735 protein-coding genes, 8 tRNA genes, 1 other RNA gene, 3 pseudogenes and 4 riboswitches are annotated in these 831,553 nt (G+C 74.4%); of the genes and pseudogenes, 481 read left to right on the plus strand and 266 right to left on the minus strand.

The features are described 5' to 3' along the window. Positions 1–346: 346 nt before the first annotated feature. From NHH00_RS04995 to NHH00_RS05190, 40 genes are all read left to right on the plus strand, one after another. On the plus strand, positions 347–601 hold the full coding sequence (locus NHH00_RS04995) for a lactococcin 972 family bacteriocin (protein WP_253050797.1): 255 nt from the start codon (positions 347–349) through the stop codon (positions 599–601). Positions 602–667: 66 nt separating this feature from the next. After that, on the plus strand, positions 668–1,174 hold the full coding sequence (locus NHH00_RS05000) for a hypothetical protein (RefSeq protein WP_253050799.1): 507 nt from the start codon (positions 668–670) through the stop codon (positions 1,172–1,174). A 3-nt stretch (positions 1,175–1,177) separates the two neighbouring features. Then, complete coding sequence (locus tag NHH00_RS05005; protein WP_253050801.1) at positions 1,178–2,221, plus strand: peptidoglycan-binding domain-containing protein; 1,044 nt, start codon at positions 1,178–1,180, stop codon at positions 2,219–2,221. Between the two features lie 41 nt (positions 2,222–2,262). Beyond that, positions 2,263–2,835 (plus strand): ATP-binding cassette domain-containing protein, encoded by a 573-nt coding sequence (locus NHH00_RS05010; RefSeq protein ID WP_253050803.1) that lies wholly within the window; start codon positions 2,263–2,265, stop codon positions 2,833–2,835. Positions 2,836–3,324: 489 nt separating this feature from the next. After that, positions 3,325–3,903, plus strand: coding sequence for a hypothetical protein (locus NHH00_RS05015; protein ID WP_253050804.1), 579 nt, complete (start codon positions 3,325–3,327; stop codon positions 3,901–3,903). A gap of 363 nt (positions 3,904–4,266) precedes the next feature. Beyond that, positions 4,267–4,641 (plus strand): 30S ribosomal protein S12, encoded by a 375-nt coding sequence (gene rpsL, locus NHH00_RS05020; RefSeq protein WP_021479869.1) that lies wholly within the window; start codon positions 4,267–4,269, stop codon positions 4,639–4,641. Beyond that, positions 4,641–5,111: a 30S ribosomal protein S7 gene (rpsG, locus tag NHH00_RS05025; protein ID WP_047233808.1), complete on the plus strand. Its 471-nt coding sequence runs from the start codon at positions 4,641–4,643 to the stop codon at positions 5,109–5,111. Before rpsL ends, rpsG begins: the two co-directional genes overlap by 1 nt. A 118-nt stretch (positions 5,112–5,229) precedes the next feature. Continuing rightward, on the plus strand, positions 5,230–7,332 hold the full coding sequence (gene fusA, locus NHH00_RS05030) for an elongation factor G (RefSeq protein ID WP_253050805.1): 2,103 nt from the start codon (positions 5,230–5,232) through the stop codon (positions 7,330–7,332). Between the two features lie 127 nt (positions 7,333–7,459). After that, a complete protein-coding gene (tuf, locus tag NHH00_RS05035) occupies positions 7,460–8,656 on the plus strand; it encodes an elongation factor Tu (RefSeq protein WP_253050806.1) in 1,197 nt (398 codons plus the stop codon). A 516-nt stretch (positions 8,657–9,172) separates the two neighbouring features. Then, positions 9,173–9,481, plus strand: coding sequence for a 30S ribosomal protein S10 (rpsJ, locus tag NHH00_RS05040; RefSeq protein WP_012867945.1), 309 nt, complete (start codon positions 9,173–9,175; stop codon positions 9,479–9,481). A gap of 14 nt (positions 9,482–9,495) precedes the next feature. Beyond that, entirely contained in the window at positions 9,496–10,158 is a 663-nt protein-coding gene (rplC, locus tag NHH00_RS05045; RefSeq protein ID WP_253050807.1) for a 50S ribosomal protein L3, read from the plus strand. Between the two features lie 5 nt (positions 10,159–10,163). After that, entirely contained in the window at positions 10,164–10,868 is a 705-nt protein-coding gene (rplD, locus tag NHH00_RS05050) for a 50S ribosomal protein L4 (RefSeq protein WP_047233829.1), read from the plus strand. Beyond that, positions 10,865–11,155, plus strand: a complete 291-nt coding sequence (rplW, locus tag NHH00_RS05055; RefSeq protein ID WP_021479876.1) for a 50S ribosomal protein L23 — start codon at positions 10,865–10,867, stop codon at positions 11,153–11,155. Before rplD ends, rplW begins: the two co-directional genes overlap by 4 nt. Before the next feature lie 31 nt (positions 11,156–11,186). After that, positions 11,187–12,023, plus strand: a complete 837-nt coding sequence (gene rplB, locus NHH00_RS05060) for a 50S ribosomal protein L2 (protein ID WP_047233812.1) — start codon at positions 11,187–11,189, stop codon at positions 12,021–12,023. A gap of 15 nt (positions 12,024–12,038) precedes the next feature. Continuing rightward, positions 12,039–12,320, plus strand: coding sequence for a 30S ribosomal protein S19 (gene rpsS, locus NHH00_RS05065; RefSeq protein WP_047233813.1), 282 nt, complete (start codon positions 12,039–12,041; stop codon positions 12,318–12,320). 58 nt (positions 12,321–12,378) lie between these two features. Continuing rightward, positions 12,379–12,750: a 50S ribosomal protein L22 gene (rplV, locus tag NHH00_RS05070; RefSeq protein WP_021479879.1), complete on the plus strand. Its 372-nt coding sequence runs from the start codon at positions 12,379–12,381 to the stop codon at positions 12,748–12,750. Next, positions 12,750–13,595, plus strand: a complete 846-nt coding sequence (rpsC, locus tag NHH00_RS05075; RefSeq protein WP_253050808.1) for a 30S ribosomal protein S3 — start codon at positions 12,750–12,752, stop codon at positions 13,593–13,595. Before rplV ends, rpsC begins: the two co-directional genes overlap by 1 nt. Before the next feature lie 3 nt (positions 13,596–13,598). Beyond that, positions 13,599–14,018 carry a 50S ribosomal protein L16 gene (rplP, locus tag NHH00_RS05080; RefSeq protein ID WP_047233815.1) on the plus strand — a complete coding sequence of 140 codons (420 nt, stop codon included), beginning with the start codon at positions 13,599–13,601 and terminating at the stop codon, positions 14,016–14,018. Next, complete coding sequence (rpmC, locus tag NHH00_RS05085) at positions 14,018–14,254, plus strand: 50S ribosomal protein L29 (RefSeq protein WP_021480429.1); 237 nt, start codon at positions 14,018–14,020, stop codon at positions 14,252–14,254. The genes rplP and rpmC overlap by 1 nt, the downstream gene beginning before the upstream one ends. Before the next feature lie 11 nt (positions 14,255–14,265). Continuing rightward, entirely contained in the window at positions 14,266–14,556 is a 291-nt protein-coding gene (rpsQ, locus tag NHH00_RS05090; RefSeq protein WP_047233816.1) for a 30S ribosomal protein S17, read from the plus strand. 204 nt (positions 14,557–14,760) lie between these two features. Further along, a complete protein-coding gene (gene rplN / locus NHH00_RS05095) occupies positions 14,761–15,129 on the plus strand; it encodes a 50S ribosomal protein L14 (RefSeq protein WP_021480431.1) in 369 nt (122 codons plus the stop codon). Between the two features lie 2 nt (positions 15,130–15,131). Then, positions 15,132–15,473, plus strand: coding sequence for a 50S ribosomal protein L24 (gene rplX, locus NHH00_RS05100; RefSeq protein ID WP_087471316.1), 342 nt, complete (start codon positions 15,132–15,134; stop codon positions 15,471–15,473). Next, complete coding sequence (gene rplE / locus NHH00_RS05105) at positions 15,473–16,042, plus strand: 50S ribosomal protein L5 (RefSeq protein WP_087471317.1); 570 nt, start codon at positions 15,473–15,475, stop codon at positions 16,040–16,042. Before rplX ends, rplE begins: the two co-directional genes overlap by 1 nt. A 1-nt stretch (position 16,043) precedes the next feature. After that, entirely contained in the window at positions 16,044–16,229 is a 186-nt protein-coding gene (locus tag NHH00_RS05110; protein WP_021480434.1) for a type Z 30S ribosomal protein S14, read from the plus strand. 82 nt (positions 16,230–16,311) lie between these two features. Then, the gene (gene rpsH / locus NHH00_RS05115; protein WP_087471318.1) at positions 16,312–16,710 is read left to right on the plus strand and encodes a 30S ribosomal protein S8; all 399 of its coding nucleotides are present in this window, start codon (positions 16,312–16,314) and stop codon (positions 16,708–16,710) included. A gap of 19 nt (positions 16,711–16,729) precedes the next feature. Next, positions 16,730–17,266, plus strand: coding sequence for a 50S ribosomal protein L6 (gene rplF / locus NHH00_RS05120; RefSeq protein ID WP_087471319.1), 537 nt, complete (start codon positions 16,730–16,732; stop codon positions 17,264–17,266). 2 nt (positions 17,267–17,268) lie between these two features. Beyond that, on the plus strand, positions 17,269–17,640 hold the full coding sequence (rplR, locus tag NHH00_RS05125; protein ID WP_047233819.1) for a 50S ribosomal protein L18: 372 nt from the start codon (positions 17,269–17,271) through the stop codon (positions 17,638–17,640). A 40-nt stretch (positions 17,641–17,680) separates the two neighbouring features. After that, positions 17,681–18,337, plus strand: a complete 657-nt coding sequence (gene rpsE / locus NHH00_RS05130) for a 30S ribosomal protein S5 (RefSeq protein ID WP_024840322.1) — start codon at positions 17,681–17,683, stop codon at positions 18,335–18,337. After that, positions 18,337–18,519 carry a 50S ribosomal protein L30 gene (gene rpmD / locus NHH00_RS05135; RefSeq protein WP_021480439.1) on the plus strand — a complete coding sequence of 61 codons (183 nt, stop codon included), beginning with the start codon at positions 18,337–18,339 and terminating at the stop codon, positions 18,517–18,519. Before rpsE ends, rpmD begins: the two co-directional genes overlap by 1 nt. A gap of 2 nt (positions 18,520–18,521) precedes the next feature. Continuing rightward, entirely contained in the window at positions 18,522–19,088 is a 567-nt protein-coding gene (gene rplO / locus NHH00_RS05140; protein ID WP_253050809.1) for a 50S ribosomal protein L15, read from the plus strand. 308 nt (positions 19,089–19,396) lie between these two features. Beyond that, positions 19,397–20,695 (plus strand): preprotein translocase subunit SecY, encoded by a 1,299-nt coding sequence (gene secY / locus NHH00_RS05145; protein ID WP_253050810.1) that lies wholly within the window; start codon positions 19,397–19,399, stop codon positions 20,693–20,695. Continuing rightward, the gene (locus NHH00_RS05150) at positions 20,692–21,303 is read left to right on the plus strand and encodes an adenylate kinase (protein ID WP_290444891.1); all 612 of its coding nucleotides are present in this window, start codon (positions 20,692–20,694) and stop codon (positions 21,301–21,303) included. Before secY ends, NHH00_RS05150 begins: the two co-directional genes overlap by 4 nt. A gap of 40 nt (positions 21,304–21,343) precedes the next feature. After that, positions 21,344–22,180, plus strand: a complete 837-nt coding sequence (gene map, locus NHH00_RS05155; RefSeq protein WP_253050811.1) for a type I methionyl aminopeptidase — start codon at positions 21,344–21,346, stop codon at positions 22,178–22,180. Positions 22,181–22,495: 315 nt separating this feature from the next. Next, a complete protein-coding gene (gene infA / locus NHH00_RS05160) occupies positions 22,496–22,717 on the plus strand; it encodes a translation initiation factor IF-1 (protein WP_012867920.1) in 222 nt (73 codons plus the stop codon). A 95-nt stretch (positions 22,718–22,812) separates the two neighbouring features. Beyond that, positions 22,813–22,926, plus strand: a complete 114-nt coding sequence (gene rpmJ, locus NHH00_RS05165; RefSeq protein ID WP_003956441.1) for a 50S ribosomal protein L36 — start codon at positions 22,813–22,815, stop codon at positions 22,924–22,926. A gap of 237 nt (positions 22,927–23,163) precedes the next feature. Beyond that, positions 23,164–23,538, plus strand: coding sequence for a 30S ribosomal protein S13 (gene rpsM / locus NHH00_RS05170; RefSeq protein ID WP_021479758.1), 375 nt, complete (start codon positions 23,164–23,166; stop codon positions 23,536–23,538). A gap of 113 nt (positions 23,539–23,651) precedes the next feature. Then, positions 23,652–24,056, plus strand: coding sequence for a 30S ribosomal protein S11 (gene rpsK / locus NHH00_RS05175; RefSeq protein WP_021479759.1), 405 nt, complete (start codon positions 23,652–23,654; stop codon positions 24,054–24,056). A 217-nt stretch (positions 24,057–24,273) separates the two neighbouring features. Continuing rightward, positions 24,274–25,290: a DNA-directed RNA polymerase subunit alpha gene (locus NHH00_RS05180; protein ID WP_253050812.1), complete on the plus strand. Its 1,017-nt coding sequence runs from the start codon at positions 24,274–24,276 to the stop codon at positions 25,288–25,290. 74 nt (positions 25,291–25,364) lie between these two features. After that, entirely contained in the window at positions 25,365–25,928 is a 564-nt protein-coding gene (rplQ, locus tag NHH00_RS05185) for a 50S ribosomal protein L17 (RefSeq protein ID WP_253050813.1), read from the plus strand. A gap of 223 nt (positions 25,929–26,151) precedes the next feature. After that, positions 26,152–26,967 (plus strand): alpha/beta fold hydrolase, encoded by an 816-nt coding sequence (locus NHH00_RS05190; RefSeq protein ID WP_253050814.1) that lies wholly within the window; start codon positions 26,152–26,154, stop codon positions 26,965–26,967. 5 nt (positions 26,968–26,972) lie between these two features. Here NHH00_RS05190 and NHH00_RS05195 read toward each other — a convergent pair whose 3' ends face one another. Next, positions 26,973–27,743 carry an ROK family protein gene (locus NHH00_RS05195; RefSeq protein WP_253050815.1) on the minus strand — a complete coding sequence of 257 codons (771 nt, stop codon included), beginning with the start codon at positions 27,741–27,743 and terminating at the stop codon, positions 26,973–26,975. A 128-nt stretch (positions 27,744–27,871) separates the two neighbouring features. Between NHH00_RS05195 and truA the strand changes: the two genes are divergently transcribed. Further along, entirely contained in the window at positions 27,872–28,780 is a 909-nt protein-coding gene (truA, locus tag NHH00_RS05200; RefSeq protein ID WP_253051419.1) for a tRNA pseudouridine(38-40) synthase TruA, read from the plus strand. A 4-nt stretch (positions 28,781–28,784) separates the two neighbouring features. On the opposite strand, the gene NHH00_RS05205 is transcribed toward truA, so the two are convergent. After that, positions 28,785–29,186 (minus strand): DUF5709 domain-containing protein, encoded by a 402-nt coding sequence (locus NHH00_RS05205; RefSeq protein ID WP_253050816.1) that lies wholly within the window; start codon positions 29,184–29,186, stop codon positions 28,785–28,787. A 136-nt stretch (positions 29,187–29,322) separates the two neighbouring features. Between NHH00_RS05205 and NHH00_RS05210 the strand changes: the two genes are divergently transcribed. From NHH00_RS05210 to NHH00_RS05250, 9 genes are all read left to right on the plus strand, one after another. Further along, a complete protein-coding gene (locus NHH00_RS05210; RefSeq protein WP_253050817.1) occupies positions 29,323–29,886 on the plus strand; it encodes a DUF937 domain-containing protein in 564 nt (187 codons plus the stop codon). A 108-nt stretch (positions 29,887–29,994) separates the two neighbouring features. Continuing rightward, entirely contained in the window at positions 29,995–31,689 is a 1,695-nt protein-coding gene (locus NHH00_RS05215; protein ID WP_253050818.1) for an ABC-F family ATP-binding cassette domain-containing protein, read from the plus strand. A gap of 64 nt (positions 31,690–31,753) precedes the next feature. Continuing rightward, on the plus strand, positions 31,754–32,686 hold the full coding sequence (gene trhO, locus NHH00_RS05220) for an oxygen-dependent tRNA uridine(34) hydroxylase TrhO (protein WP_253050819.1): 933 nt from the start codon (positions 31,754–31,756) through the stop codon (positions 32,684–32,686). Between the two features lie 170 nt (positions 32,687–32,856). Further along, entirely contained in the window at positions 32,857–33,300 is a 444-nt protein-coding gene (gene rplM, locus NHH00_RS05225) for a 50S ribosomal protein L13 (protein WP_253050820.1), read from the plus strand. 45 nt (positions 33,301–33,345) lie between these two features. After that, positions 33,346–33,834, plus strand: coding sequence for a 30S ribosomal protein S9 (rpsI, locus tag NHH00_RS05230; RefSeq protein WP_047234563.1), 489 nt, complete (start codon positions 33,346–33,348; stop codon positions 33,832–33,834). A 145-nt stretch (positions 33,835–33,979) separates the two neighbouring features. Further along, positions 33,980–35,341 (plus strand): phosphoglucosamine mutase, encoded by a 1,362-nt coding sequence (glmM, locus tag NHH00_RS05235; protein ID WP_253050821.1) that lies wholly within the window; start codon positions 33,980–33,982, stop codon positions 35,339–35,341. Between the two features lie 38 nt (positions 35,342–35,379). Continuing rightward, positions 35,380–35,979, plus strand: coding sequence for a peptide deformylase (locus tag NHH00_RS05240; RefSeq protein WP_253050822.1), 600 nt, complete (start codon positions 35,380–35,382; stop codon positions 35,977–35,979). A gap of 56 nt (positions 35,980–36,035) precedes the next feature. Beyond that, a complete protein-coding gene (gene hrpB / locus NHH00_RS05245; protein WP_253050823.1) occupies positions 36,036–38,582 on the plus strand; it encodes an ATP-dependent helicase HrpB in 2,547 nt (848 codons plus the stop codon). 257 nt (positions 38,583–38,839) lie between these two features. After that, positions 38,840–39,562: a DedA family protein gene (locus NHH00_RS05250; RefSeq protein WP_253050824.1), complete on the plus strand. Its 723-nt coding sequence runs from the start codon at positions 38,840–38,842 to the stop codon at positions 39,560–39,562. 27 nt (positions 39,563–39,589) lie between these two features. On the opposite strand, the gene coaA is transcribed toward NHH00_RS05250, so the two are convergent. Together coaA and NHH00_RS05260 are read right to left on the minus strand one after the other, a co-directional pair. Next, positions 39,590–40,579 (minus strand): type I pantothenate kinase, encoded by a 990-nt coding sequence (gene coaA / locus NHH00_RS05255; protein ID WP_253050825.1) that lies wholly within the window; start codon positions 40,577–40,579, stop codon positions 39,590–39,592. Between the two features lie 114 nt (positions 40,580–40,693). After that, on the minus strand, positions 40,694–41,587 hold the full coding sequence (locus NHH00_RS05260) for a DUF72 domain-containing protein (RefSeq protein ID WP_253050826.1): 894 nt from the start codon (positions 41,585–41,587) through the stop codon (positions 40,694–40,696). Between the two features lie 125 nt (positions 41,588–41,712). Here NHH00_RS05260 and glmS point away from each other — a divergent pair, with 125 nt between their 5' ends. Together glmS and NHH00_RS05270 are read left to right on the plus strand one after the other, a co-directional pair. Beyond that, positions 41,713–43,590, plus strand: coding sequence for a glutamine--fructose-6-phosphate transaminase (isomerizing) (gene glmS / locus NHH00_RS05265; protein ID WP_253050827.1), 1,878 nt, complete (start codon positions 41,713–41,715; stop codon positions 43,588–43,590). A gap of 139 nt (positions 43,591–43,729) precedes the next feature. Then, positions 43,730–44,080 (plus strand): holo-ACP synthase, encoded by a 351-nt coding sequence (locus tag NHH00_RS05270; RefSeq protein ID WP_253050828.1) that lies wholly within the window; start codon positions 43,730–43,732, stop codon positions 44,078–44,080. An 84-nt stretch (positions 44,081–44,164) separates the two neighbouring features. On the opposite strand, the gene NHH00_RS05275 is transcribed toward NHH00_RS05270, so the two are convergent. After that, the gene (locus NHH00_RS05275; protein WP_253050829.1) at positions 44,165–45,214 is read right to left on the minus strand and encodes a TIGR03560 family F420-dependent LLM class oxidoreductase; all 1,050 of its coding nucleotides are present in this window, start codon (positions 45,212–45,214) and stop codon (positions 44,165–44,167) included. Between the two features lie 128 nt (positions 45,215–45,342). On the opposite strand from NHH00_RS05275, the gene NHH00_RS05280 reads away from it, so the two are divergent. From NHH00_RS05280 to NHH00_RS05310, 7 genes are all read left to right on the plus strand, one after another. Further along, positions 45,343–47,076 (plus strand): bifunctional ADP-dependent NAD(P)H-hydrate dehydratase/NAD(P)H-hydrate epimerase, encoded by a 1,734-nt coding sequence (locus NHH00_RS05280; protein ID WP_253050830.1) that lies wholly within the window; start codon positions 45,343–45,345, stop codon positions 47,074–47,076. Positions 47,077–47,174: 98 nt separating this feature from the next. Next, entirely contained in the window at positions 47,175–48,083 is a 909-nt protein-coding gene (locus NHH00_RS05285) for a pseudouridine synthase (protein ID WP_374614302.1), read from the plus strand. 97 nt (positions 48,084–48,180) lie between these two features. Beyond that, positions 48,181–49,533 carry an alanine racemase gene (alr, locus tag NHH00_RS05290; protein ID WP_374614305.1) on the plus strand — a complete coding sequence of 451 codons (1,353 nt, stop codon included), beginning with the start codon at positions 48,181–48,183 and terminating at the stop codon, positions 49,531–49,533. Beyond that, a complete protein-coding gene (gene tsaE, locus NHH00_RS05295) occupies positions 49,530–50,141 on the plus strand; it encodes a tRNA (adenosine(37)-N6)-threonylcarbamoyltransferase complex ATPase subunit type 1 TsaE (RefSeq protein WP_253050832.1) in 612 nt (203 codons plus the stop codon). Before alr ends, tsaE begins: the two co-directional genes overlap by 4 nt. Positions 50,142–50,187: 46 nt before the next feature. Beyond that, positions 50,188–50,919, plus strand: coding sequence for a tRNA (adenosine(37)-N6)-threonylcarbamoyltransferase complex dimerization subunit type 1 TsaB (gene tsaB / locus NHH00_RS05300; protein ID WP_253050833.1), 732 nt, complete (start codon positions 50,188–50,190; stop codon positions 50,917–50,919). Next, complete coding sequence (rimI, locus tag NHH00_RS05305) at positions 50,916–51,467, plus strand: ribosomal protein S18-alanine N-acetyltransferase (RefSeq protein WP_253050834.1); 552 nt, start codon at positions 50,916–50,918, stop codon at positions 51,465–51,467. Before tsaB ends, rimI begins: the two co-directional genes overlap by 4 nt. 92 nt (positions 51,468–51,559) lie before the next feature. Next, complete coding sequence (locus tag NHH00_RS05310) at positions 51,560–52,381, plus strand: sulfurtransferase (protein WP_253051421.1); 822 nt, start codon at positions 51,560–51,562, stop codon at positions 52,379–52,381. Between the two features lie 73 nt (positions 52,382–52,454). On the opposite strand, the gene NHH00_RS05315 is transcribed toward NHH00_RS05310, so the two are convergent. Then, positions 52,455–53,102 (minus strand): malonic semialdehyde reductase, encoded by a 648-nt coding sequence (locus NHH00_RS05315; protein WP_253050835.1) that lies wholly within the window; start codon positions 53,100–53,102, stop codon positions 52,455–52,457. 129 nt (positions 53,103–53,231) lie between these two features. Between NHH00_RS05315 and tsaD the strand changes: the two genes are divergently transcribed. Together tsaD and NHH00_RS05325 are read left to right on the plus strand one after the other, a co-directional pair. Beyond that, positions 53,232–54,281: a tRNA (adenosine(37)-N6)-threonylcarbamoyltransferase complex transferase subunit TsaD gene (gene tsaD, locus NHH00_RS05320; protein WP_253050836.1), complete on the plus strand. Its 1,050-nt coding sequence runs from the start codon at positions 53,232–53,234 to the stop codon at positions 54,279–54,281. Then, positions 54,278–55,396: a hypothetical protein gene (locus NHH00_RS05325; RefSeq protein ID WP_253050837.1), complete on the plus strand. Its 1,119-nt coding sequence runs from the start codon at positions 54,278–54,280 to the stop codon at positions 55,394–55,396. Before tsaD ends, NHH00_RS05325 begins: the two co-directional genes overlap by 4 nt. A gap of 17 nt (positions 55,397–55,413) precedes the next feature. Here the strand turns inward: NHH00_RS05325 and NHH00_RS05330 are convergent, their stop codons facing one another. Both NHH00_RS05330 and NHH00_RS05335 read right to left on the minus strand, forming a co-directional pair. After that, complete coding sequence (locus NHH00_RS05330; protein ID WP_253050838.1) at positions 55,414–56,571, minus strand: glutamate--cysteine ligase; 1,158 nt, start codon at positions 56,569–56,571, stop codon at positions 55,414–55,416. Then, the gene (locus tag NHH00_RS05335; protein ID WP_253050839.1) at positions 56,568–57,857 is read right to left on the minus strand and encodes a class I SAM-dependent methyltransferase; all 1,290 of its coding nucleotides are present in this window, start codon (positions 57,855–57,857) and stop codon (positions 56,568–56,570) included. Before NHH00_RS05335 ends, NHH00_RS05330 begins: the two co-directional genes overlap by 4 nt. 240 nt (positions 57,858–58,097) lie before the next feature. On the opposite strand from NHH00_RS05335, the gene groES reads away from it, so the two are divergent. Then, on the plus strand, positions 58,098–58,394 hold the full coding sequence (gene groES / locus NHH00_RS05340; RefSeq protein ID WP_253050840.1) for a co-chaperone GroES: 297 nt from the start codon (positions 58,098–58,100) through the stop codon (positions 58,392–58,394). 174 nt (positions 58,395–58,568) lie between these two features. On the opposite strand, the gene NHH00_RS05345 is transcribed toward groES, so the two are convergent. Continuing rightward, positions 58,569–58,859, minus strand: coding sequence for a WhiB family transcriptional regulator (locus tag NHH00_RS05345; protein WP_031316449.1), 291 nt, complete (start codon positions 58,857–58,859; stop codon positions 58,569–58,571). Positions 58,860–59,126: 267 nt separating this feature from the next. On the opposite strand from NHH00_RS05345, the gene NHH00_RS05350 reads away from it, so the two are divergent. Further along, a complete protein-coding gene (locus tag NHH00_RS05350; protein WP_253050841.1) occupies positions 59,127–60,260 on the plus strand; it encodes a MerR family transcriptional regulator in 1,134 nt (377 codons plus the stop codon). Between the two features lie 82 nt (positions 60,261–60,342). Continuing rightward, complete coding sequence (guaB, locus tag NHH00_RS05355) at positions 60,343–61,872, plus strand: IMP dehydrogenase (protein ID WP_253050842.1); 1,530 nt, start codon at positions 60,343–60,345, stop codon at positions 61,870–61,872. 144 nt (positions 61,873–62,016) lie between these two features. Here guaB and NHH00_RS05360 read toward each other — a convergent pair whose 3' ends face one another. After that, the gene (locus NHH00_RS05360) at positions 62,017–63,630 is read right to left on the minus strand and encodes a flavin monoamine oxidase family protein (RefSeq protein WP_253050843.1); all 1,614 of its coding nucleotides are present in this window, start codon (positions 63,628–63,630) and stop codon (positions 62,017–62,019) included. 357 nt (positions 63,631–63,987) lie between these two features. On the opposite strand from NHH00_RS05360, the gene NHH00_RS05365 reads away from it, so the two are divergent. Then, positions 63,988–64,626, plus strand: coding sequence for a Rid family hydrolase (locus NHH00_RS05365; protein WP_205207131.1), 639 nt, complete (start codon positions 63,988–63,990; stop codon positions 64,624–64,626). 54 nt (positions 64,627–64,680) lie between these two features. On the opposite strand, the gene NHH00_RS05370 is transcribed toward NHH00_RS05365, so the two are convergent. After that, positions 64,681–66,216 carry a helix-turn-helix domain-containing protein gene (locus tag NHH00_RS05370; protein ID WP_253050844.1) on the minus strand — a complete coding sequence of 512 codons (1,536 nt, stop codon included), beginning with the start codon at positions 66,214–66,216 and terminating at the stop codon, positions 64,681–64,683. Positions 66,217–66,377: 161 nt separating this feature from the next. Further along, positions 66,378–67,079 (minus strand): exonuclease domain-containing protein, encoded by a 702-nt coding sequence (locus NHH00_RS05375; RefSeq protein ID WP_253050845.1) that lies wholly within the window; start codon positions 67,077–67,079, stop codon positions 66,378–66,380. A gap of 145 nt (positions 67,080–67,224) precedes the next feature. On the opposite strand from NHH00_RS05375, the gene NHH00_RS05380 reads away from it, so the two are divergent. Genes NHH00_RS05380 through NHH00_RS05395 form a run of 4 tightly spaced genes read left to right on the plus strand, consistent with a single transcriptional unit; the run spans position 67,225 to position 71,674 of the window. Continuing rightward, on the plus strand, positions 67,225–68,349 hold the full coding sequence (locus NHH00_RS05380; protein ID WP_253050846.1) for a GuaB3 family IMP dehydrogenase-related protein: 1,125 nt from the start codon (positions 67,225–67,227) through the stop codon (positions 68,347–68,349). Positions 68,350–68,357: 8 nt separating this feature from the next. Then, positions 68,358–68,963, plus strand: a complete 606-nt coding sequence (locus NHH00_RS05385; protein ID WP_253050847.1) for a GNAT family acetyltransferase — start codon at positions 68,358–68,360, stop codon at positions 68,961–68,963. After that, complete coding sequence (locus NHH00_RS05390) at positions 68,960–70,021, plus strand: GNAT family N-acetyltransferase (protein ID WP_253050848.1); 1,062 nt, start codon at positions 68,960–68,962, stop codon at positions 70,019–70,021. Before NHH00_RS05385 ends, NHH00_RS05390 begins: the two co-directional genes overlap by 4 nt. A gap of 9 nt (positions 70,022–70,030) precedes the next feature. Next, on the plus strand, positions 70,031–71,674 hold the full coding sequence (locus NHH00_RS05395) for a succinic semialdehyde dehydrogenase (protein ID WP_253050849.1): 1,644 nt from the start codon (positions 70,031–70,033) through the stop codon (positions 71,672–71,674). Between the two features lie 46 nt (positions 71,675–71,720). Here NHH00_RS05395 and NHH00_RS05400 read toward each other — a convergent pair whose 3' ends face one another. The 5 genes from NHH00_RS05400 to NHH00_RS05420 all read right to left on the minus strand — a co-directional run bounded on the left by NHH00_RS05400 (position 71,721) and on the right by NHH00_RS05420 (position 79,460). After that, positions 71,721–72,410, minus strand: a complete 690-nt coding sequence (locus tag NHH00_RS05400) for a SanA/YdcF family protein (RefSeq protein WP_253050850.1) — start codon at positions 72,408–72,410, stop codon at positions 71,721–71,723. 124 nt (positions 72,411–72,534) lie between these two features. Further along, positions 72,535–73,476, minus strand: coding sequence for a DUF4031 domain-containing protein (locus tag NHH00_RS05405; protein ID WP_253050851.1), 942 nt, complete (start codon positions 73,474–73,476; stop codon positions 72,535–72,537). Between the two features lie 16 nt (positions 73,477–73,492). Beyond that, complete coding sequence (locus NHH00_RS05410) at positions 73,493–74,752, minus strand: acetate/propionate family kinase (protein ID WP_253050852.1); 1,260 nt, start codon at positions 74,750–74,752, stop codon at positions 73,493–73,495. Continuing rightward, positions 74,749–76,962 carry a phosphate acetyltransferase gene (gene pta, locus NHH00_RS05415; protein ID WP_253050853.1) on the minus strand — a complete coding sequence of 738 codons (2,214 nt, stop codon included), beginning with the start codon at positions 76,960–76,962 and terminating at the stop codon, positions 74,749–74,751. The genes NHH00_RS05410 and pta overlap by 4 nt, the downstream gene beginning before the upstream one ends. Beyond that, positions 76,959–79,460, minus strand: a complete 2,502-nt coding sequence (locus NHH00_RS05420; RefSeq protein ID WP_253050854.1) for a phosphoketolase family protein — start codon at positions 79,458–79,460, stop codon at positions 76,959–76,961. Before NHH00_RS05420 ends, pta begins: the two co-directional genes overlap by 4 nt. A gap of 244 nt (positions 79,461–79,704) precedes the next feature. Between NHH00_RS05420 and NHH00_RS05425 the strand changes: the two genes are divergently transcribed. Beyond that, positions 79,705–80,598 carry an SURF1 family protein gene (locus NHH00_RS05425; protein ID WP_253050855.1) on the plus strand — a complete coding sequence of 298 codons (894 nt, stop codon included), beginning with the start codon at positions 79,705–79,707 and terminating at the stop codon, positions 80,596–80,598. A 70-nt stretch (positions 80,599–80,668) separates the two neighbouring features. Here the strand turns inward: NHH00_RS05425 and NHH00_RS05430 are convergent, their stop codons facing one another. From NHH00_RS05430 to NHH00_RS05440, 3 genes are all read right to left on the minus strand, one after another. Then, the gene (locus NHH00_RS05430) at positions 80,669–81,787 is read right to left on the minus strand and encodes a hypothetical protein (RefSeq protein WP_253050856.1); all 1,119 of its coding nucleotides are present in this window, start codon (positions 81,785–81,787) and stop codon (positions 80,669–80,671) included. A 102-nt stretch (positions 81,788–81,889) separates the two neighbouring features. Further along, positions 81,890–83,623: an ABC transporter ATP-binding protein gene (locus NHH00_RS05435; protein ID WP_253050857.1), complete on the minus strand. Its 1,734-nt coding sequence runs from the start codon at positions 83,621–83,623 to the stop codon at positions 81,890–81,892. Then, on the minus strand, positions 83,620–85,416 hold the full coding sequence (locus NHH00_RS05440) for an ABC transporter transmembrane domain-containing protein (RefSeq protein WP_253050858.1): 1,797 nt from the start codon (positions 85,414–85,416) through the stop codon (positions 83,620–83,622). The genes NHH00_RS05435 and NHH00_RS05440 overlap by 4 nt, the downstream gene beginning before the upstream one ends. A gap of 123 nt (positions 85,417–85,539) precedes the next feature. Here NHH00_RS05440 and NHH00_RS05445 point away from each other — a divergent pair, with 123 nt between their 5' ends. Together NHH00_RS05445 and NHH00_RS05450 are read left to right on the plus strand one after the other, a co-directional pair. After that, the gene (locus NHH00_RS05445; protein ID WP_253050859.1) at positions 85,540–85,980 is read left to right on the plus strand and encodes a DUF3817 domain-containing protein; all 441 of its coding nucleotides are present in this window, start codon (positions 85,540–85,542) and stop codon (positions 85,978–85,980) included. Beyond that, entirely contained in the window at positions 85,977–87,242 is a 1,266-nt protein-coding gene (locus tag NHH00_RS05450; protein WP_253050860.1) for a ThiF family adenylyltransferase, read from the plus strand. Before NHH00_RS05445 ends, NHH00_RS05450 begins: the two co-directional genes overlap by 4 nt. Positions 87,243–87,325: 83 nt before the next feature. Here NHH00_RS05450 and NHH00_RS05455 read toward each other — a convergent pair whose 3' ends face one another. From NHH00_RS05455 to NHH00_RS05465, 3 genes are read right to left on the minus strand one after another with little or no spacing between them, the layout of a single operon-like run. Next, entirely contained in the window at positions 87,326–88,153 is an 828-nt protein-coding gene (locus NHH00_RS05455) for a thiazole synthase (RefSeq protein ID WP_290444957.1), read from the minus strand. Positions 88,154–88,177: 24 nt separating this feature from the next. Continuing rightward, entirely contained in the window at positions 88,178–88,411 is a 234-nt protein-coding gene (thiS, locus tag NHH00_RS05460) for a sulfur carrier protein ThiS (RefSeq protein ID WP_308202266.1), read from the minus strand. Positions 88,412–88,416: 5 nt separating this feature from the next. Next, the gene (locus NHH00_RS05465) at positions 88,417–89,814 is read right to left on the minus strand and encodes an FAD-dependent oxidoreductase (RefSeq protein ID WP_290444894.1); all 1,398 of its coding nucleotides are present in this window, start codon (positions 89,812–89,814) and stop codon (positions 88,417–88,419) included. Positions 89,815–89,818: 4 nt separating this feature from the next. Then, a riboswitch (TPP riboswitch) is annotated at positions 89,819–89,898 on the minus strand. A 51-nt stretch (positions 89,899–89,949) separates the two neighbouring features. On the opposite strand from NHH00_RS05465, the gene thiE reads away from it, so the two are divergent. Together thiE and guaA are read left to right on the plus strand one after the other, a co-directional pair. Then, complete coding sequence (gene thiE / locus NHH00_RS05470) at positions 89,950–90,675, plus strand: thiamine phosphate synthase (protein WP_253050861.1); 726 nt, start codon at positions 89,950–89,952, stop codon at positions 90,673–90,675. 43 nt (positions 90,676–90,718) lie between these two features. Beyond that, the gene (gene guaA, locus NHH00_RS05475) at positions 90,719–92,332 is read left to right on the plus strand and encodes a glutamine-hydrolyzing GMP synthase (protein WP_308202267.1); all 1,614 of its coding nucleotides are present in this window, start codon (positions 90,719–90,721) and stop codon (positions 92,330–92,332) included. Positions 92,333–92,336: 4 nt separating this feature from the next. Here guaA and NHH00_RS05480 read toward each other — a convergent pair whose 3' ends face one another. Further along, positions 92,337–93,497: a glycosyltransferase family 4 protein gene (locus NHH00_RS05480; RefSeq protein WP_253050862.1), complete on the minus strand. Its 1,161-nt coding sequence runs from the start codon at positions 93,495–93,497 to the stop codon at positions 92,337–92,339. 180 nt (positions 93,498–93,677) lie between these two features. Between NHH00_RS05480 and NHH00_RS20975 the strand changes: the two genes are divergently transcribed. Continuing rightward, on the plus strand, positions 93,678–94,451 hold the full coding sequence (locus NHH00_RS20975; protein WP_308202268.1) for a hypothetical protein: 774 nt from the start codon (positions 93,678–93,680) through the stop codon (positions 94,449–94,451). Between the two features lie 180 nt (positions 94,452–94,631). Here NHH00_RS20975 and NHH00_RS05490 read toward each other — a convergent pair whose 3' ends face one another. Together NHH00_RS05490 and NHH00_RS20555 are read right to left on the minus strand one after the other, a co-directional pair. Beyond that, positions 94,632–95,204 (minus strand): hypothetical protein, encoded by a 573-nt coding sequence (locus NHH00_RS05490; RefSeq protein ID WP_253050863.1) that lies wholly within the window; start codon positions 95,202–95,204, stop codon positions 94,632–94,634. Further along, positions 95,204–96,955 carry a PspC domain-containing protein gene (locus NHH00_RS20555; RefSeq protein WP_290444895.1) on the minus strand — a complete coding sequence of 584 codons (1,752 nt, stop codon included), beginning with the start codon at positions 96,953–96,955 and terminating at the stop codon, positions 95,204–95,206. Before NHH00_RS20555 ends, NHH00_RS05490 begins: the two co-directional genes overlap by 1 nt. A 136-nt stretch (positions 96,956–97,091) precedes the next feature. Between NHH00_RS20555 and NHH00_RS05505 the strand changes: the two genes are divergently transcribed. The 3 genes from NHH00_RS05505 to NHH00_RS05515 all read left to right on the plus strand — a co-directional run bounded on the left by NHH00_RS05505 (position 97,092) and on the right by NHH00_RS05515 (position 100,803). Beyond that, positions 97,092–98,510: a PspC domain-containing protein gene (locus tag NHH00_RS05505; RefSeq protein ID WP_253050864.1), complete on the plus strand. Its 1,419-nt coding sequence runs from the start codon at positions 97,092–97,094 to the stop codon at positions 98,508–98,510. A 77-nt stretch (positions 98,511–98,587) separates the two neighbouring features. Then, a complete protein-coding gene (locus NHH00_RS05510; RefSeq protein ID WP_253051426.1) occupies positions 98,588–99,205 on the plus strand; it encodes a LuxR C-terminal-related transcriptional regulator in 618 nt (205 codons plus the stop codon). A 53-nt stretch (positions 99,206–99,258) separates the two neighbouring features. Next, positions 99,259–100,803, plus strand: a complete 1,545-nt coding sequence (locus tag NHH00_RS05515; RefSeq protein ID WP_253050865.1) for a hypothetical protein — start codon at positions 99,259–99,261, stop codon at positions 100,801–100,803. 8 nt (positions 100,804–100,811) lie between these two features. On the opposite strand, the gene cobA is transcribed toward NHH00_RS05515, so the two are convergent. The 5 genes from cobA to NHH00_RS05540 all read right to left on the minus strand — a co-directional run bounded on the left by cobA (position 100,812) and on the right by NHH00_RS05540 (position 107,274). After that, positions 100,812–102,215 carry a uroporphyrinogen-III C-methyltransferase gene (gene cobA / locus NHH00_RS05520; RefSeq protein WP_253050866.1) on the minus strand — a complete coding sequence of 468 codons (1,404 nt, stop codon included), beginning with the start codon at positions 102,213–102,215 and terminating at the stop codon, positions 100,812–100,814. Positions 102,216–102,225: 10 nt separating this feature from the next. Continuing rightward, the gene (locus tag NHH00_RS05525) at positions 102,226–103,614 is read right to left on the minus strand and encodes a sulfate adenylyltransferase subunit 1 (RefSeq protein WP_253050867.1); all 1,389 of its coding nucleotides are present in this window, start codon (positions 103,612–103,614) and stop codon (positions 102,226–102,228) included. After that, positions 103,614–104,621, minus strand: coding sequence for a sulfate adenylyltransferase subunit CysD (gene cysD, locus NHH00_RS05530; protein ID WP_253050868.1), 1,008 nt, complete (start codon positions 104,619–104,621; stop codon positions 103,614–103,616). Before cysD ends, NHH00_RS05525 begins: the two co-directional genes overlap by 1 nt. 8 nt (positions 104,622–104,629) lie before the next feature. Then, a complete protein-coding gene (locus NHH00_RS05535; protein WP_374614643.1) occupies positions 104,630–105,343 on the minus strand; it encodes a phosphoadenylyl-sulfate reductase in 714 nt (237 codons plus the stop codon). A 176-nt stretch (positions 105,344–105,519) separates the two neighbouring features. Then, positions 105,520–107,274 (minus strand): nitrite/sulfite reductase, encoded by a 1,755-nt coding sequence (locus NHH00_RS05540; RefSeq protein ID WP_253050869.1) that lies wholly within the window; start codon positions 107,272–107,274, stop codon positions 105,520–105,522. Between the two features lie 439 nt (positions 107,275–107,713). On the opposite strand from NHH00_RS05540, the gene NHH00_RS05545 reads away from it, so the two are divergent. From NHH00_RS05545 to NHH00_RS05560, 4 genes are all read left to right on the plus strand, one after another. Further along, the gene (locus tag NHH00_RS05545; protein WP_253050870.1) at positions 107,714–108,079 is read left to right on the plus strand and encodes a hypothetical protein; all 366 of its coding nucleotides are present in this window, start codon (positions 107,714–107,716) and stop codon (positions 108,077–108,079) included. 103 nt (positions 108,080–108,182) lie between these two features. Further along, positions 108,183–108,743, plus strand: a complete 561-nt coding sequence (locus NHH00_RS05550) for a PadR family transcriptional regulator (RefSeq protein ID WP_253050871.1) — start codon at positions 108,183–108,185, stop codon at positions 108,741–108,743. Next, entirely contained in the window at positions 108,740–109,546 is an 807-nt protein-coding gene (locus tag NHH00_RS05555; RefSeq protein ID WP_253050872.1) for an alpha/beta fold hydrolase, read from the plus strand. Before NHH00_RS05550 ends, NHH00_RS05555 begins: the two co-directional genes overlap by 4 nt. A gap of 27 nt (positions 109,547–109,573) precedes the next feature. Beyond that, positions 109,574–110,056, plus strand: a complete 483-nt coding sequence (locus NHH00_RS05560; RefSeq protein ID WP_253050873.1) for a DUF456 domain-containing protein — start codon at positions 109,574–109,576, stop codon at positions 110,054–110,056. A gap of 12 nt (positions 110,057–110,068) precedes the next feature. On the opposite strand, the gene NHH00_RS05565 is transcribed toward NHH00_RS05560, so the two are convergent. After that, on the minus strand, positions 110,069–110,449 hold the full coding sequence (locus NHH00_RS05565; RefSeq protein WP_253050874.1) for a VOC family protein: 381 nt from the start codon (positions 110,447–110,449) through the stop codon (positions 110,069–110,071). 121 nt (positions 110,450–110,570) lie between these two features. Here NHH00_RS05565 and pcrA point away from each other — a divergent pair, with 121 nt between their 5' ends. Next, entirely contained in the window at positions 110,571–113,342 is a 2,772-nt protein-coding gene (gene pcrA / locus NHH00_RS05570) for a DNA helicase PcrA (protein WP_253050875.1), read from the plus strand. Positions 113,343–113,458: 116 nt separating this feature from the next. On the opposite strand, the gene NHH00_RS05575 is transcribed toward pcrA, so the two are convergent. Further along, positions 113,459–114,148, minus strand: coding sequence for a DUF6518 family protein (locus NHH00_RS05575; RefSeq protein WP_253050876.1), 690 nt, complete (start codon positions 114,146–114,148; stop codon positions 113,459–113,461). A 107-nt stretch (positions 114,149–114,255) separates the two neighbouring features. On the opposite strand from NHH00_RS05575, the gene NHH00_RS05580 reads away from it, so the two are divergent. Then, positions 114,256–115,182 carry a DUF5996 family protein gene (locus NHH00_RS05580; RefSeq protein ID WP_253050877.1) on the plus strand — a complete coding sequence of 309 codons (927 nt, stop codon included), beginning with the start codon at positions 114,256–114,258 and terminating at the stop codon, positions 115,180–115,182. Between the two features lie 29 nt (positions 115,183–115,211). Here NHH00_RS05580 and NHH00_RS05585 read toward each other — a convergent pair whose 3' ends face one another. Both NHH00_RS05585 and NHH00_RS05590 read right to left on the minus strand, forming a co-directional pair. Further along, positions 115,212–115,787 (minus strand): Clp protease N-terminal domain-containing protein, encoded by a 576-nt coding sequence (locus NHH00_RS05585; protein WP_253050878.1) that lies wholly within the window; start codon positions 115,785–115,787, stop codon positions 115,212–115,214. A gap of 1 nt (position 115,788) precedes the next feature. Further along, positions 115,789–116,010, minus strand: coding sequence for a helix-turn-helix domain-containing protein (locus tag NHH00_RS05590; protein WP_047233082.1), 222 nt, complete (start codon positions 116,008–116,010; stop codon positions 115,789–115,791). A 153-nt stretch (positions 116,011–116,163) separates the two neighbouring features. Between NHH00_RS05590 and NHH00_RS05595 the strand changes: the two genes are divergently transcribed. The 3 genes from NHH00_RS05595 (at position 116,164) to sucD (ending at position 120,035) form a co-directional block, all read left to right on the plus strand. Beyond that, positions 116,164–117,762 carry an OmpA family protein gene (locus tag NHH00_RS05595; protein WP_253050879.1) on the plus strand — a complete coding sequence of 533 codons (1,599 nt, stop codon included), beginning with the start codon at positions 116,164–116,166 and terminating at the stop codon, positions 117,760–117,762. A 175-nt stretch (positions 117,763–117,937) separates the two neighbouring features. Then, on the plus strand, positions 117,938–119,107 hold the full coding sequence (gene sucC / locus NHH00_RS05600) for an ADP-forming succinate--CoA ligase subunit beta (RefSeq protein ID WP_253050880.1): 1,170 nt from the start codon (positions 117,938–117,940) through the stop codon (positions 119,105–119,107). A 37-nt stretch (positions 119,108–119,144) separates the two neighbouring features. Further along, complete coding sequence (sucD, locus tag NHH00_RS05605) at positions 119,145–120,035, plus strand: succinate--CoA ligase subunit alpha (protein ID WP_087471388.1); 891 nt, start codon at positions 119,145–119,147, stop codon at positions 120,033–120,035. Between the two features lie 120 nt (positions 120,036–120,155). Here sucD and NHH00_RS05610 read toward each other — a convergent pair whose 3' ends face one another. Continuing rightward, entirely contained in the window at positions 120,156–121,214 is a 1,059-nt protein-coding gene (locus NHH00_RS05610; RefSeq protein ID WP_253050881.1) for a 1-acyl-sn-glycerol-3-phosphate acyltransferase, read from the minus strand. After that, positions 121,211–122,056 (minus strand): patatin-like phospholipase family protein, encoded by an 846-nt coding sequence (locus NHH00_RS05615; protein WP_253050882.1) that lies wholly within the window; start codon positions 122,054–122,056, stop codon positions 121,211–121,213. Before NHH00_RS05615 ends, NHH00_RS05610 begins: the two co-directional genes overlap by 4 nt. Before the next feature lie 81 nt (positions 122,057–122,137). On the opposite strand from NHH00_RS05615, the gene NHH00_RS05620 reads away from it, so the two are divergent. After that, a complete protein-coding gene (locus tag NHH00_RS05620) occupies positions 122,138–123,400 on the plus strand; it encodes a cell division protein PerM (RefSeq protein ID WP_253050883.1) in 1,263 nt (420 codons plus the stop codon). An 848-nt stretch (positions 123,401–124,248) separates the two neighbouring features. Here NHH00_RS05620 and NHH00_RS05625 read toward each other — a convergent pair. Together NHH00_RS05625 and NHH00_RS05630 are read right to left on the minus strand one after the other, a co-directional pair. Beyond that, the gene (locus tag NHH00_RS05625) at positions 124,249–125,739 is read right to left on the minus strand and encodes an MFS transporter (protein ID WP_253050884.1); all 1,491 of its coding nucleotides are present in this window, start codon (positions 125,737–125,739) and stop codon (positions 124,249–124,251) included. A gap of 57 nt (positions 125,740–125,796) precedes the next feature. Next, positions 125,797–127,137, minus strand: coding sequence for a M20/M25/M40 family metallo-hydrolase (locus NHH00_RS05630; RefSeq protein ID WP_253050885.1), 1,341 nt, complete (start codon positions 127,135–127,137; stop codon positions 125,797–125,799). A 544-nt stretch (positions 127,138–127,681) separates the two neighbouring features. Here NHH00_RS05630 and NHH00_RS05635 point away from each other — a divergent pair. Both NHH00_RS05635 and NHH00_RS05640 read left to right on the plus strand, forming a co-directional pair. Next, positions 127,682–131,788 (plus strand): polysaccharide lyase family 8 super-sandwich domain-containing protein, encoded by a 4,107-nt coding sequence (locus NHH00_RS05635; protein ID WP_253050886.1) that lies wholly within the window; start codon positions 127,682–127,684, stop codon positions 131,786–131,788. A 124-nt stretch (positions 131,789–131,912) separates the two neighbouring features. Continuing rightward, entirely contained in the window at positions 131,913–133,619 is a 1,707-nt protein-coding gene (locus tag NHH00_RS05640; RefSeq protein WP_253050887.1) for an endonuclease/exonuclease/phosphatase family protein, read from the plus strand. Positions 133,620–133,641: 22 nt separating this feature from the next. Here the strand turns inward: NHH00_RS05640 and NHH00_RS05645 are convergent, their stop codons facing one another. Next, positions 133,642–134,733, minus strand: a complete 1,092-nt coding sequence (locus NHH00_RS05645) for a LacI family DNA-binding transcriptional regulator (RefSeq protein ID WP_253050888.1) — start codon at positions 134,731–134,733, stop codon at positions 133,642–133,644. Positions 134,734–135,080: 347 nt separating this feature from the next. Here NHH00_RS05645 and NHH00_RS05650 point away from each other — a divergent pair, with 347 nt between their 5' ends. The 6 genes from NHH00_RS05650 (at position 135,081) to manA (ending at position 142,100) form a co-directional block, all read left to right on the plus strand. Next, a complete protein-coding gene (locus tag NHH00_RS05650) occupies positions 135,081–136,373 on the plus strand; it encodes an ABC transporter substrate-binding protein (protein ID WP_253050889.1) in 1,293 nt (430 codons plus the stop codon). Positions 136,374–136,396: 23 nt separating this feature from the next. Next, entirely contained in the window at positions 136,397–137,368 is a 972-nt protein-coding gene (locus NHH00_RS05655) for a carbohydrate ABC transporter permease (RefSeq protein WP_253050890.1), read from the plus strand. Next, entirely contained in the window at positions 137,365–138,264 is a 900-nt protein-coding gene (locus NHH00_RS05660; protein WP_374614645.1) for a carbohydrate ABC transporter permease, read from the plus strand. Before NHH00_RS05655 ends, NHH00_RS05660 begins: the two co-directional genes overlap by 4 nt. Positions 138,265–138,329: 65 nt before the next feature. Beyond that, positions 138,330–139,418, plus strand: coding sequence for a glycoside hydrolase family 130 protein (locus NHH00_RS05665; protein WP_253050892.1), 1,089 nt, complete (start codon positions 138,330–138,332; stop codon positions 139,416–139,418). Beyond that, entirely contained in the window at positions 139,411–140,928 is a 1,518-nt protein-coding gene (locus tag NHH00_RS05670; RefSeq protein ID WP_253050893.1) for a phosphomannomutase/phosphoglucomutase, read from the plus strand. Before NHH00_RS05665 ends, NHH00_RS05670 begins: the two co-directional genes overlap by 8 nt. Before the next feature lie 2 nt (positions 140,929–140,930). Then, positions 140,931–142,100 (plus strand): mannose-6-phosphate isomerase, class I, encoded by a 1,170-nt coding sequence (gene manA / locus NHH00_RS05675; protein WP_253050894.1) that lies wholly within the window; start codon positions 140,931–140,933, stop codon positions 142,098–142,100. A 13-nt stretch (positions 142,101–142,113) separates the two neighbouring features. Here manA and NHH00_RS20565 read toward each other — a convergent pair whose 3' ends face one another. Beyond that, a complete protein-coding gene (locus tag NHH00_RS20565) occupies positions 142,114–142,731 on the minus strand; it encodes a hypothetical protein (RefSeq protein WP_290444897.1) in 618 nt (205 codons plus the stop codon). A 146-nt stretch (positions 142,732–142,877) separates the two neighbouring features. On the opposite strand from NHH00_RS20565, the gene purN reads away from it, so the two are divergent. Both purN and purH read left to right on the plus strand, forming a co-directional pair. Continuing rightward, on the plus strand, positions 142,878–143,534 hold the full coding sequence (purN, locus tag NHH00_RS05685) for a phosphoribosylglycinamide formyltransferase (RefSeq protein WP_253050895.1): 657 nt from the start codon (positions 142,878–142,880) through the stop codon (positions 143,532–143,534). Between the two features lie 26 nt (positions 143,535–143,560). After that, a riboswitch (ZMP/ZTP riboswitch) is annotated at positions 143,561–143,649 on the plus strand. A 59-nt stretch (positions 143,650–143,708) separates the two neighbouring features. After that, positions 143,709–145,358: a bifunctional phosphoribosylaminoimidazolecarboxamide formyltransferase/IMP cyclohydrolase gene (purH, locus tag NHH00_RS05690; protein WP_253050896.1), complete on the plus strand. Its 1,650-nt coding sequence runs from the start codon at positions 143,709–143,711 to the stop codon at positions 145,356–145,358. Positions 145,359–145,419: 61 nt separating this feature from the next. On the opposite strand, the gene NHH00_RS05695 is transcribed toward purH, so the two are convergent. After that, positions 145,420–146,796: an NAD(P)/FAD-dependent oxidoreductase gene (locus NHH00_RS05695; protein WP_253050897.1), complete on the minus strand. Its 1,377-nt coding sequence runs from the start codon at positions 146,794–146,796 to the stop codon at positions 145,420–145,422. 54 nt (positions 146,797–146,850) lie between these two features. Between NHH00_RS05695 and NHH00_RS20980 the strand changes: the two genes are divergently transcribed. After that, on the plus strand, positions 146,851–147,279 hold the full coding sequence (locus tag NHH00_RS20980) for a DUF3017 domain-containing protein (RefSeq protein ID WP_253050898.1): 429 nt from the start codon (positions 146,851–146,853) through the stop codon (positions 147,277–147,279). A 126-nt stretch (positions 147,280–147,405) separates the two neighbouring features. On the opposite strand, the gene NHH00_RS05705 is transcribed toward NHH00_RS20980, so the two are convergent. Then, a complete protein-coding gene (locus NHH00_RS05705; RefSeq protein WP_253050899.1) occupies positions 147,406–148,479 on the minus strand; it encodes an MIP/aquaporin family protein in 1,074 nt (357 codons plus the stop codon). Between the two features lie 372 nt (positions 148,480–148,851). Between NHH00_RS05705 and NHH00_RS05710 the strand changes: the two genes are divergently transcribed. The 5 genes from NHH00_RS05710 to NHH00_RS05730 all read left to right on the plus strand — a co-directional run bounded on the left by NHH00_RS05710 (position 148,852) and on the right by NHH00_RS05730 (position 162,100). After that, positions 148,852–150,069, plus strand: a complete 1,218-nt coding sequence (locus NHH00_RS05710) for an NADP-dependent isocitrate dehydrogenase (RefSeq protein ID WP_253050900.1) — start codon at positions 148,852–148,854, stop codon at positions 150,067–150,069. Between the two features lie 146 nt (positions 150,070–150,215). After that, positions 150,216–151,202 carry a malate dehydrogenase gene (locus tag NHH00_RS05715; protein WP_253050901.1) on the plus strand — a complete coding sequence of 329 codons (987 nt, stop codon included), beginning with the start codon at positions 150,216–150,218 and terminating at the stop codon, positions 151,200–151,202. Positions 151,203–151,360: 158 nt separating this feature from the next. Continuing rightward, complete coding sequence (locus tag NHH00_RS05720; RefSeq protein WP_253050902.1) at positions 151,361–155,011, plus strand: ATP-binding cassette domain-containing protein; 3,651 nt, start codon at positions 151,361–151,363, stop codon at positions 155,009–155,011. A gap of 256 nt (positions 155,012–155,267) precedes the next feature. Then, positions 155,268–161,459 (plus strand): pullulanase-type alpha-1,6-glucosidase, encoded by a 6,192-nt coding sequence (gene pulA / locus NHH00_RS05725; RefSeq protein WP_253050903.1) that lies wholly within the window; start codon positions 155,268–155,270, stop codon positions 161,457–161,459. A gap of 158 nt (positions 161,460–161,617) precedes the next feature. Then, a complete protein-coding gene (locus NHH00_RS05730) occupies positions 161,618–162,100 on the plus strand; it encodes a GNAT family N-acetyltransferase (protein ID WP_253050904.1) in 483 nt (160 codons plus the stop codon). A gap of 30 nt (positions 162,101–162,130) precedes the next feature. Here the strand turns inward: NHH00_RS05730 and purU are convergent, their stop codons facing one another. After that, the gene (purU, locus tag NHH00_RS05735; RefSeq protein ID WP_253051428.1) at positions 162,131–162,982 is read right to left on the minus strand and encodes a formyltetrahydrofolate deformylase; all 852 of its coding nucleotides are present in this window, start codon (positions 162,980–162,982) and stop codon (positions 162,131–162,133) included. 176 nt (positions 162,983–163,158) lie between these two features. On the opposite strand from purU, the gene NHH00_RS05740 reads away from it, so the two are divergent. Further along, a complete protein-coding gene (locus NHH00_RS05740; RefSeq protein WP_253050905.1) occupies positions 163,159–163,677 on the plus strand; it encodes a GNAT family N-acetyltransferase in 519 nt (172 codons plus the stop codon). 12 nt (positions 163,678–163,689) lie between these two features. Here the strand turns inward: NHH00_RS05740 and NHH00_RS05745 are convergent, their stop codons facing one another. After that, a complete protein-coding gene (locus NHH00_RS05745) occupies positions 163,690–164,490 on the minus strand; it encodes an ATP-binding cassette domain-containing protein (protein ID WP_253050906.1) in 801 nt (266 codons plus the stop codon). Beyond that, the gene (locus NHH00_RS05750; RefSeq protein WP_308202269.1) at positions 164,487–165,698 is read right to left on the minus strand and encodes an ROK family transcriptional regulator; all 1,212 of its coding nucleotides are present in this window, start codon (positions 165,696–165,698) and stop codon (positions 164,487–164,489) included. Before NHH00_RS05750 ends, NHH00_RS05745 begins: the two co-directional genes overlap by 4 nt. Before the next feature lie 244 nt (positions 165,699–165,942). Here NHH00_RS05750 and chvE point away from each other — a divergent pair, with 244 nt between their 5' ends. The 7 genes from chvE (at position 165,943) to NHH00_RS05785 (ending at position 174,789) form a co-directional block, all read left to right on the plus strand. Beyond that, positions 165,943–167,070 carry a multiple monosaccharide ABC transporter substrate-binding protein gene (gene chvE / locus NHH00_RS05755; RefSeq protein WP_253050908.1) on the plus strand — a complete coding sequence of 376 codons (1,128 nt, stop codon included), beginning with the start codon at positions 165,943–165,945 and terminating at the stop codon, positions 167,068–167,070. A 116-nt stretch (positions 167,071–167,186) separates the two neighbouring features. Next, positions 167,187–168,752, plus strand: a complete 1,566-nt coding sequence (mmsA, locus tag NHH00_RS05760) for a multiple monosaccharide ABC transporter ATP-binding protein (RefSeq protein WP_253050909.1) — start codon at positions 167,187–167,189, stop codon at positions 168,750–168,752. Continuing rightward, complete coding sequence (mmsB, locus tag NHH00_RS05765; protein ID WP_253050910.1) at positions 168,749–169,921, plus strand: multiple monosaccharide ABC transporter permease; 1,173 nt, start codon at positions 168,749–168,751, stop codon at positions 169,919–169,921. The genes mmsA and mmsB overlap by 4 nt, the downstream gene beginning before the upstream one ends. 82 nt (positions 169,922–170,003) lie before the next feature. Then, positions 170,004–170,113, plus strand: a riboswitch (ZMP/ZTP riboswitch). Between the two features lie 81 nt (positions 170,114–170,194). Continuing rightward, positions 170,195–171,484, plus strand: a complete 1,290-nt coding sequence (gene glyA, locus NHH00_RS05770) for a serine hydroxymethyltransferase (RefSeq protein WP_253050911.1) — start codon at positions 170,195–170,197, stop codon at positions 171,482–171,484. Next, a complete protein-coding gene (locus tag NHH00_RS05775) occupies positions 171,481–172,362 on the plus strand; it encodes a bifunctional methylenetetrahydrofolate dehydrogenase/methenyltetrahydrofolate cyclohydrolase (RefSeq protein WP_253050912.1) in 882 nt (293 codons plus the stop codon). Before glyA ends, NHH00_RS05775 begins: the two co-directional genes overlap by 4 nt. An 84-nt stretch (positions 172,363–172,446) precedes the next feature. After that, complete coding sequence (locus NHH00_RS05780) at positions 172,447–173,883, plus strand: MFS transporter (RefSeq protein WP_253050913.1); 1,437 nt, start codon at positions 172,447–172,449, stop codon at positions 173,881–173,883. Between the two features lie 102 nt (positions 173,884–173,985). Next, positions 173,986–174,789, plus strand: coding sequence for an exodeoxyribonuclease III (locus NHH00_RS05785; protein WP_253050914.1), 804 nt, complete (start codon positions 173,986–173,988; stop codon positions 174,787–174,789). 95 nt (positions 174,790–174,884) lie between these two features. On the opposite strand, the gene galK is transcribed toward NHH00_RS05785, so the two are convergent. The 11 genes and pseudogenes from galK to NHH00_RS05840 all read right to left on the minus strand — a co-directional run bounded on the left by galK (position 174,885) and on the right by NHH00_RS05840 (position 187,834). Next, positions 174,885–176,234 carry a galactokinase gene (gene galK, locus NHH00_RS05790; protein WP_253051429.1) on the minus strand — a complete coding sequence of 450 codons (1,350 nt, stop codon included), beginning with the start codon at positions 176,232–176,234 and terminating at the stop codon, positions 174,885–174,887. Further along, positions 176,208–177,410: pseudogene (gene galT, locus NHH00_RS05795) on the minus strand (galactose-1-phosphate uridylyltransferase); the annotation flags it as partial. The gene galK and the pseudogene galT, both read right to left, overlap by 27 nt. A 54-nt stretch (positions 177,411–177,464) precedes the next feature. Then, positions 177,465–178,238 carry a DeoR/GlpR family DNA-binding transcription regulator gene (locus NHH00_RS05800; RefSeq protein ID WP_253050915.1) on the minus strand — a complete coding sequence of 258 codons (774 nt, stop codon included), beginning with the start codon at positions 178,236–178,238 and terminating at the stop codon, positions 177,465–177,467. Positions 178,239–178,392: 154 nt separating this feature from the next. Beyond that, complete coding sequence (locus NHH00_RS05805; protein ID WP_253051430.1) at positions 178,393–179,625, minus strand: ABC transporter permease; 1,233 nt, start codon at positions 179,623–179,625, stop codon at positions 178,393–178,395. 68 nt (positions 179,626–179,693) lie between these two features. After that, positions 179,694–180,344, minus strand: a complete 651-nt coding sequence (locus NHH00_RS05810) for an ABC transporter ATP-binding protein (RefSeq protein ID WP_253051431.1) — start codon at positions 180,342–180,344, stop codon at positions 179,694–179,696. 152 nt (positions 180,345–180,496) lie between these two features. Continuing rightward, a complete protein-coding gene (locus NHH00_RS05815) occupies positions 180,497–182,074 on the minus strand; it encodes a hypothetical protein (protein WP_253050916.1) in 1,578 nt (525 codons plus the stop codon). Further along, positions 182,071–183,042: a hypothetical protein gene (locus NHH00_RS05820; RefSeq protein ID WP_253050917.1), complete on the minus strand. Its 972-nt coding sequence runs from the start codon at positions 183,040–183,042 to the stop codon at positions 182,071–182,073. Before NHH00_RS05820 ends, NHH00_RS05815 begins: the two co-directional genes overlap by 4 nt. Before the next feature lie 76 nt (positions 183,043–183,118). Next, positions 183,119–184,330 (minus strand): ABC transporter permease, encoded by a 1,212-nt coding sequence (locus NHH00_RS05825; RefSeq protein ID WP_253050918.1) that lies wholly within the window; start codon positions 184,328–184,330, stop codon positions 183,119–183,121. Beyond that, on the minus strand, positions 184,327–185,214 hold the full coding sequence (locus NHH00_RS05830) for an ABC transporter ATP-binding protein (RefSeq protein ID WP_253050919.1): 888 nt from the start codon (positions 185,212–185,214) through the stop codon (positions 184,327–184,329). The genes NHH00_RS05825 and NHH00_RS05830 overlap by 4 nt, the downstream gene beginning before the upstream one ends. Beyond that, positions 185,211–186,230 (minus strand): efflux RND transporter periplasmic adaptor subunit, encoded by a 1,020-nt coding sequence (locus NHH00_RS05835; RefSeq protein WP_253050920.1) that lies wholly within the window; start codon positions 186,228–186,230, stop codon positions 185,211–185,213. Before NHH00_RS05835 ends, NHH00_RS05830 begins: the two co-directional genes overlap by 4 nt. 455 nt (positions 186,231–186,685) lie before the next feature. Further along, positions 186,686–187,834 (minus strand): Mrp/NBP35 family ATP-binding protein, encoded by a 1,149-nt coding sequence (locus tag NHH00_RS05840; RefSeq protein ID WP_253050921.1) that lies wholly within the window; start codon positions 187,832–187,834, stop codon positions 186,686–186,688. A gap of 109 nt (positions 187,835–187,943) precedes the next feature. On the opposite strand from NHH00_RS05840, the gene NHH00_RS05845 reads away from it, so the two are divergent. Then, entirely contained in the window at positions 187,944–188,741 is a 798-nt protein-coding gene (locus NHH00_RS05845) for a maleylpyruvate isomerase N-terminal domain-containing protein (RefSeq protein ID WP_253050922.1), read from the plus strand. Positions 188,742–188,818: 77 nt separating this feature from the next. Here NHH00_RS05845 and NHH00_RS05850 read toward each other — a convergent pair whose 3' ends face one another. Then, the gene (locus tag NHH00_RS05850) at positions 188,819–189,328 is read right to left on the minus strand and encodes a DUF1003 domain-containing protein (RefSeq protein WP_253050923.1); all 510 of its coding nucleotides are present in this window, start codon (positions 189,326–189,328) and stop codon (positions 188,819–188,821) included. Continuing rightward, complete coding sequence (locus NHH00_RS05855; protein WP_253050924.1) at positions 189,321–190,661, minus strand: magnesium transporter MgtE N-terminal domain-containing protein; 1,341 nt, start codon at positions 190,659–190,661, stop codon at positions 189,321–189,323. The genes NHH00_RS05850 and NHH00_RS05855 overlap by 8 nt, the downstream gene beginning before the upstream one ends. A gap of 133 nt (positions 190,662–190,794) precedes the next feature. Here NHH00_RS05855 and NHH00_RS05860 point away from each other — a divergent pair, with 133 nt between their 5' ends. Further along, a complete protein-coding gene (locus NHH00_RS05860; protein WP_253050925.1) occupies positions 190,795–191,577 on the plus strand; it encodes a general stress protein in 783 nt (260 codons plus the stop codon). 22 nt (positions 191,578–191,599) lie between these two features. Here the strand turns inward: NHH00_RS05860 and NHH00_RS05865 are convergent, their stop codons facing one another. Together NHH00_RS05865 and NHH00_RS05870 are read right to left on the minus strand one after the other, a co-directional pair. Next, the gene (locus tag NHH00_RS05865; protein WP_253050926.1) at positions 191,600–193,237 is read right to left on the minus strand and encodes an aminopeptidase P family protein; all 1,638 of its coding nucleotides are present in this window, start codon (positions 193,235–193,237) and stop codon (positions 191,600–191,602) included. Next, positions 193,234–194,121 carry an alpha/beta fold hydrolase gene (locus NHH00_RS05870; protein WP_253050927.1) on the minus strand — a complete coding sequence of 296 codons (888 nt, stop codon included), beginning with the start codon at positions 194,119–194,121 and terminating at the stop codon, positions 193,234–193,236. Before NHH00_RS05870 ends, NHH00_RS05865 begins: the two co-directional genes overlap by 4 nt. A 118-nt stretch (positions 194,122–194,239) precedes the next feature. On the opposite strand from NHH00_RS05870, the gene NHH00_RS05875 reads away from it, so the two are divergent. From NHH00_RS05875 to NHH00_RS05885, 3 genes are all read left to right on the plus strand, one after another. Next, positions 194,240–195,079 carry a PHP domain-containing protein gene (locus NHH00_RS05875; protein ID WP_253050928.1) on the plus strand — a complete coding sequence of 280 codons (840 nt, stop codon included), beginning with the start codon at positions 194,240–194,242 and terminating at the stop codon, positions 195,077–195,079. Between the two features lie 7 nt (positions 195,080–195,086). After that, positions 195,087–195,719, plus strand: a complete 633-nt coding sequence (locus NHH00_RS05880) for a MarC family protein (RefSeq protein WP_253050929.1) — start codon at positions 195,087–195,089, stop codon at positions 195,717–195,719. Positions 195,720–195,876: 157 nt separating this feature from the next. After that, positions 195,877–197,661, plus strand: a complete 1,785-nt coding sequence (locus NHH00_RS05885; protein WP_253050930.1) for a beta-N-acetylhexosaminidase — start codon at positions 195,877–195,879, stop codon at positions 197,659–197,661. A 73-nt stretch (positions 197,662–197,734) separates the two neighbouring features. On the opposite strand, the gene NHH00_RS05890 is transcribed toward NHH00_RS05885, so the two are convergent. Then, complete coding sequence (locus NHH00_RS05890) at positions 197,735–199,816, minus strand: fibronectin type III domain-containing protein (RefSeq protein WP_253050931.1); 2,082 nt, start codon at positions 199,814–199,816, stop codon at positions 197,735–197,737. Positions 199,817–199,956: 140 nt separating this feature from the next. On the opposite strand from NHH00_RS05890, the gene NHH00_RS20985 reads away from it, so the two are divergent. Continuing rightward, entirely contained in the window at positions 199,957–200,667 is a 711-nt protein-coding gene (locus tag NHH00_RS20985) for a FadR/GntR family transcriptional regulator (protein WP_253050932.1), read from the plus strand. Then, entirely contained in the window at positions 200,664–201,854 is a 1,191-nt protein-coding gene (locus NHH00_RS05900) for a CynX/NimT family MFS transporter (protein WP_253050933.1), read from the plus strand. Before NHH00_RS20985 ends, NHH00_RS05900 begins: the two co-directional genes overlap by 4 nt. 98 nt (positions 201,855–201,952) lie before the next feature. Here the strand turns inward: NHH00_RS05900 and NHH00_RS05905 are convergent, their stop codons facing one another. Then, positions 201,953–203,599 (minus strand): DEAD/DEAH box helicase, encoded by a 1,647-nt coding sequence (locus NHH00_RS05905; protein ID WP_253050934.1) that lies wholly within the window; start codon positions 203,597–203,599, stop codon positions 201,953–201,955. A 242-nt stretch (positions 203,600–203,841) separates the two neighbouring features. Here NHH00_RS05905 and NHH00_RS05910 point away from each other — a divergent pair, with 242 nt between their 5' ends. Continuing rightward, positions 203,842–204,555 (plus strand): ferritin-like fold-containing protein, encoded by a 714-nt coding sequence (locus NHH00_RS05910; RefSeq protein WP_253050935.1) that lies wholly within the window; start codon positions 203,842–203,844, stop codon positions 204,553–204,555. A 58-nt stretch (positions 204,556–204,613) separates the two neighbouring features. Here NHH00_RS05910 and NHH00_RS05915 read toward each other — a convergent pair whose 3' ends face one another. Further along, positions 204,614–204,838, minus strand: a complete 225-nt coding sequence (locus tag NHH00_RS05915) for a DUF3107 domain-containing protein (RefSeq protein WP_205205335.1) — start codon at positions 204,836–204,838, stop codon at positions 204,614–204,616. Between the two features lie 94 nt (positions 204,839–204,932). After that, positions 204,933–205,730, minus strand: coding sequence for a TetR/AcrR family transcriptional regulator (locus NHH00_RS05920; RefSeq protein ID WP_253050936.1), 798 nt, complete (start codon positions 205,728–205,730; stop codon positions 204,933–204,935). Positions 205,731–205,796: 66 nt separating this feature from the next. Here NHH00_RS05920 and NHH00_RS05925 point away from each other — a divergent pair, with 66 nt between their 5' ends. The 3 genes from NHH00_RS05925 to NHH00_RS05935 all read left to right on the plus strand — a co-directional run bounded on the left by NHH00_RS05925 (position 205,797) and on the right by NHH00_RS05935 (position 213,788). After that, positions 205,797–206,756 (plus strand): DUF3152 domain-containing protein, encoded by a 960-nt coding sequence (locus tag NHH00_RS05925; RefSeq protein ID WP_253050937.1) that lies wholly within the window; start codon positions 205,797–205,799, stop codon positions 206,754–206,756. A gap of 58 nt (positions 206,757–206,814) precedes the next feature. Next, entirely contained in the window at positions 206,815–210,312 is a 3,498-nt protein-coding gene (locus NHH00_RS05930) for an ATP-dependent helicase (RefSeq protein ID WP_253050938.1), read from the plus strand. 128 nt (positions 210,313–210,440) lie between these two features. After that, on the plus strand, positions 210,441–213,788 hold the full coding sequence (locus NHH00_RS05935; protein WP_253051432.1) for an ATP-dependent DNA helicase: 3,348 nt from the start codon (positions 210,441–210,443) through the stop codon (positions 213,786–213,788). Between the two features lie 78 nt (positions 213,789–213,866). Here NHH00_RS05935 and NHH00_RS05940 read toward each other — a convergent pair whose 3' ends face one another. Continuing rightward, the gene (locus tag NHH00_RS05940) at positions 213,867–214,787 is read right to left on the minus strand and encodes a phosphotransferase (RefSeq protein WP_253050939.1); all 921 of its coding nucleotides are present in this window, start codon (positions 214,785–214,787) and stop codon (positions 213,867–213,869) included. 71 nt (positions 214,788–214,858) lie between these two features. On the opposite strand from NHH00_RS05940, the gene nudC reads away from it, so the two are divergent. Further along, a complete protein-coding gene (nudC, locus tag NHH00_RS05945) occupies positions 214,859–215,893 on the plus strand; it encodes an NAD(+) diphosphatase (protein ID WP_253050940.1) in 1,035 nt (344 codons plus the stop codon). A gap of 82 nt (positions 215,894–215,975) precedes the next feature. On the opposite strand, the gene NHH00_RS05950 is transcribed toward nudC, so the two are convergent. After that, entirely contained in the window at positions 215,976–216,242 is a 267-nt protein-coding gene (locus NHH00_RS05950; protein WP_047233411.1) for a mycoredoxin, read from the minus strand. Positions 216,243–216,442: 200 nt separating this feature from the next. Between NHH00_RS05950 and NHH00_RS05955 the strand changes: the two genes are divergently transcribed. The 3 genes from NHH00_RS05955 to NHH00_RS05965 all read left to right on the plus strand — a co-directional run bounded on the left by NHH00_RS05955 (position 216,443) and on the right by NHH00_RS05965 (position 219,438). Further along, positions 216,443–218,497, plus strand: coding sequence for an ATP-dependent helicase (locus NHH00_RS05955; RefSeq protein WP_253050941.1), 2,055 nt, complete (start codon positions 216,443–216,445; stop codon positions 218,495–218,497). Between the two features lie 166 nt (positions 218,498–218,663). Then, positions 218,664–218,819, plus strand: coding sequence for a hypothetical protein (locus tag NHH00_RS05960; protein WP_253050942.1), 156 nt, complete (start codon positions 218,664–218,666; stop codon positions 218,817–218,819). Positions 218,820–219,000: 181 nt separating this feature from the next. Beyond that, positions 219,001–219,438 (plus strand): WhiB family transcriptional regulator, encoded by a 438-nt coding sequence (locus tag NHH00_RS05965; RefSeq protein ID WP_374614382.1) that lies wholly within the window; start codon positions 219,001–219,003, stop codon positions 219,436–219,438. On the opposite strand, the gene NHH00_RS05970 is transcribed toward NHH00_RS05965, so the two are convergent. Then, a complete protein-coding gene (locus NHH00_RS05970) occupies positions 219,412–220,524 on the minus strand; it encodes a ThiF family adenylyltransferase (protein ID WP_253050943.1) in 1,113 nt (370 codons plus the stop codon). The genes NHH00_RS05965 and NHH00_RS05970 overlap by 27 nt on opposite strands. Positions 220,525–220,774: 250 nt before the next feature. Here NHH00_RS05970 and NHH00_RS05975 point away from each other — a divergent pair, with 250 nt between their 5' ends. Continuing rightward, a complete protein-coding gene (locus tag NHH00_RS05975) occupies positions 220,775–221,359 on the plus strand; it encodes a YgjP-like metallopeptidase domain-containing protein (protein ID WP_253050944.1) in 585 nt (194 codons plus the stop codon). A gap of 31 nt (positions 221,360–221,390) precedes the next feature. On the opposite strand, the gene NHH00_RS05980 is transcribed toward NHH00_RS05975, so the two are convergent. Further along, entirely contained in the window at positions 221,391–222,938 is a 1,548-nt protein-coding gene (locus NHH00_RS05980; RefSeq protein ID WP_253050945.1) for a zinc-dependent metalloprotease, read from the minus strand. A 165-nt stretch (positions 222,939–223,103) separates the two neighbouring features. Here NHH00_RS05980 and NHH00_RS05985 point away from each other — a divergent pair, with 165 nt between their 5' ends. Beyond that, positions 223,104–224,102, plus strand: a complete 999-nt coding sequence (locus NHH00_RS05985; protein ID WP_253050946.1) for a nucleoside-diphosphate sugar epimerase — start codon at positions 223,104–223,106, stop codon at positions 224,100–224,102. A 90-nt stretch (positions 224,103–224,192) separates the two neighbouring features. Continuing rightward, positions 224,193–225,302 (plus strand): YlbL family protein, encoded by a 1,110-nt coding sequence (locus NHH00_RS05990; RefSeq protein ID WP_253050947.1) that lies wholly within the window; start codon positions 224,193–224,195, stop codon positions 225,300–225,302. A gap of 15 nt (positions 225,303–225,317) precedes the next feature. On the opposite strand, the gene NHH00_RS05995 is transcribed toward NHH00_RS05990, so the two are convergent. Then, entirely contained in the window at positions 225,318–225,932 is a 615-nt protein-coding gene (locus tag NHH00_RS05995; protein WP_253050949.1) for a PPA1309 family protein, read from the minus strand. 153 nt (positions 225,933–226,085) lie between these two features. On the opposite strand from NHH00_RS05995, the gene NHH00_RS06000 reads away from it, so the two are divergent. The 7 genes from NHH00_RS06000 (at position 226,086) to NHH00_RS06030 (ending at position 234,115) form a co-directional block, all read left to right on the plus strand. Next, on the plus strand, positions 226,086–229,130 hold the full coding sequence (locus NHH00_RS06000) for a UPF0182 family membrane protein (RefSeq protein WP_253050950.1): 3,045 nt from the start codon (positions 226,086–226,088) through the stop codon (positions 229,128–229,130). A gap of 121 nt (positions 229,131–229,251) precedes the next feature. Continuing rightward, positions 229,252–230,292 (plus strand): aldose 1-epimerase, encoded by a 1,041-nt coding sequence (locus NHH00_RS06005; RefSeq protein WP_253050951.1) that lies wholly within the window; start codon positions 229,252–229,254, stop codon positions 230,290–230,292. A gap of 62 nt (positions 230,293–230,354) precedes the next feature. Further along, a tRNA-Met gene (locus tag NHH00_RS06010) sits at positions 230,355–230,428 on the plus strand. Positions 230,429–230,644: 216 nt separating this feature from the next. Then, positions 230,645–231,526: an ABC transporter substrate-binding protein gene (locus NHH00_RS06015; protein WP_253050952.1), complete on the plus strand. Its 882-nt coding sequence runs from the start codon at positions 230,645–230,647 to the stop codon at positions 231,524–231,526. Positions 231,527–231,533: 7 nt separating this feature from the next. After that, a complete protein-coding gene (locus NHH00_RS06020) occupies positions 231,534–232,463 on the plus strand; it encodes an amino acid ABC transporter permease (RefSeq protein ID WP_253050953.1) in 930 nt (309 codons plus the stop codon). Continuing rightward, entirely contained in the window at positions 232,460–233,263 is an 804-nt protein-coding gene (locus tag NHH00_RS06025) for an amino acid ABC transporter ATP-binding protein (protein WP_253050954.1), read from the plus strand. Before NHH00_RS06020 ends, NHH00_RS06025 begins: the two co-directional genes overlap by 4 nt. Before the next feature lie 276 nt (positions 233,264–233,539). Beyond that, a complete protein-coding gene (locus NHH00_RS06030) occupies positions 233,540–234,115 on the plus strand; it encodes a hemerythrin domain-containing protein (protein WP_253050955.1) in 576 nt (191 codons plus the stop codon). Between the two features lie 193 nt (positions 234,116–234,308). On the opposite strand, the gene NHH00_RS06035 is transcribed toward NHH00_RS06030, so the two are convergent. Further along, positions 234,309–236,498: a serine/threonine-protein kinase gene (locus tag NHH00_RS06035; protein WP_253050956.1), complete on the minus strand. Its 2,190-nt coding sequence runs from the start codon at positions 236,496–236,498 to the stop codon at positions 234,309–234,311. Positions 236,499–236,595: 97 nt separating this feature from the next. On the opposite strand from NHH00_RS06035, the gene NHH00_RS06040 reads away from it, so the two are divergent. From NHH00_RS06040 to NHH00_RS06050, 3 genes are all read left to right on the plus strand, one after another. Next, on the plus strand, positions 236,596–238,599 hold the full coding sequence (locus tag NHH00_RS06040) for a thioredoxin domain-containing protein (RefSeq protein ID WP_253050957.1): 2,004 nt from the start codon (positions 236,596–236,598) through the stop codon (positions 238,597–238,599). Between the two features lie 74 nt (positions 238,600–238,673). Further along, on the plus strand, positions 238,674–239,150 hold the full coding sequence (locus NHH00_RS06045) for a dsRBD fold-containing protein (RefSeq protein ID WP_253050958.1): 477 nt from the start codon (positions 238,674–238,676) through the stop codon (positions 239,148–239,150). Further along, positions 239,147–239,407, plus strand: coding sequence for an acylphosphatase (locus NHH00_RS06050; protein ID WP_253050959.1), 261 nt, complete (start codon positions 239,147–239,149; stop codon positions 239,405–239,407). The genes NHH00_RS06045 and NHH00_RS06050 overlap by 4 nt, the downstream gene beginning before the upstream one ends. A 50-nt stretch (positions 239,408–239,457) precedes the next feature. Here NHH00_RS06050 and NHH00_RS20990 read toward each other — a convergent pair whose 3' ends face one another. Beyond that, positions 239,458–240,576 (minus strand): M15 family metallopeptidase, encoded by a 1,119-nt coding sequence (locus NHH00_RS20990; RefSeq protein WP_253050960.1) that lies wholly within the window; start codon positions 240,574–240,576, stop codon positions 239,458–239,460. 147 nt (positions 240,577–240,723) lie between these two features. On the opposite strand from NHH00_RS20990, the gene NHH00_RS06060 reads away from it, so the two are divergent. Together NHH00_RS06060 and NHH00_RS06065 are read left to right on the plus strand one after the other, a co-directional pair. Further along, complete coding sequence (locus tag NHH00_RS06060) at positions 240,724–241,854, plus strand: DUF2235 domain-containing protein (protein ID WP_253050961.1); 1,131 nt, start codon at positions 240,724–240,726, stop codon at positions 241,852–241,854. A 148-nt stretch (positions 241,855–242,002) separates the two neighbouring features. Continuing rightward, positions 242,003–242,551: a DsbA family protein gene (locus NHH00_RS06065; protein ID WP_253050962.1), complete on the plus strand. Its 549-nt coding sequence runs from the start codon at positions 242,003–242,005 to the stop codon at positions 242,549–242,551. A 752-nt stretch (positions 242,552–243,303) separates the two neighbouring features. Here the strand turns inward: NHH00_RS06065 and nhaA (NHH00_RS06070) are convergent. Then, the gene (nhaA, locus tag NHH00_RS06070) at positions 243,304–244,719 is read right to left on the minus strand and encodes a Na+/H+ antiporter NhaA (protein WP_253050963.1); all 1,416 of its coding nucleotides are present in this window, start codon (positions 244,717–244,719) and stop codon (positions 243,304–243,306) included. A gap of 429 nt (positions 244,720–245,148) precedes the next feature. Between nhaA (NHH00_RS06070) and NHH00_RS06075 the strand changes: the two genes are divergently transcribed. The 4 genes from NHH00_RS06075 (at position 245,149) to NHH00_RS06090 (ending at position 249,070) form a co-directional block, all read left to right on the plus strand. Further along, entirely contained in the window at positions 245,149–245,628 is a 480-nt protein-coding gene (locus NHH00_RS06075; protein ID WP_253050964.1) for a nucleoside deaminase, read from the plus strand. A 53-nt stretch (positions 245,629–245,681) separates the two neighbouring features. Continuing rightward, positions 245,682–247,172: an NCS2 family permease gene (locus tag NHH00_RS06080; protein ID WP_253050965.1), complete on the plus strand. Its 1,491-nt coding sequence runs from the start codon at positions 245,682–245,684 to the stop codon at positions 247,170–247,172. Between the two features lie 84 nt (positions 247,173–247,256). Then, complete coding sequence (locus NHH00_RS06085; RefSeq protein ID WP_253050966.1) at positions 247,257–248,606, plus strand: molybdopterin molybdotransferase MoeA; 1,350 nt, start codon at positions 247,257–247,259, stop codon at positions 248,604–248,606. Next, positions 248,603–249,070 (plus strand): molybdenum cofactor biosynthesis protein MoaE, encoded by a 468-nt coding sequence (locus NHH00_RS06090; RefSeq protein ID WP_253050967.1) that lies wholly within the window; start codon positions 248,603–248,605, stop codon positions 249,068–249,070. Before NHH00_RS06085 ends, NHH00_RS06090 begins: the two co-directional genes overlap by 4 nt. Positions 249,071–249,267: 197 nt before the next feature. Here NHH00_RS06090 and NHH00_RS06095 read toward each other — a convergent pair whose 3' ends face one another. Together NHH00_RS06095 and moaA are read right to left on the minus strand one after the other, a co-directional pair. After that, positions 249,268–249,540: a DUF456 domain-containing protein gene (locus NHH00_RS06095; protein WP_253050968.1), complete on the minus strand. Its 273-nt coding sequence runs from the start codon at positions 249,538–249,540 to the stop codon at positions 249,268–249,270. A gap of 94 nt (positions 249,541–249,634) precedes the next feature. Beyond that, positions 249,635–250,741: a GTP 3',8-cyclase MoaA gene (gene moaA / locus NHH00_RS06100; protein WP_253050969.1), complete on the minus strand. Its 1,107-nt coding sequence runs from the start codon at positions 250,739–250,741 to the stop codon at positions 249,635–249,637. A gap of 260 nt (positions 250,742–251,001) precedes the next feature. Between moaA and NHH00_RS06105 the strand changes: the two genes are divergently transcribed. From NHH00_RS06105 to NHH00_RS06115, 3 genes are read left to right on the plus strand one after another with little or no spacing between them, the layout of a single operon-like run. Next, on the plus strand, positions 251,002–252,354 hold the full coding sequence (locus tag NHH00_RS06105; protein WP_253050970.1) for an XdhC family protein: 1,353 nt from the start codon (positions 251,002–251,004) through the stop codon (positions 252,352–252,354). Continuing rightward, positions 252,354–253,229 (plus strand): FAD binding domain-containing protein, encoded by an 876-nt coding sequence (locus tag NHH00_RS06110; RefSeq protein WP_253050971.1) that lies wholly within the window; start codon positions 252,354–252,356, stop codon positions 253,227–253,229. Before NHH00_RS06105 ends, NHH00_RS06110 begins: the two co-directional genes overlap by 1 nt. Then, the gene (locus tag NHH00_RS06115) at positions 253,226–256,210 is read left to right on the plus strand and encodes a molybdopterin-dependent oxidoreductase (protein ID WP_253050972.1); all 2,985 of its coding nucleotides are present in this window, start codon (positions 253,226–253,228) and stop codon (positions 256,208–256,210) included. Before NHH00_RS06110 ends, NHH00_RS06115 begins: the two co-directional genes overlap by 4 nt. A 51-nt stretch (positions 256,211–256,261) precedes the next feature. Here NHH00_RS06115 and NHH00_RS06120 read toward each other — a convergent pair whose 3' ends face one another. Continuing rightward, positions 256,262–256,999: a nucleotidyltransferase family protein gene (locus tag NHH00_RS06120; protein ID WP_253050973.1), complete on the minus strand. Its 738-nt coding sequence runs from the start codon at positions 256,997–256,999 to the stop codon at positions 256,262–256,264. Between the two features lie 238 nt (positions 257,000–257,237). On the opposite strand from NHH00_RS06120, the gene NHH00_RS06125 reads away from it, so the two are divergent. Together NHH00_RS06125 and NHH00_RS06130 are read left to right on the plus strand one after the other, a co-directional pair. Further along, on the plus strand, positions 257,238–258,407 hold the full coding sequence (locus tag NHH00_RS06125; RefSeq protein WP_253050974.1) for an SPFH domain-containing protein: 1,170 nt from the start codon (positions 257,238–257,240) through the stop codon (positions 258,405–258,407). Positions 258,408–258,409: 2 nt separating this feature from the next. Then, positions 258,410–259,486, plus strand: a complete 1,077-nt coding sequence (locus tag NHH00_RS06130; RefSeq protein ID WP_253050975.1) for a hypothetical protein — start codon at positions 258,410–258,412, stop codon at positions 259,484–259,486. A 3-nt stretch (positions 259,487–259,489) separates the two neighbouring features. On the opposite strand, the gene NHH00_RS06135 is transcribed toward NHH00_RS06130, so the two are convergent. Then, positions 259,490–259,900 (minus strand): winged helix-turn-helix transcriptional regulator, encoded by a 411-nt coding sequence (locus NHH00_RS06135; protein ID WP_253050976.1) that lies wholly within the window; start codon positions 259,898–259,900, stop codon positions 259,490–259,492. Positions 259,901–260,041: 141 nt separating this feature from the next. Between NHH00_RS06135 and NHH00_RS06140 the strand changes: the two genes are divergently transcribed. Next, positions 260,042–260,920, plus strand: coding sequence for an NAD(P)H-binding protein (locus NHH00_RS06140; protein WP_253050977.1), 879 nt, complete (start codon positions 260,042–260,044; stop codon positions 260,918–260,920). Positions 260,921–260,983: 63 nt separating this feature from the next. Here NHH00_RS06140 and NHH00_RS06145 read toward each other — a convergent pair whose 3' ends face one another. Together NHH00_RS06145 and NHH00_RS06150 are read right to left on the minus strand one after the other, a co-directional pair. After that, entirely contained in the window at positions 260,984–261,367 is a 384-nt protein-coding gene (locus NHH00_RS06145) for a universal stress protein (protein WP_253050978.1), read from the minus strand. A 43-nt stretch (positions 261,368–261,410) separates the two neighbouring features. Then, a complete protein-coding gene (locus NHH00_RS06150; protein ID WP_253050979.1) occupies positions 261,411–262,307 on the minus strand; it encodes an IclR family transcriptional regulator in 897 nt (298 codons plus the stop codon). A 73-nt stretch (positions 262,308–262,380) separates the two neighbouring features. Between NHH00_RS06150 and eda the strand changes: the two genes are divergently transcribed. The 6 genes from eda to NHH00_RS06180 all read left to right on the plus strand — a co-directional run bounded on the left by eda (position 262,381) and on the right by NHH00_RS06180 (position 267,115). Continuing rightward, complete coding sequence (eda, locus tag NHH00_RS06155) at positions 262,381–263,040, plus strand: bifunctional 4-hydroxy-2-oxoglutarate aldolase/2-dehydro-3-deoxy-phosphogluconate aldolase (protein WP_253050980.1); 660 nt, start codon at positions 262,381–262,383, stop codon at positions 263,038–263,040. A 3-nt stretch (positions 263,041–263,043) separates the two neighbouring features. Then, entirely contained in the window at positions 263,044–264,165 is a 1,122-nt protein-coding gene (locus NHH00_RS06160) for a PfkB family carbohydrate kinase (protein ID WP_253050981.1), read from the plus strand. A gap of 180 nt (positions 264,166–264,345) precedes the next feature. Next, a complete protein-coding gene (locus NHH00_RS06165; protein WP_253050982.1) occupies positions 264,346–264,717 on the plus strand; it encodes a hypothetical protein in 372 nt (123 codons plus the stop codon). Positions 264,718–264,858: 141 nt separating this feature from the next. Then, positions 264,859–265,311 carry a TFIIB-type zinc ribbon-containing protein gene (locus tag NHH00_RS06170; protein WP_253050983.1) on the plus strand — a complete coding sequence of 151 codons (453 nt, stop codon included), beginning with the start codon at positions 264,859–264,861 and terminating at the stop codon, positions 265,309–265,311. 25 nt (positions 265,312–265,336) lie between these two features. Then, complete coding sequence (locus NHH00_RS06175; RefSeq protein WP_253050984.1) at positions 265,337–266,107, plus strand: SDR family NAD(P)-dependent oxidoreductase; 771 nt, start codon at positions 265,337–265,339, stop codon at positions 266,105–266,107. Between the two features lie 21 nt (positions 266,108–266,128). After that, positions 266,129–267,115: a bile acid:sodium symporter family protein gene (locus NHH00_RS06180; protein WP_253050985.1), complete on the plus strand. Its 987-nt coding sequence runs from the start codon at positions 266,129–266,131 to the stop codon at positions 267,113–267,115. 25 nt (positions 267,116–267,140) lie between these two features. Here NHH00_RS06180 and NHH00_RS06185 read toward each other — a convergent pair whose 3' ends face one another. Both NHH00_RS06185 and NHH00_RS06190 read right to left on the minus strand, forming a co-directional pair. Beyond that, complete coding sequence (locus tag NHH00_RS06185; protein WP_253050986.1) at positions 267,141–267,599, minus strand: SufE family protein; 459 nt, start codon at positions 267,597–267,599, stop codon at positions 267,141–267,143. Positions 267,600–267,768: 169 nt separating this feature from the next. Next, on the minus strand, positions 267,769–268,680 hold the full coding sequence (locus tag NHH00_RS06190; RefSeq protein ID WP_087471482.1) for a sulfurtransferase: 912 nt from the start codon (positions 268,678–268,680) through the stop codon (positions 267,769–267,771). A gap of 157 nt (positions 268,681–268,837) precedes the next feature. Here NHH00_RS06190 and NHH00_RS06195 point away from each other — a divergent pair, with 157 nt between their 5' ends. After that, complete coding sequence (locus NHH00_RS06195; RefSeq protein WP_253050987.1) at positions 268,838–269,365, plus strand: SAM-dependent methyltransferase; 528 nt, start codon at positions 268,838–268,840, stop codon at positions 269,363–269,365. A gap of 12 nt (positions 269,366–269,377) precedes the next feature. On the opposite strand, the gene NHH00_RS06200 is transcribed toward NHH00_RS06195, so the two are convergent. Then, a complete protein-coding gene (locus tag NHH00_RS06200; RefSeq protein ID WP_253050988.1) occupies positions 269,378–270,772 on the minus strand; it encodes an aspartate aminotransferase family protein in 1,395 nt (464 codons plus the stop codon). A gap of 103 nt (positions 270,773–270,875) precedes the next feature. On the opposite strand from NHH00_RS06200, the gene NHH00_RS06205 reads away from it, so the two are divergent. From NHH00_RS06205 to NHH00_RS06235, 7 genes are all read left to right on the plus strand, one after another. Next, entirely contained in the window at positions 270,876–271,826 is a 951-nt protein-coding gene (locus NHH00_RS06205) for a LysR family transcriptional regulator (RefSeq protein ID WP_253050989.1), read from the plus strand. A 60-nt stretch (positions 271,827–271,886) separates the two neighbouring features. Beyond that, positions 271,887–273,197 (plus strand): GAF domain-containing protein, encoded by a 1,311-nt coding sequence (locus tag NHH00_RS06210; RefSeq protein ID WP_253050990.1) that lies wholly within the window; start codon positions 271,887–271,889, stop codon positions 273,195–273,197. A 150-nt stretch (positions 273,198–273,347) separates the two neighbouring features. Next, positions 273,348–274,871, plus strand: a complete 1,524-nt coding sequence (gene adh, locus NHH00_RS06215; protein WP_253050992.1) for an aldehyde dehydrogenase — start codon at positions 273,348–273,350, stop codon at positions 274,869–274,871. Between the two features lie 117 nt (positions 274,872–274,988). Further along, entirely contained in the window at positions 274,989–275,438 is a 450-nt protein-coding gene (locus NHH00_RS06220) for a DUF779 domain-containing protein (protein WP_253050993.1), read from the plus strand. Between the two features lie 40 nt (positions 275,439–275,478). Further along, positions 275,479–275,763 (plus strand): DUF6412 domain-containing protein, encoded by a 285-nt coding sequence (locus tag NHH00_RS06225; RefSeq protein ID WP_253050995.1) that lies wholly within the window; start codon positions 275,479–275,481, stop codon positions 275,761–275,763. Positions 275,764–275,885: 122 nt separating this feature from the next. Then, positions 275,886–276,674, plus strand: a complete 789-nt coding sequence (locus NHH00_RS06230; protein ID WP_253050997.1) for a YidC/Oxa1 family membrane protein insertase — start codon at positions 275,886–275,888, stop codon at positions 276,672–276,674. A 56-nt stretch (positions 276,675–276,730) separates the two neighbouring features. Next, the gene (locus NHH00_RS06235) at positions 276,731–277,591 is read left to right on the plus strand and encodes a phosphotransferase (protein ID WP_253050998.1); all 861 of its coding nucleotides are present in this window, start codon (positions 276,731–276,733) and stop codon (positions 277,589–277,591) included. 78 nt (positions 277,592–277,669) lie between these two features. Here the strand turns inward: NHH00_RS06235 and NHH00_RS06240 are convergent, their stop codons facing one another. Continuing rightward, positions 277,670–278,035: a DoxX family protein gene (locus tag NHH00_RS06240; protein WP_253051000.1), complete on the minus strand. Its 366-nt coding sequence runs from the start codon at positions 278,033–278,035 to the stop codon at positions 277,670–277,672. A gap of 155 nt (positions 278,036–278,190) precedes the next feature. Between NHH00_RS06240 and NHH00_RS06245 the strand changes: the two genes are divergently transcribed. After that, positions 278,191–278,631, plus strand: a complete 441-nt coding sequence (locus tag NHH00_RS06245) for a winged helix-turn-helix transcriptional regulator (RefSeq protein WP_253051002.1) — start codon at positions 278,191–278,193, stop codon at positions 278,629–278,631. A gap of 46 nt (positions 278,632–278,677) precedes the next feature. Here NHH00_RS06245 and NHH00_RS06250 read toward each other — a convergent pair whose 3' ends face one another. The 4 genes from NHH00_RS06250 to aceA all read right to left on the minus strand — a co-directional run bounded on the left by NHH00_RS06250 (position 278,678) and on the right by aceA (position 284,968). Continuing rightward, the gene (locus tag NHH00_RS06250) at positions 278,678–280,453 is read right to left on the minus strand and encodes a SulP family inorganic anion transporter (RefSeq protein WP_253051003.1); all 1,776 of its coding nucleotides are present in this window, start codon (positions 280,451–280,453) and stop codon (positions 278,678–278,680) included. 92 nt (positions 280,454–280,545) lie between these two features. Further along, positions 280,546–281,451 carry a hypothetical protein gene (locus NHH00_RS06255; RefSeq protein WP_253051004.1) on the minus strand — a complete coding sequence of 302 codons (906 nt, stop codon included), beginning with the start codon at positions 281,449–281,451 and terminating at the stop codon, positions 280,546–280,548. Between the two features lie 205 nt (positions 281,452–281,656). After that, on the minus strand, positions 281,657–283,426 hold the full coding sequence (gene aceB, locus NHH00_RS06260; RefSeq protein ID WP_253051005.1) for a malate synthase A: 1,770 nt from the start codon (positions 283,424–283,426) through the stop codon (positions 281,657–281,659). A gap of 135 nt (positions 283,427–283,561) precedes the next feature. After that, positions 283,562–284,968: an isocitrate lyase gene (aceA, locus tag NHH00_RS06265; RefSeq protein ID WP_308202270.1), complete on the minus strand. Its 1,407-nt coding sequence runs from the start codon at positions 284,966–284,968 to the stop codon at positions 283,562–283,564. Positions 284,969–285,148: 180 nt separating this feature from the next. Here aceA and NHH00_RS06270 point away from each other — a divergent pair, with 180 nt between their 5' ends. After that, a complete protein-coding gene (locus NHH00_RS06270; protein WP_253051006.1) occupies positions 285,149–286,642 on the plus strand; it encodes a helix-turn-helix transcriptional regulator in 1,494 nt (497 codons plus the stop codon). A 9-nt stretch (positions 286,643–286,651) separates the two neighbouring features. On the opposite strand, the gene NHH00_RS06275 is transcribed toward NHH00_RS06270, so the two are convergent. Further along, positions 286,652–288,412, minus strand: a complete 1,761-nt coding sequence (locus NHH00_RS06275; RefSeq protein ID WP_253051007.1) for an alpha/beta hydrolase — start codon at positions 288,410–288,412, stop codon at positions 286,652–286,654. Positions 288,413–288,606: 194 nt separating this feature from the next. Here NHH00_RS06275 and NHH00_RS06280 point away from each other — a divergent pair, with 194 nt between their 5' ends. After that, entirely contained in the window at positions 288,607–290,385 is a 1,779-nt protein-coding gene (locus NHH00_RS06280; RefSeq protein ID WP_253051008.1) for a hypothetical protein, read from the plus strand. Positions 290,386–290,434: 49 nt separating this feature from the next. On the opposite strand, the gene NHH00_RS06285 is transcribed toward NHH00_RS06280, so the two are convergent. From NHH00_RS06285 to nhaA (NHH00_RS06350), 14 genes are all read right to left on the minus strand, one after another. Further along, positions 290,435–291,640 carry an acetyl-CoA C-acetyltransferase gene (locus NHH00_RS06285; protein ID WP_253051009.1) on the minus strand — a complete coding sequence of 402 codons (1,206 nt, stop codon included), beginning with the start codon at positions 291,638–291,640 and terminating at the stop codon, positions 290,435–290,437. After that, entirely contained in the window at positions 291,637–292,794 is a 1,158-nt protein-coding gene (locus NHH00_RS06290) for an alpha/beta hydrolase (RefSeq protein ID WP_253051010.1), read from the minus strand. Before NHH00_RS06290 ends, NHH00_RS06285 begins: the two co-directional genes overlap by 4 nt. Then, entirely contained in the window at positions 292,791–293,495 is a 705-nt protein-coding gene (locus NHH00_RS06295) for a CoA transferase subunit B (protein ID WP_253051011.1), read from the minus strand. Before NHH00_RS06295 ends, NHH00_RS06290 begins: the two co-directional genes overlap by 4 nt. Before the next feature lie 3 nt (positions 293,496–293,498). Beyond that, positions 293,499–294,383 carry a CoA transferase subunit A gene (locus NHH00_RS06300; RefSeq protein ID WP_253051013.1) on the minus strand — a complete coding sequence of 295 codons (885 nt, stop codon included), beginning with the start codon at positions 294,381–294,383 and terminating at the stop codon, positions 293,499–293,501. Continuing rightward, positions 294,380–295,570, minus strand: a complete 1,191-nt coding sequence (locus NHH00_RS06305; RefSeq protein WP_253051014.1) for an alpha/beta fold hydrolase — start codon at positions 295,568–295,570, stop codon at positions 294,380–294,382. The genes NHH00_RS06300 and NHH00_RS06305 overlap by 4 nt, the downstream gene beginning before the upstream one ends. Continuing rightward, a complete protein-coding gene (locus NHH00_RS06310; protein WP_253051015.1) occupies positions 295,537–296,325 on the minus strand; it encodes a 3-hydroxybutyrate dehydrogenase in 789 nt (262 codons plus the stop codon). The genes NHH00_RS06305 and NHH00_RS06310 overlap by 34 nt, the downstream gene beginning before the upstream one ends. Beyond that, positions 296,322–297,020: a TetR/AcrR family transcriptional regulator gene (locus NHH00_RS06315; RefSeq protein WP_253051017.1), complete on the minus strand. Its 699-nt coding sequence runs from the start codon at positions 297,018–297,020 to the stop codon at positions 296,322–296,324. Before NHH00_RS06315 ends, NHH00_RS06310 begins: the two co-directional genes overlap by 4 nt. Beyond that, positions 297,017–298,636 carry a class I adenylate-forming enzyme family protein gene (locus NHH00_RS06320; protein WP_253051019.1) on the minus strand — a complete coding sequence of 540 codons (1,620 nt, stop codon included), beginning with the start codon at positions 298,634–298,636 and terminating at the stop codon, positions 297,017–297,019. The genes NHH00_RS06315 and NHH00_RS06320 overlap by 4 nt, the downstream gene beginning before the upstream one ends. Continuing rightward, entirely contained in the window at positions 298,633–299,844 is a 1,212-nt protein-coding gene (locus tag NHH00_RS06325) for a branched-chain amino acid ABC transporter permease (protein WP_253051021.1), read from the minus strand. Before NHH00_RS06325 ends, NHH00_RS06320 begins: the two co-directional genes overlap by 4 nt. Then, positions 299,841–300,716: a branched-chain amino acid ABC transporter permease gene (locus tag NHH00_RS06330; RefSeq protein WP_253051023.1), complete on the minus strand. Its 876-nt coding sequence runs from the start codon at positions 300,714–300,716 to the stop codon at positions 299,841–299,843. The genes NHH00_RS06325 and NHH00_RS06330 overlap by 4 nt, the downstream gene beginning before the upstream one ends. Beyond that, positions 300,713–301,492 carry an ABC transporter ATP-binding protein gene (locus NHH00_RS06335; protein ID WP_253051024.1) on the minus strand — a complete coding sequence of 260 codons (780 nt, stop codon included), beginning with the start codon at positions 301,490–301,492 and terminating at the stop codon, positions 300,713–300,715. Before NHH00_RS06335 ends, NHH00_RS06330 begins: the two co-directional genes overlap by 4 nt. After that, the gene (locus NHH00_RS06340) at positions 301,489–302,265 is read right to left on the minus strand and encodes an ABC transporter ATP-binding protein (protein WP_253051026.1); all 777 of its coding nucleotides are present in this window, start codon (positions 302,263–302,265) and stop codon (positions 301,489–301,491) included. Before NHH00_RS06340 ends, NHH00_RS06335 begins: the two co-directional genes overlap by 4 nt. Position 302,266: 1 nt before the next feature. After that, the gene (locus NHH00_RS06345; RefSeq protein WP_253051028.1) at positions 302,267–303,484 is read right to left on the minus strand and encodes a substrate-binding domain-containing protein; all 1,218 of its coding nucleotides are present in this window, start codon (positions 303,482–303,484) and stop codon (positions 302,267–302,269) included. 333 nt (positions 303,485–303,817) lie between these two features. Then, the gene (nhaA, locus tag NHH00_RS06350; protein ID WP_253051029.1) at positions 303,818–305,128 is read right to left on the minus strand and encodes a Na+/H+ antiporter NhaA; all 1,311 of its coding nucleotides are present in this window, start codon (positions 305,126–305,128) and stop codon (positions 303,818–303,820) included. 179 nt (positions 305,129–305,307) lie between these two features. Here nhaA (NHH00_RS06350) and NHH00_RS06355 point away from each other — a divergent pair, with 179 nt between their 5' ends. Then, positions 305,308–306,279: a YqeB family protein gene (locus NHH00_RS06355; protein ID WP_253051030.1), complete on the plus strand. Its 972-nt coding sequence runs from the start codon at positions 305,308–305,310 to the stop codon at positions 306,277–306,279. A gap of 847 nt (positions 306,280–307,126) precedes the next feature. Here NHH00_RS06355 and NHH00_RS06360 read toward each other — a convergent pair. Beyond that, entirely contained in the window at positions 307,127–307,711 is a 585-nt protein-coding gene (locus tag NHH00_RS06360) for a DUF1697 domain-containing protein (protein WP_253051031.1), read from the minus strand. Next, a complete protein-coding gene (locus NHH00_RS06365; protein WP_253051032.1) occupies positions 307,678–309,144 on the minus strand; it encodes an amidase in 1,467 nt (488 codons plus the stop codon). Before NHH00_RS06365 ends, NHH00_RS06360 begins: the two co-directional genes overlap by 34 nt. 191 nt (positions 309,145–309,335) lie before the next feature. Here NHH00_RS06365 and NHH00_RS06370 point away from each other — a divergent pair, with 191 nt between their 5' ends. From NHH00_RS06370 to NHH00_RS06380, 3 genes are all read left to right on the plus strand, one after another. Then, a complete protein-coding gene (locus NHH00_RS06370; protein WP_253051033.1) occupies positions 309,336–309,956 on the plus strand; it encodes a PadR family transcriptional regulator in 621 nt (206 codons plus the stop codon). A gap of 134 nt (positions 309,957–310,090) precedes the next feature. Further along, complete coding sequence (locus NHH00_RS06375; RefSeq protein WP_253051435.1) at positions 310,091–311,599, plus strand: DHA2 family efflux MFS transporter permease subunit; 1,509 nt, start codon at positions 310,091–310,093, stop codon at positions 311,597–311,599. A 340-nt stretch (positions 311,600–311,939) separates the two neighbouring features. Next, positions 311,940–313,307 carry a PhoH family protein gene (locus tag NHH00_RS06380; protein ID WP_253051034.1) on the plus strand — a complete coding sequence of 456 codons (1,368 nt, stop codon included), beginning with the start codon at positions 311,940–311,942 and terminating at the stop codon, positions 313,305–313,307. A 58-nt stretch (positions 313,308–313,365) separates the two neighbouring features. Here the strand turns inward: NHH00_RS06380 and NHH00_RS06385 are convergent, their stop codons facing one another. Further along, the gene (locus NHH00_RS06385; RefSeq protein WP_253051035.1) at positions 313,366–314,862 is read right to left on the minus strand and encodes an FUSC family protein; all 1,497 of its coding nucleotides are present in this window, start codon (positions 314,860–314,862) and stop codon (positions 313,366–313,368) included. 75 nt (positions 314,863–314,937) lie between these two features. On the opposite strand from NHH00_RS06385, the gene NHH00_RS06390 reads away from it, so the two are divergent. Beyond that, positions 314,938–315,426 carry a MarR family winged helix-turn-helix transcriptional regulator gene (locus NHH00_RS06390; RefSeq protein WP_253051036.1) on the plus strand — a complete coding sequence of 163 codons (489 nt, stop codon included), beginning with the start codon at positions 314,938–314,940 and terminating at the stop codon, positions 315,424–315,426. A gap of 105 nt (positions 315,427–315,531) precedes the next feature. Here NHH00_RS06390 and NHH00_RS06395 read toward each other — a convergent pair whose 3' ends face one another. Further along, positions 315,532–316,977: a class II fumarate hydratase gene (locus NHH00_RS06395; protein ID WP_253051037.1), complete on the minus strand. Its 1,446-nt coding sequence runs from the start codon at positions 316,975–316,977 to the stop codon at positions 315,532–315,534. A 98-nt stretch (positions 316,978–317,075) separates the two neighbouring features. Continuing rightward, positions 317,076–317,753, minus strand: coding sequence for a carbonic anhydrase (locus tag NHH00_RS06400; protein ID WP_253051038.1), 678 nt, complete (start codon positions 317,751–317,753; stop codon positions 317,076–317,078). 128 nt (positions 317,754–317,881) lie between these two features. On the opposite strand from NHH00_RS06400, the gene NHH00_RS06405 reads away from it, so the two are divergent. From NHH00_RS06405 to NHH00_RS06420, 4 genes are all read left to right on the plus strand, one after another. After that, on the plus strand, positions 317,882–319,174 hold the full coding sequence (locus NHH00_RS06405; protein WP_253051039.1) for a sugar ABC transporter substrate-binding protein: 1,293 nt from the start codon (positions 317,882–317,884) through the stop codon (positions 319,172–319,174). Further along, on the plus strand, positions 319,171–320,229 hold the full coding sequence (locus NHH00_RS06410) for a carbohydrate ABC transporter permease (RefSeq protein WP_253051040.1): 1,059 nt from the start codon (positions 319,171–319,173) through the stop codon (positions 320,227–320,229). The genes NHH00_RS06405 and NHH00_RS06410 overlap by 4 nt, the downstream gene beginning before the upstream one ends. Continuing rightward, positions 320,229–321,080, plus strand: coding sequence for a carbohydrate ABC transporter permease (locus NHH00_RS06415; RefSeq protein ID WP_253051041.1), 852 nt, complete (start codon positions 320,229–320,231; stop codon positions 321,078–321,080). Before NHH00_RS06410 ends, NHH00_RS06415 begins: the two co-directional genes overlap by 1 nt. 118 nt (positions 321,081–321,198) lie before the next feature. Further along, positions 321,199–322,452: an ABC transporter ATP-binding protein gene (locus NHH00_RS06420; RefSeq protein WP_253051042.1), complete on the plus strand. Its 1,254-nt coding sequence runs from the start codon at positions 321,199–321,201 to the stop codon at positions 322,450–322,452. 59 nt (positions 322,453–322,511) lie between these two features. Here NHH00_RS06420 and NHH00_RS06425 read toward each other — a convergent pair whose 3' ends face one another. From NHH00_RS06425 to NHH00_RS06440, 4 genes are all read right to left on the minus strand, one after another. Continuing rightward, entirely contained in the window at positions 322,512–323,477 is a 966-nt protein-coding gene (locus NHH00_RS06425) for a carbohydrate kinase family protein (RefSeq protein WP_253051043.1), read from the minus strand. Beyond that, the gene (locus NHH00_RS06430; protein WP_374614446.1) at positions 323,477–323,773 is read right to left on the minus strand and encodes an exodeoxyribonuclease VII small subunit; all 297 of its coding nucleotides are present in this window, start codon (positions 323,771–323,773) and stop codon (positions 323,477–323,479) included. Before NHH00_RS06430 ends, NHH00_RS06425 begins: the two co-directional genes overlap by 1 nt. Positions 323,774–323,834: 61 nt before the next feature. Beyond that, entirely contained in the window at positions 323,835–325,193 is a 1,359-nt protein-coding gene (gene xseA / locus NHH00_RS06435) for an exodeoxyribonuclease VII large subunit (protein ID WP_253051045.1), read from the minus strand. 82 nt (positions 325,194–325,275) lie between these two features. After that, positions 325,276–326,736 carry a polysaccharide deacetylase family protein gene (locus NHH00_RS06440; RefSeq protein ID WP_253051046.1) on the minus strand — a complete coding sequence of 487 codons (1,461 nt, stop codon included), beginning with the start codon at positions 326,734–326,736 and terminating at the stop codon, positions 325,276–325,278. Between the two features lie 274 nt (positions 326,737–327,010). Here NHH00_RS06440 and NHH00_RS06445 point away from each other — a divergent pair, with 274 nt between their 5' ends. Beyond that, positions 327,011–328,048, plus strand: a complete 1,038-nt coding sequence (locus NHH00_RS06445) for a 4-hydroxy-3-methylbut-2-enyl diphosphate reductase (RefSeq protein ID WP_253051436.1) — start codon at positions 327,011–327,013, stop codon at positions 328,046–328,048. Between the two features lie 39 nt (positions 328,049–328,087). On the opposite strand, the gene rmuC is transcribed toward NHH00_RS06445, so the two are convergent. Next, positions 328,088–329,596 (minus strand): DNA recombination protein RmuC, encoded by a 1,509-nt coding sequence (gene rmuC / locus NHH00_RS06450; RefSeq protein WP_253051047.1) that lies wholly within the window; start codon positions 329,594–329,596, stop codon positions 328,088–328,090. Positions 329,597–329,717: 121 nt separating this feature from the next. Between rmuC and NHH00_RS06455 the strand changes: the two genes are divergently transcribed. From NHH00_RS06455 to NHH00_RS06470, 4 genes are all read left to right on the plus strand, one after another. After that, positions 329,718–330,590 carry an ABC transporter ATP-binding protein gene (locus NHH00_RS06455; RefSeq protein WP_253051048.1) on the plus strand — a complete coding sequence of 291 codons (873 nt, stop codon included), beginning with the start codon at positions 329,718–329,720 and terminating at the stop codon, positions 330,588–330,590. Beyond that, on the plus strand, positions 330,572–332,158 hold the full coding sequence (locus tag NHH00_RS06460) for a hypothetical protein (protein WP_253051049.1): 1,587 nt from the start codon (positions 330,572–330,574) through the stop codon (positions 332,156–332,158). The genes NHH00_RS06455 and NHH00_RS06460 overlap by 19 nt, the downstream gene beginning before the upstream one ends. 52 nt (positions 332,159–332,210) lie before the next feature. After that, positions 332,211–333,296, plus strand: coding sequence for a redox-regulated ATPase YchF (gene ychF / locus NHH00_RS06465; RefSeq protein ID WP_253051050.1), 1,086 nt, complete (start codon positions 332,211–332,213; stop codon positions 333,294–333,296). Between the two features lie 198 nt (positions 333,297–333,494). Continuing rightward, entirely contained in the window at positions 333,495–334,688 is a 1,194-nt protein-coding gene (locus NHH00_RS06470) for a hypothetical protein (RefSeq protein ID WP_253051051.1), read from the plus strand. Between the two features lie 154 nt (positions 334,689–334,842). Here the strand turns inward: NHH00_RS06470 and NHH00_RS06475 are convergent, their stop codons facing one another. Beyond that, on the minus strand, positions 334,843–335,136 hold the full coding sequence (locus tag NHH00_RS06475; RefSeq protein WP_253051052.1) for a DUF1330 domain-containing protein: 294 nt from the start codon (positions 335,134–335,136) through the stop codon (positions 334,843–334,845). Then, positions 335,133–335,756 carry an MFS transporter gene (locus NHH00_RS06480; RefSeq protein ID WP_253051053.1) on the minus strand — a complete coding sequence of 208 codons (624 nt, stop codon included), beginning with the start codon at positions 335,754–335,756 and terminating at the stop codon, positions 335,133–335,135. Before NHH00_RS06480 ends, NHH00_RS06475 begins: the two co-directional genes overlap by 4 nt. 162 nt (positions 335,757–335,918) lie before the next feature. On the opposite strand from NHH00_RS06480, the gene NHH00_RS06485 reads away from it, so the two are divergent. From NHH00_RS06485 to NHH00_RS06515, 7 genes are all read left to right on the plus strand, one after another. Beyond that, on the plus strand, positions 335,919–336,398 hold the full coding sequence (locus NHH00_RS06485; protein WP_253051054.1) for a carboxymuconolactone decarboxylase family protein: 480 nt from the start codon (positions 335,919–335,921) through the stop codon (positions 336,396–336,398). A gap of 78 nt (positions 336,399–336,476) precedes the next feature. Continuing rightward, positions 336,477–336,872, plus strand: a complete 396-nt coding sequence (locus NHH00_RS06490) for a DUF1801 domain-containing protein (RefSeq protein WP_253051055.1) — start codon at positions 336,477–336,479, stop codon at positions 336,870–336,872. A gap of 115 nt (positions 336,873–336,987) precedes the next feature. Next, positions 336,988–337,425, plus strand: coding sequence for a hypothetical protein (locus NHH00_RS06495; RefSeq protein ID WP_253051056.1), 438 nt, complete (start codon positions 336,988–336,990; stop codon positions 337,423–337,425). Then, the gene (locus NHH00_RS06500) at positions 337,422–337,751 is read left to right on the plus strand and encodes a winged helix-turn-helix domain-containing protein (RefSeq protein WP_253051057.1); all 330 of its coding nucleotides are present in this window, start codon (positions 337,422–337,424) and stop codon (positions 337,749–337,751) included. The genes NHH00_RS06495 and NHH00_RS06500 overlap by 4 nt, the downstream gene beginning before the upstream one ends. 422 nt (positions 337,752–338,173) lie before the next feature. Next, positions 338,174–340,027, plus strand: coding sequence for an ABC transporter family substrate-binding protein (locus NHH00_RS06505; RefSeq protein WP_253051058.1), 1,854 nt, complete (start codon positions 338,174–338,176; stop codon positions 340,025–340,027). Between the two features lie 246 nt (positions 340,028–340,273). After that, positions 340,274–341,803 (plus strand): ABC transporter permease, encoded by a 1,530-nt coding sequence (locus NHH00_RS06510; protein WP_253051059.1) that lies wholly within the window; start codon positions 340,274–340,276, stop codon positions 341,801–341,803. Then, on the plus strand, positions 341,800–342,837 hold the full coding sequence (locus tag NHH00_RS06515; RefSeq protein ID WP_253051060.1) for an ABC transporter permease: 1,038 nt from the start codon (positions 341,800–341,802) through the stop codon (positions 342,835–342,837). The genes NHH00_RS06510 and NHH00_RS06515 overlap by 4 nt, the downstream gene beginning before the upstream one ends. Before the next feature lie 65 nt (positions 342,838–342,902). Here NHH00_RS06515 and NHH00_RS06520 read toward each other — a convergent pair whose 3' ends face one another. Beyond that, positions 342,903–343,481, minus strand: coding sequence for a PH domain-containing protein (locus tag NHH00_RS06520; RefSeq protein ID WP_253051061.1), 579 nt, complete (start codon positions 343,479–343,481; stop codon positions 342,903–342,905). A gap of 65 nt (positions 343,482–343,546) precedes the next feature. On the opposite strand from NHH00_RS06520, the gene NHH00_RS06525 reads away from it, so the two are divergent. The 9 genes from NHH00_RS06525 to NHH00_RS06565 all read left to right on the plus strand — a co-directional run bounded on the left by NHH00_RS06525 (position 343,547) and on the right by NHH00_RS06565 (position 356,770). Beyond that, complete coding sequence (locus NHH00_RS06525; RefSeq protein WP_253051062.1) at positions 343,547–345,379, plus strand: ABC transporter ATP-binding protein; 1,833 nt, start codon at positions 343,547–343,549, stop codon at positions 345,377–345,379. Positions 345,380–345,514: 135 nt separating this feature from the next. After that, positions 345,515–347,284: a BCCT family transporter gene (locus tag NHH00_RS06530; protein ID WP_253051063.1), complete on the plus strand. Its 1,770-nt coding sequence runs from the start codon at positions 345,515–345,517 to the stop codon at positions 347,282–347,284. 207 nt (positions 347,285–347,491) lie between these two features. Then, positions 347,492–349,402 (plus strand): translational GTPase TypA, encoded by a 1,911-nt coding sequence (typA, locus tag NHH00_RS06535; RefSeq protein WP_253051064.1) that lies wholly within the window; start codon positions 347,492–347,494, stop codon positions 349,400–349,402. A 13-nt stretch (positions 349,403–349,415) separates the two neighbouring features. After that, entirely contained in the window at positions 349,416–350,453 is a 1,038-nt protein-coding gene (locus NHH00_RS06540) for a PIG-L family deacetylase (RefSeq protein WP_253051065.1), read from the plus strand. A gap of 10 nt (positions 350,454–350,463) precedes the next feature. Beyond that, positions 350,464–350,913 (plus strand): hypothetical protein, encoded by a 450-nt coding sequence (locus NHH00_RS06545; RefSeq protein ID WP_253051066.1) that lies wholly within the window; start codon positions 350,464–350,466, stop codon positions 350,911–350,913. Between the two features lie 76 nt (positions 350,914–350,989). After that, positions 350,990–353,875 (plus strand): VanW family protein, encoded by a 2,886-nt coding sequence (locus NHH00_RS06550; RefSeq protein ID WP_253051067.1) that lies wholly within the window; start codon positions 350,990–350,992, stop codon positions 353,873–353,875. 32 nt (positions 353,876–353,907) lie between these two features. Next, entirely contained in the window at positions 353,908–354,819 is a 912-nt protein-coding gene (locus tag NHH00_RS06555; RefSeq protein WP_253051068.1) for a hypothetical protein, read from the plus strand. Continuing rightward, the gene (locus tag NHH00_RS06560; protein WP_253051069.1) at positions 354,816–355,778 is read left to right on the plus strand and encodes a prephenate dehydratase; all 963 of its coding nucleotides are present in this window, start codon (positions 354,816–354,818) and stop codon (positions 355,776–355,778) included. Before NHH00_RS06555 ends, NHH00_RS06560 begins: the two co-directional genes overlap by 4 nt. After that, a complete protein-coding gene (locus NHH00_RS06565; RefSeq protein WP_253051070.1) occupies positions 355,775–356,770 on the plus strand; it encodes a prephenate dehydrogenase in 996 nt (331 codons plus the stop codon). Before NHH00_RS06560 ends, NHH00_RS06565 begins: the two co-directional genes overlap by 4 nt. Before the next feature lie 5 nt (positions 356,771–356,775). Here the strand turns inward: NHH00_RS06565 and NHH00_RS06570 are convergent, their stop codons facing one another. Continuing rightward, a complete protein-coding gene (locus tag NHH00_RS06570; protein ID WP_253051071.1) occupies positions 356,776–357,081 on the minus strand; it encodes a putative acetyltransferase in 306 nt (101 codons plus the stop codon). A gap of 154 nt (positions 357,082–357,235) precedes the next feature. Between NHH00_RS06570 and fdxA the strand changes: the two genes are divergently transcribed. The 3 genes from fdxA (at position 357,236) to NHH00_RS06585 (ending at position 360,128) form a co-directional block, all read left to right on the plus strand. Beyond that, positions 357,236–357,553: a ferredoxin gene (gene fdxA / locus NHH00_RS06575; RefSeq protein ID WP_024841122.1), complete on the plus strand. Its 318-nt coding sequence runs from the start codon at positions 357,236–357,238 to the stop codon at positions 357,551–357,553. Between the two features lie 19 nt (positions 357,554–357,572). Next, entirely contained in the window at positions 357,573–358,703 is a 1,131-nt protein-coding gene (gene dapC, locus NHH00_RS06580; RefSeq protein WP_253051072.1) for a succinyldiaminopimelate transaminase, read from the plus strand. A gap of 126 nt (positions 358,704–358,829) precedes the next feature. Further along, positions 358,830–360,128 carry a citrate synthase gene (locus tag NHH00_RS06585; protein WP_253051073.1) on the plus strand — a complete coding sequence of 433 codons (1,299 nt, stop codon included), beginning with the start codon at positions 358,830–358,832 and terminating at the stop codon, positions 360,126–360,128. A 296-nt stretch (positions 360,129–360,424) separates the two neighbouring features. Here the strand turns inward: NHH00_RS06585 and NHH00_RS06590 are convergent, their stop codons facing one another. Both NHH00_RS06590 and dapD read right to left on the minus strand, forming a co-directional pair. After that, positions 360,425–361,402 carry a hypothetical protein gene (locus NHH00_RS06590; RefSeq protein ID WP_290444909.1) on the minus strand — a complete coding sequence of 326 codons (978 nt, stop codon included), beginning with the start codon at positions 361,400–361,402 and terminating at the stop codon, positions 360,425–360,427. Positions 361,403–361,430: 28 nt separating this feature from the next. Then, on the minus strand, positions 361,431–362,423 hold the full coding sequence (gene dapD, locus NHH00_RS06595) for a 2,3,4,5-tetrahydropyridine-2,6-dicarboxylate N-succinyltransferase (protein WP_253051075.1): 993 nt from the start codon (positions 362,421–362,423) through the stop codon (positions 361,431–361,433). Between the two features lie 36 nt (positions 362,424–362,459). On the opposite strand from dapD, the gene dapE reads away from it, so the two are divergent. The 6 genes from dapE (at position 362,460) to NHH00_RS06625 (ending at position 368,565) form a co-directional block, all read left to right on the plus strand. Next, entirely contained in the window at positions 362,460–363,587 is a 1,128-nt protein-coding gene (dapE, locus tag NHH00_RS06600; RefSeq protein WP_253051076.1) for a succinyl-diaminopimelate desuccinylase, read from the plus strand. A 10-nt stretch (positions 363,588–363,597) separates the two neighbouring features. Continuing rightward, positions 363,598–364,434 (plus strand): LOG family protein, encoded by an 837-nt coding sequence (locus tag NHH00_RS06605; RefSeq protein WP_047233518.1) that lies wholly within the window; start codon positions 363,598–363,600, stop codon positions 364,432–364,434. 13 nt (positions 364,435–364,447) lie between these two features. Continuing rightward, positions 364,448–365,434, plus strand: coding sequence for a dihydropteroate synthase (gene folP, locus NHH00_RS06610; protein ID WP_253051077.1), 987 nt, complete (start codon positions 364,448–364,450; stop codon positions 365,432–365,434). Further along, positions 365,431–366,648, plus strand: a complete 1,218-nt coding sequence (locus tag NHH00_RS06615; RefSeq protein WP_253051078.1) for a hypothetical protein — start codon at positions 365,431–365,433, stop codon at positions 366,646–366,648. The genes folP and NHH00_RS06615 overlap by 4 nt, the downstream gene beginning before the upstream one ends. Positions 366,649–366,768: 120 nt before the next feature. Next, positions 366,769–366,936 carry a DUF3117 domain-containing protein gene (locus NHH00_RS06620; protein ID WP_064506638.1) on the plus strand — a complete coding sequence of 56 codons (168 nt, stop codon included), beginning with the start codon at positions 366,769–366,771 and terminating at the stop codon, positions 366,934–366,936. Beyond that, positions 366,937–368,565 carry a leucyl aminopeptidase family protein gene (locus tag NHH00_RS06625; RefSeq protein ID WP_253051079.1) on the plus strand — a complete coding sequence of 543 codons (1,629 nt, stop codon included), beginning with the start codon at positions 366,937–366,939 and terminating at the stop codon, positions 368,563–368,565. Between the two features lie 12 nt (positions 368,566–368,577). On the opposite strand, the gene NHH00_RS06630 is transcribed toward NHH00_RS06625, so the two are convergent. Continuing rightward, positions 368,578–369,183: an O-methyltransferase gene (locus NHH00_RS06630; protein WP_269430019.1), complete on the minus strand. Its 606-nt coding sequence runs from the start codon at positions 369,181–369,183 to the stop codon at positions 368,578–368,580. 251 nt (positions 369,184–369,434) lie between these two features. Between NHH00_RS06630 and sigE the strand changes: the two genes are divergently transcribed. The 7 genes from sigE (at position 369,435) to NHH00_RS06665 (ending at position 375,725) form a co-directional block, all read left to right on the plus strand. Next, complete coding sequence (gene sigE, locus NHH00_RS06635; protein ID WP_374614473.1) at positions 369,435–370,061, plus strand: RNA polymerase sigma factor SigE; 627 nt, start codon at positions 369,435–369,437, stop codon at positions 370,059–370,061. Continuing rightward, positions 370,058–371,020 carry a zf-HC2 domain-containing protein gene (locus NHH00_RS06640; protein ID WP_253051081.1) on the plus strand — a complete coding sequence of 321 codons (963 nt, stop codon included), beginning with the start codon at positions 370,058–370,060 and terminating at the stop codon, positions 371,018–371,020. Before sigE ends, NHH00_RS06640 begins: the two co-directional genes overlap by 4 nt. Beyond that, entirely contained in the window at positions 371,017–372,483 is a 1,467-nt protein-coding gene (locus tag NHH00_RS06645; RefSeq protein ID WP_253051082.1) for a S1C family serine protease, read from the plus strand. Before NHH00_RS06640 ends, NHH00_RS06645 begins: the two co-directional genes overlap by 4 nt. Before the next feature lie 9 nt (positions 372,484–372,492). Further along, positions 372,493–372,840, plus strand: coding sequence for a twin-arginine translocase TatA/TatE family subunit (locus tag NHH00_RS06650; protein WP_253051083.1), 348 nt, complete (start codon positions 372,493–372,495; stop codon positions 372,838–372,840). A gap of 71 nt (positions 372,841–372,911) precedes the next feature. Then, positions 372,912–374,003 (plus strand): tryptophan--tRNA ligase, encoded by a 1,092-nt coding sequence (trpS, locus tag NHH00_RS06655; RefSeq protein ID WP_290444915.1) that lies wholly within the window; start codon positions 372,912–372,914, stop codon positions 374,001–374,003. Next, positions 374,000–374,563 carry a 2'-5' RNA ligase family protein gene (locus NHH00_RS06660; RefSeq protein ID WP_253051084.1) on the plus strand — a complete coding sequence of 188 codons (564 nt, stop codon included), beginning with the start codon at positions 374,000–374,002 and terminating at the stop codon, positions 374,561–374,563. The genes trpS and NHH00_RS06660 overlap by 4 nt, the downstream gene beginning before the upstream one ends. Positions 374,564–374,573: 10 nt before the next feature. After that, entirely contained in the window at positions 374,574–375,725 is a 1,152-nt protein-coding gene (locus NHH00_RS06665) for a YihY/virulence factor BrkB family protein (protein WP_253051085.1), read from the plus strand. A gap of 365 nt (positions 375,726–376,090) precedes the next feature. Here the strand turns inward: NHH00_RS06665 and NHH00_RS06670 are convergent, their stop codons facing one another. From NHH00_RS06670 to sdhC, 4 genes are all read right to left on the minus strand, one after another. Next, positions 376,091–376,858, minus strand: coding sequence for a succinate dehydrogenase iron-sulfur subunit (locus NHH00_RS06670; RefSeq protein ID WP_253051086.1), 768 nt, complete (start codon positions 376,856–376,858; stop codon positions 376,091–376,093). Next, positions 376,858–378,690 carry a succinate dehydrogenase flavoprotein subunit gene (sdhA, locus tag NHH00_RS06675; protein ID WP_253051087.1) on the minus strand — a complete coding sequence of 611 codons (1,833 nt, stop codon included), beginning with the start codon at positions 378,688–378,690 and terminating at the stop codon, positions 376,858–376,860. The genes NHH00_RS06670 and sdhA overlap by 1 nt, the downstream gene beginning before the upstream one ends. 67 nt (positions 378,691–378,757) lie before the next feature. Continuing rightward, complete coding sequence (locus NHH00_RS06680) at positions 378,758–379,219, minus strand: succinate dehydrogenase hydrophobic membrane anchor subunit (RefSeq protein ID WP_047233508.1); 462 nt, start codon at positions 379,217–379,219, stop codon at positions 378,758–378,760. Then, entirely contained in the window at positions 379,219–379,602 is a 384-nt protein-coding gene (gene sdhC, locus NHH00_RS06685) for a succinate dehydrogenase, cytochrome b556 subunit (protein ID WP_087471554.1), read from the minus strand. Before sdhC ends, NHH00_RS06680 begins: the two co-directional genes overlap by 1 nt. A gap of 234 nt (positions 379,603–379,836) precedes the next feature. Between sdhC and NHH00_RS06690 the strand changes: the two genes are divergently transcribed. The 13 genes from NHH00_RS06690 to NHH00_RS06750 all read left to right on the plus strand — a co-directional run bounded on the left by NHH00_RS06690 (position 379,837) and on the right by NHH00_RS06750 (position 393,052). Then, positions 379,837–380,964, plus strand: coding sequence for a mannose-1-phosphate guanylyltransferase (locus NHH00_RS06690; protein WP_253051088.1), 1,128 nt, complete (start codon positions 379,837–379,839; stop codon positions 380,962–380,964). Next, on the plus strand, positions 380,961–382,178 hold the full coding sequence (locus tag NHH00_RS06695) for an amidohydrolase (RefSeq protein ID WP_253051089.1): 1,218 nt from the start codon (positions 380,961–380,963) through the stop codon (positions 382,176–382,178). Before NHH00_RS06690 ends, NHH00_RS06695 begins: the two co-directional genes overlap by 4 nt. Positions 382,179–382,404: 226 nt before the next feature. Further along, positions 382,405–383,499, plus strand: coding sequence for a BMP family lipoprotein (locus NHH00_RS06700; protein WP_253051090.1), 1,095 nt, complete (start codon positions 382,405–382,407; stop codon positions 383,497–383,499). Positions 383,500–383,723: 224 nt separating this feature from the next. After that, the gene (locus NHH00_RS06705; protein WP_253051091.1) at positions 383,724–385,346 is read left to right on the plus strand and encodes an ABC transporter ATP-binding protein; all 1,623 of its coding nucleotides are present in this window, start codon (positions 383,724–383,726) and stop codon (positions 385,344–385,346) included. Then, on the plus strand, positions 385,343–386,659 hold the full coding sequence (locus tag NHH00_RS06710) for an ABC transporter permease (protein ID WP_374614485.1): 1,317 nt from the start codon (positions 385,343–385,345) through the stop codon (positions 386,657–386,659). The genes NHH00_RS06705 and NHH00_RS06710 overlap by 4 nt, the downstream gene beginning before the upstream one ends. Then, complete coding sequence (locus NHH00_RS06715) at positions 386,656–387,951, plus strand: ABC transporter permease (RefSeq protein WP_253051092.1); 1,296 nt, start codon at positions 386,656–386,658, stop codon at positions 387,949–387,951. The genes NHH00_RS06710 and NHH00_RS06715 overlap by 4 nt, the downstream gene beginning before the upstream one ends. A 13-nt stretch (positions 387,952–387,964) precedes the next feature. Then, the gene (locus NHH00_RS06720) at positions 387,965–388,438 is read left to right on the plus strand and encodes a cytidine deaminase (RefSeq protein WP_290444916.1); all 474 of its coding nucleotides are present in this window, start codon (positions 387,965–387,967) and stop codon (positions 388,436–388,438) included. 146 nt (positions 388,439–388,584) lie between these two features. Then, positions 388,585–389,850, plus strand: coding sequence for a thymidine phosphorylase (locus tag NHH00_RS06725; protein WP_253051440.1), 1,266 nt, complete (start codon positions 388,585–388,587; stop codon positions 389,848–389,850). Between the two features lie 2 nt (positions 389,851–389,852). Then, positions 389,853–390,260: a YidH family protein gene (locus NHH00_RS06730; RefSeq protein ID WP_253051093.1), complete on the plus strand. Its 408-nt coding sequence runs from the start codon at positions 389,853–389,855 to the stop codon at positions 390,258–390,260. Then, positions 390,257–390,604, plus strand: coding sequence for a DUF202 domain-containing protein (locus tag NHH00_RS06735; protein ID WP_253051094.1), 348 nt, complete (start codon positions 390,257–390,259; stop codon positions 390,602–390,604). Before NHH00_RS06730 ends, NHH00_RS06735 begins: the two co-directional genes overlap by 4 nt. After that, a complete protein-coding gene (locus NHH00_RS06740; RefSeq protein WP_253051095.1) occupies positions 390,601–391,569 on the plus strand; it encodes a hypothetical protein in 969 nt (322 codons plus the stop codon). Before NHH00_RS06735 ends, NHH00_RS06740 begins: the two co-directional genes overlap by 4 nt. Before the next feature lie 50 nt (positions 391,570–391,619). Beyond that, the gene (locus NHH00_RS06745) at positions 391,620–391,859 is read left to right on the plus strand and encodes a hypothetical protein (protein ID WP_253051096.1); all 240 of its coding nucleotides are present in this window, start codon (positions 391,620–391,622) and stop codon (positions 391,857–391,859) included. 62 nt (positions 391,860–391,921) lie between these two features. Further along, positions 391,922–393,052 carry an adenosine deaminase gene (locus tag NHH00_RS06750; RefSeq protein WP_253051097.1) on the plus strand — a complete coding sequence of 377 codons (1,131 nt, stop codon included), beginning with the start codon at positions 391,922–391,924 and terminating at the stop codon, positions 393,050–393,052. Between the two features lie 91 nt (positions 393,053–393,143). Here NHH00_RS06750 and NHH00_RS06755 read toward each other — a convergent pair whose 3' ends face one another. The 6 genes from NHH00_RS06755 to NHH00_RS06780 all read right to left on the minus strand — a co-directional run bounded on the left by NHH00_RS06755 (position 393,144) and on the right by NHH00_RS06780 (position 400,213). After that, positions 393,144–394,076 (minus strand): aldehyde dehydrogenase family protein, encoded by a 933-nt coding sequence (locus NHH00_RS06755; RefSeq protein WP_253051098.1) that lies wholly within the window; start codon positions 394,074–394,076, stop codon positions 393,144–393,146. Then, positions 394,076–395,548 carry an aldehyde dehydrogenase family protein gene (locus NHH00_RS06760; RefSeq protein ID WP_253051099.1) on the minus strand — a complete coding sequence of 491 codons (1,473 nt, stop codon included), beginning with the start codon at positions 395,546–395,548 and terminating at the stop codon, positions 394,076–394,078. Before NHH00_RS06760 ends, NHH00_RS06755 begins: the two co-directional genes overlap by 1 nt. 18 nt (positions 395,549–395,566) lie before the next feature. Beyond that, on the minus strand, positions 395,567–396,628 hold the full coding sequence (deoC, locus tag NHH00_RS06765) for a deoxyribose-phosphate aldolase (protein ID WP_253051100.1): 1,062 nt from the start codon (positions 396,626–396,628) through the stop codon (positions 395,567–395,569). 69 nt (positions 396,629–396,697) lie between these two features. Continuing rightward, positions 396,698–397,375: a zinc ribbon domain-containing protein gene (locus NHH00_RS06770; protein ID WP_253051101.1), complete on the minus strand. Its 678-nt coding sequence runs from the start codon at positions 397,373–397,375 to the stop codon at positions 396,698–396,700. Positions 397,376–397,515: 140 nt separating this feature from the next. Then, positions 397,516–399,360, minus strand: a complete 1,845-nt coding sequence (locus tag NHH00_RS06775; RefSeq protein ID WP_253051102.1) for a phospho-sugar mutase — start codon at positions 399,358–399,360, stop codon at positions 397,516–397,518. 1 nt (position 399,361) lies between these two features. Next, complete coding sequence (locus tag NHH00_RS06780) at positions 399,362–400,213, minus strand: purine-nucleoside phosphorylase (RefSeq protein WP_253051103.1); 852 nt, start codon at positions 400,211–400,213, stop codon at positions 399,362–399,364. Positions 400,214–400,332: 119 nt separating this feature from the next. On the opposite strand from NHH00_RS06780, the gene NHH00_RS06785 reads away from it, so the two are divergent. After that, positions 400,333–401,784: an NAD(P)H-quinone dehydrogenase gene (locus NHH00_RS06785; RefSeq protein WP_374614496.1), complete on the plus strand. Its 1,452-nt coding sequence runs from the start codon at positions 400,333–400,335 to the stop codon at positions 401,782–401,784. Positions 401,785–401,818: 34 nt separating this feature from the next. On the opposite strand, the gene NHH00_RS06790 is transcribed toward NHH00_RS06785, so the two are convergent. From NHH00_RS06790 to NHH00_RS06800, 3 genes are all read right to left on the minus strand, one after another. Further along, complete coding sequence (locus NHH00_RS06790) at positions 401,819–402,412, minus strand: shikimate kinase (RefSeq protein WP_253051105.1); 594 nt, start codon at positions 402,410–402,412, stop codon at positions 401,819–401,821. A 2-nt stretch (positions 402,413–402,414) separates the two neighbouring features. Next, entirely contained in the window at positions 402,415–402,888 is a 474-nt protein-coding gene (locus tag NHH00_RS06795) for a hypothetical protein (protein WP_253051106.1), read from the minus strand. A 322-nt stretch (positions 402,889–403,210) separates the two neighbouring features. Then, on the minus strand, positions 403,211–405,325 hold the full coding sequence (locus NHH00_RS06800; RefSeq protein WP_253051107.1) for an endonuclease/exonuclease/phosphatase family protein: 2,115 nt from the start codon (positions 405,323–405,325) through the stop codon (positions 403,211–403,213). 201 nt (positions 405,326–405,526) lie between these two features. On the opposite strand from NHH00_RS06800, the gene NHH00_RS06805 reads away from it, so the two are divergent. From NHH00_RS06805 to NHH00_RS06840, 8 genes are all read left to right on the plus strand, one after another. Continuing rightward, positions 405,527–407,014 (plus strand): CoA-acylating methylmalonate-semialdehyde dehydrogenase, encoded by a 1,488-nt coding sequence (locus tag NHH00_RS06805; RefSeq protein WP_253051441.1) that lies wholly within the window; start codon positions 405,527–405,529, stop codon positions 407,012–407,014. A gap of 7 nt (positions 407,015–407,021) precedes the next feature. Further along, on the plus strand, positions 407,022–408,404 hold the full coding sequence (locus NHH00_RS06810) for an aspartate aminotransferase family protein (RefSeq protein ID WP_253051108.1): 1,383 nt from the start codon (positions 407,022–407,024) through the stop codon (positions 408,402–408,404). A 61-nt stretch (positions 408,405–408,465) separates the two neighbouring features. Beyond that, positions 408,466–409,302: a nitrilase-related carbon-nitrogen hydrolase gene (locus tag NHH00_RS06815; protein ID WP_253051109.1), complete on the plus strand. Its 837-nt coding sequence runs from the start codon at positions 408,466–408,468 to the stop codon at positions 409,300–409,302. Positions 409,303–409,330: 28 nt separating this feature from the next. Further along, positions 409,331–410,767 carry a dihydropyrimidinase gene (hydA, locus tag NHH00_RS06820; RefSeq protein ID WP_253051110.1) on the plus strand — a complete coding sequence of 479 codons (1,437 nt, stop codon included), beginning with the start codon at positions 409,331–409,333 and terminating at the stop codon, positions 410,765–410,767. Between the two features lie 24 nt (positions 410,768–410,791). Further along, the gene (locus tag NHH00_RS06825; protein ID WP_253051111.1) at positions 410,792–411,859 is read left to right on the plus strand and encodes a TIGR03842 family LLM class F420-dependent oxidoreductase; all 1,068 of its coding nucleotides are present in this window, start codon (positions 410,792–410,794) and stop codon (positions 411,857–411,859) included. Between the two features lie 145 nt (positions 411,860–412,004). Further along, positions 412,005–413,273, plus strand: a complete 1,269-nt coding sequence (locus tag NHH00_RS06830; RefSeq protein WP_253051112.1) for a hypothetical protein — start codon at positions 412,005–412,007, stop codon at positions 413,271–413,273. Beyond that, positions 413,270–416,188, plus strand: a complete 2,919-nt coding sequence (locus tag NHH00_RS06835; RefSeq protein WP_253051113.1) for a multicopper oxidase domain-containing protein — start codon at positions 413,270–413,272, stop codon at positions 416,186–416,188. The genes NHH00_RS06830 and NHH00_RS06835 overlap by 4 nt, the downstream gene beginning before the upstream one ends. 91 nt (positions 416,189–416,279) lie before the next feature. Next, positions 416,280–416,624 carry a DUF2249 domain-containing protein gene (locus tag NHH00_RS06840; protein WP_253051114.1) on the plus strand — a complete coding sequence of 115 codons (345 nt, stop codon included), beginning with the start codon at positions 416,280–416,282 and terminating at the stop codon, positions 416,622–416,624. A 159-nt stretch (positions 416,625–416,783) separates the two neighbouring features. Here the strand turns inward: NHH00_RS06840 and NHH00_RS06845 are convergent, their stop codons facing one another. From NHH00_RS06845 to NHH00_RS06880, 8 genes are all read right to left on the minus strand, one after another. Beyond that, on the minus strand, positions 416,784–417,311 hold the full coding sequence (locus tag NHH00_RS06845) for a hypothetical protein (RefSeq protein ID WP_253051115.1): 528 nt from the start codon (positions 417,309–417,311) through the stop codon (positions 416,784–416,786). A gap of 81 nt (positions 417,312–417,392) precedes the next feature. Further along, on the minus strand, positions 417,393–418,127 hold the full coding sequence (narI, locus tag NHH00_RS06850; RefSeq protein ID WP_253051116.1) for a respiratory nitrate reductase subunit gamma: 735 nt from the start codon (positions 418,125–418,127) through the stop codon (positions 417,393–417,395). Next, positions 418,124–418,831 carry a nitrate reductase molybdenum cofactor assembly chaperone gene (narJ, locus tag NHH00_RS06855; RefSeq protein WP_253051117.1) on the minus strand — a complete coding sequence of 236 codons (708 nt, stop codon included), beginning with the start codon at positions 418,829–418,831 and terminating at the stop codon, positions 418,124–418,126. The genes narI and narJ overlap by 4 nt, the downstream gene beginning before the upstream one ends. Further along, positions 418,828–420,471 carry a nitrate reductase subunit beta gene (gene narH, locus NHH00_RS06860; protein WP_308202272.1) on the minus strand — a complete coding sequence of 548 codons (1,644 nt, stop codon included), beginning with the start codon at positions 420,469–420,471 and terminating at the stop codon, positions 418,828–418,830. The genes narJ and narH overlap by 4 nt, the downstream gene beginning before the upstream one ends. Before the next feature lie 115 nt (positions 420,472–420,586). Then, the gene (locus NHH00_RS06865) at positions 420,587–424,339 is read right to left on the minus strand and encodes a nitrate reductase subunit alpha (protein ID WP_253051118.1); all 3,753 of its coding nucleotides are present in this window, start codon (positions 424,337–424,339) and stop codon (positions 420,587–420,589) included. Positions 424,340–424,403: 64 nt separating this feature from the next. After that, positions 424,404–425,750 carry an MFS transporter gene (locus tag NHH00_RS06870; RefSeq protein WP_253051119.1) on the minus strand — a complete coding sequence of 449 codons (1,347 nt, stop codon included), beginning with the start codon at positions 425,748–425,750 and terminating at the stop codon, positions 424,404–424,406. 121 nt (positions 425,751–425,871) lie between these two features. Continuing rightward, complete coding sequence (locus NHH00_RS06875) at positions 425,872–426,603, minus strand: helix-turn-helix transcriptional regulator (protein WP_253051120.1); 732 nt, start codon at positions 426,601–426,603, stop codon at positions 425,872–425,874. 91 nt (positions 426,604–426,694) lie between these two features. Beyond that, positions 426,695–427,240, minus strand: coding sequence for an NUDIX hydrolase (locus tag NHH00_RS06880; protein WP_374614510.1), 546 nt, complete (start codon positions 427,238–427,240; stop codon positions 426,695–426,697). A gap of 146 nt (positions 427,241–427,386) precedes the next feature. Between NHH00_RS06880 and NHH00_RS06885 the strand changes: the two genes are divergently transcribed. Both NHH00_RS06885 and NHH00_RS06890 read left to right on the plus strand, forming a co-directional pair. Further along, a complete protein-coding gene (locus tag NHH00_RS06885) occupies positions 427,387–428,589 on the plus strand; it encodes an MFS transporter (protein WP_253051444.1) in 1,203 nt (400 codons plus the stop codon). Between the two features lie 58 nt (positions 428,590–428,647). Further along, on the plus strand, positions 428,648–429,961 hold the full coding sequence (locus tag NHH00_RS06890; protein ID WP_253051121.1) for an MFS transporter: 1,314 nt from the start codon (positions 428,648–428,650) through the stop codon (positions 429,959–429,961). A 596-nt stretch (positions 429,962–430,557) separates the two neighbouring features. On the opposite strand, the gene NHH00_RS06895 is transcribed toward NHH00_RS06890, so the two are convergent. The 8 genes from NHH00_RS06895 to NHH00_RS06930 all read right to left on the minus strand — a co-directional run bounded on the left by NHH00_RS06895 (position 430,558) and on the right by NHH00_RS06930 (position 439,224). Then, positions 430,558–432,357, minus strand: a complete 1,800-nt coding sequence (locus NHH00_RS06895; RefSeq protein ID WP_253051122.1) for an acetyl/propionyl/methylcrotonyl-CoA carboxylase subunit alpha — start codon at positions 432,355–432,357, stop codon at positions 430,558–430,560. Positions 432,358–432,564: 207 nt separating this feature from the next. After that, entirely contained in the window at positions 432,565–433,224 is a 660-nt protein-coding gene (locus NHH00_RS06900; protein ID WP_253051123.1) for a Maf family protein, read from the minus strand. Positions 433,225–433,288: 64 nt separating this feature from the next. Then, entirely contained in the window at positions 433,289–434,209 is a 921-nt protein-coding gene (locus NHH00_RS06905) for an AEC family transporter (RefSeq protein ID WP_253051124.1), read from the minus strand. Positions 434,210–434,283: 74 nt separating this feature from the next. Continuing rightward, positions 434,284–436,026 carry a DUF885 domain-containing protein gene (locus NHH00_RS06910; protein WP_253051125.1) on the minus strand — a complete coding sequence of 581 codons (1,743 nt, stop codon included), beginning with the start codon at positions 436,024–436,026 and terminating at the stop codon, positions 434,284–434,286. A 10-nt stretch (positions 436,027–436,036) separates the two neighbouring features. Beyond that, positions 436,037–436,831 carry a hypothetical protein gene (locus NHH00_RS06915; RefSeq protein WP_253051126.1) on the minus strand — a complete coding sequence of 265 codons (795 nt, stop codon included), beginning with the start codon at positions 436,829–436,831 and terminating at the stop codon, positions 436,037–436,039. Beyond that, entirely contained in the window at positions 436,828–437,088 is a 261-nt protein-coding gene (locus NHH00_RS06920; protein ID WP_253051127.1) for an acyl-CoA carboxylase epsilon subunit, read from the minus strand. Before NHH00_RS06920 ends, NHH00_RS06915 begins: the two co-directional genes overlap by 4 nt. Beyond that, positions 437,085–437,603 carry a hypothetical protein gene (locus tag NHH00_RS06925; RefSeq protein WP_253051128.1) on the minus strand — a complete coding sequence of 173 codons (519 nt, stop codon included), beginning with the start codon at positions 437,601–437,603 and terminating at the stop codon, positions 437,085–437,087. The genes NHH00_RS06920 and NHH00_RS06925 overlap by 4 nt, the downstream gene beginning before the upstream one ends. A gap of 49 nt (positions 437,604–437,652) precedes the next feature. Continuing rightward, positions 437,653–439,224, minus strand: coding sequence for an acyl-CoA carboxylase subunit beta (locus NHH00_RS06930; RefSeq protein ID WP_253051445.1), 1,572 nt, complete (start codon positions 439,222–439,224; stop codon positions 437,653–437,655). Between the two features lie 249 nt (positions 439,225–439,473). Between NHH00_RS06930 and NHH00_RS06935 the strand changes: the two genes are divergently transcribed. Further along, the gene (locus NHH00_RS06935) at positions 439,474–440,388 is read left to right on the plus strand and encodes a biotin--[acetyl-CoA-carboxylase] ligase (protein WP_253051129.1); all 915 of its coding nucleotides are present in this window, start codon (positions 439,474–439,476) and stop codon (positions 440,386–440,388) included. 128 nt (positions 440,389–440,516) lie between these two features. Next, complete coding sequence (locus NHH00_RS06940; protein ID WP_374614520.1) at positions 440,517–441,605, plus strand: adenylate/guanylate cyclase domain-containing protein; 1,089 nt, start codon at positions 440,517–440,519, stop codon at positions 441,603–441,605. 30 nt (positions 441,606–441,635) lie between these two features. Here NHH00_RS06940 and NHH00_RS06945 read toward each other — a convergent pair whose 3' ends face one another. Continuing rightward, a complete protein-coding gene (locus tag NHH00_RS06945; RefSeq protein ID WP_253051130.1) occupies positions 441,636–442,403 on the minus strand; it encodes an SOS response-associated peptidase in 768 nt (255 codons plus the stop codon). 143 nt (positions 442,404–442,546) lie between these two features. Here NHH00_RS06945 and NHH00_RS06950 point away from each other — a divergent pair, with 143 nt between their 5' ends. Continuing rightward, positions 442,547–443,782 carry a multidrug effflux MFS transporter gene (locus tag NHH00_RS06950; protein WP_253051131.1) on the plus strand — a complete coding sequence of 412 codons (1,236 nt, stop codon included), beginning with the start codon at positions 442,547–442,549 and terminating at the stop codon, positions 443,780–443,782. 86 nt (positions 443,783–443,868) lie between these two features. Further along, entirely contained in the window at positions 443,869–445,236 is a 1,368-nt protein-coding gene (locus tag NHH00_RS06955) for an LCP family protein (protein ID WP_253051132.1), read from the plus strand. Between the two features lie 40 nt (positions 445,237–445,276). Here NHH00_RS06955 and NHH00_RS06960 read toward each other — a convergent pair whose 3' ends face one another. Further along, positions 445,277–446,503 carry a pyridoxal phosphate-dependent aminotransferase gene (locus tag NHH00_RS06960; RefSeq protein ID WP_253051133.1) on the minus strand — a complete coding sequence of 409 codons (1,227 nt, stop codon included), beginning with the start codon at positions 446,501–446,503 and terminating at the stop codon, positions 445,277–445,279. Positions 446,504–446,703: 200 nt separating this feature from the next. Between NHH00_RS06960 and NHH00_RS06965 the strand changes: the two genes are divergently transcribed. The 16 genes and pseudogenes from NHH00_RS06965 (at position 446,704) to ssrA (ending at position 459,698) form a co-directional block, all read left to right on the plus strand. Beyond that, the gene (locus NHH00_RS06965; protein ID WP_253051447.1) at positions 446,704–448,002 is read left to right on the plus strand and encodes a CpaF family protein; all 1,299 of its coding nucleotides are present in this window, start codon (positions 446,704–446,706) and stop codon (positions 448,000–448,002) included. Between the two features lies 1 nt (position 448,003). Beyond that, a complete protein-coding gene (locus NHH00_RS06970) occupies positions 448,004–448,864 on the plus strand; it encodes a type II secretion system F family protein (RefSeq protein ID WP_253051134.1) in 861 nt (286 codons plus the stop codon). Continuing rightward, positions 448,861–449,802, plus strand: a complete 942-nt coding sequence (locus NHH00_RS06975; RefSeq protein WP_253051135.1) for a type II secretion system F family protein — start codon at positions 448,861–448,863, stop codon at positions 449,800–449,802. Before NHH00_RS06970 ends, NHH00_RS06975 begins: the two co-directional genes overlap by 4 nt. Positions 449,803–449,882: 80 nt before the next feature. Beyond that, positions 449,883–450,098 (plus strand): hypothetical protein, encoded by a 216-nt coding sequence (locus NHH00_RS06980; protein WP_253051136.1) that lies wholly within the window; start codon positions 449,883–449,885, stop codon positions 450,096–450,098. A gap of 28 nt (positions 450,099–450,126) precedes the next feature. Continuing rightward, positions 450,127–450,507, plus strand: coding sequence for a TadE/TadG family type IV pilus assembly protein (locus NHH00_RS06985; RefSeq protein ID WP_253051137.1), 381 nt, complete (start codon positions 450,127–450,129; stop codon positions 450,505–450,507). Next, positions 450,504–450,983 carry a TadE/TadG family type IV pilus assembly protein gene (locus NHH00_RS06990; protein ID WP_253051138.1) on the plus strand — a complete coding sequence of 160 codons (480 nt, stop codon included), beginning with the start codon at positions 450,504–450,506 and terminating at the stop codon, positions 450,981–450,983. Before NHH00_RS06985 ends, NHH00_RS06990 begins: the two co-directional genes overlap by 4 nt. 65 nt (positions 450,984–451,048) lie before the next feature. Further along, the gene (locus NHH00_RS06995) at positions 451,049–451,474 is read left to right on the plus strand and encodes a hypothetical protein (RefSeq protein ID WP_253051139.1); all 426 of its coding nucleotides are present in this window, start codon (positions 451,049–451,051) and stop codon (positions 451,472–451,474) included. Positions 451,475–451,663: 189 nt separating this feature from the next. Continuing rightward, the gene (locus NHH00_RS07000; RefSeq protein ID WP_253051140.1) at positions 451,664–452,278 is read left to right on the plus strand and encodes a hypothetical protein; all 615 of its coding nucleotides are present in this window, start codon (positions 451,664–451,666) and stop codon (positions 452,276–452,278) included. Between the two features lie 133 nt (positions 452,279–452,411). Then, positions 452,412–453,551, plus strand: coding sequence for a COG1470 family protein (locus NHH00_RS07005; protein ID WP_253051141.1), 1,140 nt, complete (start codon positions 452,412–452,414; stop codon positions 453,549–453,551). Positions 453,552–453,627: 76 nt separating this feature from the next. Beyond that, positions 453,628–454,740 (plus strand): peptide chain release factor 2, encoded by a 1,113-nt coding sequence (gene prfB, locus NHH00_RS07010; protein WP_253051142.1) that lies wholly within the window; start codon positions 453,628–453,630, stop codon positions 454,738–454,740. 163 nt (positions 454,741–454,903) lie between these two features. Continuing rightward, a pseudogene (gene ftsE, locus NHH00_RS07015) lies at positions 454,904–455,584 on the plus strand (cell division ATP-binding protein FtsE); the annotation flags it as partial. A 200-nt stretch (positions 455,585–455,784) separates the two neighbouring features. Further along, complete coding sequence (ftsX, locus tag NHH00_RS07020; protein ID WP_047234060.1) at positions 455,785–456,696, plus strand: permease-like cell division protein FtsX; 912 nt, start codon at positions 455,785–455,787, stop codon at positions 456,694–456,696. 1 nt (position 456,697) lies between these two features. Next, positions 456,698–458,068, plus strand: coding sequence for a M23 family metallopeptidase (locus tag NHH00_RS07025; RefSeq protein ID WP_253051144.1), 1,371 nt, complete (start codon positions 456,698–456,700; stop codon positions 458,066–458,068). 139 nt (positions 458,069–458,207) lie between these two features. Then, positions 458,208–458,678: an SsrA-binding protein SmpB gene (smpB, locus tag NHH00_RS07030; RefSeq protein WP_047234045.1), complete on the plus strand. Its 471-nt coding sequence runs from the start codon at positions 458,208–458,210 to the stop codon at positions 458,676–458,678. 101 nt (positions 458,679–458,779) lie between these two features. Beyond that, positions 458,780–459,193 (plus strand): hypothetical protein, encoded by a 414-nt coding sequence (locus NHH00_RS07035; RefSeq protein ID WP_253051145.1) that lies wholly within the window; start codon positions 458,780–458,782, stop codon positions 459,191–459,193. A gap of 138 nt (positions 459,194–459,331) precedes the next feature. Then, positions 459,332–459,698, plus strand: a transfer-messenger RNA (tmRNA) gene (ssrA, locus tag NHH00_RS07040). A gap of 82 nt (positions 459,699–459,780) precedes the next feature. Here ssrA and NHH00_RS07045 read toward each other — a convergent pair. Together NHH00_RS07045 and NHH00_RS07050 are read right to left on the minus strand one after the other, a co-directional pair. Beyond that, a complete protein-coding gene (locus NHH00_RS07045) occupies positions 459,781–460,143 on the minus strand; it encodes a hypothetical protein (RefSeq protein ID WP_253051146.1) in 363 nt (120 codons plus the stop codon). Next, positions 460,136–461,119 carry a DUF4349 domain-containing protein gene (locus tag NHH00_RS07050; RefSeq protein ID WP_253051147.1) on the minus strand — a complete coding sequence of 328 codons (984 nt, stop codon included), beginning with the start codon at positions 461,117–461,119 and terminating at the stop codon, positions 460,136–460,138. Before NHH00_RS07050 ends, NHH00_RS07045 begins: the two co-directional genes overlap by 8 nt. 156 nt (positions 461,120–461,275) lie before the next feature. On the opposite strand from NHH00_RS07050, the gene NHH00_RS07055 reads away from it, so the two are divergent. The 9 genes from NHH00_RS07055 (at position 461,276) to NHH00_RS07095 (ending at position 471,173) form a co-directional block, all read left to right on the plus strand. Continuing rightward, positions 461,276–462,151 carry a PfkB family carbohydrate kinase gene (locus NHH00_RS07055; protein ID WP_308202282.1) on the plus strand — a complete coding sequence of 292 codons (876 nt, stop codon included), beginning with the start codon at positions 461,276–461,278 and terminating at the stop codon, positions 462,149–462,151. A 131-nt stretch (positions 462,152–462,282) separates the two neighbouring features. Continuing rightward, positions 462,283–463,443, plus strand: a complete 1,161-nt coding sequence (locus NHH00_RS07060; RefSeq protein ID WP_082141568.1) for an ROK family transcriptional regulator — start codon at positions 462,283–462,285, stop codon at positions 463,441–463,443. Between the two features lie 198 nt (positions 463,444–463,641). Then, entirely contained in the window at positions 463,642–464,955 is a 1,314-nt protein-coding gene (locus NHH00_RS07065) for an extracellular solute-binding protein (protein WP_253051149.1), read from the plus strand. Positions 464,956–465,105: 150 nt separating this feature from the next. Then, positions 465,106–466,062 (plus strand): carbohydrate ABC transporter permease, encoded by a 957-nt coding sequence (locus NHH00_RS07070; protein ID WP_253051150.1) that lies wholly within the window; start codon positions 465,106–465,108, stop codon positions 466,060–466,062. Then, complete coding sequence (locus tag NHH00_RS07075; RefSeq protein WP_374614528.1) at positions 466,059–466,991, plus strand: carbohydrate ABC transporter permease; 933 nt, start codon at positions 466,059–466,061, stop codon at positions 466,989–466,991. Before NHH00_RS07070 ends, NHH00_RS07075 begins: the two co-directional genes overlap by 4 nt. Before the next feature lies 1 nt (position 466,992). Further along, a complete protein-coding gene (locus tag NHH00_RS07080) occupies positions 466,993–468,021 on the plus strand; it encodes an ROK family protein (protein ID WP_253051151.1) in 1,029 nt (342 codons plus the stop codon). Further along, on the plus strand, positions 468,021–468,803 hold the full coding sequence (nagB, locus tag NHH00_RS07085) for a glucosamine-6-phosphate deaminase (RefSeq protein ID WP_253051152.1): 783 nt from the start codon (positions 468,021–468,023) through the stop codon (positions 468,801–468,803). Before NHH00_RS07080 ends, nagB begins: the two co-directional genes overlap by 1 nt. A gap of 184 nt (positions 468,804–468,987) precedes the next feature. After that, positions 468,988–469,323, plus strand: coding sequence for a DUF3039 domain-containing protein (locus NHH00_RS07090; protein WP_141388733.1), 336 nt, complete (start codon positions 468,988–468,990; stop codon positions 469,321–469,323). Beyond that, entirely contained in the window at positions 469,320–471,173 is a 1,854-nt protein-coding gene (locus NHH00_RS07095) for a DEAD/DEAH box helicase (RefSeq protein WP_253051153.1), read from the plus strand. Before NHH00_RS07090 ends, NHH00_RS07095 begins: the two co-directional genes overlap by 4 nt. A 19-nt stretch (positions 471,174–471,192) precedes the next feature. Here NHH00_RS07095 and NHH00_RS07100 read toward each other — a convergent pair whose 3' ends face one another. Beyond that, a complete protein-coding gene (locus NHH00_RS07100; protein ID WP_290444919.1) occupies positions 471,193–472,620 on the minus strand; it encodes a nicotinate phosphoribosyltransferase in 1,428 nt (475 codons plus the stop codon). A gap of 113 nt (positions 472,621–472,733) precedes the next feature. Here NHH00_RS07100 and clpS point away from each other — a divergent pair, with 113 nt between their 5' ends. The 6 genes from clpS to rdgB all read left to right on the plus strand — a co-directional run bounded on the left by clpS (position 472,734) and on the right by rdgB (position 476,977). Next, positions 472,734–473,021, plus strand: coding sequence for an ATP-dependent Clp protease adapter ClpS (gene clpS, locus NHH00_RS07105; RefSeq protein WP_253051450.1), 288 nt, complete (start codon positions 472,734–472,736; stop codon positions 473,019–473,021). Beyond that, positions 473,018–473,683: a DUF2017 family protein gene (locus NHH00_RS07110; protein WP_253051154.1), complete on the plus strand. Its 666-nt coding sequence runs from the start codon at positions 473,018–473,020 to the stop codon at positions 473,681–473,683. Before clpS ends, NHH00_RS07110 begins: the two co-directional genes overlap by 4 nt. Before the next feature lie 111 nt (positions 473,684–473,794). Continuing rightward, positions 473,795–474,598: a glutamate racemase gene (gene murI / locus NHH00_RS07115; RefSeq protein WP_253051155.1), complete on the plus strand. Its 804-nt coding sequence runs from the start codon at positions 473,795–473,797 to the stop codon at positions 474,596–474,598. After that, on the plus strand, positions 474,598–475,428 hold the full coding sequence (locus NHH00_RS07120) for an MBL fold metallo-hydrolase (RefSeq protein ID WP_253051156.1): 831 nt from the start codon (positions 474,598–474,600) through the stop codon (positions 475,426–475,428). Before murI ends, NHH00_RS07120 begins: the two co-directional genes overlap by 1 nt. A 92-nt stretch (positions 475,429–475,520) precedes the next feature. After that, positions 475,521–476,291, plus strand: coding sequence for a ribonuclease PH (gene rph, locus NHH00_RS07125; protein WP_253051157.1), 771 nt, complete (start codon positions 475,521–475,523; stop codon positions 476,289–476,291). Further along, complete coding sequence (rdgB, locus tag NHH00_RS07130; protein WP_253051158.1) at positions 476,288–476,977, plus strand: RdgB/HAM1 family non-canonical purine NTP pyrophosphatase; 690 nt, start codon at positions 476,288–476,290, stop codon at positions 476,975–476,977. The genes rph and rdgB overlap by 4 nt, the downstream gene beginning before the upstream one ends. Before the next feature lie 107 nt (positions 476,978–477,084). Here rdgB and NHH00_RS07135 read toward each other — a convergent pair whose 3' ends face one another. Then, positions 477,085–477,558 (minus strand): DUF3054 domain-containing protein, encoded by a 474-nt coding sequence (locus tag NHH00_RS07135; protein ID WP_253051159.1) that lies wholly within the window; start codon positions 477,556–477,558, stop codon positions 477,085–477,087. A 110-nt stretch (positions 477,559–477,668) separates the two neighbouring features. On the opposite strand from NHH00_RS07135, the gene NHH00_RS07140 reads away from it, so the two are divergent. Further along, positions 477,669–479,303, plus strand: coding sequence for an ABC-F family ATP-binding cassette domain-containing protein (locus NHH00_RS07140; protein ID WP_253051160.1), 1,635 nt, complete (start codon positions 477,669–477,671; stop codon positions 479,301–479,303). Between the two features lie 98 nt (positions 479,304–479,401). On the opposite strand, the gene NHH00_RS07145 is transcribed toward NHH00_RS07140, so the two are convergent. The 5 genes from NHH00_RS07145 to NHH00_RS07165 all read right to left on the minus strand — a co-directional run bounded on the left by NHH00_RS07145 (position 479,402) and on the right by NHH00_RS07165 (position 484,397). Continuing rightward, positions 479,402–479,944 (minus strand): flavodoxin family protein, encoded by a 543-nt coding sequence (locus NHH00_RS07145; protein WP_253051161.1) that lies wholly within the window; start codon positions 479,942–479,944, stop codon positions 479,402–479,404. A gap of 146 nt (positions 479,945–480,090) precedes the next feature. Beyond that, positions 480,091–480,753, minus strand: coding sequence for a Pr6Pr family membrane protein (locus NHH00_RS07150; RefSeq protein WP_253051162.1), 663 nt, complete (start codon positions 480,751–480,753; stop codon positions 480,091–480,093). Further along, positions 480,750–481,319: an NUDIX hydrolase family protein gene (locus NHH00_RS07155; protein ID WP_087471623.1), complete on the minus strand. Its 570-nt coding sequence runs from the start codon at positions 481,317–481,319 to the stop codon at positions 480,750–480,752. The genes NHH00_RS07150 and NHH00_RS07155 overlap by 4 nt, the downstream gene beginning before the upstream one ends. 41 nt (positions 481,320–481,360) lie before the next feature. Beyond that, positions 481,361–482,986, minus strand: coding sequence for an aminotransferase class V-fold PLP-dependent enzyme (locus NHH00_RS07160; protein WP_253051163.1), 1,626 nt, complete (start codon positions 482,984–482,986; stop codon positions 481,361–481,363). Beyond that, entirely contained in the window at positions 482,952–484,397 is a 1,446-nt protein-coding gene (locus tag NHH00_RS07165) for an MFS transporter (RefSeq protein ID WP_253051164.1), read from the minus strand. The genes NHH00_RS07160 and NHH00_RS07165 overlap by 35 nt, the downstream gene beginning before the upstream one ends. Before the next feature lie 133 nt (positions 484,398–484,530). Here NHH00_RS07165 and trxA point away from each other — a divergent pair, with 133 nt between their 5' ends. Then, positions 484,531–484,914 carry a thioredoxin gene (trxA, locus tag NHH00_RS07170; protein ID WP_253051165.1) on the plus strand — a complete coding sequence of 128 codons (384 nt, stop codon included), beginning with the start codon at positions 484,531–484,533 and terminating at the stop codon, positions 484,912–484,914. A 224-nt stretch (positions 484,915–485,138) separates the two neighbouring features. Here the strand turns inward: trxA and NHH00_RS07175 are convergent. Continuing rightward, a tRNA-Leu gene (locus NHH00_RS07175) sits at positions 485,139–485,220 on the minus strand. A 99-nt stretch (positions 485,221–485,319) separates the two neighbouring features. Continuing rightward, positions 485,320–485,796, minus strand: a complete 477-nt coding sequence (gene bcp, locus NHH00_RS07180) for a thioredoxin-dependent thiol peroxidase (protein WP_253051166.1) — start codon at positions 485,794–485,796, stop codon at positions 485,320–485,322. A 74-nt stretch (positions 485,797–485,870) separates the two neighbouring features. Here bcp and NHH00_RS07185 point away from each other — a divergent pair, with 74 nt between their 5' ends. From NHH00_RS07185 to NHH00_RS07200, 4 genes are all read left to right on the plus strand, one after another. Beyond that, on the plus strand, positions 485,871–486,251 hold the full coding sequence (locus tag NHH00_RS07185; protein ID WP_374614536.1) for a GroES family chaperonin: 381 nt from the start codon (positions 485,871–485,873) through the stop codon (positions 486,249–486,251). A 116-nt stretch (positions 486,252–486,367) separates the two neighbouring features. After that, positions 486,368–486,443: transfer RNA gene (locus tag NHH00_RS07190), tRNA-Lys, on the plus strand. A gap of 122 nt (positions 486,444–486,565) precedes the next feature. Then, positions 486,566–486,638, plus strand: a tRNA-Lys gene (locus tag NHH00_RS07195). Positions 486,639–486,957: 319 nt separating this feature from the next. Next, positions 486,958–490,764 (plus strand): metallophosphoesterase, encoded by a 3,807-nt coding sequence (locus tag NHH00_RS07200; protein ID WP_253051167.1) that lies wholly within the window; start codon positions 486,958–486,960, stop codon positions 490,762–490,764. Positions 490,765–490,886: 122 nt separating this feature from the next. Here NHH00_RS07200 and NHH00_RS07205 read toward each other — a convergent pair whose 3' ends face one another. Further along, positions 490,887–491,648, minus strand: a complete 762-nt coding sequence (locus NHH00_RS07205; protein WP_253051168.1) for an SDR family NAD(P)-dependent oxidoreductase — start codon at positions 491,646–491,648, stop codon at positions 490,887–490,889. 341 nt (positions 491,649–491,989) lie between these two features. On the opposite strand from NHH00_RS07205, the gene NHH00_RS07210 reads away from it, so the two are divergent. The 7 genes from NHH00_RS07210 to NHH00_RS07240 all read left to right on the plus strand — a co-directional run bounded on the left by NHH00_RS07210 (position 491,990) and on the right by NHH00_RS07240 (position 499,756). Next, positions 491,990–493,300: a TrpB-like pyridoxal phosphate-dependent enzyme gene (locus NHH00_RS07210; protein WP_253051169.1), complete on the plus strand. Its 1,311-nt coding sequence runs from the start codon at positions 491,990–491,992 to the stop codon at positions 493,298–493,300. A 61-nt stretch (positions 493,301–493,361) separates the two neighbouring features. Continuing rightward, the gene (gene trmB, locus NHH00_RS07215; protein ID WP_374614539.1) at positions 493,362–494,177 is read left to right on the plus strand and encodes a tRNA (guanosine(46)-N7)-methyltransferase TrmB; all 816 of its coding nucleotides are present in this window, start codon (positions 493,362–493,364) and stop codon (positions 494,175–494,177) included. A 186-nt stretch (positions 494,178–494,363) separates the two neighbouring features. After that, the gene (locus NHH00_RS07220; RefSeq protein WP_253051170.1) at positions 494,364–494,714 is read left to right on the plus strand and encodes a DUF485 domain-containing protein; all 351 of its coding nucleotides are present in this window, start codon (positions 494,364–494,366) and stop codon (positions 494,712–494,714) included. Then, positions 494,711–496,357 carry a solute symporter family protein gene (locus NHH00_RS07225; RefSeq protein ID WP_253051171.1) on the plus strand — a complete coding sequence of 549 codons (1,647 nt, stop codon included), beginning with the start codon at positions 494,711–494,713 and terminating at the stop codon, positions 496,355–496,357. Before NHH00_RS07220 ends, NHH00_RS07225 begins: the two co-directional genes overlap by 4 nt. A 168-nt stretch (positions 496,358–496,525) precedes the next feature. Beyond that, complete coding sequence (locus NHH00_RS07230) at positions 496,526–497,092, plus strand: AAA family ATPase (protein ID WP_253051172.1); 567 nt, start codon at positions 496,526–496,528, stop codon at positions 497,090–497,092. Positions 497,093–497,156: 64 nt separating this feature from the next. Further along, entirely contained in the window at positions 497,157–498,737 is a 1,581-nt protein-coding gene (locus NHH00_RS07235; protein WP_253051173.1) for a dihydrolipoyl dehydrogenase family protein, read from the plus strand. Between the two features lie 95 nt (positions 498,738–498,832). Further along, positions 498,833–499,756: an ATP-grasp domain-containing protein gene (locus tag NHH00_RS07240; protein ID WP_253051174.1), complete on the plus strand. Its 924-nt coding sequence runs from the start codon at positions 498,833–498,835 to the stop codon at positions 499,754–499,756. Between the two features lie 120 nt (positions 499,757–499,876). Here NHH00_RS07240 and NHH00_RS07245 read toward each other — a convergent pair whose 3' ends face one another. The 4 genes from NHH00_RS07245 to NHH00_RS07260 form a co-directional block, all read right to left on the minus strand. Beyond that, positions 499,877–500,782: an ABC transporter substrate-binding protein gene (locus NHH00_RS07245; protein ID WP_253051175.1), complete on the minus strand. Its 906-nt coding sequence runs from the start codon at positions 500,780–500,782 to the stop codon at positions 499,877–499,879. Positions 500,783–500,873: 91 nt separating this feature from the next. Continuing rightward, positions 500,874–501,608: an ABC transporter permease gene (locus tag NHH00_RS07250; protein ID WP_253051176.1), complete on the minus strand. Its 735-nt coding sequence runs from the start codon at positions 501,606–501,608 to the stop codon at positions 500,874–500,876. Next, the gene (locus tag NHH00_RS07255; protein WP_253051177.1) at positions 501,605–502,246 is read right to left on the minus strand and encodes an ABC transporter permease; all 642 of its coding nucleotides are present in this window, start codon (positions 502,244–502,246) and stop codon (positions 501,605–501,607) included. The genes NHH00_RS07250 and NHH00_RS07255 overlap by 4 nt, the downstream gene beginning before the upstream one ends. Further along, a complete protein-coding gene (locus NHH00_RS07260; protein ID WP_253051178.1) occupies positions 502,243–503,076 on the minus strand; it encodes an ABC transporter ATP-binding protein in 834 nt (277 codons plus the stop codon). The genes NHH00_RS07255 and NHH00_RS07260 overlap by 4 nt, the downstream gene beginning before the upstream one ends. Before the next feature lie 236 nt (positions 503,077–503,312). On the opposite strand from NHH00_RS07260, the gene NHH00_RS07265 reads away from it, so the two are divergent. Continuing rightward, positions 503,313–503,954 (plus strand): LysE family translocator, encoded by a 642-nt coding sequence (locus NHH00_RS07265; protein ID WP_253051179.1) that lies wholly within the window; start codon positions 503,313–503,315, stop codon positions 503,952–503,954. A gap of 64 nt (positions 503,955–504,018) precedes the next feature. Here the strand turns inward: NHH00_RS07265 and NHH00_RS07270 are convergent. The 3 genes from NHH00_RS07270 to NHH00_RS07280 form a co-directional block, all read right to left on the minus strand. Further along, positions 504,019–504,094, minus strand: a tRNA-His gene (locus tag NHH00_RS07270). A 75-nt stretch (positions 504,095–504,169) separates the two neighbouring features. Continuing rightward, positions 504,170–504,814 carry an oligoribonuclease gene (orn, locus tag NHH00_RS07275; protein ID WP_374614651.1) on the minus strand — a complete coding sequence of 215 codons (645 nt, stop codon included), beginning with the start codon at positions 504,812–504,814 and terminating at the stop codon, positions 504,170–504,172. Positions 504,815–505,001: 187 nt separating this feature from the next. Then, positions 505,002–505,151, minus strand: coding sequence for a hypothetical protein (locus NHH00_RS07280; RefSeq protein WP_156533217.1), 150 nt, complete (start codon positions 505,149–505,151; stop codon positions 505,002–505,004). Positions 505,152–505,359: 208 nt separating this feature from the next. On the opposite strand from NHH00_RS07280, the gene NHH00_RS07285 reads away from it, so the two are divergent. Genes NHH00_RS07285 through NHH00_RS07295 form a run of 3 tightly spaced genes read left to right on the plus strand, consistent with a single transcriptional unit; the run spans position 505,360 to position 508,135 of the window. Continuing rightward, positions 505,360–506,106 (plus strand): phosphatase PAP2 family protein, encoded by a 747-nt coding sequence (locus tag NHH00_RS07285; protein WP_253051181.1) that lies wholly within the window; start codon positions 505,360–505,362, stop codon positions 506,104–506,106. Positions 506,107–506,150: 44 nt separating this feature from the next. Then, positions 506,151–506,819 (plus strand): ArsR/SmtB family transcription factor, encoded by a 669-nt coding sequence (locus tag NHH00_RS07290; protein WP_253051182.1) that lies wholly within the window; start codon positions 506,151–506,153, stop codon positions 506,817–506,819. Next, positions 506,816–508,135, plus strand: coding sequence for an MFS transporter (locus NHH00_RS07295; RefSeq protein WP_253051183.1), 1,320 nt, complete (start codon positions 506,816–506,818; stop codon positions 508,133–508,135). Before NHH00_RS07290 ends, NHH00_RS07295 begins: the two co-directional genes overlap by 4 nt. Positions 508,136–508,290: 155 nt before the next feature. On the opposite strand, the gene NHH00_RS07300 is transcribed toward NHH00_RS07295, so the two are convergent. The 5 genes from NHH00_RS07300 to NHH00_RS07320 form a co-directional block, all read right to left on the minus strand. Then, positions 508,291–508,890: an energy-coupling factor transporter transmembrane component T family protein gene (locus NHH00_RS07300; protein WP_253051184.1), complete on the minus strand. Its 600-nt coding sequence runs from the start codon at positions 508,888–508,890 to the stop codon at positions 508,291–508,293. Next, complete coding sequence (locus tag NHH00_RS07305; RefSeq protein ID WP_374614653.1) at positions 508,887–509,543, minus strand: energy-coupling factor ABC transporter ATP-binding protein; 657 nt, start codon at positions 509,541–509,543, stop codon at positions 508,887–508,889. Before NHH00_RS07305 ends, NHH00_RS07300 begins: the two co-directional genes overlap by 4 nt. Before the next feature lie 164 nt (positions 509,544–509,707). Then, positions 509,708–510,901 (minus strand): thiolase family protein, encoded by a 1,194-nt coding sequence (locus NHH00_RS07310; RefSeq protein WP_253051185.1) that lies wholly within the window; start codon positions 510,899–510,901, stop codon positions 509,708–509,710. Continuing rightward, a complete protein-coding gene (locus NHH00_RS07315; protein ID WP_253051186.1) occupies positions 510,898–512,364 on the minus strand; it encodes a class I adenylate-forming enzyme family protein in 1,467 nt (488 codons plus the stop codon). The genes NHH00_RS07310 and NHH00_RS07315 overlap by 4 nt, the downstream gene beginning before the upstream one ends. 19 nt (positions 512,365–512,383) lie before the next feature. Next, on the minus strand, positions 512,384–513,064 hold the full coding sequence (locus tag NHH00_RS07320) for a biotin transporter BioY (protein ID WP_253051187.1): 681 nt from the start codon (positions 513,062–513,064) through the stop codon (positions 512,384–512,386). A 356-nt stretch (positions 513,065–513,420) separates the two neighbouring features. Between NHH00_RS07320 and NHH00_RS07325 the strand changes: the two genes are divergently transcribed. Then, entirely contained in the window at positions 513,421–513,909 is a 489-nt protein-coding gene (locus NHH00_RS07325; protein ID WP_374614547.1) for an Hsp20/alpha crystallin family protein, read from the plus strand. Positions 513,910–513,915: 6 nt separating this feature from the next. On the opposite strand, the gene NHH00_RS07330 is transcribed toward NHH00_RS07325, so the two are convergent. The 10 genes from NHH00_RS07330 to NHH00_RS07375 form a co-directional block, all read right to left on the minus strand. Continuing rightward, a complete protein-coding gene (locus NHH00_RS07330) occupies positions 513,916–514,812 on the minus strand; it encodes an FHA domain-containing protein (RefSeq protein ID WP_253051188.1) in 897 nt (298 codons plus the stop codon). Beyond that, entirely contained in the window at positions 514,809–516,092 is a 1,284-nt protein-coding gene (locus tag NHH00_RS07335) for a VWA domain-containing protein (protein WP_253051189.1), read from the minus strand. Before NHH00_RS07335 ends, NHH00_RS07330 begins: the two co-directional genes overlap by 4 nt. Positions 516,093–516,193: 101 nt before the next feature. Beyond that, complete coding sequence (locus tag NHH00_RS07340; protein WP_253051190.1) at positions 516,194–517,474, minus strand: PP2C family serine/threonine-protein phosphatase; 1,281 nt, start codon at positions 517,472–517,474, stop codon at positions 516,194–516,196. Then, positions 517,471–519,828 (minus strand): serine/threonine-protein kinase, encoded by a 2,358-nt coding sequence (locus NHH00_RS07345; protein ID WP_253051191.1) that lies wholly within the window; start codon positions 519,826–519,828, stop codon positions 517,471–517,473. The genes NHH00_RS07340 and NHH00_RS07345 overlap by 4 nt, the downstream gene beginning before the upstream one ends. Next, positions 519,825–520,931, minus strand: coding sequence for a hypothetical protein (locus NHH00_RS07350; protein WP_253051192.1), 1,107 nt, complete (start codon positions 520,929–520,931; stop codon positions 519,825–519,827). The genes NHH00_RS07345 and NHH00_RS07350 overlap by 4 nt, the downstream gene beginning before the upstream one ends. Then, complete coding sequence (locus NHH00_RS07355) at positions 520,928–521,953, minus strand: glutamate ABC transporter substrate-binding protein (RefSeq protein ID WP_253051193.1); 1,026 nt, start codon at positions 521,951–521,953, stop codon at positions 520,928–520,930. Before NHH00_RS07355 ends, NHH00_RS07350 begins: the two co-directional genes overlap by 4 nt. After that, positions 521,950–523,293, minus strand: a complete 1,344-nt coding sequence (locus tag NHH00_RS07360; RefSeq protein WP_253051194.1) for a hypothetical protein — start codon at positions 523,291–523,293, stop codon at positions 521,950–521,952. The genes NHH00_RS07355 and NHH00_RS07360 overlap by 4 nt, the downstream gene beginning before the upstream one ends. Beyond that, a complete protein-coding gene (locus tag NHH00_RS07365) occupies positions 523,290–525,035 on the minus strand; it encodes an AAA family ATPase (protein WP_253051195.1) in 1,746 nt (581 codons plus the stop codon). Before NHH00_RS07365 ends, NHH00_RS07360 begins: the two co-directional genes overlap by 4 nt. Continuing rightward, the gene (locus tag NHH00_RS07370; RefSeq protein ID WP_253051196.1) at positions 525,032–525,604 is read right to left on the minus strand and encodes a hypothetical protein; all 573 of its coding nucleotides are present in this window, start codon (positions 525,602–525,604) and stop codon (positions 525,032–525,034) included. Before NHH00_RS07370 ends, NHH00_RS07365 begins: the two co-directional genes overlap by 4 nt. Before the next feature lie 77 nt (positions 525,605–525,681). Continuing rightward, positions 525,682–526,899 (minus strand): toxic anion resistance protein, encoded by a 1,218-nt coding sequence (locus NHH00_RS07375; protein ID WP_253051197.1) that lies wholly within the window; start codon positions 526,897–526,899, stop codon positions 525,682–525,684. Positions 526,900–527,204: 305 nt separating this feature from the next. On the opposite strand from NHH00_RS07375, the gene NHH00_RS07380 reads away from it, so the two are divergent. From NHH00_RS07380 to NHH00_RS07390, 3 genes are read left to right on the plus strand one after another with little or no spacing between them, the layout of a single operon-like run. Beyond that, positions 527,205–527,945, plus strand: a complete 741-nt coding sequence (locus tag NHH00_RS07380; RefSeq protein ID WP_253051198.1) for an SDR family NAD(P)-dependent oxidoreductase — start codon at positions 527,205–527,207, stop codon at positions 527,943–527,945. Further along, entirely contained in the window at positions 527,942–528,358 is a 417-nt protein-coding gene (locus tag NHH00_RS07385; RefSeq protein ID WP_253051199.1) for a PPOX class F420-dependent oxidoreductase, read from the plus strand. Before NHH00_RS07380 ends, NHH00_RS07385 begins: the two co-directional genes overlap by 4 nt. Before the next feature lie 30 nt (positions 528,359–528,388). Further along, positions 528,389–528,670, plus strand: coding sequence for a hypothetical protein (locus tag NHH00_RS07390; RefSeq protein ID WP_253051200.1), 282 nt, complete (start codon positions 528,389–528,391; stop codon positions 528,668–528,670). A gap of 377 nt (positions 528,671–529,047) precedes the next feature. Here the strand turns inward: NHH00_RS07390 and NHH00_RS07395 are convergent. Then, positions 529,048–529,123, minus strand: a tRNA-Arg gene (locus NHH00_RS07395). Positions 529,124–529,254: 131 nt separating this feature from the next. On the opposite strand from NHH00_RS07395, the gene NHH00_RS07400 reads away from it, so the two are divergent. The 8 genes from NHH00_RS07400 (at position 529,255) to NHH00_RS07435 (ending at position 540,924) form a co-directional block, all read left to right on the plus strand. Further along, the gene (locus NHH00_RS07400) at positions 529,255–530,937 is read left to right on the plus strand and encodes a GTPase (RefSeq protein ID WP_253051201.1); all 1,683 of its coding nucleotides are present in this window, start codon (positions 529,255–529,257) and stop codon (positions 530,935–530,937) included. Next, positions 530,934–532,520 (plus strand): ABC transporter, encoded by a 1,587-nt coding sequence (locus NHH00_RS07405; protein ID WP_253051202.1) that lies wholly within the window; start codon positions 530,934–530,936, stop codon positions 532,518–532,520. Before NHH00_RS07400 ends, NHH00_RS07405 begins: the two co-directional genes overlap by 4 nt. Before the next feature lie 44 nt (positions 532,521–532,564). Next, positions 532,565–533,212, plus strand: a complete 648-nt coding sequence (locus NHH00_RS07410; RefSeq protein ID WP_253051203.1) for a single-stranded DNA-binding protein — start codon at positions 532,565–532,567, stop codon at positions 533,210–533,212. A gap of 134 nt (positions 533,213–533,346) precedes the next feature. Then, positions 533,347–535,029, plus strand: a complete 1,683-nt coding sequence (ettA, locus tag NHH00_RS07415; RefSeq protein ID WP_047233192.1) for an energy-dependent translational throttle protein EttA — start codon at positions 533,347–533,349, stop codon at positions 535,027–535,029. 173 nt (positions 535,030–535,202) lie between these two features. Then, positions 535,203–536,240: a phosphotransferase family protein gene (locus NHH00_RS07420; RefSeq protein ID WP_253051204.1), complete on the plus strand. Its 1,038-nt coding sequence runs from the start codon at positions 535,203–535,205 to the stop codon at positions 536,238–536,240. A gap of 149 nt (positions 536,241–536,389) precedes the next feature. Next, complete coding sequence (locus NHH00_RS07425) at positions 536,390–538,453, plus strand: dynamin family protein (RefSeq protein ID WP_253051205.1); 2,064 nt, start codon at positions 536,390–536,392, stop codon at positions 538,451–538,453. Further along, positions 538,450–540,237, plus strand: coding sequence for a GTPase (locus tag NHH00_RS07430; RefSeq protein WP_253051206.1), 1,788 nt, complete (start codon positions 538,450–538,452; stop codon positions 540,235–540,237). The genes NHH00_RS07425 and NHH00_RS07430 overlap by 4 nt, the downstream gene beginning before the upstream one ends. A gap of 189 nt (positions 540,238–540,426) precedes the next feature. Continuing rightward, positions 540,427–540,924 (plus strand): acyl-CoA thioesterase, encoded by a 498-nt coding sequence (locus NHH00_RS07435; RefSeq protein ID WP_253051207.1) that lies wholly within the window; start codon positions 540,427–540,429, stop codon positions 540,922–540,924. 57 nt (positions 540,925–540,981) lie between these two features. On the opposite strand, the gene NHH00_RS07440 is transcribed toward NHH00_RS07435, so the two are convergent. From NHH00_RS07440 to NHH00_RS07450, 3 genes are all read right to left on the minus strand, one after another. Further along, positions 540,982–543,582 carry a glycoside hydrolase family 9 protein gene (locus NHH00_RS07440; RefSeq protein ID WP_253051208.1) on the minus strand — a complete coding sequence of 867 codons (2,601 nt, stop codon included), beginning with the start codon at positions 543,580–543,582 and terminating at the stop codon, positions 540,982–540,984. A gap of 73 nt (positions 543,583–543,655) precedes the next feature. Continuing rightward, positions 543,656–545,221 carry an SDR family oxidoreductase gene (locus NHH00_RS07445; RefSeq protein ID WP_253051209.1) on the minus strand — a complete coding sequence of 522 codons (1,566 nt, stop codon included), beginning with the start codon at positions 545,219–545,221 and terminating at the stop codon, positions 543,656–543,658. Next, complete coding sequence (locus tag NHH00_RS07450) at positions 545,218–546,204, minus strand: DNA topoisomerase IB (protein WP_253051210.1); 987 nt, start codon at positions 546,202–546,204, stop codon at positions 545,218–545,220. Before NHH00_RS07450 ends, NHH00_RS07445 begins: the two co-directional genes overlap by 4 nt. A 143-nt stretch (positions 546,205–546,347) precedes the next feature. On the opposite strand from NHH00_RS07450, the gene NHH00_RS07455 reads away from it, so the two are divergent. Then, entirely contained in the window at positions 546,348–547,718 is a 1,371-nt protein-coding gene (locus NHH00_RS07455; protein ID WP_253051211.1) for a hypothetical protein, read from the plus strand. 59 nt (positions 547,719–547,777) lie between these two features. On the opposite strand, the gene NHH00_RS07460 is transcribed toward NHH00_RS07455, so the two are convergent. From NHH00_RS07460 to NHH00_RS07470, 3 genes are all read right to left on the minus strand, one after another. Further along, the gene (locus NHH00_RS07460; protein ID WP_253051212.1) at positions 547,778–549,448 is read right to left on the minus strand and encodes an endo-1,4-beta-xylanase; all 1,671 of its coding nucleotides are present in this window, start codon (positions 549,446–549,448) and stop codon (positions 547,778–547,780) included. Between the two features lie 88 nt (positions 549,449–549,536). Next, positions 549,537–551,840 (minus strand): glycoside hydrolase family 6 protein, encoded by a 2,304-nt coding sequence (locus NHH00_RS07465; RefSeq protein ID WP_253051213.1) that lies wholly within the window; start codon positions 551,838–551,840, stop codon positions 549,537–549,539. A 109-nt stretch (positions 551,841–551,949) separates the two neighbouring features. Beyond that, positions 551,950–553,056, minus strand: coding sequence for a LacI family DNA-binding transcriptional regulator (locus NHH00_RS07470; protein ID WP_253051214.1), 1,107 nt, complete (start codon positions 553,054–553,056; stop codon positions 551,950–551,952). Positions 553,057–553,205: 149 nt separating this feature from the next. On the opposite strand from NHH00_RS07470, the gene NHH00_RS07475 reads away from it, so the two are divergent. Then, positions 553,206–555,902, plus strand: coding sequence for a substrate-binding domain-containing protein (locus NHH00_RS07475; protein WP_253051215.1), 2,697 nt, complete (start codon positions 553,206–553,208; stop codon positions 555,900–555,902). Positions 555,903–556,006: 104 nt separating this feature from the next. Continuing rightward, on the plus strand, positions 556,007–558,718 hold the full coding sequence (locus NHH00_RS07480) for a glycoside hydrolase family 48 protein (protein ID WP_253051216.1): 2,712 nt from the start codon (positions 556,007–556,009) through the stop codon (positions 558,716–558,718). Between the two features lie 42 nt (positions 558,719–558,760). Here the strand turns inward: NHH00_RS07480 and NHH00_RS07485 are convergent, their stop codons facing one another. The 3 genes from NHH00_RS07485 to ptsP form a co-directional block, all read right to left on the minus strand. Beyond that, positions 558,761–559,606, minus strand: coding sequence for an acyl-CoA thioesterase (locus NHH00_RS07485; RefSeq protein ID WP_253051455.1), 846 nt, complete (start codon positions 559,604–559,606; stop codon positions 558,761–558,763). 144 nt (positions 559,607–559,750) lie between these two features. Further along, positions 559,751–560,194: a globin gene (locus NHH00_RS07490; protein WP_290445062.1), complete on the minus strand. Its 444-nt coding sequence runs from the start codon at positions 560,192–560,194 to the stop codon at positions 559,751–559,753. Positions 560,195–560,350: 156 nt separating this feature from the next. Next, entirely contained in the window at positions 560,351–562,054 is a 1,704-nt protein-coding gene (gene ptsP, locus NHH00_RS07495; protein WP_308202273.1) for a phosphoenolpyruvate--protein phosphotransferase, read from the minus strand. On the opposite strand from ptsP, the gene NHH00_RS20590 reads away from it, so the two are divergent. After that, the gene (locus tag NHH00_RS20590) at positions 562,017–562,544 is read left to right on the plus strand and encodes a PTS glucose/sucrose transporter subunit IIB (RefSeq protein WP_290444926.1); all 528 of its coding nucleotides are present in this window, start codon (positions 562,017–562,019) and stop codon (positions 562,542–562,544) included. The two genes, ptsP and NHH00_RS20590, sit on opposite strands and share 38 nt — an antisense overlap. 69 nt (positions 562,545–562,613) lie before the next feature. On the opposite strand, the gene NHH00_RS07505 is transcribed toward NHH00_RS20590, so the two are convergent. Beyond that, entirely contained in the window at positions 562,614–563,750 is a 1,137-nt protein-coding gene (locus NHH00_RS07505) for a mechanosensitive ion channel family protein (RefSeq protein WP_253051217.1), read from the minus strand. Between the two features lie 90 nt (positions 563,751–563,840). Here NHH00_RS07505 and malQ point away from each other — a divergent pair, with 90 nt between their 5' ends. After that, positions 563,841–566,024: a 4-alpha-glucanotransferase gene (malQ, locus tag NHH00_RS07510; protein WP_253051218.1), complete on the plus strand. Its 2,184-nt coding sequence runs from the start codon at positions 563,841–563,843 to the stop codon at positions 566,022–566,024. Between the two features lie 232 nt (positions 566,025–566,256). On the opposite strand, the gene pepN is transcribed toward malQ, so the two are convergent. Continuing rightward, positions 566,257–568,836, minus strand: coding sequence for an aminopeptidase N (pepN, locus tag NHH00_RS07515; protein WP_253051219.1), 2,580 nt, complete (start codon positions 568,834–568,836; stop codon positions 566,257–566,259). A 233-nt stretch (positions 568,837–569,069) separates the two neighbouring features. Here pepN and NHH00_RS07520 point away from each other — a divergent pair, with 233 nt between their 5' ends. Together NHH00_RS07520 and NHH00_RS07525 are read left to right on the plus strand one after the other, a co-directional pair. Further along, a complete protein-coding gene (locus NHH00_RS07520; RefSeq protein WP_374614559.1) occupies positions 569,070–569,714 on the plus strand; it encodes a mycothiol-dependent nitroreductase Rv2466c family protein in 645 nt (214 codons plus the stop codon). Positions 569,715–569,878: 164 nt separating this feature from the next. Beyond that, entirely contained in the window at positions 569,879–571,060 is a 1,182-nt protein-coding gene (locus tag NHH00_RS07525) for a hypothetical protein (RefSeq protein WP_253051220.1), read from the plus strand. A gap of 103 nt (positions 571,061–571,163) precedes the next feature. Here the strand turns inward: NHH00_RS07525 and NHH00_RS07530 are convergent, their stop codons facing one another. Further along, complete coding sequence (locus NHH00_RS07530) at positions 571,164–573,218, minus strand: M13 family metallopeptidase (protein WP_253051221.1); 2,055 nt, start codon at positions 573,216–573,218, stop codon at positions 571,164–571,166. Between the two features lie 60 nt (positions 573,219–573,278). On the opposite strand from NHH00_RS07530, the gene NHH00_RS07535 reads away from it, so the two are divergent. Continuing rightward, positions 573,279–573,740, plus strand: a complete 462-nt coding sequence (locus NHH00_RS07535; RefSeq protein ID WP_087471678.1) for a ribose-5-phosphate isomerase — start codon at positions 573,279–573,281, stop codon at positions 573,738–573,740. 1 nt (position 573,741) lies between these two features. Then, positions 573,742–574,779, plus strand: a complete 1,038-nt coding sequence (locus NHH00_RS07540) for an Fpg/Nei family DNA glycosylase (protein WP_253051222.1) — start codon at positions 573,742–573,744, stop codon at positions 574,777–574,779. Positions 574,780–574,782: 3 nt separating this feature from the next. On the opposite strand, the gene NHH00_RS07545 is transcribed toward NHH00_RS07540, so the two are convergent. Then, entirely contained in the window at positions 574,783–576,123 is a 1,341-nt protein-coding gene (locus NHH00_RS07545) for a GNAT family N-acetyltransferase (protein WP_253051223.1), read from the minus strand. A gap of 66 nt (positions 576,124–576,189) precedes the next feature. Between NHH00_RS07545 and NHH00_RS07550 the strand changes: the two genes are divergently transcribed. Continuing rightward, complete coding sequence (locus NHH00_RS07550) at positions 576,190–576,618, plus strand: MGMT family protein (RefSeq protein ID WP_290444928.1); 429 nt, start codon at positions 576,190–576,192, stop codon at positions 576,616–576,618. A 51-nt stretch (positions 576,619–576,669) separates the two neighbouring features. On the opposite strand, the gene NHH00_RS07555 is transcribed toward NHH00_RS07550, so the two are convergent. The 6 genes from NHH00_RS07555 to NHH00_RS07580 form a co-directional block, all read right to left on the minus strand. Then, positions 576,670–577,719 carry an LLM class F420-dependent oxidoreductase gene (locus NHH00_RS07555; protein WP_253051224.1) on the minus strand — a complete coding sequence of 350 codons (1,050 nt, stop codon included), beginning with the start codon at positions 577,717–577,719 and terminating at the stop codon, positions 576,670–576,672. Positions 577,720–577,975: 256 nt separating this feature from the next. Further along, the gene (locus tag NHH00_RS07560; RefSeq protein WP_253051225.1) at positions 577,976–578,992 is read right to left on the minus strand and encodes a DUF1648 domain-containing protein; all 1,017 of its coding nucleotides are present in this window, start codon (positions 578,990–578,992) and stop codon (positions 577,976–577,978) included. After that, positions 578,989–579,342 carry a GntR family transcriptional regulator gene (locus tag NHH00_RS07565; RefSeq protein ID WP_253051226.1) on the minus strand — a complete coding sequence of 118 codons (354 nt, stop codon included), beginning with the start codon at positions 579,340–579,342 and terminating at the stop codon, positions 578,989–578,991. Before NHH00_RS07565 ends, NHH00_RS07560 begins: the two co-directional genes overlap by 4 nt. 92 nt (positions 579,343–579,434) lie before the next feature. Next, positions 579,435–580,022 (minus strand): serine O-acetyltransferase EpsC, encoded by a 588-nt coding sequence (epsC, locus tag NHH00_RS07570; protein ID WP_290445066.1) that lies wholly within the window; start codon positions 580,020–580,022, stop codon positions 579,435–579,437. Positions 580,023–580,065: 43 nt separating this feature from the next. Continuing rightward, positions 580,066–581,001, minus strand: a complete 936-nt coding sequence (cysK, locus tag NHH00_RS07575) for a cysteine synthase A (protein ID WP_087471685.1) — start codon at positions 580,999–581,001, stop codon at positions 580,066–580,068. A 522-nt stretch (positions 581,002–581,523) separates the two neighbouring features. After that, a tRNA-Gly gene (locus tag NHH00_RS07580) sits at positions 581,524–581,594 on the minus strand. Between the two features lie 193 nt (positions 581,595–581,787). Here NHH00_RS07580 and NHH00_RS07585 point away from each other — a divergent pair. From NHH00_RS07585 to clpX, 6 genes are all read left to right on the plus strand, one after another. Beyond that, positions 581,788–581,861, plus strand: a tRNA-Pro gene (locus tag NHH00_RS07585). Between the two features lie 85 nt (positions 581,862–581,946). After that, complete coding sequence (locus tag NHH00_RS07590; RefSeq protein ID WP_253051228.1) at positions 581,947–582,903, plus strand: DMT family transporter; 957 nt, start codon at positions 581,947–581,949, stop codon at positions 582,901–582,903. Positions 582,904–583,012: 109 nt separating this feature from the next. Next, the gene (tig, locus tag NHH00_RS07595) at positions 583,013–584,422 is read left to right on the plus strand and encodes a trigger factor (RefSeq protein ID WP_253051229.1); all 1,410 of its coding nucleotides are present in this window, start codon (positions 583,013–583,015) and stop codon (positions 584,420–584,422) included. Between the two features lie 258 nt (positions 584,423–584,680). Continuing rightward, positions 584,681–585,328: an ATP-dependent Clp protease proteolytic subunit gene (locus NHH00_RS07600; protein ID WP_087471688.1), complete on the plus strand. Its 648-nt coding sequence runs from the start codon at positions 584,681–584,683 to the stop codon at positions 585,326–585,328. Positions 585,329–585,365: 37 nt separating this feature from the next. Next, positions 585,366–586,043, plus strand: a complete 678-nt coding sequence (locus NHH00_RS07605; RefSeq protein WP_253051230.1) for an ATP-dependent Clp protease proteolytic subunit — start codon at positions 585,366–585,368, stop codon at positions 586,041–586,043. 213 nt (positions 586,044–586,256) lie between these two features. After that, positions 586,257–587,543 (plus strand): ATP-dependent Clp protease ATP-binding subunit ClpX, encoded by a 1,287-nt coding sequence (gene clpX / locus NHH00_RS07610; RefSeq protein ID WP_253051231.1) that lies wholly within the window; start codon positions 586,257–586,259, stop codon positions 587,541–587,543. Between the two features lie 936 nt (positions 587,544–588,479). Here clpX and NHH00_RS07615 read toward each other — a convergent pair. Beyond that, a complete protein-coding gene (locus NHH00_RS07615; RefSeq protein ID WP_253051232.1) occupies positions 588,480–590,297 on the minus strand; it encodes an AMP-dependent synthetase/ligase in 1,818 nt (605 codons plus the stop codon). 105 nt (positions 590,298–590,402) lie between these two features. On the opposite strand from NHH00_RS07615, the gene NHH00_RS07620 reads away from it, so the two are divergent. Both NHH00_RS07620 and NHH00_RS07625 read left to right on the plus strand, forming a co-directional pair. Then, complete coding sequence (locus tag NHH00_RS07620) at positions 590,403–590,753, plus strand: chorismate mutase (RefSeq protein ID WP_308202274.1); 351 nt, start codon at positions 590,403–590,405, stop codon at positions 590,751–590,753. A gap of 164 nt (positions 590,754–590,917) precedes the next feature. Beyond that, on the plus strand, positions 590,918–592,117 hold the full coding sequence (locus tag NHH00_RS07625) for a baeRF2 domain-containing protein (protein WP_253051233.1): 1,200 nt from the start codon (positions 590,918–590,920) through the stop codon (positions 592,115–592,117). Between the two features lie 83 nt (positions 592,118–592,200). On the opposite strand, the gene valS is transcribed toward NHH00_RS07625, so the two are convergent. Together valS and NHH00_RS07635 are read right to left on the minus strand one after the other, a co-directional pair. Continuing rightward, a complete protein-coding gene (gene valS / locus NHH00_RS07630; RefSeq protein WP_253051234.1) occupies positions 592,201–595,008 on the minus strand; it encodes a valine--tRNA ligase in 2,808 nt (935 codons plus the stop codon). A gap of 64 nt (positions 595,009–595,072) precedes the next feature. Then, entirely contained in the window at positions 595,073–596,053 is a 981-nt protein-coding gene (locus NHH00_RS07635) for a hypothetical protein (RefSeq protein ID WP_253051235.1), read from the minus strand. Between the two features lie 183 nt (positions 596,054–596,236). On the opposite strand from NHH00_RS07635, the gene NHH00_RS07640 reads away from it, so the two are divergent. From NHH00_RS07640 to NHH00_RS07655, 4 genes are all read left to right on the plus strand, one after another. Then, positions 596,237–598,165 (plus strand): DUF4914 family protein, encoded by a 1,929-nt coding sequence (locus NHH00_RS07640; RefSeq protein ID WP_253051236.1) that lies wholly within the window; start codon positions 596,237–596,239, stop codon positions 598,163–598,165. Between the two features lie 115 nt (positions 598,166–598,280). Further along, positions 598,281–599,279, plus strand: coding sequence for a TIGR03557 family F420-dependent LLM class oxidoreductase (locus tag NHH00_RS07645; protein ID WP_253051237.1), 999 nt, complete (start codon positions 598,281–598,283; stop codon positions 599,277–599,279). After that, the gene (cofE, locus tag NHH00_RS07650; protein WP_253051238.1) at positions 599,276–600,151 is read left to right on the plus strand and encodes a coenzyme F420-0:L-glutamate ligase; all 876 of its coding nucleotides are present in this window, start codon (positions 599,276–599,278) and stop codon (positions 600,149–600,151) included. Before NHH00_RS07645 ends, cofE begins: the two co-directional genes overlap by 4 nt. Before the next feature lie 64 nt (positions 600,152–600,215). After that, positions 600,216–600,599, plus strand: a complete 384-nt coding sequence (locus NHH00_RS07655; protein WP_253051239.1) for a hypothetical protein — start codon at positions 600,216–600,218, stop codon at positions 600,597–600,599. Positions 600,600–600,635: 36 nt separating this feature from the next. Here NHH00_RS07655 and NHH00_RS07660 read toward each other — a convergent pair whose 3' ends face one another. The 3 genes from NHH00_RS07660 to NHH00_RS07670 form a co-directional block, all read right to left on the minus strand. Next, positions 600,636–601,001: a VOC family protein gene (locus NHH00_RS07660; protein ID WP_047232624.1), complete on the minus strand. Its 366-nt coding sequence runs from the start codon at positions 600,999–601,001 to the stop codon at positions 600,636–600,638. Between the two features lie 84 nt (positions 601,002–601,085). Next, positions 601,086–602,300, minus strand: a complete 1,215-nt coding sequence (locus NHH00_RS07665; RefSeq protein ID WP_253051240.1) for an AI-2E family transporter — start codon at positions 602,298–602,300, stop codon at positions 601,086–601,088. An 89-nt stretch (positions 602,301–602,389) separates the two neighbouring features. After that, positions 602,390–602,995, minus strand: coding sequence for an HhH-GPD-type base excision DNA repair protein (locus tag NHH00_RS07670; RefSeq protein WP_253051241.1), 606 nt, complete (start codon positions 602,993–602,995; stop codon positions 602,390–602,392). A 243-nt stretch (positions 602,996–603,238) separates the two neighbouring features. Here NHH00_RS07670 and NHH00_RS07675 point away from each other — a divergent pair, with 243 nt between their 5' ends. Next, a complete protein-coding gene (locus NHH00_RS07675) occupies positions 603,239–604,507 on the plus strand; it encodes a chitinase (protein WP_253051242.1) in 1,269 nt (422 codons plus the stop codon). Between the two features lie 99 nt (positions 604,508–604,606). On the opposite strand, the gene NHH00_RS07680 is transcribed toward NHH00_RS07675, so the two are convergent. Continuing rightward, a complete protein-coding gene (locus NHH00_RS07680; protein ID WP_253051243.1) occupies positions 604,607–605,029 on the minus strand; it encodes a nitroreductase family deazaflavin-dependent oxidoreductase in 423 nt (140 codons plus the stop codon). A 50-nt stretch (positions 605,030–605,079) separates the two neighbouring features. Between NHH00_RS07680 and NHH00_RS07685 the strand changes: the two genes are divergently transcribed. Further along, the gene (locus tag NHH00_RS07685) at positions 605,080–605,583 is read left to right on the plus strand and encodes a metallophosphoesterase family protein (protein WP_253051244.1); all 504 of its coding nucleotides are present in this window, start codon (positions 605,080–605,082) and stop codon (positions 605,581–605,583) included. 6 nt (positions 605,584–605,589) lie between these two features. Here the strand turns inward: NHH00_RS07685 and NHH00_RS07690 are convergent, their stop codons facing one another. Next, on the minus strand, positions 605,590–606,540 hold the full coding sequence (locus tag NHH00_RS07690; protein WP_253051245.1) for an AraC family transcriptional regulator: 951 nt from the start codon (positions 606,538–606,540) through the stop codon (positions 605,590–605,592). Between the two features lie 164 nt (positions 606,541–606,704). Between NHH00_RS07690 and NHH00_RS07695 the strand changes: the two genes are divergently transcribed. The 4 genes from NHH00_RS07695 (at position 606,705) to NHH00_RS07710 (ending at position 609,017) form a co-directional block, all read left to right on the plus strand. Continuing rightward, positions 606,705–607,610: an NAD(P)H-binding protein gene (locus NHH00_RS07695; protein ID WP_253051246.1), complete on the plus strand. Its 906-nt coding sequence runs from the start codon at positions 606,705–606,707 to the stop codon at positions 607,608–607,610. Beyond that, complete coding sequence (locus tag NHH00_RS07700; protein WP_253051247.1) at positions 607,607–608,077, plus strand: anthrone oxygenase family protein; 471 nt, start codon at positions 607,607–607,609, stop codon at positions 608,075–608,077. The genes NHH00_RS07695 and NHH00_RS07700 overlap by 4 nt, the downstream gene beginning before the upstream one ends. Before the next feature lie 62 nt (positions 608,078–608,139). Continuing rightward, the gene (locus NHH00_RS07705; RefSeq protein ID WP_253051248.1) at positions 608,140–608,589 is read left to right on the plus strand and encodes a CoA-binding protein; all 450 of its coding nucleotides are present in this window, start codon (positions 608,140–608,142) and stop codon (positions 608,587–608,589) included. A 2-nt stretch (positions 608,590–608,591) separates the two neighbouring features. Further along, positions 608,592–609,017 (plus strand): TIGR03667 family PPOX class F420-dependent oxidoreductase, encoded by a 426-nt coding sequence (locus NHH00_RS07710; RefSeq protein ID WP_253051249.1) that lies wholly within the window; start codon positions 608,592–608,594, stop codon positions 609,015–609,017. A 58-nt stretch (positions 609,018–609,075) separates the two neighbouring features. On the opposite strand, the gene NHH00_RS07715 is transcribed toward NHH00_RS07710, so the two are convergent. The 4 genes from NHH00_RS07715 to NHH00_RS07730 are packed head-to-tail and all read right to left on the minus strand — an operon-like array spanning position 609,076 to position 612,669. Then, entirely contained in the window at positions 609,076–609,609 is a 534-nt protein-coding gene (locus tag NHH00_RS07715; protein WP_253051250.1) for a hypothetical protein, read from the minus strand. A gap of 26 nt (positions 609,610–609,635) precedes the next feature. Next, complete coding sequence (locus NHH00_RS07720) at positions 609,636–610,535, minus strand: putative F420-0 ABC transporter ATP-binding protein (RefSeq protein ID WP_253051251.1); 900 nt, start codon at positions 610,533–610,535, stop codon at positions 609,636–609,638. Next, positions 610,532–611,617, minus strand: coding sequence for a putative F420-0 ABC transporter permease subunit (locus tag NHH00_RS07725; RefSeq protein ID WP_374614569.1), 1,086 nt, complete (start codon positions 611,615–611,617; stop codon positions 610,532–610,534). The genes NHH00_RS07720 and NHH00_RS07725 overlap by 4 nt, the downstream gene beginning before the upstream one ends. Then, on the minus strand, positions 611,614–612,669 hold the full coding sequence (locus tag NHH00_RS07730) for a putative F420-0 ABC transporter substrate-binding protein (protein WP_253051252.1): 1,056 nt from the start codon (positions 612,667–612,669) through the stop codon (positions 611,614–611,616). Before NHH00_RS07730 ends, NHH00_RS07725 begins: the two co-directional genes overlap by 4 nt. 229 nt (positions 612,670–612,898) lie before the next feature. Between NHH00_RS07730 and NHH00_RS07735 the strand changes: the two genes are divergently transcribed. The 32 genes from NHH00_RS07735 to NHH00_RS07890 all read left to right on the plus strand — a co-directional run bounded on the left by NHH00_RS07735 (position 612,899) and on the right by NHH00_RS07890 (position 649,250). Beyond that, positions 612,899–613,714, plus strand: a complete 816-nt coding sequence (locus NHH00_RS07735) for an SDR family oxidoreductase (RefSeq protein WP_253051253.1) — start codon at positions 612,899–612,901, stop codon at positions 613,712–613,714. Positions 613,715–613,801: 87 nt separating this feature from the next. Next, positions 613,802–615,388, plus strand: coding sequence for a molybdopterin-dependent oxidoreductase (locus tag NHH00_RS07740; protein WP_253051254.1), 1,587 nt, complete (start codon positions 613,802–613,804; stop codon positions 615,386–615,388). 318 nt (positions 615,389–615,706) lie between these two features. Next, entirely contained in the window at positions 615,707–615,973 is a 267-nt protein-coding gene (locus tag NHH00_RS07745; RefSeq protein WP_253051255.1) for a hypothetical protein, read from the plus strand. Between the two features lie 245 nt (positions 615,974–616,218). Next, positions 616,219–619,689, plus strand: a complete 3,471-nt coding sequence (gene ileS, locus NHH00_RS07750; protein WP_253051256.1) for an isoleucine--tRNA ligase — start codon at positions 616,219–616,221, stop codon at positions 619,687–619,689. Continuing rightward, the gene (locus NHH00_RS07755; protein WP_253051257.1) at positions 619,686–621,107 is read left to right on the plus strand and encodes a bifunctional folylpolyglutamate synthase/dihydrofolate synthase; all 1,422 of its coding nucleotides are present in this window, start codon (positions 619,686–619,688) and stop codon (positions 621,105–621,107) included. The genes ileS and NHH00_RS07755 overlap by 4 nt, the downstream gene beginning before the upstream one ends. 193 nt (positions 621,108–621,300) lie before the next feature. Continuing rightward, entirely contained in the window at positions 621,301–622,296 is a 996-nt protein-coding gene (dhaK, locus tag NHH00_RS07760) for a dihydroxyacetone kinase subunit DhaK (RefSeq protein ID WP_253051258.1), read from the plus strand. A gap of 70 nt (positions 622,297–622,366) precedes the next feature. Continuing rightward, positions 622,367–623,011, plus strand: coding sequence for a dihydroxyacetone kinase subunit DhaL (gene dhaL / locus NHH00_RS07765; protein WP_253051259.1), 645 nt, complete (start codon positions 622,367–622,369; stop codon positions 623,009–623,011). After that, on the plus strand, positions 623,008–623,745 hold the full coding sequence (gene dhaM, locus NHH00_RS07770; RefSeq protein ID WP_253051260.1) for a dihydroxyacetone kinase phosphoryl donor subunit DhaM: 738 nt from the start codon (positions 623,008–623,010) through the stop codon (positions 623,743–623,745). Before dhaL ends, dhaM begins: the two co-directional genes overlap by 4 nt. A gap of 96 nt (positions 623,746–623,841) precedes the next feature. Beyond that, positions 623,842–624,510, plus strand: coding sequence for a TetR/AcrR family transcriptional regulator (locus NHH00_RS07775; RefSeq protein ID WP_253051261.1), 669 nt, complete (start codon positions 623,842–623,844; stop codon positions 624,508–624,510). A gap of 117 nt (positions 624,511–624,627) precedes the next feature. Continuing rightward, positions 624,628–626,355: an MDR family MFS transporter gene (locus NHH00_RS07780; RefSeq protein WP_253051262.1), complete on the plus strand. Its 1,728-nt coding sequence runs from the start codon at positions 624,628–624,630 to the stop codon at positions 626,353–626,355. 4 nt (positions 626,356–626,359) lie between these two features. Continuing rightward, positions 626,360–626,854 carry a DUF4233 domain-containing protein gene (locus NHH00_RS07785; RefSeq protein WP_308202275.1) on the plus strand — a complete coding sequence of 165 codons (495 nt, stop codon included), beginning with the start codon at positions 626,360–626,362 and terminating at the stop codon, positions 626,852–626,854. Between the two features lie 67 nt (positions 626,855–626,921). Next, a complete protein-coding gene (gene ndk / locus NHH00_RS07790) occupies positions 626,922–627,374 on the plus strand; it encodes a nucleoside-diphosphate kinase (RefSeq protein ID WP_253051263.1) in 453 nt (150 codons plus the stop codon). 144 nt (positions 627,375–627,518) lie between these two features. After that, entirely contained in the window at positions 627,519–631,076 is a 3,558-nt protein-coding gene (gene smc / locus NHH00_RS07795; RefSeq protein ID WP_253051264.1) for a chromosome segregation protein SMC, read from the plus strand. A gap of 150 nt (positions 631,077–631,226) precedes the next feature. Beyond that, positions 631,227–631,607, plus strand: a complete 381-nt coding sequence (locus NHH00_RS07800; RefSeq protein ID WP_253051265.1) for a hypothetical protein — start codon at positions 631,227–631,229, stop codon at positions 631,605–631,607. Between the two features lie 63 nt (positions 631,608–631,670). Next, on the plus strand, positions 631,671–632,843 hold the full coding sequence (gene ftsY, locus NHH00_RS07805) for a signal recognition particle-docking protein FtsY (RefSeq protein ID WP_253051266.1): 1,173 nt from the start codon (positions 631,671–631,673) through the stop codon (positions 632,841–632,843). A 225-nt stretch (positions 632,844–633,068) separates the two neighbouring features. Further along, complete coding sequence (locus tag NHH00_RS07810) at positions 633,069–634,382, plus strand: ammonium transporter (RefSeq protein ID WP_253051267.1); 1,314 nt, start codon at positions 633,069–633,071, stop codon at positions 634,380–634,382. After that, a complete protein-coding gene (locus tag NHH00_RS07815) occupies positions 634,379–634,717 on the plus strand; it encodes a P-II family nitrogen regulator (RefSeq protein WP_253051268.1) in 339 nt (112 codons plus the stop codon). Before NHH00_RS07810 ends, NHH00_RS07815 begins: the two co-directional genes overlap by 4 nt. 16 nt (positions 634,718–634,733) lie before the next feature. After that, positions 634,734–636,596 (plus strand): [protein-PII] uridylyltransferase, encoded by a 1,863-nt coding sequence (locus NHH00_RS07820; protein ID WP_253051269.1) that lies wholly within the window; start codon positions 634,734–634,736, stop codon positions 636,594–636,596. A gap of 112 nt (positions 636,597–636,708) precedes the next feature. Further along, positions 636,709–638,319 (plus strand): signal recognition particle protein, encoded by a 1,611-nt coding sequence (gene ffh / locus NHH00_RS07825; RefSeq protein WP_253051270.1) that lies wholly within the window; start codon positions 636,709–636,711, stop codon positions 638,317–638,319. A 156-nt stretch (positions 638,320–638,475) separates the two neighbouring features. Then, on the plus strand, positions 638,476–639,600 hold the full coding sequence (locus NHH00_RS07830) for an amidohydrolase family protein (RefSeq protein ID WP_253051271.1): 1,125 nt from the start codon (positions 638,476–638,478) through the stop codon (positions 639,598–639,600). 172 nt (positions 639,601–639,772) lie between these two features. Then, a complete protein-coding gene (gene rpsP, locus NHH00_RS07835; RefSeq protein ID WP_253051272.1) occupies positions 639,773–640,210 on the plus strand; it encodes a 30S ribosomal protein S16 in 438 nt (145 codons plus the stop codon). Further along, positions 640,210–640,449 (plus strand): RNA-binding protein, encoded by a 240-nt coding sequence (locus tag NHH00_RS07840; RefSeq protein WP_024840519.1) that lies wholly within the window; start codon positions 640,210–640,212, stop codon positions 640,447–640,449. The genes rpsP and NHH00_RS07840 overlap by 1 nt, the downstream gene beginning before the upstream one ends. 141 nt (positions 640,450–640,590) lie before the next feature. Next, entirely contained in the window at positions 640,591–641,184 is a 594-nt protein-coding gene (gene rimM / locus NHH00_RS07845; protein ID WP_253051273.1) for a ribosome maturation factor RimM, read from the plus strand. A gap of 1 nt (position 641,185) precedes the next feature. Beyond that, complete coding sequence (trmD, locus tag NHH00_RS07850) at positions 641,186–642,001, plus strand: tRNA (guanosine(37)-N1)-methyltransferase TrmD (RefSeq protein ID WP_253051274.1); 816 nt, start codon at positions 641,186–641,188, stop codon at positions 641,999–642,001. Between the two features lie 263 nt (positions 642,002–642,264). Then, a complete protein-coding gene (gene rplS / locus NHH00_RS07855; RefSeq protein WP_253051275.1) occupies positions 642,265–642,624 on the plus strand; it encodes a 50S ribosomal protein L19 in 360 nt (119 codons plus the stop codon). Between the two features lie 173 nt (positions 642,625–642,797). Beyond that, positions 642,798–643,625, plus strand: a complete 828-nt coding sequence (gene lepB, locus NHH00_RS07860; RefSeq protein WP_253051276.1) for a signal peptidase I — start codon at positions 642,798–642,800, stop codon at positions 643,623–643,625. A 131-nt stretch (positions 643,626–643,756) separates the two neighbouring features. Beyond that, complete coding sequence (locus NHH00_RS07865) at positions 643,757–644,491, plus strand: ribonuclease HII (RefSeq protein ID WP_253051463.1); 735 nt, start codon at positions 643,757–643,759, stop codon at positions 644,489–644,491. 37 nt (positions 644,492–644,528) lie between these two features. Next, positions 644,529–644,828: a DUF2469 domain-containing protein gene (locus NHH00_RS07870; protein WP_024840525.1), complete on the plus strand. Its 300-nt coding sequence runs from the start codon at positions 644,529–644,531 to the stop codon at positions 644,826–644,828. A gap of 114 nt (positions 644,829–644,942) precedes the next feature. Next, a complete protein-coding gene (locus NHH00_RS07875) occupies positions 644,943–645,302 on the plus strand; it encodes a YraN family protein (protein WP_253051277.1) in 360 nt (119 codons plus the stop codon). Then, positions 645,302–646,840, plus strand: coding sequence for a YifB family Mg chelatase-like AAA ATPase (locus tag NHH00_RS07880; protein WP_253051278.1), 1,539 nt, complete (start codon positions 645,302–645,304; stop codon positions 646,838–646,840). Before NHH00_RS07875 ends, NHH00_RS07880 begins: the two co-directional genes overlap by 1 nt. Continuing rightward, complete coding sequence (gene dprA, locus NHH00_RS07885; protein WP_253051279.1) at positions 646,833–648,173, plus strand: DNA-processing protein DprA; 1,341 nt, start codon at positions 646,833–646,835, stop codon at positions 648,171–648,173. The genes NHH00_RS07880 and dprA overlap by 8 nt, the downstream gene beginning before the upstream one ends. A gap of 168 nt (positions 648,174–648,341) precedes the next feature. Further along, positions 648,342–649,250: a tyrosine recombinase XerC gene (locus NHH00_RS07890; protein ID WP_253051464.1), complete on the plus strand. Its 909-nt coding sequence runs from the start codon at positions 648,342–648,344 to the stop codon at positions 649,248–649,250. 25 nt (positions 649,251–649,275) lie between these two features. Here the strand turns inward: NHH00_RS07890 and NHH00_RS07895 are convergent, their stop codons facing one another. Next, entirely contained in the window at positions 649,276–649,854 is a 579-nt protein-coding gene (locus NHH00_RS07895) for a M23 family metallopeptidase (RefSeq protein ID WP_253051280.1), read from the minus strand. A 433-nt stretch (positions 649,855–650,287) separates the two neighbouring features. Here NHH00_RS07895 and rpsB point away from each other — a divergent pair, with 433 nt between their 5' ends. The 12 genes from rpsB to NHH00_RS07955 all read left to right on the plus strand — a co-directional run bounded on the left by rpsB (position 650,288) and on the right by NHH00_RS07955 (position 662,241). Continuing rightward, positions 650,288–651,271 (plus strand): 30S ribosomal protein S2, encoded by a 984-nt coding sequence (rpsB, locus tag NHH00_RS07900; protein WP_253051281.1) that lies wholly within the window; start codon positions 650,288–650,290, stop codon positions 651,269–651,271. A 131-nt stretch (positions 651,272–651,402) separates the two neighbouring features. Beyond that, positions 651,403–652,242 (plus strand): translation elongation factor Ts, encoded by an 840-nt coding sequence (tsf, locus tag NHH00_RS07905; protein WP_253051282.1) that lies wholly within the window; start codon positions 651,403–651,405, stop codon positions 652,240–652,242. Positions 652,243–652,404: 162 nt separating this feature from the next. Beyond that, positions 652,405–653,160 (plus strand): UMP kinase, encoded by a 756-nt coding sequence (gene pyrH, locus NHH00_RS07910; RefSeq protein ID WP_253051283.1) that lies wholly within the window; start codon positions 652,405–652,407, stop codon positions 653,158–653,160. Positions 653,161–653,206: 46 nt separating this feature from the next. Further along, the gene (gene frr, locus NHH00_RS07915) at positions 653,207–653,764 is read left to right on the plus strand and encodes a ribosome recycling factor (protein ID WP_253051284.1); all 558 of its coding nucleotides are present in this window, start codon (positions 653,207–653,209) and stop codon (positions 653,762–653,764) included. Positions 653,765–653,796: 32 nt separating this feature from the next. Next, positions 653,797–654,654 carry a phosphatidate cytidylyltransferase gene (locus NHH00_RS07920; protein WP_253051285.1) on the plus strand — a complete coding sequence of 286 codons (858 nt, stop codon included), beginning with the start codon at positions 653,797–653,799 and terminating at the stop codon, positions 654,652–654,654. 124 nt (positions 654,655–654,778) lie between these two features. Then, positions 654,779–655,870, plus strand: a complete 1,092-nt coding sequence (gene rlmN, locus NHH00_RS07925) for a 23S rRNA (adenine(2503)-C(2))-methyltransferase RlmN (protein WP_253051465.1) — start codon at positions 654,779–654,781, stop codon at positions 655,868–655,870. After that, positions 655,867–656,418 carry a DivIVA domain-containing protein gene (locus tag NHH00_RS07930; protein WP_253051286.1) on the plus strand — a complete coding sequence of 184 codons (552 nt, stop codon included), beginning with the start codon at positions 655,867–655,869 and terminating at the stop codon, positions 656,416–656,418. The genes rlmN and NHH00_RS07930 overlap by 4 nt, the downstream gene beginning before the upstream one ends. A 23-nt stretch (positions 656,419–656,441) precedes the next feature. After that, positions 656,442–657,203 (plus strand): class I SAM-dependent methyltransferase, encoded by a 762-nt coding sequence (locus NHH00_RS07935; RefSeq protein ID WP_253051287.1) that lies wholly within the window; start codon positions 656,442–656,444, stop codon positions 657,201–657,203. Positions 657,204–657,258: 55 nt separating this feature from the next. Then, entirely contained in the window at positions 657,259–658,458 is a 1,200-nt protein-coding gene (gene dxr, locus NHH00_RS07940) for a 1-deoxy-D-xylulose-5-phosphate reductoisomerase (RefSeq protein ID WP_253051288.1), read from the plus strand. A 55-nt stretch (positions 658,459–658,513) separates the two neighbouring features. Beyond that, positions 658,514–659,824 (plus strand): M50 family metallopeptidase, encoded by a 1,311-nt coding sequence (locus NHH00_RS07945; RefSeq protein WP_253051289.1) that lies wholly within the window; start codon positions 658,514–658,516, stop codon positions 659,822–659,824. A 307-nt stretch (positions 659,825–660,131) separates the two neighbouring features. Continuing rightward, a complete protein-coding gene (ispG, locus tag NHH00_RS07950; protein ID WP_237843615.1) occupies positions 660,132–661,271 on the plus strand; it encodes a flavodoxin-dependent (E)-4-hydroxy-3-methylbut-2-enyl-diphosphate synthase in 1,140 nt (379 codons plus the stop codon). Between the two features lie 7 nt (positions 661,272–661,278). Next, positions 661,279–662,241 carry a GNAT family N-acetyltransferase gene (locus NHH00_RS07955; protein WP_308202276.1) on the plus strand — a complete coding sequence of 321 codons (963 nt, stop codon included), beginning with the start codon at positions 661,279–661,281 and terminating at the stop codon, positions 662,239–662,241. 18 nt (positions 662,242–662,259) lie between these two features. On the opposite strand, the gene NHH00_RS07960 is transcribed toward NHH00_RS07955, so the two are convergent. Continuing rightward, positions 662,260–663,183: an Fpg/Nei family DNA glycosylase gene (locus NHH00_RS07960; RefSeq protein ID WP_253051290.1), complete on the minus strand. Its 924-nt coding sequence runs from the start codon at positions 663,181–663,183 to the stop codon at positions 662,260–662,262. Positions 663,184–663,216: 33 nt separating this feature from the next. Between NHH00_RS07960 and NHH00_RS07965 the strand changes: the two genes are divergently transcribed. Then, a complete protein-coding gene (locus NHH00_RS07965; RefSeq protein ID WP_253051291.1) occupies positions 663,217–665,085 on the plus strand; it encodes a proline--tRNA ligase in 1,869 nt (622 codons plus the stop codon). A 161-nt stretch (positions 665,086–665,246) separates the two neighbouring features. On the opposite strand, the gene NHH00_RS07970 is transcribed toward NHH00_RS07965, so the two are convergent. Further along, positions 665,247–666,362 carry a DUF4439 domain-containing protein gene (locus tag NHH00_RS07970; protein WP_253051292.1) on the minus strand — a complete coding sequence of 372 codons (1,116 nt, stop codon included), beginning with the start codon at positions 666,360–666,362 and terminating at the stop codon, positions 665,247–665,249. 150 nt (positions 666,363–666,512) lie between these two features. Between NHH00_RS07970 and rimP the strand changes: the two genes are divergently transcribed. The 5 genes from rimP to rbfA all read left to right on the plus strand — a co-directional run bounded on the left by rimP (position 666,513) and on the right by rbfA (position 672,156). Next, positions 666,513–667,142: a ribosome maturation factor RimP gene (rimP, locus tag NHH00_RS07975; RefSeq protein ID WP_253051293.1), complete on the plus strand. Its 630-nt coding sequence runs from the start codon at positions 666,513–666,515 to the stop codon at positions 667,140–667,142. Positions 667,143–667,144: 2 nt separating this feature from the next. After that, positions 667,145–668,206 carry a transcription termination factor NusA gene (gene nusA, locus NHH00_RS07980; RefSeq protein ID WP_253051294.1) on the plus strand — a complete coding sequence of 354 codons (1,062 nt, stop codon included), beginning with the start codon at positions 667,145–667,147 and terminating at the stop codon, positions 668,204–668,206. An 81-nt stretch (positions 668,207–668,287) separates the two neighbouring features. After that, the gene (locus NHH00_RS07985) at positions 668,288–668,611 is read left to right on the plus strand and encodes a YlxR family protein (RefSeq protein WP_253051295.1); all 324 of its coding nucleotides are present in this window, start codon (positions 668,288–668,290) and stop codon (positions 668,609–668,611) included. 156 nt (positions 668,612–668,767) lie between these two features. Further along, positions 668,768–671,629: a translation initiation factor IF-2 gene (gene infB / locus NHH00_RS07990; RefSeq protein ID WP_253051296.1), complete on the plus strand. Its 2,862-nt coding sequence runs from the start codon at positions 668,768–668,770 to the stop codon at positions 671,627–671,629. Between the two features lie 86 nt (positions 671,630–671,715). Further along, on the plus strand, positions 671,716–672,156 hold the full coding sequence (rbfA, locus tag NHH00_RS07995; RefSeq protein WP_253051297.1) for a 30S ribosome-binding factor RbfA: 441 nt from the start codon (positions 671,716–671,718) through the stop codon (positions 672,154–672,156). 108 nt (positions 672,157–672,264) lie between these two features. Here the strand turns inward: rbfA and NHH00_RS08000 are convergent, their stop codons facing one another. Further along, a complete protein-coding gene (locus NHH00_RS08000; RefSeq protein ID WP_253051298.1) occupies positions 672,265–673,737 on the minus strand; it encodes a DHA2 family efflux MFS transporter permease subunit in 1,473 nt (490 codons plus the stop codon). Between the two features lie 75 nt (positions 673,738–673,812). On the opposite strand from NHH00_RS08000, the gene NHH00_RS08005 reads away from it, so the two are divergent. From NHH00_RS08005 to NHH00_RS08025, 5 genes are all read left to right on the plus strand, one after another. Continuing rightward, the gene (locus tag NHH00_RS08005; RefSeq protein ID WP_253051299.1) at positions 673,813–674,403 is read left to right on the plus strand and encodes a TetR/AcrR family transcriptional regulator; all 591 of its coding nucleotides are present in this window, start codon (positions 673,813–673,815) and stop codon (positions 674,401–674,403) included. Next, positions 674,400–675,380, plus strand: coding sequence for a tRNA pseudouridine(55) synthase TruB (truB, locus tag NHH00_RS08010; RefSeq protein ID WP_253051300.1), 981 nt, complete (start codon positions 674,400–674,402; stop codon positions 675,378–675,380). The genes NHH00_RS08005 and truB overlap by 4 nt, the downstream gene beginning before the upstream one ends. A 106-nt stretch (positions 675,381–675,486) precedes the next feature. Further along, positions 675,487–676,521 carry a bifunctional riboflavin kinase/FAD synthetase gene (locus NHH00_RS08015; protein ID WP_253051301.1) on the plus strand — a complete coding sequence of 345 codons (1,035 nt, stop codon included), beginning with the start codon at positions 675,487–675,489 and terminating at the stop codon, positions 676,519–676,521. 5 nt (positions 676,522–676,526) lie between these two features. Then, positions 676,527–677,228 carry an ABC transporter ATP-binding protein gene (locus NHH00_RS08020; RefSeq protein ID WP_253051302.1) on the plus strand — a complete coding sequence of 234 codons (702 nt, stop codon included), beginning with the start codon at positions 676,527–676,529 and terminating at the stop codon, positions 677,226–677,228. A 2-nt stretch (positions 677,229–677,230) separates the two neighbouring features. Further along, on the plus strand, positions 677,231–678,826 hold the full coding sequence (locus tag NHH00_RS08025) for a DUF6297 family protein (RefSeq protein WP_253051303.1): 1,596 nt from the start codon (positions 677,231–677,233) through the stop codon (positions 678,824–678,826). Positions 678,827–678,851: 25 nt separating this feature from the next. On the opposite strand, the gene NHH00_RS08030 is transcribed toward NHH00_RS08025, so the two are convergent. Continuing rightward, on the minus strand, positions 678,852–679,604 hold the full coding sequence (locus NHH00_RS08030) for an ABC transporter ATP-binding protein (RefSeq protein WP_253051304.1): 753 nt from the start codon (positions 679,602–679,604) through the stop codon (positions 678,852–678,854). A gap of 55 nt (positions 679,605–679,659) precedes the next feature. Beyond that, positions 679,660–680,769 carry an FtsX-like permease family protein gene (locus NHH00_RS08035; RefSeq protein ID WP_253051305.1) on the minus strand — a complete coding sequence of 370 codons (1,110 nt, stop codon included), beginning with the start codon at positions 680,767–680,769 and terminating at the stop codon, positions 679,660–679,662. 210 nt (positions 680,770–680,979) lie between these two features. On the opposite strand from NHH00_RS08035, the gene NHH00_RS08040 reads away from it, so the two are divergent. The 8 genes from NHH00_RS08040 to NHH00_RS08075 all read left to right on the plus strand — a co-directional run bounded on the left by NHH00_RS08040 (position 680,980) and on the right by NHH00_RS08075 (position 690,983). Next, positions 680,980–682,326, plus strand: a complete 1,347-nt coding sequence (locus NHH00_RS08040; protein ID WP_253051306.1) for a sensor histidine kinase — start codon at positions 680,980–680,982, stop codon at positions 682,324–682,326. Then, positions 682,323–682,964: a response regulator transcription factor gene (locus tag NHH00_RS08045; RefSeq protein ID WP_253051307.1), complete on the plus strand. Its 642-nt coding sequence runs from the start codon at positions 682,323–682,325 to the stop codon at positions 682,962–682,964. The genes NHH00_RS08040 and NHH00_RS08045 overlap by 4 nt, the downstream gene beginning before the upstream one ends. Before the next feature lie 239 nt (positions 682,965–683,203). Further along, positions 683,204–685,147 (plus strand): peroxidase family protein, encoded by a 1,944-nt coding sequence (locus tag NHH00_RS08050; RefSeq protein ID WP_253051308.1) that lies wholly within the window; start codon positions 683,204–683,206, stop codon positions 685,145–685,147. A gap of 181 nt (positions 685,148–685,328) precedes the next feature. Next, entirely contained in the window at positions 685,329–685,598 is a 270-nt protein-coding gene (gene rpsO, locus NHH00_RS08055) for a 30S ribosomal protein S15 (RefSeq protein WP_021479897.1), read from the plus strand. A 314-nt stretch (positions 685,599–685,912) separates the two neighbouring features. Then, positions 685,913–688,138 carry a polyribonucleotide nucleotidyltransferase gene (locus NHH00_RS08060; RefSeq protein ID WP_253051309.1) on the plus strand — a complete coding sequence of 742 codons (2,226 nt, stop codon included), beginning with the start codon at positions 685,913–685,915 and terminating at the stop codon, positions 688,136–688,138. Position 688,139: 1 nt separating this feature from the next. Continuing rightward, the gene (locus NHH00_RS08065; protein ID WP_253051310.1) at positions 688,140–689,471 is read left to right on the plus strand and encodes a M16 family metallopeptidase; all 1,332 of its coding nucleotides are present in this window, start codon (positions 688,140–688,142) and stop codon (positions 689,469–689,471) included. Between the two features lie 217 nt (positions 689,472–689,688). Beyond that, the gene (gene dapB / locus NHH00_RS08070) at positions 689,689–690,444 is read left to right on the plus strand and encodes a 4-hydroxy-tetrahydrodipicolinate reductase (RefSeq protein ID WP_290445096.1); all 756 of its coding nucleotides are present in this window, start codon (positions 689,689–689,691) and stop codon (positions 690,442–690,444) included. A 104-nt stretch (positions 690,445–690,548) separates the two neighbouring features. Next, entirely contained in the window at positions 690,549–690,983 is a 435-nt protein-coding gene (locus NHH00_RS08075) for a hypothetical protein (protein ID WP_253051468.1), read from the plus strand. Positions 690,984–691,024: 41 nt separating this feature from the next. Here NHH00_RS08075 and NHH00_RS08080 read toward each other — a convergent pair whose 3' ends face one another. The 6 genes from NHH00_RS08080 to NHH00_RS08105 all read right to left on the minus strand — a co-directional run bounded on the left by NHH00_RS08080 (position 691,025) and on the right by NHH00_RS08105 (position 695,519). Further along, a complete protein-coding gene (locus tag NHH00_RS08080; RefSeq protein WP_253051311.1) occupies positions 691,025–691,483 on the minus strand; it encodes a hypothetical protein in 459 nt (152 codons plus the stop codon). Between the two features lie 80 nt (positions 691,484–691,563). Beyond that, complete coding sequence (locus tag NHH00_RS08085) at positions 691,564–692,073, minus strand: GNAT family N-acetyltransferase (protein WP_253051312.1); 510 nt, start codon at positions 692,071–692,073, stop codon at positions 691,564–691,566. A gap of 42 nt (positions 692,074–692,115) precedes the next feature. After that, a complete protein-coding gene (locus NHH00_RS08090; RefSeq protein ID WP_253051313.1) occupies positions 692,116–692,436 on the minus strand; it encodes an AzlD domain-containing protein in 321 nt (106 codons plus the stop codon). Continuing rightward, positions 692,433–693,248, minus strand: coding sequence for an AzlC family ABC transporter permease (locus tag NHH00_RS08095; RefSeq protein WP_253051314.1), 816 nt, complete (start codon positions 693,246–693,248; stop codon positions 692,433–692,435). Before NHH00_RS08095 ends, NHH00_RS08090 begins: the two co-directional genes overlap by 4 nt. Further along, positions 693,245–693,904 (minus strand): TIGR00645 family protein, encoded by a 660-nt coding sequence (locus NHH00_RS08100; protein ID WP_253051315.1) that lies wholly within the window; start codon positions 693,902–693,904, stop codon positions 693,245–693,247. The genes NHH00_RS08095 and NHH00_RS08100 overlap by 4 nt, the downstream gene beginning before the upstream one ends. A gap of 130 nt (positions 693,905–694,034) precedes the next feature. Next, positions 694,035–695,519, minus strand: a complete 1,485-nt coding sequence (locus NHH00_RS08105; RefSeq protein ID WP_253051316.1) for an NAD-dependent succinate-semialdehyde dehydrogenase — start codon at positions 695,517–695,519, stop codon at positions 694,035–694,037. Positions 695,520–695,633: 114 nt separating this feature from the next. Here NHH00_RS08105 and dapA point away from each other — a divergent pair, with 114 nt between their 5' ends. Continuing rightward, a complete protein-coding gene (dapA, locus tag NHH00_RS08110) occupies positions 695,634–696,560 on the plus strand; it encodes a 4-hydroxy-tetrahydrodipicolinate synthase (RefSeq protein ID WP_253051317.1) in 927 nt (308 codons plus the stop codon). 50 nt (positions 696,561–696,610) lie between these two features. Then, complete coding sequence (locus NHH00_RS08115) at positions 696,611–698,296, plus strand: ribonuclease J (RefSeq protein ID WP_047234710.1); 1,686 nt, start codon at positions 696,611–696,613, stop codon at positions 698,294–698,296. 92 nt (positions 698,297–698,388) lie between these two features. On the opposite strand, the gene NHH00_RS08120 is transcribed toward NHH00_RS08115, so the two are convergent. Next, positions 698,389–698,976 (minus strand): TetR/AcrR family transcriptional regulator, encoded by a 588-nt coding sequence (locus NHH00_RS08120; protein WP_253051318.1) that lies wholly within the window; start codon positions 698,974–698,976, stop codon positions 698,389–698,391. 108 nt (positions 698,977–699,084) lie between these two features. On the opposite strand from NHH00_RS08120, the gene NHH00_RS08125 reads away from it, so the two are divergent. Together NHH00_RS08125 and NHH00_RS08130 are read left to right on the plus strand one after the other, a co-directional pair. Beyond that, positions 699,085–699,495 (plus strand): hypothetical protein, encoded by a 411-nt coding sequence (locus NHH00_RS08125; protein ID WP_253051319.1) that lies wholly within the window; start codon positions 699,085–699,087, stop codon positions 699,493–699,495. Between the two features lie 97 nt (positions 699,496–699,592). Beyond that, positions 699,593–699,958 carry an Imm51 family immunity protein gene (locus NHH00_RS08130; protein ID WP_253051320.1) on the plus strand — a complete coding sequence of 122 codons (366 nt, stop codon included), beginning with the start codon at positions 699,593–699,595 and terminating at the stop codon, positions 699,956–699,958. 71 nt (positions 699,959–700,029) lie between these two features. On the opposite strand, the gene NHH00_RS08135 is transcribed toward NHH00_RS08130, so the two are convergent. After that, a complete protein-coding gene (locus NHH00_RS08135) occupies positions 700,030–700,941 on the minus strand; it encodes an MBL fold metallo-hydrolase (RefSeq protein WP_253051321.1) in 912 nt (303 codons plus the stop codon). A gap of 144 nt (positions 700,942–701,085) precedes the next feature. Between NHH00_RS08135 and NHH00_RS08140 the strand changes: the two genes are divergently transcribed. The 4 genes from NHH00_RS08140 to NHH00_RS08155 all read left to right on the plus strand — a co-directional run bounded on the left by NHH00_RS08140 (position 701,086) and on the right by NHH00_RS08155 (position 705,896). Then, positions 701,086–703,920, plus strand: coding sequence for an FtsK/SpoIIIE family DNA translocase (locus NHH00_RS08140; RefSeq protein ID WP_253051322.1), 2,835 nt, complete (start codon positions 701,086–701,088; stop codon positions 703,918–703,920). A 95-nt stretch (positions 703,921–704,015) separates the two neighbouring features. Then, positions 704,016–704,645, plus strand: a complete 630-nt coding sequence (pgsA, locus tag NHH00_RS08145) for a CDP-diacylglycerol--glycerol-3-phosphate 3-phosphatidyltransferase (protein ID WP_253051323.1) — start codon at positions 704,016–704,018, stop codon at positions 704,643–704,645. After that, on the plus strand, positions 704,642–705,193 hold the full coding sequence (locus NHH00_RS08150; RefSeq protein ID WP_253051324.1) for a CinA family protein: 552 nt from the start codon (positions 704,642–704,644) through the stop codon (positions 705,191–705,193). The genes pgsA and NHH00_RS08150 overlap by 4 nt, the downstream gene beginning before the upstream one ends. Positions 705,194–705,554: 361 nt before the next feature. Beyond that, on the plus strand, positions 705,555–705,896 hold the full coding sequence (locus NHH00_RS08155) for a helix-turn-helix domain-containing protein (RefSeq protein WP_024840578.1): 342 nt from the start codon (positions 705,555–705,557) through the stop codon (positions 705,894–705,896). Between the two features lie 52 nt (positions 705,897–705,948). Here the strand turns inward: NHH00_RS08155 and NHH00_RS08160 are convergent, their stop codons facing one another. Both NHH00_RS08160 and NHH00_RS08165 read right to left on the minus strand, forming a co-directional pair. Beyond that, positions 705,949–706,788, minus strand: a complete 840-nt coding sequence (locus tag NHH00_RS08160) for a DNA-formamidopyrimidine glycosylase family protein (protein WP_253051325.1) — start codon at positions 706,786–706,788, stop codon at positions 705,949–705,951. 68 nt (positions 706,789–706,856) lie between these two features. Then, positions 706,857–711,923 (minus strand): Lhr family helicase, encoded by a 5,067-nt coding sequence (locus NHH00_RS08165; RefSeq protein ID WP_253051326.1) that lies wholly within the window; start codon positions 711,921–711,923, stop codon positions 706,857–706,859. 195 nt (positions 711,924–712,118) lie between these two features. Between NHH00_RS08165 and NHH00_RS08170 the strand changes: the two genes are divergently transcribed. From NHH00_RS08170 to NHH00_RS20995, 5 genes are all read left to right on the plus strand, one after another. Further along, complete coding sequence (locus tag NHH00_RS08170; protein ID WP_087471778.1) at positions 712,119–712,352, plus strand: DUF3046 domain-containing protein; 234 nt, start codon at positions 712,119–712,121, stop codon at positions 712,350–712,352. 73 nt (positions 712,353–712,425) lie between these two features. Continuing rightward, the gene (locus tag NHH00_RS08175; RefSeq protein WP_253051327.1) at positions 712,426–714,594 is read left to right on the plus strand and encodes a phage holin family protein; all 2,169 of its coding nucleotides are present in this window, start codon (positions 712,426–712,428) and stop codon (positions 714,592–714,594) included. Further along, positions 714,591–715,403: an MBL fold metallo-hydrolase gene (locus tag NHH00_RS08180; RefSeq protein ID WP_253051328.1), complete on the plus strand. Its 813-nt coding sequence runs from the start codon at positions 714,591–714,593 to the stop codon at positions 715,401–715,403. The genes NHH00_RS08175 and NHH00_RS08180 overlap by 4 nt, the downstream gene beginning before the upstream one ends. 195 nt (positions 715,404–715,598) lie before the next feature. After that, positions 715,599–716,714, plus strand: a complete 1,116-nt coding sequence (recA, locus tag NHH00_RS08185) for a recombinase RecA (RefSeq protein ID WP_253051329.1) — start codon at positions 715,599–715,601, stop codon at positions 716,712–716,714. A gap of 50 nt (positions 716,715–716,764) precedes the next feature. After that, entirely contained in the window at positions 716,765–717,340 is a 576-nt protein-coding gene (locus NHH00_RS20995; protein WP_253051330.1) for a regulatory protein RecX, read from the plus strand. Between the two features lie 5 nt (positions 717,341–717,345). On the opposite strand, the gene NHH00_RS08195 is transcribed toward NHH00_RS20995, so the two are convergent. The 4 genes from NHH00_RS08195 to NHH00_RS08210 all read right to left on the minus strand — a co-directional run bounded on the left by NHH00_RS08195 (position 717,346) and on the right by NHH00_RS08210 (position 720,829). Further along, entirely contained in the window at positions 717,346–718,248 is a 903-nt protein-coding gene (locus tag NHH00_RS08195; RefSeq protein ID WP_253051331.1) for an amino acid ABC transporter permease, read from the minus strand. After that, entirely contained in the window at positions 718,245–718,934 is a 690-nt protein-coding gene (locus NHH00_RS08200; protein ID WP_253051332.1) for an amino acid ABC transporter permease, read from the minus strand. Before NHH00_RS08200 ends, NHH00_RS08195 begins: the two co-directional genes overlap by 4 nt. 99 nt (positions 718,935–719,033) lie before the next feature. Next, positions 719,034–719,909: a glutamate ABC transporter substrate-binding protein gene (locus tag NHH00_RS08205; protein WP_253051333.1), complete on the minus strand. Its 876-nt coding sequence runs from the start codon at positions 719,907–719,909 to the stop codon at positions 719,034–719,036. Between the two features lie 101 nt (positions 719,910–720,010). Continuing rightward, positions 720,011–720,829, minus strand: coding sequence for an amino acid ABC transporter ATP-binding protein (locus NHH00_RS08210; protein WP_253051334.1), 819 nt, complete (start codon positions 720,827–720,829; stop codon positions 720,011–720,013). A 102-nt stretch (positions 720,830–720,931) separates the two neighbouring features. Here NHH00_RS08210 and miaB point away from each other — a divergent pair, with 102 nt between their 5' ends. After that, positions 720,932–722,608 (plus strand): tRNA (N6-isopentenyl adenosine(37)-C2)-methylthiotransferase MiaB, encoded by a 1,677-nt coding sequence (miaB, locus tag NHH00_RS08215; RefSeq protein WP_253051335.1) that lies wholly within the window; start codon positions 720,932–720,934, stop codon positions 722,606–722,608. A 55-nt stretch (positions 722,609–722,663) separates the two neighbouring features. Here miaB and NHH00_RS08220 read toward each other — a convergent pair whose 3' ends face one another. Further along, on the minus strand, positions 722,664–723,176 hold the full coding sequence (locus NHH00_RS08220) for a type III secretion system chaperone family protein (RefSeq protein ID WP_052877713.1): 513 nt from the start codon (positions 723,174–723,176) through the stop codon (positions 722,664–722,666). Beyond that, complete coding sequence (locus NHH00_RS08225) at positions 723,173–723,769, minus strand: YbjN domain-containing protein (RefSeq protein ID WP_374614602.1); 597 nt, start codon at positions 723,767–723,769, stop codon at positions 723,173–723,175. Before NHH00_RS08225 ends, NHH00_RS08220 begins: the two co-directional genes overlap by 4 nt. 74 nt (positions 723,770–723,843) lie before the next feature. On the opposite strand from NHH00_RS08225, the gene NHH00_RS08230 reads away from it, so the two are divergent. Continuing rightward, a complete protein-coding gene (locus NHH00_RS08230; protein WP_253051336.1) occupies positions 723,844–724,470 on the plus strand; it encodes a hypothetical protein in 627 nt (208 codons plus the stop codon). Here the strand turns inward: NHH00_RS08230 and NHH00_RS08235 are convergent. Genes NHH00_RS08235 through NHH00_RS08245 form a run of 3 tightly spaced genes read right to left on the minus strand, consistent with a single transcriptional unit; the run spans position 724,460 to position 728,972 of the window. After that, positions 724,460–726,502 (minus strand): hypothetical protein, encoded by a 2,043-nt coding sequence (locus NHH00_RS08235; protein ID WP_253051337.1) that lies wholly within the window; start codon positions 726,500–726,502, stop codon positions 724,460–724,462. The genes NHH00_RS08230 and NHH00_RS08235 overlap by 11 nt on opposite strands. Further along, a complete protein-coding gene (locus tag NHH00_RS08240) occupies positions 726,499–728,478 on the minus strand; it encodes an HSP90 family protein (protein ID WP_253051338.1) in 1,980 nt (659 codons plus the stop codon). Before NHH00_RS08240 ends, NHH00_RS08235 begins: the two co-directional genes overlap by 4 nt. Then, the gene (locus NHH00_RS08245; protein WP_253051339.1) at positions 728,475–728,972 is read right to left on the minus strand and encodes a YbjN domain-containing protein; all 498 of its coding nucleotides are present in this window, start codon (positions 728,970–728,972) and stop codon (positions 728,475–728,477) included. Before NHH00_RS08245 ends, NHH00_RS08240 begins: the two co-directional genes overlap by 4 nt. 176 nt (positions 728,973–729,148) lie before the next feature. Between NHH00_RS08245 and miaA the strand changes: the two genes are divergently transcribed. Together miaA and dapF are read left to right on the plus strand one after the other, a co-directional pair. Further along, positions 729,149–730,204, plus strand: a complete 1,056-nt coding sequence (gene miaA / locus NHH00_RS08250) for a tRNA (adenosine(37)-N6)-dimethylallyltransferase MiaA (protein ID WP_253051340.1) — start codon at positions 729,149–729,151, stop codon at positions 730,202–730,204. Further along, positions 730,201–731,100, plus strand: a pseudogene (gene dapF / locus NHH00_RS08255) (diaminopimelate epimerase); the annotation flags it as partial. The gene miaA and the pseudogene dapF, both read left to right, overlap by 4 nt. Before the next feature lie 165 nt (positions 731,101–731,265). Here dapF and NHH00_RS08260 read toward each other — a convergent pair. Beyond that, a complete protein-coding gene (locus NHH00_RS08260; RefSeq protein WP_253051341.1) occupies positions 731,266–731,976 on the minus strand; it encodes a class I SAM-dependent methyltransferase in 711 nt (236 codons plus the stop codon). Positions 731,977–732,134: 158 nt separating this feature from the next. Between NHH00_RS08260 and hflX the strand changes: the two genes are divergently transcribed. The 3 genes from hflX (at position 732,135) to NHH00_RS08275 (ending at position 736,996) form a co-directional block, all read left to right on the plus strand. Further along, positions 732,135–733,694 (plus strand): GTPase HflX, encoded by a 1,560-nt coding sequence (hflX, locus tag NHH00_RS08265; protein ID WP_253051342.1) that lies wholly within the window; start codon positions 732,135–732,137, stop codon positions 733,692–733,694. Between the two features lie 133 nt (positions 733,695–733,827). Next, positions 733,828–735,939 carry an ATP-dependent DNA helicase gene (locus tag NHH00_RS08270; protein WP_374614606.1) on the plus strand — a complete coding sequence of 704 codons (2,112 nt, stop codon included), beginning with the start codon at positions 733,828–733,830 and terminating at the stop codon, positions 735,937–735,939. Positions 735,940–735,985: 46 nt separating this feature from the next. Then, a complete protein-coding gene (locus NHH00_RS08275) occupies positions 735,986–736,996 on the plus strand; it encodes an L-lactate dehydrogenase (RefSeq protein WP_253051343.1) in 1,011 nt (336 codons plus the stop codon). A 158-nt stretch (positions 736,997–737,154) separates the two neighbouring features. Here the strand turns inward: NHH00_RS08275 and lexA are convergent, their stop codons facing one another. After that, entirely contained in the window at positions 737,155–737,889 is a 735-nt protein-coding gene (lexA, locus tag NHH00_RS08280) for a transcriptional repressor LexA (RefSeq protein WP_253051344.1), read from the minus strand. A gap of 333 nt (positions 737,890–738,222) precedes the next feature. On the opposite strand from lexA, the gene NHH00_RS08285 reads away from it, so the two are divergent. Continuing rightward, a complete protein-coding gene (locus NHH00_RS08285; RefSeq protein WP_253051345.1) occupies positions 738,223–738,585 on the plus strand; it encodes a LysM peptidoglycan-binding domain-containing protein in 363 nt (120 codons plus the stop codon). Between the two features lie 428 nt (positions 738,586–739,013). Continuing rightward, the gene (nrdR, locus tag NHH00_RS08290) at positions 739,014–739,553 is read left to right on the plus strand and encodes a transcriptional regulator NrdR (RefSeq protein ID WP_253051346.1); all 540 of its coding nucleotides are present in this window, start codon (positions 739,014–739,016) and stop codon (positions 739,551–739,553) included. A 69-nt stretch (positions 739,554–739,622) separates the two neighbouring features. Here nrdR and NHH00_RS08295 read toward each other — a convergent pair whose 3' ends face one another. Continuing rightward, positions 739,623–740,696, minus strand: a complete 1,074-nt coding sequence (locus NHH00_RS08295; protein WP_253051347.1) for an aldo/keto reductase — start codon at positions 740,694–740,696, stop codon at positions 739,623–739,625. A gap of 166 nt (positions 740,697–740,862) precedes the next feature. Between NHH00_RS08295 and NHH00_RS08300 the strand changes: the two genes are divergently transcribed. Further along, a complete protein-coding gene (locus tag NHH00_RS08300) occupies positions 740,863–741,057 on the plus strand; it encodes a DUF5302 domain-containing protein (protein ID WP_047233781.1) in 195 nt (64 codons plus the stop codon). A 92-nt stretch (positions 741,058–741,149) separates the two neighbouring features. On the opposite strand, the gene NHH00_RS08305 is transcribed toward NHH00_RS08300, so the two are convergent. The 3 genes from NHH00_RS08305 to NHH00_RS08315 all read right to left on the minus strand — a co-directional run bounded on the left by NHH00_RS08305 (position 741,150) and on the right by NHH00_RS08315 (position 745,257). After that, positions 741,150–741,569, minus strand: coding sequence for a pyridoxamine 5'-phosphate oxidase family protein (locus NHH00_RS08305; protein WP_253051348.1), 420 nt, complete (start codon positions 741,567–741,569; stop codon positions 741,150–741,152). Between the two features lie 120 nt (positions 741,570–741,689). Further along, a complete protein-coding gene (gene serA, locus NHH00_RS08310) occupies positions 741,690–742,889 on the minus strand; it encodes a phosphoglycerate dehydrogenase (protein WP_253051349.1) in 1,200 nt (399 codons plus the stop codon). A gap of 106 nt (positions 742,890–742,995) precedes the next feature. Then, positions 742,996–745,257 (minus strand): HelD family protein, encoded by a 2,262-nt coding sequence (locus NHH00_RS08315; protein ID WP_253051350.1) that lies wholly within the window; start codon positions 745,255–745,257, stop codon positions 742,996–742,998. A 181-nt stretch (positions 745,258–745,438) separates the two neighbouring features. Between NHH00_RS08315 and NHH00_RS08320 the strand changes: the two genes are divergently transcribed. From NHH00_RS08320 to NHH00_RS08340, 5 genes are all read left to right on the plus strand, one after another. Beyond that, positions 745,439–746,770, plus strand: a complete 1,332-nt coding sequence (locus tag NHH00_RS08320) for a PP2C family protein-serine/threonine phosphatase (RefSeq protein WP_253051351.1) — start codon at positions 745,439–745,441, stop codon at positions 746,768–746,770. Then, the gene (locus tag NHH00_RS08325) at positions 746,767–748,449 is read left to right on the plus strand and encodes a sensor histidine kinase (RefSeq protein ID WP_253051352.1); all 1,683 of its coding nucleotides are present in this window, start codon (positions 746,767–746,769) and stop codon (positions 748,447–748,449) included. Before NHH00_RS08320 ends, NHH00_RS08325 begins: the two co-directional genes overlap by 4 nt. Next, positions 748,446–748,886 carry a response regulator gene (locus NHH00_RS08330; protein WP_253051353.1) on the plus strand — a complete coding sequence of 147 codons (441 nt, stop codon included), beginning with the start codon at positions 748,446–748,448 and terminating at the stop codon, positions 748,884–748,886. Before NHH00_RS08325 ends, NHH00_RS08330 begins: the two co-directional genes overlap by 4 nt. A gap of 132 nt (positions 748,887–749,018) precedes the next feature. Continuing rightward, positions 749,019–749,945: a proteasome assembly chaperone family protein gene (locus NHH00_RS08335; RefSeq protein WP_253051354.1), complete on the plus strand. Its 927-nt coding sequence runs from the start codon at positions 749,019–749,021 to the stop codon at positions 749,943–749,945. Between the two features lie 320 nt (positions 749,946–750,265). Continuing rightward, entirely contained in the window at positions 750,266–750,469 is a 204-nt protein-coding gene (locus NHH00_RS08340; protein WP_034655075.1) for a cold-shock protein, read from the plus strand. A gap of 76 nt (positions 750,470–750,545) precedes the next feature. Here NHH00_RS08340 and NHH00_RS08345 read toward each other — a convergent pair whose 3' ends face one another. Next, positions 750,546–751,499, minus strand: a complete 954-nt coding sequence (locus tag NHH00_RS08345) for a spermidine synthase (RefSeq protein WP_253051355.1) — start codon at positions 751,497–751,499, stop codon at positions 750,546–750,548. Positions 751,500–751,577: 78 nt separating this feature from the next. On the opposite strand from NHH00_RS08345, the gene NHH00_RS08350 reads away from it, so the two are divergent. Genes NHH00_RS08350 through NHH00_RS08360 form a run of 3 tightly spaced genes read left to right on the plus strand, consistent with a single transcriptional unit; the run spans position 751,578 to position 753,750 of the window. Beyond that, positions 751,578–752,021, plus strand: coding sequence for an SAV_6107 family HEPN domain-containing protein (locus tag NHH00_RS08350; RefSeq protein ID WP_253051356.1), 444 nt, complete (start codon positions 751,578–751,580; stop codon positions 752,019–752,021). Between the two features lie 39 nt (positions 752,022–752,060). Continuing rightward, complete coding sequence (locus tag NHH00_RS08355) at positions 752,061–753,317, plus strand: DNA polymerase IV (protein WP_253051357.1); 1,257 nt, start codon at positions 752,061–752,063, stop codon at positions 753,315–753,317. Between the two features lie 37 nt (positions 753,318–753,354). After that, positions 753,355–753,750 carry a DUF3040 domain-containing protein gene (locus NHH00_RS08360; RefSeq protein ID WP_253051358.1) on the plus strand — a complete coding sequence of 132 codons (396 nt, stop codon included), beginning with the start codon at positions 753,355–753,357 and terminating at the stop codon, positions 753,748–753,750. On the opposite strand, the gene NHH00_RS08365 is transcribed toward NHH00_RS08360, so the two are convergent. From NHH00_RS08365 to NHH00_RS08375, 3 genes are read right to left on the minus strand one after another with little or no spacing between them, the layout of a single operon-like run. Further along, complete coding sequence (locus NHH00_RS08365; RefSeq protein ID WP_253051359.1) at positions 753,698–755,998, minus strand: transglutaminase family protein; 2,301 nt, start codon at positions 755,996–755,998, stop codon at positions 753,698–753,700. The genes NHH00_RS08360 and NHH00_RS08365 overlap by 53 nt on opposite strands. Beyond that, positions 755,995–757,335: a DUF58 domain-containing protein gene (locus NHH00_RS08370; RefSeq protein WP_253051360.1), complete on the minus strand. Its 1,341-nt coding sequence runs from the start codon at positions 757,333–757,335 to the stop codon at positions 755,995–755,997. The genes NHH00_RS08365 and NHH00_RS08370 overlap by 4 nt, the downstream gene beginning before the upstream one ends. 1 nt (position 757,336) lies before the next feature. After that, complete coding sequence (locus tag NHH00_RS08375) at positions 757,337–758,356, minus strand: AAA family ATPase (RefSeq protein ID WP_374614614.1); 1,020 nt, start codon at positions 758,354–758,356, stop codon at positions 757,337–757,339. 361 nt (positions 758,357–758,717) lie between these two features. Between NHH00_RS08375 and mraZ the strand changes: the two genes are divergently transcribed. The 24 genes from mraZ to NHH00_RS08495 all read left to right on the plus strand — a co-directional run bounded on the left by mraZ (position 758,718) and on the right by NHH00_RS08495 (position 785,563). Beyond that, entirely contained in the window at positions 758,718–759,152 is a 435-nt protein-coding gene (mraZ, locus tag NHH00_RS08380; RefSeq protein ID WP_031316739.1) for a division/cell wall cluster transcriptional repressor MraZ, read from the plus strand. A 177-nt stretch (positions 759,153–759,329) separates the two neighbouring features. Then, positions 759,330–760,364, plus strand: a complete 1,035-nt coding sequence (gene rsmH / locus NHH00_RS08385; RefSeq protein ID WP_253051361.1) for a 16S rRNA (cytosine(1402)-N(4))-methyltransferase RsmH — start codon at positions 759,330–759,332, stop codon at positions 760,362–760,364. Further along, a complete protein-coding gene (locus NHH00_RS08390; RefSeq protein ID WP_253051362.1) occupies positions 760,361–760,804 on the plus strand; it encodes a hypothetical protein in 444 nt (147 codons plus the stop codon). Before rsmH ends, NHH00_RS08390 begins: the two co-directional genes overlap by 4 nt. A gap of 329 nt (positions 760,805–761,133) precedes the next feature. Then, positions 761,134–762,843: a peptidoglycan D,D-transpeptidase FtsI family protein gene (locus tag NHH00_RS08395; protein WP_253051363.1), complete on the plus strand. Its 1,710-nt coding sequence runs from the start codon at positions 761,134–761,136 to the stop codon at positions 762,841–762,843. Positions 762,844–762,991: 148 nt separating this feature from the next. Then, positions 762,992–764,659, plus strand: a complete 1,668-nt coding sequence (locus NHH00_RS08400) for a UDP-N-acetylmuramoyl-L-alanyl-D-glutamate--2,6-diaminopimelate ligase (protein ID WP_253051364.1) — start codon at positions 762,992–762,994, stop codon at positions 764,657–764,659. Beyond that, positions 764,656–766,098: a UDP-N-acetylmuramoyl-tripeptide--D-alanyl-D-alanine ligase gene (locus tag NHH00_RS08405; protein ID WP_253051365.1), complete on the plus strand. Its 1,443-nt coding sequence runs from the start codon at positions 764,656–764,658 to the stop codon at positions 766,096–766,098. Before NHH00_RS08400 ends, NHH00_RS08405 begins: the two co-directional genes overlap by 4 nt. Continuing rightward, positions 766,095–767,177: a phospho-N-acetylmuramoyl-pentapeptide-transferase gene (mraY, locus tag NHH00_RS08410; RefSeq protein ID WP_253051366.1), complete on the plus strand. Its 1,083-nt coding sequence runs from the start codon at positions 766,095–766,097 to the stop codon at positions 767,175–767,177. Before NHH00_RS08405 ends, mraY begins: the two co-directional genes overlap by 4 nt. Further along, positions 767,177–768,625 (plus strand): UDP-N-acetylmuramoyl-L-alanine--D-glutamate ligase, encoded by a 1,449-nt coding sequence (murD, locus tag NHH00_RS08415; protein WP_253051367.1) that lies wholly within the window; start codon positions 767,177–767,179, stop codon positions 768,623–768,625. The genes mraY and murD overlap by 1 nt, the downstream gene beginning before the upstream one ends. A gap of 186 nt (positions 768,626–768,811) precedes the next feature. Then, positions 768,812–769,993: a putative lipid II flippase FtsW gene (gene ftsW / locus NHH00_RS08420; protein ID WP_253051368.1), complete on the plus strand. Its 1,182-nt coding sequence runs from the start codon at positions 768,812–768,814 to the stop codon at positions 769,991–769,993. 100 nt (positions 769,994–770,093) lie between these two features. Beyond that, positions 770,094–771,248 carry an undecaprenyldiphospho-muramoylpentapeptide beta-N-acetylglucosaminyltransferase gene (gene murG, locus NHH00_RS08425; RefSeq protein ID WP_253051369.1) on the plus strand — a complete coding sequence of 385 codons (1,155 nt, stop codon included), beginning with the start codon at positions 770,094–770,096 and terminating at the stop codon, positions 771,246–771,248. Continuing rightward, positions 771,245–772,723 carry a UDP-N-acetylmuramate--L-alanine ligase gene (murC, locus tag NHH00_RS08430; RefSeq protein WP_308202279.1) on the plus strand — a complete coding sequence of 493 codons (1,479 nt, stop codon included), beginning with the start codon at positions 771,245–771,247 and terminating at the stop codon, positions 772,721–772,723. The genes murG and murC overlap by 4 nt, the downstream gene beginning before the upstream one ends. A gap of 326 nt (positions 772,724–773,049) precedes the next feature. Continuing rightward, positions 773,050–773,775 (plus strand): cell division protein FtsQ/DivIB, encoded by a 726-nt coding sequence (locus tag NHH00_RS08435; RefSeq protein ID WP_253051370.1) that lies wholly within the window; start codon positions 773,050–773,052, stop codon positions 773,773–773,775. Between the two features lie 161 nt (positions 773,776–773,936). Next, the gene (ftsZ, locus tag NHH00_RS08440; protein ID WP_253051371.1) at positions 773,937–775,280 is read left to right on the plus strand and encodes a cell division protein FtsZ; all 1,344 of its coding nucleotides are present in this window, start codon (positions 773,937–773,939) and stop codon (positions 775,278–775,280) included. A 27-nt stretch (positions 775,281–775,307) separates the two neighbouring features. Then, positions 775,308–776,120, plus strand: coding sequence for a peptidoglycan editing factor PgeF (pgeF, locus tag NHH00_RS08445; protein WP_253051372.1), 813 nt, complete (start codon positions 775,308–775,310; stop codon positions 776,118–776,120). Positions 776,121–776,260: 140 nt separating this feature from the next. Then, on the plus strand, positions 776,261–776,746 hold the full coding sequence (locus tag NHH00_RS08450; RefSeq protein WP_047234000.1) for a cell division protein SepF: 486 nt from the start codon (positions 776,261–776,263) through the stop codon (positions 776,744–776,746). 157 nt (positions 776,747–776,903) lie between these two features. Beyond that, positions 776,904–777,194, plus strand: a complete 291-nt coding sequence (locus tag NHH00_RS08455; protein WP_253051373.1) for a YggT family protein — start codon at positions 776,904–776,906, stop codon at positions 777,192–777,194. Positions 777,195–777,420: 226 nt separating this feature from the next. Further along, entirely contained in the window at positions 777,421–778,089 is a 669-nt protein-coding gene (locus tag NHH00_RS08460; RefSeq protein WP_253051374.1) for a DivIVA domain-containing protein, read from the plus strand. Between the two features lie 134 nt (positions 778,090–778,223). Then, positions 778,224–778,685: a TraR/DksA family transcriptional regulator gene (locus tag NHH00_RS08465; protein ID WP_253051375.1), complete on the plus strand. Its 462-nt coding sequence runs from the start codon at positions 778,224–778,226 to the stop codon at positions 778,683–778,685. A 70-nt stretch (positions 778,686–778,755) separates the two neighbouring features. Then, complete coding sequence (locus NHH00_RS08470) at positions 778,756–779,472, plus strand: signal peptidase II (protein ID WP_253051376.1); 717 nt, start codon at positions 778,756–778,758, stop codon at positions 779,470–779,472. Beyond that, entirely contained in the window at positions 779,469–780,401 is a 933-nt protein-coding gene (locus NHH00_RS08475; RefSeq protein ID WP_253051377.1) for an RluA family pseudouridine synthase, read from the plus strand. The genes NHH00_RS08470 and NHH00_RS08475 overlap by 4 nt, the downstream gene beginning before the upstream one ends. Next, complete coding sequence (locus NHH00_RS08480; RefSeq protein WP_253051378.1) at positions 780,398–780,931, plus strand: GNAT family N-acetyltransferase; 534 nt, start codon at positions 780,398–780,400, stop codon at positions 780,929–780,931. Before NHH00_RS08475 ends, NHH00_RS08480 begins: the two co-directional genes overlap by 4 nt. Positions 780,932–781,053: 122 nt before the next feature. Further along, positions 781,054–784,590 carry a DNA polymerase III subunit alpha gene (dnaE, locus tag NHH00_RS08485; RefSeq protein ID WP_253051379.1) on the plus strand — a complete coding sequence of 1,179 codons (3,537 nt, stop codon included), beginning with the start codon at positions 781,054–781,056 and terminating at the stop codon, positions 784,588–784,590. 5 nt (positions 784,591–784,595) lie between these two features. Continuing rightward, positions 784,596–785,108, plus strand: a complete 513-nt coding sequence (locus NHH00_RS08490) for an NUDIX hydrolase (RefSeq protein ID WP_253051380.1) — start codon at positions 784,596–784,598, stop codon at positions 785,106–785,108. A gap of 50 nt (positions 785,109–785,158) precedes the next feature. Continuing rightward, positions 785,159–785,563, plus strand: coding sequence for a pyridoxamine 5'-phosphate oxidase family protein (locus NHH00_RS08495; RefSeq protein WP_253051381.1), 405 nt, complete (start codon positions 785,159–785,161; stop codon positions 785,561–785,563). A gap of 7 nt (positions 785,564–785,570) precedes the next feature. Here NHH00_RS08495 and NHH00_RS08500 read toward each other — a convergent pair whose 3' ends face one another. Continuing rightward, positions 785,571–785,807, minus strand: coding sequence for an RNA-binding S4 domain-containing protein (locus NHH00_RS08500; RefSeq protein ID WP_253051382.1), 237 nt, complete (start codon positions 785,805–785,807; stop codon positions 785,571–785,573). Positions 785,808–785,926: 119 nt separating this feature from the next. Here NHH00_RS08500 and hisD point away from each other — a divergent pair, with 119 nt between their 5' ends. Further along, positions 785,927–787,252 (plus strand): histidinol dehydrogenase, encoded by a 1,326-nt coding sequence (gene hisD, locus NHH00_RS08505; protein WP_253051383.1) that lies wholly within the window; start codon positions 785,927–785,929, stop codon positions 787,250–787,252. Next, positions 787,249–787,728 carry a GNAT family N-acetyltransferase gene (locus NHH00_RS08510; RefSeq protein WP_253051384.1) on the plus strand — a complete coding sequence of 160 codons (480 nt, stop codon included), beginning with the start codon at positions 787,249–787,251 and terminating at the stop codon, positions 787,726–787,728. Before hisD ends, NHH00_RS08510 begins: the two co-directional genes overlap by 4 nt. 16 nt (positions 787,729–787,744) lie before the next feature. On the opposite strand, the gene NHH00_RS08515 is transcribed toward NHH00_RS08510, so the two are convergent. From NHH00_RS08515 to NHH00_RS08525, 3 genes are all read right to left on the minus strand, one after another. Continuing rightward, positions 787,745–790,009, minus strand: a complete 2,265-nt coding sequence (locus NHH00_RS08515; RefSeq protein WP_253051473.1) for a RecQ family ATP-dependent DNA helicase — start codon at positions 790,007–790,009, stop codon at positions 787,745–787,747. A gap of 343 nt (positions 790,010–790,352) precedes the next feature. Beyond that, positions 790,353–791,384 carry an alcohol dehydrogenase AdhP gene (adhP, locus tag NHH00_RS08520; protein WP_253051385.1) on the minus strand — a complete coding sequence of 344 codons (1,032 nt, stop codon included), beginning with the start codon at positions 791,382–791,384 and terminating at the stop codon, positions 790,353–790,355. 118 nt (positions 791,385–791,502) lie between these two features. Next, positions 791,503–791,934, minus strand: coding sequence for a hypothetical protein (locus NHH00_RS08525; protein ID WP_253051386.1), 432 nt, complete (start codon positions 791,932–791,934; stop codon positions 791,503–791,505). A gap of 265 nt (positions 791,935–792,199) precedes the next feature. On the opposite strand from NHH00_RS08525, the gene NHH00_RS08530 reads away from it, so the two are divergent. From NHH00_RS08530 to NHH00_RS08560, 7 genes are all read left to right on the plus strand, one after another. Further along, positions 792,200–792,643 (plus strand): Rieske (2Fe-2S) protein, encoded by a 444-nt coding sequence (locus NHH00_RS08530; RefSeq protein WP_253051387.1) that lies wholly within the window; start codon positions 792,200–792,202, stop codon positions 792,641–792,643. A 122-nt stretch (positions 792,644–792,765) separates the two neighbouring features. Continuing rightward, positions 792,766–793,929, plus strand: coding sequence for a histidinol-phosphate transaminase (locus NHH00_RS08535; protein ID WP_253051388.1), 1,164 nt, complete (start codon positions 792,766–792,768; stop codon positions 793,927–793,929). Next, positions 793,926–794,525, plus strand: a complete 600-nt coding sequence (gene hisB / locus NHH00_RS08540) for an imidazoleglycerol-phosphate dehydratase HisB (protein ID WP_047233989.1) — start codon at positions 793,926–793,928, stop codon at positions 794,523–794,525. Before NHH00_RS08535 ends, hisB begins: the two co-directional genes overlap by 4 nt. Further along, on the plus strand, positions 794,522–795,037 hold the full coding sequence (locus NHH00_RS08545) for a hypothetical protein (RefSeq protein WP_253051389.1): 516 nt from the start codon (positions 794,522–794,524) through the stop codon (positions 795,035–795,037). The genes hisB and NHH00_RS08545 overlap by 4 nt, the downstream gene beginning before the upstream one ends. After that, positions 795,034–795,711 (plus strand): imidazole glycerol phosphate synthase subunit HisH, encoded by a 678-nt coding sequence (gene hisH / locus NHH00_RS08550; RefSeq protein ID WP_253051390.1) that lies wholly within the window; start codon positions 795,034–795,036, stop codon positions 795,709–795,711. Before NHH00_RS08545 ends, hisH begins: the two co-directional genes overlap by 4 nt. Before the next feature lie 83 nt (positions 795,712–795,794). Continuing rightward, positions 795,795–796,526, plus strand: coding sequence for a bifunctional 1-(5-phosphoribosyl)-5-((5-phosphoribosylamino)methylideneamino)imidazole-4-carboxamide isomerase/phosphoribosylanthranilate isomerase PriA (gene priA / locus NHH00_RS08555; RefSeq protein ID WP_374614627.1), 732 nt, complete (start codon positions 795,795–795,797; stop codon positions 796,524–796,526). Further along, positions 796,523–797,257, plus strand: coding sequence for an SseB family protein (locus NHH00_RS08560; protein WP_253051392.1), 735 nt, complete (start codon positions 796,523–796,525; stop codon positions 797,255–797,257). The genes priA and NHH00_RS08560 overlap by 4 nt, the downstream gene beginning before the upstream one ends. Before the next feature lie 10 nt (positions 797,258–797,267). On the opposite strand, the gene NHH00_RS08565 is transcribed toward NHH00_RS08560, so the two are convergent. From NHH00_RS08565 to NHH00_RS08590, 6 genes are all read right to left on the minus strand, one after another. Continuing rightward, a complete protein-coding gene (locus tag NHH00_RS08565) occupies positions 797,268–797,789 on the minus strand; it encodes a hypothetical protein (RefSeq protein WP_253051393.1) in 522 nt (173 codons plus the stop codon). A 100-nt stretch (positions 797,790–797,889) separates the two neighbouring features. After that, positions 797,890–798,678: a S1C family serine protease gene (locus NHH00_RS08570; RefSeq protein WP_253051394.1), complete on the minus strand. Its 789-nt coding sequence runs from the start codon at positions 798,676–798,678 to the stop codon at positions 797,890–797,892. Then, positions 798,675–799,220, minus strand: a complete 546-nt coding sequence (locus NHH00_RS08575) for a hypothetical protein (protein WP_253051395.1) — start codon at positions 799,218–799,220, stop codon at positions 798,675–798,677. Before NHH00_RS08575 ends, NHH00_RS08570 begins: the two co-directional genes overlap by 4 nt. 272 nt (positions 799,221–799,492) lie before the next feature. After that, positions 799,493–799,864 (minus strand): DUF1844 domain-containing protein, encoded by a 372-nt coding sequence (locus NHH00_RS08580; RefSeq protein ID WP_374059024.1) that lies wholly within the window; start codon positions 799,862–799,864, stop codon positions 799,493–799,495. A gap of 145 nt (positions 799,865–800,009) precedes the next feature. Next, complete coding sequence (locus tag NHH00_RS08585; RefSeq protein ID WP_253051396.1) at positions 800,010–801,524, minus strand: catalase; 1,515 nt, start codon at positions 801,522–801,524, stop codon at positions 800,010–800,012. A gap of 115 nt (positions 801,525–801,639) precedes the next feature. Beyond that, complete coding sequence (locus tag NHH00_RS08590) at positions 801,640–802,104, minus strand: Fur family transcriptional regulator (RefSeq protein ID WP_253051397.1); 465 nt, start codon at positions 802,102–802,104, stop codon at positions 801,640–801,642. Positions 802,105–802,532: 428 nt separating this feature from the next. Here NHH00_RS08590 and infC point away from each other — a divergent pair, with 428 nt between their 5' ends. From infC to NHH00_RS08635, 9 genes are all read left to right on the plus strand, one after another. Next, positions 802,533–803,483, plus strand: coding sequence for a translation initiation factor IF-3 (gene infC / locus NHH00_RS21000; RefSeq protein WP_253051474.1), 951 nt, complete (start codon positions 802,533–802,535; stop codon positions 803,481–803,483). Between the two features lie 109 nt (positions 803,484–803,592). Continuing rightward, positions 803,593–803,787: a 50S ribosomal protein L35 gene (gene rpmI, locus NHH00_RS08600; protein WP_047233980.1), complete on the plus strand. Its 195-nt coding sequence runs from the start codon at positions 803,593–803,595 to the stop codon at positions 803,785–803,787. A 68-nt stretch (positions 803,788–803,855) separates the two neighbouring features. Next, entirely contained in the window at positions 803,856–804,242 is a 387-nt protein-coding gene (gene rplT, locus NHH00_RS08605) for a 50S ribosomal protein L20 (protein WP_024840664.1), read from the plus strand. Positions 804,243–804,310: 68 nt separating this feature from the next. Continuing rightward, positions 804,311–805,207: a TrmH family RNA methyltransferase gene (locus NHH00_RS08610; protein ID WP_253051475.1), complete on the plus strand. Its 897-nt coding sequence runs from the start codon at positions 804,311–804,313 to the stop codon at positions 805,205–805,207. Further along, a complete protein-coding gene (gene thpR / locus NHH00_RS08615; RefSeq protein ID WP_253051398.1) occupies positions 805,204–805,872 on the plus strand; it encodes an RNA 2',3'-cyclic phosphodiesterase in 669 nt (222 codons plus the stop codon). The genes NHH00_RS08610 and thpR overlap by 4 nt, the downstream gene beginning before the upstream one ends. Before the next feature lie 342 nt (positions 805,873–806,214). Then, positions 806,215–807,342 (plus strand): phenylalanine--tRNA ligase subunit alpha, encoded by a 1,128-nt coding sequence (gene pheS, locus NHH00_RS08620; protein WP_253051399.1) that lies wholly within the window; start codon positions 806,215–806,217, stop codon positions 807,340–807,342. After that, positions 807,342–809,963 (plus strand): phenylalanine--tRNA ligase subunit beta, encoded by a 2,622-nt coding sequence (pheT, locus tag NHH00_RS08625; protein WP_253051400.1) that lies wholly within the window; start codon positions 807,342–807,344, stop codon positions 809,961–809,963. Before pheS ends, pheT begins: the two co-directional genes overlap by 1 nt. Next, on the plus strand, positions 809,960–810,838 hold the full coding sequence (locus NHH00_RS08630; protein WP_253051401.1) for an SDR family oxidoreductase: 879 nt from the start codon (positions 809,960–809,962) through the stop codon (positions 810,836–810,838). The genes pheT and NHH00_RS08630 overlap by 4 nt, the downstream gene beginning before the upstream one ends. Before the next feature lie 253 nt (positions 810,839–811,091). Beyond that, the gene (locus NHH00_RS08635) at positions 811,092–811,766 is read left to right on the plus strand and encodes a YceI family protein (RefSeq protein WP_253051402.1); all 675 of its coding nucleotides are present in this window, start codon (positions 811,092–811,094) and stop codon (positions 811,764–811,766) included. A gap of 11 nt (positions 811,767–811,777) precedes the next feature. On the opposite strand, the gene NHH00_RS08640 is transcribed toward NHH00_RS08635, so the two are convergent. Then, a complete protein-coding gene (locus tag NHH00_RS08640) occupies positions 811,778–812,035 on the minus strand; it encodes a hypothetical protein (protein ID WP_253051403.1) in 258 nt (85 codons plus the stop codon). Positions 812,036–812,089: 54 nt separating this feature from the next. After that, positions 812,090–812,183: riboswitch (TPP riboswitch) on the plus strand. Here NHH00_RS08640 and thiD point away from each other — a divergent pair. Further along, positions 812,176–813,144, plus strand: a complete 969-nt coding sequence (gene thiD / locus NHH00_RS08645; RefSeq protein WP_253051404.1) for a bifunctional hydroxymethylpyrimidine kinase/phosphomethylpyrimidine kinase — start codon at positions 812,176–812,178, stop codon at positions 813,142–813,144. (Overlaps the previous riboswitch by 8 nt.) Positions 813,145–813,178: 34 nt before the next feature. Here thiD and NHH00_RS08650 read toward each other — a convergent pair whose 3' ends face one another. From NHH00_RS08650 to NHH00_RS08665, 4 genes are read right to left on the minus strand one after another with little or no spacing between them, the layout of a single operon-like run. Continuing rightward, complete coding sequence (locus NHH00_RS08650) at positions 813,179–813,460, minus strand: hypothetical protein (RefSeq protein WP_253051405.1); 282 nt, start codon at positions 813,458–813,460, stop codon at positions 813,179–813,181. Further along, complete coding sequence (locus NHH00_RS08655; RefSeq protein ID WP_253051406.1) at positions 813,457–814,485, minus strand: quinone oxidoreductase family protein; 1,029 nt, start codon at positions 814,483–814,485, stop codon at positions 813,457–813,459. Before NHH00_RS08655 ends, NHH00_RS08650 begins: the two co-directional genes overlap by 4 nt. 9 nt (positions 814,486–814,494) lie before the next feature. Next, entirely contained in the window at positions 814,495–815,391 is an 897-nt protein-coding gene (locus NHH00_RS08660; RefSeq protein ID WP_253051407.1) for an ABC transporter ATP-binding protein, read from the minus strand. Further along, the gene (locus NHH00_RS08665) at positions 815,388–816,098 is read right to left on the minus strand and encodes a FadR/GntR family transcriptional regulator (RefSeq protein WP_253051408.1); all 711 of its coding nucleotides are present in this window, start codon (positions 816,096–816,098) and stop codon (positions 815,388–815,390) included. The genes NHH00_RS08660 and NHH00_RS08665 overlap by 4 nt, the downstream gene beginning before the upstream one ends. A gap of 186 nt (positions 816,099–816,284) precedes the next feature. Here NHH00_RS08665 and NHH00_RS08670 point away from each other — a divergent pair, with 186 nt between their 5' ends. The 13 genes from NHH00_RS08670 to tyrS all read left to right on the plus strand — a co-directional run bounded on the left by NHH00_RS08670 (position 816,285) and on the right by tyrS (position 830,888). Then, on the plus strand, positions 816,285–818,051 hold the full coding sequence (locus tag NHH00_RS08670; protein WP_374614635.1) for a 2-isopropylmalate synthase: 1,767 nt from the start codon (positions 816,285–816,287) through the stop codon (positions 818,049–818,051). Positions 818,052–818,469: 418 nt separating this feature from the next. Next, positions 818,470–819,564, plus strand: coding sequence for an N-acetyl-gamma-glutamyl-phosphate reductase (gene argC / locus NHH00_RS08675; RefSeq protein ID WP_253051409.1), 1,095 nt, complete (start codon positions 818,470–818,472; stop codon positions 819,562–819,564). Continuing rightward, positions 819,561–820,772, plus strand: a complete 1,212-nt coding sequence (gene argJ, locus NHH00_RS08680) for a bifunctional glutamate N-acetyltransferase/amino-acid acetyltransferase ArgJ (RefSeq protein WP_253051410.1) — start codon at positions 819,561–819,563, stop codon at positions 820,770–820,772. The genes argC and argJ overlap by 4 nt, the downstream gene beginning before the upstream one ends. Further along, positions 820,769–821,755, plus strand: a complete 987-nt coding sequence (gene argB, locus NHH00_RS08685) for an acetylglutamate kinase (RefSeq protein WP_253051411.1) — start codon at positions 820,769–820,771, stop codon at positions 821,753–821,755. The genes argJ and argB overlap by 4 nt, the downstream gene beginning before the upstream one ends. Then, positions 821,752–823,107 carry an acetylornithine transaminase gene (locus tag NHH00_RS08690; RefSeq protein WP_374614638.1) on the plus strand — a complete coding sequence of 452 codons (1,356 nt, stop codon included), beginning with the start codon at positions 821,752–821,754 and terminating at the stop codon, positions 823,105–823,107. Before argB ends, NHH00_RS08690 begins: the two co-directional genes overlap by 4 nt. Continuing rightward, a complete protein-coding gene (argF, locus tag NHH00_RS08695) occupies positions 823,107–824,042 on the plus strand; it encodes an ornithine carbamoyltransferase (protein ID WP_253051412.1) in 936 nt (311 codons plus the stop codon). The genes NHH00_RS08690 and argF overlap by 1 nt, the downstream gene beginning before the upstream one ends. Further along, the gene (locus NHH00_RS08700) at positions 824,039–824,575 is read left to right on the plus strand and encodes an arginine repressor (protein WP_253051413.1); all 537 of its coding nucleotides are present in this window, start codon (positions 824,039–824,041) and stop codon (positions 824,573–824,575) included. Before argF ends, NHH00_RS08700 begins: the two co-directional genes overlap by 4 nt. A gap of 86 nt (positions 824,576–824,661) precedes the next feature. Then, complete coding sequence (locus NHH00_RS08705) at positions 824,662–825,891, plus strand: argininosuccinate synthase (protein WP_253051414.1); 1,230 nt, start codon at positions 824,662–824,664, stop codon at positions 825,889–825,891. Positions 825,892–825,956: 65 nt separating this feature from the next. After that, positions 825,957–827,384 carry an argininosuccinate lyase gene (gene argH, locus NHH00_RS08710; RefSeq protein WP_253051478.1) on the plus strand — a complete coding sequence of 476 codons (1,428 nt, stop codon included), beginning with the start codon at positions 825,957–825,959 and terminating at the stop codon, positions 827,382–827,384. A 25-nt stretch (positions 827,385–827,409) separates the two neighbouring features. Then, a complete protein-coding gene (locus NHH00_RS08715) occupies positions 827,410–828,033 on the plus strand; it encodes a uridine kinase family protein (protein WP_253051415.1) in 624 nt (207 codons plus the stop codon). Next, positions 828,030–828,779, plus strand: coding sequence for a hypothetical protein (locus NHH00_RS08720; protein ID WP_253051416.1), 750 nt, complete (start codon positions 828,030–828,032; stop codon positions 828,777–828,779). The genes NHH00_RS08715 and NHH00_RS08720 overlap by 4 nt, the downstream gene beginning before the upstream one ends. Before the next feature lie 39 nt (positions 828,780–828,818). Beyond that, positions 828,819–829,499, plus strand: coding sequence for a DNA-3-methyladenine glycosylase (locus NHH00_RS08725; protein WP_253051479.1), 681 nt, complete (start codon positions 828,819–828,821; stop codon positions 829,497–829,499). A 117-nt stretch (positions 829,500–829,616) separates the two neighbouring features. Further along, positions 829,617–830,888: a tyrosine--tRNA ligase gene (gene tyrS, locus NHH00_RS08730; RefSeq protein WP_253051417.1), complete on the plus strand. Its 1,272-nt coding sequence runs from the start codon at positions 829,617–829,619 to the stop codon at positions 830,886–830,888. The last annotated feature ends 665 nt before the right edge of the window (positions 830,889–831,553 follow it).

The raw sequence follows: 831,553 nt of genomic DNA on the forward strand, positions 1-831,553 counted from the left end.
GCCAAGACCGAGCTCTACCCGAGCTTCGGCTACGACGAGATCGACTTCCCGGCGCTCGGCATGGGCTCCGGCGAGGCGATCCCGCTCGAGGACCTGGACTTCGGCGACTACCGCTGAGAGATCACGCACCGCGCGGGGCGCGCGGCGCACGGCACATCGCCGGCGCCGCGCGCCCCGCGTGCTTGTGCCGCGGGTGGCGACCGGCTTGTCCAGAATGTGAACTCATCAGGGCGGGGTACGGTGCGCGGCTATTTTGGGCTCCGCGTCATCTCAGGGGGTGGTGCATGACTGATGGGGGACAGCCATGCGGAAGTTCGTCACGGCTGCGTGCAGCGTCGCTCTGGCCGTGGGTGTGGGACTCGGCACCGCTGGTCCGGCGGCTGCCGGGCTGGAGTACCGAGACGGCGGCAAGTGGTACTGGCAGTACACGACGATGATCCTGGAGTCGAACTACTACCACGCCAGCAAGACTCACCGGTCGAGCGTGTCGACGCCGTACGAGACCGTGCGGAGCGCGTGGAAGGCCAAGGGCGTGTGGTCCTACGCCAACACCTCTCCGAACCCGGGCGGGGGCAACTCCTGCAACTACGCGCTCGCGTAGGTCCCGTGGCTGCGGGCGGCTACCTCAGCCGCGGCGCCCTCTCCCACCGGACCCTCGGAAAGTGCCGTGCCCGAGTTCACGGGTCCGTTCGCTGCTGAGTTCGAGCAGGCATACCGGGACACCGCATCGGACTTCGCTCGTGGAGTCCTCGCGGACTCCGTGATCACCGATGCCGAGCACGCGGAGATGGTCGAGCTCTTCACGACATGCCTCGCCGGGAAGGGCATCGCGTTCACGGGGTACAACGCCGACGGAGGCTTGACGACGTCGTCCGCCCCGAACCCGGAGGAAACCGACGCTCTGATCGACGAGTGCTCGGCAACCAGCGGCGAGGACGGAGTCGGCTTCCTTCACGACATCATGCGGACCAATCCCGAGAACCGCGACTGGGCGACGATCGGGGCCGAGTGCCTCGTCGAGGCAGGCGTGGTACCTGCCGACTATGGCGCCGAGGACTACTCCCAGGACAACGAGGGCAGGTTCGTCGAGCTCGACACCCTTCCCACCGATCTCCAGGAGGCGCTGCGGTCGTGCTCCGTGGACCCGCTGGGGATCCTGGAACAGCAGCAGTAGCCGATGGCCTCGTGGACCAAGATCGGCCTCGCCGCCGTGGGCGCCTGTCTGTGCGCCGCGCTCGGCGTGGTCGGAACCGTCGTGTACATGAGACCGGTGACGCCGTCGTCGCTCGCCACCCCTGAGCGCTCGCTGGACTTTCCCGTGGGAGAGGCGGAGTTCGACGACCCACGACCGGTCGAGCTGAGGCTGTCGCGCGGCGACGACCTCGCTCTCACGGTGCCGGCGACCGGCAGGGTCACGACGTCCCGCTGCAAGGCCGGTGTGCCGATGGAGTCGGGGAGCTCCGTGCTGACGGTGGACGGCGTCCCGCTCGTCGGCCTCGCGACATCGGTGCCGTTGTGGCGCGACCTGTCCCTCGGGGACGAGGGGGAGGACGTCACCGCACTTCAGACCGAGCTGGCGCGCCTCGGGTACGAGGTCGATACGGAGGGGCCCTTGCGGAGGGCCGCGCTCCGGGCGTTGCGCGACCTCTACGAGCAGGCGGGCGGGAAGCCCGGTGCTCTCGATCGCGTGACGATCGACCGCATCGTGTGGCTCCCCGCGCCGTCGACGTCGGTCAACGAGTGCCTGGCGACGGTCGGGAGCACGGTTGCGGCGGGGGATCCGGTGGCCTCGGTCCCGGGCGCGCTCGAGAGCGTCACCGTCGCCGAGCCACCCGAGGGGCTGGTTCCTGGCGACCGCGTCCTGGTCGTCGACGGGACGAGCGTCCCCGTCGACGCAGCACTCGCGGTCTCCGACCCGGCGGCACTCGTGCAGCTCAGCCCGCTGCCGTCGCTCCAGCCGACCAGCACCGACGGCGACGCCGGCCGCGCCGGTGCGCCGACCGCCCAGCTCGTGCTCGCCGCGCCGCAGGCGGTGTCGGTCGTCCCGCCGTCCGCGCTGTTCGGCGCAGCGGACGGTCGTGGCTGCGTCCTGTCCGACGGCGTGGTGCGCGCGGTCGGCATCGTCGGGTCACAGCTGGGCCAGTCGTTCGTCGTCGTCGACGGGCCGGAGCCCCTCGCGACCGTCGACACGGACCCCGCACCGGGCACGCCGTGCACCTAGAGACGGACGATCTGGGTCATCGGTTCCCTGGCCGCCCGTGGTTGTTCCGGCACCTGGACGCTCGCCTCGAGCCCGGGCGCGTCTACGCGCTGACCGGTCCCTCCGGGTCGGGGAAGAGCACGCTCCTGAGCCTGCTCGCCGGATGGTCCGAACCGACGGAGGGTTCGATCCGTCGTGCGGGGATCAGCCACGTCGGCTGGGTATTCCAGAACCCGCACGGCACCCCGCGTCGGACGGCCCTCGACCATGTCACGCTCCCCCTTCTGGCCACGGGGCTCGGCCCACGCGCCGCCGAGCGCGAGGCGACCGAGATCCTGGAACGGTTCGCGCTGTCGTCCGTCGCGGCCCAGGAGTTCCGGCGGCTGTCCGGCGGCGAGGCGCAGCGGTTGATGCTCGCGCGCGCCATCGCCGGCCGGCCGGGGTTGCTCCTCGTCGACGAGCCGACCGCGCAGCTCGACCTCCCGACGGCGCGGCGTGTCAACGACGCGATCGCACGGCTGGCGACCGACGCGACGATCGTGGTCGTCGCCACGCACGACGAGCACACCCGCGACGCGTGCACCGACCACGTCGACCTCGTGAGGTTCGAGGCCCGGGACGGAGCCACGACGTGAGGCTCCGGTCGATCCTGCGCGAGGTCGGGCGCAACGTCCTCACCGGGACCACCCGGAGCGTGCTGCTCACGTCGGTGCTCGGGGCGGTCTGCCTGGTACTGCTCGGCGCCGACCTCCTCGCCGTGCGCAGCATCGAGAACGCAGCGACGGCCTTCCGGGAGGCAGGAGGGTTGACGATGACGATCGTCGCGAGCGAGCGGGCGGGTCGACGGCGCGCGCTGCGAGGCGCTCGGGCAGATCTCCGGCGTACGAGCAGCAGGGGCCCTGGCGCTCCCGCAGGAGAAGGTGACGGCGGCCAGCCTCCCCGGGGCTCCGCTCCCGGCGGGGTACGCGACGGACGGTTTTCTCTCCGTGGTCCACGCCGACGTCGACCGGGGAGGCGGGGTGGTGCTGTCGGAAGACGCAGCCCGCACCCTGGGGAGGGTCCGGGCAGATGTGCTGGAGACGACGGACGGTCCGACCCGGGTGGCGGGTACCTTTCCCTATCCGGTGGACGGCCGACGGAAGGGGCTCGGGTACCTGGCGTTGCTCCCCGGCGGAGACCGGGCCGTGTTCGACGAGTGCTGGGTGGAGGCGTGGCCGCAGGACGAGCGACTCCGGACGCTCCTGTTCACGACGTTGTTGCCGCCGGCCGACGAGAGCACGGACGACCCGGTCGTCGGCCAGCTCAACGCCTCGCTCGGCGCCGCGTTCGACGGGCACGCCCGGTTCGCGGACCGGATCACACGGTTCGGCGGCGTCGCCGCCGGGGTCTTCGCGCTCCTGCTCGGGATCGTCGCGGTCCGCGCCCGTCGCGTCGAGCTCGCGGCGGCCCTGCACGACAGGGTGCGGGCGGCCGACCTGTGGTCGATGTCGCTCCTCGAGGCGACGGCCTGGGTCGTACCACCCCTCGCGGTGTGCATGGCGACGTCGATGCTCGTGCTCGGAGCTCGGGGCGACCTTCTCCTCGCTGCCGTCCTCGGCGCGCGCGTCGCGATCCCGGCGGGGCTCGGCGCCCTGCTCGGTACCATGTTCGGGCTGGCGCTGACCCGCGAGCGTCATCTCTTCCTCTACGCCAAGGACCGGTGAGACGCGCGGCTCGTCGCGTCCTGATCGCCGACCGCGCGTCTGCCTGCCCGCTGTGGTAGCCTGGTGAACCGTGCCCGCGCCGTCGGGCCCTCCGTGATGTCCCTGGCGGGGCGGTGTCAGCGAGCGATCGCTCCCACCTCCGCGCAGCGGGCTCCGGACGGGCCGATGTGAGTGCCCGGGCACTCCGGATCCCGGTCCTTGCGGCGCCTTCGTGCCCGCGGGCGGGCGACGGACCATCGAGCCGGTGGTAGGTGGCTGCTGCAGCGTGTCTCGCGCTGCGGGTGCCTCGTGCGATCGGCTCCAGCAGCCAGCACGACCACCATCGGGGATAGCCCCGGTAGCTCGAGAAGACACGGAGACGTAGTGCCTACGATCCAGCAGCTCGTCCGCAAGGGGCGGACCTCGAAGGTGGGGAAGTCGAAGACCCCCGCCCTCAAGGGCTCCCCGCAGCGGCGCGGTGTGTGCACGCGCGTGTACACCACCACCCCGAAGAAGCCGAACTCCGCGCTGCGCAAGGTCGCTCGCGTGAAGCTCTCCTCCCAGGTCGAGGTCACGGCCTACATCCCCGGCGTCGGCCACAACCTCCAGGAGCACTCCATCGTGCTCGTGCGCGGCGGTCGTGTGAAGGACCTCCCGGGCGTGCGCTACAAGATCGTGCGCGGCGCGCTCGACACGCAGGGCGTGAAGAACCGCAAGCAGGCCCGCTCCCGCTACGGCGCCAAGAAGGAGAAGAGCTGATGCCTCGCAAGGGCCCGGCCCCGAAGCGGCCGCTCATCGTCGACCCCGTCTACGGGTCGCCCGTCGTCACGCAGCTCATCAACAAGGTGCTGCTCGACGGCAAGAAGTCCACCGCCGAGTCGATCGTCTACGGCGCCCTCGAGGGCGTCCGGGCGAAGACCGACGGCGACCCGGTCGTCGTCCTCAAGCGTGCGCTCGAGAACGTCCGCCCCGCGCTCGAGGTCCGCTCGCGCCGCGTCGGTGGTGCGACCTACCAGGTGCCGGTCGAGGTGCGCCCCGCGCGCGCGACGACGCTCGCGCTGCGCTGGCTCACGGACTACTCGCGCGCACGTCGCGAGAAGTCGATGACGGAGCGCCTCATGAACGAGATCCTCGACGCGAGCAACGGCCTCGGCGCAGCGGTCAAGCGTCGCGAGGACATGCACAAGATGGCGGAGTCCAACAAGGCCTTCGCCCACTACCGCTGGTAGTCCGCACGACGGGCCCCGGGGACCGACGCGTCCCCGGGGCCGTCGGCGGGTCCGAGGCCGGTCACCCCGGTCCGAGCAGCGCCCCCCGACTCAACCCATCTAACGAGGGAAGCAGACCGTGGCACTTGACGTGCTGACCGACCTGAGCAAGGTCCGCAACATCGGCATCATGGCCCACATCGATGCCGGGAAGACCACGACCACCGAGCGCATCCTGTTCTACACGGGTGTGAACTACAAGCTCGGCGAGACGCACGACGGCGCGTCGACGACCGACTGGATGGAGCAGGAGAAGGAGCGCGGCATCACGATCACGTCCGCCGCCGTCTCGTGCTACTGGAACAAGAACCAGATCAACATCATCGACACGCCCGGCCACGTCGACTTCACGGTCGAGGTCGAGCGCTCCCTGCGCGTGCTCGACGGCGCCGTCGCGGTCTTCGACGGCAAGGAGGGCGTGGAGCCCCAGTCCGAGACGGTGTGGCGCCAGGCGGACAAGTACAACGTCCCCCGCATCTGCTTCGTCAACAAGATGGACAAGCTCGGCGCGGACTTCTACTTCACCGTCGACACCATCATCAACCGTCTCAAGGCCAAGCCGCTGGTCATCCAGCTGCCGATCGGCGCCGAGAGCGACTTCACCGGCGTCGTCGACCTCATCGAGATGAAGGCGCTCGTCTGGCACGGGGAGACCCAGCTCGGCGAGGCGTACGACACCGAGGAGATCCCCGCGGACCTGGTCGAGAAGGCCGAGCGGTACCGCAGCGAGCTCGTCGAGGCCGTCGCCGAGGCCGACGAGGAGCTGCTGGAGAAGTACCTCGGCGGCGAGGAGCTGACGGTCGCCGAGATCAAGTCCGGCATCCGCAAGCTCGTCATCGCGGGCGAGGCGTTCCCGGTCCTCTGCGGTTCCGCGTTCAAGAACAAGGGCGTCCAGCCCATGCTCGACGCGGTCATCGACTACCTGCCGTCGCCCCTCGACGTGCCGGCGATCGACGGTCACGACCCCAAGGACGAGGAGAAGGTCGTCCAGCGTCACCCCGACGCCTCGGAGCCGTTCTCCGCGCTCGCCTTCAAGGTCGCGGCGCACCCGTTCTTCGGCAAGCTCACCTACGTGCGCGTGTACTCCGGTCGCGTCGAGCCCGGCCAGCAGGTCGCGAACTCGACCAAGGGCAAGAAGGAGCGCATCGGCAAGATCTTCCAGATGCACTCCAACAAGGAGAACCCGGTCGACGAGGCGAGCGCCGGTCACATCTACGCGGTCATCGGCCTCAAGGACACGACGACCGGTGACACGCTGAGCGACATGGCGAACCCGGTGATCCTCGAGTCGATGAGCTTCCCGGAGCCCGTCATCGACGTCGCGATCGAGCCGAAGACGAAGGCTGACCAGGAGAAGCTCTCCACGGCGATCCAGAAGCTCGCCGAGGAGGACCCGACGTTCCGCGTCAAGCTGGACGACGAGACCGGCCAGACCGTCATCGGCGGCATGGGCGAGCTCCACCTCGACATCCTCGTCGACCGCATGCGTCGCGAGTTCAAGGTCGAGGCCAACGTCGGCAAGCCGCAGGTCGCGTACCGCGAGACCATCCGCCGCAAGGCGGAGAAGATCGAGTACACGCACAAGAAGCAGACCGGTGGGTCCGGGCAGTTCGCGAAGGTCCAGGTGACCTTCGAGCCGCTCGACACGGCCGAGGGCGAGCTCTACGAGTTCTCCAACGCCGTCACCGGTGGTCGCATCCCGCGCGAGTACATCCCGAGCGTCGACGCCGGTATCCAGTCCGCGATGGAGCTCGGCGTGCTCGCCGGCTTCCCGCTGGTCGGGGTGAAGGCGACCCTGCTCGACGGCGCCTACCACGAGGTCGACTCCTCGGAGATGGCGTTCAAGATCGCCGGCTCGATGGTCCTCAAGGAGGGCGTCAAGCGGGCGGACCCGGTTCTGCTGGAGCCGGTGATGGCGGTCGAGGTGCGTACGCCCGAGGAGTACATGGGCGACGTCATCGGCGACCTGAACTCACGTCGTGGAATGATCCAGTCCATGGAGGACGCGACGGGTGTGAAGGTCGTCCGGGCCCAAGTACCGTTGTCAGAGATGTTCGGGTACATCGGTGACCTCCGGTCCAAGACCCAGGGGCGCGCGGTGTACTCGATGCAGTTCGACAGCTACGCCGAGGTTCCTCGGAACGTTGCCGAAGAGATCATCAAGAAGACCCGGGGCGAGTGAGTCCCCACAGGTCGAAGACCCGCACAACCATCAACCTGTAGGAAACCGCAACGCCCCGCGGATGTAAGATCTCTCGGTCGACATTCGCAACGTTCGGCACATCTACCCAAGTCCCAGGAGGACCCCAGTGGCTAAGGCCAAGTTCGAGCGGACCAAGCCGCACGTCAACGTCGGCACCATCGGTCACGTCGACCACGGTAAGACGACGCTCACGGCGGCGATCTCGAAGACGCTCGCGGACACGTACCCGGACCTGCCGGCGAACACGCAGCGCAACTTCGACGAGATCGACGCGGCTCCCGAGGAGAAGCAGCGCGGTATCACGATCAACATCGCGCACATCGAGTACGAGACGCCGAAGCGCCACTACGCGCACGTCGACGCTCCGGGTCACGCCGACTACATCAAGAACATGATCACCGGTGCCGCCCAGATGGACGGCGCGATCCTGGTGGTCGCCGCGACCGACGGCCCGATGGCCCAGACGCGCGAGCACGTCCTGCTCGCCCGCCAGGTCGGCGTGCCGTACCTGCTCGTCGCGCTGAACAAGTCGGACATGGTCGACGACGAGGAGATCCTCGAGCTCGTCGAGATGGAGGTGCGCGAGCTCCTCTCCTCGCAGGAGTTCGACGGCGACAACGCGCCGGTCGTGCGCGTGTCGGGTCTGAAGGCGCTCGAGGGCGACCCCGAGTGGACCGCGAAGATCCTCGAGCTCATGGAGGCCGTGGACGAGAACGTCCCGGAGCCCGTCCGTGAGCTCGACAAGCCGTTCCTCATGCCCGTCGAGGACGTCTTCACGATCACCGGTCGTGGCACCGTCGTCACCGGCAAGGTGGAGCGTGGCACGCTCGACCTCAACTCGGACGTCGAGATCGTCGGCATCCGCGCGCCCCAGAAGACCACGGTCACGGGCATCGAGACGTTCCACAAGCAGATGGACCAGGCTCAGGCCGGCGACAACACCGGTCTGCTCCTGCGCGGCATCAAGCGCGAGGACGTCGAGCGCGGCCAGGTCGTCGTCAAGCCGGGCTCGATCACCCCGCACACCAACTTCGAGGCGCAGGTCTACATCCTGGGCAAGGACGAGGGTGGCCGTCACAACCCGTTCTACTCGAACTACCGTCCGCAGTTCTACTTCCGGACCACCGACGTCACCGGCGTCATCACGCTGCCCGAGGGCACCGAGATGGTCATGCCCGGCGACAACACCGAGATGACGGTCGAGCTCATCCAGCCGATCGCCATGGAGGAGGGCCTCGGCTTCGCCATCCGCGAGGGTGGCCGCACCGTCGGCTCGGGCCGCGTCACCAAGATCCTCAAGTGATCTGACGCTGCCTCCGCAGCACTCGTCGAAGGCCCGGTCCCGTCCGCGGGGCCGGGCCTTCGGCCTGCGGTCCGCCGCCCTGTGCGGTGGCACCGCGGTCACACCTGCGGTCACCGTCACAGCACCCGCCCCGGTCCCGACTTGGCCCGGGCGGGCTTCGTGTGGCAGACTGTTCAGGTTGCCTGTTACGGGTGCGCTCTTTCACGTGTCGAACAGTGTGTTGAACCGGTCCTCCCGAGGAGGACCAGGACCCCGGGATCTCGTCCCGGGTCTGCGGGTTGAGCTCTCTGTCGCCATGGATCGAGTACCCCGCGGAACACACGTTCCGACCAGGCTCGCACAAACGTTGTGGTCTGCTCCGCGGAGCCGTGCGTCAGCACGGTGCGGACGCCGGTCCACATATCCAACGGCCCTGCGTCTCTCGGCGCGTGCGCCCAGGTGCGTCGCGACTACGCGACACGCCCGAGCGCGGGGGTCGGACAGCTAGCGGTTCGAGAGAGAGAGTCAGACGACGCCATGGCGGGACAGAAGATCCGCATCCGGCTCAAGTCCTACGACCACGAGGTCATCGACAGCTCGGCGCGCAAGATCGTCGACACGGTGACGCGCGCTGGTGCAACGGTCGTGGGTCCGGTGCCGCTGCCGACGGAGAAGAACGTCTTCTGCGTCATCCGGTCGCCTCACAAGTACAAGGACAGCCGCGAGCACTTCGAGATGCGCACGCACAAGCGGCTGATCGACATCATCGATCCCACGCCGAAGGCCGTCGACTCGCTCATGCGTCTCGACCTGCCTGCCGACGTGAACATCGAGATCAAGCTCTGAGGCTGGAGGACATCATGACTATTCCCCAGCAGAACGCGCGCCCGGTCACCGCGGTGCTCGGCACGAAGCTCGGGATGACGCAGCTCTGGGACGAGGCCGGTCGCCTCGTGCCCGTGACCGTCGTCGCCGTCGGGACGAACGTCGTGACGCAGGTGCGCACGGCCGACGCCGACGGGTACGCCGCCGTGCAGCTCGCCTACGGCCAGATCGACCCGCGCAAGGTCACGAAGCCGCTCAGGGGCCACTTCGAGAAGGCCGGCGTCACGCCGCGCCGTCACGTCGCCGAGGTCCGTACCACCGACGCCGCCGAGTACTCGCTCGGCCAGGAGATCACCGCGGAGGCCTTCGAGGCCGGCGCCGTGGTCGACGTCGTGGGCACGACCAAGGGCAAGGGCACCGCCGGTGTCATGAAGCGCCACGGCTTCTCCGGCGTGGGCGCCTCGCACGGTGCGCACCGCAACCACCGCAAGCCGGGCTCGATCGGCGGGGCCTCGACCCCGTCGCGCGTGTTCAAGGGCCTGCGCATGGCCGGTCGCATGGGCAACGCCCGCCAGACCACCCAGAACCTGACCGTCCACGCGGTCGACGCCGAGAAGGGTCTGCTGCTCGTCAAGGGCGCGGTTCCCGGCCCCAAGGGCGGCGTCGTCCTCGTGCGCAGCGCCGCGAAGGGAGCGTGAACACCATGTCCGCTCTGACCGTTGACGTGCTGGACCCCAAGGGCAAGAAGGCCGGCACCGCCGAGCTCCCCGCCGAGGTGTTCGACGTCGAGCTCAACGTCCCGCTGATCCACCAGGTCGTCGTCGCCCAGCGTGCCGCTGCACGCCAGGGCACCCACGACACCAAGAGCCGCGGCGAGGTCCGCGGTGGTGGTCGCAAGCCGTACAAGCAGAAGGGCACCGGCCGCGCCCGCCAGGGTTCGACCCGTGCGCCGCAGTTCGCCGGCGGTGGCACCGTCCACGGCCCGACGCCGCGCTCGTACGACCAGCGGACGCCCAAGAAGATGAAGGCCGCCGCGCTCCGCGGTGCCCTCTCGGACCGCGCCCGCAACGGCCGTGTCCACGTCGTGACCGGCTTCGGCGTCGACGGCCTGCCGTCGACCAAGACCGCCGTCTCGACGCTCGCCAAGCTCTCCGAGCGCAAGCACGTCCTCGTGGTCACCGAGCGTGGCGACGAGCTGACGATCAAGTCGCTGCGGAACGTCGAGCAGGTCCACCTCCTGGTGGCCGACCAGCTCAACACCTACGACGTGCTCGTCTCCGACGACGTCGTCTTCACGCAGGGCGCGCTCGACGCGTTCCTGGCGGGCCCGGCCACGGGTCGCTCCGCGAAGGCCGTCGCCACCTCCACCGAGGCGGACGAGACTGCTGCCGAGGAGGCCGCGAAGTGACCACCGTGACCAAGGACCCCCGTGACGTGATCCTCGCGCCGGTCGTCTCCGAGAAGAGCTACGGCCTGCTCGACGAGGGCAAGTACACGTTCGTCGTCGACCCGCGGGCCAACAAGACCGAGATCAAGATCGCCGTCGAGCAGATCTTCTCCGTCAAGGTGGCCTCGGTGAACACGATCAACCGCAAGGGCAAGACGCGTCGCACGCGTTTCGGCCTGGGCAAGCGCAAGGACACCAAGCGTGCGATCGTCACCCTCCGCGAGGGCACGATCGACATCTTCGGCTGAGCCGACGAGAGCAGATTGAGGACAGATCCCCATGGGAATCCGTAAGTACAAGCCGACGACGCCCGGCCGCCGCGGCGCGAGCGTCGCCGACTTCGCCGAGATCACGCGCTCGCAGCCGGAGAAGTCTCTGGTCCGCCCGCTCTCGAAGAGCGGCGGCCGCAACAGCTCCGGCCGGATCACCACCCGTCACAAGGGTGGTGGCCACAAGCGTGCGTACCGCGTGATCGACTTCCGTCGCCACGACAAGGACGGCGTGCCCGCCAAGGTCGCGCACATCGAGTACGACCCCAACCGCACGGCGCGCATCGCGCTCCTGCACTACGCGGACGGCGAGAAGCGCTACATCATCGCGCCGGCCAAGCTCAAGCAGGGCGACGTCGTCGAGAACGGTGCGGGCGCGGACATCAAGCCCGGCAACAACCTGCCGCTGCGCAACATCCCGACCGGTACGGTCATCCACGCCATCGAGCTCAAGCCCGGTGGCGGCGCGAAGATCGCCCGCTCGGCCGGTGCCTCCGTGCAGCTCGTCGCCAAGGACGGGCCGTACGCGCAGCTCCGCATGCCCTCCGGCGAGATCCGCAACGTCGACCTGCGCTGCCGCGCGACGGTCGGCGAGGTGGGCAACGCCGAGCAGTCGAACATCAACTGGGGCAAGGCCGGCCGCATGCGCTGGAAGGGCAAGCGCCCGACCGTCCGCGGTGTCGCCATGAACCCGATCGACCACCCGCACGGTGGTGGTGAGGGCAAGACGTCCGGTGGTCGCCACCCGGTGAGCCCGTGGGGCCAGCCGGAGGGCCGTACCCGCCGTCCGAACAAGCCGAGCGACAAGCTGATCGTGCGTCGTCGCCGTACCGGCAAGAAGCGCTGATAGGAGCCTGGAGACATGCCTCGTAGCCTGAAGAAGGGCCCCTTCGTCGACGGCCACCTGCAGAAGAAGGTGGACGCTCAGAACGAGAAGGGGACCAAGAACGTCATCAAGACCTGGTCCCGTCGGTCGGTCATCACGCCCGACTTCCTCGGTCACACGTTCGCCGTGCACGACGGTCGCAAGCACACGCCGGTGTTCGTCACCGAGTCGATGGTCGGCCACAAGCTCGGCGAGTTCGCTCCCACGCGGACCTTCCGCGGCCACGTGAAGGACGACAAGAAGGGTCGTCGCCGCTGACCCCCGGGTCAGTCTGGTGACGACCTGGACGGTCAAGAGACAAGAAGGCAGGACAGCAATGGAAGCCAAGGCGCAGGCGCGGTTCGTCCGTGTCACGCCCCAGAAGGCCCGGCGCGTCGTGGACCTCATCCGTGGCAAGCAGGCCTCCGAGGCCGTCGCGGTGCTGAAGTTCGCACCGCAGGCGGCGAGCGAGCCCGTCCGCAAGGTCGTGGAGAGCGCCATCGCGAACGCCCGGGTGAAGGCAGACCGTGCGAGCGAGGCGTTCGAGGAGCAGGAGCTCGTCGTGCGTGAGGCGTTCGTCGACGAGGGTCCGACCCTCAAGCGTTTCCGCCCGCGGGCCCAGGGCCGTGCGAACCGCATCCTCAAGCGCACCAGCCACATCACCGTGGTCGTCGCTCCGCGTGAGAACACGAAGGGAAGTGCCCGATAGTGGGACAGAAGGTTCACCCGCACGGGTACCGCCTCGGCATCACCACCGACCACCGGTCGCGCTGGTTCGCCGACAGCACCAAGCCCGGACAGCGGTACCGCGACTACGTCCGCGAGGACGTCCAGATCCGCAAGCTCATGAGCACCGGTCTCGAGCGCGCAGGCATCTCCAAGGTCGAGATCGAGCGCACCCGTGACCGCGTCCGCGTGGACATCCACACGGCGCGCCCCGGAATCGTCATCGGTCGCCGCGGCGCCGAGGCGGACCGCATCCGCGGCGAGCTGGAGAAGCTCACCGGCAAGCAGGTGCAGCTCAACATCCTCGAGGTGAAGAACGCCGAGGTCGACGCGCAGCTCGTCGCCCAGGGCATCGCCGAGCAGCTCGCGAGCCGCGTCTCGTTCCGTCGTGCGATGCGCAAGGGCATCCAGTCGGCGCAGCGCGCCGGTGCCAAGGGCATCCGCGTGCAGGTCTCCGGCCGCCTCGGCGGCGCGGAGATGAGCCGGTCGGAGTTCTACCGCGAGGGTCGTGTGCCGCTGCACACGCTCCGCGCGTACATCGACTACGGCTTCTTCGAGGCCCGCACGACCTTCGGCCGCATCGGCGTGAAGGTCTGGATCTACAAGGGCGACGTCACCGAGAAGGAGTTCGCCGCGCAGCAGGCCACGGCCGCTCCGCGCCAGGGCCGTGGCGGCCCGCGCGGTGAGCGTGGCGGCGACCGTCGTGGTGGTGGCCGTCGTCCCGAGCGTTCGGGCGAGCGGACCTCCGGGTCCGAGGCGCCGGCCGCGGCTGAGCAGTCCGCTCCTGCCGCGGAGGCGAAGGCCCCTGAGACCGGAACGGAGGCCTGAGTCATGCTGATCCCGCGCAGGCTCAAGCACCGCAAGCAGCACCACCCGTCGCGCTCCGGCGCGGCGAAGGGTGGCACGCAGATCGCGTTCGGCGAGTACGGCATCCAGGCTCTCGAGCCGGCGTACGTCACCAACCGTCAGATCGAGGCTGCTCGTATCGCGATGACCCGCCACATCAAGCGTGGCGGCAAGGTCTGGATCAACATCTACCCGGACCGTCCCCTGACCAAGAAGCCTGCCGAGACCCGCATGGGTTCCGGTAAGGGTTCGCCCGAGTGGTGGGTCGCCAATGTCAAGCCCGGCCGCATCGTCTTCGAGCTGGCCGGTGTCCCGGAGGACCTGGCTCGCGAGGCGATGCGTCGCGCGATCCACAAGCTCCCGATGAAGTGCCGTTTCGTGGTGCGCGAGGGTGGTGGCAACTGATGGCAATCGGAACGAAGGGGCTCGCCCCCGTCGACCTCGACGCCATGGACGACGAGACGCTCGTCGCCGAGCTCAAGAAGGTCAAGGAGGAGCTCTTCAACCTCCGCTTCCAGTCGGCCACCGGCCAGCTGGAGAGCCACGGGCGCCTCAAGGCCGTCCGCCGCGACATCGCGCGGATCTACACGATCCTGCGTGAGCGCGAGCTCGGCATCCGTACCGCGCCGAGTGCCGAGTGAGTGAGGCTGGAATGAGCGAGAACGCAACGAACGCGCCCGAGGCGGCCGAGGAGCGCGCGAACCGCAAGACGCGCCGCGGCTACGTCGTGAGCGACAAGATGGACAAGACCGTGGTGGTCGAGGTCGAGGACCGGGTCAAGCACCCGCTCTACGGCAAGGTCATCCGCCGCACGAGCAAGGTCAAGGCGCACGACGAGCAGAACTCTGCCGGCGTGGGCGACCTGGTGCTCATCATGGAGACCCGCCCGCTGTCCGCGACCAAGCGGTGGCGCCTCGCGGAGATCCTCGAGAAGGCCAAGTGATTCACCGGTCGTGACGGGCGGGCCCGCTCGCTCGTCACGACCGCTCTCGTGCCGCACCGCGGTGCGGCAACCAGTGAGGACAGGTCGGGCGGGTCCACCGCCCGGTCCTGGCCGGTTCACCCGCGAGGGACCCGGCACTGACAGCTACCCGTTCGGCAAGGCTCGCCCCGCGCGAGAACCGGCTCGACGACAGGAGTTCATTACATGATCCAGCAGGAGTCGCGACTTCGTGTCGCCGACAACACGGGTGCCAAGGAGATTCTCTGCATCCGCGTTCTCGGTGGCTCGGGCCGTCGCTACGCCGGAATCGGCGACGTCATCGTCGCAACCGTCAAGGACGCGATCCCGGGCGGCAACGTGAAGAAGGGTGACGTGGTCAAGGCCGTCGTCGTCCGTACCGCCAAGGAGCGCCGTCGTCCGGACGGTTCCTACATCAAGTTCGACGAGAACGCCGCCGTGATCCTCAAGAACGACGGCGAGCCGCGCGGGACGCGCATCTTCGGCCCGGTCGGGCGCGAGCTGCGCGACAAGCGGTTCATGAAGATCATCTCGCTGGCTCCGGAGGTGCTCTGACCATGGCCAAGATCAAGAAGGGCGACCTCGTCGTCGTCATCGCCGGCAAGGACAAGGGCAAGCAGGGCCGCGTCCTCGAGGTGCTCACCGACCGTGACCGCGTCATCGTCGAGGGCGTCCAGCGCATCACCAAGCACACCAAGGTCGGCCAGTCGCAGCGCGGCACGCGGACCGGTGGGATCGAGACCGTCGAGGCGCCGATCCACATCAGCAACGTGATGGTCGTCGACCCGGAGACCAAGAAGGGCACCCGCGTCGGGTACCGCACCGAAGAGGTCGAGCGTGACGGCCGCAAGCGCACCGTGCGCGTGCGTGTCGCCAAGCGCTCCGGGAAGGACATCTGATGAGCACCGAGATCGTTGCCCCCGAGGTGCCTCGCCTGAAGCAGCGCTACCGCGAGGAGATCGTCGCCGGTCTGCGCGAGGAGTTCGGGCACGAGAACGTCAACCAGGTCGCCCGCGTCACGAAGATCGTCGTGAACATGGGTGTCGGTGACGCCGCCAAGGACTCGAAGCTCATCGAGGGCGCCATCCGCGACCTGTCCGCGATCACCGGCCAGAAGCCGCAGGTGACCAAGGCCCGCAAGTCCATCGCGCAGTTCAAGTTGCGCGAGGGCATGCCGATCGGCGCGCACGTCACGCTGCGCGGCGACCGCATGTGGGAGTTCCTGGACCGCCTCCTGTCGATCGCCCTGCCGCGCATCCGCGACTTCCGCGGCCTGTCGCCCAAGCAGTTCGACGGGCACGGCAACTACACGTTCGGCCTCACGGAGCAGTCCATGTTCCACGAGATCGACCAGGACAAGATCGACCGTGTCCGCGGTATGGACATCACGATCGTGACCACGGCGACGACCGATGACGAGGGCCGCTCCCTGCTGCGCCGTCTCGGCTTCCCCTTCAAGGAGAACTGACATGGCGAAGAAGGCCCTGATCAACAAGGCGGCCGCCAAGCCGAAGTTCGCGGTCCGCGCCTACACCCGGTGCCAGAAGTGCGGTCGTCCGCACTCGGTGTACCGCAAGTTCGGCCTGTGCCGCATCTGCGTGCGCGAGATGGCCCACCGTGGCGAGCTTCCCGGCGTCACCAAGAGCAGCTGGTAACAACTACGTCGTAGGTCCTGGCGGAGCGCGCCGCACGGCGCGCTCCCGCCCGGATACCACGTCGAGGAAGGGCTAGAGCCCGATGACGATGACCGACCCGATCGCAGACATGCTGACGCGTCTGCGGAACGCGAACTCGGCTTACCACGAGACGGTGACCATGCCGTACTCGAAGCTGAAGTCGCACATTGCCGAGATCCTCCAGGCCGAGGGCTACATCTCCGGCTGGAGCGTCGAGGACGCGACGGTGGGCAAGAACCTCACCATCCAGCTGAAGTTCGGCCCGAACCGTGAGCGCAGCCTCGCCGGCGTGCGCCGCGTGTCCAAGCCGGGCCTGCGCAAGTACGCCAAGTCCACCGAGCTGCCGAAGGTTCTCGGCGGCCTGGGCGTGGCGATCCTGTCCACGTCCTCCGGCCTGCTCACCGACAAGCAGGCCGCCAAGAAGGGCGTGGGCGGCGAAGTCCTCGCCTACGTCTGGTAATCCGGAAAGGAGATACGCCATGTCTCGAATCGGCAAGATCCCCGTTCCGGTTCCCGCCGGAGTGGACGTCACCATCAGCGGTGCGCTCGTGACCGTGAAGGGCCCCAAGGGCTCCCTCGAGCACCACGTGCCCGCCCCCATCCAGGTCGCTCAGGAGGACGGCACCCTCGTGGTGACGCGCCCGAACGACGAGCGCGAGTCCCGCGCGCTGCACGGCCTCACGCGCACCCTCCTGGCGAACATCGTCGAGGGCGTGACGCAGGGCTACGAGAAGAAGCTCGAGATCGTCGGCACCGGTTACCGCGTGACGGCCAAGGGCTCGGACCTCGAGTTCGCCCTCGGCTTCAGCCACCCGGTCGTCGTGACGCCGCCCGCGGGCATCGCGTTCGCGGTCGAGAGCCCGACGAAGTTCTCGGTCTCCGGCATCGACAAGCAGCAGGTCGGCGAGGTCGCAGCGAACATCCGCAAGATCCGCAAGCCCGAGCCGTACAAGGGCAAGGGTGTGCGTTACGCCGGCGAGGTCGTCCGCCGCAAGGTCGGAAAGGCTGGTAAGTAACGATGGCTCTGAAGGTTCTCGGCAAGGGCAAGGCCGTCGCGCGTCAGCGCCGCCACCTCCGCCTGCGCAAGAAGATCAAGGGGACCGCCGCTCGTCCGCGCCTCGTGGTGACGCGCTCCACGCGCCACATCACGGCCCAGGTCGTGGACGACACGATCGGTCAGACGGTCGCGTCGGCCTCGTCGCTCGAGGCGGACCTGCGTGCGCTCGACGGCGACAAGAGCGCCAAGGCCCGCAAGGTCGGCGAGCTCGTCGCCGAGCGTGCGAAGGCCAAGGGCGTCGACGCGGTCGTCTTCGACCGTGGCGGCAACAAGTACCACGGTCGGGTCGCTGCGGTCGCCGACGGCGCCCGCGAGGGCGGTCTGTCCCTGTGACGACGCCGACCATCCCCACACGGAAGCAAAGGATTCTCTGATGGCTGCAGGGCAGCGCAGCAACACCGGCGCCCCCACGGGTGCCGCCAACGAGTCGAGCGACCAGAACGCGCGCGGGGGGCGCCGCGACGACCGTCGTGGTGACCGTCGCGACGGTCGCCGTGGCGACGCAGCCGAGAAGAACGCCTTCGTCGAGCGCGTCGTCACCATCAACCGCGTCGCCAAGGTCGTCAAGGGCGGCCGTCGCTTCAGCTTCACCGCGCTGGTCGTGGTGGGCGACGGCGACGGCACCGTCGGTGTCGGCTACGGCAAGGCGAAGGAGGTGCCCGCGGCGATCGCCAAGGGTGTCGAGGAGGCCAAGAAGAACTTCTTCAAGGTCCCGCGCATCCAGGGCACCATCCCGCACCCCATCCAGGGTGAGGCCGCCGCCGGCGTCGTCTTCCTCCGTCCGGCCGCTCCCGGTACCGGTGTGATCGCCGGTGGTCCGGTGCGCGCCGTGCTGGAGTGCGCCGGCATCCACGACGTGCTGAGCAAGTCGCTCGGCTCGTCGAACGCGATCAACATCGTGCACGCGACCGTCGAGGCCCTGCGCAACCTGGAGCAGCCCGAGGCTGTCGCCGCGCGCCGTGGTCTCCCGCTCGAGGACGTGGCCCCGGCCGCGCTCCTGCGTGCCCGTGCTGCGGGGGTGAACGCCTGATGGCCAGGCTCAAGGTGACCCAGACGAAGTCCGCCATCGGCGGCAAGCAGAACCAGCGCGACACGCTGCGCACTCTGGGCCTCAAGCGGATCGGCGACACCGCCGTGAAGGAGGACCGCCCGGAGATCCGCGGCATGGTCGCGACGGTGGCGCACCTCGTCACCGTTGAGGAGGTCGAGTGACCATGGCTGAGAAGGCCACCAAGGAGACCGCCGAGGCTCCGAAGAAGAAGGCTGCTGCCAAGGCCCCCGCGAAGGCGGAGGCCGCGACTGCCGAGAAGCAGTCGGGCAAGCAGACCGAGGGTGCCGGCGGCACGCTCAAGATCCACCACCTGCGTCCGGCTCCCGGCGCCAAGAAGGCCAAGACCCGCGTGGGTCGTGGTGAGGCGTCGAAGGGTAAGACGGCGGGCCGCGGTACCAAGGGTACGAAGGCTCGTTACCAGGTTCCCGAGCGCTTCGAGGGCGGGCAGATGCCTCTGCACATGCGCCTCCCGAAGCTGCGCGGCTTCAAGAACCCGTTCCGCACCGAGTACCAGGTCGTGAACCTGGACAAGCTCGCGGCGCTGTACCCCGAGGGTGGCCAGGTCACCGTCGAGGACCTCGTCGCGAAGGGCGCGGTCCGCAAGGGCCAGCTCGTCAAGGTGCTCGGCACGGGCGAGATCACCGTCAAGCTCGAGGTCGCGGTCGACGCCCTCTCGGGCGCCGCGCGCGAGAAGATCCTCGCGGCCGGCGGTTCGGTCTCGGAGGACTGACACCCCTGGACAGGGCCGGTGGCGCGCTCGCGCCGTCGGCCCTGTCCGCGTCTGGGGAGGCCCTCCCGCACGACCCGTGGTCCGTCCGGCAGCGCGCCACGGTTAGACTCTCCGACGGTTGTCTCCCCGCACCCCGGGGTGACCGCCGTCACTCGCAGGTCCACGGTCGGTCCGTCCGGTCGTCGGGACCGACTTGCCGTTCGACGCGGCGCTACGGCTAGGGTGCCTCTTGGCGCCCGTGCCGTGCGTCACACCTCGCCGGGCCTCCCGGCGACACGACATCCCGCCTCGGCGGGCCAGGAGGATAGGTGCTCAGCGCATTCGCCCGGGCTTTCCGGACGCCCGACCTGCGGCGCAAGCTGCTGTTCACGATCGCGATCATGGCGATCTTCCGGGTGGGGTCGTTCATCCCCACGCCGGGTGTGGACTACCCCAACGTGCAGCAGTGCATCGCGGAGACCGCCGACGGCAACGACCTGCTCGGCCTCGTCAACCTCTTCAGCGGTGGCGCCCTGCTCCAGCTGTCGATCTTCGCGCTCGGCATCATGCCGTACATCACCGCGAGCATCATCGTCCAGCTGCTGCGCGTCGTGATCCCTCGCTTCGAGGCGCTCCACAAGGAGGGCCAGTCGGGCCAGGCGAAGCTCACGCAGTACACGCGCTACCTGACGATCGCCCTCGCCATCCTCCAGTCGACGACCGTCATCACGACGGCGCGCAACGGCCTGCTCTTCCAGGGCTGCTCGGTGGACGTCATCCCCGACGGCAGCTTCCTGACGATGGCGCTCATGGTCATCACCATGACCGCGGGCACCGGCCTCATCATGTGGCTCGGCGAGCTCATCACCGAGCGCGGCGTCGGCAACGGCATGTCGCTCCTCATCTTCACGTCGATCGCCGCGAGCTTCCCGACCGCCCTGTGGTCGATCGCCGGTGGTGCGAACGGCGCGACGAACTTCATCATCATGATCGCGGTCATCGTGGTCGTCATCGGCCTGGTCGTGTTCGTCGAGCAGTCCCAGCGCCGCGTCCCCGTCCAGTACGCCAAGCGCATGGTCGGGCGCCGCATGTACGGCGGGTCGAGCACCTACATCCCGATCAAGATCAACATGGCCGGCGTCATCCCGGTCATCTTCGCGGCCTCGTTGCTCGCGGTCCCGGGCCTCATCGCGCAGTTCGGCGACCAGAGCGCCGACTGGGTCATCTGGGTCAGCACGAACCTGGCCGACCCGGCCGCGCCGCTGCACATCGTGCTGTACGTGCTGATGATCCTGTTCTTCTGCTTCTTCTACACGTCGATCACGTTCAACCCGGACGAGGTCGCGGACAACATGAAGAAGTACGGCGGCTTCATCCCCGGCATCCGTGCCGGGCGGCCGACCGCCGAGTACCTCGACTACGTCATCACCCGCATCACGTCCGCGGGCTCCATCTACCTCGCGCTCGTCGCCCTGCTGCCGACGCTGGTCCTCATCGGGCTCGGCGTGAGCACGAACATCCCGTTCGGTGGCTCCTCGATCATCATCGTCGTCGGCGTCGGCCTGGAGACGGTCAAGCAGATCAACTCCCAGCTGCAGCAGCGCCACTACGAAGGGTTCCTCCGTTGAGCAACGCCACCGACGGCCAGTCCACCTCGCGTCCCGCGCGCCTCGTCATCATGGGCCCGCAGGGCGCGGGCAAGGGGACGCAGGCCGCCCGGCTCGCCGAGCAGCTCGCCATCCCCGCGATCTCGACCGGAGACATCTTCCGGGCGAACATCAAGGGCGGCACGGAGCTCGGCAGGCTCGCGCAGGAGTACACCGCGAAGGGCGACCTCGTCCCCGACTCGGTGACGAACGCGATGGTGCGCGACCGTCTCGCCCAGGACGATGCGGCGCAGGGGTTCATCCTCGACGGGTACCCCCGCAACGCGGCCCAGGTCGTCGAGCTCGACGCGATCCTCGCCGACCTGGGTGTCGCGCTCGACGGCGTCGTGGAGCTCACGGCCGACCGCGACGAGCTCCTCGCCCGACTGGCGAAGCGCGCGGAGATCGAGGGCCGCGAGGACGACACCGAGGAGGCCATCGCGCGCCGCCTCGACATCTACGCCGAGCAGACGGCGCCGCTCACGTCCGCCTACGACGAGCGCGGCCTGCTCGTGCGTGTCGACGGCATCGGCGACGTCGACGAGATCACCGGACGCATCGTCTCGGCGCTGACCGCGCTCGTCGGCTGAGCGCCGTCCGTTCGTCCGTCAGGTTCTGGGGAGCAGCAGGGTGTTCGGTCGCGAGCGCATCGAGTACAAGACGCACGACCAGGTCCGGTCCATGCGCAGCGCCGGCCTCGTGGTCGCGCGGGCGCTCGAGACGGTCCGTGAGACCGTCCGCCCGGGCATGACGACGGCCGACCTGGACGCGCTCGCCGCCGCGGTGATCGCCGACGCTGGCGCGACGCCGTCGTTCCTCGGCTACGAGGGATACCCGGCGTCGCTGTGCGTGTCCGTGAACGACGAGGTCGTGCACGGCATCCCCGGTCCGCGCGAGCTGCGCCCGGGCGACATCGTCTCCGTCGACTGCGGGGCGATCGTCGACGGCTGGCACGGCGACTCGGCCGTCTCCTTCGTCCTCGGAGAGGGCGAGCCGCGCGACGAGGCGCTCGTCGAGGCCACGCGCCGCGCGATGTGGGCGGGCATCGCCGCGCTCGCCACGCGCGAGCGGCTCGGCGACGTGGGTGCCGCGATCGAGGACTCGGTCCGGGTCTCGGGAGAGTCCGACGGCGTCTCCTACGGGATCGTCGAGGAGTACGTGGGCCACGGCATCGGCTCCGCGATGCACCAGCCGCCCGACGTCCCGAACTACCGCACGCGTGAGAAGGGCCCGCGGCTGCGCCCGGGCATGTGCCTCGCGATCGAGCCGATGCTGACCCTCGGCGACCGGTTCACCGAGGTCTGCGAGGACGACTGGACGGTCGTGACCGACGACGGCGCCCGTGCCGCGCACTGGGAGCACAGCGTCGCGATCCTCGACGAGGGGATCTGGGTCCTCACCGCACCCGACGGCGGCGCGGCCGAGCTCGCGGAGCTCGGCGTCCGCGTCGCGCCCCTGGCGGCCTGACGCCTCGACCCGCCCGGCACCTGACGCCTGCGCGGCCCGGCGTCCGCACGGCACCTGTCTGGTCGGCCCGGCGCACGGCGGGGGAGTGACGCGTCGCACGACCTCCGGCGCCCGCCACGGTTTCGCGACTCTTGCCGAATGCCGTAGGATGGTCCGTCGGGTGTAGTCCGTGCACGTCGTTCGACCGGCCCCCGTCCCTCGGGACCCGGGCGACCGATCCTCGCACGCGGCTCCACGCACCTCCCACGAACGGACGACCCTCGGGTCGGGCGTGCGCGGGAGTACCAGCAGTTCAGACGAGAGTTAGCGGAGGACATGGCAAAGAAGGACGGTGTCATCGAGATCGAGGGCAGCGTGGTCGAGGCCCTGCCGAACGCGATGTTCCGCGTGGAGCTGGCCAACGGTCACAAGGTTCTCGCGCACATCTCGGGCAAGATGCGCCAGCACTACATCCGGATCCTCCCCGAGGACCGGGTCGTGGTCGAGCTGAGCCCGTACGACCTGTCCCGCGGCCGGATCGTCTACCGCTACAAGTAGTCGCCACGCGTCCACCCACTCACCCGCCTCGCCACCCGGATCCCGGGACCGCCCGTCGGTCGCGCCCGGAGCGGGGCACCACTGAGGGAACGAAGATGAAGGTCAAGCCCAGCGTCAAGAAGATCTGCGACAAGTGCAAGGTGATCCGCCGGCACGGTCGCGTCATGGTGATCTGCGACAACCTGCGGCACAAGCAGCGCCAGGGCTGAGCCCGCGCCTGCGCCACGGGTGACGGTCCCTCGGGACCGCGGTCACCTGGCCGCCCGTCACGACGACGGACGACCACCAGCGCACCACCACGAACCTGCTCGGCACCCCGGACACGCGTCCGGGAGGAGAGCGCCACAGGCAGGGGAACCCCCGGCTCGGAGGCCGGGGCCCACGGAGCTCCCCGTGGGAGGGCGGTGCGAGAGACCTCCGACGAAGCACGAGGAGCCGAAAGGCACATGGCACGTCTCATCGGCGTCGACCTCCCCCGCGACAAGCGGCTCGAGGTTGCGCTCACCTACATCTACGGCGTCGGCCGTACCCGCGCCCAGCAGACGCTGGCCGCGACCGGCATCAGCCCGGACGCGCGCGTGAAGGACCTCGGCGACGCCGAGCTCGTCGCGCTCCGCGACTACCTCGAGGGCAACTACAAGCTCGAGGGTGACCTCCGTCGTGAGGTGGCCGCCGACATCCGCCGCAAGGTCGAGATCGGCACCTACCAGGGCCTGCGTCACCGCCGCGGCCTGCCCGTGCGCGGCCAGCGCACCAAGACCAACGCGCGTACGCGCAAGGGACCCAAGCGCACCGTGGCCGGCAAGAAGAAGGCCCGCTGAGCCAGTCCGCAGGGCGGGCCCCGCTCGGGTGCTGACGTCGGCCGCACGGTCCACGTCGTCCCGGTCGGAGATCCCCGCGGTCAGACCACCTCAGACCAGGAGAGAAACGAAAGATGCCTCCCAAGACTCGCGCCGCCGCTGGGCGCAAGCCTCGCCGCAAGGACAAGAAGAACGTCCCCGCCGGCCAGGCGCACATCAAGAGCACGTTCAACAACACGATCGTGTCGATCACGGACCCGTCGGGCGCCGTGATCGCGTGGGCCTCCGGCGGCGACGTCGGCTTCAAGGGCTCGCGCAAGTCGACCCCCTTCGCCGCCGGCCTCGCGGCCGAGGCCGCTGCCCGCAAGGCGCAGGAGCACGGCATGAAGAAGGTCGACGTCTTCGTCAAGGGCCCGGGCTCGGGTCGCGAGACGGCGATCCGCTCGCTGCAGTCGGCCGGCCTCGAGGTCGGCTCGATCCAGGACGTCACGCCGCAGGCGCACAACGGGTGCCGCCCGCCCAAGCGTCGTCGCGTCTGACCCTCGTCGTCGGCGTGCCGTCGACGGGCCGCCCGGTCACCGACCGGCCGAGCCCGTCGACGGCGCCCGTCACGGGGCAGCAGCCTCCTGACGGGGTCGACGCACCCTTCCCGACCGGGTGGACAGAGTCCCGGCCGGGGCCGCGTGCCGCAGGCACGCACCTCGCCTTGAACCGTGCAGCGTCATATGGCGGACGCTCACCGAAAGGAAACCACCAGTGCTGATCGCACAGCGCCCCACCTTGACCGAAGAGGTCATCTCGGAGAACCGTTCGCGCTTCTCCATCGAGCCGCTGGAGCCCGGCTTCGGCTACACGCTCGGCAACTCGCTGCGTCGCACGCTGCTGTCGTCCATCCCGGGCGCGGCGGTCACCTCCATCCGCATCGACGGTGTGCTCCACGAGTTCACCACCGTGCCGGGTGTGAAGGAGGACGTGACCGAGGTCATCCTCAACATCAAGAACCTCGTCGTCTCCTCGGAGAACGACGAGCCCGTCGTGATGTACCTGCGCAAGCAGGGTGCTGGTGCGGTCACCGCGGCGGACATCGTCCCGCCCGCGGGTGTGGAGGTCCACAACCCCGAGCTGCACATCGCCACGCTCAACGACAAGGGCAAGCTCGAGATCGAGCTGACCGTCGAGCGCGGCCGTGGGTACGTCTCGGCCTCGCAGAACAAGTCCTTCGACGCCGAGATCGGGCGCATCCCGGTCGACTCGATCTACTCGCCGGTCCTCAAGGTGACCTACAAGGTCGAGGCGACGCGTGTCGAGCAGCGTACGGACTTCGACAAGCTGGTCGTGGACGTCGAGACGAAGCCGGCCATCTCGCCGCGCGACGCGCTCGCGTCGGCGGGCAAGACGCTGGTGGAGCTCTTCGGCCTGGCCCGTGAGCTCAACGTCGAGGCCGAGGGCATCGAGATCGGCCCGTCGCCGACGGACGCGGCTCTCGCCGCGGACCTGGCGCTGCCGATCGAGGAGCTCAACCTCACGATCCGCTCGTACAACTGCCTCAAGCGCGAGGGCATCCACCAGGTGGGCGAGCTCGTCGCACGCAGCGAGGCGGACCTGCTGGACATCCGCAACTTCGGTGCGAAGTCCATCAACGAGGTGAAGGAGAAGCTCGCCGAGCTCGGCCTGTCCCTCAAGGACTCGCCGCTCGACTTCGACCCGTCGGCCGCCGCGTACTACGACGGCGACGACGAGGCGACGTTCTCGGACACCGAGCAGCAGTACTGAGCCTGCGGCTCTAGACACCTCAGCGCGTCCGGGTCCGCACCTGCGGCGCGAACACTTCCCAAGGAGCACATCCCATGCCTACCCCCGCCAAGGGCCCCCGGCTCGGCAGCGGACCGGCTCACGAGCGCCTGATGCTCGCGAACCTGTCCACCCAGCTCTTCGAGCACGGCCGCATCACGACCACCGAGACCAAGGCGAAGCGTCTGCGCCCGGTGGCCGAGCGCCTCATCACGTTCGCCAAGCGCGGCGACCTGCACGCGCGTCGTCGCGTCCTGCGCGTCGTGCGCGACAAGTCCGTGGTGCACACGCTGTTCACCGAGATCGCCCCGCAGATGGCGGAGCGTGAGGGTGGCTACACGCGCATCACGAAGGTCGGCACGCGCAAGGGCGACAACGCGCCCCTCGCCGTGATCGAGCTCGTGACCGAGCCCGTCAGCCCCAAGCAGGCCGTCGTCCGCGAGGCGGAGAAGGCCGCGGAGAAGGCGAGCAAGAAGAAGGCTGACAAGCCGGCCAAGAAGGCCGACGCGGTCGAGGACGCGCCCGTCGAGGACGCTCCCGTCGCCGTCGAGGACGCTCCCGCCGAGGACGTCCAGGACGCGCCCGTCGAGGACGCCGCCGAGGAGAAGAAGGAGGCCTGAGCCTCCTCGATCGACTCTCGGGGTCTTCCGCGACCCCACGCCGCAGGGCCCGGGACCGTACGGTCCCGGGCCCTGCGGCGTTCTGCCGCCCTGCCGGCGTCGGTGTGCGTGCGGCCGCGAAGGTGGGTGCGAGATCGGCCCGTACGGCCGAGATCGACCTTCGGGAGGTCGACGTCGCGACGTCCGGGTCGATCTCGCGTCGAGGAGGGCCTACGGTCGAGACGTGACGAGTGTCGACTCCTCCCTGGCGGCGTGGCCGCCCGTCGTGCTCGTGCACGGCTCGCGCACGTCGCGGTCGATGTGGCGCGACCAGCTCGCGGCCCTGCGCCGCGCGGGCGTCGACGCGGTGGCCGTGGACCTGCCGGGGCACGGGGCGCGGCGGGGCGAGGCGTTCACCCTGGACGGTGCCGTGGAGGCCGTCGCGTCCGGGATCGACGAGCTCGGCGGGCGTGCGCTCGTCGTCGGGCTGTCGCTCGGCGGCTACGTCGCGATCGAGGCACGGGCTCGTCACCCCGAGCGCGTCGTCGGCCTCGTGGCCGCCGCCTGCTCGACACCGCCCGCCACCCGACTGCGCGGGGGCTGGCTCCTCGTCGCGCGCGGCATCGAGCGCCTGCCCGACGGTGGAGCGGGGCTCAACCAGGCGCTCGTCGACCGGGCGCTGACGCCGCAGGCCGCGGCCGACCTCGCGGCCGGCGGCTTCGCGCTCGACGTGATGAGCGCGATCCTGCGCGAGGTCGAGGCGGTCGACCCGGTGTCCGCGCTCGCCGCCGCGGACTCGCCCGTGTGGGTGGTCAACGGGCGGTGGGACCACTTCCGGTTCGGGGAGCGGGGGTTCGTCGAGGCGGCCCGGCGCGGGGGAGCGCCCGCGCGGCTCGTGGTGATCCCGGGCGCGCGGCACCTCGTGAGCCTCGACGCGCCGGTCGCGTTCAACCGGGCCCTGCTCGACGCCCACCGCGCGGTCGCGGCGGGTCGTCCGGCCCCCGGGGCGGACGGGGCGCCGCCCGCGGGCGTCGCCCCGCGCCGCGCCGTCGAGCGCTGAGGCGGTCAGGCCGGCGGCAGGTCCCAGGCGCGTGCACCGCCGACGAGCGCCGCGGAGTTGGGGACGACCACGACGTCGTCGCCGAGGCGGTCGAGGACGCTCGGGGCGATCTGCCGCGAGTTCCCGCCGCCCAGGTACAGCCGGTCCCACCAGAAGACGGGCCGCAGGCCCTCGACGACCGCGAGGACGCGCCGCGACCACAGCCCGTTGCCGAGCCGGCGGCGTTCCGGCTCGCCGACGTACTCGTCGTAGGTGGTGCCGCGCCGCACCGGGGCGCGCGACCACTCGAGGTGCGGCGAGAGCCGCCCGCCGTGGAAGAGCGCCGACCCCAGCCCCGTCCCGAGCGTCAGCACGAGCTCGAGCCCGGACGCCGCGACGACGCCCGCGCCGTGCACCTCGGCGTCGTTGAGCACGAGCGCGGGCACGCCGAGCCGCCGGGCGACGGCCGCCTGGACGTCGAAGCTCGTCCATGCCTCGACGAGCGCCGGGTCGACGCGCGAGCGGGGTCCGCTGCGGGTGACGTAGTGCGGGGTGTGCACGACGACCCCGCGCCGGATCATGCCGGGCATCCCGACGGTGGCCCGGTCGGCGGGCGGCAGCGTGGCCGCGATCTCCGCGATCGTCTCGACCAGCAGCTCGGGGGGCAGCGGGTAGGGCGTGGGCACGCGGACGGCGGCGGCGTGGGCGGTGCCCGACGCGTCGAGCACGTTGGCCTTGATCCCGCCGCCTCCGCAGTCGACGGCGAGGGTGCGGACGTCTGCGCGGTCGCCGGTCATGGGCGGCAGCGTAGGCACGACGACGCGCGTGCCGCACGGCCGGGCGACTACGGTGAACTCCCGTGAGCGACGCCCCGGCCCCCGACGCCCCCGAGTCCGCCCCTGCCGACGGCACGGGGCGGCACGCGCTGCCCGACGGCGTCGTGCGGGTCCGCCTGGACCTCGCCTACCAGGGGACGGACTTCGCCGGGTGGGCTCGCCAGCCGGCGCTGCGGACGGTCCAGGGCGCGGTCGAGGACGGTCTCGCGACGCTCCTGCGGGGGCCGGCACCGCGCCTCACCGTCGCGGGGCGCACCGACGCGGGGGTGCACGCGCGGGGACAGGTCGCGCACGTCGACCTCACGCGGGACCAGTGGGAGGCGTTGCCCGGGCGCTCCGACCGCTCGCCCGGCGACGCGCTCGTCGCGCGGCTCGGCGGGGTGCTGCCGAGTGACGTCGTCGTCCACCGCGCGGCGCCGGCGCCGGCCGGGTTCGACGCCCGTTTCTCGGCCCTGCACCGCGCGTACACGTACCGGGTCGCGGACGACGCGGCGCAGCGCGACCCGCTGCGGCGCGCCTGGGTCCTGTGGAACCGGCGCCCGCTCGACGTCGCCGCGATGGACGCCGCCGTGCAGCCGCTCCTCGGGGTGCGCGACTTCGCGGCGTTCTGCAAGCCGCGCCCCGGGGCGACGACCATCCGTGAGCTCCAGCACCTGTCGTGGTCGCGGCCGGTCGACGGTCCCGACGCGGGCCTCGTCGTCGCGCACGTCCGCGCGGACGCGTTCTGCCACAACATGGTCCGCGCGCTCGTCGGCGCGTCGCTCGCGGTGGGGGAGGGGCGACGCGACGTCGCCTGGCCCGCGGAGCTCCTCGCGAGCCGACGCCGCGACGCGGGGGCCGGCGTCGTCCCCGCCCACGGGCTCGTGCTCGAGGAGGTCACGTACCCGCCCGAGGACGAGCTCGCCGCCCGCGCCGACCGGATCCGCGCCGTCCGGAACGAGGAGGACGTCTGGGACGAGGGCGCGTCGCGCGACCAGGCCGGACCGCCGAGGGGCTAGCCCGTCACGGCTCCTCGACGACGTGCACCGCGGCCTCCTCGGCGCCCGCGGCGCCCCCGGAGATGCCCTCGTCGTCGGCGTAGGTGTCGTTCTGGCGGCCGTCGAGCGCGTCAGGGTCCGCGACGAGGCGGCCCGACCGGGTGTCGTCGGGGCGCTCGAGCGGGTCGCGCTCCCAGTCCTCGGGCTCCTCCTCGGCGAGACGCTGGTCGAGGGTCTCGCCGTGCACCTCCTCCCACGGCGTCTCGCCGTAGTGGTTCGTGCGGGGGCGGTCGGGCGGGGAGTAGCCCTCGTCGAGCACGTCGTCCACGCCGCGGTCGAGCAGCGTGTCCTCGGCCTGGAGCTGGTCGTTGTCGCCCTCGGCGCCGGTCTCCGGGTCCGGGCTGGTGCCGGTGGTGTCTTCGCTCATGCGTCCACAGTGGCACCTCGCGCGGCCGGACGCAGCATCTGCGCCCGGACCTGCACCGACGTGCCGCGGGCGGTACCGTGGCACGGGTCGCGCGCGCCGTGGCCTCCCCGAACGACCCCGAGAACCGAGGACCACCATGGCCGGCATCGACGACATCCTGTCCACCATCCCGCTCGACCAGCTCGCCGGTCGGCTGGGCGTCGACGAGGCGACGGCGCAGCAGGCCGTCGGCGCGGCGCTCCCCGCCCTGCTGGGCGGGCTCCGGGCGAACGCGCAGGACCCGGCCGGCGCGGCGTCGCTCGGCCAGGCGCTCACGCAGCACGACCCGTCGCTCGTGGAGGGCGGGGTGAACCTCGACGACGTGGACACGGCCGACGGCGAGAAGATCGTCCGCCACGTCTTCGGGTCGAACGAGGAGGCCGTCGTCGCGCAGCTCGCCGACTCGACGGGGACCCAGCAGGGTCTGCTCTCGAAGGTGCTCCCCGCGCTCGCGCCGATCGCGCTGGCGTTCCTCGCGAAGCAGCTCGGCGGCAAGGACGCGGGCGCGGGCTCCTCCACGGCGGCGTCGGAGAGCGCCGGCGGCGGTGGGCTGGGCGACCTGCTCGGCGGGCTGCTGGGCGGCGGCTCGGGCGGGTCCGGGGGCGGCCTCGGGGACCTCCTGGGCGGTCTGGGCGGGCTCCTCGGGGGCGGTCGGCGCTGAGCCCGGTGGCACCCGCGGCCGTCGTGCACGGGGTGCAGCGGTGCCGGCGCGGTCCGGGAGCGCGGAATCCGCGTGACCCGGTGGGCCCGGCCGGGAGACCATGAGGCCGTGGGACACCTCGACCTCAGCGACGTCACGTATCACCTGCCCGACGGACGCACTCTCCTCGACGGCGTGAGCCTGCGCGTCGCGGACGGCGCGCGGGTCGCGCTCGTCGGGCCGAACGGCGTCGGCAAGTCGACGCTCCTGCGCATCGTCACGGGCGACGTCGCTCCGCACGGCGGGGTGGTCGTGCGCAGCGGCGGCCTGGGCGTGATGCGGCAGGACGTCGGGCGGATCGACGACGACCGCACGGTCCGGGACCTGCTCGTCGAGCTCGCGCCCGCCGCGGTCAAGGAGGCGGCGCTCGAGCTCGCCGCGGCGGAGCACGACATCATGACGGTCGACGACGAGCCCGCCCAGCTCCGGTACGCCCAGGCGCTCGTCGACTGGGCCGACGTCGGGGGCTACGACGCCGAGACGGCGTGGGACGAGGTGACCGACGAGGTCCTGTCCGTCCCGTTCGAGAAGGCGCAGTGGCGCGACGTGCGCACGCTGTCCGGCGGCGAGCAGAAGCGCCTGGCGCTCACGGCGCTGCTCCGCGGGCCCGAGGAGGTGCTACTGCTCGACGAGCCGGACAACCACCTCGACGTGCCGACCAAGCGCTGGCTCGAGGAGCGGCTCGTCGCGTCGCCCAAGACGGTGCTCTACGTCTCGCACGACCGCGAGCTGCTGTCGCGCACGGCGACGCAGGTCGCGACGCTCGAGCCGACGCCGGGCGGTGGGACGGTCTGGGTGCACGGCGGCGGGTTCGCGACCTACGCGCAGGCGCGCGCGGACCGGCGCGAGCGCCTGGCGGAGCTTGCGAGGCGGTGGGACGAGGAGCACGCGAAGCTGCGCGAGCTCGTGCAGACGCTCAAGACCAAGGCCGCCTACAACGACGGGATGGCGAGCAGGTACCAGGCGGCGAAGACGCGCCTGCGCAAGTTCGAGGAGGCGGGCCCCCCGGAGGTGCTCGCGCGCGAGCAGCGCGTCACCGTGCGCCTCGCCGGCGGCCGGACCGCCAAGCGCGCCGTGACGTGCCGGTCGCTCGAGCTCACGGGCCTCATGAAGCCGTTCGACCTCGAGGTGTTCTTCGGCGAGCGCGTCGCGGTGCTGGGCTCCAACGGGTCCGGCAAGTCGCACTTCCTGCGGCTCCTCGCCGCCGGCGGGAGCGACCCCGAGCCCGGGGTCGTGCCCGACCCCGCGACGTCCGACGGCGTCCGGCCCGACCCCGTGGCGCACACGGGTCGCGCGGTGCTCGGCTCGCGGGTCCGGCCGGGCTGGTTCGCCCAGAACCACGACCACCCGGAGCTGCGGGGGAGGACCCTCCTGGAGATCCTCCACCGCGGCGACGGGCACCGGGCGGGGATGGGGCGCGAGGGCGCGAGCCGCGCGCTCGACCGGTACGAGCTGGTCGGCCAGGCGGAGCAGCGCTTCGAGACCCTGTCCGGCGGCCAGCAGGCGCGGTTCCAGATCCTCCTGCTCGAGCTCGACGGCGCGACCCTCCTCCTGCTCGACGAGCCGACGGACAACCTCGACCTGCACTCGGCCGAGGCGCTCGAGGCCGGTCTCGCGGCGTTCCAGGGCACGGTGCTCGCCGTGACGCACGACCGCTGGTTCGCGCGCGGGTTCGACCGCTACCTCGTGTTCCGCGGGGACGGGGAGGTCGTCGAGGCCCCGGAGCCGGTCTGGGACGTCGAGCGCGTGCAGCGGGCGCGGTAGCCGCCGCGTACGGGGCTGCCGCCGCGTGCCGGTGGTGGCCGGCGCGGTCCCTATCCTGGTGGGCATGGCCGTCCACAAGATCGTGCTCTTCTACGCCTTCACGCCGCTGCCCGACCCCCGCGCGGTGCAGCTCTGGCAGCGGGCGCTGGGGGAGCGGTGGAACCTCACGGGACGCGTGATCGTCGCCCACCACGGGATCAACGCGACGCTGGGCGGGACGGTCGAGGACCTCAAGCAGTACGTGAAGACGACCCGGCAGTACCCCGGCTTCGAGGGCATCGACGTCAAGTGGTCCGACGGCACCGGACGCGACTTCCCGCGCCTGTCCGTGAAGGTGCGACCCGAGCTCGTGGCGTTCGGCGTCCCCGACGAGGTCGTGGTCGACGCGAGCGGCGTCGTGGGCGGCGGCACGCGGCTGAGCCCGCAGGCCCTGCACGACCTCGTGGCCGAGCGGGGGGACGACGTCGTGATGTTCGACGGCCGCAACGCGTTCGAGGCCGAGATCGGGCGGTTCCGCGGCGCGGTCGTGCCGGACGTCGCCACGACGCGCGACGTCGTCGCCGAGATCGACTCGGGCCGCTACGACGACCTCAAGCAGCGGCCCGTCGTCACGTACTGCACCGGGGGCGTGCGGTGCGAGGTGCTGTCCGCGCTCCTGACCGCCCGCGGCTTCGAGGAGGTCTACCAGCTCGACGGCGGCGTCGTGCGGTACGGCGAGGCGTTCGGGTCGCAGGGACTGTGGGAGGGCTCGCTCTACGTCTTCGACGAGCGCATGCACGTCGAGCTCGGCCCGGGGTCGACCCCGCTGGGGTCCTGCACCGGCTGCGGCGCGGCGACGGCGAAGTACGAGAACTGCGCGGACCCGAGCTGCCGGACGCTGCGCCTGTACTGCCCGGACTGCGTGCACGTCGCACGCTCGGCCCGCTGCGCGACGTGCGTGGGCGAGCGCCCGGATCCCCGTCCGGCCGCTTTGACCGGCGGCCCGACCCGCGGGTAGTCTGGTGAGTCGTTGTGCTCATCTCACGACACCCGTGTCGCTAGCGCGCCCACTCGCTGCCGGCCAAGGAGCGGGTGCCGACCGAGCCCGCCGCGCAACGACCTGCCCTCTCGGCCGCACGCTTCAGCGGCCGAAGAAGACATTCTGAGACAGAAACGAAGGCTACGACCGTGCGTACGTACACCCCGAAGCCCGGCGACGTCCAGCGCGACTGGTACGTCATCGACGCGACCGACGTCGTCCTGGGCCGCCTGGCCACCCACGTGGCCACCCTGCTGCGCGGCAAGCACAAGCCGACCTTCGCTCCGCACGTCGACGGCGGTGACTTCGTCATCGTCATCAACGCCGGCAAGGTCGCCCTGAGCGGCAACAAGCGCGAGCAGAAGATGGCCTACAACCACTCCGGCTACCCGGGTGGTCTGCGTGCCGTCCCCTACGGCGACCTGCTCGACAAGCACCCCGAGCGTGCGGTGGAGAAGGCCGTGCGCGGCATGCTCCCCAAGACCACCCTCGGTCGCGCCCAGTTCGGCAAGCTCAAGGTCTACGCGGGTGCCGAGCACCCGCACGCCGCGCAGCAGCCGAAGCCGTTCGAGATCACCCAGGTCGCGCAGTAATCGCCGCCCAGGCGTAGCGCACAGAGAGACGCGAGGACACCACCCGTGGCCGAGACCACCGTCGACACCGACACCCTGGGCGACGAGACGCCCAGCACCTACACCTCCGAGTCCGCCGCCCCCACGGGCCGCGGCCAGAGCATCACCGCCCCCGGCCAGGCCCTGGGCCGCCGCAAGGAGGCCGTGGCGCGCGTGCGCCTCGTCCCCGGGACCGGGCAGTGGAAGATCAACGGGCGCTCGCTCGAGGACTACTTCCCGAACAAGGTTCACCAGCAGCTCGTGAACTCCCCGCTGAAGCTGGTCGACGTCGAGGGTCGCTTCGACGTCGTCGCCCGCATCAGCGGCGGCGGCACCTCCGGCCAGGCCGGTGCGCTGCGCCTCGGCATCGCGCGTGCGCTCAACGCGATCGACGCCGAGCACAACCGCCCAGCGCTGAAGAAGGCCGGCTTCCTCACCCGCGACGCGCGCGTCGTCGAGCGCAAGAAGGCCGGTCTCAAGAAGGCCCGTAAGGCACCGCAGTACTCCAAGCGCTGATCCGCGCTGTGCGCTCGTCGGCCCCGGTGGACCTCGTCCACCGGGGCCGACGTCGTTTGTGAGGGACGGTGACCAAGCCCGCCGAGGGCGGGGCAGGGCAGGCGGTCGTACGGTCGACGTACGGCCGGTCGAGGAAGGACTTTCCATGGGACGGCTTTTCGGCACCGACGGGGTGCGCGGGCTGGCGAACGGCAACGTGACGGGCGAGCTCGCCCTCGACCTGGGCGTCGCGGCGGCGCGCGTGCTCGGCAGCGGGCAGGAGGAAGGCCACCGGCCGCGCGCGGTCGTGGGGCGCGACACGCGAGTCTCGGGCGAGTTCCTGGGCGCGGCGCTCATCGCCGGGCTCGCGAGCGCGGGCGTCGACGTGAAGGACGTCGGCGTGCTGCCGACGCCCGCCGTCGCCTACCTGACGAGCACCATGGACGTCGACTTCGGCGTCGTGATCTCGGCCTCCCACAACCCGATGCAGGACAACGGGATCAAGTTCCTCGCGCGCGGTGGCGTCAAGCTCGACGACGCGGTCGAGGACCGGATCGAGAGCCTGCTCGGGCAGGAGTGGCAGCGTCCGACGCACGGCGCGGTCGGCCGGATCTCCCCGGACTCGGGGCGCGCGGGCGGCGCGTACGTCGAGCACCTCATGGCGAGCATCGGCGCGGACGAGGACCACAAGCCGCTCGCGGGCCTGCGCATCGCGGTCGACTGCGCGAACGGCGCGGCGAGCGACGTCGGCCCCGCGGCGCTGCGCGCGGCCGGCGCGGACGTCGTGGTCATCAACGCGAGCCCCGACGGCCGCAACATCAACGCCGCGTGCGGCTCGAACCACCCCGAGCAGCTCCAGGCCGTCGTCGTGGCGTCCGAGGCGGACTTCGGCGTCGCGTTCGACGGCGACGCGGACCGGTGCATCGCGGTCGACCACGGGGGCACCGTCGTCGACGGCGACCAGATCATGGGCGTCCTCGCGCTCGCGCTCCAGGACGAGGGCGCGCTCCCGCACGACACGCTCGTCGTGACGGTGATGAGCAACCTGGGCCTCCTGCTCGCGATGCGCGACGCGGGGATCACGACGGTCCAGACCGCGGTCGGCGACCGGTACGTCCTGGAGGAGATGCGCGCGCACGGGTACGGCCTCGGGGGCGAGCAGTCGGGGCACATCGTGCTGTCGCGCTACGCGACCACGGGTGACGGCGTGCTCACGGCGCTCCAGCTCGCCGCGCGCGTGCGGGCCACGGGCCAGAAGCTCGCCGACCTGGCGGGCGTCGTCCAGCGCCTCCCGCAGACCCTCCTCAACGTCCCCGGCGTGGACAAGGCACGGGCGTCGAGCGACGAGGAGCTCCGGGCCGCCGTCGCGGACGCGGAGCGGACCCTCGGCGAGACGGGTCGCGTGCTGCTGCGTCCGTCGGGCACCGAGCCGCTCGTGCGCGTCATGGTCGAGGCGGCGACGCAGCAGCAGGCCGACGCGGTGGCCGCGCGGCTCGCGGGCGTCGTGCGCGAGCGGCTCGCGCTGTGAGCGCGGCGGGGCGGACGACCGACCGGGAGGCGGCAGGCGTGCGGCAGGGGGTCGACGAGGGGCTGCGCGAGCACGTGGTCGGGCTCCTCGACGCGTACGACGACGGCGTGCTGCCGATCGTCCAGGCGGGCCACCCCGTGCTGCGGACGCCGGCCGTGCCGTACGCCGGGCAGCTCGGCGACGTGCTGCCCCGGTTCCTGGACGCGATGCGCGCGACGATGCACGCGGCGCCCGGGGTGGGGCTCGCCGCGCCGCAGGTCGGGATCGGCCTCGCGATCGCCGTCGTGGAGGACCCCGGCGCCCCCGACGCGGACGACGAGCGCGAGCGTCCCCCGCTCGCGTTCCGGGTGCTGGTCAACCCGCGGTACGAGGCCGTCGGCGACGAGACGAGGACGTTCTTCGAGGGCTGCCTCTCGGTGCACGGCTGGCAGGCGGAGCGGACGCGCGCCCGCTCGGTGCGACTCACCGGGCAGGACGAGGCGGGCGAGCCGTTCGACGACGTGCTCACCGGGTGGGCGGCGCGGATCGTCCAGCACGAGACCGACCACCTGCGCGGCGAGCTGTACGTCGACGCCGCGGACCTGCGCACGCTGGCGTCCACGCTCGGGGTCGCGCGGCTCCCGGGTCACCCGGGCTGAGCCCGGGCCGTCGTCCGCGGTTCGGGTCCGGCGGGTCGTCGCGCGAGACTACCGGGATGGACCCGCTCGCCCAGCTCCTCGCCGCACCGCCCGACCTGCCGGTGGGCCGTCACCTGGTCGAGGTGGTCGCCGCCGTGCGCGCGGAGGGGGCCGTCGTCGTCCAGGCACCGCCCGGCACCGGCAAGACGACGCTCGTGCCGCCGGCCCTCGCGGTGGCCCTGGAGGGTGCCTCGGACGGCCGCGTCGTCGTGACGCAGCCGCGGCGGCTCGCCGCCCGGGCGGCCGCCCGCCGGCTCGCGTCGCTGCTCGGCGAGGACCTCGGCGGCACGGTCGGCTACACGGTGCGGGGCGAGTCGCGGACGTCGCGACGGACCCGGGTCGAGGTCGTCACCACCGGCACGCTCGTCCGCCGGCTCCAGCGCGACCCGGAGCTGCCGGGCGTGGCGGGCGTCGTGCTCGACGAGGTGCACGAGCGGCACCTGGACGACGACCTCGCGCTCGCCCTGCTGGCGGACGTGCGCGAGAACCTGCGCGACGACCTCGCGCTCGTCGCGATGTCCGCGACGGTCGAGGCGGGGCGGACGGCGGAGGCGCTCGGCGGGGGAGCGCGGCCCGTCCCCGTGGTGCAGGTCCAGGGCGGCCTCCACCCGGTCGACGTCGTCTGGTGCCCCGCGCGCGGTCCGCGCACCGACGTCCGCGGCACGTCGCCCGCGCTGCTCGACCACGTGGTCGCCACCACGCACCGCGCGCTGCGCGAGCGCACGGGCGACGTGCTCGTGTTCGTCCCCGGCGCGCGCGAGGTGGACACCGTGTCGGGCCTGCTGGCGCGCGGGCTCTCGGACGTCGACGTGCGCCCGCTGCACGGCCGCCTGCCCCCGCACGAGCAGGACCGGGCGCTCGAGCCCGGGCCGCGGCGCCGGGTCGTGGTGTCGACGGCGGTCGCGGAGTCGTCGCTCACGGTCCCGGGCGTCCGGGTCGTCGTGGACGCGGGGCTCGCGCGCGAGCCCCGCACGGACGTCCGCCGAGGGCTGCCCGGGCTCGTGACGGTGGCGGTCAGCCGGGCCGGCGCCGAGCAGCGCGCGGGGCGGGCCGGGCGCGAGGGCCCGGGGGCGGTGTACCGCTGCTGGTCGGAGGGCGACCACGCGCGCCTCGCGCGGCATCCGGAGCCGGAGATCCGCACGGCGGACCTCACCGGCTTCGCGCTCGAGCTCGCGTGCTGGGGGGCTCCCGACGGCGCGGGGCTCGCGCTGCTGGACCCGCCGCCCCCGGCCGCCTGGGCGGCCGCCCGCGAGGTGCTGCAGGGGCTGGGGGCCGTCGGGCCCGACGGCGTGACGCCGCTCGGGCGCCGGATCGCCTCCGTGCCCGCCGACCCGCGTCGCGCCCGCGCCCTGCTCGACGCCGTCCCCGAGGTCGGCCCGCGGCTCGCCGCGGAGGTCGTGGCGCTGCTCTCGGAGGACGTGCGCGTGCCCGGGGCCGACCTGCCGGCGGCGCTGCGCGCGGCGCGGCGCGGTGGCCCGGGGACCGGCGCGTGGGCCGCGCAGCGCGACCGCCTCGAACGGGTGGCACGCACCGCCGCGGCCGAGGACGGCTCCGCCCGGGGAGGGGGGCCCGCCGCACGGTCCCGGCTGACCGACGACGCCGCCGTCGGGCACGTCGTCGCGCTCGCGCACCCCGACCGGCTGGCCCGACTGCGACCCGGCGGAGAGACCTACCTCCTGGTGTCCGGGGCGGGCGCGCGCCTGCCCGCGGGCTCGCCGCTGCAGGGCGCGCCGTGGCTCGCGGTCGCGGACGTGGACCGCACGGCGGGCCGTGCCGACGCCGTCGTGCGGTCCGCCGCGCCCGTCGACGAGGCGACGGCGCGAGCCGCTGCGGCGCCCGCGCTGCGCACGAGCGGCGTCGCCGGGTGGACGGGCGGGCGCGTGCGCGCCGCCCGGGTCACCACGCTCGGCGCGATCGAGCTCGCGCGCGAGCCGTGGCGGGACCCGCCGGCGGACCTGCTCGCGGCGACCGTGCGCGACGGGCTGCGCCGGGACGGTCTGGACGGCCTCCCGTGGTCCGACGGCGCACTCCGGCTCCGGGACCGCCTGCGGTTCCTGCACCGGGTGCTGGGCGACCCGTGGCCCGACGTCGGCGACGAGGCGCTCCTGGACGCCGCCGACGTCTGGCTGGGGCCCGACCTCCCGGCCGTCGCCCGGGGCCGGGGCACGGACCTCGCCGGGGCGCTGCGCCGTCTGCTGCCCTGGCCGGAGGCGGCGCGCCTCGACGCGCTCGCGCCCGAGCGGCTCGAGGTCCCGAGCGGGTCGCGCGTGGCGGTGGGCTACGACCAGGACCAGCCGGTGCTCGCGGTCCGGCTGCAGGAGACGTTCGGCTGGACGAGCACGCCCCGCGTCGCGGACGGCCGCGTGCCCGTCCTGCTGCACCTGCTGTCCCCGGCGGGTCGACCCGCGGCGGTCACGGCGGACCTCGCCTCCTTCTGGGTGCAGGGCTACCCGCAGGTGCGCGCCGAGCTGCGGGGCCGCTACCCCAAGCACGCGTGGCCGGAGGACCCGAGCACCGCCCTGCCGCTGCGGGGCACGCCGCGCCCGCGCCGCCGCGACGCCTGAGTCGGGGAAGGTCCTGGTCCTCACGACGTACGCCCCCGCTGCGGGAAGTCGTTCGTCGGGATGACGACGCCGCGCGCCGCGACGCGGAAGACTCGTCACCGGGCGCGGCGCTGCCGGGCGGGAATCCTCAGGGGCGAACCGGGGGTTTCCCTGATGGTCGACGTCGTCGCGCTCCGTAGGCTTGTCGTGGCGCAGGACGCCCGACCTGCCGCCGCCGCCCGCCTGGCCTCCCCGCCAGCCGACGAACGAGGACGCCGTTGCCCGACGCCGTGTCGACCTTCCTGGAGAATCTGGAGACCTGGATTCTCGCCCTCGCGGCGTCCGCGTGGATCTATCCCGCGCTGTTCGGCTTCGCGACGATCGACGGGTTCTTCCCGCCCATCCCGAGCGAGTCCGTCGTCATCACGCTCGCCGTGTCCGCGCACGCGACCGGCGAGCCGAACCTGCTCCTCGTGCTCCTGGTGGCCGCCGCCGGAGCGTGGACCGGCGACCAGATCGCGTTCTCGATCGGTCGCGCCATCGGCACCGACCGCGTCCGGTTCCTGCGCTCACCACGGGGCCGCAAGGCCGTGGCGTGGGCGGAGCGGGCCCTCGCCCACCGTGGGGCGTCGTTCATCCTGGCCGCGCGCTACATCCCCGTCGGGCGCGTCGCGGTGAACATGACGGCCGGCGCCGTGGGCTACCCGCGCCGCCGGTTCATGGCGTTCTCCGGGATCGCGGCCGTCACCTGGGCGGTGTACTCGGTCCTCATCGGCCTCGTCGCGGCGCAGTGGCTGGGCCACGAACCGCTCCTCGCGATGGTCGTGGGCGTCGTCCTGGGGATCGCGGCGGGGTTCGTCATCGACCGCGTGCTCATGATGCGCGCGCGCCGCAAGGGCGAGCTGCCGCAGGCCGAGGGCCCGGCGTCCCCGGCGCCGGAGACCGCGGACGAGCCGAGCACCTCGGAGAACCGGCCGGGCGCGGCACCGCGCGCCTCGTGAGTCCGCGGGGCACCCGTCGGCCGCGCGTCAGAGCTTGCGCAGCCGGACCCGCTGGACCGAGTGGTCCGAGCCCTTGGTGAGCACGAGCGTCGCGCGACCCCGCGTCGGCAGGATGTTCTGCTCGAGGTTCGGGGCGTTGATCGCGTCCCAGATCGACTTCGCCTTCTCGACCGCCTGCTCGTCCGTGAGGTCGGCGTAGCGGCGGAAGTACGACTCGGGCCGGGCGAAGGCGGTACGGCGCAGGGCGAGGAACCGGTCCACGTACCACTGCCGGATGTTGCGCGTGCGCGCGTCGACGTAGATCGAGAAGTCGAAGAAGTCGGACACCGCGACCGTGGACTCGTCGTGCGCGCTCGGCCGGGCCGGCTGGAGCACGTTCAGCCCCTCGACGACCAGCACGTCGGGCTTGCGCACGACCGCCTCCGCGCCGGGGACGATGTCGTACGTGAGGTGGTCGTAGACGGGCGCCTTGACCTCGGCGTGGCCCGCCTTGACCTTGGACAGGAAGCGGATGAGCGCGCGCCGGTCGTAGGACTCGGGGAAGCCCTTGCGATCCATGAGGCCGCGGCGCGCCAGCTCCGCGTTGGGGTAGAGGAAGCCGTCGGTCGTGATGAGCTCCACGCGCGGCGTCTCGGGCCAGCGGGCCAGCATCTCGCGCAGGACGCGCGCGGTCGTGGACTTGCCCACCGCGACCGAGCCCGCGACGCCGATGACGTACGGCGTGTTCCCGGTCTCCTCGCGGAGGAACGTCGACGTCGCCTCGTGCAGCCCCGACGTCGCGGTCACGTAGAGGTTGAGCAGGCGCGACAGCGGGCGGTAGACGGCGTCGACCTCCGCGAGGTCGATGGGGTCGCCGAGGCCGCGGAGCCGGGTGACGTCGTCGTCCGTGAGCGGGAGCGGCGTCGACTCCGACAGGCGGCTCCACACCGCCCGGTCGAGGTCGACGTACGGGGACGACGACGGCGCCGCGAGGTGGGCCGGCAGGAGGTCGGACGGGTCGTCGACGGGGGAGGACACCCGCCTGATTCTGCCGGATGCGTGCGGGTGCCCGCGCACGGCCCGCCAGCCGGGGACGTCGGGTGCCGCCCGGGCCAGGCGGGCTCCACCCGTGCCGGGACGCGCGCCCCGCGCTCAGCGCGTGGCGTCGCGGGACCGTGCGGGCCGCCGGCCGCGTGCGGGCTCCGGGGTCGGGCCGGTCCCGGGCAGGGCGAGGCCCGGGAGGCGGGACATGAGGGCGAGCGCGTCGGCCGGGGCGTGCGCGTGGACGTCGTTGTCGAGGTAGACCTCGACGTCGTGGCCGGCCTCGCACCAGCCCCGCACCCGCGCGGCCCACGCGTCGAGGACGTGCGGCCGGTAGCCGCTCGTGTACAGCGAGGTGTCGCCGTGCAGGCGCACGTACACGAGGCGGCTCGTGATCGCCTCCACGAGCGGCCAGTGACCCGCGCCGTCCGAGATCGCGAACGCCACCCGGTGGCGTCGGAGCACGTCGAGCGCCTCGGCGCTCGCGAACGACGCGTGGCGCGGCTCGAGCGCATGGACCAGGGGACGGTCGGCGCCCACCTCGGTCCAGGCAGGCGCGCGGAGGCGGTCGTCGTGCTCGCGGGCGAGCCGGGCGGCCTCGGCCGTCGACCGGGGCAGGAGGGCGAGGAACTCGTCGAGCAGCCCGGCGTCGAAGGTCGTGCGTGCGGGGAGCTGCCACAGCACGGGGCCGAGCCGGTCGTCGAGGGCGAGCACGCCGCTCGCGAAGAAGTTGGCGAGGGGCGTGCGCACGTCCCGCAGGCGCTTCATGTGGGTGACGAAGCGCGGGCCCTTGACCGCGAAGGTGAACCCCTCCGGCGTCTGCTCTCGCCACGCGACGAACGAGGACGGCCGCTGCAGCGAGTAGAAGGACCCGTTGAGCTCGACCGCGGGGAACACCGACGCGACGTGCTCGAGCTCGCGGCGCTGGGGCAGGCCGGCGGGGTAGAACGGGCCGCGCCAGTCGGCGTAGCGCCATCCCGAGAGTCCGATCCGCACGGTGGGCACGAGACCCAGCCTCGCCGGACGCGGCGCCGTACGCGCGCGGGGTGCTTTTGGCAGCGGGCCTGACGAAAAACCGCGGGATCGTGCGCCCGCGGAGGGGTCCGCGTCCGTGGATAGACTCGATCACCATGTGCGGAATCGTGGGCTACGTAGGCCCTGGAACCATGGTCGGAGAGGCCTCGGGGCGACCCCTCGACGTCGCTCTCGAAGGACTCGGCAGGCTCGAGTACCGCGGCTACGACTCGGCCGGGGTCGCGCTCGTCGCGCCCGGGATCGACGCCGTCGCGTTCGCCAAGAAGTCGGGCAAGCTCGCGAACCTCGTCGAGGAGATCGACCTGCACCCGCTCCCCGCGGCGACCGCGTCGATCGGCCACACGCGCTGGGCGACGCACGGCGGCCCGACGGACACCAACGCCCACCCGCACCTCGCGGACGACGACCGCCTCGCGGTCATCCACAACGGGATCGTCGAGAACTTCGCCACCCTCAAGTCCGAGCTGCTCGCCGAGGGCGTGCAGTTCCGGTCCGAGACGGACACCGAGGTCGCGGCGCAGCTGCTCGCGCGCGCCTACCGCGAGACCAAGGACCTCACGCTCGCGATGGGGCAGGTGGCCCGGCGCCTCGAGGGCACGTTCACGCTCCTGGCCGTGCACGCCGACTCGCCCGACACGGTGGTGGGCGCGCGGCACGACTCGCCGCTCGTCGTCGGGATCGGCGACGGCGAGAACTTCCTGGGCTCCGACGTCGCGGCGTTCATCTCCCACACCAAGGAGGCGCTCGAGCTCGGGCAGGACCAGATCGTCACGATCACCCCGACGTCGGTCGAGGTGACCGACTTCGACGGCAACCCCGCCGAGGCCAAGCGGTACACGGTCGACTGGGACGCGGCCGCCGCGGAGAAGGGCGGCTTCTCGTCCTTCATGGACAAGGAGATCCACGACCAGCCGCACGCCGTCGCCGACACCCTGCTCGGCCGGACCGACCCGTCGGGCAAGCTCGTGCTCGACGACGTGCGCATCGACGAGGCCGTGCTCCGGTCGGTGGACAAGATCATCGTCGTCGCGTGCGGCACGGCCGCGTACTCGGGGCACGTCGCCAAGTACGCGATCGAGCACTGGTGCCGCATCCCCGTCGAGGTCGAGCTCGCGCACGAGTTCCGCTACCGCGACCCGATCGTCGACGAGAAGACGCTCGTCGTGGCGGTGACGCAGTCGGGCGAGACGATGGACACGCTCATGGCCGTGCGCCACGCGCGCGAGCAGGGCGCCAAGGTCATCTCCATCGTCAACACGCACGGGTCGACCATCCCGCGCGAGTCGGACGCCGTGCTGTACACGCACGCCGGTCCGGAGATCGCGGTCGCCTCGACCAAGGCGTTCCTGTCGCAGATCACCGCCGCCTACCTCCTGGGCCTCTACCTCGCGCAGCTGCGCGGGAACAAGTTCCCGGACGAGATCTCGGCGATCCTCGAGGACCTGCGCGACATGCCGCGCAAGATCCAGACCGTCATCGAGCGCGGCGAGTACGTCCGTGCGACCGCCCGCTCCATGAAGGACGCGACGTCCGTCCTCTTCCTCGGCCGCCACGTCGGGTTCCCGGTCGCGCTCGAGGGCGCGCTCAAGCTCAAGGAGCTCGCGTACATCCACGCCGAGGGCTTCGCCGCGGGCGAGCTCAAGCACGGCCCGATCGCGCTCATCGACGAGGGGCAGCCGGTGTTCGTCGTCGTGCCGTCGCCGAAGGGCCGCGAGGGCCTGCACTCCAAGGTCATCTCGAACATCCAGGAGATCCGGGCGCGCGGCGCCCGCACGCTCGTCATCGCGGAGGACGGGGACGACGCCGTGCGCCCCTACGCGGACGAGATCTTCTGGGTCCCCGAGTCGCCCACGCTGCTCTCGCCGCTGCTGGCCGTCGTCCCGCTCCAGATCTTCGCGATGGCCCTCGCCACGGCCAAGGGCCTCGACGTCGACCAGCCCCGCAACCTCGCGAAGTCGGTCACGGTCGAGTAGTCCTCCACCGCACCTTCTGACGCCGAGCAGGTGGTCCTGGTTCGTCCGGTCTCCCGGACGAGCCAGGACCACCTGCTCGTGGTGGTGAGATCGCCTGGTGGGGGACCGGGAGGGAGGACGGCCCCCGTAGGGTGGGCGCATGATCAAGGGCGTGGGGATCGACGTCGTGGACGTCGCACGGTTCATGGAGACCCTGGAGCGCACGCCCCGGCTCCGCGAGAAGCTGTTCACGGCCGCCGAGCGGGACCTGCCGCCCGCGTCGCTCGCCGCGCGGTTCGCCGCCAAGGAGGCCATCGCCAAGGCGCTGGGCGCCCCGGCGGGCATGCGCTGGCACGACGCGACGGTGCACCGCGTCGTCGGGGGCCCGCCGGAGGTCGAGATCACGGGCACGGTCGCTGCGCGCGCGGACGCGCTGGGCATCACCGCCTGGCACCTGAGCATCTCCCACGACGCCGGCATCGCCTCGGCCATGGTCGTCGCGGAGGGCTGACCGCCCGCCGCGCGCTGCGGGCATGCAAAGGGCCCGGTTCTCGACCGAGAACCGGGCCCTTCTCACGCCCACACGGTGCGGCGGTCAGCGCTGGAGGGCGGGGATGACCTGGCGCTGGAAGAGCTCGAGCTGGTCGCGGTCGGTCGCGGCGAACGGGAAGTAGCCGATCGCGTAGCCGAGGCCCTGGTCGCGCAGGCCGGTGAGGGTCTCGACGATCTGCTCCGGAGTGCCGACGAGCGGGCCGCTGCGCCACGAGGCCACGTTGTCGTCCGCCTTCTCGGGGAAGTACCGGCGCGCGTGCTCCTCGATCCGGTCCAGCCGGTCGGCGACGTCCTGCGCGGTCTCGCCGATGACGACGTTGTAGTTGGCCGACCGGGTGATCTCGCCGAGGTCGCGGCCGAGGTCGCGGCAGTGCTGCGCGAGCACCGCGGACTTGTGCGCGAAGCCCTCGGGCGAGCCGTCGAAGTTGGTGTACTGCGCGTGCTGCGCGGCGATCCGCAGCGTCTTCTTCTCGCCGCCGCCCGCGATCCACAGCGGGATGCTCGGCCTCGCGCCCTCGCCGTCCACCACGACCTGCTGCAGGGGCTGCGGGTAGCACAGCGCGCCGTCCACCTGGTAGCGCTCGCCGTCGAACGTGCCCGACGACCCGGTCCGCCACATGCGGGACATGATCTGGACGCCCTCGTCGAGCGCGCGCAGGCGCTCGCCCGCGCTCGGGAACCCGTACCCGTACGCGCGCCACTCGTGCTCGTACCAGCCCGCGCCGATGCCCATCTCGAGCCGCCCGCCGGAGACGTGGTCGACGGTCGCGGCGACCTTGGCCAGGTACGTCGGGTCGCGGTAGGCCATGCACGTGCACATCTGGCCGAGGCGCACGCGCTGCGACGCCGCCGCGAAGGCGGCCATGAGCGTCCACGCCTCGTGCGTCGCCTCGGTGCTCGGGGTCGGCGTGGTGTGGAAGTGGTCGTAGACCCACACGCCGTCCCACGCGAACTCGCCGCCCGGCAGGGGCTCGCCCGCGGCGGCGTTGTCGGCGTAGTGCAGGAGGGAGAGCATCGTCTTCCAGTGGTCCTCGGGTGCGACGTCGACGAGGTCGTAGCGCCAGCCCTGGGGGATGAAGAGTCCGAATCGCATGGTCGTCACCCTATGCGGGTCCGTGCGACCCGCAGCGCGCCCCCGCGCGTCGTCTCACCGCTCGGTCGCACCGCTGCGCCGGCGCCGCCGCGCAGGCGACGAGGGCGGACGGTGGGCAGGATGAGGTCATGATCGAAGCCTGGTCCGCCGCCGACGTGCGCGTCGCCGAGGAGCCGCTGCTCGCCGCGGGCGTCCCGCTCATGGAGCGCGCCTCGTTCGCGCTCGCGACGATCGTCGCGCGCGACGTCGCACGACGGCGGTCGGTCGCCCTGCCGGACGGCGGCCGTCGGGACGGGCGCGTCACCGGCGCCCGGGCGGTCCTGCTCGTGGGGTCGGGCAACAACGGCGGGGACACCCTCCACGCGGGTGCGTACCTCGCGCGCCGGGGCGTCGAGGTGCTCGCGGTCCTCACCGGAGAGCATGCGCACGCGGGCGGGCTCGCGGCGCTCCGGGACGCGGGCGGGTCCGTCGAGGTGCTCGTCGGCAGCCCCGACGACCCGACGCGCGCGGGCCGGCCGCACGACCACCTGGACCCGCACGTCGCCGACCGGGTCGCCGCGCAGGTCCGGCGGGCCGACGTCGTGATGGACGGCCTCGTCGGCATCGGCGCCCGGGGGCCGTTGCGCGGCGTCGCGGCGGACCTCGTGCGGCGTCTCGCCGCGCTGCTCGACGGCGGCGTGCCCGCCGACGACGCGCTCGGCGGCGACGGTGCGTCCGACGAGGGTGGCGGGCGTCGCGTCGGGCCCCGGGGGCGGCCCTGGGTCGTCGCGGTGGACGCGCCGAGCGGGGTCGGCGTGGACGACGGCACGGTGCCCGGGCCGGTCCTGCGCGCGGACCGCACGGTGACGTTCGGCGCGGCGAAGCCCGGCCTCCTGCTCCCCCCGGCGACGCACCTCGCCGGCCACGGCGCGGTCGTCGACATCGGGCTGCGCCTCGGCGCGCCCGCTCCGGACGGCGGCACCGCGGCGCCGGTCGTCCGCCGGCTCGAGCCCGCGGACGTCGCCGCCCTCTGGTCCGTGCCCGGCGCGACCGACCACAAGTACACGCGCGGCGTCGTCGGCGTCGTCGCGGGCACGCCGACCTTCCCGGGCGCCGCGGTGCTCGTCGCGAGCGCCGCGGTCCGCACCGGCCCGGGGATGGTCCGCTTCCGCGGGCCCGACGACGTCACGCGCGCGGTGCTCGCCGCCCGGCCCGAGGTGGTGCCCGCGGCGGGGCGCGTGCAGTCCTGGGTGCTCGGGCCCGGCGTGCCGCCCGCGCCCGGGCCGGGCGGCGACCCCGTGGACGACGGCGGCCAGCACGAGCGGGTCCGGGACGCGCTCGCGGCCGCGACCGGTGAGCTCGCCGCCGAGGACGAGGGGGAGCGGGTGCCCGTGGTCGTCGACGCCGGGGCGCTGTCCTTGCTGCCCGACCGCTGCCCGCCGTCGGTCGTGCTCACCCCGCACGCGGGGGAGCTCGCGACGCTGCTGCGGTCGCGCGGCGACGACGTGACGCGCGCCGACGTCGAGGCCGAGCCGCTGCGGTGGGCACGGCGCGCGCACTCGGCCACCGGTGCGACGGTGCTGCTCAAGGGGTCGGCGACCGTCGTCGTCGGGCCGGAGGGCGCGTGGTCCCAGGCGGACGCGCCCGCGTGGCTCGCGACCGCCGGCGCGGGGGACGTGCTCGCCGGGATCCTCGGCACCGTGCTCGCGGCGCACGCCCCACGGATCCTCCGGGAGCCGGGGCTGGCCGCGGAGCTCGCGGCCGCGGTCGCCGTCGTGCACGGTCTCGCGGCGGAGCGGGCGAACCCGGGCGGCCCGGTCGCGGCGCTCGACGTCGCCGACGCGGTGCCCGCCGTCGTCGCGGGGCTGCTCGCCGCACGCTGAGCGGCGCGGCTCTCTCCTGGCACCGGCCGGTCACGACGGGTCCGAGGCCCGTGGGCGGCCGACAGGTCCGGGCGCGGCCCGCCGGTACCGTGGTGGGCGTGGTCCCCCTCCCCGTGCGCGACGGCCTCAACCCCACGCGCCTCGTGCTGCCGCACGACGCCGAGAGCGTCGCGCGGTACACGCGCACGCTCGACTACGTGCGCCACCGGTTCCCGGACGACGCCGCACGCCTGGCCGAGAAGGTCGCGGCGGGCGAGGTCGTCGACGGGCGCGGACGGCCGGTCGACGCGACCACCCCGTACGAGCCGCGCGGCTTCGTGTTCCTCTACCGCGACCCGCCGGTCGAGCCCGAGGTGCCGTTCGAGGTCCGCGTGCTGCACCGCGACCGGGACCTGCTGGTCGTCGACAAGCCGCACTTCCTCGCGACGATCCCGCGCGGTGCGTACGTGGCGCGGTCGGTGCTCGTGCGGTTGCGCCGCGACCTCGACCTGCCCGACCTCAGCCCCGCGCACCGGCTCGACCGCGTCACCGCGGGCGTCCTGCTGCTCACGCTGCGACCGCAGGTGCGCGGCGCGTACCAGGAGCTCTTCGCGCGGCGCGAGGTGCGCAAGACCTACGAGGCGGTCGCGCCGTGGGACCCGGCGCTGGACCTGCCCGCGACCGTGCGCAGCCGCATCGTCAAGCACCGCGGCGTCATGCGCGCGGAGGAGGTGGACGGCGAGCCCAACGCCGAGAGCCGCGTCGACGTGATCGAGACCGACCCGGCCCGCGGCCTCGCGCGCTACCGGCTCGAGCCCCACAGCGGCAAGACGCACCAGCTCCGGCTGCACATGGCCCGGCTCGGGGTGCCGATCGTGCACGACAACTTCTACCCCGAGCCGTACGACGTCGCGCCGGACGACTACGCGCGCCCGCTCCAGCTCGTCTCGCGCTCGCTCGCCTTCGCCGACCCGCTGACCGGGCAGCCGCGGCGCTTCGAGACGGACCGGACGCTCGGCGCCTGGTGAGGGTGGCGGCCGGACCGGCGGCGTCCCGGTGACGCGACCCGAGGACCGCGACCCGGCGCCCGCTCCCCGGGCGGCGACGGTGAGAGAATCGTCCACCGTGAGCGACACCCAGCGCACGACCCCGACCGGCCCACCCGCCGGAACCCCGGCCGCACCCGCCCGAACCCCGGCAGCACCCGGCTACCCCGCGCGTGCCGTCGTCGACCTGGCCGCGGTCCGGGACAACGTCCGCGCCCTCGCCGGGCACGCGCCGTCGGCCCAGGTGATGGCCGTCGTGAAGGCCGACGCCTACGGGCACGGCCTGGTGGCGAGCGCGCTCGGGGCGCTCGCGGGCGGTGCGACGTGGCTCGGGACCGCGCAGCCGAGCGAGGCGCTCGCGCTGCGTGCGGCGGGGATCGGGGTGGACCGCGCGCGCGTCCTCACGTGGCTCTACCCGCCGGGCGCGCCGCTGCGCGCGCTCGTGGAGGCGGACGTCGACGTGTCGCTCGCCGCGCGCTGGGCCGTCGACGAGGTGGTCGCCGCCGCCCGTGCCGCCGGCCGGACCGCGCGCGTGCACCTCGCGGTCGACACGGGCCTCGGCCGCAACGGGATCATGCCCGCCGACCTGCCCGACGTGCTCGCCGCCGTCGCGCGCGCCCAGGCCGAGGGCGCGGTCCACGTCGTCGGGCTGTGGTCCCACCTCGCGTTCGCGGACGAGCCCGGGCACCCGAGCGTCGTGGCACAGGCCGACGTGCTCGACGAGGCCGTCCGGCTCGCGGAGCGCGCGGGCGTCGCGCCCGAGCTGCGCCACCTCGCGAACTCCGCCGCGACGCTCACCGCGCCGCGCACCCACTACGACCTGGTCCGTCCGGGGCTCGCGGTGTGGGGCATGACGCCGGTGCCGCAGCTCGGCCCGCCGTCGCGGTACGGGCTCCGGCCCGCGATGACGCTCGAGGCGCGTCTCGCGACGGTCAAGCGCGTGCCGGGCGGGCACGGCGTCTCCTACTCGCACCACTACACGACACCGCGGGACACGACGCTCGGGGTCGTCCCGCTCGGCTACGGCGACGGGATCCCGCGGCACGCGTCGGGTGGCGGCCCCACGGCCGCGCCCGGTGGCCCGGTGCTCGTCGGCGCACGCCCCGGGGCGGACGGCGGCCGCGTCCTGCGCGTCGCGGGGCGCGTGTGCATGGACCAGCTCGTGCTCGACCTCGGCCCCGCCGCGACCGAGCGCGCGGGCGACGTCGTCACGCTGTTCGGCGCGGGCGACGGCGTCGAGCACGACGGCGTCCCCACCGCCGAGGACTGGGCGCGGGCCGCCGGGACCATCAGCTACGAGATCACGACGCGCCTCGGCACGCGCGTGCCGCGCGAGCACGTGGGGACCGACGTGCTCGACGACGGCGCGCGGGCGCTGCTGGCCGACGACCCCAGCCAGGACGAGACCACGGAAAGGACGGTCCGCGCATGAGCGACGACCCGACCCCCTCGACGCCCGCCGCGCCTCCCGCGGACGCGGCGGCGGAGACCGCGACGGGCACGTCGTCGCAGGCGGCGCGCGACGTCGTCGTCCTGCCCGACGCCGAGGCGACGCGCGCGTTCGGCCGCGCCCTCGCCGGCGTGCTCCGCGCGGGCGACCTCGTGATCCTCACCGGCGACCTCGGTGCGGGGAAGACGACGCTCACGCAGGGCATCGGCGCCGGGCTCGGCGTGCGCGGACAGGTCGCGTCGCCGACGTTCATCGTCGCGCGCGAGCACCCGTCGCTCGTGGGCGGCCCGGCGCTCGTGCACGTGGACGCGTACCGCCTCGGCTCGCTCGACGAGGTCGACGCGCTCGACCTCGACTCGAGCCTGGAGGAGTCGGTGACCGTCGTCGAGTGGGGCAGCGGGCTCGTCGAGGCGCTCGCGGGCGACCGGCTCGAGATCGTGCTCGAGCGCCCGCGCGGCGACGCGACCGGGGACGGGCCCGGCGGCGCGTCCGACGACGAGGACGCGCCCGAGGCGGGCGCGCGCCGGGTGACGGTGCGCGGCGTCGGTCCGCGCTGGGCGGACCTCGACGTCGCGGCACTGTCCCGCTAGCCCGCTCGCGAGGAGGACGTCGCGGTCTCGGCCGTAGGCTGGGGCCGTGGCTGTTCTCGCGCTCGACACCTCCGCCTCCGTCACCGTCGCCGTCGTCTCCGACGACGGCGCCCGTCTCGCCCGCCGCGACGCCCCGGAGCGCCGCCGGCACGCCGAGGCGCTCGCCCCGCTCGTCGAGGAGGCGCTCGCCGAGGCCGGGGTCGACCGCCGCGACCTCACGGCCGTCGCCGTCGGCACGGGCCCCGCGCCGTTCACGGGCCTGCGGGTCGGGCTCGTCACCGCCCGGGCGCTGGGCTTCGCGCTCGGCATCCCCGTGCTCGGCGTCCCGAGCCTCGACGCGATCGCCGCCCAGGCGGTGAGCGACCTCGGCCTCGAGCCCGACGACGAGCTGCTCGTCGCGACCGACGCGCGCCGCCGCGAGGTGTACTGGGCGCGGTACCGCGTCGTCGCGCACGAGGGCCCGCACGCCGTGCCGGTCCTGGAGACCGTCGCCGGGCCCGACGTCGGGCCGGCGGCCGCGGTCGCCGAGCACGCCGCGGGCGCCGTCGTCGTGGGGGAGGGCGGCGAGCTCTACCCGGACGCGCTCGACGCCGCCGAGGACGCGCCGCAGCTCCCCGACGCCGCCGTGCTCGCCCGGCTCGCGATCGCGCGCCGGGCCGCGGGGGCCGACCAGCCGACGGAGCCGCTGTACCTGCGCCGCCCGGACGTCCACGAGGCCGCCGCACGCAAGCGCGTGAGCGACACCGCGCCCGCCCCGGCGCCCGAGGCGGCCCGATGAGCGCGCGCCGCTACGAGATCCGCCTGCGCCCGCTCCGGGCGGCCGACCTCGACCGCGTCGTCGAGCTCGAGCGCGAGCTGTTCGGGCGCGGCGCCTGGACGTACGGGATGCTCGCCGACGAGCTCGCGGGCCTCGGACGCTGGTACGTCGCCGCCGAGCCCGTGCGGCTCTACGCCGCCGGCCCGCAGCCCGTGGTCGGCTACGCGGGCCTGTGGTTCGACGGCGACGTCACGCAGGTCATGACCCTGGGCGTCGATCCCGCGTTCCAGCACCAGGGCGTCGGCTCGGCGCTCCTGGAGGCGCTCATCGCGCGGTCCCGCGACCTCGGCGCGAGCGCGGTGCTGCTCGAGGTGCGGGTCGACAACGACCCGGCGCTCGCGCTCTACGCGAAGTACGGGTTCGAGCAGCTCGGCATCCGCAAGCGCTACTACCAGCCGGAGGACGTCGACGCCTACACGATGCGGCTCGAGCTCGGCGCGACCACGACGCCCGACGGACCGGACGCGCCGGACCACGGGACGGCGTCCGAGACGGGCGCCGTCGCGTGAGCGGGCCCGCGCCGCGCGGCCCGGGCCTCGGCACGGACGACCACTGGCCCGACGCCGCGCGCCGCGACCGTGTCCTCGTCACCGCGCCCGCCCTGGCGGCGGCGCTCGCGGGCGACCGCCCGCCCGTCGTGCTCGACGTGCGGTGGGCGCTCGGCGTCACCGACGGGCACGCGCAGCACCGGGCGGGGCACGTCCCGGGCGCGGTCTACGTCGACCTCGAGACCGAGCTCGCCGCGCCGCCCTCGGCCGCGGCGGGCCGGCACCCGCTGCCCGACCCCGCCGACCTCCAGGCCGCGGCGCGGCGCTGGGGCGTGCGCGCGGACCGGCCGGTCGTCGTCTACGACGCCGTGGGCGGCACGTCCGCCGCGCGCGCCTGGTGGCTGCTGCGCTGGGCCGGGCACGAGGACGTCCGCATCCTCGACGGCGGGCTCGCGGCGTGGCGGGCCGCCGGGCACGCGCTCGACGCGGGCGAGGTGCGGCCCGAGCCGGGGGACGTCGTCGTCACGCCGGGCGGGATGCCCGTGCTCGACGCCGACGGCGCGGCCGGCCTCGCGACGTCGGGCGTCCTGCTCGACGCGCGCGCGGGCGAGCGCTACCGCGGCGAGGTGGAGCCGGTCGACCCGCGCGCGGGACACGTCCCCGGCGCGGTGAGCGCGCCGACGACCGACAACCTCGCCGCGGACGGGACGTTCCTGGACCCCGTCGCGCTGCGCGCGCGGTTCGCGGCCCTGGGGGTCGTGGACCCGGGACGGGAACCGGGCGCGGCGCGGCCCGCCGTGGGCGTGTACTGCGGCTCGGGCGTGACCGCGGCGCACGAGGTCGCCGCGCTCGCGACCCTCGGCGTCGACGCGGCCCTGTACGCGGGCTCGTGGTCGCAGTGGTCGAACGACCCCGCGCGGCCCGCCGCGCCCTGACGCCAGGATGCGGACGCGCGCGAGGCGGCACCCGTGGAGGGGTGCCGCCTCGCGCGCGACGGGTGGGACGGTCTCAGAGGATCTCGGCGACCTGGTGGAAGTCGAGCCGGGCCTGGCGCGGGAAGTGCGCGCCCTCCTCGGCGGGGTAGCCCACGTTGATCGCGACGAGCGTGCGCCAGCCGGACTCGCCGAAGAACTCGGCGTCGATCCCCGCCGCGTCGAAGCCGGTCATCGGGCCGACGGACAGGCCGGCGGCGCGCAGCCCGACGATGAGGTAGCCGATCTGGATGAGCGCGTTGGTGCGGGCCATGCCCTCGCGCAGCTCGGTCTGCGGGTCGAGCTGCTCGGTCATGCCCTCGCGGAACGGCGCGAGCGTGCCGAGGTGCTGGTGGAACGACGGGTCGGCGGCGGCGATGACGGTCACGGGCGCGGCGAGCGTCTTGTCGCGGTTGAAGTCCGCCATGTGGGCGCCGAGGCGCTGCTTCGCCTCGGGCGTGCGCACGACGAGCAGGCGCAGCGGGAGCGTGTTCATCGCGGTGGGTGCCCAGCGGACGAGGTCCCAGGCCGCCTGGATCTGCGCGTCGGTGACGGGCTCGTCCGAGAAGGCGTGGGTCGTGTGCGCGTCGCGGAACAGGCGGTCCGCGGCCTGCGCGTCGATCGCGAGCTGGTCGGCGAGCTCGTTCGGCGCGGCAGGGGACTCGATGAGGGTGTCGGTGCTCATGACCGGACCAACGGTTGAGCGTTGAATCATCTTCCCGACAGACGGTGTGACGTGGGCGACACGGCGCGGGCCGGCCCCGCACGCGACTACCCTGGACGCCATGCCTTCCACACTGTCAGTGAGCCGTCCGTGAGCGCCGGCGAGCCCCTGGTGCTCGGCATCGAGACGTCCTGCGACGAGACCGGCGTCGCGCTGGTCCGGGGTCGCGAGCTGCTCGTCGACACGGTGGCGAGCTCGATGGACGAGCACGCGCGCTACGGCGGCATCATCCCCGAGGTCGCGTCGCGCGCCCACCTCGAGGCGATGATCCCGACGATCGAGCGCACGCTCGGCACGGCGGACGTCGACCTGTCCGAGGTCGACGCGATCGCGGTCACGGCCGGGCCGGGGCTGGTCGGGCCCCTGACGATCGGCGCGTCGGCCGCCAAGGCGCTCGCGCTCGCGCTCGGCAAGCCGCTCTACGGCGTCAACCACGTCATCGGCCACGCCGCCGTGGACGAGCTCGTGCACGGCGCCTTCCCGGAGCGCGTCATGGCGCTCGTCGTGTCCGGCGGGCACAGCTCGCTCCTCCTGGTCGACGACGTCGCGACGTCCGTCACCGAGCTCGGCTCGACGCTCGACGACGCCGCGGGCGAGGCGTTCGACAAGGTCGGGCGCCTGCTCGGCCTGCCGTACCCCGGCGGCCCGCACATCGACCGCCTCGCGCGCGAGGGCGACCCCACGGCGATCCGGTTCCCGCGCGGCCTCACCGCGCGCAAGGACCAGGAGAAGCACGCGGACGACTTCTCGTTCTCCGGCCTCAAGACGGCCGTCGCGCGGTGGGTCGAGGCGCGCCAGGACGCGGGGGAGGAGATCCCCGTGCACGACGTCGCGGCCTCCTTCGCCGAGTCCGTCGCCGACGTGCTCACCGCCAAGACCATCGCGGCGTGCGAGCGGCACGGGGTGTCGACGCTCGTCGTCGGCGGCGGGTTCAGCGCGAACTCGCAGCTGCGCGACATGGCCGCGAAGCGCTGCGCGGAGGCCGGGATCGAGCTGCGCATCCCGCCGATCCGCTACTGCACCGACAACGGGGCGATGATCGCCGCGCTGGGGTCCGCCGTCGTGCGGGCGGGCGTGGCGCCGTCGAGCCTCGACATCGGCGTCGACTCGTCGATGCCGCTGACCGTGACCCACGTGTGACCCCGGAGCCCGGTCTCACGCCCGACGAGGCGCTGCGGCGCGCCCACGCGTGGGCGCACGCGGCCGCGTCGGCGCCCCCCGGGCCCGAGCGCGCCCGGGCCGAGCACACCGCCGCGTACTGGGCGGCGCAGCACCGGGCGCTCCTCGCGGCCGTGCCCGCGTACGGGTCCGCCGCCGTGCCCGTCGGCGCGCCGTCCTCCGGGACGGCGGGTGCGACGACCGCTCCGCCGTACGGTCACGCCTCCGCCGCCGCGCTCTCCGGCACCCCCGCGGTCCAGCCGGCCTCCGGGGCGCCGGCGGCGACCGTCCCCGCGTACGGGGCGTCCACCATCTCGTGGGAGGTGCCGCGCCGCCGTCGGGGCCGTGCCGCGCGGGTCGTGACGTTCGTCCTCGTGCTCGCGGTGTCCGTCGTCGCGTACCTCGTCAGCTCCCTCGGCGGGGCGCGGGACGACGGCGCGGTCCTGCCCACCGAGCAGGAGGGCGCGGTGCCGCCCCCCACGGTCTGGGAGGACCCGAGCCCGGACGTGGCCGCGTCGGCCACCGGCGTGGAGGCCGCCTGGAAAGCGGGCGAGTACGCCGAGCCGTTGCCCGACCCCGTGCCGGGCGCGACGCAGACGACGCCGTTCCTGGCCGAGCACCCCGACCCCACGGCGTGGCTGCTCGCGCTCAACCCCGCCAACGACGGCGTGCAGGTCGTGTTCACCGACGACCCGACGCTCAACTGCGGCATGGAGCACGTCGCGGAGCACGACGCGTACGCGACGGGCTCGGCGGGCTGCTTCCAGCCCTCCCACCCGACGGTGCTGTTCGTGTGGTGGGGCGAGGACTCCGACCCGGCGACCAAGCAGGTGCTCCTCGCGCACGAGCTGTCGCACATGCTCCAGTGGTGGCACGAGTTCGACCTGATGCAGTCCGCCGTCGACTCCGGCTTCGCCGAGGACGAGGAGTGGACGCACGCGCTCGAGACCGACGCGACGTGCCGCGTGCTGTCGTGGGGCGGGTACTCGGAGGCGGCGGCCGACCGGACGTCGTCGCCGTGCGACACCGAGGACTGGTCGCCGACGTGGCTCGCCGACAGGGCCGCCGACCTCGGCGTGGTCCTGCGCGACTACTGACCGTCCCGGGCGGACCGTCAGAGCGGGCGGCCCGCCCGCATCTCCGCGACGAGCGAGCGCACGACGGCGTCCAGCTCGCCCCCGTTGCGGCGCGCCACGGCGCGCTGGCGCTGGTAGGAGGCCCCGCGGCGCACGATCGTGCGCACGCCGTCGAGCTCGTCGAGGCACCCGAGGCGCGCGGCGACGGGCTCGAGCTCGACGAGCAGGCGCCCGACGGCGTCGGTCACGAGCTCCTCGTTGCCCTCACGGTCGAGGATGATGATCGCGTCCATGCCGTAGCGCGCGGAGCGCCACTTGTTCTCCTGCGCGAACCACGGCGGGATGCTCGGGAGCTCGCGGCCCTCGTCGAGCATCGTCGAGAAGTGCTCGACGAGGCAGTGCGTGAGCGCGGCGAGCGCGAGCAGCTCGGAGATGTTCGTGACGCCGTCGCAGATGCGCGTCTCGAGCGTGCCGAACTGCGGGGCGGGGCGCAGGTCCCAGCGGATCTCGTCGAACGCGTCGATGACGCCGGTGTGCAGCATGTCCGCGACGTAGCCCTCGAGCTCCTCCCAGGTCGCGAACTGAAACGGGAGCCCCGCCGTGGGGAGCTGCTGGAACATGAGCGCGCGGTTCGACGCGTACCCGGTGTCCTTGCCGCCCCAGAAGGGCGAGCTGGCCGAGAGCGACTGGAGGTGCGCGAACGTCGTGAGCATCGCGCGCTGGATCGGCAGCACCTTGGCGCGGTCCTCGATGCCGACGTGTACGTGCACGCCGTAGATGAGCATCTGCCGTCCCCACCACTGCGTGCGGTCGATGAGGGTGTTGTAGCGCTGCTTGTCGGTGACCTTCTGCTGCGCCCAGCGCGCGAACGGGTGCGTGCCCGCGCTCATGAGCTCCACGCGCAGCGGGTCGGTCACGGCCCGCAGCTCGTCGATCGAGCGCTCGAGGTCCCGGCCGGCCTCCCCGACGGTGCGGCACACGCCGCTCACGACCTCGACCGTGTTGAGCAGCAGCTCCTGCTTGATGGACGGGTGCGCGCCCCCGTCCACCGGGCGCACGGCGTCGAGGACCGTCTGCGCGACCTGGCGCAGGTCGCCCGAGTCCGCGTCGACCAGCGCGAGCTCCCACTCCAGCCCGACGGTCGAGCGCTCCGACCGCGCGAAGGGGATCGCGGTGCGGCGCGGGAGGGCGCTCACCGCGTGCCGTCCGGGGTGGCGCCCCGCACGGCGCCGGCCGGGGGAGCGGCGAGAGGCTCCACGACGAGCACCTGCTGGGACCCGCCGACGCGCGTCAGGACGATCGTCGCGACCGCGTCGCCGGTGAGCGCGAGCTGGCGGCGGAGCTGCTCGGGCGTGACGGCGGTGCCCCGCTTCTTGATCGTCAGTCGCCCCACGCCCCGCTCGCGCAGGTAGGAGCGCAGGCGCTTGAGCCCGAACGGCATCGTGTCGAGCACGCGGTAGCCCCGCGCGAGCCCGTCGGCGAGGCCGGTCGCGTCGAGCGGCGCGGGGGAGTCGGTCGTCACGTACGCGATCGTCCGGTCGAGCAGCCGCCCGCCCAGCCCGCGTGCCGCGTGGGCGACGAGACCCGCGCGGATGACGGCGCCGTCGGGCTCGTAGAGGTACTGCCCGACGGCGCCCACCTCGGGCACCACGTCCTCGTCGCCCGGGCGGTGGGCGACCCGGCGCGTCGTGGTGCGCTCGGTCCCGTCCGGCCCGGTCCACGGGGTGAGGACGAGCGCGGAGCGGCCCGGCCCCTCGGGCGCGAGCGGCCCGAACCAGAGGCCGGCCTCCACGACGTCGCCGTCGACCGAGACCCACTCGGTCTCGGCGTCCGCGGGCAGGCCGTCGTGCGGGATCCCGGGGCCGACCTTGATGCCCACGGCGGGGACGCGCTCGCGCAGCGCCCACACCGCGTCGAGCGGCGGGGCGTAGGCCTTCGGGTCGAACACGCGCCTGCCGCCCCGTGTCCGTCGGGCGGGGTCGGCGTACACGCCCTCGATCCGCTCGCCCTCGAGGTCGAGCGCGAGCCCGTCGCCGTGGCGCACCTCGGCCTCGGGGAAGTGGCGCAGGTTCACGGTCGCGATCGCCGCGGTGAGCTCGTCGACGTCGGTCGCGAGCACCTCGAGCTCCGCCGCGGCGAACGCGAGGGCGTCGACGCCGATCCCGCTCGTGAGGTCGGCGACGCGCCGGATCCCCGCGTCCTGGTACCGCCGCGCGTGCAGGCCCGCGACGACGAGCCGGCTCGCCTGCTCCAGCCCCGCCTGCGTGAACAGCATGCCGTCGGCGAACGCGCCGAGCTTGCCGCGGGCGGCCGCGCGCAGCCGCGACTGCGTGAGCGCCGCGGCGGCCAGGTCCGGGTCGACGCCCTTCGCGCGCAGCCCCGCCGCGAGCACGAGCGCCTGCTGCTCGTCGTACGGGGGGAGCGCGCCGAGCAGCGCCCAGCCCTCGGGGCTGAGCAGCTTGGTCAGCGTGGCGGCGTCCATGGCGTCGATCCTTCCACGGGGGACGGGGACCACGCGCAGCCGGGGCCGCGATCGTCCGAGGGGCGGACGTTGGCACTCGCCTTGACCGAGTGCTAACGGCGACCTAGATTTGAGGACGTGCCGCCACCGCTCGCGGAGGCGGCACCACGTGCGACCAGGCTGTCCGGCACCCGCGACGACGGCCAGCCGGTGCGCTCGACCCATCCGTTGCAGTTCTCACCGCGAAAGGGGAGGTCCGACGTGTCGGTCCCCATCAAGCCGCTCGAGGACCGGATCGTCGTGAAGGCCCTCGAGGCCGAGACCACGACCGCATCCGGCCTGGTCATCCCGGACACCGCCAAGGAGAAGCCCCAGGAGGGCGAGGTCCTGGCCGTCGGTCCGGGCCGTGTCGACGACAACGGCAACCGCGTCCCGCTCGACGTGAGCGTCGGCGACAAGGTCATCTACAGCAAGTACGGCGGCACCGAGGTCAAGTACGGCGGCGTGGACTACCTGGTCCTGTCCGCGCGCGACATCCTCGCCGTGGTGGTCGGCTGACGCCGACCCGTTCCAGCAGCAGGGCCCGCGACCGTCCGGTCGCGGGCCCTGCTGCGTTCCGTGGCCGGTCGCCCCACCGTTCCCACGGGTCGTGCGCACGTGCTCCCGGTACGACGTCGTACCGGTGCCGTGCAGGTCTGCTGGTGGTACTGCTGCTGGTCGTGCTGCCGGTGCTCAGCCGGTGCGGCGGGCGCCCCCGGCGAGGATCGCCGCCCGCTCGTCCTCGCTCAGGCCGCCCCACACCCCGTACGGCTCGCGCACGCGGAGCGACTGCTCGCGGCACTGCATCATGACGGGGCACGAGTGGCAGATCGCCTTCGCGGCCTCCGCGCGACGCCGTCGCGTCGAGCCGCGCTCGCCCTCGGGGTGGAAGAACAACGTGTCGTCCGCGTCGCGGCACGAACCCTGGTACTGCCACTCCCACAGCTCCATGACGGGCCCGGGAAGCCTTGAGATCTCAGCCATGGCGAACAACCTACAAGCGTTTCAGAAGTTGTTCAAGCCCCCTGTGCGAGAAAGGTGAAGGGCCAGGTCACGGCCGTTCGGAGGCGTCACGCGGCTCGTGGAGGCGGCGAGAACGGTGCAGCATTCGCGTCTAGGCTGACGCGATGCGGCCCTGCTGGCGCGTTTGCGCGCATGGTGAACAAACTTCGCACAAGCCTGGCGCGAAGGGTGCAGGACTGTGACCTGGACGAGGTGGCGGGACGGTGGCGCGGTCGGCAGAATCGATCCATGACCTCCGTCCGGTCCGCCCCCGACCCCGAGGGAGCCCGACCGAGCATGTCCACGAACCCCGGCCTCGCCGTCGCCGCCGTCGCGCGTCGGCTCGGCGTCGCGCCCGCGACCCTGCGGACCTGGGACCGCCGCTACGGCCTCGGGCCCTCGCAGCACCGCGCGGGCTCCCACCGGCGCTACACGGACGACGACGTCGCCCGCCTGGTCGTCATGCGGCGCCTCACGCTCGACGGCGTCGCGCCCGCCGACGCGGCCCGCGCGGCCCTGGCCGCCGACGACGACGAGCTCGACGCGCACCGCGGTGCCGTCTCGTTCGACGAGCACGGCGCCGAGGGCGGCACCGACGCCGACGACGACCTCGACGCGGACGACGCGGCCCCCGAGCCCGCTGCGCCGTCGCGCCCGTTCCTGCGCGCGGTGCCGGGCGGAGAAGGCGCGCGGGGGACCGCGCCGCGCGCCCTCGGCGTGCGGGAGGCCCCGCGGCCCACGCGCGTGTCCGACGTCGTCGACGCCGCGATCGCCTACGACCAGCGCACGTGCGACCGGCTCCTGCGGATCCCCGCGGGCGGCGACCCCGCGGCCTGGTGGTCCGACCTCGTCGAGCCGGCGCTCGAGCGGCTCGCCGAGCGCACCGTGCTCGCCGGCCCGGGCGAGGTCCCGGAGGTCGTGCTCGCCAACGCGACGCTGGGCGCGCTGCGCGAGTACACGCAGGCGAGCGAGGACGCGATCGTCGCGGCCGGCGGCCCGCCCCGCAACCACCCGAGCCGCATGCGCCGCATCGTCCTCGTGTTCGCGGCGCCGGACGAGCCGCTGCCCCTGGCCGCGCACGCCCTCGCCGCGTCGCTCGCGTCGCACGGCGCGATGGCCCGCATCGTCACCGGGCCGGCGAACGTCCACCGCACGCTCGAGATCGTCACGATGGTGCGGCCCTCGGCGGTCGCCATGGTGACGACCCAGGCGCGCCCCGACCTGGGGATCGTCCACGCCGCGCACGAGGCGAACCCGAGCCTGCCGTTCTTCGTCGGGCTCCCGAGCGACGAGGCCGCCGGCGACCTCCCGCTCGCCGCGACGGTGCACCGCGTGCGCAGCTTCCCGGGGCTCCTGCACGAGCTCCTCGCGGTCGTCCGCTGAGGTGTCGGGCGGGGCGTCGCGCGGGCGCCGGTGCGCGGACGGTGCGGGAATACGGGAGGGCCCCGCGGCGTAGAATCCTGGTGTGACCGCCTCGCCCGTCCCCGCCGCCGCTCCCGACCGCGACCCCTTCGGTTTCCTGGGTCTCACCTACGACGACGTCCTGTTGCAGCCCGGCTACTCGGACCTGGCGCCGTCGGACATCGACACGACGACGCGCCTGACGCGTGAGATCTCGATCCGCGTCCCGCTCGTCTCGGCGGCCATGGACACCGTCACCGAGTCGCGCATGGCGATCGCGATGGCGCGCCAGGGCGGCATCGGCGTCCTCCACCGCAACCTGTCCATCGAGGACCAGGCGCTCCAGGTGGACCTGGTGAAGCGCACGCAGACGGGGATCATCGACAACCCGGTGACCATCGGCCCGGACGCGACGCTCGAGGAGCTCGACAAGACCGCGGGCGAGTACCGGATCTCCGGCTTCCCGGTCCTCGACGCCGAGCGCCGCCTCATCGGCATGGTGACCAACCGCGACCTGCGCTTCACGCCCGTCGCCGAGTGGGCGACGACGAAGGTCGACGAGGTCATGACGCCCCAGCCGCTCATCACGGGCCCGGCGGGCATCTCCCGCGAGGAGGCGACCGCGCTCCTGCGCAAGCACAAGCTCGAGCGCCTGCCGCTCGTCGACGCGGACGGGCGCCTCACCGGGCTCATCACGGTCAAGGACTTCGTCAAGTCCGAGCAGTTCCCGAACGCGTCGAAGGACGGCCAGGGCCGCCTGCTCGTCGGCGCCGCGATCGGCTACTTCGGCGACGCGTGGCAGCGCGCCACGACGCTCATCGACGCGGGCGTCGACGTGCTCGTCGCGGACACCGCGCACGGCAACGTGCGCATGCTCATCGAGATGGTCGCGCGCCTGAAGTCCGACCCGGCGACGCGCGACGTCCAGGTCATCGGCGGCAACGTCGCGACGCGCGAGGGCGCCCAGGCGTTCGTCGACGCGGGCGCGGACGCGGTCAAGGTCGGCGTCGGCCCGGGCTCCATCTGCACGACGCGCATCGTCACCGGCGTGGGCGTCCCGCAGGTCACGGCGGTCTACGAGGCGTCGCTCGCCGCGCGCCCGGCGGGCGTGCCCGTCATCGCGGACGGCGGCATGCGCCACTCGGGCGAGATCGGCAAGGCCATCGTCGCGGGCGCGGAGTCGGTGATGCTCGGCTCGATGCTCGCGGGCACCGAGGAGTCGCCCGGCGACACGATCCTCGTGAACGGCAAGCAGTACAAGGCGTACCGGGGCATGGGCTCCATGGGCGCCATGTCCTCGCGCGGCAAGAAGTCGTACTCGAAGGACCGCTACTTCCAGGCCGAGGTCACGAGCGACGACATGATCGTCCCCGAGGGCATCGAGGGCCAGGTCGCGTACAAGGGCTCGCTCGGCACCGTCGCGCACCAGCTCGTCGGCGGCCTGCACCAGACGATGTTCTACGTCGGCGCGCGGACCGTCCCGGAGCTCCAGGAGAAGGGCCGCTTCATCCGCATCACGTCGGCGTCGCTCAAGGAGAGCCACCCGCACGACGTCCAGATGACCGTCGAGGCCCCCAACTACACCGGCTTCTGAGGCGGACCACCGCCCGCACGACGACGGCCCGGCGTCCCGCACCCCTCCGGGTGCCGGGTGCCGGGCCGTCGTCGCGCCGCGGACACGTCGTCGTCCGCGTGCCGCGTCAGACGGAGGGTCCGTCCGGTGGGTGCGCCGCCGGGCTCACGACGTCATGACGCGCGTGTGCAGGGCCTGCACGGCGTACCGGGCGGCCCAGAACGCGCCGTGCTGCCACGCCGAGATCTCGGACATCCAGTCGCCCGCGAAGTACACGTTCCCCGCGCCCTGCTGGAGCTGCTTGAAGCGCGACGACTGCGTGTTCGGGTAGGCCCACGCGCCCTCGATGTAGGGCACCTTGTGCCACGCGATGGAGAACGAGCTCTCCAGCTCGGTCCGGTACTTCTCGCCGTGGATCTTCACGCCCTGCTCGACGGCGCGCATCTCGCGCTGCCGCGGCGTCATGTCGGCGTAGGCGCGCGCGTTGGCCCCGGTGTTGTAGTAGCCGACGACGAGTCCACGGCGCTCGCCGTACCCGTAGGAGGGGTACCAGACGTGGGCGAGGTCCATGTCGGTCTCGGTGATGCCGCCGAAGATCCGGTGGTCGTCCTCCCAGAACCGCGAGCGGTACTCGAGCCCGATCTTGCCCGCCGGCGAGCCGATCGCGAACTCGCCGAGGGCGGCGTCGATGTCCGGGCCCCAGTTCGTGTCCCAGCGGCGCATGAGCCCCGCGGGCGCGGCGACGATCGCGAAGTCCGCGTCGACCTGGCGGGTCTTGCCGTTCGGCGCGGTGTAGGTGACCGTGACGCCGCTCGTGGTGTTCTGCACGCCGGTGACCGGCGAGCTGAACAGGACGTTCTGCTTGCCGATGGCCCGCACGAAGTAGTCGTAGGTCGTGTCCATGCCGCCCTTCGGCTGGAACATGAGCATCGACTGCTCCCAGTTGATCTCGAACGGGAAGTACTGGCCCACCTTCGACGCGAGCACCTCCGAGACCGTGCCGGGGCCGGGGAGCGGTGTGCCGTGCTCGTTCCAGGCGGACGGGTAGACCGAGAACCCGCGGTTGTCGCCGCCGCGGTAGCTGCCGTCGGACTGCAGCGACCCCCAGGACCGGAGGAACGCCCGCAGGTTCTCCTTGTCCGCGGCCGTGAGCTTCTGGTCGAGCGCGCCCTGGTCGGTCGCGTAGCTCAGCAGCTCGGACGTGTAGCCGAACACGTCCGCCTTCGCCGTGCGGTACCGGACCGGGTTGCCGGGGGTGGCGCCCGAGCGCTCGTTGTACAGGTAGGCGTCGGCGTTCGCGTTGGTGAACACCTCGTAGGGGACGCCCAGCTCGCGCAGGTAGTCCATGGTGACCATCCACTGCGCGATGCGGCCCGCGCCGGCGTTCATGTACACGCCGTCGGAGAACCGGGCCTTCTGGGTGACGCCGTTGACGTCCGTCTCGGAGTCGCCCCCACGTATCGTCAGCGTCCGGCCGCCGGGCCGGTGGCGCGCCTCGAGCACCGTGACCCGGTACCCCGCCTTCTGCAGCTCGTACGCCGAGGCGAGACCCGCGGGTCCGGCGCCCACGACGACGACCTTCTTGGCGGAGCGACCCGTCAGGCTGAAGTCGCTGCCCTGCGGCGGCGTCCACGACTCGTTCCGTGGCTGCGCGGCGGCCGTCGGCGCGAGCCCGACCGCCCCCATCGTCGCGAACATGACGCCGGCGCTGGAGCCGACCCCGACGGCCTGGAGGAAGCTGCGGCGCGAGACGCCGGACGTCTTCTCGTCAGTGACCATGTGGCTGGAGCCCTCTCGTCCACGGCCTGACGGGCGGACGGCCCGGCCCACGATGCCGGGTGCCGCCGTCAGCACCGCGGCCGACGCTAGGCACGCGTCGTCGCGAACGTGGGTCCGGTGCGTTTCGCGCCCGTCAACACGCGGCGGCTCGCGTAAACGTCTCGTGTCGGCGCCGTCGTGCCTGGTCACGGGGCGGTGCGGCGCGCGCTGCCGGCGCCCGACCGCCGGGCGACGAGCCGACACGCGCCCGTCACGCCCCCGAAACGGTGCGCGTCTAGCGTCACCGCTCCGGCGGCCGTCGCGGCCCGCCGGAGCGGGCGTCAGGGTGGCGCCCGCCGTCCCCGCCAGGAGGCCTGCATGAAGAACCGCACCAAGGTCGTCGTCGCCGTCGCCGTCACCGCCGCCGTCGCCGTGCCCGGGACCGCCGTCGCCGCAGGGAAGCTCTTCGAGCCGAAGCCCACCGAGTCCTTCTCGTTCGTCACCGGCGACACCCCGTCGATCGCCGACGGCGTCGCGTTCGGCAAGAACGTCGCCTGGTACAAGTCCTCGGGCCTCGGGCCCTCCGCGATGAACACGGCGCCGGGGGCCGGCGCCGAGGAGCGCTACATCCCCACCGACGTGTTCCCCGGAGGGGTGCTGCCGGCGGGCGTGACCATCACCGAGGCGCAGGGGATCAACGTCCTCATGCGGATAGGCGAGAACCTCGAGCGGGCCGGGCTGTCCTACGACGACGTCGTGTCCATGCGCGTGTTCCTCCAGAACCCCGCGGGGCAGGAGAAGATGGACTTCGCCGGTTGGAACCGCGCCTACCGGCAGTTCTTCGCGAACACGAACCTCGCGACCGGGAAGCCGATCGACGTCCAGCTCGGCTCCGCCACCACCGCGCCGATGGTCGTCAACGCCGCGCGGCCGTCGCGGTTCGCCCTCGAGATCGAGAACCTTCCCGTGAACGGCTGGCTCGTGGAGGTCGAGGTGGACGCGGTCTACCCGAAGTGACGCACGACGGGCCGGCGCCCCCGAGGGTGCCGGCCCGTCGCGTCGGTCGTCGGCTCAGTCGCGGAAGGTCTCGATGTTGGCGCCGAGCTCGCGCAGGCGCTCCGTGAGGCCCTCGTAGCCGCGCGCGATGATGTCCACCCCGCGCAGGACCGAGGTGCCCTTCGCGGCGAGCATCGCGAGGAGGATCACGACGGCGGGGCGCAGCGCCGGCGGGCAGCTCACCTCGGCGCCCGACCAGCGCGTCGGGCCCGTCACCTGGAGCCGGTGGGCGTCCAGGAGCCGCACGTCCGCCCCGAGGCGCGTGAGGTCGGTGAGGTGGATCGCACGGCCCTCGTAGACCCAGTCGTGGATGAGCGTCGTGCCCTGCGCGTTCGCGGCGATGACCGCGAAGAACGGCAGGTTGTCGATGTTGAGGCCGGGGAACGGCATGGGGTGGATCTTGTCGATCGGGGCGTGCAGCTCGCTCGGGTGCACGGTGACGTCGACGAGGCGCGTCCGGCCGTTGCGGGACAGGTACTCGGTGCTCTGCGTGTAGCGCAGGCCCATCTCGGACAGGGTCGCGAGCTCGATCTCCATGAACTCGATCGGGACGCGCGCGACCGTGATCTCGGAGCCGGTGACGATGCCCGCCGTGAGCAGGCTCATCGCCTCGACCGGGTCCTCCGAGACGGCGTACTCCACGTCCACGTCGATGTCGGTGCGGCCGTGGACGCGCAGCGTCGTCGTGCCGATGCCCTCCACCCGGACGCCGAGCAGCTCGAGGTAGAAGCACAGGTCCTGGACCATGTAGTTGGGGCTGGCGTTGCGGATCGTCGTCACGCCGTCGCGGCGGGCCGCGGCCATGAGCGCGTTCTCGGTGACGGTGTCGCCGCGCTCGGTGAGCACGACCGACAGGTCCGTGCCCGACGCCGGCGCGACCGTCGCGTGGTAGTTGCCGCCCGTCGCCGTGACCGCGAGGCCGAACGGCCGCAGCGCGATCATGTGGGGCTCCACGGTGCGCGTGCCGAGGTCGCAGCCACCGGCGTACGGGAGCTCGAACGCGTCCCGGAGCCCGAGCAGCGGGCCGAGGAACATGATGATCGAGCGGGTGCGTCGCGCGGCGTCGACGTCGATCGCGGCGAGGTCGAGCTGGTCGGGCACGACGATCTCGAGGTCGCGGCCGCCGGTCGTCCAGGTCGCGCGGACGCCGATGGAGCGCAGCACGTCGACGATGCGGTCGACCTCGACGATGCGGGCGACGCCGCGCAGGGTCGTGCGACCCCGGTTGAGCAGCGACGCGCACAGGAGCGCGACCGCGCCGTTCTTCGAGGAGTTGACGTCGATGCGCCCGGACAGGGTGTGGCCGCCCTGGACGCGCAGGTGCGCGTGCTTGGGCCCGCCGAGGCTGATGATCTCGGAGTCGAGCGCGAGGCTGATGCGGTTGAGCATCTCGAGGCTGAGGTTCTGGGCGCCCTGCTCGATGCGGTGCACGGCGCTCTGGCTCGTGCCGAGCCGCTCGGCGAGCTGGGTCTGCGTGAGGCCCCGGTTCTGGCGGGCGCCGCGGATGAGCGTGCCGACCTGCGTGAGGGGGGCGTCGTCGATCGCTGTCATGCGAGCGACGATAACTCATGGATGAGATATTCACGCGCCGACGCGGCGTGGTCGTGCCGAGATCACGCGTTCGTCACAGGATCTCCATCCGTGTCGTGAGATAGGTGCGAACGTGCTCGCGGGCGCGTGGCCCCGTTGCCCGGCTCGTCGTCGCTCGTCCGCTACGAGGGCCAGCGACCGTCCGCGCCGGCCCCGACGTAGGGCGGCTCTCGCTCGGGGTCGAGCGCGTCGACCCAGCGGCGGTGCGCCGCGACCTGCAGGTCGTGGAGGGCGTCGGGGCCCAGGGCGCCGAGGTCCGGGAAGGCGCGCGCGAGGGCGTCGAGGAGGTCCAGCGTGGCGAGGACGTCGGCGTCCGCCGTGTGCAGCGGACCGACGTCGAGCACCTCGTAGCGCGCGCAGAGGTCGACGAGCCGGCGCTTGCCCTCGCGCGCCGGGTCCCACGCCCGGTCGAGCACGAGCGGGTCGAGCACCGGGCGCACGGGCCGGCCGAGCCGGGCGGCGAGGGTCGGCAGGCCGTGCCGGACGAGCTCCGCGTCGAGGAGCGAGAGGTCGAACGCGGCGTTGTACGCGACGAGCGGGACGCCGTCGCGCTGGGCGTCGACGACGAGCGTCGCGATCTCCTCCAGCGCCTCGGCCGGCACCCCACCGCGGGCAGCCGCGTGCGCCGTCGTGACGCCGTGGATCGCCGTCGCCTCGGCGGGGATCTCGACGCCGGGGTCGAGGAGCCACGTCCGCACGTGCGTCGACCCGGGCTCGCGCAGGACGAGGGCCGCGGTGACGATCCGGTCGACGTCCACGTCGACGCCCGTGGTCTCGGTGTCGAGACCGAGGAGCGGTCCCGCCGTCCAGGGCGTCGTCGTCATGGTGCACCTCGGGGTCTCGCTCGGGTCCCGGCGCGCGTCGCGGCCGGTGCCGCCGGACGTCCCGGCGACGAGCGTCACCCTGCCAGCGCCCACCCACACGGCGGTCGTGCAGGTGACGGGCACGGCCCGCCGGTAGGCTGGCCCGGTGAGCAACGAGATCGAGATCGGACGTGGCAAGCGCGGTCGGCGCGCGTTCTCCTTCGACGACGTCGCGGTCGTGCCGTCCCGGCGCACGCGCGACCCGAAGGAGGTGTCGGTCGGCTGGCAGATCGACGCGTACCACTTCGAGCTGCCGATCCTCGCGGCGCCCATGGACTCGGTGATGAGCCCGGCCACGGCCGTCGCGCTCGGCAACCACGGCGGCCTCGGCGTGCTCGACCTCGAGGGCCTCTGGACGCGCTACGACGACCCCACCGCGCTCCTGGAGGAGATCGCGGCGCTCGAGCCGCTCGAGGCGACGCGGCGCATGCAGGAGATCTACGCGGAGCCCATCAAGCCGGACCTCATCACGCAGCGCCTCAAGGAGATCCGCGCCGCGGGCGTCACGGTCGCCGGCGCCCTGTCGCCGCAGCGTACCCAGGAGCACTACCAGACCGTCGTCGACGCGGGCGTCGACCTCTTCGTCATCCGGGGCACGACCGTCTCGGCCGAGCACGTCTCCGGCGTCGCGGAGCCGCTCAACCTCAAGCGGTTCATCTACGAGCTCGACGTCCCGGTCGTCGTCGGCGGCGCGTCCACGTACACCGCGGCGCTGCACCTCATGCGCACGGGCGCCGCGGGCGTCCTCGTCGGCTTCGGGGGCGGCGCGGCGCACACCACGCGCGTCTCGCTCGGGATCCACGCGCCCATGGCGACGGCGGTCGCGGACGTCGCGGCCGCGCGCCGCGACTACCTCGACGAGTCGGGCGGCCGGTACGTGCACGTCATCGCCGACGGCGGCGTCGGCCGCTCGGGCGACCTGGTGAAGGCCGTGGCCTGCGGTGCGGACGCCGTGATGATCGGTGCCGCGCTCGCGCGCGCCGAGGAGGCTCCCGGCCGGGGTTGGCACTGGGGCTCGGAGGCGCACCACGCACAGCTCCCGCGCGGCGAGCGCGTGCGCGTCGGCACCGCCGGCACGCTCGAGGAGATCCTCTTCGGCCCGGGCCGCCAGGCCGACGGCACGCTCAACCTCGTCGGCGCCCTGCGGCGCGCGATGGCCACGACCGGGTACTCCGACCTCAAGGAGTTCCAGCGCGTCGAGGTCGTCGTCTCGCCGTACCAGCCGCGCTGAGCCGCACCGTGACGGGGCGCGTCGCGGACGGACCGCGGCTGACGCGCGCGGGCGCCGCCGTGCCCGGGCGGGCGCGTGAGGAGTCGCCCGACGGCGGCCTCCGCGGTCAGGACGCGGACGTCGCCTTCGCGGACGTCGCGGACGACGACGTCGAGGACGTCGTCGCCCTGTGGCGCGCGTGCGACCTCACCCGGCCGTGGAACGACCCGTACCGCGACCTCGCGGACGCCCGGCTGGGGGAGACGTCCACGGTGCTCGTGGGCCGGGCGACGCGCGACCTCCCGGGACGGGCGTCCGCCGACGGCGACCCCGGCGGCGTCGTCCGCGCGGGCGAGGTCGTCGCGTCGGCGATGGCCGGCGTCGACGGGCACCGCGGCTGGCTGTACTACGTCGCCGTGGACCCGCGCCTGCAGGGCACCGGCACGGGTCGCGCCACGGTCGTCGCGGCGGAGGCGTGGCTCGCCGCGCAGGGCGCGCGCGCCGTGCGCCTCATGGTGCGCTCGACCAACGACGCGGTCCGCGGCTTCTACGAGCGCCTCGGCTACGTCGACCAGGAGTGCGTCGTCCTCGGTCGACCGCTCGGCGCGGCGGACGCGCGCGACGCCGGGCGATGACGACCACGGCCTGGGCGCCGGACGCCGACGACCTGGCCGCGCTCGAGGCCGAGCACCGTGCGCGGGTGCGCGCGCTCGACCCGCTCGTCGCGGTCCCCGACCTGGGCGCCACGCCGGACGACGCGCGGCTGCTCGCGGTCCGGCTGCCCGACGGGTCCCGGGCCGCGGGTCTCCTCACGGCCGGCGACGTCGGCGCCGACTCGTCGACCGCGCTGTTCCGCCCGCTGCGCGAGCACCGGCTGCGCGCACGGGCGGCCGGCCCCGACGTCCCGGGCGCGGTCGCCGCGCTCCTCGCCGCCTGGGCGGCGCGCGTCGCCGGGGACCCGGGCACTCCGCCCGACGGCGACGGCGTGCGCCAGGTGGGACCGGCCCCGCGCGACCACGGCATGGTCCTGCTGTGGCCGAGCCGGGACGTCGAGGCCGTCGCGGCGCTCGCCGCGCACGGGATGCGCCCGACCGTCCACCTGGCGGCGCGGCGCGGGACGGCACCCGCCGCGTCGCGGGGTCGTGCCGGTGCGGTCGTGCGCGACGCGACGGCCGACGACGTCCCGGCGCTCGTGGCGCACCAGCTCGCCGAGCTCGCGTACGACGAGCTCGTGGGCGCGGCCCGGGTGCGCCCCGGAGCCCGGGAGCACCTCGCGACCCAGGTCGCGGGCGCGGTGGCGAACCCGGCCACGACGTTCCTCGTCGCGACGGCGGCCCGGGCCGAGGCTCGCGGGGGCGCGTCCGGGGAGCGAGGCGAGGACGTCCTGGGCGTGGTCGCGGTCGAGCCGCCGGAGCGGTCCGGGGCGGTCGCCGGGACGGTCACGGCCGGACCGGTCTCCTACCTGGTGCTCCTGCACGTGACCGGCGCGGCGCGCGGCGCCGGGGTCGGCGGTGCGCTCGTCGACGCGGCGCTCGCGCGCGTGCGGGAACGCGCCGGGAAGGACGCGGTCGTGCTCCTGCACCACGGCGTCCTCAACCCGCTCTCGGCGCCGTTCTGGGCGCGCCAGGGCTTCCGCCCCGTGCTCACGACCTGGGAGCTGCCCGTCACCGGTCCTGTCGGTCCGACGACGTAGCCTGTCCCCATGACGAGCTCATCCGGCACCCCCGGCAGCGGACCCGGCGAGGGCGCCGCGCTGGACGGCCTGATCGACCCCGAGAACCCCGCGGCGACGTACGTGCTCGAGCCCGACGTCGTCGCACCGCTCGCGCAGCGCGTCGTCACCAGCAACGAGGCGGGCATGCACCGCTCCGTCCTGCCCTTCACGGGCGCGCCGCTCGCCGCGTTCCCGGTGTCCTCCGTCGAGGACGTCGCGCGGGCTGTCGAGCGGGCGCGGGCCGCGCAGCCGGCGTGGGCGGCGCTCCCCGTCCGGGAGCGCGCGGCCGTGCTGCGGCGGTTCGGCGAGCTCGTGCTCGCGCGCCAGTCCGACGGCCTCGACCTCATCCAGATGGAGTCCGGCAAGTCGCGCCGCAGCGCGTTCGAGGAGGTCGCCGACGTCGCGATCCTCACGCGCCACTACGCGCGGCGCGGCCCGCGCTACCTCGCCGACCGGCGGGCGCCGGGGATGCTGCCCGTGCTCACCGGCACGCGCGTGCACCGTCGCCCCGTGGGCGTGGTCGGAGTCGTCGCGCCGTGGAACTACCCGCTGACGCTCGCGTTCGCCGAGGCCGTGCCCGCGCTCGTGGCGGGCAACGCCGTCGTGCTCAAGCCGGACCCGCAGACGACGCTCACCGCGCTGTGGGGCGCGGAGCTGCTCGAGGAGGCGGGCCTGCCCGCGGACCTGTTCCTCGTCGTCGCGGGCGGGGGAGACGTCGGCGCCGCGGTGACCGACCACGTGGACCACATCGCGTTCACCGGCTCGACGGCCACCGGCCGCAAGGTCGCCGCGCGGGCGGGAGAGCGCCTCATCGGCGCGACGCTCGAGCTCGGCGGCAAGAACCCCCTGTACGTCGCGGCCGACGCCGACGTGCGCGCCGCCGCGCGCGGCGCCGTGCGCGCGTGCTTCTCCAACTCCGGCCAGCTCTGCGTCTCGATCGAGCGGCTCGTCCTGCACGAGGACGTCGCGGACGCGTTCCTCGACGAGTTCGTCCCGCTCGTCCGCGAGATGCGCCTCGGCGCCGGGCTCGACTACTCCGCCGACATGGGCTCGCTCACGTCGCAGGCGCAGCTCGACCGCGTGGTCGCGCACGTCGAGGACGCCATCGCGCGCGGCGCGCGCGTCCTCGCGGGCGGCGTGCACCGCGCGGACATCGGGCCGTGGTTCTACGCACCCACGGTGCTGGACGACGTGCCCGACGACGCGGCGTGCGCGCGCGAGGAGACGTTCGGTCCCGTCGTCTCCGTGCGTCGGGTCGCGAGCGACGACGAGGCCGTGCGGGTCATGAACGACTCCGAGTTCGGGCTCAACGCGAGCGTGTGGACGCGCGACGTGGCGCGAGGCCGCCGGATCGCGGCCCGCGTGGAGGCGGGGACCGTCAACGTCAACGACGGGTACTCCGCCGCCTGGGGCTCCGTCGGCGCCCCGATGGGCGGGTTCAAGGCGTCCGGCCTCGGCCGTCGGCACGGCCGCGAGGGGATCGAGGCGCTCACGGAGGCGCAGACCATCTCCGTGCAGCGCGGCGCGAACCAGGGCCTCACGCTCGACACGCTCTACGAGATCGGCGGCGAGCTCCCCAGCAGGGTGCTCACCTCCGCGCTCGACGTCATGCGTCGCCTGCGCCTGCCCTGACCGTCCTCCGCCGCCACGGCTCCCCGACGGTGCCGGGCGCGCGTCGTCAGCGCCGCACGGCGTCGAGCACGGCCTTCGTCGCCGCGGGCACCTCGCGCACGCGGTAGAGCACGGCCTTCCACGGCTCGACGCTCGCCGCGCTGACCCCGATCCCGACCGCGTCGAGACCCGCGACGCGGCACGAGAACAGCGTGCGCGGCAGGTGGTAGCCCTGCGTCACCACGACCGCCGTGCCGACGCCGAACTCCGACACCGCGCGCGTGCACGTGGCGTGCGTGTCGAAGCCCTCCCGGTCCAGCAGGATCGCGTCGTCCGGGACGCCCCGGTCGAGCAGCCACGCGCGCATCGACCCGGGCTCGTCGTAGTCGTCGTGCGCGTCGCCGCTCACGAGGACGACCGGCGCGACGCCCCGGCCGTAGAGCTCCGCGGCCGCGTCGAGCCGACGTCGCAGGTACGTCGACGGCGACCCGTCGGGGCGCAGCCCCGCACCCGGGACGACGATCGCGTCGCTCGGCGGCACGTCCGCCCGGTCGGCGACGTGCGCGCGCCCGACGCCCTGCACGACGGCGAACGGCGCCAGAACGAGCACCGCCAAGCCGGCCGCGACCCAGACCGTCGCGCGCCGACGCCGCGACCGACGGGGGCGGTCGCGCGGGACCCGACGGGAGGCCCCCGACCCGGACGACGTCGACGTCGAGGACTGCGCGGCCGGGCCGGAGGTCGGGTCGTCGCTCACGCCCCGACCCTAGCGCCGCCACAACGCCGACAGGCGACACGGCGCCCCGAACAGGTGGTCCTGACCCGTCCGCCGTCCGGGACGCGCCAGGACCACCTGTTCGGCGGGTTGCCGGGGGCGAGGGTTAGGTGGGGGTGGTGAGGGTCGTGAGCTCGTCGGTGAGGTTGTGGCGGGCCCGGTCCTCCCATCGGGCGGTGCCCTGCGGGGTGCGGAACAGGACGCCGCCACCGAGCAGTCCTCGCAGGACGGCGGCGCGACCGGTACGGAAGGCGTCGTCGGGCACGTGCGCGTACTCGGCGCGGACCTGCCGGACGTACCGCGCGTACCGGTCCGGCGCGGAGCCGAGGATCGCGAGGTCGGCGTCGGACACGAGCGCACCCGCCCGGTCGTCGGCCGTGGGGGAGTGGTCCGTCGTCACGAGCACGAGCCGCACGACCTCGTCGACGACCGCGGTGTCGAGGTGGCCCGCGAGCCGGGTACGCGCGAGCTCGGCGGAGCGCTCCTCGTCGCGTCCCGCCACGCCGTCGTGCACGGCGTCGTGGAACCACAGCGCGAGCTGGGTCGCCGCGGCGTCGCTCGCCGCCGGGCCGACGGGCTCGCGCCCGGGCGGGCTCGCGCCGTCGGGCACTCCGGGGGGTCGCCCCTCCAGGAGCGCGAGCGAGTCGAGCGCGTGGACGAGGTGCTCCGGCCCGTGGTAGACGCGGTGCGGCTCGTGCCAGCGCTCGACGAGGTCGACGCCGACCTCGCGGGCCCCGGGCAGGAGCGCGTCCCACCGGGCGAGCAGCGCGTCGGCCTTCGCCGCGCGCCGCGCCCGGCCCGGCACGCGCAGCCCGGACGCCCCGAGCCGGCGCGCGAGCTCGCGCCCGCCGACGGGGACGGCTCCCGCCGCGACCGCGGCGTCGTACCGCTCGGCGGCGACGTCGTAGTGGTCGAGGTCGAACGCCCGCCGGCTCACGCCGATACCCGCGGCGAACGCGTGCAGCTCGGCCAACGAGTCGTCCGACACCAGGTGGCTGAACAGCGTCCCGTGCGCGGGCCACGCCGGCGGGTCGATGAGAACGGTCACCGACCGAGCATGCCACCTACGACGCGCGCGACGCCGCCTCGACGACCTCGACGGACTGGCGCGCGATCGCGAGCTCCTCCATCGTCGGCACGACCATGACGAGCGTGCTCGTCCAGTCGGGCGAGATGACGCGCGGCTCGCCGGAGCGCACGGCGTTGCGCTCCGGGTCGACGGCGAGGCCGAGCGGCTCGAGCCCCTCGACGACGGCGGCGCGCACGTCCGCGTCGTTCTCGCCGACGCCCGCGGTGAAGGCGACGACGTCGACCCGGCCGAGCACGGCGGTGTAGGCGCCGACGTACTTGCGCAGGCGGTGGATGTAGACGTCGAAGGCGCGGCGCGCGTCCTCGTCGCCGGCGTCGATGAGCCGCCGCAGCTCGCGGAAGTCGTTGACCCCCGACAGGCCCTTGACGCCCGAGCGCTTGTTGAACAGGACGTCGATCTCGTCGATGCTCATGCCCGCGTTGCGCGCGAGGTGGAACACGACGGCCGCGTCGATGTCGCCCGTGCGCGTGCCCATGACGAGGCCCTCGAGCGGGGTCATGCCCATCGACGTGTCGACCGCGACGCCGCCGCGCACGGCCGACGCGGACGCGCCGTTGCCGAGGTGCAGCACGATCGTGTTGAGGCCCTCGATCCGGCGGCCCAGCACGCGCGCGACCTTGCCGGACACGTACTGGTGGCTCGTGCCGTGGAACCCGTACCGGCGCACGCCGTGCTCCTGCGCGACCTCGCGGTCCAGCGCGTACGTGGCCGCGGCGTCGGGCAGCGTGGAGAAGAACGCCGTGTCGAACACCGCGACGTGCGGCACGTCGGGCAGCAGCTCGCGCGCGACCTCGATGCCCTTGACGTTCGGCGGGTTGTGCAGCGGTGCCAGCGGGGAGAGCTCGGAGATCTGGCGGACGACGTCGTCGTCCACCAGGACCGGCGCGGAGAAGACCGCGCCGCCGTGCACCACGCGGTGGCCCACGGCGTACACGTCCGCGTCGGCGAGCGTCGGCCCCACCTCGTCGAACAGGCCCAGCGCGATGCGCAGGGCGACGCCGTGGTCCGCGACGGGCTCCTCGCGCGTCGTCGTGTTCCCGGCGAACCGGTGCTTGATGATGCCGGTGTCCTCGCCGATGCGCTCGATCGTGCCTGCGGCGATCGCCTCGCCGCCGACGGGGTTGACGAGCTGGTACTTGAGCGAGGACGACCCCGAGTTCATGACGAGCACGGACCCGTGCGCCCCGTAGGCGCTGTAGGGGTTGGGGCGCTCGCCCTCGGGCAGGATCGTCATGAGGTGGCTCCTCGGGAGTGGCCGGAGTCGTGGGTGGAGTCGGCGGCCGGCGCAGGGGCCGCGGACCCCTGCGCCTGGATCGCCGTGATCGCGACGGTGTTGACGATGTCCTGCACGAGCGCGCCGCGCGAGAGGTCGTTCACCGGCTTGTTGAGGCCCTGGAGGACCGGGCCCACCGCGACGGCGCCCGCGGAGCGCTGCACCGCCTTGTAGGTGTTGTTGCCCGTGTTGAGGTCCGGGAAGATGAACACCGTCGCGCGGCCCGCGACGTCCGAGCCCGGCATCTTCGACGCCGCGACGGACGCGTCCACGGCGGCGTCGTACTGGATCGGGCCCTCGACGAACAGGTCGGGGCGGCGCTCGCGGACGAGGGCCGTGCCCCGGCGCACCTTGTCGACGTCGGCACCCGACCCCGACTCACCGGTCGAGTACGACAGCATCGCGACGCGCTGGTCGACGCCGAACTGCTGCGCCGTCGCCGCGGAGGAGATCGCGATGTCCGCGAGCTGCTCCGCGGTCGGGTCCGGGATGACCGCGCAGTCCCCGTAGACGAGGACGCGGTCCTGGAGGCACATGAGGAACACCGACGACACGACGGACACGCCCGGCTGCGTCTTGATGATCTCGAACGACGGCTTGATGGTGTGCGCCGTCGTGTGCTTGGCGCCTGAGACCATGCCGTCCGCGAGGCCGAGGTGGACCATCATCGTGCCGAAGTACGAGACGTCCTGGACGCGCTCGCGCGCCTCCTCGAGCCGGATGCCCTTGTGGGCGCGCAGGCGGGCGTACTCCGCCGCGAACCGCTCCACGAGCCCCGGGTCGTGCGGGCTGACGACGTGGGCGGCGTCGATGTCGAGGCCGAGCTCGGCCGCGCGGGCGCGGACCTTGGGCTCCTCTCCGAGGATCGTCAGCTCGGCGACCTGGCGGCCGAGCAGCGTGGACGCGGCGCGCAGGATGCGGTCGTCGTCGCCCTCGGGGAGCACGACGTGCTTGCGGTCCGCGCGGGCGCGCGAGAGCAGCTCGTACTCGAACATGAGCGGCGTGACGACCTCGGGCCGGGGCACGTCGAGGCCGGCGAGGAGCGCCGCGCCGTCGATGTTCTGCTCGAACAGCGCGAGCGCCGTGTCGACCTTGCGCTGCGACTCCTTGGTGACGCGGCCGCGGGCGCTCGCGGCGGCGCTCGCCGAGCGGAACGTCCCCAGGTCGGTGCGGATGATCGGCAGGCTCGGGTCGAGGTCCGCGACGAGGCGCGCCGTGGACTCCGGCGGGAAGAACCCGCCGTTGAGGATGACGCCCGCGAGCGAGGGGAAGCCCGACGCCGAGTGCGCGGCGAGCAGCCCGATGAGGATGTCGACGCGGTCGCCGGGCGTGATGACGACCGCGCCGTCGGTCAGCCGGTCCAGCAGGTGCTCGAACGACATGGCGCCGACGAGCAGGTCCGTCGCCTCGCGGCCCAGGAGCGCCTCCTCCCCGAACGCGAGCGTCCCGCCCACGGCCTCCATGAGCGCGCGCACGGTCGGTGCGTCGAGGAACGGGTCCTCGGGCACCGCCCAGCCGGGCAGGTGCGCGCCCGTGGCCGGCTCGGCCGTCGTGCCCGACGGCGTCCCCGCGGCCCGCGCGAGCGGCTCGCCGTCGGGGCCGAGCGCCCCGAGCAGCGCGCGCACCGCGTCGAGGTCGTCCGGCTGGACGCGGTTCGCGACGACGCCGATCGGCTGCGCGTGCTGGGAGCGCAGCTCGGCGACGCTCACCTCGATGAGGTTGCCCACGGCGTCGGGCGTGCGGTCCTTGCCGGAGACGACGAGGAGGACCGGCGCGCCGAGGTTCGCCGCGACGCGCGCGTTGAACGACAGCTCGGTCGGGCCCGCGACGTCGGTGTAGTCCGTCCCGACCACCACGACGAAGTCGCACTGCCGCGCGACCTCGTGGTACCGGGCCACGATCTGCGAGAGCGCGGCCTCCGGGTCGGCGTGGACGTCCTCGTACGTGACGCCGATCGCCTGCTCGGCGGTGACGTCCACGCCGTCGTGCGCGAGCAGGAGCTCGAGCACGTAGTCCTGCACGTCCGGGCCGGCGGCCCGGGTGACCGGGCGGAAGACCCCCACCCGCTGGACCTTGCGGACCAGCAGGTCGAGGACCCCCAGCGCGATCGTGGACTTGCCCGTCTCGCCCTCGGGCGAGGTGATGTAGATGCTGCGAGCGGTGTCGCTCACTCGTTGTCTCCTCCGGTGTCCTGCACGGCGGCGCTCGCGCCGTTGTACTGCGGGCCACCCTGCTCGGTCGCCGTCTCGCCGACGTCCGGCCACACCCAGTCGCGCACCTCGGGGATGTCCTCCCCGTGCTCGCGGGTGTACTGCCGGGCCGTCAGCCGCGCGTCGACCATCTCCTGGCGCAGACCCGCGTAGGTCGAGCGCAGGGACGGCACGCGGTCGATGACGTCGATCACCAGGTGGTAGCGGTCGATGTCGTTGAGCATGGCCATGTCGAACGGGGTGGTGGTGGTGCCCTCCTCCTTGTAGCCGCGCACGTGGATGTTCGCGTGGTTGGTGCGGCGGTACGTGAGGCGGTGGATCAGCCACGGGTAGCCGTGGTAGTTGAAGATGACGGGCCGGTCCGCGGTGAAGAGCGTGTCGAAGTCCTTGTCCGACAGGCCGTGCGGGTGCTCCTTCTCGTCCTGGAGCCGCATGAGGTCCACGACGTTGACGACCCGGACCTTGAGGTCCGGGATCCGGCGGCGCAGGATGTCCGCCGCGGCGAGCACCTCGAGCGTCGGGACGTCGCCCGCGGCGCCGAGCACGACGTCCGGGTCCTCGCCCTCGACCTCGGTGCCGGCCCACTCCCAGATGCCGAGCCCGCGCGTGCAGTGCGCGACGGCCTGGTCCATGGACAGGAACTGCGGTGCCGGCTGCTTGCCCGCGACGACGACGTTCACGTACTGGCGGGAGCGCAGGCAGTGGTCGTAGGTCGAGAGCAGGGTGTTGGCGTCCGGCGGCAGGTAGACGCGGACGATCTCGGCCTTCTTGTTGACGACGTGGTCGATGAAGCCCGGGTCCTGGTGGCTGAAGCCGTTGTGGTCCTGGCGCCACACGTGGCTCGACAGCAGGTAGTTGAGGCTCGCGATCGGTCGCCGCCACGGGATGTGGTTGGTGACCTTGAGCCACTTCGCGTGCTGGTTGAACATCGAGTCGACGATGTGGATGAAGGCCTCGTAGCTGGTGAACAGGCCGTGCCGCCCGGTGAGCAGGTAGCCCTCGAGCCAGCCCTGGCACTGGTGCTCCGACAACATCTCCATGACCCGGCCGGCACGCGCGAGGTGCTCGTCGACGTCCGGCCCGAAGAAGTCGGCGTTCCACTGCTTGTCCGTGACCTCGTACACGGCCTGGAGCCGGTTCGACGCGGTCTCGTCCGGCCCGAAGATCCGGAAGTTGTCGGGGTTGAGCCGCACCACGTCGGTGAGCCACTGACCCAGCACGCGGGTCGCCTCGGCGACGTTGCCGCCCGGTCCCGAGACGTCGACCGCGTAGTCGCGGAAGTCCGGCAGGCGCAGGTCCTTGAGCAGCAGCCCGCCGTTCGCGTGCGGGTTGTCGCTCATGCGCAGCGTGCCCTCGGGGGCGAGCGCGGCGATGTCGTCGCGCAGGCGACCGCCCTCGTCGAAGAGCTCGTCCGCGCGGTACGACTCGAGCCAGCCGCGCAGCACGTCGAGGTGCTCCGGGGTGTCCCGCGCGCTCGCGAGCGGCACCTGGTGCGCGCGCCACGAGTCCTCGGTCTTCTTGCCGTCGATGACGGGCGGGCAGGTCCAGCCCTTCGGCGTGCGGAACACGATCATCGGCCACGCGGGTCGCTCGTCGTTCCCGGCCGCGGCGTCGGCCTTGATCTGCGCGATGTGGTTGAGCACCTCGTCGAGGAGCCGCGCGAAGCGCTGGTGCACCTCGAAGTGGTCCTCGCCGTCGAACCCGCCCGTGAAGAAGTACGGGGTGTGGCCGTAGCCGATCATGAGGTCGCGCAGCTCGTCGTCGCTGATCCGGGCGAGCACCGTCGGGTTGGCGATCTTGTACCCGTTGAGGTGCAGGATCGGCAGCACGACGCCGTCGTTGCGCGCGTTGACGAACTTGTTGGAGTGCCAGCTCGTCGCGAGCGGGCCCGTCTCCGCCTCGCCGTCGCCCACGACCGCCGCGACCAGCAGGTCCGGGTTGTCGAACGCCGCGCCGTACGCGTGGGAGAGCGCGTAGCCGAGCTCGCCGCCCTCGTGGATCGACCCCGGCGTCTCGGGCGCGACGTGGCTCGGGATCCCGCCCGGGAAGGAGAACTGGCGGAACAGGCGGCGCAGGCCCTCGGTGTCCTGCGTGATGTCCGTGTACGTCTCGGAGTACGTGCCCTCGAGGTAGGCGTTCGCGACGAGGCCGGGGCCGCCGTGACCGGGGCCCGCGACGTAGATCGTCGACTGGCGGCGCTGCGCGATCGCGCGGTTGAGGTGCGCGTAGAGGAAGTTCAGGCCGGGCGTCGTGCCCCAGTGGCCCAGCAGGCGCGGCTTGACGTCCTCGCGGTCCAGCGGCGTGCGCAGCAGCGGGTTGTCGAGCAGGTAGATCTGGCCGACGGACAGGTAGTTCGCTGCACGCCACCACGCGTCGACGCGACGCAGGGTGTCGTCGTCGAGGGGGGCGACCTCGGCGGGTCGCCAGGCGGTGGACTCGGTGGCGGTGGTCGTGCTCATCTCACGCTCCTGCAGGGGGAAGGGTTCGTGAACGACTACGGCTTCATACAACCGCATCGACCGGGGCCCTGCACGGTCCGTGACGGCCCCGGGCGGTGTGACGTCCGTCCAGGACCGCAGAAAAGGTCCTAGGTCCCGGGAGCCGGTCGCGCACGCCACCGCGTCCGACCGCACCGGTGTGAGGTTCGCCCGGTCCGTCGCCCGCGATGCGGGTTCTCGCGCGAGGCCCGGCTACCGTGGGGTCGTGCCCGAGCCCACCGCCCCGCGTTCGTTCTGGGCGGTCGCCCGCCAGCCCCGCGTGGTCGGCCTGCTCGTGCTGTTCCTCCTGGCCGCCGCCGTGTGCGCACGGCTCGGCGTCTGGCAGCTCGACCGCGCGCAGCAGCGGGCCGAGCTCGCGGCCCAGCAGGAGGCCGCGGAGCTCGAGGCCGCCGGGCCCGAGGGCGTCGGGGTGCTGCTCCCGCCGCAGTCCTCCTTCCCGGGCGAGCTCGTCGGTCGGCAGGCCTGGGTCGAGGGGGAGTACGACCCGGAGGGCCAGCTCCTGGTGGAGAACCGTGCGCTCGACGGCCGGGTGGGCTACCTCGTCCTCACGCCGCTGCACGTGACCGACGACGGGACGCAGGGCGCGTCGTGGGCCGGTCTCTCGGGCGCTCCCGTGCTGCCCGTGGTCCGCGGCTGGGTCGAGACGCCCGAGGAGAGTGCCGCGCTCGACCCGCCGGACGGCGTCGTGCGGCTCACGGGCTACCTCCAGGCCTCGGAGGCCGCCGGCCAGGGCGGCTCCGCCCCGGGGCTCACGGACGCCATCTCGACCGGGGCGCTCGTCAACGAGTGGGGCGGACCGATGTACTCGGGGTACCTCGTGCTCCTGTCGTCCGACCCGACGCAGCCGTCCGCGGCCGAGCGTGGCCCCGCCCAGCTCCCGCGCCCGACGATCGAGGGCGGCACCGGGCTCAACCTCCAGAACCTCTTCTACGCGCTGCAGTGGTGGGTGTTCGGCGGCTTCGCCGTGCTGCTGTGGATCCGCCTGGTGCGCGACGAGGCGGCGGGCGGCAAGCGCCGCACCCGCGGTGACGGCGGCGGCATCGCCGGCCTCCCGGACCCCGCCGAGATCGACCCGCCCGGCTCGACGTCGACCTCCTGAGGGTCGATCTCGGACGTACGGGTCGACCTCGCGCCGCGCCTCGACCCCTGACTCCACCTCTGCGGAGCCATTACCGACGAAGAGCCCGCTCGACGCGCCGCACGATCGTCGCCGGGTCGCCCAGGTCCGCCCAGACGACCCGGAGCACGACCCACCCGGCCTCCACGAGCGCGTCGTGCCGCGCCTTCTCCTGCTGCAGGCGCGACCGCGGGTCCCCGAAGTCGCCACCCGAGTACTTGACCGCGCCGTCGAACTCGACCGCGACCCGGTGCTCCGGCCAGCCGAGGTCCACCCACAGGCTCCCGCGCCACGTCGGGACCTCGAGCCCGGGCACGGGAGCGGGCAGCCCGGCGTCGTGCACGACCCACCGCACGACCGACTCCCCGGGCGACTCCGACCGGGCGTCCGCGAGCCCGACGACGGCGCGTGCCCGGCGGACGCCGCGCCGCCCCGCGGCCTCCGCGAGCAGGGCGCCGAGCACCGCCGGGTCGGCCCCCGCGCGCAGCGCCGAGTCGGCGACGACCAGAGCCTGCGCTCCCGGCAGGGAGCGGGCGCAGTCCACGACCGTGCGCTCCAGCGTCGTGACCGGGAGACCTGCGACGAGGGTGCGGTCACGGACGGGGAGCGGGGTCCAGTGCCGGCGGAGCGCCGGCTCGCGGGTCTGCGCCGCCTTGGGCGGGCGGAGCTGGGTGACGTGGACGACGTCGGCCAGCCGCCAGGTCCAGCAGCCGTGCAGCAGCGCGGCGCTCGTGTGGCTGAACCAGTACGCGCTCGACAGCCGCTCGGCGACGGCGCTGACGCGACGCAGCACCAGCTCGCGGCGGAACTGCGCGGGGCTCGCGTCGGCAGGGACCGGCGGGAGGTAGACGCCGCGCCGGACGCGGTCGAGGGTCCCGTCCCGGGTGTGGCGGGCGAGCTCCGTGCGCCGCTCCTCCGAGAAGCGGGTCGCCGTCGGCGGGACGGGGCGCTCGGTCCGGCGGTCGTCGCCGGGGCGCCGGGGCGCGGCGTCGGGAGAGGTGACGTCCGCACGCCCGTCCGACGACGTGCGGCCCGGTGGGGTGTCGCGGGCGGGCGGCTCCACGGGCGCGGCGTCGCGCGCCGGGGTGGCCCGGGGCAGGGTGTCGATCGGCGGGATGTCGTGCGGCATGGTGCCGAGCGTGGCCGACGCGGGCGGGACGCGGGGCGTCACGCCGTGGTCTGTGGACAACCGAACCCGCGAGATCGACCCCAGCGTCCGAGATCGACCCTCTGGAGGTCGATCTCGAGACGGCCGGGTCGATCTCGCGGGCGGCTACTCCTGCTGCCAGGAGTGCCAGAGACGGGCGTAGTCGCCGCCCGCCGCGACGAGCTCGTCGTGCGGGCCGATCTCGCTGATGCGGCCGTCGTCGACCACGGCGACGCGGTCGGCGTCGTGCGCGGTGTGCAGGCGGTGCGCGATCGCGACGACGGTCCGGCCCGCGAGGACGGCGTCGAGCGAGCGTTCGAGGTGGCGGGCCGCGCGCGGGTCGAGGAGCGACGTCGCCTCGTCCAGCACGAGCGTGTGCGGGTCGAGGAGCACGAGCCGCGCGAGCGCGACCTGCTGCGCCTGCGCGGGGGTCAGCACGTGCCCGCCCGACCCGACGGTCGTCTCCAGGCCGTCGGGCAGGGACTCCGCCCAGCCGCGCGCGTCCACGGCGTCGAGCGCGTCGCGGAGCTCGGCGTCGCTCGCGTCGACCTTCGCGAGCCGCAGGTTGTCCGCCAGGGTCCCGACGAACACGTGGTGCTCCTGCGTGACGAGCGCGACCTGACGGCGCAGGTCCTCCAGCGGCAGGTCGACGAGGCGGACGCCGCCGGAGCGCACCGACCCGGCGGTGGGCGGGTGGATGCCCGCGAGCATGCGCCCGAGCGTCGACTTGCCCGCGCCGGACGGACCGACGACGGCGAGCCGCTCGCCCGGCTCGAGGTCCAGCGAGACGCCGTGCAGCACGGGGTGGCCCTCGCGGTACGCGTACTCGACGTCGCGCGCGACGAGCCGGTCGCCGTCGGGCACGTCGCCCGTCGCGGTGCGGTCGCCGGGGACCTGCGCGACGCCGACGATCCGGGCGTAGGACGCCGCGGCGACCTGGATCTCGTCGAGCCAGAAGATGAGGTTCCACACCGGCCCCGCGAGCTGGAACGCGTACGTGGTCACCGTGGCGACCGCGCCGAGCGTCGTCTGGCCCTGCGAGAGCAGCCACGCGCCCCACACGAGCGCCGCGACGGGCGCGATCGCGATCGCGAGGTCGATGCCGGGGAACAGCACGGTGCGCAGCCCGAGCGTGTACTTCTCCGACTCGTACGCCTCGGTGAGGTCGGCGCGCACGCGGGCCTGGCGCCGCTCGGTGAGCGAGAGCGCGTCGACCGTGCGTGCGCCCTCCACGTTCTCCGTGATGGTGCCGTTGAGCGTCGCGTACGCGGCGGCCTCGCGCTGGTAGCCCGCCGACGCGCGCCGGAGGTACCAGCGCGAGACGACGACGAGCAGCGGGACCCCGACGAACAGCGCGATCGCGACCAGCGGCGCGACGACGACCGACGCCACGACCGTGAGCACGAGCGTCACGACGGCGACGAGGAGCTGCGGCACGCCGAAGCGCACCGCGTGCTGGATGCGGTCGACGTCGTTGGTCGTGCGGGCGACGAGGTCGCCCGTGCCCGCGCGCTCGACCGTCGAGAGGGGGAGCGAGGTCACCGTCTCGACGAGGTCCTCGCGCAGCTCGGCGAACACCGTCTCGCCGAACACCATGGACAGGCGCTGCGCGTACCGGCGGAGCACCGCCTGCGCGACGACGGCCCCCGCGCCGACGGCGACGACCGTCGTCACGTAGGACGACGTCGTGCCCTCGGTGACGGCGTCGACGAGCCGGCCGAGCAGCCAGGGCCCGACGAGCCCGGCGACGGCGGCGAGGGTGTGGAGCACGGCGATGAGCACGAACGTGCCGCGGTGGCGGGCGAAGAGCCGCCCCGCGGCGGCGCGGACGGCGGGGCCGTCGGCGACGGGGAGCTTCACGACTCTCCTCCTTCGGGTGCGGTGTGGGCGAGCACGGGGGACTCGTCGAGCGAGCGCCCGACGACGCGCAGGTAGCGGGCCGCGTCGTCGTCCGGCGCGGTGCCGGACGCGTGGGCGCGGTCGACGAGGTCCCGGTGCGTGCCGCGCGCGGTGACGCGGCCGCCCTCGAGGAGCAGCACCTCGTCGACGTGCTCGAGCACGAGCGGCGAGGCGGTGACGACGAGCGTCGTGCGTCCGCGCCGGGCGTCGGCGAGGCGCGCGGCGATCCGTGCCTCCGTGTGGGCGTCGACGGCGCTCGTCGGCTCGACGAGCACGAGGACCTCGGGCTCCGTGAGCAGGGCGCGCGCGAGCGCGACGCGCTGGCGCTGCCCGCCCGACAGCGAGCGACCCTTCTCGGGCAGCTCGCCCGCGAGGCCGTCGGGGACGGAGTCGAGCACGTCGTGGGCGTCGGCGACGGTGACGGCGGCGAGAACGTCGGCCTCGGTCGCGGCACCCCGCGGGTCGAGCTCGTCGCGCAGCGCGCCCGAGAAGAGCTGGGGCGTCGCCTCGGCGACGACGACCCGGCGCCGGAGCGCGTGCTTGTCCAGGTCGGCGAGGAGCGTCCCGCCGAGCCGCACGGGCGTCGCGGCCTCCGCGGCGTCGTCGAACCGGCCCAGGCGTGTCGCCACGGCCGCCGACGCGTCGGGGTCCGCGGACACGAGCGCGACCACGCGGCCCGGCTCGAGGACCAGGCCGCTCGTCTCGTCGACGAGGGGGCTGCCCTCGGGCGGCATGGGCGCGGTGGCCGGCGTCGCGCCTGCGGCGGGCTCGACCGCGAGGACGCGCACGATCTTGCGCGACGCGACGTGGGCGCGCGTCGCGATGTTGAGCATCTGCGTCGCGACCTGCAGCGGCCAGCCGAGGAACGCCGCGTACCCGTAGAACGCGACGAGCTGCCCGGGCGTGATGTCGCCGCGCAGGGCCGCCGTCGCGCCCAGGTAGACGACGAGCACGACGAGGAGGCCCGGCAGGAGCACCTGCAGGGCGTCGAGCGTGGCCTGCGTGTGCGCGACCTTGACCCCCGCCTCGCGCACCTTCTGCGACTGGCGCGCGTAGCGGCCGACGAACACGCCCTCGCCGCCGATGCCGCGCAGGATCCGCAGGCCGGAGACGGTGTCGGCGCCGAGCGTCGTGAGCCGGCCCTGGGCCTCGCGCTGCGCGGCCTGGCGCTGCTGGAGCGGCTTGACGAGCAGCGCGAGCACCGCCGCCACGACCGGCAGGCCCAGCACGACGACGAGCCCGAGCTGGAGCGACGTCGAGAGCATGATGACCGCCACCACGACGTACGCGCCGAGCGCGCCGAGGAACTGGCCCATCATCGAGAAGAGCTGGCCGACGCGCATGGCGTCGCTCGCCACGGTCGACACGACCTCGCCCGTGGGCAGCTCCTCCGTGATCGCGTCGCCGGAGCGCGCGGTGACGTCGCCCACGAGCTGGGACGTCGTGAGCGCGGAGCGCAGCCAGTTCGCGATGTCGAACCGGTGCTGCGTGACCCCGGTGACGACGATCCCGAGGCCGAGCGCGAGCAGGAGACCCGCCCAGCGCCACAGCTCCGGCCCGAACCCCTCCGCGAGCCCCTCGTCGAGCGCGCGGCCGAGCATGTACGGCTGGAACGCCTGGCACGCGAAGTTGGCCAGGCCGAGCAGCACGGAGACGGTGAGCACGGTCCACTGACGCCGGGCCAGCCAGAGCAGGTAGCGCGTCGGTCCGCGCAGGTCGGGGGTCCCCGGGTCGGGGAGGGGGAGGGGTCGCACGGTGTTCTACCCTAGGTTCGGCGTCCGACACGCGGCGACGCATTAACGGCGGCGACCGCGTCACACGCCACCGCGGCGGCACGGACCGCCGCGGCCGTCTCGCCCGGAACGAGGACCCCTCCCATGACCACGCAGGACCCGGCCACCCCCACCGACACGCCCGCCCCCGCCGGCGCGGCGACGCCCAGCACGGAGGCCGCCCGCACCGCGATCCGCAAGGCGCGCGGCGCGCTCGCCCGCTACCGGGTCCTCGCGATCATCACCGGTGTGATGCTCCTCGTCCTGTGCGTCGAGATGCTCGTCAAGTACGGGGTCGGCCAGCTCGTCGACGTCGACGGGGTCATGCGGTACGTCTCGTGGATCCCCTTCGCCCACGGCTGGATCTACGTCGTCTACCTCGTGACGGTCCTCGACCTGTGGACCAAGATGCGGTGGGGCTGGGGCCGCCTCGCGACCATGGTCTTCGCGGGCGTCGTGCCGGTCATGTCGTTCATCCTCGAGAAGAAGGTGCACGCCGAGGCCGAGGCCAAGCTCGCCGTCCTGGAGGAGCAGTACGCGTCATGACGACGCCGCTCGCGCCCCTCGTCGCACCCGGCCCCGAGCTGACCACCGCGGAGCTCGAGCGGTACGCGCGCCACCTCGCGCTGCCCGGCGTCGGTCCCGAGGGGCAGCGCCGTCTCGCCGCCGCGCGCGTGCTCGTCGTCGGCGCGGGCGGCCTCGGCAGCCCCGCCCTGCTCTACCTGGCCGCCGCGGGCGTGGGCACGATCGGCATCGTCGACGACGACGTCGTCGACACCTCCAACCTCCAGCGCCAGGTCATCCACGGCGGTCCTGACGTCGGGCGCCGCAAGGTCGACTCCGCGCGCGACGCCATCGCCGACGTCAACCCGCACGTGCGCGTCGTCGAGCACGCGGTCCGCCTCGACGCGGACACCGCGCTCGACGTGCTGCGCGGCTACGACGTCGTGCTCGACGGCGCCGACAACTTCCCCACGCGCTACCTCGTCTCCGACGCGGCCGAGGTGCTCGGCCTGCCCGTGGTCTGGGGCTCGATCTACCGCTTCCAGGGGCAGGTCAGCGTCTTCTGGGGCGCGCCCCGGTTCGCCCTGCCCGACGACGTCCCGCGCCCGGGCGGCGCGGCTCCCGACGGCCCGGGGGACGGCGAGGCGCGCGGGGTCACCTACCGCGACGTGTTCCCCGTCCCGCCGCCGCCCGGTGCCGCGCCCGACTGCGCGACCGGCGGCGTGTTCGGCGCGATGTGCGGGACCGTCGGCTCCGTCATGGCGACCGAGGCGATCAAGCTCGTCACCGGCGCCGGCACGACGCTGCTCGGCCGCCTCGCCGTCTACGACGCGCTCGACCTCTCGTGGCGCCAGCTCACCGTGCGCGCCGACCCGACGCGGGACCCCGTCACCGCGCTCCTGCCGGGCGACGACGCCTACGCCGCGTTCTGCGGACTGGCCCCGGCGACGTCGGTCGCGCGGCCGGTCACGGGGGAGCGCGACGTCACCGCGCGCGACGCGGCGGCCCTGCTGGGCGACGACGGCACGGCCCCGTACGTGCTCGACGTGCGCGAGGACTGGGAGGCGCAGGTGCGTCCCCTGCCCGGGTCGACCCTCGTGCCGAGCGGCACGTTCCTCACGGGGGACCCCGCCGCGGCGCTCGCGGACCTCCCGACGGACCGACCCGTGCTCGTCCTGTGCGCGGTCGGCGGCCGCTCGGCCCGCGTCGCCGACGTCGCGCGCGCCGCCGGGATCGACGCCCGCTCGGTCGTCGGCGGCGTCCCCGCCCTCCTCGACGCCCTGGAAACGACCCCGGCCACCTAGTCCGCCCCCGCCGAGCAGGTGGACGTCGCGGGTCCTGGTCGGCTGACGAGCCAGGACGGCCTGTTCCGCTGGCGGGACCGGCGTCAGAGGGCGAGGTCGAGGCGGCCCTGGGGGGACGAGCTCGCGAGGGCGCCCTCGCGGCGGGGAATGCGGCCGGCACCGGCGGCGAGGCGGCCCGACTCGACGGCGAGGCGCATCGCGTGCGCCATGCGGACCGGGTCGGCGGCGCGCGTGACGGCGGTCGCGAGCAGGACGCCGGCGCACCCGAGCTCCATGGCCTGCGCGGCGTCGGACGCCGTGCCGATCCCCGCGTCGAGGATCACGGGCACGCGCGCGGCGGCGGCGATCGCCTCGATGTTGCGGGGGTTGAGGATGCCGAGGCCGGTGCCGATCGGCGCGCCGAGCGGCATGACGGCGGCGCACCCGACGTCCTCGAGCCGGCGCGCGAGGATCGGGTCGTCGTTCGTGTAGGGCAGCACGACGAACCCGTCGCGCACGAGCTGCTCGGCCGCCTCGACGAGGCCGACGGGGTCGGGCAGGAGCGTGACGTCGTCGGCGATCACCTCGAGCTTGACCCACTCGGTGCCGCACGCCTCGCGCGCGAGGTGCGCGGTGAGCACGGCCTCGCGCACCGAGAAGCACCCGGCCGTGTTGGGCAGCGCCCGGATGCCGAGGCGCGCGAGGAGCGCCCAGATCCCGGCGTCGGGGGAGGCCACGCCACCAGCGCGCACGGCGACGCGGCGCATCGCGACGGTCGTCAGTGCGGTGCCCGAGGCGACGAGCGCGTCCTCGAGCGTGAGCAGGTTCGCCGCCCCGCCGGTGCCCATGACGAGGCGGGACCCGATCGTCGTGCCGGCGACGACGAGCGGGTCGCCGCCGTCCGACGGTCGGTGCGCGGGCGCGGGGGACATGTCGGTCGTGGTCACGGGTCCTCCTCAGCCGCCCTGGACGGCGGTCACGATCTCGATGCGGTCACCCGGCGCGACGACGGTCGTCGCCCACGAGCCGCGCGGCACGACGGCGTCGTCCACCGCGACGGCGACACCCTGCGGCGTCCCGTCGGCGACGTACGCGGGCACGAGCGCCGCGACGAGCTGCTCGAGGTGCACGGGGGCGTCGAGCGGGTACGGCTCGCCGTTGACGAGCGCGGTCGGAGCAGGTCGGGTCACGGAGATCACCTCGGTGTCGTCAGGGAGAACGCGGCGGACCGGACGGTGCCGAACCCGGGGTCGCTCCCCAGGTCGGGCCTGCCGTGGGGAGCGACCCCGGGTTCGGCGAAGCGGTCGGTGCGGGTGGGGGCGAGGGCGGCCGCGACGGTGGGCGGGAGCGCGGCACCCGTGAGCCCGGCCATCACCGCGTCGGCGGTGAGCGGCGCGAGCAGGATGCCGTTGCGGCCGTGCCCCGTCGCGAGGTGCAGCCCCGGGACGCCGGTCGGACCGACGAGCGGGAGGTTGTCCGGGGTCGCGGGGCGCGCCCGGGGCGTCACGTCGACGAGCGCGGCCTCGTCGATCCCGGGCAGCAGGGCGCGCGCGTCGCGCAGCAGGGCGAAGACGCCGCCCGCGGTCGCGCGGCGGTCGTCGGGGTTCTCCTCGGTGGTCGCGCCGACGACGACCTCCCGGTGACCCGTGACGCCGCGACCCTGCCCGTCCGGGACCGGGTCGCGCGGCACGACGTACACGGGTCGCCCCTGCACGACCCCGCGCACCACGTGCTCCAGCGCGAGGTCCGGCCCGGCGTCGAGCCTCAGCGTCTGCCCCTTGACCGGCCGGGTCGGCACGACGACGCCCGGCACGTCCGCGAGGAGCGCCCCGGACTCCCAGCCCGCCGCGACGACGACCGCACCCGCCGCGTGGAGCCGGCCCGCGTCGTCGTGCACGCCCACGACCCGCCCGGCCCGGCCGAGCGCGAGCCGCGTCGCGGACGCCCGCACGACGACGGCGCCCACCGCGGATCCGGTGCCCGACCCCGCGAGCGTCCCCGGCCCGGAGCCCGCTCCGGTGCCGCCACCGACCAGGCCGCGCAGCCCGCCGAGCAGGGCGGCGTGCACCGCGCGCGGGTCGACCGCGTGGTCGTCCGGCGCCCAGGCGGCGCCCGCGACCCGCGGGCCGAGATACGGCTCGCGCCGACGGGCGTCGGCGACGGTGAGCTCGCGCGACGCGAGGCCGTGCTCCGCGTGGAGGGCGAGGACGCGACGGAGCAGCGCGAGGTCGTCGGCGTCGTAGGCGAGCGTGAGGGTGCCCGCGGTGCGCAGACCGACGTCGGCCCCGGTCGCGGCGCGCAGGTCGGCGGCGAACCCCGGCCACGCCGCGGCGGCGGCGAGGTGCAGGCGCAGCGCCGCGTCCTCGCCGAAGTCGGCCTCCGTGACGGGGGCGAGCATCCCGGCCGCGGCGTGCGTCGCGCCGTCGCCCGGCGCCGGGTCCAGCACCGTGACCGACAGACCGGCGCGCGCGGCGCGCCACGCCACGGCGAGCCCCACGATCCCGCCGCCCACGACGACGACGTCGCGCGCGCCGTCGGGCACGGCAGGGCCGGCTCCCGGCGGGCGGGGCCCGGGACGGACAGGGGTGTGCATGCGCGCTCCCTTCGCTGGCATGACCCAGATCAGGTTCGACGGTCGGCTCCGACGCCCTCTCAGCCCCGTGCGGGGCTCCCGTGCTGTCGGCCACAGTACCCGCGTGCGGGAGCGGGCGCGGCTAGGCTCCGGCGGGTGAGCACCGAGACCTTCGCCACGCCCGCGAACCGCGCCGTGCCGGCTGCGGACGACGCGCGGGCCCGGCTCGCCGACGCACGCCTCTACCTGTGCACCGACGCGCGCGAGGAGCGCGGCGACCTCGAGGACTTCCTGCGGGCGGCGCTCGCGGGCGGGGTCGACGTGGTCCAGCTCCGCGACAAGACGCTCGACGCGGCGCGCGAGCTCGAGCTCCAGGAGCTCGTCGCACGGGTCGCGACGGAGCACGGCGCCCTGTGGGCCGTGAACGACCGGGCCGACGTGGCGGCGCTCACCGGTGCGCCCGTCGTCCACATGGGTCAGGGCGACCTGCCGGCCTCCGCGGTGCGATCCCTGCTCGGGGCCGCGCCGGTGCTCGGCCGGTCCACCCACTCGGCCGACCAGGCGGCCGCGGCCGAGGCGGACCCGGACGTCGACTACTTCTGCGTGGGCCCCCTCTGGGCGACGCCGACGAAGCCGGGGCGCGCCGCGGTCGGGCTCGACCTGCTGCGCGACGTCGCCGCGACCCGGCCCACGACGCCCTGGTTCGCGATCGGCGGGATCGACGCGGAGCGGCTGGACGCGGTCCTCGACGCCGGGGCGACCCGCGTCGTCGTCGTGCGGGCGATCACGCAGGCGCCAGACCCGGAGGCCGCCGCTCGGGCGCTGCGCGGGCGGGTCGCCGAGCGAGCGGCCGAGCGCGCCGCCGAACCCACCGGCGCCTGAGACGCGGGACGGGACCGCGCCGCGCGGCGACTATCCTGGAGCCGTGACGTCACCCGCCACCGCTCCCGACACCCCCACCACCGCCGAGGTCGCCGCGACCCCGCGCCCCGTGCTCGTCGTCGACTTCGGCGCCCAGTACGCGCAGCTCATCGCGCGCCGCGTGCGCGAGGCCAAGGTCTACTCCGAGATCGTGCCGCACACCTTCACGGTCGAGCAGATGCTCGCGAAGGACCCGGTGGCGATCATCCTCTCCGGCGGGCCGTCGTCGGTGTACGCGACCGGCGCGCCGTTCGTCGACCCGGCGCTGTTCGAGGCCGGCGTGCCCGTGATGGGCATCTGCTACGGCTTCCAGGCCATGGCCAAGGCGCTCGGCGGCGAGGTCGCCCAGACGGGCCTGCGCGAGTACGGCGGCACCGAGGTCGAGGTGTGCGCCGCGGGCGTGCTGCTCGACGGCACGCCGGAGCACCAGACCACGTGGATGAGCCACGGCGACGCGGTGCACCGCGCGCCCGAGGGCTTCGAGGTCCTCGCGACGTCGTCGGGCTCGCCGGTCGCCGCGTTCGAGGACCGCGAGCGTCGCCTCTACGGCGTGCAGTGGCACCCCGAGGTCAAGCACTCCGCGCACGGCCAGACCGTGCTGGAGCACTTCCTGTACGACGGCGCCGGGCTGGCCCCGGACTGGACGCCCGGCAACGTCATCGCGGACCAGGTCGCGGCGATCCGCGCCCAGGTCGGCGACGCGCGCGTCATCTGCGCGCTCTCGGGCGGCGTCGACTCCGCCGTCGCCGCGGCGCTCGTGCAGCGCGCGGTGGGCGACCAGCTCACGTGCGTGCACGTCGACCACGGGCTGATGCGCGCGGGCGAGGTCGAGCAGATCGAGCGCGACTTCGTCGCGGCGACGGGCGTCAACCTCGTGATCCGCGACGAGAAGGAGCGGTTCCTCACGGCGCTCGCCGGGCACAGCGACCCGGAGACCAAGCGCAAGATCATCGGCCGCGAGTTCATCCGTGTGTTCGAGGACGCCGCGCGCCAGATCGTCGAGGACGCGGGCGAGCACGGCGCCGAGGTGAAGTTCCTCGTGCAGGGCACGCTCTACCCGGACGTCGTCGAGTCCGGCGGCGGCGAGGGCGCGGCGAACATCAAGAGCCACCACAACGTCGGCGGCCTGCCCGACGACCTCCAGTTCTCGCTCGTCGAGCCGCTGCGGACGCTGTTCAAGGACGAGGTCCGCGCGGTCGGCCGCGAGCTCGGCGTCCCCGAGGAGATCGTCGCCCGTCAGCCGTTCCCCGGTCCCGGCCTCGGCATCCGCATCGTCGGCGAGGTCACGGCGGACCGGCTCGAGACGCTGCGCGCGGCCGACGCGATCGCGCGCGAGGAGCTGACGAAGGCGGGACTCGACGACGAGATCTGGCAGTGCCCCGTCGTGCTGCTCGCCGACGTCCGCTCGGTCGGCGTCCAGGGCGACGGCCGCACCTACGGCCACCCGATCGTGCTGCGCCCCGTCTCGTCCGAGGACGCGATGACGGCCGACTGGACGCGCCTGCCCTACGACGTGCTGTCCGTCATCTCGACGCGCATCACCAACGAGGTCTCCGAGGTCAACCGCGTCGTGCTCGACGTGACGAGCAAGCCCCCGGGCACCATCGAGTGGGAGTGACCCCCTAGCGGGACGGACGGGCCCGACGATCCACGGCGATCGTCGCGGCCCGTTCGTACGCCCGCTCCACGTCGGCGAGGACGCGCGGCCAGCCCGCCGACGACGGCACGTCCCGGTTGTGCGCGACGATCCGGTCGAGCAGGTCGTCCTCGGTCGCGAGCCGCACGAGCGCGTCGGCGAGCTCGGCGTCGTCGTCCGCGAGGAGCGCGTCGACGCCGTCGGTGAGGCGCTCCGCGACGCCCGACTGCGAGCGGGTGAGCACCACCAGCCCGGCGGCCTGGCCCTCGAGCGCGGCGATGCCGAACGCCTCCTCGACGGCGGGCGCGGCGAACACGTCGGCCCGTGCGTAGAGGCGCTTGAGCCCGGTCGCGTCGAGGCGGCCGGGCAGCGACACGACCGACCCCAGCCCGTGCTCCGTGACGAAGCGCCGCGCGTCGGCCAGCTCCGGTCCGTCTCCGGCGAGCGTCACGTGGAGCGCCCCCTCGGGGAGGCGCCCGACGGCGTCCCGCACGACCTCCAGGAACGGCAGCACGCGCTTGCGCGGCGCGAACCGCGTCGCGGCCACGACGTGGAGGGCCGCGCCCTCCATGCGGTCGGCGCGCTCGGTGCGCGGGACGCGCCACGCGTCGAGGTCGAGGCCGTTGTGCAGGACCACGACCTCGCCGTGGTCGCCGACGATGCGGCGCAGGGGAGCGGCGGTCAGCGCGCTCACCGCCGACCAGAGCACGGGCCAGCTCGACCAGCGTGTGACGCGGTCGAGCGCGGCGAACGCCTTCGCGGCCCCGCCCCACACGCTGTGCACGGTGAGCACGGCGGGCAGCCCGGCGCGCACGACCGTGCGCAGCGACGCCTGCGTCGAGGGGGTGAGGACGCCCATGTGCAGGTGCACGACGTCGGGCCGGTCCGCGCCGAGGATCCGCGCCACGTGGTGCGGGGCGCGCGGGTGGACGGGGTAGCCGCCCGGCACGCGCGCCGCGAGCCGGTGCACCGTGACGTCGCCGTCCCGCTCGGTCGACACGCCGTGCGCGCCGGGGCGCGCCGGCGTGGTGCACACGACCGAGACGTCGTGGCCGGCCGCCGCCTGCTGCTGCGCGAGCCGCGCGACCTGGGTCTCGATCCCGCCGAGCAGGGGGAGGTAGCAGTCGGTCAGGTGGGTGATGCGCACGGTCGGCATCCTCCCATCCCGGCGCGGCGCTGAGGTGCGCGTTCGCCGCGCGGGGGACCGCCGTCGTCGCTACCGTGGGTCCCGTATGGGTGGTTCGACCGCCCTGCGGCGGACCCGCGCCCGCGGGTCGCGGACCGCGGTGCGGCAGCAGGTGGGTCCTGACGAAGGGGAGAACGCGCCATGTCGAGCACCGTCACCGTCACGCCGGCCAAGGGGGCCCGAGGCATCGGCCTCGTGTCGATCATCGCCGGCATCGTCCTCCTCCTCGCGGGCATCGGCACCTGGATCGTGGTGGCGAACCAGCTGTCCGCCGAGGAGATCACCGTCTCGGACGACGCGTCGTTCCTGGCGGGCCGCCACGTCAACGGGCCGCTCACCGCGTACGCGCAGGCCGAGGTCATCAACAAGCACGCGCTCGAGGCGAGCGGCGGCCAGACGTACGCCGAGCTCGACCAGGACGACCCCACGCGGCAGACGGTCATGACGGCGTCGTTCCTCCGGGCGTCGCTCTTCACGTCCGTCGTCGCGTTCGGGGTGTGCCTGCTCGTCATGGGGCTCGGCATCCTGTTCATCCTCGTCGGGATCGCGCTCCGGCGGCTCGCGGGCGGCCCCAGCGTCGCGGTCGAGACGCCGGGGGCGTACACGTCGTCGGGCGACCTGTCGGACGCGGGACGCCACGCCGCCCCCGCGCACGCGGAGCCCGCGCCGACCGCCCCGCCCGTCCGTCCGGAGCCGACTCGTCCCGTCGAGGCGCCGGGCCGCACGTCCGCGCTCTCGACGCCCGGCGCCGAGGCCCGCGCGGCCGCGACCCCGGTCGAGCCGACCGGCGCACCGGGCACCGGGACGCCGTCCGCCCCCGGCGCGTCGCCCGCCGCCTCACCGGACACGACGCCGCCCGTGACCGGACCCACGGGCACCTCGCCCGAGCGCCGGGGTGACGAGCCCACCCCCTGATCGTCCCGGCCGTCCGTCCGGACGCCGAGGACCCGTTCCCACCGGGTCGCACCGGGGAGAGCGTGCGGGGCGGCGTCGCTCGGACACGGCGAGGGGCCGTGGCACACGTGCCACGGCCCCTCGGTGTCTCCCGCCCGGGTGCGTCCCTGGTCGCCGGGTCCGCGCGCGACGGGTCCGGGCTCAGCCGCGTCGGCGCCGAGCCCCCGAGACGATCGACCCGACCACGAGCGTGAGGCCCGCCGCGGCGAGCACGACGATCGTGGCCAGCCCGAGGTCGACCCGCGCACCGAGCGCGGCGGCGAGGACGACGACGCCGAACGCGACGAGGACGAATCCCCACACGATCGTGGAGACGCGCGGTCCGCGCCGGCCGGGCGACGGGGGTCCGGCGGGTGCGACGGGCGACGCGGGCGCCGAGGGCGTCGAGGGCGTCGCCGAGGCGGACGGCGCGACCGGTGGCACGGGACCGGCGGCCTGGCCGGACGTCGTCGTGCCGTCCGGAGCAGCACCCGTGTGCGCGGGCACGCCCACGTCCAGGACGGAGGTCTCCCCGTCCCGTGCCTGCGTGGTGGGCAGCGGCTCCGTGGGGTGGACCGCGGGTCGGGGCGACCCGAGCGGCTCCGTGGCCGGAGGCTCGGTGGTCAGCGGGACCGTCGGGTGGGCGTCCGCCTCCGGGGACCCGGCCTGCGGGGTGTGGAACAGCTCGTCGCCGAGCGGCCGCGTCTCGTCGTCGCGGCGTCCGGAGTCGTTCATCAGTCCTCCTCGATCGTGATCTGGCCGGCACCGACCTCGACCTGCAGCACGAGCAGCGGGTCGTCGCCGGACTGGACCTCGTCGTTGTCGAACGTGACCGGCTGCGTGCTGACGCCGCCGATCTCCTGCCGGTCGCCGTCGACGTGCCAGCGGGCGTTCCCGGCGAGCACCTGGACCTGGGCGCGGACGGGGACGCCGTCGGGCACGACGATGGTCGCGTCCCCGGCGCCGAGCTGGATCGGGACCTCCACGGGGGACGCGCCGGACGCGTCGGACAGGTCCAGCCCGGAGAGGTCGATCGTCGGGTCGCCGAAGGTCACGCCGAAGCCCTCCTCGGCGACGTCCGGGTCGGTCACGCGGTGCGTGCTGTCCGTGACGGTCCGCACGGAGTCGTCGAGGAAGAACGTGAACGGGGCGGACCGCCACGCGGACGCGGGGAGCGCGACGACCAGCAGGAGCACCGCGAGCCAGCCGAGGCCGCCGCTGGTGCGCCCGCGCAGGCCGCTCACGACGATCGCCAGGCCCGCGAGGATCCCGGACAAGCCCGCCCAGGTGAGGAACACGGGCCAGGGCAGCTCGCCCTGCCGGTCGACGACGAGCAGGAACGCACCGAGCAGGAGGCTCAGCCCGACCACGACCCCCGTCGTGGTCGCGCCGGGTCCGCGAGGCCGCGGGGGCTTCGGCGGCTGGGGGGCGCGCGGAGGCCTCGGGGGCTGCTGCGCGGACGGGTTCCGCGGTCCCTGGTGGGCCCGCTGCGGTGCCGCGGTCGCGCCGAGCGGTGCGCCCGGGGCGTACGGGGGGAGGGGCGCGGTGGCGCCGGGCGCGGTCGAGGCGTACGGGCTCGCCTCGGCGGACCAGGTCGTGCGGTCCTGCGGACCCGACGGCGCGGTGCCCGACGGCGCTCCCGGGGAGCCCCACGGGGCGTCGGCCGGCGCGGGGTCGCCACCGGCAGCGCCCGGACCGTAGCCCGGCCCGCCCGGACCGAAGGCCGGCCCGCCCGGTCCGTAGGCCGGCCCGCCCGGACCGTAGCCCGGTCCACCTGGGCCGTGGCCGGGTGCGCCGGGGCCACCGGGCCACGGCGGCGCCTGCGGCGGTGCGCCCTGGGGCCCCCGGGGGCCGCGCTGGGTGAGCGCGGAGACCACGACGACCGCCACGGTGACGAACGCCGCGACCCAGAACAGGCCGGTCAGCCACCCGAGGTGGAGCGCGTCCCACCACGACCACCAGCCGCCGCCCCAGGAGAACCCGACGACGACGAACGCGGCCGCGCCGAGCAGCGCGACGTCCACGTTGCCGCGGAACGCCTCCTGGAGGTGGATGCGCCCGTCCCGACGCTCCGGCAGCAGGGCCCAGGCCGCGCCGTAGAGGACGAGCCCGGCGCCCGACAGGAAGAACGTCACGAAGAGGAGCCCGCGCACGACGAGCGGGTCGATCCCGAACCGCTCGGCGACGCCGGACGCGACGCCGCCGATCCACCGGTCGTCCGAGCGGAAGATGCCCACGCGGCGGACGGCGTCGAAGAAGCCGTCGGTGCCGTTCGGGCGGGTCCCGCCAGGGCCCTGCGGAGGGCCCTGGGGGCTGCCCTGCGGAGGGCCCTGGCCGGGGTCGGACGGGCCGGCGGGCCTGGCCCACGCGGGGTCGGGTCCGCTCGGCCCGGGAGGGACGGTGCCGGGCTGCGCGCCGGACGCGTCGGCGGCGCCGCCGGAGGGCCCGGGCTGGGCGCCGGGTCCGGGAAGGTCGGGAGTGCTCATGGCCACCATGCTGGCCCGGGAGCCGGCCCGCCGGTATCGGGTGCCACCCTGACCCGACCCTGAACCGGCTGCGGACCGACCCTGGTTTCCCCGTCCGGGGACGCTCCGGGCGCCCGCGACGTGTGACGATCGGGGGGTGACGACTCCTGCCCGCCCCGGCCCGCGGCCCGGTGCACCCACCGGTGCCGGGCCCGGTTCCCGACCCCGCGGCCTGCCGCTGCGCCGCCCCGAGCGCGGCCGGTGGGTCGCGGGCGTGTGCGCCGGGCTCGCGGCCCACCTGGGCGTGAGCGTCGGGGTGGTGCGCCTCGTGATGGCGCTCCTCGGGCTCGCGGGCGGCGCGGGCGTCGCGCTCTACGTGTTCTGGTGGCTCACGGTCCCGTCCGGCGACCCGGCCGCGGCACGGGACGAGCAGCGCCCGGCGTCGCTGTCGCGGCTCGCCCCCCGGCTCCAGGGCAGCGTGCGCCGCCTGCCCGTGCGCGACGTCGCGATCGGCGTCGTCCTGCTGGGGGGTGCCGCACTGCTCGTGGCGCTGCGCACGGGCGTCGACGTCGAGGTGTCGTGGGTGATCCCGGTCCTCATCGCGCTCGTGGGCGCGGCGCTCGCGTGGAGCCAGCTCGACGCCGTCGAGCGCGGCCGGCTGCTCACCCGGGCCGGCGGGCGCACGCCCGCCGGGGTCCTCCGCATCGCGGGCGGCGTCGTGCTCGTCCTCGTGGGCATCGTCCTCCTCGTGGGGCAGGACGCGCGGCCCACCCAGATCGTCCGCGCGGCGGTCGCGGCGGTCGCGGTGCTCGCCGGCGTCGCGATCGTGCTCGCCCCGTGGTGGCTCAAGCTCGTGCGCGAGCTCGGCGACGAGCGCGCCGCGCGCGCCCGCGAGGCCGAGCGCGCCGACATCGCGGCGCACCTGCACGACTCGGTGCTGCAGACGCTCGCCCTCATCCGCGCCCGGTCGTCCGACGCCGACACCGTCGCGCGCCTCGCGCGTGCCCAGGAGCGCGAGCTGCGCGAGTGGCTGTACGACGACCGCCCCTCGCCCGGGACGTCGCTCGCCGCCGAGCTGCGCGGGCTCGTCGCGGAGGTCGAGGACGGGCGCGTGGGCCGTCGTGCGGAGCCCATCGGCGCGCCCGTCGGGGCGCCCGGCGGGTCGACCGGCGAGACCGACCCCGGGCCGGTCGTGGTCGACGTCGTCGTGGTGGGCGACTGCACGCCCACGCAGGAGACGGCGGCGCTGCTGCAGGCGACCCGCGAGGCGCTCGTCAACGCCGTCGCGCACGGCGGTCCGCCCTACTCGGTCTACCTGGAGGTCAGCGACGCGGCCGTCGAGGTCTTCGTGCGCGACCGCGGCGACGGCTTCGACATGGAGGACGTCGCACCCGACCGGTTCGGCGTCCGCGAGTCGATCCTCGGCCGGGTCCAGCGCCGCGGCGGGAAGGCCGAGATCATCAGCAGGCCCGGATGGGGCACGGAGGTACGGTTGCGCGTGCCGCGCGCCCTGACGGCCGAGCCCGAGCCCGCCCGCCCGCCGTCGAGCGCACCGTCGAACCAGGAGACCCCGTGACGACCATCCCCAGCACGCCGGCCGCCGGCGGACCCGCGACCGGCCCCGTCCCGGTGGTGCTCGTCGACGACCACCACATGTTCCGGGCGGGAGTGCGCGCGAGCCTCGACCCCGCCCTCGTCACCGTGGTGGGGGAGGCGGACGACGTCGAGTCCGCCGTCGCGCGCGTGCACGAGCTGCGCCCCCCGGTCGTGCTCCTCGACGTGCACCTGCCGGGCGGCAGCGGGGGCGGCGGCGCGGAGGTCGTCCAGCGCTGCGCCGACGTGCTCGGCGACGTGCGGTTCCTCGCGCTGTCGGTGTCCGACGCCGCGGAGGACGTCGTCGCGGTCATCCGCGCCGGTGCGCGCGGCTACGTGACGAAGGCGATCTCCGGGCCGGACCTGTCGGCCGCCGTCGGGCAGGTCGCGGGCGGCGACGCGGTGTTCTCGCCGCGCCTCGCGGGCTTCGTGCTCGACGCGTTCGGCACGGGGGCGGGCGACGTCGCGGTGCGCGACGACGAGCTGGACCGGCTGTCCGCGCGCGAGCAGGAGGTCATGCGCCTCATCGCGCGCGGGTACACCTACCGCGAGGTCGCGTCCGAGCTGTTCATCTCGATCAAGACGGTCGAGACCCACGTCTCCGCGGTCCTGCGCAAGCTCCAGCTGTCCTCCCGCCACGAGCTCACCCGCTGGGCGGCCCAGCGCCGCCTCCTCTAGCGGCACCGCCCCGTGTCGCGCGCCCGCCCCGGGCCTGACGCACACTGGCGGGTGTGAGCATGGCAGCCCGTGCCCCGCGCCGCGAGCCCGCTGCCGCTCGGTGGGGGTGGATCGTGGCCGCCGTCGTGGCGGTGCTGGCGTTCGCGGTGCGGTGGCACCTCGTCGGCGGCTCGGCCGGGGTCGGTGCGTACCGCGGGTACGACGACGGCGTGTACTTCTCGGCGGCGGTGGCGTTCGTGCACGGCCGCCTGCCCTACCGGGACTTCCTGCTGCTGCACCCGCCCGGCTCGATGCTCGCCCTGACGCCCTTCGCGGGGCTCACCGCATGGACGAGCGACGACCACGCCCTGGTCGCCGCGCGCGTCGGCCTCATGCTCGTCGGCGCGGCCAACGCCGTGCTCGTGACGCGCGTCGCGCGCCGGTGGGGCGCGACGGCCGCGGTCGTGGGCGGCGTCCTGTACGCGGTGTCCTACGCCGCGGCGTGGGCCGAGCGCCTCACGCTGCTCGAGCCCCTGGGCTCCCTGTGCCTGCTCGGCGGGGTCGTGCTGCTGCTCCGGGGCCTCGACGCACGCCGGGAGGGCACCGGCAACGGGCGTCTCTGGGCGTGGGCGGGCGGCGCCGTCCTCGGGCTCGGCGCGACGGTCAAGATCTGGGGCGTCGTGCCGCTGGCCGTCGTGCTCCTCTGGCTCCTGGCCGTCGCCGGGTGGCGCACCGCCGCCCGCGCCGCCGCGGGCGCCGTCGTCGCGCTGGCGACCGTGCTGCTGCCGTTCCTCCTCGCCGCGGGCCCGGACATGGTCCGCATGGTGGTGCTCTCCCAGCTCGGCCGGCCGCGGGAGCCGAAAGACCTCGAGCAGCGGCTCGTGTGGATCACGGGGACGGGAGGTCTCGAGGAGCTCGTGTCGCACCGGGCCCAGGTCGCGGCCGTCTGGACCGTGCTGGTGCTGCTGACCGTCGCGGCGGTCGTCGCCTGGGCCGGGCGGCGGGGACGGCTCTGGGTCGTGCTGCTCGTGGCGCAGGTCGGCGTGCTGCTGGCCGCGCCGTCCGCGTACGCGCAGTACGCCGCCTTCCCGGCGCCCGCCCTGGTCCTCGTCCTGGCAGCGGCGTGCTCGCTCCTGCCGCGCCCGGGCCGGGTCGTGGCGGGGACGGTCCTGAGCGCCGGGGCGGGAGCCCTCCTGGTGGCGGCCGTGCTGACCGCGCCCCGCTTCGTGCCCCTCCCGACGGCCGAGGTCGCGGCCCGGCTCCCGGACGACGGCTGCGTGCGCGCCGACTCCCCCGGGATGCTGGCCGTCCTCGACGTGCTGAGCCGCGACCTGGAGCGCGGCTGCGAGCTCCCGGTGGACCTCTCGGGGTACACCTACGACCTCGGCGCGCGCGACGCCGACGGGGAGGCCGTCCCGCGCCGTCGGAACCTCGCCTGGCAGGCCGAGGCGCTGCGCTACCTGACCTCGGGGACGTCCGCCGTCCTCGTGCGGACGACCGGCGACGGGTTCAGCGACGAGACGTGGCGGGCTCTCGACGAGGCGACGACGACCGTGCTCGACCGCCCGGGCGTGCGGGTGCTGGTCCCGCACGACGACCCGGCGCGACCGGGAGGCTGAGCCCGCGGCTACCCGGAGCGGCGACGCGCGCCGTGGCCGTCGTGGGCGGCGTCGGCGGGCCAGGCGGGGGAGAGGGTCACCACGTCGCCGACGACGGTCACGGCCGGCGGGCGGACGCCCGCCTCGCGCGCGCGGTCGGCGATGGTCGCGAGGGTGCCGACGGTCGTGCGCTGGCGCGGGCCGTAGCCGTCCTCCACGACCGCGACCGGCGTCTCGGGCGGACGGCCCTGCGCCACGAGCGCGGCGGCCGTCTCCGCGAGGCGAGAGACGCCCATGAGCAGGACGACCGTGTGGTCGGTCGCGGCGGGGACCTTGCCGACGTCCTCGTGCCCGGTGAGCACGGTGAACCCGCGCGACAGGCCGCGGTGCGTGACGGGGATGCCCGCCGCGGCGGGCACGGAGACGGCGCTCGTCACGCCCGGGACGACCTCGACCGGGATGCCGTGCTCGCGGCACGCCTCGGCCTCCTCGCCGCCGCGCCCGAACACGTAGGGGTCGCCGCCCTTGAGGCGCACGACCCGCCGCCCGACGAGCGCATGGTGCACGAGGATCCGGTTGATCTCCGACTGCGGCACCGGGTGGTGGCCCGGCGTCTTGCCGACGTCCACGACCTCGACGTCGTCGCCGAGCTCGGCGAGCAGGCCGCGCGGCCCGAGCCGGTCGACCACGACGACGTCCGCCTCCGCCAGGAGGCGGCGTCCCCGCACCGAGATCAGCCCGGCGTCGCCGGGGCCGCCCCCGACGAGCGCGACCGTCCCCACCGGCCGCACGAGCGGCTCCGAGACGGCCCCGGCGCGGGGGGCGTCGTCGTCGGCCGTGGGGCGCGTGCCCGCCGGGCGGACCGCACGGAGCGGGAGCTCTCCCGTCTCGAGCAGCGCCGCGACGGCGTCGCGGACGCGCTGGGCGCGGCGCGGGTCCCGGCCCGCGTTGACGGACACCGTGACCTCCGCGGCCGGGCCACCGCGGGACGCGCCGCCCGGGACGCGCGTGCGTGCCACGGCGGGCACCCACGCGGTCGCGAGGTCCGCGTCGCCCGCGGCGACGCAGAAGACCCGGTCGGCCTCGGCATCGGCCGCGACCTGGGAGTCCACGCCCGGGTCGCCGGTCGCGGCGTGGACGAGCCACGCGCCGTCGAGGTCCCCGGTGAGGTAGTCGCGCCGCACCCACGACAGCCGCGCACCGTGGTCCGCGGGCAGGGCGACGTGCCCGTGCGCGTCGCCGGCGGGGCCGTGCACCGCGAGCAGCTCCGCGAGGTCCTCGCAGACGAACGGCGCGACGACGGTCACGACGGCGCCCGCGTCGAGGAGCCCGCGCGTGCGGCGCGCCGCGACGGGGCCGCCGCCGACGACGACGGCCCGGCGACCGTCGAGACGCAGGCCCAGGGGGTACGTCTCGTGCTCGGGTGCGGTCACGGCGTCCAGCCTAGATCGCGTACGAGCCGGGCCGGGACGCCGGACGCCGGGCGGCGGCGAGCGCGTCGCCGACCATGCCGGCGGCGAGCGTGCCGCCGTCCTGGGCGTCGACGAGCAGGAACGCGCCCGTGCGGCGGGCCACGACGTACTCCTCGGCCGCGACGGGCGACGCGAGCCGCAGGGTCACGCGGCCGATGTCGTTGAGGTCGAGACGCTCGGCGGGGTCGAGCTCGGCGGTGTCGAGGTCGAGCCGCCCGACGACGTCGCGCACCACCGCCTGCACCGTGCGGGTCGTGTGCTTGAGCAGCACGCGCGCGCCGGGCAGGAGCGGTCGGTCGCTGAGCCACGCGACGGTGCCCTCGACGTCCTGCGTGACCTCGGGGGCCTCCGCGGCGGAGGCGATGAGGTCGCCGCGCGCGACGTCCACGTCGTCGGCGAGGCGGATCGTCACGGACTGCGGCGCGAACGCCTCCCTGAGCACCTCGCCGGACGCGAGCGAGTCGGCCGTGTCGATCCCGACGACGGTCGTGCGGCGACCGGACGGCAGCACGACGACCTCGTCCCCGACCGTCACGACGCCCGACGCCACCTGCCCGGCGTACCCGCGGTAGTCGCGGTAGCGCTCGTCGGCCGCGGCCTGCGGGCGGATGACCACCTGGACGGGGAAGCGGAACGCCTCGGTCTCCGGGTCGTCGCCCGTCGGGAGCTCCTCGAGCAGCTCGAGCAGGCTCGGGCCGTCGTACCAGGGCGTGTTCGCGCTCGCGCGGTCCACCACGTTGTCGCCCACGAGCGCGGACACCGGGATGGTGTGCACGTCGCCGACGCCGAGCGAGGTCGCGGCCGTGCGGATGTCCGCCGCGAGCTCCTCGTACCGGGCCTCGCTGTAGTCGACGAGGTCGATCTTGTTGACCGCGACGACGACGTGGGGCACGCGCAGGAGGCTCGCGACCGCGAGGTGGCGGCGCGTCTGCTCGAGCAGGCCCTTGCGCGCGTCGATGAGCAGCACGACGACGTCCGCCGTCGACGCTCCCGTGACGGTGTTGCGCGTGTACTGCACGTGCCCGGGGCAGTCGGCGAGGATGAACGACCGGCGCGCGGTCGCGAAGTACCGGTACGCCACGTCGATCGTGATGCCCTGCTCGCGCTCGGCGCGCAGTCCGTCCGTGAGGAGCGCGAGGTCGGCCGACTCGAGGCCGCGGTCGCGCGAGACGCGCTCGACGGCGTCGAGCTGGTCCGCGAGCACGGACTTCGAGTCGAAGAGGAGGCGGCCCACGAGCGTGGACTTGCCGTCGTCGACGGAGCCCGCCGTCGCGAGGCGCAGCAGCGTGCCGCGGCGCGCGTCGTCGAGCGGGACGGTCGTGCCCTCGGTGGCGGCGCCGGTGCTGGTCTGGGTGCCCATCAGAAGTACCCCTCCTTCTTGCGGTCCTCCATGGCGGCCTCGGAGAGGCGGTCGTCGGCGCGGGTCGCGCCGCGCTCGGTGATGCGCGTCGCGGCGACCTCGGCGATGACGTCCTCGACGCCCGTCGCGTCCGACCGCACGGCGCCGGTGCACGACATGTCGCCGACGGTCCGGTAGCGCACCGTCTCGGTCCGCCGCGACGCGGCCTCGGCGTCCGTGCGGGGCTCCGAGTACGGCCCGACGGCGAGCAGCATCCCGTCGCGGTCGAACACCTCGCGCTCGTGCGCGTAGTAGAGCTCGGGGAGCTCGATGCGCTCGCGTGCGATGTAGCGCCACACGTCGAGCTCGGTCCAGTTCGACAGCGGGAACACGCGGACGTGCTCGCCGGGCCGGTGGCGCCCGTTGTAGAGGTTCCACAGCTCAGGGCGCTGGTTGCGCGGGTCCCACTGGCCGAACTCGTCGCGCAGCGAGAACACGCGCTCCTTGGCGCGCGCCTTCTCCTCGTCGCGCCGGCCGCCGCCGAACACGGCGTCGAACTTGTGCCCCGAGATCGCGTCGAGCAGCGGCTGCGTCTGCAGGGGGTTGCGCGTCCCGTCCGCGCGCTCGCGCAGGCGGCCGTCGTCGAGGTAGTCCTGGACGCTCGCGACCTCGAGCCGCAGGCCCAGGCGGGCCGCCGTCGCGTCGCGGTAGGCGAGCACCTCGGGGAAGTTGTGGCCCGTGTCCACGTGCAGCACGGGGAACGGCACGGGGCCGGGCGCGAACGCCTTGACCGCGAGGTGCAGCATCACCACGGAGTCCTTGCCGCCGCTGAACAGCAGCACGGGGCGCTCGAACTCGGCCACCACCTCGCGGACGATGTGGATGCCCTCGCTCTCGAGCGCGTCGAGCTGCGCGAGACGGCGCCCGCCGGGCAGCGCCGAGCCGGGGACCGGCGCGTCCGCGCTTGCGCCGGCGGGAGCACCGGCGGGGGAGCCCGGTGCGTCGGTCGTCAGGTCGATGGTCGTCATGCCCGTCCTCATACGTGGAGTCCGCACTCTGTCTTGTCGAGCCCCGCCCAGCGGCCGGCCCTCGGGTCCTCGCCCGGCGCGACGCGCCGGGTGCACGGCTGGCAGCCGATCGACGGGTAGCCGTCGTTCAGCAGGGGGTTGAGGATCACCTGGTGCCGCGCGGCGTACGCGAGCAGGTCGTCGAACGACCAGGCCGCGAGCGGGTTGATCTTCACGAGCCCGTTCTTCTCGTCGAACGTGACGAGGGGCGTGCCCGTCCGGGTCGGCGCCTCGTCACGGCGCACTCCCGTGACCCACACCTCGTAGCCCGCGAGCGTGCGGTGCAGGGGCTCGACCTTGCGCATCTGGCAGCACAGGCCGGGGTCGCGCGAGAACAGGTCCTTGCCGTGCGCGGCGTCCTGCTGGGCGACCGTGAGCTCGGGCCGGACGTCGACGATCGTCACGTCCATCTGCTGCTCGACGGCGTCCCGCGTGCCGACCGTCTCGGCGAAGTGGTACCCCGTGTCGAGGAACAGCACGTCGACCCAGGGGATCTGCGCCGCCACGACGTGGGGGAGCACGGCGTCGGCCATGGAGCACGCCACCGCGACGGACGTCCCGAACTCGCGCGCCGCCCAGGCGATGACCTCCTCCGCGGTCGCCTCGGGGCGCGTGGCGCCCTCGACGCCGGGCGTGCCCGCGCCGTGCAGCAGCCCCGCGCCGCGCCGCGCGATCTCGCGCAGCTCGTCGAGCGACCGCTTCGGCCGGCCGTGCCGTGCGCGCTCCGCGTGGTGCGCGGCCTTCGCGCTCTCGCGCTGCTCGGCCCTGGCCTGCGCCGCGGCGCGCAGCGCGGCCAGCGGGTCGGGAGCGCCCGACGGCGTGGTGCCGGCCGTCGTGGTGGTCACGTCCTGGTCCCCGCTCACTGGAGCGCCTCCTCGTCGGCCCGGTGCGCCCACTCGGCGAACGTCTCGGCGCCGTCCTTGTCCGCCTCGTAGCGGCGCACGACGCGCTCGACGTAGTCGGCGATCTGCGTCGCGGGCACCTTGAGACCGCGCACCGTGCGCCCGAGCCCGCCCTCGTCGCGCCCCGTGCCGACGAGGCCGCCGCCGAGGTGCACCTGGTACCCGGGCATCTGCTCGCCGTCGACGGTGATGATCTGGCCCTTCAGGCCGATGTCCGCCGTCTGGATGCGCGCGCACGAGTTGGGGCAGCCGTTGATGTTGAGGTCGAGCGGCCGCTCGACCAGCGACGGGACGTCCGCGAGGCGCTCCTCGAGCTCGCCGATGACGCGCGCGGCCGTGTCCTTGGTGTCGACGATCGCGAGCTTGCAGAACTCGATGCCCGTGCACGCGATGGTCGAGCGGCGGAACGGGCTCGGCCGGGCGGTGAGCCCGAGCGGCTCGAGGCCCGCGACGAGCTCGTCCACGCCCTCGGGCGGCACCCCCAGGACGACCAGCTTCTGGTGCGCCGTGAGGCGCACCGACCGGGCGCCGACCTTCTCCACCAGGTCCGCGAGACCCGTGAGCGTGCTGCCGCCCACGCGCCCCACGACGGGGGCGGCCCCGACGTAGTAGTCCCCGTCCTTCTGGAGGTGCACGCCCACGTGGTCGCCCGGACCGGTCGCCGGCGCGGGCGCGGGGCCGTCGGCGAGGCGGTACCCGAGGTACTCGCTCTCGAGCACCTCGCGGAACTTCTCCGTGCCCCAGTCGGCGAGGAGGAACTTCAGGCGCGCCTTGTTGCGCAGCCGGCGGTAGCCGTAGTCGCGGAAGATCCGCACGACGCCGTGCCACACGTCGGCCGCCTGCTCCTCGGTGACGAAGGCGCCCAGGCGCTCGCCGAGGCGCGGGGTCGTCGAGAGCGCGCCGCCGACCCAGAGGTCGTAGCCGGGGCCGAGCTCGGGGTGCACGACGCCGACGAGCGACACGTCGTTGATCTCGTGCACGACGTCGAGGCTGGGGTGCCCGGTGATCGCGGTCTTGAACTTGCGCGGGAGGTTCGCGAGCTCGGGGTCGCCGATGTACCGGCGCTTGATCTCGAGGATCACGGGAGTCGGGTCGATGATCTCGTCCGCCGCGATGCCGGCGACCGGGCTGCCGAGGAAGCCGCGCGGGGTGTCGCCGCAGGCCGTCGTCGTCTCGAGGCCGACGGTCGCGAGGCGGTCCCAGATCTCGGGGACGGACTCGATCTCGATCCAGTGGTACTGGATGTTCTGCCGGTCGGTGATGTCGGCCGACCCCCGCGCGAAGTCGCGCGAGATGCCGCCGAGGACGCGCAGCGCGCGGACGTCGAGCTCCTGGCCGTCCGAGCGGACGCGGAGCATGAAGTACCTGTCCTCGAGCTCGTGCGGCTCGAGCGTCGCCGTCTTGCCCCCGTCGATCCCGGGCTTGCGCTGGGTGTAGAGGCCCCACCACCGGAAGCGGCCGTGCAGGTCGTCGCCGGGGATGGAGTCGAAGCCCTCGCGGGCGTAGATCGTCTCGATGCGCTCGCGCACGTCGAGGCCGTTGCCCGCGCGCTTGAGCTCCTCGTTGGCGTTGAGCGGCTCGGTGCCGTCCACCTTCCACTGCCCGTTCGGGCGGGCGGCGCGTGCCGGCCGGGCGGCGCGCTCGCCGGCGGGACGACCAGGTCGCGCGGCGGCGTCCTCGGTGGTCTCCGGCGCAGTCGTGGCCTGCGTCATCGGGGTTCCTCGTGTCCTCGTTCGGGGGCGGGGACGCGCGACGGCGAGCGCTCAGCGAGGGTGCGAGTGGCTGAGGACCGACGGCGCGCGCCGGTTCTCAGGGTTTCTCCGGGGAGAGAGGCGAGCGTGCGGGCTCGCGCTGAGTCGGGCGCGGTTCAGCGACAACAGCTGAGACACGTGTGCGCGCACGCCGGCATCCCGTGACGCGAGGTCACGAGGAGGGTGCGGGCTGCCGTGGTCATGCGCAGAACGATAGCCGCGGTCCAGCGTGGTGGACACCCCTCGTCCGCATGGTGGGAAACCTGAAATACTAGACTGGATGAGTCCAGTTTGTCGAGCCATCCGGCCCCTCGCCGGCTGTCGGGCGAGCGGCGGGCGACGCGACGGGCCACCTTGTGCAAAGTTTCACGACAGGAGCGTCAGCAAATAGGATGGGGTCATGGAGTTCCTCTACAACGTCTTCGTCGCGCTGCACTTCATCGGGTGGGCCATCGTCCTCGGCGGCTACCTCGCGTCCCTGCGCTCGCCGGGCCTGTACAAGGGCGTCTTCCACGGCGCGCTCACCGCGCTCGTCGCGGGGATCGCCATGGTCGGGATCGGCGAGGCGTCCGTCTGGGGTGACGGCGGCCCCGACATGGCCAAGATCGGCGTCAAGCTGGTCATCGCCCTGGTCATCGCCGTCCTGGCGTTCGTCGCCAAGCGCCAGGGGGCCAAGGCGGCCGACGGCGCCGTGGCGCCGGGCGTCAAGCACGCCATCGGTGGCCTGACCCTCGTCAACATCCTCGTCGCGGTCTTCTGGAACTGACCGCAGCGACCCGGCCGGGGCCCGTCGACGGATCGTCCGTCGGCGGGCTTTCGTCGTCCCCCGAGGTGTTGACGCGCGACTAGGTGCATGGTCCACTAGTCGCATGGTCCTTCGATATCTCGTGCTCGGGCTCCTCACGGTGCGGCCCATGACGGGCTACGACCTCAAGCGCGCGTTCGACTCCTCGGTCCGCCACTTCTGGGCGGCCGACCGCTCGCAGCTCTACCGCACCCTCGCCGCGATCGTGGACGCCGGGCTCGCCGAGGTGGAGGTGGTGCCCCAGGAGAGCTACCCGGACCGCAAGGTCCACACGATCACGGACGCCGGCCGCGCGGCGCTGCGCGACTGGCTCGCCTCGCCGCTCCCGCACGAGGACTCGCGCGAGCCCTTCCTCGGGCGGCTGTTCTTCGCCGACCAGCTCGACGACGAGGGCGTCGCGGCGCTGCTCGCGTCCCGGCGCGCGCTGGCCGAGGAGACGGTCGCGACGCTCACCGCCGAGGAGGAGCGGGTCGCGGCGGTCCTCGCGGACGGCGGCCCCGACGCGGACCGCGTCCGCGGCACGCGCGGCCTCGCCCTCCGGCTCGCGACGCTGCGCCACGGTCTCGCGCACGCCCGGACCGAGCTCGCGTGGCTCGACGAGACCGAGCGCGAGGTGCTCCCGTGAGCCTCCCGGACGCCGTCGTGCACCACCCGGCGAGCCGCCCGGGCGCGCCGGGCACCGGCTCCGTCTCCGTCGTCCTGCTGCACGGGGGCACCGTGGCGTCGTGGATGTGGGAGCCGCAGGTCGAGGCGCTCGACGACCTCGACGTGTGGACGCCCGACCTGCTCGGCTTCGGCGGCCGCGGGGACCAGGTCCCGGCGTCGCTCGACGTGGTCGTCGACGACGTCGCCGCGACGGTCTCCGCGATCCCCGCCGGGCAGGAGGTGCACGTCGTCGGCCTGTCGCTCGGCGGGGTCGTCGCGCTGCACCTCGCCGCGCGGCACCCCGGGCTCGTGCGCTCCGTCCTGTCGTCGGGCGCGGTGGTCGACGGCGTGCCCGGGCTCGCCGGCGCGCTCGGCCGCGCGCAGCTCCGGGTCTGGGACCGGCGCTGGTACTGGCGCGGCCAGGCCGTCGCCACCGGGATCCCCGCGGAGTCCCGGGACCTGTTCGTGCGCTCGGGTCTCGCGATCCGCCGCGAGACCATGGCGCGGCTGCTCGCCGACGTCTACGGCGGGCGCTGGCCCGACGGCCTCGCGGAGTCCGGGGCCCGCGTGCTCGCCGTCGCGGGCGGCCGCGACCTCCGCCCCGCCCGCAGCGCGCTGTCGACGATCGAGCGCCGCGTCCCGGGCGCCGTCGTGCGCGTGGCGCCCGGGATGCACCACCAGTGGAGCGCGGAGGACCCGGACCTGTTCGGCGCGATGATCCGGTCCTGGGTGCTCGACGGCGTCGCGCACCCGCGGCTGGTGCCGCTCGCGGGGCGTGCGTAGCGCGCCCGACGTGCGAGGGTTTCCCCCGTGAGCGTCGGTGGAGAGGTCCTCGTCGGGCTGGCGATCCTGGTCGGGCTGGTCGGGATCGTCGTGCAGGTCCTGCCCGGGAACGTGCTCGTGCTCGGCGCGGTCCTCGTGTGGGCGATCGTCACGGGCGGCACCGCCGCGTGGGTGGTCTTCGCGGTCGCCGCCGTGCTCGTGGTCGCCGCCGAGGTGTCGCAGTACGTCCTCGCGGGCCGCCACATGCGCCGGGCGGAGGTCCCCTGGTCGACCCTGGTGTGGGGCGGGATCGCGGGTGTCGTCGGGTTCTTCGTGATCCCCGTGATCGGGCTCTTCATCGGCTTCGTGCTCGCGGTGTTCGTCGCGGAGCTCCTGCGCCGCCGCGACCGCCGCGCCGCGTGGCGCGCGACCGTCGCCGCGATGCAGGCGACCGGCATCACGATCCTGGTCCAGCTCCTGGGTGGCCTCCTCGCGGCGGCGACCTGGGGCGTCGGCCTCGCCCTCACCTGAGGCGCGGTCGGATCAGCCGGGGATCTCCATCACGTAGAGCGTGTTCCCGTCGACGTCCCGCAGCGAGAACATCGGCGGCACGCCCTCCCACGCCAGGAGCTCGCCGGTGCTCGCCCCGGCGGCGGTGAGCGTCGCGTGGTCGCCGGCCGCGTCGGTCGTGGTGAGCCGGATACCGGTGTCGATCCCCGCGGGGAGGCCGTCGCCCGCCGCGACGAGCGCGACGGACGTCGCGGCGCCCGGGGGAGCGACCTCGATCCAGCGGAACCCCTCCTGGAGCTCGCCGTCCATGCGGACCTCGAACCCGAGCGTCCCGGTGTAGTACGCCAGCGCGCGGTCCTGGTCGGTGACCGGGACCGCGACGGTGTGCACGCCGGTGAGGTGGGTCGTCGTCATGGTGTCTCCTTCGTGGTGCGGCACGTGCTGCGGTCGTGACGGGGGAGACCGTCGCGGACGACCGGACTCATCGGCGAGGTCGGCACGGGGTGTGGGCGGGGGCGCCTAGGCTGGAGGGGCTATGGCTTCGCTCTTCGAGAACCTCCCGCTGCCCGGCCTCGACACGCTGTTCGACGGCCCGCGCGTCGACCACGGCGGCGAGTCCCGCCTCCCGCGGACCGCCCCGCGCTGGACCGACGACCCGGCCGTGCCCGACGGCGCCGGGTCGCCCGTCGGGGACGCCGCCCGGGGAGGCACGGGGCCGGGAGGCGACGGCGCGGCGTCGGGCGCGGGGGAGCGTCGTGGCCGGTACGCCCACCTCGACCCCGAGGCCCTGCTCGACGGGCTCAACCCGCAGCAGCGCGAGGCGGTCGTGCACGCGGGCGGACCGCTGCTCATCGTCGCGGGTGCCGGGTCGGGCAAGACGCGCGTGCTCACGCACCGCATCGCCTACCTGCTCGCCACGCGCCGGTCCAACGCCGGGCAGATCCTCGCGATCACGTTCACCAACAAGGCCGCGGCCGAGATGCGCGAGCGCGTCGAGACGCTCGTGGGGCCGGCCGCGCGCAACATGTGGGTCTCCACGTTCCACTCGGCGTGCGTGCGCATCCTGCGCCGCGAGGCCAAGACGCTCGGGCTGCGGTCGAGCTTCTCCATCTACGACGCCGCGGACTCGCAGCGGCTCATCACGCTCGTGACGCGCGAGCTCGACCTGGACCCGAAGAAGTACCCGGCCCGGTCGCTCGCCAACAAGATCTCGGACCTCAAGAACGAGCTCGTCGACCCCGAGACGTACGCGCGGGACTCGGGCGCCCACGCGACGGACGACGGCCTCGCCGCGCGCGGCGGCCCGCACGGCGCGAGCGTCCCCGAGTTCGACCAGGTGCTGGCCGACGTCTACACGCGCTACCAGGCGCGGCTCGTCGCGGCGAGCGCGCTCGACTTCGACGACATCATCATGACCACGGTCAACCTGCTCCAGGCGTTCCCCGCCGTCGCGGAGCACTACCGCCGCCGGTTCCGGCACGTGCTCGTCGACGAGTACCAGGACACCAACCACGCGCAGTACGTGCTCGTGCGCGAGCTCGCGGGCGTGGGCGAGGACTCCGCCGCGACCGACGCCGCGACGAGCGGCACCGGCGAGGCGCAGGTCCCCGCGCTCGACCCCGCCGAGCTCACCGTCGTCGGCGACGCGGACCAGTCGATCTACGCGTTCCGCGGCGCCACGATCCGCAACATCCTCGAGTTCGAGGCCGACTACCCGGACGCCCGGACCATCCTGCTCGAGCAGAACTACCGCTCGACCCAGAACATCCTCTCGGCCGCCAACGCCGTCATCTCGCGCAACCCCGACCGCAAGCCGAAGCGGCTGTGGACCGACTCGGGCGCGGGCGCGAAGGTCATCGGCTACGTCGCCGACAACGAGCACGAGGAGGCGCGGTTCGTCGCGGAGGAGATCGACCGCCTCGGCGACTCCGAGGGCGTGCGCCCCGGCGACGTCGCGGTGTTCTACCGGACCAACGCCCAGTCCCGCGCGCTCGAGGAGGTGCTCATCCGCGTCGGTCTGCCGTACAAGGTCGTCGGCGGCACGCGCTTCTACGAGCGGCGCGAGGTCAAGGACGCGGTGGCCTACCTGCGCGCGATCGACAACCTCGACGACGACGTGAACCTGCGGCGCGTGCTCAACGTGCCCAAGCGCGGGCTCGGCGAGCGCGCCGAGGGGGCGGTCGCGGCGCTCGCGGACCGCGAGCGCATCTCGTTCGGCGCGGCCCTCGCCCGCATCGACGAGATCCCCGGCCTGACCAACCGCACGCTCAACCCCCTGCGTGCGTTCGTCGAGCTCATGACCGGGCTGCGCGAGCTCGCCGACTCCGGCGCGACGCCGTCGGACATCCTCGGCGCCGTCCTCGACCGCACCGGGTACCTCGCCGAGCTCCGCGCGAGCGACGACCCGCAGGACGCCACGCGCGTCGAGAACCTCGCCGAGCTTCACGCCGTCGCGACCGAGTTCACCGAGCTCGACCCCGAGGGCACGCTGTCCGACTTCCTGGAGCGCGTCTCGCTCGTCGCGGACGCGGACCAGATCCCCGCGGAGGACGTGGCCGACGGCGAGAGCGAGGGTGCGGAGAAGGAGGACCCCGGGGTCGTCACCCTCATGACCCTGCACACCGCCAAGGGCCTCGAGTTCCCCGTCGTGTTCCTCACCGGCATGGAGGACGGCACGTTCCCGCACATGCGGTCGCTGCACGACGACGCCGAGCTCGCCGAGGAGCGCCGCCTCGCCTACGTGGGCATCACCCGCGCGCGCGAGCGGCTCTACGTGTCGCGGTCCGCGGTGCGGTCGGCGTGGGGGATGGCGAACGAGTTCCCGCCCAGCCGGTTCCTCGAGGAGATCCCCGAGGAGCTGTGGGACTGGCGGCGGCGCGAGTCGTCGATGGCGACGCTGCGCGCGGGCGGGTCGGTCTGGGGCCGCGGCTCGGGGTCGTGGTCCGGTTCGCGGTCGGGGTTCGGGTCGGGGGCGCGGTCAGGGGCCGACGACGACGGGTCTACCATCCGCGGCCCTCGTTCCTCGGGCCGCTCCCGCCAGACCCGCCACGACCCGTCATCGTCGGCCCCTGCCCGCGCCGCGTTCGGCTCGCCGTCCGGTGGGGCGAAGTTCGGGTCGGCGACGCCGCGGGCCGACGGGGACGTGCCGAACCTCGCAGTCGGGGACAAGGTGACCCACGACGCCTACGGGCTGGGGACCGTCGTCGCGCTCGAGGGCGCTGGCCCGAACGCGGTCGCGAAGATCGACTTCGGGGCCGACGGGACCAAGCGCCTCCTGCTGCGCTACTCGCCGGTGACCAAGCTCTGAGAGCGCCTCGGCGCCGAGACGGCGACCACTGACCGAGGTAGTGACGTACCGGGTGCCGTGCACCGGGCTCTGAGCCGGGGGCCGCTCTCTCGGGGTGCGGGGGCTCGACCGCCGAGTCAGCCGATCGTGCCCAGGGCGCGGTAGGCGAGGACGAACGCTGCTGCCACGACGGCGGTGCCCCCGACGGCGGTCGCGACCGGCAGCGCGCCGCGGAGCCGGCGCGCGAGCATGCCGCCGAGCAGGACGAGCGCGACGACGCCGATCGTGACCCAGTAGGTGGCGCCGGTCGTCTCGACGACGGTCGTGAGCCCGTAGACGGACTCGCCGACCCCGATGCCCGCGAGCACCGCGGTGCCGAGGGCGGCGGGGGTGCCGGTCCGCCACAGCCAGGCCGCCGCGACCCCGACGAACGGGCCGACGACGACGCCGACGACCCCGAACGTCGTCGGGTCGTAGAAGTACCCGCGGAGGTCGGCTGCGACGGCGTAGCCCAGGGTGAGCAGCACGAAGCTCGCGGCGCCGAGCACGGCGGCGTGCCACGTCCGGGAGCGCGGGGCGCGCGCCGACCAGGCGACCAGCAGCGCGGTGAGCAGCGTCCAGCCGCTCGCCGAGTTCGCGAAGGGCGCCGCGGCGTCGGGCAGGAACCCCTGGGCGTACGACGTCAGGCCGCCCAGCAGGAAGCTCGCGGCGAGCACGACCGCACCGCGCCGCCACGGGCGACCGGACGACGTCGTGACCCGGCCGGGTCGGTCCGGTGCCGACGGGCGGTCGTCGGCGCGGTCGGGGAGCGAGGTCGTCTCGGGCACGCCACGACGCTAGGCGGCCCGCGCCGGCCAGGCGTCACCCCGTCGGCGGGCACGGCAGCGGGACGCGTCCTACCGTGGCAGGACGACCGAGCCCCGAGGAGCCTCCCGTGACCCAGCCGGCCGCCCGCCCCGCCCCTGCGCCCGCCCCCTGGCCCGACCTCGACGTGCGGCGGTGGGGGCCGACGCGCCGGCCGCTCCACCTGTTCACGCAGGTGGTCGGCAAGGTCGTGCTCGACCTCACGCCGTTCGTCAACCACTGGTGGAACGTCGCGTTCCACGTGACGTCGCGCGGGTTCGTCACGCCCGTGATGCAGGTCGGCGAGCGCGCGCTCGACGTCGAGATCGACCTGGTGGCGGAGCACGTCGCGTTCCGCACGTCCGACGGGCGCACCGAGACCGTCGGGCTGGGGCCGATGTCCGTCGCCGACTTCTACGCGCGCACCCTCGCGTGCCTCGATCGCCTCGCCGTGCCGGTGCGGGTGTGGTCGACGCCGCGCGAGATCCCCGACCCGGTGCCGTTCGAGCAGGACACCGCGGTCGGGGAGTGGGACGGCGAGCTCACGCGCACGTGGCTCGCGACCGTGCAGCGGGTCGCGGCGGTGATGGAGCGGTTCCGCTCCGGGTTCTACGGCAAGTCGAGCGGTCCGCGCTTCTACTGGGGAGCGTTCGACCTGGGGCTCACGCTGTTCAACGGGCGGCCCTTCCACCAGCCGGACGACGTCGAGCCCATCTACCGCTTCGCGGAGAACGCGGAGAACGTCGCGGTCGGCTACTGGCCCGGCGACCCGACGACGCACGCCGACCAGGTCTACGCGTACGCGTACCCGCAGCCGCCGGGGGTGGCCGACCTCGACCTGGCGCCCGGGTACTGGGACCCCGGCCTGCGCGAGGTGGTGCTCCCGTGCGGGGTGCTGCGCGACGCGGCGGACCCCGACGCCGTCCTGCTCGCGTTCTTCGAGCGCTCCTACCGCGAGCTGGCGACGGCCGCCGGGTGGGACCTCGCCGCGTTCACCGGGCCGGTCCCGCCGGGCTGAGCGCCCGGGGACCGGTCGGCGGTATCGGGTCAGGACGCCTTGCGGTGCCCTGCGGCGAGCGCGGCGCGCAGGCCCGCGACGTCGGACCCCGCCGCGGCGAGCGCGTCGACGAGCGCGCGGTGCGCCGTCGAGCCCTTCGCGCGCGCGACCGCGGCGAGCACGTGGCCCGAGTCGATGGCGCGGGAGCCCGCGTGCACCGCCTCGCGCAGGGAGAGCTCGAGCGACTTCTTCGCCTCGGGCGTGAACGGGATGTGCGAGCGGCGGTTCCGCCGCCCGCGGCGGCGCTCGTCGTCGCCCGCGCGGTCGAGTGCTCCCGGCCCGAAGGCCGCGTCCGTGCGTGCGCGGATCTCGTCGAGGTCGATCCCGAGCGCGGCGAGGGCCTGGCCGTCGAGCGGGTCGTGGCTGCGCGCGGAGTCGACCTGGCGTTCGAGGTCGTCGGCGTCGACGCCGACCGCGGCGAGGGCGACCGCGCCCGCGCCACCGTCCTGGCGGGCGAGAGCGAGGAGCAGGTGCACGGCGTCGATGGCGTCGTCGCCGCGGGAGCGGGCGACCTCCTGGGCGCCGACCACCGTGTCGCGGGCGTCGGCGGCGAAGCGTTCGAACATGTCATGACCTCCTGGTGGTGCGGGACGCGCCGTACTTCTTGTGCACGGCCTGGCGGGTGACGCCGAGGCGGTCGGCGATCTCCTGCCACGACCAGCCGAGCGCTCGGGCGTGCTCGACCTGCAGCGCCTCGAGGCGTTCGGCGAGCACGCGCAGCGACCGCACGGCACGCAGGCCCGTGTCGGGATCGGTGCTGCTCGCGGCGTCCATGTCGACGGGTTCCATGCGTGTCAATCTAGGTTGACGACCTCGCATGTGTCAACCCGAGTTGACGGCGATGGGCGGCTCGTCCGAGCCGGTCGTCCGTCCGCTAGCGTCCACGTCGACCTGTGGGCGTGAGCAGCCCACCGACCCCGTCGACCGACAGGAGAAGTCACCGTGCACCAGTGGACCGGCACACCCAGGACGCGCGTCGTCCCCACGCTCGCGACCGTCGTCGTGGCGGCCGTCGCCCTCGCGGGCTGCGGTGCGGGCGACGGGGCACCCGACCCGGCCGCCACGACGGGGGCCGCCGAGGCGCAGGTGCCGGCGTCCTCGTCGGACGCGACGCCGGTCGTCGTGACGGGGAACGTGCTCGGCCGGGAGATCGAGATGTCGGTCGGGCCCGTGGTGCTCGACGGCGACCTCGCCGTCCTGCGGGTCGAGGCCGAGGCCACGAGCGGTGACGACACCCTGTTCGTCGGGGAGGCGTTCGCGAACCGCACGCTCTCGCAGGAGGACACGTTCGACGGCGTGCGCCTCGTCGACCTCGACGCCGGAGTCGTCCGGGAGCCGGCCCGGGCGGCCGACGGCGTCGCCCTCGCGTCCCTCGAGGACGACCGTTTCGAGCTCGGGCCGGACGAGGAGCCGGTGGTGGGCCACGTCGCGTTCGCCGCCCCCGCGTCCGCCACGACGGCGGTCCTCGTGCCCTACCTCGGGCTCGTCGAGGACGTCCCCGTCGTCGCGGCCGACGACGCCGAGGGCCTCACGGTCCCGGCGGCCGAGCTCGCGCCCGCCGGTCTCGACGACGTCGTCGCGCCGACCGCCGTCCTCGAGACGTTCAGCACCAGCGCGAACGACGCGGTCAGCACCCGCGACACGGACGACCTCGTGAGCGTCGCCATCGACTCCGACGTCCTGTTCGCGGTCGACTCCGCCGAGCTCGGCACCGCGTCGGACGCCGCGCTCCAGGCCGTGGCCGACCAGCTCGCGCTCGCTGCGGACGGCGAGCTCGTCGTCGTCGGGCACACCGACGACCAGGGGGAAGAGGCCGCGAACCAGGAGCTCTCCGAGCGCCGTGCGCACGCGGTCGCGGACCGGCTCGGCGAGATCGCCGACCTGGGCCGGTTCGACGTGCGGGTCGAGGGACGCGGGGAGACCGAACCCGTCGCCACCGACGGCACCGACGAGGCCCGGGCGCTCAACCGTCGCGTGACCGTCGAGTTCGTCCCCGCGGCGGACCGCTCGCCCGCGGAGGTGCCGGCGGCCGGCGAGCTCACGGCGCCGGAGGGTGCGACCGTCGACGGTCTCGGGGGTGCGACCCTCGAGCACGCCGACGGGCTCGGCGGGACCCAGACGCTGCACGTCGAGCTCGTGGAGGTCCGGCGAGCGGGCGGCTATCTGGTGGGGACCCTCGACGTGCGCAACGACGGGACGGACCACGCGGCGTTCGTGAGCGTGCTCGGATCCGTGCTCGACGGTCGCGGCGAGCTGGGAGAAGGCGGGCTCGGGGCGAACAACGTGACCCTGCTCGACGGCGGCGTGCGCGTCTACCCCGTCGACTACCTCGTCGACCCGGCCTTCTACCCGGACTCGGCGCGCAGCGTCCTCGCGGACCTGTCGGTCGGCTCGCTGAGCCCGGGCGTCACGTCGCGCGTGACCGTCGTCTGGCCGGACCGGGGCGGGGAGACGGTCGTCGTGGACGTGCCGGACGGGTCGACGGAGGTCACGGACGGCAGCACGCCGGTGCGGTTCGTGGACGTGCCCGTCGCGGACTGAGCCGGGGTCACCCGGGCGCGGCGCCGCGTGACGAACGGAACACGCGGCGCCCGCGGTCCTCCGCCGCCGAGCGATAGGAGCCCGGGGCTTCCCGGGCTACCCTGTACGGGGATGTCTTGATGTCGAGACATCGGTCATGCCGCACACGGCGCATCAGACGGAAGGACGCAGCAGGGTGGACCTGTTCGAATACCAGGCGCGCGACATCTTCGAGAAGCACGGCGTGCCCGTGCTGGGCGGGGTCGTCGCGACGACGCCCGAGGAGGCCCGCGCGGGCGCCGAGAAGCTCGGCGGCGGCACCGTGGTCGTCAAGGCCCAGGTGAAGACCGGCGGCCGCGGCAAGGCCGGCGGCGTCAAGCTCGCCCACTCGCCCGAGGAGACCGCCGAGAAGGCGTCCGAGATCCTCGGCATGGACATCAAGGGCCACACGGTCCACCGCGTCATGGTCGCCCAGGGCGCCAAGATCGCCGAGGAGTTCTACTTCTCGGTGCTCCTCGACCGGTCGAACCGCAACTACCTCGCCATGTGCTCCGTCGAGGGCGGCATGGAGATCGAGCAGCTCGCGGTGGAGCGCCCCGAGGCGCTCGCCAAGGTCGCCGTCGACCCGATCGTGGGCATCGACGAGGCCACGGCGCAGGAGATCGTCGACGCCGCCGGGTTCGCCGAGGACCTCAAGGCCCCGGTCGCGGCGGTCATCCGCAAGCTCTGGACCGTCTTCACGGCGGAGGACGCGACGCTCGTCGAGGTGAACCCGCTCGTCCGCACCGAGGACGGCTCGATCGTCGCGCTCGACGGCAAGGTCACGCTGGACGACAACGCCTCGGAGGTCCGTCACCCGGACCACGAGGCGCTGGAGGACAAGGAGTCGACCGACCCGCTCGAGGCGAAGGCCAAGGCGAACGGCCTCAACTACGTCAAGCTCGACGGCGAGGTCGGCATCATCGGCAACGGCGCGGGGCTCGTCATGAGCACGCTCGACGTCGTCGCGTACGCGGGCGAGGCCCACGGCGGCGTGAAGCCCGCCAACTTCCTCGACATCGGTGGCGGCGCCAACGCGCAGGTCATGGCGAACGGCCTCGACGTCATCCTCAACGACCCGCAGGTCAAGTCGGTGTTCGTCAACGTCTTCGGCGGCATCACCGCGTGCGACGAGGTCGCCAAGGGCATCGTGGGCGCGCTCGAGATCCTCGGCGACGAGGCCTCCAAGCCGCTCGTCGTGCGCCTCGACGGCAACAACGTGGACCTCGGCCGCGCGATCCTGCGCGAGGCGAACCACCCGCTCGTGACCCTCGCCGAGACCATGGACGGCGGGGCCGACAAGGCTGCCGAGCTGGCCAACGCCTGATCGCCCGAAGACGCGGAAAGCTGAGACAGAGAACACCATGTCGATCTACCTGAACTCCGACTCCAAGATCATCGTCCAGGGCATCACCGGCGGGATGGGTGCCAAGCACACCGCCCTCATGCTCGACTCGGGCGCGCAGATCGTCGGCGGCGTCAACGCCCGCAAGGCCGGCACGACCGTCACGCACAAGGACCACGAGGGCAACGACGTCACGCTCCCCGTGTTCGGCACCGTGGCGGAGGCCATGGCCGAGACGGGCGCGAACGTGTCCGTCCTGTTCGTCCCGCCGGCGTTCACCAAGGACGCCGCGATCGAGGCCGTCGACGCCGAGATGCCGCTCATCGTCGTCATCACCGAGGGCGTCCCCGTCCAGGACACGGCCGAGGTCTGGGCCTACCTGCAGGGCAAGAAGACGCGCATGATCGGCCCGAACTGCCCCGGCATCATCACGCCGGGCGAGTCGCTCGCCGGCATCACCCCGCACACCATCACGGGCAAGGGCCCGGTCGGTCTCGTGTCGAAGTCGGGCACGCTGACCTACCAGATGATGTACGAGCTCAAGGACCTCGGGTTCTCGACCGCCATCGGCATCGGCGGCGACCCGATCGTGGGCACCACGCACATCGACGCGCTCGAGGCGTTCGAGAACGACCCCGAGACCAAGGCGATCGTCATGATCGGCGAGATCGGCGGCGACGCCGAGGAGCGCGCAGCGGCCTACATCAAGGACCACGTCACCAAGCCGGTCGTCGGCTACGTCGCGGGCTTCACCGCCCCCGAGGGCAAGACGATGGGCCACGCCGGCGCGATCGTCTCCGGGTCCGCGGGCACCGCGCAGGCCAAGAAGGAGGCCCTCGAGGCCGTCGGCGTCAAGGTCGGCAAGACGCCGTCCGAGACCGCCGCGCTCCTGCGCGAGGTCCTCGCCTGACGCTGGACCCGCCGGACCCGCGACCCGGGTCCACGCACACGACGCCCCGTGACCGCTCCGCCGGCCGCGGGGCGTCGTGCGTCCGGCGTCGTGGTCCGCGCGCGTGCCGGAGATCGCGCGTCAGGCGGCGGGGTCGCGGTCCGCGCTCGGGACGGTGGGCGCCCCCGACGCCGCGAGCCACGCGTCGAGGCGCACCCACTGCGCGTAGAGCCACGCGGCGCGCTCCTCGTCGCCCGCCGGGAGCGCCTCGCGGGGCGTCGCCCAGATCTTGAGCGTGAGGCGCTTGTCCATCGGCAGCTCGCGCCAGATGTCGCGCACCGTGACCAGGCGCTCGAGGCCCGTGTGCGCGACGACCGCCACGCCCGTCGTCGGCGTCGCGTCGAGCGCGGCGAGGAACCCGCCGACGTGCGGCGCCATGACGTGCGGCATCCCCTCCGCGAGCACGGCGAGGTCCTCCTCGCCGGAGGCGCGCAGCGCGGTGATCCGGGCGTCGCGGCGGCGCGGCGTGACGTTCCCGCCCTCGGGGAAGAGGAGGACGGCGGAGTCCGGCGCGAGGTCCGTCGCGAGCGCGGCGACCGCCTCGCTGCCGGACGGCGCGCCGTGCGGCCGCCGCGAGCGCGGCACCACGAAGTACGCCGGGACGCGGTGGAGCAGGACGTCGATCGCGGGGTCCCACTGGAGCGTGTCCTTGAGCACGACGCGCGGCTCGCGTCCCGCCGCGTTGACGATGCGGTCCATGAGGACGAACGAGTCGCCGGGCCCGGCGTGGCGGCTCACCACGAGCACCGGGGCCCCGTCGAGCCCGTCGGCCTCGCTGAGGTCGACGTCGATCCGCAGGCGCAGCGTCCAGCGCACCTGCCAGAACAGCACCGAGAGCATCCGGCCGGCGAGGCGCACGTGCGCGCGCCGGAAGGCGGGCCGGTGCAGCGCCCAGCCGAAGCCGGAGCCCACCCAGAGCCCGAACAGCGCCAGGACCGCGACCGCGTCCCAGACGACGTAGAAGCTCGCGACCCAGAGGACGCGCGGCGCGCGCAGGCGACCGGGCAGCGCCCAGCTCACGATGCCGCCGACGAGCAGGACGAGCATGAGGCTCGTCGGGACGAGCAGGACCGCGAGGACGACGACGGCCGGCGCGAGCAGCAGCCGGCGGACCCAGCGCGGCGGGGGCGCGACGTTCACGCGTCGCCCCCCAGCTCCTCCAGGTAGCGGCGCGCCGCCGCGTACGACGAGGCGGCGCGCGCTCGGGTCGTGTCGAGCCGGCGCGACGACGAGAGCCGGTCGTCGCCGGGCAGCGGCCCGCCGCTGGGCAGGACGTGGACGGTCACGTCGTCGGGGACCTCGGCGAGCTCGCGCGCGAACCGGTGCCGCCGGGAGATCTCGAACGTCACCTTCGCGACCTCGACCGCGGTCCGCGGCGGCCGCAACGGCTCCTCGATCCGCCCGACCTGGAGCACCCAGACCGTCCGTGCGCCGCGGCGCACCGCCTCGCCCAGCGGGATCGAGGAGACCACCCCGCCGTCCACGTAGTGCTCGTCGCCGATGCGCGTGGGCGGCAGCGCGCCCGGGACGGACGCCGAGGCGAGCACGGCGTCGACCAACGGACCCTCGCTGAACCAGCGCTCCGCCGCGCGCTCGATCGACGCCGCGGCGACGACGAGGGGCACGGCGAGGTCGGCGAACGTCGTGCGCTCGCCGAGCACCTGGCGCAACAGCGCGCGCAGGGGAGCCGGGCTGGCGAGGTGGGTGCGCGTCGTCGCGAGCCGGTGCACCTGCCGGTACCACGCCTCGCCGTAGACCTGCGCGGCTGCGGGCGACGACCAGGCGGACTCGAGGCGAGGGACGACCGCGGGCGTCGGGTCCGCCGCGAGGGCCGCCCCGTTGATCGCACCGATCGACGTCCCGACCACCAGGTCGGGCGTGATGCCGCGTTCCAGCAGCGCACGCAGCATGCCGATCTGGACGGCGCCCCGGACCCCGCCCCCACCCAGGACGAACGCGGTCGGGGCGGGCGGCGTCGTCATGGACCGATCGTAGGCGCGGGTAGGCTGGCGCGCCGGGGCGAATGCCGCAGACCGACCACTCGATCGACGACGATGGGCACCATGAGCACCACCAGCACGACGCGTGGTGCGCGCACGCGCACCGTGGACGGCAGCCCGGCCCCCGCACCGGTCGTGGTCCGGCGCGGGCCCTCGGGAGTGCTCGCCGCGCTCCAGGCGCTCGCGCTGTCGCTCGCCGTCGTGGTGCTCCCCGGCGTCGTCGCCTTCCTCGCGTCGTCCACCGGGTCCCCCGAGGGCTCCGGGTGGGGGCAGTCGGTGACGATCGCCGCGGGATTCTGGCTCCTCGGGCACGGGGTCCCGCTCGTCGCGAGCGGGACGACGGTCACGCTGGTGCCGCTCGGACTCACCGCCCTCGCGCTGTTCTGCTGCTTCGCGTCTGCCCGACGATCCGCGCACACGACCCTGTCCGCCTGGGTCGCGGGCACCGTGACCTATGCCCTCGCGACGCTCGGCGTCGCGCTGCTCGCCGGGTCGACGCCCCCGTGGGGTCTCGGCGTCGCGGTCGTCGGGGGCGCCGTCGTCGGCGGGCTCGGCCTGGGCGCCGGGATCCTCGCACGACCCGACGCGCCCCTCGTCGGCGACCTCACGCAGCGGCTCGACCGGTGGCTCCCGCCGTCGGTACGACTGGGCCTGCGCGGCGGCCTGCTCGGCACGAGCCTGCTGGCCGGAGTCTCCGCCGTCGTCGTCGGGGCGTGGCTGGTGGCCGGGCGTGCGACGTCGGGCGACATCGTCGCCGGGCTCGTGCCCGGGACCGTCGGTGGCATCGTCCTGGCGCTCGCGCAGCTCGCCGTCCTGCCGAACGTCGTGGCCTGGGCCGGGGCGTGGCTCGTCGGGCCGGGCTTCGCCGTCGGCGAGGGCAGCACGTTCGCCCCGACCGGCTCCGAGCCCGGCGCGCTGCCGGCGATCCCGCTGCTCGGCGCCTTGCCCGGCGACGACTGGACCAACCCGCTGACGCCGTGGGTGCCGGCCGTCGTCGTCGCGCTCGGCGTGGTGGTCGGGGCCTTCGTGTGGCGCCGCCTGCGCGACGTGACAGGCACCCACCCGGACGACGACGTCCGGTGGCTCGACGTGGGCCTCGCCCTGGGCGGGGTCGCGCTCGGCGCGGGACTGCTCGTCGGGGCGGTGAGCTGGCTCGCGGGCGGCGCGGTCGGGCCCGGGCGGCTCGAGGTCGTCGGTGCCGACGCGCTCGTCGTCGGAGCCCTCGCGGCGGCGGAGATCGGCGGCGGCGCCGCGCTCGCGGTCCTCTGGGCGCGGCTCAACGTCCTGGGCCGCCACCACGGCGCCCCCCTCGACGACGAGCCCTGACGCCGAGGTAGAGCCCCGGTCCGCCGAGGTAGAGCCATGGTCGGCGAGGTAGAGCTGTGGTCCGGTGAGGTGGCATGGTCGGGTCTCAAGCCCGCGGGGTCAGGTCCGCGGTGGGGGTGGGCTCGGTGCTCGGGGCTGCGGCGCCGTCACCCTGGTCTGTCGGGCGTGGGTTCTAGGAGCGCCGCTCTGACGCCCCTTCGCATCCGAGCCCACCCCCACCGCTCGGCGGTCGGCCCACCGTGGCTCGGTGATCGGCCGACCAGGTGGTCCTGGCAGCCTGACCAGGCGACCTTGGCTCGTCAGCCCCCATGTCGGGCCGAGACGACCTGCTCGGCGTGGCGCCGTGCGGCCCGGGCGACCTCGCGACGGCACGGGGCGACGTCGCGAGGAACAGGTCGAGTCGCGACCCACGACCCACGACCCACGACCCACGACCCGCAGCTGCAGCGGCTGCGCCGCGGCGCAGTCGCGCAGTGGCGCCCGAGAGGCGCGCGACGGACGGTGCTGCGTGGTGTCACGCGGCAAGCGGACGCAGCAACGGGAACGTGTCGGCGAGACCGGCACCGCGGGCGGTCGCCCGGGTGAGGGACGACCAGGGTGAGACGACGTAGGGCGGGGTGGGTGGTGGTGCCGCGTCGTGGTCGGGCCTGGCGGGAGCCGCGAGGAACGAGCGGCGGATGGTAGACGCGGCACCACCACCCACCCCGCCCCCCAAGGTGACCAGACCGCCGTCGGGCACGAAACCAGGCCTCTACCTGGGCTGACCACGCCTCTACCTCGCGTGACCGTGGCTCTACCTCGTGACCACGGTTCTGCCTCGGCCGCGCGAGGGTTCGGGCTCGGGAGGTTCAGGCGGTCGGTGACGTGATCGCGGGCTTGCCCTCGGCGGGGGCTGCGGCGGCGGGGTCGGTGAAGGCCTGGCGCGGGACGACGACGAGCAGGAGGACGGCGGCGACGAGCGCCGTCGTGCCGCACACGACCCAGACGGTGACGTACCCGCCGAACGAGCCGGCCGTGCCCTCCGTGGCGCCGCCCTGGAGCGCGGCGCCCGCGAGCGCGATGCCGAAGACGCACGACGCGATCGCCCCGCCGACGGTCTTCACGGAGTTCGTGAGGCCGGTGGCGACGCCGGTGAGCGTCGGGGGAGCCGCGGCGGCAGCCGCCGCGGGCAGCGCCGCCACGAGCGCGCCGGAGCCGAGCCCGACGATCACCATGTTGGTGAGCACGTTCGCGTACGTCCCGTGGAACGGCAGGAAGAGCAGGAAGCCGACGCCCACGAGGGTGGACGCGCCGACCAGGGTGAGGCGCGGCGTCGCGCGGCGGGCGACGCGGGGATAGGACAGCGCGCCGACGATCATGCCGATCAGGTAGACGCCGATGAGCAGGGACGTCTGGAAGCCGGTCGTGCCGAGCCCGTACCCGTGCTCGGCGGGGTCGGTGCGGGCGAACGTGGACAGCGGCGCCTGGGCGCCCAGCACGGAGACGCCGAACAGGCCGGCGGTGAGGAACACCGGGCCGAGCGCGGGGGAGCGGAACATGCGCACGTCGACGAGCGGGTCGTCCTGGCGCAGCTCCCACCGGGCGAACGGCCACAGCAACGCGGCGCCGAGCAGCACGACCGCCCAGGGTGCGACCGCGGCGACGCCCTCGAGGCGCAGCAGGCTGAGGCCGCCGGTCAGAGCGAGGAGCGCGAGCGAGACGAGCACGAGGCCGACGGTGTCGAAGCGCCCGCCCGCGGGGTCGGGCGACTCCTGCACGCCGAGCAGCACGACGACGAAGCACACGACGACGAGCAGCGCCGGGACGAGGAGCACGACGCGCAGCGGCAGCGCATCGACCAGCGCCCCGCCCGCGAGCGCGCCGACGATCGCGCCGGTCTCCAGCGCCGCGACGAGGACGCCCGCGGCCCGCGCGGTGACGGCCGCGGGGTTCGCCAGGCGTCGGGCGCGCGACCAGACGAGCGCGATCTCCAGCGGCAGCCACACGACGTAGAACCCCTGCACGGCCCACGCCACGAGGAACACCGCGAACGAGTCGGTGAACGGCAGGACGAGCGACGCGGCCGCGGTGACCGCCGTCGACCACAGGAGGATGCGGCGGTGGCCGACCATGTCGCCGAGCTTGGCCAGCGCGGGCACGACGAGTGCGGACAGCATGAGCTGCGAGCCCTCGAGCCAGTTCACGTCGGCGTCGTGCACGCCGAGGTGCCGCGCGATGTCCGTGAGCATCGGCGTGTAGTAGCCCTGGAGGACGCCGCTCGTCAGCTCGACGAAGGCGAGGAACCCGACGACGCCGGCGAGGGTCGAACCCGCGAGGCGCCCGGTGAGCGAGCGAGCCATCGCTGCTCCTTTGCGTGGGGAGGCGCGCGTCGTCGCGCGCTCCGGAGGTGGGGAGCGTCAGGGTAGCCGCTCGAGGAGCGCGCGGTGGAACCGCTCGCCCCGCGCGAGCTCGGCGACCTCGACGCGCTCGTCGACGCCGTGGATGGTGGCGCGCAGCTCGGCGGACATCGCGAGCGGCGCGAACCGGTACACGGCGGGCGAGAACCGGTGGAAGTGCCGCGCGTCGGTCGCCTGCATCGTGATGTACGGGGCGGGGAGCGCGTCGGGGTGCGAGACGCCGACGCACGCCGCGAGGAGCGCGAACCGCTCGTCGTCCACGGGGGACTCCGGGGAGGGCTCGCTGGCCTCGACGACCTCGATCTCGACCTGCGGGTCGGCCACGCGCCGGCGGACGCGCTCGACGGTGCCCGCGACGGTCTCGCCGAGCGCGATCCGCAGGTTGACGGTCGCGGACGCCTGCGACGGCAGGACGTTCGCGGCCGTGCCCCCGGAGAGCATCGTCGGCGCGACGGTCGTGCGGACGATCGCGGCGGCCTCGCCGCCCATCGCGGCGAAGGCCTGCGCCGCGGCGGGCGGTGCCGCGGCGAGGGTGCGCAGGGCCGCCCGCGCGGGGCCGGTCGCGCGGTCCGAGAAGAGGCGGAGCATGCGCGAGATCGCGACCGGCGTGCGGGCGGGGAAGGTGCGCGGACCGAGGCGCTCGACGGCGCGCGCGACCCGCCGGACCGCCGTCGTCGTGGGCGGGGCCGACGCGTGCCCGCCCTCGCCGCGCGCGGTGAGGCGGAGCGTCAGCACGCCCTTCTCGCCGACGCCGATCATCGCCGCGCTCCCGGGGACGAGGGGGAGCGGGGAGTCCGTGACCGCGCCGCCCTCGTCGAGCACGAGCCACGGGACCACGCCGCGGTCGCGCAGCGTCGTCGCGATCGCCGCGGCGGCGGCCCCGTACGACTCCTCGTTGCCGCCGAACGACAGGTAGACGTCCCGCGCGGGCGTGAAGCCCGCGGCCAGCAGGTTCTCGACGGCCTCGAGCACGACGACGAGGGGCCCCTTGTCGTCGAGCGCGCCGCGCCCGTGGACCCAGCCGTCGGCGACGCGCCCCTCGAAGGGCGGGTACGTCCATGCGTCGCTCTCGTCCACCGGGACGACGTCGTAGTGCGCCATGAGCACGAGCGGCGCCTCGTCGGACCGGCCGCGCCACCGGTAGAGCAGCCCGAGGTCGGTGATGCGCTCGCGGTCGAGGTGCTCGTGGACCAGGGGGTAGAGCTCGGGCAGGAGGTCGACGAGCTCGTCGAAGGGCGCGAGCCCTCGCTCCTCCAGCTCGGCGGACACCGTGGGGATCCGGATGAGCCGGGAGAGGCGCTCGTCGGCACCGGGTCGAGGGGTCACGGGCGCGGTCGTCATGGCCCCACCCTAGAGACTCGACGTCACGAGCGGGCGACGGGGGATCTCGTGCGGTGGCCCATGACTCCTGTACCGATTTAGTCAGACGTGGTGACTCTGGGGAGGGGGCAGCTACGGGGCATGCGGCGCATCACACCGAGGCAGAGAGTTCCGGGCGGATTCCTCCTTGCCACGTGTGCCGAAGGGGCAGGTGTCATCTTGACTGCGCTGTCAAGAACCGGTTTACTAGCGCCACGTCACCGTCGGCGCAGGGAGGCGTCACCCGTGGGCGCGCGGCCGGCGACCTCGCCACAGGAGGCGAGGCAGGACGCGGCCCGCCTGGCGCCTCGCCAGGCGGTCGAACCGTCCGTCGGAGGCGGCACGGGCCGCCTCACCGTGAAGGAGCACCTGCGCGATGACGCGTCAGAAGTCCGGCACCGCCGTCGGCGCCCGTGCCGAGAGGCGACCTGTCCCGCGCTGCTCCCGACGGACGACGACCGACGTCGGCCTGCGCCGCCCCGACCGCACCGTGCGCGCGCCACGGACCACCACAAGGGAGCACCCCATGAGAAGCGTCAGAGCCCTGATCTCCGCCTTCCTGGCACTCGTGCTGAGCGCTGTCGGACTCGTCGTCGCGCCCGCGGGCGCGGCGCCGCCCGGCGACGACGTCGACACGATCACGTCGCGCCTCCGGGAGTACTACCTGGGGCAGGGCGACGACGTCATCATCGCGAACGGCATCTACCTGGCACGTACCTCCGAGGCTCTCGACTACGTCGCGTCGCAGGGTGCCGACGGATCGTGGCCGGACGTCGACTACGCGGACCGGACGAGCTCCGCGAACGGTGCGACCTGGTCCGCGTACATCGCGCTCTACCGGATGCTCGCGCTCGCCCAGGCCTACCGCGACCCGGACGCCGCGGGCTTCGAGGACCCCGCCGTCCTCGCCGCGGTCGAGCGCGCACTCGTGCACTGGGACGCGGTCGACCCGGGCAACACGAACTGGTGGGAGACCGAGATCGGCGAGTCCATGGCGATGGGGCGTCTCACCGTCTTCCTCGGCGACGAGCTGAGCCCCGAGGCGAAGGCCGTCGCGCTCGAGCACAACACCGGCAGGCTCGACCCGGTCGGCGCCAACGGTGCGTGGCGCACGACGAACTACCTCTTCGAGGCGCTCGCGACCCGTGACCACGAGAAGATCGTGTCCGGCTTCGACACCATGGTCCAGACCGTCGCCGTCGACCGCTCCGGGGCGACCAACGAGGCGGTGCAGCCCGACGGGAGCTTCTGGGCGCACGGGGCGCAGCTGTACAGCGAGGGGTACGGCATGGCGCTCTTCACCAACGTGGCGCTGTGGGCCGACGCGGCGCGCGGCACGGGTCTCGCGTTCACCCGGGAGCACCTGGACACGATCGCGTTCTACGTCGTCAACGGCACGCGGTGGATGATCCGCGGCGAGGTCGGCATGCTGTACCTCGGCTATCGAGAGCCGAAGACCGTCGGCGGCGTCACGGGGTACGCCGCCGAGTTCCTCGAGCCGCTCACCAAGATGGAGCGCACGGACCCGCTGTACGCGACCGACTACCAGGAGCTGATCGACAGCATCAGGGGCACGACCCGGACCAACGGTGTCACCGGGAACAAGTACTTCTGGCGGTCGGAGTTCTCGTCCCACCTGCGCGACGGGTACGGGATCTTCACGCGGCTCAACTCGAGCCGCACCGTCGGCAGCGAGTACCGCTCCACCTTCCGCCCGGAGGTCGGCAACGAGATCGTGTGGAACGCGGCGGGCGCCACAGCGATCCAGGTGACCAACCGGGAGTACATCGACCTCGGTCCGGCGTTCGACTGGTTCCACTACCCCGGCGTCACCGCTCCGTACGTCAAGGAGCAGACGCGTGGCACGGCCGGCCGGACGGGCAACGGAGGCAGCTTCACGGGCGGCGTCTCGGACGGCACCTACGGAGTGAGCGTGCACAGCCTCGACCGCGCCGACACCCAGGGCAGGAAGAGCTACTTCTACCTCGACGACGAGATGGTCGCGCTCGGCGCCGGTATCCGTTCGGAGTCCGACGCGCCGGTGCACACGACGGTGAACCAGGCCGTGGCGAAGGACAACGCCTCCGCCGACGGCCGACCCGTCGCTCCGGGGACCGTGGGCGCTGCGCTCGAGGGTCCGTCGTGGGCCTACAACGACGAGGTCGGCTACGTCTTCCCGGCCGGTCAGCGAGTGCTCGTCTCGAACACGGCGCAGACGGGGAGCTGGGTCGGTCAGGACCCGGTGAGCCGGGACGCCTTCACGCTCTACGTGGACCACGGCGTGCGTCCGAGCGACGCCGGCTACGAGTACGTGGTGCTCCCCGCCGCCTCCCCGCAGGAGGTCGAGGCCTATGCCGCGGCACCCGCCGTCCAGGTGCTCCGCAACGACGCCGCGGTGCAGGCGGTGCGGCACGCCGGGCTCCGGCGCACGATGGCGACGTTCTACCAGGCCGGGAGCCTCGATCTCGGTGCCGGCCGGACGCTCGAGGTGAACCAGCCCGCGATCGTCCTCGTGGACGAGTCGGGCGAGGTCCCGGTGGCGAGCGTCGCGAACCCCGACCGGCCGGGCCTCGTCGTCTCCGTCGTGCTCGGCGGTCCGGACGGCGAGCACCGCGGCACGTTCGCCCTGGGTTCCGGCGCGAGCCTGGGCAAGACCGTCACGGCGCCCCTCTCGTCGGACGCCGGGACGGACTCGGACCTCACCGCGAGCAGCGCGCTGGAGGGGCACGGCGCGGCGCTCGCGGGCGACGGGGACGACGCCACGGCCTGGCGCTCCGACGGAGACGGGACGGCGTGGCTGACGAGGCGTCTCGCGCCGGGGTCGTTCGTCACCGGCGCCACGGTGTCGTGGGGCGACCAGCACGCGTCGCGCTTCCTGCTGCAGACGTCGCTCGACGGCGCGACCTGGACCGACCACCGGTTCGTGCAGGACGGCGCCGGGGGTCGCACCCGGCTCGAGCTGACCCCGACCGCGGCCGCCTTCGTCCGCCTCGTGCTGCTGGACGGTCCCGGCGACGACGGGTACGCCGTCCGGGAGCTCGACGTCGACTCGAGCGTGAACCTCGCCCTCGGTCGGCCGGCGACCGCCTCCGGCTCGTCGGGCGGGGCCGCCGCGAGCATCACGGACGGCAACATGGACACCCGCTGGAGCGGGAACCTCTCGGACAGCGCCTGGGCGCAGGTCGACCTCGGCTCCGTGCAGCAGATCGGCGCCGTGCGGCTGTGGTGGGAGGCATCCTTCGCCCGCCAGTACCGCATCCAGGTCTCCGACGACGGCACCGCCTGGCGCGACGCCTACGCCACGACGGGCGCGGGCAGCGACGGGGGGACGGACGCCGTCGCGGTCGACGAGCGAGCGCGCTACGTGCGCATGCAGACGGTCCAGCGCAGCACGACCCAGTACGGCGTCTCGCTGTGGGAGCTCGAGGTGTTCGCCGACGACCTGGTCGTCGACGCGCCGACCGTGCCGGCGGGCCGGGAGAACCTGGCCCTCGCCCGGCCGGTCCAGGCCGACTCGACCTACAACGCGACCGCCGGCGCCCGCAACGCCAACGACGGCAACCTCACGACGCGCTGGTCCTCCCAGCGCCAGGACGCGCCGTACACGATCGAGCGCTGGCTCCAGGTCGACCTCGAGGGAACCCGCAGCATCAACCAGGTCGTCGTCACCTGGGAGGCGGCGACGTCGAACGACTTCCGCGTCGAAGGGTCGCTCGACGGCCGGACCTGGGAGCAGCTGGCCCGGGTCGAGAAGACCTCGGCAGAGCTGCGGAACGTCGTGGACCTGCCCGAGTCCGACGTGCGCTACGTCCGGGTGATCGGCCTGCCCGTCACGAAGTACGGGCTCTCGATCTTCGAGCTCGAGGTGTACGGCGGGTACAACCTGCAGTGCGACGCGTCGCCCGTGGCCGCGGATCCCGCGTCCAGCGCGGTGGCGACGGCCAGCGTCACGCCCCTCGAACCGGACGACGAGTTCATCGCCTTCTCGCTCGACGAGTCGGTGGCGTCGGTCGTGGGCGACCCCCGCGTCGGCGACGGGCGCGTGGAGCTCGACCTGGCCACCGGCCAGGCCGGGAGGACCGCCGTCCTGGTCACGCACGCGAAGGGTGACGAGATCGCGTGGTGCGACGTGGTCGTCGCGGTCGACACGGCTGAGCTCGACCGGCTCGTCGCGCAGGCCGACGCGCTGGACAGCAGGCAGTACACGCCCGAGAGCTGGGCGCCTCTGCTGCCCGCGCTCGAGGCGGCGAAGGAGGCGGCCCGCGCGGAGGGCGCGACCCAGGGCGACGTCGACGAGAAGACGGCGGCCCTCGCGGCGGCGCTCGAGGGTCTCGTGGAGCGGGCCCCGGTGACCACGGCGCCGACCGTCGAGGTGACGGCGCGCTGCCTGGCCGGCACGGCCTACGTGGCGGTGCGCGCGACGAACACGGACGAGCAGACAGCGGCGATCGTGCTGTCGACACCGTTCGGCGACCGGACGTACGCCGCGGTCGCGCCGGGAGGGAACGCCTACCAGTCGTTCAGCTCCCGAGCGGCCGTGGTGGACGCCGGAGCGGTGAGCATCACGGCCACCGCACCCGGTCGCGAGCCGGTGACGGTCCAGGCACCGTACGAGGCCAAGCGCTGCGGCTGAGCCGCGGCGGCCGCAGCCGGGCCGTCGTGGGGGTGTCGGAGGACACCGCCACGACGGCCCGGTCCGCTCCGTCAGAGATCCCTGACCGCGTCGTCGCGGTCACCCGTCCCGAGAGGAACCACCGATGCTTCCCCAGCTGACACGACTCCGTCGCCGAGCCACGGCGGCGGTCGCCGGCGCTGCCCTCGTGGCGCTCGCCGTCGCCCCGGCCGCGGCGACGACCGAGCCCTCGCTCCGCCTCGACACGCCACGGATCACGGCCGACGGGTCCGTGACGATCACCTATGCCGCCGGCGCGGCGGTCAGCGCGAAGAACTGGCTCGGCGTCTACCGCGACGGCGTGCTGCCCGGCGGGCCGCCCTCGCTCGACTGGCGCTACGTGCCGGACGCGTCCGGCAGCGTGACCTGGGGCCCGCAGCACCGCGCGGGCTGGACGCGCGGTGCTGCGTCGATCGGTCCGGGTGACTACGACGTCTACCTGCTCGCCGACGACGGGTACGACGTGCTCGCCGGGCCGGTCGACCTGACCGTGGAGGCGGTGCGGCCGGTCGAGCCCGCCGAGCCCAAGCCTGAGGTCGACGGCGTCAGCGAGCTGAACGTGCTCACCTTCAACCTGTGGCACGGTGGCTCGCAGATCCCGGACGGGGCGCGCGAGATCGCCGACGTCCTCCGGGAGACCGATGCGGACGTGACGTTCATGCCGGAACGCAACGACACCCCGGCGGACGTGGCGGCGCTCCTGGGGTACGACCATCTTCTCGCGACCGGCACCGGCATAGTGTCGCGCTACCCGATCCTCGAGACCGGGACGGTCGGCGACCGGTGGTCGAAGGCCGTGCTCGACGTCAACGGCACAGAGGTGGTGGCCTACGGCGGGCACCTCGAGTACCGCTGGTACACGACGTACCTGCCGCGCGGGTACGGCGGAGCGATCCTCGGCGACTGGCCCGCCGGGTGGGGCACGTGGGACCGGCTCGACGCGCCCGTGACGGACGTCGGCGCGATCCTCGCGGCGAACCTCCAGTCGGGTCGCCCGGCGTCCGCGGCCGCGCTCCTCGACGACGTCCGGGCGGAGCGCGCGGCCGGTCGCCTGGTCGTCGTGGGCGGCGACTTCAACGAGCCGTCGGCGCAGGACTGGACCGAGGCGACGGCCGACCTGTTCGACCACCACGGCGTCGTCGTCCCGTGGCAGACGACGCAGACCCTGCTCGACGGCGGTCTCGTGGACGTGTTCCGCGAGGTCCACCCCGACCCCGTGTCGAACCCGGGCTTCACGTGGCCCGCGGACAACACGCTGTTCCCCACGTCGGAGCTGACGTGGGCGCCGGAGGCCGACGAGCGGGACCGGATCGACTACGTCTTCGTGGCACCCGACGACCGTGTGGCCGTTCACGGCGCCCAGGTCGTGGGTCCGCAGTCGACGATCGTGCGCGACGAGCGCGTCGACGACGACAGCGCCGACGTGATCCTCACGCCGGACGCCGTCTGGCCTTCCGACCACAAGGCCGTCCTGGCGTCGCTGCGGGTCTGCGACGAGGCGTGCCTGCCGAGCGGGGCGCCGGAGGTCGAGGCGGTCGTGCGGTGCATGGCCGGAACCGCGCACGTGGCGGTACGGGCGACGAACACGGGCGACGCCGCGGCGGCCGTCGTGCTGTCGACCGCGTTCGGCGAGCGCGCCAGCGCGGACGTCGCGCCGGGACGCCATGCGTACCAGTCGTTCAGCACACGGGCCGCACGGGCCGACGCCGGCACCGCGACGGTCACGGCGACCGTGGCCGGTCGGGCACCGGTGACGGTTCAGGAGGAGTACGCGGCGAAGAGCTGCGGCTGACCCGCGCCCACCGGCGCCCGTCTCAGGACGGGCGCCGGTGCCGCGTCGGCCCGGTGCTGCCCCGCACGACGAACTCGACGGACGGCAACCGGATCTCCGGCGGTTCCTTCCCCTCGACGAGCGCCACCAGCGTCTGGGCCGCGGCCGTGCCCCAGGCGACCACGTTCTGCCGGACCGTCGTCAGCGGCGGCACGATGTACGGGGCGAGCGGGATGTCGTCGAAGCCGACGACCGAGAGGTCCTCCGGGACACGGATGCCGCGGTCGGTGGCCGCGGAGATCCCGGCGATCGCCATGAGGTCGTTGCCGTAGACGATCGCGCTCGGGGGCCGCGGCAGGTCGAGGAGCTCGTGCGTCGCGCGCGCGCCGGAGCTGCCCGTGAAGTCGGCGGTCACGACGGGGCCCACGGGCAGACCGAGCTCGTCGAGCGTGTCCTCCCAGGCTCGGCGCCGCGCCTCGGTGTGGACGTAGCCCGGCACACCCATGACGTGGCCGATGTGCCGGTGGCCGAGCGAGTGCAGGTGGTGGACCGCGCGGCGGACCCCGGCTGCGTCGTCCATCCCGATGACGACGTCCGCCTCGGTGTCCGCTTCCTCGGGCGCGACGACGACGACGCTCAGCCCGAGCGCGCCGACGTCCCGGGGGCGGGTGTCCCCGGCCCGGACGTCGGTGAGGAACACGCCGTCGACGCGCGACTCGCGCGCGAGCCGCTCGTAGGCGTCGCGCTCGCCGTGCTGGTCCTTGACCACCTGGAGGACCAGCGAGTAGTTCTGCTCGGACAGGCCGATCTCGACGCCCGCCATGAAGAGCGGGAAGAAGGGGTCGGTGGCGAGGAGCTCGGGCTCCCGCCGGATCACGAGGCCCACGGCCTGCGTGCGCGACCGGGAGAGAGCGCGCGCACGGGCGCTGGGCTGCCAGCCGAGGTCGTCGGCGGCGCGCAGGATGCGCTCGCGTGCCGCTGCGCTGACGCCGGGTCGGTTGTTGAACACGAACGAGACGGCGCTCTTCGAGACCCCGGCGCGGGCCGCGACGTCACCGATCGTCACGCGCTTGGCGCCGACCGTCCGGGTGGTCCGGTCGCCGGGGGTGAGGGTCGAGTGCTCCGCTGCGTTCACCTCGTCAGGATAGCGCACGGTTTGACCCGGTGTTTAGTAGCCGTCGCGCGCGCTCTCGTCGGGGCGGACGTCGACCGCATCGCGACTGAGAGGCGCGCTGAGCGCTGCAAGTCCAGGCATCCACGGGGATCGACCGCGGGCAGGGGCCCGCCGTGACTGCTTGCGCCGCCCGGTTGTCCGGGTGATCTTGACGCGCGTTGTTCAAACCGGTTTAATCGTCGCGTCGACGCCGTCAGGACGACGGCGTCGGCGGGCCGCCGTGCGGGGGACCGAAGGGCGGGGGCCAGAGCGACGAGCGGGTGACGAGCCCGGATGAGGAGTTGGGCGCAATGAAGCGTGGCGCACGGATGACAGCGCTGGCGACGACGGCTGCGGTGGTCCTGCCGCTCGCGGCGTGCGGATCGGGCGGCGACGGCGGTACCGGCGGGTCCGAGGGAGGTCTCACGAGCGGACCGATCGACGTCTGGTACTCGACCAACGAGCAGGAGGTCGCCTGGGGCGAGCAGGTGGTCGAGGCGTGGAACGCCGAGCACCCGGACCAGAAGGTGAGCGCACAAGCGATCCCCGCGGGCAGCTCGTCCGAGGACGTCATCGCCGCCTCGATCACGGCGGGGAACACGCCGTGCCTCGTGTTCAACACGGCCCCGGCCGCCGTGCCCGCGTTCCAGAAGCAGGGTGGCCTGGTGAACCTGTCGACGACGTTCGACGACGCGGAGGACTACGTCACGGGTCGTTCGGGCGCCGCGGCGGACGGGTTCCGCAGCGCCGACGGGGACCTGTACCAGCTTCCCTGGAAGACGAACCCCTTCATGCTGTACTACAACAAGGACGTGTTCGCGGCCGCCGGCCTGGACGCCGAGGACCCGCAGCTCGAGACGTACGACGACGTGCTGGCGGCGGCGCAGGCGATCAAGGACGCCGGGGCGGCCGACTTCGCGATCTATCCGCCGGCGACCGCGGACTACACGAACGTCAACTTCGACTTCTACCCGTTCTTCCTCGCCAACTCCGGCGGCACGCAGCTCATCGAGGACGGTCGGGCGACGTTCACGAGCGACGAGGGCCTGGAGACTCTCGGCTTCTGGCAGACGCTCTACGCGGAGGGCTTCTCGTCCGCGGAGGCGTACAGCGGGGACATGTGGGCCGGTCCGTTCGCCGACGGTGTCGCCGCCATGGGCGTCGCCGGCCCGTGGGGCAAGGGGCAGTTCGACGGCAAGGTGGACTTCGGCGTCGTCCCGCTCCCGACCGCCGACGGCGTGCCCGCCGACGAGACGTCGACGTTCGCGGACTCGAAGAACGTCGGCCTCTACTCCTCGTGCAAGAACCAGCAGACCGCGTGGGACTTCCTCAAGTTCGCGACGAACGACGAGAACGACCTCGCGCTCCTCGAGATCACCGGCCAGTTCCCGACCCGCACGGACGTGCCCGAGCTCGCGGCCGACTTCCTGGCGGAGAACACCTTCTTCGAGCCGTTCGCGGCGTCCGTGCCGCTCGCCGTCGACGTCCCGACGGTGGACGGGCTCGCCGAGAAGATGCAGGTCTTCCGCGACGCGTGGAGCGGGTCCGTGCAGTCGGGGTCCGGCGACCTCGAGACGACGTTCGGCGAGGCCGCGGCGACGATCGACGGCCTGGCGGGCTGAGCCCAGGACGAGGCGACGCACTCATGGTCACCCTTCACGACGAGGACGTGCAGCCGTCCGCGCGGGCCACGGCGCTCCGTGGCCCGCGCCAGGACCCGCCGCGACCCCGCGGCCGGCGACTCCAGCGCTGGCTCGGGGAGAACCCCCTCGGCATCCTTCTCAGCGCCCCGTACGTGGCGTTCGTCGTCGTGGTGTTCCTCGTGCCGTTCGGATTCGGCGTGTGGATGTCGTTCCACGACTTCTTCTTCACGGCACCCGGCGTGCAGGTCCCGCACCCCTTCGTCGGGCTCGACAACTTCCGGCAGGTCCTCGCGGACCCGGCGGTGCGTCAGGCGTTCGGCAACCTCGCGGTGTTCGGCCTCATCAACGTGCCGCTCACGGTGGTGCTCGGGCTCCTCCTCGCGTCGGGCCTCGATGCCGTCGTGCACTGGAAGGGCTTCTTCCGGGTCTCGTACTACGTCCCGTACGTCACGGCGTCCGTCGCGACGCTCGCGGTGTGGATCTTCATGTTCAACGGCAACGGGGTCGTGAACAGGCTCCTGGGGAGCCTCGCGCCGGAGCCGACCTGGCTCGCGAACCCGAGCCTGATCATGCCCCTGATCGCGGTCTACGTGACGTGGAAGAACCTCGGGTTCTACGTCCTGCTCTACCTCGCCGCGCTGCAGAACGTGCCGAAGGAGCTGCACGAGGCGGCAGCGATGGACGGCGCCGGGCCCTGGCGCCGGTTCCGGGCCGTCACGCTCCCTGCCGTACGGCCGGTGACCTCGCTCGTGGTGCTGCTCTCCGTCATCACCACCGGACAGATCTTCACCGAGCCGTACCTCCTCACCGGGGGAGGACCGAACGGCGCCTCGATGACCCCGGCGCTGCTCATGTACCAGAAGGGCATCCAGCAGGGGCAGCCCGACATCGCCGCGGCGGTCGGCATGATCCTCGTGCTCGCGGTCATGCTCCTGTCGCTGGCCTCGCGCCGTCTCACGGAGAGGAAAGGCTGATGGCCTCCACGACCTCGACCTCGACCACGCGGCGGGACACGACCCGGGCCCGCGGCTCCGGCGGAGGCCGGCTGCTGCGCGTGCTGCGCTTCGCGGTGCTGCTGCTCGGTGCGTTCCTCGCGCTCGTGCCGTTCTACTACATGCTCCTCGGGGCGCTGCAGAGGGAGCGGGACACGAGCGTCCTGGGCCTGCTCCCGCTGCCCGGGAACCTCACCCTCGACAACTTCGTGGGGGTCAACGAGTCGATCGACCTCGCCCGGTCGCTGCTCAACTCGTTGATCATGACGGCGGGCGTCGTGGGCTGCACGCTCGTGTTCGGGCTGCTCGTCGGGTACGCGCTGTCGGTGCTGTCCTTCCGCGGCCAGGGGCTCGTGTTCGCGCTCGTCCTGCTCGTCCAGGCGATCCCGTTCCAGCTGCTCATGATCCCGCTCTACGTCATGGTCGTGCGGTACTTCGACCTCGCGGACAACTACCTCGGCATGATCCTGCCGTTCGCCGTGAACTCGGTCGCCGTCCTGATCTTCCGGCAGTACTTCCTCCAGATCCCGCGCGACGTGTTCGACGCGGCGCGCATCGACGGCGCGAGCGAGCTGCGGATCCTGCGGTCGATCGCCGTGCCGCTGGTCCGCCCGGCGGTCCTCACCGCGATGCTCGTGACGTTCATCGGTCCGTGGAACGAGTTCCTGTGGCCGTTCCTCGTGACGAAGGACGCGTCGATGCAGCCGCTCGCGGTGAGCCTCGCCAACTTCTCGCAGGCGAACTCGTCGTTCCAGGCGAACCCGATGGGCGCGGTCCTGGCGGGCGCGTGCGTGCTCGCGGTGCCCGCCGTCGTCCTGTTCCTGCTGTTCCAGCGGCACTTCACGTCCGCGAACCTCGGCTCGGCCGTCAAGGGCTGACCCGTCACCGTGCGGGGCCGGCGCGAGACCGCGCCGGCCCCGCCCCGACCTCTCAAGGCTAGGAAATGACCCAGGTGAACCACTCTCAGTCCCTCATGACGGTCCCGTACGCCCTGCGTCGTCTCGGGACGATCATGTCGCCCCTGCCCGGGGAGCCCCTCGAGGTCGAGGGCGTGCTCAACCCCGGCACCGCGTGGGGGCCGGACGGCACGCTGTACCTCTACCCCCGCCTCGTGGCCGAGGGGAACGTCTCGCGCATCGGTCGGGCGCGCGTCGTCCTCGAGGACGGGGTGCCCGTGGGCGTGGAGCGGCTCGGGGTGGTGCTCGCCCCCGACGAGGGCTGGGAGCACGGGCGGCAGAACGCGGGGGTCGAGGACCCCCGGATCACGTTCGTCGAGCCCCTGGACCTCCACGTCATGACCTACGTCGCGTACGGGCCGCTGGGACCGAAGCCCGCGCTGGCCGTCTCCCGGGACACCGTGTCGTGGCGCCGGCTCGGGCCCTTGCGGTTCGCCTACCAGCCCGAGCTGGACACCGACCTCAACCTCTTCCCCAACAAGGATGTGGTGTTCTTCCCCGAGGCCGTCCCGGGTCCCGACGGCCGACCCGTGCTCGCGCTCCTGCACCGGCCGATGTGGGACCTCGACTGGCTCCGCCCCGGCGAGGGGGCTCGTCCGCCGGCCGGGGTCGACGACCCGCGGCCGTCCATCTGGATCGGCTACGTCGACCTCGATGCCGTGACGCGCGACCTCGGAGCACTCACGCACGTCGAGAGCTCTGCGCCGGTCGCCACGCCGGAGATGGCGTACGAGTCGTCGAAGATCGGTGGTGGCCCGGCACCCCTGCGCGTTCCCGAGGGCTGGCTCGTCCTCCACCACGGAGTGACGGGCGCCGACTTCTCCGGCTTCGCCCTGGCTCACGGTTCCCGGTACACGGCGGGCGCGATGATCCTGGACCCGGGCGACCCGCGCCGGGTGCTGGCCCGGACGCCCGAGCCGCTGCTCGTCCCGGAGACCGCCGCCGAGCTGGAGGGCACGCTCGGCAACGTCGTGTTCCCCACGGCCGTCGAGGAGATCCAGGGACGCCGGTTCGTCTTCTACGGCATGGCCGACTCCCGGATCGGTGTCGCCGAGCTCGTGCGTCTCGATGGTTGAGGGCCGGGCCACGGACCTCACCGCGCACGAGGCGCTCCGGCGCGTCGTCAAGGCGTACGACGTGCGCGGTGTCGTCCCTGACGAGCTGAACGACGACGTCGTGCGCGCGCTGGGCGCGGCCTTCGTGGAGACGGTCGTCCGGCCGGGCGCCGACGGGGTGCGTCGGGTCGTGGTGGCCCGTGACATGCGCGAGAGCGGCCCCGGGCTGCTGGCCGCGTTCGTCGACGGCGCCCGGGAGGCCGGCGCGCACGTGCTCGACGCCGGTCTGTGCTCGACCGACGAGCTCTACCTCGCGTCGGGTCTCCTCGACGCCGCGGGCGCGATGTTCACCGCGAGCCACAACCCCGCCCGGTACAACGGCATCAAGCTGTGCCTCTCCGGGGCACGCCCGGTCGGCCAGGACACCGGCCTGCGCGCCGTCCGGGACCGGGCCGACGAGCTGCTCGCGGGCGATCCCGTCGACGCCGGGCCGCGCGGCGGCCACGAGGCCGTCGACGTCCTGCGGTCCTACGCCGAACGCCTGCGCTCGCTCGTCGACCTGTCCGGTGGTCGCCGGCTGCGCGTGGTCGTCGACGCCGGCAACGGCATGGCAGGGCTCACGGTCCCGGCCGTCCTCGGGATGGCAGCGGGCCTGCCGCCGCTCCCGCTCGGGATCGTCCCGCTGTTCTTCGAGCTCGACGGGTCGTTCCCTCACCACGAGGCCAACCCGCTCGTGCCGGCGAACACGGCGGTGCTCCAGGCGGAGGTCGTGCGTCGGCGTGCGGACCTCGGGCTGGCGTTCGACGGCGACGCCGACAGGTGCTTCGTCGTCGACGAGCGGGGCCGGAGGGTGGACCCCTCGGTGCTCACGACGCTCGTCGGGCTCCGAGAGGCACGCCGGGTGCGGGGCGAGGGCGGCGTGCCGGTCGTGCTGCACAACGCGATCACGTCGCGCGCGGTGCCCGAGATCCTGGGCGCCGAAGGGGTGCGGACGGTTCGCACGCGCGTGGGCCACTCGTTCATCAAGGCGCTCATGGCGTCCGAGGACGCCGTCTTCGGGGGCGAGCACAGCGGGCACTTCTACTTCCGTGACTTCCTCGGCGCCGACTCGGGCCTCCTGGCCGCGATGCACGTCCTCGCAGCGCTCTCGGAGCAGGACCGTCCGCTCTCGGATCTGGTCGGTGGCCTCGACCCGTACGTGCGCTCGGGGGAGGTCGACGTCGCCGTGGCGGACCCGGAGACCGCGACGGCCGCGGTGCTCGAGGTCCTCGGGGAGGCCTACGACGCCGCGTCGCTCGACGTCGACGAGCTCGACGGCACGACCGTCCGCCGCTGGCACGGCGACGACCCGTGGTGGCTCAACCTGCGGGCGTCGAACACCGAGCCCGTCCTGCGGCTGAACGTCGAGGCCGCCGACGTCGGGACGATGCGCGCGGTCCGCGACCGTGTCCTCGACGCGCTCGCGACGGTGCCCGCAGAGGGCGGCGGGCCGCCGAGCGGCGGCGCGACCGTCGGGGGAGGGCGGCGCTGACGATGTACCTCCTCGACAACCCCGTGCGCCGCTACCCGTGGGGCTCGACCACGCTCGTGCAGCAGCTCCTCGGCCGCCCCGTCGACGGTCGTCCCGTCGCCGAGGTCTGGATGGGAGCCCACCCCGACGACCCGTCCACCGCCGACGGTGGTGGACGCCGGGTCGCTCTCGACGCGCTCGTGGCGTCCCAGCCCGAGGCGATGCTCGGACCCCGCGTGCTGGCCGGGTCCGGCCCGCGCCTGCCGTTCCTCGCCAAGATCCTCGCCGCCGCCCGCGCGCTGTCGGTCCAGGTGCACCCGACGACCGCCCAGGCCGAGGCGGGCTTCACGACCGAGGACGAGCGCGGCGTCCCCCGCACCGACCCGGTGCGGACGTACCGGGACCGCTCCGCGAAGCCGGAGATCGTGTACGCCCTCACGCCCTTCGAGCTCCTCAGCGGGCTCCGGGAGCCGGAGCAGGCGGCGAAGCTCGTCGCCGAGCTCGAGGTGCCCGCGCTCGACCCCCTCGTCGTGCTGCTGCGTGAGCGGCGCGACGACGCCCACCGGGGCGCGCTCACCTGGCTCCTCGGCCAGCGGGAGAGCACGGCGCCGTGGGTGGAGGCCGTCGCCGAGACCGCGCGTGACGCCGTGGGCGCCCGGCCGGAGCTGGCCGTGGTGCACGAGCTCGCGCAGGAGTTCCCCGGCGATCCCGGGCTCCTCGCTCCGCTCCTGCTGAACCACGAGCGGCTCGAGCCCGGCCAGGCCCTCTACACCGCCCCCGGGACGCTGCACGCCTACCTGCGGGGCATGGCCGTCGAGGTGATGGCGGCGTCCGACAACGTCCTGCGCGCCGGCCTGACGACGAAGCACGTGGACGTGGCGGAGCTGCTGGCGATCACGGACTTCACGCCGCGGCTCACCGGCTTCCTGCGTCCGGTGCGCGTGGTGCCCGGTGTCGTGGACTACGTCGCGCCGGCCGCCGACCTGGGCCTGCGCGTCGCCACCCCGCGCGCGGGAGACGAGCTGCCGGGGCCGGAGGACGGCCCGCGGATCGTCGTGTGCGTCGAGGGCGAGGTGCGCGTCGTCGCGGCGGACGCGCGACGCCTCCTGCCCGGCGAGTCCGTCTTCGTCCCGCACGTGGACGGACCGCTCGTCGTCTCAGGGCACGGGACGGCGGTCGTGGCGCGGGCCTGAGGTCAGGCCGTCGTCACGACGACGCGGGGGCCGGCGTGGGGAACCAGCGGGCGAACTTCTCCTCGAGAGCCTGGGTCCGCTCGACGTCGCAGCGCTTCTCGGCCGAGACCGTGATCGCGCCGTCCAGGCACTGCTGGTGCGCCAGCGCGACGTCCCACGTGACGAGCGTCGAGACCATCTGCAGCGCGAGCATCGCGGAGAGCCCGACGCCGATGCCCAGCGCCGGGACGAGCGCACCGCGCACCCGTGCCCGCCACACCGCCACGAGCGCGCGGACGCCCACGACGATCGCCCCGAGCGCGAGCGCGAGGCTCACGGCCTGCCACGGGAACGGCATGGTGCTCACGACGATCACCGCGAGCAGGAGCAGGCCGAAGTGGAGCACGCGCCGCGTCGCCTGCCGCGCGAGCTCGGGGTCCGGCTCCGCGGGCTCGGGCGGTGCCGGAGGACGGCCGCCCCCGGGCGTCAGCGGGTCCGGCCGGCCGGGCGGGGGCGGTGGGAGGGGCGTGCCCGGGCCGGAGCCCGGTGGGACCGGAGCGCCCGGACGCGCGCCCTCCTCCGGCGGCTGCGGCGACTCCGGACGAGGGTGCTGCGGCGCGTCGGGACGGGGCGGTGCGTACGGGTTGCCCACGGGCAGCTCCTCGGTCGGTCGGGCGGCTCGCGGTACATTCTCCCATCGGAGACCGGGTGCCCGGGAGGGCGCCCTCCCTGTTCCGCCGAGCCCGACGCTCGAGCCACCTGAGCCGCCCCGAGCCACCCCGAACCCGCAGGAGCACCGTGCAGACGCCGTCCGGCCACCCCGTCGAGTCCACCTCCGCCGCCCGCGTCGTCGTCCTCGTCTCGGGCGCGGGCTCCAACCTCGCCGCGATCCTCGCCGCGCACGACGACGCCGCCTACGGGGCGCGCGTCGTGGGCGTCGTGTCGGACAAGGCCGACGCGGGCGGCCTCGACCTGGCCCGCGAGGCCGGGATCGCCGCCGTCGTCGTGGCCCCGGGCGACTTCGACGACCGGGCCGCGTGGAACGAGGCGGTCGCGCAGGCCGTCGACGTCTTCCGGCCGGACCTCGTGGTGCTCGCCGGGTTCATGCGCATCCTCGGCCCGGCGTTCGTCGGGCGCTTCGCGGGCCGCACGATCAACACGCACCCGGCGCTCCTGCCGTCGTTCCCGGGCGCGCACGGCGTGCGCGACGCGCTCGCGTACGGCGTCCGCGTCACCGGGTGCACCGTCCACGTGGTCGACGACGGCGTGGACACCGGCCCGATCATCGCCCAGGTCGCCGTCCCGGTCGAGGACGGCGACGACGAGTCGTCGCTCCACGAGCGCATCAAGGTCGCGGAGCGCGCGCTCCTCGTCGAGACGGTCGGCCGCGTCGCGCGCGAGGGCCTGCGCGTCGAGGGCCGCCGGGCCGTCGTCGGGCGGTCGGCGGGCGCCTGAGCCGCCCGCGCGGCACCCGGTAGACTCGTCCCGGACGCGACTGGCGAGGGTGGGAACGACCACCGGGGAGCGGCCGGATCTACCTGCTGGAGCGTCGACCGCCTGGGCGCCTGGGTTCTGCCTCGCGTCGGCGTCCGTCGACGCGGCGACCGCGACCCAGAGGAGCCCCCCGTCATGTCCCACCCGGCCCCGCACGTGCCCTCCGCCCCCGACGTCCAGCTCGCCGACGACGCGCAGCGCCCCGTGCGGCGCGCGCTCCTGAGCGTCTACGACAAGACGGGCCTCGTCGAGCTCGCGACCGCGCTCCACGCGGCGGGCGTCGAGCTGGTCTCCACCGGCTCCACCGCGTCGACGATCGCCGCCGCGGGCGTGCCCGTGACGAAGGTCGAGGACCTCACCGGGTTCCCCGAGTGCCTCGAGGGCCGGGTCAAGACGCTCCACCCGCGCGTGCACGCCGGCATCCTCGCGGACTCGCGCAAGGCCGACCACCTCGCGCAGCTCGACGAGCTCGGCATCGCGCCGTTCGAGCTCGTCGTCGTCAACCTCTACCCGTTCGCCGCGACCGTCGCGTCCGGCGCCGGCCCCGACGAGGTCGTCGAGCAGATCGACATCGGCGGTCCCTCGATGGTCCGCGCGGCCGCGAAGAACCACCCGAGCGTCGCCGTCGTCGTGGACCCGGCCCGGTACGACGACGTCGTCGCCGCCGTGCAGGGGGGCGGCTTCACGTTCGCCCAGCGCAAGCGCCTCGCGGCGCAGGCGTTCGCGCACACCGCGCAGTACGACGTCGCCGTCGCGTCGTGGTTCGCGTCGTCGTACGCGCCCGACGACGTGGCCTTCCCCGCGTTCACGGGCGCCACCTGGGAGCGGGCCGACGTCCTGCGCTACGGCGAGAACCCGCACCAGCAGGCCGCGCTGTACACGCACTGGCGCGGCGGGCTCGCCACGGCGACCCAGCTGCAGGGCAAGGCGATGAGCTACAACAACTACGTGGACGCCGACGCCGCGCGCCGGGCCGCGTACGACCACTCCGGCCCGGCCGTCGCCGTCGTCAAGCACAACAACCCGTGCGGCGTCGCGACCGACGACGACATCGCGGCCGCCTACCGCAAGGCGCACGCCACCGACCCGGTCTCCGCGTACGGCGGCGTGGTGGCGGCGAACCGGGTGGTGACGACCGAGCTCGCGGAGGCGCTCAAGCCCGTGTTCACGGAGGTCGTCGTGGCACCGGGCTACGAGGACGGCGCGCTCGAGATCCTCGCGGCGAAGAAGAACCTGCGCGTCCTCGTGCTCCCGGAGGGCGCGCAGAGCGACCCCGTCGAGTTCCGTCCGATCTCGGGCGGTCTGCTCGTCCAGACGGTCGACCACATCGACGGCGTCGTGACGGCCGAGGACGGCACCGTCACCGGCGGCGACGACCCGCAGCACTGGACCCTCGTGACGGGCGAGGCCGCCGACGACGCGACCCTCGCGGACCTCGCGTTCGCGTGGCGCGCGATCCGCGCCGCCAAGTCCAACGCGATCCTCCTCGCGCGCGACGGGGCCGCCGTCGGGGTCGGGATGGGGCAGGTCAACCGCGTCGACTCGTGCCGTCTCGCGGTCGAGCGCGCCAACACCCTCGCCGACGGTGAGGAGCGTGCGCGTGGCGCCGTCGCGGCGTCCGACGCGTTCTTCCCCTTCGCCGACGGCCTCCAGATCCTGCTCGACGCGGGCGTCCGCGCGGTCGTCGCCCCGGGCGGGTCGATCCGCGACGCCGAGGTGATCGAGGCGGCGCGCGCCGCGGGTGTGACCATGTACTTCACGGGCACGCGACACTTCGCGCACTGACACGGCCCTGCTCGACGGCCCCGCCGGTCTCCGGACCGGTGGGGCCGTCGCGCGCCGGGCGTCAGACCAGGGCGTCGCGGAGGCGGCGGGTCGGGTCGAGCGCGACGTCGAGGTCGACGCCGAGGCGGCCGGCGCGGTTCATCGCCTTGCGGACCGGGCCGACGTCGCGCGGCGAGTCGACCAGGAGGACCGCCCGGACCTCGGTGACCCGACGCTCCGGGCCGCCGTCCGCCGCCGTGCCGCCGTCCGAGGTGGAGCCGGAGGTCGTCCCCGGGGCGAGGTAGAACGCGGCCCAGCCCTCGTGGCCGGTCGGGCCGCCGGACGGGTCGCCGCGGAAGAGCACGTCGTCGGCCTCGTCGGGCACGCCGAGCAGGGCGAGGTCGTGCCCGAGCTGCTGGGAGAACACGTACGGGGCGTGCCCGGGAGCGTCGGGCTCGTCGCCGAGCAGCGCGGCGACGGTCGCGTCCGGGTCGTGGAGGGCGGCGGACCAGTGGCCACCGGGCACCGCGCCGAGCAGCGGGTGCTCGCGCGTCGCGCAGTCGCCGACGGCCCAGAGCCCGGCCAACCCCGGCACGGCGCCGGTGGCGTCCACGGGCACGCTGCCGCGCACGTCGCGCGGGACCGTGCCGTCGAGCCAGTCCGTCGCGGGGCGGGCGCCCACGGCGGCCAGCACGAGGTCGGCCGTCAGCTCGCGCCCGTCGGCGAGCCGGACGCCGTCGGGCCGGACCTCCGCCACCGCGGCACCGGTCACGAGCTCGGCGCCGACGGCCGCGTACCAGGGCGCGAGGTGCGCGCCGACGGCCGGACCGAGCTGGCGCCGGAGCGGGGCGGGAGCGGCCTCGAGGACAGTGACGTGCGCCCCCGCGCCGGCGGCGACCCCTGCCAGCTCGGCGCCGATCCAGCCCGCGCCCACGATCACGAGGCGGAGCCCCGGTCGCAGCGCGCCGCGGAGGGCCTCGGCGTCCCGGACCGTGTGCAGGAGGCGGGCGTGCTCCCAGCCGTCGGGCCGCACGGGCGTGGAGCCGACCGCGAGCACCACGGCCGCCGCGGCCCGGCGCTCGCCCGACCGCGTCGTGATCTCCCAGACGGCGCCGTCGGGCGTCGCCCGGCGCTCCAGCCGCACTGCCGGGTCGGCCAGGCGCACCTCGTCGGCGAGCGCCTCGACGTCGACGCCGAGGTCCTCGGCGAGCCACGCCGGGCCCGGGCGGCTCAGGAGCTCCTTCGAGAGCGGTGGCCGGTCGTAGGGAGGCACGCCCTCCGCGCCGAGCAGCGTCACCCGCCCGGCGTACCCCCGACGCCGGAGCGCGCCGACGGTCTGGGCGCCGGCCAGTCCCGCGCCCACGACCACGACCGACGCGGGCGGTCCCGGGTCTGCCGCGGGAGGGGACGCGCGGTGCGTGGTAGGTGGCGGGAGGACCGGCGGCTCGGCGGACGACATGCACGTCACGCTAGGCCACGACGGTAGGCTTCCGGGCGTGGAAGGTGCAGCAGCGTGACCGACGTCACCGCGGACGGGGGGACGCGGCACCGGCCGCCGGCGACGCTCGTGCCGGCGTGGCACCACGTCGAGGACGAGCCGAGAGACGACGGGCGCCCGGCGGGCGCGCGTCCCGACGACGAGGCCCGGCCCCCGGTCCCGGAACCGCCTGCGAGCCTCGCCCCGTCGCGTCAGCCGGCGATGTGGCTCGTGCTCGCGGGCGTCGCGGTGTCGACGCTCGTCGCGGTGCTCGTCGGCGCGCGCGCCGGCTGCTTCACGCTCGCCGGGCTGCTCGCGGTGGCCGGCGTGTGCCGCGCGGTCGTCCCGGGCCCGGGTCCCGTGGGGATCACCGTGCGCTCCCGCGGGCTGGACGTCTTCTTCTTCCTCGCGCCCGCGGTCGTCATGGCGTTCCTCGCGCTGACCCTCGACCAGGGCGAGATCTGACCCGTCGCGGGCGCCTGCCCACGCCCCCCGGGAGGGGCCGGGGGGCAACCCTCCGGACGCGGTGCCGCGGACGACGACGGGCCCGGACCGCGGTCGCGGTCCGGGCCCGTCGGGGCGTGCGGGACGTCAGGCCTTGGGAGCCTCGTCCGTGCCGGGGGCGTCATCCGTCGCCGGGGCCTCGGGCTCGTCCGCCTCGACGACCTCGACGACCTCCTCGACCGCGACGACGTCGCCGTTCTCGTCCGTGACGACGACCTCCTCCTCGACCACGGCGGCGACCGCGCCCGCACCCGCCGCGCCGGCCGCCGCGGAGTACGCCGGGGCCCCGGCCTCGGTCAGCGTGACGACCTGGTCCTCGCCGAGGAGGTCGTCCTGCTTGGGGGCGAAGGCGAAGGCACGGTAGAACAGGCCCGCGATCGCGGCGCCGAGGAGAGGGGCGACCCAGAAGACCCACTGCTGCTTCCACAGGTCCCCGTCGCCGGCGAAGACCGCCGAGGCCATCGAGCGTGCCGGGTTGATCGACGCGTTGGTGATCGGCGCGGCGACCAGGATGAGGGCGGTCAGCGTGAAGCCGATCACGACGGGCGCGTACTGGACGCTCGCGCGCTTGTCGGTGACGCCGAGGATCACGCCCACGAACACGGCGGTGACGATGGTCTCGATGAGCAGCGCCTGCACGAGGCCGAACTCCGTGCCGCCCTGCGACGCCGTCGAGAGCGAGGAGAAGCTGCCGTAGCCGTTGGCGGTCGCGACGAACACCCCGCCCCGGCCGTCCTGGCCGAGGAGCTGCGGGAGCGTGGAGGGCACGGTCGCGAGCAGGACGAGGCCGGCGAGGAGCGCGCCGACGAGCTGCGCGACCCAGTACGGCAGGACGTCGCGCCACGCGGTGCGGCCGCCGATCGCGGCACCGAGCGTGACGGCCGGGTTGAAGTGGCCACCGGACACGTTGCCCACGGCGGCGGCGCCCGCGACCACCGCGATACCACCGGCCAGGCCGACGGCCAGGGCGTTCTGCTGGCTGACGAAGGTGTACAGCGCCACACCCACGATCGCGAGGACGAGGAAGAACGTGCCGAAGACCTCGGCGCCGAGACGCGCGAGGAGGCTCGGCTGGACGACGGCGACGGCCTCGGTGGGCGCGGGACTCGGGTCCTCGACGAAGCCCTCCGGCGCGCCGGGAGCGGTGGTGTCCTGGGACATGATGATCCTGTCTGGTTCGGTGGGTACTTCGGGCAGTCCCGGGCCCGGCCGCCACGGTGCGGCACCGGGAGGCGGTCGGGACGACGGCACGATGCCTGACCGAGTGCCCGGCCATTCCGGCATCTGGGGGCATCTTGCCACCACCACCCGGGAGAAGTGTGGAAATCGGCGGTGCTCCACCTGAGAACGGACGGTCCGTCTCACGATGCGGTCGGGTGACGGAAGCCCCGAAAGTATCTTGACGTCGAGAAGTCGAGTACCCTGGACCGCGGTCAGCAACGCCCCTGTGTGCGACGGACCGGGCCCGACGGGCCGACGGTCGCCGTCCGGCTCCCGGGGGCACCAGTCCCCGACAGTTGGAGCGATCTGCGCATGGGCAAGATCAAGGTCGTCAACCCGGTCGTCGAGCTCGACGGCGACGAGATGACGCGCATCATCTGGCAGTTCATCAAGGACCGCCTCATCCACCCGTACCTCGACGTGGACCTCAAGTATTACGACCTGTCGATCCAGAACCGCGACGCGACGGACGACCAGGTCACCGTCGACGCCGCGCACGCGATCAAGCAGTACAACGTGGGCGTCAAGTGCGCGACGATCACGCCCGACGAGGCGCGCGTCGAGGAGTTCGGCCTCAAGAAGATGTGGGTCTCGCCGAACGGCACGATCCGCAACATCCTCGGTGGCGTCGTCTTCCGCGAGCCGATCATCATCTCCAACATCCCGCGCCTCGTGCCGGGCTGGAACAAGCCGATCATCATCGGCCGTCACGCCCACGGCGACCAGTACAAGTCGACGAACTTCAAGGTCCCCGGCCCCGGCAAGATCACGATGACGTTCGAGCCGGCCGACGGCTCCGAGCCGCAGAGGTTCGAGGTCGTGACCATGCCCGAGGAGGGCGGCGTCGCGATGGGCATGTACAACTTCAACGAGTCGATCCGCGACTTCGCGCGCGCCTCGTTCGCGTACGGCCTCCAGCGCGAGTACCCCGTGTACCTCTCGACGAAGAACACGATCCTCAAGGCCTACGACGGCGCCTTCAAGGACATCTTCCAGGAGGTGTTCGACGCCGAGTTCGCCGAGGCGTTCGCCGCGAAGGGCCTCACGTACGAGCACCGCCTCATCGACGACATGGTCGCCTCGGCCATGAAGTGGGAGGGCGGCTACGTCTGGGCCTGCAAGAACTACGACGGCGACGTCCAGTCCGACACCGTCGCGCAGGGCTTCGGCTCGCTCGGCCTCATGACGTCGGTCCTCATGACCCCGGACGGCCAGACCGTCGAGGCCGAGGCCGCGCACGGCACGGTGACGCGCCACTACCGCCAGCACCAGCAGGGCAAGCCGACGTCGACGAACCCGATCGCGTCGATCTTCGCCTGGACGCGTGGCCTCATGCACCGCGGCAAGCTGGACGGCACGCCCGAGGTCACCGAGTTCGCGCAGACGCTCGAGGACGTCGTCATCAAGACGGTCGAGTCCGGCAAGATGACGAAGGACCTCGCGCTCCTCATCGGCCCGGACCAGGAGTGGCTGACGACGGAGGAGTTCCTCGCCGCGCTCGACGAGAACCTCAAGGCGCGCCTGGGCTGACCCGGCCCGCACCGCACGCCCGACGGCGGCGCCCCCTCGTGCAGGGGGTGCCGCCGTCGTCGTCCCCGGACCCTGGCGGCGGGGTGCGCCCCGCGGGCGCGCCGCTCCGCGCGTCCGGGCGGGTCGCGTTGTGGGAGAGTGAGCGCATGACTTCCCCCGTGAACGTGACGGTGACCGGCGCGGCCGGTCAGATCGGTTACGCCCTGCTCTTCCGTATCGCGTCGGGCCAGATGCTCGGCCCCGACACCCCCGTGCGCCTGCGCCTCCTGGAGATCCCGCAGGGCGTCAAGGCCGCCGAGGGCACCGCGATGGAGCTCGACGACTGCGCCTTCCCGCTGCTCGCCGGCATCGACATCTTCGACGACCCGACCGCCGCGTTCGAGGGGACGAACGTCGCGCTGCTCGTGGGCGCGCGCCCGCGCGGTCCGGGCATGGAGCGCGGCGACCTGCTGGAGGCCAACGGCGGCATCTTCAAGCCGCAGGGCCAGGCGATCAACGCGGGCGCGGCGGACGACGTGCGCGTCCTGGTCGTCGGCAACCCGGCGAACACGAACGCGCTCATCGCGGCGTCGAACGCGCCGGACGTGCCGAAGGACCGGTTCACCGCGATGACGCGCCTGGACCACAACCGCGCGCTGACGCAGGTGGCGAAGCGGGCGGGCGTGCCGGTGTCCGAGGTGCGCAAGGTGACGATCTGGGGCAACCACTCGGCGACGCAGTACCCGGACATCTTCCAGGCGGACGTCGCGGGGACCCCGGGCGCGCGGCTCGCGGAGGACCGCGAGTGGCTCGAGGGGACGTTCATCCCGACGGTCGCGAAGCGCGGCGCGGCGATCATCGACGCGCGCGGCGCGTCGTCCGCGGCGTCGGCCGCGAACGCGGCGATCGACCACGTGCGCGACTGGGTGCTCGGGACGCCGGAGGGCGACTGGACGAGCGCGGGCGTCGTGTCCGACGGGTCGTACGGCGTCCCGACGGGCCTCATCTCGTCGTTCCCGGTGGTGTCTCGCGGCGGGTCGTGGGAGATCGTCCAGGGGGTCGAGCTGTCGGAGTTCTCGCGCGGGCGCGTCGACGCGTCGGTCGCGGAGCTCCAGGAGGAGCGGCAGGCCGTGGAGCAGCTCGGGCTCGTCTGATCCGGGATCCGGTCCCGTGGTCCGAGGCACGGTCCGGACCGCGGGACCGGACGCTCCGGGGGCCGGAAGGGAGCGGCGGTGCGGGGCGTCCGGGGGTGGGTGACCGAGCGGAAAATCGCTGCGCCGTCGGGGGTGCCGCGCCGTAGGGTCGACGGGCCATGATCGACGCCACCCTGCCGACCGAGCAGCCCCCGAACCCCCCGACCACCCCGGACCCCACCCCGGCGCCGGGTGCGTCGCGCGCGCCCGTCGACCCCGCCCGCCGCCTGGACTGGCGGCGCCTGCGCGGGCCGCTGGCCGTCGTCGCCCTCGTCGCGCTCACGCTCGGAGCGGTCGGTGCCGCGCTCGGGACCGTCATCGCGGGCTGGCTCGCCGACGACCCGACGACGGCGACGCTCCAGCTCCTCGCGCTGTGCGTCGTCGGTGCCGCGCTGCTCGACACCGTCGGCCAGGTCGTGTGGGCCGGCGTCGTCGACCGCGCCGAGGGGCGCCTGCGCGGCGACCTGCTCACGGCCGCGCTCCACCAGCCGCTCGCCACGCTCACGGAGCAGGCGGTGGGCGAGGTGCTCGACCGCGTCGACGACGACACGCACGCCGTGGGCACCCTGGTGCGCCGCCAGCTCTGGGGCGCGGGCCGCACGGTCGTCGGCGTCCTGCCGATGTGGGTCGTCGCGGGCCTGACCTGGTGGCCGGCCTGGATCCTCTTCCCGGTGCTCGGCGCGGTCGCCGCGGTGATCGTGCGCCCCATGCTGGGCGAGATCGCGCGCCGCAAGGTGATCGAGGAGGCCGCGTGGACGGACCACGCCGCGGCGTTCGAGGAGTCGGTCGCCGCGCGCGACGACCTGCGCACGAGCCTCGGCCAGTCGTTCGCGGTCCGGCGCCTCGCCGAGCGCTCGGCCCAGGTGCACCGGAAGTTCCAGGCCGTGCTCGTGATCGAGTCGCGCATGCTGCGGCGTGCCGGGCTCGTCCTCGCGTCGCTGCTCGCGGGCGTGGCCGTCGCGGGCGCCGCGCTCGCCGCCGACGGCGACCTGGGCGTCGACCGCCTCGTCACCCTGTTCCTCGTGACGGCGATGTTCGTGGGGCAGGTGGACAACCTGGTCCACCACCTGCCGGACATCCAGGAGGGCATCGGGGCGCTCACCCGCATCCGGCAGATGCTCGCGGTCGAGCCCGAGCCGACGGGTGGGCGCACGCTACCCGCCGGACCGGTGGGGATCGAGCTGCGCGACCTCCACTTCTCCTACGCCGAGGGCACGTTCGCGCTCGACGGCGTGAGCCTGCGGGTGCCCGCGGGCGAGACGGTCGCGCTCGTGGGGCGTACGGGGTCGGGCAAGTCGACCCTGGCGTCCCTCCTCTCGCGCGCGGTCGAGCCGCCGCGGGGCGCGGTGCTCGTGGGCGGCGTGGACGTGCGCGACCTCGACCTGCAGGCACTGCGCGCCGCGGTGGGGGTCGTGACGCAGCGCACCGAGATCCTCGCGGGCACGCTCGCGGAGAACGTCGCGCTCTTCGCCGACGTGCCGCGCGCCGACGTCGAGGCCGCGGTGCGCGAGCTGCGCCTCGACGACTGGGTCGCGGGCCTCCCCGACGGCCTCGACACGCTGCTCGGGCCCGGTGGCACGTCGCTGTCGGCGGGGGAGGAGCAGCTCGTCGCGTTCGCGCGGCTGCTCGTCCGCGACGTGCAGGTCGTCGTGCTCGACGAGGCGACCGCGCGCATGGACCCGCTGACCGAGGCGCGCGTCGTCGCGGCCTCGGAGCGGCTGCTCGCCGGGCGGACGGGCGTGCTCGTCGCGCACCGTCTCTCGACGATCGAGCGGGCCGGGCTGCTCGCGGTCCTCGACCACGGCCGGGTCGTGCAGCAGGGCGAGCGGGCGGCGCTCGCCCGCGTCGCGGGCCCGTACCGCGACCTGCTCGCCGCGAGCGTCGCCGAGGAGACCGGGACGGGCGTCGTCGGCGCGCACCCCGGTGCGGGCGAGGCCCTGCTCGACGACGACGGCGCGCGCGACGTGTCGCCCGTCCCGGGCGCGTCGGGCCGTCCCGGCGACGCCGACGGCGCGGCTGCGGACCGGGCGGCGGAGTCGGTCGGAGGCCGCCGACGGCGTGGCACGCCGCCGGTCCTCGCGGACCCCGGCGACGGGCCCAGCCTCGCTCGCGGGGTGCTGCACGCGCTGTTCGTGCGCCCCGCGTGGGGCGTCGTCGGCGCCCTGCTGTTCCTCGTGACGAGCCTCGTCTCGGCGCAGGGCGCCGTCACGGGCTTCCTCTGGGGCCGCGCCGTGCAGGACCTGGACGAGGGGTTCCCGGCGCAGCTGCTCGTGCCGCTCGCCGTGCTCCTCGTCCTCGCGCCCCTCTGCCTCGCGTGGGCGCTGTACGTCTACCCGCGCTGGTGGATCGAGGTGCTGCTGCGCGTGCGCATGGCCGTCATGGCCGGCCAGACGCGCCAGCACCGGCTCACCGCGACGCCCCCGGGCGAGGTGGTCGCGCGTGCCATGGACGCCGACCGCTTCGTCCGGTACGCGGACCGGTGGGTCGACTTCGTCAACGGCCTCGTCGTCGCGGGGGTCACGGCGCTGCTCAGCGGGTCGTGGCTCGCGGGCGCGGTGCTGCTCGCCGTGATGGTCGTGTCCGCGGCGGCGTCCGCGCTCGGGCGCCCGATCGCGGGCCGGTCGGCCACGCGGTCGTCGGCGGCGCGCGCCCGGTTCGGGCGGGCGCTGGTCTCGGCGCTCGACTCGGCGCGCACGGTCAAGCTCGCCGCCCGGACGCCGCAGGTGCACGCGCACCTGCGCGAGGTCGACGGGGGGCGCGTGCGGGCCGCGATCTTCGAGCACCGGGTGCAGGCCGCGCTCGACGGCGTCCCGCTCGTGATGATCCAGCTCGGCGTCGTGGCGGCGTGGGCCGGGCTGCTCGCGGGCACGTGGGACCTCGCGACCGCGCTCCTGGTCGCCAACGCGGTGACCGGCTTCGGCTGGTTCGGCGTGGTCGCGGGGGCAGTCGTGACGGAGGCGCCGGGCACGCGCTCGTGGCAGCGCGCCACGAGCCGGTTCGCCGGGGGCACGGATCTCATGGACCTGCCGCCCGGCGTCGACCTCCTCACGGGCGAGGCCCCCGTGCCTGACCCGGGGCCGCGCCAGCCGCTCGAGCGGCTCGAGCTGTCCGACGTCACCGCGCTGCACGACGACGGCACGATCGGCGTCCAGGGCGTCGACCTCGCGGTGCGTCGCGGCGAGCTCGTCCTCCTGCTCGGGCAGGTCGGGGCGGGCAAGTCGAGCCTGCTCTCGGCGTTGTCGGGCCTCATGGAGCACACGGGGCACATCCGGTGGAACGGGACCGACGTCGTCGACGCCCAGACGTTCCTGCGGCCGGGACAGGTCGCCCACGTGGCGCAGGTCCCGCGTGTGCTCTCGGGGACGTTCGCCGACAACGTGCGCCTCGGGCACGAGCGCGACGTGCACGGCCCGGTCGCGGCCGCGCGCCTGGAGCGCGACGTCGTCGAGGCCGGGGGCCACGAGGCGCTGGTGGGCCACCGCGGCGTCCGGCTCTCGGGCGGCCAGGTGCAGCGGCTCGCCCTCGCACGGGCGCTCGCGACCGACGCCGAGCTCCTGCTCGCGGACGACGTCTCGAGCGCGCTCGACGCGGCGACCGAGATCGAGCTGTGGACCTCGCTCCGGGAGCGCGGGACCACGGTGATCGGCGCGACGTCGAAGCGTGCGGCGCTCGCGCGCGCGGACCGCGTCGTCGTGCTCGACGAGGGCCGCGTCGCGGAGGTCGGGCCGTGGCGCGACCTGGCACCGCGCTGGGGTCACCTGGCGGGCTGACCTCCCCTCCCGCTCCCCGCCGAACCCGGGGTCGCTCCTCACCGGACGTGTTCCGAGGGGAGCGACCCCGGGTTCGGCGTCTCCGGGGTTTCTGAGTCTTGCTGCAAGTTTCTGCAACCAGTACAGTTCGGCTCAGCCGTACGCTGAGGAAGCCGCGGTCGACGTCGCCCGCTGCCGGTCTCGTCGTCCGTGGTCTTGCCGGCCCTGCCCGCTCACGCGTGCGGTCCCGCACCAGCCACCGGACGAGGGAGTCCTCATGACCTCCACGCCGCGACGTCGCCGCGTTCCGCGCATCCCGTCGCCCCACCCATCCGACCCGTCGCCCCGCCGTCCGCGCGGGGCCAGGACGACGGCGTCGGTCACCGCCGTCGCGCTCGCCACCTCGGGCCTGGCGGGCGTCACGCTCGCCGCGTTCGCCGCCCCCGCCGCGGGGGCCGACGAGCGCACGCTCGCCCTCGTGGGCGACCTCCAGTCCGAGCTCGGCTGCCCCGCCGACTGGGACCCCGCGTGCGCGGCGACCGAGCTCGCGCCCACCGACGCCGCGGGCGTCTGGTCCGCCGACTTCGAGGTGCCCGCGGGCACCTACCAGTACAAGGTCGCCTACGACGACGCCTGGGACGAGGCGTACGGGCGCGACGGCGGCCAGGACAACGCGCCCCTCGTGCTCGGCGGCGACGCGACCGTGCGCGTCACGTTCGACGAGTCGACCCACCGCATCGCGCTCACGCCGCTCGGGCTCGCGGGCGGCTACGACGAGGCGCAGGACGCCGACCTCGTGGTGCCCCCCGTGCGCCAGCCCGGGTCGGACGAGCGCTTCTACTTCGTCATGACCGACCGGTTCGCGAACGGCGACCCGTCGAACGACACGGCGGGGCTCGGCGACGACCCGCTCGTCTCCGGGTTCGACCCGACGAACAAGGGCTTCTACCAGGGCGGCGACATCGCGGGCCTTCGGCAGAACCTCGACTACGTCGAGGGCCTCGGCACGACGGCGATCTGGCTCACGCCGTCGTTCAAGAACCAGCCGGTCCAGGGCACGGGCGCCGACGCGTCGGCGGGCTACCACGGCTACTGGATCACCGACTTCACGCAGATCGACCCGCACCTCGGCACCAACGCCGAGCTCGAGGCGCTCATCGACGAGGCGCACGACCGCGGGATCAAGGTCTACTTCGACATCATCACGAACCACACGGCCGACGTGATCGACTACGAGGAGAAGCAGTACGCGTACGTCGACCAGGCCACGTCGCCGTACCGCGACGCCGACGGCGCCGTGTTCGACCCGGCGGACCACGCGGGCACCGGCGACTTCCCGGCGCTGGACGCCGCGACGTCGTTCCCGTACACGCCGGTCGTCCCCGCGGGCAAGGAGGACCTCAAGGTCCCGGCCTGGCTCAACGACCCGACGCTCTACCACAACCGCGGCAACTCGACGTGGACCGGGGAGTCCGTGACGTACGGGGACTTCGACGGCCTCGACGACCTCATGACCGAGCACCCGACGGTCGTCGACGGGTTCGTCGACGTCTACCAGGACTGGATCGACCTCGGCATCGACGGCTTCCGCATCGACACCGTCAAGCACGTGAACTTCGAGTTCTGGGAGACGTGGACCACCGAGGTCCTCGACTACGCGCACGCGCAGGGCAAGGACGACTTCTTCATGTTCGGCGAGGTGTACGACGCCGACGCGGCGAAGCTCTCGCCCTACGTGCGCAAGACGGACATGAGCTCGACGCTCGACTTCACGTTCCAGTCCGCCGCGACGAGCTTCGCGAGCGGGAACAGCGCCAAGGGCCTCGCGTCGCTCTTCGCGAGCGACGACATGTACACGACGCCCACGACGAACGCGCAGGCGCTGCCGACGTTCCTCGGCAACCACGACATGGGCCGCGTCGGCTACATGCTCGCGAGCACCGACGACCCGCTCGCGCGCGACGAGCTCGCGCACGACCTCATGTACCTGACCCGCGGGCAGCCGGTCGTGTACTACGGCGACGAGCAGGGCTTCGCGGGCAAGGGCGGCGACAAGGACGCGCGCCAGACCCTGTTCGCGACCCAGGTCGACGAGTACGCCGACCAGCCGCTCGTCACCGGCGAGCAGGCGGGCAGCGTCGACCGCTTCGGCACCGACGCGCCGCTGTACGCGCACATCGCCGGGCTCGCCGCGCTGCGCGAGGCGCACCCGGCGCTGGCCGACGGCGCCCAGGTGGAGCGCTACGTCGAGAACGGCGCGGGCGTGTACGCGTTCAGCCGTGTCGACCGCGAGGAGAGGATCGAGCACCTGGTCGCGCTGAACAACGCGGCGCAGGAGCGGACGGCGACGTTCACGACCCTCACGCCCGGCGCCTCGTACGAGGTGCTCTACGGCGAGCAGGCCGCCCCCGTCACCGCCGACGCCGACGGCGTGGTCGCGCTGACCGTCCCGGCGACGGGGACCGTCGTGCTGCGGGCCGACCGCGAGGTCGGCGCGGACTCGTCGGGCGAGATCGCCGTCACCGTGCCGCGGGCCGGGGGAGCGGTCACGGGCGTCGCCCCCGTGACGGCCACGGTCGACCCGGACGCGTGGGCCGAGACGTCGTTCGCGTGGCGCGAGGTCGGGAGCGCCGAGTGGCACCCGCTCGGCACCGCCGAGGACACGGCGCCGCGCGTCTTCCACGACGTCGCGGGTCTCGCCGACGGCACGCTCGTCGAGTACCGCGCCGTGACGACCGACGCCGACGGCGACCGCGCCGCCGCGTCCACGTTCGCGAGCGTCGGGGTCGACGTGAGCGGGGTCGTGGGCGAGGAGCCCGAGCCCGAGATCGACCTCGTGACCGTGCCCGGCAGCCACAACGCGGCCATGGGCTGCGCGGGCGACTGGGCCCCGGCGTGCGAGGCCGCGCAGCTCACGAAGCGCGCCGACGGCGTCTACGCGGGCACGTTCGACATCCCGGCCGGGACGTACGAGTACAAGGTCGCGCTCAACGGGTCGTGGACCGTGAACTACGGCGTCGGCGGTGTACAGGACGGTGGCAACGCGACGTACACGACGACCGGCGGCCCGGTGACGTTCTACTGGGACCCGGTGAGCAAGGACTTCTCGAGCACCGCGCAGGGGCCGATCGTCACGCTCGCGGGCTCGTTCCAGGACCAGGTCGGCTGCCCCGGCTCGTGGGCGCCCGACTGCCTGGCCTCCTGGCTCAAGGACCCGGACGGCGACGGCGTCTACACCTGGTCGACCGACCGCCTCGCGGCCGGCGCGTACGAGGCCAAGGTCGCGCACGGCCTGAGCTGGGCCGAGAACTACGGCGTCGGCGGCGCGCGCGACGGGGCGAACTACCAGTTCTCCGTCGGCGACGGAGAGCAGGTCACGTTCTCCTACGACCTCGCGTCCCACGTCCTGACGATCGACGTCGCGAACCCGCCGCTCCCCGGCACCGGCCAGCAGGCCGCGCACTGGGTGCGCGAGGGCGTCGTCGCGTGGCCGGGCGACCTCGGCACGGGCGACGAGTGGACCCTGTGGTCCGCCCCGGAGGGCGGGCTCTCGGTCACCCCGGGCGGCGCCGACGGCGAGGTGCAGGCGCCGGAGGGCACGGCGTCGTACACGCTCCAGGTCGACCCGTCGGGCCTGCCCGACGACGTCGCCGCCGAGTTCCCGGCGCTCGCCGGGCACACCGCGCTGCGCGTGCTCGACGACGGCGAGCCGCTCGACCGCGCGGAGGTCGAGGCGGCGCTCACCGGCCAGCTCCTCGTCACCCGGGCCGACGGCGGCGCGCTCACGGCCGCGACCGGGGTCCAGGTGCCGGGCGTCGTCGACGACCTGTTCGCGCAGGACGCGGCCGAGCGCGAGCTCGGCGTCTCGTGGCATGCCAACGGCAAGTGGGCGTCGTTCGCGCTGTGGGCGCCGACGGCGAAGGCCGTCTCGGTGCTCGCGTGGCCCGCGGGGGCGTCGCTCGACGACGACCCGCGCCGGTTCGAGGCCGCCCGCCAGGCCGACGGCACGTGGACCCTCGACGGCAAGGCGGCAGACAAGAAGCTCGGCGGCGCGGCCGTCGGCTGGAAGGGCGCGCGCTACCTCTACGAGGTGCGCGTCTACGTCCCGAGCACGGGGAAGGTCGAGACGAACGTCGTCACCGACCCGTACTCGGTGGGCCTGACGCTCGACTCCACGCACTCGGTGGCCGTCGACCTCGACGACCCCGCGTTCCGCCCGAGCGTCTGGGAGGGCACGCCCGCCCCGGTCGTCGAGCGGGCGGTGGACCAGACGATCTACGAGCTCCACGTCCGGGACTTCTCGATCTCCGACGAGACGGTCCCGGCGGAGCGGCGCGGCACGTACCTCGCGTTCGCGGAGAAGGACTCGGCCGGCATGACGCACCTGCGCGAGCTCGCGGACGCGGGCGTCACCACGGTGCACCTGCTCCCGACGTTCGACATCGCGTCGATCCCCGAGGACCGCGCGGCCCAGGCCACGACCGGCGACCTCACCGGGTTCGCGCCCGACTCGCCCGAGCAGCAGGCCGCGGTCGCGGCGGTGCAGGCGCAGGACGGCTTCAACTGGGGCTACGACCCGTGGCACTTCAGTACGCCGGAGGGGTCGTACGCGGTCGACGCGGACGGCGGCGCGCGCGTGGCCGAGTTCCGCACCATGGTCGGTTCGCTCCACGGTGCCGGGCTGCAGGTCGTGCTCGACCAGGTGTTCAACCACACCGCCGCGAGCGGACAGGACGCGAAGTCCGTCCTCGACAAGGTCGTGCCGGGCTACTACCACCGGCAGAACCCGACCACCGGCTCCGTCGAGACGAGCACGTGCTGCCAGAACGTCGCGACCGAGCACGCGATGGCGGGCAAGCTCATGGTCGACTCGGTCGTCACGTGGGCGAAGGACTACCGCGTCGACGGGTTCCGCTTCGACCTCATGGGCCACCACTCGAAGCAGAACATGCTCGACGTCCGGGCCGCGCTCGACGAGCTCACGCTCGCCGAGGACGGCGTCGACGGGAAGTCCGTCTACCTGTACGGCGAGGGCTGGGACTTCGGCGAGGTCGCGGGCAACGCGCTGTTCGAGCAGGCCACGCAGGGCCAGCTCGGCGGCACGGGCATCGGGACGTTCTCCGACCGGCTGCGCGACGCCGTGCACGGCGGATCGCCCGTCGACGGCGCCTCGACGTTCACGCAGGGCTTCGGCACGGGCCTGGCGACCGACCCGAACGGGCAGCCCGCCCGGGCGGGGGAGCCGGGGACCGTGAACGACGGGTCCGCGGACGAGCTCGCCGACCTCGGTCACCAGACCGACCTCGTGCGTCTCGGCCTCGCGGGCAACCTGCGCGACTACACGCTCGTCACGTCGACGGGCGAGGAGAAGCGCGGCGACGAGATCGACTACCGCGGGGCGCCGGCCGGCTACGCCGACTCGCCCGAGGAGGTCGTGACGTACGTCGACGCGCACGACAACGAGACGTTGTTCGACCTGCTCGCGCTCAAGCTCCCGGCCGACACGCCGATGGACGAGCGCGTGCGCATGAACACGGTCTCGCTCGCGACCGCGGCGCTCTCCCAGACGCCGTCGTTCTGGCACGCGGGCACGGACCTGCTGCGGTCCAAGTCGCTCGACCGCAACAGCTACGACTCGGGCGACTGGTTCAACGCGATCGACTGGACCGGTCAGGACAACGGCTTCGGCAAGGGCCTGCCGATGGCGGCCGACAACGAGGACAAGTGGCCGCTCACGGCGCCGCTCCTCGCGGACCCGGCGCTCAAGCCGTCGCCCGACGACATCGCCACCGCGTCGGCGCAGGCGCAGGACCTCCTGCGGCTGCGGCACTCGACCGAGCTGTTCCGGCTCGGCGACGCGGACCTCATCCGGGAGAAGGTCACCTTCCCGGACGCCGGGACGGACCAGGTCCCGGGGGTCGTGGCGATGTCGGTGGACGACACCGTCGGCACCGACGTCGACCCCGCGCTCGACGGGCTCCTCGCCGTCTTCAACGCCTCGCCGGACGAGGTCACCGTCCCGCTGTCCGCGCTCGCGGGCCGCGAGTACGTGCTCTCGCCGGTCCAGGCCGAGGGGAGCGACGACGCCGTGCGCGGCACCACGTGGGACGCGGCGTCTGGGACCGTCACGGTCCCGGCGCGCACCGTCGCGGTGCTCGTCGAGCCGCAGGCGGGCGGCGACCTGCCCGTCTCCGTCGAGGTGCAGCCCCGCTGCCTCGCGGGCAAGGCGTACGTCGCCGTCCGCGCGACGAACGACGGCGCCGTGCCGGTGGACGTCCGGCTCGCCACGCCGTTCGGCGAGAAGGCCGTCGCGGACGTCGCGCCCGGCAGGAACGCCTACCAGTCGTTCGCGACGCGCCAGAAGGCGGTCGCGGCCGGCGAGGCCACGGTGACCGCCACCGCGGTGGTCGACGGCGAGGAGGTCACCTCGACCTTCACCGTCGAGCACGAGGCGGTCACCTGCTCCTGAGTCGAACGCCGAGGTAGAGCCCTGGTCATCACCAGGGCTCTACCTCGGCGCACCTCGGCTCTACCTCGGCGGGGCCTCGGGTCTCCCTCGGTCGGCCGCGGCCTTCCTCGGGACGTCCTCGTGCTCTCCCGGCGGGGCGGGTGCTACGGTCGCGAGCCGTGACCACCTCGCCCCGGCCCGCCGTCCGCCCGACGGCGGGTCTCGCCTTCCGCGCGGCCGTCGCCGCCGACCTGCCCCGCGTGGTCGAGCTCATCGCCGACGACGCGATCGCACGCGACCGCACCGGCGACGTCGGCCCGGAGCACGAGGCGGCGTTCGCCGCGATCGACGCGGACCCGAACAACGCCCTGGTCGTCGTGGAGCGCGACGGCGAGGTCGTGGGCACCATGCAGCTCACCGTGGTCCCGGGCATCTCCCGCCACGGAGCCTCCCGGCTGCTGGTCGAGGCGGTGCGCGTGGACCGCCGGCTGCGGGGCCAGGGCGTCGGGCGGGCCATGATGGCGTGGGCCCACGCGTGGGGGCGGGACCGCGGCTGCGCCCTCGCGCAGCTCACGTCCGACAAGCAGCGCGACGACGCCCACCGCTTCTACCGGTCGCTCGGCTACGAGCAGTCCCACGAAGGGTTCAAGCTGCCGCTCTGACGGCGGCCGCGTGCGGCCGCCGTCAGGGCATCAGCGGAAGACGACCGTGCGGTGCCCGTCGAGCAGCACGCGGTGCTCGGCATGCCAGCGCACGGCGCGCGCGAGCGTCTGGCGCTCGACGTCCTCGCCGATCGCGACCAGGTCCTCGACGCGGCGCGAGTGGTCCACGCGCTCCACGTCCTGCTCGATGATCGGGCCCTCGTCGAGGTCGCCGGTCACGTAGTGCGACGTCGCGCCGATGAGCTTGACGCCGCGGTCGTGCGCCTGGGCGTAGGGCCGCGCGCCCTTGAAGCTCGGCAGGAACGAGTGGTGGATGTTGATGATGCGGCCGGGCATCTCGCGGCACAGGTCGTCCGAGAGGATCTGCATGTAGCGCGCGAGGACGACGAGCTCGACGTCGAGGTCGCGCACGAGCTCGCGCAGGCGCGCCTCGGCGTCGGCCTTGGTGTCCCTCGTCACGGGGACGTGGTGGAACGGCTTGCCGTAGAACGTCGCGATATCCTCGAGGTCACGGTGGTTGCCGACGACGCCCACGACCTCGATCGGCATGCCCTGGGAGCGCTCGCGGTACAGCAGGTCGACGAGGCAGTGCGGGGCCTTGGAGACCATGAGCAGCGTGCGGACCCGGCGCCCGACGACGTCGAGCTGCCACGTCATGGCGAACCGGGCCGCGACCTCCTCGACCGCCCGCTCCAGCTCGGCGCGCTCCGCGGCCGCGGTGACCTGCACGCGCATGAAGAACAGCCCCGAGAGCGGGTCGCCGAACTGCTGCGACTCCGTGATGTTGCCGCCGAGCCGCGCGAGGGCACCGGCGACGGCGTGCACGATCCCCGGCCCGTCCGGGCACGAGAGCGTGAGGACCCAGTGCGTGGGGTCGCCGATCGGGGTCTGCGCGGTGCGGAGCGCCGAGGTGTCGGGGACGTCGGCGCCACGGGGATCTGTCGTGGACACCCCTCAGAGGGTAGCCGCGTCCCGGCGGTGCCGGGACCGCCGTCCGGCAGCCCGACATCACCCGGACACGCGCGGTCGCGCCGCGCGATGTCTGACACGATGTCTTCATGAACGACGCGCAGATCACGACCCGCCTCGTCGACGACGCCGAGGCCGGTGAGCTCCTGACCCTGCGGCGGGCGGCGTTCGTCACCGAGGCGCAGCTCTACCAGGACCCCAACATCCCCCCGCTGACCCAGACCCTCCACGAGCTGCGCGAGGACCTCGCGCGCGAGGACGTCGTGACGATCGGCGCGTGGCTCGGCCCGCGCCTGGTCGGCTCGGTCCGGGTCGAGATCGAGGACAGCAAGGCGACGCTCGGGCGGCTCGCGGTCGCGCCGGACATGCAGGGCCGGGGCATCGGGACGCAGATGCTCTTCGAGGTGCTGCCCTATCTCCCGGAGCAGACCTCGGAGATCTGGGTCTTCACGGGCAAGGACTCCAAGCAGAACCTCGCGATGTACACCAAGCACGGGTACGAGGAGCAGTACGACAAGGCGGCCGGCGACCTCACCTACACCTACCTGCGCCGCATCCTGGGCGAGGCCGAGGCGCGCAACGAGTCGGACGCCGTCGGGCACGAGTAGTCCCGGGAGGCCTCAGCCGCGCCGTGGGTGCTGCGTTGCCGAGACCGACGGGTCGTGGCGCGGGGACGTGAGGGTCGAGGCGCCGGTGATCGCCGCGATGATCTCCTCGTAGCTGGCGTCGGGGCCGGAGAAGCTCCCGTTGTTCCGGCCGTGCCGCAGCACCTCGACCCGGTCCGCCACCGCGCGGACGTCGGTCATGTTGTGGCTGATGAGGATGACGGCATGGCCCATGTCCCGCAGCCGCAGGATGTGCGTGAGCACCTCGGCGGACTGCGCGACGGACAGCGCCGCGGTCGGTTCGTCGAGCACGACGATGCGGGGGGAGCCCAGGAGGGTGCGGGCGATCGCGACGCTCTGGCGCTGGCCGCCCGAGAGCGACGAGACCGGCACCCGTACCGACGGCACGCGCGCGTTGAGGTCGGCCAGCACGCGCCGCGCGGTCCCCTCCATGGTCGCCTCGTCGAGGCCCCGCCCCCGGCGCAGCTCGCGGCCGAGGTAGAGGTTCGACACGACGTCGAGGTTGTCGCACAGGGCCAGGTCCTGGAAGACGGTCGCGATCCCGAGCGCGTGGGCGGCGGCCGGGGTCGGGATGACGACCGGGACGCCGTCGGACTCGATGAAGCCGGCGTCGGGCGTCAGCACGCCCGCGACGATCTTGGCGAGCGTGGACTTGCCGGCACCGTTGTCGCCCACCAGAGCGACGACCTCGTGGCGGTGGACCTCGAGCTCGACGCCGGTGAGGGCCTGGACGGCGCCGAACGACTTGTCGATCCCGTGCAGGGCGAGCGCCGGGACAGCAGGGCGGGTGGTCACGTCGGGTCACCTTCGGTGGGGGAGGGGGCGACCACCGGGCCGTCGGTGGCCAGGTCGGTCGCGGCGAGCGCGAGGGAGAGCGCGCCGAGGACCTCGGCGCGAGAGCCGAGGTCCGACGCGAGGACCTCGACGGGGGCGATGGTGTTCGGGACGAGGTGGCGGCGCATCGACTCGCGGAACGGGGCCAGCAGGACCTCGCCGGTCTCGGCGAGCTCGCCCCCGACGACGACCGCCTGCGGGTTCAGCGCGGTCGCCAGACCGGCCACCACGGACCCGATCCGGTCCCCCGCGTCGGCGACGACGCGGCGGCACCCCGGATCGCCGTCGAGCGCGCCCTGGACGAGGTCGTGCAGGGTGAGGTCCCCGTGGCTCGTCCGGACGAGGGCGAGCAGCGCATCGGACCCCACGACGGTCTCGAGGCACCCGCGGTTCCCGCAGCGGCAGATCGGGCCGGCCGGGTCGACCTGCATGTGACCGATCTCGCCCGCCGTCCCGGCGTAGCCCCGATGGACTCGGCCCCCGAGCACGATGCCGGCGCCGGTGCCGTAGGAGGCGCGCACGAAGATCGAGTCCCGGTACCCGCGCGTCGCGCCGAGCTCGTGCTCGGCGAGCGCCGCGAGGTTCGCGTCGTTGTCGACCTTGACGGGCCGTGCGAGCCGCTTGGCGAGCACCTGCCCGACGTGGACGTCGTCCCACCCGCGCATCACCCCGCGCACGGAGATCATGCCGGTGTCCTCGTCGACCGGCGCCGGCAGGGCGACGCCGACGGTCAGCAGCTCGTCCGGCGCCGCACCGACGCGGTCCAGCATCTCGACGACGAGCAGGGCGGCCCGGTCCAGCCCGGTGTCGAGGCGGTGGTCGACGGGCAGGGGCATGTGCTGCTCGGCGAGGATCTCGCGCGTCGGGTCGGCGATCGCCACCGTGAGGCGGCGGCGCCCGAACTGGATCGCCGCGACGACGCCGAGCCGGCGCGCGAGCGTCACCATCTGCGCACGCCGCCCGGACCGGGACGCCGGGCGGGTGTCGACGACGCCCGCGCCGGTGAGCTCCTTGACGATCGTCGAGACGGTCGCTGTCGACAGCCCCGTCGCCTCGGCGAGCTCGACCTGGGTGAGACCCCCGAAGCGCCTCACCGCGTCGACGATGCGAAGTCGGTTCGCCTCTCGGAGGGACGCCTGCGACCCGGGGGTGGACCGGTCGCTGTTCACACGCGCAGGCTACACGGTGCGGCGCCGCGGAGGTCGGCCGCAGCGCGGATCCCTCATGGCTTCGATGCTCGAACACAAAATGATTACGGGGTCTCTCGTGCGCTTGACCGGCGAACTCAAGCGCGGCTACGGTCCCTCCCAGCCCGTGGGAGCGTTCCCGTCCGACGACGGACGACCGCCCGGCGGAGCGCCGTGCCACCCGACCTCGGGGGTACGGCCTTTCGACGACGAGAGGGAGACGACGATGACGTCATGGCGCAGCAAGGTCACCGCCTTCGCGGGGACCGCACTCCTGGTCGGTTCGCTCGCCGCGTGCAGCGCGGAGCGGGCGAGCGACTCGGGTGACGGCGCCTCGGAGGCCGCGGACTCGGGCGACACGCTCGTCGGCATCGCGATGCCGACGCGCAGCCTCGAGCGCTGGAACAACGACGGCGCACACCTGGAGGAGCTGCTCCAGGAGGCCGGCTTCGAGACGACCCTGCAGTACGCGGACAACAAGGTCGACCAGCAGATCACGCAGCTCCAGAACATGATCAACCAGGGCGCTGACGTCCTCGTCATCGCCTCCATCGACGGGACCGCGCTGGGCCCGGTCCTCGACCAGGCGGCGGAGAACGACGTCCCCGTCATCGCCTACGACCGCCTGATCAACGGCTCCGAGCACGTCGACTACTACGCGACGTTCGACAACGAGCTCGTCGGCACGCTCCAGGGCGAGTTCATCGTGGAGCAGCTCGGGCTCGCCGACGGCGCGGGCCCGTTCAACCTCGAGCCGTTCGCGGGCTCGCCCGACGACAACAACGCGAAGTTCTTCTTCAAGGGCGCGTGGGACGTGCTGAGCCCGTACATCGAGTCCGGCCAGCTCGTCGTCCCCTCCGGCAAGGCGCCGGCCACGGTCGACGACTGGGCGTCGATCGGCATCCAGGGCTGGGAGTCCGCGAAGGCGCAGTCGGAGATGGAGAACCGGCTCAACTCGTTCTACACGGACAAGAAGGTCGACGTGGTCCTGTCGCCGAACGACTCGCTCGCGCTCGGCATCGAGCAGGCGCTCGAGGGCGCGGCGTACACGTCGGCCGACTGGCCGATCGTCACCGGCCAGGACGCCGACGAGGCCAACGTGAAGAACATGCTCGCGGGCACGCAGTCGATGACCGTCTGGAAGGACACCCGCACGCTCGGCGACCAGGTCGCGACCATGGTCGAGCAGATCGTCGACGGGGCCGAGGTCGAGGTCAACGACACCGAGACCTACGACAACGGGGTCAAGGTCGTCCCCTCGTACCTGCTCCCGCCGGAGGTCGTCACGGCCGACACGGTCCAGCAGAAGCTCGTCGACTCGGGCTTCTACACGGCCGAGCAGCTCGGTCTGTGACCCGGTCGGGGCGGCGCAGGCCGCCCCGACCCGCCCGGCCGCCCCGCGAGCCCGCGGGGCGGCCGGACGATCCGCACGACGCGTCGCGGCGCGCCCGTGACGAGACAGGAGCAGGGATGGTTCTCGAGAACGTGCTCGAGACGAGGAACATCCTCGAGATGCACGCGATCAGCAAGGAGTTCCCCGGGGTCAAGGCGTTGCAGGACGTGACGCTCGAGGTGCGTCGCGGCGAGGTGCACGCGATCTGCGGGGAGAACGGGGCGGGAAAGTCGACCCTCATGAAGGTCCTGTCGGGCGTGTACCCGCACGGCTCGTACACGGGCGACATCGTGCTCGACGGCGAGCCGTGCGAGTTCCGGGGGATCCGCGACAGCGAGGCGCGCGGGATCGTCATCATCCACCAGGAGCTGGCGCTCGTCCCGTTCCTGTCGGTCGCCGAGAACATCTTCCTCGGCAACGAGAAGGCGAGCGGGGGCGTCGTCGACTGGAACCGCACCGCGGCGGAGGCCTCGCAGCTCCTCGAACGCGTAGGACTGCACGAGAACCCCTCGACGCTCGCGATGGACCTCGGCGTCGGCAAGCAGCAGCTCGTCGAGATCGCGAAGGCGCTGTCGAAGCGCGTCGACCTGCTCATCCTCGACGAGCCGACGGCAGCCCTGAACGACGAGGACAGCGCCCACCTGCTCGGTCTCATCGACCAGTTCCGCGAGGCGGGGATCACCTCGATCATCATCTCGCACAAGCTCAACGAGATCGCCGCCATCGCGGACCGCGTCACGATCCTGCGCGACGGCCGCACGATCGAGACGCTCGACCTCCGCGGCGAGGAGCCCGTGAGCGAGGAGCGCATCATCCGCGGCATGGTCGGTCGCGAGCTCGAGAGCCGGTTCCCGGCACGGGAGCCGTCCGTCGGGCGCGAGGTGCTGCGCATCGAGGACTGGACGGCCCACCACCCCGTCGACACCGAGCGCGTCGTCGTCGACCACGCGAACCTCACCGTGCACGCCGGTGAGATCGTCGGGCTCGCCGGTCTCATGGGTGCCGGGCGCACCGAGCTGGCCATGAGCGTGTTCGGGCACGCGTACGGGACGCGGATCTCCGGGCAGGTCTACAAGGACGGCGTGCCCGTCCGCACGCGGACGGTCGCCGAGGCGATCTCGCACGGGCTCGCCTACGCGACGGAGGACCGCAAGCGCTACGGGCTGAACCTCATCCAGACGATCCGCGAGAACATCTCGGCGTCCGCGCTCGGCAAGGTCGCCCGCTGGGGGTTCGTCCAGCGTGAGGAGGAGGCGACGGTCGCGGAGCGCTACCGCCGCGACTTCCGGATCAAGGCGCCCACGGTCGAGTCGCTCGCGGGCAAGCTCTCGGGCGGCAACCAGCAGAAGGTCGTGCTCGGCAAGTGGGTCTTCGCGGACCCCGACGTGCTCATCCTCGACGAGCCCACGCGCGGCATCGACGTCGGGGCGAAGTACGAGATCTACTCGATCGTCAACGCGCTCGCCGACGCGGGCAAGGCCGTCCTCGTGATCTCCTCCGAGCTGCCCGAGCTCCTCGGGATCTGCGACCGCATCTACGCGATGAGCCAGGGACGGATCACGGGCGAGGTGTCCCGCGCCGAGGCGACCCAGGAGACCCTCATGCACTACATGACCATGGACAAGGGAGTCATCGACCGATGAACGCCGTCAGGGAGTACCTCGGCCGCAACGTCCGCCAGTACGGCATCGTCGCGGCGCTGCTCGTCATCGTCCTGCTCTTCCAGGTGCTCACCGACGGGCGCCTGCTCTACCCGAACAACGTCGCGAGCCTCGTGCAGCAGAACGCCTACGTCATGGTGCTCGCCATCGGCATGGTCATGGTGATCGTGGCCGGCCACATCGACCTGTCCGTCGGGTCGGTCGTGGCCTTCGTCGGCGGCCTGTGCGCGATCATGATGACCCAGTGGGACCTGCCGTGGCTGGTCGCGGTCGCGCTGTCGCTCGTCGTCGGTGCGCTCGTCGGCGTCTGGCAGGGCTTCTGGGTCGCGTACGTCGGGATCCCGGCGTTCATCGTCACCCTCGCCGGCATGCTCGTCTTCCGCGGCCTCGCGATCGTCCTCGTCGGGACCACGGTCGCCGGCCTGCCCGAGGGGTTCAAGGAGATCAGCAACGGCTCCGTGCCCAACTGGTTCGGCTTCGTCGGCGACCTCGACGTCGTCACGCTCGGCATCGGCGTGCTCGGCATCCTCGCGTTCGCGGTCGCGCAGTGGCGCTCGCGGACGTCGCTCCGCAAGCACGGGCTGTCGGTCGAGCCGATGGCGGCGTTCGTCGTCAAGATCGTCGTCGCGGCCCTGCTCATCGGCGTGGTCACGTACTGGCTCGCCCTGAGCGCGGGTGGCACGCCGATCGTGCTGCTCATCGTGGGGGCGCTCATCATCGCCTACTCGTTCGTCCTGAACCGCAGCGTGTTCGGGCGGCACGTCTACGCGATCGGCGGGAACCGGCACGCGGCCGTCCTGTCGGGGGTCAGCGCGCGCCGGGTCGACTTCGGCATCTTCGTCAACATGGGCGTGCTCGCGGCGGTCGCCGCCGTCATCACGACCTCCCGCGCCGGGGCAGGCGTGGCGGCGGCGGGCGTCAACTACGAGCTCGACGCCATCGCGGCCTGCTTCATCGGCGGCACCGCCGTGACGGGCGGGATCGGCCGCATCTCGGGGGCCATGATCGGCGCACTCATCATGGGCGTGCTCAACATGGGCCTGTCGATCATGGCGGTCGACGCGGCGTGGCAGCAGGCGATCAAGGGCCTGGTGCTGCTCGCGGCGGTCGCGTTCGACCTCGTGAGCAAGCGCCGGGCGTCCCTGCGCTGACGGGGACGGACGGCGCGTCGTCGGGTGTCGTGCCCGACGGCGCGCCGTCGTCCCCCTCGGCCGCCCGGCACGTGGGTTAGGATCGACGCGTCGCGACTGGCGCCGCCCGGTGGAACTCGCCCGGGCAGGGTGGATCACCACCGGGGAGCGACACGCTGTGCAGACGACGGGTCGTTCGCCTGGGCCCCGGGTCACCCCCTGGTGGGGCGTACCCGGCGAGCCGGGAACGTGACCACCGACGACACACTGCCAAGCACCCGCGGAGGAGACGCCATGAGCGCCCAGCCAGCCGACAACGTCCTCGACACCCCGCTCGCCGAGCTCGACCCCGAGATCGCGGCCGTCCTCGACGGGGAGCTCGCGCGCCAGCGCGACACCCTTGAGATGATCGCGTCCGAGAACTTCGTCCCGCGCGCCGTCCTGCAGGCGCAGGGTTCCGTGCTCACCAACAAGTACGCCGAGGGCTACCCGGGCCGCCGCTACTACGGCGGCTGCGAGCAGGTCGACATCGCGGAGAACCTCGCGATCGCGCGCGCCAAGGAGCTGTTCGGCGCCGAGCACGCCAACGTCCAGCCGCACTCGGGCGCCACGGCGAACGCGGCCGTGCTCCACGCGCTCATCAACAAGGGCGACAAGATCCTCGGCCTCGAGCTGGCGCACGGCGGCCACCTCACGCACGGCATGAAGATCAACTTCTCCGGCAAGCTGTACGACGTCGCGGCGTACGGCGTGGACCCGCAGTCGTACCGCGTCGAGATGGACGAGGTGCGCAAGCAGGCCCTCGAGACGCGCCCCGACGTCATCATCGGCGGCTGGTCCGCCTACCCGCGCCACCTCGACTTCGCCGCGTTCCGCGAGATCGCGGACGAGGTCGGCGCGAAGCTCTGGGTGGACATGGCGCACTTCGCGGGCCTCGTCGCCGCGGGCCTGCACCCGTCCCCGGTGCCCTACGCGGACGTCGTCTCCTCCACGGTGCACAAGACGATCGGCGGCCCCCGTTCCGGCTTCATCCTGAGCAAGGAGGAGTACGCCAAGAAGATCGACTCCGCCGTCTTCCCGGGCCAGCAGGGCGGCCCGCTCATGCACGTCGTCGCCGCCAAGGCCGTCTCGTTCAAGATCGCGGGCTCGGACGACTTCCGCGACCGCCAGGAGCGCACGCTGCGCGGCGCGAGCATCATCGCCGACCGCCTCGCCCAGGCCGACGTGGCCCAGGCCGGCGTCTCCGTCCTCACGGGCGGCACCGACGTCCACCTCGTGCTCGTCGACCTGCGCCACTCCGCGCTCGACGGCCAGCAGGCCGAGGACCTCCTGCACGAGGTCGGCATCACCGTGAACCGCAACGCCGTGCCGTTCGACCCGCGCCCCCCGCGCGTCACGTCCGGCCTGCGCATCGGCACGCCCGCGCTCGCGACCCGCGGCTTCGGCGACGCCGAGTTCACCGAGGTCGCCGAGATCATCGCGACCGCGCTGCGCGAGGGCGCCGCGACCGACGCCGACGCGCTGCGCGCCCGCGTGCAGAAGCTCACGGCCGACTTCCCGCTGTACCCGGGCCTCCACCAGTGACCGCGCAGATCCTCGACGGCAAGGCGACCGCCGCCACCATCAAGGCCGAGCTCAAGGACCGCCTCGCGGTCCTCGCCGGGAAGGGCGTCGTGCCCGGCCTGGGCACGCTCCTCGTCGGTGACGACCCGGGCTCGCAGTGGTACGTCGCGGGCAAGCACCGCGACTGCGCCGAGGTCGGGCTGTCCTCGATCCGCGAGGACCTGCCCGGCGACGCGACGCAGGAGGAGATCGAGGCCGCGGTCCGCCGCCTCAACGAGGACCCGGCCTGCACGGGGTACATCGTGCAGCTCCCGCTCCCGAAGGGCATCGACACCAACCGCGTGCTCGAGCTCATCGACCCGGCCAAGGACGCCGACGGGCTGCACCCGACGAACCTCGGGCGCCTCGTGCTGCGCGTCAACGAGGAGGTGACCTCGCCGCTGCCGTGCACGCCGCGCGGGATCATCGAGCTCATCGAGCGGCACGGGATCTCCCTCGCGGGCAAGGAGGTCGTGGTCGTGGGCCGCGGCGTGACCGTCGGCCGGTCGATCGGCCTGCTGCTCACGCGCCGGGCCGTCAACGCGACCGTGACGCTCACGCACACCGGGACGACGGACCTTGCCGCGCTCGTGCGCCGCGCCGACGTCGTCGTCGCGGCGGCGGGCGTCCGGGGCATCATCACGCGCGACATGGTCAAGCCGGGCGCCGTCGTCATCGACGTCGGCGTCTCGCGCGAGGTCGACCCGGAGACCGGCAAGAGCCGGGTCGTCGGGGACGCCGCGCCCGACGTCGCCGAGGTGGCGGGCTGGATCTCGCCGAACCCCGGCGGGGTCGGGCCCATGACGCGCGCGATGCTCCTCGCGAACGTCGTCGACGCGGCGGAGCGCGCTTCCGCCTGAGCTCGTCCCAGGGCGCGGTCGTGGGTCACCACGGTCGCGCCCTGCGGCGTTCCCGGGCTTGCCCGCAGGCGCTAGTCTGCGCGGGTGACGAGGGCGCGCATCGCGACGACGGCGGCGTACGCCGTGCAGGGCTTCGGGTTCGCGGTGGTGCTCACGAGCATCCCCGGGTACAAGGACCGGCTCGGCATGGGCGACGACGTCGTCACGCTCGTCGTGCTGGGCGTGTGCGTCCTCGCCGGGCTGGGCAGCGCGCTCTCCGGCGTCGTGGCGGCGCGGCGTGGCGCGCGGGCCGTGGTCGTGGGGGGTCTGCTGCTCGCCGCGCTCGCGGTCGCGGGCATCGGGACCGCGCCGTCGTGGCTCGTCTTCTTCGGGGCGATCGGGCTGTACGGGCTCGCGCTCGGCGCCGTCGACGCCGCGATGAACATGCTCGGGATCGACGTCGAGCGCGGGCACGGTCGCAGCCTGCTCGCCTCGTTCTACGCGGCCAACGCCGCCGGGGGCGTGCTGGGTGCGCTCGCCGTCTCGGGCAGCGCGCTCGTCGGGCTCGGTCAGCCGGTCGCGCTCCCGCTCGTCGCGCTGCTCGTCGCCGTGGGCGCCGGCTGGCTCGCGCTGCGGCTGCCCGACGGCGGGGCTGCGGCCCGCGGAGCCGCGCACCCGGACGGGGCGGCAGGCTCCGCGCGGCCGCACGCGGCGCCGTCGGGCACCGGCCGTCCGGAGCCGTCGTCCGTCGGGTCGACGCGCGAGCCCGGTCCTGCGGCGGCGCTCGGGACCGTGCCGTGGGTCGCGGCGGGCACGATCGCGCTGCTCGGCGCGGGGATGCTCGCGTTCCCCGTCGCCGACTCGGCCGTGTCGAGCTGGAGCGCGACGTTCCTGCGCGACGTCCTCGCGGCGAGCGCCGCCGCCGCCCCGCTGGGGTACGCGGCGTACCAGGCAGCCCTCATCGTGTCGCGGCTCGTCGGCGACGGTCTCGTCGAGCGTCTCGGCCGGGTGCGGGTCGTGCGCCTGGGCGGCACGCTCGGCGCCCTCGGGTTCGTCGCGGTCGCCGCGGCCCCCGCCTGGCCGGTCGCGGTGCTCGGGCTGGCGGCGACCGGGCTCGGGCTCGGCGTCGTCGCGCCGCTCGCCTTCTCGGCGATCGGGGACCGGGCCCGCGAGGCGGTGGCGGCGGGCTCGGTGAGCACCGGGCCCGCGACCCCGGGCGGGCACGTCGAGGACGCGGTCGCCCCGGACCGGGTCGTCGAGGACGTGCTCGTCGACGTGGACGCGGGCGTGGCGCCGGTCGAACCTCCCGCCGGGATCGTCGCGACGGTCACGGACCGTGCGGTCGCGCGCCTCAACGTCTTCACCTACGCGGGCGCGGTGCTCGGCGGCGTGCTCACGGGCGTCTTCGCGACCGCCCACCACCTCCGGGTCGGGTTCGTCGTCCTCGCCGTGCTCGCCGCGGTCTCCGCGGTGCTCGCCGGCGCGTTCCGGCCCGCCCGCGTCGCCCTCGTGAGCGTGAGCGAGACCACGCCGCCCGCGTGAGGAGAGGGAGCCGTCCTGTCGGTGGCGTGTGATGGGATGGCCGGCGTGCCGCGGCCGTCCTGGCAGCCGCGCGCGACCGTCATCGAGGGAGGACGAGCCCACTTGCTCACCATCGCCACCGCCAACGTCAACGGGATCCGTGCCGCCTACCGCCGCGGGATGGACGCCTGGATCGCGTCCCGCACGCCCGACGTCCTCCTGCTCCAGGAGGTCCGCGCCCCCGACTCGATCGTGAACGACCTCCTCGACGGGTGGCACGTCGCGCACCAGGCGTGCGACATCAAGGGCCGGGCCGGCGTCGCCGTCGCCTCGCGGCTGCCCGTCTCGGCGGTGCGCGTCGGGCTGGGCGCCGGCGAGCCGGAGCCGCCCGTCGACACGGGCCGCTGGGTGGAGGCGGACCTCGAGCTGCCCGACGGCGGTCGCCTCACCGTGGTCTCCGCGTACATCCACTCCGGCACCGTGAGCCAGCCGGAGACGATGGCGGCCAAGTACGCCTACCTCGAGAAGGTCACCGCGCGCCTGCGCGAGCTCGCGGCCACGGGGGAGAAGGTCCTGCTCGCGGGCGACCTCAACATCGCCCACCACAACGTCGACATCAAGAACTGGAAGGGCAACCTCAAGAGCGCCGGCTTCCTCCCGGAGGAGCGCGCGTACGTCGACACCTGGCTCGACCAGATCGGCCTCGTCGACCTCGGCCGCGTCCACGGCGGCGAGGGCCCCGGCCCGTTCACGTGGTGGTCGTGGCGCGGGCGCGCGTTCGACAACGACTCGGGCTGGCGCATCGACTACCAGCTCGCCACGCCGTCGCTCGCCGAGCGCGCCGTCAAGGTCGAGGTCGACCGCGCGCCGACGCACGACGAGCGCTGGAGCGACCACGCTCCCCTCGTCGCCACGTACGACGTCTGAGACGTTCCGCCCCCGCCGAGCACGACATGAGGGTCGTCATGTGCCGCATTGCGACCCTCACGTCGTGCTCGGCGGCGTGTGACGTCGTGCTCGGGTCAGGCGACGCGCTCGGCCGGTCCGGACGGGGTCGCGAGGAGGAAGCCCGGGGCGCCGAGGCCCTCGCGCTCGAAGGCGGCGCGGACGGCGTCGGCGACGACCTCGACCTGGTCGGCGCGGACGAGCGCGATCGCGGACCCGCCGAAGCCGCCGCCGGTCATGCGCGCGCCGAGGGCGCCGGCGACGCGCGCGGCGTCCACGGCGACGTCGAGCTCGACGCTCGAGACCTCGTAGTCGTCGCGCAGCGACGCGTGCGACGCGTTCATGAGCGGCCCGACCGCGTCGGGGCGGCCGTCGCGCAGGAGCGCGACGAGGTCGCGCACGCGGCCGATCTCCGTGACGACGTGGCGCACGCGGCGGCGCGCGACGTCGTCGGGCAGCTTCTCCAGGGCGACGGCGAGGGTGCCGGTGGGGTCGTCGCTCGCGGCGACGTCGTCCGCGAGCTCGCGCAGGGAGTCCAGCCCGAGCGTGCGGGCGGCGTCCTCGCACGTCGCGCGCCGCGCCGCGTACTGGCCGTCGACGAGCCGGTGCTCGGCGCGCGTGTCGACGACGAGCAGGGCGAGGCCCGCGGCGTCGAGGTCGAACGGGACCTGCTCGGCGGACTCGACCGGGTCGAGCCCGGGCCGGCAGTCGAGGAGCAGCGCGTGCCCGGCGGTCGCGCGCAGGGACGCGGACTGGTCCATGCCGCCCGTCGGGGCGCCCGCGATCTCGTTCTCGGCGCGGACGCTCGCCGCCGCCAGGGCGGCGCGGCCGGCGTCGGTCGCGGCCAGGCCGAGCCCGGCGACGTCGTCGAGCGCGACCGCGACCGCGCACTCGAGCGCGGCCGACGAGGAGAGCCCGGCCCCGAACGGGACGCTCGAGTCGACCGCCGCGTCGAAGCCCCTGATCGCGCCGGGGTCGGTGCCCTGGGCGAGCAGGTGCTCGCGCAGTGCCCAGGCGACGCCCGCGACGTACGAGCCCCAGCCCGCGACCGTGCCCGGCGCCACGTCGTCGAGCGTCGTCGTCCACGTCTCGCCGGGCGCTTGGGCCGACGCGAGCCGGACGACCGAGTCCGTGCGCGGGCGCAGCGCGACGTACGTGCGGTGGGGGAGCGCGACCGGCAGGCACAGGCCCGCGTTGTAGTCGGTGTGCTCGCCGATGAGGTTGACGCGACCGGGCGCCGCCCAGACGTGGACGTCGTCCTCGTGCTCGCCGCCGGTGCCGTCACCGGCGCGGGCGTCGGCCGCGTCGGCGCCGAACGCCGTGGCGAAGACCGCGCGAGCCCGGGCGGCGCCGTCGTCGTCGGACCACGAGCGGACCCACCCGCGCGCCGCGCTCGACGGCGCGAGCTCCTGGAGCCGCGCCGCGATCCGCTCGGGCGTCGTGTCGCTGATCCACGCGCCCATGCCGGACTCCGAGCCGGCGAGGTACTTGAGCTTCCCCGGCGCGCGCAGGACCGAGAAGACCTGGAGGTGCAGCCGCGCGAGGGTGACGCCGTCCGTGCCGCCGTCCGCGACGGAGCGGCCCTCGTGCGCCGGCGCCTGGTGCCACGCGGCGATGTAGGGGAGCGGGATGGGGTCGCCGTCGGCCGTCTCGAAGAACCGGTCGAGGCGGCGCAGGAGCTCGAGGTAGGCGGTCGCGAGGTCGTCGCGCTCGGCGTCGGTGAGGGCCGGCAGGTCGGGCACGTCGCGTCGCGGGACGAGGTGGACCTCGACGGGCCAGCGCGCCGCGAACGGCACGTAGGCGACCCAGTGCTCGGTCTCGAGCACGACGCGGCGCCCGTCCGCGAGCTCGGAGTCGAGCACGTCGCGCAGCAGGTTGCGGCCCGTGCGGCGGTGGTGCTCGCGCGCCTCGTCGAGCAGCGCGCGCGTGCGGGGCGTGACGTACGGGTAGCCGTAGATCTGCCCGTGCGGGTGGTGCAGCGTGACGCCGATCTCCTGCCCGCGGTTCTCGAAGCAGAAGACCTGCTCGACGCCCGGCACGGCCCCCAGGGCGGCCGTGCGGTCGGCCCACGCGTCGATGATCGTGCGCACGCGCTGCGGCGAGAGCGCGCCGAACGACGTGCGGTGGTCGCTCGAGAAGCACACGACCTCGCACCGGCCCGCGGCCGGGGCGTGGATCCGGAGCGGCGCGTCCTCGACGACGGCGTCCTCGACCCCGGGGACGCGCTGCAGCGACGGGAAGCGGTTCTCGAAGACGACGACGTCGTAGTCGGTGTCGGGGACCTCGCCGTCGGAGTACGCCGCACCGGGACGCGCGGGGCACAGCGGGCACGAGTCGGCCGCGGGGAGGAACGTGCGGTTCATCCGGTGCGCGGCGAGCGGGATCCAGTCGCCCGTGAGCGGGTCGCGGCGCATCTCGGGGCCGACGTACGGGCGCGGGGTCCCGTCGGGGCCGGGCACCGGGGCGAACCGGTCGGGCAGCGGCCGCGGGTCGTCGAGCCGACGTGAGCGCTCACCCGAGACGTACGCGGGCGAGTCGTCGAAGTAGACGAGCTCGCGGCCGTCGGCGAGGCGGGTCGAGGTGCGGCGCAGGTGGGGGTTCATGCGTGCGGTGTTCCGATCGCGGTGCGGTGGGGAGGAGGCGGCTGCGGTCCGCCGTCAGGTGACGACGAGCTGCTCGACGAGGTCCTGCACACGCGCGCGCTCGTCCTCGGCGAGACCGGCGTCGGTGATGAGGACGTCCACGTCGGCGAAGGTCGCGAAGACGCGCAGGCCGGTCGTGTGCCACTTCGTGTGGTCGGCGAGGACGACGGTGCGGCCCGCGGACTCGATGAGCGCGCGGTTGGTCGCGGCCTCGTCCAGGTTCGGCGTCGTGAGCCCGATCTCCGGGTCCACGCCGTGCGCGCCGACGAACGCGAGGTCGACGCGCAGGCCCGCGAGCGCGGCCTCCGCGAGCGGGCCGACGAGCGCGTCGGACGGGGTGCGGCTGCCGCCGGTGAGGATGGTCTCCAGGCGCGGGTCGTTCGCCCGGTGCAGGATCTCGGCGACCGGGAGGGAGTTCGTCACGACCGTCAGGGGGCGCAGCGCGGGGTCCGCGGCGATGCGGGCGGCGAGCAGGTGCGTCGTCGTGCCGGCGCTGAGCGCCACCGACGCGTTCGCGGTGATGAGCCGGGCGGCGGCCGTCGCGATGGCCTCCTTCTCCGCGGCCTCGCGCGAGCTCTTGGCGGCGAAGCCGGGCTCGTGCGCGGTCGTGTGGGGGGCGACGGCGCCCCCGTGCACCTTGCGGACGAGGCCCTGGTCGGCGAGCTCGACGAGGTCGCGCCGGATCGTCATGTCCGACACCCCGAGCTCTCGGGTCAGGTCGCCGATGCGGACCGCGCCGTGGTCCCGGATCTCCGCGAGGATGCGCTCCTGGCGCTGTGAGGCGAGCATGCGACCAGTATTGTCCACATCGCCGAGAAATCCAACACGATCGAACACGACCAAACATCGGGTTGCTTGCGCGCAGGCCGACGACGACGGGTCGCCCGGCGGGTCGCCCGGTCGGGAACTCGTCCCGACCGGGCGACCCGCGCGACCCGCGCGGTCAGGTCCCGCCGCGGAGCGCCGCGATCGGCTCGATCGCCGCGGCCTTGAGGGCCGGGTAGGTGCCGGCGAGGAGGCCGACCACGCCGCCGAGGAGCGCCGCACCGAGGGCCATGCGGACGTCGAGGATCGGCGTCCACTCCTGCACCACGGAGACGACGACCACGGCCATCACGCCCAGCGCGGCCCCGACGAGGCCGCCCAGCAGCCCGACGACGACCGACTCCACGACGAACTGCGCACCGATGTCGCGTCGGGTCGCCCCCAGCGCGCGCCGCAGCCCGATCTCGCCGACCCGCTCCATGACCGAGAGCAGCGTGATGTTGGCGATCCCCACCCCGCCGACGAGGAGCGCGATGCCGCCGAGCGCGAGGAAGATCGCGTTGACGTCCGCCTGGACGTTCTCCCGCAGCGCCGAGCCCGACGTGGGCGCCTTGACCACGAAGCCCTCCGGGGCGTTGGGGTCCAGCGCGACGGGCGCCTGCCGCGCCACGACGCTCCCCGCGCCCGTCGCGATCCGCAGCTGCAGCTCCTCCGGGGCGCCGACCCCGAAGTCGGCGCGCGCCGTCCCGGCGGGGAGGATCACGGCGTCCAGCAGGTCGGTGCGACGCTGCACGTCGTCGACGATCCCCATCACCGTGTACGACCGCTCGCCCACGAAGACCGACGGCTGACGGTCCACGCGGTTGATCCCGAGCCGCTCGGCCGCGCGGGCCCCGAGGACCGCGACACGGTCGGCGCGCGCGTCGTGCCCGGCGTCGAAGAACCGACCGGTGACGACCTCGCCCCGCACCGCGCCCAGGAGCCCCGGCGTCGCGGCGACGACGTCCGGGCTCGCCTGGGCGGCGACGGACGGGTCGTTGACGGGCACCGCCGTGACGGACGCCCCCGCGACGTCCACGGCCGCGACCGCCCCTGCTTCCTCGACGCCTGCGAGGCGCAGCACGCGCTCGGGGCCGTCCCACGGGAGCCGCGCGACGGCGCGCTCCTCGCCCGACATGAGCGTCGTCGTCTTCGGCTCGACGACGACCTGCGTCGCCGCGACCGCGTCGAACTGCTTGCTGATCTGCCCGGCGGCGGTCTGCGCGAGGCCGACCGTCACGACGACGGACGCGATCCCCAGGACGGTCCCGAGCACGGTGAGCAGGAGCCGGCCGGGCCGCGCGGCGATCCCGTGCGCCGCCTCGGCGAAGAGGTCGCGCGCCCCGAACCGGTCGCGCCCGCGCACGCGCAGCCGGGCGTCGCGCCCGGGACGCGCGGCGCCCCGCCGACGCGCGTGCCGGACCCGGTCCCACGGCGCCCTCACCGGTCCAGCTCCTCGAGCCGGCCGTCCGCGATCCGCACGCGCCGCTCGGCGCGCGCGGAGACGACCGGGTCGTGCGTGATGACGGCCAGCGTGAGCCCGTCCCCGTGGAGCTCGTCGAACAGGTCCATGACCTCCGCCGAGTTCGTCGAGTCGAGGTTGCCCGTGGGCTCGTCCGCGAGCAGCAGGTGCGGCGCGGCGACGATCGCCCGGGCGACCGCGACCCGCTGGCGCTCGCCCCCCGAGAGGGTGGTCGGGTGGAACGTCGTCCGGTGCGTGAGGTGCACGCGTTCGAGCGCCGTGCGGGCCCGCTCCTCGCGCTCCCCGCGCGGCACGCCGCTGTACAAGGTCGCGAGCAGGACGTTGTCGAGCACCGTGCGCTGCGGCAGCAGGTGGAAGGACTGGAAGACGAAGCCGATCCGACCGCCGCGCAGGCTCGAGCGCACCGACTCCGACGCGCTCCCGGTCGGGACGCCGTCGAGCAGGTACTCGCCCGACGTCGGCCGGTCGAGGAGGCCCAGGATGTTGAGCAGCGTGGACTTGCCCGAGCCCGACGGGCCGATGATCGACACGTACTCGCCGGGGTCCACGCGCAGGCTCACTCCCCGGAGCGCGTCCACCCGGGGCGGACCCGGGAAGCTGCGCGACACGTCGACGAGGTCGACGACGGCCGCGGGGACGCTCCCGCCCCCGGTGCCGTCGGCCGACCCGTCGGTCGACGTCGTGCCGCCGGGCGGTCCCGGGGCCACCGCGTCGGGGCCGCCGCCGGGATCGGTCCCCGGGAGCCCCAGCTCGGTCCAGGTCACTCGCCGACCACCACCAGGTCGCCCTCGTCGAGCTCGCCGTCGGCGGAGACGATCTCGACGAACCCTTGCGCCGCGAGCCCCGTCTCGACGTCCACGAGCTCGGTCGTCGCGTCCGCGCCCGACCCGCGCCGGACCTCGACGCGGGACGCGCCCCCCGGCCCCGCGGTGAGCGCCGCGAGCGGGACGGCGAGCACCTCGCCCCCCGTCGAGCTGACCGGGACGCGGATGCGCACGTTCTGGCCCTGCAGCGCAGTGACCTGCTCGGGCGTGAGGGCGTCGGGGGTCAGCGAGACGGTGAAGCGACCGGCGCCCCCGCCCTTCTCGTCGCCCTCGCCCTCGCCGTCCTTCGCCGCCGACGCCGGCTCGACCGCCGTCACGGTCGCCGTCGCCTCGGAGTCGTCCGGCAGCGTGAGCGTCGCGGCCGCTCCGACCTCGAGCAGCTCGGCGTCGGACGCCGCCGCCGACGCCTCGAGCACGAGCGTCGCCCCGGACACTGACATGACCGGACCCTCGATCGTGCTGCCCCGCTCGACCTGCACCTCGTCGACGCGTCGGGGCAGCCCGGCGAGGAAGAGGACCTCGCTCGCCGGCAGCGCCGTGAGGGTCTGCGTCCGCGCCTCCTCGAGGGCCTCCTGCGCGTCGGCGAGCTGGCGCCGCGCCGACTCGACGCCCGCGCTCTCCGCCGCGGTCTGGCGCGGACGGTCGAGCTCGGCCCGCTGCGCCTGCGCGAGCCGGAGCTCGTCCTGCGCGCCCGCGACGTCGCCGCCCTCGGCCTGCGCCGCCGCCACCGCGCGCTCCGCGGCACGCACGGCGTTGTCGGCCTGCAGCTTCTCCACGTCGGTCGCCCCGGTCTGCGCCGCGGAGAGCGCGGCGCGCGCCCCCTCGAGCGCGTCCTCCGCCGCGCGCACGCCCTCGCGCGCGCTCGACAGCGCGAGCGCGGCCTCCTCCGCGGCCGACGGCGCCGGGTAGCCGACCTGCGCGTAGAGCTTCTCGACGGCGGTGGCCGTCGCGGCGTCGTAGAGGTCGCTGTCGGCGCGCCCGGGGTCGATGCCGACGGCACCGAGCGCCGCCTTGAGCTGGAGCACGTCGGGACCGGAGACCCCCACGCGCAGCGACCGGTACGCCGGGAGCTCGCCCGGGAGCACGATCACGGGGCGCCCCGCGATCTCCAGCGCGACGCCCGCCGCGCCCAGCTCCGCGCCGACCTCGGGGACCTGCCCCGTGACGACCGCGGGACCGCCCAGGTCGCCGGTCTCGATCTTCACCGACACCGCGTCGTCGTACGTCGCGTCCGCGCGCAGCGTCACGTCGTTGGCGAGCGTCCGCCGCTCCACGGGCACGGTGATGAGGCCCGCCTCGGGCGGCTCGGCGTCGGCGGCCGCCTGCGCCGGCGAGACGACGAGCCGGCTGAGCACGATGCCCGCCACCAGGCTGAGGACCGCGACGCCGGCGACGAACCACACCAGGCGGTGCCCCGTCAGCGAGAGCCGGCGGCGCCCGCGGCCGTCCCGCGGGTCCGGCTCCGCGGGGTCCTCCGTCGCCGGGTCGAGGAGCTGGGTGTCGTCCACGCTCACCGCTGGGCCTCCGCCATGAGGTCGCGGATCGTCTCCAGCTCCGCCTGGTGCTCCTCGACGAAGGCCGTCTCGAGGTCGATCTGGACGTCCAGGTGCACCTCCTGGTAGCCGACCTCCTTCTGGCAGGCTGCGTCGGCGACGGCGGTGTCCCGCTCGAGGGTCTTGGCCGCCTCGAGGGTCTCCTCGCTCGGTCCCTCCGGGTCGGCACCCTCCCACAGCGCGTTCGAGCGCTCCATCATGTCGTCCATCGCCTCCTGCGGTGAGGCGTAGCCGGTGAAGCCCGCGTCGGCCATGCACTCGGCCCACGCGGAGTCGACCTCCTTGAGGCGCGGGTCGGCGGCGATGTCCTCGTAGAGCTGGGTCGTCGCCTCGTTGAACGCCGTCATCTCCTCGCTCTCCCAGAGGGCGTTCTGGTCGCCGTAGACCTCCTCCTGCGCGGCACCCTGGCAGCCGGCCGTGGACGGGTCGTACTCCGGCATCTCCTCGTCCTCGTCGTACTCCATGCTCGCCATGTCGCCGTAGAGCGCCTCGTAGTAGGCGGTCTGCTCCGACTCGGACATGGCCTCCACGTACTCCTGGTTCGGGTCGACCCAGGCGTCCATCTCCGCCTGCTCCTCCGCGGACGGCTCCTCGTAGATGGTGAAGCCGTACCCGTACTCCGCCGCGTACTGCTCCGGGTCGCGCTCGGCGTCCTCCTCGGACGTGAAGCTCATCCCGGACTGGTCGACCGGCTGGTACTCGAACCCCTGCTCGGTCATGCAGCGGGCGGTCGCCTCCTCGATCTCCCGCTGCTCCGCCTGCATCTTCTCCTCGTCCCAGTCCCCGTAGACGTCCTCGAAGAAGGCGGTCAGAGGGCTGTCCGCCTCGGAGGTCGACGGTTCTGCGCCCGACGAGCACGCCCCGAGCAGGAGCGCACCCCCCAGCACCATCGCGGTGGTGGTGGCGCGAGCCGTGAGTCGTCGTGTCATGTCGTGCATCCCCTGTCTGGTGTTCCTGGCTGTGGGCGGAGCGGTCGAGTACGTCGGACGTCGTCGTGACGGTCGGTCAGTAGCGGATGGCGTCGATCACCTTGACGCGGACGGCGACGAGCGCCGGGAGGAGACCCGCGAGCGCGCCGATCCCGACGGCGGCGAGCATCCCGGTCACCGCGGCGGAGAACGGGAAGCCGGGGGCGTCCTGGACGGCCGAGCCCATGAGCACGTCGAGCGGGAGGTTGTGCAGCGCGACGACCGCGACGGTCACGCCCAGCACGCCCGCGACGGTCGTCGCGACGACGCTCTCCATCATCACGGAGAAGAAGACGCGGCCCGAGCTCGCCCCGAAGCTCCGGCGGATCCCGATCTCGCGGATCCGGTAGCGCACGGTGACGAGCGCGATGTTGACGAGCCCGAGCCCGCCGAGCAGGAGCGCGATCACGCTGACGCCGAGCACGACCCAGCGGATCGCGCCGTCGACCACGCCGTAGCTCGCCGAGTCGGACCGGTAGACCTCGGCCTGCGTGCCGCTGATCGCGCCCGCGACGTCGCGCTGGATCGCCTCGACGAGCCCGTCGGCGAGCTCGTCGGGGACCCACAGCTCGAGCCGCGGCGGCCCGGTCATCTCCAGCGACTCCGGTGTGACCCAGGCCGACTGGGCGTCCACGAGGACGTAGGCCTGCGGCTCGGCCTGCGGCCAGTCGTCCGGGAACGCCCCGACGACGGTCGCGACCACCGGGTTGTCGCCCCCGATCGTCACGGTCGGGTGCTCGGCCACGGTCACGCCGCCGAGCGCGTCGAGGAACGCCTGGTTGACGACGAGCGCGGGCGCGAGGCGGTCGGCGTCGGCGTCGGTGAACCACCGTCCCGACGTCACCTCGAAGCGGTGCATCGTGGCCCAGTCGGCCTCGACGCCGGTCGTGTAGACCTCGCGCGTGCCGTCGGGGAAGCGGACGGGCGCCGGCGCGTCGCGCAGCATCGACGAGTAGCCGATCGCGTAGCGCTCGACGACCTCGTCGAACACGCGCTCGTACTCCTCGGGCGCGGGCATGACGCTCCCGCTCTCGCCGGTCGGCCAGGCCGACACCTGGAGCGTGGCGGCGCGACCGCCCCAGCGGTCGTTCTGCTCGGCGGAGACCTGGCGCAGCATCTCGCCGGCCGCGGAGATCGCCGTGATCGCGCAGACCGCGACGGCGACGCCGACGAGCGCGAGCAGGACGCGGACCTTGTGGACCCGCAGCTCGTCCCACGCCTCGAGGACGGCGCCGACGACCCCGGTCACGCGGCGTCCCCCGCGCGCGGGGCGGAGCCGTGCGAGGCGACCAGGGGCCGCGCGACGTGCTCCGCCTGGTCGTCGCCGGCCTCCAGCACGGGCGCGACGGCGCCCTCCGCCCCGGGGCCGTAGGGCCCTGCGGCGTCCTGGGTCCCGGGGTGTGCGCCCGGGGCGTCGAGCAACGCGAGCGAGCCGGCGCTGCGCGCGCTGATGGCGATCGGGGTGAGCACGCCGTCGGCGAGCCGGAACTGGCGGGCCGCGCGCGACGCGACCGCGAGGTCGTGCGTGATGGCGATGAGCGCCGACCCGTTCTCGCGCGCGATCGTGTCGAGCAGGTCCATGACCTCGCTGCCCGTGTCGACGTCGAGCGCGCCCGTGGGCTCGTCGGCGAGGATCACGCGGGGCACCCGCACGAGCGCACGGGCGATGGCGACGCGCTGCTGCTCGCCGCCGGAGAGCTTCTCCGGGCGGGTGTCGAGGCGGTCGCCGAGCCCGACGCGGTCGAGCATCTCCGCGGCCAGCGTCCTGCGCTGCCAGAACTGCCGGCCGCGCGCGTACAGCAGCGGCGCGACGACGTTCTCGAGCGCCGTGCGGCCCTGGAGGAGGTTGAACTGCTGGAAGACGAACCCGAAGTCCGTCCCGCGGCGACGTGCCCGGGCGCGTCCGGAGAGCCGGCCGATGGGGACGCCGTCGAGCAGGTACTCGCCGCCGGTCGGGGTGTCGAGGAGCCCGAGGATGTTGAGCAGGGTGGACTTGCCGGTGCCCGACCGCCCGACGATCGAGACGTGCTCTCCGGCATCGACGGTGAGGTCGATGCCGCGCAGGATCTCCAGCTCGCGGTCGTCGGGGAGGAGGACGGAGCGGGCGACCCCGCTCAGCTCCAGGAGGCTCATCCCCCGACCACCTCGCCGGTCAGGGGGTCGACGACCGGCACGACGTCCTGGCCGGGCACGAACTCGAGGACCTCGTCGCCCTCGGCGAGCCCCTCGGTGACCTGGACGACGCTGCCGTCGGTGAGGCCGAGGGTGACGGCGCGCTCCTCGGGCTCGCCGTCGGGGCCGACGACCCACACCTTGCCCTGCTCGACCCGGCCGAGCACCGCGGTCACGGGCACGACGAGCGCGCCCTCGACCGAGCCGGCGGTGATCTCGAGCTCGGCGGCGAGCCCGGCGAAGACGGTGACGTCGCCCGGCACGGCGCACGTGACGCTCGCCGAGGTCGCGCCCGCGGCGGGGTCGGTCGCGCCGTCCTCGGGCGTCCCGGCGGGAGCGGCGGCAGTGCCCATGCGCAGGTTCGTGCAGGTGAACGGTGCAGGCCCACCGGTGACGGTGACCGTCGCCTCGGTCGGGATCTGGAGCAGGCGGAACTGCTGCTCGGCGACCATGCTGCCCGTGACGGAGAGCGTCCCGGGGGAGACCGACGCGAAGTCCTCGCCGACGGCGACCTCCTGGTCCTTCAGCGCGGTGAACGTGGCGACCGTGCCGGCGGTGGTGGCCTTCACGGTCTCCTTCGTCACCTTCGGCCGGCGCTCGGTGACCGTGACCTCGCCGGTCTCGGGGTCGGTCTTCGTCACCGGCTCCTGCGGCTCGGTGAGCGTCACCTCGAGCAGCGGCGCACCGGCCTCGACGACGTCGCCGGGCTGGGCGTGCACCGCCGTCACGACGCCGCGCTGCGTGACCTTCTGCGGCGCGGCCGGGTCCGCGACGATCTGCCCGGTCAGGGTGACGGTGTTGGTGACGTCGCCCGTGGTCACGGTCACGCGCGGCTCGACGAGCTCCGCGGACGGCACGGCCGGGTCCGCGGGGGGCTCGGGCGCCGACCGGAAGGCGATCACGGCGAGCGCGGCGGCGATGACCCCCCAGACGACGATGCGGAGGGCGGGGAAGACGATCCGGCGGGTGATACCCACGTGCGGGCTCCTGGGCGACGGTGACGGGACGACGGTGGCGGTCGGTGAGGGGGTGCTGCGAGGGCGGTCGGGTGGACGCCCGGCCCGAGGCTAGGGGGTGCGGACCGGGGGCGTCGTCATCCCTGGGGAGGAGTTCCGTCGCGTTCTCTCCACCCAGAGGTCACCCATCGGTAACGGGCCGAACGCCCCCCGCGCGGGGCGACGGGGAACGGGCGAGGGTGCGCGAAGGCGTGTGAGGGCGCAAGAGGGCAGCGTGGAGCAGCGACGACGCCACGACACGATCCCCCTCACCGGCCTGACGGCCGTCCCCCTGACGAGATGCGGGCGAGACTATACCGTGGCACGGAGAAAAGACAGGGGCCCTGCCGGACGACGAGGCACGTCGCCCGCCCGGGCCCCCGGGCTCCCCGTTCGGGCGCCCCGGCACGAGGCGTCAGGCGCCCCGGCAGGAGGCGTCAGACGACCGTGACCCCGAGCGAGCGCCCCGCGAGGCCGCGCGGCCTCCGCGCGAGCCCGAGCGCGACGTCGTGCAGCGCGACGGCCGCGGGCGAACCGGGCTCGGCGAGCACCACGGGGGTGCCGCCGTCGCCCGCCTCACGCAGCGACACGTCGAGCGGGACCTGGCCGAGGAGCGGGACGTCGGTCCCGGTGGCGCGGGACAGGTTCGCCGCGACGCGCTCACCCCCGCCGGACCCGAAGACCTCCAGCCGCGACCCGTCGGGCTGCTCGAGCCACGACATGTTCTCGACGACGCCCACCACGCCCTGCTGCGTCTGCGTGGCGACCGAGCCCGCGCGCTCCGCGACCTCGGCGGCCGCGACCTGAGGCGTCGTGACCACGACGATCTCGCTGCCCGGCAGGAGCTGCGCCACGGAGATCGCGATGTCCCCCGTCCCGGGCGGCAGGTCGAGGAGCAGCACGTCGAGGTCGCCCCAGAACACGTCCGCGAGGAACTGCTGGAGCGCCCGGTGCAGCATGGGGCCACGCCACACGACCGGCTGGCCGGGCGGGACGAACATGCCGATCGAGACGACCTTCACCCCGTGCGCGATCGGCGGCAGGAGCATGTTGTCGACCCGCGTGGGCTGCCGGTCGACGCCGAGCATGCGCGGGATCGAGAACCCGTAGATGTCCGCGTCGACGACGCCGACCTCGAGGCCCTGCGCCGCGAGCGCGACCGCGAGGTTCGCCGTGACGGACGACTTGCCCACGCCGCCCTTGCCGGACGCGATCGCGTAGACCCTGGTCAGCGACTCCGGCTTCGCGAACGGGATCTCGGGCTCGCCCACGCCGCCGCGCAGCATCGTGCGCAGCTCGGCGCGCTGCTCCGCGCTCATGACGCCCAGGTCCACGCGCACGTCCGCCACGCCGTCGACCGCGCGCACGGCGGCGGCGACGTCGCGCGAGAGCGTGTCGCGCATCGGGCACGTCGCGACCGTGAGGTCCACGCCCACCGTCACGACGGCGCCCGGCGCCCCGGGCGCGACCGCGACCGAGCGGATCATGCCGAGGTCCGTGACGGGGCGGCGGATCTCCGGGTCGAGGACCGTGGTGAGGGCCTGCCGGACGGCGTGCTCGAGCGGGTCTGCAACAGGGTCGGGCATGGACCCATCGTAGGCGCGCCGGCGCCGCGGTCCGCCGGGCCCTAGGTCCCGGGACGGACGTGAGGCGCATCGCACGCCGTGGTGCGCCGAACGGGTCTACGGTGCACGGATGGACGCCCTGGCCTCCCTCGCACGGGACAGCGAGCTGTTCGGCGACGCCGTGCGCAGCGCGCCCCCGGACGCGCGCGTGCCGTCGTGCCCCGAGTGGACCGGCGCGGACCTGCTCTACCACCTCGCGGAGGTGCAGGACTTCTGGGCGCGCGTCGTCGGGCCCACCCCCGGGCACGGCCTCGACGGCGACGACGTCACCCCGCTCGCGCGGCCGTCGTCGGACGCGGAGCTGCCCGCGCTGCTGCAGCGCTCGACGAGCCGGCTCGTCGCCGCCCTCACGGGTCGCGACCCGGCGGAGCCGTGCTGGTCGTGGCACGACGACGGCCGCCACGTCGGCTGGGTCGTGCGCCGGCAGGCGCACGAGGCGCTGATCCACCGCGCGGACGCCGAGCTCACGGCCGGCCGGGACGTCACGCCCGCCGACCCGGACGTCGCGGCGGACGGCGTCGACGAGGTGCTGTCGGTGATGGTCGACGGCGTGCCCGGCTGGGGCGTGTTCACGCCCGACGGCGCGACGGTGTCGGTCGTCGTGGACGGGTTCGGGGAGCGGCCCCGGAGCTGGGAGCTCGCGTTCGGGCGCTTCACCGGGACGGGCCCCGAGTCGGGCACCGCGTACGACCTCGACGTCGCGCAGCTCGTGGACCTCCCCGGCTCGACCACGACGCAGGTCTCCGGCCCCGCGTGGGCGCTCGACCTGTGGCTGTGGGGCCGGGGCCCGGCCGACGGCCTGGCCGTCGAGGGCGACCCCGCGCTCGTCGAGCGCCTGCGCCGCGTCGCGGCCGAGGGCACGCGGTAGCGGATCCTGAGATCGACCCGAGCGGCCGAGATCGACCCTCGGGGGGTCGATCTGGCGACGGGCGGGTCGATCTCGCGTCAGCGGTCGGAGGGTTCGTCGTCGGGCTGGCGGGCCGACTTCTCCTCCAGCTCCTCCAGCAGGTTGCGGATCTCGGAGCGCACGAAGTCGCGCGTGGCCACCTCGCTCAGCGCGATGCGCAGCGCGGCCATCTCGCGCGCGAGGTACTCGGTGTCGGCGAGGTTGCGCTCCGCGCGCTGCCGGTCCTGCTCGGCGGTGACGCGGTCGCGGTCGTCCTGACGGTTCTGCGCGAGCAGGATGAGCGGCGCCGCGTACGACGCCTGGAGCGAGAGCATGAGGGTGAGCGCGGTGAACCCGAACTCCGCGGAGTCGAACCGCAGGCCCTCCGGCCCCCACGAGTTCCAGATGATCCACACCGCGCAGAACACGGTGAGGTAGACGAGGAACCGGGGCGTGCCCAGGAACCGGGCGATGCCCTCGGTCGCACGGCCGACCGCGTCCTGATCGACCTTGACCCGCGGGATGAGGGAGCGCCGCGCGCTCTTCGGGGTGTCGAGGCGGTCAGCCACGGGTCACCCCCGTCGCGCCGCCGCGGGCCGCGGGACGCGGCAGCGCGCCGGGCGCGAGCGTGGCGCGCGCCTGCTCGGTGTCCACGTCGTCGTCCGTCTCGCGCCAGTCGTCCGGGAGCATGTGGTCGAGCACGTCGTCGACGCTGATCGCGCCGAGCAGGCGCTTCTCCGCGTCGAGCACGGGGACGCACAGGAGGTCGTACGTCGCGAGGATGCGCGTGACGCGCCCCAGGGGAGCGTCGGGAGCGACGCCCTCGACGTCGGAGTCGAGCACCGAGCCGACGGCCGCGTGCGGGGGCTCGCGCAGCAGCCGCTGGAAGTGCGCGACGCCGAGGAACCGGCCCGTCGGCGTCTCGAGCGGCGGGCGCGCGACGAACACCATCGACGCGAGCGCGGGGGCGAGGTCCTTGCGCCGGATCTGCGCGAGCGCGGTGGCGATGGTCGTCTCGGGGCCGAGCACGACCGGCTCGGACGTCATGAGACCGCCCGCGGTGTCCTCCGCGTAGGCGAGCAGGCGGCGCACGTCGCGCGCCTCCTCCGGCTCCATGAGCTCGAGGAGCTGCGCGGCCTGCGCCTCGGGGAGCTCGTGCAGCAGGTCCGCCGCGTCGTCGGGCTGCATCGCCTCGAGGACGTCGGCGGCGCGGTCGGTGTCGAGGCCGGAGAGGATCGCGACCTGGTCGTCCTCGGGCAGCTCCTCGAGGACGTCGGCGAGGCGCTCGTTGTCGAGCGCGCCCGCGACCTCGAGCCGGCGCGTGTCGCCCAGGTCGTGGATGACGTCGGCGAGGTCGGCGGGCTTGAGGTCGTCGTAGGCGGCCAGGAGCATCGCGGCGCCCTGCGCCTCGGTGCTCCCCGCCAGGCCGGTGACCGCCCCCACGTCCACGACGATCGCGTCGCCCCGTCGGCGCAGGCCGAGCGTGCCCTTGTGCTGCGCGCGGCGCCGCACGTACAGCTTGGTGACGAGCCAGTCGCCGGTGCGCTGCCGCTCGATCGCGAGGTCCTCGACCGTCGCCGAGCCCGACCCGTCGACGAGCTCGACCGTGCGCTCCAGCAGCTCGCTGACGGCGAGCGTCTCCATCGCGCGCTGCTCGAACCGCCGCATGTTCACCAGGCCCGTCGAGATGACCTGGCCCGCGTCGATACTCGTGACGCGCGTGAGCGGGAGGAAGACCCGGCGTCTCCCGGGCACCTCGACCACGAGGCCCACGGCGCGGGGCGCGCCCTTGGGCCGGATGAGCACGACGACGTCCCGCACCCGGCCGACCTGGTCGCCGATGGGGTCGAACACGCTGGTCCCGGCCAGGCGCGCGACGAAGACGGTGGTGGCTGCGCTCACGCGGCCAGCCTACGCACGCGCCCCGGTCGCCGCGCGTTCCTTCCGACCTGTGGCGTCGCCCGGCGGCACGGAACGGCGGACGCGCGGGGACGCGGCCCTCGCGCGGTCCGCACGAGTAGGACAGACTGGGCGAATGAGCATGTCACGCCCGGGTGCCGTCCCCCGTGTCCCCACCCCGCCCCGTGGTGAGGAGATCGCGTCGTACGCGACCTACCTCGAGGCGCAGAAGGCGGTCGACTTCCTCTCCGACAACAAGTTCGCGGTCGAGCTCGTGACGATCGTCGGCACCGACCTCAAGATGGTCGAGCGCGTGACGGGCCGGCTCACGTACGGGCGGGTCGCGATCGCGGGCGCGGCGTCCGGCGCGTGGTTCGGTCTCTTCGTCGGCCTGCTGCTCTTCATGTTCTCCGGCCAGGGCGGGTTCGTCCTCACGGCCATCGCGATCGGCGCCGGGTTCGGCCTCCTCTTCTCCGTGCTGTCGTACGCCCTCACGCAGGGCAAGCGCGACTTCACGTCGCAGAGCCAGATCGTCGCCTCGTCGTACGGGATCCTCTGCGCGCCCGAGCGCGCGGGCGACGCGCGCCAGCTCCTCGCGCGGATGCCGGAGGGCGCGGGCGGGGTCCGTGCCCCGGCCGTCCCGGCGAACCCGACGTGGGGCACGCCCGGAGCGACCCCGCCTCCCGCGGCTCCCACGCCGACCGCCCCGGCGCCCGAGCCGACGTCGGGCGCCGGCCCGGCGCCCACGCCCCCGGTCGCGCCGCCCGCCCGGACGCCCGACCCCCGCTGGACCACGCCGACCGGGGAGCCGCGCTACGGCGCCATGCGACCGACGTCGGACCAGCCGGCCGACGCGGAGCCCGGCACCGAGCAGGCCCCGGGAGCGCAGCAGCCGGACCAGCCCGAGCGTCCCGCCTGACGGACGACGAGGGCCAGCCACCTCAGGCGCGCAGGCGCGCCATCCAGGCCTCCACGTCCTCGGGGCGGCGGGGGAGCGCGGCCGAGAGGTTCTCGTTCCCGTCGGCGGTCACGAGCACGTCGTCCTCGATGCGGACGCCGATCCCGCGGTACTCCTCCGGGACCGCCAGGTCGTCCGCCTTGAAGTACAGACCGGGCTCGATCGTGAAGACCATGCCGGGCTCCAGGATCCCGTCGAGGTAGAGCTCGCGGCGCGCCTGCGCGCAGTCGTGCACGTCCAGGCCCAGGTGGTGGCTCGTGCCGTGCACCATCCAGCGACGGTGCTGCTGCCCCTCGGGCGAGAGCGACTCGGTGGCGCTCACCGGGAGCAGGCCCCACTCCTCCAGGCGCGCGGCGACGACCTCCATCGCGGCGGCGTGCACGTCGCGGAAGCGCGCGCCCGGCACGGCGACGGCGAACGCGGCGTCCGCGGCGTCGAGCACCGCCTGGTACACGCGGCGCTGGACCTCGGTGAACTCGCCGTCGACGGGCAGCGTGCGCGTGACGTCCGCCGTGTAGAGCGAGTCGACCTCGACGCCCGCGTCGAGCAGCACGAGCTCGCCCGTGCGCACGACGCCGTCGTTGCGGATCCAGTGCAGCGTCGTCGCGTGCTCGCCGGCCGCGGCGATCGTCTCGTAGCCGACCGTGTTGCCCTCGAGGCGCGCGTGGGCGTCGAACGTCGTCTCGATGACGCGCTCGCCGCGCCGGTGCTCGACGGCGCGCGGGAGGTTCCGCACGACCTCCTCGAAGCCCGCGATCGTGGCGGCGACGGCCTCGCGCATCTGCTCGACCTCGTGGGCGTCCTTGACGAGCCGCAGCTCGGAGACGGCCTCGACGAGCGCGGCGTCGGTGCGCCGGTAGGCGGCCTCCGCCCGGGCGAGCCACTCGGCCTCGGTGAGCTCCTGGTCCTGGGCGCCCTCGACGTCGTCCAGCCCGGCCTCCGCGCGGATCGCCTCGACGAGCGCCTCCACGGCCTCGTCGGCGCCCGCGACGACGAGCAGCGTCACCCCGCCCGGGCCGACGTCCTTGGCGAGCGCGTCGCGCAGCTCGTCGACGTGGCGGGCCTCGACGCCCGTGGCCGCCGCGACGTCGTCGAGCGACGGCCGCGCGCCGACCCAGAACTCGCCGTAGCGCGAGTCGGCGTAGAACTCCTCGGTGTCGCGCGCGGCGAGCGGGCGCACGTAGAGCACGGCGTGGTGGTCCGAGCCGCCGTCGCCGGTCCCGGGCTCCACGGGGTGCAGCACGAGCACCGCGTCGGGCTCCTGGTCCGTGCCGTAGCCGGTGAGGTGCGCGAACGCCGAGTGCGGGCGGAACCGGTAGTCGGTGTCGTTCGAGCGCGTCTTCAGCGGCCCGGCGGGCACCACGAGGCGCGCGCCCGGGAACCGGGCGGACAGCGCGGCGCGGCGGGCGACGGTGTACGGGGCGGCCGGGAGGGGCTCGACGTCGAGCTCCGCGCGCGGCGCCCAGCCGCTCGTGATGAAGGCCTTGAACGCGTCGGAGTCGGGGCGCTGGGAGCGGTTGCTGCCGCGCGCGGCCAGGTCCTGGCCGTCGCCGGCGCTGTCGGGTGCCTGGTCGGGCGTCTCGGACGTGGGCTCGGGCGTGACGGGGGTGGCGTCGGTCATGCCCCCAGTCTCGCACCGCGCACGCGGCCGAAGTCCGCGAGCGCGCGCCCGAGCACGCGGTTGAAGGCCTCGGGGGCCTCGCTGTTGACGTCGTGGCCGGCGCGCGGCACGACGACGAGCGCGGCGTCCGCGGCGGCGGCGAGGTAGCGCTGCTCGTCGAGGCGCATGTGGTCGCGGGCGCCGTTGACGAGCCAGACGGGCACGTCGACGTCGCGCACGTGGGCGAGCCACGAGCGGCCCGCGAGCTGGGTGAGGGCGTCGGTCACGACGTGCCACCCGGGTGCGGCCGGAGCGGGGGCACCCGCGTCGGCCGGACCGGCGAGCGCGTACGACGACGCGGCGCCGCCTGGGAGCGAGCGCCCGCCGCGGGCGATCGTGCTCCACGCCGCCGCGCTCGTGCGCGCCGCCCAGCGCGCTCCGCGCCCGACGGCGCCCCCTCCCGCCACGACGAGGCGCGCGACGTCGCGGTACAGCGCGACGGGCTTGCCCTTGGGGTCCGACGTGCAGGCCGCGGCGACCACGCCCGCGAGGTTCGCGGGGCGGCGGGCCGCCCAGGCGAGCGACGTGTAGCCGCCGAGCGAGAGCCCGACCAGCGCGACCCGACGGTCCGGTCCGAACGAGGCGGCGGCCTCGTCGAGCACCTCGAAGGACCGGTCGAGCGTGAACCGCTCGTGCGCGCGGGCGCCGTGCGCGGGCAGGTCCACGGCGACGGCGTCGTGCCCGAGGGCGCGCACGTGGTCGACCTGGTGGTCCCAGATCGCGCCGGACGTGCGCATGCCGTGCACGAAGACGACGGCGGGCAGGCGCTCCGGGCCGTCGGTGGGCGCGTCGGTGCGGGGGGCGGGCGGGGCGAGCAGGGTGGGGGCGTGCGTCGTGGGGGTCATCGCTCCCGACTGTGGCACCCCAGCCTGGGACGGCCGTGGGGAGGGGTAGCGCCCCGTGTGCACATCGTGTGCGGGTCCCGTGCCGCCGACCTGGTGTCCCGTCACTATCCTGGGACCCGTGCGCATCGACCTCCACACCCACTCGACCGCGTCGGACGGCACGGACGCGCCGGGGGAGGTCGTCGAGGCCGCGGCCGCGGCCGGGCTCGACGTCGTCGCGCTCACGGACCACGACACGACCGCGGGCTGGGCGCAGGCGACGGACGCGGCGCTGCGCCACGGCGTCGCGCTCGTGCGCGGCGCGGAGGTCTCGGCCCGCTCGGGCGGCATCAGCGTGCACCTGCTCTCCTACCTGCACGACCCGGCGCACGAGGCGCTCCTCGCGGAGCTCGACCGCACGCGCGACGCGCGCACGAGCCGGGCGCGGCGGATGGTCGACCTCATCGCCGAGGACTACCCGATCACGTGGGATGATGTGCTCGCGCAGACCGTCGAGGGCACGACGATCGGGCGGCCGCACATCGCGGACGCGCTCGTCGCCGCAGGGCTCTCGCCCGACCGCTCGGCGGCGTTCGCGACGATCCTCGCCACCGACACCCCGTACTACGTGCCCCACTACGCGCCCGACGCCGTCGCGGCGGTGCGGGGCATCCGTGCCGCGGGGGGTGTGCCCGTCTTCGCCCACCCGGGCGCGGACGGCCGAGGGCGCGTCGTGTCCGACGCGGTGATCGAGGAGATGACCGCGGCGGGGCTCGCGGGGCTCGAGGTGTTCCACCGCGACCACGACGAGCGTCAGCGCGCACGGCTCGAGGACCTGGCCCGCACCCTGGGCCTGTTCGTCACCGGGTCGAGCGACTACCACGGGGCCGGCAAACCGAACCGGCTCGGGGAGAACACGACAGCACCGACCGTGCTGGAGCAGATCGAGGAGCTGGGACAGTTGGACGTGATCCGATGATCGGACGATGAGCGAGGTCTTCGACGTCCGGCTCTTCACGGAGGTCTTCGTCACCCTGTTCGTCATCATGGACCCGCCCGGCACGGTGCCGGTGTTCCTGGGCCTGACGAGCGCGATGGGTGCCAAGCAGCGCAACCAGGCGGCACGCACCGCGATCTTCGTCGCGTTCGGCGTGATCGTCGCGTTCGCGGCGTTCGGCCAGCAGATCCTCAGCTACATGCACATCTCGCTGCCCGCCCTGCAGACCGCGGGCGGGCTGCTGCTGCTCCTCGTCGCGATGGAGCTGCTCACGGGCAAGATGGAGGAGCCGCAGCCGTCGGGCAACAAGGGCGTCAACGTCGCGCTCGTGCCCCTCGGCACGCCGCTGCTCGCCGGCCCGGGCGCGATCGTCGCGACCATGGTCTTCGTCCAGCGCGCGGGGGAGCGCGGAGGCGGCGTCGCGGAGTGGGTCGCGATCGTCGCGGGCGTCGTCGCGGTGCACGTGTGCCTCTGGCTCTCCATGCGCTTCGCGAACGTCATCAACCGCGTGCTCGGCGACTCCGGGACCATCCTCGTGACGCGCATCGCCGGTCTGCTGCTCGCCGCCATCGCGGTCCAGCTCGTGGCCGACGCCGTCACGCAGTTCGTCCAGGCCGCCTGACGTCCGCCGCGGGTCGTGCCGCGCCGCGCGAGCCGCGACTCCCGACCCGGCACCTCGTGGTGCCGCGCACGGCCTCGCGGAGCCTGTCGGGGGAGCGCTAGGGTCGGCAGCGGTGCGGACGACGGCCGTCCGCGCGACCAGTTCGGCAGGGGTCCTCATGAATGCTGGCACGCGCTCGGCGCGACGCACGCTCGGCGTGGTCACCGTGATGGGGGTGGGCGGGGTCGTGGCCCTCGCCGGCTGCACGTCCACCCCCGGAGGGGCACCGACGGCGCAGGAGCTCGGGCTCGTCCCGCTCCCGGCGTCGGTCGAGGCCTCGGACGCCGCGCCCTTCGTGCTCCACGGCGGGACCCGGGTCGTCGTCGACGCGGCGGCGGGCAGCGCCGTCGGGCAGGAGGGCGCGGTCCACGTCGGCGAGCTGCTCGCCGCGGAGCTGCGCACGCCCACGGCGCTCGACCTCCCGGTCGAGACGGACCCCGAGGCCGACGGCGGCGCGGTGGTGCTGCGGCTCGAGCCCGGCGGCGAGTCGTGGGACCCCGACGGCCTGCTCGACGACCCGGCGGCCGAGGCGTACACCCTGGAGGCCGGGGAGGACGGCGTCGTGCTCGCCAGCACGACGCCCGCGGGCCTGTACCGCGGCACGCGCACGCTGCTCCAGCTCCTGCCGCCCGAGGTCGAGGCGTCCGTCCCCGTCGACGACGTCGCGTGGGAGGTGCCGGCGGTCGAGATCACCGACGCGCCGCGCTACGCGTACCGCGGCGCGATGCTCGACGTCGCGCGGCGCTTCGCCCCGGTCGAGGACGTCCAGCGGTTCGTCGACCACCTCGCGGACTACCGCCTCAACGTGCTGCACCTGCACCTGTCCGACGACCAGGGCTGGCGGCTGACGGTCGACGGCCTGCCGGAGCTCACCGAGGTGGGCGGCCGGACGCAGGAGGGCTGGCCGCCGGGGACGGGCGGTCCGTGGTTCTACACGCCCGAGGAGTACGCGGAGATCGTCGAGTACGCGGCCGACCGGTACGTCACCGTCGTCCCCGAGATCGACGGACCCGGGCACACGCTCGCCGCGCAGTCCGTCCTGGGGTCGCTGCGCTGCGACGGGACGCCCGGCGAGCCGTACTGGGGGCCGGAGGTGAACAACCCCATGATCTGCTCGAGCGACGAGAACATGCCGGCGGTCCAGGAGTACCTCGACACCGTCCTCGCCGCCGTCGTGGCGCAGAACCCCGGTCCGTACGTGCACCTGGGCGGGGACGAGGCTCCCAGCCCCGCGGAGGGCTGGTACGAGAACTACACGGCGGCGGCGAACCAGATCGTCGCGGAGCACGGGCGCACGGTCGTCGGCTGGCACCAGTGGGCGCAGGGCACGACCCTGCCGGAGGGCAGCCTGATCCAGTACTGGGGCGTGGGCGAGCGCAACCAAGGGCTCATCGGGACCGCGCGGGAGACCGCGGACGTCCAGGAGGTCCGCGCGGCGCTCGCCGCCGGCGCCGACCTCGTCATGTCTCCCGCGGACCGCACGTACCTCGACATGAAGTACGACGACCTCACCCCGTACGGGCTGGAGTGGGCCGCGCGGATCGACCTCGAGCGCGCGTACTCGTGGGACCCCGAGACGGAGCTGACGTCGACCCTCGACCCGGAGCGGAAGGTCGACGTCGCGGGACGCGTCGCCGGGGTCGAGGCGCCCCTGTGGTCGGACCGCTCCTACCCGGACAGCCTCACCCACCTGCCGGCGAGCACCGACGAGTTCGTCGAGGTGGACGTCTACGTGGACTTCATGACCTTCCCCCGCCTGCCCGCGCTCGCCGAGGTGGCCTGGACCGCCCAGGCCGACCGCGACTACGAGGACTTCGAGGCACGGATCGTGCGGCTGGCCCCTCGGTGGGACGCCGCGGGCATCGGGTGGAACCGCGTGCACGACGTGCGCTGGGACGACTGAGGCGGACGGCCGGCGTCCGGGGAGCGCGGCCCCCGGACGCCGGTGCGTCACGGTCGGTGCGTCACGACGGCCGTCAGGGCCAGTAGGCGTCGAAGTTCCGCGAGAACTCCCAGCCGTTGTAGCGGTCCCAGTTGATCGACCACGTCATGAGGCCGCGCAACGCGGGCCACCGCCCGTGCGTCTGGTACGACCCGCAGCCCGTGCCCTTCGTGAGGCAGTCCAGGGCCTGGTTGACCTGGGCGGGCGCGGTGTGGCCGTTGCCCGCCTGCGTGCTCGCCGGCAGGCCGATCGCGACCTGGTCCGGGCGCAGCGCGGGGAACACCTTGGTCGTGTCGCGCGCGACCGGGAAGCCGGTGAGCAGCATGTCCGTCATGGCGATGTGGAAGTCCGCGCCGCCCATGGTGTGGTACTGGTCGTCGAGCCCCATGATCGGGCCCGAGTTGTAGTCCTGGACGTGCAGGAGCGTCAGGTCGTCGCGCAGCGCGTGGATGACGGGCAGGTACGCGCCGCACCGCGGGTCCTGACCGCCCCACGGCCCGGAGCCGTAGAACTGGTAGCCGTTCTGGACGAAGAACGTCTCCGGTGCCATGGTCAGCACGAAGTCGTCGCCGTAGCGCGCCGCGAGCGTCTTGAGCGCGGAGATGAGGTTGACGATCACCGGCGTGGTCGGGTTGCGGAAGTCCGTGTCGCCCGTGTTCAGGTACAGCGAGTGGCCCTCGAAGTCGATGTCGACCCCGTCCAGCCCGTAGGTGTCGATGATCGAGCTCACCGACGCGACGAACGCGTCGCGCGCGGCGGTCGTCGTGAGCTGCACCTGACCGTTCTGCCCGCCGATCGACAGGAGCACCTTCTTGCCCGCCGCGCGCTTCGCGGCGACGGCGGCCTTGAACTCGGCGACCGACTCGACGTTCGGGCACTCGGTCTGCGGGCACAGGCTGAACCGGATGTCCCCGGACGTGACGCTCGTCGGCTCGCCGAACGCGAGGTTGATGACGTCCCACGAGTCGGGGACGTCCGCCATGCGGGTGTAGCCCGAGCCGTTGGCGAACGAGGCGTGCAGGTAGCCGACGAGCGCGTGCGACGGGAGGCCGCCGCCGGTGCCGCCGCCGTCGGCCGTCGTGACGGTGACGGCGGTGGAGCGGGCGGACTCGCCGGCGCTGTTGGTGGCGGTGACCTGGAAGGAGTAGGCGGTGGACGCGGCGAGCCCGGTGACGGTGGCGGACGGGGTCGTGGTGGTGGCGACCTTGGTGCCGTCGCGGTAGACGGCGTACCCGGTGGCGCCGGTCACCGCGCCCCAGGTGAGCGGGACGCTGCTGGCGGTGGGGGTGCCGGCGGCGAGGCCGGTCGGGGTGGCCGGCGGCTGCGTCGTGCCGCCGGCCGTGGTCACGGTGACGGCGGTGGAGCGGGCGGACTCGCCGGCGCCGTTGGTGGCGGTGACCTGGAAGGAGTAGGCGGTCGAGGCGGCGAGCCCGGTGACGGTGGTGGACGGGGTCGTGGTGGTGGCGACCTTCGTGCCGTCGCGGTAGACGGCGTAGCCGGTGGCGCCGGTCACCGCGCCCCAGGTGAGGGCGACGCTGCTGGCGGTGGGGGTGCCGGCGGTGAGCCCGGTGGGCGTGGCGGGCGGCTGCGTCGTGCCGCCGCCCGGGCCGACGAGGCTGACGTCGTCGACGACGTAGGCCGGCTGGCCGTACCAGCCGTGCAGGTAGATCGTCGCCGACGTGGCCGTCGCCGAGGTGGTGAACGTCAGGCTGAGGCGCTGCCAGGTCGAGGCGGACGGCGTCCACGTGGAGACGTCCTGCGCGGTCGCGCCGCTCGCCCCCAGGTAGACGTACGCGCCCTGGACCCACGCGCTGAGCGTGTACGTCGAGGAGGGCTGCACCGGGACGGACTGCGAGCAGCGCGCGTTGTCCGCGCCGGCGGGCGCGGCCCGCAGGGCACCGCTGCCGGTGCGGACCGGGCTCGCGGTCGCCTGTCCGGTCGAGCCGGAGCAGGTCCACCCCGACAGCCCCGACTCGAACCCGCCGTTGACGGCGAGCTCGGTGTCCGCTGCGGTGGCGGTGGTGGTCCCGGTGAGCAGCGTCCCGACGAGCGTCGCCGAGGCGACGAGCGCGAGGATCCTGCGCAGCCGTCGGCGTCGTGGGGTCGTGGGGTCCATGGTGGGTCTCGCTTTCGTCGTCGAGGAGCGGTCCCGCGCAAGGTCCTCCGGGCGCCCCGTGCTGGTCAATCCCCGTACGAGAGACCCCGTACGGCCCGTCCTCGTCGCCGCGACCAAACAGGGGATGTTAGGTTCTTTCGGTGAACCAGCCGATCGTCCCGCCCCGCAAGGTGTCCGAGCTCGTCGTCGAGCGGCTCAGCGAGCGCATCGCTCGCGGGGAGTGGCCGGTCGGCTCCCGGATCCCGCCGGAGCCCGAGCTCGTGGCCGAGCTCGGCGTGGGTCGGAACACGGTCCGCGAGGCCGTGCGGGCCCTCGAGCACGCCGGCGTCCTCGAGCCCCGGCGCGGCGACGGCACCTACGTCCGCGCGGCCGACGGCCTCGACGCCGCCCTGGCGCGCCGCGCGCGGACCACCGACGCCTTCCACGTGCTCGACGTGCGCGGCGTCCTCGAGCGCGGTGCTGCGCGGGCGGCGGCCGTCCGGCACGACGCGGGCGCGCTCGCCCGGCTCGACGCGGCGCTCGCGGCCCAGACCGCGGCCCGCGGTGCGGACGAGGACACGTTCCAGGCCGCCGACGTCGCGTTCCACGCCGAGGTCGTGCGCGCCGCCGGCAACCCGCTGCTCGCGGACCTCTACGACGGCCTCGACCACGCGCTCGTCCGGACGTACCCCTCGGGGGAGCAGCGCCTGCACCACCGCGACGTCCCCGGCCACGAGGAGGTGGTGGCCGCGATCCGGGCCGGCGACGCCGACGCGGCCGAGGACGCGGTGACCGCGACGATCGACGCCGTGCGTGCGCACCTGGTGGAGGCCGCCGCGGAGCGCGCCGGGGCGACGGAGGCCGACGCGTGAGCGGGCTGCGCCGACCGCTGGGGGTGGGGGCGGTCGTCGCGATCGTCCTGGCGTCGCTCAACCTGCGCCCCGCCGTCGTGTCGATCTCGCCGGTGCTCGGGGAGATCCGCGCCGACCTGGGGCTCAGCGCGACGGCAGCCGGCGTGCTCACGACGCTGCCCGTCCTGTGCTTCGGCCTCCTCGCGCCGCTCGCGCCCGTGCTCGCGCGGCGGTGGGGCCTCGAGCGCGCGCTCTTCGTGAGCCTCGTCGCGCTGTGCGTCGGCTTCGCGCTGCGGCTCGTCCCCGAGACGTGGGGCCTGTTCGCCGGGACCGTGGTCGCCGGGTGCGCGATCGGCCTCGGGAACGTCCTGCTCCCCGCGCTCATCAAGCGCGACTTCGCCGACCGCATCGGCCTCATGACGGGGCTGTACTCGATGGCGCTGTCGGGCGGCGCCGCGCTCGCCGCGGGGCTGACGATCCCGGTCGCGACCGCGGCCGGTCTCGACTGGCGCGGCGCGCTCGCGACGTGGGGCGTGCTCGCCGTCCTCGGCGTGCTCGTGTGGGTGCCGCGCGCGCTGCGGCCCGACCCGGCCGGCGCGACGGCGTTCGGCGCGGGCGCGGGGGCCGGGGTCGCGCGCTCCACGGTGTGGCGGAGCCCGCTCGCCTGGGCGGTCACGGTCGTCATGGGCATGCAGTCGCTGTCGTTCTACGCCGTCAACGCGTGGCTCCCGGAGATCATGGTCGCGCTCGGCCGGACGCCGGAGGCGGGCGGCTGGCTCCTCGCGCTGTGCAACCTCGCGGGCATCCTCGGGTCGTTCGTGACCCCGGTCCTCGCCGGGCGCATGCGCCGCCAGCGGGGCATCGGGATCGCGCTCGTCGTGCTCGTCGGGACGGGGCTGCTCGGGCTGGCCCTCGCCCCCGGCGCCGCGGCGCTCTGGGTCGTGCTGGTGGGCCTGGGCCAGGGCGGCGGCATCAGCCTCGCGCTCACGCTCATGGCCCTGCGGGCCCGCGATGCCGCCCACACGTCCGAGCTCTCCGGCATGGCGCAGAGCGCGGGCTACCTGCTCGCGGCGACCGGGCCGCTCGGCCTCGGGCTCGCGCACGACGCCACCGGCGCGTGGACGCTGCCGCTCCTCCTGCTCGTCGCGGCGGCCGCCGTCCAGGGCGTCGCCGTGTGGTTCGCGGGCCGGGACGCGCACGTGCACTGACCGGTCCCGGGCGCGCCGAACCCCGGGTCGCTCCCCACGGCGTGGTGACCGTGGGGAGCGACCCGGGGTTCGTCGTCGGGCTTGCGAGAGCTTCCGGGCTACTCGGCGGGCTGGGCGGTCGCCTCGGCGCCGCCCTGCTGCTCGACCGGACGGCCGCCGCGCGTGCGGCGACGGTTGCGGGACCGACGACGGCGCTCGCCGCCCTCGGACGGTGCGCCCGCGGCGTCGGTCTGCTCGCCCTCGGGACGACCGCCCGAGCGCTCGCCCTCCGCGCGCCGGCCGCCGGAGCGGCCCTGGCCGCCAGACCGTCCGCGGTCACCCTGCTCGCCCCGGCTGCGACCGCCGTCGGACCGGCCGCCCTGGCGTCCCCGCGACCCGCCGGCCGGGGTGTGCCGCTTGCCGGTCTCGCCGAGGTCCTCGATCTCCTCCGCGTCGAGCCCGGCGAGCGTGCGCCGGTCCTTGGGGAGGCGGCCCTTGGTGCCCTCGGGGATGTGCAGGTCGGTGTACAGGTGCGGCGAGCTCGAGTACGTCTCGACCGGCTCGGGGATGCCGAGGCCGAGCGCCTTGTCGATGAGCGACCAGCGCGGGATGTCGTCCCAGTCGACGAACGTGACGGCGGTGCCCTTGTTGCCCGCGCGGCCCGTGCGGCCCGTGCGGTGCAGGTACGTCTTCTCGTCCTCGGGGCACTGGTAGTTCACGACGTGCGTGACGTCCTCGACGTCGATGCCGCGCGCCGCGACGTCCGTCGCGACGAGCACGTCGATCTTGCCGTTGCGGAACGCGCGCAGCGCCTGCTCGCGCGCGCCCTGGCCGAGGTCGCCGTGGATCGAGCCGGCGGCGAAGCCGCGGTCGACGAGCTCGTCCGCGACCTTCGCCGCGGTGCGCTTGGTCCGCGCGAACACGATCGTGCGTCCGCGGCCCTCCGCCTGGAGGATGCGCGCGAGCATCTCGACCTTGTCCAGCGCGTGCGCGCGGTAGACGACCTGCTCGATGTTCTTGACCGTCTGGCCGCCGTCGTCGGGGTCGTTCGCGCGGATGTGCGTCGGCTGCTTCATGTAGCGGCGCGCCATCGACACGACGGCGCCCGGCATGGTCGCCGAGAACAGCATCGTGTGGCGCTGCGCGGGCGTGCGGGCCAGGATCTTCTCGACGTCCGGGAGGAAGCCCAGGTCGAGCATCTCGTCCGCCTCGTCGAGGACCACGATCGCGGCCCGCGTGAGGTTGAGGTGGCCCTGGTTCATCAGGTCGATCATGCGGCCCGGGGTGCCGACGACGACCTCGACGCCGCGCTGCAGCGCCTCGACCTGCGGCTCGTAGGCGCGGCCGCCGTAGAGCTGGACGATGCGCACGGAGCGCCGCTTCGAGGCGGTGCCGAGGTCGTTCGCGACCTGGACCGCGAGCTCGCGCGTCGGGACGACGACGAGCGCCTGCGGCTTGCCGGGCGAGGGCAGCTCGTCGAACCCGGGCTCGCCCGGCGCGACGACGCGGTGCAGCAGCGGCACGCCGAAGCCGAACGTCTTGCCGGTGCCGGTCTTGGCCTGGCCGATGATGTCGTGGCCCGACATCGCGACCGGGAGCGTCATCGCCTGGATGGGGAAGGGCTGGACGATGCCCGCGTCGGAGAGCGCGTCGACGATCTCCTGGCGCACGCCGAAGTCGGCGAAGGTGGTGTTGTCCGCGTGGACGCTGGCGGCGACGGTGGTCGCGTCCGCGCTCACGTCAGGGGTGGCGTCTGTGGTGGTCACTGGTGCCTCTGTCTCGTTCGGGCACGCGCGACCGTCGGCGGGCCCGGCGGGGCCCGGTCCCGGGAGGCTCCCGGTCGCGGTCGTACGCACCTCGTGGCCGGCAGCCGATCGTGGGATGTCGTGGCCAGGACCGCGCTGCGGACCGTGCCGTGCCGTCGTCGTTCCGCGTGACGAGCGTGAGGTCTGGACGACCGGGCAACCGATGTACGTCGGCCATGATATCGGAGAACTATCCTGTCCCGATGAGCGACGCCGAGCACGCGAGCCCCCTGACCCTGCCCACGGCGGACCACGCGGACGCGGTGGAGCTGCTCGGGCTCGTCGCGTACACCGAGCTCGCGAGCTTCGGACGCCTCGCGGGCGATGCCGCGCACGCGCCCACGCTGCGCCAGCGTCGGGCCCTGTCCCGGCTCGCGGCGGCGATGCTCGACCGGCAGGAGCGCGTCCTCGTGCGCGTCGACGAGCTCGGCGGCGACCCCGCCGACTGCATGACGGCGTTCGACGGCCTCTTCGACGACTTCGACGCCCGCACCCGTCCGAGCACCTGGTGGGAGGGGATCCTCAAGGGGTACGTCGGCCAGGGCGTCGCGGACGACTTCTGCCTGCTCGCGGCCCAGGGCCTCGACGAGCGCTCGCGCGACGTCGTCGTGGAGGCGCTCACGCAGGACACGCCCTCGCAGCGCTACGCCCCCGTCATCGCGGACGCCGCCGCCGCGGACCCGGTGCTCGCGTCCCGCCTCGCGCTGTGGGGCCGGCGCCTCGTCGGCGAGGCGCTGGGCGTCGTGGGCGTCGTCCTGTCCGAGCGGCCCGCTCTCGCCCGGCTCGTCGCGGCGGGCGTGGACGCGACGGCCGACGCCGGGTCGGGCGGCCCGGCGCCCGCGACGCAGTCGTGGGTGTTCTCGCGCCTGACGGCGGAGCACTCCCGGCGCATGGACCGCCTGGGTCTGGCGGCATGACGAAGCCGCCGCCGCGCCCGAGGCGCGACGGCGGCACGTGACGGTCAGGTCGTGGCGGTCAGAGAGAGCCGAAACCGACCTTGCGCTGCTCCTCGGTGCCGATCTCGACGTAGCCGAGCGACGCCGTCGGGACGATCACGCGACGACCGCGCGAGTCGGTGAGCTCGAGGGCGGGGGCGCCGCCGAGGGCGTCCGCGACGGCGGTCGCCACGGCGTCGGCGGACAGGTCCGTGTCGACGACGAGCTCACGGGCCAGGTTCTGCACACCGATCGTGACTTCCACGCACATCTCCTCACAGCGGCTGCGCCAGGCGCAGCGACGACGGGTCTCGGGCCGCCCGTGGGCGTCCCACCGGCGACAACGCGTTCGATAGTAGTCAGATTCCCGCGATCGACCCGTCGAGCGCCGCGTCGGGGTCCGGGCCCGGCGCCGGGGCGACGTCGGGCGACGTCGTCCCCGCGGCGTCCGGCGAACCCGCCCGTGAGCGGCGCAGCATCCCGTGCACCCCGCGCCAGACGAGGCGCGGGACGAGCCGGGTGACGTCGTCGGCGGACGCGGTCCCGTCCGGCCGCACGGCCTCGGTCGCCGCCGCCCGACCCACGGCCGTGCACGTCCGCGAGACGACGAGCGCCTCGTCCGCGTCGAGGTCGGTGATCCGGACGAGCACGTCGGCGAACGCCCCCGCGATGCGGGCATCGGGGGCGAGCACGCGCGCCCGCACCACCGGGTCGCGCATGACGTCGGACTCGAAGAGCAGGGCCGCGGACCTGCCCGCGGTGCGCGCGTAGGCGACGTACGCCCGGACGATGCCCTCGATGACGGCGAGCCCGTCGACCGCGAGCGCGTCGAGGTCGCTCGCCGAGATCCCCGGGGCCGGCTCGCGGAACGGGTCGAGCGTCTCGTGGACGGAGCGGACGAGGCGGTCCCCCTGGTCGTCGATGAGCGCGAGGTAGAGGTCGAGCTTCGAGGGGAAGTGTCGGTACAGCACGGGCTTGCCGACCCCGGCGCGGTCCGCGATGTCGTCCATCGAGATGTGGTGGTAGCCGTGGGAGGCGAAGAGCTCCTCGGCGATCGTCAGGAGCTGCGTGCGCCGCTCGTCCCGGGGCATCCGGGTGCGCGCGGGGACGGACGGCCCGGCCGTGCCGCGCGTGCGTCCCTCGCTGGCTCCGGTCATGGGGGGAGGATACGGAAACGGGGGCCGGTGTCGACCGGGCGTCGCGAGGAGTGGGACGATGGGCGGGTGCCCGACAGACATACCCCCTCGAACCGCCCGTCGACGCCGCGCGTGAAGCGCTCCTCGCGGGGCCTGCGGCACGGCGCGGCGGTCGCCGCCTGCCTCGTCGTCGGCTTCGGCGGCGGTGCCGCCACGGCGGAGGTGTGGGACGTCCCGGGCGCTCCGGCACCGGTCTCGGCGGACCGCGAGGACCCGCCCGCGCCCGTCCGTGACGAGCCCGACGCGGCGAGCCGGTCGGGCGTGGAGCGCGCGGACGACGTCGTGCGGGCCCCGGAGCTGCGCGAGCTCGTCGCGCCGCGCCCGGACGTGGTCGCGCCGCTCGCCCCCGCGGACGCGCCGACGGCTCCGGCCGCGGACCCCGTGCCGGACCCCGCGCCCACGACCCTCGAGGCGCCGGTCGCCGACCCCGGCTCGGGCCTCGTGGGCGACGTCGTCGTCGCTCCGGACCTCGGCGGTGCGCTCGACGTCGTCCCCGGGGAGGCGCCCGCACCCGGCACGGGCGTCGTGCGGTCCGTGCGGGTCGAGGTCGAGCAGGGTCTGCCCGTGGACGGCGAGGTCCTCGCGACGGCCGTGCTCGCGACGCTCAACGACCCGCGCGGGTGGTCGGGCCCCGACGGGGTGACGTTCTCCCGCACGGCGGCCGACGACGCGTCGATCCGCGTCGTGCTCGCCAGCCCCGCGACCACCGACCGGATGTGCGCCCCCCTCGCGACCGAGGGGAAGTACTCGTGCGGCAACTCCGTGTCCGGCGTCGCGGTGCTCAACTTCGAGCGCTGGGTGCTCGGCGCCCCCGACTTCGGGGACGACCTCGCGACGTACCGCCAGTACCTGGTGAACCACGAGGTGGGTCATGTGCTCGGGCACGGCCACGAGGACTGCCCGGCCCCGGGCGCGGTCGCGCCGGTGATGGTGCAGCAGTCGATCTCTGCCCAGGGCTGCCTGACCAACGGGTGGCCCGTGCCGTAGTCGCGCCGCGCCGTCGGCGACGCCGGCGGTGTGGGTGGCGCGTGATGGGATCGGGTCCGTGCCCCGGACGACCGCCCCTCGCCTCGTCGCGCGGCCTCGCGACCACGAGGCCGACGTCACGCTCGACGACTCCCAGCGCGCGGCGCTCGCCGCCGCGTCCCGTCCCGGCGTGACGCTCGTCGTCGGGGCGCCGGGCACGGGGAAGACGCTCGTCGCGCAGGAGGTCGTGCTCGCGGCGCTCGCCGACGGCCTCGCCCCCGAGCGCGTCCTGCTCCTCGCCGCGTCGCGTCGGGCGGCGGCGGCGCTCCGAGACCGCCTGTCGGCCCGCGCGCGGCGCACCGTCGGGGCGCCGATGGTGCGCACCGCGGCCTCCGCGGCCTTCGCGGTGCTGCGCGAGCGCGCGGCCGCGCTCGGGGAGCCCGTCCCGACGCTCATCTCCGGCCCCGAGCAGGACCTCGTGCTCTCCGAGCTGCTGGAGGGCCACCTGGGGGGCGACCTCGCGCACCTGGGCTCGCCCCTGGTCCTGCCGCCCGGACTGCCCGAGGAGGCGCTCGGGCTCCGGGGCCTGCGCCAGGAGCTCCGCGACCTCCTCATGCGCGCGGCCGAGCGCGGCCTGACGCCCGCCGACCTCGCCGCGCTCGGCGACCGCTACGAGCGGCCGGAGTGGTCGCTGGGCGCCCAGCTCTTCGCGGAGTACCTCGACGTGACCGCGCTGCGCTCGGGGACCCCGGACGCGGGCGCCCGGTTCGACCCGGCGATCGTGGTCGACGAGGCGGCCGAGGCGCTGCTCGCGTGGGACGACGAGGTGCACGACGCCGCGCGCCCGCGGTGGGACCTCGTCGTCGTCGACGACTACCAGGAGGCGACGGTCGCGACCGCGCGGCTGCTGCACGTGCTGCACGACGACGGCGCCCGGCTCGTGCTGCTCGGCGACCCCGACGCCGCGGTGCAGACCTTCCGCGGCGCGAGCCCGGGCCTCGTCGGCCGCGCCTCGGCGCCCGCCCGCCGGGACGGTGCCCGGCGCGGCGAGCTCGGGGCGCGCGTCGCCGTGCTCGGCACGGCGTGGCGGCAGGACCCCGCGCTGCGCGCCGTGACGCGCCGGGTCGCGGCGCAGGTCGGCACCGTCGCCGGCGCGGTGCACCGCGGTGCCGCCTCCCGGGGGGCCCCGGTCGGCGCGGGCGACGCGGCCGGTTCGCCGGGCGCGTCGTCGGGGACCGGCGGAGGCGGCGAGCCCGGGGCCGCCGTGCCCGTCCAGGTCGCCGTGCTCTCGGCCGTCGCGCAGGAGTCCGCGTTCGTGGCGCGCGAGCTGCGGGCCGAGCACCTGCTGCACGGCACCCCGTGGCACCGGATGGCCGTGATCGCGCGGACCGGGACCCGCCTCGCTGCGCTGCGCCGCGAGCTCGTCGCCGCCTCGGTGCCGGTCACGCTGCTCGGCTCCGACGTCCCGCTGCGCGACGAGCCGGCGGTCGCGCCGCTGCTCGCCGCGGTCCGTGCGTGCGTCGCCGACCCGGAGGACGCCGGCGCGCTGGACCCGTTCACCGCGGCGGCCCTGCTCACGTCGCCCGTCGGCGCGCTGGACGTCGTCGCGCTGCGCCGGCTGCGGCGCGCGCTGCGGGCCGAGGAGCTCGAGGGCGGGGGCGGGCGCTCGTCGGACGCGCTGCTCGTCGAGCTGCTGCAGGACCCGGCGCGCGCGGCGACGCTGCCCCCGACCGTGCGCCGGGGCCCGGTCGCCGTCGCGCGGGCGCTCGCGGCGGGGCGGGCTGCGGCGGCCGAGCCCGGCGCGACGGCGCAGACCGTGCTGTGGGCGGTGTGGGCGGCGACCGGGCTCGCGGAGCGGTGGCGCTCGGCGGCGCTCGACGGCGGCCCGGCCGGGGCGCGTGCGGACCGTGACCTCGACGCGGTGCTCGCCCTGTTCCGCGCGGCGGAGACGTTCGTCGACCGCATGCCCGGTGCGCCGGCCGAGGCGTTCGTCGAGTACCTCGCGTCGCAGGACCTGCCGGCCGACTCGCTCGCGGCGAGCGCGAGCGGCGCCGACGCCGTGGCGGCGCTGACGCCCGCGGGTGCCGCCGGGCGCGAGTGGGACGTCGTCGTGGTCGCGGGCGTGCAGGACGGCGTCTGGCCCGACCTCCGCCTGCGCGACTCGCTGCTCGGGTCGCAGGCGCTCGTCGAGCTCCTCGCGGGCCGCGCGCACGACGCGCACGGCGTGGGGTCGCAGGCGCGGGCGCAGGTTCTCGCGGACGAGCTGCGCGCGTTCGTCGTCGCGACGTCGCGCGCGACCCGGCGGCTCGTGGTGACGGCGGTCCAGGACGCCGAGGAGGCGCCCTCCGTGTTCTGCGACCTGGTCGTCCCGCCCGCCGGGGCCGACGGTCCGGACGAGGGCCCGGACGGCGGCGCGCCGGACGACGGGTCGCCGGGTCCGGCCGCGGCGGGCGGGACCCCCTCCGGCCCCGGCGCCGACCCGGAGGCGCGGCGGCACGTGCGCGTCGGCGCCCCGCTCGACCTGCGCGGGCTCGTGGCCGCGGCCCGCGGCGTCCTCGTCGAGGCCGCCGCGGGCGCGGCGCGGGTGTCCCCGGCAGCCGCGGAGCAGGGACCGGGTCGCGTGCCCGACGACTCCCGCGGTGGCGCCGACCTCCACGGCGGGCGCGTCCCCGAGGGGGGCCCCGACGGCGTCCCGGACGCGCGTGCGGTCGCGGCGGCCACGCTCCTGGCCGACCTGGGCGAGCTCGGGGTCGCGGAGGCGCGACCCGAGACCTGGTACGGGGTCGCCGGCGTGTCGAGCGCCGCGCCGCTGCGTGGCGCGCAGGAGATCGTCACCGTGTCGCCGTCGAAGGTCGAGACCGTCTCGACCTGCCCGCTGCGGTGGTCGCTCGAGGCCGCGGGCGGCACCGCGCCGGACGCGACGCACCAGAGCCTCGGCACGCTCGTGCACTCGATCGCGGAGACCCACCCGTCGGGGTCGCTCGCCGAGCTGCGCGCCGAGCTCGACCGCCGCTGGGCCGAGCTCGCGCTGCCCGGGGGCTGGCCGACGCGCCAGCTCCGCCGTCGTGCGGAGCGCATGATCGAGAAGCTCGCGGCCTACGTGGCGCAGGCGGGCGAGCCGCTCCTCGTCGAGCCGACGTTCGACGTCACCGTCGGTCGCGCGCGCCTGCGCGGGACGATCGACCGGGTCGAGGACGCGGGCGAGGGCACGGTCCGCGTCGTCGACCTCAAGACCGGACGGCGCACCGCGACCAAGGCCGAGGGCGCCGAGCACCCGCAGCTCGGCGCGTACCAGCTCGCGGTCGAGGCGGGCGCCCTCGACGTGCCCGAGGGGACGCGGAGCGCGGGGGCGCAGCTCGTCTACGTGGGCAGCACGCACGTCGGCCCCGCCGTCGTCCCGCAGCCCGCGCTCGACCCGGCAGCCGACGGCTCGAGCTGGGCGCGCGACCTCGTCGAGGAGGCTGCCGGCACGATGTCGGCGGCGACGTTCACGGCCCGCCAGAACGGGCTGTGCGAGATGTGCCCGGTGCGGCGTGCGTGCCCGGTGCAGCCCGAGGGCAGGAGGGTCGTGGCGTGAGCAGCGAGCTGTTCGAGCTCCCGGAACCCGAGGCGACGCGACCGCCGGTCCGGCTGGTCGCGGCCGACGGGGTCGCGGTCGAGGCGACGGCGCCCGGGGGTGGCGCCGACGAGCCGCCCCGCCCGACGCTGTCCGCGACCCGCATCGCGGACCTGCTGGGCCGGCCCCGGCCGACGCCGGAGCAGGTCGAGGTGATCGAGGCGCCGCTCGAGCCGACGCTCGTCGTCGCCGGGGCGGGCTCGGGCAAGACGGAGACGATGGCGGCGCGCGTCGTCTGGCTCATCGCGAACGAGCTCGTCGCGCCCGACGCGGTGCTCGGCCTGACCTTCACGCGCAAGGCGGCAGGCGAGCTGTCCGAGCGCGTCCAGGTGCGGCTCGCACAGCTCGCGCGCGCCCGCGGCGGCGCGTCGTCCGCCCTGTCGCTGCTCGACCGCCCGACGGTCGCGACGTACAACGCGTACGCCGCGTCGCTCGTCGGGGACCACGGCCTGCGCGTCGGCGTCGAGCCCGGCGCGCGGCTGCTGGGCGAGGCGCAGCAGTGGCAGCTCGCGTCCGAGGTCGTGGAGGGCTGGGACGACGACCTCGGCACGGACCGCGCGCTGAGCACCGTCGTCGCGGCGGTGCTCGGGCTGTCGGGCGCGCTCGGCGAGCACCTCCTCGAGCCCGCCGACGCGCGCGACCGCCTGGCCGCCATCGTCGAGCAGCTCGACGCGCTCCCGCTCGGACCGCGGCAGAAGGCCCGGACCAAGGAGGTCGAGAAGCTCGTCGGCGACGTCGCCGAGCGCGTCCGGCTGCTCGACGTCGTCGCGGAGTACCGGCGCCGCAAGCGCGCCACGGACTCCCTCGACTTCGGCGACCAGGTGGCGCTCGCCGCCCGGCTCGCGCGCGAGGTCCCGGTCGTGGGGGAGACGGAGCGCGCCCGGTTCCGCGTCGTCCTGCTCGACGAGTACCAGGACACGTCGCACGCGCAGGTCGAGCTCCTCGCGGGGCTGTTCGGCGGCGGGCACCCCGTGACCGCGGTCGGCGACCCGCACCAGTCGATCTACGGGTGGCGCGGCGCGAGCGCGGGCGGCCTCGCGCGGTTCCCCGAGCGGTTCCCGCGGTCGACGGGCGACCGGTCGGCCGTGCGCTTCCTGTCGACGTCGTGGCGCAACGACGCCGCGGTGCTGGCCGCGGCCAACGTCACCGCGGGCCCGCTGCGGGGGGCGACGGGGGCGGGTGGCGGCGACCGGGTCGAGGTCCCCGCGCTCGCGCTGCGCCCGGGCGCCGGACCGGGCACGGTGTCCGCGCACGTCGCGGCCACCGCCGAGGAGGAGGCCGCGGCCGTCGCGGAGCTCGTCGCCGCGCGCTGGCGGCCGGCGAGCGCCCCGGGCGGGCGCGTCACGGCCGCGGTCCTGTGCCGCAAGCGCAGCCAGTTCGCCGCGGTCGAGGTGGCGCTGCGGCGCCGCGGCCTGCCGGTGGAGGTCGTGGGGCTCGGCGGGCTCCTGACGACGCCGGAGGTCGTCGACGTCGTCGCGCTCCTCGAAGCGGTGCACGACCCCTCGCGCGGCGACGCGCTCGTCCGTCTCCTCACGGGTCCCCGGCTCAACCTCGGGGCGGCGGACCTGCACGCCCTGGGGAGCCGCGCGGCGGACCTCGCGCGGCACGAGGGCGCGCTCGGGTCGCGCCGTCGCGCAGCGGCGCCGGCCGACGGCGACGGCGCCGAGCTCGTGGTCGTGGAGGGCGACGTGGCCGACCACCGCTCGATCGTCGACGCCCTCGACGACCTTCCCGAGCCGGGCGAGCCCGCCGCCGACGGCCGCACGCTCACGCCGCAGGGCCACGCCCGCCTGTCGGCGCTCGCCCGCACCCTGCGCGCGCTGCGCGGGCTCACGTACCTGTCGCTCCCGGAGCTCGTCGTCGAGGCGGAGCGCGCGCTCGGTCTCGACGTCGAGGCCGTCACGACCGAGGCGCTGCTCGCGTCGCGCCGGCTCGTGGACCCGGAGGCCGTGAGCGACCGCGCGCGCGAGCACCTCGACGCGTTCCGCGACGTGGCCGCGACGTTCACCCAGACGGCGGACGTCGTGACGCTGGGCGCGTTCCTCGCGTGGCTCGGGGTCGCGTCGACGCGCGAGAACGGGCTGGACCTGCCCGTGCGCGAGCCCGACCCGGACGCCGTGCAGGTCATCACCGCGCACGCCGCGAAGGGGCTCGAGTGGGACGTCGTCGTCGTCCCGGGGCTCGTCGACGGCGTGTTCCCGACGACGGCGCAGTCGTCCTCGGGAGTGCGCGCGGACAGCGGCTGGCTGACCGACGTGAGCCAGCTCCCGTACCCGCTGCGCGGCGACGCCGCCGACCTGCCGGAGTTCCGCTACGACCTCGCGTCCGACACCAAGGAGCTCGTGGCGCGGCGCGACGAGTTCCGGGCGGCGTGCGGCGAGCACCAGCTCGCGGAGGAGCGTCGGCTCGCGTACGTCGCGTTCACCCGGGCGCGCCGGGAGCTGTACCTCACGGCCTCGTGGTGGCAGACGGGCTCCCGCCCGCGCGTGCTCTCGCCGTTCCTCCTCGAGCTCGTGGAGTCCGGGGTCGTGGCGGCGGACGGCTGGTCGGCCCCGCCCGGGCCCGACGACACCAACCCGCTGGAGGACGTCGAGGTCACGGGGGAGTGGCCCGCACCGGACGACGCCCCCGACGGGTCGGCCCGCGCCGTCCTGCGCGACACCGCGGCGGCGGTCGAGCGTGCCGCCCTCGCCCGCGCGGACGGGAGCGGCCCCGCGGGGCTCACGGCGCCCACGGGCGTGCTCGTCGACGCCGAGGGACGCGACCTCGTCGCGCTCGCCCAGGTCCTGCTCGCGGAGCGGGCCGAGCGCTCGGGCCGGGAGGTCGAGCTGCCCGCGCACGTCTCGGCGTCGAGCCTCGTGCGTCTCGCGGCCGACCGCGACGAGTACGCGCTGCACCTGCGGCGCCCGGTCCCGGTCGAGCCCACGGTGCACGCGCGTCGCGGCACGCGGTTCCACCTGTGGGCCGAGCGCTACTTCACGACGTCGTCGCTCCTGGACGTCGAGGACCTCCCCGGCGCGGACGACGACGACCTCGACCCGGACGCGGACCTCGAGACCCTGCAGCGGACGTTCCTCGCGTCCGAGTGGGCCACCAGGACCCCCGTCGCGGTCGAGGTCGACGTCGAGACCCCGGTCGGCGGCACGGTCCTGCGCTCGCGCATCGACGCGGTGTTCCCCGAGCGGCCCGAGCACGCCGGCGGGGCGCGGGACGCCGTCGTGGTCGTCGACTGGAAGACGGGACGGGCGCCGGCGGACCCCGCGGCGCGCAGCGTGCGCGAGGTGCAGCTCGCGGTCTACCGGCTCGCGTGGTCGCGGTGGACGGGGATCCCGCTCGACAAGGTGAACGCCGCGTTCTACTACGTCGCGTCCGACGAGACCGTGCGCCCACGCCGGCTCCTGGGCGAGGCGGAGATCGAGGCGCTGCTGGCGGGCTGAGCGGCGGACCGGCCCACGGCCGACCCGTCGACGGGCGGGACCGCCTCCGGGCGACCCGTGCCGGGACGCCCGGCCGGGTCAGTCGTCGGCGTCCTGCGTGGCGTCGTCCAGGTCGGCGAGCATGTCGAGCGCGTCGGCGACGACGTCGTCGAGCCCGTGGCGGACGCCGTGCAGGAGCCAGCGTGCGAGCGCGAGCTCGCCGACGAGGAGCGCGCGGTCCACGAGATTCTTGTCGGTGAGCTCGGTCCGGCGCAGCTGGTACGCCTCCATGATCGAGTCGATCGCCTCGGGCGGCGCGGAGACGAGCAGCCACGCGAGGTCGTCCGCCGGGTCCGCGACGCGCGCGCTGGCCCAGTCCGTCACGGCGACGACGCGCCCGCGCGCGACGAGGACCTGCTCCGGGCCGAGGTCCCCGTGCACGACGACCGGCTGGAACCGCCACAGCGACACGTCCTCGAGCGCCGTCTCCCAGCGTCGCAGGAGGGTCGTCGGCACCTTCCCGGTCGCCGCGGCCTCGTCGAGCTCCGCCATCCGCCGGGCGCGGTACTCCTCGACGTCGTACCCGGGCAGCCCCGCGTCGTCCACGATCGTGCGGGGCAGCTCGTGGATCGACGCGAGGACGCGACCGAGGTCGGCGGCGAGCCCCGGCCCGGGGCGCAGCGCGTCGACGTCGAGCGTCGTCCCGTCGAGCGCCGGGTGCACGATCGCGCGGCCGCCCTCCGGCAGGAGCGCGGTCCCGCTGATGCGGGGCACGGCGAACGACAGCACGCCGGTGTCGGCGTAGAGCTGGAGCGAGGTGAGCAGCTCCGCCTCGGCCTCGAGGGCGGCCCCGGCCTGGAGGCTGCGCGGGGCGCGCACGGTCCAACGGGCACCCTCGGCGTCCGTCACGACGGCGGTGTCGTAGTCGCCCGGGTCCTCGACGGCCAGCGCGCTGCGGGCGTCGAGACCCGGCACGGCGGCGGTCGCGAGCGCGGCGAGGGTCAACGGAGAGCGAGGCACCCGACCACGGTAGTCGCTCCCCGCCCGCCGCCCGGGGCACCCACGCCGGTCGCGTGGCCTACGGTCGGAGGGTGACCACCCCCGCCACCCCGCCGTCGTCGGGCACGCTGCCCGTGACCGCCCTCCGCGACCTCCCGCTCCCGCTCGACGGCGCGGTCCTGGACCGCGCGGCCCACCGCCGCGGCGAGCCCGACCTCGTGGGGAGGCTGCGCGGCGAGGACACGACCCGCGTCGTGCTCGTCCACCGCGGCCGCCTCGCGCTCGCCGGTCCGAGCCCGGCGGACGGCGTCGCGCTGCTCGACCCGGCGACCCTGGCCGAGGTCGGTGCCGCCGCCGACGAGGACCAGGCGCGCTGGCTCTTCCTCGGCGAGGGGGACGGCACGACGTACCTGGCGCTCGTCCTGCCCGACGACGCCGACGCGGAGGAGGTCGACATCGAGGGCGTCGACGCCTCCGACCCGTTCGCCGTGCTCGCGCGCGAGCGGTCGTGGTCGGGGCTGCGCGAGCTCGTCGGCGGGCTCGACGCGCCGCTCGCGGGCCTCGCGACCGAGGCGGTCGCGCTCGCGGCGTGGCACGCGAACCACACCCGGTGCCCCCGGTGCGGCGGCCGGACGACGGTCGAGAACGGGGGCTGGACGCGGCGCTGCGTCGCGCAGGGCGTGGAGCTGTACCCGCGCACGGACCCGGCGGTCATCATGACGGTCGTGCACGGGGAGGGCGACGACGAGCGGCTGCTGCTCGGCCACGCGGCGCACTGGCCCGAGCGGCGCTTCTCGACGCTCGCCGGGTACGTCGAGCCGGGGGAGTCGCTCGAGAGCGCGGTGCGGCGCGAGGTCGCGGAGGAGGCGGGCGTCGTCGTCGGCGAGGTCGCCTACCGCGGGAGCCAGCCCTGGCCGTTCCCGGCGTCGCTCATGCTCGGGTTCGCCGCCCGGGCGCTGACGACCGCCCTGCACGTCGACGGCGTCGAGCTCACCGACGCGCGGTGGTTCACGCGCCCCGAGCTCGCCGCCGCCGTGCGCGCGCAGGAGGTGCTGCTCCCGGGCCGCGCGTCCATCGCGCGCGCCCTGGTCGAGGACTGGTTCGGCGACCGTCTCCCCGACGCCTGACCGCCCCAGGCGTTGTGGGCATGGAAGGGGCCCGGTCCGGACGTCCGGACCGGGCCCGTTTCACGCCCACGACGGGGTGGGATCAGACGGCGAGGCGCTGCTTGACCTCCGCGAGCGACGGGTTGGTCGCGGCCGAGCCGTCGGGGAAGACGACGGTCGGGACCGTCTGGTTGCCTCCGTTCACCGACTCCACGAACTCCGCCGTGCCGGGCGTCTCCTCGATGTTCACCTCGGTGTAGCCGATGCCCTCGGAGTCGAGCTGCGTCTTGAGGCGGCGGCAGTACCCGCACCAGCTCGTCGAGTACATGACGATCGAGCCGGCGTCGGGAAGGGTCGGGGCGGTGCTCATCGAGGGCTCTCCTGGTGCGGTTCCGGGCGGCGCGTGCCGCGGGCGGTCGGTCGTGACGGTAACACCGGCGGCCTGCGCGCTGTTCCCGTCCAGAGCCCGTGCCACGCTCCGCCGACACCCCCGCCGACGCCCCCGCCGACGTCCTGGGCCGTGTCCGGCCGGCGCCCGCGTGTCGGCGACGCCTGCGAGAATCGCGGGTGATGTCCACACCACCGGTCTCACGCCCGCCGTCCCTGCGCACCGCCGACGAGATCCTCGACGCGCTCGACCCCGACCAGCGCGACGTCGCGGTCGCGCTGCGCGGCCCGGTCTGCGTGCTCGCGGGCGCGGGGACCGGCAAGACGCGCGCGATCACGCACCGCATCGCCTACGGCGTCCGCACCGGTGTCTACACCCCGACGAGCGTGCTCGCCGTGACCTTCACGGCGCGCGCTGCGGGGGAGATGCGCACCCGACTGCGCGAGCTGGGTGCGACGGGAGTCCAGGCGCGGACGTTCCACGCGGCGGCGCTGCGCCAGCTCGGCTACTTCTGGCCCAAGGTCGTCGGGGGCGCGCCGCCGCGCATCCTGGAGCACAAGGCGCCGGTCATCGCCGAGTCGGCGCGTCGCCTCGGCGTGGGCGTCGACCGCGTCGCGGTGCGGGACCTGTCGTCCGAGGTCGAGTGGGCCAAGGTCTCGCTCGTCACCGCGGACGACTACGTCCGGGCGTGCGAGGCGATCGACCGCGAGCCCCCCGCCGGGTACGACCACCAGACGGTCGCGCGCCTCATCACGGCGTACGAGGACGTGAAGACCGAGCGGTCGGTCATCGACTTCGAGGACGTGCTCCTCATGCTGGGCGACATGCTCGCGACGCAGGGCGGCGTCGCGGACGAGGTGCGTCGTCAGTACCGGCACTTCGTCGTCGACGAGTACCAGGACGTCTCGCCGCTGCAGCAGTTCGTCCTCGACCAGTGGCTCGGGGGGCGCGAGGAGCTGTGCGTCGTCGGGGACCCGTCGCAGACGATCTACTCGTTCACGGGCGCGACGCCGCACCACCTCCTCACGTTCTCGCGCACCTACCCGGGCGCGCAGGTCATCCGGCTGGTGCGGGACTACCGCTCGACGCCGCAGGTCGTGAACCTCGCGAACCAGCTCCTCGCGCGCGCCGGGCGCGCGGGCGGCGCGCACCAGGCGCTCGAGCTCGTCGCCCAGCGGCCCGCCGGCCCGCCGGTCGCGTTCACCACGTACGACGACGACGAGGCGGAGGCTGCCGGCATCGCCCAGCGGATCTCGCGGCTCCTCGCGGCCGGCACGCGCGCGAGCGAGATCGCGGTCCTCTACCGCACCAACGCGCAGTCGGAGGCCTTCGAGTCGGCGCTCGCCGAAGCGGGCATCGGCTACCTCGTCCGGGGCGGCGAGCGCTTCTTCCAGCGCAAGGAGGTGCGCGACGCGATCGTGCTCCTGCGCGGGGCGGCCCGGTCGGCCGACCCCGACGTCCCGATGCCCGAGACGGTGCGCGACGTCCTCGCCGCCGCCGGGTGGGCACCCGAGCCGCCCGCCGCGCGCGGGGCGGCGCGCGAGCGGTGGGAGTCCACGCAGGCGCTCGTCGCGCTCGCCGACGACGTCGCCGCGCTCGCGCAGGCGGCCGAGGGGCCCGCGCCGACGGTCGCGACCTTCGTGGCCGAGCTCGACGAGCGCGCCGCCGCGCAGCACGCTCCGACGGTGGAGGGCGTGACGCTCGCGTCGCTCCACGCGGCCAAGGGCCTCGAGTGGGACGCGGTGTTCCTCGCGGGCACGAGCGAGGGGCTCATGCCGATCTCCCTCGCCGAGACGGACGAGGCGATCGCGGAGGAACGGCGGCTGCTCTACGTGGGCATCACCCGGGCCCGCGAGCACCTGGAGCTGTCCTTCGCCCGGTCGCGGAACCCCGGCGGTCGCGCGACGCGGCGCCGGACCCGGTTCCTCGACGGGCTGTGGCCGGACGAGCCGGGAGCCCACGGCACGCGCCGTCCGCGCTCCGGGCAGGCGAAGCTGCGGCTCACGGGGGAGTACGACCGCGAGCTGTTCGAGAGCCTGCGCGAGTGGCGGCGCCAGGTCGCGCAGGAGACGGACAAGCCGGCGTTCACCGTGCTGGTGGACAGCGCGCTCGCGGCGATCGCCGAGTCCCGGCCCACCAGCACGGCCGCCCTGGCCCGCATCAACGGGCTCGGGCCGGCGAAGATCGAGCGGTACGGCGCGACGATCCTGGACATCGTGGGCCGCGCGGAACGGTGACGCGGAGCCGTTCTCGGGCTCCCAGGAGGGTTCGAGAAACTCGTCGAAGAAATTCCCGTAAATAAGTTGTGCGTCCCGCGACGCGCGACATATGGTCGACGAGTCCTGTTGGAGAGGGGCGCGCCGGGAGGCGGGCCTCGAACGGAGAGAGGGGGTGGGAAAGCTGATGAAGAACCAGATCGCCATGGCGAACCTGCTGGATAACGCGTCCGTCTACACGGGCACGCCAGGAGGACTCCGTCCGCGTGCAGCCGCGCACCGCGGCGGCACCTTCGTCGCCCGCCCCGCTCCCGACTCCGCCTCCAGGACACCTCTGGTCTGACCGACCAGAACCTTCCAGGCCGCGGAGTCCGTCTCGGACCCGTGGCCTTCGTGTTCTCCAGAGCACGTCTGCCGATGAGGATCACCGGTCTCTCCCGTCCTTCCTACGGACGGGGACCGCTGTCCTCAGGTCCTGTGACGACGACGTTCACACCCACGACAGGACATCACTGGAGGACATCGTGCGGCTCACCGCGCTGCTCGACAACATCACTGCCCAGGGCGGATCCGGCCCCTGGGTCCCCCACCAACCGCTGGCCACGCCCCTCGGCGAGCAGGACTCCGCGGAGTTCGACCGCCTCCTCGCGGGCCTGCTGCCCTGCCGCACCAACGACCCGGAGCTCTGGTTCGCCGAGCGGTCCGCCGAGGTCGAGGAGGCCAAGGCCCTGTGCCGCACGTGCCCCCTCGTCGAGGGCTGCCTCGCCGGCGCGATCGAGCGCCGCGAGCCCTGGGGCGTCTGGGGCGGCGAGGTCTTCGTGGACGGCGTCGTCGTCGCGCGCAAGCGCGGCCGCGGCCGTCCGAGCAAGGCCGAGGTGCTCGCCCGTGAGGCCGAGCGCCAGGCGCAGGAGGCGTCGCGCGTCGAGGCCGGGGCGTCAGTCGGCGCCTCGACGGCGGCCTGACATGGTGAGCGACGCCCCGTCCGGGGGCGTGCGCGCCAGCTCGTCGCACCCGCAGCGCGGGTGGCGACCCGTCTCGCGCAGCCGCGGCACCGCATCGGGAGCAGGGATCTCGATGCGGGCCGTGGCTGCGCGGGGCACCAGCCCGTCCAGGGCTGCCAGGACCTGACCGAGCGCGACCGCGGCCGCCGAGGCCGCGAGCGACGACTCCTCGGCCGCGCGCACGCGCCCGTCGCGCAGCTGCCGCGCCAGCTGCGGCCAGCACGGGTCCGCGTCGGCGTGGTGCAGGTCCACGCACGTCAGGCACGGGTCGAGGCCCGGCCGGACGAACGGTCCGACGACGACGTCGGCCTCGCGCACCACGACCGACAGGTGCGCCACCCCCTCTCCCACGAGCCGCCCGACCCGCTCCGGGTCCGCCGCGCCGTGCTCGACCACGACCACGACGTCCGGGACCCGGCCCCGTGCTCCCGTCACCCGGTCGTCCACCGGGGCGCCGGCGCCCGCGCCTGTGCCCGCGGTGACGACGGCCCCGGGCGCCACCTCCTCGACGAGCCGCCGCACCGCGGTCTCGCGGGGCGTCCCGACGTCGCGCAGCCGGTACGCGCCCACCCCGACGTCCGTGGCGAGGACCGTGCCGCGGTCCTCCAGGACGACCGTGCCCACCCCGGCCGTCGCGAGGTGCACGGCGAGCGCGGCCCCGACCCGCCCCAGCCCGACGACGGCGACGGTCGCCCGGGCGCGGGACGCGAGGACGCGATGCCCCGCGCCGTCGGGCCGCAGCGCCGAGAGCACGCCCACGTCCGCCGCGCCGTTCCCCGGGGCGGGCGAGACGGGGCGTCGCCGACGGGCGGGGACGAGCAGGTGCGCCTCCTCGAGGAGCCGGACGAGCGCGGCGCGCCGGCCGGGCGCCGCGGGCGGGCCGGCCGCGCGCCCGTCGGGACGCCGGGCCGCCGGCGACGCGAGCGCGCGCAGCCACTCCTCCTCGCCGGGCTCGAGCCCGGCGAGCCGGACCGACCACCGTGGGTCGGTGCCGACCTGCACCTCGCCCGGGCCGCGCCGCAGCAGCGGGGCCTCGGGCCGTAGCACGCGTCGTCGCTGCACGTGTCCTCCGCGGGTCGTGGGGCGGGCGGCGCGCTCGGCCGCCCGCGGTCAGCGTGGCACGGAGGCGACCCCCGACCCGAGTTGTCCACAGGCAGACCTCGACGACGCTTCGCAGGCAGTTCCTTGACCGGCAGCACAGCTCCCCGCGACGTCTGCTCGACCGTGCGGTGCGGAAATCCGCACCGCACGGCGTGGGCCCCTGCCGTTTCGTGGCGAGAACCACTACGGTCTGAGCGTGGTCCGGGAGACGATCGTGGAGGTTCGGCGCAGCCGCCGACGCAAGAGCACGGTGAGCGCCTACCGCGACGGCGAGCGCACCATCGTGGCGATCCCGGCGCGCTTCACCCGCGCGCAGGAGCGGGAGTGGGTCCAGCGCATGCTCGACCGCCTGGCCGACTCCGAGCGGCGGCGACGCCCCTCCGACGACGAGCTCGAGCGCCGCGCCGTCGAGCTGTCCGAGAAGTACCTCGACGGCCGCGCGCACCCGACGAGCGTGCGCTGGTCCGGGAACCAGGACCGGCGGTGGGGGTCGTGCACCCTCATCGACGGGACGATCCGCATCTCGACCCGCGTGCGGGGGATGCCCTCGTGGGTGCTCGACTACGTGCTGCTGCACGAGCTCGCCCACCTGCTCCACGCCGGCCACGGCCCGGGGTTCTGGAAGCTGCTCGAGTCGTACCCGCGGACGGATCGGGCGCGCGGCTTCCTGGAGGGCTTCTCGTTCGCGCGGGACGCGGAGCTCGAGCCCGACGGCGACGAGCCCGGCGCCCCCGAGGGAGACGCCGGGCTCGCGGCCGACGGGTCGTCCGGCACCCCCTGAGGGGTCGGGCGCCCCTGAGGGCGCCGGAGGCTCAGCGCGCGCCGCTTCCCGCGTCCGTCGGCCCGTCGTCGGTCGTGTCGTCCGTCGACGCGTCGTCCGCCGTGCTGCTCGGGGGCTCGGCGTCCCCCGTCCCCTCGGCGGCGCGGAAGATCTCCTCAAGCGCGCGGTCGACGTCGGCCTCCTCGATGCGGGTCACGGCACGCCGGCTCTCGTAGCCCGCGGGGTCGTCGAGGTCGGTCGCGTCGGGCAGGAGGTCGGGGTGGTCCCAGACGCCGTCGCGGGCGCTCGGGCCGGACTGCGCGGCGATGAGCGCCCACAGGGCCGCCGCGTCGCGCGAGCGACGGGGACGCAGCTCCAGCCCGACCAGGGTCGCGAACGTGTGCTCGGCGGGACCGCCCGCCGCACGCCGGCGGCGCAGCATCTCGCGCAGCGGGACCGCGTGCGGCAGGTGGGGGAGGGCCGCGGCGGCCGTCACCTCGTCGACCCAGCCCTCGACGAGCGCGAGCGTCGTCTCGAGCCGCAGGAGCGTGGCCTGCTGCTCGGGAGTGTTCTGGAGCCCGAAGACGCCGCCGGACAGGGCGCGCTGGAGGGCGCCCGTGTCGGTGAGGTCGACGTCGGAGAGCTGCGACTCGAGCGCGGACAGGTCGATGGTGATGCCGCGCGCGTACGCGTCGACCAGGCTGCGCAGGTGCCCGCGCAGCCACGAGACGTGCGTGAAGAGGCGCGCGTGGGCCGCCTCGCGGAGCGCCAGGAACAGGCGGACCTCGTCCGCGGGGGCGTCCAGCCCCTCGGCGAACGCCTCGACGTTCGTCGGCAGGAGGACCGTCCCGGGCTGGTCGAGCAGCGGCAGCCCGACGTCGGTGGCCCCGAAGACCTCGCGCGACAGCGTCCCCGCCGCCTGGCCCACCTGCATGCCGAAGACGGCCGCGCCGAGGCGCTGCATGAGCGCCGCGGGGTCGCCCGGCATCCCGAGCGCGCCGGCGGGGAGCCCGGGCACCTGGCCCGGGATCGTGAACCCGACCCCGGGCAGCGCCGACGGGTCCTCGCCGAGGCCCTCCGGGAGCTGATCGCGCAGGACCGTCGCGAGCGCGTCGGCCACCGACGCCGCGACGGGCGCGACGAGCTCGTTCCACGCCGGGAGCGTGTGCTCGACCCACTCGGACCGGCTCCAGGCCTGGGCACGTCCGCCCGACGGCGGGAGGTCGGTGACGGCGTCGAGCCACAGCTCGGCGACGGACAACGACTCCGTCACGGCGCGCTGCTGCGCCGCCGTGACGGAGGGGTCGCCCTCGGCGACGGCGACCTGGCGGGCGACGTCGTGCGAGACGTCCGTGTTCACCGGGCCGTCGCTCGGCGTCGACAAGAGCCGCTGGACCTGCGCGAGGACGTGCTGGAAGAGCTGGGGGTCCGCCGCGCCCCCGGCGGCGAGCGCCTGGGGGTCGAGGCCGCGGGCGCGCAGCTCGCGCAGCGCCTCGTCCGCGTCGGGTCCGAGCATCGAGCGGAGCAGCTCCTCGAACCGCGGGTCGAAGGGCGTGTCGTCGTCCGGTCCGGGCGTGCGGTCGGGGGGAAGGCTGCTCATGGCGACTCCTCACGGTAGCGTCGGTGATCACCGTAACCACGATCGACCGCCGAGAACGGGGGCTGGGCCATGTCCGAGGGCCGGGTTCGCTCACGGCGCAGCGACGCGGTCCCGGGCGGGGGACGACCGCCGGGCGACCCGGGGGAGGCCCCCCGGTCCGAGCCCGTGAGTCCGCCGGGAGAGCCCGTCGTGGTCGTCGGCGTCGGGCAGGTCGCCGGCGCGGTACGTCGCGGGCTGGGCGCCGCCGACGCGTCGCCCGTCGACCCCGAGGGGTGGCCCGACGGCGCGCGCCGGCTCGTCGTGGTCGCCCCGGCGGGGGAGTTCGGGGCGCCGCGCGCGAGGACCGACGCCGAGCAGCGCGCCCGGCTGGCGCTCCTCGGGAGGCGCGCGGGCGAGGCCGCGGTCGCGGCGGGGATCGAGCACGTCGTCGCCGTGACGTCGGCCGCGGTGCACGGGGCGACGCCCGGTCGCGCGGTGATCGAGGACGACGACCCGGTCGCCGTCGACGACGGACCGGGGTTCGCGGGGGACGTGGCCGCGTTCGAGGACGCGCTGCGCGAGGCGCTGGGCGGGGTGCCGCTCGGGCTCGTGCGGCCGACCGTCGTCGTCGGGCCGGGGATCGACACGCTCCTCACGCGGCACTTCGAGGCCCCGCGCCTGCTCACCGTCCGCGGCGGGGAGCGCACGTGGCACCTCGTGCACGTCGAGGACGTCGTCGCCGCGGTGCGCGTCGCGGTCGACGGTGGGCTCGTCGGCGGTCTGACGGCCGGCCCGCTGCGCGACGGGCTGCCCGACGCGCTGGACTCCGAGACGGTGGCGGCGGCGGCCGGCCTGCGCACGGTGCAGCTCCCGCCCGCGACCGCGTTCGGCGCCGCCGAGCGGCTGCACCGCGTCGGGGTGCTGCCGTCGCCGGCGAGCGACCTCGCGTTCGTCGTGCACCCGTGGTCGGTCGCGGCCGGGCGCCTGCACGACGCCGGGTGGACGCCGGCCTGGTCGGGCGCGGCGGCGCTGGAGGTGCTGCTCGCGGAGGTGCGCGGCCGGGTGGGCGTCGCGGGGCTCCGGTTCGGCGGTCGTGACGCGGCGGCCCTCGGCGCCGCGGGAGCGGCGGTCGCGGTCCTGGGGACCGCGGCGGTCTGGCGGCAGGCGCGGTCGCGCCGCCTCTGACGGTGCGCCGTCGGGTGCCGGTCGGGAGCGCCTCGGACGAGTGGGCGCGGCCGGCAAGGAGATCCCAGCATCCTCGGGGATGATGTCCCGGTGAGCGACGCCCCCTCCTTCGACGCCCTCCTCACGGAGGACGAGCACGTCCCGCCGCCCGTGACCCGACGGTCCCTGACGTTCGGCATCTCCCTGCTCGCGACGACGCTGCTCGTCGCGGGCCTCGCGATCCTGCCCGCGCCCTACGCGGTGCGGTCGCCGGGGCCCACGGAGGACACGCTCGGCGAGCAGGACGGCACGCCGCTCATCTCCATCACGGGCGCCGAGACGTTCGACTCGACGGGGGAGCTGCGCCTGACGACGGTCTCCGTCGCGGGCGGACCCGGCTACCCGGTGAACCTCGGTCAGGTCGTGCAGGGCTGGTTCGACCGGTCGCGCAGCGTGCGTCCGGTCGAGGAGGTCTTCCCGACGGGCCGCACCAAGGAGGAGACGGAGCAGCAGGGCCAGGCCGAGATGATCTCCTCGCAGGAGAACGCGACGGTCGCGGCGCTCACCGAGCTCGGCTACGAGGTGCCGGCGACGCTCACGGTCGAGGCGGCGGTCCCGGACAGCGGGTCGGACGGGGTCGTCGAGCCGGGCGACGTCATCGTCGCGCTCGACGGCGCCCCGGTCCCGACGTACCAGGACCTCATCGACGGGCTGGCCGCCGTCGACCCGGGCGCCGACGTCACCCTCGGCGTCCTGCGCGACGGCACGGAGACCGACCTCACGGTGACGACGACCGACGGCGGCGACACCGCGCTGCTCGGCGTGTTCATCGACCCGACCTTCGACTTCCCGGTCGACGTGTCGATCCAGATCGAGGACATCGGCGGCCCGAGCGCCGGGACGATGTTCGCGCTCGGCATCGTCGACCAGCTCACGCCCGAGGACGAGGCGAACGGCGTCGTCATCGCGGGCACGGGCACCATGAGCGTCGAGGGGGACGTCGGCCCGATCGGCGGCATCCAGCAGAAGCTGTACGGCGCCCTGCGCGACGGCGCGACGTGGTTCCTCGCGCCGCAGGCCAACTGCCCGGAGGTCGTGGGCAACGTGCCGGACGGCCTGCACGTCGCGGCGGTCTCGACGCTGGCCGACGCCCGCGCGGCCATGGAGGCGATCGGCGCGGGCGAGGGCGACTCCCTCCCGACGTGCGAGGCGCGCGGCTGACGGGCGCCGCTCGCGTCAGTCCTCGAGCGTCGCGCGCAGCGCGGTGACGAGTCCCGGGACGAGGTCCGGGCCGCCCGCGACGTCGGTCGCCGAGTCGTGCGCGCGCGACCGGACCGCGCACCAGGCCGGACCGTCCCGCAGCACCCCGACGGCGAGGCGCACGTCCTGCCGGTCCGGGTGCGACGTGAGGTAGTCGAGCGCGGCGTCCGGGTCGTCGGGCACGCCCTCCTCGGCGGTCGGGGGCAGGACGATCCGCTCGACGACGAGCGCGGCGCCGTCGACCGTCGCGGGCCACGCGACGCGCGCGAGCCCGTCCTCGAGGTCGCCGTCCACGGCGAAGCCCTCCTGCTCGATCGAGAGCAGGTGGTGCGGGTCCGCGGTGGCCGCGGCGACGACGTCGGGCGGCAGGCGGTCCGCGAGCGTCGGGTCCGCCGCGAGCGCGCCGGCCGTGGCGACGAGCGCGAAGAGCCGCGGCGGGGCGTCCCAGCCGGCGTCCGCCGCGTGCACCTCGATCTCGTGGACGGCGAGCGCGAGGGCGTGCTGCGGCGTCGGGCCGCCGGGCGCGACCGGGTCGGGGCCGGAGCCGGGTGCGGGAGCGGGGGAGGGAGCGGCGTCGTCAGGCTGGGGCATGCCCCCATGGTCCCCCATCGCGCCGTCCGGCGGCGGACGGTCGGCGACCGACGTGACGTCCCCCACGAGGCCCCGGACCGTGGGAACCTTGGGGGAGGACCGGGCGTTGACCCCGGTGCACGCCCGAGCCACGACCGAAGAGGTATACCCACCGTGTCATTCGCCGCAGCGCCCCGCCGGCCGTCCCCCGGGGCGCGGCCCGCCCGGCGCCGGAGCCCGATCGGGATCGCGATCGCCGTCGTCGGCGCCCTCGTGGTCCTCCTGCTCCTGCTCGCCCAGTTCTGGACCGAGGTGCTGTGGTTCCGGCAGCTCGACTTCGCGAACGTCCTGTGGACGCAGTGGGGCGCGCGCATCGCCCTGTTCGTCGGCGGGTTCCTCGTCATGGGCGGGCTCGTCTTCCTGTCCTTCTCGATCGCGTACCGGTCCCGGCCGATCTACGCGCCGTCGACGCCCGAGCAGGCGACGCTCGACCAGTACCGCGAGGCGATCGAGCCGCTGCGCAAGGTCGTCATGATCGTGGCGCCCGCGCTCGTCGGCTTCTTCGCCGGCGCGGCGGCGGCGTCGCAGTGGCAGACCGTCCTGCTCGCGCTCAACTCGGTCCCGTTCGGCACGACGGACCCGCAGTGGGGCATCGACCTGTCCTTCTACGTCTTCACGCTGCCGGCGCTCCGGTTCGTCGTGAGCTTCCTCATGGCGGTCGTCATCATCGCGGGCATCGCCGCGGTCGCGACGCACTACCTGTACGGCGGGCTGCGCATCGGCGGCGGCTCCGACGCGGGCCCGCGCACGACGACGGCCGCGCGCGTCCAGCTCTCGGTGACCGCCGCGCTCCTCCTCGTCCTCATCGGGGCCAACTACTGGCTCGACCGGTACTCGATCCTCACCTCGGGCGGCGCCAAGTTCGACGGTGCGTCGTACGCCGACGTGCACGCGGTGATCCCCTCGAAGGCGATCCTCACGGTCGTCGCGCTCTTCGTCGCGGCGCTGTTCGTCGTGACGGCGGTGCGCGGCAACTGGCGCCTCCCGGCGATCGGCGTGGGCCTCATGGTCGTGTCGGCCATCGCCATCGGCGGCATCTACCCGAGCGTCGTCCAGCGCTTCCAGGTCACGCCGAACGCGCAGGACTTCGAGGAGGAGTACATCCAGCGCAACATCGACGCGACGAAGGCCGCGTACGGGATCGACCAGGTCGAGACCGAGCAGTACAACGCCAAGACCGAGGCGGAGGCGGGCGCGCTGCGCGAGGACGCCGACACCACGGCGTCGATCCGCCTGCTCGACCCCGAGATCGTCAGCCCCTCGTTCAGCCAGCTCCAGCAGAACAAGCAGTACTACCAGTTCTCGAGCTCGCTGTCGGTCGACCGCTACACGATCGACGACGAGAGCCGCGACACCGTCATCGCGGTGCGCGAGCTCAACCAGGACGGTCTGGGCGCCGACCAGCGGAACTGGGTCAACGACCACACGGTCTACACGCACGGCTTCGGCGTCGTCGCCGCGTACGGCAACCAGATCGGGCCCGACGGCCGCCCGGCGTTCTACGAGGGCTCGATCCCGTCGACGGGCGCGTTCACCGACGCGGGCGGCTACGAGCCGCGCATCTACTTCTCGCCCGAGGCGCCGCAGTACTCGATCGTCGGCGCCCCCGAGGGCCGCGACGCGTGGGAGCTCGACTACCCCGTCGACGACGAGGGCGGCCAGGTCAACAACACCTTCCCGACGCAGGACGTCCAGGCGGGCCCGAGCGTCGGGTCGTTCATGAACAAGGTGCTGTACGCGCTGAAGTTCGGCTCCGAGCAGATCCTCTTCTCCGACCGCGTCACGGAGGAGTCGCAGATCCTCTACGACCGCAGCCCGCGCGACCGCGTCGCGAAGGTCGCCCCGTACCTCACGCTCGACGGGCGCGTGTACCCGGCGGTCGTGGACGGCCGGGTCAAGTGGATCGTGGACGGCTACACGACGTCGAACGCCTACCCGTACTCGACGTCGGAGTCGCTCGAGGACTCGACGCGCGACTCGCTCGTCGCGGCGAACTCGGTCGAGGCGCTCGCGCCGCAGCAGGTGAACTACATCCGGAACTCGGTCAAGGCGACCGTGGACGCGTACGACGGCTCGGTCGACCTGTACGCGTGGGACGCCGAGGACCCGGTGCTCCAGGCGTGGACCCAGGTCTTCCCGAGCTCGGTCAAGCCGATCACGGAGATCTCCGGCGACCTCATGAGCCACCTGCGCTACCCCGAGGACCTGTTCAAGGTGCAGCGCACGCTGCTCGCGAGCTACCACGTGGACGACGCGAACGAGTTCTTCTCCGGCCAGGACTTCTGGCGCAGCCCGGAGGACCCGACGGCGAGCGGTCAGGTCAAGCCGCTGCAGCCGCCGTACTACCTCACGCTCCAGATGCCGAGCCAGGAGGCGCCGACGTTCTCGCTCATGTCGACGTACATCCCGGGCGGCGGCTCGGACCGCAACATCCTCACGGGATTCCTCGCGGTGGACGCCGAGCCGGGCAACGAGGCGGGAGTGCGGTCGGAGGACTACGGCACGCTGCGTCTCCTCGAGCTGCCGCGCAACGCGACGGTCCCCGGACCGGGTCAGGTGCAGAACAACTTCAACACCGACCCGACCGCCGCCGACGGCCTGCTGGCGCTGCGGCGCGGCGACTCGACCGTCATCAACGGCAACCTCCTCACGCTCCCCGTGGGTGGCGGCCTGCTGTACGTCCAGCCGGTCTACGTGCAGTCGACGGAGGGCACGCGGTTCCCGCTGCTGCGCAAGGTGCTCGTGTCCTTCGGTGACGAGATCGGCTTCGCCGACACGCTCGACGAGGCGCTGGACCAGGTGTTCGGCGGCGACTCGGGCGCGAACGCGGGCGACGCCGACGGCGGGGTCGAGACCGAGGTCCCGGACCAGCCGGCCGACGGCGAGACCACCGACCCGGGGACGACGGACCCCGGCACCGAGCCGCCGGCCACCGAGGAGCCCGCGCCGCCGGCCGACGGCGGCACGGTCGACGGCGGCGCCCGCGCCGAGCTCGACCAGGCGCTGCGCCAGGCGCAGCAGGCCATCGAGGAGGGCCAGGCGGCGCTCGCGGAGGGTGACTTCGCCGCCTACGGCGAGGCGCAGGACCGGCTGCAGCAGGCGCTCGAGGCGGCGCTCGCTGCGGAGCAGTCGCTCGACACGGACTCGTCGGGCGGCTGACGAGGACCTCGCGCCGGCGCGACGCACGACGGGCGGGTCGGGACACCTCTCGGGGGTCCCGGCCCGCCCGTCGTCGTGCCGGAGTTGTCATTTCCTGCGCCGACCGGGAGGATCGCTCCTCGTGACATCTGCAACGGTTTGCAGCAACGCTTTCAGCGTCGCGAGCGACACGACCCCGGCCGTCCCCGCGGCGCGCCTGCACCACCCGTCCGGGGCCGAGCTCGTCGTGGCGCTGCGCGGTGCCGCCGTGCTCGCGTGGCGCGCACCGTGGCGCGGGGCCGACGGGACCGTGCAGGTGGAGGACCTCGTCGACGGGTACGCCGACGAGGCAGAGGTCGCCGCGCACGACGCCGCACGGTCCGCGCTCATGGCGCCGTTCGTCAACCGCCTCTCCGGCGGGGAGTACGTGTTCGACGGCGCACGGCACCGCGTGCCCCCCGTCCTGCCGTGGGAGCCCCTCACCATGCACGGGTTCGCCCGCACGCTCGACTGGACGGTTGTCGACCGGGGCGAGGACCCCGCGCAGCCCGCAGACGGGGACCCGGCACGACCGGTGTCGGTCGTGCTGCGCGCGTCCGTCGCCCGTGACGCGTACGCGGGGTACCCCTTCGCGCTCGCCCTCGAGGTCGAGTACGTGCTCGACTCGGGCTCGCTGGGCGTCGCGCTGCGGGCTCGCAACGTCGGTGCGACCGCCGCACCTGTCGCCCTGGGCTGGCACCCGTACCTGCGCGTCCCGGGCCACGACACGATCGACCGGCTCGAGCTCACGGTCCCGGCGCGCCGCGCCGTCGTGACCGACGCCGGGCTGCTCCCGCTCGCGGGGGCGGACGCGTTCGGTGCGATCGACGGTGTCGGACCGCTGCCGCTCGCCGGCGTGCGGCTCGACCACGCGTTCGGCGGCCTGCGCACCGACGCCGACGGCCGCGCGCGGACCCTCGTGCGCGACCCCGCGACGGGACAGGGGCTCGCCGTGTGGCAGGACCGCGGACTCGTCCACGTCTACACGGGCGACGGCCTGGCGCGCCGCGAGCGGGCCGCCGTCGCGGTCGAGCCCGTCGAGACCCTGACCGACGCGTTCAACCGCCCCGACTGCGCGGCGGACGTGCGGCTGGAGCCGGGGGACGTGCGGGAGTTCGCGTTCGGGGTCGAGGTCCTGGCGTGACCCACGTCTCGTCCACCCGATTTGGCCTGGTCCGGAACCTCACGTAGAGTAGTGATCACCGACGCGGGGTGGAGCAGCTCGGTAGCTCGCTGGGCTCATAACCCAGAGGTCGCAGGTTCAAATCCTGCCCCCGCTACTCAGAAGGCGAAGGCCCTCGATCTGATGATCGAGGGCCTTCGTCGTGCGCGCGGGTCCGTCCGTCGTGCCGCGGTCCGCGCCGACGCCACGTCGCCTGTGACGCGACCCACCCCGCCGCGGAGCGGCCGAGGGAAGCCACGGCCCACGGCCCGGCGTTATCGTCAGTGGCCGGCGCCCACGACTCCCGCGGGCGCCCGACACCCGGAAGGTCACCATGCGCCGTCTGCGTCCCCGTCCCGCCGTCCTCACCGCCGTCACGGCGGTCGCCGCGCTCACGCTGACGGCCTGTTCCTCGGGAGGCTCCGACGGCGGCGACGCCGCGAGCCCGAGCGGCAGCGCCTCGGGCGACGCCGCGCAGTGCGAGCCCGGCGCGCTCCCGACGCTCACCGACGGCGTGCTGACCGTCGGCGCGGGCGAGGCGTACGCGCCGTGGTACATCGGCGAGCACGACTCGGGCGAGGGCTTCGAGTCGGCGCTCATCTACGCGGTCGCGGACCGCCTCGGCTACGCGGCCGACGACGTCGTCTGGGAGACCGTGACGTTCGAGCAGATCATCAGCCCGGCCGTGAAGCCGTTCGACGTCGCCGCCTACCAGACGTCGATCACCGACGAGCGCAAGCAGGCCGTCGACTTCTCCAGCCCGTACCTCACGACGCGCCAGGGCGTCATCGTCATGGAGGACGGCCCCTACGCGGGCGCGACGACGCTCGCCGAGCTCGACGGCGCGCGCATCGGCGTGACGGCCGCGCAGACGAGCCTCACGCTCGCGGAGGCCGCGTGGGGCGAGGACGCGGACATCTCGCCGTACAACGCGGCGGGCGACGGCATGCAGGCGCTCCAGTCCGGCACGATCGACGCGATGGTCATGGACGTCGACCAGGGCGTCGCGGCCTCGACCGAGTACTTCCCGGACTCCGTGGTCATCGGCACGCTGCCGGACCAGGGCGTCGTCGAGCAGTACGGGCTCGTGCTCGACCTCGACTCCGCGCTGACCGACTGCGTGACCCAGGCCGTGGACGAGCTCGAGGCCGACGGCACGCTCGCCGAGTTGCGCACGACGTGGCTCAAGTCGGACGACATCCCCGTCCTCGAGTGACCCGGCCGTGACCGTGCCCGACGACGCGCGCCCGCCCGGGCGGGCCGGGACGCCCGACGGCGGCCCGGGGGTCGCGTGGACGCCGTCGCCGCTCGCGCTCGACCGCGCGGCGTTCCGGCGCGCCCAGCGCCGCCGCTCGCTCCTCGTGGCGCTCGCGAGCACGGTGCTCGTCGTCGCGGCGGTCGTGCTCGTCGTCGTCAACGCGCCCGGCTGGGAGCGCGCGCGGACCGCGTTCTTCGACCCGGCGATGGCGTGGGAGTCGCTGCCCGCGATCCTCGAGGGGCTGTGGCTCAACCTGCGCGTGTGGGTCGTCGCGGGCGTCGTCGGCACGCTGCTGGGGCTCGGGCTGGCGATCGCGCGCACGAGCCGCATCCCCGCGCTCTTCCCGCTGCGGGCGTTCGCGATCGGCTACGTCGACCTGTTCCGCGGGGTGCCGCTCCTGCTCGTCCTGCTGCTCGTGGGCTTCGGGCTGCCCGCGCTGCGGCTGGAGTGGCTGCCGACGTCGGGCGCGTTCCTCGGGGCGCTCGCGATCGTCCTCACCTACACCGCCTACCTCGCCGAGGTGTTCCGCGCGGGCATCGAGTCGGTGCACCCGTCGCAGGTCGCGGCGGCGCGCTCGCTCGGCCTCACCCGCGCGCAGACGACCCGCCGCGTCGTGCTGCCGCAGGCCGTGCGCAACGTCACCGCGCCGCTCGCGAACAACCTCGTCTCGCTGCAGAAGGACTCGGGCCTCATCTCGGTGCTCGGCGCGGTCGACGCGATCCGCGCGGCGCAGATCGCCACGACGGGGAGCTACAACTTCACGCCGTACGTCGTCGCGGGGATCCTGTTCTTCCTCGTGTCGTTCCCGCTGACGCGGGCGGTCGACGCCTACCAGGCGCGCCGCGGCTGGGGCTGGTCGCTCGCGACCGTGAGCGGGGCGGGGGACATCCGATGAGCGCGTCCGTCCCGGCGTCCGGCGCGATCCCGCAGGACGCGGGCGCGCACCACCTGCTCTCCCTGCGCGGTGTCCGCAAGACCTTCCCCGCCGCGGGGGCCCCGGGCGGGCGCCGAGTCGTGCTCGACGGGATCGACCTCGACGTCGACGCGCACCGGTGCGTCGTGCTCGTGGGGTCGTCGGGCTCCGGCAAGTCGACGCTCCTGCGCGTCGTCAACCTTCTCGACGAGGTCGACGACGGGCAGATCCTGCTCGACGGCGAGGACGTCGCCGACCCGCGCCTCGACGCCAACCGGGTCCGCGCGCGCATGGGCATGGTCTTCCAGGCGTACAACCTCTTCCCGCACCTCACGGTGCTCGACAACGTGACGCTCGCGCCGCGCCTCGTGCACCGGCGGGCGCGCGCGGAGGCGGAGGCGGCGGCCGTCGAGATGCTGGGTCGGGTCGGCCTGGGGCACAAGGTGAGGGCGTACCCCGACCAGCTCTCGGGCGGTGAGCAGCAGCGGGCGGCCATCGCGCGCGCCCTCGTCAACGGGCCGGAGCTCCTCCTGCTCGACGAGGTGACCTCGGCGCTCGACCCCGAGCTCGTCGGCGAGGTGCTCGACCTCCTCGCCGAGCTGCGGGCGGAGGGGCGCACGATGGTCGTCGCGACGCACGAGATGGGCTTCGCCCGCCGCGTCGCCGACGAGGTCTGCTTCCTCCACGAGGGCCGCGTCCACGAGCGCGGCACCCCGGATCAGGTGCTCGGCGACCCACAGCGCGAGCGCACCCGCACATTCCTCCGCCGCCTCCACGCATGACCCGTCCCCCCGGGGCCGCCGAACACGACATGAGGGTCGTTCTGAGCGTCTTCGCGGCCTTCAGGTCGTGTTCGACGGCGCGTGGTGTCGTTCTCGTCGACCAGTGCGCCCGGGGCAGGGCGACCCTGCGGGCGGCTGGTAGGGTCGCGCGCAGCGTCGCGTGCTGGTGGCGGACCACGTCAGGCATGGAGGCGTCGAACCCGGAAGGGGGAGCCGTGACGGCACGGACCCTTTCCTCGTTCCTCACCGGTGAGTGAGGGCGAGAAGACCAGGCTCGTGGCCTGGTACGACGAGATGCAGACGGTGCACGGGCGGCTGCGGCGCGCGTTGGCGCTGGTGCGCGAGGCGGTAGCCGAGGCGGACGAACCGCCCGGCTCTCGGCGACCCGGAGCAGACCCGCCCCCTGGGGCGCGACCCGGCGCCGGGACGAGGGTCGCAGCGCACGACCGCCCGGCACGGGACGGCGGGGCGCAGGGGGCCGGGCACGACCCGGCGCCCGCCACGGACCTGCTCGTGTGGTGCCGCGGGTTCTGCACCGCGCTCACCCGGCACCACACCGCCGAGGACGCCGTGCTCTTCCCCGAGCTGGAGCGTCGCCATCCCGACCTGGCCGACGTGCTGCGGCGCCTGCGCCAGGACCACGGGATGATCGCGTACCTCGTCGCCGACCTCGAGCACGCGCTCGACCGGACGACGGACCCCGAGGCGTCGCGCGACGCCGTCGGGCGTCACCTCGACGGCGTGGGCGCGATCATGGAGTCGCACTTCCGGTACGAGGAGCGCGCGCTCGGCGGCGTCCTCGCCGCGCTCGACCTCGTGGCGTCGCGCGACGACGTGCTCGGTCCGCTCTGACGGGCACGGTCGGGCGGCACCGCGCGGTGCCGCCCGACGCCGGCCTGACGCCAGCCCGACGCCGGCCTGACGCCAGCCCGACGCCGGCCTGACGCCAGGCCGACGCTGGCCTGACGCCAGCCCGACGGCGGCCAGACGGCGGCCCGAGGGTGGCCCGACGGCCGCCTGGTACCGGCCGTCTCGCGACGGCAGCTCAGCCGCGCAGGACGAGCACCGCCGTGGCGACGACGGACGCGGACGCGAGGAGCGCGTACGGCCAGACCCACGTCCGCCGCCCGGCGACGCGCAGCACCACGGCCACCGCGAGCGCCGCCAGGGCGAGCACGGGGCCGTCGACGAGCGGGGCCAGGTCGACCGAGACGCGCAGGGTCTCCAGGAGCTGCGGCGGCAGCGGGATGAACGGCTCGCTCTGCCGGGCCGCGCCGTCGGGCACGAGCCACAGCGTGCGCAGCACGGCCAGGACTGCGAGCAGGGGCGGCAGCGCGCGCAGGAGCGCGCCCCCGATCCGGGACCGGGCCACGGGCGACGACGCCGCGGACCGCGAGGACGCTGCCGACCGCGACGACGCTCTCGACCGTGACGACGCCCCGGCCGTCGGCGCCGCGGGCTGCTGCGGCGGCGCCGGGAACGCGGGAGCGGTCTGCTGCGCGACGGAGGGCGGCGGGGCCGGGGCGCTCGTGACGGCCGCGCCCGTGACGCGCGGCCGAGCCGACCGCGGTGTGGGACCCAGGTGCTGGACCGGGCTCCGGCGCGGCGGGACCGACGGCGGGACCGGGCGCCCGACCTGCGTGGCGACGAGGTCGGGGGAGTCCATCACCCGGGTCCCCGCGACGGCCGCGGGCGCAGGCTCCGCGGGGGCCGCCCCCGACGGCGGTCGGCCCAGCGTGGAGACCCGCCGGACGGCTACCGGCCAGGCACGTCCGCCTGCCGCGCCGCGCGCCGGGACGCCGTCGGGCTCGTCGGTGCGCAGCCGGGCGACGCGGACCACGGGCGCGGGCCGGGCCGGCGTCACGTGCGGCGGGCGACGGTACGCCCGCCACCCGCGCAGGGTGTCCGGGTGCCCGGCAGGAGGGGTGGCGGCCTGCCACTGCATCGCCTGCCAGAGCCAGTCCTTGAGCTCGGCGGGGGTCCGCCCGTCGGCGACGTGCGCCCCGATGCTCGCCACGTGGTCGGCGATGACCTCCGAGGCCGCGCCGTCGAACCCGTCGCCGTGCACCTCGGCGAGCACGCTCATGAGCGTGGCGTCGTACACGAGGGCGTGCCACGGCTCCCGGGTCCGACCCACGACGGCGTCGGTCCCGGTCGGCGCGTCCTCCGCGGGCGGCCCGGGCCGGACGGGTGCTCCGGTCGCGGCGGACAGCCCGGCGACGGGGCCGAGCGCCCGCTCGGCCGCGGTGGCGCCGTCCGCCACGATCCGCTGCGTGAGGAGCAGGGTGTCGTCGGCGACCTGCCCGGCGAGCCGGGCGCGGAGCACCGCGGCGACGCTCTCGAGCGCGGGACGGTGGTTCGGCTGGTACCGCGTCATCGACAGGATCAGGTCCTGCAGGTGCGGGTCGATCTCGGGCAGCTCGGCCGGGGACGGGGCGAGCTCCATCCCGGCCGGCATCCCGACGAGGTCGTCCGGCACCTCGCGCACGAGGTCCTCGGCCTCGAGGTCGCGGCCGAGGAAGTTCAGGTCGGCCGGGACGACGCCCGTGCTCGCGAAGATCAGCAGCAGCCCGAGCGCGTAGACGTCCGAGCGGGGGTGCACGCGCCGGGCGAACAGCTCCGGCGCCATGTACGCGAGCGTCCCGACGGGCTGGGTGGACGTCGCGGTGTCGAACAGCTTGGCGATGCCGAGGTCGATGAGGACGGCGCGGTCGCCGTCGACCATGATGTTGGCGGGCTTCAGGTCGCGGTGCACGCAGTGCTGCTCCTGCAGCACGAGCAGCGCCTCCGCGACCTGCGAGGCCAGCCGCAGCGCCTGCCGCCCGTCCAGCGGGCCCGACGCGCGGACCTGCTCGCGCAGCGTGGTGCCCGGTACCAGCTCCATGGCGAACCACGGCTGGTCGTCGTCCAGACCCGAGCGCACGAACGCGGGGAAGCCGCGTCCGCCCACGGCCTCCAGCAGGCGCGCCTCCTGCGTGAAGCGCTCGCGCGAGCCCTCCTGCAGGCCCGTGAGCACCTTCACGGCCACCTCCGCGCCGCCCGCGTCCGTGGCACGGTAGACGTGCGCGAACCCGCCGTGCCCGAGCACCTCGCCGAGGGTGAACGGGCCCCGGCGGTCGCCGCTCGCCGGCACCTGCCGGACGGGTCGCCGGGGCAGCGGCGCGGGCGACGACGGGCTCGGGTGGGTGTCGTCGTCGGTCGCCGCCGGGAGGACGGACTGCTCGGGGCCGGGCATGGGCGCAACGTTACAAGCGCGCACGTCCTGGACGTAGCAGACAAACCCGTTCTGGACTCCGCTCGCCGCGGCGCCGCCACCTGGCAGGCTGGGACGCATGGTCAACCGCCTCGCCGACGCCGTGAGCCCGTACCTGCGTCAGCACGCCGACAACCCCGTCGACTGGTACCCGTGGGGCGCCGAGGCGTTCGGGGAGGCGCGGCGCCGCGACGTGCCGGTCATGGTGTCGGTCGGGTACGCGACGTGCCACTGGTGCCACGTCATGGCGCGCGAGAGCTTCTCCGACCCCGCGGTCGGCGCGCAGCTCGCGCGCGGCTTCGTGGCGGTGAAGGTCGACCGGGAGGAGCACCCCGACGTCGACGCGAGCCTCCTCGCCGCCGCGAGCGCGTTCACGTCGGACCTCGGCTGGCCGCTCACCGTGTTCACGACGCCGGACGGCGCCCCGTTCTACGCGGGCACCTACTGGCCGCCGGTCCCCGTGGCGGGGCGGCCCGCGTTCCGGGACGTGCTCGACGCCGTCGCGCAGGCGTGGGAGCTGCGGCGCGACCAGGCCGTCGAGACGGGGGAGACGATCCGCGCCGCGCTCCGGGACGCGGCCGCGGGGCGGCGGACGGGGGTGCCGCGCGCCGCGGCGACGACGGTCGCCGCTCCGGGGGAGCCCGGCGCACCCTCCGGGGCCGACGCTGGACCGGTCGGCCGGCTCGCCGACCATGCGCGGACGGTCGTCGACCGGCTCGAGGCCGCGGAGGACCGCGTGCACGGCGGGTTCGGCGGCGCGCCGAAGTTCCCCGTCGCGCCGACGCTCGAGCTCCTGCTCGACCTGGCGGCGTCGTCCGTCGTGGACCCCGAGGTCGCGCGGCGCGCCCTCGTCCTCGCCGGCCGCACGCTCGATGCCATGGCGTCGAGCCCGCTGCGCGACGTCGACGGCGGGTTCTTCCGGTACGCGACCCGGCCCGACTGGTCGGAGCCGCACTACGAGCGGATGCTCTACGACAACGCCCAGCTCCTCTCGGCCGCGACGACGCTCGCCGTGCTCCGGCGCACCGGGCCGGTGGACGGCCCGCTCCGCACGCCCGCGCCCGCTCCCGGGACGCCGGACCCGGGCGAGGGCGCCGCGCGGGTCGCGGCCGACGTCGGGCGCTTCCTGCTGCGCGTGCTGCGCCTCGCCGACGGCGCGTTCGCGAGCGCGCAGGACTCCGAGTCCGTCGTCGACGGCGAGCGCGTCGAGGGTGGCTACTACCTGCTCCCGCCCGCCGAGCGGGCGCGTCACGAGCCGCCCCGGCTCGACACCAAGGTGCTCACCGGCTGGAACGGTCTCGCGATCGAGGCGCTCGCGCGCGCCGGCCACCACCTCGACCTGCCCGACCTCACCGACGCGGCGCGCGCCGCCGCCGACCGGCTCCTCGCGACGCACGTGCGGTCCGACGGGACGCTCGTGCGGGCCTCGGAGGGGGGCGTCGCGTCGCGCGCCGTCGCGACGCTCGAGGACCACGGCGCGCTCGCGACCGCGCTCCTCGTCCTCGGCGGCCTGACGGGAGAGGCCCGGTACGTGCGCGAGGCCGTGCGCCTCGTCGACGCGACCCTCGGCGCAGACGGCGAGCTGCGGGCCCCGCAGGGCACCGACCCCGTGCTCACCGGCCTCGGGCTCGCGGCGGGCGCCGCCGCGGACGCGTCGGAGGGCGCGGTGCCGTCGGGCACGACGGCGGCCGCGCGGGCCGCGCTGCTCGCCCACCTCGCGACGGGCGAGCCCCGCTACCGGGACGCCGCCCGCGCGCACGTCGCCGCGTCGCCGACGGCGAGCGAGCACCCGCTCGGCGCGGCCGGGGTGCTGCGCGTCGCCGTCGGGCTCGCCGAGCCGCCCCACCAGCTCGTGCTCGTCGCGGACCCGGACCTCCGCGAGGCGTACCGGCAGGTCGCGCGGGACTGGTACCACCCGGGCGCGCTGCTCCTCGGCGCGACGCCCGGCGACGCCGCGGCGCTCGCGGTCGACGGCGTCGGGCTGCTCGCCGGCCGCGGACCGGGCGCGTACCTGTGCGCCGACTTCGTGTGCCGGCTCCCGGCGTCGGACCCCGACGCGCTGCGGGCCCAGCTCCGCGGCTGACGTCCGGCTCCCGGGGGTGCAGGGGTCCCACCGCGGTCGCATGATGGAAGAGCGGTGCGGCACGAGGAGGAGCCATGAGGGCATCGGTCGGGGACAGGATCGTGACCGCCTCGGGGGTCGTCGGCGGAGCGGTGCGCGACGGGGTGGTGGTCGAGCTGCGGCACGAGGACGGGTCGCCCCCGTACCTCGTCGAGTGGACCGACACGGGGGAGCGCACGCTCGTCTACCCGGGGTCGGACAGCTACGTCGAGCACGTGCCCGGCGCGGAGGCCGGGAGCGGGGCCGGCTCGACCAAGGTGTGGCGCGTGCAGGTGAGCGTCGTCGAGTCGGAAGGTCGCACGACGGCGGAGGCCGTGCTGGTCGCGGAGGTGCCCGGTCACGTGCGGACGGTCGGGCGCGCGCGGCGGGACCCGCACGACCTGGACGTCCCGCTCATCGGTGACGAGATCGCCGTCGGGCGCGCGCTGCGGCGGCTCGCGGACCGGCTGCTGGACGACGCCGAGTCCGACATCGAGTCGTCGACGGGCGTCCCGGCGCACGTGCACCTGTGACGCGGTCGCCCGACGCGCCGGTCGCCCTGCGAGCCGTCGTGCACGGGCGCGTGCAGGGCGTCGGGTTCCGCTGGGCGACGCGCGAGCGGCTCACCGTGCTGGGCCTCGACGGGGCGGCGACGAACCGTCCCGACGGCACGGTGGAGGTCGTCGCCACCGGGCCGCGGGACGCCGTCGACCGGCTCGTGGCGTGGCTGCGCGACGGCCCGACGCCGGGGCACGTCACCCGGGTCGACGTCGACGCGCGCGAGGGGTGACGCCGTCGCGCGGGGCGCGGACCGACGCGGGCGCGGGGTCGGGCGACCGCTCAGGAGTCCGCGCGGGCCAGGACCGACTCCCAGTGCCACGGCTCGGGCACGCGGCCGTCCGGCTCGGCGAAGTCGGGGTGCGTCCAGCCGAAGGTCTCGGCGTTCTGCTTGAGCCACTCGTACTGAGGCGTGCCGAACGCCTGGACGCCGCCGCCCAGGTCGACGGCGAACCCCAGACCGTGGTTGGAGCAGCCGGGCGGCGCGGCGATCGGCGACGACGGGTCGTAGAGGCCCGCCTGCTCCTCGTACGTGCGGTAGGAGGAGTTGATCGTCAGGTGCACGCCGAACCGCTCGAGGTACGCCGCGTCGAGCGCGACGAGGCCGTCGAGCACGTCGGCCCGCACGCGGTCCGACGGCGACCACGGGATCGCGGCCAGGGCGGAGTCCGGCACGCGTCCGCCGTCGGGGTCCCACACCTGGTCCGGCGCGGGGCAGGAGACGGCGTCCTGCGCGGTCGACATCTCCTCGGTCGACGTGGCGACGGACGCCAGGTCGGCCTCCAGGTCGAGCACGGCCTGCTCCAGGGCGGCGAGGTCGTCGGCGGCCGCACCCGCCCCGGCGGTCTCCGCCGTCGCCGCGGCCGCGTCGAGCGCCTCCCGGAGCCGGGCGCGCACCGCCTCGTCGGCGCCCAGGCCCTCCGTGGCGGCGTAGATCTTCTCGCCCTGCTCCTGGACGGGCGCGAGGCTCGTGCGGGCCGCCTCGACCTGGGCCCGCGCGTGCTCCAGCATCGAGGCGTGCACGGCCTGCGACGCCTGCTCCAGGGACGCGGTCGCGCCCGTCGTGCCGGTCGTCATCCGGTCGACGAACGATGCCCCGAGCAGGGCGCGCGCGTCGTCGACCTCGACCGCGAGGGCGTCCCGGACCGCAGGGTCGGCGACCTTGCCGTCGGACGTCGTGAGCAGGGTCTGCGCCGTGGTGGCCTGCGCGGCCAGGTCGTCGTAGGTCGACCCCCGGTACCAGACCAGCCCGCCGCCGGCGGCACCGAGGAGGAGCGCCAGCGTCACGACGACCGCGACCCACACGCCGCGGCGCCGGCCCGTCCCCCGGGCATGCCGCCGCTCCCGCCCGGTCGGGTAGCCCGAGGGGCCGGTGGAGGGTGGGGTGCTCGTGACGGTCACACCGCCAGAACCTACGCCACCCCGCGGGTGCCCCCGGACCGTTCGCCGGGTGTGCGGGGACACGCTCACCGAAGTATCACGATCCCCGCCGGACCCTCCCCAGATGGTGTCCCCGGCGACGGTGCCGGGGCGAGGTGGGGAGGGGCCATGAAGCGGCTGGTGCTGTGCTGCGACGGCACGTGGAACTCGCCGGTGAACGCGAGCGTGTCGAACATCGAGAAGATCGCGCGCTCGGTCCGCACCGGCATCGGACCGGACGGCGTCCAGCAGATGGTGTTCTCCGTCGAGGGGGTCGGGGCGCAGGGCTACCTCGTCGACCGCCTGCTCGGCGGGGCCTTCGGGTGCGGGCTGACGCGCAACGTCGTCGCCGGCTACCGCCATCTCGCGCTCAACTACGAGCCCGGCGACGAGATCTACGTGTTCGGGTTCAGCCGCGGCGCGTACACCGCCCGCAGCGTCGTCGGCATGGTCGCGACCGTCGGGCTGCTCACCCAGGACTCCCTCGCGCGCGATCACCTGTGCGACGCCGAACGGATCTACCGCGTGCGCGACGCCGCCCAGCGGGCGGAGCAGGCCGCGGCCTTCCGCGCCCAGCACTGCCACGACCACGTCCCCGTCGCGTTCCTCGGGGTGTTCGACACCGTCGGCGCGCTCGGGGTCCCCGGTCTGTCGCGCCGGCGCAGCCGGTTCCACGACCTGCGCCTGTCGACCGACGTCGAGTGCGCCCGGCAGGCCCTCGCGATCGACGACCGCCGCATCACGTTCGAGCCGTGCCTGTGGGACGTCCCCGTCTCCATGGCGGCCCGGGTCAAGCAGGTGTGGTTCCCCGGCGGGCACAGCGACGTCGGCGGCGGGGCCCGCGCCCGCGCGCTCTCCGACACCGCGCTCCTGTGGATGGTCGGCGAGGCGATCGCGCGCGGGCTCACGTTCGACGAGCACCGGCTGTTCGCCCAGCTCCACCACGAGGACGAGTTCGTGTGCCGGTTCCGCCCCGGCCTGCTCTTCGGTGCGCTCAACCTCCTCAAGCGCCTGCACCCGCGCCCGCGCTTCCGCGGCGACCGACGCGTGCTCGCCGGTGTCCCGACCCCGCCGGACACCGTCGACGCCGTGTACCTCGCCCAGACCGCGGCGTCCCTCACGGCGGACCCCGACTCCGAGTACGCCCGCCACGCCCGGAACGTCACGTGGTGGCGCGAGAGCGCCGGGCCTGGCCTGGACCGCCTGGTCGAGCCGGTCCCCGGCGGCGCCCGGGAGGACCGGCCGCTCGTCCTCGCGTGACGGAACGGCCGGACACGCACGGTCGACGGGCGATCGCTGATCGGCGACGGCCCGGACGTGGACGCACCGCCGCGCCTGCCCGGGGTGCGGGGACGACGCCGTCCGCTCGCCGGGTGCGACGCGCCCGCCCCGTGCCATGCTGGGCGGCGTGAGCGAGCAGACCGCAGCACCCGTCCCGGCCGAGCAGCTCGTCCCCGCCGACGCGCACGTGCTCGGCGACCCGGACGCGCCCGTGACGATCGTCGAGTTCGGCGACCTGGAGTGCCCGTACTGCGCCGCCGCCGCGCCCGTGCTGCGGCAGGTCGTCGAGTCGTCGGGCGGCGAGGTGCGCCTCGTGTTCCGGCACTTCCCGCTCTTCGAGATCCACCCGCACGCGCTCTCCGCGGCGCTCGCGGTCGAGGCCGCTGCGGCGCAGGGTCGGTTCTGGGAGATGCAGGCCGCGCTGTTCGAGCACCAGGACCAGCTCGGCGAGGCCGGCCTCGCCGACCGGGCCGAGGAGCTCGGCCTCGACGGCGCCTCGGTCGTGGGGGACGCCGCCCAGCAGTACGCCGCCCCCGTGCAGCGCGACTACGCCGACGCCCTCACCCTGGGAGTCCAAGGCACCCCGACCTTGTTCGTCAACGGCGTCCGCTACCGCGGCCGCGTCACCGCCGACGGCCTCCGCACCGCGATCGAGGCCACCGCCCCGCCGAGGTAGAGCCGCGGTCGCGCGAGGTAGAGCCAGGGTTGCGCGAGGTAGAGCCCTGGTAGGCCGAGGTAGAGGCGTGGTCAGCCCAGGTAGAGGCCTGGTTTCGTGCCCGATGGCGGTCTGGTCACCTTGGGTGGCGGGGTGGGTGGTGGTGCCGCGTCTACCATCCGCCGCTCGTTCCTCGCGGCTCCCGCCAGGCCCGACCACGACGCGGCACCACCACCCACCCCGCCCGGCTCTGTCTCGCCCTGGTCGGCCCTCACCTCGGGTGACCGCCCGCGGGGCTGGGTTCGGCCCGTGCCGCGCGGCCAGCCGCGGCGCGCGGCCGGCCGTGCCGCGTCGCCAGCCGGGCCGCCGCACCGCCGCGCCCGGAACGGGCGGCCGGTCACGGCACCGTCGTCGAGCAGGTGGTTCGGGCGGGTCCGGCGCGGGACGAACCCACCTCGCCTGCTCGACCCACCAGGACCGCCTGGTCGGGCTCATGCCGAGCCGATACGGGGACCCGGCCTCGGCGGGCCACCGATGGTCGCGAGCGGCGACCGGCGTCTCCGGGCGAGACGATCGCCGAGCGGTGGGGGTGGGCTCGGATGCGAAGGGGCGTCAGAGCGGCGCTCCTCGAAACCACGGCCGAGTGACCGGGGTGACGGCGCCGCAGCCCCGAGCACCGAGGCCACCCGCGCCGCGGACCCGACCTCGCGGGCCTGCGACCAGACCAGGGTTCCCCTCGCCCGACCAGGGTTCTCCCTCGCGGGGTGGGGTGCTCAGGTGGTCGCCGGTGGGCGCCAGGGGAGGGGTGGGAGCTCGGGCGGGGGGCCGTCGGCGCCGGGGGAGCACAGGGGCCAGCGCTCGCCGACGAACCGGAGGGCGAGGGAGCCGAGCACGGCGGCGACGAGCGAGCCGGCGAGGATGCCGATCTTGGCCTGCTCGATGAGCGCCTCGTCGTCGAACGCGAGCTCGGCGATGAAGAGCGAGATGGTGAAGCCGATGCCGGCGAGGATCGCGCCGCCGAGCAGGTGCGAGTAGCGCACCCTGCCCGGGAGGTCGCCGAGCCCGAGGCGCAGGGCGAGCGTCGCGGCGCCGAAGATGCCGACGGCGTTGCCCACGACGAGCGCGACGGCGACGCCGATCGTCACGGGCGACGTCGCCGCGGTCCGCAGCGACTCGGCGTCGAGCTGCACGCCCGCGTTGGCGAGGCCGAACACGGGCACGACGACGTACGCGCTCCACGGGTGCAGGACGCGCTGGAGGCGTTCGCTCGTGGGCACCGCCGCGCGCGCGGCGAGCTCGGTGAGGTGCTCGCGCTCCGCCGTCGTCTCCTGGGCGAGACGCTTGGCGTACTTGGGCACGACCGCGACGTCGACGGGACGCGACGAGCGCGACGGGACGAGCAGCCCCACGAGGACGCCGGCGAGCGTCGCGTGGACGCCGGACGCGTAGACCGCGCCCCACAGCGCGATCCCGACGAGGACGTACGGCGCCAGACGCCACACGCCGAGCCACCGCAGCACGACGATCACGACGACGAGCACGGCGGCGACGAGGAGCCCGGGGAGCCAGAGGTCGTCGGTGTAGAAGAGCGCCATGACGGTGATGGCGCCGATGTCGTCCACGACGGCGAGCGTGAGGAGGAACAGCCGGAGCTGGTCGGGGCAGCGCGGTCCGAACAGGGCGAGGATGCCCACGAGGAACGCCGTGTCGGTCGACATGACGATGCCCCATCCGTGCTGCGCGGGCGACCCGGCGTTGAAGGCGACGTAGATGAGCGCCGGCACGGCGAGGCCGCCGAGCGCACCGAGCGCAGGCACTGCGACGGTCCGCCGGTTGCGCAGCTCCCCGCTCGTCACCTCGCGGTTGATCTCGAGCCCGATGACGAGGAAGAACACGGCCATCGCGGCGTCGTTGACCCAGTGGTGCAGGTCCATCTCGAACGACCAGGGCCCGACGTGCCAGCCCGCGGTCGCCGACCACAGGTCGTCGTAGGCGCCCGACCAGGCGGAGTTGGCCCACACGAGCGCGACGACGGTCGCGACGAGCAGCAGCACCGCGCCGCCCGCCTCTGTCGCGAGGAACGACCGCAGGGAGGGCGCGACGGGGCGCAGCTGGAAGCGCAGCGGCGGGCCCGGCCGGGCGGGGACGCGGACGATCGGGAACGAGGACGGCGGAGCGGGCTCGGTCACGGGGCCTCCGGGTGGTCGGGGACGGGCGACGCCCCCGGGCGTCGGACGTGCGAGCGGGGATCTTCGGGCCTTCGGGCCAGCCCTGGGCCGGCCCTGCGCTGGGACAACTCTTCCGGGCGGGAGTTCCTTCCGCAACGGGCCGGGTGCGGCGGAGTTCTCCACCGCCCTGTCCACAGTGTGGAAAAATTCTTCCGAATCTCTTGTGTCCTCGGTCACGCGCTGCTAGCGTCGTGCGTGCCAACGGCGGGCCCGGGCCGAGCGACACGCTCGGTGGTCGACGCGATCGATCCGACACCGGCAGCTACCTACCAGGCGGAAGTGACAACTCGCCTGCAGCGGCCCGCCGGCCGCCTCCTCCCGGCTCACCGACGAGCCGGACAGCCGGAGGCGGAGCACCCGGCGTCGCTGCCCGAACCGTGGAGACTCACCATGGACACTCTTGTCGTGGACGCAGCACACCTGGACCGAGCCGTCGCCCTCGCGGTCGACAGCGTCGCGAACGCCGGAGGACCCTTCGGCGCCGTGATCGTCACCGCCGACGGGCAGGTGTTCGAGGGCAACAACCGGGTCACGCAGGACAACGACCCCACCGCGCACGCCGAGGTCACCGCGATCCGGCGCGCGTGCGCCGCACTCGGCACGTTCGACCTCACCGGCGCGACGCTCTACTCGAGCTGCGAGCCCTGCCCCATGTGCCTCGCGTCCGCCCTCTGGGCGCGCGTGCAGACCGTGTACTTCGCCGCCGACCGCCACGACGCCGCGAGCGCCGGGTTCGACGACGCCGAGTTCTACGACTTCTTCGCCGCGGACCCGGCCGACCGGAGCATGCGGGTCGTGCACGAGCGCACGGCCACCGCCACCGCGCCGTTCGACGCGTGGCGCGTCCTCGAGTCCCGGATCGAGTACTGAGCGGCCGCGCGGCCGATCAGCACCGCGATCTCGCACCGAAAGGACACAAGGACGTGACCCTCCTCGGCACGCGGCGGGAGACCGCCGAGAACGACGACGCACGCGGCACCGGCCCGGCCACCGGCCGGCTGGACCGCTTCTTCAGGATCACCGAGCGCGGCTCGACCACGGGGCGCGAGCTCCGCGGCGGCCTGGTGACCTTCTTCGCGATGGCGTACATCGTCATCCTCAACCCCCTCATCCTCGGCGGGACGAGCGCCGAGAACGCACCCGTCGACGTCGCGGGCGGGTGGCTCCAGACGGCGCAGGTCGGCGCGATGACCGGCCTCGCCGCCGGCGGCCTGACCATCCTGTTCGGCCTCGTCGCGAACCTCCCGTTCGCGCTCGCGGCCGGGCTGGGCATCAACTCGTTCCTCGCGGTCGCCGTCATCGGCGACGTGACATGGCCCGAGGCGATGGGGCTCGTGCTCGTCAACGGCCTGCTCATCGTGCTGCTCGCCGTGACCGGCGCGCGGTCGGCGATCTTCAACGCCGTCCCGCGCCAGCTCAAGGCGGCGATCACCGTCGGCATCGGCCTGTTCATCGCGTTCATCGGGTTCGTCGACGCGGGGTTCGTCACGCGCACCCCGGGCGGGCCGCCGGTCCAGCTCGGCGACGGCGGCTCGATCACGTCGGTCCCGACGCTCGTGTTCGTCGTCGGCCTGCTCACCATGGGCATCCTCGTGGCGCGCAAGGTCAAGGGCGGTCTGCTCATCGGTCTCGTCGCGACGACCGTCGTCGCGATCGTCGCCGAGTCCGTGCTGCACCTCGGCCCGGCGTCCGACGACAACCCCGGCGGCTGGCACCTCACGGTGCCGACGCTGCCGAGCTCGCTCGTCTCCGTGCCGGACCTCAGCCTGCTGGGGCAGTTCTCGTTCGGCGCGTTCGACCGGATCGGGGCGCTCGCGGCGACGATGCTCGTGTTCACGCTGTTCTTCACGAACTTCTTCGACGCGATGGGCACGATGACGGGGCTCGCCAAGCAGGGCGGCCTCGCCGACGCGGACGGCAACTTCCCGCGCATCAAGTCGGCGCTCGTCGTCGAGGGCGTGGGCGCGGTCGTCGGCGGCGCGACGTCGTCGTCGTCGAACACGGTGTTCGTCGACTCGGCCGCGGGCGTGGGCGAGGGCGCGCGGACGGGCCTCGCATCCGTCGTCACCGGCGGGCTGTTCCTCGTCGCGATGTTCCTCACGCCGCTCACGGCCGTGGTCCCGATCGAGGTCGCGAGCGCGGTGCTCGTGGTCGTCGGCGCGATGATGATGGGCCAGATCAAGGAGATCGACCTGACCGACTTCACGGTCACCCTCCCGGTCTTCCTCACGATCGTGACCATGCCGCTCACGTACTCGATCGCCAACGGCATCGGGATCGGGTTCGTCACGTGGGTCCTGCTGCGGTTCGCGTGCGGCAAGGCGCGCGACGTCCACCCCCTGCTGTGGGTGGTCGCGGCCGGGTTCGTCGTGTACTTCGTGCGCGGTCCCCTGACCGCGGTCGTGGGAGGCTGAGCCTCGACATCGACCGCACGGCCGACGGGTCGCCCGCTCCTCCGGGTGGCCCGTCGGCGTGCACGGGAACGTGGGAGGGCAGGCATGGCCGGGACTGCGCGCGTGAGCGTCGACGAGCACCGCGCGGACGTCGCGGCGCTCCTCGCCCCCCTCGTCGAGGCGGCCCGACGGCGCACGCGCACCGAGACCGTCGTCCTCGCCGACGCGCTCGGCCGGGTCCTCGCGGGCGACCTCGTCGCGCCCGTCGCCGTCCCGCTGTTCCGCAACTCCCAGATGGACGGCTACGCCGTGCGGGCCGCGGACGTCGTCGGGGCGAGCGCGGACGCGCCCGTCCGGCTCCGCGTCGCGGCCGAGATCCCCGCGGCCCCGGGCGTCCCTGCGCGCCTCGCGCCGGGCACCGCGGCCCGCATCATGACGGGTGCGCCCGTGCCCGACGGCGCGGACGCCGTCGTCCCCGTCGAGGACACCGTCGCGGGGACCTTCGCGGGCACGTCGCGACCCGACGTCGGCGGTCCCACGGGGGCCGACCCGACCGTCCCCGGCGCGAGCCACGCGGTCGAGGTACGGGTGCCACGGTCGGCGGGAGACTTCGTGCGGGAGGCGGGCTCCGACGTCCGGCCCGGCGACGTGCTCCTCGCGGACGGCACCGTCCTCGCGCCGCACCACCTCGCCGCCGCGGCGGCGTGCGGGGTGGGGGTCGTGCGGGTGGTCGCCCGGCCGCGCGTCGCCGTCCTGTCGACGGGGTCGGAGCTCGTCGGGCCGGGCGAGACGCCGGGGCCGGGCCAGGTCTTCGACGCCAACGCCGACGCGCTGGGCGCCGCCGTGCGGCGCGCGGGCGGGGAGGTCGTGCGCACGGCACGCTGCGGCGACGACGCCGCGCGGTTCGCCGCCGTGCTCGCCGAGGCGACCGCGGTCGCAGACCTCGTCGTCACGTCGGGCGGCGTGTCGCAGGGCGCGTACGAGGTGGTCAAGGACGTGCTCGGGGGCCCCGGTGCCGTCGCCGGTCAGGACGCCGGTCGGGAGGTCGGCCGGGCGACGTCGCCGGGCGTCACGTTCCGGTCGGTCGCGATGCAGCCCGGCGGGCCGCAGGGGTTCGGCACCGTGCACGGGACGCCCGTGCTCACGTTCCCCGGCAACCCGGTGAGCGCCCAGGTGTCGTTCGCGATGTTCCTGCGCGAGCCGCTCGAGCGGGCGGCGGGTCTGCCCGGGGCCGAGCGCGTGCGCACGGCGGTCCTCGCCGAGCCGCTGACCTCGCCCGCGGGGAAGCGACAGCTCCTGCGCGGCGCGACCGGCCCCGACGGCACGGTCCGGGTCGTCGGGGGAGCGGGGTCGCACCTCGTCGCGTCGATGGCGCGGGCGGACGTGCTCGTGGACGTGCCCGCCGACGTGACAGAGTGGGCCGCCGGGACCGAGGTGGAGGTACGAGAGCTGTGAGCGAGACGCAGGGCGAGTCCCCGGGGGCGGCCCAGGGCGGGGCGTCCGAGGACGTGAGCCGCGTGACGACGGACGTGCTCGACGACGCGGTGTCGCGCGCCGTCGAGGACGCGGTCGCGGGCCCCGAGTGCGGCGCCGTCGTGACGTTCCGCGGCGTGGTCCGCGACGTCGACGGCGGCCGTGGCGTGACCCGGCTCGACTACGAGGCGCACCCCGACGCGACCGCGGTGATCCGACGGTGCGTGGCCGGTGTGGCGGCCGAGACCGGGCTGCGCGTCGCCGCCGTCCACCGGTACGGGACCCTGGGGATCGGCGACGTGGCGCTCGTCGCGTCGGCGGCCGCGGGTCACCGCCGTGAGGCGTTCGAGGCGTGCTCGCTGCTCGTCGAGCGCATCAAGGCGGAGGTGCCGATCTGGAAGCGGCAGCACTTCGACGACGGCGTCTCGGAGTGGGTCGGGCTGTAGCGGACCGCGCTCCGGCCACGCCGCCGAACGGGCCGGCGAACGACGAGAGGCGAGAAGTGGCCCCCGGCTCGGGCCGGGGAGGGACCACTTCTCGCCTCTCGTGCGTCGGGCTGCGGATCCGCCATGCGACGACGATGTCGGGCGGGACGCTCCCGGTCTCGCGCTCGTCGCGCGGACCGTGGGTGGGTCGGGTCGGGTCAGCGCGTGGTGGGGCGGTTGTCGAGCAGCATGCCGATGCCCAGACCGACGGCGGTGCCGAGGACGAGGCCGAACCAGCTCAGCACGACGGTCCCGACGACGGCGCCGATCGCCGCGCCGAGGACGCTCTTGGTCCCGGCCTTCCAGCTCCCGGAGCGCTCGTCGGTGCGGTAGATCGGCAGCGCGGAGGTGGTGTTGTCCGGCGTCGCCGTGGGCGCGTCGGAGGGTGAGTTCGCGGGGCGATTGAGGGGTGCAGGGGAGATCGTCGTCACGGCATCCATGGTAGGAAGGCCCGTCCCGCGTGACCTGGGCAGACGCGTCGCGGTGACCGGCTTCACCCTATGATCTGCGCCACCGTCGCGACGCTCAGCCGCCGATCGCGCCCATGCTGCGCGACGTCGGCGCGAACGCGTCGGCGGCGAGCGTCGGGGCGTCGCTGCCGTGGGCGAGCGGCTTGCGCCACATGGCGCCCTGCCACGCGCGGGCGAGGGCGTCGTCGCGCTCGTCCTCGGCGAGGTCCGTGGAGCGCAGGATCGCGCGCAGGTCGGTCTCGTCGTCGCCGAAGAGGCACGACCGGACCGTGCCCTCGGCGGTGAGGCGCGTGCGGTCGCACGCGCCGCAGAACGAGCGCGTGACGGACGCGATGATCCCGACGGTCTGGGGTCCGCCGTCGACGAGCCACTCCTCGGCGGGTGCGGACGGGTCGTCGCGGCCGACCTCGAGCAGGTCGAAGCGCGTGCCGATTACCGCGAGCAGGTCCGTCGCGGAGACGAGGTCGTCGCGCGTCCAGTGCCCGTCGGCGTCGAGCGGCATCTGCTCGATGAAGCGCAGGTGGCACCCGTGGTCGACCGCCCAGGCGAGCAGGTCGGCGGCGCCCGCGAGCGTCTCGGGCATGAGGACCGCGTTGAGCTTGACGGGCGCGAGCCCGGCGGCGAGCGCGGCCCGGATGCCGGCGAGCACGTCGGGCAGCCGGTCACGGCGTGTGAGCCGCGCGAAGTCCTCGCGGTCCACGGAGTCGAGGGAGATGTTCACGCGGTCGAGGCCGGCGGCGACGAGCTCGTGGACGCGCTTGTCGAGCCCGATCGCGTTGGTCGTCAGCGAGAGCGACACGTCGGGCGCGGCCGCGCGCGTGGCGCGCAGGATGTCCGCGAGGTCGCGGCGCATGAGCGGCTCCCCGCCCGTGAACCGGACGTCGGTGATCCCGAGCCGGCCGACGGCCACGCGCACGACCCGGCCGATCTCGGCAGGTGTGAGGAGGTCGTCGCGCGGGATCGCGGGGAGGCCCTCGGCGGGCATGCAGTAGGTGCAGCGCAGCGAGCACTTCTCGGTGATCGAGATCCGCAGGTCGCGTGCGACGCGGCCGTAGCGGTCGACGAGCGCCTCGGTCGCGGGGCGGCCCGGGGCGAGGTCGGTCGAGGCGTCCGTGGGCGCGCCCGACCGCAGCCTGGGCATCCCGAGCGAGACCGCGGTCATGGCCCGATCGTAGACGTTCCCGGTGCGCGACCCGTGACCCGGGCGACACCGCGTGCTAGCGTGGAGTCCGTCGAGTGGAAGTGAACTTCCATTCAGCGGAACACCTCTCCTCCCGTGGGAGAGCAGTCCAAGGGCGGATTCAAGCCCTGTGTTTCCGGCGCGTCACGGCCGACGCGACCTCGGACACGCAGGGGACTCACCGCAAGGGTTCACTGGAAGGACGCCGGTTCGCCGGCACCCTGGCGGAAGCGAGGCCCACGATGCTCCAGATCGTCGACCAGCTCGCCCCGTGGCTCGGCCCGGGGCAGCCCCCGTTCGCCGTCGCGACGGTGGTCGCGGCGTCCGGCTCCGTGCCGCGACCGGTCGGCACCGCGATGGCCGTGCGCGCCGACGGCGCGGTCCTCGGCAGCCTGTCCGGCGGGTGCGTCGAGGGCGCGGTGCACGCCGCCGCGCTCGACGCGATCACCTCGGGCGCGAGCCACCGCGAGACGTTCGGCTACAGCGACGACGACGCGTTCGCCGTCGGGCTGAGCTGCGGCGGCACGCTCGACGTCCACGTCCAGCCCGTCTTCCCGGGGGACGACGCCGCCCGGGTGCTCGCCGCGCTGGCGGCCCCGTCCGACGGCGGAGCGCGCGCGGGCGCGGACGCCCTGCCGCGTCCTGGCACGGGTTCGTCCGACGGCGACGCCGAGGCCGCCGGGCGCGGGGGCGCGGCGCTCGTGCGCCGGATCGACGGCGCGCAGCGCACCGCGGTCCTCGTCGACGACCCCGGCGCCGCGGACGAGCGGAGCGTCGCCCGGGCGCTGCGGGACCTGGTGGGTCCGGCCGCGCTCGACGCCGCGGCGGCGCAGGTGGTCGCCGTGCTGCGCGCGGGCGGCACGGCGACGGTCCACGCGGCGCACGGAGCGCCGCGGGTCTCGGCGCCCGGCGCGGCGCCCGACCCGGTGAACGGCGCAGCGACGCCAGGCGGCGGGGCCGCGTGCGACGAGACCGAGCCCGTCACGCTGCTCGTCGAGACCCGCCTTCCCGCGCCGCGCTTCCTCGTGTGCGGGGCCAACGACTTCGCCGGCGCGCTCGTGCGGCACGTGCGGCTCCTCGGCTACCGCGTGACCCTCGTCGACGCGCGCGAGGTGTTCGCGGACCCCCGGCGCTTCCCGGAGGCGGAGGTCGTCGTCGAGTGGCCGGACCGGTACCTCGCCGCCGAGGCCGCCGCCGGTCGCGTCGACGCGCGGACGGCCGTCGCGGTCCTCACGCACGACGCCAAGTTCGACGTGCCGCTGCTGCGCCTCGCGCTCGACCTGCCGCTCGCGTACGTCGGGGCGATGGGCTCGCGCCGCTCGCACGCGCAGCGCGTCGCCGCGCTGCGCACGGAGGGCGTGACCGAGGCGGCGCTCGCGCGGCTCCGCTCGCCCATCGGCCTCGACCTCGGGGCAGTGACCCCCGAGGAGGTCGCCGTCTCGATCACCGCGGAGCTCGTCGCGACCCGGCACGGCCGGGCCGCCGTCGTCCCGCTGAGCGGCACCGACGGACCGATCCACGCCGACCCTCCCGTCGCGTCGTCCGACCCCCACCCCGCGGCCGTGGCCGCGCCGATCCCCGAGGAGGCCTCCTGATGGACCTGAGCACCGTCACCGACCTCGTCCCGACCGTCGACCCCGGTGAGTGGCGCGAGGGCGACGCCTGGCTCGCGGGCGGCACCGTCCTGTTCTCCTACGGCAGCCAGACGCTGCGGCGCCTGCTCGACGTGACGAGCGCCGGCTGGCCCGCGCTCGTGGTCACCGACGACGGTCTCGAGATCGCCGCGACGTGCACGGTCGCCGAGCTGTGGGCGTTCGAGGAGAGCCCGCAGGCCGCGCCCGTGCGCGAGCGCTGGACCGCGCTCGACCTGGTGCGCCCGTGCTGCGACAGCTTCGTCGCGTCCTTCAAGATCTGGAACACCTCGACGGTCGGCGGCAACGTCTGCACGTCCCTCCCGGCCGGGCCGATGATCTCCCTCACGGCCGCGCTCGACGGCGTCGCCGAGGTCTGGGGTCCGGGCGGCACCCGCCGGGAGCAGCCGGTCGCCGAGCTCGTCACGGGAGAGCTGACCAACACGCTCGCGCCGGGCGAGCTCCTGCGCGCGATCCGTGTGCCCGACCACGCGCTGCGGTCGCGCACCGCGTTCCGGCGCCTGTCCCTCTCGAACCTCGGGCGCTCGGGCGTCCTGCTGATCGGGCGGGTCGACCCGCCCGACGCCGGGGGCGGGCTCGTCCTCACCGTCACCGCCTCGACGCGGCGGCCCGTGCAGCTCCGGTTCGCCGCCGACACCCTGCCCACGGCGGCCGGGCTCGCCGCGGCGCTCGACGCCGCGATCCCGACCGACCTCTACCACGACGACATCCACGGCCTGCCCGCGTGGCGGCGGGACATGACCTACCGCCTCGGCGAGGAGATCCGCTCCGAGCTCCTCTCCGAGCTCGGCGGCGGCACGGACGGAGACCCCCGATGACCGCGATCGACCCTCGCCCGACCCCGCCCGTCTCGATCGACGGCCGTACGGCGTCGACCGAGCCGCGCGCGGGCCAGTGCCTGCGCACGTACCTGCGCGAGCAGGGGGCGCTCGGCGTCAAGAAGGGCTGCGACGGCGGCGACTGCGGCGCGTGCACGGTCCACGTCGACGGCGTCCCCGTGCACTCGTGCGTCTACCCCGCGCGGCGCGCGGCCGGTCACGAGGTGACGACGATCCAGGGGCTCGCGGCGACGTCGTGCCCGGGCGGTGCCGGAGGGGACGAGGCGGCGGGCGCGTGCGACCACGACCCCCACGGCCCGCAGGAGGCGCTGCACCCGGTGCAGCAGCAGTTCCTCGACGCGCAGGGGTTCCAGTGCGGTTTCTGCACGGCGGGGATGATCATGACCGCCGCGACGTTCGACGACGCGCAGCGCGCGAACCTGCCGCGCAACCTCAAGGGGAACCTGTGCCGCTGCACCGGCTACCGCGCGATCGAGGACGCCGTCCTCGGCCGCGGCGACACGACCGGGACCGCCCGGGGCACGGGGGAGCGCACGCCGTCGGGCGGTGACCACGCCTCTACCTCGGTGGACCACGCCTCTACCTCGGCGGACCAGGGTTCTCCCTCGCGTGACCAGGTCTCTCCCTCGGCGTTCGGGCGGGACGTGCCCGCGCCGGCCGGGCGCGGGGTCGTCACCGGGACGGTGCGGTACACGCTCGACGTGGACCCGGCCGACTACCCGGGCCTGCTCCACCTCAAGCTCGTGCGGTCGCCGCACGCGCACGCGCGGGTCGTCGCGATCGACGCGTCGGCGGCGCTCGCGGTGCCGGGCGTGCACGCCGTGCTCACGCACGAGGACGCGCCCACGACCCGGTTCTCGACCGCGCAGCACGAGCTGTTCACCGACGACCCCGACGACACGCGGGTCCTCGACGACGTCGTGCGGCACGTCGGGCAGCGCGTCGCGGCCGTCGTCGCGGACACGGTCGCGGCGGCCGAGGAGGGCGTGCGGCGGGTGCGCGTCGAGTACGAGGTGCTGCCCGCCGTCGTCGATCCCGAGGACGCGATGACGCCCGGCGCGCCGCTCGTCCACCCCGAGCTCGACGCCGCCGACGCGCGCGTCTCGCGGCCCGAGGCGAACGTCGTCGCCGAGGTGCACTCCGAGCTCGGCGACGTCGAGCGCGGCCTCGCGGAGGCCGACGTCGTGCACGAGGCCACCTACCGCACCCATCGCGTGCAGCACGCGGCGCTCGAGACGCACTGCGCCATCGCGTCGCTCGACGACGACGGCCGGCTCGTCGTGCGGTCGTCCACCCAGGTCCCGTTCCTCGCGCGGCGCCACCTCGCGCGCGTGCTCGACCTCGACCCGGAGCGCGTGCGCGTGCACTGCGAGCGCGTGGGCGGCGGGTTCGGCGGCAAGCAGGAGGTGCTCACCGAGGACGTCGCGGCGCTCGCGACGCTGCGGCTCGGGCGGCCCGTCCAGCTCGAGCTGACCCGCACCGAGCAGTTCGTGGGCACGACGACGCGCCACCCGTTCCGCATCCGGGTGCGCGCGGGCGCGCGACGGGACGGGACGCTCACGGCGCTGCACCTCGACGTGCTCAGCAACACGGGCGCGTACGGGAACCACGGCCCGGGCGTCATGTTCCACGGGTGCGGCGAGTCGCTCGCGGTGTACCGGTGCGAGAACAAGAAGGTCGACGCCCACTGCGTCTACACGAACACGGTGCCCGCGGGAGCGTTCCGCGGGTACGGGCTGTCGCAGATGATCTTCGCCGTCGAGTCCGCCGTCGACGAGCTCGCGCGGCAGCTCGGCATGGACCCGCTCGAGCTGCGGCGCCGCAACGTCGTGCGCGACGGCGACCCCATGCTCTCCACGCACCCGACGCCCGAGGAGGACGTGCTCTACGGCAGCTACGGGCTCGACCAGTGCCTCGACCTGGCCGCCGACGCGCTCGCGCGCGGCCGGGCGCGCGACGTCGCCGCGTACGGGGCAGGTGCGGGGTCGGGGCCGGGCACGCTCCCGGACCTCGGCCCCGAGTGGGGCGTCGGCGAGGGCACCGCGCTGTCCATGATCGACACCGTCCCGCCCCGCGGGCACTACTCCCACGCGCGTGTGCGGCTGCGGCCGGACGGGGTCGTCGAGGCCGAGGTCGGGACCGCCGAGTTCGGCAACGGCACGACGACCGTCCACGCGCAGCTCGTCGCGAGCGCGCTCGGGCAGGACGCCGCCGACGTCGTCGTGCGGCAGTCCGACACCGACCTCGTCGAGCACGACACCGGCGCGTTCGGGTCGACCGGGACCGTCGTCGCGGGCAAGGCGTCGCTCGCCGCCGCGCAGGACCTCGCGGAGGCCGTGCTCAAGGTCGCGGCCGGGATGGCGGGCGCGGCGCCGGGGGACTGCCGGCTCGTGCCCGGAGGCGTCGACTGCGCCGGGACGCTCCTGCCCCTCGCCGACGTCGCGCGGGCCGCGGCCGACGCCGGGATCGAGCTCGTCGCCGAGGGCCGCTGGGGCGGCACGCCGCGCTCCGTCGCGTTCAACGTCCACGGCTTCCGGGTCGCGGTGCACCGCGGGACGGGCGAGATCCGCATCCTCCAGTCCGTCCAGGCCGCCGACGCCGGCGAGGTCGTCAACCCGCGCCAGTGCCGCGGCCAGGTCGAGGGCGGCATCGCGCAGGCCCTCGGCGCCGCGCTCTACGAGAACGTGATCGTCGACGACACCGGTCGCGTGACGACCGACATCTTCCGCCAGTACCACCTGCCCACCTTCGCGGACACCCCGCGCAGCGAGGTCTACTTCGCGCGGACGTCGGACACGGTCGGGCCGATGGGCGCGAAGTCGATGAGCGAGAGCCCGTTCAACCCGGTGGCCCCCGCGCTCGCCAACGCGATCCGTGCCGCGACGGGCGTGCGCTTCACGGAGCTCCCGCTCGCCCGCGACCGCGTCTACCTGGGCATCAAGGCCGCCACCACCCCCTGAGCGCGGAGAACAGTCGCGTCCGACGCCGGTCGGCGCGACCGTCTCCCGCGCTCAGCGGGGCGTGGGGTCGTCCAGGAGGTCGAGGTCGGCCGCGGTGTCGAGGTCGCGGCCGTCGCCGGGGTGGTCGACGACGTCGACCAGGTCGGCGTGGGCGCGCAGGAAGTCGCGCGCGCCGCGGTCGCCGCGGGCGCTCGCGGCGGCGGGCCGCGCGAGCGCGGCATCGAGGACGAGCGGGTGCGCCCACCGAGGACGGTCCGCCTCCGCCGCGCGCTCCGCCCCCGCAGCGTCGTCCGCAGCGACCTCCGACCCCACCGCGCCGTGCGCCCCTGCTGCGCCCTCGGGGTCGGCCCGCCACCGCGACGCGGTCACGCGCCCGGGGCGGTGCGCGGCGAGCAGGCGCGCGACGTCGTCGGGCCCGACGCCGGGCTGGTCCACGTGCGCGACGACGACCCGGGCGGGGGCGAGGTCGAGGGCGGCGGCGACGCCGACGCGCAGGGACGACGCCATCCCGGTGGCCCAGCCGGGGTTGTCGACGACGTGCACCCTGGGCCCGTCGAGCGACGAGCCGGCTCGCACGCGCGCGGCCTCGGCGCCGAGGACCACGACGACGGCGTCGCACCCGCCCGCGAGGAGGACGGCGGTCGCGTGCTCGACGAGCGTGCCGCCGCGGTCGGGGAGCAGCGCCTTGGGCCCGCGCCCGAGCCGGGTCCCGGCCCCGGCCGCGAGCAGGACGGCGACGGTGGGCGTCGCGGTCGCGGTCGTGGTCGCGGTCGTGGGCGGGGTCGGCACCCGGCCAGGATAGGTCGCCGCCGAACCCGGGGTCTCTCCCCGGACGGCCGCGCCGGTGAGGAGCGACCCCGGGTTCGGCGGCTGTGCGCGAACCTGCGGCCACCAGTCGGTTTTACCAACCCTTGGGGGTTTCATCGGCGGGGCAGGATGCCGCTATGCTCGGCGCGCCAGGGCGGGCGACGCTCCCGCAGCGTGCGGGCGCCCGCGGTCGTTCCGCACGACGAGCGAAGGAGTCCGGATGAGCTTCATGGAGAAGCTGCGCGGCCAGCTGATCGACATCATCGAGTTCCTCGACGAGAGCCGGGACACGATCGTCTGGCGCTTCCCGCGCCAGGGCAACGAGATCAAGAACCAGGCGCAGCTCGTCGTGCGCGAGGGGCAGAGCGCCGTCTTCGTGAGCGAGGGCCGGCTCGCCGACGTGTTCGGGCCGGGCACGTACACGCTCGAGACCAAGAACCTGCCGATCCTGTCGACGATCCTGGGCTGGAAGTACGGGTTCAACTCTCCGTTCAAGGCGGAGGTCTACTTCGTCGCGACGCGCCAGTTCACCGACCTCACGTGGGGCACGCAGAACCCGGTGATCCTGCGTGACCCCGAGCTCGGCGCGGTCCGCATCCGGGCGTTCGGGACGTACGCGCTCCAGGTCGTGGACCCGTCGGCGCTGCTGCGTCAGCTCGTGGGGACCGACCCGCAGTTCCGCACCGACGAGATCGGCGACTACTTCCGCCGCCTCGTGGTCGGCCAGCTCGGCCCGGCGCTCGCAGAGGCGGGCGTCGCCGCGATCGACCTCGCCGCGAACCAGCGCGAGATCGCCACGCGGCTCGCGGGCCAGCTCTCGGAGGACCTGTCCGAGTACGGCATCGCCGTGCCGCGCTTCGTCCTCGAGAACGTCTCCTTCCCGCCCGAGGTCGAGGCGGCGCTCGACAAGCGGACGCAGATGGCCGTGGTCGGGAACCTCGACCAGTACACCAAGTTCCAGGCGGCGAACGCGATCGAGACGGCCGCCGCCAACCCCGGGGGTGCGGGCGACGGGCTGGGGCTCGGCGCCGGGATGGGCCTCGGGGCGGCCATGGGGCAGCAGCTCGCGCAGTCGCTCGGGACGACGGCGGCCCAGCCGACCCCGGCCCCGGCGCCGCCCGCGGGGCCGCCGCCCCTGCCTGGCGCTGAGTCGCCCTGGTACTGGGCGGTCGGCGGCGCGCAGGCCGGGCCCGGCACGACGGCGGACCTCGCCGGCCGCGTCCGTTCCGGCGAGGTGACGCGCGCGTCGCTCGTGTGGCAGGAGGGCATGGCCGCGTGGACCGCCGCGGGCGAGGTGCCCGCGCTCGCGCCGTTGTTCGCGGCGACCCCGCCGCCCTTGCCTCCGACAGGCGCCCCGACCGGCGGCCCGACCGGCCCGCAGGCGGGCTGACGGTGAGCGACACCCAGGACGAGCTCGTCCGCACGCGCTGCGACGCGTGCGGGTCGCAGCTCGCGTACGCGCCGGGCACGCAGCACCTGCGCTGCGTGGCGTGCGGCGGGACCGTCGCGATCGTGCACGCGCCGGGCGACGCGGTCGACGAGCACTCGTTCGACGCGTGGGCCGCGGCGCAGGGCGGGGTGCGCGCCGGGATCCTCGACGCGCGGGTCCTCACGTGCGACGGCTGCGGCGCGACGACGCAGGGGACCGACCTGTCCGTCGCGTGCCGGTTCTGCGGCGGGCACCTCGTCGCGGCGGCCGAGACGGACGGCCTGGTGCAGCCGGAGGCGGTCGTGCCGTTCGGCGTCGAGCAGGCGCAGGCGCGCGACGCGTTCCGGCGCTGGGTGCGCTCGCGCTGGTTCGCGCCGGGCGAGCTGAAGAAGGTCGGCGACACGGAGTCCCTGCACGGCTCCTACGTGCCGCACTGGACGTTCGACGCCCACACGTCGTCGGCGTACTCGGGGCAGCGCGGGGACGCCTACTACGTGACCGTCAAGAACGGGGACGAGGAGCGCCAGGAGCGGAGGGTCAGCTGGACGCCCGTCTCCGGGCACGTCGCGCGCGACTTCGACGACGTGCTCGTCCCCGCGTCGTCGCAGGTCACCGAGCGCGACCTGTCGAAGCTCGGCCCGTGGCCGCTGTCGCACGCGGTGCCGTTCCGCGCCGAGTACCTCGCGGGGTTCTCGGCAGCGCGCTACGACGTCGAGCCCCCGGTCGGCCTCGACCGCGCGAAGCAGAAGATGGCGCCGGTGATCAAGGGCGACGTCGAGCGCGACATCGGGGGCGACGAGCAGCGCGTCGGCTCGATCCGCACCGCCTACGCGGACGTGATGTTCAAGCTCGTGCTGCTGCCGCTGTGGATCGCGACGTACGTCTACGCGGGCAAGCAGTGGCAGGTCATGGTCAACGCGAACACCGGCCAGGTGATCGGGCGGCGCCCCTACAGCGTGGGCAAGATCGTCCTCGCCGTGCTGGTGGGCCTGCTGGTCGTCGGCGCGCTCGTGTTCTGGTACGTGCGCTCGCAGTCGTGAGCGTCAGGCGTCCCGGCGCGCGTCGTACGCGTGCTGGGACGCCGTCACCTCCGCGACCGAGCCCTCGAGGACGTCGAGCAGCCCCGTGAGGCTGTCGGCGACGCGGCGCCCGAGGTCGGTGAGGGAGTACTCGACGTGCGGCGGGATGGTCGCGCGCACCTCGCGCACGACGATGCCGTCGCGCTCGAGGGACTGGAGGGTCTGGGCGAGCATCTTCTCGCTGACGCCGTCGATGCGGCGCCGCAGCGCGTTGAAGCGCACCGCGCCGTCGCGCAGGCCGGCGACCGTGAGCACGCCCCAGCGTCCGGTGACGGTCTCGAGGACGTGTCGCGACGTGCAGCCGCGCTGGAAGACGTCGGCCACCATCGCGTCGGTGGGTCCGGTGTCCTCCGCGGGGCGGGCGTCGGTCGTCATCGACCCAGGATACGGCGGCCACCCCGAGAACGGCACTGTGAGATAGAACGCGCGCTCTAAGGGTTGGCACTTACGAAAAGTAAGTGCATCCTGGGAGGGCGCGGCCGACCGGTCGTGCCCACGCACCGAAGGAGCCCTCGCATGTCCATCGCCGTCACCGGAGCCAGCGGCCACCTCGGCCGCCTCGTCGTCGAGTCCCTCCTCGCCCACGGCGCGGACCCGTCCCAGGTGGTCGCCGCCGCGCGGACCACCACCAAGGTCGCCGACCTCGCCGACCGTGGTGTCCAGGTACGCGAGGCCGACTACGCGCGCCCGGAGACGCTCGCCGCGGCGCTCGCGGGCGTCGACGTGCTCGTGCTGGTGTCGGGTTCCGAGGTGGGGCAGCGGGTGCCGCAGCACCGCAACGTCGTCGAGGCGGCCGTCGCGGCCGGCGTCTCCCGCGTGATCTACACCAGCGCCCCGCACGCGACGACCTCGGCGCTCGTCCTCGCGCCCGAGCACAAGGCCACGGAGGAGATCCTGGCCGCCTCGGGCCTGGCGACCACGATCCTGCGGAACAACTGGTACACGGAGAACTACGTCGGCGACGTCGTGGGCGCCCGCGAGTCCGGCGAGATCGTGTCGAGCGTCGGCGACGGTCGGGTCGCGAGCGCGACCCGTGCGGACTACGCCGAGGCCGCGGCAGTCGTCGCCCTCGCCGCGCAGGCGGACGCCTCCGCGCACGCGGGGGCCGTCTACGAGCTGAGCGGCGACGTCGCGTGGACGTTCGACGACCTCGCCGCCGCAGCCGCCGAGGTGCTCGGGCGCCCCGTCACCTACCGGCGCGTGAGCCCCGACGAGCACCGGGCGCTCCTGCTGGGGGCTGGACTGGACGAGGGCACCGCCGGGTTCGTCGTCGCGCTGGACGGCAACATCCGCGACGGGCTGCTCGCCGAGACGTCGGAAGAGCTCGCGCGCCTGCTGGGCCGCTCGACGACCCCGCTGGTCGACGGGCTGCGCGCCGCCGTCGAGCAGGACTGAGAGGTCGCGACGTGGCCGTCCGGGGTGCCGGGAGGCCACGTCGCGGCACCCGTCAGGAGGGCGTCAGTGCGACGCCTTGACGACGAGCACCGGGACGGGCGAGTCGAGGAGCACGCGCTGCGTGGTGCTGCCGAGGAGGAACTTGCCGACCGGCGACCGCTTGCGCGCGCCCACGACGACGAGGTCGGGGCCGGTGCGCTCGGCCGCGTCGATGATCGCCTCGGCGGGGTCGAGGTGCTCCGAGCGGTAGGAGATCTCGGGGCGGGCGACCTCGGCGGGAAGCGTGTCGAGCAGGTGCGCGAGGGTCGCGGGGACCCCCGCGTCGGCGTCCTGCGGGGTGAGGACGAGGACCGCGAGGGCGGTCGAGCGGTGGACCGCCTCGGCGACGGCCGCCCGGAACGCGGTCTCGCCCTGCGGGGAGTCGTTGTACGCCACGAGGACGGTCATCGCGGGCCCTTCCGTCATTCCGTCGTGCTGCGGTTGAACTCTCTCACAGCCCTGCGGGCGTCGCCGGTCGACGCGGTCCCCCCGCGACGGGACCTCCGGGTCGACCGGGCCGACCGAGCACGGCGTCCGGCACGGTGAGCGTCGGCGGCAGCAGCGGCGGCACGACCTCGCGCAGGACCGCCTCGATCTCCCGGCGCCGACGCGCCCCGAGCCGCTCGGCGGGCGCGGTGACGCTCACCGCGGCGACGGACTGGCCGTCGCGCAGCACGGGCAGGGCGACGCAGCTGATGCCCGGCTCGTTCTCCTCCGTCTCGGTTGCGAACCCGCTCGCACGGGTCGCGTCGCACGTCGCGCGGAGCGCGGCCGCGGTGACGGGGTGCTCGTCGGGGGCTGCCGCCGCGTACCAGGCGAGGGCGGCGTCGTCCAGGGGGCGGTGGGCCAGCAGCGCGCGCCCCAGGGCCGTGGTGGCCGCGGGGCGACGTCGGCCGACGGCCGACCAGACGCGCACGGCGCGCGCGGGCTCGACCTTGTCGAGGTAGACGATCTCGGTCCCGGCGAGGGCACCGAGGTGCACGAGCTCGTCCGTCGCCCGGCAGACCGCGACGAGCACCGGGTGCAGGAGCGCGGGCAGGTTCTCCTCGCCGAGGTACACCGTCGCGAGCGCGGTCGCCGCGGGGCCCAGGCGGTAGTCGCCCGTCGTGGCGTCCTGCTCGGCGTAGCCCCGGTGGCGCAGCGCCGCGAGCGTGCGGTGCAGCGAGGCCTTGTGCAGCCCGAGCGAGCGTGCGAGGTCGCCGAGGGCCACCCCGCCGGGGCCGGCCGCGGCGAGCGCCTCGAGCGCGGTCAGCGCCTTGTCGACGCTCCCGAGCGGGCTCGCGGCGTGCCCGCCCGCCGCGAGCCCGCTGCCCTCCGGCAGGGGGGACGCCGTGCTCCCGGCTTCCATCGTCGTGGCTCCTTCGCCTAGAGTGCGTTCCGTAGTGAACAACAGGCGTTCACCATAGCGAAACGGAGCGAGGATGTCATCCCACGGACCCATCGAGACGATCGCGCGTGCCCGCGTCGTGCCGGTCGTCGTCGTCGACGACGCGGCGCAGGGCGTGCTCGTCGCGACCGCGCTGCGCGACGGCGGGCTGCCGGTCGCGGAGGTCACCTTCCGCACCGCCGGCGCGCGCGCCGCGATCGAGGCGGTCGCGCGCGAGGTGCCGGACGTGCTCGTCGGCGCGGGGACCGTGGTCAACGCGGCCCAGGTCGACGAGGCCGTCGAGGCCGGGGCGCGGTTCCTCGTCTCGCCCGGGCTCTCGGCCGCCGTCGTGCGTCGTGCGCAGGAGCTCGGGGTGCCGGTCCTGCCCGGGGTCGCGACGCCGTCGGACGTCATCGCCGCGCTCGACCTCGGCCTCGACGCCGTGAAGCTCTTCCCGGCGAACGTGGTCGGCGGCCCCGCGGCCGTCAAGGCGTTCTCCGCGCCCTTCCCGGGCCTGCGCTTCGTCCCGACCGGCGGCGTGAGCGCCGCCAACCTGCTCGACTACCTCGCGCTGCCGTCGGTGCTCGCGGCCGGCGGCTCCTGGATGGTCGACGCCGCGCTCGTGCGCGCGGGGGACACCGCCGAGATCACCCGCCGCACGCGCGAGGCCGTCGAGCTCGCCGCGACGGCCCCCCACCCCGCCGAAGGAGCCTGACCCGTGCCCGACACGACCCGGAACCAGCCCCCGCTCGCTCTCCGACCCGCGGACGAGTGCGCCTACGACGTCGTCGCCCTCGGCGAGGTCATGCTCCGCCTCGACCCGGGCGAGCGCCGCATCAAGACCGCCCGCAGCTTCGACGCGTGGGAGGGCGGCGGCGAGTACAACGTCGCGCGCGGGCTGCGCCGTGCCTTCGGCCTGCGCGGCGCCGTCGTCACCGCGCTCGCGGACAACGAGGTCGGCCGCCTCGTCGAGGACCTCATGCTCACCGGCGGCCTCGACACGCGCTGGGTGCAGTGGCGCGAGTACGACGGCATCGGCCGCACCGTGCGGAACGGGCTCAACTTCACCGAGCGCGGTTTCGGCGTGCGCGGCGCGGTCGGCGTCTCCGACCGCGGCAACACGGCGATCGCCCAGCTCCGGCCCGACGACGTCGACTGGGACGACGTGTTCGGCAGCGGCGTCCGTTGGTTCCACACGGGCGGCATCTTCGCCGCGCTGTCCGAGTCGTCCGCGGACGTCGCGGAGGCGGCCATGGCCGCCGCGCGTCGGCACGGCACGATCGTGTCCTACGACCTCAACTACCGCCCCTCGCTCTGGACGGGCATCGGGGGCGTCGAGCGCGCGCAGGAGGTCAACCGCCGCCTGGCCCGCTACGTCGACGTGATGATCGGCAACGAGGAGGACTTCACGGCCTCGCTGGGCTTCGAGGTGGAGGGCGTCGACGAGAACCTCACCGACCTCGACACCGGAGCCTTCCGCGTGATGATCGCGCGGGCCGCCGAGGAGTACCCCAACTTCCAGGTCGTCGCGACGACGCTGCGCGGCGTGAGGACCGCGACCGTCAACGACTGGGGTGCCGTCGCGTGGTCGCGCGTCCAGGGCTTCGCCGAGGCGACGCACCGCCCCGGCCTGGAGATCCTCGACCGCGTGGGCGGCGGCGACTCGTTCGCGTCGGGCCTCGCGTACGGGCTCATGGAGCTCGGCTCGATCCACGAGGCGGTCGAGTACGGCGCCGCGCACGGCGCCCTCGCCATGACGACGCCGGGCGACACGTCGACGGCGTCGCTCGCCGAGGTGCGCAAGCTGGCCTCGGGCGGCAGCGCGCGCGTCCAGCGCTGACCGGGGTCGCGAGAGCGCGGCACGGGCGTCGGCCGGTCGGTCGATGCCCCGTGCCGCGTCCGCGGTCTCCGGCGTGGGGCGCCAGGTCGCCCGTTCTCCGCGTTCGGGGCATCTCGGGCAGTGCGCGCGGGCCGGGGTTAGGGTGGTCGAGAGGTCGTGGGGGCAGCTCGGGAGGTGGACGTGTCGGGACGCGAGTCGTTCGCGCCGAACCTGCCTCGGCGGCGCGTCGATCCCGCTCCCGACCTGGCCCGAGCCGTCGAGCACGCGCGGATCCTGCGGGGCGCGGGGGACGCCGCCGGGGCCGCCCGGGTGCTCGACCGCGCGTTCGACGCCGAGGGCGTCCGTGCCCGCACCGTCTCGGAGCCCCTCCGGTTCCGCGCGCTCGTCCTGCGCGCCGAGCTCGCGCTGCGGCTGCACGACGACGCCGGTGCGGCCCGGTTCCTCGCGGGCGCCGAGGCGCTGCCCCTGCTCGCGGACGCGCTCGCGGCCCTCGACGACGAGCGGCACCTCGTCGAGGAGCTGCGCGAGCAGCTCGCGGCGGACGAGGGCTGAGGCGCGGCGCCGCCGCCCGGCAGCCCGGGCGGTCCGCGCGCGCACCCCGGCCGCGGGAACCCTCCGAGTAGGTGGCGCGTTGGACTGCCAGCACCCGTGCCGCGAGTCGGACGGACGACGCCCACCCGAGCGGAGGACCTCATGCTGTGCCCCACCGACCAGACCGTGCTCGTCATGACGGAGCGCAAGGGCGTGGAGATCGACTACTGCCCGACGTGCCGCGGCGTGTGGCTCGACCGCGGGGAGCTCGACAAGATCATCGACCGCTCGCTGGAGAGCGAGATCGCCGCCGAGGCCGCGGGTCCGGCCGCTGCGGCGGCCCCGGTCGGGTCCCCGGCCGCCCCCGCCCCGACGTCGTACCCGCCGGCGCCCGCCGCGGACTACGGCACGCCCGGCTACGGCGAGCGCCGCGACGACCGCCGGTATGACGACCGCGACCGCTACCGGAACGACCAGTACGGCGACGACCGCTACCGCGACGACCGCTACCGCGACGACCGCGACCGGCGCTACGACGGGCGCGACGGCTACGACCCTCGCTACCGCAAGCGGAAGAAGAAGGAGTCGTGGCTCGAGGACCTCTTCGACTTCTGACGCGGCCCGTGGTCGACTGTCCCGCGTGACCGTCCTCGACTCGTTCTCGCTCGTCGGCCGCACGGCCCTGCTCACCGGCGGGAGCCGGGGGATCGGGCGTGCCGTCGCCCACGCGCTCGGCGAGGCCGGGGCGCGGGTCGCGCTCACCGCGACCACGACGCGGGCCGCGCAGGACGCGGCCGCCGCGCTGCGGGCGGACGGGATCGACGCGCGCGGGTACGCGCTCGACGTGACGGACCGCGCGCAGGTCGACGACGTCGTCAGGCGCGCGGCCGCGGACCTCGGGACGGTCGACGTGCTCGTCAACAACGCGGGGATCTCGATCGGCGGGGCGGCGCTCGAGATCGACGACGACGTGTGGCACCGCACGCTCGCGACGAACCTCGACGGCGTCTGGTACTGCTCGCGCGCGGTGGCCCGCGCCCTGGTCGCCGACGGGCGTCCGGGGACGATCGTCAACGTCGGCTCGATGTCGGCGTCGATCGTCAACCGGCCGCGCTGGCAGCCCGCCTACCTCGCGTCCAAGGCGGCGGTGCACCAGCTCACCAAGGGCCTCGCCGCCGAGTGGGCGCCGCACGGCATCCGCGTCAACGCCGTCGCGCCCGGGTACGTGCGCACCGAGGCGTCGCCCGTCGACCAGCCCGAGTACTACGACGACTGCGTCGCGCCCGCCGCCATGCGGCGCTGGGCCGAGCCCGAGGAGATCGGCCCGCCCGTCGTGTTCCTCGCGAGCGCGGCCTCGAGCTTCATGACCGGCGCGGTCGTGACGGTCGACGGCGGCTACACCCTGTTCTGACCCGGGCTAGGCTCGGTCCCCGTGCGTGCAGTCCTGAGCAGGTGGGTCGACCCGTTCGTCGTCACGCTGCTCGTCGTGCTCGTGCTCGGGCTCGTCGTGCCGGTGGGGCCGGGCGCGCAGCGCGTGGTCGACGTCGTCGCGGACGTCGCGGTCACGGTCCTCTTCCTCGTCTACGGCATGCGCCTGTCCACGCGCGAGGTGTGGGCGGGACTGCGGAACTGGCGCCTCCAGGGCGGGATCCTCGCGGCGACGTACGTCGTCTTCCCGGTGCTCGGGCTCGTCACGGCGTGGGCGATCGAGCCGCTCGTCGGGGCGCCGCTCGCCGCGGGCGTGCTCTACCTGTCCCTGCTGCCCTCGACCGTGCAGTCGTCCGTCGCGTTCACGTCGGTCGCGCGCGGCAACGTCGCCGGGGCGATCTGCGGGGCGACCGTCTCGAACGTCGCCGGGATGATCGTCACGCCGCTGCTCGTGCTCTGGCTCATGAGCGGTCCCGGCGGCGCGGCCGGGGGCGCCGACGGTCCCACGGGCGGGCTCGGCGGCCTGCGCACGGTGCTGCTCCAGCTCCTGCTGCCGTTCGTCGTCGGGCAGCTCCTGCAACCGTGGGTCGGGGACTGGGTCCGCGCGCGGCGCTGGCTCACGCTCGGCGTCGACCGCGGCACGATCCTCGTCGTCGTGTTCGGCGCCGTCGCCGCCGCGTCCTCGGCGGGCGTGTGGTCGAGCGTGTCCGGCTGGTCGATCGTCGCGCTGCTCGTCGTGAGCGCGCTCGTCCTCGCCGCGATGCTCGCGCTCACCTGGTGGGGTGGGGCGGCCCTGCGGCTCTCGACCGAGGACCGGGTCGCGCTCCTCATGTGCGGGTCCAAGAAGTCGCTCGCCACGGGCCTGCCGATGGCGAGCGTGCTGTTCCCGGTCGCCGTGGCCGGCGTCGTCGCCGTCCCGGTGATCGTGTTCCACCAGCTCCAGCTCGTCGTCTGCGCCGTCCTCGCGCGGCGCCTCGCGCTCCGCGACTGACCGCCGGTGCCGGCGGGACCCCGGATCAGGGGCGCGCGGCGACCTGCTCGCGCACCTGGCGCTTGGCGCGCGTGAGCATGCCGTTCATGCCGCCGATGCGCAGCGGGCTCACGGCCCGCGTGAGGCCGATCGACATGGGGAAGTCGTCCGGCACGTCGAGCACCTCCTGCACCGTCAGGCCCGACAGCCCCTGCGCGAGGATCGACGCGAACCCGCGCGTCGTCGGCGCCTCGGCGGGCGCGGTCGCGAAGAAGTGCACGACGCCGTCGTCGTCGACCTCCGCGAACGCGCGCACGGGCGACTGGCACTCCTCGATGCGCTCGAGCAGACCGGGCGCGCTCGCGTAGCGCTCCGGGAGGTCGGGCAGCTCGTTCGCGAACTCGAGCAGGAGCTGGAGGCGCTCGCGCTCCGGCAGCGCGAGGAAGTCAGCGCGGATCTCCGCGAGGGCCGCGGGCAGGGACGAGGCGTCGGACGAGGAGCTCATGGTGTCGATCCTTGCATCGGGGGCGGGCGGCCGGGACCTGGTCCCACCGTGCGGAACGCCCGACGCGCTCGCCGTATGCCCGGCGGCAGACGCCGTCGGCGCGCGGCGGGCCCACGAGGGGCCGGCCGCGCGCCGTCGGGCACGCCGGGCGTGAGGTGCGAGCGGTGCGTCAGTTGAGCGACGCGGGAGCCTCGCCGGCCTCCTCGCCCTTGACGATCGGGACGCGCACGGCGTTGCCCCACTCGGTCCACGAGCCGTCGTAGTTGCGCACCTTGTCGAACCCGAGCAGGTAGGTCAGCGCGAACCACGTGTGGCTCGAGCGCTCGCCGATGCGGCAGTACGTGACGACCTCGTCGTCCGTCGCGAGGCCGAGGCCGCCCTCCTGGTAGATCGCCTCGAGCTGCTCGCGCGACTTGTACGTGCCGTCCTCCGCGACCGCCGTCGCCCACGGGACGTTGCGCGCCGTCGGGATGTGCCCGCCGCGCAGCACGCCCTCCTCCGGGTAGTCGGGGATGTGCAGGCGCTCGCCCGTGTACTCCTGCGGAGAGCGGATGTCGACGAGCGGACCGTTGCCGATGTGCGCGAGGACGTCCTCCTTGAACGCGCGGATCGTCACGTCGTCGCGCTCGACGACGGGGTACTCGACGGCCTCCGGCGCGGGGACGTCGGTCGTGACCTCGCGGCCCTCCGCGATCCACTTGCCGCGGCCGCCGTCGAGCAGGCGCACGTCCTCGTGGCCGAACAGCGTGAAGACCCACGCGGCGTACGCGGCCCACCAGTTGTTCTTGTCGCCGTAGACGACGATCGTCGTGTCGCGGCCGATGCCCTTGTCGCCGAGGAGCTGCGCGAAGCCCTTGCCGTCGATGTAGTCGCGCGTGTCGGGGTCGTTGAGGTCCGTGTGCCAGTCGATCTTCACCGCGCCCGGGATGTGGCCCGTCTCGTACAGCAGCACGTCCTCGTCGGACTCGACGACGACGATGCCCGGCTGACCGAGGTGCTCGGCGAGCCAGTCCGTGCTCACGAGGCGGTCGGGGTGGGCGTACTGGGTGATCTTCTCGGTGGTGTCGAGCGGTGCGGGCATGGTGTCCTCCGTGCGGCGGGAGCTGGGGTGTCCGAGGTGGTGGTCCGTCCGATCGTCAGGCTAGGTCGGCTGTCCGCATCACGGAAGGCCCGTCGCGCATGCTGAGACGGTGTAAACGCAGGCTGCCGACGGGCTCGCACCCCGTCAGACTGGACCCGTGGTCGGCGTCGTCCCGGACCGGGTCCAGCGTGCCGTCGCGCTGCTCGACCTGCGCGGCGACGAGGTCGTGCTCGAGATCGGGCCGGGGCCCGGCGCGGCCGCCGAGCTGGTCCTCGCGCGCCACCCCGGTGTGCGCTACGTCGCGGTCGACCGGTCCGCGACGGCCGTCGCTCGCACGACCGCCCGCAACCGCGCCGCGGTCGACCGCGGCCGGCTCGTCGTGCGGCAGGGGGACGTCACGGACCCTGACCTCGCCGACACCGTCGGTGGCCCGTTCGACGTCGTCCTCGCGGTGAACGTCAACGTCTTCTGGACCCGCGCGGCATGCACGGAGGCGAGCGCGCTCGCGGCCCTGCTCGTCCCGGGCGGCGCGCTCTGGCTGGTCTACGAGACGCCGGGTGGAGACGACGGCCGTGTCCTCGACGGCGTCTGCGCGTCGCTCGCCGTCCCCGGGCTGGGCGCGCCGGTCGTCGTGCGCGAGGGCGTGGTGGCCGTCGGGGCCCGACGCTCGCGCGCCGGGTGGTGACCCGGGAGCGGCTCAGCCGAGCAGCTCGCGCTCCGCCTCGCCGAGCGCGCGGTCGAGGAGGTCGAGCCCGAGGTCGAGCTCCTCCTCGCTCACCGTGAGCGGCGGCGCGATGCGGAACACGCCGCCCATGCCCCGGAGCTGCACGACGTTCATGTGGAGCCCGAGGTCCAGCGCCCGCCGGGTGACGAGGGCGCCGAGCGCGTCGGCGCCCTCCTTCGTCTCGCGGTCGAGCACGAGCTCGATGCCCTGGAGCAGGCCCCGCCCGCGCACGTCGCCGACCGTGGCGTGGCGCTCCTGGAGGTCGAGCAGCCCGGCGCGCAGGCGGTCGCCGAGCACGCGCACGCGGGCGTCCATCTGCTCCGCCTCGAGCACGTCGAGGACGGTGTTCCCGACCGCCGCGACCAGGGGGTCGGAGACGTGCGTCGTGAAGAACAGGAAGCCGCGCTCGTGCGCGCGCTCCTCGATCTCGGCGCTCGTGACGACGGCCGCGAGCGGCAGACCCGCGCCGAGCGTCTTCGAGACCGTGAGGATGTCCGGCACCACCGGCTCCTCGCCGTCGCGGCCCTCGAACGCGTACCAGGAGCCGGTCCGGCACAGCGCGGTCTGCGCCTCGTCGAGGACGAGCAGCATCCCGCGCTCGTGGCACTTGTCGCGCAGCGCCGCCAGGTAGCCCGCCGGCAGCTCGACGATCCCGCCCGAGCTGAGGATCGGCTCGACGATGCACGCCGCGAGGCTGCCCGTGGACTGCACGTCCACGAGGTCGAACGCGAGGTCGAGCTGGCGGCGCCAGTCGTGGCCGCCGTCGGGGGTGACGTGGTCGGGGCGGTACGCGTTGGGCACGGGGATGACGAGGTTGCCGGGCGCCGTCGGGCCGTACCCGCGGCGCCCCGCGCTGTACGTCGCCGCGGCGGCGGCGTGCGTCATGCCGTGCCACGACCCGGCGAGCGAGACGACCTCGTGCCGGCCCGTGACGAGCTTCGCCATGCGGATCGCCGCCTCGTTGGACTCGGCGCCGGTCGTGAGGAGCAGGACCTTCTCGAGCGGGTCGGGCAGCGTGGCCGCCAGCCGGCGGGCGAGGTCGACGACCGGGCGCGAGAGCATCCCGGAGAAGAGGTGGTCGAGCGTCCCGACCTGGTTCCGCACCGTCTCGACGATCGCCGGGTGGCTGTGCCCGAGGATCGCGCTCATCTGGCCCGACGTGAAGTCGAGGACCCGGCGGCCGTCGGCCGTCGTGACGAAGCTGCCCGACGCGCTCTCCACGATCTCCGGCGTGAAGGGCCCTCCGTACCGCACGAGGTGCCGGTCGGCGTCAGCCCAGAACGTCGCGGCGTCGAGCGCCGCGGACGGGGTCAGGGACGGGACCGAGGGGGTCGACGAGGTGACGGCGGGGGACGGGACGGCAGCCATGTCCCGAGCGTAGGGACGTCGCCCTGTGCACGTACAGCACGAGTTCTCGTACAGTCTGTGCGGAGAAGACGCACAACGGGAGCCGACCGGGACGGAGGACCGCGTGCTCAACGCCGCCCGGCTGCAGATCCTCGCCCGGCTCGAGAGTCTCGGGACCGTGCGCGCGGTCGGCGCGTCCCTGCACCTCAGCCCGTCCGCGGTCTCCGCGCAGCTCGCGGCGCTCGAGGCGGAGACCGGGGCGCGCCTCGTCGAGCGGACCGGGCGGCGCGTGCGCCTCACGCCCGCCGGCCGCACCCTCGCCCGGCACGCACGCGTGATCCTCGACCAGATGGCGCTCGCGGAGGCGGAGCTCGCCCACCCCGACGGGCAGCCCGCCGGGGTCGTCCGGGTCGCGGCGTTCTCGAGCGCCGTGCGCGCCCTCGTGATCCCGCTCGCGCGACGGCTGGCCGCCGAGCACCCCCGGGTCCAGGTCGAGGTCGTCGAGCTCGACCCGCGCGAGAGCGGTCCGGCCCTGCGCCGCGCGGACGTCGACGTCGCGGTGACCGCCGACCTGCTCGACGGCGCGCGGCTCGCGGGTCCCGACGTCGCGACCGTCCCGCTGCACGAGGACCCGGTCGTCCTCGTCACGCCGACCGACGCGTCGGCGGACGCCCCGGCGGGGACGGTGGTGGGGGAGGGCCCGGTCGACCTCGCCGACCTCGCCGACGCGCGCTGGGCCGCGGACCTGCCCGGCCGGTACCTCTCGACCCTCGTCGAGAGCGCCTGCCGCGACGCCGGTTTCGAGCCGCGCGTCGTCGCACGGCTCCCCAGCTACGAGCTGCTGCTCGCCCACGTCGAGGCGGGCCTGTCCGTCGCGCTGCTGCCGGGCCTCGCCGTCGACCCGCGCTACGACGTCGTCGCGCGCCCGCTGCGGGTGCCCCGGACGCGACCGGTCTACGCCGCCGTGCGCCGGGGTGCCCCGCCCACCGCGGCGACGAGCGTCGTCCTCGCCGGGCTGCGCCGCGTCGCGGCCGCCGCGACCGCGGGCGGCGGGGCGCCCGCGGTCGCGCGGTAGCGGGCCGACGGGCGCGCCCTACACTGGGCCCCAGCACCGCACGACGACGTGGGAGGTCCCGTGCCGCGCACTCTCGCACCGCCGCTGCGCTCGGACGCGCACCCGCGCCGCCCCGGCGCGCGCCGCGACGCCCGCTCGGTCCGTGCCGCCTACCGTTCCTTCCTCGTCGACGGCGTGCTCCCGCCCGGCATCCACCCCGTGGTGGCCGACTCGTGGCGCCGGTCCGTGCACAGCGGCGTCGACCCCGAGGGTCCGCGCACCGGCTCCGGGCTCGCCCACGACGACCTCGTCGCCTACCGCGACGCCCACCCGCTGGCGTCCGTCATGCCGGTGGTGCGCGAGCTCGTCGTCGACGCCGCGGCCGACGACGGCCTGGCCGTCGCGGTGTCCGACGACGCGGGCCGGCTCCTGTGGGTCGAGGGCAGCCGCTCCCTGCGGGACGCCGTCGAGCGCGTCGGGTTCGTCGAGGGGTCGGTGTGGCGCGAGGAGCGCGTCGGGACGAACGCGCCCGGCACCGCGCTCGCCGCACGCCGCGCCGTGCAGGTCCTCGGCGCCGAGCACTTCTCGCGCCCCGTCCAGGCGTTCAGCTGCACGGCGGTCCCCATCCACGAGCCCGGGACCGGCCGCGTCCTCGGCGTCCTCGACGTCACGGGCCGGCAGTCGGCCGCCTCGGGCGTCGTGCTCTCGCTCGTGCGCGCCACGGTGCTGAGCCTCGAGCGTGAGCTGGCCCAGCGCGCGGCGGCGCCGACGACCGACGGCACCGGGGCCGTCCCCGCGCCACCGCACGACGGCGCGCCCGAGCTGCTCGTGCTCGGGTCGTCGCCCGTCCTCCGCGCCCCGGACGGCCTCGGGCACCGCCTCTCCCTGCGGCACGCCGAGATCCTCGCGCTGCTCGCGGTGCACCCGCGCGGCCTGTCCGCGGACGAGCTCGCCGTGCTCCTGCACCCGGGCCACCTCTCCGACGTCACGGTGCGCGCCGAGGTCTCGCGCCTGCGCCGCGTCGCCGGCCCGCTCCTCGCCGGGTCCCGCCCGTACCGCCTCGCGCGCCCGCTGCGCACGGACGCGGACGACGTGCGCGACCTGCTCGCCGTCGGCGACGTCCGGGGAGCGATCGCCGCCTATCGCGCGCCGCTCCTCCCGCGCTCCGGCGCGCCCGCCGTCGAGCGGCTGCGTGCCGAGCTCGCGGCCGAGCTCCGCACGGCCGCCGTCTCCGCGCGCGACGCCGACGTCCTCGACGCCTGGACCCGCACCGACGACGGCGCCGAGGACCACACGGCGTGGACCCTCCTCCAGGGCCTCGCCGACCCCGGGAGCCCGCGCTGGGTCCGCGCGCGCGCCCACCTCGACCTCCTCGACGACGACCTGGGCTGACCGCCCGCAGCGCTGCAACGGTCGTGCAACCCTCCGGCGCCTAGCGTCGTGCCACGGCGCGACGAGGCGCCGTGCCGCGCACCGCCGTCGGGCATCTCCCGCCCGGCCTCCCTGGGGGCGCGGCGAGCCAGCACTGCGAGGAGGCAGACGATGACGGTCTACGCAGCCCCCGGCACGGACGGGGCGATCGCCGAGTACAAGGCCCGGTACGACCACTGGATCGGCGGCGAGTACGTCGCGCCGGCCGGCGGGCAGTACTTCGAGAACCCGAGCCCCGTGACGGGCCGGACCTTCACCGAGGTCGCCCGCGGGAACTCCGACGACGTCGAGCGCGCGCTCGACGCCGCGCACGGCGCCGCCCGGTCGTGGGGCCGCACGAGCGCGACCGAGCGCGCCAACATCCTCAACAAGATCGCCGACCGCATGGAGGAGAACCTCGAGCGGATCGCCGTCGCCGAGACGTGGGAGAACGGCAAGCCCGTCCGCGAGACGCTCGCCGCCGACATCCCGCTCGCGATCGACCACTTCCGCTACTTCGCCGGCGCGATCCGCGCGCAGGAGGGGTCGATCTCCGAGATCGACGAGGACACCATCGCGTACCACTTCCACGAGCCGCTCGGCGTCGTCGGCCAGATCATCCCGTGGAACTTCCCGATCCTCATGGCCGTGTGGAAGCTCGCCCCGGCGCTCGCGGCGGGCAACTGCGTCGTGCTCAAGCCCGCCGAGCAGACGCCCGCGTCGATCCTCTTCCTCATGGACATCGTCGGGGACCTGCTGCCGCCCGGGGTGGTGAACGTCGTCAACGGGTTCGGCGTCGAGGCCGGCAAGCCGCTCGCGTCCAGCCCGCGCATCCGCAAGATCGCGTTCACGGGCGAGACGACGACCGGCCGCCTGATCATGCAGTACGCGAGCCAGAACATCATCCCGGTCACGCTCGAGCTCGGCGGCAAGTCGCCGAACATCTTCTTCTCCGACGTCGCCGACGCGCGGGACGACTTCTACGACAAGGCCCTCGAGGGGTTCACGATGTTCGCCCTCAACCAGGGCGAGGTGTGCACGTGCCCGTCGCGCGCCCTCATCCAGTCGTCGATCTACGACACGTTCCTCGGTGACGCGATCGAGCGCACGCAGGCGGTGAAGCAGGGCAACCCGCTCGACACCGAGACGATGATCGGCGCGCAGGCGTCGAACGACCAGCTCGAGAAGATCCTGTCGTACATCGAGATCGGCAAGGCGGAGGGCGCGAAGGTCCTCACGGGCGGGACGCGCGCCGAGCTGGGCGGCGACCTCGCGGGCGGGTACTACGTGGCGCCCACGATCTTCGAGGGCAAGAACTCGATGCGGATCTTCCAGGAGGAGATCTTCGGGCCCGTCGTCGCCGTGACCGACTTCTCCGACTTCGACGACGCCATGACGATCGCCAACGACACCCTGTACGGGCTCGGGGCCGGCGTCTGGTCGCGGTCGGGCAACACGGCCTACCGCGCGGGCCGCACCATCGAGGCCGGGCGCGTGTGGACCAACTGCTACCACGCGTACCCGGCGGCCGCCGCGTTCGGCGGGTACAAGGGCTCCGGCGTCGGGCGCGAGAACCACAAGATGATGCTCGACCACTACCAGCAGACGAAGAACCTCCTGGTCTCCTACTCGGCCCAGAAGCTCGGCTTCTTCTAGCCCTCGCTCCCTACCCCGCCGAACACGGGGTTGCTGTCGCTCTGATGTCCGGAAAGACAGCAACCCCGTTCTCGGCGGCGCGCATTCTCGTTCTCGTCCCGTGCCCAGGAGGTCCTCGTGCCCGACGACGTCCCCTCGCCTCACTCGGACCGCTCACCTGCGGGGCGAGTCGCGCTCACCGACGACGCCGCGGCGCTGCTCGCGCGGCTGCGGCCGGTCCACGGCGAGCTCATGTTCCACCAGTCCGGCGGGTGCTGCGACGGGTCGTCGCCCATGTGCTACCCGCAGGGCGACTTCCTGCTCGGCGACGCCGACGTGCACCTCGGCGACCTCGCCGTCGTCCCGGACGACGGCGGACCGGGCGAGCCCGGCGGCGCGTGCGCGTTCACGGTGCCCGTGTGGATGAGCCGTGCGCAGTTCGAGTACTGGAAGCACACCCACCTGACGATCGACGTCGTGCCCGGCCGCGGCGCGGGGTTCAGCGTGGAGGCGCCGGAGGGCGTGCGGTTCATCATCCGGTCGCGTCTCCTCACCGACGACGAGTGGTCGGCGCTCCACGTGTCCTAGGCTGGGCCACGGCCGCCCAGGACCGGAGAGGAGGGGCGCGATGAACGACCTTCTCGTCGTCGCGCGCGACGTCGCGTCGGCGCTCGCGCTCCTGCTCGGCACGTCGACCCTCACGGCCACGCTCTTCCTCCTCGGTGCCACCGCCCTCGTCGCGGCCGTGGCCGTGGTGACCGCACGCTGGGGCGCCCCGCTCGCGCTCGGCGTGGCAGCGCGCCCGGCGGGCCGGCTCCGCGACACGGTCGACGTCGGGCCGGTCGTCACCCAGAGCGACCCGGACGCACCCGGCCGCGCCCGGCCACGGGCGCCCGGCCGTCTCCTCGGCTGATCACCCGGCCGAGGCCTCCCGCACCCGTACCCCGCGCGCACGACGCCGCGGGCGTGCTCCTGCCTGCCGGCGCAGGGTGATCGGCGAACGCGTACCCCGCACGTTCGACCGAGGACACCACCATGAACCTGCTCGACCTCCCGCTCGTCTCCACCGTGCTCGACGCGGCCTACCGTGCCCTGATGGGCCTGTCCCACCTGCTGGAACCCGTCGCCGGAGGAGCGGCCGCCGCCGGGGCCGTCGTGCTCCTGACGCTCGCCGTCCGCGCCGTGCTCGTCCCCGTGGGCGTGTCGCAGGCGAAGGCGGAGCGTGACCGTGCACGACTCGCGCCCCGGCTCGCGGAGCTCCAGCGCCGCCACCGCCACGACCCGCAGAAGCTGCAGCGCGCGACGCTCGACCTCTACGCCGCGGAGGGCACGACGCCGTTCGCCGGCTGCCTGCCGATGCTCGCCCAGGCACCGGTGGTCGGCGTGGTCTACGCGCTGTTCCTCCATGCGCAGATCGCCGGGCACGGCAACGCGCTGCTGGGCCACACGCTGTGGGGCGCACCCCTCGGTTCGAGCCTCGTCGGCTCGCTCGGTGCGGGTGCGGCGGCCCTCCCGACCCTCGCTGTCGCCGGCGCGGTCGTGCTCCTGATCGCGCTCGTCGGGGAGCTGACGCGTCGGGCCAGCCTGCCCGGCGGGCGCCTCGCCGTGCCCCGGACGCCGACCGGCCCCGGCGCGTCGGGAACCCCTGGCGCCCCGGCGGGACCCGCCCTGCAGAACGCGCTCGGCGCTCTGCAGTTCATGACCGCGGTGATCGCGTGCTTCGTCCCGCTCGCCGCGGGGGTGTACCTGCTCGTGACGGTGACGTGGACGCTCGTGCAGCGGCTCGTCCTGCGTCGGCGGTACCCGTTCGAGGCGGTCGCCTAGAGCGACGGCGCGGCGGGCCTGGTCACGGGCCCGCCGCGCGTGCGAGGGTGTCGGGTATGACCGATATGCTCCCGTACCGCGACGACGCGGACGACGTCGAGGTCCCGCTGCTGGGCGGTGACGTGTCGGACGGGATCGTCCGGCGCGGCGACACGGTCCGCCGTCCGCGCGGCCCGCACAGCCCTGCCGTCGAGGCGTACCTGCTGCACCTGGAGCGCGCGGGCTTCGAGCGCGCGCCGCGGTTCCTCGGTGTCGACGACGACGGTCGGGAGGTCGTGACGTTCCTGCCGGGCGAGATGGGCGGTCGGCCGCCGCACGCGTGGGCGGCCGACGAGGACGTGCTCGTCCAGCTCGGGGAGTGGCAGCGCGACCTGCACGCGGTGTCGCGCGACGTCGTCCTGCCCGACGGCGTCGCGTGGCCCGAGCGGGTGCAGTTCCCGGAGGTGCCGGACGTGTTCGACGTGCCGGACGTCGTCGGGCACAACGACCTGACGGTCGAGAACGCGCTGTTCGTCCCGGCGGGCGAGGACCCGCAGGGTCCGCGCCGGCTCGTCGGCGTGGTCGACTTCGACCTCGCCGCGCCGACCACGCGCCTGCTCGACGTGGCGACGACCCTGCGCTACTGGGCGCCGGTGAGCGCGCCCGAGAGGCGGCCGGAGGCCCTGCGGGGCCTCGACGCGCCGCGGCGCGCGCGCATCCTCACCGAGGCGTACGGGCTGGACCGGTCGGAGCGGCTCGCGCTGCTCGACGTGCTGGCGCAGCGTTTCGCGCGGAGCTGGTACGCGATGCGGCACGCGGCGCAGACGCGGGGCGGCGGCTGGCAGCGCATGTGGGACGACGGCGTCGGGGACGCCATCCGCGAGGACGAGGCGTGGTTCGCGGCCCAGCGGGTCGACTTCGTGCACGCGCTGGGCTGAGCGTGCCCCTCGCGCGGCGGGGCACGCTCGTGCGCGAGTCCCGCGTGGAGCAGGCGCCGCCCATGGGCGGCACGGGGCTCAGAGCGCGGCGAACCGTCCCACGGCGACGAACACCGACAGGGCGAGCAGCACGACGTTCGCCGGCACGGCCTTGGCCTCGCCGAGGCGCACGTGCAGCGGGATCGCGCCGACCTGCGTGAGCGCGAGCCCGACCGCCGCGACCGGCGTGAGGACCGGCGCGACGCCGAGCGCCCAGGGCAGGATCACGCCGACGGCGCCCGCGACCTCGAGCCAGCCGATCGCACGCACGCCCGCGGTGCGCTCCGGCGTCACCCACCGCATCTGCTCCTGGAGCACGGGGATCGGGCGCAGGGCCTTCATGAGGCCGGCGCCGAGGAAGGCGAGGGCGAGGAGACCGGAGGCGATCCACAGGGCGACGTTCATGCGCGAGTCCTTCGAGGGGAGGCGGCGACGGCCCAGGGCGGCCGGTCACTCTTTGTGCCTGGGCACATGATGGGTAACCATGGGTGGCGCTACAAAAGGCACACCCGTGTGCGAGAGGCACACGGAGCCGCACGCCCTGGAGACGGAGACCCCCCATGACCACGACGCCGAGCACCCACGTGCCCGTGGTGCGCGAGCTCGCGGAGCGGCACGGCATCCCGGCGGACGGCGGGTGCGCGGCGGCCGAGGCCACGAGCGAGGTGCGTTCGGTGCTCGACCGGGTCGGGGACAAGTGGAGCGTCCTCATCCTGGGCATGCTGTCGGGCGGGCCGCAGCGGTTCACCGAGCTCCTGCACGGCATCGACGGGATCTCGCAGCGCATGCTCACGCTCAACCTGCGACAGCTCGAGCGGGACGGGCTCGTGAGTCGCACGGTGCACGCCGTCGTGCCACCGCGCGTCGACTACGCGCTGACCGACCTCGGCGCGACCCTCCTGCCGCCTGTGCTCGCGCTCGTCGAGTGGGCGCTGGAGAACACGACCACCATCCGCGACCACCGCGACCGGTTCGACGCGCGGGGTGCCGCGGCGGGCTGACGCGAGCGGTCCGTCGTCGGACGCCCTCCGGTCGTCGACGCCGCGGTCACCCGCGGTGCAGCATCGACCGCACGCGCGACCACAGGCGCTTCACGGGACCGTCCGTCCGCACCACTGGGATCTGCGCCGTCTCGACGCCGCGCACGAGCCACGCCTCGGCGTGCGCCATCGCGTCCGCGGTCGACTCGCCGAGCACGGGTCGAGCCGGGTACACCGCGATCCGCTCGTGCAGGCGCACGTCGATGACGTGCTCGAACTTCTCCGCCAGGTCCGGGTCCACGCCGCTCACGTACAGCCGCCCGCCGCGCTCGCCGAGCCGGTCGGCGTAGTGCGCGAGCACGGTGAACGCGGTCGCGCCGAGGCTCGCCCGGCCGCGCAGGCGCAGCACGACGACGGCGTCGTGGGCGTGCGCGGGCTCCGGGAGCGCGGCCTCGAGCGAGCGGGCACCGGCGTAGAACAGGCTGCCGTAGACGTCGAGCACCGTGACCGTCGCGTCGTCGAGCCGCCGCGGCGCGGGCTCCTCGCGGTAGCGCCCGTCCTCGAGGGGGACGAGGCGGACGATCCGCAGGTCCTGCGACTCCCGGTTCGCCTGGAGGAGGATCGAGAGCGCGGCGCCGATCCCCACCGCGGCCGCGACCGGCAGGAGGAGCGTGGCGAGGAACGTCGTCGCCATCGCGACCTGGGACTGGCTGCCCGTGCGCCACGCGGTGGCCATGGCCGAGAGCCGGATCGACCCGACCGACGCGACGGCGAGCAGCGCCGCGAGCGTCGCCGACGGGACGGCCCCGACCGGCCCGGACAGCGCGACGAGGACGACGAGCACCCAGACGCCCGACATGATCCCCGCCCAGCGGTCGCGCGCCCCCGCGGCGGTGCTGATCGCCGTCTGGCCGACCGAGCCGCCGACCGGGATCCCGCGGAAGAACCCCACCGCGAGGTTGGCGACGCCCTGACCGACGAAGTTGCGGTTCGGGTCGGCGCGACGCCCGCCGGGGTTCGGGACGGACTCCGCGACCCCCGCGCCCTGGACGAGCACGATCGCCGCCACCGCGAGCGCCCCCACGGCGACGTCGACCGACACGAGCCCCAGGTCGGGCAGCGCGAGGGACGGCAGGCCGGCAGGGATCTCGCCCGCGTCCCCGACGAGCTGGACGGACGTCGCCCCGAGGGCCCACACCGCGACGGCGGAGACCACCAGCGCCACGACCGCGGCGTACGGGGCGACCCGCGTCCGGCCGAGGGCGAGGAGCAGGACGACCGACCCCAGACCCACGACGAGCGTCGGCAGGTCCCACGTCCCGGGAGACCGGAGCACCTGGTACGCCTGGCCGACGGCGAGCGACGCGGTCGGGTCGGCCCCGGTGAGGTCGTCGAGCTGGCCGAGCAGGATGTTGACGGAGACGCCGGTGAGGAACCCCGTCATCACGGAGTGCGACACGAAGCCGGTGAGACGACCGAGGCCCACGAGCCCCGCGACGATCATGACCGCCCCGGCGAGCGTCGTGAGGAGGATGAGCGCCGCGAGCCGGTCCTCGCCGGCGACCCCCGCGAGCGCCGAGCCGGCGGCGAGGGCGGCGGCGCTCGTCGTCGTGACGATCATGAGCCGCGAGTCGACGGTGAGACCGCCCGCGATGCGGCCGATCGCCGTCGCGTACAGGCCGTGGATCGGGTTGACGCCGACGAGCGTCGCGGTCGCCATGCCGTCGGGGACGCCGCCGACGGCGCCCGGCACGCCGGCCCCGGCCGAGCGCCAGAACGTCCCCGGGGCGGGCCGGACGCCGTCCCACCAGGCGCGGACGGCCCGCACCGGCCGCGGGCTCATCGGGTCTCCCACGGGTGCGCCATGGGGAGACTCTGGCACGGCAGAGGCAGGGCGACCACAGCAACGCCGCGGCGCCCGCGCCCCGGTGGCGGTCAGCTCGCGAGCGGGTCGTCCGCCGTGAGGTACCAGGGCTCGTAGCCCTCGAGCGAGAGCGTCCACAGCCCGGCGGCGCCCGCCGGGACCGCGAGGCAGACGTTGCCCGACACGGTGTCGTCGGTGCCGATGATGCCCGTGCCGACGAGCGGGTCGGGCACCGCGCCGCACTGGCCGTCGGCGACGACGCCGTCGTCGCCGACGAAGCCGAGGTCGACCGCGCCCGACGCGGTGACCTGGGAGCTCGGGCCGAAGTAGGTCGCGGTGACCGGCACGATCCAGTACTCCGTGCCCTCCGGCGGCGCGGCGTTGACGTCGCTGTGCGCGAGGACCTCGGCGGTCGCCTCGTACGGTGGGTCGAGCAGGACCTCCCACTCCTCCCCGCCGATGGTGTAGCCGTCGAAGAACCACGGGTCGTCGGGCGTGCCGGAGCCCTCCCACTCGCCCTCGGGCCAGTCCTCGTCCGACCAGTCCTCGTCCGACCACTCGTCGGTCGGCGCGGTGTACCACGCGGCGATCTGCCCGCCCGCGTCGCTCGCCACACCGGCCGCGAAGCCGACCCCTCCGCCCACGGCGAGGCACGCCGCGCCGACGATCAGCCCGACGGCGGTGCGCGACAGCCCGCGGCGCGCGGCCGCGGGGGGCGGGGCGGGGAGCCCGGCGACGGGGTACGTCGGGCCCGTGCCCGGGGCGCCCGACGGGACGGGGCCGTAGCCGGGTACGGGACCGTGCCCGGGAGGGGGTTGCAGGGGAGGAGTGTGCGCGAGAGGAGAGGGTCCGGGGGCGGGCGGGGCGCTCGCGGACCCGGGCACCGGGACCGGTGGCAGCGGCGTCCCGGGCGCCGGCGGGGGTGGACCGGACGGGCCCGACGTCGACTGGTTCGGCGGCGCGAAGGGGTTGCTCATGGTGCTCCGGGCTCGTGCGGGCGAGCGCCCGGACGACGGGTGTGTCGCCGCGCGTGGCCGGATGCTCCCACACCGCGACCTCCCCGCGCCACCACGTGACCCGGGGGCCCCACGGCCGACCACGCCGCCGCTCGCCCCCGAGAACGACCTTGGTGTCGTTATCGCGCGGATAACGACACCAAGGTCGTGTTCGGCGGAGCCCGAGTTACGGCTGGTCGGGGTCCGAGCCCACCAGGAACTGCGAGTACGCACCGATGGTGAGGAACGTCGGGAAGTCCTCGGCCAGCGCGACGGCGCGGAAGACGTTCGCCGCGTCGTCGATGCGGTTGCCCGGGGTGCGCGGCAGGTCGTCGACGATCTCGGCGAGGAGCGCCTCGACGCGGTCGCGCGTGATCGGCACGCCGTTCTCCGTGCGCGTGCCCGACGCGATCCACTGCCACACCTGCGACCGCGAGATCTCGGCCGTCGCGGCGTCCTCCATGAGGTGGTCGATCGCGGCGGCGCCGACGCCCCGCAGCCACGACTCGAGGTAGCGCACCCCGACCGACACGTTGGACCGCAGGCCCGCGGCGGTCACCGTCGCCCCGGCGCGTCGTGCCGAGCCGATGTCGAGCAGCTCGTGCTGACCCACCTCGACGTCGTCCCGCAGGCGGGACACCTGGTGCGGCCGGTCGCCCAGCACGGCGTCGAACTCGGCACGCGCGACCTCGATGAGGTCGGGGTGCGCGACCCACGTGCCGTCGAACCCGTCCGTCGCCTCGCGGCGCTTGTCGGCGCGCACCTGCTCGAACGCGCGCTCGGTGACGTCGGGCCGGCGTCGGTCGGGGATGAACGCGCTCATGCCGCCGATCGCGTGCGCGCCGCGCTTGTGGCACGTCGCGACGAGCAGCTCGGTGTACGCCCGCATGAACGGGGCGGTCATGGTGACCTGCGCGCGGTCGGGCAGCACGTACGAGTCGCCGCGCGTGCGGAACGCCTTGATGACGGAGAACAGGTAGTCCCACCGCCCGGCGTTGAGCCCCGCGCAGTGCTCGCGCAGCTCGTGGAGGATCTCCTCCATCTCGAACGCCGCGGGCAGGGTCTCGATGAGCACCGTGGCGCGGATCGTGCCCTGCGGCAGCCCCAGGTACTCCTGGGCGAGCACGAACACGTCGTTCCACAGCCGCGCCTCGCGGTAGCCCTCGAGCTTGGGCAGGTAGAAGTACGGTCCGCGACCGCGCTCGACGAGCTCGCGGGCGTTGTGGAACGCGTAGAGCCCGAAGTCCACGAGCGACGCCGACGCCGACACGCTGACCCCGGCCCGGTCGACGTACCGCATGTGCTTCTCGATGAGGTGCCACCCGCGCGGGCGGAACACGATCGTCGGGAGGTCGGTGAGCGTCGTCGAGCGCAGGCGGTACTCCTTGCGGTGGTCGCCCGCGCCGGTCGTGTGCGTCAGCGTCCCGCGGATCGCGTCGTGCAGCGCGAGCTGGCCCTCGACGACGTTGCGCCACGTGGGGCTGGAGGCGTCCTCGGCGTCGGCGAGCCACACCTTCGCGCCCGAGTTGAGCGCGTTGATCGTCATCTTGGGGTCGGTCGGGCCGGTGATCTCGACGCGTCGGTCCTCGAGCCCCGGCGCGCCGTCCGAGCCCGCGACGCGCCACGACGGGTCGTCGCGCACGGGCCGCGTCGCGGCGCGGAAGTCGGGGTCGATCCCGTCCGCGACGTCCTGACGGCGCTGCTGGCGGTCCATGAGGAGCTCGTGGCGGCGGGCCACGAACCGGTCGTGCAGCAGCGTGAGGAAGTCGAGCGCCTCGGGCGTGAGGATCTCGCGGTAGCGCTCGCCCAGCGTCCCGGTGACGCGCAGCGTGCCGGTGACGCGGAAGGCCCCCGACGGCGTCGGCGCGCCCGGGCGCTCGGCGTGCGGGCCGCCGTCGGGCCCGGTCCCGGACGGACCGGAGGCCGGGGGAGAGGTGGTCGTGGTGAGGGTGCTCATGGCGTGCTCCGAAGGTCGATGTCGCGAGGTAGAGCTCTGGTAGGCCGAGGTAGAGCCCTGGTCCCGCGAGGTAGAGGCCTGGGCATGACCAGGCCTCTACCTCGCGGGACCGGGCCTCTACCTCGCGAGAAAGGGTTAGTGGAACTGGGCGGTCTCGGTGGACCCGGCGAGCGCGAGGGTGGCGGCGTCGGGGTTGAGAGCCGTGGCGACCCGGTCGAAGTAGCCGGTGCCGACCTCCCGCTGGTGGCGGGTGGCGGTGTAGCCGTCGGCCTCGGAGGCGAACTCGGCCTCCTGCAGCTCTACGTAGGCGGACATCGCGCGCTCGTTGTAGCCGCGCGCGAGCTCGAACATGGAGTGCGAGACGGCGTGGAAGCCGGCCAGCGTGATGAACTGGAACGCGTAGCCCATGGCGGCGAGCTCCTTCTGGAAGCTCGCGATCTGCGCGTCGTCGAGGTGCTTCTTCCAGTTGAACGACGGCGAGCAGTTGTAGGCGAGCTTCTTGTCCGGGTGCTGCGCGTGGATCGTCTCGGCGAACGTGCGCGCGAGCTCGAGGTCGGGCTCGCCCGTCTCGACCCAGATGAGGTCGGAGTACGGCGCGTACGCGAGGCCCCGCGCGACGACCGCGTCGAGCCCCGGGCGCACCCGGTAGAAGCCCTCGGACGTGCGCTCGCCCGTGAGGAACGGGCGGTCGCGCTCGTCGACGTCGGACGTGAGCAGGTCCGCGGCGAGCGAGTCGGTGCGGGCGATGATGACCGACGGCACGCCCGCGACGTCGGCCGCGAGGCGCGCGGCGTTGAGCGTGCGGATGTGCTGGCTCGTGGGGACCAGCACCTTGCCGCCGAGGTGGCCGCACTTCTTCTCCGACGCGAGCTGGTCCTCCCAGTGCACGCCCGCGGCGCCCGCGGCGATCATCGAGTGCATGAGCTCGTACGCGTTGAGCGGGCCGCCGAACCCGGCCTCGGCGTCGGCCACGACCGGGGCGAGCCAGTCGCGGCTCGGCGCACCGGACTCCGCCGTCTCGATCTGGTCCGCGCGCAGGAGCGCGTTGTTGATGCGGCGCACGACGGCGGGCACGGAGTTGGCGGGGTAGAGCGACTGGTCGGGGTACGTCTGGCCGGACAGGTTGGCGTCGGCCGCGACCTGCCACCCGGACAGGTAGATGGCCTGGAGGCCCGCGCGCACCTGCTGCACGGCCTGGTTGCCGGTGAACGCGCCGAGCGCGGCGACCCACTCCTCGGTGTGGACGAGGTCCCACAGCTTCTCGGCGCCGCGACGGGCCAGCGTGTGCTCCTCGCGCACCGAGCCGCGGAGCGCGACCACGTCCTCCGCGGTGTAGTCGCGCTGGAGGCCGGCCCAGCGGGGGTCGGTCGCCCACTGCTCGGCGATCTCGGCCGCGGTCTGGGTCTGGTCGCCGGGCCGGGAGCCGGAGCGGTCCGGGGTGCGGCCCGCGACGTCCGCCGTCGTCGCGACGGCGCCGAGCGGACGGGCGCCGCCCGCGTACTCGGACGGGGAGCGGCGGCTGACGATGGTGGGCCTGTTCACGGGTGCCTCCTGGTGGTGCGCCGGTCCGCGCTGCGCGGACCGGACGGGCCGGTCGGTGGACCTCGGCGAGGTCCGTGCTTCGACCTTCCTCCCGCTGACAACCCCGTCTCAAGCCAGATCGAGCGAAAGAATCGCACTTCTTCTCTTGTGCGGAAGGAGTGGCGCGTGTCACTCTCAGTCATGGCTATCCCGACGACGCGACCGGCCGGAATCGCGGAACATGCGGAAATCCCGCTCGAGAGCGAGCCCGACGCCCTGACGATCGGCCGCCGGATCCGGCACCTGCGCACCGCGCGGGGCATGACGCTCGACGAGCTCGGCGCGGCGATCGGCCGCGCGCCGTCCCAGGTGTCGCTCCTGGAGAACGGCAAGCGCGAGCCCAAGTTCGCCCTGCTCCAGGCCGTCGCGCGGGCGCTCGGCGCGAGCCTCGACGACCTGCTGTCGCCCGAGGCGCCGTCGCGCCGGGACGCCCTGGAGATCGAGCTGGAGCGCGCGCAGCGCGGTCCGCTCTTCGACGCGCTCGGGCTGCGCCCGGTCCGGGTCGGCAAGTCGCTGCCGACGGACGCGCTCGAGACGATCGTGGCGCTGGAGCGCGAGCTCCAGCGCCTGCACACCGAGCGCGCAGCGACGCCCGAGGAGGCGCGCCGCGCCAACGCGGAGCTCCGCGCGACCATGCGCGCGCAGGACAACTACTTCCCGGAGCTCGAGGACGCGGCGGCCGAGCTGCTCGACGGCGTCGGGCACGCGGGCGGCCCGCTGCCCCAGCGGGTCGCGGCGGACATCGCGGCCCACCTCGGGTTCACGCTGCACTACGTGGGCGACCTGCCGCACTCGACGCGCTCGGTGCTCGACCTGCGCCACCGCCGCGTCTACCTGCCGAGCAACGGGATGCGCGGGCGGTCCAACGCGACGTCGGCGCTCCTCCAAGCGCTCGCGCCGCACGTGCTCGGCCACGCGGAGCCGCGCGACTACCGCGAGTTCCTGCGCCAGCGCGTCGAGGCCAACTACCTCGCGGCGGCGCTCCTGCTGCCGGAGCGTCACGCGGTCAAGGCGCTGCGCGCCGCGAAGGACGCGCGCGAGATCTCGATCGAGGACCTGCGGGACGCGTTCGCGGTGTCGTACGAGACGGCCGCGCACCGGTTCACGAACCTCGCGACGAAGCACCTCGGCATCCCGGTGCACTTCATGAAGGTCCACGAGTCGGGTGTCATCCACAAGGCGTACGAGAACGACGGCGTGCGTTTCCCGGCGGACCCGCTCGGCGCCGTCGAGGGGCAGTACGTCTGCCGCAGCTGGACCGCGCGCACGGTGTTCGCCGTGGAGGACCGGCTCAGCCCGTTCAGCCAGTACACGGACACCCCGAGCGGCACGTACTGGTGCACGTCGCGCGTCCAGGCGTCGGCGGACGGCGAGTTCTCGGTGAGCGTCGGCGTCCCGTTCGCGCACGTGAAGTGGTTCCTCGGTCGCGACACGACCGAGCGCCTCGTCTCCCGGTGCCCCGACGGCGCGTGCTGCCGCCGCCCGCCCGACGCGCTCTCCGACCGCTGGGCCGGGCAGTCGTGGCCGAGCGCCCGCCCGCACGCGTCGATGCTCGCCGCGATGCCGACCGGCGCGTTCCCCGGCGTCGACACCACGGAGGTGTACGCGTTCCTCGAGTCCCACGCCCCACGGTGAGTGCGGGCGTCAGCCGATCGAGCCGCCCTGGGTCGGCGCGTCCATCGCGTCCTTGAGGCGCGCGGTGTCGGCCTCCGACCAGCCGTCGGGGGCGTGCAGCGCGGCGAAACCGTCGGCGTACTCGAGCTTGTAGACGTGGCCGTGGCCGGGCGGGATGTCCGACGCCGCGGCGACGAACAGGTCGCCCGTGAGCTGCCAGAACGTGACGAACGGGTACCATCGCACGTCGCCCAGGACGTCGGGGCCGCGGGGCTCGCGCAGCCAGTCGGGCTCGGACCACAGCGTCTCCGGGCCCCACCAGGTGACGCCGTCGGACGCGTGCTGCAGGTAGACGACGCGCGGCTCGTCCCACCGGGGACCGGGACCCCACAGGTCCGCGACCCCGGTCTCGACGGGCGCGCCCCACCGGACCTGGCGGCCGTCGTCGAGCACGGGCGCGTACTCCAGCGACCCCGGGTCGCGCGCGTCGGTGAGCTCGCGCCACATCGGCGTGAAGCCGGGCGTCCCCGTGAACATCGCGCCGTCGGAGCGGGCCTCGACGTCCTGCACGCCGCTGAACGCGCCCTGCATGCCGAACGACCCGAGCGAGATGCCGAACGCGAGCAGGCGCGGGCGGTCGTCCTCGGGGAGCTGCGACCACCGCGCGTACACCGCCTCGAACAGCGCCTTGCCGGCCGCGGGCGGGGTCGCGCGGTCGCCGACGAAGCTGATCCAGCTCGGCAGGTACGAGTACTGCATGCTCGCGATCGCGGTGTCGCCGCCGTGCATGAGCTCGAGCGCCTCGACCATGCCGGGGTCCACCCAGCCCGTCCCGGTGGTCGTCGCGACGACCAGGACCGACCGGTCCCACGCGTCGGTGCGGTCGAGCTCGTCGACGACGCGCGCCGCCGTGGCGTCGAGGTCGCCGTCGGGGTCGAGGCCCGCGTAGGCGTGGATCGGCTCGCGCACGTCCGCGGGGTCGACGACGTCGCCCGCCTGGGCGAACGCGGTCAGCTCGTCGAGGGTCGGCCCGGAGACGACGAACTTGCGGCCCTCCGCGCCGAGCGAGTCCCACGTCTCGGGAGACGCCGCCGACCCGGACCGCTCGGGCTGGGCCGGGGGCGTCAGGCGGGGGTCGACGTCGGCGTTCGCGGCCGAGTAGATCGAGTTGAGCGCGCTCATCGCGCCCGACCAGACGACGCCGTTGAACACGAGCACCACGACGACCGCGACCGCCACGCCGCTCACGAACCGCGCGACCGGGGCGGGTACGACCCGGCCGACGAGCCGCGCGACCCAGCGTGCGACGCGGCGCAGCCCTCGCCCGGTCTGGAGCACGAGCAGCGCGACGACCAGCGCCAGCGCGAGCGTGGCGACCTCGCGCCCCGGGACGTCCTCGGACATGCCGAACAGGTGCCGCAGCTCGATCTGGCGGCGGGCGCCGAGGATCAGCGAGAGCGGGACGAGCACGACGGTCGCCCCGGCGAGCACCCACCACGCGACCCGGCTCGCGCGCGCCGTCCACCGGATGCGCAGCCCGACCTTGACCGCGAACCACTCGACGAACGCCCCGACGCCGTACCCGCCGACCGCGCTCACGCCCGAGATCACGGCCTGGTAGTACCAGGCCCGGGGGATGAGGGAGGGCGTGAACGACAGGCAGAACCAGAGCAGCGCGAGCACCAGCCCGGTCGCCGAGAACCGCCGCAGCCACCGCCCCCACGCACCGTGCCGCACGGGCTCCTCGTCGACGGGCTCGGGGGCACGGGTCTCCGTCACGGTGGGCTGCACGTCGCGAGCGTAGGCGAGGCGCTCCACGCCGTCCTGTCGAACCGCTCCGCTCCCGCGGCTCGGTCGGCGGAGGGCGGTTCCACGATGTGAACCCCGGGCGCCCGGACCCGCGGACCGCGCCAGTCTTTCCGCAGCACCCGGCCGGTCGCCCGGCCCGAGGGTGCGGCTGCCACACGAACCAGGGGGAAACCGTCGTGCGCGAGGGGATCAAGCAGTCAGGCCGCGGAGCGGTGCGAGCGCTCCGGAGCGCGCTCCTGGCGGGGGTGGTGCTCCTGCTGTCCGCCTGCGGCGCGGTCATCAGCACGACGCTGACCGTGAACGACGACGGCTCGGGGGTCCGGACCATCACCACGACCCTCTCCGCGAGCGACATCGCGGACCACGTCACGGGCGGTGTCGCCGCGATCGAGGGCGCGATCACGGCGTCCCTGCCGAGCGCGATGACCTACGAAGGGCGCACGGAAGGGCCGGAGGGCGAGTCGATCTTCACCTTCACCGTGCCGTTCGAGGATCCTGAGGACTACCAGGAGAAGGTGGTGTCGATCCTCGGCGCCGGCGGGGTCGTCGACCTCGACACCGGGACGCGGATCGTCCTGGCCGACAGCGTCTTTCGCCAGGGGCTGGAGGTGGAGGAGAACTTCACGTCGCAGGACCTGCTCGCCTGGCTCGTGAACTCGCTCGTCGAGACGGGGGCCGTGCCCGCGGACTCGAGCTCGAACGCCTCGGAGATCGGGACGACCGCGGTGACGGTGGGCGGCGTCGCGTTCGAGACGACGGCGGCCATCGACTTCACGTCCATGAAGGACTTCGGCGTCCGGGGCCTGAGCGTCGAGACCCGGGGGCTCGAGGGCGAGAGCTTCGTCCGCTCGATCAGCTACGACCTCGCCCGGGAGGCGTACAGCCGTTCGCCGGAGGGCTACGACGCCTTCTTCGACGAGGCGACGCCCGAGGGCGGCGAGCTCACCGAACCGGGCGAGGCCGGGACCACCTGGGTCGTGACGTTCCCGGAGGGGACGAGCTCCGACGTCGCCGCGTGGACCGACGTCGCGCTCGCGTCCTCGACGACGGAGTTCGGGGTCGAGCACGCCGTCTCCCCGGACCAGGCGGGAGTGCTGACCACGACCGTCGTCGACGCGGTCGACTGCTCCGCGATCTGCGCCGAGGACGTCTTCGCGACCAGCCACCTCGTCACCCCCGCCGGCTGGTCGTCCAGCACCCTGTACGCCGGGGAGCCGGGGGACGGCGGCGACCGCTGGGACGCGTCCGGGGTCGTAGGGCCCGTCGTCTTCGAGCACGCGGTCCCGTTCGAGTCCGTCGTCGTCGAGGCGAGCCTGCCCGAGTCCGGCGACGGCTCCGTCACCGTCGCGCTGACCCTGACGGCCGAGCACCACGCCGCGGTGGGGGAGCAGCTCGTCGAGGCGCTCCGCCCGACCTCGACCTACGGGACCCTCGCGGTGGACGAGGCGGACGACGCCGTCACGTATCGCGTCGAGCTCACCGGCGACACCGCGACGGGGGAGCTCGACGCGGCGCTCGCCGACTACCTTCCCGGCTCTCGGCTCGCCGTGTACCCGCTGCCCGGCGGCGCGTTCACCCGGTCCTACGGTGCGGACCTCGACCTGGTGCTCCGCCCGGAGTGGACGCAGGGCGGGGCGGCCGCGGCCCCGACCTACGTCGTGACGCTGCCGGGAGTCGACATCGACGGCACGTCGGTGCTCCCGCAGGGGAGCCAGGTCGAGGGCGGGACCGTCTCGGCGTCGCCGGGCGCCGAGCCCGCGACGTTCGGTCTCCAGGGCACCGGCCCCAAGGTGGCCGCGCTCGTCGTGGTGATCGGTGTCGGGCTGGTCGTCCTCGCCGGGCTCGCCGGTGGCGCGTGGTGGTTCCTCCGGCGGCGGCGACCGGTGCCGGACCCCGACACGCAGGTGCTGCCGGCGGTCCCGCCGCCGCCGGCGCCGCCGCGCGTCGGCGGGTAGTGCGCCCGGCCCGCCCGGCCCGCCGGGTCGGGCCGGCCGGGCCGGCGGCTCACGCCTCCAGCAGCAGCGCCTCTCCCTGGCCGCCCCCGCCGCACAGCCCGACGGCGACGCGCCCGCCGCCGCGTCGCGCGAGCTCGTGCGCCGCGTGGACGGCGAGGCGGGCGCCGGAAGCGCCGATGGGGTGCCCGAGCGAGATGCCGCCGCCGTGCACGTTGACGACGTCCGGCGAGACGCCGAGCACGCGCGTGGAGACCGCGACGACGGTCGCGAATGCCTCGTTGATCTCGACGAGGTCGAGGTCGTCGACCGTCCACCCGGCCCGGTCGAGGGCCTGCCGGATCGCGCGCGCCGGCTGGGAGTGCAGCGACGTGTCGGGGCCGGCGACCTGACCCCAGGCGCGCACGGTCGCGAGCACGGGCGCGCCAGCGGACTCGGCCCGGGCGCGGGTGGTCAGCACGAGCGCGGCGGCGCCGTCGGAGATCTGCGACGCGTTGCCCGCGGTGATGGTGCCCTCGGGGTCGAACGCGGGGCGCAGGCGCGCGAGGCCCTCGACCGTCGTGTCGGGGCGCACGCCCTCGTCGTCGCGCACCTCGACCGGCTCGCCCCGGCGCTGCGGGACGCTCACGGGGGCGAGCTCGGCGTCGAACAGGCCGTCCTTCGCCGCGGCGGCGGCGCGCTGGTGCGACGCCGCCGCGACGGCGTCCTGCTCCTCGCGCGAGACGAACACGTCGCCGACGTTGGTGCGCTCGGTCGAGACGCCCATGGAGGCGCGGTCGAACGCGTCGGTGAGCCCGTCGCGCGCGACGGCGTCGACGAGCGTCGCGTCGCCGAACGCGAACCCGGCGCGCGACCCGGGGAGCAGGTGCGGCGCGTTGGTCATGGACTCCTGGCCGCCGACGAGCACGACCTCGGCCTCGCCGGAGCGGATCATCCGCGTGCCGTCGATGACGGCGGTGAGCCCCGAGAGGCACACCTTGTTCACCGTCACGGCGGGCACGTCCCAGCCCACGCCGGCGCCTGCGGCGGTCTGGCGCGCGGGGTTCTGCCCCGCCCCGGCCTGGAGCACCTGGCCGAACACCACGGCGTCGACGGCGTCCGCGCCGAGTCCCGAGCGCTCGATCGCGGCGCGCGCGGCGACGGCGCCGAGCTCGACCGCGGTCAGCGCGGAGAGCGAGCCCTTGAGCCGCCCCTGCGGGGTGCGGGCGGCGGCGACGACCACGACGTCGTCGGGGGAGTGCGGGGTGGTGGTGCTCACGGCTGGACCTCCAGGGGTGCGGACGGCGGTGTCTGCGCGGGCGCCGGGGGTGTGGCGCCCGCTCGTGCGGCGGCGGCGTCGACGTCGGCAACGGCAGTGTCGACCAGCCCGAGCAGGAGCCCGAGGAACACGTCCGGCTCCTCGAGGTGGGGGCTGTGCCCGACGCCGGGCCGCACCTCTTCACGGTACCGCCCGCCGGCGGCCGCGTAGGCGTCGAGGACGGCCCGCGTCTGGGCGACCATCGGCTGCGGCGGGTGCGTCTCGGCCCCGGGCCAGCCGGGGACGGCGCCGATCGCGCCGAGCTGCGCGAGGTCGAACAGCGACGTGTCCGAGACGATCGCGTCGGCGTCGCCCCGCACCCACAGCACGGGCGCCGTCGCGCCGGACGTCGCGAAGCCGGACAGGTCGCAGTACTTCGCGCTGATCGCGTTGTTCATGCCGCGCGTCCCCGGCGCGACGCCGGGCCACGTGCCCGACGCCGTCCGGTCGCCCGGGTAGTTGTCGTCGCCCGTGCGCGTCGAGAGCACGGAGTCGAGCAGGAGCTCCTCCAGCGCGCCGAGCGGCTCGCCGAGCGAGGCCGGGTCGGCGACGTAGAACCGGCGCAGCACGTCCCGGGGCGACCCCGCGTCCTCGCTGCGGTCGCCCACCGCGAGCGCCGCGACGAACGCGGGGTTCGCGGTGCCGCCGCCGGACCCGGCGAAGTCGGGGGAGAGCGGCGTGCCGTCGACGTCGCGCGTGCCGCCGAACCCGTACGGCGACATGGGCGCCTCGAGGAGGACCGCGTCGAAGAGGTCGGGCCGGTCCGTCGCGAGCTGGAGCACCACCCCCACCCCCGCGGAGTGCGCGACCGCGACGAGCGGGTGCGCGAGGTCGAGCGCGTCGACGACGGCGGCGACGTCGTCCGCGTAGTCCCGCACGCCCCGCGTCGCGTCGACGGGACGGGTCTCGGCGTCGCCGTACCCGCGCAGGTCGACCGCGACGCCGCGCACGTCGGCGGGCAGCGCGCGCAGCAGCGGGTCGAAGAACGCCGACGACGAGCAGTTGCCGTGCACGAGCAGGACCGTGGCCCGCACGTCGCCGTCGGCCAGCACCTCGCGCACGTGCTCGCGACCGCGCGGGGTCGGGACGTCGCGGCGCAGCACGTCGCGCGTCACGACGGCGTCCCCGCGGCCTGCGTGGACGGTCCCGGCCCGGCGTCGGTGACGTCGAGCGGCGCGTCGTCGAGCGCGACGGCGAGGTCGGGCTCGGTCGCGGCGCGCACGTCGTCGACGCTCACGCCGGGCGCGGTCTCGCGCAGCACGAGGCCGTCGGGCGTCACGTCGATCACCGCGAGGTCGGTGATGATCCGGTGCACGACCCCACGCCCGGTGAGGGGCAGCGAGCACGCGCGCAGGATCTTGGGCGACCCGTCGCGCGCCACGTGCTCCATGAGGACGATGACGCGGCCGGCGCCGTGCACGAGGTCCATCGCGCCACCGGGCCCCTTGACCATCTTCCCGGGGATCATCCAGTTGGCGAGGTCCCCGGACTCGGAGACCTGCATCCCACCGAGGATGGCGGCGTCGATCTTGCCGCCGCGGATCATGCCGAAGCTCAGCGCGGAGTCGAAGAACGCGGCGCCCGGCAGGACGGTGACGGTCTCCTTGCCGGCGTTGATGAGGTCGGGGTCGACCGCGTCCTCGGTGGGGTACGGCCCGACGCCGAGGATGCCGTTCTCCGACTGGAGCACGAGGTGCTTGTCCTCCGGCACGTAGTTGGGCACGAGCGTCGGCAGGCCGATGCCGAGGTTGACGTACCAGCCGTCCTGGAGCTCGCGCGCGGCGCGCGCGGCCATCTCGTCACGGGTGAGCGCCATGTCTCAGCCCTCCTTCACGCTGGTCGCGGTGCCCGACGGCGCGGGCGCGGGCTGGTCGGTCGCGGCGGCCGGGCGCACCGTGCGGCGCTCGATGCGCTTGGGCACGTCGGGGCCGACCTCGACGACGCGGTGCACGAACACGCCGGGCAGGTGGACCTCGTCGGGGTCGATCTCGCCGGGCTCGACGAGCTCCTCGACCTGTGCGACGCACACGCGGCCCGCCATCGCGGCGAGCGGGGAGAAGTTGCGGGCCGACCGGTGGAACACGAGGTTGCCGTGCCGGTCGCCGCGCAGCGCGTGCACGAGCGCGAAGTCCGTGGTGATCGCGTCCTCGAGCACGAACTCGGCCTCGTCGGGGAACGACCCGTCGCGACCGCGCGGCCCGACGCCGAACGTGCGTACCTCCTTGGGCGCGCTGGCCTGCGCGACGCCGCCCGCGCCGTCGTACCGCTGGGGCAGGCCGCCCTCGGCGACCTGCGTGCCGACCCCCGTGCGGGTCCAGAACCCGGCGATGCCCGCACCCCCGGCGCGCAGCTTCTCCGCGAGCGTGCCCTGCGGCGTGAGCTCCAGCTCGAGCTCGCCCGAGAGGAACTGCCGCTCGAACTCCTTGTTCTCCCCGACGTACGAGCTCGTCATCTTCCGGATGCGGCCCGCCCCGAGCAGCACGCCGAGGCCCCAGTCGTCGACGCCGCAGTTGTTGCTCACGACCCACAGGTCGCGCGTGCCCTGGGCGAGCAGCGCCTCGATGAGCGCGATCGGGTTGCCGCACAGGCCGAACCCGCCGACGGCGAGCGACGCGCCGTCGGGCACGTCGGCGACGGCCTCGGCCGCGGACGCGACCACCTTGTCCAGCCCGGTCCCTCGTGGGGACGCGATCGTGGGGCTCATGCCGTGACCTCCTCGTCACACGCCGACCCGGTTCCACCGCTCGTGACGGCGGCCAGGGCCCGCAGGGTCTCGCCCGCGACGGCCTCGACGCCGGGCGGGCTCATGATGATCGTGTAGTGATTGATACCCGCTACGTCGCGGGTGCGCAGCCCCGGCAGTCGCGCGCGCCACGCGGCGAGGTGCTCGGGGGAGTAGAGGGCCTCGGGCTCGTCGAGCAGGCCGCGCGGCGCGCGCAGGAGCACGAGCGGCACGGCGAGCGGGTGGTCGCCCGCGAGCGCGTCCGCGAGCGGCCCGCCCTCGTAGAGCTCGAGCGAGTCGGCGGAGACCGCCGCCCCCGACGACGCCGGGCGCAGCGCGGGCGCCTCGCCGACGAGGTCGTAGTCGACGTACCCCGCGACGACGTCGCCCCACGGCTCCTCCCACGCGCTCGCGAACGCGGGGTGCGCGCGCCAGAAGCCGCGGTACTCCTCGCGGTCGGCGAACGTCCGCTCGAGCCGCTCGACGGCCGGCCCGAGCAGCGCGCGCAGGACCTGGTCGTGGTCGGCGTCGGGGGGCAGGCCCGCGGGCGGCGGGAGCGGGATCCCGCCGTCGACGAGCACGAGCCGCGACACGCGGCCGGGGTGGCGGTGCGCGAGCACGACGGACACGAACGCGCCCATCGAGTGCCCGAGCGCGACGACGCTCTCGATCCCCAGCACGTCGAGCACCGCCGCGAGGTCGTCGGCGTGCGCCCCCATGCCGTACGGGCCGGGGAGCCCGTTGCTGCGCCCGCGCCCGCGCAGGTCCGGCGCGATCACGCGCACGCCCGGCAGCGCGGCGACGACGGCCGGCCACGCGCGGTGCGACGCCGTGATGCCGTGCACCGCGAGGACGGTCGGGACGGTCATCGCATCCGGCCTCGCATGCGGCCGCGCGTCGGGCCCCGCGTCGGGCCCCGCGTCGTCGAGCCGCGCGTGCTCGCGGCGGCGCGCACCGTCGTCGAGCCGTGCGCCGGGTGCGGGGACCGGGTCCCACACGCCGACGCGCAGCCGCCCGCCCGCGACGGGCACGTCGAGCGTCGCGTAGGTGTGGGTCGCGGCGGTCACGTCGTGCGGTGCGGGTGCGGCGTCCGCCGTCGGGTGTGCGGACGTGGGGGCCGCCGTCGTGCCCGCCATCACCGCGCGCTCCAGCCGCCGTCGATCGTCCACGAGGCGCCCGAGACCATCGACGCGTCCGGGCCGGTGAGCCAGCCGACGAGCGACGCGACCTCCTCGGGCTCGACGAGCCGCTTCACCGCGGACTCGGCGAGGAGCACGGTCGCGAGCACCTCGGACTCAGGGATGCCGTGCACGCGCGCCTGGTCCGCGATCTGCTTCTCCACGAGCGGCGTGCGCACGTACCCGGGGTTGACGCACACGCTCGTCACGCCGTGCGGCCCGCCCTCGAGCGCCGTCACCTTGGACAGCCCCTCGAGCCCGTGCTTCGCGGACACGTACGCCGACTTGAACGGCGACGCGACGAGCCCGTGCACCGAGGAGATGTTGACCACGCGGCCGAACCCGCGCGCGTACATCCCCGGCAGCGCCGCGCGGATTAGCAGGAACGGCGCCTCGAGCATGATCGCGTGGAGCAGGCGGAAGTCGTCGGGGCGGAACTCCTCGATGGGGCTCACGCGCTGCACGCCCGCGTTGTTGACGAGGACGTCGACGTCGAGGCTCAGGTGGTCGAGGGCACGCGTGTCGGCGAGGTCGACGACCCACGCCTCGCCGCCCAGCTCGTCCGCGAGACGCTGCGCGCCGTCGGGGTCGACGTCGGCGACGGTCACGTGCGCGCCGCGCGCGGCGAGCTCGCGCGCGCACGCCGCGCCGATGCCGCTCGCGCCGCCCGTGACGAGCGCGCGCCGCCCGGCGAGCGGGGGGGCCGCGGGCGTGGACGCGGCGTGGACGGTGGCGGGGACGGTCACTGCGCGTCTCCTTCGGTCGTGGTTCCGGTCTGGGTCATGGTCCCGGCCTCGGCAGCGGGTCGCGGTGCGGCGAGCGCGCGCTCGATGAACTGCATGGTCTGCTCGAAGACGTGCGGGGGGACCTCGGCCGCCGCGGTGTCGTACGACGGCGGCTCCGCGCCCTCGTCCCAGCGCCCGCCCCACAGGACCCAGCGCATGCCGACGATCTCGCCGATCCCCATGAGCGCCCACGCGGCGACCTCCGGGTCGACGTCGTGGCCGACCTCGCCGTTGGCACGCGCCTTGTCGAGCCCGGTCATGTAGCCCTCGACGATGCGCGAGTAGTGCCGGCGCAGGGCCCCGGGCGAGACGAACTCGGCCTGCCGCACGATCCGGTAGAGCGCCGGGTGCTCGGCGGTGAAGCGGAAGAACGCCTCGAAGCCCGCGCGCTCGGCGGCCAGCCGCGAGCCTGCCTGCGAGCTCGCCTCGATCATCGCGTGCCGCACGCGGCGGTTGAGGTCGTCGACGAGCTCGTCGAACACGTCGATCTTCGACTCGAAGTACAGGTAGAACGTGCCCTGCCCGACGCCCGCCGCCTCCGTGATCTTCACGATCGACGCGTCGTGGTACCCGACCTCGGCGAACACCTGCTCGGCCGCGGCGAGGATCTTGGCCCGCGTGCGGTTGCCGCGGGCGGTGCGGGGCTGGGTGCTCATGAGTCCTCCGGGACGGTCACGCGCTCGGCGAGCGAGCGGCGCGACACCTTGTGCAGCGACGTGCGGGGCAGGGACGGGACGAGGTCGAAGCGGCGCGGGACCTTGAAGTGCGCGAGCTCGCGGCGGCAGAACGCCTCGAGATCCTCGGCGTCGGTGGGGAAGCCCTGGCGCGGGACGACGAAGGCCGCGCCGACCTCGCCCCACCGGTCGTCCGGGACGCCCACGACCGCGACGTCCGCGACGCCGGGGTGGCGCCGGAGCACGGCCTCCACCTCGGACGGCGTGACGTTCTCGCCTCCGACGATGAAGACGTCCTTGATCCGGTCCACCACGCGGTAGTACCCGTCGGCGTCGCGCTCGACGAGGTCCCCGGTGCGCAGCCAGCCGTCGTGCAGGACGGCGGCCGTCGCGGCCTCGTCGCGGAAGTACCCGGCGAACACCCCGGGCCCGCGGACCAGCAGCTCGCCCGCCGCGGGCCCGTCGAGGTGGCGCCCGGTCACCGGGTCCGCGACGGCGACCTCGACGTGGGGATACGGCGTCCCGGCCGACCCGAGGCGCTCGCGCGCCTGGTCGTCCGGCAGGCACAGCACGTTGGGCCCGGCCTCGGTGAGCCCGTACCCCTGCGAGAGCGCGACGCCGCGCCGGTGCCACGTGCGCAGCAGCGGCTCGGGCATGGGCGCGCCGCCCACGACGGCGTGGCGCAGCGACGACAGGTCGGCGTCCGCGAAGCCTGGGTGCTCCGCGAGGAGCAGGTAGTTCGTCGGGACGCCCATCATCGTCGTGACGCGGCGCTCGGCGACGAGCTGCAGCACGCGCTCCGGCTCGAACGTGCGCTCCAGGACGACCGTCGCGCCGGTCCACCACGCGAGCAGCGGCTGGATGTTCCAGCCGCCCGCGTGGAACTGCGGCAGCACGCTCAGCACGACGTCGTGGCTCGTCAGCTCGACCGTGCGCGAGAGCGAGAGGTTGGTCCAGAAGCAGTTCGCGTGCGTGAGCAGCGCGCCCTTGGGCGTGCCCTGGGTGCCGGACGTGAACACGAGCAGGAGCGGGTCGTCGTCGCGCACGACGCGGCGCTCGGGGACGGGCGCCCCCGTGGCCCGGCCTGCGCCGTCCGCGTCCCGCGCGCCGTCGGCCAGGCACGGGCGGCGCGACGGTGCGGGGACCCGCGCCTCGACGCCGCTGCGGCCGAGCTCGGTACGCCGCGGGGGGAGGACGAGCCGGTCCAGCCGGTCGAACGCCGCGTCGGCCAGCGCGGAGAACTCCTGCTCCACGAGCACGAGCGCCGGGTCGGCCTGCTCGATCTGGGCGGCGAGCTCGCCCGGCGACAGCCGCCACGACAGCGGCGCGAGGATCAGCCCGGCCTGCGCGCACGCGAAGAACAGCACGACCTGGTCGGCGCTGTTGCCGGTCACCGTGGCCACGCGGTCGCCGACGCCGTAGCCCGCCTCGCGGAACGCCGTCGCCAGGGCGCTCGCGCGCTCGTGCAGGTCGCGGTAGCGCAGGGTCACGCCGCGGTCGTCGACCGCGACGCGGTCCGGCGTCGTGAGCGCGCGGTCGCGCGTCCAGCGGCCGAGGGTGTGCAGGCCGTCCTGGGCGTCCTGGTGCTGCGTCGTCATGCCACCTCCTCCAGGCGCTCGCGGGCCTCCTCCCGATCCTCCCGCGGGCGGCGGCGCGCGGCGAGGCGCGACGCGGCGCCGGCGATGCCGCCGGGCAGGAACATCACGACGAGGATGAAGAGGGTCCCGAGGAGGAACAGCGGCTCGCTGAGCGGCACGCGCAGCACGGCCGGGAGGTCCGCGACGGCCGCGGAGCTCGCGAGCGTCCCGAGCCGCTGGTCGAGGATCGTGTAGAGCACGCCGCCGACGATCGCGCCCCACCGTGAGCCCACGCCGCCGAGCACGACCATGACGAGCAGCGTGAGCGTGAAGTCGGCCGACGTCGCGCGCGGCACGGCGCCGGACTGGAGCAGGAGGTACGCCATGCCGACGACGGTCGCGAGCGTCGCCGCGAGGACGAACACGAGGAGCTTGACGAGGTAGGGGCGCCCGCCGATGACGCGCACGCGCATCTCGTTCTCGCGCGTCGCCGCCGCGACGTGCCCCGCGCGCGACCGCTCGATCCACAGCACGACGAGGTAGACCACGACGAGCACGGCGAGCGCGAGCCAGTAGAGGTTGCGCGTGTTGAGGACGCCCACGAACGCGTCGGGGACGTTGCCGGTCGCGAGCGCGAGGCCCTCCTCGCCGCCCGTGGCGCCGCCGGGGTTGCGGCGCACGAGCACGTTGCCCGCCTGGGCGAACGCGAGCGTGACCATGGCGAACGAGATGCCCGTGACGCGCAGCGAGATCGCGCCGACGACGTGCGCGAGGACGATCCCGCCGACGAGCACGAGCGCCGCGGCGGGCAGGAGCGGGATCTCGGTCGTGTCGAGCACGATCGCGAGCCCGTACACGCCCGCCGCGAAGTACAGCGCGTGGCCGAAGCTCAGCAGCCCCGCGACGCCGAACAGCAGGTGGTAGCTCAGGGCGAGCGCACCGATGAGCCAGCACAGCGCCATCATCTGCAGCGCGCCCGGCGTGTAGGTCGGACCAGGCAGCACGCCGGGCACGTGGATGGCGAGCAGCGGCAGGCACGCGAGCAGCGCGACGAGCGCGACACCCGCGAGCGTGCGGACCACGGTGCCCGACGGCGTCCGGCGCGCCGGGCGCGCAGCGTCGCCAGGGTGCGGGGCGCCCGGCACGGACCCGGCGGGAGCGGAGGTGGGGTCGGCGGCCGCGCGCGTGCCGCCGTCGGGCCGGCTGCCAGGAGCGGTCTGGGTGGTCATGCGGCTGCCCTCCCGAGGAGGCCGGTGGGACGGACGAGGAGCACGAGCGCGAGCAGCAGCACGACGATGAGGTCGCCGTAGCCGAGGTAGTAGTTCGCGAACTGCTGGAGGACCGCGACGAGCACGGAGGCGACCGCGGCGCCGGTCAGCGAGCCGAGCCCGCCGATGACCGTGACGATGAACGCGAAGATGAGCAGCGACCCGCCGAGGTGCGGCGAGACGTAGCCGAAGTACTGCGAGGCGAGGACCCCGCCGAGGCCCGCGGCGGCGCCGCCGAGGGCGAACACGAGCGTGAACGCCTTGCGCACGTCGATGCCGAGCGCCGTGACCATGGACCGGTTCTCGACGCCCGCGCGGATGATGAGGCCGTAACGCGTGCGCTGGAGGAAGAGCACGATCGCGCCGAGCACGAGAACCGCGGCGCCGATCGCGACGAAGCGGTCGTTGGGGATCGGCGCGCCCGCGAGGTCGGTCGTGCCCTTGAGCCACGCGGGACCGGAGATGAATTCGGGGTCCGAGCCCCACATGCCCTCGAACAGCGCGACGGAGGCGAGCGAGAGCCCGACCGTGACGAGCACCTGCTCGATGTGCCGCTCGTAGAGCGGGCGGATGAGCAGGAGCTCGGTGAGCGCCGCGGCCCCCGCCCCGACGACGGCCCCGGCGAGCAGCGAGAGCGCGAAGACGCCCCACGAGTCCGCGCCGAGCGAGCGCGCGACGAACCAGCCGCCGAACGCGCCGAGCGTGAGGAACGACCCGTGCGCGAAGTTGAGGACGCCCATGAGCCCGTAGATGAGCGACAGGCCCGACGCGACGAGGAAGTACAGCGCCCCGAGGCCGAGCCCCGTGACGAGGAGGAGGACGATCGTGCTCATCGGGCCGCAGCCCCTTCGTTCTCGTGGTGGTCGACCTCGGCGTGCACGCCGAGGAGCTGCTGGACGCGGTCGGGGTCGTCGAGGAGCTCGCGCGCCGGGCCCGTGTGCACGACGCGGCCCGCGTCGATCACGACGACGCGCTCGGCGAGCCGCTCGATGACCTCGAGGTTCTGCTCGACGAGCAGGATCGGGACCGTGCGGGCCGCCTCGGCGAGCGCGTCCGACACCTCGCCGACGATCCGGGGCGCGAGGCCCTTGGTGGGCTCGTCGACGAGGAGCAGGCGGTTGGCGTTGAGCAGGGCGCGCGCGAGCGACACCATCTGCTGCTGACCGCCCGAGAGGGTGCCCGCGCGCTGGGCGGCGCGCTGGACGAGGTCCGGGAAGAGCTCCGCGACGAGCTCGCGCCGCGGGTGCGCGTCGCGCTCCGCGAGCCGCAGGTTCTCCGCGACCGTGAGCCCGGCGAACACCTCGCGGTCCTCGGGCACGTACCCGACGCCGCGGCGCACGATCCGGTCCGTGCGCTCGCCGTCGACCCGCTCGCCCGCGAGCCGCACCTCGCCCCGGCGCTCGATGAGGCCGAGCACGGCCTTGAGGGTCGACGTCTTGCCGACGCCGTTGCGGCCCAGCACGGCGGTGACGCCCGTGGCCGGGACGGAGAACGTCACGTCCTCGACGACCTGCTGCCCCGCGATGCGCGCGGACAGCCCGCGCACCTCGAGGACGGGCACGTCGGCCGTCGCTCCGGTCCGGTCCGTGAGGTTCCTGCCGGCGCTCATGCTGCCTCTCCTGCCGTGACGCCGAGGTAGGCGCTCTGCACCGTCGGGTCCGCCATGACGGCGTCGGGGGTGTCGCACGCGAGCAGCTCGCCGTGGTGCATGACGGCGACGCGGTCCACGAGCCCGAGCACGACGTCCATGTGGTGCTCGACCATGAGGACGGTGCAGCCGGTCGCGTGCAGGTCGCGGATGACCTCGACGAGCCCGGGCACGTCGGCCGACGACACGCCCGCCATGGGCTCGTCGAGCAGCACGACCCGCGGCTCCGTCGCGAGGAGCACCGCGATCTCGAGCTTGCGCTTGTCGCCGTGCGACAGGTCCCCGGCCGCGACGTCGGCGCGGCGCGTGAGCCCCACGGTCTCGAGGTGCCGGTTCGCCTCCCGCGTCGCGGCGTCGCCGCGGCGCGGGAAGCGCAGCACGGACAGGGCGCCGCCGAGGCGCCCCTGCGCGGCGAGCCGCACGTTCTCCCGGACGCTCAGGCGCGGGAACAGGCTCGACGTCTGGAACGTGCGGCCCAGCCCGGCGCGGGCGCGCGCCGCCACCGAGGTGGTCGTCACGTCCGTTCCCGCGAGGAGCACCGACCCGCTCGTCGGGCGGTGGATCCCCGACACCAGGTTGAAGAGCGTCGTCTTGCCCGCGCCGTTCGGCCCGATCACCCCGAGCATCTCGCCCTGCCCGACGGCGAGGCTCACGCCCTGGAGGATGCGCGCGCCGCCGATCTGGAGGCCGAGGCCGCGGACCTCGAGCGCGGGGAGGGCGTGCGGCTCGCCCACGTCAGCCCGCCTCGGCCGGCGCGACGTCGTCGCCCGGCACCTCGGTGACGAGCTCGGGGATCCAGGCGTCGCCGTCGGCCACGAGCTTGACCTGGTACATCGGCTGGATCAGCGCGTGGTCGGACGCGCGGACCGTCGTCGTGCCCTTGGGGCCGTCGAAGCTCCAGCCCTCGAGCGCGTCGACCATGGCGTCGACGTCGTCGCCGCCCTCCTCGATCGCGTGGACGATCATCTGGGCCGCGACGAAGCCGTCGGGCGTGAAGAGGTCCGCCTGCTTGCCGGTTGCCTCGACCGACGCGAGCATCGCGGCCTCGACCTCGGTGCCCGCCGCGCCGGGGAAGTAGTGGTTGAGGAAGTCGACCTTGCTCGCCGCGGCGCCGTACGCGCCGTAGGTGGCGACGTCGCCGAGGCCGGTGACGACCGTCGTCGAGTCGAGCACGCCCTGCTGGTCGAGGCCCTGCCACATCGCGCCCGACGTCGCCCCGGCCCACGCGACGAACACGAGGTCGGGCGCGGCGTCGACGATCTGGTGCGCGAACGGCGTGAACTCCGTCGCGTCCTCGGGCACGAGCACGCTCGTCACCTCGGCGCCCTGCGCGCCGAGGACCGCCTCGACCGCGGCGAGGTTGCCCTGGCCGAACGCGTTGTCCTGCGCGAACACGACGACCTTCGCGCCGTCGGGGTCGACGAACGTCCCCGCCGTCGCGACGTCCTGGAGCGACTGGCGTCCCGAGCGGAACGTGTAGTCGTTGATGCCCGTGAGCGCGTCGACCGCGGCGGGGCCGGAGATGTAGAGCACCTTGTTCTGCTCCGCCTGCTCGGCGAGCTTAAGCGCCACGCCGGACACGACCGTGCCGCCGAGGATCTGGTAGCCCTTGCCGATGAGGTCCTTGGCCTGGCCGACCGCCTTGTCGGGGTCGCCTCCGTCGTCGTGGAACGTCACGTTGACGGGCCGGCCGTCGACCTCGCCCGTGCCGTCGGTCGCGTAGTCGAGGCCGGCCTGGAAGCCCTCGTAGTAGGCCTCGCCGTAGGCGGCGAGCGGCCCGGTCTTGGAGTAGATGATGCCGACGTCGACGGGGTCGGCGCTCGCGCTGCTCTCGCCTCCGGTGCTGGTGCCTCCGCCGGTCGCGTCGGTCGGCGCGCACGCGGCGAGCACGAGGCTCGCGGCCGCGAGCGCGGCGACGGCGAGTGCCGGCCGCTGGGACTTCTTCGTCCGCATGACTTCGCCCTTCGTTGGGTGGTCCTGGGGGAGCGCCACTCAAACATGAGAGGCGATTCAGGTTGCGGGAATCATGGATCCACGACCGACGCGGTGTCAACCCGCGGCGGTCACGATCCGGCCACGGCGTCGACGAAGGAGCCCGACATCCGATGACGCGACGGACACGACGCTGCGTGAGGTCGCACCCGGCCGCACCGACCTGCTGAGCGGGACCTCCAGGTGCCGAACCCGGGGATACGGGCGAGCTGGGCCGCTCTCTCGCCCACAACCCCGGGTTCGGCGGCCCGGGGTGGCCCGGGAACCGGGCTCGGCGAACCGCGACGGGTCGCGTCAGTGCTCGAGGCGGTCCTTCTCGTCGCCGATGTGGTCGACGACGTCGTCCGGGAGGTCGTCGAGGTTCATGTCGTTCGTGCGAGCGCGCCGGGCGTCCCAGCGCAGCGCGACCGCCGCGAGGGCGGCGGCGATCGTCGACGCGGCGAGGACGGCGATCTTCGCCGCGTCGGTGTGCGTCGAGTCCGGGAACGACAGCTCTGCGATGAGGAGCGACACCGTGAACCCGATCCCGCCCAGCAGGCCGACGGGCAGCAGGTCGCGCACCCCGATGCCGGGCGCCAGGCGCAGCGGGGTGAACCGCGTGACGAGCGCCGTCACCCCGAGCACGCCCACGAGCTTGCCCAGCACGAGGCCGAGCACGATCGCGAGGACGACCGGCTGGCCGAGGACGTCGCCCCCGCCCCCGACGAACGTCACGCCCGCGGCGAAGAACGCGAACACGGGCAGGGCGATCCCCTGGGAGAACGGGCGCAGGGCGTGCTCGAACCGGTGCGTGCGCGACTCGGTCTCGCCGTGCATCACGAGCGCCGGGACGGTGAAGCCGAGCAGGACGCCCGCGATCGTCGCGTGCACGCCGGACTCGTGGACCAGCACCCACGCGACCACCGCGACGGGAACGAGGAGCCACCAGCGCGTGCGCCACGCCCGGACCAGCACGGCGAACAGCGCGACCGCGACGAGCGCGAGACCGAGGAACCCGATGCGCAGGTCGGCCGTGTAGAAGACCGCGATGACGACGATCGCGAGGAGGTCGTCCACCACCGCGAGCGTCAGCAGGAACGTGCGGATCGCAGCGGGCAGGCCGCGCCCGAAGACGGCGAGCACGCCGAGCGCGAACGCGATGTCCGTCGCCGTCGGGATCGCCCAGCCGTGCAGCGCGCCGTCGTCGCCCGCGAGCAGCACGACCGCCGTGAAGATCACCGCCGGCACCGCCATGCCGCCGACCGCGGCCAGCATCGGGACCCCGGCCTGGCGCGGGCTCCGCAGGCTGCCCGCCACGAACTCCTGCTTGAGCTCGACGCCCACGACGAAGAAGAAGATCGCGAGCAGGCCGTCGGCCGCCCAGGTCTCGAGGCTCAGATCGAGGTGCAGGGGCAGGGAGCCGATCGAGGCCGGCCCGACGACCGTCTCCGAGAGGGTCGTGTACGCGTCCCGCCACGGGGAGTTCGCCCACAGCAGCGCGAGCAGCGCCGCGCCGATGAGCAGCGCGCCGCCCGTCGTCTCCCGGCTCACCCACCGGCGGAGGCGCACGCGGGTCGACGGGCGGTCGGTGGGGTGGGTGCCGGAGGGCGGGGTGGCGTGGGTCATCGTGCTCCCGGGGTCGCTGTCGCGTCGCACGGCCCGCGGACGCGACACCGTGGCCGACCAGACTTCCCGGCACACCGTCCTCGATTCTACGGGGCATACCCCGCGCGGCCGACGTGCCCGGCTCGCGATCATCCTCCCGGGCGACGTCGCGTGCGGCCAGCGCACGTGAGGATCGGCGGGTGCCCGACGCCGTCCCTCGCCCCGCGCCCGACCCCACCCCGGCAGAGCCCACCCCCGCAGAGCTCACCGACTCCGCCCTGACCCCGGCACCTGCCCCGACCCCGATCCCGTCCCCGGACCGGACGGCGTCGTCGGACGCGCCGACGGTCGTCGGGCCCACGGCGCTCGACCGCCGGCTCCTGTGGGGCGGGTCGCCGGTCCTCGGGGCGCTGCTCGCGTACGGGGCGCTCCACCTCGCCGGATGGATGGCGGGGCTGCCGTGGGCGCCGTTCCAGGGTCTCGCGCGCGTCATCGACGAGCTCCTCGGCGAGCGGGGGACCCTCGGCGTCGCGATCTGCCTCGTCCTCGGGGCCGGTGCCGGGCTCGTGTTCGCCGCGCACGCGGTGCGCGACATCGCGGTCCTGACGCTCGACGCCGAGCACGCGACGGTGGCCCTGCGCGACGAGCGCGTCACGCTCGACCGGGACCGCGTCACCGCCGTGCTCGTCGACCGCAAGGACCTCGTCGTGCTCGGCCGTCGGGCGCCGAGCGCCACCGACCGTCGCGCGTCCACCGCGGTACGTCTCTCGCCCCGCGGTGCCGGCGACGGCACCGGCACCGGCAACCGGGAGGATCACGAGACACCGGTCGTCGAGCTGCTTCACGTCCGCACGGAGCTCGCGACGGCCCGTCTCGCCGCCGCGTTCCGTGCGCACGGCTGGCCGTGGCACGACGGCGACCCGTGGGCACAGGAGTTCCGGCGCTGGGTCCCCGGCGACCCCGAGCTCCCGCCGAGCGCCGACGCCGTCCTGCGCGCCCGCGCGGCGATGCTCCAGGCCGACAAGACGTCCGACGCCGCCGACCTGCGCCGCGAGCTCGCTCGCCTCGACGTCGTCGTGCGCGACGTCGACAAGATCCAGCACTGGCGCCGAGCCACCGCCCCGAGAGAGGACCCTGGTCCCGTGAGCGAGAGCTCCGGCAGCGCGAGGTAGGGCCGTGGCAGCGCGAGGTAGAGCCCTGGTCGCGCGAGGTAGAGCCCTGGTAGCGCGAGGTAGAGCCGTGGTCCTGCCCGACGGCGGTCTGGTCACCTTGGGTGGTCGGGGTGGGTGGTGGTGCCGCGTCTACCATCCGCCGCTCGTTCCTCGCGGCTCCCGCCAGGCCCGCCACGACGCGGCACCACCACCCACCCCGCCCGACTCCGACTCACCCTGGTCGTCCCTCACCCGGGCGACCGCCCGCGGTGCCGGTCTCGCCGACACGTTCCCGTTGCTGCGTCCGCTTGCCGCGTGGCACCGCACACCTCCGCCCGTCGCGCGCCTCGCGGCTGCGGCTGCGGCTGCAGCCGCGGCCGCAGCCGCAGGTCAGGGTCGTGGGTCGTGGGTCGCGACTCGACCTGTTCCTCGCGACGTCGCCCCGTGCCGTCGCGAGGTCGCCCGGGCCGCACGACGCCACGCCGAGCAGGTCGTCTCGGCCCGTCATCGGTGCCGGACGAGCCAAGGTCGCCTGGTCGGGCTGCCAGGGCCGCCTGGTCGGCCGGTCGCCGAGCCAGGGTGAGCCGACGGCCGAGCGGTGGGGGTGGGCTCGGATGCGAAGGGGCGTCAGAGCGGCGCTCCTAGAACCCACGCCCGACAGACCAGGGTGACGGCGCCGCAGCCCCGAGCACCGAGCCCACCCCCACCGCGGACCCAGCCCTGCGCGTCTGAGACCCGACCATGCCCACCTCGGCGGACCACAGCTCTACCTCGCGTGACCATGGCTCTACCTCGCGTGACCATGGCTCTACCTCGCGTGACCATGGCTCTACCTCGGCCGACCACGGCTCTACCTCGGCGGGAGCGGTCAGGTGGGGGTGTCCTCGGCGAGGGCGAGGAGGCGGGTCAGGGTGTTCCAGTTGCGGCCCGTCACCGGGGTCCCGGCGGCCTTGGTCAGGACCGACGTCGTGAGCTTCGAGCGGCCGATCCCGTCGGGGTAGGCGACGTAGAGGACGCCGTTCGCGACGACGGCTCGCTCGGTCCCGCCCCGGGCCTGGATCGTGGTCGCGCCGTCCGGGTCGACCGGTGTCTCGCCCACGAGGACGAGGAGCGCGGCGGGGCGTTCCTCCGCGTCGTCGGGGAGGGGGTTGCCGCGGACGATCTTGCGGAGCCGCTCGGTCGTGAGCACGGCGACGGCGGCATCGACGCCGAAGCGTTCGGCGACGGCGTCGTGGAGGAGACGCGCGACGTCGTCGGGCCGGGACGCGCCGGAGGTCCCGGGCGCGACGACGAGGTTGCCGCTGTTGACGACCGTGCGGGCGTGCGCGAACCCGAGCTCGCCCGCGAGCTCGCGCAGCGCGGTGGACGGGACCTTGCGCCCGCCCACGTTCACGGCGAACAGCAGCGCGACGTAGGCGGTCACGACGACGCCCCCGGTCGTCGGTGGGACCACGGCGCGGCCTCCTCGAGGTGGGCGGCGAGGTCGAGGAGGAGCGCGTCGTCGCCGTGGTCGGCGCCGAGCATCACGCCCACGGGGACCGTCGCCGTGGACCCGTCGGGGTCGGTCACGCGTGCCTCGCCGAGCGGGAGCGAGATCGCGGGCCGGCCGGTGAGGTTCCACACGCTCGTCCAGGGGGTGAACGCGGTCTGCGCGGCGAAGTCGGCGGCCGGGTCGTCGTCCATCCGCTGGCTGCCGACGAGCGCGGGTGGCTGAGCGAGCGTGGGGGAGAGCACGACGTCGACCCCGGCCCAGGCGGCGGCGACCTCCCGGGTGAGCTGCTGCACCCCGGCGAGCGCGGTCGCGTACGCGAGCCCGCTCACGCCTCGCCCGCGCTCGCGGAGCCACCGCGTGAGCGGGACGAGCAGGTGCTCGCGGTCCGGCGGGACGGGGGCCTGGAGCGCGCCGACCGACCACAGGGCGGCGAACGCGTCCCAGCGCTCGGGGCCGAACGGCGGGGGGATCTCGACGACGTCGTGCCCGAGCCCGGCGAGGAGCGCCGCGGTCGCGCGGGCGGCGTCGGCGCACGCCGGGTGCACGGGGGCGTCGGCGGCGATCACGGGGTCGAGCAGGAGCCCGACCCGGAGCCGCCGCGCGCCGGGCGCGGCCGCGAGGCGCGCCGTGAAGGTGTCGCCCGGCCACGGGCGCGCGAGCACGTCGAGGAACGCCGCGGCGTCGCGGACGGACCGGGTGAGGACGCCGTGCGTGGCGAGCCCCGCGCCGTCGACCCCGTACGGCCCGGGGCTCACGAGCCCGCGCGACGGCTTGAGCCCGACTAGCCCGCACGCGCTGGCGGGGATGCGCAGCGATCCGCCGCCGTCGCTCCCGTGCGCGACGGCGACGACGCGTGCCGCGACCGCGGCCGCGGCGCCGCCGCTCGACCCGCCCGCGGACCGCGCGAGGTCCCACGGCGTGCGGGCCGTGGGCCCGACGTCGGGCTCGGTGTAGCAGGGGAGCCCGAGCTCGGGAGTGGTCGTCTTGCCGACCATGACGGTGCCCGCGGCGCGCAGGAGGGTCGCCACGCCGTCGTCATGAGGCGCCGGGAACGGGTCGATCGCGGCCGACCCGGCGCGGAGAGGCACGCCCTCCACCATGGTGAGGTCCTTGACCGGGCACGGGACGCCGAGGAACGGCGGCAGCGCGCCCGGCTCCGCGGACCCGGCGACGGGCGCGCCCGCGCGGCGTGCCGCGACGAGCGCGGACTCCGCGGCGAGCGCCTGCGTGCGCGCGAGGTCCGGGGTGAGCACGGTGAAGGCGCCGACCTCCGCGCCGACGCCCGCGGCGGCGTCGAGCGTCGCGTCGAGCACCTCGGTGGGGGACGCGTCGCCGGTCCGGAGCGCGTGGGCGAGGGCGGTCGCGTCGAGGTCGAGCAGGTCGAGGACGCTCATGTGTCGTGAACCTACGCGGCGGGTCACGACTGCGCGAACCGTCCCGGGTCGACACGCCGCCGCGTCGAGGCGTATATTCCATGCGGAATATTCCTTACGGACTTCTTGGCCCGGGGCCGACGTCGCGCGACGCACGACGCACGCAGCCCCGCCTGCGAACCCCCCCCGTGCTACCCGTCCCGGAGACGACCGTGCCCGCACCGCGCCTCAGCCCGACGGCGACCCTCGTGCTCGCCGTGCTGCTCGACCAGCCCATGCACCCGTACGAGATGCTCGTGCGCCTGCGCAAGCGGCGCGACGACCGGCTCGTCCGGCTCAACCCGGGCGCCGTCTACCACGCGGTCGACCGGCTCGAGCGCGACGGCCTCGTCGAGCGCGCGGGCGTCGACCGCGACGGCAACCGGCCCGAGCGCACCGTCTACGCCATCACCGACGCGGGCGTCGCCGCGCACCACGACCGCACGCGCGACCTCGTCCGCGAGACGCCGCCCGAGTACCCGGCGTTCCCGGTGGGGCTCGCGCTCGTGCACGACCTCCCGCTCGACGACGCCCTCGCCCTCCTGCGGGAGCGCCGGGCAGCGCTCGCGGCCGCGACGGACGGGGTGCGCGAGCACCTCGACGGCGTCGTCGCGCGCGGGCTGCCCCGGCGCTACCTGCTCGACGCGTCGTTCCAGCTCCACCAGGTCGCGGCCGAGATCGCGTGGCTCGACGCGACGGTCGCCGACCTCGAGTCGGGCGCGCTGAGCTGGACCGACCAGCCCGCGCCCACGTTCCGCTTCCCCCGCACGACCTCACCTCAGGAGACCTCGTGACCACTCCCGCCCCGGGCAGCAGCCCGAGCACGGCCCCGGCGCCCGCCGACGCCGGCTCGCGCGTCGTGCCCCTCGTCGACCTCCACGGCCGCAGCGCCTGGAGCATCCTGCCGCCGCTCATCCTCGGCTTCTTCATGATCATGGTCGACACCACGATCGTGAACATCGCCGTCCCGACGCTCCAGACCGAGCTCGACGCGTCGCTCGTCGCGGTCGGCTGGGTGAACAGCGCCTACCTGCTCTCCTACGCCGTGCTGCTCCTGCTCGCCGGGCGGCTCGGGGACCGCTACGGCCCCAAGCCCGTGTTCGTCGTCGGGCTCGCGGTCTTCACGCTCGCGTCCGCGTGGTGCGGACTCTCGGGCTCGATCGGCATGCTCATCGCCGCGCGCGTGGTCCAGGGCGTCGGCGCGGCGCTCATGACGCCGCAGACCATGGCGATGATCACGCGCGTCTTCCCGCCGCGGCAGCGCGGTGCGGCCATGGGCCTGTGGGGCGCGACCGCCGGCGTCGCGACGATCGCCGGACCGCTGCTCGGCGGCGTGTTCGTCGAGTCGTGGGGCTGGGAGTGGATCTTCTTCGTCAACGTGCCGGTCGGCGTCGTCGCGCTGTGGTTCGCGCTCACGCGCCTGCCGCGCCTCGCGACGAACAAGCGCTCGTTCGACGTCCTCGGCGTCGTGCTCTCGGTCGTCGGCCTGTTCGCGGTCGTCTTCGGCCTCCAGGAGGGCGAGACGTACGACTGGGGCACCATCACCGGGCCGATCACGGTCTGGGGCGTCATCGGTGCCGGGCTGCTCGTGCTCGTGGGCTTCGTCCTGTGGCAGCGCCACCTCGGCGACGGCGCGCTGCTGCCCCTCAAGCTCTTCCGCTCCCGCAACTTCTCGCTCGCGAACGTCGCGGGCATGTCCGTCTCGTTCGCGATGATCGGGAGCTTCTTCCCGCTGACGATCTTCCTGCAGTCCATCCTCGGGCTCTCGCCGCTGCACGCCGCCCTCGTCAACCTGCCCGGGTCGCTCGTCTCCGGGATCGTGGCCCCGCTCGCCGGTCGCCTGTCGGACAAGGTGCCCGCCAAGTGGGTCGTGGCGACCGGGTTCGGCGTCCTCGCGGTCGCGATCGGGTGGCTCGCCGCCGTCGTCGGGCCGGGGGTGTCGGTCGCGACGATCGTGCTCCCGATGACGCTGTTCGGCATCGGTACCGGCTGCGTGTTCTCGCCGCTCGCCAACCTCGCGACGTCGGGCCTCGACCACCGCACCGCGGGCGCCGGGGCGGGCGCGTTCAACACCACGCGCCAGGTGGGCGGCGTCATCGGCTCGGCGGCGATCGTCGCGACGCTCACCGCGCGCCTCGCCGTCACCCTCCCTGCCGCCGCGCAGGACGCGGCGGCCTCCCTCCCCGAGCAGTTCCGCCAGCAGTTCGTCGACGGGTTCGCGAACGACGGATCCCTGCAGGGCGGCGCGGGCGGGTCGTTCGACCTCCCGCCCGGGGTGCCCGACGACGTCGCGCGCCAGGTGACCGCCACCGCCACCGCCGCCTTCCACCAGGGGTTCGCGACCGCCGTCGGGCAGACGCTCGCGGTCACGGCCGCGGTCCTGGTCCTCGGCTTCGTGTGCGCGATCGCGATGGCGCCGAAGCACGTCGAGCACTGACCCGCGAGATCGGCCCGTGCGTCGCGAGATCGGCCCTCCGAGGGTCGATCTCGGACGCACGGGCCGATCTCGCGGAGCACGCACCCGGACGATCCCGTGAACGGAGGGTTAAACCTTGCCCCGGAGGTGTGTCGGGGGTGGTGAGCCGAATCACACGGGCGTAGTTTCGAGGGGACGGACGGCACCACCGCCGTCCTCCGGGAGGCCAGCCGATGGGGTTCACGCTCCGCTCAGGAGGGCCGGCACCGGCGCTGCTGAGCCGTGGCACCCACGGCCCGACGGCCGGTCGCCTGCCTCGCCCAGAGAGAGAACGGCGCCCGCGCGCCGGAGGGGAGCCCTCGTGGTCCGCACCTCACCCACCACCCCCACCCCGCAGGACGACGCGCGAGACGACGCGCGTCGCACGTTCGTCGTCGACACCTCGGTCCTGCTGAGCGACCCCCGCGCGATCGGGCGGTTCGCCGAGCACGACGTCGTCCTCCCGGTCGTCGTCATCACCGAGCTGGAGGCGAAGCGCCACCACGCGGAGCTGGGGTACTTCGCCCGCAGCGCGCTGCGCATGCTCGACGACCTGCGCGTCAGGCACGGCCGTCTCGACGCCCCGATCCCGGTCGGCGACGTGGGCGGGACCCTGCGCGTCGAGCTCAACCACACCGACCCGGACGTCCTCCCCGCCGGCTTCCGGCTGGGCGACAACGACACGCGCATCCTGTCCGTCGCCGCGAACCTCGCGGCGGAGGGGCACGACGTGACGGTCGTGTCCAAGGACCTGCCGATGCGGGTCAAGGCGTCGGCGGTCGGGCTGCGCGCGGAGGAGTACCGCCACGAGCTCGCCGTGGACTCGGGCTGGACGGGCATGGGGGAGATCTCCTTCACGGATGCCGAGGCGGCGTCGCTCTGGGAGCACGAGTCCGTCGAGCTCACGAGCCTCGACCCGGAGGTCGTCGAGGCCGCCGGGCCGCTGCACTGCCACACGGGGCTCGTCGTGCACTCCCCGCGCGGGTCCGCGCTCGGGCGCGTCACCGCCGACAAGCACGTGCAGCTCGTGCGCGGGGACCGCGAGCTCTTCGGGCTGCACGGCCGCTCGGCCGAGCAGCGCGTCGCGATCGACCTGCTCCTCGACGAGTCCGTCGGGATCGTGTCGCTCGGTGGCCGGGCGGGGACGGGCAAGTCGGCGCTCGCGCTGTGCGCGGGTCTCGAGGCGGTGATGGAGCGCCGGCAGCACCGCAAGGTCATGGTGTTCCGCCCGCTCTACGCGGTGGGCGGCCAGGAGCTCGGCTACCTCCCCGGCTCCGAGGCCGAGAAGATGAACCCGTGGGCGCAGGCCGTCTACGACACGCTCGGCGCGCTCGTCTCGCCCCAGGTGCTCGACGAGGTGATCGACCGCGAGATGCTCGAGGTGCTCCCGCTCACGCACATCCGCGGGCGCTCGCTCCACGACGCGTTCGTCATCGTCGACGAGGCCCAGTCGCTCGAGCGCAACGTGCTCCTCACCGTGCTCTCGCGCATCGGGCAGTCGTCGCGCGTCGTCCTCACGCACGACGTCGCGCAGCGCGACAACCTGCGCGTCGGACGGCACGACGGCGTCGCCGCGGTCATCGAGGCGCTCAAGGGCCACCCGCTGTTCGCGCACGTGACGCTCACGCGCTCCGAGCGCTCGCCCGTCGCCGCCCTGGTCACGGAGATGCTCGAGTCGATCGAGGTCTGACCCGCCGCGAGGTAGAGGCCTGGTCATGACCGGGCCTCTACCTCGCGGTACCGGAGCTCTACCTCGCGGTACCGGGGTTCTCTCTCGCGCGGGGGCGGGTGCGCGGGTGGACGAGGACCACCGCGAGGACTCCGACGGCGGCGCCCAGGACCGTGTCCAGAGCGCGGTCGAGCGCGAGCCCGGCCGGGTCGGCCGGGTGTGCGAGCGACGTCATGAGGAGCGCCATGGGCGTGATGGTGAGCATCGCGAGACCGTAGTGGCGTCCCACGATCGTCTCGGTCACGGTCTGGAGCACCACGACGACCGCGGCCGTCCCCCAGAACCCGAGCGGCGCGGCGAGCAGCGGCCACGCGAGCAGCGCGCCCGCGACGGTGCCGGCCCCGCGCTGGAGCGCCCGCACGACGGCGTGGCGCGCCGACTCGCCCTGGAGGACGGCGGTCGAGCCCATGGTCGCCCAGGCGGCGTGCCCGAGGCCGGCGCCCGCGGCGACACCGCCGGCGACGAGCCCGGAGATCCCGACGCGCGCCGTCGCGAGCCGCCACGGGCCTCGGACGCGGGACCGCGCCTGGGCGGTGAGCGAGGTACGGACGGGTGCCGCGGTGTCGTCCCGCGGGACGCCCAGGGCGTCGAGCGCCCGCTCGATCTCGTCGAGCTCGCGGGCGAGAGCCGGGACGGCGCCCCGGGGCAGACGCCACGACGCGTCGTCGGCGAGCACGTCGCGCGCCCGGGCGACCGCGAGCCGTGCCGCGCGGGCGGCGTGCCGGCTCGGCACGGGGGGCGCGGCGTCGGTCGGCCGCGCGCCGGGGGCGGCGTCCCGACCGTGAGAGGCCTCCCGCGCGACGGCCGCCGACGCGCCCGCCCCGCGTGAGGCCTGCCGTGCGACGGCCGCCGACGTGCCCGCCCCGGGCGGGGCCTCTCGCGCGGCGACCGTGACGGCGTCGGCGGCGCGCCGGACGGCGAGATGCGCGGGCGCTGTGGGCCGTACGAGCGCACCGGCCATGCAGACGAGCCACGCGAGGAGCGCGCCGGACGCGCCGGCGAGCACGCGGGGAACGAGGTCGCCGAGATCCGGGGATCCCGCGAGGCCCGCTCCGGCGGCGAAGACGACGATCGTCGCGCCCGGGGGGCCGGTGCGGACGAGGAGGCAGAACGCCGTCGCGCTCGCAGCGAGCGCCGCGACGGCCGCGGTCGTCGCGAGCGGGGGCGCGCCGACGACGGCCAGGAGCGTGAACAGGGCGATCGTCCCCGTCATCAGAGCCCCCACCGTGGCGAGGAGGGCGGCGCGGCGACGATAGGGGTCGTAGCGCCCGTACAGCGAGGTCAGGGCGCCGAGCGAGGCGAACGCGGCGAGGTCGGGACGGCCGAGCAGGCCCGGCACCGCGATCGCGAGCGCGACGGCGGCGCCGCACCGCAGCGCGGCGGCGAGCGTCGCGTCGGCAGGGTTCACGTGGAGGGCGGCACGCAGGTGGGCGGGGTCGAGGACGTCCTGCGCCGCGGCGCGCACGGGTGCGAGCGCGGCGACCGCGGGGGACGGGAGAGGCGGGAGGAGAGGCATGTCCGTCCCAGGGTAGCGGTCGTTCCAGAATGTTTCACCAGTGAAATACTGTGATGCCCGCCCTATCCTGGTCCTGTGGACTACGTGGACCGTGTGCGAGCGGAGTGGGCCGAGCAGCGCCCGGACCTCGACACCTCGACCTCCGCCGTCGGGGCGCGGCTGCGCCGCGTCGCGGGCCTCCTCGAGGGCGCGCTCGAACGCTCGGCGGCGCGCCACGACGTCTCGCGCGCGGAGTTCGACGTGCTCGCCGCGCTGCGGCGCGCCGGGCGTCCGCTGCGCGCGGGGGAGGTGACCACGATGACCGGCGCCCCCGGTGCGTCCATCACCAAGCGCCTCGACCGGCTCGAGCGCGCCGGGCTCGTCGAGCGCACCGTCGCCGAGCGCGACCGGCGCGGCGTGCTCGTCGCCCTCACGGGGGACGGGGTCGCGCTCGTCGACGAGGTCTTCCCGCAGCAGCTCGACCGGGAGCGCGCGGCGCTCGCGGACCTCGACGCGGACGAGCGTGCCGAGCTCGCACGGCTGCTCGGCGTCGTCCTGCGCCGCCTCGACCCGGTCGACTACTGACCGCGGGTCGCGGCGCTCGACCGCTGCGGAGCCCGGACGGCGAGAGCCGGGCGGGGTGCGCGCGCACCCCGCCCGGCTCGCGGGCGGAACGGTCGGTCCGGCGGGTCAGGCCTGCGGCGGGCGCGTCATCGACAGCACGTCGAGCGCCTCGTCGAGCTGCGCCTCGGTGACCTCGCCGCGCTCGACGAAGCCGAGGTCGATCACGGCCTGGCGGACGGTGAGGCCCTCCTTGACGGAGTGCTTCGCGACCTTGGCGGCCGCCTCGTAGCCGATCACGCGGTTGAGCGGCGTGACGATCGACGGCGAGGACTCGGCGAGCGCGAGCGCGCGCTCGACGTTCGCCGTGATGCCCGCGACGGTCTTGTCCGCGAGCACGCGCGACGCGTTCGCGAGGAGGCGGATCGACTCGAGGACGCCCTGGGCGATGACGGGGATCTGCACGTTGAGCTCGAACGAGCCCGACGCACCGGCCCACGCCACGGTCGCGTCGTTGCCGATCACGCGCGCGGCGACCATGAGCACGGCCTCGGGGACCACCGGGTTCACCTTGCCCGGCATGATCGAGCTGCCCGGCTGGAGGTCGGGGATGAAGATCTCGCCGAGGCCCGTGTTGGGGCCGGAGCCCATCCAGCGCAGGTCGTTGCAGATCTTGGTGAGCGACACCGCGATGGTGCGCAGCGCGCCCGAGAGCTCGACGAGGCCGTCGCGCGAGGACTGCGCCTCGAAGTGGTCGCGGGCCTCCGTGAGGGGCAGGCCCGTGTCCTCGACCAGCAGCGCGATGACGCGCTGGGGGAACCCGGCGGGCGTGTTGATGCCGGTGCCGACGGCGGTGCCGCCGAGCGGGACCTCCGCGGCGCGGGGGAGCGCCGACTCCAGCCGCTCGACGCCGTAGCGGATCGCCGCGGCGTAGCCGCCGAACTCCTGCCCGAGCGTGACGGGCGTCGCGTCCATGAGGTGCGTCCGGCCCGACTTCACGACGGTCGCGAACTCCGCCGACTTCGCCTCGAGCGCGTCGGCCAGGTGGCCGAGCGCGGGCACGAGGTCCCGCACGACCCCGGCGGTCGCGGCGACGTGCACCGACGTCGGGAACACGTCGTTGGAGGACTGCGAGGCGTTCACGTGGTCGTTCGGGTGCACGTCGCGCCCGAGCGAGCGCGTGGCGAGCGTCGCGAGGACCTCGTTCGTGTTCATGTTCGACGACGTCCCGGACCCGGTCTGGTAGACGTCCACCGGGAAGTGCGCGTCGTGCGCGCCCGACGCGACCTCGTCGGCCGCGGCGACGATGGCGGCGGCGACGTCCTCGTCGAGCACGCCGAGCTCGGCGTTCGCCCGGGCCGCGGCCTTCTTCACGCGTGCGAGGGCCTCGATGTGGCCGCGCTCGAGCGGGGTGCCGGAGATCGGGAAGTTCTCCACGGCGCGCTGCGTCTGTGCGCGGTAGAGAGCCTGCGCGGGGACGCGCACCTCGCCCATGGTGTCGTGCTCGATGCGGTACTCGGTCGTCGGTGCGGTCTCGCCGGCGACGCCGCCGGAGGCCTCGGGAGATGCAGTCATGGGGCCATCCTGCCGCACCGCGCGCGGGCACCCGCAACCCGCGTGACCGAGGTCACGCGGGCCGCGGGGCGGGCCGGTCACGCGCCGGCGTCGCCGCCTCAGGCGTCGGCGAGGGGTGCCTCGCCGACGTCGCCCACGACGTCGACCAGGTGGGCACGACCCTCCGCGAAGTCGTACTCGACGCCGACGATCGCGCAGCGCCCCTCCGCGACCGCGGCCGCGAGCCCGGCGGAGTACGAGTGGAGCATGTCGACCGTGTTGCGCACGTGCTCGCGGCGCAGCGCGGCCGGGTCGAGGTTCTCCAGCGAGCCGTTCCCGGCACCCGTGATCTTCGCGATCGACGGGATGACCCGGTCGACGACGGCCCGGACGAACCCGTCCGCCTGGGCGCCGGTCGTGAGCGTCTCCACCGCGGCGCCCACCGCGCCGCACGAGTCGTGCCCGAGCACCACGACGAGCGGCGCGGACAGGATCTCCACGCCGTACTCGATCGACCCGAGCACGGTCGTGTCGACGACGTGCCCCGCGGTCCGCACGACGAACATGTCGCCGAGCCCCTGGTCGAAGATGATCTCCGCCGCGACACGCGAGTCCGAGCACCCGAACAGCACCGTGTGCGGATGCTGCGCCGCGGAGGTCTCCCGTCGTCGGTCCGCGCCCTGCGAGGGATGGATCGGAGCGTCGGCGACGAAACGGTCGTTGCCCGCGCGCAGCGTCGCCCACGCCTCGGCGGGGGTGAGCGAACGGGCCGGCGGCGCGGAGGTGGGAGAGGTCATGGCCCCCATCATCGCGCACCCGGAGGCCCTCATGACGTGCCCGTTCGCATGGCGGGCCGCGCCCGGGAGGTGTAGCCATGGAGGGTGACACCCCGGAGACGGGGAAGCCGCGACCGAGGGGAGCTGACGTGCGTCGACGCACCCGAGCGCTCGCCGTCCTGGTCGCCGTGGGGCTCGTGGCGCCGCTCGCCGCGTGCGGCCCGGGCGACGACGGGACGCCGGTGCTCACGTGGTACATCAACCCGGACAACGGCGGCCAGGCCGACATCGCCGCCTCCTGCACGGAGGCCGCCGGGGGCGCGTACCGGATCCAGACCGAGCTCCTGCCGCGCGACGCCGCGTCGCAGCGCGAGCAGCTCGCCCGCCGCCTCGCGGCGAAGGACTCGTCGATCGACATCATGAGCCTCGACCCGGTGTTCATCGCCGAGTTCGCGGAGGCCGACTTCCTGGCTCCCGTCCCCGACGACGTCGCCGACGCGACGACGCAGGACGTCGTGCAGGGCGCGATCGACGCGTCGACGTGGAAGGACGAGCTGGTCGCCATCCCGTTCTGGGCCAACACCCAGCTCCTCTGGTACCGCAAGTCGGTCGCCGAGGCCGCGGGGCTCGACATGTCGCAGCCCGTCACGTGGGACCAGATCATGCAGGCCGCGCAGGACCAGGACAAGCTCCTCGCGGTCCAGGGTGCCAAGGCCGAGTCGCTGACGGTGTGGATCAACGCGCTCGTCGAGGGCGCCGGTGGGCACATCCTCGAGAACCCGGAGGCACCGGCGGACGAGGTGAAGCTCGGCCTCGACTCCGACGCGGGCAAGGCGGCCGCGACCATCATCGGCGACATCGGCACGTCGGGCGTCGGCGGACCGGGACTCCCGAGCGAGGACGAGCCCGCGTCCCTCACCAAGTTCCAGGGCGACCGCGGCTCGTTCATGGTCAACTGGCCGTTCGTCTGGTCCTCCACCCAGGGCGCGGTCGACGCCGGGTCGCTCGACCAGTCGCTGCTCGACGACATCGGCTGGGCCCTCTACCCGCAGACCACCGAGGGCGAGGACGCCCGCCCGCCCTACGGCGGCATCTCGCTCGGCATCGGGGCGTTCGGCAAGCACACCGACCTCGCGTACGAGGCGGCGCAGTGCATCGTCAGCCCGGAGAACCAGGCCGAGTACTTCGTCACCAACGGCAACCCCGCGGCGAGCACCAAGGCCTACGACGACCCCGACGTCCAGAAGGCGTTCCCCATGTACGACGTCATCCGCGACTCGCTCGACCAGGCCGCGCCGCGACCGCAGACGCCGTTCTACAACGAGGTCTCCACGGGCCTGCAGCAGACGTGGTACCCGCCGGCGTCCGTCGACCCCGACACGACCCCGCAGCAGTCCACCGAGTTCATCACCGCCGTCCTGCGAGGGGAGCGACTCCTGTGAACGCCGGACCTCCTGCCGAGCCCGCACCCCGCGGCCGGCACGCCTCCACTCCCTCGACCGCCACCGAGGACGCGCCGACCCGCCGCGGCGACGCGTCCCGTCGTGAGTCCCGGGCGGACTCCCGCGGCGCGCCCGACGCCGCCGCGAAGGCCGCGCGCAGCGACCGCGCCCGCGCCGAGGCACGCCTCGGGTGGTACCTCGCCGGGCCGGCGTTCGTCGTCATGCTCGCCGTGACGCTGTACCCGATCCTCCAGGCCGTCTACGACTCGCTCTTCAACTACAAGCTCACGGCTCCGGACGACCGGGCGTTCGTCGGGATCAACAACTACGTCGTGATCCTCACGGACCCCGTCTGGTGGAAGGCCCTGTGGGTCACCCTTCTCATCACCGTCATCACCGTCGCCATCGAGCTCGTCCTCGGCTTCGCGCTCGCGCTCGTCATGCACCGCGCGATCAAGCGCCTGCGCGGGCTCCTGCGCACCGCGATCCTCGTGCCGTACGGGATCATCACGGTCGTCTCGGCGTTCGCGTGGTTCTACGCGTTCGACATCACGTCCGGGTACGTCAACCACTGGTTCGACTGGGTGCCCGGCATCGGACCGGACCTCAACTGGTTCGCGCAGCAGGGCACGAGCCTGTTCGTCATCATCGCGTCCGAGGTGTGGAAGACGACGCCGTTCATCTCCCTCCTGCTGCTCGCCGGCCTGGCGCAGGTCCCGGGCGACCTCGAGGAGGCCGCGAAGGTCGACGGGGCGACCGCGTGGCAGCGGTTCACGCGGGTCATCGTGCCGAACATGAAGGCCGCGATCATGGTCGCCGTCCTGTTCCGCGCGCTCGACGCGTTCCGCATCTTCGACAACGTCTTCATCATGACGAACGGTGCCAACGGCACCGAGGTGCTCTCGCTGCTCGCGTACCGCACCTCGATCGGCCAGCTCCAGATCGGCATGGGCTCGGCGATCTCCGTGCTGCTGTTCCTGTGCGTCGTGCTCATCTGCTTCATCGCGATCAAGCTCTTCAAGGTGGATCTCGCCGGCGCGAGGGGGGAGAAGTGATGGGCAGCGTCCTCAGCACCCGGGCCAAGATCTGGTGGGCCGTCATCACGGTCGTCGTCCTCGTCGGGGCGCTGTTCCCCGTGCTGTCGATCTTCATGACGAGCTTCAAGGGTCCCAGCGACATCAACTCCGGGACGTTCCTGCCGCCGCAGTGGAGCACCGACAACTACGAGCAGATCCTCGCCACGGGCGGCTCGGCGCAGGAGCTGTTCCTCTCCGCGCTGCGCAACTCGATCGGCATCTCGCTCATCGCGACGGTCATCGCCGTCGTGCTCGCCACGCTGTGCGCCTACGCCATCGCGCGCCTGAACTTCCCGGGCAAGCGCCTCATCCTCACGACGGCGCTCGGTGTGTCGATCTTCCCGGTCGTCTCGATCGTCACGCCGCTGTTCAACCTGTGGCGCAACATCGGCCTCTACGACACGTGGCTCGGTCTCATCATCCCGTACCTGTCGCTCACGCTCCCGATCTCCATCTGGACGCTCGCGGCGTTCTTCCGCCAGATCCCGTGGGAGCTGGAGCAGGCAGCCCAGGTCGACGGTGCGACGCCGTGGCAGGCGTTCCGCAAGGCGATCGTCCCGCTCGCGGCGCCGGGCGTCTTCACGACGGCGCTCATCGCCTTCTTCATCGCCTGGAACGACTTCGTCTACGGCATCTCGCTCACGTCGACGAGCGCGGCCCGTCCCGTCCCGGCGGCGCTCGCGTTCTTCACGGGGGCGTCGTACTTCGAGGAGCCGACCGGCGCGATCTCCGCGGCGGCCGTCGTGGTGACGATCCCGGTCGTCGTCCTCGTCGTGCTCTTCCAGCGTCAGATCGTCTCCGGCCTGACCCAGGGGGCGGTGAAGGGATGAGCACGACCGATCGCCGGGGGACCACCCGGCAGCCGACCCCGCTGCCCGCCGCGGCACCGCCGCGCCCCGCCCGCGTCGTCGGGCACCGTGCCGCACGCCGAACCCGAGGAGAGAGCTGATGGCGTCGATCACCCTCAAGGACATCGTCAAGCGCTACGGCGACGGGTTCCTCGCGGTGGACCGCGTGAACCTCGACATCGCCGACGGCGAGTTCGTCATCCTCGTCGGCCCGTCCGGCTCGGGGAAGTCGACGGTCCTGCGCATGATCGTCGGGCTCGAGGACATCACCTCGGGCGAGCTCGACATCGACGGCACGCGCGTCAACGAGAAGGCGCCGCGCGAGCGCGACCTCGCGATGGTGTTCCAGAACTACGCGCTGTACCCGCACCTCACGGTCGCGGAGAACATCGCCTTCCCGCTGCGCCTCGCCAAGGGCAAGCACAGCGAGGAGGAGATCCGCGAGAAGGTCGAGCGCGCGGCCGACATGCTCGACCTCCGCGAGCACCTGGACCGCAAGCCCGCGAACCTGTCCGGCGGCCAGCGCCAGCGCGTCGCGATGGGGCGCGCGATCGTGCGCGACGCGAAGGCGTTCCTCTTCGACGAGCCCCTGTCCAACCTCGACGCCAAGCTGCGCGGGCAGACACGCACGGAGATCGCCCGGCTCCAGCGGCGCCTCGGCACGACGACCGTCTACGTCACCCACGACCAGACCGAGGCCATGACGCTCGGCGACCGCGTCGCCGTGCTGCGCCGCGGCGTGCTCCAGCAGGTCGCGAGCCCGCGCGGGCTCTACGAGCAGCCGGTCAACCTGTTCGTCGCGGGCTTCATCGGGACGCCGCCCATGAACTTCCTCCCCGGCGAGGTGTCGGGCGGGCGGATCACGCTGCCGTTCGGCGAGTTCGACATGCCGGAGAACGTCGCGTCCGTCGTGGGCGACCGGAGCCTCGTCATCGTGGGGCTGCGGCCCGAGCACTTCGAGGACGCGCGGCTCGTGGACCCGTCCAAGAAGGACCGCGGCCACACGTTCGAGATCCAGATCGACGTCACGGAGTGGCTCGGGGCGGAGCTCTACGCGTACGTGCCGTTCGACATGCACGAGTCCGTGAAGGGCCAGCTCGAGGAGCTGGACCGCGAGCTCGACGGCGAGGGCCTGCGCAGCCAGTTCGTCGTCGCCCTGGACTCCGCGTCGCGCGTGCGCGACGGCGACACGACGGAGCTGTGGTTCGACCCGACGAAGATGATGATCTTCGACCCCGAGACGAGCGAGAACCTCACGCGCGACGACGCCGAGGCGGACCGCATCGAGGAGGAGAACGCCGAGGACCGCAAGCGGTCGCTGGAGCGAGCCCAGAAGCAGGACGCCCAGGTCTGAGGTGCCGTGTCGGCCGCCCGGGCGACCCGCCCGGGCGGCCGACACGCGCCGGGACCGGCTCAGGCGGTCGTGAGCTCGGTGCGGCGCGGTGGGTTGGCGCCGGCGCGCGAGACGGTGACGGCGGCGACGGCGGCGCAGCGCTCGAGGAGGCGGGTGAGCGTGGCGGTGTCGACGGCGCGCAGGGCGTCGCGGCGGTCGGCGCCGAGCAGGCCGGCGTCCCAGAGCCCGTCCAGGAGCGCGCCCATGAAGGAGTCGCCCGCGCCGACGGTGTCCACGACCTCGACCCGCGGGGCCGTGACGCGCTGCTCGCCTGCCGCGGTCAGGGCGAGGGCGCCCTCGCCGCCGTAGGTGACGACGACGAGCGCGGGGCCGAGCGCGAGCCAGTCGCGCGCGACCGCGACGGGGTCCGTCCCGGGCACGAGCCAGGCGAGGTCCTCGTCGCTGACCTTGACGACGTCGGCGAGCGCGACGAGCGCCTCGATCCGGGCGCGGGCGTCGGCGGGGTCGCCCATGAGCGCGGGGCGGGCGTTGGGGTCGTAGGTGATCGTGGCGGTGTCGCGCGCGGCGGCGACCAGGGCGCGCACGTCGGACGCGCCGGGCTCCAGGACGGCGGCGATCGAGCCGGTGTGCACGGCGAGCGTGCCGGTGCCCGGGGCGGTGCCGGCCGGGACGCGCCACTCCAGGTCGAACTCGTAGCTGGCCGCGCCCTGGGCGTCGAGGTGGGCGGTGGCGACGCTCGTGGAACCGGCCCCGGTGCTGCCGGGGGTGAGGGTCACGGCGGAGTCGTCGAGCCAGGCCCGGATCGCGTCCCCGTGCGCGTCCGGCGCGACCCACGTGGCCAGACGCGCGTCGCGCCCGAGGCGCCCGAGGGTGAGCGCGACGTTCGCCAGGCTGCCACCGGGGTGCTCGTCGACGCTGCCGTCGGCGCGGTGCACCACGTCGATCAACGCCTCACCCACCACGAGCACGTGCTCGTGGCGCTCCGGGGCGCCGTCGGTCGCGGGGGCGGCGGGGGAGGTGCTCATCAGTCGTCTCCGGTGGTGTCGTCGGGGGTCTCGTCGGACTCGTCGTGCGTGCCTCCCGCGTCCTGGGAGCGTGCGGCGTCGAGCCGGGCCCGCGCACCGTCGAGCCACTCCTGGCAGCGCGCGGCCAGCGCCTCGCCGCGCTCCCAGAGCGCGAGCGAGGCCTCGAGGGGTTCGCCGCCGGCCTCGAGCCGCGCGACGACCTGCACGAGCTCGTCGCGCGCCTGCTCGTACGAGAGCGTCGCGACGTCGGTCGTGACAGCGTTGTCAAAGGAACTCACGGCAGTATTCAACCCCATCTGTGCGTCGTGGTCGGAACGGGCGTCCGGGAACCGGCCGCCGCGGGGCGCGGGAGGCGCCTCACGGCGCGCCCCGGGGGACGTCGGGCGAGGGCCCGCCGGTGTGCGGGGGGTCGCCGTCGTGCATGGCGGCCACCGCCGCGTCGAGCCCGCCACGTGCGAGCCGCACGCGGACCACGTCTCCCACCGCGACGTCGTCGGGGGAGCGGACCACGTGTCCGTCCGCCCGCTGCACGACGGCGTACCCCCGCTCGAGCGTCGACGCCGGCGACAGGGCGCGGACCTGGGCCTCCAACCGGCCCACCTCGCCCGAGGCGCGCACGAGCCGCGTGTCGAGAGCTCGTCGTGCGCGGTCGCGCAGCGCGGCCACGCGCTCGGCGTGGTCGGCGAGCATCGTGTGGGGCGCGGCCAGGACCGGGCGGGACCGGAGGCCGTCGAGCAGGGCCTGCTCGCGTGCCACGCGCCCCGCGATCGCCGTACGCAGCCGGTGGCGCCCCTGGGCCAGGCGGGCCCGCTCCTCCGCGACGTCCGGGACGACGCGCCGCGCGGCGGCCGTCGGCGTGGACGCGCGGTAGTCCGCCACGAGGTCGAGGAGCGGGCTGTCCGTCTCGTGCCCGATCGCGCTGACGAGCGGGGTCCGGCACGCCGCCGCGAGCCGGACGAGGGCCTCGTTCGAGAACGGCAGCAGGTCCTCCACCGCGCCGCCGCCGCGCGCGACGACGATCACCTCGACGTCCGGGTCGGCGTCCAGCGCGCGGATCGCGTCGCCCACCTGCTGGACGGCGTGCGCCCCCTGGACCGCGACCTCCCGGATCTCGAACCGGACCCGGGGCCAGCGGGCGCGCGCGTTGACCACCACGTCGTGCTCGGCCTTGGACTCCCGGCCGCACACCAGCCCGACGACCTTCGGCAGGAACGGCAGCGGCCGCTTGCGGTCGGCGTCGAACAGCCCCTCGGCGGCGAGGACGCGCTTGAGGTGCTCGATGCGCGCGAGCAGGTCGCCGACGCCCACCGGGCGGATCTCGCGCGCCTGGAGCTGGAGCGAGCCGCGTCGCGCCCAGAAGACCGGCTTGGCGTGCACGACGACGTGCGCGCCCTCCGCGAGCGGCGTGCCGTCCAGCACGCGCGTGGCCGCGGACACGGGCAGCGACATGTCCAGGTCCGTGTCGCGCAGCGTGAGGAAGGCGGTCGACGTCCCCGGCCTCCGGTTGAGCTGCACGACCTGGCCCTCGACCCACACAGGGGCCATCCGCTCCACGTACTGCTCGATCTTGCGGGCGAGGAGACGCACCGGCCACGGGTGCTCCGCGCTCGTCTCGAGCGCGCGCGCCGGGAGCGGGCCACGGTCCCCGGGCCGGGAGCCCCGCGCGGACGCGCCCGACCGGGGGACGTCGTCGGGCGGGGGGAGCGAGGCGGTCACGGGTCCAGCCTGCCGTACCCCACCCACGTCCACCCGGCGCGCCCACCGGTCGACGCGTGCGGCGCGGGGGACGCGCGGTCGCTCACGGGGCGAGCAGGTCGACCGTCACGAGCCGGTACCCCTGGGCGCGCAGGTCGTCGATGATGCCGGGCACGGCGTCGACCGTCGTGGCGTGGATGTCGTGCATGAGGACGACGCTCCCCGGCCGGGCGCCCTCGACGGCGCGCCGTCGGGTCTCGGCGGCGTCCTTGGTCTTCCAGTCGAGCGTGTCCAGGTTCCAGAGGATCACCTGCAGCCCCGTGCGGGTCGCGATCGACCGGACGCGGTCGTCGACGTCGCCGTAGGGCGGGCGCAAGAACGTCGGCGTCGCCCCGGACGCCGTGGTGATCGCCTCCTGGGTGCGCTCGAGCTCGGCGCGCACCTCGTCGTCGTCGAGCGTCGTGAGCTGGGGGTGGTCCCACGTGTGGTTCGCGAGCAGGTGCCCCGCGGCGGCCGTGTCCCGCACCACGTCGGGGCGCTTCTCGACGTTGGTCCCGACGAGGAAGAACGTCGCGGTGACGTGCTTCTCGGCGAGCGTCCGCAGCAGGCGCTCGGTGTCCGCGCCGGGCCCGTCGTCGAACGTCAGCGCGACGCACCGGTCGACCGCGCAGTCCACGCCCTGCGCGCGTCCCAGCTCGCGGCGCTGCTGCAGCGTCAGCGCCAGCCGGTCGCTCCACACCGCCTCCGTGGCGGCGAGCACGGCGTCCCGCTGTGCCACCGTCTCGGCGACGGGTGCGCCGCCCACCCCGGCGTCGAGCGTCGTGCCGGCGGCGGCGAGCGCGGTGTCGAGCGCCGTCCGGTGCGCCTCGTCCGAGACGAGCCCGGCCGACTCCGCGAGCACCGGTCGCCCCTCGGCGACCGCGCCCTCGAGCCCGTCGTACGCCCACTGCTGCCACGCCGTCGCGACGTCCTGCGTCGCCACGGCGACCGCGGACGTCGCGTCGTCGAGCGCCTCCGGCGACGGCGTGGATCCGGTGACGACCTCGGACCGCCGCTCCGGCAGGTCGCGGGGGAAGAACGGGTTCGGGCGCGAGAGCGCGTCGACCGTGCGGACCTCGACCGGGTACTCGACGGGCGTCCCGAGGAGAGCCGCGGCGTCCGGCAGCGCCGCCGCCAGCGGGTCCCGCACGGCGGCGTCCGCGACCTGGCCGTCGCTCTGCGTCAGCACGGCGCCGCCGACCACGTCCGCGACGGCGAGCGCGGCGAGGCGGGGCACGTACGCCGCCTCCGCCGCGGCACGGGCGGTCGCGGCGTCGTGCTCGGCCCGCTCGACGTCGGCGTGGTACCGGTCGACGGACGCGACCCACCGGTCGTGCTCCACGGACGCCGCGAGGACCAGCGCGCCTGCCACCACGACCGCGACGCCGGGCACGAGCCACCACCACGTGCGCCGCCTCCTCCGCCCGGGCTCGGCAGGTCCGGCGGGGTCGGTGGTTCCCGCGGACTCGCCCGGGTCGGCGGCGGCGGGAGTCTCGGGGTCGGTCGGGTCGAGGTCGTCGGCCATCCCTCGATCCTCACGGCCGCCCGGAGGTCCGGCGACCGGGAGGGCCGTCCCGCGCGGGTGAGATCCGTCTCGGCGCTCCGGCGTCCTCGCGCGGACGCGGGGGAGGGACGGTGGAGCACCGGCGGCGGTGCTGTGACGAGGGCGGGAGGAGTGCGGGCACGGGCGACGGGTGACGGGCCTCACCGGGGTCGGCGCGCGGGCGCTCGCCTAGACTCGAGGCGTGAGCGACCTTCCCGCCGGCTCGTCCGCGCACCCGTCCGACCGCCCCGCCGTCCTGTCGGAGGCGGTCCTGCCGAGCGTCGCGCCGCGCAAGCGCGTCCTGCTCGCCGCGCCCCGCGGCTACTGCGCGGGCGTGGACCGTGCCGTCGTCGCGGTCGAGAAGGCGCTCGAGCACTACGGCGCTCCGGTGTACGTGCGCAAGGAGATCGTGCACAACAAGTTCGTCGTCGAGACGCTGAGCGAGCGCGGCGCGGTCTTCGTCGACGAGACCGACGAGGTGCCGGAGGGCGCGCGCGTCGTGTTCTCGGCGCACGGCGTCTCGCCCGCGGTCAAGGCGGCCGCGGCGGCGCGCAACCTCGACACGATCGACGCCACGTGCCCGCTCGTGACCAAGGTCCACAAGGAGGCCGTGCGCTTCGCCAAGGACGACTACGACATCCTCCTCATCGGCCACACGGGGCACGAGGAGGTCGAGGGCACGGCCGGCGAGGCGCCCGACCACGTCCAGGTCGTCGACTCGCCCGACCACGTCGACGACGTCGTGGTCCGCGACCCCGACAAGGTCGTGTGGATCTCGCAGACCACGCTGTCGGTCGACGAGACCATGGAGACGGTCCGCCGGCTGCGGGAGAGGTTCCCGACGCTCCAGGACCCGCCGAGCGACGACATCTGCTACGCGACGCAGAACCGCCAGGTCGCGGTGAAGAAGCTCGCACCGGACGCCGACGTCGTCATCGTCGTCGGCTCGGCGAACTCGTCGAACTCGGTGCGCCTCGTCGAGGTCGCGCTCCAGGCGGGTGCCGGTGCGTCCTACCGCGTCGACCGGGCGAAGGAGATCGACCCCGCCTGGCTCGACGGCGCGACGACCGTCGGGGTGACGTCGGGCGCGTCGGTGCCCGAGATCCTCGTGGACGACGTGCTCGCATACCTCGCGGAGCGCGGGTTCGGCGAGGTCGAGGAGGTCCGCACCGCGACGGAGGACCTCATGTTCTCGCTGCCGCGCGAGCTGCGCGCGGACCTCACGTCGTCGGGGTCCGACGGCGGTCGTCCGGCCCGCGGGGGCCGCACCTCGCTCTCCGTCCAGCCCGTCTGACGGTCGGGTCGTCCGTGGCCGCCGGCTCCGGACGGGCGGTCAGGCGCTCGCCCCGCCGGCTGACGGCTCCCGGCGGGAGTCCTCACGGTCCTCAGGGCGCTCGTCGATCGCGACCACGGACTCGTTCACGGACGCGAGCAGCTCGGGCGCGCTCACGGCGCTGAGCCGCGGGTTCACCGTCGGCGGCGTCGTGAGGTCGTCGTCCACGACGTGCAGGTCCGCGAACCGGCGCGCGCTGACGAGCACGCGCGTCTCGAGCGAGCCGACCGTCCGGTTGTAGGAGTCCGCGGCGCTCTGGAGCTGGCGCCCGAGCTTCGCGAGGTGCGACCCCATGACGGCGAGGCGACCGTGCAGCTCCTTGCCGAGCGTGAGCACCTGCTGGGCGTTGGTGGCGAGCGCGTCCTGGCGCCACGCGTACGCGATGGTCCGCAGCATGGCGACCATCGTCATGGGCGTGGCGATGACGACGTTCTTCGACACCGCGTGCTCGAGGAGCGACGGGTCCTGCTCGACGGCCGCCGAGAGGAACGACTCCGCGGGCACGAACATGACGACGAACTCGGGCGCCGGGCCGAACTGGTCCCAGTAGCGCTTGGCCCCGAGGTCGTCGACGTGCTTGCGCATGTGGCGAGCGTGCGCGGCGAGCCGGTCGGCGCGCACCGCGGGGTCGGTGGCGCCCTGCGCGTCGAGATAGCCGAGGAACGCGACCTTGGCGTCGACGACGACCTGCTTGCCCCCGGCGAGGCGCACCACCATGTCGGGGCGCAGCGCGCCGTCGTCCGTCGCGACCTGGTCCTGCTCCACGAAGTCGACGTGGGGAAGCATGCCGGCCGCCTCGACCACGCGGCGGAGCTGCAGCTCGCCCCACGCGCCGCGCACCTGCGACGACCGCAGCGCGGTGACGAGCTGCGACGTCTCGGCGCGCAGCAGCTCCGACGCGTCGCGGACCCCCCGCACCTGCTCGGCGAGGCTGCCGTGCGCCGCGAGCCGCGCACGCTCGGCCTCCGCGACCTCGGCGCGCACCTTCTCGAGCGCACCCGCGAGCGGCTCCACGAGGTGGCGCACCGCCTCCTCGCGGCGCTCCAGCTCCGCCGCGCCCTGCTCCTGGCTCCGGCGCAGGCGCTCCTCCGCCTGGACGAGGAACTGCTCCGTGCCCGCGGCCAGCACCTTGCGCGAGAGCGCCTCGAACTGCGCCTCGAGCCGGCGGCGGTCGCCCTGGACCTCCTCGACGCGGCGCTCGGCCGCGGCCCGCAGCTCGGCGAGCTGCTGCTCGTGCGTCGCCCGCGCGAGGTCGAGGCGCTCGTCCGCGCTGCGCTGCGCCGCGCCGAGCTGGCGCACGAAGCCCTCGCGCTCGGCCTCGAGCCGCTCCGCCAGCCCCGCGCCGCGCGCGGCCTCCTGCTGCGCCTGGCCCAGGAGCTGGGTGAGGCGGCGGACCTCCGCCGCGGCGGCGTCGGGCGACGCGCGCCGCACGGTGAGGACGAGCGCGGCACCGCCGACGAGCCCCAGCACGAGGCCGACCGCGAAGAGCAACCATCCCGAGGTGTCCATGGCGGCACCCTCCCACGGGGGACCGACACGACGGGTCCGACACGTCGCGCGCCCCGCCCCGGCGGACACCTCGTGACAAAAGGCACCGCACGGCGTCGGGACCCTCCGCTACGTTGGCGGCATGGTCGATCCCACGCCCCTACCACCCGTCGCCCCGGCCGGCGTGCCCGGCGCCGTGCCCGGACCGGTGACCGGGCCCGTCCCCGGGACGCAGCCCGGCCCCCCCACGCCGCCCGACCCGACCGCCGCGCTCTCCCTGCGCGGGCTCTGGAAGCGGTTCGGCGAGAAGATCGCGGTCGCCGGCATCGACCTGGACGTCCCCGCGGGCTCCTTCTACGGGCTCGTCGGGCCCAACGGCGCCGGCAAGACGACGACGCTCTCCATGGCGACCGGGCTCCTGCGCCCCGACGCGGGCTCCGCGCACGTGCACGGCACCGACCTCTGGGCCGACCCGGTCGCGGGCAAGCGGCAGCTCGGCGTCCTGCCCGACGGGGTCCGGCTCTTCGACCGGCTCACCGGCGCGCAGCTCCTCACGTACGCGGGCCTGCTGCGCGGCATGGACCGGGACACCGTGGCCGAGCGCACGGCGGAGCTCCTCGCCGCGCTCGACCTCGCGAAGGACGCCACGACGTTCGTCGTCGACTACTCGGCCGGCATGACCAAGAAGATCGCGCTCGCGACCGCGCTCATCCACGCCCCCCGCACGCTCGTCCTCGACGAGCCGTTCGAGGCCGTCGACCCGGTCTCGGCCGCCAACATCCGCGACATCCTCGCGGGCTACGTCGCCAGCGGCGGGACCGTCGTCGTGTCCTCGCACGTCATGGACCTGGTGCAGCGCATGTGCGACCACGTCGCCGTCGTCGCGGGCGGCCACGTCCTCGCGGCGGGCACGGTCGACGCGGTGCGCGGCGACCAGAGCCTCGAGGACCGGTTCGTCGACCTCGTCGGCGGGCGGCAGAGCACGGAGGGCCTCGCGTGGTTGCGCAGTTCGTAAGGCTCAAGCTCACCCTGATGGGCAACACGTTCCGGCGGAGCGTGTGGCAGACCATCGGGTTCCTCGTCGCGGCGCTCTACGGGGTGTTCGTCGTGGGGCTGCTCGTCGTCGGGATGGTGGTCCTCGGCACGGACGACCCCGCGCTCGCCGGGTCGATCATGATCCTCGTCGGGACGCTCGCCGTCCTCGGGTGGTGGGTGATCCCGCTCTTCGCGTTCGGCGTCGACGCCACCCTCGACCCGCAGCGCTTCGTCCTGTTCGGCATCCCGCAGCGCCGGCTCCTCGCCGGGCTCGCGGTCGCGGGCGTGGTGTCGGTCCCCGGGATCGTCACGGCCCTCGCCGCGCTCGGCGTCTCCTTCGCGTGGTGGCGCACGCCCCTCGCGGTGCTCGCCGCGCTGGTCGGCGCCGTCCTCGCGGTGGCGCTCTGCGTCGTCGGCTCACGGGCGACGACGACGGCCCTCGCCCCGCTGCTCGAGTCGCGCCGCTACCGCGAGGTCGTGACGATCGCCGCGTTCGTGCCGCTCGTCCTCGTCGGCCCGGCCTTCGCCTGGGTCGGCTCGCAGCTCGGGGAGGGCCCCGTCGACGGCGACGCGGTGCGGGGCATGGTGACGCGCCTCGCCGAGATCGCGGCCTGGACGCCGTTCGGTGCCCCGTGGGGCCTGGGCGCCGCGGTGCACGACGGCGCGTGGGGCCTCGCGCTCGCGCGGCTCGTCGTCGCGCTGGCGACCCTCGCGGTGGCGTGGGTCGTGTGGGACAAGGCCCTCGCCCGTGCGCTCGTGACGCCGCCCACCTCCGGGTCGGGCGGGCGTGCCAAGGGGCTGGGCTTCTTCTCCCGGTTCCCCGCGACGCCGACGGGGGCGGTCGCGGCGCGCACCGCGACGTACTGGCTCCGCGACCCGCGCTACTCGGGGTCCATCGCGGTCGTCCCGCTCATCCCGGTCGTGCTGCTCGTGGTGGGCGGGGGGTCGGGCTCCGAGATCTTCCTCGCCCTCGCGCCGTTCACGGCATGGATCCTCGGCTTCTCGATCTCGGCCGACATCGCGTACGACCACACGGCGTTCGCGCTGCACGTGTCGACGGGAGTCTCCGGGCGCGCGGACAGATGGGGACGGGCCCTCCCGGTGCTGGTCGCGGGTGGCGTCGTGACGCTCGTCTTCGCGGTGGTCTCGGTCGCGGTAGCCGGACGCTGGGACGCGCTGCCGGCGTTGCTCGGCCTGACCGTCGGCACGCTCCTGGTCGCGACCGGCGTCTCGAGCGCGACGTCGGCCCGGCTGCTGTACCCGGTGCCGAAGCCCGGCGACAGCCCGTTCAAGCAGCCGCAGGGCGCCGCGATGGCGACGCTCGTCGCGCAGTCGGTCGCGATGCTGCTCGTGCTCGCGCTGTCGCTCCCGTTCCTCGTGCCCGGTCTCGTCGCGATCCTGGCCGACCTGCCGGTCGTGGGCTGGGTGACGCTCGTCGTGGGGGCCGCGGTCGGGGTCCTCGTGCTGCTCCTCGGCGTCCGCTGGGGCGCCCGTGCGTACGACCGGCGCGCGCCCGAGCTGCTGCAGAAGGTGATGTCCGCGGCCTGACCTCCGGGCCGGGGTCCGCGCACCGCGGCCCCGGCCCGTAGACTCGGGCGACGTGGCACTCACTATCGGCATCGTCGGCCTGCCCAACGTCGGCAAGTCCACCCTGTTCAACGCCCTGACGCGCAACCAGGTCCTCGCGGCGAACTACCCGTTCGCGACGATCGACCCGAACGTCGGCGTCGTCTCGCTCCCCGATCCGCGGCTCGACAAGCTCGCCGAGATCTTCGGCAGCCAGCGCATCCTGCCCGCGACCGTGTCGTTCGTCGACATCGCCGGGATCGTCAAGGGCGCGAGCGAGGGGGAGGGGCTCGGCAACAAGTTCCTCGCCAACATCCGCGAGGCCGACGCGATCTGCCAGGTGACCCGCGCTTTCGCCGACCCGGACGTCGTCCGCGTCGAGGGCTCGACGGACGCCGAGGGCGACATCGAGACCATCAGCACCGAGCTGATCCTGGCCGACCTCCAGACGCTCGAGAAGACGGTCCCTCGCCTCGAGAAGGAGGTGAAGATCAAGAAGGGCGACGCCGCCCTCCTCGACGCCGCGCAGAAGGCACAGGCCATCCTCGAGGCCGGCACGACGCTCTTCCAGGGCGCGGCCGCCGCCGGGCTCGACCTCGCCGACGTCGCGAGCCTCCAGCTCCTCACGGCCAAGCCGTTCATCTACGTCTTCAACACCGACGACGCCGGTCTCGCGGACGACGACCTCCAGGACCGCCTGCGCGCGCTCGTCGCACCCGCCCAGGCGATCTTCCTCGACGCGAAGTTCGAGTCCGAGCTCGTCGAGCTCGAGCCGGACGAGGCGAAGGAGATGCTCGCCGAGTCGGGGCAGGACGAGGCCGGGCTCGACCAGCTCGCGCGCGTCGGGTTCGACACCCTCGGGCTGCAGACCTACCTCACCGCAGGCCCCAAGGAGGCGCGAGCCTGGACCATCCGCAAGGGCTGGACCGCGCCGCAGGCCGCGGGCGTCATCCACACCGACTTCGAGCGCGGCTTCATCAAGGCCGAGGTCGTCTCGTTCGACGACCTCGTCGCGACGGGGTCCGTCGCCGCCGCGCGCGCCGCGGGCAAGGCGCGCGTCGAGGGCAAGGACTACGTCATGGTCGACGGAGACGTCGTGGAGTTCAGATTTAATGTATAGCGGTGCAGCGCACTCACGCACTCATCGTCCAAGTGCCACAATCTCCTTTGTGCTCAAGGGGCGAGGTTGAAAGCAAATTTCACGCCATATCCGCCGGACAGCGATTGCCCCTGTGGTTCGCAGTTGAGGTATCGTTCCTGCTGTTCTTCAAAGCAGTTTCAATTCGGACGTGACGACGAGGGAAATCTTATCCGTCGCGTGCCGCTGGCTGACGAGGTCACCAAGGAGCTGAAGGATGCGGCAAAGTCCTTCGAGGTGTTGTATGGGCGTGAGCCATCCAAAAGCGACCTCGTGTTTGGCCATCTTTCAGACCCTACCGATTCGGTGTACGAATCAGCGCGCATGTTGATTTCGGCTGGACTCAATCCTGCCTTTGCTTATGCCTACGTACGTTCCGACGGCCTATTGCCGACCGAATTCAACGCTGATTACATTTCCGACGCAGACTTGAACCTATTCGAAAGGTTTGCGAACGAGTACGATGAGCCCATCGTGGACTTGGATAATGGGCAGGTTCCAAGTTTCGTATTCGTGTCCCTTGGGAACGAACTGATTGGCGAGATGGTCGAGAAGGCGTTCACTCAGATGCGTATGGTGTTGGTTGATTTTCTTTCACGACACATGAGTGCCGAACAGCGGCGGGCGCGAATGGAGCCAAGTCGTACTAGGAAAGTGGAATTCCTGGTGCGATCCCCGTCCGACTACGCCTTATTCTCGGCACTGAAGACGAAGCAAACTCTAGATAGTCTTAGAGTCTTGTCCACGGGAAGAGATGCGGCGAGTATCTACTCGCTGGCTCGCAGTATTTTTGAGAACACTGTGTATTTGGATTCAATAGCTGACGATGCATCTGTTTTTTGGGAAGGCATCTCTCCTAAGACCGACGCTGAGAACTTTGAATTCGGCCGTTACGCCGATGGGCGAGTGAACTTCAATCACGTCGTCCATAAGCAGACAGGGGCGCGAGCCCCTACTTCCATGCGATTCAGTGACCTTGCACAGGGCAAGCAGCGTTCGTCGCAAACTCGCGATCTTTATGCGCTCTTCTATGTGACGGCAAGTCAGTACATCCACGTGGATGTTTTGAGTGCTCGCGGCTATTTTTACGACGCGGATCCATTTGATGAGTTGGACGAGGTTCTTCTCGCGTCCTTGCTCGCCATTGTCCTGGTCGGTGATCTGCTCCGTGCGCTACAACGCAGCGAAGGAGTGCAGGAGGGTTACGCACGCGACGTGCGATCATTCCTTGCCTCGATGGTGGATGGACTACTCGAAGCCATTGCCTATGTGAACAGCGATCCGGAACATGTCAACGAAGTGTTCGATGCTCTCGGTGAGCTCGTTGCTGGATGGGGGCCGTCGCGAGTGACGTGCGTAGTTCGTGACAAGTAGCTGGCGGTTTCGCGGTCTCCCACTGTCGCTCCAGCATCTTGCGCCGAGTGATGGTTGTCTCTGTCGGAACTCGGTGGAGTTCCGCTGCAACGTCTGACCCTGAACGGTCGTGAGCGAGCGGAGCGAGACGAGACGCGCACGTCGGCTCACCCGGTCAGTCGATGCCTTCGACGATACGGAAGTCGCGCTGGAAGGCTGGAGGGAGGGCCGCCAGCGCATCCTGGTACGTCTCGCTCTCGTACGCCGCGGTCGCATGTTCGAAGCTGTCGAACTCGATCAGGACGACGCGTTCGGCGATTCCGGCCTCGTGGGCGACGACTCGACCGAAGTTCGACAGGACGCGCCCGCCTCCGGCCCGGACGGCCAGACCAGCCAGCCCGTTGTAGCGAGTCAGCCGTTCGCGGTCGGAGATGGCGGGGTAGACGCTGACCCAGTAACCCTTGGTCATGGACGCTCCGGTGTTGAGAGAGGTGGATCTGGCAGACGAGCAGGTGCGGACGGGCGTCGGCGTGCGAGAGCGAGGCAGGTCAGCGTGGTGACCACCATGATGCCGATGCCGACCAGTGCCGCGGTGGTGTAGGCGTTCTCCTCGGGGACGAGAGCGCCGGGGTCGGTGCCCACGCTGAGGACCAGGCCGCCGAGGGCGCTGCCCAGGGAGTTTCCGATGCTGCGGACGACGAAGTTGACGCTCATGGCGCTGGACGTCTCGCTGCGAGGCGTGACAGCCAGGATGACGCCCGGCATCGCGGCCGAGAATCCGCCGACGCCGAGGCCGAGCACCCCCATGGCTGCGAACAGCTCGGCCGGGTCCGACCGGGCGGCCCCGAACAGGGCGAACCCGCCGCAGACGACGAGGGCGCTGCCGGCCAGGAGAACGGGGTCGGCGACCCGCCTCCGGAGCCGGGGGATGACCTTGCCCGCGACGAACCCCAGTGCCGAGAACGGGACGACGACCAGCCCGGCGACGAAGGGCGTCAGCGCGAAGCCGTAGCCGGCACCGGGCGGCGTCTGCGCGTACCGGGCGACGAGGGTGAGCAGGAGGTACATGCCGACTCCGCCGACGAACATGGCGAGGTTCGCCCCCGCGACCGCAGGCTGCCCGAGGCTGCGCCGCCCTTCCGATCGTTAACCCAGGACGCAGGGGACGTTGCTCGACCCGTCGTTGTTCGAGGTCGGGCCGGCTGCGAGGCTCGAGACGTACCGAGCAGCCACCAGGCAAGGAGAACTGAGATGACCTCGACGACCCCCCTCGCGACACCCCGGATGTCGAACCCGGCCACGCTCCTCGACGGCGCCTCGGGTGCGATCTTCGCGCTCATGAAGGCAGCCCGCCAGACGGACCTGCCGCACTCGACGCTCGAGCTGGTGCACCTCCGGGTCAGCCAGATCAACGGCTGCAGCGTCTGCGTCGACTCGGGCGTGCGGTCCGCGAAGCAGGCGGGCGAGACCGACGAGCGCCTCCACGCGGTGGTCGCGTGGCGCGAGACGCCGTACTTCACCGACGAGGAGCGCGCCGCGCTCGCGCTGGCGGAGAGCGTCACCCGGCTGGCCGACCGCCCGGACCCCGTCCCGGACGACGTGTGGGACGAGGCGGCGAGCTTCTTCGACGAGCGCCAGCTGGCGGCCCTGGTCGTCTACGTCGCGACGACCAACCTGTTCAACCGGCTCAACGCCACGACGCGTCAGCTCGCCGGCGCTTCCTGGGGCTGAGCGCTCCCGACCCGATCAGACGACCTGCCCCGACACTCGAGAGGCACGACGATGGCAGCTGTGCGAGACCAGAGATCCGTGAACGCCGACGAGGCGTCCGCAGGGAAGGAGATCGATGCGATCGTCGCCCACGCCGGCGGGTGGCGTGCGGAGACGCTCGCGCGTGTACGTCGGGTGATCCTCGACGCCGACCCGGGGATCGTGGAGGAGATCAAGTGGCGCAAGCCCTCGAAGCCGGAGGGCGTCCCCACGTGGGTGTGCCAGGGGAACGTCTGCATGGCGGACCTCCTGAAGCGAGCCGTGCGGCTGACCTTTCCCGCGGGGGCCCGGCTGGACGACCCGGCTCGCCTCTTCAACGCCCGGCTGGACGGCGCCACGGTCCGGGCGATCGACCTCGTCGAGGACGCGGAGATCGACGACGACGCGCTCCGCGAGCTCGTGCGTCGCGCGGTCGCCGAGAACCGGCGAGGGTGATCCAGAGCCTCAGTGCACACCTCTGGTGAAGTACTTGAATGATCGTTGAGTACATGATTCCATGGCAAGCATGAGCTCGTCTCGTGCAGACACCCGTTCCCGAGCTGGAGGCATCGTGTCGACACCGGAGGACACCAGCGGTTCGTGGCCGTCGACAGCGGCGGAGGCCCTCGCCGCGGCCGACCAGGTCGGTCGCCGGATCCGCTCGCGCCGGCGGTGGTACGTCGTCGGCGCGCTCGTCATGGCGACCACCCTGACCGCGTTCACCGTCGCGCTGGCGTCGTGGCCGGAGCGTCTGGCCGAGGTGATCGTCCCCGGCCTCGTCGTCGTCGGCGCGACCCTCGCCCTCCTCGCGTGGTGCGGACGGACCGTCCCGGCCGCCGCCACGGCGGCGACGCAGCGCGCGCTCTTCCTCGGCGCCCTGCTCCTCGTCGTCGCGCTGCTCGTGATCCGGCTGGTCCTCCCCGAGGGCTTCTCCGGATGGGTCCTGCTCGTCGGTCTGCTGCCCGGCCTGCCCTTCCTCGAGCTCGCACGGCGGGTGAGCCGAGCGTGACGCACCCGCGTCATCGCCTCGACGACCTCATCCACTCGCCGGTCCGGCTCTCGGTCATGGCCGCGCTCCGCGCCGCGGACGCCGTCCACTTCGGGCTGCTCCGGGACACGCTGGAGGTCAGCGACTCCCTGCTGTCCAAGCACCTCGCCGCGCTGGAGTCGGCCGGCTACATCGAGGTCACGAAGGGCTATGCCGGACGTCGGCCCCGCACGTGGTACTCCCTCTCGTCGGAGGGCCGGGCCGCGTTCGACGCGTACGTCGTGGCGCTGCGCGAGATCGTCGACGCGTCCGACCCCTCGGACCCGCTTCCTCGTTCCCCGGCGTGAGGCGGCGCATGCCTGTCGTGCCCCGGACCGCGGAGCGCCCCGTCGTCGCCCGGCGCGGCGGTCCGCCGTGCGCGGCGCTGCGGGCGATGCGCTCCGGCCGATCCGAAGACCGGTGAACGCCCGCCGCATCGTGAGACGCGGCGGGCGTCGTCGCCTCGCTCGGCGGCGCGTTTCACGCGTGTTTCTCTGCCGTCTCGGGGTGGCGACGCGCCCGTACCAGCCAGTATCAACTCGATAACGATCGACCGCAGCAACCGGGCAAGGGGGAGAAGCGTCGCAACTTGCTGGGTAGCGTTGCCTCAAACCGTGGTGGGCATTCCCGTCCACGCGCACCGACACCAACCGGGCGCGCGGGAGACGGGGCGGCCGGGGGGCGAACGACGCCCGTCCGTCCGCGCCCACCATCCCTTGGAGGAGGAACATTGAAGATCAGGCGCACGAGTGCCGCCCTTGCGGTGACGGTCACCGGGGCACTGCTGTTCTCGGCGTGCAGCGGCACGTCGGGTGACGGCAACACCGAGACCGACGACTCCGGCATCAACACCGAGTCCGCCGTCACCGTCGCGTGGGAGGCGCCCCTCAACGAGCTCAACCTGAGCTCCGCGAACGGCAACGCGACGCAGAACGCGGTCATCAACTACATGCTCAACGCGGGCTTCAACTACTACGACGCCGACCTGAACCTCGTCCAGGACGAGTCGTTCGGCACGTACAAGAAGGTGTCCGACGACCCGCTGACGATCGAGTACACCGTCGGGGACGACACGAAGTGGTCTGACGGCACCCCGTTCGACGCGACCGACATCCTCCTCGAGTGGGCCGGTTCCGGGACCAACCTCAACACGGTCCAGGCGGAGACCGACGAAGAGGGCAACGTCACCAACCAGGACGCGGTGGACGCCGGTGTCTACTTCGACGGCAGCTCGCCGGGCGTGGCGCTCATCCAGGACACCCCGACGATCAGCGACGACGGCAAGACCATCACGATGGTCTACTCGAAGCCGTTCGGTGACTGGGAGCTGAACTTCACCAACCAGTTCGTCCCCGCGCACGTCGTCGGCCAGAAGGCCCTCGGCATCGAGGACGCGCAGGAGGCCAAGGACGCCGTCCGCGACGCCATCGTCAACAACGACGTCGCCGCGCTGTCGAAGATCTCGGCGTTCTGGAACTCGGGCTTCGAGTTCGTCAAGATGCCGGACGACCCGGCGCTGACGGTCTCGACGGGCCCGTACACGCTCGACGCGTACGAGGAGAACCAGTTCCTCACGCTCAAGGCGAACCCCGACTTCGCGGGCCAGAACAAGGCCTCGATCGACACGGTCACGGTCCGCTACATCGACGACCCGATGGCCCAGGTCCAGGCGCTGCAGAACGGTGAGGTCGACCTCATCGGCCCGCAGGCGTCCGCCGACGTCCGCACGGCGCTCGAGGCGCTCGACGGCATCGAGACCCGCTCGGGCATCGAGGGCACGTACGAGCACGTCGACCTGGTCTTCCAGAACGGCGGTCCGTTCGACCCGGCGACCTACGGTGGCGACGCGGAGAAGGCCAAGGCCGTCCGCCAGGCGTTCCTGCTGACGATCCCGCGCCAGACGATCGTCGACAACCTCATCAAGCCGCTCAACCCGGACGCCGAGGTGCGCAACTCGAACATCCTCATCCCCGGCTCGCCGAACTACGACCAGATGGTCGCGGAGAACGGCTCGGCGGAGTACCCGAACGAGGGTGACATCGCCAAGGCGCAGCAGCTGCTCGCCGACGCGGGCGTCGCGACGCCGATCAACGTGCGCTTCGCCTACAACAACGAGAACACGCGCCGTGTGAACGAGCTCGCGCTCATCACGGACACCGCCACCCAGGCCGGGTTCACGATCGTCGACACGGGCCGCCCGGCCGCCGAGTGGGGCACGCTGCTCCAGTCCGGCCAGGACCAGTACGACGCCTCGCTCTTCGGCTGGCAGTCGACCTCGACCGCCGTCACCGAGTCGGACGCCAACTTCCGCTGGTCGCCGACGCCGGGCATCAACAACTACGGCCAGTACAACAACCCGGCCGTGGACGCCGCGCTGGACAAGCTCCAGGTCTCGACCGACCCCGAGGAGCAGTTCCAGCTCCAGCTCGAGGTCGAGAAGAACCTGTGGGCGGACGCCTTCGGTGTGACGATCTTCCAGTTCCCGGCCATCCAGGGCTGGAACGACGGCCTGAAGGGTGTCGAGCCGATCACGATCAGCCCGACCATCTTCCACGGCTTCTGGAACTGGTCGTTCGAGGGCTGACAGCCCTGACCGCCTGACGTGGCCCGTCGTCGTCCGCGAGGACGACGGCGGGCCCGTCCGGACGTGAGAGACCGGGGGTCTCGACGGCCCGCCCGTCGAGGCCCCCGGTCCTCGCGTGCTCCCGTCCCCGACGTCCTGACACCGCGGCGTCCCGTGCCCCTCGGTTCACGATCACGCGAGACCCACGCGTAGAATCGACCGGCCCCAGACCCGGGGTCCCTACCGACCAGCGAGGTAAGACCTCCGATGTTCTCCTTCATCTCGCGGCGTGTGCTGGCAGGGTTGGCGACCCTCCTCGTGTCCACGTTCGCGATGTTCCTGCTCGTCAGCGCCGCGATCCGGCCGTACATCTTCATGGATCTCGAGGGCAGCACCAACCCCAACAAGGCGCAGCTGATCGAACAGCGCACGATCGACCTCGACCTGCACACGAACGTCGTCATCCGCTACTTCAAGTGGCTCGGCGACTTCGTGCAGGGGGATCTCGGCGTCGCGTGGCGCTCCGGCCAGCAGGTCACGGCCCTGCTCCAGGGCGCCGTGATCTCGACCATCCAGCTCGTCGCCGCAGCAACGGTGCTCGCGGTCGTCTTCGGCGTCATGGTCGGCATCGTCAGCGCGCTGCGTCAGTACAGCACCTTCGACTACCTGACGATCTTCGTCTCGTTCGTCCTGTACTCGCTCCCGGCCTTCTGGGTCGCCGTCCTGCTCAAGCAGTGGGGCGCGATCGGCTTCAACGACTTCCTCCGGGACCCCAACCTCTCGATCCTCGCGATCGCCGTGGTCGGCGTGATCATCGGTCTGCTGTGGTCGCTCGCGTTCGGGGGGACCGCACGACGCCGTGCGACGGTCTTCGGCATGGGCTTCGCCGCGAGCGCGCTCGCGCTGCTCTACCTCCAGCTCTCGGGCTGGTGGGCCGAGCCGAACCTCGGTCCCGTGATCATCGTCGTCACCGGCACCGCCCTCGCGTTCGCGATCACCGCGCTCGTCTCGGGCCTGCAGAACCGTCGCGCGCTCTACGCCGCTCTCACCACGGTCGTCGTCGGGGTCGTCGTCTACTTCCCGATCCAGTCCGTGCTCCGCCAGGTCGACAACTGGTGGCTCGTCCTCGTCCTCGCCGTCGTCACGGTCGCCGTCGGCATCGGGATCGGGTTCGCGTGGGGCGGCCCGGACAAGGGCGTGTCGGCGCGTGCTGCGGCGATCACGGCGTTCCTCGTGGGGTCGATGATCTTCGTCGACAAGGTGATGTCCGTGTGGCCCGCCTACTTCGCCGCCCCGGCGATCAACGGCCGGCCCATCCCGACGATCGGCAACAGCACGCCGAACCTCGGCGGCAACTTCTGGGTGCAGGTCCTGGACCAGTACACGCACCTGCTGCTCCCGACGATCGCGCTCGTGCTCATCCAGTTCGCCGGCTACACGCGGTACTCGCGCGCGAGCATGCTCGAGGTGATGAGCCAGGACTACATCCGCACGGCGCGCGCCAAGGGCCTGCCCGAGCGGACCGTCGTCATGCGGCACGGGTTCCGCAACACGCTCATCCCGCTCGCGACGATCGTCCCGATCGACGTCATCACGCTGCTGGGCGGCGCGATCATCACCGAGAAGGTCTTCGGCCGGCCCGGCATGGGCCTGCTCTTCCTGAACTCGCTGCAACGAGGCGAGATCGATCCCGTCATGGCCTATCTCGTCATCGTCGCGGCCCTCGCCATCATCGCCAACATCGTGGCTGACCTCATCTACGCAGCCCTCGACCCGCGGATCCGGGTGAACGCATGAGCAACACACCGAACGACGCGTCGCAGAGCGGCGCGCTCGAGAACCAGATCGAGCTGCTCGAGGTGGAGGGCCTGTCGCAGGGCCAGATCGTCCGGCGGCGCTTCTTCCACCACAAGGGCGCGGTCGTCGCGCTCGTCGTCCTCGTCGGCATCGTGCTGCTCGCGGTGACGTCGATCGGCGTCGCGGGCTGGAACGGCTGGTACGCCTACAAGGCGACCGGCCAGGGCTCGACGTACCCGCTCGTCAACGGCGGTGCGCCGTCGGCCGAGCACATCTTCGGCCAGGACGAGGCGGGCCGCGACGTGTTCGCGCGCGTCATGCTGGGTACCCAGACGTCGCTCCTCGTGGTGCTCTCCGTCGGCGTCATCTCGACCGTGGCGGGCATCCTCTTCGGGGCGCTCTCCGGGTTCTTCCGCGGCCGCGTGGACTCCTGGCTCATGCGGTTCACCGACCTCATCATCACGATGCCGGTCATCGTCATCGGCGCGGTGCTCGCCCTGCTCTCCGGGGGGAGCAACCCGCTCATCCTGGGTGCGTTCCTCGGTCTGGTGCTGTGGCCGCCGCTCGCGCGTCTGGTGCGCGGCGAGTTCCTCTCGCTGCGCGAGCGCGAGTTCGTCGACGCCGCGCGCGTCGCGGGGGCGAGCAGCAGCCGGATCATCTTCAAGCACATGCTGCCCAACGCCGTCGGCGTGATCATCGTCAACGTGACGCTGCTCATGAGCTCGGCGATCCTCCTGGAGACGGCGCTCAGCTACCTGGGCGTCGGCATCCAGAACCCGGCGACCTCGCTCGGCAAGCTCATCAGCGACTACCAGGAGGCGTTCGCGACGCGACCGTGGCTGTTCTGGTGGCCGGGCCTGTTCATCGTCGCGATCGCGCTGTGCGTCAACTTCATCGGCGACGGCCTGCGCGACGCGTTCGACCCGCGCCAGAAGCGCATCCCGTCGGAGCGCAAGATGGCCCGTGCGCAGCGCGTCGCACGTCCGACCGCCACCGCCACGCCGGGCGCGACCGGTGAGGCCGGGGCGAGCTGATGACCGCCGTCGTCGCCGCCCGCCCGAGAGGTCGTGGACCTCTCGGGCAGGGCGGCGCGCCGCGGTCAGGCGGTGAGCACCACGACCGTCCCCGCGACGAGCGCGCACAGAACGGCGAGCTGCACGACGTGCCACATCGTGCGCGCGCCGGGTGCGCCCGGCACCGCACGGTCGAGGTGGCCGGCGGCCACGAGCAGGCCGTGCCGCTGCGTCACGGCCTCGGCGACGGTCTCGGCGTTCGCGCCGGTGACCACCCGCTCGCGGTCCACGGGGTGTCTCCGAGAGCTGCGCAGCCAGCGGGCCGACCCGCTCGACCGGGGCGCCGCCCAGGCGGTCACGCGACCGCCGGTGTAGCGCACCTCGAGCGAGTAGCGAGTCTCGACGCCCTCGTACGCGGTCCACGGCACGTGGACGGTGCGGGTGACGTTGCGGACCTCGACCCCGCCGTCGGACACCTCGACGGCGGGACGCCAGAACAGCATCCAGACGAGGTACGTCACGAGCGCGGCGGGCACGAGAGCTCCCACGACCGCGCCGACGTCCCCCGTCAGGGCCGTGCTCACGCCCAGCGCGACGGCGACGGCGCCCGTCGCCACCGTGAGGACTCGGCCGTACGTCGAACGGAAGACCAGCGTGGGACCCATGCGCCCATGCTCGCAGAGTCGCGGCGCCACGAGCGCCGGCTCCAGCAGGAAGGACACTGATCAGCGTGGCCATCGAGACGTCTCCCGCGGCCCCGGCCGCGCGCCAGGGCAGCCCCGTGCTGACCGTGCGCAACCTCGGCGTGGACTTCTACGTCGACAAGGCCTGGTACCCCGCGGCCACGGACGTGAGCTACGACCTCCACTCCGGTGAGGTCCTCGCGATCGTCGGCGAGTCCGGCTCGGGCAAGTCCCAGTCGTCGCTCGCGCTGCTGGGCCTGCTCCCGCCGAACGGTCGCGCGCGCGGTTCCGCCAAGCTCGGCGACCGCGAGCTCATCGGCATGTCGCACGGCTCGCTGCGGCACGTCCGCGGCAAGGAGATCTCCATGATCTTCCAGGAGCCGATGACGGCGCTGAACCCCGTGTACACGGTGGGCTTCCAGATCGTCGAGACCATCCGGACGCACTTCAACGTCGGCCCGGCCGACGCGAAGAAGCGTGCGATCGAGCTCTTGCGGCTCGTGGAGATCCCGGAGCCCGAGCGTCGCTTCGACGCCTACCCGCACCAGCTCTCCGGCGGCCAGCGCCAGCGCGCGATGATCGCCCAGGCGCTCGCGTGCGACCCCAAGCTGCTCGTCGCCGACGAGCCGACCACGGCGCTCGACGTCACGGTCCAGGCCGAGATCCTCAAGCTCCTGCGCGACCTGCGCTACCGCGTCGACGCGGCGATCATCCTCATCACGCACGACATGGGCGTGGTCGCGGACATGGCCGACTCGATCATGGTCATGAAGGACGGCCAGGTCGTCGAGCGCGGGACGTCGGCGGAGATCTTCGGCAGCCCGCAGCACCCCTACACGGTGCGTCTCCTCGAGGCGGTCCCGCACCTCGGCTCGAAGCGCGACACGACCACGGTCACGGACCGCGCGCCGTCCGGTGCGGCGACGCAGGACCGCGCGCTCGTCCTCGACGCGCAGGACATGGTCATCGAGTACCCGGGGCGTCGCCGCCAGGCGGCGTTCCGCGCCGTCGACGAGGTCTCGCTGCAGATCCACCAGGGCGAGGTCGTCGGGCTGGTCGGCGAGTCGGGCTCGGGCAAGACGACGATCGGCCGTGCGGCCGTGGGACTCCTGCCCGTCACGGGCGGGTCGCTCCGGATCGTCGGCAGGGACATGGTCGGCGCCAAGCCCAAGGACCTCAAGCCGCTGCGCACCGAGGTGGGCATCGTCTTCCAGGACCCGGGGTCGTCGCTCAACCCGCGTCTGCCGATCGGCGAGTCGATCGGCGAGCCGCTCATGCTCCACCGCGGGGTGAAGGGCAAGGAGCTCAGCCGCGAGGTCGAGCGCCTGCTCGACCAGGTCGAGCTCCCGCGCGCGATGCGCAACCGCTACCCGCACGAGCTCTCGGGCGGTCAGCGCCAGCGCGTCGGCATCGCGCGCGCGCTCTCGCTCGAGCCCAAGCTGCTGGTGGCGGACGAGCCGACGTCGGCGCTCGACGTGTCGGTGCAGGCCAAGGTCCTCGACCTGTTCACGGACCTGCAGCGCGAGCACGGCTTCGCGTGCCTGTTCATCTCGCACGACCTCGCTGTCGTCGAGCTCCTGTCCGACCGCATCGCCGTCATGCACAAGGGCAAGCTCGTCGAGGTGGGCGAGACGTCGCAGATCGTGCACGCCCCGAAGCACCCGTACACGCAGCGGCTCCTCGCCGCGGTGCCCGTGCCGGACCCGGCGGCGCAGCGCGAGCGCCGTGCGGCCCGGGACGCGCTGCTCGAGGCCGCGGCGCGCGACATCGCGAACGACGAGCTGTCGTCGCTGGTGGACGAGGAGCGCTCGCTCGCCGAGGCGCGCGACGACATCGACCACGAGCGCAGCGCACCCCCCACGGCGGGCGCGGGGTTCTGACGGCGCTACCCACCTCCGGTGGCGCGGCGGATGCCGCGCGACCGACGACACCGACGCCCCGGCGCGGCCACGTTCGTGGCCCGCGCCGGGGCGTTCCGGTTGCCGGGCGCGGGGTGCGCGGCAAGCCTGGGACGCATGACACCAGCGGAGGACGACGTCCCCGGGACGCCGAGCGCGGACCGGCCCGGGCCGGGTGACGCGGGCGCCCCCGCCCGCGGGGCCACGGCCGCCGACGACCTCGACAGCCCGCGGACCGGACGTCCGGACCCCCGGGTCTTCTACCCGGCGGCCGGCCTCATCCTGCTGTTCGTGCTGGCGACCATTCTGTTCACCGACACGGTGACGGCGCTCATGAACACGCTCCAGCGCGACGTCATCGGCGTCTTCGGCTGGTACTACGTGATCGTCGTCGCCGGGTTCGTCGTGTTCTCGCTCTGGATGGGCATGAGCCGCTTCGGCGACATCGTGCTCGGCAAGGACGAGGACGAGCCCCTGTTCCGGCTGCCCGTCTGGTTCGCGATGCTCTTCGCGACGGGCATGGGGATCGGGCTCGTGTACTGGGGGGTGGCGGAGCCCCTGTCGCACTACGTGAGCCCCAAGCCGGGCGTCGAGGGGAGCGACCCGGCCCTTGCTCAGGCCGCCATGGGGCAGAGCTACCTCCACTGGGGCGTCCACGCGTGGGCGATCTACGTCGTCGCGGGCCTCGCGCTCGCGTACGCGATCCACCGCAAGGGGCGGCCGGTGTCGATCCGGTGGGCCCTCGAGCCGCTGTTCGGCGACCGGGTCCGGGGCCGGCTCGGGGACGTCATCGACGTCGTCGCGATCATCGGCACGGTCTTCGGCGTGGCGACGTCGCTGGGCTTCGGCGTCCTCCAGATCGCGGCCGGGCTCGGCTACCTCGACGTGGTGCAGCCGAGCACGGCGCTCGAGATCGGGCTCATCGCGGCGATCTCCGCGCTCGCGACGATCTCGGTCGTGTCGGGGCTGGGCAAGGGGATCAAGTGGCTGTCCAACGGCAACATGATCCTGGCCGGGGTCGTCCTGGTCCTGGTGCTGGCCCTCGGGCCGACCCTCTTCCTCCTGCGCGAGTGGGTCCAGTCGCTCGGCTACTACGTCCAGAACATCGTGCGGCTGTCCTTCGACACCACGGCCTTCCAGGGCGAGGCCGGGCTCGAGTGGCAGTCGTCGTGGACGATCTTCTACTGGGGCTGGTGGATCTCCTGGGCGCCGTTCGTCGGCGTCTTCATCGCCCGGATCTCGCGCGGGCGGACCGTGCGGGAGTTCGTCCTCGGGACGCTCCTCGTCCCGACGGTCGTCACGACCCTGTGGTTCTCCGTCTTCGGCGGGTCGGCCCTCTACCGCGAGCTGACGGAGCCGGGGAGCATGCTCGTCGACGGCGAGGTCGACACCGACACGACGCTGTTCCAGCTCTTCGACGGGTTGCCCCTCGGCAACGTCCTCTCGGTGGTGGGCATCCTCCTGATCGTCGTGTTCTTCGTGACGTCCTCGGACTCCGGCTCGCTCGTCGTGGACATGCTCGCGAGCGGGGGCAACCCGAACCCGCCCACGTGGAGCCGCATCTTCTGGGCCGGCGTCTCGGGCCTGCTGGCCATCGCGCTCCTCCTCGCCGGTGGGCTGCAGGCGCTCCAGACCGCGGCGATCCTCATCGCGCTGCCGTTCTCGGTCGTCATGATCGGGATGGCCGTCTCGACCGTCCGCGCCCTGCGCGCGGAGCACGCCGCGATCCTGCGCGCCGAGCGGAGGGCGGCGCGCGCGGCGCTGACGGAGCACGTGACCACGCGCGTCTCGGAGAGCATCTCGGAGCAGTGGGAGGAGCTCTACCCCGACCGGCCGGAGCGGTGGCGCGCGCTGACCCGGCGCCCGCGCAAGGGTTCGCCGCCGTGACGTCTCTGCCCGGTCGACGGGTCGCGGAGCGACGGTGCGGCGCCGGGGTGACGTGGGTCATGGTGGCGGGGAGCGCGACCCGGTAGGATAGCCGTGCCCGGGTGACGGCCCGTGCTCCGTGATGCCGCGGCGGGCTGCTCCCGCGCCGTGCGCGCAGAGGTGGCCGGCCGTCGTCGCCCCTCGAACCCCACGAAATGAGAACCGTAGATGTCTGTGCGCTCCGACCTGCGCAACGTGGCGATCGTCGCCCACGTCGACCACGGCAAGACCACGCTCGTCGACGCGATGCTGCGCCAGTCCGGCGCCTTCTCCGCGCACCAGCACGTGGACGACCGCGTCATGGACTCCGGTGACCTCGAGCGCGAGAAGGGCATCACGATCCTCGCGAAGAACACCGCGGTCCGCTACGCCGGCCCGGCCGCCGCCGCGGTGGGGGAGCCCGACGGCATCACGATCAACGTCATCGACACCCCTGGTCACGCCGACTTCGGCGGCGAGGTCGAGCGCGGCCTGTCGATGGTCGACGGCGTCGTCCTCCTCGTCGACGCGAGCGAGGGCCCGCTCCCGCAGACCCGGTTCGTGCTGCGCAAGGCGCTCGCCGCGAAGCTCCCCGTGATCATCGTGGTCAACAAGGTCGACCGCCCGGACTCGCGCATCACCGAGGTCGTCGCCGAGGCGACGGACCTGCTGCTGGGCCTCGCGTCCGACCTCGCGGACGAGGTCCCGGACCTCGACCTCGACGCCATCCTGGACGTCCCGGTCGTCTACGCGTCGGCCAAGGCCGGCCGTGCGTCGCTCGACCAGCCCGTGGACGGCCAGCTCCCCTCGAACGAGGACCTCGAGCCGCTCTTCACGACCATCCTCGAGAAGATCCCCGCGCCGACGTACGACGAGGGCGCGCCGCTCCAGGCGCACGTCACGAACCTCGACGCGTCGCCGTTCCTCGGCCGCCTCGCGCTGCTGCGCATCTTCAACGGCGAGCTCCGCAAGGGGCAGGTCGTCGCCTGGGCCCGGCACGACGGCACGCTCCAGAACGTCAAGATCACCGAGCTCCTCGAGACCAAGGCCCTCGACCGCGTCCCGACCGAGTCGGCCGCGCCCGGCGACATCGTCGCCGTCGCGGGCATCGCGGACATCACGATCGGCGAGACCCTCACCGACCCCGAGGACCCGCGCCCGCTGCCGCTCATCACGGTCGACGACCCGGCGATCTCGATGACCATCGGGATCAACACCTCGCCGCTCGCGGGCAAGGGCGGCAAGGGCCACAAGGTCACGGCGCGCCAGGTCAAGGACCGCCTCGACTCCGAGCTCGTCGGCAACGTGTCGTTGCGCGTCCTGCCGACCGAGCGCCCCGACGCGTGGGAGGTCCAGGGTCGCGGCGAGCTCGCGCTGGCGATCCTGGTCGAGCAGATGCGCCGCGAGGGCTTCGAGCTCACGGTCGGCAAGCCGCAGGTCGTCACGCGCACGATCGACGGCAAGACGCACGAGCCGATGGAGCGCATGACGATCGACGTCCCCGAGGAGTACCTCGGCAACGTCACGCAGCTCCTCGCGCAGCGCAAGGGCCGCATGGAGACCATGTCCAACCACGGCACGGGCTGGATCCGCATGGAGTTCATGGTCCCGGCCCGCGGGCTCATCGGCTTCCGCACGCGCTTCCTCACGGAGACGCGCGGCACGGGCATCGCGGCCTCGATCTCCGAGGGCTACGAGCCGTGGGCCGGGCACATCGAGACCCGCACGACGGGCTCGCTCGTGGCCGACCGCGCCGGCAAGGTGACGCCGTTCGCCATGATCAACCTCCAGGAGCGCGGCTCGTTCTTCGTCGACCCCACGCAGGAGGTCTACGAGGGCATGATCGTCGGCGAGAACTCGCGCAACGAGGACATGGACGTGAACATCACCAAGGAGAAGAAGCTCACGAACATGCGGTCCTCGACGGCCGACAACTTCGAGAACCTCGTCCCCCCGCGCCACCTCACGCTCGAGGAGTCGCTCGAGTTCGCGCGCGAGGACGAGTGCGTCGAGGTCACGCCCGAGGTCGTGCGCATCCGCAAGGTGATCCTCGACCAGACCGAGCGCGCCCGCGCGGTCTCGCGCGCCAAGCGCGCCTGACGTCGCCGCACGGGTGACCGTCCCCCCGGTCCCGCAGGCCGCCGTCGTGCCCGACGGCGGCCTGCTGGCCGTGCACGCCCACCCCGACGACGAGACGCTCGCCACGGGCGCGCTCCTCGCGACGTGGGCGCGCGCCGCGCAGCCGGTCACCGTGGTGACGTGCACGCGCGGCGAGCGGGGCGAGGTGATCGACACCTCGGCGCACTCGACCGGCGTCGGGCACCTGGAGGGCGACGGCCCCGCCCTCGCGGCGCACCGCGAGGGCGAGCTCGCCCGCGCGCTCGGCGCCCTCGGCGTCACGGACCACGTCTTCCTCGACACGGTCGCGCCGCCGACGGTGGGTGCGGTGCCCGACGGCGGAGCCGGCCCCCGGTTCGAGGACTCCGGCATGGCGTGGGTCGCCCCCGGGGTCGCGAGCGCGGTCGCCACGGAGCAGCTCCCGCCCCGCGCGTTCGTCGCCGTCCCGCTCGACGAGGCGGCCGCCCGGCTGGCCGCCGTCGTGCGCGACCGCCGTCCCGCGGTCGTCGCGACGTACGAGCCCGGCGGCGGCTACGGGCACCCCGACCACGTGCGCGCGCACGACGTGACGGTCCGGGCGCTGGAGCTGCTCGAGACCGCCGGCGATCCCGTCCCGGCGCTGTGGCTCGCCGTCGCCCCCGAGAGCACGGTGCGCGCGGCGCGGCGGACGCTCGCCGCGCAGCCCGCGGTCCGCGCGCTCCTCGCCGCGGGCGCGGGCCTCACCCTGCCCGACCCGGACGAGGCCCTCCCGCCCGTCGCGCGCCCCGACGCCTCGCTGCCGCCGCTCGTGGCGGTGCCCGTGGCGCCCGTCCTCGACGAGCTCCTCGCGGCGATGCGCGCGCACGCGACGCAGGTGCAGCACGTGACCGCCGCCGCGACCGCGGGGTCCACCGCGGAGGAGGAGCCCACGGGCATCCTAGGCTGGTACGCCCTCAGCAACGACGTGCTGGCGCCCGTTCCTTCACACGAGTTCTACGCTCCCTCCGGCGCCGCTCTCCCGCGCGGCCAGGTCCGGCGCGGGCCCACGCGTTAGCCTGGGGCCCGTGGAGACCGGTATGGGGCGGCTCATCGGCCGCGGGGTGGCGAGCGCGCTCGTCGGCGTGCTCGTCGGGCTCGTCGGCACCGTCGCGCACCGGGCGCACCTGCTCGGCGTGGACCTCCCCGGAGGCGGCGGGCTGGGGATCGTCCTCGCCCTGCTGAGCGTGCTCGCGGCGGGGACCCTCGCGCGCGCCTGGGGCGGCATGGCCGGCCTGCTGGGCTACGGCATCGGATGGGTCGTCGTCGTCCAGCTCCTCTCGCTCGAAGGGCCGGGCGGCGACGTCCTCGTGCCGAGCGAGCCCGTCGGGTACGTGTGGATCTACGGGGGTCTCCTCGTGGTCGCGGCGGTCGCCTTCCTGCCGCGCTCGTGGTTCAGCGACCGCCCCGTCCGCCCGGCGCTGCACGGGCGTCCCACCAGGTACGACGGACCCGAGGACCCCCTCGCGTCCCGCTAGAATTCGCGGTGCGGGTCCCCGCACACCCCTCGTCGTCGCGCGCTCGACCGCGCGCCTTTCGTCACGGAGACAGTGGATGGGTCAGCCGACCGACCGAGACGCCGAACTCGACTCCCCGCAGGACGCCGTGCCCGAGCCCGCTGCGTCCGGTGAGGAGCCCGCGCCCGTCGGTCAGACCGGTGACGACGCGCCCGCGACGGTCGACGACGTGGCGGAGCGCGAGGACGACGCGGTCCGCGGCGCCGAGACGGTCGACGAGGCGGTGCCCGGCGCGCAGGACGAGGTGTCCACGGCGCCGGAGCGGGGCGACGCGCCTGCGGCACCGGCCGGCCCGGTCGAGGACCCCACGGAGCCGGTGACGGCGGCCGCGGAAGGCCAGGCGGCGGAGACTCCCACCGACCCGGTCCGGGAGCCGGACGCCGTGGCGGACGAGACCCCCGGGCACGGCACCGACGAGGCGGTGACGGATCCCGTCGGACCGGCCGAGCCCGTCGGACCTGTCGCGCCCGTGACGGAGCCCGCCGAGCCGACCGAGCCCGAGGTCGCGGAGCGACCGACGGCCGAGGCGCCGCCCGCGGGCGAGGACGTGTCGGCGGTGGCCACGGACCCCGAGGGCGACCCGGCCGGGGACGGCAGCGCCGAGGCGGGCGCGACGACCGACGACGCCGCGACGACCGACGACGCCGCGACGACCGACGACGCCGCGACGGTCGAGGGGCCGGCCGACGTACCCGCACCTGCCTCCGCACCGGGACCGGAGGTGCCGACCGCGACCGAGGGCGTCGCCACGTCCGCGCACGACGACGACGAGGACGAGCCCTACGTCCCGCGCGTGTTCGCGTTCGACCCCGACGTCCCGGCCGTGCTCGTCCCCCCGCCCGGCTCCGACGCGCAGCCCGCCGCGGTGACGGGTGACCCGTCCGTCGCTCCTGTCGACCCGCCCGCTGCGACGCCGGAGGCGGTGGGCCGAGCCGCGGCGGACGAGCCCGACGCCGACCCGACGGCCGTCGTGCCCGTCGTGCCGCCGCAGGCGCCCGCCTCGCCCGCACCCGGCGCCGCGGAGCCGACGTCGGCGGCCGACGCCACGCAGGTGATCCCGCCCGTCGACCCGTGGTCGCGGCCGGCCCCCGTCGTCCGCACGTCCGTCCGTCCGGCCCCGCAGGCTGCCACGGAGGCCGCGGCGGCCCCGACGGTGACCCCCGCGGCCGCCCCGGCGGCGGGCCTGGGCAGCGCCTTCGGCCCCGTCCCGCCCGACGAGTCGCGGGAGACCTCGCCCTTCGACGGCTTCGAGGAGGAGGCGCCGGGGCGCGGCTGGGTGCGCGGGCTGCTGTGGACCGGCGTCGGGGTGCTCGTGCTCGGCGGCCTCTACACCGGTGCGCAGTGGTTCTTCTCGGACAAGGTCCCGAGCGGGACGAGCGTCGCCGGCGTGGACGTCGGGGGACAGACCCGGACGGCGGCGCAGGACACGCTCGAGGCCGAGCTCGGGCCGCGCGCGGCCGAGCCGGTCACGCTCACGGCGGGCGAGGCGAGCACGACCCTCGACCCGGCCGCCGCCGGGCTGACCTTCGACGCCGCGGCCACCGCCGAGGAGCTCACGGCCTTCTCGATGAGCCCGGCCAGGCTCTGGCAGCACCTCTTCGGCGGCCAGGACGAGGCGCCGGTCCTCGCGGTCGACGAGGCGGCGCTCGACGCCCAGGTCGAGGCGCTGCGGGGGAGCCTCGAGATCGAGCCGGTCGACGGCACGGTGCAGTTCGTGGACGGCGCGCCGACGAGCACCCCGGCGGCCGACGGCTCGGCCCTCGTGACCGACGAGGTCCCGGCCGTCATCACCGGGAGCTGGCTCGTCACGGACGGCCCGGTCGCGCTGCCGACCGAACCCGTGGAGCCCGCGATCACGCAGGAGGAGACCGACGCCGCGCTCGCGCAGGCGCAGAAGGCCGTCTCCGCGCCCGTCGTCGTGTCCGTCGGCGGCCAGAGCCCCGAGCTGCCGCCGGAGGCTCTCGCGGCCGCCGCGTCCTTCCAGGCTGCCGACGGCGTGCTCACCCTGACCTTCGACGGGGCTCTGCTCGTCCAGTCGGTGGTGGACCGGACGAACGACCTGCTCACCGCCGCGGACGACGCCCACTTCGTCTTCCAGGACGGCGTCCCCGTGATCGAGGGCGGGGAGCCGGGCACGACGATCGACCCCGCGGCCATCGCGACGGCCGTCACGACGGCGGCCTCCGGTGACGAGCGGACCGCGACCGTCGAGCTCGTGGAGTCCGACCCGGCGCAGTCGGTCGCCGCGCTCGAAGCCCTCGGGATCACGGAGAAGGTCTCGGAGTTCTCGACCCCGGTGCCCAACGTCCCGGTCCGCACCGCGAACCTGCGCCGCGGGGCGGAGAAGGTGACGGGGACCCTCGTCAAGCCGGGCGAGACGTTCTCGCTCGTCGACACGCTGTCGCCGATCACGCTCGAGGGCGGCTACTTCGCCGCGGGCATCGTCGAGAGCGGCCGGCACACCGAGGGGGTCGGCGGCGGGCTGTCCCAGATGGCGACGACCACGTACAACGCGGGCTTCTTCGCGGGGCTCGAGGACGTCGAGCACCGGCCGCACAGCTACTGGTTCGACCGGTACCCCGCGGGGCGCGAGGCGACGATCTTCGTCGGCTCGATCGACATGAAGTTCAAGAACGACACGCCGTACGGCGTCCTCATGCAGTCGTGGGTCGGCGGCGGCGAGCTGCACGTCGCGATCTGGAGCACCAAGTACTACGACGTGGAGACGTCGTCGAGCGGCAAGACGAACGTGGTCCAGCCGACGACGGTCACGCACTCGGGCGCGGACTGCGCGCCGACGCCCGCGGGCAGCCCGGGCTTCTCCATCACGAACTACCGCAAGGTCTACCACGAGGGGGAGCTCGTCAAGGACGAGTCCTACCGGTGGACGTACAAGCCGGACAACGCGGTCGTCTGCGAGTAGACGACCCGGTCCACCACACACACGGAGGTCCCATGCTCGGACGCAGCGAACGGGAGTCGGGCGCGCAGGCGCTGCTCGCCGCCACGGCGGCAGGCTGGGTCGCCGGCGACCCCGCCGAGGCGGACGCGCTGCTCGACCTCGGGTCGACGACGGCGACGCTGTCGACCGTCGCGAGCATCGACGGGCTGTCGGCCGTCGTGCACCTGGGGCACCCTGCGCAGCCGTCGCACGAGCTCGAGCGGGCGCTGCTCGCCGCGCCGCCCTCGCTCGTGCTCACGGGTGCGTCGGCCGTGCCCGCGCAGTGGGTCTGGGTGGGGCGCTCGGCCTCCGCGCGGGACCTGACGGGGCACGTCGTCGTGGACGAGGTGGGCATGCGCGACCGCCGCCACGTGCTGCGCACGATGGGCGTGAGCCCGTCCCTCGTCCCGACGCGGACGAGCCTGGAGGAGCGCGTCGCGCTCGCCGGCCCGGACGGCAGCCTCGTCGTGGAGCGCTCCGTGGCGGCGGGCCCGCTCGCCGCGCTCGGGTACGCGGAGCTCTCCGGGAGCGAGGTCCTCGGGGAGGGTGCGCCCGTCTGGTACGGGCTCCTGGAGAGCCGGGACGTGGTGCCGCGGGTCGACGGCGTGGCGCAGGTCTGGCTCGCGTTCGGGCCCCGGGACGACCACCGCGGCTCGTTGCAGCAGACGCTCGGGCTCGTCGCCCAGGCCGGCATCGACCTCCAGCACCTGCGCAGCCACCGTTCGCAGACCGGGACGCACATCTTCTTCTGCGCGTTCTCCTGCCCGGACGCGGCGACGCTGGACGCCCTCGTCGCCGGGTTCGCGGAGCGCGGCGTCGCGCACCGCCTGCTCGCCGTCCTGCCCGGGCAGGAGTTCGTGCCCGGCCCGGACGCGCTCGCGCCGCGCTGGGCGTCGGCGTCGGCGCCGGACGCCGTGCGCGCGTGAGCGTCGTCGGCTACCTCGGCCCGGAGGGGTCGTTCACGCACCAGGCGGCCGCCGCGTGGTGCGCCGACCGCGGGGACGACCCGGCGTACCGGTCGGCCCGCCTCGCGGCGCGCACGACGGTGGCGGACGTGTTCGCCGGGGTCGCCGCGGGAGACCTCGCGCGCGGGGTCGTGGCGATCGAGAACACCGTCGAGGGCTACGTGGTCCCGTCGCTCGACGCGATCGTCGGGAGCGCGACGGTCGTCGCGGTCGACGAGGTCGTGCTCGACATCTCGTTCGACGCGTTCGTGCGGCCCGGCCACGGCGAGCTGACGGAGGTCACCGCCCACCCGCACGGCCTCGCGCAGTGCCAGGAGTTCGTCCGCCGGACGGGCCTCGCCCCGCTCGCCGCGTCGTCGAACGCGGCGGCGTGCCGGGACGCCGGGCCGCACCAGGTCGCGCTCGGGCCGACGATCTGCGGCGAGCTCTACGGGCTGGAGACGTTCGAGCGCGCGGTCGAGGACTTCGCCGGTGCCCGGACGCGCTTCCTCGTGCTCGCCCCGCGGGCGGAGGCGTCGGCGACGCTGGAGGGCGCGCGCACGCGCGGGGACGGGCCGTGGCGCACCATGCTCGCGGTGACCCCGGTCGTCACGGGGCCGGGCGTGCTCGCCCGGATCACACGGTCGTTCGGCGAGCGCGGCGTCAACCTGTCGAGTCTCATCACGCGACCGCTCAAGGCGGTGGCCGGCACGTACGTGTTCGTCCTGACCGTCGACGGCGCCCCGTGGGACGCGCCGGTCCGCGCCGTGCTCGACGACCTGGTCCGCGCGGGCGACTCGCTCAAGACGCTCGGGGTCGTGCCCGCGCGCGGCGAGCTGGACGAGTCGGTGCACGCCGACGTCGACGTCGCGCACGTCCCGGTGGGCAGCGTGGATGCCTCGGCGGACCCGTCCGCGCTCGCGGCGGGGCTGCTGTGGTGACGGTCGACGCCGCGCTGGCGGCGGGCACCGGGCTGCGGGTCGGGGTCGTCGGGCTCGGGCTGGTCGGCGGCTCGGTCGCGCGGCTCCTGCACGAGCAGGGCGTCGACGTGACCGCCCACGACACGACGGCCACCACGCGCGCCGCGGCCCGCGCCGCGGGCCTCCGGGTCGTCGGCGACGTGGCCGACGTGTGCGCGGCGGAGCCCGACGTCCTCGTGCTCGCGGTCCCGCTGCGGGCCATGCGGTCCGTCGCGACCGAGGTCGCGCGGCACGTGCGCGGCGCGACCGTCGTCACCGACGTCGGGAGCGTCAAGGGCGCGGTGCGCGACGCCGTCCGCTCGGCGGGTCTCGACGCGCGCTACGTCGGGGCGCACCCGATGGCCGGTACGGAGCACTCGGGGTTCGCGGCGTCGGACCCGGCGATGCTCGACGGCGCACGCTGGGCCGTCACGGTCGACGGGACGACGCGGCGCGAGGCTCTCGTGACGCTGCTCCGGCTCGTGACCGGACCGCTGGGCGGGACCGTCCACGTCCTCACCGACGAGGTCCACGACGAGTCGACGGCGCTCGTCAGCCACGTCCCGCACGTCCTCGCCACGGAGCTCCTCGGCGTCGTCGCCGACGCGCCCGTGCGGGACGTCGCGCTCGGGCTCGCCGCGGGCAGCTTCCGGGACGCGACGCGGGTGGGGCGCACCGACCCGCGGCGCACCGAGGCGATGGTCACGGACAACGCCGCCTGGGTCGCGTCCGCCCTGCGCGTGGTCGTGCGCGACCTCGAGCAGCTCGTCGCGGCGCTCGAGTCCAACGCGCCCGTGGGGGAGTTCTTCGACCGGCCCGAGCCGGTCCGCGGTCCTGCCCCCGCGCCGGGCAGCGGGGAGCGGCGGCGGATCGACCTCGACGAGGCGGGGGAGTGGCGCACGGCGCTGAGCGACGCCGGCGCCCGGGGCGCGGTCGTCGTGGACGTCGCGGACGACGCGGTCGTCGTCGCCTGACGGCGCTATCTCGGGGACGCCGGGCGCCGCGGGGGACGGGGCGGCACCGGCTTGCCCGCCACGATCGCGTCGAGCGGGACCGTCACCAGGGGCGGGACGTCGTCGTGCGTCCCGTGACCGCGGTGCGGCGGGGCGGCGCTCCCGCCCGCGTCCTCGCGCAGGACCAGCTCCGTGGGGGTGGTCCGGACGACCACGCCGATCACGTCCGTGAGCGGCTTGCCCGCCGCGGCGGCCTCGTCGGGGGCGAGGCGACGGCGCACGACCACCCGGGTGCCCGGCGCCCACGTCGTCCAGGGCGCGTCGTCGGGCACGGGAGCGCTCCTCGGGTCTGTGACGTTCGTCCACGGGCTGGTCAGGGAGGGTCGGGCACGGTCCGACCTGAGCGATACTAGTCCTGCGTCTCCCTGTCGTGACCTCGCCCCTCGCCGGGTCGGGGTCCGGACGAATCCAGAAAGGTACTCGGTCGTGACTTACGTGATCGCTCAGCCGTGCGTGGACGTCAAGGACAAGGCGTGCATCGAGGAGTGTCCTGTCGACTGCATCTACGAGGGCAAGCGGTCGCTGTACATCCACCCGGACGAGTGCGTGGACTGCGGTGCCTGCGAGCCGGTCTGCCCGGTCGAGGCGATCTACTACGAGGACGACGTCCCGACGGAGTGGAGCGACTACTACCGCGCCAACGTCGAGTTCTTCGACGACCTCGGCTCGCCCGGCGGCGCCGCGAAGATGGGTCTCATCGAGAAGGACGACCCGATGATCGCCGCCCTGCCGCCGCAGGCCTGAGCACCCGGCACCGCCGCACGTGGGACTCGCCGACCTCTCCGGTCTCGCCTATCCCTGGGACACGCTGACCCCCTACGTCGAGCGCGCCCGCGCGCACCCGCGCGGCGTCGTCGACCTCTCGATCGGGACGCCCGTCGACCCGACGCCGGCCGTCGTGCGCGACGCCCTCGCCGCCGCCTCGGACGCGCACGGCTACCCGACGACCCACGGCACGCCGGCGCTGCGCGAGGCGGTCGCCGCATGGTTCGCGCGGCGACGCGGCGTGCCGGGCCTCGACCCGGACGCCGTGCTCCCCACGGTCGGCAGCAAGGAGCTCGTCGGGCTCCTGCCCGCGCTCCTGCGTCTCGGGCCGGGCGACGTCGTCGTGCACCCGCGCACCGCCTACCCCACGTACGACGTGGGCGCGCGCCTCGCCGGCGCGACGCCGCTCGCGACCGACGACGTCGACGAGTGGGCGGGGCGGGCCGACGTCCGGCTGGTGTGGGTGAACTCCCCGAGCAACCCGACCGGCCGCGTGCTCGACGCCGCCCACCTCGCGCGCGTCGTCGCGGCGGCCCGCGAGATCGGTGCGGTCGTGGCGAGCGACGAGTGCTACGCCGAGCTCGCCTGGGTCGAGCCGTACGCGTCGCGGGGCGTGCCGAGCCTGCTCGACCCAGCCGTCGCGGGGGGCTCGCACGAGGGGCTCCTCGTCGCCTACTCGCTCTCGAAGCAGTCGAGCATGGCCGGCTACCGCGGCGCGTTCGTCGCCGGCGACCCGGCCCTCGTGGCGGACCTGCTCGGCACCCGCAAGCACCTCGGGATGATCGTCCCCGCGCCCGTCCAGGCGGCGATGGTGGCCGCGCTGTCCGACGACGCCCACGTCGCCGCGCAGCGCGACGTGTACGCGCGGCGCCGCGAGGTGCTCGTCGGGGCGCTCGGCGACGCCGGGCTGCAGGTCGACCACTCCGAGGCGGGCCTCTACCTCTGGTCGAGGCCGGCCGGTGACCGCGCGGGCGACTGCTGGCGGACCGTGTCCGACCTCGCCGATCTCGGCATACTCGTCGGGCCGGGAGCGTTCTACGGACCGGAGGGCGCGGGCCACGTGCGCGTCGCGCTCACCGCGACCGACGAGCGCGTCCACGAGGCCGCCGCTCGACTCTCCGGAGCCTGAACTCTGACGTGACCTGCCTCACAGAGGCGTGGTGTTCTCGTGACGGTTCAGGATTGGTCACGTGCGGGTGAAGCGGGGTACGGTCGACCGCGCGGCAACGGCGCGAGCAGCAGCAGGAAGGGAACCATGACCACCACTCAGCAGGCGAAGGTCCGCCTCCTCGTCGACGACCAGGCGCAGGACCTGCCCGTGGTCGCGGCGACCGAGGGCAACGACGGCATCGTCGTGTCCTCCTTGCTCAAGTCGACCGGCCTCGTGACGGTGGACCCGGGCTTCATGAACACGGCGTCGTGCGAGTCGAGCATCACCTACATCGACGGTGACGCCGGCATCCTGCGGTACCGCGGGTACCCCATCGAGCAGCTCGCGGAGCAGTCGACCTTCCTCGAGGTCGCGTACCTGCTCATCCACGGCGAGCTCCCCGACACCCCGACGCTCGAGGCGTTCGTCGAGCGCGTGAACCGCCACACGCTGGTGCACGAGGACTTCCGCACCTTCATGGGGACGTTCCCCCGCGACGCCCACCCGATGGCCGTGCTCTCATCCGCGATCAACGCGTTGTCGACGTTCTACCCCGAGTCGCTCGACCCCTTCGACGACGAGACGGTCGAGCTCGCGACGGTCCTGCTCCTCGCGAAGTCCCGCACCATCACGTCCTACCTGCACCGCCGCCGCGTCGGCGAGCCGCTGCTCTACCCGGACTACTCGCGCGGCTACGTCGACGACTTCCTGCGCATGACGTTCGCGACGCCGTACCAGCAGTACGAGGCGGACCCGGTCGTCGTCGACGCCCTCGACAAGCTGCTCATCCTGCACGCCGACCACGAGCAGAACTGCTCGACGTCGACCGTCCGCGTCGTCGGGTCCTCGCACGCGAACCTCTACGCGTCCGTCGCCGCGGGCGTCAACGCGCTCTCCGGCCCGCTGCACGGTGGGGCCAACGAGTCGGTGCTCACGATGCTCGACAAGATCGCGGGCGCGGAGTACGACGTCGACACCTTCATGAAGAAGGTGAAGAACAAGGAGGACGGCGTCCGCCTCATGGGCTTCGGCCACCGGGTCTACAAGAACTACGACCCGCGTGCCGCCATCGTGAAGAAGTCCGCCGACGCCGTGCTCTCGACCCTCGGCAAGAAGGACCAGCTCCTCGACATCGCCATGGGCCTCGAGGAGATCGCGCTCAACGACGACTACTTCATCGAGCGCAAGCTCTACCCCAACGTGGACTTCTACACGGGCCTCATCTACAAGGCCATGGGCTTCTCGCCCGCGATGTTCACGCCGCTCTTCGCGCTCGGCCGCATGCCCGGCTGGATCGCGCAGTGGCGCGAGATGATGAAGGACCCGCAGACCAAGATCGGCCGCCCGCGCCAGGTCTACGTCGGCGAGACCGAGCGCGACTACGTCCCGGTCTCCGACCGCTGACACCCGCACCCCGGACGCCGCGTCGCTCACCCCGGTGAGCGGCGCGGCGTCTCGTCGTTCTGGCACTCGGGTCTGCCGTCCGGTATCCCCGCTGTGGCTGGGTCCGCGGCGGGTACGGCGTCGGTGCTCGGGGCTGCCGCGCCGTCACCTCGGTCTGTCAGGCGTGGGTCTGAGGAGCGCGGCTCTGACGCCCCTTCGCATCCGACGCCGCACCCGCCGCTCGGCAGTCGTCGTACGGTTCGTCGGTGGTCGCCGCCGTACCGGGGCGACCACACGACCGCGCGACCAGGGCGCCGTCAGGACTCGTCGGGGACGGCGACGTGGACGCGGACGCGGCCCGGGTCGAGCGGGGCGAGGTCGTCGGGGTCGAGCGGGCTCCACGTCGAGTCGTCGCGAGACCACCGGCGGTCCGCGACCTCGACGGCGACGACGTTCGTCGCGTCCGCGGTAGCGACGGCCCACTGTGCGACGGCCCATGCCGCACGGTCGAGACCGCCGTCCTCGGCCGCGGTGGGCAGACCCGAGGCGTCGACCTTGAGCGTGCTCCCGTCGCCGCCGTCGAAGGGCTCGACGCGGGCGCCGTCGCCGAGGTCGCGGGCCAGGCGGTCCTCGAACGGCTGCGTGGCGGCGCCGTCGGTCGGGAGCTCGGTCGTGGCCACGGGGCCCAGGTCGCACGTGAGGGACGTGGGGGACCAGCCGGTGAGCGCGGAGGCCCAGGCGCGCGACCGGGGCTCGTGCTGCGCGTAGGCGTCGGGGAACGCGGAGCGCTGGACGGTCTGCGCGGCGACCGTGACCTCCATGCCCTCGTAGCCCTCGACCGTCTCGAGCACGTCGTAGAACGCGTTGGTCGAGTACACGGGGTCCATGATCTGCTCGACGCTGCCCCAGCCCTGGGACGGGCGCTGCTGGAACAGGCCGACGGAGTCGCGGTCGCCGTAGTCGATGTTGACGAGGCGGGACTCCTGGAGCGCGGTCGCGAGCCCGATCGTCGCGGCGCGGGCGGGGAGGCCGCGGCGCACGGCCGTGCCCGCCACGAGCGCGGCGTTGTCCGCCTGCGTGACGGACAGGTACCAGGTACGGCCGTCGGCGGTGGCCGCGCACCGCTCGGCGACGGGCGTCTCGTCGTCGAGCCGGTTGAGGGCGACGACGACGCCGCCCACCCCGACCGCGGCCACCGTGAGGAGGGTGACCGCGGCGCGGAGCGGGCGGCGCCGGCGGCGCGCCCGACCGACGTCCGGGAGGTCCCGGGGACGGGATGGTCGGGTCGCGGTCATGCGGGGCGCCGTCGTGCTCGTCGGCGGGTCAGTTGGCGTGCAGCGCGGCGTTGAGCTCGACGCCGGCGCCGGTGCGGGACACGGCCTCGACACCACCGGTCAGCGAGTTGCGGCGGAACAGGATGCCGGAGCGACCGGAGAGCTCGCGCGCCTTGACGACGAGCGGCTCGCCCGTGGCGTCGGTCTGCCCGACGACGGTCACCTTGGTCCCCGCGGTGACGTACAGGCCGGACTCGACGACGCAGTCGTCGCCCAGGGGGATGCCCAGACCCGCGTTGGCGCCGAGGAGCGAGCGCTGCCCGACGGAGATGACCTCGCGACCGCCCCCGGAGAGGGTGCCCATGATCGACGCGCCGCCCCCGACGTCGGAGCCGTCGCCGACGACGACGCCGGCCGAGATGCGACCCTCGACCATCGACGTGCCGAGCGTCCCGGCGTTGAAGTTGACGAAGCCCTCGTGCATGACGGTGGTGCCCGGGGCGAGGTGCGCGCCGAGGCGGACACGGTCGGCGTCGGCGATGCGGACGCCGGCGGGGACGACGTAGTCGACCATGCGCGGGAACTTGTCCACGCCGTACACGGTCACCGGCTGGCCGGTCGCGCGCAGGCGGAGGCGCGTCTCCTCGAAGCCGTCGACGGCGCAGGCGCCGTGGTTGGTCCACACGACGTTCGTGAGGACGCCGAAGAGGCCGTCGAGGTTCTGGCCGTGCGGGGCGACGAGGCGGTGGGAGAGCAGGTGGAGTCGCAGGTACGCGTCGGCGGTGTCGGCGGGGGCGGCGTCGAGGTCGATCTCGGTCCGGACCACGACCACGTCCACGCCGCGCAGCTCGTCGCGCTCGGCGAGCGCGTCGAGCGAGGCGGGGACGGTCGTGTCCGCCGGTGCGGCGCCGAGCGCCGGGGCCGGGTACCAGACGTCGAGGGTCGTGCCGTCGTCGGTGACGGTCGCCAGGCCGTAGCCCCACGCCGTACGCGGCTCGGACGCGGCCGCCGAGGGGGCGGTCGCGGGGGTCGCAGAAGTCATGCGCCCCACCCTATCCGCCGCCGGTAGGGTGCTGGCGTGACCTCTCCCACCACCGGTACCACGCCCGTGCTCGACCTCCGCGGCGATCTCGTCGCGCTCTTCCGCGCGGTGTGCGACACCCCGTCGGTGAGCGGCGACGAGCGCGGGCTCGCGGACGCGGTCGAGGCGGCGCTGCGTGCGTACCCGCACATGGAGGTCGTGCGCGACGGCGACACGGTCGTCGCGCGGACGTCTCTCGGCCGGGAGCGGCGCGTCGTCGTCGCGGGCCACCTCGACACCGTGCCGCTCACGGACCCGCCGAACCTCCCGACGCGCGTCGTCGGCGAGGGCCTGCGCGCGGAGGTCTGGGGCCGGGGGACCGTCGACATGAAGGGCGGGGTAGCCGTCGCCCTGGCGCTCGCGGCCGAGCTCGACGCCCCGGCGCAGGACGTGACGTGGGTGTTCTACGACAACGAGGAGGTCGCGTCCCACCTCAACGGGCTCGGGCGCCTCGCGCGGAACCGCCCCGACCTGCTCGTGGCCGACTTCGCCGTCCTGGGCGAGCCGACCTCGGCGGGCCTCGAGGGCGGGTGCAACGGGACCCTGCGGGTCGACGTGCGGGTGCCGGGCGTGACGGCGCACTCGGCGCGCGCGTGGACGGGTTCCAACGCGATCCACGCCGCGCACGAGGTGCTCGACCGTCTGGCGGCGTACGTGCCGCAGGAGATCGAGGTCGACGGCCTCGTGTACCGCGAGGGCATGAACGCCGTGGGGATCCGCGGAGGGATCGCGGGCAACGTGATCCCGGACGAGTGCGTGGTCACCGTGAACTTCCGGTTCGCGCCGTCGCGCACCGTCGCCGCGGCGGAGCAGCACGTGCGCGAGCTGTTCGACGGCTTCGAGGTCGTGCTCACGGACGCCGCCCCGGGCGCGCGCCCGGGGCTGGACGACCCGCTCGCGGCGGACTTCGCCGCCGCGGTGCTGGGCGTCACCGGCGGCGCGCCGGCGCCGAAGTACGGCTGGACCGACGTCGCGCGCTTCGCCGAGCTGGGCGTCCCGGCGGTGAACTTCGGGCCCGGCGACCCGCTGCTCGCGCACAAGGACGACGAGCGCTGCCCGGTCGGCGAGCTCGCGCTGTGCCGCGACGCGCTGCGTGCGTGGCTCACGGCCGCCCCCGCGGCATAGGCTCGTGACCATGAGCGACACGGTGCGTGACCAGGGTTCCGACGACGGCCTGCCCCAGGCGGGGACGGGGTACCGCAAGGGGCCGGTCCTGCTGCGCGGGGACCAGATCCCGCGCCAGACGACGGACCAGCGCCTCCTCGACACGGGGGGCAGCGCGGACTGGGTCCACTCCGACCCGTGGCGCGTGATGCGGATCCAGAGCGAGTTCGTCGAGGGCTTCGGCGCGCTGGCCGAGGTCGGCCCGGCCGTGTCCGTGTTCGGGTCGGCCCGGACCAAGCCGGACCACCCGGACTACGCGCTCGCCGAGGACGTCGGCCGTCGCCTCGTCGACGAGGGCTTTGCCGTCATCACGGGCGGCGGCCCGGGCATCATGGAGGCGGCCAACAAGGGCGCGTCCGAGGCGGGCGGGCTCTCGATCGGCCTCGGCATCGAGCTCCCGTTCGAGCAGGGCATGAACCGGTACGTCAACCTCGGCGTGAACTTCCGCTACTTCTTCGCCCGCAAGACGATGTTCGTCAAGTACGCGCAGGGCTTCGTCGTCCTGCCCGGGGGCTTCGGCACGTTCGACGAGCTGTTCGAGGCGCTCACGCTCGTCCAGACGCACAAGATCACCGAGTTCCCGGTGGCGCTCGTCGGCACGGACTACTGGAGCGGTCTGCTCGAGTGGGCCCGCACGGCGGTCGCGGGACGCGGCATGATCAGCGCGCACGACCTCGACCTCGTCCACCTGTGCGACGACCCGGCCGAGGCCGTCGAGTACGTCTGCGACCGCGGCGCCGAGCTGCGCGCCGAGGAGCTCGAGGCGACCGAGGAGCTCGCCCGGGCGCAGGCCGGCGACGCGAGCTGACGGTCGCGGCGCGATGACGTCACCTGGCTCGGCCGCGCCCACCGGGCCGGGGTCCGTGCGCCGCGACGACGGTCCTCTGTCCCTGCCGCCGCTCGGTGTGCCGCCTCGCGGCACGTCGCTCGTCCTGCGCGGGCGGACCCTCGCCCGGCCCGCGGTGATGGCGATCCTCAACCGGACCGACGACTCGTTCTACGCGGGAGCGCGCCAGCTCGACGACCGCGCGGCCCTCGCCGCGGTCGAGCGCGCGGTGGTCGAGGGCGCGGAGATCCTCGACGTGGGCGGCGTCCGGGCCGGCGTGGGGCCCGAGGTGACGCCCGAGGAGGAGGCCCGGCGCGTCGTGCCGTTCGTCGCGCGGGTGCGTGCGGAGTTCCCGGACCTGCTCGTGAGCGTCGACACGTGGCGGGCCGAGGTGGCGCACGAGGCGGCGCTCGCGGGTGCCGACCTCATCAACGACACCTGGGCGGGTCACGACCCACGCCTGGTCGAGGTCGCGGGCGAGCACGGCGTCGGCGTCGTGTGCTCGCACACCGGGGGAGCGACGCCGCGCACCGACCCGTTCCGCGTCGCGTATCCCGCCCGGCCGGGAGCCGCCGACCCGCGCGACGGCGTCGTCCAGGACGTCGTGGCGACCCTCCGTGCGGCGGCGGAGCGCGCGGTCGCCTGCGGAGTCCCGCCGGCGTCGGTCCTCGTCGACCCCACGCACGACTTCGGCAAGAACACGTGGCACTCCCTGCACCTCCTGCGGCGGACCGAGGTCCTCTCGGGTCTCGGGTTCCCGTTGCTCATGGCCTTGTCCCGCAAGGACTTCGTCGGAGAGACGCTCGACCTGCCGGCCGACGAGCGGCTCGAGGGCACGCTCGCCGCGACGGCCGTCGCGGCGTGGCTCGGCGCGCGCGTCTTCCGCGCGCACGACGTGGCCGCGACCCGGCGCGTGCTGGACCTCGTCGCGGCGGTGCGCGACGAGGCGGCCCCGGCAGCCGCGCTGCGGGGCCTCGCGTGACCACGCCGCGCGCCGTGGTCGGCCCGGGCGGGAGCCCACGGCTGCTGCGTCCGGCCACCTGGCCGTGGTGGGCGCAGGTCCTCGCGGTGTTCGCCCTCGCGCGCGGGGTGAGCGCGGTGATCCTCCTCGTCGTCGCGAGGTCCCAGGAGGCGAACCCCTGGACGGACGCCGCGCCGTCGTACCTGCCGTACGTCGCGCGCATGTGGGACGCGAGCTGGTACGAGCAGATCTACGCGTCCGGCTACCCCGACACGCTCCCCGTGGGTCCCGACGGCGCCGTCGAGCAGAACGTCTGGGCGTTCTTCCCCCTGTTCCCGGCGCTCGTCCGCGCGCTCGACGCCGTGACCGGCCTCGGGTGGGACGTGCTCGCGCCCACAATCGCGCTCGTGTGCGGCGCCGGTGCCGTGCTCGTGATCCACCGCCTCGTCACGACGGCGGGCGCCGCGGCGGTCGAGCGCAGGCCGGGCCTGCCGCTGGCGACGGTCCTGCTCGTGAGCGTGTTCCCCTCCAGCCCCGTGCTCCAGGTCGCGTACACGGAGTCGCTCGCCCTGCTCCTCGTCGCCTCCGCGCTCCTGCTGCTGGCCCGGCGCCGCTACGGGTGGGCGGCGCTCGTGATCGGCCTCCTCGGCTTCTCGCGCGCCGTCGCGCTGCCCATGGCGGCCGTCGTCCTGTGGCACGGTCTCGTCCGGTGGCGCCGGGGCGACCTGCGCGCCCCCGACGCCGCGCGCCTCGGCGGGCTGCTCGCGGTCGCCGTGGCCAGCGGTCTCGTGTGGCCGTGGGCGTGCAGCGTCGTCACGGGCGTGCACCAGGGGTACTTCCGCACGCAGGAGGCGTGGCGCGGGGGCGCGGAGGTCGTGCCGTTCGTCCCGTGGGTCGACGTGTCGCGGTGGCTCCTGGGCGACGGCGGTCCGTGGGTCCTCGCCCTCGTGCTGCTCGCGACGGCCGCCCTCGTGCTCAACCCGGTCGCGGCGCGGCTCGGCCCGGAGATGCAGGCCTGGTCCGGTGCGTACCTCGCCTACCTGGTCGCGGCGATCCAGCCGGGCACGTCGCTGGTGCGGTTCCTGCTGCTCGCCTTCCCGCTCGCGGCGGTCACCGTCGGGTGGACACGGTCGCGCCTGTGGCTGGCCGCCGTGACCGTCGCCGGCGTCGCGGGCCAGGTGTGGTGGGTGTGGTCGCTCTGGCGGCTCGTCCCGCCGTCCGGCTGGCCGCCGTGACCCGGACGCCCGGGATGTCGGCACGGGTGAACTAGACTGTCCTCGGGCGTCGTCCGAGGTCGGACGCCCCTCCTCGCGCGCGCGGGGTGGACTCGGGACAACGGAAATGGAGTGCCATCGATGGCTGCGATGAAGCCGCGGACGGGTGACGGGCCGCTGGAGGTCACCAAGGAAGGGCGAGGCATCGTCATGCGGGTCCCGCTCGAGGGTGGCGGACGCCTGGTGGTCGAGCTCAACGCGACCGAGGCCAGCGAGCTGGGTGAGGCGCTCCAGGCCGTGGTGGGCTGATTGCCCGCACGTGAGCGCCGGGCGGCCCGTCTCCCCGGGCTGCCACGCGCGCTGCCCGAGGTGGTCGGCGCCCGGGGTGCCCTGAGCGACGCGGCGCTCCTCGACGACACGCAGGTCGACGCGGTCGTCGTGGCCGTCGCGCCTCCGCGCGAGGCCGAGGACGGTCTGCAACCGCGCGCGGGGACCGTCGACGCCACTGTGCGGTACGGCGTCGACCTGGCGGAGCTCGCCGAGCGCGCGGGCGGGCGTGCCTTCCGCGGCGCCTCCGGAGAGGTCGTGCGCGTCGACCTGCCGCGCGCGCACGCCGGGTCCGCGACGCGGCTCCCGTGGGTCGGCCTGCCTCCCCGGATCCTGCTGCTCGGGGTGGGGACCGGGACGACGACGGACCTCCGGCGCGCCGGCGCCGCGCTCGCTCGCGCGTCGCGCGGCCTGGAGCGCGTCGTCAGCGCCGCCACCGCCGACGCGGGCCCCGACGAGGTCCGGGCGTTCGTCGAGGGCTACCTGCTCGCCGCGTACGACCAGCCCCGCCAGAGCGGGTCACCACGGCCCGCGGCGGAGGCACCCGCGGAGCAGCTCGTCCTGCTCACGCCCGAGGACCGGCCCGACGTCACGACGCCGATCGAGGCCGCGCACCGCGCGGCGGCGGCGACCTGGCTGGTGCGCGACCTCGCCAACATCCCGTCCGACGTGAAGGACCCGGCGTGGTTCGCCGACCGCGCGGTCGAGCTGGCCGACGCGCTCGGGCTCGACACGACGGTCCGCGGCCCCGCCGAGCTCGGTGCCGAGGGCTTCGGGGCGACCCTGGCGGTCGGGGCGGGCTCCGCGCGCCCACCGCGCCTCGTGACGGTCACCTACGACCCCGCCGACCACGGCGTCCTCCCGGTGGAGGCGGGCTCCGCCGCGCGGCACGTCGTCGTCGTCGGCAAGGGCATCACGTACGACACGGGCGGGCTCTCCATCAAGCCGCGCGAGGCGATGGTGCCGATGAAGACCGACATGGCGGGCGCCGCCGTCGCCCTGGCGGTCGTGCTCGGCGCCGCGCGCGCACGCTCCGACCGGCGGGTCACCGCGGTGCTCCCGCTGGCCGAGAACCACGTGGGCGCCGCCTCGTACCGCCCGGGGGACGTCCTGCGCACCTGGTCGGGTCGGACGGTCGAGGTGGCGAACACCGACGCGGAGGGCCGGCTCGTCCTCGCCGACGCGATCGCGTACGCCGTGGCCGAGCTCGCGCCCGACGTGCTCGTCGACGTCGCGACCCTGACCGGAGCGGCGAGCCTCGGGCTCGGCCGCGGGCACGGCGCGCTGTTCGCCACGGACGACACCGTGGCCGGGGCGCTGGAGGACGCGGCGCTCGCCACCGGCGAGCGCGTGTGGCGGCTGCCGCTCGTCGAGGACTACGCGGGCGCCCTGCGCTCGGACGTCGCCGACCTCCGCCACGTCCCCGTCGAGAGCCCGGGCGGCGGGTCGATCACGGCCGCGCTGTTCCTGCGCGAGTTCGTCGGGGACGTGCCCTGGGCGCACCTCGACGTCGCCGGTCCGGCGCGGGCGACGGCCGACCGGCACGAGGTCGTCGCCGGGGCCACCGGGTACGGCGCGAGGCTCCTGCTCGAGGCGATCGACCGGCTCTGACCGTCGCCGGCGTCAGCGGCGCACGGCGAGCAGGAGGCCGTCGCCGCTCGGGAGCAGCGCCGGCAGGACGCGCTCGTCCGAGCGCAGCGACCGGCCCACCTCGCGGACGATCGTCGTCACCTCGTCGCGCCGCGCCGGGTCGGCGACCCGGTCGTGCGACAGCGCGCCGTCGACCGCGAGCACGCCGCCCGGGCGGAGCAGGCGCAGGCCCTGCTCGACGTACTCGGGATAGCTGTGCTTGTCCGCCCCCACGAGCACGAGGTCGTAGGCGCCGTCGGTGAGGCGGGGGAGGACCTCGCTCGCACGACCCGGGATGGTGCGGGTCCGTGCCGAGGGCACGCCCTCCTCCGCGAAGGCCTCCTTCGCGGCGCGCTGGTGCTCGACCTCGACGTCGATCGTCGTGAGCACGCCGTCCGCCGGCATGCCGCGCAGGAGCCAGAGCGACGCCACGCCGGTACCGGTGCCGATCTCGACCACCGCGCGGGCGGCCAGCGAGGCCGCGAGCACCTGGAGCACCGCCCCCACGCCGGGGAGGACCGTCGGGCAGCCGAGCTCGGCGGCGCGGTCGCGCGCACGCAGGAGGACCTCGTCCTCGGGGACGAACTCCTCGCTGTACACCCAGCTCGCCGCCTTGGCGCTGCGGTGGGTGCCGACGTCGCTGGTGATCGGTGCCTCCTGGTGGTCCGTCGTCCGCGCGTGCGGCCCGGGACGGGACGTCCCCGGCGGGTGCGCTGCCTCGGATCGTACCCGCCCCCTCCCACGGCGGCCCGCTCCCGCGCCGCGCGTGTGTGCACGGGCCGTGGACGTCGCGCGCACGTCCCGCGCGGGAGGGGGAACACCGGGAGGATGCCGGACGTTCTTCTGGGACGATGGACGACGTGGACGACGCACGACCAGGGACGAGCACGCACGGGACGCAGGACGGGAGCGCGTGGGTGCCGCCGTCGTGGGACCAGATCGTCCGCGAGCACTCGGCACGCGTCTACCGGCTCGCGTACCGCCTCACCGGCAACCGGCACGACGCCGAGGACCTCACGCAGGAGACGTTCGTCCGGGTGTTCCGCTCGCTGTCGAGCTACACGCCCGGCACGTTCGAGGGCTGGCTGCACCGGATCACGACGAACCTCTTCCTCGACCAGGTGCGGCGCAAGCAGCGGATCCGCATGGAGGCCATGGGCGACGACGACGGCCAGTACCCGGCCCGCTCCGAGGCCCAGCCGGAGCGCGGCTTCGAGCACGCCAACCTCGACCACGACGTGCAGCGCGCGCTCGACGCGCTCTCGCCCGAGTACCGGGCCGCCGTCGTGCTGCGCGACATCGAGGGCCTGTCCTACGAGGAGATCGCCGTGACGCTCGGGATCAAGCTCGGCACGGTCCGCTCCCGCATCCACCGCGCACGGTCCCAGCTCCGCGCCGCCCTCCCGCACCGCGACCCCGCGGACCGCCCGGCGTCGGACGACGTGCCGACGCCCGTGGTCGCCCGGGGGGTGGCGTGACGCACCTCGGCTCCCGCCTCTCCGCGCTCGTCGACGGGCAGCTCACGCCCGCCGAGGCGGAGCGTGCGCTCGAGCACGTGGCGTGCTGCCCGCGGTGCGCCGCCGAGCTGTCGGCGGCGCGCGCCGCGCGCCGGGCGCTGAGCTCCGCCGGGCCGGTCGAGCCCGCGCCCGACCTCGCGGCCCGTCTGCTCGCGCTGTCCGCCCAGATCCCCTCGACCGACGGCGACCCGCTGCGCTCCGCGCCCGTCGCAGGCGACCCCTGGACGCAGCCCGTCCCCCTCCCGCGCGGCGCCTGGAGCGGCGAGGTGCGCCGGGGGGCGGTGCGCCGACGGGTCGTCGGGCTGGTCGTGGGCGGTGTCGGCGTGGCCGCGATCGGCCTCTTCGCGCTCGGGGAGAGCCCGGTCGTCACCCCCGACCTCCATCGCAGCGACCCCCTCAACGTGCTGGCGCAGGCCGCGCCCCGGGCCACCGGGGCGCTCGTGGTGGGCGGGGCGCGCGCCTCGGACCGGTCCGCGGGCGGCGAGGCGTCCGACGGCGACGGCGCCGCGGCGCTCGCGGCGCTCGACGCCCAGGGCTGGACCTGCCCGACGGCGCTCCCGGCGGGCTTCAGCGTGGTCGACGTGCGGGACGACGCCGCGCGGGGCGTCGTCGAGATCGACCTCGAGGCGCCGGGCGGCGAGGCCGTCGTGCGCGAGCAGTCGGGTCTCCTGGACACCGCCGCGCTCGCGGGCGGGGAGACCTGGGACGTCGACGGCCGCCGGGTGCACGTGCTGTCCGAGGCGCCGTGGCACGTCGTCTGGCAGTCCGGCGACACGGTGATCGACGTCGTCGCCGACACCGAGCAGGAGACGGTCGCCGCCCTCGTGGCGGCCTTCCCGGCCCGTGACTACGATGCCGGGGTCCCGGCGCGCATCTCCCGGGGCTGGACGACCATGACAGGAGCGCTCGGCACCTCATGACCGACCCCCAGACGGGCCCTCAGCCCGGCCGTCAGACCGGCACCGAGCACCCCGGGGCGCCCGACGCCGCACGGAACCCGTTCGCGCCGCCGTCCGCGTACCGCAGCGTGCCGCCCGTCCCGCCGTCCGCGCCGGTCGGCCCCGGTCCGGTCCCGCCCCCGCCGGGCGCGGCCGTCCCGCCCCCGAGCGGGCCCCCGCCGGTCCCTGCTCCGGACGTCGCGCAGCCCGTCGCGCAGGATCCCGCGGACCCGTGGCAGACCCTGCGCTCGTTCGGCGAGCCCGAGCCGCCGTCGGCGCCGACGCGACCCGGCGGCTCGGTGGACCCGACGCTCGTCGGGGTGCCGCGGGGTCCCGCGTCGCCGTCGCCGGGGCGCGGGCTGCGACCCGCCGTGGTGGCGGGCGTCGCCGTGCTGGCGCTCGTCGCGGGAGCGCTCGGCGGCGTCGCCGCCGACCGGCTCCTCGGGCAGGACACGCCCGGGGCGTACTCGTCGGCCCTGCCGCCGGCGAGCGTCGAGCCGGGCGCCGACCGCCCTGCGGGCTCGGTGGCGGACATCGCGGCCACGGTGCTGCCGAGCGTTGTCTCGCTCCAGGTCCGCGGGTCCGACGGCGTCGCCACGGGGTCCGGCTTCGTCCTCCGCGAGGACGGGTACATCCTCACGAACAACCACGTGGTCGCGGGGGCCGCCGACGGCGGGGACGTCGTCGTGCTGTTCTCGGACGGGCACGAGAGCCCGGCCGAGCTGGTCGGCCGGACCGTCGACTACGACCTGGCCGTCGTGAAGGTCGACGACTCAGGTCTGACACCGCTCGCGCTCGGCGACTCCGACGCCGTCGTCGTCGGGGACCCCGTGGTCGCGGTCGGAGCTCCGCTCGGTCTCAACGGGACCGTCACCACGGGCATCATCAGCGCGCTCAACCGCCCGGTCCAGGCCGGCGCCGCGGCCGAGACGGCGTTCATCAACGCGATCCAGACCGACGCGGCGATCAACCCCGGCAACTCCGGAGGCCCGCTCGTCAACGGACGCGGCGAGGTCGTGGGCATCAACTCCGCCATCGCGCAGCCGCCGGGCAGCGCCTCGGCGACGGGGAGCATCGGTCTCGGCTTCGCCATCCCGTCCAACCAGGCGCGCCGGACCGCGGAGCAGCTCATCGCCGACGGCGTCGCGACCTACCCCGTGATCGGCGTGCTGCTCGACCAGCGGTACCAGGGCGAGGGCGTCCAGGTGTCGACCGACTCGCAGTCCGGGACGCCCGCGGTCACGCCCGACGGCCCGGCCGACGCCGCCGGGATCCGGCCCGGAGACGTGATCCTCTCGATCGACGGCCGGCCCGTCACCGAGTCGGACGAGCTCATCGTCGCGATCCGGGCGAAGGCCCCGGGAGACGCCGTGACGCTGCGGGTCCGCACGGGGGACCAGGAGCGCGACGTCCGCGTCGTCCTCGACGAGGCCACGAGCGAGTAGTCTGTCGGCGTGTTCGGGATCAACGGAGCCGAGTTCATCGTGCTCCTCGTCGTGGCGGTCGTCGTCATCGGTCCTGAGCGTCTGCCGCGCTACGCGGAACAGCTCGGGTCGTTCGTCCGCTCGGCCCGAGGGTATCTGCGGGACGCCAAGGCCCGCGTGGACGCCGAGATCGGGGACGAGATCGCGGACGTCGACTGGTCGAAGCTCGACCCCCGCCAGTACGACCCGCGCCGGATCGTGCGCGAGGCGCTCCTCGACGACGAGCCCGTGCGCGAGCGGGTCGCGCCGCCCCCGCCACCTGCCCCCTCGCCGGTGCCGCCGGGCAGCCCCGCACCGTTCGACGACGAGGCCACCTGAGGCCGTCGCCGACCGTCCGCGCGACGGGAGGCGATTCGTTCCGGCACGGCACCACCTGTCAGAATGGGGCAATGTCCATCGAGGCGACGCACACCGGTCCGGCACCGGTCCCGGAGACCGCGCAGGCGACCGGGAACCCGACCAGCACCCAGCCCCGGATCCTCTCCGGCATGCAGCCCACGGAGGACTCGCTGCAGCTCGGGAACTACATCGGCGCCCTGCGCCAGTGGGTCGCCCTCCAGGACTCCTACGACGCGCTGTACTGCGTCGTCGACCTCCACGCCCTGACGGTCAACCCCGACCCGGAGCGCCTGCGCGAGCGGACGCGTCGCACGGCGGCGCAGTACCTCGCCGGCGGCGTCGACCCGGAGCGGTCCGCGCTCTTCGTGCAGTCGCACGTGCCGCAGCACGCGGAGCTCTCCTGGGTCCTGTCCTGCCAGACGGGCTTCGGCGAGGCCGGCCGCATGACCCAGTTCAAGGACAAGTCCGCGAAGCAGGGCGCCGACGGCACGACCGTGGGGCTCTTCACCTACCCCGTCCTCATGGCGGCCGACATCCTGCTCTACGACGCCGCCCTCGTGCCGGTCGGGGAGGACCAGCGCCAGCACCTCGAGCTCACCCGTGACCTCGCCGAGCGGCTCAACGCCCGCTTCGGCGACGGGACGGCCGTCGTGCCGGAGGCGCACATCGTCCGCTCGGTGGCCAAGATCTACGACCTCCAGGAACCGACGGCGAAGATGAGCAAGTCCTCGTCGAACGGCAAGGGCGTCATCTGGCTCCTCGACGACCCGAAGGTCGCCGCGAAGCGGATCCGGTCCGCCGCGACGGACTCGGACTCCGAGATCCGGTACGACCCGGTCGCCAAGCCCGGCGTGTCCAACCTCCTCACCATCTACTCCGCGCTCACCGGCCGGGACGTCGAGGCGATCGCCGCCGAGTACGACGGCCAGGGGTACGGACGGCTCAAGGTCGACCTCGCCGACGTCGTGGTCGACTTCCTCGTGCCGTTCCAGGAGCGGGCCAACACCTACCTCGCGGACCCCGCCGAGCTCGACGCGGTGCTCGCACGCGGTGCCCAGAAGGCGCGCGAGATCGCTGCCGGGACGCTCGCGCGCATCTACGACCGCGTCGGCCTCCTGCCCGTCGGGGGGCCGACCGCGTGAACCTCCCGGAGCGTGGGCCGGACCAGGTACGGATCGGCATCGCGATCGAGGTGCCCGAGCCCTTCGCGACGCAGCTCCAGGACGCGCGCGCACGGTTCGGCGACCCGCTCGCGCGGTCGATCCCGCCGCACGTCACGCTCCTCGGGCCCACCGTGCTCGACCCGGCCGAGCTCGACGCGGCGCGCGCCCACCTCGCCGCCGTCGCCTCGACCGCGGCGCCGTTCCAGGTCCACCTGCGCGGCAGCGCGACGTTCCGGCCGATCTCGCCGGTCGTGTTCATCCAGGTGGTCGAGGGCATCGCCGAGTGCGAGCACCTCGAGAGCGCCATCCGCACCGGTCCGCTCGCCCAAGAGCTCCGGTTCAACTACCACCCGCACGTGACCGTCGCGCACGAGGTCCCGGACGCCGCGCTCGACGCCGCGTTCGAGGAGATGGCCACCTACGAGGCGCGGTTCGAGGTCGCCGGGTTCTCCCTCTACGAGCACGGCGACGACGGCGTGTGGCGCCCCGGACAGGTCTTCCCGCTCACCGCGGATGCCGGGACCGCGCCCTCCTCGTAGGGTTCGGGGCGTGACGCTGCCTCCCTCCGCCGCTCCCAGCGCCGTCCGGCGCACGAGGGAACGCGTGGAGGCGCTCGTCGAGTGGTGGAAGGACAGCCGTCCCGGGCGCGCGACCTACCGCTACCTGTACGCACGCGGTGCCCTGCTGTGCGGCGGCATCGCCTACTCGGCCCTGTTCTCCCTCTTCGCCGCGCTGACCATCGGCTACACCGTCTTCATGCAGGTCCTCGGCGGGAGCCAAGAGCTCATGGACGCCGTGTTCGGCGAGATCAACGAGCTCGTCCCCGGCCTCATCGCGGTCGACGGGGAGAAAGGCGTGATCGACCCGGACGACCTCCTCCTCCCGCCCGGCCTCAGCGTCACGAGCATCGTCGCCGGGGTCGTGCTGCTCTTCTCGGTCGTCTCCTTCTTGTACCACCTGCGCGGCGCCGTCCGGACGATGTTCGGCGTCAGCGACATCGGGCAGAGCCCCCTCCTCGCCCGCGCACGCGCCCTCCTCGGCTTCTTCCTCCTGGCGCTGAGCATGCTCGTCTCCGCCGTCGCGAGCATCGCCGTCTCCTCGATCGGCTACCAGCTCCTGGAGGCGCTCGGGCTCTCCGGAGGGCCCGCGATCCTCGTCACCGGCGCCGGGCTCGTGGTGAGCGTCCTGCTCGACGCGCTCGTCGTCGTCGTGGTGGTCACGCTGCTGGCCGGCGTCCACGTGCGCCGCCGCGACCTCCTCGTCGGGTCGCTCACCGCCGCCGTCGCGTTCGGCGTCCTGCGCTACCTCGGGTCGTCGTTCGTCGCGGGCAGCGCGAGCAGGAACGCGCTCCTCGCGTCGTTCGCCGTCCTCGTGACGCTCCTCATCCTGGTCAACTTCACCGCGCGCATCCTCCTCGCGGTGTGCGCCTGGATGGCGAACCCGCCCCGCCCGCCCGACCCGGAGCCCGACGGCCCCCGGCACGCCCGCGAGGGTCGCCCGGAGCTCCCCGTCGTCGACGGCACCCCCACGACCGACGCCCGGCACGCGCGCGTCGCCCGGCACGCGGCGTCCGCGGACGTCGGGGTCTCCGTCGTGGCCGTGTCGACGGAGGAGCGTCTCCGCGCCGGGCAAGGGTCCGGCCGACCCTGGAGCCCGATCGTCCGCGGTGTACGCCGCGCTCGCCTCCCGCGCGGCGCGTAGCGGTCGGCGTCTGCGCCGGGTACGCGGTCAGGGTTTCGTGCCTGCGGGGTCGGGTCCGCGGTGGCGGGCGGTTCCTGGTCGAGATGCGAGTAGTGGCCCCTGCGGGCCTCGTTCTCGGGGCGATTTCTCGCTTCTCGTCAGCACGCGTGCGGCTCGTGGTGGCGCGTGGCGTCGTCGGCCGTGGGGCGGGCCGAGTGCGACGGGTCGACGTGTCGGCGGGTCAGGGATCTGGCCTGGGTCTGGAGGCTCGGGGGAGCGCTGACAGGTGCGGGCACGGCTCGACCACGCGGACCGCGAAGCCCGTGCGGACGACGCAGGGCGCCGACCGTGGCGGTCGGCGCCCTGCGTGCGGGACGTGCGGGGGATCAGAAGGCGCGCGTGATCATCGCGCGCTTGACCTCCTGGATCGCCTTCGTGACCTCGATGCCGCGGGGGCAGGCCTCGGTGCAGTTGAAGGTCGTGCGGCAGCGCCACACGCCCTCCTTGTCGTTGAGGATCTCGAGGCGCTGCGTGGCGCCCTCGTCGCGGCTGTCGAAGATGAACCGGTGCGCGTTGACGATCGCGGCGGGGCCGAAGTACTGGCCGTCGGTCCAGAACACCGGGCACGACGACGTGCACGCCGCGCACAGGATGCACTTGGTGGTGTCGTCGAAGCGCTCGCGCTGCTCCGCGGACTGGAGGCGCTCCTTGCTGGGCTCGTTCCCGGACGTGATGAGGAACGGCATGATCTCGCGGTAGGACGCGAAGAACGGCTCCATGTCCACGACGAGGTCCTTGACCACGGGCAGGCCCTTGATGGGCTCGACCGTGATGGGCTTGTCGGGGTTGACGTCCTTGAGCAGCGTCTTGCACGCGAGACGGTTGCGGCCGTTGATGCGCATCGCGTCGGACCCGCACACCCCGTGCGCGCACGAGCGGCGGAACGTGAGCGAGCCGTCGTGCTCCCACTTGATCTTGTGGAGCGCGTCGAGCACGCGGTCGGTGCCGTGCGCGAGGACGGTGAACTCGTCCCAGTACGCCTCCTCGCCGTGCTCCGACTCGGGGGAGTAGCGGCGGACGCGGAGCGTGACCTCGAACGAGGGGATCTCTCCGGCCTTGGCCTCGGCGGCCGGGCTCTCGAGTGTGGCAGTCATCAGTACTTCCGCTCCATGGGCTCGTACCGGGTCTGGGTGACGGGCTTGGAGCCCAGGGCGACCTTGTAGCCGTCGAACTCCTCGACGTGGTCGAAGTAGCCGGCGACGTGCCCGTCGGCGACGTCGCTGGCCGAGGTGGGACGGCGGTACGCCATCGTGTGCAGCATGTAGTTGGCGTCGTCGCGGTCGGGGTAGTCCTCGCGGTAGTGACCGCCGCGCGACTCCTTGCGGTTGATCGCCGCGACGACGGTGACCTCGGCGATGTCGAGGAGGAACCCGAGCTCGATGGCCTCGAGCAGATCCGTGTTGAACAGCCGACCCTTGTCCTGGACCGAGACGTTCTTGTACCGCTTCTGCAGGTCGCGGATGTCCGCGAGGGCCTGGTTGAGCGACTCGCCGGTGCGGAACACCTGGGCGTTGGCGTCCATGGTCTCCTGGAGCGCCTTGCGGACGTCGGCGACGCGCTCGCCGTCGGGACGGTTGCGCATCTCCTCGAGCTGCGCGATCACGGCCGCGGCGGGGTTCTCCGGGAGCTCGGTGTAGGAGGCCGTCGCGGCGTACGCGGCGGCGGTGCGGCCCGCGCGCTTGCCGAAGACGTTGATGTCGAGCAGCGAGTTGGTCCCGAGGCGGTTCGAGCCGTGGACGCTCACGCACGCGACCTCGCCGGCGGCGTAGAGGCCCTTGACGACGTTGTGGCTGTCGCGCAGGACCTCGGCCTCGACGTTGGTCGGGATGCCGCCCATCGCGTAGTGCGCCGTCGGGTACACGGGCACGGGCTCGGTGTAGGGCTCGATGCCGAGGTACGTGCGGGCGAACTCGGTGATGTCGGGGAGCTTCGCGTCGATGTGCGCGGGCTCGAGGTGCGTGAGGTCGAGCAGGACGTAGTCCTTGTTCGGCCCGGCGCCGCGGCCCTCGCGGACCTCGTTCGCCATGGACCGGGCGACGATGTCGCGCGGCGCGAGGTCCTTGATGGTGGGGGCGTAGCGCTCCATGAAGCGTTCGCCGTCCGCGTTGCGCAGGATGCCGCCCTCGCCGCGGGCGGCCTCCGACAGGAGGATGCCGAGGCCAGCCAGGCCGGTCGGGTGGAACTGGAAGAACTCCATGTCCTCGAGCGGCAGGCCGCGACGGTACGCCAGCGCCATGCCGTCGCCCGTGAGCGTGTGCGCGTTGGACGTCGTCTTGAAGATCTTGCCCGCGCCACCGGTGGCGAAGATGATCGCCTTCGCCTGGAAGACGTGGATCTCGCCGGTCGCCAGGTCGTAGGCGACGACGCCGGTCGCGGTGACCGTCTCGCCGTCGGGGATCTCGCCCGTGGAGAGGTCGTGGTCGGTGATGAGGTCGAGCACGTAGAACTCGTTGAAGAACTCCACGTCCTGCTTGACGCACTGCTGGTAGAGCGTCTGGAGGATCATGTGGCCGGTGCGGTCCGCGGCGTAGCAGGAGCGGCGCACCGCGGCTTCGCCGTGGTTGCGGGTGTGCCCGCCGAACCGGCGCTGGTCGATGCGGCCCTCGGGCGTGCGGTTGAAGGGCAGGCCCATGCGCTCGAGGTCGAGGACCGCGTCGATGGCCTCCTTGGCCATGATCTCCGCGGCGTCCTGGTCGACGAGGTAGTCGCCGCCCTTGACCGTGTCGAACGTGTGCCACTCCCAGTTGTCCTCCTCCACGTTCGCGAGGGCGGCGCACATGCCGCCCTGCGCGGCGCCCGTGTGCGAGCGCGTGGGGTACAGCTTGGAGATGACGGCCGTGCGGACCTTGCCGGACGACTCCAGCGCCGCGCGCATCCCGGCGCCGCCTGCGCCGACGATGACGACGTCGTACTGATGGGTTTGCATCGGGGTCGATGCCTCCTGGGAGAGAGCCGGGTGGAGCGAGAAGACGGGGGCGAGCTGCGGGAGGTGCTCAGGCCGTGCAGAACGACGCGAGCAGCTCGGCCGGAGCGTTCGCGGGGCACGGGTCGAACGTGAAGATCACGAGCGTGCCGAGGACCGTGACGATCGTGAACGCGAGGTACAGCGCGAGCTTGAGGACGAGGCGAGTGCCGTCACGCTCGGCGTAGTCGTTGATGATCGTGCGCACGCCGTTGGTGCCGTGGAACATGGCCAGCCACAGCATGAGCAGGTCCCAGATCTGCCAGAACGGCGAGGCCCACTTGCCGGCGACGAAGCCGAAGTCGATCGCGTGCACGCCCTCGCCGACCATGAGGTTGACGAAGAGGTGACCGAAGATCAGCACGATCAGCACGACGCCGGAGGCGCGCATGAAGATCCAGCTGTACAGCTCGTAGTTGCTGCGCGTGGCCTTGCGGCGCTTGTACGGGTCGCGCGGGCTCGCGACCGCCGAGGCCGTGGTCGTGGTCGACATCAGTGCCCCCCTCCGAAGACGTTCATGAGGTGACGCGGCAGGAAGCCCGCCATCGTCACGACGAAGAGGCCGACGACGATCCAGAGCATGGTGCGCTGGTACCGCGGGCCCTTGGCCCAGAAGTCGATGAGGATGATGCGGATGCCGTTGAAGGCGTGGAAGACGATGGCCGCGACCAGTCCCGCCTCGCCCAGGCCCATGATCGGCGTCTGGTACGTCCCGATGACGGCGTTGTAGGCCTCGGGCGACACCCGGACGAGCGCCGTGTCGAGCACGTGGACGAGCAGGAAGAAGAAGATGAGCACGCCGGTCACGCGATGCGCGACCCACGACCACATGCCTTCACGGCCGCGGTAGAGCGTGCCAGCTGGTGCACTGGGCACTTTGGGGGCCTCCTGTGGCGAGATCAGGGGGGAGATGTCAGGTTCCGGCCCTGGCCCGGAACTCCCTCAGTCCGGACCGCGGGACCGTCGTCGGCATCGGTCTCTGGGCTTCCACCATAGTGACATCGGCGTCATGATGCGGACCGTCGGAGGCGGCGGAACGCCCCTGCGCGGGGGGTTTGTGACTGATCCCACAGCCCGCGGGGGAACTGTGCGGCTCACTATGCTGCCCTCATGGCCTCCTCGTCCGCCGGGCCGATCCCCGGCTTCCACGCCGTCGTCCCGGCAGGAGGCGCGGGCACGCGGCTGTGGCCGCTCTCGCGCGCCGGCTCGCCCAAGTTCCTCCTCGACCTCACCGGCTCGGGCCGCTCGCTCCTGCAGGCGACGGTGGACCGGCTCGTCCCGCTCGCGGGAGAGCAGGGCGTCGTGCTCGTCACGGGGGACCGGCACGTCGCCGCCGCACGCACCCAGCTCCCCGGCCTGCCGGCCGAGAACGTGCTCGCGGAGCCGTCGCCCCGGGACTCGATGGCGGCCATCGGCCTCGCCGCGGCGGTGCTCGAGGCGCGGCACGGCGACGTCGTCGTCGGCTCGTTCGCCGCGGACCAGGTGATCACGGGGCGCGACTCCTTCGAGTCGTCGGTGCGCGAGGCGGTGGAGGCGGCCCGCGCGGGCTACGTGGTGACGATCGGCATCGCGGCGTCGCGGCCGTCGACGGCGTTCGGGTACGTCCACAGCGGCGCGCCGCTCGGCGTCGCGGGGGCGCCGAGCGCGCAGCACGTGCGCGGCTTCACGGAGAAGCCGGACTCCGCGACCGCGCAGCGCTACCTCGCGTCCGGCGAGTACCGGTGGAACGCCGGCATGTTCATCGTCCGGTCGTCGGTCCTCCTGGGGCACCTCGCGGACCAGCGCCCGGAGCTGCACGACGGCCTGCGCGCGATCGCCGCGGCGTGGGACGGCCCCGACCGCGACCGCGTGCTCGCGGAGCGCTGGCCCGCGCTCGAGCGGATCGCGATCGACCACGCGGTCGCCGAGCCCGTCGCGGCCGTGGGCGGCGTGGCCGTCGTCCCCGGCACGTTCGGCTGGGACGACGTGGGGGACTTCAACTCGCTCGCCGCGCTGCTGCCCTCGGTCGACGGCGCCGGCTCGAAGGTCCTCGGTGACACGGGTCGGGTCGTCCGTCGCGAGAGCGCAGGGTCCGTGGTCGTGCCGGCGAGCGACCGGGTCGTCACGGTGCTGGGCCTCGACGACGTCGTGGTCGTCGACACCCCCGACGCGCTGCTCGTCACCACGCGTGCGCGGGCCCAGCAGGTGAAGTCGATGGTCGACACGGTGCGCGAGCTCGGGATGGACGAGCTCCTGTGACCGCCGACGTGACCCTCGCCGCCCGCATCGCCGCCGCCGCGGCCCGCCACGTGGACGAGGTCGTGGCGATCCGCCGCGACCTCCACGCCCACCCGGAGGTCTCGCGCGCCGAGACGCGGACGACGGCGCTGCTCGCCGACCGGTTGCGCGCCGCGGGGCTCGAGCCGCGGCTCCTGCCGGGCACGGGCCTCGTGTGCGACGTCGGCCCGCAGCCCGGGGACGGGGCGGCCACGGGGTCGCCCGTCCCGGGCCGCGTCGCCCTGCGGGCCGACATCGACGCGCTGCCGCTCCAGGACCGGTGCGACCTCCCGTGGGCCTCGACCGTCCCGGGCGTCGCCCACGCCTGCGGCCACGACGTGCACACCGCGGTGGTGCTGGGTGCCGGCCTCGTCCTCGCCGACCTCCACGCGCAGGGCGAGCTGCGCCGCGGCGTGCGGCTCGTCTTCCAGCCCGCGGAGGAGGTCCAGCCCGGCGGGTCGCTCGACGTCCTCGCCGCGGGCGCGATGGACGGCGTCGACGAGATCTACGCGGTGCACTGCGACCCCAAGGTCGACGTGGGCCGCATCGGGACGCGCATCGGTCCGATCACGTCGGCGTCCGACGAGGTCTCCGTGACCATCGCCTCGCCCGGGGGACACACGTCGCGTCCGCACCTCACGGGTGACGTCGTCTACGCGCTGGGTCAGGTCATCACGCAGGTCCCCGCGGTGCTGGGCCGGCGGCTGGACCCGCGCTCGGGCGTGAACCTCACGTGGGGCGCCGTGCACGCGGGGTCGGCGCACAACGCGATCCCGAGCACCGGGACGGTGCGCGGCACGCTGCGCTGCCTCGACGTGCGCGCGTGGGAGTTCGCGGGTCAGGTGCTGCACGACGCGGTCGAGCAGGTCGTCGCGCCGTACGAGGTCGAGGTGACCGTGCACCACACGCGCGGCGTGCCGCCGGTGGAGAACGACGAGCGCTGCACGGGTCTGCTCGAGGCAGCCGCGCGCGACGTCCTCGGCCCGGACTCCGTGCTGCTCACGGAGCAGTCGCTCGGCGGGGAGGACTTCGCCTGGTACCTCACGAAGGTCCCCGGCGCGATGGCGCGGCTCGGCACGCGGACGCCCGGCGGGCGCAGCTACGACATCCACCAGGGCGACCTGCAGGTCGACGAGCGCGCGGTGGACGCCGGGATGCGCCTGCTCGCCCGTGTCGCCGCCGGTCAGGACGGGTGAAGCGGTCCCGACTCGTGGACAGGGGTGTGTCACGCCTCAGACGCAAAGTGACGCTTGCATAACGAAGCAGCGGCGTTACCGACAAGTAACGTGCAAGACCCGTCGGGCTGATTAGTGTTCGGTCCTATAGAGGCCGACGGACCGGTCCTCCCGTGCAACGGCGCTCGGGAGGGCCCAGGGGTCCTTCCCTGCGCGGCCCTGCTACGAGAACGACAGGAGCTATCAGGTGAAGAGAGCGACTCAGGTCACCGCGCTCGCGGCGGTCGCCGCGCTCGCGCTGGCCGCGTGCGGCGCCGCGCCCGAGGACGACGAGACGACCGGCGGCGGCGAGAACACCGCGGGAGGCAACTCCGACTTCTCCGCGTGCATGGTGTCCGACGCCGGCGGGTTCGACGACCAGTCCTTCAACCAGTCGGGCTACGAGGGCCTCATGCAGGCCAAGGACGAGCTCGGCATCACGACCCACGAGGTCGAGTCGCAGGCGGACACGGACTACGCGCCCAACATCGACAGCCTGGTGCAGCAGGGCTGCAACCTCATCATCGGCGTCGGCTTCCTCCTCGAGGACCCGATCCAGACCGCCGCCGAGGCCAACCCCGACACGCACTTCGCGCTGATCGACTCCTCGTTCTCCGACGCGGACTTCAACCCCGTCGAGATCGACAACGCCAAGCCGATCCTCTTCAACACCGCCGAGGCCGCGTTCCTCGCCGGGTACCTCGCGGCGGGCATGACGGAGTCCGGCACGGTCGCCACGTTCGGCGGCATCCAGATCCCGTCGGTCGCGATCTTCATGGACGGCTACGTCGACGGCGTCGCGAAGTACAACGCGGACAACGGCACCGACGTCAAGGTCCTCGGCTGGGACAAGGCGGCCCAGACGGGCACGTTCACCGGCGACTTCGACAACCAGGCCAACGGCCAGAACGTCACGCAGGGCTTCATCGACCAGGGTGCGGACATCATCATGCCCGTCGCCGGTCCGGTGGGCCTGGGCGCGGCGGCCGCGGCCGAGGGCGCGGGCGCCAAGATCATCTGGGTCGACTCGGACGGCTTCCTCACGACGGACTACGGGAGCCTCATCCTCACGTCGGTCATGAAGCAGATCGGCCCGGCCGTGTTCGACACGGTGAAGGAGTCGGCGGACGGCAACTTCACCAACGAGCCGTACGTCGGCACGCTGGAGAACGAGGGCGTCGGCCTCGCGCCGTTCCACGACTTCGAGGACGCCGTCCCGGCGGAGCTCCAGGACCAGCTCGCGCAGTACCAGGAGCAGATCATCGCGGGCGACCTCGTCATCGAGTCGCCGAACGCGCCGTGACGCGACGCTGAACCCGCCGACCGCCCCCGGGCGGTCGGCACCGGTGGCCCGGGCACCGCGCCCGGGCCACCGTCATGACGACGACGGGGTCGTCGGTACCTGCGACGACGCCCACGGTGCCCACGACGCGACGCGCTCGGGCGAGTGCGGTTCGATGGAGTACCGCGACGTGCGCGGGGTCGGCACCGCGAAGAACGCTGCGAAGCACGAGGAGAGGCAGACCGGTGAAGCTGGAGCTGCGCGGGATCACGAAGGTCTTCGGGTCCCTGGTCGCCAACGACCACATCGACCTGGTCATCGAGCCCGGCGAGATCCATGCCCTGCTCGGGGAGAACGGTGCGGGCAAGAGCACGCTCATGAACGTGCTCTACGGGCTGTACGACCCGGACGACGGGCAGATCCTCGTCGACGACGTCCCGGTCCAGTTCACCGGACCCGGCGACGCGATGGCCGCCGGCATCGGCATGGTGCACCAGCACTTCATGCTCGTGCCGGTCTTCTCCGTCGCGGAGAACGTCGCGCTCGGCCACGAGCCCGTCAAGGGCGCCGGCCTCATCGACGCGCGCCGCGCGCGCCGTCTGGTCCAGGAGATCTCCGACCGCTTCGGGTTCGAGGTCAACCCGGACGCGATGGTCGAGGACATCCCGGTCGGCGTGCAGCAGCGCGTCGAGATCATCAAGGCGCTCTCGCGCGACGCGCGCGTGCTCATCCTCGACGAGCCGACGGCCGTGCTCACCCCGCAGGAGACGGACGAGCTCATCGCGATCATGCGCCAGCTCAAGGCGGCGGGGACGTCGATCGTGTTCATCACGCACAAGCTGCGCGAGGTGCGTGCGGTCGCGGACCGCATCACCGTCATCCGCCGCGGCAAGGTCGTGGGCACGGCCGACCCCAGCGCGAGCGAGACCGAGCTCGCGTCCCTCATGGTCGGCCGCTCCGTCTCCCTCGGGGTCGACAAGGCGCCCGCGGCGGCGGGCGACGCCACGTTCCGCGTGGACGACCTCACGGTCATGGACGACGCGGGGACCGCGGTGGTCGACCGGGTGAGCCTGGACGTCGCGCGCGGCGAGATCCTCGTGGTCGCGGGGGTCCAGGGCAACGGGCAGACCGAGCTCACCGAGACGATCGTGGGCCTGCGCAAGCCGGTCGCGGGCTCGATCCGCCTCGACGACAGGGAGCTCGTGGGCCGCAGCGTCTCCCAGGTGCTCGAGGCGGGCGTGGGCTACGTGCCCGAGGACCGCAGCACCGACGGGATCATCGGGACGTTCTCCGTCGAGGAGAACCTCGTCCTGGACCTCGTGACGTCGCCGCCGTACTCGCGGGGCGGGGCGCTCGCCCGCGGGACCATCCGCGACAACGCGGAGCAGCGCATCGTCGAGTTCGACGTGCGCACGCAGTCCGTCGAGACGCCCGCCGGGACGCTCTCGGGCGGCAACCAGCAGAAGGTCGTCCTGGCGCGCGAGATGTCCCGCCCCCTGCGCCTGCTCATCGCGTCGCAGCCGACGCGCGGGCTCGACGTGGGCTCGATCGAGTTCGTCCACCAGCGCATCGTCTCGGAGCGCGACAACGGGACGCCCGTGATCATCGTGTCGACCGAGCTCGACGAGGTGCTCGCGCTCGCCGACCGGATCGCCGTCATGTACCGCGGTCGCGTCGTCGGGGTCGTCCCCGGCGACACGGACCGCGACGTCCTCGGCCTCATGATGGCCGGGGTCCCGCTCGAGGAGGCCGTCGTGCAGGCCGCCGAGCACCACACGACCCTCGGCGAGGCGGACGCCCTCGCCGAGGACGCGCCGTCGGACGTCGCGCAGGCCGCGGACGCCGCCCGCGAGGAGGAGATCCAGTGACCCAGCAGGCAACGCCCGACGACGCGGCGGCGCTCCCGCCGACGCCGGCGCCTCCCAGCGACACCCCGACGGCGGAGACGCCCGCGGGCCAGAACGTCCTGCGCGAGATGCTCGAGAGCAGCTGGCTGGTCTCGCTGCTCGCGATCGTGGCCGCGCTGGTCCTCGGTGGCGTCCTCATCGCGGCGGCCGACCCGGCGGTCCAGGAGGCGGCGACCTACTTCTTCGCCCGCCCCTCGGACTTCTTCGCCGCGGTGTGGAACGCCGTGTTCGGCGCGTACAGCGCCCTGTTCCAGGGCGCCGTCATCAACTTCCAGGCACCCGACCTCGCCCGCGCGCTGCGGCCCCTCACCGAGACCATGACCGTGGCGACGCCGCTCATCCTCGCGGGCCTCGGCCTCGGCATCGGCTTCCGCGCGGGCCTGTTCAACATCGGTGCCCAGGGGCAGATCATCCTCGGCGGCATCTTCGCCGGCTTCATCGGCTTCACGTTCGCGCTGCCCCCGGGTCTGCACCTCTTGCTCGCCGTGCTCGGGGCGGCGCTCGGCGGGGCGATCTGGGCGAGCATCGCCGGCGTGCTCAAGGCCCGCACCGGGGCGCACGAGGTGATCGTCACGATCATGCTCAACAACATCGCGATCTACCTCGTCGCGTACCTGCTCACCACCCCGGCGTTCCAGCGCCCGGGGAGCAGCAACCCGATCAGCCCGCCGATCCCCGGCACCGCGACGTTCCCGCTGCTGCTCGGCGAGGGCTTCCGCCTCCACCTGGGTTTCGTCCTCGCGCTCCTCATGGCCGTGGGCGTCTGGTGGCTCATGGAGCGCTCGACGCTCGGCTTCCGCTTCCGCGCGGTCGGCGAGAACCCCCACGCCGCGCGCACCGCGGGCATGTCCGTGCCGTGGACGACCGTCTGGGTCATGGCCATCGCGGGCGCGCTCGCCGGCCTCGCGGGCAGCGCCCAGGTGCTCGGCACGGAGAAGGTGCTCACCGCGGGCGTCGCGGCGAGCTTCGGCTTCGACGCGATCACGGTCGCCCTGCTCGGCCGGTCCCGCCCGCTCGGCACGGTCCTCGCGGGTCTCCTCTTCGGTGCGCTGCGCGCGGGCGGCTTCGCGATGCAGGCGCGGACCGGGACGCCGATCGACATCGTGCTCGTCGTCCAGTCCCTCATCGTGCTCTTCATCGCCGCCCCGCCGCTCGTGCGGGCGATCTTCCGCCTGCCGACGCCGGGCGGCCCGACGCGGGCCGAGCGCCACGCCGCGAGGCAGCGCGCGAAGGCGGCCACGACCACCACGACGACGCAGGAGGCCGGAGCATGAGCACCGCGACCACCACCCCGGCGCCGGCCGCCGCGCCGGAGCGCGCGGCCAAGCCGCTGCCGCCCATCAGCTGGAAGGCTCCGATCGCCTACGCGGTCATCGGCCTGCTGTCGCTGGTCTTCTTCGCGCTGCTGCCCGCCGGTGGGCACCAGACGACGTTCCGCCTCTCCACGGCGAACGACTTCTTCCAGATCGAGCCGGTCACGGTGAGCTCGACCGGGGCGGCGCTGTTCCTGTCGATCCTCGCGCTCCTCCTGGCGGGCCTGTCGTTCTGGGCCGCGCGCGACCGCCGCAAGGTCGGCATCTGGCTGCCGATCGTGTTCGGCGTCGCCGTCGTCTTCGCGTTCCTGTGCTGGGCCGGCGCGGGCAAGTCCGCGATCCCGCTCACGGGCCTGCTCCAGGGCTCGCTGTTCCTCGCGGTCCCCCTCGTGTTCGGCGCGCTCTCGGGCGTGCTGTGCGAGCGCGTCGGCATCATCAACATCGCGATCGAGGGGCAGCTCCTCGCCGGGGCGTTCCTGGCCGCGGTCGTCGCCTCGCTCACGTCCTCCGCGTACGCGGGCCTCATCGCGGCACCGATCGCGGGCGCCCTCGTGGGCGTGCTGCTCGTGATCTTCTCGGTGAAGTACTGGGTGAACCAGATCATCGTCGGCGTCGTGCTCAACGTGCTCGTGGTCGGCGTGACGAGCTACCTGTACTCGACGGTCCTCACCGAGGACTCGGCGACGTGGAACTCGCGCCACCCGCTGCCGGTCATCGAGATCCCGGTGCTGTCGCAGATCCCGGTCGTGGGCCCGGTGCTCTTCCGCCAGACCCTGCTCGTCTACATCATGTACGTCGTCGTGATCCTGCTCCAGATCTTCCTCTTCCGGAGCCGGTGGGGCCTGCGCCTGCGCGCCGTCGGCGAGCACCCCAAGGCCGCCGACACCGTGGGCATCAAGGTCAACGCGACCCGCGTGCGCAACACGATCCTCGGCGGAGCGGTCGCCGGCCTCGGCGGCGCGTTCTTCACGGTCGCGGCAGGTCTTGCGTTCGGCAAGGAGATGACGGGCGGCAAGGGCTTCATCGCCCTCGCGGCCATGATCCTCGGGCGGTGGAACCCGGTCGGCGCGCTCGTCGCGGCGCTCCTGTTCGGGTTCTCGGACAACCTCCAGACGGTGCTCGGCATCGTGGGCACGCCGATCCCCAGCCAGATCATGCTCATGACGCCCTACGTCGTGACGATCTTCGCCGTCGCCGGTCTCGTCGGGCGCGTGCGCCCGCCGGCCGCCGAGGGCATCCCCTACGTGAAGTGAGGTCACGGTGCCGATGACAGACCTGCCGCACGTGCACCACTCCGTGCCCCGGCCGGGTGAGGGGACGGACCAGGGCGGGACCGGCGTCGGGCCGGACGTCGACTGGGACGCGCTGCGTGACGCCGCGCGCGGGATCATGACTCGCGCGTACGCCCCCTACTCCGGCTTCCCGGTGGGCGCCGCCGCGCTCGTGGACGACGGGCGCGTCGTCGTCGGGTGCAACGTCGAGAACGCCGCGTACGGCGTGACGCTGTGCGCCGAGTGCTCGCTCGTGAGCTCGCTCGTCGGGACGGGCGGAGGCCGCCTCGTGGCGTTCGCGTGCGTGGACCGGCACGGGGCGACGCTCATGCCGTGCGGGCGCTGCCGGCAGCTCCTGTGGGAGCACGGGGGGCCCGACCTGCTGGTCGACACCGTGCGTGGTATCAAGACGATGAGGGACGTGCTGCCCGACGCCTTCGGGCCCGAGGATCTGGAGGAGCGGTCGTGACCAGCGACGACGTGACCCCGCAGGGTGGCGGGACCGAGGACCAGGACGCGACGGCGGAGGCGCTCGTCGGGGCCGGGGCCGGGGGCGAGGACGCGGGCGCAGACGGCGAGGGGCCGGCTCCCGAGCCGTTCGACGCCGTCGACGTCATCCGGACCAAGCGCGACGGCGCGCGGCTCGACGCCGCGCAGATCGACTGGGTGATCGACGCCTACACGCGCGGCGTCGTCGCCGAGGAGCAGATGGCCGCTCTCGCGATGGCGATCTACCTCAACGGCATGGACCGGACCGAGATCGGCCGCTGGACGCAGGCGATGATCGCCTCGGGCGAGCGGATGGACTTCTCGGGGCTCTCGCGCCCGACGGCGGACAAGCACTCGACCGGGGGCGTGGGGGACAAGATCACGCTGCCGCTCGCACCGCTCGTCGCGGTGTACGGCGTCGCGGTGCCGCAGCTCTCCGGTCGCGGCCTCGGGCACACGGGCGGCACGCTCGACAAGCTCGAGGCGATCCCGGGGTGGCGCGCGGCGCTCACCAACGAGCAGATGATGAACGCGCTCGAGCACGTCGGCGCGGTGATCTGCCAGGCGGGCTCCGGTCTCGCGCCCGCGGACCGTCTCCTGTACGCGCTCCGCGACGTCACGGGGACGGTCGAGTCCATCCCGCTCATCGCGAGCTCGATCATGAGCAAGAAGATCGCGGAGGGCACGGGCGCGCTCGTCCTCGACGTCAAGGTCGGCTCCGGCGCGTTCATGAAGGAGCTCGACTCGGCGCGCGAGCTCGCCCGGACCATGGTCGACCTCGGGACCGACGCCGGCGTCCGCACGGTCGCGCTGCTCACGGACATGTCGACGCCGCTCGGCCTCACCGCGGGCAACGCGCTGGAGGTGCGCGAGTCCGTCGAGGTGATGCAGGGCGCCGGACCCCAGGACGTCGTCGACCTCACGGTCGCGCTCGCGCTGGAGATGCTCGCCGGGGCGGGCCGGCCGCAGGACGAGGACGACGTGCGGCACGCGCTCGTGGGCGGTCGCGCGCTCGACAAGTGGCGCGAGATGATCGCCGAGCAGGGCGGCGACTCGCGGGCCCCGCTGCCGGTCGCGCGCGAGCGCGAGCACGTCGTCGCCGACCGCGACGGCGTGCTCGAACGGCTCGACGCGTACGCCGTCGGGGTCGCCGCGTGGCGGCTGGGCGCGGGCCGTGCGCGCAAGGAGGACCCGGTGCAGGCGGGCGCGGGCGTCGAGCTGTTCGCCAAGCCCGGCGACCCGGTGCGCAAGGGTCAGCACCTCATGACGCTGCACACCGACACCCCGGAGCGCTTCGAGCGGGCCGTTCAGGCGCTCGAGGGGGCGTGGGGGATCGCGGACCCGGGGACCGTCGTCGAGCGCCGGCCCGTCGTCCTGGACCGCGTCGACTGAGCGTGGCACCCGACGAGCCGAGCGCCGACGAGCCGGCGGACACGCGTCGGCCGCGCTCCGTCTACGGGGTCGGGTCCGAGCCCGACGCGCGGTTCAGCCTCGCCAACGAGCGGACGGCGCTCGCGTGGGTGCGCACGGGCCTCGGCCTGGTCGCGGGCGGCGTCGCGCTGACGTCCTTCGCGACGTTCGCCGACATGCCGGGCGTCCTCGACGTCGTCGCCGGCGTCGCGTGCCTCGTGGGTGCCGGGTTCGCGGGCTACGCGCTCGTCTCCTGGCGCCGCAACGAGCGCGCGCTGCGCCTGCGTCGGCGGCTGCCCGCCCCGAGCGGGCTGCCCGTGCTCGTGGTGGGGGTCGTGGTCCTCGCGCTGCTGCTCGCGGGCTACGCCGTGGGTTCGGCGAGCGGGCCGTGAGCACGCCGCCGGGGGAGGTGCCCTCGCCGCCGGTCCGGGACGAGGGGATGCAGCCGGAGCGCACGGCGCTCGCGTGGCAGCGGACGGTGCTCGGCGTGGTCGTGGGAGCGCTGCTGCTCGCGGGCGCGGGGCTCCGCTCCGGGTCGACGGTCACGGTGTGCGCGGCGGTCGCCGTCGGCGTGCTGGCGCTCGTGCCCGCCGTCCTGCGGCCCCCGACCGGCGGGCTGCCCGGCCACGGGCGGCTGTACTCGTGGTCCTTCTTGGTGCGCGTCGCGAGCCTCGTCGTCGTGCTGGCCGTCGTGGGTGCCGCCTGGGCGCTCGGCCGGGCGCTGGGAGCGGCATGACCCTCCGGGGTGCGCTCGGCGCGCTGCGGGTCACGGACCTCGCGCGGCTCGTTCCCGCGCGGGCGGTGCCGCAACCACCGCCCGGCGGCGTCTACCGGCCCGACGGCGGGACGGACCGTGCGCTCGACCGCGCCCGGCGCGCGGGCCACCCCGAGCACCGGGTGCGCGCGCTCGCCGGCACGCTCGGTGCGCTCGACCCGAGGACGCGGCGCGCCGTCGTCGACCCGTTGGGCCGCGCCGACCCCGGGCCGAGCGGTCCACGCGACCGCCGGTCCCGGCCGCTCGAGCTCGGCGGGGAGCCGGCGCGCCAGACCGACGCGACGACGTGCGGCTCGGCCGTGCTCGGGCTGCTCGCCGCGGCGGGCGACCCGGTGCTCGCGCTGTGGCTCGTCACGGGGCTGCGCCCGGGTGACGACGGCGGGCCGGGCGGCCGGCCCCGTGCGGGAGGCGCGTCGCGGTTCGGGGAGCTGCAGCGGGTACTGAAGCGCCGGACCAACCGCGCCGCTCTCGGCCCCCTGCCGTGGCCAGCGTCCCTCGGGACGCCGCCGTGGGGCGCCGCGCGGACCGCGCGGCACGCGGACGTGCGGTACGTCGAGCGCGTCGTCGCGGGAGACCCCGACGACGACCCCGTGGTCCGGGCCGCCCTCGCCGCGGCGGCGCGCGGCGTCCCCGTCCCGCTCTTCACCGGGGGCGACCTCGCCCTCGGCGTCGCGACCGCCGTGCCGCGCCACGTCGTGCTGCTCACCGACGCCGACGACGGCACCGACGCCGACGCGCGGGCGCGGCGGTGCCGGGTCTACGAGCCGTCGTCGGGCACCGTGCACGACCTCGACGCGGCCGCCCTGCTCGACGGCGCGCGGTCGCCCGAGGTGCGTCGTGCCCTCGGGGGCTGGCCGCACCTCTGTTGGGCGCTCCTGCCCGCCGTCGGCCGGGCTGGCGAGGCCCCGCACCCGGCGAGAGGATGAAGACGGCCGCCACGGCCGTGGCGCGCCGAGTCGTCAGGTGAGGAGTCGCGATGAGCACCGTGCCCGGGAACGACGCGTGGCGGGACGCCGGCCTGGTCGAGCAGGACGAGGAGGTCGTGAGCCTGGTCGAGGAGTCGGAGGACGACGGCCCGGGCGTCGACGACGCCGAGCACGAGAGCGACGAGTACCGTCCGCGCACCGCGCGACCCGACCTCGAGGGGGAGGCGAACGAGGCCGACGTCGTCGAGCAGGCGTCCGCCGTGCCGGGCGAGGAGGACGACTACGCCTGACCGGGCCGGGGCGCCCGGCCGTTCGGCGCGAGCGGGGGCGTACCGGCCGGTACCGTGAGCGCATGACCACCGAGAACGCCCCCCTGACGGTCGACGTCATCCGCTCGCTGCCCAAGGTCGTGCTCCACGACCACCTCGACGGGGGGCTGCGCCCCGCCACGATCCTCGAGCTCGCCGCCGACGTCGGGCACCAGCTCCCCGCGGGCGACGCCGAGTCTCTCGGCGCGTGGTTCGCCGAGTCGGCCGACTCGGGCTCCCTCGTGCGCTACCTCGAGACGTTCGACCACACGATCGCCGTGATGCAGACGCGCGACGCGCTCGCGCGGGTGGCGCGTGAGGCGGTGCTCGACCTCGCCCGCGACGGCGTCGTGTACGCCGAGCAGCGGTGGGCGCCCGAGCAGCACCTCCAGCGTGGGCTGACCCTCCAGGAGACGGTGGACGCCGTGCAGTCCGGCATCGAGCAGGGCGTCGCCGAGGCCGCCGCGGAGGGCCGGACGATCCGCGTCGGGCAGCTCGTCACCGCGATGCGCCACGCCGACCGGTGGCAGGAGATCGCCGAGCTCGCCGTCGCGAACCGCGCGAACGGCGTCGTCGGGTTCGACATCGCGGGTGCCGAGGACGGCTTCCCGCCGTCGCGCCACCCCGAGATCTGGCGCTACCTCGCCGACCAGAACTTCCCCGTCACCATCCACGCGGGCGAGGCCGCCGGTCCGGCGTCGATCGCCGAGGCCGTGCACCTCGGGCAGGCGAGCCGCATCGGTCACGGCGTGCGCATCGTCGAGGACATCACGTTCGACCCGGAGTTCCCGCACAGCACCGAGGGCGAGCCGGGTACGGCCGCGCTCGGCCTGCTCGCGCACTGGGTGCGCGACCACCAGATCCCGCTCGAGCTGTGCCCGTCGTCCAACGTGCAGACCGGGGCGGCGACGTCGGTCGCGGACCACCCGATCACCCGGCTCAAGGAGCTCGACTTCGCCGTCACGCTCAACACCGACAACCGGCTCATGTCGCGCACGACGATGACGCAGGAGATGGCGCTCCTCGTCGAGCACGCCGGGTGGACGATCGACGACCTCGCCGACGTCACGATGACCGCCGCGTGGAGCGCGTTCGTCCACCACGACGAGCGCCGCGCGCTCGTCGACGACGTGATCCTGCCGGGCTACCAGGAGGTCCAGGGCGCGCAGCTCTGAGCAGACCTGCCGACCCGCCCGGGTCGCCGAAACATGACGGTGGTGCCGTGATCGACGCGATCACGGCACCACCGTCGTGCTCGGCCGGGGGTCAGACGCCCTTCGGGTGCCAGACCGTCTTGGTCTCGGTGAACGCGAGGATGCGCTGGGGGCGCGGCGCCTCGGTCCAGTCGGGCACGGCGTCGTCGCCGCGGCGGCCGACGGCGGGGCGCAGGACGCGCTTGACCGAGTCCGCGGCGGCGGCCTCGAGCTCGCCCCACGCGACGCCCTCGGCACCCACGGCGCCCGCGAGGTCGATCGCGTTGACGTCGAGGTGCGACGCGAGCGGGGGAGCGAGCTCCTGGGTGAAGCCCGTGAGGACGTTCACGACGCCGCCCGGGACGTCCGACGTCGCGAGGACCTCGGACAGCGTGACCGCCGGGATCGGGCGCTGCTCGCTCGCGACGACGATCACGGCGTTGCCCGTGACGAGCGGCGGCACGATCGTCGAGACGAGGCCGAGCAGCGACGAGCGCTGCGGCGCGAGGACGACGACGACGCCCGTCGGCTCGGGCGACGACAGGTTGAAGTACGGCCCGGCGACCGGGTTGGCGGAGCCGGCGACCTGCGCGACCTTGTCCGTCCAGCCCGCGTACCAGACCCAGCGGTCGATCGCCTCGGAGACGGCGACCTCGGCCTGGCGCGCGGTGAGGCCCTCGCCCGCGACGACCTCCGCGACGAACTGCTCGCGGCGCCCCTCCAGCATCTCCGCGACGCGGTAGAGCACCTGACCGCGGTTGTAGGCCGTCGCCCCGGCCCACTTCGCCTGCGCGGCGCGTGCGGCCACGACGGCCTCGCGCGCGTCCTTGCGCGAGCCCTGCGCGACGTTCGCGAGGAACCGGCCCTTGGTGTCCGTCACCTCGTACGTGCGGCCCGACTCGCTGCGGGGGAACTTTCCGCCGACGTAGAGCTTGTACGTCTTGCGCACGCCCAGGCGCTCGGGCGCCGTGCGGGTCGCGGTGGGCGCCTTGCTCGTGCGGGCCATCAGTAGGTGCTCCCCTCGATCAGGTAGGGCGCCAGGCCGTGCCGGCCACCCTCGCGTCCGTAGCCCGACTCCTTGTAGCCGCCGAACGGGCTGGTCGGGTCGAACCGGTTGAACGTGTTGGACCACACGACGCCCGCACGGAGCTGGTCGGCCATCCAGAGGATGCGCGACCCCTTCTCGGTCCAGATCCCCGCGGACAGGCCGTACGGGGTGTTGTTCGCCTTGGCCACGGCCTCGGCGGGGGTGCGGAAGGTCAGGACGCTCAGCACCGGGCCGAAGATCTCCTCGCGCGCGATGCGGTGCGCGGCGGAGACGCCCGTGAACAGGGTCGGCGCGAACCAGTACCCCGACGACGGCAGCTCGCAGTCCGGGCTCCAGCGCGTGGCGCCCTCCGCGGTGCCGGCGTCGGTGAGCTCGGTGATCCGCGCGAGCTGCTGGGGCGAGTTGATCGCACCGACGTCGGTGTTCTTGTCCATCGGGTCGCCGACGCGCAGCGTGCCGAGGCGGGCCTTGAGCCGGTCCACGAGCTCCTCGGCGATCGACTCCTGCACGAGCAGGCGCGACCCGGCGCAGCACACCTGGCCCTGGTTGAAGAAGATGCCGTTGACGATGCCCTCGATCGCCTGGTCGATCGGCGCGTCGTCGAACACGATGTTCGCGGCCTTGCCGCCGAGCTCGAGCGTCGCGTGCTTGCGCGTGCCCGCGATCTCCTGCGCGATGCGCTTGCCGACCGGGGTCGAGCCCGTGAACGCGATCTTGTCGACGTCCGGGTGGTTGACCAGGGCCGAGCCCGTGGCACGCGCGCCGGTCACGATGTTGACGACGCCGGCCGGCAGCTCGGCCTGGCGGAGCAGGTCCGCGAACAGGAGCGCGGTGAGCGGCGTGGTCTCCGCGGGCTTGAGGACCACCGTGTTCCCCGTCGCGAGCGCGGGGGCGATCTTCCACGCGAGCATGAGCAGCGGGAAGTTCCACGGGATCACCTGCGCGGCGACGCCGTGCGGGCGCGGGTCGGGGCCGTAACCCGCGTGCTCGAGCTTGTCGGCCCAGCCCGCGTAGTAGAAGAAGTGCGCCGCCGCCGTCGGGACGTCGACGTCGCGCGACTCGCGGATCGGCTTGCCGTTGTCGAGCGTCTCGAGCACCGCGAACTCGCGCGAACGCTCGGCGAGCAGGCGCGCGATGCGGAACAGGTACTTCGCGCGCTCGCGGCCCGGCATGGGGCCCCACACCTTCTCCTGCGCGCGGCGCGCGGCGCGGACGGCGCGGTCGACGTCCTCCTCGGTCGCCTCCGCGACCTCGGCGAGGACCTCCTCCGTGGCGGGGTTGACGGTCTTGAACGAGCCGGAGTCCGACGCCGGCGTGAACTCGCCGTCGATGAAGAGGCCGTACGACGACGCGATGTCGACGACGGCGCGCGACTCGGGGGCCGGCGCGTACTCGAACGGCGAGCCGGCCGTGCTAGCTGTGGTGGTCATGGTGTCCTTCAGTCCGGCTCAGTCGACGGTCACGTAGTCGGGGCCCCAGTAGGTGCCGGTGGCGAGCTTGTTGCGCTGCATGAGCACGTCGTTGAGCAGCGACGACGCCCCGAACCGGAACCAGTCGGGGTCGAGCCAGTCGCCGCCCGCGGTCTCGTTGACCGCGACGAGGTACTTGATGGCGTCCTTCGACGTGCGGATGCCGCCCGCGGGCTTGACCCCGATCGGGACGCCGGTGAGGGCACGGAAGTCGCGCACGGCCTCGAGCATGACGATCGTCACCGGCAGCGTCGCGGCGGGGGAGACCTTGCCGGTGCTCGTCTTGATGAAGTCGGCGCCCGCGAGCATCGCGAGCCACGACGCGCGGCGCACGTTGTCGTACGTGGCGAGCTCGCCCGTCTCGAGGATGACCTTGAGGTGCGCGTGGTGGCCGTTCGCCCGGCACTCCTCGCGCACGGCGACGATGTCCTCGTAGACCTGGGCGTAGCGTCCCGAGAGGAAGGCGCCGCGGTCGATGACCATGTCGATCTCGTCCGCGCCGGCCTCGACGGCGTCGCGCGTGTCCGCGAGGCGCACCGCGCGGCTCGCGCGGCCCGACGGGAACGCGGTCGAGACGGCGGCGACCTTGACGCCGGTCCCGGCGAGGGCCTCCACGGCGACGGGGACGAGGTCGTTGTACACGCACACGGCGGCCGCCGACGGGCACGTCGGGTCGGCGGGCTCGGGGCGCACGGCCTTCGCGGCGAGCGCCCGTACCTTGCCGGGCGTGTCCGCGCCCTCGAGCGTCGTGAGGTCGACCATGCGGATGATCGTGTCGAGCGCCCAGGCCTTGGACGTCGTCTTGATCGACCGGGTGCCCAGGGCGGCCGCGCGGCCGTCGGCGCCGACCTTGTCGACGCCCGGCAGCCCGTGCAGGTAGCGGCGCCAGGCGGTGTCGTCGAGGAGGGCGGAACCCGTCACGGAGCGCGCGAGATCGGCGATCTCGGCAGCGGACCGGTCGGCCGAACCCGGGGTCGCCGGGGCCGCTCCGGTACCCGCCCGGCCCGTCTGCGCGACCGACGTCGGTGTCGTTGTGCTCATCGCCCCAGGTTACCCGCCGGTACGCCTCGGTGAGCCGACCGGGCGGAGGCTCCGGTGCCGGCCCCGGAGTCAGGCGACGGGTTCGGCGCTGTCGAGGAACCACCAGTGCTTGTCGCTGCGCTCGCACTCCGCGACCATCGCGCGCTCGATCACCTTGCCTCGGGACCCGTCAGCGTGAACGAGCCACTGCAGGGGCTTGTTGTAGAAGCGAAGGCCGCCTCGGCAGGTCGGGCACTCCCCGGTGAACCGCGCGAGCCCGAGCCGATGGTTCCATCCCGTCAGAGCGGGAAGGAAAGATGGCCCGACGTGCTGAGTCTCGTGTTTCGCGACCCGTCGTAGCGCGAGGGCGACGATCGCACCGGCGGTGCACACGACGAACACTGCTAGTGCCCACGGTTCGGTCGAGGGAGCCAGGCGACCAGCGTTCAGCGACCGGATCAGCGGCGCGAACACCGATGCCCCGCCGGCGAGCGAGACGATCCCGAGCACGAGGCTGGCCCAGCCCAGAACCGACTGGGTGAGCGGGCTCGCCCAGTGCCACTTGACGGTGTACCTCGCCGACGGCTCGTCAGGAACTGACGGGGCAACGGTGATGTCGCCGCCCGCCTGATAGATCGAACCGGTGACCCGGGCCTCGTGGACGCTGTTCGCCGTCCCGGCCGGCCCTGTGACGAGCGGGGTACCGCAGCTGTTGCAGAACCGCGCCTGCTCGTCCTGCGCCTGTCCGCACGATCGGCATGTCATCATCTCGTCCCCCTACGACGGCATCGTGAACTCGCAGAGGATTCTGTCGTGCGGCACTGACATCGCCTCGACGGCAAGGCTCTGCCCCGCCATCGTGGCCGGTCGCACGCTGGAGCGGGCGAACGCTCGTGGGCAGGACCTCTCTAGATACCCAGCGCCTTCTGCATGTCGGCCTTGACGCGGTCGAGGCGGTCGCGCGCGGCGGCGCGAGCCGCCGTGAGGTCGGCGTGCGACGCGTCGGGGGCGACGGGCAGCACGACCTCGAGGTAGCACTTCACCTTGGGCTCGGTGCCGCTCGGGCGGACGATGACGCGCGTGCCGTCGGCGGTGAGGATCCGCACGCCGTCGGTGGGCGGCAGGCCGTCGAGGCCGGCGGACAGGTCGGCGACGTCCGAGACGCCCGCACCCGCGAGCGTGCGCGGGGGAGCGGCGCGCAGGTGCGTCATCGTCTCGCCGATGCGGTCGAGGTCGGTGAACCGCGCGGAGAGCTGGTCGCTCACGTGGAGGCCGTGCCGGCGCGCCAGGTCGTCGAGCGCGTCGACGAGCGAGCGGCCCTCCGCCTTGAGGCGGTTGGCGAGCTGCGCGACGAGCAGCGCGGCGCTGATCCCGTCCTTGTCCCGGACGTGCGCGGGGTCGACGCAGTAGCCGAGCGCCTCCTCGTACCCGAAGACGAGCCCGTCGACGCGCGAGATCCACTTGAAGCCGGTGAGCGTCGTCGCGAAGCCGAGGCCGTGCGCGGCCGCGATCTTCCCGAGCAGTCGCGAGGACACGACCGAGCACGCGAGCACCCCGCCGGCGGCGCCGGACGCCGCGACGCGCCTCGCGACGTCGTCGCCGAGCAGCGCGCCGACCTCGTCGCCGTGCAGCGTGCGCCACCCGTTGGAGCGGGCGGTCTCCGCGCCCTGGTACGTCCCGACGCGCGGGTCGAACACCGCGACCGCGCAGCGGTCGGCGTCGGGGTCGTTGGCGAGCACGACGTCGGCCGCGGAGTCCTGCGCGACGGCGAGCGCGAGGTCCATCGCGCCCGGCTCCTCGGGGTTGGGGAACGCGACGGACGGGAAGTCGGGGTTCGGGTCGAGCTGCTCCTCGACCGGGACCACGGTCGTGAAGCCCGCGTCGCGCAGCACGTGCGCGACCGTCTCGCCGCCCACGCCGTGCAGCGCGGTGGTGACGACCTTGAGCCGGCGAGGGGCGCCGTCCGACAGCGCGAGGACCGCGCGGACGTAGGCGCCGACGACCTCCTGGTCCAGGACGGTCCAGCCCCCGCTCGCGCGCGGGACCGACCGTGCCGGGCTGACGGCCGCGATCGCGGCGGCGATGCGCGCGTCGTAGGGAGGGACGATCTGGGCGCCCTGGCCCGAGTCCGTGACGACCCGTCCGCCGAGGTAGACCTTGTACCCGTTGTCGGCCGGCGGGTTGTGGCTCGCGGTGACCATGACGCCCGCGTCCGCGCCGAGGTGGCGCACGGCGAACGCGAGGACCGGCGTCGGGAGCGCCGAGGGCAGGACGAGGACGTCCAGGCCCGCCGCGGTGAGCACGGCCGCGCTGTCGACGGCGAACGTGCGCGAGCGGTGCCGGGCGTCGAACCCGACGACGACGCGCGGGCGGGCCGCGCCACCAGCGCCCGCGGGGCCGAGCGCGTCGAGCAGGTAGGCCCCGAGCCCCGCCGCCGCGCGGATCACGACGGCGCGGTTCATGCGGTGCGGGCCGGCGGCCATGCGCCCGCGCAGCCCGGCGGTCCCGAACTCCAGCGGGCCGGAGAACCGGTCCTGCAGCTCGGTGAGGGCCGCGACGCGCACGTCGTGCTGGCGCGGGTCGGGCGAGTCGGCCAGGTCGAGGAGGTGCCGGAGCTCGTCCTGGTCGCCTGCGTCGACGTCGTCGTCGATCCACGCGGCGACGCGCTCGAGGAACGCGCCGCGGTCGGTCCCCGGGTCGAACGTCGGGTCGTCGGCAGGGTCGGTCCGGTACCCGGCGGTGCGGTCCGTCATGTCACACCAGCTTCGCGATGTCGGCCAGAAGTGCGCTGATCCGGGGCCCCGCGGCCTGGCCGGCCTCGATGACCTCGGCGTGGGAGAGCGGCGTCGGGCTGATCCCGGCGGCGAGGTTCGTCACGAGCGAGACGCCGAGCACCTCCAGGCCGCAGTGGCGGGCGGCGATGGCCTCGAGCGTCGTGGACATGCCGACCAGGTCGGCGCCGAGGATCCCCGCCATCCGCACCTCGGCGGGAGTCTCGTAGTGCGGCCCGGGGAACTGCGCGTACACGCCCTCCGGGAGGGTCGGGTCGACGCGGTGCGCGAGCTCGCGCAGGCGCGGCGAGTAGACGTCGGTGAGGTCCACGAACGTCGGGCCCTCCAGCGGGCTGCGGGCCGTGAGGTTGATGTGGTCGGAGAGCAGCACCGGCGTGCCCGCTCCCCAGTCCTGGTTCAGTCCGCCGCACCCGTTCGTGAGGATGAGCGTCTCCGCGCCCGTCGCGGCGGCCGTGCGCACGCCGTGCACGACGGCGCGCACGCCCTTGCCCTCGTACAGGTGCGTGCGCGAGCCGAGCACGAGCGCGTGCCGGACGGAGCCGTCCGCCCGCTCGACCCGGATCGACCGCGTCACCGAGAGGTGGCCCGCGACGGCAGGGGCGGAGAAGCCCGGGATCTCGTGCGTGGGGACCTCCGCGACGACGTCGCCCAGGAGCTCCGCGGCCCCGCCCCACCCCGAGCCCAGCACGAGCGCCATGTCGTGGCCCTCGACCCCCGTGGCCTCGGCGATGTGGTCGGCGGCGGCCCGCGCCACGAGGAACGGGTCGGTGGCGGGGTCGTCGAGCGGGGGTGTGCTCGCAGGCGTCGTCGTCATGGACGCAAGGCTAGTCCGTCCCCGGGCGCCCGACCCGACGAGCGGCGACGCCGCCGCACGGCCCTGACCGGCGCCGTCGTCTCGCATGCTGACACCGCGGGACGCGACGGCCTGACAGAATGTCCGGCGTGACGCACGCGAGCATCGACCATCAGGCCACCCGCATCGTCGTCCTCGGAGGCGGGCCCGGCGGCTACGAGGCCGCTCTCGTCGCCCGCCGGCTCGGCGCCGACGTGACCGTCGTCGAACGCCAGGGCCTGGGCGGCGCGGCCGTGCTCACGGACGTCGTCCCCTCCAAGACCCTCATCGCGACCGCCGACTGGATGACCATCGCGGAGCGCGCCGCCGAGCTCGGGATCCGCCTGCCCGTCGACACCGCCAAGGCCCAGCACCCCGCCATGCGCCGGCACATCGTCGACCTCGAGGCCGTGAACACGCGCGTCATGGCGCTCGCGGCGGCGCAGTCCGCGGACATCCACGCGCGCCTCGAGCGCGAGGGCGTGCGCGTCGTCATCGGCGAGGGTCGCCTCGACGGCCCCGAGCGCGTCGTCGTCGACGCGCCCGACGGCGCCGACGGCCCCCTCGAGCTCGACGCCGACGTGATCCTCCTCGCGGTCGGTGCGACGCCACGCGTCCTGCCGACGGCGCAGCCCGACGGCGAGCGCATCCTCACCTGGACCCAGCTCTACAACCTGTCCGAGCTGCCGGAGCGGCTCATCGTCGTCGGGTCCGGCGTCACCGGCGCCGAGTTCGCGGGCGCCTACAACGCGCTGGGCTCGGACGTCGTGCTCGTGTCGAGCCGCGACCGCGTGCTCCCGGGCGAGGACGCCGACGCGGCCGAGCTGCTCGAGGGCGTGTTCCGCTCGCGCGGCATGACCGTCATGTCGCGGTCGCGCGCCGAGTCGGCCGAGCGGACCGAGGACGGCGTGCGCGTGACCCTCGCCGACGGTCGCGTCGTCGAGGGCTCGCACGTCCTCATCGCCGTCGGCGCCGTCCCCTCGACGAGCGGCCTCGGCCTCGAGGAGGCCGGGGTCCGGCTCACCCCGAGCGGGCACGTCGAGGTCGACAAGGTGTCGCGCACGTCGGTGCGCGGGATCTACGCGGCGGGCGACTGCACCGGCGTGCTTCCCCTCGCGTCCGTCGCGGCGATGCAGGGCCGCGTCGCCATGTCGCACGCGCTCGGCGACGCCGTCGTGCCGATCAAGCTGCGCACCGTCGCGGCGAACATCTTCACCGCGCCCGAGATCGCGACCGTCGGGTACAGCGAGGAGCAGCTCAAGGCGCAGAGCAGCAAGTACGTCACGACGGTCCTGCCGCTCGCGCGCAACCCGCGCGCCAAGATGCTCGGCATGCGCGACGGCTTCGTCAAGCTCTTCGCGCACCCCGAGGCGGGGGTCGTCCTCGGCGGCGTCGTCGTCGCGCCGCGCGCGAGCGAGCTCGTGTTCCCCATCACGCTCGCGGTCTCGCACCGGCTCACGGTCGACGACGTCGCGTCGGCCTTCACGGTCTACCCGTCGCTCAGCGGCTCCATCGCCGAGGTGGCGCGCATGCTGCACCACCGGGAGGACTGAGCACCCGTCCACGCGGGCCGGCGGGCGCGGCGCCTCAGCCGAGCGTGGCGCCCAGCCGGCGGGCGCTCGCGGCGGGATCCTCGGTGCCCGTGACGAACGTGCGGTGCGCGAGGTTCCGCGTCCCCGGGTCGTCGAACCACTCGGCGAGGAAGTCGTGGCCGTCGCGGACCCAGTCCGTGCCCTTCGACGCGACCGACCGCGCCCGGAGCACCGTCAGGGCGTGCTCGCGGTCGGTGTCGGGCAGGACGAGGACGACGTGCGGCACGGGCGCGAGCGCCGCACGGACGCGGTCCCGGCACGCCGGGTCCGTGTACGACGCGTGCCCCGCACCGAGCGCGAGCACGACGCCGGGGTGCTCGGCGACCGCACGCTCGACGGCGTGCGCCCGCGCGGGCTCCCACTCCCGCTCCGCCGCGCCCCGGCCGACCACCGCGATGCGCTCGACGAGCCGGTCGACGCTCCACCCGACCTCCGGGTAGTAGCGGTCGGCGACGGCGTCGAGGTCGACGAACGCGACCCCGAGCAGCCCCGACACGAGCTCGCCGACCGTGGACTTGCCGGTGGCCGCAGGGCCGAGCAGGACGAGGACCGGTGCGACGGCCCGGCCGTCCGACCGCGGCCGCGACACCCTCAGAGCCGACCGTCCAGCCGCAGCGTCCCCTCCGCGAACGCCAGCTCGGTGAGCTGGAACCCCGGGAAGGTGTGCTCGAGCACGCCGCCGAGCAGCGCCTGCACGTCGACCGCGACCCGCGCGTCGGGCAGCACGCGCACCGCCTCGGGCGGCAGCCCGTGCGCACGCAGCGCGCCCTGGAGCGGGGCCTCGACGAAGCCGAGCAGCTTGTGCGCGGGCAGGCCGGCGGCGTTGGCCTCGACCGCGAGCACGGCGGTGCCGGCCACGACCGACTCCACGTGCAGCGTCGCCCGGACCACGGGGACCAGCCGAGCCGCGAGCCGCAGCGCCGACGGTGGGTCGGGCACCTCGCGCAGGTCGACGACGACCCGCACGTCGTCGCCTTCGCTCGACACCGAGCGCACGTACGGCGGCAGCCCGCCCGTCGCGCGCGCGATCTCGACGGCCTCGGTCACGGTCAGCTCGATGCGCACCCGCCGACCCTAACGCGGCCAGGCGAGCGCCGAGTCGCGCGAGGTAGAGCCGTGGTTCGGCGAGGTAGAGCCGTGGTAGCGCGAGGTAGAGCCCTGGTTGGGCGAGGTAGAGCCGTGGTTCTTGTTTTCGACGGCGTGTGGCTGGGTGGGGTGGGCGGGGTGGGTGGTGGTGCCGCGTCTACCATCCGCCGCTCGTTCCTCGCGGCTCCCGCCAGGCCCGACCACGACGCGGCACCACCACCCACCCCGCCCGGCGTCGTCTCGCCCTGGTCGTCCCTCACGCGGGCGACTGCCCGCGGTGTCGGTCCCGCTCGTGCCGTGGTCAGTCGCGGGTGCGGAGCTCGGTGAGCAGGGGGCGGTGGTCGGAGGCGGTGACGTCGAGGACCTCGAAGGAGCGGAAGGTCACGGGGTCGGAGCCGAAGACCCAGTCGATGCGGTGTGCCGGGGCGACGGCGGGCGACGTGAGCGCGTCGGGGTCGCCGGCGGCGTCCTGGTCGCTCTCGAGCCCGTGCTCCTCCACCAGGGTGATCTCGTCCCAGCCGGGCTCGGCGTTGAGGTCGCCCGCGAGGACGTAGGCGCCCTCCACCGGCTCGTCGGCGAGGAGCGTCCCCAGCTGGTCGAGCCGGGTCGGGGTGTTCTCCTCGCGGTGCTGCAGGTGCACGGACGTCACGCGCACCGGGACGCCCGCGGCGTCGAGGGTCGCGGAGACCGCCGAGCGCTCCTGCGGTCCGGCGCCGTAGGGCAGGGCGTGGCGCGCGACGTCGGCGAGGTCACCCCGCAGCGGGTCCCAGAGGATCGCGTTGCCGAACTGCCGGTCCGCCGCGGGGACGAAGACGACACGCATCCCCGTCTCGCGCGCGAGGAACGTCGCCATGTCGGCGCCGCCGCCGAGCACCCAGCCGCGGGACACCTCCTGCAGGGTGACGACGTCCGCACCTGAGTCCTCGATGGTCGCGACCATCTCGTCGAGCCGGACCGACGGGTCGGCGCTCACGCCGTAGTGCAGGTTCCAGTCGAGCAGGCGCAGGTCGCCGACGGGCTGGTCGGCGACGGCGGACGTCGTGGTCGGGACGTGGACCTGCGTGACCCCGACGAGCGCGAGCACCGCGACCGCCCCGCCGACGGCGAGCGCCGGGAGCCCGGGGAGTCCGGCGGCGGTCGTCGTGCCCGACGCCGCGGGGTCGCCCAGGGGGGCCACGGCGCCTCGCGCGCGGAGCCCGGCGACGACGGCGGGCACGGCGAGTGCGAGCGCCGCAGCGACGGGGACGAGGGTGTGCGGGAAGGGGAGCGGGACGTCGTACTCGAGCTGGTACCCGAGCAGGGGCACCGCGATCCCGAGCCCGGCGACGCTCGCGGCACCGGCGAGGCGCAGCCAGGTGAGCGGGCGCGCCCCGCGCGTCAGGGCGAGCGCGAGCGTGCGGGCGGCGGCGGGGACGAGGAGCACGAGCAGGACGAGGAGCGCCCAGCCCCCGACGGTCCCCGGCCCGTCCAGGCGCGGCACGGCGAGGAACACGACGGCGACTCCCACGACGAGCAGCGCGGGGGACACCCACGGTGAACCCCGCCGGGTCGCGCGGCCCGCCCACGGGACGAACCACGCGGCGAGCACGGCGGCGACGGCGAGCGCGGTGACGGCGAACGGCAGCGCGACGCCCGTCTGGGACGCGGCGAACGCCGGGTTGGCGAGCGCCTGCACCAGGAGCGCGACGAACGGGCCGAGCACCCACAGCCCGCGCGACCCCGGCCAGGCCGCGCGCCCTCGCAGCGCCCACGCGCACGCGACGGCACCGGCGGCGACGACGGCCGTCACGACCCACCCCGCGACGTCGGCCCGCCAGTACGCGTCCCAGGTGCCGAGCACCGCGCTCAGCGCCCCGGCGAGCAGCGCGCCGAGCACGACGCCGACGGCGACGAGCGACCCGCGCGCGAGCGGGGCGCCGGAGCGGGACGGCGTCCGGCCCGACGCGCCGTCGACCTCGGGCGCCGGGTCCGCACCGCCCGCCGGGCTCCCGCTCGCGAACGCGGCGACGAGCACGAGCACGCCGATCCCGAGGGCGACCGTCGCGAGCCCGACGCCGTAGCGCACGAGGCCGAGGTCCGCGCCTGCGGCGATCGCCGCGCCGAGGCCCTGGAGCACGAGGCGCGCCACGACGAGGGACGCCACCGCGAGCAGCACGACCTTGCCCGTGAGCTCGAGGCGCGCCGCGATCATCACGACGAGGACGCCGGGGGCGGCGTACGTCGCGAGCGCCGTGAGGGCCACGGTGACGACGCCCGCGGAGAACGCGTGGTCGAGCAGCGGTCCGCTCGACCGCACGAGCTCGACGACGATCGCGGTGACCGCCACGACGAGCAGGAGCGGCACGACGGTCGCCCGGTCGAACCGGGCGGCAGACCGTGACACGGGCCGCGGGGACGGGGGCTGCGCTGCGCTCACGAGGCACGACGGTACCGGGCGGGCGCTGTGATCCGCACCACACGATCGGGCCTTCCGTGCCAGACTGAGGGATCGGCTGCGACGGCGCGCCACCACCTCGGCGCGCGAGGAGGCGAGGACGTGGAGACGACCGCTGGGATCTCCCGGCACGCGCAGGGCGCCACGAGCGCCCGGACCGCGACGGACGGCGGGCAGGCGCGCATCGGGCACTGGGTCGCGGGACGCGTGCGGCCCGACGCGGAGCGGTACGGCCCGGTCCACGACCCGGCGTCGGGCACGGTGACGGGACAGGTCGCGCTCGCGTCCGCGGGGGACGTCGACGCCGCGGTCGCGGCGGCGCGGGACGCGTTCCCCGCGTGGCGCGCGACGAGCGTCTCGCGCCGCGTCGAGATCCTCTTCGCGTTCCACCAGCTGCTCGTGGAGCACCGCGACGAGATCGCCGCGGTGGTGAGCGCCGAGCACGGCAAGGTGCTCGCCGACGCGGCGGGCGAGGTCGCCCGCGCGCTCGAGTGCGTCGAGTTCGCGTGCGGGATCGGCCAGCTCCTCAAGGGCGGGTACACCGAGCAGGCGTCGTCGGGCGTGGACGTGCACGAGGTGAAGCAGGCCCTCGGCGTCGTCGCCTGCATCACGCCGTTCAACTTCCCGGCCATGGTGCCGCTGTGGATGATCCCCAACGCGATCGCGTGCGGGAACACGGTCGTGCTCAAGCCGAGCGAGCGCGACCCGTCGGCGTCGCTCGTCGTCGCGCGGCTGCTCCAGGAGGCGGGCCTGCCGGACGGCGTCGTGAACGTCGTGCAGGGCGACCGGGTCGCGGTCGAGCGGCTGCTGGAGCACCCCGACGTGGAGGCCGTGAGCTTCGTCGGCTCGACGCCCGTCGCCCGCCACGTGTACGAGACGGGGACGCGGCACGGCAAGCGGGTCCAGGCCCTCGGCGGCGCGAAGAACCACATGGTGGTCCTGCCCGACGCCGACGTGGACGTCGCGGCGGACGCGGCGGTCTCCGCGGCGTACGGGTCGGCGGGCGAGCGGTGCATGGCGGTCTCCGTGCTCGTCGCCGTGGGCGCGGTGGCCGACCCGCTCGTCGAGGCGATCCGCGAGCGCGTGGCGCGCCTCGTCGTCGGGCCGGGCTCCGACCCCGCGTCGCAGATGGGGCCGCTCATCACGGCCGAGCATCGCGACCGGGTCGCGGCACGCGTGGGCACGGCGGCCGAGGAGGGCGCGACGCTCGTCGTCGACGGCCGCCGGGCGCCCGACGGCACCCCCGACCTGGGGGAGGGGTTCTTCCTGCACCCCACGCTCGTCGACCACGTGCGCCCCGAGCACACGGTGTACCGCGAGGAGATCTTCGGGCCCGTGCTGTCGGTCGTCCGCGCCGAGTCCTACGAGGAGGCCGTCGGGCTCGTGAACGACAACCCGTACGGCAACGGTGCCGCGATCTTCACGCGCGACGGCGGCGCCGCGCGCGCGTTCGAGGTCGACGCCCGGGCGGGCATGATCGGCGTCAACGTCCCCATCCCCGTACCGGTCGGCTACTACTCGTTCGGCGGCTGGAAGAGCTCGCTGTTCGGGGACCTGCACGTCTACGGGCCCCAGAGCGTGCAGTTCTACACGCGCACCAAGGTCGTCACGACGCGCTGGCCCGACCCGTCCACGGCGGGCGTCGACCTCGGCTTCCCCCGGACCCGGTGAGCGACCGATGACGACGGAGGAGCTCGCCCGGCGCACGTCGCGCACGCGCGCCGACGACCGGTACGTCTTCCACTCCTGGTCCGCGCAGGGCGCGATCGACCCGCTGCCCGTCGCGGGCGGCGAGGGCGCGTGGTTCTGGGACGAGGACGGCAACCGCTACCTCGACTTCGCGTCGCAGCTCGTCAACCTCAACCTGGGCCACCAGCACCCGCGCCTCGTCGCCGCGCTCCAGGCCCAGGCCGGGCGCCTCGCGACGGTCGGGCCGACCTTCGCCAACGACGTGCGCGGCGAGCTCGCCCGGCTCATCGCGGAGCGCGCGCCGGGAGCGGCGGGCGACGAGCGACGCTGGCGGGTCTTCTTCACGAACGGCGGCGCGGACGCCGTCGAGAACGCCGTGCGGCTCGCGCGCCTGCACACGGGGCGCGCCAAGGTGCTCGCCGCGTACCGGTCGTACCACGGCAACACCACGACGGCGATCTCCCTCACGGGCGACCCGCGTCGGTGGCCCAACGAGGTCTCGCCCGACCCGCACGTGCGCCACTTCCTCGGGCCGTACACGTACCGGTCGTCGTTCGGGGCGGCCGACGACGCGCAGGAGGGGGAGCGTGCGCTCGCCCACCTGCGGGACGTCGTGCAGCTCGAGGGGCCGGGGACGATCGCGGCGATCCTGCTCGAGACGATCGTCGGGACCAACGGCGTGCTGGTCCCGCCCGACGGCTACCTCGCGGGCGTGCGCGCGCTGTGCGACGAGCACGGGATCCTCCTCGTCACCGACGAGGTCATGGTCGGGTTCGGACGCGTGGGCGAGTGGTTCGCGGTGGACCGGTGGGGCGTCGTGCCGGACCTCGTGACCTTCGCCAAGGGCGTGAACTCGGGCTACGTGCCGCTCGGCGGCGTCGTGATCGGCGAGCACGTCGCGCGGACCTTCGACGACCGCGTGTTCCCCGGCGGGCTCACCTACTCCGGCCACCCGCTCGCGTGCGCCGTCGGGGTCGAGTCGGTCCGCACGTTCGAGGACGAGCGGATCCTGGAGCGGGTGCGCACGCTCGGCGCCGACGTGATCGGGCCGCGGATGCGCGAGATCGCCGCCCGGCACCCGAGCGTCGGGGAGGTTCGCGGGCTCGGGTTCTTCTGGGCGGTCGAGCTCGTGCGCGACCGGGAGACCCGCGAGCCCCTCGTCCCGTTCAACGCGAGCGGGCCCGCAGCCGCGCCGATGGCCGCCGTCGTCGCCGCGGTCAAGGAGCGCGGCGTGTGGCCGTTCGTGCACGTCAACCGTCTGCACGTCGCGCCGCCGCTCGTCACGTCCGCCGCCGACCTCGAGCACGGCCTCGCGGCGATCGACGCGGCGCTCGACGTCGCCGACGAGCAGGCCGAGGCGGTGCGGGCATGAGATGGGCCCGGTTCGCGTCCCCAGACCAGGCCCATCTCATGCCCACAACCGAGGAGGGGTCATGACGACCGTGCGAGCCGCGCTCACCCAGGTCCGCTGGACGGGCGACAAGGAGTCGATGATCGACGCCCACGAGAAGCACCTGCGCGACGCCGCCGACCAGGGCGCGAGGCTCGTGTGCTTCCAGGAGCTGTTCTACGGGCCGTACTTCTGCCAGGTGCAGGACGCCGCGTACTACGCGTACGCCGAGTCCGTCCCGGGGCCCACGGTCGAGCGGTTCTCGGCGCTCGCGGCCGAGCTCGGGACCGTCGTCGTGCTGCCCGTGTACGAGGAGGAGCAGCCGGGCGTGCTCTACAACACGGCGGCCGTGATCGACGCGGACGGGCGCTACCTCGGCAAGTACCGCAAGACGCACATCCCGCACGTGCGCGGGTTCTGGGAGAAGTTCTACTTCCGCCCCGGGAACCTCGGCTACCCGGTGTTCGACACCGCCGTGGGGCGCGTGGGCGTCTACATCTGCTACGACCGGCACTTCCCCGAGGGCTGGCGCGCGCTCGGCCTGAACGGGGCGGAGATCGTGCTCAACCCCAGCGCGACGAGCCGCGGGCTGTCGAACTACCTGTGGAAGCTCGAGCAGCCGGCGGCGGCGGTCGCGAACGAGTACTACGTCGGCGCGATCAACCGGGTGGGCGTCGAGGACCTGGGCGACGACGACTTCTACGGCACGTCGTACTTCGTCGACCCCGAGGGCGCGTTCGTCGGGGACCCCGCGGACGACCACGAGGAGGAGCTCGTGGTGCGCGACCTCGACCTGGACCTCCTGCGCGTCGTGCGCGACCGGTGGCAGTTCTACCGCGACCGCCGTCCCGACGCCTACGACGACCTCACCCGGCCGTGACCCGAGGATTCCGAGAGGGGAGCACGCGATGCCGCACACGCTGATCCGGGGCGGGACCGTCGTCGGGCCCACGGGCTCGACGCTCGCCGACGTGCTGGTCGACGGCGAGCAGGTCGCCGCGCTGCTGCGCCCCGGGGACCAGAGCCTGGGCGCCGACCTGGCCGCGACGGCCGAGCGCGTGATCGACGCGACCGGCAAGTACGTCATCCCGGGCGCCGTCGACTGCCACACGCACATGGAGCTGCCGTTCGGCGGGACGAACGCGTCGGACACGTTCGAGACCGGGACGCGCGCCGCAGCGTGGGGCGGGACGACGACGATCGTCGACTTCGCCGTCCAGCGCACCGGCGAGCGCGTCCAGGACGGGCTCGCCGCGTGGCACGCCAAGGCGGACGGGAAGTGCGCCATCGACTACGGGTTCCACCAGATCCTCGGCGGCGTCGACGACGACTCGCTCAAGGCCATGGACGAGCTCGTGGGCGAGGGCATCACGAGCTTCAAGCTCTTCATGGCCTACCCGGGCGTGTTCTACAGCGACGACGGGCAGATCCTGCGCGCGATGCAGAAGGCGCGCGACAACGGGTCGGTGATCATGATGCACGCCGAGAACGGCATCGCGATCGACGTGCTCGTGCGCGAGGCGCTCGACCGCGGCGACACCGCTCCGTACTTCCACGGCACGAGCCGCCCGTGGGAGACGGAGGAGGAGGCGACGCACCGCGCGATCATGCTCGCGCGCCTGACCGGGGCGCCGCTGTACGTCGTGCACATGTCGGCCAAGCAGGCCGTGGCGACGCTCGCCCGCGCGCGCGACGAGGGCTGGAACGTGTTCGGCGAGACGTGCCCGCAGTACCTCTACCTCTCGCTCGAGGAGCAGCTCGGCGCGCGCAGCGACGAGTGGGGCGACTTCGAGGGCGCCAAGTGGGTGTGCTCGACGCCGCTGCGCTCGCGCGCCGAGGGCCACCAGGACGAGCTGTGGCGGTACCTGCGCACGGGGGACCTGTCCGTCGTGAGCACCGACCACTGCCCGTTCTGCATGAAGGAGCAGAAGGAGCTCGGCCTCGGCGACTTCTCGAAGATCCCCAACGGGATCGGGGGCGTCGAGCACCGCCTCGACCTGCTCTACCAGGGCGTCGTCGACGGGCGGATCTCGCGCGAGCGGTGGGTCGAGCTGTGCTGCACGACGCCGGCCCGCATGTTCGGGCTCGACGGCCGCAAGGGCGTGCTCGCCCCGGGCGCGGACGCCGACGTCGTCGTCTACGACCCCGCCGGGCGCACCTCGATCGGGTACGGGAAGACGCACCACATGAGCATGGACCACTCGGCGTGGGAGGGGTTCGAGGTCGACGGGCACGTCGACCTCGTCATGTCCCGCGGGCGCGTCGTCGTCGAGGACGGCACGTACCACGGCAGCCCCGGGCACGGGCGGTTCCTGCGCCGCGGGCTGTCGGCGTACCTGCGCTGAGCGCGGTCCGGATCGGAGGCGGGCATGGACCTCGGGGTGGTGCTGCAGAACGACCCGCCCGCGTGGCGGGTCGTCGACCTCGCGCGGCAGGCGGAGACGTACGGCTTCTCGCACGTGTGGACGTTCGACTCGCACCTGCTGTGGGAGGAGCCGTTCGTCGTCTACTCCCAGATCCTCGCGGCCACGCACCGGGTGACGGTCGGCCCCATGGTCACCAACCCCGCCACGCGCGACGTCACCGTCACCGCCTCGCTCTTCGCGACCCTCAACGAGATGTTCGGCAACCGGACGATCTGCGGGATCGGCCGGGGGGACTCCGCCGTGCGCGTCATCAACGGGCGGCCCGTCACGCTCGCCGAGCTCCGCGAGGCCATCGGCGTGATCCGCGGCCTCGCGTCCGGGGAGGCGGTCCAGTACCGCGGCTCGACGCTGCGCCTGCCGTGGAACCCGGGCTCCCGGCTTCCCGTGTGGGTCGCGGCGTACGGGCCCAAGGCGCTCGCCCTCGCCGGGGAGGTGGGCGACGGGTTCATCCTCCAGCTCGCGGACCCCGACGTCGTCGCGTGGTCGGTCGCCGCCGTGCGGGCCGCGGCCGAGCGCGCGGGGCGCGACCCGGACGCGGTGCGCGTCTGCGTGGCCGCGCCCGCCTACGTGACCAGCACGGCGCCGTCGAACGGGGAAGGGCGGCGGGCGCTCGCGCACGCCTACGACCAGTGCCGGTGGTTCGGCGGGATGGTCGGCAACCACGTCGCGGAGATCGTCGCGCGCTACGGACCGGGCGGGTCCGAGGAGGGCGCCGGCGTGACGATCCCGCACGCGCTCACCGACTTCGTGGCCGGGCGCGAGGGCTACGACTACAACGAGCACGGGCGCGCGGGCAACACGCACACCGCGTTCGTGACGGACGAGATCGTCGACCGGTTCTGCCTCGTCGGTCCGGCGGAACGGCACGTCGAGCGGCTGCGGGAGCTCGCCGCGCTCGGGGTCGACCAGTTCGCCCTCTACCTCCAGCACGACGCCAAGGACGAGACCCTGCGCGCGTACGGCGAGACGGTCGGCCCCACCGTGCGCGACCTCGTCCGCGCGCGCGAGTGAACGTGCGGGGACGCCCCGCGCGACGTCCCGCCCGACGGCCCGCGTGACCGGACCCACGTGACTGCCCGAGCGCGACGGGACCTTCGGCCCTGTCCGGGCCCACCGCCGTATTCCTACGGTCGGGACCGTGCAAAACCCTCGGGGCGTGACGAGCAGGACGCCGTTCCGCGCGCTCCTCGTGCTGCCCGCCGGTGTCGCGCTGCTCACGGGGCTCGCGACCGGGCTCGCCCTGCTCGGGCTCCCGTCGCCCGTCCCCGCCGCGCGGGTCCAGGACGCGCACGGCCTGCTCATGGTCCTCGGGTTCGTCGGCACGCTCGTCGCGCTCGAGCGCGCCGTCGCCGTGCGGCGACCGGTCGCCTACCTCGCGCCCGCCGCGCTCGGCCTCGGAGCGCTCGCGCTCCTCGCGCCCCTGCCCCGCGCGGTCGGCCAGGGGCTCCTCGTCGCGGGGACGCTGGGGCTCGTCGCGATCTACGCCGTCGTGTGGCGACGGCAGCCCGCCGTCGCGACGGCGGTCCAGGCCGCCGGCGCCGTGCTCGCCGTGGGCGGCGCCGCGCTCTGGGGCGCGGGGCTCGCCGTGCCGGACCTGCTGCCGTGGCTCGTCGGGTTCGTCGCCTGGACCGTGCTCGGCGAGCGCGTCGAGCTCGCGCGGCTCGAGATCGACGCCCGCGCCGAGCGCACGGTCCTCGCCGGGGCGCTGGTCTTTCTCGGCGCCGCGTGCCTCGCCCTGCTCGCGCCCGCACCCGGGTATGCCGTCGCCGGGGCGGCGCTCGCGGCGTCGGCCGTCACGCTGCTGCGGCACGACGTCGCACGTCGCACCGTCCGCGGTCGCGGGCTGCCGCGCTTCGCCGCGGCGGCGATGCTCGCGGGCTACGCGTGGCTCGTGCTCGCCGGTGCCGCCTGGGTGTTCCTCGCGGCCGGTGCCGGGCCCTCGGGCCTCGGCCCCGCGGTGACGCTGCGGTCCGGGCCGACGTACGACGCCGTCGTGCACGCGGTGTTCCTCGGGTTCGGGCTGTCGATGATCGTGGCGCACGCGCCCCTCATCCTCCCGGCCGTCCTGCGCCGTCCGCTCCCGTACCGCGCCGCGATGTGGGCGCCGCTCGTCCTGCTGCACGCCTCGCTCGCCGTCCGGGTCGCCGGTGACCTCGCGGGCGACGGACCGGGCGCGGTCGCGGCCGTCCGCGTCGGCGGCGTCGGGAACGTCGTCGCCGTCCTCGCGTTCGTCGGCGTCGCGATGTGGTCGGCACTGCTCCGCGACCAGAGCTCTACCTCGCGTGACCAGAGCTCTACCTCGGCCGACCGGGCCTCTACCTCGCGTGACCAGGGCTCTACCTCGGCTGACCGGGGCTCTACCTCGTGCGACCAGGGTTCTGCCTCGGAACCGTCCGCCGTGCTGCCGATCGTCTCCGGAAGGTGACCGTGCCCGCGTCGCCCGAGCGGCCCTCGCTCCTGACCGCCCGACCCGCCGGACCGCTGCCCGGCACGCGGAAGGTCGGGGGAACCGGCCGGAACCTGTGGCTCCACGCGCTCGTCCTCGGCTGGTTCGTCGCCGAGGCGGTGCTCGTCGTGGTGCACCGGTTCGTGCCCGACGCGCTGTGGCTCATGGTCCACGTGCTCATGCTCGGTGCGGTGAGCACGGCGATCCTCGTGTGGAGCCAGCACTTCGCCGACACGATGCTGCGCCGCCAGGCGCCGGGCGGGCGCCCGCTGCACGTCGCGCGGCTCGCCGCGCACACGGTCGGCGCGCTGCTCGTCGTCGCGGGGCTGCTCACTGACGTGTGGTCCCTCGTCGTCGCGGGCGGGGTGCTCGTGGGCACGGGCGCGGTGACGCACGCGACGGTGCTCGTGCTCCAGGGCCGCGGCGCGCTGCCGTCGCGCTTCGGCCGGCTCGTCCGCTACTACGTGGTCGCCGCGGCGTGCCTCCCGGTCGGCGTGACGCTCGGCGTCCTCCTGGCCCGTGGCGGCGCGGGGACGGAGGCGTACGGCCGCCTCTATGTGGCGCACGTGACGCTCAACGTCCTCGGGTGGGTGGGGCTCACCGTGCTCGGCACGCTCGTGCTCCTGTGGCCCACGGTGCTGCGCACCCGCATCGAGCCCGACGCCGATGTCGCGGCCCGCCGCGCGCTCCCGGTGCTCACCGCGGGGATCCTGCTCGTCGTCGCGGCGTGCGCGGTCGGTTGGCGACCCCTCGTCGCCGCCGGGGCGACCGTGGTGCTGGGTGGCACGGTGACCGTCGGGCGGCACCTCGCGGCCCAGGGCCGGGCCGCGCAGCGCGGCGCGTGGGGGTTCGCCGCGTGGAGCCTCGCCGCGTCGGTCGTGTGGTTCGCCGGGAGCGTGGCCGCGTTCGGGGCCCGGGTCGCGACGGCGCCGTCGTGGGCCGCCGCGCAGGACGCGATCGGCGGGCTGCTGCTCCCGTTCGTCGTCGGGTTCGCCGCGCAGGTGCTCCTCGGCGCGCTCACGTACCTCGTCCCCGTCGTGCTCGGCGGCGGCCCCGCACGACGGCGGCGCACCGAGGCCGTCGTCGGCGCCGGAGGCGCGTACCGCGTGCTCGTCGCGAACGGCGGGCTCGCGCTGTACCTCCTGCCGCTGCCGTCGTGGGTGCGCGTCGGTCTGTCGCTCGTCGTCTTCGCGACCTTCCTCGCGTTCCTCGTGCTCGCGCTGCGCGCCGTGTTCGTCTCGCGGGGCGGCCCGGTCCCCGCGGGAGAGACGGTCCCGCGGGGCCGCCCGGACCCGGCGGGCGAGACGGTCCAGCGCCCGGAAGCGTCCCGGCCGACGGCGGCACCGTCCCCGGCCCAGCCGCCCGGACGGGGTGCGGCGAGCCCCGCGGCGGACGCTCCGGCGTCGGGCACGCGCCGCGGCGAGGCCGCCCGTGCCGTCGCCGCCCGCCGGGACGCGCAGGCGCGCAGGCCGCTCGCGGGCGCGGTGACGGCCGCCGTCGCGACGCTCGCGCTCGCGGTCGTGGGCGGCGTCGCGGCCGACCCGGTCGCGGCCGGCGTGGGGTCGGGGGTCGTGGGCGGCGGTGCCGTCGCCGGGACCGGAGGGGCCGGCGTGCCGGTCGCGGCGACCGGCCGCACGACGACCGTGCAGGTCGACGCCGCCGACATGCGCTTCGTCCCGGACACGATCAGCGTGCCCGCGGGCGACCGGCTGGTCATCGAGCTGACGAACACCGACGACGACGTGCACGACCTGGTCCTCGCCGACGGCGCGACGACCGGTCGTGTCGCACCGGGCGCGACCGCGACCCTCGACGCGGGCGTCGTGAGCGGCGACCTCGACGGGTGGTGCTCCGTGGCCGGCCACCGGCTCATGGGCATGACGCTCACGGTGGAGGTCACAGGAGGCGCGGCGCTCGCCGACCCACCCGGCCCTGAGGAGGCGCCTGCGGCCGAGGGGGCGCACGCGGGGCACGGGACGTCCTCGGGGACGGACTCGCTCGGCGTGGCGGACGCCGAACTCCTGGGCGGGCCCGGGGACGGGTTCGTCGCGCGCGACGCGACCCTTGCGCCGGCCGAGACGGACCCGTCCGGCGGGCCCGTCGTGCACCGGCGGACCCTCATCGTGACGGAGGTGGCGCAGGAGGTGGCGCCCGGCGTCGAGCAGACCGTGTGGACGTTCGGCGGGACCGCGCCCGGGCCCGTGCTGCGGGGGAAGGTCGGCGACGTCTTCGAGATCACCCTCGTCAACGACGGGACGATCGGGCACTCGATCGACTTCCACGCGGGCGCGCTCGCGCCGGACGAGCCGATGCGGACCATCGCGCCGGGGGAGTCGCTCACCTACCGCTTCACGGCGACCCGGGCGGGGATCTGGATGTACCACTGCTCGACCATGCCCATGTCGCTGCACATCGCGAACGGCATGTTCGGCGCGGTGATCGTCGACCCGCCGGACCTCGGCCCCGTGGACCGCGAGTACGTCGTCGTGCAGTCCGAGCTCTACCTCGGCGCGCAGGGCGCGTCCGCCGACGACGCGAAGGTCGCCGCCGCCGAGCCCGACCTCCTCACGTTCAACGGGTACGCGAACCAATACCGCTATGACCCGCTCGGTGCCCGGGTGGGCGAGCGCGTGCGCGTCTGGGTGCTCGACGCCGGTCCGAACCGCCCGAGCGCGTTCCACGTCGTCGGCGGCCAGTTCGACACCGTCTACCACGAGGGCGCTTACGCGCTCCCGCCGGGCACGTCCGGCGGCAGCCAGGTGCTCGGCCTGCTGCCCGCGCAGGGCGGGTTCGTCGAGCTCACGTTCCCCGAGGCCGGGACCTACCCGTTCGTCACGCACGCCATGTCCGACGCCGAGCGCGGCGCGTCCGGGACGTTCGCCGTGACGCCCTGACCGGCCCGCCCGCCGGCGGCGTCGTCCACGCCGGCAGCACCGCAGACCCAACACCCCACCCGGCGCTCGCGCCACGACCAGGAGGACCACCATGGCAGCAGAACCGATCGAGATCACCGAGCCCCCGCAGCACGCGGCAGTGCGCGGCGACGGGGACGAGGAGGGGCACGCCTGCGGGTGCGCGCACGACGACGCCGAGATCGTCCTCGACGTCCGCACGATCCCGCACGCCGTGCGCCACGGCGTCGTCTTCGGGGCGCTCGAGGCGCTCACGCCCGGGGACGGGCTCGTCCTCGTCGCGCCGCACGACCCGCTCCCGCTGCTCGCGCAGCTCGAGGGACGCGAGCCCGGCGCGTTCGACCGCGAGTACCTGTCGCGCGAGGCGACCGAGGTGAGGATCCGCCTCACGCGCCGCCCTGTGCCCGCACAGGCCTGAGCGGCCGGGCCGACACGGTCCCGACACGACGCCCGGCGGCACGGGGATGGCCGCCGGGCGTCGCCGTGCGCGCACGAGGTGCGCACGACGTGCTTGACGAACGTGATGCGGCGGTCCGGCAGCCGTCCCCATCCAACGCGAGCGGCGGACGTCGACTCGTCAGAGCATCCGTTCGCGGCGGGTGTTCACCTGGACGCACCGCGGGCACACGTGCATCGTCGAGATGCGGGCCCGTTCCCGATCACTCATCTCCTCCGGTAGTAGCACGGCCGCTCCGCACAGTGCCTGTGGCAAGTGAGCGACGACGATGTGTGCCCAATGAGATGGCCACCGGTAGGTCCACCGGAACCCGGACAGGCGCAGCGGTGATTGGTCGACCGTCGGGAGATCGCTCCGCTGCGCGATCGCGTCGCCGACCCGGATCGTGGGGATGCTGTTCGCCGTGTCCTCGCCGATACCGACGCGCGTGCGCAGGCACAGGTGAACGGTGAGGAACGGCGTACCGGGAGGCGTGATGGTGTCGGCTCCACTGACCGCGCCGCGACCGCGGGAGTAGTACCAGCGCTGGGCCGCGTCGACGTCGGAGTTCGTCGATTCTCGGGCGTGGAAGAGGCGCACGGCACCGTCGAACGACGGCAGCCGCACGACGTCGACCCCGCACCTCCTGCATGCCTCGGTGGCGACCATGGTGTCCCCTTCTTCTTGGTCGAGGACAGGGTAGAGCCCGCTCCCTACAGTCCACAGAGGGAGCCTTCAGACTGCCGCCGGCTACGGGGCCATCGGGGGCTCCCAGCCCCGGCGCGGTGCGCGCGACGTCGTCGCGACGGCGCGGCGCCGGTAGACGACGTACGGCCGCGTGAGGTAGCCGAGCGGCGCGGAGAACACGTGCACGAGGCGCGTGAACGGCCACAGGGCGAACAGCGCCAGGCCGCACAGGACGTGGAGCTGGAACGCGAGCGGGACGTCGGCCATGAGCGACGGGTCGGGCTGGAACGTGAGCAGCGAGCGGAACCACGGCGAGATCGAGCCGCGGTAGTCGTACCCGCCGCCGAAGATCTGGTGCTGGACCGTCGCGAGCGTGCCGAACCCGATCGCGGCGCCGAGCACGACGTACATGAGCTTGTCGGTGCGCGTGGTCACGCGGAAGACCGCGCCGGAGAGCCTCCGGCGCAGGACGAGGATCACGAGCCCGACGACCGTGAGGACGGCCGCGAACGTCCCGGCGATCGTCGCGACGAGGTGGTAGGCGTGCTCGCCCACGCCGACGGCCTCCAGCCACGGGCGCGGCACGAGGATCCCGACGACGTGCCCGCCGATCACCATGAGGATGCCGACGTGGAACAGCGGCGAGCCGAGGCGCAGCCAGCGGTTCTCGTAGAGCTGCGACGAGCGCGTGGTCCAGCCGAACTGGTCGTAGCGGTACCGCCACACGTGCCCGACGACGAACACCGCCGCCACCGCGTACGGGACGGCGACCCACAGCAGGACGTCGAGCGGGCTCATCGTCGGGTCTCCTCGGTCAGGCTCGGGATCGTGGCGAACGGCGTGAGGTGGGACAGGTCGCTCAGGCCGACGAGCTCGGTGGGCGGTCCCGCGGCGACCAGGTCGCGGAAGCGTGCCGCCGTCTCCGACTGCATCGCCGGCAGCGTCGCGACGAGCGCCGCGACGACGTGCGCGTAGGGGCTGCGCAGCGTCTCGAGCGCGGCGCGCAGGACCTCGATGCCGTCGCGGTGCGCGTCGAGCACCATGCCGGCGATCGCGCCGTCCGTGCGCGCGGAGAGCTCGAGCACCGTGGGCAGGTGGTCGGGCAGCTCCGAGCCGTCCGTCTCCCAGCCCGCCGCGCGGAACGCCTCCACGAACGTGACGAGCGCGGCGCCGCGCTTCCGGGTGTCCCCGGCCGCGTAGTACGACAGGTACAGGGAGCACCGGCGCTTGAGGTCGAACGTCGCGACGTAGGCGGCCTGGAGCTCGCGGAGGGGCACGGACACCGTGGCGTCGAGGAACGCGCGCAGGGGTTGCCGCACGTCCGGGGGCAGCCCGGCGACGACGTCCTCGACGTCCGCCCGGTGGGCGGCGGCCTCCGCGGTGGGGTAGTCGAGCAGGAGCGAGATCACGGTGTGCGCGGCGCGGCGCTGGTCGTCCGGCAGGGGACCGGGCGACGACGCGCTCGTCGAGGACACCGGCCGGGAGCGGGTCGCGCGCCTCATGCCGCACCCCCCGAGGCCTCCGGGCCCGCCGGTCGCGGCGGCGGGAAGAGCCCGCCCGGGGTCCCGTCGCCGTCCCAGGTGAGCAGGTTGACCCGACCCGTGGTGGAGGGGGTGTACGGGCTGGTGGCCCGTTCCTTCTCGCCGACCGCGTGGAACGACTCGCCCGTCGTCGGTCCCGCGCCCCCCATGCCCGGGCCGCCGTCGTAGTCGAGCGAGCACGCCATGTCGCTCAGCTCGCGGGCGATCTCGGTGTGGGCGGTGGGGATGACGTACCGGTCTTCGTACTTCGCGATCGCGAGGAGGCGGTACATCTCCTGGACCTGTTGTCCGGTCATGCCGACGGCGGTGGCGGTGTGTTCGTCGGGTTCGTGGCCGAGGTTGAGGTCGCGCATGTAGGAGCGCATGGCGGCCAGGCGGCGCAGGACCTTCTCGACGGGGGCGGTGTCGCCGGCGGTGAAGAGTCCGGCGAGGTATTCCAGGGGGATGCGCAGCTTCGAGATGGCGGCGAACAGGGTGCGTCCGTCTTCTCCGTCGTTGCCCGACGCGGTGATGACGTCGACGACGGGGGACAGGGGTGGGATGTACCAGACCATGGGCAGGGTGCGGTACTCGGGGTGCAGGGGGAGGGCGACCTCGTACTTCGTGATGAGGTCCCAGATGGGGGAGTGTTGGGCGGCGGTGATCCAGTCCTCGGGGATGCCCTCTTGTCGTGCGGCGGCGATGACGGCGGGGTCGTTCGGGTCGAGGAAGACGGCGCGTTGGGCGGCGAGGAGGTCGTGCTCGTCCTGGACGGCGGCGGCGTGGGTGACCTTGTCGGCGTCGTAGAGGACGAGGCCGAGGTAGCGCAGGCGTCCGACGCAGGTCTCGGAGCACACGGTGGGCAGGCCGACCTCGATGCGGGGGTAGCACAGGGTGCATTTCTCGGCTTTGCCGGTCTTGTGGTTGAAGTAGACCTTCTTGTAGGGGCAGCCGGTGACGCACATGCGCCACCCGCGGCACTGGTCCTGGTCCACGAGGACGATGCCGTCCTCGGCCCGCTTGTACATGGCCCCCGACGGGCAGGACGCGACGCAGGCGGGGTTGAGGCAGTGCTCGCAGATGCGGGGCAGGTAGAACATGAACGTCTTGTCGAACTCGGTCGCGACGTGCTCGGACATGTGCTGCAGGACCGGGTCCTGGTCCATGGTGGTGGTGGAGCCGGCGAGGTCGTCGTCCCAGTTCGCCGACCAGGAGATGGTCATGTCCTTGCCCGTCAGCAGCGACGTGGGGCGGGCGACGGGGGTGTGGGGGCCCTGGGGGGCCGACAGGAGCATGTCGTACTCATACGTCCACGGTTCGTAGTAGTCGTGGATCGAGGGCAGGACGGGGTTGGAGAAGATCGTGGCGAGCTTCTTCAACCGGCCCCCGGCGCGCAGCTTCAGCTTGCCCTTCGTGGTGCGGACCCAGCCGCCCTGCCAGCGGTCCTGGTCCTGGTAGGTGCGGGGGTACCCCAGTCCGGGGCGGGTCTCGACGTTGTTGAACCACACGTACTCGACCCCGGTGCGGTTCGTCCAGGCCTGCTTGCACGTGACCGAGCACGTGTGACACCCGATGCACTTGTCCAGGTTCATCACCATCGACATCTGCGCCATGACCTTCACCGGACGTCACGCTCCACTCCGGTACCCAGGTCACGCTCCGCTGCGGACTCGTTCCTCGCCCTTCGCGTCGCCGTTCCGCACTCGTCCGTGCCGATGCGTGTCGCCGTTCCAGACATCAGTAGGTCACCTCCTGACTCCGTCGCCGGATCACCGTGACCTCGTCACGCTGGTTGCCCGTCGGGCCGATGTAGTTGAAGCCGTACGAGAGCTGCGCGTAGCCGCCGATGAGGTGGGTGGGCTTGAGCAGCACGCGGGTCAGCGAGTTGTGGATCCCGCCGCGCAGGCCGGACGTCTCCGACCGCGGCACGTCCACGGTCCGGTCCTTCGCGTGGTACATGAAGACCGTGCCCTCGGGCATGCGGTGCGAGACGACGGCCCGCGCGACCACGACGCCGTTGCGGTTGTACGCCTCGATCCACTCGTTGTCCGCGACGCCGATCTTCTCCGCGTCCTGCGGGCTCATCCAGATCGTGGGGCCGCCGCGCGAGAGCGAGAGCATGAAGAGGTTGTCCTGGTACTCGGAGTGGATCGACCACTTCGAGTGCGGCGTGAGGTACCGCACGGCGACCTCCGCGTAGCCCTCCGACCCCTGCGCACCCGTGGGGGACGTGTCGCCGACCCGCGAGTCGCCGAACAGGCGGTGCATGTCCAGCGGCGGCCGGTAGACCGGGAGCTGCTCGCCGAGCTCTGCCATCCAGTCATGGTCGAGGAAGAAGTGCTGGCGGCCCGTGAGCGTGTGCCAGGGCTTGAGCCGCTCCACGTTGATGACGAAGGCGCTGTAGCGGCGCCCGCCGTGCTCCGACCCGGACCACTCGGGAGAGGTGATGACCGCCGTCGGGCGCGACTGCACGTCCGGGAAGGTGATCCTCTTGCCCTGCTCGTCCCGCGCCAGGTCGGCCAGACGCTGCCCGGTGCGCCGCTCCAGGTCCTCGAACCCCTGCACCGCGAGCCGCCCGTTCGTCGTCCCCGACAGCGCGAGGATCATCTCGCAGACGTGCGTGTCGCGGTCCAGGCGCGGGCGCCCCGCCGCCGGGCCGTCGGCGACGACGCCGTTCGCGACGGCGAGCCGCTCGACCTCCGGCGTCGGGTCGAACGTGACGCCCTTGGTGACCATGCCCACCGTCTGCGTGAGCGGACCGAGGGCGGCGAGCCGCGCCGCGAGGGCGGGGTAGTCCCGCTCGACGACGACGAGCCTCGCCATCGTGACCCCGGGCACGAGCTCGTCCTGGGGCAGGACCTCGCCGTGCGGCGTCGCCATGGCGTCCGGGGTGTCGTGCGCGAGCGGGACGGCCACGACGTCCTTGCGCACGCCCAGGTGGGTCTCCGACAGCTCGGAGACGTGCCGGGCGAGCGTGTGGAAGATGTCGAAGTCGGTGCGCGTCTGCCACGGCGGGCTGATCGCCGGGTTGAACGAGTGCACGAACGGGTGCATGTCCGTCGAGGACAGGTCGTGCTTCTCGTACCAGGTGGCCGCCGGGAGCACGACGTCCGAGAACAGCGTCGTCGACGTCATCCGGAAGTCGGCCGTGACGAGCAGGTCGAGCTTCCCCTGCGGCGCCTCGTCGTGCCACGCGATGTCCCGCGGCCGCCGGTCCGGCCCCGACTCCGGTGCGCGCACCGCGGCGTCGGTCCCGAGCAGGTGCTTGAGGAAGTACTCGTTGCCCTTGCCCGACGACCCCAGCAGGTTCGCGCGCCAGACGGTGAGCACGCGCGGGAAGTTCGCCGGGTCGTCGGGGTCCGCGCACGCGTAGTCCAGCTCGCCCGAGGAGAGCTGGTCGACGACGTGGCGCACCGGGTCCTTGCCCGCCGCCTCGGCCTCGTCCACGAGGTCGAGCGGGTTGCGGTCGAACGTCGGGTAGCTGGGCGTCCAGCCGCGACGGACGGACTCCACCAGCGTGTCCGCCGTCGTGCGGCCTGCGAGCTTCCCGGTGGCGAGCGGGGAGGCGAGCGCGTCCGCGGGCAGGCCGTCGTAGCGCCACTGGTCCGTCGCGAGGTACCAGAAGGCCGTGCTGATCATGAGGCGCGGGGGGCGGGCCCAGTCCGCCGCGTTGGCGTACTGCTGGAACCCCGTGATCGGGCGAACCTTCTCCTGCCCGACGTAGTGCGCCCAGCCGCCGCCGTTCACGCCCTGGCAGCCGGTCATCGTCACGAGCGCGAGGAACGTGCGGTAGATCGTGTCGGAGTGGAACCAGTGGTTGGTGCCCGCGCCCATGATGATCATCGAGCGGCCGCCCGAGTCGAGCGCGTTCTGCGCGAACTCCCGCCCGATGCGCGCCGCGGCGGTCGCGGGGACGCCGGTGATCTCCTCCTGCCACGCCGGGGTGCCCGGGGTCGCCGGGTCGTCGTACCCCGTCGGCCACGTGCCCGGCAGGTCGAGGTCGGGGCGGTCCACGCCGTACTGCGCGAGCAGCAGGTCGTAGACCGTCGTCACCAGGTGCTCGCCCACGCGGTGCGTCGGCACGCCGCGCCGGACGGCGCCCGCGCCGCCCTGGTGCTCGGCGCCCTCCTCGGGGGCGAGGTCGAAGCGGGGGAGGTCGACGGCGACCGGCTCGTCCGACGCGCCGCCCGCCAGGTCCGCGACCGACAGCGCGGGCTCGACGCCCTCGAGGTCGAGGTTCCACCTCCCGGGGTCGCCGTAGCGGTGCCCGAGCGATCCGTTGGGGACGACGACGTCGCCCTCGCGGGACAGGATCACCGTCTTCGACGCGGCGTTCGTGGCGCCGGCCTGGTCGGCGGCGGGCGTGCCCGCGAGCCGGTCCGCCGTGAGGAAGCGCCCGGGCACGTACGCGTCTCCGCGCCGGTCGAGCGTCACGAGGTACGGAGCGTCGGTGAACCGCGCCATGTAGTCGAGGAACCGGGGAGCGCGATCGCGCACGTGGAACTCGGTGAGGATGACGTGGCCCATGGCCTGCGCGAGGGCGCCGTCGGTACCGGGATGGGGAGCGAGCCACTCGTCCGCGAACTTGGTGTTGTCCGCGTAGTCGGGCGACACGGTCACGACCTTCTGGCCTCGGTACCGAGCCTCCGCCATGAAGTGGGCGTCCGGGGTGCGCGTGACCGGGACGTTGGAGCCCCACATGATGCAGTAGGTGGAGTTCCACCAGTCGGCGGACTCCGGGACGTCGGTCTGGTCGCCGAACACCTGCGGGGACGCGACGGGCAGGTCGGCGTACCAGTCGTAGAACGACAGCATGCTCCCGCCCAGGAGCTGCACGAACCGCGAACCCACCCCGTGCGACACCATCGACATCGCGGGGATGGGGGAGAACCCGGCGACGCGGTCGGGTCCGTAGGTCTTGATGGTGTGGACGTGGGCGGCGGCGACGATCTCGGCGGCCTCGTCCCAGGTGGCGCGCACGAGCCCGCCCTTGCCGCGCGCCGACTTGTAGGCGCGGGCCGACTCCGGGTCGGACGTGACCTTCTCCCACGCGAGCACGGGGTCGCCGCCCACCTCGTCCTTCGCCCGCCGGTACAGGTCGAGCAGGGTGCCGCGGACGTAGGGGTAGCGCACGCGGGTGGGGGAGTAGGTGTACCAGGAGAACGCGGCGCCGCGGGGGCAGCCGCGGGGTTCGTACTCGGGGGAGTCGGGGCCGACGGAGGGGTAGTCGGTCTGCTGGGTCTCCCAGGTGATGATGCCGTCCTTGACGTAGACCTTCCAGGAGCAGGACCCGGTGCAGTTCACGCCGTGGGTGGAGCGCACGACCTTGTCGTGGGACCAGCGGTCGCGGTAGAACACGTCGCCCTGGCGTCCGCCGGTCAGGAACACCTGCCGCAGGTCGTCGGACACCTGCCCGCGCCGCAGGCGGCTGCCCAGGCGCAGCAGGGTGTCGGCCGGGTCACGGGGGGTGCGCTCGTCGAGTGGGGGCACGACAGCTCCTCGGGTTCTCTGGGGGCGGGGACGGCGGACGCGTCGCCGGCGTTCCCGGTCGGGGTCAGGAGGGGTTCGGGGCGCCCGGCCGGGCGTAGTAGTGCCACGTGAGCCACGTGCACAGGGCGAAGAACACGGCGCACCCGACGAAGAACGACCGCGCGGGGACGAGCGAGAGCCCGATGCCGACGAGGAACGGGCCGAACGCGGCGATCGAGGCGGTCCAGCCGATCACCCCGCCCGCCTGGCGGCGCGGGAAGATCATCGGCATCTGCTTGAACGTCCCTGCGTTGCCGATCCCGGCGAAGGTGAACACCGCGAGCATCCCCGCGAGGAACCAGCCGAACTGCCCGACGTCGTGCGGGTCGAGGAAGAACAGCGAGAACACCGTCGAGACCGTCATGCCGATCCCGGCGACGAGGGTCCAGACCGCACCGCCGAACCGGTCGCACAGCGGCCCGAACCCGGCGCGCGCGGCCGAGCCGAGCAGCGGGCCGAGGAACGCGTAGCGCAGCGGGTCGGGCGCGTTCTCGAACCCGCCGTACTCCGCGACGATGAGCAGCCCGAGCTGGGCCGCGAACCCGCTGAACGCGCCGAAGGTCATGAGGTAGATCGCCGTCATGATCCACGTGTGCTTGTTGCCGAAGATGTCGAGCTGCTCGCGGAAGTTCGCGCTCACCGGGACCCGGCGCAGGTACAGGGCGGCGAGCACCGCGCCGAGCACGGTCCACGGCACGAGGACGAGGCCTGCGTTGTGCAGCCAGAGATGGCTGCCCGTCGCCGTCTGCTGCGGCGTGAGGGCCGCCGTGCCGAGGAGGCCGAAGCCGACGACCCACGGCGTGAGGAACTGGATGAGGCTCACGCCGAAGTTGCCGATCCCGGCCTGCAGCCCCAGCGCCGTCCCCGCCATGCGCCGGGGGAAGAAGTAGCTCGTCGAGGGCATGAACCCGGAGAACGCGCCGCCGCCGATCCCCGCCGCGACCGCGAGCAGCATGAGCACCGCGTACGGCGTGCTCGCGTCGCGCACGGCGAAGGTCCAGCCGAGCATCGGCAGGAGGACGAGCGTCGCCGTGCCGCCCACGAGCGTGCGCGTGCCGACGACGGGCGGGAGGAACATGTAGACCATGCGGAACAGCCCGCCGGCGAGGCCGGGGACGGCCGTGAGCCAGTAGAGCTGTGCCGTCGTGAGGTCGAAGCCGACGTCGTTGAGCCGGGGCGCGACCGCGCTCACGAGGTACCACGCGCAGAACGCGAGCGTGAGGTTGTACGTCGTGATCCACAGCGTGCGCCACGCGAACCGGCGGTCCCAGCGGGACTCGTCCTCGGGGTCCCACGTCGACAGGTCCACGCTCGACGGCGTGCGCACCGCCCGCAGCAGCGAGGGCGGCCTGGTGGTGGCAGGGGCGGTCATGTCGTCCTCCCGTCGTCGCAGGTCACGACCACACCGACGTCGTGACGCCGGGTCCGTACCCGGTGCGCCGTCAGCATGACCCGGCGGACGGGAGCCGCGGCGGGCCGCGGACCGTGAATAATCAGCTCGCGCGCGAGAGCTGCAGCACGCAGTGGTGGGGCTCGACGAAGGGCAGCAGCGCCTCCGCGCGGACGGGCCCGCCGACGCCCGCGAGCACGCCCTGGACGAGGCCGAGGTGGACGGCGCAGACCACGTCCTCGCGGTCCGCCGCGAGCGCGAGGAACGGGCACCGGTAGAGATGGAACCGCAGCCGCTCCTCCTCGAGCTCGGGGTCGAGACCGAGCTGGTGCAGGTGGTCGTCGAGCGCGGCGAGCTGGTTCTCCGGCGTGGGCTCGGGCGCGTCGCGGCCCGAGGAACGGAGCACGTCGACGAGCCGCCGGCCCGCCACGCGCGCGGTCCCGGCGAGGTCGTCGCGCGTGCCGTGCGCGGCGTCGTCGTGCGCGGCGCCCTGGGCGGCGTCGCCGTGACCGAGCACCGTGCGGGTCAGCGCGGCCCGGACGAGCGACTCGCCGAGGCGCCGCGCCGCGCCGTCGTCCCGCGGCGGGTCCTCGCCCGCGATCGCCTCGTAGAGGATGCGCGGGCGTCCACGCGTCGTGCGCACTTCGGGGGCGCTGCGCACGAACCCCGCGTCCGCGAGCCGCTGGAGGTGCTCACGCGTCGCGCTCGGGCAGAGCGACGCCTCGCGCGACAGGTCCGCGACCGTCATCGGGCCGCGTTCCTGGAGCGCGTGCAGCAGCGTCAGCCGGCTCGACGACGCGAGCGCGCGGTACGTGGTCGACGTGTCCTCGGGCACGACGCCATCGTGCCCCGGACCGACGCCGGCGGACCGGCCGCGAGGCGGGTCCACCACCGATCGGTGACGAAGGTCCCGCGCGGGCAGGCCGTCAGGCCTCGGGAGCCCCCTGGTCGAGCGCCGCGCGCAGGCTCGGCCACGCGTCCGCGAACGCGGGCAGCAGGTCGAGGGTCGCGACGTCGTCGACCGGGACCCAGCGGACCTCGACGCTCTCCGCGTCCGTCGCGCGCGGGTCGACCTCCGCGCCGTCCGCGATCTCCCCGAGGACCGTCGTGTAGCGCCACGGACCGTGGTCGAGCACACGCTCGCCCACGACGTCCACGTGCGCGGGGTCGATGCCCGCCTCCTCCTCGGCCTCGCGCAGGGCTCCCTGGGCCGGGGTCTCGTCCGGCCCGACGGCGCCGCCCGGCACTCCCCATGTCCCGCCCTGGTCGGACCAGGGCGCGCGGTGCTGCAGGACGACGTCGGTCAGGCGGCCCGCGCGGTCGCGCCGCCCGAGCAGGAGCCCGGCGGCGCCGAAGAGACCCCAGTGCCGACGGCCGCACTCGCACTCCACCCAGCCGTCGCCCGGCTGCAGGTGGCGAGGGAGCCGCGGGGGCGGGTCGCCGGGATCGCGGGGCGCGGTCGGGATGGTCACGGGGCCCATGCTGCCAGGCCGGCGCGCCGCGCGGCGCCGGATCCCACCGCGGAACGCCCCGGAAAAAGGTTGCCCGGGTGGACCACCGCGCGGCGTACGCTGGTCCGCTTGTGAGCAGGATCGGAGAGGTCGTCGCACCGCGACGCATGGGCACCGGCTTCCGCTGGTTGCTGTCGTCGTCGTGGACGAGCAACGTCGGCGACGGCATCGCCCTGGCGGCGGGGCCGCTGCTCGTCGCGTCCCAGACCGACTCCGCGTTCCTCGTCGCGCTCGCCGCCCTGCTGCAGCGGCTGCCCTGGCTCCTGTTCGGCCTCTGGGCCGGGGCGCTGGCCGACCGCCTCGACCGGCGCGTCGTCGTCATGGTGGCCAACGCGCTGCGTGCGGTCGTCGTCGTGGCGCTGTGCGTCCTCATCGCGACCGGGCACGTGAGCATCGGCGTCGTCCTCGCCGTGATGTTCCTGTACGGCGTCGCCGAGGTGTTCGCGGACTCGGCGTCCCAGACCCTGCTCCCGATGCTCGTCGAGCCGCGCGACCTCGGCACGGGCAACGCCCGGCTCCAGGCCGGGTTCCTCACCGCCAACCAGCTGCTGGGACCGCCGGTCGGCGCGTTCCTCTTCGCGCTCGGGATGGTCTGGCCGTTCGTCGTCCAGGTCGTGTGCGTCGCGCTCGCCGTCGTGCTAGTGGGGCGGATCGCGACCACACCGGGCGGTGTGCGCGAGACGCAGACCCACCTCCGCCAGGACATCGCCGAGGGCGTGCGGTGGATCCTCGGGAACGCCCCGGTGCGGACGCTCGCGCTCGTCATCCTCGCCTTCAACGTGACCTGGGCCGCGCCGTGGGGCGTCCTCGTCAAGTACGCGCTCGACCACCTCGACATGGGTGAGGTCGGGTTCGGGCTCCTCACGACGGCGTCGGCCGTCGGCGGCGTCGTGGGCATCGCGTCGTTCGGGTGGCTCGAGCGGCACGTGCGCCTGTCGACCCTCATGCGCGTGTGCCTCTCGCTCGAGGTCCTCATGCACCTCGCGCTCGCCCTTACCACGACCGGCTGGGTCGCGCTCGCGATCATGGTCGTCTTCGGTGCGTACGCGTTCGTGTGGGGCACCGTGTCCAACACGATCCGGCAGCGTGCCGTCCCCACGGAGTTCCAGGGACGCGTCGGCTCGGTCTACATGGTCTGCGTGTTCGGCGGCAGCGTCGTCGGGCAGGCGCTGGGCGGCGTCCTCGCCCAGGCGTGGGGGATCACCGCACCGTTCTGGTTCGCGTTCGTCGGCGCGGGCGTCACGCTCGCGCTCGTGTGGCGCCAGCTCGGGCACATCGCGCACGTGGGCGAGGTCCCCGCGGCCGACTGACCGTCCGCCGACGGCGAATTCCGTGGACCGTGTGGGTGGCGGCCGTCAGGATGTGCGGGTGAGCCATACGCCGTACGAGAACACCGACGCCCCCACCGCCGACGACCTCTCCGACGGTGTGGAGAACGACGCCCCGGTCGACGACACGCTCGCGAAGCCCCGGTGGCGACGGGACACCGCGATCTTCCTCTCCGGGCAGACCGTCTCCCTGTTCGGCTCGATGCTCGTCCAGTACGCCGTGATGTGGCACCTGACGATCGAGACCAAGTCCGGGGCCGTGCTCGCGCTGAGCACCCTCTTCGGGTTCCTGCCGCAGGCGGTCGTCTCGATCTTCGGCGGCGTGTGGGCCGACCGGGTGAACCGCAAGGCGCTCGTCATCGCCGCCGACGGCACGATCGCCGTGACGACCCTCGCGCTCGCGCTCCTCATGCTCGGCGGCGCGGACGACCTCTGGCTCATCTACGCCGCGCTCGCGATCCGCTCCACGGGCGCCGGGATCCAGACCCCCGCGGTCGCGGCCCTGCTCCCGCAGATCGTCCCGACCAGCAAGCTGCTGCGCGTCAACGGGATCAACCAGTCGATCCAGTCCGCGATGATGCTCCTCGCCCCCGCGGTCGCCGCGGCCGTCTACGCCAGCACGTCCATCGTCTCCGTGTTCTTCGTCGACGTCGTCACCGCCGTGATCGGGATCGGCCTCCTCCTGCTCGTGCCCGTCCCGACGCTCGCGCACGCCGCCGCCGGCGAGCGAGCAGGGTACTTCGACGACCTCGTCGAGGGCTTCCGCTACCTCGGCTCGCACCCGTTCGTCCGGTGGGTGCTCGGCCTCTACGCCGTCGTGTTCCTGCTCATCGTCGCGCCGTCGTACCTCACCCCGCTCATGGTCGCGCGGACCTTCGGCGAGGAGGTCTGGAAGCTCACCGTCAACGAGGTCGCATTCTCCGTCGGCATGCTGCTCGGCGGCGTGCTCCTCGCCACCTGGGGCGGGCTCAAGAACCGCATCGCCATGATCGTCGGGTCGACGTTCGTGTTCGGCGTCCTGTCCGTCGCCATGGGTCTCTCGACGAACATGTGGGTGTTCTTCGTCTTCATGTTCCTGCTCGGCCTCTCCGTGCCGCCGTTCTCGACGACGTCCATGACCGTCCTGCAGGAGACCGTCGAGCCCGAGCGCCAGGGCCGCGTCTTCGGCTTCGTCGGCATCGTCATGGCCGTCTCGATGCCGCTCGGCATGGTCGTGTTCGGCCCGCTCGCCGACCGCTTCACCGTGGAGTCGCTCCTCGTCGTCTCCGGGATCCTCATGTTCCTCGTCATCACCGTCGCCGTCGCCCTGCCCTCCGGTCGCCGCGCGATCCGCGCCGCGGCCCAGCACGACTAGCACCCGCCTCGTCGCGGTCGGGGTCGGGTCTACGGCCCGCAGGGTCGGGTCCGCGGTGGGGTCGGACCGTGTGCTCGGACTGGCGCACCGTCACCCTGGTCTGTCTGGCGGGAGTTCTGGGAGTGCGCCTCTGACGTCCTTCGCACACGGTCCGACCCCACCGCTCGTCCTGGCCGTCACCGCACGAACCTCGGCCCGGTCCGGCGGTCCCGTTCGGTCCGGGCGGAGGCCGGCGCGTACCAGTGCTGGACGCCTCGCCGTCATGCGCCGGGCGGCCGGAAGACCAACGGCCAGGGCTAGCGCGGGCTCGTCGCATGACCCACGAGCGTGGTGCGCCGACAGCGCGGCGGGCGCGACGGTCGTCGGGCAAGGGGCTGCACGACGTGGGCCGAAGCCGGGCCGGGGTGGGTGGGGTGTGAAGGGCGTCAGAGCCGCGCTCCGAGAAGTGCCACCCGACAGACCCAGGCGACGGCGCGGCAGCCCGAACGCGCCATCCACCCCGGCCACCCAACCCGACCACGCGGGTCGTGAAGCCGGCGCAGCCCGGCGCCCCGAGCACGCGGGTCGTGCACCGAGCCCGACGGTGGCCCGGAGGGTCAGTCGACGATCTCGCAGATGGCGGTGCCGGAGCTGACGCTCGCGCCGGCGGTGGCGGAGAGCGAGCGGACCGTGCCGGCGCGGTGGGCGAGGAGCGGCTGCTCCATCTTCATCGCCTCGAGCACGACGACGAGGTCGCCCTCGGCGACCTGGGTGCCGTCGGCGACGGCGACCTTGACGATGGTGCCCTGCATGGGGGAGGCGAGCGTCGTGCCGGAGGCGCCGCCGTTGGCCTTGCCGGTGCTCCGCCGCGCGGGCCGACGCGCGGCGTTCGCCGTGCGGGCACGGCCCGCGGCCATGCCGAGGCCGGCGGGGAGGACGACCTCCAGGCGCTTGCCGCCGACCTCGACGACGACGCGCTCGGTCGCGAGGGGCTCGTCGTCCTCGTCGGCGGAGGCGGCCGGGGCGGGCGCGAGCGCGGCGAGCTGGTCCGCGAACTCGGTCTCGATCCAGCGGGTGTGCACACGGAACGGCGCGTCGTCCGTGGGGACGAACGCCTCGGCGTCGAGCACGGCGCGGTGGAACGGCACGACCGTGGGGATGCCCTCGACCTCGAGCTCGCGCAGCGCGCGGCGGGCCCGCTGGACAGCCTGCTCGCGCGTGGCGCCGGTGACGATGACCTTGGCGATCATGGAGTCGAACGCGCCGGAGATCGTGTCGCCCTCGACGACGCCGGAGTCGACGCGCACGCCGGGCCCGGACGGGAAGCGCAGGCGCGAGATGCGGCCGGGGGCGGGGAGGAAGTTCGCGGCGGGGTCCTCGCCGTTGATGCGGAACTCGATCGAGTGGCCGCGCACCTGCGTCGACGTGTAGCCGAGGGGCTCGCCCGCGGCGATGCGCAGCTGCTCGCGGACGAGGTCGATGCCGGTGACCTCCTCGGACACCGGGTGCTCGACCTGGAGGCGCGTGTTGACCTCGAGGAAGGAGATGGTGCCGTCGGCCCCGACGAGGAACTCGCACGTGCCCGCGCCGACGTAGCCGGCCTCGCGCAGGATCGCCTCGGACGCCTTGTAGAGCTCGGCCTCCTGGGCGGCGCTGAGGTAGGGCGCGGGGGCCTCCTCGACGAGCTTCTGGTGGCGGCGCTGGAGGGAGCAGTCGCGCGTGGACACGACGACGACGGTGCCGTGCTCGTCCGCGAGGCACTGGGTCTCGACGTGGCGGGGCGTGTCGAGGTAGCGCTCGACGAAGCACTCGCCGCGCCCGAACGCGGCCGTGGCCTCGCGGACCGCGGACTCGTAGAGCTCGTCGATCTCGTCCGCGGTGCGGGCGACCTTGAGGCCGCGCCCGCCGCCGCCGAACGCCGCCTTGATCGCGATGGGCAGCCCGTGCTCGGCGGCGAAGGCGTGCACCTCGCTCGCGTCGGCGACGGGGTCGGGCGTGCCGGGGACCAGCGGAGCGCCGGCGCGCTGCGCGATGTGGCGTGCGCTCACCTTGTCACCGAGAGCGTCGATCGCGGCCGGCGGGGGCCCGATCCAGACGAGGCCGGCGTCGAGGACGGCCTGGGCGAACTCCGCGTTCTCGGCGAGGAAGCCGTACCCGGGATGCACCGCGTCGGCGCCGGAGCGGCGTGCGACGTCGAGCAGCTTCGCGATGTCGAGGTAGGTCTCGGCCGCCCGGGCGCCGCCGAGCGCGAACGCCTCGTCGGCGAGGTGCACGTGCAGGGCCTGCCGGTCCGGGTCGGCGTAGACCGCGACGGACGCGATGCCGGCGTCGGCGCAGGCACGGACGATCCGGACGGCGATCTCGCCACGGTTGGCGACGAGGACCTTGCTCAGGGGGCGGGTGGGGTTCGCGGGCACGGCTCACGGTAACGCGTGCGCGGGGCGCCGTTCACGCTCCCGGGCCGGGTACCGGACAAGATTGGAGAAGAAGCCAAGGCGCGCGGAGGGTGGTTGGAGGAAACCTCCATAGCGGCGCGCCCCTGGGCCTCGCCCGGCGCCTGGGGTTGTCCGGCACCCACAACGGCACCACGGCGAGCGCCGACGACGGACGGCGGCCCCGTCGGGTCAGGACCGCAGCTCGTGCCAGGCGACCCCGGCCTCGCCGAGCAGCGTCCGCAGCAGCGGGAGGCTGATCCCGACGACGCCGTGGTGGTCGCCCTCGATGCGCTCGACGTAGGGCCCGCCGAGGCCGTCGACCGTGAACGCGCCCGCGACGTGCAGGGGCTCGCCCGTCGCGACGTACGCGTCGATCTCGTCGTCCGTGAGGTCGGCGAAGTGCACCGTCGTGGAGCTGGTGGCCCCGGTCGCGGTGCCCGTCCCGCCGTCGGGCAGCGAACGCAGGTCGACGAGCCAGTGGCCCGTGTGCAGGACGCCGGCCCGGCCGCGCATCGCGCGCCAGCGCGCACGGGCGTCGTCGGCGTCGACGGGCTTGCCGAGCACCTCGCCGTCGAGCTCGAGCATCGAGTCGCACCCGACGAGGAGCGCGGGGTCGTCGACCGGCGCGCCGGTCCCGTCGTCGGCGAGCGTGCGCACGATCTCCTCGGCCTTGGCGCGGGCGAGGACGAGCACCGCGTCCACGGGGTCGAGCCCGCCGCGCTCCGCGGCGGCGGCCTGCAGGACCGCGTCCTCGTCGACCCCCGAGACGCGCACGAGGGGTTCGACGCCGGCCGCGCGCAGCGTCGCGAGGCGGGCGGGGGAGCGGGAGGCGAGGACGAGTCGGAGCACCCGCGCAGACTACCCGTCGAGCACCGGCGCGACCGGCGAGCCGGACGGCGCGCGCCGAGCGGTCCTACGCGACCAGCAGCGCCGCGACGAGCAGCACGACGGGCGAGCCGAGGGTCGTGACGAGGATCGTGTCGCGCGCGAGGATCTCGCCCCGCCCGAACCGTGCCGCGTAGTTGTAGACGTTCTGGGCCGTGGGCAGCGCGGCGAGCGTGACGGCCGAGGCGACCGCGGCGTCGTCGAGCCCGAGGACGTGCCGGGAGACGACGAACGCGACGACGGGCATGACGAGCAGCTTCGCGACGCTCGCCACCCCGACGGCCGCGCGGGGCTCGCCGCGCCGCAGCGGCCTGGTGCCGTGCAACGACATGCCGAACGCGAGCAGGATCATGGGGATGGCGGCACCCCCGAGGATCTCGAGCGGAGCCATGACCGCGACGGGCGGGGTCCAACCGGTCACCGAGACGACGGCGCCCGCGAACGACCCGAGGATGATCGGGTTGCGCACGGGCTGGGCGAGGACGAAGCGCCAGGACAGGCGCCCGCTCGTCGTCGCGTCGAGGACGAGCAGCGCGACGGGTGCGAGCACGAGGAGCTGGAGCAGGATCACCGGCACGACGGCGGTCGCGTCGCCCAGCACGTACACCGCGACGGGCAGGCCGATGTTGTTCGCGTTCACGTAGCCGGAGCCCACGGCCCCGATGGTCGCCTCGGGGGCGGGGAGCCGCAGCCACAGCCGGTCGACGAGCACGAACGCGCCCGCGGTCACGACGGCGGAGACCGCCGCGACCGCGAGCGGGGCCTGGAAGAGCGCGCCGACGTCCGCCCGCGCGAGCACGGTGAACAGCAGCGCGGGGCTCGCGACGAAGAACCCGATGCGGTTGAGCGCGGTCCTCGCGTCGGGGCCCCCGATGCCGAGCCGCGCGGTGACGTACCCGGCCGCCACGACCACGGCGATGATGGCGAAGCCGGTGAGGACGGCGCCCACGCGTCAGCTCCCCAGGGCGGGCCCGCCCCGCCCGGGCCGGCGCGAGGCCGACCCGGGCCGGGCGGACGACCGGGTCACGAGGAGAGCGCGTCGCGCAGCACGTCCAGACCGACCGAGCCGAGGTTCAGCGCGCGCGCGTGGAACGCCTTGGCGTCGAACGCCTCGCCGCGGGCCGCGGCTGCCGCACGCGCGTCGTCGCGCGTGGCCTCCCACAGGCGCTGGCCGACCTTGTACGACGGCGCCTGACCCGGCCAGCCGAGGTAGCGGTCGAGCTCGAACCGGACGAACGAGTCGGGCATGTTGACGTTCGCGCGCAGGAACGTGAGCGCCTTGTCCGCGTCCCAGGTCCCGCCGCCCCACTGCTCGGGCGCGGGCAGGCCGAGGTGCACGCCGATGTCGAGCACGACGCGCGCCGCACGCATGCGCTGCGCGTCGAGCATGCCGAGTCGATCGCCGTCGTCATCGAGGAACCCGAGGTCCGCCATGAGGCGCTCCGCGTACAGGGCCCAGCCCTCGCCGTGGCCCGAGACCCAGCACGCGAGCCGGCGCCACGTGTTGAGCGTCGCGCGCGCGTACACGGCCTGGCCGCACTGCAGGTGGTGGCCGGGGACGCCCTCGTGGTAGACCGTCGTCTTCTCGCGCCACGTGTTGAACTCGGTGACGTCCGACGGCACGGACCACCACATGCGGCCCGGGCGGGAGAAGTCGTCGCTCGGCGGCGTGTAGTAGATCCCGCCCGTCTGCGTCGGCGCGATCATGCACTCGAGGTCGAGCACCGGCGTCGGGACGTCGAAGTGGACGCCGTTCAGCGCGCTGATCGCGGCGTCCGACGTCTCCTGCATCCACGACCTCAGCGCGTCCGTGCCGTGCAGCGTGCGCGCCGGGTCGGCGTCGAGCGCGGCGACGGCGTCCTCGACGCTCGCGCCCGGCCCGGCGATGCGGCGCGCGATCTCCTCCTGCTCCGCGACGACGCGCGCGAGCTCCTCGAGCCCCCACGCGTACGTCTCGTCGAGGTCGACCTGCGCGCCGAGGAACGTGCGCGAGAAGAGCCCGTAGCGCTCGCGGCCCACGGCGTCCTGCTCGCGCGCCTGCGGCGCGAGCGTCGTCTCGAGGAAGTCCGCGAGGCGGCCGTAGGCCTCGCGCGCCGCGGCGGCGCCGTGCTCGAGCTCCTTGCGCACGAGCGAGCACGCCGAGGAGTCGTCGAGGACGGCGTTCGCCTCGGGGCCGGCGACGAACGTCGTGAAGAACGAGCCCTTCGCGTCGGCGAGCTTGCGCGACTGCTGCACGCCGATCCGCACCTGGCGGATCGCGGCGACGTTGCCACGCGCGGCCGCCTCGGTGAGGGAGGCCATGTATCCGTCGATCGCCGTGGGCAGGGCGTTGAGGCGGGAGGCGATGTTCTCCCACGCCTCGACCGTCCCGGTCGGCATGATGTCGAAGACGTCGCGCAGCTCCTGCACCGGCGACGCGATGTTGTTGAGGCTCGCGAGCGGCTCGCCCGCCTCGTGCAGCTCGAGCTGCAGGCCGACGCGCTCGCGCATCGCGGCGAGGGTGACGCGGTCGACGTCGTCGACGGGCTCCAGGCCCTCGAGCTCGCGCAGCACCGCGCGGTCGGCGTCGGCCCGCGCGTCGTGCCCGGCGGGCGAGAGGTCGGAGACGAGGTGGTCGTAGCCGGACAGGCCCATCGCGGTCGCGGCGATCGGGTCGAGCTCGGCGATCCGCGTGACGTAGGCCTCGGCGACGGCGTCGATCGGCGTGGGTGTGCGGTCGGGGGTCCCGGCGGATGCGCCGGCGGGTGTGGTGGTGGTGTCGCTCACCCGGACGAGCCTACTCGGCGCCCGGACGCGGGTCTGCCGGATTCTCCGGGCTCTCGCCGCGGTCCTCCTCGGTCGGCGCGCCGGGCGTGTCTCCGGGCGGTCCCGCGTCGGGAGCGGCGCCGGCGCGGCCGCGCAGCGCCGCCACGAGGTCGTCCGCCCAGGCGCGGTGGTAGCGCAGCAGGAGCACCCCCGACGCGTCCGCGTCGCCCGCGGCGTGCCAGACGGCGACCGGGTCGCCCGGGCGCGGGCCCGCCACGCCGTCGGGCACGACGACGCGCGCCGGTCGTGCGGTCCGCGCGCCGGACGCGGTGGTCACGACCAGGGTCGTCGGGACGACCGTGGGCCCGTTCGTCCGCGTGCTCGTGGCGGTGTCCTCCGTGGAGCCCTCCGCCGTGCCCGCCGCGAGGTCCGCGGCACCGACGCCGGGAAGCACGAGCGTCCCGGTCGCCCGGACCGGCGCGGCGAGCAGCGCGTCCCGCCCGCGCGCGAGCCCGGCCACGACGCGGTCGTCGAGGTAGCGCACGAGCGCGAGCAGCGCGGTGACGAGCAGCCCGAGGGTCGCCACGACCACGACGGCGTCCGGCACGGACCACCCGCGCCCCGACGCGACGCGCTGGTAGACGAGCAGCGCGACGGTCGGCACGAACGCCACGGCCCACGCCCAGCGGCGCCAGCCCGGCACGGGCTCCACGCCCGGCAGGCTCGTCGGGTCGGTCTCGACCTCGTCGGCGGACGCGGGGAGCTCGACGAGCACGCCTCGCTCGGGCAGGCGGCGCGTGCGGGGCGACGCGCTCGGCGTCGTCACGACCGCAGGCTCCAGCGCCACGAGTCGGCGTTGTGCCGGCCCGAGCGCCCGCCGAAGCTCTTCGCGGTCGCGCCGTCCCCGGTCCCGCGCAGCCCGCGCGCCCGGTTGGTCCACTCGTCGACGGGCGCGACGTCGTCGGGCAGCCCGCTCGCGGCGGCCGCCGCGGCGAGGCCGGCGACGAGCGCGGCGACCTCCAGCTCGTCCGGCGCGCCGCGCACGACGCGGACGCTCGGAGCGCCGGACCCCGCCGTGCTCACTCGTCGTCCTCGTCGTGGTCGTGGTCGTCGTCCGCCCCCCGCCCCACGCCCCACTCGGGGACGGCGTAGCCCGCCTCGACGAGCCGCTCGCGCGCCTCGTGGCCCCACCGGTCCAGGAGCCCGACGACGTCGTCGAGGTCCGGGCCGCCGGGGTGCGTCATGACGACGTAGTCGAGCGTGAAGGTGTCGTCCTGCACGTCGGCCGGCGAGGCGTCGTCGTCGACCTCCTCGTCGGCGCCCGGGTCCCACACCGACGTCGTGAGGTCGGCGTGGATGCCGAGCGCGCCGTGCAGCTCGTCGAACAGCCGCGCGTTGAGCGTGCCGATGCGGCCCTCGAGCGCGAGCACGCGCGGGTCCTCGTCCGCCTCGGACGCCCCGAACTCGGCCCGCACCCCGACCGCGGTCTCGACGTACTCGTGCAGCGCCGCCGTGAGCGCGTCGACCGCGGCGTGCAGCGGCGCCGGGTCCACGGACCCGAGCGGCACGGGTCCGTGCGTGGCGTCGTCGTGGCTCATGCGTGGTCCTCCCTCGCGAGGTTCGTCGGGTGCTGGGGCTCGCTCGCGGTCACAGCGGGATGTTGCCGTGCTTCTTGGGCGGCAGGGTCGCGCGCTTGGTGCGCAGCGCCCGCAGCGCCCGCACCACCTGCACGCGCGTCTCGGACGGGCGGATCACCGCGTCCACGTAGCCGCGCTCGGCGGCGTCCCACGGGTTGACGATCGCGTCCTCGTACTCCGCGACGAGCCGGGCGCGCTCCGCCTCGACGTCGTCGCCCGCGTCGGCCGCGCGCTTGAGCGCCGCCCGCTGGAGGATGTTCACCGCGCCGCCCGCGCCCATGACCGCGACCTGCGCCGTCGGCCACGCGAGGTTGACGTCGGCACCGAGCTGCTTGGATCCCATGACGATGTACGCCCCGCCGTACGCCTTGCGCGTGATGACGGTGACGAGCGGGACCGTGGCCTCGGCGTACGCGTAGATGAGCTTGGCCCCGCGCCGGATGATGCCCTGGTGCTCCTGGTCGACGCCCGGCAGGAAGCCGGGGACGTCCACGAGCGTGAGCACCGGGATGTTGAACGCGTCGCACGTGCGCACGAACCGCGCCGCCTTCTCCGCGGCGTCGATGTCGAGCGTGCCCGCCATGGCGAGCGGCTGGTTCGCCACGACGCCCACCGACTGGCCCTCCACGTGCCCGAACCCGACGAGCACGTTCTTCGCGAACAGCGGCTGGACCTCGAGGAACGCGCCCTCGTCGAGCACGTGCTCGATCACGGTGCGCATGTCGTACGGCTGCGAGTCCGAGTCGGGCACGAGCGCGTCCAGCTCGAGGTCCTCCTCCGTGACGTCGAGGTCGACGTCGTCGGGCGGGAAGGACGGCGCGTCCGAGAGGTTGTTCTGCGGCAGGTAGGACACGAGGTGGCGCACGTAGTCGATCGCGTCGTCCTCGTCCGCGCCGAGGTAGTGCGCGACGCCGGACTTCTCGTTGTGCGTCAGGCCGCCGCCGAGCTCCTCGAAGCCCACGTCCTCGCCCGTCACCGCGCGGATCACGTCCGGGCCGGTGATGAACATGTTCGACGTCTTGTCCGCCATGACGATGAAGTCGGTCAGCGCGGGGGAGTACACCGCGCCGCCCGCGCTGGGACCGAGGATGAGCGAGATCTGCGGGATCACGCCCGACGACGCGACGTTGCGGCGGAAGATCTCCGCGAACTGCGTGAGCGCCGCGACACCCTCCTGGATGCGCGCGCCGCCGCCGTCGGAGATGCCGATCAACGGCACGCCCGTGCGCAGCGCGAGGTCCTGCACCTTGGTGATCTTCTGCCCGTGGACCTCGCCGAGGCTGCCCCCGAACACCGTGAAGTCCTGGGAGTACACGCACACCTGGCGGCCGTCGATCGTGCCGTGCCCGACGACGACGCCGTCGCCCGCCAGGCGCTTCTTCTCGAGCCCGAAGTTGTGCGAGCGGTGCTTCGCGAACGCGTCGAGCTCGACGAAGCTGCCCTCGTCGAGCAGCGCCTCGATGCGCTCGCGCGCCGTCTTCTTGCCGCGCGCGTGCTGCTTGGTCCGCGCCGCCTCCTCGGGCAGCTCGGTCGCCTCGGCGCGGCGACGGTCGAGGTCGGCGAGCTTGGCCGCGGTGCCCACGAGGTGGGGCGCGTCGGGCGATGTCGGGGGTGCCTCGGGCGTCGCGGGCGAGGTGGTCGCAGAGTCCGTCACGGACCCGAGCCTAGTTGGCGGGTGGCGCCAACTCGATGCGGGCGACGCCAGCACGCCCGGGGCGGGTCTTGGTGGGTGTCGACAAACCCGGCGGCGCGCCGGTGATGTCCGTCCGCGGCGTCCGACCGGCGGTGCGTCCCTCGTGCCGGGCCGTCGGCGTGCGGGAGGATGGCGGGCATGGCGAGCGCGCGCGACGACGAGACCAGGCCCGACGGCGACGGGCGGCCCCCGCTGCGGGCGGAGTTCCTGCGCGAGCTGCTCGTGGCGCCCGCAGGGCCCCTCGCCCGGATCGAGGTCGTCCCCGAGTCGGCGTCGACGAACGCCGAGCTCGCGCGCGCGGTCGCGGCCGACCCGGACGCCTGGCCGGCGCCGGCGCTCCTCGTCGCCGAGCACCAGCCCGGGGGTCGCGGCCGGCTGGGGCGCTCGTGGACGACGCCGCCGCGCGCCGCGCTCCTCGGCTCGCTCCTCCTGCGCCCCGAGGTGCCGCGCGAGGCGCTGAGCTGGCTCCCGCTCCTCGCGGGGCTCGCGACCGCCCGCGCCCTGCGTGCGACCGCCGGGGTCGACGCCGTCGTCAAGTGGCCGAACGACGTCCTCGTGCCGGACCCGGGCGCCGCGCCCGTTCCGCAGGACGTCGCGACGCCGGCGGTCGGCGGCCACCCGCCCCTGCGCAAGGTCGCCGGCATCCTCGCGGAGGTGCTGCCCGACGGCGGCGTCGTCGTCGGCGTCGGGCTCAACGTCTCCCAGGAGCGCGCGGAGCTGCCCGTCCCCACGGCCTCCTCGCTCGCCCTGGCGGGTGCCGCGACGACCGACCGCGAGGTCCTGCTCGTCGCCCTCCACGAGGCGTTCGGCGAGGTCCTCGCGCGCTGGCAGGACGCCGGCGGCGACGCGCACGCCGCCGGGCTCGACGCCGACTGCGCGCAGGTCAGCGCCACGCTCGGCACGCGCGTGCGGGTCGAGCGCGTCGCGGGCGGCGACGTCGTCGGGCTCGCCACCGCGCTCGCACCCGACGGCGGACTGGTGGTACGCGAGGACGACGGCACGACGAGCGTCCACCACAGCGGCGACGTCCACCACCTGCGCCCGCACGGGTGACGGTCTGCGGCCGAGATCGGCAGTCCGGGACGACGTCGGCGGTCACGACCGCCGATCTCGCGCCCCACTGCCGATCTCGGTCACGACCGCCGACCTCACCGGCCCGGGCCGAGGAATAGGATCGCCGGGTGCCCGTGGACCCTGAGCAGAACGAGCCCGTCCCCACCACCCCGTCTCCGGACGGCGGGGAGGGCGGCGAGCCGGCCCCGGACACCGAGGCGACGGAGGCGGTGCTCGACGAGGCGCTCCTCGGCGGGCCCCGCACCCTGACCGTCGAGCGGCTCGCCGAGCGCGCGGGCGTCGGGACGGACCGCGTGCGCGCCTACTGGCAGGCGCTCGGCCTCCCCCTGACCGAGGGCGAGGAGCACGCGTTCACGGAGAAGGACGCGCAGGCGCTCGCGGACGTGTTCGCGTTCGCCGCGACCGAGCGGCTCGACGAGCGCGCGCTGACGACGCTCATCCGGTCCACCGGTCACACCACGGAGCGGCTCGTGCTCTGGCAGGTCGAGGCGCTCGTCGAGCACCTGACGCGCCGGTTCGACCTCGACGACACGAGCGCGCGCCTGCTCGTCCTCGACCGGCTCCCCGAGCTCGCCCCGGTCCTCGAGGAGCAGCTCCTGCACGCGTGGCGCCGCCAGCTCGCCGCGGTCGCGGGGAGGTTCGCGGTCGAGTTCTCCGACGCGCGGGCCACCGCGGTCGACGAGCACGAGCTCCCGCTCCCGCGGGCCGTCGGGTTCGCGGACATCGTCTCGTTCACGCAGCGCACGCGCGGGCTGGGGTCGAGCGAGCTCGCCGAGTTCGTGCAGCTCTTCGAGACCAGCGCGCGCGACGTCATCACCGCCGCGGGCGGGCGCGTCGTCAAGACGATCGGCGACGCGGTGCTCTACGTCGCCGACGACGTCGCGACCGGGGCGCGGGTCGCGCTCGGCCTGGCCGAGGCCGGCGGGCGCGAGGAGGACGTCGACGTCCCGCCCGTCCGGGTCAGCCTCGTGTGGGGCCGGGTCCTCTCGCGGTTCGGCGACGTGTTCGGGCCGAGCGTCAACCTCGCCGCCCGCCTCGTCGACATCGCGGAGCCGACGACGGTCCTCGTCGACCGCGAGACCGCGGGCCTGCTCGCGGGCGACCAGCGCTTCGCGCTCACGGCGCAGCCCGAGACGGAGGTCCAGGGGCTCGGCACGATCGAGCCCGTGCGTCTGCAGTGGGCCTACCGCGGCTGACCGCCGCGCTCGCGTCCCGAGGCCGGGTCGTCAGACGGCCTCGAGCAGTCCGGGCCCGTCGTTCGTCACGGAGTTGACCAGGGTCGAGATCTCGCGCGCGACCAGGGGGACGTCGTCGTGCGGGCCGCCGAGGCCGAGCAGGTCGGCCGCCCCGCGCGCGTCGACCGCCGGGTCGAGCCACGCGTCCCACGCGTCGGCGGGGAGGACCAGCGGCATGCGGTCGTGGATCTCGGCGAGGTACGGCGCGGCGTCGGTCGTGACGATCGTCGTCGAGACGAGCCAGCGGTCGGGGTCGTCGTCGGCCTTGGTCCGGTCGCGCCAGAACTCGTAGAGCCCGGCGAACGCGGCGCTCTCGCCGCCGCTCGGCGTGATCCAGTACGGCTGCTTGGGGACCTTCCCCCGGCGCGGCGACGCGCCCGCGGACGCTGCCGGCGACGCGCCGTCGGGCAGGACGCGCCACTCGTAGTACCCGTCCGCCGGGACCAGGCAGCGCCGCACGCCGAACGGCTTGGCGAACGCCGGCTTGTCGAGGATCGACTCCGCGCGCGCGTTGATCATGCGCGCGCCGCCCTTCGGGTCCTTGGACCACGACGGCACGAGGCCCCAGCGCGCCACCCGCAGCGAGCGCCGGACCTCGCCCGTGTCCTTCGCGGCGCGCTCGACGACGATCCGCACCGGGTCCGTGGGCGCGAGGTTCCACGACGGCGGGAGGAGCCGCGCGTCGTCGGCGACGTCCGCGATCGCGAACTCGTCCGCGAGGTCCTGCGCGTCCCGGAAGGAGGCATAGCGTCCGCACATGCCTCCAGCCTGCCGCACGCCACCCACACGCGGGGCGCGGGCGTCGCGGGGGTCGGCAGCGGCCGTGCGCGGGCCGCAGCGGGGAGAGGAGGCTCACTCCCGCGCGGCCGGGCCCGGCCCGATCGAATCGATACGATGGACAGATGTCCTCGTCCTCGGTCGACCCCGCCCTGCCCCGACCGAGGTCGTCCGCCCGCTGGGTGCTGCTCCTCGGCGCGCTCGCCACGCTCCCCGCGCTCACGGTCGACATGTACCTCCCGCTGCTGCCGGAGGTGGGCGCCGAGCTCGGGGCGCCCGACTCGCTCGCGCAGCTCACGTTGTCCGGGATGCTCCTCGGCGGCGCGGTCGGCCAGCTCGTCATCGGGCCGCTCTCCGACCGCTACGGCCGGCGCCTCCCGGTCCTCGTCGGGCTCTCGCTGCACGTCGTGACCTCGCTCCTGTGCGCGCTCGCGCCCAACATCGGCATCCTCATCGGGCTGCGCGTGCTGCAGGGGTTCTTCAACGCCTCCGCCTCCGTCGTCGCGATCGCCGCGATCCGGGACCGCTTCACCGGCTCGGACGCCGCCCGCATCCTGTCGCGCCTCATGCTCGTCATCGGGCTCGCCCCCCTCCTGGCACCGTCGATCGGCTCGTTCATCGGCGCCCACGCGACGTGGCGCGCGGTGTTCTGGGTGCTGGCGCTGGGTGGCATCGCGCTCGGGGCGATCGTGCTGTTCTGGATGCCCGAGTCCCTGCCCGTCGAGCGGCGGCGGCCCGCCGGTGCGCGCACCGTCCTGCGCGGCTACGCGAGCCTCCTGCGCGACCGCCACTTCGTCGCGCTCGCCGTCCTGCCCGGCCTCGGCCAGGCCGTGCTCATGAGCTACGTCGTGGGGTCGCCGTTCGTGCTCCAGGAGGGGTACGGGCTCAGCCACGGGCAGTTCGCGCTCCTCTTCGCGGTCAACGGCATCGGCCTCGTCCTGTCCGCGCAGGCCAACGCCGCCCTCGTCCGGCGCGTCGCGCCCGTGCGCCTGCTCCGGACCGCGCTCGTCGTGCAGGGGGTGTTCGCCGCCGGGCTGCTCGTGGTGGCCGTGACCGGCGCCGGCGGGATCGTCGGGATCGTCGCCGCCCTGTTCCTCGTCCTGTCGATGCAGGGCATGATCCCCGCGAACGCCTCCGCGCTCGCGCTCACCCGGCACGGCGAGATCGCCGGGACCGCGGCCGCCGTCATCGGGGCGTTCCAGTCCGGGGTCGCCGGGCTCGTGAGCCCGCTCGTCGGCGTCCTCGGGGGCGACGCCGTCGCGATGGCGACCGTGATGCTCGGCGCGGTCGTCGCGTCCCTGCTCGTGCTCGCCCTCGCCACGCCGGCGTTCCGCCGCGGCGGCTGGCACACGCCGGTCTGACGCTACGGCCGGCCTTCGCCGCCCTTTCACACGTCCTCCTGCTGGTTCTGCGCACGCGTCCACGCCGGACCCCTTACCCTCGGACCGTGCCAACGACCGCTCCCGCCTCGTCGTCCCCGCGTTCGCGGCCCCGCGCGACACCGACGACGCCCTCCCGGAAGGGCGGGGAGGACAAGCCCTCCGGCGGCCCGCACCATGCGCGCGCGCTGCGCACGCACCGCGTCGCACGGGCCGTCGGGCTCGTCCTCACCGGCGCCCTCGTGTTCGTCGCCGTCGGCGCGGGAGCCGTCTACCTCGATCTCAAGTCGAAGATCACCGTGAGCGACGTGTCGGGACTCGTCGTCGGCGGCCCGACGGTCGAGCCGCCGAAGGACCCGTCCGACCCGTTCGCGGGCAAGTCGCTCAACATCCTCGTCATGGGCACGGACTACCGCGACGCCGAGAACGCCGCGATCGCCGGCGAGGAGGAGGGCATGCGCTCGGACACGACGTTCATCGTGCACGTGTCCGGTGATCGCACGCGCATGGAGGTCGTGTCCATCCCCCGCGACTCGCTCGTCGACCTGCCGGCGTGCAACCTGCCCGACGGGTCGATGTCGGGCCCGCGGCGCAACACGATGTTCAACGAGGCGTTCCAGATCGGGTCGGGCGGCGTCGACGACATGACCTACGCCGCCGCGTGCACGATCACCGCGGTGCAGGACCTCACGGGCGTCCCGATCACCAACCACGTCGTCGTGAAGATGACCGGGGTCATCGGTGTCGTCGACGCCATCAACGGCGTCACCATGTGCTTCCCGGAGCCCGTCAAGGAGAGCCCGCGGTACGGCACCCTCGACCTGCCGGCCGGGGAGTACACGCTCAACGGCCACGAGGCGATCAGCTTCCTCCGGGCGCGCCACGGGACGGGCATGGGGCTCGAGATGGGGTCCGACCTCACGCGCATCGCGCGCCAGCAGGCGTTCATCGACTCGGCCGTGCGCGAGCTGCTCTCCCAGAACATCATCACCAACTCGCCCCAGCTCTACGGCGTCATCGAGGCGGTGCTCGGCTCGATCAGCGCCGACCCCACGATCGCGGACCCGACGGCGCTCGCGGGACTCGCGTTCAGCCTCCGCGCCATCAAGCCCTCCGAGGTCGTCTTCACGCAGGTCCCCGTCGTGGAGGCGGCGAGCGACCGCAACCGCGTCGAGTGGACGTCGGAGGCGGACGCCATCTGGCAGCGGCTCATCGACGACGCGCCCCCGCCCGGCCACGAGGCCGTCGCCGACCCGCGCGACGACGCGACGGCGCCCGCGGGCGGGACGACCGACCCGGGGACCGGGACCGACCCCGGCGCGACCGACCCCGGCGCGACCGACCCGGGGGCGGGCACGACGGACCCTGGCACCACGGACCCCGGCACGACGCCGGAGACCCCGGTCGAGGAGCTGCAGCCCGGCGTCTGCGGCTGAGCCGGTCCGGCAGCCGCCCCGGTGACGGGTCGGGGCGCGGTCAGGAGCGACGCGTGGCGCCGAGGCGGGCGAGCCGGCCCACCGCCTGGCGGAGCACGTCCTCGCGCTTGACGAAGGTGAACCGCACGCGCGAGGCCAGCGCGCGGGCCGTCGTCGACCCCGGCGTGCAGAACGCGCTCACGGGGACGGCGACGACGCCCGCGAGGGCGGGCAGCTCACGGCACAGGGCGACGCCGTCCTCGACGCCGAGCGGGGCGCCGTCGGCGATGACGAAGTACGTGCCCTGGGGGACGACGACGTCGAACCCGGCCCGGACGAGGCCCTCGCACAGCAGGTCCCGACGCGCGGCGAGCGAGTCGGCGAGCGCGCGCGGGGTCTCGTCGTCGGACAGGGCGTCGGCGATGGCGGGCTGGAACGGCGCGCCGGACGTGTAGGTGAGGAACTGCTTGACCGTGCGCACCGCGGTGACGAGCGGCTCCGGCCCGTGCAGCCAGCCGATCTTCCAGCCGGTGAACGAGAACGTCTTGCCCGCCGAGGAGATCGTGACCGTGCGCTGCCGCATCCCGGGGAGGGTGGCGATCGGCACGTGCCGGGCGTCGTCGAACGTCAGGTGCTCGTAGACCTCGTCCGTCACGACGACCGCGTCGTGGCGGCGCGCGACGGAGGCGATCGCGTCGAGCTCGTCGAGGTCGAGCACCGTTCCCGTCGGGTTGTGGGGCGAGTTCACGAGGATGAGCCGCGTGCGGTCGGTGACGGCCGCGCGCAGGGCGTCGAGGTCGAGGCGGAAGCGGTCCGGGCCGGGCACGAGCGGGACGGTGACGTGGTTCGCCCCCGCGAGCGCGATGCACGCGGCGTGGGAGTCGTAGAACGGCTCGAGCGTCACGACGTCGTCCCCCGGGCCGGCGAGCGCGAGGATCGTCGCGGCGAGGGCCTCCGTCGCGCCCGTCGTCACGAGGACCTCGGTCTCCGGGTCGGGGTCGAGCCCGTAGTGCCGGTACTGGTGGCTCGCGACCGCGTTGCGCAGCTCGAGGATCCCCGGGCCGGGCGGGTACTGGTTGTGGCCCTCCTCGATCGCGCGGACCGCGGCGTGCTTGACCGTCGCCGGGCCGTCGACGTCGGGGAACCCCTGCCCCAGGTTGATCGCCCCGGTGCGGTGCGCGAGGGCCGTCATCTCGGCGAAGACCGTCGCCGCCACCGCGCCGTCCGCGCCGAGGAGGCCGGTGGCACGGGCGGCGGCCTGCCAGCGGCCGGGCGGGAGGTCGGTCATGACCCGACCCTATCGGCGCCCGCGCCCACGATGTGGGACGGCGCGGGCGGGTTTCACCGAGGGGTACGGCCCAGATCCCGAGGCTCCGGGCACGGGTGTCCACAGGGCACTCCCGCGAGCCGCGCGGATGCCCTACTCTCTCGGTCAGGTCTTTCGGTCCGGCGGGGCAGCCGGCCAGCAGAGCAGGGGGAATGCTCGACATGTCTACGGACACGCACGCCGTCGGCGTGCTCGAGGGCGAGGTGCGGGAGCTCGTCCGACGCCGCGGGGTGGACCCCGCGCGCGACCGGGCGGCGGTCGACGAGCTCGTCCGCGAGGTGGTCGCCGACTACGAGACGCGGAGCGCGCTCGGAGCCGTCGCGCCGCTCGCCGACCCGACGGCCGCCGGTCGCGCGGTGGTCGACTCCGTGGCCGGCCTCGGGCCGCTCCAGCCCTACCTCGACGACCCGGAGATCGAGGAGATCTGGATCAACGCGCCCTCGCAGGTCTTCGTCGCGCGGGGCGGCCGGTCCGAGCTCACGACGACGATCCTCACCGCGGAGCAGGTGCGCGACCTCGTCGAGCAGATGCTGCGTTCGTCCGGACGCCGGCTGGACCTGTCCAGCCCGTTCGTCGACGCCTCGCTTCCCGGGGGCGAGCGGCTCCACGTGGTCATCCCTGACGTCACGCGCAGCGCATGGGCGGTCAACATCCGCAAGCACGTCGTCCGTGCGTCGCACCTCGACGACCTCGTCCGGCTCGGGTCGCTCACCCCGCAGGCGGCGACGTTCCTCGACGCCTCCGTCCGCGCGGGGCTGAACATCCTCGTCGCGGGCGCCACCCAGGCGGGCAAGACGACGATGCTCAACGCCCTCGCAGGCTCGGTGCCGCCCACGCAGCGCGTCGTGACGTGCGAGGAGGTGTTCGAGCTCCGGTTCGCCGTGCGGGACGTCGTCTCCATGCAGTGTCGGCAGCCGAGCCTCGAGGGGACCGGCGAGATCCCGCTGCGCCGCCTGGTCAAGGAGGCGCTGCGCATGCGCCCGGACCGGATCGTCATCGGGGAGGTCCGCGAGGCGGAGAGCTTCGACCTGCTCGTGGCCCTCAACGCGGGCGTCCCCGGGATGTGCACCCTGCACGCCAACTCGGCCCGCGAGGCGATCACCAAGATGTGCACGCTGCCGCTGCTCGCCGGCGAGAACGTCTCCGACCGCTTCGTGGTGCCCACCGTCGCGTCCTCGATCGACCTGGTCGTCCACCTCGGCGTCGACGCCGACGGGCGGCGCGTCGTGCGCGAGGTCCTGGGAGTCACGGGCCGGGTCGAGCAGGGCGTGGTGGAGGCCGCGGAGATCTTCGTCCGGACGGGGGACCGGCTGGTGCGGGCGGACGGGTTCCCGCCCGGCGCGGACCGGTTCGCGCGCGCGGGGATCGACCTGGCGGCCGTGCTGCACCCGGAGCGTTCGCGCGTCCCCGCCACGGCGGCGGGCACCTCGGTGAGCACGGCCTGGTCGGGAGCGAGCTGACGTGGGCGTCGTCGTGGGGTTCCTGCTCGGCGCGGGCCTGTTCTGCGTGTGGTGGTCGTTCTGGACGCCGGGCCCGCGCCGGGAGCGCCGGTCGGACGGCTGGACGGCGCGCACCCAGGACCTCCTCGTGCAGGCGGGTGCGCCGTCAGTGACGCCGGGCGCGCTCGTCGCGACGAGCGTGGGCGTGGGGCTCGTGGTTCTTCTCGTCGCGACGGTCCTCGCCGGGTCGGTCACGATCGCCACCTGCTTCGGTGCGATCGCCGCGTCGGTGCCGGTGCTCGTCGTGCGCTCCCGTGCCCGACGCCGGAGGGCGCGGCTGCGCGACGTCTGGCCCGAGGTGCTGGACCACCTCGCTTCCGGCGTCCGTGCGGGCCTGTCGCTCCCCGAGGCCGTGGGCCAGCTGGGCGAGCGCGGCCCCGCGGACCTGCGGGAGCCGTTCGTCCGGTTCGCGGTCGACTACCGGGCGTCGGGGCGCTTCGGGGAGTGCCTGGACCGGCTCAAGGAACGGCTCGCGGACCCGGTGGCGGACCGCATCGTGGAGGCGCTCCGGCTGACGCGCGACGTCGGCGGGACGGACCTCGGACGGCTCCTGCGCACCCTCTCGACGTTCCTGCGCGAGGACGCGCGGACCCGCGGCGAGCTCGAGGCACGCCAGTCCTGGACGGTCAACGGTGCGCGGCTCGCCGTCGCGGGCCCGTGGGTGGTGCTCGGCTTCCTCGCGACCCGGCCCGAGACGGCGGCGGCGTACAACTCGCTGTCGGGTGCGCTCGTCCTCGGCGTCGGCGCAGCCTGCTCGGCCGCGGCGTACCAGCTCATGCTGCGGATCGGGCGGCTGCCCGAGGAGGAGAGGGTGCTCCGATGAACGCGCTCGACGTGTCGCTGACGGGAGCCGCGATCGGAGCGCTCGGCGCCGTGGGGCTGCTGCTCGTCGTCGCGGGCGTCCGCGGCCGCGCGATCCGGCTCGACGAGCGCCTCGCGCCCTACCTGCGGACGCACGACCGGACGTCGGTGCTGCTCCGCGACCAGCCGACCCGGACGCCGTTCCCGACGGTCGAGCGTCTGGTCGCCCCGGTGCTCGCGGACGCGGGTCGGGCGCTCGAGCGGCTCGGCTCGACGTCCTCCGACGTCCGCCGTCGGCTCGAGCGCGCGGGCCGGCGTCAGAGCGTCGAGCAGTTCCGTGCCCGCCAGCTGGTGTGGGGCGTCGTCGGGCTCGCGCTGGGCACGTTCGTCGCGGTGGTCCTCGCCGCGACGCGGGGCTCGTCCGTCGTACTGCTCGTGCTGCTCGCGCTGCTGTGCGGGGTGGGTGGCGTCCTCGCCTGCGACCACGCCCTGACGCGCGCCGTGCGACGCCGCGAGGAACGCATGCTCGCGGAGTTCCCGACCGTCGCGGAGCTGCTCGCCCTCGCGGTGAACGCCGGCGAGGGCCCGGTGGCGGCGCTCGAACGGGTCGCCACGACGGCCCACGGAGAGCTTTCGGGCGAGCTCCGCGCGATGCTCGCGTCCGTGCGCGCCGGCACGCCGCTCGCGCGGGCGCTCGAGCAGCTCGCCGACCGGACGGGCCTGCCGAGCCTGACCCGCTTCGCGGAGGGGGTCGCCGTCGCCGTCGAGCGCGGGACTCCGCTCGCCGACGTCCTGCGCGCCCAGGCGCAGGACGTGCGCGAGTCCGGGCGTCGCGCACTCATGGAGGCGGGCGGAAAGAAGGAGGTGGCGATGATGATCCCGGTCGTCTTCCTCATCCTCCCGGTGACGGTCGTCTTCGCCGTCTTTCCGTCGCTCGCCACGCTGCGGCTCGGGTTCTGAGCGCGCGGCTCCTAGGGCGCGTCCGGCGCCCCCACAGCTCACGTACGACACGACTCACGACGGACGAACGAGGGGAAACCATGCAGGGGTCGGGACGCAGGACGACGGATGCACGGCGAGCGGGGCGCGAGGCGCTCGGACGCCTGGTGGGCGGGGACGCGGAACGCGGCGACGTCCCGGGGTGGGTGCTCATCACCTTGATGACCGCGGGCCTCGTCATCGCGTTGTGGGCTGTCGCAGGTCCGGCGCTGACGCAGGCCTTCAGCAACGCGATCTCGAGCGTGGGCGCGCCCTGAGGTGGCGCACGGAGTCGGTCGCGGCACGGTGACGACGGACCCCGAGCGCGGGTCGGCGGTGGTCGACTTCACCCTCGTGTCCGTCCTGGTGCTCGTGCTGTTCCTCGGCGTCGTCCAGGTAGCGCTCGCCGTCCACGTGCGGGCGACGCTCGTGGACTGTGCCGCCGAGGGTGCTCGGGTCGCAGGCCGTGCCGACCGTGGCCCGCAGGACGGAGCTGCCCGAACGCGCGACCTGATCACGGCCGCGCTCTCGTCCCGGTACGCGCAGGACGTCGTGGCGCGTCAGACGGTCGTCGACGGCCTCCCGGTCGTCGAGGTGACGGTCTCCGCGCCGCTCCCGGTGGTGGGTCTCCTCGGTCCGGCGGGCGTGGTGACCGTCGACGGGCACGCGCTCGAGGAAGCGCCGTGAGCCGCTGGCTGCGGGCGCTGCTCGCTCGCCTCACCGGGGGCGAGCGGAGGGCGGAGCGGGGGAGCGCCGTCGTGGAGTTCCTCGGCGTCGCGCTCGTGCTGCTGCTGCCGGTGACGTACCTCGTGCTGACGGTCGGGCGGCTGCAGGCGGCCACGTTCGCGGTCGAGGGCGCCTCGCGGGAGGCGGCGCGCGCGTTCGTGACCGCGCCGTCCGTGGCCGACGGTGCGCGGCTCGCCGAAGCGGCCGTCAGGCTCGCGCTCGACGACCAGGGCTTCGAGCCCGGTGCCGACGTGCTGACGATCTCGTGCTCGGCCACGCCCTGTCTCGAGCCCGGGGCGGAGGTGGTCGCGCGGGTGAAGTTCGAGGTGCCGTTGCCGCTCGTCCCGCCGTTCGTCCGGGCAGCGGTGCCCCTCGCGGTCCCCGTCGAGGCCCAGCACGTCGCGCCCGTCGACGAGTACGCCGCGAGGCGGCCGTGAGGCGCGCGCGCCTCGATCCGTGGCGACGGTGCACGTCCTGCGACGGTCCGGAGGACGGTCGGATCATGCTCCTCACGACGGCCTTCGTCGCGTTCGCGCTGCTGCTGGTCACGGTCGTGGTCAGCGCGACGCAGGTGCACCTCGAGCGCAAGCGGCTGTACGCGCTCGCGGACGCGCTCGCGCTCACGGCAGCAGACTCGATGACGCCCGAGTCGTTCTACACGGGCGCCGCGACCGCACCCGTCGAGAGCGGCGTCCTGACGCTCACGGATTCCTCGATCCGGTCGGACGTCCAGGACTACCTGGACCGGAATCCCGGTGCGCTCGACGGCCTGCACGACGTCGTGGTGACCGAGGCGTCGACCGCCGACGGCCGCACCGCGACGGTGCGTCTCGCCGCTCGGGCACGACCCGCGATGATCAGCTGGGTGACCCAGGCGTGGAGTGATGGCATCATCGTGCGTGCAGAGTCACGTGCCAGAGCGTGGTGAGCACCTGTTGCTGTTCGACGACGAGCATCCAGGAAGGGACGGTACGCAACGACGCGCGAGCATGCTCCCGCGCCTTTGTTTACTTTCTTAACTTTGGATGGCCACTTCTGGTTCCTCTCTGTCAAAACCCCAGGTTCGCCGCTATGGTGATCCGGTCCGACAACAACTCCAACGATGGAGAGCTACAACATGAACGCACGAGCAACGAAGAAGCTCGTCGCCGGGGGTGCCCTCGGCGCGATGCTCATCGGCACGGTCGCCCTCGCGTCCGCTGCCACCGCAGACCAGGTGGGCGACGACCAGGGTGTCAACGTCTCCGTGGAGATCGAGTCGAACGTCGAGCCGGGCAACCTCGCGCTCTCGGTCGCCTCGAACGCGACCACGCTCACCGAGGTCGACTCGACGGTCGAGAACACCCGCGAGTTCACGGGTGACCTCCCCAACGTCACCGTGACCGACACGCGTACCGAGGCGCCTTCGGGCACCGGCTGGTACGTCGTGGGCAGCGCCTCGGACTTCACCGGTGACGCTGGCATCATCGAGGCAGCGAACCTCGGGTGGGCCCCGACTCTCGTGAGCGAGAGCGAGAGCGGCCTCGTTCAGGCGGGCGAGGGCGTCGACCCCGCGCTCGAGAACGGCCCTGGCCTCGAGGAGCAGGACCTCCTGGTCTCGGCGTGGGACTCGGCCGAGGTCAACCCGGAGGGCTCGTGGACCGCGTCCGCGGGCCTCACGCTCCGCACCGCCGAGGACGTCGCCGCCGGCGCCTACTCCTCGACGATCACGCTCTCCCTCTTCGAGGACTGAGCACACGGTCCTCGTGACCTGACGGCCGGCCGCGGTCGGCCGTCGACCGAGCAGTCCACGGCGGGCCGCTCCACTCGTCCGACAGAGGTCGGATCGGGTGGGCGGCCCGCCGTCGTACGGAGAGAGCACCTGCGTGAACCCTGCATCACACCTGAGCCACGGACTGCGCCGCCCGGCCCGCTGGGTCGCCGCGGCCGGAGCGGCGCTCGTCGCAGCGCTCGCGCCCGCGCTGCCGGCGGGCGCGGCGTCCAGCGGCGTCCTGCCGCTCGACACCGAGGACGTCATCACCTGGGGCGTCAAGCCCGCCGACGCGGACGGCCCGGACGGGCGGTCCCGCGTCGAGCTGGTGCTCGACCCCGGGGCATCCGCGTCCGAGCATCTCGCCGTGTCGAACTTCAGCGACGTGCCCGTGACCTTCTCGATCCAGGCCGCGGACGGGTACATCAACCCCAAGGGCCGGTTCAACATGCTGCCGTCGGACCGGGAGTCGACCGGGGCCGGGACCTGGATCGAGGTCCAGGACTCGGTCGAGGTCGCGCCCGACGCGACGGTCGTCGTGCCGTTCACGGTGGCCGTCCCGGACAACGCCACGCCCGGCGACCACGTCGCCGGTATCGCCGCGACGATGACGAGCACCGGTGCGGGGGAGGGCGGGACGAGCGTCGGCGTGGAGAGCCGCGTCGGCTTCCGTGTCTCCACGCGCGTCACAGGAGACGTGGAGCCGGTCCTGACGGTCGAGAACGTCAAGGCGTCCTACACCCCGTCGTGGAACCCGTTCGCCGCGGGTGACATGACCGTCTCCTACGACGTGACGAACGACGGCAACGTCCGTCTCGGTGCCGATGGCGACGTCGCGACGTCGGGGTTCTTCGGGCTGCTGTCCACGGACCGCTCGGCGACGCAGATCCCCGAGGTCCTGCCCGGCGGCTCGCAGCGGTCCCGCGTCGAGACGCCGAACGTCTGGCCGCTCGGCCCGGTCCGGTCGACGATCACCGTCACCCCGACGGTGGTGGACGACGACCAGGTCGACGCGCCGCTCGAGCCCGTCACGGTCACCGTGACGACCTGGGCCGTCCCGTGGCCGCAGCTCCTGCTGATCGCGATCGTCGTGGTCCTGATCGTCGGCGTCCGCGACGACCGCCGACGCCGGCGCCAGCGTCTCGAGGCGATGCTCGCCCGGGCGCGCGACGAGGGCCGCCAGCAGGCAGCCGGGAGCGAGCCCGCGACGTCGGGCACGGGTGCGCCCGCCGCGAAGGGCGAGCCGAAGGCCTGACCTTCCGCGCCGCCGGGCACGGGTCTGCCGGCCCGGCGGCGCGGAGCGCGCGCGGTGTCGCGTAACCTTGAACCTCGTGGCCACCATCGACTTTCCGACCGAGATCAAGGCGCTGCGCAGCACGCTCGAGTCCATCGAGAGCGTGAGCGACCCGGAGGTGCTGCGCGCGAAGATCGCGGACCTCTCGGAGAAGGCGTCGGCCCCCGACCTGTGGGACGACCCGGACGCCGCGCAGAAGGTGACGTCGGCACTCTCCGCGGCGCAGTCCGAGCTGGACCGGGTGAAGAAGCTCGGCCAGCGCATCGACGACGTCGAGACCCTGGTCGAGATGGGCCAGGAGATGGAGGACGAGGACACCCTCGTCGAGGCGGAGGCCGAGGTCGCGGCGATCCGCAAGGACCTCGACCAGCTCGAGGTCCGCACGCTCCTCGCCGGCGAGTACGACGCGCGCGAGGCCGTCGTCACGATCCGCGCGGGCGCGGGTGGCGTGGACGCGGCCGACTTCGCGGAGATGCTCCTGCGCATGTACCTGCGCTGGGCGGAGCGCCACGGCTACCCGACCACCGTGCTCGACACGTCCTACGCCGAGGAGGCGGGCCTCAAGTCCGCCACGTTCGAGGTGAAGGCTCCGTACGCCTTCGGCCACCTGTCCGTCGAGGCGGGCACGCACCGTCTCGTGCGCATCTCGCCCTTCGACAACCAGGGGCGTCGCCAGACGTCGTTCGCGGCCGTCGAGGTCATCCCGCTCATCGAGCAGACCGACTCGATCGAGATCCCGGAGTCGGAGATCAAGGTCGACGTCTTCCGGTCCTCGGGCCCGGGCGGGCAGTCCGTCAACACGACGGACTCCGCGGTGCGCATGACGCACATCCCGACCGGCATCGTCGTGTCGATGCAGAACGAGAAGTCGCAGATCCAGAACCGCGCCGCCGCGCTGCGCGTCCTCCAGTCCCGCCTGCTGCTCGTGCGCCAGGAGGAGGAGAACGCGAAGAAGAAGGAGCTCGCGGGCGACATCAAGGCGAGCTGGGGCGACCAGATGCGCTCCTACGTGCTGCAGCCGTACCAGATGGTCAAGGACCTGCGGACCGAGCACGAGGTCGGCAACCCGTCGGCGGTCTTCGACGGCGACATCGACGACTTCATCGAGGCCGGGATCCGCTGGCGCCGCGGGGTGCAGAAGGAGGCATGACCCTCTGCGCCTGCCCCGGGGCCGATTGATCCGAGCAACGGATCGATGCGCCCGGGTGCGGCGTGTCCGCCCCGCCGGGCCGGAGGCGCGTGCCTACCCTCGGGATCGTGCGACGAACCTCGTTCGTCCACGGATCGACCCCCGACCCGAGGAACGTGCCGCTGTGATCCGCTTCGAGAACGTCACCAAGGTCTACGCGCGCGGCGCGAGGCCGGCCGTCGACGACGTGTCGATGGAGGTTCGCCGCGGCGAGTTCGTCTTCCTCGTCGGCGCGTCGGGCTCCGGCAAGTCGACGTGCCTGCACCTCGTCCTGCGCGAGGAGCGCCCGACCAAGGGAAAGGTCTTCGTCGCGGGGCGGGACCTCGGGTCGCTGTCGAGCTGGAACGTGCCCAAGCTGCGGCGCCAGATCGGGGTCGTCTTCCAGGACTTCCGCCTCCTGCCGAACAAGACGGTGTTCGAGAACGTCGCGTTCGCGCTCCAGGTCATCGGCAAGCCGCGGCACACGATCGCGATCACGGTCCCCGAGACGCTCGAGATGGTGGGGCTCGCGGGCAAGGAGAAGCGCCGCCCGCACGAGCTCTCCGGCGGCGAGCAGCAGCGCGTCGCCATCGCGCGCGCCATGGTCAACCGCCCGCCGATCCTGCTCGCCGACGAGCCCACCGGGAACCTCGACCCCACGACGTCGCTCGGGATCATGCGCCTGCTCGACCGCATCAACCGCACCGGGACCACCGTCGTCATGGCGACGCACGACGAGGAGATCGTCAACCAGATGCGGCGTCGCGTCATCGAGCTCGACACCGGGACGCTCGTGCGTGACCAGGCGCACGGCGCCTACGGCGCGCGCGGGCAGGTCATCCCGGACCCTGACCGGGACGACCCGGGCACCGCGCACGGCGCGGCGCCCGAGTCGGCGCCGACGACGGCCGTCCCGCGCGTGCCACCGGCTGCGGCTCGGTCGGCTGCCGAGGAGGAGCCGGCCGAGCCGCCGTCGCGACGCTCGGTGCGCCGCCACGTCGAGGCGACGGCGGGGGAGTGATCGGCGTGCGACTCCAGTTCATCCTCGCGGAGCTCGGTCAGGGCTTGCGCCGCAACGTCTCGATGACGGTCTCCGTCGTCCTCGTCACCTTCGTCTCGCTGACGTTCGTCGGCGCGTCGATGCTCCTGCAGGCGCAGATCGGGAAGCTCAAGGACGACTGGTACGACAAGGTCGAGGTCTCCGTCTTCCTGTGCCCCACCGGCTCGCCGTCACCGACCTGCGCCGCGGGCGAGGCGACCCCGGACCAGATCGCCGCCCTCGAGGACGTCTTCGAGTCCGAGCTCGCCGACGAGATCCAGACCGTGTACTTCGAGTCCAAGGACGACGCGTTCGCCGCGTTCCAGGAGCGGTACCCGGACGGCTACCTCGGCACGCAGCTCACCGTCGACGACATGCAGGCGTCCTTCCGCCTCAAGCTCACCAACCCGGAGAACTACGAGGTCGTCAACGACGTCGTCACCGGGCGCCCGGGCGTGGAGGTCGTCGAGGACCAGCGCCGCATCTTCGACTCGCTCTTCCTCGCGCTCAACCGCGCGTCGCTCCTCGCCGCCGGCCTCGCCGCGGTCATGCTCCTCGCCGCGGTGCTGCTCATCACGACGACGATCCGGCTGTCGGCGCTGAGCCGGCGCCGTGAGACCGGCATCATGCGGCTCGTCGGGGCGTCGAACCTCTTCATCCAGCTCCCGTTCCTGCTGGAAGGGGCGATCGCGGCCGTGCTCGGTGCGCTCCTCGCGGTCGGCGGGCTGTGGGTGGGGGTGAAGTACCTCGTCACCGACTGGTTGTCGCAGTCCGTGACGTGGGTGGCCTACGTCGACGAGTCGGACGTGCTGCGCATCGCGCCCGTCCTCGTCGGTATCGCGTTCCTCCTGGCGGCCGTCTCCTCGGTCGTCACGCTCAACCGCCACACGAGGGTGTGAGATGACCCGGGACCTCCGCCGCGCGACCGCGGCCCTGATCGCCACGACGATGCTCCTCGTGGGGAGTGTCGCGTCGGCCACCGCCGACGACATCGACGACCGCCGAGCAGCCGCGGAACGCCGCCAGTCCGAGATCCTCGGCAACCGCGAGCAGCTCCAGTCCCAGCTCGAGGACACCGACGCCGAGCTCGCGCAGGCGGTGGTCGACCTCCAGGCGATCGAGGCGCGCCTGCCGGTCGCCCAGGCCGAGCTGGACGCCGCCGAGGCCGAGGTCGAGCGGACCCAGCGCGAGGCGGAGCTGCTCGCGCAGCGGCTCGAGGACGCGCTCGGACAGGAGGCCGCGATCAGCGCCGAGATCGAGCGCGGCGCGACCGAGGTCGCCGACGCGAAGTCCAGCATCGCGGAGATGGCGCGCCAGGCGTACCGCGGTCAGGGCGACGTCTCGAGCCTCGGCATCGTCACGGGTGCGCAGAGCACCGAGGAGTTCATCGAGGAGTACGCGGTCTCGTCGACGGCGGCGCGCAGCCAGTCTCGGTCCCTCCAGGACCTCCTCGAGGCCGAGTCGGTCGCGCGCAACCGCGAGGCGCGCCTGCAGGCGGTGCGGGAGACGGTCGCCGACCTGAAGAAGCAGGCGGACGAGAACGTCGTCGCCGCCGAGGCCGCGCGCAAGGCGGCGGCGGACCGCAAGGCCGAGGTCGAGCAGCTCATCGTCGACCAGCAGGCGAAGAAGGCGACGATCGAGGCGCGCAAGGCCGCGGCCGAGGCGAAGGTCGCCGAGAACGAGGCCGCCCAGCAGTCGCTGCAGCAGGAGATCAAGGGGATCATCGCCGAGCAGGCGGAGCGCGACCGCAAGGCCGCGGAGGAGGAGGCCCGGCGTCAGCAGCAGGGGCAGTCCTCCGGTGGGGGCGGCTCGTCGGGCGGCGGTGGTGGTGGCGGCGGCTCCTCCTCGGGGGGAGACCGCGGCAGCATCTCGAGCTTCCTCTCGTTCCCGACCGCCGTGCCGTACGTGACGTCGAGCTACGGGATGCGGCTGCACCCGATCCTCGGGTACTACCGCCTGCACGCGGGGACCGACCTGCGCGCCTACTGCGGGACCCCGATCATGGCCGCGGGTCCGGGCACGGTGGTGCACGCCCAGTGGCGCAACGGCTTCGGCAACCAGGTCCTGATCAACCACGGGACCGTCGGCGGCTCGAACCTCATGACGAGCTACAACCACCTCACCCGGTTCGCGGTCTCCTCCGGGCAGGCGGTCAACAAGGGCGACGTCATCGGCTACTCGGGCAACACCGGGCTGTCCGGGGCGTGCCATCTCCACTTCGAGGTGTACGTCAACGGGTCCACCATCGACCCGATGTCGGTCCTGGGCTGATCCGGCCCGCCTCGTCGTGCGCTGCGTGCCCGACCCCCCGCCGCCCCGCGCGCGGGGGATAATCGGTACCGGGCGTCGTCGGGCACCCGTACGCTGGTGCGCCGGCGACGACACGACAGCGAAGGACGGTAGGACACGGATGGCGAAGGACACCGGCCGCAAGGTCGTCGCCAGCAACCGCAAGGCACGCCACGACTACGTGATCGAGGACGTGTACGAGGCGGGGATCGTCCTGTCGGGCACGGAGGTCAAGGCGCTGCGCATGGGGCGCGCCTCGCTCGTCGACGGCTACGTCGCCGTCGACCGCGGCGAGGCCTGGCTCGAGAACGTCCACATCCCCGAGTACACCGAGGGCACCTGGAACAACCACGCGCCGCGGCGCAAGCGCAAGCTGCTCCTGCACAAGGAGGAGATCCTGCGCCTGGAGTCCAAGACGCGCGAGAAGGGGCACACGATCGTGCCCCTGGCGCTGTACTTCCTCGACGGCCGGGCCAAGGTCGAGATCGCGCTCGCGCGCGGCAAGAAGGAGTACGACAAGCGCCAGGCGCTGCGCGAGAAGCAGGACAACCGCGAGGCGCAGCGCGCGATGCGGCAGCGCGAGCTGCGCTGACCCGGGCGCGTCGGGTCCGACGACGGCCTCACCCGCTGGTGGCGTCGCCGCCCTCGACGTACGGTCGAGGACGAGACGTCGACCACGAACCAGGAGGCCCCATGGTCAAGCTCCGCCAGTACATCCCGCGCCTCGCGGCGGGTGCGTACATCCTCAACTCCGGCCTGAACAAGCGCGGCGCGGACGAGGCGACCGCGCAGGGGATCCACGGCATGGCGGCGGGGACGTACTCGTTCCTGGGGGACGTCGAGCCGAGGCAGTTCACCAAGGCGCTCTCGACCACGGAGATCGCGCTCGGCGCGGCGCTCGTCGCCCCGTTCGTCCCTACCGGGCTCGTGGCCGTGGGCCTGGGCGTGTTCTCGGCCGGGCTCGTGGGCATGTACCTGAAGACCCCGGGCATGACGCGCGAGGACGGCGTGCGCCCGACCGAGCAGGGCACCGGGCTCGCGAAGGACGTGTTCCTCCTCGGGATCGCGGGCGGTCTGCTCGTGGACGCGCTGAGCCGCAAGAAGTAGGCGCCGGCGACGCGCACCGAGCCTCGTCCGGGAGGTGCGGAAATATCGGTGCGGCGGCCGGCGTTCATCCCGTAGGCTTGTCCCGCTGAGCGAGGACCGGGGCCGCCCGGGAGCCGCGCAGTGTTTGACAACTCCACAGGGGGTGATCGGTTTCGACGGTGGTCGTGCTTCGAGGAGAAGCGGGCCGAGGATGCAGGCTTATCTCGTTAACGATGTCTGCAAACCACAGGTGCCGATAACAAGCGCACCGACTTCGCCCTCGCCGCCTGAGCGAGCCCCGAAGTCCGTCAGCCCGAGCTAGCTCTCGACTCGGATCCTGGCGTCATCTAGAGAGCCACTGCTCGTAGTCCTCGTCATCGGGGCTGCGGGGACTTTCAGGTGACTGAGCCCGTCCGCACCTTGTCTGCGTGAGTGCGGGGGCCGAGAAAAACGACAGCAGACTGCGCCCGGAGAAGTCCTCGATCGGCGTCACCGGACCGGGGTTCGATTCCCCGCACCTCCACCCCTGCGGCAACGGCCCGCACCCCTCGAGGGTGCGGGCCGTCGTCGTCCAGCGGGTCCTTTCGTGGCCCGGAGCGGGGCGCCCGTCACCACCCGTGCTGCGCCCAGGCGGCGGCCGCCTCCTCGCCGTCGAGCCACTCGAGCCGCAGCCGCCGTCCCCGCACGACGAGGCCGTCGTCGTCCTCGCGGGGGAGCGGCGGCGCCTCGGGGTCGTCGCTGTACAGGTCCTCGGCCAGGGCCGGGTCGGCGTCGTCGAGGTGGGCACGCCACTGGACGCGCGGCTCGGGGTTGACGTGCCGCGGAAAGGCGGACGGGCCGACGGTGTCCCAGTGCGTGCACACGCGCGTCACGAGGTGCCCGACCAGCCGCGGCTCGCCGTCGTCCGTGTCGTGCCAGAGGCGGGCGACGCGCCCGGTCGGCGGGGTCTCGGCGATCGTCGGGTCAGTCATGGGTGGACGCACCGACGAGCGGCCCGCGGCTCGCCGCGGGAGCGTCGGGGCCGTCGTCGGGCCCCGGGCGGTCGGCGTCTTCCGGCGGCGTGCCGCCGTCCTGGGCTCGCCGCCGCAACCGGCGCAGGACCCAGCGCACGACGAGCAGCACCGCTCCGGCGACCACGAGCCACGGGAGCAGGGCACCGAGGACGACGACGAGCCCGTTGAGCGTGGCGAGCAGGGCGTTCCAGCCGTTCTGCAGGCCCCCGAGGAAGCCGCCGGGGGCGAGCTGCTCGGCAGGCGCGACCTGCACGAGCGTGACGTGCAGGGTCGACATCGAGACCTGGTCCGTGAGCGCCGCCCGCTGCGACTGGAGCGACTCCAGCTCGGCCTGGCGCGTCGTGAGCTCCTGCTCCGCGGCGAGCAGGTCCGCGGTCGTGGCGGCGTCGCCCATGAGCGTGCGCAGCCGTTCGACGGACGTCGTCAGGGCGTCGACGCGGGCGTCCAGGTCGCGCGCGGTCCCGGTCACGTCGACCGCCTCGATCGACAGGTCGCGCACCTCGCCCACCTGGTCGAGCGCGTCGACGGTGGCGGTCGTCTGCGCCGACGGCACGCGGATCGTGAGCTCGGCCGACGCGCGCGCGTCGCCCTCGGGCTCCGACTGCCGCCTGCCCTCGACCCGGCCGCCCGCGCTCTCCGCGAGGTCGGCGACCGCGTCGGCCGCCGCCGACGGGTCGGCGGCCACGACCGTGACCGACCCCGTGGTGACGATCTCCCGGTCGGCCGCGGCGACGGCGCCCTCGTCCCCGGGAGCGATCCCCGAGGACGCGTCGCCGGGGCCGTCGGCCGCGCCGCTCTCCGCGACCTCCGAGACCGCGCCGCCGTCGTCCACGGAGTACGACGCCATGTCGCCCGAGGCGGCGGAGCAGCCCGCCAGGAGGGCGCCGCCGAGCAGGAGCGCCACGACGACGGCGAAGGGGCGAGTGGTCCGCATGCTGCGAGAGTAGGGGGCCAAGCGCGCGAACCGGACACCGGGCGCGACATCGTGACCGTCTTGTGAACTGGCCGTGATCCAACCGCAGCGCGACGTCCCCGACCGTGGACGGCGGCGCGCTCCGGAGCCCCGGCACGGCAGGATGGTCGCGTGCTCGTGTGCTGCGGTCTCGTGACCCTCGACGTCGTCCAGGTGGTCGACGCGCTGCCGCGTCCCGACGAGAAGGTCGTCGCGCGGTCGCTGTCCGCGACCTTCGGCGGGCCTGCCGCCAACGCCGCCGCGACGGCCGTCGCGCTCGGAGTCCCCACGCGGCTCGTCACCGCGGTCGGGGGCGGGCCGTTCGCCGCGGTCGTGCGGCGCGAGCTCGCGGACTGCGGGGTCGACCTGGTCGACGCCGCGGGGGAGGCGGCCGGCGGGCGCCTCGCCGTCTCGACCGTGCTCGTCACGGAAGGCACGGGCGAGCGCGCCGTCGTGAGCACCAACGCGTCCGGGTTCGGCGATCTCGCCGCCCGCGCCACGGTCGACGGCCCGGGGCTCCTCGACGGCGTCGGGCCGGGTGACGTCCTGCTGCTGGACGGGCACCTGCCGGGCCTCGCGCTCGAGATGGCTCGGCAGGCGCGCGAGCGGGGCGCGGCCGTCGTGCTCGACGGCGGGTCGTGGAAGCCGGACGCGGCCCGGATGATCGGACTGTGCGACGCGGTGGTGGTGTCGGCGGACTTCCGGTCTCCGGGGGGCGGGGCGGGGGAGGTGCTCGCCGCGGTCGCGGCGCTCGGCCCGCGGTTCGTCGCCCGGACGCGCGGCCCGCGTCCCGTCGAGGTGCTCGACGCGGGGGAGCGCTACGAGCTCGCGGTCCCCGAGCCGGAGCGCGTCGTCGACACCCTCGGTGCGGGTGACGTGGTCCACGGCGCGTTCGCGGCGGCGGTGTCGCGCGGTGCGTCGTGGCGGGCCGCGCTCGAGCAGGCGGTCGTCGTGGCCTCGCGCTCGGTGGAGCATCCGGGCGCGCGGGGCTGGGTCGACGCGGCGACGTCCTGAGGGGACGGGCGGGTCTACGGGCCACCTGGGGCGGGACCCAGGTCCCGCAGCGCGGGCCGATCGGCAACGTTTCGGTCACGAAGCCGCGAGAAAGTTGACAGCCACTTAGTAAAGGCAGTCTACTAACAAACATGACAACGGCAGTCACCGGGACCGGAGCACCGAGGAGGCGTCTGAGCACAGGGCTCAGGCCGACCTCGAAGGTGCTGCCCGAGCACGCTCGGGCCCACAACCGGTCCCTCGTGCTGCAGCACCTGTTCCACGAGGGACCCACCTCGCGCGCCGACCTGGCGCGCGCCACGTCCCTCACCCGGGTGACGATCTCGGACCTCGTGTCCGTGCTCATCGCGGAGGGCCTCGTCGAGGAGCTCGGCGTCCGCCCGGGCCAGCGCGTCGGCAAGCCCGCGATCCTCGTCGGGATGCGCACCAGCGCGTACCAGATCGTCTCCGTGGACCTCACCGACGACGAGGTGCTGCGCGGCGCCGTCCTCACGCTCACGGGCGACTTCGTCGTCCGGCAGAGCCTGGCGGTCGACGGCCGCACCGGCACCGAGCTGGTCGACCTCCTCACACGCTTCTGCCGCGGCCTCATCGCGTCCGCCACCCAGCCGGTCATCGGCGTGGGGATCGGCTCGCCCGGCGTCGTCGACGCCGAGGGTCGCGTCATCGAGGCGCCCAACCGCCGCTGGTACGACGTCCCGCTCGCCGCGCAGCTCACCGAGCGGCTCGGCCTCGCGGTCCACGTGGCCAACGACGCGAACATCGCCGCGCTCGGCGAGTTCACGTTCGGCGGCGCGGCCGGTGACGGCCTGCTCGTCCTCACTGTGGGCGAGGGCGTGGGCGCCGGGATCATGGTCGACGGCGCACGGGTGCGCGGGCACGCGGACGCGGCCGGCGAGCTGGGTCACGTGACCGTCGTCGACGACGGCGAGCCGTGCGCCTGCGGGCGCCGCGGCTGCCTGGAGACCGTCCTGTCCGTGCCGGCGCTGCGCCGCGCGGTGGACGGGCTCGACACCGAGGCTTCCGACGCCGTCCTGGCGTCGGTGGGCAGGACGCTGGGCATCGCTCTGGCACCTGTCGTCAGTGCGCTCAACCTCGCGGAGGTGCTCGTCAGCGGTCCTGCGGACCTGCTCGACGGGCCTCTGCGCGAGGCGGCGTTCGAGACCATCCGCTCCCGCACGATGCCGGTCATCGGCAGCGGGCTCCAGGTGCGGATGGCCACGCTCGACGAAGACGTCGTCCTTGCCGGGGCAGCCGTCCTCGTCCTGTCCGGACAGCTGGGGGTCTCATGAGCCGACGACGCTCGGACTGACCCCCACCGCCCGACCGGGGCCGGGCCCGCCCCAGCCCCTCAGACCTCCTGGGGAACCCCAGAGCAGCACCCCCAGGAACGCAGTACCCCTGCATGCGCTCGATTACGCAGGACTCCTGCCACACCTCCGGTGGCGTCACCGACGCCGCCACCAAGAATCACCGAGAGGAAGCACCCAGTGAAGAGGAACCGTCTCGTCGTCGCCTCCGTGGCGTCGACGATCACCCTGGCGCTCGCGCTGACCGCCTGCAGCACCGGCGGCGGCAGCGACGACAACGGCTCCGGCGAGACCGAGGCTGCGACCGGCGACATCCGCGTCTGGCTCAACGGCTCGGACACGCCCGACGCCGCCCGTGACTACCTGAAGACGACCTTCGAGAAGGAGAACCCGGGCAGCACCCTCACGATCGAGGAGCAGTCCTGGACCGGTCTCGTCGACAAGCTCACCACGTCGCTCTCCGGGTCGGACAGCCCGGACGTCGTCGAGGTCGGCAACACGCAGTCCCCGGCGTTCACGTCCGCGGGCTACTTCCGTGAGATCACCGCGGAGGAGTTCGAGTCCCTGGGCGGCGACGACCTGCTCCCCGGCTTCGTCGAGGCCGGCGACTGGGACGGCAAGCACTACGCCCTGCCGTACTACGCGGGCTCGCGTGCGGTGTTCTACACGCCGCAGGTGACCGGCGGCGCGGAGATCCCGGCGACGCTCGACGACTACGTCGCGAGCGCGAAGGCGCTGACCACGGACACCGTCTCGGGCGTGTACTGGCCCGGCCAGGACTGGTACAACGCTCTCCCGTTCATCTGGGAGAACGGTGGCTTCATCGCCGAGCAGAACGCCGACTCGGGCGAGTGGGAGGCGGGCTTCTCGACCGAGGGCGGCCTCGCCGGCCTGGCTCAGGTCCAGGACCTCATGACCACGGCGTCGCACGCCCCGAAGGACGGTCAGGAGACCGACCTCCAGGTGCCGTTCTGCGAGGGCACGGTCGCGTACGTGTCGGCTCCGACCTGGATCGCCGGAACGATCAAGTCCCCGCAGGCGCCGGAGGACCCGAACGCGACGCCTGGCTGCGTCGAGACCTACGGCTCCGACCTCGCGGCGTTCCCGCTCCCGGGCAAGACCGCCGGTGAGCCGGCGGCCGTCTTCGCCGGTGGCTCGAACATCGCCGTGGCCCAGAAGTCGAACAACCCCGAGCTCGCGTACAAGGCGTTCGAGATCATGATGAGCGACGAGTACCAGACGATCCTCGCCCAGGCGAACATGATCCCGGCGAAGAAGTCCCTCGCGAGCGAGGTGCCGCAGGAGGACCCGATCGCCCAGGCCGGTGTCGCGGCCGCGCAGAACGCGCGCCTCACCCCGCCGTCGCCCAAGTGGGCCGACGTCGAGGCGCAGAACGTGCTCCAGACCGCCTTCACGCGGATCGCCAACGGTGACGACGTGAACACCGTCGCCAAGGACCTGGACGCGAAGATCGAGGAGATCCTCAACAGCTGAGCCCGTCCGGTGGCGCCCGGCTCGTCCGGGCGCCACCGGAGGCTCGAGCCGTCAGGGGTGGGGTCTCCTCGTGGGAGCCCCCACCCCTTCCCATGACGGGCCGTCGGCACGTCCCCGCGCACCACCGCGCACCCCTGACGGAGTGAGGAAATGAGCTCAACCACCCTCGAACCCCGCACCGAGCGCCCCGGCGCGCCCGTGCGCCCCCCCAAGAAGCGGCGTCCACCGGTCCTGCCCTGGACGCTCCTCGTCCCCAGCCTCGTCGTGCTGGGGGTGCTGGTCGGGTACCCGATCGTCCGACTGATCGTCATGTCGTTCCAGGAGTACGAGCGGGCCCAGCTCATGGGCCAGCCCGCCGAGTGGGTCGGCTTCGACAACTACGTCCAGGTCCTCACGGACGTCGACGGCTTCTGGACCGTGCTGCTGCGCAGCTTCTTCTTCATGGTCGTCTGCGTCGCGCTCACGATGCTCCTGGGCACGCTCATCGCTCTGCTCATGATGCGGCTCGGCAAGGGCTTCCGCCTGCTGGTCTCGGTCGGCCTGCTCCTCGCCTGGGCCATGCCCGCTCTCGCCGCGACGATCGTCTGGGGCTGGATCTTCGACACCCAGTACGGCGTGATCAACAACCTCCTGACGAAGATCACCGGCGACAACTGGATGGGCCACTCGTGGCTCCTCAACCCGCTCCAGTTCTTCCTCATCGCCACGATCGTCATCGTCTGGGGAGCGGTCCCGTTCGTCGCCTTCACGATGTACGCGGGCCTGACGCAGATCCCCGGCGAGGTGCTCGAGGCCGCGCAGCTCGACGGCGCGGGTCCGGTCCAGCGCTTCCGTCTCATCATGATCCCCTACGTGCGCAGCATCATCACGGTGCTCATCGTGCTGTCGATCATCTGGGACCTGCGGGTGTTCACACAGATCTACGCACTCCAGGGCGTGGGCGGTGACCGCGAGAAGACGAACACCATCGGCGTGTACATCTACCAGATGGGTATGGCGCAGGGGCACTACGGGCTGGCCAGCGCGATCTCGGTGATCTTCGTCTTCATCATGCTCGCCATCTCCTTCTACTACGTGCGTCAGACGATCCGGGAGGAAGAACTGTGAGCACCATCTCGACCACCCCCCGGGCCGCGGTACGTCACGCCTCGGTCGCGGGCAAGCCGACGCAGCGCAAGAACCGCGAGACGCAGCGCAAGAAGGCCGCCAACGTCGGCTTCGCGATCATCGCGATCATCGTCTTCGTGGCCTCGATCTTCCCGGTCTACTGGATGATCAACACCTCGTTCCTGCCGTCGAGCCTCATCCGCGGCACGGACCTCCACTTCTTCCCGACGCCGGACGTCTTCACCCTGAACAACTACGTGTCGGCGTGGACCGACACCTCGCGCGCCCCGCTGCCGCCGGCGATGGGGAACTCGATCATGGTGACGTTCTTCACCCTCGTCATCGCGATGGTGCTCGGCTTCCTCGCGTCGCTCGCGGTCACGCGGTTCCGGTTCAAGGGTCGTCGCGCCTTCATCATCGCGGTCCTCGTGGTCCAGATGATCCCGGGCGAGGCGATGATGATCTCGATCTTCCGGATCATCGACGGCTGGCAGATGCTCAACACGATCGTCGGTCTGGGCATCGTGTACGTGTCCGGCGTGCTGCCGTTCACGATCTGGACGCTGCGCGGGTTCGTCAACGGCGTGCCCGCCGAGCTCGAGGAGGCCGCCATGATCGACGGCTGCTCGCGCGGCAGGGCGTTCTGGAAGATCACGTTCCCGCTCCTCGCCCCGGGCCTCGTCGCGACGGGCGTGTTCGCCTTCATCCAGGCGTGGAACGAGTTCGTCATGGCGCTGATCATCATGAACCGCCCCGAGTCGATGACGCTGCCCGTGTGGCTGCGGACGTTCCAGCAGGCGACCCAGGCGACCAACTGGGGAGCCCTCATGGCAGGTTCGGTGATCATCGCCGTTCCCGTGGTGGTCTTCTTCCTCATCGTCCAGGGTCGGATGACCGGTGGTCTCGTCTCGGGTGCGGTGAAGGGCTGACGTGAGCGACCTGAGCACGGCTGCCTCGCTGAACGGCGAGGCAGCCGCAGCCCTGGCCGGACGCTCCGGCCCCGAGGACACGTCGCGGTGCGACGGCTCGGGGACCGGGAGCGCGGTCGGTCTCGACATCGGCGGGACCAAGGTGCTCGCCGCCTTCCTCGGGCCCGACGGCGTCGCGCGGGAGACCCTGCGCCTGCCGACGGTGCGCGGGCCGCAGGGCGTCGTGTCCAGCGCGGCCCGTGCCGTCCGCGAGGTGGTGCGCCGCGCGGGTGCCGAGCTCGAGGACGTCGACGGCGTCGGCGTCGGCGTGCCGGGACTGGTGGACCCCGAGGACGGCTCGGTCATGCACGCCGTCAACCTCGGCATCGAGGGTGGGCGCTTCGCGCTCGCCGAGGCGCTGTCGGCGGAGCTCGGTGGTGTCCCGGTCCAGGTCGACAACGACCTCAACGTCGCCGCGCTCGGTGCGTCGCACCTGCGCGGGGACGACGGGTCGGACCTCGCGTTCCTCGCGCTGGGGACCGGTCTCGCTGCCGGGATCGTGCTGGGTGGTGAGCTGCGGCGGGGCGTGAGCGGCGCGGCGGGCGAGATCGGGCACATCCCGATCGACCCGCACGGGCCCGAGTGCGCGTGCGGCCAGCGGGGGTGCGTCGAGGTCTACGCCTCCGGCTCCGCGGTGTCCGCGCGGTGGCCGTCGCGCCACGGTCGACCCGCGCCGGCGGAGCTCTTCGAGGCGGCCGCCGCGGGCGACCCGGAGGCGATCCGGATCAAGGACGAGTTCGCGTCCGCCGTCGCCTCGGCGGTGCGGATCCTCGAGCTGACGGTCGACGTCCGTCACGTCGTGCTCGGCGGCGGCGTGTCCGCCCTGGGGCAGCCGCTCCTCGACGCCGTGCGCGCTGCGCTCGACGCGCAGTCGAGCACGTCCCCGTTCCTGTCCTCGTTGCGTCTCGCCGAGCGGGTCTCGCTCGCTCCGGCGGACGTCCCCGTCGCCGCGGTGGGCGCTGCCCTCGTCGGCCGTCGAAAGGTGAAGTGATGGAGGTCGTGATCGCTCCGGCGGAGCGGTTGGCGGTGCTGGCTGCGGACGCGATCGAGAAGGTGGTGCGGTCGCGGCCGGAGTCGGTGCTGGGGCTGGCGACGGGTTCGTCGCCGCTGAAGGTGTACGACGAGCTGGCGCGGCGCCATCGTGAGGGCGGGTTGTCGTTCGCGGGTGTCAAGGCGTTCATGCTGGACGAGTACGTGGGCCTGCCGGTGGAGCATCCGGAGCGGTACCGGAACGTGATCGAGACGGAGATCGCCTCGCGGGTGGACTTCGCCCCGGGCGCGGTGCAGGGACCGGACGGCAACGCCGAGGACCTGGTCGCGGCGTGCGCGGCGTACGAGGAGGCGATCGCGGGGGCCGGGGGCGTGGACCTGCAGATCCTGGGGATCGGGACGGACGGCCACATCGCGTTCAACGAGCCGGGGTCGTCGCTGGCGTCGCGGACGCGGATCAAGACGTTGACGGCGCAGACCCGCGAGGACAACGCGCGGTTCTTCGGCGACGACGTGGAGCGGGTGCCGCGGCACTGCCTGACGCAGGGGCTGGCGACGATCATGTCGGCGCGGCACCTGGTGCTGCTGGCGACGGGCAAGGGCAAGGCGGAGGCGGTGCACCAGCTCGTGGAGGGTCCGATCTCGGCGTTGTGGCCCGCGACGATCATGCAGATGCACCCGCACGCGACGGTCCTGGTCGACGACGCGGCGGCCTCGCGCCTGCAGCTCGGGGACTACTACCGCCAGACGTACGCGTCCAAGCCGGACTGGCAGGGCCTGTAGACCCTCCGCCGATGAACTCTCGTGGGCCGTGGCCCGCGAGGCACAGCCGCCCGCCGGCGCGCGGTCCACGCCCCTGGACCGCCGCGCCGGCGGGCTCTCTCGTCTTTCGTGCCCGGGTTCCGTGCGTGCCGACCGATGACGTGGTGCCACCCGGGTGTCGGCGCCCCGACGTAGACTTCCCTCCATGATCGAACTCCGCGCGAGCACTCCCCCCGGAGGTCCTGAGGACCCGTTCCGGAACCCTGCGACCGAGCCGACGACCGGCACGTCGACCGGGGTGCTCGAGCGCGAGGAGACGCGCGAGCAGACCGAGCCGGGCGACCACGAGCGCTTCGCGCACTACGTGCGCAAGGAGAAGATCATGGAGTCCGCGCTCTCCGGCAAGCCGGTGATCGCGCTGTGCGGCAAGGTCTGGGTTCCCGGCCGCGACCCGAACAAGTTCCCCGTGTGCCCCACGTGCAAGGAGATCTACGAGGGACTGCGAGACCCGCAGGACGGCGAGGGTGACTCCGGCAAGTGAGCGGGGAGCACCACACGACGTCCACCGGTCACTCCGCCTCCGACACCCGTAGCAGGACCACCCCGCCCGCGCCGCAGAGCCCTTCGTCCGCGGCGGCGTCGCACCTCTCGCCCGCGTTCCCGCGTCGCGCCCCGTGGGGCTCGGCGTCGAAGCTGCGTGCGTGGCAGGCCGAGGCCCTCGAGCTGTACCGCACGCGTGCGCCGCGGGACTTCCTCGCCGTCGCGACCCCCGGGGCGGGCAAGACCACGTTCGCCCTGCGCGTCGCGACCGAGCTGCTCGAGCAGGGGATCGTGCGCCGGGTGACGGTCGTCGCGCCGACCGAGCACCTCAAGCACCAGTGGGCGGACGCCGCGGCGCGCGTCGGCATCCGGATCGACCCGAACTTCCGCAACAGCCAGGGGCGGCACGGCGCCCACTACGACGGCGTCGCGCTGACCTACGCGCAGATCGCCGCCAAGCCCGCGCTGCATGCGGCACGGACGACCGCCGACCGGACGCTCGTCATCCTCGACGAGGTGCACCACGGCGGCGACGCGCTGTCGTGGGGCGACGCGGTGCGCGAGGCGTTCGAGGACGCGACGCGTCGTCTCGCGCTCACGGGGACGCCCTTCCGCTCCGACACCGCGGCGATCCCGTTCGTCGAGTACGAGCGCGGCCCCGACGGCATCCGCCGCTCGCGCGCGGACTACACGTACGGCTACGGCGACGCGCTGCGCGACCACGTCGTGCGACCCGTGCTCTTCCTGTCGTACTCGGGGAACATGCGCTGGCGGACGAAGGCCGGCGACGAGGTGAGCGCGCGCCTCGGCGAGGCGCTCACCAAGGACATGACCGGCCAGGCGTGGCGCACGGCGCTCGACCCGAACGGCGAGTGGATCCCGTCGGTCCTCGCGGCGGCCGACAAGCGGCTGACGGAGGTGCGTCGCGCGATCCCCGACGCCGGGGGACTGGTCATCGCCACCGACCAGACCGACGCGCGCGCCTACGCGGGTCACCTCGCGCGCATCACCGGGAAGTCCCCGACCGTCGTCCTCTCCGACGACGACGGGGCGAGCAGCCGGATCGAGGAGTTCTCCGACGGCGACGGCCGGTGGATGGTCGCCGTGCGCATGGTGTCGGAGGGCGTGGACGTCCCGCGCCTCGCCGTCGGCGTGTACGCGACCTCGACGGCGACCCCGCTGTTCTTCGCGCAGGCCGTCGGGCGGTTCGTGCGGGCGCGCAAGCGGGGCGAGACGGCGTCGGTGTTCCTGCCGAGCGTCCCGCACCTGCTGGAGCTCGCGAACGGGCTCGAGATCGAGCGCGACCACGCGCTCGACCGGCCGCTCACCGCGGAGGAGCAGGGAGAGGGGTTCAACCCCGAGGACGCGCTCCTGGCGGAGGCGAACCGCGAGGACAAGGCGTCGGGCGAGCTCGTCCAGGGCTCGTTCGAGGCGCTCGAGGCGCAGGCCTCGTTCGACCGCGTGCTGTTCGACGGCGGCGAGTTCGGCACGGGCGCGGACGTCGGGTCGGACGAGGAGCTCGACTTCCTCGGCCTGCCGGGCCTCCTCGACGCCGACCAGGTCACCACGCTGCTGCGTCAGCGCCAGGCGGACCAGATGAGCGCCCGCTCGAAGTCCAGCCAGTCGGCGGAGCGGGAGCGGTCCGAGATGGACCACCGTCGGGCCGCGGAGCTCCGCAAGGAGCTCCAGCAGCTCGTCTCCGCGTGGTCCCGCCGGAGCGGGCAGCCGCACGGATCGGTGCACACCGAGCTGCGCCGCCGCTGCGGCGGACCCGAGGTCCCGCTCGCGACGGTCGAACAGCTCGACGCCCGTGTCGCGACCGTCCGCGGCTGGTTCGTCGGCAAGCGGTAGTCGACACCGTCCCCGCGCGTCAGGGGAGCGTGTGCACGACCGTCGGGATCGCGGGGTCGCCGGCGGACAGGCGTCGTGCGCCGCGGGGCAGCTCGGCGCGGGCCTCGCGGTGGCGGTGCGCCGCGTTCTGGACGCCGTAGGACCCGACCCAGCGGGAGTCGACCGCGCCGTCGACGACGAGCGGGACCTGGAGCGGGCGCAGGTCGCCGTCGTCGGGCTCCCACTCCTGGACCGGGAGGTCGGCGCCCGTGACGACGACCTCCTCGACCGCGCGCCCGTCGACGTCGAACCGGCGCGCGGCGACCTTGCGCCCGCCGGTGCTGGTCTTGGCCGTGGACGCCTTGGCGACGGGCTGGAGCACGCCGGTGGAGTCGGCGCGCGCGACGAGCTTGTAGACCATGCCGCACGTCGGCGCGCCGGAGCCGGTGACGAGCGAGGTGCCGACGCCGTAGGAGTCCACGGGGGCGGCGGCGAGCGACGCGATGGCGTACTCGTCGAGGTCGGACGTGACGGTGATCTTCGTGTCGTGCGCACCGAGCGAGTCGAGCTGGCGCCGCACCTCGACGGCGAGGACACCGAGGTCGCCCGAGTCGAGACGGACGGCGCCGAGGCGCCCGCCGGCGGCCCGGACCGCGTTCTGGACCCCCTTGCGCACGTCGTAGGTGTCGACGAGGAGCGTGGTCTCGGGCCCGAGGGAGGCGACCTGCGACGCGAAGGCGGACTCCTCGTCGTCGTGCAGGAGCGTGAAGGCGTGCGCGGCCGTGCCGATGGTCGCGAGCCCGTAGCGGCGTCCTGCCTCGAGGTTCGAGGTCCCGGCGAACCCGCCGACGACGGCGGCACGCGCCGCGGCGACGGCGGCCTGCTCGTGCGCTCGCCGCGCGCCCATCTCGAGGCAGGGGCGCTCGACGGCGGCGCTCGTCATGCGCGACGCGGCGGACGCGACCGCGGAGTCGTAGTTGAGGATCGACAGCACGAGCGTCTCGAGCAGGACCGCCTCGGCGAACGTGCCCTCGACGGTCATCACGGGGGAGTGCGGGAAGAAGACCTCGCCCTCGGCGTACCCGGTGATCGTCCCGGTGAACCGATACCCGGCGAGGAACTCGAGGGTGCGGTCGTCGACGACGGACTGCGCGTGCAGCCAGTCGAGCTCCTCGGCCCCGAAGCGGAACGACGAGAGCGCCTCGAGGACGCGTCCGGTCCCCGCGAGGACCCCGTAACGCCGCCCGGGGGGCAGGCGGCGCGTGAAGACCTCGAACAGGCAGTGCCGGTCGGCGGTGCCGTCCGCGAGCGCGGCCTGGAGCATCGTCAGCTCGTAGCGGTCGGTGAGCAGGGCGGTCGACGCGACCGGCCGGTACGGCGGGCGCTGCGGGACCGGGCCGGCCTGTCCCGGCGAGGCAGCGCTGTCGGTCGGGGAGAGGGCGACGCTGCCCGGATCGGCGAGGCTCATGCGGAATACGGTAGGGCAGCGACGGGCACGACGGGTGTCGACAGGCCCACGAATACAGTGGTGGCGTGAGCCCCCAGCCGATCTTCACCCGCGCCGTCGGCGCGCGGGCGTCCGTGACCGTGCCCGAGGAGGCGACCCGGGTCGACGAGTCCGTCCTCCCCGACAGCCCGTGGGTCACCCTCGTGTGGAACGACCCGGTCAACCTCATGAGCTACGTCGCGTACGTGTTCGAGTCCTACTTCGGGTACGCCGCGGAGCGCGCCCACGAGCTCATGCTCCAGGTGCACCAGGAGGGTCGTGCCGTCGTGTCGACGGGCGACCGCGAGCGCATGGAGGTCGACGTGCAGGCGATGCACTCGTACGGGCTGTGGGCGACGCTCCAGAAGGACGGCGAGCAGTGAGGCCGTTCCGCGCGGAGGCGCACGGGTACGTCGCAGAGCTCGAGCCGTCGGAACGGATCGTGCTGGCCCAGCTCGCGGGCGACGTCGCGCAGATGCTCCAGGAGGGCGTGCCCGGTCGGGTGCCGGGGGAGCCCGGGCCGTCCGGGCCCGGCGACGGGTGGTCGCCCCCCGGCTGGACGGGCCCGGTGCCCGGTGGGCACGGGTCGGACGCGACGCCCCCGCCCGACCCGGCGGTGCGTCGTCTGCTCCCGGACGCGTCGGACGACGTCGAGGTGGCTGCCGAGTTCCGGCGGTTCACGCAGGACGACCTCGCGGCGCGCAAGGTCGGGCGGCTGGTGCGGCTGGCGCGCCTGCTCGTGGACGCGGAGCCCGCCGAGGTGGCCCCGTTCACGGTCGCGCGCGACGAGGCCGAGGACGTGGCGGGGGCACTGACGGACGTCCGCCTCGTGCTCGCGGAGCGGCTCGGCCTGCGGACCGACGAGCAGGTCGAGGGCTTGTACGACGAGCTGGACCGCGAGGGCGACGACGGCCCGGACGACGGCGAGGTGGGCGGCGCGCCGCGCCGCTTCCTCGTGAGCGTGTTCCTGCTCACGGGACTGCTCCAGGAGTCGCTCGTGGACGGCATGCTCGCCGACCTGCGCGCGGGGCGCGGCCGGCCCTGAGGGTCGTGCCGCGCGTCGGGCCGGACGAGCGACCGCCCTGTGGGCGCTGCCACAGGCGGCAGCCGCGGTTCGGTGCGCCCCGCGCGTGGGCGCGCCAGTAGGCTCGGGCGGGTGAACGACGCTCCCATCGGGATCTTCGACTCGGGCGTGGGCGGCCTGACCGTCGCGCGCTCGATCCTGGACCAGCTCCCGAACGAGTCCCTCCTCTACATCGGGGACACCGCGAACGGCCCCTACGGGCCCAAGCCGCTCGCGGCGGTCCGGGCGATGGCGCTGGCGATCATGGACCAGCTCGTCGACGACGGCGTGAAGATGCTCGTCATCGCGTGCAACTCGGCCTCCTCGGCGGTCCTGCGCGACGCCCGCGAGCGGTACACGCAGCGTCACGGCCTGCCGGTCGTCGAGGTGATCCTCCCGGCGGCGCGGCGCGCGGTCGCGGCGACGCGCTCGGGGCGGATCGGGGTCATCGGGACGCGCGCCACCATCACGTCGAGGTCCTACGAGGACGCGTTCGCCGTCACGCCGGGCCTGCACCTGACGACCCAGGCGTGCCCGGACTTCGTGCCCCTCGTCGAGCAGGGCGTGACGTCGGGGCCCGAGGTGCTGGAGGTCGCGCACCGCTACCTCGACCCGGTCAAGGCGGCGGGCGTCGACACCCTCGTGCTCGGGTGCACCCACTACCCCCTCCTGACGGGCGCGATCTCCTACGTCATGGGCGAGGAGGTCACGCTCGTGTCGAGCGCGGAGGAGACCGCCAAGGACGTCTACCGCACGCTCGTCGCGCACGACCTCGAGCGCTCGCGCGACGCGGGGCCGCCGCAGCACCGCTTCCTCGCGACGGGCAGCGCGGAGCCGTTCGAGCACCTGGCCCGCCGCTTCCTCGGCCCCGAGGTGCTCCGCGTGGAGGCGGCCTGATGCGCCTCGTCACGGTCGGGTGCTCGGGGTCGTTCGCCGGGCCGGAGTCGCCCGCGTCGTCGTACCTCGTCCAGGTCCCGGCCGCCGAGGCCGCGGCCGCGGGCTTCGAGGCGCGCGAGTGGAACGTCGTGCTCGACCTCGGGAACGGGTCGCTGGGTGCGCTCCAGCGGTTCGTGGACCCGCTCGACCTCGACGCGGTCGCGCTGTCGCACCTGCACCCCGACCACTTCGTCGATGTCTGCGGGCTGTACGTCTACCTGCGCTACCACCCCGAGCGCGGCTCGACCCGGACCGGCGTGCCGAGCCGGTTGACGGTGCTCGGTCCGTCGGGGACGGCCGCGCGCATCGAGGCGGCGTACGGCGCCGAGCCGGGCGACGGGATGGCCGAGGAGCTCGACGTGCGGGTCTGGGACCCCGGCGCGCCCGTCCAGGTCGGGCCGCTCACGCTGGAGCCCTACCGCGTGTTCCACCCCGTCGAGGCGTACGGCGTGCGGGTCACCGGGCCCTCGTCCGCGCGGCCCGGCGAGCGGGCCGTGCTCGCGTACACGGGCGACACCGACGCGTGCGGCGGCGTCGTCGAGCTCGCGCGGGACGCCGACCTGCTGCTGTCGGAGGCCGCGTTCCACGAGGGCCGCGACGACGGCGTCGAGCGCGGCATCCACCTCACGGGGCGTCGCGCGGGCGAGGTCGCGACGGCGGCCGGCGCGCACCGCCTGGTGCTGACGCACCTCCCGGCGTGGAACGACCCCGAACGCTCCCGCGCGGAGGCGCGCGAATCGTACGCGGGTCCGGTCGACGTCGCGACGACGGGCGCGGTGTTCGACCTCTAGTCCCTGAGTGCGGGGGACCTGTCGCCCGCCCGGCGTCGTGACGACAGACACCCCGCACTCAGCGGGTGCCGGGCGGTCGGTAGGGTGGCGGCATGACCATCCCCGCATCGTCCTCGGACACGGGCGCGCGCCTGCGCGCCGACGGCCGCACGCCCGACCAGCTCCGCCCCGTGACCATCACCCGCCACTGGCTCGACCAGGCCGAGGGCAGCGTGCTCGTCGAGTTCGGTCGCACGCGCGTGCTGTGCGCGGCGTCGTTCACGGAGGGCGTGCCGCGCTGGCGCAAGGGGTCGGGCGAGGGCTGGGTCACCGCCGAGTACGCGATGCTGCCGCGCGCGACGAACGAGCGCAGCCAGCGCGAGTCGGTCAAGGGCAGGATCGGCGGGCGCACGCACGAGATCTCGCGTCTCATCGGCCGGTCCCTGCGCGCGATCATCGACGTCTCGGCGCTCGGCGAGAACACGATCGTGCTCGACTGCGACGTCCTCCAGGCCGACGGCGGCACGCGCACCGCGGCGATCACCGGCGCCTACGTCGCGCTCGCCGACGCCGTCGCGTGGGGCCAGCGGCACGGCCACATCACGGGCGGCAAGCCCGTGCTGACCGACTCCGTCGCGGCGGTGAGCGTCGGGATCATCGACGGCACGCCCATGCTCGACCTCCCGTACGTCGAGGACGTGCGCGCCGAGACGGACATGAACGTCGTCGTCACGGGCTCCGGGACGTTCGTCGAGGTGCAGGGCACGGCGGAGCACGCGCCGTTCGACCGTGCCGAGCTCGACGCGCTGCTCGACCTCGCGGTGGCAGGCACGGCCGACCTCACCGCGATCCAGCGCGCGGCGCTCGCGGCGGACGCGCGGTGAGCGGCGCGCCCGCGGCGACGGGCGTCGTCGTGCCCGACGGCGCGCGCCTCGTCCTCGCGACGCACAACCCGGGCAAGATCGCCGAGCTGCGCGCCATCCTGGCCGCTGAGCTCGACGCGCACCCGGGGCTCGAGCTCGCGCCCGAGGCGATCGTCGGCGCGGGCGACGTGGGCGCGCCCGAGCCGGTCGAGGACGGCGTGACGTTCGCGGAGAACGCGCTCATCAAGGCGCGCGCGCTCGTCGCGGCCACGGGGCTGCCCGCCGTCGCGGACGACTCGGGCCTCGCCGTCGACGTGCTCGGCGGCGCCCCCGGGATCTTCTCGGCGCGCTGGGCCGGGCGGCACGGCGACGACGTCGCGAACCTCGAGCTCCTGCTCGCCCAGCTCGGCGACGTGCCCGCCGAGCACCGGGCCGCGGGCTTCGTGTGCGCGGCGGCGCTCGTCACGCCGGACGGCACCGAGGTGGTGCGCACCGGCGAGATGCGCGGGACCCTGCTCACCGCACCGCGCGGTGAGAACGGGTTCGGGTACGACCCGATCCTCCTGCCGGACGAGCAGCCGGACCCCGGCGCGCCCGACCGCTCCGCGGCCGAGCTCAGCCCCGCGGAGAAGAACGCCGTCAGCCACCGGGGCAAGGCGTTCCGCGCGCTCGCCCCCGAGATCGTGACCGTGCTCTCGGCGAGGTAGAGGCCCGGTCCGGAGAGGGAGAGGCCCGGTACGGCGAGGGAGAGGCCCGGTCCCCGACCACGCCTCTCCCTCGGGCGACCACGCCTCTCCCTCGGGCGACCACGCCTCTACCTCGGGGCGCGGGCCGCGCGGAGGCGCGTGACGAGCGTGGCGACGAGGCGCCACCCGACGAGCGTCGCGAGCAGGAACAGCGCGGAGACCACGAGGAACGGCACGGCGAGGCCCTCGCCCGTCAGGGCCCGCAGGGCCATGCCGACGGCCCACGTCAGCGCCCACGCGCCGACACCGACGGGCCAGGGCGCGAGCGGGCGTCGCCACGCGCGCAGCACGACCCACGCGACCGCGAGGCCGACGAGGAACGGCCATGCGATGCCGGCGACGGCGGTGAGAGGACTGTCCGCGGAGTGGGTCGCGCGGCCACCGGCGGCGAAGGCGAGGACGCTCACGACGTCGAGCACGACGGCGAGCGTCACGGCCCCGGCCGTGGCCCGGGCCGTCGGGGGCGCCGACGTCGTCCCGGGGGTACCGGCGGCGGGAGACGGGACGTTCGCGTGGTCCGGTCCGGAGGGCGCGGTGCTCATGGGCTCGACCGTACCCCGCTCGCGAGATCGGCCCGTACGGTCGAGATCGACCCTCGGGAGGTCGATCTCGCGCCGCGGGGGCCGATCTCGCGGACCATAAGGTAGTCCCCGTGCATCTTGCCGCCGACGACCTCGCCTTCGCCTACCCCGGACGACCCGTCCTCGACGGGGTCGGGGTGCGCGTCGCGGCGGGGACGCGGCTCGGGGTGGTGGGGGAGAACGGCACGGGCAAGTCGACGCTGCTGCACGTGCTCTCGGGGGACCTCGCGCCGAGCCGCGGGGAGGTCCGGCGCGCGGGCTCGCTCGCGCTCGTCGAGCAGGAGCTCGCGATCGCGCCGGGCCAGACGGTCGGCACGCTCGTCGCCGCGACGCTCCGCGGGCTGCGGGCGGTCGCGGCGGAGCTCGAGGCGGCAGCACGCGACTTCGACCACGAGGCCGGCGATCTCGCCGAGCTCACGGAGATCCTCGGGCGGGCCGAGCACCTCGCCGTGTGGGACGCGGACCGGCGCGTCGACGTCGCGCTCTCGCGGCTCGGCGCGTGCCGCGACCGGGACCGCGAGCTCGCGACCCTGTCCGTCGGCGAGCGCTACCGCGTGCGGCTCGCGTGCCGGCTCGCCGAGCGTGCCGACCTGCTCCTCCTCGACGAGCCGACCAACCACCTCGACACCGGCGGGATCGACTTCCTCACGGGCGAGCTCGTCGCGTGGCGCGGCGGCGTGGTGATGGTCACGCACGACCGGCAGCTCCTCGACGACGTCGCGACCGAGATCCTCGACCTCGACCCGGCCATGGACGGGAAGCCGGTGCTCTACGGGCAGCCGGGCTACCTGTCCTACCGGTTCGCCAAGAACCAGGCGCTGCACCGCTGGCGCCAGCGGTTCCGTGCGGAGCAGAAGCGCGCGGAGAAGCTCGCGGCGGTGCTCGACGCGTCGTACGAGGGGCTGTCCGACGAGTGGCGCCCGCCCAAGGGCAGCCAGAAGCACCGTCGCGCGACGCGGGCCCGCATCCACGTCAAGGCCGCGGACCGGCGCCTCCAGCAGCTCGAGGCGGAGGCCGTCGAGGTCCCGGTGCCGCCGCTCCAGCTCGTCTTCCCCGAGCTGCCCGCGATGTCGCCGGGCTGGGACCCGGGCGACCCGGTCCTCGAGCTGCGCAGCCCGCGCGTCGGGCCCGACGGCGGCGCGCGCCTCGACCTGCCCGGGACCCGGGTCGCGCTCCCGCCCTCGGGCCGGCTCCTCGTCACCGGGCCGAACGGCAGCGGCAAGTCGACGTTCCTCGCGGCGCTCGCGGGACTGGTGCCCCTCGACCGCGGGGCACGGTCCGTGGTCGACGGCGCACGGCTGGGCGTGGTCGCGCAGGAGGGCCCGGCGCTGCCCCCCGAGGCCGAGGACCGCACCGGGTTCGACGAGTACGCGCGCGAGGCCCTCGAGCTGCTCGACGCGGGACGCCTGGACCCGGACCACCTCGTGCCGGTCGCGTTCCTCGGCCTGCTGACCGAGGAGGACCTGGAGCGCCCGCTGCGCGAGCTGTCCGCGGGGCAGCGGCGCCGATTCGACCTCGCCCGGGCGCTCCTGGCGGCGCCGCACGTGCTGATCCTCGACGAGCCGACCAACCACCTCTCGATCGACCTCGTCGACGAGCTCACGCAGGCGCTGCGGGTCACGCCCGCGGCCGTGGTCGTCGCGACGCACGACCGTCGGATGCGCGAGGACCTCGACGACTGGCCGCGGCTCGAGCTCGGGGGCTGACCCCGGCGGCGAGACCGGCACGACCTGCGACGGCACCGACGCGCGACGGCACGGATCCGCGGCGGCACCGACCCCGATCCCTACCAACCGCGGGAGCCTCAGCGGCCCTCGGCCGGGCTCGCCGCGGGCACGAGCACCTTGCCCAGCGCGCGGCCCCACGCCCGGGCGCGGTCCAGCTCGCCGTCGTCGAGCGGCCCCTCGACGTCCCCGACGTAGAACGACGCCGGGGGAGTGACCAGGCGGAAGCCGGCGCGGCGCAGCACCTTGGCCGCGCCGCGCGCGGCGGAGCCGGGCAGGGGCTTGACCTTGGTGACGCGCGTGTCGAACGTCGCGGCCAGGCGCGTCTCGTCCTGGCGCGGGACGGCCTCGACCCACTCGCGCAGTCCCGTCGCGCGGTCGGACACGTCGCCGCTCGCGCGCTGCACGGCCTCGGCGCGAGTCGTGGGCCGGGTCATGCCGAAGGCGTGGGTCGGGCCGCCGGCGACGACGAGGCCCATGTGCCGGAGCGCCTCGGGGCTCGCCGCGGGGTCGGTCACGTCGACCACCGTCACGCGGACCGTCTCGCTCAGCCCCTCGGCGACGGCCTGCGCGACCCGTTCGCTGTTCCCGTACATCGACTCGTAGACCACTGCGGCATCCATGGCGCGCCCCTTCGTCGAACGCCCGTCCGGACCGGACGGGTCCCCTCCCTCCAGCGTCCGGGCGGGGGCCCGCCCGGCCCAGGGCCGAGCGGACGGAGCGCGGGGGTCGTTGGTCCCTGGCTCGCCGTCGTCCGGTGGACGAGGCGTCAGGGGGCCGGGCGCAGCCGCGCGTCGACGAGGCGCACGACCCACGCCAGCGCGAGGAAGACGACCGCGACGACCGCCGTGTTGACCAGCGCCCGGCCCAGGCCGAGCTCGCCCACGTCGAGGAACGGGTACGGGTACCAGTCCACGACAGCGCCCCGGACGAACGTGTACGCGATCCACACGAGGGGGTAGACGACGGACCACCACACCGTCGCGGCGTCGACCCGGGGGCGCGGACCGACGAGGAGCCACGCCGCGACGGCGAGCACGGGCGCGAGCAGGTGCAGGAGCAGGTTCGAGACCTGGCCGGCGGCGCTCAGCTCGGCGAGACCGCGCAGGACGGTGTTGTAGACGAGGCCGGTGACGGCGATGCACAGCAGCGCGTCGAGGTGCGCGACGCGGAGCACCGGGCCGTCGCGCTCGGGCCGCACCGCGAGGAGGACCGAGACGATCCCGACGAGCAGGTTCGACTGGATCGTGAAGTAGGAGAAGAGGCGCACGAGCCGCTCGGCCTGGCTCGGGGCCGTGCCGGGCCCGTCGACCAGCGCGATGACGAGCTCCATGGCGACGCCCGTGAGTGCGGCGAGCGCCACGAGCGCGTGGAGCACCCGCGCGGCGGCGATCCGGCGTCCGGCCGCCGGGACGCGCGGTGCGCCCGTCACGGGAGGCGGCCCACGTACGCCATCGCCTGGCGCAGCAGCACCCCCTGGCCGCCCCGCATCTCGAGCTGCACCTCGTCGCTGCACGCCTGCTCGGGCGTGAGCCACGCGAGCTCGAGCGCGTTCTGCTGCGGGCGGCAGTCGCCCGTCACCGGCACCACGTACGCGAGCGACACCGCGTGCTGGCGGGGGTCGTGGTAGGAGGTGATGCCCGGCGTCGGGAAGTACTCGGCGACCGTGAACGGCTGCGGCGACGCGGGGACCTGGGGGAGCGCGACCGGCCCCAGGTCCTTCTCGATGTGCCGCAGCAGGGCGTCGCGGATGCGCTCGTGGAACATCACACGGCCGGAGACCAGGGCGCGCGTCATCATGCCCTCCGGCGTGACGCGCAGCAGGAGCCCGACCGCGACGACGTCGCCCGAGTCGTCGACCCGCACCGGGACGGCGTCGACGTAGACGAGCGGGAGCTGCGCACGGGCGACCGCGATCTCCTCCGGGCTGAGCCAGCCCGCGGGCTGCGGGTTCTCGTGGGAGAAGTCGTCGGGCACGAAGTCGGCGGTGTCGGTCACGCGACTGTTCTACCCCGTGCGGTGCGCCGGGGCGAGTCCGCTCACGGCACGGCGGGACTGGCGGGCGGCTCGGCGACCCGCGCGACGATCTCGACGAGCGCCCGTTCCGCCACGGCCGCAGGCAGCACCTCCATGACGGCCATGAGCGGCGCGAGCCGGTCGGGAAGGACGGAGCGTGCCGTCCCGTCGCGCTCACCCCCGTCCGCGGCGAGCGCCACGAGCAGCGCCTGCCAGACGGCGTCGGCGGCGGGTTCCGGCGCAGCGGCGTCGACGCTCGGGGCGAACGCACCGGCGAGCGCCCCGAGGACGGCGCTCACGTCGGGGCGCGGCTCGCCGCGGACGGCGTCGGCCCCCTGGACGAGCGCCGCCACGAGGCCCTCGACGCCCGCCTCCGTCACGGGGGTGACCGTCAGGTGGGTCGTGTGCGGCAGGTGGGTCCCGTCGTCCTGCGCGAGCCCGGGCTGGGGCTGGAGGACCCAGCCGAGCGACCGGACGGCGTCGGCCCACAGGTGCGGGTCGACCTGCCGCGCGGCCGGGACGGACTCGTCGCAGGCCACCGCGACGAGGGGGCCGGTCGGGTGGCCGACGACGCGCAGCCCGTCGATCCCCTCGATCGCCGCGCGCAGCGCCCGGGTCGCGCGCACGCACCGTGCGGTGAGGGCCGTGTACCCGGGCGTCCCGAGGGCCTGGCTCACGGCCCACGCCGCGGCGAGCGGGGCCGCCGAGCGCGAGCCGGACGTCGTCGGGTTGACCACCGGGTAGCCGGGCCAGCCCGTCGTCGCGAAGAACTGGCGGCGCTGCCGGTCGCGGCCGCGCACGAGCAGGACCGACGTGCCCTTGGGGGCGTAGCCGTACTTGTGCACGTCCGCGGAGATGCTCGTCACGCCGGGCACGGAGAAGTCGAACGCGGGCACCTGCTCGCCGCCCGCGCCCTCCCAGAACGGCAGGACCCACCCACCGACGCACGCGTCCACGTGCACCGGCACGCCGCGCGCGGCGGCCGCGGCGGCGACCTCGGCCACCGGGTCGACGACGCCGTGCGGGTACGACGGCGCGGACACGACGACCAGCGCGACGTCGTCGCCGTCGGGCCCGCCGTCGAGCGCCGCGACGAGGTCGGCGGCGGCGAGCGTGCCGGTCGCGGGGTCGACCGGCACGAGCGTGAGGTCGACGTCGAGGTACTGCGCGGCCTTGCGGAACGCCGCGTGCACGCTCACCGGGGCGACGACGCGCGGGCGCACGCCGGGCCGGGCCGCGCGCGCGGCGTCGCGGGCGATCTTCACGGCGAGGAGGCAGCTCTCGGTCCCGCCCGACGTCACCGAGCCCACGACGGCGTCCGGCCCCGCAGCGGGCCCACGGAGCATGGCCCGGGCGAAGGCGACGAGCTCGGACTCCATGACGGCCACCGAGGTGAACGTGGTCGGGTCGAGGCCGTTGACGGGCTGGACCGCGCGGGCGGCCGCGGCGGCGAGCTCGTCGAGCTCGGCGAGACCCGGGTCGTAGACGTAGGACAGGACGCGGCCCCCGTGCGTGGGGGCGTCGGCGGCGCGGAGCGCGGCGAGCCGGTCGAGGATCCCGTCCGTGCGCAGCGGGACGTCGCCCGGCGCGCCCCCGGAGTGCTCCGAGGAGGGGTCAGTCGTGCGCTCGGTCGGTGGAGGCGTGGTCACGCGGCAGCTCCGGTGCTGTGTCGTCGATGTCCCCCTTGCGCAGACCGTACCGTACGAGCGGTACGAGGCTTGTCAGCACCAGGACCGCGGGGACGACCGAGAACGCCAGGGCGATGCCGTCGACGGCCGCGGTCGGCTGCGCCACGGTCTCCCCGGCGCGCGACGACACGTAGCCCGTGATGCCGAGGACGAGCGAGAGCACCGCGGCGCCGAGCGCCATGCCCGTGGTCTCGCCCGCCGTCCAGACGCCGCTGAACGCCCCGCCGCGCCCCTCGCCGTGCGTGCGCGCGTCGTGGGCGATGACGTCCGGGAGCATCGCGAGCGGCAGCGCCTGCATGCCGGCGTAGGCGATCCCGGCGAGGGCCGTCGGGCCGTACACCCACGCGCCGGGCGCCCACAGGAGCGGGACCATCCCCAGTGCGGCGACGGCGAAGAGCACCGTGGCGACGACGAAGCCGCGCTCCTTCCCGTCGCGGCGCGCGAGCCGGGTCCACAGGGGCATGCAGAGCAGGGCGGGGGCGATGAGGGCGGCGAAGAGGTAGCTCACCGCGGCCTCGTCGTGGAGGACGTACCGGGCGACGTACGCCGCCCCCGCGAGCATGAGGCCGGTGGCGACCGCCTGGAGGAAGAACGCGGCGAGCAGCGTGCGGAACGGCCGCGAGCTGCGCAGCGCGTCGAACGCCTCGCGGACCGCGAGGGTCCACGCGCGCGAGGCGGACGTCGAGGCGGCGGGGGCGAGCGGCGTCGTCGTCCCGACGGGCGAGCCCGCGTCCCGGGCGCCCGGCGTGCGTGGGGCGACGCGGGTGGCGACGAGCATCCCGGCGCCGATGACGAGGCCGGACACGACGCCCATGACGAGGTAGCCCGAGGTCGAGTCGCCGCCCCCGCGCAGCGCGGGGCCGCCCGCGCCGAACAGCAGGATCGCGAACGCGAGCGCCGCGACGCGCCACGCGAGCAGCCGCGTGCGGCCGTCGTAGGTGGGGTCGAGCTCGGCCGGCAGGGCGATGTACGGGACCTGGAAGAGCGAGAACGCCGTCGCGGCGAGAAGGAACGCGACGAGCACCCAGATCGCCGCCGCGGTGGGCCCGGCCGCGGCGGGGACGGCGAACGTCAGCGCGAAGAAGACGGGCAGCGTGAGGGCGCCGATCGTCATGAAGCGCCGGCGCGAGCCGGTGCGGGCGAGGTCGCGGTCGGAGCCGTACCCGATGAACGGGTCGATGACGACGTCCCAGACCTTCGCGCCGGTGACGATGAGCCCCGCGACCGCGGCGGGCACCGCGAGCGCGTCGGTCAGGTACACGAGCAGCACGAGGCCGGGCAGGGTGCCGAAGCCCCCGGTGCCGACGGAGCCGGCGGCGTAGCCGGCGATGGTGGCGCGCGAGAGCCGGGGGGAAGCGGTGGCGTTCGTCACAGGGGCAGCGTAGAGGCTGGTCGCGCCCGGGGCGGGTCGAGGTCCACGCCGTGCCGGGAGAGCGAGGGGAATACGTGGGGGAGGATCGTTGCTCTACGAGGCAGACACCCCCACCGTCCCAGGAGGATCATCCATGGCCACGCAGACGCTCACCGAGTCCACCTTCGAGCAGACGATCACCGAGAACGACATCGTCCTCGTCGACTTCTGGGCCGACTGGTGCGGACCGTGCAAGATGTTCGCCCCGGTGTTCGAGGCGTCGTCGGAGGAGAACCCGGACGTGGTGCACGGCAAGATCGACACCGAGGCCGAGCGCGGCCTCGCGGCGGCCGCGAACATCACGTCGATCCCGACGCTCATGGCCTTCCGCGAGGGCATCCTCGTCTTCTCCCAGCCGGGTGCGCTCCCCGCGCCCGCGCTCAAGCAGGTCGTGGACGCCGTCAAGGGCCTCGACATGGACGACGTGCGTCGCCAGATCGCCGCGGCGAACGACGGGACCCCGGCGCAGGACGCCTGACCCGTCCCCGCGCACGCGAACGGCCCGGCACCTGGAGGTGCCGGGCCGTTCGCGTCTCGGTCAGAGGCCGTCGTGCGCGCGCAGGGTGCGCCTCGACGGAAGAAGCCGGTGCCCGCACCGGCAGGGGGCAATGGTGCGGACACCGGCTCTGGCGTCAGGCTAGCCGCCCAACTGGACGGGCGTCCAGTTGGTGGGTGGGTGAAAGAACAGGGTGTCGCTCAGGGTGCGCGAGGCGGGACTCGAACCCGCACGTCCGAGGACACCAGGACCTAAACCTGGCGCGGCTGCCAGTTACGCCACTCGCGCGCGGTGGTCAGTCTACGGCGCGAGCGCTGCGCTCCCGGTCGGGCGACGCGTCCGAGGACGCCGCGCTCGTGCGGGGACGCAGCGCTCGCGCCGCGACGGCTACTTCGGGTCGATGCCCAGGTCGCGGCGCAGCTTGGCCACGTGGCCCGTCGCCTTGACGTTGTACTGCGCGAGCTCGACCGTGCCGTCGGGGTCGACGACGACCGTCGAGCGGATGACGCCCACGACGGTCTTGCCGTAGAGCTTCTTCTCGCCCCACGCGCCGTACGCCTCGAGGACCGTCTTGTCGACGTCGGAGACGAGCGGGAACGTGAGGTGCTCGGCCTCGACGAACGCCGCGATCTTGTCCACGGGGTCGGGGGAGACGCCGACGACCGAGTACCCCGCGCCCTGGAGCGAGGCGAGGCTGTCGCGGAAGTCGCACGCCTCGGTCGTGCAGCCGGGGGTGCCGGCGGCCGGGTAGAAGTAGACGACGACGTGCTTGCCGCGCAGGTCGGAGAGCGTGACGGTGCTGCCGTCGGCGGCGGGCAGGGTGAAGTCGGGAGCGGTGTCGCCGACGGTGAGGCGCGTGGACATGGATCTCCTTCGGTCCGGCCAGGGTGTGGGTTCGAGCGTAGGTGAGGCGTCGCGGCACCGGTAGCGTTGTGGCTGTGAGCAAGACGACGTCCGCGCCCTCCCCCTCCTCGCCCCGTTCGTCCTCCGCCCGGCCGGCGGCCCGTGACCTGCCGATCCGGATGCTGCACGACCGGCTCCTCGTCGACCCGGAGGTCGACGCGAGCGAGCGCCAGAGCTCGGCGGGCCTCGTCATCCCCGCGACGGCCGTGGGCCCGAAGCGCCTGGCGTGGGCCGTCGTCGTCGCCGCTGGTGAGCACGTGCGCCAGGTGGCCGTGGGCGACCGCGTCCTGTTTGACCCGGACGACCGCGCGGAGGTCGAGCTCGGGGGTCGGGACCTCGTGCTGCTGCGCGAGCGCGACGTGCACGCCGTGTCCCAGGAGGTCGAGGAGGACGGCCCGACGGGCCTCTACCTCTAGGCGCGCCTCTCGACGTCGCCACGACGCGCCCCGTCGGAGGCTGTCGCCGACGTCACACGGGGACGGGCGGAACGGATTTTCCCGGCGCGCCCGCGGCTGCTAGTGTTTTCTCTCGCGCGCCATTAGCTCAATTGGCAGAGCAGCTGACTCTTAATCAGCGGGTTCGGGGTTCGAGTCCCTGATGGCGCACCACCACCGATCGGGCCGTCCGCACGCGGGCGGCCTGAGCCGTGCCGGTCGAGGGACCGGGGCGGCGGCGGGTGCGGGACCCTCGTGCAGGACGACCCGTGGCCGCTGGTAGTGTTCCCTCTCGCGCGCCATTAGCTCAATTGGCAGAGCAGCTGACTCTTAATCAGCGGGTTCGGGGTTCGAGTCCCTGATGGCGCACCCTTCCTGACCAGGCCGTCCACCCTCCGGGTGGGCGGCCTGCGTCGTCCCCGGGGTCCGCCGCACCCGTGCCGGTGCCGGAGTCGTCGCGCGCTCCCCGCCGGGCGCTCTGTCCTCCGTCCCTGTCCCTGTCCCTGTCCCTGTCCTTGTCCCTCTCCCGTCACCGTGCCGGGCACCGGACCGTCTCCCGGCGTTCGGATCGCGTTCGTCCCGTCTCGTCCGAGAGTTCACCCGTGCCCGGAATGGTCCGGTACGGGTGCGCTCGCCGCGGACGTCGGACGGTCGTGCCCTTGCCTGTCGACGACGAAAGGACACACCGATGCGCACGCCCGTGCACACGCCCCGCACCCGGAGAAGACGCCGAGGGCTCGCCGCCGTGGTCGGAGCGAGCCTCGCCGTGGGGGCCGCGCTCCCCGTGACGGCGGCCGTGGCCGCCGACCGCGCGCCCACGCAACGCGCCGCCGCGGCGGCCGAGGAGCCGAGCGGGACCCCGGTGCTCCACCCGACGCCCGGGACGTACCTGGACGGCACGGTGACCGTCACGGCGCAGCCCGTCCAGGCCGGTGACCCGGTCCGCGAGCTGGCGGTCGACGGCCGGCCGCTCGCGGGCGCCACGGCGACCCCCGCCACGTCGCACCTCCTCTTCGACGTGGGCAGCAACTCGATCGAGAAGCGCTACGGCAGCTACGTGCTCGTCAACGGCACGCGACTCGACCTCGACCGGGACATGGTCTCCGAGCGCGTCGCGCTCGACGTGCCGAACGACCTGCTGGTCCAGGGGGAGAACGCGGTGCGGTTCGTCGTGGGCGCCGTCCCCACGTCGTGCGGCTCGAACTATGACGACTTCGACCTCACCGAGGTCTCGCTCGAGCTGCTCGGCGAGGTCGCCGACGGCTCCGGCAACCGTTTCACCTACCAGTTCGGCGACGGCTCGTGCGGGACGAACACGTCCCGCGTCCTGACGGCCGACCTGACGTTCACGGTCGCCCAGGACCCGGCCGCGACGACCGGCCTCGCGGCCGAGCTCGACACGACGACGCTCGAGAACGGTGCGCACACCCTCACGGCCACGACCGCGTCGGGCCAGACCGCGACGAGCGGCGTGACCGTGAACAACTCCGCGCCCGGCGCGCCGGCCCTGACCCCGGCGGACGGCGAGCTCCTCAACGGCACGCGGACCGTCCTCGCGACCCCGCCCGCCGGGGGCGACGCCCCGACGGGGATCGAGGTCGACGGCGCGCCGCTCACCACCACGGCGACCCTCGGCGCCGGCTCGTCGCAGTTCGTCTTCACCGTGGGCTCGAACTCGATCGAGGCGCGCTACGCCAACCACCTGCTCGTCAACGGCCAGCGCATCGACCTCGTCGACCGCGACTACGTGAGCGAGACCGTGCGCGTCGACGTGCCCAACGCGTACCTGGGAGCCGGCCGCAACACCGTCCGGTTCGTCACGGGCACCTACCCGACCTCGTGCGGCGACAACCGGGACGACTTCGCGATCTCGGGCATCGGCCTCGTGCCGAGCCACGGCACCGCGACCCCGGTCGACGTCGCGTCGTCGTACTCGCTCGGTGACGGCGACTGCGGCTCGAGCGCGACCAAGCCGCGCGAGGCCGTCCTCACGTTCGACGTCGCCCCCGCCGCCGACGCCCCGGCGCCCGGCCTGCGCGCGGACCTCGACACCGCCGCCCTCGCCGACGGCGAGCACGTCCTGACCTCCTCGACCGCCGCGGGGGCCACGGCCCGGCGCACGGTCACGACCGACAACACGGGCCCCGCCGTCGCGTCGAGCACGCCCGCCGCCGGGGCCGAGCTCGCCACGGCGACCAGCCTCGCCGTCGAGCTCACGGACGCGTCGGGCGTGCTCGAGGGCCCGTCCGTCACGCTCGACGGCGACGCCGTCGAGGCGGGCGCGCTCGTCGGCCCGGGCCTCGAGCCCGGGGCGCACACCCTCGTCGTCACGGCGACGGACGTGCTCGGCAACGCGAGCACGCACGAGATCGGCTTCACGAGCCTCGGCGTCCCGGACGTCCCGACCGACCTGACCCCCGCGACCGGCACGACCGGCGTCGAGGGCTCCGTCGAGCTGGGCGCGCGCGTGAGCGCCCCTGGCGGCGGTGACGTCACGGCGACGTTCGCACGCGCCGACGTGCGCTCGCCCGTGGCCGCGGCGCAGGGCGAGACCGCCGCGGTGCCCACCGACGTGCTGCACGTCGAGGGCGAGAGCCCGGCCGACGTCGACGCGCTCGTCCCGGGCGACGGCGCGACGCTCGACGCGGCGCCCGCCGCCGACGTCGCGTTCCAGCGCTTCGAGATCGCGGCGGAGGGCGACGTGGCGGGGCAGACCGTCCGGTGGGACGGCGTCATCGACCCGCAGCGCCTCGCGACGCTCCACGTCTGGGACGGTGCGGCCTGGGAGGCGCTGGCTTCCGCGCGCGGCGCCGTCGAGGGGCCGACGAGCCTGACGGCCACGCTGTCCGCGCGGCACGCGACCCAGGGGACGGTCCACGTCCTCGTCACCGGCACCGACCCGTTCGCCGACGACATCGACGACGGCGTCGGCACCGAGGAGCCGACGTCGTTCGCGGACCGCGACGCGTACGACTTCTCGATGGTCCACTTCACCGACACGCAGTACCTGTCCGAGGGTGCCGTCGAGCAGGAGACCGCCGAGGAGCGTGCGGTCTGGGCGAAGTCCTACACCGACCTCGTGCAGTGGGTCGTCGACAACGCGGACGAGCGCGGCATCGAGTACGTCGCGCACACGGGCGACATCGTCGAGAACTACACGCGCACGCCGGCGGACGACGCGATGGCGGCCCAGGTCCGCGGCGAGTACGAGTTCTCGTCGTCCGCGCAGCGGCTGCTCGACGACGCGGGCATCCCCAACGGCGTCCTGGCGGGCAACCACGACAACCTCACGGGCGCCGACAACGGACCCGGCGCGCTCTACAACGCCTACTACGGGCCCGAGCGGTACGAGGCGCTGTCGGCCGGCTGGCAGGACGCGTCCTACGGCGGCCCGTGGCGCGAGGGCGACAACCAGAACCACTACGACCTGTTCACGGCCGGCGGCCTGGACTTCGTCGCCGTGTACCTCTCGTACGGCGTGACCGACGAGGAGGCCGCCTGGGCAGACGGCGTGCTCGAGCAGTTCGCCGACCGCAACGCGATCCTGCTCGCGCACGACTACCTCGCGCCGAGCACCAACCCCGACGGCCGTGGAGCGCCGTTCTCCACCCCGGACGGGCGCCTGCTGTACTCGAAGGTCGTCGAGCCGAACCCGAACGTCTTCCTCGTGCTCTCCGGCCACGAGCACGGCGTGGGGATCAACGTGAAGCGCGACGTCGGCACGCCCGGCAACGGCGTCGTCGAGCTGCTCGCGGACTACCAGTTCTACGAGGTCACCGCCGAGGAGGCCGGTCTCACCGAGATCGGTGGCTACGCGCCCGACCAGGGCCTGCGGCTCGGGTCGAGCTACCTGCGCCTGCTCCAGTTCGACGTCGACCGCTCCGAGCTCGTCGTCGACACGTACTCGCCGTGGCTCGAGAACTTCGGGGCCACGGAGTACGACGACCGCCAGCGCTACAACGGGCTCGAGGACGACTTCACGGTGCCGGTCGACCTCACGACCCGCACGACCACGCTCGTGACGGATGCCGTGGCGCTCTACGCCCCGGCCGAGGAGATCGGGAGCACGACCGTGCCCTCGGGCGAGGTCGCGACCGTCACCTGGGACGGCCTCGAGGCGGGCGCGCTGCACGCGTGGGTCGTCACCGCGACGAGCGCCGGCGGGGGAACGGCGGTCTCGCCGGTCACGACGTTCACGACGGCACCCGCCCAGGACGGCCTCGTCGTCTCGACGACGGCGCGCAGCCAGTGCATGGCGGGCACGGCGTACGTCGCGGTCCGCGCGACCAACGCCGACACCGTGCCGGTCGACGTCACGCTGAGCACGCCGTACGGCGAGCGCACCGTGACGGACGTGCAGCCGGGCGCGTCGGCGTACCAGGCGTTCGCGGTCCGCTCGGCGCAGGTCGCGGCGGGCAGCGCGCACGTGGCCGCGAGCGGAGGCGACCGCACGTTCGCGGGCGACGTCGCGTTCGACGCGCTGTCGTGCGGCTGACCCGTGCACCGCGCGGTTGACCGGGGCGACCCGGTGACGCGCGGCGGCGAGAGGTGAGACGTGGCCCCCGAGCACTCGCGCTCGGGGGCCACGTCTCCGTTCTCGGCCCGGGAGCCGCCGTGTCAGACGGCGGCCCAGCCCCCGTCGCTGTGCAGGACCGCACCGGAGACGTTGGCCGAGTCGTCCGACAGCAGCCACGTGATCGCCGCGGCGAGCTCGTCGGCGCTCGCGGCGGGCGGGACGGTCGTCGCCATGACCGGTCCGAGCCGCTCGCCGGCGTACTGCGAGCGGAAGGGCGCCTCGATGCTCGTCGCGACGGCGCCCGGCGCGACGACGTTCGCCCGCACGCCCTGCGGGGTGTAGAAGAACGCCGTGCTCTGGGTGAAGCCGACGATCGCGTGCTTCGACGTGGCGTACGCGGTGCCCGAGGCCGAGGCGCGCGAGCCCGCCTCGGACCCGACGTTGACGATCGCGCCCTTGCCCGCGGCGAGCATGAGGGGCAGCACCGCGCGCGTGAGCCGCATGACGGCCGTGACGTTGACGGCCAGGACGAGGTCCCACGTGGAGTCGTCGACCTCGGCCGTCGGCAGGAACCCGTCCATGATGCCCGCGACGTTGGCGAGCGCGTCCACGCGGCCGTCCGCCGCCGCGACCACCGCGTCCACGGTGGTCTGCGCGCTCACGTCGCCCGCGACCGTCACGAGGGCGTCGGTCCCGACGTCCGCGACGAGCTTGTCCAGCCGGTCCTCCCGGACGTCCGTCGCGACGACGCGCGCGCCCTCCGCGAGCAACCGCTCGACCGTGGCGCGCCCGATCCCGGCGCCCGCGCCGGTGACGATCGCGGTGCGGCCCTCGAACCTCCCCGGTACGTGGTTGCTGACCATGACGGCTCCTTCCGTCCGCGCCGGCACTGCCGTCGTCCGGCGTCCTGGCCCCATCCCACCGCCCGGCTCCCCGCGCGCGCGAGAGCCGATCGTCCCGAGGCCGGTGCCGGTGGTCCTCCGTCGCCCGCGGGCTCGTCCGGCGGTGTCCGGACCGCGCGCGGCGGGGTAGGGTCGGCCTCGTGACGCACCCGTCCGTGACCCCTTGGTGGCCGGCCGCCTGACGGCCGGTGACCTCATCCGGCCGTGCCCCGACGACGTGGGCGGCCTCGGCGGACCCCGGTGCACGCGTCGTCGGCCCAGCGGCCTGTACCTCCCGAGTACCCCCGAGCTGGAGCCCCAGAATGACGACACAGCAGTCTCCCGTCCCCGTCCGGTCCCTCGAGCCGACCGGAGCGGAGGTGCCCTCGACCGTCCCGACGCACTGGTACAACCTGGCCGCGGACCTGCCCGAGCCCGTGCCCCCGCACCTGCACCCCGGCACGCGCGAGCCCCTCACGCCCGACGACCTCGCGCCGCTGTTCCCGCTCGCGCTCGTCCAGCAGGAGGTGACGACGGAGCGCTACGTCGAGATCCCGCAGACGGTCCGCGAGATCTACGCGCTGTGGCGGCCGTCGCCGCTCGTGCGCGCACGGCGTCTCGAGCGGGCCCTGGGCACCCCGGCCCGGATCTACTACAAGTACGAGGGCGTGAGCCCGGTCGGCTCGCACAAGCCGAACACCGCCGTCGCGCAGGCGTACTACAACGCGCTCGAGGGCACGACGAAGCTCACGACCGAGACGGGTGCGGGCCAGTGGGGCGCGTCGCTGTCGTTCGCGGGCGCACTGCTCGGGCTCGACGTCGAGGTGTGGCAGGTGCGCGCGTCGTTCGACGCCAAGCCGTACCGCCGGGCGCAGATGGAGGTCTACGGCGGGGTCTGCCACCCGTCGCCGTCGGACCTCACCGAGGCGGGGCGGGCGATGCTCGCCGCGGACCCGGAGACGACCGGCTCCCTGGGCATGGCGATCAGCGAGGCCGTCGAGACGGCCGCGAAGGACCCCGCGGCGCACTACGCGCTGGGGAGCGTGCTCAACCACGTCATGCTGCACCAGAGCGTCATCGGCCAGGAGGCGCTCGTCCAGCTCGACGAGGCGGGCGAGGGCGCGCCGGACGTGGTGTTCGGCTGCGCGGGCGGCGGGTCGAACCTCGCGGGCCTGACGTTCCCGTTCCTGGGCCGCAACCTGCGCGAGGGCACGACGACGCGGCTCGTCGCGTGCGAGCCGGCCGCGTGCCCGTCGCTCACCCAGGGCGAGTACCGGTACGACTTCGGCGACGTCGCGGGCCTCACGCCGCTGCTCAAGATGCACACGCTCGGCAAGGACTTCGTCCCGCCGGCGATCCACGCGGGCGGCCTGCGGTACCACGGCATGTCGCCGATGGTGTCGCACGCGGTGAACCTCGGGCTCATGGACGCGGTCGCCGTCGAGCAGGACGACGCGTTCGTCGCGGGCACGCTCTTCGCGCGCAGCGAGGGCATCATCCCGGCGCCCGAGTCGACGCACGCCGTGGCGGCCGCGATCGCGCACGCGCGCGCCGCGACGGAGCCGGAGGTTATCGTGCTCGGGCTGTCGGGCAACGGCGTCCTCGACCTGCCGGCGTACGCGGCGTACGTCTGACGGACGGCCCCGGGCGCCCCGCGCGGTAGGTCCTCGCGCGGGGCGCCCGTACCCTGGTGCGGTGCCCGACCCGACCCCCGAGACCCTCGACGAGCCCGTGACCGGCGCGCCCTCCGTGGCCCCGGTCGCCGGCGACGACCGCCCGCGCTACCGGACCCAGCCCGTGTCGTTCGTGCGGCGCAGCGGGCGCCTCGCGCCGCGCCAGCAGCGCGCGTGGGACGCCCACCGGGACCGCTACGTCGTGGACGTGCCGCGGGACGTCGCGCGGACCTCGGTCGACCCGGAGTTCGTGCTGGACGTCGCGGGCACGTTCGGGCGCGACGCGCGTCTCGTGGTGGAGATCGGCTCCGGCCAGGGCGAGGCCGTGGTGGCCGCGGCCGAGAACGACCCGGGCACCGACTTCCTCGCCGTCGAGGTGTACGCCCCGGGCCTCGCCCAGACCGTGCTGCGCGCGTCCCAGCGCGGCCTGACGAACGTGCGGCTGGTCCAGGCGAACGCGGCCGAGCTGCTGGCCACGACGCTGCCCGCGGGGAGCGTCGACGAGCTGTGGGTCTTCTTCCCGGACCCGTGGCACAAGTCCCGCCACCACAAGCGGCGCCTCGTGGCGCCGTCGTTCGCGCCGCTCGCCGAGCGGGTGCTGCGGGCTCCGGGCGAGGGCGACGACGCGCGGCCGGGCGGCACGCTGCGGCTCGCCACGGACTGGGCGGAGTACGCGGTGCAGATGCTCGACGTGCTCGACGCCGCGCCGGGGCTGCGCAACGTCCATGGCCCGCGCGGGGTGGCGCCGCGCTTCGAGGGGCGCGTGCTGACGGGGTTCGAGCGCAAGGGCCAGACGGCAGGCCGCGTCATCACCGACCTGGAGTACGCGCGCGTCTGACGCCGTGGTGCCCGTCGGCCGACCGACCGCGTCAGGTTCTTGCGGACAGAAGTGATCTACGGCACATTGTGCCGGGGGTGGAACGTCGCCCCGGGCACGCAGTGTCGCGTGCGGTCGCGTCGACAGGTGGCCGTCTGCGGGGTGCGGGCTCTCTGTCAGTCCACGGAATGAGCCAACGGAGGCGTCATGACCGACGTGACGGCCGACCCCGGACCGGGGTCCGTCGACGAGACCGACTACCAGCGCGTGCAACGCTCGCCCGAGTTCCAGGACCTGCGCAGACGGTTCCGGAACTTCGTCTTCCCGATGACCGCGCTCTTCCTCGTGTGGTACTTCGCCTACGTCCTGCTCGCGAACTACGCGCACGACTTCATGAGCACCACGGTCTGGGGGAACATCACCGTCGGGCTGCTCTTCGGCCTGGGGCAGTTCGTGTCCACGTTCGCGATCACCATGATCTACGCGCGCTGGGCCAACAGGCGGTTCGACGCCGCGGCCGACGAGCTGCGCCGCGAGATCGAGGAGGACGAGCTGTGAGCGCGCAGGTGCTGGCCGCGGAGGCCACGGACGTCGGCAACCCGGTCGTCAACATCGCGATCTTCGGCGTGTTCGTCGCGGTGACGCTCGTGATCGTGCTGCGCGCGTCGCGGCAGAACAAGTCCGCGGCCGACTACTACGCGGGCGGGCGGTCGTTCACCGGCCCGCAGAACGGCACGGCCATCGCGGGCGACTACCTCTCCGCGGCGAGCTTCCTCGGGATCTGCGGCGCCATCGCGATCAACGGGTACGACGGGTTCCTCTACTCGATCGGCTTCCTCGTGGCGTGGCTCGTCGCGCTCCTGCTCGTGGCCGAACTGCTGCGCAACACGGGCAAGTTCACGATGGCCGACGTGCTGTCGTTCCGGCTCAGGCAGCGGCCCGTGCGGATGGCGGCGGCGCTGGCGACCCTGGCCGTCGTGTTCTTCTACCTGCTCGCCCAGATGGCCGGCGCGGGCGGGCTCGTGGCGCTGCTGCTCGGCATCGACACCACGGCCGGCCAGAGCGTCGTGGTCGCGGTCGTGGGTGCGCTGATGATCCTCTACGTGCTGGTCGGCGGCATGAAGGGCACCACGTGGGTCCAGATCATCAAGGCCGTGCTGCTCATCGCGGGCGCCGCCGTCATGACGGTGTGGGTCCTCGCGAAGTTCGGCTTCAACCTGTCCGACCTGCTCCAGGGCGCGATCGACAAGGCCGGTCCGGGCGGCGAGGCGCTCATCGAGCCGGGCAAGCAGTACGGCGCGACCGGTACGACGAAGCTCGACTTCCTCTCGCTCGCCCTGGCCCTCGTGCTCGGGACCGCCGGCCTGCCGCACGTGCTCATGCGGTTCTACACCGTGCCGTCGGCCAAGGAGGCCCGCCGCTCGGTCGTCTGGGCGATCTGGCTCATCGGCATCTTCTACCTGTTCACGCTCGTGCTCGGGTACGGCGCCGGGGCGCTCGTGGGGCCGGAGACGATCAGCGCCGCACCAGGCGGCGTGAACTCGGCGGCACCGCTGCTCGCGTTCGCGCTCGGTGGGGAGATCCTGCTCGGGTTCATCTCCGCCGTCGCGTTCGCGACGATCCTCGCCGTCGTGGCGGGCCTGACGATCACCGCGGCGGCGAGCTTCGCCCACGACATCTACGCCAACGTCATCAAGCGGGGCGAGGTGAAGCCCGACGGCGAGGTCAAGGTCGCGCGGATCACCGTCGTCGTCATCGGGATCCTCGCGATCCTCGGCGGCATCTTCGCGCAGGGCCAGAACGTGGCGTTCCTCGTGGCGCTCGCGTTCGCGGTCGCGGCGAGCGCGAACCTGCCGACCATCCTCTACTCGCTGTTCTGGAAGCGGTTCAACACGTCCGGGGCGCTGTGGAGCATGTACGGCGGGCTCGTCTCGTGCATCGTGCTCATCGCGTTCTCGCCCGTCGTGTCCGGCAAGGTCGACCCGGTGACGGGCGCGAGCCTGTCGATGATCAAGAACACCGACATCGACTTCGCGATCTTCCCGCTGAGCAACCCGGGCATCATCTCCATCCCGCTCGCGTTCCTGCTCGGGATCGTCGGGACGCTGCTCAGCAAGGAGAAGCCGCACCCGGAGAAGTTCGCCGAGATGGAGGTCCGCTCGCTCACGGGCGCGGGGGCCGAGAAGGCGGTCGTGCACTAGCGGGACGCCCCTGCCCTCCGCGCGAGGACGCCCCCGGTCCGACCGGACCGGGGGCGTCCCGCGTCCGGTGGACCGGTCGACGCGCGCGCCGCCCGTCCCGCCGCACCGACGTCCCGTCGCGCCGCAATCCCGTCGCCGCGGGCCCGGCCCGCGACGTACGGTCGCGCCATGACCTCTCCGATCCCACCCGACGCGGTCGCCCCCGCGGGGATCCCGGCGCCTGTCCTCGTCGTCACAGGGGCGATGGCCTCGGGCAAGTCGACGGTCGCCGACGCGCTCGCCCGGACGTTCCCCCTCGCCGCGCACGTGCGCGGCGACATGTTCCGCCGGTTCGTGGTGAGCGGGCAGGCGTCGATGGCGCCACCCCTCTCGGCCGCGGCGCGCGCCCAGCTCGACCTGCGGCAGGTGCTCGCGGCGCAGGCGGCGGACGCCTACGCCGCGGCGGGAGTGGTCGCGGTCATCCAGGACATCCTGCTCGGGCCCGACCTCGAGCGGTTCACGGCGCGCGTCCGCACCCGGCCGTGCTACGCCGTGGTGCTCACCCCGGACGCCGCGACCCTCGCCGCGCGCGACGCCGCACGGCACAAGCAGGCGTACGGGGAGTGGACACCGGACGAGTTCGCCGCGGCGGCCCGGGCCACGCCGGGCGGTCTGCACCTCGACACCACGGGACGGTCCGTCGCCGAGACGGTGCGGCAGGTCCTCGACCGGCTCGACGAGGCGCGCGTCGCCTGACGCGTCTCCGAGCTCGCCGACGTCCCGCTGGGCGACGAGCGCGAGGGCGCGTGAGGATGGGCCCATGACGAGCGACCCGCAGCAGGAGACCGCGCCCGACGAGACCTACGACGTGATCGTGATCGGCGGCGGACCCGTCGGGGAGAACGCCGCCGACCGTGCCGGGCGCACGGGCCTGAGCGTCGCGCTCGTCGAGGCCGAGCTGGTGGGGGGCGAGTGCTCCTACTGGGCGTGCATCCCCTCCAAGACGCTCCTACGGCCCGGCGCGGCGCGCGCCGAGGCGCGGGGCGTGCCGGGGGTGGGCGTGGACGACGCGCTCGACGTCCCCGCGGTCCTCGCGCGCCGCGACGCGATGGTCGCGGACTGGGACGACGGCGGCCAGGTCTCCTGGGTCGAGGGCGCGGGGATCGCGCTCGTGCGCGGGCTGGGACGGATCGTCGGACCGCGCCTCGTGGAGGTCGTGGCCGAGGAGCCCGACGCCGACCCGGACGACCTCCCGCGGACGCGGCGGCTCGCGGCCCGGCACGCGGTGATCGTCGCGACCGGGAGCGTCCCCGTGCTCCCGGACGTGCCCGGCCTCGCCGACGCGAACCCCTGGACGAGCCGTGAGGCGACGGCGGTCGAGGACGTCCCCGCGTCGCTCGCGATCGTGGGCGGCGGAGTGGTCGCGGCGGAGATGGCCGTCGCGTTCGCCGACCTCGGCGCGCGCGTCACGGTCCTCTCGCGCGGGGGGCTGCTGGGCCGGACCGAGCCCTGGGCGGGCGAGGCGGTTGCGGCGTCGCTGCGCGAGCTGGGCGTGGACGTGCGCCTCGGCGTCGCCACCGAGTCGGTAAAGGCGCTGCCCGACGGCGGGGCGCGCCTCACTCTCTCGTCCGTCGGGTCGCGCCGGGGTGGGGACGACGCCGGCGAGGCGCCGGACGTGTCGCCCGTGACGGCGGAGCGCGTGCTCGTCGCCACCGGTCGCGCCCCCCGGACGCAGGACCTCGGCGTCGACAGCGTCGGCCTCACCCCGGGACGCGCGCTCGACGTCGACGACACGATGCTCGTCCAGGGGGTGGTGCGGAGTGGCCCCGAGGACGCCGACGGCTGGCTGTACGCCGCGGGCGACGTCACGGGCCGGGTCGCGACGACCCACCAGGGCAAGTACCAGGGCCGGGTCGTGGGTGACGTCGTCGCCGCGCGCTTCGGCGACCCGGACGCCGACGGGGCGCCGACCGCGGGGGAGCGCGCACCTGCGGTCGGCGCGGCGCCCGAGCCGTGGTCGCGGTTCGCGGCGACGGCCGACGGCGTCGCGTCCCCGCAGGTCGTCTTCACGCGCCCCGAGGTCGCGGCAGTCGGGCACACCGAGGCGTCCGCCCGGGAGGCGGGGATCGACGTGCGGGTCGTGCGGTACGACCTCGCGAACGTCTCCGGCGCCGCCGTGCGCGCCGAGGACTACGCCGGCAGCGCCCAGCTCGTGGTCGACGCCGCGCGCGAGGTCGTGGTCGGCGCCACCTTCGTCGGCCCCGACGCGGCGGAGATGCTGCACGCCGCGACGATCGCCGTCGTGGGCGAGGTCCCGCTGCGTCGGCTGTGGCACGCCGTCCCGTCGTACCCGACGGTGAGCGAGGTCTGGCTGCGCTTCCTCGAGGAGTACGGGCTGTAGGCGCGCGCACGCGGCGGCGTGCGCGCGCCGCCCGGGGTGGGCGCGTCACGAGGTGCGGGCGCCCGCGCGGCGGTCCCGTCCCCTAGGCTCGGGGCGTGACGACCGAGACCTCAGCCCCGCGCGTCGCCCTCGCGACGTGCTCCGTCCTGCCGCACCTGGACCCCGACGACGCACCGCTCGTGCGCGCGCTCGACGCCCGTGGCGTCGCCGCGCAGCCCGCCGTCTGGGACGACCCGGACGTCGACTGGGCCGCGTTCGACGCCGTCGTCGTGCGCTCGACGTGGGACTACTCGGCCCGGCGCGACGAGTTCGTCGCGTGGGCGGCGCGCGTCCCGCGCATCCTCAACGCGGAGGCCGTGCTGCGCTGGAACACCGACAAGGGCTACCTGCGCGAGCTGGAGGGCGCGGGCATCCCCGTGATCCCGACGCTGTGGCTCGACCCCGCGCGCAACCTCTCCTCGCGTGCGATCCACACGCGCCTGCCCGCGCAGGGCGACTTCGTCATCAAGCCGGTCGTCAGCGCCGGGGCCAAGGACACGGGCCGCTACCAGGCGGGTGAGGCGCACTCGCGCGGGCTCGCGATCCAGCACGCGAAGAACCTGCTGGTCTCGGGGCGCGAGGTCATGGTGCAGCCGTACGTGACGAGCGTCGACACCGCGGGCGAGACGGGCCTCGTCTTCGTCGACGGCGAGTTCTCCCACGCCGTGCGCAAGAACGCGCTCCTCACCGGCCCGCACCGCCCGACCCGCGGCCTGTACCAGCAGGAGGAGATGAGCCCGTTCACCGCGACCGAGGAGCAGCTCGACGTCGCGCGACGGGCGCTCGCGGTGGCGGCCGACGCCGTCGGCGGCGGGGACGTGGCGAGCTTCCTGTACGCGCGCGTCGACGTCGTGACGGGCAACGACGGCGGCGTCGTCGTCATCGAGCTCGAGCTCACCGAGCCGTCGCTCTTCCTCGCCCTCGCGCCGGGGTCGCTCGACCGGTTCGCCGACGCGATCACCGCGCGCGTCGCGCACTGACGCTGCACCGGGACGCCGCCGCACCGACGTCGCGCGCTTCGTCACGGACCGGCGGTCGGCCGGCCCGCGACCGTGGCCCGTCCCGGGGCGGGGCGGGCCACGATCACGTCGGACGCGAGGTCAGGCCAGGCCGTTCTCGGACAGCCAGTCTGCGGCGATGTCCTCGGGGGAGCGCTGGTCGACCCGGGACTCCACGTTCAGGGCGATCAGGCCCTCCGGGGTGAGCGCCGCGCTCACCGGGTTGATGACGTCCGCGATCTCGTCGGCGACGTCCGCGTCGACGAGCGGCACCACGTGGGACGCGAGGAACAGGCCCTCGGGGTCGTCGAGGGTGACGAGGTTCTCGGTCTGGATGCTCGGGTCGGCGCTGAACACGTTGGCGATGTTCACCGTGCCGGCCACGAGGTCCTGCACGGTGGTGTCGCCCGTGGCGACGAAGGAGACGTCCACGCCGTACACGTCCTTGAGGCCCTGCGGGCCGTAGGGGCGCTGCTCGAGCTCCGCTGGGCCGCCGAGCGTGAGCGGCACGTCGAGCCCGGCGAGGTCCGCGAGGCTCGTGAGGTCGTGCTCCGTGGCGAAGGCCTCGGTCACGTTGTAGGAGTCCTGGTCCGTCGCGGTCGACTGGTCGAGGACCGTGAGCCCGTCGGGCAGGGCCTCCTGGAGCGCGGCGTAGACGTCCTCGGGGGACGTCGCGGTGGTCTCCGGGTCGAAGAACTGCAGCAGGTTTCCCGTGTACTCCGGGAAGAGCTGGATCTCGCCGTCCTCGAGCGCGGGCATGTAGGCGTCGCGCTGGCCGATCGAGAAGTTCCGCTCGACCGTGAAGCCCTTGGCCTCGAGAGCCTGGGCGTAGATCTCGGCGATGATCTCGTTCGAGTCGTAGGCCTGGGAGCCGATGACGATGGCGTCGGACGAGGCGTCCCCGGTGTCGGCGTCGAGCGGGTCGGACCCGCCGCCGCAGGCGGTGAGCGTGAGGACGGCGGTCGCCGCGGCGGCGACGAGGGCGGCGGTGCGTCGGGTGCTGCGCATGTGTCTGCCTTTCTGAGGGCCGTCCCGGGGACCGGGAGGGGCTGGGAGGGGTCGGTCGGGCGACGTGCGGTGCGGGGGTCTCGCCCGCGCGTCAGGCGGTGGTCGGGGCGGGGGCCGGGCGACGCCTCCGCCGGGCGGGCGCGTCGTCCGGCGAGCGACCGGCGGTCACGCCGCGCGGGACGACGACCCGCTGGAGGATCGCGAACAGCGCGTCGAGCACGACGGCGAGGACGACGACGAGGAGAGAGGCCCCGAGGATCTGGGAGAAGTCGCGGATCTGGATGCCCTGGACGATGTAGAAGCCGAGGCCCCAGTTGCCGATGTAGCCCGCGAGCGTGACGGTCGCGACCACCTGGAGGGTCGCGGAGCGGAGACCGCCGATGAGCAGCGGGAGACCGAGCGGCACCTCGGCCCGGAAGAGCACCTGCCAGCCGGTCATGCCGACGGACCGGGCGCCGTCGACGACGCGCCGCTCGACGGCCTCCACACCGGCGTAGGCGCCGGCGAGGATCGGCGGGATGGCGAGGAGGACGAACGCGGTGACGGACGCGGTGACCTTGTGTGTCACCCCGAAGACGAGCACGAGGAGCAGGACGAGCCCGAAGGACGGCACAGCACGGGCCGCGCCCGAGAGCGCGACCGCGAACTCCCGCCCGCGTCCGGTGTGGCCGATGGCCCAGCCCGCCGGGATCGCGATCGCCGCGGCGACGAGCACGGAGACGAACGTGAACGCGAGGTGGGTCCAGATCGCCTCCGGGAGGGGGAGCGCGCCGGTCAGCCGGGCGGGCGAGAAGATCCAGGCGATGGCGTCGGAGAAGAGGTTCATGCGCGCACCTTCCGGGACCAGGGCATGACCGCTCGCCCGGCGAGCACGAGCAGCAGGTCGACGAGCAGGGCGATGACGACGACCGCGACGACGCCCGAGAGGATCTCGGCGACGATCTGCCGCTGGTAGCCGTTCGTGAAGAGGTAGCCGAGGTTGTCGATCCCGATGAGGATGCCGACCGTCGCGAGCGAGATGGTCGACACCGCCGTGACGCGGAGCCCGGCGAGCACGACCGGGCCCGCGAGCGGGAGGTCGACCTGCCAGAAGCGGCGCCACGGCCCGTAGCCGACCGCGAGGGCCGCCTGCCGGACCGTCGGGTCGACCGACGCCAGGGCGTCGGCGACGAACCGGGTCATGATGGCCACGGCGTAGACCGTCAGCGCGACGACCAGGTTGAGCTCGGAGAGGAAGCTGATGCCGAGGAGCGGCGGGAGCAGCGCGAAGAGCGCGAGCGACGGGATCGTGTAGAGCAGGCCGACGAGCGTCAGGACGAGGCCCCGCGTGAGGCGGAACCGGAAGGCGAGCCAGCCCAGCGGGATCGAGACGAGGAACCCGAGCACGATCGGCACCACGCACTGGCTCAGGTGCTCGACCGTGAGGCGGCCGATGAGGTCGAGGTTGTCCAGGACCCAGGTCATGCGCCGCCCTCGACGTGGTCGTCGACCAGGACGCCCTGCGTGCGTCCTCTCCCGTCCACGAGCACGGTCCCGTGCTCCGTGTGCTTCGTGTGCAGCGCGCGGGTGCCGCGCTCCGCCCCGATGAAGCTCGCGACGAACTCGCTCGCCGGGTTCTCGAGGATCTCGCTCGGCGACCCGATCTGGGCCACCTGCGCCCCCTTCTCGAGGATCACGACCTGGTCGCCGAGCAGGAACGCCTCGTCGATGTCGTGCGTGACGAAGACGACCGTCTTGTCCAGCTCGCGCTGCAGCCGGATGGTCTCCGCCTGGAGCTCGGCGCGCACGATCGGGTCGACGGCCCCGAACGGCTCGTCCATGAGCAGGATGTTGGGGTCCGCGGCGAGCGCGCGCGCCACCCCGACGCGCTGCTGCTGGCCCCCCGAGAGCTGGCTCGGGTAGCGGTCCGCGAGCCCGCGGTCGAGTCCCACGGTGTCGAGCAGCTCGAGCGCACGGTCGCGCGCCTGCCGGCGTGACGTGCCCTCGAGGCGCAGGACCGTCGTCACGTTGTCGACGACCTTGTAATGGGGGAGCAGGCCGCCGTTCTGCAGGACGTACCCGATGCTGCGTCGCAGCTTCACGGGGTCCCGGGCGAGGACGGAGGCGCCGTCGATCTCGATCGTGCCCGACGTGGGCTCCACCATGCGGTTGATCATGCGCAGGAGCGTCGTCTTGCCGCTCCCGGACGACCCGACGAGCACCGTCGTGCGGTGGGGCGGGATCACCAGGTCGAAGTCCGCGACCGCCGCCGTGCCGTCCGGGTACGTCTTGGTGACCGATCGGAACTCGATCATGGGGCGCTGCCTCCCGACAGTCGGTGAACCGGCCTCCCACCCAACCACGACCGTGGCCGGCGAGCCGAGCGCATTGCCACGCGTCCACCGACCGTACGTCGAACCACCGACACGTCGCACTCGCACCGGTACGTCGGCTTCGCGCCGTCCCAGGCCTCGTGAGTCGTCGCGGGCCGCTCGGGGGTCGCGGGGGATTCTCCCGTGACGCACGTCATGTCGGGTCCTATCGTGGCGCTGTGCCGCACCTCGACTCCCTGCTCGCCTTCTCCCTCGCCTCGCTCGTGCTCGTCGTGATCCCCGGCCCGAGCGTGCTCTTCGTCGTCGGCCGGTCGCTCACGCTCGGGCACCGCGGCGGGGTGCTGAGCGTCCTCGGCAACGAGCTCGGCGCGCTGACGCTCGTCACCGCCGTGGCGCTCGGCGTCGGCGCGGTCGTCGCGACATCCGTCGCCGTCTTCACGGTCGTCAAGCTCGTCGGCGCGGCCTACCTCGCCTACCTCGGCGTCCAGGCGATCCGGCACCGGCGCGACGGGAGCGTCGACGTCGACGTCGCGCCCGTGCGCGAGCCGTGGTGGCGCGTCGTGCGGCAGGGCTACGTCGTCGGCGTGACGAACCCGAAGACCATCGTGTTCTTCGTGGCCGTCCTGCCCCAGTTCACGGACTTCCACGCCGGTCGCGTGCCCGCCCAGATGATGGTGCTCGGGCTGGTCTTCACGGTGATCGCGTTCGTCTGCGACAGCGCGTGGGCGCTCGCCGCCGGCGCGGCGCGGACGTGGTTCGCCTCGTCGCCCCGGCGCCTGAGCGCGGTCCGCGCGACGGGCGGCGGCATGATGATCGGCCTGGGCGGCGTGCTCGCCGTCGCCTCGCACCGCGCCGCCTGACGCGCGGTCGGACGGGGAGACGCAGCGAGGGCCGGTCTCCCTGCGGAGACCGGCCCTCGCCGTCTGGGGTGAGTAACGGGACTTGAACCCGCGACCCCCTGGACCACAACCAGGTGCTCTACCAGCTGAGCTATACCCACCATGACCGGGCGTGAAGCACCGGCCGTCGAAAAGTGTACCCGGTCCGCGAGGTGCTCCCGGACCGCTTTTCGAGGTCAGGCGTCGGCGGATCCTGTGACGGTGGCCACGGACGTCTCGACCCCGTCGTCGGAGGGTCGGGTCCGGCCGCGCGTGACGCTCGTCGCCACGACCTGCTCGGCGACCTTGCGCGCCGTCGCGGAGTCGGGACCGGGCTGCGGGACGAACACGGCGGCGCGGTAGTAGCGCAGCTCGTCGATGCTCTCGAGGATGTCCGCGAGCGCGCGGTGCCCGCCGTGCTTCTCCGGCGAGGAGAAGTACGCGCGCGGGTACCAGCGGCGCGCGAGCTCCTTGACGGAGGACACGTCGATGATGCGGTAGTGCAGGTGGCCCATGAGAGCGGGCATGTCGCGGTCCAGGAACCCCTTGTCCGTGCCGACGGAGTTGCCGGCCAGCGGTGCCTTGCCGGGCTCGGGGACCCACGTGCGGACGTAGTCGAGGACGCGCTGCTCGGCCTCGGCGAGCGTCAGGCCCTCGTCGAGCTCGTCGAGCAGCCCGGAGGTCGTGTGCATCTGGCGGACGAAGTCGCCCATCTGCTCGAGCGCCTCGGCCGGGGGCCGGACGAGGACGTCGACCCCGTCGCCGAGCACGTTGAGCTCGGAGTCGGTCACGACGGCGGCGACCTCGACGAGGGCGTCGGCGCCCAGGTCTAGCCCGGTCATCTCGCAGTCGATCCAGACGATGCGTTCGTTCGCGTTCACAGGACTCACGGGCGACAGCCTAGCCGCGGCACGCACGACGAAGGCCCCGGCTGTCCGGTCCACCAGGGTCCGGACGGTCGGGGCCTTCGACGAGGGGTGCCGCCGCCTGTCGGGGAGGGTCCCCGGTCCGGCGAGCGGTCGGTGCGCGTCATGCGGTGCGGCGCGGCAGGCGGGCCTGCCGGGTGTTCGCCGGGACGCGGGTCGTGGTGCGGCGCAGCTGCGACCGGCGCAGGGTCTGCTCCTGCAGCTGCTCGCGACGGCTGAGGGCCGCCACGTCGTACGTGATCAAGGGATGCATGGTTCTGCTCTCGTGACGCTGGGTTCGTGGGTCTGGCCGGACCCTCCACCGCCCGGTACGGACCGGACGGACGTCACCGCGGTGTGGGTACATCCGACCACGGTCGTCGGGGGCGCTGCATCCCTTTTTCGCCACGAGCGTCGGGTGCCGGTGCACGACGGCGGTCGGCCGCGCTGCGCGGTCGGCTCGCCGTGCGTAGCCTCCGGGGATGAGCGCGGGGGACGGGCAGCCAGGCGGCAGGGCGGGCGAACGGCGCGGCGTGCCCGCGCGCGCGGTCCTCGCGAGCGTGTGGCCGGGCGTGCTCCTGGTGCTCGCGGGGGTCGCGGGCTTCGCCCTCCTCCTGGACGCGGTGCGCGAGCAGGACGACCTGTGGCGGCTCGACGAGCCGCTGCTCGCGTGGATGGTCGCGCACCGCACGCCGGTCGTGACGGGCGTCCTCACGGTGGTCACGACAGTGTCCGGGCCGTTCGTGCTGCCCGTCCTCGTCGCGGTCGGGTGCGTGGTGTGGGCGCGGCGCACGGGGACGTGGTGGGAGCCCGGCCTGCTCGCGGGCGCCATGGTGCTCGCGACGCTGGTCTCGACCGTGCTCAAGGCCGTGATCGCCCGGCCGAGGCCGCCCGACGTGTCGATGGTCGTCGCCGGGGTCGAGCGGTCGTTCTCCTTCCCGTCCGGGCACACGATCGGCGCGGCGACGCTCGTCCTGGTGGGCGGCTACCTGGTGTGGCACCGCCACCACGACCCAGGGGTCCTGGCGGTCTGGGCGGTCGCCTCCGTGCTCGTGATCGGGTCCGTGGCGCTGAGCCGGCTCTACCTCGGGTACCACTTCCTCACCGACGTCCTGGCAGGCCTGTCGCTCGCCGTGGCGGTTCTGGGGGTCGTGGTCGCGGTGAGCCGCGTCCACGACCTCGTGGTCGCGCGTCGCGCGGCTCCCGGAGCGACGGGCGACTCTCGCTAAAGAACTCTTGCGCAAGAACTCTTTCGTGAACTAGCGTGGCGGGCATGAGCACGCCAGCCGACTCCCATTCCAGCCCGCCGGCCGTCCCTACCGGCCCCGGCCCGGCGTCGTCGGACCGCCTCCCGCGCGGCCCGAGGCCCGAGCCGGGGCAGGTCGTCGCGACCGACCCGGCGACCATCCGGGCGCTCGCCCACCCGCTGCGCCTGCGGATCCTCGCGCTGCTCGACGACGAGGGCGAGGTCACCGCGACACGGTGCGCCGAGGTTACGGGCGAGTCCGTCGCGAGCTGTTCCTTCCACCTGCGGATGCTCGCCAAGTACGGGTACGTCGAGCCCGCGGAGCGTCGCGGCAAGGAACGCCCGTGGCGCTCCGTCGGGCGCGGCCGCCAGACGAAGTTCGACCCCGACGTCCCGGAGTCTCTGCACGCCGCGGGCGCGGTGGCGACCCTCATGCTGGACCAGGAGACGGCGCGTGTCCGGGCCTGGCTCGCCGGGTCCGCTGCCGACGACCCGCAGTGGCTCCTCGCCTCGACGATGACCGGCGCGTCCTTCTACGCGACGCGCGAGGAGCTCGACGCGCTCGCTCGCGAGGTCGAGGCGCTCACGGACCGCTTCCGGGGGCGCTGGGACGACCCGTCGCTCCGTCCCGCGGGGGCACGTCGCGCGCGCCTCTTCTCGATCGTCAACGCCGACCTGCCGGAGGCCCCCCGATGAGCGCGACGCCCGAGCCGACCGCCACCACCCGGCCCGCTCCCGCCGACGCGCCCGGGGTGGCGCCGGAGTCCCGCACCGCGACCGCCCCCGCCGCCGGTCGCGACGACGCCCCGGACCCTCGTGCCGCGCTGCGGTCCCGCCCGTTCCGTCTCCTGTCGGTCGCGTGGGGGTTCACGAACTTCGCCGACTCGGTCCTCGCGATCATCCTCGCCGTCTGGGTGAAGGACCTCACCGGCTCGAACGGCGCCGCCGGCCTCGTGTTCGCGGCGCTCGGTCTGCCGGCGCTCGCGTCGCCGCTCCTCGGGCAGCTCGCCGACCGCGTGTCGCGCCGACGGATGCTCGTCGTCACGTACCTCGTCGGTGCCGTGAGCCTCCTCGCCCTCCTCGCCGTGCGCGGGCCCGAGCAGGTCTGGCTCGTGTTCGTGGTGACGGTGATCTACTCGGCCGTCGGCTTCGCGACCGCGGCGGCCCAGGCGGGCCTCGTGCGGGACATGCTGCCGGACGAGGCGATCGCGCCCGCGAACGGCCGGCTCACGACGATCGACCAGGTCTTCCGCCTCCTCATGCCGGTCGTCGGCGCGGGCGCGTACGCGCTCGCCGGCGCGTGGCCGCTCGTGGTCGCCGCCTCCGTGGCGTTCGCCGTCTCGGGCACCGTCATCGGCCGGATCCGAATCGTCGAGACGCCCCCGACCCCGGCCGCCGAGCGCGAGCCGTACCTGGACGAGATGACCGCGGGCTTCCGCCACCTCGTGCGGACGGCCCCGCTCGGCGTGCTCACGCTCGCCATGCTCGTCGCGTTCGCGGGGGTCGGGCTGCTCAACGCGGTCAGCCTCGCGATCATCGAGGACGGGCTCGGGCTGGCCCCGGAGCTGCTGGGCCCCGTCTCCTCGGTCCAGGCGCTCACCGCGATCGTCGCAGGGCTCACGGCCGCCCGTCTCGTCGCCCGCTGGGGCGCGCAGCGGCTCGTCGCCCTCGGGCTGCTGGTGCTCGCGCTCGGGATCGTGCCCGCGACGGGGACGAACGTCGTGGCGATCGTCCTCGGCATGGGCGCGGTCGGGCTCGGCGCCACCTGGTCGATCGTCGGCTTCGTCACCGAGCGGCAGCTCCGCACGCCCCCGGGTCTCCAGGGGCGCGTCGCCGCGGCGAGCCTGCTGCTGGTCAACGTCCCGCAGCTCGTGCTGACCGTGGTCGGCGCGGCCCTCGTGGGCGCCGTCGACTACCGCGCCCTGCTCGTCGTGACCGTGGTCGGCATCCTCGTCGCGGCGGTCGTCTCCCTCCGCGGCCACCGCGCCACGGGCGAGCCGGCGGCCCGATGAGAGCCCCCTCTCCGCGAGGTAGAGGCCTGGTACGGCGAGGTAGAGGTCTGGTACGGCGGGGTAGAGGTCTGGTCCTGACCACGGCTCTACCTCGTGAGACCACGGGTCTATCTCGCGGGACCACGGCTCTCTCGGCATGGCGGTGGGGCGGGCCGTCAGTCGTCGAGGCCGCGGGCGCGCAGCGCGTCGCCCAGGGCGTCGGCCTGGCGCAGCGCGCCGACGACGAGCGGGACGGCGTAGGCGCGGACGTCGTGCTCGCGGCCCCGGGCGCGGCACGCGTCGCGCACGCGTTGAGCCAGTGCGGAGACGACGGGTACGCAGCGCACGGCGAGCGACAGGACGAGGGCCGCGCGGTCGACGTCGACGCCGAGTCGGTGCAGCGGCCGCAGCCCCCGCTCGATCGCGGCGAGGACGGCCGCCGTCCGGGTCGTGAGCAGGACGAGCCCCGCGAGCGCGACGAGCGCGACGAGCCGGGTCGTGAGCACCACCGCCGGCACCGGCCCGAGGGCGAGCCACTGGACGGCCAGCAGCACGGGCACGACCAGGCGCAGGGGGCGTACCTGCTCCCACGCCGCGCACCATCCCACGCCGGCGACCGCGTAGAGCGCGCCGACGGCGAGGACCACCGCGCCGACCCCCGCCGGCGAGGACACCAGCAGCACGACGGCCGACGCCGCCGCCAGTCCCACGAGCTTGGCCCCGGCCGGGGCGCGGTGCAGGACCGACGACCCCGGCCGGTAGGTGCCCGGGGTCACGACGACGCCCCGTCGACGAGGCGCAGGTAGCGCGCGACGGCGGGCCCCGGCGCGTCGTCGGCGACGACCCGCCCGCCGTCCACCACGAGCACGCGGTCCATCGCGTCCATGAGCGACAGGTCGTGCGAGACGAGCACGACCTGCTGGGGGAGCGCCGCGAGCTCGGCGGCGAACCGCCGTGTGTTGCGCAGGTCGAGGAGCGTCGTGGGCTCGTCGGCGACGACGAGCCGCGGCCCCGCGGCGAGCACCGACGTGAGCGCGAGGAGCTGCTTCTGCCCGCCCGAGAGCAGGTGGGCGGGATGGTCCGCGTGGTCCGCCAGGCCGCGCGCGGCGAGCGCGGCACGCACGAGCGCGTCGCGCTCGGCCGGAGCGTGGCGACGCAGCGAGTACGCGACGTCCTCCGCGACGGTCGGCATGACGATCTGGGCGTCCGGGTCCGTGAAGACGAACCCCACGCGCCGCCGGACCGCGGGGCCGTCGCGGCGCGTGTCGAGGCCGTCGACCAGGACCCGGCCCGACGTCGGCACGACGAGCCCGTTGAGCAGGCGCGCGAGCGTGCTCTTGCCCGAGCCGTTGGCCCCGACGATCCCCACGCGCCGTTCGCGCAGCTCGAGGTCGACGCCGCGCAGCACGTCGCGCTCGCCGAGGCGCACGCGGACGTCCTCGAGCCGGACCGTGCAGCCCGACCCGGAGGACTCGTGCACGAGGGAGGCCCCGGACCCGGGGGACGCCCCGGGCGTCTCGGGCGTCCCAGCCGTCGCGGCCGGAGCGTCCCCGACGGCGCGCGGTCGCCCCAGGCCGGCCCGGGCTCTCGCGATCACCGGACGACCTCCAGGACCGCCGCGACGCCCAGCCCGCCGCCGACGGCGGCCGTCGCGAGGCCGAGCGTCCCGGCCGGAGCGCCCGTGCGCACGAGCCGGGAGAACAGCCGCACGACCGACACTGCGCCGCTCGCGCCCCACGGGTGCCCGAGCGCGAGCGCGCCGCCGTCGGCGCAGACCCGCGCGTCGTCGGCGGGGTCGCCGAGGGGGTCGAGCCCGAGCGCGTCGGTCACCGCGAGGACCTGCGCGGCGAACGCCTCGACGACCTCGACCGCCGCGACGTCGTCGAGCCGCGCGCCCGCCCGGTCGAGCGCGGCGCGCACCGCCGGGACCGGGCCCCACCCCGGCAGCGCGGGGTCGCAGCCGACCGTCGCCGACGCGAGCACGCGCAGGCCCGGGACCCCGAGCTCGCGCCGGACGCGCTCGGGCACGACCGCGACCGCCGCCGCGCCGTCGCTCACCGGGCTCGCGGTGGCGGCGGTGACGGTGCCGCCGGGCGTGAAGGCCGGCGAGAGGCGGGCGAGCACCGCGGGGTCGAGGCGTCGCGCCCGTTCGTCGCGCGCGAGCGACCGCGCCGGCGCGCCGAGCCGGACCGTCTCGGCCGCGAACCGCCCGCCCGCGTGCGCAGCGAGGGCGCGCGCGTGGCTGCGCACCGCGTACGCCTCCTGGCGTTCGCGGGTCACGCCGCGGCGGCGCGCGAGCGCGTCGGCGGCGGCCCCCATGCCCGGGTCGGCCCACGGCGTCGGCGCGAACGCGGCGCGCGCGTAGGGCACGTCGCCCCACGGCGTGCGGTGGGAGCGCCTGGGAGCGAGGGACGCGCTCTCCGTCCCGCCCGCCAGGACGAGGCGCGCCTCGCCCGCCCGGACCTGCTGCGCGGCGAGCAGCACCGCCGCGAGACCGGACGCGCACTGCCGGTCGACGGTGAGCCCGGGCACCACGACGCCGAGTCCCGCGGCGAGCGCCGCGGCCCGCGCGACGTTCCCGCCGGGCCCGGTGCAGCACCCCAGCAGGACGTCGGCGACGTCGTCCTCCACCCCGAGGGCCCGCGCGTCGCCGAGCGTCGCGCCGAGCGCACCCGCCGCGAGGTCGACCTCGGACGACGACCGGTGCCCGTGCCCGGCGGTCCCGACCCAGGTGCGGCGCGCGGCCACGACCGCGGGCGCGTCCGCCCCCGCACCCGACGCGGTCATCGCAGCGGCTCCATCCCCGAGCGCGCGGGGTCGGTCCCCAGCAGGGCCTCGCTCACGGCCCCGCGCGCGGGCTTGCCCGACGGGGTCCGGGGGAGGGCGCGCGTGCCGTACCAGCGCCGCGGCCGCTGGGCGGGGGCGAGCGCCCCGCGCGCGACGCGCTCCAGGTGGGCGCGCATCCCGGGCCGGTCGTCGCACTCGACGACGGCGCTCACGACCGCCCCGAGGCGCCGGTGCGCCGTGCCGAGCACGACGACGTCCCGGACCCCCGGCACGGCGCGCAGCACGACCTCGACGTCCTCGGGCACGACCGTCGACCCGCCGGTGAGGATCGCCCCGTCGCCGCGGCCGCGCAGCACGAGCGTGCCGGGCGGGGCGCCGGGCGCGGACGGCGACGTCGACGGGTCGGGCAGGGGGTCGGCGAGGTCGCCCACGGTGCTCCACGCGCCGTCGCGCCGCAGCGGTCCGGTGGCGCGCGCGAGGTAGCCGCTAGACACCCAGGGCGAACGGACCCAGACCTCGCCGACGCTCGCCTGCGGCAGCGGCCGGACCTCGAGGTCGACCCCCGGGAACGCACGCAGCCCCGACCCGTCGGGGTCGTAGGCGACGAACGAGAGCTCGACCGCGCCGTAGTAGGCGAGCACGTCGATGCCGAGCGCCGCCGCGCGCGACCGCGCCCCGGCGGCGAGGGACGCCCCGCCGACGACCGCGTGCCGCAGCCGGGACGGCGCCCCCGCGGCCACGGCGTCGAGCACGTCGTCGAGGACCTGCGGGACGAGGTGCACGACGTCGCTGCTCGCGAGCGCGGAGGTCGTGGCGGCCGGGGTGCGCGTGAGGTAGGCGCACGCGCCGACGGCGAGCGTGTGCACGGCGGCGAAGCAGTAGAGCGACGACGCGAGCGGGCCGGGGACGAGCACGGTGTCGGTGGGGCGCAGCCCGAGGAGCCGCGTGACGTCGTCGAACGACCCCGCCCACGACGCGCGCGTGCGCACGACCGCGCGCGGCCGGCCCGTGCTGCCCGAGGAGAACCCCGCCCACGCGAGGTCGTCCGGACCGGGCTCGTGGCCCGTGCCGGGGCCCGCACCCCCCTGCGGGGCGAGCCCCGGCACGAGGTCGGGGAGGGTGCCGGCCCCGCGCGGCAGGGGCACCTCGACGAACGTGCGCGGGGCGAGGGTGCGCAGGACCTCCGCGCGGTGCGCGCGCGGCCACGCCGGGTCGCACACGAGCGGCGTCGCGCCGGCGTGGTCGGCGGCGAGGACCGCCGTGAGCAGGTCCAGCGGGTCGGGCAGGGACACGGCGACGACGTCGCCGGGGCGCGTGCCCGTCGCGCCGAGGTGCGTCGCGCCCGCGCGCACGTCCGCGGCGAGCGCGGCGTAGGTGCGCGACCGCTCGGGGGTGCGCAGGGCGGGACGGTCGCGCACCGCCGGGTCGGCGGCGTGCGTCAGGACCTGGTGGGCGACGGGCACGCGGACACTCTCGCAGGTGTCAGGAGGCGGTGCGGCCGACGGCCATGGGACGGCCCGCAGAACGGCCCGACCGGCGAGCGGCCGGGTAGGCGCGCACGACGCCGACGGTGATCGCCGCGGCCGCCAGCGCCTTGAGGACGTCGCCCGGGAGGAACACGAGGGAGAGCTGCGCCGTCGTCGCGAGCGGTACCCCCGTGACGGCCGACTGGACCGGCACGCCGCACGCGTAGACGACCGCGACCCCGCCGACGAGGCACGCGACGAGCACACCGCCGAACGTCGCCCGGCGCAGCCGGTCGACGAGCCAGCCCACGACCGCCGCCCCCGCGAGGAACCCGAGCAGGTAGCCCGCGGACGGGCCGACGAACGCCCCGAGGCCGCCGCGCCCGCCCGCGAGCACCGGGAGGCCGGCCGCCGCGAGCGCGAGGAACGTCGCGACCGCGAGCGTGCCGCGCCACGCGCCGAGGATCGTGCCGGCGAGCATGACACCGAGCGTCTGGAGCGTGATCGGGACCGCGTTCCCGAACAGCGCGATCGACCCCGGCATCCCGAGCGCGGCGATCAGCGCCGCGAAGGTCGCGACGCGCGCGGCGTCGCCCGCGTCGAGCGCGAGCGGCCCGCGGCGCCCCGCTCCCGGACCGGTGTTCTGCGTGGCGGGCGCGGGCGTCCCGGGGGTCGCCGTGGTCGGTGCGTCGGTCATGGTGCTCCCTGCGTCGTCGTGACGGGTCGGTGCCCGACCCGTCGTGGCCAGGTCCACTCTCCCGGCCCTGCGCGGTGCGCGCCGACGGGGACGCGGACGACGACGGTGTCGCCGCGTGCACGGATCGCACAACGGGTTGGAGGGTTCCACCAACTATGCTGTCGTCGCGGGATCCGGTCTCGGAGGAAGTCGACAACCGCCCCTCCGCCCCGCCCCCGGAAGGCGCGCGCCGGCTCTTGGCACTCTCCGGGGGAGAGTGCTAGAACAGAGACGTAGCCGCCCGCGAGGTGCCTACCTCGCGGGACCACCGACCGGTCCCGGACGGTCCGGGACCGACCGACGAGGAGGTGAGAGGTGTGGCTGCGATGATCGACCCGTTCACGACCACCTTCGACGCGATGGACCGCCTGGTCGGCCAGCTCGCGTCCGGGGCGCGCGCGACCGCGGCGTCGGCGTCGGGCGGCATGCCGCTCGACCTGTTCCGGGCGGGCGACCACTACGTCCTGACGATGGACCTTCCCGGTGTCGACCCGGGGACGATCGACGTGTCCGTCGAGGACCGCACGCTGACGATCCGCGCCGAGCGCAGCCCGCGGACCGATCCCGACGTCCAGTGGCTCGCGCGCGAGCGGCCCTCGGGAACCTACGCGCGCCAGCTCACGGTGGGGCGCGGTCTGGCGCTCGACCAGATCTCGGCGTCGTACGAGGACGGGGTGCTGTCGCTGACGATCCCCGTGGCCGAGGAGGCCCGGCCGCGCCGGATCGAGGTCGCGCACCGCGCGGGCAGCAGCGGTGCGGCGACCCAGATCACGGCCGAGGCCGAGCCTCGGACGACCGAGGGCTGAGCCGGCTCAGACCTCGCCCGGGAGCGCCTTGCGGACGACGAGCCGCGTCCACGCGCCGAGGTAGACCCGGTCCCCGTCGGACAGCTCGCGTCGCTGTCCGGCGGGGATCGGGTCGGTCGGCAGCGGTTCGCCCGCCGGGCTCACGTAGGTCCCGTTCGACGACTGCAGGTCCTCGACCCACCACCGCTGGCCGTCCGTGCTGAGCTGGCAGTGCCGGCGGGAGACGCCCGTGTCCGCGCCGCAGTCGACCTGCGGGTGGATGCCGCGGGACACCGACGGGCGGCCGACGAGCACGCTGCGCTCGCGCAGCACGACGAGGCCCGGCAGTCCCGCGGAGGGCATCGGGTCCTCGGGCTGCTGCGCCTGGTACCAGTCGGGGTCGATCCAGATCTCCACGACCCACTGGTCCGGCCCCGGGACCGGGGGCGTCGGGAGGTGGCTGCCCGACGCCCCCGCCTCGCTCGCCTCGGGGGCGACGGCGGTGCTCGGGGCGGGCAGCGGGGGCGGGGTCGACGACGACGGGGGCGTCGCCGCGGATCCCGCCGCGGAGGTCGGCAGCGGGGGCGGGGTGGACCCCGAGGGCGTGCCCGCCGGCGCGGGCGCGGGCGTCGGACGCGACGGCGGGTCGAGCGAGAGCGCCGACGGCGGCTCGACCGGGTCGGGCAGCGCGCCCGTCGTGAAGTCGTAGCCGCAGTTCTCGCAGAACAGCGCCCCGCCGGGCGCCGGCGACCCGCAGTTCGGGCACGTCGTCGCGGGGGCGGCCGCCGGGGCGGCGCCCGCGGGCGTCGCACCGCTCGCCACGGGCGTGGACGGGGCCGACGCCGCGCCGATCGGCTCGCCGCACACGTCGCAGTAGTCGGTCGACTCCGACGGGTGCCCGTTGGGGCAGACGACGGCGCTCACCGGCGGACTCGCGTCGTCTTCGTCGAGGCGGTGTCGAGGGCCATCTCGTCGAGGGTCGAGGTGTTCCGCTTGAGCCGCACGGTGCCCTGCTCCTCGTTGTCGATGTCGACGACCTTGCGCAGGCGCGACGTCGCCTCCTCGTTGCCCGTCTGCTGCGCGAGCTGCACGGCGCGCCCGAGCTTGACGGTCGCGGTCGCCTCGTCGCCCGAGGCCTTGGCCGCGAGGCCCTCCTGGATCGCCGCGGCGAGCTCGGTCTGGCCCGTGTAGTGCGCGACCTCGGGATTGATGCGCGTGGTGAGCGACTCGTCGTCGGACCACTTGGCCTTGACCAGACCGGAGGAGACGACCTCGCCGTTCACCGCGAGCTGGACGCGCGCCGCGAGCTGCTCGGAGCCGACCGGCTTCGACGCGACGCGGACCGCGACGTGGTAGTCGCGCGACTCGTCGCCCCACGAGCCGGTCGGGTAGGCCCCGGTGAGGGGGTTCACCTCGGCGCGGCGGTGCGTGAGGTCCTCGACGGTCGGCGCGACCTGCCGCACGAACAGGACCTGCGAGCCCTGCGGGGCCCACACGCGCAGGTCCGCGGAGGCCACGCCACGCGCCATGGACGCCTGCATGAGGCTCTCGAAGTCGGCCGCGATCTCGTTCGGGTCCGCGATGAGGCCGACCGAGCCGAGCAGCGCCGTCGAGATCTCGCGCAGCTCGTCGACCTGCCAGCGCGAGCCGACGCCGCGCGCGTCGCACTGGAAGTGGCCCGTGACGTCGCGGACCGCGGCGGAGAGGTTCGCGCGCGGCTCCGACTCGTTCTTGCCGTCCGTGAGGAGGATCGCGTGCCGCTGGGTGGCCTGCGGCACCGTCGCGAAGAGTTGGTCCGCGAGGCGCAGCCACGTGCTCATCGCCGTGCCGCCGCCGGGCGTGAGCATCGAGACCGCGCGCTTCGCCTCGGCGCGCGCGCCCGGCTCCATCTGGACCATCGCCATCCGCGCGTTCGGGTACGGGAAGACGCGGTTGGCGACATGGCTGCCGCCGACGATCGCGAACCACGTGCCGTCGAGGATCTGGTCCACGGCGACCTGGGCGGCGTGCTTCGCGGCCTCCATGTTCCGGCCCGACATCGATCCGGACGTGTCGACCATGATGATCTCGGCGACCCCGCCCGCGCCGCCGACGCTCCCCGCGCTCCCGGCCCCCGTGCACGTCACGGTGACGATCGCGTGGACGTCCGTGGCGCCCTCGGACAGGAACTCGTTCTGGTAGACCTCGGCGGCGAACTCGGCCATGGGGGCTCCTTCGGTGGTGCGGGTGTTCGTGCAGGCTATCGGGTCGGGGTGGGTGGTGGCGGGTCGTGCGGGGGTCGGGCCGGACGGCGGCGCGCGGCCCGTCAGGTCGTGGGGACGGTCGTCTCGAGGTCGGGGTCGAGCTCGGGGGAGGCCGCGTCCGACGACCTGTCGAACCGCGCGAGCGTCGCCGTGATGTTGTCCCGGCCGCCCTGGGCGTTCGCCCAGTCCACGAGCGCGCCCGCCACCGTCTGCGGGTCGTGACCGACCCGTTCCTGGGTGGCGTGGAGCAGCGCCGCGAGGTCGCCGGCGGGGGAGCAGTAGTTCCACAGGCCGTCCGAGCACACCAGCACCCAGCCGTCGCGGTCGGGGAAGGTGGCAGCCGTCCGGGCGACGGGGTCCGGGGCGTCGGGGCCGAGCCAGCGCGTGATGGCGTGGGCCTGCGGGGAGCTCTCCGCCTGGACGCGGGGGATGCCCTGCGACATCATCTCCTGCGCCCAGGAGTCGTCGACGCTGAGCTGGTGCGCCTCGCCGTCGTCCGGGATCCAGTAGGCGCGCGAGTCGCCCACCCAGCCCGTGACGACGAGCGGGCCGTCGACGACCGCCGCGACGAACGTGCACGACGGCGGATTCTCGCGGTCGGCCATCGCGCCGACGGTCGCCAGGATCGCGTCCTGCGCGGCCCGCGAGGCGTCCGCGACGAGCGCCGACCAGGCGGCGACCCGCGCCGTCGGCTCGCCGACCACGGGGGAGGTGCCCTCCGGGGCGCCCGCGGCGAGCACGTCGCGCGCCGCCCGCGCCGCCGCGAGGCTCGCGACGTCGGAGTCGGGCGCGGAGGAGACGCCGTCGCACACGACGAGCGCGGCGAACGCGCGGTCCGCGGCGGCGGACGGGCTCGCGGCGAGGGCCATCGCGTCCTCGTTGCGGGAGTGCCGCACGCCGCGGTCGCACACGCCGGCGACCCACGTCGCGGGGCGCTCGGCCCAGTGGTCCCGCTCGGACGCGGCCGGCTCGCCGCACTCCGTGCAGTACCCGTCCTCGGCCACGCGGCCCCCGCACCGCACGCACGGCCGGGCGTCGGGCTCGGGGGTGCCGTCGTCCGGGGCGGACGCCGCCTCCCCGGACGCGTGCTGCGACGTCGCGGGCCCGGCAGGTCCTCCGTCCGCCGCGTCGAGGTCCGCCGCGTCGCGGCGCGCCTCGTCGTCCGAGCCGCCCGCCGGGGGGAGCGGGGCGAGCGGCGTGCCGCACGCCTCGCAGAACCGCGCGCCCTCGGGCGACGGCTCGCCGCAGGCGGGGCACGCGAGCACCGGCGCCGGGACGGCGTCGTCGGGCACGGCCAGGTCGGGGACGGCCTGGTCGGGCGCGGGTGTCGGGGCGTCGCTCATCGGACCGTCCACCGTCGCACCTCGTTCGCGCGGTCGACGAGCGTGATGCGCTCGTCGCGCGAGTCCGTGAGCGACGCGAGCTCGCGGTACGCACCCTCGAGCGCGTCGCGCAGCGCGGGCTCGTCGGCGGGCACCCCCGCGATCCGCGTCGTCGGCTCGGGCCCGGACCGCGTGACGGTCTCGAGCGCGGAGCGCAGCACGCCGACGGAGAGCTCGGCGCGCTCGCGCGGCGCGATCGACACCGCGGCGACGCTCGCCATCGCGTCGGCGAGCGCGGGCAGGCCGCGGCCCGACTCGGCGAGCAGGTGCGCGCGCAGGGTGCGGGACTCGACGTACGAGCCGCGCGTCGGACCCACGAGGTCGAGCGCGTGGAGGGCGCCGTCGAGGTCGCCGCGCGCCTCGCGGATGCGCATGAGACCGAATGCGGCGGGTGCCGTGTAGTTGGCGTCGGTGCGGGCACAGATCACGTAGAGCGACTCCGCGATGTCCGGCTCGCCGCTCAGCTCGCAGGCCGCCGCGAGCGCGAGCTTCGGCGCGAGCTCGCCGGGCACCTGGCCGTAGACCGCGTTGAACGACGCGCGCGCGGCGACCGGGTCGCCCTGCGCGAGCTCGCCGAGGCCCCCGAGCCACGCCGCGCGCCACTCCCACGGGTCGTCGGCGAGGATCGTGCCGATGGTGCCGCGCAGGACGTCGAAGCGGCCCGCCTCGATGGCCGCGCGGGCGCGCGCGAGGTGCACCTCGACCGTGTCCTCGGGCGCGTCCGCGAGCGCGGCGAGCCGCGCGTCCGGGTCGACGACGTTGACGCCGGCGAGCCAGCTCGCCATCGGGTCGTGGTCGTCGCGGCGCAGCGTGGGGAGCTCGTCCCAGGCGAGCGGCCGGGCCGCCACGTCGGCGACCGGCGCCTCGAAGAGCACCGACGCCGCCGAGTGCAGCGCCGGGTTGCCCGGGCCGGCGTCGGCGGCCACGACCTCGCGCAGCACCCCGAGGAGCTGGGTGCGCATCTCGTCGGCGGTCGCGAAGCGGTCCGCGGGGTCGAGCGCGCACGCCTTGGCGAGCAGGCGGTAGAACGAGTCGTACTGCTGGAACACGGGCGTGTCGGCGACCGGCGGGAGCGACGCGACGTACGTCGTCGTGTTGCCCCGGAAGTCGAGGACGAGCGTCGCGAGCGTGCGGCCGATCGTGTAGATGTCGGAGGCGATCGACGGGCCGACCTCGGCGACCTCGGGCGCCTGGTACCCGACCGTCCCGAAGATCGCTGACGTCATGTCGTCGGCGCGCCGCACGCCGCCGAGGTCGATGAGCTTGACGCCGTCGCCCTGCTGGATGACGTTCTCCGGCTTGAAGTCGCAGAACAGCAGGTTGTGGTCGTGCAGGTAGGCGAACGCGGGAAGGATCGCGAGCACGTAGGCGAGCGCCTGGTCGACCGGCATCGGGTCGATCACGCCGTTGTTGGCGTCCCGGCGGTCCTGGAGGATCTCCTTGAGCGACTCGCCGCCCACGTACTCCATGACGGTGTAGCCCGCGCCGTCGTGCATGGCGAAGTTGTAGATCTCGACGATGAGCGGGTGCTCCACCTCCGCGAGGAACTGCCGCTCCGAGATCGCGGCCGCGTAGGCGTCCGGGTCGCCCGAGTTGAGCAGGCCCTTGAGCACGACCCACCGGCCCGACACGTTCTGGTCGCGGGCCAGGTAGATCCAGCCGAGGCCGCCGTGCGCGAGGCAGCCCACGACCTCGTACTGCCCGCCGACCAGGTCGCCCGGGGAGAGCTGGGGCGTGAAGTCGAAGCGGTTGCCGCAGTGGGGGCAGAAGCCGGACGTCCGACCGGGCTGCCCGTCGCGGCCGCGGCCGACCTTCTCGCCGCACGCGGGGCAGTAGCGCTTGCGCTCCGCGACCTCGGGCACCGCCATCACGGACTGCAGCGGGTCGCGCGCGGGGACGGACGGGACGGTCGTCAGTCCCGCGCCGAGGCCGCGACCGCGCAGGCGCGTCGACGACGTGCCGACGCGGCGCGTGGCCTTCGATCCGGTCGCGGCGGTGCGTGCCGAGCCGAGCGCGGCCGTCGCGAGGCGGCTCGAGCTCGTGCGGCCCGTGCGCGTCGAGCGCTCGGCGTCGGGGTCCGCGCCCCCGGACGGCCCGGTCCCGGGACGGCCCTGGACGAACCCGGTGCCGAGCATCGCGGACGGCGACGCGGCGGCGGCCGTGCCCGGTGCCGGCGCGCCGGAGGTCCCGGTCGCGGCCCCCGTCGGCGTGCCGCCGGAGCCGCCGGCGGGTGCGCCGCAGACGTTGCAGTAGCCGTCCTCGATGGTGCCCGGGCAGCCGGGCTCCGAGCACGGGACGGTCGCGGTGGTGGTCACGACGACGCTCCTTCTGGGGTGGGCAGGTCGCGGGTGAGGAACTGGTACTGCTCGACGAGGAAGCGGGCGAGCGTCACGTCGCACGGCACGGCCTCGACGGCCGCGCGCGCCTCGGCGTGGCCGGAGCGCACCGTGGGTGACGCGGACCGCCCGTTGGCCTCGGCCTTCTCGGCGAGCCGCTCCAGGCTGTAGCGCAGCTCGGCGCGCTCGCGCAGCGGGCGGGTGTAGGCGTCCTCGACGGTCTCGACGGCGCGCGCGACGGTCGCCAGTCGCGCCGTGTAGGCGTCGAGCTCGAAGCGGGAGTCGGGGACCGGGCCGAGCCGCGAGACGTCGGGGACGGCGAGCCGCGGCGGGTGCGCGATCTCGCGACGGCACCGTGCGACGAGCTCGCGCAGCGCGGGCTCGCGCGCCTCCAGCGCGTCGCGCTGCTCCTCGGTGCGGGCACGGTCGCGGCGCAGCTCGCGGCGCTGCGCCGACGCGACGATGAGGTCGCGCTCGGCGCGCGCCACCTCGGTCTCGAGCTCCGCGAGCGGGCCCGCGACGTCGGCCCCGCGCGCGGCCTGGGCGACGAGGTGGTCGAGACGCCCGCGCAGGGTCTCGACGCGTCCCCGCGCGTCCGCGTCGGAGCCCGCCAGGTCCTCGCAGCGCACGAGCTCGGCGCGCACGCCGCGCAGCCGCGCGACCTGGTCGGCCGTGTGCGGGTCGAACGACAGGCGGGTGCGGAGCTGGACGACGAGCGCGTCGCACAGCTTCACCGCCTCGACGAGCGAGACGAGCGCGGCGCCCGAGCCGGAGTCGAGGCGCCCCCAGACGAGCTGGGAAATCTTCTCGCGCGCGACGGCGTCGGCCCGGCCCGAGTCCCACACGGGCCGGATCTCGTCCGCGCGCGTGCGGATCGCCTGCCAGAGCGACAGCGCGAGCACGAGGTCGGCGGTGTAGACGTCGGGCGTCGCGGCGGCCTGCGCGGCGGCGTCGAGCCGGTCGAGCTCGGTGCGACGCTCGTCGAGCCACGTCTCGAGCGCGGCGAGGTACGCCAGGAGGTCGGCGGCGGGGATCGCCTCGCCGAGCCGTCCCGGCGCCTCGGGTGCGGTCGTGCGGGTCACGGCGTGCGGCCGTACACCGCGGTCGGCGGGGCCGGGGCGGGGCCGAGGCCCCCGAGCCACTCGCCGTAGATCGCGGCCCAGCGCCCGTCCGACTTCATCTGCTCCAGCACGCCGTTGACGAACCGGACCATGTCCACGTTCTGCGCCGGGACGCCGATGCCGTAGGGCTCGTCGCTGATCGCCTCGCCGACGACCTTCGCGTACGGGTCCTGGGCCGCGAAGCCCGCGAGGATCGTGTCGTCGCCCGTGATCGCGTCGACCTTGCCCTGCTGGAACAGCACGAGGCACTGGGTGTGGGTCGTGGCCGGGACGGGCTCGATGCCGGAGAACTGCTCGAGGCGCGTGAGCGTCGTCGTGCCCTCCGGGGCGCACACGCGCTGGCCCTCGAGGTCCGCGATCCCGCCGGCCGTCGAGTCCCGCGTGACGAGCACCTTCTGGCCCGCGTGGTAGTACTCGGCCGAGAACGCGATGGACTCCCACCGCTCGCAGGTGATGGTGAACGCGCGGGCGACGAGGTCGACCTCCCCGTTCTCGAGCACCTCCAGGCGCTGGCCGGAGGTGATGACCCGGAACTGGAGGCGGTCGGGGTCGCCGAAGATCGCGCGCGAGATCTCGTGGAGCACGTCGATGTCGAAGCCCTCGATCTGGCCCGACAGCGGGTTGCGCGCGCCCATGAGCAGCGTGTCGGCGGAGACGCCCACGACCAGCGACCCCCGGTCGCGGATCGCGGCCATCGTGCTCCCGCCGGGCAGCGCGTCCGGACCGGGCAGCGCACCCTCGGGCGTGTAGGACGCGAGCGGGTCCGCGCACTCGGCGGGAGCCGCGGGGGCGGCGGGGGCCTCCTCGGTGGCCTCGTCCTGGGGTGCCGCCGTGAGGCGGAGGTCGTCCGCGCCGGACGGGCCCGAGCACGCGGTCAGCGCGAGCGCCGCGGCGAGCGCGGCACCGACGACGCCGGTGCGGCGGCGCCGTGCGGCGCGCCGGCTCCGGGCGGACCGGTCGGGGGTGGCGAGCGTCGTGGTCACCGGTACTCCTCCAGTCGTGCGGTCACGCCGCGCCACGCGAGCAGGGCGGCGACCAGGCCGGCGGCGAGCAGGAGCCAGCCCGCGACGGTCGCGGTCGTCGCCGCCCCGTCGAGCCGCTGGCTCGTCGCGGCCGCGTTGGTCTCGATGTCGTCGCGCGCGGACGTGGAGAACGCGTCGAAGGCGGCGTTGGGGCTCTCGGGGTCCGTCGCGGTGGCGAGCGCGACGGCGTCGTCCCACTGTCCCGCGTCGTCGAGCGCGCGGATGTCCGCGTGCCGGGTCACCCACGCGTCGAGCGCCTGGGCCGTCGTCCCGTCGAGGATCCCCTCGGACGCCGCGGTGTCGAGACGCGCGGTGGCGTCGTCGGTCGCCGTGACGAACGCCTCCTCGTACGCCTGCCCGGACCCGCGCTTGATGAGCGTGAACGCCTCCATCGACTTCGCGTCGTTGGCGAGCGAGTACGCCTGGGACGCGGCGAGCGTCGCGGCGTACGGCCCCGTGCGCACGTCCTGCGCGCGCGAGCTCGCCTGGGCCAGCAGGACCGTCGACACGATGCCGACCACGAGCACGACGGCGGTGGCGACCGCGAGGCCGACGTTGAGCACGCGGTGCGTGCGGCGCGCGAGCCACACCTGGCTCACGACGAGCACCGCGAGCGCCACGAGCCCGCCCGCGAGCACCCACAGCGCGTTGCGGACGCCCGAGAAGTCGGCGGCGACGCGGTCCGCGTCGTCGAGCACGACCTCGTCGAGCGCCGGGAGCATCTGCTCGCGCAGGATCGTCGACGCCTGGTCGAGGTACGCCGAGCCGACGGGGAAGCCCTGCCGGTTGTTCGCGCGCGCCTGCTCGACGAGGCCGGTGTAGACCGTGAGGTCGGCCGCGACCCGGCCGAGCAGCTCCGCGTCGCCCTCGTTGCTCCCGGAGAGCGTGGCGAGGCCGGTCGCGGCCTGGTCGACGAGGTCGTCGTACCGGGCGCGCTGGTCCGCGGGCTCGAGGCCCCCGACGAGGAACGCGCCGGTCGCCGTCGCGTCGGCCGCGACGAGCGCGTTGCGGACCTCCTGGACGCCGACGAGCTGCGCGGTGTCCTCGCCGGCGGCCTCGAGCGCCCGGGACTGGACGCTCCCCGCCTGGAAGCCGAGCGCACCGAGCGCGACGGCGGCGAGCACGCACAGCGCCATGACGAGCCGCAGCTTGCCGGGCGTGCGGCGCAGCGCGCCCCGGGCGCGGGACACGCCGGCGCTCGGTGCTCCGCTCGGGGCGCCGGCCGGGCCGGGCGCGCCCGGCGCGGGGCCGCCCGCGGGGACGATCTGCTGGCCCGCAGGGCGGACCGGGGTGGTCGTCATGCGTTCTCCTCGGCGGTGGAGGGGGCGGTCTCGGACGCGTCGTGGGACGCGACGTCGTGGGACGCGACGTCGGGGGACGGCGCGTCGTCGGTGGGCGCGGCCGCGGTCGGGGCGTCGTCCGGGGCGCCGTCGGGCTCAGGCGGGTCGAGCGTGGCGAGGAGCGCGGGGGCGCCCTCGCCGTCGACGACGTCGACCGGCAGCAGGAGGCGGAGCTCGTCGATCGTCGGCGCGTCGGTGTCCTTGAGGCGCCACGCGTGGCGCGCGATCGCGCCGTCGAGCACGTTGCGCGCCCAGCGCGCGTTGCCGAAGCCCTCGGTGCGCGGCTGGGCCGCGGCGAGGCGCGTGAACACGTCGAGCGCCTCGGGCGTCGGCTCGAAGTCCGACTTCGCCGCCATGCCCGCGAAGATGTCGCGCAGCTCGGCGTCGGCGTAGTCCTCGAACGTGATGGTCGTGGAGAACCGCGACTCGAGGCCGGGGTTCGTGGCGAGAAAGTCCGCCATCGGGCCCGGGTAGCCCGCCACGATGACGACGAGCTCGTCGCGGTGGTCCTCCATGTCCTTGACGAGCGTGTTGATCGCCTCGGCGCCGTACTGGTCCTCCGCGAGGCCGTACGCCTCGTCGACGAACAGCACGCCGCCGAGCGCGGTGGCGACGACCTCGGAGGTCTTCACCGCGGTCTGGCCGAGGTACCCGGCGACGAGCTCGGAGCGGTCGACCTCGACGAGGTGGCCCTTCTCGAGCAGCCCCAGGGCGCGGTAGATGCCCGCGACGAGGCGCGCGACCGTCGTCTTGCCCGTGCCGGGGTTGCCGAGGAACACGAGGTGGCGCGTGAGCGTCGGGCGGGTGAGGCCGGCCTCGGTGCGCAGCTTCTCGACGCGCAGCAGCTCGGTCTGGCGGTGGATCTCGTCCTTCACGCGGGAGAGACCGGTGAGCGCGTCGAGCTCGGCCAGCAGCTCCTCGATCGAGCGGGGAGGCTCCTCCTCGGCCGCGGCCTCGGCCGTCGTCGCCGCCTCGGACCGGGTGGCCGTGGCGTCGGCGCCGCCCGTGGGCGCGCCGACCGGCGTCGTGCCCGACGGCGCGGCGGGCGTGGCACCGGACGGTGCTGCGGCCGGGCGCGCGCCGAGCGCGTCGAGGATGGACTCGACCGAGGGGACCTCGGGCGCCGGGCGCCGCAGGGCGTCGAGCGAGCCCTGCGCGGCGAGCAGGTCGCCGAGGTCGAACGGGTCCGCCCCGCCGGTCGACGGGCGCGTGGCGAGCGGCCCGCCCGCGGCGGGCAGCGGCGTCGGGCCCGACGGCGTGCGACCGGCGGCCGGGGTGACGACCGGGGCCGGCGGCGGGGCGCCGCCCGACTGCTGCACCGCGGCGGTGGCCGCGGCGGCCCCGGCCACGTGCGGGCCCGGGGAGCCGAGGTGCGCGGCGGCGCGTGCGACGTCGGCGAGCGCCTGCCCGTACGCAGCGGCGTGCTTCGAGCGGGCCGCCCCGAGCGCGGCGAGGACGTCCGTCGGCGACGTGCGCCAGCGCCGCGCGCTCGACGCGGCCGTGAAGAACGCGCCCGTCGCGGCGGGGTCGTGCCCGAGCGCCGCGAGCCACGCGGCGGGGGCACCGGGGGAGGACTCGGCGACGGCCGCCGCGAGGCGGGCGCCCTCGTCGCGCGCGGCCTCCTCGTCCACGCCCGCGGCGCGCGCCGCGGCGTCCAGCGCGTCGAGAGCCGCCGCGAGGCTCGGGGTCACCGGGCCGGTCATGGTGCCTCCAGTCGTCCGGGCTCCGACGCCGGGCCGCTCGGCGGCGGTGGCGTGCCCTGGCCGGCCCCGGGGTCGAGCGCGATCGACGAGTCGCGGAACTTCTCCGCGAGGAACGCGCCGTGCGCGACGAGCGCCGCCGCGTCGGCGCGCGAGACCGCGTCGGAGATCTTGTCGAGCGTCACGCCGAGCAGGTCGAGCTGGTCGCACAGCAGCATGAGGGACGTCTTGCCCTGCGCGACGACCCGCCGGTCGGCGAAGTCGCGCGGCAGGCGCAGGTACGCGCCGACGGCCTCGGGCAGGTAGCTCGTGGCCGTCGCGACGACGGTGTGCGCCTGCTGCGACCCGCCGCCGAGGCGGTCGAGGCGCGGCACCATCTCCTCGACCGTCCCGGTGATGCGGTGCACGCGCGCCGTGACGGCGGGCGGCACCCGCCCCTCGATCTGCTGCTCCACGCGCTCGACCGAGGCGAGGATCTCGGTCGACGTCGGCGGGGCGGGCAGCTCGAGCGCGGGCTCGGGCGCGGGGGACCGGCCGCCGAGGCGGCCGATCACGTCGGAGAACCAGCCCATCTAGCTCGGGGTCCGATCTGTGGTGCGGGGAGCGGCGGTCAGGCCGCGGGAGGACGGAGGGCGGGCGTCGCCAGGGGTCACAGGCGCCCGATGTCGAGCGAGCCGTTGCCGACCTGGGACTGGTCCGAGCGGCGTGCGCGGTCCAGGTACTCGTTCGCCTTCGTCGTCTCGGTCTCCAGCACGCCGATGGTCTGCGCCATCGAGTCGAGCGCCTGCGTCTTGAACGTCGAGATCGAGTCGAGCGTCGCGTAGATGTTGGCGAACGCCTGCTGGAGCTGGGGGAGGCCGACCGTCGCGCTCGCGGCCTGCTGCTGGATGCTCGCCGACTGGTCGGCCAGCATCTTCGAGGTCGAGGCGATCATGTTCGACGTCGTCGTGTTGAGCGCGGTGATCTGGTCCAGCACGAGCTTCTGGTTCGCGAGCGCCTGCGCCACGATGACGGCCGTGCGCAGGGCGGAGATCGTCGTGGTCGTCGCGCGGTCGACGCCCTTGATGAGCTCGACGTTGTTCTTCATGATGATGTCCATCGCGAGGTAGCCCTGGATGGACACCGCGAGCTGGGTCAGCAGGTCCTGGTGCTTCTGGCGGACGTAGAACAGCACGTCCTCGCGCAGGGCTTGGGCGCGCTCGGGGTCGCTCGCCTCCAGCTCGGCGACCTTCGTCGAGAGCTCGGTGTCGAGGCGCTCGGCGATGAAGATGTACTGGTTGAGGCGCGCCATCGAGTCCCAGAGGTTCTGCTTCTCGAGGTTGAGCGCGGCGTTGTCCTTGCGGAGCTCGTCCTGGCCGTTGTAGAGCGACTGGACGATCGCGTTGAGCTGCTTCTGCGAGCTCTCGTAGCGGCGGAAGTAGTCCTGGAGCTTCCCGCCGAACGGGATGAGGCCCAGGAACTTCTTGCCCATGCTCGCCTCGCTCGGGTCGAGGTCCTCGACCGTGCGGCGCAGCTCGAGCAGCGACTTGCTCACCTTGGAGCTGTCGGAGACGCCGCCCTCGCGCAGCTCCTTGACCGGCATCTCGAGCATGCGGTTGGACACGTCGGCCGCGGCACGGATGTCCTTGTCGCCCATCTTGCGGATGTCGTCGGCCTTCGCCGCGAAGTCGGGCGAGCGCGTGTCCGTCGCGAGGAGCTGGTCGAGGTAGGTGGAGACCTTCGACTCGAGGCCCGGGATCGCGGCCTCGTCGACGCGCGGCGCGAGCGACGGCGCCTGCGTGGCGGCGACCGGCTTGACGGGCTCCGGGGCGCTGAGCGTGAGCGTCTCCGTCGGGGCGGGGGGCTGGAGCGGTGCTGCCTCGGTCATGTCTGTCCTTCGCTCGTGCGTGCCGTCGGACGCCGTCGGTGGCGGGTGGGGCGGCCCTCGCGACCTCCCCCTCGACCCGGGCGAACCGGGCGGAACCGGCCTGCGCCGGTCGGCCGAGTATATCTACGACGGGTGGCCTGATCTTTACCCTTTCCGGGGATCGGGAGGGTGAGAACTCCCCATGCCAGACCCAACGTCCGGGGGGCCGATGAGTTCCGCCCGCGCGCGCCGTCGTCCGTGTGCGAGAGTTCGCCGCGCCCACCGTCCGTGGACGAGCGCGCCACCACCGGGGAAAGGACCGAGAGATGCAGCTGGCCGGGAAGAACGCCGTGGTCTACGGCGCCGCGGGGTCGATGGGGTCGGCGGTGAGCCGCGCGTTCGCCGCCGCGGGCGCGCGCGTCTTCCTCGCGGGACGCACGGCCGCCACGCTCGACGCGCTCGCGGACGAGGTCCGCGCCGCCGGCGGGCAGGCGCACCCCGCCGTCGTCGACGCGACGGACAAGGAGTCGGTCGACGCGCACGCGGTCGCGGTGGTCGAGCAGGCGGGGAGTCTCGACGTGTCGTTCAACGCCGTCGCGTACGACGCGCTGCAGGACGTCCCGCTCGTCGACATGTCCCTCGAGGACTTCGTGGCGCCGGTCGTGTCCGCGACGACGACCCACTTCCTCACCGCGACCGCCGCGGCGCGGCACATGATCGCCCAGGGGTCCGGGGCGATCGTCATGCTCTCTTCGACGGCGGCGCGCGAGTCGCGGCACGAGATGGGCGGGTTCAGCCTCGCGTGCGCGTCGATCGAGACGCTCGTGCGCAGCCTCGCCGGCGAGGTCGGCCGCCACGGCGTGCGCGTCGTCGGGCTGCGGCCCAACTTCACGCCCGAGACCGTCGGCGCGTCGGACGACGACCTTCCCGCGCTCGTGCAGGACACGCTGCTCGGCCGCCTGCCCCGCCTCTCCGAGGTCGCCGGCACGGCCGTGTACCTCGCGTCCGACGCCGCGGGCGCGACGACGGGGGTCGTCGTCGACCTCTCGTGCGGGGCGATCGTGTGAGCGCCGACTTCGTCCCCGGGCCTGCCCATGTCCCCGAGGTCGCCCGCACGCTCGTCGCCGGACCGCACGTCGCGCACCTCGCGACCGTCCTGCCCGACGGCGGCCCGCACGTCGTGCCGCTCTGGGTCGGCTGGGAGGGGGACCGGCTCGCGTTCCTCACGGGACCCGGCTCGCGCAAGGCGCGCAACCTCGCGCGCGACCCGCGCGTCGCGGTGTCCGTGACGGAGACCGGGAACCCCTACGTCATGGCGACCCTGCGCGGACGCGTCGTCGAGGTGCTCGACGGCGACGTGGGCTGGGCGGTCGTCGACAGGCTCTCCGTCCTCTACACCGGCAACCCCTACCCGCGCGGGGAGGAGCGGCACGCCTACCTGGTCGAGATCGACCACGCGACGGCGCCGTCGTTCGGCTGAGCGCGGGCAGCCGGGCCCTACCGTGGACCCGTGGGCGACGCGAGGACGGACGGGACGGTGCCGCGGTACCGCGTCCTGCGGGACGGGCGGGTCGTGCTCGTCGTGCGCGGCGAGCCGGGCGTGCTCGTGAGCGCCTCCGTGCCGCCCCCGCTGCCCGGAACCGCGCCGGTCACGCACCCCTTCGCGACGGCGACGTTCACCGCCACGCTGCACGAGGGCACGCTCGGGTCGCTCCTGCGGGAGGCGCCCGACCTCGCGGCGTTCCTCGCCGCCGTCGAGCGCGCGGGCTACGTCGTCGAACCGGACGGGTGACCGGTGCCGCGACGTCGGCCCGGACCGCGTCCCGGACGAGCGCCCCCGCCCCTCGACGTGGAGGAGCAGGGACGCCTTCGAGCACTCCGGCGGGCGGTGGCCCGTCGAAGAGGTGCACCGGCCGCGGGCTTCTTCACCGACCGGTGCCCCCTGCGGCACCTCGGCCGCCCGTCCACCGTAGGAGGTGGGTCCGAGTCCTCGCCACCTCTCGCCACCGCCGCTCCGGGGCGTACGGTCGAGAGATCGGGCTTGGGACCGAGCGCCGCGTTCTCGGAGGACGGCAGAGGACGGACCCTCCGAGGACGACGACGCCCACGGAGCCCTGCGGCGCGGAACGAACGGGGCTCCTGCCCAGGTGCGTTCGCATCGGTCGCGTGTGGTGCCCCGAGCAGGACTCGAACCTGCAACCTACGGATTAGAAGGCCGTTGCTCTATCCATTGAGCTATCGAGGCGCGCGCCCATCGTAGTGGGCGCGGGGCGTGCTCGGGAGGTGGGCCGTGATGACGGACGTGCAGGTGGGGTGGTCGCGCGTCGTGCGGCGCGTGCGTTTGGCGGGGCCCCCGGCAGCCGTCACTATGAACCAGTGAGAACCCCAGACGCCGCCACGAGCGACGCGAGCCCCGCCGCGCCCGGCCGGTCGCCGGGCTCGTGGAGGCCCGCGCAGGCGACCGAGGAGCTCGGTGTCACGGTCTACGACGTCGCGCGCGACCTGCGCCGCGACGTGGCGGACGTGCGCCTCCCGCTCGCGATCGACGGCGCGGCGGAGTCGGACGCGTCACGGCGCCGCCTCCTCACGCAGCTCGACGAGCACCTGCTGCCGCGGCTGCGCGAGCTGTCCTCCCCGGCGATCGTCGTCATCGCGGGGTCGACGGGCGCGGGCAAGTCGACGCTGTACAACTCGCTGCTCGGCGAGGAGGTGTCGCAGGCGGGCGTGCTGCGGCCCACGACGCGCGAGCCGGTCCTCGCGTTCAACCCGCTCGACGCGGACGTGATCGTCGAGGGCCCGGTGACGCGTGTCGCGCGCGTCGTCGACCACGACGGCGTCCCGCGCGGCACGGGCCTGCTCGACGCCCCGGACCTGGACTCGCTCCTGTCCGAGAACCGCGACACGGCGAGCCTGCTGCTCGAGGCGGCGGACCTGTGGCTGTTCGTCACGACCGCCTCGCGCTACGGCGACGCGCTGCCGTGGCAGGCGCTGTCGCGCGCGAAGGAGCGTGGCGCGAGCGTCGCGATGGTGCTCAACCGCGTCCCGCGCGAGACCCTCACGACGATCCGCGGCGACCTGCTGCAGCGCCTGCGCGACCACGGCATGGACGGGACCCCGCTCTTCGTCGTGCCCGACGTCGGCCCGCACGAGGGACTGCTCGACCGCTCCGTCGTGGCGCCGGTCGCGCGCTGGCTCACGATGCTCGCGGGACCGGACCGGTCGCGCGCGGTGATCGTGCGCACGCTCAAGGGGGCGCTCGGCGCGCTGCCCGCCTGGGTCACGGGCGTCTCGGACGCGGTGGAGCAGCAGGTGGAGGCCGCGGCGGACCTGCGCTCGGCGGCGGAGAAGGCGGTCCCGCCCGTGCGGGACGCCGCGCGCCGGGCCGCGCTGGACGGCGCCGTCGCGCACGGGTCGCTCGAGGCGCGGTGGGCCCAGGTGACGGGCGCGGAGCGCGTGGACCGCGTCAAGGTGCGCGGCGGCGTGGTCCGGTCGTCCAAGCGCCGCGGGCGCGCGCGCGACCTCGTGCTCGCCCCGCTGCTCGACGAGACGCGCGACGCCGCGCACCGCACGCTCGCCGCGAACGGCGTCCTGGCCCACGAGGCGCTGCGCGCCGCGCTCGACGGGGACCGGCCGCTGCCAGGAGCCTCCGACGTCCTGCCGACCGAGGAGGACGCCGCCGCGCGGCGCGAGGCCTCGGCCACGACCCAGGTGCTCCAGTGGTCCCGGCGGGCCGAGCAGGTCGTCACCGAGCTTGCCGCCCCGGTGGCGGGCGAGCCCGCCCGGGCGGCGGTCAAGGCGTTCGGCGAGACCGGTCTCGCCGCCCTGCTGCTCGCGGGCGCCGCCGGGAGCGACGACGCGGCCCGCCTCGTGCGGACCGTGCTCGCCGACACGGGCGACGACGCGCTCGCGGCGCTGCGCGAGGACCTCGCCGACCGGGCCGCCACCATGGTCGAGCGCGAGGCGGAGCCCGTCCTCACCGCGCTCGCCGACCCCGCGCTCGCCGCGGACGCCGCCGTCGGGCTGCGCCTACGACTCGCCGAGCTGAGGAGGCTCATGTGACGTCCCACGACGCCCAGCTGCGTGCCCGGGTCGACGACCTCGCGCGCGCGGTGGACCTCGCGGGGGACCGCCTCGACCCCGCGGTCGCGGCCCAGGTGCGCGACGCGATCGGGGGCGTGCGCGAGCGCCTCGCGCTCGGCGTCGACCACACGGTCGTCGCGCTCGCGGGCGGCACCGGGTCGGGCAAGTCGAGCCTGTTCAACCGCGTGTCCCGGCTCGACTTCGCGGACGTCGGCGTGAAGCGCCCGACGACGGCGCGCGTCACCGCGTGCTCGTGGAGCGGCGCGGCGACGGCCCTGCTCGACTGGCTCGAGGTGGACCCGGAGCGCCGCATCACGCGCGACGGCGAGCTCGACGCCGAGGACGAGGCGGCGCTCGGCGGACTCGTCCTGCTCGACCTCCCGGACCACGACTCGATCGAGCCCGCGCACCGCGACGTCGTCGACCGGGTGCTCCCGCTCGTCGACCTGCTCGTGTGGGTCGTGGACCCGCAGAAGTACGCGGACGACGCGCTGCACTCGGGCTACCTGCAGAAGTCGGCGGGGCTCGAGGGGTCGATGGTCGTCGCGCTCAACCAGATCGACACCGTCCCCGAGGCGCGCCGTGCTTCGCTCGTCGAGGACATGGGGCGGCTGCTCGAGGAGGACGGGCTCGACGGCGTCTACGTCACGACCGTCTCCGCCCGCACGGGCGAGGGCCTGGACGAGCTGCGCTCGCTGCTGGAGCAGGCGGTCGCGCGGCGCAGCGTCGCCGCGAGCCGCGTCGCGGGCGAGCTCGACCGGGCGGGTGCGCTCCTGCTGGAGCAGCTCCCGGGCGACGTGCCGTGGACCATGAGCACGGCCGTCGAGGAGGAGGTCGACGCGCTCGCCGACGCGACGGGCCTCGCCGCCGTCGCCGGGCAGGTCGGCGCGGCGGTGCGCAACGGCTACGGCCGACCCGAGTTCTCGCCGCCGCAGCCCGACGCCGTCGCGCTCTCGCGCTCGCGCTGGCTCGCGCGCGCCGGACGGTCCCTGCGACCGGGGTGGCAGAGGGCGCTCGACGCCGCCGTCGCGCCGTCGGGGAAGGTCGCGGAGGCGACGCGGTCGGCGCTCGCGAAGATCCCTCTCGACACGCGCGGGCCCTCGTCGTCGCGCCCGACGCGGCGCGCGGCCTGGACGGCGCTCGGCCTCGGGGTCGTCGCGGGCGTCCTCGCCGTGCTCGGCTCGCTGCGCGTGCTCGACCTCGGGCGGACGCTCGTCACCGTGTGCGCGGTCGTCGCGGCGGTCGCCGTGCTCGGCGCCGTGGTCGCGTTCCTCGTCGCGCTCCAGGTGCGCCGCACGCTCGCGCGACGGCGCGAGCAGCAGGTGCTCGCGTCCGGCCGGGGAGCGATCGAGCGGGTCGTGCAGGACGCCATGGGCAAGCCGACCCAGGCGCTCCTCGACACCCACCGTCAGGTCCGCGAGCTGGCGCAGTCCGCCCGGGACAAGGCGCCCGCGGCGCCGCTCACGGGGGCGCTACGGCTACCCACAGGCCCGGAGGTCGCGGGCCCGTCCACAGGCGACGGCACGACGACGGACGGCACCGCCGCTCCCACCGCACCCTGAGGCGGTGGCCGGGACCAGCCCGGCCGCCGACCTCAGGAGGAACCATGCCCGGTGACGTCACGGTCACGCTGTCCGGCTTCGTCGCGACCACGCCCACGCTGTTCCGCTCGCAGTCCGGCAACGACTTCACGAGCTTCCGCATCGCCCAGACGCGCCGCTACCTCGACCGCGAGCGCGGCGAGTGGGTCGACGGCCGCACGCTGTGGTTCACCGTCAAGGCGTGGAAGCACGTCGCGCGCAACGTCGCGCTGTCCCTGCACAAGGGCGACCCCGTGGTCGTCACGGGGCGGCTCTCGCTCGACGAGTGGGACGGCCCGGACGGCCCGCGCACCAGCCTCGTCGTGGAGGCCACCGCGCTCGGCCCCGACCTGACGCTCGGCGAGGCCCGCTTCGCCCGCACGGTCCACCGGCGCGAGGACGACGGCGCGCGCCGGGGCGATGCGGCCGGTGCCGTGGCGGTCGGCACCGCGGGTGGCCCGGACGGGGCGGACCGGTCGTCCGGCCGACCGGGCGCCGCGCCGCACGACGGCGCCGCGTTCGAGGGCGCGCCGCTCGACGACCCGTGGACCCTCGCGGACGCCGGCGCGGCGCTCGCGGGCGAGCCCGGCGAGCCGTCCGACGACGACGCACCCGCCGACGGCGCCGCCGAGCCGGTGGCCGACGCCGAGACCGACGCGCTGGCGTCCGTCTGAGCGACGCCTGCGGGCGGTGCCGCGGCCCGCGGGGGTCGCGGCGCCGTCGGGCGCGCCCCGGTGGCCCGACCGCGTAGGCTGAGTGGTCGACGAATCCCGTACCTCTCCCGACCGAAACGGTGGAACGACAGGCTGTGGCTGAGTTCATCTACTCCATGTACAAGGCGCGCAAGGCGCACGGAGACAAGGTCATCCTCGACGACGTCTCCCTGAACTTCCTGCCCGGCGCCAAGATCGGCGTCGTGGGCCCCAACGGCGCCGGGAAGTCCACGATCCTCAAGATCATGGCCGGCCTGGACACGCCGTCGAACGGCGAGGCGCGCCTCTCCCCGGGCTACAGCGTCGGCATCCTGCTCCAGGAGCCGCCGCTCAACGAGGAGAAGACGGTCCTCGGCAACGTGCAGGAGGCCGTCGCGGACATCCTCGCCAAGAAGCAGCGCTTCGACGAGATCTCCGCGCTCATGGCGGAGCCCGACGCGGACTTCGACGCGCTCCTCGCCGAGATGGGCACGCTGCAGGAGGCCATCGACGCCGCGGACGCGTGGGACCTCGACTCGCAGCTCGAGCAGGCGATGGACGCGCTGCGCTGCCCGCCGCCGGACGCCGACGTGTCGGTGCTCTCCGGTGGTGAGCGTCGCCGCGTCGCGCTGTGCAAGCTCCTGCTCGAGAAGCCGGACCTGCTGCTGCTCGACGAGCCCACGAACCACCTGGACGCCGAGTCCGTGCTGTGGCTCGAGCAGCACCTCGCGACGTACCCCGGCGCGATCCTCGCCGTCACGCACGACCGGTACTTCCTCGACCACGTCGCGGAGTGGATCTGCGAGGTCGACCGCGGCCGCCTGTACCCCTACGAGGGCAACTACTCGACCTACCTCGAGAAGAAGGGCGAGCGCCTCCAGGTCCAGGGCAAGAAGGACGCCAAGCTCGCCAAGCGCCTCAAGGAGGAGCTGGAGTGGGTCCGGTCCAACGCGAAGGGCCGCCAGACCAAGTCGAAGGCCCGCCTCGCCCGGTACGAGGAGATGGCGGCCGAGGCCGAGCGCACGAGGAAGCTCGACTTCGAGGAGATCCAGATCCCGCCGGGCCCGCGCCTGGGCAACGTGGTCCTCGAGGCGTCGAACCTCCAGAAGGGCTTCGACGGGCGCCAGCTCATCGACGGCCTGAGCTTCACGCTGCCGCGCAACGGCATCGTGGGAGTCATCGGCCCGAACGGCGTCGGCAAGACGACGTTGTTCAAGACGATCGTCGGGCTCGAGCCGCTGGACGGCGGCGACCTCAAGGTCGGTGAGACCGTGTCGATCTCCTACGTCGACCAGTCGCGCGGCGGCATCGACCCGAAGAAGACGCTGTGGGAGGTCGTGTCCGACGGTCTCGACTTCATCAAGGTCGGCAACGTCGAGATCCCGTCGCGCGCCTACGTCGCGTCGTTCGGTTTCAAGGGCCCGGACCAGCAGAAGCCCGCGGGCGTGCTGTCGGGCGGTGAGCGCAACCGTCTCAATCTCGCGCTCACGCTCAAGCAGGGCGGCAACCTCCTGCTGCTCGACGAGCCGACGAACGACCTCGACGTCGAGACCCTGGGCTCGCTCGAGAACGCGCTGCTCGAGTTCCCGGGCTGCGCCGTCGTGGTGTCCCACGACCGGTGGTTCCTCGACCGGGTCGCGACGCACATCCTCGCGTACGAGGGCACGGAGGAGGACCCGGCGAACTGGTACTGGTTCGAGGGCAACTTCGCGTCCTACGAGGAGAACAAGGTCGAGCGCCTCGGTGCCGACGCTGCGCGCCCGCACCGCGTGACGTACCGCAAGCTCACGCGCGACTGACGCCGCGACTCGAGCGACCACGACGCCGGGCGGGACTCGTTCCCGTCCGGCGTCTGTGCGTCTGTGTCCGGGTGTCCGGGAGCTCGCGGGTTCCGCGCCCGCTTGCTCCCGCGCCGCTGCGGGCGCGGAAACCCGTTGACGCCGCCGTCGGCACCTCGGCAGGATCGCGCGGCATGACCCTCGACCTCGCTCCCTCGCGTGTACGCCCCGTCTGGCCCGACCTCCCGCGGGCGGTGCGCGCCGCCGTCGAGGCCCGGCTGGGCGCCGTCGTCTCTGGGTGGACGAGCCACGACGGCGGCTACTCGCAAGGGCTCGCGTCCACGCTGCGGACGAGCGGCGGGGACGTGTTCGTCAAGGCGGTCGGGCCCGAGCACGCGTTCACCCGCGACCTGTACCGGCTCGAGGCGCGCGTCGCCGCGGCGCTGCCGGCGGGGACGCCGGCACCCGCGCTCCGGTGGGTCCTCGACGACGACCTCGACGGCGTCGGCGAGTGGGTCGCGCTGGCGTTCGACGCCGTCCCCGGCCGGTCCGTGGCCACGCCGTGGCGGGACGACGAGCTCGCCGCGGTGGCCGACCTCGCACGCCGCGTCGCGGAGGTCGAGATCCCCAGGGACGCTCCGCTCCCGCGCTTCGCGGAGACCGTCGGGTGGCGCGAGTGGGAGGACCTCGCGGACCGCCGTCCGCCGGGTCTGAGCACGTACGACCCGTGGGTCGCGGCCCGGCTCGACCGGCTCGCCGCGCTCGCCGAGCCGTGGCCCAAAGCCACTGCGGGCGACCACCTCGTCCACGGCGACCTCCGGGGCGACAACACCCTGCTCGTGAACCGGGCGGCGCTCGGCACCGCGAACGGCAGTGGCACCGCGCCCGGCGGTGGCACCACGTCCCGCGGTGGGCGCGCCACGGACGGGCACGTCGCCGTCGCCGTCGACTGGCCGTACGCCGCGCGCGGCGCCGCGTTCTGCGACGCGGTCGGCATGCTCCCGGCCGTGCAGGTCGAGGGCGGCCCGCCGCCGGAAGAGGTGCTCCGGCGGCACCCGCTGCCGCGCGACGTCGAGCCCGACGCCGTGACCTGCTACCTCGCGGCGCTCACGGGCTACTTCCTCGCGTCCTCGCTCGACCCCGCGCCGCCGGGGATCCCGCACGTGCGGGCGTTCCAGCGCGCGCAGGCCGAGGTGGGGGTCGCGTGGCTCCGGCGCCGCCTGGGGGAGTGAGCCACGACCGCGAGATCGACCCGAGCGTCCGAGATCGGCCCTCGGAGGGCCGATCTGATGCCTGGCGGGTCGACCTCGCGTGCGGAGAGGGTGGGGCCCGCACCGTGTCACACCGGGCCTGACCAGCGGCGTTCCGGCAGACTGGCGGGATGACGGCCAGCGGTGACCCCGGAGACGACGTCCGCACGGACGTGGCCGCAGGGGGCGGCGCGGGGCCGGGCGGCGCGGCGACCGGCGGGGCCGTCGCCGCGGGCGCCGCGGCGACGGCGGGGCTCGTCGAGTCCCTGGAGATCCTGCGCGGCCGGCTCGCGGCCGCGCGGCTGCCGCTCGACCTGCCGGGCTCGGCGGCGGCGCGCGAGGACCTCGACCTGGCGGTGCACCAGCTCGACGACTACCTGCTGCCGCGCCTGCGCTCGCACGCCGCGCCGCTGCTCGTCGTCGTCGGCGGGTCCACCGGCGCGGGGAAGTCGACGCTCGTGAACTCGCTGCTGGGCGAGCACGTGTCCGCGCCCGGCGTGCTGCGGCCGACCACCCGCGCTCCCGTCCTCGTGCACCACCCGCTGGACGAGCGCTGGTTCTCCACCGACCGCGTGCTCCCTGGCCTCGCGCGCGTGAGCGAGCACGGGCGGGACCCCGTCGCGGTCGCGCGCGACGCCACCGCCGTGCCCGGCCGAGCCGCGGGAACCTCGACCGCGAGCCCGGCCGACCCGACGCGCACGCTCCGGCTCGTCGCGAGCGACGCGCTGCCGCAGGGTCTCGCGCTCGTGGACGCGCCCGACGTCGACTCCGTGGAGACGGCGAACCGCGAGCTCGCGGCCCAGCTCCTCGCCGCGGCGGACCTGTGGCTCTTCGTCACGACGGCCGCGCGCTACGCCGACGCGGTCCCGTGGGACCTCCTGCACCGTGCGGCCGAGCGGCGCGCGCAGGTCGCGATCGTGCTCGACCGGGTCGACCCGGGAGCCGAGGCGGTGGCCGACGACCTCCGCCGCATGATGGACGAGAACGGGCTGGACACGGCGCCGCTGTTCGTCGTGGGGGAGTCCGAGCTGGTCGACGGCTTCCTCCCGGAGCGGTCCGTCGCGGAGGTCGCCTCGTGGCTGTCCGCGCTGGGGGCCGACGGCGCCGCGCGCGACCGGGTCGCGACCGCGACGCGGGACGGCGTCGTGGACGACCTCGTGCGCCGGGCCGTGCTCGTGGCCGGAGCCGCAGACGCCCAGGCGACGTCCGACGCGCGTCTGCGGGCCGTCGTCGGGCGCGCGTACGACGAGGCTGCGGCCACCGTCGACGCCGCCACGAGCGACGGCGCGCTGCTGCGCGGCGAGGTGCTCGCGCGCTGGCAGGACTTCGTCGGGACGAGCGAGCTGTTCCGCTCCGTCGAGCAGGGCGTCGGGCGCGTGCGCGACGCCGTCGCGGCGTTCTTCCGCGGCCGTCCGGCGCAGGCGCCGCAGGTCGAGCAGGCCATCGCGCACGGGCTGGAGGCCGTCGTGCTCGACGCGACGGACGCGGCCGCCGAGCGCGCGTACGGCGGGTGGCGCGCCGACCCGGCGGGCACGGCGCTCCTGGACGGGCTCGACCTCTCGCGCTCGTCGGCGGGCGTGCGGGCGCGGGTCGCGGAGGAGATCCGGGGGTGGCAGTCCGACGTCCTCGACCTCGTGCGCGAGCAGGGTGCGGGCAAGCGCGGGGCGGCACGCGCGCTGTCGTTCGGGATCAACGGGCTCGGGCTGAGCCTCATGGTCGTCGTGTTCGCGTCCACGGGCGGTCTCACCGGCGCGGAGGTCGGCATCGCGGGCGGGACGGCGATCCTCGCGCAGAAGCTCCTCGAGGCCGTGTTCGGCGACGACGCGGTCCGGCGCCTCACCCGGACGGCGCGCGATCGCCTCGCCGAGCGGGTGCGTGCCGTGCTCGACGACGAGGCGCGGCGCTACACGGCTCAGCTCGACGCGCTCGGCACCGCGGAGGCGGACGAGACGGCGCGTACCGTGCGCGAGGCCGCGCGCGCGGTCGAGGCGGCGGCGCGGGTCGAGCGCCGGGCGCGCGGGCGGGACCAGGACACGGCTCGACCGACCACCGGGCGGCACGTCGCGCGGCTCCTGCGGGGCGCGGGCCGGCGCGGTGCGGAGGACGACGAGCCTGCGAGCGTGCCCGAGGCCGACGACGAGCCGCGCCGCAGACCCGGGTTCTGGCGACGGCTCCTGGGCGGTGAGCGCGCATGACGATCGACCTCGCGGCGCGCACGACCGCGCTCGAGACCGCCGTCCGCGCGGGCGAGGGGCGCCTCGACGCCGACCTGCTCGCCGACGCGCGCACCGTCGTCGCCCGGGCGCGCGAGCGTGCGGGCCTCTCGGCCGACCACACCGTCGTCGCGCTCGCCGGTGCGACGGGATCGGGCAAGTCGTCGGTCTTCAACGCGCTCGTCGGGGACGAGCTCGCGGCGGTCGGGGTCCAGCGCCCGACGACGTCGCACCCGCTGGCTGCCGTGTGGGGGTCGGGTGGGGCGGGGCACCCGACGGGCGGCGTGGCGCCTGGTGGCACTCCCGGTGCGGCGGGCGCGGGGGCCCTCCTCGAATGGCTCGAGGTGCGGCGCCGGCACGAGATGGGCACGCCCCTCACGTCGGGCGACCCGGACGACGCGCGCGCGGGCGGCGGGCTGCGCGGCCTCCTGCGCGGCCGACGCGCGGGTGACGTCACGAGCGGCCTCGTGCTGCTCGACCTGCCCGACCACGACTCGGTGGTCGTCGAGCACCGCGTGCGCGCGGAGCGCCTCGTCGAGCGCGCCGACCTGCTCGTGTGGGTCGTGGACCCGCAGAAGTACGCGGACGCCGCGCTGCACGAGCGCTATTTGCGCCCGCTCGCGGGGCACGACTCGGTCGTCGTGCTCGTGCTCAACCAGGTCGACCGGCTCTCGCCCGCCGACGCCGACGCGTGCCTCGCGGACCTGCGCCGGCTCGCCGTGGAGGACGGGCTCGGCGACGCGCGCGTCCTCGGGGTCTCCGCGCGCACGGGACAGGGTCTCGACGAGCTCCGGGGTCTGCTCGCGGACGCCGCGGCCCGGCGGCGGGCGGCGAACGACCGGCTCGCGGCCGACGTGCGCGCCGTCGCCCGTCGGGTCGCGGCCGCGTGCGGCGAGCCCGTGCCGGAGCGCGCCGCGCGACGGGCGCGCGACGGGCTCGTCGACGCGCTCGAGGCCGCCGCGGGCGTGCCGACGGTCGTCGCGGCCGTGCGGGGCTCGGCGGTCCGGGACGCGCGCGCGGCGACCGGCTGGCCCGTCACGCGCTGGGTCGGGCGGTTCCGGCCCGACCCCCTGCGCCGCATCGGGCTCCGGACGGGACCCGCTCCCGGCTCGTCCCGGGCGCGCGCGGCGAAGGCGCTGGGAGCGGGCGAGACGGAGCTCCGGCCGGAGCTCGCCCGGACGTCGCTCCCCGCGGTCGGGGCGGCGCTGCGCGCCGGTGCGCAGACCGCCGTGCGCGACTACGCGGCCGAGGCCACCGCGGGGGTGCCGGACGACTGGGCGCTCGCCGTGCGGCGTCGGGCCTCCGAGGGCGCGAGCGACCTCGCCGATGCGCTCGACCAGGCGGTCGCCGGGACGGAGCTCGAGGCGTCGCGCCGCCCGGTGTGGTGGCGCGTCGTCGGCGCGTTGCAGTGGCTCGTGCTCGCGGCGCTCGTGGTGGGGCTGCTGTGGCTCGCCGCGCTGTTGGGGTTCACCTACCTGCGCCTGCCCGAGCCGCCGACGCCCGTGCTCACGCTCGGCGGGCCCGGCGCACCCGAGCTCCCGTGGCCGACCCTGCTCGCGCTCGGCGGCATCGTCGTCGGCATCGTCGTCGCCGTGCTCTCGCGCGCCGCCGCGTCCGTGGGCGGGCGCCGCCGGGCGGCCCGTGCCCGACGCCGCCTGCGCGAGGCCGTCGGCCAGGTCGCCGACCGCATGGTGCGGCTCCCGGTCGGCGAGGAGCTGTCCGCGCTGGCGAGCTGTCGCGCCGCTGCCCTGGTCGCGGCCTCCTGACGACCCGCCTCCCCGCCGAACACGACATGAGGGTCGTCAACCGGCCCATGACGACCCTCATGTCGTGCTCGGCGCGGGGTGGTGTCGTGCTCGGCGGCGGGCCCCCGGGGCCGGTGGCGGCGCGGGGGTAGGGCGGGGTGTGCGGGAGGGGAGAATGGGTCGCGCCACCGTCGAACGAGAGGACCCTCCATGACCCGCCTGCACGTCCCCGTCTCCCTGCGGTGGTCCGACCTCGACGCGTACGCCCACGTCAACAACGTCGAGATGTTCCGGCTGCTCGAGGACGCGCGCATCACGGCGTTCTGGACCCACCCGGACGCCGGCGAGGACGCCTGGCCGACGGCGGTCCTGGAGACCGGGCCGGCCGCGACGAGCCACACGCTCGTGGCGCGGCAGGAGATCGAGTACCTGCGCCCCCTCGGCTTCACGCGCACGCCCGTGCGGGTGGAGCTGTGGATCGGGCACCTCGGCGGTGCGAGCCTGGAGGTCTGCTACGAGGTGCACGACGGCGCCGCGCGCTTCGAGCGCACCGGCCCCACCTCGGGCGGTGCCCCCTACGCGAAGGCCGTGACGACGATCGTCGTGGTCGACGCGGCGACGGGGGCGCCCCGCCGCATCACCGAGGCCGAGCGTGCGGCCTGGGAGCCGTTCGTCGAGGACCCGCTGACCTTCCGCCGCCGCAGGTGACCGTCGCTCGCGCCGGGGAGCAGCGTCCCGGCGCGAGCGACGCACCCGGGCGAGGGCTCACCCGACGGTGCACTCCGTCTCGCCCGACCGGCCGACCAGCGTGAACCGTGCAGGCGGCGTGTTCGTCCCGCCGTGCGCGACGTTCGCGCCGACCTCCACGGACGCCCCCGGGGCGAGGCCGCCGTTCCAGGCGGCGGACCGCACGGTGACGTCGGCGCCGGACTGCGTCCAGGTGGCGCTCCAGCCGTTCGTCACGGTCTGCCCGGACGGGAGGGCGAACGCGAGCGCCCACCCGTCGAGCGCCGTCGTGCCCGTGTTCGTGAGCCGGAGGGTCACCGTCCCGCCGGAGCCCCAGTCGCTCGACGACCAGCGGACGGCGCAGGCGCCGGGCGCGGGACCCGTCGACGCGGCCGGGGTCGTGAACGTCGCCGCCGGCCCGGGCGCGGACGCGTTCCCGGCCCGGTCGGTCGCGACGAGGGCGACGCGGTAGGTCGTCTCGGGGGCGAGTCCCGTCAGGGCCAGCGTCGTGCCCGGCGTGGTCGCGACCCGCACGCCGTCGAGCAGGACGTCGTACCCGGAGACGCCGCTGCCCGCGTCCGTGGACGGCGCCCACGCGACGGTCGCCCCGGCCGCGGTGACAGCCGAGACCGTCGGCGCCCCCGGGGTCGACGGCGGCGTGGTGTCCGGCTCGACGGGCCCCGCCGACGGCTCGTCGCCCCACAGCAGCCCGTCGCCCTCGTAGAGGGTGATGCGCGCGTTCTTCGCCAGGGCGTCGCCCGTCGCGACCTGCGCGAAGGACCAGTCGTCCGCGGCGTCCCAGACGTCCGCCGTGACGCGGAACTGCACCTCGCGGCGGTGCTGGGACTGGCCGCCGGGGGAGACGACCGAGCCCGAGCAGTCGATCTCGACGAAGTACTGGTCGCCGCCCGCGTGGCCGACGCTCGCCGTCGCGCCGGGGCACTCGGAGTAGTTCGTCGTGGCGCGCAGGGTCGCCGGGTCGGCGCCGTCGTCGAGCGTGAACCAGTACCGCAGGCGCACGTCGTCCAGCACGCGCGCCGGGAACGCCGACCGGTTGCGCAGGACGGCCTTGATCTCCGTGAACGCGGTGCCGGGCTGGTTGAGGCGCGACTCGACGAAGAACTCGTCCTGGTCGGGCGTCTCGGGCTGGGGGAAGTCCGCGAGCGGGGAGCCCCCGTGCTCGGCGACGAGGAAGGCGAGAGCCGACGTGAAGCCTGCGTTGTAGTCCGTGGCGACCTCGTTCGCGACGTAGTCGGAGCGGCTGTCCGTGTAGGCGTCGTCCGGCGCGCCCGGGCCGCCGACGAGCGCGCCGTACAGCACGTGCCGCGTCGCCGCAGGCTCGGCGAGCGAGTCGAGCCACGAGCCGTGCGCGGTGCGGTGGTGCGGGTTCTGCGGCGAGTCCTCGCCGTACCCGACGACGTACGACGCGCCGCGCGGGTTGTCGCCGAGCGCGTAGCCGATCTGGCGCTCGCCGAAGTCCTGGTACGTCTGCGCACGGGTCGCGTCGCCGCGGCCCCGCAGCCAGTCGCCGTACGTCAGCGCGACGAACGCGGTGTTCGCGGCGTAGCGCAGCGAGCCCCAGGAGTCGAGGAAGGCCTGCCCGCCGGGGGAGTAGCGCACGCGCGCCCCCTGGTACCCGGTGGTCCAGTAGTCGAGCCACCGGTTCGCGTCGTCGACGTACTGCTGCTTGCCCGTCGCCTGCGCGAGCAGCACGTACGTGCCGTAGGTCTTGTCGTCCCACGCGATCGTCCAGCGGTACGAGGGCGTGCTCGTCTGGTTCTCCCGCGAGAGCCCGGCGTACTCCTGCTCCGCCTTGGCGAGGTACGACGCGTCGCCCGTCGCCTCGTAGAGCCAGTACGCGCCCCACACGAGCTCGTCCTGGTAGCCCGACCACGAGTTGTAGAAGGCGCCCGCGGGCACGCAGTCGGAGTACTTCCCGCGGTACGTGTCGGCGAAGTCGTAGAGCTGCTCGGCGTGCTCAACGAGCTCGGCCGCGTAGGCCGGGTCGGAGTCCGCGAAGACGATCGACGACGCGGCCATGGCTGCCGCGGTCTCGCCCGCGACGTCGCTCCCGGGGCACGACGGGTCGACCTTGTACGCCGGGCGGGCCATCTGCATCGCCTCGGCGGGTCCCCACCACGTGTGGTCCGCGTCGCCGTCGCCCACCTGCGCGTAGAGCACGTCCGGCTCGGGGTGGGCCTTGACGAAGTAGTCGTTGACCCAGCGCAGCGAGTCGAGCAGCTCGTCGCGCTGCCCCGACGCCGCGTACCCGTCGGGGCTCGCGATCGCTCCCCAGGCGAGCATCGTCGTGGTGAACGCCATCGGCAGCCCGAACTTCACGTGGTCGCCCGCGTCGTACCAGCCGCCCGTGAGGTCGAGCCCGACGTCGGCGCCGTCGTCGAGCGCGGAGTCGCCGCGCCAGCTCACGCGGAAGTCGTCGGGGAGGTCGCCCGAGCGCTGGGCGTCGTAGAAGAACAGCGACTTCTGGAGGGCCTCGGCGTAGTTCGGCGCGGTGGCGGCAGCGGCGGCCGCCGCGGGGGCCGGCGTCGGACCCGGCGCGGCCGAGGCCGGGGTCGCGGCAGCGAGGCTCGCGACGAGCAGGGCGCCCGCGGCGAGGGCCGCGGTGGGTCGTGGGTGCATGGCTGCCTCTCGGTCCGGCTGCGTCCGCGTCGACGCAGGTCGACGCCACTGTCCGGACGCGGCGGAGCCGGGGTCAAGGACGCGCGCGACCCTGAAACGTTTCGCCGGCGCGAGCGGCGCGCTCCGCGGCGGCGGCGACGTTGCGCTGCATCCCGCCGAACACGACGCCGTGGAACGGCTTGACCGCCCACCAGTAGAGCTGGCCCGCGAGGCCGTGCGGGTAGAACAGCGCGCGCTGGGCAAAGTAGGTCCGGCCCGGACCGCTCGCGTCCTCGGGCGAGGGCCCGGGCGCGGCGGGGTCGGTCGCGTCGGGCAGCTCCGCGGCCGCCTCGTCGACGCGCAGCTCGAGCCACGCGAGCCCTGGGAGGCGCATCTCCGCCCGGAGCAGCAGCCGACGGCCGGGTTCGATCGCCTCGACCCGCCACCAGTCGAGCTCGTCGTCCACGCGCAGGTGCCGCTCGTCGCGCCGACCGCGGCGCAGCCCCGGCCCGCCGACCGCGCGGTCCAGGAGCCCGCGCACGCGCCACGCGAGCGACCACGAGTACCAGCCGCCCTGCCCGCCGATCTCCTCGACGACGCGCCAGAGCACGTCGCGCGGCGCGTCGACGACGGTCCGCCGCTCGTCGACGTACAGCGAGCCGCCGGCCCAGTCGGGATCGCTCGGCAGCGGGTCCGACGGCGCTCCCGGGACCGACGCGGACGACCAGCGCGTCGTCACCTCGCCGTCGTGGACGCGCTCCAGGGCCAGCGCGACGGCGCGGTCGAACCCGACGAGGCCCTCGGGCGGGTCGGGCACGTACCGCGCGATGTCGTGCTCGCGGCACACGACCTCGTGCTGGAGCGACTCGACGAGCGGGCGTGCGATGCCCGACGGCACGGGCGTGACGAGCCCGACCCACAGGCTCGACAGCCTCGGGGTGAGCACCGGGACGCTGACGATCGCGCGGCGGGGGAGCCCGGCCACCCGCGCGTAGCGCTGCATCATGTCGCGGTACGTGAGGACGTCGGGCCCGCCGACGTCGAACGCGCGCGAGACGTCGGGCGGCATGGTCGCGGACCCCACGAGGTAGCGCAGCACGTCCCGCACCGCGATGGGCTGGATGCGGTTGTCGACCCACCTCGGCGTCGTCATGGCGGGGAGCCGCTCGGTGAGGTAGCGCATCATCTCGAACGACGCGGACCCGGAGCCGAGGATCACTGCCGCCTGGAGGACCGTCGTCGGGACGCCCGAGGCGAGCAGGATCTCGCCGACCTCCTTGCGCGAGGCGAGGTGGCGCGAGAGCGTGCCCTCCGGGACGTCGGGGAACATCCCGCCGAGGTACACGATCCGCCCGACCCCCGCCTCGCGCGCCGCCTGGGCGAACGTCAGCGCGGTGCGGCGGTCGCGCGCCTCGAACGTGCTCCCGGTCCCGAGCGAGTGCACGAGGTAGTACGCGACGTCGGCGCCCTCGAGCGCGGCCCGGATCTGCCCGAGGTCGGCGGCGTCGGCGGACACCGTCTCGACGTCGTGCACCCACTCGCGCCCCGCGAGCCGCTCGGGGTGCCGCGCGAGCGCGCGCACCTCGAACCCCGCGCGCAGCAGCTCGGGCACGAGCCGCCCGCCCACGTAGCCGGTGACGCCGGTGACCGCGGCCCTCACGAGAGCAGCTCCAGGAGCTCGCGCTCGGCTCGCGCCTGCGACCGGGTGGACCCGATGGTCTCGCCGCGCTCCCACAGGTCGAACAGGCGCGGGTCGATGTACGACGACCGCGCGACGGCGGGCGTGTTCCCCAGCTCCTCCGCGACGTCCTTGACGATCCCCGTGACGACCCGTCGCCGCGCCCGCTCCGAGGCCGGCGCGGCCCCGGCGTCGGCGAGCGCGCGCGCCGCGAGGACGGTGGCGTGCCACGTGCGGAAGTCCTTGGGCGTCGCGTCCTCGCCGAGCCGTTCCTTGATGCCCGCCTGGACGTCGGCGCTCGTGACGTCGTGCCACGCGGCCCGGCCGTCGGGCCCGTCCTCGCGCCACGCGAGCAGCTCGACGCCGCCGCGGCGCCGCTTGAGCGTCGTGACGAGCTCGGCGACCACCGGGTCGTCCACGACGACGTCGCGGACCTGGCCCGACTTCGCGGGGTAGCGGAAGTGCACGCTCCCGTCGCGCCGCACCCGCGCGTGCTCCTTGCGGATCGTCGCCAGGCCGTAGCTGGCGTTCTGCTTCGCGTAGATCTCGCCGCCGGCGCGGAAGTACGCGAGGTCGAGAAGCCGGAACGCCAGGGCGAGCACCTTCTCGCGACCCATGCCGGGCTGCGCGAGCTCGCGCGCGACCCGACGCCGGGCCGCGGGCAGGCGCCGGCCGACGTCGAGCACGTGGTCGTGCTTGCGCCGCGCACGGCGCACCTGCCACTGCTCGTGGTACAGGTACTGGCCGCGACCGGCGACGTCGCGCCCGAACGCCTGGATGTGCCCGTTTGGGTACCGGCAGATCCAGACGTCGGTCCAGGCGGGAGGGACAGCGAGGCGCGTGCACCGCGCGACCTCGTCCTCGTCGGCGAGCGGAGTGCCCTCGACGTCGAGGAACACCCAGGAGTCGCCCTTCGGGCGGCGGGAGTACCCGGGGGAGGTCACGGACACCCGACGCAGTCGCACCCGGTCATGGTGCGGGACGCGACGCCCGCTCGCGCGGCAGGGGCACCGGGGCCGTGCGGCGCATGGGGAGCGGTCCCCATGGCCCGAGCCTCCGGCGGCGCCCCGTCACGGCTAGCGTGGCGGGCGCGGACGAGGGAGGGGACATGACGACGTCGGAGAGCCCGTGGTGGCGGACCCGCAGGGGGCGCGTGCTGGTCGGCGGGGCGGTGGCGCTCGTGCTCGCCGGGGCGCTGACCCTCTGGCTGGTCGCGCGGGGTGGCACCGATCCCGTCGACGAGCCGGTGAGCACGTCGACCCTCGAGGGCTACCCGACCCGGGGCGGTCTCACCGTGGACGGCGCGCCGTTCGAGGACGTCGAGGCCGCCGCCGACGCCTGGCGGCGCGAGGACGTCGGGGGGCAGGAGGAGCCGCCCGCCGCCGACGAGCCCATCGAGGTGCTGTGGGCCGGGGACGTCCCCGCGGCCGATCTCGCGTTCGAGAGCCGTTACGAGCTCCGCCTCGACGACGCGCCCACCGGCCGCCTCGTCGCGCTCCGCTCGGACGACCACGTCGCGACCTTCCTCGCGCCGGTCGACGCCGAGGGCGAACGGACCGACGCCTACCGGATCCTCGCGGACAGCGACGAGCAGCGGTGGGCCCCGCGCGCGGCCGTCGAGCTCGACGACGGTCTGCTGCTGCTCGCCGAGTCGCTCGCCCGCGGTGCGGAGCCGGACGGCCTCGAGGTCGTGCATCCCCGGGGCGAGGGCGACGACGCGCCGGTCGTCGTGACCGTTCCCGTCGACGAGGGCCTGCTCGTCGGCCAGCGCGGTGGCGCGATCCGGGCGGCCTCGGTGAGCGCGGTCCCCGACGGCGACGACCCGGGTCTGCTGTTCACCGACGGAGGCGCGGTGACCACGGCCGACCTCGACACGCTGTGGGACCGGCTCCTCGACCCCGCCGCGGGTGCTCCGACCTGGAGCGCGCTCCTCGGCGCGTACCGCGGCACGGAGGAGCGGCGCCGCGCCGACCCGCCGGTCGCCGCGCTCTGGGACGGGGTCGCGCTGCGGGACGGGACGCCCCTGGCGGTCGTCGCGGTCACAACGAGCGCGTGGGACCCCCGGGCGTGGTGGGAGGTCTACGCCTCCCGGCCGGCGTCGGCGCCCGCCGACGGCGAGGAGCCGGGCGACCCCCGGACCGACCGGCTCGGGGGCGGCGAGGTCGCGCCGGGGTCGCCGGCGACGACGCGGATCCCGCCGCTCGTCGCGCAGTGGATCGACGGCGGTCCCGGCGGTGACGCCGAGCCGCGGCCCGAGCTCGTGGTGGTCGGGCCGGGCGAGGTCGTGTCCGTCGAGGTCCTCGCGTCGACGGACGGCAAGCGCGTCGAGGGGTCGACGCTCACGTGGCCGCGCCCCGACCCGGCGACCTGGGCCCGCGAGGGCGCCGACCTCGAGCGGGTGGTGCCCACCGACGTGCCCCCGACGGTCGTGGTGGGGCGCACCGCGGACGGCACCCCCGTCCCCGTCCTCGAGGACTGATCCCGCGCGAGCGCCGCCCGGGGCGGCCCCTGCACGCCCCGGACGGCGCCCGCGCTCGCTCAGGCGACCTCGCAGGCGGCACCGTCGAGCGTGAAGGAGGTCGGCTCGGTGTTGATCCCGGAGTGGGCGCCGTTGAAGCCGATGTCCACGCTCGCGCCCGCGCCGAGCGTGGTGTTCCACGGCGCCGGGGTGACGGTGACGGTCGAGCCCTGCTGCGCGTACTGCGCCGACCAGCCCTGCTGGACGGTCTGCCCGTCCGGGAACGCGAACCTCAGGGTCCAGCCGTGCAGCGCGGTCGTCGAGTCGTTGGTGATCCGGATCGAGCCGGTGAATCCCGTGTTCCAGGAACTCGCCGTGTAGGCGACGGTGCAGGTCCCGGCGGGTTCGCCGCCACCCTCCTCGGTCTCGCCGGTCACGGTGCCGGACGTGGCCGAGAGGTTGCCCGCCCCGTCGACCGCGCGCACCGCGTAGACGTGCGCGGTGCCCGCGGTGAGGCCGGTGTCGGTGAACGACGTCGCGGCGACCTCGGCGACCTGGGTCCCGTCGCGGAACACGCGGTACCCCGCGACGCCGACGTCGTCGGTGGAGGCGTTCCACGCGAGCGAGATCGAGGAGGTCGTGGTGCCGGTGACCCGCAGGCCGGTCGGGGCGGACGGCGCCTGCTCGTCGCCGCCCGGTCCATCGTCCCGTGCGCCGAGGACCTCGGCGATCGCCGCGTACGCGGGCTTGGGCGCGTACGCGTCGTCCCAGACGAGCGCGGCGCCCTGCCCCGGGAACACGCCCGGGATCCACGAGTACCTGTCGGTGATGCCCCACAGCGTGACGCCCGTGCAGCGGTCGACGTCGAGGCAGGCCTGGAAGACCTTCGCGTAGTCCGACGCCTGCTGCGCCAGCTTCTGCGCGTCGGCGGGAGAGTTCATGCGGATGTCGAGCTCGGTGATGCGCACGTCCACGCCGAGGTCGGCGAACCGCCGGAGGTTCTGGGTCAGGGTCGACGGGACCTGGCCCACGATCAGGTGCGCCTGGAACCCGACGCAGTCGATCGGCACACCGCGGGCCTTGAAGTCGGCGACGAGGTCGTAGATCGCCGTGCTCTTCGCGTTGATCCCGTCGGTGCTGTAGTCGTTGAGGCACAGGTCCGCGTCCGGGTCGGCCGCCCGTGCGGCGCGGAAGGCGTCCTCGATGTAGCCGTCTCCGAGGCGCTGCTGGAATACGCTCTGCCGGCGGGAGCCGTCGTCCTCGAACGCCTCGTTGACGACGTCCCACGCCTCGACGTCGCCGGCGAAGTGCCCGGCGACGGCGCTGACGTGGTCCGTCATGGCGGTGCGCAGCTCCGTGCCCGTCAGGCCCTGGACCCAGCCGGGGAGCTGTTGGTGCCACACGAGCGTGTGGCCGTAGAGGTCCGCGCCCTGCGCGGCCGCGTAGCTCGCGACCTGGTCGGCTGCCCCCCAGGAGAACGAGCCCCGGGCGGGTTCGGTCGCGTCCCACTTCATCGCGTTCTCCCCGACGACGAGCGAGAACTCGCGGTCGGCGACCGCCCGGTAGCCGCTCTCCGAGAGGCGGCCGGGGTCGAGCGCGAAGCCGACGGTCTTGCCGTGCCTCGCGGCGGCGTCGCCGAGCGGCTCGGTGGCGGCGGTCGCGGTCGTGGCGACCGGGAGGACGGTCGCGGCGACGAGCGCCGTGGTCGCGAGCGTCGTCGCGAGAGGTCGTCTCCAGATGGTCCTGGTCATGGGTGCACCCTTCGGGTCGATATCGATATCGAACGTCGCACAGGACCGGCGGTCGAGGCGTGGGGCCCCGACCGCCGGTCGTCTCAGGTCAGCCGACGGTGCAGGACGCGCCGTTCAGCGTGAAGGCCGTCGGCTCGTCGTTGGTCCCCGAGTGGGAGCCGTTGAAGCCGATCTCGACGCTCGCGCCCGCGCCCAGCGTGGTGTTCCACGCCGCCGGGGTCACGGTCACCGTCGAGCCGGTCTGCGCGTACTGCGCGGACCAGCCCTGGGTGATGCTCTGACCGTCCGGGAAGTCGAAGGTCAGGGTCCAGCTCTGCAGCGCCTGGGCCGAGTCGTTGGTGATCCGGATCGAGCCGGTGAATCCCGTGTTCCAGGAGCTCGCCGTGTAGGCGACGGTGCAGGTCCCGGCGGGCTGGCCGCCGTCCTCGTCCGTCTCGCCGGTCACGGTGCCGGACGTGGCCGAGAGGTTGCCCGCCGCGTCGACCGCGCGCACCGCGTAGACGTGCGCGGTGCCCGCGGTGAGGCCGGTGTCGGTGAACGACGTCGCGGCGACCTCGGCGACCTGGGTCCCGTCGCGGAACACGCGGTAGCCGGTCACGCCGGTGTCGTCCGTGGACGCGTTCCACGCGAGCGCGACCGTGGACGTCGTGGTGCCGGTGACCCGCAGCCCGGTCGGGGCGGACGGCGGCTGGTCGTCACCGCCCGAGCCGTCGTCCTCGTCCGTGGTCACGGTGAGCGGCGCGGACGCGGCGGAGACGTTGCCCGCGGCGTCGCGCGCCCGGACCGTCACGGCGTAGGACGTGCCCGCCTCGAGACCGGTGACGGTGAACGAGGTCGTGGAGGTCGTGCCCACGGCCGCGCCGTCGACGAGCACGGTGTATCCCGTGACGCCACGGTCGTCGGTGGACGCGGTCCAGCTCACGCTCGCCGACGTGGTCGTGGTCGCGCCCGCCGTGAGGCCCGTCGGCACCGACGGCGCGGTGGTGTCCGCGGGGCCGCCGGTCCCGTCGCCCTCGATGGCCGGGTAGGCGTTCTCGACGAGCATCCGGAACTGGGACTCGAACCACTGGCCCGCGAGCGGGGCGTCGGGCAGGGCGCCGGTGAGCTGGTTGGAGAGCTTGGGCGAGACGAACGTCGGGTCGCACATGCGGTCGAACCGCTTGCCCTGGTCGTTCGGGATGTCGGACGACGCGCCGTCGGACTCGCCCGGAGGCTTGACCCACACGTACGCGTGCAGGTGCGACTCGGGGAAGCCCGCGGGCGAGGCCTGCGGGCGCTCGCCGATCCCGGCGCCGGCCGGGTTGCACCAGGCGCCACGGTGGATCCGCCGGTCGACGCGCGACTCGTCCACGTAGGTGTTGAGGTTCGTCGACGTGCTCACCGCCGTCGGGCGGTCGGCGCCGCCCCAGCCGTTGCGCGAGGTGTCGATGAGCATGCCGATCGACGTCGGGAAGCCCTCCGCCACGAGCAGGTCGTAGAGGTGCGCGGTCCAGTCGGCCTCGTCGAAGTCGGCGTTCCACTCGTAGAAGCTCGCCGAGCGCACGGGCGTGCTGCCGAGCTGGACGTCCTCGAGGAACGGCTCGTGCAGCGGCGTGGAGTTGGCCGTGTTCGTGACGAAGCCCGCGACCGACGCGTAGCCCGCCTCCGTCGACAGCACGACCTCCTTGAAGAGCTTCGCCGCCGGGCCTCCGTTGCTCGGCCAGCCGAGCCAGCCGGCGTGCGCCGCGTCGATGTAGGAGTAGACGTTGCCGACGGCGTGGAGAGCGTCCAGCGCGTACGCCACGCCCTCGCGGTAGTACGGCGCGGACGCCTGGCAGTCGGGCGTGCTGATGTTGGTGACGAGGTTCGGCAGCGAGTCCGGCTCGATCGTCGCGACGACGCGCAGGTCCTCGTAGGCCGGGTCGTCGAGGATGTCGGCGATGACGTCGATGTACTCGGTCTTGTACCGCGCCATGTCCGTGGCGTTCGGCTTGAGCTCGCCGTTGGACGCGAGCGCGTAGCAGTCGCGACCGGGCAGGTCGTAGATCACGAGGTTGAAGACCATCGGCACGCCGGGCTGCTTCTGCTCGATCGCGGCGTCGAGGTGGTGCCGCAGGCCCGGGCCGTCGGCGTTGCCCTCGATCGCGCTGATGCGGTCCATCCAGACCGCGGTGGGCTCGTCGGCGATCGCCCGCATGCGGGACCCGAGGTCGCCGCCGGCGCGGTCGGCGGCGGCCTCGACGTTGGCGGACCAGAAGTCGTTGACGTACTGCGTGGCACCGGCGAACGGGTTGCTCACGCGTGGCTCGGCGGCGTTCGCCGGCGCGGCGGTCGCGACCAGCGGGGCGGCGAGCAGCACGAGCGACGCGGCGACGGCCGCGCCCCTGCGCGGTCGGCTGGATCGGGATGGCACGTGGTCCTCCAAGGGTCCGGGAGCGCGGACGGGTCCGCGCACCGGGCGGCTCTGCCCGGCGGGGACAACGTGACGAACGAGGGCCGTCGTCGGCTACCGCCTGAAACGTTTAGGCGCTCCGGGGTGGCGCCGTCGTGCCCCGCAGGAGGAGGCGGGCGGCGGGGCGCTCGCGGTCGACGGCCGGACGGGTCGCGGCCGGGTCGGCGTCGGGGCGTGCGACCGGGCGTCCGAGGCCCAGGCGCGCGACGACGACATCGGCGACGTGCGCACCGAGCCGCTCGAACGGCCGGTGCACGGCGGTGAGCGCGGGGGCGACGAGCCGGCACGTCGCGGAGTCCTCGCCGGACAGCACCGACAGGTCCCACGGCACCTCGAGCCCCTGGCTCCGGCCCGCCTCGAGCACGGCGAGCGCGGTGACGTCCGTGTCGGTGAGCACGGCGGTGGGGCGCGCGTCGTGCGCCACCAGCCGCGCCGCACGCGTGCGGGTCTCCTCCCACGTGCGGCACTCGACGACGTCGACCCGGGTCTCCGGGCCGCCCGCGTCGCGCGCCGCCGCGACCACGGCGCGGGCCTGCTCGTCCTGCGCGTCCGAGACGAGGACCGCGATCCGGCGGTGGCCGAGCTCGACGAGGTAGCGGGCCGCGCGCGCGTCCGCGTCGCCCGCGAACCAGGTCCGCGCGCCCGGCGCGTCGGCGTCGGCCGGGCCGGGAGCGACCTGGACGAGCGGGATCGAGGCCTCGCGGGCCACCCGGACCCGCGGGTCGCGCGCGTGGGCGTCGACCACGACGTACGCCGCGTGCCGCCGCTCGGACCAGCCCGTCTCGAGCTCCCGGGCACCCTCGTCGCGGTCGCCCGTGACCTCGATGCCGAGGGCGAGGTCGTGCTCCGCGAGGACGGTGCGCATGCCCGCGGCGAGCGCGAGGGCGCGGGTCGGACCGGCGGCTCCCTCGGTCGCGTGCACGACCTGGAGCGCCACGCTGCGCGCGCTCGTGCGCAGCGAGCGGGCGGCCACGCTCGGCCGCCAACCGAGGTCGGCAGCGGTGCGCAGGACGTGCCGGCGGGTGCGCTCGGACACTCCGGGGCGGCCGTTGAGGGCGTAGGAGACGACGGCGATCGACACCCCTGCCGCGCGCGCGACGTCGGTGATCGTGGTGCGCCGTGCACCCGGGTCGGCGCCACGGTGCGAGGCCGGGTGTGCGGACGAGTTGGTGGTCACGCTCCCACACTGTGCCCGGTTTGGGTGCATGATGCCTACCAGGACTCGGTGACGATGACGTGACGAGGACGGTGACGAGGATGTCGACGGACGCGACGAGGCGCCCGAGACAGGCGGGGGAGCACCTGACGTTCGGTGTGCTGTGCCCCGTGGTCGGAGGGTTCTACTTCGGGAGGTCCCTGGCGGGGATCGCCCGGGTCCTGCGGGCGCACGGGCACCGGGTGGTCGCTCTCCAGACCTACCCGGCGGACCTCGACCGCGACGAGTTCCCGGGCCCACCGGGCCGCAGGCCCCTGCTCGGGCGCTCGTCGTTCGACGGGTTCGTCGTGATGACCACGGCGCTCGCGGACGCCGAGCTGCGCGAGCTCGACGCGTCGGGCGTCCCGCTGGTGCTCCTGGGGGTGCGCGCGGACGGGCTGCGCGCGCCGGCGGTGTCGCCCGACAACGCCGGAGGCGTGCGCGCCGCCGTCGACCACCTCGTGGAGCACGGCCACACCCGCATCGGCTTCGTCGGCAACACCGAGCAGCGCGACACGCTCGAGCGCTACGACGCGTACCGCGCGGCGCTGGCCGCGCACGACCTGGCCTTCTCGCCCTCGTGGGTCTACCGCACGCGCGACAACCAGGAGGCGAGCGCCGAGGCCGCCGCGCGGCGGCTCGCCTCCCGGGGCCTGCCGACGACGGCGACGCTCGCCGCGACCGACCGCAACGCGATCGGCTTCATGCGGGGCCTGCAGGCCAGCGGGTTCGAGCTGCCCGCGGAGCAGGCCGTGGTGGGGTTCGACCACGCCGACTCGGGAGCGCGGTCGCGGCCCCGGCTGTCGACCGTCGACCCGCTGCACGACCAGGTCGGCGAGCGGGTCGCCGAGCTGCTTGTCGCGCGGGCGCGCGGGGAGAACGTCGGCCGGGAGCACCGGCTGGGTCGGGCGGCCCTGATCCGGCGCGAGTCGTGCGGGTGCCTGGAGGGCACGCAGGGCGAGCTCATCGGCGCTCCGGCCGCGCGGGCCGCCCTGGCGGCGCCCGCGGACCCGGCCCGGCCCCTCGACGAGGTGGCCCGGGTGGTCTTCGCGTCCGTCCTGGAGCGGTCCGAGGTGCGCGGGGTCCTGCGGCGGCGCGGGTCGGACGGCGGCCAGCGCCCGGCCCCGGTCGACGCCTGGCTCCTGGTGCTGCGGCACCTGCTCCGGGGGGCCGCCGACACGGGCGTGGTCCCGCCGGCGGCGGCCCTGCGCTCGCTCGCGGACCGCACCGCGGCGCTGCGCCCGTCGCAGGAGGCGCTCGAGCAGATCGTGCCCGCGCTGGAGGCCGAGGTCGCCGCGCTCGTGCGGGACGTGCGACGGCGTCGCCCGGGGTCGCGCGCGTCCCAGCTCGGTCGCACGGTGCTGTCGCGCGGGGCCCACCGAGACCTCCCGGCGGGCTCCGCGGTCGCGCGGGCCGACGCCGTCCGGGCGACCGCGGCCGAGGTGGTGGTCGCCGTCGCCCGCGGGTGCGCGCACGGGGCCGTGGCGCGCACGGGGCGGCTCGAGCAGGACCTGGTGGACCTCTACGAGGTCGACCTGGGCCTGCTGCGGGGCGACGGCGAGGGCCTGCGGCGCCTCGACTGGCTGCCGCGCGGGGTGGGCGGCACGGCGGCGCTCGCGCTGTGGGAGGACCTCGACGGCGACCCGGGGCGCCGCGTGCTGCGGGTCGTGGGTGCGCGCGGCGGGGGGACGGCCGTGGAGCGGCTCGTGGGGTCGGTCCTCCCGACCGCGCAGTTCCCTCCCCGCGAGCTCCTCGACCCGCGCTCGCTCACGGTCGTCGCGCCGGTCGCGTTCGGTCGCTCCGACTGGGGGTTCCTCGTGGTGGGCGGCCTCGTGGACACGCGCACGACGAGCACCCGTGAGCGGTACAACCACTGGGCGGCCATGCTCGCCGTCGCGCTGGACCGCGAGGCCCTGGTCACGTCGCTGCAGGAGCAGCGGCACGCGCTCGCGGACTCGGCCGAGCGCGTGCGCGAGCTGGCGCTCGAGGTCGAGGCGGGCGCCGAGCGCGCCGCGCTCGTGTCCATCGCGTCCCACGACGGCACGTGGGACTGGGACGTCGAGACGGGCACCGTGCGCTGGTCGCCGGCGTGGGCGCGCATCGTCGGCTGCGACGTGGCCGACCTCAGGGACGACCCCGAGGAGTGGCTCGGCCGCGTGCACCCGGACGACCGTCAGGCGGTGCACGCCGCCGTCGCCGCGCAGCTCGCGGGCACGACCGAGCCCCTCGACGTCGAGCACCGGCTGCGGTGCGCCGACGGCGAGCACGTGCGGGTCCGGTGCCGTGCGGTGACCGTGCACGACGCCGGCGGGCGCCCGGCTCGCATGGTCGGCGCGCTCGCCGTGCTGTCCGACGTCGAGCGCTACCGCAGCGAGCTGCGCGAGCGGGCGCTCGTCGACCCCGACTCGGGCGTGCTGCACCGCACCCTCTTCGTCGACCGGCTCGAGCAGGCGATCGCACGCGGCGCGCGGGTCCCGGGGTACGGCGCGCACGTGCTCGCCGTCGGGCTCGACACGCCGCCGACGGTCCCCGCGCTGCACCGGCTCGGCGGCGTGCTGGGCGCGGCGGGCTCGCTGTGCGCGCTGGCGCCGACGGACCTCGTCGTGCTCCTCGATGGCGTGTCCGACGACGCCGCGCGCCACGCGGCGGTGCGCGCGGCCGGGGCGTGCGGGTCGGCCGTCGTCGAGCACCTGGGGGACGTCACGGGGGCGCCGGACGCGCTCGAGGTGCTGCGGCGCGCCGGGGTGGCGCTCGCGCGTCGGCGGGCGCGCGCGCACGGCGCGGTCGTCCCGTGGTCGGCACAGGCCGAAACGTTTCGTGCGTTGTGAGAGCCCGGCGCTCCCGCCGAGAGTCGATCGACCCGCGGAGGTGGGGCGCCGACGACGGCGCTCCCGTGACGCCGCCGCGGGGCTCGACGACGAGAGGGAGCACGATGCCACGCACGTCCCGGCGCGCAGCGCCACCACCCACCGCCCCGCACGCTCGGGCCGCACGGCGCCGCGCGACGGCGGCGGCGATCGCCGCGGGCGTCGCGCTCGCGGCCCTCGCCGCGGTCCCGCCGGCGAGCGCGGACCCGGCCCCGTCCACGTCGGCCGACGCGGTCGCGGCGCCCGGCGACGGCGAGTACACCCAGCGGTTCCTCGAGCTGTACGCGAAGATCCACGACCCGGCGAACGGGTACTTCTCGCCCCAGGGCATCCCGTACCACGCGGTCGAGACGCTCATGGTCGAGGCGCCGGACTACGGCCACGAGACGACGTCGGAGGCGTACTCCTTCTGGCTGTGGCTCGAGACGTCGTACGGCCAGGTGACCGGCGACTGGGAGCCGTTCAACCACGCGTGGGACACGCTCGAGGCGTACATGATCCCCACCACGGAGAACCAGCCCACCAACGGCGCGTACGACCCGGCCAAGCCCGCGACGTACGCGCCGGAGTTCAACCACCCGAGCCAGTACCCGTCGCAGCTCGACTCCTCGGTGTCCGTCGGCTCCGACCCGATCGGTGCCGAGCTGCGCTCGACCTACGGCACGCCCGAGGTCTACGGCATGCACTGGCTCGCCGACGTCGACAACGTCTACGGGTTCGGCGCCGCACCCGGCTCGTCGGCGCTGCTCGGGCCGGACCACGAGGGCACGTCGTACATCAACACGTTCCAGCGCGGGCCGCAGGAGTCCGTCTGGGAGACGGTGCCCCAGCCGTCGATCGACGACTTCTCCTACGGCGGCGAGAACGGCTACCTCGACCTCTTCACGGGCGACGCGTCGTACGCGAAGCAGTGGAAGTACACCAACGCGCCCGACGCCGACGCGCGCGCGGTCGAGGCGGCCTACTGGGCCAACAAATTCGCGACCGAGCAGGGCCAGCCCGAGGCCGTCGCGGACACGGTCGGCAAGGCCTCGAAGATGGGCGACTACCTGCGCTACGCGCTGTTCGACAAGTACTTCAAGACGCCGGGCTGCGAGTCCACGTCGTGCGCCGCGGGGTCGGGCCGGAGCAGCGCGCACTACCTGCTGTCCTGGTACTACGCGTGGGGCGGGGCGCTCGACACGTCCGGCCCGTGGGCCTGGCGCATCGGGTCGAGCCACGCCCACTTCGGGTACCAGAACCCGATGGCGGCCTGGGCGCTCGCGAACGACCCCGCGCTCCAGCCGGCCTCGCCCACGGCGAGCGACGACTGGGGCACGAGCCTCGACCGCCAGATCGAGCTCTTCCAGTGGCTCCAGTCGCCCGAGGGCGGGATCGCGGGCGGCAGCACGAACTCGTGGGACGGCCACTACGCCGACCGCCCCGACGACGTCGCGACCTTCTACGGCATGGCGTACACCGAGGCGCCCGTCTACCACGACCCGCCGTCCAACTCGTGGATGGGCATGCAGGGCTGGGGCGTCGAGCGCATCGCGCAGCTCTACGAGGAGACCGGCGACGAGCGCGCCGAGGCGATCCTCGACAAGTGGGTGCCGTGGGTGATCGACCACGTCACCGTCACGGACGACTCCTGGCAGATCCCGTCCAACCTCGCGTGGTCGGGCCAGCCCGACGACTGGGACCCCCAGAACCCGGGGGACAACGCGGGCCTGAGCGTCGAGGTGACGGGCTACGGCCAGGACGTCGGCGTCGCCGGCGCGCTCGCCCGCTCGCTCATGTACTACGCGGCCGGCGGCGAGGGGCCGCAGCACGACGCGGCGCAGCAGGTCGCGCGCGACCTGCTCGACGCGATCTGGGAGCAGAACAGCGACCCGGTCGGCGTCGCGACGACCGAGACGCGCGCCGACTACGCGCGCTTCGACGACGTCCTGACGTCGACCACGGGCGACGGGACCTACGTGCCGGCCGGGTGGACGGGGACCATGCCGAACGGCGACGTCATCGAGCCCGGTGCGTCGTTCCTCGACCTGCGGTCGTTCTACCTCGACGACCCGGACTGGTCGAAGGTCCAGGCGCACCTCGACGGCGGGCCGGCGCCCGAGTTCACCTACCACCGGTTCTGGGCCCAGACCGCCGTCGCGACGGCGCTCGCCGACTACGACCGCCTGTTCGGCGAGGACGTCCCCACCGAGCCGGACACCGAGTCGCCCACGACGCCGACCGACCTCGCCGTGACGGGGACGACGGCGACGACCGCGTCGCTGTCGTGGACGGCCTCGACGGACGACGTCCGCGTCGTCGCGTACGACGTGCTGCGCGACGGGGAGGTCGTCGGCTCCACGGCGCGCACGACCTACACGGACGAGGACCTCGCGCCCGAGACCACGTACCGGTACACGGTGCGGGCACGCGACGCGGCCGGGAACATCTCGCCGGTGTCGGTCGCCGCCGAGGCGACGACGCTCGCGGACGACGGCGGGCCCGAGCCCGGCGCCTGCACCGCGACCTTTGCGACGCGCGGGTCGTGGCAGGGCGGGTACCAGGGCGAGGTCACGGTCACGGCGGGCCCGTCCGGGCTCTCCGGCTGGACCGTGTCGCTCGACCTCGCGCCCGGCGGCCTCTCGCAGGCGTGGAACGCGACGACGAGCGTGAGCGGGAGCGTCCTGACCGCGACGGACGTCGGCTGGAACGGCACGCTCGCCGCCGGTGCGACGACGTCGTTCGGGTTCATCGGCACGGGCGCGCCGCCGTCGTCAGCGACGGTCGCGTGCGGCTGATACCCGGCTGACACAGCGGTGAGGCGGTCCGCCTCCCGGTGCTCACAGCGCCGGGAGGCGGACCATGCCCTCCTGCGCGATGGACGCGACGAGCGTCCCGTCCTGCGCGAACACGCGCGCCGCGCCGAGCCCGCGGCCGCCCTGGGCGCTCGACGCCGACTGCACGTAGAGCAGCCACTCGTCGACCCGTGCGTCGCGGTGCCACCACATGGCGTGGTCGAGGCTCGCGATCGACAGGTCCGGCGTGACCCAGCTAGTGCCCGACTCGCGCAGGATCGGCTCGAGCATCACCTGGTCGCACGCGTACGCCATGAGCGCGCGGTGCAGCAGCTGGTCGTCCCCCACGTCGCCGCGCGCCCGCATCCAGACCATCTGGTGGTCCTTGGGCTCGTGGTCGGGGCCGAGGTAGAGCGAACCGCCCACGTGCCGCAGCTCGAACGCCGAGTGGTGGGACCAGAAGCGCGCGATCGGATGGTCGATGCCGCCGAGCACGTCGAGCGCGGACGGCACGTCCTCCGGGGCGGGGGCGTCGGGCATCGGCGACGAGTGCTCGATGCCGCCCTGGTCCTCCTGGAACGACGCGATCATCGAGAGGATCGGCTTGCCGTGCTGGATCGCGTGCGTCCGGCGCGCGCTGAACGACCGTCCGTCGCGCAGCCGCTCGACCGCGAAGTCGATCGGCACGTCGAGGCCGCCGGGCCGCAGGAAGTAGCCGTGCAGCGAGTGGGGGAGGCGCCCGTCCGGCACCGTGCGCCCTGCGGCGAGGACGGCCTGCGCGAGCACCTGGCCGCCGTAGACCCGGCCCGTCGGCTGGTGCACGCTCTCGCCGCGGAAGTGCTCGGGGTCGGCGGCCGACCCGTCGCCGTCGCCGACGCGCTCGAGGCGCAGGACGTCGAGGAGGTGGTTCAGCGGGTTGGGGACCTGCTCGCGCGGGGCGGCGTCCGACGTCGGGCCGGGGGAGGTCGGGGAGGTCGACGGCGGCGTGGGCTCGGGGGTCACGGGTGGGGCTCCTTCGCTCGGGCGGCGGGTCGGTCAGTCCTCGAAGGTGTTGAGGAGCGAGTGCGCCGCGCGCTCCAGATAGTCCCACAGCGTCGCCTCGTGGATGGGCGCGAGGTCGAGGGTGTCGACGGCGGCGCGCATGTGCGCGAGCCAGCGGTCCCGCGCCTCGGGGTTGACCTTGAACGGCGCGTGCCGCATCCGCAGCCGCGGGTGCCCGCGCTGCTCGCTGTAGGTCGTCGGGCCGCCCCAGTACTGCTCGAGGAAGGCGGTGAGGCGCCAGCGCGCCGGTCCCAGGTCCTCCTCGGGGTACATCGGGCGCATGACGGGGTCGTCGGCGACCCCCTCGTAGAACGCGTCGACGAGGCGCACGAACGTCTCGTGGCCGCCGACCTCGTCGTAGAACGTGCGGCTCGGGCGTACCGGCGCGGCGTCGGTCGCGGGTCCGGATGCCGGGCCGGTCGTCGGGCCGTTCGACAGGCCGGCGACGGGCAGCGACGTGCGGGGGCTGGGCTCGGTCGTCACCGGCCCATCATCGCACCGGGCGCGGCCGTGTCCGGCCCGAGCTCGGGGACCGGGGCGCACGTCACACGGACGTCCCGCGCGCCCGCCGTGACGAGCGCCGCGCCTCCCGCGTCAGAGGCCGAGCTCGGCGAGCACCGGGAGGTTCTCGCGGACGACGGCGCGGGCCTCGGCGGCGCTCTCGGCCTCGACCGCGAGCCGCGCGAGCCGTCGGCACTCGTCGAGGTCCACCTCGCGCAGCAGCGCGGCGACGTCCGGGATCGCCCGGGCCGTCATCGACAGCGACGACACCCCGAGGCCCACGAGCACGACGGCGAGCACCGGCTGCGAGGCCGCCTCGCCGCACACGCCCACGGGCCGGCCCTGCTGCGCACCACCGGCGCACGTCGCCTCGACGAGCCGCAGCACCGCGGGCTGCCACGGGTCGCTCAGCTCGGCGAGCGACCCGAGGAGGCGGTCGGCCGCCATCGTGTACTGGGTGAGGTCGTTCGTGCCGATCGACGCGAAGGACGCGCGTGCGAGGATCGGCCCGGCGAGCAGCGCGGCGCTCGGGACCTCGACCATGACGCCGGCGACGTCGAGCCCGTGGGCACGGCAGCGCTCGACGAACCACTCCGTCTCGCCGACGGTCGAGACCATGGGCGCCATGACCCAGACCTCGGCCTCCTCGGCCGCGGCGGCCTGCGCGATCGCGTCGAGCTGCTGCTCGAGCAGCTCGGGCCACCGCGCGGCGGTCCGCAGGCCGCGCACGCCGAGCGCGGGGTTCTCCTCGTCGTCGACCGTGAGGAAGTGCAGCGGCTTGTCCGCGCCGGAGTCGAGCGTGCGGATGACGACCTTGCGCCCGCCGAACTCGTGGAAGACGGTCCGGTAGGCGGCGACCTGCTCCTCGACGGTCGGCGGCTGCTCGCGGTCGAGGAAGCAGAACTCGGAGCGGAACAGCCCCACGCCCTCCGCGCCGGCCGCAGCCGCGGGCGCGGCGCCCGCGGGGTCGCCGACGTTCGCGAGGAGCTGGACGCGGTGCCCGTCGCGCGTGCGGCCGGTGCCGTCGAACGTGCGCACCCGCAGCGACCGTGCCCGCGCCGCGGCGACCTGCTCCTCGGACGGGTGCACGACGACGGTCCCGGCGGCGCCGTCGACGAGCACGACGTCCTCGGGCGCGAGAGCGGCGCTCGCCCCGGTCGCCGCGACGACCGCGGGGATGCCCTTGGCGTTGGCGACGATGGCGGTGTGCGACGTCGGGCCCGCGCCGTCGGTGACGATCGCGAGCACGCGCGCCGGGTCGAGCGCGGCGGTGGCCGACGGCGCGAGGTCGGGCGCGACGAGCACGAACGGCTCGGCGTGCTCCGGCACGCCGGGCGCGGGGCGGTCCGTGAGCGCCGCGACGAGCCGGTCGCGCACGTCGGCGACGTCGCGGGCGCGCTCGGCGAAGTACCCGCCGAGCTCCGTGAACTGCCGCACGACCTCCTCCGCGGCCTCCCACACGGCGCGCTCCGGCACCAGGTGCTCGTCGAGGACGCGGCGCCGCGCGTCGGCCGCCAGGGTGGGGTCGCCCGCCATCGCGGCGGTCGCCTCGAGCACGTCGCGCGTCTCGCCGTCGGCGGCGTCCGCGGCGCGCTGGAGGTCGGCGGCGACCTGGGCGGCCGCGGCGTCGACGCGCCGGGCCTGCGCCTCGTGGTCTTCGCGCGGGCCCATCCGCAGCCCGGGTGCGGGCTCCGCGATCGGCTCCGGCATGAGCACCACCGGTCCGACCACCGTCCCGGGGCACACGCCGATGCCCGTGATGACCTGCCGTGCCTCGTCCTGGGTTCCGCCCGTCACGACCTCGCTCCTGTCCGCCTCGGGCGTGCGACCCGGGTGCCCGGGCCGGTGCGCACGCGTGCCCGTCGCCGTCCGACGAGGGGAGCCGCCTGCGGCACATCGTCGTTGCGGTGCCGTTGCGCTCCTGCGTCGATCCGGTGACAACCTCGCCAGGAGACTAGGCTGTTGCCAGGTGCACGGCACCCCGACACCCCGGATCCCCCGCGCGGATCCCACCCGCGACTCGCCTCAGGAGACACTTTCGATGAGCACCCCCTCGGACCAGAAGGCACAGCAGATCCTCGAAGCCCTCGGGGGCCAGGGCAACGTCGTCGACCTGGAGCCGTGCATCACGCGCCTGCGCGTCGAGGTGACCGACCCCCAGCTCGTCGACGAGGCGCGCCTCAAGGCGACCGGCGCGTTCGGCGTCGTGCGCTCGGGCCGCGTCGTGCAGGTCATCGTCGGCCCGGAGGCCGACAACCTCGCCGCGGAGCTCGACGGCCTGCGCTGACCCCGTCCGGCCCTCCCGTGCGGCGGGCCGGCGCCCCCGGGGCGCGGGCGCGCGACGGCGCCAACCGGCTCAGGCGGAGGGGCCCGCCGGGCCTCCGGTCCGGTCCTGCACCGCGGCGGCCGCCGCGGCACCGCGCCGGTCGCGCGCCGCCTGCTCGTCCGGGGACGCGGCGCTCGGGCCGTCCTCGGTCCGGTCGTCCGGCCGGTCGTCGGGCACCGACGGCGAGTGGTCGAGGACGACCACCTGCTGCGCCCCCGCGAGGGGGATCCGCGCGTCGGACAGCCCCTGCCGGACGCGGGCGCGCAGCGCGCGCGCCACCTCCCACTGCATCGCCGCCTGCGTCTTGACCTGCACCTTGAGCTGGAGGGCCTCGGCCGTCATCGACTCGATGCCCGTGACCTCCGGGGGCTCCAGGAAGTACGTCCCGAGCACGGGGTCCGCCCCGACGTCCTCGGCCGCCGCGAGCAGCGTCGCGCGCACCGCGTCGACGTCCGCCCAGTACGCCACGCGCACGTCGACCACGGCGCGGCCCCACTCCTGCGTCTTGTTGCCCGTGCGCAGGATCTCCCCGTTGCGCACGAACCACAGGGTCCCGTTGCCGTCGCGGACCTTGGTGACGCGCAGCGCGACCTCCTCGACGGTGCCCGTCACCTCGCCGAAGTCCACGGTGTCGCCCACGCCGTACTGGTCCTCGAGCAGCATGAACGTCCCCGAGAGGAAGTCCTTGACGAGGCTCTGCGCGCCGAAGCCGAGGGCGACGCCCGCGATGCCCGCCGAGGCGAGGAACGGTGCGATGTTCACGCCCAGCTCGGTGAGCACCAGGAGCACGATCGTCGCCCCGATGAGGATGTTGGCGACGGACCGCAGCACCGAGCCCACGGTCCGCGCGCGCTGGGCCCGTCGCGCGGACGCGAGCGGGTTCGCCCGCAGCAGGACGCTCCCGACCCCGGAGTCGGCGACGCCCCGCAGACGCTTGCTGCGCAGGGCGGGCGTCCCCTCGGCGATGTGCTCGGTGATCCTGCGGATGACGCGGCGCACGAGCGCGAGGGCGATCGCGCCGATGCCGATGATGAGGAGCACGCGCAGCGGGACCCCGACGAACCACTCGAACCAGTCGTCGGGGTTGCTCGGGTCGAAGCCGTTCCGGACCTCTTCCGGGACCTCCGCGGGCACGCGCAGGACGGGGGCGAGAAGGGGGTGGGACATGAGCGCAGGGTACCCGGGCCCGGTGGGTGGTCCCTGGGCGCGCCGGGCGAACGCGCTGCTCGCGGGCCCGCGTTCTGGCAGGATGCAGGCGTGAGCGAACCCCCGCAGACGGACCTGCCCGAGCCGTTGGTGCAGCTGGCCGACGCCCACGGCGTCGCGTCCGACTTCTGGGACTTCGACGGGTCGCGCCGCCAGGTCCGCGCCTCGACGCTCGTCGCCGTGCTCGAGGCCCTCGGCGTCCCGGCCTCGTCGCCCGAGAAGGTGGCGGTCAGCCTCGAGCACTCGCGTGACGACGCGTGGCGCCAGATGCTGCCGCCGACCGTCGTCGTGCGGCAGGGCGACGCCGTCCCGCTGCCCGTGCACGTCGCCGACGGGTCCGCCGTCAGGGTGTGGGTCGAGCTCGAGGCGGAGCCGACTCGCCACGGTGGTCAGCCCGTCGGGCAGCACGCGGCCCGGGCCGCGCGCGAGCGCCGCGACCTCGGCCAGCTCGACGTGTTCGTCGAGCCGCGCACGGTCGACGGCCGGCGCGTGGGGCGCGCGACGTTCGAGCTGCCCGCCGACCTGCCCCTCGGATGGCACGACCTGCACGCCGAGAGCGACGGGACGCAGGCGCGCGCGACGCTCGTCGTGACGCCGCAGCGCCTCGAGCTCCCCGCCGCGGTCGTCGAGCGCCGCGCCTGGGGCTTCATGGCCCAGCTCTACTCGGTGCGCTCGCGCGCCTCGTGGGGCGTCGGCGACCTCTCCGACCTCGCCGACCTCGCGTGGCTGTCCGCGCGCGAGGCCGGGGCGGACTTCGTGCTCGTCAACCCGCTGCACGCCGCCGAGCCGCGCACGCCGATGACGCCGTCGCCCTACCTGCCGACGAGCCGGCGCTTCGTCAACCCGATCTACGTGCGGGTCGAGGACATCCGCGAGACGGGCTACCTGTCGGCCGCGGACCGCTCGCTCGTCGAGTGGGCGTTCGACCCGGTGCGCGACCTCGACACCGACCCCGGGCCGATCGACCGCGACGCCGCGTGGGACGCCAAGAAGGCCGCGCTCGAGGTCGTGTTCGCCGCGCCGCGCTCGACCGCACGCCAGGCGTCGCTCGACGCGTTCCGCGCCGAGCAGGGCCGGGGCCTCGAGGACTTCGCGACCTGGTGCGCGCTCGCCGACCACTACGGCGACCGCGACTGGCCGCCCGGCGCGTACGACCCGAACGGGCCGACCGTCGCGGCCCTGCGGGAGCAGCTCGCCGACCGGGTCGAGTTCTACTGCTGGCTCCAGTGGGTCGCCGACGAGCAGCTCCGGGCCGCTCAGCGCACCGCGCGCGAGGCGGGCATGTCCGTCGGGATCATGCACGACCTCGCCGTCGGGGTGCACCCCGAGGGCGCCGACGTGTGGGCGCACCGTGGCGTGCTCGCCACCGGGGTCTCCGTCGGGGCACCACCGGACATGTACAACCAGCAGGGGCAGAACTGGTCCCAGCCGCCGTGGCACCCGCGCGCCCTCGCGCGCGCCGGGTACGCGCCCTACCGGGACATGCTGCGGACGGTCCTGCGGCACGCGGGCGCGATCCGCATCGACCACGTCATCGGGCTCTTCCGCCTGTGGTGGATCCCCGGCGGGGCCCGGGCCGACGCCGGTGCCTACGTCCGCTACGACCACGAGGCCCTCATCGGCATCCTGTGCCTCGAGGCGCAGCGCGCCGGGGCGATCGTCATCGGCGAGGACCTCGGGGTCTTCGAGCCGTGGGTCCGCGACTACCTCGCCGACCGCGGCGTGCTCGGCACGTCCGTCCTCTGGTTCGAGAAGACGGGGGACGGCGCGCCGCTGCCCCCGGAGGACTACCGCCGCCTCGCGCTCGCCACGGTCACGACCCACGACCTGCCGCCGTCCGCCGGGTACCTCGCGGGCGAGCACGTCGAGCTGCGGGACCGGCTCGGCGTCCTCACCGAGGACGTCGCCGACGTGCGCCGCGCCGCCCGTGCGGAGCGCGACGCCATGGTCGCGTTCCTGCGCGAGCGCGGGCTCGTCGACGACGACCCGTCCGAGCGCGAGCTCGTCGAGGCCCTGCACCGCCTGATCCGCCGCACGCCCGCCGTCCTGCTCGGCGTCTCGCTCGCCGACGCGGTGGGGGAGCGCCGCTCGCAGAACCAGCCCGGCACGGACCAGGAGTACCCCAACTGGAAGGTCCCGCTCGGCGACGCGTCGGGCAACGTCGTCCTGCTGGAGGACCTGTTCGACTCCGCCCGCCTGCGCTCCCTCGCGAAGGCCATGAACGACGCCCTCTGACCCGCCGAGGGAGAACCCTGGTCGGCCGAGGTTGAGCCGTGGTCCGCCGAGGTAGAGGCGTGGTTCGTCCAGGTAGAGGTGTGGTCGGTTTGTCCGACGGCGGTCCGTCGCCTGGGGTGGCGGGGTCTCTCACCCGGGTCCGTGCTCACCCCTGAGGACTGCCCGCGCGGTGACGTTCGTCCGACGCGCCGGGCCGCTCCGACGGGGGAGCGACCCGGCGCGTCTGGGCTGGTCAGGCGTCGGCGGCCTGGGCGGTGAGGGCGCGCTCGACGCCGGCGAGGTTCTCGACGACGAGGCGACGCAGCGCGGGGGCGGCGTCGGCGTTCGCGTCGAGCCACTCCTGCGTCGCGTCGCGGAGCACGGTGCTCGCGAGCGGCGCGGGGTAGAGCCCCGTGACCAGAGCCTCGGCGATGTGGTATGACCGCTGGTCCCACAGCGGCAGGAGCGCGTCGAAGTACGCGCCCACGAGGGGGGCGAGCGACTCGGGGTCGTTGACGTGCTGGAACCCGAGCGTCGTGGCGCGGACGATCGCGTTGGGCGCGTCGTCCGAGCCGACGAGGCGGTCGAACGCCGCGCGCTTCGCCTCGGCCGTGGGCACGGTCGCGCGGGCTCGGGCAGCGGACTGCTGGCCGGTCGCGGTCGAGTCGGCGGCGAGGGTCGCCTCGATCTCGGCGTCGTCCGCGAGGTCGAGCAGGACCAGGCCCTCGAGGATCTCCCAGCGCAGGTCGGTGTCGATCTCGAGCCCGGCGAGGGCGGCCGAGCCGTCGAGCAGCGAGCGGAGCGCCTCACCGTGCGTCGGCGTCGAGGCGAGGTGCGCGAAGAACTTGACGAGCTGGAACTGCAGGTCGGAGCCCGGGGCGGCGTCCTGCGCGAGCGACCAGAGGACGTCTCCGACGTGCGCGAGGGTCTCGGCGCGGCGTTCGGGCGCGACGTACGTCTTCGCCGCGAGCGCGAGCTGGTTCAGGGTCGTGCGGATCGTCGTCGACTCGGTCTCGTGGGCGATGTTGCCGAGCACGAGGCGCACGTAGTCGCCCGCGGGGGTCTCGCCGTCGCGCGTCGCGTCCCACGCGGAGCCCCAGACGAGGGAGCGCGCCAGCGGGTCGGCCAGGTCGGCGAGGTGCTCGGTCGCGACCTGGAGCGACGCGGCGTCGAGGCGGATCTTGGCGTAGGCGAGGTCGTCGTCGTTGAGCAGCACGAGCTGGGGACGGTCGAGACCGAGGAGCTCGGGGATCTCGGTGCGTGCGCCGTCCACGTCCACCTCGACCCGGTGCACCCGCGTGAGGACGCCGTCGACGAGGTCGTAGAGGCCGATGCCCAGACGGTGCGGGCGCAGCGTCGGGTGGTCGGGAGCGGCGGTCTGCAGCACGGAGAAGGTCGTGAAGCGGCCGTGCGCGTCGAGCTCGAACTCGGGGCGCAGCGTGTTGACGCCCGCCGTCTCGAGCCAGAGGGCGGACCACTGCGTGAGGTCGCGGCCGCTCGTGGTCTCGAGCTCGACGAGCAGGTCGCGCAGCTCGGTGTTGCCCCACGCGTGCTTGCGGAAGTAGGCGGCGACGCCGGCGAGGAACTGCTCCTTGCCGACCCACGCGACGAGCTGCTTGAGCACCGACGCGCCCTTGGCGTAGGTGATGCCGTCGAAGTTGACGAACACGTCCTCGAGGTCGTTGATCGTCGCGACGATCGGGTGGGTCGAGGGGAGCTGGTCCTGGCGGTACGCCCACGACTTCTCCATCGCGGCGAAGGTCGTCCAGGCCTCGTGCCACTCGGTCGCCTCGGCGGTCGCGAGCGTGGAGGCGTACTCGGCGAACGACTCGTTGAGCCACAGGTCGTTCCACCACTTCATGGTCACGAGGTCGCCGAACCACATGTGCGCGAGCTCGTGGAGGATCGTCACGACGCGCCGCTCCTTGACGGCGTCGGTGACCTTGGACCGGAAGACGTACGTCTCGGTGAACGTCACGCACCCGGCGTTCTCCATCGCGCCCATGTTGTACTCGGGCACGAAGAGCTGGTCGTACTTGTCGAACGGGTACGGGTGCTCGAACGCCGACTCGAAGAACGCGAAGCCCTCACGGGTCTTGTCGAACACGTAGTCGGCGTCCATGTGGTCGGCGAGCGACGCGCGGCAGAAGACCCCGAGCGGGATCGTGCGGCCGTCGGACGACGTGAGCTCGCTGCGCTCCACGACGTACGGCCCCGCGACGAGCGCGGTGATGTACGACGAGATGCGCGGCGTCGGCTCGAACGCCCAGCGTGCGACCTCGACGTCGCCGGCGCCGGTGCCGGTCGGGTCGGCCTTCGTGCCGAGCGCCTCGGGCGCGGGCGTCGGCTGGTTGCTCACGACCTGCCACGCCGCGGGGGCCGTGACGGTGAACGCGAACGTCGCCTTGAGGTCGGGCTGCTCGAAGACGGCGAACACGCGCCGCGAGTCCGGGACCTCGAACTGCGTGTAGAGGTAGACCTCGCCGTCGACCGGGTCGACGAACCGGTGCAGGCCCTCGCCGGTGTTCGTGTACGCGCAGTCGGCGACGACGCGCAGCTCGTTGTCGGCCGCGAGCCCGTCGAGGACGATGCGCGAGTCGGCGAACACCTGCGCCGGGTCGAGCGAGCGGCCGTTGAGCACGACCTCGCGCACGGTCGGGGCGACGAGGTCGACGAAGGTGCTCGCCCCCTCGGTCGCGGTGAACCGCACCACGGTCGTCGACGCGAACGTCGTCGCCCCCGTCGTGAGGTCGAGGTCGACCTCGTAGGACTGGACGTCGACGATCGCCGCGCGCTCGCTCGCCTCGGCGCGGGTGAGGTTCTCTCCGGGCACTGCATCTCCTCGGTCTCGGGTCGGGCCGGGCGGCCTCGACGGCGGCCTGTGGGCCACGGAGATCATCCCACGGGTGCCCGCGCCCGCCCCCGGGAATACCGTCCGGGAATACGCTGCGCCCGCCCGGTGTCGAGACTGGGTGGGCGACGGCGTCGGCCGTCCGCGCGCGCCGCCCTGCCGCTCCGGCGACCCGGGTCCACCGGGCGCCGCCCACGACGAAGGAGACCCGTCCCGTGACCCTCACCGCGACGACCGACACCACCGCGACCGAGGACGCCGTGCGCGTCGCCGACTTCTGGTTCGACCCCGTGTGCCCGTGGGCGTGGATGACGAGCCGCTGGATGGGTGAGGTCGAGCAGGTGCGCGACGTCACGGTCCGCTGGCACGTCATGAGCCTCGCCGTCCTCAACGAGGGCCGAGACCTGCCGGAGGAGTACCGCGAGCTCATGGAGAAGGCGTGGGGTCCGGTGCGCGTGGTCACCGCCGCGCGCGTCGAGCACGGCGAGGAGGTCGTGAAGCCCCTGTACGACGCGATCGGGACCCGCCTGCACCCGGGCGGCCGCGACGACTACGACGCGGTGCTGGCGGAGGCGCTGGCCGAGGTCGGGCTGCCCGCGTCGCTGGTCGACGCCGCGGGCTCCGACGCGTACGACGCGCAGCTCCGGGCGTCGCACGCCGAGGGGATCGGGCGCGTCGGGGAGGACGTCGGGACGCCGGTCGTCGCGTTCGGCGACACCGCGTTCTTCGGCCCGGTCGTGACGCCTGCCCCGAAGGGCGAAGCCGCAGGTCGGCTGTGGGACGGGTGCGTGCTCGTCGCGAGCACGCCCGGCTTCTTCGAGCTGAAGCGCACCCGGACCCAGGGTCCCGTCTTCGACTGACCTCGTCGGCCCCGGGACCTCGACGGCAGGACGGTCGGGCCGCCGGCGGGGTTCGACCCGCACGGGTGCGTCGTGCCATGCTTCGTCAGGTTGCGGGCGGTGTCAGGAGCGCCCGCCGCCCGGTCGTGCCGGGCGAGACCGACGAGGAGCCCGCGAGGAGCCGCATGTCCCCGAACGCACCCGTGCCACCGCCGCCGCCGCCCCCTGGCGGCGTGCCGGGGCCCGCGGGCGGTCGGGACGACGCGCAGCCGACCCAGGCGTTCTCCGGCCCGCTGCCGGGCGCCACGGCGGCGCCGCCGTCCTTCGCGCCGACGACCGGGCCGACGGCCCAGGCGCCCCGCGCGACGCCCGCGGACGGGCAGCCGACCGTCGTCGCGTCGTCGTTCCAGCCGACGAGCGTCCAGCACGTCACGCCGATCACGCAGCTCCCGACGGCGGCCCAGCCCGCGGTCCCCGCGCCGTCGCCGGTGCCCCCGCAGCGGGTGCGCTACGCGACCGAGCAGAACGGGTTCGGCGTCGCCGCACCCGTCGGGACCGCCGCGAGCCGACCGGCGTACGCGCCGGCGGACGCCGCGCCGGCCGGCTATGCGCCGACGGGCGCGTACGCGGCGTCCGGCGCCCCGGCGTACGAGCCCGCGGCGCAGGCGGGCTACGCCTCGGCCGCACCCCAGCCGCCCCAGCCGGCCTACCACCCGCCGACGTCGGTCGCGCCGACCGCGGCCGCGCCCCGTGCGGGCGCGGGCGGGTCGGGCGCGACGCCGCGACCGCCCGCCGGGCGCGGCGGGGGCAACGGTGGCGGCGGCCGCCGGTCGGACCGCCTGAGCCCCGGGTGGATCGCGTTCATCGTGGTCGACGCGCTGCTCGTCATCGGGGCGATCGTCTTCGCGATCTCCCTGCTCGGGGGCGGGGGCGACGATCCGGCGGGCGACGCGACGCCGCCTCCGTCCGCGACCGCGACGGAGGGGACCGCGGAGACGCCCGCCGCCGAGCCCACCGTGTCCGAGACGTTCGCGTCGGAGTCGCGCAACATCACCTGCGAGGTGACCGACGTCAGCGCGACGTGCGTGATCGCCCAGCTCGGCACCCAGCCGGCCCCCGTGGCGGGCTGCGACGGCACGGTCGGGTACAAGGTGGTCCTCGGCGCCGACGGCAGCGTCGAGCAGCCCTGCGTGCCGACGGCCGAGCAGCCGCAGCCCGCGCCGGGCGACACCGCGGTCCTCGACTACGGCACGTCCAAGACGGTCGGCCCGTTCACGTGCGACAGCGCCGAGACGGGCATGACGTGCCGTGACGACGCGACGGGCAAGGGCTTCACGATCGCCCGCGCCGGCATCCGGACGCTCTGAGCCGCCGAGAGCGGCTCCGACCGAGCGAGAGACTGGACGGTCCCGGCATGCACGAAGGGCCCGCGGCGGGTGAACCGCCGCGGGCCCTTCGTGCTCCCTCACGTCACCAGATGCGCACGCGCTCCTCCGGAGCGAGGTACAGCGCGTCACCGGGCTGCACGTCGTAGGCCGCGTAGAACTCGTCGACGTTGCGGACGACGCCGTTGCAGCGGAACTCGTTGGGGGAGTGCGGGTCGGTCGCGATCCGCCGCACGACCTCCTCGTCGCGGCCCTTGGACTGCCACACCTGCGCCCAGCCGAGGAACACGCGCTCGATGCCCGTGAGCCCGTCGACGACGGGCGCCTCCTCGAGCGGCCGGCCGAGCGCGATCCGGTAGGCCTTGAGCGCGATCGACAGACCTCCGAGGTCGCCGATGTTCTCGCCGATGGTCAGCGCGCCGTTGACGTGCGGCCCGTCCTCGCCGAGCTGGGCGGGGCGGAACGCGTCGTACTGGGCGATGAGCGCCTTGGTGCGCTTCTCGAACTCCTCGCGGTCCGTCGTCGTCCACCAGTCCTCGAGGCGGCCGGCGCCGTCGTACTTGGAGCCCTGGTCGTCGAAGCCGTGGCCGATCTCGTGGCCGATGACCGCGCCGATCCCGCCGTAGTTCACCGCGTCCTCGGCCTCCGGGTCGAAGAACGGGGGCTGGAGGATCGCCGCGGGGAAGACGATCTCGTTCATGCCGGGGTTGTAGTACGCGTTGACGGTCTGCGGGGTCATGAACCACTCGTCGCGGTCCAGCGGCCTGCCGATCTTGCCGAGCTCGCGGTCCTGCTCGAACGCGTGGGCGCGACGCACGTTGCCGACGAGGTCGTCGGCCTCGACGACGAGCGCGGAGTAGTCGCGCCACCTCACGGGGTAGCCGATCTTCGGCGTGAACGCCTCGAGCTTGGCGAGCGCCTTCTCCTTGGTCTCCTCCGTCATCCAGTCGAGCGTGGCGATGGACTCGCGGTACGCGGCGACGAGGTAGGCGACGAGCTCCTCCATGCGCGCCTTGTGGGCGGGCGGGAAGTGCCGGGCGACGTACTGCGCGCCCACGGCCTCGCCGAGCGCGCCCTCGACGACGGAGACGCCGCGCTTCCAGCGCTCGCGCACCTCCTGCGCCCCCGAGAGCGTGCGGCCGTAGAAGTCGAAGTTGGCCTCGACGAGCTCGTCCGTGAGGTACGGTGCGCGGGCGGTGACCAGGTGGTACACCATCCACAGCTTCCAGTCCTCGAGCGGCTCGCTCGCCCAGAGCTCGGCGAACCCGGTCGCGAAGTCCGGCTCGCGCACGACGACGTCGTCGAGCGACCCCTCCGGCGCCCCGAGGGCGAGGACCCAGGCACGCCAGTCGAAGCCGGGGGCCTCGTCGACGAGCGCCGCGAGCGTCCGCGGGTTGTAGGTGAGGTCGGCGTCGCGGTCGCGGACGACGTCCCAGTGCTTCGCGGCCAGCCTCGTCTCGAGCGCCAGGACCCGCTCGGCGGCGTCCTCGGGCGTCGCGCCCCAGGTCTCGGCGGTGACGCCCGCGAGGGCGAGCATGCGTGCGACGTGCGGCACGTACTTCTCGCGCACCGGCGCGTACTGGTCCTCCCGGTAGTACGCCTCGTCGGGCAGCCCGAGCCCGGACTGGTAGAGGTAGGCGACGTAGCGCTCGGGGTCCTTGGCGTCGTTGTCCACCCAGAAGCCGACGGCGCCCGCGCCCCCGGTGCGCTGGAGCGCGCCGAGCACGCCGGTGAGCTCCGCCTGCGTCGTCGCGGACGCCACGAGCGCGAGGTCCGACTGGAGCGGGATCGTGCCGAGCGCCTCGATCCGGTCGGTGTCCATGAAGCTCGCGTACAGCGCGCCGACCTTCGCGGCGTCCGCGCCGACGTCCGCCGCGCCCGAGGCCACCTGCGCCCCGAGATCGGTGATGATCTCGCGCACGTGGACCTCGGCCTGGTCGTGCAGCGCGCGGAACGCGCCGTCCATGGCGCGGTCGGCGGGGATCTCGTGCGTCGCGAGCCAGCGCCCGTTGACGTGGCGGTACAGGTCGTCCTGCGGTCGGACGGCGGGGTCCAGCGCGCCCAGGTCGATGCCGGAGCGCGCCGCAGCGGACGTGCCGGAGGCGGACGCGGGCGTGGACGTCGGGGAGGTCTGTGTCATGCGTCTCAGGCTACGGCCTCCCCCCGACGTCCAGAGGTCCCGCTGGGGCATGATGGGGCCATGCGCGTTCACATCGCCGCGGACCACGCGGGCTACGAGCTCAAGACCCATCTCGTCGAGCACCTCGAGGCCGCGGGGCACGACGTCGTCGACCACGGGGCCCACACGTACGACGCGCAGGACGACTACCCGTCCTTCTGCTTCGCCGCGGGCGAGGCCGTCGCGGCGGAGCCGGGCTCGCTCGGCGTCGTCATCGGCGGGTCGGGCAACGGCGAGCAGATCGCCGCGAACAAGGTCGTCGGGGTGCGCGCCGCGCTCGCGTGGAACCTCGAGACCGCGCGCCTCGGCCGCCAGCACAACGACGCGAACGTCGTCGCGGTGGGCGCTCGCCAGCACTCGGTCGACGAGGCCGTCGAGCTCGTCGACGCGTTCCTCGCGGAGCCGTTCAGCGGGGACCCGCGCCACCAGCGCCGGATCGACCAGCTCGCGGCGTACGAGACGACGCGCGGCGCCTCCGCCTGACGTGCCGGAGGGTCATACCGTCCACCGGCTCGCGCGCGCGTTCGGGGAGCTCTTCACGGGCGAGACGCTCGCGGTGAGCAGCCCCCAGGGCCGGTTCGCCGCGGGCGCGGCCGTGCTCGACGGGCACGTGCTCGTCGCGAGCGAGGCGTGGGGCAAGCAGCTCTTCCTCGGCTTCGCCGACCCGGCGCGCGCCGCGGTCGGGACCGCCGGCCGGCCCGACGACGTGCGCTGGCTCCGCGTCCACCTCGGCCTCTACGGGGCGTGGACGTTCGCGGGCGACGGCAGCACGGCCGTCGTGCACGCGATCGGGGCGCCGCGGCGCCGCATCGGCGAGCGCGAGACCGTCCCGGCAGGCCCGGGTGCGGTCGCCGCGGCCGGGCCCGACGACGCGTGGTCGCCCCCGCCGCCGCGCGGGGCCGTGCGGGTCCGGCTCGTCGGCGCGCACGCCGTCGCGGACCTCACCGGGCCGACGGCGTGCGAGGTGATCACGGGCGAGGAGAAGCGGGCCGTCGAGGACCGGCTCGGTCCCGACCCGATCCGCGATGCCGCGCCCGCCGAGGGCGACCCGCGCGAGGAGTTCGTGGCCGCGGTGCGGCGCTCGCGCAGCGCCGTCGGGCTGCTGCTCATGAACCAGGACGTCGTCGCGGGCGTCGGCAACATCTACCGCGCGGAGTCGCTGTTCCGCGCGCGGCTCGACCCGATGCGGCCGGGTCGTGACGTGCCCGCCGAGGACCTGCGCGCCCTGTGGGACGACCTCGTCGTCCTCCTGCGCGACGGCACCCGGACGGGCGCCATCGTCACGACCCGGCCGGAGGACCGCGACGGCCCCGGCGTCGAGCCGCCGGACGGCGCCGACGGGTCGCCCGGGCGCCGCCGCGTCCGGCAGAACACCGACGAGGCGCCCGACGCCGTCCCGGCGGAGGACGCGTTCTACGTCTACCACCGGGACGGGCTGCCGTGCCGCGTGTGCGGCACGCCCGTGCTGCTCAAGGAGCTCGCCGGCCGCAACCTCTACTGGTGCGGCGCCTGCCAGGCCTGACGTTCAGAAGACCCAGCTGCACACCGGGGCGACCGGCCAGCCGAACGCCGCGCTCGCGCGGGCGAGCGCGCCGGGGGAGTGCTCGGTGACGAGCCCCGCCGCCGCGAGGGCCGCGAGCGAGGTCCCACCGAGGTAGGCGGCGCCGAGCTCGCGCACGTCGAGCGAGAGGTCCGCGGCGTCCTCCGTCCGCTCGGCCACCGCGTCGCCGAACGCCGGCGCGCGCAGCCGCCAGCGGCCCGCGTTGTCCGGCAGGCGGTCGTCCGTCACGTGCACGACCAGGTCCACGTCCGCGGCGTAGCGGCGCGCGGCAAGCGCGGCCGGCACGTCCACCACCCGCACCCAGAGGTTGTCCGCGAGGCGCGGCGACGCCGAGCGCGGGTCCACGAGGAGGCTCGTCACGACGTCGTCCACGGGCAGCATGAAGGGCGTCACCTCGTGCGTGAGGTCGAGGTCCGTGAGCACGCCCCACAGCGCGCGCGCCGCCGCGGCGTCCAGCGCGACGACCTCGCCCGTGCTCACCGGGCCGCGCGGGCCCGTGACCTCCCAGGACAGCTTGCGGTGGAACCGCGCGTACCCGCGCGGCTCGCCGTCGAGCTCGACGATCGCGATCCGCGTCGGCTCGCGGTCCTTGCGCCACACCTTCGCGTCGTCCCAGAACGTGGCCTGGAGCTCGGGCGTCTCGCGCGTCGCCCAGCCCGGCCGGTTGATCCCCGCGCCCTGGCCCGTCGGGTCCGTGCCGGCGAGCTCGTGGAGCGTCGCGACGAGCTCCTCGTGCCGCGACCGGTCGGCGCGCTCGATGCGCACGGTGTGGCGGTCGGCGCCGGGGACGTCGCGCAGCGCGACCCCGCGCGGGACGGTGAGCCGGACGTCGTCCGCGGCCTTGCCGTAGCCGAAGCGCCCGTAGATCGCCGCCTCCGCGGCGAAGAGCGCCGAGAGGGGCTCGCCGCGCTCGCGGCACCGCGCGAGGTGCGTGTCGATCATCGCGCTGAGGATCCCGCGGCGGCGGTGCGCGGGGTGGACCCCCACCCACGTCAGTCCCGCGACCGGTGCGGTCGCCCCCGGCACCGGGAACCGCGCGAACGGGTACGACGCGTGCATCGCGACGAGGTCGCGGCGCACGGGGCGCGCGCCGTCGACGGGCGGCGCGTCGTCGACCTCGTGCTCGACCGTCACGCCGAGCGTGCGCTCCCACGTGAGCGGGAACGGGAGGTCGACGAGCTCGTCGACCTCGACCGGGGACGGGAACGTCGTCGTGTCCAGCTCCAGCACGTCGCGCAGGTCGGACGCGGAGAGAGGGACGAGCTCGTAGCCGTCGGGGAGGCGTGCGGGGCGGTGGTCGCTCATGGCCTCGATCCTCCTGTCTCGGCACGCGTCGCGCCAGGACAAATGCGGCGGCTAGGGTCGGGGACCATGGCAGGGCTCGAGGCGGGACGCACGCACGGCCGGACGACGGGGCGCACCGCCGGCGCGGGCACGGAGACCGACCGCACGGCGCTCGCGGCCGAGTACGCGGGCGCCGTGCTCGCGCTCGTCCGGCGCATCCCGCCCGCGCGTGCCATGACGTACGGGCTCGTCGCGGAGATCGTCGCCGAGGCGCTGCACCGCGGTGGCCCGCGCCAGGTCGGGCAGGTCCTCGCGGGATCGTCCGGCGTGGACGACGACGGCGCACCGGTCCCGTGGTGGCGCGTCGTCAACGCGGCCGGCTCCCCGCCGGCGCACCACCTCGACGCGGCGCTCACGGAGCTGCGCGCCGAGGGGTGCCCGCTGTCGCGCGACGGTCGCCGCGTCGACCTGCGCCGCGCGGTCTGGTTCCCCGAGGACGACACCCCCGGCCGTTGAGCGCTGGGTATCTGTCGTCCGAGGCTCCGAGGGACGAGAGATACCCCGCGCTCATCGCCGGGGCGGGGCCGCGAGGAGCGGGGCGAGCGTCTGCACGGCCGTCGCGTCACCCTGGACGAGGAGCGTCGTGACCGCGGTCTCCCGCCACGCGGCGAGGTCCCGGGCGATCTTCTCCGGCGGGCCGACGAGCGCGACGTCCTCGACCATCGCCGTCGGGACGGCGGCGGCCGCGAGGTCCTTGCGCCCGGCGAGGTAGTGCGCCTGGATCTCGTCGCACGCCTCGGCGTACCCGAGGCGGTCGAGCGCGTCGCGGTGGAAGTTCGCGCCCTTGGCGCCCATGCCGCCCACGTAGAGCGCGAGGAACGGGCGCACCTGGTCCGCGGCCTGCTCGACGTGCTCGCGCACGACGACGGGCACCGTCGCGCTCACCTCGAACGCGGCCTCGGGGGAGCGCTCGGGGGCGCGGCGCGCGAAGCCGTCGGCGAGGAGCTCGCGGAACGTCGCGTCCATGCGGGGCGAGTAGAAGAGCGGGAGCCACCCGTCGGCGATCTCGGCCGCGAGCGCGACGTTCTTGGGGCCCTCCGCGGCGAGGTGGATCGGGAGGTCCGCGCGCAGCGGGTGCACGGTCGAGCGCAGGGGCTTGCCGAGTCCCGTGCCCGCGCCCTCGGGCAGGGGGAGCGGGTAGTGCGGTCCGGACGAGGTCACGGGTGCCTCGCGGCGCAGCACGTCGCGCACGACCTGCACGTACTCGCGCGTGCGGGCGAGCGGGCGGGCGTACGGCTGCCCGTACCAGCCCTCCACGACCTGCGGGCCCGAGACGCCGAGCCCGAGGACGAACCGGCCACCGGAGAGGTGGTCCATCGTCAGGGCGGCCATCGCGGTGGCCGTCGGGGTGCGGGCGGAGAGCTGCGCGACGGCGGTCCCCAGCCGGATCCGGGAGGTGCGCGAGCCCCACCACGCGAGCGGCGTGAAGGCGTCGGAGCCGTAGGCCTCCGCCGTCCACACCGAGTCGACCCCGAGGCGGTCCGCCGCGACGATCGCGTCCTGGATGCCGTCCGGGGGACCGGCCGACCAGTAGCCGGTGTGGATGCCGAGACGCATGCGGGCTCCTCCTCGTCGAGGGTCGTCGTACGGGTGCGACCGCGTACCGGGCACCGGCAGCGTGCCGGGGCGTCGAGCGCGGGGACGGGACGCGGGCGGTACCCGGTCGCGTGCCGGGCAGGGGTATCCGATACGCGGAGTCTCGGGTACCGCCCGGCTCCAGACTAGCCGATCCGCCGCCGGTCGCGGGTGCGCCCGGCCGCGGCCGCACCGGCCGCCGGGCCGACGCGACAGCGCGGCACGTCGGGACCGAGGGTCAGCGGCGTGCGCGGTCGGCGAGGGTGTTGAGGAGCGCCGCCGCGGTCCCGGCGTCGTCGACCGTGACGACGAGCGCGCGGCCTCCCGTGCGCTCGACGCGCAGCGACTCGCCGGCCCGGACGACGACGCCGACCGCGCCGCCCCGACCGGCGCGCCAGCCCCAGCCGCCGAAGTCGCGCAGCGGAGAGACGTCGACGACGTCGGCCCGCACGACCTCGTCCGCGGGGACGCGCGTGCGAGGGAACCCCAGGGTCGACCGGACCGACAGCCCGCCCTCGTCCACGCGCACGACCCACGACATCATCGCGGCGAGCAGCAGCCCCAGGACGACCGGCACGAGGAGGAGCGCCCACTCGCGCAGGACGAGCGCCAGGACCGTGGTGAGGACGATCGCGCCCATCGCGACGAGCACCGTCGGCCCACCGCTCACGCGCCCGACCCACGCGGCCCGCTCGCCCGGTCGGAGCGCGACCCGGGGCGCGTCAGCGGGGACCCCGGCGTCGGTCGGGGCCGGGCGGTCGCCCGGCACCAGCGCCCCGACCGCGACGCCCACGAGGAGCCCGACGCCCAGCGCGATCGCCGTGACGGGGCCCAGGCCGCCGACGTCGCGCGCGTCGGCGAGGCCGCGCTGGATCCAGAGCGACCCGAGGCTGAGGGCCGCGAGCATGACCGGCAGCCCGACGGTGACTCCCGCGGCGACCCGCCGGTTCGCGGCCGACCGCCCGAGGAACGCCGTCATCGCGGCGAACCCCGCGGAGGCGACGAGTCCCAGGGCCGCGCTCCCCGCGACGGCCGCACCGAGCGACGCGAAGCCGTCGGCGCCGCTCGTGCCCCAGTGGATCGCCACGGGGTCCGGGAGGTCCGCCGACCAGCTCAGCGCGACGATCGCCGCGACCACGGTGACGACCGCCCCCGCGGCGCCGACGAGGAGCGCGAGGGCACGGTGGTCGTCCAGGCGCGGGCGACCGTCCTCGGTCGGTCGTCCGGGGGAGCGGCGCGGGGCGGCTCGGGTCATCGGAGGGCCTCCTTCACGAGGGTCAGGACGGTCTCGGGCGGCAGGGCGAGCGCACGGGCCTCGGCCGCGACGCGGTCCACCGCCGACCGCAGCGACGCGAGGTCGACGGCGGGCGGCGCGTTGACGACGGCGCCGCGCCCGCGGCGGAGGTCGACGAGGCCCTCGTCGCGCAGCTCCTGGTAGGCGCGCAGCACGGTGTGCACGTTGACGTCCAGCGCCTCTGCGAGCTCGCGGGCCGCGGGGAGCCGCTCGCCCGGGGCGAGCCGCCCCTGGACGACACCGAGGCGCACCTGGGCGACGAGCTGCGCGAACAGCGGCTCGTCGGCCTGCGGGTCGATGCGGAACATCACGGGCCCAGTCTAGTTGTTCTAGCGAAACTAGAACAACATGGTCCGACGAGAGGGCCGCCGTCGTGCCCGACGGCGGCCCCGTGCCCGTGTGCTCAGATGACGTACTCGATGAGGAGCGACGGGTCCTCGACGGCGTCCCGCGCCGCGGGCGCCCCCGCGGGCATCCGGACCGTCGCCGGGACCCCGACCGCGACCGCCCCGGCCGGCACGTCCTTGACGACGACGGCGTTGGCCCCCACCTGCACGTCGTCGCCGACCCACACCGGCCCGAGGATCTTCGCCCCCGCCCCGACGACGACGCGGTCCCCGAGCGTCGGGTGCCGCTTGCCGCGCTTCATCGACCGCCCGCCGAGCGTCGACGTGTGGAAGAGCACGACGTCGTCGCCGACGACGGCCGTCTCGCCCACGACGACCCCCATGCCGTGGTCGATGAACAGGCGTCGGCCGATGCGCGCGCCGGGATGGATCTCCACGCCGGTCAGTGCGCGCGCCACCTGCGACACGAGACGCGCCGGCAGGCGCAGCAGGGGCTCGCGCCACATGCGGTGCGCGAGCCGGTAGGCCCACACGGCGTGCACGCCCGGGTACGCCAGCGCGACCTCGAGGCGGCTGCGGGCGGCGGGGTCCCGCCGTCGGGCCGCCTCGAGGTCCTCGCCGAGCACGCGCGCGAACCGGCGCAGCCGGTAGCCGACCGCGCGGTGGTGGGGTCGAGGGTCGGTCACGTCAGTCCAGCAGGTCGGAGTACAGGATCGTCGAGAGGTAGCGCTCGCCGAAGTCCGGCACGACAGTGACGATGAGCTTGCCCTTGTTCTCGGGGCGCTTGGCGAGCTGGATCGCGGCCTCGATGGCCGCACCCGACGAGATGCCCACGAGCAGGCCCTCCTCCTTGGCCGCGGCGCGCGCGGTCGCGACCGCGGTCTCGGCGTCGATGTCGATGACCTCGTCGTAGACCTCGCGGTCCAGGATGTCGGGCACGAAGTTCGCACCGAGACCCTGGATCTTGTGCGGCCCGGGCTGGCCGCCGTTGAGGATGGGGGACTCGGCCGGCTCGACCGCGACGATCCTCACCTCGGGCTTGCGCTCCTTGAGCACCTGCCCGACGCCGGAGATCGTGCCGCCGGTGCCGATGCCGGACACGACGATGTCGACCTCGCCGTCCGTGTCGGCCCAGATCTCCTCGGCGGTCGTGCGGCGGTGGACGTCCACGTTCGCCGGGTTGGCGAACTGGCGCGCCAGGATGGCGCCCGGGCGCTCCGCGGCGATCCGCTCGGCGGCCGCGACGGCCCCCTTCATGCCCTCCGAGCCCGGGGTGAGGACGAGCTCGGCGCCGTAGGCGCGCAGGAGCGCGCGGCGCTCCTTCGACATGGTCTCCGGCATGGCGAGCACGACGTTGTAGCCGCGGGCCGCGCCGACCCACGCCAGCGCGATGCCGGTGTTGCCCGACGTGCCCTCGACGATCGTCCCACCCGGCTGGAGCTCGCCCGACGCCTCGGCGGCATCGATGATCGAGACGCCGATGCGGTCCTTGACCGAGTTCGCCGGGTTGTAGAACTCGAGCTTCGCGACGACCGTGGCCTCGAGGCCCTCGGTGAGCCGGTTCAGGCGCACGAGGGGCGTGTTGCCGATGAGCTTCGTGGCGTCGTCGTAGATGCGTGCCATGTCTTCCTCTTCTGTCGACGGCTCGGGGTGAGCCGGGGTGGGGGTACCGATCAGGGGACGTGGGCCGACGCGGTCCGTGACCAGGATGCCCAGCGTCTCGCGGGGACGCTGCGGGCGCACGGGCGCGACGGCGGGGGTGGGCTCGTGCGGACGGGGCGGCCTGATGCGGCGCGGAGCTGCGCGGGTTCGGCGGCGGGTCGTCAGCGACAGCCGAGACAGCGACAACAGGAGACGCGCGACACGGCGCGGTGCAGCGGTGCGGGACGCGCGATCGTCGCGGTCATTCCTCGCTCCTCCTGGTCGGTCGCGCCGCGGGTGCCCGACGGTCCGGGCGTGCGGGCAGCGCGTGTGCCCCGAGGCTATCGGTCCGCGTCGGGACCCTGCAACGCCGTCCACGAGACGGTCGTCCGGCCCGTGGACGGTCGTGTGCGGGCGAGACGACGACGGGCGCCCCGCCGGCCTGGCGGGACGCCCGTCGTGACGTGCGGGAGCGACGGTCGGGACGGAGCCCGAGCAGTCCGGAGCGGGCGACGGGAATCGAACCCGCGTAGCCAGTTTGGAAGACTGGGGCTCTACCATTGAGCTACGCCCGCGCGGGCCGTGGAACCGCGGCCCGGGCTCCTCGGCAGGAGGAGCGAGGGCCGGCGCGGCGCCGACCTGCGGCCGCAACCTTAGCAAACGTCGGTGGCGCGGACGTGCCGCCCACCTGCGGAAGCGGTCGCGCGCCGACGAGGACGACCCGCTCCCGCCAGTACACTTGCCCTGGCCCGCCGCCGCAGCGGGCGACGGGGTGTGGCGCAGGTTGGTAGCGCGTCCGCTTTGGGAGCGGAAGGTCGCAGGTTCAAATCCTGTCACCCCGACCTTCGCGCGGCGCCCCTCCGGGGGCGTCGTGGGGCGTCGACGACGTCCGGGCCGCGTCGACGGCCTCGTCCTCGAGAGGTGCCCGTGACCTTGTCCACGCCCGCGGCCGGACCCGCGACCCGCGTCACCCTCGCGGCGCTGGTCGCCGCGGGCAGCGGCGCCGTGCTGTCGCTCCAGGGGCGCCTCAACGGCGACCTCGCCGCGGCGGGGACCGGCCCCGTCGTCGCCGCCTGGCTCTCCTACGTCGGGACCCTCCTCGCGACCGTGCTCGTCGTGCTCGTCCGCCGGCGCGCCCGGTCCACGCTCGACGTCCTGCGCGCCTCCGCGTCCTGGTGGTGGTTCGCGGTCGGGCTGTGCAGCGTCCCGATCGTCGTCGCCATGGCCGCGGGGGTCCCGCTCGTCGGCGTCGCGGTCGCGTCGGTGTGCTCGGTCGCGGGCCAGACGGTCGCGGGTCTCGCGCTCGACGCGCGCGGCGTCGGCCTCCCCGCGCCGCTGCGGCTCACGCCGCGCCGGGCCGCCGCCGGCGTCGCGGCGCTCGTGGGTCTGGGGGTCGCGGTGCTCGGCGGCGCGACGACCGACGCGGGGTGGGGCGCCGTCCTCGCCGGGGTCGCGCTCTTCGTCGGCGGCGCGGTCCTGTGCGGGCAGCAGGCCGGGAACGGCCGGGTCACGCAGCTCACCGGCGACCCGGTCGTCGCGACGCTCACCTCGGTCACGGGCGGGCTCGTGGGCATCTCCGTCGTCTGCGCGCTGGCCGCCGTCCTCGGCGGGCTCGACGGCGTCACGCTCCCCGGGCGGTGGTGGCTCTACCTGGGCGGCCCGCTGGGGACGCTCGTCACCGTGGCGGCCGCGTACGCGGTGCGCCACCTCGGCACGTTCGTCCTCACGCTGACGGTCGTCGGCGGCCAGATGGTCATGGCCGTGCTGCTCGACGTGCTCGGCGTCGTCGGGCTGCGGTGGCAGACCGTCGTCGCGACCGCCGTCGTCGGGCTCGCGGTCCTGCTGGTGGTCCAGCGTCGCCCGGGTGCTCGCTCGTCGGCCTGACCACGACGCTTGACCGCTCGCGTACGATAGGACGGTTGCCCGTACGTCCGCGTGCGGAGCCGTCCCCGGCCGCACGCCGGCCCGCCCCGATCAGTTGGAGACCATCGAAGTGAAGAGCGCCGTCGAGACCCTGGACCCCACCAAGGTCAAGCTGACCGTCGAGGTGGAGTACGACGAGCTCAAGCCGAGCATCGAGCACGCCTACAAGCACATCGCGGAGCAGGTGAACATCCCCGGCTTCCGCAAGGGCAAGGTCCCGCCGCGCGTGATCGACCAGCGCGTCGGCTGGGGCGCCGTCATCGAGCACGCCGTCAACGACGGCCTTTCGGGCTTCTACCGCCAGGCCGCCAGCGAGGAGAGCCTGCGCCCGCTCGGCCAGCCCGAGGTCGAGGTCACCGAGATCCCGGCGAAGGCCGGCGAGGGCCAGCTGGTCTTCACCGCCGAGGTCGAGGTGCGCCCCGAGATCACGCTGCCCGCCCTCGACTCGCTCGCCATCACGGTGGAGCCCGCCGAGGTCACGGACGAGGACGTCACCGAGCGCCTCGACGCGCTCCGCGAGCGCTTCGGCACCCTCGTCGGCGTCGACCGCCCCGCGGCCGAGGGCGACTTCGTCGTGCTCGACCTCAAGGCCGAGATCGACGGCGAGGAGGTCGACTCCGTCTCCGGCGTCAGCTACCAGATCGGCTCGGGCAACATGCTCGAGGGCCTGGACGAGGCGCTCACCGGCCTCTCGGCCGACGAGACGACCACGTTCACCGCGCCCCTGGCCGGTGGCGAGCACGAGGGCAAGGAGGCGTCGGTCACCGTCACGGCCACCTCGGTCAAGCAGCGCGACCTGCCCGAGGCGGACGACGACTTCGCCCAGCTCGCGTCCGAGTTCGACACGCTCGAGGAGCTCACCGCGGACCTGCGCGAGCAGGTCGCGAGCATCAAGACGTCGAACCAGGCCGTCGCCGCCCGTGACGAGCTCCTCAAGGCGCTCAACGACGCCGTCGAGATCCCCGTGCCGTCGGGCGTCGTCGAGGCCGAGGTGCACCGCCACCTCGAGTCCGAGGGCCGCCTGGAGGACGAGACGCACCGCGCCGAGGTCACCGTCGAGGCGACCGACGCCATCCGCAACCAGATCCTGCTCGACACCCTCGCCGAGCAGCTCGAGATCAAGGTCGCGCAGAACGAGCTCCTCGAGTACCTCGTGAGCGCGTCGCGCCAGTACGGGATGGACCCGAACCAGTTCATCCAGTCGCTCGACCAGGGCGGGCAGATCCCCGCGATGGTCGGCGAGGTCGCGCGCTCCAAGTCGCTCGCCGTCGCGCTGCGCCAGATCGAGGTCAAGGACACCGCCGGCGACGTCGTCGACCTCACCGAGTTCATCGGCTCGGACGACGAGGACGCCGCCGCGGACGAGTCGGTCGAGGACGTCGCCGCCGAGCCCGTCGAGGAGGCGCTCGTCGACGACTCCGCCGACGCCGCCGCCGAGGCGCCGGTCGCGGACGACGAGAAGGACGCGACGAAGGCCTGACACGTCGCCGGCCGGTCGGCCGGAGCAGGTCCCACGACGGCCCGCACCCTCCGCGCGAGGGGGCGGGCCGTCGTCGTGCCCGTGCCGCGCCGGCGCGCGCCGGCCACCTGGTGCGCCGTCAGCGAAAACGCGCGCTGTCGGGACGAACGCCGGGCACGGACCGCGTTAGGGTCACTGCAGCACGGCCGGACCGGGACACGCTCCCGGCACCGGCCAGGGCAGCGCAGGCGGGGGCGACCCGCGGGAGCGACGAAGGAGATGGAAGTGAACGAGCTGTACCTGCCGTCCGACGCGACGGCCCCGGTCAACCGCGCCGAGGGTCCGGGCTTCGGACTCAACGACTCCATCTACAACCGGCTCCTCAAGGAGCGCATCATCTGGCTCGGCTCGGAGGTGCGCGACGAGAACGCGAACGCCATCTGCGCCCAGATGATGCTGCTCGCCGCGGAGGACCCGGAGAAGGACATCTGGCTCTACATCAACTCGCCCGGCGGGTCGATCACGGCCGGCATGGCGATCTACGACACCATGCAGTACATCCAGCCCGACGTCGCGACGATCGCGATGGGCATGGCGGCCTCGATGGGCCAGTTCCTGCTCTCGTCCGGCACCAAGGGCAAGCGGTACGCGACGCCGCACGCGCGCGTCATGATGCACCAGCCCTCGGGCGGCATCGGCGGCACCGCGACCGACGTGCGCATCAACGCGCAGCTCATCATGCACATGAAGCAGGTGCTCTCCGAGCTGACGGCCGAGCAGACGGGCAAGCCGCTCGAGCAGATCCTCAAGGACAACGACCGCGACAGCTGGTTCACGGCCGAGGAGGCGCTGGAGTACGGCTTCATCGACCACGTCGTCACCAACGCGTCGTCCGTGACCGGCGGCGGCGGCACCACGGGTTCCTGACCCCGCACCGGACACCAGACTTCACCGAGGAGAACCCGTGAGCTTCAGCGCCGAGTCCCAGTACCTGTCCACCGCGCAGCGCCTCGCCGGCGCGCCGTCGGCGCGGTACGTCCTCCCGCAGTTCGAGGAGCGCACCGCGTACGGCTTCAAGCGGCAGGACCCCTACACCAAGCTGTTCGAGGACCGCATCATCTTCCTGGGCGTCCAGGTCGACGACGCGTCCGCCGACGACGTCATGGCCCAGCTCCTCGTGCTCGAGAGCCAGGACCCCGACCGCGACATCATCCTCTACATCAACTCGCCGGGCGGGTCGTTCACCGCGATGACCGCGCTCTACGACACGATGCAGTACATCAAGCCGCAGATCCAGACGGTCTGCCTGGGCCAGGCGGCGTCGGCCGCAGCGGTCCTGCTCGCCGCCGGCCAGCCGGGCAAGCGCCTCGCGCTGCCGAACGCGCGCGTGCTCATCCACCAGCCCGCGATGGAGGGCGGCGGCTACGCGCAGGCGTCCGACATCGAGATCCACGCGAACGAGCTCATCCGCATGCGCGAGTGGCTCGAGGACACGCTGGCCCTGCACTCGGGCAAGTCGGTCGAGCAGGTCCGTCAGGACATCGAGCGCGACAAGATCCTCACCGCCGAGCAGGCGAAGGAGTACGGCCTCGTGGACCAGGTCCTCGAGAGCCGCAAGGCCGTCGCGGTCAACAAGCCCTGACCTGACCGCCCGGACCGCTCGACCCTCACGCCGCGCCGCCGTCCCCCGCCCGGGGCGGCGGCGCGACACGTTGCACCCCGTCCGGGGAGCCCACCTGACAACGGGGGCCCCGTGGTGTGGAATGGGGAGCAGGACTCGCTCGGCCGTGCCCGGGCCCCGCGCCGTCGATCCCGACGGCGGGAGGCCCCGGGCACCCGGACAAGGAGACGCGTAGTGGCTCGTATCTCAGACGGCGCCGACCTGCTGAAGTGCTCGTTCTGCGGCAAGTCGCAGAAGCAGGTCAAGAAGCTCATCGCGGGCCCCGGTGTGTACATCTGCGACGAGTGCATCGACCTGTGCAACGAGATCATCGAGGAGGAGCTCGCCGAGGCGACGGAGCTCGGCCTCACGGAGCTGCCCAAGCCCAAGGAGATCTTCGAGTTCCTCGAGCAGTACGTCATCGGCCAGGACGCCGCGAAGCGGGCCCTGGCCGTCGCCGTCTACAACCACTACAAGCGCGTCCAGGCGGGCGAGCAGTCCAAGCCGTCGAGCCCGGACGACCCGGACTACGTGGAGCTGGCGAAGTCGAACATTCTGTTGATCGGTCCGACGGGGACGGGTAAGACGTATCTGGCGCAGACGTTGGCGCGGATGTTGAACGTGCCGTTCGCGATCGCGGACGCGACGGCGCTCACCGAGGCGGGGTATGTCGGTGAGGACGTCGAGAACATTCTGTTGAAGCTGGTGCAGGCGGCGGACTTCGACGTGAAGAAGGCTGAGACCGGGATCATCTATATCGATGAGATCGACAAGGTGGCGCGCAAGGCGGAGAACCCGTCGATCACGCGTGATGTGTCGGGTGAGGGTGTGCAGCAGGCGTTGTTGAAGATCATCGAGGGCACGAGCGCGTCGGTGCCGCCGCAGGGTGGTCGTAAGCATCCGCATCAGGAGTTCATCCAGGTGGACACGTCGAACGTGTTGTTCATCGTGGCGGGGGCGTTTGCGGGGTTGGACGACATCGTGGCGGCGCGGGCGCGTAAGCGGGGTGTGGGGTTTGGTGCGTCGATCGAGACGGGTGCGGGGGAGGATCTGTTCGCGCAGGTGCGTCCGGAGGATCTGCACCGGTTCGGGTTGATCCCGGAGTTCATCGGGCGTCTTCCGGTGATCGCGTCGGTGTCGGCGCTGGACTCCGAGGCGTTGGTGCGGATCTTGACGCAGCCGCGCAATGCGTTGGTGAAGCAGTATCAGCGGATGTTCGCGATCGACGGGGTGGAGCTGGAGTTCACCGAGGGTGCGGTGGAGGCGGTCGCGGAGCAGGCGTTGTTGCGGGGGACGGGGGCGCGGGGGTTGCGGGCGATCATGGAGGAGGTGTTGCAGCAGGTGATGTTCGACGTGCCGTCGCGTGATGACGTGGAGCGGGTGGTGATCACGCGGGAGGTCGTGCTGGACAACGTGAATCCCACGATCGTGCCGCGCACGTCGACTGCGCGGTCGCGCACCCCGCGGGAGAAGTCCGCCTGACGCCCGCGGACCCCCCGGTCCCGCGAGGTAGACCCGTGGTCGGCCGAGGTAGAGCCCCGGTCGGCCGGGGTAGAGCCGTGGTTGGTCGAGGTAGAGCTGTGGTCGGATCTCAGACGCGCAGGGCTGGGTCCGCGGTGCGGGTGGGCTCGGTGCTCGGGGCTGCGGCGCCGTCACCTTGGTCTGTCGGGCGTGGGTTCTAGGAGCGCCGCTCTGACGCCCCTTCGCATCCGAGCCCACCCCCACCGCTCGGCGGTCGGCCCACCATGGCCCGGCGACCGGCGACCGGCGACCGGGGACCGGCGACCGGCCGACCAGGCGACCTTGGCTCGTCCGGCACTCATGACGAGCCGAGACCACCTGCTCGGCGTGGCGTCGTGCGGGCCGGGCGACCTCGCGACGGCACGGGGCGACGTCGCGAGGAACAGGTCGAGTCGCGACCCACGACCCTGACCTGCAGCTGCAGCCGCAGCCACGGCCGCTGCGCAGCGGCGCAGTGGCGCAGTGGCGCCCGCGAGGCGCGCGACGGGCGGAGGTGTGCGGTGTCACGCGGCAAGCGGACGCAGCAACGGGAACGTGTCGGCGAGACCGGCACCGCGGGCGGTCGCCCGGGTGAGGGACGACCAGGGTGAGACGACGTCGGGCGGGGTGGGTGGTGGTGCCGCGTCGTGGTCGGGCCTGGCGGGAGCCGCGAGGAACGAGCGGCGGATGGTAGACGCGGCACCACCACCCACCCCGCCACCCAAGGTGACCAGACCGCCGTCGAACACAAGAACCACGGCTCCACCTCGCGCGACCACGGCTCTACCTCGCGTGACCAGGGCTCTACCTCGGCCGACCAGGGCTCTACCTCGGCGGACCAGGGCTCTACCTCGCGCGGTCTCGGGTCTGCTTCGGCCGGCCAGGGTTCTGCCTCGGTGGATGGCAGGCCTTGCCTGGTCAGGCGTCGGCGCCCACCTTCGCGCCGTAGAGGGTGTCGATCGTGTCGGCGAAGTCCTTGATGACGAGGCCGCGCTTCACCTTGAGGGACGGCGTGAGGTAGCCGTTCTGCTCGGTGAAGTCCGAGGTCAGCACGGTGATCTTCCGGATCGACTCGGCGCGGGAGACGGCCTCGTTCGCGTGCGCGACGGCGCGGTCGAGCGCGGCGAGGACGTCGGGGTTCGTGGCGGCGGCGTCGACGTCCATGGGCGGCAGGCCGTGGGTCGCGAGCCAGCCCGGGAGCATCTCGGCGTCGAGCGTGACGAGGGCGCCGATGAAGGGGCGCTGGTCGCCCACGACGACGACCTGGCTCACGAGCGGGTGGGCGCGCAGGCGGTCCTCCAGCACCGCCGGGGCGACGTTCTTGCCGCCGGCGGTGACGATGATCTCCTTCTTGCGGCCGGTGATGCGCAGGTAGCCGTCGTCGTCGAACGCGCCGAGGTCGCCGGTGCGGAACCAGCCGTCCTGGAGCGCCTCGGCGGTGAGCTCGGGCTGGTTGCGGTAGCCGCGGAAGACGTGGTCGCCCTTGACGAGCAGCTCGCCGTTGTCGTCGATCCGCAGCGAGGTGCCGGGGAACGCGGGCCCGACGGTGCCGATCTTGGTGAGGCCGGGCAGGTTCACGGCGGTGGGGGCCGTCGTCTCGGTGAGGCCGTAGCCCTCGAGGATGCGCAGCCCGACGCCGCGGTAGAAGTGGCCCAGCCGCTCGCCGAGGGGAGCGCCGCCGGAGATCGAGTACGTGAGCTGCCCGCCCATCGCGGCCCGGAGCGTCGAGTAGACGAGCCGGTCGGCGACGGCGTGCTGCGCGCGCAGCCCGAACGACGGTCCGCCCGCGGTGTCGAGCGCGCGCGACCACGTGATCGCGACCTTCGCGGCCCAGTGGAAGACCTTGCGCTTGGCGCCCGTCCCGGTCTTCTGCTCGGCCGTGTTGTAGACCTTCTCGAAGACGCGCGGCACGGCGAGCAGGAACGTGGGGCGGAACGTCCCGAGGTCGGCGACGAGGTTCTTGGTGTCCCACGAGTGCGCGAGCACGGCGTTCGACGCGACGACGACGACCTGGATGAAGCGCGCGAAGACGTGGGCGAGCGGCAGGAACAGCAGGGTGCGCGCGCCGTCGGAGTCGAGGATCTCGGCGAGGCCGGCGCGGCCGTTCAGCGCGAGGTGGACGAAGTTCCGGTGCGTGAGCTCGACGCCCTTGGGGCGCCCGGTCGAGCCGGAGGTGTAGATGACCGTCGCGAGGTCGTCGACCCGCTGGGCGGCGCGACGGCGGTCGACCTCCTCGGCGGGGACGTCGGCGCCTGCGGCGCGCAGGGCGTCCACGGCGCCGTCCTCGACGACGAGCACGTCCTCCAGGGCGGGCAGGCGGTCTCGCACGGACGCGACCTCGGCGGCGTGGGAGGCGGTCTCCACGACGGCGAGCCGTACGGCGGCGTCCGACAGGATCCAGTGCACCTGCTCGGCCGACGACGTCTCGTAGACGGGCACGGGGACGGCGCCCACGGCCCACGCCGCGAAGTCGAGGAGGGTCCACTCGTAGCGCGTGCGCGACATGATCGCGACGTGGTCTCCCGGCTCGACGCCGCGGGCCACGAGGCCGCGCGCGACGGCGACGACGTCCGCCTCGAACTCCTGCGCGGTGACGGGCTCCCACGGGCCGTCCGCGGTGGTCCGGCGCTCGACGAGCGTCGCGTGGGGACCACGGGCGACACGGTCGGTGAGGAGGGTGCTGATGGTCGCCGTGGGGGAGACCTCGACGAGGCTCGGCGACGCGTGTTCCGTCATGGGACTCTCCGCTGAGTGGGACGGCAGGTAGGGACGGCGTGACACTTTACTCCGTACTCCGAGTATCGCGTTCCTCGGGTCGCCGGGCGCGCCTAGGATCAGTGGGTGACGAACCCGCCCGGCCCCGCTGCCGTCCCCGCCGAGATCCTCATGCTGCGCGACAGCATCGACAACATCGACGCCGCGCTCATGCACCTGCTCGCGGAGCGGTTCAAGTTCACGCGCCGGGTCGGGGAGCTCAAGGCGCAGGGAGGGTTGCCGCCGGCCGACCCCGACCGGGACCGGCAGCAGATCGCGCGCCTCACCGGGATCGCCGACGCCGCGGGCCTCGACCCCCAGTTCGCGGAGCAGTTCCGCGAGTTCATCGTCCGCGAGGTCATCCGCCACCACGAGCGGATCGCCGCGGAGCACGCCGCGTCGGGCGAGGGCACGCCCGTCCTCGACACCTACTCCTGACGGCGTCGTGACCGTCGGCGTCCGCCGGGTCCTGCCCGACGCGCGGTGGCGACGCGGGTCGATCTGACCGACCCTGGAGGGGTCCCAGGGTGGGCCCCGGCGTCGGCACGACCTGCGCGCCGGGCGGCCTGCCCGCCACGCCGACGGACGCTAGAGGTGTTCGCATGAAGATCGATTGGCTCAAGCCCCTCCTCGGCCACCCGGGCCCCTTCGCGACGGTGTACATCGACGCGACGCGGGCCAACGAGGCAGGGGACCGCGAGGTCGAGAACCGCTGGAAGGGCGTGCGGCGCACGCTGCGCCAGGAGGGCGCGCCCGACGCCGTCCTCGACGACCTCGAGGAGGTGGTGCTGCGGCCGACGCGGGTCGGGGGCACCCACGGGCGCGTGCTGATCGCGGACGACACGGGCGTGCTGGTCGACCGCGTCGTCAAGGACCCGCCGGCGCTCACGAAGGGGTCGTGGGGCCCCGTCCCCGCGCTGCTCCAGGCGGCGCGCGCGGCGGACGAGTCGGTGGACTACGTGCGGGTCGTCGTCGACCGCCAGGGCGCGGACCTCACGTGGTCCGTCGCGGGGGGACACCTGCCGTACGCGGAGCCGGAGTCGGTCGAGGGCGGCCACGACGTCATCAACAAGGTCCGGACCGGCGGCCTGTCCCACAAGCGCATCGAGTCGCGCGCGGAGGACTCGTGGGAGCGCAACGCCGAGGCGGTGGCCGCCGAGCTGGAGCGCCAGGCGGCGGAGTACCGCCCCGAGCTCGTGCTCCTCACCGGGGACGTGCGCGCGGTCCCCCTCGTGCGCGGGGCGCTCGGCCGTGCGACGGCGGAGCTCGTCGTCGAGGTCCCGGGCGGCGGTCGAGGCCCGGGCATCAACGAGGCCGCGTTCGAGGCGAACGTCGCCGACGCGCTCGACAGCTTCCGCGAACGACGGCGCGAGAAGGTCCTCGCGGAGTTCCGTCAGGAGCAGGGGCGCGAGTCGGGTGCCGTGACGTCCGTCGAGGACGTCGTGGCGGTCCTCGCGCGCGGGCAGGTCAAGGAGCTCGTCCTGGCCGACGAGTACGGCCAGGACGCGGCGCTCGACGGCCGCTCGCTCTGGATCGGGCCGAGCCCGATGCACATCGCCGCGTCCAAGGAGGAGATCCAGGACCTGGGCGTCACCGAGGGCCTCGAGAAGCTCCCCGCGACGGTCGCGCTCGTCCGTGCCGCGGTGGGCCAGGACGCCGGCCTGACGTTCGCGCCCGAGGGCAGCGTCGAGCTCATCGAGGGCGTCGGCGCGACCCTGCGGTGGGCCGACGAGGGCACGCCGCGCGAGGTCGCGGCGACGATGTCCGGCGACGACGCCAGGCTGCGCGGCGAGATCATCTGACCCGCCGGCCGCTGTGGGCATGGAACGGGCCCGGTTCTGACCGCAGAACCGGGCCCGTTCCATGCCCACGACAGGTGGGGGAGTCAGGACTTCTTGCGGGCCTCGGGCTCGCCGAGCTCGGAGGAGACGACGACGATCCCGCCCTGGACGGCCGGGTCGCCCTGGCCCTCCGTGGCCGCGACGAGGTCGAGCGTGCCGGTGACGCGCCCGCCGTTGCGGACGTCGACGACCGACGCCTCGACGCCGGCGAGCGACGCGGCCGGGACGGCGACCTGCGCCGCGAGGATCGGCGTGCGCATCGAGACCTTCGCCTCGGACTTGACCTTGCGCAGCGCGGCGAGCGCGTGGCCCGCGGCCGTGAGCACGGCCGGGTCGGCGTCGCCGGCCGCCGAGCGCGCGACGTCGGACGTCGGCCACGGCGCGCGGTGGATCGATCCCTCCGACGCGCGCCACCACGACCAGACCTCCTCGGTCGCGAACGGCACGAACGGCGCGAAGAGACGCAGGAGCGTGTCGAGCGCGATCGCGAGCGCGACGCGCGCGGACCGGGTCTCGGCCGAGACGTCGGACGCCGCGGCGCCGGCGCCGTACGCGCGGTCCTTGACGAGCTCGAGGTAGTCGTCGCAGAACGTCCAGAAGAACGTCTCCGTGGTCTCGAGGGCGCGCGTGTGGTCGTACGCCTCGAACGCCTCGGTCGCCTTCTCGACGACGGACGCGAGGCCGGCGAGCATCGCGCGGTCGAGCGTCTCGGTGACGAGCGCGGGGTCGAGGACGATCTCGCCCGTCCCGGTCTCGGCGTCCACGCCGAACGACAGCGCGAACTTCGACGCGTTGAGGATCTTGATGGCGAGGCGGCGACCGATCTTCATCTGCCCGACCTCGAACGCCGCGTCGGTGCCCAGGCGGGCCGAGGCGGCCCAGTACCGCACCGCGTCGGAGCCGTGCTCCTCCAGCAGGCCCATGGGCGTGACGACGTTGCCCTTGGACTTCGACATCTTCTTGCGGTCGGGGTCGAGGATCCAGCCCGAGATCGCGGCGTTCTTCCACGGCAGCGAGCCGAACTCGAGGTGCGAGCGCACGACGGTCGAGAAGAGCCAGGTCCGGATGATGTCCTGGCCCTGCGGGCGCAGGTCCATGGGGAACACGCGCTCGAACAGGTCGGGGTCGACCTCCCAGCCACCGGCGATCTGCGGCGTGAGCGACGACGTCGCCCAGGTGTCCATGATGTCGTTCTCGCCGACGAACCCGCCCGGCACGCCACGCTGGTCCTCCGTGTACCCGGCGGGCACGTCGGACGACGGGTCGACGGGCAGGACGTCCTCGGACGGGACGATGGGGTGGTCGTGGTCGACCTCGCCCGACTCCAGCACCGGGTACCACAGCGGGATCGCGACGCCGAAGAAGCGCTGGCGCGAGATGAGCCAGTCGCCGTTGAGGCCGCCGACCCAGTTCTCGTAGCGCACGCGCATGAAGTCGGGGTGGAACGCCAGCTCCTTGCCGCGGGTCAGCAGCTCCTGGCGCAGGTCGCGCGTCGTGCCGTCGGCCGTCGTCCAGTCGCGGCCGCCGTTGCGGATGTACCACTGGCGCGACGTGACGATCTCGAGGGGCTTGTCGCCCTTCTCGAAGAAGTTCGCCTTGCGCTGGGTCGGCACGGGCTCGCCGTCGAGGTCGCCCGCGTCGCGCAGCGCGTCGACGACGACCTGGCGCGCCGAGAACGTCGTCTTGCCCGCGAGCTCGGCGAACACGCCCTGGCCGGCGTGCGACGTGATCCAGTCCGGCGTCTCGCGCGTGATGCGGCCGTCGCGCGTGATGATCGACCGCGTCGGGAGCTGCAGCTCGCGCCACCACTGCACGTCGGTGAGGTCGCCGAACGTGCAGCACATCGCGATGCCCGCGCCCTTGTCGCGCTCGGCGGCGGGGTGGGCGAGGACGGGCAGCTCGACGTCGAACAGCGGCGAGCGCACCGTCGTGCCGAACAGGTGCTGGTACCGCTCGTCGTCCGGGTGCGCGACGAGCGCCACGCACGCCGCGAGGAGCTCGGGGCGCGTCGTCTCGATGTGGACCGGAGCGCCGTCGTCGGGCGTGCCGGGCGCGACGCGGTGGAACGCGACCTTGTGGAAGTGCCCGGGGTAGTCGCGCGCCTCGAGCTCGGCCTGCGCGACCGCCGTCTGGAACGTCACGTCCCACAGCCCGGGGGCCTCCGCCTGGTACGCCTCGCCGCGTGCGAGGTTGCGCAGGAACGCGCGCTGCGCCGCGGTGCGGGACCGCGCGTCGATCGTCTGGTAGTGCTGCGCCCAGTCGACCGAGAGCCCGAGCCGGCGCCACAGCGCCTCGAACTGCTTCTCGTCCTCGGCGGTCAGTCGCTCGCACAGCTCGATGAAGTTGCGGCGGCTCACCGGCACCTGGTCGGCGGCCTTGACCGACTTGCCCTCGCCGCCCTCGTGCGGGGGCTCGAAGCCCTCGACGTAGGGGAGCGTCGGGTCGCAGCGCACGCCGTAGTAGTTCTGCACGCGGCGCTCGGTGGGCAGGCCGTTGTCGTCCCAGCCCATCGGGTAGAACACCTCGAGGCCGCGCATGCGCTGGAAGCGCGCGACGACGTCGGTGTGGGTGTAGGAGAAGACGTGGCCCACGTGCAGGGAGCCGGAGACCGTCGGCGGCGGGGTGTCGATGGAGAAGACCTGCTCGCGGGTCCTGGAGCGGTCGAACGCGTACGTCCCCTGCTCGGCCCAGCGGGCGTCGTAGGTCTCCTCGAGCCCGTCGAGGCTCACCCGGTCGGGTACTCCCGCGACCACCGCGCGGACGACGTCGCCGGCTACGTGGCCGGCGGAGGAGGTCGTTGCTGCCGTGGCATCGGCCGCGCCCGTCGGCGCGTTCGTCGGGAAGTCGCTCATGGTCGTCCATTCTCCCAGATCTCGGGGCCGCTCCCGACGGCGTCTCGCGTCCCGGCCGCCGTCGTCACCGGGTGCGGGAGGCGGCGCCCGGGGCGCCGGTCCCGTCCGCGCCGGACAGGCGTGCGGCCAGGTCCGTGGCCGTCCCCAGGAGGCGTTCCCAGACCGCCGGGTCGAGGAGGTCGAGCGGGCGTTCGCTGTACAGGAAGAGCCGGTCGCCGGACACCTCCGCCGCGAGCGGCAGGGGTCCGCGGACGAGCGTCTCGACGACCTCCGAGGTGAAGACGGCGCGCGCGGTGCCCGTCGGGGACCGCACGGGCCCGTAGGCGCGGTGGCGGTCGCCGAACGGGCCGTCGACCGGCAGCTCCCACACGCGCTCGACGCCCCGCGGAGCCCGGGCGCCCCGCAGGCCCCGGGCGGGTGCCGTCTCCACGACGACGTGGGGGAGGGCGCGGTCGAGGCCGACCATGGCATAGGTGAACTCGAACGGCTCGCCGTTGCGGTAGCCGGCGCTGTAGGTGTAGGTCGCGACCTCGACGGGGTGGTGACCGCGGGTGCGGACGACGTTCCAGGCGACGCGGAGGATGCCCAGCCGGAACGCCCCGCTGGGCAGCTCCGGATCGTCGACCCGCGCCTCGAGGTCGAACCCGTTCGCCGCGGCGAACCGGCTCAGGCGGTAGGCCCGCTCGTGGTCCCGGGCGGACGAGCGCCGCACGCCCCGGGCGACGAGGAGCCCGACGGCGACGAGGCCGACCGCCACGAGCCCGACGGCGATCCCGGCGGCGACTCCGGCGGCGACGAGCCCGACCACGACGAGGGCGAGGACGGCGCCGACGACGAACACCGCGAGGGCGAGGAGGAGAGCGAGGAAGGCGGTTCCGAGCACCCTGGCGAGCACCCGGGACGTCACCGAGGATCGCGTGAGCGCTCGCGCCGCGCGCGCCCGGCGCCGGACCTCCCGGTGGTGCGCGCGCACCGCCGCGCGGTCCACGGGCTCCACGAGGGCTCGCGTGTCGAGGGTCGCGCGGGGCGGGGGAGAGGTGCTCACCGGCGAGAGGCTATCGGGGGTCCGCGCGGCGCGGGGGGCCGCGGCCGGATCGGCGGGGCACGTCACAACGGGTCCAAGGTCCCTGGGGGTGATTGGTCATCGGCTCGTAACCTGCACGCAAAGACACGGGTGCTCGTGGGCGCACCTCGATCTCGTCCCTCGCGCCGACCACCGGGAGCAACCATGACCCTCACGACCACCGACCGCGCGCGCACGACCGGCGCCCTGCCACCGGGCGTCGTCCTCTCACCCGCGCTCGAGGGGGCGCTCGCGGCGTGCCCGGACCTCGTCGTGCCGTCCTCGCGCGAGGAGCTCTACCGCCTCGCGCTCGGCCCTGACGGCGGTCCGCGGTTCGTCGTGGAGTACGACGCCGACGGCACCCTCGTCCCCGAGGCCGAGGTGGTGCGCTGCCGGAACGGCGTCGCGGTGAACTACCCCGAGGACTACATGCGCCGTCGCGACCCGGACTGCATGCGCATCGCCGACGACCTGCCCACCGACAAGCCGCGCTACCGCGACGTCTTCGGTGCGGAGTTCGCCCCGGTCAAGGACGAGACGCTCGCGTGGCTCGCGACCCAGGAGCTGGTGGTCGTGCCGTTCCGCGCGGGGGGACGCACCCACGGCTACCCGTCCCTCGCCGTCTGCCCGGCCAACGCGGCGTTCTTCGCCCTCGCGCTCGTCGACCTGCAGGGCTGGACCACGTTCGACGAGCTCGGGCCGTTCGAGCCGCGCTCGATCCTCTACGTCGCCCCGCCGTTCCGCCACACGCGGTTCGGCGGGCGCCAGGTCGTCGTGCACGACCGCTCCGAGACGCTGCACGAGGTGTTCGCCTACAACCTGTACCCCGGTCCGAGCGCGAAGAAGGGCGTGTTCTCGGTGCTGCTCGACGTGGGCGAGCGCGAGGGCTGGGTCACCGCGCACGCGTCGTCGGTCCGCGTCACCACGCCGTACGAGAACGAGACCGTCGTCATGCACGAGGGCGCGTCGGGCGGCGGCAAGTCCGAGATGTGCCAGGAGATCCGGCGTCAGGAGGACGGCCGGATCCTGCTGGGCACGAACGTCGTGACCGACGAGCCGTACGTCATCACGCTCGGGGAGACGAGCGCGCTCGACCCCGTCACCGACGACATGACCCTGTGCCACGCCGGGCTCCAGACCGGCGACGGTCGCCTCGTCGTCACGGACGCGGAGGAGGGGTGGTTCGTGCGGGTCGACAACCTCACCGGCTACGGCCAGGACGCCCACCTGGAGCGTGCGTGCATCCACCCGGACGTCCCGCTCGTGTTCTTCAACATCGACGGCGTCCCCGACGCCACGGTGCTGCCCTGGGAGCACACGCTCGACTCGGACGGCCGGCGCTGCCCCAACCCGCGCGTCGTCGTGCCCCGCCACCTGCTCACCGGCGTCGCCGGGCCGGCCGAGGTCGACGTCCGCACGTTCGGCGCCCGCATGCCGGCCTGCACCCGGGACCACCCGACCTACGGGATCATGGGCATGACCCACGTCGTCCCCGCCTCCCTCGCGTGGATCTGGCGGCTCGTCGCGCCGCGCGGGGACAAGAACCCGTCGATCGGCGAGTCGCGCTCGGCGACGGAGGCGCTGGCCCACGGCGGCATGGTCGCGGAGGGCGTCGGGTCGTACTGGCCGTTCGCGACCGGGACCAAGGTCGCGGCCGCGAACCTCCTGCTGCGCCAGCTCGTGGAGACGGACCGGACCCGGTACGTCCTGACGCCCAACCAGCACATCGGCGCGTACAAGGTCGACTTCGCCGCGGAGTGGCTGACCCGCGAGTACCTCGCCCGTCGCGGGGGCGGGCGCCTGCGCCCCGAGGAGCTCACCCCGGCCCGCTGCCCGCTGTTCGGGTACACGCTCACCGAGATGAAGATCGACGGCCAGCTCGTGCGGCCGACGTTCCTGCGGCCCGAGCTGCAGTCCCAGGTGGGGATCGAGGCCTACGACACCGGGGCGCGGATCATCACCGACTTCTTCGCGAGCGAGCTCCGGCAGTTCCTCACCGACGGCCTCGACCCGCTGGGACGGCAGATCATCGAGGTGTGCCTGCGCAACGGCTCCGTCGAGGAGTACGAGGCGCTGACCCCGCTGTACGTCTGACCCGGGCGCTCCGGAGGGCCGTGGGAGCGCCGGGCGCGGACGTCGTCGTGAGGCGGCGGCCGCGCCCGGCGCGACCGGCGGCCCGGGCGGGCTCGAGGGGGGTTAGGGTCGGCTCATGGGTCTGACGATCGGCTATGCCGCGATGCTGGAGCAGTTCCACCCGACCGAGGCCGTCGCGCTCTCGGCCTACGCGGAGGAGCACGGCTTCTCCGGCACCATGGCGGCCGACCACTTCCAGCCGTGGGTCCCCGCGCAGGGCGAGTCGTCGTTCGTCTGGAACGTGCTCACCGCGCTCGGCGAGCGCACGAGGGGCGACCTCGGCCCGGGCGTCACGGCGCCGACGTTCCGCTGGCACCCCGCGATGGTGGCCCAGGCGTCGGCGACGCTCGCCGCGATGTACCCCGGGCGGCACTGGCTCGGCCTGGGCTCGGGCGAGGCGCTCAACGAGCACGTGGTCGCGGGCTACTGGCCGGAGGCGCCCGAGCGCATCAACCGCATGTTCGAGGCGATCGACGTCATCAAGAAGCTGTTCCAGTCCGGGCTCGACAACAAGGACGTCAAGCACTCCGGGCAGTTCTACAAGATGGAGTCCACGCGGCTGTGGACCATGCCCGAGGTCCCGCCGGAGATCCTCGTGGCCACGGCGGGCCCGGTGACGGCGAAGCGCGCCGGGCGGCACGCGGACGGCCTCATCACGGTCGGTGCGCCGCTGGAGAAGATCTCCATGCTGTTCGGCAAGTTCGACGACGGCGTCCGTGAGTCCGGCCGGGACCCGCAGGCGATGCCCAAGGTGCTGCAGCTCCACCTGTCCTGGGCGGCGACCGACGAGGAGGCGCTCGCGAACGCGATGACCGAGTGGCCCAACGGCGGCATGAAGTTCCCCAAGGCCGACATCCGCTCGCCGCACGACTTCGAGCAGATGGCCAAGCTCGTGCGCCCCGAGGACTTCGAGGGCCGCATGGTCATCTCGGCCGACCCCGACGAGCACCGCGCGTACATCCAGAAGTTCGTCGACCTCGGCTTCGACCGGATCTACCTCCACAACGTGGGCCGCAACCAGCGGGAGTGGATCGAGGTCTTCGGTCGCGAGGTCCTTCCGAAGCTGGCGCGATGACCTCCGGCGGAACGGGCGCGGTCGTGCCCGACGGCGGCGCGCGCGAGGGCGACGACGCGCGCCTGTCCGTGTGGGCGCCCTCGGGCCTGGGCGAGGTGCGCCCGGGCGACGACCTCGCCGCGCTCGTCGGCGACCTGCTCGCCGGGGCGCCGCCGGGCGACGCGCTCGCCGAGGGCGACGTCGTCGTGGTGACGAGCAAGGTCGTGTCCAAGGCAGAGGGCCGCGTGGTCGCCGCCGCCGACCGCGAGCAGGCGATCACCGACGAGACGGTGCGCGTGGTCGCGACGCGCGAGCGCCCGGGCCAGCCTCCGCTGCGCATCGTCGAGAACCACCTGGGCCTGGTCATGGCCGCGGCCGGGGTCGACGCCTCCAACACCCCCGACGGGACGGTGCTCCTGCTCCCGCTCGACCCGGACGCCTCGGCCCGGGCGCTGCGGGCCGCGCTGCGCGACCGGTTCGGGCTCGACCGTCTGGGCGTCGTCGTCACCGACACCGCGGGTCGTGCGTGGCGCGACGGGCTGGTCGACGTCGCGATCGGTGCGGCGGGGATCGTCGTGGCCGAGGACCTGCGCGGCGGGACGGACGCGCACGGCCGTCCCCTCTCCGTGACGGTCACGGCCGTCGCCGACGAGGTGGCCTCCGCGAGCGAGCTGGTGCGCGGCAAGACGGCGGGCCGTCCGGTCGCCGTCGTGCGAGGGCTGGGCCGGTACGTGGGCGACGACGACGGCCCGGGTGCGCGCGCGCTCGTCCGGCCCTCCGCCGACGACCTCTTCCGGGAGGGGAGCGCCGAGGCCTACGACCGCGGCTATCGCGACGGGTTCGGCGAGGGCTTCCGCGAGGGGTCGGGGAACGAGCCCCTCCCCGCCCGCTGAGCGGCGGCACCCGGAGGGCGGCAATGTGCTGGCTCGCGGACGGCCGGCGGGCTAGCCTGCCGGGATGCTGCCCGCCGAGTGGATCCCGCACCGCCGCCCCGACGACCGCGAGCACGTGGGCTGGATCCGTCCCGAGGGCGATGCCTGGGTCGCGGTGTCGCTCCTCGGGCGCGAGCTGACCGGCCCGGTGGGCTGGCTCGAGGCGGAGGAGGCGCTGGACGGGCTCAGCCTCGCGTGGCTGGCCGACGTGTGGATGCTCGAGCGGGAGGACGCGCCGCCCCTGCGCGTCCGGCTCGTGGAGGTCACGCCGGACGGCGTGGTCGTGCAGACCGACGACTTCGGCGCGATCGACGTCCCCGTGGAGCGCTACGACCTCCCGTGGCCGCCCCCGCCCACGCTCCGGCCCCGACGGCCGGGCGACCCGGACGGTCGCGTGCTGTCGCTCTGACCGCGACGACCGCCCGGGTGGGGACGCCCGGCGTGGTCAGCCCGCGTCCGTCGTGCCCTCGTAGAGGCCGATCTGGTTCCCGTCGGCGTCCTCGAACGCCGCCCACCACGACGTCGGGCTGATCTCGGACTTCTCCAGGACCACACGGCCCCCGAGCTCGCGCACCTTCGCGAGCGTGTCCTCGATCGAGTCGACCTCGACGTAGCTGCGCGGGGTGGTGAACCCCTCGGACCGCGGGGCGAGACCGCCGCCGCTGATCTTGTTCGGCGCCTGCCACATGGGGTAGCCCTCGAAGCCCGGGACCTCCGCGATCTGCCAGCCGAAGAGCTCGCCGTAGAACTGCGTGGCCCGGCCGCTGTCGCTCACCGGGATGTCGATGTGCGTGATGTCTCCGTGCGCCATGGTTCCTCCCCGTGCCGGTGACGGGCGGACACCCGCCGTCTGCCAGCCTAGGGACCGTGGACGGGGTCGCAACAGGGTGCGCGGCTACGCCGTCTCCGGGGCAGGCGCGTCGTCTGCCGCCGAACCCTCAGGCTGGACCTGAGGGTCACGCTCGGTCCCCGCGTCCCGGGGCGAGGGCGCCTCGACACGCTCCGCCGCGGTCGGACCGTCGATTTCCGCCGCGCCGGGCGCCGGGTCCGTCCCACGGGCGCGGGACACGTCGTCGCCGGAGAGCCAGCGCAGCCAGCCCGAGCCGGGGTCGGGCTCCAGGACGAGCGCGCGCACGAGGAGCGTGAGCGGGATCGCGAGGATCGCGCCGAGCGGACCGATGACGAACGTCCAGAACACGACGGAGACGAAGCTGAGGGTCAGGCTGAGGTTCACGGCGTCCGCCACGAACTTGGGCTGAACGAGCACCTGGAGCACGACGTTCACGACGCAGTAGACCGCGACGACGGCGAGCGCGAGCTGCCACCCCCCGACGACGAACGCCATGATCGCGGGCGGCACGAGGCCGAGCACGAAGCCGATGTTGGGGATGAAGTTCGTGACGAACGCGAGGATCGCCCACACCGTCGGCGCGGGGACGGAGAGCAGCCAGAGCGCGACGCCGTCGACGATCGCGACGACCGCGCCGAACGACGCGTTGACGACGAAGTAGCGCCGCACGCCGCCGCTGAACCGGGCCGCGCGGTCGATCGTCGCGGCGCGCTCGGTGCCGAACACCGTGGTCGCGGTCGAGTACCGCGCTGCGTCCGCCGCCATGAAGATCGCGTAGGCGAGCACGAAGAAGAAGGCCGTCGCGATGCCGAGCGCCATGCCCGACACGTTCCCGGCGAGGCTGAGGACCCGGGCGGGCTCCAGCCACGACGTCGCCGCCTCCGCGACGTCCGTGTCGATCCCGACGGCGGAGAGCTGGTCGACGACGTCCTCGACCGAGCGCACGAGCGCCGGCAGGTACTCGCGCACCAGGTCGGCGAACCGGAAGCCCGCGAACACCAGCATCGCGACGAGCACGGCGAGGATGAGGTAGGCGACCACGACGACCGCCGTCGTCGCGGCCCACCGCGGCCAGCCCCGGCGCTCGAGCGGGAACCGCACGGGGTGGCAGATGATGACGATCACGGCCGCGAGGAGCAGCGGCGCGAGCACCTCCCGCGCCGTGTGGACGCCGGCGAGCACGACGACGCCCGCCGCGAGAGCCAGCAGCGTGCGGGTGGAGGGTGGCAGCGCCGGGGCGCGCGACGTCGTCGTGGTCACGCGCCGACGATAGCGGCCGGGCGTCGCCGCGCACGCGGGCGTCCGTCGCGGTGCTGCCGGTGGTGGGGCCCGCGAACGTGCCCGCCGGGTCAGGCCTTCGCGGCCTTCGCCGCGGCCTTCTGCGCCTTCTTGAACGTGCGGACCTCCGCGAGCGACTCCGCGCTCGTGACGTCGGCGATGGACCGGCGCGACCCCTCGTCGCCGTAGTGGCCCGCCGCCTCCCGCCATCCCGCCGGCTGCACGCCGCGCTGCTTGCCGAGCAGCGCGAGGAAGATCCGGGCCTTCTGGTCGCCGTACCCGGGCAGCGCGCGCAGCCGGGCGAGGACCTCCGCGCCGGTCGGCGCCGCCGTGCCGTCGTCGCCGGCGCCGGGCGCGGTCCAGATCCGGGTCGCGTCGCCGTCGTACTCGTCGACGACGACGCGCGCCAGGTCCTGCACCCGGGCCGCCATGGAGCGCCCGTACCGGTGGATGGCCGGGGGCGTCGTCGCGAGCGTGACGAACGCGTCGGGGTCCGCCTCCGCGACGGCGCGCGGGTCGATGGAGCCGAGGCGGTCGCGGATCTTGCGCGGTCCCGCGAACGCGTGCTCCATGGGGTACTGCTGGTCGAGGAGCATGCCGACGAGGAGGGCGAAGGCGTCGTCGCTGAGGAGCGCGTCCGCGTCGGGGTCGCCGGTGATCCAGAGCTGGTCGGTCATGCCGTCCATCATGGCAGGACGGCGGCGCCTCCGTCCGGTCGCGGGTCCCGCGGAGCCGCGCAGGGTCGTCGCCCGGGGCATCCGTATACGGGGTGCTACGGACGCGTAGATCGCGAAAGATACGCAATCGCACCGATGGGCGCGGGTCGCGGACGCCGTAGCGTCGATCCGTCGGTCGCCCGCTGCGCCGACGTCTCCCGCACCCGGCGCCACGGACGACGCCGGCCTGGACCGGAGGTTCCCATGTTCCGAAGGAAGCTGCTCACGCTCGCGACCACGACGGCGCTCGCCGTCGGCGCGGCCGTCGGCCTCGCCGCGCAGCCGGCGTCCGCCGCGACGCCGATCCCCGACCACGTGTTCTCGCCGTACTACGAGATGTGGCTGGGCGACGACATCAGCGCGGTGTCCCAGCAGGCCGGCGCCGACCACATCACGCTGGCGTTCGCCCAGACCGAGCGGCAGGGGTCGTGCACGCTCTACTGGAACGGCGACACGTCGCTGCCGATCGCGCCGTCGAGCTTCGGCGCCCAGGTGGACGCGATCCAGGCGCGCGGCGGCAACGTGATCCCGTCCCTCGGCGGCTGGACCGCGGACGACGCGACCGAGGACGGGCAGCTCACGGAGCTGGCGGACTCGTGCACGGACGTCAACGCGATCGCGGCGCAGATCCAGAAGCTGATCACGACCTACGACGTCGAGCGCATCGACTTCGACATCGAGGCGGACTCGATCAACAGCAGCGCCGGGGTGGACCGTCGCAACAAGGCGCTGAAGATCGTCCAGGACTGGGCCAAGGCCAACGGCCGGACGTTCGAGGTGCAGTACACGCTGCCGACCACGACGCAGGGCCTGGCCGCGTCGGGCAAGAACCTGCTGCGCAACGCCGTGACGAACGGCGTCGAGGTCTCGGTCGTCAACGTCATGACGTTCGACTACTGGGAGGGCGACCGCGCGAACATGGCGCAGGACACCGTCACCGCGACGACCGGCCTGGTGAGCTTCCTCAAGACGATCTACCCGTCGAAGACGGACGCGCAGCTCTGGAACATGGTCGGCATCACGGAGATGATCGGCGTCTCCGACTGGGGCGTGGGGGAGACGTTCTCCCTCGCGAACGCGGACTCGGTGCTCGCCTTCGCGCGGCAGAAGGGCGTCGCCTACCTGTCGTTCTGGGCACTGCACCGCGACACCGGCGGCTGTGCCGGCGCGCAGACGACGCAGGACGACTGCTCCGGGCTGGCGCAGCAGAAGTTCGAGTTCTCGAAGAAGTTCGCGCCGTTCACCTCCGGCGCGACGGACCCGACAGACCCGACGGACCCCACCGACCCGACGGACCCCACCGACCCGACCGACCCGACCTGCACGGCGGCGCCGTGGAGCGCGTCGCAGGTGTACGTGGCCGGGACGACGGCGTCCTTCGAGGGGCACACGTGGAAGGCCAAGTGGTGGACGCTCGGGGAGAAGCCCGGCGCCGCGACCTGGGGCCCGTGGGCCGACCTCGGCGCGTGCTGATCCGCTGGCGCTCGCGGACGCCCGGCCGGACGTCCGGCCGGGCGTCCGCCGTCACGTGGCGCGCGACCGTCGGCCGGACGCCGCGGCACGGGCGCAGTGCTACGCGGACGTCGTGGCCGGCACCCGCAGGAGCCTCCCGGTCCGGAACTGGTCCACCCCCGTGCGACGCAGGACGGCGCTCGTCCAGCCGGGCACGAGCCGCAGGCCGTCCTCGCCCGTGACGCGTCGCACGTCCACGACGCGGAACTCCTCGCCTCGCCGCTCCAGCACGAACTCGCCCGCGGCGTCGACGTTGCGCACCCAGTCGACGTCCGGCCCGTACGTGAGCGCGAGGACGACGCGGACCGGCTCGCCCGGCGCGTCGCGGTACGCGAACGCGAAGACGGGCGTGCGGTAGACGCGGCCGCTGCGTCGGCCCACGTGGCGCACGACCGCCATCGGCCCGACGCCGGTCGCGACGCGCAGCATCACGGGGTTGAGGAAGCGCTTGTTGCTGCGGGTCACCCAGCGAGGGATCGGCATGCCCCATCGTGGCCCGGCGCGGCCCGTCCGCGCGACCTATCGTGAGACCCGTGCCGACCCGCCTGCTCCTGCTGAGCGACACCCACGTCCCCGTCCGGGCGCGGGCGCTCCCGGACCAGGTGTGGCGCGCGGTCGACGACGCCGACGTCGTGGTGCACGCGGGCGACTGGGTGAGCGCCGACCTGCTGGACGCGCTGGAGGCGCGGGCGTCCCGGCTGGTCGGGGTCGCCGGCAACAACGACGGCCCCGCGCTGCACGCGCGCCTGCCCGAGGTGGCGCGCGCGACGATCGACGGGCTGCGGCTCGCCGTCGTGCACGAGACGGGGACGAAGCAGGGGCGCGAGCGGCGCGCCGACGCCGCGTTCCCGGGCACGGACCTCCTGGTCTTCGGGCACAGCCACGTCCCGTGGGACACGACCTCGCCGGGCGGGCTGCGGCTCCTCAACCCCGGGTCGCCGACGGACCGCCGTCGTCAGCCGGTCGGGACGTACCTCACGGCCGTCGTCGACGACGGCGTGCTCCGGGAGGTCGCACTCGTGCCGGTGCCGCGGTGAGCCGCCTCAGGCGGCGCCCGCGCGCGCCCGGTGCGCGGCGGGGCTCACGCCGCGCACGCGCTTGAAGGCGGCGCTCAGCGCGAACGGCGTCGCGTACCCGACCGCGCGTGCGACCGACGTCAGGGTGGCGTCGGGCTCCAGCAGGAGGTCCGCCGCGAGGTCGAGGCGCCAGCCGGTGAGGTAGCTCATCGGCGGCTCGCCGACGAGCGTGGTGAAGCGCCGCGAGAACGCCGCGCGCGACAGCCCGACCTCGCGCGCGAGCGCGTCCACGGTCCAGGCGCGGGCCGGGTCGTGGTGGATGAGGCGCAGCGCAGCGCCGACCACCGGATCCGCGTCGGCGCGGTACCAGCCGGGTGCGTCGTCGCGCGAGAGCCACGTGCGCAGGCACGAGATGAGGAGGAGGTCGAGCAGGCGGTCGAGCACCGCCTCCTGCCCGGGCAGGTCCTGGACGACCTCGCGCGCGAGCATCTCCACGAGCGTCCCGTCGACGTCGCCGCTGCGCAGCACCACGCGCTGCGGCAGGACGCGCAGGACGCGACGGCCCACCTCGCCGTCGAGCGGGTAGGTGCCCGTGATGATGACGGTCTCGCCACCGGGGTCGTTGCCCCACGACCGCACGCCGAGCACCGTCATGGGGGAGGGCCCGCCGTCGACCGCGCGGCACATGTCGGACTCGGGCCCGATGACCACCTGGGGCGCGGTCGTCGGCGCGTCCGCCACGACGTAGTGGTCGGGGCCGCGCAGCAGGACGACGTCCCCCGCCCCGACGTGCTCGCCCGGGTCCGCGCCGTCGTCGCCCACGACCGGCCCGACCCAGCCCGAGCCGCGCAGCACGGGCACGATCGTCAGCGGCGCCTCGTCCTCGATGCGCATGCCCCACGGGGCGCGGAGGTGGCTGCGCAGGAGGAAGGCGCCGCGGGCGCGCGGCCCGTCGAGGAGCCCGGCGACGACGTCCATCCGGTCAGGGTACGCACCGTCCCGGAGCCGCGGCCAGGGGTCGAGGCGCCGCGGGGACGTGAGACGGTCGCGTATGGAGACGAGCGTCAGGGCCATGTCACGTCTCGCCGGTGCCCGGTTGACTGGCATTCGTCCCCGCACCGACGCTCGACAGGAGAGACGCCATGAGCGCTACGACACCGAACCCGGTTCCCGCCTCGACCGACACCCCGACCGCTGCCCCGGCCCCCGGTCCGGTCCTGGTCCTCGGCGCGACGGGCAAGACCGGCCGCCGGGTCGCCGACCGCCTCGACGCCCTCGGGCTCCCCGTGCGGCGCGCGTCCCGCTCCGGGGCCGTCCGCTTCGACTGGGAGGACGAGACCACGTGGCGCCCCGCGGTCGCCGGGGCCGAGGCGGTGTACGCGGTCTACGTGCCCGACCTCGCGATCCCGGGCTCCCCGGAGACCGTCGCCCGGTTCGCGGCGCTCGCCCGGGAGGCGGGGGTGCGCCGCCTCGTCCTGCTCTCCGGTCGCGGCGAGGTCGAGGCGCAGCGCGCGGAGGTGCTGGTCGCCGAGGCGTTCCCCGGCCGCACCGTGGTCCGGTGCGCGTTCTTCGACCAGAACTTCAGCGAGAGCTTCCTGCTCGATCCCGTGCTCGACGGCGTCCTCGCGCTCCCGGTGGACCGGGTCGCCGAGCCGTTCGTCGACCTCGAGGACGTCGCCGACGTCGCGGTCGCTGCTCTCGTCGACGACGCGCACGCCGGCCGGGTCTACGAACTCACCGGGCCGCGTGCGATCACGTTCGCCGAGGCGGTGGCGGAGATCGCGAGGGCGAGCGGGCACGACGTGCGGTTCGCGCCGATCACCATGGACGAGTTCGTCGCGGGGCTGCGGGCGATCGGGCTGCCCGACGACGTCGTGGGCCTCATGCGCTACCTCTTCGCCGAGGTGCTCGACGGCCGCGGGACCCCGGTCGCCGACGGCGTCCGGCAGGCGTTGGGCCGCGAGCCTCGCGACTTCCGCGAGTTCGCGGTGCGCGAGGCCGCGACCTGGCCGGCGACGGTCACGTCGACGTCCGGGCAGCCCTCGTGAGCGCCTTCGCGGTGCTCGTCGTCGCGGGTGCGGTCGCGACGGGGCTCGCGGGCGGGGTGCTCTTCGCGTTCTCCACGTTCGTGATGGGCGGGCTGCGCCGCCTCCCCGCCGCCGACGGGGCCGCGGCCATGGTCGCGATCAACAAGGACGCGCTGCGCCCGCCGCTGATGCTCCTGCTCGCGGCCAGCGTGCTCGTGCCCGCCGCGGCGGCCGTCGTCGGCCTGGTCGGCGGGTCGCCCGGCGCGGTGCGGGCGCTCGCGGGCGCGGTGGTCTCCGCCGTCGGGATCCTCGGCGTCACGGCCGTGGGCAACGTCCCGCTCAACGAGCGTCTCGACGCGGCGGCGGAGCGGCCCGCGGACCTCGCCGCCGCGTGGGCCGCGTTCCTCCCGCGCTGGCTCGCGTGGAACCACGTGCGGACCGTCGCCGGCGCGGTGGCGACCGCGCTGCTGGCGGTCGCGCTCGTCTGAGGTGCCCGCGCGCCGGGCCTCCGTCGCGGAATAGCCACGGCGGGGGGCCGGTTGCGCACGACATGAGCGACGTCGCAGCGGCCGCGCCGGCCGACGAGCAGGAGACCATCCGTCGGGTGCTCGAGGGCACCGAGACCTGGGCCGTCGTCGGCCTGTCGAACAACACGTCGCGCGCCGCGTACGGCGTGGCGCGCGTGCTCCAGCAGCACGGCAAGCGCATCGTCCCCGTCCACCCGTCCGCGGAGACCGTGCATGGCGAGCAGGGCTACGCCACGCTCGCGGACGTCCCGTTCCCGGTCGACGTCGTCGACGTGTTCGTGCGCTCCGAGCTCGCGGGCGACGTCGCCGACCAGGCCGTCGCGATCGGCGCGAAGGCGGTCTGGTTCCAGCTCGACGTGATCGACGAGGACGCCGCGCAGCGCGTGCGCGACGCCGGGCTCGACATGGTCATGGACCGCTGCCCCGCGATCGAGCTGCCGCGCCTGGCCGCGACCACCACGAAGGAGGCGTGACCGTGCCCGCGATCGACACCACGTCCGACCTGGGCTCGCGCGCCGCGACCCGTCTCGCCGCCGAGCCGGTCCTGTGGTTCGTGACCGTCGACCCGCACGACGCCCCCCAGCCGACCCCCGTGTGGTTCGTGTGGGACGGTGCGGACGAGGTCGTGGTCAAGTCCCAGCCCCGCACCGCGAAGCTGCGCAACGTCCGCGGGAACCACCGCGTCGCGGTGCACCTCAACAGCACCCGGTCGGGGGACGACGTCGTCGTCCTCACCGGCACCGCCGCGATCGACGACGCCGGCCTCTCACCCGACGAGCGCGTCGCGTACGACGCGAAGTACGGCGAGGGGATCCGCGGCCTCGGCATGACTCCCGACGGCTTCCACGAGGACTACTCCGTCACCGTGCGCGTCCGTCTGGCGCGCCTCCGCGGCTACTGAGCGAGCACCGCGCCTCGGCCCGGCCGGTCAGGTGAAGACACGACCCGGAAGGCCGCGGTCAGCGGTCGAGGCGGGCGACCGCCAGCTCGAGCGCCGTGTCGAGCTCGTCCTTCGGGACGTGCACCTCGCCGATCGACATCGAGAGGGGAGGCTCGTCCAGTCCGAGGGCACGGGCCGCGGGCTCGAGGTCGAGGCCCGCGCCGTCCTCGGAGACCCCGGTCCTGACGTACACGGGCATGCCCGACACCTCGGGCAGCACGACCACGAGCACCGCGGCCAGCGCGTCCGGGTGCAGGTCGGGGCGTGGCGCGTCCTCGGCCGGCAGCAGGCTCACCCCGACACCCAGGTCGCACGCGCCCTCGCAGTTGCTCGAACCGGTGTACAGGCTCACCTCGACGGGGAGGCCCGCCTCGTCCAGCGCGTCCTGGACCCCGGGCAGGGCCCGTTCGACGTCCGCGTACGAGACGTTCGAGGTGTCGAACGGGGACCGGCCGTCGAGCAGCGCGCAGCCGGAGAGAGACACGGCGCAGGCCACGGCGAGCCCGGCCGCGGCGAGCGTCGGCGCACGACGGGGAACCAGGGAGAGGCGCACCCGCCGAGGGTACGCGAGCGGGTTGCTCAGTCCCGCGGCGCGAACGTGAGGACGGGTCGGCCCGTGCGGGGGTGGGTGAGCACCTCGCACCGCACGCCGTAGACCGGGTCGAGCACCTCGGGGACCAGGACCTCGCGCACGTCGCCCGCGGCGACGACCCGCCCGTCCGCCAGCACGACGACGTGGTCGCACGTCTGCGCCGCGAGGTTGAGGTCGTGGAGCGCGGCGAGGACGGTCACCCCGTCGTCGGCGAGGTCGCGCAGGACGCGCATCGTGTCGAGCTGCGCGGCGATGTCGAGGTGGTTGGTCGGCTCGTCGAGCAGGAGCAGCGCGGGCTCCTGCGCGAGCGCGCGCGCCAGGTGCACGCGCTGGCGCTCGCCGCCGGAGAGCGTCGCGACCTCCCGCTCGGCGAAGCCGGACATCCCGGCGCGGGCGAGCGCCGCAGCCGCCACCTCCCGGTCGTGCGCGGAGTCGCCCGCGAGGAGCGATCGGTGGGGGATGCGGCCCAGCAGGACGGCGTCGAGCACGGAGAGCGGGAGGTCGGTCGTCGCGTCCTGCTCGACGAGCGCGAGCACGCGCGCGCGCCGCCGCCGCGGCATCGTGAGCAGGTCCGCGCCGTCGAAGCGCGCTCGCGCGGCGTCGTCGGGCCCCGTGGACGGGGCGCGCACCCCCGCGAGCACGCGCAGGAGGGTCGACTTGCCGGAGCCGTTGGGCCCGAGCAGCCCGCTCACCGCGCCGGCCGGGGCGGTGCAGTCGACGCCGTCGAGGATCAGGCGACCGTCGACGGACCAGGACACGCGCGCGGCGTCGAGCCCGTCCGTGCCGTCGCGACCGGACGGGCTGGTCCCGTCGCCGAGGCGGTCCGGCACGGCGTCGGCGCCGACCGGGGGAGCCGCGTGCGCCGTCGTGCGCGTCGTCCCGCTCATGCGGCCTTCCTCCCTCGCCACAGGAGCAGCGCGAACACCGGCGCGCCGATCGCGGCCGTGACGATCCCGACAGGCAGCTCGCGCGGCGCGAACACCGTGCGCGCGAGCGTGTCCGCCCAGACGAGGAACGTCGCCCCGAACAGCGCGGAGAGCGGCAGGAGCAGCCGGTGCCGCGCGCCCGTGAGGAGCCGCACGGCGTGCGGCAGGATCAGGCCGACGAACCCGATGGACCCCGACTGGGAGACGAGCGCCCCGGTGAGCAGCGCGACGCCCACGAGCAGCGTCCAGCGCACGCGCGCGACGTCGACCCCGAGCGTGGACGCGGCGGTGTCGCCGAACGTGAAGGCGTCCAGCACGGAACCGGTCGACGCGAGCAGGGTCCCGAGCACGAGGGTCGCGCCGCCCGCGACCGCCACGGAGGTCCACGTCGCTCCGGCGACGGACCCCATGAGCCACGAGAGGATCTCGCGGTAGGAGTCGCCGGTCGCGGACCAGAAGATGACGAAGCTCGTCGCGGCCGCCGCGAGCTGGCTCACCGCGAGGCCCGCGAGCACGGTCCGCGTCGGCGTGAGCGCGCCGAGCGCGCCCGCGAGGCCGAGCGCCGCGACGAGCGCGAGCACGGCGCCCCCGAACGCCGCGACCGGCAGGAGCACGGTCCACCCGGCGACGAGCACGAGCACCGCGCCGAGCGACGCGCCCGACGACAGCCCGAGGAGGTACGGGTCCGCGAGGGGGTTGCGCGTGAGCGACTGCATGACGACGCCGCACACGGCGAGACCCGCGCCCACGGCCGCCGCGGTGAGCACGCGGGGGAGGCGGAGCTGCCACACCATGCCGTCCTGGAGGGCCCCGAGCGGCTCGAGGCCGAGCAGCCCGCCGAGCCCGAGGTGCGTCGCGACGGAGCGCCACACGTCCCCGACCGCGAGGTCCGCCGGGCCGATCGTCACCGTGACGAGCACCGTCACGACGAGGGCGCCGACGGCGACCGGCACCCACCAGCCCGCGCCCCGGCGCGCGCCGGTCCCCGCGCCGTCCCGTCGGCCGGGCGGCGCGGGGGCGGGCCGGGTGCGCAGCGTGGTCACAGGTCGAGCGCCTCCAGCTGTGCCGCGAGGTCCACGACGGCGTCGACGTTGCGCACGCCGGCCTCGGTCGCCGGGAACGGGATCGTCAGGTAGCGGCCCTCGCGCACGGCCGTCATCTCGGCCGTCGCCGGGTTGGACTCGAGCCGCTCGATCTTCGCCTCGGCGGTGTTCCACGCGGCGTCGACGAGGACGAGGACGTCGGGGTCGGCGGCGATCGCCTCCTCCCACGCGTACGACGTCCAGGTGTCGTGCACGTCGCCCGCGACGTTCTCGAGGCCGACCGCGTCGAGGATCATCTGCGGCGCGCCGATGCCCGCGCCGACGTACGGGATGTCGTCGCCCGACGAGTACCACAGGGCGGTCAGGCCGCGGTCGTCGCGGACGACGCCGTCGAGCGTCGCGCGCTGCTCGGCGACGAGGTCGGCGGCCGCGTCCTGCGCGTCGAAGATCGTGCCGACCTCGGTGATCTCGGCGAACACGTCGTCGAACGTCAGCGGGTCGGGCATGTACTCCGGCGCCTTGCACGCGGCGGGGGAGACGTACGTCGCGACGCCGAGCTGCGCGAGCGTCTCGCGGTCGCCCGCGCCCTCCGCCGTGAGGTTGGACTCCCAGCCCGCGTAGACGAGGTCGGGTTCGGTCTCCAGGACCGCCTCGGCGCCGGGGACCTGGTCCGAGAGCGGCTCTGCCACCGCGGGGACGTCCGCCGCGGCGTCGGCCAAGGACTCGGGGACCGGGCCGTCGGCGAACGCGCTCGCGACGATCCGGTCGCCCAGCCCGAGCGCGAGCAGCATCTCCGTCGTGCTCGACTTGATCGTGACCACGCGCTCCGGTGCCGCGTCGAACGTCACCTCGAACCCGCAGTCGTCGAGCGTGAGGGGGTAGGTGGTCGCCCTCGCGTCGCCCGTCGGCGTGGCGTCGCCGTCCGCGGTCGGGTCGTCGCCCGGTGCGGTGCCCGACGAGCAGGCGGCGAGCAGCAGGGCGAGCGTGGCGGTCGGGAGCGCGAGGACGGCGCGGCGGACGGGCTGGCGGTGCACGGTGCGGGACGAGGGCACGGGCGAGGTCTCCGGGGGTCGGGCGCGGTGCGGCGTGCTCTCGGTGGGCACGCCGCTGCGGCGGTGCGTTCTCGATGCCGACCGGCGAGCGCCGGCCGGGACCGACGCGTCATCTCGCGTCGCGCGGACCCGCGGCACAGATCCGTGCCGCCCGGACGGGCCAGTGCGGGGCCCGTGGTCCTCCGTCAGCCTAGTCCCTCCGGCGGTCCGTCGTGGCAGAGTGTCCGTCGTGACGGAGCCATCGAACCTGCCTGCCCAGAACCCCTCGACCGCACCGCTGCGCGCGGTGGTGACCGGCGCGTCGTCGGGCATCGGGGAGGCGTGCGTGCGGTACCTGCGCGCTCGCGGCTGGGACGTCGTCGCGTTCGCGCGGCGCGCGGACCGGCTCACGGAGGTCGCGGAGCGCACGGGCGCCCACCCGGTCGTCGGGGACGTCACGTCCGACGAGGACGTCGCGCGCCTCGTCGCGGAGGCGGGCGCGCGCGGGCCGGTGCACGCGCTGCTCAACATCGCCGGGTTCGGGCTCGGCGTCGACCACGTGGACGAGGCGAAGATCGACGAGTGGCGCGCGATGTACGAGACGAACGTGCTCGGCACCGTGCGCGTGACGAAGGCGTTCCTGCCCCTCCTGCGCGCGTCGCGGCGGGGCGACATCGTGCTCATGACGTCGACCGCGGGTCACGACACCTACGTCGGCGGGTCCGGCTACGTCGCGTCGAAGCACGCGCTGCTCGGGGTCGCCAAGACGCTCCGCCTCGAGCTGGTCGGCGAGCCGATCCGCGTCATCGAGATCGCGCCCGGCCTCGTGCACACGCCGGAGTTCTCGCTCAACCGCTACCACGGGGACCAGGCCGGGGCCGACGCCGTGTACGCCGGGGTCGTGGACCCGCTCACCGCCGACGACGTCGCCGACGTCGTGACCTTCGCCGTCACGCGCCCGCACCACGTCAACATCGACTCGCTGGTCCTGCGCCCCGTCGCCCAGGCGTCGACGTACTCCCTGTGGCGCGCCCCGCTCGTCCCCAAGGGCGTCGAGACCGCCTGAGCGACGACCCGCGGAGACGGCGCGAGGCCGAGGCCGTAGCGCGGAGCCCGTGACGGGCGTTCACTGGGAGCGACAGGAGGTCGGCGGATGGGCGGCGGTCGGAACGGTCGGGCGGGAGCGTGGGCCGCGCTCGCGGGGGTCGTGTGCGCGGCCGTCGGGTTCGCGGTCGCCGAGCTCGTCGCGGCGCTCGTCGGGCCGGGGTCCAGCCCGCTCTTCGCCGCGGGCGCCGGGGTGGTCGACGCCGTCCCCGGCCCGGTCAAGGACTGGGCGGTCGCGACGTTCGGGACCGCCGACAAGGCGGTGCTGCTCGGCGGCATGGGGGTCGTCCTCGCCGCGGGCGCGGCGCTCGCGGGCGGGCTCGAGCTGCGCCGTCCGCCGTGGGGTTCCCTGCTGCTGGGCGCCGTGGGAGCGGTCGGCGCCGTCGTGGCCGCGACGCGGCCCGGCGCGAGCGTCGCGTGGGCGCTGCCGTCGCTCGTCGGGGTCGGGGTCGCGGTCCTGCTGCTCCGGGCGTCCCTCGCGCCGCTGCGCGGCCCGTCGGACGCGGGGCTCCTCGCCGAGAGCGTCGCCGACGACGGCCGGGCGGTCACCGGGGTCCGTGGCCCGATGGACCGGCGCCGCTTCCTCCTCGTCACCGGCCTCGCCGCCGCGGCGGGCGTCGTCGCGCTCGCGACGTCCCGGGCGGTGTCGGCCGGGTCGCGCGCCGTCACGGCCGCGCGCGAGGCGCTGCGGCTGCCCTCCCCGGCGACGCCCGCCCCGGCCGTCCCCGCCGGGGCGGACCTGCGGGTGCCAGGCCTCGCGCCGTACGTGACGCCCAACGGCGACTTCTACCGGATCGACACCGCGCTGCGCGTGCCCCAGGTCGACCCCGCCTCGTGGACGCTGCGCGTGACCGGTCTCGTCGACGAGCCGTTCGAGCTCACGCTCGACGATCTGCTCGCGCTCCCGCTCACGGAGCACCACGTGACGCTCACGTGCGTGTCGAACGAGGTCGGCGGCGACCTCGTCGGCAACGCGCGGTGGCTCGGCTACCCCGTGCGCGAGCTGCTCGCGCGCGCCGGGGTGCGCGACGGCGCCGACATGGTCCTGTCCACGAGCGCCGACGGCTGGACCGCGAGCACCCCGCTCGACGTGCTCACCGACCCCGACCGCGCGTGCCTGCTCGCCGTCGGGATGAACGGCGAGCCGCTGCCCGCGGAGCACGGGTTCCCCGCGCGGCTCGTCGTCCCGGGGCTCTACGGCTACGTGTCCGCGACCAAGTGGGTCACCGAGCTCAAGGTCACGACGTTCGCCGACGACGTCGCGTACTGGTCCACGCGCGGCTGGTCCGAGCGCGGCCCGATCAAGCTCGCGTCGCGCGTCGACACGCCGCGCGCGGGGGCGCCGGTCCCGGCGGGCGTCGTGACCGTCGCGGGCGTCGCGTGGGCGCAGCACACGGGGATCGCGGGCGTGGAGGTCCGGGTCGACGACGGCACGTGGCGCACCGCGACGCTCGCCGAGACGGTGGGCCCCGACACGTGGCGGCAGTGGTCGTACGCGTGGGACGCCACGCCGGGCGAGCACCGCCTGACGGTCCGCGCGACCGACGCCGACGGCCGGACGCAGACCGCCGACGTCGCCCCGCCCGCGCCCGACGGCGCGTCGGGGTGGCACGAGGTCACGGTCCGCGTCGACTGACGGGACCGCGTCCGGCCCGTGGACGCGGGGTTGTCCGCCCGGGTCCGCCCTGGCACCATGTCCGCGTGACCTCCCCGCGCCCCACGAGCCGCACGCTCGTCGACGCGCGCCCGCAGGTCTCCTCCGCCACCTGTTGTTGAGGGCTCGCGGCGCCCTGCGCAGCCTCGACCTGGTGTCCGCGAGCAGCCTCCCGCCCCTCCCTCCAGACGAAGGGGCGTGACGGTCGCCGGTCTCGTGCCACGGGCTCATCGATGAGTCCCGCGCGACGCCCGGGTCTGCACCTCCGGACGCCCGCCGAGCACAGGACGCGAGACCACCATGTACGTTCCCCGGAGCTTTCCCCGCTACCGCCCGACGACGTCGCTCGCCGCCCAGTCGCGCGAGGCCGCCCGCCCGCCCGCCGCGACGACCGCCGTCGGGCACGACGCCCGCCCGCCGCTCACGCTCGAGTGGCTCGTCGCGCGGGACATCGACGCCTACACCGCGCGCCGCCGCGCGGCGGCTACCATGGACGCACAGGCGTCGACCCGGCCATCACCGGCGAGCCTCCGGAAGAACGGGACCCGCGCCGTCGGGCAGGCCTGACGGCCCCGCGGCCAGGTCCTCACTAGACCCGGACGGGTGGGCCCGTCACAGCCTGCGACGAGCGGTCGGCGACCGCCCGCCGGGCCCGACGGCGTCGGGCACCGGAGGACGACGCCGGCAAGCGAGGTGGTACCGCGGCGAGCCCGCCCCTGGGTGGGGGAGTCGTCCTCGCAGGAGAGCACGACCGACCCGTACCACCACGGCGGACACCCCGCCGGCCGCTACCCTCCGGAGTCCTCGAGACCATGGCCTATCCGCTGCACCGCGCCCCCTCGTCCGCCGCCTCTGCCGCCGACTCGCACCCCGGAGCCGCGTTCGGCGTGCCCGCCTCTCCCGACCTGCCCGCGATCGAGCGCGAGGTGCTCGCCTACTGGGACGCGGACGACACGTTCCGCGCCTCGGTCGAGCGCAACCCCGCCGGCGAGAACGGCAGCAACGAGTTCGTCTTCTACGACGGCCCGCCGTTCGCCAACGGCCTGCCCCACTACGGGCACCTGCTCACGGGGTACGCGAAGGACGTCGTCCCGCGCTACCAGACGATGCGCGGCAAGCACGTCGAGCGCCGCTTCGGGTGGGACACGCACGGCCTGCCCGCCGAGCTCGAGGCGATGGACCAGCTCGGGATCAAGACCAAGGAGGAGATCCTCGAGCTGGGGATCGAGCGGTTCAATGACGCGTGCCGCGCGTCGGTGCTGAAGTACACGAGCGAGTGGCAGGACTACGTGACCCGGCAGGCGCGCTGGGTCGACTTCGAGCACGACTACAAGACGCTCGACCCGACGTTCATGGAGTCGGTCCTGTGGGCGTTCAAGCAGCTCTACGACAAGGGCCTCGTCTACGAGGGCTTCCGCGTGCTGCCCTACTGCTGGAACGACCAGACGCCGCTGTCCAACCACGAGCTGCGCATGGACGAGGACGTGTACCAGGTCCGCCAGGACCCGGCGGTCACCGTGGGCTTCCGGCTCGAGACGGGCGAGCTCGCGCTCATCTGGACGACGACGCCCTGGACCCTGCCGTCCAACCTGTTCGTCATGGTCGGGCCGGACGTCGAGTACGTCGTCGTGGAGTCGTCGTTCACGGGCGTCACGGAGCGCTACGTGATCGCGGCCGAGCGCCTCGGTGCGTACGCGCGCGAGCTCGCCGACGAGGGCGTCGAGGACGTGACGACGCAGGTCGTCGAGCGCCTCACGGGCGCCGACCTCGTCGGGCGCTCCTACACGCCGCCGTTCTCCTACTTCGCCGGCCACCCCGGTGCGCACCGCGTCGTCGAGGCGGACTTCGTCACGACGACGGACGGTACCGGCCTCGTGCACAACGCCGGCGCGTTCGGCGAGGAGGACAAGGTCGTCTCCGACCGCGAGGGGGTCGAGCCGGTCCTCCCGGTCGCGTCCGACGGCAAGTTCGTCTTCCCCGTCGTCGACTACGAGAGCCTGCAGGTCTTCGACGCGAACGCGCTCATCATCGACCACCTCAAGGGCCGGACGCGGCACGACGCCGCGGTGGCGGCGGGCGAGGCGGCTCCGGACCTCGCGCTCGGCGCCACCAGCGCCGGGACGGTGCTGCTGCGCCGCGAGTCGTACGCGCACTCCTACCCGCACTGCTGGCGCTGCCGGCAGCCGCTCATCTACATGGGCGTGTCGTCGTGGTTCGTCGCGGTGTCGACGTTCAAGGACCGCATGGTCGAGCTGAACGAGCAGATCTCCTGGACGCCCGAGCACATCCAGCACGGCCAGTTCGGCAAGTGGCTCGAGAACGCGCGCGACTGGTCGATCACGCGCAACCGGTTCTGGGGGAGCCCCGTCCCGGTGTGGCGCTCCGACGACCCGCAGTACCCGCGCGTCGACGTCTACGGGTCGTTCGCCGAGCTCGAGCGCGACTTCGGCACGCTGCCGCGCAACGAGAAGGGCGAGCCGGACCTGCACCGCCCGTTCGTCGACCGCCTCACCCGGCCCAACCCCGACGACCCGACGGGCCGCTCGACCATGCGCCGCGTCGAGGACGTCATGGACGTCTGGTTCGACTCGGGGTCCATGCCCTACGCGCAGGTGCACTACCCGTTCGAGAACACGGACTGGTTCGAGCACCACAACCCGGGCGACTTCATCGTCGAGTACATCGGCCAGACGCGCGGCTGGTTCTACACGCTGCACGTGCTCGCGACCGCGCTGTTCGACCGCCCCGCGTTCCGCTCGGCCGTCTCGCACGGCATCGTGCTGGGCTCCGACGGCCGCAAGATGAGCAAGTCCCTGCGCAACTACCCGGACGTCAACGAGGTCTTCGACCGCGACGGCTCCGACGCGATGCGCTGGTTCCTCATGAGCTCGCCGATCCTGCGCGGCGGCAACCTCGTCGTCACCGAGGACGGGATCCGCGACGCGGTGCGCCAGGTGCTCCTCCCGCTGTGGAGCACGTACTACTTCTTCACCCTGTACGCGAACACGTCGAAGGCGCAGGCGCGCGCGGGCGAGCCGGGCGGCGCGGCGGGATACGTCGCGCAGAAGGTCGCACCCGAGCGCGTGGCCGGGCTCCCGGCGCTCGACCGCTACCTGCTCGCGCGCACGCACGACCTCGTCGTGCGCGTCACCGAGCAGCTCGACGCCTACGACATCGCCGGCGCGTGCGAGACCGTGCGCGAGCACCTCGACGTCCTGACGAACTGGTACGTGCGCACCCAGCGCGACCGGTTCTGGGCCGAGGACGCCGACGCGTTCGACACGCTGTACACGGCGCTCGAGACGCTCACGCGCGTCATGGCGCCGCTCGCCCCGCTGCTCGCGGAGGAGGTGTGGCGCGGCCTGACGGGCGGGCGCTCGGTCCACCTCACCGACTGGCCGGCGTCCACCGAAGAGGTCGGCGAGCGGTTCGTCGGCGAGGACGGCTCGTCCGCCGTGGCCGTGCGCCACGTCCCGGACGCGTCCCTCGTCGCCGACCCGGCGCTCGTCGCCGCGATGGACGAGGTCCGCGCCGTCGCGTCGGCCGCGCTCGGCCTGCGCAAGGCGCACCAGCTCCGCGTGCGCCAGCCGCTCGCGCGCCTCACGGTCGTCGTGGACGACCCCGAGGCGCTCGCGCCGTACACGGACCTGCTGGCGCGCGAGCTCAACGTCAAGGCCGTCGAGCTCGAGTCGACCGACTCGGACGCCGCCGAGCGCTTCGGTATCACGCAGCGCCTCGCCGTGAACGCGCGCGCCGCGGGACCGCGCCTGGGCCGCGGGGTCCAGGCCGTCATCAAGGCCGCCAAGGCCGGTGCGTGGCGCGTGGACGACGCCGGGGAGGTCGTCGTGACGACGGACGACGGCGACGTCGCGCTCCTGCCCGCGGAGTACGAGCTGACGACGGTGGTCGCCGCCACCCGGGCCGGCGGCCCGGAGCCCGACGCGGAGGCACCGAGCGTCGCCGCCGCGGTGCTCGCGAGCGGCGGGTTCGCCGTCCTCGACCTCGCGCTCGACGACGCGCTGCTCGCCGAGGGCTACGCACGCGACGTGATCCGCGACGTGCAGGACGCGCGCAAGGCCGCCGGCCTCGACGTGGCCGACCGCATCCGGCTGTCGCTCGACGTGCCCGGCGAGTGGCTCGTCGCGGTCGAGGAGCACCGCGACCTCGTCGCGCGCGAGACCCTCGCGGTCGAGGTCGTCCTCGAGACGTCGCCGACCGACGTGCGCTCCGTGCGCGTCGAGAAGGCCGACGGCACCGTTCCGGACACGGCGGTGATCCTGTGAGCGCCGCCCGCAAGGACCCCGGCGCCGCACGCCGGCAGAGCGCGAAGGACGCCCGCGCGGCCGCGGAGGACGCCGCCGCGCAGGCGGACCTGGAGCGCGTCTACCAGCACATCGTGTCCCGTGCTCCCGAGCACGACTTCGACCCGACGATCGACCGGGTGCGGCGGCTGTTCGAGCTGCTGGGCGACCCGCAGCACGCCTTCCGGACGATCCACCTCACCGGGACCAACGGCAAGACGAGCACCGCGCGCGTCGCGGAGCGCCTCGTGCGCGAGCACGGGCTGCGCACGGGGATGTTCACGAGCCCGCACCTGACGAGCGTCACCGAGCGGATCGTCGTCGACGGCGAGCCGCTCTCGGCGCGCCGGTTCGTCGAGGTCTGGGAGGACGTCTACCCGTACGTGCAGGTCGTCGACGCCGAGCTCGCCGAGGCCGGGCAGTCGCAGCTCAGCTTCTTCGAGGTGCTCACGGGCGTGGCGTTCGCGGCGTTCGCCGACACGCCCGTCGACGTCGCGATCGTCGAGGTCGGCATGGGCGGCGAGTGGGACTCGACCAACGTGGTCGACGCGGAGGTCGCCGTCGTGACGCCCGTCGCGCTCGACCACGAGCGCTGGCTCGGCAGCACGCTCGAGGAGATCGCGACGGTCAAGTCGGGCATCGTCAAGGAGGGCGCGACCGTCGTCTCGGCGGCGCAGCGGCCCGAGGTCGAGGAGGTGCTGCGGGCGCGGGCGGAGCGCGTTGGGGCGCGCCTGCTGCGCGAGGGCGTCGACCTCGACGTGGCGGCACGGCAGGTCGCGGTCGGGGGGCAGCTCCTCGACCTGCGCACGCCCGCCGCGCTCTACACCGAGGTGTTCCTCCCGCTGCACGGCGAGCACCAGGCGCACAACGCGCTGCTCGCGCTCGGCGCGGTGGAGGCGTTCCTCGGCGGCCGGGCGCTCGACGGCACGCTCGTCGAGGCGGCCTTCGCGGACGTCACCTCGCCGGGCCGGCTCGAGGTCGTGCGGTCGAGCCCGACCGTCCTCGTCGACGCGGCGCACAACGCCGCGGGCGCGGAGGCGCTCGCGACCGCGCTCGGCGAGGCGTTCGACCTGCGCCACCTCGTCGGGGTCGTCGCGATCATGGCGGACAAGGACGCCGAGCCGCTGCTCGCGGCGCTCGAGCCGGTGCTGTCCGAGGTCGTCGTGACGCGCAACAGCTCCGAGCGGTCGGCCGATCCCGCCGACCTCGCCGAGCTCGCCGCGGACGTGTTCGGCGAGGACCGCGTGCACAGCACCGAGCGGCTCGACGAGGCGCTCCAGGTGGCCGTCGACCTCGCCGAGCGGGACGACGCGGTGGGCGTGGGGACCGGCTCGGGCGTGCTCGTCACGGGCTCGGTCGTCACGGTCGCCGACGCGCGCATCCTCCTCGGGCGCGGCTGACGCCCCGTCCCGCGCGGCACTGCTCCTCCGCGCACGAGGCGCGCCACCGGGTGGCGCGCCTCGTCGCGTCGGGGACGCCTCGCGGCCCGCCGCACCCGGGTGTTTGATGGAGGCGACGACGGCGACGGACACGCCGGGCGGGGGTCGTCGGCGTCCGGAGCACCGGGCGCACGGACCGATGGAGGGATGACCGGTGAAGAAGCTGCTCAACGATCCCCAGGACGCGGTGTCGGAGTCCCTGGAGGGGTTCGGCCAGGCGCACGCCGACCTCGTGGAGGTGCACCTCGCGCCGCCCTACGTCTCGCGGGCCGGGGGTGCGGTCCCCGGGAAGGTCGGGCTGGTCTCCGGCGGTGGGTCCGGGCACGAGCCGCTGCACGCGGGCTTCGTCGGCTTGGGGATGCTCGACGCCGCGGTCCCGGGCGCGGTCTTCACCTCGCCGACGCCGGACCAGATCGTCCCGGCGATCCTCGGCGCCGACTCGGGCGCGGGCGTCCTCGCGATCGTGAAGAACTACACGGGCGACGTGCTGAACTTCGAGACGGCGGTCGAGCTCGTCGAGGCGGAGGGCACCCAGGTCACGAGCATCCTCGTCAACGACGACGTCGCGGTCGAGGACTCGCTCTACACCGCCGGCCGGCGCGGCGTCGCGGGGACGGTCGCGGTCGAGAAGATCGCGGGCGCCGCGGCCGAGCGCGGCGACGACCTCGGCGCGGTGACGGAGATCGCGGGCCGCGTCGTCGCGAACGTGCGCTCGATGGGCGTCGCGCTCACCGCCTGCACGGTCCCGCACGTCGGCAAGCCGAGCTTCGACCTCGGCGACGACGAGGTCGAGATCGGGATCGGCATCCACGGCGAGCCGGGCCGGCACCGCATCCCGCTGGCCTCGGCGGACGAGATCACGCAGCGGCTCGTGGACCCCGTCGCCGACGACCTGGGCCTGTCGGACGGCGAGGACGTGTTGCTGTTCGTTAACGGAATGGGCGGTACGCCGCTGTCTGAGCTGTACGTCGTCTATCGTCAGGCGAGGAGGCTGCTCGAGGGGCGCGGCGTACGGGTGACGCGCTCGCTCGTCGGCAACTACGTCACGTCGCTGGAGATGCAGGGTGCGTCGGTCACCGTGCTGCGCCTGGACGACGAGCTCACCGCCCTGTGGGACGCTCCCGTCCACACGGCTGCGCTGCGCTGGTGAGGCGGCGCCCGTGCGTGCAGTCTCCGAGGGGCCGGCGGACCGCCGGCTCGACGGCGAGGAGAGGTGGGGCATGACGCTGGACGTGGCCTGGGCGGACCGGTGGACGCGGCTGAGCGCGGAGCGCATCGCGGCGGCACGGGACGAGCTGACCGAGCTGGACCGCCAGATCGGTGACGGCGACCACGGGGAGAACCTCGACCGGGGGTTCCGCGCGGTGGTCGCCAAGCTCGACGGGACGGCCGCCGGGGACCAGCCGCCGGGTCAGATCGGCGACGTGCTCAAGCTCGTGGCCACGACCCTCATGTCGTCCGTCGGCGGCGCCTCGGGGCCGCTCTACGGCACCGCCTACCTGCGTGCGGCGAAGGTGACGGGCCTGTCCGAGCTCGACGCCCACGGCGTGGTGGCCCTCCTCGAGGGCGCGCTGGAGGGCATCACCGCCCGTGGCAAGGCGCAGGTCGGGGAGAAGACGATGGTGGACGCCTGGCAGCCGGCGGTGGACGCCGCGGAGGCCGCCGCGGACGCCGGGGCGTCGACCGGCGACGTCCTCGCCGCCGCCGCGCAGGCGGCGCGCGCGGGCGCCGAGGCGACGGTCCCGCTCGTCGCGACGAAGGGCCGCGCGAGCTACCTGGGTGAGCGCAGCGCCGGGCACCAGGACCCGGGGGCGACCTCGACCGCGATCCTCCTCGAGGCCGCGCGCGACGCGGCGACGGCGTGAGCGGCGCCGCCGGGCCGGTCGGGGCGCGAGCGCGCGTCGCGCTCGTCCTCGTCTCGCACTCGCAGCGGCTCGCCGAGGGTGCCGTCGAGCTGTCCGCGCAGATGGCTCCCGGTGTGCTGCTGCTCGCCGCGGGAGGGACCGACGACGGCGGGCTCGGCACGAGCTACGACCGGGTGTCCGCGGCGCTCGACGAGGCGCTGGCCGTCGCGGAGGGCGTGGTCGTGCTCGCCGACCTGGGCTCCGCCGTCATGACCGTCGAGTCGGTGCTGGACATGGAGGACGGGTTCGACGGGAGGGTCCGGCTCGCCGACGCCCCGTTCGTCGAGGGCGCGGTGGCGGCGGCGGTGACCGCGCACGGTGGCGGCGACGTCACGGAGGTGCTCGCGTCGGCCGAGCACGCGGGCGGCACGTTCGCGGTCGCTGGCGGAGCTCCCGCCGAGGAGGCGTCGGCGACCCGGGCGGAGCCTCCCGCGGACGGTGCGACGCGCGCCGTCGTCGCGCTGCGCAACCCGCTCGGCCTGCACGCGCGCCCCGCCGCGGTGCTCGCGCGCCTCGTCGCCGGGTTCGACGCGACGGTGGCGATCGACGGGGTCAACGGCGCGAGCGTCCTCGAGCTCATGAAGCTGGGGGCCACGGGCGGGCAGGAGCTCACCGTGACGGGGGAGGGGCCCCAGGCCGCCGACGCCGTGCGCGCGGTCGTCGAGGCCGTGGAGGGCGGATTCGGGGAGGTCTGACCGGCACCCCGGTGTGACGGGCGTCACGCCATCTTGCAGTTGATGCAAAATTGCAGAGGGTGCAAGAATACACGGGTGCCCCTGACTCTCCCTGACGTGCCCGCTCGCCCCTCGTTGGTCGAGCGGGCCGCGACGTGCCTCGCGCCGTCTCCCGGCGGTCTGCGAGAGCGCAAGAAGCGCGCCCGACGGGAGGCGCTCGTCGAGGCCGCGCAGACGCTCGTGCTGGAGCGCGGCTTCGACGCGGTGACGGTCGAGGACATCTGTGCCGAGGTCGGGGTCTCGCCGCGCACGTTCTTCAACTACTTCCCCTCCAAGGACGACGCCGTGCTCGGCCTGGAGGACTTCTCCGTGCGCCCGGAGGTCGTCGCGGCCTTCGTCGAGGGCGGCCCGACGGGCGCCCTGCTCGACGACCTCGAGGTGGTCGTCGCCGACGTGCTCGGGCACCAGGTCGTCACGCCCGAGCGCATGGCGCGCACGCTCGAGCTCGTCCAGCGCGAGCCGCAGCTCGTCGCGCGGCACGTCGCGTGGGTCGACGGCCATCGCGCGGAGCTCGTCGACATGTTCGTCGCACGCCGCGCCGCCCGTCCCTTCGTCCCCGATCCCGAGCTCCTGGCCCTCGTGGTCATGAGCCTGCTGCGCGCGAGCACCCTCGAGTGGCAGCAGCGCGACCGCGAGGGCGAGCCGGTGGACCACCTGCCGACCGTCGTCGCCCAGCTCCGCGCGCTCCTGGCCGACACGCGCGCCCCTGATCCCGTGGCCCGCTAGCCGCACGCCCTGCGGGCCACCGCACCACCACCGCTCCACCGCCTCACCAGCTCCCCACCCGACGACGGGCCGCGCCCGTCGGCGCGCGCCCGCCCGTCCTGACTGAACCGGATCCTCATGGCCTCCTCCACCGCAGCACCCCCCGTCGACGGCGCCAAGCCGCTCGTCGTGCTCACCCCGCGCACCGTGTGGGTGATCTTCGGCGCGCTCATGGCGTCGATGTTCCTGTCCTCCCTCGACCAGTCGATCGTCGGCACCGCGATGCCGACCATCGTCGGCGAGCTCCACGGCGTCGAGCACCAGGGCTGGGTCATCACGGCCTACATCCTGGCCATCGCGATCGTCATGCCCCTGTACGGCAAGTTCGGCGACCTCTGGGGTCGTCGGTGGCCGTTCCTCGTCGCGATCGGGCTCTTCACCATCGCGTCGGCCGGTGCCGGGTTCGCGCAGTCGTTCCCCGAGCTCGTCGCCTGGCGCGGCGTGCAGGGCCTCGGCGGCGGCGGTCTGATGATCCTGTCGCAGGCGATCATCGCGGACATCGTGCCCGCGAAGGACCGCGGCAAGTACATGGGTCCCATGGGCGCCCTGTTCGGCATCGCGGCCGTGATCGGGCCGCTCCTGGGCGGCTGGTTCACCGAGGGGCCGGGCTGGCGCTGGGCGTTCTGGATCAACGTGCCGATCGGCGTCGCGGCCTTCGTCGTCGCGTGGGTCGCGCTCAAGCTCCCGTCGCACCGCTCGGGCCGCAAGATCGACGTCGCCGGGATCTTCCTCATGGTCGTCGCCACGTCCGGCATCGTGCTCGTCACGAGCTGGGAGTCCCTCACCAGCTCGCGCGGCTACGACTGGTCGGACCCGTGGCTCCTGGGCCTCGTCACGGTCGTGATCGTGTCGATCGCCGCGTTCGTCGTGGTGGAGAACCGTGCCGAGGAGCCGCTGCTCCCGCTGCACCTCTTCAAGAACCGGACGTTCACGATCGCGACGCTCATCGGCCTCGTGCTGGGCATGGGCATGTTCTCGGCGCTCGCGTTCCTGCCGACGTTCCTCCAGATGTCGACCGGCGCCGGGGTCACCGAGTCCGGCTTCCTCCTGCTGCCCATGATGGCGGGCGTCATGCTCACGGCGATCGGGTCCGGTATCGCGATCACCAAGACCGGCCGCTACAAGGTGTTCCCGGTCGTCGGGCTCGCGATCACCGCCGCGGGCATGATCTGGCTCACGCGCATCACCGGGGACATGTCGATGTGGCTCTTCGGCGCCATGATCTTCGTCATGGGCGCCGGCATGGGCCTCGTCATGCAGACGATCGTCCTCGCGGTCCAGAACGCCGTCGACCCGCACGAGCTGGGGACCGCGACGAGCGCGAACAACTTCTTCCGCGAGATCGGCGCGGCCGTCGGCACGGCGCTGTTCAGCACGATCTTCACGTCGCGCCTCGCGGACAACCTCGAGGGCGTCTTCGCGGGCCTGCCCGCGGGCTCGGCCCCCGCCGGTGCCGAGGGGGCCTCGCTCACGCCCGAGATGGTGCAGCAGCTCCCCGAGCCGATCCACACGGGCGTCGTCGACGCGTTCACGGACGCGCTCGCCCCGGCCTTCTGGTACCTCGTCCCGCTCGTGCTCGTCGGGTTCGTCCTCGCGCTCTTCCTGCGCGAGGTCAAGCTCTCCGACGTCGCGGGGATGGTCGCGCGCGGCGAGGCCGTCGCGGACCACGGCGACCTCGTCGAGGACGCCCCGGTGCCGGTCGAGGACGGCGCGGGCGAGGCCCCGGCCGTCGTGACCGCGGGAGCCGCGGGGGCGGGCGGCGACCACCCGGAGGACCGGGGCCGCGACGCCACGCCGGTATCCTGACCGGGTGAGCACCTCGCCGTCGCAGCCCGCCGCGCAGCCGTCCCGCTACGGCCGCGCGGCGGGCCCGGTGCGCCCCTCGCCGGGCGACCGGATCAAGCCCAAGAAGCCCGCGAAGGTCCAGTTCGCGTCCACCACGCTGCTGCTCGAGGCGTTCCTCGTGGTGTTCGCCACGCTCGTCGCCTACGGGCTGCGGGACGTGCCCTACTCGCGCGGGCCGCTCGAGCTGCCGAGCGCGACGTCGATCTGGCTCGTAGGCGGCGCCCTCGCGGTCGTGCTCGTCGTCCTCTCGCGCATGGTCGGCACGCCGGGCGGCTACGTCGCCGGGTCGGTCGTCCAGGTGCCGGTCCTGGCGTTCGGCCTCGTCGTGCCGATGATGTTCGTCGTCGGCGGGCTCTTCGTCGTGCTGTGGGTCGTCTCGATCCGGCTCGGCGGGCGCATCGACCGGGAGCGCGCCGCGTACGACGCCGAGCACCCCGAGACCGCGCCCAACGCCGACTGAGGCGCGCCTCACGGGCCCGGTGGTCACGGCGTCCCGCACGCCCGCGCGGCCGGTAGGCTCGGCGACCATGACCGACGTCGCACCCGCACTGACCGAGACCATCGAGCGCACCCTCATCCTCGTCAAGCCCGACGGCGTCCGCCGCGGCCTGTCCGGCGAGATCCTGCGGCGCGTCGAGGCCAAGGGCTACACGCTCGCCGCCGTGCGCCTGCTCGACGCGACGCCCGAGCTGCTCGCCGCGCACTACGCCGAGCACGAGGGCAAGCCGTTCTACCAGCCGCTCGTCGACTTCATGCTCTCGGGCAAGATCCTCGCGGTCGTGGCCGAGGGCCAGGGCGTCATCCCCGGCTTCCGCTCCCTCGCGGGCGCGACGAACCCGACCGAGGCCCTGCCCGGCACCGTCCGCGGCGACCTCGGTCGCGACTGGGGCCTCAAGGTCCAGCAGAACCTCGTCCACGGCTCCGACTCGCCCGAGTCCGCCGCGCGCGAGATCGCGCTCTGGTTCCCCGAGCTCGGCTGACGCACCGTCACGCGGCACCGCGCCCCGTCCCGGCCGCACCGGCCGGGGCGGGGCGTCTCGCGTCCCGGCGCCCCGCCGACGGCGTCCGGCCGCGCGGGGCGCAGATCCGCGGGTTCGTCGGGGGCCGCCACTAGGCTCGGGTCCGTGCACCTCAAGACCCTGACGCTGCGCGGCTTCAAGTCGTTCGCGTCCGCGACGACGCTGAGCTTCGAGCCCGGGGTCACGTGCGTCGTCGGGCCGAACGGCTCGGGCAAGTCCAACGTCGTCGACGCGCTCGCGTGGGTCATGGGGGAGCAGGGCGCCAAGACGCTGCGCGGCGGCAAGATGGAGGACGTCATCTTCGCCGGGACGTCCGGGCGGCCGCCGCTCGGGCGCGCCGAGGTCTCCCTGACGATCGACAACACCGACGGCGCGCTGCCGATCGACTACACCGAGGTGACGATCTCCCGCACGCTGTTCCGCAGCGGTGGCTCCGAGTACGCGATCAACGGCGCCGCGTGCCGCCTCCTCGACATCCAGGACCTCCTCTCGGACTCCGGCCTCGGCCGGGAGATGCACGTGATCGTCGGGCAGGGACAGCTCGACGCGGTCCTGCGCGCGACCCCCGAGGACCGCCGCGGCTTCGTCGAGGAGGCCGCGGGCGTCCTCAAGCACCGCAAGCGCAAGGAGAAGGCGCTCCGCAAGCTCGACGCGATGCAGGCCAACCTCACCCGCCTCGCCGACCTCACGACCGAGATCCGCCGCCAGCTCGGCCCGCTGGGACGCCAGGCCGAGATCGCCCGCAAGGCGGCGACGATCCAGGCGGACCTGCGCGACGCCAAGGCCCGCCTGCTCGCGGACGACCTCGCGCAGCTCACCGCGACCCTGGAGCAGGAGATCGCGGACGAGGCGGCGCTGCGCGCGCAGCAGGCGGAGGTCGAGCGGGCGCTCGCCACGGCCCGCGACGGGCTCGGCCGGCTCGAGCGCGAGGCCGCGGAGGCGGCGCCCGCGCTCGGTGCCGCGACCGACGTCTGGTTCCGGCTGTCGTCCCTGCGCGAGCGCCTGCGCGGCACGCAGACGCTCGCGGAGGAGCGGGTCCGCCTGCTCGGTCGCCCGGAGCCCGCCCAGCGGGGCCAGGACCCCGACGAGATCGAGGCCCAGGCGGAGCGCGTGCGCGCGACCGAGGCCGAGCTCGAGGCGGAGGTCGTCCGGGCGCGCGACGCGCTCGCGGCGGCCGTCGTGGACCGCGAGGACGCCGAGCGGTCGGCGGGCGAGGCCGAGCGCGCGGTCGCGACGCTGCTCCGCGGTGCCGCCGACCGGCGGGAGGGCCTCGCGCGCCTCGCGGGCCAGGTCGCCGCGCAGCGCACGCGGGTCGAGGCCGCGGAGGCGGAGATCGGGCGCCTCCGCGAGTCGCTGGCGGAGGCCGAGCACCGGGGCACCCAGGCGCGCACGGACTTCGCGGTGCTGGAGACCCAGGTGGTCGGCGCCGAGGAGGGCGAGGAAGGCCTCGACGCCGAGCACGAGGCCGCAGCGGACGAGGTCGAGCGGACGACGACGGTCGTGCGGGAGCTCGAGGACGAGGCCTCCGTGGCGGACCAGGAGCGTGCCACGTGGAGCGCGCGGATCGAGGCCCTGGAGCTGAGCCTGGACCGCAAGGACGGCGCCGGCGCGCTGCTCGCAGCCGACGGCGTCGGGGTGGTGGGGTCTCTCGCGGCGCTGCTCGGCGTCGAGGCCGGGTACGAGGACGCCGTGGCTGCGGCGCTCGGCCCCGCCGCGGACGCCGTCGCCGTCGAGTCGGTCGACGCCGCCGTCGACGCGCTGCGCTACCTGCGCACCGAGGACGCCGGACGGGCGGGCCTGGTCGTGGCGGCCGACGGGGCGGACGGGAGCGTGCACGGCGACGTCGCCCTGCCGGACGGCGCGCGCTGGGTCGTCGACGTCGTGACGGCCGGCGGGGGCGTCGGCGGCGCCGTGCGCGCGCTGCTCTCCGACGTCGCGGTCGTCGAGGACCTCGCGGACGCGCGCGCCCTCGTGGCGCGGCACCCGGGCATCTCCGTCGTGACGCGCGGCGGCGATCTCCTCGCGACGACCCGCGCGTGGGGCGGGTCGGCCTCCGCTCCGAGCGTGCTGCACCTGCAGGCCGCCCTCGACGAGGCGCGCGCCGCCCACGACGACGCCGCGGCCCGGGGGGAGCGCGCGCGGTTCGCCCTCGTGGGCGCGCGCGACGCCGCGCAGGAGGCCCGAGCTCGGTACGACGACACCCTCGACCGGCTCAACGAGTCGGACGCCCAGCTCGCGGCCGTCGCGGAACAGCTCGGACACCTCGGCGCGACGGCGCGCTCGGCCGCGGCGGAGGCGGAGCGCGTGCGTACCTCGCTCGAGCGCGCGTCGCAGGGGCTCGACGACGCGCGCGAGGCGCTCGCGGACCTCGTCGACCGGCTCGACGTCGCGGAGGCGGCCCCGGAGCAGTCCGAGGAGGCGGTCGCCGACGCGACGACCGAGCGCGACCGTCTCCTCGCGCTCGCGTCGGCGGCGCGCACCACCGAGACCGAGGCGCGTCTCGCGCTGCGGACCAGCGAGGAACGCGCGCGCGCCGTGGCCGGCCGGGCGCAGTCGCTCGCCCGGGCCGCCGCGGCGGAGCGCGAGGCGCGCGAGCGGGCCGCGCGGCGCGAGGCCGCCCGGGTGCGCCAGGCTGAGCGCGCGTCGGCCGTGCGCGACGGCGCGGCGCGCGCCCTCGGCGCGGTCGACCGCTCCCTCGCCCGCGCGGGCGAGGAGCGCGCGGCCGCCGAGGCGGCGCGCGCGGAGCGCGACGCCGCCGTGACCGCTGCCCGGCGCGAGGTCGACGACCTCGCCTCCCGCCTGCACGAGCTGACCGACGTCGCGCACCGCGACGAGGTGGCGCGCGCGCAGCAGCAGCTGCGCATCGAGCAGCTCCAGGCGCGCAGCGTCGACGAGCTCGGCCTCGACCCGGCGGTCCTCGTCGAGGAGCTCGGCCCGCACCGCGACGTCCCGGTCGCGTCGGACGACGACGAGCCGCGCACCGTGCCCTACGACCGCGCGGCCCAGGAGAAGCGGCTCCGGGCCGCCGAGCGGGACCTCGGTCGGCTCGGCAAGGTGAACCCGCTCGCGCTCGAGGAGTTCGCGGCGCTCGAGGAACGGCACAAGTTCCTCGCGGACCAGCTCGCCGACCTCAAGAAGTCGCGTGCCGACCTCCTGGAGATCGTCAAGGAGATCGACGAGCGCGTCGAGCGCGTGTTCGCCGACGCGTACCGCGACACCGCCGAGCAGTTCGAGCGGGTGTTCGCGCGCATGTTCCCCGGCGGCGAGGGACGGCTGGTACTCACGGACCCGGACGACATGCTCACGACCGGGATCGAGGTCGAGGCGCGGCCGGCGGGCAAGAAGGTCAAGCGGCTCTCGCTCCTGTCCGGGGGCGAGCGCTCGCTCACCGCGGTCGCGCTGCTCGTCGCGATCTTCAAGGCCCGGCCCTCGCCGTTCTACGTCATGGACGAGGTCGAGGCCGCGCTGGACGACGTCAACCTCGGCCGGCTCCTCGAGATCTTCCGGGAGCTCCAGGAGGACTCGCAGCTCATCGTCATCACGCACCAGAAGCGCACGATGGAGATCGCCGACGCCCTCTACGGGGTGACGATGCGCGGCGACGGCGTGACGACCGTCATCAGCCAGCGGATGAACGAGACGCGCGAGGAGGTCCCCGTGTGAGCGGGCTCACGCCGCCGCACGGCACGTGCGCGACCTGGGCGGACGCTGGGGAAACGTTGGAATTCCGGGCCTTGTGAAGATGTGGTGCCGATCGGACGGCACGGCGTGGCACGGGTCGCGCCGCGTGCGTCGACCCGGATACTGGACCTCATGGTCTGGATGTTCGTGTGGCTGGGGCTCACGCTCGGCGTCGCCGCCGTCGTGTTCCTGTTCGCGAGCGTCGTCGCGCGCTCGGAGGCCCAGGCCACGGGCGCGGCGGGGGACCGGTCCGGTGAGCAGGGGATGCGCGCGTTCTGGCGCGACTTCCGCTCGGGGCTGCGTCGGCGGCGTCGCCGCGGGAACCTGGACGCCCACCACGTCGGGACCGTGCGCATGCCTCGGCCGGTCGACACGAGCATCGACGACTTCTTCACCGCGACCGAGGTGACGTCGAACGCGTACGTCGACGCGGAGGAGCTCACCGACGTCCTGCACCGCGCGCGGGAGCGCGTGCGGCCGCTGCACACGGGAGAGCGTCCCCCTCAGGCGTGACCACCGCGGGACCACGGGCGTGACCGCCGCGTGGCCTCCGCCCTCGTCTGAGAGACTTCCGGGGTGAACGACCTCCTCCCGCTCTGGATCGTCCTCGGCGTCCTGCTCCTCGTCGGCCTCGTCACCTTCGGGACCGTGTCGGTCCGTCGGCGTCGCCGCGACGTCGTCGAGCCCCCGCCCACCGCACCCGCCGAGCCGCCGGCGACCCGCGAGCCCGTGACGGCGCCCCCGGGCGCCGAGGTGCAGGCCCCGCCCGTGGAGGAGGCGCCTCCCGCGCCGACGGTCGAGCGGCCGGAGCCCGTCGGCGGTCGCCTCGTCCGGCTCCGTGAGCGCCTCGCGCGCTCCGGCTCGCCGCTCGGCGCCCGGCTCCTCTCCGTGCTCTCGCGCGACCACCTCGCGGAGGACGACTGGGACGAGCTCGAGGAGACGCTCCTGCTCGCGGACGTGGGCGCCGGTCCTGCCGGCGAGCTCATCGACGCGCTGCGCACCAAGGTCCGCGTCCTCGGCGTCCGGGACGCCGCGAGCGTGCGCGACCTGCTCCGCACGGAGCTCGTCGCGCTCGTCGACCCGTCGCTCGACCGGTCGCTCGCGACGTCGCCCCACGCCGGCGAGGACGGGAACCCGGTGCCGGCCGTGGTGCTCGTCGTCGGCGTGAACGGCACGGGGAAGACGACGACGGTCGGCAAGCTCGCGCGCGTGCTCGTCGCGGAGGACCGCAGCGTCGTGCTCGGCGCGGCGGACACGTTCCGGGCCGCGGCGGCGGACCAGCTCGAGACCTGGGGCTCGCGCGTCGGCGTCCCGACCGTGCGCTCGGACCGCGACGGCGCCGACCCCGCCGCCGTGGCGTTCGACGCCGTGCGCCGGGGCCGCGCCGAGGGCGTGGACGTCGTGCTCGTCGACACCGCCGGCCGGCTCCAGAACAAGCAGGGCCTCATGGACGAGCTGGGCAAGATCCGGCGCGTCATCACCAAGGAGGCGCCGCTCTCCGAGGTCCTCCTCGTCCTCGACGCGACCACGGGGCAGAACGGTCTCAACCAGGCGCGCGTGTTCGGCGAGGTCGCCGGTGTGACGGGCATCGTCCTGACGAAGCTCGACGGGACGGCACGAGGAGGCATCGTCGTCGCGGTGCAGCGCGAGCTGGGCGTCCCCGTGAAGCTCGTCGGGCTGGGGGAGGGGCCCGACGACCTCGCCCCGTTCGACCCGGAGCAGTTCGTCGACGGGCTCCTCGGCGACTGACGGGCGACGTCCACGGGTCACGGTCGTGTCACGCTCCGATCACGAGCGTGTCGCGATCCGGACGCGGTGCGACGTCCCCGGAGGTGTGAAGGGGCGGTGAAACGGAACGTTTACGTCCGAGGAACGCTTGTCACACCCGCGTAACACGGCGACACCGCGGGGGAAACCCGCCCGCACCACCGTAGTCCCCGACCGGCCGCCCGGCTGGCGAGGGGAGATGATCCGATGGAGTGGGACACCGGGGCAACCGCGTGGATGCTGACCTCAGCATCCCTCGTGCTCCTGATGACGCCCGGACTGGCGTTCTTCTACGGCGGCATGGTCCGCGCCAAGTCCGTGCTGAACATGATGATGATGTCGTTCGGCGCGATGGCCGTCGTGGGCGTCGTCTACGTGCTGTGGGGCTGGTCGATGTCCTACGGCGAGGCCGGGACGGGCGGCCTCGTCGCCAGCCCGTTCGCGCAGTTCGGCCTCTCGGGGGCGATCACGGACGCCGACGGCAGCGCCGTGGCGAGCACGCTCGGCAACTACCCGAACGTGGTGGACATCGCGTTCCAGGTGACGTTCGCGATCATCACGGTCGCGCTCATCTCGGGTGCGCTGGCCGACCGCGTGAAGTTCGGCACCTGGCTCACCTTCACGGCGATCTGGGTCACCGTCACCTACTTCCCGCTCGCCCACATGGTCTGGGGCGGCGGCTTCCTCTCGGGCAACGAGAACGGCCTCGCGGCACGCGTCTTCGGGGTGACGGACGGCGCCGCCACGGTCGCGCCGATCGACTTCGCGGGCGGCACCGTCGTCCACATCAACGCCGGCGTCGCGGCCCTCGTGCTCGCGATCCTCATCGGCAAGCGCAAGGGCTTCGGCAAGGAGCCGATGCGCCCGCACAACCTGCCGTTCGTCATGCTCGGCGCGGCCCTCCTGTGGTTCGGCTGGTTCGGGTTCAACGCGGGCTCGGCCTTCGGGGCGAACGAGACCGCCGGCCTCGCCTGGGTCAACACGACGAGCGCCACCGCGGCGGGCATCATCGGGTGGCTCCTCACGGAGAAGATCCGCGACGGCCACGCGACGTCGCTCGGTGCTGCGTCGGGCGTCGTGGCGGGTCTCGTCGCGATCACCCCGGCCGCGGGCGCCCTCAACCCCGTGACGTCGATCGTCCTGGGCCTCGTCGCCGGCGCGCTCTCCGCGCTCGCGGTCGGTCTCAAGTACCGCTTCGGCTACGACGACTCGCTCGACGTCGTCGGCGTCCACCTGGTCTCGGGCCTCTGGGGTACCGTCGCGATCGGCTTCCTCGCCACCGACACGGGCCTCTTCTTCGGGGGCGGCGCGCAGCAGCTCGTCGTGCAGATCCTCATCGCCCTCGTCGCCATCGTGTTCTCGGCGGCCACGACGCTCGTCATCGGCCTGATCCTCAAGGCGACGATGGGCTGGCGGGTCAGCGAGGACGCCGAGGTCGGCGGCATCGACCTCGCGGTCCACGGCGAGACGGCGTACGAGTCCATCCAGCAGGGCAGCGTCATCAAGGAGGTGCGGGCATGAAGCTCGTCACGGGAATCATCCAGCCGCACCGGCTCGACGACGTGAAGTCGGGGCTCGAGGCCGCGGGCGTGCGGGGCATGACGGTCAGCGAGGCCAGCGGCTACGGGCGCCAGAAGGGCCACACCGAGGTCTACCGCGGTGCGGAGTACACGGTCGACCTGGTGCCCAAGGTCCGCGTCGAGGTCCTCGTCGACGACGCCGACGCGACCGCGGTCACCGAGGTGATCGTCAAGGCGGCGCAGACCGGCAAGATCGGCGACGGCAAGGTCTGGACGGTCCCGGTGGACGACGTCGCCCGCGTGCGCACGGGCGAGCACGGCCCCGGCGCCCTGTGAGGCGACGGGCCATCGGATGACCGACCACGCCGACACCCCGACCACGGGCGGGGTCGCAGGGGGATCGGCGGGGCGCCTCGGGCAGCAGCCGGGCGAGCACGACGCGGAGGTCCCGCACCCCGACGGGGTGCGGGACCTCCGCGCGCGGATGCTCGACGTCGCGCGGTCCAGGAGCGGCCCCGGCCGGGGCGGGGTCGCGCGCCGGGCCGCCGTCGTCGACCTCGTGACCTCGTCCCTGCAGGGCCTGTGGCGCGAGGCGACCGACGGCGTCGCGCCGGACGGCATCGCGCTCGCCGCGGTGGGCAGCCTGGGCCGGGGCGACATGGGGCCGGCGAGCGACCTCGACCTCGTCCTGGTCCACGACGGGCGCAGCCACACGGCGGACGACGTCGCCCGCGTCGCCGAGCGCCTGTGGTACCCGCTCTGGGACGCCGGGGTCGACCTCGACCACTCCGTGCGCTCGCTCTCGCAGTGCCGCCAGGTGGCGTCCAAGGACGTGCCCGCGGCCGTCGGCTGGCTCGACGTGCGTGCCGTGGCCGGCGACGCGGTCGTCGTGCACCGGGCGTCGTCCGCCGTCCTCACCGACTGGCGCTCCGCGTCGCGCCGCCGCCTGCCCGACCTGCTCGCGTCCACGCGCGAGCGCGCCGAGCGGTCCGGCGAGCTGGCCTACCTCATCGAGCCCGACCTCAAGGAGTCGCGCGGGGGCATCCGGGACGCCGTCGTGCTCTCGGCACTGGCCGCGACGTGGCTCACGGACCGCCCTCACGGGTCGGTCGACCGCGCGCACGCGCACCTGCTCGACGTACGGGACACCCTGCAGGTCGTCACGGGGCGGCACACGAGCCGGCTCCTGCTGGCCGACCTCGACGAGGTCGCCGCGCTGTCCGGTTTCGACGACCCCGACGAGCTGCTCGCGAGCCTCGCGGCGGCGGGCCGTGAGGTCTCCTACGCGCTCGACACGACGGTCCGGCGCGCCCGCCAGGCGCTCCAGCGGCCGTCGGTCACGCGGCGTCCGGTGCTCGTCCGGGGCCGTCGGACGGCACCCCGCCTGCGGTCCGTCGGCGACGGGCTCGTCGAGCACGACGGCGAGCTCGTGCTCGCCGTGGACGCCCACCCCGCGTCCGACCCGCTCCTGTCCCTGCGCGCCGCCGCCACCGCCGCGCGGACGGGCCTCACGCTCTCGCCGGTCTCCGTCGCGAGCCTCGCCCAGTGCCCGCCCCTGCCCGAGCCGTGGCCGCGTGCCGCGCGCGCCGCGTTCCTCTCCCTCCTCGGGTCGGGGCAGGCCCAGGTGGCCGTGTGGGAGGCGCTCGACCTAGCCGGGGTCGTGACCACGTGGATCCCCGAGTGGGCGGGCGTGCGGAACCGCCCGCAGCGCGCCGCCGTGCACCGGCACACCGTCGACCGGCACCTCGTGGAGGTCGTCGCGCGTGCCGCGCGCGTCCGCAAGGACGTCGAGCGGCCGGAGCTGCTCCTGCTGTCCGCGGTGCTGCACGACATCGGCAAGCGCGCGGGCGCCGTCGACCACTCGGTCGAGGGCGCGCGCCTCGTGCCCGCGATCCTCGGCCGGATGGGGTTCGAGCCGGACGTCGTGTCCGACGTCGAGCGGCTCGTGCGCCACCACCTGACGCTGTCCCGCCTCGCCGTGAGCGAGGACCCCGACGACCCGGCGACGGTGGCCGAGCTCGCCGCCGCCGTCGACCACCGCGCCGACCTGCTCGAGGTGCTGCGGGCGCTCACCGAGGCCGACGCGTCCTCGCTCGGCCCGAGCGCGTGGACCGCCTGGCGTGCTCGCCTCGTCGACGACCTCGTGGGGGAGACGCTCCGGGTGCTGCGGGCTGCGCCGAGAGACGTGCCGGGAGAACCGGACGCCGCCGGGTAGGCTGGTCCCTCGCGGACGGCGCGTCCTCTGCCAGCCCGCGCCCGACCTCGGGCGACGGCGGGCGGGAGCGCCGACGCGGACGAGACTTCCGACGACTGGTGAGGATGACGCGGTGTTCAACACGCTGTCGGACCGACTGACTTCGACCTTCAAGAACCTGCGTGCGAAGGGCCGGCTGTCCGAGGCGGACATCGACGCGACGATCCGGGAGATCCGGCGCGCGCTGCTCGACGCCGACGTGGCGGTCCCCGTCGTGCGCGAGTTCAGCGCGACCGTGCGCGAGCGCGCGCTCTCGGCCGAGGTCTCGGGCGCGCTCAACCCGGCGCAGCAGGTCGTCAAGATCGTCAACGAGGAGCTCGTCGGCATCCTCGGCGGCGAGAGCCGCGGGCTGCGCTTCTCCAAGACGCCTCCGACCGTCATCATGCTCGCGGGCCTCCAGGGTGCGGGAAAGACGACCCTGGCCGGGAAGCTGGCCCTGCACCTGCGCGAGCAGGGGCACACCCCGCTCCTCGTCGCCGCGGACCTCCAGCGCCCGAACGCGGTCACCCAGCTCACCGTCGTCGCGGAGCGCGCCGGGGTCCCGGTGTTCGCCCCGCACCCGGGCAACCAGAGCGGGGTGGAGGTCGACGACGTCATCGGCGACCCCGTCGCCGTCGCGCGCGAGGGCGTCGAGACGGCCCGCCAGCGTCAGCACGACGTCGTCATCGTCGACACCGCAGGCCGCCTCGGCCTGGACGCGGTCCTCATGCAGCAGGCGTCGGACATCCGCGACGCCGTGCAGCCCGACGAGGTCCTGTTCGTCATCGACGCGATGATCGGTCAGGACGCCGTCGCGACCGCGAAGGCGTTCGAGGAGGGCGTCGACTTCACGGGCGTCGTGCTCACCAAGCTCGACGGCGACGCGCGCGGCGGTGCCGCGCTGTCCGTGCGAGGCGTCACCGGGCGCCCGATCCTCTTCGCCTCGACGGGCGAGAAGCTCACCGACTTCGAGGCGTTCCACCCGGACCGCATGGCGTCGCGCATCCTCGACATGGGCGACGTCCTCACGCTCATCGAGCAGGCCGAGAAGGCGTTCGACGCCGAGCAGGCCGCGAAGATGGCGGAGAAGGTCGCCACGGGGCAGGACTTCACGCTCGCGGACTTCCTGGTGCAGATGCAGCAGATGAAGAACATGGGCTCGATGAAGAAGATGCTCGGGATGCTCCCGGGCATGGGCCAGATGCGCGAGGCGCTCGACAACTTCGACGAGCGCGAGGTCGACCGCATCGAGGCGATCATCCGCTCGATGACCCCCGCGGAGCGCGACAACCCGAAGATCATCAACGGGTCGCGCCGCGCGCGCATCGCGCGCGGGTCCGGCGTGACGACCAGCGACGTCAACCAGCTCCTCGAGCGGTTCGCCGGGGCGCAGAAGATGATGCGGCAGATGAGCCGGGGCGGCGGCATGCCGGGGATGCCCGGCATGGGCAACCTGCCGGGCATGGGCGGCAAGAAGGCGCGCGGGCGCCAGGCGCCGCAGCGCAAGGTCAAGGGTAAGTCGGGCAACCCGGCGAAGCGCGCCGCGCAGGAGCGCGCGGCCGCCGCCCGCGCGGCGGGGGAGACCCCCGGACCGTCCGCGCCCGCCGGGTCGGCGTTCGGCGTCGGCAGCCCCGCCGAGCCGGCCCGGACGACGCCCGACGACCTCCAGCTCCCGCCCGGGTTCGAGAAGCTGCTCGGCCGCTGACCGACCACCGCCCTCGGGCGCCGCGTCGTGCCCCGGGTGCGTCCCGCAGCCGCCTGGTCGCCAGGTGGCGCTAGGTTATGTCCGTGGCACCCTCCGATGCCGCCCCGTGCCCGCGAACCGGGCCGACCGTCCTGACCGTCCTCACCCAGGAGCCGCATGTCCGCGCTGGAAGGCCCCACGCTGCACGTCCGCGGCCACGTCATCGTCGGCGACGACCGCGAGGTGGGCGACCTGTGGGTCAAGGACGGGCGGATCAGCCTCACGCGGCCGTCCGCCCAGGGCACCAACATGGTGGAGCTCGAGGGCTGGGCCCTGCCCGGCCTCGTCGACGTGCACTGCCACGTCGGCCTGGGTGCGCAGGGCGCGGTCGACGCGGCGACGGCCCAGGACCAAGCCGTCACGGACCGCGACAGCGGCGTCCTCCTCGTGCGCGACGCCGGCTCGCCGCTCGACACGCGGTGGGTCCACGGGCGGCGCGACCTGCCGCGGCTCGTGCGGGCCGGTCGGCACCTCGCGCGTCCCAAGCGCTACCTGCGGCACTACGGGCTCGAGCTCGACGACGTCGCGCAGCTCCCCGAGGCCGTCCGCCGCGAGGCGCGCCAGGGCGACGGCTGGGTGAAGATCGTCGGTGACTGGATCGACCGCGACCTCGGGTCCGAGGGCGACCTGCGACCGCTGTGGCCCGACGACGTCCTCGCGGAGGCCGTCGCGGCCGCGCACGCCGAGGCCGCGCGCGTCACCGTGCACGCGTTCTCCGAGGAGGTGATCCCGTCGCTGCTCGCCGCCGGCGTCGACGGGATCGAGCACGGCACGGGGATCGACCCGGACCTGATGTACGAGATCTCCGAGCGGGGGATCGCCGTCACGCCGACGCTGCTGCAGGTCGGGCAGTTCGAGGCGATCGCCCGGCAGGCCGACGGGAAGTACCCGGTGTTCGCGGCGCGCATGCGACGGCTCCACGAGCGACGGTACGAGCAGGCCCGGGCGCTGTACGAGGCGGGCATCCAGATCCTCGTGGGGACCGACGCGGGCGGGACGATCGGGCACGGCCGCCTCGCGGACGAGTGCGCCGAGCTCGTGGCCGCCGGCATCCCCGACGCGGCGGTCGTCGCGGCGGCGAGCTGGCAGGGCCGGGAGTACCTCGGCTACACGTCGCTCGTCGAGGGCGCGTCGGCGGACTTCGTCGTGTACCCGCAGGACCCGCGCGAGGACGTCGGCGTCCTGCGCGCCCCGACCGCCGTCGTGCTTCGCGGTGAGATCGTCGCCCCGCACGCCGGCTGAGAGGTTCGCGCGCAGGTTGGTCCCGGCCGGTCCGGTCTGGCACAATGTCCCGGTACTCGGCGTGCCCCGGCCCCTCTCTCCGGCGCGTGCCGTGTCCTGAACCCCTTCCTCGTCCTGTCCCCACGGGACGGGTCCGGGTTCGCCCGAACCAGAACCAGGAGAGACCACCACTGTGGCCGTCAAGATTCGTCTGAAGCGTCTCGGCAAGATCCGTGCGCCGTACTACCGTGTCGTCGTCGCGGACTCGCGCACCAAGCGCGACGGTCGCGTGATCGAGGAGATCGGCAAGTACCACCCGACCGAGGAGCCCTCGTTCATCGAGATCACCTCGGACCGCGCCCAGTACTGGCTCGGCGTCGGCGCGCAGCCGACCGAGCAGGTGCTCGCGCTCCTCAAGATCACGGGCGACTGGCAGAAGTTCAAGGGCCTGCCCGGGGCCGAGGGCACGCTCAAGGTCAAGGGCGAGAAGGTCGACCCGGCCGCCGCGATCGAGGCCGCCGCCGCCGACGCGGAGAAGGTCAAGGCCAAGGCCGCCGAGAAGAAGGCCGAGGCTCCGGCCGAGGAGCCCGCCGACGCGGCCGACGAGGCCGCTGCCGACGAGCAGGCCTGATGATCGCCGAGGCGCTCGAGCACCTCGTGCGCGGCATCGTGGACAACCCGGACGACGTCCGGGTGAACGCGAAGACGCTGCGTCGCGGTGACCTGCTCGAGGTCCGGGTGCACCCGGACGACCTCGGCCGCGTGATCGGTCGTGGCGGGCGCACCGCCCGTGCCCTGCGCACGGTGATCGGCGCGCTCGCGACCGACGGGCCGGTCCGCGTCGACGTCGTGGACGTCGACCGCCGCTGAGGCCCGCACCATCGTGCCCCGTGAGGGGCCACGGGCTAGGCCCGGCCCGCCGATCGGCGGGCCGGGCCTTCCTGTACCCGCTGCGAGACCCGGTGCCGACCCGGCACCACCCCGACCAGGACCACCGGAGGAGTGACGACCATGGAGCTGACCGTCGCGCGCGTCGGCAAGGCGCACGGACTGCGTGGCGAGGTCGTGCTCGACCTGCGCACCGACGAGCCCGAGGAGCGCCTCGCGGTGGGCGAGCGCCTGGAGACGCGTCCCGCTGCGACGGGCCCGCTGACCGTGGCGACCGTGCGGGTGCACCAGGGACGCTGGCTCGTCGGGTTCGAGGGGGTCCGCGACCGCACGGCCGCGGAAGCCCTCCGCGGCGTCGAGCTCGTCGTCGAGGTCGAGGCGTCCGACGAGGAGGACGCGTGGTACCCGCACGAGCTCGTCGGGCTCCGCGCGGAGGACCTAGACGGCCGGACGCTCGGACGCATCGACGGCCTCGAGCACCTGCCCGCGCACGACGTCCTCGTGCTCCGCGAGACGGGAGGGGCCCGCACGCTCGTCCCGTTCGTCCGGCAGATCGTCCCGCTCGTCGACGTGGCGGGCGGGCGGGTCGTGCTCGACCCGCCGGGTGGGCTGCTCGCGTCGGACGCGGACCGGCTCGAGGTCGCGGCGCCGGACGGCGCCGACACGTCGGGCTCCACCGCGAGCGAGACCGACGACCAGCACGACGGCGAGGCCTGACGTGCGGATCGACGTCGTCACGATCTTCCCCGGCTACCTCGCCGCGCTCGACCTGTCGCTCGTCGGCAAGGCGCGCGCCGCGGGGATCCTCGACCTGCGCGTGCACGACCTGCGGGACTGGACGACCGACCGGCACCGCACCGTCGACGACACGCCGTTCGGCGGCGGAGCGGGCATGGTCATGCGGCCCGACGTGTGGGGCCGCGCGATCGACGACGTGGCGGGCCTCTCGGCGGGGACGCCGGACGCGGCGGGCGCGGTGCACCTGGTCGTGCCGACGCCGTCGGGCGAGACCTTCACGCAGCGCACGGCGGAGGCGCTCGCGACCGAGGAGCACCTCGTCGTCGCCTGCGGACGCTACGAGGGGATCGACGCGCGCGTCGCCGAGCACTACCGGTCGGCCGGGATGCGGGTCAGCGAGCTGTCGATCGGCGACTACGTCCTCAACGGGGGAGAGGTCGCCGCGCTCGTCATGGTCGAGGCGGTCGGGCGGCTGCTGCCGGGCGTCGTGGGCAACCCCGAGTCGCTGGTCGAGGAGTCGCACGGCGCCGCGGGCCTGCTCGAGTACCCCGTGTACACGAAGCCGCCCGCCTGGGGCGACCTCGAGGTGCCCGACGTGCTCCTGTCGGGTCATCACGCGCGAATCCATCGCTGGCGCCGCGACCAGGCCCTGCGCCGGACCGCCGCGCGACGGCCGGACATGGTGCGTGCGCTGGCCGTCGACGGGCTCGACCGGCACGACCTGGAGGTCCTCGCGGAGGTGGGGTGGGCCGTCGTCGACGGTCGCCTCGTGCCCGCCGCGCACGGCGCTCCCTGAGGTCGCGTCGACCCCGCGAGACGCCGGCTGCCGGCAGACCCTCCGGGTGTGGCAGAATGGTCGATCGGTGTGTGCCGCCCCGGAACCTCTGCCACAGGGGAGCCCGCGCCCGGATCCTCGGGCGGACTGGCACGACGGACGACGACCGCGAGGTGGTCGACCGTCCACGCGCAGCACGGCACACCCCAACCGACAGACGACGACGGCCCGGCGCGCCCGGGCCACGAGCACGCGTCCGACCTGTGGCGGACGAGGAGAAGCACATGCACACGCTGGACAGCGTCGACGCAGCATCGCTGCGCAGCGACGTCCCGGAGTTCCGCCCCGGCGACACGCTCAAGGTCAACGTCAAGGTCGTCGAGGGCACCCGCTCCCGCGTCCAGGCGTTCCAGGGCGTCGTGATCGCCCGTCAGGGCAGCGGGATCCGTGAGACGTTCACGGTCCGCAAGATCAGCTTCGGCGTGGGTGTCGAGCGCACGTTCCCCGTGCACTCGCCGTCCATCGACTCGGTCGAGGTCGTGACGCGCGGTGACGTGCGCCGCGCCAAGCTGTACTACCTGCGCGCGCTCCGCGGCAAGAAGGCGAAGATCAAGGAGAAGCGCGACACCGCGCCTGCTCGCTGATCGGCTGCCGGCGGGCCGTCGACGGACCGTCGACAGACGGCCGACACGCGCTGCCGCTCCGCTCGTCCGACGGCGGCCGTCCCCTCGGGACGGCCGCCGTCGTCGTCCCCGGACCCGCGGTCCGAGGGCCGGTCCGTTTCTCGGAAGTCGCCGGAAGGTGGCATTGTGAACGCGTGACCGACAGCGCCCCGCCCCGCGGCCCGCAGCCCGACGCCGGCACCGAGCGCGCGGCGCTCGGTCCCGAGGACGACGGGGCGGGCCCGCACGGCCAGCACCTCGCCGCCGACGGGGCGGGCGGCTCGTCGCGCGGCTCGCGCGAGCGCCCGGCCCGGAAGTCGTCGTTGCTGCGCGAGACGGCCATCATCGTGGTCAGCGCGCTCGTGCTGTCGCTGCTCATCAAGACGTTCCTCGTGCAGGCGTTCTTCATCCCGAGCGCGTCCATGGAGGACACGCTGGTCGAGGGCGACCGGGTGATGGTGTCCCGGCTCGTGCCGGGGGCGTTCGACGTGCACCGCGGAGACATCGTGGTGTTCAAGGACCCGGGCGGGTGGCTGCCGCCGCCGGTGCCGCAGGCCGAGAGCCCGGTGTCGGAGGCGCTGCGCGCGGCGCTGACCTTCGTCGGCCTGCTGCCGCAGGACACGGGCGAGCACCTCATCAAGCGGGTGATCGGCACGCCGGGCGACCACGTGGTGTGCTGCGACGCGGAGGGGCGCGTGAGCGTCAACGGCGTCTCGATCGACGAGACGTACATCAAGCCCGGCTCGATCCCCAGCCAGGACCCGTTCGACCGGACCGTGCCCGAGGACATGCTGTTCGTCATGGGCGACAACCGGCAGAACTCGGCGGACTCGCGCTACAACACGGGCAAGCCCGGCGGCGGGTTCGTGCCGATGGGCAACGTGGTCGGGACGGCGTTCGTCAAGGTCTGGCCGCTCTCCCACCTCGGCCTGCTGCGCAACCCCGGTGACGTGTTCGCCGACGTGCCCGAGGTGGAGCCGTGACGCTCGACGCCGTCGCGCCTCCCGCCGTTCCCGCGCTCGCCGAGGCGCCCGTCGCTCCGCCGCCGGCGGCACCCTCGCGCGGTCGCCGCGCGTCCGCGCGGCGTCGTCCGGACCTGCGCCAGGAGCGCGCGATGCTGCGCGACGGCGCCCGGCTCGTCGCAGGCATGGACGAGGTCGGCCGCGGCGCGCTCGCGGGCCCGGTCTCGGTGGGCGTCGTGGTCGTCGACCTCACCACGAAGCCGTGCCCGCCCGGTCTCACCGACTCCAAGCTCCTCACCGCGGCCGCGCGCGAGGCCCTCGTGCCGCTCGCGCGCTCGTGGTCGGTCGCGTGGGCCGTGGGCCACGCGGGTCCGGCCGAGATCGACGCGCACGGCATCGTCGGTGCGTTGCGCCTCGCGGGCCGCCGCGCGCTCGCCCAGGTGCGCCGCACGGTCGGCGACGTCGACGCGGTCCTCCTGGACGGCAAGCACGACTGGCTCAGCCGCCCCTCGGCGGTCGACCTCTTCGAGGCGTTCGACCTCGACCCGCACGACGACGAGCGGATCGTCGACCCGCGCGTGCGCACGCTGGTCAAGGCCGACCTCCAGTGCGCCTCCGTCGCCGCGGCGAGCGTGCTCGCGAAGACCGAGCGCGACGGTCTCATGACCAGCCTCGCGCGGCAGTACCCGGCCTTCGGGTGGGACCAGAACAAGGGCTACGGCGCGGCGGCCCACGTCGAGGCTCTGCGCGAGCACGGCCCGACGCCGCAGCACCGCCGGTCCTGGCGCCTGCCCGAGCGCGGGGACGAGGGTCTCGGCGCCCCCGCGTACGGCGAGCCCGTGGACGTCCTCGAGCTCGACCCCGACGCCGGGCTGCCCACGAGCTGAGGCGGGCGCGGAGCGCTCGATGGTCCATGATGGAGGCGTGAGCGCCGAAGACCTCGAGAACTACGAGACCGAGATGGAGCTCGCGCTGTACCGCGAGTACCGCGACGTGGTGGGCCTCTTCTCGTACGTGGTGGAGACCGAACGCCGCTTCTACCTGGCGAACCAGGTGGACCTCCAGGTGCGTTCCGCCGCGGGCGAGGTGTACTTCGAGCTGCGGCTCGCCGACGCGTGGGTGTGGGACGTGTACCGGTCGGCGCGGTTCGTGAAGTCGGTCCGGGTGGTGACCTTCAAGGACGTCAACGTCGAGGAGCTCGCGAAGGCTGAGCTCCAGCTCTGACCACGGTCGTGGCCGTCCACACGGCCGCTTCCCGAGGGTCCCGTCCACAGGCGGTCGCGAGTCGCTGGCGCCGCGTCCTCCCCGTCGCCCACGGTGGGCGGCGGAGGTGAGCCCATGGGAGCGAAGGACGCCGTCGGGCGGTACGGGGAGAGGGTGGCCGCGGCCCACCTGGTCGAGGCCGGCTGGACCGTGCTCGACCGCAACTGGCGCGGGACGCGCGGCGAGCTCGACGTCGTCGCGCTGGACGGGGACGTGCTGGTCGCCGTCGAGGTGAAGACGCGTCGCGGCACCGGGTTCGGGCACCCTGCCCAGGCCGTGACGCCCGCGAAGCTCGGTCGCCTGCGCCGGCTCACGGGGGAGTGGCTCGCGACCCACGACGTGCGCGCACGGTCGGTCCGCATCGACGTCGTCGCCGTGCTCGTGGCGCGCGCGGGCGCGGCGCAGGTGGAGCACCTCGTCGGGGTGAGCGCCTGATGGGCCTGGGGACGACCCGCGCCGTCGCGCTCGTCGGGCTGTCGGGCCACGTCGTCGAGGTGCAGGCGCACCTGGCTGCCTCGGTGCCCGGCTTCGTGCTCGTCGGGCTGCCGGACGCGGCGCTCAGCGAGTCGCGGGACCGCGTGCGTGCGGCGGTCACCTCGTCGGGCATCCCGTGGCCCCAGCGCAAGGTCACGATCAACCTCTCGCCCGCGGCGCTCCCCAAGTCCGGCACGGGTTTCGACCTCGCGATCGCGGTCGCGCTGCTCGCGGGCGCCCAGGTCGTCCCGGCGCGCGCCGTGGAGGACGTCGTGCACCTCGGGGAGCTCGGCCTGGACGGCCGCCTGCAGCCCGTGCGCGGCGTCCTGCCCGCGGTGGCCGCGGCCGTCGCCGCCGGGTTCCCCGACGTCGTCGTGCCCGCGGCGGACGCCGAGGAGGCCCGGCTGGTGCCGGGAGCGCACGTCGTGGGGGCCACGACCCTCGCCGACGTCGCCCGGTTCCACGGGGCGTCGCTCGACGACCCGGGCGGTGCCGTGCCACCGGTCGTGGTGCCCCGTCCGGCCGCCGCGCGGCCGCAGCCGGGCGACCTCGCGGACGTCGTCGGGCAGCACGAGGCTCGGCACGCGCTCGAGGTCGCCGCGGCGGGCGGGCACCACCTGCTGCTGGTCGGTGCGCCGGGCGCGGGCAAGACGATGCTCGCGTCACGGCTGCCCGGGATCCTGCCCGACCTCACGGAGGGAGAGGCCGTCGAGGTGACCGCCGTCCACTCGGTGGCCGGGGTGTTCGACCCGGGCTCCGGGCTCGTCCGCCGCCCGCCGTACGAGGACCCCCACCACACGGCCACCCCGGCGGCGATCGTCGGGGGCGGCAGCGGCCTGCCTCGGCCCGGTGCCGCGTCGCGCGCGCACCGCGGGGTCCTCTTCCTGGACGAGGCACCGGAGTTCGGGGCGCGCGTGCTGCAGACCCTGCGGCAGCCGCTCGAGCACGGCGAGCTCGTGATCCACCGGGCCGGGGGGACGGCGCGCTACCCCGCGCGCTTCCAGCTCGTCCTGGCGGCGAACCCGTGCCCGTGCGGCAAGGGCGTCGGGAAGGGGCTCGAGTGCACGTGCTCGCCCGTCGCGCAGCGCCGCTACTTCGGCCGGCTGTCCGGTCCGCTGCTCGACCGGGTCGACGTCCAGGTCGAGGTCCGACCCGTCACCCGGGTCGAGCGCGCGGACGCCGGGCGGCCGGAGCCGAGCGCGGCGGTCGCACGACGGGTCGCCGCCGCCCGGGAGACGGCGTCAGCGCGCCTGGCCGGGACGCCGTGGCGGACGAACGCCGAGGTGCCCGGCACGTGGCTGCGCGACCGGCTGGGGCCCGACCCCGGCCTGCTGACGGACGTCGACGCCGCGCTCGACCGCGGCACGCTGAGCCTGCGCGGCGCGGACCGTGTGCTGCGCCTCGCCTGGACGGTCGCCGACCTCGCCGGGCACGCCGCACCCACGCGCGCCGACGTCGGGGCCGGGCTCGCGCTCCGGACGCGGGGCTACCGTGGCTGAGCGCCGGGCCGCCCCGACGGCTCCCGTGCGGCCGGTCTTCGACGTCGCCGACGACCGGCTCGCGCGGGCGGCGTGGTCGCGCCTGGCGGAGCCCGGGGACGAGGTCGCGGTCGCGCTCGTCGAGCAGCTCGGCGCCCCGGGCGCGCTGGCCTGGCTCGTCGAGGCGGTGAACGACCCGGCGCAGGCCCGCCGCGAGCTCGTCCGGCTCGCGGAGGTCGCCGACGACGGCGGGTCGGGGCTGGGGCCGCTGCTCGGAGGGGCCGGGCCGGGCACTGCGGCAGCCGGCGACGACCGGCCCGCGCCCGGTCGCGACCCGCGGAGCGGGCCCGTCGCGCGGCTCCTGCGCGCCGTCGCGCGCTGGGCACCGCGGCTGGAGGGCCTCGACCCACGCCGCGAGCTCCACGTGCTCGACCGGCTCGACGGCTCCCTCGTCGTCCCGGGCGACCCGGGCTGGCCGACGCCCCTCGACGACCTGGGTCCGGGCCGTCCGCTCGCGCTCTGGGTCCGTGGCTCGGACGGCCTGGCGGCGCTGGCGGCGCGATCCGTCGCGGTCGTCGGGGCACGCGCGTGCACGGACTACGGGCGCCACGTGACCGGGGAGATCGCGTCCGGTCTCGCGGCGCGCGGGTTCACGGTCGTCTCGGGCGGTGCCTACGGCATCGACGCCGCGGCCCACCGCGCGGCGCTCGTGTCCGGCGGCCCGACGGTCGCGTTCCTCGCGGGCGGGGTGGACCGGCTGTACCCCGTCGGCAACACGGAGCTCCTCCGGGCCGTCGTCGGGACCGGGGGTGCCGTCGTGTCGGAGGTGCCGCCGGGATCCGTGCCCAGCCGGGTCCGCTTCCTGCTGCGCAACCGGCTCATCGCGGCGTTCGCGGGCGCGACCGTGGTCGTGGAGGCGGCCTGGCGCTCGGGATCGCTCAGCACGGCGGTCCGGGCCGCCGAGCTCTCGCGGCCCGTCGGCGCCGTCCCTGGACCCGTGACCTCGATGGCGTCGACCGGCTGCCACCGGCTCCTGCGCGACGGTGCCGCCGTGTGCGTCACCGACGCCGACGAGGTGGCGGAGCTGGCCGGAGCGCTGGCACGGGACGCGGCGCCGGGAGCACCGGCCGCGGGGACGCGCAGGGCGCCCCGCGACGCCGTGTACGACGGGCTCGACGCCGTCGAGACCCGGACGTGGGACGCCCTGCCGCTGCGGTCAGGGGTGCCGACGGACGCCGTCGCGCGGTCGGCGGGGCTCGCCGTCCCCGAGACCGTCGGTGCCCTCGGCCGGCTCGAGATCCGCGGCCTGGCCGAGCGGACGTCCGGCGGGTGGCGGCGCGTGCGCGCGAGCTGACCCCGGAGAGCACACCGGACGGCGCGTCTCCGGAAGGGCACCCGGACGGAGCGCCTCCGCGAGGCGCGCAGGCGCACGCGCCAGACTGGTCGCGTGACCCCGTCCGACCTCCCCGACGACCCGGCGGCCGAGCAGGGCGCCGACCGGGCGCCCGCGTCGGCCGACGCGCTGCCGGCGGCCCTGCGCGCGGCGCTCGCAGACTTCGCCGTGCACCTCGAGCTCGCCCAGGGCTCGTCCGCGCACACGGTGCGCGCGTACAAGGGCGACGTCGAGGCGCTGCTGGGTCATGCGGCACGCCACGGCGCGGCGTCGCCGAGCGACGTCGACCTCGCCGCCCTGCGCGCATGGCTGACGGAGCAGTCGGAACGCGGGCTCGCCCGCGCGACGCTCGCGCGCCGGGGCGCCGCCGCGCGGGCGTTCTTCGACTGGGCGCGGCGGACCGGTCGCGTCGCGGCGGACCCGGCGGCACGGCTCGCGAGCCCGCGCGTCCCGCGCACCCTGCCGACCGTGCTCACGGCCGACGCGGCCGGTCGCATGCTCGACTGCGCGCGGGAGGCGGCCGCGTCGGGCGAGCCGGCCCGGCTGCGCGAGTGGGCCGCCGCGGAGCTCCTCTACGGGGCCGGCATCCGCGTGGGCGAGCTCGCGGGGATCGACGTGGACGACGTGGACCTGTCGCAGCGAGTCGTCCGGGTGCTCGGCAAGGGCGACAAGGAGCGCGTCGTCCCGTTCGGCGTCCCGGCGGCGCGGGCCGTGACCCGCTGGCTGGACGCGGGTCGGCCGGCGCTCGTGACGGAGCGGTCGGGTGCGGCGCTCCTCGTCGGGGACCGGGGCGGTCGGTGGGGGCAGCGACAGGTGCGCGACGCGGTGCACCGGCTCGCGCAGGCGGCCGGGGTCGACGACGTCGCTCCGCACGACCTGCGGCACAGCGCCGCGACGCACCTCCTCGCGGGCGGCTCGGACCTGCGCAGCGTCCAGGAGATCCTCGGGCACTCCTCGCTCGCGACGACGCAGCGCTACACCCACGTGACGGCCGAGCGGCTCCGCAGCTCGTTCGAGCAGGCCTTCCCGCGCGCCTGAGGCTCCGGGCGCGCAGGTCTTCCGGTCACGGCTCCCCGAGCGGGAGGAGCACGATCGGCGGCCGCTCGCCGAGCAGCGCGAGCGGGTCGACGTAGCGCTCGCCCCGCCGCACGCCCCAGTGCACGCAGGTGGCCGCGCAGTGGCTCGCGATGGCCCCGCCGCCTCCCGGTCCTTGCACGGTCCCGAGGACGCTCCCTGCGGCGACGCGCGTCCCCCGCGGTGCCACGGCGGTGACCGGCTCGAGCGACGTGCGCAGGCCGTCGTCGTGCGTGACGACCACCACGTCGCGGCCCGCGACCGGGCCGGCGAACGTGACGACCCCGGGTGCGGGGGCGAGGACGGTCTCCCCGGCGGCGGCGGCGAGGTCGACGCCCCGGTGGCCGGGCAGCCAGTCGTGCGGCGGAGGGTCGAACGGCGCGAGCACGCCGAGCGCGCCCGGAGCGCGGTCGAGCGGCGGCACCCACCCGGGGGAGGGGGCGGAGGCGGCGACCAGGAGCCCGCCCGGCGCCGCGGTCGCCCCCGGGACCAGGACGAGCAGGAGCGCGGTCAGCGCGAGGGCGACCGCACGTCGTCGGACGGTCGCAGGGGTACGGTCGAGAGCCATCGCGCCAGGGTGCCCGACGCGGGCCGTGGCCGGGCGGCGGGAGCCGGCGGCCTGTGGACGGCGGGTCGCGACGGCGCCCGGGACCGGCGGCTGTGGTCGGCCCTGCCGTCGGGTAGACTTGCCGCTGCGACCGGCGCGTTCGCCGTGCCCGGCCCGAGGTGATCACCTCGGCCGAGGACGGAGCCGGTCGACTTCGCGCGTCACGTCCTCGCCCATCCTCCCGGCCCCGCCGGACCGGGCGGGGCCGCGTCCGGCGTCGGTCCTGCCCGCACCTGCTCGAACGGTGCGTTGCAGGCGTCGGCACGGGTGACGCCAGGGGTGCGACTACCAGGGTCGTCACCGACAACCGCACCGCGGTCCGTCCCACGGGAGGGGCCGCCAGAAGCGTGCGCGCACCGGGTGGATCCCGGGCCGCACGGCGAAAGGACGTGTCATGGCCGTCGTGACCATGCGCCAGCTCCTCGAGAGCGGTGTCCACTTCGGACACCAGACCCGCCGTTGGAACCCGAAGATGAAGCGCTTCATCTTCACGGAGCGCAACGGCATCTACATCGTCGACCTCCAGCAGTCGCTGTCGTACATCGACCGCGCGTACGAGTTCGTCAAGGAGACCGTCGCGCACGGCGGCTCCATCCTCTTCGTCGGCACCAAGAAGCAGGCCCAGGAGCCCGTGGCCGAGCAGGCCGCGCGCGTCGGGATGCCCTACGTGAACCACCGCTGGCTCGGCGGCATGCTCACCAACTTCACCACGGTGCACAAGCGTCTCCAGCGCCTCAAGGAGCTCGAGGAGATCGACTTCGACGACGTCGCCGGCTCGTCGCTCACCAAGAAGGAGCTCCTCGTCCTGCGTCGCGAGAAGGACAAGCTCGCCCGCACGCTCGGCGGCATCCGCGACATGGCGAAGGTCCCCTCCGCCGTGTGGATCGTCGACACGAACAAGGAGCACCTCGCGGTCGACGAGGCGCGCAAGCTCCACATCCCGATCGTCGCGATCCTGGACACCAACTGCGACCCCGACGTCGTGGACTACAAGATCCCGGGCAACGACGACGCGATCCGCTCCGTGACGCTGCTCACGCGCGTCATCGCGGACGCGGTCGCCGAGGGTCTGCTCCAGCGCCACTCCGGCCGTTCCGGTGCCGAGGCCGAGGCGGGCGCCGAGGCCGAGCCGCTGGCCGAGTGGGAGCGCGAGCTCCTCGCCGGTGCCGAGAAGCAGCTCGCGGCCGACGAGACCGCCGCCGAGGCGAACGTCGAGGCCGCCGCGGCCGAGGAGGTCGCCGAGGCCGCTGCCGAGGTCGCCGCCGAGGAGCCGGGCGACGCCGCTGCCGAGGTCGTGGCCGAGGCTGCTGCCGAGGTCGCCGCCGTCGCCGACGCGGAGGCCGTGGTCGCCGACGCCGAGGCCGACGAGACCAAGTGACGTCCCGGGGTGCGCGGCGGTCGCCCGCCGCGCACCCCGTGCCGTCCCACCGGCGCACCGGGCACCGGCACGGTGCCCCAGCACGTACCCGTGACGAAGAACCCGTGACGAACCACGAGTGAGGAACCACCATGGCGAACTACACCGCCGCTGACATCAAGGCCCTGCGCGAGCGCACCGGCGCCGGCATGCTCGACGTCAAGAAGGCTCTGGACGAGGCGGACGGCGACGCGGAGAAGGCGCTCGAGATCATCCGCGTCAAGGGTCTGAAGGGCGTCGCCAAGCGCGAGGGCCGCTCGACCTCCGAGGGCCTCATCGCCGTCGACATCCGCGACACCGAGGGTGGCCAGGTCGCGACGCTCATCGAGCTCAACTCCGAGACGGACTTCGTCGCCAAGAACGACACGTTCATCTCGCTCGCGGACCGCGTCCTCAAGGCTGCCGCCGAGGCCGGCGCGCGCGACGCGGACGCGGCCCTCGCCGCGGACTCGGACGGCGAGACCGTCCAGGAGGTCATCGACAACCAGGCCGCGACGCTCGGCGAGAAGATCGTCCTGCGCCGCGTGACCCGCGTCGCCGGCGAGCGCGTCACGGCGTACCTGCACCGCACGGCGCGTGACCTGCCGCCGTCGATCGGCGTCGTCGTCGCCACGGACGCCGCGGGCGAGGCCGTCGCGAAGGACGTCGCGCAGCACGTCGCCGCGATGTCCCCGACGTACCTGTCGCGCGACGAGGTCCCGGCCGAGACGGTCGAGAACGAGCGTCGCATCGCCGAGGAGACCTCGCGCAACGAGGGCAAGCCCGAGGCCGCGCTGCCGAAGATCGTCGAGGGTCGTCTCAACGGCTACTTCAAGGACGTCGTCCTCGTCGACCAGCCGCTCGCGAAGGACCCGAAGAAGACGGTCGGCCAGGTCGTCTCCGAGGTCGGTGGCACCATCACCGAGTTCGTGCGGTACCGCGTCGGCGCCTGACGCCCCCGTCGGCCCGGTCCCGCCGCCCCCGAGGCGGCGGGACCGGGCCGACCGCGCACCCGGCTCCGGGCGCGCGACGACCGGCGTCGTGCCGCACCATCGGGTGGGGCGACGGCGGAGCAGGACCACCCCCCCACCCCACCGGGCCAGGACGAAGGACAGGTGTCGACAGTGACGGCAGGCGAGCAGACCACGCCCCGCGAGGGTTCCGAGCACCGGCGGGTGCTCCTCAAGCTGTCGGGCGAGACGTTCGGCGGCGGGCAGATCGGTCTGGCGCCCGACGTCGTCCAGCGCGTCGCCCAGGAGATCGCGGACGCGGTCGCCCAGGGCGTGCAGGTCGCCATCGTCGTCGGCGGCGGGAACTTCTTCCGCGGCGCCGAGCTCTCCCAGCGCGGGCTCGACCGCGCGCGTGCCGACTACATGGGCATGCTCGGCACCGTCATGAACTGCCTCGCCCTCCAGGACTTCCTCGAGCAGGCGGGGGTGAAGACGCGCGTGCAGACCGCCATCACGATGGGCCAGGTCGCCGAGCCGTACATCCCGCTGCGGGCGATCCGCCACCTCGAGAAGGGCCGCGTCGTCATCTTCGGCGCCGGCGCCGGCATGCCCTACTTCTCCACCGACACGGTCTCCGTGCAGCGCGCCCTCGAGACGCACTGCCAGGAGGTCCTCATGGGCAAGAACGGCGTCGACGGCGTCTACACCGCCGACCCGCGCAAGGACCCGTCGGCGACGAAGCTCGACCACCTCACGTACACCGACGCGCTCGTCAACGACCTCGGGGTCATGGACGCGACGGCGCTGAGCCTGTGCCGGGACAACGACGTGCGGATGCGCGTCTTCGGCATGAGCGAGCCGGGGAACGTCACGCGTGCCCTGGTCGGCGAGAATATTGGCACACTGGTCACGACCGACTGACGACGGACACCGCACGACCCCACCGACGAACGACGAAGGAGCACTGGTGATCGACGAGACCCTCCTCGAGGCCGAGGAGAAGATGGACAAGGCCGTCGAGGTGGCCAAGGAGGACTTCGCCGCGATCCGCACGGGCCGTGCGAACGCCGCGATGTTCAACAAGATCACGGTCGACTACTACGGCGCGCCGACGCCGCTGCAGCAGCTCGCGTCGTTCACGGTGACCGAGGCGCGCACGATCCTCGTCTCCCCGTTCGACAAGAGCTCGATCACGGCGGTCGAGAAGTCGCTGCGCGACTCCGACCTCGGCGTGAACCCCTCCAACGACGGCAACGTCATCCGGGTCGTGCTGCCCGCCCTCACGGAGGAGCGCCGCCGTGACTTCGTGAAGCTCGCCAAGGCGAAGGCCGAGGACTCGCGCGTCGCGATCCGCAACGTGCGCCGTCGCGCCAAGGAGGAGCTGGACCGCATCGCGCGCGACGGCGAGGCCGGCGAGGACGAGGTCGGGCGCGCCGAGAAGGAGCTCGAGGCCCTCACCAAGGCGCACGTGGACCAGGTGGACGCGCTCCTCGCGGGCAAGGAGAGCGAGCTGCTCGAGGTCTGAGCACCTCGTCCGGCGAGCTCTTCCACGCACCGATGACCGACACCTCCTCGACGGCCGCCGGCGACAGCACCTCCGCGGCGCGCGCTCCCAAGGCGGGCCGCAACCTCCCCGTGGCGATCGCGGTGGGCCTCGGCCTGCTCGCGCTCGTCGCGGCGAGCCTCGCCTTCCGGCCCGAGTTCTTCGTGCTGCTCGCGACCGTGGCGGTCGGCGCCGCGCTGTGGGAGCTCGCCCAGGCGTTCAAGCGCCGCGAGCTGCACCTCCCGCTCCTCCCGCTCCTCGTGGGCACGGTCGGCATCCTCGTGTCCTCGTACTACTCGGGGCCCGAGGCCCTGCTCGTCTCCTTCATGCTCACGGTCGCGGGCGCGGTCGTGTGGCGGGTCATCGACGGGTCGGGGACGGCGGCGGTGCGCGACGCCGCGGCGGCCACGTTCGCGGCGGCGTACCTGCCGTTCATGGCGGGCTTCGTGATGCTCATGCTGGCCGCTCCCGACGGGCGCGTGCGGGTCCTGATCTTCATCCTGCTCGCCGTCGCGAACGACGTCGGCGGGTACGTCGCCGGCGTCCTGTTCGGGCGCCACCCGCTGGCCCCCTCCGTGAGCCCCAAGAAGTCCTGGGAGGGGCTGGCGGGCTCGTTCGTGCTCGCGACGGCGGTCGGCGTGGTCGGGGCCGTGGTGGGCCTCGGGGCGAGCCCGCTCGTGGGCGTCGCGCTGGGCATCCTCGCCCCGCTCACGGCGACGGTCGGCGACCTCGCCGAGTCGATGATCAAGCGCGACCTAGAATTGAAGGACATGGGGTCGCTCCTGCCCGGTCACGGAGGCATCCTGGACCGGCTCGACTCCATGCTCCTCACCGCCCCGTTCGTGTACGTGCTCCTCGCGCTGGCCGTCTGACAGCCGTCCGACGACCTGCTCGCACCGCGGTGCGAACCGTCCGCACGACCCCCCACGCTTGGACCTCCTCATGACCGTCCGTTCCGTCCGCCCGTCCGCGGAGTCGAAGCCGCTCCCGCTCGTCATGACCGCGCCTCGGCGCGGCAAGCCGCCGCGCCACTTCGCCGACCTCGCGCCCGAGGAGGTGCGCGACGTCGTCGTCGAGCTCGGGGAGAAGCCGTTCCGCGCCAAGCAGCTCGCGACGCACTACTACGCGCACCTCACGCGCGACCCCGAGGCGATGACGGACCTGCCGAAGGCGACGCGCGACGTGCTCACGGACGCGCTCTTCCCGCCGCTGCTCACCGCGGCGCGCCGGATGGAGGCCGACGGCGGGACGACCGTCAAGACGCTGTGGCACCTCTTCGACGGCGCCAAGGTCGAGTCGGTGCTCATGCGGTACCCGCAGCGCTCCACGCTGTGCGTGTCGAGCCAGGCGGGCTGCGGCATGGCGTGCCCGTTCTGCGCGACGGGGCAGCTCGGCCTCACGCGCAACCTCTCCGTCGCCGAGATCGTCGAGCAGGTGCGCTCCGCCGCCCGGTCGCTCGCGGACGGGGAGATCCCCGGCGGCCCGACCCGGCTCAACAACCTCGTGTTCATGGGCATGGGGGAGCCGCTCGCCAACTACAAGGCCGTCATGGGCACGGTCCGACGCCTCGTGGCGCCGGCCCCGGACGGGCTCGGCATGTCGGCGCGCAACATCACGGTGTCGACGGTCGGCCTCGTCCCGGCGATGCGCAAGCTCGCCGACGAGGGGATCCCGGTGACGCTCGCGCTGTCGCTGCACGCCCCCGACGACGACCTGCGCAGCGAGCTCGTGCCGATCAACACGCGGTGGAGCGTCGACGAGACGCTCGACGCGGCGCGGCACTACTTCGAGGTCACCGGACGGCGCGTGAGCATCGAGTACGCGCTCATCAAGGACATGAACGACCACGCGTGGCGTGCCGACCTGCTCGGCGAGAAGCTCAACGCCCGGGGCCGCGGCTGGGTGCACGTCAACCCGATCCCGCTCAACCCGACGCCCGGCTCGATCTGGACGGCCAGCGACCCTGCCGTCGAGGCGGAGTTCGTGGCACGATTGCGCGGTCACGGGATCCCGACGACGATCCGTGACACCCGCGGCAGCGACATCGACGGTGCCTGCGGGCAGCTCGCGGCAGAGGAGGACGAGTGAGTTCGCTGTTCACCACGGTCGGCAAGACCCGGAACGGGTACGACCCCGAGGAGGTCGACGACTTCTTCGAGCACGCCCGCGACGTGTACGAGGGCCGGGTGCAGGAGCGGCTGACCAGCACCGAGATCCAGGCCTCGGTCTTCGACCTGGTCCGTGGGGGGTACGACACGCACGAGGTCGATGCGGCGCTGGACCGCCTCGAGGGTGCGTTCATCGCGCGCCAGCGTGCCGAGTACGTCGCCGCCCACGGCCAGCAGGCCTGGATGAACGCGCTCGCCGAGCGCGCCCGGTCGCTCTACGGACGCCTGGGCCGCCCGGACGGTGAGAAGTTCGCGCTCGCGGAGCGCGGCAAGCCCGCGTACGACATCGACGACGTGGACGACCTGTGCGACCGGCTCGTCGCCTACTTCGACCGTCAGGTGCCGATCACCGCGGCGGAGATCCGCTCCGCGACGTTCGGCCGTGCGCGGGGTCGCGACGGGTACGCGGAGGGTCCGGTCGACGCGTTCTTCGCCCGCGCCATCGAGGTCCTGCTCGGCGTCGAGTGACGACGCATCAGGACCCGACGCGCGTGAGCCTCGATCCGCGGACGTCCGCGAACCCGCTGGTGCGCCGCGCCGCCTCGTGGCTGAGGGCGGCCAACGACCGGCACCCGTGGAACCACAACGAGCACTTCCACGGCTGGGTCGTGCGCCGGGTGCCGCGCGGCGCCCGGGTCGTGCTCGACGTGGGCTGCGGGGCCGGCGTGCTGCTCGGCCGGCTGCGCCGCCGGGCTCCCGAGGTCCACGGGATCGACGCCGACGCGGGCATGGTCGCCCAGGCTCGGGCGCGCCTCGCCGCCGACCCCGCCGTCACCGTCCGGCAGCTCGGGTTCGACGACGTCCGCTCGCCCGACGACGTCCGCTCACCCGGCGAGCCCGGTCCTCCGGGACGCCCCACCGGCCCGGACGCCCGGGTGGGCGGGGGCTACGACGCGGTGACGATGGTCGCGGTGCTGCACCATCTCGACCTCGACGACGGACTCGCGCACGCCCGCAGCCTCCTCGCCCCGGGCGGGCGGTTGCTCGTCGTCGGCCTCGCGCGCGTGGTGTCGGCGCGCGACCTCGCGGTCGACGTCCCGTCGGCGCTCCTCAACCCCCTCGTGGGCCTCGTCAAGCACCCGCGCCGAGCCCGGCCCGGGGATCCCGGGACGGACGCTCCGGGCATGCCGGTCCGGGACCCGCGGCACACCGTCGACGAGATTGCGCGCACGGCCCGGGCGCACCTGCCCGGGGTGCGCGTGCGCCGTCGGCTCTTCTTCCGGTACACGCTCGAGTGGACGGCCCCGCGCTGACGCGTCGGGACACGCCGTGCGCACGCACCGCCCGCGGCCTGGGAGGATGGGAACCATGCCCGACGGACCCGCCCCCGCCCTCCGCACCGTGACGATCCTCGGCTCGACCGGGTCGATCGGCACGCAGGCGATCGACGTCGTCCAGGCCCACCCCGACCGGTTCCGCGTCGACGCGCTCTCGGCGGGCGGCGGAGACGTGCAGCTGCTCGCGCGCCAGGCCGCGACGCTGGGCGTGCGCGCGGTCGGCGTCGCCGACGCGTCGCGCGCCACGGCGCTGGGCGAGGCGCTGGCGCGCGCCTTCGCCGGACGTGCGGACGTCCCCGAGGTGCTCGCCGGGCCCGACGCCGCCGCTGCGCTCGCCGCCCGGGGGAGCGACGTCGTCCTCAACGGCGTCACGGGTTCCGTCGGGCTCGGCCCGACGCTCGCCGCGCTGCGCGCCGGGTCCACGCTGGCCCTCGCGAACAAGGAGTCGCTCGTCGCCGGGGGTGCCCTGGTGCGCGCGGCGCAGCAGCACGCCGACCAGATCGTGCCCGTCGACTCCGAGCACTCGGCCATCGCGCAGTGCCTGCGGTCCGGGACGCGGGCCGAGGTGCGCCGCCTGATCCTGACCGCCTCCGGCGGGCCCTTCCGCGGGTGGGACGCGGACGCGGTCAAGGCGGCGACGGTCGAGCAGGCGCTCGCGCACCCCACCTGGGCCATGGGCCCGGTCGTCACGGTGAACTCCGCGAGCCTCATGAACAAGGGCCTCGAGCTCATCGAGGCGCACCTGCTGTTCGACGTCCCGGCCGACGACATCACCGTCGTCGTGCACCCGCAGTCCGTGGTGCACTCGATGGTCGAGTTCGTCGACGGCTCGACGATCGCGCAGGCGTCGCCCCCGGACATGCGCCTGCCCATCGCGCTCGGGCTGTCGTGGCCCGAGCGGCTCGACCCCGTGACCCCGCCGTGCGACTGGACGGCCGCGACGTCGTGGACGTTCGAGCCCCTCGACGACGCCGCGTTCCCCGCGGTGAGCCTCGCGCGCGCCGCCGTCGCGGCGAGCGCGACCCACCCGGCGGTCTACAACGCCGCCAACGAGGAGGCCGTCGCGGCCTTCCTCAGCGGACGCGCAGGTTTCGGTGACATCGTGACGACCGTCGAGCGTGTGCTCGCGGCGCACGACGGAACCTCCGCGGACGCCGTGACGTTGGACGACGTGGCGGAGGCCGAGGCCTGGGCGCGCGCCCGCGCGCGCGAGATCCTGGACCGCCGGTGACGAGCAAGCGTCCGGTCGCGTCGAGCGCCCGGGCCGAGAAGGAGCAGAGGGACAGATGGCGACGCTGATCGGCATCCTCGTGATCGTGGTCGGGATCGTCGTCTCGATCGCGCTGCACGAGGTCGGGCACATGGTGCCCGCCAAGAGGTTCGGCGTCCGCGTGAGCCAGTACATGGTCGGGTTCGGCCCGACCCTGTGGTCGCGCACCCGGGGCGAGACCGAGTACGGGTTCAAGGCGATCCCGCTCGGCGGCTACGTCCGCCTCGTCGGCATGTACCCGCCCGCGCCCGCCGGTGCGCGCCCGCGGGGGAACGGCTTCTTCTCGCAGGTCGTCGCCGACGCCCGCGACGCGAGCACCGAGGAGATCCGGCCCGGCGAGGAGCACCGGGCCTTCTACAACCTCTCCGCCCCCAAGAAGGTCGTCGTCATGCTCGGCGGCCCCTTCATGAACCTCCTCATCGCGTTCGTGCTCATGGCGATCGTGTGCGTCGGCATCGGCCTGCCCGCCGTCACGACGACGGTCGGGTCCGTGTCCGCGTGCGTCCCGTCGGTCGTCGCGACCGAGCAGGAGGAGTGCGCGGCCACGGCCGACCCGTCGCCGGCGGCCGCCGCCGGACTGGAGCCGGGCGACACCGTGGTGTCGTTCGACGGCACGGAGGTCACCTCCTGGGACCAGCTCTCGGGGATGATCCGCGGCTCCGCCGGCCAGGCGACGCCCGTCGTCGTCGAGCGCGACGGCGAGCAGGTCGACCTCACCATCACGCCGGTCGACGTGGAGCGCCAGGTCGTCGCCGAGGACGGGACGCCCGTCGTGGACGAGTCCGGCGACCCGGTGACCGAGCCCGCCGGCTTCGTCGGCTTCACCCCGACGGTGGAGCGGCAGCCCACGGGGATCGGCGTCGCGGCCGAGGCCACGTGGCAGCAGGTGAGCGGCACGGCGGGGATCATCGTCACCCTGCCCGTGAAGGTCTACGAGGCCGCCCAGGCCGCGTTCACCGACGCGCCCCGCGGTCAGGACTCCGTGATGAGCGTCGTCGGCGTCGGCCGTGTCGCCGTGGACGTGGCAGGTGCCGAGAGCCCGGTCCTCGACCGCGTCGTCACGATGCTCATGCTGCTCGCCGCGCTCAACGTGGCCCTGTTCGTCTTCAACCTCATCCCGCTGCTGCCGCTCGACGGCGGGCACGTCGTCAACGCCCTCTACGAGGGGGCCAAGCGCACGGTCGCGCGCGTCCGCGGACTCCCGCGCCCGGGCCCGGCGGACCTCGCCCGCATGATGCCCGTCGCGTACGTCATGTTCGTCGTCCTCGTCGGCGTCGGCGCCCTCCTCATCCTCGCCGACATCATCGACCCGGTCCGCCTCACGTGACGCCGTCCCTGTCGGAGTCGTCGGGTTCGCTGCCCGCGGCGTCGCGCGTGGGCACCCGCGCGTCGTCCTGAGGTCGGCGCGCGGGTGCCGAGGTGCGAGAAGCGGCCCCTGCGGGCGGCGTGCCAGGGACCACTTCCCGCATCTCGCGACCACGGACGCGAGAGCGCGGACCCGACCCGGCGGCGTGGAGGGGCCGCGAAGATGTGCTGGACCGAGCGGGAAGGTGACGTCCCGGACAGGTCCGACGTGCGGCGTCGGACGGCGGGCGGGGGATACTAGGGGCGTGAGCGTACCCATCAGTCTCGGAATGCCTGCCGCCCCGCCGCCCGTCCTCGCGCCGCGACGCAAGAGCCGCAAGATCAAGGTCGGCAAGGTGGACGTCGGCGGCGACGCGCCGATCAGCGTCCAGTCGATGACGACGACGCCGACGACGGACATCAACGCGACGCTCCAGCAGATCGCGGAGCTCACGGCGTCGGGCTGCGACATCGTGCGCGTGGCGGTCCCGAGCGCGGACGACGCGCTCGCGCTGCCGGCGATCGCGAAGAAGTCGCAGATCCCCGTGATCGCGGACATCCACTTCCAGCCCAAGTACGTGTTCGCCGCGATCGACGCGGGCTGCGCCGCGGTGCGCGTGAACCCGGGCAACATCCGCAAGTTCGACGACCAGGTCAAGGAGATCGCGAAGGCGGCGTCCGACGCGGGCGTGTCGCTGCGCATCGGCGTGAACGCCGGGTCTCTCGACCCGCGACTGCTCGCCAAGTACGGCAAGGCGACGCCCGAGGCGCTGGTCGAGTCGGCGGTGTGGGAGGCGTCGCTCTTCGAGGAGCACGGGTTCCACGACTTCAAGATCTCGGTGAAGCACAACGACCCGGTCGTCATGGTGCGGGCGTACGAGCTGCTCGCGGAGGCGGGGGACTGGCCGCTGCACCTCGGCGTGACCGAGGCCGGACCGGCGTTCCAGGGCACGATCAAGTCGGCCACGGCGTTCGGCGCGCTGCTGAGCAAGGGCATCGGCGACACGATCCGCGTCTCGCTGTCCGCGCCTCCGGTCGAGGAGGTCAAGGTCGGCAACCAGATCCTCCAGGCGCTCAACCTGCGGCCCCGCAAGCTCGAGATCGTCTCGTGCCCGTCGTGCGGGCGCGCCCAGGTGGACGTCTACACGCTCGCGGAGAAGGTCACGGCCGGGCTCGAGGGCATGGAGGTGCCGCTGCGCGTCGCCGTCATGGGCTGCGTCGTCAACGGCCCGGGCGAGGCGCGCGAGGCGGACCTCGGCGTCGCGTCGGGCAACGGCAAGGGCCAGATCTTCGTCAAGGGCGAGGTCGTCAAGACGGTGCCGGAGGCGCTGATCGTGGAGACGCTCATCGAGGAGGCGCTGCGCATCGCGGAGACCATGACGCCGGAGAACGACGCGCAGGCCGGTCCGCCGGTCGTCACGGTCGGCTGACGGTCCGGTGGCCCGCTGGCGTCCGACCGTCCCGGCCCTGAGGCCGCGGTCGCGCGGGGAGGCTGGTGCCGGCGAGCACGCCCGGGCGCGCGTCCTCGTCGACGCGGACGTCCCGGAGGCGCTGGCGGTCTGTGCGGGCGACCCGGTCGCGTCGACGCTCGCGGCGGCGCGGCTCGCGGTCGCCCAGCACGCGGGTCTGCACGCGGCGGGCGGGCAGGCCTGGGGGTTCCCGGCCGTCGGGCCGCTCGAGGCGGTGTGCTGGGCCGGTGCCAACCTCGTGCCGGTCGTCCCGGCGTCGCTCGACCCCGACCGGGCCCGCGCGGCGGTCGCGGCGTTCGCCGTGCTCGCGCGGCACGCCGGACGACGGTCGTCGTCGGTGGTGGGGGAGCGTGACGCCGTCCTCGCGCTGTGGGAGCAGCTCGCGCCCCACTGGCCGTCGCCGCGCGAGATCCGGGCGAACCAGCCGTCGCTCGCGATCGACCGCGACCCCGACGTCGAGCCCGACCCGGGCGTGCGTCGCTCCGTCGCGGCCGAGGTGCCCGTGGTCCTGCCCGCGTGCGTGCGCATGTTCACCGAGGAGGTCGGCTACTCGCCCGTCGAGGGCGGCGGGCGCGCCTACGAGGAGCGGGTGCGGTCGCTCGTGCTCGCGGGCCGGTCGTTCGTCCGGATCGCGGGGGGCGACGGCGCGCCGCACGTCGTCTTCAAGGCGGAGCTCGGCGCGGTGACGCCGCTCGTCGCGCAGGTCCAGGGCGTGTGGGTCGACCCGCGGTACCGCGGCCAGGGCCTGGCCGCGCCGGGGATGGCCGCCGTCGTGCACCTCGCCCGCCGGGGGACCCCGGCCGAGGCCGCCCGCCGCGTCGCGCCGCCGGTGGTGTCGCTGTACGTCAACGACTACAACGCGCGCGCGCTCGCGACGTACCGGCGCGTCGGGTTCGAGCAGGTCGGCACGTACGCCACGGTCCTCTTCTGACGGTCCGCGACCCGCGCGCTACTTGAGCAGCCGCGACATCCGGCGGTCGGCGAGGACCTGGCCCCCCGTCTGGCACGTCGCGCAGTACTGCAGGCTGCGGTCGGCGAAGCTCACCTCGCGCACGACGTCCCCGCACACGGGGCACGGCAGCCCGGTGCGTCCGTGCACGCGCATGCCCGCGCGCTTGGCGTCCTTGAGCTCCGCGGCGGGCTTGCCCGACGACGCCGCCACGGCCTCCGCGAGCACCTCGCCGACGGCGGCGTGCACCCGGGCGACCTCGTCCGGCGTGAACGAGCGCGTGAGCTTGAACGGGCTCGTGCGGGCCGCGTGGAGGATGTCGTCGGAGTAGGCGTTGCCGATCCCCGCGATCGACGACTGGTCGCGCAGGAGCCCCTTGACCTGCTGGTTGCGCGCGGCCATGAGCGCCCCGAGCGCCTCGGGGGTGAAGCCCGGGTCGAGCGGCTCGATCCCGAGCGTCTCGATCGCCCGGACCTCCTCGGGGTGCCGGACGACGTGCACCGCGAGCCGCTTGCGCGTCCCCGCCTCGGTGAGGTCGAACCCCGAGCCGTCGTCGAACCGCACGCGCAGCGCGAGCACCGCGGCCTTCCCGCCCCCGCTGCCGCCGAGCCGGGGCCGCACGGGCGTCGTCGGTGCCTTCTCCGACCACCGCAGCCACCCGGCGCGGGCGAGGTGGAAGACGAGGTGGACCTCGTCGTCGGGCCCCGGCGCGGGCGGGCCGTCCACGGGCTGCGCGAGGACGAGGTCGAGCCACTTGCCGTGGCGGCGGGCACCGGTCACGACGCGCCCGACGAGCGCCCCGACGGGCGGGTCGAACGTCTTGAGCGCGGCGATCTGGGCGACGTCGGCGGCGACGACGGTGCGTCCGGTCGCGCGGTCGTCGAGGAACCGGACGAGGGCCTCGACCTCGGGCAGCTCGGGCATGGGGACATCCTCCCCGCCGGTAGGGTGGGGCGCATGTCTTCCGTCACGTCCGGCGCGCCCGCCGCGGCCTCCACCCGCGTCCGGGGCGCCGACCTCCTGCGCCTGTCCACCCTGTTCGTCCGGACGCTGCGCGAGGACCCGGCCGACGCCGAGGTCGCGAGCCACAAGCTCCTCGTGCGAGCGGGCTACATCCGCCGCGCCGCGCCTGGCATCTACACCTGGCTCCCGCTCGGCCTGCGCGTGCTGCGCAAGGTCGAGGACGTGGTCCGCGAGGAGATGGCCGCGGCGGGCGCGCAGGAGGTGCACTTCCCGGCGCTGCTGCCCAAGGAGCCGTACGAGGCGACGGGCCGCTGGACGGAGTACGGGCCCAACATCTTCCGGCTCAAGGACCGCAAGGAGGGCGACTACCTCCTCGCGCCGACGCACGAGGAGATGTTCACGCTCCTCGTCAAGGACCTGTACTCGTCGTACAAGGACCTGCCGCTGACGATCTACCAGATCCAGACCAAGTACCGCGACGAGGCGCGTCCTCGCGCCGGCCTCATCCGCGGCCGCGAGTTCGTCATGAAGGACGCCTACTCGTTCGACACCACGGACGAGGGTCTGGAGCGCTCCTACGAGGCGCAGCGCGCGGCGTACCGGCGCATCTTCGACCGGCTCGGGCTCGAGTACGTGATCGTGGCCGCGACGTCGGGCGCCATGGGCGGCTCGCGCTCCGAGGAGTTCCTCACCCCGACGCCGATCGGCGAGGACACGTTCGTGCGCTCGCCCGGCGGGTACGCGGCCAACGTCGAGGCGGTCGTGACGCCCGTCCCGGAGGACGTCGACTACGCCGACGCGCCCGCGGCGCACGTCGAGGACACGCCCGACACCCCGACGATCGACTCGCTCGTCGCCCTCGCCAACGCCCGCTTCCCGCGCCCCGACCGCGCGTGGACGGCGGCGGACACGCTGAAGAACGTCGTGCTCGCCCTCACGCACCCCGACGGCCGCCGCGAGGTCGTCGTCGTCGGGCTGCCCGGCGACCGCGAGGTCGACCTCAAGCGCGTCGGCGCGGCGTTCGAGCCGGCCGAGGTCGAGCCGGCGACGGACGCGGACTTCGCCGCGCACCCCGAGCTCGTCAAGGGCTACATCGGCCCGCAGGTGCTCGGCCCGAACGTCCGGCGCGACGTGCCCGCGGAGGTCGTGGAGAGCGAGGTGCCCGAGCGGCACTCCGTGCGCTACCTGCTCGACCCGCGCGTCGTCGCCGGCACGCGCTGGATCACCGGCGCGAACGAACCGGGGCGGCACGTGTTCGACCTCGTCGCCGAGCGCGACTTCGCCGCCGACGGCACGGTCGAGGCGGCCGAGGTCCGCGCGGGCGACCTCGCGCCCGACGGCTCGGGCCCGCTCGAGCTGGCCCGCGGTATCGAGATCGGCCACATCTTCGCGCTCGGGCGCAAGTACGCCCAGGCGCTCGGCCTCACCGTGCTCGACGAGAACGGCAAGCAGGTCGTCGTGACCATGGGGTCGTACGGCATCGGCGTGACGCGCGTGCTCGCGGCGCTCGCGGAGGCGAACCACGACGACGCCGGGCTCGCGTGGCCCGCGCACGTCGCGCCCGCGCACGTGCACGTCGTCGCGACGGGCAAGGACGCGAGCGTGTTCGACGAGGCCGAGCGCCTCGCGACCGAGCTCACGGCCCGGGGCATCGAGGTGGTCTACGACGACCGTCCGAAGGTCTCGCCGGGCGTGAAGTTCAAGGACGCCGAGCTCCTCGGCGTGCCGCTCCTCCTCGTCGTGGGCCGCGGCCTGGCCGACGGCGTCGTCGAGGTCCGCCCCCGCGCGGGCGAGGCCGTGCAGGTCGCCGTCGCGGACGCCGTCGAGCACGTGGCGGCGCAGGTGGCCGAGCTCCTGGGCTGACACGTCGCAGCGTCGGAGGCGCCCCCGGTCCGGTCTCACGGGCCGGGGGCGCCTCCGTCGTCCCCGGAGGAGAGCGGGAGGAGCGGCGGTCCCGCGCGGGTCGCGTGCCGCTCCCGCACCGAGCCGGGTGGCGCCCGTCCGACGCCGGGGCGCGGCCGGGCTCAGCCGGCGGCCTGCTCCGGGAGCCCGGGGAAGGCGACGGGCGGCTCGCCCCACGCGACCGCGCCCGCCCACGAGTCGACGAGGAGGGCCACCGCCTCGGCCCGGGAGGTGGCCGGGGCGGTCGCGACGAGGCTCGCGTACGACTGCGCGAGGCCCGACTCGACCTGGCGCGCCAGGGAGGCGAGGTCCGCGTCGTCCGGCAGCGCGTAGGCGACGCGCCGGGGGTCCTGCGCGGTGCCGTCCGTCCCGGCTGCGAGGGCCCACGCCTGGCCGCGCGCACGGTGCTCGGCGGCGCGCGCGACCGCAGCCGTGCGGGCGTCGCCCTCGGACTGCGCGGCGCGCACCTCGTACGCGTACCCCGCGGCGTCCTCCGACTCGACGAGCGTCGCGAGGTCCGGCGCGCCGACGCCGGCGGGCGACTCCTCGACGGGTGGGGCCGTCGTCGCGAGCCCGTCGGCCGCGGCGGACCCGGTGAGCGCGGCGAGGCGTCGCGCCGAGACGTGGTCCGACGCCGCGACCGACGCGAGGAGCCGGGCGAGCCCGGCGTCCGTCGACGCGTCGGCCGAGGCGCCCGCGCGCTGCGCGGCCTCCACGAGCGCGACGACGACGTCGTCGGTCGTGGCGAGGTCGCCGCCGGTGCCGGGGGCGTCGGACGAGCCGTCGTCGGTGCCCTCGCCGCCGGCCGGCGTCTCGTCGCCGGCGGCCTCGTCGTCGCCCCCCGGCGGGGGACCCTGTGGGGGGGTGTCGCCACCGGGGAGGTCGAGGTCGCCCAGCCCGGAGTCGTAGACCCCGCCGAGGGCGTCGACGTGCTGCCCGGCGAACGTCGCGACGTCCTCGAGGGCTGCGAGGGTGGCCGGGTCGGTCACGCCCGGCGTGACGTCCGCCACGAGGTCGGCGATCGCGAGGGCCTCGTCCACCGCGCCGGCGCGGAGCACCTCGACGGCGTCGGGCGACGGCTCGGTGGGGGGCGGCGTCTCCAGCCGGAGGCCGCACCCGGCCGCCAGGACGCCGGTCGCGAGCACCGTCACGGCGGCGAGCAGGCGGCCCCCGGGCCGGGGCGTCCGGCCCGGGCGGGAACGGGTCGCCGCGGGTGCCGCGGTCGCGTGGGGAGTCATCGGGGGCGATGATGTCACGTCCGGGGCCCGCGAGTCGTTAGGCTGGTCCCCGGTCGAACGTCCCGACGAGCGGATCGTCGGGAGATCCCGAGACAACAACACACCGGTCGTCTTCCGTACCCGGCGTGGGACACGGACAGGAGCTGAGTCATGGCAGGGCAGGCGGGCGGTCAGTCCGGCAAGGCACCCGGGGGCGACGCGACGTCGCACGCGCTCCGCGAGAGCGTGCGCGCGGCGATCGAGCCCGCGGTCCGGGACGCGGGACTCTTCCTCGAGGACGTCACGGTGTCGCGCGCCGGAGCCCGCTCCGTGGTGCGCGTCGTGCTCGATCTCCCGGACGACGTCGAGGGGAACCTCGACCTCGACACCGTGGCGGAGGCGACCCGCCCCATCTCCACGGCGCTGGACGCGGTGGACCCGCTCCGCGGCGCGTACACGCTCGAGGTCTCGACGCCCGGCACCGACCGTCCGCTCACCGAGCCGCGCCACTTCCGGCGCGCCCGCGGTCGCCTCGTACGCCTCGTGCTCGCCGACGGCGGCACGGTCGAGGGGCGCCTGCGGGCCGGGTCCGAGGTCGGCCCGGACCTGCTGCTCGACGTACCCGGCGCGCGCGGGGTCGTGACGGAGCGCGTCGTGCCGTTGGCCGACGTGGTCCGTGGGCAGGTGCAGGTGGAGCTCAGGCGCGCCCTGGAGGCCGACCTGCCCGAGCTCGACGACGCTGCCGACGATCCGGCGCCCGGCTCGACCGACGACACGACCGCCCACGACGAGGAGGCCTGACGATGGACGTGGACATGAGCGCGCTGCGCCTGCTGGAGCGCGAGAGGGACATCAGCCTCGACGTCCTGGTGGCCGCGATCGAGCAGGCCCTGCTCTCGGCGTACCACCGCACCCCGGACGCGTACTCCCGCGCGCGCGTCGAGCTCGACCGCAAGACGGGGCACGTCACCGTGTGGGCGCGCGAGGAGCTGCCGGCTCCCCAGACCGACGACGAGGACGCCCCGCGCGGCCCGGTCGAGTACGGGCCGGAGTTCGACCACACGCCCGCCGACTTCGGCCGGATCGCGACGTCGACCGCGCGCCAGGTCATCGTCCAGCGCCTGCGCGACGCCGAGGACGACCAGATCCTCGGCACGTTCCGCGGCAAGGAGGGCGAGGTCCTCGCGGGCGTCATCCAGCAGGGCCGCGACCCGCGCGTGGTGCTGGTCGACGTCGGCGGCACCGAGGCGGTCCTCCCGCCGCACGAGCAGGTGCCCACGGAGGAGTACGTGCACGGCGAGCGCCTGCGCGCGTACGTGCTCGAGGTGGCCCGGGGAATGAAGGGCGCGCAGATCACGTTGAGCCGCACGCACCCGAACCTCGTGCGCAAGCTGTTCGAGCTCGAGGTGCCCGAGGTCGCGGACGGGTCGGTGGAGATCACCGCCATCGCCCGCGAGGCCGGGCACCGGACGAAGGTCGCCGTGCGCTCCCGGGTCCCCGGTCTCGGGGCCAAGGGCGCCTGCATCGGCCCGATGGGCTCCCGGGTGCGCGCCGTCATGGCGGAGCTGCACGGCGAGAAGATCGACATCGTCGACCACAGCGACGACCCGGCGCAGTTCGTGGCCAACGCCCTGTCACCGGCTCGTGTGTCGTCCGTCACGGTCGTCGACGAGGTGGCCCGCGCCGCGCGCGTCGTCGTCCCGGACTTCCAGCTCTCCCTGGCGATCGGCAAGGAGGGGCAGAACGCCCGCCTGGCCGCGAAGCTCACGGGGTGGCGCATCGACATCCGCTCGGACGAGGGCGGCGCCCCGGCGGAGCGGTCCGGCGACGACGCTCCCGCAGGTCCTCGCACCGGAGACCGGTAGTCGACAGGGGTGGGACGGTCACGGATGACGGGACGGCGCGGTAGACTGTCCTCGACCGGGCCGCGCGCCCGCACCTCGACCATGCCCCAGGACACCACGACCCGCCCCGTACCCACGGGCTCGGGTCCTGTCCGTACGTGCGTCGGATGCCGGGAGCGCGACCTGCGGTCAGCTCTCCTCCGTCTGGTCCTCGACCGGTCCGGTGCGAGCGCCGACGAGCCCCGGCTCGTGGTGGACGCCGGACGGTCGCTGCCGGGTCGCGGTGCGTGGCTCCACGCGTCGGCCCGGTGCCTCGAGACGGCGGAACGCCGGCGGGCCTTCCCGCGGGCCCTGCGCGTCGCCGGGCCCCTCGACCTCGCCGCGGTCCGCACCGTGATCGAGGCGCGGCCGGGAGAGCACGTCTGAGCCATGCGTCACGGCCCCGTCCCCGGGGCCGCACTGCACGACACGTCGACAAGGAAGCGGGTTAGAAGCCGATGGGCACCCGATGAGTACCCAGCGATGAGCACCCAGCACTAACGACGGTCCTCCCTGTCCGGGGCGGGCCGAGACAGGAGAGTTGTGGCAAAGGTCCGCGTCTACGAGCTCGCGAAGGAGCTCGGGGTGGAGAGCAAGACCATCATGACCAAGCTGACGGAGCTCGGTGAGTTCGTCCGCTCGGCATCCTCGACCATCGAGCCACCGGTGGTCCGCAAGCTGCGCGACGCCTTCCCCGCCGGGGGCGGCGCCGCGAGCAAGCCCGCGGCGGCACCCGCCGCGCGCCCGGCCGCGCCGAAGCCGGCCCCCAAGCCCGAGGCGAAGGCCGAGCCGGCCGCGCCGAAGGCGGAGGCTCCCGCGCCCCGGTCGGCGGCCCCGGCCCCGGCCGAGCCCGCGAAGGCACCTCAGGCCCCGGCGCCCGCCGCACCGGCACCGAAGGCTCCGGCGCCCCAGGCCCCCGCGGCCGAGCGCCCGGCGCCCCAGAAGCCCACCGCCACGCCCAAGCCGGGCGGCGGCACGAACGCGCCCGCCCCCCGTCCGGGTGGCTCGGGCGCGCGCCCCGGTGCCCCGCGCCCGGGCAACAACCCGTTCGCCTCCAGCCAGGGCATGCCCCGGCAGGGTGGCGGCCCGCGTCCGGGCGCCCCGCGCCCGGGCAACAACCCCTTCGCGTCCAGCCAGGGCATGCCCCGGCCCGGCGCGCGTCCCGAGCGCGCCGAGGGTGCCGCGGCGGCGTCGGGCGAGCGTCCGGGCGGCCCCCGCCCGGGTGGCCCCCGTCCCGCTCCGCGTCCCGGTGGCCCGCGCCCGAACCCGGGCATGATGCCCGGCCGCACCTCGATCGGTCGCCCCGGCGAGCGTCCCGCTCCCGGCGGTCGTCCCGGCGGTGGCGGCGGCGGTCGTGGCGGCGGTGGCGGCTTCGGCGGTCGCCCCGGTGGTGGCGGCGCGCCCGGTGGCGGCGGCGGCTTCGCCGGTCGTCCCGGTGGCGGCGGTCGCGGTGGTGCGGGTCGCGGCTCCACGCAGGGCGCCTTCGGGCGCGCCGGCGGCCGTCCCGTGCGCGGGCGCAAGTCGAAGCGCGCGAAGCGCCAGGAGTTCGAGCAGATGCAGGCGCCGTCGCTCGGCGGCGTGCAGGTTCCCCGCGGGAACGGCTCGACCGTCGTGCGACTGCGGCACGGCTCGTCCCTGAACGACTTCGCGGACAAGATCGACGCGAACCCCGCGAGCCTCGTCACGGTCCTCTTCCACCTCGGTGAGATGGCGACCGCGACGCAGTCGCTCGACGAGGACACGTTCGGCACCCTCGCGGCCGAGCTCGGCTACGTCATCGAGATGGTCTCGGCGGAGGAGGAGGACCGCGAGCTGCTCGGGTCCTTCGACATCGACCTGGACGCGGAGCTCGAGGCCGAGGGCGACGACGAGCTCATGGCTCGTCCGCCGGTCGTCACCGTCATGGGTCACGTCGACCACGGAAAGACCAAGCTCCTCGACGCGATCCGCCAGACGGACGTCGTCGCGGGCGAGGCCGGTGGCATCACCCAGCACATCGGTGCCTACCAGGTGCGCCACGAGCACGAGGGCACCGACCGCGCCATCACCTTCATCGACACCCCGGGTCACGAGGCGTTCACCGCCATGCGTGCCCGTGGTGCCCAGGTGACGGACATCGCGATCCTGGTCGTGGCCGCGGACGACGGCGTGATGCCGCAGACCATCGAGGCGCTCAACCACGCCCAGGCGGCGAACGTGCCGATCGTCGTCGCGGTGAACAAGGTGGACAAGGAGTCGGCCAACCCGGCCAAGATCCGCCAGCAGCTCACCGAGTACAACCTGGTGGCCGAGGAGTACGGCGGCGACACCATGTTCGTCGACGTGTCGGCCAAGCAGAACATGGGCATCGACGACCTCCTCGAGGCCGTCCTGCTCACGGCCGACGCCTCGCTCGACCTGCGCGCGAACCCCGACAAGGACGCTCGCGGCGTCGCCATCGAGGCGAACCTGGACAAGGGCCGCGGCGCCGTCGCGACCGTCCTCGTCCAGTCCGGCACGCTGCGCGTCGGTGACGCGATCGTCGCCGGAACGGCCCACGGCCGCGTCCGCGCGATGTTCGACGAGCACGGCAACGCCGTGACCGAGGCGGGCCCCGCCCGTCCGGTCCTCGTGCTGGGTCTCGCGTCCGTGCCGAGCGCGGGCGACACGTTCCTCGTGGCGCCGGACGAGCGCACGGCGCGCCAGATCGCCGAGAAGCGCGAGGCCGCCGAGCGCGCCGCCCTCCTGGCCAAGCGCCGCAAGCGCATCAGCCTCGAGGACTTCACGCAGGCGCTCCAGCAGGGCAAGGTCGAGACCCTCAACCTCGTCCTCAAGGGTGACGTGTCCGGTGCCGTCGAGGCTCTCGAGGACGCGCTGCTCAAGATCGACGTGGGCGACGAGGTCGAGCTGCGCGTCATCCACCGCGGTGTCGGTGCGATCACGCAGAACGACGTCAACCTCGCGACGGTCGACAACGCGATCATCATCGGCTTCAACGTGAAGTACGGCGAGCGCGTCGAGGACCTGGCCGAGCGCGAGGGCGTCGACGTCCGCTTCTACTCGATCATCTACCAGGCGATCGAGGACGTGGAGGCCGCGCTCAAGGGCATGCTCAAGCCGGAGTACGAGGAGGCCCAGCTGGGCACGGCGGAGATCCGCGAGATCTTCCGCTCCTCCAAGTTCGGCAACATCGCCGGTTCGATCGTCCGGTCGGGCGAGATCCGCCGCAACGCCAAGGCGCGCGTCCTGCGCGACGGCAAGGTCGTGGGGGACAACCTCACGGTCGAGTCGCTCAAGCGGTTCAAGGACGACGCCACCGAGGTCCGCGAGGGCTTCGAGTGCGGTATCGGACTGGGCTCGTTCAACGACCTCCAGGTCGGCGACACGATCGAGACGTTCGAGATGCGGGAGAAGCCGCGTTCCTGACGCTCGTCACGCCCGGCCGACGGGGACCGTTCGGCGTACGGTCGTCGGGACCGTCGCCGGAACGCTCGGCACGAAAGGAAGAAGCCATGGTCGACCACCCCCGGGCGAGGAAGCTCGCCGACCGCATCAAGGAGATCGTCGCGCAGCTGCTCGACACGCGGATCAAGGACCCGCGGCTCGGGTTCGTCACGGTGACGGACGTGCGCGTCACCGGTGACCTGCAGAACGCGTCCGTGTTCTACACCGTGTACGGCACGGACGAGGAGCGGGCCGGGACGGCCGCCGCGCTGGAGAGCGCCAAGGGGCTCATCCGGTCCGAGGTCGGCAAGCAGACGGGGATCCGTCTCACGCCGACGATCGAGTTCCACCTCGACTCCGTCCCCGAGACGGCCGCGCACCTCGACGCCGCGCTCGTCGAGGCGCGCCGTCGCGACGCGGAGCTCGCGGCCCTGCGCGAGGGCAAGGCCTTCGCCGGGGACGCGGACCCGTACCGGACGAGCGAGGAGGACGGCGCCACCGAGGCGTAGCGTCCTGCGCCACAGGACATCGATGCCCGGTCGGGGAGCGGCGGACACGCGCTCCCCGGCCGGGCACCGTCGTCTCGCGGGGAGGGTCCCGTCGTCGTGCGCCGCCGGTCAGCGACCTGTGCCGCGCGGGATGGCGAGGCCCGCCACGACGGCGACGACGAGGACCGCCGCGCCCAGGGCCAGCGCAGGAGCGAGGCCCGTGGCGAAGGCGGCAGGGGTGAGCGCACCTCCCGCGCCGAGGAAGACGGCGGTGAGGACGGCGACGCCGAGCGCGACGCCGATCTCCCGCACGGTGGCGTTGACGCCGCTCGCCGTCGCGTGGTCGGCGTCCCCCACCCCGGCGAGCGCCGCCGTCGAGACCGGGGCGAACGTCAGGCCCATGCCCACCCCGGCGAGGACGAACGCCGGGACGAGCGCGGCGTAGGACGTCCCGGACCCGACGAGCACGGCCATCCAGCCGAGCGCCGCCGCCTGGAGCACGAGGCCGCCGACGACGAGCGGACGGGTGCCGAGGCGGCCCGCGAGAGCGCCCGCGAGCGGTGCCACGACCATCGGTGCGGCCGTCCAGGGGAGGGTGCGGACGCCGGCCTCGAGGGGGGAGAAGCCCAGCCCGACCTGCAGAAACTGCGTGAGCAGGAAGACGGCGCCGAACATCCCGACCGCGAACGCGAGGCTCGCGACGTTCGCCGCGCTGAAGCTCCGCGAGCGGAACAGCCGCAGCGGCACGAGCGGGTGCGCCGTGCGCGACTCGTGGACGACGAAGAGCACGAGGAGGGCCGTCGCGAGGGAGAGCGTGGCGACCGTGGCCCCCGAGCCCCAGCCGCGCCGCTCGGCGTCGACGATGCCCCACACCGCGAGGAGGATCCCGCTGCCCGCGAGCAGCAGCCCGGGCACGTCGAACGGCTGGCGCCGCCCGAAGGTCTCGCGCAGCCCGGCGAGGACGAGCGGGACGGCGACGAGCGCGACCGGGACGTTGAGCCAGAAGATCGCCTCCCAGCTCAGTCCCTCGACGACGGCGCCGCCGACGAGCGGGCCGAGCGCGACGCCGAGGCCGGAGACGCCGCTCCAGACGCCGATCGCGAGGGCGCGTCGCGCCGGCGGCACCGCGCCCACCAGCAGGGCCAGGGAGAGTGGGAGGATCGCGGCGGCTCCTGCGCCCTGCACCGCGCGGGCCGCGACGAGCGCGCCCGGGGTGGACGCCAGGGCTGCCCCCGCCGACGCGAGCGTGAAGAGCGCGATCCCGGCCACGAACACCCGGCGGCGACCGAACCGGTCTCCGAGCGCGGCCGCGGGCAGCATGAGCGCGGCGAAGGTGAGCGTGTACGCGTTGACGAACCACTGCAGCTCCTCGACCGTCGGGCGCAGCGCCGCGGAGATCACGGGGAGCGCGCCGGTGACGACGAGGTTGTCGAGCGTCGCCATGAACATCGGGAGCGAGGCGGCGACGAGTGCGAGCGCGACCGGCCGCGCGCGCCGCGGGCCCGCCTCGGGCGGGGCGTGCGCGGCGGACGGCGACGGCTCCGCGACGGCGGCGAGGTGCTCGTCGTCGCGGGCGACGGCGTCGGGCGGGGAGACGGACATGGCATCCTCCGGCTAGTAAGCATTGATTGATTACTGCCCGAGCGACGCTAGTTATCGACTGATAACCTGTCAACCATGAGTCCCGACGTCCCGACCCGGCGCATGACGCGCGACGAACGTCGCGAGCAGATCCTCGACGCCGCGACGGCGGTGTTCGCCGAGGGCGGCTACGCGGGCACGAGCACCGACCAGGTGGCGCGTGCCGCGAACGTCTCCCAGCCGTACGTGGTCCGGCTGTTCGGGACCAAGGAGGAGCTGTTCCGCGAGGTGTTCGACCGCATCGCGACGGAGGTCCTCGCGCGGTTCGAGGCCGTTCGGCCCGGTCCTGACGCGAAGGCCGCGATGGTCGAGGCCTACACGCGCCTCGTCGCCGACCCCGACCAGCTCCGGGTCCTCATGCACGGCTTCGTCCTCGGCTCGGACCCCGTGCTCGGATCACGGGGGCGCGAGGTGCTGGCGCGGTCGTTCGACCTCTACCGCGCGCGCACCGGTGCGAGCGACGTCGAGGCACGCGACTTCGTGGCGCAGGGCATGCTCCTCAACACGCTCTTCGCGCTCCAGGCCGACGCGCACGCCGACGACGACCCGTCGCTGGCGATGCTCGTGCGGTGCACGATCGACCCCTCGGCCGCGCTGCGGCGGGTCGCGACGGAGCAGGCACGATGACCGAGTCGCGCTCGGGACGACCCCGCACGACGGCCCCGCGCCGGCCCACCGCACCCGACGGTCTCGTCGTCGTCGACAAGCCGGGCGGCTGGACGAGCCACGACGTCGTCGGTCGAGGCCGCCGGCTCGCCGGCACGCGCAAGGTCGGGCACGCGGGCACGCTCGACCCGATGGCGACGGGCGTCCTCGTGCTCGGGGTCGGCCGGGCGACGAAGCTCCTCACGTACGTCGTCGGCGCGGACAAGGACTACGACGCGACGATCCGGCTCGGCGCGAGCACGACGACCGACGACGCCGAGGGCGAGCTCGTCGCGCGCGCCGACGCGTCGGGCGTCGGGCGCGCGGACCTCGACCGCGCGATCGCGGGCCTCACGGGCGAGATCCTCCAGGTGCCGAGCACGGTGAGCGCGATCAAGGTCGACGGGAAGCGGGCGTACGCGCGCGCCCGGGCGGGCGAGGACGTCGCCCTCGCGGCGCGGCCCGTCGTCGTCTCGCGCTTCGAGGTCCTCGACGTGCGCCCGGTGGGCCCGGGGGAGGCGTCCGACGGCGCGCCCCCCGCCCTGGACGTGGACGTCGCCGTGACCGTCTCGTCCGGCACCTACGTCCGGGCGCTCGCCCGCGACCTCGGTGCCGCGCTCGGCGTGGGCGGGCACCTCACGGCCCTGCGGCGCACGCGCGTCGGCGGGTACGGGCTCGACGTCGCCTCCACGCTCGAGGAGCTCGAGGCTCAGGCCGACCGCGACGGCGTCCTCGCGACCCTGCCGCTCGCCGAGGCGGCGCGCGCGACGTTCCCCGTGCGCGACCTCACGGCGCAGGAGGCCACGGCCCTGTCGTACGGGCAGTGGATCCCGGCGACGGGGACGCGGGGCACGGCGGCGGCGATCTCCCCGGCGGGCGAGCTCGTCGCGCTCGTCGAGGACACACGCCGCGGCGGCGCCGACCTCGCGAAGCCCGTGCTGGTCCTGGCGCCCGCCTGACGTCCTCGGTTCGGCGTCGGGGCCGGGGCGTGGCAGTCTTGTCCAGCGGCGCCGACGACTCCCTGCCGGCGCGCCCGACCCGCCCCCTCACCGGAGGAGTTCTCGCGTGCACCTGTGGACGGACCTGAGCCAGGTTCCCCCGGGTTTCGGCCCGTCCGTCGTGACGATCGGCAACTTCGACGGCGTCCACCGCGGCCACGCCCAGGTGCTCGGGCGGATCGTCGACCTCGCCCGCTCGCGCGACGCGCGGGCGGTCGCCGTGACCTTCCACCCGCACCCCGCGGTCGTGCACCGCCCCGAGAGCGCGCCGGAGCTCATCACGGGCATCGCCGACCGGGTCGAGCTGCTCGCGGCGACGGGCCTGGACGCCGTCCTCCTCGTCGAGTACACGCTCGAGTTCGCGCGCCAGACCCCGGAGGAGTTCGTGCGCACGTACCTCGTCGACGGGCTCCGGGTCGGGACGGTCGTCGTGGGGCACGACGTGCGCTTCGGCCGCGACAACGCGGGGACGATCGAGACGATGGTCGAGCTCGGGTCGCGGTTCGGGTTCGAGGTCGTGGCGATCGACGACGTCGGGCAGCACCAGGGCGTGCCCGTCACGGACGAGGCGACGCCGGGCGACTCGCAGGTGCGCTGGTCCTCCACGGGCGTGCGGGCGCTGCTCGCGGCGGGCGACGTGCGCGAGGCGGCCCGCATCCTCGGCCGAGCGCACCGCGTGCGGGGCACGGTCGTGCACGGCGACGCCCGGGGCCGCGAGCTCGGCTTCCCGACGGCGAACCTCGGCGCGATCAGCGGCATGGTCCCGGCCGACGGCGTGTACGCGGGCTGGCTGGAGCGCCCGCAGCTCGCGGGTGCCGACCCCCGGCACGCCGACGTCCGGCTCCCGGCCGCGATCTCCATCGGCACCAACCCGACGTTCGACGGCGTCGAACGTCGCGTGGAGGCCTACGTCCTCGACCGGGCCGACCTCGACCTGTACGACGAGGACGTCGTCCTCGAGCTGGTCGAGCGCCTGCGCCCGACGCTGCGCTTCGACGGGATCGAGCCGCTCGTCGCCCAGATGCACGACGACGTCGCCCGCGCCCGCGAGATCCTCGCCGGCACGGGCGGGGAGCCGGCCGCGCCGACGTCGGGGGCCTGACCGTGGTGGCTCCCGCACCGGCGCCCGCCCCCGTGCTGGAGGCGCGCGCCCTGCGCGTCGGCTACGCCGACGTGGCCGTGTGCGCGCCGGTCGACCTCACGGTGCACCCCGGCGAGCTGGTCGTCGTCATCGGCGCGAACGGCAGCGGGAAGTCGACGCTCCTGCGCACGGTGATCGGCCTGCAGCCACCGCTCGGCGGCACGGTGCGCGCCTTCGGTCGGGACGTGGACGAGCGCGAGCGGGGCTTCCGCGCCCGCGTCGCGGGCGTGCTCGACGACGACGCGTTCTTCCCCGCGCTCACGGTGCGCGAGCACCTCGTCCTCGTCGCGCGCGGCCACGGCGTGGTGGGCGCGGGGGCGGCCGTGGACGGGCTCCTGGAGCGGTTCGGGATCGCGGAGCAGGCGGCGTCGCTGCCGTCGGCGCTCTCGTCGGGCCAGCGGCGCCGCTTCCTCCTCGCGTCCGGGCTGGTGCGGCCCCGCGAGCTGCTCGTGCTCGACGAGCCCGAGCAGCGCCTCGACCCCGGGATGCGCGAGCGTCTCGCGGGCCTGCTCGTGGACGACGCGCGCAGCGGCGTCGCGGTCGTCCTCGCCACGCACGACCCGGACCTCGTCGCGCGGACCGGCGCCCGCGGCCTCCTCGTCGGCGACGACGCGTGCGTCGCGCTCGACCCGTCGGACACCCACGACGCGCTCCTGGCGGTGCGCTGACGGTGACCGACGCGCGCCCCGGCGGACTCCCCGGAGAGGCCCGCCGCACGAACCGCGACGATGCCGACGCGGCGAACGCGCTGCGCACGGACCCCGACGAGCTGCTCACCGGACGCGAGCTGCGCCGTCTGACCGCGCGCGCCGCGGCGGCGCGCGCCGACGCGGGCCCGGGGGAGATCGTCGTCGACGCCGCCTACGCCGTCGTGTCCGTCGCGCTCGCGACCGGCTGGGTGATCGGACTCGCCTCGATGCTGCGCTCGACCCTCGACCCCGGCTCGGCGGCCGGAGCGCCGGTGCTCGGGCCGGGCGCGGTCCAGGCGCTCGGGACCGCCGCGCTGCTCGCGCTCCTCACGGGCACGGCCGTGCGGCTCGGACCCGTGGGGGCGGGCAGCGCGGGTGTGCGCTGGTGGGTGCCGACACCGGCGGACCGGCACGGGCTCGTGTCGCCGTCGTTCGTCCGGGCGGTGCTCCTGGGCGGGGTTCTGGGCGCGGTCGGGACGGCGGTCGTGTCGGTCGCCGCCGGCCTCGACGCCGTCACCGCGCTCCGGGCGACGCTGACGGGCGGCGCGCTCGGCCTCCTGCTCGTGGCCGTCGCCGGCCTCGTCCAGCCCTACCCCCGGGCGGCGGGCGCTCTCGCCCGCGCGAGCGACGTCGCGGTCGCCGCCGTCCCGGTCGCCGGGCTCGTGCTCGTCGCCGCCGGCCGACCCGGGTTGCCCGCGCTCGTCGCCCCGCCCCTCGTCGCGCTCGGCCTCCTCGCGGTCGGGGCCGTGCTCGTGCTGCGCTGGTGGCGCGGGCTGGAGTCGCTCGGGGCGACCGTCCTGCGCGCGCAGAGCTCGGTGGCGGACCAGGTCGGTGGAGCCGTGCTCTCGTTCGACACTCGCGACCTCGGCCGCGCCCTGCGCCGGGCGGGCGCGACGCGCGTGCGCGTCCGGCGCTCGCGCCGGTTCGCCGCGGTCCGCGGCGCGTTCGGCGCGGTGGTGGCGGCCGACCTCGTCCTCCTCGGGCGCAGCCCGTCCGCGCTCGCGCAGCTCGTCGGCCTGGGCGCGCTGACGGTCGTCGCCCAGCAGGTCCCGGGCCTCGGCTCGGGGTTCGGCCTCTTCGCGGTGCTGGTCGTGGCGGGCCTCGGCGCCGCGGTGCTCGGCGCCGAGGGAGCGCGCACCGCCGAGATGGCGCCCGTCGTCGACGCGCTCGTGCCGCTCGCCGCGCGCTGGACCCGGCTCGCGCGCGGCGTCGTCCCCACGCTCACGGCCGCCGCCTGCCTCGTCGCCGGGTCGGTGCCGCTCGTCGTCGCGACGGGCGACGCGCGCTGGCTGGCCCTCGGTGCGCTCGCGGCCGTCGTCCAGGGCGCCGCCGCCGTGCGCAGCGCCTACCGCGAGCCGCCGAACTGGGGCGGCCCGCTGCTCGCGACGCCCGCGGGCGGGGTGCCCACGGGCGCCGCCGCGGTGCTGCGCAAGGGGCCGGACGTCGCGGTCCTCGGCGCCGTCCCCCTCGGGGTGGCGCTCCTCGTCGGCGTCCCCGGCTGGGGAGCGGTCGTCGCCCAGGCGGTCGCGGCGGGGCTGGCGCTCGCGGTCGCGACGCACGTGCGCGCCGCGCGCTGACCGCGGTCGGCGGCCGGGGGAGCCGTCAGGCGACGACCGGCGCCTCGACGACCCGGCCGTCCGCCAGGTGCACGCGGGCGTCGACCGGGCCGAGGGTCGCCTCGTCGTGCGTGACGAGCAGCGTCGCGGCGTCGAGCTCGCGCGCGAGCCGCACGACGAGCTCCACGACCTGCACGCCGCGCTCGTGGTCGAGCGCCGACGTGGGCTCGTCGACGAGGAGCACCTGGGGGTCGTTCATGAGCGCCCGCGCGATCGCCACCCGCTGGCGCTGCCCGCCCGAGAGGTGCTCCGGGCGACGGTCCGCCCGGTTGGCGACGCCCACCGCGTCGAGGAGGGCGAGCGCGTGCGCGCGGCGCGACGCGGCGGGCTGGCCCCGGAGGTGGCTCATGAGCTCGAGCTGCTCCAGCACGGTGAGGGACGCGACGAGCTGCGGCTGCTGGAACACGATCCCGATGCGCTCGCGGCGCAGGGCGGCCGCGCGGTCGGCGGCGCGCCGCGCCCGACGGCGGGCGCCGCGGCCCGTCCTCGGCCCGCCCGCGGAGACGTCGGGCGCGGAGAGCGGGGCGCTGACGACGTCGTCGCCGACGCGCACGACGCCGGACGTCGGCGGCGTGAGGGTGGCGGCGACGGCGAGCAGGCTGGACTTGCCGGCACCCGACGGGCCGAGGAGCGCCGTCGTGGTGCCCGAGGGCACGGTGAGCGAGACGCCGTCCACGGCGACGAGGACGTCGTCGCCGTCGGGGTAGGCGAGGCGGATGCGGTCGAGGACGAGGTCCACGGGGACTCCTTCGGTGCGGGGATCGGGTGCGTGGTGGGCCGAGGGCGGGCGGCGGTCAGCGGGCGGCGAGCGCGGCGTGGGGGTCCACGCGCGCGACGCGCGTCACGGCGAGCACCGCGCCCAGCCCGCCGAGGAGGACGAGCACGACGGCCGGGACGAGCGTCGTGGAGAGGTCGACGACGACGGGCATGACCTGCGCCGCGAGCAGCCCCGCCCCGGCCGCGAGCGCCGTGCCGAGACCGACGCCGACGCCGAGCACGACGCCCGCCTGGCCGATCGCGTCGCGCAGGAGGTAGCGCGTCGAGGCGCCGAGCGCGCGCAGCACGGCGACGTCGCCGGCGCGCTGGATGGTCCAGACGGTGAAGAACGCGCCGACGACGAGCGCGGAGATGGCGAGGAGGAACACCTGCATGAGCGTCAGCGAGAGGTTCTCGGCGGTGAACGAGGAGATGGCCGAGCGAGCCTCGCGGGGGGTGGCGGTGACGGTCCCGAGGTCCGCGTCGGCCGCGGCGAGCGCGTCCGCCGACGGCGCGTCGTCGCCGAACCGGAGCGCGACGACGGTCGCGGTCGGGCCGTCCTGCGCGTCGCCCCCGCGCGCGCCGACCGCCTGCCAGTCGTCGAGGGCGACCCACGCGACGGGCGTGTGGGCGAAGTCGGCCTCGACGTCCTCGACCGCGGCGACGCGCAGGTCGAGCGGTCCGGCCCCGACCTGGTCGCCGACGTCCGCGCCCAGCGCGTCGGCGGCGCCGCGCGAGAGCACGACCGTCCCGGCGGAGACGTCCGCGCCCCCGTCGCCCGTCCCGGGGACCAGGCCGGAGCCCGGCCGGACGCCGAACGCGGTGACGGCGGCCGTGCTCTCGCCGGACGCGCGCACGGTCGCGACGCCGAGCGGCTCCGCGGACCGGACACCGGGGACGTCTGCCCATGCCTCCTGCTGCGCGGCCGTGACCTCGGACTCGGTGAAGGTCGGCGAGGCGTCCTCGGCCGGCGGCGCGAAGGCGAGGCGGTCGATGGGCAGCTCGGTCACGGCCGACGTGCTCGCGCGACCGAGCCCGGCGGTGAGCGCCGCGAGGAACGCGACGAGGAACGTGATGAGCGCGACGACCGTGATCATGAGCGCGAAGCGCCCGCGGGCGTGGCGCAGGTCGCGCAGGGCGAGGAACACGGGGAGACCTCCAGGGGTGCCGTGGGCGGGTGGACGACGACGGACCCGGCACCCCGTGGGTGCCGTGCGTGCCCGACGTCCTCTCCACGGTCCCGCGGCGGGAGCCGGTCCGGATCGCCGTGCCGGTCGGTCCTGCGGCGCCGAGGGGTGGAGCCGGGCATCGACCGTTCGGACGATGCCGGGCGCGGGCGGCGTGGCTAGGGTGACGGCGTGATCCCGACCGCGTCCTCGAGCCCCGCTGCCGCGCCCCGTGGGCGTGCCGGGCTCGTCGGGGACGGTGCGCGGGTCGTCCCGGCGGCCACGCGGTGGTTGCGCCGGGGCCTCGACGTCCTGCTCGTGGGACTGCTCGTGCTCGCGCTCGTCGGCGCTCTCGCGACGGGCACGGTGCGCGGCGTCGTCGCCGTCGGGGTGGGCGCCGCGCTGCTCGCCCTCTACGTGCTGGGTCGGCGCCGGCTGCCGCTCCCGGCCGACGTGCGGGCGCCCCGGGGCGCGTGGTGGCCCGCGGGTGCGTGGGTGACCGGGCTCGTGGTGCTGTGGGTCGCGCTGTGTCTGGTCTCGGTCACGGCCGTGTGGGTCGCGTTCCCGCTCATGTTCCTCGCGATGCACGTGCTCGGCCCGCGTCGCGGCCCGGTCGCGGTGGGGGTGCTCGTGCTCCTCGTGGTCGGGGTCATGGGGGTCTACACGGCGGACGTCGCGCTGCCGTTCGTGCTCGGACCGGCGATCGGCGGGGCCGTCGCGGTCGTCGTCGTGCTCGCGCTCGAGGCGGTCGTGCGCGAGTCGCAGGAGCGGCAGCGCACCCTCGACGAGCTCGTCCGCACGCGCGACGAGCTCGCCACGGCCGAGCGCGAGCGCGCCGTCGCGGCGGAGCGCGAACGCCTCGCGCGCGAGATCCACGACACGCTCGCCCAGGGCTTCTCCTCGGCCGAGCTCCTCCTGCGCGCCGCGCAGACCGCGCTCGACGCCGGCGACGTCGGCACCGCGCGCGGGTACGTCGAGCAGACGCGGGAGGTCGCGCGGCACAACCTCGCCGAGGCGCGCCGCGTCGTGCGCGCGCTGGCGCCGGCCGACCTCGCGTCGTCGAACCTCGTGGACGCGCTGCGCCGCACCTCGGCGCGCACGGCGTCCCGCATCGCGGCGCACGGGGACGGGCGCGGGCCCGACGTCGTCGTGCAGGTGAGCGGCGACCCCGTGGCGCTGCCGACGGACGTCGAGGCGGCGCTGCTGCGCGTGGCCCAGTCCGCGCTCGCCAACGTCGAGCAGCACGCGGACGCGTCGCGCGTCGCGGTCACGCTGAGCTTCCTGGCCGGTGTCGCGCCGGGGGAGGAGGCCGTCGCCCTCGACGTGGTCGACGACGGGCGCGGCTTCGACGCCGGCGGCGTCCCCGGCCGGTCCGAGCACGGGCCGGGGCCGTCGGGCGGGTTCGGCCTCGTGGCGATGCGTGCGCGGCTCGCCGAGCTGGGTGGCACGCTGTCCGTGGAGTCCGCGCCCGGCGCGGGCACCGCGGTCGCGGCCTGGGTGCCGCTCGGGGCCGCCGAGGACGTCGAGGAGGGGCGATGACCGGACCGGCCGTCGTCGACGTCGTGCTCGCGGACGACCACCCGGTCGTGCGCGCGGGGCTGCGCGCCGTGCTCGAGGCCGAGCCGGACGTGCGGGTCGTCGCCGAGGTCGGCTCGGCCGAGGAGCTCCTCGCACGGCTGCGCGGCGGGCTGCGGGCCGACGTCGTGCTGCTCGACCTGCAGTTCGGGCCCGGCCGGCTCGGAGGGGTCGACGCGGTCCGGGAGATCGTCGCGACCGACGGGCCCGCCGTGCTCGTCGTGACCACCTACGACGCGGACGCCGACATCCTCGCGGCGGTCGAGGCGGGCGCCCGCGGCTACCTGCTCAAGGACGCGCCGACGCACGAGCTCGTCGCCGCCGTGCGCGCCGCCGCGGCGGGCGAGGTCGCGCTCGGACCGGCCGTGCAGCGGCGCCTGCTCGGCCGCCTGCGCAGCCCCGGCACGGCGCTCACCGCGCGCGAGCTCGAGGTGCTCTCGCTCGTCGCCGAGGGGCGCACCAACGACGAGATCGCGCACGAGCTGTTCCTCTCGCGCGCGACCGTCAAGACGCACCTCGTCCACGTCTACGACAAGCTCGGCGCGCCCTCGCGCACCGCGGCGGTCGCCGAGGCCCGACGGCGCGGCCTCCTGCGCGGCTAGCGGACGCCTGCGGGCGGGGCGTCCGTCGTCGCCCGCGGGGTGTCACAGGCCGGGGTGCGGCCCCTCCCTCCGGGTGAGCGGCGCCGTCGTGCACGGCGTCCGTCGCGGCCGCGCGATCCCCGGGCCGCAGTCCAGGGGGCGGTCGCACACGCCCCTGCGCGAGCGCGAGCCGCCCGCGGGGGCGTCCGGTGGCCCGTCGAGCGGGCCGCACGACGACCTCCCCACAGAGAGGCAGAGCCATGGAGGCTCAGCAGCACGCGGCGACACCCGTCGCCGAGACGGTGGTCGACGACGTCGCCCCCGACGCCGTCGACCAGGCGTCCACCCCGATCGGCCGGACCGTCCGGAGCGTCGGTCACGGCTCGGCCGTCGCACCCGACGGCCCGACGCCGGACGCGGACGTGGACCCCGCGGAGTCGAACGCCCCGCTCCTGCCCGCGGCCGAGGCCGCGGTCGCGCGGGACCACGAGCTCCACCGCTACGACTCCACGACCGCGTTCGACTACCTGTTCCCGGAGCTCGCGGAGAGCTTCCCCGCGTTCCACCTGTCGGTCGGCGACGGCGCGACGGCGGGCACCGTCGAGGCGCTCAAGACGCTCGGGGCGTCCATGGTCGCCCGGCCGGTCGCCCCGCCCGGGCAGCCGCCGCGCGACCTGAACTCCCACGTGCCGGCGGTGTACACGTACTGGGGCCAGTTCATCGACCACGACATCACGCTCAACACGAACGGCCCGGACACGACGTCCGGCCGCGACGGCGACCAGGCGCTCGGCGACGTCGACGCCGTCCCGTTCCAGGTCTTCGCGCCGCGCGTCGTCGTGCGTTCGCTCCACAACGGGCGGCACCCCGCGCTCAACCTCGACTCGCTCTACGGGAGCGGCCCCGTGTTCGCGGGGGAGCGCGGCTACCGGACCACCCGCAGCGAGGCGTCCTACGTCCCCGGGTCCGCCAAGCTCCGGCTCGGACGCATCTCGACCGAGCCGCTCGTGATCCCGGGCGGCCCGTCGTTCGCCGTCGTCGAGCCCGGCGGCGACGCCCAGCGCGACCTGCCGCGCGACGAGCAGGGCGCACCGCTCGTGCCCGACGGGCGCAACGACGAGAACCTCGTCGTGGCCCAGCTCCACCTCGCCATGATCCGGTTCCACAACGCCGTCGTGGACTGGGTGGACGACGTCGAGCCGTGGACGCGGCTCACGGGCGGCGAGCGCGGCGTCTTCGAGCGCGCGAGCCAGCTCGTGCGCTGGCACTACCAGTGGCTCGTGGTCAACGACTACCTGCGCACCCTCACCAAGCCGGGCGTGCTCGACGCGACGCTCCTGCGTGACACGTCGTTCTTCCGGCCGCGCTACCCGGTCTCGATGCCGCTCGAGTTCGCGGTCGCGGCGTTCCGGTTCGGGCACTCGATGATCCGCGACTCGTACGACTACAACGTGAACTTCACGGGGCCGCCGCCCCGGAACGCGAGCCTCGTCCAGCTCTTCCAGTTCACCGGCAACGGCGGGAGCCTGCGCCCCGGCCCCGCGGGCGTCCCCGCGCTGCCGTCCAACTGGCCGATCGAGTGGGCCCGCTTCGTGGACAAGGGCGACCCCTCGTCGTTCCGGGCCGCCGAGAAGATCGACACGTTCCTGGCGCCGAGCCTCGGCGATCTCGTCAAGGAGGGGAGCCTGCCGCCCGAGCCACCCGCGCACACGCAGGCCCAGCTCGTCGCCAGCGCGCTGCAGAAGCAGCTCGCGCAGCGCAACCTGCTGCGCGGCTACATGCTCGCGCTGCCCACGGGCGAGGCCGTCGCCTCGGCGCTCGGCGTCACCCCGCTCACCCCGGCCCAGCTCGAGGACCGGGCCGGCGACGACGTGAAGCAGGCGCTCGCGGCCCTGCGGGACGGCGACCACGGCGGCACCCCGCTGTGGTACTACGTCCTCAAGGAGGCCGAGCTCCAGGGCGACGGGAGCTTCCTCGGCGAGGTCGGCAGCCGCGTGCTCGCGGAGACGTTCGTGTACCTGCTGCGGCAGGACGACACGTCGTACGTCCGGGCGAGCAACCACTGGACCCCGGCGCAGGGCGTGCACTTCGAGGACGGGTCCCTCGTCCTCACGCTGCCGGACCTGCTCCGGTTCGCGGGCGTGCTGCCCGACGCGGCGGGCCGGTTCCGCGGCGACGGGACGGCCGGGCACGACGGGGCCTGAAGGCCGAGGGCGGTGCGGCCGCGCCGTCGGCGGAGGTGCGTCCGGACGCCGGCCGCACCGCCCGTCGCCGGCGGTGCGGCCGCGCGCTGGTACGATGGATGCGCCGTCTGACCGGCCGCGGATCCAGAGAGCCCGGGAGAACCGTCCCCGGCGCACCGCGCAACGAACCCGAAGGAGAACCGTGCCGCTCGACACTGCCACGAAGCAGCGCATCATGACCGAGTACGCGACGAGCGAGGGCGACACCGGTTCGCCCGAGGTCCAGGTCGCGCTCCTCACGCAGCGCATCAAGGACCTCACCGAGCACCTCAAGGAGCACAAGCACGACCACCACAGCCGTCGTGGTCTGCTCCTCCTCGTCGGCCAGCGCCGTCGCCTGCTCGGCTACCTGCAGAAGGTCGACATCAACCGCTACCGCAGCCTCATCGAGCGCCTCGGTCTGCGTCGCTGACACGACACCGCCAGCCCGGTCCCTGCGGGGACCGGGCTGGTCTGGTGTGATGTACCCGTCACACCCCGGCTGAGCACCACCCAGCCGCACACCACCCACCGCGCCGCCGGCCTCTCGTTCGGTCCTCGGTAGTGGCTCACGGACCCCCGCGGTCTCGTCCCCGGACGCGATCGTGCGGGAACCGCCGTGGACCTCGATCGAAGACCGCCGAGCGTCGAGTGCGACCGGAGCCCCCGCGCCACGCGCGCCGGGGCGCGGACCGGAACCCTCGACAGGGGCTACCCGGGCGGCGCTTCGAGAAAGGGAGGGCACCCGTGGAGGGTCCCGAGATCCAGTTCGCCGAGGCCACGATCGACAACGGTCGCTTCGGCACCCGCACCGTCCGGTTCGAGACCGGGCGCCTCGCCCGCCAGGCCGCCGGCTCCGTCGCCGCGTACCTCGACGACGAGACCATGCTCCTGTCGGCCACGACGGCCGGCAAGCACCCCAAGGACCAGTTCGACTTCTTCCCGCTGACGGTGGACGTCGAGGAGCGCATGTACGCCGCGGGCCGCATCCCCGGCTCGTTCTTCCGCCGCGAGGGCCGCCCCTCGACGGACGCCATCCTCGCGTGCCGCCTCATCGACCGCCCGCTGCGCCCGCTGTTCGTCAAGGGCCTGCGCAACGAGGTCCAGGTCGTCATCACGGTCCTCGCGATCCACCCGGACGACGCGTACGACACGCTCGCGATCAACGCCGCCTCGGCGTCGACGCAGATCTCCGGCCTGCCGTTCTCCGGCCCGGTCGGCGCGGTCCGCATCGCGCTCGTCGACGGCCAGTGGGTCGCGTTCCCCAAGTACTCCGACAAGGAGCGCGCGGTCTTCGACATGGTCGTGGCCGGCCGTGTCGTGGGTGACGACGTCGCGATCGCGATGATCGAGGCCGAGGCCACCGACGGTGCCTGGGGCCTCGTCAAGGACCAGGGCGTCGCCGCGCCGACCGAGGAGGTCGTCGCCGAGGGCATCGAGGCGGCCAAGCCGTTCATCAAGGCCCTGTGCGACGCGCAGTCGGCGCTCGCCGCCCAGGCCGCGAAGCCCGTCAAGGAGTACCCGGTCTTCCTGGACTACCAGGACGACGCGTTCGCCGCGGTCGAGGCCGAGGTCTCCACCGACCTGCGCGCCGCGCTCGCCATCGCGGACAAGCAGGACCGCGAGAACCGTCTCGACGAGATCAAGAACGAGATGGTCGGCAAGCTCCAGGCCGGGTTCGACGGCCGCGAGAAGGAGCTCTCCGCCGCGTACCGCGCGCTGCAGAAGAAGCTCGTGCGCCAGCGCGTCCTCACCGAGGGCGTGCGCATCGACGGCCGTGGGCTCGCGGACATCCGCACCCTGTCGGCCGAGGTCGAGGTGCTCCCGCGCGTGCACGGCTCCGCGCTCTTCGAGCGTGGCGAGACCCAGATCATGGGCGTCACCACGCTGAACATGCTCCGCATGGAGCAGCAGATCGACTCGCTCGGTCCGGAGACGCGCAAGCGCTACATGCACAACTACAACTTCCCGCCCTACTCGACCGGCGAGACCGGCCGTGTGGGCAGCCCCAAGCGCCGCGAGATCGGCCACGGCGCGCTCGCCGAGCGTGCGCTCGTGCCGGTGCTCCCGAGCCGCGAGGAGTTCCCGTACGCGATCCGTCAGGTGTCCGAGGCCCTCGGCTCCAACGGCTCGACGTCCATGGGCTCCGTGTGCGCCTCGACGCTCTCGCTCCTCAACGCGGGCGTGCCGCTGCGCGCCCCCGTCGCGGGCATCGCGATGGGCCTCATCTCCGACACGGTGGACGGTGAGACCCGCTACGCGGCGCTCACCGACATCCTCGGTGCCGAGGACGCGTTCGGCGACATGGACTTCAAGGTCGCCGGCACGCGCGAGTTCGTCACGGCGATCCAGCTCGACACCAAGCTCGACGGCATCCCCGCCTCGGTGCTCGCCGGTGCGCTGACCCAGGCGCGCGACGCGCGCCTGACGATCCTCGACGTGCTCGCCGAGGCCATCGACGTGCCCGACGAGATGTCCCCGAACGCCCCGCGCGTCATCTCCGTGAAGGTGCCGGTCGACAAGATCGGCGAGGTCATCGGGCCCAAGGGCAAGATGATCAACCAGATCCAGGAGGAGACGGGCGCGGACATCTCCATCGAGGACGACGGCACCGTGTACATCGGCGCCACCGACGGCCCGTCGGCCGAGGCCGCCCGCGCGGCGATCAACGCGATCGCCAACCCGCACGTCCCGGAGATCGGCGAGCGCTTCGTCGGCACGGTCGTCAAGACGACGTCGTTCGGCGCGTTCATCTCGCTCTCCCCGGGCAAGGACGGTCTGCTGCACATCAGCCAGATCCGCAAGCTCGTGGGCGGCAAGCGCGTCGAGAACGTCGAGGACGTGCTGTCCATCGGCCAGAAGGTCCAGGTCGAGATCGGCGAGATCGACCCGCGCGGCAAGCTCTCGCTGCACGCCGTGGTCGAGGAGGAGGCTCCGGCCGACGCTCCCGCGACCGAGGGCGCGGACGCCTGACGTGCCCTGGGACCTCCCGCTCGTCCCGGCGGGTGACGCCGGGGCCGAGCTGACCGCCGGGCAGGACGGCGCGACGATCCGTCGCTCCGTCCTGCCCGGCGGGGTCCGCGTGCTCACCGAGTCGATGCCGGGCCTGCGCTCGGCGACGATGGGCGCGTGGGTGGGCGTCGGATCGCGCGACGAGACCGACGGCCACTTCGGCTCGACGCACTTCCTGGAGCACCTGCTGTTCAAGGGCACCGCGCGCCGCTCGGCGATGGACATCGCCGAGGCGTTCGACGCCGTCGGCGGCGAGGCCAACGCCGCGACCGGCAAGGAGCACACGTGCTACTACGCGCGCGTGCTCGACGCCGACCTGCCCATGGCGGTCGACGTCGTCGCCGACATGGTGACGTCCGCACGCCTGGACCCCGACGAGCTCGAGACCGAGCGCGGCGTGATCCTCGAAGAGCTCGCGATGAACGACGACGACCCCTCGGACGTCGTGCACGAGGAGTTCGCGGCCGCCGTCCTCGGCGGGCACGCGCTCGGCCGCCCCATCGGCGGCACCCCGGACACGATCAACGCGGTCCCGCGCGACGCGGTCTGGGAGCACTACCGGTGGCACTACCGCCCGGAGACGCTCGTCGTCGCGGCGGCCGGCGGCGTCGACCACGACACGCTCGTCGTGCAGGTGGGCCAGGCGCTGCACGACGGCGGCTGGTCGCTCGACGCGGCCACCGCGCCACGACCCCGGCGCGACCCCGAGGACCCCGCCCTCGCCGGTGTCGGGACCACGGGCGTCGAGCTCTCGGTCCACCGGGCCGTCGAGCAGGCGAACGTCGTCATCGGCGGCACGGGCCTGTCGGCGACCGACGACCGTCGCTTCACGCTCTCCGTGCTCAGCGCGGTGCTGGGCGGCGGCATGAGCTCGCGCCTCTTCCAGGAGATCCGCGAGAAGCGCGGCCTCGCGTACTCGACGTACTCCTTCGCCTCGGGTCACGGCGGCATCGGCACGTTCGGCCTCTACGCCGGGTGCGCGCCGTCGAAGGTCGACGAGGTGACCGAGCTCCTGCACGCCGAGCTCGACCGCCTCGCCGGCGACGGCATCACCGGTGCCGAGCTCGACCGCAGCATCGGCCAGCTCTCCGGCGGCATGGTCCTCGGCCTCGAGGACTCCGGCTCGCGCATGAGCCGGCTCGGCAAGGCCGAGCTCGTCTACGGCGAGCTCCTGAGCGTCGAGGAGTCGCTCGACGCGATCCGCTCGGTCACGGCCGACGACGTGCAGAAGCTGGCGAGCGAGCTCGCCTCGCGGCCCCGGTCCGTCGTGCGCGTCGGGCCGTTCGGCGGCTGAACCGTCGCCGACCACGGCGACTCGCGGCGGCCGTCCTCCTCTCGGAGGGCGGCCGCCGTCGTGCCGGGCCGGTGCGGTGGGCGGGCTCGGCGCCGGTGCCGCGGACGGCGCACCGGCCGGTCCGCGCACCGGCGATAGGGTGACGGGCGTGAGCGAGCAGAACATCCCCGCGCCCGATCCCGCCGCGACCGCCCCCGGCCAGGGGCCGGGCCGCCCGTTGCGGGTCGCCGTCCTCGGCGCGGCCGGACGCATGGGCGCGACCGTGTGCGCGGCCGTCGAGGGCGCGGCGGACCTCGAGCTCGTCGCGCGCCTGGACGCCGGCGACGAGGTCACGTCCGCCACGCTCGGCGGCGCCGACGTCGCCGTCGACTTCACCGTCCCGTCCGCGACCGAGGCGAACGTGCACGCGCTGATCGACGCGGGCGTGCACGCCGTCGTCGGGACCACGGGCTGGACGGACGAGAGCCGAGGCCGCGTCACCGAGCACCTCGAGCGTGTCGCCGCGGGCGGCGGCCCCGCCCTCGGCGTCCTGATCGCCCCGAACTTCGGCCTCTCGGCCGTCCTCGCGATGACGTTCGCCGCGAAGGCCGCCCGCTACTTCGAGTCGGCCGAGGTGATCGAGCTCCACCACCCGGACAAGGTCGACGCGCCGTCCGGCACCGCCCGGCACACCGCGGCGGCGATCGCCGCAGCGCGCGCCGACGCGGGCCTCGCGGCGAGCCCCGACGCGACGGAGACGGGGTGGGAGGCGCGCGGCGCCGACGTCGACGGGGTGCGCGTGCACGCGGTGCGTCTGCGCGGCCTCGTCGCGCACGAGGAGATCCTGTTCGGCAACGCGGGCGAGCAGCTCGTCATCCGCCAGGACTCGTTCGACCGCGTCTCCTTCATGCCTGGCGTGCTGCTCGCCGTGCGCGAGGTCGTCGGGCGCCCGGGCCTGACGGTCGGTCTCGAGAACGTGCTGGACCTGGCGTGAGCGCGCCCGGCGGTCCGGTCGGTCCCGACGCCGGCGGCGGCAGCGACGACGGCCGTCCGGAGGGGACGACCGGGCGGTCGCGCGCCGTCCGGCCCTGGAAGGCGATCGTCGGCGCGGTGCTCGTGACGATCCTGCTCGCGATCTACGTGTCGCAGGTGGCGTGGCGTGCCGCCGCGCTCATCGGTACGGGCGAACCCGTCGCGATGGTGATCGGGGCGGGCGTGCTCGTCCTGCCCCTGCTCGTGGTCGGCCTGGTCGGCCGCGAGTTCCTGCTCGCGGGGACCGTGCAGCGCATGGCCGACGACCTCGCCGCCCAGGGTCGGCTCCCGGTCGACGACCTGCCGCGCTCACCTGGCGGGCGCATCGACCGGGACGCCGCCGACGCGGCGTTCGGGCCGTACCGCGACGCGGTCGACGCCGACCCGCAGAGCTGGGAGGCGTGGTACCACCTGGCGTTCGCGTACGACGCCGCGCGCGACCGCCGTCGGGCGCGCGAGGCGCTGCGCAAGGCCGCGGCTCTCTACCGCGCCCGTCGCTGACCGAGGCGGTCCACCCGGCGTGGGCGGACCACGTCGGCAGGTCAGAGGCTCGTCCAGCAGTAGAGGCGGTGGCCCGCGTCGTCCGCCTGGACGCACAGGGTCGCGAGCCGGTGCAGGGCACCGGCCAGGTCGGCGGGGTCGGAGCCTTCCAGCTCCTCGGTGGCGGCCCAGCGCACGGCGACGGCGTCGAGGTCGGTCGGTGTCGCCGCGGCGAGCGCCGTGACGAGCTCCGCGGTGACCGCGACGACCCACGGACCCTCGTCGCCCGCGCTCGCGACGAGCTCCCCGTGCCGGGGGTCGCTCTTCGCCTCGGCGTACGGGCGGTCCGTGAGGAGGCCCGCGAGCGTGCCCAGCACGACGAACGGGTCGATCCCCTTGAGCTCGACCGTGGGGAACACCGGCTGGTTCGTCAGCGGGTCGGGGCTGCTCGGGCCCGTCCGTGCCGCGCGACCGGCCTGCACGTCGTCGGGTGCGGAGAAGTAGTCGGTGAGGATGCCCATGGCGGTCGATCCTCGCAGGTCACCCGCGCGAACGGGTCACGACGGTGTCACGGCTGCGTGACGAACGGTCGCACGAGCCCTCAGATCTCGGCGGCCCACCGGCGTTCCACGACGTCGCGCACCCCGGTGGCGAGCGTCCGGGTCCGCCCGTCGGGCCCGAGCCCGGCGCCGGCGAGGAACGTCTCGCGCGCGGTGTCGCCGTCGAGCACCCACGTGACGACCTCCTCCGCGCCGTCGCGGCGCAGCCGGTCGACCGCGGCGGCGAGCAGGCGCGACCCGTGCCCGCCGCGCTGGTGCCGCGGCTCGACCTCGAGCGCGAGGACCTGCCCGGGCGCCACGGCGGCGAACCCGACGACGTCGGCGCCGACGCACGCGACGAGCACGCCGAACCCCGGCCCGGGAGGGGAGGAGATGGCGGCAGCCCACTGCTCGCGCATCCGCACGGTGTCGAGGGCGTCGAGCACGTCTTCGCCGAGGACCTCCTCGTGCGACGAGCGCCACGCGCCCACCTGGATCGCGGTCATCGCGACGTCGTCTCCGGGCACGGCGGGGCGGACGGAGACGTCGGCGGTCTCGCGGAAGAGGCTCACGGGTTCACCCTACGAGACGTGGGCCACGCCTCGGGCCGGCGGTCAGCCCCAGCCCAGGGCGCGCAGGCCGGCGGCCGTGGCCGCCGCCAGGACCACGACGACGATGAACGGCGCGCGCAGCGCGAGCGCGACGGCCGCGACGCCGAGCGCGGGCAGGCGCGCGTCGACGACCAGGGCCTGGCCGTCGCCGACCGTCTGGACCGCGACGAGCGCGGCGAGGAGCGCGGCGGTCACGAGCGCGGCCGTGCGCGCGACGCGCTCGTCGGCGAGCCAGTGCTCGGGCACGAGGTGCCCGGCGAGCTTGAGCGCGAAGCACAGCGCCGACGCGGCCAGCACGACGACCCACACGGTCGCTGACGTCATGAGGTCTCCTTCTCGTCCGTGGACGACGAGGGTGGCGCGCCCGCGGCGCGGCGTCGCCGTCGCGCGTCCACCTGCCCGATGACGATCGCGACGACGGCCGCGGCGAGCACCGGCACGCCGCCCGGCGCGACCGGGACGAGCAGGACCGCGACGAGGACGGCCGCCGCCGCGGTGAGCTGCATCGCCCGCGCTGCGAGCCGGGGCCACAGGAGGGCCAGGAACGCGGCCGCCGCGGCGGCGTCGAGCCCCCACGCGCGCGGGTCGCCGAGCGCGTCGCCCGCGAGCGCGCCGACGAGCGTCATGGCGTTCCACAGCACGAAGATCCCGACGCCGGTCCACCAGAACCCCGCCCGGACGGCGCGGCGGGACCGCTGCGCCGTCGCGACCGCCGTCGACTCGTCGATGGTGAACTGCGCCGCGACGACCTTGTGCCACGACCGCAGCGCGAGCAGCGGGCCGAGCTGCGCCCCGTACAGCGCGTTGCGGACCCCGAGGAAGCCCGCGGTGGCGATCGCAGCCGTCGGCGCGCCGCCCGCGCCGACCACGCCGATGAGCGCGAACTGCGAGCCGCCCGAGAACATGAGCAGGCTCAGCGCCATGGTCTGCGCCACGTCGAGGCCCGCGACCACGGACAGCGCCCCGAACGAGATCCCGTACAGCCCCGTCGCGACGGAGACCGAGACGGCCTGGCGGACCGCGGCGCGGACCTCGTCCTCGACGGCGTGCTCGACGGCGCCCGTCACCTCGGCGTCGAGCGACGCGGGGGCGTCCGGCTCGGCGCCTGGGCGCGGGGCGTCGTCGGGCCGGCTCATGCGTGCGGGTCGGCCGGGCCCTCGCCCGCCGCGGCGGCGTTGGCCGCGCGCTGGTGCGCGGTGAGGGACATGCGGTCGATCGCCGCGAGCGCGAGTGCCGAGACGACGAACGCGAGGTGGATGATCGTCTGCCACAGCATGGTCTCGGACGTGATGCGGTTGCTCGACGACTCGATGAACGTGCGCAGCAGGTGGATCGACGAGATGCCGATGATCGACATCGCGAGCTTGGTCTTGAGCACGTTCGCGTTGACGTGGCTCAGCCACTCCGGCTGGTCGGGGTGGTTGTCGAGGCGGATGCGCGACACGAACGTCTCGTAGCCGCCGACGATGACCATGATGAGCAGGTTGGAGATCATGACGACGTCGACGAGGCCGAGGACGGCCAGCATGATCTCCTCGGCGCCGTAGGTGTGCGTCTCGAGCTGGTGCGTGTCCGCGTTCATGACCGACACCTCGCCGGTGAAGCCGCCGACGATGAGGTGCCACAGCTCCTTGAGGAACTGCCAGACGTAGACCACCTGGGCCACGATGAGGCCGAAGTAGAGCGGTGCCTGGAGCCAGCGGGACGCGAAGATCATGTACCCGACGGTCGTGACGCGGGCGCTGGGCGAGGGGACGTTCGGGCTGACGGTCGACGCGGGCGACGAGGGCACGGGCGTGGGCTCTCCGGGAGTCGGTGGCAGGGGAGCGTCAGGCTACCAACGTGCGGCGTCGGCACGTCGTCGGTCACCACGGTGCCGGACGCGCCCGCCGGCCCCGCGGGCGTCGTGTCGACGTCCCGCGTCAGAGCGCGACGTACACGGTCTCGAGGTACTCCTCGAGACCCGCCTCCCCGCCCTCGCGGCCGAGGCCCGACTGCTTCAGCCCGCCGAACGGCGCGCTCGCGTCCGACACCATCCCGCGGTTGATGCCGATCATCCCGGCCTCGACCTCCTCGGACACCCGCACGGCGCGGTCGAGCGAGGTGGTGTACGCGTAGGCGGCGAGGCCGTACTCGGTCGCGTTCGCGAGCGCGAGGCCCTCGTCGTCGTCGCCGAACGCGACGACCGGCGCCACCGGCCCGAAGATCTCCTCGGTGACGACGCGCGCGTCCGGGTCGACGCCGGACAGCACGGTCGGCGCGTAGAAGTATCCCGTGGACCGCGGCCGGTCGGCACCCGTGAGGACCTGCGCGCCGCCGTCGGACGCGGCGTCGACGAGCTCGGCGACCTTGTCCACCGCCTTCGCCTCGATGAGCGGGCCGACCTGCGTCCCGTCCTGCGCGCCCGGGCCGACCCGCAGGTCCTCGAACGCGGTGGCGAGCCGCTGCGCGAACTCGCGCGCGACGGCGTCGTGCACGAGGAAGCGGTTGGCCGCGACGCACGACTGGCCCGCGTTGCGCAGCTTCGCGACGAGCGCGCCCTCGACCGCGGCGTCGAGGTCCGCGTCGGCGAACACGAGGAACGGCGCGTTGCCGCCGAGCTCCATCGAGGTGCGCAGCACCTGGGGCGCGGCCTTCTCCAGGAGCGTGCGCCCCACGGCCGTCGAGCCCGTGAACGACAGCTTGCGCAGGCGCTCGTCGGCGAGGAGGGGCTCGGTGACGTCCGCGGCGCGCGACGACGGGACGACGTTGACGACGCCGGTCGGCAGACCGCGGTCCGCGAGCTCGGAGCGGATGACCTCGGCCACGAGCGCCGTCGTCAGCGGCGTGAGCCGCGCGGGCTTGATCACGACGGTGCAGCCCGCGGCGAGCGCCGGCCCGATCTTGCGCGTCGCCATCGCGATGGGGAAGTTCCACGGCGTGACGAGCAGCGCCGGGCCCACGGGGCGACGGAAGACGAGCTGCCGGTTGCCGCCCGCGGGTGCGGTGCGGGCGAGCCCGTCGGCGCGCACCGCCTGCTCCGCGTACCAGCGCAGGAAGTCGGCGCCGTAGAGCACCTCGGCGCGCGCCTCGGCGAGCGGCTTGCCGCACTCGGCCGTGATGAGCGCGGCGACGTCGTCGGCGCGCGCGACGACCCGGTCGTAGACCCCGCGCAGGACCTCGCCGCGCTCCCGCGGGGGCGTCGCGCGCCACGCGGGCGCCGCCCGGTGCGCGGCGTCGAGCGCGCGGAGCGCGTCGGCGGGGCTCGCGTCGGCGACGTCGAAGAGGGACTCCTCCGTGGCCGGGTCCTCGACCTCGAACGTCCGGCCCCCCTCCGCCGGGCCCCAGTGCCCGTCGACGAGCAGCCCCGTGGGCACGTGCGCGACGAGCGCGGGGGAGAGGTTCGACGTCGAGGCGGGGCGGGACATGCTCCGAGTATCGCCCTCGGGGTCGCGGGGCCGCACCCGGGCGGCGGTCGCGCGGGGCGGTCCCGCGCCTGGACGGGCGCGGTGCGGGGACCCGCCGCACGGTAGTTTGTGCACATGGTCCTTCCCGCCACCCCTGCGCGCCCGTTCGGTGCCGTCCTCACGGCCATGGTCACCCCGATGACGCCCGACGGCGCCGTCGACCTCGCGGCGGCGACCCGGCTCGCGAAGCGCCTGGTGGACGACGGGAACGACGGTCTCGTGCTGAGCGGCACGACGGGCGAGTCGCCCACGACCCACGCGCCGGAGAAGCAGGACCTCGTGCGCGTCGTCGTCGAGGCGGTGGGCGACCGCGCGGCGGTCGTCGCCGGGGCAGGATCCAACGACACCGACCACGCCCTGCGCATGGCGGAGCAGGCGGCCGAGGCCGGGGCCGACGGGCTCCTCGTCGTCTCGCCCTACTACTCGCGCCCCAGCCAGGAGGGCGTGTACCGGCACGTGACGGCGATCGCCGACGCGACCGACCTCCCCGTCATGCTCTACGACGTCCCCGGCCGCACGGGCGTGCGGATCGCGCCCGCGACGTACGCGCGGCTCGCGGCGCACGACCGGGTCGTCGCGAGCAAGGACGCGACGGGCGACGTGTACGCCGCCGCCAAGCTCTCCGCCGCGACCGGGCTCGCGTTCTACAGCGGCGACGACGGCCTGCTGCTGCCGTTCCTCGCGCACGGCGCGGCCGGCATCGTCTCCGTCTCCGGGCACGTGGTGGCCGGACCGTTCGCCGAGGTCGTGCGCCGCTTCGACGCGGGCGACCACGCGGGCGCGCTCGACGTCTTCCTCACCACGACGCCCGTCATTGACGCGCTCAACGGCGCGGGCTTCCAGGCCGTCATGGCCAAGGCCGCCGTCGAGCTGCTCGGCATCACCGACAACCGGTTCCTGCGCCTGCCGAACGTCGCGGCGACCGAGGACGACGTCGCGCTGGTCCGCGACGCCCTCGCGGCCGCGGGCGTGCTCGCCGGCGCTGCCGCACCCACGAACTAGCGAGGGCAGGAGCCCTCGAAACCCCCGGCTCAGCCACGACAGGAGGCCCCGTGAGCCATCCCCACCCCGAACTCTCCCTGCCTCCCGAGCTCCCCACCGGAGGGCTGCGCATCGTCGCCCTCGGCGGGCTCGGGGAGGTCGGCCGCAACATGGCCGTCCTCGAGTACGACGGGCGCCTGCTCGTCATCGACTGCGGCGTCCTCTTCCCCGAGGACAACCAGCCCGGCGTCGACCTCATCCTCCCGGACTTCGACTACATCGCGGACCGGCTGGACGACATCGAGGCGATCGTCCTCACGCACGGCCACGAGGACCACATCGGCGCCGTCCCGTACCTGCTGCGCCTGCGCCGCGACATCCCCCTCGTCGGGTCGCAGCTCACGCTCGCGTTCGTCGAGGCGAAGCTCAAGGAGCACCGCATCTCGCCCGTGACCCTCGCGGTCAAGGAGGGCCAGGTCGAGCAGCTCGGCGTGTTCCGCTGCGAGTTCGTCGCCGTCAACCACTCGATCCCCGACGCGCTCGCGGTCGCGGTGACGACCGGCGCCGGGACCGTGCTGCACACGGGCGACTTCAAGATGGACCAGCTCCCGCTCGACGGGCGCATCACCGACCTGCGCGCGTTCGCGCGCCTCGGTGAGCAGGGCGTCGACCTGTTCATGGTCGACTCGACCAACGCCGAGGTCCCCGGGTTCGTCACGCCCGAGGTCGAGATCGGCCCGGTGCTCGACAACGTCTTCGCGGCGTCGGAGAAGCGCATCATCGTCGCGTCGTTCTCCTCGCACGTGCACCGCGTGCAGCAGGTCCTCAACGCGGCGCACCACCACGGGCGCCGTGTCGCGCTCGTCGGGCGCTCGATGGTCCGCAACATGACCATCGCCGCCGAGCTCGGGTACCTCCACGTGCCCGAGGGCGTGCTCATCGACCTCAAGAAGGTCGACTCGCTGCGCGACGACGAGATCGTGCTCATGTGCACCGGATCCCAGGGCGAGCCCATGGCGGCGCTGTCGCGCATGGCCAACGGCGACCACAAGGTCCAGGTCGGCCACGGCGACACCGTGATCCTCGCGTCGTCGCTCATCCCGGGCAACGAGAACGCCGTGTTCCGCATCATCAACGGGCTCACCCGGCTCGGGGCGCGCGTCGTGCACGGCGGCAACGCCAAGGTGCACGTGTCCGGGCACGCGAGCGCGGGCGAGCTCCTCTACTGCTACAACGTGCTCAAGCCCAAGAACGTCATGCCGGTGCACGGCGAGGTCCGTCACCTCGTCGCGAACGGGGCGCTCGCGGTCCGCACGGGAGTGCCCGCGGACCGCGTCGTGCTCGCCGAGGACGGCGTCGTCGTCGACCTCGTCGACGGCAAGGCGTCGGTCGTCGGCGCGGTGCCGTGCGGGTACGTGTACGTCGACGGGTCGAGCGTCGGCGAGATCACCGACGCCGAGCTCAAGGACCGGCGCATCCTCGGCGAGGAGGGCTTCGTGTCCGTCTTCGCCGTCGTGGACTCCGCGACCGGCAAGGTGCTCGCCGGCCCCCAGATCCTCGCGCGCGGCTTCGCCGAGGACGACAAGGTGTTCCAGGACATCCAGCCGGAGGTCGTCAAGGCGCTCGAGGACGCGATCGCCGGCGGCGCGACCGACACGCACCAGCTCCAGCAGGTCATGCGCCGCGTCATCGGGCGGTGGGTCTCCAACCGCCTGCGGCGCCGCCCGATGATCGTCCCGGTGGTCGTCGAGGCCTGACCGGCGACGTCGTTCGCCGGCGCGAGAAGCGAGAAGTGGCCCCTGCCGTCGGTCTGGCGGGGGCCACTTCTCACGTCTCGGGGCTGGGGTCGTCACGTCCCGGCGCTGCGGACCAGCCCGGGGCCGACGGCGGCGAGCGTCGCGCCGTAGCGCGCGGTGCGCTCCGCGTCGTCGCCGGGGACGAGGCCGGCGAGCTCGAGCGAGACGAGGCCGTGCACGAGGCCCCACAGCCCGAGCGCGACGTCGTCGACGGCCCCCGTGTCGGGCACGAGGCGCGCGACGGCGTCGCGCAGCACGAGGAAGGTCGCCTCCTCGACGGCGCGGGGGCGCTCCGCGCCGGGCCGCACGCCGCGGGCGAACATCACCGCGTAGAAGTGCGGGTCCGCGAGCGCGAAGGCACGGTACGCGCCGCCGAGGGCGGCGAGGTCCGCGCCCGGGTCGTCGGTCCGGACGACGGCCGCGAGGTGGGCGCCGAAGCGCCGGAAGCCCTCGGCGGACACGGCGGCGACGAGGTCGTCGCGGCTGCCGAAGAGCGCGTACACCGCGGACGGGCTCGTCCCCGCCGCCGTCGCGACCGACCGCACCGTCACCGCGCTCTCGCCGTGCTCGGAGATGGCGCGCGACGCCACGTCGAGGAGGCGGTCGCGCAGGGCGTCGTCGTGCAGTCGGGGCCGTGCCACGCATCGAGTCTAGAGGGCTTGACACCGGTTTGCGAACGCTGTTCTATAACAGTGTTCGTAAACCGCGGCGTGCCGTGCGCCGAGCGTCCCGCCAGCCCAGGAGGTCCCGTGCTCGAGCTCACCGACGCCGCCCGCATCACCGCGGGCGTCGTCCTCCTCACGGTCGTCGGCATCGAGTCCGGCGGCGCGTTCCTCGTCAAGGTCGTCACACGGCGCGTGCCGGCGACGGGCTTCCAGACGTCGTTCTTCCGCGCCGGGCACGCGCACGCGGGCGTTCTCGTCATCCTGGGGCTCGTGTGCCTGCTGCTCGCGGAGGCCACCGACCTCACGGGCTTCTGGCGGTGGCTCGCGGCCACCGGGGTCCTCGTCGCCGCCATCCTCCTGCCCGCCGGGTTCTTCCTCTCCGCGGTGGGCTCGGGGCGCGAGGCGCCGAACCGGGCGGTCGTGCTGCTCCCCGCCGGCGGCGTGGTCCTCGCCGCGGGCGTCGTGACGCTCGCGTTCGGGCTCTTCCTCGGGTGACGCGGCGGTCCGGGCTCGCCTGGTGCGCCGGACGCGCTCCGGACGTGCTCTGAGCGTGCGCCGCGGCGTCGTGGGTGGTCGCCGCTACGGTTCCCGCATGACGAACGCCGAGGACTTCGCCCCGCTCGACCCCGTCCGCCTCGTGACCCTGTCCCAGGGGTGGAGCATCATCTACTCGCCCGGCGGCCCGGAGTGGCACCAGCACAAGGGTGCCCTCGAGCGGCACGGCGTCGAGGGTTCCGGGTACGACTTCTCCGGCGCGCTCCAGGCCACGCTGACCGACCACGAGCCGAACGTCCTCGACGCGGTCGGGTTCGACCCCGAGGGCGGCATGGTGAGCGTGTACGGGTCGGACCTCGACGCCCTGCACGCCGCGGCACGGCACCTGCACCGCCTGGTCACCGACGAGCAGGCGCTCGACGCCGCGCTCGCCCGGTCCGTGGAGCTCGGGCTCGACGACTGAGGCTCGGCGACCCTGCATCGGCAGCGCTCCGGGTCGGGGCTCGCACCGTCCGTGGGAGGGGCAGAGCGGCTTCAGCGCGAGCGCAGCGCCTCGAGCTGCTCGCCGTGCCACTCGGCGACGTAACCCGTGAGCCGGCGGTCGTCGGGCAGGGTGCCGCCGCGGAGAGCGGCGTCCAGCGCGTCGAGGTAGGCACGGTCGGCCGCGAACCGTGCGGAGACCGCGGCACGGCCGACGGCGGGACTCCCGTGACCCGGGACGAGCGCGTCCACGTCGCGCGCGGCGAGCTCGAGCGCGTCGAGCGCACCCCGGTAGACCCCGACGGGGTCGCGGGCATCGGCGTCGACGAGGGGCACCTCGACGTCGGAGAGCATGTCGCCCGCCACGAGCACGCTCCCGTCCGGCGTGCGCACCAGGAGCGCGGCGTGGCCCGGCGCGTGGGCGTCGTGCTCGACGACGGCGACCGTCCGTGGGCCGGTCGGTGCAGCGCCGGGCCAGGGGACCCGGCGTGCGCCGCGGGGGAGCGGGGTCAGCGTCCCCACGAGCGCAGGGTCGTGGCCGGGCGCGGCGGCCTCGGTCGACGCGAGGATCGCGACCCGCCGCCGCTGCGTCGCCTCGGCGGTGCGGGCTGTCGCCCAGCGGGGCGCGTCGCCGAGCGCGGGCGACCACAGCACGTGGTCCCAGTGCGGATGCGTCGCGAACCCGGCGGTCACGCGCCAGCCGTGTGCCCGCACGGCGGCGGCGAGCCCGTCGACCTCCGCGACCGTGACCGCCGGGTCGACCACCAGCGCCTCGCCGTCCGGCGTGGTGACGACGGTGGACGTCGTCGTCCAGATCTCGGCCGTCGCGACCCAGACCCCGGGGACCACCTCGACGAGGTCGCGCGTTCGCGGCGCGGTCGTCGCCCCGGGCGGCGTGGCGAGGCCCGGGTCGGCCGGGCCGCCGCTCGGTTCGTCGCGCTGCTCGGCGTGGGTGGGCTCGTGCACGGGTCCTCCGGTCCTCGTCGTTCACGGGTCGTCGTCCACGGGTCGTCGATCGCGGGGTCGCGGGCCGCCCCGCTCCAGCCCGCCCGGGACACGCGCCGCCGGGTCCGCGTCCGTGTCGTCCCCCGCAGGTAGGTTAGGACCACTATGGCGACCCGCACGTCCCCGCAGGCACGTCGGACCGCGAGCAACCGCACGCCAGCGCCCCGCACCTCGGCGCGCGGCGGTTCGTCCTCGGCCCGCGGCACGTCGCGCGCCGGTACGGGTCGCGGGCGGTCCTCCTCCTCCGGCACGCGCCGGCCCGCGCGGCGCCCCGCGTCGGGTCCGCCGTGGCCCGTCCGCGCGGTGCGGGCGGTCTGGCTCGGCGCCGCGCACGGCCTCGGAGCGCTCGTGCGCACCATCGGAAAGGGAGCAAGAGAGCTGGACCCGGCACACCGGCGCGACGGCGTCGCGTTCTTCCTCATCGCCCTCGCGGTCGTCGTCGCGGCCCGCGAGTGGTGGGGCATCCAGGGCACGTTCGGCCTGGTCGTCCACGGCGTCGTCGCCGGCACGTTCGGCCTCGCGGGCGTCGCGGTGCCCGTGCTCCTGCTCTGGCTCGCCGTGCGCATCATGCGCCACCCCGAGCGCGCCCAGGCGAACTCGCGGGTCGCGATCGGCCTCACCCTCATCGTCGTGTCGGTGTGCTCGCTCGTGCACATCTCCGAGGACCTCCCGGCGCCGCGCGACGGGTTCGAGGCCGTGCAGGACGCGGGCGGCATCGTCGGTTACCTCGCCGCGACGCCCGTGACCACCGGCCTGACGCCCTGGTTCGCGGTGCCCATCTTCCTGCTGCTCGGGTTCTTCGGGCTGCTGGTCGTCACCGCGACCCCGGTGCACCGGATCCCGAGCCGGCTGCGCGGCCTCTACGACGTGCTCACGGGCAACCACCGCGCGGACGACGAGGAGCTGGACGCCGACGGCCTCGCGCTCGCGGAGGGCGTCTCGCGTCACGACGGCACGGACGTGCCGGCGGGTCGTCGCCCGCGCAAGCCCCGGAAGACCAAGGCGCAGCGCGCGGCGGAGGCCGCCGAGATCGAGAAGCCCGAGGGCGGGTTCTCGGGCGACGAGGCGTTCGAGACGGCGGCGTTCCTCGACTACGAGGACGACTCCCCTCGCGGCCGGGGCAAGAAGCGCCGCGGCGACGACCCGGCACCCGGCACCGCGCCGACCGAGGCGGTGCCCGCCGTCGGGCAGGGCCTCGCGCAGGACACCGCGGCAGCCGCGATGGGCGCCGTCGCCCCCGCCCCGGGCGACGGCGCGGGCAGCGTCCCGCCGCCCCCGCCGAGCAGCCCGCTGCCGCGCGGCGTCCAGCCGATGCTCGAGGGCGACACCGTCTACCTCCTGCCGAACGAGGACTCCCTGGTGAAGGGCGCGCCGCACAAGGTCCGCTCGGCCGCGAACGACCGGGTCGTCGAGGCGCTCACCCAGACCTTCGAGCAGTTCGAGGTCGACGCGAAGGTCACCGGCTTCACGCGCGGCCCCACGGTCACGCGGTACGAGGTCGAGGTCGGCCCCAAGGTCAAGGTCGAGCGCATCACGTCGCTCTCGAACAACATCGCCTACGCCGTCGCGAGCGCGGACGTGCGCATCCTCGCGCCGATCCCCGGCAAGTCGGCGATCGGCATCGAGATCCCCAACACCGACCGCGAGACGGTCGTGCTCGGCGACGTGCTCCGCTCGTCGGCGGCGCGCCGGACCGAGCACCCCATGGTCATGGGCGTGGGCAAGGACGTCGAGGGCGGCTACGTCGTCGCGAACCTCGCCAAGATGCCGCACATCCTCGTCGCGGGCGCGACGGGCGCCGGCAAGTCGAGCTTCATCAACTCCATGATCACGTCGATCCTCATGCGCTCGACGCCCGAGCAGGTGCGCCTCGTGCTCGTGGACCCGAAGCGCGTCGAGCTGACGATCTACGAGGGCATCCCGCACCTCATCACGCCCATCATCACCAACCCGAAGAAGGCCGCCGAGGCGCTCGACTGGGTCGTGCGCGAGATGGACGCCCGGTACGACGACCTCGCCGCGTTCGGGTACAAGCACATCGACGACTTCAACGCCGCCGTGCGCTCGGGCAAGGTCAAGCCGCTGCCGGGCTCCGAGCGCAAGATCGCCACGTACCCGTACCTGCTCGTCGTCGTCGACGAGCTCGCCGACCTCATGATGGTCGCGCCGCGCGACGTCGAGGCGTCGATCCAGCGCATCACGCAGCTCGCGCGCGCCGCGGGCATCCACCTCGTCCTCGCGACGCAGCGGCCGTCGGTCGACGTCGTCACCGGCCTCATCAAGGCCAACGTGCCGTCGCGCCTCGCGTTCGCGACCTCCTCGCTCGCGGACTCGCGCGTCGTGCTGGACCAGCCGGGCGCCGAGAAGCTCATCGGCCAGGGCGACGCCCTCTTCCTCCCGATGGGCGCGGCGAAGCCGATGCGCGTCCAGGGCGCGTGGGTCTCCGAGTCCGAGGTGCACGCCGTCGTCGAGCACGTCAAGGGCCAGCTCAAGCCGGTGTACCGCGAGGACGTCACGCAGGCCGCGGCGAAGAAGCAGATCGACGAGGACATCGGCGACGACCTCGACCTGCTGCTGCAGGCCGCGGAGCTCGTCGTGACGTCGCAGTTCGGCTCGACGTCGATGCTCCAGCGCAAGCTGCGCGTCGGGTTCGCCAAGGCCGGCCGCCTCATGGACCTGCTCGAGTCGCGCGAGATCGTCGGCCCCTCCGAGGGGTCGAAGGCGCGCGAGGTCCTCGTCTCGCCCGAGGAGCTGCCGTCCGCGCTCGCGCTGATCCGCGGCGAGCCGGCACAGGACGTCTTCGACGGCCAGGCCCCCGCGTCCGCAGCGGCGCCTGGTGGCGGGACGGGGCACGACTACGGCGAGGGCACCGACGGGCACATGCCGCCGGTGGCGACGGACTACCACGACGGGGCGGACGTGGAGTCAGGCTGGCGCTGAGGGCGCACGGGGTGGGACCGGAGCGGCCCCGGGATCGGCGCCGCGACGAGCGGTCGCCGGTCGGGGCACCCCTGAGCACCCCCTAGGCTGGTGGCGTGGTCACCGCCGTCCCTTCGCCGTGGAACTCCGCGAACCTCGTCACCATGGCGAGGATCCTGCTCGTCCCGTTCTTCGCGTGGGCGCTGCTCGTCGACGGCGGGGAGTCCGTCACGTGGCGGCTGGTCGCGACGGGCATCTTCGTCCTCGCCGCGACGTCGGACCGCCTGGACGGCTACCTGGCGCGCAGGTACGACCTCGTCACGGACCTCGGCAAGCTGCTCGACCCGATCGCGGACAAGCTGCTCGTCGGCACCGCGCTCGTCCTGCTCGCGTGGCCCCTCGGCGTGCTGCCCTGGTGGGTGCCCGTGGTCGTGCTCGCGCGCGAGCTCGGCGTCACGCTCCTGCGGTTCGCGGTCCTCAAGTACGCGGTCATGCCCGCGTCCCGCGGCGGCAAGCTCAAGACCGTGCTCCAGACGGTCGCGATCACGCTCTTCCTCCTCCCGCTGGCGCACCTGCCCGCGTGGATCGGCGTCGTCGCGTGGGTGGTGCTCGCCGCGGCGATCCTCGTCACCGTCGTGACGGGCGTGGAGTACGCCTACCAGGGCTGGCGGCTGCGGCGCGACGCGATCCGCGCGGCCCGCCTCGCCGAGCGCGGAGCGACGCCGGGCGCCGCGTCGGCGTCATGACGGGGGCCGCCCGCGACGTCGAGGCCGCGGGGCCCCTGGTCGCACGACCGGACGTCGTCGGCCTCCTCGCCGCGCTCGAGGCGCGCGGGTGGACCCTCGCGACCGCCGAGTCGCTCACGGGCGGGCTGCTCTCCGCGACGATCGTCGACGTCCCGGGCGCGTCGCGCGTGCTCCGCGGCGCGGTCGTCGCCTACGCGACGGACGTCAAGCAGTCGGTGCTCGGGGTCGACGGCGACCTCCTCGCCGCGCACGGGGCGGTCCACCCGGACGTCGCGCGCCAGATGGCGGAGCGGGTACGGGAGGTGCTCGGCGCGGACGTGGGGGTCGCGACCACGGGCGTCGCGGGACCGGACCCGCAGGACGGCCGACCACCGGGCACGGTGTTCGTGGCGGCGAGCGGGCCCCGCGGGACGCACGTACGGCGGCTGCACCTCGACGGCGAGCGCGCGGCGGTCCGCGCCGGGACCGTCGCGGCGGCGGTCGACCTCGCGCGCGCGGTGACGGAGGACCGGCCCTCCGCGGACCGGCAGGGTGAAATCCGCGGGTGAACCGTGGTCGCCCGAGCGGCCCGCAGAGCCCGGTCCGGGAGGTGCAGGTGGAGAGGTCGTGAACGTGCCGCGGGGGGTTCGCCGGGCGGCGGGGTGCGGGAACAAGGCCCCACGTCGGGACGTTGCACAGCACGTGATCGCCAACAGGACCGTCAACCGACCGGTGGGCCGCACGGACAACGCGCCGACGGCCGGTCCGGCACGCCGCACCGGAGACGTGAGCGGACCGCGGGCGGGGTACGGTAGGACGACCCCGTCACGCGGGGCAGTGAACAGGAAGACCGGCACGAGCAGTACGCGCACCCCGGTGGGGGCCTCACCGGCTCCCGGGGGCGCACGGGACACGGAAGGGGGTCGCCAGATGATTGTTCTTCGACGAGAGATCGGGGACGTGCTGCGAGACGCTCGCCAGCGACAGGGGCGCACCCTGCGAGAGGTGTCCTCCGCCGCACGGGTCTCGCTGGGCTACCTCAGCGAGGTGGAGCGCGGTCAGAAGGAAGCGTCGTCGGAGCTCCTCGGCTCGATCTGCGAGGCGCTCGACATCCCGATGTCGTTGGTGCTGCGCGAGGTCAGCGACCGGGTCGCCGTCGCCGAGGGTCTGCTCATCCCGGACACGATCCCGGCAGACTTCGCGACCGCGGTCCTCGGGCGGCAGAACCCCGACGGCACCGCACGACGAGAGGACCTGCAGCCCGTCGGCTGACGGTCCACGCCGGGGCCGCCCCGGAGCAGGTGCCGGGCAGAGACGCCCGCGATCACCCGCTCGCGGGCGGCGCCTGGCACGAGGGACACCAGAAGACCGGACGTTCGTACGGCGGCTCGTTCGCCGTACCTTCTGCGACAGGCGTGCCACAGACGTGGCACGCCTTTCGTGTGCGCGCGTGCACGTGACGCACGACGCCGGCCCGGGGGTCGAACCCGTGCCGGACGGTGCGCTGCATGAGCGCTCGTGCCGTCGTGAGCACGCCCGCGAGGTCCTCGACGTCCCGGACCGGCGTCCACGGGTAGATCCGCTCCGCGAAGAGCGACTCGGCCGTGTAGATCGTGCCGATGCCGGCGACGAGGTGCTGGTCGAGCAGCGCCTCCGCGACCGGGACGCCGGTCCTCTCCCGGCCCGGCCGGTGCCGTGGTCCGGTGCCGCCCGCGGCGTCATCCGCTCGCAGGCGCGCGACGGCCTCCGCGACCCCCTCCGTGGGGAAGTCGTCGGCCAGCACGTCGGGGCCGAGCGGGCCGGTGATGGTCGGCTCGTCGGCGGTGCGCAGCACGTGGAGCATCCCGATGCGGTTCCCGACTGCCGTCCACCACGCGTTGGCGAGCACCACGCGCACCGACGGCTCCGCGGCGCGCGCGTCCCGGGCGCCCGTGCGCGCGATCCGCCACGACCCCTCCATGCGCAGGTGCGTGTGCAGCGACCGACCGTCGTCGAGCCGCGTGAACAGGTGCTTGCCGTACGGGACGTTCGCCACGACCGTGCGGCCCGTGAGGTCGACCTCCGCGGCGGTCGGCCACCGCAGCTCCGCGCGCACCAGCACACGCCCGGCGAGCGCCTCGTCCAGACGCGCGGACACGAGCCGCAGGATGTCACCCTCGGGCACGGCCGTCCCTCCCGATGCTCGGCGGGCGTCCCCGGCTCCCACCGGGTCGTGATCGCAGGGGTGCCACGTCAGGCCGCCCGCAGACCGCGCGGCGTCGCGCGGAACCCGGCGTCGAGGAGGGCACGGACCGCCTCGTCGGCGGACGTGGCCGTCGTGCCCGCCCCGGCCAGCGCCTCGACGCCGTCGACCCGCTGCACCACGACCTTGCCGAGCCGGCCCGCGCGCACCGCGCGGACGAGCTCGGCGCTCGCCTCCGCGAGCCGCGGGCCGTCGACGAACGAGAGGACCGACCGTCCTCCGCGCTCGACGTACAGGGCGAGGTCGCCGTCGCTCAGCACGACGACGGCCCCGGCCTTGCGCCCGGGGCGGTGCCCGCGAGACGCCTCGCCACTGGTCGCCGCACGATCCGACGGCGCTCCGCCGCCGGCCGGCCCGGCCGCCGCGGTGCCCGGCCCCGGGCTCGCCGCGGCCGGTCGCGCGGGCCACGGCAGCGCGGCCCCGTAGGGGTTGGCGGGGTCGGTCGCCGCGAGGAGCACCGCGCCCGGGCGAGGGCCCCCGCGCGACGTGCCGTCGTCGGGCCGCGGCCGAGGCTGGCCGTCCGGCCCCTTGCCCGACCCGCGGGCCGCGGCGGACTCGATCGCCCGCTCACGGTCCTGGGCGTCGGTGCGGAGCTGGTCGACCGCGCCGGGCAGCGCGAACTGGGAACCGCCGAGGTGCTCGACGAAGTACCCGCGCCGCGCCGCCCCGGTCGCCTCCAGCTCGCTCAGCACGCGGTACACCGCGCGGAACGACCCCGCGACGCCCTCGGCGGGGGCGACGGCGCGCGTGAGCACCCCGTGCCGGTCGAGCAGCACGCGCGCGAGCGCGTGCGCGCGCCGGGTCGGGTCGGTCTCGCGCCGCGGCAGCGCCGACCAGCGGCCCGCTCCGCCGCGCAGCGTGGTGTCCGGGGACGTCGGCGGCCGCAGGCCTGCGAACCGGCCGCGCCCCACCGGACGGGCGCGCGCGGGAGCCCGGGGGGCGCGGTGCGCACCACCGCCCGTGCCGAGCCGGGCGCGCAACGAGCCCAGCCCGTCGTTGGTCACGTGCCCCGACCAGACGAGGTCCCACAGCGCCTCGAGCGTCGGCCCGACCTCGGCGCCCGCCCGCTCGGCGAGCCGCGGGAGGAAGTAGCCGCCCGAGCCGTCGAGCAGGTCGAGGAGGGTCGCGTGGAGCCCGGTCTCCGGCGCGGGACCGGGGTCCGGCAGCGTGAGCGGCGCCCACTCGGCCAGGTGGAGGCTCACGAGCCCGTCGCCCCCGCCCGAGCCGGGCAGCGGGGCGTGGCCGCACCACACGACCTCTCCGGTCGTCGTGAGCTCGTCGAGCATCGTCGGCGTGTAGTCCGTGACCCGCGACGGCAGGACGAGCGTCTCGAGCGCCGACGCGGGCACGGCGGCCCCCGAGAGCTGCTCGACGACGCGCAGGAGGCCGTCTGCCCCGCGCAGCGCACCCAGCCCCTGCCACCGCGGGAGGAAGACGCCGAGGGTCTCGGACGCCACCGGTTCGACCTCCGCGCGCAGCGCGGCGAGCGAGCGGCGCCGCAGCACGCGCAGCACCTCGGCGTCGCACCAGTCGTCGCCGGTGCCCCCGATCGACTCCGGCCGCAGGCGACCGCGGACGACCATCCGGGCGGCCTCGAGCCGCTCCAGCGTCTGCGCCACGACGGCGACGCCGAGGCCGAGCCGCGCCGCGACGTCCGCCGCGGTGAACGGTCCGTGGGTGCGCGCGTGGCGCCGCACGAGGTCGCCGAGCGGGTCGGGCACGGGCTCGGTGAACACCTCGGGGATGCCGACGGGCAGCGCGACGCCGAGCGCGTCGCGCAGTCGCCCGGCGTCCTCGACGACGGCCCACTGCACCGCCCGCTCGGGGACGACGCCCGCCAGCCGGACGCGGATCACGCGCCGGGCCGCCTCGAGCTCGCGGAGCCATTCCTGTGCGCCGGCGCGCACGTCCTCGCGCGTGCGGGCCGCGACCTCGGCGTCCGTGAGGGGGCCGACGCGGCGCAGCACGTCCCACACGTCCTCGGCGTGGCGGGCCTGGCGTTCCGGCGCGAGCGCGCCGAGCTCCGCCTCGGTCCGCTCGATCTGCGCCGGGTCGAGCAGGTCGGCGAGCTGGGCCGCGACGCCGTCCCCGCCGAGCAACTCGGCGAGCAGCGTCGGGTCGAGAGACAGCGCCGCCGCCCGCCGCTCCGCGAGCGGGGCGTCGCCGTCGTAGAGGAACTGCGCCGTGTACCCGAACAGGAGGGACTGCGCGAACGGCGACGGCGTCGGCGTCGTCACCTCGACGAGGCGCACGCGCCCGGCGGCGAGGTCGCGCATGAGGTCGGTGAGCGCCGCGACGTCGAAGTCGTCCTGCAGGCACTCGCGCGCGGCCTCGAGGACGATCGGGAACTCGGGGTACTGCGACGCGACCGACAGGAGCTGGGCGGAGCGCTGGCGCTGCTGCCACAGCGGCTGGCGGCGGTCCGGGCGACGCCGGGGGAGCAGGAGCGCACGCGCCGCGGCCTCGCGGAACCGGGACGCGAACATGACGGACCCGCCGAGCTCGTCGCGCACCGCGTCGAGGACCTCGTCGGGGTCGAGGAGCAGGTCCTCCACGGGGACGACCGGCGCGTCGCCGCCGAGCCCGCCGGTCCCGTCGCTCGACCCCTCGAGCCACGAGTCCCCGGTGTCGGGCAGGCGCAGGACGATGCCGTCGTCCGCGTGCATCGCGGCGGCGTCGACGCCGTACCGCTCCCGCAGCCGCGCGGCGAGCACGAGCGCCCACGGGGCGTGGACCTTCGCCCCGTAGGGCGAGTGCACGACGACGCGCCAGTCCCCGAGCTCGTCGCGGAACCGCTCGACGACGACCGTCCGGTCGTCCGGGACGCGGCCGGTCGCGTCGCGCTGCTCGCGGAGGTAGGCGAGCAGGTTGTCGCTCGCCCACGCGTCGAGCCCCGCGGAGCGCAGCCGATCGGCCGCGGCGTCGTGGTCGTCCGCCGCGAGGGTGTCGGTCTCGCGGACCCAGGCACCGAGGGCGCGGCCGAGCTCGGCGGGCCGGCCGGGCGAGTCGCCCTTCCAGAACGGCAGGCGCCCCGGGATGCCCGGCGCCGGGGTCACGAGCACGCGGTCGGGCGTGATGTCCTCGATGCGCCACGTGCTCGACCCGAGCGTGAACGTGTCGCCGACGCGCGACTCGTACACCATCTCCTCGTCGAGCTCGCCGACGCGCTTCCCGCCGCGCGGCGCCCGGCCGCCCGCGGTGTCCGGGTCGCCCGCGACGGTCCCGGAGTCCGTCGCGAGGAAGACGCCGTACATCCCGCGGTCGGGGATCGTCCCGCCGCTCGTCGCGGCGAGGCGCAGCGCCCCCGGACGACCCGTGATCCGCCCGGACGCGCGGTCCCACACGATCCGTGCGCGCAGCTCGCCGAAGTCCTCGCTCGGGTAGCGTCCCGCGAGCATGTCGAGCACCGCGTGCAGCGACGCGTCGCCCAGGTGGGCGTAGGGCGCGCTGCGGCGCACGACGGTCGCGAGCTCCGCCACCGTCCACTCGTCGACGGCGACCATGGCCACCACCTGCTGCGCGAGCACGTCGAGCGGGTTCGCGAGCACGTGCAGCTCCTCGATGCCCCCGGTGCGCATGCGCTCGGCCACGACGGCCGACGGCACGAGGTCGCCCCGGTGCGTGGGGAACACGACGCCGTGCGACACGGCGCCCACCTGGTGCCCCGCCCGGCCGATCCGCTGGAGCCCCGACGCGACCGACGGCGGGGCGCCCACCTGCACCACGAGGTCGACCGCGCCCATGTCGATGCCGAGCTCGAGGCTCGACGTCGCGACGACCGCGGGCAGCCGTCCGTCCTTGAGCTCGGTCTCCGTGCGCGTGCGCTCGGCGCGGCTCATCGACCCGTGGTGCGCGCGGGCGATGACGGGCTCGACGCCCGAGCTCGCGCCCGACTGGGCCTGCACCTGGGCCGCGGTGACCGTCCCCGGGTCGAGGACGTCCTCGCCCTGACGCTCCGCCCACACCTCGTTCATGCGCGCCGTGAGCCGCTCGGCGCCCCGGCGCGAGTTGGTGAAGACGAGCGTGGAGCGGTGGTCGGCGACGAGGTCGACGACGCGCTCCTCGACGTGCGGCCACACCGACGGCCGCGGAGGGCGGACGCCCGGTGCCCCGGTGGGCCGCGAGGTCGCCGGACCCGACAGGTCGGGCTCGCCGGGGGGCAGGGGCGGGAGGCCGTCGGTCGTCGTCCCCGGCGCCGTGTCACGACCACCGGGATCGTCTGCCCCCGCCGCCGTCCGCCTCGAGGTGTCGGGCACGAGCGCGGCCGTGCCGAGGTCCGCGAGGTCGGGGACGGGCACCACGACGTCGACCTCGATGCGCTTGCTCGCGGGCGGCTGCACGACGACCACCTCGCGCCCGGCCTCCGCCTCCGGGCGGTGGCCGCCGAGGAACGTCGCGACGGCCTCGACGGGTCGGACCGTCGCCGAGAGCCCGACGCGCTGCGCGGGCGGTCGGCCCTGCGCCTCCAGGAAGGCGTCGAGCCGTTCGAGGGACACGGCGAGGTGCGCGCCGCGCTTGGTCCCCGCCACGGCGTGGATCTCGTCGACGATCACCGTCTCGACGCCCGCGAGACCCGCACGGGCCTGCGAGGTCAGCACGAGGAACAGCGACTCGGGCGTCGTGATGAGGATGTCCGGCGGGTGCGTCGCGAGGCGCCGCCGCTCGCTCGTGGGCGTGTCGCCCGTCCGGGTGCCGACGACGACGTCCGGCACCTCGAGCCCGAGGCGCACCGCCGCCTGCCGGATGCCCGCGAGCGGCGACCGGAGGTTGCGCTCGACGTCGGCGGCGAGCGCCTTGAGGGGCGACACGTACACGACGCGGCAGCGGTGCTCCCGGGCGACCTCCTCGCCGGCCCTCGGCGCGCCCATGATCCGGTCGAGCGACCAGAGGAACGCCGCGAGCGTCTTGCCCGACCCGGTCGGGGCGACGACGAGCGCGTGCCGGTCGCTCGACACCGCGTCCCACGCCCCCGCCTGCGCGGCGGTCGGGGCGTCGAACGCGCCCGAGAACCAGGAGCGCGTGGGCGCGGCGAAGCGCGCGAGCGGGTCCGTGGTCACCCGCTCATTGTCGTCGCGCCCACCCACACGCGCCGCGCGACGGGAGACCGGCGTGCCGCCCGCGCGAGGGACGGCGGCCGAGCGCCGCGTCGGCGCGCCGGCGCCGCGTGCCGGGACGCGTCGCCCGCCGCGGGGCCGGGCCCGTCCGGGCGGGGAGGGGGTGGACCCGCCCCTCGTCCGTGGGAGGCTGGTGCCGTGCGCTACCGCGAGTTCTCCGAGCTGGTCGACGAGGTGTTCGGCGCGTCCCTGGGACGCGCCTACGTCCGTGAGCAGGTGCTGTCCGCGCTCGACGACCGGACGGCGGCCCAGGCCCTCGAGGACGGCGTCGAGCCGCGCGTCGTCTGGCACGCCCTGTGCGACGCGCTCGACGTGCCCGACGCGCGGCGCTGGGGCCACGACGACCACCGCCAGGCGCCGCCCCGCCGGTGAGCGCGGCGCGTCGGGTCCCGGCCTCCGACCCGGTCGAGGGGCACACCGCGCCGCGCGCGACCATGATGGCGCCATGAGCGTCCCCGCCCGTCGTCGCCCCGCGCCGGGACCGCGCGTCACCGCCGCGGACGTCCGCGGCGCGGTCTGGTCGCTCGTCTCGACGACCGTCGGCCTGGGGCTCGCGATCTGGTTCGTGCCCGGGGTCGAGGTCACCAACCCGTGGTCGCTCCTCCTCGCGGCGCTCGCGGTCGGTCTGGGCGACGTGCTCCTGCGCCCCGTGCTGCGGAGCCTCGCGCACCGGTTCGGCGTGGTCGGCGCGCTCGTGTCCGGCGTGGTGGCGCAGCTCGCGGTCGCGTGGGCGGCCCTCACGTACCTGCCGGGGTTCCGGAGCGGGTCCTGGGTGGACGTCCTCGCGGTCCTCGTGCTCGCCGCCGTCCTCATGGCGATCGGGCGCTGGGTCGTGGGGGCGAGCGACAACGAGTACGTCCTGGGCGACCTCCTCCGGCGCGCGCGCCGGCAGGCCGGTCTGCCGCGACGGGACCGCGGCGCGGTGGGCGCGGCCGAGCGGCCGGCCGGCCTGCTCGTCGTCCTGCTCGACGGCGTCGCGCGCCCCACGCTCGACTACGCGCTCCAGGCCGGGCTCACCCCGACCCTCGCGCGCTGGCTCGGGAGCGGCAGCCACCACCTCACGACGTGGTGGGCCCGCGTGCCCGCGACCACGCCCGCCTCGACGATCGGACTCCTGCACGGCTCGACCGAGCACGTGCCCGCGTTCCGCTGGTGGTCGCGTGCCCTCGGGCGGCTCGTGGTGACGAACCGGCCCGCCGACGCGGCGGCGGTCGAGGCGCGCACGAGCGACGGTTCCGGGCTGCTCGCGGGCGGGGGAGTCGCCGTCTCCACGATGTTCTCCGGCGACGCGGCGACGAGCCTGCTCGTCATGAGCCGGGCGCGCGAGGGTCTCGGGCCCGGCCAGATGTTCGTGCACTTCTTCGCGAGCCCGTTCGTGCTCGTGCGTGCGGTCGTGGTCGCGCTGGGAGAGTTCTTCAAGGAGCTCTACCAGGGCTGGCAGCAGGCCGTGCGCGGCGTCGAGCCCCGCGTCTCGCGCCTCGGCTGGTACCCGGTGCTGCGCGCGGTCACGAACGTCGTGCTGCGCGACCTCAACACGACGCTCGTCGCGGAGCAGCTCGTGCGCGGGGCGCCGGTCGTGTGCGTCGACCTCGTCGACTACGACGAGATCGCCCACCACGCCGGGCCGCTGCGCCCCGAGTCGCTCCGCGCCCTGGAAGGCCTCGACCGCGTCGTCGGGCTCTGGGAGCAGGTCGCGGCCGTGTCCCCGCGCCGGTACGACGTCGTCGTGCTGTCCGACCACGGGCAGTCGCTCGGGTCCACGTTCGAGCAGGTCGAGGGCCGGTCCTTCCTCGACGAGGTCCGTCGTCTGATGGCGCTCCGACCCGGCCCGCACGACGGCCCCCGCGCGGGCGAGGGCAGGTCGCGGGGCGAGGGGCGCCGTCGGGCCACGGCCCCGGACAGCGAGGCGTGGGGCCCGACGAACACGGCCCTCAACGCCCTGCGGCCCGCGGCGCCCGAGGCCGTCCCGGAGGGCGCGGGGCGCATGCTGGTCGGCCCGGACCGCTCCGAGCGACGCGGCGGTCCCGGGGCCGCGCTGCCCGAGCTGCCCGAGGTCGCGGTGGTGGGGTCGGGCAACCTGGGCATGGTGTGGTTCCCGCGCGAGCCGCGGCGGCTCACGGGGGACGAGGTGCGCGCGCGGTGGCCCGCGCTGCTCCCGGGCCTCGTGGCCAGCCCCGCCGTCGGCGTCGTCGTCGAGCGCGGGACCGGCGGCGCGCTGCGGGCGCACGGACGGGGCGGCTCGCGCGACCTGCGGACCGGGGAGGTCGTCGGGCAGGACCCGCTCACGGGCTACGGGTCGCGAGCGGCGGCGGACCTGCTGCGCGTCGCGGACCTCGAGGACGCGGGCGACCTCGTGCTCGTCTCGCGCGTGGACGAGGTCGGGATGGTGCACGCGTTCGAGGGGCTGGTCGGGTCGCACGGCGGCCTCGGCGGGGCGCAGAACGAGGCCGTGCTCCTGCATCCCGCGCACCTGGCGCTGCCCGACGACGAGCTCGAGGACGTGGACGGCGCGCGCATGCTCGTCGGGGCCGAGGCGGTCCACCGGCGGCTCGTCGCCTGGCTCGGCGACCTCGGCCTGCGACCCGCCGCGCCCGCGGCGGAGGGGGAGCCGTGAGCGTCCGCGTGACCTGGCTCGGTCACTCGAGCGTCGTCCTCGACCTGGGCTCCGGCCGCGCCGGCGTCCCGGGCGTGCGGCTCGTCACCGACCCGCTCCTGCACCGGCACGCCGGGATGCTGCGGCGGCGCGGGGAGAGGCCCGCCGCGGTGTGGCAGGGCAGCGACGCCGTCCTCCTCTCGCACCTGCACCACGACCACGCCGAGCTGCGCTCCCTGCGCCTCCTCGGCGACGCGCCCGTGCTCACCGCCCCGGCGAACGCGCGGTGGCTGCGGGCCCGGGGCCTGCGCGGCGTCGGGCTCGACGACGCGTGGCACGCGGTCGGTCCGGCCGCGGCGGGGGTCGAGGTGCGCCTCGTGACGGCGGTGCACGGGCACCGGCCGATGCCGCACCGGCCCAACGCGGCGAACGGTCACCTCGTGCGGGCCCCGGGCCCGCGCGGCGTCCGGGTCTGGGCCGTCGGGGACACCGAGCACTACCCGGACATGGTCCACCTCCCGGCGCTCGCGGGCGGCCCCGTGGACGTCGCGCTGGTCCCGGTGGGCGGGTGGGGCCCGCGCCTGTCGGGCGGGCACCTCGGCCCCGCTCAGGCGGCACGGGTGTGCGCCGAGGTGGGCGTCGGCGTCGCGATCCCGGTGCACTGGGGCACGCTGCACGCGCCCGGCGGGCGGCACCTCCCGCGCGGCTGGATGGACCACGCGGGGGCGGCGTTCGAGGCCGCCGCGCAGCGCGAGGCGCCGGGCACGCGGGTCGTGGTGCTGCGGCCGGGGGAGGCGTGGTCGTCGTCCGGCGACGCGCGAGACGCGTGACACGCCGAGGTGCGCGTTCCGGGATCGAACACGTGTTCGGCTAGAGTTGTGCACAGGGCCCGCCGCGGCGGGCCCAGGACGCCGGTCCAGCACGACGATCCACAGGTTCGCGGGTCGCCGGAGCCGCGTGTCGGTGGCTGCCCGTAGCGTCGGGCCACAACGAACAGATGAACGTCGAACCGAAGGTGGACTGACATGCCCGCACCCGCAGACCGCGAGAAGGCGCTCGAGGCAGCCCTCGCCCAGATCGACCGGAGCTTCGGCAAGGGCTCCGTCATGCGCCTCGGCGAGGAGGGCCGCGCTCCCGTCGAGGTCATCCCCACGGGGTCCATCGCGCTCGACATCGCGCTCGGGATCGGCGGCCTGCCGCGCGGGCGCGTCATCGAGGTGTACGGCCCGGAGTCCTCCGGCAAGACGACCGTCGCGCTGCACGCGGTGGCGAGCGCGCAGCGCGCGGGCGGCATCGCGGCGTTCATCGACGCCGAGCACGCGCTCGACCCCGAGTACGCCAAGAAGCTCGGCGTGGACACCGACGCGCTGCTCGTCTCCCAGCCCGACACGGGGGAGCAGGCGCTCGAGATCACGGACATGCTCATCCGCTCGGGCGCGCTCGACATCATCGTCATCGACTCCGTCGCGGCCCTCGTGCCCAAGGCCGAGATCGAGGGCGAGATGGGCGACAGCCACGTCGGCCTCCAGGCCCGCCTCATGTCGCAGGCGCTGCGCAAGATCACGGGTGCGCTCAACGCGTCCGGGACGACGGCGATCTTCATCAACCAGCTCCGCGAGAAGATCGGCGTCTTCTTCGGCTCGCCCGAGACGACGACCGGTGGCAAGGCGCTGAAGTTCTACGCGTCCGTCCGGCTCGACATCCGCCGCATCGAGACGCTCAAGGAGGGTACCGACGCGGTCGGCAACCGGACCCGCGTCAAGGTCGTCAAGAACAAGATGGCCCCGCCCTTCAAGCAGGCCGAGTTCGACATCCTCTACGGCGTCGGCATCTCGCGCGAGGGCGGCCTCATCGACATGGGCGTGGAGCACGGGTTCGTGCGCAAGTCCGGGTCGTGGTTCACCTACGGCGGCGACCAGCTCGGCCAGGGCAAGGAGAACGCGCGCTCGTTCCTGCGCGACAACCCGGACCTCGCCAACGAGCTCGAGAAGAAGATCAAGGAGAAGCTCGGCGTCGGCGCCAAGGTCGACGCGCCGGCCGACCCGGCTGCGGGCGTGACGGTCGCGGCCGACGGTGCTGCGGCTCCCGCCGCGGCGAAGGCACCGGCCGCGGCCGCCAAGGGGAAGAAGTCGCCGTTCTGATCGGCGGGCAGGGCGGGGACGAGGGCGTCGAGCGCTCCGACCCGCCCGAGGTGGACGACGGGCGTCGTGCCGGCCGCAAGGCTGCGCGGCGCCCGCGCCCGACCCTCCACGAGCTCGTCGAACGGGGCGAGATCAGCGACGCCGATCTCGCCGAGCGTGCTCGGGAGACGGTGCTGCGCATCCTCACGGCCGCACCGAAGAGCCGCGCGGAGCTCGCGCAGTCCCTCGCGCGCAAGGGCTATCCGGAGCACGTCGTGCTGCCGATCCTCGACCGCTTCGAGGAGGTGGGTCTGGTGGACGACGCGCAGTACGCCGAGATGATCGTCCGCACCCGGCACGCCGAGCGCGGGCTGTCCCGCCGCGCGATCTCGACCGAGCTGCGGCGCCGCGGCATCGACGGCGAGGTCGGCGCCGCGGCGCTCGAGCAGGTCGACGACGACTCCGAGGCCGACGCGGCGCTCGAGCTGGCGCGCACGCGCCTCGCCCGCACGCGCGGCCTCGACCGCGACGTGCGGGTGCGCCGGACGGTCGGGGCGCTCGCCCGCAAGGGCTACAGCCCGTCGCTGGCCTTCGAGATCGTCCAGCGCGAGCTCGACGCCGAGACCGTCGAGCCCCCGCTCGACTGAGTCCGTCAGCGGGTGGCGGAGACCGCGGGCGCGTCCTCGGTCGGTCCACCCGCGACGACCGTGGGGTTGCCGATGCCGGGGCCGGCGGCGGTCGCACCCGCGGTGCGACCGCTGAGGAAGCGGGAGAGCCAGCGCGCCACGAGCGTGAGCAGCCAGTTGATGACGATGAAGATCACCGCGGCGAGCACGAGCGACTGCAGGATGTTGCCGTTGCCGACGCCGTAGAGCTGCGCGGCCCGCAGGAGCTCGTTGTACGTGATGATCTGCCCGAGCGCCGAGTCCTTGAGGACGACGACGAGCTGGGACACGAGCGCGGGGAGCATCGCGATGAGCGCCTGCGGGAGCTGGATCGACCGCAGCGTCTGTCCGGCGGTGAGCCCGATCGCGAGCCCGGCCTCGCTCTGGCCTCGCGGGAGGTTCCCGACGCCCGAGCGGACCAGCTCCGCGATGACGGAGCCGTTGTAGAGCACGAGCGCGAAGACCACCGCGAGGAACGGCGCGTCGTCGACCTTGCTCAGACCCAGCAGCAGCCAGAAGAAGATCATCATGAGCAGCACGGGGACGGCGCGGAAGAACTCGACCACGATGCCGCTCACGATGCGCACGGCGCGCAGGTGCGAGAGCCGCCCGGTGCCGAACACGAGGCCGAACGCGAGCGCGCCGACGATCGCGAAGCCGGCGGCGCGCAGCGTGTTCTGCAGGCCCGGGATGAAGTAGTACTGCCAGGCGTCCGACGTGAACAGCGAGGACCACAGCTCCGGGGCGAGCTGGCCCTTGCGGCCGAGCGCGACGAGCACGAGCGCCGCGACGCCGAGCACGACGACCGCGCCGATCACGTTCCCGACGAGGATCGCGCGCCGGGCGCGAGGGCCGGGGGCGTCGAAGAGGACGGACTGCTGGGTGCTCATCGGCGGACCGCCAGTCGGTTCGAGAGGGACGTGGTGAGCAGGCCGATGGGGATGACGAGGATGACGTAGCCGATCGCGAACGTCAGGAAGATCCCGTAGATGTAGTTCGAGTTGAACTCGATCATGTTCTTCATGAGGCTCGACGTCTCCGTCGTCACGCTCGCCGCCGCCGCGACGGTGGAGTTCTTCAGCAGCGCGATGAGCGTGTTGCCGAGGGGCGCGACGGAGCCGCGGAACGCCTGGGGCAGGATGACGAGGCGCGCCGCGGGCAGGAACGACAGGCCGATCGCACGCGCCGCCTCGGCCTGACCGATCGGCACGGTGTTCACGCCCGACCGGATGGACTCGCAGACGAACGCGGCGTGGTAGATGGAGAGGCCCAGGACGGCGAGCCGGAAGAAGTTCGCCGCGAAGTCGGGGGCGAGCGTGACGTTGAGCTGGCCCCACAGCCCCAGCACCATGAACGTCATGATGATCGTCAGCGGGGTGTTGCGGAACACGTTGACGTACGCGGTCCCGGCCCAGCGCAGGCTCGGCACGGGGGAGATGCGCATGAGCGCGAGCGCCGTGCCCAGCACGAGCGACAGGATCGCCGCCCAGAACGTCAGCTGGATGTTGACCCAGAACGCGCCGAGCACGTCGTACTCCCGGGCGAGCGCCCAGGTCTGCGACAGGTAGTCACCCACGGTTGGTGGTCCTCCGGGAGGGTACGTGCCGGGCCGAGTCGACGGCCCGGCGGCCGGGGGAGCGGCGCGCCGTCGCGCGGCTCCCCCGGCCGTGGACGGTCAGGCGCAGGGGTCGACCGTCGGCGGGTTCTCGCTGGCGTTGGGCGTGTACCCGGTGCCCTCGGTGTTCTTGGTGACGAACTCCTCCCAGGAGCCGTCCTCGATCATCTTCTCGATCGCGGTGTTGACGTCCTCGCAGATGTCGTTGTCCTGCGGGAGCCCGACGCCGTAGCGCTCGGTCGAGAACGGCGCCCCGACGACCTTGACCTTGCCCTTGTTGGCGGGCTGGGCCGCGAGGCCCGCGAGGATGATGTCGTCGGTCGTGACGGCGTCGACCTGGCCCGCGGTGAGGGCGGTGACGCACTCCGCGTACCCGGGACGCTCGAGGAGCTGCACGCCCGCGGCGTACTCGTCCTTGATGCGCTGCGCCGACGTCGAGCCCGTGACGGAGCACAGGTTCTTGCCCTCGAGCGACTCCGGCCCGGTGATGTCGGTGTTGTCCTCGGCGACGAGCAGGTCCTGCCCGGCCACGAAGTACGGCCCGGCGAACGCGACCGTCTCCTTGCGCGTGTCGGTGATGGAGTAGGTCGCGAAGATCATGTCGACCTGGCCGGTCTGGAGCATCGTCTCGCGCTGGGCGGACGGCGCCTCGACCCACTCGATCTGGTCCTCGCCGTAGCCGAGCTCGCCTGCCACGTACGTGGCGACGTCGACGTCGAAGCCCGTGTAGGTGGAGCCGTCCTGGTACCCGAGCCCCGGCTGGTCGAACTTGATGCCGATCTTGATCGAGCCCTCGGCGCCACCGCCGGTGTCGCCCGTGTCGGTGGCCGTGTCGGTCGCGTCGTCGCCGCCGTCGACCTCGCCGCCGCCGCACGCCGCGAGCGTGAGCGCGGTGAGAGCGGCCAGCACGGCAGCACCTGCGTGTCGTGTGCGCATCGTTCCTACCCTTCGTGAGTGGTGGCCGCCCGTCGAAGGTGTGCCTCGACGGTCGACCGGGTTCTGGGGCTGTCGGGCCGGGCTCGTGCGTGCCCGGGGGTTCAGTGGGTGAGGATCTTCGAGAGGAAGTCCTTGGCGCGGTCGCTCGTGGGCGCCGTGAAGAACACCTCGGGGTGGGCCTCCTCGACGATCTGGCCGTCGGCCATGAAGACGACCCGGTTCGCGGCCTTGCGGGCGAAGCCCATCTCGTGCGTGACGACGATCATCGTCATGCCCTCCTTGGCGAGCGCGACCATGACGTCGAGGACCTCGTTGATCATCTCCGGGTCGAGCGCCGACGTGGGCTCGTCGAAGAGCATCACCTTGGGCTGCATCGCGAGCGCGCGGGCGATGGCGACACGCTGCTGCTGCCCGCCCGAGAGCTGGGCGGGCATCTTCTGGGCCTGGTTCTTCACGCCGACGCGGTCGAGCAGCGCGAGCGCACGGTCCTTCGCGACCTTCCCCTTCTCGCGGCGCACCTTGACGGGGCCGAGCGTGACGTTGTCGAGGATCGTCTTGTGGGCGAAGAGGTTGAAGGACTGGAAGACCATGCCGACGTCGGAGCGCAGCCGCGCGAGCGCCTTGCCCTCCTCGGGCAGCGGCTCGCCGTCCACCAGGATCTCGCCGGAGTCGATCGTCTCCAGCCGGTTGATCGCCCGGCAGAGCGTCGACTTGCCCGACCCCGAGGGGCCGATGACGACGAGCACCTCCCCGCGCCGGACGGTCAGGTTGATGTCGCGGAGCACGTGCAGCTCCCCGAAGTGCTTGTTGACGTCGCGCAGCTCGACGAGCGGCTCACCGAGGACCTGCTCGGCGGGGCGGGGCTGAGCGTCCTGCGCGCTGCGCTGCGCGTCGGACGGCGAAGAGGTTTCGTCGGCCATTCCTGGACACTATGTCCCTTCTGTTGCACGGTGCCACCTCATCCGGCAACAGTCGGGCAACAGTTCCGTAACACGGCACCCGGCGCCGTACCCTGGACGGTGATGTCCACGATCGCCCCCGCCCCCGCCCCGGCCGCACTCGCGCCTCGCGCCGTCCCCGCCGCGTCGGCCGACGACGCGCGCCCGCGCACCTACGTCGTCCGCACGCTCGGCTGCCAGATGAACGTCCACGACTCCGAGCACATGGCCGGGATGCTGGAGGAGGCGGGCTACACGCGCGCGAGCGCGGACGACGAGGCCGCGAACCGCGCCGACGTCGTCGTCATCAACACGTGCGCCGTCCGGGAGAACGCCGCGACGCGTCTCTACGGGAACCTCGGCCAGCTCGCCTCGGTGAAGGCCGCGCGGCCCGGGATGCAGATCGCCGTGGGCGGCTGCCTCGCCCAGAAGGACCGCGGCACGATCGTCGAGAAGGCGCCGTGGGTCGACGTCGTCTTCGGCACGCACAACCTCGACGCGCTGCCCGTGCTGCTCGAGCGGGCGCGCCACAACGAGGCGGCCCAGGTCGAGATCGCCGAGTCGCTGCAGGTGTTCCCGTCCACGCTGCCGACCAAGCGGGAGTCGGTCTACGCGGGCTGGGTGTCGATCAGCGTCGGCTGCAACAACACGTGCACGTTCTGCATCGTCCCCCACCTGCGCGGCAAGGAGCGCGACCGGCGCCCGGGCGAGGTCCTCGCCGAGGTCGGGGCGCTCGTCGAGGCCGGAGCCATCGAGGTCACCCTGCTCGGCCAGAACGTCAACAGCTACGGCGTCGAGTTCGGCGACCGCGGCGCGTTCGCCAAGCTCCTGCGCGCGTGCGGGACGATCGACGGCCTCGAGCGCGTCCGGTTCACGTCGCCGCACCCGGCCGCGTTCACCGACGACGTCATCGCGGCCATGGCCGAGACGCCGAACGTCATGCCCCAGCTCCACATGCCGCTCCAGTCGGGCTCCGACCGGATCCTGCGCGCGATGCGCCGCTCCTACCGCTCCGAGCGGTTCCTCGGGATCCTCGACCGGGTGCGGGCGGTCATGCCCGACGCCGCGATCACCACCGACATCATCGTGGGCTTCCCGGGCGAGACCGAGGAGGACTTCGCGGAGACGATGCGCGTCGTCGAGGCCTCGCGCTTCTCCTCGGCCTTCATGTTCCAGTACTCGCCCCGCCCGGGCACGCCCGCCGCGACCATGGACGAGCAGCTCCCCAAGGAGGTCGTGCAGGAGCGGTTCGAGCGGCTCCAGGCGCTCCAGGAGCGCATCGCGGGCGAGGAGTCGGCCCGTCAGGTCGGCCGGACGATCGACGTGCTCGTGGGTGAGGGCGCGGGACGCAAGGACGGCGCGACGCACCGCGTGACCGGCCGCGCCCCCGACAACCGGCTCGTGCACCTCGCGCTCCCCGAAGACGTCGTGCCCGGGGTGCCCGACGACGCCGCGTCCGCCGGCGCGGGAACGCCCGGGTCCGTCGACCCGCGCCTCGCGGACGACCTCGACGCCCGCCTGCCACGGCCCGGCGACGTCGTCACGGTCGAGGTCACACGCTCCGCGCCGCACCACCTCATCGCCGACTCGGCGCTCGCGGACGGCGGCACGTTCGCGGTGCGTCGCACCCGGTCCGGCGACGCGTGGGCGACGCGCGAGCGCGCCCGTCTCGGCGGTGGCGACGACGACCACGGGCACGGTCACGGCGGTGGCGCCGCGTCCGGTCCCGTCGTCCTCGGCCTCCCCACGGTCCGCGCCTGAGCAGCGAACCCCACCGGCGGAACCGGCCGTTCGCGCCGGGACGTCCTGACCGGCGTCAGTCGTCGAGCGTCCCCGGGGGGAGCTGCGCGCCGATAGCGTGGAAGAGCTGTACGGCGGTGCCGAGACCGCACGAGACGGTCTGGGCGAGCTGGTCGTCCGTCGCGCCGTGCTCGAGGTCCACGGAGACCTCGGCGTAGAGCGCGAGCCGGCCCGCCTCCTCGCGGACGTAGACCTTGGGCCAGATGCGCTCGCGGTTCCAGTCGTTCACGGCCTGCAGCGTCACGAGCCGGGACTCGAGGGGGAGCGACGTCGACCAGCGCCCCCGCACCTGGAGGATCTCGGAGCGGTCGCCGAGCAGCAGGAACCAGAAGCGGTGCCCGTCCCACGTCCCGGTGATGTCCCCGTCGTCGTCCACGCGGAAGTGGTAGCCGCGACGGGTGAGGTGGTCGCCGATGCGCGCCATCGACAGCGCGCGCGGCAGCTCCTCCTCGCGCGGGAGCGAGTCGGGCGCCTTGGGGCGGCGGTTGCCGAACAGACGCGTGAACCAGTTGGTGCGGGCCTGCGTCATGGCGCCTGCCTCGCCGGGTCGGGGTAGAACTCGTCGAGCGCGTCGAAGAACATCGACCCGGTGCTCAGCCCGCATTGGAGGAGCTGGTCGAGTTGGTCGTCCGTCACGCCGTGCTCGAGGTCCACGGTCACCTCGGTGAAGACCTGGATCATCCCGTTGTCGCGCACGCGCGTGTACGTCTTGGGCCAGATCCGGTCCGCGTTCCACTCGTTGCAGAACTCGAGGATCTCCTCCAGCCGCTCGAGGGCGAGGTCACGGTTCCACTGACCGCGGACCTGCAGGATCTCGTCGCCGTGGCCGAAGAGCAGGAAGTAGAACAGCCGTCCGTGCCACAGCCCGCCGACGTCGCCGTCGGAGTCGACGAAGTAGCTGTAGCCGCTGTCGGTGATCCACTCGACGACCCGCGAGAGGGACAGGGGAGTCGGGGGACGCAGCACGTCCGTCGCGACCTGACCCAGCTCTCGCGCCAGGAGGTCCTCGACCTGCGACTGCAGCTCGTCCCCGGCGCGGCCGGGCACACCGCCGCCGTCCGGAGCCCCGCCGGGATCAGCGTCCCGCCGGTCGTCGTCGTCCCGCGCCCCGAAGAACCTCACCCACCCACCGTACTCGCGCACGCCCCCGGACGTCGCATCGCCGACGTCGTCGCGACGACCGCTACGGTGGGCGCGTGACCGTCCGCGCCGTCGTCCTGCCCGGCACCCCACTCCTCGTCCCCGGCGCGGCGGGCACCGCCTCGGTGCTCGACGCCACGCGCACCGCGGCGCTCCTGGCGCTGGGTCGACTGGTGGACGGCGTCCCGCCTCCGCGGAGAGACCGGTCCGCCCTGGCCCCCGTGGTCGTCGTGGCGCCGGGAACCGCGCGGACGCGGGGACCGGCACGGGCGTCGCTCGCGGCGGCGGGCGTCGCGGACGCGTGGCTCGACACCGCGTGGGCCGCCGCGACCCGTGCGGACGGGCCGGGCTCCGCCGTGGCGGGGACGGCTGCGTCGGTCGGACTCCTCGCCCTCGCCGGCGCCGGCTGGACGGGGCCTGCCGACGTCGTCGAGCTCGACGACGACCCGGCCGCCGCGCGCGCGCTCGGCGCCGACCTCGCGCGGCAGGGAGCGCGGCTCGTCGTCGTGCACGACCCGCGGAGCGCGGCACCGGACGCCGTGCTCGCCGGCTTCGGCGCGACGCCCGGCACCGGTCACCGCCACGTCGCGACCGGGGAGTACGAGGGGCGCGGCTACGAGGTGCGCTGGTACGACGACGGCGCCCTCGCCGCGCCCGGGCCGGCCAGGTCCGTCAGCCGCTGAGCCCCGCCCCGACGGCGGCGGCGTCCTGCTCGCGCCCGAGACGACGCAGCGTCGCGACGAGCTCGTTCGCGACCATCGTCCGGGCGTCGCGGTCGTGGACGATCGCGAAGCCCTCCATCGCGGACTCGAGGAGGTCGACGGCGTCCGCGTCCGCACCGGCCTCGCTCCGGGAGCGACCCGCGAGCCAGAACGCGTGCGCGGCGTCGGCGACCTGGCCGGCGCGGGCGAACTCCTCGGCCACCGCCTCGGCGAGCGTGGCCGCGGCGTCGAGCTCTCCCGCGGTCGCCAGCAGCCGGGCACGGGTGTCCCGCAGGTCGCGGCGCTCCCGCTCGTCGGCCGCGGAGTCCCGTTCGGCGAGGTCGGCCGCGCGCGGAGCCTGCTCGGAGGCGTCCGGGACCGGCGCGTCGAGGTCGTCGAGCGTGCGCTGGAGCTGCGCGAGCGCGCCGGTCACGTCGCCGCGCCCGGCCTCCAGCCGCGCGTACGCACGCACGACCGGCCCGACGAACCGGGGCGCGACACCGCCGGCGCGCACCAGCGCGAGCGCGTGCACGAACGCCGGGGCGGCACCCTCGTCGTCGCCCTCGACGGCCGCGAGCTGGGCGGCCTCGGCGAGCGCGAACCCTGCCCGGTCGAGGTGGCCCGCCGCCTCCAGCAGCGCCGACGCGCGCCGCCGGAGCTGCGCGGCGCGCACCGGGTCCTCGCGCGTGACCTCGTCGGCGAGCCGGAGAAGTCCCTCGGCGTCGGTGGGCTCGTCCGCGGCGTGCCCGGCGTCGTGCGTGCCGAGCGCGGTGCGCGCGAGGTCCGCGCCCGGGACGTCACCGGTGGGCGACGGGGCCGGGCCGTCCGACGAGAGCGCCGCCACCCGGTCGTCCGCCACGTCGGCGCCGCCGACGGTCGGTCCGGTCGGAGCACCGACCACGGGCTCCGGTGCGGCCGACAGGACCGAGAGGTCCACGGGCAGGGAGCGGGTCCCGTGGTCCCACGCGGCGCGGAGCCGCTCCGACGCGGCGGTCGTGCCGTTGCGCTCGTCGAACGCGCGCGCGAGCCCGGTGGCCTCGCGACGCGCCCAGTCGTCGAGCTCCGCGACGGTCGTCGCCGGCACGTCGCGCAGGGCGAGCGGCGCGTCCGCGTGCTCGGCCCGCAGCACGCCCGTCGCGACGCTCACGCTCGTGAGGAAGCCGAGCCGGTCGCCCGGCGAGTCGGCCTCGGTGAGGAACGTCTGGTGCTCGGCGAGCAGGCGCAGCGCGCGCGACGCGTTGCCCGTGCGCGCGAGGAACTCGACGTGCCGGCCCTTCGGCCCCGTCATCGACACGCCGGTGTCGAGGTGCCGCACCCCGCGCCGGTGCGTACGGGCGGCCGCCTCCGCGTCGCCGACCTCCAGGTACGCGAGCTGCAGGTGGGAGAGCATGTCGCCGGGCTCCGTGGCGCACGAGGGCGACCCCTGGAGCACCTGCTCGAGGAGCCGGATGCCCTCCTCGTGGCGACCCGTCTCGAAGAGGTACGCGGCGCGGTCGCCCGGCTCGCACGCCTCGCACTGGGAGTACTCGTCCCGCGGGGTCGCGACCCACGCGCGATAGGCGTCCTCGACGTCCGCGCCGCCGCGCTCGCGGGCCCACTCGAAGCGCTCCAGCGCGACGGCGTTCGTGCCGTTCCCGGCGAGCGCGTAGCGCCGCGCCATGTCGTCGAGCGTGCGCTCGATCTGCGCGGCGGGGACCGTGGGGAACTCCATGAGGTGCCCGACCATCCACTTGAACGACCAGAAGAGCGAGTGCGCGTCCTCGGCGTCGAAGTGCTCGGGGTGCTCGTCCCACCAGCGGAGCATCTTGGTGAACGGCAGGTAGGCCTTGGTGACCTCGCCGCCCCAGACGAAGGACTCGACGAGGACGAAGAGCGCGTACGCGCGCGCCCCGTCCGGCCCCTCGGCCTCCACGCGCTCCACCTCGGCCGCGGCGGCCGTGGAGCGCGCGAGGCCGTAGGGCATGCGGCGGACGTCGTACAGGGCGGCGTTCACCTGGTCCACGGACCGGGTCATCGGTTCTCCTCGTCGGTGTGCGGGTCGATGTGCGGGTCGGGGCGGGGGGTCGCGAGGGCGCGGGCCAGCAGGAGCGACAACGAGTCGTTCATGAGCGCGGCCTCGACCGGCTGCAGCGGCTTTCCCGAGGCCAGCACCGCCGTGACGTACAAGGACCGCGCGCCGGCGGCACGGACCTCGGCGTCGGGGCTCGCGAGCAGGTCGCGCACGGTGTCGTTGGCGTCGTTCAGGACGAGCCGGCGCGGTCGGGCCGGTCCGCTGATCCCCGCGAGGATCTCGCCCCAGAGGTCGTCGGTCTCGGCCACCCGGGCCGCCTCGCGCGCGTGGTCGCCGTCACGGTCGTGCAGCAGCATCGCCGGCAGGGCGTCGGGCTCGTACCGGCGCAGCACCACGTCGCAGTCCTGCTCGGCGAGAGCGGCGTCGACCGACGCCAGCGCGTCCGCCACCTCGAGCTCGCGCAGCGGCTCGACCTCGGCGAGGACGTGCGCCACGTCGGTCGCGGCGACCGGCGACAACCGCCACCGCGGGAACCGTGCGGCGACGCGCTCGAGCAGGTCCGCGTCGTAGACGTACCCGCCGTTGACGACGGCGAGGCCCTGCGCGGCCGCGACCGGGGCGATGCGGCGGAACTCCTCGACGCTCGAGGTGTAGAGCAGGCGGCCCTCCGGGTGGGCCTCCGCGAGGTCGGCGAGCGTACCGGTCCCGGCGGTCGTCTCGAACGGCAGCACGCGCGCCGCGACGTCGAGCATCTCGTCGTCGGTGAGCGCGAGCGCCCGGACCGCGAGGTGGTGGGTCTCCAGGAAGCGTCGCGCGAGGACGGTGTCCGCCGCGAGCGTCTCGAGCAGCCACCGGCGGACCTGCGCGCCGAGCGCGTCCCGGGTCGCGAGCAGGACCTCGTCCTCGTACAGGCCCTCGCGCGACGCGGTCGGACGCAGCACGGACGCGTCGAGGACGCACCGGACGAAGAACGCCCACGGGGGCAGCAGGTCGTCGACCGCACTGCCGAGCAGCATGCGCTTGAGGTAGACCCGGTGCCGCGCCGTGGTCGTCGGCGCGACCGCCGCGGGCAGCACGTACGCGACGCCGGACAGCCCCGCGAGGGGCAGGTCGAGGTCGATCCGGGCGAGCGGAGCGAAGCCGAGCGTCCGCTCGGCGTAGCCCGTGAGCGCCGCGTCGCGCGCCGCGGGCGTCGGGTGCGCGGCGCGCCACGGGAGCTCGTCGCCGCTCAGCCGGCGCAGCACGACGCGCGCGTCCGCACCGACCGCGTCCGCGCCGCCCGGCGCCTCGTCGAGGCGCGTCTCGACGAGCAGCTCGACGGGCAGGAGCGAGCCGAAGTCCTGCGCGAGCGCGACCACGGTCTCGGGAGCGAGCCAGTGCTCGGTGTCCCGGCGCGGGCGCAGGCGCACGACGCTCCCGGGTTCCACGGGGGCGTCCGGGTCGTCCGGGCCCAGCTCGACGAGCTCGTACCGCCCGTCCGCGCGGCCCCGCCAGCGCACCGGCGCGACCGGCGCGCCCGACGGGTCCGGGCGGGCCGAGCGCGAGACGAGCTCGATCTCGTCCGCGACCATGAACGCCGAGAGCAGCCCGATGCCGAACTGGCCCAGGAACTCCTCGCGGCCCGAGCCCAGCTCGACGTCGCGCTTGGAGCTGCGCCCGATGGTCGCGAGCAGCTCCTGCGCCTCGTCGCGGGTCAGGCCCACTCCCGAGTCGTGCACCTCGAGACCGCCGTCCGCGAGCGGGCGCAGCAGGATGCGGCTCGGCGCCTCCGGGCCCTCCAGCGCGACCCGCGCCGTGATCGCGTCGACCCCGTTCTGCAGGAGCTCGCGCAGGTAGACGCGCGGGCTGGAGTACAGGTGCCGGGCGAGGAGGTCGACGACGCCGCGCAGGTCGACCTGGAACGCCGCCGTCGCCTCCCCGCCCGGGGCCGTGCCGTGCGGGGAGCCCCCGCCGTCGGTGCGCTCGTGCGCCGCGCTCACCGCGCGTCGACGTCGGCGCCGTCAGTGACGACGGCCTGCGCCGCGGTGTCGGGGAAGCGCTCGTCGAGCGCGTCGAAGAACTGCAGACCCGTGAACAGGCCGCACTCGACGAGCTGGCCGAGCTGGTCGTCGGCGACGCCGAACTCGAGGTCCGTGGCGACCTCCGTGTACACGGCGACCTGGTCGTCCTCGACGCGCGTGTAGACCTTGGGCCAGATCTTGTCGCGGTTGAACTCGTTGGCGACGAGCACGACCTGCGCCTCGGCGGCCGCGGGCAGCGTCCGGTTCCACCGGCCGCGGACCTGCAGGATCTCCTGCTTCTCGCCCATGAGGAAGAAGAAGAACACCTTGCCGTCCCAGTTGCCGCCGAGGTCCCCGTCGGAGTCGACGAAGTACCGCCAGTCGCGGCTCTTGAGGAACGCCTCGACCCGCTCGCGCGTGACCGGCGCGTTCTGGCTGGTCGGGGCGGCGTCCGGCTTGGTGAAGAAACCCATGTCTCGAGTCCTTGTCGTCGGTGTGTGCGTCCGTGCGCCACCCGCGAGAGGGCGGGTCGGGGCACGCGACGGGGTCGGTGGCGGGCCCGCGAGCAGGCGGACCGTCCACCGGACACACTACGCATCACCGCCCACACGACCCAGGCTCGGACCACCCGGCCGGTACCGTTGCGCGGGTGAAAACCGAGCACGACCCGACCGGCGCGCAGCACCGCGACGACCCGCACGGCCGTCGCGTCGTCGTCGCCGTCGTGGGACCGACCGCGACGGGCAAGTCGGACCTCGCCCTCGACCTGGCCGAGCGGCTGTCCGTGCCCGGCGCGCCGGCGGAGATCGTCAACGCCGACGCGTACCAGCTCTACCGCGGCATGGACGTCGGCACCGCGAAGGTCCCCGTCGACGAGCGCCGCGGGGTGCGCCACCACCTCCTCGACGTGCTCGACCCCGTCGAGGACGCGTCGGTCGCGCGCTACCAGGAGCAGGCGCGTCGGGCGCTCGACGAGATCGCCGCACGCGGGGCGCGCGCCGTCGTCGTCGGGGGGTCGGGACTCTACGTGCGCGCCCTCCTCGACGACATGCGGTTCCCCGGCACCGACCCCGCCGTGCGCGCGGCGCTCGAGGCGCGCGCCGAGAGGGAGGGGACGCGCGCGCTGCACGACGAGCTCGCCCGGCGCGACCCGGCGGCCGCCGCGAGCATCGGCCCTGCCAACACGCGGCGGATCGTGCGCGCCCTGGAGGTCATGGAGCTCACCGGGGCGCCGTTCACGGCGAACCTCCCGCGGCAGGCCTTCGTGCGCCCGACCGTCCAGCTCGGCCTCGACTGCGACCGGACGGTGCTGGACGCGCGCGTCGCGGGCCGCGTCGAGCGGATGTGGGCGCAAGGGCTCGTCGACGAGGTCCGCCGGGTCGAGGCGCGGGGCATGGGGCGCACGGCGCGCCGCGCCGTCGGGTACGCCGAGGTGCTGTCCGCGCTCCACGGGGAGACGACGGAGGAGGCCGCGCGCGAGGCGGTCACCGCCAACACGCGCCGCCTCGCGCGCAAGCAGATGGGCTGGTTCGGGCGGGACCCTCGCGTGCACTGGCTCGACGCGCAGTCCCCGACCCGTGTCCAGGACGCCCTCGCCCTCGTCGCCGCGGCCGACGAGCACGCCGCCGCGCAGGGCCGGGGCGCGGCCACGGAGGCGGACGAAGCGGACAGCGCCGCCCCGGTGCGCCGTACTCTGGGCTCATGACGCGCACCCGCTTCACCAAGGGCCACGGGACCCGCAACGACTTCGTGCTGCTCGCGGACACGACGGGCAAGCTCGACCTCACGCCCGAGCTCGTGCGCGCGCTCGCGGACCGCCGCGGCGGGATCGGCGGCGACGGCGTCATCCGCCTCGTCCCGACGGCGCTCGTGCCGGAGTCGCGCGAGGTGCTCGCGGAGGACCCGCACGCCATCTGGTTCATGGACTACCGCAACGCCGACGGCTCCGTCGCCGAGATGTGCGGCAACGGCGTGCGCGTGTTCGCCGCGTTCGCCGAGCGGCTCGGCCTCGTGAGCTTCGCGGGCGGGACCGAGGTCCCCGTCGGGACGCGCGCGGGCGTCAAGCGCGTGCGCAAGGAGGACGACGGCTGGTTCGCGGTCGACATGGGCCCGTGGTTCCTCCCGGGCGGGCGGCCCGCGCTGCACGACGGGTACGACGCGACCGTCGTCGTCCGTGGCTGGGAGGTCCCGCGCCCCGCGCTGAGCGTCGACCTGGGCAACCCGCACACGGTCCTCGCCGTCGCGCGCGAGGACGTGCTGGCGCGCGCGGACCTCACCCAGGCGCCGGTCGTCGAGCCGCACCCGGCGCACGGCACCAACGTCGAGCTCGTGGTGCCGCTGGGCGAGACGACGGCCGACGACGGCACGCTCGTCGGGCGCGTCCGCATGCGCGTGCACGAGCGCGGCGTCGGGGAGACGCCGTCGTGCGGCACGGGTGCGTGCGCCGCGGCGCTCGCGGTCCGCGTCTGGGGCGGTCCGGACGCGCCGGACACCTGGCTCGTCGACGTCCCGGGCGGGACGGTCCGCGTCCGGGCGCTCGAGGGCGACCGCGTCGAGCTCGCCGGGCCGGCCGAGCTCGTCTACTCGGGCGAGGTCGACCTCGCGTCGTTCCTGCCGGCACCGGCCGCGCCGGCGCCCGAGCGCGCCGCCGACGGCGAGACGTCGCGCGGACCCGACGAGCCCGCCGCCGTCGAGGTGCCTGTGCCCGCGGACGGTCGCGCGCCCGAGACGGCCGGGACGGACCGCGCGTCCGCCTGACCGCCGGGCTCAGGCCGGGGCCACGACCTCCAGCACCCGGAAGCCCTTCGCGCTCGCGGCGCGCTCGACGACCGCGCCCGGCAGCAGGGGCGGCAGCGCCTCGGCGAGCCACCGCTGGAGCGAGTCCGACCCGAGGTTGCGCTGCACGACGAGGTGCGCGCTCGCGCCCGGCGCGAGGCGCGGGAGCCAGTGCAGCAGCATCGCGTGGAGGACGTCCTTGCCGACGCGGATCGGCGGGTTCGACCACAGCGCGGCGAACGCGACGTCGTCGGGCACGTCGTCGGGGACGACCGCGCGGACGTTCGACAGGCCGAGCCGCTCCGCGTTGCGCCGCACGAGATCGAGCGCGCGCTCGTTGACGTCGACGGCCCACACGGTCGCGGCCGGGGCCTCCAGGGCCATCGTCAGGGCGACCGGGCCCCAGCCGCAGCCGAGGTCGAGGACGTGCGCCGCGTCGCCGTCGGACCCGCCGTCCGCGCGGGCGGACCGGGCCGCCACGACGTCGTCGAGCGGTGGGGTGGTGCGCAGCAGGACCTGCGTGCCGAGGTCGAGGCGGCCGGGGGAGAAGACGCCGGACGCGACCTCGACCTCGACGTCCCGGCCCGCGAGCCGCACGGAGATCGTGCGGCGCTCGGCGGCGGACGCCGGCTTCGCGGTGAAGTAGTGGTCCTGCGTGCCGTCGTGCGCGGGGTCGACGGCGGGGTCCTGGTCCTCGGTCACGTCGGCCGATCCTACGCGGGCGGGCGCGCGGACGAGGGCGGCCGGGCGCGTCCGCGCGGGGCTCACCCGCTTATCCGCTGGCCCCGGGACGATTTCCCGTGCCACGCTTGTTGTGCCAACCGGGCGCACGCGCGCCCCTCCCCGACGAAAGGCGGCACATGAGCGCTACCCCGGCGAACACACCGGCGAACCCCACCCCGGCTCAGGACGAGCCGACCGGCGCGACGCGGGACATCGCGAGCGACGTCGTGGCACGGGTGCTCGCTCGGGCCGGGACGGCGCGCGCCGAGGGCGGCACGGTCCACGCACGGCACGACGGCGAGCAGCTCGAGCTCGAGGAGCGCAGCGCGCTGCGCCGCGTGGTCGGTCTGTCGACCGAGCTCGAGGACGTCACCGAGGTCGAGTACCGGCAGCTGCGCCTCGAGAAGGTCGTGCTCGTCGGGCTGTGGAGCCCCGGCTCCGACCCGCGCGAGGACGGCGCGCCCACGTCCGCGGAGGAGGCCGAGATCTCGCTGCGCGAGCTCGCGGCCCTCGCCGAGACGGCGGGCTCCCAGGTGCTCGACGGCGTCATCCAGCGCCGCGCGAAGCCCGACCCCGGCACGTACCTCGGCTCCGGCAAGGCCGCGGAGCTCGCGGACGTCGTGGCGGCCAGCGGCGCGGACACCGTCGTGATCGACGGCGAGCTCGCGCCCTCCCAGCGGCGCGCGCTCGAGGACATCGTCAAGGTCAAGGTGATCGACCGGACCGCCCTGATCCTCGACATCTTCGCCCAGCACGCCAAGTCCCGGGAGGGCAAGGCGCAGGTCGAGCTCGCCCAGCTCGAGTACCTCCTCCCGCGCCTGCGCGGGTGGGGCGAGTCGATGTCCCGGCAGGCCGGTGGCCAGGTCGGCGGGGCGGGCGCGGGCATGGGCTCGCGTGGTCCGGGTGAGACGAAGATCGAGCTGGACCGCCGCCGCATCCGCAATCGCATGGCCAAGCTGCGCCGGGAGATCCAGGCGATGGCCCCGGGCCGCGAGACCAAGCGCGCGTCGCGCAAGCGGCACGCGATCCCGTCCGTCGCGATCGCGGGCTACACGAACGCGGGCAAGTCGAGCCTGCTCAACGCCATCACGGGTGCGGGCGTGCTCGTCGAGAACGCCCTGTTCGCGACGCTCGACCCCACGGTGCGCCGCACGCGCACCGAGGACGGTCGCGTGTACACGCTCGCCGACACCGTCGGGTTCGTGCGCGCCCTGCCGCACCAGCTCGTCGAGGCGTTCCGGTCGACGCTCGAGGAGGTCGGCGACGCCGACCTGCTGCTCCACGTCGTGGACGCCTCGCATCCCGACCCCGAGGGGCAGATCGCCGCGGTGCGCCACGTCCTGGCCGACATCCCGGGCGTGGAGGACGTGCCCGAGGTGATCGTGCTCAACAAGGCGGACGTCGCGGACCCCGAGACGATCGCGCGGATCCGGCTGCGCGAGCGGCGCACGGTGGTGGTCTCGGCGCACACGGGCGAGGGGATCGAGCACCTGCGCGAGCTCATCGCGCACGAGCTCCCGCGCCCGGACGTGGAGATCGACGTCGTCGTGCCCTACCACCGCGGCGACCTCGTGCACCGCGTGCACACCGAGGGCGAGATCGACCACGAGGAGCACACGCCCGAGGGCACGCTCCTGCGCGGACGCGTCGCCCAGGCGCTCGCGACCGAGCTCGTCGGAGCCTCGGCCCAGGGCTGAGCGGCCCGCGCCGGACCCCGGCTCGACGCTCTCCGCGACCCCGTGCGGCACCCGCCGCACGGGGTCGCGGCGTGTCCGCCACCGTCGTCCACAGGGCCGCCGCCCCGTGGGCGACCGACCGTAGACTCGGCGGGTGCCCCCCTCCACGCGACCCGCCCCCGACCGCGTCGACGCCGAAGGGCCGCGGACCCCGGCCGGCGCCGCGGGAGGCGACGTGCCCGACGTCGACGCGCTGCTCGACGTCGCCGTCACGCGGCTGGGCGGTGCGCGGCGCGACGGCCAGCACGCGATGGCGCGCGCGGTCACCGACGCGATCGAGGGGTCGGAGCACCTCGTGGTGCAGGCGGGGACGGGCACGGGCAAGTCGCTCGGGTACCTCGTCCCGGCGGTGCGGCACGCGGTGGCGACCGACGAGCGGGTGATCGTCTCGACGGCGACCCTCGCGCTGCAGCGCCAGGTCATCACGCGCGACCTCCCGCTGGTGGCCGACGCCGTGGCGGACCGCCTCCCGCGCCCCGTCACGATCGCGCTCCTCAAGGGCTGGCACAACTACCTGTGCGTCCACAAGATCGCGGGCGGGTACCCGGCCGACGAACCGACGCTGTTCGACCTGCCGGGCGAGTCCGCGGGCGCCGCCGACCACCCCGCCGCGCGCGGCGGGACCAGCGCCGCGGCGCTCGGCGAGCAGGTCGTGCGCCTGCGCGCGTGGGCCGAGGAGACGTCGACCGGGGACCGGGACGACCTCGTGCCCGGCGTGAGCGACAAGGCGTGGCGGCAGGTCTCGGTCACCGCCCTCGAGTGCCTGGGCCAGCGGTGCCCCCTGCTCGCGGAGTGCTTCCCCGAGAAGGCGCGCGCGACGGCCCGCGAGGCCGACGTCGTCGTGACCAACCACGCGATGCTCGGCATCGCCGCGATGGGCTCGCCCGGCGTGCTGCCCGAGCACGACGTGCTCGTCGTCGACGAGGCGCACGAGCTCGCCGACCGCGTGACGGCGGCCGCGACGGTCGACCTGTCGGTACCGGCGATCGAGAGCGCGGCACGCCTCGCGCGGCGGCACGGCGGCGTGACCACGGACGCGCTCGACGCGGCGTCGGCGGCGTTCGGGACGGTCGTCGGGTCGCTGCCCGCCGAGCGGTTCCCCGACGGCCTGCCCGACGGCGCGCGCTCGGCGGTCGCCGCGGTGCGCGACGCCGCGCGGGAGGTCCTCTCGACGCTCAAGCCCGAGACCGGGGTGACCAAGCCGGCCCAGCCCGACTCCGGGCTGAAGATGGCGCAGTCGACGATGCTGCAGCTCTTCGAGGTCGCCGAGCGCATGGCCGCGGACCCGACCGGGCACGACGTGCTCTGGTGCTCGCGCCCCGGCGAGGGCGGCTGGTCGGCCGACCGGTTCGGGGAGGGCGCGAGCCGCCTGCACGCCGCCCCGCTGGGCGTCGCGGGCCTCATCCGTACGCACCTGCTCGCCGAGCGGACCGGGGTGTTCACGTCCGCGACGCTCGCGCTCGGCGGCAGCTTCGACGCCGTCGCGCGCACCTTCGGGCTCGGGGGCGGTGGCGAGGGCGGCGACGCCGACGGACCACGGTGGCGCGGCCTCGACGTCGGCAGCCCGTTCGACTACGCGCGGCAGGGCATCCTCTACGTCGCCAAGGCCCTCCCGACGCCGGGCCGCGAGGCCTCCACGGAGCACCAGCTCGACGAGATCGCCGCGCTCGTCGAGGCGGCGGGCGGGCGCACGCTCGGCCTGTTCTCGTCGCGCCGCGCCGCGGTCGCCGCGGCGGAGGCGATGCGCGAGCGGCTCGACGTGCCGATCCTGTGCCAGGGCGACGACCAGCTCCCGACGCTCGTGCGCGAGTTCACCGACGACCCGGCCACCTGCCTGTTCGGCACGCTGTCGCTCTGGCAGGGCGTCGACGTGCCCGGGCCGTCGTGCCAGCTCGTGCTCATCGACCGGATCCCGTTCCCCCGTCCGGACGACCCGGTGAAGTCGGCCCGGGCGCGGGCGGTCGAGGCGGCGGGCGGCAACGGCTTCATGCAGGTCTCCGCGACGCACGCCGCCCTCCTGCTCGCGCAGGGCGCCGGCCGGCTCGTCCGGTCCACCACGGATCGAGGCGTGGTCGCGGTCCTCGACCCGCGTCTCGTGACCGCGCGCTACGGCACGTTCCTCACGCGGTCCATGCCGGGGTTCTGGCAGACGACCGACCGCGACGTCGCCACCGGTGCGCTCCGGCGCCTCGCCGCCCTAGGCTGAGTCCTTTCCGCGGTCTTCACGATTCCAGCGACTTCACGGAGGCGACATGACGACGAGCACGTCCCCGCAGGGCACGGGTGACGCGAGCACGGGTGGGCCGGGAGGGGGAGCGCGGACGACCAAGCTGGCGATCGTCGGCGCGGGTGCGGTCGGGTCGACCCTGGCGTATGCGGCCCTCATGCGCGGGGCCGCGCGCACCGTGGCGCTCCTGGACGTGAACCGGGCGAAGGTCGACGCGGAGGTGGCGGACCTCCAGCACGGCATCCAGTTCATGCCGATGGCCCGGGTCGAGGGGTCGGACGACGTCGCGGTGTGCGCGGGGGCCGACGTGGTCGTCGTGACGGCCGGGGCGAAGCAGAAGCCGGGCCAGACGCGGCTCGACCTCGCCGAGGGCACGATCGGCCTCATGCGGACGATCCTGCCGGGTCTCGTGGAGGTCGCCCCGGACGCGGTCTACGTCATGGTGACCAACCCCGTCGACATCGTCACCTACGCGGCGCTCAAGTTCTCCGGGCTGCCGCCTTCGCAGCTCTTCGGCAGCGGGACCGTCCTCGACTCCTCGCGGCTGCGCTTCCTCGTGGCCCAGCACTGCGGCGTCGCGGTGCAGAACGTCCACGCGTACATCGCCGGCGAGCACGGCGACAGCGAGATCCCGCTGTGGAGCTCGGCGACCATCGGCGGCGTCCCGCTCCTCGAGTGGCCCGGCCTGGGCGGTCGCGGTCCGCTCACGGCAGGCGTGCGCGACGACATCGCGCGCGAGGTCGTGCAGTCGGCCTACCGGATCATCGAGGGCAAGGGGGCGACGAACTACGCCGTGGGGCTCGCGGGCACGCGCATCATCGAGGCCGTGCTCGACGACGAGCACCGCATCCTGCCCGTCTCGACGCTGCTCGACGGCGCGTACGGGCTCGACGACGTGTGCCTCTCGCTGCCGACGCTCGTCGACCGGCGTGGCGCCACCGAGCGGGTCGAGGTCCCGCTGTCCGACGCGGAGCTCGCCGGGCTGCGCTCGTCCGCCGAGTCGCTGCACGCCGTCGCCCGGCGCTTCGGTCTCTGACCGACCGGTTCGCCGGCGGGTCCGGAACGGCGTGTGAGAGCCGGGTGGTCGACGACCACCCGGCTCTCGGCGCTTCCGACCTCGACGTGCCGGCGCCCGCCTCGTCCGCCCCGCGAGGGACCGCTCGGGAGGGTGCGGCGACGGACGGTCCGTGCGGCTCAGAGGCTGCGCAGCACGGAGACGACGCGGCCGAGGACCTGGGCGTCGTCGCCAGGGATCGGGTCGTACGCGGCGTTGTGCGGCATGAGCCAGACGCGACCGTCCGCGCGGCGCAGGGACTTCACCGTGGCCTCGCCGTCGATCATCGCCGCGACGATCTCGCCGTTCTCCGCGACGGGCTGGCGGCGGACGACGACCCAGTCGCCGTCGCAGATCGCGGCGTCGACCATCGAGTCGCCCTGCACCCGCAGGAGGAAGAGCTCGCCCTCGCCGACGAGCTGGCGAGGCAGCGGGAAGACGTCCTCGACGACCTGCTCCGCGAGGATCGGGCCGCCGGCGGCGATGCGGCCGACGACCGGGACGTAGGACGGAGCCGGGTGCGCCTCGTCGTACGCGGGCTCGGGCGCGGAGCCCGCTGCCGTGAGCGGGGTGGCGCGGCGCGCGTCGTCCGGCTGGACGACCTCGATCGCGCGGGGGCGGTTCGGGTCGCGACGCAGGAAGCCCTTGCGCTCGAGAGTCGTGAGCTGGTGCTTCACCGACGACGGGCTCGTCAGGCCCACGGCCTCGCCGATCTCCCGCATGCTCGGCGGGTAGCCGCGCTGCTCGACGCACGCGCGGATGGTCTCGAGCACGAGGCGCTGGCGCGGCGTGAGCCCGTCACCCCCCGCCGACCCGTCCGGGAGCTCCCGCACCTCGGCGAGCCCCCGTGCCCTGTCCGTGCCTCGTCCCGCCATGGTCGCTCCGCCTTCGTCCGTCGCGGCCGCCGACGCCTCCCGGGCGTGCGGCCTCCCCTCCCCGGGGCGTGCGCTCCGGGACCTCGGTCGCCCCTCCGGGTCCGAGCGGACATGTCCGGCGAACCGACCTGACCCCAGGCTAGGGGAGGTTGCGACACGAATCAAACACCTGTTCGAGCATGTCTCGACTCTGTCGGTCGTTCGTGATAGACCTTCGTACAGGTGTTCTACGTACACGTGTTCGACCGACCCGGTCGGCGCGGAGGCGAAGGGCTCGCGGCGTCCGATCGACCGGGGAAGGCGATCGGGCCCGCGGGCCGGGACGGAGCAGGCATGGATGCGATGGCGATCTCGACGGTCGGGCCCCTCGGCCCTGCGGGCGGGGTGACGGGGCGTGCGGAGGAGCGGCCGCTGCGGCTCACGCGCCGGGGCCGCGTGGTCCTCGTGCTCCTGGCCGCCGCGGTCCTGCTGCTGGCCGCGCGGGTGGGCGTCGCCGTCGCGAGCGGCCCGGGCGAGCCCGTGGAGGTCCGGGTGCACGTCGTGAGCTCGGGGGAGACGCTGTGGGAGCTCGCGCAGGGGGTGGCGGCGCCGGGAGAGGACCTGCGCGACGTCGTGAGCGGGCTCGCCGAGCTCAACGGGCTCTCGTCCTCGGGCCTCCAGGCCGGCCAGAAGATCCTCCTCCCGGCGTCCGCCTGAGGCCGGCTGGGCGCCCTCGGTGCGGACGCGAGAGCGCGCTGTGACGCAGGACACGGGCGAAACCGGGCCCCGTGCGGTGCGCAGGGGTTGCGGCATCATTTAGGTCGCCCTAAGTTAGTGTCACCTCACAACGCCGGCTGGGGGGCTGGGCGGACGAGGTGAGGAGCGCGCGGTCCACCGCGACTCCTGTGCACGTCGCCGCGCGTGAGGCGAGTCACGCGCGAGATGGGGACGGGGGCGTCCCGACGGGGGCGGTCGACCACGACCGCCCCCGTTCTGCCGTCCACGAGCACCGGTGCGGCCGTCTGCGCGCCGACGACGCGGCGGGCGCGAGCGGCCGGCGTCGGAGGCGTGTTGCACGGTCCCGCCGCGACGGCATACGTTCGTCGCGCCGACCTGTCGGCGCGAACCCCGCGGAGGAGCCCGCCATGCACTGCCCGTTCTGCCGCCACGCGGACTCCCGCGTCGTCGACTCGCGCACCTCGGACGACGGCGCGTCGATCCGTCGGCGCCGCCAGTGCCCCGAGTGCAACCGCCGCTTCACGACGATCGAGACCGCGAGCCTGTCCGTGGTCAAGCGCTCCGGCGTCACGGAGCCCTTCTCGCGCGAGAAGATCGTCAACGGCGTGCGCAAGGCCTGCCAGGGGCGACCCGTCAACGAGGACGACCTCGCGGTGCTCGCGCAGCGCGTCGAGGAGACCATCCGGGCGAGCGGCAGCGCCGAGCTCGACGCGTACGAGATCGGGCTCGCGATCCTCGGGCCGCTGCGCGAGCTCGACGAGGTCGCCTACCTGCGCTTCGCGAGCGTCTACCAGGCGTTCGACTCGCTCGAGGACTTCGAGAGCGCGATCACGTCGCTGCGCGTCGAGCGCGAGGAGCGCGAGACGGCCGCGGCCCGGGCCGAGGAGGGCTCGAGCGGCACCGCTCCGGGGGCGGACGTTCGCGGGGAGGTCGCACCGCACGCCTGAGGCCGCACGCGCGAGGGCACGTCGCGGCCCCGGCAGGGGTCCCGCGTCGTCGGCGCGCGTCCGGCGGGCCTACAGGTCGCTGGACCGCGACGCCCAGATGTTGATGCCGGTGTCCGCGGGCAGCGCGTCGACGGCAGCGAGCTCCTCGGCGGAGAGCGCCGGCGCGTCGAGCGCGGCGAGGTTCTCGTCGAGCTGCCGCGTCGAGCTCGCGCCGAGCAGCACGGACGTGACGCGCTCGTCCCGCATCGCCCAGAGGATCGCCGTCGTGGCGAGGCTGCGCCCGTGGGCGCGGGCGAGGTCGTCGAGCCGGCGGACGTGGTCGAGGTTCGCCTCCGAGAGGAACGCCGGTCGGAGCGGCCCCCCGCGCGCCGCGCGCGAGTCGTCCGGAACCCCGCGCAGGTACCGGTCGGTGAGCATCCCCTGGGCGAGCGGCGAGAAGGCGACGACCCCGAGCCCCGCGGCGCCCGCGACGTCGAGCACGGACGCGCCCGCGGGGTCGTGCGGGTCGGGCTCCTCGACCCACCGGTTGAGCATCGAGTACGACACCTGCGTCACGACGAGGTCGACGCCCACCTGCTCCGCGACCCGCAGCGCCTCCCGGGTGCGACGCGCCGAGTAGGACGAGATGCCCGCGTACCGCGCGCGACCCGAACGGACCGCGGTGGCGAGCGCACCGACCGTCTCCTCGAGCGGCGTCGTCGGGTCGAAGCGGTGGGAGTAGAAGATGTCGACGTGGTCGAGCCCGAGGCGACGCAGCGAGGCGTCGAGCGAGGAGAGCAGGTACTTGCGCGAGCCGCCCTCTCCGTAGGGGCCGGGCCCCATGCGGTAGCCGGCCTTGGTCGTCACGACGAGCTCGTCGCGCACCGTCCGCAGCTCGCGCGCGAGGAGGTGCCCCAGGGACTCCTCGGCCGCTCCGCCCGGCGGGCCGTAGTTGTTCGCGAGATCGAGGTGGGTCACGCCGCGGTCGACCGCGTGCAGCACGATCTCGCGCTGCGTCGCCCGCGGGTCGGCGTCGCCGAAGTTCTGCCACAGGCCCAGCGACACCGCCGGCAGCGCCAGCCCGGACCGACCGAGACGGCGGTGCGGCAGCGGGGCCCGGTCCGGGAACGGGGGAGCGGCGGAGGCGGAGGAGTCGGTCGGCACGCGGCCGACGCTACCCGACACCGTCCGGCCGTCCGTCGGAGACCGGCCGACCGGCGGACAAATCAGGTGGCGTCCGGCGACGCGGTGCGGGAGGCTGGCGAGGTGCCCGCACCGTCGGGCCGACCGCAGTGCACGACCGAGTTCCCCCATCGACGAGGAGACCGCCATGGCGTCCGACCAGCAGCGATCCGCTGCAGACACCGCACCGACCGACGAGGCCAAGGCGAAGTTCCGTGAGGCGCTCGACCGGAAGAACGCGGCGCGCCACCGCACGGCCGACGGCGAGTCCAACACCGGGTCGGTGCACGGGTCCGAGACCGTGGGGCCGGTCCAGCGCACGTTCCGCCGCAAGTCCGGCTGACGGCCGCCTCCGGCTCAGCGTTCGTCGTCGTCCGGTCGCCCCGTCGGGGGCGGCCGGACGACCTGCGTCGGCGCCCTGACGGGGAAGTGCGGCTAGGCCTCCGACCGGGCGAAGCGTCGCCCCGTCACCTCGCGGACCTCGATGACGACCCATTCCTCGGTCGGGACGTCCACGACGGGGACGAGGGCCGCGGCGTCCTCCTGGACGGCGTCGACCTCGTGCTCGCTGCGCTGCCGGTGCGCGGTGCCGCGGGCGACGACGCTCCACGCCCCGTCGTCGTCCACGTGGTCCCACTCGAGAGCGACGCGTTCGTTGGTCGCCAGGGTCGCGAGCTTGGTCCCGGGGACGGTGCGGAACGCGAGCGTGCGCTCGTGCGCCCGCACCGTGACGGGGTAGATGTCCGGCTCGCCCCGCACGCTCACGGCGAGGCGTGCGACGTGGGTCCCCTCCACGAGGTCCCACGACGCGTCGGCGTCGAGGATCTGCGGCCCGTCGTGCGTGTATCCGGTCATGCCTCATCGTGGCACCGCCGAGCGCGGGGCGCTCAGCGGCGAAGGTCATGCCGCCCGAGGACCTTCGCCGCGTGCGCCGGGGCGACCCGGTGCACGCGGCGAAGGCGCTCGCGGTGGGCGTCAGTCGAGGACGCGCAGGGCGATCGTCTGCTCCATCGCGGCCAGGGCCTCGATGACGGCGGGCTCGACGCGCGAGCCGACGTCCGTGACGACGTAGCCGATCTCGCCACGCGTGGCGAGGAGCTGGCCCTCGATGTTCGTGCCGTGCTCCGCGAGGGTCGCGTTGACGGCCGCGAGGACGCCCGGCGTGTTCCGGTGCAGGTGCGTGATGCGCGTGATCCCGGTCGTCTGCTCGAGCGCGAGGTTCGGCACGTTGACGCTGAGCGTCGTCGAGCCCGTCGTGAGGTAGTCGCGCAGCTTGGCCGAGACGAACTGGCCGATCGCCTCCTGCGCCTCCTCGGTCGAGCCACCGATGTGCGGCGTGAGGATCACGTTCGGCAGGCCGCGCAGCTCGGAGTCGAACGCGTCGCCCTTGCGCTTGGGCTCGTGCGGGAACACGTCGACGGCGGCGCCGGAGACGCGGCCCTCCTCGATCGCCTCGCGCAGCGCGCCGTAGTCCACGACGAACCCGCGCGACAGGTTGAGGAAGATCGAGCCCTGGCGCATGCGGGCGAACTGCTTGGCGCCGAACAGCCCGGCGTTGCCCTGGCGGCCGTCGACGTGCAGCGTGACGACGTCCGCCTGCTCCAGCAGCTCGTCGAGCGTGTCCATGCGTCGCGCGTTGCCGAGCGCGAGCTTCTCCGCCGTGTCGTAGAAGACCACGGACATGCCGAGGTTCTCGGCCACGACCGAGAGCTGGGTGCCGATGTTGCCGTACCCCACGATGCCGAGCGTGCGGCCGCGGACCTCGTGCGCCCCCTCCGCCGACTTGTCCCAGCGGCCCTCGTGCAGCGCGCGGTCGCGCTCGGTGAGCCGGCGCGTGAGCGCGATGATCTCGGCGAGCGCGAGCTCGACGACGGAGCGCGTGTTCTGGAACGGGGCGTTGAACACGGCGACGCCCTGCGACGCGGCGGAGCGCAGGTCGATCTGGTTCGTGCCGATGCAGAACGCGCCGAGCGCCACCAGGTCGGGGGCGTTCTCGAGCACGTTCGCGGTGACGTTCGTCTTGGACCGGATGCCGAGGAGGTGGACCCCGTCGAGGGCCTCGATCAGCTCGGACTCGTCGAGGGCGCCGGTGCGGACGGTGACGTCGATCCCCGCCGCCTCGAGGTTCGAGGCGGCGAGAGGGTGCAGGTTTTCAAGGAGGAGGGCGCGTAGCACGCTCCCATGGTGCGCCCGGTCCATGGTCCGGGCCAAACGGGTCTTGACCCTCGGGACGAGGTGAACGACCGATCCGAACGGCCGGACGCGCCGGCGGCCGACCGGGTCAGGGCGCGACGCGCGCCCCGTCGCGCGCGGCCGTGCCCGCCGTCGTCGAGCCCGTCCCGGTCACGCCCTCCGGGAGCGCGCGGGCGTGCACGACGACCAGGCGCTGGGTCGGGCGGGTCATGGAGACGTAGAGGTCCGAGGCGCCGGAGGGGCCGGTCGCGATCTCGGCGGGCTCCACGAGCACCACGGCGTCGAACTCGAGCCCCTTCACCTGGACCGGGTCCAGGACCGTGAGGGGGGCGTCCGGTCCGGCGTCCACGAGACCCAGCGCGGCGCGCAGGGCGGGCACGGCCTGCGCCGCGGCGACGACGGCCACGCGCCCCGACTCCGCGGCGACGAACTCCGCGCGCGCCGCGTCGGCCTCGGCGCGGACCTGGGCGGGGAGGCCGTCGGGCGTCGCCTCGACGACGCGCAGCGCGTCCTCCACGTCGCGCGCGGACGTGAGCGGCGAGACGGGCAGCCCGGCGGCGAGGGCGGCGCGGCGGGCGGCGTCGGCCACGGAGGCGGGGGTCCGGTAGTTCACGGTCAGCTCCGCGAGTCGCCACGCGTCGCGGAAGACCGGGTCGAGCATGCCCTTCCACGAGCGCGCCCCCGCGAGCGACGACGTCTGCGCGACGTCGCCGACGACCGTGAACGAGCGCGTCGGGCACCGGCGCACGAGCATGCGCCACGCCATGGCCGAGAGCTCCTGGGCCTCGTCGACCACGACGTGCCCGTAGGTCCACGTGCGGTCCTGCGCGGCGCGCTCCGCGGTGGTGAGGCGCGGGCCGCTCGCCGAGAAGCGCTCGGCGAGCACGTCCGCGCCGACGATCCCGCCGCCCGCACCGGACGACTCGAGCACCTGCCGCGCGTACTCGAGGTCCTGAGCCCGCTGCGCCGCCCGTGCGGCGGCCTCGGCCCGCTCCGCCTGGTCGTCCTCGCCGAGCAGCTCCGCGGCCTCGTCGAGGAGCGGCACGTCCGCGGGCGTCCACGGCGCTCCCTTCGGCCGCTCGAGCAGCCGCCGGTCGGCGGGCGAGAGCTCGGGCGCCGCCTCGGCGAGCCGGTGCGGCTTGGTCCACAGGTCCTCGACGAGGCGCTCCGGCGTGAGGGGGAGCCATGCGAGGTTGAGCGCGACGCGCACGTCGCGGTGCGAGCGCAGGTCCTCGAGCGCGAGCGCGCGGTCCTCGCCGACGAGCGGCTCGCCGAGCTGGCGCCCGTACTGGTCCACGAGGCGCGAGAGCATCTCGCGGACGAACGTGACGCGCGCGAGGTTGTGCGGCTTGTGGGTGCGCCGGGCCTTCGCGATGGCGTCGCGGACGTCGCGGCGCCGGATCAGCAGGTCGTGGCCGTCGAGGCGCACGGGGACGTCCGCCGCGGGCACGCGCTCGCGCGCCCGCACCGCGCGTCGCACGGCCCGGGCCATGTCCGCCCGTCCCTTGACGCGCGCGACGCGGGGGTCCTCCGTGCCGTCGGCGACGACGCCCGGCAGGAGGTCGGCGATCGTCGTGCTGACGACGCCCGTCTCGCCCAGCGACGGCAGCACCTGGTCGATGTAGCGCAGGAACGAGTGGCTCGGGCCGACGAGGAGGACGCCCGAGCGCTCGAGCAGCCGCCGGTGCGCGTAGAGGAGGTAGGCGGCGCGGTGCAGCGCGACGGCGGTCTTGCCCGTGCCGGGCCCGCCCTGCACGACGAGCGCACCGGCCAGCCCGGACCGGATGATCGCGTCCTGCTCGGCCTGGATCGTCGCCACGATGTCGCCCATGCGCCCGGTGCGTCCTGCCGCCATCGCGGCGAGGAGCGCGCCCTCGCCGGAGAGCGTCGTCCCGGTGACGGCCTCGGGCGCGTCCAGGTCCAGGAGCTCGTCCTCGAGGCCCGTCACGTCGCGCCCGCGCGTCACCAGGTGCCGACGCCGGACGACGCCGTCGGGGTGGGCCGCCGTCGCGCGGTAGAACGACTGCGCCGCGGGCGCGCGCCAGTCGGTGAGGAGGCTCGTGTGCTCGGCGTCGGTCAGGCCGATGCGCCCGACGTAGCGGCGCGTGCCGTCGTCCAGGTCGAGGCGGCCGAACGCGAGCCGGTCCTCGACCGCGTCGAGCTGCGCGACGCGGTCCTCGTACAGCGTCGCGAACGCGTCGCGCTCGCTCCGGTTCTGCGGCGAGCCCGACGGTCCGGACCGGCGGACGGCGTCGAGCCGCGCGCGGGCGGCGGCGCGCAGCTCGTCGAGGCGTGCGTAGAGGGTGTCCACGACCTCCTGCTCGAGCCGGAGCTCGTCGTTGCGTCCCACGCTGTCCCTTCCCTCGGCCGGGCGTCGCGCCCGGGCGCCCGCCCGTGACACGGCCGTCCATTATGGCGCACGGGCGCCGGGCCCGGGACCGGTCCTCGGCGCGTCCCGGGCCCGTGACCGGGCCGGACGCGCGGCTGACGCTAGGATCGTGGGCCATGGCGACCAGAGGGGAGCGGGCGTCGTGACCGGGACCGACCGTCAGGTCCCCGCGCGGCCCTCGGCGCGGGGCGACGAGCCCGACGCGCGCGACCAGGCGCTGTCCGAGCGCGCGGTCCTCGCCCCGACGGACGAGCTGCGCATCCTCCTCGTCGAGGACGACGACGGCGACGCGATCCTCGTCGAGGAGCTGCTGGCGGACGGCAACCTCACGGTCGACCTCCACCGTGCGACGACCCTCGACGCCGCGCTCGAGATGCTCGTCTCCTGGCACGTCGACTGCGTCCTGCTCGACCTCGGGCTGCCCGACTCGGTCGGGCTGTCGGCGGTCGAGCGGGTGCGGACCGGCACCCACCCGCCCGCCCTGGTGGTCCTCACGGGGCACTCCGGCATCGACCTCGGCGTCCAGGCCGTCGCGGCCGGCGCCGACGACTACCTGGTGAAGGGGGAGGTCGACGGCGACCTCCTGAGCCGGTCGGTGCGCTACGCCGTGCAGCGCCGCATGTCCGTCGAGCAGCAGCGCGCGCTGTACCGCAGCGAGGTCCGAGCGGCCGAGACCGCGCGGCTGGAGCGCGCGCTCCTGCCCACGCCGCTGGTCCAGGACGACCGGCTCGACGTCATGGTGGGCTACGTCCCCGGCGGCAACGGCCTCCTCGGCGGCGACTTCTTCGACGCGGTCGAGCGACCCGACGGGACCGTCCTGTGCATCATCGGCGACGTCGCGGGCCACGGCCCCGACGAGGCCGCGCTCGGTGCGACGCTGCGCACCGCGTGGCGCACCATCGTGCTCTCGGACACCCAGCCGGAGGGCATCCTCCCGCTCCTGGAGCGCGTCCTCGTGCCCGAGCGCGCCCGTCCCGAGGTCTTCGTCACGCTCTGCCAGGTCGTGGTCTCCGCGGACCGCCGCCGCGCGGAGGTGTACCTCGCCGGGCACCTCGCCCCGCTCCTGCTGCGCGACACCGCGACCGAGATCACGCCCACCGCGCGCGGCCGTGCGCTCGGCATCCCCGTGCAGGGCGGGTGGACGTCGCAGTCCGTCGACCTCGGGGAACGCTGGGCGCTCATGCTCTACACGGACGGGCTCGTCGAGGCGACCGTCGCGGGGCCGGGGGGAGTGGTCGGGCCGCGCGCCCGACCGGAGCGCGTCGGCGTCGACGGCCTGCGCCGCGCGGTCGACAGCGCTCTCGAGCAGGGCGTCGAGGGGGTCGTGGAGCGCGTCTTCCGCCGCGTGCGCGACCTGCACGGCGGCCCGCTGGCCGACGACGCCGCGCTCCTCGTGCTCGGCTGGGGCGGGGACGAGGGCACCCCCGGCGAGCGCACGGCGACTCTCGCCGACTCGGACGAGTGGGCCCGGTGACGCCCCCGGTGGGCGAGACGGCCGTCGCGGGACGCGCCGGGCGCCGGCGTGCCCCGACCCTGCGCCGCCGGCTCGGGTGGGCGCTCGTCGTCGCGGGCGTGATCCTCCTCGGCGTCCTCGCGACGTCGGCCATCGCGCTCTCGCGCGTGCTCACCATCCAGAACGAGGTCACCGGGCCGTTCTTCGACGCCGTGACCGGGGCGGACGCCGCGTACGTGGGCCTCCTCGACGCCGAGGTCGCGGTCCGTGCGTACGTCGCGACCGGCGACGACACCGCCCTCGAGGCCTACACCCGTGCGGTGGGGACGGACGCCGAGGGCGTCGTCCCGGACGCCACCCTCGTCGACCGCCTCGGGTTCGACGCGGAGCTCGCGGCGCTGGCCGGGCGGTCCGACGCCTCCGTGCGGGCCTGGGTCGCCGACTACGCCGAGCCGGCCATCGAGACCACCGAGGACGACGGACCGGGACGGGTGCGTGCGGTCGACCAGGCCCACGGTGCCGAGCTGTTCGCGGCCGCCCGGGCCGACACCGCGCGGTACGTCGACGCGCTCCGGGCCGAGCGCGTGGAGCGGCTCGACGCGCTCGACCGGTGGAGCCGGGCGCTCTTCGGGAGCGTCCTCGTCCTGGTCGGCTCGGCGCTCGCGGTCGGGATCATCCTCTGGGTGTGCCTCAAGCGGTGGGTGACCGAGCCGATGGCCGAGCTCGCGCACCGCGTGCGGCTCGTGAGCTCCGGGAGCCTCGACGAGCCGGTCGTGACCTCGGGCCCGGCGGAGATCGCGGACCTCGCCCAGGACGTCGAGCACATGCGCGTCGAGCTCGTGAACCAGGTCGCGGAGATCAAGGCGTCGCACGAGGACGCCGCCCGCTCGCACGAGCTTCTCGCCGAGCAGGCGAGCGAGCTCGAGCGGTCCAACCGCGACCTCGAGCAGTTCGCCTACGTCGCGTCCCACGACCTCCAGGAGCCGCTGCGCAAGGTCGCGAGCTTCACGCAGCTCCTCAAGAAGCGGTACGGCGGGGAGCTCGACGACCGCGCGGACCAGTACATCGACTTCGCGGTCGACGGCGCCAAGCGCATGCAACGCCTCATCCAGGACCTGCTCGGCTTCTCGCGCGTCGGCCGGACGGGCAGCGAGCGCGTCGACGTGGACCTCGAGCGGGAGCTCGAGGGCGTGCTCGAGGACCTGTCCGAGAAGGTCGTGGAGACCGGGGCGAGCATCACGCACGACCCGCTGCCCGTCGTCGTCGGCGAGCGCGCGCTCCTGCACCAGCTGCTGGCCAACCTCGTCGGCAACGCGCTGAAGTTCCGCGACCCGGACCGGCCGCCGGCCGTGCACCTGGGGGTGCTCGCGCGCGACACGCACTGGGAGATCTCCGTCGAGGACAACGGGATCGGGATCGACCCGCAGTACGCGGAGCGCGTGTTCGTCATCTTCCAGCGTCTGCACGCCAAGGACGTGTACGAGGGGACCGGCATCGGGCTCGCGCTGTGCAAGCGCATCGTCGAGTACCACGGCGGCCGGATCTGGATCGAGCCGCGCGAGGGCGGGACGACGATCCGCTTCACGCTCGCCCACGCGTACGTGCACGCGCAGGTCGGCTACGCTCGCTCCGACCCCGACGGCGCGGAGCAGGTCACCCCTGCCCGCGCGCGCGACGACGACGAGGAGAGCCCCGCATGAGCCACGGCAGCAAGCCGATCGACGTCCTCCTGGTGGAGGACGACCCCGGCGACGTGCTCATGACGCGCGAGGCGTTCGAGGACCACAAGGTGACGAACCGTCTGTCGGTGGTCTCCGACGGCGTGAGCGCGCTGCAGTTCCTGCGCAAGGAGGGCGAGCACGCTGACGCCCCGACGCCGGACCTCATCCTCCTCGACCTCAACCTGCCCCGGATGGACGGGCGCGAGGTCCTCGCCGAGCTCAAGGCGGACGAGGCGCTGCGCAAGATCCCGGTCGTCGTCCTGACGACGTCGGAGGCCGAGGAGGACGTCGTGCGCAGCTACTCGCTGCACGCCAACGCGTACGTCACCAAGCCCGTCGACTTCGACCGTTTCATCGACGTGGTGCGCCAGATCGACGACTTCTTCGTCTCGGTGGTGCGCCTGCCCGGTCGCTGACCTGGGCGCGGTCCCGGGCGGGCGCGTGCGGGCCGCCGCTCCGGGAAGAACCGCGGGCCGAGGCGTGTTGTCCTCGTCAGGCCCGCCGCGCCGTCGGCAGCGCGCGGGCGAAGGACGTCACGAGGAGGATGCATGCTGGACCCTCGCGGGATCTACGAGCTCGACGAGCAGGCGGTGGCCCGCCTGTGGCCCACGCCGCCCGAGCCGGGCGCCGGGCCCGTGCTGCTGCACGCCGTCGCGGGGTTCGTCGACGCGGGCAGCGCGGGCGCGGTGGCGGTCGACCACCTGCTGGAGCTCGGCGAGGTCACCCGGGTGGTGACGTTCGACGTCGACCAGCTCCTCGACTACCGCTCCAAGCGGGCCACGATGACCTTCAGCACCGACCGCTGGTCCGACTACGACGAGCCCCACCTGGTGATCGACCACGTGCGCGACGCCGAGGGGACGGGGTTCCTGCTGCTGCACGGCGCTGAGCCGGACGTCCAGTGGGAGCGCGTGGTGGCTGCGGTGCGCGACGTCGTCGAGCGCCTCGGCGTGTCGCTCACGGTCGGCTTCCACGGCATCCCGATGGGGATCCCGCACACGCGCCCGCTCTCGGTCACGGCGCACGCGACCCGGCCCGAGCTGCTCGGCGAGCACACGTCGTGGTTCGGCACCGTGAAGGTCCCGGCCAGCCTCGCCGCGCTGCTGGAGCTGCGGCTCGGCCGCGCCGAGCACGACGCGCTCGGCGTGACCGTGCACGTGCCGCACTACCTGGCGCAGTCGTCGTACCCGCCCGCGGCGGTGGTCGCGCTCGAGCACGTGCAGCGCGTCACGGGCCTGGACCTCGCGACGAGCGGGCTCGCGGAGGCGGTGCAGGAGGCGAAGGCCGAGGTCGAGCGTCAGGTGCGGGACTCCGAGGAGGTCGCCGCCGTCGTGCGCGCTCTCGAGGAGCAGTACGACGCGTTCGCGCGCTCCGTGGGTCGGACGAGCCTGCTCGCCGAGTCCGCGCCGATCCCGACGGCCGACGAGCTCGGTGCGGAGTTCGAGCGTTTCCTCGCCCAGCAGTCGGGCGACTGAGCCGCGGCTCGCCCCACCCGCCCCGGTCCGCGGACCGGGGCGGAATGTGCCGAAAAATCATCACGAGAGGTGGCGAGTTCCGTGGCGGACCGGACGTGGTCCGTGCCACACTGTCACCCGTTGCAGTGACGTACTTGCGCACGACCCGGTGCAGGGCCGGTACGTGGGTCCGCCCGGCGGGGTGGTCCGGCGTCGGGCCTGCCGGCCGCACACGGCCGGGCGCCGGCGAAGGACGTGGGACATGGCATTGCGGCGCACGGGGGTGGACGAAGGGTCCGCTCGCTGATGTCCCCGGACGGACAGAAGGTCAGAGGAAGAGCATGGCGCAGGGTTCTGTGAAGTGGTTCAACGCCGAGAAGGGCTACGGCTTCATCGCGCAGGACGGCGGCGGTGCCGACGTCTTCGTGCACTACTCGGCGATCGAGTCGAACGGGTACCGCACGCTCGACGAGGCGCAGCGGGTCGAGTTCGAGATCACCCAGGGGCCGAAGGGCCCGCAGGCGGAGAAGGTTCGTCCGCTCTGACGTCCACGACGTCTCGCGGCCGGATCACCCGGTCGTCGCAGGAGCCGCGTCCCTCGGGCGCGGCTCCTGTCGCGTCTCACGACCCGTCTGCCGCCGGGCCGTCGGCCGGCGCGACCTCGAGGTCGTCGAGCACCGGGGCGGTGCCCACGAACGCGCGCAGCTCGTCGCCCGTGACGACGCGTGCCGGGACGGCGAGCGAGCGGACCGCACGCGCCAGCGTCGCGCTCGACAGGCTCGGCGCACCCGACCCGGCACGGACCGCGGCCAGGACGACGTTGCCGTAGCGGCGGCCCTTGAGCTGCGCGGGCTCCGCGATCGCCGCGACTCGGTCCTCCGCGCAGGACGCCTCTCCGAACGCGGCCGCGAGGGTCGCGGTCTCGCGGCGCGCCGTCGTGAGCGGCGGCCGGTCGGCGCAGTTGACGAGGTAGACCCCGCCCGGGCGCAGGACGCGGTGCACCTCGTCCGCCATGCCGCGGGTCGCGAGGTGGTCGGGCGTGCGGTCGCCGTCGAACACGTCACGGACGACGACGTCGTACGAGGCGTCGGGAAGGCTCGCCACCGCGTGCCGCGCGTCGTCGGCGCGCAGCCGGAGCCGGGGGGAGCGCGGGAGGTCGAACCACGTGCGGACCAGCTCGAGCAGGCGGGAGTCGAGGTCGACCCCGAGCTGGGACGAGCCGGGCCGGGTGTGCTCCACCCAGCGCGGGAGGCTGCACCCCGCCGCGCCGAGGTGCAGCGCGCGCAGAGGGCCGGGGGCGAGCTCGTCCACGACGGCCGCCATCTGCTGCATGTACTCGAACGCGAGCATCCCGGGGTCGTCGAGGTCGAGGTAGGAGCTGGGGACGCCGTTGACGTACAGCGTGACCGCCGACGGGTGGTCGGGGTCGCGCTCGACGTACGCCGTCCCCGTCGACGTGGCCACGGGCCCGGTCGGCAGGTCGGGGGCCGCGCCACGGCTCCCGTTCGCCCGGCGCCGGGACCGTGTGGGTGGCGCGGAGGACCCTGGGGAACGTCGGGAGGTGCGGCGAGCCATGTGCTCACCGTAGGGCCGGCCGGCACCGGACGTTGACAGGATCGAACAGGTGTTCGATAGTGGAGGAGGAGGTGCGCGATGTCGAACGAAGCAGGCGCGAAGGGGGCGGTCGCCGTCCCCGCCGAGGTCCGTCGGCTGCTGGACCGTGCGGACGCGGAGCTCGTCGCGGCGGCGCTCGCGCAGGACGCGGGCGAGCGCTTCGTGCACGCGCACCTCGGTGCGCTGCGCGCCGCCGCGGCGGTCGTCGCGCTGCGTGCCCGGCCCGTGCGCCGCGGCCGGGCCCGCTCGGTGTGGGACCAGCTCGCGGACGCCGAGCCGTCGCTCGCCGCCTGGTCCGGCTACTTCGCGAGCGGGGCGCGCGTCCGCGCCGCCGTCGACGCGGGCCGGTTCGACGCCGTGGACCCGCGCCGGGCCGACGAGCTCGTGGCGTGCGCCGAGGACTTCCGCGACGAGGTCGCGATGCTCGTCGACCCCGACGCCGGGTTCGTCCGGATGCCCGGCCTGCGGACGGTGGCGTCGTGACCCGGGCGCTGCCTGCGTCGAGCGCCCGGTGAGGCGGCGATGAGCCGCGGTCCGCGCGCGAGCGTCCGCCGCGACTGGGGCGACGACGAGGAGGGGTGCTCGATCCTCCACGTCGACATGGACGCGTTCTTCGCGTCCGTCGAGCTCGCCCGGCGCCCCCAGCTCGTCGGTCGCCCGGTGATCGTCGGCGGCGCGGAACGGGGTGTCGTCCTCGCGGCGACGTACGAGGCGCGGGCCTTCGGTGTCCACTCGGCGATGCCGATGGTGACGGCGCGCCGCCTGTGCCCGCAGGCGATCGTCGTCCCGCCGGACCACACGCGGTACCACGAGGTCTCCCGGTCCGTCATGGCGGCGATCGGCGAGATCACGGCGCTCGTGGAGCAGGTGAGCGTCGACGAGGCGTTCCTCGACGTGAGCGGGGCCCGGCGACGGCTCGGGCCGCCGACGCGGATCGCGGCCGAGCTGCGGCGCCGCGTGCGGGCCGAGCACGGCATCACCTGCTCGGTCGGCATCGCGACGAACAAGTTCGTCGCCAAGCTGGCCTCGACGCACGCGAAGCCGGACGGCGTGCTCCTCGTGCCGGCCGCGGCCACGGTCCCGTTCCTGCGCACGCTGCCCGTGGGCGCGCTGTGGGGGGTGGGGGAGCGGACCGAGAGCGCCCTCGCGCAGTGGGGCATCCGGACCGTCGCCGAGCTGGCCGACACGGACGTCGCCTCCCTCCAGGCAGCGGTCGGCAAGGTCGCGGGCGCGCACCTGCACGACCTCGCGTGGGGGCGCGACCCCCGGCCGGTCGAGCCCGAGCGGTCGGAACGGAGCATCGGCGCCGAGACGACGTTCGCCCACGACCTGCGCGACCTCACGGCGGTCCAGGCGCGCGTCCTGGAGCTCGCGGACCGGTGCGCGGGCCGGCTGCGCCACCAGGGTCTCGTCGCACGCAACGTGAGCGTGAAGGTCCGCACGAGCGACTTCCGCACCGTCACCCGCGCGCGGACCCTCGGCGCCCCGACGGACGTCGCGCGGGAGATCTACCTCGTGGCACGGGAGCTCGTCTCGAGCGTCGACCTGCGGGGCCTGGCCGTCCGGCTCGTGGGGGTCCGCGCGGAGGGTCTCGAGCCGCGCGCGGAGGCCGTCGTGCAGCCCACGCTCGAGGAGGCCGTCGAGGAGACGAGCGCGGCGCGGCGCCGCGTGGAGGAGGCCGTCGACGCGGTCCGAGGGCGGTTCGGCGTGAGATCCATCGCCATGGGGCCCGCCAGGGCCCGCTCGACTACCACCCCCGCGGATGTCGATCTATCCTGAGGGTGACACACGACCAGCGTGGAGAAACGGGGTGCTCATGCCTCTGTCTGAGTACGAGCAGCGGGTCTTGGAGCAGATGGAGCGCGCGCTCACCTCGGACGACCCGCGGTTGGCGAACACGCTCCAGGCGCCACGACGACGTTCGGCGCTGCGCTACGTCCTGGCCGGGGTCGGCGTGGTAGGCGGCCTCCTCCTCCTCGTGCTGGGTGCTGCGCTCTCGCAGACCTGGCTCGGGGTGATCGGCTTCGTCCTCATGTTCGGGGGCGTCGTCCTGGTCTTCCAGTCCCCGCGCTCGTCGCGCAAGGGACCGGTCGGGACCGTCGAGGCGGACGGCACCGTCCGCCCGGCCGCGCCGAGCAAGTCGACGCGCAAGCCGTTCCTCAGCCGACTGGAAGAGCGCTGGGACCGTCGGCGCGAGCAGGACGGTCGCTGAGCGATCCCTCGACCGCGTCGACCGCCGCGTCGACGAGCTCCTGGAGCCGCTCCGGGCGGGTGACCGTCCGCGGTTCCGGGGCGTAACGCTCGGCCTCGAGGGCAGACGCCAGCCCGGCGACCGCCTCGGCCACGTCCTCGTCGCGCGGGTGCTGCCCGCGACGCGCCTGCAGGCTCGCGACGACGGCGGCGGGAACGCGGCGGGGAGTCGTGGACGTCGGCCACCGCACGTCGAGCGCCCCGAGCCTGTCGACGAGCTCGTCCCACGCGTCCTCGGCGTCACGCAGGCTCGGCGTCTCGGACCGACGCCGCAGCACGAGCCACAGCGCCCCGCCGACGGCGACCGCGACGAGGAGCGCGACCCCCACGACGAGCGGCCACGGCGCGCCCTCGTCCGCACCGCCGCCGGTCGTCCCACCGGTCCCGGACGTCGTGGGTGCCGGGCTCGCGGGGGCCGAGGGCGCCCCGGTCGTCGCACCGGGGGTCGGCACGTTGCCCGGGTCCTGCGGGCCTCCCGGGGTGACGGCCACGGGCGTCGCCCAGCGCGGCGTCGGCCCCGTCTGCTGGGCCGGGGTCGGCTCGAACCGCACCCAGCCCTGGCCCGGGAACCAGAGCTCCGGCCAGGCGTGGGAGTCGCGGCCGGTGACCTGGAAGCTCGAGTCGTCGACGCGCTCGCCCGGCAGGAACCCGACGCCGAGGCGCGCGGGGATCCCGAGGGTCCGCGCCATCATCGTCATCGACGTCGCGAACTGGACGCAGTAGCCCGTGCGGTCCTGGAGGAAGTCCCAGACCGCGTCGCCGGAGTCGCCCGGGGGCACCTCGGTCGAGTACGTGAACTGCGAGACGTCGCGGAAGTACGTCTGCAGCGCGAGCGCCTGGTCGTAGCGGGTCGGCGCCCCCTCGACGACCGCGGCCGCCAGGTCGCGGATGTCCTGCTCGTGCTCGGTCGCCGGGACGTCGAGGTAGTTGGGGTCGTCCGGGTCCGCGCCGCTCGCCCCGCGGAGCGACTCCGCGTCGAGGGGGCGGGAGAAGACCGCGAGCTCGTAGGCGGTGCCCGCGCCGGTGGGCTGCTCGCCGAGCACCTCGTCGCGGACGTCGTCGTACGACCAGTCGCCGTCGATGTCCACGGTGCGGGGCTCGGTCGGGAGGGGGAGCTTCGTGTCCCGCAGCGACTCGAGCGTGACACGCACGGAGGTCGGCTCCTCGACCCCGCCGGGGTCGGTGGGCCACAGCATCTGATCGGCCGCCTCTATCGGGGTGCCGTCGCGGTCCGCGCCGCGCCGCCAGTTGGTGCCGTCGAAGCCCGTGAGGGTGAACACGCGGAGCGGGCCGACCTCGTCGCCGTCGGTGCGGTAGCGCAGCACGACCTCGCCCGAGCGCTCGGCGAGGTCGCGCCGCATGTCCAGGTCGTCCGAGAGCCGCACGGTCTGCCCGGTCGACGAGAAGAGCCGGGACCACGACGCCGACGCGACCTCGGGGAGAGAAGCGCTCGCCGACCCGAGGCCCAGGGCGACGACCGCGACGGCGACCGCGACGACGAGCGCCCCGGCGGCACGCAGGCCACCGGCCGCACGGTCCTCGGCCCGTCGCGCGGCCGCGCCACGCCGCACGGTGCGGTGCGGGTTGTCGACCGCGAGGAGCAGGACCAGCGCCGTCACGGTCACGACGAACGCCAGGGGCGGGATCTCGCCCATGATGACGAGTCCGGGGACCCACAGCGCGAGGAGCGGCACCGCGACGCCCGCACCCAGCCGGAGACCGCCGGCCATGAGGTCGGCGACGAGGAACACGACGACGGCGCCGCCGACGGCCATGAGCGCGATCGGCAGGCTCGGGTCGATGGGGGCGACCTCGGCGAGCGTGAGGTCCCGCGCGGTGGAGAGCCGGGACAGGACCCGGTCGACGTTCGAGAGGCCGATGAGCAGGGAGAACCGGTCGGTCGGGCCGCCGTAGAGCCCGAGCAGGGCCCAGAGCCCGACGACGAGCCCGGCGAGCGAGGGGAGCAGCGCGGCCGGCGGGGCGAGGGTCTCCCCGCGAGCGGCGTGGCCGCGCTCGAGGGCGTACCGCGAGACGCCGGTCACGAGGGCCAGGACCGCGATGGTCCGCACGGCGGTGCCGGTCCAGCCGCCCGGACCGATGACGCTGCCGAGCGCGTAGGTCGACGCCGTGACCGCGACGGCGACGAGCGCGGTCGTCGCGAGCACGCGGAGGCCGACCGAGGTCGTGGAGTCGGGGCGGGACGTGGTCATCGTGAGCCCTCCACGAGCAGGGTCCAGGCGTGCTCCAGGGACGCCGACGGGTCGACGAGCGCGGCGTGCCACCCGGTCGAGCGCAGGGCCGCGACCGTCTCGAGGGCGTCCGCGTGCTCGGGCGCCCAGGGACGAGCGCTCACCACGAGCGCGCGGTGCAGGCCGTCCCCGGCCATGGCCGCGACCGTGTGCCGGGCGACCGAGCCGAGCGGGCCGAGCACCGCGACGGTGATCTCGCCCGGGCGCCGGTCCCGCCGCAGCGCCTCGGACGTCGCGACGACCGAGCGGTCGGCGTCCGCGACGACGTGGTGCCCGTGCAGGTCGACGGTGGCGTCCAGGAGGTCGGCCGGGCCCTCGCCCGAGCGGTTGACGCGGAAGCCCGTGCCGGACACGACCGGCGCGAGCGACGTCGGGACGAGCCGGACGGGGTGGCCGGCCTGGAGGAGCGACACGCCGATCGACGCCGCGCACTCGACCGCCCACTCGCCGTCGGCGAGCGCGCGCGGGCTCGACGCGGCGAGCTCCGGGTGGGGCAGCAGCCCGCGGTCGAGGAGGACGCTGACGGGCGGCAGGCCCGCGCTCTCGTCCGCGCGGACCATGAGCTGACCGTGCCGGGCCGCGCTGGCCCAGTGCACGCGCCGCGGGTCGTCGCCGGCGACGTAGTCGCGCAGCACCGAGTCGTCGCTCGACGCGAGCCGGGCGCCCGACGCGGAGCGCTCGTGCTCGCCGAACGCGCGCGACCCGCGGACGGGCAGCTCCACCGTGCGCGGCCACACGGCCACCGCGGTCGGCTCGCCGAGCTCCTGGGTCGCGCTGACCAGGCCGAACAGGTCGACCCGCGTCGTGAGCAGCGGGCCGAGCGGCCACCGCCCGCGGCGGAGGGGGCGCAGCCGGTAGCGCACCGCGATGTGGTCGCCCACCGTCGCGACCTGGGCGCGCAGGGAGCCCTGGTCGCACAGCTCGTGCGCCGCCTGCTCGCTGATCCGCAGGCGGGCGAGCGTCGTGGCCGTGGACGACGTCGCCCGCGCGGCCGCGACCGTGAGGCGCGCCGTCGTGAACTGCCCGCGCACGGCGGGGTTCGGCTGGACGCGGCGCGACACGTGCAGGGCACCACGACCGCGGTCGATCCGACGGACGGCCATCCAGCACCAGGCGGCGCCGACGGCGAGCGCCCCGGCGACGCCGAGCCCGACGAGGTCGGGCAGCCCGAGCGTGACGCCCAGGACGGCGAGCGCGGCACCGGCGGCGAGCACCACCGTGCCGCGGCGGGTCAGGCGCGCGCTGGCGAGGCTCCTGCCCCTGCCGCGGAGCCGCGCGAGGAACGACGGGGCGCGCACGTCAGCGTCGCTCGGTCGCGTCCAGGGCGGGGATCGGCGTCTGCGCCACGATCGACGCGACGACGGCCTCGGCGTCCTGGCCCGAGAGCCGGGCCTCCGTCGTGATGACGAGGCGATGCGCGAGCACGGGGACGGCGAGGTACTGGACGTCGTCGGGGAGCACGTGGTCGCGCCCCGCCATGGCCGCGAGGGACTTCGCCGCGCGCAGGAGCTGGAGCGTCGTGCGGGGCGAGGCGCCGAGCCGCAGGCCCGGGTGCTCGCGCGTCGCGGTGACGAGGGCGAGCACGTACCGCTTGACGGCGGTGGACGCGTAGACGGCCCGCGCGACCTCGGCGAACCGCAGGACGGCCGCGCCGGTCGTCACGGGGCGGAGGTGCGCCAGCGGGTTGTCCGACTCCTGCCGGTCCAGCATCCGGAGCTCGGCGTCGACGTCGGGGTAGCCGACGGTCAGCCGCGCCATGAAGCGGTCGCGCTGCGCCTCCGGGAGCGGGTAGGTGCCCTCCATCTCGACGGGGTTCTGCGTCGCGACGACGAGGAACGGGCTCGGCAGCGGGTGGGTGGTCCCGTCGACCGTCGTCTGTCCCTCCTCCATGCACTCGAGGAGCGCCGACTGCGTCTTGGGCGAGGCGCGGTTGATCTCGTCGCCGATGACGATGTTCGAGAAGACGGGGCCGGGGCGGAACTCGAACTCGTGGTTCGCCGCGCGGTAGATGTTGACGCCGGTGAGGTCGCTCGGCAGGAGGTCCGGCGTGAACTGGATGCGGCCGACCTTGCAGTCGATCGTGCGGGCCAGCGCCTTGGCGAGCGTCGTCTTGCCGACGCCGGGGACGTCCTCGATGAGGAGGTGACCCTGGGCGAGGAGGACGGCGACGGTGACCGTCACGAGGTCCGGCCGGCCCGTGACCACGGACTCGATGCCGGAGCGGATCCGGCCCGTGGTCTCGACCAGCTCGTCGAGTCCCGCGAGGGGGCTGCCCCCGGGCTCGTCGGAGGGCGCGACAGGGGCGATGTCGGGGAGCACGGAGACCTCCGTCGTCGGTGGCGCAGGGCCGCGGACCAGGGAGACCGCGGGTGGGAAAGAGCCTAGTGGACCGCCAGCCGTGCGCCGAGCGTCGTCGCGCGAGCGGGACGCGCCGCGCCGGCGCGCGCCCGCCGCGGGGGCCTGCGGGCGGGCCGCCGCCGCGACGCGCCATGGGGAGCACTCCCCTCCACCGCGCTCCACGCGCCTGACCTGCGGAGATCCTGCGAAGGCGGGTGAAAGCCGGTGGATTCACCGAGAGCGGTGGAGGGAAGTGGAGTACCGTGGAGGAGAAGGGAGCAGGAGAGGAGGTGCCTGGTGCATGTCCGGTTTCGTGGACGACGTGCTCGGCGGTTCCTCCGGCCTGCTCCTGGGCACCTTCACGCCACGGCTGGACGACAAGGGGAGGCTCATCCTCCCCGCGAAGTTCCGGTCGCGGCTCGCACCGGGTCTCGTCATGACGCGGGGGCAGGAGCGCTGTCTGTTCCTGCTGCCGATGGACGAGTTCCGGCGCATGTACGACCAGATCCGGCAGGCGCCGGTGACGAGCAAGCAGGCCCGGGACTACCTGCGCGTCTTCCTCTCGGGGGCGAGCGACGAGATCCCGGACAAGCAGGGACGCGTCTCGATCCCCGCGCCCCTGCGGGCGTACGCGGGGCTCGACCGCGACGTCGCCGTGATCGGCGCCGGCACGCGGGTGGAGATCTGGGACGCGCAGGCGTGGGAGACGTATCTCGCGGAGCAGGAGTCGGCGTACTCCGACACCGCGGAGGAGGTGTTCCCGGACCTGCGCTTCTAGGGTCACCCCCGGCTCCCGCACGGTGAGGCCTCCTCCCGCCCGGTCTGACGCACTTCCCCGGCGCCAGAAAGGACGCGGAGGGAGACCTGACCGTACGGGGCCGGGCCGACGAGGAGCACCACCCGGCGGCGCGTCCCGCGCCACCCGGCCACCGACCAGCACGGAGAGGAGACGGACATGACGAGCACTCCCGACGACGCCGCCGAGCGGCACGTCCCGGTCCTCCTCCAGCGGTGCGTCGACCTCCTCGCTCCGGCGCTGGCGCAGCCCGGCGCCGTCCTCGTGGACTGCACGCTCGGGATGGGCGGGCACACCGAGGCGGTCCTGGAGCAGGTCCCGACCGCGCGCGTCGTCGGCATCGACCGCGACCCCGAGGCCATCGCGCGCGCGTCGCGCCGTCTCGAGCGCTTCGGCGACCGGTTCCGCGCGGTGCACGCCGTCTACGACGAGATCGGCGAGGTCGTGGCCGACGTCGTCGGCGGGCCGGTCCAGGGCGTGCTCATGGACCTCGGCGTCTCGTCGCTGCAGATCGACGAGGCGGACCGCGGGTTCTCCTACGCGCACGACGCGCCGCTCGACATGCGCATGGACGCGACGACCGGCCAGACGGCCGCCGACGTCCTCAACACCTACGACGAGCGCGCGCTCACGCGGATCCTGCGCGACTACGGCGAGGAGCGGTTCGCGCAGCGCGTCGCCCGGGCGATCGTCCGACGTCGCGAGCAGCGCCCGTGGGAGCGCAGCGCCGAGCTCGTCGAGGTCGTCCGCGGGGCGATCCCCGCGGCGACGCGCACGACGGGCGGGAACCCGGCCAAGCGCACCTTCCAGGCGCTGCGGATCGAGGTGAACGGCGAGCTCGAGGTCCTCGAGCGCGCGGTCCCCGCCGCGGTGGACGTGCTCGCCGTCGGGGGACGCATCGTCGTCGAGTCGTACCACTCGCTCGAGGACCGGATCGTCAAGCGGGTGCTGGCCGCGGGGGCGACCGTCAGCGCCCCGCCCGGGCTGCCCGTGGTGCCGGAGGACGACCAGCCCTACCTGCGGCTCCTCACCCGGGGCGCGGAGGAGGCACCCGCGGAGGAGCGGGAGTCCAACCCGCGCTCCGCGTCCGTCCGGCTCCGCGCCGCCGAGCGGACCCGACCCACGCCGCAGCACCGGCGCCCGACGCACCGCCAGACCGACCGACCGCACGACCCGGGGGAGAGGACACGATGAGCGCACAGAGGTCGACCGCCGCCCGCCCGCTCCCGCGCACGGCGCGCCCGGCACCGCGCCCGTCGCTCACGGCGCTGCCGGGTGGCGCGTCCGAGCGCGCGCTCCGCTCGCGGCTCGAGATCGTCCGCGCGCCGCTGCAGGCGCGGTCCAAGATCCCGTTCCTCGTCGTCTGCATGTCGATCCTCGGTGCCGCGCTCCTGTGTGCTCTCCTGGTGAACACGACGATGGCGCGCAACTCCTACGAGATGTCGGAGCTGCGCCGGGAGGTGAGCCGCGTGGCCCAGGACACGCAGAGCCTGCAGGCGCAGGTCGATGCCCGGAAGACCTCGCTGCCGGACACCGCGGCGTCCCTCGGCATGGTTCCCGCGGAGGACCCCGCGATGCTCCGGCTGTCCGACGGCACGGTCGTCGGCGGCGTGCTGGAGGAGGCCGGGCAGTGACGGGCGACGCCGGAGCGGGACGCGACCGCCGGTCGCGACCCGCAGCGAGCACGCAGCGGACCCGACCCGCCCCCACGGCCTCCCGGCCCTCGCCGGGAGGCCGCGGTGCTTCCGGCGCGGGCCGGGCCGCGGCGGGCGGCGCGGCGCGCACCGGGTCGCGGACGCCGGCGAACGGCACGCGGAGCGTGGCCGCGTCCGCCCGGTCGTCGAGGGGCACCGACTCCCGAGCCCCGCGGGACGGCGCCCGCCCGCCCGCCCGCCCCGCGCGGGCGAGCCGGGAGCCGGGGCGTCCCGAGCGGCGCCAGCGGTGGCTCATCGTGGTCGCCGGCGTGATCACGGCGGTCTTCGTGGGTCAGCTCGTGAACGTCCAGGTGCTCCGCGGGCCGGCGCTCGCGGCGGACGCGCGCGCCGACCGTACGCGCAGCTCGACGCTCCTGGCCCACCGTGGCGACATCACCGACGCCGACGGCGTGGTGCTCGCGACCTCGGTGGACCGGTACACGGTCGCGGCGGACCCGAAGACGATCGCCGACTTCACGCCCCGTACCGCGGACCTCGTCGACGGCGAGCCGCTCGAGGAGGGCGGTGCCGTGGGCGTGGCCAAGCTGCTCGCCCCGATCCTCGGACGGTCCGCCCCGGAGCTCGCCGCGCAGCTCAACGGGACGTCCCGGTACGTCGTCCTCGCCAAGGACGTCACGCCCGAGGTGCAGCGCCAGATCGCCGACCTCCGGCTCTCCGCCTACGTGCGCACCACCATGACGAGCGAGCGGACGTACCCGGCGGGCACCGTCGCGGGCAACCTCGTCGGCTTCGTCAACGAGGAGCAGGCGGGCGGCGGCGGGGTCGAGGCGTCCTACGACGACGTCCTCGCCGGCGTCTCCGGGTCGCGCGAGTGCGAGGCCGGGCTGGGCGGCCAGGTCATCCCGACCGGCCGGTGCGACGTCGTGGAGGCGGTGCCCGGGCGCAACGTGCAGCTCACGGTCGCGCGCGACGTGCAGTGGAAGGCGCAGGACTCGGTGGACCGCGCCGTGAGCGAGACCGGCGCGGAGTACGCGATCGCCGTCGTGCAGGACGTCCGCACGGGCGAGGTCCTCGCGCTCGCGGACTCCGGCACGGTGAACCCGAACGACCGCACGACGGACGCCGTCGCGCGGCCGAGCCGCGCGGTGTCGAACGTGTTCGACCCCGGGTCGACGGGCAAGGTCGTCACGATGGCCGCCGCCATCGAGGGCGGGTACGCCGACCCGGCGACCCAGTTCGAGGTGCCCTACCTCTACACGACGCCCAACGGCGAGACCTTCCGGGACTCGCACGAGCACCCGGTGGAGCGGCTCACGCTCGCCGGGGTGCTCGCCGAGTCGTCGAACACCGGGACCGTCCAGGTCGGGGAGAAGATCCCCAAGCAGGTGCGCTACGACTATCTGCACAAGTTCGGGTTCGGCGAGAAGTCCGGCCTCGGCCTGCCGGGAGAGTCCGCCGGCATCCTGCACCCCGCCGACGCGTGGGACGGCCGCACCGAGTACGCCGTGCTCTTCGGCCAGAGCGTGTCCGTGAACGCGATCCAGGCTACGAGCGTCTTCTCCACGATCGCGAACGGGGGCGTCCGCACGACGCCGAGCATCGTCGCCGGCACGACCGACGAGCGCGGAGCGTTCGTCCCCGCCGAGCGCCCGGCCCCGGTGCGCGTGGTCTCGCAGGAGACGGCGGACACGGTGCTGCACATGATGGAGTCGGTCGTCGAGGAGGGCACGGGTTCCAGCGCCGCGGTGCCCGGCTACCGGGTGGCCGGCAAGACGGGCACGGCGCAGATGGCCGGCTCCGACGGGAGGCTGTCCTCGATCATGGCGTCGTTCATCGGCGTGGCGCCCGCGGACGACCCGCGCTACACCGTGTCCGTGTTCCTCAAGGACCCCCACTCGTCGATCTTCGGCGGTGTCGTCGCGGCACCCGTGTTCAGCGAGATCATGGGCTTCACGCTCGAGCACGAGGGCGTGCAGCCGAGCACGGAGCCGTACGTGCCGCTCCCGACGACGTGGTGAACCTCACCTCGTCGGTCGGCCCCGCCCGGCGAGCCCGTCGCTCCGTCCGGGGCGGCGTCCGTGGAGGTCCGGTGAATCATGGTCCGGAGCGGCGGCGAGGGCGGGACGGCTTGCGGGGGTGGCGGTCGCGGCACGGTAGGTTCTACACGTGACATCCCCGATCGACCGCCTTCGTCCTGCCGCGACCACCCGTCGGTCGGTCGAGGACCTGGCAGCACGGTTCGGCCTCGACGTCCGCGCAGGTGACGGGCCCGCAGCGCCGTCGGCACCGGGCCCCGTCGAGGTGTGGGGGGTCGCCTCCGACGACCGCACCGCGGACGCGGGCGACCTCTTCGTCGCCCTCCCCGGTGCCCGGGCGCACGGGGCGCGCTTCGCGCCCGCAGCCGTCGCGCGGGGGGCGCACGCCGTCCTCACGGACGAGCAGGGCGCGGCGCTGGCGGCCGAGGCGGACCTGGGCGTCCCGGTGCTCGTCGCCGCGGACCCGCGCGCGCTGCTCGGCCCCGTCGCCGCGTGGGTCTACGGCAGCCCCGCGCAGGACCTCACGACGTTCGGCGTGACCGGCACGAACGGCAAGACCACCACCACCTACCTGGTCGACCACGCGCTCCGCGCGCTCGGCTGGAAGGGCGGCCTCATCGGCACGGTCGAGATGCGGTCGGGCGACCGCGTCCTGCCGAGCCGCCTCACGACCCCGGAAGCCGCCGACCTGCAGGCGCTGCTCGCGGCGATGCGGGAGGACGAGGTGCGCACCCTCGCGATGGAGGTCTCGTCGCACGCGCTCGCGCTGCACCGGGTCGACGGCCTCGTGTTCGACGTCGTGGGCTTCACGAACCTCAGCCAGGACCATCTCGACTTCCACGGCGACCTCCAGGAGTACTTCGAGGCGAAGGCGCTCCTGTTCACGCCGGAGCACGCGCGCCGCGGCGTCGTCGTCGTGGACGACGCGTGGGGCGAGCGCATGGTCGCGGCGGCCCGCATCCCGGTCGCGTCGCTGCGCGTGGGCACGCAGGACGCCGCGGACGCGCAGCCTGCCGCCGACTGGACCGTGCACGACGTCGAGCCGTCGGCGGCGGGGGGCTCCGCGTTCACGCTGCGCCACCGCGACGGGCGGAGGGTGCGCACGACGACCGCCCTGCCCGGTGCGTTCAACGTCGCCAACGCGGCGCTCGCCCTCGCGCTCGTGCTCGAGGCGGGCACGGACCCGCGCGACCTGGAGGCGGCGCTCGAGGCGGCCGGCGGGCTCACCCCGGCGGTCCCGGGACGCATGGAGCTCGTCTCGCGTCCTCCGCACCGCCCGCGCGTCGTCGTCGACTTCGCCCACAACCCCGACGCGCTGGCGCTCGCGCTCGACGCGCTGCGCCCGACGACGCCCGGTCGTCTGGTCGTCGTGTTCGGCGCCACGGGCGACCGCGACCGCGGCAAGCGGCCCACGATGGGCGGCGTCGCGGTCGAGGGGGCCGACGTCGTCGTCGTCACGGACGACGACCCGCACGGCGAGGACCCGGCCGCGATCCGGGCTGAGGTCCTCCCCGGGGCCCTCGCCGCCCGCGCGGCGGCAGCCGCCGCCCCGGAGGCGCGCGACGTCGTGGTGCTCGAGGTCGCGCCGCGCGCACGCGCGATCCGCGAGGCGATCGCCGCCGCCGGCCCCGACGACACGGTGCTCGTCGCGGGCCGCGGCCACGAGGTGTGGCAGGAGATCGCCGGCGTCGACCACGCCCTGGACGACCGTGTCGAGGCGCGCGCCGCGCTCGAGGAGCGGGACGCGGGCGGCGCACCCCACGGAACCCCCGACGACCTGAAGGAGCACCACGCATGATCGAGCTCACTGCGGCGCAGGTGGCCGCAGCGACCGGCGGACGGCTGGCCGCCGACCCGGAGGCGCGGGTCGGGGGGCCCGTCGTCGTCGACTCGCGCCGGGTCGAGCCGGGATCGCTCTTCGTCGCGCTGCCCGGCGAGCACGTCGACGGCCACGACTACGCGGCCGGGGCGGTCGCCGCCGGTGCGACCCTGGTCCTCGCGGCCCGTGAGCTCGACGTGCCGTGCGTCGTCGTCGACGACGTCCAGACCGCTCTGGGCGAGCTCGCCCGGCACGTGCTCGCGACGCTGCGCGAGCGTGGCGATCTGCGGGTCGTCGCGGTGACCGGCTCCGTGGGCAAGACCACCACCAAGGACCTGCTGGGGCAGCTCCTGCGGCCCGAGGGCGCGACGGTCGTGCCGCGCGGCTCGTTCAACAACGAGATCGGTCTCCCGCTTACCGTGCTCGAGGCGGACGACTCGACGCGCTTCCTCGTGCTGGAGATGGGGGCGAGCGGCGTCGGCCACCTCACCTACCTGACCCGCATCGCGCCCCCCGACGTCTCGGTGGTCCTCGTCGTGGGCAGCGCCCACCTCGGGGAGTTCGGCGGCATCGAGGCCGTGGCGCGCGCGAAGGCGGAGATCGTCACGGGCCTGGCCCCGGGCGGGGTCGCGGTGCTCAACGCCGACGACCTCCGCGTCGCCGCGATGGCCGACGCCGCGCCGGGCGAGGTCGTGACGTTCGGGACGATCCCCGCGTCCGACGTGCGCGCCGAGGACCTCGGGATCGACCGGACCGGCCGTGCGTCGTTCACGCTGCGCGTGCGCCCGGGAGCGTCCGGGGCGACGGGCGCGGAGGCGCACGCGCGCGTGACCCTCGGCCTCGTCGGGGAGCACCACGTGACGAACGCCCTCGCGGCCGCGACGGCGGCGCTGCGCCTCGGCGTCGCGCTGCCCGACGTCGCCGCGCGGCTCTCCGACGCGCGCGCGCTGAGCCCGCACCGGATGCAGGTCACCGAGCGCCCCGACGGCGTGACGGTGATCGACGACTCGTACAACGCCAACCCCGACTCGATGCGGGCCGCGCTCAAGGCTCTGGCGGTCATGGCGGGGCGCGACCGGCGGTCCGTCGCGGTGCTCGGCGAGATGCTCGAGCTCGGCGAGGACTCGCGCGTCGCTCACGACGACATCGGCCGGCTCGTGGTCCGATTGAACGTCAAGCTGCTCGTCGTGGTCGGCGAGGGCGCCGGCGGGATCCACGACGGCGCGACCCAGGAGGGGTCGTGGGGCGACGAGACGCGGTTCGTCCCCGACGTCGAGGCGGCGTCCGCGCTGCTGCGCGACGAGCTGCGGGAAGGGGACGTCGTGCTCGTGAAGGCCTCGAACGGGTCCGGCCTGTGGCGGCTCGGTGACGAGCTGGCCGCGGCCGGCGCGGACACGTCCGGAGGTGACGGCGCATGATCGCGATCATCGTCGCGGCGGGCGTCTCCCTGCTCGTCGCCCTGTTCGGCACGCCGCTGTTCATCCGGTTCCTCGTCCACCGCAACTACGGGCAGTTCGTCCGCCAGGACGGCCCGACGGCGCACTTCACCAAGCGCGGGACGCCCACCATGGGCGGGGTCGTCATCATCGGGGCGACGCTGCTCGGCTGGGCGATGTCGTACGTGGTCTCGGGGCGGTTCCCGAGCGTGTCCGCCCTGCTCGTCCTGTTCCTCATGACGGGGCTCGGGATCGTCGGCTTCCTCGACGACTTCACGAAGATCCGCAAGCAGCGCAGCCTCGGGCTCACGGCCCGCGCGAAGATCATCGGCCAGGGCGCGGTCGGCATCGCGTTCGCGGTGCTCGCGCTGCAGTTCCCGAACGAGCACGGCCGCACGCCGGCGTCCACGCGCATCTCCTTCCTGCGCGACACGAACCTCGACCTCGCGTTCGCGGGCGCCACGGTCGGGCTGATCCTGTTCGTGATCTGGGCGAACTTCCTCATCACGGCGTGGTCGAACGCGGTGAACCTCACGGACGGCCTCGACGGCCTCGCGACGGGCGTGTCCCTCATCGTGTTCGGCTCGTACGTGCTCGTGGGGATCTGGCAGCTCAACCAGACGTGCCAGCGCCTCGCCTCGGCCGGTCCGAGCTGCTACGAGACGCGAGACCCGCAGGACCTCGCGATCGTGGCCGCGGCGATCGTCGGCGCGTGCTTCGGCTTCCTGTGGTGGAACGCGAGCCCGGCGAAGATCTTCATGGGCGACACCGGGTCGCTCGCCCTCGGCGGCGCGCTCGCCGGCCTCTCGATCCTCACGCGGACCGAGTTCCTCGCGCTCATCATCGGCGGCCTCTTCGTCATCATCGTGCTCTCCGACGTCATCCAGATCGGCTTCTTCAAGATGACCGGTCGGCGCGTGTTCAAGATGGCTCCGCTGCACCACCACTTCGAGCTGTCGGGCTGGGGCGAGGTCACCATCGTGATCCGCTTCTGGCTCATCGCCGGGCTGTTCGCCGCGCTGGGCATCGGCATCTTCTACGCCGAGTGGGTGGTCGGCTAGTGGCACGCGACCGTCACGACCTCGCGGTCCCGCTCGACGTGGCGCGCGTGGTCGTCGCCGGCCTCGGCGTCTCGGGCCGGGCGGCCGCCGCCGCCCTCGCGACCCGGGCCGCCGCCGTCGTCACGCTCGACGACCGCGCGGAGGACGCCGACCTGCACGCCGCGGAGGACGTCGACCTCGCGGCGACCGATCTCGTCGTCGTCTCGCCCGGGTGGCCGCCGAGCCACCCGTTCCTCGTGGCGGCGGCCGAGCGGGGCGTCCCGGTGTGGAGCGAGGTCGAGCTCGCCTGGCGCCTGCGCGTCGACGGCCCGTCCGGGCGTCCCGCGCCCTGGCTCGCCGTGACCGGGACGAACGGCAAGACGACGACCGTCGAGATGCTCGAGACGATCCTGCGGACCGCGGGCCTGCGCGCCGCGGCGGTGGGCAACGTCGGCACGCCGGTCGTCGAGGCCGTGCTGGACCCGACGCTCGACGTGCTCGCCGTGGAGCTCTCGAGCTTCCAGCTCCACTTCACGCACACGACGTCGCCCGAGGCGGGCGCGGTGCTCAACGTCGCCCCGGACCACCTCGACTGGCACGGCGGGATCGACGCGTACGCGGCGGACAAGGGCCGGGTCTTCGAGGACGCGCAGGTGGCGTGCGTGTACAACGCCGCGGACCCGCGCACCGAGGCGCTGGTGCGCGAGGCCGACGTGGTCGAGGGCGCGCGCGCCGTCGGCTTCACGCTCGGCGCCCCGACGCGCGGCCAGCTCGGCGTCATCGAGGACGTGCTCGTGGACCGCGCGTTCCACGCGCCCGCGGACGCTCCCGACCGGCACACGCACGCGGCCGAGCTCGCCACGCTGGGCGACCTCGCGCACCTGGCCGGGGCCGACGGCGTCGTGCCCGCGCACGTCGTCGCGAACGCGCTCGCCGCGGCCGCCCTCGCCCGGGCCCACGGCGTCCCGGCCGTCGCCGTGCGCGACGGCCTGCGTGCGTTCCGCACGGGCTCGCACCGCATCGAGCAGGTCGCCTCGGTCGACGGCGTCGCCTACGTCGACGACTCCAAGGCGACCAACGCGCACGCGGCCTCCGCGTCGCTCGCGTCGTTCGCGCCCGGGACCGTCGTGTGGGTCGCGGGCGGCCTCGCCAAGGGCGCCTCGTTCGACGAGCTCGTCGCCGCGCGCGCCGACCGGCTGCGGGCCGTGGTGCTCATCGGCGTGGACGCGGAGCCGTTCGCGGGCGCGCTCGCCCGACACGCGCCCGATATCCCGGTCGTGCGGGTCGATCCTGGCGACACTGGGACCGTGATGCCCCGCGCCGTCGACTCCGCCCGCCGCCTCGCGCAGGCCGGCGACACGGTGCTGCTCGCCCCGGCCGGCGCGTCGATGGACCAGTTCCGCTCGTACGCGGCGCGCGGCGACGCGTTCGCCGACGCGGCGCGCGCGCTGCGCCCCGACCACGGGTAGGCCGGTCCGGCCATGACACAGACCGCGAACGGACGAGGGGCGCCGTCGACGCGCACGACCCCTCGCACGGGCGCGGGTCGGAAGTCGGCACGGGGCCGGGCGAAGCCGCCGGTCGGCCGCGGGGCGCGCCCTCGCACGACCGCCGTCCCGGCTGAGCGGCCCTGGCTCGGGCAGTGGAACAGCACCGTGACGAGCTACTACCTCCTCGTCGGGGCGACCGCGCTGCTGACGATCATCGGGCTCGTCATGGTCTTCTCGAGCTCGGCCGTCACCCAGATCGCGGCGGGCAAGTCCCCGTTCGGCGCGTTCCTGGACCAGGCCCGGTTCGCTCTCCTCGGGCTGCCCGTGCTGCTCGTCGCGACCCGGATCCCGATCGCCTGGTACAAGCGCCTCGCCTGGCCCGCGCTCGTCGCGGCTCTCGCACTCCAAGCGTTGGTCTTCACGCCCCTCGCGGTGAACGTCAACGGCAACATCGGCTGGGTCGAGATCGGGTCCTTCCGCTTCCAGCCGGCGGAGATCGCCAAGCTCGCCCTCGCGCTGTGGCTCGGCGCGGTGCTCGGGCGCAAGCAGCGGCTGCTCGGACAGTGGCGCCACGTGCTCGTCCCCGCGGTGCCGGTCGCCGTGGTGGTGATCGGGCTCGTCCTGGCGGGACACGACCTGGGCACGGCCCTCGTGCTCATGGCGCTCGTCGCCGGCGCGTTCTTCGTCTCGGGCGCCGACGGCCGGCTGCTCGCGCTCGGTGCCGGCATCGCCGCGTTCGTCGTGGGCTACGTCTTCATCCTCAACCAGTCGGGCGGCGACCGGCTGGGGCGCATCATGGCCACCTACCGTGAGTGCACGGACACGCTCGGCGAGTGCTACCAGTCCCTGCACGGGCAGTGGGCGCTGGGCACCGGCGGCCTCACGGGCGTCGGCCTCGGGGCGAGCCGCGAGAAGTGGAGCTACCTGCCCGAGGCGCACAACGACTTCATCTTCGCCGTGATCGGCGAGGAGCTGGGGCTCTTCGGCACGCTGCTCGTCCTCGGCCTGTTCGTGATCGTCGGCGTCGCGACGAGCCGGATCATCCGGCGGCACCCGGACCCGTTCGTGAAGATCACGACCGCCGCGATCGCGTGCTGGATCGTCGGGCAGGCGTTCATCAACATCGGCGTCGTGATCGGTCTGCTCCCCGTGATCGGCGTCCCGCTGCCGCTCGTCTCCGCGGGCGGCTCCGCGCTCATCATGACCATGGCCGCGCTCGGCGTGCTCATCTCCTTCGCCCGCACCGAGCCCGGCGCGGCGGAGGCGCTGGCGGCGCGGGGGAGCGTCGTGCGGCGCTCGCTCGCGGTCGTCGGCCGGGCGGCGCGGCCCCGGCGGCGGGCGCGATGACCCCCGGTCCCGGGACCGGGCGACGCCCGGCTCCGGCGGCCCACAGCTTCAGACCACAGCCAGGACGCGGCACCCGCCGCAAGGAAGGACGACGAGGTACGTGACGACGATCGGTTCGGTGGTGCTCGCAGGCGGCGGGACGGCGGGGCACGTGAACCCGCTCCTGGCGGTGGCGGACGAGCTGCGGGCGCGTGAGCCCGGCGTGGTGGTGACCGCGCTCGGGGTCGCGGGCGGGCTGGAGGACGACCTCGTCCCCGCGCGCGGCTACCCCCTGCGGCACGTGCCGCGCGTCCCCCTCCCGCGGCGGCCGAGCGCCGAGTGGGTCAACCTCCCGGGCCGCCTCAAGTCCGCGGTCGACGCCGCGGGCGCCGTCATCGACGAGACGGGCGCACGCGTCGTGGTGGGATTCGGCGGCTACGTGTCGACGCCCGCGTACCTCGCGGCGCGCCGCCGTGACGTGCCGGTCGTGATCCACGAGCAGAACGCCCGTCCCGGCCTCGCCAACCGGCTCGGTGCCCGGTGGGCCGCGCGCGTCGGGGTGACGTTCGAGGGCACGCCGCTCAAGGGCGGCGTGGTGACGGGCCTGCCGCTGCGCCGCGAGATCCAGGATCTCGTGGCCGCCCGCGCGGCCGACGCGGTGGCCGTGCGCGCGGACGCCGCGGCGCGGCTCGGGCTCGACCCGGGTCGGCGCACGCTCGTCGTCACGGGCGGGTCGCTCGGGGCGCAGAGCCTCAACGAGGCGGTCTCGGGGGCGGCCGACGCGCTCCTCGGCGCGGGCGCGCAGGTCCTCCACCTGACGGGCAAGGGGAAGGACGCGGCCGTCCGCGACGCGGCGGTGGCCGCGGTCGCCGCGCGTCCGGGCGCGCGGTACGACGTGCGCGAGTACCTCGCCGAGATGCAGCTCGCGCTCGCCGTCGCGGACCTGGTCGTGTGCCGTGCGGGCGCCGGGACCGTGGGCGAGCTCGCGGCGCTGGGCATCCCGGCCGTGTACGTCCCTCTGCCGATCGGCAACGGCGAGCAGCGGCTCAACGCCGGCCCGGTCGTCGCTGCGGGCGGCGGCCTGCTCGTCGACGACGCACAGCTCGACGCGGCCTGGGTCGCGCGCGAGGTCCCGGCGCTGCTCGGCGACCCGGGGCGCCTCGACGCGATGGCGGGCGCGGCGGCGCGGGCGGGCGTGCGCGACGGCGCGGCGCGCGTCGCCGACCTCGTCGCCGAGGCGGTCGCCGCCGCCGACGAGACCGGGACGCGCTCGTGACGACGCACGGCGACTCCGCCCCGGTCCCGCTCGACGAGCTGGGCACCGTCCACCTCGTCGGGGTCGGCGGCGCAGGCATGTCGGTGGTCGCGCGACTGCTCGCGGCGCACGGCGTCCGCGTTCAGGGCTCGGACGCGCGCGAGAGCGAGACGCTCGAGGCCCTGCGGTCCGACGGCGTGCAGGTCTGGGCGGGGCACGACGCCGCCCACGTCACGGGCGCGGACACGGTCGTGGTGTCGAGCGCGGTCCGCGCGTCGAACCCGGAGCTCGTGGCCGCGCGCGCCGCGGGACTGCGCGTGCTGCACCGCTCGCAGGCGCTCGCGTCGCTCATGGCCCACGGGCGCTCGGTCGCGGTCGCCGGCGCGCACGGCAAGACGACGACGTCCGCGATGATCGCGACGGTCCTGCGCGGCGCGGGTCTCGACCCGTCCTTCGCGATCGGCGGCACGGTGCTCACGGCGGACGGGCCCGTCGCCGGGGGGCACCTCGGGTCCGACGTCCTCGTGGCCGAGGCCGACGAGTCCGACGGCTCGTTCCTCAACTACGCGCCCGACGTCGCGGTCGTGACGAACGTGGAGCCGGACCACCTCGACCACTACGGGTCGCGCGCGGCGTTCGAGCAGGCGTTCGTCGACTTCGCGGCGCGGATCGTCCCGGGCGGGACGCTGGTCGCGTGCGCCGACGACGCCGGGGCGCGCGCGCTCGCGGCCGCCCACGCCGCGGGCGGGGGCGCGGTCGTCACCTACGGCACCGCCGCCGACGCCGACGTGCGCGCGTCGGACGTGCGCCCGACCACCGACGACGGACGCGCGGGCGTGCGCGCGGCGCTCGCGGGGGCCGTCGGGGGCGCCACGCTCGACGGGCTCGAGCTGCGGCTGCGCGTGCCCGGCCACCACAACGCGCTGAACGCCACGGCGGCCGTCGTGACGGCGGTCGTGCTCGGCGTGGACCCGGCGGCGGCCGTCGCCGCGGCGCACGGCTTCCTCGGCACGGGACGCCGGTTCGAGGCGCGCGGCGAGGCGGGCGGGGTGCGGGTCGTCGACGACTACGCGCACCACCCGACGGAGGTCGCGGCGCTGCTGGCTGCCGCGCGGCCCGTCGCCGCGGGAGGCCGGGTGCTCGTGCTCTTCCAGCCGCACCTCTACTCGCGCACGGCGACGTTCGCGCGCGAGTTCGCGCGGGCGCTGGCGGCCGCGGACGAGGTCGTGGTCACGGGGATCTACGCCGCGCGCGAGGACCCCGACCCGACCGTGGGACCGCGCACGATCACGGACCTGATGGACGCTCCCGGCGTGGTGGTGGCGGCCGTGGAGGACCGGGTCGAGGCCGCGCGCCGCGTCGCGGACGCCGCGCGGCCGGGGGACCTCGTCCTCACGGTCGGCGCCGGCGACGTGACGGAGCTGGGCGCGGTGGTCCTCGCGCGGATCGCCGAGCGGACCGCCGGCGCCGGGGCTCCCGGAGGGGGCGCGGCCTGATGCGCCCGCCACCCCGGCCCCGACCCGCCGCACCCCGACCGGACCGGTCGGGCGCGGGGGCGAGCGCCGCGCGGCCCGCGTCCCCGGCACGGTCGGGGACGCCGAAGCCGGTCACCCGGGCGCCGGCCGAGGAGACGCCCACACGGCCCGTCCGCCGCGTGACCTCCGCCGGGCGCGAGCTCGTGCCGTCGACCACCGAGCGCCCCCGGGCGAGCGGGCCCGCGACGGGTCCGCAGAGCGTCCGAGGGCGGCCGCGGGGTTCCGCGAGGACGCCGACCGCCCCGCGCGGGACGCCGACCGCCCCGGTCGGCGTGGTGTCGCACGGGATGGCCGAGCGGCTGGCCGAGCGCGACGCGATGCGCCGGCACCGCGTGCGCACGCGCGTGCTCGGGTGGGTCTCGGGTGCGCTCGTGGTGGCCGCGCTCGTGTGGGTCGCGTTCTTCTCGTCGGTGCTCGGGCTGGACCCGGAGGACGTGACGATCTCGGGAGAGGGCACGGTGATCGACCCGGCCCAGGTCGAGGCCGTGGTCGCGGAGTCCGCCGGGGTGCCGCTGCCGCGGCTCGACACGGTCGCGCTGCGCGAGCGGGTCCTGGCCCTCAACGGCGTCCGCGACGTCGAGATCCGCCGCGCCTGGCCGGCCGGGCTGACCGTGCTGCTCGAGTCGCGCGAGCCGGTGGTCGCGGTCCCGGTGGACGGCGGGTTCGCGCTGCTCGACGCGGACGGCGTGCAGGTGCGCACCGACCCCGCCGTCCCGGAGGGGCTGCCGGAGATCGACGCCCCGCTCGACGACCGTGGCGCCAAGGCGCTCGACGCGGCGCTCGTGCTCCTCAACGCGCTGCCGGCCGACCTCCACGCGCAGGTCGCCGAGGTGTCGGCCCCGACGCGCGACGCGGTCCGGATGACGCTGCGGGACGGCGTGGTGGTGGAGTGGGGGAGCGCGGAGGAGGCGGCGCTCAAGGTCCGCGTCCTGCAGACGCTGCGCGCGGTCCCCGAGAACGCGGGCGTGACGCTCTACGACGTCTCGGCACCCACGATGCCGGTGACGCGGTGAGCAGCACGGGAGCGCCGTGGACGGCGATACCCGACACGCGCGAGGCGGTCGTTGATGATGGGCACGTCGACACCTACGGTCGACCCATGAACGACCTGACATAACTATAACCCTCTAGTTGAGGGTGAAGGTTCAGGGCTGACCGATCGAGAGGCATTGACGTGGCAACTCCGCAGAACTACCTAGCAGTGATCAAGGTGGTCGGCATCGGCGGTGGGGGCGTGAACGCCGTCAACCGGATGATCGAGGTCGGCCTCAAGGGCGTCGAGTTCATCGCCATCAACACGGACGCGCAGGCGCTCCTCATGTCGGACGCCGACGTCAAGCTCGACGTCGGCCGCGAGCTGACGCGCGGGCTCGGTGCCGGCGCGGACCCCGAGGTGGGCAAGAAGGCCGCCGAGGACCACGCCGAGGAGATCGAGGACGTGCTGCGCGGCGCGGACATGGTCTTCGTCACCGCGGGCGAGGGCGGCGGCACCGGCACGGGCGGCGCGCCCGTCGTCGCGCGGATCGCTCGCTCGCTCGGCGCGCTCACCGTCGGTGTCGTGACCCGCCCGTTCACGTTCGAGGGTCGTCGTCGCTCGGTCCAGGCCGACCAGGGCATCGAGAACCTGCGCAACGAGGTCGACACCCTCATCGTCATCCCCAACGACCGCCTCCTGTCGATGTCCGACCGCAACGTCAGCGCGCTCCAGGCCTTCCACCAGGCGGACCAGGTGCTGCTCTCCGGCGTGCAGGGCATCACGGACCTCATCACGACGCCGGGCCTCATCAACCTCGACTTCGCCGACGTGAAGTCGGTCATGCAGGGGGCGGGCAGCGCCCTGATGGGCATCGGCAACGCGCGGGGCGACGACCGCGCCGTCCAGGCCGCCGAGATGGCGATCTCGTCGCCGCTCCTGGAGGCCAGCATCGACGGCGCGCACGGCGTCCTCCTGTCGATCCAGGGTGGCTCCGACCTCGGGCTCTTCGAGATCAACGAGGCGGCGCGTCTCGTCCACGAGGCCGCTCACACCGAGGCCAACATCATCTTCGGCGCGGTGATCGACGACGCGCTGGGCGACGAGGTGCGCGTCACCGTGATCGCCGCGGGCTTCGACGGTGGTGCGCCGCAGGTCCGTGGCGACGCCCGCGCGCTCGGCCAGGTGGCCGGGGCGCAGCGCCCGGCGACGAGCGCGATCCCGGCCGTCCCGGCGGCGCGCCCGGTGCCGCCGGCGCCGGCGCCGACGACGGGCGCCCACACGCTGCCCCGTCCGGTGGTGCCGATCCAGCCGGAGGCCGACGACGTGCCCGTCACGCTCGACGGCGGCTCGGGCCCGGTCCCCGTCGAGCCGTCGCCCGCCCCGACGTTCACCGTGGTCGGCTCGGGCGACGCGGCGAACCAGAACGCCGACGCCGTGCCGGGCGGCCAGAACGCGGGCGTCGAGGTGCCGCCGCGGATCTTCGACGAGGAGCCCGCGCGCCGCAAGGTCGAGGAGCTCGACGTCCCCGACTTCCTCAAGTGACCCGGTGCTGACCCGGGACCGGACCCGATGAGCACCCGACCTGCGTCCGACGGGAGGGGCGGCGTCCTCGACGCCGCCCCTCCCGTCGTGCTCGCTGTCGACCTCGGTCCCGGCGTGCGCGCCGGGTTCACGACCCGCACGGGCGGTGTCTCGCCGGCGCCCTGGGACTCGCTCAACCTCGGCCTCAACGTGACCGACGACGCGACGCGCGTCCGGAGCAACCGTGCGCGCGCGTCCGCGTGGCTCGGGGCTCCGGTCGCCTTCTCCTCCCAGGTGCACGGCACGGACGTCGTGCGGCTCGGCTCGCCGCCCCGGGACGCGGACGGTGCGCCCGTGGACTCGGTGGGCGAGGCCGACGCGATCGTCGCGACCGCCCCGGGCGTGGGGCTCGGCGTGCTCGTGGCCGACTGCGTGCCCGTCCTCCTCGCGGACGCCGACGCAGGTGTCGTCGGGGTCGCCCACGCGGGACGGCGCGGGCTCGCGCACGGCGTCGTCCCGGCGGTCCTCGAGGCGATGCGCGCGGCGGGCGCCCGGACCCGGAACGTCCGGGCCGCCGTCGGGCCGAGCGCGTGCGGCCGGTGCTACGAGGTCCCCGCGACGATGCGCGACGACGTCGCGCTCGCGCGGCCGGCCACGCGGTCCACGACGTCGTGGGGCACCCCGGCGCTCGACCTGCCGGCCGGCGTGGTGGCCGACCTCGTCGCCGCGGGGGTCGAGGACGTCGTGCACGTCGACGCGTGCACGATCGAGGACGACCGGTTCTTCTCGCACCGCCGCGCTGCGCGCGGCGGGACGACGACGGGTCGCTTCGCCGGACTGGTCACGCTCTCCGGCGCGTGACACCCCCGGCCTCGACCTCCGGGTGAGGTTGAGGACGACGGGCGTGTCGTCCCGTGATCGTCCGACGCCCTCGGTTAGCGTGAACGCACCGGTCCGACGGCCGGTGGACCGACGGATCGATCGAGGACGGAGCAAGGCCCATGGCGGGAGCGCTGCGCAAGACCATGCTGTATCTGGGCCTCGCTGATGATCGCGGCGAGGACGAGCAGGACGAGTACGTCGACGAGCTCGACGAGACGGGGGCGGACGTGTCGCACGACTACCAGGCCCAGGTGACGCCGCTGCACCGCGCGCTCGGACCGCGCGAGGTGCCGCAGACGAGCATGTCGGCCGCCGAGCTGCGCCGGATCACGACGGTCCACCCGCGGTCGTACAACGACGCGCGCGTGATCGGGGAGGCGTTCCGCGGAGGGACGCCCGTGATCATGAACCTGTCGGACATGGACGACGCGGACGCGAAGCGCCTGGTCGACTTCTCCGCCGGACTCATCTTCGGGCTCCACGGCGCCATCGAGCGTGTCACGAACAAGGTGTTCCTGCTCTCGCCCGAGCACGTGGAGATCACCGGCGAGGAGCAGGCCGCGGCGCCGGCCCCCGGGCGCGCCGGGTTCTACAACCAGAGCTGACGGCGTGCGGGGCGCGCAGCGCCCGCCGAGCACGCGCCCCGCGCACGGCGCACGGAGGGACGGACGTGGCGACACGTCCGTCCCTCTCCTGCTGTCCGCCTCGCGGCCCGCGTGTCCCGTGCCCGGCCGCGCGACGTGCGTCTGGCACAGTTGACCCGTGATCTGGGACCTCATCACAGGGATCGTCGGATTCCTGCTCTGGCTCTACCTGCTGCTGCTCATCGGTCGGCTCGTGTTCGACTGGGTGCAGTTCTTCGCGCGCGACTGGCGACCGCGAGGCGTGATGCTCGTGCTCGCCGAGGTGATCTACTCGGCGACGGACCCGCCGCTGCGCGCGCTGCGCCGTCTCATCCCGCCGCTCTCGTTGGGGCAGGTGCGCCTCGACCTGGCGTTCATCATCCTCTTCTTCGCGGTGACGATCGCGGCGCAGATCGTGTCGTCGCTCTGAGACGCACGTCACGCGGAGGTCCGCTGCGGGCGGACCACCGAGGTGTGCTACGTCCGGTTCGCCCCGACCGCGACCGGCCCGACGCCACACCGTCACGTCATCCACACGGGCGCGCGGCGCGCGAACGCACGACCGCTCCCGGCTCCCACGGGCAATCTCCGCTACTTTGGACTCTGGTGATCGCGAGGTCGCCCGGACCGACACGCAAACGCTATGAGGTGAACCGATGGCACTGCTCACTGCAGAGGACATCCTGAACAAGAAGTTCTCGGCGACGAAGTTCCGCGAGGGGTACGACGTCGAAGAGGTCGACGACTTCTTGGACGAGGTGGTGAGGACTCTCAACTCCGTGCAGGAGGAGAACGAGGACCTCAAGTCGAAGCTCGCTGCCGCGGAGCGTCGTATCGCCGAGCTCAGCCGGGCCGACGCGTCCAGCGCCGTGGTGCAGCCCGCCGTCGTCGAGGCGCCCAAGGCGCCCGAGCCGGAGCCCGCCCCGGTCGCGCCGATCTCGCAGGCCGTGGTCGCGAAGAACGGCGCTGAGCCCGAGTCGGCGACCGGCATGCTCCAGCTCGCCCAGAAGCTGCACGACGACTACGTGCGCTCGGGCCAGGAGGAGGGCGACCGGCTCATCGCGGAGGCGAAGGAGGAGGGCACGCGCATCGTGCGCGAGGCCGAGGAGACCTCGCACCGCACGCTGTCGCAGCTCGAGCAGGAGCGCTCGCTCCTCGAGCGCAAGATCGACGAGCTGCGCATCTTCGAGCGCGACTACCGCACGCGCCTCAAGAGCTACCTGCAGAACCTGCTGGGCGACCTCGACAACCGGGGCAGCGCCCTCCCGCCGCGCAGCAACGTCGGCGGGGCGAGCCGGACGAGCGACCTCGCTCCCGGCATCTAGCACCTGCGTCGACCGTCCGGCAGCGGCCGGTACGCCTCGCACCTGCGTCTTTCCGCCTCGGCGGCCCGGCGTGGTGTGTTGTGCGTACCGGCCGCTGCGTCTACTCTCGCGTGACTCGAACTTGGAGGGGCGACATGACCAAGCTCACCACCGCGGCCCGCACGGCCGTGCGCGACCGATTCCCGAACCTCGCGAAGGACGTCAAGTCCTTCCCCGTGCGCGACGGGGAGGAGCCCTGGACCCTGCGGGAGGCCGAGGAGCTCGCCGCCGAGCTCCTCGCGGAGAAGGAGCGCCTGGAGGGGGAGCTCGCCTCCGCCGACGAGGAGCTCTCGAACCTCCTGCGCCACTCCGGGGACGGGGCGGGCGACGACCAGGCGGACTCCGGCTCGAGCGCGCTGGAGCGGGAGCAGGAGCTGACCCTCGTCAACAACGTGCGCGACCTCCTCGCGCAGACGTCGCACGCGCTCGACCGCATCGCGGCGGGCACGTACGCGACCTGCGAGGAGACCGGGCTGCCGATCGGAAAGGCACGTCTCCAGGCGTTCCCGCGGGCGAACCTCTCGGTCGAGGCGAAGCAGCGCGCCGAGCGGCGCTGAGCGTCGCTCGCACGGACGGTCGGGCGGGGGCCGCGCAGAGGTCGTGGCCGACGTGGCAGACTTGCCGCCGATGTCCACCTCCGCGCTCCCCGAGCCCACCGAACCCGCCGACGCCCCCGATCCCGGCGGTGCGTCCGGCACCGAGACCGGCACTGAGACGAGCACCGAGACCAGCGTCCCGTCCGGTCCCGAGGCGGGCACCCCCGGCCGCGGACCGCGGCGCGTCCTCGTGGTCTGGACGGTCGTCCTCGCCGCACTCGTCCTGGTGCTCGACCAGCTCACCAAGTGGTGGGCGGAGTCCAGCCTCACGGTCGGCGACGACACGATCCCGCTCCTCGGGTCCCTGCTGGGGCTCCGGCTCATCTACAACCCCGGTGCGGCGCTCTCCATCGCGACGGGGATGACCTGGGTCCTGACGATCGTCGTCGTGGCCGTGGTGGTCGTCATCGTGCGCATGGTGAGCCGGATCGGCTCCCGCGCGTGGGCCGTCGCTCTCGGGCTGCTGCTCGGCGGAGCGCTGGGGAACCTCGTGGACCGGTTCTTCCGCGAGCCGGGCTTCGCCCGCGGGCACGTCGTCGACTTCATCGCCTACGCGAACTGGTTCGTGGGCAACGTCGCGGACATCGCGATCGTGACCGCCGCGGTGATGATCGCCGTGCTCTCGGTCCTCGGCATCGGGCTGGACGGGACGCGTCACGGTGGCGACGAGGCGCCCGAGCCGGACGCCGGGGCGGCGGCCGAGACCGGCCCGACGACGGTGCACGCCGAGGGCGAGGAGGAGCGGTGAGCCTGCGCTCCCTCCCGGTCCCGGACGGGCTCGCGGGCGAGCGGGTCGACGCCGGGCTGGCACGTCTCCTCGGTCTCTCCCGCACGCGGGCGGCGGAGCTCGCCGCGGACGGTGCGGTCCGCCTCGACGGCCGCGAGGTCGGCAAGTCCGACCGGCTCGTCCCGGGAGCGTGGCTCGAGGTCGACGTGCCCGACGCCGCCCCGGCGGCGGTCGAGGTCGTCGCCGAGCCCGTGCCGGGGATGGGCATCGTCTACGACGACGACGACGTCGTGGTCGTCGACAAGCCCGTGGGCGTGGCCGCGCACCCGTCGCCCGGCTGGACCGGCCCGACCGTCGTCGGCGCGCTCGCCGCCGCGGGCTACCGGATCTCCACGTCGGGCGCGGCCGAGCGTCAGGGCATCGTGCACCGGCTCGACGTCGGGACCTCGGGCCTCATGGTCGTCGCGAAGAGCGAGGTCGCGTACACGGCGCTCAAGCGTGCCTTCAAGGAGCGCACGGTCGAGAAGGTCTACCACGCGCTCGTCCAGGGGCACCCCGAGCCGACCACCGGGACGATCGACGCGCCCATCGGACGCCACCCCAGCGCCGACTGGAAGTTCGCCGTCACCGCCGAGGGCAAGCCGTCGGTCACGCACTACGAGGTCCTGGAGATGCTGCCCGCGGCGTCGCTCGTCGAGGTGCACCTCGAGACCGGGCGCACGCACCAGATCCGCGTGCACTTCTCCGCGCTGCGCCACCCGTGCGTCGGCGACCTCACCTACGGTGCCGACCCGGTGCTCGCCTCGCGCGTCGCCCTGGCACGACAGTGGCTCCACGCCGTGCGCCTCGGGTTCGAGCACCCGACGACCGGGCAGTGGCTCGAGCTGACGAGCGCGTACCCGGACGACCTCGCGCACGCGCTCGAGGTGCTGCGCGGGGCGTACGCGTGAGCTCGAGGGCAGCCGCGGGTGCCGAGACGGCCGGGGACGGTCGGCTGGTCGTCGAGCGCGTGGTCGACGACGCCGGGCTGGCCGCGGCGCACGCGCTGCGGCTCGCGGTCTTCGTCGACGAGCAGGGCGTCCCCGTCGAGGAGGAGATCGACGACCTCGACACCGCGCCGACGACGACGCACGTCCTCGTGCGCGACCGCGAGCAGGAGGACCTGGTCGTCGGGACGGGGCGGCTGCTGACCGACCCGGCGCACCCGGCCGAGGTCCACGTCGGGCGGGTCGCGGTGTCCGCGGCCGCGCGCGGCACCGGCGCGGGCACCGCGGTGATGCGCGCGCTGGAGGGGATCGCGCTCGCCGAGCACGCGACGCCGGGGACCGACGGGCGGCGCCTCGTGCGCGTCCTGCTCTCCGCCCAGGTCCAGGCGATCGGCTTCTACGAACGGCTCGGCTACACCGTCTCGGGACCCGTCTACCTCGACGCGGGGATCGACCACCGCGACGCCGCGAAGACCCTCTCGACCGACGCCTGACGCGTCGGCGACCGGCGTGCCCGACCCCTCGTCCGGGGCCCCGGCGAGGAGTGTGCGACGCAGCACACCGGAGACCGCCGACGGTGCCCGGGCGCGTGGGTGGGGCGACTTAGGATCGGTGCATGCCGACCGCCGCTGAGGACTTCGTCCACCTCCACGTCCACACCGAGTACTCGATGCTGGACGGCGCGGCGCGGATCGGGGACCTGTTCGACGAGGTCGAGCGGCTCGGGCAGAAGGCCATCGCGACCACGGACCACGGCTACGTGTTCGGGGCGTTCGAGTTCTGGTCGCGCGCGCAGGCGAAGGGCATCAAGCCGATCATCGGCGTCGAGGCGTACATCACGCCGGGGACGAGCCGGTTCGACCAGACGCGCGTGCGGTTCGGCCAGCAGGGGCAGGAGGCCGACGACGTCTCGGCGCGCGGCGCGTACACGCACATGACGCTCCTCGCCAAGGACAACGAGGGACTGCACAACCTGTTCCGGGCGTCCTCGCTGGCGTCGCTGGAGGGGCAGATGGGCAAGTGGCCCCGCATGGACCGGGACCTGCTCCAGACCTACGGCAAGGGCCTCGTCGCGACGAGCGGCTGCCCGTCGGGGGAGATCCAGACGCGCCTGCGCCTCGGCCAGTGGGACGAGGCCGTGCGGACCGCGGGCGAGCTCCAGGACGTGTTCGGCCGCGAGAACTTCTACGTCGAGCTCATGGACCACGGTCTCGACATCGAGACCCGGGTCACGCAGGACTTGCTGCGGCTCGCGGAGACGATCGGCGCGCCGCTCGTCGCGACGAACGACCTCCATTACGTCCGCGAGGAGGACGCGTCGAGCCAGGAGGCCCTGCTCGCGATCAACTCGGGGTCGACGCTCGACGACCCGGACCGGTTCAAGTTCGACGGCACCGGCTACTACGTGAAGTCGGCGGCGGAGATGCGCCGGGTGTTCGCCGAGCTGCCCGAGGCGTGCGACAACACCCTGCTCATCGCCGAGCAGTGCGAGGTGTCGTTCGACACCTCGGCGAACTACATGCCGCGGTTCCCCGTCCCCGACGGCGAGGACGAGACGAGCTGGTTCGTCAAGGAGATCGAGCGCGGGCTGCACCGGCGGTACCCGAACGGGATCCCGGACGCGTCGCGCAAGCAGGCGCAGTACGAGACCGAGGTCATCATCCAGATGGGCTTCCCGGGGTACTTCCTCGTGGTCGCCGACTTCATCAACTGGGCCAAGGAGCAGGGGATCCGGGTCGGGCCGGGCCGTGGCTCGGCGGCCGGGTCGATGGCCTCCTACCTCATGGGGATCACCGAGCTCGACCCGCTCGAGCACGGCCTGATCTTCGAGCGGTTCCTCAACCCCGAGCGCGTGTCGATGCCCGACGTCGACGTCGACTTCGACGAGCGTCGGCGCGGGGAGGTCATCCGGTACGTCACGGAGAAGTACGGGGACGACCGCGTCGCCCAGATCGTCACGTACGGCACGATCAAGGCCAAGCAGGCGCTCAAGGACTCGGCGCGCCTCCTGGGCTTCCCCTTCGCGATGGGCGAGAAGCTCACGAAGGCGATGCCGCCCGCGGTCATGGGCAAGGACATCCCGCTGTCCGGGATCTTCGACCCGAAGCACGAGCGGTACCCCGAGGCGGCGGAGTTCCGTCAGCTCCACGACACGGACCCCGAGGCGCAGCGCGTCGTCGAGCTCGCGCGCGGCATCGAGGGCCTGAAGCGGCAGTGGGGCGTGCACGCCGCGGGCGTCATCATGTCGAGCGACCCGCTCATCGACATCATCCCGATCATGCGCCGCCCGCAGGACGGCGCGGTCATCACGCAGTTCGACTACCCGACGTCCGAGGGCCTCGGGCTCATCAAGATGGACTTCCTGGGGCTGCGCAACCTCACGATCCTCGACGACGCGCTCGAGAACATCGAGATGAACGGCAAGGACCCGATCGAGATCGAGTCGCTCGCGCTCGACGACAAGGCGTCCTACGACCTGCTGGCGCGCGGTGACACCCTCGGCGTGTTCCAGCTCGACGGCGGGCCGATGCGCGCGCTGCTGCGGCAGATGAAGCCGGACAAGTTCGACGACCTCTCGGCCGTCATCGCGCTGTACCGCCCGGGCCCCATGGGCATGAACTCGCACACGAACTACGCGCTGCGCAAGAACGGCCTGCAGAAGATCGAGCCGATCCACCCGGAGCTCGAGAAGCCGCTCGCGGAGATCCTGGACGAGACCTACGGGCTCATCGTCTACCAGGAGCAGGTGCAGCGCGCCGCGCAGATCCTCGCCGGGTACTCGCTCGGCCAGGCCGACCTGCTCCGGCGCGCGATGGGCAAGAAGAAGAAGGAGATCCTCGACAAGGAGTTCGTGCCCTTCCAAGCGGGCTGCCGCGAGCGCGGGTACTCCGACGGCGCGATCCAGGCGGTCTGGGACACGCTGGTCCCGTTCGCGGGTTACGCGTTCAACAAGGCGCACTCCGCGGGCTACGGCCTCGTCGCCTACTGGACGGCCTTCCTCAAGGCGAACTACCCGACCGAGTACATGGCGGCGCTCCTGCAGAGCGTGCGGGACGACAAGGACAAGCTCGCCCTGTACCTCAACGAGTGCCGGCGCATGCACATCACGGTGCTGCCGCCCGACGTGAACGACTCCGCGGCCAAGTTCACGGCCGTCGGCAACGACATCCGCTTCGGCCTCACGGGCGTGCGCAACGTCGGCGCGAACGTCGTCGACGCGATCATCCGCACGCGCGAGGAGAAGGGCGCGTTCACGTCGTTCACCGACTTCCTCGACAAGGTGCCGGCCGTCGTCTGCAACAAGCGCACCATCGAGTCGCTCATCAAGGCGGGCGCGTTCGACTCGCTCGGTCACCCCCGGCGCGCGCTGCTCGTCGTGCACGAGCAGGCGGTCGACTCGGTCATCAGCGTCAAGCGCAAGGAGGCCGAGGGGCAGTTCGACCTGTTCGCCGACTTCGGCGGCGACGCCGAGGACGGCATGTCGTTCTCCGTCGACGTGCCCGACCTGCCGGACTGGGACAAGAAGCAGCGGCTCGCGTTCGAGCGCGAGATGCTCGGTCTCTACGTGTCCGACCACCCGCTCTCCGGCCTGGAGCACGTGCTCACACGGGCCGCGGACACCGGCATCGCGAACCTGCTCGCCGACGAGGGGCGGCCGGACGGGTCGACGGTGGTGATCGCGGGCCTGGTCACGTCGCTCCAGCGCAAGATGAGCAAGAACGGCAACCCGTGGGCGGCGGTGACCATCGAGGACCTCGAGGGTGCCGTGGAGGTCATGTTCTTCGGCGAGACCTATCTCGCCTACTCGACGATCCTCGCCGAGGACCAGGTCGTCGTGCTGCGCGGGCGGGTGCGCCGTCGCGACGACACGATGCAGCTCCAGGCGATGGAGGTGTCGCTGCCCGACATCACCGTGGGGGCGGAGTCGCCGCTCGCCGTGAAGGTGTCCCACACGCGCTGCGTGGAGCCGATCATCGTGCGGCTGCGCGAGGTGCTCGCGACGCACCCCGGCTCGGCCGAGGTCCACGTCCAGGTCCTGGAACCCGGCAAGACGACGGTCGTGCGCGCGGGGGACGGGCTGCGCGTCGAGAAGTCACCGGCGCTGTTCGGCGACCTCAAGGCCCTGCTCGGGCCGTCGTGCCTGGTCGGCTGACGCGGATGACCGAGGCGGTCGACGGTCCCGGACGCGCGTCGTGGGACGACGGCTCGGCGTCGCACCGGTTCCGGGTCGTGCCGGCGGCCTACGTGCTGCTGCGGCGCGGCGACGCGGTGCTGCTCCAGCTCCGGCAGGGCACCGGCTACCGGGACGGGTTCTGGGCCGCGGCCGCGGCCGGGCACGTCGAGGCGGGCGAGTCGGTCGTCGCGGCGGCGGTGCGCGAGGCGCGCGAGGAGCTGGGGGTCGAGATCGACCCCGCCGACCTGCGTCCGCTCACCGCCCTGCACCGCGGCGAGCCGGGCGGGCCGGCGCTCGAGCAGCGCGCCGACTTCTTCTTCGCGACCGCGGCCTGGTCCGGCGAGCCGACGCTCCAGGAGCAGGACAAGGCGGCCGACCTGCGGTGGTTCGCGCTGGACGCCCTGCCCGACCCGGTCGTCCCGCACGAGCTGCACGTCCTGCGCGCCCTGCGGGCGGGCACGGTGCCGGTGGTCATGACCTTCGGGTTCGACGCCTGACGCGCGCGGGCGCGGGGAGCGTCGGCGCCGGAACCCGTAGGCTCGACGCCGTGATGCGCCTCAACCCCGAACAGCTCGTCTTCGTCACCGAACGCCACCTGGCGACCCTCACCACGCTGCGCGCCGACGGCACGCCGCACGTCGTCCCCGTCGCCTTCACGTGGGACCCCGACGCGGGCGTGCTGCGCATCACGACGAACCGCGCGTCGGTCAAGGCCCGCAACGCGCGCCTGCCGGGCGCCGACGGGGGCGCCCCGCGTGCCGCGGTGTGCCAGGTCGAGGGCGGCCGGTGGATCACGCTCGAGGGCACGATCGAGGTCGTCGAGGACGAGGACGAGGTGGCGGACGCCGTCGCGCGCTACGCCCGTCGGTACCGCCCGCTCGACCACAACCCCGAGCGCGTCGTCCTCCGCCTCACGCCCGACAAGGTGATGGCCTCGACCTACATGGCCTGACGGTCGCTCAGGCGACGATCGCGCTCTCGGTCCCCTGGGGGTGGTCGACCGAGACGACGTCGCCACGGTGGAGCTGGCGGCCGCGGCGCGTGTCGACCTCCCCGTTGACGCGGACCTCGCCCTCCGTGACGAGCTCGCGCGCCTCGGCGCCGGACTCGGCGAGGCCGGCGAGCTTGAGGAACTGGCCGAGGCGGATCACGTCGTCGGAGATCTCGACCGGGCGGGCGTCGTCGGGGGAGCTCATGGATCCATTGTCCCCGCCCGCGGGCGCCGCCACGACCCCGTGGCGACGAGGCCGGCACCGGACGACCGGTGGACGAAACGCCTCGTCGCGGCGGCGCGCGGGCTCCTAGACTCGACCCCATGATCACCCGTATCGATCTTCGAGGACGTTCCCTGTCCGCCCGCGAGCTCGTCGAGACCCTGCCGCGCGCAGAGCTCGGCGTCGAGGACGCGGCGCATCGGGTCGCCCCGATCATCGAGGCGGTCCGGGAGCGCGGCGCGGACGCGCTGCGCGAGTACGCCGAGCGGTTCGACGGCGTGCGCCCCGAGCACCTGCGCGTCCCGGCCGACGCGCTCGCCGACGCGCTCGCGGGCCTCGACCTCGACGTCCGGTCAGGCCTGGAGGAGGCGATCCGTCGTGTGCGGCTCGTGCACGCCGCGCAGCGCCCGCAGGACTTCACGGTCGAGATCGCGCCCGGGGCGCAGGTCCGCCAGCGCTGGGTGCCGGTGCGGCGCGTCGGGCTCTACGCGCCCGGCGGCCTCGCGGTCTACCCGTCGTCGGTGGTGATGAACGTCGTCGCGGCGCAGGAGGCGGGCGTCCGCAGCCTCGCGGTCGCGTCGCCGCCCCAGAAGGAGAACGGCGGCCTGCCGCACCCGACGATCCTCGCGGCCTGCGCGCTGCTCGGGGTCGACGAGGTCTACGCGGTGGGCGGTGCGCAGGCGGTCGCGATGTTCGCCTACGGCGCCACGGGCAGCGAGCCGCAGGACGGGGGCGTGCTGTGCGAGCCGGTCGACGTCGTGACCGGTCCCGGCAACGTGTTCGTGGCCGCGGCCAAGCGGCTCGTGCGCGGCGTCGTCGGCATCGACGCGGAGGCCGGCCCCACCGAGATCGCGATCCTCGCGGACGGCACCGCCGACCCGGGCCACGTCGCGGCCGACCTCATCAGCCAGGCCGAGCACGACCCGCTCGCGGCGGCCGTCCTCGTCACGCCGTCCGTCGAGCTGGCCGCCGCGGTCGAGGCGCGCCTCGCGGACCTCGTGACGGCGACGAAGCACGCGGCGCGCGTCGCGCAGGCGCTCGCCGGTCCGCAGTCCGCGATCGTGCTCGTCGACGACCTCGAGCACGGTCTGCAGGTGGTCGACGCCTACGGCGCGGAGCACCTCGAGATCCAGGCGGACGGCGCGGCAGCGCTGGCCGAGCGGGTCACGAGCGCGGGTGCGATCTTCGTCGGCCCCTGGTCGCCCGTCTCGCTCGGCGACTACATGGCCGGGTCCAACCACGTGCTGCCGACCGGCGGCTGCGCGCACTTCTCGAGCGGCCTCGGGGTGCACAGCTACGTCAAGGCGGTCCAGGTCGTCGAGTACGACCGTGACGCTCTGGAGGAGCTGGCGGACCGGATCGTCGCCGTCGCGAACGACGAGGACCTCCCGGCCCACGGCGAGGCGGTGCGGGCGCGGTTCCTGTGACGGCCGCGCGCGAGCACCGCGTGCCGGTGCGGCGCGCGGTCCCGCGCGATGCCGACGACCTCGTCGCCCTGCGCGTGCACCTCATGCGCGCGATGGGGGAGTCGGACTCCGAGGACGGCGCCTGGCAGCGCCGGGCGAGGGAGTGGTTCGCCCGCAGGCTCGGCGCGGAGGACGTCGTCGCCTTCGTCGTCGACGCGCCCGACCAGGTCGCGGCGTGCGCCCTCGTCGAGCTGCACCGGTCGGTGCCGTCCGCGCGGAACCCGCACGGCACGACGGCGCACGTGTCGAACGTCTGCACCGTGCCCGGGGCGAGGGGCCAGGGCTACGCGCGTGCGTGCGTCGTCGCGGCCCTCGACTGGGCGCGCGCGAACGGGGCGGACTCGGTCTCCCTGCACGCCACGCCCGACGGCGAGTCCCTGTACCGCGGGCTCGGCTTCGTCGACACGACGTACACGGAGCTGCGCCTGCGGTGGTGATGCGCTCGCGGGGCCGTCAGCGGACCCCCAGGACGAAGGGGTGCACGGCGGTGGCGCCCGCCTGGCGCAGCAGGCGCGCCGCGACGGTGAGGGTCCAGCCCGACTCGGTGTAGTCGTCGACGAGGAGCACGCGGCGACCGGCGAGCCCCGCCCGCGCGGCGTCCGACAGCTCGAGGTGCAGGCGGCCGGCGACCCCCGCGAGCCGGGTCGCGGAGTTCACGTCGTGCCGGCCCGGCTCCTCGCGGCCCGGGACCGGCCCGACGGCGCCGATGAGCGGCTTGCCGAGGTAGCTCGCGAGCCCGTTCGCGAGGTGGAACGTGAGCCGCGGTCGCGTCGCCGAGCGGACCTCGACGACGCCGTCCACGAGGAGCCGGCGTCCAGCGGGAGCCGTGGTGCCGGGTTCGGCGCCCTCGCCGGGCCCGGTCTCCGCCTCCGGCGCAGCGGCGGCCTCGTAGAGCTCCGCCCAGTCGTCGAGCACCCGCGCGGCCGCGCGCCGGAGCGCGACGGGCGTGTCGCCGTCGGGTGTCCCGGGGGCGAAGAGCTCGCGCAGCGGCGCCGACCAGCCGAGCCCGTCGAGCCGCGCGACGGCCCGGCCGGTCTCCGCGAGCTCGTCCGCGCCGAGGCGCCCGCGCAGGTCGAGGCCCAGGCGGTCCATGCCGCTCGGCCACTGGCGGCGTGCCACGACCTCCACCCCGGGGCGGTCCATGTCGGCGCGGGCGGCGGCGACGGCCTCGGCGTCCGGGAGCGCGGGCAGCGTCACGCCGCCGCACGTGTCGCAGCGCCCGCAGCGCCACCCGTCCTCGAGCTCCGGGTCGTCGAGCGCGGCACGCAGGAACGCCATGCGGCACCCGTCGGTCGCCTCGTAGTCGAGCATCGCCTGCTGCTCGGCGGTGCGCGTGGCGTCGACTCGCTCGTACCGCTCCGCGTCGTACGTCCACGGCCGCCCCGTGGCCTCCCAGCCGCCCTTGACGCGCCGGACGGCGCCGTCGACGTCGAGCACCTTGAGCATGCCCTCGAGGCGCGAGCGCTTGAGGTCGACCTGCGTCTCGAGCTGCGCGACCGACTGGGTCCCTCCGGTGCTCAGGGCGTCGAGCGTCGCGCGGACCTGGGACTGCGGCGGGAACGCGGTCGAGGCGAACCACTCCCAGATGCGCCGGTCCTCCTCGCCGGGCAGCAGCACGACGACGGCGGAGTCCACGCCGCGGCCCGCACGCCCGACCTGCTGGTAGTAGGCGATGGGCGAGCTCGGCGCACCGAGGTGGACGACGAACGCGAGGTCGGGCTTGTCGAAGCCCATCCCGAGTGCCGAGGTCGCCACGAGCGCCTTGACCCGGTTCTCCTTGAGGTCCTCCTCCAGGCGCTCGCGCTCGGCCGGGTCGGTCTGGCCCGTGTACGAGGCGACGGCGAGCCCCGCCGCGCGGAGCTGGCTCGCGACCTGCTCGGCCGCGGAGACGGTGAGGCAGTAGACGATGCCCGACCCGTCGACGTCCTGCAGCGCCTCGACGAGCCACGCGACGCGCGTGGGCTGGTCGGGTAGGCGCAGGACGGCGAGGTGCAGCGACTCGCGGTCCAGCCCGCCGCGCAGGACGAGCACGTCCTCGTGGCCCGCCTCGCCGGCTCCGGCGGCCGCGCCGGACGCGTGCGCCGCGGTCACGCCGAGCTGCTCGGCGACGTCCGCCGTCACGCGCGCGTTCGCCGTCGCCGTCGTCGCGAGCACGGGGATGCCGGGCGGCAGGTCGGCGAGGAGCGTGCGGATGCGGCGGTAGTCGGGCCGGAAGTCGTGGCCCCAGTCCGAGATGCAGTGCGCCTCGTCGATGACGACGAGGCCGGCGTCGGCCGCGAGCCGGGGGAGCACCTCGTCGCGGAAGCCCGGGTTGTTGAGCCGCTCGGGCGAGCAGAGCAGCACGTCGACCTCGCCGGCGGCGATGGCCCGGTGCACGTCGTCCCACTCGGTGACGTTGGCGGAGTTGATGGTGACGGCCTTGATGCCCGCCCGCGCCGCGGCCGAGATCTGGTCGCGCATGAGCGCCAGGAGCGGGGAGACGATGACGGTCGGCCCGGCGCCGCGGTCGCGCAGCAGACGCGTGGCCACGAAGTACACCGCGGACTTGCCCCACCCGGTGCGCTGCACGACGAGCGCACGACGCCGGAACGCCACGAGCGCCTCGATCGCGCGCCATTGGTCCTCGCGCAGCGCCGCGTCGTCGCGCCCCACGAGCGCGCGCAGCGCCGTCTCGGCGTCCTCGCGCAGCGACTGGCCGTCGAGCAGGCCCCGCAGCATGGCGAGCTTGGCCCGCTTGGCGGCCTCCCCGCCGTCGGGCGCGGGGGAGGACGCACGGGTCGGGAGGTCGGTGCCGTCCGGTACCGCCACGCGCGGCGCCGGCGCCGGGTCCGGGCCTGGCCCCGACGGCGCGGCCTCCGCCCAGGGGTCGCCGTACGGGTCGGCGGGCTCGTCGAGCGGCGGCGCGTCGGCCGGGTCGAAGGGCAGGTCGGCGTACGGGTCGGTGGGGCTCACCCGCACGATCGTAGGCGCACCCGCCGACCCTCGGGTCGTCGTGCACAGGCCGCGGCCCGCGGACCCCGGGGACGGGGTCGCGGGCCGCGGGAGCCGAGCGCGTGGGACGTCAGGAGCGCATGTCCATGACCACGCGACCGTCGATCCTGCCCTCCTCCATCTCGGAGAAGATCGCGTTGATGTCGTCGAGCGGGCGCACCGTGTACGTCGGGCTGATCTTCCCGCGGGCGAAGAAGTCGAGCGCCTCCGCCATGTCCTTGCGCGTCCCGACGATCGACCCGCGCACGGTCAGCCCGAAGAGGACGGTCGTGAAGATGTCGAGGGGGAATTTCTCCGGCGGGAGCCCGACGAGCGAGACCGTGCCGCCGCGGCGCAGCGCTCCCACGGCCTGCGGGAACGCGTGCGCGTTGACGGCGGTGACCAGCGCGCCGTGGACGCCGCCGCCCGTCTGCTCCTGGATCTCGGCGGCGGCGTCGGGCGACGTCGCGGCGTCGACCGTGACCTCCGCGCCGTGCTTGCGCGCGAGGGCGAGCTTCTCGTCGTCCACGTCCACCGCGGCGACGCGGCGGCCCATCGCGACGGCGTACTGCACCGCGATGTGCCCGAGCCCACCGATCCCGGAGACCAGCACCCACTCGCCGGGCTGGGTGTCCGTGACCTTGAGGCCCTTGTAGACGGTGACGCCCGCGCACAGGATCGGCCCCACGGCGGACAGGTCGACCCCGTCCGGGACCACCGGGCAGTAGCGCGAGTCGACGAGCATGTACTGGCCGAACGAGCCGTCGACCGAGTAGCCGCCGTTCTTCTGGTGCGGGCACAGCGTCTCCCAGCCCGTCTCGCAGTACTCGCACTCGCCGCACGCGCTCCAGAGCCAGGCGTTGCCGACCGTGTCGCCGTCCCGGACGCGGGTCACCTGGTCGCCCACCGCGACGACCGTGCCGACGCCCTCGTGGCCGGGCACGAACGGGGGCGAGGGCTTGACCGGCCAGTCGCCGTGCGCGGCGTGCAGGTCGGTGTGGCACACGCCGGTGTAGTCGACCTTGACGAGGGCCTCGTGCGGTCCGGGGGTGGGGACCTCGACCTCGTCGACGCGCAGCGGGTCCGTGAAGGAGTGGACGACGGCGGCACGCATGGTGGGCATGACGATCACCTCGGATCCTCGGGGAGAGTGGCGGCCGGACCGTGCCGGCGGTCCTGCCTCGTCCTCGACGCTACGCGCGCCGGGGAGGGCCGGCGCGGTGAGCGGCGGTATCGACGACTCAGGGCCGTGCGGCTCGTGACCTTCGCCTCTCCACGACGAGGGCGAGAGTCCCCGCCACCACGACGACCCACTCGCTCACCGCGGCGAGCACCTGCTGCGTCCCGCCCACCGTCTCGTTCACGCCGAAGAACCCCACGGTCGTCGACAGGTAGAACGCGGCGAGGGTGAGCGCCCCGAACCCGACCGCGCCGAGGAGCGGGAGCCAGTGCCGCCACACGAGCACGAAGAGGCCGAGGACCAGTCCCGCGACCGCGTTGAGCGCGAAGAGGGGGCCGACGACGTCGATGTCGCGGTACCCCTCGACGAACAGGGCGAGGTGGACGTCGGCCGAGAGCAGCAGCCCGGCGGCGGTCAGGCCGCGCAGGACCCACGCGCCGAGCGCGCGGCCCTCCCGGATGGGCGGCGTGGGCGGCCCCGTGGTCACGGACATCGTCGTCTCCTCCGCTCGTGGGCGGTCGGGGCGCGGGCCCGCGCGCCCCGGTGCTTCAATGGAACCGCCGCCGACGTCGTCTCGCGCGCCGGGCGGCCGGGGCGGGTCGAGGGGTCCGCCGTGCAGGCACCGTGCAGGGAGGCCGGACATGGACGCACCGCACCGCGCGGACGCCGCGCACGGCGCCGGACCCGACCGGAGCACGAGGGCTCCGGCCCGTGGCCCGGACCGGGGTTCGGCCCCGCGGCCGCGTGTCCCCCACGCGGTGACGCCGACGCGGCGCGTCGTCCTCGCCGGGTCCGGCGCGGGCGCCGCGCTCGCCCTCCTCGCCGCGTGCGGCGGCGAGCCGTCGGGGACGCAGGACGGGGCGACGAGCGGCGACGACGGCTCCGGCGGGGGCGAGGCCGTCGTCGAGCCCGGACAGGCGCTCGCCAGCACCGACGACGTCCCGGTCGGCGGGGCGCTCGCGGTCACCGTCGCGGGGGCCCCGCTCCTCGTCACGCAGCCCGAGGAAGGGACGTTCGCGGCCTTCAGCGCGATCTGCACCCACCAGGGCTGCACGGTCGCGCCCGGGGACGGCGAGCTCCTGTGCCCGTGCCACGCGTCCCGCTACGACCTCGCGACCGGCGCCGTGCTCGGCGGGCCGGCACCCGCGCCCCTGCCCGAGGTGCCCGTGACGGTCGACGGCGGCGAGGTCACGTCCGCCTGACGTGGCGGCCGGGGACCGCGCGCCGGGCGCGAGGTCGGCGCGAGCCCGGCCACGACCAGCGCCGCTGCCCGCGTGCCGGACGTCACGGACGTCGGTGGGCGCCCGGTTCGTAGACTGTCCGGGTGACCCCACCCTCCGTCGCGGGACGGCCCCTGCTCCCGCTGCGCCCCGAGCTCGCCGGCGTCGAGCCGTACGGCGCGCCGCAGCTCGACGTCCCGGTCCTGCTCAACGTCAACGAGAACCCGCACGCGCCGAGCGAGGCCGTCGTCGCGACGATCACGCAGGCCGTGCGCGACGCCGCCGCCGGGCTCAACCGCTACCCCGACCGCGACTTCCTCGGGCTGCGCGCCGACCTCGCGGCGTACCTGGGCGCGGAGTCCGGCGTCGCGCTGGGCGCCGAGCAGCTCTGGGCGGCCAACGGGTCGAACGAGATCATGCTCCACGTGCTGCAGGCGTTCGGCGGCCCGGGCCGCACCGCGGTGTCGTTCGCGCCCACGTACTCGATGTACCCGGAGTACGCGCGCGACACCCACACGGCGTGGGTCGTCGGGCGCCGCGCCGAGGACTTCACGCTCGATCCGGAGCACGCGCGCGAGGTGGTCGCGCGCGAGCAGCCGTCCGTTGTCCTGCTCGCGAGCCCCAACAACCCGACCGGGACCGCGCTGCCCGCGGCGACCGTCGAGGCGGTGTGCGAGGCGGCGCTCGCGGTCCGCGTGCCGCTCGCCGACGGGCGCGAGGCGCCGGCCGTCGTCGTCGTCGACGAGGCGTACGGCGAGTTCCGCCGCGCCGGCACGCCCTCCGCGCTCGAGCTGCTCGACCGGTACCCGAACCTCGCCGTGACGCGCACGATGTCCAAGGCGTTCGCGCTCGCGGGCGCCCGCGTGGGCTACCTCGCGGCGTCGCGCGAGCTCGTCGACGCGCTGCGCGTGGTCCGGCTCCCGTACCACCTGTCCGCCGTGACCCAGGCGGTCGCGCGCGCGGCCCTGTCGCACTCGGCGGAGCTGCTCGCGCAGGTCTCGGCCCTGCGCGAGCGGCGCGACGAGACCGTCGCGTGGCTGCGCTCGCTGCGGCACCCGGACGGGCGCGCGCTCGCGGTCGCGGAGTCCGACGCGAACTTCGTCCTCTTCGGCACGTTCGACGACCGGCACGCGGTCTGGGCGGGCCTGTTGGAGCGGGGCGTGCTCATCCGGGAGACTGGTCCCGACGGCTGGCTGCGGGTGTCGATCGGCACCGGCGAGGAGATGCGGGCCTTCCGACAGGCCCTCGTGGAGGTGGCAGGACTGTGAAGCGCACCGCGCGCATCGAGCGCGCGACGTCCGAGTCGAGCGTGCTCGTCGAGCTCGACCTCGACGGCACGGGACGGACGGAGATCTCGACGACCGTCCCGTTCTACGACCACATGCTCACGGCGCTGGGCAAGCACTCGCTCATCGACCTCAAGGTGGTCGCGACGGGCGACACGCACATCGACGCGCACCACACCGTCGAGGACGTGGCGATCACGATCGGCGAGGCGCTGCGCGTCGCGCTCGGGGACAAGGCCGGCATCGGCCGCTTCGGCGACGCCACCGTTCCCCTCGATGAGGCGCTCGCGCTCGCCGTCGTGGACGTGTCCGGACGCCCGTACCTCGTCCACTCGGGCGAGCCGGAGGGCCAGGAGTACCACCTCATCGGCGGGCACTTCACGGGGTCGCTCACGCGCCACGTGCTCGAGTCGATCGCGCACCACGCGGGCATCTGCATCCACGTGCGCGTCCTCGCCGGTCGCGACCCGCACCACATCGTCGAGGCGCAGTTCAAGGCCCTCGCCCGCGCCCTGCGCGCCGCGGTCGCTCCCGACCCGCGCGTCGAGGGCGTCCCGTCCACCAAGGGGGCCCTGTGAGCACGCACGACGACGACGCGCTCGACGGCGTCGAGATCCCGGACGACCTCTCGTCCCTCACGGGTCCTTCCGCGGCGCCCGACCTCGTCGCGCTCATCACGCAGATCGCCGGGGCCGAGCCGCTCGCCGCGGCGTGCTCGCTCGCCCAGGTCGAGGCCGACGTCGTGCCGACCGACGTGGGCGCCGTCGCGGTGCTCCGCGACACGGCCGGTGACGCGCCCGCGCACGCCGCCGCCGCGCTGACCACCCTGGTCAAGGGCGTGCCGCTCGTGCTCGTGGCGCGCAGCGGCGAACAGCTCACGATGACGCGCTGGACCGACGGCGCCCCGGGCGACCAGCTCGCGCCGGGCCTCGTGCTCGGCGGCGCGCCCGAGGCGCTCGAGGACCTGCTCACCGGCACGACGACGCTCGCCGACCAGGCCGGCGTCGTCGCGAGCTCGTCGATCTCGCGCTGGAAGGCGATGCGGCTGCTCACGTCCGCCGCGCGCCGGGCCCGGAAGAGCGGCGCATGAGCGAGCCGGTCGTCGGTGAGGCGTCGGGCGTGCGGCGCCCGTCCGTCGTCGTCCTCGACTACGGGTTCGGCAACGTCCGCTCGGCCGTGCGTGCGCTCGAGCGCGTCGGCGCGGACGTCGAGCTCACCGCGGACCGTGCCGCGGCCCAGGACGCCGACGGGCTCGTCGTCCCCGGCGTCGGCGCGTTCGCCGCGGTCATGGCGGGCCTGCGCGGCGTCCGCGGCGACGAGATCGTCGGACGGCGGCTCGCCGGCGGGCGCCCCGTGCTCGGCATCTGCGTGGGCATGCAGGTCATGTTCGACCGGGGCGACGAGCACGGCACCTTGACCGACGGGCTGGGGGAGTGGGCCGGTCTCGTCGACCGGCTCGAGGCGGAGGTCGTGCCCCACATGGGCTGGGACACGGTCGACGTGCCCGCGGGCAGCGTGCTGTTCCGCGGCGTCGAGGACGAGCGCTTCTACTTCGTCCACTCCTACGCCGCCCGGTCCTTCACGACGGGCCAGGACCTGCCCGCCGACTCGCCGATCCGGCGACCGCTCGTCACGTGGTCCGACCACGGCGGGAGGTTCGTCGCCGCCGTGGAGAACGGGCCGCTGTCCGCCACGCAGTTCCACCCCGAGAAGTCCGGCGACGCGGGCGCGACCCTGCTCGAGAACTGGGTCCGCTCGCTCTGACCGACCGCGCGCCGGGTGCACCTCGCCCGGCGCGCACCACCCGGCGCGACAGCGACGCGCCGCCGACACCGATGGAGAACCCCGTGACCGACCGCCTCGTGCTGCTCCCCGCCGTCGACGTCGCCGACGGCCAGGCCGTCCGCCTCGTCCAGGGCGAGGCCGGCTCCGAGACCTCGTACGGCGACCCGCTCGCCGCCGCGCTCGACTGGCAGTCGGGCGGTGCCGAGTGGATCCACCTCGTGGACCTCGACGCCGCGTTCGGCCGCGGCTCCAACGCGGAGCTGCTCGCCGACGTCGTCGCGCGTCTCGACGTCCAGGTCGAGCTCTCCGGCGGGATCCGCGACGACGCGTCGCTCGAGCGTGCGCTCGCCACGGGCGCGCGCCGCGTCAACCTCGGCACCGCGGCGCTCGAGAACCCCGAGTGGACGGCGAAGGTCATCGCGGAGCACGGCGACGCGATCGCCGTCGGCCTCGACGTGCGCGGCACGACGCTCGCGGCGCGCGGGTGGACCCAGGAGGGCGGCGACCTCTGGGAGGTCCTCGACCGTCTGGAGGCCGCCGGGTGCGCGCGCTACGTCGTCACGGACGTGACCAAGGACGGCACGCTGCGCGGCCCCAACCTCGACCTCCTGCGCGACGTCGCGGCGCGCACCGAGGCGCCGGTCGTCGCGTCGGGCGGCATCTCCAGCCTCGCCGACCTCGAGGCGCTGCGCGCGCTCGTGCCCGCGGGCGTCGAGGGGGCGATCGTGGGGAAGGCCCTCTACGCGGGCGCGTTCACGCTGCCCCAGGCGCTCGACGTCGCGGGTCGGCCGTGACGACGGGCTCCGCAGGGAAGGCGCTGCCCCCGTCCTCCGGCTTCGCGGGCGACGACGGCTCGGCGGACCCGGAGCTGGCCGCGCTCCTCGACGCCTACGCCGCGGGCTCGGGCTCGTTGGCCGAGGTCGTCGCGCGGCTCGGCGAGACGCGCGTCCTCGTCCCGATCCTGGCCGAGCTCGAGAGCGCGGGCGAGGGCGAGCACGGGCACACCGTCGACAAGGAGGCATCGGCGGGCGTCGTCGCGATCGAGGCGCCGGACGGTCGCCGCGCGCTCCCGGTGTTCACGTCCGTGGCGACGATGGCGGCGTGGCGCGCGAGCGCTCGCCCCGTCCCCGTGGACGCCCGCCGCGCGGCGCTGTCCGCCGTGAGCGAGGACTGGTCGCTGCTCGTCCTCGACCCGGGCGGCCCCGTGACGGCGCTCGTGCCCCGGCCGGCCGTGTGGGCGCTCGCCCAGGGCAAGGACTGGTCGCCGACCGTCGTCGACGGCGCGGTGGACCCCGAGGTGCTCGCGGCGGTCCAGGGCGCGCTCGCCGGGATCCCGCACGTCGCGCGGGCGTGGGCGGAGCCGGGGCGGCGCGCGGAGGTCGCCGTCGTGCTGCGCATCGACGCCGGGCTGGACCGGGCGGGCCTCGACGCGGTGCTCGGTCAGGTCAACGCCGCCCTGGCGAACGACGCCGTCGTGTCCGAGCGCGTCGACGGCCTCGAGCTGCGGGTCGGCCGGGCGGACTGACCGTCCCGGGTCAGCGACGGCGCAGGCGGCTCAGGCCCCACGCGAGCGCGGCCGAGAACGCGACGACCGCCCCGAGCGCCTGCCCGCCGAGGATCACGCGGTTGAGGTCCAGCGCGGGCTGCCAGCGCACGCCCGCGTCGTCGACGACGTAGACCCCCTTGGCGACGACGCGGACCCCGAAGCCGCCCCCGCCTCCGGAGCCCTCGCCGCCCGCCTCGCCGCCGGCGTTGCCGGACCCGGGGTCGGACGACGCGCCCGTGCTCGGCGTCGCGGCCTCCTCGCCCTCCGCCGGCGCGGACGCGGCCCCGATGCGGCGACGCCAGTCGGCCGCGCCCTTGCCGGACAGCTCTCCCGCGCCGGAGCCCCAGCCCGAGCCGGTGCCGCCCCAGACGGTCGCGACGGGGATGACGAGCGTGCCGTCGCGCTCGTAGGACTCTCCGAAGACGCGACGCACGGTGAGCGTGTCGCGTGCCGCGTGGGTGATGTGCGCCGGGTCGACCGGGGACGTGTCCGAGCTCGCGTGTGTGCTCATGGCAGGAAGGGTAGACCTGCGGTCCCGGGTGCGCGCGGGGTGCGGCGCGGCGGGTCGTACCGGCCCGCCGCACCGCACCGACGCGCTCCCGCACGGGCGGTCAGGCGTCGCACTCCGGGAGGACGGTGAACGCCGACTCGTCGCCGAGCATCGTCTGCAGCGTGCTCACCGGGACGAGCAGCGACTTGTCGGTCGACGTCTTCGCGTAGACGACGCCGATGACCTCGCCGGCGTCGTTGAGCGCCGCGGAGCCGGAGCTCCCCGGCTCGACCGGGGCGTCGGTGACGAGCACCTCGCCGAGGTTCTCGTGCAACGGGTCCGTCGTCGTCCCGATGACGGAGCCCTGCGTCACCGTGAGCCGACCGCCCTCGGGGTAGCCCACGACCGTCACCGGGTCGCCCGGCGCCGGGTCGGCCGCCGCGAGGGTGGGGGCCGACGGGAGGTCCTCCGCCGTCCGGACGATCGCGAGGTCCGCGAGACCGGCCACGCTCGCGGTCTGGGCCGCGATGTCGCGGCCGTCGTAGGTGAGGAGCTGCAGCGAGCGTGACGAGTCGACCACGTGCTTGTTGGTGATGAGCGTCCGGGAGTCGACGGCGAACCCCGAGCCGGTCGACAGCCCGTCGCAGCGCACGTTGCGGATGCGCACGGCCATGCGCCGGACCGCGTCGAAGCCGTCCGCCGAAAGGTTCTCCGACCCCGCCGGGTCGTCGGGCGCGACGAGCGACGGAACGACCGAGTCCGGCACGGGCTCGGGGAGCTCCGGCAGGACGCCGCAGGCCGCCAGCGAGCCGGCGAGCAGGGACGCCGAGACGAGGGACCCGACGACACGCCGGCGGACGGAGCGCCCGGCGTCGCCCCGGGCGGACGGCCCGGGTCGGCGCCGGGTCATCCGGCGAGCTCCTGCTGGAGCTGGGAGTTCGCGTCCGTGGCCTCCTGGCACAGCAGGTCGACCTGGTCGGCGAAGCGCTCCAGGTCCGCGGGGTCGTACGCGTCGCGGTTGTTGAGGTAGCCGATGAGCTGCGTCTGCGCCGTCGTGCACTGGCCGAGCGCGGCCGCGACCTTGCCGGCCGCCTCCGAGACCCGGCTCTGGTAGTCGAGGTACTGCTGCGACGCCTCGTTCTCGTCGCCGAGCTGTGCCTTCTCGTTGGCGAGGTCGCTGATGCGGTCCTGCGCGGCCGTGAGCTGGGTGCGCGCGGAGTCGAGCTCGGCGTTCGCGCCGTCGAGCTCGGTCTGGAGCCGGGCGACGTCCTCGCCCAGGCCGCGGGCCTCGCCCTCCCAGTCCGCGCTCGACTCCTGCCACCGCGTCGTGGTGACCCACAGGTAGGCGCCCACCCCCAGGGCGGCCGCGAGGAGGAGGGACAGCACCACGATGGCGACCACCGCACCGCGGCGGCGGCGCGGCGGCGCGGTCGCGTCACCGGCGGACGGCACCCCCTCCGATCCGGGTGCGCCGGTGCCCGGTGCGCCGACGCTCCGGGGGACGGTGGCTCCCGGGACCGCGCCCGCGCCGACGGTGCCGGGCGCGGTGCCCGAGGCCGTGCCCCGCGCAGCGGAGGCCGGGGCGAACGACGGCGGTCCACCGGCCGAGGCGCGCGCGCCCGGGTCCGCGGGGGGCGTCGTCCCCCGCGGGACGCTCTCCGGTCGGGTCGGCGACGGCGGCGGCTCGTGGGACCCGCCGTGCGGCGGGGGCACCGGGGGCGTGCTCAACTCACGGCGCCCGTGTACTTCTCGCCCGGGCCCTCGCCCGGGGCGTCGGGGTAGACCGACGCCTCGCGGAACGCGAGCTGGAGCGAGCGCAGCCCGTCGCGGAGCGAGCGGGCGTGCTGGTTGCCGATGTCCGGAGCGCTCGCCGTGACGAGCGCGGCGAGCGCGTTGATGAGCTTGCGCGCCTCGTCGAGGTCGAGGTGGCCCTGCTCCTGCGCGTCCTCGGCCAGGCCGCACTTGACGGCCGCGGCGCTCATGAGGTGGACGGCCGCGGACGTGATGACCTCCACGGCGGCGACGTCGGCGATGTCGCGCACCGCGTCGGTGGCGGGGTCGGGCACGGCGGCGTTCTCGGTACTCATGGCGACCATCTTTCCATCCTGTCGTGCCGTGCCGCCCACCCCGGACGCGACCCGTCTCCCGGCGTCACCGAGAGAGCGACCTGCCGCCGAGAGAGCGACGTACCGGCGCGGTACGTCGCTCTCTCGGCAGGGGATCGCTCTCTCGCGGACGGGGTCAGACGCGGACCGGCTCCGCCGCGGTGCCGGGCTGGCCGCCCTCGACGGGCGCGCCGGTGGCGGCGAGCGCGACGCGCAGCGCGCCCCCGAGGCCCGCGTCGACGTTCGTCCAGTACGCGATCGCGCGCTCGCGGATGTCCTCGCTGCGAACGGCGCCGACGTGGCCCGTGATCGTCTCGAGGAAGCGCGCGCGTGCCGCGTCGTCGAAGACCTCGCGGTAGAGCGTGCCGGCCTGGCCGAAGTCGTCGTCCTCCGGGTGCAGCGTTGCGGCGCTGCGCGTCAGCTCGCCGTCGGCCTCCCAGCCGGCGGACTCCGCCGCGCGGGCCGGGTCGGCGTGCGCGCCGCCCCGGCTGTTCGGCGCGTACACCGGCGTGGTCGCCGACGAGAACGAGTAGCGCATCGACCCGTCCTTCGCGTACGAGTGACCGCCCTCGGCCGCGGCGTGCGGCGCGTTCACCGGGAGCTGGGCGTGGTTCGTGCCCACGCGGTACCGGTGGGCGTCGGCGTAGGAGAAGATGCGCGCGAGCAGCATCTTGTCCGGGCTCGTCGCGATGCCCGGGACGAAGTTGCTCGGCGCGAACGTCGCCTGCTCGATCTGCGCGAAGTAGTTCTCCGGGTTGCGGTTCAGCTCCATGACGCCCACCTCGATCAGCGGGTAGTCGGCGTGCGGCCACACCTTCGTGAGGTCGAACGGGTTGAACCGGTAGGTCTTCGCGTCCTCGTACGGCATGACCTGGACCGAGAGCGTCCAGCGCGGGAAGTCGCCCGCCTCGATGTGCTCGTACAGGTCGCGGATGTGGTGGTCCGAGTCCGACCCGGCGAGCTGCGAGGCCTCGTCAGCGGTGAGGTTCTTGATGCCCTGCTGGGTCTTGAAGTGGTACTTGACCCAGAACCGCTCGCCCGCCGCGTTGATCCACTGGTAGGTGTGCGAGCCGAACCCGTCCATGTGGCGCCAGCTCGACGGGAGGCCGCGGTCGCCCATGAGCCAGGTCACCTGGTGCGCCGACTCGGGGGAGAGCGACCAGAAGTCCCACTGCATGTCGTTGTCGCGCAGGTTCGAGCCCGGCAGGCGCTTCTGCGACCGGATGAAGTCGGGGAACTTGATGCCGTCGCGCAGGAAGAACACGGGCGTGTTGTTGCCGACGAGGTCGTAGTTGCCCTCGGTCGTGTAGAACTTCAGCGCGAAGCCGCGGGGGTCGCGCCACGTGTCGGGGGAGCCCTGCTCGCCCGCGACGGAGGAGAAGCGCGCGAGCATCTCGGTGGTCGTGCCGGGCTGGAAGAGCGCCGCGCGCGTGTACGCGCTGACGTCGTTCGTCACCGTGAACGTCCCGAAGGCACCGCCGCCCTTGGCGTGCACGACGCGCTCCGGGACGCGCTCGCGGTTGAACTGGGCCAGCTTCTCGACGAGGTAGTGGTCGTGCAGGACGATCGGCCCGTCGGCACCGACGGTCTGGGCGTGGGCGTCCGACGCGACGGGCGCGCCGGCGTTCGTGGTGGTGAAGGGGGCGGTCATGGGTCTCCTTCCGTGGGCCGCGGGTCGCGGCCCGTCTGGCGTTCTCATACCGGGATCTTCGTGAGAAAACGGGCGCGCTCCGGGTGCGCGAGGCACGGGGAGCGGGCGGGGGCGGTCAGTCCGCGCAGTCGGGGCAGAGGCCCCAGAACGTCACCTCGGCGGTGTCGATCTGGAACCCCGACGTGCTGCTCGGCGTCAGGCAGGGGGCGTGACCGACGGTGCAGTCCACGTCGGCGACGGCGCCGCAGCCCCGGCACACGACGTGGTGGTGGTTGTCGTCGAGGCGGCGCTCGTAGCGCGCAGGATGGCCCGCGGGCTCGATCCGGCGGACCAGACCCTTGTCGGTGAGCGTGTGCAGGACGTCGTAGACCGCCTGGACCGAGACGGAGCCGAGCGACGCGCGCGCGGCGCGCAGGACGTCGTCGGCGTCGGCGTGCTGCTGGAGCTCGACCGCGTCGAGCACGGCCAACCGGGCCGCGGTGACGCGCAGGCCGTGCTCCCGGAGCTCGCCCTCGTGGCGGGCGCGTCGTGGCCCGTCGTCGAGGGTCGTCCCCGCGCCGGGCGTCGGTCCTGTCGTCATGGCACCACTCTAACCACGTAAACTGGAAGAGTTCCAATGATGGAGGCGATCAGGAGATCGCCGTCGGGCGGGTGCGAACATCCGGCCCGCCCTCTGCTATCCTTGATGGCTGACCGACTCGTGCGCGTCTCCTCGTCCGGCTTCCGGGCGACGGGAGGGGTGCGAGTGCGCAAGTGGATCTCATCCCACCCGGGTCTCGACCGCCGACGAACGTCGCGACAGAGGCCGGGTCCTGGTCCGGGACGCACCCTTCGGGGACGTTCCGACGTGGTCGTCGCCCGGTGCGACGTCCCGACCTGATGGCCTCCGCCCTGCGCTCAGGGACGGAGGCCTTCTTCGTCCCGGGTGGTCTACCGACGACTTCCTAGGAGCATCACATCAGCGAGCCTCGCATCAACGATCGGATCCGCGTCCCCGAGGTCCGACTCATCGGTCCCGGCGGGGAGCAGGTCGGCGTCGTCCGCACCGAGGTTGCCCTGAGCCTTGCCCAGGACGCGGACCTCGACCTCGTCGAGGTCGCCCCGGACGCCCGGCCCCCCGTCGCCAAGCTCATGGACTTCGGCAAGTTCAAGTACGAGTCCGACATGAAGGCGCGTGAGGCGCGGCGCAACCAGGCGAACACGGTCCTCAAGGAGATCCGCTTCCGCCTGAAGATCGACCCGCACGACTACGGCACCAAGAAGGGCCACGTCGAGCGCTTCCTCGCCGCGGGCGACAAGGTCAAGGTCATGATCATGTTCCGTGGCCGTGAGCAGTCGCGCCCCGAGATGGGCGTCCGCCTGCTCCAGCGCCTCGCGGACGACGTCGCGGAGCTCGGCTTCGTGGAGTCGATGCCGAAGCAGGACGGCCGCAACATGACCATGGTGCTCGGCCCGGTGAAGAAGAAGGCCGACGCCAAGAGCGAGCAGCGCAAGCGGGCGCAGGAGGCCGAGCCCCGGCTGACGAAGTCCGCCCAGCGCGCCGCGGCGCGGACCGGCGACGGCGCGGAGCCCGGCGACCTCGACGCGCCCGAGGCCGTCGCGGTCACCGAGAGCACCGAGGCCCCTGCGGTCGAGACCGCCCCGGCCCCGGCCGAGGCGGCTGCCCCCGCCGAGGCTCCGGCCGCCGAGGCGCCCGCGCCGAAGGCTGCTCCCGCGCCGAAGGCTGCCGCACCGCGATCGGCGCCCGCGCCGCGTCCGGCCGCGGCACCGCGTCCCGCTGCCCGACCGGCTGCGGACTCGAAGCCCGCGGCGCCGCGCCCGGCCACCCCCCGTCCGGCACCGGCGGCGCCGTCCGCGCCGGCGTCCGGTGCCAAGCCGGCGGCCCCCAAGCCTGTCGCGCCCAAGCCGAGCGCCCCGCGCCCGGCGCCCAAGCCGGCACCGCGAGGCAAGGCCGGCTGACGGCCGGCAGCACAGACCGACCCTGCTCGGGGTCCGGGCCCACCGGCCAGGACCCGAACACGTCGGCCGCCGCGAGGCGGCTGACCGGACACAAGGAGAGACGGCAGTCATGCCGAAGAACAAGACGCACTCGGGTGCCAAGAAGCGCTTCCGCATCACGGGTACCGGCAAGGTCATGCGCGAGCAGGCCAACGCTCGACACCTGCTCGAGCACAAGGCCACCAAGCGCAAGCGCCGCCTCGCCCAGGACCAGGTGGTCTCGCCCGCCGACGTCAAGACCATCAAGAAGCTGCTCGGCAAGTGACCCGGCAGGTGGCGGGATCCGCCACCGACCGGCTCACCCCCTGAGCCCCGAACTGCAAGGAGCATCACGTGGCACGCGTGAAGCGGGCGGTCAACGCCCAGAAGAAGCGCCGTACGACCCTCGAGCGCGCCAGCGGCTACCGCGGCCAGCGCTCGCGCCTCTACCGCAAGGCGAAGGAGCAGGTCACCCACTCCCTCGTCTACTCCTACCGTGACCGCAAGGCGCGCAAGGGCGACTTCCGCAAGCTGTGGATCCAGCGCATCAACGCGGCGTCGCGCGCGCAGGGCCTGACGTACAACCGCCTCATCCAGGGCCTCAAGGCCGCGGGTGTCGAGGTCGACCGTCGCCTGCTCGCCGAGCTCGCGGTCAACGACGTGGCCGCGTTCAACGCGCTGGTCCAGGTCGCGAAGGACGCGCTCCCCGAGGACGTCAACGCGCCGAAGGCCGCAGCCTGACCAGCACCTCACCAGGCCGCGCGTCGGCCCCGGACGCCCGGTCGGCGCCCGGTCCGCTCGACCCCACGCTGACGAACCCTCGCAGCGACCGGGTCAAGGCGGTCCGAGCGCTGGCCGGGCGTCCGGCGCGTTCACGGCACGGACAGCTCCTCGTGGAGGGCCCCCAGGGCGTGCGCGAGGCCGTGCGGCTCGCGCCCGACCTGGTCCGCGACGTCTACGTGACGCCGACGGCGGGCGAGCGCTACCCCGAGATCGTCGGGGACGCCCGCGCGGCGGGCCTGCACGTCCACGTCGCGACGGCCGAGGTGCTGACCGCGATGAGCGCCGACGCGCAGGGCGTGCTCGCCGTCGTCCGCGCGCACGAGCCGACGCTCGGGGACGTCGTGGCCACGCTCGCCGGGCCCGGCCGCGAGCGGCCCGCCCTCGTCGCGGTGCTGGCGACGGTGCGCGACCCGGGGAACGCCGGGACCGTGATCCGGGCCGCCGACGCGGCCGGCGCGGACGCGGTCGTGCTCGCGGGCGAGAGCGTGGACGTGCACAACCCCAAGGTCGTCCGCTCGACCGCGGGATCGTTGTTCCACCTTCCCGTCGTCACGGGCGTGAGCCTCGCGGACGCGGTGGCCGCGCTGCGCGATGCCGGGCTCACGGTGCTCGCCGCCGACGGCGCGGGCGACCTGGATCTGGACGACCTCCTCGACGTGGCCGGGCCCGCGGGCGCGGGGGCGCTCGACGACGGACAGCGGCGCGTCGACCTCGCGGCCCCGACCGCCTGGGTCTTCGGGAACGAGGCCTGGGGCCTGCCCGAGCGGGACCGGGAGCTCGCCGACGCGGTCGTGCGCGTCCCGATCCGTGGGCTCGCCGAGTCGCTCAACCTCGCGACCGCCGCGACGGTGTGCCTCTACGCCTCGAGCCGGGCGCACCGGCCTGCCCGGCATCCGGCCGCGGCGGGAGGGGCCGGCGCGTGAGCCTGTTCGCCGCGCTCCGCCCGAGCACCGCCGCGCTCGACCATCTCGCGCTCGCGCTCTCGGGCGCGCAGGCCCAGGAGGCGCGCCGGCCCGACGGCGCCCCGCTGGTGCGCTGGACCCCGCCCGAGCTGTGGCACGTGACCGTCTCGTTCTTCGGGTCGGTCCCGGACGGGGCGGTGCCCGACCTCGCTGCCGCGCTCGCGCCGGTGGCGCACGAGACGCCGCCGCCGTCGCTGCGCCTGCGGGGTGCGGGGGTCTTCGACCGGCGTGTGCTGTGGGTCGGCGTCGGAGGGCTCGACGCGGACGCGCTCCCCGGCCTGAGCGTGGCCGTGGCCGAGGCGGCCGGCGAGGTCGGCGTCGGCGTCGACCGGCGACCACGGCAGCGCGCCCACCTCACCGTGGCACGCGCCGCCGCCGGGGCCCGGCAGGCTCGACGTCGCGCGCACGCGCGGCGCTCGGGGGGAGGCCTCGCGGACCTCGCCGCCGGTGACCCGCTCGCCGGTCCGGCCGCGGCGCTGTCCGTCTACGCGGGCCCCGACTGGACCGCGCACGAGCTCCTGCTGCTCGAGTCGACGTCCGGCGACCTGCCGGGTGACACGTCGGGCCGGCGGGTGTACCGCACGGTCGAGACCTTCCCGCTGGCGGGGGTGGCCGCGCGCGGCTGACGACCGCGTCGCGGGGAGGGCGACGAGAGCCCCGCACGGGCACCGCCCGGCGCGCGCACGACGGCTGTGCGAGGATGGCGGCCATGAGCATGCACGGTGGTCGTCGATTTCCCGGGCCCGTCACGGGCCCGCGCGACTGACGCGTGCACACCTCCCGCCTGAGGCGGGACGGACCGGGCCCGGACGGGCGCCCTAGAATGACCGCGACGCGCGCACCAGCGCGCGCCTGCGCGCGCCGCGTGCGTCGCGCCCCGCGAGGCGGCACCCGTCCAGGCCACCATCGAGGTTCCTGACCTGGTCGTCGCCCGCTCCCGCAGTCCCGCCCTCGCCAGGAAGGCACGCATGTCCAGCCCTGACGCCGACGTCGTCACCCCCGTCACGGGGGACGGCGGCCCGGACACCCCGACCGCACCCTCTCCGCTCGACGCCGACGCGCTCCAGCGCGCGCTCGACGCCGCCCTCGCCGCGATCGCCGGGGCCGGCGACCTCGACGCGCTCAAGCTCGTGCGCACCGAGCACACGGGCGACCGCAGCGCGCTCGCGCTCGCGAACCGCCAGATCGGCTCGCTCGCGCCCGCGGACAAGAAGACCGCCGGCAAGCTCCTCGGCCCGCTCCGCGGCCGCGTGAACCAGGCGCTCGCCGCGCGCCAGGCCGAGCTCGAGGCCGAGCGCGACGAGCGCGTGCTCGTCGAGGAGGCGGTGGACGTCACGCTCCCGGTCGACCGCGTGCCCGCCGGCGCGCGCCACCCCCTGGAGACGCTGCAGGAGCGCGTTGCCGACTTCTTCGTCGGGCTCGGCTGGGAGATCGCCGAGGGCCCCGAGGTCGAGGCGGAGTGGTTCAACTTCGACGCCCTGAACTTCGGCGTCGACCACCCGGCGCGGCAGATGCAGGACACGTTCTACGTGGCGGGGCTGGACGAGGGTCCGGACGGTCCGTACGCCCCGTCGAACCTCGTGCTGCGCACGCACACGTCGCCCGTGCAGGCGCGCTCGCTCCTGGAGCGCGGTGTGCCGCTGTACGTCGCGTGCCCGGGCAAGACGTTCCGCACCGACGCGCTCGACGCGACCCACACGCCCGTCTTCCACCAGGTCGAGGGACTGGCGATCGACGAGGGCCTGACGATGGCGAACCTGCTGGGGACGCTGGACGCGTTCGCGCGCGCCATGTTCGGCCCCGAGGCGCGCACGCGCCTGCGGCCGAGCTACTTCCCCTTCACCGAGCCGAGCGCCGAGATGGACCTGTGGTTCCCGCAGAAGAAGGGCGGGCCCGGCTGGATCGAGTGGGGCGGCTGCGGCATGGTCAACCCGAACGTGCTGCGGTCCGTCGGGGTCGACCCCGACGTCTATTCGGGCTTCGCGTTCGGCATGGGCATCGAGCGCACGCTCATGCTGCGCCACGGGATCGCGGACATGCACGACATGGTGGAGGGCGACGTGCGCTTCTCCGCCCAGTTCGGAACGGAGATCTGATGCCCTACGTCGCCATCGACTGGCTGGGCGACCACGTCGAGCTGCCCGAGGGGCTCACCGCCGAGCGGCTCGCCGCCGACCTCGTCCGCGTCGGCCTGGAGGAGGAGGCGATCCACGGCGCCGCCGTGACGGGTCCCCTCGTCGTCGGGCGCGTCCTCGAGATGACGCCCGAGCCGCAGAAGAACGGCAAGACGATCAACTGGTGCCTGGTCGACGTCGGACCGGAGCACAACGCCGCCGAGATCACGGGCGTCGACCCCGCCGACGTCCCGGCGGGCGGTGCGCGGGGGATCGTGTGCGGGGCGCACAACTTCGCGCCGGGCGACCTCGTCGTCGTCGCGCTGCCGGGCTCCGTCCTGCCCGGTCCGTTCCCCATCGCGAGCCGCAAGACCTACGGACACGTGTCCGACGGCATGATCTGCTCGCAGCGCGAGCTCGGGCTCGGCGAGGACCACGACGGCATCATCGTGCTGCCGCGGCTCGGGTACGCGGCCGAGGACCTGACCCCGGGGCAGGACGCGGTCGCGCTGCTCGGGCTCGGCGACGAGGTCCTGGAGATCAACGTGACGCCGGACCGCGGGTACGCGTTCTCCTACCGCGGCGTCGCGCGCGAGTTCTCGCACTCGACGGGCGCGCGCTTCACGGACCCCGGCCTGCCGGGCTCGCTGCCGACCCCGCCGCCCGCCGCGACGCCCGACGGCTTCCCCGTCGAGGTGGACGACGCGGCGCCGATCCACGGCGTCGTGGGGTGCGACCGGTTCGTCACGCGCGTCGTGCGGGGGATCGACCCCGCGGCGCAGACCCCCGCCTGGATGCAGAAGCGGCTTACGGCGTCCGGCATGCGCCCGATCTCGCTCGCGGTCGACGTGACGAACTACGTGATGCTCGACCTGGGCCAGCCCTTGCACGCGTACGACCTCGAGCAGGTCGCGGCGCCGATCGTCGTGCGTCGCGCCGCGCCGGGCGAGCGCCTGGTGACCCTCGACGACGTGGACCGTGCCCTCGACCCCGAGGACCTGCTCATCACGGACAGCCCCGGAGGTGCGCGCGCGTCGCGCGTGCTCGGGCTCGCGGGCGTCATGGGCGGTGCCTCCTCGGAGGTCGGCCCGACGACGACGGCCGTGCTGGTCGAGGCCGCGCACTTCGACCAGGTGACGGTCGCGCGCACGTCGCGCCGCCACAAGCTGTCGAGCGAGGCTGCGAAGCGGTTCGAGCGCGGCGTCGACCCGCTGCTGCCCGCGGTCGCGGCGCAGCGTGTGGTCGACCTCCTCGTCCAGCTCGGCGGCGGCACGGCCGACCCGGCGGTGGGCGACCTCGACCGGGTCGTCGCCCCCGCCGCGATCCGCCTCCCGGTCGGCGAGGCCGAGCGCCTCGTCGGCGTGCCGTACACGCTGGAGCAGGTCGTCGGGACGCTCGGCGCGATCGGGTGCACGGTCGAGGCAGACGACGCGGACGCCACCGGCGTGCTCGTGGTGACCCCGCCGTCCTGGCGACCCGACCTCACCGAGCCCGCCGAGCTCGTGGAAGAGGTCGCGCGTCTCGTCGGGTACGACGAGATCCCGTCCCTGCTGCCGGCCGCGCCCGGCGGTCGCGGGCTCACGCGCGAGCAGCGCGTGCGGCGCTCGGTCGCCCGGGCGCTCGCGGAGGACGGCTTCGTCGAGACGCTGAGCTACCCGTTCGTCGGGGACGCGGAGCTCGACGCGCTGCGCCTGCCCGCGGACGACGAGCGCCGCCGGGCGCTGCGCCTGCTCAACCCGCTCGCCGACGACCGGCCGCTGATGCGCACCGACCTCCTCAGCACGCTGCTCGAGACGGCGCGCCGCAACGTCGGCCGCGGGCTGGGCGACGTCGCGCTGTTCGAGGTGGGTCTGGTGACGCACCCGCGCGCGGGTGCTCCTGCGGCGCCCGCGCTGCCGGGCGGCGTCCGGCCGTCCGACGACCAGCTCGCCGCGATCGACGCGTCGCTCCCGGCGCAGCCGCGCCACGTGGCGGGCGTCCTCGTCGGCCGCCGCGAGCGCGCCGGCTGGTGGGGAGCCGGCCGCGCCGCGGACTGGACCGACGCGCTGGCGGCGGCCCGGCTCGTGGTGGAGCGCGCCGGCCTGCACGTGGGTGCGGACGTGTCCGTGGTGGCCGACACCGAGCGCGCCCCGTTCCACCCGGGCCGCTGCGCGCGCCTGGAGCTCGCGGACGGGACCGTGGTCGGGCACGCGGGCGAGCTGCACCCCAAGGTGCTCGAGAACCTCGGCCTGCCCGCGCGCGCGGTGGCGTTCGAGGTCGACCTGTCCGCGGTCGTCGCCGGTTCGTCGGACGCGCCCGTGCAGGCGACGCCCGTCTCGGGCTTCCCGGCCGCCAAGGAGGACCTCGCGTTCGTGGTGGACGCCGGCGTGACCGCCCAGGCGTTGCGCGACGCGATCGTCGACGGCGCCGGGGACCTGGTCGAGGACGTCGCGCTGTTCGACGTCTTCACTGGCGAGCAGGTCGGTGCCGGGCGCAAGTCGCTGGCGTTCTCGCTGCGGCTGCGCGCGGCCGACCGCACGCTCACCGCGGACGACGTCGCGCGCGTCCGCGAGGGCGCCGTGACGGCCGCGCGCGAGCGCGTGGGCGCGGAGCTGCGGGCGTGAGCGTGCACGCGGCGGGTGCCGTCGCGCCCGCCCGGACGGCGCTCGTCACCGGCGCGTCGCGCGGCATCGGTCGCGCGATCGCGGTCGGCCTCGCCGCCGCCGGTCTCGACGTCGCGCTCCTCGCGCGCGACGCCGACCGGCTCGCGGGCGTGGCCGACGAGATCGGCGCCCTGACCGTCGGCGGTGCGGGGCGCGCGGTCGTGGTCACGGCGGACGTCACGGACGCCGCGGCGGTCGCGGCGGCCGTGGGCGCGGCACAGGACGCGCTCGGGAGCGTCGACCTCCTCGTCAACAACGCGGGGCGCGTCGACGCCGAGGTGCCGCTCTGGGAGGCGGACCCCGACGAGTGGTGGTCGGTCGTCGAGACCAACGTGCGCGGGCCGTTCCTCCTCGCGCGCGCCGTCGTCCCGGGGATGCTCGCGCGCGGCGGGGGTCGCGTCGTCGACCTGAACAGCGGCGCGGGCTCGCACGACATGGACGGCGCGAGCGCGTACAACGCGAGCAAGACCGCGCTCCTGCGGCTCGGCGCGAACCTGCACCGGTCCGGGTTCGCGCGCGGCCTGCGGACCTTCGAGGTCTCGCCGGGGGTCGTCCAGACCGACATGACGGCGTCGATGGTCATGCACGAGGGCCGCACCGAGTGGACCCCGGTGGAGCGCACGGTCGAGATGGTCGTCGCGATCGCGCGCGGCGAGCTCGACGCGTTCTCGGGGGCGTTCGTGCGCGTGACGCACGACTCCCCGGCGTCGTTGCGCGCCGCGGCCGAGGAGGCCCTGGGCCGCGGGTCCTCCCTGCCCGGCCCCGACGCGCGGCGCCTGCGGGTCACGCGCTGGGGCGCGGACGACCCGATGCCGGGAGAGCTGCCGAGCCGCTGACGTCCCGCGGCGTGGCCGCGACCACCCGGCGCGTCGCGGACCCGCCCGCACCGACCCGCAGCGCCGCCCGACCCCTCCGGTCGGGCGGCGCTCGTGCGTCCGCGGGCGACGCCTGCGCGGGCACCGCGGGCGGGGGAGATCACCCGGCATCTGGTTGAAACTTCACTCACTCATCGGGGATGCTGTCCTGGACACCTGACCAAGTACCGGGCGGACACCGACGTCGCGGCTCGACGACGCGTGGGAGCGACGGATGACGACGGCACGCCCTGTCCGGCAGTGGAACGGCCTCACCGTTCCCGAGGCCGGCACCTACACCCTCGACGAGGCGCACAAGCGCATCGGGTTCACCGGGATGCACATGATGGTCTCGCCCGTCCGGGGCGAGTTCACCCGGGCGCGCGCCACGATTCTCGTCGGCGAGGACCCGCTCGCCTCGGCGGTGTCCGCGACGATCGAGACCGCGAGCCTCACGACGCACCACGAGGAGCGCGACGCGCACCTGCGCAGCGCCGACTTCCTCGACGTCGACGCGTACCCGACGATCGAGTTCCGCAGCACCGCGGTCACGTGGCAGGGCGAGCAGCAGGACCAGATCCTCGCGTGGGCGCGACTGCGGAACCGTTCGCCCGAGCGCGCCGAGCTCGCGCCGGAGCGGGTGCAGCCCCGGACGGCGCAGGCCGGGCGGTTCCTCGTCGAGGGACTGCTCACCGTCCGCGGCGTCACGCACCGGACCGTGCTGTCGATGCAGTACGGGGGCGCGCGCCGCGACCCCTACGGCCGCGACATCTTCGGCTTCCACGCCGCGGGCGAGATCGACCGCGAGAGCTTCGGTCTCGTGTGGAACGTGCTGCTCGAGACGGGCGGGTTCCTCGTCGGCAAGAAGATCGGCCTCGAGATCGCGGGGGAGGCCCTGCACCAGGCCTGACGTCCGGTCCGTCAGGGCGCGTCGCGCACGACGGCCCCGCGGGCGACCCAGACGTGCCACACACCGCGCTCCGGGTGGACGTGCTCGAAGGCGACGCGGCCGCCGTCCTCGTGCGTGACGACGCCGGCGAGCACGACGCGGCGCCCCCGGCGGTCGACGGTCGTCCAGCGGGCGGGGACCGGAGGGAGCAGCGGCGTCGCGGGGGAGCGCGGCGCGGGTCGGCGGGCGGGTCGGTCGTGCGGCATGCCCAGGAGGACGCGGTCCGGCACGCGTTCTCGCGCGCGAGACCGGGTGAAACCCTCGGGCGCGCAGGACGTAGCATGACGCGCGACACGGGGTGCCCCGCCGAGGGCTGAGATGAGACCCGTCGAACCTGCTCTGGCTCGTACCAGCGAAGGGATGTCCCGCGATGACGCTCGCCCTGCCCCCGCACGACCCCGCACCCCGACGCGACCGCGCCCACCGGCCCGCGGCCGACCGCACGCCCGGTGCGGCCGGCGGCCCGGGTGCCCTGCCCGCGCGGCCGCGCGTCCTGTCGATCGCGGGGACCGACCCGACCGGGGGCGCGGGCATCCAGGCGGACCTCAAGTCCTTCGCCGCGCACGGCGCGTACGGCATGGCCGTCACGACGGCGCTCGTCGCGCAGAACACGCACGGCGTGCGGTCCGTGCACGTCCCCGGTCCGACGTTCCTGCGCGAGCAGCTCGATGCCGTGTCCGACGACGTCGAGATCGACGCCGTGAAGATCGGCATGGTGGCCGACGAGGCCAACGCCCGCGAGATCGGGGCGTGGCTCGACGCGCTCGCGGCCGCGCGGACCGACGCCGGGCTCCCGCGGCCCTGGGTCGTCCTCGACCCCGTCATGGTCGCCACGTCGGGGCACCGGCTGCTCGACGCGGGCGCGGAGCAGGCCGTGCGCGACCTCGCGGCACGGGCCGACGTCGTCACCCCCAACCTCCCCGAGCTGGCCGTCCTCGCGGGCCGCGACGTCGCGACGACGTGGGACGACGCGCTGACCCAGGCCGCGTCGTACGCGGAGACGAGCGGTGCCGTCGTGCTGCTCAAGGGCGGCCACCTCACCGGTGCGACGTCGCCGGACGCCCTCGTCGTGCCCGCCGGCCCGTCGTCGGACGCGGCACCGACCGTCACGACGTTCGACGGCGAGCGCGTGGACACGCCCCATACGCACGGCACCGGGTGCTCGCTCTCCGCGGCGCTCGCTGCCCTGCGCCCGCAGCGTGCGGGCTGGGAGGAGGCAGCGCGCGACGCCAAGGACTGGCTCACCGGCGCGCTGCGCGGCGGGGCGGTGCTGCGCGTCGGGACCGGCCGGGGCCCGGTCGACCACCTGCACGCCTCGTCGCCCGTCGTGCCGCGCTGACACGCGGACCGCGCGCGAGCAGCGGTCACGTCGGTCAGGCGCGGGCCACATCCTCCTCGGCCGTCGCGTAGACGCACTCGTAGCCCGGCGGGACCCAGCGCCACCGCGCGTCGACGTCCTGGATCGCGACGCCGTCCGGGCGGTCGGCGACGCACGCGTCCGCCTGCTGGCGCAGACCGACCGACACCCAGTACACGGCGAGCGCCGCGGCGAGCAGGACGGAGAGGATGGTCACGGCGCGGCGGAGGGCGGGGGTGGGGCCGCCGTCGGACCCGTCCTCCTCGCCCGGCCGCGCGGGCACCCAGTCCCAGCTCACGCGTCGCCCGTCTCCGCGGCCGGGTCAGGCGCCGCGGCTGCGTCAGGGACGAGCAGCACCTTGCCCGTGGTCGCGCGGCCCTCCAGGGCGCGGTGCGCGTCGGCGGCGTCGGCGAGCGCGAACGTGGCGCCGACGCGCACGTGCAGCGTGCCGCCCGCGACGGCGCCGAGCACCTCGGTCGCCCGCTCGACGAGCTCGGCGCGCGTCGCCGTGTGGTCGGCGAGCTTGGGGCGCGTGAGGAAGAGCGACCCGCCCGCGTTGAGCCGCTGCGGGTCGAACGGCGGGACCTGCCCGGACGAGCCGCCGTAGAGCACGAGCGTGCCCCGGCGGTGCAGCGACGCGAGCGACGCGTCGAACGTGTCCTTGCCCACCGAGTCGTACACCGCCGCGACGCCCTCGCCGCCCGTGAGCCCGCGCACGACCTCCGGCAGCTCGGTGGTGAGGTCCGCGAACGCCGTGTACTGGATCGCGTGCTCGGCGCCCGCGCCGCGCGACAGCTCCGCCTTCTCGGGCGTCGAGACCGTCGAGATCACGTGCGCGCCCCGTGCCACGAGCATCTGGGTCAGGAGCAGTCCGACGCCGCCCGCGCCCGCGTGCACGAGCACCCGGTCGCCCGGGCGGACCGGGTAGGACGACGTGCACAGGTAGTGCGCGGTGAGGCCCTGGAGCGCGACGGCGGTCGCGTCGTCGAGCGACACGGCGTCGGGGACGTGCAACGCCTGGGCGGCGTCCACGACGACGAGGTCCGCGTACGACCCGGGCGCCTCGGTCCACACGACGCGGTCGCCGACGGCGAAGCCCTCGACGCCGTCGCCCACCTCGGCGACCACGCCCGCGCCCTCGCTGCCGACCACGTGGGGGTATTCCATCGCGTACACGCCGGAGCGCTTGTACGTGTCGATGAAGTTCACCCCGGCCACGGCCGACCGGACGAGGAGCCGACCCGGCCCGGGCGAGGGGTCGGGCAGCTCGGTGTACTCCAGGACGTCGGGGCCGCCCGCCGCGCGGGCCACGATCGCGTGCATGGCCCCAGCCTAGGGTCGTGCGGCGAGCCCGGCCGAGCTCCCGGTCGTGGTCGCGTCCGTCCCGGCGCCGCCCGCGACCCCTGCGCCGACCGCGTCGTCCTCGACCAGGCGGGGCGGACGCGCGTGGCCCGCCGACGCGTGCCACCGGCCGAACCGGCGCTCGACGTGCACCGGGTGGTCGAAGCAGCGCGTGACGTGCTCCGTGACGAGCACGTCCGCGGCGGCGCCCGCGGCGACGACGCGGCCGTGCGCGAGCAGGAGCGCGTGGCTCGTCGTGGTCGGCAGCTCCTCGAGGTGGTGCGTCACCAGCACCGAGGCGACGTGCGGGCGGGTCGCGCGCACGGCGTCGAGCGTCTCGAGGAGCTGCTCGCGCGCGGCGACGTCGAGCCCGGTGGACGGCTCGTCCAGCAGGAGGAGCGCGGGGCCGGGCAGGAGGGCGCGCGCCACGAGCGCCCGTCCCCGCTCGCCCTGGGAGAGCGTCGGCCAGGGGTCGCGCGCGCGGTGCCCGAGGCCGAGGTCGGCGACCAGCCCGCGGGCGACGGCGACCTCGGCCGGGGTCGGCTGCCAGCGCGGGCGCCAGTCGACGGTCCCCGTGAGGCCGGTCAGGGTCACCTCGAGCACGGTCAGCGGCGAGCGCAGGTCGTGGCGCGGGTCGACGTGGCCGATGCGGCGGTGCAGGGTGTGGACGTCCACGCGACCCAGGCGCTCGCCGAGCACGTGCACCGTGCCGCGGGTCGGGTGCCGACGCGCCCCGCAGAGCCCGAGGATCGTGCTCTTGCCCGCCCCGTTCGGCCCGAGCAGCGCCCAGTGCTCGCCCGCCCGGACGGTGAGGTCGACGCCGTCGAGGATCGCCCGTCCCTCCCGCACCAGGTCGACGCCGCGCAGGGACAGGACCTCGGCGCTCACCGCTCGCCGCCCGTCGCGCCGGGGTCGCGCCCGGCGACCTTCGCGTGGACGGCTGCGAGGTGCTCGCGCGCCGCCCCGGACGCGCGGACGGCGTCGCGCTCGCGCACGGCGTCGAGGATCGCCTCGTGCGCGTCCTGGTCGTGCCGGTGCGCCTCGCCCGCGCGGTCGAGGTCGACCATCGCGACCATCGCGCGCCGCAGGCGCGGGACGAAGGTCGCGAACAGCTCGCCCAGCACGGCGTTGTGCGCGGCGTCGACGACCGCCCGGTGGAAGACCAGGTCCGCGTCCACGTACTCGGCGGCCGAGGACGTCGCCGGGACCTGCCCGCGGCGGGAGAGCGCCGTCGTCATCGCACGGAGGTCCGCGGGGGTGCGGCGCGCGGCGGCGAGGCCGGCAGCCTCGGTCTCGAGGGCGGCGCGGACCTCCAGCACGTCGACGATCTCCCCGCGGCGCAGCACCTCGTCCCAGTCGTCCGCGGTGTCGGTCGACACGACGTACACGCCCGACCCCTGCCGGCTGTCGAGCACGCCGCGCCCCGCGAGCTGGCGGATCGCCTCGCGGACGGTGGAGCGTCCGACGCCGAGCTCGGTCGCGAGCGCCTGCTCGCCGGGCAGCCGGTGGTCGAGGGGCCAGACGCCGGAGCGCACGCGGTCGAGCAGGAGCTCGGCCGCCTGGTCCGCGAGGGGGCGCCGGTGCAGCGCGGTCATGGGTTACCTCTCAGGTTGTCTGAGGACTTGTTCGGCGCTAGCGTACCTGGCATGTCCTGGACGGCGCTCCTCCTTCTGCGCCACGGCGGGGTCTGACCGGACCGGCCCCCCGCCGTGGGGGTCCGTCGCGCGCCGGTCGCCCACCGCCCCGTTTCCGCGGGGCGCGAGCCGAAGGACAGCCAGACCATGACCGCTCCCACCCTCCCTGCGCGGACCCCCGGCGCCTCGACCGATCGCTCGACCGGGCCCGCTCCCTCCTGGTACCGCCAGCGCCCCTCGCGCATGCCCTCGTTCCGGTATGCCGACGTCCACGCGCGAGTCGACGTGCCGGAGCTGCCCGACCGTCGGTGGCCCTCGCGCCGGCTCACGCAGGCGCCGCTGTGGGTCCCCGTCGACCTGCGCGACGGCAACCAGGCGCTCGCGGAACCGATGGACCCGGCGCGCAAGCGCCGCTTCTTCGAGCTGCTCGTCGCGATGGGGTACACCGAGATCGAGGTGGGCTACCCGTCGGCGTCGCAGACCGACTTCGACTTCGTGCGCCTGCTCGCCGAGACCGACCTCGCGCCCGAGCACGTCACGGTCGTCGTGTTCACCGCCGCGCGCGCGGACCTCATCGCGCGCACGGTCGAGTCCGTGCGCGGACTGCGCAACCCCGTCGTCGTCCACGTCTATGCCGCGACGGCGCCCGTCTGGCGCGACGTCGTCCTCGGTCGCGACCGCGAGGAGCTCGCCCGGCTCATCACCGACGCCGGGGCCGACGTGCTGCGCCACGCCGGCGACGACCCGCGCGTCCGCTTCGAGTTCTCGCCCGAGGTGTTCAACCTCACCGAGCCGGACTACGTGCTCGACGTGTGCGACCGCATGACCACGCTCTGGGACGCGACGCCCGAGCGCCCGGTGATCCTCAACCTGCCGGCGACGGTCGAGGTCGCGACGCCCAACGTCTACGCCGACCAGATCGAGTACATGGACCGGAACCTCGCGCGGCGCGACGGGGTGATCCTCTCGGTCCACCCGCACAACGACCGCGGGACGGGCGTCGCGTGCGCCGAGCTCGCCGTCCTCGCCGGGGCGCAGCGCGTCGAGGGGTGCCTGTTCGGCAACGGTGAGCGCACCGGGAACGTCGACCTCGTGACCCTGGGCCTCAACCTGCACGCGCAGGGCGTCGACCCGATGGTCGACTTCTCGGACCTCGACGGGATCCGGGACGTCGTCGTCGCGTGCAACCGGATCGACGTGCACCCGCGCCACCCCTACGTGGGCGAGCTGGTCCACACCGCCTACTCGGGCACGCACCAGGACGCGATCCGCAAGGGCATGGCACGGCACCGGGCCGACGCCGCGGCGTCGGGCCTCGACCCCGCCCGGGCGCCGTGGCGCGTGCCCTACCTGCCCGTCGACCCCGCCGACCTCGGGCGGACGTACGAGGCTCTCGTCCGCGTGAACAGCCAGTCCGGCAAGGGCGGCGTCGCGTACGTGCTGCACTCCGTGCACGGCCTCGACCTGCCCCGCGGTCTCCAGGTCGACCTCGCGCGCCGCGTCCAGGAGCACGCCGACGCCACCGGCGCCGAGGTGACGCCCGACGCGCTCCTCGCGCTGTTCGACGCGGCCTACGCGCGCCCCGGCGCCGTCGAGCCCCTCGCGTGGACGAGCCGACGCGCCGACGACGGGACGGAGCACCTCGACCTCCAGGTCACAGTCGACGGCGAGCGCGTCGCCACGTCCGGGACGGGCAGCGGCGCGGTCGACGCCCTCGTCGACGCGCTGGCCCGCCTCGACCGCCCGGTCGAGGTCCTCTCGCTCGCCCAGCAGTCCGTCGGCACCGGCAGCGACGCGACCGCGATCACCTACCTCGAGCACCGCGGCCCCGACGGCGCCCCGCGCTGGACCGTCGGCCGCGACACCTCCGTCCTCGGCGCGAGCGTCCGCGCCGTCTGCGCGGCGACGGACTGAGGTCGCGGGGTCCGCGCCCTCGCTCGAGCCGTACACGCGATGACGAAAGGGGAGAAGTGGCCCCACGAGTGAGGTCTGACGGGGCCACTTCTCGCATCTCGGCCGGGGACCACCCGCCACGCGGGCGGTAGGACGGTCCCCACGCCCGGACCGGGCGTGACCGCCGGACCGGGGCTGCGGGTCGTGCGGTGACGGGCAGGACGAGCGGTGGGGTCGGACCGTGTGCGCAGGACGTCAGAGGCGCACTCCTTGAACCCCCGCCCGAAAGACCAGGGTGACGGTGCGCCAGTCCCAGCACACGGTCCGACCCCACCGCGGACCCGACCCGGCGGGCAGGAGACCCGACCTCACCGCGGGCCCGACCACGCGTACCGTGGGTGGGGCCATGGGCCCGCGCGTTGCATAAGTATGTATAGTGATGCATATGACGATCAGAGTCGCGGTCGCGGGTGCGTCCGGGTACGCAGGTGGAGAGACGCTCCGCCTGCTCGCCGGGCACCCGGAGGTGGAGATCGGCGCCGTCACGGCGCACAGCAACGCGGGGACGCTCCTCGGTGAGCACCAGCCGCACCTGCGATCCCTCGCCGACCGCGTGCTGCTGCCGACGAGCGTCGAGCACCTCGTGGGGCACGACGTCGTCGTCCTCGCGCTGCCGCACGGCGCGTCGGGGGAGATCGCGGCGCAGCTCCCGGACGACGTGCTCGTGCTGGACCTGGGCGCGGACCACCGGCTGGAGTCCGCGGCGGACTGGGCGGCGTTCTACGGCTCCGAGCACGCGGGCACGTGGCCGTACGGGCTGCCGGAGCTGCTCCTCACGCACGAGCCCGGCGCCGCCGCGAGCGAGACGAAGCAGCGCGAACGGCTCGCCGGTGCGCGCCGCATCGCGGTGCCGGGCTGCAACGTCACGGCGGTCACGCTGGGCATCCAGCCGGGTGTCGCGTCCGGGCTCGTCGAGGCGCGCGACCTCGTCGCGGTGCTCGCCAACGGGTACTCGGGCGCGGGCAAGTCGCTCAAGCCGCACCTGCTCGCGTCCGAGGCGCTCGGGTCGGCCCAGCCGTACGCCGTCGGCGGGTCGCACCGGCACATCCCGGAGATCGCGCAGAACCTGCGGGCCGCGGGGGCCCCGGCCGTGAGCATCTCGTTCACGCCGACGCTCGTGCCCATGCCGCGCGGCATCCTCGCCACGGTGACGGCGCGCCTGTCCGACGACGCCGCCCGCCTCGACCCCGCGGAGCTCGACGCGCGCGTCCGCTGGGCCTGGGAGGACGCCTACGTCGGCGAGCCGTTCGTCCGGGTGCTGCCCGTGGGGCAGTGGCCGACGACGGCCATGACGCTCGGCGCCAACACGGCGCTCGTCCAGGTCGCCGTCGACCACGCGGCGGGTCGCGTCGTCACCGTCACGGCGATCGACAACCTCGTCAAGGGCACCGCGGGCGCCGCGGTGCAGTCCATGAACATCGCGCTCGGCCTGCCGCAGACGGCGGGCCTCACGACCGAGGGGGTCGCCCCGTGACCGTCACCACCCCGCAGGGCTTCCGGGCCGCCGGCGTCGCCGCCGGGCTCAAGTCCACGGGCGCCCGCGACGTCGCGCTCGTCGTCAACGACGGGCCGCTCGACGTCGCCGCGGCCGTCCTCACGACGAACCGCGTGTTCGCCGCACCGGTCGCGTGGACGCGGCAGGCCGTGAGCGACGGGCGCGCGACGGCCGTCGTGCTCAACTCGGGCGGCGCCAACGCGTGCACCGGGCCGGACGGCTTCGCCGACACGCACCGCACGGCGGAGCACGTCGCCGACGTGCTCGCGACGTCCGCGGGCGACGTGCTCGTGTGCTCGACGGGCCTCATCGGCGTGCGCCTGCCGCTGGAGAAGCTGCTCGCCGGGGTCGACGCGGCCGCGGCGGCGCTCGCGGACCCGGCGGCCACCGTCGACGGGGGCGGCGACGCCGCGCTCGCGATCATGACGACGGACACCGTGCCCAAGACGGTCTCCGTGGTCCGCGAGGTCGCCGACGCCACCGCGACGGACGGTGCGGCGACGTGGACGGTCGGGGGAATGGCCAAGGGCGCGGGCATGCTCGCGCCCGGCCTCGCGACGATGCTGTGCGTGCTCACGACGGACGCCGTCGTCGACGCCGCGACGGCCGACGCCGCGCTGCGCGCCGCGACCCGCACGACGTTCGACCGCGTCGACTCGGACGGCTGCATGTCGACGAACGACACCGTGATCCTCCTGGCCTCCGGTGCGTCCGGGGTCGAGGTGACGCTCGACGAGCTCACGGACGCCGTGACCGAGGCCAGCGCGTCGCTCGCGCGCCAGCTCGTGGCCGACGCCGAGGGCGCGAGCCACGACGTCGCCGTCACCGTGGTGAACGCGTCGAGCGAGGACGCCGCGGTCGCGGTCGCGCGCGCGGTGACGCGCTCCAACCTGTTCAAGGCCGCGATCTTCGGCAACGACCCGAACTGGGGGCGCATCGTCTCGGCCGTCGGGACGGTCCCCGAGGACGTCGCGCCGTTCGACGCGCTCCTGCTCGACGTGTCGGTCAACGGCGTCCAGGTGTGCCGGGCCGGGGGAGTGGGCGAGCCGCGCGAGCTCGTCGACCTCGCGGCCGAGCGCGAGGTGCGCGTCGAGATCGACCTGCACGCCGGCTCCGCGACCGCGACCGTCTGGACCAACGACCTCACGCACGACTACGTCCACGAGAACAGCGCGTACTCCTCATGAGCGACCCGACCACTCCCACGCCCCACCCGGACGACGCCGCGTTCGACACGCGCACCGACCTGCGCCCCGAGCAGAAGGCCGAGGTGCTCGTCGAGGCCCTGCCGTGGCTGGAGGAGTTCGCCGGCGCGCTCGTCGTCGTCAAGTACGGCGGCAACGCCATGGTCGACGACGCGCTCAAGGCCGCGTTCGCCGAGGACATGGTCTTCCTGCGCCGCGTCGGGCTGCGCCCCGTCGTCGTGCACGGCGGCGGCCCGCAGATCTCGGCGATGCTCGACCGGCTCGGCATCGAGTCCGAGTTCCGCGGCGGCCTGCGCGTCACGACGCCCGAGGCGATGGACGTCGTGCGCATGGTGCTCACGGGCCAGGTCTCGCGCGAGCTCGTCGGCCTCATCAACGCCCACGGGCCGTACGCCGTCGGGCTCTCGGGCGAGGACGGCGGCCTGCTGCAGGCCCAGCGCCGGCACGCGACCGTCGACGGCGAGCCGGTCGACGTCGGGCTCGTCGGCGACGTCGTCGAGGTGCACCCCGCCGCGGTCCAGGACCTGCTCGACGCCGGGCGCATCCCCGTCGTGTCGACCATCGCCCCCGACCTCGAGGACCCGACCCAGGTGCTCAACGTCAACGCGGACACCGCCGCCGCGGCGCTCGCGGTCGCGCTCGGCGCGAAGAAGCTCGTCGTCCTGACCGACGTCGAGGGTCTGTACACGTCGTGGCCCGACACGGACTCGCTCGTCGCGCAGATCACGCGCTCCGAGCTCGCGCCGCTCCTGCCGTCCCTCTCCGCGGGCATGGTCCCCAAGATGGAGGCGTGCCTGCGCGCCGTCGAGGGCGGCGTCCCCGCGGCGACCGTGATCGACGGGCGCGTGCCCCACTCCACGCTGCTCGAGGTCTTCACCACCCAGGGCAACGGGACCATGGTCGTCCCGGACCCCGCGGGCGCATCGGCGCCCGTGCCCGCCACGACCACCGGAGGAGCCGCGTGAACGCCCTCGACCACCCGGCGGACGCGCCCGCGCCCGCGACGACGAGCGCCGTGACTGCCCAAGCCGACGGCTCCGTCGCCCAGTGGACCGACCGGTACACCCACGCCGTCATGGACACGTTCGGCCCGCCGCAGCGCGTGCTCGTGCGCGGCGAGGGCGCGTACGTGTGGGACGCCGACGGGAAGCGCTACCTCGACCTGCTCGCGGGCATCGCGGTCAACGCGCTCGGCCACGCCCACCCGACGCTCACGGCGGCGGTCTCCGCCCAGCTCGGCACGCTCGGGCACGTCTCGAACTTCTTCGGGACCCCGACGCAGATCGCGCTCGCCGAGCGCCTCCTGGCGCTCTCGGAGGCGCCCGAGGGGTCGCGCGTGTTCTTCACGAACTCGGGCACCGAGGCGAACGAGGCGGCGTTCAAGATGACGCGCCGGAACAATGGCACGGGGCGTCGGACGCGGGTCCTCGCGCTCCAGGGCGGCTTCCACGGCCGGTCGATGGGCGCGCTCGCGCTGACGTCGAAGGCCGCGTACCGCGAGCCGTTCGAGCCGCTCCCGGGCGGGGTGGAGTTCGTCGCGTTCGACGACGTCGCCGCGCTCGAGGAGGCCTTCTCGCCCGCCGCGGTCGCCGCGCGCGGCGAGGTCGCGGCGCTCGTCGTCGAGCCGGTGCAGGGGGAGGCGGGCGTGCGGTCGCTCTCGCCCGGCTACCTCGTCGCGGCGCGCGAGCTCACGGCGCGCCACGGCGCGCTGCTCGTGCTCGACGAGGTGCAGACGGGCGTCGGGCGCACGGGCTCGTGGTTCGCCTACCAGCAGCCCGAGGTCGGCGGCGGGATCGTGCCCGACGTCGTCACGCTCGCCAAGGGCCTCGGCGGCGGCTTCCCCGTGGGTGCCGTGGTCGCGTACGGCGAGCGGGCGGCGACGCTGCTCGGCCGCGGTCAGCACGGCACGACGTTCGGGGGCAACCCGGTCGCCGCCGCGGCGGCGCTCGCGACGCTCGGGGTGATCGAGCGCGACGGGCTCCTCGAGAACGTGCGGACCGTCGGGGCGCTCCTGCGCGACGGCATCGCCGGGGCCGGGAACCCGCTCGTCGCGGGCGTGCGGGGGCGCGGGCTGCTCCTCGCCGTCCAGCTCACCCGGCCCGTCGCGGCGGACGTCGCGCGTGCGGCGCTCGACGCAGGGTTCGTCGTGAACGCCGTCGCGCCCGACGCGATCCGCCTCGCGCCGCCCCTGATCCTCACGCCCGAGCAGGTGCGGGACGTCGTCGGGTTCTTCGCGACCGTCACCGTCCCGGCCGACCCGACCGCCGCGTCCGGCGCGACGCCCACACCTACCGGCCCCACGACGAGGAGCTCCTGATGGCCCCCCGGCACTTCCTGCGCGACGACGACCTCACGCCCGCCGAGCAGCGTCAGGTCCTCGAGATCGGCCTCGCGTTCCGCGACGACCGCACGTTCCGCCAGCCCCTGGCCGGACCGCAGGGCGTGGCCGTGCTGTTCGACAAGCCGACGCTGCGCACGCAGCTCTCGTTCGCGACGGGCATCGCCGAGCTCGGGGGCTTCCCGGTCGTCGTGGACGGCCGGCTCGCCCAGGTCGGCGTGCGCGAGTCCGTCGCGGACGTCACGCGCGTGCTCGACCGGCAGGCGTCGGCGATCGTGTGGCGCACGTTCGGCCAGGACCGGATCGAGGAGATGGCGGCGATCAGCCGGGTCCCGGTCGTCAACGCGCTCACCGACGACTTCCACCCGTGCCAGATCCTCGCGGACCTCCTCACGATCGCCCAGCTCCGCGGCGGTACCGGAGCGCTCGCGGGCCAGACGCTCGCGTACGTCGGCGACGGGGCGAACAACATGGCGCACTCCTACCTGCTCGGTGGCGCGACCGCCGGCCTGCACGTGCGGATCGGGACGCCCGACGGGTACCCGCCCCACCCCGTGTTCGTCGCCGACGCCGAGCGGATCGCGGCCGAGACCGGCGGCTCGGTGCGCGTCACGTCCGACCCGGTCGAGGCCGTCGCGGGGGCGGACGTCGTCGCGACCGACACGTGGGTGTCGATGGGGGACGAGGCCGAGGCCGAGCAGCGCGCGCTGCCCTTCGTGCCCTACCAGGTGAACGACGACCTCCTCGCGCACGCGAAGGACGACGCGATCGTCCTGCACTGCCTGCCCGCCTACCGCGGCAAGGAGATCACCGCCGAGGTGATCGACGGCCCCCGCTCGGCGGTGTGGGACGAGGCGGAGAACCGGCTGCACGCCCAGAAGGCGCTGCTCACGTTCCTCCTGGAGCGGTCGTGACCGAGGCCCGCACGGCGACGACGAAGACGGCGCGCCACGCGCGCATCGCCGAGATCGTGCGCCGCACCGAGATCCACTCCCAGGCGGAGCTCGCGCGCGAGCTCGAGCGCGAGGGGCTGTCGGTGACGCAGGCGACGCTCTCGCGCGACCTCATCGAGCTGCGCGCGGAGAAGGTGCGGGGCGCCTCGGGCGCGCTCGTGTACGCGGTGCCGGGGGAGGGCGGGGACCGCAGCGTGCAGACCGCGGAGTCGCCCGAGTACCTCGCGGCCCGGCTCGCGCGCCTGTGCTCGGAGATGCTCGTGTCCGCCGAGGCGTCCGCGAACCTCGTCGTGCTGCGCACGCCTCCCGGCGCGGCGAACTACCTCGCGTCGGCGATCGACCACTCCGTGCTCCCGCACGTGCTCGGCTGCATCGCGGGCGACGACACGATCCTCGTCATCGCGCGCGACCCCGACGGCGGCGCCGAGCTCGCGCGCCGCTTCCTCGAGCTGTCCGGGCCCCACGGCGGGCCCGTCCCCGGCACGCCGGACTGACCGCCGTCGGACCATCCCTCGCGCGGCGGACCGCCCTGCGAGACTGGACCCCGGACCCCACCCGCACGTCACAGAAAGAGACCGTCATGACTGAACGCGTCGTGCTCGCCTACTCGGGCGGCCTGGACACGTCGGTGGCCATCGGCTGGATCGCCGAGGCCACGGGCGCCGAGGTCGTCGCCGTCGCGGTCGACGTCGGCCAGGGCGGGGAGGACCTCGAGGTCATCCGGCAGCGCGCCCTGGACTGCGGCGCCGTCGAGGCGTACGTCGCCGACGCGCGCGACGAGTTCGCCGCCGAGTACTGCATGCCCGCGCTGCGCGCGAACGGCCTGTACCTCGACCGCTACCCGCTCGTCTCCGCGATCTCGCGGCCGGTCATCGTCAAGCACCTCGTGCGGGCGGCGCGCCAGTTCGGCGCGACGACCGTCGCCCACGGCTGCACGGGCAAGGGCAACGACCAGGTGCGCTTCGAGGTCGCGACGACGTCGCTCGCGCCCGAGCTCAAGACGATCGCGCCCGTGCGCGACCTCGCGCTCACGCGCGAGAAGGCCATCGAGTACGCCGAGAAGCACTCCCTGCCGATCGCGACGACCAAGCACAACCCGTTCTCGATCGACCAGAACGTGTGGGGCCGCGCGGTCGAGACCGGCTTCCTCGAGGACATCTGGAACGCCCCGACCAAGGACGTCTACAACTACACCGACGACCCGACGTTCCCGCCCGTCGCGGACGAGGTCGTCGTCACGTTCGAGCAGGGCGTCCCGATCGCGCTCGACGGCGTCGCGGTGACGCCGCTGCAGGCGATCCAGGAGATGAACCGCCGCGCGGGCGCCCAGGGCGTCGGGCGGATCGACATCGTCGAGGACCGCCTCGTCGGCATCAAGTCGCGCGAGGTCTACGAGGCTCCGGGCGCGATCGCGCTCATCACCGCGCACCAGGAGCTCGAGAACGTCACCCTGGAGCGCGAGCAGGCCCGCTTCAAGCGCGGCGTCGAGCAGCGCTGGACCGAGCTCGTCTACGACGGCATGTGGTTCAGCCCGCTCAAGCGCTCGCTCGACGTGTTCATCGACGACACGCAGCGGTACGTCTCCGGCGACGTGCGCCTCGTGCTGCACGGCGGACGGGCGACCGTGACCGGCCGCCGCTCGGAGGCGAGCCTGTACGACTTCAACCTGGCGACCTACGACGAGGGCGACTCGTTCGACCAGTCGCAGGCCAAGGGGTTCATCGAGATCTACGGTCTCACCGCGAAGCTCGCCGCCGCGCGCGACGAGAAGTTCGGCAACGGTGTGGACCTCGGGGCAGGAGCACTGTGAGCACGCACGACGACCAGGGCGTCACGGACGCCACCCAGCCCGACGGGACCGCCGCGCCCGGGGACGTGGACCAGGACGCGCCGGCGGGCGGGCGCGTGAGCCTCTGGGGCGGGCGCTTCGCCGGCGGTCCCGCCGACGCGCTCGCCGCGCTGAGCAAGTCGACGCACTTCGACTGGCGCCTCGCGGGCCAGGACGTCGCGGGCTCGAAGGCCCACGCGAAGGTCCTGCACGCCGCGGGCCTGCTCGACGACGACGAGCTCGACGGGATGCTCGCGGCGCTCGAGCGCCTGCGCGAGGACGTCGCGTCGGGCGCGTTCGTCGCGGCCGACGACGACGAGGACGTGCATACCGCGCTCGAGCGCGGGCTCATCGAGCGCGCCGGGCCGGAGCTCGGCGGCAAGCTGCGCGCGGGCCGGTCGCGCAACGACCAGATCGCGACGCTCACGCGCATGTACCTGCGCGACGAGGCACGCACGATCGCGCGCCTCGTGCTCGACGTCGTCGACGCGCTGATCGAGCAGGCCGCCGCGCACCCGGGCGCGGCGATGCCCGGCCGCACGCACCTCCAGCACGCCCAGCCGGTGCTCCTCGCGCACCACCTGCTCGCCCACGCGTGGCCGCTGCTGCGCGACGTCGACCGCTTCATCGACTGGGACGTGCGCGCCGCGCGCTCGCCGTACGGGTCGGGGGCGCTCGCGGGCTCGTCGCTGGGCCTCGACCCGGCGGCCGTCGCCGCCGAGCTCGGGTTCGACGGCCCGGTCGAGAACTCGATCGACGGCACCGCGTCGCGCGACGTCGTCGCGGAGTTCGCGTTCGTCGCCGCGATGCTGGGCGTCGACCTCTCGCGCCTCGCGGAGGAGGTCATCCTCTGGGCGACCAAGGAGTTCGGCTTCGTGCGCCTGCACGACTCCTACTCCACGGGGTCGAGCATCATGCCGCAGAAGAAGAACCCCGACGTCGCCGAGCTCGCGCGCGGCAAGGCGGGCCGCCTCATCGGCGACCTGACGGGCCTGCTCGCGACGCTCAAGGGCCTGCCGCTCGCGTACAACCGCGACCTCCAGGAGGACAAGGAGCCGGTGTTCGACCAGGTCGACACGCTCGAGGTGCTCCTGCCCGCGTTCTCGGGCATGGTCGCGACGCTCGAGTTCGACACCGACCGCATGGCGTCGCTCGCGCCGCAGGGGTTCTCGCTCGCGACGGACGTCGCCGAGTGGCTCGTGCGCGAGGGCGTGCCGTTCCGCGTCGCGCACGAGGTCGCGGGCGCGTGCGTGCGCGCGTGCGAGGAGCGCGGCATCGAGCTGTGGGACCTCTCGGACGACGACCTCGCGTCGATCTCCGAGCACCTCACGCCGGGCGTGCGCGACGTGCTGAGCGTCGAGGGCTCGCTCGCGTCGCGCGACGCCGTGGGCGGCACCGCCCCGGTGCGGGTCGCCGAGCAGCTCGAGGCCGCGAAGGAGCGCTCGGCCGAGTACCGCTTCTGGGCCCAGGACTGACGGCGCCCGTGCCGAGGGTGCGCGCGTGAGCGTCGACCAGGACGTCCTCGCGGACCTCGTGCGTCGCGTGCGCGACGCCGACCCGCGACTCGGCCCGTCGCACGGCCCGGGCAACGGGCCGGCCGGAGAACGCGCGTCGGGCACCCGGCTCGTGGTGATTGACGGGCCCGCCGGCTCGGGCAAGACCACGCTCGCCGCCCAGCTGGGCGAGGCACTGCCCGCACAGGTGCTCCACATGGACGACCTGTACGAGGGCTGGCGCGGGCTCGAGCCCGCGTGGAGCCGCCTGGACGAGTGGGTCCTCGCGCCTCTCGCCGCGGGTCGTCCGGGTCGGTACCGCCGGTTCGACTGGACGCTCGACCGCTTCGCCGAGTGGCACGACGTCGCCCCGGCGCCGTACCTGGTCGTCGAGGGGTGCGGGGCGGGTCGCCGCGAGGCGGACGGCGTGGCCGCGCTGCGCCTGTGGGTCGAGGCCCCGGACGACGTGCGCCTGCGCCGGGGGCTCGACCGGGACGGCGAGGACCAGCGCGCGCACTGGCTCGCGTGGATGCTCGACGAGCATGAGCACTACGCCCGCAACGCCTCGCGCGAGCGCGCGGACGTCGTGCTCGACGGGTGGGGGAACGTCGTGCGCGCGGCGGACCGATGAGCGCCGGCCGCGACGGCGCGTCCGACGCGCAGGTCGAGGCCGCCCGGTCCGCCTGGGACCGCGCCGTCCGGGCGACCGACGGCCTCGCGGCCGGGGTGACGACGTTCGCCGTCGTGGGCACGGCGACGGCCGTCGTCCTCGCCGCGACCGCCCGCTCGGCGACGCTCTCGACCTGGTTCCTGCTCCCGAGCCGGAGCAGCACCAGGTCGGGAACGTGGTGGGTGTGGGACGTCCCGACCGCCGACGTGTGGTGGATCACCGTGGCCGTCCTGCTGCCGCCCGCGGTCGCGGCGCTCGTCGGTGCGCGGCGGACGCGCCGTCGGCGTGCCGAGATCGAGACGGGGCTGGCCCGCGAGGGCGGACGTCCGCCCGTGGCGGGCTCGCCGGCGTCTCGACCACGACGCGGCGCGCGGAGCGCACCCAGCGCGGCGCAGCGCCGTGCTCGGGAGGCCGCGGCGGCCCGTCGGCGGGTCGTCCGGCAAGGGCGCTGGGTGGAGCGCCGGCGTGCCTACCCGGCACCGCTCGCGCTCGTGAGCGCCGTCGTGGCCGCGACCGCGGGGACGTGGTGGGTCCTCGCCCTCGTCGTCGCCGGGTCCGGCGACGCCGTCCCCGTCCGTCTGCGGAGCCTCGCGGCCGGCTGCTGGGTTCCCGCCACGTGGGTGAGCCTCGCCCTGGTCGCCGTGCTGGCCTGGTACGTGGGTCCGCGTCCGCCGCGGCGGAGCCCGCGCGAGCGCGACGGGGCGTAGATTCCCCACGACGGAAGGTGGTGCGAAGTGACGGACGCCGTGGCGCAGACGACGGGGACCGGGGAGTCCCGCGCCGTCGGACCGTGGGACGTCCCTGCCCGGGGGTGGTACGCGCGCGACGTCCACGAGGTCGCGCGCGACCTGCTCGGGTCGTTCCTCACCCGCCGCAGCGACGCGGGCGACGTCACCCTGCGGATCACCGAGGTCGAGGCGTACGACGGCGAGCGCGACCCGGGGTCGCACGCCTTCCGTGGCCGCACCGAGCGCAATCGCGCGATGTTCGGCGAGCCCGGCCGGCTGTACGTGTACCGGCACCTCGGGCTGCACCACTGCGTCAACGTCGTGTGCGGGCCGGTCGGCAGGGCGTCCGCCGTCCTGCTGCGCGCGGGCGAGGTGACCGACGGCGTCGACCTCGCCCGGTCGCGGCGGCTCGTCGCCGGGAGGTGCGACTCCGACCGCCAGATCGCGCGGGGTCCCGCGCGCCTCGCCGTCGCGCTCGACCTCGACCTGCGCCAGTACGGCGCGGAGCTCACGGACCCCGACGGGGAGCTCGTGCTGCACCGCGCGTCCGGGGGGCCGCTGCGTCCCGCGATCGCGACCGGTCCGAGGGTCGGGGTCTCGGGCGACGGGGGAGACGGCGACCTCTACCCGTGGCGCTCCTGGCTCGCGGGCGACCCCACGGTCTCGGCCTACCGCCGCGTGAGCGCCCGCGCGCGGTGAGCGCCCGCCCGGTGGGCGGTGGACGTCGGACGCCGCGCGGCACGGCAGACTAGGACACGCTGCCGCACGGCAGCACCGGACGTGCCCGGTCCACGGGTACTCGACGAAGGAGCAGAAGTGAGCGACGTTCTCGACGAGCTGCAATGGCGGGGCCTGGTGGCGCAGTCCACCGACGAGGCCGCGCTGCGCGCCGCGCTGGCCGAGGGCCCGATCACGTACTACTGCGGCTTCGACCCGACGGCACCGAGCCTCCACCACGGCCACCTCGTGCAGCTCGTCGTGCTGCGTCACCTCCAGCTCGCGGGCCACCGCGCCGTGGCGCTCGTGGGCGGGGCGACGGGCATGATCGGCGACCCGCGCCAGTCGGGGGAGCGGGTGCTCAACACCAAGGAGACCGTCGCGGAGTGGACCGAGCGGCTGAAGTCGCAGGTGTCACGCTTCCTCGACTTCGAGGGGGACAACCCCGCCCTCCTCGTGAACAACCTCGACTGGATCTCCGAGCTGTCGGCGATCGACTTCCTGCGCGACGTGGGCAAGCACTACCGCCTCGGCACGATGCTCGCGAAGGACACCGTCGCGCGCCGCCTGCGCTCGGAGGAGGGGATCAGCTTCACCGAGTTCAGCTACCAGATCCTGCAGGGGATCGACTTCCTCGAGCTGTACCGCCGGCACGGCGTGTCCCTCCAGACGGGGGGCAACGACCAGTGGGGCAACCTGCTCTCGGGCGTCGAGCTCATCCGCAAGACCGAGGGGGCGGCCGTGCACGTCCTCACGACGCCGCTCATCACCAAGGCCGACGGGACCAAGTTCGGCAAGACGGAGGGCGGGGCGGTCTGGCTCGCGCCCGACATGATGAGCCCGTACGCCTTCTACCAGTACTGGCTCAACGCCGCGGACGAGGACGTGGTGGGCTGGCTGAAGATCTTCACGTTCCGCACGCGCGAGGAGATCGCCGAGCTCGAGACCGCGGTGCGCGAGCGGCCCGGGGCGCGCGAGGCACAGCGCGCGCTCGCGTCGGACGTGACGACGCTCGTGCACGGGGCGGAGGCGACGGCGTCGGTGATCGCCGCGAGCCAGGCCCTCTTCGGCCGGGGCGAGCTCGCCGGCCTGGACGCGGGAACCCTGGGCGCGGCCGTCGCCGAGCTGCCGCGCACGGCGGCGCAGGTGGGCGACGCGGTCGTCGACCTCTTCGCAGCGTCGGGCCTCGTCGCCTCCAAGGCGGCCGCGCGTCGAGCGGTGGCCGAGGGCGGGGCGTACGTCAACAACGTCAAGGTGACGAGCGAGGACGCCGTCCTCGCGGCGGAGGACCTGCTGCACGGGCAGTTCGCCCTCCTGCGCCGGGGGAAGAAGACGCTCGGTGTCGCCGTCGCGGACGGCGCCGCCGGCTGAGCAGCCGAGTCGGCATGAGGACGGAGGGGCCGGACCGCGTCGAGCGGGACCGGCCCCTTCGTCGTCCCGTCGTGGCGGGAGGACCGCGCGACCCGGCCGTCCCGCGCCGCGACGGGGCGACCGCGAACCGAGCGTGGGACGGCGCTGCCGCGGGGGAGAAGGGAGCGCACCACACGGATTTGGCACCCGGTCGGAGCGCGTGTAGTGTTCTCGACGTTCGCCCGGCAGGGAGGAACGGACACCGGTTCTCGATCGCACGAGACGGTGGCTGGTCCCCCGGGCGCTCCCCCTCGAGAAGGACACGGAGCCTCGCGCGCCGTGACATGATCGGGGATGCCGGTTCCCCCGGCTCCCTCCGCTCGGATCACCGAGTTGGAGAGGGCGCTGAGGGTCTGGTATATTAGAGAAGTTGCCCCAAGCGAGGTTCTGCCCGGTCGGGTGGTGCTGAGTTGGTGTGTGTCGGTTGTTTGAGAACTCAACAGTGTGCTTGTTAGTCAATGCCAATTTTTTGTCCCTGTGGCATGGCTGATCGTCTTCACCCGTCGGGTGGGGTGGTTGGTTGTGTCTGGGATTCCTTTGGTTGATTTCGGAAGATGATGTCATCTTTCGTGTTGATGCCAGTTTTGTGAACCCTGGTGGGTTCGCTTCGTATGGATTGTTCATCA

The organism is Cellulosimicrobium cellulans (assembly GCF_024124905.1).
Classification (GTDB): domain Bacteria; phylum Actinomycetota; class Actinomycetes; order Actinomycetales; family Cellulomonadaceae; genus Cellulosimicrobium; species Cellulosimicrobium cellulans_G.

Coding starts and splice junctions, on each gene's coding strand:
- NHH00_RS08565 (WP_253051393.1), bottom strand. CDS start 797,789: ATGAGCACACACGCGAGCTCGGACACGTCCCCGGTCGACCCGGCGCAC.
- NHH00_RS06325 (WP_253051021.1), bottom strand. CDS start 299,844: ATGACCACCCAGACCGCTCCTGGCAGCCGGCCCGACGGCGGCACGCGC.
- NHH00_RS06115 (WP_253050972.1), top strand. CDS start 253,226: ATGACCGCGATCGACCCTCGCCCGACCCCGCCCGTCTCGATCGACGGC.
- hflX (WP_253051342.1), top strand. CDS start 732,135: ATGAGCGCTACCCCGGCGAACACACCGGCGAACCCCACCCCGGCTCAG.
- nrdR (WP_253051346.1), top strand. CDS start 739,014: ATGCACTGCCCGTTCTGCCGCCACGCGGACTCCCGCGTCGTCGACTCG.
- NHH00_RS08285 (WP_253051345.1), top strand. CDS start 738,223: ATGGATGCGATGGCGATCTCGACGGTCGGGCCCCTCGGCCCTGCGGGC.
- NHH00_RS05950 (WP_047233411.1), bottom strand. CDS start 216,242: ATGAGCACCGCCCCGACCCTTCCCGACGCCGGCTCGATCGTCATGTAC.
- NHH00_RS05110 (WP_021480434.1), top strand. CDS start 16,044: ATGGCGAAGAAGGCCCTGATCAACAAGGCGGCCGCCAAGCCGAAGTTC.
- NHH00_RS05445 (WP_253050859.1), top strand. CDS start 85,540: ATGACCACGCAGGACCCGGCCACCCCCACCGACACGCCCGCCCCCGCC.
- NHH00_RS07480 (WP_253051216.1), top strand. CDS start 556,007: ATGCCACGCACGTCCCGGCGCGCAGCGCCACCACCCACCGCCCCGCAC.
- argF (WP_253051412.1), top strand. CDS start 823,107: ATGGCCCCCCGGCACTTCCTGCGCGACGACGACCTCACGCCCGCCGAG.
- NHH00_RS07505 (WP_253051217.1), bottom strand. CDS start 563,750: ATGTCCCACCCCCTTCTCGCCCCCGTCCTGCGCGTGCCCGCGGAGGTC.
- rplF (WP_087471319.1), top strand. CDS start 16,730: ATGTCTCGAATCGGCAAGATCCCCGTTCCGGTTCCCGCCGGAGTGGAC.
- NHH00_RS06250 (WP_253051003.1), bottom strand. CDS start 280,453: ATGAGCCCGCGGCCGGTGCGGGCCGTCCGCGCCTGGTGGGACGGCGTC.
- nhaA (WP_253051029.1), bottom strand. CDS start 305,128: ATGACCCACGCCACCCCGCCCTCCGGCACCCACCCCACCGACCGCCCG.
- NHH00_RS06400 (WP_253051038.1), bottom strand. CDS start 317,753: ATGACCTCTCCCACCTCCGCGCCGCCGGCCCGTTCGCTCACCCCCGCC.
- NHH00_RS06935 (WP_253051129.1), top strand. CDS start 439,474: ATGGCGAGCGCGCGCGACGACGAGACCAGGCCCGACGGCGACGGGCGG.
- NHH00_RS05395 (WP_253050849.1), top strand. CDS start 70,031: ATGACGAGCTCATCCGGCACCCCCGGCAGCGGACCCGGCGAGGGCGCC.
- NHH00_RS05960 (WP_253050942.1), top strand. CDS start 218,664: ATGAAGAACCAGATCGCCATGGCGAACCTGCTGGATAACGCGTCCGTC.
- NHH00_RS08360 (WP_253051358.1), top strand. CDS start 753,355: ATGCCTCTGTCTGAGTACGAGCAGCGGGTCTTGGAGCAGATGGAGCGC.
- NHH00_RS08585 (WP_253051396.1), bottom strand. CDS start 801,524: ATGACCGCCCCCTTCACCACCACGAACGCCGGCGCGCCCGTCGCGTCG.
- NHH00_RS08515 (WP_253051473.1), bottom strand. CDS start 790,009: ATGCTGCGGGGCCTGCTCGACGGCCAGTCGCTGCGCGAGGACGCCGAG.
- NHH00_RS05450 (WP_253050860.1), top strand. CDS start 85,977: ATGACGACGCCGCTCGCGCCCCTCGTCGCACCCGGCCCCGAGCTGACC.
- NHH00_RS07000 (WP_253051140.1), top strand. CDS start 451,664: ATGAACGCACGAGCAACGAAGAAGCTCGTCGCCGGGGGTGCCCTCGGC.
- chvE (WP_253050908.1), top strand. CDS start 165,943: ATGACGTCATGGCGCAGCAAGGTCACCGCCTTCGCGGGGACCGCACTC.
- NHH00_RS06225 (WP_253050995.1), top strand. CDS start 275,479: ATGAACGACCTTCTCGTCGTCGCGCGCGACGTCGCGTCGGCGCTCGCG.
- NHH00_RS07060 (WP_082141568.1), top strand. CDS start 462,283: ATGACAACGGCAGTCACCGGGACCGGAGCACCGAGGAGGCGTCTGAGC.
- NHH00_RS05865 (WP_253050926.1), bottom strand. CDS start 193,237: ATGACCGACGCCACCCCCGTCACGCCCGAGCCCACGTCCGAGACGCCC.
- bcp (WP_253051166.1), bottom strand. CDS start 485,796: ATGTCCACGCGCCTCACCGTCGGCGACACCGCTCCCGACTTCACCCTG.
- NHH00_RS06335 (WP_253051024.1), bottom strand. CDS start 301,492: ATGAGCGCCGGCAGGAACCTCACGGACCGGACCGGAGCGACGGCCGAC.
- cofE (WP_253051238.1), top strand. CDS start 599,276: ATGACCTCCGGCGGAACGGGCGCGGTCGTGCCCGACGGCGGCGCGCGC.
- NHH00_RS06925 (WP_253051128.1), bottom strand. CDS start 437,603: ATGAGCCACGACGACGCCACGCACGGACCCGTGCCGCTCGGGTCCGTG.
- NHH00_RS07660 (WP_047232624.1), bottom strand. CDS start 601,001: ATGGCGCACGGAGACATCACGCACATCGACATCCCGGTGAGCGACAGC.
- NHH00_RS07690 (WP_253051245.1), bottom strand. CDS start 606,540: ATGGACGTCGTCGCCGGGCTCCTCGACGGGCCGCGCGCCCGCGGCGCC.
- NHH00_RS05980 (WP_253050945.1), bottom strand. CDS start 222,938: ATGAGCAGCCTTCCCCCCGACCGCACGCCCGGACCGGACGACGACACG.
- rmuC (WP_253051047.1), bottom strand. CDS start 329,596: ATGGACACCTCGGGATGGTTGCTCTTCGCGGTCGGCCTCGTGCTGGGG.
- NHH00_RS07550 (WP_290444928.1), top strand. CDS start 576,190: ATGGCAGGGCTCGAGGCGGGACGCACGCACGGCCGGACGACGGGGCGC.
- NHH00_RS08005 (WP_253051299.1), top strand. CDS start 673,813: ATGAGTCCCGACGTCCCGACCCGGCGCATGACGCGCGACGAACGTCGC.
- purH (WP_253050896.1), top strand. CDS start 143,709: ATGTCCCACCCGGCCCCGCACGTGCCCTCCGCCCCCGACGTCCAGCTC.
- sigE (WP_374614473.1), top strand. CDS start 369,435: ATGGACGACGTGGACGACGCACGACCAGGGACGAGCACGCACGGGACG.
- NHH00_RS08300 (WP_047233781.1), top strand. CDS start 740,863: ATGGCGTCCGACCAGCAGCGATCCGCTGCAGACACCGCACCGACCGAC.
- ispG (WP_237843615.1), top strand. CDS start 660,132: ATGCCTGCCGCCCCGCCGCCCGTCCTCGCGCCGCGACGCAAGAGCCGC.
- NHH00_RS06375 (WP_253051435.1), top strand. CDS start 310,091: ATGATCATGGTCGACACCACGATCGTGAACATCGCCGTCCCGACGCTC.
- dnaE (WP_253051379.1), top strand. CDS start 781,054: ATGCCGACCGCCGCTGAGGACTTCGTCCACCTCCACGTCCACACCGAG.
- NHH00_RS07425 (WP_253051205.1), top strand. CDS start 536,390: ATGACGGCCAGCGGTGACCCCGGAGACGACGTCCGCACGGACGTGGCC.
- NHH00_RS06750 (WP_253051097.1), top strand. CDS start 391,922: ATGACCACCGAGAACGCCCCCCTGACGGTCGACGTCATCCGCTCGCTG.
- NHH00_RS08245 (WP_253051339.1), bottom strand. CDS start 728,972: ATGGGTTTCTTCACCAAGCCGGACGCCGCCCCGACCAGCCAGAACGCG.
- argB (WP_253051411.1), top strand. CDS start 820,769: ATGAGCGACCCGACCACTCCCACGCCCCACCCGGACGACGCCGCGTTC.
- NHH00_RS06245 (WP_253051002.1), top strand. CDS start 278,191: ATGACCACGACGCCGAGCACCCACGTGCCCGTGGTGCGCGAGCTCGCG.
- NHH00_RS08220 (WP_052877713.1), bottom strand. CDS start 723,176: ATGACGCAGGCCCGCACCAACTGGTTCACGCGTCTGTTCGGCAACCGC.
- NHH00_RS06590 (WP_290444909.1), bottom strand. CDS start 361,402: ATGACCGCGACCCGACCATCCCGTCCCCGGGACCTCCCGGACGTCGGT.
- NHH00_RS07675 (WP_253051242.1), top strand. CDS start 603,239: ATGTTCCGAAGGAAGCTGCTCACGCTCGCGACCACGACGGCGCTCGCC.
- NHH00_RS07965 (WP_253051291.1), top strand. CDS start 663,217: ATGTCTTCCGTCACGTCCGGCGCGCCCGCCGCGGCCTCCACCCGCGTC.
- tsaE (WP_253050832.1), top strand. CDS start 49,530: ATGAGCGACGACCCGACCCCCTCGACGCCCGCCGCGCCTCCCGCGGAC.
- hisH (WP_253051390.1), top strand. CDS start 795,034: ATGAGCGAGCCGGTCGTCGGTGAGGCGTCGGGCGTGCGGCGCCCGTCC.
- NHH00_RS06960 (WP_253051133.1), bottom strand. CDS start 446,503: ATGACCGACCTCCCGCCCGGCCGCTGGCAGGCCGCCGCCCGTGCCACC.
- rpmC (WP_021480429.1), top strand. CDS start 14,018: ATGGCAATCGGAACGAAGGGGCTCGCCCCCGTCGACCTCGACGCCATG.
- NHH00_RS06040 (WP_253050957.1), top strand. CDS start 236,596: ATGGTCAACCGCCTCGCCGACGCCGTGAGCCCGTACCTGCGTCAGCAC.
- NHH00_RS20975 (WP_308202268.1), top strand. CDS start 93,678: ATGTCGAGCACCGTCACCGTCACGCCGGCCAAGGGGGCCCGAGGCATC.
- NHH00_RS06150 (WP_253050979.1), bottom strand. CDS start 262,307: ATGGAAGCCGGGAGCACGGCGTCCCCCCTGCCGGAGGGCAGCGGGCTC.
- trpS (WP_290444915.1), top strand. CDS start 372,912: ATGTCCATCGAGGCGACGCACACCGGTCCGGCACCGGTCCCGGAGACC.
- NHH00_RS06480 (WP_253051053.1), bottom strand. CDS start 335,756: ATGTTCGTCGGCGGAGTCGGCATGTACCTCCTGCTCACCCTCGTCGCC.
- NHH00_RS07120 (WP_253051156.1), top strand. CDS start 474,598: ATGCGCCTCGTCACGGTCGGGTGCTCGGGGTCGTTCGCCGGGCCGGAG.
- cysD (WP_253050868.1), bottom strand. CDS start 104,621: ATGACGACCATCGACCTGACGACCGACGCACCGGGCTCCCCCGCCGGT.
- NHH00_RS05860 (WP_253050925.1), top strand. CDS start 190,795: ATGAGCATGTCACGCCCGGGTGCCGTCCCCCGTGTCCCCACCCCGCCC.
- truB (WP_253051300.1), top strand. CDS start 674,400: ATGACCGAGTCGCGCTCGGGACGACCCCGCACGACGGCCCCGCGCCGG.
- NHH00_RS07830 (WP_253051271.1), top strand. CDS start 638,476: ATGTCCGCGCTGGAAGGCCCCACGCTGCACGTCCGCGGCCACGTCATC.
- NHH00_RS06035 (WP_253050956.1), bottom strand. CDS start 236,498: ATGCCCGGCCCCGAGCAGTCCGTCCTCCCGGCGGCGACCGACGACGAC.
- NHH00_RS06240 (WP_253051000.1), bottom strand. CDS start 278,035: ATGAACGTCGCCCTGTGGATCGCCTCCGGTCTCCTCGCCCTCGCCTTC.
- nagB (WP_253051152.1), top strand. CDS start 468,021: ATGGAGGTCGTGATCGCTCCGGCGGAGCGGTTGGCGGTGCTGGCTGCG.
- NHH00_RS05625 (WP_253050884.1), bottom strand. CDS start 125,739: ATGGCTCGCTCGCTCACCGGGCGCCTCGCGGGTTCGACCCTCGCCGGC.
- manA (WP_253050894.1), top strand. CDS start 140,931: ATGTACCTCCTCGACAACCCCGTGCGCCGCTACCCGTGGGGCTCGACC.
- NHH00_RS06775 (WP_253051102.1), bottom strand. CDS start 399,360: ATGACGGACCGCACCGCCGGGTACCGGACCGACCCTGCCGACGACCCG.
- NHH00_RS08655 (WP_253051406.1), bottom strand. CDS start 814,485: ATGCACGCGATCGTGGCCCGCGCGGCGGGCGGCCCCGACGTCCTGGAG.
- NHH00_RS20555 (WP_290444895.1), bottom strand. CDS start 96,955: ATGAGCACTCCCGACCTTCCCGGACCCGGCGCCCAGCCCGGGCCCTCC.
- rimM (WP_253051273.1), top strand. CDS start 640,591: ATGGAGCTGACCGTCGCGCGCGTCGGCAAGGCGCACGGACTGCGTGGC.
- NHH00_RS06815 (WP_253051109.1), top strand. CDS start 408,466: ATGACGACCGTGCGAGCCGCGCTCACCCAGGTCCGCTGGACGGGCGAC.
- NHH00_RS07780 (WP_253051262.1), top strand. CDS start 624,628: ATGGCCTCCTCCACCGCAGCACCCCCCGTCGACGGCGCCAAGCCGCTC.
- hrpB (WP_253050823.1), top strand. CDS start 36,036: ATGGACCCGCTCGCCCAGCTCCTCGCCGCACCGCCCGACCTGCCGGTG.
- NHH00_RS05885 (WP_253050930.1), top strand. CDS start 195,877: ATGAATGCTGGCACGCGCTCGGCGCGACGCACGCTCGGCGTGGTCACC.
- NHH00_RS07280 (WP_156533217.1), bottom strand. CDS start 505,151: ATGCATCCCTTGATCACGTACGACGTGGCGGCCCTCAGCCGTCGCGAG.
- NHH00_RS08460 (WP_253051374.1), top strand. CDS start 777,421: ATGGCACTGCTCACTGCAGAGGACATCCTGAACAAGAAGTTCTCGGCG.
- NHH00_RS07295 (WP_253051183.1), top strand. CDS start 506,816: ATGAGCGCGACGCCCGAGCCGACCGCCACCACCCGGCCCGCTCCCGCC.
- NHH00_RS07250 (WP_253051176.1), bottom strand. CDS start 501,608: ATGAACCTCTTCTCCGACGCCATCGCCTGGATCTTCTCGCCCGCCCGG.
- NHH00_RS07255 (WP_253051177.1), bottom strand. CDS start 502,246: ATGACCTGGGTCCTGGACAACCTCGACCTCATCGGCCGCCTCACGGTC.
- NHH00_RS05665 (WP_253050892.1), top strand. CDS start 138,330: ATGACCCAGGTGAACCACTCTCAGTCCCTCATGACGGTCCCGTACGCC.
- NHH00_RS06975 (WP_253051135.1), top strand. CDS start 448,861: ATGAACGCGCTCGACGTGTCGCTGACGGGAGCCGCGATCGGAGCGCTC.
- rplE (WP_087471317.1), top strand. CDS start 15,473: ATGAGCACCGAGATCGTTGCCCCCGAGGTGCCTCGCCTGAAGCAGCGC.
- nusA (WP_253051294.1), top strand. CDS start 667,145: ATGGACGTGGACATGAGCGCGCTGCGCCTGCTGGAGCGCGAGAGGGAC.
- NHH00_RS06015 (WP_253050952.1), top strand. CDS start 230,645: ATGCGCCGTCTGCGTCCCCGTCCCGCCGTCCTCACCGCCGTCACGGCG.
- NHH00_RS06440 (WP_253051046.1), bottom strand. CDS start 326,736: ATGGCCGACGACCTCGACCCGACCGACCCCGAGACTCCCGCCGCCGCC.
- NHH00_RS05390 (WP_253050848.1), top strand. CDS start 68,960: ATGACGACCACGGCCTGGGCGCCGGACGCCGACGACCTGGCCGCGCTC.
- NHH00_RS06085 (WP_253050966.1), top strand. CDS start 247,257: ATGGCCGGGACTGCGCGCGTGAGCGTCGACGAGCACCGCGCGGACGTC.
- rplO (WP_253050809.1), top strand. CDS start 18,522: ATGGCTGAGAAGGCCACCAAGGAGACCGCCGAGGCTCCGAAGAAGAAG.
- NHH00_RS05615 (WP_253050882.1), bottom strand. CDS start 122,056: ATGACGACGCCGCCCGCCCCGACCGCGTTCGTCCTGGGTGGGGGCGGG.
- NHH00_RS07970 (WP_253051292.1), bottom strand. CDS start 666,362: ATGACTCCCCACGCGACCGCGGCACCCGCGGCGACCCGTTCCCGCCCG.
- NHH00_RS05620 (WP_253050883.1), top strand. CDS start 122,138: ATGAGCACCACCAGCACGACGCGTGGTGCGCGCACGCGCACCGTGGAC.
- NHH00_RS05370 (WP_253050844.1), bottom strand. CDS start 66,216: ATGACAGCGATCGACGACGCCCCCCTCACGCAGGTCGGCACGCTCATC.
- NHH00_RS05360 (WP_253050843.1), bottom strand. CDS start 63,630: ATGGTCACTGACGAGAAGACGTCCGGCGTCTCGCGCCGCAGCTTCCTC.
- NHH00_RS06670 (WP_253051086.1), bottom strand. CDS start 376,858: ATGACTGCCACACTCGAGAGCCCGGCCGCCGAGGCCAAGGCCGGAGAG.
- NHH00_RS07420 (WP_253051204.1), top strand. CDS start 535,203: ATGACCCTCGACCTCGCTCCCTCGCGTGTACGCCCCGTCTGGCCCGAC.
- NHH00_RS06105 (WP_253050970.1), top strand. CDS start 251,002: ATGCTCCAGATCGTCGACCAGCTCGCCCCGTGGCTCGGCCCGGGGCAG.
- orn (WP_374614651.1), bottom strand. CDS start 504,814: ATGACCGGGCTAGACCTGGGCGCCGACGCCCTCGTCGAGGTCGCCGCC.
- NHH00_RS07340 (WP_253051190.1), bottom strand. CDS start 517,474: ATGAGCGACGCCCCGACACCCGCGCCCGACCAGGCCGTCCCCGACCTG.
- rsmH (WP_253051361.1), top strand. CDS start 759,330: ATGACGAGCACTCCCGACGACGCCGCCGAGCGGCACGTCCCGGTCCTC.
- NHH00_RS07695 (WP_253051246.1), top strand. CDS start 606,705: ATGAGCGCTACGACACCGAACCCGGTTCCCGCCTCGACCGACACCCCG.
- NHH00_RS08705 (WP_253051414.1), top strand. CDS start 824,662: ATGACTGAACGCGTCGTGCTCGCCTACTCGGGCGGCCTGGACACGTCG.
- NHH00_RS07440 (WP_253051208.1), bottom strand. CDS start 543,582: ATGCACCCACGACCCACCGCGGCCCTCGCCGCGGGCGCCCTGCTCGTC.
- NHH00_RS05005 (WP_253050801.1), top strand. CDS start 1,178: ATGGCCTCGTGGACCAAGATCGGCCTCGCCGCCGTGGGCGCCTGTCTG.
- NHH00_RS07455 (WP_253051211.1), top strand. CDS start 546,348: ATGACGACGTCGGAGAGCCCGTGGTGGCGGACCCGCAGGGGGCGCGTG.
- NHH00_RS07615 (WP_253051232.1), bottom strand. CDS start 590,297: ATGACGGAACACGCGTCGCCGAGCCTCGTCGAGGTCTCCCCCACGGCG.
- NHH00_RS08670 (WP_374614635.1), top strand. CDS start 816,285: ATGACCGCTCCCACCCTCCCTGCGCGGACCCCCGGCGCCTCGACCGAT.
- NHH00_RS07220 (WP_253051170.1), top strand. CDS start 494,364: ATGACCGACGTGACGGCCGACCCCGGACCGGGGTCCGTCGACGAGACC.
- ndk (WP_253051263.1), top strand. CDS start 626,922: ATGACCGACGTCGCACCCGCACTGACCGAGACCATCGAGCGCACCCTC.
- NHH00_RS05510 (WP_253051426.1), top strand. CDS start 98,588: ATGTTCCGGGCGGGAGTGCGCGCGAGCCTCGACCCCGCCCTCGTCACC.
- NHH00_RS05345 (WP_031316449.1), bottom strand. CDS start 58,859: ATGGCTGAGATCTCAAGGCTTCCCGGGCCCGTCATGGAGCTGTGGGAG.
- infA (WP_012867920.1), top strand. CDS start 22,496: ATGGCAAAGAAGGACGGTGTCATCGAGATCGAGGGCAGCGTGGTCGAG.
- NHH00_RS06950 (WP_253051131.1), top strand. CDS start 442,547: ATGTCCTCGTCCTCGGTCGACCCCGCCCTGCCCCGACCGAGGTCGTCC.
- NHH00_RS06365 (WP_253051032.1), bottom strand. CDS start 309,144: ATGAGCGTCCTCGACCTGCTCGACCTCGACGCGACCGCCCTCGCCCAC.
- NHH00_RS06045 (WP_253050958.1), top strand. CDS start 238,674: ATGAGGGCATCGGTCGGGGACAGGATCGTGACCGCCTCGGGGGTCGTC.
- NHH00_RS05270 (WP_253050828.1), top strand. CDS start 43,730: ATGATCAAGGGCGTGGGGATCGACGTCGTGGACGTCGCACGGTTCATG.
- glmM (WP_253050821.1), top strand. CDS start 33,980: ATGGGACGGCTTTTCGGCACCGACGGGGTGCGCGGGCTGGCGAACGGC.
- rpsM (WP_021479758.1), top strand. CDS start 23,164: ATGGCACGTCTCATCGGCGTCGACCTCCCCCGCGACAAGCGGCTCGAG.
- NHH00_RS07200 (WP_253051167.1), top strand. CDS start 486,958: ATGCGCACGCCCGTGCACACGCCCCGCACCCGGAGAAGACGCCGAGGG.
- NHH00_RS05490 (WP_253050863.1), bottom strand. CDS start 95,204: ATGAACGACTCCGGACGCCGCGACGACGAGACGCGGCCGCTCGGCGAC.
- NHH00_RS07320 (WP_253051187.1), bottom strand. CDS start 513,064: ATGACCGACGCACCGACCACGGCGACCCCCGGGACGCCCGCGCCCGCC.
- NHH00_RS08720 (WP_253051416.1), top strand. CDS start 828,030: ATGAGCGCCGGCCGCGACGGCGCGTCCGACGCGCAGGTCGAGGCCGCC.
- narJ (WP_253051117.1), bottom strand. CDS start 418,831: ATGAGGCGCGCGACCCGCTCCCGGCCGGTGTCCTCGACGAGCGCGTCG.
- NHH00_RS05695 (WP_253050897.1), bottom strand. CDS start 146,796: ATGTCGTCCGCCGAGCCGCCGGTCCTCCCGCCACCTACCACGCACCGC.
- NHH00_RS06605 (WP_047233518.1), top strand. CDS start 363,598: ATGAGCGACACGGTGCGTGACCAGGGTTCCGACGACGGCCTGCCCCAG.
- NHH00_RS06125 (WP_253050974.1), top strand. CDS start 257,238: ATGAGCTTCATGGAGAAGCTGCGCGGCCAGCTGATCGACATCATCGAG.
- NHH00_RS06825 (WP_253051111.1), top strand. CDS start 410,792: ATGGACCTCGGGGTGGTGCTGCAGAACGACCCGCCCGCGTGGCGGGTC.
- NHH00_RS07135 (WP_253051159.1), bottom strand. CDS start 477,558: ATGAGCACCGCGCCCTCCGGACCGGACCACGCGAACGTCCCGTCTCCC.
- NHH00_RS06200 (WP_253050988.1), bottom strand. CDS start 270,772: ATGGCTGCCGTCCCGTCCCCCGCCGTCACCTCGTCGACCCCCTCGGTC.
- NHH00_RS08140 (WP_253051322.1), top strand. CDS start 701,086: ATGGCGACCCGCACGTCCCCGCAGGCACGTCGGACCGCGAGCAACCGC.
- NHH00_RS07310 (WP_253051185.1), bottom strand. CDS start 510,901: ATGACCGCGTCGGGTGCGGGGGCGGACGCGCCCGCGGTCGTGGCCGCG.
- NHH00_RS05920 (WP_253050936.1), bottom strand. CDS start 205,730: ATGACCGGAGCCAGCGAGGGACGCACGCGCGGCACGGCCGGGCCGTCC.
- NHH00_RS08330 (WP_253051353.1), top strand. CDS start 748,446: ATGAGCCACGGCAGCAAGCCGATCGACGTCCTCCTGGTGGAGGACGAC.
- NHH00_RS06585 (WP_253051073.1), top strand. CDS start 358,830: ATGACCACCACTCAGCAGGCGAAGGTCCGCCTCCTCGTCGACGACCAG.
- dapD (WP_253051075.1), bottom strand. CDS start 362,423: ATGACTTCTGCGACCCCCGCGACCGCCCCCTCGGCGGCCGCGTCCGAG.
- NHH00_RS07370 (WP_253051196.1), bottom strand. CDS start 525,604: ATGGGCTGGTTCTCCGACGTGATCGGCCGCCTCGGCGGCCGGTCCCCC.
- NHH00_RS08355 (WP_253051357.1), top strand. CDS start 752,061: ATGAGCCGCGGTCCGCGCGCGAGCGTCCGCCGCGACTGGGGCGACGAC.
- NHH00_RS07430 (WP_253051206.1), top strand. CDS start 538,450: ATGACGATCGACCTCGCGGCGCGCACGACCGCGCTCGAGACCGCCGTC.
- NHH00_RS07070 (WP_253051150.1), top strand. CDS start 465,106: ATGAGCTCAACCACCCTCGAACCCCGCACCGAGCGCCCCGGCGCGCCC.
- rph (WP_253051157.1), top strand. CDS start 475,521: ATGACCATCCCCGCATCGTCCTCGGACACGGGCGCGCGCCTGCGCGCC.
- NHH00_RS08570 (WP_253051394.1), bottom strand. CDS start 798,678: ATGACCCGGCGCCGACCCGGGCCGTCCGCCCGGGGCGACGCCGGGCGC.
- NHH00_RS06845 (WP_253051115.1), bottom strand. CDS start 417,311: ATGGTCGCCACCGAGGCATGCAGGAGGTGCGGGGTCGACGTCGTGCGG.
- NHH00_RS08150 (WP_253051324.1), top strand. CDS start 704,642: ATGACGGGGGCCGCCCGCGACGTCGAGGCCGCGGGGCCCCTGGTCGCA.
- NHH00_RS07410 (WP_253051203.1), top strand. CDS start 532,565: ATGCCCGGTGACGTCACGGTCACGCTGTCCGGCTTCGTCGCGACCACG.
- pheT (WP_253051400.1), top strand. CDS start 807,342: ATGCCCTACGTCGCCATCGACTGGCTGGGCGACCACGTCGAGCTGCCC.
- NHH00_RS05705 (WP_253050899.1), bottom strand. CDS start 148,479: ATGTCCCAGGACACCACCGCTCCCGGCGCGCCGGAGGGCTTCGTCGAG.
- NHH00_RS05545 (WP_253050870.1), top strand. CDS start 107,714: ATGGAGTTCCTCTACAACGTCTTCGTCGCGCTGCACTTCATCGGGTGG.
- NHH00_RS07380 (WP_253051198.1), top strand. CDS start 527,205: ATGCAGCTGGCCGGGAAGAACGCCGTGGTCTACGGCGCCGCGGGGTCG.
- NHH00_RS06745 (WP_253051096.1), top strand. CDS start 391,620: ATGAGCACCGTGCCCGGGAACGACGCGTGGCGGGACGCCGGCCTGGTC.
- pgeF (WP_253051372.1), top strand. CDS start 775,308: ATGAGCACCCGACCTGCGTCCGACGGGAGGGGCGGCGTCCTCGACGCC.
- NHH00_RS08470 (WP_253051376.1), top strand. CDS start 778,756: ATGTCCACCTCCGCGCTCCCCGAGCCCACCGAACCCGCCGACGCCCCC.
- NHH00_RS08345 (WP_253051355.1), bottom strand. CDS start 751,499: ATGGCTCGCCGCACCTCCCGACGTTCCCCAGGGTCCTCCGCGCCACCC.
- NHH00_RS05205 (WP_253050816.1), bottom strand. CDS start 29,186: ATGAGCGAAGACACCACCGGCACCAGCCCGGACCCGGAGACCGGCGCC.
- NHH00_RS06770 (WP_253051101.1), bottom strand. CDS start 397,375: ATGATGACATGCCGATCGTGCGGACAGGCGCAGGACGAGCAGGCGCGG.
- NHH00_RS06945 (WP_253051130.1), bottom strand. CDS start 442,403: ATGTGCGGACGCTATGCCTCCTTCCGGGACGCGCAGGACCTCGCGGAC.
- NHH00_RS07625 (WP_253051233.1), top strand. CDS start 590,918: ATGAAGATCGATTGGCTCAAGCCCCTCCTCGGCCACCCGGGCCCCTTC.
- rpsB (WP_253051281.1), top strand. CDS start 650,288: ATGGCCGTCGTGACCATGCGCCAGCTCCTCGAGAGCGGTGTCCACTTC.
- NHH00_RS08130 (WP_253051320.1), top strand. CDS start 699,593: ATGACGAACGCCGAGGACTTCGCCCCGCTCGACCCCGTCCGCCTCGTG.
- NHH00_RS07365 (WP_253051195.1), bottom strand. CDS start 525,035: ATGACCGGCCCGGTGACCCCGAGCCTCGCGGCGGCTCTCGACGCGCTG.
- hydA (WP_253051110.1), top strand. CDS start 409,331: ATGCCGCACACGCTGATCCGGGGCGGGACCGTCGTCGGGCCCACGGGC.
- NHH00_RS07865 (WP_253051463.1), top strand. CDS start 643,757: ATGCTGCGCGACGGCGCCCGGCTCGTCGCAGGCATGGACGAGGTCGGC.
- NHH00_RS05365 (WP_205207131.1), top strand. CDS start 63,988: ATGAAGAACCGCACCAAGGTCGTCGTCGCCGTCGCCGTCACCGCCGCC.
- NHH00_RS05715 (WP_253050901.1), top strand. CDS start 150,216: ATGACTTCCCCCGTGAACGTGACGGTGACCGGCGCGGCCGGTCAGATC.
- NHH00_RS05670 (WP_253050893.1), top strand. CDS start 139,411: ATGGTTGAGGGCCGGGCCACGGACCTCACCGCGCACGAGGCGCTCCGG.
- NHH00_RS07245 (WP_253051175.1), bottom strand. CDS start 500,782: ATGCGCAGCACCCGACGCACCGCCGCCCTCGTCGCCGCCGCGGCGACC.
- glmS (WP_253050827.1), top strand. CDS start 41,713: ATGTGCGGAATCGTGGGCTACGTAGGCCCTGGAACCATGGTCGGAGAG.
- NHH00_RS05840 (WP_253050921.1), bottom strand. CDS start 187,834: ATGCCCGACCCTGTTGCAGACCCGCTCGAGCACGCCGTCCGGCAGGCC.
- NHH00_RS06475 (WP_253051052.1), bottom strand. CDS start 335,136: ATGACCAAGGGTTACTGGGTCAGCGTCTACCCCGCCATCTCCGACCGC.
- rplQ (WP_253050813.1), top strand. CDS start 25,365: ATGCCTACCCCCGCCAAGGGCCCCCGGCTCGGCAGCGGACCGGCTCAC.
- dapA (WP_253051317.1), top strand. CDS start 695,634: ATGGTCCTTCCCGCCACCCCTGCGCGCCCGTTCGGTGCCGTCCTCACG.
- NHH00_RS06430 (WP_374614446.1), bottom strand. CDS start 323,773: ATGGGGTTGAATACTGCCGTGAGTTCCTTTGACAACGCTGTCACGACC.
- NHH00_RS05420 (WP_253050854.1), bottom strand. CDS start 79,460: ATGAGCACGACCACCGCCACCGAGTCCACCGCCTGGCGACCCGCCGAG.
- rplR (WP_047233819.1), top strand. CDS start 17,269: ATGGCTCTGAAGGTTCTCGGCAAGGGCAAGGCCGTCGCGCGTCAGCGC.
- NHH00_RS06315 (WP_253051017.1), bottom strand. CDS start 297,020: ATGAGCACCCAGCCCCGCACCGCCCGCGGCAACCGCACGCGGGCCAAG.
- NHH00_RS06515 (WP_253051060.1), top strand. CDS start 341,800: ATGAGCAACACACCGAACGACGCGTCGCAGAGCGGCGCGCTCGAGAAC.
- rpmD (WP_021480439.1), top strand. CDS start 18,337: ATGGCCAGGCTCAAGGTGACCCAGACGAAGTCCGCCATCGGCGGCAAG.
- rplN (WP_021480431.1), top strand. CDS start 14,761: ATGATCCAGCAGGAGTCGCGACTTCGTGTCGCCGACAACACGGGTGCC.
- trxA (WP_253051165.1), top strand. CDS start 484,531: ATGGCCACGCAGACGCTCACCGAGTCCACCTTCGAGCAGACGATCACC.
- rplC (WP_253050807.1), top strand. CDS start 9,496: ATGACTATTCCCCAGCAGAACGCGCGCCCGGTCACCGCGGTGCTCGGC.
- NHH00_RS08050 (WP_253051308.1), top strand. CDS start 683,204: ATGGAGGCTCAGCAGCACGCGGCGACACCCGTCGCCGAGACGGTGGTC.
- tsf (WP_253051282.1), top strand. CDS start 651,403: ATGGCGAACTACACCGCCGCTGACATCAAGGCCCTGCGCGAGCGCACC.
- NHH00_RS06140 (WP_253050977.1), top strand. CDS start 260,042: ATGTCCATCGCCGTCACCGGAGCCAGCGGCCACCTCGGCCGCCTCGTC.
- trhO (WP_253050819.1), top strand. CDS start 31,754: ATGGCCGTCCACAAGATCGTGCTCTTCTACGCCTTCACGCCGCTGCCC.
- NHH00_RS05910 (WP_253050935.1), top strand. CDS start 203,842: ATGAGCGACGCCGAGCACGCGAGCCCCCTGACCCTGCCCACGGCGGAC.
- NHH00_RS07640 (WP_253051236.1), top strand. CDS start 596,237: ATGACCCTCACGACCACCGACCGCGCGCGCACGACCGGCGCCCTGCCA.
- NHH00_RS07530 (WP_253051221.1), bottom strand. CDS start 573,218: ATGACACAGACCTCCCCGACGTCCACGCCCGCGTCCGCCTCCGGCACG.
- NHH00_RS07335 (WP_253051189.1), bottom strand. CDS start 516,092: ATGGCCGAGTTCGCCGCCGAGGTCTACCAGAACGAGTTCCTGTCCGAG.
- rpsQ (WP_047233816.1), top strand. CDS start 14,266: ATGAGCGAGAACGCAACGAACGCGCCCGAGGCGGCCGAGGAGCGCGCG.
- NHH00_RS08390 (WP_253051362.1), top strand. CDS start 760,361: ATGAGCGCACAGAGGTCGACCGCCGCCCGCCCGCTCCCGCGCACGGCG.
- rplB (WP_047233812.1), top strand. CDS start 11,187: ATGGGAATCCGTAAGTACAAGCCGACGACGCCCGGCCGCCGCGGCGCG.
- eda (WP_253050980.1), top strand. CDS start 262,381: ATGTCATCCCACGGACCCATCGAGACGATCGCGCGTGCCCGCGTCGTG.
- NHH00_RS07545 (WP_253051223.1), bottom strand. CDS start 576,123: ATGAGCGACCACCGCCCCGCACGCCTCCCCGACGGCTACGAGCTCGTC.
- NHH00_RS06510 (WP_253051059.1), top strand. CDS start 340,274: ATGTTCTCCTTCATCTCGCGGCGTGTGCTGGCAGGGTTGGCGACCCTC.
- NHH00_RS07645 (WP_253051237.1), top strand. CDS start 598,281: ATGGGTCTGACGATCGGCTATGCCGCGATGCTGGAGCAGTTCCACCCG.
- NHH00_RS08435 (WP_253051370.1), top strand. CDS start 773,050: ATGGCCGAGCGGCTGGCCGAGCGCGACGCGATGCGCCGGCACCGCGTG.
- NHH00_RS07745 (WP_253051255.1), top strand. CDS start 615,707: ATGTACGTTCCCCGGAGCTTTCCCCGCTACCGCCCGACGACGTCGCTC.
- NHH00_RS08525 (WP_253051386.1), bottom strand. CDS start 791,934: ATGTCCGTGACCACGGGGCCGCCCACGCCGCCCATCCGGGAGGGCCGC.
- NHH00_RS06300 (WP_253051013.1), bottom strand. CDS start 294,383: ATGAGCCCCACGATCGCGTCCCCACGAGGGACCGGGCTGGACAAGGTG.
- NHH00_RS06740 (WP_253051095.1), top strand. CDS start 390,601: ATGACCCTCCGGGGTGCGCTCGGCGCGCTGCGGGTCACGGACCTCGCG.
- glyA (WP_253050911.1), top strand. CDS start 170,195: ATGAGCGCCCAGCCAGCCGACAACGTCCTCGACACCCCGCTCGCCGAG.
- NHH00_RS07705 (WP_253051248.1), top strand. CDS start 608,140: ATGAGCGACGTCGCAGCGGCCGCGCCGGCCGACGAGCAGGAGACCATC.
- NHH00_RS05195 (WP_253050815.1), bottom strand. CDS start 27,743: ATGACCGGCGACCGCGCAGACGTCCGCACCCTCGCCGTCGACTGCGGA.
- pheS (WP_253051399.1), top strand. CDS start 806,215: ATGTCCAGCCCTGACGCCGACGTCGTCACCCCCGTCACGGGGGACGGC.
- NHH00_RS06485 (WP_253051054.1), top strand. CDS start 335,919: ATGACCTCGACGACCCCCCTCGCGACACCCCGGATGTCGAACCCGGCC.
- NHH00_RS05550 (WP_253050871.1), top strand. CDS start 108,183: ATGGTCCTTCGATATCTCGTGCTCGGGCTCCTCACGGTGCGGCCCATG.
- NHH00_RS06620 (WP_064506638.1), top strand. CDS start 366,769: ATGGCTGCGATGAAGCCGCGGACGGGTGACGGGCCGCTGGAGGTCACC.
- NHH00_RS20590 (WP_290444926.1), top strand. CDS start 562,017: ATGACCTGCCGTGCCTCGTCCTGGGTTCCGCCCGTCACGACCTCGCTC.
- recA (WP_253051329.1), top strand. CDS start 715,599: ATGCCCGCACCCGCAGACCGCGAGAAGGCGCTCGAGGCAGCCCTCGCC.
- NHH00_RS07360 (WP_253051194.1), bottom strand. CDS start 523,293: ATGACGACCACCCCGGTCCGCCCTGCGGGCCAGCAGATCGTCCCCGCG.
- NHH00_RS07655 (WP_253051239.1), top strand. CDS start 600,216: ATGCTGCCCGCCGAGTGGATCCCGCACCGCCGCCCCGACGACCGCGAG.
- NHH00_RS08665 (WP_253051408.1), bottom strand. CDS start 816,098: ATGACCGCGCTGCACCGGCGCCCCCTCGCGGACCAGGCGGCCGAGCTC.
- rpsH (WP_087471318.1), top strand. CDS start 16,312: ATGACGATGACCGACCCGATCGCAGACATGCTGACGCGTCTGCGGAAC.
- NHH00_RS06135 (WP_253050976.1), bottom strand. CDS start 259,900: ATGACGACCGACGCCCGCCCCGCGGAGGACACCGGACCCACCGACGCG.
- NHH00_RS05525 (WP_253050867.1), bottom strand. CDS start 103,614: ATGGGCACCCAGACCAGCACCGGCGCCGCCACCGAGGGCACGACCGTC.
- NHH00_RS07680 (WP_253051243.1), bottom strand. CDS start 605,029: ATGCCGATCCCTCGCTGGGTGACCCGCAGCAACAAGCGCTTCCTCAAC.
- NHH00_RS06255 (WP_253051004.1), bottom strand. CDS start 281,451: ATGAGCAACCCCTTCGCGCCGCCGAACCAGTCGACGTCGGGCCCGTCC.
- mraY (WP_253051366.1), top strand. CDS start 766,095: ATGATCGCGATCATCGTCGCGGCGGGCGTCTCCCTGCTCGTCGCCCTG.
- NHH00_RS06995 (WP_253051139.1), top strand. CDS start 451,049: ATGCTCCTCACGACGGCCTTCGTCGCGTTCGCGCTGCTGCTGGTCACG.
- smpB (WP_047234045.1), top strand. CDS start 458,208: ATGGCGAAGGACACCGGCCGCAAGGTCGTCGCCAGCAACCGCAAGGCA.
- NHH00_RS05335 (WP_253050839.1), bottom strand. CDS start 57,857: ATGGACGCCGCCACGCTGACCAAGCTGCTCAGCCCCGAGGGCTGGGCG.
- NHH00_RS08155 (WP_024840578.1), top strand. CDS start 705,555: ATGATTGTTCTTCGACGAGAGATCGGGGACGTGCTGCGAGACGCTCGC.
- rpsS (WP_047233813.1), top strand. CDS start 12,039: ATGCCTCGTAGCCTGAAGAAGGGCCCCTTCGTCGACGGCCACCTGCAG.
- NHH00_RS08195 (WP_253051331.1), bottom strand. CDS start 718,248: ATGAGCACCCAGCAGTCCGTCCTCTTCGACGCCCCCGGCCCTCGCGCC.
- NHH00_RS08405 (WP_253051365.1), top strand. CDS start 764,656: ATGATCGAGCTCACTGCGGCGCAGGTGGCCGCAGCGACCGGCGGACGG.
- NHH00_RS07535 (WP_087471678.1), top strand. CDS start 573,279: ATGCGCGTTCACATCGCCGCGGACCACGCGGGCTACGAGCTCAAGACC.
- NHH00_RS06345 (WP_253051028.1), bottom strand. CDS start 303,484: ATGCGGACGAAGAAGTCCCAGCGGCCGGCACTCGCCGTCGCCGCGCTC.
- NHH00_RS07875 (WP_253051277.1), top strand. CDS start 644,943: ATGGGAGCGAAGGACGCCGTCGGGCGGTACGGGGAGAGGGTGGCCGCG.
- rbfA (WP_253051297.1), top strand. CDS start 671,716: ATGGTCGACCACCCCCGGGCGAGGAAGCTCGCCGACCGCATCAAGGAG.
- NHH00_RS05540 (WP_253050869.1), bottom strand. CDS start 107,274: ATGACGCAGGCCACGACTGCGCCGGAGACCACCGAGGACGCCGCCGCG.
- NHH00_RS05315 (WP_253050835.1), bottom strand. CDS start 53,102: ATGAGCACCGACACCCTCATCGAGTCCCCTGCCGCGCCGAACGAGCTC.
- rpsK (WP_021479759.1), top strand. CDS start 23,652: ATGCCTCCCAAGACTCGCGCCGCCGCTGGGCGCAAGCCTCGCCGCAAG.
- NHH00_RS06170 (WP_253050983.1), top strand. CDS start 264,859: ATGCTGTGCCCCACCGACCAGACCGTGCTCGTCATGACGGAGCGCAAG.
- NHH00_RS07090 (WP_141388733.1), top strand. CDS start 468,988: ATGATCGAACTCCGCGCGAGCACTCCCCCCGGAGGTCCTGAGGACCCG.
- rplP (WP_047233815.1), top strand. CDS start 13,599: ATGCTGATCCCGCGCAGGCTCAAGCACCGCAAGCAGCACCACCCGTCG.
- NHH00_RS08450 (WP_047234000.1), top strand. CDS start 776,261: ATGGCGGGAGCGCTGCGCAAGACCATGCTGTATCTGGGCCTCGCTGAT.
- NHH00_RS05870 (WP_253050927.1), bottom strand. CDS start 194,121: ATGACCCCCACGACGCACGCCCCCACCCTGCTCGCCCCGCCCGCCCCC.
- NHH00_RS06645 (WP_253051082.1), top strand. CDS start 371,017: ATGACCGACCCCCAGACGGGCCCTCAGCCCGGCCGTCAGACCGGCACC.
- NHH00_RS07820 (WP_253051269.1), top strand. CDS start 634,734: ATGACCGACCACGCCGACACCCCGACCACGGGCGGGGTCGCAGGGGGA.
- mmsA (WP_253050909.1), top strand. CDS start 167,187: ATGGTTCTCGAGAACGTGCTCGAGACGAGGAACATCCTCGAGATGCAC.
- NHH00_RS08305 (WP_253051348.1), bottom strand. CDS start 741,569: ATGACCGGATACACGCACGACGGGCCGCAGATCCTCGACGCCGACGCG.
- folP (WP_253051077.1), top strand. CDS start 364,448: ATGACGTCACCTGGCTCGGCCGCGCCCACCGGGCCGGGGTCCGTGCGC.
- NHH00_RS06720 (WP_290444916.1), top strand. CDS start 387,965: ATGACAGACCTGCCGCACGTGCACCACTCCGTGCCCCGGCCGGGTGAG.
- NHH00_RS05995 (WP_253050949.1), bottom strand. CDS start 225,932: ATGCCCCAGCCTGACGACGCCGCTCCCTCCCCCGCTCCCGCACCCGGC.
- NHH00_RS08090 (WP_253051313.1), bottom strand. CDS start 692,436: ATGACGTCAGCGACCGTGTGGGTCGTCGTGCTGGCCGCGTCGGCGCTG.
- NHH00_RS07740 (WP_253051254.1), top strand. CDS start 613,802: ATGGGCGGCGGTCGGAACGGTCGGGCGGGAGCGTGGGCCGCGCTCGCG.
- NHH00_RS06810 (WP_253051108.1), top strand. CDS start 407,022: ATGACGACGGAGGAGCTCGCCCGGCGCACGTCGCGCACGCGCGCCGAC.
- NHH00_RS07560 (WP_253051225.1), bottom strand. CDS start 578,992: ATGACCCGAGCCGCCCCGCGCCGCTCCCCCGGACGACCGACCGAGGAC.
- NHH00_RS05650 (WP_253050889.1), top strand. CDS start 135,081: ATGACAGCGCTGGCGACGACGGCTGCGGTGGTCCTGCCGCTCGCGGCG.
- NHH00_RS07460 (WP_253051212.1), bottom strand. CDS start 549,448: ATGACCAGGACCATCTGGAGACGACCTCTCGCGACGACGCTCGCGACC.
- NHH00_RS06025 (WP_253050954.1), top strand. CDS start 232,460: ATGAGCGCGTCCGTCCCGGCGTCCGGCGCGATCCCGCAGGACGCGGGC.
- rpsG (WP_047233808.1), top strand. CDS start 4,641: ATGCCTCGCAAGGGCCCGGCCCCGAAGCGGCCGCTCATCGTCGACCCC.
- NHH00_RS07880 (WP_253051278.1), top strand. CDS start 645,302: ATGGGCCTGGGGACGACCCGCGCCGTCGCGCTCGTCGGGCTGTCGGGC.
- NHH00_RS07895 (WP_253051280.1), bottom strand. CDS start 649,854: ATGGCTCTCGACCGTACCCCTGCGACCGTCCGACGACGTGCGGTCGCC.
- narI (WP_253051116.1), bottom strand. CDS start 418,127: ATGAGCCCGCTCGACGTCCTGCTGTGGGTCGCCGTCCCGTACGCGGTG.
- dxr (WP_253051288.1), top strand. CDS start 657,259: ATGCCCGACGGACCCGCCCCCGCCCTCCGCACCGTGACGATCCTCGGC.
- NHH00_RS07100 (WP_290444919.1), bottom strand. CDS start 472,620: ATGAGCCTCGCCGATCCGGGCAGCGTCGCCCTCTCCCCGACCGACAGC.
- NHH00_RS08465 (WP_253051375.1), top strand. CDS start 778,224: ATGACCAAGCTCACCACCGCGGCCCGCACGGCCGTGCGCGACCGATTC.
- NHH00_RS06870 (WP_253051119.1), bottom strand. CDS start 425,750: ATGACCGCCCCTGCCACCACCAGGCCGCCCTCGCTGCTGCGGGCGGTG.
- valS (WP_253051234.1), bottom strand. CDS start 595,008: ATGAGCGACTTCCCGACGAACGCGCCGACGGGCGCGGCCGATGCCACG.
- NHH00_RS06060 (WP_253050961.1), top strand. CDS start 240,724: ATGAAGCGGCTGGTGCTGTGCTGCGACGGCACGTGGAACTCGCCGGTG.
- adhP (WP_253051385.1), bottom strand. CDS start 791,384: ATGCCCACCATGCGTGCCGCCGTCGTCCACTCCTTCACGGACCCGCTG.
- NHH00_RS08350 (WP_253051356.1), top strand. CDS start 751,578: ATGTCGAACGAAGCAGGCGCGAAGGGGGCGGTCGCCGTCCCCGCCGAG.
- NHH00_RS08080 (WP_253051311.1), bottom strand. CDS start 691,483: ATGGGCATCCTCACCGACTACTTCTCCGCACCCGACGACGTGCAGGCC.
- NHH00_RS07230 (WP_253051172.1), top strand. CDS start 496,526: ATGACCTCTCCGATCCCACCCGACGCGGTCGCCCCCGCGGGGATCCCG.
- NHH00_RS05655 (WP_253050890.1), top strand. CDS start 136,397: ATGGTCACCCTTCACGACGAGGACGTGCAGCCGTCCGCGCGGGCCACG.
- NHH00_RS05890 (WP_253050931.1), bottom strand. CDS start 199,816: ATGGACCCCACGACCCCACGACGCCGACGGCTGCGCAGGATCCTCGCG.
- NHH00_RS05410 (WP_253050852.1), bottom strand. CDS start 74,752: ATGACGATCCTGCCCGAGGGCGAGCGCCCCAACCCCTACAGCGCCTAC.
- NHH00_RS07920 (WP_253051285.1), top strand. CDS start 653,797: ATGACCGACACCTCCTCGACGGCCGCCGGCGACAGCACCTCCGCGGCG.
- NHH00_RS07960 (WP_253051290.1), bottom strand. CDS start 663,183: ATGCCCGAGCTGCCCGAGGTCGAGGCCCTCGTCCGGTTCCTCGACGAC.
- NHH00_RS08205 (WP_253051333.1), bottom strand. CDS start 719,909: ATGCGCACACGACACGCAGGTGCTGCCGTGCTGGCCGCTCTCACCGCG.
- mmsB (WP_253050910.1), top strand. CDS start 168,749: ATGAACGCCGTCAGGGAGTACCTCGGCCGCAACGTCCGCCAGTACGGC.
- NHH00_RS07525 (WP_253051220.1), top strand. CDS start 569,879: ATGTCCCCGAACGCACCCGTGCCACCGCCGCCGCCGCCCCCTGGCGGC.
- NHH00_RS06385 (WP_253051035.1), bottom strand. CDS start 314,862: ATGCCTCTCCTCCCGCCTCTCCCGTCCCCCGCGGTCGCCGCGCTCGCA.
- moaA (WP_253050969.1), bottom strand. CDS start 250,741: ATGACCGCGGTCTCGCTCGGGATGCCCAGGCTGCGGTCGGGCGCGCCC.
- NHH00_RS06785 (WP_374614496.1), top strand. CDS start 400,333: ATGTCCGGCGTGACGCACGCGAGCATCGACCATCAGGCCACCCGCATC.
- NHH00_RS05720 (WP_253050902.1), top strand. CDS start 151,361: ATGATCGACGCCACCCTGCCGACCGAGCAGCCCCCGAACCCCCCGACC.
- NHH00_RS05640 (WP_253050887.1), top strand. CDS start 131,913: ATGCTTCCCCAGCTGACACGACTCCGTCGCCGAGCCACGGCGGCGGTC.
- NHH00_RS05455 (WP_290444957.1), bottom strand. CDS start 88,153: ATGTCCCCCGCGCCCGCGCACCGACCGTCGGACGGCGGCGACCCGCTC.
- NHH00_RS07670 (WP_253051241.1), bottom strand. CDS start 602,995: ATGACCGACCAGCTCTGGATCACCGGCGACCCCGACGCGGACGCGCTC.
- NHH00_RS06840 (WP_253051114.1), top strand. CDS start 416,280: ATGGCAGCAGAACCGATCGAGATCACCGAGCCCCCGCAGCACGCGGCA.
- NHH00_RS05585 (WP_253050878.1), bottom strand. CDS start 115,787: ATGTTCGAACGCTTCGCCGCCGACGCCCGCGACACGGTGGTCGGCGCC.
- NHH00_RS05275 (WP_253050829.1), bottom strand. CDS start 45,214: ATGCGATTCGGACTCTTCATCCCCCAGGGCTGGCGCTACGACCTCGTC.
- NHH00_RS08045 (WP_253051307.1), top strand. CDS start 682,323: ATGACCGGACCGGCCGTCGTCGACGTCGTGCTCGCGGACGACCACCCG.
- NHH00_RS06425 (WP_253051043.1), bottom strand. CDS start 323,477: ATGAGCACCTCCCCCGCCGCCCCCGCGACCGACGGCGCCCCGGAGCGC.
- pulA (WP_253050903.1), top strand. CDS start 155,268: ATGACCTCCACGCCGCGACGTCGCCGCGTTCCGCGCATCCCGTCGCCC.
- rpsJ (WP_012867945.1), top strand. CDS start 9,173: ATGGCGGGACAGAAGATCCGCATCCGGCTCAAGTCCTACGACCACGAG.
- NHH00_RS07840 (WP_024840519.1), top strand. CDS start 640,210: ATGATCGCCGAGGCGCTCGAGCACCTCGTGCGCGGCATCGTGGACAAC.
- rpmI (WP_047233980.1), top strand. CDS start 803,593: ATGCCGAAGAACAAGACGCACTCGGGTGCCAAGAAGCGCTTCCGCATC.
- NHH00_RS07145 (WP_253051161.1), bottom strand. CDS start 479,944: ATGGATGCCGCAGTGGTCTACGAGTCGATGTACGGGAACAGCGAACGG.
- NHH00_RS06110 (WP_253050971.1), top strand. CDS start 252,354: ATGGACCTGAGCACCGTCACCGACCTCGTCCCGACCGTCGACCCCGGT.
- NHH00_RS08365 (WP_253051359.1), bottom strand. CDS start 755,998: ATGACCACGTCCCGCCCCGACTCCACGACCTCGGTCGGCCTCCGCGTG.
- NHH00_RS06270 (WP_253051006.1), top strand. CDS start 285,149: ATGGCTATCCCGACGACGCGACCGGCCGGAATCGCGGAACATGCGGAA.
- NHH00_RS06295 (WP_253051011.1), bottom strand. CDS start 293,495: ATGGCGCTCACCCGTGACGAGATGGCCGCGCGCGCCGCGCGCGAGCTC.
- NHH00_RS06455 (WP_253051048.1), top strand. CDS start 329,718: ATGGTCGATCCCACGCCCCTACCACCCGTCGCCCCGGCCGGCGTGCCC.
- NHH00_RS07025 (WP_253051144.1), top strand. CDS start 456,698: ATGACCCGGGACCTCCGCCGCGCGACCGCGGCCCTGATCGCCACGACG.
- NHH00_RS06330 (WP_253051023.1), bottom strand. CDS start 300,716: ATGAGCACGATCGTCCTCCTCCTCGTCACGGGGCTCGGCCTCGGGGCG.
- rlmN (WP_253051465.1), top strand. CDS start 654,779: ATGACCGCGCCTCGGCGCGGCAAGCCGCCGCGCCACTTCGCCGACCTC.
- NHH00_RS05465 (WP_290444894.1), bottom strand. CDS start 89,814: ATGCACACCCCTGTCCGTCCCGGGCCCCGCCCGCCGGGAGCCGGCCCT.
- NHH00_RS06780 (WP_253051103.1), bottom strand. CDS start 400,213: ATGACGACGACGCCTGCGAGCACACCCCCGCTCGACGACCCCGCCACC.
- argC (WP_253051409.1), top strand. CDS start 818,470: ATGCATATGACGATCAGAGTCGCGGTCGCGGGTGCGTCCGGGTACGCA.
- miaB (WP_253051335.1), top strand. CDS start 720,932: ATGTCCACGATCGCCCCCGCCCCCGCCCCGGCCGCACTCGCGCCTCGC.
- NHH00_RS05590 (WP_047233082.1), bottom strand. CDS start 116,010: ATGGAACCCGTCGACATGGACGCCGCGAGCAGCACCGATCCCGACACG.
- NHH00_RS06530 (WP_253051063.1), top strand. CDS start 345,515: ATGACACCAGCGGAGGACGACGTCCCCGGGACGCCGAGCGCGGACCGG.
- rpmJ (WP_003956441.1), top strand. CDS start 22,813: ATGAAGGTCAAGCCCAGCGTCAAGAAGATCTGCGACAAGTGCAAGGTG.
- NHH00_RS05710 (WP_253050900.1), top strand. CDS start 148,852: ATGGGCAAGATCAAGGTCGTCAACCCGGTCGTCGAGCTCGACGGCGAC.
- NHH00_RS08235 (WP_253051337.1), bottom strand. CDS start 726,502: ATGACCCGGTCCGTGGACCAGGTGAACGCCGCCCTGTACGACGTCCGC.
- hisD (WP_253051383.1), top strand. CDS start 785,927: ATGATCACCCGTATCGATCTTCGAGGACGTTCCCTGTCCGCCCGCGAG.
- NHH00_RS05880 (WP_253050929.1), top strand. CDS start 195,087: ATGAGCGAGGTCTTCGACGTCCGGCTCTTCACGGAGGTCTTCGTCACC.
- aceB (WP_253051005.1), bottom strand. CDS start 283,426: ATGAGCACCCTCACCACGACCACCTCTCCCCCGGCCTCCGGTCCGTCC.
- NHH00_RS07260 (WP_253051178.1), bottom strand. CDS start 503,076: ATGATCGAGTTCCGATCGGTCACCAAGACGTACCCGGACGGCACGGCG.
- NHH00_RS05955 (WP_253050941.1), top strand. CDS start 216,443: ATGTCCACACCACCGGTCTCACGCCCGCCGTCCCTGCGCACCGCCGAC.
- NHH00_RS06230 (WP_253050997.1), top strand. CDS start 275,886: ATGAACCTGCTCGACCTCCCGCTCGTCTCCACCGTGCTCGACGCGGCC.
- NHH00_RS07600 (WP_087471688.1), top strand. CDS start 584,681: ATGGAAGTGAACGAGCTGTACCTGCCGTCCGACGCGACGGCCCCGGTC.
- NHH00_RS07035 (WP_253051145.1), top strand. CDS start 458,780: ATGGTCAAGCTCCGCCAGTACATCCCGCGCCTCGCGGCGGGTGCGTAC.
- NHH00_RS06680 (WP_047233508.1), bottom strand. CDS start 379,219: ATGTCGACCACGACCACGGCCTCGGCGGTCGCGAGCCCGCGCGACCCG.
- rplV (WP_021479879.1), top strand. CDS start 12,379: ATGGAAGCCAAGGCGCAGGCGCGGTTCGTCCGTGTCACGCCCCAGAAG.
- lexA (WP_253051344.1), bottom strand. CDS start 737,889: ATGGCGGGACGAGGCACGGACAGGGCACGGGGGCTCGCCGAGGTGCGG.
- NHH00_RS06395 (WP_253051037.1), bottom strand. CDS start 316,977: ATGACTGCATCTCCCGAGGCCTCCGGCGGCGTCGCCGGCGAGACCGCA.
- NHH00_RS05630 (WP_253050885.1), bottom strand. CDS start 127,137: ATGACGACCGCGCCCGTGACCCCTCGACCCGGTGCCGACGAGCGCCTC.
- NHH00_RS07555 (WP_253051224.1), bottom strand. CDS start 577,719: ATGCGTCTCGGCATCCACACCGGCTACTGGTCGGCCGGTCCCCCGGAC.
- deoC (WP_253051100.1), bottom strand. CDS start 396,628: ATGAGCACAACGACACCGACGTCGGTCGCGCAGACGGGCCGGGCGGGT.
- dhaL (WP_253051259.1), top strand. CDS start 622,367: ATGACGCTGGACGTGGCCTGGGCGGACCGGTGGACGCGGCTGAGCGCG.
- rplS (WP_253051275.1), top strand. CDS start 642,265: ATGCACACGCTGGACAGCGTCGACGCAGCATCGCTGCGCAGCGACGTC.
- NHH00_RS06145 (WP_253050978.1), bottom strand. CDS start 261,367: ATGACCGTCCTCGTGGCGTACAACGACTCCCCGCAGGGCGAGACCGCG.
- NHH00_RS08335 (WP_253051354.1), top strand. CDS start 749,019: ATGCTGGACCCTCGCGGGATCTACGAGCTCGACGAGCAGGCGGTGGCC.
- NHH00_RS08275 (WP_253051343.1), top strand. CDS start 735,986: ATGACGACGAGCACGTCCCCGCAGGGCACGGGTGACGCGAGCACGGGT.
- NHH00_RS06555 (WP_253051068.1), top strand. CDS start 353,908: ATGCTCGGACGCAGCGAACGGGAGTCGGGCGCGCAGGCGCTGCTCGCC.
- rplD (WP_047233829.1), top strand. CDS start 10,164: ATGTCCGCTCTGACCGTTGACGTGCTGGACCCCAAGGGCAAGAAGGCC.
- NHH00_RS06690 (WP_253051088.1), top strand. CDS start 379,837: ATGGCCTCCTCGTCCGCCGGGCCGATCCCCGGCTTCCACGCCGTCGTC.
- NHH00_RS08210 (WP_253051334.1), bottom strand. CDS start 720,829: ATGGCCGACGAAACCTCTTCGCCGTCCGACGCGCAGCGCAGCGCGCAG.
- NHH00_RS05210 (WP_253050817.1), top strand. CDS start 29,323: ATGGCCGGCATCGACGACATCCTGTCCACCATCCCGCTCGACCAGCTC.
- NHH00_RS05800 (WP_253050915.1), bottom strand. CDS start 178,238: ATGCTCGCCTCACAGCGCCAGGAGCGCATCCTCGCGGAGATCCGGGAC.
- NHH00_RS08580 (WP_374059024.1), bottom strand. CDS start 799,864: ATGGTCGCCATGAGTACCGAGAACGCCGCCGTGCCCGACCCCGCCACC.
- NHH00_RS07050 (WP_253051147.1), bottom strand. CDS start 461,119: ATGCGGACCACTCGCCCCTTCGCCGTCGTCGTGGCGCTCCTGCTCGGC.
- NHH00_RS07235 (WP_253051173.1), top strand. CDS start 497,157: ATGACGAGCGACCCGCAGCAGGAGACCGCGCCCGACGAGACCTACGAC.
- NHH00_RS07435 (WP_253051207.1), top strand. CDS start 540,427: ATGACCCGCCTGCACGTCCCCGTCTCCCTGCGGTGGTCCGACCTCGAC.
- NHH00_RS06885 (WP_253051444.1), top strand. CDS start 427,387: ATGGGCACCGGCTTCCGCTGGTTGCTGTCGTCGTCGTGGACGAGCAAC.
- NHH00_RS07375 (WP_253051197.1), bottom strand. CDS start 526,899: ATGACCGAGGCAGCACCGCTCCAGCCCCCCGCCCCGACGGAGACGCTC.
- NHH00_RS07985 (WP_253051295.1), top strand. CDS start 668,288: ATGCCCCAGGACACCACGACCCGCCCCGTACCCACGGGCTCGGGTCCT.
- NHH00_RS06420 (WP_253051042.1), top strand. CDS start 321,199: ATGGCGTCGATCACCCTCAAGGACATCGTCAAGCGCTACGGCGACGGG.
- NHH00_RS05280 (WP_253050830.1), top strand. CDS start 45,343: ATGATCGAAGCCTGGTCCGCCGCCGACGTGCGCGTCGCCGAGGAGCCG.
- NHH00_RS06755 (WP_253051098.1), bottom strand. CDS start 394,076: ATGGCCCGCACGAGCAAGGCGCCCACCGCGACCCGCACGGCGCCCGAG.
- typA (WP_253051064.1), top strand. CDS start 347,492: ATGTCTGTGCGCTCCGACCTGCGCAACGTGGCGATCGTCGCCCACGTC.
- NHH00_RS07720 (WP_253051251.1), bottom strand. CDS start 610,535: ATGAGCGGGACGACGCGCACGACGGCGCACGCGGCTCCCCCGGTCGGC.
- NHH00_RS07205 (WP_253051168.1), bottom strand. CDS start 491,648: ATGGTCAGCAACCACGTACCGGGGAGGTTCGAGGGCCGCACCGCGATC.
- NHH00_RS08590 (WP_253051397.1), bottom strand. CDS start 802,104: ATGACGACAGGACCGACGCCCGGCGCGGGGACGACCCTCGACGACGGG.
- NHH00_RS06520 (WP_253051061.1), bottom strand. CDS start 343,481: ATGGGTCCCACGCTGGTCTTCCGTTCGACGTACGGCCGAGTCCTCACG.
- adh (WP_253050992.1), top strand. CDS start 273,348: ATGACGGTCTACGCAGCCCCCGGCACGGACGGGGCGATCGCCGAGTAC.
- NHH00_RS08105 (WP_253051316.1), bottom strand. CDS start 695,519: ATGTCCCGCCCCGCCTCGACGTCGAACCTCTCCCCCGCGCTCGTCGCG.
- NHH00_RS06415 (WP_253051041.1), top strand. CDS start 320,229: ATGGGCAGCGTCCTCAGCACCCGGGCCAAGATCTGGTGGGCCGTCATC.
- NHH00_RS06550 (WP_253051067.1), top strand. CDS start 350,990: ATGGGTCAGCCGACCGACCGAGACGCCGAACTCGACTCCCCGCAGGAC.
- NHH00_RS07945 (WP_253051289.1), top strand. CDS start 658,514: ATGGCGACGCTGATCGGCATCCTCGTGATCGTGGTCGGGATCGTCGTC.
- NHH00_RS07045 (WP_253051146.1), bottom strand. CDS start 460,143: ATGACTGACCCGACGATCGCCGAGACCCCGCCGACCGGGCGCGTCGCC.
- NHH00_RS07815 (WP_253051268.1), top strand. CDS start 634,379: ATGAAGCTCGTCACGGGAATCATCCAGCCGCACCGGCTCGACGACGTG.
- NHH00_RS07810 (WP_253051267.1), top strand. CDS start 633,069: ATGGAGTGGGACACCGGGGCAACCGCGTGGATGCTGACCTCAGCATCC.
- NHH00_RS06965 (WP_253051447.1), top strand. CDS start 446,704: ATGTCTACGGACACGCACGCCGTCGGCGTGCTCGAGGGCGAGGTGCGG.
- NHH00_RS06235 (WP_253050998.1), top strand. CDS start 276,731: ATGACCGATATGCTCCCGTACCGCGACGACGCGGACGACGTCGAGGTC.
- NHH00_RS08095 (WP_253051314.1), bottom strand. CDS start 693,248: ATGAGCCGGCCCGACGACGCCCCGCGCCCAGGCGCCGAGCCGGACGCC.
- pcrA (WP_253050875.1), top strand. CDS start 110,571: ATGGCTTCGCTCTTCGAGAACCTCCCGCTGCCCGGCCTCGACACGCTG.
- NHH00_RS05820 (WP_253050917.1), bottom strand. CDS start 183,042: ATGACACGACGACTCACGGCTCGCGCCACCACCACCGCGATGGTGCTG.
- NHH00_RS08490 (WP_253051380.1), top strand. CDS start 784,596: ATGACCGAGGCGGTCGACGGTCCCGGACGCGCGTCGTGGGACGACGGC.
- NHH00_RS06760 (WP_253051099.1), bottom strand. CDS start 395,548: ATGACCACCACAGCTAGCACGGCCGGCTCGCCGTTCGAGTACGCGCCG.
- NHH00_RS07800 (WP_253051265.1), top strand. CDS start 631,227: ATGGTCTGGATGTTCGTGTGGCTGGGGCTCACGCTCGGCGTCGCCGCC.
- NHH00_RS06190 (WP_087471482.1), bottom strand. CDS start 268,680: ATGCCCGCACCGCTCGACACCACCGAGAAGATCACCCAGTACGCCCAC.
- NHH00_RS07285 (WP_253051181.1), top strand. CDS start 505,360: ATGAGCGCGGGGGACGGGCAGCCAGGCGGCAGGGCGGGCGAACGGCGC.
- NHH00_RS08500 (WP_253051382.1), bottom strand. CDS start 785,807: ATGAGCTCCCCCGACGACGCCCGCCCGGTCGAGATCTCCGACGACGTG.
- ileS (WP_253051256.1), top strand. CDS start 616,219: ATGGCCTATCCGCTGCACCGCGCCCCCTCGTCCGCCGCCTCTGCCGCC.
- rpsE (WP_024840322.1), top strand. CDS start 17,681: ATGGCTGCAGGGCAGCGCAGCAACACCGGCGCCCCCACGGGTGCCGCC.
- NHH00_RS06715 (WP_253051092.1), top strand. CDS start 386,656: ATGAGCACCGCGACCACCACCCCGGCGCCGGCCGCCGCGCCGGAGCGC.
- sdhA (WP_253051087.1), bottom strand. CDS start 378,690: ATGCAAACCCATCAGTACGACGTCGTCATCGTCGGCGCAGGCGGCGCC.
- NHH00_RS06980 (WP_253051136.1), top strand. CDS start 449,883: ATGCAGGGGTCGGGACGCAGGACGACGGATGCACGGCGAGCGGGGCGC.
- NHH00_RS05375 (WP_253050845.1), bottom strand. CDS start 67,079: ATGACGACGACGCCCTGGACGGCGGGACCGCTCCTCGGTCTCGACACC.
- NHH00_RS05635 (WP_253050886.1), top strand. CDS start 127,682: ATGAGAAGCGTCAGAGCCCTGATCTCCGCCTTCCTGGCACTCGTGCTG.
- rimP (WP_253051293.1), top strand. CDS start 666,513: ATGGCAGGGCAGGCGGGCGGTCAGTCCGGCAAGGCACCCGGGGGCGAC.
- rimI (WP_253050834.1), top strand. CDS start 50,916: ATGAGCGCGCGCCGCTACGAGATCCGCCTGCGCCCGCTCCGGGCGGCC.
- rplX (WP_087471316.1), top strand. CDS start 15,132: ATGGCCAAGATCAAGAAGGGCGACCTCGTCGTCGTCATCGCCGGCAAG.
- NHH00_RS06075 (WP_253050964.1), top strand. CDS start 245,149: ATGGACACTCTTGTCGTGGACGCAGCACACCTGGACCGAGCCGTCGCC.
- NHH00_RS08000 (WP_253051298.1), bottom strand. CDS start 673,737: ATGTCCGTCTCCCCGCCCGACGCCGTCGCCCGCGACGACGAGCACCTC.
- NHH00_RS05350 (WP_253050841.1), top strand. CDS start 59,127: ATGACCTCCGTCCGGTCCGCCCCCGACCCCGAGGGAGCCCGACCGAGC.
- cysK (WP_087471685.1), bottom strand. CDS start 581,001: ATGGCACGCATCTACGACGACGCCACGAAGCTCATCGGCAACACGCCC.
- NHH00_RS07210 (WP_253051169.1), top strand. CDS start 491,990: ATGACGACACAGCAGTCTCCCGTCCCCGTCCGGTCCCTCGAGCCGACC.
- NHH00_RS05740 (WP_253050905.1), top strand. CDS start 163,159: ATGAACGACGCGCAGATCACGACCCGCCTCGTCGACGACGCCGAGGCC.
- NHH00_RS05565 (WP_253050874.1), bottom strand. CDS start 110,449: ATGACGACGACCCACCTCACCGGCGTGCACACCGTCGCGGTCCCGGTC.
- NHH00_RS06185 (WP_253050986.1), bottom strand. CDS start 267,599: ATGAGCTCCTCGTCCGACGCCTCGTCCCTGCCCGCGGCCCTCGCGGAG.
- sucD (WP_087471388.1), top strand. CDS start 119,145: ATGTCGATCTACCTGAACTCCGACTCCAAGATCATCGTCCAGGGCATC.
- NHH00_RS05830 (WP_253050919.1), bottom strand. CDS start 185,214: ATGAGCCTCCTGGAGCTGAGCGGGGTCGCCCGCTCCGTCCTCCTCCCC.
- NHH00_RS06320 (WP_253051019.1), bottom strand. CDS start 298,636: ATGACGACGCAGCACCAGGACGCCCAGGACGGCCTGCACACCCTCGGC.
- NHH00_RS08635 (WP_253051402.1), top strand. CDS start 811,092: ATGACGACGGCACGCCCTGTCCGGCAGTGGAACGGCCTCACCGTTCCC.
- thiD (WP_253051404.1), top strand. CDS start 812,176: ATGACGCTCGCCCTGCCCCCGCACGACCCCGCACCCCGACGCGACCGC.
- NHH00_RS05845 (WP_253050922.1), top strand. CDS start 187,944: ATGGACGCCCTGGCCTCCCTCGCACGGGACAGCGAGCTGTTCGGCGAC.
- NHH00_RS07290 (WP_253051182.1), top strand. CDS start 506,151: ATGAGCACGCCAGCCGACTCCCATTCCAGCCCGCCGGCCGTCCCTACC.
- NHH00_RS08340 (WP_034655075.1), top strand. CDS start 750,266: ATGGCGCAGGGTTCTGTGAAGTGGTTCAACGCCGAGAAGGGCTACGGC.
- NHH00_RS08175 (WP_253051327.1), top strand. CDS start 712,426: ATGAGCGTCCCCGCCCGTCGTCGCCCCGCGCCGGGACCGCGCGTCACC.